The sequence below is a fragment of the Micromonospora sp. CA-244673 genome (genome assembly GCF_050948395.1).
Lineage (GTDB): Bacteria > Actinomycetota > Actinomycetes > Mycobacteriales > Micromonosporaceae > Micromonospora.
This window is the reverse complement of record NZ_CP192019.1, coordinates 3,739,505-4,642,001: the sequence shown is the minus strand read 5'-3', so window position 1 is coordinate 4,642,001 and position 902,497 is coordinate 3,739,505. Positions and strand designations below refer to the sequence as shown.

The following is a 902,497-nucleotide window of genomic DNA, read 5'->3' as shown; positions in this document are numbered from 1 at the left end:
GGGCGGTCTACGGTGGCCGGACCGCGCACCAGCATCTGCTCTGCCTGGCCCGGAGCAACGGCATCCCGCGCTCCCGCGTCGCCGAGGTGCTCGGCCTGGCCGGGCTCGAGGCGGCGGCCGACCGGCAGGTGGGCGGCTTCTCGCTCGGCATGAGCCAGCGGCTGGGCATCGCCGCGGCCCTGCTCGGTGACCCGGCGGTGCTCATGTTCGACGAGCCGGTGAACGGCCTGGACCCGGAGGGGATCGTCTGGATCCGCTCGCTGATCCGGAACCTGGCCGCCGAGGGGCGCACGATGCTCGTCTCCAGCCACCTGATGAGCGAGATGGCGCTCACCGCCGACCACCTGATCATCATCGGTCGCGGCCGGTTGATCGCCGACACCGGCGTCGACGCGTTCCTGCGGTCGCACACCGAGCAGAGCGTGCTGGTGCGGACCGAGCGCGGCGAGGAACTGGCCGCGCTGCTGGTCGAGGCGGGCGCGAGCGTCCGGACGGGCACCGAGGGCGCCCTGCTGGTCTCCGGACTGGACAGCGCCACCGTCGGCCTGGTGGCCGCCGGCCGGTCGATCCCGCTGATCGAGCTGACTCCGCAGCGTACGTCGCTGGAGGAGGCGTTCATGTCGCTGACCCGGGACAGCGCCGAGTTCAGCTCGGCCCGCACGGAGGAGCTGGTCTGATGAGCACCGACACCGACCTCGCCGCCCCGCGGCCGACCACCGTCGCACCGGAGCGGCGACCGACCTTCGCCGACGTGGTCCGTTCCGAGTGGACGAAGTTCCACACCATGCGCTCCACCCGCATCGTCGTCATCGCCGTGGTGGTGGCGATGGTCGGGCTGGGCGCGGTGATCAGCGCCGGCACGGCCCGCGGTTTCGTCCGGCTCACCCCCGAGGAGCAGGCCGCGTTCGACCCGACGCTCGTCAGCCTCCGCGCCTACTTTCCCGTGCAGTGGCTCGTCGGTGTGCTCGGCGCGCTGGTGATGACCGTCGAGTACCGCACCGGCATGATCCGGTCCACCCTGGCCGCCGTACCCCGGCGTGGCCGGCTGCTGGCGGCGAAGGCCCTCGTGTACGGCGTGGTGGTGGCCGTCCTCGGCCAGGCGGTCGCGTTCGGCGCGTTCCTGGTCGGCCAGCCGATGCTGGCCGCCCAGAATGCGCCGACGGCCGCCCTCGGCGACCCCGGGGTGACCCGGGCGGTCTGCGGCGCCGGGCTCTACCTGGCCGGGATCGGGCTGCTCGGGCTGGCCCTGGGCACCCTGGTCCGGGCCACCGTCGGCGCGTTCGCCATCCTGGTCGCGCTGCCCCTGCTGCCCACCGTGCTGCCGTTGCTGCCCGCCGGGATCGGCGAGGACATCGCCGAGTACTGGCCGACGGTGGCCGGTGAGCGGGTGATGTTCGTGGTGGACACCGACGGGGGCCTGGCCCCCTGGCCCGGTCTGGCCCTGTTCCTGGGCTTCGTCGCGGTGATCCACGTCGCCGCCTACGCGGCGCTGCGCGTCCGGGACGCCTGAAACCCGGGTCCCGCCGCTACGGTGGGGGCGAAGCCTCGACGGTCGGGACGGTGGTGCGGGTGACCCAGCCGGAGCGCGGCGCCGGCCAGCCGGCGGAACGGCTGCTGGTGGTCGACGACGAGCCGACGCTGCGTGAGCTGCTCTCCGCGACGCTGCGCTTCGCCGGCTTCGAGGTGACGTCGGTGGCCACCGGCGCCGAGGCCATCGAGGCGGCGCGCAGCCGGCAACCGGACCTGGTCCTGCTCGACGTGATGCTGCCCGACCTCGACGGGTTCGAGGTGGCCCGCCGGCTGCGCGCCGGTGCCCGGGGCGCCGGCGCGCACCTGCCGCTGCTCTTCCTCACCGCCCGGGACACCACCGAGGACAAGATCAACGGCTTGACGCTGGGCGGCGACGACTACGTGACCAAGCCGTTCGACCTGCACGAGCTGATCGCCCGGATCCGGGCGGTGCTGCGCCGCTCCGGCGCTGCCGTGCCGGGCCGGCTGCTGGTCGGCGACCTGGAGCTCGACGTGCCCGCGCAGCGGGTGTCCCGCGGCGGCCGGCCGGTACGCCTGTCCCCGACGGAGTTCCGCCTCCTGCACCACCTGATGGCCAACGCCGGCCGGGTGGTGCCCAAGGCGGAGATCCTCGCCCACGTCTGGCGGTACGACTTCGGCGGCGACCTGAGCATCGTCGAGACCTACATCAGCTACCTGCGGCGCAAGCTCGACACCGGCCGCCCGAAGCTGATCACGACGGTGCACGGCGTGGGCTACGTGCTGCGCGCGCCCGGGCCGTGATCCCCCGGCCGGGGCGGCTCTCGCTGGCCGCCCGACTGCTGCTGATCACGGTCACCCTGCTGGCGGTCGGGCTGGCGGTCGGTGGCGGCGTGGTGCTGCACACCCTGCGCGACCACCTCGTCGGCCAGGTCGACGCGCGGCTGGAACCGATCGCGCAGGCGGTCTCCCGGCTGCCGTCGGTGCCGGCCGGCGAGGCCGGCGCGCAGGTCGGCGCCGGCCGGCTGGACCTGGCCCGGGATCTGCACCTCATCTACCTGGACGGCGGTGGCCGGACCACCCGGGTGGTCACCCTCGGCCCGGGCGGGAGCGCCCCGGACGTCGGGGCGACGGCGCTGGCCCACCGGGACGGCCGCCCGTTCGAGCTGCGGCAGGGCGGCCACGACTGGCGGGTGGTGGCGCTGCCGCATCCGGCCGGTGGCGACCCGCACGACACGGTCGCGGTCGCCGCCTCGCTGGACGACGTGACCGCGACGGTGGGGCAGAGCAGCCGGGTCGCCCTGCTGACCGGGCTGGGTCTGCTCGTGCTGCTCGCCGTGACCAGCTGGGCGGCCATCCGCGGGAGCCTGCGGCCGCTGCGCCGGGTCGAGCAGACCGCGGCGGCGATCGCCGCCGGTCACCTGTCGCGCCGGGTGCCGGAGGTGGGCGGCCCGCGTACCGAGGTGGGGCGGCTGGTGGCCGCGCTCAACGGGATGCTGGGCCAGATCGAACGGGCGTTCACCGCCCGGGCCGAGTCGGAGGCGCGGATGCGCCGGTTCGTCGCCGACGTCAGCCACGAGCTGCGGACCCCGCTCTTCGGGATCACCGGCTTCACCGACCTCTACCGGATGGGCGGCCTGCCCGAACCGGCCGACGTGGACCGGACCATGGCCCACATCGCCGCCGAGTCCAGCCGGCTGGCCCGGCTGGTGGAGGACCTGCTCCTGCTCGCCCGGCTGGACGAGTCGCTCGGCCGGTCCACCCGGGACGGCGACGACCACGGCCTGCCCGTGCGGGCGGCGCCGATGGACCTGCGTACCCTCGCCGCCGACGCCCGCCACGATCTGACCGCGCTCGACCCCGGGCGGCCGATCACGTTGACCGGGCCCGGCGGCGGGCCGGTCGGCAGCGCACCGGCGCTGGGGGACGAGGCCCGCCTGCGCCAGGTGGTGCTCAACCTGGTCGGCAACGTCGTGGCCCACACCCCGCCGGGCACTCCGGTGCGCATCGGGGTCGGCACCGTCGGCGGCGAGGCGGTGATCGAGGTCGCCGACCGGGGACCGGGGCTCTCCGCCGAGCAGGCGGCGCGGGTGTTCGAGCGGTTCTACCGCGCGGACAGCTCGCGCAGCCGGGCCGGTGGCGCGGGCGCCGGGCTGGGGCTCGCGATCGTCGACTCCCTGGTGCGCGCGCACGGCGGCCGGGTGGAGCTGGCGACCGTGCCGGGCGAGGGGGCCACGTTCCGGGTGGTGCTGCCGGTGCCGGCGACCTGACCCCCGCCGCGAGGCGGGCGCCTTGCCGGCGCCCCCGCGGCGGGGGTCAGCGGATCCGCCGTCAGCTCCCGACCGCGGCGACGGCGGTCGCGGCCGGGCCGAACCAGGTGGCGAGGGCGCGCCGCAGTCCCTCGGTCGGTTCCGTCCGGTCCGCGCCGGCCGGCTGCGCCCAGGCCACCCGCCCGTCCGGGCGGAGCAGCACCAGGCCCGCGTCGATCTCCTCGGACCCCGCCGCGGCCACCACGTCGACCCGGTCGGCCCACCCGGGCAGCGCCACGGGCTCCGCCTCGCCGCCCAGGTCGAGCAGGATTCCCCGGCCGGGGTGCAGCAGCTCGGCCAGCGACGTCTCCCCGGCGGCCGTCCGCAACGGCACGTCCGGCAGCCGCCGGCCCAGCAGCGGATGCGTCTCGCCGGCCACCTCCTCGGCCGGGATCTGATAGTCCACGTCGAGCGCGTACGCCAGCTTGACCAGGAACTCGTTGACCTGGTCCAGCTCCACCATCTCGGTCAGCAGCTCGCGCAGCGGAGCGACGTGCCCGAGCGGGTGCAGCAGCACCATCTGGGCCAGCGTGGTGCGGCCGGCCCGGGCGCCCACCGGGTACCGCTCCGCCTCGTAGGTGTCGAGCAGCCCGGTGGGGGCGTGGCCGCGGATCGTGGCGGCGAGCTTCCAGCCGAGGTTCACCGCGTCCTCGATGCCGGTGCTCATCGACTGCCCGCCCAGCGGGAAGTGCACGTGCGCCGCGTCGCCGGCGAGCAGCACGTTGCCCTCCCGGTACCGGTCGGCCTGCCGGGTCGCCGCGTCCCACCGGCCCAGCCAGCGCGGTGTGGCGTCGCCGAGTTCCGCGCCGTCCAACCGGCGGATGCTGTCACGCAGCTCGTCCACGGTGACCGGTGCGGTCCGGTCCGGCGGGCGCAGGTCGAACTCGGCGGTGGCGATCCGCACCACGCCGGGCTCCAGCGGGCCGACCGTGAGGAGGCCACCGGGGAACTCGCCGGCACCGAGGTACGCCAGCAGCGGGTGGTCCTCGCCCACCTCCAGGTCCCCGACGATGCCGAGGAACGGCAGGTCCTGGCCGGGGAAGTCGATCCCCGCCAGCCGCCGGACGCTGCTGTCCGGGCCGTCGCAGCCGACCAGGTAGCGGCCCGCGAGCACGTCCTGCCCGCCGTCCGGGGCGCGGACGGTGACCCGTACGCCCGCGGCGTCCTGGGCGAGGTCGACCACCTCCCGCTCCCAGCGGATCTCCGCGCCCTGCTTGGCGGCCCGCTCGGCGAGCACCCGCACCAGGTTGGTCTGGCTGATCACGAAGTTGTAGCCGTGCCGGCCCGGCACGCGCACCGGGTCCAGCCAGATCTGCGCGAAGTGGGCGCGGGGGAACTCGAAGCCGTACTCGCCGACGTGCTCCATCAGCCCGCGCTGGTGCAGCAGGTCGACGACGGTGGCGTTGATGGCCATGCCGGGCAGGGCGTCCGTCGGCCCCGACCGCCGCTCGACCACGACCACCGGCACCCGTTGCAGGGCCAGCTCGTGGGCCAGCATCAGGCCGGTGGGGCCCGCGCCGGCGATGATGACGGTGTCGGTCATGAGGAACTCCCTGTCGGTTGTGGTGTCCGGTCGGATCCGGTGGTCTCGTCGCGCAGCAGGGTGCTGAGGTGCCGGGCCAGGTCCAGCGGGGTGGGGTGGTCGTAGAAGAACGCCGGTTCGAGCCGCAGGCCCAGCGACTCCAGCCGGTTGCTCAGCTCCAGCACCGTGAACGACGAGAACCCCAGCTCCAGGAAGTTGCCCGCCGGGTCGATCGGCTCGGCGTCGTCGTACCCGAGCACCAGCGCCGCCTCCCGGCGCAGCAGGTCGAGCAGCACGGTGTGCTCCTCCCCGGGCGGCGCGGCGGCCAGCCGGTCGCGCAGCGCGGCGAGCGCGGGAGCGCCGTCCGCCTCCTCGACCGGGCCGGCCGCCGCGTCCGCCGGCACGCACGGGCCGGACCGCCGGCGGTGCCAGCCGGCCAGCGACGGCAGCACCGCGTGCAACGCCGCCCGCGCCTCCTCGTCCGCGCCCAGGAGGGTGGCCAGGGCAGCCGTGTCGGCGTTCTCCACCGCCGTCCAGAACGCGGCCTCCTCCCCGGTGCGGGCCGGGCCGGTCGCCGCGGCGGGCTGGTCCGGCCAGAAGCGGACCCGTTCGAACGGGTACGTCGGCAGGTCCGCCACCGGTGCCCGGCTCGGGCGCAGCGGCGACCAGTCCACCGGGGCGCCGGCCACGTGCAGCCTGGCCAGCCCGGTCAGCAACGTCCGGACGGCCGGCCTGCGCCGGGCCGCGAGCGGCACCAGCGGCGGGGAGCCGTCCGGCGCGTGCGCGCGCAACCACTCCTGGGTGAGGGTGGTGAGGGTGGCGTCGGGGCCGAGTTCGACGTACCCGGTGGCCCCGAGCCGGTGCAGCGCCGCGGTGCCGTCGGTGTACCGGACGGTGTGCCGGATGTGCCGGGTCCAGTAGTCCGGGTCGGACAGTTCCGCGTCGGAGGCGACCTGGCCGGTGAGGTTGGAGACGATCGGGAGTCGTGCCGGGTGGTAGGTCACCGTGGCGGCGACCTCCCGGAACCGGTCGAGGATCGGCGCGGTGTGCGCCGAGTGGAAGGCGTGCGGCACGTGCAGCCGCCGGGTCCGCACGCCGTCCTCGGCGAGCCGGGCCGCGACGGCGTCCAGGGCCGCCGGGTCGCCGGCGAGCACCAGCGACGCCGGGCTGTTGTGAGCGGCCAGGTCCACCTCGGGGTGGTCGGCCAGGACCGGCTCGACCCGGTCCAGGGGCGCGGTGACGGCGAGCATCGCGCCGGCCGGCATCTCGTGCATCAGCCGGGCCCGGGTGGTGATCAGCCGGGCCGCGTCGGCCAGGTCGAGCACCCCGGCCACGTGGGCCGCGGTCAGCTCGCCGATGGAGTGGCCGATCAGCAGGTCCGGGCGGATGCCGAAGCCGGCGAGCAGGGCGTGCATGGCGGTCTCGTACGCGAACAGGGCCGGCTGGATGTAGGTGGTCTCGCCGAGCAGGTCGCCGTGCCGGCCGGACATCACCTCCCACAGCGGCCGGTCCAGGTGCGGATCCAGTTCCGCGCAGGCGGCGTCGAGGGCGGCCGCGAAGACCGGGAAGCGCTCGTACAGGTCGGCGCCCATGCCGGGGTGCTGCGCGCCCTGTCCGGTGTAGAGGAAGGCGAGCTTCCCGCCGGTGGTGGCCCGGCCCACCACCACGCTGCTGGCCGCCTCACCCCGGGCGAGGAAGCCGAGCCGCTGGCGGGCCTCGGCCCGGTCGTCGGCTATCACCACCGCGCGGTGCGCATGCAGGGCGCGCCGGCCGGCCAGCGTGTCCGCCACCGCCGACGGGTCCAGACCGGGGTGCCGGTCGAGGTGGTCGGCGAGCCGGGCGGCCTGGGCGCGCAGCGCCGTCGGCGTCTTCGCCGACAGCAGCCAGGGCAGCGGTACGGCGGGCGCGGTCCCGCCGTCCGGCGCGTCCTCCGCCGGGGTGTCCGCCGGCGCCTGCTCGACGATCAGGTGTGCGTTGGTGCCGCTGATCCCGAACGAGGAAACCGCGGCCCGGCGCGGCGCGCCCTCCCGCTGCGGCCACGGCCGCGCCTCGGTGAGCAGGCCGACCGCCCCGCTGCTCCAGTCGACGTGCGGGCTGGGCTGCTCGGCGTGCAGCGTCTTCGGCAGCACCCCGTGACGCAGCGCCTCGACCATCTTGATGATGCCGGCCACGCCGGCGGCGGCCTGGGTGTGCCCGATGTTCGACTTGATCGAACCGAGCCACAACGGCTCGTCGCGGTTCTGCCCGTACGTGGCGAGCAGCGCCTGTGCCTCGATGGGGTCGCCGAGGGTGGTGCCGGTGCCGTGCGCCTCGACCACGTCGACGTCCGCCGGGGTCAGGCCGGCGGAGGCGAGGGCCGCCCGGATGAGCCGCTCCTGCGACGGCCCGTTCGGGGCGGTCAGCCCGTTGCTGGCGCCGTCCTGGTTCACCGCCGACCCGCTGATCACGGCGAGCACCCGGTGGCCGTTTCGCCGGGCGTCGGAGAGCTTCTCCAGCACCAGCAGGCCGACACCCTCGCCCCAACCCGCGCCGTCAGCGCCGGCGCCGAACGACTTGCAGCGGCCGTCCGGGGCGAGCCCGCGCTGGCGGCTGAACTCGACGAACACCCCCGGGGTGGCCATCACGGTCACCCCGCCGGCCAGCGCGAGGGTGCACTCGCCGGCGCGCAGCGCCTGCGCCGCCAGGTGGGTGGCGACCAGCGACGACGAGCAGGCGGTGTCCACCGTCACCGCCGGCCCTTCCAGGCCCAGCTCGTACGAGATCCGCCCGGACGCCACGCTGCCGGCGCTGCCGGTGCCCACCTGCCCCTCCAGCCCGGCCGGAGCCAGGAACCGCAGCCGCGCGCCGTAGTCCCCGTACATCACCCCGACGAAGACGCCGGTGCGGCTGCCGGCCAGCCGGTCCGGGTTCAGCCCGGCGTGTTCCAGCGCCTCCCAGCTCGCCTCCAGCAGCAGCCGCTGCTGCGGGTCGATCGCCAGCGCCTCGCGCGGGCCGATGCCGAAGAAGCGGGCGTCGAAGTGGTGCGCGTCGTAGACGAAGCCGCCGGTGCGCGCGTAGCTCGTCCCCTCCCGCGCCGGGTCGGGATCGGAGAGATCCGCCACGTTCCAGCCCCGGTCGGTGGGGAACTCGTCGATCGCGTCGGTGCCGGTGCTGACCAGCTCCCACAGGTCCTCCGGCGACCGCACGCCACCGGGGTAGCGGCAGCTCATCCCCACGATGGCGATGGGCTCCTGGCCGGCCGACTCGACCTCGCGCAGCCGCTGGCGGGTCTTGTGCAGATCAGCCGTGACCCACTTCAGGTAGTCGATCAGCTTCTCTTCGTTCGTCATGTCGGCACACTTTCCGTGAGCTGCGGCAGGGTCAGCCTCGACCCAGGTCGTTGTCGATGAAGGCGAAGATCTCGTCGGCGCTGGCGGCGTCCAGGCGCTCCCGCACGTCGGCCGCCGCGGGCCGGTCCGTACCGTCCAGCCGCGCCAGCAGCGCGCGCAGCCGGCCGGCGATCGTCACCCGGTCGTCGTCGGCGGGCCCGCCCCCGGTGGCCAGCACGGCCGTCTCCAGCTCGTCGAGGTGGCGCAGCGCCGCGGCGGCGCCGCCGTCGCCCGGTCCGGCGGTCCGCGCCACCAGGTGCTCCACGAGCGCGGACACGGTCGGGTGGTCGAAGACCAGCGCGGCCGGCAGGCGCAGTCCGGTGGCCGCGGCCAACCGGTTGCGCAGCTCGACGGCGGTGAGCGAGTCGAAGCCGAGGGTCCGGAACGCCCGGTCGGGCGCCACCTGGTCGGCGTCCGCGTGACCGAGGACGGCGGCCACGTGGCCCCGGACCAGGCCGGTCAGCACCCGCCGGCGCTCGGCCTCGGCCAGCCCGGTGAGGTCGGGCGGCGGGGCGGCCACCCGGGGCCGGGCCGCGGGAAGCAGGGACCGCAGCAGCGGCGGGAGACCTGGGTCGTCGGCGTGGGCGCGCAGCGCCGCCAGGTCCAGGGCCGCCGGCACGATCACCGGCTGCTTGTCGCCGGGCAGGGCGGCGTCGAGCAGGTCCAGGGCCAGCTCCGTCGCCATCGGCCGCATGCCCCGGGCGATCCGCGCCCGGTCCACCTCGCCCAGCGTCCCGGTCATCGCGCTGGTCTCGGCCCAGTAGCCCCACGCCAGCGCGGTGGCGGGCAGGCCGGCGGCGCGCCGGTGGTGGGCCAGCGCGTCGAGGAAGGTGTTCGCGGCGGCGTAGTGAGCCTGACCCGGGCCGCCGAGGATGCCCGCCACCGACGAATAGAGCACGAACGCGGCCAGGTCGAGGCCCTGGGTGGCCCGGTGCAGGTGCCAGGCGCCGTCCACCTTGGGCCGGAGCACGTCCCGGATCTGCCGGTCGGTGAGGCTGTGCAGGGCGGCGTCGTCGAGCACCCCGGCGGCGTGGAAGACGCCGGTCAGCGGGTGGTCGGGGTCGACCGCGCCGAGCGCCGCGGCCACCGTCTCCGGGTGGGCGACGTCCCCCGCCACCACCGTCACCCGCGCGCCCCGCTCGCCGAGGTGCCGCACCAGCTCCGCCACCCCGGGCGCGTCGGCCCCGCGGCGGCTGATCAGCACCAGCCGCCGTACCCGGTGGCGGTCGAGCAGGTGGGCGGCGAGCAGGCCGCCGAGGGTGCCGGTGCCGCCGGTGATCAGGACCGTGCCGTCGGGGTCGAGCGGGGAGACCACCGGTTCCACGTGGGAGACCGCCCGCACCAGCCGGGGTACGACCACCGCGCCGTCCCGGACGGCCGCCTGCGGCTCGGCCAGGGGTACGCCCGTGGGCTCGCCGTCATGGTCGAGAAGCAGGAACCGGTCGGGGTGCTCCGACTGGGCGCTGCGGACCAGCCCCCACAGGGCGGCCGCGACGAGGTCGCCGATCTCCTCGTCGGGCCGGGTCGCCACGGCCTGCCGGGTCAGCACCACCAGCCGGCTGGTGGCGAACCGGTCGTCGGCCAGCCAGGCCCGCAGCGCCTCGGCGGTCCGGCTCACCAGCTCCGCCACCGCCCGCGGCGGGGACCCGTCGGGGACACCGGGCGCGACGAGCACCAGGGCCGGGGCCGGTCCGTCGGCGGCGAGGAGGTCGGCCAGGCCGGCGAGGTCCCGGACCGGTTCCCGGCCCGTCAGCGCGGTCACCGGGGCGGGGCTGGGCTTCCAGTCGAGCTGGAAGAGCGCGTCGCGGGTGCTGTGCCGGCGCAGGTGGGCGGCGGGGAGTGGGCGGACGGTGAGCCCGTCGACCGTGACGACGGGGGCGCCGGCCGGGTCGGTGGCGTGCAGCCGGACGGTGTCGTCGCCGGTCGGGGTGAGCCGTACCCGCAGGTGCCGGGCGCCGGTGCGGTGCAGGGCGACTCCGGTCCAGGCGAACGGGAGCTTCAGCTCGCCGGCGGTGGCGGCGACGGGGTGCAGCGCGGCGTCGAGCAGGGCGGGATGCAGGCCGTACCCGTCGGCGCCCACGTCGTCGGGGAGCTGGACCTCGGCGTACAGGGTGTCCCCGTCCCGCCAGACCGCCCGGACCCCCTGGAATGCCGGGCCGTAGTGCAGGCCGGCGGCGGCGAGGGTGTCGTAGAGGTCGGTGCTGTCGACAGGGACCGCCCCGGCGGGCGGCCAGGCGGTCGGGGAGTCCGCGCCGGCCGGCGACGGTTCGCCGGTGAGCGTGCCGGTGGCGTGGCGGGTCCAGGCGCCGTCCTCGGCGGGACGGGTGCGGATGGTGAGGGTCCGCCGGCCGTCCGGCTGGTACGGGCCGACCTCGACGTGCAGTCGCACGTCGCTGTCGGCGTCGAGGGTGAGCGGAGCCTCGATGGTCAGCTCGTCCAGATAGGGGTGTCCGGTGTGGTGGCCGGCGTGCAGGGCCAGGTCGACGTAGGCGGTGCCGGGCAGCAGGACGGTGCCGGTGACGGCGTGGTCGCCGATCCAGGGTTGCCGGTCGAGGGTGAGCCGGCCGGTGAACAGGTGTCCCTGCTGGTCGGGCAGGTCGATGGCGGCGGCGAGGAGGGGATGTTCGGTGGTGGTCTGGCCGAGGTCGGCGGCGTCGGTGACCGTGGCGGCGGCGTGCAGCCAGTACCACTGCCGCTGGAAGGGGTAGCTCGGCAGGTCGACCAGGGGCGCCCCGGCCGGCAGCAGCGGCGACCAGTCGACGGGCAGCCCGTGGGTGTGCGCGGTGGCGAGCGCGGTGGTGAGCTGGTGGGTGGCGTCCCGGCGCAGGGTGGGGATGGTGACTGCGTCCCGGTCGCCCAGGGTGTCCTCGATGGGTTGGATGAGGACGGGGTGGGGGCTGAGTTCGATGAAGGTGGTGTGGCCGTCGCGCAGGAGTGCTTCGGTGGCGGTCTGGAACTGCACGGGGTGGCGGAGGTTGTCGTACCAGTAGTCGCTGGTGAGGGTGTCGGTGTCGATGCGGTCGCCGGTGTAGGTGGAGTAGAAGGCGACATCGGTGGGGGTGGGGGTGATGCCGTCGAGGGCGGCGAGGATTTCGTCGCGCAGTGCTTGGACGTGTGGGGTGTGGGAGGCGTAGCCGACGGGGAGCACGCGGGCGGGGATGTCGTGCTCCTTGCAGTGGGCCACGATCGCCGCCACTGCCTCCGGGTCGCCGGCAATCACGGTGGCGTTGGGTCCGTTGACGGTGGCGATGTGCGCCCGTCCGTCGAAGGCGGCCAGGAGTTCGGTGACCTGGTCGGCGGGGAGGGCGAGGGAGGCCATGTCACCGTGGCCGATGAGTGCCCGCAGGGCTTTGGCGCGCAGGGCGACGATCTTGGCGGCGTCGTCGAGGGTGAGGGCTCCGGCGGTGTGGGCGGCGGCGATTTCGCCTTGGGAGTGGCCGATGACGGCGTCGGGGGTGATGCCGTGGTGCTGCCAGACGGCGGCGAGTCCGGTCATGACGGCGAAGAGCACGGGTTGGACGACCTCGACGCGGGTGAGCCAGTCGGGGTTGTCGTCGTGCAGCACCTCACGCAGGTCCCAGTCGACGTAGGGCCGTAGCGCATCGGCGCAGGCGTCGAGGTGGGCGGCGAACACGTCGCTCTGCTCGGCCAGTTCGCGGCCCATGCCCAGCCACTGGCCACCCTGGCCGGGGAACACGAAAACGGTCCGGACGGTGTGGGTGGCGGTGTGCTGGAGCAGGGCCGGGTGCGGCCGGTCCTGGGCGAGGGCCCGCAGCGCCTCGATCGGATCGCCGCCGGGGAGCACCGCCGCGCGTCGCGCGAACCCGCACCGGGTCAGCAGCGTCGCCGCCACCCCGTCGACCTCGACGTCCGGGTGCTGCCCCGCGTACCCGATCAGGCGGTCGGCCTGGTCCCGCAGCGCGGCCGGGGTCCGGGCGGAGAGCAACCACGGCAGCGGCGCGGCCGGGACCCGCGCCGGCCGGGCGGCGGGGGCCGGGGACTCCTCCAGGATCAGGTGGGCGTTGGTGCCGCTGATGCCGAACGAGGAGACGCCGGCGCGGCGGGGCCGGCCGCGCTCCGGCCACGCGGTGTTCTCGGTGAGCAGGGCGACCGCGCCGGACGCCCAGTCGACGTGCGGGGTGGGCGCGTCGACGTGCAGCGTCCGGGGCAGGACGCCGTGCCGGATGGCCTGGACCATCTTGATGATGCCGGCGACGCCGGCCGCGGCCTGGGTGTGGCCGATGTTCGACTTGATCGACCCGAGCCACAGCGGCTCGTCGCGGTCCTGCCCGTACGTGGCCAGCAGGGCCTGGGCCTCGATGGGGTCGCCGAGGCTGGTGCCGGTGCCATGGGCTTCCACGGCGTCGACGTCGGTGGGGGTGAGGCCGGCGTTGGTCAGGGCCTGGCGGATGACCCGCTGCTGGGACGGCCCGTTCGGGGCGGTCAACCCGTTGCTGGCCCCGTCCTGGTTGACCGCCGATCCCCGGATCACCGCGAGCACCCGGTGGCCGTGGCGGCGGGCGTCGGAGAGCCGCTCCAGCACCAGCAGCCCCACGCCCTCACCGAGCGCGAAGCCGTCCGCCGCCGCGGCGAACGGCTTGCACCGCCCGTCGGGAGCCAGCCCGCGCTGGCGGCTGAACTCGGCGAAGATGCCCGGCGCCGCCATCACCGACGCGCCACCGGACAGCGCCAGGGTGCACTCGCCGTTGCGCAGGGCCTGCACGGCCAGGTGGGTGGCCACCAGCGACGACGAGCAGGCGGTGTCCACGGTGATCGCCGGCCCCTCGAACCCGAACGCGTACGCCACCCGACCCGAGGCCACGCTGGTGGTGCTGCCGGTCATCAGGTACCCGGCGACCTCCGGGTGTGCGTCCACCGAGGCCGGCGCGTAGTTCTGCGCCACCACACCGGCGAACACCCCGGTCGCGCTGCCCCGCAGCGCCGCCGGGTCCAGCCCCGCCTGTTCGAGCGCCTCCCACGCCGTCTCCAGCAGCAGCCGTTGCTGCGGGTCGGTGGCCAGCGCCTCCCGCGGGTTGATGCCGAAGAACTCGGCGTCGAACCCGCCCGCGTCGGGCAGGAACGCCCCACGCGTGGTGTAGGTGCGTCCCGCCTGCGGCTCGGCCGAGTAGATGCCGGCGATGTCCCAGCCCCGGTCGGTCGGCATGGTGGAGGTGGCGTCGAGCCCGGCCTGGATCGCCGACCAGAGCTGCTCCGCCGAGTCGGCGCCCGGGTACCGGCAGGCCATCCCCACGATGGCCACCGGCTCGTCCAGCCCGGCCGCGGCCGGTGCCGCCGTCGCCACGGGCAGCGGCGCGCCGCCGCCCAGCTCGGCGACGAGGAACCGGGCCAGCGCCTCCGGCGAGGGGTGGTCGAACACCAGCGTGGCCGGCAGCCGCAGCCCGGTCGCCGTGTTGAGCCGGTTGCGCAGCTCCACCGCGGTCAGCGAGTCGAACCCCAGCTCCTTGAACGGCCGGCCCGCCGCCACGCCGGCCGGGGTGTCGTGGCCGAGCACGGCCGCCGCCTGCGCCCGTACGAGGTCGAGAAGGCGGTCGCGGCGGCCCGCGTCGTCGAGGGCCGCGAGCCGGTCGCGCAGCGTCGGCCCGCCGTCGAGCGCCGACGCGACCCGGCGGGCGGGCGCGCGTACCAGGTCGGCGAGGACCGCCGGCAGCCCCGCGCCGGCGGCCTGGCGCCGCAGCCCGGCCACATCCACCACCACGGGTACGAGATGGGGCTGCGCCCCGGCGAGCCCGGCGTCGAGCAGGCGCAACGCCTCCTCGGTCCCGAGCGGGCGCAGGCCGCGGGCCAGCCGGCCGGTGGCGCGCTCGTCGAGCCCGCCGGTCAGGCCGCTGCGCTGCGCCCACGGGCCCCAGGCCAGGCTGACCGCCGGCAGGCCACGGGCCGCGCGGTGGTGCGCCAGGGCGTCCAGGAACGTGTTCCCGGCCGCGTAGTTGCCCTGCCCCGCGTTGCCCAGCGCACCGGCCGCCGAGGAGAACAGCACGAACGCCGCGAGGTCCAGGTGCGCGGTGGCCCGGTGCAGGTGCCAGGCCGCGTCCACCTTCGCGCGCAGCACCGCGTGCCACTGCGCCGGGCTGAGCGACCCGATGGTGGCGTCGTCCAACCCGCCGGCGGCGTGCACCACGCCCGTGAGCGGGTGGGCGGCCGGTATGCCGGCGACGAGGTCGGCGACGGCGGCCGGGTCGGCGGTGTCGCAGGCGACCACGGTGACCGTCGCGCCGCCGTCCCGCAGCCGCTCGACCAGCTCGTCCGCGCCGGCCGCGGCGGCGCCGCGGCGGCTGGCGAGCACCAGGTGCGCGGTCTGTCCCGTCCACACCAGGTGGGTGGCGACCAGGCCGCCCAGCGTGCCCGTCCCGCCGGTGATCAGCACGCTGCCGTCCGGGTCGAGCGGCCGGCCGTCGCCGGCGCGCAGCCGGCGTGGCACGGTCACCGCCAGCTTGCCGACCGTCCGGCCCTGGCCCAGCTCGCGCAGGGCGGCCGGCGCCAGCCGTACGTCCCGGGCGGTCACCGGGAGGGGCCGCAGCCGGCCGGAGGCGAAGAGCCCGGACAGCTCGACGAGGATCTCCTGGATCCGGTCCGGTCCCGCCTCGGTCACGTCGAACGCCCGGTACCGCACCCCCGGGTGGCGGGCCGCCACCTGCTCGGCGTCGCGGACGTCGGTCTTGCCCATCTCGACGAACCGGCCGTTCGGAGCGAGCAGCCGCAGCGACGCGTCGACGAACTCCCCGGCCAGGGCGTTCAGCACGACGTCCAGCCCGCGCCCACCCGTCGCGGCCCGGAACGTCGCCTCGAAGCGCGTGTCCCGGGACGAGGCCACGCGCTCACCGGTGAGGCCCTGCCCGGCCAGCGCCGCCCACTTGCCGGGGCTGGCCGTGCCGTACAGGTCGAGCTGCCAGAGCCGGGCCAGCTGCACGGCGGCGGCGCCGACCCCACCGGCGGCGGCGTGCACGAGCAGCGACTCGCCGGCCCGGACCTCCGCCAAGTCCCGCAGCGCGTGGTACGCGGTCACGAAGGCGACCAGCGCGGTGGCCGCCGCCACGTCCGACCAGCCCGGCGGCACCGGCGCCAGGAACCGCCGATCCACGTCCGCGACCTGGGTCAGCGCCCCGGTGAACAGGCCCATCACCCGGTCGCCCACGGCCAGGTCGGTCACCCCGACCCCGACCGCGGTCACCACACCGGCCGCCTCGCTGCCCAGCTCCACGCTGCCCGGGTACGTCCCGAGCGCCACCATGGCGTCCCGGAAGTTCAGGCCGGCGGCGCGGATCGCGACCCGGACCTCGCCCGGTCCGGGCGTCTCCGGCAGCGCGTCGGCCGGGGCGAGCGCCAGCCCCGCGTACGACCCTTCCGCCGCCACGGCCAGCCGCCAGCGGCCCTCCGCGGGCGCGACCAGGTCGGCCCCGGCCCGGGGCCGGCCGAGTCGCGGCACCAGCAGGGTGCCCTGCCGGACGGCGAGCTGCGGCTCGCCGGTCGCGACGGCCACAGCGAGCGCGTCCCGGCTCGCCCGGTGGCCGTCGTGGTCGACGAGGACGAACCGGTCCGGGTGCTCCGACTGCGCGGCCCGGACCAGCCCCCACACCACCGAGGCGGCCAGGCCGGGGACGTCCTCCCCGGGGTACGCGGCGACCGCGCCGCAGGTCAGCACGACCAGCCGGCCCTCGTGCCCCTGCTCGTCGGCGGACCAGGCCTGGAGCAGGCCGAGCAGCTCCTCCCCGGTGGCGTGCGCCGCCGCCGGCAGGTCCGGGTCGTCCGACGCCGGCACCGCGATGACAACCACCTCGGGCAGCGGCCCGGCGCCGGCCAGCAGCAGCCGAGCCCCGGCCACGTCCAGGACCTCGGGGACCGGGTGCTCGCCGGCGGGCGGGGCGACGGGCTTCCAGTCGAGCTGGAACAGGCTCTCCCGGACGGTGCGGTCGCCGCCGAGGTGTCCGGCGGGCAGGGGCCGGACGGTGAGGGCGTCGACGGTGACGACGGGCGCGCCGGTGGGGTCGATGGCGTGCAGCCGGAGGGTGTCGTCGCCGGCGGGCTGGAGCCGGACCCGCAGGTGCCGGGCGCCGGTGGCGTGCAGGGTGATCCCGGTCCAGGAGAACGGCAGCTTCGGGTCGGTGGCGGTCGCGGCCATGGGGTGCAGGGCGGCGTCGAGCAGGGCGGGGTGGATGCCGTGGCCGGTGGTGTCCTGGTCGTCGGGCAGGTGGATGTCGGCGTACAGGGTGTCGCCGTGGCGCCAGACGGCTTGGACGCCCTGGAAGGCGGGGCCGTAGTGGAGGCCGGTGCCGGCGAGGGTGTCGTAGAGGTCGGTGAGGTCGACGGGGGTGGCGCCGGGTGGTGGCCATTCGGTGTCGGCGGCGGATTGGTGAGCCGGTGCCGTACGGATGAGGGTGCCGGTGGCGTGTCGGGTCCAGGTGTCGTGCTGGTGGCTGTGGATGGTGATGGGGCGGTGTCCCGGCTGCTGTTCGGGTCCGACTTCGACGTGTAGTTGCAGGTCGCTGTCTGTGTCGAGGGTGAGTGGGGTTTCGATGGTGAGGTCGTCGAGGTGGGGGTGTGCGGTGTGGTGGCCGGCGTGCAGGGCGAGGTCGACGTAGGCGGTGCCGGGGAGCAGGACGGTGTCGGTGACGGTGTGGTCGCCGATCCAGGGTTGCCGGTCGAGGGTGAGTCGGCCGGTGAACAGGTGTCCCTGCTGGTCGGGGAGTTCGATGGCGGCGGCGAGGAGGGGGTGTTCGGCGGAGGTTTGGCCGAGGTCGGCGGCGTCGCTGATGGTGGGTGGGGCCTGGAGCCAGTAGCGCTGGCGTTGGAAGGGGTAGGTGGGTAGGTCGACCTGGGGTGTCGTCGCCGGGAGCCGCCAGTCGACGGGGAGGCCGTGGGTGTGTGCGGTGGCGAGCGCGGTGGTGAGTTGGTGGGTGGCCTCCCGGCGCAGGGTGGGAATGGTGACTGCGTCCCGGTCGCCCAGGGTGTCCTCGATGGGCTGGATGAGCACCGGGTGGGGGCTGACCTCGATGAAGGTGGTGTGGCCGTCGCGCAGCAGCGCTTCCGTTGCGGTCTGGAACTGGACCGGGTGGCGGAGGTTGTCGTACCAGTAGTCCGCGCTCAGGGTGTCGGTGTCGATGCGGTCGCCGGTGAACGTGGAGTAGAAGGCGACGTCGGTTGCGGTCGGGGTGATGCCGTCGAGGGCGGCGAGGATTTCGTCGCGGAGTGCTTCGACGTGGGGGGTGTGGGAGGCGTAGCCGACGGGGAGCACGCGGGCGGGGATGTCGCGGTCCTTGCAGTGGGCGACGGCGGCGGCGACGGCGTCGGGGTCGCCGGCAATCACGGTGGCGTTGGGTCCGTTGACGGTGGCGATGTGCGCCCGTCCGTCGAAGGCGGCCAGGAGTTCGGTGACCTGGTCGGCGGGTAGGGCGAGGGAGGCCATGTCGCCGTGTCCGATGAGCGCCCGCAGGGCTTGAGCCCGTAGGGCGACGATCTTCGCGGCGTCGTTGAGGGTGAGGGCTCCGGCGGCGCAGGCGGCGGCGATCTCGCCCTGGGAGTGGCCGATGACGGCGTCGGGGGTGATGCCGTGGTGCCGCCACACGGCGGCGAGTCCGGTCATGACGGCGAACAGCACGGGCTGGACCACGTCGACGCGGGTCAGCCAGTCGGGGTCGTCGTCGTGGAGCACCGTGTGCAGGTCCCAGTCGACGTAGGGCCGTAGCGCATCGGCGCAGGCGTCGAGGTGGGCGGCGAAGACCTCGCTCTGTTCGGCCAGTTCGCGGCCCATGCCCAGCCACTGCCCGCCCTGGCCGGGGAACACGAACACGGTCCGGCCGCTGTGGGCGGCGGTGTGCTGGACCAGCGCCGGATGCGGCCGGTCGGCGGCGAGGGCGCGAAGTGTCTGGGCGGGGTCGTCGGTGGGGAGCACGGCGGCACGCTCGGTGAAGGCGGTGCGGGTGGTGAGCAGGGCTGCGGCGACCGCGTCCGGGTCGAGGTCGGGGTGCTGGTCGAGGTGAGCGGCGAGGTTGGCGGCCTGGTCCCGCAGCGCGGCGGGCGTTTTCGCCGAGAGCAGCCACGGCAGCGCGAGCGTTGCTTTTCCGGTCGTCGCGGGTGCCGCTTTCCCGTTCCCCGCGGCCATTGCTTCGTTCCGCGCGGGCGCTGCTTCCCCGTTCGCTGCGGCCGTCGTTTCCCCGGTCACCGTGGGCGCCGTGGCCGGGGCCTGTTCGATGATGAGGTGGGCGTTGGTGCCGCTGATTCCGAAGGAGGAGACACCGGCGCGGCGGGGCCGGTCGTGATCCGGCCAGGGTCGGGCGTCGGTGAGCAGGGCGACGTCCCCGGTGTCCCAGTCCACGTGCGACGAAGGGGCATCGACGTGCAACGTCTTCGGCAGCGTTCCGTGGCGGATGGCCTGGACCATCTTGATGATCCCGGCGACGCCGGCCGCAGCCTGGGTGTGCCCGATGTTCGACTTGATCGACCCCAGCCACAACGGCTCGTCGCGGTTCTGCCCGTAGGTGGCGAGCAGGGCCTGGGCCTCTATGGGGTCGCCGAGGGTGGTGCCGGTGCCGTGGGCTTCGACGGCGTCGACGTCGGTGGGGGTGAGGCCGGCGTTGGCCAGGGCCTGCTGGATCACTCGCTGCTGCGACGGTCCGTTCGGTGCGGTCAGCCCGTTGCTTGCGCCGTCCTGGTTGACCGCGGAGCCGCGGATGACGGCGAGGACGTGGTGGCCGTTGCGGTGGGCGTCGGAGAGGCGTTCCAGCAGGATCAGTCCGGCGCCCTCGCCCCAGCCGGTGCCGTCGGCGGCCTCGGCGAACGGCTTGCACCGGCCGTCCGGCGCCAGCCCGCGCTGCCGGCTGAACTCCACGAACGTGGTCGGCGTGGCCATGATGGTCACGCCGCCCGCCAGGGCCAGGGTGCATTCCTCGTTGCGCAGCGCCTGGATGGCGAGGTGGGTGGCGACCAGCGACGACGAGCACGCCGTGTCCACGGTCACCGCCGGCCCTTCGAGCCCGAGCACATACGAGATGCGACCCGACACGACGCTCGCGATGTTGCCGGTGGCCAGAAACCCCTCGACGTCGGGGACCGCACCGGAGACGTGCTTGACGTAGTCCTGGCCGTTCGTCCCGACGAAGACGCCCGTGCTGCTGCTGCGAAGCCCGGCCGGATCGAGACCGGCACGTTCCAGGGTCTCCCAGGCAACCTCCAGCAGGATCCGCTGCTGCGGGTCGGTCGCCAGGGCCTCCCGGGGGCTGATGCCGAAGAAGTCGGCGTCGAACTGGTCGGCATCGGTGACGAACGCGCCGGTGCGGACGTAGGAGCTGCCAGGGTTGTCGGGATCGGGATCGTAGAGCCGGTCGGTGTCCCAGCCGCGGCCGGCCGGGAAGCCGGTCACGGCGTCCTGTCCCGCCACCAGCAGCTCCCACAACCGCTCCGGCGAGGTGCTGCCGGCCGGGAAACGGCAGCCCATGCCCACGATGGCGATGGGCTCCCGCGCCCGCTCCTCGTACTCGCGCAGGCGCCGCCTGGTCTGCCGCAGGTCGGTCGTGGCCCGCAGCAGGTAGTCGTGCAGCTTCTCCTGGCTGACCGTGACCTCGGCCCGCTGGGTTTTGGCGTTCATCGCAGCTCACCGCCCTGGTGGAGTCCGAGTTCGTTGTCGAGCACGTCGAAGAGCTCCTCGGTGGTCGCTGACAGCAGGTCGTCGTCGCCCGGTTCCGGGTTCCGGCTGCCGAGGCCGGCCAGCAGGGAACGCAGCCGCGCGGCCACGATCTCCTGCCCGGTGTCGCCGCCGGGGATCGCCGCGATCAGCGCCGCGAGTTCGTCGAGCTGGGCGAGCGCCCGGGCCGACGGGGCGACGACCGGGGGCGCCAGCCGGGTGTGCAGGTGCGCGGCGAGCGTGCCGACCGTCGGGTAGTCGAAGACCAGCGTCGCCGGTAGGCGCAGGCCGGTCTGGTGGTTGAGCCGGTTGCGCAGTTCCACCGCCGTGATCGAGTCGAAGCCGAGTTCCTTGAACGCCCGGTCCGCGTCGACCGACTGGCCGGAGGTGTGTCCGAGGACGGCGGCCACGTGGTCGCGTACCAGATCCTGCAGGACCTGTTCCCGCTCGCCCTCCGGCAGCTGCGCGACCCGGTCGACCAGCGCCGCCGGGTCGGCCGCCGGGCCGGCCGGCGCGGCCGGCACCAGCGGGGCGAGCAGCGGCGGGATCGACGCCCGCTGCGCCGCGTCCGGCGGTGTGGACAGGTCGAGCCGGGCGGCCACCAGCACCGGGGTGCCCGCACCGCCCATCACCCCGTCGAGGACGGCGAGGCCGTGCCGGACGGGCAGCGGCAGGATCCGCGAGCGGGCCATCCGGGCCCGGTCGGCGCTGCCCAGGTCACCGGCCATTCCGGCGTCGTGCGCCCACACCCCCCAGGCCACCGAGGTGCCGGGCAGGCCCGCCGCGCGCCGCTGCCCGGCCAGCGCGTCGAGGAAGGTGTTGGCGGCGGCGTAGTTGGCCTGGCCGGGGCTACCGAGCAGCCCCGCCGCCGAGGAGAAGAGCACGAACGCGGTCAGGTCCAGGTGCCGGGTCAGCCGGTGCAGGTTCCAGGCCGCGTCCACCTTGGGTCGCAGCACCCGCTCCACCTGCTCGCGGGTCAGCGTGGGCGCCAGGCCGCCGTCGTGGACGCCGGCCGCGTGGATGACCGCGGTGAGCGGCCGGTCCGCCGGGATGTCGGCGATCACCCGCGCCAGCGCCCGCTCGTCGGCCGTGTCGCACGCGGCGACGGTGACCTCGACGCCCAGTTCCCGCAGCTCCGCGGCCAGCTCGGGCGCCCCGGGCGCCGCCGGTCCGCGCCGGCTGACCAGCAGCAGGTGGCGGGCGCGGCGGCTCCGGGCCAGGTGCCGGGCGACGAGCTCACCGAGGGTGCCGGTGCCGCCGGTCACCAGGACGGTGCCACCGCCGTCGGGCGCCCGCTCCGGCTCGGGTACGTCGACAGCGGCCCGGACGAGTCGCGGACGCAGCGCCGTCCCGGCGCGCAGGCAGAGCTGCGGATCCTCCCCGGCCAGCGCGTCCGGCAGGGCCCGCGCGGACGCCTCGTCGTCGTCCAGGTCGATCAGCGTGATCCGTCCCGGGTTCTCCGACTGGGCGGTGGTGACCAGCCCCCAGGCGGCCGCGCCGGCCAGATCACGTACACCCTGGTCCGCGCCGGCGGCCACCGCGCCTCGGGTGACCACCGCCAGCCGGACGGCGGCCAACCGTTCGTCCGCGGACCAGTCGCGCAGCAGGGTGAGCAGCTCGTCGAGGACGAGTCGGACCCGCGCCGGCGGCTGCCCGTCCGGGGCGGCCGGGACCGGGACGATCAGCAGGTCGGGGGCGGGTCCGCCGCGCTCCAGACGGTCGCCCAGCACGGCGAGGGAGGCCAGGCGCTCGGCGCCGGGCAGGGCGCCGACGCTGTCCCGGCCGTCCGGGTCCAGCACGGCCCACCGGCCGGCGTCCACCGGCTCCCCGCGCCGGCCGTCGACCGGCTCCCCGCGCTGGCCGTCGACCGGCTCCCCGCGCTGGCCGTCGACCGGCTCCCCGCGCCGGCCGTCGACCGGTGTCCACTCCACTGCGAAGAGCGAGTCCGCCGGGATCCGGGTGGCCGCCGCGCCGAGCTGCGCGGCCCTCAGCGGCCGGGCGGTCATGGTGTCCACGGCCACCACCGGGGCGCCGGTCGAATCCCACGCGGTGAGCCGGACGGCGTCGGGGGCCGGGCGCTGGATGCGTACCCGCAGCGCGGCCGGGGCGTCGGCGTGCACCGACACGCCCCGCCAGGAGAAGGGCAGCATGACCGCGTCGTCGTCCGCGACGAGCGCGGCGGGGTGCAGGGCGGCGTCGAGCAGGGCCGGGTGGATGCGGTGGCCGCCCGGGCTGAGCGCGGCCGGCAGTTCCACCTCCGCGTAGACGTCGTCGTCGCGCCGCCACGCCCGGCGCAGGTTCCGGAACGCCGTCCCGTACGAGATGCCGGCCGCGTCGAGCCCGTCGTACAGGCCGGCGGTGTCGACCGGGGTGGCATCGGCGGGCGGCCACGACGCGGGCGCGGCGTCGACGTCGGCGGGTTCGCGGGTGAGGGTGCCGGTGGCGTGGGTGGTCCAGCCCGGCGCGGCGCTCACCCTGGAGCGCACGGCGACGGCACGGCTCCCGTCCACCTGCTCGGGTCCGACTTCGACGCGGAGGTGCAGGTCGCTGTCGGTGTCGAGGATCAGCGGGGTTTCGATGGTGAGGTCGGTTAGGTGGGGGTGTCCGGTGTGGTGGCCGGCGTGCAGGGCGAGGTCGACGTAGGCGGTGCCGGGTAGGAGGACGGTGTCGGTGACGGTGTGGTCGCGGATCCAGGGTTGCCGGTCGAGGGTGAGCCGGCCGGTGAAGAGGTGTCCCTGGTGGTCGGGGAGTTCGATGGCGGCGGCGAGGAGGGGGTGGCCGGCCGGGTCCTGGCCGAGGTCGCTGGCCTGGCTGATGGTGGCGGGTGCCTGCAGCCAGTAGCGCTGCCGTTGGAAGGGGTAGGTGGGTAGGTCGACCTGGGGTGTCGTCGCCGGGAGCCGCCAGTCGACGGGGAGGCCGTGGGTGTGTGCGGTGGCCAGGGCGGTGACGAGTTGGCCGGTGGTGTCGCGGCGCAGGGTGGGCAGGGCGATGATGTCGCGCTGATCGGCGGTGTCCTCGATTGGCTGGATGAGCACCGGGTGCGGGCTGACCTCGATGAAGGTGGTGTGGCCGTCACGCAGCAGGGCTTCGGTGGCGGCCTGGAACTGGACGGGGTGGCGGAGGTTGTCGTACCAGTAGTCGGCGGTCAGGGTGTCGGTGTCGATGCGGTCGCCGGTGAAGGTGGAGTAGAACGCGATGTCGGTTGCGGTCGGGGTGACACCGTCGAGGGCGGTGAGGATCTCGTCGCGCAGTGCTTCGACGTGCGGGGTGTGGGAGGCGTAGCCGACCGGCAGGATCCGGGCCGGGATGTCCTGCTCCTTGCAGTGGGCCACGATCGCCGCGACGGCGTCGGGGTCGCCCGCGATCACCGTGGCGTTGGGGCCGTTGACGGTGGCGATGTATGCCGGGGGAGTGGCGTCGGGTCCGTCGGCGGTGGCCGCGGGGCGGTCGGCGGTGGCGGCGGATTCGTTGGCGGTGGCCGCGGGGCGGTCGGCGGTGGCCGCGGGGCGGTCGACGGTGGCGTCGGGTCCGTCCCCGATGGCGGCGGATCCGTCGGCGGTGGCGGCGGGTCCGTTGACGGTGGCGGCGGATCCGTCGGCGGTGGCGGTGGGTTCGTTGACGGTGGTGAGGTGGGCTTTTCCGCGTCGCGCGGCGCGGCGGCTCTTCGTGCGGTCGTCGCCGGCGGTCGTGATGGTGTGCAGGAGTTCGGTGACCTGGTCGGCGGGCAGGGCGAGAGAGGCCATGTCACCTTGGCCGATCAGGGCCCGCAGCGCCTGGGCGCGTAATGCGACGACCTTGGCCGCGTCCGCCAGGGGCAGGGCGCCGGCGGCGCAGGCGGCGGCGATTTCGCCTTGGGAGTGGCCGATGACGGCGTCGGGGGTGATGCCGTGGTGTCGCCACACGGCGGCGAGGCCGGTCATGACGGCGAACAAAACGGGTTGCACCACGTCCACGCGGGTCAACCAGTCGGGGTCGTCGTCGTGCAGCACCTCGCGCAGGTCCCAGTCGACGTAGGGCCGTAGCGCGGTGGCGCAGGCGTCCAGGTGGGCGGCGAACACGTCGCTCTGTTCGGCCAGTTCGCGGCCCATGCCGAGCCATTGGCCGCCCTGGCCGGGGAAGACGAAAACGGTCCGGCCGGTGTGGGTGGCGGTGTGCTGGAGCAGGGCGGGGTGCGGCCGGTCGGTGGCGAGGGCGCGCAGTGCCTGGGTGGGGTCGTCGGTGGGGAGCACGGCGGCGCGTTCGGTGAAGGCGGTGCGGGTGGTGAGCAGGGCTGCGGCGACCGCGTCGGGGTCGAGGTCGGGGTGCTGGTCGAGGTGGGCGGCGAGGTTGGCGGCCTGGTCCCGCAGCGCGGCTGGGGTTTTCGCCGAGAGCAGCCAGGGCAGCGGGAGCGTTGCTTCTCCGGTCGTCGCGGGTGCCGCTTTCCCGTACCCCGCGGGCGCTGCTTCCCCGTTCGCTACGGCCGTCGCTTCGTCGTCCATCGTGGGCGCCGTGACCGGGGCCTGTTCGATGATGAGGTGGGCGTTGGTGCCGCTGATCCCGAAGGAGGAGACGCCGGCGCGGCGGGGCCGGTCATGGTCGGGCCACGCGGTGTTCTCGGTGAGCAGCGCGACGTCCCCGGTGTCCCAGTCCACGTGGGACGAGGGCGTGTCGACGTGCAGGGTCTTCGGCAGCGTTCCGTGGCGGATGGCCTGGACCATCTTGATGATCCCGGCGACGCCGGCGGCGGCCTGGGTGTGGCCGATGTTCGACTTGATCGACCCGAGCCAGAGCGGCTCGTCGCGGTCCTGCCCGTAGGTGGCCAGCAACGCCTGAGCTTCGATCGGGTCGCCCAGGGCCGTGCCGGTGCCGTGGGCTTCGACGGCGTCGACGTCGGTGGGGGTGAGGTTGGCGTTGGCCAGGGCCTGCTGGATCACTCGCTGCTGGGAGGGTCCGTTGGGGGCGGTCAGTCCGTTGCTGGCGCCGTCCTGGTTGACCGCCGAGCCACGGATGACGGCGAGTACCCGGTGGCCGTTGCGGCGGGCGTCCGACAGGCGTTCCAGCAGGATCAGTCCGGCGCCCTCGCCCCAGCCGGTGCCGTCCGCCGACTCGGCGAACGGCTTGCACCGCCCGTCCGGAGCAAGCCCGCGCTGCCGGCTGAACTCCACGAACGTGGTCGGCGTGGCCATGACGGTCACGCCGCCGGCCAGCGCGAGACTGCAGTCGCCGTTGCGCAGCGCCTGGATGGCGAGGTGGGTGGCGACCAGCGACGACGAGCACGCCGTGTCGATGGTGACCGCCGGCCCCTGCAGCCCGAGGGTGTACGCCAGGCGGCCGGAGGCGATGCTGCCCGCGCTGCCGTTGCCGAGGTAGCCCTCGTACCCGGCCGGAGCCTGGTTCTGCAGGCGGCTGGCGTAGTCGTTGTACATGACGCCGGTGAACACCCCGGTCGCGCTGGCGCGTAGCCGGTTCGGGTCGATGCCGGCCCGTTCCAGGGCTTCCCAGGCGGTTTCGAGGAGGAGTCGCTGTTGGGGGTCGGTGGCGGCGGCTTCGCGGGGGCTGATGCCGAAGAAGTCGTTGTCGAACTCGTCGGCGTGGTGCAGGAACCCGCCGTGCCGCGCGTACGTGGTGCCGGGGTGCTCGGGGTCGGGGTCGTACAGGCCGGTCAGGTCCCAGCCCCGGTTGGTCGGGAAGCCGCTGATCGCGTCGACACCGCCCGCGACCAGCTGCCACAGCTCCTCGGGTGAACCCACCCCGCCCGGGTAGCGGCAGGCCATCCCGACGATCGCGATCGGCTCGTCATCGGGTGCGCTGGCGGCGGCCGGCGCGACGGGGCCGGAAGCGGTCGGCGCGAACAGGGTCAGCAGGTGGTCGGCGAGGGCTTCGGCGGTGGGGTGGTCGAAGACCAGGGTGGCGGGCAGCCGCAGGCCGGTGGCGGTGGCGAGCTGGTTGCGCAGGTTCACGGCGGTGAGTGAGTCGAAGCCCAGGTCCCGGAAGGCCCGCCGTGGGTCGACGGCGTCCGCATCGGCGTGGCCGAGCACGGCCGCGACCTCGGTGCGGACCAGCTCTAGGAGGTGACGGGCCCGCTCGGTCTGGTCGAGGCCGGCGAGCCGGCCGGCGAGGCCACCGGCTGCGACGGCGGCGGCCCGCCGTTCCGGGGCGGGGTTGAGCAGGCGCAGGGCCGTGGGGGTGAGTTTGGCGGGGATGAGGGTGGGGTGGCCGGTGTGCAGGGCGGTGTCGAGCAGCCGCAGGGCCTCGTCGGTGGGCAGCGGAAGGATGCCCGCCTGTGCCATCCGGGCCTGGTCGGTGGTGTCGAGGGTGGCGGTGATGTCGCTGGTGTGGGCCCAGAGTCCCCAGGCGAGGCTGGTGGCGGGTAGGCCTGCGGTGTGGCGGTGGTGGGCGAGGGCGTCGAGGTAGGTGTTGGCGGCGGCGTAGTTGGCTTGTCCGGGGCTGCCGAGGGTGCCTGCGGCCGACGAGTAGAGGACGAACGCGGCGAGGTTGAGGTCGAGGGTGGCGTGGTGCAGGTGCCAGGCGGCGTCGACTTTGGGCTTTAGGACGGTGTGGATCTGTTCCGGGGTGAGGGTGGTGAGGGTGGCGTCGTCGGTGGTGCCGGCGGTGTGGAACACGGCGGTGAGGGGTTGTTCGGCGGGGACGCCGGCGAGGAGTGATTGCACCTGGTCGGGGTCGGTGGTGTCGCAGGCGGTGATGGTGACGGTGGCGCCGAGGTCTTGCAGGCGGGTGGCCAGTTCGGGGGCTCCGGGGGCGCCGGGGCCGCGGCGGCTGGCGAGCAGCAGGTGCCGGGCGCGGCCGGTGGTGGTGAGGTGTTCGGCGAGCAGGGCGCCGAGCGTGCCGGTGCCACCGGTGATCAGGACCGTTCCCTCCGGATCCCACGCGGCGGCACCGCCGTCCCCGGCGGCCGTGGCGCTCATCCGGGCCACCCGCGGAACGAACAGCGCGCCGTCGCGGACGGCCAGTTGAGGCCGGCCGGTGGCGGCGGCCGCCGCGAGCAGTTCGTCGCCGGCCAGGTCGCTGTCGACGAGAGTCACCCGCTCCGGGTTCTCCGACTGCGCCGAGCGGACGAGCCCCCACAGCGCCGCCGCGGGCAGGTCGGTGACGGCGTCGCCCGGCCGCACGGCGAGCGCGCCGCGGGTCACGACGACCAGGCGGCTCGCCGCGGCCCGGTCGTCGGACAACCAGCGGCGCAGGGCCGCCAGGGTACGGTCCACCAGGTCATGCGTCCCGGCGATGACCTCCTGACGCGGCGTCGTGGGGCGCACGACCACCACCGCCGGGACCGGCTCCGGGCGGTCGAGCAGGTCGTCGAGGCCCGGCAGGTCGACGGCCGGCGGCACCGCTGCCGGAGCCGGCGTCGGCACCGGAACCCATGTGGTCCGGTAGAGGGCGGCGGCATGCGGGTCGATGTCGCCCGTGGACGCGGCACGCAGCGTCAGCCGCCCGATCCGCACGGCAGGAGCACCGGCTGGGTCCACGGCATCCACGGCGACGCTCTCCGGTGCCGTACGGGTGAGCCGGACCCGCAGCGAACGGGACCCTCCGGCGGGCAGCGAGACGTCCGACCATTCGAACGGCAGCCGTACGCCCCGGTCGGCGTCATCGAGCAGGACGAGGGGATGCAGGGCGGCGTCGAGCAGGGCCGGGTGGATGCCGTACCCGGCGCTGGCGAGGTCCTCCGGCACCTCGACCTCGGCGTAGACCGTCCCGCCGTCCCGCCAGGCGGCCCGTACGCCCCGGAACGCGCGCCCGTAGTCCACGCCCGCATCGGCGAACCCCGTGTACATCAGCTCGACGTCGATGGGCGTGGCGCCGGCGGGCGGCCAGGCCGGGAACGGATCGGCCGCCACCACTGACCCGTACGACAGTCCACCGGTCGCGTGCACGGCCCACTCGCCGTCCGGGTCGTCCTGGGCGCGGGAACTGATCACCAGGGACGCCTGTCCCGACTCCCCGGCCGGCCCGACCTCGACCCGCAACTGCCGGCTCGTGTCGGGGTCGAGGGCGAGGGGGGTCTCGATGGTGAGGTCGTCCAGGTGGGGGTGTCCGGTGTGGTGGCCGGCGTACAGGGCGAGGTCGACGAAGGCGGTGCCGGGTAGCAGGGTGGTGCCGGCGATGGTGTGGTCGGCGAGCCAGGGGTGGGTGGCGGTGGAGATCCGGCCGGTGTAGAGGTGTCCCCGCTGGTGGGGGAGTTCGATGGCGGCACCGAGGAGGGGATGCCCGGCGCTGCTGAGGCCGAGGTCGGTGGCGTCGGTGACGGTGGCGTCGGCGTGCAGCCAGTAGCGCCGGTGCTGGAACGGGTAGGTGGGCAGCGGCACCGGCGGGACCGGGCCGGCGGGGAGCAGGGGTGTCCAGTCGACGTCGATGCCGCTGGTGTGGGCGGTGGCCAGGGCGGTGAGCAGTGTCGTGGTGCCGTCGTGTCCGCGCTGCTGGGTGGCGATGGTGGTGGCGTCGGTGAGGGTTTCCTGGGTGAGGGTGCTCAGTGTCGCGTCGGGTCCGACTTCGATGTAGTGGGTGACGCCCAGGCTGTGCAGGGTTTCGGTGCCGGTTGTGTAGGACACCGTCTCGCGGATGTGGCGGGTCCAGTAGTCGGGGTCGGCGAGTTGCTCGTGGGTGGCGAGGTGTCCGGTCAGGTTGGACGCGATGGGCAGCGCCGCCGGGTGGTAGGTGATCTGCGCTGCGGCGGTCCGGAAGTCGTCGAGGATCGGGTCGGTGTGTGCGGAGTGGAAGGCGTGGGCGACGTGCAGCTTCCGGGCGCGGATGCCGTCGGCGGTGAGCTGCGCGGCGATGGTGTCGATGGTGTCGGTGTTGCCGGCGAGGACGAGTGAGGTGGGGCTGTTGTGTCCGGCCAGGCTCACGTCGGGGTGGGTGTCGAGGATCGGTTGGATGTGGTTCAGGGGTGCGGTGACGGCGAGCATCGCGCCGGCGGGCATGGCGTGCATGAGTCGGGCGCGGGTGGTGACGAGGCTTGCGGCGTCGTCAAGATCCAGGACGCCGGCGACGTGCGCGGCGGTGAGTTCGCCGATGGAGTGCCCGATGAGGTGGTCCGGTCGGACTCCGAAGCTGTCGAGGAGCCGGACCATGGCGGTTTCGGCGGCGAACAGGGCCGGCTGGGTGTAGAGCGTCTGCCCGAGCAGGTCAGTGTGCTCGCCCGCCATGACCTCGCGCAGTGAATGTTCCAGGTGCGGGTCCACCGCGGCGCAGACCTCGTCGAGGGCGGCGGCGTAGACCGGGAAGCGGGCGTACAGGTCGGCGGTCATGCCGGGGTGTTGGGCGCCCTGGCCGGTGAAGAGGAACGCCACCTTCCCGCCGCGGGCGGTGGTGCCGCTCAGCAGGTTCGGGTGCGAGCCGCCGGTGGCGAGGGCGTGCAGGGCGGCGATGAGGTCGGCGGCGGTGTGCGGCTCGTTGTCGGGTGTGCCGGGCGGGGGGACGATCGCCGCCCGGTGGGTGAACGTGGCCCGGGTGGTGGCGAGGGCGTGCGCGATGGTGGCCGGTTCCAGCTCGGGGTGTTCGTCGAGGTGCGCGGCCAGCCGGGCGGCCTGGGCGCGCAGCGCGGCCGGCGCCTTCGCCGACAACAGCCACGGTGGGACGAGGCCCGGCGCGTCACCGCCCGCAGCCGACCGGCCGGCCTTCGCCGTCGCGTCCGGGGCCGCTGCCTCGGCCGCTGCCAAGCCGGTTGCTGCCGAGCCGGCCGCGGTCGGTCGGCCTGCCTCGGGGTCGCCGCCGGTCGGATCGGGGGTGGGGGCCTCTTCGATGATGACGTGGGCGTTGGTGCCGCTGATGCCGAAGGAGGAGACGGCGGCGCGGCGGGGCCGGTCGTGGTCGGGCCAGGGGGTGTTCTCGGTGAGCAGGGCGACCGCGCCGGCCGACCAGTCCACATGCGTCGACGGCGCGTCGACGTGCAACGTCTTCGGCAGCTCGCCGTGTCGTAGCGCCTGGACCATCTTGATGATCCCGGCGACGCCGGCGGCGGCCTGGGTGTGCCCGATGTTGGACTTGATCGACCCGAGCCAGAGCGGTTCGGTCCGGTCCTGCCCATAGGTGGCCAGCAGCGACTGCGCTTCTATCGGATCGCCGAGGGTCGTACCCGTGCCGTGTGCCTCGACGGCGTCGATGTCGGTGGGGGTGAGGCGGGCGTTGGCCAGGGCCTGGCGAATGACCCGCTGCTGGGCGGGCCCGTTGGGGGCGGTCAACCCGTTGCTGGCGCCGTCCTGGTTGACCGCCGACCCGCGGATGACCGCGAGGATCGGGTGGCCGTTGCGCTGGGCGTCCGACAGCCGCTCCAGCAGGATGAGGCCCACCCCTTCGCTCCAGCCCGTGCCGTCGGCGGAGTCCGCGAAGGACTTGCACCGCCCGTCGGCGGCCAGCCCGCGCTGGCGGGCGAACTCGATGAACGTGCCGGGGGTGGCCATCACGGTCGCCCCGCCGGCCAGGGCGAGCGTGCAGTCGCCGTTGCGCAGGGCCTGGATGGCGAGGTGGGCGGTGACCAGGCTCGACGAGCAGGCGGTGTCGACGGTGAGCGCCGGCCCCTGCAACCCCAGTGTGTACGCGAGCCGCCCGGAGGCGATGCTGCCGGCGTTGCCGTTGCTGAGGTGACCCTCGTAGTCGGCGGGCGTGTGTTGCAGGCGGGCGCCGTAGTCGCCGTACATGATGCCGGTGAACACGCCGGTGTCGCTGTGCCGCAGGGCGTGCGGGTTGATGCCGGCGCTCTCGATGGTCTCCCAGGCGGTCTCCAGCAGCAGCCGGTGCTGCGGGTCGGTCGCGGCGGCGTCGCGCGGGCTGAGGCCGAAGAAGTCGGCGTCGAAGGCGTCGGCGTCGTGCAGGAAGCCGCCGTGGCGGGTGTAGGTGGTGCCGGGGTGGTCGGGGTCGGGGTGGTGCAGGCGGTCGAGGTGCCAGCCGCGGTTGGTGGGGAACTCGCTGATGGCGTCGACCCCGCCGGCGACGAGCTGCCACAGCTGCTCGGGGGAGGCGACCCCGCCGGGATAGCGGCAGGCCATGCCGACGATGGCGACAGGTTCGTCGACCGGCGCGGTGGTGGCGGTGGCCGGGTCGCTGGCCGGCCGGCCCGCGGGGGCCAGTCCGGCGAGCAGGTGGGTGGCGAGGGCGTCCGCGGTGGGGTGGTCGAAGATCAGGGTGGCGGGCAGGCGCAGGCCGGTGGCCGCGGTGAGCCGGTTGCGCAGGTCCACGGCGGTGAGCGAGTCGAACCCGAGGTCCTTGAACGCCCGGTCGGGCTCGACGTCGTCGGCGTCGGCGTGGCCGAGCACCGCGGCGACCTCGGTGCGGACCAGCCGGGACAGCATCCGTGCCTGCCCGGCGCGGTCCAGCCCGGCCAACACACCGGCCAGGCCGGTGGCGTCGGCGGTGGTCGCCGTGCTGGGCCGAACCCGGGACGGCCGGAGCGCGGGCAGGGTCCGCGCGTCCAGGTCGGCCGCCACGAGCAGCGGCCGCCCGTCCGCCAGCGCGGCGTCGAGCAGGGCGAGGCCCGCCGCGTCGGTCAGCGGCCGTACACCGTGGCGGGCGGCCCGGGACCGGTCCCGCGCGTCGAGGTGCCGGGTGATGCCGGTCTCCCGCTCCCACAGGCCCCAGGCGAGGGAGGTGCCCGGCAGGCCGCGGGCCGCGCGGTGCTGCGCCAGGGCGTCCAGGAAGGCGTTCGCCGCGGCGTAGTTGCCCTGCCCGGCGCTGCCGAGCGTGCCGGCCACCGAGGAGTACGTGACGAACGCGGCGAGGGGCAGCTCCGCCGTCGCCCGGTGCAGGTGCCACGCCCCGGCCACCTTCGGGGCCAGCACCCGGTCCAGCTGCGCGCCGGTGAGGGTGTGCAGCGCCGCGTCGTCGACCACCCCGGCGGTGTGGAAGACGGCCGTGAGCGGGTGCCCGGTCGGGATGCCGGCGACCAGGGCGGCCACCGCCTCCGGGTCGGTGACGTCGCACGCCGCGACGGTCACCTCGGCGCCCGCCTCGGCCAGCCGGTCGAGCAGGTCACCGGCGCCGTCGCCGCCACGCCGGCTCGCCAGCAGCAGCCGCCGGGCCCGGCCGGTCGCCGCGAGATGCTGGGCCAGCAGCGCACCCAGTCCGCCCGTACCGCCGGTGATGAGGACCGTGCCCTCCGGGTCCAGGCCGGCGTCGGCGCCGGTGCCCGGCAGCGTTCGGGTGAGCCGCGGCCGGAGCGCCCTGCCCTCGCGCAGGGCCAACTCCGGCTCGCCGGTGGCGATGGCGTCCGGCAGGGCGGCCCGGCTGGCCGGGTCGGCGTCCCAGTCGACGAGGACGAAACGTCCCGGGTGTTCGACCTGCGCCGAGCGGACCAGCCCTCGCACGGCCGCCCCGGCCAGATCGGCGACCTCGTCGTGCGGGGTCGCGGCGACCGCGCCGGTGGTCAGGACCACCAGGCGGCCGGCGCCGCACCGGTCGTCGGCCAGCCAGCGCCGCAGCAGCGCGAGGGTCTCGTTGGCCAGCGCCGCGACGCCGTCCGGTCCGGCCCCGCCGGCGACGGCCAGGACGACGACCTCGTCGGGCGCGGCGTCCGCGTCGAGCAACCGGTCGAGTCCCGCCGGGTCGAGGATCGGGTACGCCGTGGTTCCGGCCGAGCGGGCCACGTCGACGGCCGTCCACGCCACCGTGAACAGACCGGCCGCGTCGCGGCGGGCGGTCTCGGGCAGCGGCCGGAGGGTCAGCGATTCGACGTCGACGACGGGCGTGCCGGCCGGGTCGGTGGCGCGCACGGTCACCGCGTCTTCGCTGATCCGGCGGAAGTGCACCCGCAGGGTGGTGGCGTCGGTGGCGTGCAGGGCGACGCCCGACCAGGCGAACGGGAGGCGTAACCCGCCGTCTTCCGTGGTGAGGGCGAGCGGGTGCAGGGCGGCGTCGAGGAGGGCGGGGTGGATCCCGTACCCGCTGGTGATGACCTCCTCGGGAAGCCGCACCTCGGCGTAAATGGTGTCGGCGGAGCGCCACGCGGCCCGCAGGCCCTGGAAGGCGGGCCCGTAGTCGACGCCCGTGCCGGCCAGCGCGGCGTACAGGCCGGTCACGTCCACGGCGACCGCGCCGGCGGGCGGCCACGGCGCCGGCTCGCGCGCGCCGGCCGGCCCGCCCCGGGCGGTCAGGGTGCCGGTGGCGACCACCCGCCAGGTCGGGTCGGTGGCGTACCGGGTCCGGAAGGTGACGGCCCGCCGGTTGTCCCGGTCGGGGGTGCCGACGTGGATCTGGAGCGGGACGTGCGGCGTGTGGGCGTCGAGGACCAGCGGCGCCTCGATGGTGAGGTCGTCCAGGTACGGGTGCCCGGCGAGGTGCCCGGTGTGCAGGGCGAGGTCGACGAACGCGCTGCCGGGGAGCAGAACGCTGCCGGCGATGGCGTGGTCGCGCAGCCAGGGATGGGCGTCGAGGGTCAGCTGGGTGGTGTAGAGGTGCCCCTGGTCGTCGGGGAGTTCGATGGCGGCGCCGAGGAGTGGGTGCCCGGCGCTGCTCAGTCCCAGGTCCGCCGGCTCGGTCAGGGTGGTCCCGTGGTACAGCCAGTACCGCTGGTGCTGGAACGGGTAGGTGGGCAGTGGGACCGGCGGGACCGGGCCGGCGGGGAGCAGCGGTGACCAGTCCACGCCGACGCCGCTGGTGTGGGCGGTGGCGAGGGTGGTGAGCAGCGTTGTGGTGCCGTCGTGTCCGCGCTGCTGGGTGGGGAGGGCGGTGATGTCGGTGAGGGTTTCCTGGGTGAGGGTGGTGAGGGTGGCGTCGGGGCCGACTTCGATGTAGTGGGTGACGCCCAGGTCGTGCAGGGTTCGGGTGCCTTCGGTGTAGTTGACGGTTTCGCGGATGTGGCGGGTCCAGTAGTCGGGGTCGGACAGTTGCTCGTCGGTGGCGATCTGTCCGGTCAGGTTGGACACGATGGGCAGCGAAGCCGGGTGGTAGGTGATCTGCGCTGCGGCGGTGCGGAAGTCGTCGAGGATCGGGTCGGTGTGTGCGGAGTGGAAGGCGTGCGCGACGTGCAGCTTCCGGGCTCGCATCCCGTCCGCCGCCAGGTGACTGGCGATCGACTCGATGTCGTCGGTGTCGCCGGCCAGCACCAGCGAGGTGGGGCTGTTGTGCCCGGCCAGGCTGACGTCCGGATTTGCGTCCAGGAGGGGTTGGATGCGGTCCAGGGGTGCGGTGACGGCGAGCATGGCCCCAGGCGGCATGGCGTGCATGAGCCGGGCCCGGGTGGCGATGAGCTGGGCGGCGTCGTCAAGGTCGAGGACGCCGGCGACGTGCGCGGCGGTGAGTTCGCCGATGGAGTGACCGATGAGGAAGTCCGGTCGCACCCCGAAGCTGTCGAGCAGCCGGACCATGGCGGTCTCGGCGGCGAACAGGGCCGGCTGGGTGTAGAGCGTCTGCCCGAGCAGGTCGGTGTGCTCGCCGCACATGACCTCCCGCAGCGGGTGGTCCAGGTGCGGGTCCACCGCGGCGCAGACCTCGTCCAGAGCGGCGGCGTAGACCGGGAAGCGGGCGTAGAGGTCGGCGGTCATGCCGGGGTGCTGGGCGCCCTGGCCGGTGAAGAGGAACGCCACCTTGCCGTCGCGCGCGGATCCGTGTACCAGGCCGGGGTGTGGCTCCCGGGCGGCCAGGGCGTGCAGCGCGGTGATCAGGTCGGCGGTGGTGTGCGGCTCGCCGTCCGGGCTGGCCGGCGGTGGGATGACGGCGGCCCGGTGGGTGAACGTGGCCCGGGTGGTGGCGAGGGCGTGCGCGACGGTGGCCGGTTCCAGCTCGGGGTGCTCGTCGAGGTGCGCGGCCAGCCGGGCGGCTTGGTCCCGCAGGGCCGCCGGCGTCCGCGCCGACAGCAGCCACGGCATGGGTGCGGGCGTCCGGACCGGCGCCGGGGCTTCGGTCGGCGGCGCCTCCTCGATGATCAGGTGGGCGTTGGTGCCGCTGATGCCGAACGACGACACGGCGGCGCGGCGGGGCCGGTCGCGGTCGGGCCAGGTGGTGTTCTCGGTGAGCAGTGCGACCGCGCCGGTCGACCAGTCCACATGCGACGTGGGCGCGTCGACGTGCAACGTCTTCGGCAGCTCGCCGTGTCGTAGCGCCTGGACCATCTTGATGATCCCGGCCACGCCGGCCGCGGCCTGGGTGTGCCCGATGTTCGACTTGACCGACCCGAGCCACAACGGCTCGTCGCGGTCCTGCCCGTACGTGGCCAGCAGCGCCTGGGCTTCGATGGGATCACCGAGGGTGGTGCCGGTGCCGTGGGCTTCGACGGCGTCGACGTCGGTGGGGGTGAGGCGGGCGTTGGCCAGGGCCTGGTGGATGACCCGCTGCTGGGCGGGCCCGTTGGGGGCGGTCAACCCGTTGCTGGCGCCGTCCTGGTTGACCGCCGACCCGCGGATGACGGCGAGGATCTGGTGGCCGTTGCGGCGGGCGTCCGACAGCCGCTCCAGCAGGACGAGGCCCACCCCCTCACCCCAGCCGGTGCCGTCCGCCGACTCGGCGAACGACTTGCACCGCCCGTCGGCGGCCAGGCCCCGCTGCCGGGCGAACTCCACGAAGATCTTCGGCGTGGCCATCACCGTGGCGCCCCCCGCGAGCGCCAGGGTGCATTCGCCGTTGCGCAGGGCCTGCATGGCGAGGTGGGTGGCGACCAGCGACGACGAGCAGGCGGTGTCGACGGTCAGCGCGGGCCCTTCGAGACCGAGCGCGTAGGCGAGCCGGCCGGAGGCGACGCTGGTGGTGTTGCCGGTGAGCAGGTAGCCGGCGACCTCCGCGGGCGGCGCCAGCGCGGCCGGCGCGTACTCCTGGGAGACCACGCCCGCGAACACGCCGGTGGCCGTGCCGCGCAGGCTGGTGGGCTCGATCCCCGCCCGTTCCAGGACCTCCCACGCCGTCTCCAGCAGCAGCCGCTGCTGCGGGTCCGTCGCCAGGGCCTCCCGCGGGCTGATCCCGAAGAACTCCGCGTCGAACAGGCCGGCGTCGCGGAGGAAGCCACCCTCCCGGGCGTACGTGGTGCCGGGCCGGTCCGGGTCGGGATCGTGCAGGGTCGTGAGGTCCCAGCCGCGATCGGTCGGGAAGCCGGCCATCGCGTCGACCCCGCCGCGTACCAGCTGCCACAACCGTTCCGGAGAGTCCACTCCACCGGGGAAGCGGCAGGCCATGCCGACGATGGCGATCGGCTCGTCGGCGACCGCCGGCGCGGCGGCGGTGGCGCTCGGCGCGGGTGCCGGCGCCGGCGACAGCAGCGTGCCGAGGTGCCGGGCCAGCGCCAGCGGCGTGGGATGGTCGAACACGAGCGTGGTGGGCAGCTTCCACCCGGTCAGGGCGGTGAGCCGGTTACGCAGCTCGACGGCGGTGACCGACTCCAGACCCAGCTCCTTGAACGGCTGCTGCGCCGGCACGGCCGCGGCATCCGAGTGCCCGAGCACGACGGCGACCTGGGCCCGGACGAGGTCCAGCAGCTGCGCGTCCCGCTCGTCGCCGGTCAGGCCGGCGAGCCGGTGCGCGATCCCGGCCGGGCCGTCGGGGCCCGCCGCGGGCCGGGCCGCCGCCGGGACCAGACCGCGCAGCAGCGGGGGCAGGTTGCCCGTCTCGGCCCGCGCGCGGAGTGCCGGTCGGTGCCATCGCGTCGGTACGACGGTCGGGGCGCCCCCGTCGAGCGCGGCGTCCAGCATCGCCAGCGCCTCGTCGGTGGGCAGCGGGAGCAGCCCGCCCCGGGCGAGCCGCTCGTGGTCGGCGTCGTCGAGGTGACCGGTCATGCCGCTGGCCTGTGCCCAGAAGCCCCAGGCCAGGCTGAGCGCGGGCCGGCCGTGCGCGGCCCGGTGCTCCGCGAGCGCGTCGAGGAAGGTGTTCGCCGCCGCGTAGTTGGCCTGCCCGGCGGCGCCGAGGGTGCCGGCGATCGACGAGTAGAGCACGAACGCCGCCAGCTCAAGGTGCTCGGTGGCGCGGTGCAGGTGCCAGGCCGCGTCGACCTTGGGCCGCAGCACGGCGTGCACCTGCTCGGCGGTGAGCCCCGTGAGCACAGCGTCGTCGAGGACGCCGGCGGTGTGGAACACGGCCGTGAGCGGATGCGCCTCGGGTACCCCGTCGACCAGCGCGGTCACCGACTCCTCGTCGGCGGTGTCGCACGCCACCACCGTCGCTTCGGCGCCCAGCTCCCGCAGCCGGGCCACCAGCTCGGTCGCGCCCGGGGTGTCGGCGCCCCGCCGGCCAACCAGCAGCAGGCGCCGGGCCCGCCCGGTGGCCGCCAGGTGGGTGGCGAGCAGACCGCCCAGGGTGCCCGTACCACCGGTGATGAGGACCGTGCCGTCCGGGGAGAGCGGGGCGGTCACGCGGCCCGGCGCCGGCGCGACCGGCGCCAGGCGCGGGGCGAGCAGCCGGCCGTCGCGGAGCGCGACCTGCGGTTCGCCGGAACCGACTGCCGCCGCGAGGGCGGCCTCGCTCGCCGCCGTCCCGTCGCTGTCCACCAGGACGAACCGGTCGGCGTGCTCGGTCTGGGCGGCCCGCAGCAGCCCCCACAACGCGGCGGCCGCCAGGTCGGTCGCGTCCTCACCGTCGCGGACGGCGACGGCGTTGCGGGTGAGCACCACCAGGCGGCAGCCCTCCAGGTCGGGCTCGCCCAACCAGCCCTGCAGGACGGCCAGCATGCGCGCCACCGCGTCGTGCGTGCCGGCCACCGGGTCGCCGCCGGTCGCCGGCGGATACACCACCACGTCGGGGGCGTTCATCGAGGTACGCAGCAGGTCGGCGAGCCCGTCCTCGTCGACCACCTCGTACCCGTCGGTGCCTGGTGCGGCCGCGACGGGCTCCCAGACCACCCGGTGCAGCGGGGCGGCCCGCAGCGCGGTGGCGTCCAGCGGCCGGGTGTCGAGTCGCTCGACGTCCAGGACCGGCGCGCCCTGCGGCGTCGTGGCCCGTAGGCCGACCGCGCCCGGCCCGGTGCGGGTGAGCGTGACCCGCAGCGCGGTCGACCCGGTGGCGTGCACCGTGACCCCGGTGAACGCGAACGGCACCTCCACCCTGTCGCTGGTACGCAGCGCGGCGCCCACGTGGATCGCCGCGTCCAGCAGGGCCGGGTGGATGCCGTAGCCGGCGGGATCGGCGTCCGGGTCCAGCGCGACGTCGGCGTGGACGCTCTCTCCGTCCCGCCACGCCCGGACCACGTTGCGGAACGCGGGGCCGTAGCGCAGGCCGAGATCGTCCAGGCCGGCGTAGAACGCGGCCACGTCGACCGGCTCCGCCGAGGGCGACGGCCCCGGGAGGACCGGGACGGGCGCCGGGCCCGGCGCGGCGGTGAGCAGGCCGGTGGCGTGCCGGGTCCACGGCTCGTCCGGGTGCCCCTCAGGCCGGGTGCTGATCGTGATGGCGCTGCCGTCCTCGGCCGGCCGGCCGACCTCCACCCGCAGGTGCAGCGGGTCGGCCTCGGGCAGGGTCAGCGGCGCGTGGACGGCCAGGTCCCGCAGGTGTGGCCTACCGGCCTCGGTCCCGCAGTGCAGGGCCACGTCGACCAGGGCCGCGGCGGGCAGGATCCGCTGGTCACCCACCGTGTGGTCGTTCGTCCACGGCTGGTCGTCCACGGTGATCCGCCCGGTGAAGACCCGCGTGCCGTCCTCGGTGGTGATCGTCGCGGCGAGCAGCGGGTGCCCCGCGGCGGACTGGCCGTGGTGGGCCGGCGTCGACGCCACCGGCACCGGGTCGAGCCAGTAGCGCTGGTGCTGGAAGGGGTAGGTCGGTAGCGGGAGGTGGGTCCGCGGCGTCGGGAGGTGCCAGTTGACGGTGAGGCCGTGGGTGTGGGCGGTGGCGAGGGCGTGCAGGAATTGGCGGTGGCTGTTGTGGTCGCGTTTGAGGGTGGCGTAGGCCCGCGGTTCGTCGGTGCTGTCCCAGGTGTCGAAGGTTTGTTGGAGGGTGGGGGTGAGGATCGGGTGGGGGGTGGCTTCGATGTAGGTGAGGTGTCCGTCGGTGAGCAGGGCCTTGGTGGCGGTGTGGAGTTGGACTGGTTGGCGGAGGTTGTCGTACCAGTAGTCGGCGGTGAGTTCGGTGGTGTCGAGTGGGCCGCCGGTGACGGTGGAGTAGAAGGCGGTCTGCGAGGGCCGGGGTGCGATGGTGTCGAGTTCGGTGAGGAGGGTGTCGCGCAGGGGTTCGATGTGGGGGGTGTGGGAGGCGTAGTTGACGGCGATGAGGCGGGCTCGGACGTTCTGGTTCTGCAGGGTGTCGACGAGTGCCTGCACTTGGGTGGTGTTGCCGGCGATGACGGTGGTGGTGGGGCTGTTGTGGGCGGCGATGTGCAGGTCGTCGTGCCCGGTGAGCAGGGGGGTGACCTGGTCGGCGGGTAGGGGGATGGAGGCCATGGTGCCGGTGCCGTGCAGCGTGGTGATCTGGCCGGCGCGGGCGGCGGTGATGGTGATCGCGTCTTCGAGGGTCAGTGCGCCGGCGTGGTAGGCGGCGGCGATTTCTCCTTGGGAGTGGCCGAGGACGGCGTCGGGGGTGATGCCGTGGTGGTGCCAGAGGGCGGCGAGGCCGGTCATGACGGCGAAGAGGGTGATCTGGGTGGTGTCGTCGCGGTCCAGCGGTGTGCCGCTGGTCAGCGTCTCCGCGATCGACCAGTCGAGGCCGTGGGTGGTGAGGGCGGTGTCGCAGGCGTGGATGTGGGCGGCGAAGACGGGGTGGGTGAGCAGTTCGCGGGCCATGGCGGGGTGTTGGGAGCCTTGGCCGGCGAAGATGAGGGCGATGCGGCCGGGGTCGGTGGCGTGGCCGGTGACGACCTCGGGGTGCGGCTGGTCGTCGGCGAGCTGACGCAGCGCGTCCATGGCGTGCGTGTGGTTCGTCGTGACGACGACGGCGCGGTGGTCGAGATGGGCGCGCTGGTGGGCGAGCGCCCCGGCCAGGTCGCTCAGCGGTGTGTCGGGGTGGGTCCTGAGGTGGGCGGCGAGGCGGGCGGCCTGAGCCCGCAGCGCGGCCCGGGTCTTGCCCGAGAGCAGCAGCGGCACGGGCACGGCGTCCGCGTCGACGCCGGCCGGAGCGACCTCCTGCTCGGCTCCCGTTCCGCTCGCGGTTCCGGCCGTGGTGCCGTTCGTGGCTGCGGCTGCGCTCGTGGCCACGACCTCGGCCACGGTTCCGGCCCTGGTCCCGTTCGTGGCTGCGGCTGCGCTCCTGGCCGCAACCTCGGTCCCGACGACGGGCCTCCCGGTGTCGGTGGGGGGTGCTTCGAGGATGAGGTGGGCGTTGGTGCCGGAGAGGCCGAAGGAGGAGATGGCGGCGCGGCGGGGCCGGTCGGGGTGTGCGGGCCAGGGGCGGGCGTCGGTGAGTAGCGCGACGCGTGCGGTGTCCCAGTTGACGTGGCTGCTGGGGGTGTCGACGTGCAGGGTTTTGGGGAGCTGGCCGTGGTGTAGGGCTTGGATCATTTTGATGATGGCGGCGACGCCGGCGGCGGCTTGGGTGTGTCCGAGGTTGGATTTGATGGAGCCGAGCCACAGGGGTTGGTCGTTGGGGCGGTGGCGGCCGTAGGTGGCCAGGAGTGCTTGGGCTTCGATGGGGTCGCCGAGGGTGGTGCCGGTGCCGTGGGCTTCGACGGCGTCGATGTCGGTGGGGGTGAGGCCGGCGTTGGTGAGGGCGTGGTGGATGACGCGTTGTTGGGCGGGGCCGTTGGGGGCGGTGAGTTGGCTGCTGGCGCCGTCCTGGTTGATGGCGGATCCGGCGATGAGGGCGTGGATGGGTAGGTGATGTTCGTGGGCGTAGGACAGTCGGGTGAGCAGGAGCAGTCCGACGCCTTCGCCCCAGACGGTGCCGTCGGCGGCCTCGGCGAATGCCCGGCACCGGCCGGTGGGCGACAGCGCCCGCTGCCGGCTGAACTCCACGAACGAGCCGGGCGTGGCCATCACCGTCGCGCCACCGGCGAGCGCCATCTCGCACTCGCCCTTGCGCAGTGACTGCGCGGCCAGGTGCACGGAGACCAGGGAGGAGGAGCAGGCGGTGTCCACGGTGATCGCCGGACCTTCGAGGCCGAACGTGTACGCCACCCGCCCGGAGGCGATGCTCGGCGCGCTGCCGCTGCCGACCAGGCCCTCGAAGCCCGCGGGGATGTCCGGGAGCAGGCGGAACCCGTAGTCCGCCACCATGATGCCGGCGAAGACACCGGTGCTGCTGCCGCGTACCGCCGTCGGATCGAGACCGGCCCGTTCGAACGCCTCCCACGCCGTCTCCAGCAGCAGCCGCTGCTGGGGGTCCATGGTCATCGCCTCGCGCGGGCTGATGCCGAACAGCTCCGGATCGAACTCGCCCGCCGCGTCGACGAAGCCGCCCTCGCGGACGTACGTGTGCCCGGCCGCGTCCGGGTCCGGGTCGTACAACGCCTCGACGTCCCAGCCCCGGTCGGTGGGGAACCCGGAGATCGCGTCCCGGCCGTCGGCCAGCAGCCGCCACAACTCCTCCGGCGACCGCACCCCACCGGGCAACCGGCACGCCATCCCGACCACCGCGATCGGCTCGCGCGCCACCGCCTCCACATCGACCAGACGCTGCCGCGTCTGCTGCAACTCCGCCGTCGCCCGCCGCAGATACGCCCGCAGCTTTTCCTCATTCGCGGTACCGTCCGTCGGCGCGCCCTGGCTCATTGCGGGATCGCTCCTCACCGTTGGCGTCATTGAACGTCGATGTGCGGGAGGAGACGAGACATCGGAACCGTCGCGCCGACAGCGCGCCACCCTCGGCGTCGACAATTTCTGCCACAGCTAACGATCGCCTTATTCACCACTAAAGCTACTCGGGCGGACCGGGCGACAACGGTGCCGATCGGCATGCTTCGACCACGGGCGCGGGGCCGGTCCGGGCGCCACGACCGGCCCGCCGGCGCTGGTGGCCGGCGGGCTCGGGTCGGTCGATCAGGCGGCCAGCTCCCGGGCGATGCTCATCACGTACCGGCCGTAATTCGAGTTCGCCATCGTCGCGCCGAGCGCGTGGCAGGCCTCCGCGTCGATGAAGCCCATCCGCAGGGCGATCTCCTCGAGGCAGGCGATCCGGACGCCCTGCCGCTCCTCCAGGGTCCGCACGTACTGGCCGGCCTGCAGCAGCGCTTCGGGCGTGCCGGTGTCCAGCCAGGCGAACCCGCGCCCGAGGTCGACCAGTCGGGCCAGCCCCCGGCTCAGGTAGACGTTGTTGACGTCGGTGATCTCCAGCTCGCCCCGGGCCGACGGGCGCAGGTTCTTGGCGATGTCCACCGCGTCGCTGTCATAGAAGTACAGGCCGGTGATGGCCCGGTTGGAGCGCGGATGGCTCGGCTTCTCGTCGATCGCCACCAGCCGGCCCTCCGGGTCGGTCACCCCGATGCCGTAGCGCTGCGGGTCGTTGACCCGGTAGCCGAACAGGGTGCAGCCGTGCAGCTGCCGCGACTCGCGGTGCAGCAGCTGGGAGAACGCGTTGCCGTGGAAGATGTTGTCGCCCAGGATCAGGGCGCACTCGTCACCGTCGATGTGGCCGGCGCCGATGAGCAGCGCCTCCGCGATGCCGCGGGGCTGGGGCTGCTCGGCGTACGTGATGCGCAGTCCCCACTGGGCGCCGTCGCGCAGCAGGGTCTGGAACATCGGCAGGTCCGCCGGCCGGGCGATCACCAGCACCTCGCGGATGCCGGCGAACATCAGCACCGAGAGCGGGTAGTAGATCATCGGCTTGTCGCCGACCGGGAGCAGCTGCTTGGAGACCGGGATGGTGATCGGGTGCAGCCGGGTGCCGGAGCCGCCGGCCAGGATGATGCCCTTCACGCGTCGGCGCTCCTCAGGCCGGCGGACCGGGGTCGCACCGGCTGTCCCGACGATGTCTCGTGTTCGGTGGGAACAACAGAACGCATGGCATCCCCCGGAGCGGTCGGGCCAGGTATGTTCACCCGGACCCTACCGACGGAAACGGTACGCGCAACCCTGGGCGGTGATATCCGGTGCGATTGTTTGGGGCTCCTTTAGGGACGCCTTGTAATTGCTTGAGAGAATCGCCGGGAAGTGTCGTCGAAACGATTATTCCGGGTGCCCGGGAAGCGTAGCGACCGGTAGGATCTGGATTCATGACGAGGATGCTGGTCACCGGAGGCGCGGGCTTCATCGGGGCGAACTTCGTCCACCACACCGTGCGGCACCATCCCGAGTACCGGGTCCGGGTCCTCGACGCGCTGACCTACGCGGGCAACCGCGCCAGCCTCGGGCCGGTCGACGATCGGGTGGAGTTCGTGCACGGCGACATCTGCGACGCGGCGCTGGTGGACACCCTGGTCGCCGGCGCCGACGTGGTCGTCCACTTCGCCGCCGAGTCACACGTGGACAACTCGCTGCGCGACCCGGAGCCGTTCGTCCGGACCAACCTGCTCGGCACCTTCACCCTGCTGGAGGCCGTGCGCCGGCACGACGTCCGGTTCCACCACGTCTCCACCGACGAGGTCTTCGGGGACCTCCCGCTGGACGGGACCGCGAAGTTCACCGAGCAGACCGCGTACGACCCGTCGAGCCCCTACTCGGCCACCAAGGCGGGATCGGACCTGCTGGTGCGCGCCTGGGTGCGGTCCTACGGGGTGGCGGCGACGCTCTCCAACTGCGCCAACAACTACGGGCCGTTCCAGCACGTGGAGAAGTTCATCCCCCGGCAGGTCACCAACGTGCTGACCGGCGAGCGCCCGAAGCTGTACGGGACCGGCGTCAACGTCCGCGAGTGGACGCACGTCGACGACCACAACGAGGCGGTCCACCTGATCCTGCGGCACGGCCGGATCGGCGAGACGTACCTCGTCGGCTCCGGCGACGAACGCAGCAACCGGGAGATCGTCGAGCTGATCCTCGCCCTGATGGACCGGCCGACCGACGCGTACGACCTGGTGCCCGACCGCCCGGGGCACGACCTGCGCTACGCCAACGACTCCACGAAGCTGCGCACCGAGCTGGGCTGGCGGCCGCGGTTCGGCTCGTTCCGCGACGGGCTCGCGGCCACCATCGACTGGTACCGCGCCAACGACTGGTGGTGGAAGCCGCGGAAGCAGGCCGTCGAGGAGGGCTACCGCGCCGCCGGCGAGATCGCGAGCTGAATTCGCGCTCCGGCGAGCGCTGGAAAGAACCTCCAGCTCCGGGACCTGGATGGAAGGATTTCTTTCCGTCCATGCCGTTGGTACTGTGCTGCCGTGCCTGCCCCTCGCACCGTCAGCGCCCCACCGGATGACCGCGCCCCGACCGTGGAGTCCACCCCCGCCGCCGTCCGGCGGGGGAAGCCGGCACGCTTCACCGAATCCGGTCTCGGGTGGCTGCTGCTGCTGCCGTCCGTCGTGGTCTTCGCGCTGTTCGTGTTCTGGCCGCTGGGGCGGACCCTGTACCTGTCCGTCCACGGCAACGACCTCTTCGGCGCCCCGTCGGTGTACGTTGGCGCGGAGCACTACCGGGAGATGCTGTCGGCCGAGTTCGGCAAGGTGCTGGCCACGACGGGCCTGTTCACGCTGTTCTCGGTGGTGCCGGCCGTCCTGGGCGCGCTCTTCGTGGTGCTGCTGCTGGAGGCGCGGATCCGCGGGGTACGGGTGCTGCGCACCGCCTTCGCGCTGCCGTTCGCGTTCTCGGTGGCGACCGCGTCGGTCATCTTCGCCGTCATCTACAACCCGGCGATCGGCGTGGCGAACGGCGTGCTCGGCTCCCTCGGGATCGACCGGGTCAACTGGCTCACCGACCCGTCGATCGCGCTGCCCGCCGTGGCCGCCGCGACGGTGTGGATGAACTTCGGCTACAACGTCCTCGTGCTCTCCGCCGGCGTCGCCGCGATCTCACCCGAGGTGGTCGAGGCCGCACGGCTGGACGGCGCTTCGGGCTGGCGGCTGGCGTCCCGGATCACGGTGCCGCTGCTCTCCCCGCAGTTGTTCTTCCTCGTCGTGGTGTCCACGATCCACGCGTTGCAGAGCTTCGGGCAGATCCACATCCTGACCAAGGGCGGCCCGGACCAGGCCACGACGACGCTTGTCTACTCGATCTACGAGAAGGCGTTCGCCTTCGGGTCCTCCGACTTCGGATCGGCCAGCGCGCAGGCCGTCGTGCTGCTGGTCGTCATGCTCGGCTGCACGGCCATCCAGTTCGGCATCCTCGAGCGGCGGGTCCACTACCGATGAAAAAGTTCAGCCTGGGGCAGGTCGCCGTCTACGTCGTGCTCGGCCTGGCCGCGATCCCGGTCCTGTTCCCCATCTACTACGGCTTCGTGGGGGCCGTGATGGGCCCCGGTGACCTGGCGACCTACCCGCCCGCGCTGGTGCCGCACGAGCTCTACTGGCGCAACATCGGCGACGTCTTCCGCTCGGTGCCGCTCGACCGGTTCTACGTCAACTCCGCCGTCCAGGCCGGGGCCATCACGGTGGCCCAGATCGTCACCAGCATCCTGGCCGCGTACGCCTTCGCGTTCCTTCGCATGCCGGCGAAGGCCGTGACGTTCGCGCTGTTCCTCGCCACCCTCATGGTGCCGTGGGAGGCGATCATCATCCCCAACTACCTGGCCATCTCCGGGTGGGGTCTGGCGCGGGGAGGGCTGACCTACCTCGGTCTCGTGCTGCCCTTTCTCGCCTCGGCCTTCGGGACGTTCCTGCTGCGCCAGGCCTTCCTGCAGTTCCCGACCGAGTTGCGCGACGCCGCGGTGATCGACGGGTGCGGCCACTGGCGCCTGCTGTGGCGGGTCATCGTGCCCCTGTCCAAGCCCTCGATCGCGGCGGTCGGCGTCTACGTCTTCCTCTCGGCGTGGAACCAGTACTTCTGGCCCCTGATCCTGATCCGCGACTCCGAGTTCCAGACGCTGCAGATCGGCATCTCGCAGCTCAACGACGCCGAGGTGGCGCAACCGGGCCTCGTCCTCGCGGGCGTCGCGCTGTCCCTGCTCCCGACCTTGGCCGTCGTGCTCTTCGGTCAGCGCTACATCGTCCGCGGCCTCACCGCCGGCGCGCTGCGTTAACTCAAGAAGAGGAGAACCCGTGAGACAACCCAAGCTCCGTCGGGCCATGGCGGCGTTCGTCGCCCTGGCCGCCGCCGCCGCACTGACGGCGTGCGGCGGTTCCGGGGACGGCACCGATTCGGCCAAGGACGCGCTCGAGGCGCCCGGCGCGGAGGTGCTCGAGAAGGCCACCGACAAGACCACCATCGAGTTCTGGCACGGGATGAAGGGCGCCAACGCCGCGGCGATCGACAAGCTGGTCGCCGACTTCAACGCCCAGAGCGGGGGCAAGGTCGAGGTCAAGGCCATCTACCAGGGCAACTACGACGAGACGATCGCCAAGTACAAGGCCTCGGTGCAGCAGAAGAACACCCCGGCGCTGGTGCAGATCTACGACATCGGCTCCCGGTTCATGGTCGACTCGAAGCAGACCGTGCCGATGTTCAAGTTCATCGACAAGGACAAGTTCAACGCCGGCGACATCGAGCCGAACATCGCCAACTACTACTCGATCGACGGCAAGCTCCAGTCGATGCCGTTCAACACGTCCACCCCGCTGCTGTACCTGAACAAGGAGGCCTTCGTCCGGGCCGGCCTCGACCCGACCAAGCCGCCGGCGAACCTGGACGAGATCGGGGAGATGGCGAAGAAGCTGACGGTCAAGGACGCCGGCGGCAAGACCATCCAGTACGGCTTCGGTGCTGCCATCTACGGCTGGCTGCTCGAGCAGTTGATCGCCACCGACGGCAAGGAGTACTGCGACAACGGCAACGGGCGTAAGGGCCTCGCGACGAAGGTGCAGTTCGACCAGGAGACCGGCGTCCGGGTGGCGCAGTGGTGGGTGGACCTGGTGAAGGGCGGCTACGCGACGAACACCGGCCGCAAGACCGACGACGCCCAGGCCGCCTTCAAGGCGGGCACCGTGGCGATGCACCTGGAGTCCACCGGCGCCATGCGTGGCTACGTCGACGCCGCCAAGGGCAAGTTCACCGTGCTCACCGCGCCGTACCCGAAGGCGAGCAGCTCCGCGACGGGCGGGCCGATCATCGGTGGCGCCTCGCTGTGGATCAACGGCGTCGGGCACAGCGACAAGGAGAAGCGTGCGGCCTGGGAGTTCGTGAAGTTCGCCCTGAGCCCGGTCCAGCAGGCCAAGTGGCACACCGGCACCGGGTACGTGCCGGTCAACGCGAAGGCACTCGACGAGCAGATCGACAAGGACTGGGTGGCGCAGTACCCGCAGTTCAAGACCGCGGTGGACCAGCTGCACGCGCTGCCCCCGTCGGTCGCGTCGGCCGGCTGCCTGCTCGGGGTCATGCCGCAGGCGCGCAAGGCGTCGGAGGACGGCCTGGAGGCGGCCATCGTCGGTAGCAAGCCGGCCGACCAGGCCATGAAGGACGCCGCGGCGAGCGTGCGGCCCGCGATCGACAGCTACAACAAGTCGGTCGGCTGACCAGACGTCACCCCCGAGGGGGAACACCTCGGGAAGAGGGGCCGGCTCCGTGGGGGCCGGCCCCTCGACGCCCGGCCGGGCCGCACGAGGTCGGCTCAGACGATGTAGGCGTACAGGTCGACGAGCGTGCCGTCGGCGCGGTGCAACCCGGCGGAGTCGCCGTGCGTGCCGTTCCAGACAGCGGTGGTGCGGCCGTTGTGGTAGGTGGTCGCGTCATCCCTGCCGGGACCGGTGTGCACCCGCAGCAGCCCGCCCGGCGGGAGGACGTAGCCGTCGCCCACGACGATCCGGGCGGACGACTGGCTCCGCAGGTACCAGCCGCTGACGTCCACCGGCTGTGCGGAGACGTTGCGCAGGACGACATGCTCACCGGCCCGCGGCGGCTCGTCGCCGGGGGAGTGGTGCCGGATGTCCTGCACGACCACGCCCGCGCCGGGCACCGGGTCCCGGCCGCGCAGCATGTTCCTCAGCGCGTACGGGTAGTTGGTGATCATGCCGGCGGCGCCGAGGTCGAGGGCCCAGCGCCACAACTCGGGCGAGTCGACCGTCCACGGCACGACGGCCATGCCCGCCTCGACGACGCGGGCCGCGTCCTCGGGTCGCAGCCGGCGGATGTCCGGGTTGACCGAGAAGGCCCATTCGGCGAGCTCGGTCAGCTTGCCGCTCGTGGGCACGTCGTAGGCGATCAGCGCGACCGGGACGTCGGGCAGCAGCGCGTGGAAATCCCGGACAGCCTGCTCGTCGAAGGACCCGACGACAAGCGGCTGCGCGCCCGGCTCGATCCAGTCGCGACGCGGGCGCAGCCGGGCGGCGACCGCGTGCGCCAGCCCGGGATTCGCCGCGGGCGACTTCAGTTCGAGGTTGAGGCCGACCCGGCCCCCGAGCAGGTCGAGCAGCTCATCGAGGGTCAGGATGCGCTGGCCGGTGAAGTCCTCGTCGTACCATCCCCCGGCGTCGAGTTTCCTGAGCTCGGTGAGGGTGAGGTCGTGCACGTTCCAGGGCGCGCGGTCCGCAAAGGTCAGCCGGGCGTCGGTGGTGCGGGCGAGCGTGACGTCATGGATGATCACCAGCTCGCCGTCGGCGCTGAGCTGCACGTCGGTCTCGATGTAGTCGGCGCCCTCGGCGATCGCGCGCTCGAAGGCGGCCGCCGTGTTCTCCGGCGCCGCACCGGACGATCCCCGGTGCGCGTACGTCGCGGGCCGCCTGCCGCCACGGCCGGCCACTGCCCCGCCGGCAGGTGCGTCAGCCACCAGGGTGGACCTTGACGACTGAAGCGTGCTCATCCGAGAGCTCCCCATGATCGGGACCGGCAGCTACGAACCGACCCTAACGCCCACCGGCGAGGTCCACCTTCCGGCGGCCGGACGGCGGCCCTTGACAGGGGCGACACGATTCAGACGTGAGCCGTCCGCCCACGCACCCGCCCTACCCCGGTGCCGGATCCGCGCCGTCGGGGCGGGCCAGCGCGGGGTGGTGGGTCCTCGGCGCCGTTCTGGTCGCCGTGATCGCGGTCGGCGGCATCGTCGTGTCCTGCGCCGGCTTCTGGATGTACGCGAACCACGACCGGCCCGAGCTGATCGACAACCCGCCGGTCAGCGAGGTGGCGGAGAGCGCGTGCGCCACGATGCGCGCCACCGTGGTGGCGAAGGCCGTACCTCCCGACGCCCCCGTCGACGCGCAGGCGCGCTCGATCCGGGAGCAGAACGCCGCGGTGACCGTCATGGTGGCGCAGGTGCGCGACCTGGACCGCGACCTGCGTTCGGACGACCGTCCGACCGACGCGTGGCTGGCCGACTGGGAAACCCTCCTCGAGGCCCGCGAGCGGTACGCCGACGAGCTGGCCGCGGGCCGCCGGCCGCACTTCGTGGTACCGACCGCCGATGGCGGGCCGCTGACCGACCGGATGAACTCGGTGGGGTTGACCTGCGAGGTCCCGCCGCAGCTCATCGACCTCCGCTAGCCCCTCCAGCGCTGCGGGCCGGTGTGAGATCCATCGCCCGGGGGAAGTCCCGGGTTGGCCGGTGATGTTGTGCCGCACATGCCGGAGACGGATGTGCTGGTTGTCGGCGCCGGGCAGGCGGGCCTGTCCAGCGCGTACCACCTGCGCTCCTCGGGTCTCGACTTCGCGGTTCTGGACGCCGACGCGGCACCCGGCGGGGCCTGGCAGCACCGATGGCCGACGCTGCGCATGGCGACCGTGCACGGCATCTTCGACCTGCCCGGAATGCACTTCACGCCGCCACCGCCGGACGAACCGGCCGCCGACGCGGTGCCGGCCTACTTCGCCGCCTTCGAGCGTGAATTCGGCATCGACGTCCAGCGCCCGGTCGCCGTCGCGGCCGTCCGGAACGCCGGCGACGGCCGACTCCTCGTCGAATCGGACAAGGGCACCTGGACCACCCGGGCACTGATCAACGCGACGGGGACGTGGACCAGGCCGTTCGTGCCGTACTACCCCGGACAGGAAACGTTCCTCGGTCAGCAGCTGCACACCGCCCACTACCGGGGACCGGCGGATTTCGCCGGGAAGCGGGTGGTTGTCGTCGGGGGCGGAGCCTCGGCCGTGCAGCTCCTGGTCGAGATCGCCGACGTCGCGGCGGCGACGACCTGGGTCACCCGCCGCCCACCGGTGTTCCGGGAGGGGCCGTTCACCTCGGACTACGGGCGTGAGGTGGTCGCCAAGGTGGAGGCGCGGGTACGGGCCGGTCTGCCCCCCGGGAGCATCGCGAGCGCAACCGAGCTGGCCTGGACACCGCTGATGCGGGAAGCCCGGGAACGCGGTCTCCTCCGACGCCTGCCGATGTTCGACAGGATCGTGCCCCGCGGCGTCCGCTGGCCCGACGGTGCCGTGCAGGACGCGGACGTCATCCTCTGGTGCACCGGCTTCCGGCCGGCGCTCGACCACCTGGCCCCCCTGCGCCTGCGCGGACCCCGCGGCGGCATCGCCATGGACGGCACCCGGGTGGTCGGCGATTCCCGGATCCACCTGGTCGGCTATGGGCCGTCGGCCAGCACGGTCGGCGCGAACCGCGCCGGGCGGGCAGCGGTCCGCGAGCTGCGCGCGCTTCTGGCGGCGCCCGCCCTCGCCTGACCGCCCCCCGCCGACACGCCCGGTCAGCCGATCTGGTCACTGTCCTTCAGCGCGCCCCATCCGTGCCAGCGGTCGATCTCGATGAGGGCGCTGACCCGCCGGCGGTCGCGCCGCGGGTACGCCCTCCCGCCGTAGTGCTGGGAGAGCCGGTCGATGTCGGCCAGGTCCTCGTCGTCGCGGAGTTCGACGACCCGCCCGATGATCGTGACGTGGGTGTACCAGGCCTGCTCGTCCAGCACCGTGAGGGTGACCCGAGGGTCGTTGCGGAGATGGCTCAGCCGGCGGCGGCCCTCGTCCATGTTCACCAGGATCCGGCCGTCCTCCCACAGGTACCAGGTGGCCGCGGAGACCGGCTGGCCGTCGGGCCGGAGCGTCGCCATCACGGCGGGGTTCGCCTTCCGGAGCATGGTGACCGCGGGTTCGGGCAGCGGCGGCTTCGACATGGTTCTCCTCCTCGCGACAGCGTGACCTCCGCAATGTACGCAACCGTCGGGCCGACCGCCGGGGCTACGGTTTGGCCGCCGCCCGCGCCGCCCTCCGCCGCCAGGGAGCCGCCAGCAGCAGGACGGCCAGAGCGCCGGCGGCACCGAGGCCGAGGGCGGCCACCCACGACATGGACCGCCCGGGTCGGGCCGGCCCGTGCTGCTCGGCCTTGACCTGGGCGACGGGCTGGTCGTGCTTCTTCTCGTCCGGCGTGACCAGGCGGCCGACCGACGCGTCGGGGGAGAGCGCGAAGCCCCAGTTCAGCAGCGCCGCGGCCTCGCCCAGGCTGCCCAGGGGCGCGGTCTCCGCACCGAGCAGGGTGACGGCGAGCCGCCGGCCGTCGCGCTCGGCCACTCCCACGTACGTCTGCCGTGCCAGGTCGGTGAAGCCGGTCTTCCCGCCGAGCGTCCCCGGGTAGTGGTCCAGCAGGGTGTTGTCGTGGGTGAGGGAGAAGCCGGACCGTCCCGGCCCGGCCGGCACCTCCGCCACCCGCGTGGCGATGTACCGCCGGAAGTCCGCGCGGGCGTAGGTGGCGCGGGCGATCAGCGCCAGGTCGTACGCGCTGGTGTACTGGCCGGGGCCGTCCAGGCCGGACGGTGTCACGGCGTGGGTCTGGTTCGCGCCCAGCCGGTGTGCCTCGTCGTTCATCGCCCGCACGCCGCCCTGCCGCCCGGCGGTGCCACCGCCGACGCGGGCCAGCACGTTGGCGGCGTCGTTGCCCGACTTGAGGAGGAGCCCCAGCCACAGGCTCTCGATGGAGTACCGGCCGCCCGGCACCACGCCCATCACCGAGCTGGCCGGGTCGAGATCCTGCAGATCGGCCCGGGTCACCTCGACGACCTGTGTGGGGTCGAGGTGGGGCATCAGGGCCGCGGCGAGCAGCATCTTCTGCACGCTGGCCGGCGTGCGGTGCTCGTGCGGCCCGCACCCGCCCAGCACCGTGCCGCTGTCGAGGTCGGCCACCAGCCAGGAGGTGGCGGTCACCGCCGGGGCCATCGGCGCACCGGCCGGGATGGACAGTCCCGCCGTCGCCAGCGACGCCCCGCCGACGGCCTGGTCGGCGGGGCCGACCGGTGGCGGTGACGGTGCGGCCGGCGGGGCGACCGGCGGCTTGACGGCCGGGCAGGGCACGTACGGCGCGACGGCCCGTATCGGTGACGCGGACACCGGGGCTGGCATGGTCAGGAACGCGCTGAGCCCCACGGCGACTATGCGAATGATGGTCACGTCAATGCACCGTAATCGCTCACCATGCGGGCCCGGCCCGGTTGCCAAAAGTGGTCCCCGGAGGGCAGGGAATTCCGGCCTCGGCCCGGGCAGCACTCCTTCGACCGGCTTGTGCCGTTTCGCGAGGCTCCGATCGCGCGACGAACGGTGTTTTCCGCCGTTCATTTTTGTCGAAACGGTGGCGATCGGATATCGCACGCCGGTTCCTGCCAACCGGGCAACAGGGAAACGCTTCGGGGCGGTGTGACCCGATCGGATGCTCGAAGGAAGCAAAGCGCTCAGGCGAGCCGATCGGGGCAGGCTCAGACCGCCACCTCGGCGCTCAGGACGATGGTGCGTTCCTCGGGCAGGTGGAGGAATTCGACGTGGCTGGCGGCGTTGTGGGCGAGGGCGATGAACAGGCGCTTGCGCCAGACGGCCATGCCGGGCTGGCGCGTGCACCGCAGCGTGATCCGTGAGACGAAGTAGGAGACCTCCTCCAGGTCGAGGTTGATGTCCCTGGTGTGAGGGTGGGCGGCCGCGCGGCGAAGCACCTCGGGGAAGTCGGTGGGGTCCTGGAAGCCGAATTGGGCGTCGATGTGGATGATGCCGTCGTTCGGGTCGCCGAGGTCATCGATGGTGAGGCGCTGATCCCAGGGGATGTGCGGGACGTTCGCGGTGCGACCCGTGATGATCACGATTCTTTCGTGCCGGACGTGGTAGTGCGCGACGTTCGCCCGCAGCGCCAGGGGCGTGGTCTCCTTGTTCGGGTGCGGGAACACCGCGGTGCCCGGCACCCACGGGATGTTCGTGGCGTGCAGGCTGTCGAGGAACTCGGGGAGAGGTCCCTCCCGTTCGATCCGCCGGGCGGTCACCAGTTCGGCCCCGCGTCGCCAGGTCAGCAGGACCGTGAACAGGATGCTCGCGATGAGCAGCGTCAGCCAACCGCCGTGGGTGACCTTGGCCAGGTTCGCCGTGAAGAAGGTCAGCTCGACGCTGCCGAAGACGACCCCGAACAGCGCCAGCCGCCAGGTGGGCCAGCGCCACCGCGCTCGCGCGACGACCAGGAACAGGGTCGTGGTGATCATGAAGGTGCCGGTGACCGCCACGCCGTAGGCGGCGGCAAGGTTCGTGGACGAGCCGAACGCGAACACCACCACCAGAACCGCCGCGAACAGGCCCCAGTTCACTCCCGGGGCGTAGATCTGTCCGTACTGGCGGCGGGACGTCTGCCGGATGCGCAGGTGCGGCAGGAAGCCCAGCCGCATGGCCTCCCGGGACACCGAGAACGCCCCGGAGATCACCGACTGGGACGCGATCACCGTGGCCACGGTGGCCAGGACGACCATCGGCAGCTGCGCCCAGCCCGGCAGCAGCAGGAAGAACGGATTGCCCCGGCTCTCCGGCGTCCGGAGGATCAGCGCGCCCTGGCCGAGGTAGTTCAGGGTCAGCGCGGGGAAGACGATCCCGAACCAGGCGCGGCGGATCGGCGCGCGACCGAAGTGCCCCATGTCGGCGTAGAGCGCTTCGGCGCCGGTGATCGACAGCACCACGGCGCCCATCGCGATGAACGCGATCACCGGGTGGTCGACGACGAACAGGGCCGCGTACGTCGGTGACAGCCCGGCCAGGACGTTCGGGTGACGGATCACCTCGGCCGCGCCGGCGACGCCCAGGCAGGCGAACCAGAGCAGCATGATCGGCCCGAACACGGCCCCGACCCGTCCGGTGCCCCAGCGCTGGATGGCGAACAGCAGGGTGAGGATCACCGCCGACGCCGGCAGCACCACCACCTCCAGCGCCGGGGAGACCACCTCCAGTCCTTCCACCGCCGACAACACCGAGATCGCCGGGGTGATCACACTGTCGCCGTAGAACAGGGCCGCGCCGAGCGCCCCGAGCGCCAGCACGGTCTCGGCGCGCCGTGCGCTGACCTTGAGCAGCGCCCTCCGGGCGAGGGCGGCCAGAGCCATCACGCCGCCCTCGCCCTCGTTGTCGGCCCGCAGGATGAAGATGACGTACTTGACCGACACGATGAGGATGATCGACCAGAAGACCCACGAGATCACACCGAACACGTCGGGAGCGTCCGGTGTCAGGCTGCGGTCGAGGGTGAAGACCGTCTTCAGCGCGTACAGCGGGCTCGTGCCGATGTCGCCGTACACCACCCCCAGCGCGCCCAGCAGCAGGCCGACGCCCGCCGGCGATGGCCGGGACGCCCTCCCGTCATCCGCCGCGGCCTCCTGGGCGCCTGCCCCGGGCTGCTCATCGCTTACGCGCTCCGCCACCCCATAGGCATACCGTCGGGCGGTCGGTCACGGCAGGATTTCGACGTACCCGTCGGTCCCGTGTACGCGAATCCGCTGCCCGTCCCGGATCAGCCTGGTCGCGTGCTCCACGCCGACGACGGACGGCAGGCCGTACTCCCGGGCGATCACCGCCCCGTGGGTCATGAGGCCTCCGATCTCCGTCACCAGCCCCTTGATCGCGACGAACAGGGGCGACCAGCTCGGGTCGGTGTACGCGGTGACCAGGATGTCGTCCGGTTCGAGCTCGGCCTCGGCCAGGTCCAGAATGACCCGAGCCCGCCCCTCGACGACCCCGCCGGACACCGGGAGGCCGACCAGCGCGCCGGCCGGCACGTCGTCGCGCCGGTACGCCCCGGTGATGGCCTCACCCTCCGACGTGAGCACCCGGGGCGGGGTGAGCGCGTGACAGGAACGGAACTCGTCCCTGCGCCGGTGGATGAGCTGATCATCCACCTGGTGGGTGCGTACGACGTCGTGCAGCTCCTGGAACGTGAGGTAGAAGATGTCCTCCTTCTCGCGGAGCACGTTCGCCCGCACGAGGCGTTCGGCCTCCTGCATCAGGGCCTGCTTGTAGACGAAGTAGCGGCTGATGATGGCGTACTTCGGATACTCCCGGTACCCGATGAAGGTGCGGACCCGGTCGATCATCCGCTTGGCCTCCTCCGCCTTGCGCTCGCCGTCCGGCAGGGCCCGCAAGCGCTCCAGGACCTCCTGCTCCTTCTTCTCCGCCTCCTGGCGCCCCTGCTCGAAGCGCCGCTCGCGAGCGCCCGGCTCGAAGTTCCGGACGTTGTCGAGGATGACGGGCACGAGGGTGGTGGGGCGTTCGCTCCACCGCGGCCTCGTGATGTCGATCTCGCCGACGCAGCGCATGCCGTACCTGTCGAGGAAGGCCCGGATGGCGTCTCGCGCCTCCCGGCCGCCCGGAAGCTCGGGCAGCTCAGCCAGGAAGCCCTCGTCCTCGACCTCCTGCAGGAAGGCCACCACCTCCGGATGCGGACGGATGACGTCGGCGACGTCCAGGAGCGCCAACCCCATCTCCGACGTGACGTTGTGGGGCGCGGACAGGGTGAGCGTGTCGGCCGCGTTCTTCTCGCCCAGCCACGCCTGCAGCTGCTCGTTGAGCCACCACGTGGCCTCCATCCCCGCCATGATCGCCTGCATGCTCCGCGGGTCGCCCAGGAGCCGTTTGTGCTCCTGGAACGCCGTCAGGAGGAAGTCGAACAGCGCCGGCCCGGAGGTCGTCGCGATGTCGCGCCGCAGGGCGGCGACGGACGCCTGGCTGTGTGCGATCAGGTCGGTGACGATGGCCGGATCGGTCTCGATCGGTGCCGGCCCGCCGCCGGCGCGCGGTCCGGCCGGGCCCTGGTCGGGGAGCGACGGGATGAAGTCGCCGCGGTCGATGACGGTCTCCAGCGCGTCCCGGACCAGCGGATCGGATCGTCCCGCCATCTCCAGCAGGCCGGCGCGGCTCGACGGCGATGCCAGTGCCCGGGTGGCGTCGACGAACAGCCGCCCACCGGCGGCATGCATCGGCGCCATGGCCGTCAGCTGCCACATGGAGAGCCCCAGGGGCCTCATGGGGTCGGTCATCATCTGCTGATGACCGACCGAGATGAAGACGTGGTTCTCCTCGTCCCCGATCTCGGGAACGGGGAACAGCGTGGTGATCGGCCGGCTCTGGACGATCTGGAAGTCGTCGTCGACCAGGCACCATTCGATGTCCTGGGGGTGGCCGAAGTGGGCTTCGATCCGCCGGCCCAGCTCCACCAGCCGGACGACCTGCGCGTCCGTCAGCGCCGGCTGGTCCTGCCGCTCCGGGTCGATCGCCTGTTCCGTCGTCCCGCCAGCCGGTAGGGCGTGGACGGCAAGCCGCTTGGTGGCGATGGCCTTGTCGACGATCTCACCGTCGCGCACCCGGTAGGCGTCCGCGTTCACCAGCCCGGAGACCAGAGCCTCGCCCAGGCCGAAGCTGGCCTCCACGGAGGCGACCCTGCGGTTGGACGTGACGGGATCGGCCGTGAACAGGATGCCGGACACCTGCGGGAAGACCATCTGCTGCACGACGACGGCCATGTGGACGGTGCGGTGGTCGATGCCGTTCCGCTGGCGGTAGGTCACGGCCCGCTCGGTGAAGAGCGAGGCCCAGCACCGGCTGACGTGCCGGAGGATCGCCGCCGTCCCCATGACGTTCAGGTACGTGTCCTGCTGGCCCGCGAAGGAGGCCGTCGGCAGGTCCTCCGCCGTCGCGCTGGATCGGACGGCGTAGGCGGCCCGCTCATCGACCTGGGTGAGAGCCCGGGTGATCGCCGCGGCCACGTCGTCGGGCAGGACGGTCCCCTCGATGGTCCGGCGGATCTCCGCGCTGAGCGCGCCGACCGCCTCGCGGTCGTCCGGGTTCAGGCGCGCCAGCTGATCGAGCCGGTCGTCGATCGACGGCGCCTCGGCCATGATCCGCCGGAAGGCGTCCGTCGTGACGCAGAAGCCGGCCGGTACGCGGATGCCGCCGATCCGCGCCAGTGCCCCGAGGTGCGCGCCCTTGCCGCCGACGATCGCGACCTGCCGGTCGTCGACCTCGTGGAGACCCCGCACGTACTGCTCGATCATGGTGCCCCATTTCTTCGCACATTTCCGGGTCCGGCCGACGATTCTGCGGCACAACCCGGGTCTTGCGGCAAGCCCCCCGGTGCGATATACGTTGAAGTGGGACGAGGATCTTGGTTGTGGTGACCCGAAGCCGGAATTCCGGCGCGGGTTGTCGAATGGGCGCTCAGCCGCTCAGCGCGTTGTGTTTCGCCACCAGGATCGGGAGTTCGTCGAGCGAATCGATGCGGAACAGGCACCGCTCGGACACGGCGGGCATGTCGAGGATGTGACCCCACGGGCTGCGCCGGATCAGGCACGCCTTCATGCCGGCCGCCACGGCCGGGCGTGCGTCGTTGTCGGGCCGGTCGCCGACGTACAGGATCGACGAGGCATCGCCGCCGCCCGCGCGGATGACCCGCTCGAAAAAGGCCGGTGACGGCTTCTCCGCCCCCCAACCGTCCGACGTGCCGATCAGGTCCACGGTCAGGTCGAGCGCGCGGAGGAGCGGCTCGGCGTGCGCCGGTTGGTTGCCGGCCAGGCCCACGAACAGGCCCTGATCCTTCAAGGCGGTCAGGCACGCTCGCGCGTCCGGGTAGAGGTCCTCTTCGCCGAAGGTCTCCGGCCTGCCGGCGGCTGCCCGGCGCTCGCGCTCGGCCGCGAGATCGAAATCGGGCCGGAAGGCCCGGAACGTCTCCCGGTAGTCCAGACCCCGGGCGATCACCGCACCGAAGACCGCCGACAACGTGTGCCGTGGAACGCCGAGCCAGTCCGCCCAGGTCGCGAACTCGCGGGACTCGTCGAGAATCGTCCCGCCGACATCAAAGAAGACCGCGTCGATCACTGCCGTTCCTCCGTCACCGTCGCGCGCCATCGGATCATAGATCGTCGGAGTTTCCTTCATGATCACCATGGACCGGTGGGTGCCGCCACGGCCGGGGCCCGGCCGGGCGCCGCGGCGAGGCGGCGCGCGGCCCGGACGGAGAGCTGACGCCTCAAAGCTAAGGATCGACTCAAGAAAATTAAGGCTTTGGCATTGACCCCTTGAAAAAGTGAAGATACAAAGGAGTGCAGGAGCGTCATCGAGGCGAGGAGTCGAGGGTGGACTGGCAGGAGCTGACGGACCTGACGCGCGGGCAGCCGTTCGTGGTCGAGCGGGTCCGCCTCGCCGGCAACGGCGTCGTGGTCGAAGGTCAGTTCGAGCCACCGCAGCTCGCTCAGCTCAGCGTCGACGACCAGGTGTTCGTCGCCGCGTTCGTGCGGTCGCACGGTTCGATCAAGGAGATGGAGCGGATCTTCGGGGTGAGCTACCCGACGATCAAGTCCCGGCTGAACCGGATCGCCGAGACCCTCGACTTCGTCGACACCGACCCGGCGCCCACCGGCGCCGACGTCGTCGACCGGCTGCGGCGTGGGGAGATCAGCGCCCAGGAGGCGCTGGCCGAGCTGGAGAGGTCCCGATGATTCCGCAGCTGGTGACCGTCCACCATCGCCGTCCCGACGGCCTCTGGCGGCGACTGTACGTCCCCGTCCTGCCGGTGCTGCTGGTGCTGTCACCGCTGTTGCTGCTCGCCGTGCTGGGGGGACTGGTCGCCTGCCTCACCACCCGGGTGAGTCCGGTGGGCGCGCTGCGCGGCACGGGGCAACTGCTGTGGGCGCTGCCCGGCACCCGCATCGAGGTCGAGCAGGGCCGGACGGCCGTGCTCGTGAGCGTCAGATGACTCAGAGGGGGAGCAGCACCATGAACGAGCAGCGCCGTCAGATCCTGCAGATGCTGGCCGAGGGCAGGCTCACCGCCGACGAGGCCGAGCGGCTGATCGGCGCCCTCGAACGGGAACAGCCCGAGTCGCCCCCGGGAGCCACGCCCCGCCCGAAACCCCGACCCAGATACCTGCGGGTGCTGGTGAGCTCGACGGACGACTTCGACGGGCCGGGCCGGGTCAACATCCGGGTGCCGCTGCAGCTGCTGCGCGCCGGGGTCCGGCTCACGAGCCTCATCCCTCCGCAGGCGCTCACCAGGGCCAACGCGGAGCTGAACAGGTCAGGGGTGCCGTTGGACCTGACCCAGCTCAAGCCGCAGCACATCGAGGAGCTCATCGAGCACCTCGACGACGTCACCATCGACGTCGACCAGCCCGACACCAAGGTGCAGGTGTTCTGCGAGTGACACCGCGCCGGCGCGGACGAGCACCTGACGGTGGGGCGACGGCAGGTGCCTCGACGGCTCAGTGCCGAGGCCCGCCGGCGTGACGGTCCGCCGCGGCGTACGAGGCGGCCGCGGTGAGCGCGGAGACGACCAGCACGGAGGGCCAGGCCCCGATGCGCCTGGCCAGGGGGTGCGACAGGCCGAAGGCCCCGGCATAGGTCGCGAGCAGGGCTGCGGTGACGGCGGGGCTGGTCCGCCGGGCCCACTCGCGTCCCGCCAGCACGCCGCCCGCAGCGAGGACCACGCCGCCGAGGGAACGGTTACCGGTCCGGCGGGCGAGTTGCCAACCGCCGATGAGGGACCCGGCGGTGGTCACTGCGGTGGGGAGGCCCATGCCCCGACCGTACACCGCTGGGCGCCGCCGGGATCCGTGCTGGCGGCGGCCCGCCCGGCCGGGATCGCGGTGTCCGCCGCCGGGTGTTCAACCGGCGGTCGTGCGGGCCCGGGACGTCGGTGCGGCCAGCTCGGCCAGGTGCCGCAGCGAGTTGGTGAGATGCTCCGGAGCGAACGGCGGGAACTGGATGTGCTCCCGGATGGACGGCGGCACCGCCGACCAGTCGTAGGTGAGCGTGACCTCGGTCCCGGACGGGCCGAGCGGCGCCAGGTCGTAACGCCACAGCCAGCCGCCGTCACCGTACGACGGCCACCGTCGCCAGCAGGGTCAGATCGGTGAGGGCGGCGTAGCGGCTCAGGACCGCCGGCCGCGTGTGCGCAGCGCGTCCTCCGACTGGACGTCGATGTCGGCGTCGTCGGGGAACGACCGTCCCGACGGCGCCGGGTCCGGTGGCGCGCCGGGACCCGCCATCGGCGTACGGGTGGGCTCGACCCGCCCGAACCCGTGCCGGCCCGCGCGACCCGACGGCCCGGCCGGCGCGTCGGCCCTGCGCTCGCCGCGCCGTCCCTCGGGTACGGCGGTCTCCTCGCTGCCCTCGTCCATCGGATCGTGCTCGCCCGCGCCCCACGGCGGTTCCGCGTCGAAGCCGTCCCGGGTGATCCACGGGGTCGCCGCCTCCGGCTGCTGCCCGTCTCCCCGCCTGCTGCTGCCCGTCATCGCGCACCTCGCTGGTCTCGTCCGGCCGGTACCCGGATCGATTGCCCGCCCCGGTCGACGTCATTCCCCCCGACCGGCTGTCCCGCGTGCCGCGAACGCACGACCAGGAGATCCGGTCACTCGGGGACGAAGGGCGCGCCAGCGCTCATCTCCGCCACCGGGGCGCCGCCGCGATGGCCCCGCCCGGCCGGACGCGGCCTGGTCAGGTTCCGGTCGAGGCGGGGAGCGTCCCGCTGAGCAGCGCGCTGCCGAGCGCCGTGCGGCGGTAACGGATCTCGTGCCCGTGGCGCTCGCCCACCACCATCCCGGCCTCACGGAGCACGGTGAGATGCTGCGAGACGGTGCCGGCGGCCAGGGCGTGCCGGTGGGCCAGGACGGTCGTGCTGACGGGCTCGGTGAGCCCGGCCAGCAGGGTCGCCCGGCTGCGCCCGATGAGCCGGCCGGCGGCCGCCAGCTCCTGCGTCCGCGTCGACTGCCACAGGGTGCCCAGGCCGCGCGCCGGATAGATCACGGTGGGTTGCCACGGCTCGTCGAGGATCACCAGGACCTGGTCGAACTTGAACACGCTCGGCATCAGCAGCAGGCCCTCGCCGGTGAGTTGGCGGTCCTCGTGGTCACCGCGGTCGCGGGTGAGGACGCCGTCGTGCCAGCGCAGCTGAGGGTGCAGTTCGGCGAAGAGGCGGTCCAGGCCGCCCTCGGCGAGCCGCCGGCTCTGGTGGACCACGTCGGCGTCGAGCAGGGCGCGGACGTTCGGCCACACCGGCCGGATCACCTCGTGCCACACGTCCCGGACCACCCCGGTGAGCAGGCGCAGCGCGTCGGCTGGATCGGCCAGCAGCCGGCGGCCCGTCGCGGTGTGCGCCGCACCGCGGGTGTCGCGCAGCGAGCGGCCGATCTCCTCGGCCACCCGGTCGAGCGGCGTCGCCTCGATGCGGGCCAGTTCCTCCTCGAAGCGGGGCCGCGCGGTCGTCGGCGGCGGGGACAGGAAGTCCGGGCTGTAGCCGCGGCGCGGCTGCAGCAGCGTGACCGGACGCAGGTCCAGCGCGCCCAGGCGATCCCTCATGGCGTGGAGGAAGCCCTGGTGGTAGCCGGGGGTGTCCTCGGGCGTGGTCAGACGGATGGCTTCGATCGTCTCGAGCACCGGCGACACGGCGAACCGGCAGCGCATGAGGTCGGCCGGGCTGAACCGCAGCGTGATCGCCATTTCCGTCCCCCCGGTGATTCGCTCGTGGCCGAATCACTGGCGACACCCTACCCGGGCCGGCAACCATCGCCCCATGACGCCAGCACCGGATTGGGAACGACGCAGCGCCGAGCTGTGGGCCACCATCGACGACCATGAGCCCGAGGAGTTCCGCAAACGCATCGACACGCTCGCCGCCGAACTGCCGGACGGCGATCCGGTGGCCGCGTTCGAACGCGCCTGCGCCTTCGACTCCACCGGCCACTCCGACCGCGCCGTGCCGCTGTACCGCGCGGCGCTGGCCGGCGGCATCTCCGGCATCCGCCGCCGGCGCTCGGTCATCCAGCTGGCCAGCTCCCTGCGCAACGTGGGCCGGGCCGAGGAGTCGGTCGAACTGCTGACGGCCGAGCGGCAGCAGCCCGCCGACGAGCTCGACGACGCGGTCAGCGCCACTCTGGCGCTGGCGCTGACCAGCGTGGGCCGGGAACGTGAGGCGGTCGCCGTCGCGGTCGCCGCGCTGGCCCCGCACCTGCCCCGCTACCAGCGGTCCATGGCCAACTACGCCCGCCTGCTGGTCGAGCCCGAGGAGGCGGAGAGCTAAGAAGCGCGGTAGCGCCGGCCGCCGTCCCCGTGGACGGCGGCCGGTGTGTCGGCGTCATCGCCTCGGCAGCAGCTGGATGATCGCGGCCAGCGCGAGTTCCAGCACGACGAGCGCGACCAGCCCGGCGCGGAACCCGCCGGTCAGATCGGCGGCCTGGTAGAAGACGATGCCGATGAGGGCCACCCCGACCGCGTTGCCGGTCTGGTTGACCGTGGCGAGCACGCCGGCGGCGGCGCCGGTGTGCGACGGGCTGACCCGGGCCAGCACGGTGGTGGTGAGCGGCGCGAGCGCGATGCCCATCCCGATGCCGTCCACGGCGAGCCCCGGCACGAGCCAACCCGTACCGTGCCCGGTCGCCGCCCACATGCCGTACAGGCCGACCGCCATGATCAGCGCGCCGACGGTGACCACCTGGCGACCGAGCCGGGCGGCGATCCGGTGGGCGTACGTCGAGGTGGCCAGGTAACCGGCGCCGATCGCGGTGAACACGACGCCCGACTCCAGCGCCGACAGGCCCCGCTCCACCTGCAGGTAGAGGGCCAGGATGAGGAAGAAGGACGCCTGCCCCATCCAGAACACCTGGGTCGCCACCAGCCCCACCGAGAACGCCCGCTCGCGGAACAGCGCCAGGTCCACCAGGGGTTGCCGGCCGCGCCGCTGGGTCGCCACGAAGAGCGCGAACAGCAGCACCGACGCGGCCAGGCTCAGCCACGTCCACAGCGGCCAGCCCTGTTCGCGCCCTTCCACCAGCGGCAGCACCAGCGCCACCAGCGCCGCGCTGACCAGGACCACGCCGGCCAGGTCGAGCCGGGTCGCCGGGTGGCGGGACTCGGGCACCCGGCGGAGGAGGGCCAGCGCGGCCACGCCGATCGGCAGGTTGATCAGGAAGCACAGTCGCCAGTCCAGGCCGAACAGGTCGGCCCGGATGAGCAGGCCGCCGATCAACTGGCCGAAGACGGCGCCCAGGCCCATCGTCAGGCCGTACCGGGCGAACGCCTTCGGCTGCTCGGCGGGCGCGACGCTGGTCCGCACGATGGCCAGCACCTGCGGCATGAGCAGCGCCGCCGCGAGCCCCTGCAGCACCCGGGCGCCGAGCAGGACCCCCGCGGTGGGCGCCAGCCCGCAGAGCACCGAGGCGGCGGTGAACAGCGCGAGGCCGAGCCCGAAGATCTGGCGGCGACCGTACCGGTCTCCCAGCCGGCCGCCGGTGATCAGGCCGGCGGCCACCGCCAGGACGTACCCGGCGACCACCCACTCCAGGGCGGCCGGGCCGGCGTGCAGGTCGCGTTGCATCGCCGGCAGGGCCACGTTGACGATGAACGCGTCGATCGCGGTCATGAACGTCGAGATGAGCAGCACCGGCAGGAACCCGCCGGGCCGCGCGGCCGGTGCGGTGACCCGCACCGGCCGCGCGCTCAGGACGGTCATGCCGGCACCCGGTCCAGGAAGCCGTGCACGGTGGCGATCCGGCCGTCGGTGACGACCGCGACGTCGAAGCCGACGACGATCGGCTCGGCGCCGCGCGGGCCGAGGTGCCAGGTGAACCGGGCCAGGTCGTGGTGCGCGTCGACCGGGCCGGCGAGGCGGAATTCCAGGCCGGGGAACTGCTGCTGCACGCCGGCGATCAGCGCGTCGATCTGGTCGCGCCCGACGACGGCGGCCAGCGGGTCGGTGTACGTCCCGTCGGCGGTCCAGACCTCGTCGACGAGGGCCCGGCGGGCGGTGGGGTCGGTGGTGTTCCAGGCGGCGAGGTACTTCTCGATCAGTTCCATGGCCACGACGCTAGGGATGATCCAGCGCCCGGGAATCGGTAGCGCTTAGGTACTCCGTACCTGTGTAGGGTGCGGGAATGTTGCACGGCCGCGGCGCGGAGCAGGACCGGATCGCGGCCCTGGTGGCGCGCGCCCGGACCGGGGAGAGCGCCGCGCTGGTGCTGCGGGGTGGCCCGGGCATCGGCAAGACGGCGCTGCTGGACTGGGCGGCCGAGCCGGCGGCCGGCCCGACGCGCGTGCTGCGCGCCAGCGCCGCCGAGTTCGAGGCCGAGCTGCCGTTCGCCGGGCTGAGCCAGCTCGTGCGGCCCGCGCTCGATCGCCTCGACCGGCTGCCCGGGCCGCAGCGGCAGGTGCTCGCCTCCGCGTTCGGGCTGGGCGGCGGCGCCCCGGCCGACCGGCTGCTGGTGGGGCTCGCCGTGCTGTCGCTCCTGGCGGACCTCGCCGAGGACGGCCCGCTGCTCTGCCTCGTCGACGACGCGCACTGGCTGGACACCGTATCCGCCGAGGCGCTGCTCTTCGCCGCGCGCCGGCTGCACGCTGAGGGCGTCGTGATGATCTTCGCGGCCCGGGACGGCAGCTTTCCCGCCCCGGGCCTGCCCGAGCTGACCGTCGGCGCGCTCGCGCCGGCCGACGCCGTCCGGCTGCTCGACCCGCAGCTCGCCCCGGAGGTACGGATGCGGGTGCTCGCTGAGGCGCAGGGCAACCCGCTCGCGCTGATCGAGCTGCCCGGCGTCCTCGCCGCCGGCGGGGCCGGCGGTCCGCTGCCGCTGACCGACCGGTTGCTGGCGGCGTTCCACGGCCAGGTCGACCGGCTGCCCGCCGGAACGCGGGCGCTCCTGCGCGTCGCCGCCGTCGAGGACACCGGCGACCTGGACGTGCTGCTGCGCGCCGCCGCGCCGCTCGGCGGCGGCCCCGCCGACCTGCGCGCGGCGGAGGAGGCCCGGCTCGTCGAGGTCACCGGACGGCGGCTGCGGTTCCGTCACCCGCTGGTGCGCGCCGCGGTGCATGCCGCCGCGCCGTACCCGGAGCGGCTCGCCGCGCACCGGGCTCTGGCGGACGTGCTGACCGCGCCGGACACCGCCGACCGGCGGGCCTGGCACCTCGCCGCGGCCACCACCGGGCCGGACGAGCAGGTGGCCGCCGCGCTGGAACGCACGGCCGAGCAGGCCCGCGGGCGCAGCGGCTACGGCGCCGCCCTGGCCGCGTTCGAGCGCGCCGCCGAGCTGAGCGCGGACGAGGCCGCGAAGGCGCGCCGACTGCTCCTGGCCGCGGAGAGCGGCCTGCAGTCCGGGCACCTCGGCGACGCGGTCCGGCTCGCCGAGCGGGCGGCCGGGCTGGTGGACGAGCCGACCTTCCACGCCCGCGTCGCCTGGGTGGAGGGGCACGCCTGGTTCTGGCAGGGCGGCCACCAGACCGCGTACGACCTGATGACCGGGGGCGCGCAGCTCGGCCCGGGGCAGCGCGACGCGCTGCTGGTGGCCGCGTTCCACCCGGCCTGGTACCTCGGCGAGCCGCACCTGGGCGCCTGCCTCGACCAGCTCGCCACGCTCGACCATCCGGTGGCCCGCTACCAGGTCGCCGCCGTGCGGGGCCGGCCCCTGCCGTTGGCCGCGACCGCCGCCCAGGTGGGCGGCGCACCCCGCGACCGGGTGCAGCTGTGCGGGCTCGGCTTCGTCGCGGGCCAGGACGCCGAGACGTACGAGCTGGCCGGCACTCTGGTCGCCCGCTGCCGCGCGGAGGGTGTCCTCGGCCTGCTGCCCACCCTGCTGTTCTTCCTCGCCGAGGCGGAGTTCTTCCACGGCCGCCACCGGGACGCCACGGTCAGCCTCGACGAGGCGGTCCGCGTGGCCCGGGACGGCGGCCAGCCGCTCTGGGTCAGCCAGTTGCGTGCCGTCCAGGCCGTGCTGGCCGCGGTGGCCGGCGACGAGGCGCGCTGCCTGGACCTGGTGGCCTCGGCGCTGGACGGCGCCGCGGCGGGCGCCGAGGCGGGCGGTCGGGCGTGGACGCTGTGGGCGCTGGGCCTGCTCGACCTCGGCCAGGGCCGGGTGGAGTCCGCCGTGACCCGGCTCGCCGCCCTGCAGGAGAACCCGTACGCCCACCAGGTGTGCGCGTACCGGAGTGTGCCCGACCTGGTCGAGGCGGCCGTCCGGGCCGGCGTGCCCGAGCAGGCCGAGGAGGCGTACGCCCGCTTCCGGGCCTGGGCGGAGCGGGTGGACCAGCCGTGGGCGATGTCCCTGGCGTACCGGTGCCGGGCGCTGCTGACCGGCGACGAGCAGGATCACCTGCTCGCTCTGAAGCTCGGTGGCCGCCCCTTCGAGCAGGCCCGCACCGAGCTGCTGTACGGGGAGTGGTTGCGGCGCGCCCGGCGCAAGGCCGAGGCACGCGGCCAGCTGCACCGCGCCCTGGACACGTTCGACCGGTTGGCGGCGGCGCCGTGGGCGGCGCGGGCGCGCGGCGAGCTGGAGGCGACCGGGCTGCGTGCTCCGCAGCCGGCCGCGTCGGCCGGCGCCGACCTCACCCCGCAGGAGCTGCAGATCGCCAGGCTCGCCGGCAAGGGGCTGTCCAACCGGGACATCGCGGCGCAGCTCTTCCTCAGCCCGAAGACGGTCGCGTACCACCTGTACAAGGCCTACCCGAAGCTCGGCGTAGCCGGCCGCGCGGAGCTGAGCGCCCTGGCCCTGTGAGCAGCCGCGTCAGCCTGCGGCGGTGGTGGCGGGGCCGTCGGGGGTGTGGCCGCGTACGCGGCCGAGGGCCGCGCCGACGGCCGCGCCGCCGGCCGCCCCCGTGGTCCAGAGGACGAGCATGCCGGCGAGGAATTCCGGGCGCAGCACGTCGCGGACCGCCGCCTGCCAGTTCGGCGGCACGGCGTCGCCGGTGCTCAGGTAGCCGGCCTGGTGGTGTGCCCAGACCACGGACTCGGGAATGCCGACCGCGAGCACCGCCAGCAGGGCGGCGAGCCCGGCCAGGGCGCCGGCGCGCAGCCCTGAGCCGAAGGACCGGGTACGCCGGGCCGCGGCGAGCGCGACGGCAAGCAGCAGAACGCTCGGGACGACCGTCCAGAAGCCGAGCACCCCGCCCCGGTCGTGCTCCAGCGACCAGCGCGAGGCGGCGAAGGAGCCACCGGCGACGACGACTGCCACGCCGGCGGCCCGCACCCATGCGCCGCGCGGCCACCCGGACCGCAGGACGGCCCACGCTCCGCCGAGGGCGAACCTGCGGCGCTCGGGTGGCGGATCGATCGCCGCGAGTTCGGCCCGCAGGGCGGCACCCCACGCGCGCCGGTTGTCGGGAAGGTCGGTGGTGGCCAGGTCGAGCAGGAGCTGCCAGCCGTCGCGTACCGGGTGGCGGCGGCCCGCGGGTTCGGAGCGGGCGCCGAGGGCGGCGCCGAGGACGGGCCACGGCAGGGCCCAGATCAGCGCGGCGAGGAAGAACTCGAACGGCGCCAGCAGGTCGCCCTCGGCGAGGTTTCCGACGACGGGGAATCGTTCGGGCTCCGCCAGGTAGGCGGCGCGCAGCGGCAGGTGCGCGGACACGGTGCCGGCGGCGACGGCGACGAGGGCCAGCAGCCCCGCGACGCTGCCGGCTCCGAATCCGCGGGCACCGGCGACGGCGGCCGCCGCCAGGCCGGCGAGCCCGGCGCACACGACCGCCGCGAACAATCCGAGCACGATGGTCAGCAGCACCGTGTCGAAGCCCCAGCGCGGCCCGTTCGGGACGGTGGCGACGTACAGGCGCTCCAGGCCCGCGGTGAGCACCGCGGCCGCGGCGGCGACGGCGATCAGCCCCAGCCACACGGGGCGTCCGACGCCGTTCCGCCCGGCGGCGCGGGTGCGGGCGGTGAATGTGCCCGCACCGCTCCCGGAGGTGGGCAGTCGGACCGCGAGCACCACGATCGCGAGGAGGGGCGCCGGTGCGAGCACCCCCAGGACGAGGAGGAGGTCGAGCATCTGGAGCCTCCGAACAGCACAGGTGCGCCGGGTTCGAGCGGTCGCGGTCAGGTGGTCGTGGGTGCGAGCCGGGCCGTGCGCGGGGCGGGTGCGGCTTCGCCGGCACGCGCCGCGGCGGCAACGCCGCGGGCGAGTTCGGCGCCCGCGGTGGTGAGCCGGTAGAGGTGCCGGGCCGGCCGTCCGCGCGGCGGGTCGGCCTCCCAGGAGGTCTCCACCTGTCCACGCTCGGTGAGGCGGATGAGGATCGGATAGACGGTGCCCGCCTTCAGGCCGAGGGCGCGGCACAGGTCGTAGCCGTGACTCCAGTCCGCGCCCGCCTCGGCGAGGGCGGTGAGCACGGCCGCGGTCTGCGGAGAGGGACGTCGTGCACGTACCATGGCCTCAATATCTACCTAGATAGACTTAAGCGCAAGAGGCACTCCGGGCGGAGGTCGGGTCAGGCGCTGCGGAAGGTGCGACGGTAGGCCTCCGGCGGCACGCCGACGGTCCGGTTGAAGTGCCGGCGCAGCGTCGTGGCGGTGCCCATGCCGGCCGCCTGCGCGACGGCGTCGATGCTGCGGTCGGTGTTCTCCAGCAGTTCCTGGGCCCGGCGGATCCGCTGCGTCGACAGCCACTGCAGCGGGGTGCTGCCGGTCGCCGACATGAAGTGGCGTGCCAGGTTGCGCGAGCTCATGTTCGCCTGGCGGGCCAGGTCCTCCACGGTCAGCGGCCGGTCGAGCCGTTCCATCGCCCAGGGCAGCAGGTCGGCGAGGGGATGGTCGTCGCGGGCGGGCACCGGGGTGGTGACGAACTGGGCCTGGCCGCCGGCGCGATGCGGCGGCACGACCAGGCGGCGGGCGACGGCGTTGGCGACCGTCGAGCCGTGGTCGCGGCGGATCAGGTGCAGGCACAGGTCGACCGCGGCGGCCTTGCCGGCGGAGGCGAGCACGGTGCCGTTGTCGACGTAGAGCACGTCCGGGTCGACCTGCACCCGGGGGTGGCGGGCGGCCAGCGCCTCGGTGTGGGCCCAGTGCGTGGTCGCGCGCAGCCCGTCGAGCACCCCGGCCGCGGCGAGCACGAAGGCGCCCGTGCACAGCGAGACCATCCGCGCGCCCGCCTGGTGGGCCGCGCGGACGGCGTCGAGCAGGTCGGGCGGCACGTCGGCGTCGATGTCCTCCACGGCCGGAATGATCACGGTGTCGGCGCGGGCGAGCCGGTCCAGGCCGTCGTCGGGCTCCACCCGGAACCTGCCGATCCCGACCGGGCCCGAACCGCAGACCACGAGGTCGTACCACGGGTCGGCCAGGCCGGAGGGGTCGTGGGCGAAGACCTCGCAGGCCATGGCGAGCTCGAAGTGCAGCATCCCGTCGGTGGCGGCGAGCGCGATCGTGGCCATGTCCGAAACTGTACGGGGCATGTCGTTCCAGACACTGGTCCGGGTCGACCGTGGCGGAGAGGATCTTCTCAGTCGATCTTTCGAGGAGGAACTCAGATGGGTTCGCAGCAGACCGTGGCGGTGTTCGGGGCCTACGGGCACACCGGGCGGTTCGTGGTGGCGGAGTTGCGCGAGCGCGGGTTCGTCCCGCTCCTGCTCGGCCGCGACGCCGGCCGGCTGCAGGCGCTGGCGGCGTCGCATCCGGGGCTCGAACACCGGGTGGCGTCGGCCGGCGACCCGGCCTCGCTCGACCGGGCGTTGCGGGGTGCGGCCGCGGTCGTCAACTGCGCCGGCCCGTTCGCCTCGACCGCGGCCCCGGTGATCGAGGCCGCCCTGCGCGCCGGGATCCCGTACATGGACGTGGCGGCGGAGATCGAGGCCAACGTCGACACGTTCGCGCACTTCACTGACCGGGCGCGGAGCGCGGGCGTCGCGGTGGTCCCGGCGATGGCCTTCTTCGGCGGGCTCGGCGATCTGCTGGTCACGGCGGCGATGGGCGACTGGACGGCGGCCGACGAGGCGCACGTCGCGTACGGGCTGAGCAGTTGGCACCCCACGGCCGGGACCCTCGCCTCGGGCACCGTCTCCCGGGACCGGCGTGACGGCCGGCGGGTCCGCTACACCGGTGGCCGGCTGGAGTACCACCTCGACGAGGGTGACCTGCCGGTCCTGGAATGGCACTTCCCCGCTCCGCTGGGCACCCGCACCGTCCTCGGCGGGTTCACGATGGCCGACGTGGTCACCGTCCCCAGTCACCTGTCGATCCCCGAGGTGCGCACCTACATGACCACCGACGCCGCCCGGGACCTGGCGGGCCCCGACACGCCCGCGCCGGCCGCGGTCGACGAGCGCGGCCGGTCCGGGCAGACGTTCACGGTCGACGTCGTCGTGCGCTCCGGGGACCGGCAGCGTGGGGTCGTGGCGAGCGGCCGGGACATCTACGCCGTCAGCGCACCCCTGGCGGTGGAAGCGGTCCGTCGACTTCTCGCCGGGCAGACGAGGACGAGCGGCGTCGCCTCCGCCGGCGAGATCTTCGACGCGGCCGACTTCCTCCGCGCGCTGTCCGCCCACATTTCGGTTGCCCCGCGTCCTGGCGTGCTCCAGGCGTAGTTTGTTCCCGGATGGGGAGTATCTTCCGGGCGGATTGAATCGCAGCAAAACTTGATTGATTCCAAAAGAGTGAGCTATGTTCGTGGCATGGCGCCCGACTTCGAGACCCAGCTCCGGGCGGTCTCGTTGCGCGTCACCCGGCCCCGATTGGCGGTGCTCGCCGCGCTCCGCGACCACCCGCACGTCGACACGGACACCGTGATCGCCCTGGTACGGGCGGAGCAGCCCACGGTCTCCCACCAGACGGTGTACGACGTGCTGCGTGCCCTCACCGACGCCGGTCTGGTGCGGCGCATCCAGCCGGCGGGTGCCACCGCCCGGTACGAGTCGCGGGTGGGGGACAACCACCACCATGTCGTGTGCCGCTCCTGCGGCACGATCGCCGACGTCGACTGCGCCGTGGGTCAGGCCCCCTGCCTCACCGCCTCCGACGACCAGGGGTTCCTGGTCGACGAGGCGGAGGTCGTCTACTGGGGCACCTGCCCCGACTGCGCGACCGAACGCACCTCCCAGCGATCCGCCAGTTCGGAAGGAAATTGATGAGCGACACCCAGGACAACGCCCCCTCCAGCGCCCAGGGCGTGGACAAGAAGGCGGCGGCCGGCTGCCCGGTCGCGCACGACTCCGTGACCGCGCACGGCAGCGAGAGCGAGAACCCGGCGATCGACTCGCCGACCCCGAAGACCGGCGGTCGTCCGCGCACCAACCGGGACTGGTGGCCCAACCAGCTCGACCTGTCGGTGCTGCACGCTCAGTCGCCGAAGGGCAACCCGCTGGGCGAGAACTTCAGCTACGCCAAGGAGTTCGCCAAGCTCGACGTCGAGGCCCTCAAGCAGGACATCATCACGGCCCTCACCACCTCGCAGGACTGGTGGCCGGCCGACTTCGGCCACTACGGCGGCCTGATGATCCGGATGAGCTGGCACTCCGCGGGCACCTACCGGATCCAGGACGGTCGCGGCGGCGCCGGCGACGGCGGTCAGCGGTTCGCCCCGCTGAACAGCTGGCCGGACAACGCCAACCTCGACAAGGCCCGCCGGCTGCTCTGGCCGGTCAAGCAGAAGTACGGCCAGAAGGTCTCGTGGGCCGACCTGCTCGTGCTCGCCGGCAACGTCGCCCTGGAGTCGATGGGCTTCAAGACCTTCGGCTTCGGCTTCGGCCGCGAGGACGTCTGGGAGCCCGAGGAGATCTTCTGGGGTCCGGAGGACACCTGGCTCGGCGACGAGCGCTACGCCTCCGAGAAGGAGATGGTGGGCGACGTCGGCGCGACGGAGATGGGCCTCATCTACGTCAACCCCGAGGGTCCCCGCGGCAACGCGGACCCGCTCGCGGCGGCGCACTTCATCCGCGAGACCTTCGCCCGGATGGCGATGAACGACGAGGAGACCGTCGCTCTCATCGCCGGCGGCCACACCTTCGGCAAGACCCACGGCGCCGCCGTCGCCGACGACCACGTCGGCCCCGAGCCCGAGGGCGCCCCGCTGGAGGCGCAGGGCCTGGGCTGGCTGAGCACCCACGGCGCCGGCAAGGGCCCGGACACGATCACCAGCGGTCTCGAGGTGACCTGGACCGACCGGCCGACGGAGTGGAGCAACCGCTTCTTCGAGATCCTCTTCGGCTACGAGTGGGAGCTCAGCACGAGCCCCGGCGGCGCCAAGCAGTGGGTCGCCAAGGACGCCGAGGCGATCATCCCGGACCCCTACGACCCGTCGAAGAAGCACAAGCCGACGATGCTGACGACCGACCTGTCGTTGCGCGTCGACCCGGCGTACGAGAAGATCTCGCGCCGGTTCCTGGAGAACCCGGACGAGTTCGCGCTGGCGTTCGCCAAGGCCTGGTACAAGCTGCTGCACCGCGACATGGGCCCGGTCGAGCGCTTCCTCGGGCCGTGGGTGGCGGAGCCCCAGCTGTGGCAGGACCCGGTGCCGGCCGTCGACCACGAGCTCGTGGGTGACGCCGACGTCGCCGCGCTCAAGGCGAAGGTCCTGGAGTCCGGCCTCACGACCGCGCAGCTGGTCTCCACCGCCTGGGCGTCGGCCGCGAGCTTCCGGTCCACCGACAAGCGCGGTGGCGCCAACGGCGCGCGCATCCGACTCGAGCCGCAGCGCAGCTGGGAGGTCAACCAGCCCGAGCAGCTCGCGACGGTGCTGGCGACCCTCGAGGGCATCCAGCAGGAGTTCAACTCGGCCGGCGGCGCGAAGATCTCGCTCGCGGACCTGATCGTGCTGGCCGGCTCGGCCGCGGTCGAGAAGGCGGCGCGCGACGCCGGCGTCGACGTGACCGTGCCGTTCCGCCCGGGCCGCACGGACGCCTCGCAGGAGCAGACCGACGTCGAGTCCTTCCGGGTCCTCGAGCCGCGCGCGGACGGGTTCCGCAACTACCTGCGTCCGGGTGAGAAGACCCAGCCGGAGGTGCTGCTCGTCGACCGCGCCTACATGCTCAACCTGACCGCTCCGGAGATGACCGTCCTCGTCGGCGGCCTGCGCTCCCTCGGGAACAACGTCGGCGGTACGCGGCACGGCGTCCTCACCGACCGGCCCGGCGTGCTCACCAACGACTTCTTCGCCAACCTGCTCTCCCCGGGCACCCGGTGGAAGGCGTCGGAGTCCGAGGAGCACGTCTACGAGATCCGGGACCTGGCCACCGACGAGGTGAAGTGGACCGCCACCGCGGTCGACCTCATCTTCGGCTCCAACTCCCAGCTGCGGGCCCTCGCCGAGGTCTACGCCAGCGAGGACGCGCGCGAGAAGTTCGTCACGGACTTCGTCGCCGCCTGGACCAAGGTCATGGAACTGGACCGGTTCGACGTCCGCTGATCCGGCGCCAACCGACGAGCCCCGGTCGATCCACCCGGATCGACCGGGGCTCGTTCGTCGCCGGCCGGCGCCGGTTTTCCCGCCGGGCGGGCACACGGACCGCGGGTCCGTGGTGGTTTCCGTGGTCGGCACGGAGGTGGGCCGCGCCCCGCCCGGGAGAGGCTGTGACCACAGTGATCGGCCCGGCGGGCCGATCGTGAGCCACGAGCACAGGGGGCACCATGGCCAGCACCACCACCAGCGGGTACGAGGGATTCACGGCCGAGGAGCGGGCCGCCATGAAGGACCACGCCCGGGAGCTGAGGACCGCGGCGCGTCGGGGAACGCGCGCGGACAAGGAGGCGGAGGCCGAGCGGAGCGTGCTCGCGAAGATCGCCGAGATGCCCCCCGCGGACCGGGTCATCGCCGAGCGGGTCCACGCCGTCGTGACGGCCAGCGCCCCCGTCCTCGCGCCGAAGCTCTGGTACGGGATGCCCGCCTACGCGCTGGACGGCAAGGTCGTCTGCTTCTTCCAGAGCGCGGAGAAGTTCAAGGCGCGCTTCGCGACGCTCGGGTTCAGTGACCAGGCGAAGCTGGACGAGGGCACGATGTGGGCGAGCGGTTTCGCCCTCACCGAGGTGACGGCCGAGGTGGCGGAGCGCATCGCCGCGCTCGTGAAGCGCGCGGTGAGCTGATCCGGCACCGACCGCCAGGTCAGCGCGTACCCGAACCGGCCGTAGCTTGCTCGATCGCAAGCTCCGGCCGGCGGGTCGGCCCGTTACCGTGGCCGCTGTGCGAGCGGAGGCGGGCGACACGGTCGGTTTCTCGGTGCTCGGCGCGATCAGGGTCGTCCGCGCCGGCGCCGAGCTGCGCCTGGGCGCCCGCCAGCAGCGACTCGTGCTCGCGTTGCTGCTGGCCCGGGGCGGGCTGCCGGTCTCCCTGGCCGAGCTGGTCGACCTGCTCTGGGACGACGACGCCCCGGCCAGCGCCGCGAACGTGGTGCACCGGCACGTCGGGATGCTCCGGCGGCTGTTCGAGCCCGGCCTGCCCACCCGGTCGGCGGGCCGGCACATCCTCCGCGATCTCTCGGGCTACCGGCTGCGCGCCGACGAGGAGTCCCTCGACCTGCTGACGTTCCGGTCGCTGAGCCGGCGGGCGGCCCGGAGCCTGCGGGACGGCGACCCGGAGTCGGCGCTGCGGCACTCCCTCGACGGGCTGCGACTGTGGCGCGGCCGGTGCGCGGCCGGTCTGGAACCGGCCTGCCGACAACACCCCGCGTTCCTCGCCGTGGAGGCCGAACGCGCCGAAGCCGTACGCGGGGCCGCCGACGCCGCCGAACGCTGCGGCCGGCTGAACGCGGTGCTGGCGCCGCTGCGGCAGGCCGCCGAGCTGCACCCGTTCGACGAGTCACTGCAGAGCCGGTTGCTGCTGGCGCTCGCCGCCGACGGCCGCCAGGCGGAGGCCGTCGAGAGGTACCGGGCGGTGCGCCACCGGCTCGCCGAGGACCTGGGCGTCGACCCCGGCGAGGAACTGCGGGAGGCGTACGACCGGCTGCTGCACCAGCGCACCGGGCCGGCACGTACCGGGTCGGCCGCGCCACTCCCGCGGCCCGCGCAGCTGCCACCGGACCTGCCCTTCTTCAGCGGCCGGGACGACCTCATCGCGGCGGCCCGCGCGGCGGTGGCGCGCCCGGGCGGGCCGGCGGTGCTCGCGATCGACGGCATGCCCGGGATCGGCAAGACGGCCCTGGCCGTCCACCTCGCCCACGGGTTCGCCGCCGGCTACCCGGACGGGCAGCTGTATGTCGACCTGCGCGGATACGACGGGCGGGAGCCGGCGATGAGCCCGGCCGAGGCGCTGCGCGGCTTCCTCGGCTCGCTCGGCGTGCCGCAGGAGGGCATTCCCGCCGAGCTGCACGCCCAGGCGGGCCTGTACCGCAGCAGCCTCGCCGGCCGGCGGCTGCTCATCCTGCTCGACAACTGCCGGGACGCCGAGCAGATCCGGCACCTGCTGCCCGGCAGCCCCGGCTGTCTGGTGATCGTGACCAGCCGCAGCCGGCTCAGCGGCCTGCTCACCACGGCCGGCGCCCACCCGTTGCCGGTCGGCCTGCCGAGCGTCGAGGAGGCCCGCGCCGCGCTGTCGCGGCCGCTGGGCGCCGGCCGTGTCGCGGCGGACCCGGCCGCGATCGACGCCATCATCGCCGCCTGCGGGCGGCTGCCGCTCGCGCTGGCCGTGGTGGCCGCCCGCGCGGCGGCCCTGCCGGGGACGCCGCCGGCCCGGATCGCCGCGGAGCTGGCCGGAGCGCCCGGCAGTCTGGACGGCTTCGACGGCGACGACCCGCAGACCGGCCTGCGTGCCGTCTTCTCCTGGTCCTACCGGGCGCTGTCCGCCCCGGCCGCCCGGCTCTTCCGGCTGCTGCCCATCCATCCCGGTGCCGACATCTCCATCGCCGGCGCGGCGGGCCTGGCCGGCGTCCCGCTGCGGGGCGCGCGGGCACTGCTCGGCGAGCTGAGCCGCGCGCACCTGATCAGCGAGGACGTGCCGGGCCGCTACCGCACCCACGACCTGCTGCGGGCCTATGCCACGGAGCTCGGCGAGGAGAACGACGGCCCGGCCGAGCGCGCCGCCGCGGAGCTGCGCTGCCTGCGGTTCTACCGGGCCACCGCCTATCGGGCGCACCGGTGCCTGCTGACCTCCGAGTACCACCCGATGATCGAGCCGGGGCCGGGTGAGACCCCGCTGCGCTTCGCCGGGCACGGCGACGCCATGCGCTGGTTCACCGCCGAGCGGCAGGTCCTCATCGCGCTGGTCGGCCGGGCCGCCGGGCAGGGCCGGCACACCGAGGCCTGGCAGCTCGCCCTGGGCATGCAGCACTTCTTCGACCGCAGCGGCCGGTGGGCCGACTGGACGACGACCGGCGAGGTGGCCCTCGCGGCGGCCCGGGCGGGCGGCGACCTGGTCGGGCAGGCCCGGATGCACCGCAGCCTGGCCGGGGCGGCCTACTTCCGGCACGAGCACGACACCGCGCTCGGGCACCTCGACCAGGCCGTCGAGCTGCTCGCCCGGCTCGGCCTGTACGGCGAGATGACCCGGGCCGGCATCAACCGGGCGATGATCCTCAGCGCCCAGGGACGGCACGAGGAGGTCGTCCGGGCGCTCCCCGCGGCCCTGGGACCGTGGGCGGCCGGCGACGACAAGCTGCAGGCGGACGTCCTGGTCATCATGGGCGCGAGCTACGCCGAACTGGGCCGGGGGGACGAGGCCGTGCGCAGCGCCGAGCGGGCGATGGCCCTGTCGCGCGGAGCGCGGTACCGGTTGGGGGTCGCCGAGGCGTGGGAGGTGCTCGGCCAGGGGCACTCCGCCCGCCAGGAGCTCGACCGGGCGGTCGCCTGCTGGCGCGAGGCGGCCGCCGCCTACCAGGAGGCCTCGGCGTCGGCGCCGGCCGCGGAGGTGCTCGCGCTGCTCGGCGACGCCCTCGCCGCGGCGGGCGACCAGGACGCGGCGGTGGGGGCGTGGCAGGAGGCGCTGGCGCTGATCCCGTACGCGCACACGCCGACCGGCCGGCGGCTGACCGGCCTGCTCGCGGCGGTCACGCCGGGTCCGTGACCGGTCGCGATCGGCGACGGCACTCGATTGACACTCGCGCGTCAGTCCATTCGCATCCACCGTCCCTAGGCTCCTGCCTCATTCACCGTTGCCACTGCGGATGGGGGAGAGACCGTGCTCTGGGCACCCGACGGATCACCGGCCGGCCGGGCCGAGCGCATGACCGAGCTGCACGCGGACCACTCCCGTGCCGTGCTGCGCCTCCTGCTCCTGCTGACCCGCGGGCAGCGGCAGACCGCCGAGGATCTGCTCCAGGAGACGATGCTGCGGACCTGGCGGCACCTCGACTCGGTGCCGGCCGAGCCCGAGGCCGCCCGCCGGTGGCTCCTCACCGTCGCCCGGCGGCTCGTCATCGACGGGGTCCGCCGGCGGCGGGGCCGCCCGGTCGAGGTCCATCTCGTCGACATGACCTGGATTCCGGCCGGTGACGACACCACCGGCACGGCGCTGGCGTCGTACGCCATCCGGCGCGCGCTCCGCCGGCTGAGCCCGGCGCAGCGCAGCCTGCTCTCCGAGGTGTTCCTGGTCGGCCGGTCACCGGAGGAGGTCGCGGGCCGGTTGGGGGTGCCGATCGGCACCGTGAAGTCCCGGACCCACCACGCCCTGCGCGCCCTGCGTACCGGCCTCAAGGCGGCCTGAGCAGGGAACCCCCGGCCGCCGGTCCTGCGGCGGCCCCTGCCATGCTGTGACGATCGTGGCACCCACCTCGGTACGGATCGCATCATGATGACCACCCCGCTCTCCTTCGCCGTTCTCGGCCCGGTGCGGGCCTGGCGCGGCCGGTCCGAACTCGACCTGGGCGCCCGGCAGCAGCGGCTGGTCCTGGCGTTCCTGCTCGCCCGGGCGGGCGGCGCGGTCAGCGTCGCCGAGCTCGTCGACCTGCTGTGGGAGTCCGACCCCCCACCCAGCGCGGTCAACGTGGTGCACCGGCACGTCGGGATGCTCCGGCGGCGCTTCGAGCCGGGCCTGCCGACGCGGGCGGCGGGCTCGGTGCTGATCCGCGACGGCGCCGAGTACCGGCTCCTGATCGAGGAGGACGCGCTCGACCTGCTGCGCTTCCGGCGCCTGGTCGCCCGGGCCGGTGGCAGCTCCGGCGAGCCGGCCGTCGCGCTCTACCGGGAGGCGCTGGCGCTGTGGCGCGACCGGTGCGCCTCGGGCGTGCGGTCCGGCCCCCGGGCCCACCCGGAGTTCCTCGCCGTCGACGGCGAATGGTTCGCCGCCGTCCGGGCCGCGACCGACGCCGCCCTGCGGGCCGGGTGCGTCCACGCGGTGCTGCCCGCGATCCGGCTGGCCGCCGAACACGAGCCGCTGGACGAGGCGCTCCAGGCGCGGCTGCTGCTCGCGCTCGCCGCGGACGGCCGGCGGGCCGAGGCCCTCGCCGCGTACGCCGACATCGAGCACCGGCTCGCCGACGAGCTCGGCATCCGGCCGGGCGCCGACCTGCGGGCGGCCCGGGACAGCCTGCTCGACCACGACGCCGCGGCCGACGGGTCCGGGTCGTGGCGCGGCGCCGGACCGGCCCCCACCGCGGCGCCGCCCCTCGGCGTGGAGGCCGGATCATGGCCGCCGGCCGGGGCGCCGCCGACCGGCCCCGGGCCGCCGGCGCAGTTGCCCGCCGACCATCCGTTCTTCAGCGGCCGCCGGGACCTGGTCGCCGCCGCGGAGGAGCTGCTGGCCGGGGACCGGCCGGCCACCGCGCTGGTCATCGACGGCATGCCCGGCGTCGGGAAGACCACCCTGGCGGTGCACCTGGCCCACCACCTGGCCTCCCGCTACCCCGACGGGCAGTTGCACGCCGACCTGCGCGGTTTCGACTCTGGAGACTCGGTGATGACACCGGCGGAGGCCCTGCGCGGCTTCCTGTGGTCCCTCGGGGTCGCGCCGGCCGCCATCCCGGCCGAACCGCACGCCCAGGCCGGCCTCTACCGCAGCATCCTGGCCGGGCGCCGGATGCTGATCCTGCTCGACAACTGCCGCGACTGGGACCAGGTCCGGCACCTGCTGCCCGGCACCGGCGGCAGTCTCGCCATCGCCACGAGCCGCCGCCGGATCACCGGCACGGCCGGGCCGGCGGGCGCCCACCCGCTGCACCTCGACCTGCTGACCGACGCCGAGGCCCGCGAACTGCTCACCCGTTGGCTCGGCGACGTGACGGCCGCCGACCCGGCCGCCGTGGACGAGATCGTGACGCGGTGCGGGCGGCTGCCGCTGGCCCTGGCGCTGGTCGCCACCCGCGCCGTCGGCCGGCCCGCGCTCAGCCTGCCCGCGGTCGCCGGCGAACTGGCCGGGGCCGACGGCCGGCTGGCCGGCTTCGGGGACGCACACGCCGAGCTGGAGGCGAGCTTCGCCTGGTCCTACCGCGCGCTGACCCCCGGGGCGGCCCGACTCTTCCGGCTGCTGCCCCTGCACCCGGCCGGGGAGCTGAGCACGGAGGCGGCGGCCGCCCTGGCCGGCCTGCCCCCGCGCACCGCCCGCGGCCTGCTCGCCGAGCTCGCGGCGCACCTGCTGGTGGAGCCTGGCGACGGCCGCTGGCGGATGCACGACCTGCTGCGCGCCTATGCCGCGGAGCTGGGGGAGGAGCACGACGACGCGGCGGAACGGGACGCGGCCGTCGAGCGGATCCACGACCACCACGAGGTTGTGCCGGCACCGGTGATCCCGGACGCGGCGCCGGCGGGCGCCGCGTCCGGGACCGCTCTCAGTACCGGTAGGCGCGGATGACGGTCTGCTTGACCGTGTTGCCGCTGGTGTCCGTCGCGGCGGCCCGCAGCGAGACGAAGCCGGTGCCGGCCGGGTTGCACACCCAGGCGACTCCCTTCTCGCCGGACCGCTTCACGGTGAGCCGCTGCCAGGTCCTGCCGTCGTCGAAGGACGCCTCGACGGTCAGGGCCCTGGTCCGGCCCGGCGCCGCCCCGACCTGGCGGTCGAGCGAGACCGGAATCGCGAACAGCCGACCGGCCGGCGCCCGGTTGTCGATGTCGAGCTCCGGGGTGTACCGGATCGCCGTCAGCGGCAACTTCACCAGGTCGCCGTCGGGCACGTGCGCGGACGTGAAGGTCCACTCCGCGTCGACCACGGTCGACAGGGTGAACTCCGGGTCGCTGTGGAAGGTCGCGGCCAACCGGTAGTCACCCTTCTCGGCGGGCACGTTCCACACCCAGGGCGTCTCGGTCGCGTCGCCGATCTTGACGCCGTTGCGGTAGAGGTTCACCTCCACGCTGCCGCCACGAACGTGCCGGAAGCCCATGTGCCCGCTGCCGTCGCCGTGCAGCGGCCCCGGCCCGCCGATCTGGTCACCCCAGTAGCGGGTGGCGAACTGCTGGCCGAAGTTCGGCTCCGGGAAGACCGGCCCGGCCACCCCGTTGGCCCACTTCACGTCGTAGGTGCGGCCGGGCCGGAAGCTGGTCCACGCCGACTGGTAGTACGTGTACCTCAGCTGCGACGAGGTCGACTGCCACACCGCCTGCTTGTCCTGGTTGTAGTACTCGGTGATGGTGCTCGGCGCGTCGTAACTGAAGCTCGGCGGGATGTTGCGCTCGTCCCGGTAGATCGGCGAGTTGCCGGGCGCGTGCGCGACAGCGGTCCGCGACACCGGCACGCCGGCCACGTCCGCGCTGATCCGGGAGCGAACGGTGGCGAAGTCGCCCGCCCGCAGCCGGCGGGTCAGGCCGGTCATCATCTTCTGCGGCTCGTAGAGGTAGACCCGGTAGACGTACGGGCTGTTGTGGAGGCTGCCGTCGTCGGCCACCTGACCCCACATCCCGTTGACGTAGGAGACGAAGCCGGGCGTCCGGCCGGCCCCGATCTGCGCGGTCCGGACGTGGTCGAGGGGGATGCCCATGACCACGCCGAACGGGTCGTTGCTGCCCCAGATCTGCGGCTGCTCGGTCCGGATCGTCCAGCCGAACTCCTGGTGGACGGCGGTGGCCTTCGGGTTCGGCACGGACACCGCGATCGGCTTCGCCCGGCGGGTGTCCACGGTGAGCGCCTGGTCGCTGGTGAGGTCGAGGCTCGGGCGCACCAGCGACGTGACGTTCGGGAGGTACGGGTCGCCGGTCAACAGGTAGGTCTGGACCAGGTAGCGGCCCGCGCGGACCCGGTAGGTGGTGACCGCCGGGTTGTCGAGCACCAGGACGGTCTGCCGGTCCAGGTCGGTCAGGAGGGTCACCCAACCCTGCTCGGGCGTGGGCGCTCCGCCGTCCGGCCCGACGAGCTTGAGGCTGAGCTGGTGGCGGGCGATGTCGAGGGCGACCGGGGTCTGCACCTGCACGCCGCCGCCGGTGGCGGTCACCTCACCGCCGAAGTAGTGGTCGGCCAGGTCGGTGCCGGCCTGCACGGTGACGGTCACGGTGGCCGTCCCGCCGGCCGGGACCGTCACGGAGGAGGCGCCGAGGCTGAACAGGCCGGCCGGCGCCGGGGCGCCGTCGGCGTCCTTCGCGTCGAGGGAGACGGCCAGGGTGAGGGGGGAGGAGCCGCTGTTCGCGTACGTGATGGTGCGCTGCTGCGCGGCGGTGGTCCGCTCGAAGGCGACGCTGACCGGGCTCGCCGTGACGCCCTGCCGGATCGCCCGGGCGACGTCGAGGAAGCCGGCGCCCTGCTCGTAGACGCCGATGGCGGCGTTCGGCTTCGCGGCCGCCATCAGGGTGGACTTGATCCGCTCCGGCGACCAGTCCGGGTGCTGCTGGGTCAGGATCGCCGCCGCGCCGGCCACGTGCGGGGTCGCCATCGACGTGCCGCTGAGGCCGGCGTACTGCGGGTTCCCGTCGTCCGGCGGCAGGTCGGAGGTCGAGCTGCGGGCGGCGAGAATGCCGACGCCGGGCGCCGTGACGTCCGGCTTGATGCCGGCGTCCCCCGCACGCGGGCCCCGGCTCGAGAAGCCGGCCAACTCGCCCGTCTTGGTCACGGCGCCCACGGTCAGCGCCTCGGTCACGCTGCCGGGCGAGTTCACCGTGGCCTCGCCGGCCTCGCCGCTGTTGCCCGCGGCGATGACGAACAGCACACCGTAGCGGTGGGTGAGGTCGGCGACGGCCGCCTCGATCGGGTCCGTCTCCGGGCTGTCCGGGCCGCCGAGGCTCATGTTGGCGACCTTCACGCCCTGCTGCGCCGCCCAGGTCATGCCGGCCAGGATGGCCGACTCGGGGCAGCCCTCCTGGACGCAGACCTTGGCACTGTAGAGGGTCGCGCCGGGCGCCATGCCCTTGTACCGGCCCTGCGACGCGGCCGCGCTGCCGGCGATGGTGGAGGCGACGTGGGTGCCGTGGCCGACCCGGTCGAGGGTGTCCGGGTCGGAGGTGAAGTTCGCGGCGGCGGCGACGCGGCCGGCCAGGTCGGGGTGGGTCTGGTCGACGCCGGTGTCGATCACGCCGACCTTCACCCCCGTTCCCGTCCAGCCGGCCTGCCAGGCCTCCGGCGCGCCGGTGAGCGGGACGCTGACGTCGAGGGTGGGGTGACGCAGCCCGTCGAGCCAGACCTTGTCGACCCCGGCCCGCAGCCGCCGCTCGGCGCCACTCGCGCCGGCGGTGAGGTTGTTCCAGAAGGACACCGCGTCCGCCCGGTTCTCCGCGACGGCGCTCGCCCCGGAGAGCTCCCGGGTGGTCCGGGCGCCGGCCAGGCCGGCGGGGGTGGCGCCGCTGTGCTGGACGATCAGCGGCAGGGTGGCCCGGGTGTCGTCGTAGCCGAAGCCGACCAGCGTCGTGATGTCGAAGAGCCGCTCGTCGAGCTTGCCCCGGTTGAGCAGGCCGACGGCGTCGGCGGGGATGACCCGCACCTCCGTGCCGGCGCTGTGGGTGATGAACGGGATCCGCTCCCGTCCCTTGCCCGGCACGACGCTCACGGCGGTCTGGCCGTCCACCGTGCTGACGTGGACGGTGTCGCCGGTGAGCAGAGTGACCGTCCGGGGCTTGGACGCGACCGGGGGTGTGGTCGCCGGCTTCGCGGCTCGGGGCTGCGCCGACACCGGCGTACCGCCCGGAGCCACCACCGAGACGCCCAGCGCCAGCAGCGCCAGCGCCGATAACTTGCGAGATGAACGCATCATTCTCCCTGGATGAATGCGAGGGGTGTCCAGGTGCTCCGGACGTGGCCGGAGGATGACGGTTCACTGCGAGTGACCTGGGTCACATCATGGGGCCGGCGCGGGCCCTCGATCAGGCGCGGGGGACCAGCACGCTCAGGCAGGTGACGCAGCCCTCGAGCTTCTCGTACTCGGCGATGTCGACGACGACCGGCGCGAAGCCGAGGTCCGCCACGAGCGCCGCGGTGCGCGGCGCCGACGCGGCCATCAGCACGAGGTCATCCCCGAGAGGTACGACGTGGCAGCCGGCCTCCTCGTCGACCGCGCGCACCGGCCCCCGCAGCGCGGTCGTGTCGAGCAGCTCCGGCAGCGCGAGGAGGGTGCCGTCGGGCAGCGCCGTCACGGCCGACTTGAGGTGCAGCACCTCGCGCAGCGGGACCGGGACCACCGTGCGCCCGCGGGTCGCCAGGTGGGCGCGCAACTGGTCGATGCCCGCAGCGTTCGTGCGGCCGCCCCGGCCCACGTACACCGTGGTGCCGATCTGCAGCACGTCACCGCCGTCCAGCGTGCCGGGAGCCTCGATGCGCACGACCTCCAGCCCGGCCTCCCGTACCGCCTTCTCCGTGCCGGCGACCTCCGGCCGGCGCTCCGGCGCGCCCGGCCGGGTCAGCACCGCCAGGTCGTCGCAGACCACGACGGTGTCCTCGACGAACACGGCGTCGGGGCAGTGGTCGGCCGGGTCGACCTCGCGCACCTGCCAGCCGGCCCCGACGAGCGCGGCCCGGTACGCCTCGTGCTGGCGCCGCGCCCGCGCGACATCCACGTCGCTGCGCTCGATGTGGGTGACCAGCCCCTCGGCCAGCCGGTCGCCGGGTCGCCGGACCAGGGCGATGCCTCGCGTCATGCCAGCAGTCTGCCTGCTGCCGCTGCCACCGTCCACGGGGCGACGAGGGCGCGCGTCGTGGGTTTCAATGGGCCATGCGCGTCCTGGTCGTCTCCGCGCCGCTGCAGGGACATCTGCTGCCGTTGCTCCCGCTCGCCCTCGCCTGGCGGGACGCCGGCCACGACGTGCTGGTCGCGAGTGGCGGCGACGCGCTCACCGTCGACCTCGGCGGCCTGGCGGCGCACGACATCGCGCCGGGGTTCGCCTTCGGCCGGATCGCCGGCCGGGTGCTGCTGCGCCATCCGCTGCTCGCCCGAAGGGAGCTGGCCGGGCGTGCCGGCACCGCGGTCGTCGGTGAGCTGTTCGGCGCCGCCAACGCCACGTTCGCGGACGCGGTGGTCGCGCTGGCCCGGCGCGAACGGCCCGACCTGATCGTCTACGAGCCGCTGGGCGTGGCCGGGGGCGTCGCCGCCGAGCACCTCGGAGTTCCGGGCGTGCTGCAGGAGAACAACCTGTTCCCCGCCGCCGATCTCGTCGCGGCCGTGGCGGCGAGCCGGCCGATGAGGCGGCACCGGATCGGCACGCCGGCGGCCACGATCACCGTGTCACCGCCGAGCCTGGCCGGGCCGAGACCGGGGCTGCCCATGCGGGCGGTGCCGTACTCGGGCGGTGGAGCGGTGCCGGCCTGGCTGCTGAGCGCCGGAGGGCGGCCGCGGATCGTCGTGAGCCGCAGCACCGTCGCCGGTCCGGGCGGCGGCGACCCGACGGCGGCGATCATCGCGGCCGCGCCCGCGGTGGACGCCGACATCGTGCTCGTCCGGCCGCCCGGCCGGCTGCCGCGGCTGTCGGAGAACGTCCGGGTGGTCGGCCGCGTGCCGCTGGACCGGGTGCTCCCGCACGCGACGGCGTGCGTGCACCACGGCGGGGCGGGCAGCGTGCTGGGCGCCCTGGCGGCCGGCGTGCCGCAGCTCGTCGTGCCCGGCCCGGGCGACCGGCGGCACAACGCCGAGGTGGTCGCGCGGCGCGGCGCCGGTCTCGCGGTGGCGGCCCGGCGCATCACGCCGGACGTCCTGACCCGGCTCGTCACCGACGCGGCGCTCAGGCAGGCGGCGGGCGAGGTACGCGACGAGATGGCCGCCATGCCGCCGCCCTCCGACGTGGTGACCGGGCTGACCGCGCTCCTCCGGTGACCCGCTCCCGGCGCGAGCCACGGTGCCGGCCCGATGCGATCACCGGGAGACGCCGTCGAGCGCCTGCATGATGACGTCGGTGACCGCCTGGGGCTGGGTGACCATGACGACGTGGGAGGCGTCGATCCGGGTGATCGTGGCGCCGGCGCGCTCGGCCATCTGGAGCAGCGCGTCGCTGCCGGCGGCCCGGTCGCCGGTGGCGACGGCGGCCCAGGAGGGAAGCCTCTTCCAGGCGGGGTTCGTCGTGGGTGTGGAGAAGGCCAGCGAGGAGACGGGGCGTTGGGTGACCGCCATGACCGCGGCATCCTTCTCGGCGACGTCGGCGGCGAACGCGTCGTGGAACTTCGCCGGGTCGATGAGGAACTCCGTCTCGGTTCCCGAGGCGGTCGGATACTGCATCGGCACCAGCGCCGAGGTCAGCACGCTGTCCTTCGAGCCGCCCTCGATGTCCATCAGCGTCTCGCCGTCCTCAGGAGCGAAGGCGGCGACGTAGACCAGGCCCACGACGTTGTCGACCCGCGAGGCGGCGCTGGTGATGACCGCCCCGCCGTAGGAGTGGCCCACCGCGAGGACCGGGCCCGGCGTCTGCTGGAGGGCGCTCGCCACATATGCGGCGTCCTCGGCGAGGCCGCGCAGCGGGTTGGGTACCGCCTTCACGGCGACGCCCGCGGCGGTCAACCGCTCCACCACCCCGTTCCAGCTGGAACTGTCGGCGAAGGCGCCGTGCACCAGGACGACCGTGGGCCTGCCGGGACGCGCGGAGGTGCTGGTCATGTTGGGTCCTTTCGATCGACGGCAGGTCAGTCACACGGCGTCACCAGGGGCTGCGTCTCGTCGACCAGGTACGTCGAGAGCATCATGGTGGTGACGTCGGCCGTGATGTTCCGGGCGTTGTGGACGACTCCGGGCGGGATCAGGAACGGCTCCCCGGCGCGGACCGTCAGGGTGGGCCGGTCGTCGAACTCCATGGCGATCACCCCGTGGATGAGGAACCCCACCTCCTCGCCGGGGTGCCGGTGCCGCCCTGACGCCAGCCCGACCGGGATCTCGAACAGGGTCTGCACGATCAGCCGACCCGGTACCGAGGCCGGGTGCCGCTGGAGTTCGGTACGCCGGACGGTGGGCGGCTCCGCGACGCCGGGTTGGTGCGACATGCCCGTCTCCTGTCCAGTCGATCTCCGCGCTCGCCCGCGGTCCGGGAGGCGCGCGGCACCGGGGACGTGGCGTTACCCGCCGCCGGTCGAGACATGCCCGGCCCCGGCAGGATCAGCTCCACGGGTTGACGGGAGGGGAGCGGGTAGACGCGCCGGATGAAGCGGGACAGCGACTCTGTCGACGTCGACGAGCCGCTCGCCGTGGACCTGTCCCCGGCATCCGCGTACCCGTCTGGAGATGGACGAGGAGTCCCGCCGCCGCAAGCACGGAAAGTTCGGCGCGGTGAAGTATGTCTACCCGCGCGAGACGATGACGGAGCTGCGTACCTGGTTCGAGCGGGAGTTGGCCGCCCGGGTGCCGGCGTGCCGGGTGCTGTACTGGACCTGACCCCGGCCCGTGACGGTGTGGGGACGCTCCCGTACGGTCGCGCCCCCACACTTCCGGTCAGCGGTCGGTGAACAGGGCGGCGTACCGGGTGAGGTAGAGCGGCCATCCCTCGTCGTGGCCGACGCCGTCGCGGACGGACTGCCAGCCCGGGCCATGCCGGTCGAGGTGGCGGTGTTCCAGTTCGACCCGGGTGCGGTGCGGGGTCTCGGCCACGAAGCGGACCTCGACCTCGCTGGTGTTGTCCGGGTCGGTCTCGACCTGCCACTGCGGGCTGATGTCCCAGCTGAACACCACCCGGTCCGGCGGTTCGTAGGCGAGCACGCGCGCCCAGCGGCACTCGCTGCCGTCGACGCCCCGGTCGTAGATGTGGCCGCCGACCTTGGGCTCGAACACGGTCTCCGCGATCGCCGCGCCGAGCAGGTTGTGCTCCGGTGGCTTGAAGTCGCCGAACCGCTCGGTGAACACGGTGAACGCCCGTTCCAGCGGCGCCTCGACGACGATCTGCCGGCGGACGACCGCGGCTGTTGGCTCGGTCATGGGGTCTCCTCGGTCGGTTGTTCGACGACGTCCCGGTAGCTGTCCAACGCGCGGTGCCAGAACGTGTCGAGCTGGTCCCGTAGCGCGGCCACGCCCGCCGGGTTGAGCCGGTAGACCCGGCGGGTGCCGGCCGCCTGGTCGCTGACCAGCCCCGCGTCCTTGAGGACCTTGAGGTGCTGGGACACCGCCGGTCGGCTGATCGGCAGATCGTCGGCGAGCTCGCCGACCGCACGGGGTCGCTCGGCCAGGCAGGCGACGATGGCGCGCCGGGTCGGGTCACCCAGGGCGTCCCACCCGTCGCCCGTTCGGTAAGTAGCCACGAACGGTAAGCTATGACTTACGAAGCCGCGAGTCAAGGCCCGCCCGGAGCGCGGTCCTACGCGGTCGCGGTGCCGCCCCCGTTCGGCCCGCCGAGCCAGTCGCGGATGCCGGCGAGCGCGGTGGGTCCGTAGTCGTCGTCGACGTCGCGGGCGAGGTCCGCGATGGAGACGGCCCGGAGGGCGGCGCGCCAGGCGGTGTCGGCGCCGGCCATCGCGCGGGCGATCGGGCACGGCCGGGTGCAGGCCTCCGCCGGTGTGGCCAGGGGGCCGCGCTGGCGGATCTCGGTGCACACGAACGCGGGCTGGTCGCCGTCGACGGCGGCGACCACGTCGAGGATCGTGATCAGTTCGGGTGCCCTGGTCAGGACGTAGCCGCCGGCCTTGCCCTGGACGGAGGTCACGAGGTCGGCGCGGGACAGGGCCTGCAACTGCTTGGCCAGGTAGCTGCCGGAGACGTCGTGCAGCTCCGCCAGCCGGGCCGCCGGCACCGGTTCCGTCGCCGTGGTCAGCACGACGCAGCAGTGCAGCGCCCACTCGACCCCGCCGGACAGCTTCATGTGGACCCCCTCTTGACTCGGACAAAGACTATCCGACTAGAGTCCCGGACAGAAGTTGTCCGAGTTCGAGACGTGATCTCGATGAAGCCGGCGTGCCGGGCGGGTACGTCGTGGAAGGGTGAGAGCCATGAAGCTCACAGTCATCGGTGGCACCGGACTGATCGGCTCACAGGTGGTCCGGAAGCTGGCCGCGGCCGGGCACGAGGCCGTCCCCGCGGCGCTGTCGACCGGCGTCGACCTGCTCACGGGTGCGGGCCTGGACAAGGCGCTGGAGGGCGCCGAGGTGGTGGTCAACGTCGCGAACTCGCCGACCTTCGACGAGGCCTCGCTCGACTTCTTCCGCACCTCCATGACCAACCTGCTCGCCGCCGGGGAGCGGGCCGGCGTCCGGCACCAGGTGGTCCTCTCGATCGTCGGTGTCGACCAGGTGCCCGAGCTCGACTACTACCGTGCCAAGACCCTGCAGGAGGAGCTGCTCCAGCAGGGGCCGACGCCGTACTCGATCGTGCGGGCCACCCAGTTCTTCGAGTTCGTGAACGCGATCATGTCCTGGACCTCCAACGACACCACCGTCCGCCTACCCGCCACCCGCATCCAGCCGATGGCCGCCGCGGACGTCGTCGACGCGGTCGTCGACGTCGCCACCGGCGCGCCGCTGAACGGCATCCGCAACGTCGCCGGCCCCGACGTCTTCACCCTCGACGACCTCGGGAGGATCACCCTGGCCGCACAGGGTGACGAGCGCACCGTCGTCATCGACGACAAGGCCGGCATGTTCGCGGTCGTCGACAGCGACGTGCTCATCGGCGGCCCGGACGTACGCCTGGCCCCCACGCACTACCGGGACTGGATGCGGTCCGCCCACTGACCTGGGCCGCACCCCTCGACCGGGGGGTCAGCGCGGACCAGGGGCCGGCGGCTCGCCGAGGCGCTCGACCAGCTCTTCCACCGCCTCGGTGAACGGCTGCGCGAACTCGGTGGGCCGGTGCCCCTGGATCGGCGGTGGGACGCTGTCGCCGGGTGGGGCCACCACGGCGACCGGGTCCCGCAGCCGGCGGTCCACCGTCGCTGCCGGGTCGCCGGCCCGGTCCGGCGCGGCGGGCGGGTGGGCGGAGAAGATCCAGCCGCCGACGGGGTCGGTGTCCCGCCACAGGTTCAGCCACCGCCAGCCGACCCGGGCGCCGATCTCCTGCAGGGCCTCGTCGTCGACGTAGGCCGGGAAGAGCCGGGCGTAGAGGCGGCGCAGCGGCGACCCGTAGGTGAGCAGCGCGACCCGGCCGCTGACCCGGGGTGGCAACTGCAGCACCGTCGCGGCGGCCAGGACCGAGCCGTGGCTGTGCCCGGTGAGCACGACGGCGTTGCCGCGCTCCACGAGGTAGGTGATCCGCCGGGCCAGTTCCGGCACGGCCCGCTCGGAGTAGCAGGGCGGCGCGAACGGGTGGGCGGCCCGGGGCCAGAACGTGCCGAGGTCCCACAGGATGCCGACATGGCGCCGGAATCCGCTGGTCCGGTAGGCGAAGATCGCGCCGAGCACGAGGCCGACGATGATCGCCGCGATCAGCCAGCTGCCGAACGCGAGGGCGAAGGTGACCAGGTCGGCCGGCACGCCGACGTACCGCTCGACGACGTCACCCGGCCACAGCTTCAACAGGCCGATGGTGGTGGTGGCCGTGCCGATCCCGGCGAGGCCGGCGTAGACCACGGCGAGGGGTATCAGGTTCTCGGTGAACCGGGCCCGGGCGATCGCCTTCCGCACCTGCCGCAGCCGCGGCCCGGCTTCCGGCGGTGCATCGGGGTAGTCACGCGCGACGACCGCCGCCGCGGCGCGGAACCGGCGCGGTCGCGAGATCACGGTCACCAGCCCCGCGACGACCAGGGTGATCAGCACCGTGCGGAAGAAACCGAAGATCGCCCACGTGCACGCCCGCGGCGCCCAGTCGGCCACACCCACCGCGGTCGGCGCGTCGCGGTCCAGGAAGTCCGCCACCCGGTAGACCAGTTCGGCGGAGTACGCCACCGCGAGGCTGATGGCGGCGGCCGCGATCGCCAACGCTCCCAGCCCGAGCAGCGGCGCGGCGCCCGCCCGCCGGCTCCGGAGCCGCAGCCGGAGCAGCGCCGCTCCCAGGGCGGCCAGCAGGGTCGTCTGGGTGACGAACAGCCAGGTGAGGATCGCGTCGAAGCCGGGCAGGCCGCCGCCCTCGGGCCAGGGGGCCGGGCCGGTCAGGACGTGGGCCGCGACGACGGCGGTCAGGACCAGGGCGACCGTCCGCAGCGTGCCGGTGATCCGGTCGAGCCGCCGGTCCGTGGCGGCCCGGTCGATCAGCGGGGGCGCGCAGAGCAGGACCGCGCAGGCGACCAGGACCGTACCGGTGACGACCGCCAGCGCGACGGTGGCGGGCGAGGCGCCGGGCGCGGCCCGGGCGGCGAGCAGCGTGACGTCCAGCGTCGCGAACGCCGCCGCGACGTGGATGGAGCGCAGCCGGCCCACCAGGGGTTCCGCGTCCCACCGGCCGACGGCGCCGAGCCGGTGCCCGGAGATCGCCGCCTCGGGAGGGCGGAACGCCTCGAACACCCGCCCCGGGCGCGTGCTGGCCCGCCAGAGCAGGCCGACGGCGGCGGCCGGCACCAGCGCCAGCACGGCGAGCCGCAGCCCGACCGGCCGCCCACCCAGCCAGGACAACCAACCGCGCCCGGCCAGGCAGTGCGGCGAGCTCATGCACTTCCACGCGATCAGGTCCAGCGCGACACCGGCGGCGGCGAGCACGTACAGCGCGGTGATTGTGAGGGCCAGCAACCGGCACAGGGACCGGGTGGTCGCGTCGGAGCCCCGGTTCGCCGGGCGCATCCAGATCGCGACGTTGACCAGCATGAACGGCAGCAGGAACACGAGCGCCACGGTCCGGGCCATGGTCCCCGCGGGCAGGTCACCCCAGCGGTACGCCTCCAGCGTCACCCGCCCGGTGCGGCCCGCGCCCGGCTCCTGGCGACCGGCCCGGTAGAAGCCCCCGCTGCGGTCGCCCGCGACCTGCTCGATCTGCGGCAGGGCCAGGACCTGGCCGGCACTCGCCCGGGTGGCGGAGGCCCCGTGCACCCGCAGTTCCACCACGTCGTCGGACGGCTCCGGCCCACCCGGCCGCGCTGCTGCATCGGACATCGGCCCCCCGAGCCGTCCTGGGGGATCCGAACCGGGTGGACCCGGCCGAGGAGCGCCCCGCCCATCGCGGCGGTCTACCCCACCCGGCCGGGCCCAACCTCCTCCCGGGCGGCTGCTCGCGTGCCCGGTCAGTCCGAACCCGTCAGGCGCTCCGCACCCAGTCGAGGCCGAACCGGGCGAAGACGATCCCCCCGACCAGCGTCGCGCTCGCGGTGGCGGTGCATCGGCCGGGCCCGGGCCGGACACCGTGCGGGCGGGTCGTAGGGCGGTCAGGCCGCCCGCCGGCCGGGGCGCATCGACAGCAGCAGGCCGGCGCCGGCCAGGGCGGCTCCGACGCCGGCGGCGTAACCCGGGAGGCCGGTAGGAATGCCCAGGTAGACCGTGATGCCGAGGATGCGGGACAGGCCCCAGGGCAGCAGCGCCATCTGGTCGTTCCACACCGTCAACGCGCGTTCCAGACCGATCAGGGCGACCAGACCGGCCAGCACGCCGAGCGGGACGCCCGCGGCGGTCAGGGTCAGCCCGACGACGCGGCGCCGCCGCACGGCGTACCGGTCGCGGAGGACGACGGCGGTGGCCACGAACAGCCAGCCGAACGCGGCGACCGCGGCCGTGACGTAGGCGGCGCGCAGGGCCGGCGCGGTCCAGAACGCGAACCAGTAGGCCCCCGGCCCGCGCCCGGCGAGCGCCGCCAGGAGCAGCACGCTGCGCAGCAGGGCGACGCCGCCCACCACGGCCCACAGGTGGAACGGATCCCGCCGGCCGACGGCGAGGCGGACGACGAGGGCGAACAGCGCCCACCCGCCGAGGCTGACCAGCAGGTGCGCGGGGGCGGCGAACCAGGTGAACACGAGCCGGCTCGCCACCAGGACCACGGCCGGGACCAGCCACACGAGAACCCGGTCCGCCCGGGACGCGGGCGCCGGCAGCGCGGCCACCCGCCACGGCCGGACCGTGCCCAGCAGCAGCCCGCGCGCGGCGGCGCCGCCGGGCCCACGCCCGCGCAGGCCGAGCAGCACCACCACCAGGATCAGCGCGAGCAGCGCCCGCGCGGCCCAGGCCATCGCCGGGTCCCGGTCCGCCCGTTCCGCGCCGAGGTCGGCGGCCGTGAAGTGGTACGCGGGCAGGTCCAGGTCGGCGCCGTAGCGCTGCCGGTGGACGTCCCGCGCGACCCGGTACGCGGACGCGGCGGCCCGCCAGCCGTCGTGGGCGGCCGGGGAGCCGGTGTCCAGCCACTGCGCGTGCCGCAGCACCATGGTCCGGTAGGCGGCCAGCGTCTCGAACAGGTTCACCTGGTAGTCGAGCGTGCGGGCGAAGTGCTCGCGCAGCCCGGCGTCCCGCCAGGTCGCCGGGTCGGTGGCGGCCACCAGGTCCCGCATGCGCCGGGCCAGCGTGACGGCCCGCGCACCCTCGTCGACCGCCTCCTCGACCCGGCCGCCGCTCACCGCGTAGATGCTGTCCAGGGCCGCCGAGTCGCCGGTCGGGATGTCCCACTCGAAGATCCACATCATCGGCGGCGGCTCCAGCCCGAGCGCCCGCACCGACCGGTCGGCGTACGGGCCGATGTAGAGGCCGCCGGTGACCGCCCGCCGGGACAGCGCCATGGCCTGCCCGATGGCGGCGACGGTGTCCGGGTCGGCGGAGAACGTGCGGTACGCCCAGTCCGCGGTGACCTGCGCCGGGTCGGCGTCAGGGTCCCAGGCCAGCCGCGCCACGGCGTACGTGTTGAGGTCGTACAGCTGCCAGAACCCGGTGCGCAGGTAGAGCGACATCGGTCCGGCGCGCAGCGGGCCGCCGTCCTGGGTCCAGTTCCAGACGCCCTCGACCCTCGGGTTGGCGGCGAGGAAGGCCCGCAGCGCCTGGCGGTGCAGCGGGCCGAGGTCGTTGGGCAGCGAACCGAACCCCTCGAACTCGCGCCGGGCCTGGAACTCCACGATGCGGCGGTGCGCGCCGGCCAGCAGGGTGGTGTTCAGCGGCAGGTGACTGTAGAAGTCGCCGAGGGTGTACTTGGTGGACACGATCAGGTGCTCGTCGTCGATCCCGCCCAGCACCCGCGCGTAGGACTCCGGGTTGGTGTGCAGGTCGCCGACGGCGCCCACGCCGACCGTCCAGGTCCGGAAGATGACCTCCCGGCCGGCCCTCCCCGCGGTGTCCACCAGCGCGCGCAGCATCGCGCGCACGGACGCCTCCGTGGTGACGGCGAGCTTCGAGGAGTAGTCCCAGCCGTCGGCGGCGTACACCTCGCCGCCCTCACCGACGCGGACCATCAGCCCGTCGACGAAGGGCATGCTCTCGAACAGCTCGGCCAGCCCGGCCTGGTAGACGGCCCAGAGCCGGGGATCGGCCACGTCGAGCCCGCCGACGGTCCTCGTGAGGTACGCCTCCAGCGGCGGCGACACCGCGAGCATGTCGGTGAGCAGGAAGACCTTCACGCCCATCTCCTCGGCGTACCCGAAGACCGGGCCGAACGCCGCGACCATGGCCCTGGCGCGGTCGACGTGGGTGTCGCCCGGCGGGTACACCGCGTGCCCGTCGCCGACCTTCGCGAACGTCACGTACTCCAGGAAGCCCGGCACGACGACGGCGTTGTAGCCCTGCGCCACCGAGTGGTCGACGAACTGCCGGAACTGCGCGTCGACGCGGGCCACCGCCTCGGCGTCCACCCACGGCGCCCTCGGCAGCAGCGCCGGCCCGACCACGTCGGTGTTCAGGTGGTAGTCGTCGCCCGCGGCGAAGGCGGCCGGGTCCGGCTCGCGGCCCACCGAGCCGGCGTCGGTGAGCCGCAGGCCGAGCCGGGGCGTGACGAGCCGGCCCGCGTCGGCGGCGGGCAGCGCCTCGGCGCCGGAACGGATCCGGTCGGCGAGCCGGTACAGCCCGGCCGCGGCGCCGGCGACATCGGTCCCGTCGACGGCGAGTTCGGCCCCGCGCACGCCGAGCCGGTAGGACTCGGCGGCCCCGGCCGGCGCGGGGAGCACGCCCGCCCGCAGCGTGGTCACCCTCGACAGGTCCGGAGCCCGCGCCGGGAGGGGGGTGCCCGCCGGCGTCGGCGCGGACGTCGTGACGGCCGGGCGGGGCAGGCCGCGCGCGGCGACGGCGTCGGCGACCGCGGCACCGGCCTTGCGGGTGCGGGGCTCGTCGGGCACGACCACGGACGCCAGCGGCGGCGCCGGTGCGGCGACCCGCCGCGGCGGGGCGGCGACGTCCTCGTGCGGCACGGCCGCGGGCGTGTGGCTCAGCCCGAGCGCGTCGCCGACGCCCCAGGCCACGCCCGCACCGAGCAACACCAGGACGATCGCGGCGGCGAGCAGCGCGTACGGCCTCCGCGCCGGAGTGACGTGAATCACGCTCGCATCGTAGAGGTGCCACCGCTGGGCCTCGTCCGCGCCGGCTGCCGGCCGGACCGGGCGAGCCGCAGGGCGGCGGCGACACCGGCGCCGAGCGCGATCGTGAGCAGCGCGGAGATGAGCAGGGTGTGCCGGCCGCCGACCGCGGCGACGACCGGTCCGCCCACCAGGGTGCCCAGCGCGGTGGCGGGGGTGGTCAGCGCGGTGCGGGCGGCGAGCACCCGGCTCAGGGCCTGCGGTGGGGTGTCGCGCTGGAACAGCGCCGTGGAGATGGCGGTGAACGGGCCGTAGACCAGACCGCCGACGGCGAGCCCGAGCAGCCCGGGCGCGACGGCGTCGGTGAGCCCGAGGGGGAGCAGGGCGGCGCCCCAGCCGACGACGATGCCCACCACGACCGGCCAGGGCGGGCGGTGCCGCAGCAGCGCCGCCCCGAGCGCACCGGCCGTCGCCCCGATGCCGAACACCGTCCAGTAGAGACCCAGCAGGCCCGGTGAGCCGTGCAAGCCGTGGGCGACGTGGACCGGCAGGGCCACCTCGACCGGGCCGTAGAGGAAGAAGAACGCGCAGGTGACGGCGATCAGCCCGAGCAGGCGTGGCCGGTCCAGGATGGTGCGCCAGCCGCCCGCCGCCGGCTCGGCCGGCGTCACCCCGAGGGCGGCGGCCCGCCGGCCGGAGACCGTCCACCCCGCCACGGCCAGCACCGCGAAGCTCAGCGCGTCGACCCCGATCACCCAGCCCGGGCCGACCAGCGCGGTCAGCCCGCCGGCCAGCGCCGGGCCGACCACGAAGGCGGCCTGGGCGAACGTGGACAGCAGCGCGTTGCCGGTGAGCCGGTCCTCCTCCGGCAGCACCTCGGCGACGAGCGTGTACGCGCCGGCGTTCCCCCACGCGTGCAGCAGCGAGGACACCGCCAGCAACGCCACGTACGCCACCGGCTCCAGCAGGCCCGCCACCGCCAGGACCGCGACCGCGCCGAGCGCCACGGCTCGCACCGAGGCGTCCGCCGCCACCAGGTGCGCGGCGCGCATCCCCCGGACCAGCCGGGCGAGCACGGCCGCGCCGATCGGGGCCGGCAGCGCGTACGCGGCCACCGCCAGCCCGGTCCAGACACCGGCCTGGCCGGCCGGCGCGATCTGGACCGCGAGCCACGCCACCGCGACCATGCTCATGCCGTCGCCCAGGGCGGAGACCAGCATTCCGGGCAGGAGCCGGCGGAGCACCGGCTGTCTCAGCAGCCGCCCGACCGAGCCCGCCCACGAACGCACACCAGACCCTGGGTTCATCTCCGCCACTCCGTTCCCCGTCGCCGATCTGCCTGCGTTCGAGCCTCGCCCGCCGGTGGCGGGACCGGCATCGGTGCCGACCACGGAAACCACCACGGATCGACGCCACGGGGGTGGGCGAGAATGGGCCCGTGACGGCGACGGGGGAGGTCTCGGCCCGGGAGGCCGAGGTGTTGGCGCTGGTGGGAGAGCACCTCAGCAACGCCGAGATCGGGGCACGGCTGTTCATCTCGGTGCGCACGGTGGAGAGCCACGTCTCCGCGCTGCTGCGCAAGCTGGCGATGCCGGATCGGCGGGCGCTCGCCCAGCGCGCGTCCGAGCTGGGTCGCGCCGGGCGGTCCCACTCGGCGCCGGTCCTGCCGACGCCGCTGACCTCGTTCGTCGGCCGGGCCCGGGAGCGGGCCGAGCTGGCCGAGATCCTCAAGACCCACCGGCAGGTGACCGCGGTGGGCCCCGGCGGCATGGGCAAGACCCGGCTCGCGTTGACGCTGGCCGCCGAGGCGGCCGGCGGGTACGCCGACGGGGTGTGGTTCGTCGACCTGGTCCCGGTCACCGACCCGGGCGCCGCCGTGGTCGCGGCCGCGGTCGCCGGCGCGCTCGGCCTGGGCGAGCAGCCCGGCGCCGCCATCGACGAGTCGGTGGTGGCCGCGCTGGCCGACCGGCACGCCCTGCTGGTGCTCGACAACTGCGAGCAGGTACGGGACGGCGTGGCGCCGTTCGTCGAGCGGCTGCTCGCCACGTGCCCCCGGGTGACGGTGCTGGCGACCAGCCGGGCCCGGCTGATGGTGCCGTTCGAACGCGTGTATCCGGTGCCGCCGCTGTCGCTGGCCGGCGACGGCGAGTCGGACGCCGTCGCGCTGTTCCTGGAGCGGGCGGCCGCGGTGGGCCCGCCGCCGGATCCCGCCCTGCGCGACCACATCGCCGCGGTCTGTGCGCGGCTCGACGGAGTGGCGCTCGCGATCGAGCTGGCCGCCGCCCGCTGGTCCACGCTCGGGCTGGACGGCCTCACCGCCGGCCTGTCCGACCAGCTCCGGATGCTCGCCGGCGGTTCCCGCGCCGACGACCGGCACCGCTCGGTGCGGGCGGCGCTGGACTGGAGCCACGCCCTGCTGGAGCCGGCCGACCGGGCGCTGCTGCGCCGGGTGTCGGTGTTCGTGGCGCCGTTCACCGTTGCGGCGGCGGCGGAGGTCGCCGGGTCCGCGACGGGCGTTGTCGCCGACGGGCTGGCCCGGCTCGCCGAGCAGAGCCTGCTGGTGGTGACCCCCTCGCTCGGCGGCACCGAGTACCGGGCGCTGGAGACCATCCGCCAGTACGGGACGGAGCGGCTCACCGAGGCCGGCGACCTGGACGACGCGCGTACCCGCCACCTGCGCTGGTGCCTGGCCGAGGCCGCCGGCCTGGCGGTCGTCCGCACGGACTGGCGGGCCCGCTTCGACGCGGTGGCGGACGACCTCCGTGCCGCCCTGGCGTGGTCGGCCGACCGCCCCGAGCACCGCGCGGACGCGTACCGGCTCGCCCGGCACCTGGCGGAACTGGCCTTCACCCGCAACCTGGTCGGCGAGTCCCAGCTGCGTTTCGAGCAGGCGGCCGTGCTCGCGGACGACCCGGCCGACGCCGCGTCGATGCTCCGGCAGGCCGCGGCCGTGGCCGGCTGCCGGATGCGCGGCGACGACATGTACCGCTTCCACCGTGCGGCCGCGGACGCCGCCCGCCGGTCGGGGGACACCGCCGGCGCCGCCGCCGACCTGGCGACCGCCGCCACCAACGCCTACCGGTTCTGGAGCAAGTTCGCCCGGCTCACCCCGGAGGCGGAGGCGGTCGCGCTCATCGCCGAGGCGCGCGAGCTGGCCGGCGACGACCGGGCCGCCCGGGCCGCGCTGGCGCTGGCCGAGGCGGGGGTGCTCACCGACGCGTTCGGCGCCGCCCAGGGTCCACCGGAGAACGACGTACCGGAGACGATCGGCCGCGCCGAACGGGCGGTGGAGCTGGCGCACCGCACGGGTGATCCGCTCGCCGAGTCCGCCGCGCTCGACGCGCTCACCGGCGCCCGGAGCTGGGCCGGTGACGCGTTCGGCGCCGCGGCCACGGCGCGGCGCCGGATCACGCTGCTCGCGTCCGCGCCGGACACTCCGGCCGGCACCCACGAGCTGATCGACGCGCTCGGCATGGCCACCGAGGCGGGCCTCGGCGCGGGGGACCTGCCGGGCGCCCGCCGGTGGGGCCGGCAACTCGCGGATCATCCGTTGCTGGCGGAGGTCGGCCACCGTGCCACGAGCTGGCTGCTGGTGGCCGACGCGCTCGCGGGCAACGTCGACGACGTCCTGACCGGCAGCGCCCGGTTCCTCGAGGCGTGGCAGCGGGCCGGCAGCCCCGCCCGGTCGGTGCTCGGCCCGGCGGTCGCCGGTGTGGCGATGATCCACGGCCTGCGCGACGACCACGACGCCCGGCGCGAGTGGGACGCGGTCCTGCGGCGGCTGGGCACCCCACCGGAGCACGTCTACGGCTACGGCGCGGTCTTCGACGCGATGCTCATGCTCCACGACGGGCGGGCGGGGGAGGCGTGGGAGCGGCTGGCGCCCGAGCCCGGCGACGTGTGGAAGTGGGTCACCTGGATCTGGCTCCACTGGTATGTGGCGCTGCGTGCCGAAGCGAGCGTGCTCGCCGGGAACCCCGACGCCGGCGACCGCCTGGCCGAGGCGCGGGCCGTCGTGGCCGGCAACCCGGTCGCCGCCGCCATCGTGGCCCGGGCCGGCGCGTTGTTCGACGGCGACCGGGAACGGCTTCTGGCCACGGCCGCCGCCTTCGACGCGAGCGGTTGCCGCTACCAGGCGGCCCGGACCCTGGTGCTCGCCGGGGGCGAGCACGCCGCTCGCGGGTGCGCCGCGCTCGCTCGCCTCGGCCTCGCACCGATGTCCCCTCGCTGACCCTTCACCGGATTCTTCAAAGAGCAACCGATGGTTGCGTCAGGGCGGCATCCCCGGTAGCGTCATGCGCAACCAAACGTTGCAGGAGGATGTCATGGAGTTCGGGACCATCGAGCGCGAGATCTACGTCGAGGCGTCGCCCGAGATCGTCTTCGAGGTGGTGAGCAGCCCCGATCACCTCCGCCAGTGGTGGCCGGACGACGCCCGGTACGACCCGACGCCCGGGTCGACGGGAGAGATCGTCTTCGGCGACCGCGACGCCGGCGGGACGGTCGTGCCGTTCACCGTCGTCGACGCGCGACCGCCGCGGATGTTCTCGTTCCGGTGGACGCACCCGGCCGGCGAGGCCGCGGCGGAGGGCAACTCGCTGCTGGTCACCTTCGACCTGACCCCGTCGGGCGCCGGGACGCTGCTCCGGATGACCGAGACCGGCTTCCGCGAGATGGGCTGGGAGCTCGCCGTGCTGGAGCAGCAGTACCGGGAGCACGGCACGGGCTGGGACTTCTTCCTGCCGCGGCTGGCGCCGTACGCCGCGACGCTCCAGGTGCGGGCATGAGCACCGGGGTCGTCGAGCAGGTCGACGACGACCTCTGGTCCGCGATCGGGGACCCGACCCGGCGCCGGATGCTCGACCTGCTGCTCGTCGAGGGAGACGGCACCGCGACGACGCTCAGCCAGCAGATGCCGGTCACCCGGCAGGCGGTGGCCAAGCACCTCGGCGTCCTCGACCGGGTCGGCCTGGTCCGGGCGACGCCCGCCGGCCGCGAGAAGCGCTACCGGGTGGACGACGCGCAGCTCGCCCGCGCGGTGGCCCAGCTGTCGTCGGTCGGGTCGGCGTGGGACGCCCGGCTGCGGCGGATCAAGCGGATCGCCGAGGCGATCCAGCACACCCGTACGGACTGACAAAGAGGATCAGGGGGAGTCGAGATGGTGGACATTCTGCACCGGGTCGGGGTCAGGACCCGGACGCCGGACAAGGTGTACGAGGCGCTGACGACCGTCGAGGGCCTCGCCGGCTGGTGGACCGACGACACGAAGGGCAGTGGCGAGGTCGGCGGCGTCCTCGAGTTCCGGTTCCCGCCCGGTGGCTTCGACATGGAGGTCGTCGAGCTGCGGCCCGCCGAGCGTGTGGCGTGGCGGGTGGTGGACGGCCCCGAGGAGTGGATCGGGACCACGGTCGACTGGGACCTCCGCCAGGACGGCGACTACACGATCGTGCTCTTCACGCACCGGGGCTGGAAGGAGCCGGTGGAGTTCATGCACCACTGCAGCACGAAGTGGGGCTCGTACCTGATGAGCCTGAAGTCGCTGGTGGAGACCGGCGAGGGCGCACCGTCCCCGCGGGACGTGCAGATCAGCGACTGGCACTGAGTCGGGGCCACGGCCTCCCCGTGACCGACCGACCCGCGACCGTGCCGTCGGTGCCGCCGTTCGAAACCAGGCCAACCGGGTACACGCCGGCCGCGCCCGCTGTCACCGGGCGGACGGACGGAAGGAACGGCAATGACCAGGATCGGCATCATCATCGGCAGCACGCGTCCCGGGCGTAACGGGGAGACCGTGGCCCGGTGGGTCCACGAGATCGCCGCCCAGCGCGACGACGCCCACTACGAGCTCGTCGACATCAAGGACTTCAACCTGCCCCACCTCGACGAGATGGCACCCCCGTCGCTCGGCCAGTACACCCAGCCGCACACCCTGCGGTGGGCCGAGAGGATCGCCTCGTTCGACGGGTACGTCTTCGTCACGCCGGAGTACAACCACTCCACCTCCGGTGCGTTGAAGAACGCGATCGACTTCCTCTACGCCGAGTGGAACAACAAGGCGGCCGGGTTCGTCAGTTACGGCAGCGTCGGCGGCACCCGGGCGGTGGAGCACCTCCGCCTGGTGGTCGCCGAGCTGCAGATGGCGGATGTGCGGGCCCAGGTCGCGCTCTCCCTCTTCACCGACTTCGAGAACTTCAGCGTGTTCAAGCCCAGCGAGCACCAGGTCGGCGCGGTGAACATGATGCTCGACCAGTTGGTGGCCTGGAGCGGCGCCCTGGCGACCCTGCGGTCCGGCACGACGATGGCCACACCGCAGTCCCGCGCGTAGCGGCCGGGCCGGTGCCCCGGGTCCGACCGATGAGTTCCGGCCGGCGCCGCGGTCTGCCGAGGGACGGACAACGGAGTGGAAGGGGACGCGTCCCATGGGCGAGCTGGTCGTGACGGAGTTCGTGACGCTGGACGGGGTGGCGCAGGCGCCGGGGCAGCCCGACGAGGACCGCGCCGGCGGCTTCGCCCACGGCGGGTGGCAGGCGCCGCTGGTGGACCACGAGACCGGCGAGGCCATGTTCGCGCAGGCCAGGAGCATGGACGCGCTGCTGCTGGGCCGCCGGACGTATGAGATCTTCGCCGGCTACTGGCCGACGGCGCCCGCGGAGATCCCGTTCACCGCGCTGCTCAACCGGGTGCCGAAGTACGTGGCGAGCCGGACGCTGAGCGAGCCGCTCGGCTGGGAGGGTTCGACGCTGCTCGGCGACCTCGCCGCGGAGGTCGCCGAGCTGAAGGACCGCTACGACGCGCTCCACGTGATCGGCAGCCTCGACCTGGTGCAGTCGTTGCTGCGCCTGCGCGTCGTGGACCGGCTGCACCTCTGGCTCTACCCGCTGACGCTCGGCGCCGGCAAGCGGCTGTTCGCCGAGGGCACGATGCCGGCGGCGTTCCGGCTCACCGAGTCGGTCGGCCATCCCAACGGCACGCTGCAACTGACGTACGAGGCCGCGGGACGGCCGACCTACGGCAATCTCGCGGCCTAGGGCGCCGCGCCGAGGGCAGCGGTCAGTCCAGGCAGAACTCGTTGCCCTCGGGGTCGGTCAGCACGATGTGGCCGGCGCTCAGCGGGGGCTCGGGCTCGTGGCGGCGCACCCGCTTCGCGCCCAGCGCGACGAGCCGGTCGCACTCGGCCTCCAGCGCCGCCATCCGGTCCTCTCCCTGCAACCCGGGAGCGGCACGGACGTCGAGGTGGACCCGGTTCTTGGCGACCTTGTCCTCCGGCACCTGCTGGAAGAACACCCGGGGGCCGTGCCCGTCCGGGTCCTCGATGGCCGACCGCGTGTTGCGCTGCTCCTCCGGCACGCCGATCCGGGCCAGGAAGTCGTCCCACGCGGCGAGGGGGTCGGCGCCCTCGGGCAGGTCGACCCCGGGCGGGCCGGGGTGGACGTAGCCCAGCGCGTCGCGCCAGAAGGACGACAGCGCCCGCGGGTCGTGGGCGTCGAAGGTGACCTGGAAGTGGCGGCTCATCGGGTTGCTCCGTTCGTCGCGGTGTTGCCTCTGCGGGTGTCGCCTACTCTGGCACCCCTGGCGGACAGGATCGGTCCGCTATTGGGGACAGGGTGGGGGACATGGGCGTGGCGGGCGGCGACGAGCGGGGCACGACGGAGCGGGTGCTCACCCTGCTCGGGCTGCTCCAGCAGCGGCAGGTCTGGACCGGTCCGGAGCTCGCCGACCGGCTCGGCGTCACGCCGCGCACGATCCGGCGTGACGTCGAGCGGCTGCGCACGCTCGGCTATCCGGTGCATGCCGGCCAGGGTGTGGGCGGCGGCTACCGGCTCGGCCCGGGGCGGGCCCTGCCGCCGCTGCTCCTCGACGACGAGGAGGCGATCGCCACGGCGGTCTCGCTGCTCGCCGGCGCGGGGGGCGCGGTCGCCGGGGCGGCCGACGCCGCGCTCCGGGCCCTGGCCAAGCTCGACCGGGTGCTGCCCACCCGCCTGCGGCACGACGTGCGCGCGCTCGCCGGCTCGGTGGAGTCCTTCGGTGGAGGCCGGCCGCCGGTCGACCCCGAGGCGCTCATGACGCTGGCCAGAGCCTGCCGGGACGAGGTCGAGGCCGGCTTCGACTACCCGTCCGGGAGCGAGGTGCGCCGGCGGCGGGTCGAGCCCTACCGCCTGGTCGCCTCCGACCGGCGCTGGTACCTCCTCGCCTACGACCTGGATCGCGGCGACTGGCGCAGCTTCCGGGTCGACCGGATGACCGACGTGTCCGCACGGACCTGGCGCTTCCGCCCGCGCGCCGCGCCGGACGCGGCGACGCACGTGCAGGAGGGGGTGGCGAGCCGGGCCTACCGGCACCGGGCGCGCTTCCTCGTGCACGCGCCGGCCGACACGGTACGCGCGCAGGTCCCGGCGTCCGCGGCCGTGGTCCGGCCGCGCGACGGCGAGCGCTGCGAGGTGGTCAGTGGCGCCGGCAGCCTCGACTTCGTGCTCATGCACGTGGTGCTGCTGGGCCACGACTTCGAGGTGCTCGACCCGCCGGAACTCCGGGGGCGCTGCCGCGTGCTCGCGGAGCGGCTGCTGGCGGCCGGCGGGACGACCTCCCCGGCGCCCGGCCCGGCGCAGCCCTGAGCCGGCACGCCGGCCCGGCCCGGCCGCGGTCCCGGCGCCCCGGTCAACCGGCCGGCGGGCCGGGGACGGTGGCCCGCAAGCGGTCGGCCAGTTCGCGGACGGCCTCGTTGTGCCGCGGATCCGACGCGCCCGGCAGGTGCCTGACGATCGGGGGCGGGACGGTGTCACTGGGCGGCGCGACCACGTCCCGGGGGTCCCGCAACCGCCGGTCCACCGACTCCGCCGGGCCAGTGGCCGCAGGTGGCCCGTCCGGCCGGTCCGGGGAGAAGATCCACCCCCCGATCGCGTCGGTGTCCCGCCACAGGTTGATCCACCGCCAGCCGACCCGTCGGCCGACCTCGTGCAGCACGTCGGCGTGGACGTAGGCGGGGAACCAGTGGGCGTACAGCCGGGACAGCGGCGACCCGGACGTCAGCAGCGCCACCCGCGCGCAGGCCTCCGGCGGCAGTTGCAGCACCGTCGCGGCGAGCAGGACCGAGCCGTGACTGTGCCCGGCGAGCAGCACGGTGTGCCCCTGCCCGGTCAGGTAGCAGATCCGGCGGCTGAGCTCGGGCACCGCCCGCTCGGCGTAGCAGGGCGGCGCGAACGGGTGCGCCGCCCGGGGCCAGAAGGTGCCGAGGTCCCACAGCACGCCGACGTAGCGGCGGAACTCGGGGGTGCGGTAGGCGAACAGGCCGCCCAGGACCAGCCCCAGGATCGCCGCGGCGATCACGTAGCTGCCCAGGCCGATCCCGAAGTTCACCAGGTCGGCCGGGATGGGCGCCCAGCGGTCGATCACGTCGCCGGGATACCACCGCGCCAGCCCCAGGGTGCTGGTGGCCAGCCCGAGCCCGGCGAGAGCGGCGTAGGTGAGGACCAGCGGGGTCACCCGTTCGGTGAAGCGGGCCTGCGCGATCACCTTCTCGACCTCGCGCAGCCGCTCGGCCGCCTCGGGCGGCGCGTCGGGATAATCGCGGGCCACGATGCCCGCGGCGGCACGCCGGCGGGCGGGCCGGGACGCCAGCGCCACGACGACGCCGGCCACCGCGGCGACCGTCACCGCCAGGAAGAAACCGAAGATCGCCCACTTGTACGCCAGCGGCGGGCTGGTGGCCAGCCGCGCGGAGGTGGGTGCGCTGCGGTCCAGCAGGTCGGCCACCCGGTAGACCAGCTCGGCGGAGTACGCCACCGCCAGCCCGGCGGCGACGGCGTCGATGACCGGGGCGCCGAGCGCACGCAGCCGGGGCCCGCCCGGCACCCGGGGACGCGCCCACAGCACGGCCGCCCCGAGGACGACCAGGAGGACGGTCTGCGTGGCGAAGAGGAGGGTGACGATCTCCCCGTACCGGGGCAGGCCCGTCGCGGCGGCCCAGGGCGCGGGCTCGGCCGCCACGACGACCACGACGGCGCCGGTGAGCAGGCACGCCGCGCTCCGCAGGCGGCGCAGGTTGCGTTCGACACCTGGGGCCGGCGTGGCGCGGTCCAGCAGCGGATGGGCGCAGACCAGCACCACGCAGGTGGTCAGCACCGCCGCGGTGAGCACCAGCAGTGCGGTGTTCACCACAGACGCCCGCCCCCCGGCGGAGCGCGCGGCGAGCAGGACGGCGTCCAGCGTGCCGAAGGCCGCGGCGACGTGGATGGCCCGCAGTCGGGACACCAGCGGCGCGGCGTCCCACTGCCCGACCGCCGTGAGCTGGTGCTCCCCGGATACCGTGGCCGGGCCACGGAACGTCGAGTACGTCCATCCCGGCCGGCTGCTCAGCCGCCAGACCAGCGCCACCGCCGCGATCGGGACCAGGGCGAGCACGGCCAGCCGCAGTCCCGGCGGCCGCTCGCCGAGCCAGGACAGCCAGTTCCGGCCGCTCAGGCACCGCGGGGTGCCCATGCATTTCCAGGCGACGAGGTCCAGCGCCACCCCGGCCACGGCGATCACGTACACCGCGGTGAGCGTCAGCGCGAGCAGCCGGCAGAGCGCCTTCACGGTCGCGCCCAGCAGCCCGGTGCCGGGCGGGTGCATCCAGATCGCCATGTTTCCGAGCATGAACGGCAGCAGGAACACCAGCGACAGCGTGCGGACCGCCTTGCCGGAGGGAAGGTCCCGCCACAGGTACGCCTCCAGCAGCACACCGCCCGGCCCGGTCGTGTCCGGGTAGCCGGCGCGCGGCCGGTAGAAGCCGCCGCTGCGGTCACCGGCCACCTGGCTCACGTTGGGCCGGTCCAGCACCTGCTCCGCGCCGGCGCCCGAGACGCCGTGCACGCGCAACTCCACGACCTCGACCGGCCGTTCGTCCCCGCTCATCGGCGTGTCCGACATCGATCTCCCGTGGCAGTGACCGGCTGCCGGGCGCCGACGCGCCCGTACCCGGAGGGGTGCGGTCTACCCGTTCGGCGCCGGATCAAGGGCGCCGTGGCCGAGCCGGCGGGATGCCGGGAACCGGGCGGCCGGCAGGCGAGCGGGCAGTAACGTGACGGGCGAGAGCCCCTGCCGCCGGACCGAGCCCAGGGAGGCCGCGATGAGCGCGACGGATGCCCGGAGCGACGACGCGAGCGGGAGCATGGACCTGAAGCTCGAGGTGGTCGTCCTCCCGGTGGCGGATGTCGACCGCGCGAAGGAGTTCTACGGGCGTCTCGGCTGGCGGCTCGACCGGACGCCGCCGGGCATCGTCCAGTTCACGCCGCCGGGCTCGGGGTGCTCGATCCAGTTCGGCCCGAGCCTCACCGCCGCCGCGCCGGGGTCGGCGAAGGGGTACCTCGTGGTCTCCGACATCGAGGCCGCCCGCAGCGACCTGATCGCCGCCGGCGTCGACGTGACCGGCATCTTCCACGTGGGCCCCAGCGGCCCGGTCGGCGGCCGGGACCCGGAGCGCCGCAGCTATGTCTCCCGGGCCTCGTTCGCCGACACCGAGGGCAACGAGTGGCTGCTCCAGGAGATCACCACCCGGCTGCCCGGGCGGATGGCGGCGGGCCTGACCTCGTACACCTCGGCCACCGACCTGGCCGGTGCGCTCCGCCGCGCCGCCGCCGCGCACGGCGAGCACGAGAAGCGCATCGGCGCCACGGACGAGAACTGGCCCGACTGGTACGCGGCCTACCTGGTGAGCGAGCAGTCGGGCGCGGAACCGCCCAGCTGACCGCTTTCGCTCAGCCCACGGCGGTCGGCGAGGGCGGCGCGCTGCCGCCCTGCGGCGCCTCGGCGGTCATCAGCCGGATGATCTCGGCCCGGTCGGCGGCGGCCGGCAGACCCCAGCCGGGGCGGTACCCGTACACCTGGTCCAGCGGGGTGGAGGCGGTGCGGCCGTCGAGGACCTCGACGGCGCCGGTGTCGATCAGCCCGGGGTGCTCGACGCCGCACGCCTCGGCGACCTTGACCAGGTCGCGCCGCAGCGTCCGGATGTAGTTGGCGGCCCGCACCGACTTGCGCGCCGGGTCGAGGCCCCGGGCCAGCCACGGGTTCTGGGTCGCGACCCCCGTGGGGCAGGTGTCGGTGTGGCACTTCTGCGCCTGGACGCAGCCGATCGCCAGCATGGCCTCCCGGCCCACGTTCACCATGTCGACGCCGAGCGCGAAGGCCACCACGGCGTTGTCCGGCAGCCCGAGCTTGCCGCCGCCGACGAAGACCACCTGCTCGTGCAGGTCCCGTTCGGCGAAGATCCGGTAGACCCGCGAGAAGCCCTGCTGGAACGGCAGCGACACCGAGTCGGTGAAGATCAGCGGTGCGGCGCCCGTGCCGCCCTCGCCGCCGTCGACGGTCACGAAGTCCACGCCGCGGCCGGTGTCGCGCATGAGCGTGGTCAGCTCCTCCCAGAAGCCCAGGTCGCCCACGGCGGACTTGATGCCGACCGGCAGGCCGGTCTCGGCGGCGAGCAGTTCCACCCAGTCGAGCAGGCTGTCGCAGTCGGAGAACTCGGCGTGGCGGGACGGGCTGACGCAGTCCTGTCCGGGCGTGATGCCGCGGGTGGCGGCGATCTCGGCGGACACCTTCGGGGCCGGCAGCAGGCCGCCGAGGCTCGGCTTCGCGCCCTGGCTGAGCTTGATCTCCAACGCCCGGACCGGTGCGCCCGCCACCAGGTCCCTGAGCCGGGCGAGGTCGAACCGGCCGCGCTCGTCCCGGCAGCCGAAGTACGCGGTGCCGATCTGGAAGACCAGGTCGCCCCCGTTGCGGTGGTACGGCGACAGCCCGCCCTCGCCGGTGTTCTGGAGGCAGCCGGCCAGGGCGGCGCCCCGGTTCAACGCCTCGACGGCGTTGCCGGACAGCGAGCCGAAGCTCATGCCGGAGATGTTGACCACCGACTCCGGGCGGAAGGCGCGGGCCCGGCCCCGGGCGCCGCCGAGCACCTTCGCGCAGGGGAGGGTCACGTCGTGCGCGGCGCCGGGCGAGGAGGGCGGCACCGCCCGCCCGAAGGTGCGGTGCTTGATGATCGGGTAGCCGGGGGTGTACTCGATGTCGTTGTCCGTGCCGAACCCGAAGTAGTTGTTCTCCTGCTTGGCCGACGCGTACACCCAGCGCCGCTGGTCGCGGGTGAACGGCCGCTCCTCGTTGTTGCCGGCCACGATGTACTGGCGCAGCTCGGGCCCGATCGACTCCAGCAGGTAGCGGGCGCGGCCGAGGACGGGGAAGTTGCGCAGCAGCGCGTGGTCGCGTTGCAGCAGGTCGCGCGCGGCGAGGGCCGCGACGGCGGCGACGGCGGCGGGTACGGCTCTACGGGCCCAGCTCATGCCGCCCACTCTTTCCGGGATGGCCGCCGGCCAAACGGCCTCGCGGGGAGCGCCGACCGGCGATGCCAATTTTCTTCAGCGGAACGACAGGCAGTGAAGGGTATCGACATAGACGCTCGTGACGGTATAGCGTCCGCGCCAACGTTCCTCGACCGGTCGCTGAAGGAGTGCCATGCCCACGCCACGAACCGTCTCCCTGCGGCGCCGAGGACTGCTCGGCATCCCCGCCCTGGCGACCGCCGCCCTCGCGGTCGCCGCCCGGCCCGCCGCCGCGAGCGCCGCCCCGGCCCAGCCCGCCGCGCCGAAGCCCGAGTGCCTGGCCGACCTGCTCGGGGACTCCTGATGGCGACCATCCCCTGGCTCGTGGACGTGCTGCGCGGGGCCGGGGTGCAGGTCGTCGTCGAGGGCGACTGGCTCAACCGGATGCGGCCCGGTTCCTTCGACCCCATCGGGGTGCTGTGGCACCACACGGCGTCCACCTCCAGCGCCACCAACCCGCACCCGGCGCTCAACATCTGCATCAACGGCCGGCCCGACCTCGCCGGCCCGCTCTGCCAGGCGCTCGTCGACTACCACGGCGTGTTCCACGTGATCTCGGCCGGACGCTGCAACCACGCCGGCACCAGCGGCGGCAGCGGACCGATCCCGGCCGGTGACGGCAACACCATGCTCATCGGCTGGGAGATCGACTACAACGGGGTCAGCCAGGAGATGACGGCGGCCCAGTACGAGGCCTCCGTCGCCGCCACGGCGGCCGTCCTCACCCGGCTCGGCCGGGACGCCAGCTACGCCCGCGGGCACCGGGAGACCAGCACCACCGGCAAGATCGACCCGTCCTTCATCGATCTGAACGTCATGCGCGCCGACGTCGCCGCCAGGATGGGCGGTACGCCGGCCTGGTCCTCGATCGTGGACAACGCCACCGCCGGGCGCTTCACCGCCAGCGCGAGCTGGGGCGCGTCGTCCTACTCCGGGCAGCGCTACGGCGCGGACTACCGCTACGCGGACCCGGTCGCCGCCAGCGACCCGGCCTGGTACCGGTTCAACGTCCCGGCCGCCGGCAACTACCGCGTGGACGCCTGGTGGCCGGCCAACGCCGGCTACAACGGCGCGACGCCGTACATCATCGCCACCACGACCGGCAACCGGACCGTCTCCGTCGACCAGCGGGCGACCGGCGGCCAGTGGCGCACCCTGGGCACCTTCGCCCTGCCGGCGGGGGACGCCAACCGGGTGGCGGTGAGCCGGTGGAGCACGGCCGGCGGCCTCGTCATCGCCGACGCCGTCCGGCTCACCCGGGTCTGACCACCCACGCCGGACCCCCGGCCGGAAGTGCCCGGCCGGGGGGTCAGCCCGGCACGGGCCGGCCCATCTCCGCCAGGATCCCGGTGCCCTGGCCCAGCTCGATCAGGTATCCGTCGGGGTCGCGCAGGTAGCACCGGATCTCCACGCCGTGGTCCTTCGGTTCGGTCAGGAACTCACCGCCCCGGGAACGCCACAGCTCGTAGACGGCCCGGACGTCGGTGACCCGGATGTTGAGCGCCCCGCTGAGCGTGTCCGACCCGGTCGGCGCCCGCGCCGTCACGGTCGGCTTGTCGTCGGTCGGGCCACCCTCGTCGTTGAGCACGAGATAGCTGTTGTGCAGGCGGAGCACGGCGGGCCGCCGGTCGCGCACCACCGTGGCGCCCAGGACGTCACGGTAGAACTCCCGCGAGCGGTCCACGTCCCGCACGATCAGCAGGTGGGTGACGACCAGGCCGTGTTCGGGCTGGAAGTAGTCCGGTGCCTCATCCGTCACGACATCCCCTCCCTCGGCCCGCCGGTTACCCGGGCGCCCGCGGGCCACACCCGGCCGGCTCCGGGGTTCGCCGTCGTTCGCGGGCCGATGGTATGAATGCACCGTGGCGTCGTCGCAGAACGAAGACCTGATGGGCAACGTCCGCACCCTGGTCGAGGACGCGCTGCCGGCTCGACTGCCGGGCGCGCGCGTCGCGGCCGACCACGACGAGATCGTCGTCGCCGTCCCCGGCGGCCGGGCCCGGGTGTCCCTGGTCCCGCTGCTGCGCAGCTGTCTCGACCAGCCCCGGCAGGCGTGGCCCGACCTGGTGGCCGACTGGGTCGCGGCGGTACGCCGGGAGCTGCCGGACAGCGTCTCCGCCGATCTGGGGCCGGTCGACGTCGCGCAGCTCCGGCTGCGCCTCACCCCGGCCGCCGCGACCACGGAGGCCGACGACTACCTGGCCGTGCCGTACGGCGGGCACTTCACCGCGACGGTGGTGGTGAACCGCCCCGAGCGGTTGGACCTGCTGACCCTCGCCCAGGCCGCCCGGCTCGGCCGCGAGCCCGCGGAGCTGGTGCGCATCGCCGTGCGGCAGACCGTGGAGCACGAACTGGCCACCCTCGACGTGCGCGACCACGAGCTGCCCGGCGGTGGGTCGGTGCGCCTGCTCGCCGCCGACGGCAACCCGTTCGTGACGACCGCCCTCATGTCGGTCAAGCGGTTCCTGCCCGAGGGCGCCGAGCACGGCGCGCTGGTGGCGGCGCCGCAGTACAGCGCGGTGCTGCTGCACCGGGTGGACAACCGGGTGCGGGACGCCGTGGTGGCCCTGCACCGGCTGACCGCTTCGATGTTCGAGGCCGCCCCCGACCCCTGTTCCGAGCGGGTCTTCTGGTGGCACGGTGGCGAGTTCCACCCGGTCCGCGTCGTGCCGGGGGAGCCCGGGGGGGCCGTGCAGGTGCGGCTGCCCGAGGCGCTGGCGCCGGTCGTGGCGCGGCTGGACCGACCTACGGGGTGAGCGCCGCGTCGAGCTTCCGGGCGGCCAGCGCCTGATCCCGTTGCGCGGTCAGGAAGCGGAGCGCGGCGTCCCGCTCCCCGTCGTGCCAGGCCCGCACGAGCTCGTCGTAGAACGCGGCCTGCTCCGCCAGCTGCCGCGCGCCCGTGCCGGAGGACTCGGCCGCCCGCTCCCGGCACAGCTCGGCGAGCTGGGTCGCCGGCTCGACGGGGGAGGCCGTGCCGTTGACGACCCGCCAGCCGGGCAGCTGGTGCCAGTGGGTGCGACGCCGCCGCGGATCCTGGGCAAAGTCGCGCTCGGCCACGTCGGCGAGCCGCTCGGCCGGCCACTTGTCGATCTTCTCCAGGCCGGCGTCCAGCACGAACCGCCGGGCCTGCTCCACCGCCTCGTCGCTGGACAGGTCGACCGTCGGCGGACCGGACCGGACCTCGTCCATCCGGACGCCGTACGTCATGATCCAGCTGGTGAAGGGCGCCACCAGCGGCTGCACCCCGGCGGCCACCCAGCCCACGGGCCGGGTGGGCGAGCCGGACCAGCCGATCCAGGCCAGCGACCACCCCAACGGCTCGCGCGCCAGCACCGTGTCGAGGCCGCCGCCCCGCGGCGTCCACTCGCCCGGCAGGTCGGGGCGCAGGTCGGTGAGGAGCTGCCGCCACCGCCGCGCCGTGTCAACTGAGGACATACGCACCTTTCCCGGGTCGGTGACCGGGCGCGGTCAGTCTACGCTCAGCGGGCGCTGCGTCGGCCGTAGCTCCTCCGGCGGCTCGGGCAGGCCCAGCACCCGCTGCACCTTGTTGGCCCAGCTCGGCTCGATGCCGGTCTTCAGGCCGGTCTTGAGGTCGTAGGCGTGCGCGACCTCCCAGTCCAGCTCGTCGGTCGCCGCGTCCTTGTACTGCCGCTCGAGGATGACGTCCGGCCGGAAGTCCTGGTCGGTCACCTTGGGCGTCTCCACGCCCTGGGCGTCGTAGCCGACCTCGGTGCGCAGCCGGAAGCCCGTCTCCGGGTCCAGCATCGAGGTCGCCTCGCTGTCGATCGCGTTGGCCAGCCCACGGTGGGCCTCGGTGCCCATCGCCGTACGCTCCACGATGAGGTCCGCCACGTCCTCCGGGTAGCCCTTCTCGATGAGCTTCTCCCGCTGCCGCTGGTAGCCCTCCCGCTGGAGGATCGAGTCCCGGTTCTGGTCGACGTGGTCCCACGCGTCGTCGACCATGTCCTGGAGCTGATCGGCGATCTGCTTGCGCGCCTTGGCGATCTCCTCCAGGCTCTTCGGGTCGTGCTTGTCCAGCTCCGGGTCGTTCTGGGGGCGCTGCGCGTCGGCGTCGCCCTCGGTGGGCTTGCCGTCGGTGGACCTCGGCCCGCCGGGCCGGCCGCTCTCCGCCGCCTCGGTGACGGCCCGGTGGGTCTCGGCGACCGTGGTGGGCCTGCCGTGCTGGCCGCCGCCGCGCTGCCGGGGCACACCGCCGTCGCCGACCTCCCCGCCGTCACCGGCATGCCCGCCGTCGCCGACGTTCCCGCCGTCACCGGTGCCGCCGTGCGGTCCCTTGGGCTTCGCCACGATCCCCCCGGTCAGCCGTTGACGAGCTTGGACAGGTTGGTGAGGCTGGTGACGAGCGCCGTGGTGTAGCTCAGGATCCGGCCCGCCCACTTGAGCACGGCGGCGGTGATCTGCGCGGCGATCACCGGGATGGTCACCACGAAGATCGCCTCGACCGCCCAGACGATGACGCGCGCCACGAGATCCGCGATGAGGTCCCGGACGATGTCGCGGGTGAACGAGACGAGGTTCCCGGCGGCCTGGGTGGCGGCCGCCATCGCCGCGGACGCGCCCCCCAGGCCGGCGATCGCGTCCACGTTGTTCTTCATGAGCGACTGGTACGCCTCGGCGGCGTGCCCCCGCCAGTCGGGCAGGTCGCCGGCCAGGTGCGCCTGCAGGTCGGCCGCCATCCGCTGCAGGTGGCCGGCCATGTTGTCCCAGGTCGCCGCGTGCGACGCGACCACGTCGGGCATGCCCGTGAGCCAGTCGAGCATCTCCCGCAGCGGCTCGAAGTATTCCATCGCCCAGCCGATGCCGTTGGCCAGCAACGCGCTGAACGGGTCCAGCACCGTGGCGGCGACGTCCAGCCCGAAGGCCGCCCCGGCGAGCAGGTCGTCCACCCAGCCCTCGCTGCGGATGGCGTCGACCAGGCCCTCGACGCCGTCGGCCAGCGACGAGCCCGTCCACACCTCCCGGGTGGACCGGACGTCGGCGACCAGCGAATCGTCGGTCATGCCCGCAGCCCCCGGCTGATCGCGTCCATCGAGCTCGCCGCGTCACCGTCCGCGCCGTCGTAGTTGTCGGCGGTGCGGCGCAGGCCGTCGGCGACCAGCTTGAGGTTCTCGTCGACGTACGCGACCAGCTCGTCCTGGCGGGTGTGCCGGTCCTCCAGGATCCCCGAGATCCACCCGCAGAGCAGCCCGTACGCCTGGTCGTCCCGCGCGATGTGCGCGCTCGCGCCGCGGACCGCCTCGAACCGGGCGCGCAACCCCTCGACGTACGCGGCGTGCGCGCGGATCTGCTCGGGGTCGGCCGCCCAGCCGGCCGGGCCGCTCATCGCTGCCAGCCGTGGCCGTCGTAGGAGCCGGGCTCGCCCCCGCCGGGGTCCGGATCGGGGCGCAGTTGCCGGCCCACCCGCTCGGCGATGGCCCGGGCGGCCGCCGACCCGGTGCCGACCGTCTCCGCGATGATCTCCTGCGACCGGTCGGCGAGCTGCCCCTTCGCCCGGCGGATCGCGTCCATGACCGCCTGGGCGACGACCTCGGGGGAGACCCGCTGGATCTGCCGGCCCAGGCGCAGGTCCAGCAGCGCGCCGCTGGAGTCGACGGTGACCTCGGCCAGCCCGTTGTCGTCCTCGGCCGTGACCCGCAGCTCCTGGAGGCGGTCGCTCATCGCCTTGGTGTCCGCGGCGAGCTTGTCGATGCGGCCCTTCCAGGCCCGCATCTGGTCCATGGCGCCGTCCGGGTCCAACACACCGCCGCCGCTCAGAGCCCCGCTCACCATGCGCCTCCCCCGAGTCGGCCCGGTTCCCGTGAAGGCTGCTGATCCCAGCACCTCGCAGGGCGGCGTCGATTGTAGAACACGCCTTCACATCCGCGTGCCGCGCCGAAACCACAGTGGACCCGGGGCGGTCACCCGGCCGGGCGGGTGCTCTCCCGGGGCAGGATCGCGTGCGGCGCGGTGATCCGGGCGGGCGGGGCGTCCGGACGGTCCAGCCGGGCGCTGACCAGCGCGACCGCCTCCCGGGCGAGGAACGTGGGATCGGCGGAGACGGAGGTCAGCGTCGGTCGGGAGTAGCGGCCCTCCTCGCTGTCGCCGAACCCCATCACGGCCAGGTCCGCGGGCACCCGCAGCCCGGCGTCGGCGGCGGCCCGCAGGGCGCCGATGGCGAGTCGATCGGAGTAGCAGAAGAGGGCGTCCGGGCGGTGCTGGTGCGCGAACAGCCACCGGGCGGCCTGGTAGCCGTCCTCGTAGCGATGCTGGGCGGTGGCCCGCAGGTAGCCGGCAGGTGGGTCGAGTCCGGCCCGGCGGACCGCCCGCTGATAGCCGAGGGTGCGGGGCTGCGCCGGCCGAGTGGCCTCACCCGGGCGGGCGCCGATGGCGGCGATCCGCCGCCGCCCGGTGCGCAGCAGGTGCTCGACGGCGTCCGTCGCGGCGCGGGCGCCGTCGAGAGCGACCTGGTCGCAGCGCGGATCACGGCTCTCGCCGAGCAGGACGAGGGGAGTGCCGGTGCCGAGGTGGGCCTCGATCAGGCCGGGCGGCACCGTGTCCGTGGCGATCAGGACGGCGTCAACGCCCGGCGGCGCTCCCGGGTGCGCCGAGGGTTCGGGACGCCCGGTGGCGGGGCCGAGATGCTCGACGACGACCCGGAAGCCCTGGCCGGTCGCCGCCCGGACGACCTCACGCGCCAACCCCTGCAGGCCGGGCGCCTCGATGTCGGGAACGATGAGCGCGAGCAGACCGGTGCGGCCGGTGCGCAGGGTGCGGGCCGCGAGGTTGGGGCGGTAGCCCAGCTCGCCGACGGCCGCCCGCACACGGCGACGCACGTCGTCGCTGACGTGCGGGTGGTCGTTGATGACGTTCGAGACCGTCTTCACCGACACGCGGGCGTGCCGCGCCACGTCCCTGAGCGTGGTGGCCACGATCCGTCCTCTCACTCCGCCCTTCTGACACCAGCCAACCGCCTTCGCTGGTGTACACACCCGACGATCCCAGAGCGAGCTACACCGGTCAAGGCACTACGCTGGTGTGGACGGGAGGGAGAACGAGGTGAGCGACGAACGACCGGTGCCGGCCGCCGTGCGGCTGGTGCGCGACTTCGTCAACACCTTCGAGCCGCAGGTCGACGAGGAGTTGCTGACCACGCCGGACGCGTTGCGGGACTGGCTCACCGAGCGAGGGGTGATCCCCGCGGGCGCGCGGCTGGGTTCGGCGGACCTCGCCGTGGCCCGTACGGTCCGCGAGGGCCTGCGGGCGGTGCTGCTCGGGCACGCCGGCCACCCCGCCGACCCCGGGGCGCTGCGCCGCCTCGACGAGGCCCTGGCCGCCATGCCCGTGCGGATGACGCTCGCGGGCGGCGGTCCGCGCCTCGTCCCCGCCCGGACCCGGCCTCTCGACGTGGCGTTGGCCGCCCTGGTCGAGGCGATCCGGCAGTGCGCGCAGGACCAGGTGTGGACCCGGCTCAAGGTGTGCGACCGGGACACCTGCCGGTGGGCCTACTACGACGCCTCCCGCAACCAGGCGCGGCGCTGGTGCTCCATGGCCGGATGCGGCAACTACGTCAAGATGCGCCGGGCCTACGCCGTCCGCCGCGACCGCCGGTCCCGGACGCCGGACACCGGCCGGGACGGCTGACCCGGCAGCCGGGCGCGCCGCCCGGCCGGCCCTGAGCACGGCGAGCGCGGTCACGACCGTGCGGTGCCGCGCCGGCCACCGGCAGCGCGCGGGCGGCATCGACCTCGAAGGGCGGCCCGCGGGTCGCCGACCCGGTCGCTGGCGTGGGCCAGGAAGCCTGCGGCGGGATCGGCGCCGGTGACGCCGGCCGGACGCATGTGACCCGCCGTCGGCGGGAACGCCTCCCGCATGGCCAGGTACACGAAGCCCGAACTCCGGGAGCGGCTCAAGGGGGAGATCCAGGCCTCCGACAAGGGCGGCCGGCCGGGGCAGTGGTCGGCACGCAAGTCGCAACTGCTCACCAACGAGTACAAGAAGCGCGGCGGGGGCTTCGAGGGACCCAGGGACCAGCGGCAGCGGTCACTGCAGCGCTGGGGCGCCGAGGAGTGGCAGACCCGGTCGGGCTCCACCCGGGCGCGCCGTAACGGTGAGACCGCGCGCTACCTGCCGAAACGGGCGTGGGAACAGCTTTCGGACGAGCAGCGGCGCGACACCGACACGAAGAAGCGGCAGGCATCCCGGTCCGGACGGCAGTTCGTGGCCAACACCGGGCCGGCGAAGCGCGCCCGTAAGGAGGCCGACGCCGCCGGATCCCTGTCGGACCTGCCGCTCACGGAGGCGGTCAAGCTGGTCCGTGGCCTCGACACCCGCCAGCTTCGGGCGGCGCTGCGGCGCGAGCGCGGTGGCAAGGACCGCAAGACGCTCGTCCAGCGGCTGGAGTCGGAACTGGCCCGGCGCTGACGAGGGTCGGGCCCGCCGGCAGCGAGCGGCCGGCGGGACGGCGCCGGCCCCCGCCGCGGGCCCGGAGGGCGGCCCGCGGCGGGGGCGGCGGGCCGCGCTACGGCGTCGTGAGACCGAGGCTGATCGTCCTGGTCAACGTCGCGTTGTCGTCGTCGCCGTCGAGCGACCAGACCATCGCCCCGGCCAGGCCGGCCCGTCGGATGTAGAGCGTCTTCTGGAGCACCACCACCGGATCGTCGTACGTCCAGAGGGTCGTGCCGTCGAACAACCAGGCGTGCCCGGCGCGCAGGTCGCGGTGGACGGTGTAGCCCTTCCCGGCGAGGGTCTTGAGCTGCTTGTAATCCTCGGAGCCGGCCTCGAAGGTGGCCGGCGCCGGCCCGGCCGCGGGCTGGAACAGCCCGTCCCCGCCCCCGGTCACGCCGGTCCAGCCGCGCCCGTAGTAGGGGATGCCCAGCACCAGCTTCCCGCGCGGCGCCCCGCGGGCGAGCCAGCCGTCGATCGCCACCTCGGCGGAGAAGTCCGGGTCGTCCGGCGCGCCCGCCGGCACGCGCAGCGCCGACTGCTGGTTGGTCACCGGATCCCAGGAACCGTGGAAGTCGTATCCCTGCACGGTGGCGAAGTCGAGGTACCGGAAGATCTTCCGGCCCTCGTAGCCGGCGTCCATGGTGGCCGGGTTCGCCGGCAGGAACGCGGTCAGCGCGTAGTGCCGGCGGGCCTGCCGGCCGTACGCGTCGAGCTGCCGGCGGAACTCGGCGAGCAGCTTGGTGAAGTTCTCCCGGTCCTCGGGGCGGATCACGTTGCCCGGTTCACCGGGCCAGTTCGGCCACTCCCAGTCCAGGTCGACGCCGTCGAAGACGCCGGCGGCCGCGCCCGGGCCACCGCTGCCGCCGTCCAGGACCGGCAGGTTCCCCTTGAGGTAGAGGTCGATGCAGGAGGCGACGAACGCGCGGCGGGAGGCGTCGGTGCGGGCGGCGTCGGAGAGGTACGTCGACCAGCTCCAGCCGCCCAGCGAGATGAGCACCTTCAGGTCGGGGTGCCGCGCCTTGAGCTTGGCCAGCTGGCCGAAGTTGCCGTTGAGCGGCTCGCCCCAGGCGTCGGCGACGCCGTCGACGCTCTCCTCCGCCGGGACGGTGCGCTGGTAGTCGGCCCAGGCGTCCCCCTCGCCCGGCCCACCGTCCACATAGCAGCGCCCGTCGGCGCTGATGTTGCCGAAGGCGTAGTTGACGTGGGTGAGGCGGCTCGCCGCCCCGGACGTGTCGAGCTTCTTCACCGGGAAGGCCCGGCCGTAGATGCCCCACTGGGTGAAGTAGCCGACCCGGTGGTACCCGGTCCGGCGGGCGGAGCCGTCCGCCGCGCTCGCGGCGCTCGGTGGGCCGGCGGTGATCAGCAGGGTCGACAGGGCGACGAGGGCGGTGAGGCGGCGGTGGCGGAACGGTCGCATCGGCACTCCCACGGCGGACGGAGCGGGATTAGTTAAGAGACCTTTCTGATCGATGAAGCTAAGCCGGTCGGCAATCGAGGTCAAGAGCGCCGCGCGGAGTTGCTAGGCTGGTGGGTGCGCGCGCCGAGAGACCGCGCCGACTCGAAGGAGACAGACATGACGGGCGACGACGACATCTCCGGGTGATCCCGGCCCACCTCGTCGCATCCCTGTCTCGTCATCCGGGCGGCCGTGCCCTGCCCGGCTCAACCCTTGAGGGTCTCTTTCCATGTCCGACACCTGTGTCGTGTGCACCAACCTCTCCTTCTCCTGGCCGGACGACACCCCGGTCTTCCAGGACCTGTCCTTCACCGTGCCGCCCGGCCGCACCGGCCTGGTCGCGCCGAACGGCGCCGGCAAGACCACGCTGCTGCGGCTCATCGCCGGCGACCTCACCCCCACCGGTGGCGCCGTGACCGTGGACGGCGTCCTCGGCTACCTGCCGCAGAACCTGCCCCTCGCCGGCGACCTGACCGTGGCCCAGGTGCTGGGCGTCGACGCGGTGCTCGGGGCGCTGCACGCCATCGAGTCCGGTGACGCCGCCGAGGAACACTTCACCACCGTCGGCGACGACTGGGACGTGGAGGAGCGCAGCCGGGCCGAACTCGACCGGCTGGGTCTGGGGGACGTCCCGCTCGACCGGCGGCTGGCCACCCTCAGCGGCGGGCAGGTCGTCTCCCTCGGCCTCGCCGCGCAACTGCTCCGCCGCCCCGACGTGCTGCTGCTCGACGAGCCGACCAACAACCTCGACCTCGACGCGCGGCACCGCCTCTACACGGTGCTCCAGGAATGGTCCGGCTGCCTGGTGCTGGTCAGCCACGACCGGGCCCTGCTGGACCGGATGGACCGCATCGCCGAACTCGACCGCGGGGAGGTGCGCCTGTTCGGCGGGAACTTCACCGCGTACGAGGAGGCCACCCGGGCGGCCCGGGAGGCGGCCGAGCGCACCGTGCGCGGCGCCGAGCAGGAGGTGAAGCGGGAGAAGCGGGAGATGCAGCAGGCCCGGGAGCGGGCCGAACGCCGGGCCGGCAACGCCGCCCGCAACCTCGACAGCGCCGGCCTGGCCCGGATCGTCGCCGGCGGGCTCAAGCGCAGCGCCCAGGAGTCGGCCGGCCGGTCCCGCCAGACGCACGCCAACCGGGTGAGCGAGGCCCAGTCCCGGCTCGACGAGGCCAGCAAGGCGCTGCGCGAGGACCAGGCGCTGACCGTCGACCTGCCGGAGACCACCGTGCCCGCCGGCCGGACGGTCGTGGCGGGGGAGCGGATGCAGGTCCACCACGACGGGCGGGCCGTCTTCGCCGGGGACGGGGTGGACCTCACCATCCGGGGGCCCGAACGGATCGCCCTGACCGGGCCCAACGGCGCCGGCAAGTCCACCCTGCTCCGGCTGCTCCAGGGCGATCTCGACCCGGAGGGCGGCCAGGTACGCCGGGGCGAGGGCCGGGTCGCGTACCTGTCGCAGCGGCTGGACCTGCTCGATCCGGACCGGACGGTCGCGGAGAACTTCGCCGCGTACGCCCCCGACCGGCCGCCAGCCGAGCGGATGAACCTGCTCGCCCGGTTCCTCTTCCGCGGCGCGCGGGCCCACCTGCCGGTCGGCGTGCTCTCCGGCGGCGAACGCCTGCGGGCCACCCTCGCCTGTGTCCTGTACGCGCAGCCGGCGCCGCACCTGCTGCTGCTGGACGAGCCGACCAACAACCTCGACCTGGTCAGCGCGGGCCAGTTGGAGAACGCCCTGGGCGCGTACCGGGGGGCGTTCGTGGTGGTGAGCCACGACGAGCGGTTCCTCGCCGAGATCGGCGTGCGGCGGTGGCTCCGCCTCGACGCCGGCCGGCTCCGCGAGGTGCCCGCGCCCGATCCGGCCTGAGCGGGTCTGGACGGACTTAAACTTGCGCCGCTAGTTTAAGCCGATGGACCTTCAGCTCTCCGCCGAGCAGGTGGCGGCCCGCCGGCTCGCCGCCGAGTTCGTCGACCGGGAGGTCGTGCCGCACGCGGCGGCCTGGGACCGGCGGGAGGAGGTCGACCCCGACATCGTCGGGAAGCTGGGGCGGCTCGGCTTCCTCGGGCTCACCGTCCCCGAGGAAGCCGGCGGGTCCGGCGGCGACCACCTCACCTACTGCCTCGTGCTGGAGGAGCTCGGCCGGGGCGACTCGGCCGTCCGGGGCATCGTCTCGGTGTCGCTCGGGCTGGTCGCCAAGTCCGTCGCCGCGCACGGGTCGGCCGCCCAGCGGGAGGAGTGGCTGCCCCGGCTCTGCTCCGGCGCGGCGCTGGGCTGCTTCGCGCTCACCGAACCGGACAGCGGCTCGGACGCCGCCGCGCTGCGTACCCGGGCGGTCCGCGACGGCGGCGACTGGCTGATCACCGGCACGAAGACGTTCATCACCAACGGCACCACCGCCGACGTGGCGCTGGTCTTCGCCCGCACCGGCGGCCCCGGGCACCGGGGCGTCACCGCGTTCCTGGTGCCCACCGGGGCCGCCGGGCTCACCCGGAGGCAGATCCACGGCAAGCTCGGCCTGCGCGGGCAGGCCACCGGTGAACTCCGGTTCGACGCCGTCCGGGTGCCCGACTCGGCGCGCCTCGGCCCGGAGGGCGGCGGTTTCCGGCTCGCCCTGGCCACCCTGGCCAAGGGCCGGATGTCGGTGGCCGCCGGCTGCGTCGGCATCGCGCAGGGCTGCCTGGACGCCGCGGTCGGCTACGCCGGGCAGCGCAGCCAGTTCGGCAAGCCCATCGCCGGCCACCAGCTCGTGCAGCAGCTCATCGCCGGCATCGCCGTCGACACCGCCGCCGCCCGCCTGCTCGTGTGGCGGGTGGCCGACCTCGTCGACCGCGGCGAGCCGTTCGCCACCGAGGCCTCGATGGCCAAGCTGTTCGCCAGCGAGGCCGCCGTCCGCGCCGCGAACAACGCCGTCCAGGTCTTCGGCGGGTACGGCTACATCGACGAGTTCCCCGCCGGCAAGTACCTGCGGGACGCCCGCGTCATGACCCTCTACGAGGGCACCAGCCAGATCCAGCAACTGCTCATCGGACGCGCGCTCACCGGCGTCAACGCCTTCTGACCACAGGACGAACCCACCGACCCGGGGAGGGATCCGGCATGAGGAGCTACGCCCGCATCGAGAGGTCGGCCGCGTCGACCGGCCGCCCGTTCCGGAGGGCGGCCCGGTGACGGCGCTGTCCCTGGCCATGGTGCTGTCCGAGGCCGCCCGCCGGCACCCGGACACCGTGGCCGTGGTCGACGGCGACACCCGGGTCAGCTACGCCGAGCTGTGGCGGCAGGCCCGTGGCTACGCCGCCGGCCTGCGGGAGCTGGGCGTCGCACCGGGCGATCCGGTGGCCCTGCTGGCTCCGAACGTGGTCGACTTCCCGCGGGTCTACTACGGCGCCCTGGCCGCCGGCGCGGTGCTGGTGCCGGTGCACCTGCTGCTGACCGTCGACGAGGCGGTGCACGTGCTCCGCGACAGCGGCGCGAAGCTGCTGGTCTGCCACGGCTCGCAGCTCGCCCTGGGCGCGGCGGCCGCCGCGGCGGCGGGCGTCCCGCTGGTGACCGTCGGGCCGGGCGGCACCGGCGTGTCCCGGCTGGAGGAGGTGAGCGAGCCGGTGCCCGCGCTGCCGTCGTACGTCACCCGGCAGGCCGAGGACACCGCCGTGGTGCTCTACACCAGCGGCACCACCGGCGTGCCCAAGGGGGCGCTGCTCACCCACCTCAACCTGGTCATGAACGCCACCGTCAACGTCTTCGACGCCAACGACGCACGCCACACCGACGTGGTGCTCGGCTGCCTGCCGCTGTTTCACAGCTTCGGCCAGACCGTGGCGATGAACGGCACCTTCCGCGTCGGCGCCACCCTGGTGCTGCTGAGCCGGTTCAGCGGGCCGGCCGCCGTCGACCTCATGCTGGCCGAGGGGGTGAACGTCTTCCACGGCGTGCCGACCATGTACGTGGCGCTGCTCGACGCCGCCCGGGACCGGGCCACCCTGCCCCGGCTGCGGCTGTGCGTCTCCGGCGGGGCGTCGCTGCCGGTGGCCGTGCTGGAACGGTTCCACGCCGCCTTCCACACGACGATCTTCGAGGGTTACGGGCTCTCCGAGACCTCGCCCACGGCGACGACCAACCAGCCGCACTTCGGCACCCGGCCCGGCACCATCGGGCACCCGGTCTGGGGCGTCGAGGTGGAGATCGCCCGCGCCGACCTGGACGACCGGATCGAGCTGCTGCCGACCGGCGAGCTCGGCGAGATCGTCATCCGCGGGCACAACGTCTTCGCCGGCTACCTCGGCCGGCCCGAGGCGACCGCGGAGGCGGTGGTCGACGGCTGGTTCCGCAGCGGCGACCTGGGACGCAAGGACGCCGACGGGTTCATCACCATCGTGGACCGCAAGAAGGACCTCATCATCCGGGGCGGCTTCAACGTCTACCCCCGCGAGGTCGAGGAGGTCCTGGCCCGGCACCCCGCCGTCGGCCAGGTGGCCGTGATCGGCGTGCCCGACCCCCGGCACGGCGAGGAGGTCTGCGCCGTGGTGGTGGCCGATCCGGCGGGCCCCGGCCTGCCCGCCGAGCAGGAGCTGATCGACTGGTCCCGCGCACACCTGGGCCGCCACAAGTACCCGCGCCAGGTCCGCTACGTCGACGCGCTGCCCATCGGGCCGAGTCACAAGGTGCTCAAGCGGGAGCTGCGTCGCACGGTGGCGCCGCCGGTGGACTGAGCACTTCGGCGGTCGGCGCGCTCACAGCGGCCGGTTCAGTCCGACGTGGAGATGGCCGGCCCACCGGGTCGGCGTCGCCAGGAACTCCTCGCGGACGGCCCGTACCGTCTCGGCGAGCACCCGGGGGGCCGCCGCGGTGTCCGGCGGGCGGGTGCCGCCGTCGGTCAGCCCGGCGTAGAACGCGGCGGCCATCCGCGCGCTGTCCGGGGTCCGCCAGGTCGTGCCGATCACCCCCCGGAAGCCGGCGAGCTGGAACGCGGCGGCCAGGTGCAGCGGTTCGTCGGTCAGCCGGGGGTGCGTCGCGGCGGAGCCGCACGCGGACAGGAAGGCCAGTTCGGCCCGCTCCAGCTGGTAGGAGCCCACCATGTGCGGGCTGAGCGAGCGCCCGCCGCCGATGCGCAGCCCGCCGGTCAGCATCGAGGCGATGCGCGTGTCGGCCTCGGCGTGGCAGGCGAAGTGCGCGATCGGGTGCGCCCGGAGCGCGTCCTCGACCGCGTCGGGCGCCACCTCGGTCCCCGCCAGCACCGTGGAACCGGGCATCAGCCGGGCGACCTGCTCGACCTCGGCGCGTACCTGGGACAGCGCCGGCAGGTCCCGCGCGGTCGGCACGCCGACGACGGCGGCCGTGGCGGCCGCCTGCCGGGGCGGCCGGTCCGCACCGGCGTGGGCCAGGGCCGTGAGGGTCGGCGTCCAGGACGACACCGCGCGGTCGAGGACGGTACGCCGGCCGCCCGGCTCGCGGTGGTGCCCGGCCGCGTGCAGCGGGAGCCGGGCCAGCGGGCCGGCCGGGCACCACCAGATCCGTGGCGGCGGGCCGTCCACCGGGGCCAGCAGGTCGAGCACCGGCCCGGCGACGGCGTCCCACAGCCAGGCCAGGATGCCGTGCAGCTCCTCCTGGGCGGCGGCGCGCCGGTCGAACGGCACGGTCGGGTCGGTCGCGTCGGCCACCGCGGCGTACCAGGTCACGACGTGCCGCTGGACCGTGGCCGCGCGCAGGCCGGGCAGGGGCACCGGCCGCACGGGCCGCTCCGGGTCCGCCGGGACGAGCAGGGCGTGGCCCCGGTCGCCGTGGGTGGTGACGACGGCGACCGGCATCCCGGCCAGCCGGCGGCGCAGCAGCGGCATCGACGGCGGTCGGAGGAAGTCGGCGAATCCCGGCAGCCGCCGGATCCGCTCGACCACCCGGTCCCGTTCGGCGGCGAGCTGCCGGGTCTGGGCGAGCCAGACCGGTCGGGGGTCCCAGTCCCTGGTGGAGCTGGCCAGCACCTCGCCGGACTCCGTCCGGCGTTCCACCTGGACGGTGAACTTCCGGACCTGCGTGTAGGCGTCCGCCTCGGCCAGCTTCCGGTCGATCCGGTCGAGTTCCGCGGCGAGCCGGGCGTCGACCGCGCGCAGCTCCACCCGGCCGCCGCGGATCCCCAGCGCCTCGTGGAACAGCAGGCCCCGGCCGCGTTCCAGGAGTTCGACGGCCCCGTCGGCGTCGCCCGCCGCGATCGCCGCGGCGGCCGCCTCGGTCGCCACCCCGCCCAGCGCCGCGACCGTGCCCAGCCGGCGGTGCCCCGACGACGACCGGTCGACCGAGGCGGGCAGCTGCCGCACCGCCCGCTCCAGGGCGGCCAGCCGGGCCGCCGGGTCGCCGGCCTCCCGGGCCAGCTCGGCCTGCTGGCGTTCCGCGTCGATCGCGGTCTCCGGCTCCACCACGGGCGACGCGGCGATGGCGGCGTACGTCGAGATGGCCTCCGCCCGCGCCCGGTCGGCGTCCGGGCCGCCCGCCCGGGCGAGCGCGGCCGCGGCCCGGGCGAGCAGCCGGGCCCGCAGCGGCCACCAGTGGTGCCCGGTCGGGGTCTGCGCCACCGCCTCCCGGGCCAGCCGCACGGCGTCGGCCAGCACGTCGGGATCACCGCCCAGCAGGTACCGCTGGAACCGGGTGTCCGCGATCGAGCTGCCGATCCGGGGCTGGTCCGGGTGCTCCGGCGGCAGCAGGGCGAGCGCCTCGCGGAACGTGCGTTCGGCCGCCAGCAGGCCGGCCTCGTCGGCCCGGCGCACCGAGTGCAGGGCCAGGCTGCTCGCCTGGTTGTGCAGGAAGCCGACCCGGCGGGAGTCGCCGGCGGGCAGCGCCTCGGCGGCGCGCCGGCTGGTCTCCACCGCCTCGGCGAGCAGCGCGTCGTCGGGGGCCAGCACGGCCCGGCGGGACAGGATGCCGCCGAGCCGCATGAGCCGCATCGGATACGCATCGTGCTGCGCGGGCGTCTGCTCCAGGGCCTCCCGTTGGTGGCGCAGCGCCTCGTCCAGCAGTTCCAGGTCCTCGGCCAGCCAGCCGGCGTCGGACAGGGCGCCGGCGAGGACCGCGAGCTGCTGCGGGCGCGCGTCCGGCTGGCCGTCGGCCAGGTCGAGCGCCGCGCGCGCCGCGGAGACGGCGACCTCGACCAGGTGCTCGACCTGCCCGTGCACCCCCGCCTGGGCGGCCGCGCCCGCCAGCAGGTTGAGCGCCTCCCGCCGCAGCGGATGCCCCGGCCCGGCGGCGTCCAGGGCCAGCTGAGCCCAGGACGCCGCCCGCGCCGCGCCCGCCAGTTCGCCGCCGTGTTCCCAGCGGGCCAGCTCCGCCTCGCCGAGCAGGAGCAGGGCCCGCGCCCGCCGGGGATCGAAGCCCGGCACCGCGGCGACCAGCACGGCGGCCGACTCGTACGCTTCGGTCAGCGCCGCCGGTGCCGTATCCACCGTGACGCGTCCGGCCGTTTCCTCGGCCCGCCCCAGCAACCGGTCGAGCACCGCCGGCCGGTCGGAGGCGGTGACGATGGTGCCGGCCGGATCGGCACCGATCTCCTGGACCAGGTGGTTGACGACGGTGTTCAGCCGATCGAGGGCCGGGGCCGCCCCCGGATGGTCGGGTGGCATGGTGAGGACCGCGTCGCGCCAGGCGGCGGTCGCCTCGAGCAGGAGCGCCACCGACGCCTGCTCCGGGATGTCGTGCAGCCGGCACAGGGCCGCGCCGAGCCGGGCCACCACCCGCGGGTCGGTGGGCTGCCGCCCCCAGGCGAGCTGTGCGGCGCGGCGGTGGTCGCCGACGGCCAGTTCCAGTGCCTGCGGGCCGGCGCCCCGGTCGAAATACAGCTCGAACAGTTCGCCGCGACGGACCAGCCGGTGCACCCGGTGCGGATCCCGCGCCGAGGTGGCGGCCAGGGCCTGCGACACGGCGTCCAGGGCCTCGTCGTAGGTCCGGGCGTCCCCGCCCTCCTCGGCCAGGGCCGTCAACGCCTCGGCCAGGTCGGTCAGCAGCGCGGCACGGAGCAGGTCCGCCGCCTCGTCGCGGTCGCGGGCCAGGTACGGCAACCACTCCCGGTAGAGCGTGACGAGCATCCGCAGGGCTTTGTCGGAACCCGCCCGGTGCCGGTCCCGGAGCCCCGCGATCCGGCCGGCCTGCTGCGGGCTGAGCAGGACGTCGGACAGCCGCGGGCCGTCGGGCCGGCCGGCCTCCGGCTGCTCGTCCCGGATCAGCTCCGGCACCGCGTCCGGGTCGTCGCGGCACCCCTGCCGGAAAAGCGCGACGGCGGCCCGGCGCTCCCGCAGGCCGTCCAGCCCGGGCAGGTCGAGGTAGCGGTACCAGTGCAGCCGGGCCAGCTCCCGCGCCGCGGACCGGCCGGCGCCGCGGTCAGCGGCCGCCGCGGCGAGGAGGTGCGCGTCGGCCGACAGGTCCGGTCCCGTGAGGACGGACGGGTCGCCGGTGCGCTCGTATTCCGCGAGCAGCGCCGCGACCCGGCGTACGGCGGCACTGGTGGTCCGTCTCGACATCGCCACTCGATCCCCGCGTCGGCCTGCGATCTCCGGTGCCCATCCTGCCCGCCCCGGCCGGTGGGCGGAAGCGGGCCGGCCGACACGCCTCTGGGGACGGTGGCGGCGTGCCCCGGTCGCTACTGTGGCAGCGGAAGCCCATCGGTGCCCGGGGAGCAGGCTTGGAACTCGTCGCGGAGCGCGTCGCCCGGCTGTGCCGGCAGGCCGTCGGTGAGCAGTTGCGCCAGCATGCCGAGCGGTACGGCGCCGCCGACGTGCTCGACCGGATCGCCGAGGCCGTCGCCCAGGGCCGCCTGGACCACCACCTGGAGCAGGACCTCGACCGGCTGGACGACGCCTTCGCCCGGCACGGCATCGACGGGCTGACCACCGGCGTACGCGGGTTCGAGTCGTGGCTCGGCGGCGGCGGGCATCCCACCGTCGTGGCCTGGGGTTGCCCGAGCCCGCTGCCGTGTCCCCGCGCGGTCCCGGAGGGCGACGGTGACCGGCCGGTGTGCGGGTTGACCGGTGCGCCGTTCGGGCAGCGCCGGATCGTGTTGTGAACGCCCTCCTCGCCGAGCTCGGCAAGCAGCTGGTGACCCGGTGGACGGCGGCGCTGCTGCTGCCGGGCGCGCTGTTCGCCGCCGCGGTGGTCCTGGCTCAGGTCCTGGGCCAGCGGCACGCGCTGGACCAGCCCGCCCTGGCGGCCTGGTGGGACGGGCTGGCCGCCGACCCGACCGGTGGATCGGGAGCGGGCCTGCTGATCGGCGCGGTCGCGTTCCTGCTCGGCGCGGCGGCGGCCGGGCTCGTCGCGCAGTCGGTGGGCGTCCTCGTCTCCTGGACGTGGAGCCGGCCCGGGTCCGGGCCGGTGCTGGGCCGGCTCGCCGCCCGGCGCCGCCGCCGGTGGGAGCGGGCGGACGCCGCCGTGCTGGCGGCGGAACGCGCGCTGCTCGCGGACCCCGGTGACGTGGCGCTGCGCGACCGGACGCGCCGGGCCCTCGCCCGCCGGTCGGCGATCTGCCTCGTGGAGCCGGCGCGGCCCACCTGGATCGGCGACCGGCTGCACGCGACCGACGTCCGGGTGCACCGTGGCTACGGCATCGACCTGGCGAGCGGGTGGCCACGCCTGTGGCTGCTGCTCCCCGAGGAGGCGCGGGGCGAGCTGGCGGCCGCGCAGGACCGGTGCGGGGCGGCCGCAAGGCTGGTCGGCTGGGGCCTGCTGTACGCCGTCCTCGGGGCGTTCTGGTGGCCGGCCCTGGTGGTCGGCCTGGTGGCGCTGCCCGCCGCGCGCTACCGCGCCCGCCTGGCCGTGGCGGTCTACGCCGAGCTGGCCGAGGCCGCCGTCGACCTGTACGGGCGGGACCTGGCGGTGCGGCTCGGGCTGCCGTGCCCGGACCGGCTCACCCGTGAGGTCGGCGAGCAGGTCACCGCCATCGTCCGCAAGGACGACGTGGTGCCGCGCGCCCGCCGGGCCGGCTCGGCCGAGCGCTCGTCGGCCCTGCCCTGACCGGTCACGGTCGCCAGGACGGGTTGTGCAGGATGGCGAGGTTCTGCCGGGCGGTGACCGCCAGGGTGTCGTCGCGGGCGCCGTCCGGCAGCGCGTCGAGGACCTCCCAGTAGAGCGCGATCGCCCGCCGCCGGTAGCCGGCCAGCGCCAGGGTGGCGGCCAGGTTGTTGCGCCGGCCGACCGTCTGCCGGCTCAGCTGCCCGTGGGTGCGCTCGCTGTGCCGGATGTTCTGCTCGTGCAGCTCGATGGCCTGCGCGTACTGGCCGGCCTGCTGGTAGCCGACCGCCAGGTTGTTGCGGATGACGAGGGTGAGCTCGGCGTCGGCGCCCTGCCCGTGCTCGGCGGCGGTGACCACCTCCCGCAGCACGTCCAGCCCGTCGTCGACCTGCCCGGCGGCCAGGTAGGCCTGACCGAGCGCGTTGCGGACGGTCAGGGCGTCGGTGTCGAGCGGCCCGAACGCCGTCGCCGCCCCGGCGGCCAGGGGTTCGAGAAGCGCGACGGCCTCGGTGAACCGGCCGCAGAGGCGGTGGTCCTCGGCCAGGCTGAGCCGGTAGGCCAGGCTGCTCCGGTCGGGGACGGACTCCCGGCCGACGCCGGCGGCCCGCCAGATGTCGAGCGACACCCGGACCACGTCGACCGGACCGCGCATCTGCCGGGGCGGCGGTGGGGGCGTGGCGGGCAGCGGCTCGGGCGGCCCCGCCTCCTCGGCCGCCCACGCGGCGAGCCGTTCGCGCAGCTCCGACGCCGGCGGGCCGTCGACGTGCAACCGGCACACCCCCTGGTCCAGGTGCAGGTCGAGGTGCGCCCCGCCGGAACGCAGGCCGTAACCGTCGAGCGCCATGGAGAGCAGGCTCGGGGTGCGGATGTCCAGCCCCCGCAGGGTGGGCCAGGGCAGGCGCAGGAACCGGCGGATCGGCCGGCGCAGGTCGATGCCGGAGCGGTCGACGACGGCGGTCAGCCCGCTCGTCTCGCTGGTGCCACGCGGATGTCCACCGAGGAAGGTGACGTGCCGTAACGCGAGGGATGACACCCGGTCATCCTTCCATCCGGCGCGGGTCCGCGCAGCCCCGGAACCGGTGGCCGCGCGGGACCCGCGCCGGACGGCCCGTCAGTGGGTGACGGCGGCGGCCTGCGCCGCCTCCTCCTGCGCCCGCCGCTCGTCGCCGCTCAGCGTGTGCAGGGGCTTCTCCTTGATGAACAGCACCACGACCATGGCGAGCAGGGCCAGCGGCGCGCCGACCAGGAACAGCTCGGCGGTGGCGTTGCCGTAGACGTCCTGCACGATGCGCAGCACCGGCTCGGGGAGCGTGGACAGGTCCGGCACGGCGGCGGAGGAGCCGCCACCGGCCGCGGCGGGGCCGAGCCGCTCGGTCATCAGCTCGGTGACCCGGTTGGCCAGGACGGCGCCGAGGGCGCTGACCCCGATGGCGCCGCCCATGCTGCGGAAGAAGGTCAGCACCGAGGTGGCCGCGCCCAGTTCGTTGGCCGGCACGTCGTTCTGGGCGGCCAGCACCAGGTTCTGCATCAGCATGCCGACGCCGATGCCCAGCACCGCCATGTAGACCGAGACCACGACGACGCCGGTGCCCGCGCCGATGGTGCCGAGCAGCAGCATGCCGGCCGTCATGACGGCGGCGCCGGCGACCAGGAAGATCTTCCAACGCCCGTACCGCGTGATGAGCTGACCGGCGACGGTCGAGGAGATCAGCAGGCCGAAGATCATCGGCAGGCTCATGAGGCCGGCCACGGTCGGCGACTTGCCCAGGGAGATCTGGAAGTACTGCGACAGGAAGACGGTGCCACCGAACATCGCGACGCCGACCAGGACGCTGGCCACGGTGGACAGCGAGACGGTCCGGTTGCGGAAGATGTCCAGCGGGACGACCGGCTCGGCGGCACGCGACTCGACGAACACGGCCACCGCCAGCACCGCGACGCCGCCGCCGACCATGAGCGCCGTCCAGCCGGAGGCCCAGGGGAACTTGTGACCGGCCAGCGACGACCAGACCAGCAGCAGCGAGACGCCCGTCGTGATGAGGGCGGCGCCGAGCCAGTCGATCCGCACCTCGCGCCGGACGACCGGCAGGTGCAGCGTCCGCTGCAGCAGGAAGATCGACAGGAGGGTGAACGGGACGCCGATCAGGAAGCACCAGCGCCAGCCGAGCCAGGAGGTGTCGACCAGGACCCCGCCGATGAGTGGCCCGGCGATGGTGCCGACGCCGAACACGGCGCCGAAGATGCCCGCGTACCGGCCGAGTTCGCGCGGCGGAATCATGGCGGCCATCACGATGGTGGCCAGCGCCGTCATGCCGCCGGCGCCGACGCCCTGCACGATCCGGCTGAGCAGCAGCACCTCGACGTTCGGGGTGAAGCCGGCGATCAGCGAGCCGATCACGAACAGGGCCAGGGACGACTGGATGAGCAGCTTCTTGCTGTAGAGATCGGCCAGCTTGCCCCAGAGGGGCACGGTCGCCGTCATGGCCAGCAGTTCGGTGGTGACGATCCAGGTGTAGACGGTCTGGCTGCCGTTGAGGTCGGCGATGATGCGCGGCAGCGCGTTCGCCACGACCGTGGACGCCAGGATCGACACGAACATGCCCACCATGAGGCCGGAGAGGGCCTGCAGTACTTCGCGGCGGGACATGCGGGCCGGGCCGACCTCGGCGGCGTCGGCGGGCGCGGTGGGTGCGGACATGCGGTTCCTCAGCTCGGAGTGCGGGTGGGGTGGGGCTTCGGCGTGCCGGGGTCCGGCAGGCCGGCGGCGAGGGTGTCGAACGCCTCGTCGACCAGGTCGGCGAGGGAGCGGGCGCCGGCGGTGGCGGCCCAGCGGAGCGCGGCGGCGCGGAACGCGGCGCCGGTGACGCTGGTGAGCAGGGCCGGGAACACGTGGTCGGTCGGTACGCCCACCCGGGCGGCGACGACGTCGATCATCGAACGCTCCGCCTCGGCGCCCGCCGCGACCAGGCGGGGCAGCAGGGCCGGGTTCCGCATGACCACGTCCATCCGGAGCAACCACAGCTCGCGGTCCTCCTGCATCTCCTCGATCACCTCGCCGAGCGCCGCGCGGATGGCCGCGAGGGCGGGCACGTCCGGTGGCGCCTCGCCGAGCCGTGCCACGAACCGGGCGTTGAGCGCCGCCTGGTCGCCGATGAGGGCGTCGTCCTTGCTCGGGAAGTAGTTGAAGAAGGTGCGGGAGGAGACGTCGGCCGCCGCGCTGATCTCCTCGACGGTCACCTGGTCGAGCCCGTGCTCGGCGACCAGGCGCAGCGCCGCGGTGGCCAGCGCCGTGCGGGTCCGCCGCTTCTTGCGGTCGCGGAGGCCGCCGTCGGCGGGAGGGCGGTCCAGGGTCACCGCGCGACCCTACCGGCGATCTTGCAGGCTGTGCAAAGTTTCGCACACTGAAGTGACGTGGCCGACAGGCCGGTTACCGGCCCGGCTCGAAGACAGCCCGCACACAGCCGTCGCGCCGGTTCGTGAACGTGTCGTAGCCGCGCGGCGCCTCGTCCAGCGGCATCGTGTGGGTGGCGAGGTGTTCGGTGACCAGCTCGCCGCGGGCCATCCGTTCCAGCAGCATGGGGATGTACCGGCGGCCGTGCTGCTGGGCGCCCCGCAGGGTGAGGCCCTTGTCCACCACGGCGCCGAGCGGGAACCCGTCGACAGCGCCGGCGTACGTCCCGAGCAGGAAGACGCTGCCGCCCTTGCGGCAGTGGCGGACGGCCTCGTGGGCGGCGACGGGCCGGTCCGGCTCCGGCCGGAGCAGGTGTCCGAGCCGGTCGCGCCGACGCCGCGGGCCGCCGCCGGGCGGCGCCGCGCCGGCCGCCTCGATGCACACGTCCGGGCCGCGCCCGCCGCTGCGTTCCCGCAGCTCGCCGGCCATCTCCTGGGTTTCCGGGTCGAGGGTCTCGACCCCGAGGTGGCGCTCGGCCATCCGGAGCCGGTCGGCCAGGCGGTCGATCACGACGACCCGCTCCGCGCCCAGCAGCACGGCGGCACGCGCCGCCAGCTGGCCGACGCCGCCGGCGCCCCACACCGCCACCACGTCCCCGGGGCGGACGCCACCGAGGTCGGCGCCCATCCAGCCGGTCGGGGCGGCGTCCGAGGCGAACAGCGCCCGCTCGTCGGTGACGCCGTCCGGCACGGTGAAGGCGCCCTGGTCGGCGTACGGGACGCGGACGTACTCGGCGTGGCTGCCGGCGAACCCGCCGGGGCCGTGCGCGTGGCCGTAGCGGCCGCCAGGGGCGAGGTCTCCCTCACCGGCGCCGCCGTTGTCGCACAGCGAGAACTCCTGCCGCCCGCAGTGCCAGCACCGGCCGCAGGAGACGACGGAGCAGACCACCACCCGGTCGCCCACCCGGTGCCGGCGTACCCGGGGCCCGACCTCGACCACCTCGCCGAGGAACTCGTGCCCCAGCACGTCGCCGCGCGCCGGGAACGGCAGGTGGCCGCCGAGCAGGTGCAGGTCGGATCCGCAGGTGCCGCTCTTGCGCACCCGGACGATCATGTCCTGCTCGTTGCGCAGCTCCGGGTCGGGGACCTGGGTCACGGCCAGCTGGTGCACGCCCCGCCAGACCAGTGCCCTCACGTCGCCCCCCCCGGCGTCCCTGGCGCGTGGCCAGCTGGAGCGGCCGGTCGGTCGCCGTCGTCCGGACCGATGCTTGCATGAAAACCGCTGCCCGGCGGTGGTTCGGAGCAGCTCCCACCTGGCGCGACGGGGCGCGGCGGACGCCACGCCGGTGACCTCCCCCGTCCGGGGTATCGCCCCGTCCGGTTCGTCGTATATGAGCGTTATGTCGGAGTGGGTCATTAAGCTCCACGGTGTCATCCAGTCCTCGACCCGGGGACTCCCGGTGCCGGCCGTAACACGCGGTCGCACCGTCGCGAGCACGCCGATCCGGCGTCGCCCCGGGGCGGCTGGAACCAGGTCGCCGGCACCCACAGGGATGCGTGAGTCACGATGATGGACGCGGACACCATGGTCCTGCCCCGGCTCGGGTCGGGAGAGATCCGGGTCGAGGACCCGTGGGGCGAGGACCGTGCTCTCGGTTCCCGGGCCGGCGGGCACCGGCCACCGGACGACACCTCCCGCTGGCGGCTCGCCGCCTGGCTGCTGCCGGCGCTGCTGGCCGGCGCGCTCGGCGTCGTGGGAGCCGGCACTCCCGGCCTGCGCCTGGCGGAGCTGGCGACCTGGCGGGCCGCCACCTCCCCCTGGCCGGACGGGCTCCCCGGCGGCGACGTCACGCTCGTGCCGTACCACCTGCTGATGCGCGCCTGGGCGGCGGCTTTCGGCACCACCGACCTCGCCCTGCGCGTACCGTCCCTGCTCGCCGTGGCGGCGACCGCCGCGCTCGTCGGCGCGCTGGCCGCCCGGATGTTCGCGTCGGGCACGGGGGTCCTCGCCGGGGTGATCTTCGCGCTGCTGCCGAGCGTCACCCGGTACGCCCAGGAGGCCCAGCCGTACGCCCTCGCCCTGTTCGCCGCGGTGCTCGCCACCTGGTTCCTGCTGCCCGCCCTGGACCGCCCGAGCCTGCGCCGCCTCGCCCCGTACGCCGCCGCGGTGGCCCTGCTTGGCCTGTGTCACGCGATGGCGCTCCTGCTGCTCGTCGGGCACGGCTGGGTCGTGCTCGCGTTCCGCCGCGGGATGACCGGCCGGTGGCTGGCCGCCGCCCTCCTCGGCGTGCTCCCCGCCGCCGGGCTGCTCTGGTCCGGGGTACGCGCCGGCGGGCAGGTCGCGCCGGCGGCCCGCCCCGACCTGGCGGCCCTCGCCGCGACCCCCCGGGAGCTGTTCGGCGTCGCCGCGCTGGGCGCCGTGCTGCTCGGACTGGCGCTGTTCAGCCTCCCGCTGCGGCGCGCCGCGGCGATCTGCACCGCGTGGGCGGTGCTGCCGCCGCTCGGCCTGCTGCTCCTCGCGCAGGCGACGCCGGTCTGGTCACCGTCGAGCCTGCTCTTCACGCTGCCGGCCTGGGCGACCCTGGCCGCGGCCGCCCTGTCCCGGGTGCGCCCCGCCTGGTGGGTGGTGGCGGTGGCCGCGCTGGCCCTGATCGTCGCGCCGGCCCAGGCGGCCGTCCGCGCGCCCGACGGGCACGGGCAGGCCACCCGCGAGGTCGCCGAGATCGTCGGCGCCCGGCGGCTGCCCGCCGACGGCGTGGTCTACGGCGACGCGGACGCGCGGGCCCTGGTGGCCCGCTACCTTCCCGCCGACCGGCGGCCGACGGACCTGTTCGCCGCGGCGCCGCCGCGCGGCTGCGCCGGTTGCCTGTGGGGCGTCCGGCGACTGTGGGTGATCCGCCCCGGCGAACGCACGGATCCCGTGCCGCCCGTCGGCGGCGCGACGGAGCGGCTGCTCCGCACGGGATACGAGGTGGCGCAGGTCTGGCACCCGACCGGGTTCACCCTCGCCCTCCTGGTGGACGAGCACGCCGCCCTCTGACCGAGCACGACCTTTCAACCCCACTGCCCGCTCAGGGTTCGTGGCGAGATCACCATGGGGGAAAACGTGGCCATCGCCGCTGATACACGCCCGTCCCGGGCCAGCACGCCGGGCGCCTCAGGCAACCGTCCGCCGGCGATCGTCCCGGCCGGACCGCCGGCCCGGAAGGGACCCGACCGCCGGCAGCTGAACATCCGGGCCCGCCTGGCGTACGCCCGGTGCGGCGCCACCGCCGGGCCGCTGGCCGCGCCACGGGGCCCGGGGGCGGCGGTGGAGTTCCGGCACGCCGCCTCGCCCGCGGCGCGGCTGGTGCTGACCCTGCTCGTGCTGGTCAACAGCGCGGCCGGGCTGCTGTTCGTCGGCTGGCTGCTGCTGCCCGAGCACGTGCCCGGCGCCGGCGTGTTCGGGGCCGGTGGCTGGCAGACGATCGCGGCCCGGCTGGGCTTCTGCGTGGTCGTCGGCGTCGAGTTGATCCGCCTGGCGCAGAACGTGGTGGTGTGGGTGTTCGCGTTCCACGCCCGGGACCCGGTGCCGGTCGACCCGCCGGTCGGCCTCCGGGTCGCCCTGCTCACCACGATCGTGCCCAGCAAGGAGCCGCTCGACGTGGCGGAGCGGACGCTGCGGCGCCTGCGGGAGATCGTCTACTGCGGACGGGTCGACGTCTGGATCCTCGACGAGGGAGACGACCCGGCGGTCAAGGAGATGGCCGCGCGGCTCGGCGTCCACCACTTCAGCCGCAAGGGCCGGCCGGAGTACAACCAGCCCGGCGGGGAGTTCCGGGCCCGGACCAAGTCCGGCAACCACAACGCCTGGCGCGCCGAGCACGAGAACCGGTACGACGTGGTGGCCAACGTCGACCCGGACCACGTGCCACTGCCCAACTTCCTCGAACGCACCCTCGGCTACTTCCGCGACCCGGACGTCGCCTTCGTGGTGACCCCCCAGGTGTACGGCAACATGCACCAGAACTTCGTCGCGCACGGCGCCTCCGTGCAGCAGTACCTCTACAACGGCCTCATCGCCCGCGGCGGCAACGGCCTGGACGCGCCGCTGCTCACCGGCACCGGCCACCTCTACCGGCCGGCGGCCTGGCGGACCATCGGCGGCTACCAGGACTCGATCATCGAGGACCACCTGACCAGCATCCGCATCCACGCCGCGACCAACCCGGAGACGGGCAACAAGTGGAAGGGCGTCTACACGCCCGACGTGGTGGCCATCGGCGAGGGCCCGACCTCGTGGGCGGACTACTTCAACCAGCAGAAGCGCTGGGCGGCCGGGATCTGCGAGATCCTCGTCCGGCCCGAACTGCGCGCACCGCGCGAGCTGCCGTCCCGGCGCCGCTGGCAGTACCGCCTGCTCCAGTTCTACTACCCGAGCGTCGCGGTCAGCCTGCTGCTGGGCAACCTCGCCACCGCCATGTACCTGCTCACCGGGGTCGGTTCGGCGCAGCTCGACGTCACCGTGTGGTCGGTGCTCTGGGGCTCGACCTTCGGCACCTGGTTCCTGCTGTGGCTCTGGCTCCGTCGCTTCAACATCGCCCCGCACGAACGGGAGGAGATCGGCATGGCCGGCATGGCGCTGGCGCTGTTCGCCGGGCCCGTCTACGTGGCCGCCGGGTTCACCGCGCTGCTGCGCCGCAAGCTCGGGTTCGTCGTGACGGCCAAGGGGAGCCTGCGCACCATCGAATCGCTGCGCACGTTCCGGCTGCACCTGTGCTGGGCGGCCGTCTCCGCCGGCCTGCTCGGCGCGAGCTTCGTGCTGGACAACAGCTCACCCCTGCTGCGGGTGTGGCCCGTCCTGACCCTCCTGACCGGCCTCGGTCCGCCCCTGATCGCGCTCGCGTCGAACCTGCGGGCCAGCCGCCGGAAGGACGACGAGGTGGTCGTGCCCGCGCCCGCCCCCGCTCGCGGGGAGACCGAGGAGGTCCACCCGCCGAGGTCACGGGTCGCGGCCGAGGGGGTTCTGCGATGATCCGATTCACCTTTCCGCGGGTCGTGATGGTGTTGACCGGCGCGCTGCTGCTGACGTACGCCTTCGCCATCGCGCCCACCACCGGCTCCGAGGGCCGGGGCGGGGCGGTGACGGCCGAGGCGAAGGCGCCCCGGCCGCGCGGACCCTTCCCGCCGGCGGGAAAGACGTTCATCGGTGTCATGACGGACAAGGGTCCCCACGACTTCACTCCGGTGGACCGGTTCGCGGCGGCCGCCAGGCACCAGCCGCAGGTCATGCTCTTCAGCGAGGGGTGGGCGTCCGCCACGTTCGACCGGACGCTGTTCGACCGGATCCGCGACCGCGGCATGATGCCGATGCTGGGCTGGGAACCCTGGGACTACCGGCTGGACGAGCGGGCCCGGCAGCAGAAGCTCACCGCCCAGCAGATCGACGCGGTCCGTTCGGATCAGCCCAGCTACCGGTTGTCCCGGATCGCGGGCGGCGAGTTCGACAGCTACGTGCGGTCCTGGGCGGAAGGGATCAAGTCGCTCGGCTACCCGGTGGCCCTCCGCTTCGCCCACGAGATGAACGGCTACTGGTACCCGTGGTGCGAGCTGGTCAACGGCAACCGGCCCGGTGACTACGTGAAGGCCTGGCGCCACGTGCACGACGTGTTCCGGGCGGTCGGGGCCACGAACGTCACCTGGGTGTGGAGCGCGAACGTCCGCTACACCGACCTGACCCCGCCGATCTCCACCTACTACCCGGGCGACGACTACGTGGACTGGGTGGGCGTCACGGGCTACTACGGCAAGTACGACTTCGCGCCCTACCTCTCCTTCGACGGGGTCTTCAAGAAGACCATCACCGAACTCCGCACCGTCAGCAGGAAGCCGATGGTCATCACCGAGACCGGTGGATCCGACCACATCGGGCGCAAGGCCGAATGGATCAGGGATGCCTTCCAGACCCTGCCCAGGTACCCGTTCATCATCGGGCTGATCTGGTTCGAGGTGAACAAGGAACTCGACTGGCGCATCGTCAGTTCCCCGGCCGTGTCCACGGCCTTCGCCGGCGCGGTCGCCGCCCCTCGCTACCAGGTCACCTGGTCGCCCGACATGGTCTCCCGGACGAAGGAGTAGCTGTGCGGAGCTTGACCGCCGGGCGGATCGTGCTCGTCCTGACCGGCGCGCTGCTGCTGACCTACGCGGCCGCCGTGGCGCCGACCGCCATGTTCGGGGACCGGGAGGACGGCCGGTCCGACCGGCCCGTGACGGCCGAGCCGGGATCCCCGCCTCGGCCCGCGAAGGCCGAGCCGGGAGATTCGCCCCGGCCGGCCGCGGCACCCTTCCCGCCGGACGGCAAGGCGTTCATCGGTGTGATGACCGACAAGGGCCCGCACGACTTCGCGGCGGTGGACTCGTTCACGGCGGCCGCGAAACACCAGCCGCAGGTGATGCTCTTCAGCGCGTCGTGGAACCTGGACACGTTCGACCGGACGCTCTTCGACCGGATCAAGGACCGCGGCATGCTGCCGATGCTGGGGTGGGAGCCGTGGGACCACCGGGTCGACCGCGCGGCCCGCGAGCGGAACCTGCCGACGCGGGAGATCGACGAGCTGCGCTCCCACCAGCCCGCCTACCGGTTGTCCCGGATCACGGCCGGGGACTTCGACCCCTACCTGCGGTCCTGGGCCGACGGGATCAGGTCCCTCGGCTACCCGGTGGCCATCCGGCTGGCACACGAGATGAACGGCGACTGGTACCCGTGGTCCGAGGCGACCAACGACAACCGGCCCGGCGAGTACGTCCAGGCGTGGCGGCACGTGCACGACCTCTTCCGCGCGGCGGGGGTGACCAACGTGACCTGGGTGTGGAGCCCGAACGCCAGCTGGGACGCGTCGCTCCCGAAGCTGTCCGGGTTGTATCCGGGCGACGACTACGTCGACTGGGCGGGGGTCACGGGCTACTACGGCATCGGGGCCTACACGGACTACCGGCCCTTCGATTCGATCTTCGGCCCCACCATCACCGAGATCCGCGCGTTCAGCCGGAAACCGTTGGTCATCACCGAGACCGGTGCTTCCGACGCCACCGGGCGCAAGGCCGAATGGATCGCGGAGGCCTTCCGGGCGCTGCCGCGTCACGAGGACATCCTCGGCCTCATCTGGTTCGAGGTGGACAAGGAGCTGGACTGGCGCATCGTCAGTTCGCCGGCCGTGGCGCAGGCCTTCGCCACGGCGGTCGCCGACCCGCGCTACCGGTTCAGCTGGTCACCCGGGATGGTCCCGCGCGCGAAGCTGGCGGACTAGTTTTCCGGACATAAACCAACAATCGGCATAAACTGGCTCGATGTTCGAGCGGGTGGCGGTGGAGAAGGTAGTGCCGTGGTCCGGCTGACCAGGCCGCGTGTCCTCGTGCTGGTGGTCGCCGCGGTGCTGCTGGCCTACGCCGTCGCCCTGGCGCCGGTCACCACGAGCGGGGGCGGGGAGGGCGCCGCGCCCCGGCCGCCCGCGGCAGCCGAATCGGGAGCGGTGGTGCCGGCCGGCGCCGACGGCCCGCCGCTCCAACTGGCCCCGGAACTCTTCCCGCCGGCCGGCAAGGCCTTCGTCGGCGTGATGACCGACAAGGGCCCGTACGACTTCACGGCGGTGGACCGCTTCGCCGCGGCCGCGCGGCGCGAGCCGCAGGTGATGCTCTTCGGCGTGGGTTGGGAGTCCGGCACGTTCGACCGGGTGCTCTTCGACCGGATCAAGGACCGCGGCATGCTGCCCATGCTCGGCTGGGAACCCTGGGACTACCAGGCGGACCGGGCGGCCCGGAAGCAGAAGAAGCTGACCGCCCGCCAGATCGACCGGCTGCGCTCCACCCAGCCGCGCTACCGCCTGTCCCGGATCGCGGGCGGCGAGTTCGACGGCTACCTGCGCTCCTGGGCCGAGGGCGTGAAATCACTCGGCTACCCGGTCGCCATCCGGTTCGCCCACGAGATGAACGGCGACTGGTACCCGTGGTGCGAGAAGGCCAACGGCAACCGGCCCGGCGAGTACGTCGAGGCCTGGCGCCACGTGCACGACCTCTTCGAGCGGGCCGGGGCCACCAACGTCACCTGGGTGTGGAGCCCGAACGCCCGGTGGAGCAAGACCACCGCGAACCTCGCCCAGTTCTATCCCGGCGACGACTACGTCGACTGGGTGGGCACCACCGGCTACTACGGCACCGGGGCCTGGTCGCGGTACTCGTCCTTCGACGCCATCTTCGGCCCCACCATCGCGGAGATCCGCACCTTCAGCCGGCGGCCCCTCGTCGTGACCGAGACCGGCGCCTCCGACGCCGGGGGGCACAAGGCCCAGTGGATCCGGGAGACCTTCCGGACGCTGCCGAAGCACCGGGACGTCATCGGCCTCATCTGGTTCGAGGTGGACAAGGAGAAGGACTGGCGGATCGTCAGCTCCCGCGCCGCGTCGACCGCCTTCGCCCAGTCGGTCGCCGCGCCCCACTACGACGTCCGCTGGTCACCGGAGCTGGTCCCGCGCACCGACCTGGACGAGTAGCCCGGCCGCTCAACCGTCGCGGCGTGGCTCCGGTCCCGCGCCGGGCAGCAGCCGCGCCGCGGCCCGCCGCAGCGGCCGGCCGTCCTTGGCGATCTTCTTCATCCGTCGCCACGCCGTACGCCCCGGGGAGGCGGTCGCCCCGCCCGCCGCGTCGGCCGGTCGCCGGGGCGTCCGGGGCGGCGGTTCCGGCGCCGGCGGCACGGGCGGTACCGCCCGCTCGGCCGTGGTGTCGGCGGTCCCGACCACCGCCTCGACGATCTGCGGGTTGCGGTCGACGGTGCTCAACGCGCGGTCGAGGATGCCGTTCAGCTCATCGAGCCGGACCTCCAGCATCGCCTCGGTGGTCACGCCGCGGATGTCGATCCGGACCGTGCCCAGCCGGGCCTGCACCCCCACGTCGAGCTGGAGCAGGCCGCCCAGCCGGGCGCGCAGGGACACGTGGGCGTCCAGGTCGTCAACCTCGGCGCAGATGTCGTCCACCCGGAGGTGGGGGATCTGGAGGACCACGTCCGGGTCGGACATCGTCCTGGCGCTGTGGTGCGGGTCGGCGGGTCGCGGCCGGTCGTGCTCCGCACCGGGGCGCGACTCGGCCCCTCCCGCGCGCGGCACACCCGGATCCCGCCCCCCGTTGCCCACCTGACCTCCGTCGCCACTCGCCGGCCGTCGGCGTGCCATTCCCGGAAAACGCGGGGGCACACCTGCGGGTCGCGGCGGCCGGGGGCTCACACCAGCCCGCGCACCGCCTCGACCGCGGCGTCCACGTCCGCCTCGCTGTTCGCGATCGTCGCGCCGAACCGCAGGTGGGACGGGTTGTACGGGGTGCTGCTGGCGATGACGCCGGCCGCGTACAGCCGGCCCACCGCCTCACCGACCGGAATGTCGGGCACGGCGCAGCAGACCACCCCGGCGGACAGGTCGGCCGAGCGCGGGGTGACCAGCCGGATCCCGCGGATGCCGGCCAGACCCTCCTTGAGCCGGCCGGCCAGGTCCCGGTTCCGCTCGGCGACCCGCGCCGGCCCGATCCGGTGGTGGAACTCGAACGCGTCGGCGAGCGCCCAGCGGTGCTCGAAGCTGTGGTAGCCGCCCGGGGTGTGCGCGGGCCCGGGAGGCGTCGGCTGCCCGCCCGTGCCCGCGAACAGCCACCGGCCGATGCTGCGCCGGTCGAAGGTGGGGATGACCGGGGTCATCCGGCTCCACGCCCGGGTGCTGCCCCAGACCAGGCCGGTGCCCCGCGGGCCGAGCAGCCACTTGTGGCAGCCGGAGACCAGCACGTCGCAGCCGAGCTGTTCCGGTGTGGCCGCGTCGGCGGCGAAGCCGTGGACCGCGTCGACGCAGACCAGCGCCTCGGGGCTGCGCGCGCGGACCGCCTCGGCGAGCTGCCGGACCGGCAGCTTCACGCCGGTGCTGGAGTGCACCCACGTCAGTGCGACGACCCGGGTGCGGGCGGAGACCGCCGCCGCCAGGTTGCCGGCCATCTCGTCGACGGTGGTCACCGCCGGATCCCGGTAGAGGCGCACCCGGCGTACGGTCACCCCGTCCCGCTCGGCCCGCAGCCGCAACGACTCGTGGGTGGCGTAGAAGTCGTGCTCGGTGGTGAGCACCTCGTCGCCCGGCCGCAGCCGCACGGCCGTGTAGACCAGCCCGAGGCCCATGGTGGTCGAGTCGGTCAGCGCGATCTGGTCGGGGCGGGTGTCGAGGTGGCGGGCCGCCGCCCCGAGCACCGCCCCGTCGAGGCGTTCCTCGTTGGCGCCCAGGTAGCCCATCGCGTCCCGGTCGAGCCCGTCCCGGTGCGTGGCGACGGCGGCGCGCACCGGCGCGGGGTGGGGCGCGAAGACGAAGGTGGCCAGGTGCGCCCGGCCGCGGTCGAGCGCGAACTGCGCCCGTACGCTCTCCCAACTCGCCGGGTCCAGGGTCGGAGCGGCGTCCGGCGCCGGCGCGGCTGGCTCCCGCCGTTCCGGTTCACAGCCGGTGGCCAGGCCGGTCACGCCGGCCGCCGCGGTCACGCCGAGCAGGTTCCGTCGGGTGAGCTGCATCGGCCCATCGTCCACTGTTGACGTCACGGACAGGTCACCGAGCCGGGCCGGGCCGCGCCGCGCGAAGGCCCGCCGCCCGGCAACGACGACCGGTGATTTCGCCGATGCGGTGGCCGTGTGCGCGCTCCAATACTGACGCATGTCGATGGATCTCCCTATCCGACAAGGAGCGACCGACGTGCGACCAGCCACCACCCCCCGTCCCCGTACCCGTCTCCGCGCCCTGGCCCGACTCGCCGTGGCGGCCGTCCTGGCCGTCGGCGGCGCCGTGGCCGTCCCCGCCGGCGCGCAGGCGGCCGCCAACCCCTACGAGCGCGGCCCCGCGCCGACCAGCGCCATCCTGGAGGCCAGCCGCGGCCCCTTCGCCACCTCGTCCTACAGCGTCTCCGCGCTGAGCGTCACGGGCTTCGGCGGCGGGGTCGTCTACTACCCGACCAGCACCAGCGAGGGCACCTTCGGCGCCATCGCGATCTCGCCCGGCTTCACCGCCACATGGTCGAGTCTCAGCTGGCTCGGACCGCGGATCGCCTCGCACGGCTTCGTGGTCATCGGCATCGAGACCAACACCCTCCTCGACCAGCCCGACAGCCGGGGCCGCCAGCTCCTGGCCGCGCTGGACTACCTCGTCCAGCGCAGCACGGTCCGGAGCCGGATCGACGCCACCCGGCTCGCCGTGGCCGGGCACTCGATGGGCGGAGGCGGCACGCTGGAAGCCGCCGCCGCGCGGCCGTCCCTGCAGGCCGCCGTCCCGTTGGCGCCCTGGAACCTGGACAAGACCTGGTCCGGGTTGGCGGTGCCGACGCTCATCATCGGTGGTGAGAGCGACACCGTGGCCCCGGTCGCCAGCCACTCGGAGCCCTTCTACAACAGCATCCCGGCCTCGTCCGAGAAGGCGTACCTGGAGTTGAACGCGGCGAGCCACTTCTTCCCCCAGACGGTGAACACGCCGATGGCCAAGCAGATGGTGGCCTGGCTGAAGCGCTTCGTGGACAACGACACCCGCTACGAGCAGTTCCTCTGCCCGGGACCGAGCGGGCTGGCCATCGAGGAGTACCGGAACACCTGCCCCAGCTCCTGAGCCTCGCCTCCGGGGCGGCCGCCACGGCGGCCGCCCCGCCGCGCGGCGCGGCCCTAGACTCGGCGTGCGTGGAGGAGGCGGGCGGGATGGGCGGCAGCGGTTTCCCGGGCCGGGTCGACGGACGGACCGCGCGGGCCACCCGCACCCGGGCCGCCATCGTCGAGGCCCACCTCGCCCTCGTCGGCGAAGGCGACCTGCGCCCGACGGGCGACCGGATCGCCGAGCGGGCCGGGGTCTCGCTGCGCGCGCTGTGGACCAACTTCAAGGACATGGAGACGCTGTTCGAGGCCAGCGGCGAGGAACTGCTGCGCCGCCAGGACGCCGCCTGGCGGCCGATCTCCCCGGCGCTGCCACTGACCACGCGGGTCGAGGCCTACTGCCGGCAGCGGGCCCGGTTGCTGCACCTCATCGCGCCGTCCGCCCGGGCGGCGCAGCTGCGCGAGCCACTCTCCCCGCAGTTGCACCGCAACCGCCGCAAGCACATCGACCGCGTGCGCGACGAGATCGAGCAGCTCTTCGCCGCCGAGCTGGACCGCGCCGGCCCGGGGCGGGAGCAGCTCGTGCACGCCCTGGTGGCGGCGAGCATGTGGTCGGCCTGGTCGATGCTGCGCGACGGGCTGGGGCTCGGCGTCGGCCCGGCCCGGGCGGTGATGGCCCGCACGGTGGCGGCGCTGCTGGCGGATCCCGAGGGGCAAAGTCTTTTCCGACTGGTTACCGATAGGTGAAACTGGATGCATGGTTACTGCATTCAGAGTGCAAATAACCTTGCGCGGCCGGGACGACGAGTGCCGGGCGGTCCGCGACCTGCTCGACGGGCCCGGCGGCGGCGCGCTGCTGTTCCACGGCGAGCCCGGTTCGGGTCGCAGCGCCCTGCTCGCGTACGCCCGGCAGCACGCCGGTGCGCGGGCGGTCCTCGCCGGCGCCGGGCTCGCCGACGAGGCGACCCTGCCGTACGCGGGTCTGCAACGCCTCCTGGACCCGGTCCTCGACCGAGCCGGGTCGCTGCCCGAGCGGCAACGGCGGGTGCTGCGGCGCGTGCTCACCGGGGGCGGCTGCCCGGACGCCCAGCGGCTGACCCTGGCCACCGCCGTGCTCGGCCTGCTCGCCGTCGCCGCCCGCGACCGCCCGCTGCTGTGCATGATGGACGACGTCGACGCCGGCGACCCCCAGACCGCCGGAACGCTCGCCGTCGTGGCCCGCCGGCTGAGCCGCCTGCCGGTCGCCCTCGTGCTCACCGCGGCCGGCGAGGCGGCGGCCGGTGACCTGCCCGCCCACCGGCTGCGCCCCCTCGACGAGCGGCAGTGCCGTGCCCTGCTCGCCGACCGGCGGTCCGCCCCACCGCCGGCCGCGGTGGCCGCCGAACTGGCGGCGGTGAGCGGCGGCAACCCGCGGGCGCTGGTCGACCTCGCCGGCGCGCTCACCCCCGGCCAGTGGCACGGGGACGAGCCGCCGCCCGCCACCCCGCCGGCCGACGGCGCGCTGGGCGCCGCGTACCGCGCCCGCCTCGACCGGCTGCCGCCGGACACCCGGCAGGTGCTGCTGCTGGCCGCGCTCGACCGCCACGGGGACCCGGCCACGCTGGACCGTGCGGCGCGCGTCGCCGGCCTGGGCGTCGAGGCGCTCGCGCCGGCCGTGGCCGCCGGCCTGCTGCGCGCCGGCCCGGCGGGAGTGACCTTCCCGCACCCGCTGACCCGGACCATGATCGAGGCCGTCGCGCCGCTGGCCGACCGGCGCGCGGCGCATCTGCTGCTGGCCCGGGCGCCGGGTGGCCGGTCGCTGCGCCAGGCCCTCCACCGCGCCGCCGCCACCGACGGCCCCGACCCGGCGCTGGCCGCGGAGCTGGAGGCGGCCGCCGCCGGCGCGGACGACCGGACCGAGGCGGCCGCCGCCCTGCGCCGCGCCGCCGAACTCAGCGACGACCCCGCCCGCGCCGCCGCCCGCACGGTCGCCGCCGCCCGCTGCGCCTGGACGGCCGGCCACCCCGACCAGGCCCGGCGGCTGCTGTCCGCGCCGCCCGCCGGCCCGGCCGCGACCGGCCCGGCCGACCTGCTGCGCGGCGAGATCCAGCTCCGCTGCGACGCGCCCTCCACGGCGGTCGCCACCCTGCTCGCCGCCGCCGAGGCGGTCGCGCCGGCCGACCGGGAGGCGGCCCTGCTCGGCCTGGTCCGGGCCGGCGAGGCCATCTGCCTCACCGGTGACCACTACCGGTACGCGGAGGTGGCGCGGCGGGCGTGGGCGCTGCGCCGGCCCGGGGACCCGCCGGACGTCGAGCTGCTGACCACGTTCGCGGCCGGGGTCGGGGCGACCCTGCGCGGCGACCACGAGCGGGGCGGGCCGGCGCTGCGCCGGGTCGTCGTCCTCGGCGGCCGGCTGACCGGGCCGGTGCTCACCCCGGCCGCACTGGTCTGCGCCGCCGTGGCCGGGCTGCTGGTGGCCGTGGACGGAGCGGCGCACCGGCTCGCCGACCGCGCCGTCGAGCTGGCCCGGGCCCGCGGCGAGCGGTCCCTGCTGCCCCGGGCGCTGGAGCTGCGAGCGGTCGCCGAATACTGGCTGGGCCGGCACGCCACGGCGACGGAGACCGCGAACGAGGGGCTGCGGGTCGCCCGTGCCACCGGCCAGCGGACCTGCGCCCGGGTCCACCTCGGCATCCTCGCCGTGCTGGCCGCGGTGCGGGCCGACCGGGCCACCAGCCTCGCCCGGATCGCCGAGATCGGCGACGGCGCCACCCCGGGCAGCCGCCCCTACGCGTACGCGCAGTGGGCGCTCGGCGTGCTCGACCTGGTCGACGGCCGGCACGCCGACGCGGCCACCCGGCTGGCCTCGCTCGCCCGGACCGGCACCGGCCGCGGCCAGGTCCTCGTGCAGGTGATGGCCACGCCGTACCTGGTCGAGGCAGCCGCCCACGACGGCCGGCGGCCCACCGCGGCGCTCACCGTCTTCGACCGCTGGGCCAGCAGCACGGCGAGCCCGTCGCGCCGGGCCCTCTCCGCCCGCTGCCACGCGCTGCTCGCGCCCCGCGGCAGCGCCGAGGCCGAGCGGGAGTTCCGCGCGGCGCTGCGGCTGCACCCCACCGACACCGACCGGTTCGAGCGGGCCCGCACGGAGCTGCTGTTCGGCCGGGAACTGCGCCGGGCCCGCCGGCCGCGGGACGCCCGGGCCCACCTGCACCGGGCGCGGGAGACGTTCACCCTGCTCGGCGCGACCGTCTGGGCCGAGCGGGCCGGCGCGGAGCTGCGCGCGGCGGGGGAGTCGGTCGGGTCGGCGCAACAGCCGCCGGCGCAGCTGCTGACCGGCCAGCAACTGCACATCGCCCAGCTGGTCGCCGAGGGGGCCACCAACCGGGAGATCGCCACCCGGATGTCGCTGTCCACCCGGACCATCGACCACCACCTGCGCAACATCTTCCACCGGCTCGGCGTGCGCTCCCGCACCGAACTGGCCCGCCTCTTCGCCTGAGGCGCGCGCCACCCTCCACGCGGTACGGTGCTGGGCGAGCCCGTTCCCGCCGGTGAACTCGTTGTCCAGGAGGTCTGGTGAGCGCACGCGACGACGAGGCGCACCGCGACGAGCCCGTCGAGGTCGGTCACGGGCACGACTACGACGAGGTCTACCGCGACGCCGCCGACTCGGGCGGGCCGCCCTGGGACATCGGCGGCCCGCAACCGGCACTCGCCGAGGTGCTCGACCAGGGGGTCACGGGCCCGAAGGTGCTCGACATCGGTTGCGGCACGGGCGACCTCGCGATCGCCCTCGCCCGGCGCGGCCACCAGGTGACGGCGGTCGACATCTCGCGCGTGGCGATCGACCAGGCCCGCGCCAAGGCCGCCCGCGAGGGCCTGGCGGTGCACTTCGAGGTCCAGGACGCCACGGCCCTGTCCCTGCCGTCCGCGCCGTTCGACACGGTGTTCGACTCGGGCCTGCTGCACAGCCTCCACCGCTACGGCGCCGCCATGGACCGCTACCTCGCGTCGCTGCCGGGCCTCGCCGCCCCGGGCGCGACCGCCTACGTGCTGGCGGTGTCACCGGCGGCGGGCCACGGCTGGGGCATGACCGAGCAGGAGCTGCGGGCGAGCTTCGCCGGGCCGGAGTGGACCGGCACCGAGGTCAGGGAGATCGACGTGGTCGCGGAGACCGGCGGCCGCACGCTCCACCTGGCCGGTCACCTGCTCCGTACGGTCCGCGCGCTCGACACCTGACCACGACCGGGCCGGTCAGCCGCTCTCCACCACGCGGTTCTCCCACGCCCACGCGGCGACCTCGACCCGGTTGCGCAGACCCAGCTTGGTCTGGATGCCGGAGAGGTGGCTCTTGACCGTGCTCAGCGAGATGAACAGCTCGGCCGCGATCTCCCGGTTGGTACGGCCCCGCGCGATGGCCCGCACCACCTCGATCTCCCGCTCCGAGAGGTGGGACGCGGCGTTGCCGCCGGGCGGACCGCCGGCCGAGGTCACGTGCCTGAGCAGCCGCAGGGTCACCGACGGCGACACCAGCGCGTCGCCGTTGTGCGCGGCGCGGACCGCCTCCACGAGCAGCGCCGGCCCGGCGTCCTTCAGGATGAACCCGACCGCCCCGTTGCGGAGCGCGCCGTAGACGTACTCGTCCAGGTCGAAGGTGGTCACCACGACGACCCGCATCGGATGGGGGACCCCCGGGCCGGCCAGCGCCCGGGTCACCTCGATGCCGTCCAGGCGGGGCATCCGGATGTCAACCAGGCAGACGTCCGGGCGCAGCCGGCGGGCCTGGGCGACGGCGTCGACGCCGTCGGACACCTCGGCCACCACGCTGATGTCCGGCTGGTCCTCGAGGATCAGCCGAAGGCCGCCGCGGACCATCGCCTGGTCGTCGGCGAGCAGCACCCGGATGGTCATCGTGCCGTCCTGGAGGGGAGGGGGAGGGTGGCCAGCACGGACCAGCCTCCGGCGGCGCGGGGACCGGCCCGCAGCGTGCCGCCGAGGGTCTGGACGCGCTCGCGCATCCCGATGAGACCGTACCCGCCGCGGTGGCCCTTCCGGGCCGGGGCCGGCGGCGCGTCGTCCACCACCTCCACCACGATCCCGTCCGCGTCCCGGTCGACGGTGACGGTGACCGACCGGGCGTGCGGGGCGTGCCGGGACACGTTGGTCAGTGCCTCCTGGACGATCCGGTAGACGGTGGTGGTCACCTCCGGGGGCCACTGCGCGGGCGGCTCGGCCAGGCGCAGCCGCACCGGCGGGCCGTGCCGGTCGAACCGCTCGACCAGGGCGCCGAGCTGTTCCGGGCCGGGCGAGGCGGGCGCCGCGTCCGCGGTGTCGCGCAGCAGCCCGACCACCCGGCGCATCGCCGCGAGGGCCTCCGAGCCGGCCAGCTCGATCCCGGCCAGGGTGGCCGGCAGCTTCTCCGGGTGCCGGCCGGCGACCAGCTGGGCGGCCTGCGCCTGCACCACGATGCCGGTGACGTGGTGGGCGACCACGTCGTGCAGCTCGCGGGCCAGCTCCAGCCGCTCGTCCTGGCGTACCCGCTCGGCGGTCGCCTGGTTGCGGGCGTCGACCAGGCGCAGCGAGAGCCCGACCGCGACGGCGGCCAGCCAGGCCAGCCCGGTCAGTGCGGCCACCGAGGAGATGCCGGACGGGGACGGACGGGCGGCGAGCTGGCTGCCCACCACGAGGGCGAGGCCGGCAGCCCCCACCGCGCCCGCCGGCACCGGCGGAAGGGTACGCACCGCCGCCCCGACCAGCACCGCCAGGGCGAGCGTCAGGGCCGGGCCCGGTTCCGCCGGCAGGTGGGCCAGCCGGGCGACCAGCACGGTCACCGCCGCGGCGACGAGACCGGCCACGGCCAAGCCGCCCCGGTGCCACCGGCGCAGCAGGGCGAACCCGCCCACCACGAGGGCGGCGAGCCCGCCGAACAGCCAGTAGCCGGCGCCCCAGGACTGCGCGACGGCGACGGCCTCGACGGCGAACGCGACCAGGAACGCGACGGCGAACCCGAGGTCCGCGGCGGCGCCGGCGAGCCGGTCCCAGATCCTCACCCGGCCCACGGTACGGAGGTCCGACCGGGACAGTGCAGACCCGGGCCCCGGGCGGCCCGGTCGTAGCGGCCTCCCGTCCCCGTGGCGTCACCGGGTGGGGACGTCGCGGGGGCCGCCCGTGACGGCCGGTTGACGCGGCCTCCGGCAGGGTCGCAGCGCGACGACGTGGTGGCCCGGGCAGCACCGGACACCGCAGCTCCACCGTCTCCCGCAGGCCGTCGAAGGGGACTCATGATCAGGACGATGCTCCGGCTGCGCGCGCGTCAGGGCTGCGAGCCCGCCGTGCGGTCCGCCTGGGGGACGGTCGCGGGGCAGGTCGCCGGGCTGGCCGGCAACCTCCGGCAGGAGCTGCTGCTCGACGCGCTGGACCCGCGCGGGTTCGTCGTCGTCACCGAGTGGGCCGACGAGGCGGCGCTGCGGGCGTACCGGGACGGGCCCGTCGCCGCGCGGCTGGCCGAGCTGGTCCGGCCGCTGACCGAGCCGGCCGGCCCGGCCGACTACCCCGTGCTGCGGGAGCACGGCACGGGTGACTCGACGGTCTACGTGGACGTCGAGCTGACCGTGCCGGCGCCCCGGCTCGCCGAGTTCCACCGCGGCTACCCGGAGGTCCGGGCGCGGATGGCCGGGATACCCGGGTACCGGCGCGAGCAGTTGCTGCGTGAACCCGGGTCGGACGTGCACCACATCTTCGCCGAGTGGAACAGCGCGGGGGAGTTCCTCCGCTGGATCGCCGACCCGGCCCACGCCTCCGCGCAGGCCGGGCCCATCGCGCCGTTCCTTCTCGACATCCGGCGCCGCCTGTTCCACGTCGTGCCCGACGGGGGCGGCCGGCGACAACCCACCACCGGCAGGGAGGCCGACGTGCACAGGACAACGGACGTACTGGTCGTCGGGGCGGGGCCCGCCGGGCTGACCGCCGCCGTCGAGCTGGCCCGGCGGGGCGTCGACTGCCGGGTGATCGACAAGCTGGCCACCCCGGCCGGCCAGGCCGACAAGGCGATCGGCGTGCACTGCCGCACCATGGAGATCTGGGAGGAGCAGGGCGTCGTCCGGGAGGCCATGGACGCCGGCATCTGGCTCACCGGCAACATGGTCTTCGTCAACGGGGCGGAGACCCACCGGATGAGCTGGGAGCTGCCCGGCCTGCCGTACGCGCACCTCGGCCTGCCCCAGTACGAGACCGAGCGCATCCTCACCGCCCGGCTGGCCACCCTCGGGGTGCGCCCCCAGCGCGGCGCCGAGCTCGTCGACTTCACCCAGGACGACGACGGCGTGACGGCCACCGTCACCACGGCCGACGGCGGCACCGAGACGGTGCGCGCCAAGTACCTGGTCGGCTGCGACGGCGCGCACAGCCGGGTCCGGGAACTGCTCGGGCTCACCTTCACCGGCGGGCTGGGCCGGTTCCCCCAGCTGTTCATGCTCGGCGACGTCGACGTGGACTGGGACATGCCCGACGGGCACCTGCTGCGGTTCCTGCACGAGACCGACGGCCGGATGGACGGGATGCTGGTCTGCGTCCCGCTGCGCGGCGAACGCCGGTACCGGATCGCCACCCTGGCCCCGCCCCGGTTCTTCGCGCAGACCGGCGGGCAGGACGCCCCGCCCGGGTTCAGCGCGGAGCTGGGCGCACCGACCCTGGCCGACGTCCAGGCCGCCCTCAACCATCTCGCCCCGCCCGGCACCCGCGCCTCGAACCTGCGCTGGTCGTCGGTGTTCCGGATCAGCCACGGCATCGTGGACCGCTACCGCGACGGCCGGGTGTTCGTGGTCGGCGACGCGGCCCACCTGCACCCGCCGGCCGGCGGCCAGGGCATGAACACCGGCATCCAGGACGCCTGGAACCTGGCCTGGAAGCTGGCCCTCGCGGTCCGCGGGATCGCCGCGCCCGGCCTGCTGGACAGCTACGAGACCGAGCGGCGGCCGGAGGGCGAGGAGATCGTCGGCCGCGCCGTGCGGATGGCGTTCACCGACGAGCTGGACCGCGAGGACCTGAAGCGGCAGTTCCTCCAGGAAATGTCCATGCTGCTCAGCTACGCGGGCAGCCCGCTGGTCGGCGAAACCGTGTCCGATCCGGACGCGCTGGGCGAGGCCCCCCGCCCCGGCGACCGCGCCCCCGACGTGGACGGGCTGCTGCGGCGCGGCGTCGGCCACCCGCTGCGGCTGCGCGACCTCACCCGCGGCACCCGGCACACGCTGCTGCTCTACGCCGACGCGTCGGCCGACGAGGCGGCGCTGGGCGCGATCGCCGAGCTCTGCGCCGACGTGCGGCGGCAGACGGCCGGGGAGGTCGACGCGTACCTGCTGCTCAGCCCGGACGCCGCCGAGCCGCGGCTGCTCGACCCGCCCGCGGTGTGCGACGCCGACGGCCGGTTCCGCGCCGCCTACGGACTGGCCGGCACCGGGCTGTACCTGGTCCGCCCGGACGGGCACGTCGGCTTCCGCAGCCAGCCCGTCGACGCCGACGCGCTCCGCAAGCACCTGCACCTGGTGTTCGGGGGTGCCCGGTGACCCGGGTGCGCACGGTGCTCGCCATGCGGACCCGGGAGGGCTGCGAGGAGCGCTTCGAGTCGGAGTGGCGCACCGCGGCCGAGGAGATCCGCACGCTGGACGGCTGCCTGCACCAGGACCTGGTCCGCGACGCCGAGGACCCGCGTAGCTACCTGATCATCAGCGACTGGGCGGACCGCGAGCGGCTGGACGCCTTCGGCCGCAGCGAGCACCGGGACCGGCTGCTGCGCATCATCCGCGAGCTGCGTGAATCCGCGCAGCGGCACACCTACCAGGTGCTGCACAGCGTGGGCAGCGCACCGGAGGAGGACCGATGACCGAGGACGCCGTGCCGGCGGGCGAGCTCTACACCGATGAGTTCGCCGCCGACCCCTACCCGACCTTCGCCCGGCTGCGCAACGACCGGCCGGTGTGCCCGGTCAGCTCCCCGCGCTTCGACTCCTGGCTGATCACCCGCTTCGACGACGCCCGGACGGCGCTGACGGACCCGCGGCTGTCCAAGGACCTCTACGGTCCCGACCAGCATTACCTGCGGATCTTCGGCCCGAACTCGGAGGGGTTGAACCGCAACATGCTCAACTCCGACCCGCCCGAGCACACCCGGCTGCGCCGGGTGGTGTCCCAGGCGTTCGCGCCGCGGCGGATCGAGGCGCTGCGGCCGCGGGTGGCGCAGGTCGTCGACCACCTGATCGACAAGATGCTCCCGCAGGGCCAGGCCGAGCTGATGCACGACTTCGCCATCCCGCTGCCCATGACGGTCATCTGCGAGCTGCTCGGGGTGCCGCCGGCCGACCACGACCGGGTGCTCGACTGGACCCAGGTGATCCGCACCTCCGGCTCGACCCGGCGGCCGCCCCAGGAGGAGCGGGCGGCCGTGCAGGAGGCCCAGCTGCGCCTGCACCACTACTTCGCGGACCTGGTGCGGGCCAAGCGCGGCGACCCGGCGGACGACATCATCGGGGCGCTCATCGACGCGGTCGACCGCGACGGGACGCTCTCCGAGGCGGAGCTGGTGACCACCACGTTCCTGCTGGTGTTCGCCGGGCACCAGACCACCGCGGACTTCCTCGGCAACGCGGTGCTCGCCCTGCTCACCCACCCCGAGCAGCTCGAGATGCTGCGCGCCACGCCCCAACTGCTGCCGGCGGCGATCGAGGAGCTGCTCCGGTTCGACGGCCCGCTGCCCGTGGCCAGCCCGCGGATCGCCACCGAGGACATCGAGTACGAGGGGGTGTGCATCCCGCGCGGCTCCATCGTCGGTGTGGCGATCAACGCGGCGAACCACGACCCCGCCCACTTCGCCGACCCCGACCGGCTGGACCTGCGCCGGGTCCGCGGCCCGCACCTGGGCTTCGGGCACGGCGTGCACTACTGCCTCGGCGTCTCGCTGGCTCGGATGGAGGCGCAGATCGCGCTCGCCGCGCTGCTGCGCCGGCTGCCCGGACTGCGGCTCGGCGTGCCCCTCGACGAGGTACGCCGGCTGCCGGCCGCGTCGCCGTTCCGCGGCCTGCTGGAGCTGCCGGTCACCTTCGCCACCTGAGCCTCCCACCCGCCCACCCGAACCCAACCAAGGAGCAGCCATGGTCTTCCGGAACGTGATCGTCTGCCACATGGTCCCCGGCAGCGACAAGATCGTCGGAGATGTCTTCGGCCACTACGACCAGGCCACCCGGCCGCAGGACCTCGGGGTCATCGGGCGCATCCTGCTGTCCCACCACGACCTCTACATCCACGTCATCGAGCGCGAGCAGGACCCGAGGATCTCCGGCCAGACCCGGGGGCTGCCCGCGTTCCAGAAGATCGCCGAGGCCATCGGCCCGTACGTGACGCCGTACCCGCGGTACTGGAAGAACCCGTCCGACTCGGTGGCCAAGGAGTTCTACCACTGGGCTCCGGAGGGGGAGCCGCCCGCGGACACCACGCTGACCGTGATCGTCGGGCGGATCAAGCCCGGCGCCGAACCGGACGTGGCGCGGGTCTTCGCCGAGTCCGACGCCGGCTCGCTGCCGGCCGAGCTGGGCGTCACCGGGCGCTGGCTCTACTCGATCGACGACGTCTACGTCCACCTGCTCGAACAGGAGGCGTCGGCCGCCGAGGCGACCCGGAACAACCACGACACCAAGCCGGTCTTCGCGAAGGTGATGCAGGACCTCGCGCCCTACGTCAGCCCGTACCGGCCGGAGGAGTGGCACGGCCCGCAGGACTCGGTGGCCACCGTGTTCTACCGCTGGCAGGCGCAGGACTGAGCGGCGCGGCGGGGGCACCGGGAGGCGCCCTCGCCGTTGCTATCGTCGTCCTCTCCGGACGGCGCCGGGCCGCACCGGGTGGAACGTGGACAGGCGGTCGCCGGTGCCCCGAGCACGCACAGTCGTCCCACCGGCGCTGCTGGTCCTCGTCGTCGCCGCCCTCGTGGCCTCCGGCATCCGGCCGTACGACCGGCTCACCTGGCTGCTGGAGACGGTCTGGGTGCTCGTCGGCGTCCCGCTGGTGCTGGTCACCTGGCGGCGATTCCCGCTGACCACCCTGCTCTGCTGCCTGCTCGCCGCGCACGCGCTGATCCTCGTGGTCGGCGGCCACTACAGCTACGCGCGCACGCCGGTCGGCGACTGGGCGCGGGAGACGTTCCACCTGTCCCGCAACCCGTACGACCGGCTCGGTCACTTCGCCCAGGGCTTCGTGCCGGCGATCCTGGTTCGCGAGATCCTGGTCCGCCGGTCGCCGCTGCGCGGCAGCCGCTGGCTCGCCCCGCTGGTGGTCTGCGCCTGCCTGGCGTTCAGCGCCCTCTTCGAGATGATCGAGTGGTGGGCGGCGCTGGCCGGCGGCTCGGCGGCCGACGACTTCCTCGCCACCCAGGGCGACGTCTGGGACACCCAGTGGGACATGTTCCTGGCGCTGGTCGGCGCGATCACCTCGCTGGCGCTGCTCAGCCGCCTGCACGACCGCCAGTTGCCGGTCCCGGCGCCGGACGCCCCGCCGGGCGCCGCCGCCGATGCCCGGGCGGCCCGGACCGGCCTGTCGCCGGAACCCTGAGCGGGGGGCTCACTCGTCGCCGACGGGCTCCGACTCGCCGTCGTGCTCGTACCGCGGGGTCAGGTGCTCGTCGGGCTGCGGCGCCTGGGCCAGGTTGTGGTGCGGGTCGCCGTCCGCCGAGTACAGGACGTCGTCGGTCTTCTTGCTCTTCTCCTGGTCCTCTTCCGGCTGCGTCACGTCCGCTCCTCGCCAGCTGCCGTCGGTGACCGCCCGCCGGGGCGGGACGGTCGGGTCCGAGTCCCACCCTAGGCGCGGCGGCGGGCGGCGGTAGGCGAATGCCGGCGAGCCCGCCGCCCGGGCGGGCTCGGACGAAAGCGGCCCGCCGGCGGCGGTGATGCGACAGGGTGGGTGCTGCGGACGGCGCGCGCGGGGCGCCACCGGCGGCGCGGGGGTGACGGGTGCCGACGAAGGAGATCATCCAGCACATCGGCACGCTCCTGGACCTGGCCGGGGTGGTGGTCATCGCGGTCGGCGTCGCGGTCGCCACGGTCGTCTTCGCGCTGCGCTGGTGGCGCACGCGGCAGGTCGTCGACCACTACCGGTCCTACCGGCAGGGGGTGGGGCGGGCCATCCTGCTCGGCCTGGAACTGCTGGTGGCCGGCGACATCATCCGGACCGTGGCGGTGTCGCCCACCTTCACCAGCGTCGGGGTGCTGGCGCTCATCGTGCTGGTCCGGACGTTCCTCAGCGTCTCGCTCCAGGTGGAACTGGACGGCCGCTGGCCGTGGCAGGGCAAGGGGCCGGTCGGCGGCTCCGGCGTGGGGTCCCGACCGGAGCGCTGAGAACGCCCTCAGATGTTGGCGGAGTCCGCCGGCACCCCGCCCGGCAGCGACGGCGCGCCGCCCGGCTGCTGCTCGCCCCCGCAGCGCAGCCCTAGGGTGTACGCCGTCATCGACAGCGACCCGTACGCGTAGCCGTCGACCAGCACGTCGGGGCGGTCCCCGGCGGCGCCGGCCAGCCCGGCCAGGTAGAGCAGCGGGATGAAGTGGTCCGGCGTCGGCACCGCGAGGTCGAAGTCCCGGTGCCCGTCCAGCCGGGCCGCCTCGGTCGGCGCGTCCTGGACGGTCTCCCGGGCGGCGTCGTCGAAGCGGCGCGCCCAGTCGAAGCCCTCGTCGGCCAGCCGCGGGTCGACGCCGCCCAGGTTGTGCACCACGTTGCCGCTGGCCACCACCAGCACGCCGCGCTCGCGCAGCGGGGCGAGCCGGGCGCCGAGGTCGAGGTGGTAGTCGAACGGCTTGAACGCGTTGATGCTCAGCTGCACCACCGGGATGTCGGCGTCGGGGAACGCGTGCGTGAGCACCGACCAGGTGCCGTGGTCGATGCCCCAGGAGTCCACGTCGGCGCCGACCCAGGTGGGGTGCACCACGTCGCTTATCTCCTCGGCCAGCTCCGGCAGCCCGGGCGCCGGGTAGCGCACGTCGAAAAGTTGCTGCGGGAAGCCGTAGAAGTCGTGGATGGTGCGCGGCCGGGGCATCGCGGTGACCGCGGTGGCGCCGATGTACCAGTGCGCGGAGACCACCAGGATGGCGCGGGGCCGGGGCACCGACCGGCCGAACTCCCGCCAGGCGGCGCTGTAGCGGTTGACCTCGAGGGCGTTCATCGGGTTGCCGTGCCCGAAGAACGCCGCCGGCAGCACCGTCTGGGTGTTCTGCTCGCTCATGTCACTCCCGGGGCCGGCCCTGCCCCCGAGGCTAACCCGCGGGCCCCTCGGCTGTCCGGCCACCGGGCCGGGGCGGGACCGGGAGTTGGCGCATACCCCCTAGGGGTATATGGTGGCGGCGGAGGTGGAGTTCGATGGACCACGAACACGGGCACCACGGCGCGGGGCACGACACGCACGACGGCCACGACAAGCACGCGGGGCACGACCCCGAGCAGTTCCGCCGCAAGTTCTGGCTGAGCCTGGCGTTGACCGTGCCGATCGTGCTGACCAGCCACATGGTCATGGACTGGCTCGGCTACTCGCTCGACTTCCCGGGCGTCCGCTGGGTCGGCCCGGCCCTCGGCACGATCGTCTTCTTCTACGGCGGCTGGCCGTTCCTGGTCGGGGGCGTCCGCGAGGTGCGCGACCGGGCGCCGGGCATGATGCTGCTGATCTCGATGGCGATCACGGTCGCGTACCTGGCGTCGGCGGCCACCAGCCTCGGCCTGTTCGACCTGGACTTCTGGTGGGAGCTGGCCGCCCTGGTCACCATCATGCTGCTGGGCCACTGGCAGGAGATGAAGGCGATCGGGCAGGCCCAGGGCGCCCTCGCGGCGCTCGCCGCGCTGCTGCCCGACGACGCCGAACGCCTCGACGACTCCGGCGCCGCGCACCGCGTGCCGGTGGCCGACCTCCGCGTCGGCGACCTGGTGCTGGTCCGCTCCGGCGGCCGGGTCCCCGCCGACGGCCGGATCGTCGACGGGGCGGCCGAGCTGGACGAGTCGATGATCACGGGGGAGTCCCGGCCGGTGCCGCGCGCCGTCGGGGACCGGGTGGTCGCCGGCACCGTGGCCACCGACTCGGCCCTCCGGGTACGCGTCGAGGCCGTCGGCGAGGACACCGCGCTCGCCGGCATCGGCCGTCTCGTCGCCCAGGCCCAGTCCTCCGGCGGTCGCGCCCAGGCGCTCGCCGACCGGTTCGCCGCGCTGCTGTTCTACGTCGCGGCCCTCGCCGGCCTGGCCACCTTCGCGGCCTGGCTGGTGCTCGGCGACACCGACCAGGCCGTGGTCCGGACCGTGACGGTGCTGGTGATCGCCTGCCCGCACGCCCTCGGCCTGGCCATCCCGCTGGTCGTGGCGCTCTCCACGGCGCTCTCGGCCCGCGCCGGCATCCTGGTGAAGGACCGGCTCGCCCTGGAGCGGATGCGCACCGTCGACGCGGTGCTGTTCGACAAGACCGGCACCCTCACCAAGGGGCGGCACACCCTGACCGGGGTGACCGCCACCGGCGGGCTGGACGACGACGCCGCGCTGCGCCTCGCGGGCGCGGTCGAGGCGGACAGCGAGCACCCGCTCGCCCGGGCCCTGGTCACGGCCGCGCAGGACCGGGGCCTGCGGGCGTCCGCCCGGGACTTCCGCTCGCTGACCGGCCGGGGCGTACGCGCCACGGTGGACGGCACCGACTGGGCGGTGGGCGGCCCGGCCCTGCTGCGCGAGCTGGGCGCCGACGTCCCCGGCGAGCTGGCGCGGGCGGCGGAGGGCTGGTCGCGGCGGGGCGCCGCCGTGCTGCACCTGGTCCGGCTGCCCGACGCCGGCCGCCCGGAGGTGGTCGGCGCGTTCGCCCTGGAGGACGAGGTGCGTCCCGAGGCCCGCGCGGCCATCGCCGAACTGCGCGAGCAGGGGGTGAAGAAGATCGTCATGATCACCGGGGACGCCCGGCCGGTCGCCGAGGCGGTCGCCGCCGACCTGGGCTTCCGCCCCGGCGTGGACGAGGTCTTCGCCGAGGTGCTGCCCGCCGACAAGGACAAGGCGGTCACCGAGCTCCAGTCCCGCGGGCTGACCGTGGCCATGGTCGGCGACGGGGTCAACGACGCCCCGGCTCTCGCCCGCGCCGACGTGGGCGTGGCCATCGGCGCCGGCACCGACGTGGCGATCGAGTCCGCCGGGGTGGTGCTGGCCAGCTCCGACCCGCGCGGGGTCACCGGCGTGATCCGGCTGTCCCGGGCGTCGTACCGGAAGATGCGGCAGAACCTGGCCTGGGCGGCCGGCTACAACGTGGTGGCCATCCCGCTCGCCGCCGGGGTCCTGGCCTGGGCGGGCGTCGCGCTCAGCCCGGCCGTCGGCGCGGTGCTCATGTCCGCCTCCACCATCGTGGTGGCGCTCAACGCCCAGCTGCTCCGGCGGGTCCGGCTCACCCCGACGGGCGACTAGAACCGCCGCAGTTACGGGTCCCGCGGCCCCTCGCTCCTGGTGGATGCGAGGGGCCGCGCGGCTTCACACCCGCACCTGCGAGCCGCTAGGGTGGCCGCGTGACGGTGTTCCGGATCGGCGAGGCCGCCGAACTGCTCGGGGTCAGCGCGGACACGGTCCGCCGCTGGATCGACGCCGGGCGGTTGCCCGCCACCCGCGACGAGCACGGCCACCGGGTGCTCGACGGCGCCGACCTGGCCGCGTTCGTCCGCGCACCGGGCCACCCCGAGCTCTCCTCGGCCCGCAACCGGCTGCGCGGCATCGTCACGGCCGTCGTCAAGGACACCGTGATGGCCCAGGTCGACATCCAGGCCGGGCCGTTCCGGATCGTGTCGCTGATGAGCCGCGAGGCGGTCGACGACCTCGACCTCCAGGTCGGCTCGGTGGCCGTCGCCGTGATCAAGTCGACCACCGTCGTGGTGGAGCGCGCGCCGAAGGGGAGGACCAGCCCGTGACCGCACGGTGGAAACGCGCCGCCGTGGCCGGGCTGGCCGCGCTGACCCTGGGCGCCGCCGGCTGCGGCGCCGGCGACGACCCGGCCGCCGGCACGGGCGGCACGGTGACCGTCTTCGCCGCCGCCTCGCTCACCGGGTCCTTCACGAAGCTCGGTAAGGACTACGAGGCCGCCCACCCCGACACCCGGGTCGTCTTCAACTTCGCCGGCAGCTCGGCGCTGGCCACCCAGATCACCCAGGGCGCGCCGGCCGACGTGTTCGCGGCCGCCTCGCCGGCCACCATGAAGACCGTCACCGACGCGGGCGACGCCGCCGGGACACCGGCCGTCCTGGTCCGCAACCAGCTCGTCATCGCCGTACCCAAGGGCAACCCGGACCGGGTCGCCGGCCTGGCCGACCTGGCCCGGCCCGGGGTGAAGGTGGCGCTCTGCGCCGAGCAGGTGCCGTGCGGCGCGGCGGCGCGGACCGCCCTCGCCGCGGCCGGCGTGCGGCTCACCCCGGCCACCCTCGAACAGGACGTCAAGGGCGCCCTCGCGAAGGTGAAGCTGGGCGAGGTCGACGCGGCGCTGGTCTACCGCACCGACGTGCGGGGCGCCGCCGAACTGGACGCCGTCGAGTTCCCCGAGTCGGCCCGGGCGGTCAACGACTACCCCGTCGCGGTCCTCACGCACGCCGCCAACCCGGCCGGGGCCCGCGCCTTTGTCGACTACGTCCGCTCCGCCACCGGCCTGGCCGTGCTCACCGCCGCCGGGTTCCAGGCCCCGCCGAGCCGGTGACGCGACCCCCGCGCCGCCGGCAGCGGGTGCCCCTGGCCCTGCTGCTCCCCGCCGGGCTCGGCCTGCTCTTCCTCGTCCTGCCGCTGGCCGGGCTGCTGGTCCGGGCACCCTGGACCACGCTGCCCCGGCGGCTCGCCCAGCCCGGCGTGCTCACCGCGCTGCGGCTGTCGCTGGAAACCGCCACCGCCGCCACGCTGCTCTGCGTCGCGCTCGGCGTACCCCTGGCCTGGCTCCTGGCCCGGGTCGAGTTCCGCGGCCGGCGGCTGGTCCGCGCGCTGGTCACCGTGCCGCTGGTGCTGCCGCCGGTGGTCGGCGGGGTGGCGCTGCTGCTGGTCTTCGGCCGGCGCGGGCTGCTCGGGTCCTGGCTGGACGCCACCTTCGGGGTGAGCCTCCCGTTCACCACCGCCGGGGTGGTGCTGGCCGAGGCCTTCGTGGCCATGCCCTTCCTCGTCATCGCCGTCGAGGGCGCGCTGCGCGGCGCCGACCCCCGCTACGAGGAGGCGGCGGCCACCCTCGGCGCCGGGCGCTGGACCACCTTCACCCGGGTCACCCTGCCGCTGGTCGCCCCCGGGGTGGCGGCCGGCGCGGTGCTCTGCTGGGCCCGCGCGCTCGGCGAGTTCGGCGCCACCATCACCTTCGCCGGCAACTATCCGGGCCGGACGCAGACCATGCCGCTCGCCGTCTACCTGGCGCTGGAGACCGACGTGCAGGCCGCCATCGTGCTCAGCCTCATCCTGCTCACCGTCTCCGTGGCCATCCTGGCCGGGCTGCGCGACCGCTGGGTCGGTGTGACGTGACGGCCCCGCCTCTGCTCGACGCACACCTGGTCGCCGACCGGGGCGCGTTCCACCTCGACGTCCGGCTGCGCATCGGCGCCGGGGAGGTGGTGGCGCTGCTCGGCCCGAACGGGGCCGGCAAGACCACCGCGCTGCGGGCCCTCGCCGGGCTGCACCCGCTCGGCGCCGGGCACCTCACCCTCGGCGGCGTCGACCTCGACCGCCCCGACCGGCGGGTGTGGACGCCGCCCGAGCGGCGCCCGGTGGGCGTGGTGTTCCAGGACTACCTGCTCTTCCCGCACCTCAGCGCGCTCGACAACGTGGCGTTCGGGCCGCGCCGCCGCGGCGCCGACCGGCGGGCCGCCCGGGCCCGGGCGCAGGGCTGGCTGGACCGGGTCGGCCTGGGCGGGCAGGCCCGGCACAAGCCACGCCAGCTCTCCGGCGGGCAGGCCCAGCGGGTCGCCCTGGCCCGCGCGCTCGCCGTCGAGCCCACCCTCCTGCTGCTCGACGAGCCGCTCGCCGCGCTCGACGCCGGGACCCGGCTCGACACCCGCGCCGAACTCCAGCGCCACCTCGGCGCGCACCCCGGCGCCACCCTGCTGGTCACCCACGACCCCCTGGACGCCCTGGTGCTCGCCGACCGGCTGGTCATCGTCGAGCGGGGGCAGGTGGTCCAGGAGGGCGACGCGGCGAGCGTCACGGCCCGCCCCCGCACCGACTACGTGGCCCGGCTGGTCGGGCTCAACCTGCACCGCGGGCAGGCCGACGGGCACGCCGTCACGGTCGGCGGACTCACCCTCACCACGGCGGACACCGTACGGGGAGAGGCGTTCGTCGCGTTCCCGCCGGCCGCCGTCGCGCTGCACCGGGCCCGCCCGGACGGCAGCCCCCGCAACGTCTGGCCGGCCACCGTCACCGGGGTGCAGCGGCACGGCGACAACCTGCGGGTGCAGCTCGCCGGGCCGGTCGACGTGGCCGCCGACGTCACCCCCGCCGCGGCCGCCCACCTCGGGCTGCGCCCCGGCCAGCCGGTCTGGGCGGCGGTCAAGGCCGCGGAGACCCGCGCGTACCCGGCGTGACGCACGCCGCTGGTCGCTCCGTCCCGGCCGGTGGGAGGTTTGACGCCGGCCCGGCCGGTCACTGAACAGGGAGAGCGATCACGAAGGGGGAACGGGGTGCCCGAGACGACACGGTTCCGGTCCAGCCAGGACGTCGACCTGCCGGACGACGTCACCGACCCGCTGCTCTGGCGGACGGCGTACGACGTGGCCGCCGCGCACCAGCCCGACGCGGCGGGGCGCTGCACCAGCCTGCTGTGCGCCGGGCGGAGCGCGCCCTGCGAGCCGATGGACAACGCCCGCCGGGCGATGCGGCTGGCCCGCGGCGGCACGCGGCGCGCCGAGTTCCGCGAAACCCGCGGCCGGACCGCCCGCGACCGGCGCCGGGCGGCCTGAGCCGGTCCGGGGCGCGGCCTCAGTGCTCGGGGGAGAAGGCGGCGAGGAAGCGGTCCCGGAAGGCGTCCATCCGCCACACCGGCGCCTGCGGGCCGGGGCGCAGCCCGTCCTGCCAGCCCCAGTCGGCGACCCGGTCCAGCACGGCCGGGTCCTTCGCCACGATGGTGATCGGCACGTCGTGACCGGCGCCCTCGCCGGTCACCGAGGCCGCCGGCTGGTGGTCGCCGAGCACGACCAGCACCAGGTTGTCCCCGCCGGAGGTCAGCACGTACGACACCAGGGTGCCGAGGCTGTACTCGATGGAGTGCGCGTAGTCGGCGCGGACCTGGGCGGCGTCCCGTTGCCCGATGTCCCGGTTGCCCGCGGTGCTCGTGGACGCCGTGTGGAAGATGGTGCCGTCGCCGACCGCGGCCCAGGGCACCGGCTTCGGGATGGCCGACCAGGGGGAGTGGCTGGACACCAGCGGGATCTCCGCCATCAGCGGGGCGTGCGGGCGGTCCCGCTCCAGCCGCTGGAAGGTGGCCAGGGTGTACTGGTCGGGCATCGGCGCGTAGCTGAACTTCGGGCCCTGATAGGCCAGCTTCTCGGCGTCGTAGTACCGGTCGTAGCCGAAGAACTTCCCCTCCGGCCAGGGCTGGGTGGCGGCGGGGAACACGCCGACGGTCTGCCACCCGGCCCGGTGGAACGCGCCGCCCAGGGTGAGCCGGTCACCGGCCAGCAGGTCCCGGTGCCGCTGGTCGTTGTCGATCCACAGCCCGGAGAGCAGGGTGGCGTGCGCCAGCCAGCTGCCGCCGCCGAAGGTGGGCGAGGTGAGGAAGCCGCTGCGGGCGTCGTAGCCGGCCGCCCGCAGCCGGCGGTAGCCGTCGTCGAGCACCGCGTTCACGCCCGGCGCGAGCGCCGGGTCCTCCACGGCGTCCCGGCCGTAGCTCTCCACGAAGGTGACCAGCACGTCCTTGCCGCGCAGCCCGGTCAGCAGCCGGTCGCCGGACACGTCCCGGTAGGCGTCGGCCGTCAGCTCCCCGGCGAACGCGGCCCGGTCGCGCAGGCCGGCCCGCACCTGGCCGACGTGCGACGCCACCAGGGTGCTCGCCGTCCGGTCGGCGACCGGCACGCCGGCGGCGAGGCGTACCCCGAACAGGGCGCAGCCCAGCCACAGCACGGCCAGCGCGGCGACCACCCGCGCCGCGCCGGTGCGGTGCCGCGCCACGAGCCGGGTCAGCCGCCGCGCCGCGAGCGCCACGAGCACCGGCAGGCCGGCCACCAGCAGCACCACTCCGACCGCCGCGGCGACGGCGGTGGCCCGCCCGGCCGAGTCGGCCAGGTAGCCGTAGCCGTCGTCGAACAGCCTCCAGTCGAGCAGCACGTCGAACGGACGGTCCCGGGCCACGAAGAACCCCGTGTCCAGCATCTTGACCACGGTCAGCAGGCCCAGCACCAGGCCGAGCGCCACGGCGGCCGGCCGGCGGGCCCGGTCCGGCAGGACGAGCAGCAGCGCCACCGCGACCAGGGCCTCCACCGGGATCCGCAGCACCGCCTCCGGCCCGGCCTGGGCCAGCCGGTCCGGTGCGACCAGCGCCGCCACCACCAGCAGCGCGGCCAGCCCGGTGAGGACCCCGGCGGCGGCCCGACGGGTCGGCGAGGCGCGCCGCGTCGGACCGGCGGGCAGCGCCGCGTCGCCGGGTGGCGCGGCGTCCTCGCCCGGTGTCGGCGGGGAAGCCTCGGTGTCCAGGGCGGGGGTGGCCGGTCCGGCCGGCCGGCGGAGACGGATGCGCAGTGCCACGGCGGGGGTCCTTCGGCGAGGGGAGGGAGGGGTCAGGCCGGCTGGTGGGCGACGATCCGGACGGCCACCGGCACCGGACGCGCGGGCGGGTGCGCCGGCGGTGCGCCGGGAGCGCCCGCGCCGGCGGGCGCCCACCGCACCGGGCCGGCCACCGCGGGACCGGGCACCCGGGCCGGCAGGTCGGCCGGACCGGTGCCGGCGGTCCAGGACGGGACGGCGCCCGCGCCGGGCCCGAGGCCCAGCGCGGATCCGCCGCCCAGGACGCCCGGCGCGGCCACCACGGGTCGGACGCCCGGCGCGGGCAGCGTGGTCGAGGTGGGGGTGGCGGCGGCCGCCGCCGGGACGAGCTCGACGGCCGGGACGGGCCGGGCCCCCGGGGCGACCGGGCGGCGCCGCCACAGCCAGGTGACGTCGCGGGCGAACGACTCGACCAGCAGGACCAGCGCGCCGGCGACCAGCGCCCCGGTGGCCGCCGGCGGCAGCAGGCCGCTCGCCGCCACCGCGAGCACCACGCCCTGCGTCGCCGCGACCACCTTCCGCCAGAACCGGGGCGGCAGCGTGCCGCTCATCCAGGGCAGCGGCCAGCTCGCCGCCACGAAGGCGTACCGCATCCCGCCGATGACCAGCACCCAGGCACCGACCGACGGGGCGAGGTGCACGCTGAGCACCAGGAGCAGGAAGGAGTCGACCTCCATGTCGAAGCGGGCGCCCAGCGCGCTCACCGTGCCGGTGCGCCGGGCCACCTGGCCGTCCACCGCGTCCAGCGCCAGCGCCACCGCGGTGAGCGGGACCAGCACGGCCACCGGCGCCGGCCCGCCGTCGACGACCAGGGCGAGCACCCCGCCGACCAGCAGCGCCCGGGCCAGCGTCACCCGGTCGGCCGGGCCGAGCCGGTCCGCGCCGGCCGCCCGCAGGCCGCGCCGGAGCAGCCCGCAGACCACCCCGGCGTACGCGAGGCCGGCCAGCCAGCCCGCCACGCCGAGGCCCACCGTGCCGGCGAGCCCGGCCAGCAGGACGAACTGCACGATCAACCCGACCAACGGGCCATTTCGAACCGTGGACACCCTGCCTCCGTGTCTATGATCGACAACCCTGTCAGTCATCACGGGAAATTCGGCCGTCCGGTTCGGTCCGGATGCGGAAAAGAGGAGAATTCGTGACCGGTGAGGCTCGCGCCTTCTGGCTCCGCGCCCCCGGCGAGGGTGAGCTCCGCCCGGTCGCGCTCGCTCCGCCCGGCCCCGGCGAGGTGCTGGTCCGCGCCCGCTACTCCGGCGTCAGCCGGGGCACCGAGACCCTGGTCTTCACCGGCCGGGTCCCCGCCGACCAGCACGCCGCCATGCGCGCCCCGTTCCAGGAGGGCGACTTCCCGGCCCCGGTGAAGTACGGCTACCTGAGCGTCGGCACCGTCGAGGCCGGGCCGGCGGAGCTGCGCGGGCGTACCGTCTTCTGCCTGCACCCGCACCAGACCGCGTACGTCGTGCCGGCCGACGCCGTGGTGGTCGTACCCGATCAGGTGCCGGCGGCCCGCGCGGTGCTGGCCGGCACCGTGGAGACCGCGGTGAACGCGCTCTGGGACGCCGCGCCGCTGGTCGGCGACCGGGTCACCGTGGTCGGCGGCGGCATGGTCGGCTGCTGCGTGGCCGCCGTGCTGGCCCGTTTCCCCGGGGTCCGCGTCGAGCTGGTCGACGCCGACCCGGCCCGGGCGGCGGTGGCCGCGGCGCTCGGCGTCGACTTCGCGCTGCCCGCCGACGCGGCCGGCGACCGGGACCTCGTGGTGCACGCCAGCGCCACCGCCGAGGGGCTGCAACGCGCCCTGGAGCTGCTCCGCCCGGACCGCACCGTGCTGGAGCTGAGCTGGTACGGCGACCGCCCGGTCACCCTTGCCCTGGGCGGGGCGTTCCACTCGAAGCGGCTGGGCATCCGCAGCAGCCAGGTCGGCACGGTGTCGCCCCGGCGCGCCGACCGCAGCTACGCCGACCGGCTCGCGGTGGCCCTGGACCTGCTCGCCGACCCGGCGTTCGACGCCCTGCTCACCGGCCGGTCCCGCTTCGCCGACCTGCCCGACGTGCTGGACCGGCTCGCCTCGGGCCGGCTCCCCGCGCTCTGCCACCTCATCACCTACGACGAGGAGTGATCTCGTGTTCAGCGTCACCGTCCGGGACCACATGATGGTCGCCCACAGCTTCCGCGGCGAGGTGTTCGGCCCGGCCCAGCGGCTGCACGGCGCGACCTTCGTGGTCGACGCCACCTTCCGCCGGCCGGAGCTGGACGCCGACGGGATCGTGGTCGACATCGGCCTGGCCACCGAGCAGCTCAAGGCCGTGCTCGGCGCCCTCACCTACCGCAACCTGGACGACGAGCCGGACTTCGCCGGGGTGAACACCACCACCGAGGTGCTGGCCCGGACGGTGGCCGACCGGCTGGCCGAGGCGGTGCACGACGGGCGGCTCGGCGAGGGGGCGCGCGGCCTGGCCGGGATCACGGTCACCCTGCACGAGTCGCACGTCGCCTGGGCCAGCTACGAGCGGTCGCTGTGACCGGATGACGGTCGTGCACGTGGTGCTGCCGGGCGACATCGACGACCCGGCGAGCCCCAGCGGCGGCAACGGATACGACCGCCGTGCCTGTCACGAGCTGGCCGCGCTCGGCTGGAGCGTGCGGGAACACCCGGTGCCGGGCGGCTGGCCGCACCCGGGGCCGCCGGACCGGGCCGCGCTGGCCGGGGTGCTCAGCGCGCTGCCCGACGGCGCGGCCGTGCTGCTCGACGGGCTGGTGGCCTCGACCGTGCCCGAGGTGCTGGCCGCGCACGCCCGGCGGCTGCGCCTCGTGGTGCTCGTGCACCTGCCGCTGGAGGACGAGGTCGAGGGCCGGGCCCTCGCCGCGGCGACGGCTGTCGTCACCACCAGCGAGTGGACCCGCCGCCGGCTGCTCGATCGCTACCGGCTCGCCGCCGGGCGGGTGTCGGTCGCCCCGCCCGGGGTCGACCCGGCGCCGGTCGCCCCCGGCTCGCCGGACGGGGCCCGGCTGCTCTGCGTCGCGGCGGTCACCCCGCTCAAGGGGCACGACGTGCTCGCGGCCGCCCTGGCCCGGGTCGCCGACCTGCCCTGGACGTGCGACCTGGTCGGCCCGCTCACCCGCGCCCCGGACTTCGTCGCGCGGCTGCGCCGGCGGCTCGCCGGCGCCGGCCTCGCCGACCGGGTCCGACTGGCCGGCCCGTGCACCGGCGCCGACCTGGCCGCCGCGTACGCCGCCGCCGACCTGCTGGTGCTGCCGTCGCGCCGGGAGACCTACGGGATGGTGGTGACCGAGGCGCTGGCGCGGGGCGTACCGGTGCTGGCCAGCGACACCGGCGGCCTGCCCGGGACGCTCGGGCGCGCCCCGGACGGCGACCGGCCCGGCCTGCTGGTGCCCCCGGCGGACCCGGCCGCGCTGGCCGGCGCGCTGCGCCGCTGGCTCACCGAGCCGGACCTGCGGGACCGGCTGCGCCGCGCCGCCCGGCAGCGGCGGGACACCCTCACCGGCTGGCCGGTCACCGGGGACCGGCTGGCCGCAGCCCTCAAGGAGGCCACAGCGGCATGACCACCTCGCTCCTTCCCCCCGACTTCGCGGACTGGCTGCGGCTGCGTGAACCCGCCGACGCGGCCGCCCGCTCGACGGAGCTGCTCGACGCGGTCCGCGACGGGCTGCCCGCCGACCGGCCGCTGATCGTGCACGACCTGGGCAGCGGCACCGGGTCGATGGCCCGCTGGCTCGCCCCGCGCCTGCCCGGCCCGCAGCGTTGGGTGCTGCACGAACGCGACGCCGACCTGCTGGCGCTGGCCGCCGCCGGGGAGGTCGCCGCCGCCGACGGCAGCCCGGTCACCGTGCTGACCCGCGACTCCGACATCACCCGGCTGGACGCCGCGGACCTGGCCGACGCCCACCTGGTCACCGCCTCGGCGCTGCTGGACATGCTCACCGCCGAGGAGGTCGAACGGATCGCGGCTGCCTGCGCCGGCCACCCCACGCTGTTCGCGATCACCGTGCTGGGCCGGGCCCGGTTCACCCCCGCCGACCCGCTCGACGCCGAGTTCGAGGCCGCGTTCAACGCCCACCAGCGGCGCACGGCCGACGGTCGCGCCCTGCTCGGTCCGGACGCCGTGGACGCCACCGTGCCGGCCTTCCGCCGCCGGGGCGTGGCGGTGCGGGTCCGGCCCAGCCCGTGGCGTCTCGGACCGGAGCAGGCCGCGCTGACCGCGGAGTGGCTGGTCGGCTGGCTCGACGCCGCCGTGGAGGAGCGGCCGGACCTGGCCGGTGTGGCCGGGGCGTACCGGGATCGGCGGCTCGCCGAGGCGGCGGACGGCCGGCTGCGGGTGGTGCTGCACCACGCCGACCTGCTCGCCGGGTGAACCGGACCGGCCCACGGCACGTGACAACAGATGGACCGAGGGAGGACCACTCTTGTCACACGCCGCCGTCGCCGGGCCCGTCCCGGCCGCCGCGTCCGCGCCCGCCCGGTCGTTCTGGGCCTGGGCCCGCCCGCTCGCCGGGCTCGCCGTGCTCGCCGCCCTGGTCTGGTCGGTGGGCACCGGCCCGTTCCTGGCCGGTCTGCGGCTGATCGACGCGCCGGCGCTCGCGGCCGCGCTCGGGATCGGCGCGATCACCACGATCTGCTGCGCCTGGCGCTGGTCGCTGGTCGCCGGCGGCCTGGGCGTACGGCTGCCGCTGCGGGCCGCGGTCGCGCACTGCTACCGCGCGGTCTTCCTCAACTCCACCCTGCCCGGCGGGGTGCTCGGCGACGTGCACCGGGCGGTCCGGCACGGCCGGGACGCCGGGGACGTGGCCCGGGGCGTCCGCGCCGTGGTCTGGGAACGCACCGCCGGCCAGGTGGTCCAGCTCGTCATCGCGGTGGCCGTGCTGGCGGCGCTGCCGTCCCCGGTCCGGCCGTACCTGCCGGCGGTGGCCGCCGGGCTGGCGGCCGTCGCGCTGGCGCTGGCACTGGCCGCCCGGGCGGTGCCCCGCTCCGGGGCGTCCCGCTGGGCCCGCGCGGCACGCACCGCGGTCGCCGACGTCCGGGCCGGGCTGCTGGCCCGGCGCACCTGGCTGGGCGTGGTGGCGGCCTCCGCCGTGGTGGTCGCCGGCCACCTGGCCACCTTCGTGGTGGCGGCGCGCACGGCGGGCGCCGACGCGCCGCTGTCCCGGCTGGTGCCGCTCACCCTGCTGGCCCTGCTCGCCATGGGGCTGCCCACCAACGTGGGCGGGTTCGGGCCGCGCGAGGGGGTCGCGGCCTGGGCGTTCGCCGCGGCCGGCCTCACCGCCGCGCAGGGCGTCGCCACCGGCACGGTCTACGGGGCGCTGGTCCTGGTCGCCAGCCTGCCGGGCGCCGTGGTGCTGCTGATCCACCGGCGTCCGGCCCCGGAGCCCGGCGACTGTCGGTGATCCCGCCTACGGTGAGGGTGCGAGGTGTGCGTTGCCGGTGTTCCGGCAGCCCGGACTGAGGAGAAGCATGGACGAAACTCTGCCCGCCGCGACGGTCCGGACCCAGGTGACGGTCCCCCTGCGGTTCCCGGACGGCTACGTGACCACCGCCCGGGTGCACTCCTTCCACGGCCTCGTCGACGGCCGCGAGCACCTCGCCATCGGGCTCGGTGAGCGGCGGGACCCGGACACCTCCCCGCCGCTGGTCCGCCCGCACAGCGAGTGCCTGACCGGGGACGTGTTCGGCAGCCAGCGCTGCGACTGCGGCCCGCAGTTGCGCGAGGCGGTCGAGCGGATCGCCGAGGCCGGCGGCTACCTGCTCTACCTGCGCCAGGAGGGCCGGGGCATCGGCCTCTACGCCAAGCTCGACGCGTACGCCCTGCAGGACGGCGGCCTGGACACCTACGAGGCCAACGTGGCGCTCGGCCGGGGCCCCGACGAGCGCGACTACACGGTGGCCGCGCAGATGCTCGCCGCGCTGGGCGTGACCCGGGTGGCCCTGCTCAGCAACAACCCGGACAAGGCCGACCAGCTGGAACGGCTGGGCGTCTCGGTGGTGGACCGGGTGCTCACCGGCGTGCACCTGTCCCCGGCCAACGCGGGCTACCTGGCCGCCAAGGTGACCCGCGCCGACCATGCCCTCGACCTGCCGTTCGTGCCGTGACCGCCCGGCCGTACGTGCTGCTCAGCTGCGCCATGTCGATCGACGGCTACATCGACGACGCGACCACGGAGCGGCTGCTGCTTTCCAACGACGCCGACCTGGACCGGATCGACGCGGTGCGGGCCGGCTGTGACGCGATCATGGTGGGCGCCGCCACGGTCCGCCGCGACGACCCCCGGCTGCTGGTGCGCAGCGAGCGGCGGCGGGCCGAGCGGGTGGCGCTCGGCCTGCCGCCGTGCCCGGTGAAGGTCACGGTCACGGCCAGCGGCGACCTCGACCCGACCGCCCGGTTCTTCACCATGGGCGACGGGGCGAAGGTGGTCTACTGCCCCGGTGGCGTGGCCGAGAAGACCCGGGAGCAGGTGGGCGCGGTGGCCACCGTGGTCGACGCGGGTGATCCGGTCACCCCCGAGGCGGTCCTCGCCGACCTGGCCGGGCGGGGCGTCGGCCGGCTCATGGTGGAGGGCGGGGGCACCGTGCACTGCCAGTTCCTCACGGCCGGCGTCGCCGACGAGCTGCACCTGGTGGTCGCGCCGTTCTTCGTGGGCGACGGCCGGGCGCCCCGGTTCGTCGGGGACGGCCGCTTCCCGTGGCATTCCGGTCGCCGGGCCCGGGTCGTCGAGGTACGCCAGATCGGCGACGTGGTGCTCACCCGCTACGCCCTCTCCGACCGCTGCGAGGTGTAACGGCGCGCCCGACCGGTGTGCCGCGACCCCCGTCAGCTCGGTGACGCGCGGCCGGTCAGGATGCCGGCGTCGGCAGGCCGAGCGCCTCGTCGACGCGGTTGAGCACCGCCACGTCGTCGGTGCCGAGACCGCGCAGCAGGTCGATGGCGGTGGACCGCACCTGCCCGATGATCATGACGACGGGCAGCGGCGGGTCGGACTCCAGCAGCTTCGCGCCGAGCCGCACCGCGGCCAGCGCGGCCTCCTCCGCGCGCCCCGCGTGCCGGTCGGCGGCCTGGCCGGTCAGGTCGGTGGCCAGGGCCGCGCCGGCGGCGCGTACCGCCTCGGCGAGCGAGCGGATCGCCGCGCCCAGTTCGCGGGGGACGGCCGTGTGCAGCCGGGCCAGCGTGACCCCGTTGCGGGCCAGCACCCGGATGTTGCGTACCGCGTAGTCGAGCTGCCGGGCGGTGGCCTCGACCTGTTCGAGCTGGCCGAGGTGACGGCGGCGGCGGACCCGTAGCCGCAGCGTCTCGGCGCAGGCCCGCACCGCGGACCGAAGGCGTTCCACGCAGCCGTCCACCTCCCGGGCCCGGTCCAGCGCCGCCTGGGCGGCCTCGGCGTCACAGCGGTCCAGCGCGGCGTTCACCCGGTCGAGCAGGTCGGCGAGGTCGGCGTACGTCCGGCGGGCCTCGGCGACCAGCGGGGCCAGTGGGTCCCGGGCCACCACGAGCTGACTGGCGGCGAGGGCGACCGCCCCGCCGATCAGCGCGTCGACGAACCGGAACGGGGTGAACTCGCCCTTCGGCGCGGCGACCACCACCAGGTAGAGCGCGGAGACGGTGGTCTGGATGACCAGGGTGCTGCTCGCCCCGGCCGCCACCGTGACGCCCAGGGTGAGCAGCAGGACGAGGAGCATGGTCGCCGTGCCGGGGCCGAGGGCGTGCACCACCAGGTCGGCGACGAGCACCCCACCGGCCACCCCGAGCACCAGCTCGATGGTCTGCCGTACCCGCTGGCCCCGCGATTCGCCGAGCACGATCAGCGCCGCGCTCGGCGCGAAGAACGGGTCCGGGTGGCCGATCAGCCGCGCGGCGATCAGCCAGGCCACGGTCGCGGCGAGCGCGGCCTCCACCACCGGCACCCACGCCTGTCGCAGCCGCCCCACGGCGGCCTTCCACCATTCGCGCACCGGCGCCGTCCTCCTCTGACGGACCGGCGCACCCACGGAATCTCCGCTCCGGCCGTAGCTGCTCCTACCCCGGAAGTTGATCGTCGTAACCGGACCGTCCACTCCGGCGACGACCGCTGCGCGGCCGGGACGGGGAACGGGGCCGGGCCGCCGGAGTCAGAGCACCTGGGACAGGAAGCGGCGCAGCCGCGGATGTTCCGGAGCCTCGAAGACGGCGGCCGGCGGGCCGGCCTCCAGCACGACGCCGCGGTCCATGAACGCCACCGTGTCGGCCACCTCGCGGGCGAAGCCCATCTCGTGGGTGACCACCACCATGGTCATGCCGGCGGCCGAGAGGTCGGCCATCACCCCGAGCACCCCCTTGACCAGTTCGGGGTCGAGCGCCGAGGTGGCCTCGTCGAAGAGCATCACCTGCGGCCGCAGCGCGAGCGCGCGGGCGATGGCCACCCGCTGCTGCTGCCCGCCGGAGAGCTGCGCCGGCCGGGAGTCGGCCTTGTGGGCCAGCCCGACCAGGTCGAGCTGGGCGCGGGCGACCTGCGCCGCCTCGTCCTCGGAGAGCTTCTTGAGCCTGCGCAGCGCGAGGGTGAGGTTGCGCAGCACGGTCATGTGCGGGAAGAGGTTGAACTGCTGGAACACCATGCCGATCCGCTGGCGCAGCGCGTCCGGGTCGTCGCCCAGCACGCTGCGCCCGTCCAGCAGCACGTCACCCCGGTCCGGCTCGATGAGCCGGTTGATCGTGCGCAGCAGCGTCGACTTGCCGGAGCCGGACGGGCCGATCACGCAGGCCGTCCCGCCCCGGGCCACCTCCAGGTCGGCGCCGCGCAGCACCTGGTGCTGCCCGAAGGCCAGGTGCACGTCGCGGACGGCCAGGCTGACCGAGGTGTCGGTGGCGCTGGCGGTGGCGGTGCTCATCGCGGGTCCTTTCCGTTCGGCGCCGGCGAGCCGGCGGGGTCGAGCTCGACGTCGAGGTCGGGGGCGGCCACCGCCCGGCCCTGCCGCAGCCGCCGGTCGATCCAGTTGACCGCGTGGGTCAGCGGCACGGTCAGCACCAGGTAGAACAGGCCGGCCAGCAGCAGCGCGGACTCGTTGCCGGTGGTGGCCGCGTAGTCCTGCCCGATCCGGAACAGCTCGCGCTGGCTGGCCACCAGGCCGAGGAAGTAGACCAGGCTGGAGTCCTTGATCAGCGCGATGAGCTGGTTGACCCAGGCGGGCAGCACCCGGCGTACGCCCTGCGGGACGATCACCAGGCGCATGGCCTCACCCCAGGAGAAGCCGAGCGCCCGGGCCCCCTCCAGCTGGGCGGCCTCCACGCTCTGGATGCCGGCCCGGAAGATCTCGCCGATGTAGGCGGCGGCGATCAGCGACAGCGCCAGCACGCCCAGCGGGTACGGGTTCGGACCCCACACCTGCATGCCCAGCGGCGCCAGGCCGACGCCGATGAGCAGGATGGTCGCCGCCGCCGGCAGGCCGCGGAACACGTCGGTGTAGACCCGCGCCGGCCACCGCAACCAGCGGGTACGCGAGATGCCCGCGACGGCCAGCAGCATGCCCAGCACCGAGCCGAGCAGGGCGGCGGAGACCGCCAGGATCAGCGTGTTGGGCAGCCCGACGGTCAGCATCTCGGGCAGCGCCTCGCGCATGGCGTCCCAGTCGAAGAAGGTCTCCCACAGGGTGCTCAGTGGATCCATGTCTCCGTCCGCCCCACTCGTCTCCGTTGTTCCGGTGTCTCCGTCGTGATCCGGTCAGGAGGCCGCCGACGGCGACGGCACGGCGACCGTGCCGCTGCCTGGCTTGAAGTCGGCCGGGATGGGCCGACCCGGGTAGTACTGCGCCTGGAGCCTGCTCCAGGTGCCGTCGGCGATCACCTCGTCGAGGGCCTTGTCCAGCGCCTCGCGCAGCTTGTCGTTGCCCTTGGCCACCGCGTACGCGGTCGGGGCGGGGCTGAGCTGCTTCGCGGCGACCGTGATCTTGCCCTTGCTGTCCGCGGCGGATGTGTCGCCGATCTCGGCCGGGGCGATCCAGGCGTCGGCGGTGCCGGCCTTGAGCTGGTTGATCGCGCCGTTGTAGTCCGGCACCCGGACCGGGTTCAGGTTCTCCCGGGTGGCGTAGTCGTCCTGCACGGTGCCCTGCACGACCACCACCCGCTTGCCGGTGAGCTGGTCGAAGCCGGTGATCGGGGAACCGGCGGGCACGTCCAGCCCGAAGTAGCCGAAGTCGTAGCCGTTGCCGAAGTCGACGGTCTTCTTCCGGGCCTCGGTGATGGTGATGGAGGAGCTGCCCACGTCGAACTTGTGGTTGTTGACCTGGGCGAGCAGGGCGGAGAAGTCGGTGCCCACGAACTCCACCTTCAGGCCGGCCTTCGCGGCGACCGCGGTGAGCAGGTCGTTGTCGAAGCCGGTGAACTTGCCGTCCTTCAGGTAGACGTTCGGCGGGGCGTCGGTGAGCGTGCCGGCCCGCAGCACGCCGGCCTGGAGCAGGCCGTACGGGTTGGCGGCCTCGCTGGTGGCGCCGTCGTCGCCGCAGGCGGTGAGGGCGGTGGCGGCGAGCACGGCGGCGGCGCCGAGCGCGGCGGCGCGGGTCAGGGCGGTACGGAATCGCACAGGAGTCTCCAGGGTCTCAGGCGGCATGGGCGCACGCCGCCGACGGCGCGCCCCGAATCGGGCGGGCCGGAAGGGATGGTGCGGAAGTGGGGGAGTGGCGCTCAGCGCGCGTCGGGGCGGCGACAGGCGTCGCTGCACACCCGCATGAGGTCGACGTGCCGCCGCTTGACCAGCGCGAAACGCGCCGGATAGGCGATGCCGTCGGCGGGCGGGGTGCGGAGCTGAGCAGACATGGTTCCCTCGGGTCGGTGATGACCTGGGTACCAGGCCACGCTTGCACCGGGCGGCTGCCGGTGCCTGGTCCTCACCCGGGGCACCCCACCGCGGAGGAGGGTTGCCGGCCAGCGAGCCGGGGCTTGGCGCTGGCGCTCATGACCTGCCGAGAAGGCTAGCAGGAGGCCGGCCCCGGCCGTCCAGCCGTTATGACCACGCTCACGCCCGGACCTTACCGGCGGGCCGGCATGACCGGCGCGTCCCGCCCGGTGCCGTGCCGCGACGGCGTCCGGTGCTCGTGGTAGTCCTGCTCGACGTTGACCGTCCAGACGTCGTGGCCGGCGTCGTGGGCGATGTTCTCGGCGGCCAGCATCGCGGTGAGCATCGAGTGGTCGGCGTTGTTGTAGCGGTGCATCCCGTTGCGCCCCACCGGGTGCACGTTCGGCACCTCGCGGGCCAGCCAGCCGCGGATCACGTCCACGTTGTGCTGGTAGCGCTCGTCGTAGACCGGGTACGCCTTCGGCATCCGGACCACGTAGCCGGCCTCCACGCAGCCGGGCCGGACCAGGCCCAGCCGCTCCAGTTCGGCGGTGGCGAAGGCGACCAGGTCCGCGTCCGGGGTCCGCCACATCTCGTCGTCCTCGAACACGAAGTACTCCAGCCCCAGGCAGGTCCGCCCGTCCTTGACCAGGTGCGGCGACCAGGAGCCGAAGTTCTGGATCCGGCCCACCTTGGCGGCCGGGTCGTGCACGTAGATCCAGTTGTCCGGGAAGGAGAACTCCTCGGGCACCACCAGCGCGACGGTCAGGAAGTCCCGGTACCGCAGGTCGTCGGCGGCGGCCCGCACCTCGGCGGGGGCCTCGGGGCGCATGGCGCGCACCAGCGCGGAGATCGGCATCGAGGAGATCACGTGGTCGGCCGGCTCGGTGTGCTCGCCGTCGGCGTCGGCCACCGTGACGGCGGTGGCCCGCCGCCGCGCCGGGTCCCGGTGCACCTCGGTCACCCAGGTGTTGGTGCGCACCGTGGCGCCGCGCTTCTCCACTTCCTCGGTGCAGCGTTCCCACATCATCCCGGGGCCGTGCTTCGGGTACTGGAACTCCTCGATGAGGCTGGTCACGTCCTTGCGGTTGCGCTTGGGCAGCAGCGCGTTGAGCACCGCGGTGGAGAGCGACAGGTTCTTGATCCGCTGGGCGGCCCAGTCGGCCTGCAACCGGTCGGCCGGCATCCCCCAGACCTTCTCCGTGTAGGTCTTGAAGAAGATCGAGTAGAGCCGCCAGCCGAACCGGGCCGACACCCATCCCTCGAAGTGCGACTGGTCCTTCGGCGGGCGCAGCCGGGCCCGCCCGTACGACCCGACGCAGCGCAGCGCCTCCAGCAGGCCGAGGTTGCGCAGGGCGTTGCTCGCGTTGAGCGGGTAGTCGTAGAGCGCGCCCCGGTAGTAGATCCGGCTCATCCGGGGCCGGAGCAGGAAGTCCTCGTCGGGCAGGATCTCGTGCCAGAAGTCCTCCACCCGGGAGACCTTCGTGAAGAACCGGTGCCCGCCGATGTCGAAGCGCCAGCCGTCCCGCTCCACGGTGCGGCTGATCCCGCCGACCACGCCGTCGGCCTCGTAGACCCGGACCGGCTCGCCGTGACGCAGCAGCTCGTACGCGGCGGTCAGCCCCGCGGGCCCCGCCCCGATGACCACGGTCCCGTTGCCGTCACCCATGCCGTCCGCGCCCCCCGCTGCCAGCCTGCCGATGAGGCAGCGCCCTTACCCGTCCTGGCCGCCGACTCACCTGCGGCGGCGATCCGCCGCCGCAGGTCACCCGTTAGGGTCGGGCGGGTGTGAACCGGGGCGCAGCGGGGAAGCGCGGACGGTTTCCCGGTCCGGGGGTCGGTCGCGGGGCGACCGGTGGGAGCGGGATGGCGGACGAGCGGCGGGCCGGGACGGCGGACGTACCCGGTCCGGACCTGCGGCCGGACGCACGCGCCCGGCTGGCCTCGGCGGGCCGGCGGCTGGCCGCGGGGATCCCCGCGCCCTGGGGCTTCGTGGTCGCCGTCTTCGTCGGCACGAAGGTCGTGCTCAGCCTGGTCGGCGTGCTGGTGCTGACCGCGTGGGACGGGGTGCCGGGCGCGCCGCCCGCCGACGAGGCGATGATGCGGACCCAGCAGGACCACATCTCGTCCCACCGCTGGTTCTCGCTCTGGTTCGCCTGGGACTCGTTCCTCTACGACCACCTGGCCCGGCTGCCGCTGGACCGGCCGTGGAACGACTTCGGCTTCCCGCTGCTCTACCCGTTCCTGGCCCGGCCCCTCGCGCCGCTTCTCGGTGGGCACACCGCCTGGGCGCTGCTGGTGGTCGCCAACGTGGCGCTGCTGTTCCAGCTCTGGTTCGCGTACCGGCTGGGGGCCCGGCTGCTCGGCGCCGACGACCCGGACGCGGCCGGCGCGGACGGCCGGCGGGCCGTGCGGTACCTGCTGCTCCTGCCGACGGCGTTCCTGTTCCAGGCGGCGCTGACCGAGTCGCTCTTCGTCTGCCTCGCCCTGGCCGCGTTCTGGTACGCCGAGCAGCGCCGGTGGCTGGTGGTCGGGATCGTCGGCTACTTCCTGGCGATGAGCCGCTCGGTCGGCTTCGTGGTGGTGATCCCGCTGGCCCTGGTGCTGCTGCGCCAGCACGGCTGGCGCCTCGACCCGCGAAGCCTCGCGCGCTACCTGCGGTTGGGCTGGCCGCTGCTGCTGGTGCCGGCCGGCTGGCTGACCTTCATGGCGTTCTGTCGCTGGCAGAGCGGCGACTGGTTCGCCTACCAGCACGCCCAGGAGAAGGGCTGGGGGATCCGGGTGCAGAACCCGCTCGGGGTGGCCGGGTCGGCGCTGGTCGGCGACAACTCGGCCAACGCGTTCCGGGTCTGGATCGCCGTGGCGATGCTGGTCGTGGCGGTCGTCGGGCTGCGCCGGCGGGCCGACTGGCCGTACCTGGTCTACACCGTGATCGTGGTGCTCGTGCCGCTGTCGATGGGGCCGCCGGTGTACAAGAGCCTGCTGCGCTACCTGCTGGCCGCGTTCCCGGTGGCGCTGGTGCTGGCCCGCTGGGCCCGCCGGCCCGGCCTCGACGGCTGGCTCACGGCCGGGCTGGCGCTGCTCCAGGGCGCGCTGTTCGCCGTCTGGCTGACCTACTGGACCCACCTCATCATCTGACCGCCGCCCGGCCCGCCCGCGTCGCATGGTCGGGCGCTCCGCGGGTAGCTCGAACCCAGGCGGACGAGCGAGGTGGGCGATGGCCGGCACGTGGTTGATGGGCGCGGGCGCCGCGACGTCGGGGCGGCGGCCGACCGCCGTCCTGGTGGCGGTGCACCCCGAGGACGGGGACGGCAGCGGGCCGGGGAGCGAGACCTCGCTGGCCGAGCTGAGCCGCCTGGCCGACACCGACGGGCTGGCCGTCGCCGAGTCGGTGGTGCAGAACCGGACCCGGCCCGACCCGGCCACGTACGTCGGCTCCGGCAAGGTGGACGAGCTTGCCGCGGTGGCCGAGCGGACCCGGGCCGACGTGGTGATCGCCGACGGTGAGCTGAGCCCCGGTCAGGTGCGCAACCTTGAGGAACGCACCGGCGTGCGGGTGGTCGACCGGACCGCGCTGATCCTGGACATCTTCGCCGAGCACGCCCGCACGAGCGAGGGCCGGGTGCAGGTGGAGCTGGCGCAGATCGCGTACCAGCTGCCCCGGCTGCGCGGCGACGGCCGCGCGCTGTCGCGGGTGGGTGGTGGTCGGATGGCCGGCGGCGCCGGCATGGGCGTCCGCGGCCCCGGCGAAATGAAGCTGGAGACCCAGCGCCGCCGGCTGCGGCAGCGGGCCACCCGGTTGCGGGGCAACGTGCGCGAGCTGGCCCGGCGGCGGGAGCGCAACCGCGGCCGGCGGGCCCGCAACCGGGTGCCCTCGGTGGCCATCACGGGCTACACGAACGCCGGTAAGTCCGCCCTGCTCAACCGCCTCACCGGGGCCGACGCGCAGGTCCAGGACGTGCTCTTCGCCACGCTCGACCCGACGGTGCGGCGGATCTCGACCGGCGACCTCACCTACACGGTCACCGACACGGTCGGGTTCGTCCGGCACCTGCCCCACCAGTTGGTCGACGCGTTCCGCTCGACGCTGGAGGAGGTGAGCGGCAGCGACCTGGTGCTGCACGTGGTGGACGCCGCCGCGCCGGACGCGCTGGAGCAGATCACCACCGTGCACGGCGTGCTGCACGAGATCGGCGCCGGGGACGTGCCCGAGCTGCTGGTGCTCAACAAGATCGACGTGGCGCCTCCGGAGTGGGTGGACGCGCTCTGCCGCGCCTGTCCCGAGGCCGTGCCGGTGTCGGCGCTGACCGGCGAGGGTGTGGACCGGCTGCGCGTCGAGTTGGCCGCCCGGCTGGGCCGCGGCTGACCGAAGCTCAAGTCTTGCTATGCAACTCGTTGCATAGCAAGATGGCCGGCATGTCGCTGGAGCACGCCATCCTCGTCTCGCTCCTGGAGCAGCCCGCTTCCGGCTACGAGCTGGCCCGGCGCTTCGACCGCTCGATCGGCCGCTTCTGGACCGCCACCCACCAGCAGATCTATCGCGTCCTCAAGCGGATGGAGCACGACGACTGGCTCACCGCCGAGGAGGTCGGCCAGGAGGGGCTGCCGGACAAGAAGCTCTGGACGGTCACCCCCACCGGCCGATCCGCCCTGGTCACCTGGCTGCGCGCCCCGGTGCAGCCGGAGGCCGTCCGGCACGAGCTGGCCGTCAAGATCCGCGGCGCCGCGTTCGACGACGCGGCCGGCCGCGCCGCCCTGGTCGCCGAGGTCGAGCGCTACCGCGCCGACCACGCGGCCACCCTCGCCGGCTACCTGGCCGGCGAGCGCCGCGACTTTTCCGACCCCGACGCCGCGGACGCCCGCGCGGCCCTCCAGCACGTCGTCCTGCGCGGCGGCATCGCGTACGAGCGGATGGTGCTGGCCTGGCTCGACGACGTCCTCGACACCCTGCGCCACCTCGACCCCGCCACAACCGGTAGGAAGGCGACCCCGTGACCGACCCGCTGCTGTTCCACCCGCACCGCTACGACCCCGCCCACCTCGACGAGACCTCCCGGCGGCTGCTGCGCGCCACGATCGACTGGTTCGAGTCCCGGGGCAAGCGGGCCCTGGTGGACAGCTACAACCACCACGAGTGGTACGCCGACTTCCTCGACTTCGCCGCCAAGGAGGGGCTCTTCGCCACCTTCCTCACCCCGGCCGCGGACGGCGGCGGCGACCCGGACAAGCGCTGGGACACCGCCCGCAACGCGGCGCTCAGCGAGATCCTCGGCTTCTACGGCCTCGGCTACTGGTACACGTGGCAGGTCACCGTGCTCGGCCTCGGGCCGGTCTGGCAGAGCGGCAACGCCGCCGCCCGGGCCCGCGCCGCCGCGCTGCTCGACGAGGGGCACGTCATGGCGTTCGGCCTCTCCGAGCGGCCGCACGGCGCCGACATCTACTCCACCGACCTGCTGCTCACCCCCGACGGGGACGGCAGCTTCCGGGCCACCGGCGGCAAGTACTACATCGGCAACGGCAACGTCGCGGGCCTGGTGTCCGTCTTCGGCCGCCGCGCCGACGTCGAGGGCCCCGAGGGATACGTCTTCTTCGCCGCCGACAGCCGGCACCCCGCGTACCGGCTGGTCCGCAACGTGGTCAACGCGCAGATGTACGTCAGCGAGTTCCGCCTGGAGGACTACCCGGTGCGCGCCGAGGATGTGCTGCACACCGGCCCGGCCGCCTTCGACGCCGCGCTCAACACCGTCAACGTCGGCAAGTTCAACCTCTGCACCGCCTCCATCGGCATCTGCGAGCACGCCATGTACGAGGCGGTCACCCACGCCCATCAGCGGATCCTCTACGGCCGGCGGGTCACCGACTTCCCGCACGTGCGCCGCGAGCTGACCGACGCGTACGCCCGACTGGTGGCCATGAAGCTGTTCAGCGACCGCGCCGTCGACTACTTCCGCTCGGCCGGCCCCGACGACCGGCGGTACCTGCTGTTCAACCCGATGACCAAGATGAAGGTCACCACCGAGGGCGAGAAGGTCATCGACCTGCTCTGGGACGTCATCGCCGCCAAGGGCTTCGAGGCCGACACCTACTTCGACAAGGCCGCCAAGGACATCCGCGGCCTGCCGAAGCTGGAGGGGACGGTGCACGTCAACCTGGCGCTGATCCTCAAGTTCCTGCCGAACTACCTGTTCCGGCCGGCGGAGCACCCGCCCGTGCCGACCCGGCGTGACCCGGCCGACGACGAGTTCCTCTTCGCGCAGGGCCCCGCCCGCGGCCTCGGCGCCATCCGCTTCCACGATTGGCGCGCCGCCTACGACGCGCACGCCCACGTGCCCAACGTGGCCCGGTTCCGTGAGCAGGCCGACGGGCTGGCCGCCCTGCTCGCCGCCCACGCGCCGGACGAGGCCCAGCAGCGGGACCTGGACTTCCTGCTCACCGTCGGCCAGCTCTTCGCGCTGGTCGTCTACGGGCAGCTGATCCTGGAGCAGGCGGAGCTGACCGGTCTGGACGCCGACCTGCTGGACGAGATCTTCGACCTGCTGGTCCGGGACTTCTCCGCGTACGCCACCGAACTGCACGGCAAGGCGGCGACCACCGAGGCGCAGGCGGCCTGGGCCCTGGCGCACCTGCGCCGCCCGGTCACCGACGCCAACCGCGCCGGCCGGGTGTGGCAGCGGGTGGTGGCCCTTGCCGGCGCGTACGAGATGCGCCCCTGACCGGTGGAAAGGGGGCGCCCTCCGGCGCCCCCGCCCGGTAGGTTGCTCGGATGTTCGCCCTCGCGCTGACCGACGACGCCGAGCTGCGGCAGCTGATGCCGTGGCACGCCGACGAGTTCCTCGCCAACCTCGACCGTTGCCGGGAGCACATCGCCCCCTGGGTGGGTGCGTCCTTCGTGGCCACCGACCCCGAGTCCGCCCGCCGGGTCCTGCGGAACTACGCCGACCGGTGGGCCCGCGACGACGGCGGGATCTGGGGCATCTGGCGGCACGGCACGCTGGTCGGCGGGGTGATGTTCGTGTCGCTCAGCACCACCACGGGCGTCGCCGAGGCCGGTTGCTGGCTGGAGCCCGCCGCCGAGGGGCAGGGCCTGGTCACCCGCGCCGCCCGCGTGATCATCGACTGGGCGATCCGGGACCGCGGCATCCACCGGGTGGAGTGGGTCACCAAGGCCGCCAACGCGCGCAGCATCGCCGTCGCGCGGCGGCTGGGGATGAGCCGCGACGGCGTGCTCAGGGAGGCCGCACCGGGGCGGGACGGCCGGGCCGACCTGGAGGTCTGGTCCGTGCTGGCCCCGGAATGGAAGCCGGCGGGATAAGCCGGGCGGGCTCCGGCTTCGGAGGGACCCCGGCGATCGGCACGCGGCGGAGTTCTGTCGTACCCGGACGTCAACATGTGTCCATGGCTGTCCCCGCACTGGCCGACCGGTCCCCCCAGCCGCGCGCCCTGCCGCTGCGCGAGGTCCGCACCCGGCTCACCCAGCTCGTCTCCCTGGCCGAGCTGACCGACACCGTCACCGTCGTCACCCGCGACGGCGATCCGCGCCCCGTCGCCGCGATCGTGCCCGCCGCGGCGGCGCGCACCGCGGCGCAGGCCCGCGCCGACGCCGACCGGATCGCCGCCATCAGCGCCGGCTGGTCCCGGCGGCTGGAGGAGCTGCACCGGCAGAGCAGCCGGCGGCACGCCGCCGAGCTGCGCACCCTCACCGACGCGCTCGCCGAGGTCTGGGCCGAGCTGGACCGACGCGCCCCGGCCGGCGACCCGGCGCTCGCCCGGCTCCGTGCCGCCCACGCCGACCTGCTGCGCGGCTGACCGCGCGGCCTCCGACCACCTCGGGCCGGAGGCCGCGGGCGCCCGTCAGTCCCGGCCGCGCTGCGCCCGGTAGCGGCGGATCAGCGCGGCCGTGGACGAGTCCACGTCGCCGAGGTCCGGCCCGGCCCCGGTGAGCTTCGGGGCGAGCTGGTTGGCCATCACCTTGCCCAGCTCCACGCCCCACTGGTCGAACGCGTTGATGTCCCAGACCGCGGCCTCGGTGAAGACGATGTGCTCGTAGAGGGCGATGAGCTGGCCCAGCGTCGCCGGCGTCAGCTTCGGCGCGATGATCGACGTGGTCGGGTGGTTGCCCGGCATGACCCGGTGCGGCACCACCTCGGGCGCGGTGCCCTCGGCCTCGACCTGCTCCTTCGTGCGGCCGAACGCCAGCGCGGCGGTCTGGGCGAAGAAGTTCGACATGAACAGGTCGTGCATGTCGCCCAGGTCGTGGTTGGGCTGGCTGAACGCGATGAAGTCGGCCGGGATCAGCCGGGTGCCCTGGTGGATGAGCTGGTAGAAGGCGTGCTGGCCGTTGGTGCCCGGCTCGCCCCAGAAGATCTCCCCGGTCGGGCAGGTGACCGGCCGGCCGTCCCGCGTCACCGACTTGCCGTTGCTCTCCATGGTGAGCTGCTGCAGGTAGGCCGGGAACCGGTGCAGGTACTGCGCGTACGGCAGCACCGCGTGGGTCTCCGCGCCGAGGAAGTCGGTGTACCAGACGTTGAGCAGGCCGAGCAGCGCCGGCACGTTCCGTGCCACCGGCGTGGTCCGGAAGTGCTCGTCCACGGCGTGGTAGCCGGCCAGCAGGTCCCGGAACCGCTGCGGCCCGACGGCCAGCAGCACCGACAGCCCGACCGCCGAGGGCAGCGAGTAGCGCCCGCCCACCCAGTCCCAGAAGCCGAACATGTTCTCCGGGTCGATGCCGAAGTCGCGGACCCGCTGCTCGTTGGTGCTGACCGCCACGAAGTGCCGGGCCACGGCGCTGTCGTCGGCGTCCAGCCCGGCCAGCAGCCAGCGCCGGGCCTGGTCGGCGTTGGCCAGGGTCTCCTGGGTGGAGAAGGTCTTGGAGACCACCACGAACAGCGTGCTGGCCGGGTCCAGGTCGGCGGTCTTGTCGTGGATGTCGGTCGGGTCGATGTTGGACACGAACCGGCAGCTGATCCCCGCGTCCCGGTACGCCTTCAGCGCCTCGTACGCCATCACCGGCCCGAGGTCCGAGCCGCCGATGCCGATGTTGACCACGGTGCTGATCCGCTCGCCGGTGTGGCCCCGCCAGGCGCCGGAGCGGACCCGCTCGGCGAACGCCGACATCCGGTCCAGCACGGCGTGCACGTCGGCGACGACGTCCTGGCCGTCCACGGTGAGCGACGCGTCGCGGGGCAGGCGCAGGGCAGTGTGCAGCACGGCCCGGTCCTCGGTGGAGTTGATGTGCTCCCCGGCGAACATGGCGGCGATCCGGTCGGTCAGCCCGACCCGCTCGGCGAGCGCGGTGAGCAGGCTCAACGTCTCGTCGGTGACCAGGTTCTTGCTGTAGTCGACGTGCAGGTCGGCGACCTCGCCGGTGAGCCGCTCACCCCGTTGTCCGTCCGCGGCGAACAGCTCCCGCAGGTGCGTGCCGCGCATCGCCTCGGCGTGCTTGCGCAGGGCCTGCCATTCGTCCGTGGTGGTGACGTCCACAGCCATCGGGTCGATCTTCTCCTTCACGACGGGTCTGCCGGCGGGGCCGGCGTCGCCCCGCTGCCGGCGACCCCACCAGCCTGCCACCCGCGGCGGGTACGCGCGACGCGACCCGACATCGCCCACCCGCTGGACCCCCGGCGCGTCGCCCGGCGACACGCGCTTGGGACACCTGTTCGACACGCCGGACACGGGGAGACACCGTCTTGTAGCGGACCGTAAGCTCCGAGGGCTGACCGTACCGGAGGAGGCCCCATGTCGGCGGTGATCGGCCCCCGAAACCCGTCCGAGGACGAGGCGGCGGCGGAGGAGTCGCCACTGCCGGAGCTGGCGGACGGGCACTGGATGAACCGGGCCACCGAGTTCGCCCACACCAGCTTCTGGGCGGTGGCCCGCCGGCTGCCCGCGCTGGTCCGCGAGGCCGTCGGCCTGGCCTGGGCGACCAGCCGCCGGGACACCATCGCCTCGATCGGGCTCAACATCGCCGCCGGGATGCTCACGACACTCGGCCTGCTCGCCACCACCGGGGTGCTCCGGCAGCTCTTCGCCGCGGGCCCCACGCCCGACCGGATCCGTGCGGCGCTGCCAGCCCTGCTGCTGGCGGCCGCCGCGGTGACCGTGCGCGGCGCGCTGACCGTCGCCGCCGGCTGGGCGCAGGCCCGGCTCATCCCACAGATCAACTACCAGGTGGAGCTGCGGCTGTTCGAGACCACCACGGCGGTCGACCTGGCCGCCTTCGACGACGCCGGCTTCGCCGAGGACATGGACCGGGCCCGGGATCGCGGCATGGCCGAGGCGGCGTCGATCGTGGACCACACCGTCAACCTGGTCACCGGCCTCGTGGGCGTGCTGGCCACCGCCGCCGCGGTGACGGTGATCCAGCCGGTGCTGCTGCCCTGCCTGCTGCTCGCCGCCGTGCCCGAGGCGGCCACCGCGGTGAAGATGGCTCGCCGGCAGTACCTCGCCCTGCTGGCCTGGATCACCCGGCGCCGCCGGATGTATCTGCTGGCCCGGCTGATGGCCGACCGGCACACCGCCGCCGAGATCCGCTCCTACCAGATGCGCGACTTCCTGCTGGCCGAGTACCACCGGATGATGACCGTGGAGACCCGCGCGCAGCTGCGGCTGGCCCGCTCGCAGAGCGTCACCCGGGCGGTCGGCCTGTCGGTGACCGGGATCGCCGCGTTCGGCGTCTACGCCGTCCTGGGCGGCCTGCTGCTCGGCGGCGTGGTGGCGCTGGCCGCCGCGGCGACCGCGCTGCTCGCCCTCCAGTCCGCCCGGTCCAGCCTGCGCATGGCGGTGTTCGCCACCAACTCGCTCTACGAGGACGCGCTCTACTACCAGGACTACCGGGACTTCCTCGACCGGGCGCGGCACCGGGTGCCGGCCGGCGGCGAGCGGCCCGTCGACGGCTTCGACCGGATCGAGCTCGACCGGGTCAGCCTCCGCTACCCCGACACGGAGGCGCCGGCCGTGGACGAGGTCAGCCTCACCGTCCGGCGCGGCGAGGTGATCGCGCTGGTGGGGGAGAACGGCTCCGGCAAGACCACCCTCGCCAAGCTCGTCGCCGGCCTCTACCGGCCCACCGCCGGCGTCATCCGCTGGGACGGCGTGGACGCCGCCGAGCTGGACCCGCGGCAGACCGCCGCGCAGGTGGCGGTGATGAGCCAGGACTGGTGGAAGTTCCCGTTCACCGCCCGGCAGAACATCCGGATCGGCCGGCACGACCGGCCCGCCGACCGGCCCGGCCCGCAGGTCGAGGACGCCGCCCGCGACGCCGCCGCGCACGACATGATCACCGAGCTGCCGTTCGGGTACGACACCCTGCTGGACCGGCAGTTCAAGGACGGGCAGGACCTCTCCGGCGGGCAGTGGCAACGGCTCGTGGCCGCCCGCGGTCTCTACCGGGACGCCCGCCTGCTGATCTGCGACGAGCCCTCGGCGGCCCTCGACGCGCGGGCCGAGCACGCCCTCTTCCAGCACCTGCGGCGACACCCCGACCGGGCCGTCGTGCTGATCACCCACCGGCTGGCCAACGTCCGGCACGCCGACCGGATCTTCGTGCTGGACCACGGCCGGATCGTCCAGCAGGGCGACCACGACGAGCTGATGGCCCAGGAGGGTCTCTACCGGGAGCTGTTCGAGCTGCAGGCGGCCGGCTACCTCGCGCAGGCCGGGGAGGCGGCTGCCGAGCGTTGACCTCCAGTGCACTCGAACTCCTACGGTGACCGCACCGGCCGCCGCCCGGTCAAGCGCGGCGTCACCCCAGGGAGCCCACATGCGTCACCGCGTCCTCGGCGGCACCGGCATCGAGGTCAGCGTCCACTGTCTCGGCACCATGATGTTCGGCGCGGTCGGCAACCCCGACCACGACGACTGCGCCCGGATCGTCCACGCCGCCCTCGACCGGGGCGTCAACTTCGTCGACACCGCCGACATGTACTCGGCGGGCGAGTCGGAGGTGATCGTGGGCAAGGCGCTGCGGGGCCGGCGGGACGACGTGGTCCTGGCCACCAAGTTCCACTTCCCGATGGGGGAGGGGCCCAACCGGGGCGGGAACTCGCGGCGCTGGATCGTCCGCGCGGTCGAGGAGAGCCTGCGCCGCCTCGGCACCGACTGGATCGACCTCTACCAGGTGCACCGGCCCGACCGCGCCACGGACGTCGAGGAGACCCTCGGGGCGCTCACCGACCTGGTCCGGGCCGGCAAGATCCGGGCGTTCGGCTGCTCGACCTTCCCGGCCGAGGAGATCGTCGAGGCGCAGCACGTCGCGGAGCGGCGGGCGCTCGGCCGGTTCCGCACCGAGCAGCCGCCGTACTCGATCCTGGCCCGCGGGATCGAGACCGCGGTCCTGCCGGTCTGCCAGCGGTACGGCATGGGCGTGCTGGTGTGGAGCCCGCTCGCCTCCGGTTTCCTCACCGGGCGCTACCGGCAGGGGGCAGCCGTCGACCTCACCGCCGGCCGGCCGGCGCGCACCCCGGCCCGGTTCGACCCGGCGCTGCCCGGCAACGCCGCCAAGTACGCCGCCGTCGAGCAACTGGTGGCGCTCGCCGAGGAGATCGGCTGCTCGCTGCCCGAGCTGGCCGTCGCGTTCACCGTGGCACACCCGGCGGTCACCTCGGCGATCGTCGGACCGCGCACGATGGAGCAGTTGGAGGGACTGCTCAAGGGAGCGGCGCTCGCGCTCGACGACGCGGTGCTGGACCGGATCGACGAGATCGTCCCGCCCGGCACGAACCTCTACCCGCCGGACGGCGTCTGGTCCCCGCCCGCGCTCACCGACCCGGCACTGCGGCGCCGTCCCCCGGCCGAGCGCGCCGCCGCCTGACCGCCGGGGCGCACCGCCCGGTGCGCGGGGGCCGCCCTGCCGCCGTCCGCCGGCCGAGCGCGCCGCCGCCTGAGCGCTGGGGCGCACCGTCCGGTGCGCGGGGGCCGCCCTGCCGCCGTCCGCCGGCCGAGCGCGCCGCCGCCTGAGCGCTGGGGCGCACCGCCCGGTGCGACGGGGGCCGCCCCGCCGGCGGTCGTCGGACGGCCGCCGGTGGACCCGGGGTGACCGGTTGCCGCCGGGAGCCGCCCTCGGGCAGGATGCGCGGAATGGCCCGCCTGTCAGTCCGCCGCGCCACCGCCGTCGCGGCCGTGCTCGCCCTGCTCGCCGCCGGCTGCTCCGACCAGGCGAGCCCGCCGGCCACCTCGCGGGCCGCCGCGCCGACGCCGGGCGGCGGGGTCACCGCGACGCCGGCCCCGCCGGCCGCCCCGTCGCCCGTCCCGGCCGCGCGGGCCGGGCTCGGTGGCCGGCCGAGCCCGAGCGCCCGGCCGTGCGGGGTCTTCCCGGCGGACAACGTCTGGCACGCCGACGTCTCCCGACTGCCCGTGCACCCGCGCTCCGCGGCGATGGTCGGCGCGATCGGCGGCGGCGCCACGGTGCACGCCGACTTCGGCTCCGGCAGGTGGGAGGGCGCGCCGATCGGTATCCCGGTCACCGTCGTCCCCGCCAGCCAGCGGCGGGTCCCGGTGACCTTCGAGTACGCCGACGAGAGCGACCCGGGCCCGTACCCGGTTCCGCCGGACGCGGCGGTCGAGGGCGGACCGAACGGCACCGGCGACCGGCACGTGATCGTCTGGGACCGGGCGGCCTGCCGGGCCTACGAGCTGTTCGACGCGCACCGGAGCGGCGCCGGCTGGCGGGCCGGCTCGGGAGCCGTCTTCGACCTGCGGTCCAACAAGCTGCGTCGGGCCGGCTGGACGTCCGCGGACGCGGCGGGACTGTCCATCCTGGCCGGGCTGGTCCGCTACGACGAGGTGGCCGCCGGCCGCATCGACCACGCGCTGCGGGTGACCGTGCCGCGTACCCGCACCGGCTGGACCTGGCCGGCCACCCACTCCGCCTCGTCGGCCACCGACCCGGCGCTGCCGCAGCTCGGCCAGCGGCTGCGCCTCAAGCGTTCGGTGGACCTTTCCCGGCTGCCCCGGCAGGCCCGGATCGTCGCCGAGGCGATGCAGCGCCACGGGCTGATCGTCGCCGACCACGGCTCGGCCTGGTTCGTCTCGGGCGCCCCCGACCCGCGCTGGGACAACGACGCCCTGCACGCCCTCGGCGGCCTGCGCGGCAGCGACTTCGAGGTGGTGGACGCCGCGGGGTTGATGGTGAGCGGCGGGTCGGGCGCCACCCGCTGATATCCGTCGCCGGCACCCCGGCAGGTGGGTCACACTGTCCGGGTGGATCATCGTGATCTGGTCCGGGTGAGCAAGCGGATGTCGCTGGCGCTGCGCCACCGCCCCGACCGGTTCCACCTGGCGCTCGACGGGGCCGGCTGGGTGCCGGTCGCCGACCTGCTCGCCGCGCTGCGGATCACCCGCGCCGACCTGGACGCCGTGGTGGCCGGCAACGACAAGCAGCGCTTCGCCGTCGAACCCGGCCCCGCCGGGGTCGACCGGATCCGGGCCAGCCAGGGCCACTCCGTCCCGGTCGACCTCGGCCTGTCCCCGGCGGCCCCGCCGGAGCGGCTCTTCCACGGCACCAGCGAGGCCGCCCTGCCCGCGATCCGCGCCGAGGGCCTGCACCGGGGCCGCCGGCACCACGTGCACCTCTCCCCGGACGTGGAGACCGCCCACCGGGTCGGCGCCCGCCGCAGGGACACCGTGGTGATCCTCGCCGTCGACGCCGCAGCCATGTCCGACAACGGCTACGTCTTCTATCGCAGCGCCAACGGCGTCTGGCTCACCGACACCGTCCCACCCGCCTACCTCACCCCCACCCCGCCCCGTTGATCATGAAGTTATGACCACCGGCACCGGCGTGTCGGGACAATAACTTCATGATCAACCGCGCGGCGCGCGGGGCCGGGGCGCGGGACCGGGTGGGGTCAGTGCGCCGTCACCGGGTGGTGGACCACCGCGTCGAAGAGGTAGGCGAGCGTGTTGGGGGCGGTCCGGTCGGGTTGGCTCGCGCCCGTGGTGTCGGTGGCGCGGGCACGGAGGGTGCATGGGCCCGGGGCCGGGGGTCGCCAGCGCGCCGTCCAGCGCTGCCAGGCGCCGCCCCGGTCGGCCGCCACCAGGTCGGCCGGGCGCCAGCCGTCGCCCGTGTCCACCTCGACCCGCTCGATGGGGCCGTTGCCCGACCACGACCGGCCGCGCAGCAGCACCTCCTCGCCCGCCGGCACGCGGGCGTCCCAGGCCAGCTCGAACGCGCTCTTCACCGGCTGGGCGCCCAGCACCGTGCCCCCGGCCGGGTGCCCGGGGCCGAACATCCGGTAGAACCGGGTGTTCCACGGCGAGAAGAGGGGCGTGGTGGAGACCTCCACCGGGCCCACCCATTTGATCGAGGAGATGCCGATCCAGCCGGGCACCACGACGCGGACCGGGAAACCGTGGTCGGCGGGGAGTGGCTCGCCGTTCATCTCGTACGCCAGCAGCACGTCGTCGAGGGCCTTGGCGATCGGCAGCGGGCGGCGTACGCGGCCGAGGTTGATCCCGCCGGTCACGTAGTCCGGGTCCAGCCCCTCGGGCATCACGTCGACCGCGTCGTCCCGCAGCCCGGCCAGCCGCAGCACGGTGCCCAGCCGGACGCCCCGCCAGCGCGCGACGCCGACCCCGCCCAGCCCCCAGGCCACTCCCGGCGTCGGATCGCCCTGCTGCTCGGCGAAGAAGCGGCGCCCGTTGCCGGCGCACTCGAGCAGCGCGTCGCTGTCCTCGGCGGGCAGCCGGCGCAGCTCGTCGAGGCTGAACTCGACCGGGGCGTCCCGGGTGGGCGCGTCCCGCAGCCCGGTGCCGAAGAGGCGCAGCCGCCAGGTGTCGGCGTCCAGCCGGGGCGTCTCGGTGTGGTTGCGGACGAAGAACCGGTCGTTCGGCACCACGTACCCCTGACCGGCCAGCGCCGTCCACCGCATCTCGGCGTTGGTGTCCAGCGGGCGCAGCAGCTCCGGCGGCAGTGGCTTGGCGATCGGCGTACCCGGATCGACGCCGACCGGCGCGGCCGCCACCGCGACCGGCTCGCGCTCGGCCGCGGCGGCGGTCAGGGCGGCCATGGCCGCCCCCAGTTCCAGCAGCCGGTCGCGGTCGACGCCCGCGCCCCGGGCCTCCCCGGCGAGCCACTGCCGGCTCCGGCGGGTGTCGTGGTCGGCTTCGGCGTGGGACACGGGTGACCTCCGGAGAGTGGGCGGCGCTGCCACTCCTATCCAATCAGTAGGACTTTTCGCCACGGCAGCGCAGGTCGGGTCAGGCGGTGGGCACGCCGAGGCGGTCGAGCAGCCGCCGCCGCAGCGCGCCGAGGGCGGGGTCGTCGGGGCGGGGGGCGGGACCGAGGTCGACGGGGATCTCCTCGGCGATGACGCCCCCGTCGAGGAGCAGGACGCGGTCGGCGAGCAGCAGCGCCTCCTCCACGTCGTGGGTGACCAGCAGCGCGGCGAAGCCGTGCTCGGCGCGCAGCCGGCGCAGCAGGCCCTGCATGCGCAGCCGGGTCAGGGCGTCCAGCGCGCCGAACGGCTCGTCGAGCAGGAGCAGGTCGGGTTCCCGGACCAGGGCCCGGGCCACTGCCACCCGCTGCGCCTGCCCGCCGGAGAGTTCGGCCGGCCAGGCCCGGCCCCGGTCGGCCAGGCCGACCTCGGCCAGCGCGCGGTCGACCCGCGCCGCGACGTCCGGGCCGGCGAGCCCGAGGGCGACGTTGTCGGCGACCCGCTTCCACGGCAGCAGCCGGTGCTCCTGGAACACCACGGCCGCGGTGCCGTGCACGACGTGGGCGCCGGTCGCCTCGTCGTCCAGGCCGGCGAGGACGCGCAGCAGGGTGCTCTTGCCGGAGCCGCTGCCGCCGAGCAGCGCCACCGTCTCCCCGGCGCCGATGGCGAGGTCGACGCCGGCCAGCACCACCGTGGGACTGAAGGCGCGGCCCACCGCCCGGGCCGTGAGCACCGGCCGGGTCAGGTCGCCCGCAGTCCGCGCCGCCATGTCAGCGTCCTCCTCTCGGCGTACCGGAGGGCGAGGTCGGAGAGCAGGCCGAGCACGGCGTAGATGAGCAGGCCGAGCACCACCACGTCGGTCTGGCTGAACTCGCGGGCCTCCATCATGAGGAAGCCGACGCCGGTCTGGGCGTTGACCTGCTCGCCGACGACCAGGCTGAGCCAGGCCGCCCCGATGGCCAGCCGCAGCCCGAGGAAGAGGGCGGGCAGCGCGCCGGGGAGGACCACGTGCCGCAGCCGGGCCGCCGGGCCGAGCCCGCAGGTGCGCGCCGCCTCCACCAGCCGTTCGTCGATGTCCCGGATGCCGGCGTACGTGTTGAAGTAGATCGGGAAGAACGCGCCGAGCGCGACCAGGGTGATCTTCAACGACTCGCCGATACCCACCCAGATGATCAGCAGGGGGACGAGGCCCAGGTGGGGCAGCATGCGGGCCATCTGCACCGGCGGGTCGACCAGGTCGTCACCGAGGCGGAACAGTCCGGCGGCCGCACCGAGCACCAGGGCCAGGCCGCCGCCGATGAGCAGGCCGAGCGCGGCGCGGGTGAGCGAGTCGACGAGGTGCACGGCGAGGGTGCCGTCCCGGGCCAGCCGCCAGCCGGTGGCGAGGACGGCGCTCGGGGCGGGCAGTTTCTCCGGGGCGAGCAGGCCGGCCCGGGCGGCCGCCTCCCAGCCGAGCACCAGCACGAGCGGGCTGACGAGGCGGCGCCATCGCCGGGCCGCGCCGTCCCGCCGCCGGCGCGGCGCCGGCCCGGCCGGTACGACCGGTGCCGGCGCCTCGGCGAGCGCCGGGCTGGTCATCCGAGCACCTCGTTGAACCGCCCGTCCACCCGTCCGGCGATGTCCACCGGGCCGGGCACCAGTTCCAGCTCGACGAAGCTGTCCGCGATGGCCTGGAGTTCGGCGCCGATCTCGGGGGTGACCGGGGCGAGCGGCCGGGCGCTGCGGGCCAGCGCGCGGGTGGTGACGTCGAGCGGGATCTTCAGCTCGGGCGCGAGGGTCGCGGCGCGCTCCGTCGGGTGGCTGATGCCCCAGTCGGTCACCTGCCGGTACGTGGTCAGGAAGGCCCGGACGTCGTCCGGCCGGTTCTTCACCGCCTCTGGCGCGGCCAGCACGTACTCCCGGTTGCCGGCCAGGCCGGTGGCGTCGGCGAGCACCCGCACGCCGGGCTGCTCGGCCAGGGCGAAGTACGGGTCCCAGATGATCCAGGCGTCGACCTGCCCGTTGTCGAACGCGGGCCGCCCCTCGGCGGGCTTCAGGTACTTCACGTTGACGTCCTTCAGGGTCATCCGGTTCGCCTCCAGCAGCTTGACCAGCAGCCAGTGCACGTTGGAGCCCTTGTTGAGCGCCACGGTCTTCCCGCGCAGGTCGGCGAAGCTCCGGTAGGGGCTGCCGGCCTTGACCAGCACGGCCTCGCCCTGCGGGATGGGGTCCGAGGTGCCGATGACGGCGAACGGGATCTTCCCGGCGGCGGCGAACACCGGCGGCGCCTCGCCGACCTGGCCGATGTCGATCGAGCCGGCCTTGAGCGCCTCGGTCAGCGCCGGGCCGCTCTCGAACAGCGACCAGGTCACGTTCGGCGCGGTGGCCCGGGCCTTGACCAGGCTGAGGCCGCCGAACCGCTGGTAGCCGATCCGCAGCGGGCCGCTGCCTCCGCCGCGGGCGTCGGCCGCGTCGCCGCCGCAGGCCGCCAGGGCCGTGGTGGCCAGGAGCGCCAGGGTGGTGAGCAGCGCGGCAACGGTGCGGCGCCGCCGGGGGCGGGCGGTTCTCGACGGGGTACGCATGGTAGCTCCTCGGAGAGGGGGATGTCCCGGCCGTCGGTGGACGCGAGCAACCTACCAACCCGATAGGATTTGTGGGTAGGGTGTGGTCGCCGTCGTCCCACCCCTCAGGAGGTTTCCCATGCCGCTCACCTTCCACTGGTTCCTGCCGACCTACGGCGACAGCCGGGACATCGTGGGCGGCGGTCACGGTGTGCCGGTCGGCACCGCCGGCGGCGCGCGGCCCGCCAGCGTCGCCTACCTCGGGCAGATCGCCCGCAGCGCCGAGCAGCTCGGCTTCGCGGGCGCGCTCACCCCCACCGGCGCGTGGTGCGAGGACGCCTGGCTGAGCACGGCCATGCTGACCGAGGTGACCGAGCGGTTGAAGTTCCTCGTCGCGTTCCGCCCCGGGCTGCTCTCGCCGACCCTGGCCGCCCAGATGGCGTCAACGTTCCAGCGGCTCTCCGGCGGCCGGCTGCTGCTCAACGTGGTCACCGGCGGCGAGTCCACCGAGCAGCGGGCGTACGGCGACTTCCTCGACAAGGACGCCCGCTACGCGCGCACCGACGAGTTTCTGCACGTGGTCCGCGCGCTGTGGCGCGGGGAGACGGTGGACCACGCGGGGGAGCACCTGCGCGTCGAGGGCGCCCGGCTGAGCCGGCTGCCCGACCCGGTGCCGCCGGTCTACTTCGGCGGGTCGTCCGCCGCCGCCGGCCCGGTGGCCGTCCGGCACAGCGACGTCTACCTGACCTGGGGCGAGCCGCCCGCGCAGGTGGCCGGCAAGCTCGACTGGATCCGGGGGCTGGCCGCCGAGGCGGGCCGGCAGCTGCGGTTTGGCATCCGGCTGCACGTCATCACCCGGGACACCGCCGACGAGGCCTGGGCGCAGGCGCGCCGGCTGCTCGACGGCATCGCCGAGGCCGACATCCGGGCCGTCCAGGAGGGGCTGCGGCGCAGCGAGTCCGAGGGGCAGCGGCGGATGCTGGACCTGCACGGCGGCTCGCGCGACGGCCTGGAGGTCGCGCCGAACCTGTGGGCCGGGGTGGGGCTGGTCCGTGGCGGCGCCGGCACCGCCCTGGTCGGCAGCCACACCGAGGTGGCCGACCGGATCGCCGAATACCACGCGCTCGGCATCGACGAGTTCATCCTCTCCGGTCACCCGCACCTGGAGGAGGCGTACTGGTTCGGCGAGGGGGTGCTGCCGATCCTGCGCAGGCGTGGCCTGTGGCGACACCCGGCCGGCGAGCCGGCCGGGGACGTGCCGGCGAGCGTGCCGTTCACGCCGCAGCCGGTGCCAGCCGCGGCCCGGGGCTGAGCGCGGCCGCCGGGCCCGCCGGCGTACCGGCCGGAGTCATCAGGCGTGCGGGCCCGGGGACAGTCGGTGTGCGGGCCCGGGTCAGTCGGCGTGCGGGCCCGGGTCAGTCGGCGTGCGGGCCCGGGTCAGTCGGCGTGCGGGCCCGGGTCAGTCGGCGTGCTGGCCGGCGAGGAAGTCGGCCAGCACCCGGGTGTGCGTGGAGAACGCCAGCTCGACCGGCTCGGTGAGGACCAGCCACTCGGTGGCCTCCTCGGTGGGCGCCGACGGGGGCAGGTCACCGACCGGTCGTTCGGGCAGCACGCCGAAGACCATCATGGTGCCGCCGGCCGGCGCCCCGTGCACCGCGAACAGCCGCGCCTCCTCGGCCTCGGCGAGCAGGCCGGTCTCCTCCCGCAGCTCGCGGACCAGGGCTGCGGACCACTCCTCGCCGTACTCGATGAAGCCGCCCGGCAGGGCGAGCTGGCCGCGGGCCGGCTCGATGTCCCGGCGGACGACCACCACGCCGAGGCCCTCCGGGGTGCGCACCGGCAGCACGGCCACCGCGACGGGCAGCGGGTTGCGCCACACCGTCTCGCCGCAGGCCGGGCAGACGCGCGGCCACCCGGCCCCCGCCGGGTAGGCCACGCCGCAGAACGAGCAGTGCGAGTACGGAGCGGCGGTCACGCCGCTGCACGTTACCCGCCCGCCGGCCCGGGCGCGCCCTTCACCCGTCCGCGCGGGGTGTCTCCGGGTGCCGCAGCCGTTCCGCGCGGCGGAGCGACACCCGGTGTCCACGAGGACGGGACATCAGTTACCGCCGACGTGGCGGAGGACGGCCAGGACCCGGCGGTTGTCGCCGTCCGAGGACGGCAGGCCGAGTTTCGCGAAGATGTTCGCCACGTGCTTCTCCACGACTCCGGCGGTGATGACGAGAGCCGCCGCGATCCCGGCGTTGGATCGTCCCTCGGCCATCAGCGAGAGCACCTCACGCTCCCGGGGGGTCAGCGACGCCACCCCGGCCGTGTCCTGCCCGGCCCGCATCAGGTGGCCGACCACCTCCGGATCCAGCGCGGTGCCACCGGATGCCACCCGGGTCAGCGCGTCCACGAAATCGGCGACGTCGGCGACCCGGTCCTTGAGCAGGTATCCGACCCCGGCCGGCCGGTCGGCGAGCAGGCGGGTCGCGTAGCGGGTCTCCACGTACTGGGAGAACACCAGCACACCGACGTCGGGATGGTCGCGTCGGATGTCGATGGCGGCGCGCAGTCCCTCGTCGGTGTGCGTCGGTGGCATCCGGATGTCGATGATGGCCACATCCGGTGCGGTGGCGGCGGTCGCGGACCGCAACGCGTCGGCGTCGGCCACCGCCGCGCACACCTCGAAACCGCGATCGGTGAGCAGCCGGACCAGCCCTTCGCGCATCATCGCGGCATCCTCCGCGATCACCACCCGCATGTCGTCGCCTCCGTTCACAGGTGTGGGAGCAGCTCGATCTCGACCCGGGTCGGACCGCCGGTCGGGCTGTGCACACGCATCCGGCCGTCCACGACGGCGATGCGACGGGCCAGGCCGGACAGGCCCGGCCCGTCCGGGTCCGCCCCGCCGACGCCGTCGTCCGTGACGGTCACCGTCAGGCACCCGCCGGATCGGACGACGCCGAGCCCGACACGGGTCGCCCGGCTGTGTTTGGCCGCGTTCGCGAGCAGCTCGGCGGCGCAGAAGTAGGCGATGGTCTCGATGGCGGGCGCGGGGCGGTCGGGCAGCTCGACGTGCACGGCGACCGGGATGGCGCTGCTCGTCGCGAGCGTCGCCAGCGCGTCGCCGAGACCACTGTCGAGGACCGGGGGGTGGATCCCGCGCACCAGGTCGCGCAGGTCGGCCAGGGCGTCCTTCGCTCCGCGGTGGGCGAGCGCGACCAGTTCGCGGGCCTGCGCGAGGTCGGGTGGCGGGCCGTCGGCACCGAGCTTCTCGGTCGCCATGCCGAGGTTCATCGCCAGCGTGGCCAGCCGGATCTGCGCGCCGTCGTGCAGGTCCCGTTCCAGCCTGCGCATCATCGCGGCCGCGTCGTCGATCGCGCGGGCCCGGGTGACCTGCAGTTCGCGGACCCGCTCGGCGAGCCGGCGCGGGCCGAGCAGCCGTCGCATCGCGGCGACGTCCAGTGCCGTACCGGCCCGCATCAGCCAGGGTGCGACCAGCAGCATGGCGAGGCCGGCCGCGGCGATGAGGAACGTTCCGGCGAACGTCCGCGTGCCGATGGCGCCGAACGGCGTCAACGCCCACACCGGGCCGAGGGTCGTTCCGGCCGGGTGGTTGCGGAACAGCGGCCACCACACCGGGTAGCTGAGGTTGACCGCGCCGAACACGTAGCAGAACGCGCCGTAGCCCTCGGGGATCGCCAGTGGCACCTTGAGCAGGCCGTACCCGACGGCGCGCCAGCCCGGTCCGTCGGCGACCACGGCGCTGATCCGCTTCGAGGGCCGCGGCGGCGGGGCATCCACCTGCACGCCGAGCAGCCGGTCGGCGAGCGAGCGGTGCACGGCTCCCATCGCGCGCCCGATCGGGGCGGCCAGCACGACCAGGAGCGCGACGGTGAGCGGAAGCAGGACCAGGAAAAGGGGTGCGACGGCAGGTGCGGGCTGCTCGGCTGTGGCTCCGGTGGCCCAGAGGACGAGGGCTCCCAGGGCCGGCACGATCGCCGGTGCGCTCAGGATCGCGGCCGCACTGACCACGCCGACGACGCAGAACACCGCCCGGCGCAGGGCCAGTGTGGTGAACGGAGCACGCAGCGCGGTCACCAGCCCATTGTCGCCGCTCACGCGTCGCGATGGCGGAGCAGCACTCCGCCGCACAGGATCGCCACCGCCGCGTACCCGCACATCAGCAGCGCGCTGATCCAGCCGGCGAACAGCCCGGGCACCGGCGAGGTCACCGCGATCGAGTTGAGCAGCATCAACAGCGGGACGAAGCGCCCGACCGCGATTCCGCTCTTGCCGAACAGGCCAGCCACGATCATCGGGACGAACATCAGACCGAACAGCGTGCCGATGGCGGCGCCCGAGTGCCGCACGATCGCCCCGATGCCGACCCCGATCAGCGCCGTGACGCCCAGGTACACGCCGGTCAGCACGACCGCGCGCAGGATCGCCGGGTCGGTCAGGGAGGCGGCCGGGATGGCGGTGCCGCGGATCGCGAGCTGCCCGCCCAGATAGCCGGCGAAGCTCGCGGCCAGGCCGACGGCGAGAGCCGCGCCGCCACACACCGCGACCTTCGCGGCCAGGACAGTCCGACGCCGCGGGACGGCGGCGAGCGTCGAGCGGATCATCCCGGTGCCGTATTCGCCGGTCACCATGAGGACGCCGAGCGCTCCGAGGAGCAACTGGGCCACGATGGCGCCGCCGAGGCTGTTGTTCAGGATCTGGGCGGCGGTGGCGACCGGCGTGTGCGAGCGGTACCCGAGTCCCACCCCGGTCCCGGCCGCCGCCATCGAGACCACCGCGGCGACCGCCAGCCACCGCGTCGACCGGACGCTGCTCAGCTTGATCCGCTCCATCCGGGCCGCGTGCCGGAATCCGTACCCGTTCATGACGCTCCCACTCCGCGATAGTCGGTGGCCTCCGAGGTGAGCCGGAAGAACGCGTCCTCCAGGCTGTCGCCGCCGGCGGCGAGTTCGGCGACGGTCGTCTCGGCCAGCAGCCGGCCGCGGCCGATGACCACCAGCCGGTCGGCGGTCAGCGCCATCTCGGCGATCAGGTGACTGGACACGAACACCGTCCGGCCTTCGGCGGCGAGCCCGCGCAGCAGGTCCCGGATCCAGCGGATGCCCTCCGGATCCAGTCCGTTGACCGGCTCGTCGAGCAGGAGGACGCCCGGGTCGCCGAGCAGGGCCACCGCGACGCCGAGCCGCTGGCGCATGCCGAGCGAGTACGTGCCGGCACGTCGCGTCGCCGCGTCGGAGAGACCGACGGCGCGCAGCACCTGCTCGACCCGGGCACCGGGGATGTCGTTGCTCGCGGCCAGCGCGGTGAGGTGCGCACGGGCGCTGCGGCCGGGATGGAACGCCCCGGCATCGAGGAGCGCGCCCACCGTCTTCAACGGCCAGTTCAGGTCCGGGTACCGGACGCCGCCGATCAGTGCCTCGCCGTGGTCCGGGGCATCCAGGCCGAGGATCATCCGCATCGTCGTCGACTTGCCGGATCCGTTCGGGCCGAGGAAGCCGGTCACCACCCCCGGCTGCACCCGGACGCTCAGCCGGTCCACGGCGACCCGGTCGCCGTAGCGTTTCGTCAGCTCACGTAGTTCGATCACACGATTGACGCTAGGCAGCGCCGCCGGCGGTCGGAAGCCGGAAACCAGGCGACTCCGCCTGGGGGTTTTCCGCCCCCACCCCGGCTAGCCGAGGACGTCGGCGGTGCCCGCGCGCAGGGCGGCCCGGGTTTCCATGAGGGCGAAGCCGAGCAGGTTGTCGCCCCGCCACCGCGCCGGGTCCGCGGCGCGCGGGTCGTCGGCCGCCAGCCCGATGCCCCAGACCCGGTCCACCGGGCTCGCCTCGACCAGCACCCGCTCGCCGGTGCCGAGCAGGAACCGGCCCAGCTCCTCGTGCTGGCCGAACTTGGCCACGCTGCCGGCCACCACGATGTCGTAGCGGCGGGCCGCCCAGGTCGCCTCGTCGAAGCCGCGGACCTGCCGGCCGAGCGCCTTGGCCCGGTGCGGGTGTGCGGCTCCGAGGACCCGCTCGGCGATCCCGTCGTCGCCGAAGAGGGTGGCCTTGTGCCACATCATCCAGTGCTCGGCCGTGGCGTACGTGCGGCCGTCCACCGTGAACGGCGCGGGCCACCACTGGCTCAGGCAGCCGGCGCCGGCGCTGCCGTCGCGCTGTGGGCGGTGCCCCCAGAAGTGCAGGTACCTGACCGGCGTTCCCGTCTGGACGGCGGCCGTCAGCTCGGCGACGGATCGGATCGGCATGATCGCCAGTCTGCCCGAGGGCACCGACACTCCGCCCCCGTATTCCCCGCGGGCCGGAACGTCCGCGCGCGCCGAGGGCCGGCCACGCCGTGCCCGTGCCGCCGTCCTGCGGCACGGGCACGGCCGGCGGGGGAGTCAGGGGGTGGGGATGCCGGTGTAGAAGGCGGTCGTCCGGTCGCCGGCGGCGCGCGCCTCGTCGGCCGGGGTGCCGGCGGCGATGCTCGCCTCGGTCCAGCGGGCGCTGGCCTCCGCCATGAAGCGGCGGCCCTCGTCGGAGCCCATCCAGGCGACGGCCTGGTCCGGGCTGATCCCGCTGCCGTCGGCCGCGAGGTGGGAGGCCAGCCCGAGCAGCGCGCCGTCCCAGCCGACGCCGACCGCGCCGGGCCCGAACTCGGCCCACCGCTGGTCGTCGACGTGCGCGACGTGCTCCAGCTCGAACCGGGTACGCCCGGCGCCGGCCTCGGTGAGCCGTACCTCGATCCAGCTCACCTCGCCGCCGAACTCCCAGGTCGCGGCGAAGCTGTGCGGCGGGTCGCAGCGCTCGACCGTGCCCCCGGCGTTGCCCTCCAGCTGGTAGCGGCCGCCGAGCTTCAGCTCGCCGGAGACCGGCAGGAACCAGCGGGGGATCCGCTCGGCGCTGGTGCAGGCGTCCCAGACGTCCTCCACCGGCGCGTCGTACGTCTGGCTGACGGTCATCACCCGCGCCTCGCCGGCGGGGAGCGTGCGGCTGCCCAGCCGGCGCTCCACGTCGCTGATCTGCCCGATTACGTCGATCATGATGTGGTCCTCTCGTCGGATTCGCTCTCGCGCAGCCGCCGTTCGCGCCGGCCCCGGGCCAGTTCGGTGGCGAGCGCCGCCAGCGGCGGCGTCCAGAACCGGCGGAAGCCCGCCAGCCACTCGTCCATCTCGCGCAGCGGGCCAGGGTCCACCGCGTAGAGGCGGCGGGTGCCCTGGGCGCGGACGGTCGCGAAGCCGTGCTCCCGCAGCACCTTGAGGTGTTGCGACACGGCGGGCTGGCTGATGCCGAACTCCCGCTGGACGGTCGCGCCGAGCGTGCCGGCGGGCTGCTCGCCATCGGCGAGCAGCTCCAGGATCCGGCGACGGACCGGATCTCCGAGGACGTCGAAGGCGTGCACGACCTCTTTCTATCAGATCCGACTTATATAAGCGAGCGCTGTATGAGCGGCGCGCCGGCGGGCACGGGGGAGGGGCGGGACGGGTCCCGCCCCTCCGGTCAGCCGCCGAGGCGGGCGGCGACGGTGCTGCGCAGCTCCGGGAGCCGGTCGTGCAGCAGGCCGGGACATTGCGTGCTGTTGAAGTCCTTGTGCCCGTAGATCTCGGTCGGCGGGATGCCGTACTGCTGGCAGGTGAAGGCGCAGAACCACACCAGGCTGTTCCAGAGCGCCTGCGGGGGCTGCACGTCCAGATAGATGCCGTCGTTCTCGATGCCGATGGCCTGGCTGTTCTGCCCGACGCAGTGCGCGCCCTGCACCATGGTCTGCCCGTGCAGCAGCCCGTAGAGGCTGCCGTGCCGGCCCTCCGTGAGGAAGCCGCCCCGGCTGTTGGTGAAGTGCTGCCCGGAGTCGAGCCAGCCGTTGCTGTCCATGTGCAGGTTCTGAATGTCGCGCGAGTTCCGGTAGGCCTGCGCGAGGCTGTAGTCGGTGGTGTTCGGGAACGCCGTGTGGTGAATGATGATCTTGTTGGGCCGGCTCGGCACCACGCTCACCGCGGAGGACGGCGGGCGGGCGCCCCAGGTCGCGCAGTTGGCGATGGTCGGCTGGTCGATCCGGGCCGCGACGGCCCGGGCGTCGCGGCCGGGTCCGACCTGGGTCAGCGCGGTGGCGCCGGCGGCGGCGCCGAGCAGGACCGCGCCGCGCAGCACGGCCCGCCGGGGAACGGGAACGGACATCGGGGCCTCCTCGTCGGGGACGGGCGCCGCCGGTGGCGGGCGGATCCGGGTCGCGGCGTGGAGACGCCGGAGCGGACCGCCCGCCACCGGAGCGGATCAGCAGGGTCCGTTGCAGGCCAGCACCTTGAGGCGGTCCAGGCTGCCGTTCCAGACGTTCTGGTCGCCCGGGAAGACCCCCGAGGACGACCACTGCCAGATCGAGTACGTCCCCCAGCCGGCCGGCAGGGTGCCGACGCTGCTGGAGTAGCGCGCGATCCACAGCGGGTTGTTCGCGGCGAACTGCGAGGTGTTGCCGGTGCAGGTGCTCCACCAGTCGGTGGTGGTGTAGATGGTGGCCCACCGGCCGGTGCGCGCGTAGTACTGGTTGACGAACGAGGCGATCCAGCTGCGCATCGAGGCCTGGCTCAGGCCGTAGCAGGTGGCGCCGTACGGGTTGTACTCGATGTCCAGCGCGCCGGGCAGCGTCTTGCCGTCCTTGGACCAGCCGCCGCCGTGGTCGACGAAGTAGTTGGCCTGGGTGGCGCCGGTCGTGGTGTCCGGCCGGGCGAAGTGGTACGACCCGCGGATCATCCCGACGTTGTAGGAGCCGTTGTACTGCTGGGCGAAGTACGGGTTGGTGTAGTACGTGCCCTCGGTCGCCTTCACGTACGCGAACCGGGCGCCGTTGTTCCAGGCGGCGGACCAGTTCACGTTGCCCTGGTGGCTGGAGACGTCCATGCCGGGCAGGCCGGCCGGGGCGGCACTGGCGGGAGTCGCGCCGACGACGGCCGAGGCGGCCAGGGTGACGGTGGCGAGCAGGGCCGTGGCGGCCGTACGCAGCGCCGATCGCAGGGGACGGTTCATCTTTCCTCCCTGGGGGTGGGGGAGACTGACGAAAGGAACTGTCAACATTAGGTCACAGAGTGGAGAAACTTTTCAATAGACACATGGAAGTTTTTCTTTGTCTCGCGGGGGTTCAGCGGAGGTCGGCCAGCACCTCGGCGGCGGCGCGCTCGCCGGCCACGACCGCGCCCTCCAGGTAGCCGCTCCACCGGGTGGCGGTCTCCGTGCCGGCCCAGTGCACCCGGCCCACCGGCCGGCGCAGCTCCGGGCCGTAGTCCCGCCAGGAGCCGGGCGGCAGCATGCCGCAGAAGCAGCCACGGGTCCACGGGTCGGCCGACCAGTCGTACTCGACCAGGTCGTCGGGGCGGGCGGCGGCCGGCCCGACCAGCGTGCCGAGGGCGTCCAGCAGCGCGGCCCGCCGCGCGTCCGGCGCCATCCGGCGCAGCTGGCGGGCCTCCGCGCCGTAGCTGAACGCGGTGAGCACCCCGCGCGGCGAGCCGGGCACCGAGTTGTCCACCGTCTCGGTGATCGGGCCGTCGTCGGCGGTCGCCACCCCGGAGCGGCCGTCGGCCCGCCAGAACGGCTCCGGGTAGAGGGCGTGCACCTTGATCGCCGCGCCCATCGGCATCCGCTGGGTGAGCCCGTCGCGCAGCGCCGGCAGCGGCGGGTCGTACCGGATCCGTCCGGCCAGCGCCGGCGCCACCGCGACCACCACGGCGTCGGCGGGGTGCACCTCGCCGCCCGCGTCGACCCGCACCCCGGCGCCGTCCTGGGTGATCCTCTCGACCGGGGCGCCGAGGCGCAGGCAGTCCGCCGGCAGGGCGGCGGCCAGCCGCTCGGCCAGCGCCGCCGGGCCGCCCACGATCCGGTCCTGCTGGGCGCCGCCGGCCATCCCCAGCAGGACGCCCGTGCCGCCGCCGCTGCGCAGGTAGAACAGCATCTGCAACAGCGACACCTCGTCCGGCGCGGCGGCGAGCAGCCCGCCGGCCAGCAACCGCCCGGCGTAGCGGGCGGTGACCGGGTCGGGCGCGGTGGCGGCCAGCCAGCCACCGAGCGTGGTCCGGTCCCACTCCGCCGCCTCGGCCGCCCGCCACGGCGCGGCCGGGTCGAGCCGCGCGGCGAGCCCGTCCAGCGTGTCGAGGATCGCGGCCACCGACGCGGGCGCCTCGGCCAGCCGCCGCCCGGCCCAGCGCAGGGTCGGCGCGCCCCGCGCCGGTGACGGGAAGGTGGCCAGGCCGTGGGCGGCCACCAGCGCGTACATCCGGTCCTGGGTCGGACCGATCCACTGGGCGCCGAGGTCGAGCCAGCCGCCGTCGGGCAGCGGCCGGGAGAGTGTCCGGCCGCCGACCCGGTCCCGGGCCTCCACCAGGCGTACGGCGCAGCCGGCGCCGGCGAGCGCGAGCGCGGCGGCCAGGCCGGAGAACCCCGCCCCGACCACGACCACCCGGCTGCCGCGCACGGCGCGGGATACCCGGATCCCGGAGGAATTCTCTCGGCCGGCGTGTCGATACCGGCGTCCGCCGTTCGTGTGGAGGGTGGAGGGGCGGCACGGGGCCGCTGCCGGAGGTGAGGAGACGCGCGTGAGGCAGTACCTGATCAGCATGTACCAGCCGGCCGGCGCCGGCCGGCCGGACCCGGAGTTCCTGGCCGGGGTGATGCGCGAGGTCGACGCCATCGGCCGGGAGCTCAGGGAGGCCGGCTGCTGGGTGTTCGGCAACGGCCTGCACGCACCGGAGACGGCCACCGTGCTGCGCCCGAAGGGGGACGACGTGCTCGTCACCGACGGCCCGTACGTCGAGGGCAAGGAGTACCTGGGCGGGTTCACCATCATCACCGCGCCCGACCTCGACGCCGCGCTCGACTGGGGCCGCCGCTACGCCCTGGCCACCACCCTCCCGATCGAGGTGCGCCCGTTCCAGGGCGAGGAATGACCGGCCCCACCGACGTCGAACGGGTCTTCCGCGCGGAGTACGGCCGCGCGGTCGCCGTCCTGGTGCGCCTCCTCGGTGACATCGACCTCGCCGAGGAGGCGGTCCAGGAGGCGTTCGCCACCGCGGTCGACCGGTGGGCCGTCGACGGCCCACCGCCCAGCCCGGCCGGCTGGATCATCACCACGGCCCGGAACCGGGCGATCGACCGGCGGCGGCGCGAGGCGTCCCGCGCCGACCGGCAGGCCCAGGCCGCCCTCCTGTACGCCGCCGAGCCGCCTGCCGAGGAGGGTCCCGTGCGCGACGACCGGCTCCGACTGATCTTCACCTGCTGCCACCCGGCGCTCGGCCCGGCGGCGCGCGTCGCGCTGACCCTGCGCCTGCTCGGTGGGCTGAGCACCGCCGAGATCGCGAGGGCGTTCCTGGTGCCGGAGCCGACCATGGCGCAGCGCCTGGTCCGGGCCAAGGCGAAGATCCGCGACGCCGGCATCCCGTACCGGGTGCCCCGGGACGCCGACCTGCCCGACCGGCTGCGCGCCGTGCTCGCCGTGGTCTACCTGATCTTCACGGAGGGGCACACCGCCAGCGCGGGGGAGCGGCTGGTCCGCGACGAGCTGTGCGCCGAGGCGATCCGGCTGGGCCGGCTGCTGACCAAGTTGATGCCGGACGAGCCGGAGGTGCTCGGCCTGCTCGCGCTGATGCTGCTCACCGACGCGCGGCGGGGCGCGCGGACCGGGCCGGACGGCGCGCTCGTGCCGCTGGGCGAGCAGGACCGGGGCCGGTGGGACCGGGCGCTGATCGCCGAGGGGCAGGCCCTGGTGCGGCGCTGCCTGCGGCGGGACCGCCCCGGCCCGTACCAGATCCAGGCCGCGATCAACGCGGTGCACAGCGACGCGCCGACCGCCGCGGACACCGACTGGCGGCAGGTCCTCGCCCTCTACGACCAGCTCCTGGCGCACGCGCCCGGCCCGGTGGTGGCGCTGCACCGGGCCGTCGCGCTGGCCGAGGTGGCCGGCCCGGCCGCCGCGCTCGCCGAGGTCGACCGGCTGGACCTGGCCGGCTACCACGTGCTGCACGCCGTCCGCGCGGACCTGCTGCGCCGCCTCGACCGGCCCGCCGAGGCGACGGCCGCGTACGACGCGGCGATCGCGCGCACCGACAACGCCGCCGAGCGGGAGTTCCTCCGCCGCTCCCGCGACCTGCTGAGGAGCCACCCGTGAACGCACCGGAGATCCTGGTCGACGGGCTCGCCTTCGGCGAGTCGCCCCGCTGGCACGACGGGCGGCTCTGGCTGGCCGACTGGGGCGCCGGGGAGGTGCTCACCGTCGACGCGGCGGGCCGGACCGAGGTGGTCGCCCGGGTCGACGGGCTGCCGATCTGCCTCGACTGGCTGCCGGACGGGCGGCTGCTGCTGGTCGCCGGCGGCGTCGGGCGGCTGCTGCGCCGGGAACCCGACGGCACGTCGCGCACCCACGCCGACCTGGCCGCGCTCGTACCGCACCCGTGGAACGAGGTGGTCACCGACGCCCGGGGCAACGCGTACGTCAATACCATCGGCTTCGACTTTCCCGCCGGGGACTACCGGCCGGGGGCGGTGGCCCTGGTCGCGCCGGACGGCGGAGCCCGGCTGGTCGCCGACGACCTGGCCTTTCCCAACGGCATGGTGCTCACCCCGGACGGGCGCACCCTCATCGTCGCCGAGTCGTACGCCGGCCGGCTCACCGCGTACGACGTGGCCGGCGACGGGACGCTGGGCGGCCGGCGGGTCTGGGCGGCGGTCCCGGACTCCGCGCCGGACGGCATCTGCCTCGACGCCGCCGGGGCCGTCTGGTACGGCGACGTGCCGAACCGGTGCGCCGTGCGCGTCGCCGAGGGCGGGCGGGTGCTCGACCGGATCGACCTGGACCGGGGCTGCTTCGCCTGCGCGCTCGGCGGCCCGGACGGGCGCACCCTCCACCTCGTCACCACACAGTGGAGCCCCGCGGCGCTCTCCGGCGGGCCGCGCACCGGCCAGGTCCGGACCGTGCGGGCGCCCGCGCCGGCCGCCGGCTGAGCACGGCGCACCCGCACGGCGGGTGCGACTCCGGCGCGCGCCGGAATCGTGATCGCGTCGATATCCCCGCGGCCCTCGGGAGGCATTGACGAACCCTCGCCGAAAAGTACACTCCCGGTGTAATAAGTTTCCCGCTTCGCCCGAGCCGCACCGCGCACCCCCGACGCCGCGTCCTCTCCCGAGGTGAAGATGAGCCCACCCCCCACCCCCGCGGACGGCATCGACCTGGCGCTGCACGGTGTCGGCGTCCGGTTCGGCGGGCTCGTCGCCCTCGACGACGTCTCGCTGCGGGTCCCGCCCGGCCGGATCGTCGGCGTGATCGGCCCCAACGGCGCCGGGAAGACCACCCTGTTCAACGTGGTCTGCGGCTTCGTCCCGCCGACCAGCGGATCGCTCACACTGGACGGCCGGCCGTTCCGGCCCCGCCCGCACCGGCTCACCCACCTCGGCATCGCCCGCACGCTCCAGGGCGTCGGCCTCTTCCCCGGGCTCACCGTGCTGGAGAACGTGGTGGCCGGCGCCAGCCACGCGGCCCGGGCCGGCTTCGCCACCGCCCTGTTCGGCCTGCCGCGCAGCGACCGCGACGAGCGGCGGCTGCGCCGGGAGGCCCTCGACCTCCTCGCCGAGCTGGGCGTCGCGGCGCACGCCGGCGCCGCCCCGACCACCCTGCCGTACGCGGTGCGCAAGCGGGTCGCCCTGGCCCGCGCCCTGATCGCCCGGCCCCGACTGCTGCTGCTCGACGAGCCGGCCGGCGGGCTGGGCGCCGACGACGTCGCCGAGCTGGCCGAGCTGGTCCGCACCCTGCCCGAGCGGGCCGGCGGCGCCTGCTCGGTGATGCTCGTCGAGCACCACATGGACCTGGTCATGGCCGTCTGCCAGGAGCTGGTGGTGCTCGACTTCGGCCGGGTCATCGCCGCCGGCACCCCCGACGAGGTCCGCGACGACCCGCTGGTCACCGAGGCCTACCTCGGCGCCGACGTGCCGGCCGAGGCCGCGGGGGCCGGGTCGTGACCGCGGTGCTGGAGGTCGAGGCGGTGAGCGCCGGCTACGGGCCGGTGCCGGTGCTGCGGAACGTGACCTTCGAGGTGCCCGCCGGGACCATCGCCGCCGTGCTCGGCGCCAACGGGGCCGGCAAGACCACCCTGCTGCGTACCCTCTCGGGTCTGCTGCGGCCCACCGGCGGCCGGGTCCGCTTCGACGGCGCCGACCTGCGCGGCGTCCGCGTCGAACGGCTGGTCCGGCGCGGCCTGGCGCACGTCCCCGAGGGGCGGGGCGTGGTGGCCGAGCTGACCGTGGAGGAGAACCTGCGCCTGGGCGGGCTCTGGCGCGGCGACCGGGACGACGCCCGCCGGGCCCAGGACGAGGTGTACGAGCTGTTCCCGGCCCTGGCCCGCCGGCGGCGCCACGCCGGGCACCAGCTCTCCGGCGGGGAGCGGCAGATGCTCGCCCTCGGCCGGGCGCTGATCGCCCGCCCCCGGCTGCTGCTGCTCGACGAGCCGTCGCTCGGCCTGGCCCCCAAGGTGACCGCCCAGATCATGGCGCTGCTGCGCCGGCTCTGCGACGAGCGGGGGCTGACCGTCCTGCTGGTCGAGCAGAACGTGCGCAGCGCCCTCTCCGTCGCCGACCAGGGCGTGGTGATGTCGCTCGGCCGGGTCGTGACCGCCGCCCCGGCGGCCCGGCTGCGCGACGACGACCAGCTCCGGCACGCGTACCTCGGGTTCTGACGGCCCGTCGAGCAGGAAGGATCCGCGATTGGACCGGTTCTTGTTCCTCACCTTCGGCGGGCTCTCCACCGGCGCGGTCTACGCCGCGTTCGCCCTGGCCCTGGTGCTCATCTGGCGGGCCGCCCGGCTGGTCAACTTCGCCCAGGGCGCGATGGCCGTGGCCACCGCGTACGTCGGCTACGCGGTGGCCTCCGCGACCGGCTCCTACTGGCTGGGCCTGTGCGCCGCCGTGCTCGCCGGCCTGCTCCTGGGCGCGCTGGTCGAACGGGTGCTCATGCGCTTCGTCGGGCACGCCAACCCGCTCAACGAGGTGATCGTGGCGCTCGGCCTGGTGCTGCTCATCCAGGCGGTGCTCGGCATGGTCTTCGGCAACGGCTACCGGCCGGCCGCCGCCCCGTTCGACACCGACGCGCTCACCCTCGGCGGGGTCGCCGCGCTCTCGCCCTACGACCTGTGGGTGCTCGGCGCCGTCCTGGTGGTCGTGGTGCTGCTCGCGCTGCTGTTCACCCGCACGCCGATCGGCCTGCGGATGCGGGCGGCCGCGTTCGCCCCCGAGGTGTCCCGGCTGCTCGGCGTCGACGTGAGCCGGATGCTCACCCTCGGCTGGGCCCTCGCCGCCGCGGTCGGCGCGCTCGCCGGGATGCTGGTCGTGCCCACCGGGCTGGGGCTGCACCCGCACGCCATGGACCTGGTGTTCGTCGTCGCGTTCACCGCCGCCGTGGTCGGCGGCCTGGACAGCCCGACCGGTGCGGTCGTCGGCGGCCTGCTGGTCGGCCTGATCCTCTCGTACGTCACCGGCTACCTGGGCCCGGACACCACCCCGCTGGCCGTCCTGGTGCTGCTGCTGGCCGTCCTCCTGGTCCGCCCCGGCGGGCTCTTCTCCAGTGCGAGAGCGAGGCACGTGTGACCGCCACCCGCCCCTCCGCCCGGTCCGGGGTGGACCGGCCCGCCGGGCCGTCCCCGCTGCGCCGGCTGCTGCCCGGCGCGCCAGCCACCGCCGGCCCGCGCGGGTCGACCCTGCTGCGCCACCTGGCCGGGGCGGTGCTCGCCGGCACCCTGGTCGTGCTGCTCACCAACCAGCTCGCGCCGTATCAGAACCTCCAGGTGGCCCGGGTGTGCGCGTTCCTCTGCGTCACCGCCGGCTACACCGTGCTGGTCGGGCTCAACGGCCAGCTCTCGCTCGGGCACGGGGCGCTGATGGCCACCGGCGCCTACACGGTGGCGCTGGTGCAGCGGGCGTTCGACGAGCGGGGCGTGCAGGGCCGGTGGATCCTGCCGCTGTCGCTGCTGGCCGCCGTCGCGGCGACCGCGTTGGCCGGGCTGGTCATCGGGCTGGCGGCCGCCCGGCTGCGCGGGCCGTACCTGGCCGGCGTCACCCTCGCCGTGGCGACGCTGGTGCCGGCCCTCAGCACGATCTTCACCGGGGTGTTCAACGGCGAGCAGGGGCTGCGCTTCCCGGCCGAGACCCCGCCGGCGTTCCTCGGGGCCTACTTCCAGCCGGAACGGTGGCTGGCCTGGGTCGCGCTGCTCGCCGCGCTGGTGACCGTGCTGCTCCTGGCCAACCTGGTGCGCAGCCGGTTCGGCCGGTCACTGCGCGCCGTACGGGACGACGAGGTGGCGGCCCGGCTCGCCGGCATCCACGTCGCCCGCACCCAGGTCCTCGCCTTCGTGGTCAGCGCCGGCTGCGCCGGCCTCGGCGGCGGCGTGTATGCGGTGCTCACCGCCACCGTCGCCCCGGGAAAGTTCCCCCTGGAACTGTCGCTGTTCCTGCTCATGGCGATCGTGATCGGCGGGCTCGGCAGCCTCGCCGGCGCGGTCTGGGGCGCCGTGCTGCTGGTCGCGCTCCAGGACCTGCCGAGCCTGCTCACCGAGACGTTCAGCCTGTCGGGCGGCCTGGCCCAGCGGCTGGAGGGCAACCTCGCGCTGGCCGTGTTCGGCCTGATCCTCATCGTCGTCATGCTCGCCGCGCCGGGCGGCCTGCACGGCGCCGTCCGTACCGTCGCCGCCCGGCTGCGCGCCCGTCGCCGCGCGCCGGAGAACTGAGCCACCCCGGTTCCACCCACCCGTTCGCACCGCCGCACCGGAATGGAGAACCATGCGTCCCACCACCCGCCGCATACTCGCGGCCGCCACCGGCCTCGCCCTGCTGGCCGCCGTGCCGGCCTGCGCCGACGACGCGAAGCAGGCCGCCGAGAACGTCCCCGGCGTCACCGACACCGAGGTCGTCATCGGCACCCACCAGCCGCTCACCGGCCCCGCCGCGCCCGGCTACTCGAAGATCTCCGCCGCCACGAAGGCGTACTTCGAGCACGTCAACAGCAAGGGCGGGGTGAACGGCCGGAAGATCGTCTACAAGGTCATGGACGACGGCTACAACCCCGCCAACACCGAGAACGTGGTCCGCAAGCTGGTCCTCGACGACAAGGTCTTCGCGCTCCTCGGCGGGCTGGGCACCCCCACCCACACCAACGTGCTGGAGTTCGTCAAGACCCAGAAGGTGCCGGACCTCTTCGTCTCCTCCGGCAGCCGGAACTGGAACCAGCCCGACAAGTACCCGACCACGTTCGGTTGGCAGCCCGACTACACGGTCGAGGGCAAGGTCCTCGCCACCTGGGTCAAGCAGCAGTTCCCGGGGGCCAAGGTCTGCCACTTCGGGCAGAACGACGACTTCGGGCGGGACTCCCTGGCCGGGGTGGAGAAGGTCCTCGGCGCGGTGGCGGCGAAGCAGACCTACACCACCACCAACCAGCAGGTCGGCCCGGCAATCGGGGCGCTCAAGGCGGCCGGCTGCCAGGTGGTGATCTCGGCGAGCATCCCGGGCTTCACGGCGCTGGCCATGGGCCAGGCCGCCGGGCAGGGGTTCCGGGCGCAGTGGGTGGTGTCCAACGTGGGCGCCGACTACACGACGCTGTCCAACCAGCTCGGCGACAAGAAGGTGATCCTCGAGGGCATGGTCGCCGACAACTACCTGCCGATGGTGGGTGACACGGCCAACCCGTGGATCCAGGAGTTCACCAAGATCCACCAGAAGTACAACTCGGCCAACCCGATCGACGGCAACGCGATCTACGGCTACTCGATGGCGTACACCTTCGTGCAGGCGCTGCTCGCCGCCGGCAAGGACCCGACCCGGGAGAAGCTGGTCGAGGCCGTGCAGAAGGGCGGCTTCCGCGGGCCGGGCCTCACCCCGTTCCGGTACAGCGACAGCGTGCACGCCGGCTACAGCGGCGTGCGGCTGAACAAGGTCCAGAACGGCGCGCAGGCGTACTTCGGCCCGACATACACCACGGACGACGGCGACGCCGCGGTCACCGAGTTCAGCGAGCCGCCGACCGCCCCGCCGGCGGACGCCATCCCGACGACCTGACCACGCGCCGGGCGGCCGTCACCGCGGTGGCGGCCGCCCGCCGACGCGCACGTAGAGTGCACCAGTCCGGCGTGACGCCACCGGGGCGGGCAAGCCGCGCCGGGCAGGAGCTACGCACAGGGGGCGGACGCATGATCGAGGTGGACGCCGACGCGCCGGCGCGGGTGGACGGCCGGTCGGCGCGGGCCGAGCGGACCCGGGCCGCCATCGTCGAGGCGCACCTGGCGCTCATCGACGAGGGCGACCTGCGGCCCACCGGGGAACGCATCGCCGAGCGGGCCGGGGTGTCCCTGCGCACCCTGTGGACCAACTTCAAGGACATGGAGACCCTGTTCGCCGCGACGGGGCTCCGGGTCGGCGAGCGACTGGACGCGCTCTGGCAGCCGATCCCGGCCGAGCTGCCGCTCACCCGGCGCATCGCGGAGTTCTGCGACCAGCGGGCCGAGATGCTGGAGGTGCTGGCGCCCTCGGCGCGCGCCTCGGCGCTGCGGGAGCCGTTCTCGCCGCAGCTGCGGCGCAACCGGGAGGCGGCCATCGCCCGGGTCCGGCACGAGATCGAGCTGGTCTTCGAGCCCGAGCTGGCGCACGCGGGGACGGGCCGCGAGCAGTTGCTGGACGCGCTGACCGTGGCCTGCACCTGGGCGGCGTGGGCCATGATGCGCGACGCCATGGGCCTCGACGTGGCGGCGGCCCGGGCCACGCTGGCCCGCACCATCGGCGCGCTGCTCGTCGACGGCATCGCCGCCGGCCTGCGCTGACCACCGCGGTGCGGCCGGCGCTGGCCGGTCAGTCGTCGCGTAGCCGGCGCAGGATCCGGGTCAGCTCGTCCCGGTCGGCCGGATCGAGAGCGCCGAAGAACCGTTCCGCCTCGGCGGCCCGGGCCACCCGGATGGCCTCGCCGACCCGTTCGCCCTCGCCGGTGAGCGCGACCAGGGTGGCCCGCCGGTCGACCGGGTCGGGCCGGCGCTCGACCAGCCCGCGCTCGGCCAGGCCGTCGACCACCTCGGTGGCGGAGCGGGGCGCGATGCGCAGGTGCTCGGCGAGCGCGCTGAGCCGGACCGCGCCGTGCCGCATGAGCACGGCGAGCGCCCGGGCGTGCCCCGGGTTGATCTCCCAGGGTTCGAGGGTGCGCTTGGACTGGTGGCGCAGCCGCCGGGCCACGGCCCAGAACGTCTCGGCCAGGCTCTCCTCGTCGTCGCTGCCGGTCACCGGAATACGGTAGCAGCACATGCTGTTGCTACCTCATGATGAGGTAACCTCAGCAATGCCCCCGACGAAAGAGAGCACCCCCTTGGACGGATTCCGAGACGGCCGCGGCGGCGGCCGGACCACCGTGACCCCCGCCGAGAAGACACAGGCCCGCCAGGTGTCGCTGCGCCGGATCGGCGGCCTCTTCACCGCCCACCGCGGCCCGCTCGCCGCCGTGGTGGCGATCATCGTGGCGTCGTCCGTGATCGCGATGGCGTCGCCGTTCCTCCTGCGTACCGTGATCGACCGGGCCCTCCCGGAGCGCGACCTGACCCTGCTGGCCTGGCTGGTCGCGGGCATGGTCGGGGTGGCCGCCGTGACCGCCGTGCTCGGCGTGGCGCAGACCTGGATCTCCACCCGCGTGGGCCAGGAGGTCATGCACCGGCTGCGCACCGACGTCTTCACCCACCTCCAGCGCCAGTCGATCGGCTTCTTCGTCCGCACCCGCACCGGCGAGGTGCAGTCGCGGATCACCAACGACATCGGCGGCATGCAGGCCGTGGTCACCTCCACCGCCACCTCGATCGCCGCCAACCTCACCACCGTCATCGCCACGGTGATCGCCATGGTCGCGCTGAGCTGGCGGCTCACCCTCGTCTCGGTGGTCGTGCTGCCGCCCGCCATCTGGCTGACCCGGCGGGTGGCCCGGCTGCGCCGGGAGATCACCGCCCGCCGCCAGCGCGAGCTGGCCGACCTCAACGTCACCATCGAGGAGGGGCTGTCGATCAGCGGCGTACAGCTGGCCAAGACCCTCGGCGCCGGCGCGACGCTGGTCGACCGGTTCACCACCTCCTCGGCCCGCCTCGTCGACCTGGAACTCCGCTCGGAGCTGGCCGGCCGCTGGCGGATGGCCTCCATGACGGTGATCTTCGCGGCCATCCCGGCCGTCATCTACCTCGGCGCCGGCCTGCCCGGCACCGCCGGCACGCTCACCATCGGCACCCTTGTCGCCTTCACGGCCCTGCAGGGCAACCTGTTCCGGCCGCTCATGGGCCTGCTCAACGTCGGCGTCTCGCTCACCGCCTCGATGGCACTGTTCGCCCGGATCTTCGAATACCTGGACCTGCCCGTCGAGGTCGCCGACCCGGCGCGGCCGGTCGAACTCGACCCGGCCGGGGTCCGCGGCCACCTGCGCTTCTCCGACGTCACCTTCAGCTACCCGGGCAGCGACACGGCCGCCGTGGCCGGGGTGAGCCTGGACGTACCGGCCGGCACCAGCCTGGCCGTCGTGGGCGAGACCGGCTCCGGCAAGAGCACGCTCGCCGCGCTGATCAGCCGCCTGCACGACCCCGACGCCGGCCGGATCACCGTCGACGGCGTCGACCTGCGCGACCTGCGCCTGGCGGACCTGGCCGCCGTCGTGGGCGTGGTCAGCCAGGAGACCTACCTGCTGCACGCCACCGTGCGGGACAACCTCCGGTACGCGAAGCCGGACGCCACCGACGCCGACATCGAGGCCGCCGCCCGCGCCGCCCAGATCCACGACCTCATCGCCGCGCTCCCTGACGGGTACGACACGGTGGTCGGCTCCCGCGGCCACCGGTTCTCCGGCGGCGAGAAGCAGCGCCTGGCCATCGCCCGGACGCTGCTGCGCGACCCGCGGATCCTGGTGCTGGACGAGGCGACCAGCGCGCTGGACACCGAGACCGAGCGCGCCGTGCAGCGGGCCTTCGACGAGCTGGCCCGGGGCCGCACCGTGATCACCATCGCGCACCGCCTGTCCACCGTCCGCGACGCCGACCAGATCGCCGTGCTCGACCACGGCCGCATCGTCGAGTCCGGCACCCACGAGAGCCTGCTCGACCACGCCGGCCGGTACGCGGCGCTCGCCGCCTGACCCGATCCCGGAAACCTGATCCGCAAGACGTGATTCCCACGTCCCCGATCGCTAGAGTGGCGCGATGCGGAACGGAGTGCAGGCCCAGGTGCCGGTGCTGTACGTCGCGGACGCCGACGCCGCCCGAGGGTTCTACGAGCTGTTCGGCTACACCGAGCAGCGGAGCGGCGGCGACGGCGGCTCCCGCTGGTGCCACCTCCAGTGCGGAGACCTGACCCTGCTGCTGGCCGCCGTGAAGCCGCGCCTCGTCACCGTCGAACTGCCGCTGCTCGTCTACCTCTACGTCGACGACCTCGCCGCGACGACGGACCGCCTCACCTCCGCCGGGCACCTCGTCGAGCCGGTGGGCCACCCCGCACACGCCCCCGGCGGCGAGTGCCGCACCACGGACCCCGACGGCAACACCGTGCTGTACGGGCAGCGCCGGGCCGTGCCCACGCAGGCGCGCGGCGACGCCGAGGCCCGGTTCTCCCTGATCCGGGAGGCGGCCGAGGCGGTCGCCCGGCGTGACGGCGCCCCGGCCCGCTGCCAGATCGGCAGCCCCCGTGGCGAGCCCTGCCCGGAACCGGCCGAGGTGAAGCTCGCCGACTCGTGGGGCGACACGGTCTGGGGTTGCCTCGCCCACGCCGACGAGGCTCTGCTCAACGCCCGGGGCGCCTTCCTGGCCACCGAGGACGTGATGGGGCTGGCCGGGTTCCTGGCGGCCCGCCGCCCCCAGCCGGACGTCGCCGCGCCCTAGGAGCAGATCCGCCCAACCGTGATGTGCGGGCGGCGGAGTTGTTTGCGGGCGAGTCCCCATCAGATTCCCTGGCGATGAAGAGACACCACGGCGCTCGGTCGCTCTACCCTCCTCTTTGGGCATGGCGATGGCCGCAAAAGAGGGGGACCATGATTCAGCAACGCGGGTACTGGAGGGAGTCCGGAGAGTCCGTCGGTGCCGAGGAGGCCTGGGACATCTGGGGCCGCCACGCGTACGACATCCTGGTCGGAGTGGCGCGGAGGTATCACGCGGTCATCACCTACAAGGAACTCGGAGACCAGGTCCAGGCCAGGTCCGGCATCCGTACGTCGGCTCTCCTGCACAACTGGGTTGGTTCTGTCCTTGGCCGAGTCGTGCATGAGGCACACCGTCGCGGGGACCCACCGCTCACCGCCTTGGTCGTGCACACCGACGACGGCAAAGTCGGGGTGGGATACAAGGAGGTGCTCCAGGTAGCCGGAGAGCCACCGGTCGAAGATGAGATGGACCGCGAGCGACATGCCGCAGATGCCCGTCTCAGCTGTTACCGGACCTTCAATGCGGCAGGACTGCCGCCCGACGGCGGGTCGCCTGCGCTCGCTCCGACGCTGGAGGCAGCGGTGAAGCGCCGACGCGCTCTTGCTCCGAAACCTCGTCAGCCGACATGCCCGACCTGCGGCGTCCAACTGCCTGTCAGCGGGGACTGCGACTCCTGTTGACCCGGCATGCCCCTGGACAGCAGCACCGGTTGCCGGTTGGCCGCCTCATTCCGGGTCGGATGCCACCCCGCAAGGGCTGCATCGCCTCGCCGCCTGTGCCGGTTGCTTGTCAGGCATTCACGTGTGTAGCTGTTTACCTAGCCGAAAGCCGTCACTAGCATCGGTCCGCATCACTGGCGATCAAGAGGGGGACCGATGTCGCTTTCGTTCACCGCCGCCCGGTTGCGCGTGCCCGCGCTGCTGACGGTTGCCGTCGTCGTCGGTGCGCTGACCGGGGTGCAGCCCGCGCAGGCCGCCCGGCCGGGCTTCCGGATGCCGTTCCTGTGCGGCCAGACGTGGCAGGGCAACAACTGGAACGGGCACAGCCCGGCCCACGCCATCGACTGGAACCACTACGACGCGAACGGCAACCCCGACGACCTGGGCCGCCGGGTGGTCGCCAGCGCCGGCGGCACCGTGCTGGAGTCGTACTACTCGACCACCACCGGCTACGGCCACACCATCGTCATGGGCCACGGTGACGGCTGGCGCACCCGCTACGCCCACCTCAGCGAGCGGCTGGTCGCCAAGGGCGACACCGTGAACCGGGGCGCCGTCATCGGCAAGGTCGGCGCCTCCTCGGCGAAGTACGACCTCAGCCCGCACCTGCACTACGAGCAGATCCACGACGGCAGCGTCGTCGTCTCGGTCGTCCAAGGCGTCACCTGGTCCGACTACCTCAAGCGCAACCAGACCAGCACCAACAACTGCTGACCGGGCGGCGGTGAGCGGCACATGCCCGGTGTCCACCACGGCGCCGCTCGCCGGGCACGTCGAGATGGTCGACATCGGCCCGGCAGCTCAGGCGTCGGGCGGCCCCGGGCTGTCCGGGTCACCCGGCGCCGGGGTGGTCTCGCCCGGCTGCGCCGACGTCGGCGTCGTTTCGCCCTGCGGTGCCGGCGCCGGTCGTTGCCCGGGGGCGGGATGCGGAGCGGGCGGCTGCGGGAAGGGTTCGAGCGGAGTCCACTGCTCCACCGGGGAGTCGGGCGGCCGGGGCCCCGGCCGCGCGTCTCCCGCACCGGCCTCCCACTGGCCCGGCTCGCCCGGACGCCGCCCGACGCCGCTCGCCCCGGCCTCCCGCTGGCCCGGCTCGGCCGCGCGTCGCGCCGCGCCATCACCCTCGGCCGTTCGCTGGCGTGGCGGGTGCTCCTCCCGGAGCACCTCCGGCATGCTCGCCTCCGGCCGGGCTCCGTTGTCCTGTCTCTCCGGCGTGCCCGCCTCCGGCCGGGCCCCGTTGTCCTGTGCCTCCGGCATGCTCGCCTCCGGCCGGGCTCCGTTGTCCTGCGCCTCCGGCGTGCCCGCCTCCGGCCGGGCTCCGTTGTCCTGTGCCTCCGGCATGCTCGCCTCCGGCCGGGTTCCGTTGTCCTGTGCCTCCGGCATGCCGGCCGTCGGCTCGGCACCGTCGTCCTGCGTCTTCGTCGGCCGGCGTTTGCGTTCCTCCTCGGCGTACTCCGCACGTCGGCGCTCGAGGTCGCGCTTCCACTCCAGCGCGATGCGCTTGTCCCAGTACGGCCGGAGCAGTTCGCGGACCGGCTCGTCCAGGTGGACGGACACGTCCGGCTCACAGGTGAACCTCACGCCGCCGCGCTCGTAACCCCAGGGGAGGGTGTCGTCGCCGGTCATGGCGTCGTCCAGCGCGAGCGCGAACGCCCGGGGCTGATCCGGCGGAATATCCGCGGCGCACCGGACCGCGATGCGCCGCAGCCGCTGCATCGCCCGGGGCTGGAACTGGTCGACGTACCAGCCGAAGAGTTCCGGCCGCGCGTGGTCGGATGTCCAGGTGAAGGTCGTTCGGACGACGAAGTGGTAGACCTGCCCCTGAGCCGGCACCAGCAGGGTCGGCGCCGCCCGCCGGTCGACGAGCGTCACGGGTGCGGACTCCATCTCCTGCCACCGCAGCTGCTCCAGCACGGGCCGGGCCGCCCTCCACAACCGCTTCGCCCCGCGCCACGCGACCGACCAGAGTTCCCGCGCCCGGGCGAGCCACCCCTCCCACCGGTCCCGCGTCGGTACCCAGCCCCGGCCGCCCTCGACGCTCCAGCCGCGGCCGCCCCCCGGGCTGCCGCTGGCCGTCTCGCCGGCGCGAGAGCTGCCGCTCGTCTCGGCGGCGCGAGAGCTGCCGCTCGTCTCGGCGGCGCGGCAGCCGGTGTCCGTCTCGCCGGCGCGGGAGCTGCCGATCGTCTCGCCGGCGTGGGAGCTGTCGTCTTCGCCGGGCGTCCCGGTCATCGCACCCCTCTCCGGTCGAGCAGCCGCGCGTCGTGCGGCCCCGTCGGGCGGGGTCGGTGCGGCCGTTCGAGGGGTGTGCGGAGGCGCCAGGCCGCCCCTCCGCGGCTCCACGCTAACAAGCCGGCGCAGCGGCGCACGGCAGCCGCGCGGGACCGCGCAGCCGCCGGCGCGCCGCTCCTGGACGTCACGATCGCTGACGGACGGGCGACTGGGCACGCCGACGACCCGGCACCGGCGTGCCGCTCGTGGACATCACGATCGCTGACGGACAGGCGACTGGGCACGCCGAGGACCCGGCACCGGTGTGCCGCTCGTGGACGTCACGATCGCTGACGGACGGGCGACTGGACACGCCGACGACCCGGCACCTGAGCCGTCAACGATCCAGGCGGCCGTAGCAGGTCGCGCGAAGCTTGCGGGGGTTGTCCACAGTCGGTGGTTTTGCACAGGCGGTGGTTCGGGTTGTTGGGGGAGACGGCCGTCGGGCCGCAGGGTCGGGGTGTGAATCCGGTGCTTCGGGAATTGGTGGAGCGGGGCGGCGGCCTGGTGACCCGTGCGGGGGCCGAGCAGGTAGTGCCGGAGTGGACGCTGTGGCGGGCGTGCGCCAGGGGTGACCTGGTGCGGGTGCTGCCCGAGGTGTTCGTGGCGGCGCACCTGCTGAATGATCGACCGGAACATCGCAACGGCCCTGCGACCATCGGCCGGCTCGACCCTGCCCTGGGCCTTCGTGCGGCCGACCTGTGGGCCGACGGGCGGGGCGCGCTCAGCCACCTCAGCGCGCTCGCGATATGGGGGATGCGCCGGCTGCGGGCCGGTGACCTGTTGCACCTGAGCGCCCCGGCCGGCGCGGGCATCCGCAGTCGGCCCGGGGTGGCCGTGCACCGGCGTCAGGGCCTCTTCCTCGTGCCGCCGCACGTGGTGGTCCGGCGGGGCCTCACCGTGACCCGGCTCGAACAGGCCCTCGTCGACTCGTGGCCGATGCTGCCGCCCGGAGAGCGGCGAGCACCGGTGATCCGGGCGGTCAACGATCGGCTCACCACGGCTGAGCGGCTGGTGGAGGCCCTGGGCACCGTGCCCAGGCTGCCGGACCGGGCAGCGCTCCGCACGCTGCTGGTGCGTCTCACCGAGGGCTGCCGCAGCCCGTTGGAGATCTGGGGACACGAGCACGTCTTCACCGGCCCGGGAATGCCGGTCTTCCGCCGCCAGGCGCGGGTACGCGTCGGACCCCGCACCATGTACCTGGACCTGTTCGCCGAGCGGGAGCGCGTCAACATCGAGCTCGACGGCGCCGCCACGCACGGCGACCCCCGGCAGCGGGAGATCGACCCGCGCCGGGACGCGCTGCTGGCGACCGTCGGCATCCTGGTGGTCCGCTTCGCCCACCGTCGCCTGGTCCACGAGGCCGACGAGGTACGCCGGGAGACCCTGGCCATCCTCGCCCGCCGGGCGGACCTGGCCGGCTGAGTCCGCCATCCTCGCCCGCCGGGCGGACCTGGCCGGCTGAGCCACAGCGGAGCGGCGGGGCGACAGGCCCAACGCCGAGTTTGTCGAGTGGCACGTGGACACGGTCTTCAAGGCCGCGTGATCCGCGCCAAGTAGTCGCCCGGCGCCCGTCCGCACTCCAGCAACTGCGCTACGCCCGCATCGACACAGCCCCATCTATGGATGTTCGGCTGGTGTTGATGGTCCACCCGGGCTGGTCGGATGGCAGGACGGACATCGCCGTTCGACGACAGGAGGGACCGTGCGCACACCATCGCGTGCGACGACGGGGGCCACCGCGCTGCTACTCGCGGCCGGAATGGTCCTGACCGCAGGAGCTGGCGGCCAGGCGGCACCCCGCGACGAGACCCCGACCCAGGCGCAGCCCGGCAACCTGCCGGGCGACCGCCACGACGCCAAGACGAAGGACAACCGGAAGGGCCGGACCGCGCCGACCGACCGCCAGCGGGACCGGGCCGCGGTACTCGGCGCGCGGGTCCGCTGGACCGACTTCGGCACCCCCGCCACCCTGACTCCGACCGATCGGCCGCTCGCCGCCGGGCTGCCCACCGACCCGGCCGCCGCCGCGCGGGCCTACGTGGCCGCGAACCGGGACGTGCTGGGGCTGACGGAAGAGGGCGCCGCCGCGCTGGAGCAGTTGACCGTGGCGCCGATGGGCGACGGCGCCACCGTGCTGTTCCGGCAGCGCTTCGGCGACCTGCCCGCCGCGGTCGACGGCATGCTGGCCGTCGGCGTCCGCGACGGGAAGGTCTGGCACGTCAGCTCGTCCCTGGCCCGCGACGGCGGGACCCCCGCCCCAGCCACGATCAGCGCCGACCAGGCGCGCGAGGCCGCGGCGGCCGACGCCGGGCTGACCGGGCCGACCGTCCTGCGTACCTCGCTGGTCGCGGTGCCGACGGCGGACCGGGGGCCGCGGGCGGCGTACGAGGTGGTTCTCGGCGCGGACGTCACGGGCGCGGACCCGGCGGCCTTCGCCACCTACGTGGACGCCCGTGACGGCAGCGTGCTGGTCCGCGAGGACCTGGTCGACCACGACGTGGACAACCCGTCGTGGGAGGTCTTCCCGAACTCGCCGTCGGTGGACAAGTCCTCCACCGACACCCGGGTGCGCTGGTGCGCCGGAGCGGCGGCAGGCTGCGACGAGGTGGTCGGTGTCCCCGGGCATCTCGCGTGGGACGTGGACCCGGCCACCGGAACGTCCACCACCACGACGAACGGCAACAACGCGATCGCCGTGCAGAACTGGTTCAGCAACGACCCGTTCAGCGTGGGCACCGAGACTGCCACCCCGCGTCCGGACCGGAACTACGCGTACCCGTGGACCAACCAGTGGTACGAGCAGAAGTGTAGCCCGGACACCTTCACCTCGCCGCAGGCCAACGACATCGACGCGGCGCGGGCGAACCTGTTCGCGATGCACAACCGCATGCACGACTGGTCGTACCACCTGGGCTTCACCGAGGCGACCTGGAACATGCAGCGGGACAACCTCGGCCGCGGCGGGCTGGCCAGCGACCCGGAGCAAGGGCAACGCGCAGGCCGGCGGCGTCAGCGGCGGCCCGCCGGCCTTCGCCGCCCGCAACAACGCCAACCAGATCACCCCGCCCGACGGCATCGCCCCGACCACCAACATGTACCTGTGGCAGCCGAGCGCGGGCTCGTTCTACGCGCCCTGCGTCGACGGCGACTTCGACATGTCGGTCATCGCCCACGAGTACGGCCACGCCATCAGCGGCCGGATGATCGCCGGCCCCAGCGCCGGGGTCAGCTCCCCGCAGGGGATGAGCGAGAGCTGGTCGGACCAGCTCGCCATGGAATACCTCTACGAGCACGGGTACGCGGCGCCGGGCCGGCGCGGTTTCACCATCGGCGAGTACACCACCGGCGACCCGCGCGCCGGCATCCGCAACTACAACATGAGCGAGAGCCCGCTCAACTACAGCGCGATCGACTACGACTTCGTCGGCCTCCAGGTGCACGCCTCCGGTGAGGTCTGGAGCGCGACGAACGCCGACATCCGGGCGGCCATGATGCGCCGCTACGGCGCCGGGAACGCGGCCCTGCAGAAGTCCTGCGCCGACGGGGCGACACCGGTCACCGCGTGCCCGGGCAACCGGCGGTGGGTCCAGCTCGTCTTCGACTCGTTCCTGCTGATGGCGGTCAGCCAGGTGAGCATGGTCGACGCCCGGGACGCGATGCTCGCCGCCGACCGGATCCGCTTCGGCGGGGCCAACCAGGACCTGCTCTGGAACGCCTTCGCCGCCCGGGGTCTCGGCGAGGCGGCGGCCAGCGTGGGCAACGCCGACACCGACCCGACCCCCGGCTTCACGTCCCCGTACGCCAGGGAGGGAACCCTGCGGTTCACGCCGGAGGGTGACGACGAGGTCGTGCCGGGGGCGCAGCTCTTCGTCGGCCGGTACCAGGCCCGGGCCGTGCCGGTCGCGGACACCGACGCGGCCACCCCGCTGACCGACCGCGTGAGCCTGGTCCCCGGGACCTACGAGTTCGTCGTCCGGGCGCCGGGCTACGGGCACCGCCGGATCGGTCCGGTCACGGTCAAGGCCGGCCAGGTCCGCGACCTGGAGGTGAAGCTGCGTCGCAACCTGGCCTCCACCAGCGCCGGTGCGGTCGTCAGCGGCGACGGGATCAACCTCGCGAAGATCGCCGACGACGACGAGGCCACCAACTGGGCCTCGCTGGGGGCGCCGGTCGCCGGGCGGCAGGTCACCGTCGACCTGGCCGGTGGCGCCCAGCAGGTCCGCCGGGTGCAGGTCAGCGCCATGCCGCGCCCGCCGGTCGCCGGTGACCCGGACGCCGGTACGCAGAGCCGGTTCTCCGCGGCGCGGCAGTTCCGGGTGCTCGCGTGCGAGGCGAAGAAGGCGGTGACCTGCGCCGACGCCGCGGACTTCCGGGTGGTCTACACGAGCCCGGCGGACGCCTTCCCCTCGGTGGCCCCCCGGCCCCGGGCGCCGGAGCTGATCATGCGGTCGTTCGACATCCCGCGCATCAAGGCGACCCACCTGCGGGTCGAGGTGCTGACCAACCAGTGCACCGGCGCGCCGGACTACGCCGGTGAGCAGGACGCCGACCCGCGCGCGGCGACCGACTGCGCCACGGCCAGCCCGCAGGCGCAGAACGTGCGGATCGCCGAGTTCCAGGCGTTCGCCCAGTAGGTGAGGTGGGTGCGGGCGGGTGGCGCCCGCCCGCACCCCTTGCCACGCATCGTCAGGCATCACTACATTGACCGGCGGGCGCCGCCGTACGGCGGCTGAACGTCCCGCCCGAGCCGGGCAGATCCGGTACGCGTCGTCACGCGCGCCGGCACGCGAGGTCCCCGCAGCTTCCCGCACCGCCGGTCGACTGGCCGGCGGTCCGCCGAGAGGACCCCGATGAGGATCTCCCACGCCCGCCTCGCCCCGGTCGTGGCGGCCGTCACCACCCTGGCGGCCGCCGTCGTCGCCCCGCTGCTGGCCGGCCCGGCCGCCGCCGCGCAGGGCTGCCAGGTCGACTACCGCCCCAACGTGTGGCCCGGCGGGTTCACCGCCACCGTCCGCGTCGCCCCCGGCGACACCGCCGTGAACGGCTGGACGGTCAGCTGGACGTACCCCGGCGATCAGCGGATCACCGGCGCCTGGAACGCCGTGGTCAGCCAGTCCGGCGCCACCGTCACCGCCCGCAACGCCACCTGGAACGGCAGCGTGCCGGCCGGGGGCGCCACCGAGTTCGGCGTCCAGGGCACGGTCGGTGCGGCCGCGCCGGCCCCCACCGGCTTCGCGCTCAACGGCGTGCCCTGCAACGGCACGCCACCCTCGCCGTCCGGTACGCCAACGCTTTCGCCGAGCCCGACGCTCTCGCCGAGCCCGACGCTCTCGCCGAGCCCGACGCTCTCGCCGAGCCCGACGCTCTCGCCGAGCCCGACGCTCTCGCCGAGCCCGACGCTCTCGCCGAGCCCGACATCGACCACCTCCCCGAGCCCGACCAGCTCGCCGAGCCCGACCGAACCGCCGCCGGCCGGCTGCGCCGGCGCGGTGTTCTGCGACGGGTTCGAGAACCAGACCGGGTCCACGCCTTCGGGCGACTGGACGGTGGTGCACCCGGACTGCGCCGGCACCGGCGGCGCCGCCGTGGACACCGCCACCGCGCACGGCGGGGGCCGGTCCGTCCGGATCGACGGCGGGGGCGGCTACTGCAACCACGTGTTCGTCCGGGCCAACCGCGATCTGTCCGCGGTGGGGACGGTCCGCTACGGCCGGCTCTGGGTACGCCACACCACCGCGCTCCCCGCCGACCACGTCACCGTCCTGGCCATGACCGACGCCGCCGACGGCAACCGTGACCTGCGCATGGGCGGGCAGAACGGGTCGCTGCAGTGGAACCGGGCCTCCGACGACGCGACGCTGCCCGAGCAGAGCCCGGCCGGGGTGGCCCTCAGCGTGCCGCTGCCCACCGGCCGCTGGTCCTGCGTGGAGTTCATGGTGGACGGGAGTGCCGGGCTGTTGCGCACCTGGCTCGACGGCGTGGCGGTCACCGGGCTGACCGCCGACGGCGTGCCGACCCACGACGTCGACGGGCAGTGGTACGGCCGTACCTGGCGCCCGCGGCTCACCGACCTGAAACTCGGCTGGGAGAGCTACGGCGGCGCGGCCGACACCCTCTGGTTCGACGACGTGGCGCTGGGCGCCAGCCGGATCGGCTGCTGACCGGCCCGGGCCGGGCGGTCCCGTGTGCCGCCCGGCCGTGGTCGATCATCCAGCGTTCACCCGGCATTCGCGGCACGGTCGCGGCACGGCGCCTGTACGTCGGGGAGGATCACCGCCAGACTGGGCGCGGCCGGGTACGGCAGCGGTCGATACCGTCGCGCATTTCAGGGAAGACTCTGACACTGCTCGCGCTTCGCCCAGCTCCACCGGCCCTTAAGCGCTGCTGCTCGCAACCACTGCTGCTGACTGCAGGAGGCGGTTTCACGACCAACTGCTCCGGGCCGCCACGCCACCGCGACGATGGGCAACCGCAGGTCACCTGGTCTGCGCCACATACCTGGTCGGTCCCATCGAGATTCCACTGGTCGATGCGAACCAGCCGAAGGGGTGGCGACGAAGTGACCAAGATCTGACTGTGTGTGGGTCCGGAGTCCGCTTGGCTGGGTCGACGAATCTTGAGACGGCACCGGGGAGAGTGCTCTCGGGGTGTCGAGATTGAGGAGCCCATGCTTATATCCATCATTCTGGAAGGTCCGGAGTCGGCGTGGGCCGCCACCAACCTGGTCACGTGGCTTCGGGGACATCCGGCCGTCAAGCCGTACGGCAGGGCCGAACTGGCTCCTCCGCCTGAGGGCAGCATGGGTGCGGTGGACGTGGTCACGATCGTGGTGACCCAGCTGACCGCTGTCACCAATCTCGCGACTGCTTACCTGCAATGGCGTCACGCCGCGAAGCGCCGCATCACCGGCGTCCGCATGAGAGTGGGCGATGTCGAAGTGGACGTAGACGACGCCAGTGTGCTCGGTTCCGCGGAAGCAATTGAACAGCTCTTGAATCGCATGCGTGCGGTCGCCTCGACGCCGCGTGGTCAACTCCGAGAGGACGAGCGGCTGGTTGCCAATGATGTCGAGCAGGCAGCCGCGCGACTGGAGCGGATTGATGGCACTGCCTGACCCGCTCGCGTCGCGGATGGTCCTCATCGGCGTCAGTGACTATCGTCGTATGCCCGAGCTGCCCGCGGTCCGCAACAACCTGACGAGGTTGCGCGAGCTCTTCACCGACCCGGAGGTGTGGGGACTTCCGCCCGAGAACTGCACGGTGCTGGATGACCCCGAGACCGTCGACGAGGTGCTGGACGCGCTGCACAGGGCCGCGAAGGCGGCCCGGGACACACTCGTGGTCTATTTCGCCGGTCACGGCGTGCTCAACAGCCGGACTGCCGAGCTCAATCTCTGCCTTCCGGGTGGTGACAACGACAACCTGCACAAGGCTGTCGGGTACAACGACTTCCGCGGGGTCATCCTCGACTCGGACGAGTGCGAGCGGAAGATTGTGATCCTGGACTGCTGCAACAGCGGGAACGCTATCGGCGCGATGGGCGACGAGCGGACCCAGGTCGCCGACCAGAGCCGCATCGAAGGCACCTATGTGATGACGTCGGCCGCGATGGACCGGCCGGCGATGGCCCCGGTAGGCGCCCGCTACACGGCGTTCACCGGCGAGCTGATCAGTGCGCTTGAAGCGGGGCTGCCGCATGCCGCTGAGGTTATCGACGTCGACTCGCTCTACTTCCATGTTCGCAACGAACTGACGGCGAAGAACTTTCCGAGCCCGCAGCAGCGCTCGCGCAACGAGGGTCGGAAGCTCGTCGTCGCCCGGAACCGCCATGGCCGATCGGTGGTGCCGGCGCCCCATCCCGCCCGGTCTGCGCGGCCGGAGCCACCGCCAGCGTTTCGCGCCGCGCTCGGAGAACCGCCCGCCAAACTCGTGGAGCGTTTGTCTTCGCTGCTTCGCGAGGGCGCGGTGCCGATGGCCGAAGATCTGCTCTCGGTGCTTGCGCTGCATCGTGCGGAGCAGGAGGTGGCTGCCCTGGCGCTCGAGCTGGTCGGGAACGGCCAGGCCGCTGAAGCCGACCGGCTCTTGAGGGCTACGGTCTCGCGCCCGACATCCGAACTGGCGCCCCTGCTGTCAGCCCTGCTGGAGCTCGACCTACCGGAGCAGGCCGAGGCTCTCATGCAGCATGTCGCGCGGGAGCCGACTGCTGCGGTCTCCGGCTGCGCCCACGAGCTCTACTCCGCCGGTGAGGGCGGCATCGCAGCTGAGCTGTTGGACCACGCGGTGCGGGCTCGCTCGGAGGCAGCCGAACTGGTTGATCTCATCACCGCGCTGTGGGGAGTGGGGCTGCGAGCAGAGGTGGATCAGCTTCTCGAACGCAACTCCAGCACACTGTCGGCTGCCCAACTGGTGGTCATCGGTGACACCTTGCGGGTCGCGGGCCGCGAAACGGAAGCCTTCGACCTCTACGTCCGGGCCCCTGAACAGGTGGCGGCACGGGACGCGGCAGACGTCGCCTCACTGGTGGCCACCCTGCGCGGGGCCGGCCGGGAGCGGCAGGCAGGGCTGATTCTTGCCTCGGCTACGCGACTTGCGGTTGGGGCGCCGGCCAGGGTGGCCGAGTTGTTCCGAGCCCTGCATTCCTTCGATCCTGATGCCGCCGCAGTCATGATCACCGACCATTGGCGGGCCGCCGACCACAATGACGCGGCGGTCCTCGCTCAGCTGCTGCGCGAGGCCGGCTTTTCCGAGGCTGCCTTGCGAATCTGCACCGACACGGCCGCCTGGCTCTCCGGCCCCGCCACGGTGGCGCTGGTCCGGTGCCTGCGCGCTGAAGGACGTCCGATTGATGCCAACCGTGTCCTGACAGCGGCCGGCTCACGGACCGACGGGCATGAAGACCTGGCGGACCTGCTCGCGCAGCTCTGGAGCGCACAGGCTTACCCTGACTTCAAGCGGGTCGTCGCCGGCGTGGCCGACCCCGACATCGTCAATAAGCTGGTCGAGATTCTTCGCTCAAATAGCCTTGGCGAGGTCGCCGACGCGGTGGTGGCGGGCAGCGGAACGTTCCAGGCGAACCTCGTCACACTGATTCCACGGCAGCGCCCGTCGGATGCGGTCGCTCTCGTCGAGTCGCTGGCCGCCGCGTCAGCCACGGATCTACTGGCGAACGTTGGACCGACCGCGGCAGCCCGGATGCTGGCGGCCGTCGAGCCGCGTCCCGCGTTCGTCGCGCTCATGGCCCGTATGCCCCCGGAGTACATCGCGATCGTCGTCCAGGAAGTGCCACCGACGCCGGCGGCTGACTTCCTGGCCGCGCTGCCGGTCGACAAGGCGGCCGCCGCCTTCTCCCTGGTCGAGCCTGACAAGGCCGGCGACGTGCTCGTGGCAATCGGTAAGCGGGAAGCGGTGGCGGGCTTCGTGGCCAGGTTGCCCGCCGAAGCGGTGGCGCCCGTCCTTTCTCGGATGCCGATGTCCGCAGCGTCGTCCCTGGTAGCCAGGCTTCCCGGGGAGCTGCTGGCCGGCGTGCTCGCGCAGGACGGGTTGTCGTCCATGCCTGAACTTCTCCGGCAGGTGCCTGTCGAGCGCCTGGTTGCCCACATGCCGGAGCGAGACCTGCCGAGGTTGGCACCCCACCTGCCTGACGAACAAGCAGCCCAGTTGCTCAGCCTGCTGCCGCATCACCTGACCGGGCGGGCCGCGAGCACGGTATCGAGTGACGTGGTGGCCTCCGCCGCGAGCCGTATGTCGGTTGGCAGTGCGGTTCAGCTGCTGGCCGGCCTGTCCGAGGAGCAGTTCGCTGAAGCGGTGGCCAAGGTGCCTGCCCGCCTCGCGGTGGTCGTCCTGGCGACGGTGCCTGTGGATCTCGCCGCCATCACAATCGTCGACATGTCGGTTGGGCGCGCTGCGCGGGTGATCAGCCTGCTGCCGGTCGAAATCGCGGCGGCGGTGGTGGTGGCTATGCCGGAGGAAGCGGCTGCCAACATCCTGAGAGGAGTTCATCCCGCACGGTCCACCGAAATCCTGAGTGGGGTATCGAAACACGTCCGGCGGCGACTATTCGGCCTCATGCGGTGACGTATCGAGGCTTGCCGCCGACCGGTGGAACCGGATGAATTCGGAGGAACAGTGAGGCTCCCCGATCCCAGCCGCACGCAGCTGGTGCTGGTAGGCGTCAGCAATTACGACCTGTTGCCAGGTCTTCCCGCGGTCAGCCGCAACGTGGATGCGCTGAGCCGACTCTTCACCGATCCGACGATCCTTGGTATTCCCCCCGAGAACTGCCAGGCCATCAAGGACCCGGGCACCATGGACGAGGTTCTCGGGGCAGTGCACCGGGCCGCCGAGGCGGCGGGGGACACACTGATCGTCTACTTCGCCGGCCACGGTGTGCTCGACGGTCAGACCGCCGAACTGCATCTCTGTCTGCCCGGCGGCGACAGCAGCAACCTGCACAAGGCGGTCCGTTACGCCGACCTACGACGAATCGTGCTGAACGCAGAGGATTGCGGGCGGAAGGTGGTGATCCTGGACTGCTGTCACAGCGGTAGTGCGATCGGCGCGATGAGCGACGGGCAGACTCACATCGCCGACCAGAGCCGCATCGAGGGTACGTACGTGATGACCTCGACCTCGCCGTACAACGCCGCGATGGCGCCCGTAGATGCGGAGTACACAGCGTTCACCGGCGAACTGATCACCGCGATCGCTACCGGATTGCCGCACGCCACCAGCTTGATCGATGTTGACGCGTTGTACTTCCACGTACGAACCGAACTCTCCGCCAAGAACTATCCGATCCCGCACCAGCGGTCACGCAATGAAGGCCGCAAGATCGTTCTGGTCCGCAACAGGTTCGGGAACATGGCCCCGACGCCGCCCAAGGCATCCGACATCGACCTGCCAGACGTGCCGGCCGGCCTTGAGCCCGCGCTCTGGATGGCGCCTGCGGAGCTGGCCGCCCAGTTGGTTGAGCTGCGCCAAACCGAGCCGCCGACTGCCGATGCCCTGCTCGACGCCGTAGCCGTCCGGCGTCCGGACCAGGAAGTTGCCGCTCTTGTCGGCGTTCTGGCTGAGTCGGGACGCGACGCTGAAGCCGACCGGCTGTTGATGGCTGCCACGCTGCGACCGCAGGAGGACGTTGCCCTCCTCCTGGCAGCGCTGCGCGAGATGGAGTTGATCGATCAGACGGACACTCTGCTGAGGTTCTTGGTCGACAGCGAGCGATCGGCAGTAGCCGCCCATGCCGCGGAGCTGCGCCTCGCGCGCGAGCACGACCTCGTTCGACGCCTGCTCGACATGACCGTGCGGAGATCTACGGACGCGACCACGCTGGTGGGGCTCATCACCGCCCTTTGGGCGGTGGGGCTCCGTGATGAGGTGGACGCGCTGTTGGAGCGGAACGCCGCCGCGTTCTCCGCTGATCAGGTGGTCGAACTCGGGGACGCGCTGCGAGTGGCGGGGAGAGAGGAGGAAGCCTTCAAGCTCTACGCCCGCGCGGTGGAGAAGGTTGCGAATCGGGAGGCGCGCGAGGTCGCCTCACTTGTCGAGGCGATGCGGAAGGCGGGTCACGACAGCCAGGCGGACGACCTGTTGGAGGCTGCTGCCACCCTGGCTCAGGGCGATCCCACCCGGGGATTTGAGCTGTTCGAGAGTCTCCAAGCGGCGGACGAGGACGCCGCCGGCCGCATGCTGTCGTGGTGGCGGCCGGCCGCTGCCGACGAGGTGGGCACTCTGGCGCGGCTTCTCCGGGGCGCCAGGCATTACCAGCAGGCCCTGGCAGTCTGTGTGCGGGCGGCGACCGAACTTTCGGGTGCCGATGTCCTCCAGCTGATCGAGCGGCTGCGGTCCGAGGGGCGGCCGATCGACGCTCATCGGGTCTTGGAGGCCGCGGGCAGTGGTCTCGCCGATCCGGGCGGGCTGGTCGACCTCCTGGCCGAACTGCACCGGCTGGACCGCGGAGCCGATTTCGATCGGGTGACCGCGGGCGTCAGCGCCCCGGAGACGGCGAACGCAATCGTGTCCGGGCTCCACACGGCTGGGTGCCTCGGCGCGGCGGCGGCCTTCGTCGCCGCCAGCCAGGTCCATCAGGGCAGCCTGAAGGCGCTCATCGCGAAGGATGGTGCGGCGCTAGCGGCCACTCTCGAGTCGCTCAACCCCGTACTCGCAGCCCAGCTCCTCGACGAGGTGGGCGCTGTCGAGGCGAGGAAGTTCCTGTTGGCGGTCCGATACGAATCCGCCGCAGAGATCATCGCAGCTGCTACGTCCGCGGGTGTCTCAGCGGAGACCAGCAACGAGCTGGTCGATTTCCTCACGCTCCGAGATCGTCAGCGGATTCTCAGGATGCTGGCACCGAAGGTGCTGGGCCGGCTGACCGTCGCGGTGCCGGCCTCCAAGGCCGCCACGATGATGGCACTTGTGCCGCCGGAGACGGCTGTCGCCACTCTGCTGTGCATTCCCGTGGAAGCGGCTGCCGAGGTTCTGGCTGCCACGGAGCCCGCGAAGGCTTACCGAATGCTGGTCGCGGTCCAGAACTCGAAGGCCGCCGCTTGGTTGGCCGCTATGCCGACGCAACCCGCTGCCGTGTTGCTGGCGACCGCCCAGGCTGAGCGCATCGCACAGTGGCTCGCCCTGTGGCCACCGGCTGACGTGGGTTCCGTCCTGCTCGTGCTGCCTGCGGGCGCGGGCGCCCAGGTTCTGTCGGCAGTTGAGGCTGGGTTGGCGGCCCGGTGGCTACAGGGCCTCGGATCCCGGGCGAGACCGTTGTTCGCCGGACTTCCCTGGAGTCGCGTGGCCGAGATCCGGCACCACCTCGACCTCGACAGTGCCGAGACGTAACAGAGGAGCAGGACCGCGTAGGTGCAGTGAGGGACTGAAGTTCAACTCTGGTTACCCTCGCGGGCCTGTACGTCGGGGAGGATCACCGCCAGACTGGGCGCGACCGGACAACGACATCGGTCGATATAGTCGCCCAGTTCAGGGAGGATCCCTTGACCACGCTCGCGACCCCGCTCCGCTCCACCGGCGCCCGCGTACGCCGGGCCCTCGGCGCGTGCGCCCTGCTCACCGCCATGGTCGCCGCCGGGCTCGTCGGCCCGCCGGCGGCGTCCACCCGGCTCGCCGAGCCGGCGCAGGCAGCCGTCTACAGCTCCTGCACGATGACCCGCTGCGCGGACGCCCGCACCGCGCGCTCGGGCTGGTCCGCCCGGAGCTTCCCGACCAGCCGCGGCTGGTACTCCTGGAGCGGCGGCCAGTGCAACTTCGCCGGCGGCCGGTTCTACAACTACGAGGGGCAGCTTCCCACGAACGCGACCTACTACGAGTACGACGTCTACCCGCGCGCCTGCGGTGCCGCCCGGGACGCGTACCGGATCGTGGTCAACAAGAGCACCGGGGCGACCTGGTTCTCGCCCGACCACTACGCCAACTTCTACCGGCTCTGAGCGGCGTCGGGGCGGGTCGGGCCGAGGTCCGACCCGCGCCGGCCGGAAAGGATCGACCGATGGGCGCAGCCTCCCCACACCCGCCGGCCTGGCTCGCGTTCGACGACGGGGCGGCGGCCGAGCCGACCGGGGTGGCCCTGGCCGGGGCGGACGCCCGGACCCGGGTCGGCCTGCACGAGGCGCTGGCCGGGGCGCTACCCCTGCCCGGCTGGTTCGGGCGCAACTGGGACGCGCTCGCCGACGCGCTGGCCGACCGGCTCGACGCCGGCCCACTGACCCTCGTCGTGCGGGGCGCGGCGGACCTGCTCGCCGACGAGCCGCCGGCCCAGCTCGGCACCCTCCTCGACGTGCTCGGCGCGGTCGCCGCCGGCGGCCATCACTCGCTGTGCGTGGTGCTGCGCGACCACCCCGACCGCCTGGCCGCCCTGCGGGCCCGGATCACCGCCGCCCTGGGCGGCCGGGTCGGCGCCCCACCCCCGGACGCGAGCTGACCCTGCACCGGCCGCCCGAGCGCCGCCATCCGGCCACTGGCCGACGGGGCGCCGGCCCACCGGCCACCGGCCGACGGGGCGCTGGTCAGTTCGGCTGGTCGAGGATCGCGCTGAATCGCTCCTCGGCGAGGTCGAGCTGGGCGAAGATGTGCCGCTTCACCGGCGCCGACAGCGGCGTGTCCGGCCGGGCGATGAGGTCGCGGAAGACCGGCACCAGCGGCCGGTACTTGGCCGCCGAGCGGGCCACCTTCGGGCCGACCGTGTGGATCACGCCCACCCCGTTGTCGGTGAAGTCCGACACCTTGATCACCCGCGCCCAGGGCTCCCGGTCGAGGCTCGCCGCCACGTGCTCCCGGTACTGGACGTGCCGGTCGCGCCCCGGGTCGTACGCCGGGTTGGTGACCGCACCGACGAGCCGGGCCACCCGCGGGCCGAACCGCGCGGCCAGGGCGTCCAGCGCCGCCGGCGTGGGCTCCCCAGCGGTGTCCGGGCCGGCCAGCTCCGCCGGGTGGTCCTCCACGGCGTCGTGCAGCAGGCCCGCGACGATCACGTCCACGTCCCGCACCTGGTAGTGGTGCATCATCCGGATCGCCACCCGGAGCAGGTGGTTCAGGTACGGCTCGCGCACCCGCCGGTCCTCCCGGTGCAGCTCGGCGGCGAGATCGAGGGCGGCGGTAAGCCGCTCCCGGGCGGGTTCGTCGAACGCCTCGATCTCCAGCCGGAAGCGGGCCAGCAGGCCCGGCTCGCCGTGTATCTCCGTGATCGCGTGCATCGGCATGGTCGCCAGGTACGCCGGGAACTCCATGCGTCCCTTATAGCTGATCTTCGCTAGGTAGCGTGGTCCCCGGTCGGCCTCCCGACCGTGTCGGTCAGCCGCCGCTCAGTCGCTTGACCAGGTGGACCGTGGTGCCCTCCGGCGTGCCGACGATGCTCACCTCGTCCATCACCCGAGTCATGATCATCCGGCCTCGGCCCCGGTCGGCGGGATCCTCGTCGGCGTCGGGCCGCCAGCCGCCGCGGTCGCGCACCTCGATCACGAGGTGGTCGTCGCGCAGCTCGGCGCGGAGCGTGGTGATCCCCTCGGGCGCGTAGCGGTAGCCGTGCTCGATGGCGTTGGCGCACGCCTCGCCGGTGGCGATGAGCACGGTCTCGACGTCCCAGTCGCTCACCCCGTGGCCGCGCAGCCAGCCCCGCAGCCGCTCCCGGGTGGGCGCGAGCCGCGCCGGGTCGGCGGGCAGGTCGACGGTGAACACCGGGGCGGTCCCGGCGGGGTCGTCGCCCGGCACCAGCCCGGCGGCTGTCCCACCCTCCACGTCCGGCCCCCCCCGTCCCGCGCACGTCCCCGGCCGGGGCGCTCGCCGTCACCGTCCCGTCCTGCCGGTCATTGTCCCCGGTCGGGCCCGCCGGTATTCCTCGACCCGGCGGTTCGTCCGCCCGGGTGTCGGGCGCGCCCGGAGCCGGCGCGGTGGCGCCCGGTGGCGGGTCACAATCGGCGGGTGGACCGGGTGCTGGACCTGCTGGTGGCGCTGCCGCCCGCCCTGGTGCTGGCCCTCGTGTTCCTGCTGCCGGCGCTGGAGGCGTCGACCTTCCTCGGGCTGGTCGTGCCGGGGGAGATCGCCGTGCTGGTCGGCGGGGTGCTCGCCCACGAGGGACGCCTGCCGCTGTGGGCGGTGATCCTCGCGGCGGTCGCCGGTGCGGCCGTCGGTGACCAGGCCGGCTACCTGGTGGGCCGCCGGTACGGCCGGCGGCTGCTGGCCCGGGTGCCCCGCCGGTTCGCCCGTTCCGGGGAGCTGTCGCGAGCGTTGGAGCTGGTGCGCCGCCGGGGCGCGCTCGCGGTCGTGCTCGGCCGGTGGGCGGCGGCGCTGCGCGCCCTCGTGCCCGGGCTGGCCGGGATGAGCGGCATCCCGCACCGCGCGTTCACCGTGGCGAACCTGACCGGCGGCGCGCTCTGGGCGGTGGCCGTGACGCTCCTCGGCTACCTGGCGGGGGCGTCGTTCCGGCTGCTGGAGCGGCGGCTCGGCTGGGGCGGCGAGGCGCTGCTCGCCTTGGTGGTGCTGCTGGTGGTCGTCCGGGTCGTCCGGGCCCGGTGGGCCGCCCGCCGCGAACGGGCGGGCACCACCGGGCCCGGCTGATCCCCCGCCGGGTCGGGGAGCGTGGTCAGTCGGCGACGAGGTGGTCGCCGCCGCCCCACTGCGTGCTGCGCTCCCGCTGCCGGCGGACCAGGTACGTGCCGGGGGCGATGCCGGAGCCGCCGTGCTCGGGGTGGATGAGGTACGCCGGCCGGACGCACCGCAGCACGCCGACGGCGAGGAACTGCGGATCCGCGACGTCGGCCGTCCACTCGGCGTCGCCCGGCCCGGCGACCAGGGTGTGCGGGTTCCCGCCGGCCGCCCCGCGGAGCAGTTCGACGCCGCCGGGCGGCACGGGACGCCAGCGTGCCCGCGGCGACGGCTGCACGTCGGCGAGGATCCGCAGCGGGATGACGATGAGGTCGCCCTGGGCTTGGAGGCCGTCGACGACGGGGATGCGGACCTGCTGTTCGAGGTGGTCGAGCACGGTCAGCCCGGTGCGGCCGGCCAGCTCGGCGAGGGTCAGGGTCATGGTCATGGTCATCACCTTCAGGTTCGGCGGAGGAGTCGGGCGTACTGGTCGCCGGTCAGGCCGTAGGACCAGCCGGCGGCGGCGACCGGGTCGTCGAGGTGGTCGGGGACGGTGAGGCCGTACCGGCGGCGCCGGCCGTCGCGCTCGACGGACCCGTTGACCGCCAGCAGCACCCGGGCGGGCCGCCCCCACACCTGGCGGGGCAGGTCGTAGAGCTGGAGCCGGCAGCCCGGGTTGCCGGGGTCCGGCGCCTCGGCGAGCAGCCGCAGCCGGGCCTCGGCCAGGTACGCGTCCCAGCCGAGGTGCTCGATCGCGCAGCGGCGCACCTCGACGTTGCGCTCGCGGGCGATCCGCTCGACCGTCGGATCGTGGACCACCCACTCGGGCACGGCGGTGCCGTGCCAGGCGTGGCCGCCGGTCCCGTCGGCGTACCCGACGGCAGGGCCGTGTCCGTTGTGGCTGCGCCGCTCGCCGTGGTGGGCGCCGGGGACCGGCTCGGTGTGCGCCACGGTGGTGCGTTCGGTGACCACGCAGACGCCCTTCCGAGGCCACCACCAGCCGCAGGAGCGGGCCACCTCGGCCCACAGGTCGAGGTGCCGGTCGTCGTCCGGGTCGTAGCGGCCCGGCCGGAGCTGCCGGCGGACGTCGTAGTGCGCCAGCCAGGCCACGTCGTGCTGGCCGTGCCAGCGCAGCCCGGGCGGTTCGGGGACCTCGGCGACCAGCCCGCTTCGCACCACCGCCCGGATCCCGTCGCGGACCGTCCGGTGCAGTGAGTCGCGGACGCCGGTGTCGAGCAGGTCGTCCAGCCGCGCCCCGGCGTCGAGCGCCTCGGCCGGCGGCCGGGTCGCGACGAGCGGGCTCCGCCCGACCCACCAGGGCGGCTCGCCCGCGCTGCGGGTCCGGTCGTCCAGCCTTCGGCGCAGGCCGTGCACCTCGTCGGCGAGCTGCCGCGCCAGGTGCCAGGGGAGGTCCGGGTCGGTCGGGCCGCCGTACCGGATCGGGGGTTCGTCCAGCAGGTCGACGGCCTGCCGGGGACTGGCCACCCAGCGGAACCGGGGGCGGGGCCGGCCGAGCCGGGCGTAGAGGCCGGTGAGGGCCCGTTCGGCGCGGTCGCGGTCGGCGGGTTCGGTGCTGAGGGCGCTCCGGAGCCAGCCGTCGCGGAGTTCCGCCGCCCGGTACCAGTGGTCGAGCTGATCGGTCAGGTTCCGGTGGCTGCCGGCGCGGCGTCGGGCCCGCTGCCGGTTGCGCGCGCTCATGGCGCGAGGGCGGTCACGCCCTTTCTCTCGATCATGGCAGCGATGGTGGCAGGTTCCGCCCCGCCCGACAACGCGATTACCGGCCGGGCCGGCGCCCCCGGGAAGGGAACGCCGGCCGGACGGCGGTGGGAGATCAGCCGCTGATCTTCCCGGTGCCGGCCCCCGCGGTCACCGTGGCCTTCACGGTGCTCGCCGGGTCGAGCGTGTACGCGTACGGGATGGAGGCCACGCTGCCGGCGGTCTGCGGCGTGCCCGAGTTGACGTAGAGGTTGTTCCGCTCGGCCAGGTTGCCCGTCGGTGAGGAGCCCTCGCCGACGTGCGTCGGGTCGGTCATGTTCTCGAAGGAGTTCCCCTCGACCAGCACCCCGGCGCCGCAGGTGGTGGCGATGCCGTAGCTGTAGGACGGGTTGGCGGTGGTCACGTAGTAGTTGTTGAACACGTGCACCGGGTTGCCGAAGCGGACCCGCGGGTTGCGCTGGAAGCAGTTGCTGAACGCGTTGTGGTGGTAGGTCACCTTCAGCTTGCCGCTGTCCTCGCCGGAGTTGTTGTCGCTGTGCCCGACCAGCGAGCACTTCACGTGGTCGTGCAGCCGGTTCCAGGAGACGGTGACGAAGTTCGACCCGTGGGTGACGTCGAGCAGCCCGTCGTAGTAGTCGGTGCCGCTCGTGGTGTCGCTGGACAGGTCGTTGTGGTCGATCCAGACGTTGGTGGAGTTGTCCAGGTGGATGGCGTCGCCGTTGCCGACGCCGGCGCGTACCTTGGCGATCCGCAGGTTGCGCACGACGATGTTGCGGGCGTCGCGCAGGTTGAGGCCGCAACCGGTCAGCCCCGAGCCGGCGCCGACCCCGATGACGGTCTTGTTCGAGCCGACCCGGATCTCCGTCGAGCAGGTGAAGTTCCCGTTCACCCGGACGGTGGCCGCCGCGTCGCCCTCGACCGCGTCGGCCAGGGCCCCCGCGTCGCTCACGGTCACCGTGCCGCCGCCGGCCCCGCCGGTGGTGCCGCCGTTCTGGGTGGCCCAGCCGACCAGCCCCGTCGTGGGCGGCGGGTTGGTGGGCGGCGGCGTGGTCGGCGCCGGCGTCGTCGGCGACGGCGTGGGGGAGGAGGAGGTGGGCGGCGTGGTCGGGGTGCCGCCGGCGCCGTCCACCGCGACGTCGTCGAAGACCGCGCTCGCGTACGCGGTGACGAGCGCGATCCGGCCGGCCGCGTACGCGGTGTCGGTGCCAGAGGCGATCTGGGTGCCGTTCACGAAGCCCCTGACGGTGCTGCCGGTGGCCTCGATCCGCAGCGTGTACCAGGTGCCGGTGGCGACGGTCAGCGCGGCGGACCCGAGCACGGAGATCTGGCTGCCGTTGACCATCTGAAGCTCGGCCCGGTTGGCGTTGGTGAGCGCCAGCCGGTACATCTTCGTGGAGCTGGTGGAGCGGGACGCCAGGCCGACCAGCCGGTTGGCGCCGTTGAACGACAGCGGCTTGACCCGGGCCTGCACCCGGTAGTCGGTCCAGCCGGTCTGGCCGGCGAAGGCGCGGGCCAGTTCGCTGGCGGCGTTGCCCTGCCGGTACGCCGGTGAGCCGTCGGTGACCACCGACCAGTCGCCGCCGGACTTGGACCAGCCGTCGGCGTTGCCGTCGTCGAAGGTGTCGCCGAACAGGGTGGCCGCCGCGGCGTTGCCGGTCAGGCCGACCGTGAGCAGCAGGGCGGTGAGGCCGGCGCCGGCCGCGGCCAGCGCCCCTCGGTGGTGTCGGAGTCGCACGGTGCTTCCTCCAGGGTGGGTGGGGGTGGGATGGCCGGGCGCCGCGTGGGGGACGGGCGCGGCCCCGGGGTCAGAGGGGAAGCCGGCCGGCGCCCGCGAACGCGCCCACGACGAGCGGCACGAGCGGCGTGGGCAGCACGGGTGCGGCGCGCAGGGTGGGCGTCCAGCCGGCGTCGCCGCCGAGGTCCGGATCGTGCGCCGCGTTGTACGCGCCGAGCAGGTCCACCGGGCGCGCCGGGCCGCCGCCCTGGCGCAGCCAGCTGCCCCGCTCGGTGAGCGCGGTGCCGCCCCAGTCGTGGATCAGGTCGGCCGCGTCGACGTCGCCGGCCAGGGTGAAGAAGTTGTTCTCGGCGTGGATGGATGACCGCACGCCGACGCCGAGGGCGTACGCGAAGCCGGGTCCGCCGAGCCGGTAGTGGTTCTCGTGCACGTCGACCTGGCCGAACCGGACCCGGGGCAGTCGCTGGAGGTCGCCGTCGAAGAGGTTGTGGTGCACGGTCACCTTGAGCCGGCCGACGTCCGGGCCGACCGTGTTGGACGAGCCGATCAGCATGAGCTTGTCCCTTCCGGCGAACCGGTTCCACGAGGCGGTGACCAGGCTCGCCGTGTGCGTGACGTCGAGCGACCCGTCGTGCACCTGGTAGGGGCGGCCGAAGTGGACCGGCTGGCCGCTGTCCGGGTTGTCGCCGTCGGTGAACGTGTTGTGGTCGACCCAGACGTGCTCGCTGCGGCGGACGGAGATCTGGTCGTACTGGGAGTTCCAGTTGCCGGCGTCGCCGTCGGTGGGGGACCAGGCCGGGGAGCAGTCCCGGGCGTCGGTGAGGGTGAGGTTGCGGACGATGACGTTGCTGACCCGGTCGATCATCAGGGTCAGCCCGGTGAGCCGGGCGCCGCGCAGCCCGACGATCGTGGTGTTGGCACCGACGTTGATCTGGGTCTGCCGGGTCTGGTTGGCCACCGAGCGCACCCGGGCCGCCTCCAGGGGCCCGCTCGGGTCGACGCGCCCCCAGATCGCCGGGTCGTACGCGGCCAGGTAGCCGTCCAGCGTGTACCCGGGGTCGGCCAGGTCGGCGCAGTCGAGGAGGGCGCCGTCGGGGCCCTCGAAGCCGTCGACGGTGCCCGCCACGTACACGATCTTGGGGGTGGCGTCGGTGGCGTTGGTGGCGTTGTCCCCGCCGAGCGCGTCGACCAGTTCGGCGCGGGTGCGCACCACCCGGATGCGGTCGGGGGCGGCGGCCGCGCCGCCGGTGGTGCCGGTGCCCTCGGCGGCCCAGCCGTCCTTCGCGGGGAGCGCCTGGCGGCCGATTTCCTGGGCGAGCCGGGACAGGGCCGGGGCGGCGGGCGCGGGGGCGCCGGTGACCGCGAGCGCGGCGGCGACAAGCGCCACGCCGACTGCTGTTTTACGCATGACTCCTACCGTCCTGTCAGCTTCTGGTGGCCGATACCTGACGGTAAAGTCATTGTTTTATATGGGTCAATGCGTAGTGTGTGCAGGTTTGTTGCAATGGAGAGATGCGTGGGGCATTGCCCCGGCTCGGAGCGGCCGGATAGGCGGGCTTCTGTCCGGATCGCCCGGACCCGGCCCTGCCGGGGTTTGCACTACCGTTGCGGCGCCTCCCCGTCCGGCAGCTCGATCCGGTAGGGCGGTACCGCCCACGGCACCCCCGACTCCGACGGCAGCGCGCCGGACGCGGCGGCCCGGCGCAGCACCGCGTCGACGCCCCGGATGACGCGTACCCGCTGCGGCCCGTCGCCCTCGGAGCGGACCAGCGCGCCGCCGAGCAGGGCCGGGTCCGGCGCGTCCCGCAGCGCCGCGACGACCGCCGTGAACGGCGCGGTCCGCGCCAGCGGCACGATGAGCGGGGTGCCGGCGGCCCGGTGGTCGAGCAGGTTCTCCAACAGCCCGCGCCGGCCGGGCACCTCGCGTGGCGCCGGGTCACCCGGCAGCCGGAGCCGGTCGGTCGGATACTCCAGCACGGCCCGGTCCCGGTCGCCGGTGACGTGCACCTCGCCGGCGATGTGCTCCTCGCCGGCCAGGGTGACCGCGGCCAGCACCGGCGGCCCGCTCCGCGGCGTCACCCGCAGCACGGCCGTGTCGTCCACCTCGATGGGCCGCACCCGGTAGCGCTCCACCTCGATCCGGGCCGGCCGGACCGGCGCGCCGGTCACCGCCTCGGCGACGGCCAGGCACTGCATCACCGCGTGCGCGAGGGGGTTGGCCAGGGCGCCGTCCAGCGCGGGCCGGCCGTCGAGGCTGCGCCGGCCGGCCCAGGGGGCCCGGTCGTAGTAGGCGTCGGGCCGCTGCCAGGACGCCACGGTGGCGACGGCCGTGACCGTGCCGAGCCGCCCGGCCGCGAGGGCGGCGGTCAGCTCGGTCAGGGCCGCCGAGCCGAGCGCCTGGAAGCCGACCTGCACGGCCCGGCCGGCGTCCCGGGCCGCCGCGGCGAGCCGCCGGTGTTCGGCCAGGTCGAGCACGGGCGGCTTCTCCAGCAGCAGGTCCGCCCCGGCGGCGAGGGCGTCGAGGGCGATCGGCAGGTGGGTGTGCGGCGGGGTGCAGACCACCACCACGTCGGGGCGGACGGCGGCGAGCATGGCCCGGTGGTCGGTGAAGATCCGCGCCGCGGGCGGGACGGGTGCGGCCGGTTCGTCCTCCAGGGGGCGGACGTCGACCAGGCCGACCAGGCGCACCCGGCCGGCGTCGTGCAGCGGCGCGATGGCCCGCCGGTGCCAGCGCCCGTGCCCGTTCGCCCCGACCACCGCGACCGTGGGCGCCGCACCCGCCCCGGCCTCGGCGGGCTGCGCGGCGCCCGGGCCGGTCACGCCGCACCCGCCCCGGCCCCGACGGGCGGCGCGGCGCCCGGGCCGGTCACGCCGCACCGGCCAGGGTGGCCCGTACGCCGTGCCGTTCGAGCGCGGTCAGCCAGCCGGTCACGTCGGCCCGGACCTCGTCGTCGGCGGCCAGTTCGGCGGGGAAGACCTCGCGCAGCGCGAAGAGCGCGTCGACCACCCCGGCGGGGGTTCCCGGGGCGGCGGCGAGGGCGGCGCGGATCCGGTCGGCGAGCGGGTCGTCCAGCGGCAGCGGGCGCCCGTCGTCGGCGTACCCGAGCAGGAAGCGCAGCCACGCCGCGACCACCAGGGCGGCCCAGCGGGCAGGACGGCCGGCCGCCCGCAGGTCGGCGATCGTGTGCAGCACCCGCTGCGGCAGCTTCTGCGAGCTGTCCGTGGCGATCTGCAGGGTGCGGTACCGGATCGCCGGGTTGGCGAACCGGGCCAGCACCTCCTCCCCGTAGGCCGGCACGGAGACGCCGGGCGGCGGGGTGAAGCTGGCCGCCACGTCCTCGGCGACGAGGCGGCGCAGCACGGCGTCCAGCCGCGGCAGCGCCAGGGTCTCGGCGACGGTCTCCGCGCCGGCCAGGGCGCCCAGGTACGCCGTGGCCGAGTGCACCCCGTTGAGGGTGCGCAGCTTCAGCCGCTCCCACGGGCCGGCGTCGCCGGTGAGCACCGCCCCGGCCCGCTCCCAGGCCGGCCGGCCGCCGGGGAAGTCGTCCTCGACCACCCACTGGGAGTACGGCTCGGCGGCCACCGCCGCCAGGTCGGTCACCCCGAGCGCCCGCCGGGCCGTGTCCAGGGTGTCCGGGGTGGTTGCCGGCACGATCCGGTCGACCATGGTGCCGGGGAAGGTGACCTGCCGTTCGATCCAGCCGGCCGGCCCGTCGGGCACCCGGGCCAGCGCGAGCGACTGGGTCACCAGGCCGCGCAGCCGCCGGCCGTTGGCCGGCAGGTTGTCGCAGCTGACCAGGGCGACCGGGCCGGCGTCGGCGGCGGCGCGGGCGAGCAGCCCACGGACCAGCAGCCCCGGCACGGTGCGCGGGGGCCGGTCGGTGGTGAGGTCGGCGACCAGGTCCGGGTCGGCGCGCAGCGCGCCGGTGACCGGGTTGAGCTGGTACGCCTTCTCGGTCACGGTCAGCGTGACCACCCGGATGGCCGGGTCGGCGAGCAGACGTACCACGGCGGCCGGGTCGGCGGGCGCGTGGCGTACCCCGGCCAGGGCGCCGACCACCCGGGTGGTCGAGCCCTCGGGGGAGAGCGTGGTGACGCTGAACAGGGCGTCCTGCGCGGCGAGCGCCTCGACCACGGCGGTGCTGCGCGGGGCGACGCCGACGATGCCCCAGTCCCCGCCGGCCGCGCCGACCGCCGCCTCGGTGTGCACGGCCTGGTGGGCGCGGTGGAACGCGCCCACTCCGAGGTGGACGATGCCCGCCGGCACGGTGCCGGGGCGCAGCAGCGGCCGGGACTCGACGGGCAGCCGGCGCAGGGTGGACAGGCCGAGGCGGTCGCTGGTCAGCGCCATGCCGGGCCGTCCGGGAAGCGGAACTCGGCGATCGACCCGGGCCGCATGGTGCTGCTGTAGCCGGGGGCGCTGGGCAGCAGGTAGCGGCCGCCGCGGGTGCGGACCGGGTCGGTGAAGTGCTCGTGCAGGTGGTCGACGTACTCGACCATCCGCCCGTCCAGGCTGGCGCCGACCCGGAGGAAGTCGAAGACCGCCAGGTGCTGGACGTACTCGCAGAGGCCGACCCCGCCGGCGTGCGGGCAGACCGGCACGCCGAACTTCGCCGCCATGAGCAGCTCGGCCAGGACCTCGTCGACCCCGCCGACCCGGCAGGCGTCGACCTGCATGACGCCGATGGCCCCGGCCTGGAGCAGCTGCTTGAAGATCACCCGGTTGGCGGCGACCTCGCCGGTGGCGACCTGGCACCGGCCGCAGGTCAGCTCGGTGACCGCGCGGGCGATCCGGGCGTGGCCCAGCACGTCGTCGGCGTGCGTCGGCTCCTCGATCCAGTACGGGTCGACCTCGGCCAGCACGGTCATCGCGGTGATCGCCTCGTCGACGTCCCAGACCTGGTTGGCGTCCATCATGAGCAGCGCGTCCGGACCGATCTCGGCGCGGATGATCCGGGCCCGGCGCAGGTCGTCGTCGAGCGGGCCGCCGACCTTCATCTTCATGGCCCGCCAGCCGTCGGCGTACGCGGCGCGGGTCAGCGCCCGCACCTTGTCGTCGGGGTAGCCGAGCCAGCCGACCGACGTGGTGTACGAGGGGAAGCCGTCCCGCTCCAGCTCGGCGCGGCGGTCGGCGAGGCCGTCGCGTCCCTTGTCCAGGATGGCCGCGGCCTCGTCGGGGGTGAGCGCGTCGGTGATGTGGTGGAAGTCGACGGTGGCCACGAGGTCGTCGGTGGGCAGTTCGGCGAGGAACCGCCACAGCGGCTTGCCGGCCAGCTTGGCGCGCAGGTCCCAGACGGCGTTGACCAGCGCGCCGGTCGCCATGTGGATGACGCCCTTCTCCGGGCCGAGCCAGCGCAGCTGCACGTCGGCGGTGAGCGACCGCCAGAACGCCACCGGCTCGGCGGCGATCTCCGCGACGGTCCGCCCGCGCACGTGGTGGGCCAGGGCCCGCACGGCCGCGCAGGTGATCTCGTTGCCCCGCCCGTTGGTGAAGGTGAACCCGGCGCCGGTGGGGCCGCCGTCGGTGGCCAGCTCGACGTAGGTGGCCGAGTAGTCGCCCCGGTTGATCGCGTCCGAGCCGTCGCCGCTGGCGGCCGTGGGGAACCGGACGTCGTGCACGGTGACGTCGGTGATGGTGGTCATGAGGCCCCTCCGAACTTGAAGACCCGCTTCGGCAGCCGGTACGCCAGGTCCACGATGGTCTCGGCGGCCTCGTCGGCCGGCAGCCGGTGCTCGGCGACGAGACGGGCCAGGAAGCCGGCGTCGACCCGGCGGGCCACGTCGTGGCGGACCGGGATCGAGCAGAACGCGCGGGTGTCGTCGACGAACCCGGCGGTGTTGTAGAAGCCGGCGGTCTCGGTGACGGCCTCCCGGAATCGGCGCAGCACCTCCGGGGAGTCGAGGAACCACCAGGGCGCGCCGAGGAGCAGGGCCGCGTAGCCGCCGGCGAGCGGGGCGAGCTCCCGGGTGAAGGTGTCCTCGTCCAGGGTGTAGAGCACCACCCGCAGCCGCGGGTCGTTGCCGTGCGCGTCGAGCAGCGGCGCGAGGCCGTGCACGTAGTCGGTGGCCTGCGGCACGTCGCCGCCGACGTCCCGGCCGTGCCGGGCGTACAGCCAGCGGTTGTGGTTGCGCACGGCGCCCGGGTGCAGCTGCATGACCAGGCCGTCGTCCAGCGACATCCGGGCGAACTCCAGCAGCATGTGCGCCCGGAACGCCTCCGCGTCGGCGGCGCCGGCCCGCCCGCGCCGGCCCCGGTCGTAGAGCGCCGCCGCCTCGGCCGGCTCCAGGGCGAGGGTACGGGCGGTCGGGTGCCCGTGGTCCGAGGAGGTGGCGCCGGCCGCGATGAACGCCTCCCGCCGTCGCCGCAGCGCGGCCAGGTAGCCCGCGTAGGTGCCGGTGTCCTCGCCGGCGACCTCGGCGAGCCGGTCCACGTTGGCCGACCAGCTGTCGAACTCCATGTCCACCACGTCGTCCGGGCGGAACGTGGTGACCACCCGCCCGCCCGGCCCGCCCCAGCCGTCGGCGGCGAGCTTGGCGTGCCGGCCGAGGTCGTCCAGCGGGGACTCGGTGGTGGCGAGCACCTCGATCCCGAAGCGTTCGAACAGTGCCCGGGGCCGGAACTCCGGTTCGGCCAGGCGCGCGGCCAGCTCGTCGTAGACGGTGTCGGCGGTGCCCGGAGAGAGCGCGGTGGTAACCCCGAACACGTCCCGGAAGGTCTGCTCCAGCCAGAGCCGGGACGGGGTGCCGCGGAACAGGTGCCAGTGCGCCGCGAAGCGCCGCCAGATGGCCCGCCCGTCGGTCTCCACCGGGCTGCCGTCGACGCTGGGCACGCCGAGGTCGGCCGGCGGCACCCCCTGGCTGAGCAGCATCCGGGTGAGGTAGTGGTCGGGCACGACGAGCAGCCGGGCCGGGTCGGGGAACGGGCGGTCCTCGGCCAGCAGGGCCGGGTCGACGTGGCCGTGCGGGGAGATGATCGGCTGCTCGGCCGCCAGGGCGTACAGCTCGCGGGCGAGGGCGCGCTGGCCGGGTTCGGCGGGCAGGAGCAGGTCGCTGCGGGAGACGGTCGGCACGGGGGGTGACTCCTCGGTCAGGGCAGGGTGAGCAGGTCGGCGACGCGGACGGGGGCGCCGGTGTCCAGCGAGCGGTTGGCGGCCAGCCCGGTGAGCAGCGCGAGCGCCCCGTCGTACGCGGTGGCCGCCCGGTCGAGCGGGTCGGGCTCGCCGCCGAGCAGCACCCGGGTCATCCGGGCGTCCGCGCCGCCGTGGCCCTGCCGGGTCCAGCCCTCGACGGGCACGTCCACCGGGGGCGCCCAGAACGGCCGCAGGGTGAGCCGGGCCGCGCCGCGCTCGGCCGCCGCCTCGTCGCCGTGCAGGGCGGCGCCCTTGAGCGCGCCGGCCACGGCGGGGGAGACGTGGTCGCTCTCGGTGACCTCCAGTTCGAGCCGGCCCCGGCTGCCGTTGACCATGACCCGGTAGCCCTCCCAGGGGGCGTACGCGGTCAGGTGGTAGGTCATCGTGGCGCCCGTGGAGTAGCGGGCCAGCACGGCGAGGTCGTCCTCGATGGTGACGCCGGGGCCGAAGACGTTGCGGTCGCGCTGGTAGCCGTCCTCGGTCTCGGCGTCCAGGTAGAGCTCGCGCAGCCGGGGGTGCTCGGCCAGCCGTAGCGCGAACGGGTCGTCGGCGGCGGCCGGGGAGCCGTGTGCCCGGTCGTAGTCGCGGGCGTAGCCGTGCCGGCGGCCGGACTCGCCGTAGAAGAACAGCCGGCCGGCCGCGTGGACCTCGACCGGGCGGGCGTCCAGCCACCAGTTGACCAGGTCGAAGTGGTGGCTGGCCTTGTGCACGAGCAGCCCGCCGGAGGTGGCCTTGTCCCGGTGCCAGCGGCGGAAGTAGTCGGCGCCGTGGCGGACGTCGAGCAGCCACTCGAAGTGCACCGAGCCGATCTCGCCGACCGCCCCGCCGGCGAGCAGCCGGCGGACCTGCTCGTGCAGCGGGTTGTAGCGGTAGTTGAAGGCGACGGTGACCCGTCCGCCGGTCTCGGCCACCGCGTCGAGGATCCGCCGGCAGCGCGGCGCGTCGACGGTCATCGGCTTCTCGGTGACCACGTCGCAGCCGGCCCGCAGGGCGGCCGTCACATACTCGTCGTGGGTGACGTCCACGCTGGTCACCAGCACCACGTCGACCCGCTCCTTCGCCAGCATGGCGGTGAAGTCGGCGGCCCGGTAGGTGGGCACCGGCGGGTGGCCCAGCTCGGCCAGCCAGCGGTTGTGCGCGTCCATCCGGGCCCGGTTGACGTCGGCGAGGGCGACCAGTTCGGCGGTGTCGGCGTGGTCGAGGGCCAGCGCGCGGACGAACATCTCGGCCCGCGCCCCGGCGCCGACCAGCGCGTACCGGACCCGTTCCCGGGCGGGTGGTGACATGGCGTCGGCCTCCCCGGAGAGCTGCAAAGGTTTGCAGCCGAAGAAACCACGCCGGCAGAGACGGCGTCAACGATCGATGGCAAACCGGTTACTTAGATCCGCTTTGATGGTGAAAAAGGCGGGTGGTGGGAGCGGTACCGCAATCGATCCGCAACAAAGTCCCGTTGACACCGGAGCAACCGTTTGCATTAATTGGCGGCACCCACGTGACCGCCACCACACTGGACGAGGGAGCCCGCCGTGCCAGCCACCATCCGGGACGTCGCGCGGGCCTCGGGCGTGCACATCTCCACCGTGTCCCGCACGTTCTCGGCCCCGCACCTGGTCAACCCGGAGACCCGGGTCCGGGTGCTGGCCTGCGCGGAGGACCTCGGCTACCGGCCGAACCGGGCCGCCCGCGCCCTCATCACCGGCCGTACGCACAACATCGGCCTGATCGTGGCCGACATCGCCAACCCGTTCTTCCCGCCGCTCATCAAGGCGGCCGAGGGGCAGGCGCGGCACCGCGACTACCACGTCTTCGTGGCCGACACCAACGAGGACCAGGCCGCCGAGGAGGAACTGGTCCACGCCCTCGCCAAGCAGGTCGACGGGGTGCTGCTGTGCAGCCCCCGGATGAGCAACAGCCTCATCGAGCAGGTCAGCCGGGAGGTCCCGGTGGTGGTGATAAACCGCCAGGTCGCCGGCCTGCCCTGCGTGATGATGGACGTCGGCCAGGGAGCCCGGCTGGCGATCGAGCACCTGCTCGGCCTGGGCCACCGGCGGATCGCGCTGCTCGGCGGCCCGCGCGGCTCGTGGACCAACCGGGAGATCCGCCGGGCGGCCGGCGCCGCCGCCCGGGCCGGGGGCGCCGAGCTGACCGTGCTGGGCCCCAACCACCCCACCGAGACCGGCGGCGGCGCGGTGGCCGACCAGGTGCGCCGCAGCGGCGTCACCGCCGTGCTCGCCTACAACGACCTCATGGCGATCGGCCTGATCGAAGGGCTCGACGCGCTCGGGCTCCGGGTCCCGGCCGACGTCAGCGTCGTCGGCATCGACGACATCGCGCTGAGCCGGCTGACCCGGCCCAAGTTGACGACGGTGGCCACGCCGACCGCGGCCGCCGGCCGGACGGCCGTCGACATGCTGCTGCAACACGACTCCGACGCGCCCCGTGGCGCCCGGGGCCGGGTCGCAACGGCCGGCGACCGTCGCACCACCGCACAGGTAATGCTCCAGACCGAACTGGTCGTCCGCGACTCGACCGGGCCCGTCCCACCGCCCGGCCGGGACGGCACCGGGGCCTGACGTGGTGGCCCGGGCCCGCATCGCCGTGCGGACCCGGGCGACCCGTGGACGGCCGCCGGTGACGTCGTCGCCTCCCACAGCCGAGGAGTGAGCGCAGATGCACCCCGCAACGTCCCCCACCGCCGGCGTGCCCGCCGGGCGGGATCACCGTACCCCCAGGACCCGACCTCGATTCCTGCGCGGCCTGGCCGCCGTCGCGCTGGCCGTGCCGCTCGCCCTGGGCGCGGCGGCCTGCGGCGGCGACGAGGCCGCCGACGGCGGCCCGGTCAAGCTGTCCGTCTTCTGGTGGGGCGGCGACGCCCGCGCCAAGCTCACCGAGGACGCCCTGGCCCTCTACACGAAGAAGCACCCCGAGGTGACCTTCGAGAAGACCTGGCAGGCCAACCAGGGCTACTTCGACAAGCTGGCCACCCTGACCGCCGGCGGCAACCCGCCCGACCTGTTCCAGATCGACGACAACTACCTCGCCGAGTACGCCGGCCGCAGCACCACGCTGGACCTGACCAGCTTCAAGGACTCCGGCAAGCTCGACGTGTCGAAGTGGCCCAAGAGCCTCTGGCAGTACGGCGTGGTCGACGGCAAGCTCGCCGGCCTGGCCGCCGGGGAGAACACCCAGGGCCTCATCTACAACAAGACGCTCCTGCAGAAGCACGGCCTGCCCGAGCCGACCACCGGGATGAGCTGGGAGCAGCACATCGCCTGGGCCGAGCAGGTGTCGAAGAAGACGAAGGTGCCCGGCACCCAGGACCCGAGCGCCGACTACAAGGCGTTCTGGGTCTGGCTGCGCCAGCAGGGCAAGGACCTCTACAACGGCAAGGAACTCGGGTTCACCGCCGACGACGTGACGAAGTGGTTCGAGCTCTGGAAGGGCGCCCGGGACCGGGGCGCCACCCCCACCCCCGACGTGATCCACGAGGGCAACGTCACCGACATCACCAAGCAGCTCGTGGTCACCGGCAAGGCGGGGACCTCCTGGGTCTGGGCCAACCAGATGCCCGACCTGAAGAAGAACACCAAGGACGAGCTGGGTGTCGTCGCCTACCCGGGTGACCCGAGCGCCCAGTGGGCGCGGGCCTCCATGTACTGGTCGGTGTTCAAGGGCAGCAAGCACAAGGATGTCGCCGTCGATGTGATCAATTTCCTGACCAACGACCCGGAGGTGGTCGCCCTGCTGGGCACCGACCGCGGCCTGCCGTCCAACCTCGACCTGCGCGCCAAGGTCAGCGAGACCGTCACCGACCCGGCCATGAAGCAGTCCATCCAGGTGGAGTCCGAGCTGGCGCAGAAGTTCGGGGAGTCGCCGCAGGTGCCCATCAAGGGGCACAGCAAGGTGAAGTCCGAGCTGATCAAGGCCGCCGAGAACGCCCAGTACGGCCGGGCCACCCCGGCCCAGGCGGCCGAGCAGTTCCTGGCCGCCTGCAAGTCCGCGATCGGCTGACCGCGCCGCGAAGAAAGGAGCCGGCCCGTGGCCCTCACCACGGCGCCCGGCCGGACCGCACGCACCGGCCCGACCGGCCCCCGCCGCACGCGGCGCGGGGTCGGCCGGGCCCGGCTCGGCGAAGGTCTGGCGGGGTACGTCTTCCTCTCGCCCTGGCTCATCGGACTGATGGGCGTCACGGCGATCCCCATGCTGCTCTCGCTCTGGCTGAGCTTCACCGACTACGACATCCTCACGCCGCTGTCCGAGGTGCGCTGGGTGGGGCTGGCCAACTACGAGCGGATGTTCACGGCCGACCCGTCGTACTGGCACGCCGTGCGGGTGACGCTGACCTTCGCGCTGGTGGCCGTGCCGCTCAAGCTGGCCGCCGCGCTCGGCGTGGCGCTGCTGCTCAACCGGACCTGGCGGGGCGTCGGCCTGTTCCGCGGCCTGTTCTACCTGCCGTCGCTGCTCGGCGGCAGCGTGGCCCTGGCCATCGTCTGGGTGAACATGTTCAACCGGGACGGCGCGTTCAACTCGTTGCTCGCCGTGTTCGGCATCGAGGGGCTGCCCTGGGTGAACGACCCCGACTGGGCCCTCGAAACGCTCATGGTGCTGGCGATCTGGCAGTTCGGCGCGCCCATGGTCATCTTCCTGGCCGGGCTCAAGCAGATTCCCACCGAGCTGTACGAGGCGGCGGCCGTCGACGGCGCCAGCGCCTGGCGGCGGTTCCGGGCGGTCACCCTGCCGATGCTCTCCCCGGTGATCTTCTTCAACCTGGTGCTGGAGACCATCCACGGGTTCCAGGGCTTCACGGCCGCGTTCGTGCTCAGCAACGGCACCGGCGGCCCGGTCGACTCCACCCTCATGTACACGCTCAAGCTCTACATCTCCGGCTTCACCGACCTGGAGATGGGCTACGCCTCCGCGATGGCCTGGGTGTTCCTGGTCGCCATCGCGCTCATCACGGCCGTCTTCTTCGGCACCGGCCGGTTCTGGGTGCACTACTCGGACGGAGAGGACCAATGACCGCCCTCGCGCCCGCCCGCCGTCGTCCCGGCGGCAACCGGCAGGCCGTGCGCCTGCTGGTGCTGGTCGTGATCGTCGCCGTGGTGCTCTACCCGCTGGTGTGGATGGTCGGCACCTCGGTCAAGAGCCAGGCGGAGATCGTCAACAACGTGGGGCTGCTGCCCGAGCGGTTCACCCCCGGCAACTACACCGACGGGTGGACCAACTTCGACGTCGGCTTCGGCCGGTTCTTCCTCAACAGCGCGATGGTCAGCCTGCTCACCGTGGTCGGCAACGCGCTGTCCTGCCTGCTCGCCGCGTACGCCCTCGGGCGGCTGCGGTTCCGGCTGCGCAAGGTCTGGTTCACCGTCATGATCGGCACCCTGCTGCTGCCCGGGCACGTGCTGATCGTGCCGCAGTACATCCTGTTCCGCAGCCTCGGCCTGGTCGGCGGGGACTGGCCGTACCTGCCGCTGCTCATCCCGCACTTCCTGGCCACCGAGGCGTTCTTCGTCTTCCTCATGGTGCAGTTCATGCGGGGCATCCCGCGCGAGCTGGACGAGGCCGCCAAGATCGACGGGGCCTCCCCGTACGGCGTCTTCCGCCACGTCATCCTGCCGCTGAGCCGACCCGCGCTCGTCACCACCGCGATCTTCTCGTTCATCTGGACCTGGAACGACTTCTTCCGGCAGCTGGTCTTCCTGTCCAACCTGGACGACTACACCGTGCCGGTGGCGCTGACCCTGTTCATCGACTCCACCAGCCAGAGCGCCGTCGGCCCGATGTTCGCCATGTCGGTCCTGTCGCTGCTGCCGGTGTTCCTGTTCTTCCTCGCCTTCCAGCGGATGCTGGTCGAGGGCATCAACACCAGCGGGCTGAAGGGATGAGCGCCGAGCCGGCCCGCCGGGACTGGCGGGACACGGCGCGCGAGGCGAGCGACCTGGCGCTGCTCGGCTTCGCCGTGGCGCTGGCCGCGCTGCCGCTGCTCACCCTCGCCCCGGCGGTCGCCACGGCCAGCGCCGCCCTGCACGACCGGGGCGGCACCGGCAGCTGGCCGGCCGCCCGGACCACCCTCGCCCGGTTCGGCCGGGCGCTCCCCGCCGGGCTGGCGGCCAGCGCCGTCGCGCTCGCCGTGGCCGGCGCGCTCGGCGCCGACCTGCTCGCCCTGACCCGCGGCCGGGTCCCCGGCGGCGGGCCCGCCATGGCCCTCACGGCCGCGGTCGCCGCCGCCCTGCTCGGGTACGCGGGCCTGGTCGCCGTCGCCGTCGGGCGCACCGGCGGCCGGGGCTGGCGGGCCGCGGCCCGGGCGGCGGCGGGCACCTGCGCGCAGCGGCCCGGCACCTGGGCGGCCGCCACCGGGGTGTGCTGCGTGGCCGGGCTGCTCGCCGTGCTGGTCACCCCGGTCGCCGTGCCGATCCTCGCCGGCTACGCCCTGGCCGCGCTGCACGCGGTCGCCGCCCGCCGCCCGCTCACCAGGCCGGAGGCGCCGTGACCGCCGACAGCCGCGGCGGCGTGCTGCCCGGCCCCGACGCCGCCGGCCCGCCGGCCCCGGAGCGCGAGCCCCGCCCGGTCGTGGCCGGCGGCGGGAACGGCCGCTCCGACCGGGACGACGATCCGCGCCTGGTCGTGGCCGGCACCGAGGTCGCCCGATACGTGGTCCACCCGGACCTGGACGCGCGGCACGGGCCACGGCCCTACCTGCACCCGGTGCGGACCCTGTCCGGCACCCCGGTCACCGACGCGCTGCCCGCCGACCACGTCTGGCACCTCGGCGCCTCCCTCGCCGTGCAGGACGTCGACGGCGCCAACCTCTGGGGCGGGCGCACCTACGTCCGGGACACCGGCTACACCTGGCGGGACGACCACGGCGTCATCGCCCACACCGGCTGGCGCGCACGTGCCGCCGACCGGCTCGACCACGACCTGGAGTGGCGGGACCGGGCCGGCCGCCCGCTGCTGCGCGAGCGGCGCCGGCTCACCGCCATCCCGGCCGGCCCCGAAGCCTGGTGGCTCGACGTCGACGCCACACTCACCGCCGCCGGCGGTCGGGACGTGCACCTGGGCAGTCCGGCCACCAACGGCCGCCCCGGCGGCGCCGGCTACGGCGGCTTCTTCTGGCGGGCCGTCGCCGACGGGGAGCCCGAGGTGTTCACGGTGGACGCCGAGGGGGAGGAGGCGGTCAACGGCTCGGCCGCCGGATGGCTGGCGCTGAGCGGGACGGGACCGGGCGGCGGGGCGTACACCCTGGTCTTCACCGGGCTGGGGCCCGGTGACCGGTGGTTCGTGCGGACCGGGATGTACCCGGGCGTCTGCGTCGCGTACGCCTTCGACCGGCCGGCGGTGATCGCGGCCGGATGGCCCCGGCGCAACCGGCACCGGGTGCTGGTCGCCGACGGCCGGCTGGACCGGGCGGCCGTGGCCGCCCGCCTCGCCGGGGCGTCCGGGTGACCGGCCCGGAGGTGGCCTGCGTGGGCGAGACCATGGTGGTGCTCGCGCCGGCCGCCCCGACCCCGCTGGAGCACGCCGACCGGCTCGCCGTCGGCGTGGGCGGCGCCGAGTCCAACGTGGCCATGGCGCTGGCCCGGCTCGGCCACCGGGTCGCCTGGGTCAGCCGGGTCGGCGACGACCCGTTCGGCCGCCGGGTGCTCCGCGAGGTCGCCGCCGCCGGGGTGGACACCAGCCTGGTCGCCGTCGACCCGGCCGCGCCCACCGGCGTCTACCTGAAGGACCCCGGCCCGGACGGCACCCGGGTGCACTACCACCGGGCCGGCTCGGCCGCGTCCCGGCTGACCGCCCGCGCCCTCGACGACCCGCGCCTGGCCGGGGTGCGGCTGCTGCACCTCACCGGCATCACCCCGACGCTCTCGCGGAGCTGCCGGGACCTGGTGGCGCACGCGCTCACCGCCCGCCCGCTGCCCGCCGCCCGGGTCAGCTTCGACGTCAACCACCGGCCCCGGCTGTGGCCGGCGCGCCGGGCCGCCCCGGTGCTGCGCGACCTGGCCGACCGGGCCGACGTGGTGCTGGTCGGGCTGGACGAGGCGGCCACCCTCTGGGGCGTCACCGCGCCGGCCGACGTCCGCGCGCTGCTGCCCGGCCCGGACCTCGTGGTGGTCAAGGACGGCGGGGTGGGCGCGACGGCGCTGCCGCGTACCGGAGCGGAGGTGTTCGTGCCGGCGCTGCCGGCGCCGGTGCGCGAACCGGTCGGTGCGGGCGACGCCTTCGCCGCCGGGTTACTGGCCGGGTTGCTGCGCGGCCTCGACCCGGCGGCCTGCCTGCGGCTCGGGCACCTCACGGCCGTCCCGGCGCTGGCCGCCGCCGGTGACACCGCGCCGCCGCCGGATCCGGCGTGGACGGCCCGCGCGCTGGCGCTGCCCGACGCGCGGTGGGCCACCCTCGTGCCGGCGGACCTCGCCGGTCCGGGGTCGGGGCAGCCCGACGGCGCCGCCACGGTGCAGAATGCGGCCGGGAACGGCCACGGTGGAGGGAGCGGGCGATGAGCGGGCACGACTTCGCGCCGATCTTCGGCCCCGCGCGGGTCATGGTGATCCTGCGTGACCTGCCGCCCGACGAGACGGTCCGGCTCGCGGAGCGGGCCTGGGACCTCGACATCGACGTGGTGGAGGTGCCGATCCGCACCCCCGACGCGGTCCTCGCGCTGCGCGCCGCCGTCGACGCCGGCCGGCGGCGGGACCGCCTCGTGGGCGCCGGCACGGTCCGCACCCCCGCCCAGGTCCGGCAGGCCGCCGGCGCGGGCGCCGCGTTCACCGTGGCCCCCGGGCTGGACCTCGCGGTCGCCGACGCGGCGGTCAGCTACGGCATCCCGCACCTGCCCGGCGTGGCCACCCCCACCGAGGCGCAGCAGGCCCTCGACCACGGCCTGGTGTGGTTGAAGGCGTTCCCGGCGGTCAGCCTCGGCCCGGCCTGGTTCCGGGCGGTCGCCGGGCCGCTGCCCGAGGCACGGTTCGTGGCCACCGGCGGGATCGACGCCGACAACGCGGCCGACTTCCTGGCCGCCGGGGCGCGGCTCGTGGCGGTCGGGTCGGCGCTGTCCGACCCCCGCCAGATCCCCCGCCTCGCCGCCCTCGCCGCCGATCAGGGCTGAGACCGGTCAGGCCGGAGCAGGCCGGTCAGGCCGGAGCGGGCCGGTCGTGCCGGAGCGGGCCGGTCCTGCCGGGGCCGGGCCGAGGCTGTCGCGGTGGACCAGCTCGGCGGCAAGGGTCTCCACCCGGTCCCGGCCGCCGGGCGCGTCGAGGGCCAGGGTCATGGCGCGGGCGCCGAGCTCGGCCAGCGGCAGCCGGACGGTGGTCAGCGCGGGGGTCACGTCGGCGGCGATCGGCATGTCGTCGAAGCCGACCACGGAGACCTCCGCGGGCACCCGCACGCCACGGGCGCGCAGCAGGTTCAACGCGCCGACCGCCATCGAGTCGTTCAACGCCACGATCGCGGTCAGGCCCGGCGCCGCGTCCAGCAGCTCCGCCGCGGCCCGGGACCCGCCGTCGCGGGTGAAGTCCGCGTACCGGATCCGCGGCTGCGGCAGCGGCTCGGCCAGGCCGGCGGCGAGCCCGGCGAGCCGGTCGCTCGTGGTGGTGAGGGAGCGCGGGCCGGCGAGCACGCCGACGGCCCGGTGACCGAGCCGGCGCAGCTCCGCGCCGAGCAGGCGGGCGCCCTCCTCGTTGGCCGGCAGCACGGCGTCGCCCCGGTGCCGGTGCCGGCCGATCACCGCGACCCGCCCGCCGGTGGCCGCGTACGCGGCGAGCCGCTCGTCGAGCAGGGCGTTGACCGTGGGGTCGTGGTAGCCGGAGCCGGCCAGCACGATCGCGGCGACCTGCTGGGCGCGGAGCAGGTCGACGTACTCCACCTCCCGTTCGGGATCGCGGTAGCTGTTGCAGATGATCACCAGCCGCCCCCGCTCGGTGGCGACTCGTTGCAACCCCCGGGTCACCTCGGCGAAGTACGGGTCGGAGACGTCGTGCACCAACACGCCGACCACGCTGCGTTGCGGCCGGGCCAGCAGCTGGGCGTGCGCGTTCGGCACGTACCGCAGCTCGGCCACGGCCTTCAGCACCCGCTCGCGCAGCTCGTCGGCGACCGGCTTGCTGCTGCCGTTGATGACCCGCGACGCGGTCGCGGGGGAGACGCCCGCCCGGCGGGCGACATCGGCCAACGTCGCCATGCGCACCCCCTCGCACACCCCGGTGGCCGAGAGGCTACCGCAGCACCGCCGGGAAAGCCGTGCCCCGATCGGCGGAGGCGGCGCTCACCGGGCGCGCGCGGTGGGACGGGAGGTGGTCGCGGTGGTGCGGACGGCCTTGACGATGGCGGGGATCGAGCCGATCAGCAGGACCAGCGCCCAGACCAGCGCCACCACGGCGAACACCACCGCGCCCAGGTCGTCGGTGATGCTGACCAGGATGCCCGGCACCAGCTGGTGCAGGAACTCCAGCACCACCGTGCACAGCAGGGTGGTCAGTGCCAGCAGCACGAGGCCCTTGTTCTGCAGGAAGCGCGGCTGGGCGAGCAGCAGCAGCGCCGCCCAGACCAGTTTGAGCAGCAGCACCAGGCCGAGCAGCACGGCCGCGTCGCCCACCGGGAAGAACCCCCACACGGCCAGGTACGCCAGCGTGCCGAACGGTGCGGCCAGGAACAGCGAGACCATCACGGTCAGCTCGACGAAGGCGACGATCAGCAGGACCAGCGACGCGAGCAGCAGCAGGATCGAGAAGATCAGGGTGGCCACGCCCTGCACCCGGCCCTGGATCCGGTCGGGCACCACGAGGCTCAGGCTGAACAGCCCGGTGGTCCAGAGCGCCACCACGTCGATGAGCGCCAGGTGGCCGGTGCCCCGGCCGGACGGCTCGGTAACGGCGCCCACGTCCCCGAGTTCGACGCCGAGCTGACCGGCGCTGTCCCGCAGCGCGCCGCCGGCGTCCCCGCCGCCGGTGAGCGCCGCCGCGCCCAGCTCCAGGCCCACCACCAGCGCGATGGCGAGCAGCGCCAGCAGTAGGAAGGGTTTGCGCAGCTCACCCATGGCGCACCTTCTCGCGGGCCGGCCCGGTGCCGGTCAGGACCGGGCGACGGTGACCACGCATCCGCCACCTCCCGGGCATCGCAGGGCGACCTCGGTCTCCCCGTCCACCGCCACCTTCGCCACCGCCGTGCCGTCGTCGCCGGGCGTCACCTCGTCGGTGACCGTGACGTCGGCGTCCCCGGGCGCCGGGGCGCTCACCACGAACGGCGCCGCGCTGCGCAGCACCAGGCTGCGCAGGCCGCCCGGGTCGGCCACCCGCAGCCGGCAGGCGACGCCGAAGCCGACCACCACGCCCTCGGCGGACGGGCTCGGCTCGTTGGCCGGCGGCACGCACGCCACGGTCACCGTCGCCGGGTCCACCGTGCCGGCGCTCCCGCCGAACCGGGCCAGCCAGCCCGGCCCGGCGGCCGGATCGCCCCGCTCGTGCCGGCCGCCGCCCACCGCCACCACGTAGAGCACCACGAGCAGCCCGGCGAGGGCCGCCAGCAGCACCTTCTGCCGCCCGCTCACGGCGCGAGGAGCTGGGTGAACCGGATCTGGTCGACCCCGGCGAAGTACCGGTCGGTGCCCTGCGTCCGGCTCACCGCCACCAGGGTCAGCTTGTGCGGGCCCCGGGCCAGCTCCACGGTGCCCACGTCCACGAAGTCGGTGCGCACCACCGTCGGGGTGAAGCCGAAGAAGGTGTCGCCGACCTGCCGGCCGTCCACCAGCCAGATGGTGTTCGCGTAGTCGAACGAGGTGGTGCGCACGGTGGAGAGGCGCCAGGTGCCGTCGGCGGGCAGGTCCACCGAGACGGTCACCCGGTCACCCACGGCCCGGCCCTGGAAGAAGAGCTGGGCGTCGCCGGACCACACCACCGCGCAGCAGTTCGGCTGGGACTCCACCCGCGCGGCCGCCGCGGTGGTCGACTGCACCGTAGCGCCGGAGACCAGCGTCTCGGCCTCCACGGTCACCACCTGGGCCCGCGGCGGGGGCGGCGGATCCCCGCCGCGGGTCACCAGCCAGACCACCACCCCGGCCACCACGAGCAGCAGCGCCGCCGCGGCCGCGAGCCACGGCCACGGCGCGCGCTTCGGGGGTACGACAGCCCGGACGTCGTACGTCACCCGGCCGCTGGACCGGGAGCTCTCCTCGGGCGCGGTGTTCGCCGAGTACGCGAACCCGATCATGTCGTAGCGCCGGGGCGGGGTGCCGGGCGGCACGGCGAGCCGGACCAGGAACGACACCGAGCCCTGCCCGGGCACCACCCGCTGCGGCTCGGCCACGCTGAACCAGCCGCGCTGGCTGCCCTCGCCGGGCGCGACGTCGAAGACCACGGTGTCCGGCGCCTCGCCCGGGTTGGAGACGGTGAACGTCAGCTCGCCGCAGTTGCGGGCGTCCAGGGTGAACTGCTCGGCGGCGGCGACGACGGCCCATTCGGTGGTCATGACGGCTCCTCTGACGGCTGGTCACGGGGTGCGGGGGACGGCACGCGGGCCCGGCCGACCGCGGGAACGGCCGCCACCCCGGTGGCCGTGCCCTCCGGCTCGTCGGCGCCGGGCGCGGGCGGCGCCGGGTCGGCGGCATCGGCGGGGGGCGGCGCCGGGTCGGCGGTGTCGGCTGGGGGTGCCGCCGGGTCGGCGGTGTCGGCCGCGGGGGGCTCCGGTTCGGCGGGGTCGGTGGGGTCCGCGTCGGGTCGGGGGGCCGGGTCGGTGGTGACCTCGACGGTGACCGCGGCGGGCTTCTCCGCCTCGACGATGCGCGTGACCAGGGCGAGCCGGTCGGCGGCGGCCGGCGGCACCCGGACCACCACGTGGAACGGCCGGTCGGCCGGCTCCTCCAGCACGAACCCGGTCACGCCGGTCGCCAGCTCCAGCGCGGTGCGCATCCCGTACGGGGTGCCCCGCCACCGGGCCAGCAGCGCGCCGTGTGCGACCAGGTCCCGCAGCCGGCCCACCGGCAGCGGCAACGGCGCGTCGGCCCGGGGCGCGGCGACCACGTGGTCCATGGCCACCCACCGGGTCAGGTAGGCCACGAACCCGTCCGGCGTCCGGTACGGCGCGAACAGCGCGTCGACGTCGGCGAGCACCGCTTCGTCCGGGGCGTGCAGCGACTCCATGACGTCCAGCAGCGCGCCCAGCACGCTGCCCGGGCCGGCGGCCCGCTGGTACGCGGCCGGCAGCAGCCGCTCAATCGCCGCTCGGCGCATCCTGCCGCACCACCTCGATGTCGTGCTCGCCGGAGCAGAGCAGCCAGGTGCCGGGAACGGTCACCACGTCGGCCGTGGCCTGGTTGGCGCTGGCCGTCCAGTCCTCCGCGTCGCCGCTGCGGTACACGCCGCGCTCGCCGCCGGCCAGGACCAGCCGGCCGGCCCCACCCGCGCCGGACGGTCCGGTCGCGGCGATCGCGTCCACCGGGACGAACCGGGTCCGGTCGCGCAGCGGCAGCCCGCAGTTGACCATCACGGGCTGCCACTGCGGCTGCGCGGCCAGGGTGTCCAGCCGGACCACCCCGCCGCTCTGCGTGGCGGCCAGCGCCAGGGTGCCGCTGAACGCCAGGTCCCGGCAGGTGCCGCCGATCCAGCCGCCCGCCACCGACTGCCACTTCACGTCGGACTCGAACAACCGGGTGCGGTGGCAGCCTTGCCCGGGCTTCTTCGGGTCCGGCTCGCCGGCGCCGCTCCACAGCAGGGTGGCCGGGCCGTCGTACTGCACGGCGAGCACCCGGTTGTCCACGTTGGCCAGGCCCACGTGCGCGAAGGTGCCGGGGCGGCCGGCGGCGGTGGACAGGTAGACCCCGAAGCCGGCCTGCGCGGCCACCGCCACGCCGGGCGCGCCGCGCTCGGAGACGAACGCCCGGACCGCGTAGAAGCCCCGGTCGGCGTCGGCCGGGTCGACCAGGATCTGCAACGGCACGGCGCCGGGCAGCAGCGACACCTCGTAGAGGCCGGCGTCGGTGGCCAGCAGCAGCGCCCCGGCGCCGTCCCGGTCGATCCAGGCCAGGTTTCGGACCCCGGAGTCCAGGTCGGTCAGCAGCGTCCAGGTCTCGCCCAGGTCGGTGCTCAGCCGCACCCGCGAGCCGCCCGCGTCGCGCGCGGTCACCACGGCCACCGAACCGGCCCGGGGCACCACGCCGGGGCGCACCGGGGCGGGAGCGGGCACCACCCGGACCACGCTCTCGCCGTCGAACCGGCCGGCCGGCTCCCACCCCGCGCCCGCGTCGGTCGAACGGAACAGCACCGGGCCGCGCCCGGCGTACCAGGTGCCCGGCTGGTACTGGTCGACGGCCACGGTCCGCACCTGCGCGTCCGGCGCCTCGTCGACCACGAACCGGACCGACTCGACGTAGCGCACACCCGGCTCGGCGTGCTCCAGCATCCGGTACACGTTGGAGGCCCGCAGCGGCTCGCCGAACGCCCAGCCGGCCGGGTTGAGCGGGGTGGGCAGGGGGCTGAGCGTCTGGTGCAGCCGGTCGTGGATGCGCCGCCGGACCGCGTCCACGTCCTCCTCGCGGCGGACCACCACGCGGGCCCGGACGGAGACCGCCTTGTAGCGCGCCCAGCCGGCGCGCACCGCCGTGCCGAGCGCCCGGCGCCGGTCCAGGTCGGCCTCCACCCGGCGGCGGGCCTCCTCCACCTCGTGCTCCCGCAGCACCGCCACCGGCAGCCGGCCGCCCGGTCGGGCCTGCTCCGGCACGTACGGCACCAGCACCACCTCGACCTCGCCGGGGCGGGCGAAGCTGTAGACGGCCGCCCGGGTGAACGCCCGGGCCCGGGCCACCGCGCCGGAACCGGCGGCGAGGATCTCGTAGTCCCGGGCGGTCACCGCGCGCTGCTGGGCGAAGAACTCGTACGGGCCGCGCGCCAGGGCCGACTCCAACGACTCCAGGTCCCGGCCCCCGGCGGCCGGCGCCGGGTTGTCCACCTTCAGCCCGGGCAGCGGGTCGCGCAGGCTGGTCAGCGTCCCGGCCGCCACGTTCCCCGCCGGCCCGCCGCCGCACCGGTACCAGAGCCGGACCTGCCGGCCGGCCGGCGGCACCGCCGCGACCGGGCCGGGCGCCCCCTCGACACCCGGCCCGGCCCCGTCCGCGGGCCGCAGGTCCAGCGCGGGGGCGAAGGTGACCACCCCGGAGGCCCGGTCGACCAGGTAGACCTTGGCCTGCGGGCCGACGCCGGCGAAGCTGTCCACCGGCCGCCAGATCTCGTACGTGCGGCCCTCGTGCTCCCGCGCCGCCGCGCCCAGCTCCACCGACCCGGTCGGCACCTCCACCCCGAGCAGCAGGTCCAGCGCCTCGGTGGTCCGCGCCAGCGGCGCCCGGGCCGCGCGGAACACCTGCCCGGCCTGCCCGGTGCCGGTGCCCAGCAGCTCCGCCTCGACCGGCTCGCAGTGGTGCACGCGTACCGTCACCTCGGTCTCGCCCGCGGGCAGCACGGCCGGCTCGGTGGTCACGAAGACGACCGGCCGGGGGTCGGCGCCGCGGGCGGCGGCGACGCGGGTGCCGGCCGGGACGCGGACCGCGCCCCGGTCCGCGCCCGTCCGGGTGAAGCGGACGTCCGCCCAGGCGGCGGCCGGCGGGTGCCGGGTCACGCCGAGCAGGTTGAGGAAGGCCACGTACGCCTTCTCCGGCAACTGGTTCAGCCGGTAGATCATCACCTCGGTGAGGTAGGCGAACGCCTCCAGCAGCGCCATCCCCGGGTCGTGCGCGGAGAGGTCCGTCCAGTCCGGGCAGGACGCGCGGATCCGTTCCCGCGCCTCGGTGACCAGGTCGAGGAAGGCGCGGTCGTCCAGGTGCGGCACCGGCAGCGTCATGCGGGAGCCTCCTCGCCGGGGTCGTCGTCGACCGGGAGCAGGTCGACGGAGAAGACCAGCTGGCCGGGGGAGAGGCTGGCCCGCACGCGGTAGTCCAGCCGGATCACCAGGCGCCACGGGTCGTCCGGGTCCGGCCCGGCGTCCACGTCGAGCACCTCCACCCGCGGCTCCCAGCGCCGGATCGCCTGCCGCACGTAGTGGATGGCCAGGCCGGCCGTGGTGTCGTCGTTGGGCGCGAAGACCAGCCGGTGCAGCCGCGACCCGTACCCGGGGCGCATCAGCCGCTCGCCCGGCGTGGTCGACAACAGCAGGAACAACGCCTGGCGTACGGTCTCGTCGCCCTCGGTCATGGCCAGGCCGCCGGCGGCGGTCAGCGCGAGACCGCCGGCGCGACCCGCGTCGAAGCCGGCGCCCACGAACCGGAAGGCCCTCATGCGTCCGCCCCCAGGAAGGTCTGCCGCGGGTCGCGGACGGTGTGGTGGACCAGCCCGGGCGGGGTGCCGTCGGTCAGCCCGTCCAGGTTCGACAGCACCACCCGGTGGCCGTCCACCCGCAGCCAGGCGCTGTAGCCGACGGTCACCTTCAGCGTCTTCGCGCAGGGCTTGACGGTCGGCCCGTAGTTGGGGCACGCGGTGATGTCCCGCCCCTCCGGGTCGGCCTCCACCAGCACCGGCACACCCCGCACGGTCACCCACCCCTGGGAGGGGCGGTTGGCCACCCGGCCGTCGTGGTCGCAGGTGATCAGCGAGTCGCGGTGGATCCAGCGCATCAGCCACCTCCGTGGGCGCGGGCGAGGGTACGGGCCTGGGCGGCGGCGGTCTCGGCGTCCTCCGCCGCCTCCGCGTGCAGGAAGTCGACGGTGCGGGCGCGCACCACCATGGCCCGGCCCGGCGCCGAGAGCACCAGGTCGCCGGCCGCGTGCACGGTGGTCAGCTCGGGTCGCAGCTCGACGAAGCTGCCGCCGTCGGTGGCCAGCCGCAGGGCGCGCCCGTCGTCGTCGATGACGATCGACTGCCCGGTGCCGGTCCGCATCGACCAGCGGCGGGACCGCCCCGACACGATCCCCGCGTCGTACGGCTCGACCGCGCCGAACAGCGACCCGAGCACCACGCCCGAGGCCGGCTCGCCGCCGGGCAGCGCCACCAGCACGGTGTCCTCCGGGTCGGGCAGCGCCACGATGCCCTTGCCCCGGCCGGCGCCCGGGCAGAGCACGGCGAGCCAGCCGGCGTCCAGATCCCCGTACGCGGGCAGCGTCACCCGGGCCCGGCCCAGCCCGTCCGGGTCGTCCACGTCGGTGACCGTGCCGAGGGTGACCGTGGCCGCCACGGGAGCGGCCGGCGGCGGCCCGGGCGGGACGGTCGAGAAGCGGGTCAGGTGCCCGTTCGCGTCCAGCGTGTGCACCACCTCGGTGAGCACGTACACGCCGGCCACCGGGTCGGGAACGCCGGCCAGGGCGATCCGCCGGCCGGGCCGCAGCGCCGGATCCCCGTCGGCCGTGCCCTCGGCCGTCACGAGCGCGGCCACCCGGGCGTCCAGCCCGGCCTGGGCCAGGGCCGCCAGCTCGTCGTCGCTGCGGCCGGGCTGGTCGACGGCCGTGCGGACCCCGTCCGCGCCCACCCCGCCCGGGTCCGGGCGCAGCGGGATGCGCCGCCCGGAGCGGGCCTCGCCGGCCTCCTGCCGTAGCGGTTCGGCGCGCTGCGGGTGCCAGCCCAGCACCGCGCACCCGCCGCCCGCCCGGTCCAGGTTCTCCGCGATCCGCAGCGCGTGCACGTTCCCGCCAAGGGTGAGCGGGACCGGGTCGCCGTGACCGTCGAGGGTCAGCAGGCGCAGCCGGTCGCCCTCCACGGTCAGGTGCAGGCCGGCCCGGCCGGCCACCTCGCGCAGCAGCTCCAGGTCGGTGTGCCGGTGCTGGAGCAGCCGGTCCAGGCGCGGCCCGTCGTCGTCGGCGTCGACCGTGAGGCCCAGGCCGGCGCAGAGCGCCCCGGCCAGCTCGGCGGCGGTCACCGACTCGAACACCCGCAGCTCCTGCCGCTTGCGCAGCCGATGCAGCGGGTCGTACGCCCGGACCCGCAGCAGCGCCGCGCCGTCGCCGGCGTACTCCACCTCGACGCCGGTCACCTCGCCGGTGAACAGGGCGTCGGGCTGACCCTCCAGGCGCAGGTCGAGGGCGGCGCCGGGGCGTACGGGAGGGTCGAGGGCGGCGGCGCCCGGCGCGGCGGCCAGGGTGAGCTCGCACTGGGTCGGTTGGTCCAGACGGGCGGCGACCCGGACACCGCGCAGGCGGCCGGGGTCGGCCAGCGGTGTCCCGTCGATCGTCACGACGGCGGCCCGGATCACGGCGCGCCTCCCGTCCCGGCGGGGCCGTCGGCGGGCGGCGGCGTGGCGGCGGCGGTGGCCGGCACGGCCAGCGCGGTGCCGGCCGGCACGGTCAGTGGGTCGCTGATCCGGTTGTGCTCGGCCAGCAGCCGCCAGCGCAGCGGCGAGCCGAGCGCGTCGTGGGCGAGCAGGTCGAAGCGCACCCCGGACCAGCCGGGCTCGGCCGCCCCGTCCGCCGCGGCGACCACCGCCGACCCGGGCGGCACGGTCGGCGTGCTCGCCGCGGCCAGTTCCTCCTCGAAGCCCGCCCGGGCCGCCTCGGCGGTCTCGGCGACCCGGACCAGCTTGAGCCGCAGCCAGGAGCGGCGCGGGGTGCCGGTGATGGTGAACGCGTCGAAGCGTTCCGCGATGGCCACGATGACGCCGGGCACGTTCCAGGTCTTGCCCCAGACCAGCCGGACCAGCGGGGGCCGCAGCCAGCCGTGCTCGGTCGCGGAGTTCTCCGCCAGCATCCACAGCGGACGGGTGAGCGCGCGCACGTCCTCGGGGCGGGCCGGGGACTCCACGAAGTCGGTGTCGAAGAGCAGGTCCAGCACCAGCTCGGTCCGCCCGCCGCCGGTGAAGACCAGCGGGTCGTCGGCGAGACCGGCGCCGGTGAGCTGCCCGTCCGGCGCGCCCCGGGGGCGTACGCCGGCCAGCCGGGTCACCTGCACGGTCTCCGGGTTGAGCAGGCAGTCCACCCGGGTGCCGGACTCGTCCACGAGGAAGGCGACGCGCTCCATCAGTCACCCGCCTGTTCCCGGTCGAGTCGGGCCAGCCGGTCGGCGTCCCGCGCCGTGACCACCGGCGCCCACAGCTCCCGGTCGTCGGGCAGCGCCGGCCACGGGTCGCGCCGCGGCACGCCGCCGGCCCCGCCGCCGGCCGCGCCGCCAACCTGCTCGTCCGCTTCGGCCGGCAGCGCCGGCCACGGCCCGGCCGCCGCCCCGGCCCAGTACCGGCGGTCCGGCCGCGGCCACCCCTCGCCACCGGTGCCGCGCGGGTGTGCGGGCGCCGTCGGGTTCGGGTGCGTCTGTTGTCGTCCCAGCGACAACGGATGCACCCGAAGGGCTGCGGCACGGGCCGTCCCGGTGCCGGCGATGCCCGGGGCGTCGGCCGGCGGTCCGGGCCGGAGCCGGCCCGGGGCCGCGTCGGTGAGCGGGTCGGCGAGCGCGCCGGCGTCGGAGGTCGAGGTGACCCGCGCGGGGCGGCCGATCAGTCCCGCCCCGGCCGCGCTGCCCGGGACGGCGCCCCACCTCGACGGGCCGCCGCCGGGCCGCGCGCCGTCCGATCCGGCCGCGCCGGCCGACGGGTCGGCCAGGGCTCCGACCCACCCGGGCGGTGCTGCCGGCCGGGCGCCGGACGACGGTCCTTGTCGGAGGAAGCTGGGGCTGGACGCCGATCCCGCCGGTGCGCCGGTCCCACCGGACCACGATCCCGCCGGTGCGCCGGTCCCACCTGGCGACGATCTGTCGAAAGCACCGTTCCGGCCGACCCGAAGACGGTCCGCGAGTGGGCCCGCGCCGAGTGCCGACCCCGCTGCGGCGCCGGCCTGACCGGGCGGTGCGGCGGGAGCGCCGGTCCGGCCCGGCGGCGATCCCGGTGACACGCCGGCCGCACCGGATGACCACTGGGCCGTCGCGGCCCGGCGTGCGGCGCCGGCATCGCCCCGCGACCCGTCACGGCCGGCCTCGCCGGCCGACGAGGCAACCCGCGTGCCGGGGAGGGATCCGCGGGTGGCCGACTCGCGTGCGCCCGGTCCCCAACCGATGTCGCGCGGCCGGCGCCGGCCCGCCGCATCGCGCGACGTGAACCCGTGCCGGGCGGCGTCGTCGGCGGGGAAAGGCGAAAGGCCCCCGATCGCGTCCGCCGAGGAGGGTGCCGGCCACGCGGTCCCGTCAGCCGCCCGTGCGCGCTCCGCGAGCCGGTCACCCGCCAACGGTGCTGACCTCGCGGCCGCCTCGCCGAGCGCCCCGGGAACCGCTGACCGCAACGGCAACCACCGCCCGGCCCCACCGCCCGCCCGAACCCAAGCGCCCCACTCACCGTCCACACCGCCGCCCACCGCCGCCCCCTCCTCGTCGATCAAGAGATTCGTGTCGGCGGCGGCGTCGGACCCGACCCAAACTTCTTGATCGACAGGGGGAGCGGCGGTGGGCGGCGTGGGGGTGGGGTGGGCGAGGTCGTGGAGGAGGCCGGGGGCGTGGGTGGCGACCAGGCGGAGCCAGTGCTCGGGGGGTTCGCCGGGGCGGCGCGGGGCGGGCTCGGGGGCGGCGTGCGGAGGTGCGGCGGTGGGTGGGGTGGCGAGGCGGTCGGCGGTGGCCCGGAGCAGGCGGGCCAGCCGGTCACGCGGTCGTCGGGGCGGCGGCACTGCCGGACTCCAGTTCCAGCCCCTCGTACGCCAGGGTCAGCGCCTCGATGGCGATCTCCTGGGACAGGGTGTTCAGGTGGGCTCCCCGCCACCGGGTCGGCCACGCGTTGATCATGTTCCAGCGCAGCACCTCGGCGGTGCCGGCCGGGTCGAGCAGCACCACGGAGACGTTGCGCCGGCTCACCGTGCCCTTCGCCGCCGCGTTCACCCAGTCCCACAGCTCGCGCGACGCGGTCAGCCCGAAGTGGAGGGTGACGGGTGCGTACTCGACCTGGCCGGGGACGGCCCGGATCCGCTCGTTGCCGGCCTCCCGGTACGCCAGCGACGGTATGGCCACCTCGAAGCCGCTGACCTCCGTGAAGTGCCCGTTGGTGATGCCGTTGATGAGCAGCTTGAAGTGGTACGCCCGGTAGGGGTCGACGGGCGCGCCCGGCTGCGGGGTGGCCGTGGTGGGCATGTCAGCCTCCGATCGTCTCGGTCTCGGTGCCGCCGGCCCACTGGCTCAGCTTGAACACCACGAACTCCGCGGGCTTGACCACCGCGATGCCGATGTGCGCCACCACCATCCCGGCGTCGCGCACGTCGGCCGGGTTGGTCTCCTCGTCGCACTTGACGAAGAACGCCTCCTCGGGCGTGCGGCCGAGCAGCGCGCCGTCCCGCCACACCCGCGTGAGGAACGCGCCGATGTCCCGCCGGATCGAGCGCCACAGGGTGTAGTCGTTCGGCTCGAACACCATCCACCGGGTGCCGTTGGCGATGGCCAGCTCGATGGCGATGGAGAGCCGCCGCACGTTCAGGTAGCGCCACTCGCTGGCCTCGGCGGCGAGCGTACGGGCGCCCCAGAGCCGGATGCCCTCGCCGGAGAAGAAGCGGATCACGTTGATGCCCTTGGGGTTGAGCACGTCGTGCTCCGGCCGGGTGACCCGGTACGCCAGGTCGACCGCGCCGCGTACCGGCTCGTTGGCCGGCGCCTTGTGCACGCCGCGCAGGGCGTCGGTGCGGGCCCAGATGCCGGCGACGTGCCCGCTCGGCGGGGTGAGGACGAGCTCGCCGCTGAGCGGGTCGCGGACCCGGATCCAGGGGAAGTAGTAGGTGGCGAAGTCCGACTGCCGGGGCCGGTCGCCGCCGGGTGGGTCGTCGTCCGGCTTGGGCGTACCGTCGGCGGGTTTGCCGGACGACTTGGGTGGCGTGGCGACCCGGGTGAGCCGGGAGATGTCGGCCACGTCGGGCGGCGGGTCGCAGATGGCGACCATGGTGCGCAGCCGCTCGGCCGTGCTGATGAGCGCCTCGTGCGAGACCGGGTCGTGGTAGCCGGGCGCGGCCAGGATGGAGATCTCGTCGATGGCTTCCAGCAGTTGCAGGCCGCTGCGCCGCCCGCCCGTGCCGGTGAGCTGGCCGCCCTCGCCGACGTTGACCACCCAGCAGCGGGTGCCGCCGTTGTCGAGGAAGCCGAAGACCGCGCGCGCGAGGGGGGTGCTCTCCAGGTGCTCGCCGTCGGCGTAGAGCCGGAGGAACTCCGACCAGCTGTTGACCGCGAGGGCCTCGTTGACGTGGGCGGTGCGGTTCGGCGTGAGCCCGACGAAGGCGGCGGTGCTCGTGCCGACCGGGCCGATCGGGCGGGCCCCGCTGGGCACCTCCTCGACGTAGATGCCGGGGGAGAAGTAGGTGGGCATCGGTCCTCCTTGAGGAGTCAGTCGGGGGCGCAGACGACGACGTGGTCTCCGTCGGCGGGGTCCAGCTCGGCGGTGTGGGTGCGGCCCCGGCCGATCAGCCGGATCCGCACCGGCCGGTCCGGGGCGTCGGGGTCGTGCGGGACGCCGACCAGCCGGAACCGGCCGGCCGCGTCGGTCTCGGTGGCCTGGGCGGTGCCGACGAGCTCGACCCGCATGGCGGCGAGCGGTTGCCGCTCCGGCCCGACCACCCGGCCGTCGAGGGTGCGCATGTCGAGCTGCCGCAGCCGCAGCGGCTGCCGCACGGGCGGCGCGGCCGGCGCCGGCCGGTCGATCCGCGCCGGCACGTCGAGCAGCAGCGCGGGCCGGGGCGGCACGCCGAGGGCCTGCCAGAGCGCCGGCTCCCCGGCGGCCAGCACCACCTCGGGCTGGCCGGCCGCGGTGGCGGCGGCGAGGACCCGGTCCAGCGCGGGCAGCGCCGCCGGCCCGCCGCCGCTGAGCAGCAGCCGGACCACGAACCGGTACGGCTCGCGCGCCCCGCCGCTGCCCGCGGTCTGCCGGGCCGGCCGCAGTTCGAGGGGCCAGACGGTGAGGCCGCCGTCGGGGTCCTCGCGGGGCGGGCCGACCGGGACGGGGTCTCCCGCCGCCCCGGTCAGCCAGGCCGCGAGGTCGGCGACGGCCGCCTCGATCGCGCCGGTCATCGCGGCGGCGTCCCCTGGATCCGGTACGCGATGGCCTCGTTCCAGACGTGCGGGTAGACGCCGATCTCGAAGTAGCGGGTGAACCGGTTGATCGGCGCGTTGCTGTGGTCGTGCCAGAGCAGCCACACCGGGGCGATGGTGAACAGCACGTAGTTGAGCGCGACCAGCGGCAGGTAGAGCGGGCCGAGCAGCCGCGCCTGGAGGACGTGCACGTCCTCGTGCCGTTGGATGCCGGGGCTGGAGCCGGCGCAGACGGTGCCGATGGTGGTGGCGTAGCGGGGCGAGACGCCTTCGACCAGGTTGACCCGCCCGCTGCCCTGCGAGACCACCCGGTCGAGCTGGTGCCCGAAGACCAGGTGCAGGGCCAGGTAGAGGGCGCCGGCGACGGTGTTGAGCAGGCTCCAGGTGTGGTCGACCACGAAGAGGAAGATGCCCTTCGGGTCGGCGCCGTAGGTGCCGGCGGAGGCGACCGCCCAGCCGAACGGCGCGCCGACGAGCAGCCCGACGACCGCGCCGATCAGAAGGCCGATGGTGCCGCCCGCCGCCCCGCCGAGGACGGCGCCCAGGACGATGTGGACGGCGGCGCTGATGATGCCGAGGACCATGGGGTCACCTCTCTCAGACCCAGGAGCGGATGTAGCGGGGCTCGCGGCCCTGCGCGAGCTGGGTCGGCGACGCGTTCGTCGCCTGCCGGTTGCCGGGCGGCAGCTGGTTGATGCCGAGGGCGGCGGAGAAGATGACCAGCCCGTTGAAGAACGCGATGATCCACTTTTCCGATCCCGCGTCCTCGGCGAAGGCGGCCGTCAGGTACGACAGGACGAGCGCGAAGCCCAGGGCGATCCACTTGCGCGCCTTGTCGCCGCTCGGGCCGATGAGGCCGCCGATGACGTTGGTGGCGAGCAGGGTGGCGGCGCTGGCGCCGGTGAGGCTGCCCAGGGCGGCCCAGGTGAAGAGATCGTTCACGGCGATCCCCCTCTTCGATCGTGCGGTGGTGCGGTCGGGGTGGTGGTGCGGCGGGCCCCGGCTGGTGCGGTTCCGGGTACCGCCCGGTGTGGCGGCGCCGCGCCCGCTCAGGCCGGCCGGTCGGCCGGTGGGGTGGGCGCGGGGGTGGGGGCGGCCGGGGCGGCGGCGACCGGGCCGCGCGGGCGGCGGAGCAGGACGACGACGACAACGGCGATCAGCAGCAGCACGACCACCCCGCCGACGACCAGCAGCCAGGGGAATCCGCCGCCGGCGGCCGCGGCGGCGGCCGGGGTGACCGAGGTGGAGGGCCGCGCCGGAGCCTCGGCCACGGCCCGCAGTTCGGCCGGCTTGGGCTGGTTGGCGACCACCTTCCAGCTCACCGACCGGCCGTTGATGGTGCCGTTGGTGTCGAGCACGCGGCCGGGGAAGGTCACGGAGATCTCGAACGACATCAAGGTCATGAAAGCCTGCTGGTTCCGCGGATCCTGTTCGGCGACTTTTCCGCCGTATTTTTTCGGATCGAGCGGGAGCGAGAAGCGGTAGAGATCGTCGTCGCGGGAAAGATTCACACTCTCGCTGGCGAATTGCGACAGGGGTGTTTTCCGGTACGCGATCTGAGTGCCGTAGTAGTTGGCGTCCTCGTATCGCGTCTCGGTGCCCGCGGGGAGGGTGGGGATGTTCTGCCGCAGCTCGGCGAAGGCCGCCGCGACGTCGGGGTTCCGCCGCTTGAGCACCGACTTCTCGGCGGTGAGCAGGAGTTGGCCGGTGACCGTGTCGTCGGTGTCGACGGTCAGCCCCAGGTTGAGCTGCATGCAGCCGCTCAGTGCCGCCACCAGGGCGAGACACACCGCGAGGCGGAATGCCCTGCTGCGGCGGAGTCTCGTATTCATGGGCACAGTGTGTGTGATCGCCGTCACGTTCAGCAGTCAGCGATCAGTCACAGGCTTGTCGCCGATCTTACCGGCCCGCTCTCCCATTCGGCCGACGCCGAAATCGCGCGCGATCGATATTCTGAAGGGTTGTCAATTTTCGTTTCGAGAGCCCGGGTCGCAGGATGGTGGGCGGGTGCGACAGGGAGGCGGGCGATGGCGGGGTGGAGCCGGGTACGGGAGGCGGCCGGGCGGTTGCGGCGCGGCTGGCTGCCGGTGGTGGAGGCGACCCTGGCGGCCACCGTGGCGTGGATCCTCGCCACCCGGCTGGCCGGCCACGACCAACCGTTCTTCGCCCCGGCCGCCGCGCTGATCGTGCTCGGCCAGGCCCGCGGCCAGCGGATGCGCCGGGCCGTCGAGGTGGTGCTCGGCGTCGCGGCCGGCGTGCTCGTCGCCGACCTGGTGGTGCAGGCGCTCGGCCCGCGGACGACGTGGACGGTCCTCACCGTCATCCTGCTCACCGTCGCCCTGGCCGTGGCGATCGGCGCCAGCTCGGTCACCGTGGTGCAGGCGGCCGTCTCCGCGCTCTACCTGGTGGTGGTCTCCCCGCCGACCGAGTCGCTGGTCCCGTTCCGGTTCGTCGACGCGCTGATCGGCGGCGCGGTGGCCCTGGTCGCCAGCCAGCTGGTCGACGCGCGCCGGCCACTCGCCCCGCTGGTCGACGAGTTCCGGCACACCTTCGCCGAGCTGGCCGGGGTGCTCGACGAGATCGCCGACGCGCTCGACCGGGGCGACGACGCGGCGGCGCTGGCCGCGCTGGAGCGGGCCCGGCACGCCGACGCCGGGGTGGAGCGGCTGCGCGGCGCCGTGCGGGCCGCCGGCGAGGCGCTGCGGCTCAACGTGCGCCGCCGCCGGCACCTGGGCCGGCTGCGTTCGGTGGAGGGCTCGATCCGGCAGATCGACTACGCGGTCCGCAACGTCCGGGTGCTGGCCCGCGCCGCCGTCACGCTGACCCGGGGCCCGGCGCCGGTCCCGGCCGAGCTGGGCGCTGCCGTGCGGACCCTCGCCGAGGCGGTGCGCTCGGCCGGCGACGCGCTCGCCGCGGACCTGACCGGGCAGGACGGCGTCGCCGACGCGCACGCCGAGCGGGTGGAGGTCGCCGCCCTGGAGGCGGTCCGGGCCGCCGGTCGGCTCTTCACCCCCGGCGAGACGCTGCCGCTCGCCATGATCATCGGGCAGGTCCGGGCCACCGCCATCGACCTGCTGCGCGGCGTACGCGGCGACGACGACGCGACAGTGCTCGCCCGGGTCGACGCGGCGGTCACCGGGCCGGGGCACTGACCCCGCTCACCCCGCCAGCCAGTCCACCGCCCGCCGCCGGATCTCCGCCGGCACCTCGTGCCCGCCGGTGAACTCGGCGTACTCGGCCGGGTAGCCGAGGGAGTGCAGGCGGGGCACCAGCCGGCGGCTGCACACGTCGATGGGCAGCACCCGGTCGTCCGTGCCGTGCGAGACGAACAACCGGGGCCGGCCGTGGGTGACCAGCGGCGCGGCGAAGCCGGGGGAGAAGGCCAGCACCGCGTCGACCAGGTCGCCGTTGGTCAGGCCCAGGGAGAGGGCGTACGAGGCGCCGTCGGAGAACCCGCCAACGGTCACCCCCGCCACCGGGTACGCGCGCAGCGTCCCGGCCAGCAGCGCGTCGATCCGGGCGACGTCCGGGCCGTAGCCCTCGGCGATGAGGTCCCAGGTGCTGGCGAGCGCCCGCGGGGCGAGCAGCAGCAGCCGGTGCGCGTCGGCGAGCGGCAGCAGCAGGTCGAGGCCCTGCCGGGCCGAGCCGCCCGCGCCGTGCAGCAGCAGCACCAGCCGGTACGGGCCGGTGCCGCCGGCCGGCACGTGGCGCAGCGCGGGCGGCCCGCCGGCCGGGTCGGGAACCTCGGCCGGACCCGTCGGGCCGGGCCCGGCCACGGTGGTGGGGCGGGCGGTCAGCCGGCCGTGCCGGTATCCCTCCTCGGGCTGCCGGTGCGGCGGCGCGGGCTCGGTCACCTCGCCTGCCCCCAGTCCCGCCGGGCGAGCGGCATGACCATCCAGAGCAGCAGGAAGACCAGCGCGGTGACGCCGGACAGCAGCAGTGCGGCGCCGCGCGGGAGGACGTAGTCGGTGATCAGCAGCACCGCGCTCACCATGGCGACCAGCAGGAAGCCCAGCCCGCCGCTGGACGCCCGGTGCGCGTACCTGACCACCTCGGACTTGCGGCCCCGGCGGAACAGCGCCGAGTGGAACGCGACCGGCGCGATGATCAGTGCGGTCGCGGCGGCGGCGGACACCAGAGCGACGAGGAAGACGCCGCGCTGGAACGGCGTCGCGCGCGGGAACCCGGCGGTGAACGGCAGGGTGAGCAGGAAGGCGAACAGGATCTGCACGCCGGTCTGCGCGACGCGCAGCTCCCGCAACTCGTCGGTGAAGTTGCGCTCCAGGCGCTCCTTCTCGGTCTCCCTGGTCATGCCACTCCACCGTCGCGTCGGGCTCAGCCGCCAAGGGCAGGACCGGTACCCGATGGTAGAACGGGGCCGGACCGGCGCGCCGGTGTTTGCCGCTGCCGGGCTCCGGACGGCGTGCGCCGCGACGGGCCCGGCCGGCTGGTCGGCCCCCGCGCCGACCGCCCCCACCGGTCGGCGGGGCTGCCGCTCAGGCGCTCTCCCGTGCCACCAGCGTGGAGGGGAACGCGGTCACCGGTGGCACCGGCCGGCCGTCGAGCACCGCGTTCGCTGCCGCCGTGGCGATCCGGGCCACCGGGTGGGTGGCCGTGGTCAGCGCCGGGCTGCTCACGGCCGCGTACGGGATGTCGTCGAACCCGGCCACCGCCACGTCGTGCGGCACCCGGAGCCCGCGCCCGCGCAGCGCGGCGATCGCGCCCAGCGCGGTGGCGTCGCTGGCCGCGTAGATCGCGTCGGTGTCCGGCCAGCGGTCCAGCGCCTCCAGCGCCGCCCGGCCGCCCCGCGCGGCGGTGAAGTCGCCGGTGACCAGCCGCACCGGTAGCCCGGCCGCCCGCATCAGCCCCTCGTAGGCGGTCACAGACCGCTCGGCGCAGCTCAGCCAGCGCGGGCCGGTGACCATGGCGATCCGGCGCCGCCCGCCGGCGTGCAGGTGGCGCAGCACGGCGTCGGCGCCGCCGGCGTTGTCCACGTCGAAGGAGGGTACGGCCGGCGAGCCCGTGCCGATCGAGACGACCCGCCCGCGCAGCCCCGCGGGCACCGCGTCGAGCACCGGCGCGGTGGTGTTGACCAGCAGCACCCCGCAGACGCTCCGGTCGTCGCCGAGCCGGCGCAGCCCGGCCGGGGCGCCCAGCGGCAGCCACTCCAGGGCGACGCCCACCCCGTGCGGGGCGCACACCCGGGCCGCCGCGCTGACCAGCCGGTCCACGTACGGGTCGTCCAGCACCGTGGCGTCGGTGCCGGAGACGGCCACGACGAGGCGTACCCCGGCGCCCCGGACCAGGGCGCGGGCGGTGATGTTCGGCACGTAGCCGAGCCGGTCCGCGGCGGCGCGCACCCGGTCCCGGGCGTCCACCGAGGCGAACCCGTAGCCGCCGAGCACCCGGGACGCGGTGGCCCGGGAGACCCCGGCCGCGCGGGCCACGTCGTCGAGGGTCGCCGGGCGGGCGGTCGGCGTCTCCATGTCTGGTCCTCCCCGTGCTGGCCGTTCTGTCGGCATCATGCCCGGTCGGGGCCGGCCGGGGTAAGGGGTGGGAGCGTTTGTGGTGGTAGCGCTCTCAGGTGTGCGATGGTCGTCGGACGAACCTTGGGGAGAGGACGACAGCACACGTGAGCAGCACCATCGACGCGCCGGCCGGCGCCCGCGCCGCCACCCCGCGGACGGTCCTGGCCGCCCGCAACGGCGTGGCGGCCGTGTTCGCCCTCAACGGGCTGGCGGTGGCCACCTGGTTCGCCCGGGTGCCCGCGATCCGCGAGGCGCTCGGGCTCAGCGCCGGGCGGCTCGGCCTGCTGCTGCTGGCCATGTCGGCCGGCGCGCTGGTGGCCATGTCCACCGCCGGACTGGTCACCCTGCGGCTCGGCCCGGCCCGCACCGTGGCGGCCTCGACCGTGCTGCTCGCGCTCGGCCTGACGCTCGCCGGCCTGTCGGCCAGCCTGGCCGGCTCGCTGATCGGCGTCGTGGTCGGGCTCTTCGCCGTGGGGTACGGCTCCGGCACCTGCGACGTGGCCATGAACGTCGAGGGCGCGGCCGTGGAGAAGCGGCTCGGCCGCACGATCATGCCCCGGTTCCACGCGGCCTGGAGTCTCGGCTCGGTCGCCGGGGCCGGGCTGGGCGCCGGTGCGGCCCGGCTGGGCGTACCGGTCGGCTGGCACCTGCCCGTGATCGCGGTGGTGGTCCTGGCCGGCACGCTGCTCGGCATCCGCGCCTTCCTGGCCGCACCGGCCGAGGCCCCCGGCACGGCCGAGCCGGCCAACCACCGGCGCGCGCTGCTGGCCACCTGGCGGGAGCCGCGCACCCTGCTCATCGGCCTGTTCGTGCTGGTGATGGCGTTCACCGAGGGCAGCGCGAACGACTGGCTGGCGGTGGCGTTCGTCGACGGGTACGGGGTGAGCGAGGCGGCCGGCGCCGCCGTCTTCGGGGTGTTCGTGGTCGGCATGACCCTCGGCCGGACCGCCGGCACCGTGGCGATCGACCGGTGGGGCCGCGTCCCGGTGCTGTTCGGCACCATCGGGCTGGCCGTCACCGGGTCCACGTGCGCCGTGCTGGCCGGCTCCGGGCCGCTCGCCGTGGTGGGCGTGGTGCTGTGGGGCATCGGGGCGTCGCTCGGCTTCCCGGTCGGGATGAGCGCCGCCGCCGACGAGGAGGACCGGGCGCCGACCCGGGTCAGCGTGGTCGCCATGATCGGCTACACGGCCTTCCTCGGCGGCCCGCCACTGCTCGGCTTCCTCGGCGACCGGCTGGGCATCCTCCACGCCCTCGGCGTGGTGCCGCTCCTGCTGCTGCCGATCCTCGCCCTGGTCCCGATCCTGCGCCCGCCGGCCCGCTGACCGGCGCCCGGCCGGGCGCCCGCCGGCCGGCTCACCGGACTCCCACCCGGCTCGCAGCCCGTTCCCAGGTACGGGTGCTGCACTGGAGGGAACGCCGAGGAGAGGAGGCGGGCATGGGCTGGTTCAGCCGACGGGCCGCCGACCCGACGACCCCGACCAAGCTCGACCGGGAGGCGAACCGGGACGACCTGGCCGCGCTGGAGGCGTTCGTCACCAGCCGGCGCGGGGTGGAGTTCTACCTGGAGCCGGAGACCACGGCCACGGACACGACAGTGGTGGCCGTCGCCCACGACGGTGAGTGGATCCGGCGCCGCACCGGCACGCCCCGGGCCGCCGGGAAGATCGCCCAGAAGCACGCGGTGCCGCTGTACGAGGCCGCCCGCACCGGCTACCCGGAGCGGATGCGGGCCTGGAACCGGGCCCACCCGGAGCGGCGCGCCCGCTGACCCCGGGCGCGGTTCAGCCGCCGGCCAGCGCGGCGCGCGCCTCGGCCAGCGTCAGCGGCTCGTCGTGGGCCGACACGAACCACGCGAGGTCGTCGTCGAGCAGGCTGGCGGCGAGCGCCAGGTCGGGCCCGTCCTCGGGCGTCCGCAGGTGCGCGGGCGGCGGGTACCAGCAGTCGCCGAGCAGCAGCACCCCCGAGTCCGGCACCCGCACCACCGTGGAGTCCGGCGCGTGCCGGCCGCCCACGTGCCGGACCACCACGCCGGTCGGCAGGGTCAGCTCGTCGGCGAAGGTGCGGGTGGGTGGCAGCACCGCGAAGCCGTCCCAGGAGTCGACCGCCAGGGCCCGGGCCCGGAAGCTGTGCCCGAGGCGGGGATTCTCGCGGACCTGCTCGCGCAGGTAGCGGTGGCTCCACGGCCGGGCCGCCTCGGCGCGCAGCGGGGCCACCGCCGACTCGTGCCCGACGATCTCCACCCCCGGCCAGGCGCAGGCGCCCCAGACGTGGTCCCAGTGGTGGTGGGTGTAGACCAGCCAGCGCGGCTCGGGCAGCCCGGCCGCCGCCAGCGCGGCCCGGATCTCCCGGGCGTGGGCGGGGCTCTGGCCCGCGTCGACGATCACACTTCCTCGTTCGTCGGCGACCACCGCCACGGTCGGGCGGACCGCGAGCGGGTCGGGATCGCCGGGGGACAACCAGACCCGACCGTCGAGATGTCGCAGCGTCACGGCAATTCCTCCCCGTTTCCGTGGCAGGTGCTCCACAGTCGATCGGGATGCTATCCGCCGGCTGCCGCTCCGGGCCGCCCCGGCTGCGGCGACGCGATGGTCCGGGCGCGGATCGACGCGTGCCTCAAATGCCCGCACAGGTAACCCGAAAGCGGCCGATCCCATCGACCCGCGCCATTGCCGTCGAGGCGACGGACGAGGGATGCGGATCGACCGCTGCGGATGCCGACGGCCGGGCGGAGGGCCGGAGACCCGGCGTTGACCCGCGCCGGGCGGCTGTGGCAGCATTCGCGGCCTGACGGCAGTGAAGGAAGCCGGTGCGATTCCGGCGCGGTCCCGCCACTGTCACCGGGGAGCGATCCCCCCTCGTGAGTCACGGCCGTGCGTGCGCGGTTGGAAGGCCGGGGGAGAGCGTCGATCCGGGAGCCAGGATACTTCGGCCGTCGGAGAGCCCCAGGGCGTGGACACCCGAGGAGGACCCGATGCACGGCCTTTCCGCCATCGACGACGATCGTCGTTCCCGGCCGGCGCGCGCCGACGCGCCGCTGACCGCTCACCCGCGCGCCGACGCGCCGCCGACCGCTCACCCCGCCGCCGCGCAGGCCGCTGTGCCGCGCGTCGAGTGGGCCCGCGCCGTCCGCCGCTGACCGCCCCGCCGGGTTCCGCACCCGGCCGGGCGCCCCTGCCGACCCGCCGTCGGTGAGCCGTCCGCCGCGCCCGCGTACCCGCCGAACCCGCATCCACCCCCGCCCGCCGCCGGCCCCGCCGCGCCGCCGGGCGTCACGCTCCGGAGCCGTCCGTGCGCATCCTGCTGCTCTCCACCGCCGACACCGACCTGCTCGCCGCCCGCGCCAGCGGCGCCGACTACCGGCTGGCCAACCCCGCCCGGGTCGCCACCGACGCCGTGCCCGCGCTGCTCGACGGCGTCGACCTGGCCGTCGTACGCCTGCTCGGTGGCCGGCAGGCGTGGCCGGACGGCCTCGCCGCGGTGCTCGGCTCCGGCGTGCCGACGGTCGTGCTGGGCGGCGAGGCGGTGCCCGACGCGGAGCTGATGGCGGCGTCCACGGTGGCCGGCGGGGTGGCCGCCGAGGCGCTCGCCTACCTGGTCGAGGGCGGTCCGGCGAACCTGGCCGAGCTGGCCCGGTTCCTCTCCGACACGGTGCTGCTCACCGGCGAGGGTTTCGCGCCGCCCGCGCCCACCCCGCCGCACGGGGTCCTCGGCACCGACCCGGCGCCCGACGGCCGGCCGGTGGTCGGCATCGTCTTCTACCGGGCGCACGCCCTGGCCGGGAACACCGCCTTCGTCGAGACCCTGGCCGACGCCGTGACGGCGGCCGGTGGCCAGCCGCTGCCGGTGTTCTGCGGCTCGCTGCGCGGTCTCGCCCCCGGCACCGGCCCGCTGGAGCTGTTCGCGCGGTGCGACGCCCTCGTGGTGACGGTGCTCGCGGCCGGCGGGACGGTCGCCGCCGACGCCTCCGGGGGCGGCGACGAGGACGCCTGGGACGTCGGCGCGCTCGCCGCCCTGGACGTGCCGATCGTCCAGGCGCTCTGCCTGACCAGCGAGCGCGACCGGTGGGCGGCCAGCGACGCCGGACTGTCCCCGCTGGACGCCGCCATGCAGGTGGCCATCCCCGAGTTCGACGGCCGGATCGTCACGGTGCCGTTCTCGTTCAAGCGGATCGACGCCGACGGGCTCTCGGTCTACCAGCCCGACCCGGAGCGGGCCGCCCGGGTCGCCGGCATCGCCGTCCGGCAGGCCCGGCTGCGGCACGTGCCGAACGCCGACAAGCGCCTCGCCATCGTGCTCAGCTCGTACCCGACGAAGCACTCCCGGGTCGGCAACGCCGTCGGCCTGGACACCCCGGCCTCGGCGGTCCGGCTGCTCGCCGCGCTGGCGGGGGCCGGCTACCACCTGGGCGACGGGCCGGTGCCGGACGACGGGGACGCCCTGATCCACGCCCTGATCGCCGCCGGCGGGCACGACGTCGAGTGGCTCACCCCCGAACAGCTGGCCGCGGCCGAGGCGCGGGTGCCGGGGGAGACCTACCGGCGCTGGTTCGACGCGGTGCCCGCCCCGCTGCGGGACCGGATGCGGGAGCACTGGGGCGAGCCGCCCGGCCGGCTCTACACCGACGGCGGCGACGTCGTCCTCGCCGGGCTGCGCTTCGGCAACGTGGCGCTGCTCATCCAGCCGCCCCGCGGCTTCGGCGAGAACCCGGTGGCCATCTACCACGACCCGGACCTGCCGCCCAGCCACCACTACCTGGCCGCGTACCGCTGGCTGGCCGCGCCGGTCGCCGACGGCGGCTTCGGCGCGGACGCCGTGGTCCACCTCGGCAAGCACGGCACCCTGGAATGGCTGCCCGGCAAGGGCCTCGGGCTGGCCGCCGACTGCGCGCCCGACGCGGTCCTCGGTGACCTGCCGCTGGTCTACCCGTTCATCGTCAACGACCCCGGCGAGGGCACCCAGGCCAAGCGCCGCGCGCACGCCGTGGTCGTCGACCACCTGGTGCCGCCGATGGCCCGCGCCGAGACCTACGGCGACCTGGCGAAGCTCGAACAACTCCTCGACGAGTACGCCACCGTGCAGGCCCTCGACCCGGCCAAGGCGCCCACCGTGCAGCGGCAGATCTGGGACCTGGTCCGCACCGCCGAGCTGCACCACGACCTGCACCAGGCCGAGATGCCCGGCGAGGACGACTTCGACGACTTCGTGCTGCACCTCGACGGCTACCTCTGCGAGGTCAAGGACGTGCAGATCCGCGACGGCCTGCACATCCTCGCCGAGGCGCCCGCCGGGGAGGCCCGGGTCAACCTGGTCCTTGCCGTGCTGCGCGCCCCGCAGGTCTGGGGTGGGGCCCGCGTGCTGCCCGGGCTGCGCCAGGCCCTCGCCGCTCACGCCGGCCTCGACGAGGCGGCGCTGCTGGCCACGCCCGGCGCGCGGATCGCCGTGCCGGCGGCGCTGACCGACGCGGTCGACGGGCCGGCCGCCACCGCCGCCGACGCCGTCGACCTCATCGAGGCCCTGGCCCGCCGGCTCGTGCTCGGCATGGAGACCCTCGGCTGGGACGCGACCAAGGCCGGCGCGGTGGTCGAGGAGGTGGTCGGCGGGCCGGTGCCCGAGGCGGCCGAGGTGCTGCGCTTCGCCGCCCGCGAGGTGGTGCCCCGGCTGGACCGGACCACCGACGAGATCGACCGGGTGCTCGGCGCGCTCGACGGCCGGTTCGTGCCGCCCGGCCCGTCCGGCTCGCCCACCCGCGGGCTGGTCAACGTGCTCCCCACCGGGCGCAACTTCTACTCCGTCGACCCGAAGGCCATCCCCAGCCGCAACGCCTGGGACGTCGGCGTCGCCCTCGCCGACTCGCTGCTGGCCCGGCACCTCGCCGACACCGGCGCGTACCCGCGCTCGGTCGGGCTCACCGTCTGGGGCACCAGCGCCATGCGTACCCAGGGCGACGACATCGCCGAGGTGCTGGCGCTGCTCGGCGTCCGTCCGGTGTGGGACGACCGGTCCCGCCGCGTCACCGGCGTCGAGGTGGTGCCGCTGCCCGAGCTGGGCCGCCCCCGCGTCGACGTCACGGTGCGCATCTCCGGCTTCTTCCGGGACGCCTTCCCGCACGTCGTCGCCCTCATCGACGACGCCGTCCGGCAGGTCGCCGCGCTGGACGAGCCGGCCGTCGGGAACTTCGTGCGGGCGCACGTCGACGCGGACGTCGCCGAGCACGGGGACACGCGCCGGGCCACCGCCCGCATCTTCGGCTCCAAACCGGGAGCGTACGGGGCGGGGCTCCTGCCCCTCATCGACGCCCGGAACTGGCGCACCGACGCCGACCTTGCCGAGGTGTACGCCGTCTGGGGCGGCTACGCGTACGGGCCGGGGCTGGACGGGCGGGAGGCGCGGGCCGACATGGAACGCTCCTTCGCCCGGATCGCCGTCGCCGTGAAGAACCAGGACACCCGCGAGCACGACATCGTCGACTCCGACGACTACTTCCAGTACCACGGCGGGATGGTGGCCATGGTCCGCCACCTCACCGGCGGGTCCCCGGCCGCGTACGTGGGCGACTCGGCCATGCCGCACGACGTGCGCACCCGCACCCTCGGTGAGGAGACCCGCCGGGTGTTCCGGGCCCGGGTGGTCAACCCCCGCTGGATCGCCGCCATGCGCCGGCACGGCTACAAGGGCGCCTTCGAGCTGGCCGCCACCGTGGACTACCTGTTCGGCTACGACGCCACCGCCGGAGTCGTCGACGACTGGATGTACGAGCGGCTCGCCGAGGCGTACCTCTTCGACCCGGAGACCCGGGAGTTCCTGGAGCGGTCCAACCCGTGGGCGCTGCGCGGCATCGCCGAACGGCTGCTGGAGGCCGCCGACCGCGGACTGTGGGCCGCGCCCGAGCCGGTCACCCTCGACCGGCTGCACGAGACGTACCTGGCCAGCGAGGGCGACCTGGAGGACCGGCAATGACGTCGTACCCGTTCAGCGCGGTGCTCGGGATGGACGAGATGCGGCTCGCCCTGCTGCTCAACGCCGTCAGCCCGGCCATCGGCGGGGTGCTGGTCCGGGGCGAGAAGGGCACCGCCAAGTCCACCGCCGTGCGCGCCCTCGCCACGCTGCTGCCCCCGGTCGACCGGGTCGCCGCCTGCCGCTTCGCCTGCGACCCGGCCGCGCCCGACCCGGGCTGCCCGGACGGCCCGCACCCGGCCGGGTCGGCGGCCGAGCGCCGCCCGGCCCGCCTGGTCGAGCTGCCGGTGGGCGCCGCCGAGGACCGGGTGGTCGGTTCGCTCGACCTGGAGAAGGCCCTCGCCGAGGGGGTACGCGCCTACGAGCCCGGCCTGCTCGCCGCCGCCCACCGCGGCGTGCTCTACGTCGACGAGGTCAACCTGCTCCACGACCATCTCGTCGACCTGCTCCTCGACGCGGCGGCGATGGGCCGCTGCCACGTCGAGCGGGAGGGCGTCTCGGTCAGCCACGCCGCCCGGTTCCTGCTGGTCGGCACCATGAACCCGGAGGAGGGGGAGCTGCGCCCGCAGCTGCTCGACCGGTTCGGGCTCACCGTCGAGGTGGCCGCCAGCCGCGACCCCGCCGTACGCGCCGAGGTGGTCCGCCGCCGCCTCGCCGCCGACGCCGACCCGGCCGGTTTCGCCGCCGGCTGGGCCGAGGCCGACGCCGAGGTGGCCCGCCGGGTCGCCGCCGCCCGCCACCGGCTGTCCGGAGTGGCGCTGCCCGACGCGGCGCTGCGGCAGATCGCCGAGGTATGCGCCGCGTTCGACGTGGACGGCATGCGCGCCGACATCGTCACGGCCCGGACCGCCGTGGCGCACGCCGCCTGGCAGGGCCGGGACCGGGTGACCGCCGACGACGTCCGGGTCGCCGCCCGGCTGGCCCTGCCGCACCGCCGTCGCCGGGACCCGTTCGACACCCCGGGGCTGGACGAGCAGCGCCTGGACGAGGCGCTGGACCGCGCCCGCGCGCAGCACCCCGACGACGACCCCGATGACCACGGCCCCGACGGTGGCCCCGGCGGCGAGCCCGGACCGGACGGGGATCCCCGGGACCCGGCCGGTGGACCGGGCGGCACCGGGTCGTACCCCGACGGTCCCGGCGGGTCGGACCGCGGGACGGGCGGTGCGGGGGACCGGTCCGGGGGCTCCGACGACGACGGGCGGCCCCGGGGGTCCGACGACGAGCGCCCCGGGCCGTCGGACGGCGGACGGGGCGGCGGTCGCGACGACCGGTCCGGCGACGGCCGCGCCGACGGGATGGGCCACGACGACCGGTCCGGCGACGGCCGCGCCGATGGGATGGGCCACGACGACCGGTCCGGCGACGGCCGCGCCGATGGGATGGGCCACGACGACCGGTTCGGCGGCGACCGCAGCGGCCGTGACGGCGCAGGGGACCGGTCCGGCCACCCGGGCGACGACCGGTCCGACGGCGGGAACGGGGACGGCCCGGACGTCGAGAACGGGGACGGTCCCCGTCGGTCCGGCGACGGCAGTGACCGGGGACGGTCGCGCTCCCGCCGCCCCGGAGCCGCCGGCCGGCCGGGGGACCCGGACAGCGCAGAGGGACGGCCCGGGACCGTGGCCGTACCCGATCGGGGGCTGCGCGCCCGGCTGCTCACCGCGCCCGGCGTCGGGGAGGGCGTGCCCGGCCGGCGCTCCCGGGCCCGGACCGGGCGGGGCCGCACCACCGGCGCCCGGGTGCCCGCCGGCCCGGCCGGGGCGCTGCACCTGCCGGCCACCGTCCGCGCCGCCGCCCCGCACCAGGCCGCCCGGGGCCGGGCCGGCGGGCCGCTGCGGCTGCGCCCGTCCGACGTGCGCGAGGCCGTCCGCGAGGGACGCGAGGGCAACCTCGTCCTGTTCGTGGTCGACGCCAGCGGGTCGATGGGCGCGCGGCAGCGGATGTCCGCCGTGAAGGGCGCCGTGCTGGCCCTGCTCACCGACGCCTACCAGCGCCGCGACAAGGTGGCCGTGGTCGCCTTCCGGGGCGCCGGCGCGCAGACCCTGCTGCCGGCCACCTCCTCCGTGCTCGCCGCCTCGGTCCGGCTGGCCGACCTGCCCACCGGCGGGCGTACCCCCCTCGCCGAGGGGCTGCTCGCCGCGGCCGACCTGCTCCGGGTGGAGCGGCTGCGCGACCCGAGGCGCCGCCCCCTCGTGCTGGTGGTCACCGACGGCCGGGCCACCGCCGGCCCCCGCCCGCTCGACCGGGCCGCCCGCGCCGCCGCGGTGCTCGCCGCCACCGGCGCGCCCTGCGTCGTCGTCGACTGCGAGTCCGGCCCGGTCCGCCTGCACCTGGCCCGCCGCCTCGCCGGCCAACTGCACGCCCCGCACCACCATCTTGCCGACGTGGCCGACGGCCCGCTCGTCGGCCTCACCACGAGGAGCGCCGCCTGATGCCGCAGGGGAAGCCGAGCCACGTGCCCGCCGACGGCCTGACCACCCGGCAGCGTCGGCACCGCCCGCTGCTGATCGTGCACACCGGACAGATGAAGGGGAAGTCGACCGCCGCGTTCGGGCTGGCGCTGCGCGCCTGGACCGCCGGCCTGCCGATCGGCGTCTTCCAGTTCGTCAAGAGCGCCAAGTGGCGGGTGGGGGAGGAGAACGCGTTCCGGGCCCTCGGCGAGGTGCACGAGCGCACCGGGCAGGGCGCCCCGGTCACCTGGCACAAGATGGGCGAGGGCTGGTCCTGGATCCAGCGCGGCGGCGAGGCCGACCACGCCGAGGACGCCCGGGAGGGGTGGCGGCAGATCCGGCGCGACCTGGCCGCCGAGCGCTACGGCCTCTACGTGCTCGACGAGTTCACGTACCCGATGAAGTGGGGTTGGGTCGACGTGGACGACGTGGTCGCCACGCTGCGCGACCGACCCGGCTTCCAGCACGTGGTGATCACCGGCCGGGACGCCGACCCGCGGCTGGTCGAGGCGGCCGACCTGGTCGCCGAGCTGACCAAGGTCAAGCACCCGATGGACGCCGGCCAGAAGGGCCAGAAGGGCATCGAATGGTGACGCCCTGGGCGCTGCCCCGGCTGGTCGTCGCCGCGCCGGCCAGCGGGCACGGCAAGACGACAGTGGCCACCGGGCTGCTCGCCGCGCTGCGCCGGCGCGGCCTGGCGGTCAGCCCGCACAAGGTCGGCCCCGACTACATCGACCCCGGCTACCACGCGCTCGCCGCCGGCCGCCCCGGCCGCAACCTCGACCCCTGGCTGGTCGGCCCCGAGCGGATCGCCCCGCTGCTGCGCCACGGCGCGAGCGTGCCCACCCCGGCCGACGTGGCCGTGGTGGAGGGCGTGATGGGGTTGCACGACGGCGCGGTCGGCCACGGCGGGTACGCGTCCACGGCCCACGTGGCCCGGCTCATCGAGGCGCCGGTGGTGCTGGTGCTCGACACCACGGCGCAGGGCCGCTCGGCCGCCGCGCTGGTGCTCGGCATGCGCGCGTTCGACCCGGCGGTGCGCATCGGCGGGGTGGTGCTCAACCGGGTCGGTTCGCCCCGGCACGAGACGCTGCTGCGCGACGCGCTCGCCGAGGTGGGCGTGCCGGTGCTCGGCGCGGTGACCCGGGCCGCCGAGGTGTCCGCGCCCTCCCGGCACCTGGGCCTGGTGCCGGTCGCCGAACGCGCGCCCGAGTCGGTCGCCGTGGTGGCCGCGCTCGCCGACCTGGTCGAGTCCACCGTGGACCTCGACGCCGTGCTGGCGCTGGCCCGCACCGCGCCACCGCTGACCGCGCCCGCCTGGGACCCGGCCGCCGCGGTCGGCGGTCCGGCCGGCACCGCCCGCCCGGTCGTCGCGGTCGCCGGCGGGGCGGCGTTCACCTTCTCGTACGCGGAGACCGCCGAACTGCTCACCGCGGCCGGCGCGGAGGTGGTGACCCTCGACCCGCTGCGCGACGCGGCCCTGCCGGCCGGCACGCGGGCCGTGGTGATCGGCGGCGGCTTCCCCGAGCTGCACGCCGACGCCCTGGCCGGCAACACGGCGCTCCGCGCCGAGCTGGCCGGCTTCGACGGACCGGTGGTCGCCGAGTGCGCCGGGCTGCTCTATCTCGGCCGCTCCCTCGACGGGGTGCCGATGTGCGGGCGGCTCGACCACACCGCCCGGATGACCGGCCGGCTCACGCTCGGCTACCGGGACGCGGTGGCCGCCGCCGACTCCCCGGCACACCGCGCCGGCGACCCGGTACGCGGACACGAGTTCCACCGCACCGTCACCGACCCCGGGCACGGCGACCGTCCCGCCTGGCACTGGGACGGCGGCCCGCACGGCTTCGTGGCCGGCCGGGTGCACGCCTCCTACCTGCACACCCACTGGGCCGGGCACCCGGCGGCGGCCCGCCGGCTGGTCGAGGCGGCGAGCCGGTGAACCCGCCGAGCCACCCGCAGACCGGCCCCGCCCCGAGGCGGCCCGCGCCCGTCGGCCCGCCCCGCGAGGAGCGACCACCGGTCCCGCCCGCCGCCGTGCTGACCGGGATCGGGGTGGGACCGGGCGACCCCGAGCTGCTGACGCTCAAGGCCGCGCGGCTGCTGGCCGAGGCCGACCTGGTGTTCGTACCCGTGCTGGACCGGCACGCCGCGGACCCGGACGCGCCCGCCGGACGGGCCGAGACCACCGTGCGGGCGCACGTGCCCGCGGACCGGCTGCGCCGGCTGCCGTTCGCCCTGGACGACCGGGGCGGGGTGACCGCCCGCCGGGAGCGGGCCTGGGACGCCGCCGCGGCGGCCGTGGTGGCGGCGGTCGACTCCGGCGCCCGGTCGGTCGCCTTCGCCACCATCGGCGACCCCAACGTCTACTCCACCTTCGGCTACCTGGCCGACGGTGTCCGGGCCCGGCGGCCCGGGGTCGAGGTGCGGACCGTGCCCGGCATCACCGCCATGCAGGAACTGGCCGCCCGGGCCGGCGTGCCGCTCTGCGAGGGCCGGGAACCGCTCACCCTGCTGCCCGCCACGGCCGGGCTCACGCCGGTCGCCGACGCGCTCGCCGGCCCCGGGACCGTCGTCGTCTACAAGGGCTGGCGCCGCCACCCCGACCTGGTCGACGAGCTGCGCCGGCAGGGCCGGCTGCCGGACGCCGTGCTGGGCCGGGCGCTCGGCCTGCCCGGCGAGCGGATCGGGCCGGTGGACGCCGCCGCCGTTGACCTGCCGTACCTGTCGACGCTGCTGGTCCCGGCCCGCCGGGACGGCCGGGGAGGAAAACTGTGACCACCACCGGCAAGGTCTGGTTCGTCGGGGCCGGCCCCGGCGCCGCCGACCTGCTCACCCTGCGCGCCGCCCGGGTCATCGCCGAGGCCGACGTGGTGATCTGGGCGGCCAGCCTCGTGCACGCCGACGTGCTGGCCCACGCCCGCCCGGACGCCGAGATCGTCGACTCCTCCCAGCTGCCCATCGAAGGTGTGCGGCCGCTGTACGAACGGGCCGCCGGGCAGGGGCTCGTCGTGGCCCGGATCCACTCCGGCGACCCGGCCCTGTGGGGCGCCGTGCAGGAACAGCTGGACCTGTGCCGCGACCTCGGCCTGGCCGTGGAGGTGGTGCCCGGGGTGTCCTCGTTCACCGCGGTCGCGGCGCTCGTCGGCCGGGAACTGACCATCCCCGAGGTCGCCCAGTCGGTGATCCTCACCCGCCTGGAGGGCGGCAAGACGCCCATGCCGCCCGGCGAGCGGGTCCGCGAGTTCGCCCGGCACGGCACCACCATGGCGCTGTTCCTCTCCGCCGCCCGCTCCGGGCAGGCCCAGGCGGAGCTGCTGGCCGGTGGCTACCCGCCGGAGACCCCCGTGGTGGTGGCGTACCAGGCGACCTGGCCGGACGAGCTGGTGGTCCGGTGCGCGCTGGGCGAGCTGGAGGCCACCGTCAAGGCGCAGAAGCTCTGGAAGCACACGCTGTTCCTCATCGGGCCGGCGCTCGCCGCCGCCGGCACCCGCTCGCACCTCTACCACCCGGGGCACTTCCACACCTACCGGCGGGCCGAGCCGGGCGCCCGCGCCGCGCTGCGCCGGGCCCGCGCCGACCGGTCGGACGACGCCGCTGGTGACGGCCGGTGACGTACGTCGAGCCGCCGCTGCGCGAGCCGGACCTGCCGCGTACGGCGAAGGTCCGGCCCACCGCGCTGCGCACGGGCTGGACCACCGGCGCGTGCGCCACCGCGGCGACCAAGGCGGCCCTGACCGCGCTGGTCACCGGGGAGCCGCAGCGCCAGGTGGAGATCGGGCTGCCGGCCGGCCGGCGGGTCACCTTCGCGGTGGCCCGCTGCGACCTGGAACGGGCGCGGCGGGCCGAGGCCGTGGTGGTCAAGGACGCGGGCGACGACCCCGACGTCACCCACGGCGCCGAGCTGACCGCCACGGTCACCTGGCGGGACGAGCCGGGGCTGCGCCTCGACGGTGGGCCGGGCGTCGGCACGGTCACCCGGCCGGGGCTCGGCCTGGCGGTGGGCGGCCCGGCCATCAACGAGACCCCGCGCCGCATGATCGGCCAGGCCGTCGCCGAGGTCGTCGACCTGGGCGAGACCGGCGTCCGCGTCGTGATCAGCGTGCCGCGGGGCGAGATCATGGCGCGCAAGACCACCAACCGGCGGCTCGGCATCCTCGGCGGCATCTCCATCCTCGGCACCACCGGGATCGTCCGGCCGTTCTCCACGGCCTCCTGGCGGGCCAGCGTGGTGCAGGCCGTGCACGTGATGGCCGCCCAGGGGGAGCGGACCGTGGTGCTCTGCACCGGCGGGCGTACCGAGCGGGCGGCCCGGGCGCTGCTGCCGGAGCTGCCCGAGGTGTGCTTCGTCGAGGTCGGCGACTTCACCGGCGCGGCGGTCACGGCCGCCGTCGGCGACGGGATGACCGGGGTGGTCTTCGTCGGCATGGCCGGCAAGCTGGCGAAGCTCGCCGCCGGCATCCTGATGACCCACTACACCCGGTCCAAGGTGGACCTGTCGCTGCTCGGCGCGGTCACCGCCGAGGCCGGTGGCGACCCGGACCTGGTCGCCGCCGTCACCGCCGCCAACACGGGGCGGCACGCGTACGAGCTGTGGGCGGACGCCAGACTGCTCGGCCCGGCCGGGGACCTGCTCTGCCACCGGGTCCGGCAGGTGCTGCGCCGCTTCGCCGGGCACGCCGTCAGCGTCGACGTGGCCATGGTGGACTTCGCCGGCGCCCAGGTGGTCGCCTCCTCGGGGCGGTGGGCCGCGTGAGGCCGACCGTCCTCGTGGCGGGGATCGACGCCGCCGGCCGCCCCGCGCACCCCGCGCTCGCGCCGGCGCTGGCCGGCGCCGGCCTGGTCGTCGGCGCGGCCCGGCACCTGGCCGCCGTGCCTCTGGCTCCCGGCTGCGCCACCGTCGTCCTCGGCCCGCTCGCGCCCGCCCTGCGCCGGCTCACCGCGGCCGTCGCCGCCGGCACGCCCGCGGTGGTGCTGGCCAGCGGCGACCCCGGCTTCTTCGGCATCGTCCGCCGGCTCCGGTCGGCCGGCCTGCCGCTGCGGGTGCTGCCCGCCGTCTCCAGCGTCGCCGCCGCGTTCGCCCGCGCCGGGCTGCCCTGGGACGGCGCCGCCGTGGTCACCGCCCACGGCCGGGACCCGCGCCCCGCGCTCAACGCCTGCCGGGCGCTGCCCGCCGTCGCGGTGCTCACCGCCCCCGGCGCGGGCGCGGCCGAGCTGGGCGCCGGCCTGGCCGGCTGGGACCGCCGCCTGGTGGTCGCCGAGCACCTCGGCACCCCGGACGAGCGGGTCACCTGGACCACCCCGGCCGAGGCCGCCGCGACGGCCTGGTCCGACCCCCACGTCGTGCTCTGCCTGGCCGCGGAGGCCGTTCCGGGCCGCGTCGACGGCGCGCCCCGTCCTTCGAGCACCGCCTCGACGGCCGGGAATCCCGGCACGGCCGAGGACGCGGGTCGCGGGCCTGCTGGCCCGCCGACGGGCGGCGTCGACGGGACCCGCGCCGGCGACCGCCCGGCCGCCGCCGGTGTCGCCGGGATGCGCGCCGACGACCAGCCCGCCGCCGCGCCGGCCGGAGGGTGGGCGCTGCCCGAGTCCGCGTACGCCCACCGGGACTCGATGATCACCAAGGCGGAGGTCCGGGCGCTCGCGGTGGCCCGGCTGCGGCCCCGGCTGGGCCGGCTGGTCTGGGACGTCGGCGCGGGCAGTGGCTCGGTCGGTATCGAGTGCGCGCTGCTCGGCGCGGCGGTGCTCGCCGTGGAACGCGACCCGGACGCGCCGATCCGGACCAACGCCGCCCGGCACGGCGTCGACGTCCGGGTGGTGACCGGGGCGGCCCCGGCGGCCCTGGTCGGCCTGCCCGACCCGGACGCGGTCTTCGTCGGCGGGGGCGGCGTCGACGTGCTCGCGGCGGTGGCCGACCGTCGCCCGCCCCGGGTGGTGGTCACCCTGGCCGCCCTCGACCGGATCGCCCCCGCCGTGCACCTGCTGCGCGCCGCCGGCTACGCGGTCGACGGCTGCCAGCTCGCCGCCGCCCGCCTCGCCGACCTGCCCGGCGGCTCGCTGCGCCTGGCCGCCACCAACCCGGTCGTCCTGCTCACCGCGGAGCAGCCGTGACCGCCCACCCGGAGGAACCCGTGCCCACACCGTCGGACCTGTTGACAGGGGACCCCTGCGCCACCGCAGGCGTGAAGAAGGAGCCTCTCCGCGTGGGGCTCGTGGCGGCGACCGCCGCCGGGAGGCGGCACGCGCGCACCCTCGCCGCGGCCTGGCCGCACGCCCGGCTCGTGGAGGCGGAGAGCGCCGCCGACGCGCTGCGGGCCGCCTGGCGCGGGTGCGACGCGGTCGTCGCCTTCCTGGCCACCGGCGCGGTGGTCCGCATCCTGGCCCCGCTGCTCGGCGACAAGCGGACCGACCCGGCCGTGGTGGTCGTCGACGAGGCGGCCCGGTACGCGGTGGCCCTGCTCGGCGGGCACGCGGGCGGCGCCAACCCCCTCGCCGCCGACGTCGGCGCGCTGCTCGACGCCCGGCCGGTGGTCACCACCGCCACCGACGCGGTCGGCCTGCCCGGCCTGGACACCCTCGGCTGGCCGGTGGAGGGCGCGGTGGCCGCGGTGTCCCGGGCGATCCTCGACGGCGAGCCGGTCCGGCTGGTCGCCGACGCCACCTGGCCGCTGCCCGCCCTGCCGGAACACGTCCACATCGAGGTCACATCCCCGCCGACCGCCGGAACGGCCGCCGCCGGATCCGGAGACGGCTGGCGGATCCTGGTCACCGACCGGGTCGTGCCGCTCGACGGGCGGACCGTGGTGCTTCGGCCGCCGTCCCTGGTCGCCGGCATCGGCTCCAGCCGGGGCGTGCCGGCCGCCGAGGTGACCGATCTGCTGCGCCGGGCGCTCGCCGACGCCGGCCTCAGCCCGGCCAGCCTGCGCTGCCTGGCCAGTGTGGACCTCAAGGCCGACGAGGCGGGCATCCGGACGACCGCCGACGCGTACGGCGTACCCCTGGAGACCTGGCCGGCCGCGGACCTGGCGGCGGTCGACGTGCCGCACCCCAGTGAGGTGGTCCGCGCCGCCGTCGGCACGCCGAGCGTCGCGGAGGCCGCGGCGCTGCGCGGCGGCGGCAGCCTGCTGGTGCCGAAGACCGCCTCGGCCATGGCCACCGTGGCGGTGGCCCGGCACGCTCCCCGCGGCCGGCTCGCGCTGGTCGGCCTCGGCCCCGGCGCGGCGGACCTGCGCACCCCGCGCGCGGTGGCCGAGCTGCGCCGGGCCGCCGTGGTGGTCGGCCTGGACCAGTACGTCGACCAGGTCCGCGACGTGCTCCGCCCCGGCACCCGGGTGCTGGCCAGCGGCCTCGGCGCGGAGGAGGCGCGGGCCCGGGCCGCCGTCGCCGAGGCCACCGCCGGCCACGCCGTCGCCCTGGTCGGGTCCGGCGACGCCGGGGTGTACGCGATGGCCAGCCCCGCCCTGGAATACGCCGACGACCGGATCGACGTGGTCGGCGTGCCCGGGGTGACCGCCGGCCTCGCCGCGTCGGCGCTGCTCGGCGCGCCACTCGGGCACGACCACGTCTACCTGAGCCTGTCCGACCTGCACACGCCGTGGGAGGTGATCGCGGGCCGGATCGCCGCCGCGGCCGAGGGCGACCTGGTGGCGCTGCTCTACAACCCGCGCAGCCGCACCCGGGACTGGCAGCTCGGCGCCGCCCTGGAGACCTTCGCGGCGCACCGCCCGCCGGACACCCCGGTCGGCGTGGTCCGCAACGCCAGCCGCCCCGGCGAGCGGGTGCACCTGGCCACCCTGGCCACCCTCGACCCGGCCGTCGTCGACATGTACAGCGTGGTGGTGGTCGGCAGCTCGCAGACCCGGGTGGTCGCCGGCCGGATGGTCACGCCCCGGGGGTACCGGTGGCGGTCGTGACCATCGGCGCCTGCCAGGGCTGCGGCGCCTGCCTGCTCACCTGCCCGACGCACGCCATCCGACCCACCCCCGCCGGCCTGCGGGTCACCGACCGCTGCACCGGCTGCCTCGAATGCCTGGAGATCTGCCCCGTGGACGCCATCCGCGTCGACCCCGAACCCGGAGGAGAGCGATGACCTCGACCCCCACCGCCGCCGCCCCCACCATCGGCCGCTGGAGCCGCGCCGAACGGGCCCGCCTCGGCGGCATCGTCTGCGCGGTCGCCGCGCTGCACGTCGCCGGAGTGACCCTCTACCTGTACTGGAACAACCAGCCGGTGGCGGCCGGCGGGCTGGCCGGCGCCGGCACCCTGGCCTACGTGCTGGGGGTGCGGCACGCCTTCGACGCCGACCACATCGCCGCCATCGACGACACGACCCGGCTCATGCTGCTGCGCGGCCGGCGGCCGGTCGGCGTGGGCTTCTTCTTCGCGCTCGGGCACAGCGCCGTGGTGCTGCTGCTCGCCCTCGTGGTCGGGCTCGCCTCCACCCGGTTGACCGGCGACCGGATGGCCGGCGTCCGCGAGGTCGGCGCCACCGTCGCGATCGTCACCGCGACCGGCTTCCTGCTGCTCGTGGCGGCCCTCAACGCGGTGGTGCTGGCCGGGCTGGCCCGGCTCTGGCGGCGGCTGCGCGCCGGCGCCCTGGACGAGACCGAGCTGGACCTCATGCTGCTCAACCGGGGGCTGATGCACCGGATCCTCGGGGCCCGGGCCCGCACTTTGGTCCGCTCCTCCTGGCACATGGCCCCGGTCGGCTTCCTCTTCGGGCTGGGCCTGGAGACGGCCAGCGAGGTGACCCTGCTGGCGCTGTCGGCGAGCACCGCCGCCGCCGGCGGGCTGCCCGTGCTGGCGCTGCTCACCCTGCCGCTGCTCTTCGCCGCCGGGATGTCCGCCATGGACACCGCGGACAGCCTGCTGATGAGCCGCGCCTACTCGTGGGCGTACCGGCAGCCGGCCCGGCGGCTCTGGTACAACCTGGCCACCACCACGATGACCGTGCTGGTCGGCGGCCTGGTCGCCAGCGTCTACCTGGCCGGCCTGCTCGCCGACCACCTCGGACTCACCGCCCTGGCCGGGTACGCCTCGATCGCCGACCACTTCGAGCAGCTCGGCTACGCCGTGGTGGGCCTCTTCGCCCTCGCCTGGGGCGGCGCCGTGCTGCTGTGGCGGCTGCGCGGCTACGACCGCCGCTACGGCCGGGCCGGCTCGTGAGCCGGAGCGTGCACCCGATCGAGGCGGAGTCCTACCGGATCCTGCGCGGGCGGTTCGACCTGTCGCACCTGCCGCCGCTGACCCGGGCGGTCACCGAGCGGGTGGTGCACGCCAGCGCCGACCTCGACTACGTCGCCGACCTGGTCTGCGACGAGGCCGGTCTGGCCGGCGGGCTGGCCGCGCTGCGGGCCGGCGCGCCGATCGTCACCGACGTGTGGATGGTCGCCGCCGGCATCACCCGGGCCGGGCGGGAGATCGTCTGCCCGGTCGCGGAGCCGGCGGCCGCCGACCTGGGCCGCACCGCCGGCATCACCCGCTCGGCCGCGGCCGTGCGGATCGCGGCCGACCGGGTGGGCCCGGGCGCGGTCTGGGTGGTCGGCTGCGCCCCCACCGCGCTGGTCGAGCTGATCGCCCTCGACGCGGCCCCGGCGCTGGTGGTCGGCCTGCCGGTCGGCTTCGTGGGCGCGGCCGAGTCCAAGGCGGCGTTGCGGGCCAGCGGCCTGCCCGCCGTGTCCAACGTGGGCGAGAAGGGCGGCTCCGCGGTGGCCGCCGCCGCCCTCAACGCCCTGCTCTACCTGGAGGACATGTGAAGGACCAGACCCCGCTGCTGATCGTCGGGCACGGCACCCGAAGCGCGGCCGGCGTCGCCCAGTTCGCGGCGCTGGTCGAGCGGATCCGCCGCCGGAACGCGGTCGCCGACGTCGAGGGCGGCTTCATCGAGCTGTCCCGCCCGCCGCTGACCGACGCCGTCGGCGCGCTGGTCGACCGGGGCCACCGGACCGTGGTGGCGCTGCCGCTGGTGCTGGCCGCCGCCGGGCACGGCAAGGGGGACATCCCCGCCGCCCTCGCCCGCGAGAAGCAGCGCCACCCCGGCCTGCGGTACGCGTACGGGCGGCCGCTCGGGCCGCACCCGCTGCTCCAGGAGGCGCTGGCACGGCGGATCGACGCGGCGCTCGACGGGGCCGACCGGGCCGGCACGTGGGTGGCGCTGATCGGGCGCGGCTCCACCGACCCGGACGCCAACGCCGAGGTGACCAAGGTGGCCCGGCTGCTCTGGGAGGGGCGCGGCTACGCCGGCGTGGAACCCGGCTTCATCTCGCTCGCCGAGCCGTCCGTGCCGGCCGTGCTGGAACGGCTGCGCCGGCTCGGCGCCCGGCGGATCGTGGTCGCACCGTACTTCCTCTTCGCCGGCGTGCTGCCGGACCGGATCGTGGCGCAGAGCCGGGAGTTCGCCGCCGACCATCCCGGCCTCGACGTGCGGGTGGCCGAGGTGATCGGCGACTGCGACGCGCTCGCCGACCTGGTGCTGGAACGGCACGCCGAGGCGCTGCGCGGGGACATCCGGATGAACTGCGACACCTGCGCGTACCGGGTGGCGCTGCCCGGCTTCGCCGACAAGGTGGGCCGGCCGCAGACCCCGCACCACCACCCCGACGACCCGGCCGACGGGCACGGCCACCACCACCATCACCACTCGGGCCACCACGACGAGCCGGCGCTGCGCCCCGGACAGGTGGCCGTGGTGGGCGGCGGGCCCGGCCCGGACGACCTGATCACCGTACGCGGCCGGGCGCTGCTCGACGCCGCGGACGTGGTGGTGGCCGACCGGCTCGCCCCGGCCGGGCTGCTGCGCCGGCTGCGCCCCGGCGTGCTGGTGGTGGACGCCGCCAAGGTGCCCCGCGGCCCGTCGATGACCCAGGACGCCATCAACGACACCCTGGTCGCGCACGCCCGCGCCGGGCGGCGGGTGGTCCGGCTCAAGGGCGGCGACCCGTACGTCTTCGGCCGGGGCCACGAGGAGGTCCTCGCCTGCGCGGCGGCCGGGGTGGAGACGGTGCTCGTGCCCGGGGTGAGCAGCGCGGTGGCGGCGCCCGCCCTGGCCGGGGTGCCGGTGACCCACCGGGGCGTGGCGCACGAGGTCACCGTCGTGTCCGGGCACCTGCCGCCCGGGCACCCGGACTCCCTGGTCGACTGGGCCGCGCTGGCCCGGGCCCGGGGCACGCTCGTGCTGCTCATGGCGGTGGACACCGTCGGGCGGATCGCCGCCGAACTGCTCGCCCACGGGCGGGCGGCGCAGACGCCGGTGCTGGCCGTCCGGGACGCCGGCCACCCGGAGCAGTGGACGGCCCGGTGCCGGCTGGACGAGGTCGGCGCGCTCGCCGCACGGGACGAGGTCCGGCCGCCGGCGGTCTTCGTGGTGGGACCGGTGGTCGGGCTCGCGGCCGATCCGGCCTCGCTCGCCACCACCGATCCGGCTTCGGTGCCTGCCGTGGTGCCGGCGCGCGGTTGAACATGGCGGCCGGGCCGGTCGGCCGGTGCCGACGAGGGGGTGAGTGTGCCCGCCCCGGTGGGTCAGCCGGTGACGGCGCCGGCCAGGGCGTACCCCAGGGTGGCCGCCGCGAGGCCGGCGGCGATGCTGCCCAGCGCGTTGGCCACCGCGGGCCCGCGGTGGCCCGAGCCGTGCAGCCGCAGGGTCTCGTAGCTGAGCGTGGACCAGGTGGTCAGCGCCCCGCAGAAGCCGGTGCCGACCAGCGCGGTCACCGTGGGGGAGGCGGGCACGGCGGCCACCGCGCCGAGCACCAGCGACCCGGCCACGTTGACGGTCAGCGTGCCCCACGGGAAGGGGGAGCCGTGCCGGGCCTGCACGGCCCGGTCGGTCAGGTAGCGCAGCGGCGCGCCCACCGCCGCACCGAGCGCGATCAGCAGGACGGTCACCGGGCCGCCCCGACCCCGGCCCGGGTCAGCAGCCGGCCGGCCACGGCGTCCCCGGCCCAGACCGCCAGCAGCGCACCGGTCAGGGTCGCCGCCAGGTACGCCAGCGCCGTGCCCGGCGCCCCGGCCACGATCGCCCGCTGGGCGTCCACGGCGTAGGTGGAGAAGGTGGTGAAGCCGCCGAGGACACCGACGCCGAGGAACGGCCGGACCAGCGGCCCGGCCGGGCGGGCCGTGAGCACCGCCATCAGCGCCCCGATGAGCAGGCAGCCGGCGACGTTGATGCCGAAGGTGGCCCACGGGAAGCCGGTGGGCGGGTGCGGGAACGCGGCCTGCAACCCGGCCCGGGCCAGCGCGCCGAGCACCCCGCCGGCGGCGATGACGCCGAGCACCGCCGCCGGGTGGGCGGGCAGCTCCCGCCGGTCGGCGGGGACGCGCAGGTCGACGTCGGGGTCGACGCGGAACTCGGAGGGTCCGGTCACGGTGCCTCCCACCAGGACGGGCATCACTGGCAGGGACCGTTGGCGAGCGTGTCGCGGTTCTCCCGGCCGGTTCCGGGACGGCGGGCCCCACCGCCGCGCCGAGCATAACGCCGCCCGCGCGCGCCGGCCGGCACACCGTCAGGCCGCGACGGCGGCCGGCTCGCGCGCCTCTGCGGCGTCCACCGGGGTACGCCGGGCGTGCCGCTCGGCCACCAGCAGCACCCCGAGGCCGAGCAGGGTGAGCCCGGCGCCGGCCCAGATCGGGGCGGTGAAGCCGAGGCCGGCGTCGATGGTCAGCCCGCCGAGCCAGGCGCCGAGCGCGTTGCCGACGTTGAACGCGGCGATGTTCGCCCCGGAGGCCAGGGTCGGGGCCTGGCGGGCGTACTTCATGATCCGCATCTGGAGCGGCGGCACGGTGGCGAAGCCGAACGCGCCCATGAGCACCAGCGCGACCACGGTCAGCGCCGGGCTCCCGGCGGTCAGCGCGAAGCCGACCAGCACCAGGGTGAGCACGCCAGGACGGTGACCAGGGTCCGGGACAGCGACACGTCGGCGGCCCGGCCGCCGGCCAGGTTGCTGGCGAACAGCCCCACCCCGAAGAGCACCAGCAGCCACGGCACGGTGCCGGCCGCGAAGCCGCTCACCTCGGTCAGGGTGTACGCGATGTAGGTGAACGCGCCGAACATGCCGCCGAAGCCGAGCACGGTGACCACCAGCGAGAACCAGACCTGGGCGTGGGTGAACGCCCGCAGCTCGCCGCGCAGCCCGCCGGTCGGTGCGGCGTCGGTGGCCGGGCCGCGGCCGGGCACCAGCACGGCGAGGCCGGCCAGCGCGACCAGCCCGATGCCGGTGATCGCCCAGAACGTGGCGCGCCAGCCGAGGTGCTGGCCGAGGAGGGTGCCGAACGGCACGCCGAGGACGTTGGCGATGGTGAGCCCGGCGAACATCATGGCGATCGCGCCCGCCCGGCGGGCCGGCGGGACCAGGCCGGCCGCCACCACCGCGCCGATGCCGAAGAACGCGCCGTGGCAGAGCGCGGCGACGATCCGGCCGGCCAGCATGGTGCCGTAGTCGCCGGCGAGGGCCGAGAGCAGGTTGCCGGCGATGAAGAGCACCATCAGGCCGAGCAGTACCGGCTTGCGGCGCAACCGGGTGACGGCGGCGGTGAGCGCCACCCCGCCGACGGCGACGCTGAGGGCGTACCCGGAGATCAACCAGCCGGCCACCGACTCGCTGACCGCGAAGTCGGCGGCGACCTGGGGGAGCAGTCCCATGATCACGAACTCGGTCAGCCCGATGCCGAACGCCCCGATCGCCAGGGCGGTCAGGCCGCCGGGGAGGGCCGAGGTGCGCTGTGTCATGCCGTACCCAATCCATGCGCGCGAAATAAAGAGGCGCGTGCAACTACCCGCGCCGGCAACAAAGATAGTTGCACGCGCCGTATACCGGCGCAAGGGTGGTAGCCTGGAGGGCGTCCACGTCACACCGGAGGGGGCGCCATGGGCATCGCCGACGACGCGGTCGAGATCCGCGCGCAGGGCTGGCGCACCCTCGCCGCGCTGCACGGCCTGATCGAGACCGCCCTGGAGCGCGCCCTCCAGGCCGAGCACGACCTGTCCGTCGTCGAGTACACGGTGCTCGACGCGCTCTCCCGGCAGGACGGCTGGCACATGCGGATGCGGCAGCTCGCCCGCGCCGCCGCGCTGTCCGGCAGCGCCACCACCCGCCTGGTCACCCGGCTGGAGGAGCGCGGCCTGCTCACCCGCGTGCTCTGCGCGGACGACCGGCGCGGCATCTACACCGAGCTGACCCCGGCCGGCTCCGAGTTGCTCGGGCGGGCCCGCCCGACCCACGACCGGGTGCTGGCCGACGCGCTCGCCGAGGCCGAGCGCACCCCCGAGCTGGCCCCGCTGGTCGACGCGCTGCACCGGCTCCCCGCTGCCCGCTGAGCCGCAGAACTGCATCGGCGGCCGGCGATGCCGACCCCGCTGACCTGGCAGGACGGGCCGTACGGGCGTACGGTGATCGGCACCCGCCCGGCGCGACGCGGCGTCGGCGACCCGTCGCGCAGGAGGCCACCGTGCAGGACCGCACCCCTCGTCCGGACGAGCTGGAACCCGTCGAGCGGGCCGGCGTCGACGAGCTGCGGGCGCTGCAACTCGACCGGCTGCGCTGGTCGCTACGGCACGCGTACGACAACGTGCCGCACTACCGGCAAGCCTTCGAGGCGGCCGGCGCGCACCCCGACGACGTGCGCGAGCTGGCCGACCTGGCCCGCTTCCCCTTCACCGGCAAGGCCGAGCTGCGGGAGAACTACCCGTTCGGCATGTTCGCGGTCCCGCGCGAGCGGGTCGCCCGGCTGCACGCCTCCTCCGGCACCACCGGCCGGCCCACCGTGGTCGGCTACACCCGCGCCGACCTGGACACCTGGGCGAAGCTGATGGCCCGCTCGATCCGGGCCTCCGGCGGCCGCCCCGGCGACCGGGTGCACGTGGCGTACGGCTACGGGCTCTTCACCGGCGGGCTCGGCGCGCACTACGGCGCCGAGGAGCTGGGCTGCACCGTCATCCCGGTCTCCGGCGGCATGACCGAGCGGCAGGTCATGCTGATCCGCGACTTCGCGCCGGAGGTCATCATGGTCACCCCCAGCTACATGCTGGCCATCGTCGACGAGATGGAGCGCCAGGGCGTCGACCCGCGGTCCACCTCGCTCCAGGTCGGCATCTTCGGCGCCGAGCCGTGGACCGAGGACATGCGTCGGGAGATGGAGCAGCGCCTCGACATGCACGCCGTGGACATCTACGGCCTCTCCGAGGTGATGGGCCCCGGGGTGGCGGTCGAGTGCGTGGAGACCAAGGACGGCCTGCACCTGTGGGAGGACCACTTCTACCCGGAGATCATCGACCCGGTCACCGGTGCGGTGCTGCCCGACGGCGAGCGGGGCGAGCTGGTGCTCACCTCCCTCACCAAGGAGGCCATGCCGGTGGTCCGCTACCGCACCCGCGACCTCACCCGGCTGCTGCCCGGCACCGCCCGCGGCATGCGCCGGATCGAGAAGATCACCGGCCGGACCGACGACATGATGATCGTGCGCGGGGTCAACGTCTTCCCGACCCAGATCGAGGAGCTGATCCTGCGTACGCCCGCGCTGTCGCCGCACTTCCAGTGCGTGCTGGACCGGCAGGGCCGGATGGACACCCTCACCGTCAAGGTGGAGCGGCGGGCCGGGGTGACCGCCGACGAGGCCGAGCGGGCCGGGGCGGCCCTCGTCGAGCAGGTCAAGAACACCATCGGGGTGAGCGTGGCGGTCCAGGTCATCGAGCCCGACGGGGTCGAGCGCTCGATGGGCAAGATGCGCCGGATCGTCGACCAGCGGCGGGGGAACTGACATGGCGGGCGACGACGGCCGCACCGCGGCCCACGACATGTTCGACGCCGACGTGGCGTCCAAGGGGCTCGGCATCGAGCTGGTCGAGGCCGGCGACGGCGCGGCGGTGGCCCGGATGCGGGTCACGCCGGCCATGCTGAACGGCCACGCCATCGGCCACGGCGGTTTCGTCTTCCTGCTCGCCGACACCGCCTTCGCGCTGGCCTGCAACAGTCACGGCCCGGCCACCGTGGCCGCCGGCGGCGAGATCAGCTTCCTCCGGCCGGTCCGCGAGGGCGACCTGCTGGAGGCCCGGGCCGCCGAGCGGGTCCGCTACGGCCGCAGCGGCATCTACGACGTCACGGTGTGGCGGGACGGCGAGGTGGTCGCCGAGTTCCGCGGGCGCAGCCGCACCATCGCCCGGGACTGACCGGCGTGCCGGCCCGCCGGGCGGCGCGGCTGCGGGCCAGGATGGGTCGATGGCACACATCCTGCTCCTGCACTCCGTCTACGGGCTGCGCCCGGCCGTGCTGTCCGCCGCCGACCGGCTCCGCGCCGCCGGGCACCGGGTGACCACCCCCGACCTGTACGAGGTGCCGGCCGCGGACACCGTCGACGCCGGCTTCGCGCTGTTCGACAAGATCGGCCGGGATGCGGTCCTCGACCGGGCCCGCGCGGCGGTGGCCGGACTGCCCGCCGAGACCGTGCTGGCCGGCTTCTCGATGGGCGCCGGCGTCGCCGGGGCGCTGCTCGCCGAGCGGCCGGCGGCGGCCGCGCTGCTCCTGCTGCACGGCACCGGCGGCGATCCCGGCTCGGTCCGCCCCGGCCTGCCGGTGCAGCTGCACCTCGCCGACCCCGACGAGTACGAGCCACAGGACGAGGTGGACGACTGGCAGCGGGCGATGACCGCCGCCGGCGCCGAGGTCACCGTGCACCGCTACCCGGGTCCCGGGCACCTCTTCACCGATCCCGGCACGCCCGACCACGACGCGCCCGCCGCCGACCTCACCTGGGACCGCGTCCTGGCGTTCCTCGCCGGCCTCTGACCGACCCGCCGGCCCAGGGGCCGGCCGCCCGGCGTGACCGCCGGATCCAGGCGCGCCCGCGCCTCGCCGGCCCAGGACGACGCCCGTCGGCCGCAGCCCGCCCGTGCTCGGCTCGCCCGCCCGGGACGACGCCCGGTCGGCCGCTGCTCGGCTGTTCCCGTGCGACGTCCGGGTCGGAGTGGCCCCGTGCCCGCTCCGGCCCGGACGTCGCGTCAGGCGGCGAGCACCCGCCTGCCACCGGCCGGCGTCCGCCCTGCCGGGGCGGATGCCCCACCCTGCCGCTCCCGGCCGGTCCGGAGCGGACGCGGTGGCCCGACGATCGACGGTCGCCCGTCGACCGGCCCCACCCGGCCCGCCGACCCCCGCGGCGGGCCGCCGGGTAACGCGTCCCGGAGCCCCGGGAAGACGCCGAGCCGCGCCCGCACCGCCCGGCCCGCCCCGTTACCGCCGGACCGGGCCGCCCGGAGAGCCGGCCCGGCGGGGGCGCCCCCCGGCACCCCCGCCGCGGCGAACCAGCCCGCCCCGACCCCGGTCGTCCGCCGGCCGGCCGCCGCGTCGGTTCCGGCCGGCACCCCCCGTGCCGCGCCGCCCGCCGCAGTCACCCCAACGGCCGTGCCGCCCGCCGTAGGCACCCGCACGGCCGCGCCGCCCGTTGCAGGCACCTCCAAGGCCGTGCCGCCCGTCGCAGGCACCCCCACGGCCGCTCCGCCCGTCGCAGGCACCCCCACGGCCGCGCCGCCCGCCGCGGTGACACCGACGCCCGGCATCGGGTCGCCCGCACCGGGGATCGGCGCCGGTCGGGCCCCTCCACCCGACCGGCGCCCCACCCCGCCCGGGCAGGCCGCCCGGCCGGTGGTGACCCCGCCGGCCGGGCCCGGGACGGCCGGGCGGATCGCCCCGACCGTCTCGGCATCCCGCAGCCGGCGGGCGAACTCCGCCCGCACCGCGCGAGGCAGCCGGTGCGCGGCCACCCGGGCCACGGCCGGCTCGGCGACCGCGTACCCGCCGGTGGCGGCACGGCGGAGCAGGCCCGCGTCAACGAGCGCGCGCAGCACCGGCTCGGCGCGCCCGGCCGGCCAGCCGAGCATCCGCGCCACCGTGGCGACCGGGACGTCGACACCCCGGGTCGCGGCCGCCATGAGCACCGCCCGCCGCTCCCCGTCCAGCCGGTCCAGCCGGGCGTCCACCAGGCGGCGGACCGGCTCGGGCACCCCGGCCGGCTCGCCGTCGGCACCGAGCGCGCCGACGTACGCCGCCGCGGCGGCCGGGTTGCCGCCGATCAGCGGGAGCAGCTCCGCGGCCGGCGCGGTGGGCCGGCCGGCCCGGTCGAGCAGGTGCCGCAGCAGCCGTCCGCTGTCGACGGCGCCCAGCGCGGGCAACGGCACCCGGCGCCGCCGGCCGGCCGCTCCGGGCAGCAGGTCGGCCCAGCGCGGGCCGTGGGTGGCCACCACCGCGAGCGGCAGCCCCCGCTCGGTGGCCGCGGCGAACACCCGGTGCAGGAACCGGTTCAGCGCCGGCGCGGCCCGGTCCAGGTCGTCCACCGCCACCACCACCGGCTGGCCGGCGGCCAGGTCCAGCAGGACTTCCCGGCACACCTCGGCGCCGCGCGCGGCGGCCCCCGGGTCGCCCGGCGCGGCCAGGAACTCGGTCAGCGCGTGCGCCGCCGCACCGCACCGGGCCGCCGGCAGCAGCCCGTCCAGGGTGCTGCCCAGCCGCCGGCGTACGGTCTCCGGCGACTGCCCGTCGCGGAGCCCGGCGAGGCCGCGGACCAGGTCCGCCAGCGGCGCCAGCTCCCCGTCCGGGAACGGGGGGCAGTGCGCGACGCACCAGCGCACCGCCACACCGTCCACGCTCGACACCGCGCGGACCAGCTCGTGCAGCAGCCGGCTGCGCCCGCTGCCGGCCGGGCCGACCAGGGAGATCCAGCGTGGACGCCGCTCCCGCACCGCCCGCACGATCTCGTCGCCGGCCGTGGCCAGCTCGCGGCGGCGGCCGACCAGCGGGCCGTGGTGCCGGGCCGGCCGGCGCGGGGACACCCCGGTCACCCGCCAGACGTCCAGCGGCGCCGCCCTGCCGGCAACCGTCAGGGCGGCGAGCGGGCGCTGCTCGACCAGGCCGGCGACGGCCCGCCGGGTGGCCGCGCAGAGCACCACCCCGCCGGGCGGGGCGTACTCCTGGAGGCGCGCCGCCATGGTGATCACCGCACCGCTGGCCGCGCCATGCCCGCCGTCGCGGGTGGCGGCCAGGTCGACCAGCGCCTCGCCGGTGGCCACGCCGACCCGGACCCGTAGCCGGGTGCCGGCCGGCACCCGCCGGTCCAGCGCGCCCTGGATCTCCAGCCCGGCGCGCACCGCCCGGTAGGCGTCGAACCCGTCGGAGCCGTGCGCCCCGAACAGCGCCATGACCGCGTCGCCGACGTACTTCTCCACGACGCCGTGCCACCGGCCGAGCACCGCGGCCACCGTGCCGAAATAGGCCCGCTGCAGCGCCCGGACGTCCTCCGGGTCGAGCCGCTCGACCAGGCCGGTCGACCCGACGATGTCAGCGAAGAGGACGGTGACGGTGCGCCGTTCCTCCGGCACCGGCCAGCGCGCCACGGTGACCGCTTCCCGACTCCCCACCGGCGTGGTGATCAGCATCGCACCCACCCTTTCCCCGGTCCGGTGCCTGACGACCACCGGAGACTTTCACCACCGGGTCCTCGGGGGATCGGTAGGACGACGTATGTCGACCACCCGCAACCATTAGTCGTAATGTCGACGCGAGGAGTACCACAAGGGCGCTGAGCCCGTAGAACGGTGCGGGAACCTGTGACTAGGCTGCGTGGCATGGCCAGCGATGTGGACACCGCGCCGCTCGTCGGCCGTGCCGACACGGTGGGGGCGCTGCGGTCGGCGCTGCTCGACGACGTCGCCCCCGGGCAGACCGCGGCGGTGTTCCTCACCGGTGAGAGCGGAGTGGGCAAGACCCGGCTGCTCAGCGAGGTCGGCGAACGCCTGCGGGACGCGGGGGCGCTGGTCCTCACGGGCGTCTGCCTCGACATCGGCGACGCCTCGCCGCTGCACCCGCTGCGCCAGGCGCTGCGCCGCCTCGACGCCGACCTGACCGAGGCGCGCACCTCCTCGGCGGTCCGCGGGCTGCTCCAGGTCTTCGACGAGGAGACGCCGGGCCCGGACGGCGCGGGCGCGCTGCTGGAACGGGTCTCACGCGGCCTGCACCTGGTCGCCGGTGGACGGCCGCTGGTCCTCGTCCTCGACGACCTCCAGTGGGTCGACCGCAGCACCCGCCAGCTCCTGCTCTACCTGCTCGCCGGCCTCGGCGACCTGCAGCTGTCGGTGCTCGCCGCGATCCGGGCCGAGTCGTTGCAGGGCGCGCACCCGCTGCGCCGCGTGCTCACCGAGCTGCGCCGGCTGCGCTCGGTCCGGGTGGTCGACCTGGCGCCGCTGGACCGGGCCGGCACCGACGAGCTGGCCGCCGCGATCGCCGGCGCGCCGCTGGCCCCCGAGGCCGCCGACCAGATGTGGCAGCGCAGCGGCGGCAACCCGTTCGTGGTGGAGGAGCTGGCCCGCGACCTGCGCGACGGCCACGACGGCCTCTCCGACACGCTGCGCGAGGTCTTCCTGGCCCGGGTCGACGCGCTGCCGCAGCCCGCGCACGCCGTGGTGCACGCGGTGGCCGCCGGCGTCGAGCCGGTCGAGCACTGGCTGCTGGCCCAGGTCGTCCGGCTGCCCGAGGACCAGCTGATCGAGGCGGTCCGCGAGGCGGTGGCGCACCGGCTGCTGGTCGGCGCCGACGACGGCTACCGGCTGCGGCACCGCCTGGTCGCCGAGGTGCTGGCGCACGAGCTGCTTCCCGCCGAGCGGGCCGCGCTGCACCGCCGCTACGCTGAGACGCTGACCTCGGCCACCGCCGAGCTGCACCAGGCCCGGCTGGCCCACCACTGGCGGCTGGCCGGCGAGCCGGCCCGGGCCCTGCCGGCCGCGATGGCCGCCGCCCGCGAGGCCGAGCGGCTGCACGGCTACGCCGAGGCGCACCGCCACTGGTCGGCCGCGCTCAGCCTGGCCACCACCCCGCCCGCCGTGCTGCCCGACGGCGGCCGGCCCGAGCCGGTCGAGGTCGACCGGGCCGAGTTGCTGACCCACGCGGCCGAGTCGGCGCACCACTGCGGCGAGCACGCCCGTGCGCTGGCCCTGCTGGAGGAGCTGGCCGCCGAGCCGGCCGGCCCGCCCACCTGCGCCCTGCACATCCGGCGGGCCCGCTACCTGGCCGCCGCCGGCCGGTCCGCCCCCGCCGAGGCCGAATACCGGCGGGTGCTCGCCACGGCGGACTGCACGCCCCGGGAGCGGGCCACCGCCGCCGCCCACCTGGCCGAGCTGCTGCTGCACCTCGGCCGCTACGCGGAGGCCGGCGACCAGGCCCGGGAGGCGCTCCGCCTGGCCGCCGAGGTCGAGGGCACCGCCTCGGAGGTGGTGCTGGCCAGCTCCGCCCTCGGGTTCAGCGAGGCCTACCTGGAGGACCCGGACGCCGGGCTCGCCGTCATGCGCAGGGCGCTGGACACCGCCGAGCGTTCCGGCCGGCCGGAGGACGTCGCCTGCGCGTACCTGCACCTGGCCGAGCTGCTCACCGGGCCGCTGAACATCCTCGAGGAGGGTGTGGTGGTGGCCCGCCGCGGCGCCGAGCGGGTCGCCGAGCTGGGGCTCGGCCGCACCTGGGAGACGCGGCTGCTGGCCATCGCCACCAACGGGCTGTTCCGGGTGGGGCAGTGGGCCGAGGCCGAGAAGGTCGTGGCGGCCGCGCTGCGGCACCGCCCGTCCGGCGCCGACGCCGTCGAGCTGCTGCTCGCCCGCTGCCGGCTCTCCGTCGGCTACGGCGACGTCGAGGCCTCCGACCGGGACCTGGAGGCGGTCGCCACCGTGCTGGCCGGCGGCGGGGCCCGGCACGTGCTGCCGATGCTCATCCTGCGGGCCGGGCTGGCCATGTGGCAGGGCCGGCACGACCTGGCCCGGCAGGCGGTCCAGCGGGGCCTGACCGAGAGCCGCTCCGACGACGTCATCGTGCTGGCCACCCTGGCCTGGCACGGGCTGCGCGCGGAGGCGGAGGCGTCGGCCAGCCGCACGGTCGAGGTCGATCCGAACGCGGTCCGCCGGCTGCGCGAGGTGGTCGACCGGGTGGCCGGCAAGAGCGGGAAGGCGGGCGCACCGGTGCGCTACGTCGCCGACGCGTTCCTGGCCCTCTGCGCCGCCGAGCTGAGCCGGCTGGACGGCCGGGGCGACCCGGAGTTGTGGGCCCGGGCGGCCACCGAGTGGGACCGGCGCAACCACCCCTACCCGGCGGCCTACTCGCGGCTGCGGCAGGCCGAGGCGCTGCTGGCCCGGCGCAGCCGGGTGGCCACCGCCGGCAAGCTGCTGCGGCAGGCCCACCAGACGGCCCAGGCGCTCGGCGCCGTGCCGCTCAGCGAGGAGATCCGTACCCTGGCCGGGCGGGCCCGGGTGGCCCTGGACGAGGGCACGGCCGCCGCCCGTCCGGCGCCCCGGCCCCGGGCCGCGGAGCCGGCCGCGCCCACGGTGGACGAGCTGGTCGTGCTCACCGCCCGGGAGCGGGAGGTGCTCGCGGCGGTCGCCGAGGGGCTGACCAACCGCGAGATCGGCCAGCGGCTGTTCATCAGCGAGCGGACCATCGGCGTGCACGTGTCGCACATCTTCGACAAGCTCCAGGTCCGCACCCGGGTGCAGGCCAGCGCGATCTTCCTGCGCAACCGGGCCGAGTAGCCGTACGTCGGCAATACGTCGTTCTACTGATCCGGCCGGCCTACGCCGGCTGGAAGGCTGTCCAGCGTCACCGGGTGGCGTCGTGGGGGACGCCGACCACTGTGGAGGAGAGATGACCGAACCGGTCTGGGGTCCCGTGCACCAGGACATCGTCGGGCTGCTCGCCGACCACCCCGCCGACGTGCCGGCGGTCGTCGACCACCTCACGAAGCTCCAGGACCTGCTGGTCCGGCTGCCTCCGCTGGAGGAGAGCTGCCCCCTCGCGGACTTCAACAAGCTCTACCTGGTCATCACCTCCACGGTCCTCGACGGCCTGTACGACGACCGCTTCACCGACCCGGCCTTCCTGGCGCGGCTCGACGTGGAGTTCGCCGCCCGCTACTTCGACGCGCTGCGGTTCTGGACCGACTCCCACCCGAGCACCCCGAAGGCCTGGTCGTGCCTGTTCCGGCGGATGCGTGGCCCGGACGCCCGGCCGCTGCCGTCGGCGGCCGCCGGGGTGAACGCCCACATCAACTACGACCTGCCGTTCGCGCTGGTGACCACCTTCGACAGCCTGGAGTCCGAGCCGGTCGACGGCAGCGACCAGCACCACGACTACCTGGAGATCAACAAGATCTTCGCCGAGCGGATCCCGGAGCTGCGCCGCGGCTACCTGGACCACTGGCAGCTGATGATCGACATGGTGAACGGCGACATCGACGACTGGTACCAGGGCGAACTGGTCGAGTACACCCGGAACGTGGCCTGGCGCAACGCGCAGAAGATCTGGCGCTGCCGGCACGACCCGGAGGCCCGCGAGTGTGAGCGGATGCGGTTGGACGACAACGCCGCACTGCTCGGCCGGCTGCTGCTGTCGCCTCTCGGGGCGTTCCTGCAGTAGCCGGGACGGGGGGTCCCCGCGTCCCGCCGTCCGGGCGCGGGACGCGGGGACGCCGTCCGCGGTGCGAGGATGAGCCGGTGGAAGAGGCGCTGCCCGGCAACGTGACCGCCGGGGTGGTCCGGGTCGGCGACACCGTCCGGCGCCCGGCCGGCCCGTGGACCGCGGGCGTCGACGCCCTGCTCGGCCACCTGCGCGAGGTCGGCTTCGACGGCGCGCCCCGGCCGCTCGGCCGGGACGACCGGGGCCGCCAGGTGCTCGAGTACGTGCCCGGGGAGCCGGGCGATCCGTCCGGCACGTACTCCCTCGACGAGCTGGCCTCGATCGGCGCGTTCCTGGCCGACCTGCACCGCGCGACGGCCTCCTTCACGCCGCCGCCCGGCGCGGTGTGGCAGCCGGCCATCGCGCCCGACGGCGCGGAGCTGGTCTGCCACCACGACGTGGCGCCGTGGAACCTGGTCCGCTCGGCCCGGGGGTGGGTCCTCATCGACTGGGACGGTGCCGGCCCGGGCACCCGGCTGTGGGAGCTGGCGTACGCGGGGCAGAGCATGGCGGGGATGCGCCCGGACCGGCCGCTCGACGAGTCCGCCACCCGGCTGCGGGCCCTGGTCGACGGCTACGGGCTGCCGGCGGCGGACCGCCCGGCCCTGGCCGCGTTGCTGGGCCGCCGGGCCCGGGCCATGGCCGATCTGCTGGCGGCGGGCGCCCGCGACGGGGTGCAGCCCTGGGCGCGGATCCACGCCGAGGACGGGGCGTACTGGCGGGCCACCGCCGCCCTGCTGGCCGCCGGGGTGGGTCGCTGGACGGCCGCCCTGGCCTGACCGGTCAGCCGCGCCGGGACCGCCCCCGGTACGCGGCCGCGGCGGCCCGGTTGTTGCAGAGCTCGCAGCAGTAGCGCTGCCGGCCGGCGCGGGTCCGGTCGAGGTAGGGCGCGTCGCACCCGTCGGCCGCGCAGACGCCGAACCGCTCCGCCCCGCCGGTCGCCGCGGCGCGGGCGAGCGCCCCGGTGACCACTGCGGCGAACGGCCCGACCGGGCCGGGCCGGGGCAGCGGGGTGAGCCGCAGGGTGCCGTCCGGCCCGGGCTCGACCACCGTGCCGGCGCTCACCTCGGCCAGCACCCCGTTGAGGGTGGCCACCCGGGCGGCGGGGTCGGGCGCGGCGAAGACCCGGTGGAGCCGGTCGCGCAGCTCGCGGAGCCGGGGCAGGTCGGCCTCGGTGAGCGGGTCGGCGACCTCGGCGAGCTCGAGTTCCCGGGCGGCGGCCCGCAGCCGGGCCACCGAGAGCTGGTCGACGGGCTCCTGGAGCACCCAGTAGCTGTGCAGCAGCGCGATGGCCAGGCGCAGCGCGGGTTCCAGGGGTGGCACCGCGCTCATCCGCGCCTCCTCCCTCGTCCGGTTGCCGACACGCCCGCCGTCCTCCCCACTTGACCGATCGCCGTCCGCCATCCTAGCGTCGTCAGTTGTAAAACACGTTTAAAAACTTATGGAGGTGGCGTATGCGACGTCTGCCCGTCCTCGTGTCCGTGGCGGCGCTGCTGGTCGCCGGCGCGGTCACCGGCGCCGGCGGGGCCCACGCGGAGGCACCCGCCGAGCCGGCCCCGGCCGCCGCGGGCCACGCGGCGGCCACGGTGGTCCGCGACATCGAGATCCCCGTCGCCGGGCAGCCGGCCGTCCGGGCCTGGCTGGTCCGGCCGCAGAGCGCCCGCGGCGGGCTGGCCGGGGTGCTGGACCTGCACTGGTTCGAGCCGGGCCGGGCCAACCAGGACCGCAGCGAGTTCCTGGCCGAGGCGACCGCGCTGGCCGGGCGGGGCGTGGTGTCCGTGCTGCCGCAGCTCACCTTCCCGTGGGCGGGCGACCCGGTCGGCGACGCCCGCGACCGCGCCGCGGTCACCGCCCAGCTCGACGCGGTGCGGGCGGCCTACCGGCGGCTGCTCGCCGAGCCGGGGGTGGACCGGCACCGCACCGCGGTGGTCGGCCACGACTACGGCGCCATGTACGCCGTCGACCTGACCGCCCGCGAGCCGGGACTGCGCACCGCCGTGCTGCTCGCCCCGGACGCGACCTGGGCCAACTGGTTCGACCTCTACTGGCTCCAGCTGCCGGCGGGGGAGAAGGAGGCCTACCGGGCGGTCTTCGCCGGCCTCGACCCGGTGGACCTCGTGGGGCGGCTCGGCGCCGGGGCGTACCTCCAGTTCGCCGGCGCGGACCGCTTCGTCGGCGCGGAGACCCGCGCCGCCTACGCGGCCGCGGCGCCACAGGCGAAGGTGTCGCTCTACCCCGACGAGGAGCACGACCTGGGCGCCGCCCGCACCCGGGACGACCGGGTCGCCTGGCTCGCCGGCCGGCTGGGGCTGCGCGGATGACCCGAGGCAACCAGCGGACCGGGCGGCGTCGGGGGGCGTCGCCCGGTCCCGGCCGGCGGGGGAGCGGTTGGGCCGGCCCGGGCTGACGGCGCGAGCGGGTGTCGGCCGGGCCCGCGCGAGCGGGTGTCGGCCGGGCCCGACCGGGTACCCGGCGGCCATGCCGCACACCGAGCCGGTCCGCCGATTCGCCTTCCGGTTCGACGCGGCGTTCCGGCTGCCGCTGGCCCTGCTCGGGGTGCGGCCGGAGACCGCCCGCGTCGAGCTGGGCCCGGACGAGCTGACCGTCCGGTACGGCCCCTGGCGGCTGCGCACCGCCCGGGACAACGTGAGCGGGGTCGAGCTGGGCGGACCGTACCGCTGGTGGCGGGCCGTGGGCCCGCACCTGTCCCTGGCCGACGGCGGGGTCACCTTCGGCACCGGCGTGGCCGCCGGGGTGTGCATCCGCCTCGCCGCCCCGGTTCCGGCGCTCGCCCCCGGCCCCTGGCCGCGCCACCCGGCCGTCACGGTGACGGTGAGCGACCCGGAGGCGCTGCGCGACGCCCTGGCCACCCCGCCTTGATCATCTCTCCCGCTTGCCCGGTTCCGCCGGGCTGTGCCCCGCGTACGACCTACGGTCGGTGCAGGGCCTGAAGGGGTGCACATGGCGGAGGCACGGGACGGGGCGCAGCCCCGGCGGACGCGGGGGCGCCGCCACCAGGCGCAGTCGACCCCCGCGGACCGGGCGCTGCGCGACGCTCGCGACCCCGAGCGCGGCGACCGTGCCCGCCGGGGACCCGCGACGCTGCCGGAACGCGTGGAGAGCCCGGTCCGGCGGGCCCAGCCGACCAGCCGGCTCGCCCGCTGGATGTTCCAGCACCGGGTGCAGCCGGAAGGCCCGGAGACCCGGGAGCACCAGTCGAAGGGGCATGCCTGGTGGCGGGTGATGTGCCTGACCGGCGTGGACTACTTCTCCAGCCTGTCCTACCTGCCCGGCATCGCCGCGGTGGCGGCCGGCGCGCTGAGCCCGCTCGCGACCCTGCTCATCGTCGCGCTGACCCTGTTCGGCATGCTGCCGATGTACCGGCGGGTGGCCCGGGAGAGCCCGCACGGGCAGGGCTCGGTGGCCATGCTGGAACGGCTGCTGCCGTTCTGGCGGGGCAAGGTCTTCGTGCTGGTGCTGCTCGGCTTCGTGGCCACCTCGTGGATCATCACGATCACGCTCTCCGCCGCCGATGCCACCGTGCACCTGCTGGAGAACCCGATCCTGCCCGAGTCGTTTCCGCACGGCACCACGGCCGCCGTGCTGGTGACGGTGGTGCTGCTGCTCATCCTCGGCGGGGTGTTCCTGCTGGGGTTCAGCGAGGCGGTGCAGGTCGCCATCCCCCTGGTCGCGGTCTTCCTCGGGCTGAACGCGGTCATCGTGGTCGCCGGCCTGGCCGAGGTCGCCGCCGACCCGGCGACGCTCGGTGGTTGGACCGACCGGCTGACCCGGCTCGGCGGCACGGGCGACGTGCTGGCCACCAGCGTGCTCGCGTTCCCCCTGCTGGTGCTGGGCCTCTCCGGCTTCGAGACCGGGGTGAGCATGATGCCGCTGGTCAAGAGCGACGGCGACGACGCCGAGCACCGGTTGATGGCGCGGATCCGCAACACCCGCAAGCTGCTCACGACCGCCGCGCTGATCATGTCGGTCTACCTGATCGGCACCACCTTCGTCACCACCGTGCTCATCCCGGCGCACGAGTTCGCGCCCGGCGGGGCGGCCAGCGGCCGGGCCCTGGCCTTCCTGGCCCACGAGCACCTGGGCGAGGCGTTCGGCACGGTCTACGACATCAGCAGCATCCTCATCCTCTGGTTCGCCGGCGCCTCGGCGATGGCCGGCCTGATCAACATCGTGCCCCGCTACCTGCCCTCCTACGGCATGGCGCCCGAGTGGGGGCGGGCGGTCCGGCCGGTGGTGCTGGTCTACACCGCCATCAGCATCGCCATCACCGTCGCCTTCCGGGCCGACGTCAATGACCAGGCCGGCGCGTACGCCACCGGCATCCTGGCCATGATGGTCTCCGGCGCGATCGCGGTGACCATCTCCACCTACCGGTCGCGGCACCCGTACGCGGGGATCGGTTTCACGGCGCTCACCCTCGTGCTGCTCTACGCCCTCGTCGAGAACGTCATCGAGAAGCCGGACGGCATCACCATCTCCGGCCTGTTCATCGCCGGCATCGTCGCGGTCTCGCTGATCTCCCGGGTGTCCCGCACCACCGAACTGCGCGCCGAGCGCATCGAGTTCGACGACGCGGCGCGGCGGTTCGTCGCCGACTCGATCGCCCACGACGGCCGGCTGCACCTCATCGCCAACAAGCGGCAGAGCGGCTCGCTGAAGGAGTACCGGGTCAAGGAACGCGCGCAGCGCGGCATGAACCCGGTGCCCGGCGCCGCCGACGTGCTCTTCCTGGAGATCGACATCAGCGACCCCTCGCGCTTCAGCGAGGTGCTGCGGGTGCACGGGGTCGAGGTCGGCGGATACCGGATCCTGCGGGCCAACAGCCCCGCCGCGCCCAACGCCATCGCGGCCATCCTGCTGGCGCTGCGTGACGCCACCGGGGTCCGCCCGCACTGCCACTTCGAATGGTCCGAGGGCAACCCGATCGCGCACCTGCTGCGCTACCTGATCCTCGGCCGTGGGGACACCCCGCCGGTGGTCCGGGAGATCATCCGCAAGACCGAACCGGACCCCGCCCGCCGGCCCGGCATCCACGTCGGCGGCTGAGCACCGCCGCGGGCCGCCGGCATCCGTCCCGGTCCGACTACCCGAGGGGTACGCCGACCGCCACCCGCACCGGGCTGCGCCCGGCTGCCGGCGCCCCGATCAGGCGAGTGCGCGCACCCGGTCGACGAAGCCGCCCGCGCAGAAGTCGAGGAAGCCGTCCGGGTCCGGGCCGGCGTTCTGCAGCACGATGTGGTCGAAGCCGGCCTCGACGTACGCCTTCACCTTCGCCAGGTGCGGCTCCGGGTCCGGCCCGACCGAGAACTGCTGCCGGATGTGCTGGTCCTCCACCCAGACGGTGGCCGCGTCGAAGTTCACCGGGTTGGGCAGCTCGCTCATCACCTTCCACCCGGTGACCGCCCACCGACTGGTCTCCTTCGCCGCGCGGACCGCCTGCTCCTCGTCGGGCGCCCAGGCCATCGGCACCTCGGCGTAGCGGGGTCCCTGCCCGCCGGCCTCCCGGTAGTGCGCCACGATCGACGACTTCGGCTCGGTGGCGAACAGCCCGTCGCCCAGCTCGGCGGCCGTCGCCGCGGAGGACCGCCCGCTGGCGGCCACGGCGATCACCGGCGGCGTCTCCGGCAGGTCCCACACCCGGGCGTCCTCCAGCTGGAGGTGCCGGCCCTCGTACGACTGGTAGCCGCCCTGCCAGAGCAGCCGGATGATCTCCAGGGCCTCGCGCAGCCGTTCGTGCCGGCCGCGGACGCTCGGGAAGCCCTGCCCGACCACGTGCTCGTTGAGCCGCTCGCCCGCGCCCACCCCCAGGGTGAACCGCCCGTCGGAGATGAGCGCCATGGTGGCCGCGGCCTGGGCGATGATCGCCGGGTGGTACCGCACCGAGGGGCAGGTGACCCCGGTGGCCAGCCCGAGCGTGCTGGTCTTCGCGGCGATGGCGGCGAGCGCGCTCCAGGTGAAGCAGGAGTGCCCCTGCACCTCCAGCCAGGGGTGGTAGTGGTCGCTCATCTCGACGAAGTCGAAGCCGGCCTGCTCCGCGCGGACCGCCTGCCGGATGAGGTCCTGCGGGCCGAAGGCCTCCGAGGCCAGCTTGTACCCGATCTGCATCGCCCTGGTCTCCCGTCCCCCGCGCGGCTGGACCGCTGCCCTTCCCACCCCGCACCTCGACAAACGCCCGGAGCGCCACCGAGGGACCCAGCCTCCTAGGACGGCGAAGGGGTGGTGACGCCGCGTACGCGGGGCACGGAGAGGCCCGCGCCGCGGGGGAGCGGGCGCGGGCCGGGGCGGTGCGGGGGTGAGGCCTACTTGGACGGCTCGGGAAGCTTGCAGTCCACCTTGGGGTTCGCGCCGATGTAGTTCAGCGGGCCGGCCACGATGGTGACGAGGATGGTGCCGGCCTCGGCGCAGTTGGTGTCGTCGTTGCCGTAGTAGCCGCGCTGGCCGGCGGCGATCGCGCCGATGACGAGCCAGATGACGACCAGGACGCCGACTATCGAGGTGCCGCGCATGGGTTGCCTCCACTGGGGTTGTGGTGGATTCGAGGTGGAGGTCTTGTACCCCGAGCGGGGGAACGGTCAAACGGCGCCGCCGGTGCCGCGCGGCCGATTCCGACCATCCGGGGTCCGGGTCAGTGCGGCGGCGCGGGGCTCTCCGGCGGCCGTCCCCGGCTGCGCAGGTGGTCGGCGACGGCCACCCCGACCAGCACCAGCATCGCCCCGAGCGCCGCGTAGACCGGGGCGAGGAAAAGAAGCCCGGGGGAGATGGTCAGCAGCGCCAGGACGCCGCCGGGGCGGGACCACGACACCCGGCTGAACACCTCGTACTCGAAGGCGGCGCGACCGGCCAGGAACAGCGCCGGCCCGCCGAGGATGACCGCCAGCCAGGCCGGCGGCGTCTGCCCGGTCGGTTCGAGCAGCACCAGGTCGAAGCCCGCCGCGCTGGTCACCACCCCGGCCACCATGAGCAGGTGAGTGTATGGGGCGGAGTTCAGGAACTTGCTCGGCTGCTTCGCCATGGCGATGGCGTGCGGCAACAGTTCCCCGGACTTGTGCACGTAGATCCGCCAGAGCAGCAGCGTGGTGGCGAACGCGATGGCGAAGGCCCCGATGTTCTCCGCCTCCGAGTGGTGCGTGCTGAAGACGGTGCCGGCGACCAGGATGGCGTCGCCCAGCGCGATGATGAAGAACTGCTGGTAGCGCTCGGAGAGGTGTTCCGCGGTCACGTTGCGCTGGGCGTCCGGCACCATGCCGAGACCGGGGACCGGGTACGCGAGCCGGAAACCGAGGTAGTCGATGCCCAGGGCCAGCGCCCACAGGATCTCGCGGGTGAAGCCGGACATCGTGGCGCCAACGAGCCACGGGATCGCGGAGATCGCGAACCAGACGAAGATGCGGGCCGCCCGGCGCTGGGTCTGCCGGTGGCGCCGGACCGTCGGCATGAGGAACAGCCCGCGTCCGAGATGGATCGCCACGTACGTCCCGGCGAAGACCAGTCCGCGACCGCTGAAGGCCTCCGGGATCGCGGTGGTCATCAGCAGCGCCCCGAACATCACCGCGATGATCAGCAGCTTGATCTGGCCGCGTTGCGGGTCGTACATGTCGGTGACCAGGGTGGTGATCGCCCAGGTCCACCACATGGCCATCAGCATGATCAGCGACTGGAAGGCCCGCTCCCAGTTCAGTTCGTGGATCAGGCCGCGGGAGATGAGGGAGAGCGCGACCACGTACACCAGGTCGAAGAACAGCTCCAGCAGGGTCACCCGGCGCGGTGCCTCGGGATCGCGTACCGGGGGCCGCGGCTCGGCGGGCTGCTCCGGCGTGGCGGTGGGCACGAGCTGCTCCTGCGGTGGCGGGATCGGCGCGGCCGGCCGTCCGGCCCTGCACCGACCGTAGCCACGCCCGCACGGGCCCGTGCCGGGTTTTCCGCATTCGTCCTCGTCCGAGGCGCGCGGCGCCGGCGGCCCCGTGCCGGCCCGACCGTTCCCGGCCCGGCCGGGTCGTCGACGTCCGCCGGACACGGTGCGGGCCGGTGGTGACCTGCGGTCACCACCGGCCCGTGAGTCGGATCAGGCGTCCTCGCCGGTGCCGGCCGGGAGCACCCGCTCGGCGTCGGCGCGGGCGCCGGCCAGCACCTTCGCCTGCTGCGACCAGGTGGCCAGGCCCGGGGCGGCGCGCAGGCCGGCGGCCTTGACGGTCTCCCGCAGCGCCGCCTCGTCCAGCTCGCTGAGCTGCTGGTAGGTGCGGATGCCGGCGGCCTGGAGAGCGGCGGCCAGCTTCGGCCCGATGCCCTGGATGCGCCGGAAGTCGTCGGCGCCGTCCACCTGGGCCGGAGCGGCGTCCTCGACCGCGGCGCGCGGCGCGGGCACCGCCACCGGCGCGGCGGGCTCCGGCTCGTCGGCCACCGGCTCGTCGGCCACCGGCTCGGCCGCCACGGCCACCGGCTCGGCGACGGCCACCGGCTCGGCGGGCGCGGCCACCGGCTCGGCGACGGGTGCCGGCTCGGTCGCGGCGACCGACTCCTCGGCCACGGCCACCGGCTCCGGCGCGGTGCGGGCCGGCTCCTCGTCGGACGCGGCCGGCTCGGCGACCGTCACCGGCTCGGCGGACGGCAGGGGCGTGGCCTCGGCGGCCAGCGTGGCGGCGGCCGGGGCGGCGTCCTCCTCGGCCGGGACCGACGCCTCGGTCACCGCGGCGGGCGCCGGCACCTCGTCGATCACGGCCTCCGGCCGCTCCTGGTCGACCGTGGCGGTCACCTCGGGCGCCGGGGCGGCACCCTCCACCGTGGGCGTGCCGGTGCCGGCCGCGTTCCGGCGGCCGCTCACCACCCATCCGATGACCAGGCCCACCAGCAGGGCCAGGATCAGGACGAGCCACTGCCCGAAGCTCGACGGCATGCCAACCTCCTCCTATTTATGTGAACGACAATCGCGAGAAAACCCGGGGCAGCTTCGCACACGTACGCGCGGGGCGACAGGGAGGTCGGCGGCTGCCGTCGCTGGTGGGACGGGAAGTGCCGGCCGGTGGCCGCGGGATGACCGAGCGTGTGCCACGCGGGGCGCGCGGAAGGGGCGCCCCGGACCCTGGTGCCGTTCGAGGGTCCGGGACGCCCCGGTCTTCGGGCCGGACCGCTCAACCGCCCTTGCGCGGCGCCGGAAGGTCCACCGCGTCCCAGCTGTAGAAGCAGCCGGCCACGGCGTCGCGGGGGGAGCGCCAGGTCGGCAGGTACGGCGAGGTGTGCGCCGACAGCCGCTCGTTGACCTGCTGGTAGAACGGGTTGTTGCGGACCTCGGTGGCCAGGTCCGGGTCGACGTCCACCGTCTCCATGAGGTGCACGCACAGGTCGTGCAGGTAGTACAGCGAGCGGTGCCGGATCCCGGTGAGGCGGGGTAGTTCGGTGGCGTCGGACTCGGCGAAGATCTGGGCCACCCGGCCCTGCGCCCCCGGCACGATCCGGCTGACGACCAACAGTCGACTCATCGGGACCCCTCTCGCCGCTGGTGGTGCGCCGACCCCGGCCCAGGGTGTCGGCCACCGTGGGGGCCACCCTGCCGGGTCCGCTGTCACCTGGCCGTCACGGCCCGGACGGTGACATTGATGGGGGTGGTGACGCCCGCGGCGGTCACCGGGGGTGCGGCGTGGTGGGCGCGGTCGAGCCGCGCGGCGCGGGACCGGTCGGGCGGCCGGGGGCGTTGGTCCGGTCGGCGCGCCGCGGGGGCGCCTCCCGCCGGCTGGCCCGCCGGATCGGGGCCAGCGTCTCGTCGAGCAGCGCGCACATCGCCGGGGACGGCTCCAGGCGCAGCTCGCGCAGCAGCAGGTCGCGGTAGACGTAGAAGGCGTGCACCGCTTCGAACGCGTTGCCCTCGGCGAGGTGGATGCGGACCACCAGGCGGTGCGGGGTCTCCCGCAGCGGCTCGGCGGCCATCGCCTCCAGGGCCGCCTCCAGGGCCTCGCCGTGCCGCCCGGCGGCGAGGTGGTTGCCGGCGAGCTCCTCCAGCATGTGCAGCCGGAGCTGCCGCAGCCGTTCCCGTTCCAGCAGCACCCAGTCGTCGTACCAGCCGGGGAGGAGATCGTGCCGGCCGTCGCCGGCGGCGCCGCGGGGGACCTCGCCGTCGCGTACGCGGTCGGCCGTCGTCACCAGCTCGTCGACGTCGAGGTGGACGGTGGGGTCGAGGCGGACGGTGTCGCCGTCGGTGCGCAGCGGGCAGCAGGGGTCCTGCCGGAGCCGCCACAGCGCGGTGCGCAGGGAGGAGAGCGCGCGGTCCTCGGAGGTCTCCGGCCAGAGCAGTCCGGCGAGGTGGCTGCGGGTCGCGGCCGGGCGGAGCCCGATGAGGGCGATGACCCGTTGCAGGCCGCGGGGCACCACCACCGGGACGTCGTCGTGGAGCAGCCGGAACCCGCCGAGCAGGTGCAGCGACACCCGTGGCGCGGGGTCTCCCGCCGTCGGCATTCTCGATCCACCGGACACGGGCGCACCCCCCAGCACCGGAACCCTCGTCCCGACCGTCCTCATTGCCCGGCTCGGCTGCTCGACGCCGGTGTCGGAACGGCTCCGCCGTGGCGGAGAAAGCCCGTTGTGGCCGGGCTGACCGGTACGCAGGATATCAACACTTGTTACTCTGAGTCAACGGCGCGTCGGTTTGCTGACCGTCCGTAATGGTCAGACGAACGGCCTGTGAACTGCGAAAAAGTGTCGCCATCTATCGGGGAACTTGATCTTCCCATAGCTACCGCACAGTTTGCGTCAACGCAGCGTCACCGATCTCGCGGGCCGATGGTGGCCGGTTGACGCCGCGTTGACGGTGCCGGCGGCACCGTGGCGCCAGTCGTGCGGCGAGTCCCGTCGCCACGCACCGCGACGCCCAGGGGAGGCTGCGCATGGACCGTTCGCTCATCGTCGCGAAGGTGGTGCCGACCGCCGAGGATCGGGTCGCCGAGATCTTCGCCGCGTCCGACGCGACCGAGCTGCCCGGCCTGGTCGGCGTCCGCCACCGCTCCCTCTACCGACTGCACGACCTGTACGTCCATCTCCTGGAGACGGACGCGCCGGCGCAGGGGGCCGTGGAGGAGGCGCGCGGCCATCCCGAGTTCGTCCGGGTCAGCGAGCGGCTGCGCCCGTACATCTCGCCGTACCTGCCGACCTGGCAGTCGCCGCGCGACGCCATGGCCCACTGCTTCTACCGCTACGACGCTCCCGGGCGGCGGCCGTGACCACCACCGCGCCCCGTGACGAACAGCTCTGGTCCCGCTGCGACGGCTGCGCCTCGCTGCTCTACCGCAAGCGGCTGCGGCGCAACCTCGACGTCTGCCCGGAGTGCGGCTCGCACGCCCGGCTCGACGCCCCCGACCGGGTGGCGCAGCTGGTCGACCCGGACTCGTTCACCCCGCTGCCGGACCGGGCGGTGCTGGTCGACCCGATCGAGTTCGTGGACGCGCTGCCCTACCCGCACCGGCTCGGCGCGGCCCGCGCCGGCTCCGGCCTGGACGAGGCCGTGCTCTGCGGGACCGCCCGGGTGGGCGGCCACCCGGTCGCGCTGGCGGTGATGGACTTCCGCTTCCTCGGCGGCAGCCTCGGCTGCGCGGTCGGCGAGCTGATCACCCGCACCGCCGAGCGGGCGCTGGCCGACGCCACGCCGCTGGTGCTGGTCACGGCCTCCGGCGGGGCGCGGATGCAGGAGGGCGCGCTGTCGCTCATGCAGATGGCCACGGTCAGCCAGGCCGTCGCCGGGCTGCGCGAGGCGGGGCTGCTCACCGTCAGCGTCGTCACCGACCCCACCTACGGCGGCGTGGCCGCCTCCTTCGCCACCAACACCGACGTGGTGCTCGCCGAGAGCGGCGCCCGGCTGGGCTTCGCCGGCCCCCGGGTGATCCGGCAGGTCACCGGGGCCACGCTGCCGGAAGGCTTCCAGACCGCCGAGTTCCTGCTCCGGCACGGCCAGGTCGACCTGGTGGTGCCCCGGCACGCGCTGCGCGGCCGGTTGACGGCGCTGCTGGCCGCCGCCGAGGCCGGCCGCCGGGTGCCCGTACCCCGGCAGGAGCCGGCGCCGCGACCGGCCGCCACGGCCGGCGCGCCCGGGCCGGCCCGGGACGCCTGGGAGACGGTACGCACGGCCCGGCACCCCGGTCGGCCCACCACCCTGGACTACCTGGAGACCGCCTTCGACGGCTTCGTGGAACTGCACGGCGACCGGCTCGGCGCGGACTGCCCGGCGATCGTCGGCGGGGTGGCCCGGCTGGACGGGCGGGCGGTGATGGTGATCGGCCACCAGAAGGGACACACCACCGCGGAACTGGTGGCCCGCAACTTCGGCATGGCCAGCCCGGCCGGGCACCGCAAGGCGCTGCGGCTGATGCGCCTCGCGGCCCGGCTCCGCCTGCCGGTGGTGACCCTGGTGGACACCCCGGGCGCCGACCCGGGGGTGGACGCCGAGCAGCAGGGCCAGGCCGCCGCGATCGCGGAGAACATCCTCGCGCTGAGCGTCCTGCCCACGCCGGTCGTCGCGGTGGTCACCGGCGAGGGCGGCAGCGGCGGCGCGCTCGCCCTCGCGGTCGCCGACCGGGTGCTGATGCTGGAGCACGCCGTCTACTCGGTGATCAGCCCGGAGGGCTGCGCCGCGATCCTCTGGCCGGACAGCTCGGCCGCGCCGCAGGCCGCCCGGGCGCTCCGGCTCACCGCCACCGACCTGTGCCGGCTCGGGGTGGTCGACGAGGTGGTTCCCGAGCCGCGGCCCGCCGCCCACGGCGACCCGGCCGGCGCGGCCGAGCGGCTGGGCCGGGCCGTGGCGGCGAACCTCGCCCCGCTGCTCGCCGTGCCGCCGGCGACCCTTGTCCGCCGCCGCCGGCAGCGGTTCCGCCGCTTCGGCGCGGCCCGCTCGGCGGGCGTGAACCCGCCGGTCGAGGCCGCCGGGACCCGGATCCGAACGGAGGTGGCCCAATGAGTGGGGACGGCGGGGCAGAGGAGGTGCTGGACGGGCTGAGCCGACACGCCCGCAAGCTGGTCGCCGAACTGGCCGGCCCGGTGCGCCGGGTGCGGCTGCGCAGCGGCGAGACCGTGCTGGAGGTGGAGTGGCACCACCCGGTCCCGCCGGCGCCCGCGCCGCGTGCCGAGGCCGACCCGGTCACCGCGCCGCGGGTCGAGGCGGCGCCCGCGACGGACCGGCCGGCGGTGCGGGCGCCAGTGGTGGGCACCTTCTACCGGGCGCCCGAACCCGGCGCCGCCCCGTTCGTGGCGGTCGGCGACGTGGTCCGGCCCGGTCAGGTGGTCGGCATCGTCGAGGCCATGAAGCTCATGAACGAGGTGACCGCCGGCCAGGCCGGACGGGTGGTCGAGATGCTGGTCGAGGACGGCAAGCCCGTCGAGTACGACCAGCCGCTGATCGCCCTGGAACCGCTCACCGGACGGGACACGTGATGTTCGACAAGGTGCTGATCGCCAACCGGGGCGAGATCGCGCTGCGGGTGCTGCGGGCCTGCCGGGAACTGGGCGTCCGGACGGTCGTGGTGCACTCCAGCGCCGACGCGGACTCGCTGCCGGTGCGGCTGGCCGACGAGACCGTTCAGATCGGACCGGCGTCCAGCCGCCAGAGCTACCTGAACGCCGCCGCGATCGTCGAGGCGGCCCGGCAGACCGGCGCGCAGGCCGTGCACCCCGGCTACGGCTTCCTCTCCGAGGACGCCGACTTCGCCGAGATCTGCGCGGAGAACGGCCTCACCTTCGTGGGCCCGCCGCCGCAGGTGATGGCCGCCCTCGGGGACAAATCCACGGCGCGGGCGCTCATGAGCCGGGCCGGCCTGCCGTTGCCGCCGGGCAGCGTGCGGACCCTGCCGACCGCCGCCGACGCGCTCGACGTGGCCGCCGAGGTCGGCTACCCGGTGATCGTCAAGGCGGCCGCCGGCGGGGGCGGGCGCGGGATGACCGTGGTCCGCTCAGCCGCCGAGCTGCCCCGCGCGTACGCCCGCACCCGCGCGGCCGCCCAGGTCGCCTTCGGCGACGACCGGGTGTACGTCGAGCGGTACCTGGCCGACGCCCGGCACGTCGAGGTGCAGGTGCTCTGCGACAACCACGGCAACGGGATCCACCTGGGCACCCGGGACTGCTCGGTGCAGCGCCGGCACCAGAAGCTGATCGAGGAGGCGCCGGCCCCCGCGCTGCGCCCGGCCACATTGGACACCCTCGCGGAGACCGCGCTGCGCGGCGCCCTCTCGGTGGGGTTCACCGGCGCCGGCACGGTCGAGTTCCTGGTGGACGAGGCGGAGCGCTGCCACTTCCTGGAGATCAACTGCCGGATCCAGGTGGAGCATCCGGTGACCGAGCTGGTCACCGGCATCGACCTGGTCCACGAGCAGCTGCACGTGGCCGCCGGCACGCCGCTGCGCCTGCGGCAGGAGGACGTTCAGCTGCGCGGGGTGGCCGTCGAGTGCCGGGTCAACGTCGAGGACCCGGACCGGGACTTCGCCCCCGCGCCCGGCCGGCTGGACCGCTTCCGGCCGCCCGGCGGCCCGTTCACCCGGGTGGACACCCACGGCCACGTCGGCTACCTGGTCAGCCCGCACTACGACTCGCTGCTGGCCAAGGTGGCGGTCTGGGCGCCGGACCGGGACGGCGCGCTGGACCGGCTCGACCGGGCGCTCGGCGAGTTCGAGGTGGCCGGCCCCGGGGTGCGCACCACCATCCCGTTCGCCCGGCGGGTCCTGCGCGACGCCGCCTTCCGCGCCGGCCGGCACACCACCGCCCTGGTCGAGCGCCTGCTCCACCCGCCCGCCGCCGACGCCGTACCGGTCGCCGCCCCGCCGCCCAACGGCGCGGCCGCCGACCGGGCCGCGCCGGCCGTGCCAGACATCCGCGCCGACGCCGACCCGGCCGGCCGTACCCCCGTCACCGCCGTGCCCGCCGCCGGCCCCAACGCCTGGAGGAACCGATGACCGTCGCTCCCGACCGACCGCTCGCCAACGAGATCACCGACATCCTGGTGACCCACTGCGGCCTGGACGCCGACGCGGCCGCCCGCACCCCGGCCGCCAGCCTGGAGGAGCTGGGCATGGACTCGCTGGCGCTGCTCGAACTCTCCGCGGTCGTGGCCGACCGGTGGCGGGTGAAGATCCCGGAGCAGGCCGGGCAGCTCAGCATCGCGGGTGTCGCCGACCTGGTGGCCCGCAAGGCGGACCCCCCGGGGCACACCGAGAACGCCGTCGACATCGCCGCCCCGCTGCCGCTGGTCTGGGAGATCACCAACGACGTGGCCCGGTGGACCGAGCTGTTCACCGAGTACGCGGTGGCCGAGATCCTGCACTCCGACGGCGACACCGTCCGGTTCCGCCTCACCATGCACCCGGACGAGAACGGCACGTCGTGGAGCTGGGTCAGCGAACGCACCGCCGACCCGGCCACCCGCGAGGTGCGCGCTCGGCGGGTGGAGACCGGCCCGTTCGATTACATGCACATCTACTGGCGCTACGACGAGATCGACGGCGGCACCCGGATGAGCTGGGTGCAGGACTTCGCCATGAAGCCCACCGCGCCGGTCGACAACGCCGGCATGACCGAGCGGATCAACACCAACAGCAAGGTCCAGCTCGCCGTCATCAAGGAGCGGATCGAGCGGGCACACGCGGGAGGCGCGCGATGACCGACACCACCACGGCCCGGGTCTCCGTCCACGACGTCACCGCCGACCGGCGGCGCGGCGGCGAGCTGCGGGTGCTGCTCGGCCCGAAGACCGTCGGCAGCACCTCCGGTTTCCTGGGGGTGGCGACCCTCGCCCCGGGGGAGCGGATCGCCGAGCACTACCACCCCTACAGCGAGGAGTTCCTCTACGTGGCCCGCGGCGTCATCACCGTCGACCTGGACGACCGGCCGGTGCCCCTCGCGGCCGGCGAGGCGCTCTTCGTGGCCAGGGAGGTGCGGCACCGGCTGCGCAACACCGGCGACGAGCCGGCCGAGGTGGTGTTCCACCTCGGGCCGCTCGCCCCGCGCCCGGAGCTCGGCCACGTCGACACCGAGGGCGCACCACCACCCCGGGAACCGTCGTGACCGGCCGGCGCACCGTGGTGACCGGCGTCGGCGTCGTCGCCCCCGGTGGCGCCACCCGGGACCGGTTCTGGAAGACCATCACCGAGGGGCGCACCGCCACCCGGCGGATCAGCTTCTTCGACCCGTCGCCGTTCCGGTCGCAGATCGCCGCCGAGTGCGACTTCGACCCGGACGCAGCGGGCATCACCCTGGCCGAGCGGCAGCGCGCCGACCGGTACGTGCAGTTCGCCCTCGCCTGCTCCGCCGAGGCGCTCGCCGACAGCGGGCTGACGCTCTCCGACGCCGACCGGGAACGGGCCGGCGTGGTGCTGGGCACCGCGGTCGGCGGCACCATGGCGCTGGAGAAGGAGTACGTGCGGGTCAGCGACTCCGGCCGGCACTGGCTGGTCGACCACACCCTCGGCGGGCCGTACCTGTATCAGGCGCTGATCCCGAGCAGCCTGGCCGCCGACGTGGCCGTCCGGCACGGCCTGCACGGCCCGGCGCAGGTGGTGTCCACCGGCTGCACGTCCGGCATCGACGCCATCGGGTACGCCCACCAGCTCGTGGCCGACGGCGAGGCGGACATCGTGCTGGCCGGGGCCGCCGACTCGCCGATCTCCCCGGTCACCGTCGCCTCGTTCGACGCCATCGGCGCCACCAGCCCGGACAACGACGACCCGGAGCACGCCTCCCGGCCGTTCGACGCCGACCGGCACGGCTTCGTCCTGGCCGAGGGCGCGGCCGTGCTGGTGCTGGAGGAGGCCGAGCACGCCCGCCGCCGGGGCGCGCACGTCTACTGCGAGGTGGCCGGCTACGCCAGCCGCAGCAACGGGTTCCACATGACCGGGCTGCGCCCCGACGGGGCGGAGATGGCCGTGGCGATCTCCGACGCGCTGCGCCAGGCGCGGCTCGCCCCGTCGGCCGTGTCGTACGTCAGCGCGCACGGCTCCGGCACCCGCCAGAACGACCGGCACGAGACCGCCGCGTTCAAGCGGGCGCTGGGCCCGACGGCGTACCGGGTGCCGATCAGCTCGATCAAGTCGATGGTCGGGCACTCGCTCGGCGCCATCGGCTCCATCGAGATGGCCGCGTGCGCGCTGGCCATCGAGTACGGCGTGGTCCCGCCCACCGCCAACTGGGCGACCCGGGACCCGGAGTGCGACCTGGACTACGTGCCCAACGAGGCCCGGGAGGTGCCGGTGGACGTGGCGCTGTCGGTGGGCAGCGGCTTCGGCGGTTTCCAGTCCGCGATGATCTTCCGCCGGATGGCGGTGCACCCATGACCGCCCGGGCCGTGGTGACCGGGATCGGGGTGGTCGCGCCGACCGGGGTGGGCGCCGACGCGCACTGGGCCACGGTGCTGGCCGGCACCCGGCGCACCGGGCCGATCACACTGTTCGACCCGGCCGGCTATCCGACCCGGATCGCCGGGGAGGTGCCCGACTTCGACCCGGCCGGCTTCAGCGACACCCGGCAGCGGGTGCAGACCGACCGCTGGACGCACCTGGGCTTCGCCGCCACCCGGCTGGCGCTGGCCGACGCCGGCCTGCCCGAGGAGGCGCCCGACCCGTACCAGTGGGCGGTCACCCTGGCCAGTTCCTCGGGCGGCAACCTGTTCGGGCAGCGGGAGCTGCAACGGCTCTGGGGCGGGCCGAGCCGGACCGTCGGGGCGTACCAGTCGATCGCCTGGTTCTACGCGGCCAGCGTCGGGCAGCTCTCCATCCGGCACCAGCTCAAGGGGCCCTGCGGGGTGACCGTCTCCGAGTCGGCCGGCGGGCTGGACAGCCTCGCCCACGCGGTGCGGACCATCCGCCGCGGCACCCCGCTGGTGGTGGCCGGGGCGACCGAGTGCCCGCTCAGCCCGTACGCGCTGGCCTGCCAGCTCCGCTCCGGGCTGCTCAGCGACGTGGCCGACCCGGAGCGGGCGTACCGGCCGTTCGACGCGGGCGCCGCCGGCTACGTGCCCGCCGAGGGCGGCGCCGTCTTCGTCGTGGAGGAGCTGGGTCACGCCCTGGCGCGGGGCGCCCGGATCTACGGGGAGATCACCGGCTGGGCGGCCACCCACGACGCGGCACCGACCGACGCCGAGGCCGGCCCCGACCCCACCCACTACGCCCGGGCGCTGCGGCTGGCCCTGGACCGGGCGGCGGTGCGCCCGCACGACGTGGACGTCATCTGGCCGGACGCGTTGGGCGTGCCGGCGTACGACCGGGCCGAGGCGGAGGCCCTGCGCTCGGTCTTCGGCGCGACGACCCCGCCGGTGACCACGCAGAAGCCGCTGACCGGCCGGGCGCATCAGGGTGGTTCGGCGCTGGACGCGGCCACCGCGCTGCTCGCCTTCCACCACGGCCTGCTGCCCGCCTCGGCCGGGCCGGAGGAGCCGGCGCCGGGCTGCGAGCTGACCTTCCTGCGCCGGCCGCGCCCGCCGCGCAGCCGCATCGCCCTGGTCGGGGCGCGCGGCTTCGACGGCTTCAACAGCGCGGTGGTCCTCCGCGGCGCCGCACCCCCGCCGGCGGGCGAGATGTGACGGGGCGACCGGCCCGGGCACGCCTTCGGGTGCGCCGCGTCACGACGGTCGTGCCAGGTACGCCGTCTTGACGTCGCCCGAGAACCCGCAGGCCTTGTAGAAGGCGTGGGTCGCGGGCCTGCGCGATCCCGTCATCAGCATCGCCTTGTAACAACCCGCGTCCCACGCGGCCTGAAGCGTGCCGGCCATGATCTGCCTACCCAGGCCGGTGCCGCGCCGCGACTCCTCGACGACGACGTTCTCGATGACGGCGTAGGGCGACGCCGATCGGCTGATGTTGGGAATCACGTTGAGGTAGGTGCTGGCGACGACGAGCCTGTCCAGTTCGAGCACGAAGAGATGCAGTCCCGGAGTGGCCAGGATCTGCGCGAAGGCCCGTGCGTCGGATCCGTCCGTCATATGTGGATCATCGGGTTGCAGTTGCCGGTAGAGGCGGATGATCTGCGCGAAGTCGTCGGGCCGCGCCGCACGGAACATGCCTTGAGCGTAAACACCCGTCGGACCGCACCGCGCTCCCGCCCCGAGCACAGCGTCGGGCGGCCGGCGGGCTACCGAGCCGGCGTGGCACCGATCCTGCCTGTCCGATCGAGCCTGAGCAATCCGCCCAGCCGCCTTTATTGATCTAGCCATTTGCATGTAGCAATGGATCCAACGGCTGTCGTACTGTTCCGTCAGCACCCCGGGGAACGCACTTGTCGGGCGGATTTCGCCCATTTCGAGGCTGGGCGGTGGGCGGTCGTGACAGCACATCCTATGGCGGAAGATCCTGTGTCGACAGACGCGAGTTGGGTGGACGACATTCTTTTCACCGGGCGTCCCACCGACATTTGTCTGCGCCTGCCCGAGCCGGTCGACAAGGCCACCCTGCGCCGCCTCGTCGGCGCGGCGCAGACCCGGCTGGCCGAGGCCGGCCTGCGCCCCGGCGGCGCCGCCGCGCTGCGGCTGCCCCCGTCGCTGGCGTACGTGGTGAACCTGCTGGCCACCTGGCGCACCGGCGCCCAGGCGATCCTGCTCGACCACCGGCTCACCGACCACGAGGTCGACAAGGCCCTGCGCCGGCTCGGCCCGCAGGTGGTGGTCGCCCCCATGCGGACCGGCGGCGGCGCCCTGCGGATCTTCGTGGACGTCACCGAGGGCGTCACCGCCTACGCGGACCGCCCCGCCGGCAGCCCGCACGTCGTGATCCAGCTCAGCTCCGGCTCCACCGGGCCGTCCAAGGTGATCGGGCGCACCGCCGCGGACCTGGTCGGGGAGGTGCACCGCTACACCCGGATCGACGGAGTGGCGCTGCCCGGCGAGCGGATCGTCCTGCTGCCCTCCATGGTGCACGTGCTCGGCCTGGTCGGCGGCCTGCTCTACGGGCTGCACGCCGGCGTCGAGCTGTGCCCGCCGGAGCGGCTCAGCGGCGACGCGATCCTCGCCGCCGTCGCCGCCCAGGACAGCCCGGCCACCGTGCTCGGCGTGCCGTTCCACATCGGCCTGCTCGCCTCCACCGTGCCGTCCGGGCCGCTGCCGCAGCTCAAGCGGATGACCACCGGCGGGGAGCTGGTCCCGGCCGCCGTCGCCCGCGCCTTCACCGACCGCTACGGCGTCCCGCTGGGCAACATGTACGGGATGACCGAGGTCGGCGTCATCGGCACCGACCTGCACGGGGCGCACCGCCCCGCCATCGCCCCCGCCCCCGGCATCCGGGTCCGCGAGTCCGGCGGCGAGCTGTGGGTCAGCTGCCCGGCCAACCCGTACGTCGGGCTCGCCGACCCGACCCGCTGGGCCGACGGCTGGCTGCACACCCGCGACGCCGGCGCGGTCGACCCGGACACCGGGCTGGTCACCGTCAAGGGCCGGCTCGACTCGCAGGTGTCGGTGGGCGGCATGAAGGTCGACCTGACCGAGGTGGAGGCCACCGTCGCCGAGCTGCCCGGGGTGACCGCCGCCGTGGTGGTCTGGGACGACGGCATCACCGCGTACGTGCAGACCGACGGCTCACTCTCCGAGGACACCCTGGACAAGCTGCTCGCCGAGCGCCTGGCCGGCTACAAGCGGCCCCGCACCCTGCACCTGCTGGATCAGCTGCCCCGCACCACCACCGGCAAGCTGGTCCGCTCCACTGCGGCGCTGCGGGACGCCGCGTCATGACCGGCCCGCTGTTCGAGGGCGACCTCGACCGGCCCGGCCGCCCCGGCGACCGCGACGGCGAGCACCAGGCCCGCCCCGCCGGCCGGGTGGCCGACCCGCACCCCGGGACAGCCGTGGACCGGGCGCAGCAGCTCGCCGGCGCCGGCCGGCACGGGCATCCGCCGGCGCAGCCCGCCGTCGCGCAGCCCCGTGCCGAGCGCCTTGCCGACCGCCTCCTTGGCCGTCCACAGGCGCAGGAAGTCCAGCTCCCGGCCGTCCTCGGCCCGGGCGGCCAGCCAGGCCGCCTCCTCCGGGTCGAACCAGCGCCGGGCCAGGGGCGTGGCGGGCAGCGGCCGGCGCCGCTCGACGTCCACCCCGACCGGCCCGCCCGCCCGCGCGGCCACCACGACCATCCCGTCGACGTGGCTGACGCTGACCGGCAGCGTCCGCCCGTCGGCCGCGCACACCTCCGGGCGCCCGCCGGGCGCCCGTCCCACCCCGATCTCCGCCTCGGGCCGGCCGAGCAACGCGCCACCCGCGCGCCTCAGCAGCCGCCGCGCCAGCTCCCGCTGGTCGCCGGCGGTCCGGTCGGTCCACACGTACACGGTGTCCCGACCGGGCACCGGTAGCTGGCTCACGGAAAGAGGTTAACGCCATGCGAGACGAGGTCCGCACCTTCGTCATCGAACAGCTCGCCGACATGAACTACGACGTCGAGGACGTCGACGACGACACCACCCTCGGCCCCTCCGGCGTCGACCTCGAGTCGCTGGCCCTGGCCGACCTCGCGGTCCGGGTCGAGGACCGGTACGGCCTGAAGTTCGACGACGACGAGTCGGAGAAGCTGGCCCTCATGACGGTCGGCGAGTTCACCACGATGGTCGCCGACCGGGTGGCCGCGAACAGCGACAACTCCTGATGACCGGTCAGCCCGACCTGGGGCGAGCTGACCTGGTGAGCATGCTCGCCGAACTGACCGCGAAACCCGTCGACCAGGTGCCCGACCGGATCGGCTCGATGGAGCTGGCCTGGCTCGTGCACCTCGTCGAGCAACGCTACGACCGCCGGCTGGAGCTGACCGACGACCAGCTCGCCGGCATCCGCACCGTCGACGACGCCCTCGCGGTGTTCCGGACCTCGCTGACCGTTCCCGCAGATGGCTGAGCGGGAGCCTGTACGGATCACCGGCGTCCACGCGCTCAGCGCCCTCGGCAGGGGCGCCGACGCGCTGCTCGCCGGGGTGCTCGCCGGCACCCCGGCGTTCACACCGGTGCGCCGCTTCGACACCGGCGGCCGCCGGGTCACCGTGGCGGCCACCCTGCCGGAGGTCGGCACCCTCGCCGACGAGCTGGCCGACGCGATCGACCGCGCCTGCCGGGCGGCCGGTCTGGACCGCACGCACCGGGCCGGCGCCGCGCTGTTCCTGGCCGCGCACGGCGGCCCGCACTCGCTGCCGGCGCCGGACCGTCCGGGCGGCGGGGACGCCGGGCCGGAGGTGCCGGCGCTCGCCGGCCACCTGGCCCGCCGCTGCGGCCTCGGGGAACGCACCCGCGTCTACACCACGGCCTGCGTGTCGGCGAGCACCGCGGTCGCCGACGCCGCGACCCTGATCAGCCGGGGCGACCTGGACCGGGTCGTGGTCGCCGCCGGCTACCTGGTCGAGCCGGACCAGTACGCCCTCTTCGACGCCGGGCGGGCGCTCGCCGCCGACGGCGCGGTCCGCCCGTTCAGCGCCGGCCGCCAGGGCCTGCTGCTCGGCGACGGGGTGGTCGCGGTGGTGCTGGAGTCGGCCCGCGTGGCCGCCCGCCGGGGCGCCTCGACGCTGGCCACGGTGGCCGGGTGGGGGCGGGCCGGCGACGCGTACCACCCGTGCCAGCCGCACCCGCGGGGGCACGGGCTGGCCCGGGCGGTCGAGGCGGCGCTGCGCCGGGCCGGGCTGGCGGGCACGGCGGTGGGCTACGTCAACGCCAACGCCACCGGCACCCCGTACAGCGACGCCTCGGAGGCGGCGGCGCTGGGCCGGGTGTTCGGCGCGGCGGCCGGACGGATCCCGGTCAGCTCCACGAAGGCGGTGCACGGGCACGCGCTGGAGGCGTCCGGCCTGCTCGAACTGGTGGTCACCGTGCTCGCGCTCGGGCACGGCAAGCTGCCGGTCAACGCCGGCTGGCTCGGCCCCGACGAGAACTGCCCGCTGGACGTCGTCACCGACGCGCCGCGCCCGGCCACCACGGCCCACGCGCTGACCCTCAACGCCGCGTTCGGCGGGGCGAACACCGCCCTGCTGGTCGGTGCGCCGTGACCGCCCCGGTGCTGGCCGAGGCCCGCTGGCCGGAGGCGGGGGACGGGCCGCCGCCGGCCGTGCCGGGCTTCGTGCACTCGGCGTTCGCGCCGCTGGTGGTGGCGGTGGCCGACCGCTGCCTGCGCGCCCGGTACGGGGCGGGGCCGCTGCCCGCCGGCAACCGTACGGCGGTGGTGCTGGTCAGCGCGGGCGGCGACCGGGCCAGCGCCGCGCACGTCCGCGCCACGGTCGCGGCCGGCGGCCGGGTCGGTCCGCTGTTCTTCTTCCAGTCGGTGCCGAACAGCGTGGCCGGGCACGTCGCGGCGCGCTGGGGACTGGACGGGCCGGTGGTGTGCCTGAGCCCCACGGGGGACGCACGGGCGGAGGGCGCCGCCGAGGCGGACCTGCTGCTGTACGACGGCGACGCCGCGCAGGCGTTGCTGGTCCTGATCGAACAGGCACCGGACGGTACGCCGGGCGAGGCGACCGCGGTGCTGCTGGGGGAGGGAACACGTCAATGAGGACGAAGGGACTGCGCGGCGCCCTGGCGGCCGACACCGGGGTGGGCGCGGGCAACGTGCTCGCCCGGGTGCTGGCCCACGGCGCCGACCCGGACGGGCCGGGACTCACGTTCGACACCGCGGTCGACGGCCACCCGGCCGGGACACCGCTGACCCTGGGCCGGCTCGACCAGCTGGTCGCTGCCCGGGCCGCCTGGCTGCACGAGCGCGGGGTCCGGCCCCGCGACCCGGTCGCCGTCTGGGCCGGCGCCGCCGCCGACATGGTGCTGTCGTTCCTGGCGCTGGCCCGGCTCGGGGCGATCCCCGCGCTGATGAACGGCCGGCTGCGCCCGGAGATCGCCGCCGAGTACATCCGCCGGCTGCGCGCCGCCGGGGTGCTCGCCGACGCCGCGCACGCCGCGGCCCTTCAGGGGCACGACCTGGGGGCGCCCCTGCTCGGCGAGCCGGCCGAGGCGGGCGGCGGCGACCCGGCCGCGGCGCCGGCGCACTACCGGCACCACGACGACGACCCGGTCGTCATCACGCACACCTCCGGCACCACCGGTGTGCCGAAGGCGGTGCTGCACTCCCACGCCAGCCTCTTCGCCGCCACCCGGCACCTGCTCGCCATGCCGCAGGCGCAGGGCACCACCCGGATCCTCAACGCGCTGCCCGCCCCGCACACCGCGACGGTGCTCATGGTCAACCAGGCGCTGGGCAACCGGGCGGAGATGCTCCTCCTCTCCGAGCAGGGCGGCGAACGGGTGCTCGACGCCATCCAGCGCTGGCGGCCGGACGGCGTGTTCGGGTTCTCCGTCACCTGGGCCGAGCTGGCCCGCTTCGACCTGTCGGCGTACGACCTGGACTCGGTGCGGCTGTGGTTCAACACCGGCGACTGCTCGCACGAACCGCACGTGCGCCGGCTCGTCAAGGTCGGCTCGCGGGACGTGATGACCCGCGACGGGGTGACCCGGGTGCCCGGCTCGGTCTTCATCGACGGGCTCGGCTCCAGCGAGATGGGCCACTCGATGTTCCACATCAGCCACACCGTCGACACCGACCGGTACGGCCGCTGCGTCGGCCGCCCGTACCGGTTCACGAAGGTGGCCGTGCTCGACGAGGCGGGCAACGAGCTGCCGCCCGGGCAGGTCGGCTGGCTGGGCATCGACTCGCCGTCGCTGTTCCGCGGCTACTGGAACGACTCGGTCACCACCTACCGGTCCCGGCTGCGGGGCTGGTACCTCACCGGCGACCTGGTCCACGCCGACGCCGACGGCCGCTACTACCACCTGGACCGCGCCGTGGACTCGGTCGAGACGGGCGACGGGAAGCGGTTCTTCACGGCGCTGTCCGAGGAACGGATCCTCGCCGCCTGCGCCGACGTCACCGACTGCACCGTGGTGATCGTCAAGGAGGACGACGAAGGCGGACGACCACTCCGGCCCGGCATGTCCGACGCCACGCCACGACCCGGAGCAGTCGTCACGGACGTGCTGCTGGAGCTGGCGGCCGGGGCGGACCCGGCCGAGGACCGCACGGCGCGGATCCGGGCCGCGATCGGGCCGGACCTGGCCGCCACCCTGCGCCGGGTGGTGCCGGTGCGCGCCGAGGACATCCCGGTCACCGTGACCGGCAAGGTCCGCAAGGTGGCGCTGCGCGAGCGCTACCTCGCCGAGGCCCCGTCATGAGCGCCGTCGTCACCGGCATGGGGCTGTTCACCCCGGCCGGCCGGGGCGTCGAGGAGACGTTCACGGCGCTCACCACCGGCCGGTCCGGGTTGCGCCGGCCGCCCGAGGGGCACCCGGCGCGGGACAGCCTCGAGGTGGCCGGGATCCTGCCGGACATCGACCCGCGCAGCGTCGCGTCCGGCCCGGAGACGAAGGTGCTCGACCGGGTCGTGCTGCTCGCCCTGATCACCGCGGCCGAGGCGCTCGTTGACGCCGGCATCGAGGTGGGGCGCGACGTCGACCCGGACCGGATCGGGGTCATCGTCGGCGGCGTCGGCGGAATGTCCACGCTGGAGAGTCAGGTCCTGGCCCGCGCCGCGCGGGGCCGGGCGGCGGTCAGCCCGTACCTGCTCACCGGGATCCTGCCGAACATGCCGTCGGCCCGGATCGCCATCGCCCACGGCATCCGGGGTTACAGCTCCGCGGTGGGCACGGCCTGCGCCTCCGGCGCCCAGGCGGTGGCCGACGGGGTACGCCTCATCCGGGCCGGCGAGGCTGACGTGGTGCTCTGCGGGGCGAGCGAGGCGCCGCTCTTCCCGACCTTCGCCGACACCTTCGGCAACGCCCGGGCCCTGGCCCGGGGCTGGGACGAGCCCACCGAGGCCAGCCGCCCGTTCGACAAGCGGCGCAACGGGTTCGTGCTCGCCGAGGGGGCGGCGCTGCTGGTGCTGGAACGCGCCGAGCACGCCGCCGCCCGGGGGGTGACCGGCTACGCCGAGGTGGCCGGCTACGGGGTGAACATCGACGCCCACCACCCGACCGCGCCCCGGCCGGACGGCGCCGGGGCGGCCGCCTGCATGCGCCGGGCGCTGGCCGGCGGGGGAGTGACGCCGGCCGACGTCGGCTACGTCAACGCGCACGGCACCGGCACCAGGCTCGGCGACATCGCCGAGACCACCGCGCTCGCCGAGGTGTTCGGCGCCGGCGGGGTGCCGGTCAGCTCCACCAAGGCGCTCACCGGGCACCTGCTCGGCGCCTCCGGCGTGCTGGAGGCGGCGGCCACCGCCCTCGCCCTCGGGCGCGGGCTGCTCCCGCCCACCTACCACCTGGACGACCCGGACCCGGACTGCGACGCGGACCACGTCCGCGCCGCGCCCCGGGCCACCCGGGCCGACCACGCGCTGACCAACTCGTTCGGGTTCGGCGGCCAGAACGTCAGCCTGCTGCTGCGCCGGAACTGATCGGACTTGACCCCGGGCGGACGCCCGGGTCGCAGTCACGGGGGGAACAGGGGGAAAGGCTACCTATGGACATCAATGGCATAGACCACATCGAGCTGTACGTGGGAGACGCCCGCCAGGCCGCCTTCTACTTCGACACCGCCGTCGGCTTCCGGCTGCGGGGCCAGGGCGGCCCGGAGACCGGGCTGGCCGGGCAGCGTTCGCTGCTGCTCGAACAGGCCGACATCCGGATGGTGCTCACCAGCGGGCTGACCGCCGAGCACCCGGCGTCGACCTACGTGCACCGGCACGGCGACGGCATCGCGGTGGTGGCCCTGGAGGTCGACGACGCCGCCGGGGCGTACGCGGAGCTGGTGGCCCGGGGTGCGACCGGGGTGACCGGGCCGCGCACCTTCACGGGCGCGGACGCCGAGGTGGTGACCGCCGAGGTCGGCGGCTTCGGCGACGTGCTGCACCGCCTGGTCGAGCGGCGCGGCGACCGGACGCGGTTCCTGCCCGGTGCGATCGAGGAGGTTCCCGGCGGCGGCGACCGCCCGCTGCTCGCCGAGATCGACCACCTGGCGGTCTGCGTGCCGCCGGGCCAGCTCGACGAGACGATCGGGCACTACGAGAAGGTTTTCGGCTTCGCGCAGATCTTCGAGGAGCACATCGAGGTCGCCGGGCAGGCGATGAACTCGAAGGTGGTGCAGAGCCCGTCGGGGCGGGTGACCCTCGTGCTGCTGGAGCCGGACACCGGCCGGCGGCCGGGGCAGATCGAGGACTTCCTGCGCTGGCACGCCGGTGCCGGGGTGCAGCACCTCGGGCTGCGCACCGACGACATCGTCACGGCGGTCGGCGCCCTCGCCGGCCGGGGGGTGCGCTTCGCGGGCACCCCGGGCGCCTACTACGACGACCTGGAACGGCGGGTCGGCAAGGTGGACGCGCCGCTGGACCGGCTGCGCGACCTGAGCATCCTGGTCGACTCGGACCACGACGGCCAGCTGCTGCAGATCTTCACCGAGTCGATGCACGTGCGCCGCACCCTCTTCCTCGAAGTCATCGAGCGGCGCGGGGCGCGCACCTTCGGCAGCGGCAACATCAAGGCGCTCTACGAGGCCAAGGAACGCGAGCTCGCCGCGGCGGGGGCGACCCCCGCCGCCGCGGCCGGTACGGCAGGAGGGGTTCGGGCATGACCACGACACATCCGGCACTGACCGCCGAGGAGCAGGCGCTGCTGCCGTCCGACGAGGACGTGCGGCACTACGCCGAACACGGCTGGTACCTGAGCAGGAAGCTGCTCACCGACGACGAGGTGGACACCCTCGCCGCCGCGACCGACCGCTACTACGCCGGGGAGCGGGACCGGCGGCTGCCCGTCCGCCCGCCGAAGCTGGCCTACTGGGAGCCCGCCAAGGGCGACGTGCAGCGGCACAACGACTACGTGCACCACGAGCACGACGCCATCGGCCGGATCCTGCGCAAGCCGCTGATCGGCGCGGTCGCCGCCCGGCTCGCGCGGGCCGACGAGATCCGGATCTTCCAGTCCACCCTCATCCACAAGCCGCCGATCTCCGGCGAGCCGTCCAACATCGTGCCGTGGCACTTCGACAAGCACTACTGGGCGTCCTCCTCCTCGGAGAACATGCTCACCGCGTTCATCCCGTTCCACGACTGTGGCGAGGAGATGGGCACCATCACCATCGTCGACGGCTCGCACCGCTGGCGGGAGGTCGGCGCGGACGACACCGTGGTGCGGCACTTCGCCGACCGGGACCGCGACCAGCTGGAGGAGATGCTCGCCGAGAACGCCGCCCACAACGGGGCGGAGATCCGCAAGGTGCCCATGGTGATCCCGAAGGGGCACATGAGCTTCCACCACTGCCGCGTCTACCACGGCAGCGGCGCCAACGTCAGCGGTCGCCCCCGCCAGGCCATCTCGCTGCACCTGCAGGACGGCGCCAACGCCTGGCGGGAGTATCCGCTCTCCGACGGCACCCTCGCCGCGTACAACCACGACGTGCTGGTCCGCCGCACCCCCGACGGCCGGCCGGACTACGCGGACCCCGAGTTCTGTCCCGTCATCTGGCGCGACCGCGCCCCGCAGGGAGGCTGACATGTCACGGTACGACTGGGGGAGGACGCACCCGGGCATCGAGCGGCTGGAGCGGGCGGTGACCGACCGCCGCGACGTGGTGGTCAAGCACCCGCTCTACGCCAACCTGGACACCCACGAGGCGCTGGTCACCTTCATGGAGCACCACGTCTTCGCGGTGTGGGACTTCATGTCGCTGCTGAAGTCGTTGCAGCGCCAGCTCACCTGCGTGACCGTCCCGTGGATCCCCACCGGCCCGACCGGCAGCCGCCGCCTCATCAACGACATCGTCATGGTCGAGGAGAGCGACGAGCTGGGCGACGGCTACATCAGCCACTTCGAGCTGTACGTGCGGGGCATGCGGGAGGCCGGCGCGGACACCGGTGCCGTGGACCGGCTGGTCGACCTGCTGCGCGCCGGCCGGCCGGTCACCGGGGCGCTGGCCGAGGCGGGCGTGCCCGCGCCGTCGGCCGCGTTCGCCGCCACCACCTGGCGGATCATCGAGAGCACCCCGGTGCACTGCCAGGCGGCGGCCTTCGCCTTCGGCCGGGAGGACCTCATCCCGGAGATGTTCACCCAGGTCGTCGCGGTCAACGAGCGCAGCAACCGGCTCAACACGTTCGTCGACTACCTGGAGCGGCACATCGAGGTCGACGGCGAGCAGCACACCCCGATGGCCATGCAGATGCTCGCCGACCTGTGCGGCGACGACGACGGCAAGTGGCAGGAGTGCGCCGACACGGTCAACGACGCGCTCGCCGCCCGGGCGCGGCTCTGGGACGGCATCCTGGCCGCGATCAAGGAGGGCCGCCCGGCGTGACCGGTCCCGACCCGGCCGGCCTCTACCGGACGGTCCGGCTCATCCGCCGCTTCGAGGAGCGGGCGATCGAGCTGGTCGACGCCGGGGAGATCGTCGGTGGCATCCACCCGTACCTCGGCCAGGAGGGCGTCGCCGCCGGGGTCTGCGCGGCGCTGCGGGGCGCGGACCTGGTGACCGGCACCCACCGCGGGCACGGGCATGTGCTGGCCAAGGGCGCCGACCCGGCCCGGATGCTCGCCGAGCTGTGCGGCCGGGTCACCGGGCTCAACCGGGGCCGGGGCGGGTCGATGCACGCCGCCGACTTCGGCGTCGGGGTGCTCGGCGCCAACGCCATCGTCGGGGCCGCCGGCGCGATCCTCACCGGAGCGGTGTGGGCGCGCCGGCGGCGCGGCGACGACGTGGTCGGGGCGACCTTCTTCGGCGACGGCGCGGTCAACGAGGGGATGCTCCTCGAGGCGTTCAACCTGGCCGCGCTCTGGCGGGTGCCGGTGCTCTTCGTCTGCGAGAACAACGGCTACGCCACCACCATGCCGGTCGAGGGCGCGGTCGCCGGCACCATCGCGGGCCGCGCCGCCGCCTTCGGCATGCCGGCCACCGCCGTCGACGGCCAGGACCCCGAGAAGGTACGCGAGGCCACGGCCGCCGCCGTCGCGCGGATGCGCGCCGGCGGCGGCCCCGAGCTGGTCGAGGCCCGCACCTACCGGTTCGACGCCCACCACACCTTCGAACACCGGGTACGCCTCGACTACCGCCCGCCCGAGGAGGTGGCCGCCGCGCGCCTCCGGGACCCGGTGCTCATCCAGGGCGACCGGCTGCCCGCCGCGGCCCGTGCGGCGGTCGACGCCGAGGTCGAGGCCACCCTCGCCGCGGCGGTGGACTTCGCGCTGGCCGGCCCGGCGCCCGATCCCGCCACCGCCCTCGACCACCTGTACGCCAGCGGGCTCACCGCCCGGACCGGAGGTGGCTGATGCCCCGGCTCTCCTACCGCAGGGCGCTCACCCGGGCGCTCGCCGACGAGATGACCCGCGACGAGTCGGTCATCCTGCTCGGCGAGGACATCCGGGTGGCCGCCGCCAACGTCACCACCGGCCTGTTCAAGAAGTTCGGCCCGGAGCGGGTCCTCGACACGCCCCTGTCGGAGCAGGCGTTCACCAGCTTCGCCACCGGCGCCGCGCTGGCCGGGGCACGCCCGGTCATCGAGTTCCAGATCCCGTCGCTGCTCTTCCTGGTCTTCGAGCAGATCGTCAACCACGCGCACAAGTTCCCGCTGATGACCGGCGGCCAGTGCGCGGTGCCGGTCACCTACCTGGTGCCCGGCTCCGGCTCCCGCACCGGCTGGGCCGGGCAGCACTCCGACCACCCGTACAGCCTCTTCGCCCACGTCGGGGTCACCACCGTGGTGCCGGCCACCCCGGCCGACGCGTACGGGCTGCTGGTGTCGGCGATCCGCTGCGACGACCCGGTGGTGGTGTTCGCCCCCGCCGGGGCCCTCGACGTGCGGGCCGACGTCACCGACCTCGCCCCGGTGCCGCTGGGGCGGGGCGTGGTGCGCCGCCCGGGCACGGACGTCACGGTGGTCGCCGTCGGGCACCTGGTGCACGAGGCCCTGGCCGTCGCCGACGAACTGGCCGGCCAGGTCTCGGTGGAGGTCTTCGACCCGCGCACGCTGTATCCGTTCGACTGGGACGGGCTGCTCGACTCGGTGTCCCGCACCGGGCGCCTCGTGGTGGTGGACGACTCCAACCGGTCCTGCGGGATCGCCGGGGAGATCATCGCCACCGTCGTCGAGCGGGTCCCGCTCGCCGCGCCGCCCCGCCGGGTCACCCGACCGGACGGCGCCGTGCTGCCCTTCGCGCCCGCCCTGGACCGGGCCGTGCAGCCCGGCCGCGACCAGCTCACCGCCGCCATCCAACTGACCTGTAAGGACGGATGAACGATGGACCCGAACTACCCGTGGCCGCCCGCCGGGCAGGCGTGGACCGACCTGCCCGAGCCGACCCGTGCGGCGATGGTGGCGGCCGGCGCCGGCGCCTGGGAGAAGATCTTCCACGGCCGGGCCACGTACAACAAGCAGTGGCGGCTGGCTCGGCCCCCGGTGCTCACGGCCGACGCGTTCCGCGAGCTGAACGAGGTCTGCGACCGGATCGCCCAGCTCATCCTGGAGGCGTGCCGGCGGCGCGCCCGCACCGCCGGGGACCTGCGCCGGCTGCTCGACGTGCCGGCCGGGGAGACCCGGCTGCTGGACGAGGACGAGCCGCTGCACGAGGGACTGCTGGCCGCGTACCGGCCGGACGTGCTGTTCTCCGGCGGCGTGCCGTGCATCGTGGAGTACAACATCGACAGCAGCCTGGGCGGCGGCTTCGACGCCGACACGGTCATCTACCGGTACGCCGAGCTCTACCGCGAGCACGGCCTGCTCGACGGGCTGCCGGTCCGGCCCGCACCGTCCCTGCTCGACCAGCGGTTCGTGGCCATCCGCGACACCCTCGGCCTGCCCGCCGGCGCCCGGGTGGCGCTGCTCATGGACTTCGACGCCGAGTACCCGGGCCTGGACGACCCCGACACGTTCATCCGGATCCTGTCGCCGCTCGCCGACCAGGCCGCGCGCTTCGGCATCGACCTGGTCATCGCGCCGGTCCGCACCGCCGCCCTGGACGAGCACCGCCGGCTCGTGGTCGGCGGCGCCCCGGTCGACGCGCTGTTCCGGCTCTTCGTGCCCAACCGGGTCACTCCCAGCTCCGGCCTGGACGCGGTGGCCGGCGCCCTCGCGGCCGGCACGCTGCCGATGTTCGTCAGCAGCGCCGCCTGGCTGCTCAGCAACAAGCTCAACTACGCCTGGCTCTGGGCCGACCTGGACCTGCTGCCCGAGGCCGACCGGGCGCTGATCCGCCGGTACGTCCCGCACACCGTGGCGCTCACCGCCGACCAGCTCGACCGCGCCCTGGCCGAGCAGGCCGACCTGGTCGCCAAGCCGGCCGGCGGCTCGGCCGGGCACGGGGTGCTGATCGGCCGGGAGATGAGCCCGGTGGCCTGGGAGGACGGGGTCCGTGCGGCGATCGACGCGGGCGGCAACATCCTCCAGCGCTACCACGTGGCCGACCGGGTGGCCATGGACTTCGTGCAGATCGAGACCGGCGAGACGGTCACCGCCGAGGTCCCCTACAGCCTCGCCCCGTACCTGTTCGGCAGAACGGGCTCCGGCGCCCTGGCGCGCGTCGGCTACCCCGGCTGCGAGGAGGTCCTCAACCTGGCCAGAGGCGTCCTCATGACCGGCATCCTCCTGACCACCTGACCCCCGCCCCCCTCCCTCTCCGCCCCCCGCCGCCGCGTTGATCAAGAAGTTTGCGTCTCGCCGCGCCGGGATTCCTGACGCAGACCTCTTGGTCAACGCTGAGTGGCGGGTGCGGTGGGGGTGGTGAAGAAGGCCGCGATGGGGTCGACGAGCTTCGGCGGGGCTACGGCGATGCCGTTGTGGGCGCTGCCCGGGATCAACAGGGTCCGGGCCCGGGGGAGGGCGGCGGCCAGAAGATCGTTGATCTCGGTGAAGTAGGGGGCGGCCCTGGCGCCGCTGACCAGCAGCACCTCGGCGGCGATCCCCGCGTACTCCTCGGCCGGTCCCTCGTGCGCCTGCACCTGCCGCGACTCGGCCAGCGTCATCCCCACGAGGCTGCCCATCGTCCGCCCGACCTCGGTGCGCAGGAACGCCCGGCAGATCGCGGTACGCACGACGAGGGGCAGCCGCGACGCGGGTGAGTGCGGGTTGACGCCCGCCCCCACGATCGCCAGCGCCCGTGCCGGGTTCCCGGCCCGGATCGCCTCCTCGGCCGGGTCGAGGAACGCGGTCGGCAGGCCGTGGCCGGCCAGGCGGAGCGGCAGGTCGTAGAGCGCGATCCGGTCCAGCGGCAGCCGGAGCGCCGCCCGGAGGACGACGAACGCGCCGTAGCTGTGCCCGATGGCCCGGCGGGCGCCGGTGTGTGCGAGCACCGCCCCGAGGTCGTCGATCTCCTGCTCCACCGTGTACGGCTCGCGCCGGGGCGCGGCGTCCGCACGGCCCCGCCGGTTGTACAGGTGGACGGTGAACCGGTCGGCGAGCCGCGCAACGAGCCGACGGTATTCGTGGATGGTGACCCCGCCCCCGTGCACCAGCACGAGATCCGGGCCGCTGCCCCTCGAGTGCAGGACGATCCCCGCGCCGTCCGGTGCCGTGATCCGCTCCATGGCTGCTCCCTCCTACCCCGCGAAACCGCGAACGCTGTTTGCAGTTTACAGTGGTGTGGTGACCGGCGCACCGAGGAATCCGGCCGACGGCGACTCCGCCGGACGGTCGATCTGGACCCGGCCGCAGCGCGGCGCCCGCGGCCCCGCCCCGACGCACAGCCGCGACGAGATCGTCGCCGCCGCCGTCGCGCTGGCCGACGCCGACGGGCTGGGCGCCGTGTCGATGCGCGCGGTCGCCGGGGCGCTCGGGATGGCCGCCGGCTCGCTCTACCGGCACCTGTCCTCCCGGGACGACCTGCTCGACCTGATGGTCGACCGGTGCGTGGGGGAGCTGCGGCCGTACCCGGCGGACGGCGGAACCTGGCTGGACCAGTTCCTCCTGCTGGCCCGTCGCCAACTCGCGCTCTACCTGCGCCACCCGTGGCTGCCCGACGCCATCGCCCGGCCCACCGTCCCCGGGCCCAACACCCTCGCCCACTTCGACGCCTGCCTGCGCCTGCTGCAACCGGTCCGGGCCGGGGTCGCCGCGAAGTTCGAAGCTATCGCCATGGTCACCGGCGTGGTCTCGCTCTTCGCCCGCAGCGCGGCGGCCGCCGGCACGGTCACCTTCGACCACGTCGACCTGGCGGCGTACCCGCACCTGGCCGCCGCGTTCGCCGAACCCCCGTCCACCCCGCCCGACCGCGACCTCTTCGAACGCACCCTGCGCAGCCTCCTGACCGGCCTGCTCACCACCGACCCACCCTGACCCCCTCGCGGGGCGGGGGCAGGTGTCGGGCGGGTCAGGTTGCGGTGGGGGCGGGCAGTTGGCGGGCGAGCGCCGCGCGCAGGGCCTTCGTCGAGGGGCGGAGCACACCGATGTGGACCCGGTATTCCGGCCGGCCGGCGCGTACGCGGGGCCGCAGAGTGGCGGCGGGCGGGACCGCCTCCGGGCGCAGCGTGACCCGGAGGGTGGCGAGCGGACCGACGTGTCGGATCACCGCCGACTCGATCGCCTGCCACGGGAGGACGACCCCCCGCCCCTTGTCGGCCAGGCCCAGCCCCGCGTCGGTGACGTCGACCGCCGGCCAGTTGCGCCGGTGGAAGACGAACGACAGGGCGGTGAAGGCGACCACGAAGACCACACCCGAGCCGGCCGTGCCGGACAGGTCGGCCGGCGGCCGCCGGGCCACGAGGGCGAACACGGTCTGGGCGATCACCCAGGCCACGACGCCGAGCAGCAGCAGCAGTCCGGCCATCCGTGCCGGGGACGTCCGGAAGGCCGTCGTCTCGTGCTCAACCATGCGGGTCCTCCGGTCGACAGGGTGCGGACGACTGTAGGGGATCTCCATCGACGACGCTGACCCGTCGATCAGGCTTGTGCGCGCAGGTGGCTGCCGAGCACCCGGAGGGTCTCCGCGGTGGCGACCGCGTCGCTGCGGGCGCTGCCGTGCCGGCCGTCGCCGCTGTAGAGCGACGGATCCGCGACGAGCGGGTGGTCGGTCAGGTGCACGTGCAGCGTGCCGAGCCGTTCCGCCAGCCGCCCGGTGTGGACTGAAAGCTGACGCATCCGCTCACGGAGGCCAGCTCGCAGCGGCTCGGGCACGGCCGGGCTGTGCGACACGTCGAACATGCCGACCGTGATGACGTCCGCCCCGGCGCCCTGGAGCGCGGTGACCATCGCGGTCAGGTCGGCGTCCACCGCCGCCGGGTCGTACGCGGGCCGGAACGCGTCGTTGCCGCCGCACACCACCAGCGCCAGGTCCGGCGCGAACTCCAGCGCCGGCGCCAACTGGGTCGCCCGCACCTCGTGCGCCCGCAGCCCGCGCCGCCCGAGGTTCCGGTACGCCAACTCGGGGCGTACGGCGCGCAGTTCGGCGCCGATCCGGTCGGCCCACTGGAGGTCCGGGTAGCCGTCGACCGGCTCGCACATGCCCTCGGCCACGCTGTCGCCCAGCACCACGAACCGCCGCCACGGGTGCCCCCGCAACAGCTCGCCGGCCTCACCCGGGCGCAGGCACCACGGATCCGTCGCTTCGGTCACCGTCGATCCCATGCCCGCACGCTAACCCAGCCGTACCGGATCCGTCGATCATGAGGCCGACGCCCGCGAACCGGGAACAATGGCGGGGTGCAGGTGGCGGTGTGCGGACCGGCGGAGGCGACGCCGGAGGAACGGGCCCGGGCCCGGCGGGTGGGGGAGTTGCTCGCCGAGCGCGGGGTCACCGTGCTCTGCGGCGGGGGCGGTGGGGTGATGGCCGCGGTCGCCGCCGGCGTCTGCGACCGCGCCGGCCTGGTCATCGGGGTACGCCCCGACGACGGCACAGCCCCCGCCCCCGTCGAGCTGTCCGCCTCGCTGGTGACCAACATGGGCCAGGCCCGCAACGCGATCCTGGTGTGGAGCGCGGACGCGGTGATCGCCGTGGGCGGCTCCTGGGGGACGCTCAGCGAGGTCGCGCTGGCGATGCGGCGCGGCGGGATCCCGGTGGTGGTGCTCGGCGGCTGGCGGATCCTCGACGCCCATGGCGATCCCGTCCCCGGGCCGGTCCACACGGCCACGCCCGAGGACGCCGTGCGCCTGGCCCTCGACGGCGCGCCGGAACCGGCCCATCCCGATCCGGCCGCGCCCTGAGCGCCGCGGCCCGCTCGCGCGGGCATTCCGGGGCCGGTCGCGCGGCACCGGTCAGCCGAGCAGGGCCAGCAGGTCCCCGGGCCGGGCCGCGCTGAGGTCGGCCGCCTCCGTCGGGTCGTACTGGTGGCCCCAGGCCGCGGCGACCGCCACGGCGCCGCTGTCCCGGGCGGCCCGCAGGTCCAACGGCGAGTCACCCACGTACGCGGCGCGGCCCGGTGCCACGCTCAGTCGCCGGCAGGCCAGCTCCACGCCGTCGGGCGCCGGCTTGGGGCGGGCCACCTGGTCGCCGCCGAGGACCACCCGGAAACGGCCGAGCAGGCCGACCCGGTCGAGCAGGATCTGCGCCGCCCGGTGGCTCGCGCCGGTGAACAGGCCCACCGGCACCCGGTCGGCGACCTCGGCGAGCACCTCCGCCACCCCGGGGTAGACCGTGACCCGCTCGGCGAGCGCGGCCAGCTCGGCGTGGTAGGTGGCCAGGTCGGCGTCGGTGGCCGGCCGCCCCAGCAGGTGCGTCAGCAGGTCGGCCGGCGAGCCGAGCGAGTAGCCCGCGATGACCTCGGCGTCGGTGCGTTCCGGCCCGCCGCCGGCCAGCACGGCGGCGCGGTAGGCGGCGGGCACCACCTCGTGCGACTCGATGAGCGTGCCGTCCATGTCGAAGACGATGCCGGCCACCGGCCCGGTCATCCGGCCTCCGCCCGGTGGGCCGCGGCCAGCCGCTTCGGGGCGCGCGCGTGCCACGCCTCGGTGACCAGCTCGGTCAGCTCCTCGACGCCGATCCGGTCGAGCCGGACCAGCACCGCCGGGTAGCCCTCGAAGTGCGGCGTGGTGAAGTAGACCCCGGGATCGTCGGCGAGCAGCGCCTCCTTGGCGCCCAGGTCGGGCACGCGGGCGCCGAGGATCGGGCCGTCGGGCGCGGCGTCGCCCAGCGCGTCGAGGTCGGCGCGGCGCAGTGGCCGCTCCCAGACGAAGAGCTTGTCGCGCACCCGCCAGGCGGGCAGGTCGTCGTGCGAACCCCGCTCGGTGGTCTCCGGCAGGGCGAGCGCGATCCGCCGGACCTCGTCCCAGGTGGCCATGGGCCGACCCTACGCCGACCCACCGACACCGGCGCCCGTCCCGCCGGCCCCGCGGCATCCCGCCTCGCCGGGTCACCGTGCGCGGCCGGAGATCCTGGCAGACTGGCGGAACCGTCCGCCGACCCGATCGGAGTGGGATGCGCAGGATCATCGTGGCGTTGTCGATCTCCCTCGACGGCTACTTCGAGGGGCCGGGCGGCGACCTGAGCTGGCACCGGGTCGACGAGGAGCTGCACCAGCACTTCAACGACGACCTGCGCGGCATGTCCGCCTTCCTCGACGGCCGTCGCAACTACGAGCTGATGGCGTCGTACTGGCCCACCGCCGACCAGGATCCGGCCGCCACGCCGCCGGAGCGCGAGTTCGCCGGCATCTGGCGGGACATGCCGAAGTTCGTCTACTCGCGCACCCTGGCCCGCGCCGACTGGAACTCGACGGTGGTGCGCGAGGTCGTCCCCGAGGAGGTGCGGGCGCTCAAGGAGCAGCCGGGCGGCGACATGGCCCTCGGCGGCGCCGAGCTGGCCGCCGCCTTCGCCCGGCACGGCCTGGTCGACGAGTGGCGGCTCTACGTCATGCCGGTCGTGCTCGGCGCGGGTCGGCCGCTCTTCCCGGCCGGCGCCCGCCTCGACCTCGACCTGATCACCGAGCGGCGGTTCGGCAACGGCGTGGTGCAGCTCAGCTACCGCTGACCGTGCCGGCGCGGGCCCGCACCGGGCTGGTGCGACGGGGACCGGGCGGCGCCGGGTGCAACGGGTCAGGCCGGGGTGGAGGCCACCGGTTCCGCCGCCGGCCGGTCCGCCGGCGGGCGGGCCACCAGCAGCGGCGCCAGCGTGAACACCAGGCAGGTCACCGCCATCACCAGCAGCGCGGGGGTCAGCCCGAGGACCGCCACCGACCAGCCGCCGAGCAGCGCCCCGACGGGCAGGCCGAGGAAGGCCACCGAGCCGGAGATGCCGAGCACCCGGGTCTGCAACGACTCCGGCACCCGCTCGTAGAGGGCCGCGCCGAGCAGCGGGTTCACCGCCGCGATGGCGATGCCGGATACGAAGGTCACGACGAGCACCACCACGAGGTCGTCGCTGAGCGCCAGGGCGAGCAGCCGGGGCGCGCCGCTGAGCGCCAGCCCCAGCGCGAACGTGGACCGCCGGGGCAGCCGGGTGCCGGCCACGGTGAAGAGCAGATTGCCCAGCAGCGCGCCGGCGGAGAACACCCCCAGCAGCAGGCCGAACCCGGCCGGGTCGCCCAGCACCCGGTCCACCCAGAGCGGGATCCACACGGCGACGCTGGCGTTGGCGAACATGTTGGACGCGGAGACGACGACCAGCATGGTCAGCAGGGTGCGGTCGGTGCGCAGGTAGGCGAAGCCGCCGCGCAGCGCCCGCAGGTAGCTCTCCCGGGGCGCCGGCTGGGCGGGCGCGGGCGGCCGGACCAGCAGCCCGATCACCAGCGCGCACGCCGCGAAGGTGGCCGCGTCGATCCAGATCGCCCGGGTCACTCCCACCCAGTCGATGAGCAGCCCGCCGAGCACCGCGCCGAAGAGCGTCATGCCCCGGGCCAGCCCGTCGTAGGCGGAGGTGAGCCGGATGAGCGGCACCCCGGCCCGCTCGGCGGCCGGCTTGAACAGCACGTGCTTGACGCGGTCGCCGATGCCGCGCAGCCCGCCGGCCACGGCGACCAGCACGAGCAGCGTGCCGAACCCGAGCCAGGGCGCCAGCGCCACGACCGCCATGGCGGCCGCGCTGGCCGCGTCCACGGCGACCGAGGTACGGCGTACCCCGAAGCGGTCCGCCCATGGGGTGGCCAGGGCGCTGGAGAGCATGTACGGCAGGGTTTCCGCCGCCGCGACCAGGCCCATCCGGGTCGGGCTGCCGGTGGTCTCCAGCACCAGCCAGGGGATCGCCACCACCGAGATCCGGGTGCCCAGGTTGGACAGCAGGTCGGCGCCGACCAGCGTGTAGAGCTCCCGGCGCAGGGTCACGCCGGGCTGCCGATGGCGGTGCCCAGCGTCTCGGCGTCGGCCGGGTGGGCGGCGGCGTACCGGGCGCGCAGGGCGCGCTTGTCGACCTTCGCGGAGCGGTTGAGCGGCAGCGCGTCGAGGAACTCCACGGCACCGGGCGCCCAGGTGTCGCTCAGCTCCCGGGTGACCAGCGCGATCAGCTCGTCCCCGGTCACCGTGGCCCCCGGCGCGGGCACCACGTACGCGTGCGGCAGCTCCCCGGCGACCGGGTCGGGCACGCCGATCACCGCGGCGGCGCGAACCTCGGGGTGGGCGGCGAGCACGTCCTCGATCGGGCGGGAGTAGATCGGCCAGCTGCGCTGCCGGGTGAGGATCCGGTCCTGGAGCCGGTCCACCAGGTAGAGGTAGCCGTCGGCGTCGAGGTGGCCGATGTCGCGGGTGCGGACCCAGCCGTCGACCAGCGTCTCGGCGGTCAGCTCCGGCTGACCGTGGTAGCCGGCGAAGCTCAGGTTGGTCCGCGCCCACACCTCGCCGTCCACACCGGCCGGCAGCGTCCGGCCGTCGGCGTCGCGGATCTCCACGGTCACGTCCCCGTACGGGCGGCCGCAGGAGCGCAGCCGCTCCGGGTGCTCCGGGTCCTCGGTGAGCCCGGGCTGGGCGCAGATGACCACGGCCTCGCTGAGCCCGTACACGATGCGCAGGCACGGGCCGAAGCGGGCGATCGCCTGGCGCAACCGGGCGGGCGCGGCGGGCCCGGCGCCCACGTTGAACATGAACATGGCGGAGAAGTCGGCGCCGTCGAGGGCCGGGTGGTCGAGCACCTCGTAGAGCATCGGCGGGGTGACGAAGGTGGAGGTGAGCTTCTCGGCGTCCACGGTCCGGATGAACGCGGCCGGGTCCCACTGCTCGCGCAGGAACAGCACCCCGCCGGTGAACAGGTTGAACAGGGTGGTGATCTGGCCGCTGGCCAGCCACATCGGCGAGTGGGACAGGTGCCGCAGGAGCGGGAACCCGGCCGACCGGAAGTCGGCCGCCAGCGCGAGGATCTGCCGGTAGAAGCTCTCCCGGTGATGCACCAGCTTCGGCGTGCCGGTGGTGCCGCTGGTCTGCAGGAACGACTCCGGCGCGGGCGGCGCGGCGGGCAGGTCGGCCGGCTCGCCACCGGTGGCCGTGAGGTCCGGTCCGGCGCCGCCGGGCCCGAGGCAGAGCACCGGTACGCCGGCCAGCCCGCCCGCGATCCGCGCGCCGAGCGGGTCGCGCGGGTCGTGCACGAACGCGTCGGGGCGGGCCAGGGCGACGAACTCGTCGACCTCCCGCCGGGAGGTGACCGGGGCGACCCACATGCTCCGGCAGCCGAGCAGGTGCAGCGCGAGCTGGAGCAGCGGCCCGTCCACGGTCTTGCCGAGCATCACGAGCACCGCGTCCCCCGGGCGTACGCCGTGGCGCAGCAGCGCGCCGGCCAGGCCGCGCACCTCGGCGGCGACCTCGGGGTAGGTGAGCCGGCGGCCCCCGCCGACGAGCGCCTCCCGGTCGCCGAACCCGGCGAGCAGGTCCAGCGCCTCGTGCACGTAGTTCGGCCGGTCGGTCATCGGGCAGCCCCCATCGTGGTCCGGGGACGGTCGGCGGTGGCACCGGAGTGGGGTGCCGCGACGACCGCCGTGGCGGCGTCCGGGCGGGTCGGAGCCGGGACGCGACGGCAGGTGCCAGGGTCGGCGACCGCACCGCCGCCACTGCCGAGCCTAGGCATCCGGCGTCCCCAGAGGACAGCGCCCGAACGGCGTTCGGTGGCACCCCGAAGACATTTGATCATGTCGATCAGGTTGATTGACGCTCATCACCGTCGACGGTTAGTTTCCGGTCCATCGCCCGGCGGCGGCGCCGCTCGCGCCGCGCCCCGGGGCTGCCAACGATGGAGGATCAATGCCGACCCCGAAGAGATGGCACGTCATAGCTTCCGCCGCAACGATGCTGATCGCCGGCACCCCCGCGGTCACCGCGAGCGCCGGCCCCGCCGACACCGACAGCGCCCGGCACGGGCGCGCGGAGTGGGCCGGGACCTGGGCCGCCGCGGTGACCCGCGGGAACACCGTCGGCCTGACCAACACCGGCCTGAACAACCAGAGCATCCGGATGCCGGTGCAGACCACGGTCGGCGGCGACCGCCTCCGGGTCCGGCTCACCAACCTCTACGGCGAGCAGGCCGTCAAGGTCGGCCACGCCACCGTCGCCCGGCCCAACACCGCCACGCCCGACGACCTGTCCGACATCGACCCGGCCAGCGTCCGTGAGCTGACCTTCCAGGGCGCATCCTCGGCCACCATCAACAAGGGCGCCGAGCTGCTCAGCGACCCGCTGTCCTACCGGGTGGCCGAGCAGGAGGACCTGGTGGTCACCCTGTACTTCCCGGTGCTCACCGGGCCGGTCACCTTCCACGGGCAGTCCCGGGTCACCAACTTCATCGGCGCCACCGACCTCACCACCGCGGCCGGCGGCGCCGGCTTCACCATCCGGCCCAACTGCTGCTGGATGTTCCTGTCCGGCGTCGACGTGGAACGCCGGCTCAGTCCCGGCTCGGTGGTCGTCCTCGGCGACTCCATCGGCGACGGCAACGGCAGCACGGTCAACGCCGACCGGCGGTGGCCGGACCTGCTGGCCAAGCGGCTCATCGACGCCCGCCCCGAGGTGCGCACCCCGGGCGTGCTCAACCTGAGCCTCTCCGGCAACCGGCTCAACCACGAGGGCACCGAGCCCGGCGCGGGCGACTTCCCCGGTTACTACGAGCTGGGCCCGAACGCGCTGGCCCGGCTCAACGAGGACGTCTTCCCGCAGACCGGGGTGCGGACCGTCGTCACCCACCTGGGCATCAACGACATCTGGATGAACGGCGACAGCGCGGAGGCCATCATCGCCTCGCTGCGCCAGCTCAACCGGCAGGTCCAGGAGCGCGGGCTGACCAGCCTGGTCTCCACGATCACCCCGTACGAGGGCAACGGCGGCCCGGGGGTGTGGACCGCGGAGAAGGAGGCCACCCGGCAGGCGGTCAACACCTGGCTGCGCGGCGCCGGCCAGGCGGAGTTCGACGGGATGATCGACTTCGACGCCGTGCTGCGCGACCCGACGCACCCGAGCCGGCTGCTGCCGGCGTACGACGCCGGGGACCACATCCACCCGAACGACGCCGGCGCGCAGGCGATGGCCGACGCCGTGCCCTTGCGACTGCTCGGTCTGTGACACCGGTGGGGGCGGCATCACGCCGCCCCCACCGTCTTTCCTGGGGAGGAAACTGTGGACGTCGACGAGATCCTGACCGGCCTGTACGGCGAGCAGGGCCGGCAGAACCCGTACCCCTGGTACGCGGCCCTGCACGAGCACGGGCCGGTCAGCGCGGTCCCGAAGCGGGCCGAGCACAGCACCATCACCGCCGTGGCCGGCGGCTACGACCTGGTCGACCGGGTGCTGCGCGACCCGGGCTGGTACAAGGGCGCCCCGCCCGGCTGGCAGGACCAGGAGATCCTGCGCACCTTCCTCACCTCGATGATGTTCGTCAACCCGCCGGACCACACCCGGATGCGGGCGGTCTTCGCCAAGACGTTCACCCCGCGCCGGCTGGGCGCGCTGGAACCGGTGATCGTCCGGATCGTCACCGACCGGCTGGACCGGATGGCCGAGGCCGGCGCGGACGGCGCCGAGGTGGATTTCGTGGCCGACTTCGCGTACCCGGTCCCGGCGCTCGTGATGGCCGAGTTCATCGGCCTGCCCGAGGCGGACCTGGCCTGGTACCGGCAGCGGGTCGACTGGATCGACGAGTACATGGACGTGGCCGGCAAGACGCCGGAGCGGCTGGCCCGGGCCAACCAGGCCGCCGACGAGCTGCGTGGCTACTACCGGGAGCTGCTCGGCCACCGGCGGAAGCAGCCCGGTGAGGATCTGATCAGCGGGCTGGTCGAGGTGCTGGACGCGGGCGGCGTCGACCTCACCGAGGAGGAGCTGATCAGCAACCTCATCGTGCTGTTCAACGCCAGCTTCGTCACCACCGTCTACATGTTCAGCAACGGCCTGCCGCTGCTGCTGGCCCACCCGGACGTGGTCGCCGCGCTGCCCGGCGACGACGCGCTGGCCCGGGGCTGCGTGGACGAGGTCCTGCGGATGGAGAGCCCGGTGCATTTCCTGGCCCGCGCCGCGCCGCACGACACCGAGGTGGGCGGCGTGCCGGTCGGGCGGGACGAGAACGTGCTGCTGCTGATCGCCGCCGCCAACCGCGACCCGGCCCGCTTCCCGGATCCGGACCGCTTCGACCCGCACCGCGCGGGCCCGCCGTCGCTCGCCTTCGGCGTCGGGCTGCACTTCTGCCTCGGCTCGGCGGTGTCCAGGCTGGAGGGCCGGCTCGCCCTGCCCCGGCTCTTCGCCCGCTTCCCCGGGCTGGCGGTCACCCAGCCCTACTCCTACAGCGGCAGCCTCTTCCTGCGCGGCATCGACAAGCTCTTCGTCACCACGGGGGAGGCCCGATGACCCTCGACCCGCAGGTGGTCGCGTGGCGGGCCGCGCGCGCGGCCGCCGGTGCCGCGCCCCTCTACACCCAGACCCTGGCGGAGGCCCGCGCCGCCGACCTCGCCGCGATCCGCGCCGGCGCCGGCGCGGTCGAGCCGGTGCACGAGGTACGCGACACGCAGGTCCCCGGCCCGGACGGGCCGCTGCCGGTGCGCATCCACCGGCCGGCCGGGGACGGCCCGCTGCCCACCCTGGTGTGGTTCTTCGGCGGCGGCTGGACGCTCGGCAGCGTGGACACGGCCGACGGCATCTGCCGCCGGCTGGTCAACCTCGCCGGCTGCCAGACGGTGACCGTCGGCTACCGGCTGGCCCCCGAGCACCGCTTCCCGGCCGCCGTGGACGACTGCCACGCGGCGCTGCGCCGGCTGGCCGGGCATGCCGACGAGTTCCGGATCGACCCGGACCGGCTGGCGGTGGGCGGGGACAGCGCCGGCGGCAACCTGGCCGCCGCGGTGACCCTGCTGGCCCGCGCCGACGGCGGTCCCCGGCTCGCCGCCCAGGTGCTGGTCTACCCGAACACCGACCAGCGGCCCCGCCGGGCGCCGGCCGGCGACGAGGACCCGCTGCTGTTCAACCGGCACTCGGTCGAGTGGTACCGCGGGCACTACCTGGCCGACCCGGGCGACGCGGCCCACCCGCTCGCCTCGCCGCTGCTCGCCGAGGACCTCGCCGGCCTGCCCCCGGCGCTGGTCGTCACGGCCGAGCACGACCCGCTGCGCGACGAGGGCGAGCGGTACGCCGAACGGCTCGCCGAGGCCGGCGTGCCCACCGAGGCGACCCGGTACGACGGCATGGTTCACGGCTTCTTCGCCATGCCCGGGGTGTTCGACGCGGGCCGGCGCGCCCAGGAACAGGCTGCCGCCTTCCTGCGGGCACGGTTCGGGCTCACCCCGGCCGCCGCGGCAGCCGGCCCGGCGACGGGCGGGCCGGACCATGGCTGACCCCGGGACGACGGCCGTGGGGCCGGCGAGCCTGGCGGACTTCGCCGACCTGGCGCGGGCCGTGCTTCCCGCCGAGGTGTGGGACTTCGTGGCCGGCGGCAGCGGCGCCGAGACCACCCTCGCCGCGAACCGGGCCGCCCTGGACCGGGTGGCCGTGCTGCCCCGGATGCTGGCCGGGGTCGACGTCCCGGCCACCGGGGCGCCGCTGCCCGGCGGCCGGTTCGCCCTGCCGGTGGCGGTCGCGCCCATGGCGTACCAGAAACTGCTGCACCCCGACGGCGAGGTGGGCCTCGCGGCGGCGGCCCGCGCGGCCGACGTGCCCTACGTGGCGAGCACCCTGGCCAGCACGCCCATCGAGGAGGTCGCCGCGGTCGGCGGCACCGTCTGGTTCCAGCTCTACTGGCTGCGCGACCGTGCCATGGTCGCCGACCTGGTGGACCGGGCGCTGACCGCCGGCTGTGCCGGGCTGATGGTCACCGTCGACGTGCCCGTGCTCGGCCGGCGGCTGCGCGACGTGCGCAACGGCTTCGCCCTGCCGCCCCACGTCACGGCGGCGAACCTGCCCGGCGGCCGGGACGACCTGGCCCACCAGGGCACCCCCGGGGTGTCCGCGGTGGCCGTGCACACCGGCGCGGTCTTCGCCCCCGCACTGAGCTGGGCCGACCTGGAGTGGCTGCGGGAGCGTACCCCCGTGCCGTTGCTCGTGAAGGGCATCCTGGACCCGCGCGACGCGGCCCGCGCCGCGGAGGTCGGCGTCGACGCCGTGGTGGTCTCCAACCACGGTGGCCGGCAGCTCGACGGCGCACCGGGCAGCGCGGCCGTGCTGCCCGAGGTGGTCGCCGCCGTGGGGGAGCGCTGCGCCGTGCTGCTCGACAGCGGCGTGCGCGGCGGCACGGACGTGCTGCGCGCCCTCGCCCTCGGCGCGGCCGGCGTGCTGGTCGGCCGGCCGATGCTCTGGGCCCTCGCGGCGGGCGGGCGGGCCGGCGCCGAGGCGGCGCTGGCGCTGCTCGCCGCCGAGCTGCGCGACGCGTTGATCCTCAGCGGCTGCGTCGACCCGGCCGCCGCCCGCCAGCTGCGCACCCTGACCGGAGGCTGACGTGGAGTCGGTGGACCTGGCCGTCTCGGCCCTGCACCCGAGCGTGGACGACCCCGCGTTGAACTCGATGAACTTCCTCAACGAGGTGGCGCAGCACTACCCGGACGCGGTGTCGCTCGCCGCCGGCCGGCCGTACGAGGAGTACTTCGACTCGACGGTGCTGCACGAGCACCTGGATGCCTTCCGCCGGCACCTCGCCGACGACCTGGGCCTGAGCCGCGCGCAGGTCGACCGGACGCTGCTCCAGTACGGCCGGACCAAGGGCGTCGTGCACCACCTCATCGCCCGCAACCTGGCCGTCGACGAGCAGCTCACCGTCGACCCGGAGGCGATCGTGGTGACCGTCGGCTGCCAGGAGGCCATGTTCCTGGTGCTGCGCGCGCTGCGGGCCGGGCCGCGGGACGTGCTCCTCGCGGTCGCCCCCACGTACGTCGGGCTGACCGGCGCGGCCCGCCTGGTCGACCTGCCGGTGCGCCCGGTCACCGGCGGCCCGGACGGCATCGACCTGGCGGACCTGCGCGCCCAGGTGCACCGCGCCCGGGCCGAGGGGTTGCGCCCGCGCGCCTGCTACGTGATGCCCGACTTCGCCAACCCGTCCGGCGTCAGCATGGACCTGGCGCAGCGGCGACGGCTGCTCGACCTGGCCGCCGAGGAGGAACTGCTGCTGATCGAGGACAACCCGTACGGCCTGTTCCCCGCCGCCGGCGCCGAACGGCTGCCCACCCTCAAGGCGCTGGACACCCGCCGCCGGGTGGTCTACCTCGGCTCGTTCGCCAAGACCGTGCTGCCCGGCGCCCGGGTCGGCTACGTCGTCGCCGACCAGCGGGTGGCCGGCTCCGACGGCACGGTCGGCCCGCTCGCCGACCAGCTCGCCAAGATCAAGAGCATGGTCACCGTGAACACCTCGCCGGTCAGCCAGGCGGTGATCGGCGGCGCGCTGCTGGCCCACGACTGCTCGCTCGTGGCCGCCACCGCCCGGGAGCGGGCCGCGTACGCCCGCAACCTGCGGCACCTGGCCGACGGGCTGGCCCGGCGCTTCCCGGCCGGTGGGCCGGTGCGCTGGAACGTCCCGGCCGGCGGCTTCTTCGTGGTGGTCACCGTGCCGTTCGGCGTCGACGACGCGCTGCTGCACCGCTCGGCCCGCGAGTACGGCGTCCTCTGGACCCCCATGGCGCACTTCTACGACGCCGGCGCCCCGGTCAACGCGCTGCGGCTGTCGGTCAGCGCGGTCACCCCCGAACAGATCGACCTGGGCCTGGACCGGCTCACCGCCCTGATCACCGACGAGCTGGCCGCGGTGGGCGCCCCGGCCTGACGCCGCACTGTCGTCGTTCCGCCACCACCCGTGTTCCCGGGCGGAGCGGCCACCGTTGATAATGGACGGATGGTTGCCTGGGAGTACGCGTTGCTGGTCCGCCGCTATCAGGGGCAGGGCCGCAATTTCCACGTCACATTCGTCTGGTACGGCCCGGACGGCTCGCGCAACGACGTGACCCCCTACGGCGACACCGCGATCGCGCACCTCAACCGGGTCGGCCGGGAGGGCTGGGAGCTGGTCTCGGCCGCCGAGGACGTCAACAACGTGCAGGGCAGCACGGAGGTGCACCGCTACCACCTGAAGCGCCCGCTCCGCTGACCGGCTAGCGTGATCCTCCCAGTTCAGGGGAGGAGCAGCGGGTGGGCCGGTACGTCGTCGGGGTGGACCTCGGCACGCTCTCCGGGCGGGCCGTGGTGGTCGACGTGGCCGACGGCGCCGAGCGGGGCAGCGCCGTGCACGCGTACCGGCACGGGGTCATCACCGAGCGGTTGCCCGGCGGGCCGGCGCTGCCGCCCGGCTGGGCCCTGCAGGACCCGGCCGACCACGTCGAGGTGCTGCGCACCGCCGTGCCCGCCGCCGTCCGCGCGGCCGGGATCGACCCGGCCGACGTGGTCGGCATCGGCCTCGACGCCACCTCCTGCACGGTGCTGCCCACCCGCGCCGACGGCACCCCGCTCGCCGAGCTGCCCGAGTTCCGGGACCGGCCGCACGCCTGGCCGAAGCTGTGGAAGCACCACTCGGCGCAGCGGCAGGCCGAGCGGATCAACGCCCTGGCCGCCGCCCGCCGCGAACCCTGGCTGGCCCGCTACGGCGGGCGGGTCTCCGCCGAATGGCAGCTCGCCAAGGCCCTGGAGGTGCTGGAGGAGGACCCGGAGGTCTTCCGCCGCGCCGAGCGCTGGGTCGAGACCGCCGACTGGCTGGTCCGGCGGCTCTGCGGGCGGGAGACGCGCAACGCCTCGGCCGCCGGGTTCAAAGGGCTGCGCCAGGACGGGAGTCCGCCGGCGCCCGACTTCCTCGCCGCGCTGCACCCCGAGCTGCCCGACCTGCTGCCCAAGGTGGACGGCCCGCTGCTGCCCCCGGCGGCCCGCGCCGGCGCGCTGACCGCCGAGGCGGCCGGCTGGACGGGCCTGCCCGCCGGGATCGCGGTGGCCGCCGGAGCGATCGACGCGCACGTCACCGCGGCGGCGGCCCGCGCGGTCGCGCCCGGGCGGATGCTCGCCGTCCTCGGCACCTCCACCTGCCTGATCATGAACGCGGACACCTGCCACGAGGTGCCCGGCGTCTGCGGCGTCGTCGAGGGCGGTGTCACCGCCGGCCGGTGGGGCTACGAGGCCGGCCAGAGCGGGGTCGGCGACATCTTCGCCTGGTACGTGGCACGCGCCCTGCCCGCGCCGTATGCCGAGGAGGCCGCCCGGCGCGGGGTGTCCGTGCACGAGCTGCTGGACTCCCTCGCCGCCGACCAGCCGGTGGGCGCGCACGGGCTGCTCGCGCTCGACTGGCACAGCGGCAACCGGTCGGTGCTCATGGACCACGAGCTGAGCGGGGTGCTCGTCGGGCTCACCCTGGCCACCCGGCCCGAGGACATCTGGCGGGCCCTGCTGGAGGCGACCGCCTTCGGCGCCCGCACCGTGGTCGAGGCGTTCGAGGCCGCCGGCGTACCCGTCGACGAGCTCACCGCCGCCGGCGGGCTCACCGCCAACCGGCTGCTCCTGCGCATCTACGCCGACGTGCTGCGCCGCCCGCTGCACGTGGTGGACGCCGCGCACCCGGCGGCGCTGGGCGCGGCCATCCACGCGGCGGTGGCCGCCGGGGCGTACCCGGACGTGGGCAGCGCGTCGGCGGCCATGGGCGCAGCGCGTCGCGAGACCTGGCACCCGGACCCGGCCCGCGCCGACGCCTACGACGAGCTGTACGCCGAATACCGCGCCCTGCACGACCACTTCGGCCGCGGCGGCACCGACATCCTCCACCGCCTCCACGCCCGCCGCCACCGCGCCCACCCACCGCGTCGATCATGAAGTTATTGCCGGCGGTAAGCGCGTTCCAGGGCAATAACTTCATGATCAACGAGCTGGGGTGGGGCGGGGCGGACCAGGGCCGGGCGGGGCGGGGTTGGGGAAGGCCGACGCCCCGCTCGGCCGGGGGCCGGGCGGGGCGTCGGGGGAGTGGGCGGGCCGTCAGCCGAGGTCGACGGCGGGGTAGAGGGGGAATCCACTCAGCAGGTCGCTGGCCTGCTTGCTGACCGTCTCGGCCAGGGCCGGGTCCAGGACGTACTTGGCCTTGGACGGGGTGCCGTCGGCGTTCGAGCCCGGCTTGGTCTGGCTGAGCACGGTGTGGATCAGCTCGGCGGTGGTGTCCATCTCGGTGCCGCCCAGGCCACGGGTGGTCAGCGCCGGGGTGCCGATCCGGATGCCGGAGGTGTACCAGGCGCCGTTCGGGTCCTGCGGGACGGCGTTGCGGTTCGTCACGATGCCGGAGTCGAGCAGCGCCTGCTCGGCCTGCCGGCCGGTGAGGCCGTAGCCGGAGACGTCGATGAGCACCAGGTGGTTGTCGGTGCCGCCGGTGACCAGCTTCGCGCCGCGGCGCAGCAGCCCCTCGGCGAGCGCCTGGGCGTTGTCGACGATCCGCTGGGCGTAGTCGGCGAAGTCGGGCCAGCGGGCCTCGGCCAGGGCGACGGCCTTGGCGGCCATCACGTGCGGCAGCGGGCCGCCGAGCACCATGGGGCAGCCCCGGTCGACCTGGTCGGCCAGCTCCGGGCCGCAGAGCACCATGCCGCCGCGCGGGCCGCGCAGCGACTTGTGCGTGGTGGTGGTGACGATGTGCGCGTGCGGCACCGGGTCGAAGTCGCCGGTGAAGACCTTGCCGGCGACCAGGCCCGCGAAGTGCGCCATGTCGACCATGAAGGTCGCGCCGACCGAATCGGCGATCTCCCGCATGATCCGGAAGTTGACCTTCCGGGGGTACGCCGAGTAGCCGGCCACCAGGATCAGCGGCTTGAACTCGCGGGCCGCCTCGGCCACCTTGTCGTAGTCGATCAGCCCGGTGACCGGGTCGGTGCCGTAGCTGCGCTGGTCGAACATCTTGCCGGAGATGTTGGGCCGGAAGCCGTGGGTGAGGTGGCCGCCGGCGTCCAGCGACATGCCGAGCATCCGCTGGTTGCCCAGCTCGCGGCGCAGCGCGAACCAGTCCGCCTCGGTGAGGTCGTTGACCTGGCGTACCTGTGCCTTCTTGAGTGCCGGGGACTCGACCCGGTCGGCCAGGATCGCCCAGAAGGCGACCAGGTTGGCGTCGATGCCGGAGTGCGGCTGCACGTACGCGTGGGCCGCCCCGAACAGCTCCTTGGCGTGCTCCGCGGCGAGCGCCTCGACGGTGTCGACGTTCTGGCAGCCGGCGTAGAAGCGGCGGCCGATGGTGCCCTCCGCGTACTTGTCGCTGAACCAGTTGCCCATGGCCAGCAGGGTGGCCGGGGAGGCGTAGTTCTCGCTGGCGATGAGCTTGAGCGACTCGCGCTGGTCGGCGAGTTCGGCCCCGATGGCGTCCGCCACCCGCGGCTCGACGGCGCGGATCACCTCCAGCGCGCTGCGGAAGGCGGTGGACTCGGCGTTCAGCGACATGCGACCTCCAGGTGACGTGCGGAAGGCCCAGGCGCTCGGCGTGCGTCCTCATGACGGGACCGCTTCCCGATGGTTCTCCATCCCCACGCGCCAGTCACGGCCCGCGCCGATCCTACCGGGTGGGCCGGGGCCGGGCGGGCGCACCTCCGCCGCGTGCCGGCGCGGTTGGGCGACCCGGGGCTGGGCAAACCCCTGGGGGAGGGGCCGGGCCAGGCGGTCCGCGTCCGGGGAAGGAAACACGAGGATGAGCACATCGACCACCGACCGTCCGCTCGCCGTGGTGACCGGCGCGTCCAGCGGCATCGGGTACGAGTTGGCGGCCCAGTTCACCGAGCACGGGTACGACGTGGTGGTGGCCGCCGAGGACCCGGGCATCGCGACGGCGGCGCGGAACCTGCACCGCGACGGCGGGCCGGAGGCATACCCCGTGCGGGTGGACCTGGCCACGCCCGACGGGGTGGAGCAGCTGGCGCGGGCCGTGACGGAGCTGGGCCGCCCGGTGGACGCCCTGGCGCTGAACGCCGGCCGGGGCGCCGGCGGGGACTTCGTGGGCGGGACCGACCTGGACGACGAGCTGAAGGACAGCGGCGTCACCGTGACGTCCCTGATGCCCGGCCCGACCGACACCGAGTTCTTCGACCGGGCCGAGATGGAGGACACCCGGGTCGGCCAGGGGAAGAAGGACGACCCGCGCGCGGTGGCCGAGGACGCCTTCGAGGCCTTCATGAAGGGGGAGCACAAGGTGGCGGCCGGCTCGTTCATGAACAAGGTGCAGACCGCCGCCGGCAAGATCGTCCCGGACCGGCTGAAGGCGGAGCAGCACCGGAAGATGGCCGAGCCCGGCTCCGGCGGCTGACCTGCACGAACGAACGGCGGGACCCGGCGAGGCCGGGTCCCGCTTCCACGTCCTGCCGGGTCAGGCGACGACGGCGTCCAGCGACTTCTTCAGCGCCTTCGGGGCGGTCGGCGTCTTCGGCGCCTTCGGGCGCAGGTCGATCATGCGCTGGCCGATCTCCTGGAGCTGGTTACGGCCGAGGGCCTCGCGGACCTTGGGGAACCACTCCTGCTCCTCCTCCTCGACGTGGTGCAGCACGTTCTCGATCAGCACCGTCGTCTTGGCGTTGTAGCGCTCGTCGTCGGCGTCCATGGTGAACAGCTCGAAGCAGAGCACGTCGGCGACGTGGTGCTCCTCGTACGACTCCAGGATGTCGTCCTCGACGTCCGGCACGAGCTTGCGGACCTCGGGGTACATCACCTCGTTCTCGAGGTAGGTGTGCACCGTCAGCGCCTCGAGGATCTGCTTCACGAGCTTCTGCCGCTCGCTCGCCGGGCCCTCCTCGGCGTCCTGGAAGGCCTTGAACAGGCGGCGCATCTCCTTGTGGTCCTCCTTGAGCAGGACGATCGCGTCGGTGGACACCGGGTACCTCCTAGAGTCGGCTGGTGCCGGACCCCCTACCCGCCTCCCGACCAGCACAAACAAGTGGGGCCCGGCGACACGTCGCCGGGCCCCACCGTGTTGGTGCCGTGGTTACTTCACCACGTTGTACGCGTCGACCATGCCGGCGCCGTAGAACCCGTTGCGGGCCCCGCCGGAGCAGGTGGCGTCGTACGCGTCACCCAGCAGCGGCACCGGGTTGTAGACACCGCTCGGGCAGGACTGCGCCACCGACGTGCGCTCCAGGAACGACGACAGCTGGCCCGGGGTCATCCCCGGGTGCGCCGACAACGCCAGCGCCGCGACACCGGTGGCGTGCGGGCCGGACATCGACGTGCCCTGCTTGTACCCCCACCCGTTGGTGCGGGTGGCGGTGTTGAAGGTGGTCGACAGGATGGCGTCGGTGGAGGTCGAGCGCGCACCCTGCGTCCGGTACCGGGTGTCGCCACCCGGCGCCGTCACGTCGATGACACCCTGGCCGTACGAGGAGTAGTAGCTCTTCTCCCCGGTCGGGCCCACCGCACCGACGGTCACCACGCCCGGCGCCTCGGCCGGCAGGTCGAGGCAGGCGTTGGTGAGGTTCTCACGGTTCTCCGGCGTCCCGTTGTTCGGGCTGCCGGTGTCGGTGATCTTGTGGGCCAGGTCGTAGTTGGAGTTGCCCGCGGACGCCACGTTGAGCACGCCCTTGGACTGCGAGTAGCGGATCGCCCGCTGCACGGCCTGCCACACCGGACGCTGGCGCGGGTCGTTCTTGCAGTTCAGCTCCCACGGGTCGATGTAGTAGCTGTTGTTGGTCAGCTGCATCCCGTGGTCGGCGGCCCACATGAACCCGCAGACCGCGGCCTCCGGGAAGATGTAGCCGTCGTCGTTGACCACCTTGACGGCGGCGACCTTGACGCCCGGCGCGATGCCGGTCACGCCGACGCCGTTGACGGCGGCGGCGATGGTGCCGGCCACGTGGGTGCCGTGGTCGCTGGTGGTCGGGTTCCACGCCGCCTCGGTGGTGTTGGTGACACCGCCGATGCAGGACGTGCTCTTGTCCTTGGCGATCTGGGTCGCCAGGTCCGGGTGGCTGCTGGAGATGCCGCTGTCCAGCACGCCGACGACGACGTTCGCGCTGCCGCTGTTCACCGCGTGGGCCTGCGGCACGTGGATCATGTTCATGTCCCACTGCTGGCCGTAGAGCGGTTCCTTGGTCGGGTCGCCGGTGGCGGCGGCGACGTCGGCCGCGGAGACCTCCACGGTCTCGCCCTCGTCGAGGGCGGTGCCCAGGCCGGCGGTGGTCGCAACCGAGTCGACGCCCGCCCCCGCCACCTGCGTGGCGAAGTCCGGGTTGGTCGAGCGGACGACGAGCACGCCGATCTGGTCGTAGGAGGCCACGACGGTGCCCTTGGCGGCCGCCACGCGGGCGGCGGCCTTGCTGGTGTTGGCGCCCTGCGGGGCGAGGACCAGGTACGAGGTGTCCGGTCCGGCGGCGGCCGCCGGTGCCAGCCCGCCGGTGAGGGCGAGGCCGACGCCGAGCGTCGCGGCGGACGCGGCGGCCAGTGTCTTGCGACGGAGGTTCTTCACACAGACTCCCAGGGGGCCGATCTGGTCGGACCCGCTCCCTGGCGGGAAGCGGGCCGGCGGAAAACGAGCAGGCTGCTCGCCTTCGAGGGATCAGCGCCGCCGGCCGGTGTGGTGTTACACACACCTGAACGGTCGAACAACACCCGTCAGACGGTGGCCACCGTGTAGGGGATCTCGTCGAGCAGCTCGCGGGCCAGGAAGCCGATCCGGCCGTACCGGGGGACCAGGCGTTGCCCGCTCACCGCGTGGGCGAACGCGGCCCAGCAGGCGGCCTGCGCCGGCTCGGCGCCCCGGGAGAGCAGCCCGGCGAGCAGCCCGGCCCGGACGTCCCCGCTGCCCGAGGTGCCCAGGCCCGCGTCGCCGCTCTCCTCCCGCCAGGCCCGCCCGCCGGGCGTGGCGATGTGGCCGTAGAGGGAGACCACGGCGTCGTACCGGCGGGCCAGCTCGACCGCCTCGGCGTCCAGGTCGTCGCCGGGCTTCCGGTCGAGCAGGTGCCGCGCCTCCGTGAGGTTGGGCGTGAGCACCACCTTGCGGCCCGACCCGACCAGCAGGTCCGGTTCGTGGCTGAGCGCGCCGAGGGCGTACGCGTCGAGCACCAGCGACGTCTCCGGGCCGGCCGCGTCGAGCACCGCGTGCAGCAGCGCCCGGGTGCTGTCGATGTCCTTGAGGCCGGGACCGACCGTCACCACGTCCGCCTCGGCGACCAGGCCGCCGAGCAGGTCGCCCGGGTCGCCCCGGACCGCGCCGTCGGCGGTCTCCGGCAGGCCGACCACCAGCGCCTCGGGCACCTGGATGCTGAGCGCGGCGGCGGTGGACTCGGCGGCGGCCAGTTGCAGCACCCCGGCGCCGGCGCGCAGCGCGGCCACCCCGGCGAGCAGCACCGCGCCGGGGGTGAACCGGGACCCGCCGACCACCAGCACCGTGCCCCGGGCCTCCTTGCCGCCGGTCGGCACCGGCAGCGCCCAGTCCCGCAGCAGCGCGGGGGTGATCACCTCAGACCGGCTCGGCATGTACCTCGTCCTCCCTGGTCGGTCGCGCCCCCTGCCGGTGCAGGTGGGTGACGTCGTTGAACACGTCCGGGGTCAGCCGGCCGCCGGCGTCGGCCGACCAGCCGGTGACCGCGCAGTTGGCGATGACGTGCTCCCGGGTCAGCGCCATGAGCTCCGCCTCGGTGAGCCCCTCGACGAGGTACCGCAGCAGGAACACCAGCGCGTCGTGGCCGAACAGCAGCACCCGGCCGCCGGCGTGGTCCCGGCGCAGGTCGCCGAGGAGGGTGCGCAGCCGCAGCGCCACGTCGGTCCAGGACTCCCCGCCGGGCGGGCGGTAGTAGAACTTGCCGAGCCGGTCGCGGCGCGCCGCCTCGTCCGGGTACCGCCGCCGGACGCCGTGGCCGGTCAACCCGTCGAGGATGCCCAGCTCGCGGTCGCGCAGCCGCTCGTCCCGGCTCGCCGGCACGCCGGTGCCGGCGAGGGCCAGCTCGGCGGTCTGGATCGCCCGCAGGTACGGCGACACCACCGCCACGTCCGGCCGCCGCGCCTCGGGCAGCCCGGCCAGCCACCGCCCGGTCGCCCGGGCCTGCTCCGCGCCGGTGGGCGACAGCGGCACGTCCGCGTCCCGGTGGGTCAGCTCGATCAGGTCGGCGCCCGACGCCTCGGCCGCCGTGGCCGCGACGTTCGCCGTGCTCTCGCCGTGCCGGACGATCCAGAGCGCTGCCAGTTCCGCCATGCGGCCTCCGGTACCCGGGCGGTCCGGTGGGTAACCGTGTCGGCCGGCGCGGCCGGTGGGGCGTGAACGACGGCCGGGCGGGTAAGCGCGGTCAGCCAGCGCAGGGCGACGAAGCCGACCCAGGGGAGGTGTGCCGTGGCGACAATGGTCAAGGAGCCGATGAGCCCGGTCAAGGACAAGAACTACGACCTGATCCACGTGGTGCAGATGTCACTCCAGCACATCTGGCAGATGGAGACGTACATCGCCGACGCGGAGGACCGGGGCGACACCGAGCTCGCCACCTGGTTCCGCAAGATCCAGGAGAACAACCGCAAGGCCGGCGACCAGGGCAAGAAGATGCTCGCCGAACGGCTCCAGAAGGAGAACGGCTGACCGTACGCGCCGGTGGCCGGGTGGGTGCGCCCGCCCGGCCACCGGCGCGTCCCGGGACCTCCGCGCCGCGCGGGCGGCGCCGGGTGGCATCGACCGGGCAGAATGTTGACCGGCGCACCGGGGTGGGCCCGGTGGCCGGGGAGGCGGCACGTGGCGACGGTCATCAGGGGTCTGCGGGAAGCGCTGGTGCTCTTCCTGATCGCGGTGGTGACGATCGGGATCGCGGTGGGCATCTGGGTGGGGGTCGGCGGCGGCGACTTCGTCCACCGGCTGGGCGTGGCGTTCATGCTGGTCGGCGCGGTGATCGGGATGACCGGTGACCTGACGCTGAGCCGGATCGGCATGCTGCCGGCCCGGTCCACCTTCGGCCTGGCTCCGGAGCGGGAGGACGGCGGCGGGGGCCGGGTGCTCACCGGCGTCGGCATCTTCCTGTTCGTCTCGGTGCCGCTGATCTTCGTCGGGGTCCTGCTGATCACGTGATGAGATCCCCGCGCCGGGACCGTCCGCGTCGTACGGTGTGAGGCGTGGCGACCACGGCGGCCGAGGAGATCCGGGTGGGTGAGCGGCTGGTCCGTGTCTCCAGCCCGGACAAGCCCTACTTCCCGGAACGCGGCCTGACCAAGCTGGACGTGGTCCGCTACTTCCTCGCCGTCGGTGACGGCATCCTGCGCGCGCTGCGCGACCGACCGACCATGCTGGAGCGCTGGCCGCGCGGCGTGTTCGAGGGGGCGACGATCGCCACCCGGCAGACCAACAAGGGCGACGCGTTCTACCAGAAGCGGCTGCCGGCGGGCGCGCCCGAGTGGGTGCGCACCGCGCACATCACCTTCCCCAGCGGCCGGACCGCCGACGAGGTGGCGCCGAGCGAGCTGGCCGTGGTGATCTGGGCGGCCAACCTGGGCACCCTGCGGTTCCACCCGTGGCCGGTCTCGGCGGGTGACGTGGAGCGCCCCGACCAGCTCCGCATCGACCTGGACCCGATGCCCGGGGTGGACTTCGCCCAGGTGGTCCCGGTCGCCCACGAGGTGCGCGCGTTCCTCGACGAGCTGGGCCTGGTCGGCTACCCGAAGACCACCGGCGGCCGGGGCATCCACGTCTACCTGTCGATCGAGCCGCGGTGGAGCTTCGGCGACTGCCGCCGGGCGGTGCTGGCGCTGGGCCGGGAGATGCAGCGCCGGCTGCCCGACCTGGTCACCACCACCTGGTGGCGGGAGCAGCGGGACCGGCCGGTCTTCGTCGACTACAACCAGATGGCCCGCGACCACACGGTGACCTCGGCGTACTCGATCCGGCCCACCCCGCGGGCGCTGGTGTCGGCGCCGCTTTCCTGGGCGGAGCTGGACGACGCCCGGCCGGAGGACTTCGACGTCGTGAGCATGCCGGCCCGGTTCGCCGAGCGGGGTGACCCGCACGCCGGCCTGGACGAGCGCCGGTTCTCCCTGGAGCCGCTGCTGGAGCTGGCCGACCGGGAGGGCCTGGAGGCCCCGCCCGAGCGTTAGGCGGTCACTCCCAGGGGCTCAGGGTCCCGTCGAACTCCTCGAAGACCAGCCAGGTCCGGGTCGACAGCACCCCGGCGATGCTCTGCACCCGGTCCAGCACCACGTCCCGCAGGGTGGCGTTGTCCGGCGCCCGGACCAGCGCCAGCACGTCGTGCTCGCCGCTGAGCAGCGCCGCGTGCTCGATGTAGCGCACCCGGGCCAGCTCGGCGGACACCTCGCGCCAGGTGTTCTGCTCGATGGTGAGCGCAATGTAGGCCGAGGTGCCCAGCCCGGCGGGCTCCGGCGCCACCTGGGCCCGGAACCCGGTGATCACCCCGTCGCGGAGCAGCCGCTCCACCCGGGCGTACGCGTTGGTGCGCGAGACATGCACGCGTTCGGCCAGCGTGCGGATGGACAGCCGGGCGTCCTCGGTCAGTTCGCGCAGGATCCGCCGGTCGACCTCGTCGAGCGGCCCGGCCGAACGTCCCGTTCCGCCCGTCGTGCCCGGTGCGGTTCCGGTCTCCTGGCTCATGAAGCCCGCCTCCCCGTGCCATTCGTCCCGCGTTCACGCCGGATGTTGAGTCAATCATCCGACAGCGGAAGCATAGGGCCACCACACGTCCAGGAGGTCCCCGCCGTGACGACCACACCCGAGGCGGTCCGCAGGGCATCCCCGCGCACCCGCCGGCCGGCCACCCCGGCCGCCGCAGACCCGTCGGCCGGCCTGCTGCCGCGCACCGAGCCGGTCCGACTGCTCAACCCCGACGGCACCCCGCTGCCCGCCCGGGACGACTACCCGGAGCCGCCCGTCGAGGCGCTGCGCGAGATGTACCGCCGGATGGTCGTCGGCCGTCGCTTCGACGTCCAGGCCACCGCGCTGACCAAGCAGGGCCGGCTGGCCGTCTACCCGTCCTCGCGGGGCCAGGAGGCCTGCCAGGTCGGCGGGGTGCTGGCGCTGCGCGACACCGACTGGGTGTTCCCCACCTACCGGGAGTCGATGGCGCTGACCGCGCGCGGCATCGACCCCGTCGAGGTGCTCACCCTGCTCCGCGGCGACTGGCACTGCGGGTACGACCCGACGGCCGTGCACACCGCGCCGCAGTGCACCCCGCTCGCCACCCAGTGCGTGCACGCCGCCGGGCTGGCCTACGGCGAGTCCTACCAGGGGCGCGACACCGTGGCGCTGGCCTTCATCGGCGACGGCGCCACCAGCGAGGGCGACTTCCACGAGGGCGTCAACTTCGCCGCCGTTTTCAAGGCCCCGGTCGTCTACTTCGTGCAGAACAACAAGTACGCGATCAGCGTGCCGCTGTCCCGGCAGACCGCCGCGCCGAGCCTGGCCTACAAGGGCGTCGGCTACGGCGTGCCCAGCGAGCAGGTCGACGGCAACGACCCGGTGGCCGTGCTCGCCGTGCTCAACCGGGCCGTCGCCCACGCCCGCGCCGGCAAGGGGCCGTACCTCGTCGAGGCGCACACCTACCGGATGGAGCCGCACACCAACGCCGACGACCAGACCCGCTACCGGGACGCCGAGGAGGTCGAGGCGTGGCGCGACCGCGACCCGGTCGCCCGGCTGGAGGCGTACCTGCGGAACCGCGGCGCACTGGACGACGCCGCCGTCGCCGCGATCGCCGAGGAGGCCGAGGCGTACGCCGCCGCGCTGCGCGACCGGATGAACGCCCAGCCCGAGGTGGACCCGCTCAGCCTCTTCGACCACGTCTACGCGGAGCCGACCCCGCAACTGGTCGAGCAGCGCGAGCAGGTCCGGGCCGAGCTGGCCGCCGCCCGCGCCGAGGAAGGGGACGCCTGATGGCCACCATGACCATGGCGAAGGCGCTCAACGCCGCGCTGGCCGACGCGATGCTGGACGACGAGCGGGTGGTCGTCTTCGGCGAGGACGTCGGGCAGCTCGGCGGCGTCTTCCGGATCACCGACGGGCTCCAGGCCCGGTTCGGCGACAAGCGCTGCTTCGACACCCCCCTGGCGGAGGCCGGCATCGTCGGGTTCGCCGTCGGCCTGGCCATGTCCGGGCTGCGCCCGGTGGTCGAGATGCAGTTCGACGCGTTCGCGTACCCCGCGTTCGAGCAGATCGCCTCGCACGTGGCGAAGCTGCGCAACCGGACCCGGGGCGCGCTCAGCGTGCCGATCGTCATCCGGGTCCCGTACGCCGGCGGCATCGGCGGCGTGGAGCACCACTGCGACTCGTCCGAGGCGTACTACGCGCACACCCCGGGCCTGAAGGTGGTCACGCCGGCGACCGTCGAGGACGCGTACTCGCTGCTGCGCGAGGCGATCGACGACCCGGACCCGGTCGTGTTCATGGAGCCGAAGAAGCTCTACTTCTCCAGCGCCGAGGCGGAGCTGCCGGCCCGGAAGGAGCCGTTCGGCCGGGCCGTCGTACGCCGCGCCGGCACCGACGCCACGCTGATCGCGTACGGGCCGGCGGTGCCGGTCGCGCTGGAGGCCGCCGAGGCCGCCCGCGAGGAGGGCTGGGACCTGGAGGTGGTCGACGTGCGCACCATCGTGCCGTTCGACGACGCCACGGTCACCGCCTCGGTGCGGAAGACCGGCCGCTGCGTGGTGATCCAGGAGGCGCAGGGCTTCGCCGGCGTCGGCGCCGAGATCGCCGCCCGGGTGCAGGAGCGCTGCTTCCACGCCCTGCACGCCCCGGTGCTGCGGGTCTCCGGTCTCGACATCCCCTACCCGGCGCCGATGCTGGAGCACACCCACCTGCCCTCGGTCGACCGGGTGCTGGACACCGTGGCCCGGCTCCAGTGGGACGACCAGCCGGACGAGCGGTGGGTGGCGGCATGAGCGAACGCACCGAGCGAAGCGAGGGCCGTGCGGCCATGCCCGGCCGGCACGGCATGACCACCACCACCGGAACCCGCGACTTCCTCCTGCCCGACCTGGGCGAGGGGCTGAGCGAGGCGGAGATCGTCGAGTGGCGGGTCGCCGTCGGCGACGTGGTCACCGTGGACCAGACCGTGGTGGAGGTGGAGACCGCCAAGGCCGTGGTCGACGTCCCCTGCCCGTACGCCGGCCGGGTCGTGGCCCTGCACGGCGCGGCGGGTGAGGTCCGTCCCGTGGGCCAGCCGCTCATCACCATCGCCCCGCTCGACGGCGACGGCGGCGACGACCCGCACGCCACCTACCGCGAGGAGGAGCGGGCCGGCTCCGGCAACGTCCTGATCGGGTACGGCACCGGCCACGGCGGCTCGGGCCGGCGGCGCCGCCGGCCCCGGCTGGCCCTCGCCCCGGAGCCCGAGGCCGGTAGCGGGGCCGCGACGGCGGACCCGACCCCGGCCGCCGGTGGGGCGGCCGCCGCGCCGACGCCGGCCACCGGAGCGGACGGCGGGTCGCGGACGGCTCCGCTGGTCATCTCGCCGATCGTCCGGCGGCTGGCCCGGGAACGCGGCCTCGACCTGGCGGCCCTGCACGGCACCGGACCCGGCGGGGTGATCCGCCGCGCCGACGTGGAGGCGGCGTCCACCGCCCCGGCCGCGCAGCTCGCCGCCGTGCCGGACGCCCCGGCCGCGCACGTCGGGCTGGCCCCGGCGGGCGACGGCGACGTGGTCATCCCGCTCACCGGCATCCGCAAGGTCATCGCCGACAAGCTCTCCCGCAGCCGGCGGGAGATCCCCGAGGTGACCATCTGGGTGGACGTGGACGCCACCGGGCTGCTGGCGACCCGGGCCGCGATCAACGCCGCCACCCCGGAGGCGCCGGTCAGAATCCTGGCCCTGCTGGCCCGGATCTGCCTGAGCGGCCTGCGGAAGTACCCGCAGCTCAACGCGCACGTGGACACCGAGGGGCAGCGGATCGTCCAGTCGGCCGGGGTGCACCTGGGCATCGCCGCGCAGACCGACCGGGGCCTGGTCGTCCCGGTGCTGCGCGACGCCCAGCGGCTGACCACCCGGGAGCTGGCCGCCGCCCTCGCCGAGACCACGGCGGCCGCCCGGGCCGGCACCCTGCCCCCGGCGCGGCTGACCGGCGGCACCTTCACCCTCAACAACTACGGGGTGTTCGGGGTGGACGGGTCCACGCCGATCATCAACCACCCCGAGGCGGCGCTGCTCGGCGTCGGCCGGATCGTGGACAAGCCCTGGGTGGTCGACGGGCAGCTCGCCGTGCGCAAGGTGACGCAGCTCAGCCTCACCTTCGACCACCGGGTCTGCGACGGTGGCGTGGCCGGCGGCTTCCTGCGGCACGTGGCGGACTGCGTCGAGCAGCCCGCCCTCCTGGTGGCGAACGTCTGAGCCGAGGCCCCGGCCGCCGACGTGGCCGGGGCCGCGGTTTCTCCGCCGTCGGACCGGGAAGACGAGCCCGGTCGCCGACGGGGAGGGACGGATGACGGATCCGCACATGCCCTCGGCCGGTGGGGTGCGTCCGCATCCGGTCGCCGGCGCGCCGCTGATGAGCGACGCGCGGGAGCACGGGTTGACCGGGGACGGGACGACCAACGACCAGCCGGCCCTCGCCGCCCTGGTGGACCTGCTGGGCGACGCGTACGCCGCCGACGGGCGGGCCCGGGTGATCTACTGCCCGCCCGGGGTCTACTCGATCCGGGACGCCGGCACCGTCTGGCGGACCGGCGTCTCGCTGGTCGGCGCGGGTCCCGGCGCCACCCGGTTCGTGCTCGGCAACCCGGGCAACCGGGCCGATCCGACCCCGCTGGCGTTCCACACCGCCGAGCTGCACGGCGCGAGCCGCGAGCGGCACCTGGCGTACTGCACCTTCGCCGACTTCGAGATCGACGGGTCCGGGGTGGCGATGGCCGAGTACAACCCGCTCGCCAAGGGGCTGGGCCTCCAGTACGTGGTCCGGGGCATGTTCCGCAACCTCTACATCCACCACACCGCGGCGACCGGCCTGGGCTGCGACTTCCTCCAGGACTGCATGATCGACGGGGTGCTGGTGGCCGGGTGCGGGCGGATGGACAACGGCACCGAGATGGGCGGCGCGGGGATCGGCATCGGGATCGGCGGCTGGGGCAGCGTCGAGCGGGTCAACGTGGTGAACTGCTCGGCCGTCGGCAACGCCACCAGCGGGATCTTCTTCGAGCTGCAGTTCGAGGGCGGGCTGCGCCCGCGCGGCATCCGGGTGATCGGCTGCCACGCCGAGGGCAACCGCTTCGGCATCGCCGACTGGGGCGCCAACGGCCTCGTCGTGTCGGCGTGCACGCTGGTCGGCAACCTCGACGCGGGCTTCCAGGTGTCGGCCAAGGGCACCACCGGCACGGCGGGTCGCGGCGGCCTGCTCACCGACTGCGTGATCGACGCGAACCTGCGAGACGGCATCAGCATCGGCAACACCCCGGGGCCGTACACCGTCCGGGGCAACCGGATCAGCGGCAACGGCCGGTACGGCTACCACCAGCGCAGCCTGGGCGACACGGGGCAGGAGTGCGCCCGCGAGATAGTCATCGAGAGCAACGAGTTCTACGGCAACAGCCTGGACGCCGTCCGCTTCGACCGGCCGGTCCGGGACGCGTTCGTCGTCGGCAACCGGATCCGGGCGAACGGCCGCCAGTGCGGGCCCGGCGACCGGAACGGCGGCGACACGGTCCGGTACAGCGAGAGGTCGGTGATCGACCGCCGGGCGACCTGGCGGGGCGACGCGCACCGGGGCAAGACCATCCGGGTGGGCGAGCGGGTCGCGGTGGTGGCCGCGAACGACGAGAACGAACTGCACCTGGCCCCGGTCCGGCCGGGCGCCTTCACGGGCTGGAGCGGGGACACCCCGAACCCCGGCAGCCCCTACGAGCTACCCGGGCCGCCGGCGACCCGGGCGGGCATCACCGTCAACGCGGCGATGGACTCGGCCACCATCCGGGGCAACCGGGTCTGGGACAGCCACGATCCGACCACCCAGACGCACGGGCTGTGGGTCACCGCGGAGGGCAACTGCGTCGGCTGCCGGGTCGAGGACAACGACCTGGCGGGGAACGCTGAGGCGTCCATCCGGTTGGACACCCCGCCCGTGGGCGGCCGCTGGGAACGCAACCACGGGGACGACGACCGGAGGTGAACCGGTCGTCCCGGCCCGCCGGGCGCAATCCGTCGCGGCCGTGACACCCCGCCCGTCGGCGTCGCCAATTCCCATTTCTGCACGCCCGACCCGAAATCGAAGTTCGGCCGGTCAAAGCAATTCCGCCGAATATGCCACGGCGTCCGGACGGCCGTACAGAATGTGAGCCATGGGGGGAGTGGAAATGGGGTGCGGAATATGGACGTGAGGCGGCGAATGACGCTGCTGGCGGTGACCATCGCAGCCACACCGTTGGTGGTCGGCGGGTGCACCGCCGGCCAGCGGGAGGCCGTGAAGCCTGGCCACGGCAAGGCGGCCGCGGCGCCGTCGGTGAACCTGACCCCGGCGGACCGGACGAAGAACGTGCCGGTCAGCGCCGAGGTGGGGACCACGGTCAGCGGCGGCAAGGTCACCGCGGTGAAACTCACCGACGACAAGGGGCGACCGGTGCCGGCGCAGCCGCGCGAGGACGGGTCGGGCTGGGTGCCGGACCGGCCGCTGGACAACTCGCGGACGTACACCGCGGAGGTGACCGCGACCGGCGATTCCGGGCGGACGACCACGCAGAAGACGACATTCACCACGATGGCGAAATCCACCAAACCGACCGTCACCAGCGAGCTCTATTTCACCAGTAATCAGACGTACGGGACGGCCATGCCGGTGGTTGTCGCATTCGATCCGCCAATTCCCAAAGAGGCCAGAGCGGACGTGCAGCGCCGGTTGTTCGTGAAGACCGACCCGCCGCAGCCGGGCGCCTGGTCGTGGGAGTCGGACGGCAAGCAGGTCGAATACCGGGCGCCCGACCACTGGAAGTCCGGCACGAAGATCAGCGTACGGAGCGCGCTGGAAGGGCTGCCGATCGGCAAGGACGCCATCGGCGACGCTGACCACAGCGCGACCTCCAAGATCGGCCGGCAGGTCTCGATCGACATCGACAACGCCACCAAGCAGATGTCCGTCTACCAGGAGGGCAAGCTGCTCCGCAAGGTCCCGGTGAGCATGGGCAAGTCGAGCACGCCGACCTCCAGCGGCAAGATGGTGATCATGGAGAAGTTCGACCGGACCACCTTCGACACCCGGGGCTCGGCCGATCCCTACGTGGTCGACGTGGACGACGCCCAGCGGCTCACCTGGGGTGGCGAGTTCATCCACTCCGCGCCGTGGTCGGAGGGGGAGCAGGGCTTCAACAACACCTCACACGGCTGCACCAACGTCTCCGCGGCGGCCGCGGACTGGCTGATGGGCGTCACCCACGTCGGTGACCTGGTGACCATCAAGGGCACCGAGGTGAAGCTGGATCAGGGCAACGGCTTCACGGCCTGGAACGTCGGCTGGGACGAGTTCATCAAGGGCAGCGCGCTGCCCGTACCGGCCGGGCTGAAGCCCACGCACAGCGCAACGCCGCACCCGGGCGCGGTGGCCGGCGGGTCGTCGCCCGCCCCCGCCCCGTCCAAGAGCAACAGCGGCGGCTGACCACCGGGGAGGAACGGCCGGGCCGGCCCGCACACACGCGGGCCGGCCTCGCGCCGTTCCCCACGGACCGAGCGGACACCGCGCGGGCCGGCCCCGCGCCTTCCCTCCGAACCGAGCGGACACCGCGGGCCGGCCCCGCGCCTTGCGCGTTCAGTCCAGGTCGACCCGGGCCACGCCCGTCGCGGTCAGGCTGCCGAGCCAGAGGCGCCGCCCGTGCTGCCGCACGCCGGTGATCATCGGGTACGTCCCGCTCGGGCCGTGCAGCGTGCGCAGCACCCGCCCGGTGCCGTCCACCAGCGCGACCAGCCCGTAGCGGCGGGGCTGCGGCTGCACCGCCCCCGGCAGCAGGGCGACGAGCTGGCGCACCCGGGGATGCGGCAGCAGCTTCTCCATGATCGGCAGCCGGGGGCTGGGCAGCGCGATCCAGTAGGTCCCGTCGCCCACGGCCGAGACGTTGTCCGGGTAGGCCGGCAGGTCGGCCAGCACGGTGGCCCGGCCGTCGGGCAGGTCCACCCGGAGCAGCCGGTGGGTGGCCGTCTCGACAAGCATGAGCGCCGACTCGTCCGGCGTGAGCGCCACCCCGTTGGGGAAGTAGAGCCCGCCCGCCACGACCTCGGTGCGCCCGGTCCGCCGGTCGTAGGCCAGCACCCGGCCGTTGGGCCGGTGCTCCAGCAGGTCCCGCTTCCAGTGCGCGAGGGGGAACCGGTCCGACGAGTCGGTGAAGTAGACCGTGCCGTCCCGGGCCACGGCGGCGTTGTCGGCCAGGTGCACCGATGCGGCCGTGCCGGTCAGCTCGTGCACCGCGCCGTCGGGGGTGACCCGCAGCAGCCCCCGGTAGGCGTCGCAGACCACCAGCCCGCCGTCGACCGGGTCCAGCTCGATGCCGAGCGGCCGGCCGCCGGTCTCGGCGAGCAGCGTGGGGCGGGTGCCGGCCGGGGCGTCCGCCGGCCACCACCAGAGACGGCCGTCCTCGTCGCCGCTGACCACCCGGCCCTCCGGGTCGATGAGCACGTCCTCCGGGCCGTGCCCGCCCTGGGGCAGCGGCAGCAGGTCGGCCCGGTCCAGCCGTGCGTCGGTGGGGGCCCACGGCCCGTCCAGCGGCGGTGGCACGGTGGCCGGCTCACGGACCGGCCGGATCAGCAGGGGCGCGCGCGGGCGGGGGACGGCCATCCGGCCATTCTTCCCCGCCGATGCCCCTGGCGGGAGCCCCCGGCGGCGTGTCTCCGCGGCGGTTGCGGCCCCCGGCCCTGCGGGATGACCCGGAGACCGCTCAGGGTCCCACCCGGGACCTACCCGGAACCCCGGCCGCGGGCGGCCGGAACTGTCGGTGGTGGGGGATAGGTTCGGGGCATGCGAGAGGGCGGCGACCGGTTCCACGTGGCGACGAGCGTCAGCGACCACGTGGTGGACCTGCGGGCGGTCGGTGAGATCGACATCGCCACCGTGGCGGCGTTCCGGGCCGCCCTGTGGGCCGCGCCGGCACGGCCGGTGCTGCGGCTGGACCTGTCCGGCGTGCGGCTGCTCTCCGCCGCCGGGGTGCGTGCGCTGGTCGCCGCCCACCTGCGGGTCCGGGCCCGCGGCGGCGAGCTGGTGCTGGTCGACCCCGACCCGGTGGTCGCCCGGGTGCTGCGGGCCACCGGCCTGCACCGGGTGCTGCCGATCCGCGAGTCGGCCCGGGAGCTGGTCGCCTGCGCGGCGGCCTGACCGGCCGAACGCCGCAGGGCCGCCGGCGTGCCGCCGACGGCCCTGCGAACGGTGCGTGGGTCAGCGCACGCCGACCAGGTCCACCACGAAGACCAGCGTCTCGTTCGGCTTGATCACGCCTCCGGCGCCCCGGGCGCCGTAGCCCAGGTGCGGCGGGATGGTGAGCCGGCGTCGGCCGCCGACCTTCATGCCGACCACGCCCTGGTCCCAGCCGGCGATGACCTGGCCGCCGCCGAGCGGGAATTCGAAGGTGTCGCCGCGGTTCCACGACGAGTCGAACTCGCGGCCGGTCGAATGGGACACGCCGACGTAGTGCACGTCGGCCAGCTGGCCGGGGCGGGCCTCCGGGCCGTCGCCGACCGTGATGTCCTCGATGACGAGATCGGCGGGCGGTGCGCCCTCGATCGGGCCAACCTCGGGCTTCTCCATGAGCGGGTCTCCTCGGTGCTGACAGGTGCGGTCCCCGTCGATCCTGCCGGATCGCGGCCGGCCGATACGCGTCGGTCCCCGCCGCGGCGTGGCGGCGGGGACCGGTGGGTGGCACGGGAGTGGCGGGCGCCGCCTCTCGGTGACGCCCGCCCGGTGGGTACTGCCCGCGGTGACCTCACTTCAGCCAGCGCAGCCGCGCGACGACGGGGAGCTTCGCCCACGCCCGGCCGAGGCCGAGGGTGTCACCGGCGTTGACCAGGGCCAGGCCGGCCAGCAGACCCGCGTAGATGAGGTGGTCGTCCATGAACGGGTTGTTCTCGGGGGGCAGCACGGCCGTCCACATCATGACCAGCAGGAGCCCGCCGGCGACCGCGGCGACCCGGGTGCCGATGCCGAGCAGCAGGGCCACGCCGATGCCGAGCAGGCCGAGCATGAACAGCCAGTCCGCCCACGCCGCGCCGCCGATCTCCTGGTAGAAGCCCTTGAACGGGCCGGCCGCGCCGAAGGTCAGGAACCCCTTGGTCGGGCTGCCGCCGTTGATCCAGGCGGCCTTCGCCGCGGTCTCGTGGCCGAGGCCGAACATCTTGTCGAGGAAGGCCCAGAGGAACGTCCAGCCCAGGGCGATCCTGAGTCCGGCGAAGACGTACCGGGTGGCCTTCTGGCGGGTGGTCTCGGCGTCCCGGGTGGTCTCGGCCGCCGGAGCGGTGGTGTTGGCGGTGATCCGCTCGATCGTCGCGGTCATGGTCTCCACGTCCCTTCTGTGCCTCGCACCGCGCTTTCCGGTGGCACCTTCATTCCACTGCTCCGGCCGGCCGGCGAGCAGGGCCGACCGGTGCCCTCCGGACCGGGACCTTGGTCCCCTCTCGACCCGGTCCGGTCGGCCCGCCGTGGCCTGCCGGGCGCCTCTGACCTGGGCGGCCCGCGCCGGCCTACCGTCGCCACAGGAGGGCCGAGCAGAGGAGGCCGTGATGCGTACCTGGCAGGTGGGCGACGTGATGACCAGGGACGTCGCGACGGTGGGAGAGGAGACCCCGTACCGCCGGATCGTCGACGTGCTCATCCGGCGCGGTGTCAGCGGGGTACCGGTGGTGGACTCGTTCCACCGGGTGCTCGGGGTGGTCTCCGAGGCGGACCTGCTGCACAAGGTGGAGTGGGCCGGGCGCCCCGACGAGCGGCGGGTGTTCGAGGGCCGGCGCCGGCGTACCGCCCGGGAGAAGTCAACCGCGCTGGTGGCCCGGGACCTGATGACCGCCCCGGCGGTCACCACCCACGCGGGGGCCACGCTGCCCGCCGCGGCCCGGCTCATGGACCGCGAGGCGGTCAACCGGCTTCCGGTCCTGGACGACCTGGGCCGGCTGGCCGGCATCGTGACCCGCGGCGACCTGCTCCGGGTGCACCTGCGCGCCGACGCGGAGATCCGCGAGGAGGTGGTGCGGGAGGTGCTGCGCCGGGTGCTCACCGTCCGGGACGGCCTGGTCACCGTCCAGGTCCGCGCCGGTGAGGTCACGCTGGACGGACGGCTCGACCGGCGCAGCGCCGTCGAGCTGGCGGGCCGGCTCGCCGGGCAGGTCGGCGGCGTGGTCGCGGTGCACAACGCCATCGGGTACGACGTGGACGACACCACGCTCATGGAGTTGGACCCGGTGCACGCCACCCCGGTCGCCTGACCGGCGGCGGCCTCAGGCGGCCGCGGCGAGCTGGGCGGCGAGCAGCGCGGGAGCCTCGGCGAGCGAGGGCCCGTACCAGGTGAGGTGCCGGCCGGAGACCAGCGCGGCCGGCACGCCGGGGAACGCCTCCGGCCCGTCGTCGGCGGTGAACCGGTACGGCTCGTCCGGCAGCACGACCAGCTCCGGCGCCCGGGCGCGCAGCTCGGCCAGGCCGGGCCGGGGATAGCGCTCCGGGTAGTCGGCGTACCGGTTGGTGACGCCGAGCCGGCGCAGCACGTCACCGGCGAAGGTGTCCCGCCCCAGCACCACCCAGGGGCGCCGCCACACCGGCACCACGGCCGCGCGCGGTGTGGCCGGCGCGGGCGGCGCGGCCCAGGCCCGGCGCGCGGCCCGCAGCCAGTCCGGCTCGCCGGGGACGCCGAGCGCGGCGACCAGCTCGCCGAGCTGGGTCAGCGCCTCCGGCACGGTACGGGGAAAGGTGACCCGGACGGGCACGCCGGCCGCCTTCAGCGCGTCCGCGTCGGCGAGGCGGTTCTCCTCCTCGTTGAGCAGCACCAGGTCGGGCCGCAGCGCGCGTACCCGGTCCAGGTCCGGATACTTGCTCCCGCCCACCCGGGCGACGTCCAGCCCGGCCGGGTGGGTGCACCAGTCGGTGGCGCCCACCAGCACCTCGGGACGGGTCAGCGCCACCGCCTCGGTCAACGACGGCACCAGCGACACCACCCGCACGACGGCTCCCTCCCTCGCCCCGGCCCATCGTCGCCTATCGACGGTCTCCGGTGCGTCGGGCCCGACCGGTGGAGCGGACGATCAGCCGGCCACCTCGTCCACCAGCGCCGTCACGTCCAGGTGGGCGGGCCGGCAGCCGATCGTGTCGGCGAACCGGCGTACCGCCGCGTCCACGTGCGCCCGGGCGGCGCCGACCCCGGCGGACGGGGCCAGGCGCACCTCGACCCAGACGTCCGGGCCGGTGACCGGGCCGGTGAGCACCACCCGGGCCCGGCGGACCCCGGGCGCCCGCAGCAGGTCCCGTTCCAGCGCGTCGGTCAGCACCCCGGTCGCCACCCGGGTCCGGCCGGCGCCGTCGCCGGGGTGCGACAGCGTGCCGCCGAGCCGGTCCGGCACCCGCAGCCCGGCGCCGAGCAGCCGCTGCCCGAGCAGGGCGAGCAGCAGGCCGCCCACGGCCACCGCGAGGGCGCTCCACGGCGCGCCGGCCCGCCACCAGGTCACCGGCCCGGCCCCGACCAGCGGCACGTCGCCGCCGGGCAGCCGGCCCGCCCCGACCGCCGAGGCTGTGCCGCCCGCCGCCACGAGCAGCAGGGCGAGGACCGTCCACAGCAGCCGGTGGGCGGCGTTGCTCACGGCGCCCGCCGGGCGGGGACGAGCCGGACCTCGATCGGGTCGCGGCGGGGCGCGGTCAGCCGGTCCAGCTCCCGGCGCAGCGCGAACTCGACGTCGGCCCGGGCGGCCGGGTCGCCGGTGGCGGTCACCCGGGGTTGCCAGGCGTCCCCGCGCCGGCGGACGCGGACCCGCGCGCGGCGGACGCTCGGCACCGACCGGACCGCGCGGGCCAGCCGCCGCTCCACCGAGCGGCGGTGCAGGTGCCAGCCGTCGTCGTCGGCGAGCCGCAGCCGGTTCGGCCACCACCGGCGCAGCTCGGCGCCGAGCACCACCAGGCCGAGGAGGGTGACGGCGGCGGCGACGCCGCGTACCGGGGCGTCCTGCCAGCGGACCGTGGTCAGCGTGGCCGACCACCCGGACGGCAGGGGACCGGGGCGGCCCAGCGCGGCGAGCAGCCCCGCGACGGCCACCAGCAGCCCGCCGGCCAGCAGGGCCACGGCGAGCAGCAGGGTGGCGAGCCGGTTCACCGTGCGCACGGCCGGCTCCGCTCGCCGGCGGGGGTGCTCACGTCGCCTCCCGCGCGTCCGCGGCGTGCCGCCGGTGCCCGTCCCGCCCGGTCGCCGGGCGGTCGCCGCCGGGCGGGCCGCTCGGCTCCCCGGGCAGGCGCAGGTCCACCACGGTGACGGTGACCCCCTCGACGGTCAGCCCGCTGTGCGCCTCGATCCAGGCGGCGACTCGGCGGCGGACCGCCTCGGCCACCCCGGTCAGCGGCGCGCCGTGCGCGACCACCAGGTCCAGGTCGACCCGGACGGCGGCGCCGTCGACGCGCACCGTGGCCGTCGCGTCGACGACGGCCGGGGCACGCCGCGCCGCCTCCTCGGCGAGCCCGCCGGTCCGCTCCTCCGGCCAGGCGACCGGCGCGGGCGGGGCGGTGGCGCGCCGGGGCAGGGTGCCGGTCATCGCGGGCCCGCCTCAGCGACGCCGGCCGGCGGTCGCCCGGTCGGCGAGCCCCGGCAGGCCGACGTCCCCGTCGCGCACCCGGACCAGCAGCCAGCCGACCAGGCCGGCCACGGTGGCGGCGGCGGCCGCCCCGGCGCCGCCCAGCGCCCAGACCGCGACCACCAGGAAACCGGCCAGGAAGCCGAACTGCCCGCGCGTCATGCCCCACCTCCGCTCCACGGCGACGACCGGACCGGCGGGGCGTACCCGTTTCCGGGCGGGGCACGCCTCCGGCCGCCGCGGTCAGCCCGCCGCGGCGGGGGCGGGCACGCGCTCCGAGGGCAGGGAGGCCACGGGTACGCCCTCGCGCACCGCCCACTCCAGCGCCTGCCGCACGTCGGCGACCGGCAGGGGCCGCCGGGCGGTCACGGTGACCGCGGCGTGCACCGCGTACGCGACGAACGGGTACGAGTGGGCCAGCCCGCCCACCGCCTCGTGCAGCCGGCCCACCACGGCGAGCGCCGCCGCCTCGTCCCGCCCCGGCAGGATGAGCTGGAACTCGTTGTCGGCGACGCGGACGGCCCGGTCGACCGGGCTCAGCACGGTGGTGACCGCCGCGAGCACGGCCTGGCCCTCCCGGGCCGCGCCACGGCGGCCGAAGCGTTCCGGTGTGCCGGCCGGCTCGTCCACCCGGAGGCCGACCAGCGCCACCGGCAGGGTGCCCGAGGCGGTCACGCCGTCCACGCCGGTCCACCGGCGCAGCCCCGGCTCGTCGAGCACGCCGTCGGCCGGCTCGACCGGGTGCGCCCGCTCGCCCCGCCGGGCCAGCAGCCGCAGCGCCGCCTCGGCGCGGGCCTCGCCCGGCGCGGCGGGGATGTCCCGGACCCGCGCCACCGTCTCCTCCAGCCCGGCCCGCGCCGGCCCGGGCAGCCGCTCGGCGAGCTGCCCCCACAGCCGGAGCACGTCGTGCAGCGCCTCGTCCCGGCGGAAGCCCCAGCGCCCGTCGAAGAGGCGGCCGGCCTCAAGGGTCTCCGCCGGCGCCACCTCGGCCCGGTCGTACGCCACCAGGCTCGCCCCGAAGCGCGGCGTCAGCGCCACCACGCTCCACTCCCGGGCCAGATCCTCGGTCTCCTCCAGCGCCACCGGGTACGCCCCGGCGGGCAGGTCCGGTGGGGGGCCGCCGACCATGCCGACCACGGTGACCGCGGCCCGCGCGGCGATCCGCCGGTAGACGGCGTGTTCCCGGGCGAAGTACGGCAGCCGCTGGAAGAGGGCGAACACGACCAGCGGCCCGTCCTCGGCCTCGGCCAGCGCGGCCCGTTCGATGGCGTGGGAGACGGCGACGAGGCCGCGTTTGGTCAGCCGCTCCGGGGTCCGTCCGCTGTGCACCGGCCGAGCCTAGGGCCCCGCAACCCGCCGCGCACCGGACGACGGGTCGGGATCGGTGGCCGACCCGGCGGACCGGCGCGGACCGCCTTGGTGGCCGCCACACGCGCTCCACCCGGAGCGCCGTGCGGCGCCGTTCCGCGCTCAGGAGGACCGCCGCACGGGCGGTTCCACCGGTCCCGGCCGGTCCGGGCAACCGGATTCCCCCGCACCGCCGAGGCGGCCGCCATGATCGACGCCCTAGACTCGGGCGTCGACCGAGCGACGGATGGATCTGGCGAGATGACGAGCACCGGCAGCGTGGCCACCTCCTGGCTGCGTCCGATCCCACCCGGGGTCGCGCCGCAGCTCTCCCGTGCCGGCCACCTGGCGTATCCGGGCCGGCGGCTCGGTGAGCTGGTGCAGGGCCGGCCGCCGGGCGTCACCGGGCACCAGTGGAGCACCGCCGGGCGTGAGGGCCTCGACCAGGTGGTCTGCGCCGGCGACACCGGCCTGCCGCTGTTCGCCGTGCAGTTCGCCCCGCCCGCACCCGCCGGGTCGCCGGCCCGCCGGGCCGAACGGATGACCGCCGCGGTCTGCGCCGCGGTCGGACTGCCGCTGCTGCGGGTCGAGTCGCCGACGTTGCGCGCCGCCGAGCACGCCCGCCGCCTCGTCGAGTACGTCATCGACGCACGCGGCTACGCCGCCGGCACCGACCCGGACACCGGCGACGCCGTCGGGTTCCGGGACATCGTCGGCCGGCTCCCGGACGGCCGGCGCGGGCCGGTCAACGACCTCGGGGCGCTGACCCGGGCCGCCGCCGTCGAGGCGTACGTGGAGCGCCGGCTCGCCGACCCGATCGTCCGCGGGCTGCACGTGCGGTGGACGGACGGCCCGGCCGAGGGCTGGAGCTGGGTCGAGGTGCGGCCCGGCCGGTGCCTGGTCGAGCGGGTGCACCTGGTCGCCCAGCGCTTCTCCTGCGGCGTGGACCCGGGCCGGCTCGCCGAGGACCTGGCCGCCGTGGCGGTCGGTGAGCGGCTGCGCGACCTGGCCGCCGCCGAACCGTCCCTGGTGGACCGGGACGAGGTGCGTGGGCAGATCCGGCGGCTGGCCGCCCGGCGCGACGAGTTCGAGGGCGGCTTCGCCTTCGACCACCTCTGCGCCGACTGACCCGGCGTCGCGGGGCCGCGTCCGGCCGCCCCGGAAATCTCCGCGAATTCTCCCGATCCCCGGTTGAACCTTCGCCGTCCTCGCTCCGTACCTAAGCGGGAATGGACGCAGATCTTCCCCGCCGCGCCGGACGGCGCGGGGACGGTGCGGAAAGGGCATCGTCGGTCATCGACGTGCGACCGGAACGTCGCAGTGATCCTCACCCCGAAATCCATCGGTCCGCCGGGGTCACCAGTCAACTACCGGATCGAGAAGGAGAGCAATTCGATGCGCAGGTCCACACGGGCGCGCCGGTCATCCGGTAACGCGCGGAGCAAGCGTCTGCTGGCCGTGGTCGGCACGCTCGCGGTCTTCGGCGGAATCGTCGCCGTCACCCAGATCTCGTCCGCCCAGGACCGGCGGACCGCCGTCCGCACCGCCTCGGCGTCCTGCGTGGCACCGAGCCCGGGGGCCACCGCGCCGGACGGCCGCGGCAGCACGACCCGGACCTGGCAGAACGGCCGCTGGGTGCGCAACCACTGGGGTGACGGGCAGATGTCGGCCGCCGAGTGCCAGCAGACCACGGGAGGTGGCGCGGGCGCCGCGACCCCCACCGTGGCCTGCCCTGACGTGCGGAGCAAGCTGCCGGAGGTGCCCCAGCAGGCGCGCGTCGAGGTGGACCGCAACCTCGCCCTGCTGGACAGCCAGATCGCCGAGGCCAACCGGCGGCTGGCGGCCGACGGCGCCCGCAACGGCGGCGCCTTCATCAACAACGCCATCCTGCGGCCGCTCGCCGAGAAGCGGACCGCCACGTTGAACCGGATCGCGACGGCCATCGGCCGGGTCGCCCAGCGCCCGCAGGGCCTGGACCAGTTGGCCCAGTGCGTCATCGCCGACAACGCCCAGAACGGCGGCCAGAACGGTGGCCAGAACGGCGGCGGCAACAACGGCGGGCAGACCGGCGGGCCGACCGCCGCGCCGACCGGTAGCAACAACGGTGGGCAGAACGGCGGTAACAACGGCGGTAACAATGGCGGCAACAACGGTGGCCAGAACGGCGGCAACAACGGCCTGAACGTGCTCGCCAAGGACTGCACCAACAGCCAGCTGCAGGCGCACGACGGTTTCCAGAACGGCAACCGGTGCGTGAGCACCTCGTTCGGTGAGGTCGGTTCCGCCGCCAACAACCCCTCGCTGCTCATCACGCAGTTCCCGAACCGGGTGCAGCGCAACCAGCCGTTCACCCTCCGGGTCAGCACCCGGAACCTGGTGCGCGACCGGTTCCTCGCCGCCGGCCAGGGTGGCTACTACGTGGAGAGCTCGCTGCTCAACGACCAGGGCCTGGTCCGCGGCCACTTCCACACCGCCTGCCGGATGCTGCAGACCACCCAGGCGGCGCCGTCGAACCCGCAGGACGTTCCGGCGTTCTTCGTGGCGACCGAGGACGGCGGCGGCAGCAACCAGGCCGACCAGGTGACCATCCAGATCCCCGGCCTGCCCCAGTCGGGCCTCGCGCAGTGCGCGGTCTGGGCCGGTGACGGCTCGCACCGCATCCCCATGATGGAGCGGGCCAACCAGACCCCCGCCATCGACGTCGTGCGGATCCGGGTCAACTGAGCACCGACGGCCGGAGCCGTCCGGGAGGCACGCCCCGGACGGCTCCGGCCGTTCCGTGCGCGCCCTCCCGTGGCGGCCTCAACCGTCCCCGGCCGTCCCCGACGCGTCGCCGACCTCGAAGCCGGCCAGGTCGGTGCAGTGCACGACCGTGGCGTCGTCCGGCGCGGCGGGGCCGGCCGGGCTGTCGGCTTCGGCCCGTCGCACGCGACCGACGATCTCGTCCGGCCCGCCGGCGGCGAGCAGGCCCAGCACACCGGCCCAGTCGGTCAGGGCGTACGGGCGCACGACGCGGCTCGCGCCGTTGCTGAGCAGCGCGACGCCGGCCAGGTCGCGCAGGGGGTGGCTGCCGGTCACCGCCTCCTCCGCGGCGTGCGGGTCGTCCTTGGCGATCCAGTAGCCGCCCGGCTGGTTCCGGCGGGCGCGCAGCGCCTCGACGCAGGAGGCGTGGACGCGGTCGTACTCCGGCGTCCCGCCGGGAACGCCCTCCAGCGGTGCCGAGCAGACCCGTCTCGCCGTGACCTCACGCTCGTCGGTGAGGACCCGCGGACCGCCGCCGACCTGGTCGAGGACGAGGAAGGAGTCGGCGAGCAGGAGGTGGTCGAGGCGGCCCCGGTGGGCGCGGACGATCGCCACGGTCGCCTGTGGGCTGGCGGGGTTCGTGATGTCGCAGGTGCCGCGGTGCTCCGCGGCGATCTCGTCGATCGCGGCGGCGAGGATCGTCGCGAGGTCCCGCCCGTCGCCGCGCGACAGCCGGCCGAGCAGCGCGCCGCCGAGCCGGTGCGTGTACCAGGCGACGCCGTGGTGGCAGATCGATTCCGTCCCCGCGATGCCGGCGCCGTCGAGCAGCACCGCGGCGCCGGGGACGGCGCCGGCGAAGTCCTCGTTCGGCCGGCCGGCCGTGCCGGCGCTGGTCGCCATGCTGACGTGCACCGATGGACTCCCGGGTGGGGGGCGCGGACCTGCGGGAGGGCCGACGCGGGATGAAGTTCGCTGCCGGGGCACCCCGCCCGGCTGAAAATTGTTAACGCCGGGAAAAGCCGACCGGGGTCACGCCGATTTCTCAGCGTGACCCCGGGGTGCCCGACGGTGAACCGGGAGGGTTCAGCGGTTCTTGTAGGCCTCCACGACCGAGACGGGGATGCGGCCCCGCTCGGAAATCTCGTAGCCGTTCTTGACGGCCCATTCCCGGATGGCGCGGTTCTGCTCGCGGTCCATTCCCGAGGTGCTCGGGCGGGCGCCCCCACGGGTGGCGCGACCGGCCTCCACCGGGCCGCGACCGATCCGCCGGCCAGCGCTGATGTACGGGTCCAGCGCCTTGCGCAGGACGCCGGCGTTCTCGTCGGAGACGTCGATCGTGTACGCCACGCCGTCCAGGCTGAACTCGACGGTCCGATCGGCCTTTCCGCCGTCGAGGTCGTCGGTCAGAACGGTGATTACTTTCCTTGCCATCGCCATTACTCCCTGTGTCGGGCGGGGTGTGGCTATGAGTTTGACGTATCTCGCGGCAATTTCGCAACAATACCCGTCCTTCGCCATTCGGCGGGTCGGGTTATCCGCGTGCCGTCAAATGCGTCTTCGTGCGCGCGGCGGGTTCGCCGGGGCGGCGGGAGTGGCATGGGTCACAAGCCGGAACAAGGGAGACGGTTTGTTACTTGAGCCTGTCACGCTCAACTCAACCCGATAGCAGGTGTTCGATGGCAACTCTTCCGGTACTGCCCCTGACCGACGCCGTCCTGCTGCCCGGCATGGTCATCCCGGTGACCCTCGACCCGACCACCCAGGCCGCGGTCGACGCGGCCCGCGCCAGCGGCGACAAGGAGCTGCTGGCCGTGCCCCGCCTCGACGGCGAGTACGGCTCGGTCGGCGTGATCGCCACCATCGAGAAGGTGGGTCGGCTGCCCAGCGGCGAGCCGGCCGCCGTGGTCCGCGGCCTCGCCCGGGCCCGGATCGGCTCCGGCGTGCCCGGACCGGGCGCCGCCCTCTGGGTCGAGGCGACCACCCTCGACGAACCCGCCCCGGCCGGCCGGGCCCGGGAACTCGCCCGCGAGTACCGCGCGCTGATGACCTCGGTGCTCCAGGAACGCGGCGCCTGGCAGGTCATCGACGCCATGGAGCGGATGACCGACCTCTCCGAGCTGGCCGACGCGGCCGGCTACGCGCCCTGGCTGACGCTGGCGCAGAAGACCGAGCTGCTCGCCGCCCCGGACGTGACCGCCCGGCTGGAGCTGCTGGTCGGCTGGGTGAAGGACCACCTGGCCGAGCAGGAGGTCACCGAGCGCATCAACAGTGACGTCCGGGAGGGGCTGGAGAAGTCGCAGCGCGAGTTCCTGCTCCGCCAGCAGCTCGCCGCGATCCGCAAGGAACTCGGCGAGGACGAGCCGGACGGCTCCGCCGACTACCGCTCCCGGGTGGAGTCGGCCGACCTGCCCGAGAAGGTCCGCGAGGCGGCCCTGCGCGAGGTCGGCAAGCTGGAGCGGGCCAGTGACGCCTCCCCGGAGGCGGGCTGGATCCGGACCTGGCTGGACACCGTCCTCGAGATGCCGTGGAACACGCGTACCGAGGACAACACCGACCTGGCCGCGGCGCGTGCGGTGCTCGACGCCGACCACGCCGGCCTGACCGACGTGAAGGACCGCATCCTGGAGTACCTGGCGGTGCGTAACCGGCGCGCCGAGCGCAACCTCGGCGTGGTCGGCGGCCGCGGCTCCGGGGCGGTGCTCGCCCTGGCCGGCCCGCCCGGCGTCGGCAAGACCAGCCTCGGCGAGTCCGTCGCGCGGGCACTCGGCCGCACCTTCGTCCGGGTCTCCCTCGGCGGCGTCCGCGACGAGGCCGAGATCCGCGGCCACCGGCGCACCTACGTGGGCGCGCTGCCCGGCCGGATCGTCCGCGCGCTGCGCGAGGCCGGCTCGATGAACCCGGTCGTGCTCCTCGACGAGGTCGACAAGCTGGCCGCCGGCTACTCCGGCGACCCGGCCGCGGCCCTGCTGGAGGTGCTCGACCCGGCGCAGAACCACACCTTCCGGGACCACTACCTGGAGGTCGACCTCGACCTGTCCGACGTGCTCTTCCTGGCCACCGCCAACGTGGTGGACAGCATCCCCGGCCCGCTGCTGGACCGGATGGAGCTGGTCACCCTGGACGGCTACACCGAGGACGAGAAGGTGGCCATCGCCCGGGACCACCTGCTGCCGCGGCAGCGGGAGCGGGCCGGGCTGACCGCCGAGGAGGTCACCGTCGCCGACGACGCGCTGGCGCTGATCGCGGGTGAGTACACCCGGGAGGCCGGCGTCCGGCAGCTCGAACGTGCCCTGGCGAAGATCCTGCGCAAGGTCACCGTGGCGCTGGCGTCCGACCCGGCGCCGGTCCGCGTCGACACCGGCAACCTCGCCCGCTACCTGGGCCGGCCGAAGTTCACCCCGGAGTCGGCCGAGCGGACGGCGGTGCCCGGCGTGGCCACCGGCCTGGCGGTCACCGGCGCCGGCGGTGACGTGCTCTTCATCGAGGCCACCGGCATGGAGGGCGAGCCGGGGCTGACCCTCACCGGTCAGCTGGGCGACGTCATGAAGGAGTCGGCGCACATCGCGCTGTCGTACCTGCGCTCCAACGGGCGACGCCTCGGCATCGACCCGAACGCCCTCGCCGGGCGGCGGATCCACGTGCACTTCCCGGCGGGTGCGGTGCCCAAGGACGGGCCCAGCGCCGGCATCACCATGGTCACCGCCCTGGCGTCCCTGGTGACCGGCCGGCCGGTCCGGCCCGAGTTCGGGATGACCGGCGAGGTGACCCTCTCCGGCCGGGTGCTGCCCATCGGCGGCGTGAAGCAGAAGCTGCTCGCCGCCCACCGGGCCGGCCTGACCGAGGTGATCATCCCGAAGCGCAACGAGCCGGACCTGGACGACCTGCCCGCCGAGGTCCGCGAGGCGCTGACCGTCCACACCCTCGCCGACGTGGCCGACGTGCTCGCCCTGGCGCTGCGCCCGGCCGAGGTCGACGCGGAGACCCTGGGCGGCCAGCCGCTCGCCGCGGCCTGACCTCCCGACACGCCGAGGCCCCCGGTCCACCCGGACCGGGGGCCTCGGCCGTGCTCACCAGCGGTCCCGGCGCTCCCGCCGCTCGCCACCGTCGCCGTCCCGGCCGCGCCGCTCCCGGCGGTCACCGTCGAAGCGGCGCTCGCCGCCGCCGCCGTCGCCGTCCCGGTCCCGGCGGACGGTGGCCTTGCGGCCCTTGATGGTGCTGCCGCGCAGGCCCTGGATCACCTCGTCGGCGACCCCGTACGGGACCTCGACCAGGGAGAACCGGTCGGCGATCTCGATCGAGCCGATGTCCCGGCCGTTGACCCCGGTCTCCCCGGTGATCGCACCGACCAGGTCCTGCGGGCGCACCCCGGCGCGCCGGCCCAGGCCGATGAAGACCTGCGTGGTGCCGCCGGTGCGGGGACGCGCGCCGCCGCGCCGCTCCCGGGCGTCGTACCCGGGTCGGGGTTCGCGGGTCGGGCGGACCGCGACCTGCGGGATCTCCTCCTCCTCGTCGGCCGTGCCGGGCAGGGTCGCCTCGTGGGCCAGCCGCACCGCGGCCAGCGCGACCTCCATGAGGTCGAACTCGTCGGTCAGCGACTCGACGATCGCCCGGAACGGCTCCAGGTCGTCCTCCAGCAGCGACTCCCGCAGCGCCGCCTGGGTCAGCTCCAGCCGCCGGGTCCGCAGGTCGGCCACCGTGGGGATCTTGTCGACCGCGATGCGCTGGCCGGTGACCCGCTCGATGGTCTTGAGCATCCGGTGCTCGCGCGGCTCGGCCAGGGTGATCGCCACACCCTCCCGGCCGGCCCGGCCCACCCGGCCGATCCGGTGCACGTACGACTCGGGCGCCGACGGGACGTCGTAGTTGACCACGTGGGTGAGCTGCTCCACGTCCAGACCGCGGGCCGCCACGTCGGTGGCGACCAGCAGGTCGGCCGTGCCCGAGCGCAGCCGGCCCATCACCCGGTCCCGCTGCTCCTGGCTCATCCCGCCGTGCAGCGCCTCGGCCCGGTAGCCCCGGCCGTTCATCGTCTCGGTGAGCCGGTCCACCTCCTCCCGGCTGCGGCAGAACACGATCGCCGCGGTGGGCGACTCCACGTCCAGCACCCGGCCCAGGGCCGCCGGCTTGTGCGCCCGCGCCACGATGTACGCGCTCTGCCGCACCCGGGGCGCCTCACCCGCGACCGGCCGCTCGCGCTCGATCTGGATGCGCACCGGGTCGGTCAGGTGCTTGCGTGCCAGCCCGTCGATCCGAGCCGGCATGGTGGCCGAGAAGAGCACGGTCTGCCGCCCGGCCGGGGCGTGCTCCAGGATCGCCTCGATGTCCTCGGCGAAGCCCATGTCGAGCATCTCGTCCGCCTCGTCCAGCACCACCGTGGCCAGCGAGCCCAGCCGCAGGGTGCCCCGGGCGATGTGGTCCAGCGCTCGGCCCGGCGTCGCCACCACCACGTCCACGCCGGCGTCGAGGGCGCGCAGCTGCCGGCCGATCGGCTGGCCGCCGTAGATCGGCAGCACCCGGGCGCCCAGGTCCTTGCCGTAGCGGTGGAACGCCTCGGAGACCTGCACGGCCAGCTCCCGGGTCGGCACCAGCACGAGCGACACCGGCTCCCCGCCGGGCCGGTCGTCGGGCATCCGCTGCAGCAGCGGCAGGGCGAACGCGGCGGTCTTGCCGGTGCCGGTGGCGGCCTGCCCGAGCAGGTCCTGGCCGGCGAGCAGCGGCGGGATCGCCTCCCGCTGGATCGGGGTCGGCTCCTCGTAGCCGAGGACGGCGAGCGCGTTCAGCAGCTCGGTGCGCAGCCCGAGGTCCGCGAAGGCGGCGGCCTCGTCCTCGGCGGGTTGGGCGGGATCGGTCGGGGTTGGTGCGGAACTCATGGGGCAAGCCTTTCATCACCCCCGCCCGGCCGTCGCGGCGACTGCCGCAAACCGTCGCCCCCGCCACGTCGCGGGCGATCCGGCCGGGCCCCGTGCCCCGGCCGGATCACCCGGACAGGACCGCCAGCAGGACGGTCGTCCCGACGACGACGTCCAGCACCCCGCACCACTCCGTGTACCCCCGGGGCACCACCCGGCCGCTGCGGTGGTGCGCCAGGTCCCAGGCGGCGTGCCCGAGCCAGCCGAGGCCGACCAGCACGCCGGCGAGGCCGTCCGGCCCGAGCAGGGCGACCGCGGCCAGGCCGCCCCAGCCGGCCAGCCCGGCGAGCTGCCACGCCACGTTCCGGCGGTCGCCCCACTGCCGCCGCCAGGTGCCGATGAGCAGGTAGCCGCCCGGGAGCACCAGCAGCGTCCACGGGGAGAACACGGTCGGCGCGACCCAGAGGTCGACCGTCATGAGCAGGGCCAACCCGGTCGGCCACCGGCGCGCCACCGCCGCGGCCACCGGATGGCGGTGGGCCGGCGCCGGATGCGCGTGCCGGTGCCGCAGCGCCACCAGCGCCATGGCCGGCAGCATCAGCAGGTGGCCGCCGAGCATCAGCACGTCGTCCCCGACCAGCCCGGCCCACCAGGGCGGGAGCAGCAGCAGGAACGGGACGTACATGACGGCCACCATCTCGGCCGTGGCGGCCCGTCCGTGGCCGCGGTGCCACATCCAGGCGGCCATGCCCAGCCCCATGTTCGTCGCCATCACCAGCGCGCCGACATCCGTCCGGGCGAGCGCGTCCGCGCCGCCCAGCCGCTCGGCGCCGACCCGCCACAGCGGGTCGAGCAGCAGCATGCCGACCACCATCGCCACGACCATCCCGGCCAGGTGGACGGCCAGCCGTCGGGCGTCCGCCCGCAGGGGTACCCGTACCGTCGTCTCCGTCATGCCCCGAGCCTGCCGGCGCCCCGCGCGCGGAACCATCCGCGTCCGTCACCGGAAGGCCGTGCGTCGCGCACGGGTTCGGCGTGACATCCCGCAGGGGTGAACCGGGCGGCCGGCGGCCCTAGGATCGGCGGACATGACGGTCGACGCGGCGGATCGCCGGCTGCGGCGGGCCCGGCAGCTCACCCTGGTGTCGCTGGCGACGAACGTCGGGACCACCCTGCTGCTGCCGGGCGTCGGGCTGGCCCGCGAGCCGGACCCGCTGCGGCTGGCGCTCGGCGTGGTCGGGCTCGCCGCCGTCACCGCCGCCCAGGCGGCGGTGCTGCACGCGGCGGTCACCCCCTGGCTCGCCGGGCGGGGCCGGCGCCGCCGGCACGCCGCGCTGGCGGTGGCCGCCCTGCTCAGCCTGCCGCTGGTCGGCCCGGTCGCCGCGGGCGCCTGGCCCACCTGGGCGTGGCTGGGCGCGTCCCTGGTCGGCATGTCCCCGCTGCTGTTCCGGCCGCTGCCCGCGCTGCTCGCGGCGGCCGGGGTGCTCGGCGCCTCGGCCGCTGTGACGCTGGCGACCGGCGGGCCGCTGCCCACCGCCCTCCTCGTGACCGGCGGCGTCGGCGCCGGGATCGCCGCGGTCACCTGGCTCCAGGCCTGGTTCTGGGGCCTGGTCGTCGAGGCCCGGCAGGGGCAGGCCGCCCGGGCCCGCCTCGCCGCCGCCGAGGAGCGGCTGCGCTTCGCCCGGGACGTGCACGACCTGCTGGGCCACGACCTCACCGTGATCGCGCTCAAGGCCGAGCTGGCCGAGCGGCTCGCGCCCGTCGACGCGGCCCGGGCCGGCCGGGAGGCCGCCGAGGTGCGCCGGCTCGCCGGGTCCGCCCTGACCCGGGTACGCGAGGCCGTGCACGGCTACCGCGCCGTGGACCTGGGTGAGCAGCTGGCCGCGGTGGGGGAGGTGCTGCGTTCCAGCGGGGTGCGCTGCACGGTGGTGCCGCCGGCCGGCGAGCTGCCGCCGCCGGTCGCCGCCGACCTGGCCGCCGTGCTGCGCGAGGCCGGGACGAACGTGCTGCGGCACAGCCGGGCCGACTGGTGCCGGATCGAACTCACCCGGGAGGACGGCCTCGTGACGATGACCGTACGCAACGACGGCGCCGATGGCGCCGGCCCGGACGCGCTCAGCGGCGGGCTGCGGGGGCTGGCCGACCGGCTCGCCCCGGCCGGCGGCAGCGTCCGGGCGTACGCCGAGGACGGGGTGTTCCACCTCGTGGCGACCGTGCCGGTGGCGCCGTGATCCGGGTGCTGCTGGCCGACGACGAGGAGCTGATCCGCCTCGCCCTCGCGGCGCTGCTCGACCTGGAGCCCGACCTGGAGGTGGTGGCGCACGCCGCCGACGGCCGCGCGGCGCTGGCCGCCGCGCTGGCCCACCGGCCCGACGTCGCCGTGCTGGACCTGGAGATGCCGCCGCCCGGCGGGGTCCAGGTCGCCGCCGAGCTGGCCCGCGTGCTGCCCGGCTGTGCCACGGTGATCCTCACCGGGCACGGCCGGCCGGCGCACCTCCGGCCGGCGTTGAGCGCGGGCGCGCGCGGGTTCCTCGCCAAGGGCGCACCGGGCGGCGCGCTGGCCGACGTGATCCGCCGGGTGCACGCCGGCGCCCGGTACGTCGACCCGGCCCTCGCCGCCGACGCGCTGACCCTGCCCGAGTGCCCGCTCACCCCGCGGGAGCTGGAGACGCTGCGCCTGGCCGAGCTGGGCACCCCGGTCGCGGTGATCGCCCGGCGGACCCACCTGGCGGCCGGCACGGTCCGCAACCACCTGGCGGCGTGCGTGCAGAAGCTCGGCGCCGCCGACCGGGCCGGGGCGGTCCGGCGGGCCCGCGAGGCCGGCTGGCTCTGACCCGGGCCGGTCGCCACCCGCGCGGGGTGGCGGCATCGCACCGGCCGTGTGCCGGCTCGCGGGCAGGGGTCAGGCGCGGGCCGGCCAGTGGTCAGGCGCGGGCGGGGCAGGGGTCAGGCGCGGGCGGGGCCGGTGTCGCGCGTGGGCGGGGCGAGGGCGGCCGGGTCGAGCGCCAGGGCGGCGGCCAGGGCGGGACGGCCGGCCGGGGTGAGGCGGACCGCCCGGCCGGCGCCCCGTGCGGTCCAGCCGATGTCGAGGAAGCGCCGGCACAGCGCGGCGCCGAGCGCGCCGGCCAGGTGGGGGCGGCGCTCGGTCCAGTCCAGGCAGTCCCGGACCAGTGGCCGCCGGCCGGCGCGCAGCGGCTCGACGGGCACGCCCAGGTCGGCCAGCCAGGTGATCCCGGCCGGGGTGAGCGCCAGGCCGCCGGCCCGGTCGAGCACGCCCCGGGCCAGCAGGGCGTCGTGCACCAGCACGCCGAGCCGGCCGGCCAGGTGGTCGTAGCAGGTCCGGGCGTACGCGAGGGACGCCTGGGCCGACGCGGCGCGCAACGTGCGGGGCGGGGTCGCCGGTGCGGGCGCCCGTCCGGCCAGGTCCTCGATGAGCTGGGCCACCGACGGGTCGGCGAGGCGGACGTACCGGTGCCGGCCCTGCCGCTCCTCGGCCAGCAGCCCGCCCCGGACCAGCCGGGTGAGGTGGTCGCTCGCGGTGGACGGGGCCACTCCGGCGGACCGGGCCAGTTCGCTGGCCGTCCAGGCCCGGCCGTCGAGCAGGGCGAGGCAGAAACCGGCCCGGGTCGGGTCGGCGAGCAGCGCGGCGAGCCCGGCCAGCGTGCGGCCGTCGGTGCGGGTGGTCATGCGGGCAATGCTGGCACGGGAATTGTTCGGTACCCACCGACCCGTGCGCGTCGTGCTTTACATCGTTGTCTCCAACGTTGTAGAAACGGGGGCACCGCAGTGACCTCCGTCTACCTCCAAGGCAGGCCTGATGGGACACCTCCACCGCGGTGGCGTGCTCGCCGCCGCACTCGCTCTGCTGCTGACCTCGTCCACGGCCGCGGCGGGCGCACCCGCCGCCGGGGCCGACCGCTACCGGAACCCGGTCTCGGCCGGCTTCTCCGACACCTTCGCCGACCCCGCCGTCGTCCGCGGCGACGACGGCCTCTGGTACGCCTTCGGCACCTCCGACCCGCTGCGCGAGGGCGAACGCCAGGTGCACCGCGTGCCGATCGCCCGCTCGGCCGACCTGGTCGACTGGACCTACGTGGGCGACGCCTTCGCGCCCGACCAGCGGCCGTCCTTCGCCGCACCCGGGGCCGCGTTCTGGGCGCCCGACGTGCGCCGGGTCGGCGACCGCTGGGTCATGTACGTGACCGTCACCGACACCACCGTCTCCGGCGACACCTTCGACACCGCGATCGGGGCGGCCACCGCGCCCGCCCCGGCCGGACCGTGGACGTTCGCCGACGCGCCCGTGGTCGCACCCCGGCCGGGTGGGGGCGGCGGCTACCTGTGGACGATCGACCCCAGCCAGTTCACCGACACCGACGGCCGGTCGTACCTCTACTTCGGCAGCTACTACGGCGGGATCTCGGTCACCGAGCTCTCCGCCGACGGGCTGCGCGCGGTCGGCACGCCGAGCCTGGTCGCCGTCGACAACAAGTTCGAGGGCGGCTACGTGCTGCGCCACGACGGCTGGTACTGGCTGTTCGCCTCCACGGCGAACTGCTGCGCCGGCCCGGCCACCGGCTACTCCGTGCAGGTCGGCCGGGCGCGCGACCCGCGCGGGCCGTTCGTGGACCGGGACGGCCAGCGGCTGGACGTCTCCCGCGCCGGTGGCACGCCGGTGCTCACCCAGAACGGCAACCGGTGGATCGGCGCCGGGCACAACGCCGTGCTCACCGACCTGTCCGGGCAGGACTGGATCGCCTACCACGCCATCGACCGGGCCGACCCGTACCTGGACGAGCCGTTCGGGATCAACGAGCGGCCGATGCTGCTGGACCGCCTCGACTGGGTGGACGGCTGGCCGACCGTCAACGCCGGCGCCGGCCCCTCCGAGGGGCCCCGGCCCGCGCCGGTCACCACCGGCCGGATCGACGCCCGCTTCGACACCGCCGACCTGGGCGGCTGGCGGGGCGGCGCGGGAAGCTGGCGGGTGACCGGCGGCGTGCTGTCCGGCACCGGCACGCTGACCGCCCGGGCCGGCCTCGGTGGCGACGTGCGCGCCGAGACCGACCTGCGGCTCACCGGCGCGGACGCGGCCGGGCTGCGGCTCGGCCGGGTGGACGTCACGTTCGGCGGCGGCCGGCTGACCGCCGCCGAGAGCGGCGGCGCGACGGCGAGCGTGCCGCTGCCCGCCGGGCTCGACCTCACCGGCCGGCACAACCTGGCCGTCGAGGTACGCGGCCGCCAGCTCGTCGCCGAGCTGAGCCCGGCCCGCCTCGGCGACCAGCTCGCCGTGGTGGCGCTGACGCTCACCAGGCCGGCAGCCGGCCCGCTCGCGCTGCGCGCCGACGGCGGCACGGCCGAGTTCGACAACGTCAGCGCGGCCGCGCTGTACCGCCCGGTCCGGCACCCGGTCGCCCCGCCGCGCGTCGGTCCGGTGCTCTCCCGGTTCTCCGACGAGTTCTCCGACGGGCTCGACCCGGCCTGGCAGTGGATCCGGCCCAACCCGGCCGCGACGGTGAGCGGCGGCGCGCTGCGCTGGCCGGTCGAGTCGACCGACCTGGTGGGCACCGGCAACACGGCCGGCGTGCTGCTGCGCGACGCGCCCGCCGGCGACTACGTGGCGGAGACGAAGGTGACCCTCGACCTGGGCGAGGACGTCGTCCGCAACTACCAGCAGGCCGGTCTGGTGGCGTACGTGGACGACGACCGGTTCGCCCGGCTCGCCCAGGTGGCCATCTGGAACACCCGCCAGGTCGAGTACGGCTACGAGCTGCCCTTCGCCGGCCAGCCGGTGTACGGGGGCAGCATCGTCGGCACCCCGGCCACCACGACGTGGCTGCGGCTGGCCCACCACGTCGACCGGGTCACCGGCGAGCACGAGTTCCGGGCCGGGTCCAGCCGGGACGGCACGCACTGGACCTGGGGCGCGGTCTGGACATTCCCGGCCGGCACCACGCCCCGGATCGGTCTGGTCGCGCACGGCGGCGCCACCCCGGCGGTGACCGCGGAGTTCGACTACCTGCGGTTCTATCGCTGACCGGTGCGACCGGGGCCGTCCGGCTGCGGGCGGCCTCGGTCGCGCGGGGTCGCCCGGCGGCGGGGGGTTCCGGTCATGCCCCCGGGCGCGGGCAGGCCGGGGTCAGCTCGCACACCGTCCGGGTGTCGCTGTCGTAGCTGCGCGCGGCCACGAACTCCCCGCCCGGCCGGTCCGGCCCGGCGACCGCCCGGGCGCGGCGGCGGTCGGCGTCGCGGAACCGCAGCGCCAGGCTGAGGTGCGGCACCCAGCGCCCGGGCAGGTGCCAGGGGTGCGGCCCGGGCGCCCCGGCGAGCACGTCCCAGACCGCGCCGTGCAGGGCGGTCAGCTGCGGCGTGGGACGGACCAGCCAGACCAGCGGGGCGCTGCCGTCGAGGACCGCCACCCGGTCCAGCCGGGCCGGCAGCGGCAGCGCCGCGTCGCAGAGGTCGGCGAGGCGCTGCTCGGCGCCGGGCGGGAACCCGTCGACCGAGGCGAGCGTCAGGTGCGGCCGGTTGGTCGGGTGCGGGTGCCGGGCCAGGCTGGGCAGGCCGGCGGCGGCGAGCCGGTCCCAGGCCGCCCGTACCGCCTCCTCCAGCTCCGGCGAGCAGAGCAGTTCGACCGTACGCACGCCGTCAGGCTAGCCGCCGGCGGTGCACGGCGGCGTCCCGTGGGCGATGCCGCCGTGGCGAGCCGGCGACGGTGCGATCGTTCGGTCGGGGCCGAAGGATGCCGGCCCTACGGTCGGGCGATGAGTTGGCCGATGATCCCGCCCGCCCCCGACACGCCGGCCTGCGGGCCGCCCCTGCCCGTCGACGACGGCTGGGTGGTCACCCGGCACGCCGACGTGCTCGCCGTGCTGACCGACCCCCGGTGCGTGGTGCCCGCCGCGCCCGGCGGGCCCTACGGCAGCCTGGCCTGGCTGCGCGGCACCGTGAGCCGGTTCAGCCCGCCGGACCGGCATCCCGCCCGCCGCGCGATCGGGGTCGCCGCGCTCGCCGACCTCGACCCGGACGAGCTGCGCGCGGCGGCCGCCCGGTCCGCCGCCGCGCTGCTCGACACGGCGACCGGTGACGGCCGCGCCCGGCGGGTCGACGTGATGGCACTGCTCGCGCGGCGCGTACCCCTGGAGGTGCTGGCGGCGCGGCTCGGCCTGGCCGATCCGGCGGCGGCCGTGGCGGCGGTGACCGCGGTGGCCGCCGCCTACCACCCGGGCGCCGAGCCGGCCGTGGTGTCCCGCGCCGACCGGGCGGTGGCCGCGTTGCTGGCCATGTCGCCGCCGGCCCCGCCCGAGGTGGCCGCGAACCGGATCGGGCTGCTGGTGCAGGCCGCCGACGCCACCGCCGGGCTGATCGGCGCCGCCGTCCGGCACGGGCTCGCCGCGCCGGCCGCGCTCGGCACCGCCGACCTGCTGGCCGAGGTGCTGCGCCTGGACCCGCCGGTGCGCGCCACCCGCCGGGTCGCGACGGTCGCGCGGCCGGTGGGCGGGCGGGAGATCGGTCCCGACGCCGTGCTGCTGCTCCGCTTCGACGCGGCCAACCGGGACCCGGCCGTCCACCCGGACCCGGACGTGTTCCGCCCCGGCGGGCCCGGCGCGGTGCTGACGTTCGGCGCCGGGCCGCGGGGCTGCCCGGGCGAACGGCACGCCCTCGCCCTCGCCGCCGGCGTCCTCGACGTGCTGCGCGACCGGTGCCACCCCGCCACCCCGGCCGCACCGGCCGCCCTCGCCGGGCCGGCTACGTCGACCGGACCAGAGACGCCGGGAGCCGAACCGGTGAGCTACGACCCACACCCCACCCTGCGTGTCCCGACCAGCCTCGAGGTGATGTTCCGATGACCGACCGCGCCGCCGCCTTCCGCGCCCTGCACCGGCCGGGCCGGCCCCTGCTGCTGCCCAACGCCTGGGACCACGCCTCCGCCGCGGCGCTCGCCGCGCGGGGCCACCCGGCCGTGGGCACCACCAGCCTCGGGGTGGCCGCGGCCGCCGGCCGGCCGGACGGTACGGGGGCGACCCGCGACGAGACCCTCGACCTGGCCCGCCGCCTGCGGGACCTGCCGGTGCTGCTCACCGTGGACATCGAGGACGGTTTCAGCGCCGACCCGGCGGCCGTGGCCGGGTACGTCGGCGAGCTGGCCGCGCTCGGCGCGGTGGGCGTGAACCTGGAGGACGGCCGGCCGGACGGCACCCTCGCGCCGGTGGACCTCGCCGCCGCCCGGATCGCCGCGGTGAAGGCGGCCGTGCCGGGGATGTTCGTCAACGCCCGCACCGACGCCTGGTGGCTGGGCGTGCCCGACGCGCTGCCGGTGGCGCTGAACCGGGCGGCGGCGTACCGGGCGGCGGGCGCGGACGGGCTGTTCGCCCCGGGCGCGCCGGACGGCACCGTCGGGTCGCTGGTGGCCGAGGTGGGGCTGCCACTCAACGTGCTGCACCGGCCGGGCGGACCGGACCTGGCCGCGCTGGGCCGGCTCGGGGTGGCCCGGGTGAGCACCGGGTCGCTGCTGTTCCGCGCCGCCCTCGGCGCGGCGCTGCACCTGGCCGACGCCGTCCGCGCCGGCCGGGACGCCGGCCTGCCGGCCGCACCGGATTACGCCTGGGTGCAGGGCCTCTCGGCGGGATGAGCACCTTAGGGGGGAGATAGGAGGATTGTTCGGGGAGCCGCCGATCCTGGTGATTACGGTGTGGTCAGGTTCGACTACGCCGTGTCCTGCCCGGAGAGGGGCCGACCATGCGAGTGCCCAGCCGAAGCCCCGGCCACCAGCCCGGGCCCGCCGTCGCTTCCGCCGCCCCCGCCCGCCGGCTGCCCCCGGCCGACCGCCCCCGCACCGGGCCCGGGCAGCAGCCGGACCTGGCCGCGTACCGGGCCGCGGTGGCGGAGCTGCTCGTCGAGGTGGGCGCACTGGCGGACGCGCCGTCCACCACCGCCCGCCAGGTGCTGCTCGACCAGCGGCTGCGGGAGCCGGCCATCGCCACCGTCCTCGACGCCACCCCGCAGGGGTTCGTGGGCGCCCGGGAGACCCTCCTGCTGGAGATGGCCCGCTACCAGCCGAACGCCCGCAGCTCGGCGCACGACCTCACCGCGCTGGTACGGATCTTCCTGCTCTCCCGCATCGACGTGATGTGGTGGCGGGACACCGGGACGTTCCTCACCGACGGCCAGGTCGACGCCAGCACCGACCTGGTCGACCTGGAGTGGCTGCGCCGGCGCGGGCTGCTCGCCTTCCGCTACCAGGAGCAGCCCGCCTCGGTCCTCGGTCGGGGGCTGCGGGCGGTCCAGCGGCGGCTGCGCCCGGACGCCACCCCGCGTACCGCCGGGCTGCGGTTCCGCCGGGCGCGGCGCGAGATGATCGCGCTGCTCAACGACGTGGGCCGGGAGTTCGCCGGTGCGGCCCGGCCCGGCACCCCGGCGCTCTGGGTGACCAGCCTCGCTCGCAGCGCCGAGCACCAGTACCGGCTGCGCCGGCTCGGCTACGCCGCCATGGTGCCCAGCGGCCACTGCCTCGGCTGGGCGGCCGACGTGGAGCTGGAGTGGTACGAGCGGTTCGGCGCCCGCGACCTCCTCGCCGAGCTGCTGCTGGCCCGGCAGGAGGCCGGCGAGATCAACGTGGTCGACGAGGGCCAGGCCTGGCACCTGTGCCTCGCGCCCGCCGCCCGCCGCCGGTTCCGGCGCGCCTACGAGGCCGAGATGGGGATCTGAGCGGATGTGCGGGATCGCGCTGAGCATCGGCCCCGAGGCCGACCCGGCCCTCTTCCGGCGGATGCTGGCCGTCCTCGCCCCGCGCGGCGAGGTGACCGAGACCCGGCAGGAGAACGGCCTGCTCGCCGGCGTACGCCGGCTGCGGGTGGTGGACCGGGAGCGGTCCGTGCAGCCCTGGGTCTCGCCCGACGGGCGGCACGTCCTCTGCTACAACGGCGAGGTCTTCAACCACCACGAGCTGCGGGCGGAGCTGACCCGGCTCGGGCACGAGTTCTGCACCACCGGCGACACGGAGGTGGTGCTCGTCGCCTTCCGGCAGTGGGGCGAGGAGGCGGTGCGCCGGCTGCGCGGGGAGTACGCCTTCGCGGTGGTGGAGCGGGCCACCGGCCGGGCCTACCTGGCCCGGGACCCGCTCGGGGTGAAGCCGCTCTACTGGTCGCGCGGCCCCGGCTGCCTGCACGTCGCCTCAGAGGTGAAGGCGCTGGTCGGGCACGGCGCGCCGATCAGCGAGGTGCCGCCGGGGCACCACGGCTGGGCCGAGCCCGACGGGCCGGTCCGGCTGAACCCGTACGTCGACCTGCTCACCCTCGGTGCCGGGCTGCCGGTGATCGACGACCCGGACGAGGCCGCCCTGCTCGTCCGGGTCGCGCTGACCGACAGCATGCGGGTACGGCTGGACACCGACCTCACCGTCGGGGTGGTGCTCTCCGGCGGCCTGGACAGCTCGCTGGCCCTGCTGCACGCCGCACAGCTGCACCCGGACTGCGTGGCGGTCACGGTCGGCGTCCCGGACAGCCCCGACGTGGCGTACGCCCGGCGGCTCGCCGCCGACCTGGGCGTGCCGCACGAGGTGGTCGAGCTGCGCCCGCGCGACATCCGGCTCGCCGACGTGCGCGAGGCGATCCGGATCTCCGAGCTGACCGAGTACGGCGACATCATCAACGCCGTGGTCTCGGTGCCGATCTTCCGCCGGCTGCGGGAGCTGGGCGTCAAGGTGGTGCTCACCGGCGACGGCTCGGACGAGCTGTTCGGCGGCTATCCGATGTACCACCAGGTCGGCCCGGAGCGGTCCCGCCGGCTCTTCCTCCACAAGATCCGCAACCTGTGCCGCACCGAGCTGCAGCGGGTGGACCGGGCCAGCATGGGCCACGGCGTGGAGGCCCGGGTGCCCTTCCTCGACCTCAGCGTGGTGGAGCTGGCCATGCGGCTGCCGCTGGATCTCAAGCTGCGCGACGGGCAGGAGAAGTGGATCGTCCGGCGGGCCTTCGCCGACGTGCTGCCGGACTACATCCGGCGGCGGCCCAAGAACCCTATGTCGTACTCCTCGGGGCTGCACGAGCGGGCGCGGCTCTACAAGCCGCTCTTCGCCCGGCTGCACCGCTCCTTCGGCTACCCGCTGCTCGAACCCGTCCGGCGGGACTTCGACAGCGTGCTCACCCGGTGCGGCAACGACCTGGACCGGGCCATCGCCGACGGGCAGGCCCGTCCCGACTACACGGTGCTGGAGCACGCGCGGGACCTGGTCGGCGCGGCGAAGTGGAACGCCGTGCCGGTGGTCCGGCGCCTGGTCGGCCCGCGCGTCGTGCGGCGCGTCGCGTCCCGTCCGTGACCCGCCGCTCGCCGCGAGGTCCGATGGCCGCCAGCGACCGGCCGCGGCCCGGGCCAGGCTGGACGGCATGACGACGACGCGCACAAGGTACGTGATCCAACCCGTGTCCGCCGAGGTGCTGGCCGACGTGCGCCGGACCGGCCGCGACGCCTCCGGCCAGCCGCCCGAGCGGTGCTGCGCCGAGGGCGGCGAGCCGCTGCGCTGCTGCCTGCGCGACGCCACCGCGGGCGAGGCGCTGCTGCTCTTCGGGTACGCCCCGCCGTTGCCGGCCGGCCCGTACCGGGAGGTGGGGCCGATCTTCGCGCACGCGGCCGACTGCCCCGGCCCGGCGGACGTGACGGCGTACCCGGCCGACTGGCGGGGCCGGCCCCAGGTGCTGCGGGCGTACGACCGGCGGGGGCGGATCGTCGGCGGCCGGCGGCACGACGGCGACGACCCGGAGGCGGTCGTGGCCGAGCTGCTGGCCGACCCCACGGTGGACCGCCTGCACAGCCGCAACGTGGTGTACGGCTGCTGGATGTTCGCGGTGGTCCGCGGGTGAGCCGGGCGTGACCGGCGGCGGCCGGGGTATCAGCCCGGCATGACCGGACTGGACGCGATCGTGGTGGGGCAGGTGGCCCGGGACCTCGTGCTGCGGGTGGACGAGGTGCCCGGCCCGTCCGGGACGGTCGCGGTGCGCTGCCGGCGGGAACTGCTCGGCGGCAAGGGGGCCAACCAGGCCGTCGGGCTGGCCCAGCTCGGCGTCCGGGTCGGGCTGCTGGGCGTGGTCGGCGAGGACGAGGTCGGCGACCGGCTGCTGGGGCAGGCTCGCAGCGACGGCATCGACGTGGCCCCGGTGCTGCGCCGGCCGGACACGCCGAGCGCGCTCATCGTGGACGTGGTCGACGACCGGGCGCGCTGGCGGTACCTGGAGGACATCCCCGAGGCGACCCTGCTCACCGTGGCGGACGTGACCGGCGCGGCCGGGGTGCTCCGCGCCGCCCGCGCGGTGGTGGTCCAGCTCCAGCAGCCGCTGCCGGCAGCGCTCGCGGCGGTCCGGCACGCCCGCGACGCCGGCCGGCTCGTGGTGCTCGACGGCGCGCCGGACGACCCGGACGGCGCGGCGGAGCTGCTGTCCCGGGCCGACGTGCTGCGGGCCGACGCGCGGGAGGCCGGCCTGCTGCTGGGCGGCGACCCGCCGAAGGACGCCGAGGCGGGGCTGGGCGCCGGCCGGGAGCTGGCCGCCCGCGGTCCGGTGCTGGTCGCGGTCGAGGTGGCGGGGGAGGGCAACGCGTTCGTCTGGCCGGGCGGGGAGCTGTTCGTGCCGCTGAGCGAGACGCCCACCGTGGACAGCACCGGGGCCGGGGACGCCTTCGTGGCCGCCGTCACGGCCGGCCTGCTCCGCGACGACCCGTATCCCCGGATCGCCCGGTACGCGGTCGCGGCGGCCGGCGCGACCGTGGGCCACGCCGGGGGCCGGCCCGCCCTCAGCGGGGACGCGATCGAGGCGCAGCTGGCCCGGATACCCGATCGTTGACGTCCCCGATGGACATCCGTCCCCGCCTCTTCTAGCGTCGCGGGCATGCGGAGGACCCTGCTCGCCACCGGGCTCGCCCTGCTCCTCGTGACCACCGGCTGCGCCGAGAGCCGCCGGCCCGCCGCGCCGGCCGGTGCCGGCACGCCGAGCGCCTCCCGGCAGGACGCCGGCCAGGTGGAGCGGACCCTGGCCAGCCTGCGCCGGGTCGACGACCTGCCGCTGTACGAGATGACCTACGTCGGTGACTACGACCCCACCGTCGGCGTGGCGGGCACCCCGCAGGCGACCCCGTTCGGCTGCTCGCTCTTCGCCGCCGGGGGCGACCGGAGCCGGCCGCTGTTCGCCCGCAACTTCGACTGGGACGCGAACCCGGCGCTGGTGCTGCGCACCGACCCGCCGGACGGCTACGCGTCGATCTCCCTGGTGGACATCTCCTACCTGGGGGTCACGGCCGACCCGGCGGGCGACCGCCGGCTGCTGAACGCGCCGCTGCTGCCCTTCGACGGGATGAACGAGCGCGGCCTGGCCGTGGGGCTGGCCGCCGACGACGGCGCGACCGCCGAGCCGGTGCCCGGCCGGCCCACCGTCGGCTCGGTGCGCGTCCTGCGGCTGGTGCTGGACTCCGCCGCCACCGTGGACGAGGCGATCGCCGTGTTCGGGCGCTACAACCTGGACTTCGACGGCGGCCCGCCGCTGCACTACCTGATCGCCGACGCCACCGGGGCGTCCGCCGTGATCGAGTTCGTGGACGGCGGGATGCGGGCCGAGAAGGGCCGGGGCGCCTGGCAGGCGCTGACCAACGTGCCGGCCGTCGGGGTGGCCGACCGGGACCTGCGCGACGACCACCGCTACGGGGTGCTGGCCGAGGCGCTGGACCGGGCCGGCGGCACGGTGGACGCCCCGGCCGCGCTACGCCTGCTCGACGCCGTGCGGCAGCCACACACCCGCTGGTCGGTGACGTACGGGCTGCGCACCGGCGAGGTGCGGCTGGTCACCGCGGGGGGCGGCCGGCGCGGCTACCGGCTGCCGATGAGCTGAGCCGGGCCCGGACCCCCCGGAGGGGGCCGGACCCGGCCGGCGGGTCACCAGCTCAGGTAACCCGTCTGGGTCTGCACGTTCAGCTCGGGCACCCGGATCAGCTGCGCCAGCCAGGTACGCGGGTCGCGCAGCTCCAGCACGTCCAGGCCCTTCTGGATGTCGCTGGAGTAGATGTGGCCGTTGTACCAGTAGGCCGACCAGGAGCCGCCGGTGCGGAGCTGACCGGCGTCCAGCGGACCCCGCTCCCAGTAGGCGATCTCCTTGGGCTGGCGGGAGTTGGTGAAGTCCCAGACCGAGATGCCGCCCTGGTACCAGGCCTGGACCATGATGTCGCGGCCGGGCACCGGCACCAGCGAGCCGTTGTGCGCCACGCAGTTCTCGGTGTCGGCGTTGGCCCGGGGGATCTTGTAGTAGCTGCGGAACGTGAGCCGCCGGTTGTCGCCGCGACCGGTGATGTCGTAGATGGCGTCCGCGCCGCGGTTCGGCCCGGTGGCCTCGTTGCAGGTCGCGGCGCCGCCGCCGCCCAGCTCGTCGGTGAAGACGACCTTGGTGCCGGAGTTGTTGAAGGTCGCCGAGTGCCAGAAGGCGAAGTTCTCGGTGTCGCGCACCCGCTCGATCACCCTCGGCGCCTCGCGGTTGGCGATGTCGAGCAGGATGCCGTCGCCCATGCACGCGCCCGCCGCGATGTCCTTCGCCGGGTACGCGGTGATGTCGTGGCAGCCGGTCGTGGCCGACTTCTCACCGGGGATTCCCGGGTAGCCGCCGTCCGGGAACAGGTTCGGGGTGGCCACCACTGCTGCGTCGGTCGGTGACCGCAGCGGCACCTTCACGATGGAGATCGAGTCGTGCGGCGGCTGGCAGTCCGGGAACTCGGCCCGCGGGCTGTACGACGACACGTACAGGTAGACGGTCCGGCGGTCCTTGGCCGGCACCAGGGTGTGGGTGTGCGAGCCGCAGGCGGTCTCCACCGACTTGATGTAGCGCGGGTTGCGCTTGTCGCCGATGTCGAAGACCTTGATGCCCTCCCAGGACCCGGCCTCGGAGGCGGGCTGGGCGACGCTGTTGCAGGAGTCGTCGCTGCGGGACGAGTCGGTGGACAGGAACAGCAGGTCACCGTGGACGGAGATGTCGTTCTGGGAGCCGGGGCAGAGCACCTGGGACACGACGGTCGGCGCGCTCGGCCGGGAGACGTCGTAGATGACGAAGCCGTCGTAGTTGCCGACGAAGGCGTACCGGCCCTGGAACGCGATGTCGGTGCCGAACGCCGCGGAGGTGTCGAACGGCGCCTGCTTCGGCAGGTTGGCGACCTGACGCAGGTTGGGGCTGCTGGAGATCTCGTCGACCCCGGGGACGGCGCTGTCCACGGTGGCCGGTGCGGCCTGCGCCCGGGGAAGCTCCTGGGCGCTGCTGGGTGGGGCGGCGACGACGCCGGCGACGAGCAGGCCGGCGGCGGTGAGGCTGACGATCCGGGTTCGGGACGTGCGGAGACTGATCATCGGCGGCACCCTCCGAAAGGGGATGATGATTTGCCACACCTTACCGGCCGGTGACATCCATCAATGTGACGCCGGTCACATTCAGGCAGGATTGTCTATGGATAGGATCGCTCTCACCTCGACCGGAGGGAGTGTCGTATGACCGGCCGGCAGGGACGTGTCTGGCTCGCCGTCACAGCGCTGGTGGTGCTCCTGGTGGTGGCCGGCGTGGCGCTGGCCGCACGGGGCGACAGCCGCCCGACGGCCGCTCCGGCCGGCCCGTCCGCCACCGCCGCGTCACCGGCCGCTGCGTCCCCGGTCGACGCGTCGCCCTCCGCCGTGCCACCCGTCGTCGTGCCACCCGTCGTGGTGCCCGGCCGGCCGGGGGAGCCGGCGGCCACCCGCGCTGCCCAGGAGGTCCGGGACGCCGCCCCGCCGCGCTACAACGGCCTCGACGTCTGGTACGTCCGGATGATGATCCCGCACCACCAGCAGGCGGTGGAGATGGCGACCCTCGCCCCCGACCGGGCCACCGACCCCCGGGTACGCGCCGTCGCCGACCGCATCCGGGCCGCCCAGGGGCCCGAGCTCGGGGTGCTGCGCGGTTGGCTGGGCGCGCGGGGGCTGCCCGCCGAGCTCCCCGGGCACGACCACGGCACGATGCGCGGGATGCAGTCCGCCGAGGCCGTGCGGCAGCTCGCCGCCGCCCGCGGCGCGGACTTCGACCGGCTCTTCGTGCGGATGATGACCGCCCACCACGAGGGCGCGGTCGTCATGTCCACCGACCTGCTCAAGGTGGGCGTGGACCAGACCCTCCAGGAGTTCGCCAACGCCGTCGCCGTCGAGCAGTCCGCCGAGATCACCCGCCTCCGCGAGCTGATCACGCCCTGAGCCCGCGGATCTTGGCGACTTTCCGTTCGATGCGAACAGCAACTCGCCAAGATCCGGCGGGTTCGCTGAGGCCGGCCATGGTCCAGGAGCCGCTACGAACGTGATGACGTGGATGACTCACCTCGGCTCAGCCCGAGGCCGTGCGGTGGCGCGTGGCCCCGGTCGTGACTCGGCAAGCATCGACGGCTGCGCCGGCCCGTACCCTGGGTGACCGTGGACCGCATCGTCTTCGGCCGCCCGCTGCGCAGCGTCGCGTTCGACACCGCCGTCTCCGGGCTGGTGGCCCTCGTCGCCCTCCTGGGGATCGCCGCCCAGCCCGGCGGCGTGGCGGGCGCGGCCGTCGGGATCGCGATGGCGCTGGTCCTGCTGTTCCGGCGGACGCACCCGTCGGCGGTGGCGGCCGGGGTGGCCGTGCTCGCGCTGGTCCAGGTGGTCGTCGGCTGGGGTCCGCTGGCGTACGACATCGGCGTGCTCATCGCCCTCTACAGCGTGGTCAAGTACGCCGACCGGCTGCGCGACGGCGTCCTGGCCGGGATCGTCGCCGCGATCGGCGTGGTGCTCGCCGCCGCCCAGATGCCCGCGCAGGCGCCCTGGTGGGCCGGCGCGCTCTACTACGGCCTGGTCACCGGGGCGGTGTGGCTGGTCGGGCTGAACGTGCGGACCCGCCGGCTCTACGTGGTGAGCCTGGAGGAGCGGGCCACCACCCTGGAACGGGAGCGGGAGGCCGAGGCCCGGGCGGCGGTCGCCGAGGAACGCACCCGGATCGCCCGTGAGCTGCACGACGTCGTCGCGCACAGCATGGCCGTCATGATCGTGCAGGCCGACGGGGTGCGGTTCACCATCGACCGCGACCCGGACACCGCGCGGGAGGCGGCCAAGGTGGTGGCGGACACCGGCCGGCAGGCGCTGGAGGAGATGCGGCGCCTCGTCGGCGTACTCCGGGAACCGAGCCGGCCGGAGCCGGCGGCCGCGCCGGCCGTGGCGGCCGAGCCCGACGGTGGCGTGTCCGCCGAGCCGGCGCACCGGCGGCCGGCCCTGGTCGAGCTGCCCGACCTGCTGGACCGCTTCCGCGCCGCCGGCCTGCGGATCACCGACACCGCCACCGGCACGCCGGTCGCCCTGCCGCCCGGCTTGGAGCTGACCGTCTACCGGGTGGTGCAGGAGAGCCTCACCAACGCGCTCAAGCACGCCGGCGTGGACGCGGCCGTCGAGCTGCGCCTCGACTGGTCCGCGGACGCCGTCGTGGTCCGGGCGGTCGACGACGGGCGCGGCCGTCCGGTGGTCCGGCCGGCGCCGTCCGGCGGGCACGGCCTGGTCGGCATGCGTGAGCGGGTCGGGGTGTACGACGGCAGCCTCGCCGCCGGCCCCACCCTGGGCGGGGGCTGGCGGGTCGAGGCGCGGCTGCCGCTACCGTCGGCGCCGGGCACCGAGGAAGGGAAGGCGGCGGCATGACCGTCCGGGTGGTGATCGTCGACGACCAGGCGCTGGTGCGCGCCGGGTTCCGGATGGTGCTCGACTCCCAGCCCGACCTCGCGGTGGTCGGCGAGGCCATCGACGGCGCGGACGCGCTGCGGGTGCTGGACCGGGTCGAGGCCGACGTGGTGGTGATGGACCTGCGGATGCCGACCATGGACGGCGTGGAGGCGACGAAGCGGATCTGCGCCCGGCAGGCCGGACACCGCCCCCGGGTGCTGGTGCTCACCACCTTCGACACCGAGGCCGACGCGTTCGCCGCGCTGCGCGCCGGCGCCAGCGGCTTCCTGCTCAAGAACGTCCCGCCGGAGGATCTGCTCGCCGCCATCCGGGTGGTCGCCGAGGGCGACTCGGTGGTGGCCCCGTCGATCACCCGGCGCCTGCTCGACCGGTTCGCCGGGCAGCTCGGGCCGGCGCCCACCGAGGACCCGCGGCTGGCCCAGCTCACCGAGCGGGAGCGGGAGGTGCTGCTGCTCGTCGCGCAGGGGCTCTCCAACGCCGAGATCGCCGCCCGGGTGCACGTCGCCGAGGCGACGGTGAAGACCCACGTCGGCCGGATCCTGGCCAAGCTCCAGCTCCGCGACCGGGTGCAGGCCGTCGTGCTGGCGTACGAGAGCGGGCTGGTCACCCCGGGCGGCTGACCCGGCGTACGACCTGGGTCGTACGGGTCCACCCGGTCGGGGGCGACCACCGGCGTACCGAGGTCGAGCGCGCAGGTGGAGATCACCGGCGGGGTGCCGCGCCTAGCGTCGGAAGGGTCTTCAGGACCCGGTCCGACAGGAGCACCACGTTGTCACCAACCACCACCACCGGCGTCGCCGTCACCGCCCGTGAGCTGCGCAAGGAGTACGGCGCCGGGCTGTCCCGGGTCGTCGCCCTCGACGGCGTCGACCTCGACCTGGCCGCCGCCCGGTTCACCGCCGTGATGGGCCCGTCCGGCTCCGGCAAGTCCACCCTGCTGCACTGCCTCGCCGGCCTGGACCGGCCGTCCGCCGGCAGTGTGCGCATCGGCGAGGCCGACCTGGCCCGCCTGGACGACCGCCGGCTGACCCGGCTGCGCCGCGACCGGATCGGCTTCGTCTTCCAGAAGTTCAACCTGCTGCCCACCCTCACGGCCGAGGAGAACATCGTGCTGCCGCTGGCCATCGCCGGCCGGCGGCCCGACCCGGAATGGCTGCGCCAGGTGGTGACCGCGGTGGGTCTCGCCGACCGCCTCCGGCACCGGCCCGCCGAGCTGTCCGGCGGCCAGCAGCAGCGGGTCGCCGTCGCCCGGGCCCTGGTCACCCGGCCGTGGGTGATCTTCGCCGACGAGCCCACCGGCAACCTGGACTCGCGCTCCGGCGCGGAGGTGCTGCGGCTGCTCCGCGAGGCGGTGGACACGCTCGGCCAGACCGTGGTCATGGTGACCCACGACCCGAAGGCCGCCGCCCACGCCGACCGGGTGGTCTTCCTCGCCGACGGGCGGCTGGTCGACGAGCTGCACGCCCCGACCGCCGGCCAGGTCCTCGACGCGCTCACCCGGCTCGAGGCCGGCGCGCCGCTGGCGGGGCGGTGACCTGAGATGCTGCGCCTGACCCTGCGCCAGATCCGCGCCGACGGGCTGCGCCTGCTGCTCTCCTCGCTGGCGATCGTCCTCGGTGTCGCCTTCGTGGCCGGCACCCTGATGCTCACCGACGGCATGCGCGCCGGGGCGTACGACCGGGCCGGCGCCTTCGACCGGCACACCGACCTGGCCGCGTACGCCGATGACACGCCGCTGGCAGCCGCCCTGGTCGACCGGGTGCGCGCTGTCGACGGGGTGGCCGCCGCCGAGGGGGAGCTGACCGGCACCGCCGGTGTGGTGGGCGCCGACGGGCGGCCGGTGCTCGGCTACGCCGTGCTCGCCGCGATCCCGACGGACCCGGCCCTCCAGTCGTACGACGTCGTCGCCGGGCGGCTGCCGCAGCGGGCCGGCGAACTGGTGCTCGACGAGGAGACCGTCGCCGGCCAGCACTTCGCCCTCGGCAGCCCGGTGCGGGTCGGCGGCAACGGCGGGCCGGCCCGGCCGTACACCCTGGTCGGCACGGTCGACGTGGCCGGCAGCTCCCGCGACGTCGGCGGCCCGTTCATCGGCCTGGCCGGCCCGGACGCGCTCGCCGTGAGCGGGGAGCGCGGCTACGGCCGGATCATGGTGGCCGCGCGGCCCGGCGTGGACGGGGCGGCGCTCGCCGACCGGGTCCGCGCCGCGGTCGGGCCGCAGGTCGCGGTCCGGGACCGTGCCGCGATCCTCGACGAGGCCGTCGCGGACGCGGTCCGCGACCGGCGGCAGTTCGAGCTGTTCCTGGGCACCTTCGCCGCGGTGGCGGTGCTGGTCGCCGGCTTCGTGATCGCCAACACCTTCGCCATCGTGCTGGCCCAGCGGTCCCGGCGGACCGCGCTGCTGCGGCTGGTCGGCGCGACCCGGGGGCAGGTCTACCGGGCCGCCCTCGGCGAGGCGGCGCTGACCGGGCTGGTCGCCTCGGCGGCCGGGGTGCTCGCCGGGGTGGGCCTGTCCGCCGGTCTCGGCGCGCTGCTGGCCACGATCGACGCGCCGGTCACCGGCACGCTCACCGTCACCGTCCGGACGGTGCTGCTCTCCCTCGGGCTCGGGACGCTGCTGACCGTGGTGGCCGCCGCCGTGCCGGCCTGGCAGGGCACCCGGGTCGCACCGGTGGCCGCGCTGACCGACGCGGCCGTGCAGCCCGCGGGGCGGGCCGGCCGGGTCCGGCTCGCGGCCGGGGCGCTGGTCCTCGCCGCCGGGGTGGCCGCCCTGGTCGGCGCCGGGGCCCTCGGCCAGGTGCCACTGGTCGCCGCCGGTGGGGTGCTGGCCTTCCTCGGCATCGTGCTGTTCGGCCCGGTGCTGGTGCCGGCGCTGGTCCGGATGCTCGGCCTGCCGGCCCGTCGGCTGCTCGGCGTACCGGCCGCGCTGGCCGTGGCGAACGCCGTACGCAACCCGCGTCGGGTGGCGGCCACCGCCACCGCCATGGTCATCGGCATCGGCCTGGTCTCCGCGTTCGTGGTCGGCGCGGGCAGCGCGAAGGCCGGCATCGAGCGCGCCGTGGACGCGCAGATCGGGGTCGACTTCGTGGTCACCGGGATCGGCGGGGACCTGCCGGCGCCGCTGGCCGGGGAGTTGGCCGCCCGGCCGGAACTGGGTGTGGTGCACGAGCAGCGCAGCCGGGTGGTGGACGGGATCGAGGTGCGGGCCGCCCACCCGGCGCTGGTCCGCCGGACGCTGTCCGCCGTGGACGCCGGGGACCCGGCCGCTCTCGGTCCGGGCACGGTGCTCGTGCACCGCGAGCTGGCCGCGGCCCGCGGCTGGTCGGTCGGCAGCAGCGTCCCGCTCGCCGGCCGGACGTTCCGGGTGGCCGCCGTGGTGGCCGACGACAACCCGGCCCGGGCCGGCAGTCCGGTGCCCGCCGGGCACGTGGTGGACGTCGCCGACGCCGACTTCGCCCGCCTCTTCCCGGCCGAGCGCGGTTACCTGGCCGAGGTCGACCCGGCCGACGGGGTTTCCACCGACGCCGCCCGGGTCGCCGTCGAGTCGGTGCTCACCCGCTATCCGACGGTCAACCTGCTCGACCAGGCGGCCTACAAGAAGATGCTCACGGGCACCGTGGACCTGGTGCTCGGCTTCGTCACCGCGCTGCTCGGCCTGGCCGTCGTGATCGCGCTGGTCGGCGTGGCGAACACGCTCACCCTCTCGGTGGTGGAGCGGACCCGGGAGAACGCCGTGCTGCGCGCCGTCGGCCTGACCCGCGGCGGGATGCGGGCGGTGCTCGCCGTCGAGGCGGTGCTCACCGCGCTGGTCGGCACGCTGCTCGGCGTCGCCCTGGGCACCGGGGTGGCCGCCGGCGGGATGGCCGTGCTGGCCCGGATCGGCGGGGACTTCACCCTGGTGCTGCCCTGGGGGCGGCTCGGCCTGATCGTCGCGGTGGCGGTGGTCGCCGCGCTGGCCGCCTCGATCCTGCCGGCCCGGCGGGCACTGTCCCGGCCGGTGGTGGCGGCCCTCGGCGCGGAGTGAGCGCCGGGCGCCCGAGACGCGTCGAGCCGGTCCCGCGACAGCCGCGGGGCCGGCTCGACCCGGTCCGGCGCCTCCGGGTCCCGGTACTGCCCGGTCCGGGTGCTGCGGGGTCGGGGTGTCGCCGGGTCAGCGCTCGGACACCGGCTGGGCTCCGCCGCCGTCGCCCCCGCCGTCGCCGCCGTCCGCGGGAGCGGTCGTCGTCGTGGTCGTCTCGGTCGGCGCGGTGGTCTCCACCGGCGGGGTGGTGGTCGGTGCCGTGGTCGGCGCGGTCGGCATTGTCGACGGGACGTCGGACGGGCTCGGCTGGGCCGATCCGCTCGCGGACGGGCTCGGCGTCGCCGAGGCCGAGCTCGACGGCCGGCCGGTGGGGTGCGCCGGGCGGTAGTCGTCGTCGCCCCCGCCCGTCGGCGGCCCCTCGGTGACCGCGGCGTCCGCGACCGAGTTGCTCGGGGCAACAGCCGGCGCCGTCGTGTCGAGCCGGGTGGCCGGCGCGTCGGCGTTCTTGGCCGCGCCCAGGGCGGCGCCCAGCGCGGTCAGTGCCACCAGCACCGCCGCCCCCGCGCCGACCAGCGTGCCCCGCCGGCGCGGCCGGCGGGCCGGCGCCACCAGGGCCCCCGGCGTGGCGGCGGTGAGGTCGTCACGGGTGCGGCTCGATCCGGTCGCGCCGCGCAGCGTCATCGGCACCACGGCGGTGGGCGACTCGGAGCCGGCCGCCCGGGCCGCCTCGGCCATCGCGGCGGCGGTGGGGAAACGGTCCGCCGGATCCTTGGCCAGGGCCCGGGCCACCAGGTCGCGGACCGGCTGCGGGATCTCCACCGGCAGCTCCGGCGGCTCGTCGTCGAGGTGCCGGACCGCCACCTGCAGGGGGTTGTCGCCGGTGAACGGCGGGCTGCCGGTGAGGCAGCAGTAGGCCACCGCACCCAGCGCGTAGACGTCGGTCGCGCCGGAGACCGGCCGCCCGGCGGCCTGCTCGGGAGCCATGTAGAGGGCCGTGCCGGGCACCGCGTTGGTGCTGGTGATGCTGGTCACATTGGTGGAGCGGGCCACCCCGAAGTCGACCAGCACCACGGTGCCGTCGTCCTGCACGAGCAGGTTGCTCGGCTTCACGTCCCGGTGGACGATGCCCCGGGCGTGCGCCCCGTGCAGGGCCTGGGCCACCTGCGCGACGATCGACATGGTCTCGCCGACCCCGAGCTGCCCAGCCGCCTCGATCCGCCGGGAGAGCGGCTCGCCCGCGACGAACTCCATGACCAGGTAGTCGGCCCGGCTGCCGTCGGGCAGCTCGTCCTCGCCGCAGTCGAAGACCTGGACCACGCCGGGATGGCGCAGCGACGCCATGATCCGTGCCTCGGAGCGGAACCGGGCGATGAAGTCGGGGTCGGAGACCAGCGCGGGCAGCAGGACCTTCACCGCGACCGGACGGCCGAGCACCAGGTCCGTGGCACGCCAGACGTCGCCCATGCCGCCGGTGGCGACACGGTCATCAAGGCGGTACCGACCGCTGAGTACGACGTCGGAAGTCAACACGTCAATACCGTACCCAGAGCGGCCCCGGAGTATTTCCCGCGATCTCTCCCGTCACGACCGGCGGGCGGCCTGAGGCGCCTGGTCCGAACGGTCAGCCGCCCCCGGACCGATCGGCTGAACGTGACGAATCACGTACGATCGGGCAGGAAAATGTGCCCGGAGGTTCGTGTGTCCGCCTCCGGCCTGGTGTTTCGTCCCGGTTTCCCGGCGCGGGAGCGCCGTGCGGGTCGTATTCGTTACGCCGACGCGCCGCGCCGGACTGTAGACAATTTTCACTCTTTCTCCGGCGGGCGACACCTTGTCGAACCCACCGACCGCTCCTAGCGTTGGCCCGACTCCCGGCCGCCCCACGACGCCGGTACGGTATGTCCGCCGACGGCCGTCCTTACACACGGCGGTGTCCAAACGCGCGCCCGCACTCCGCTGCTGGCGCCGATCAGGTCAGCGGGGGACTGATGGTGCGGGTGGAGGTCCGGTCGTCCGACCGGGCGGACGTCGGGCACGCCGGCACCGGTGGGCGCCGGTGCCGGGAGTCGGCACGGCGGGAACGGCGGATCCATGACCGGTGAGCTGAGCGAGGCGGTCAGCGCCGCGCAGGCGGGCGACGAGGAGGCCTTCCGCTTCCTCTACCGCAGCCTCCAGCCCGGCCTGCTGCGCTACCTCACCGCCCTGGTCGGCGCCGACGCCGAGGACGTGGCCTCGGAGACCTGGCTGCAGATCTCCCGCGACCTGCCCGGCTTCACCGGCGGCGAGTTCCGCGCGTGGACGGTCACCATCGCCCGCAACCGCGCCATGGACCACCTGCGCCGGCAGCGCCGGCGGCCCGCCCTGCCGGTGCCCGTCCAGGCGCTCAGCGAGCTGGCCGGGGACGCGGACACCGCCGAGCGGGCCGGCGAGACCATCGGCACCGAGAGCGCCCTGGCGCTGATCGCCAGCCTGCCGCCCCGCGAGGCGGAGGCGGTGCTGCTGCGTGCCGTGATCGGGCTCGACGCGGAGACCGCCGGGCGGGTGCTCGGCCGGCGGGCCGGCGCGGTGCGCACCGCCGCCCACCGGGGGCTGCGGCGCCTGGCCGGGCTGCTGGAGCGGGCCGAGGAGGATCAGCCGGTGGACCGGACCGGGGGAGCGGCGGCGCCCCGCGCCCGTACGGGCCGGGGACGGCAGGCGCCGCAGGCGCCCAAGGCCGAGCCGGCGGACGGCTGACGTGGAGGGAAACGGGATGAGTTCTGGCCGGTCCGACTGGCCCGCCGATCGGGCGGAGTCGGAGCGCCTCCTCGACGCGGCCCGCGCCGGGACACCTCCGGAGGCTCCGGCCGACCCGCTGGCGCACCTGCTCGCCGCGGCGGCCGCCCCGGGCACCGCGGCGGAACTGAGCGGCGAGGAGCGGGCGCTCGCCGCGTTCCGGGCCGCCCGGGCCAACCCCGCCCCGGCCGCGGCGCACCGGCCGCGCCGCCGCTTCCGGGTCGGTGCGGTCCTGGCCGGGCTCGCCGCCACCGCCACCGCCGGGGTCGCGGTCGCCGCGGTGAACCTCGACCTGGGCCCGGAACCGGCGCCGCCGCCGGCCCCGACCACGCCGGGCGGCAGCACCGGCGGCGCGAACGACCCGGGCTCCCCGACGCCCTCCGGGGGCGCGAGCCCGACCGGCGGCCCCTCCGGCGGTGTTCCGTCCACCGCACCGACACCCGGCGGCTCCGGTGGGCCCGGCAAGCCGGCGAGCGCCGGGAATCTCGCCGGGCACTGCCGGGCCTACCTGGCCAAGTCCGAGCAGCAGCGGGCCAAGGCGCTGGAGAGCCCCGGGTTCGCCGACCTGGTGACCGCCGCCGGCGGCGCCGACCGGGTGGAGAGCTACTGCCTGGCGCTCGTGCCGGAGAAGTCCCCGGAGCCGAAGTCGGAGCCGAAGCCGAAGCCGGAGCCGAAGGTGAAGTCGACGCCGAAGTCGAAGTCGACCTCGAAGTCGGAGCCGGCATCGGCGTCGAAATCGACGTCCAGGGCGGCGTCGAAGTCGGAGCCGGGGTCGAAGTCGAAGTCCGAGCCGAAGTCGAAGCCAACGCCGTAGTCGTGGAGCGGGTGCGACGCGGCGGGCCGCCGTACCCGCGGCGGCGCACCCGCCCTCCGGAAGGCGGCGCGCCGCCCTCCGGCCGCTCAGGCGGCGCCGCAACCGGATTCCGGACAAAAATTCATCTCCTCGGGCGCGCGGATTCCGTCTGCTAGACAGAAGATGGTGGGACCCGCCGACGCCCGGCCGCCACGGCACGGGCGCCGGCCGACAGCGTGGTCGCCCGCCCCGGGGAGAGGAGCCGTCTCTTGGTGATGTCGCCGGAGTTGGACCGGACCACCGTGCTGGGCGATGAGGCGGCGGCCCGCGGGCACCTCGCCAGGATCTGCTTCAAGACCGGGCCACCCACCCTGACCGGCATCGAGCTGGAATGGACGGTGCACGACGCCGCGGACCCGACCCGCCCGGTCGACCGCGAGCGACTGCGCCGGGCGTTGGGACGGCACAGCCCCGTCACCCTCGACCCCACCAGCCCGGCCGCCGGGCTCCGGCGCGGTGGCACCGTGACCGTGGAGCCGGGCGGGCAGGTGGAGATCTCGTCCACGCCGCGACCGTCGGTCGCCGCGCTCATCCTGGCCACCGAGGCCGACCTCGCCGAGCTACGGGCCCTCCTGGACGCCGCCGGCCTCGTCCTGGGCCGCACCGGCATGGACCCCTGGCGCCCCCCGCGCCCCGTCGTGGAGACCCCGCGCTACCGGGCCATGCGCTCCGTCCTCGACCGGCACGGGCCGGCCGGCCGGGCCATGATGTACAGCACCGCCGGGCTCCAGATCTGCCTGGACGCGGGCGAGCCGGACGGGCTGGCCGAGCGGTGGGCCGCCGCGCACGCCGTCGGGCCGCCGCTGCTGGCCGCCTTCGCCACCGCCGACCGGCACGCCGGGCGGACCACCGGTTGGGCCTCCACCCGGATGGCCGCCTGGCTGGCCATCGACCCGGCACGCACCCGGCCGGTCTGGTCCCCGGCGCGGGCCGACCAGGATCCGGTCGCCGCCTGGATCGGGTACGCCCTGGCCGCGCCGCTGCTCTGCGTCCGCGGCGAGGGTCCGGACTGGACGCCGCCGGTGGGCGTCACCTTCGCCGACTGGCTGGCCGGGGCGCTGCCGCACCCGCCGACCACGGACGATCTGGAGTACCACCTCAGCACGCTCTTCCCGCCGGTGCGCCCGCGTGGCTACCTGGAGGTCCGCTACCTGGACGCCCAGCCGGGTCGGGAGTGGACCGTGCCCCTGGCGGTGCTGGCGGCGCTCTTCGCCGACCCGGCCACCACCCGGGACGCCCTCGCCGTCGCCACCCCGGTCGCCGACCGGTGGTCCACGGCGGCCCGGCGCGGGCTGGCCGAGCGGCCCCTGGCCACCGCCGCGGCGGCCCTGTTCGACCTGGCTCTGGCGGCCCTGCCCCGGTTGGAGCTGCCGGCCGGGATCCACGACGAGACGAGCCGAGCGATCCGGCGGCGGCGTGCCGCCGCGGAGAGGGGACAGCGGTGACCACGACTGACCGGCCGGCGGCCGAGGGCGAGCAGTTGCGCAGCCGGATCGCGGCCGAGCTGGAGCGCACCCGCGCCCGCACCGCCCTGCTCACCGACGCGGTGGACGACGACGACCTCGTCCGGCAGCACTCCACGCTGATGTCCCCGCTGGTCTGGGACCTGGCACACGTCGGCAACCAGGAGGAGCTGTGGCTGGTCCGGGACGTGGGCGGGCGCGAGCCGGTGCGCCACGACATCGACGACCTGTACGACGCGTTCAAGCAGCCCCGCAAGGACCGCCCGGCCCTGCCGCTGCTGCCGCCCGCCGAGGCGCGGGCGTACGTGCGCACCGTCCGGGACAAGGTGTACGACCTGCTGGACGGGATCCGGTTCACCGAGCGGAAGCTGGTCGAGGACGGCTTCGCGTTCGGCATGATCGTCCAGCACGAGCAGCAGCACGACGAGACCATGCTCGCCACCCACCAGTTGCGCGCCGGCGGCCCGGTGCTGGACGCCCCGCCGCCGCCGGAACCGCGCGTCCACGTGGGCGGCGAGGTGCTGGTGCCGGCCGGGCCGTTCACCATGGGCACCTCCACCGACCCGTGGGCGCTGGACAACGAGCGCCCGGCGCACACCGTCGACCTGCCGGCGTACGCCATCGACGCGGCACCGGTCACCAACGGGCAGTACCGCGCCTTCCTCGCCGACGGCGGCTACGACGAGCCGCGCTGGTGGAGCGCGGCCGGCTGGCGGCACCGGGTCGAGGCCGGGCTGAGCGCACCGATGCACTGGCGGCGCGACGGGGACGGCTGGGCGTACCGCCGGTTCGGGCGCTGGTCGCCGGTGCGCGACGACGAGCCGGTGGTGCACGTCTGCTTCCACGAGGCGGAGGCGTACGCGGCCTGGGCCGGCAAGCGGCTGCCCACCGAGGCGGAGTGGGAGAAGGCGGCCCGCTGGGATCCGGCGACCGGCCGGTCCCGCCGCTACCCGTGGGGCGACGCGGACCCGACGGGCGCGCACGCCAACCTGGGGCAGCGGCACCTGTGGCCGGCGCCGGTGGGCGCGTATCCGGAGGGGGCCTCGCCGCTCGGCGTGCACCAGCTCGTCGGCGACGTCTGGGAGTGGACCTCGTCCACGTTCCGGGGCCACCCGGGCTTCGTGGCGTTCCCCTACCGCGAATACTCGGAGGTCTTCTTCGGCGACGACCACCGGGTGCTGCGCGGCGGCTCGTTCGGCACCGACCGGTCGGCCTGCCGGGGCACCTTCCGCAACTGGGACTACCCGATCCGGCGGCAGATCTTCAGCGGTTTCCGCTGCGCCCGCGACGCCCGCCCCGAGGAGGCGGCGTGACGGGAGACGCCGCCTGATGTGCCGCCATCTGGCGTACCTCGGTCCGCCGGTCAGCCTGCGGAGCCTGCTCTTCGATCCGCCGTACGGGCTGCTGCGGCAGTCCTGGGCGCCCCGCGACATGCGCGGCGGCGGCACGATCAACGCCGACGGCTTCGGGGTCGGCTGGTACCCGGGCGGCGGCGACCCGGTCCGCTACCGGCGGGCGCAGCCGATGTGGAGCGACACCACCCTGCCGGAACTGGCCGCCGTGACGGTCGCGGGCGCGGTGCTGGCCGCCGTCCGCTCCGCCACGGTCGGCATGCCGCTGCACGAGACGGCGGCCGCGCCGTTCGCCGAGGGGCGCTGGCTGTTCAGCCACAACGGGGTGGTCCGTGGCTGGCCGGACAGCCTGGTCCCGCTGGCCGGCGGGTTGCCCGTCCGCGACCTGCTGACCCTGGAGGTGCCGAGCGACTCGGCGCTGCTCTGGGCGCTGGTCCGGCACCGGCTGCGCGCCGGCGCCACGCCCGCGGAGGCGGTGGCCGACACCGTCGCGGCGGTCTCCGCGGCCGCCCCCGGATCGCGGCTGAACCTGCTGCTCACCGACGGCGCCACGGTGGCGGCCAGCGTGGCCGGGCACGCGCTGTCGGTACGCCGTACCCCGGATTCGGTGCTGCTCGCCTCCGAGCCCTCCGACGACGACCCCGGCTGGCGGCCCGTGCCGGACGGCCGGCTCGTGGTGGCCACGGCCACCGGGCTGGACGTCCGGGAGCTGACGGTCGCCTGACATCCCGTTTCCCACACCGGTAGGAACAGGAAGGACTGCTGATGAGCGCGGAGCCACTGGAGATCCACCTGGAGGAGCAGGACCTCGACCGCGGCCTGCGGGAGGACGTCCGGGCCGGCCTGACCGCGACGCCGAAGTGGCTGCCACCGAAGTGGTTCTACGACGCCCGGGGCAGCGAGCTGTTCGAGGAGATCACCCGGCTGCCGGAGTACTACCCGACCCGCGCCGAGCGGGCGGTGCTGGCCGCGCACGCCGACGACATCGCCGCGCTGACCGGCGCGAAGACCCTCATCGAGCTGGGCTCCGGCTCGTCGGAGAAGACCCGGCTGCTGCTGGACGCCTTCACCCGCCACGGCGACCTGGGCAGTTTCGTGCCGCTGGACGTCTCGGTCAGCGCGCTGCGCGGGTCCACCGAGCAGATCGCCGCCGCGTACCCCGGGCTGCGGGTGCGCGGCATCGTCGGCGACTTCACCCGGCACCTGGACCGGCTGCCCACCGGTGGCCGGCGGCTGGTCCTGTTCCTCGGCGGGACCATCGGCAACCTGCTGCCGGCGGAACGGGCGGAGTTCCTCACCGCGATGCGCGCGGCGCTGGAGTGCGGCGACTGGCTGCTGATCGGCACCGACCTGGTGAAGGACCCGGCGGTGATCGTCCCCGCCTACGACGACGCGGCCGGGGTGACCGCCGAGTTCAACCGCAACGTGCTCCGGGTGATCAACCGGGAGCTGGGGGCGGACTTCGACCCGGCGGCGTTCCGGCACGTGGCGGTCTGGGATCCGGAGCACGAGTGGGTCGAGATGCGGCTGCGGGCCGAGCGCGCCGTCCGGGTGCGCGTGCTCGACCTGGACGTCGGGTTCGCCGCCGGCGAGGAGCTGCGGACCGAGGTCTCGGCCAAGTTCCGACCGGCGGGGATCGCCCGGGAACTGGCCGCGGCCGGATTCGTCCGGCAGGCGTTCTGGACCGACCCGGAGGGGCTGTTCGGCGTCAGCCTGGCCCGGGCCGACTGAGGCCTCGGTGAGCCTGTTCACCCGGCGCGGCCCGCCCGCCGATGATCGGCTAGGCTGGGCGGCGCGAAGGGGAGTAGCCCCCAATGTCGTGGTCGACATACTGATGCGTTCCGCATCCGGCCACGCGGCCCCGGTCCGCCGGGGCGGGCGAGACCTTCGACTCAGGCTGTCGCAGCCGGGTCGAGGGCGCCCCTGTACCTCCTCCCGGCTTGATCGGGAAGGTTCACATGGACGGTTTCCTCGTCGCGCTGGTGGTCAGCTTCGGCGTCATCTTCGTCGCCGAGCTGGGCGACAAGTCCCAGCTCATGGCCCTGACGTTCGCCACCCGCTTCCGGCCGCTGCCGGTGCTCATCGGCATCACCGTCGCCACCGCGATCGTGCACCTGGCCTCGGTCGCCATCGGGTACGGCCTCCACGCTGCCCTGCCCACCGAGTGGATCTCGCTCGTCGCCGGCCTGGCGTTCCTCGGCTTCGGCGCCTGGACGCTGCGCGGCGACAAGCTGACCGAGGAGGAGAAGCGCAAGGCGGAGAAGAGCAGCCGCAACGCGATCGTCGCCGTCGGTGTGGCGTTCTTCCTGGCCGAGCTGGGCGACAAGACCATGCTCGCCACCATCACCCTGGCCACCAAGTACGGCTGGTTCGGCACCTGGCTCGGTTCGACCCTCGGCATGGTCGCCGCCGACGCCCTGGCGATCCTGGTGGGCCGCCTGCTCGGCCGGCACCTGCCGGAGAAGGCCATCCGGTACGGCGCCGCCGTTCTCTTCGCCATCTCCGGCCTCTGGCTGGTCCTGGAGGCGGTCGGCGAGCTGACCTGAGCCCACCGTCCGGTTCCGCCGCACCCGGTGGTGGCGGAACCGGCCGCGGATGATCGAGGACCGCGTCCGCGGGGTATGCACATTCCGGCGACGCCGCGGCGGGTGACGACCACCGCCTGGCGGGCGCCACGAGAGGAAACCGGACGACCGGGAGGTCCGCGCATGAGCAGGCACGACGAGCCCAACGAGTACGGCTTCGCCGGGGGCGCCACGGCTCCCGAGCCGCCGGCGGGCGGGCGCCCCGACGAGCAGGACCGGGTCGAGGAGATCGCGGTTCCGGGCGACGACCTCACCGAGCCGGTGGCGGACGCGCTGGAGGAGGAGACCGAGGAGCACGGCGAGAAGCGCCCGGCCGACCGCCGCCGCTGAACCGGCACGCGCCGGCCGCCCCCCGAGCCACCCCGTGCGGGTTGTGGCGCGGGGAGCGGCCGGCGCGCGGCTCAGGCCGGCCGCTCCTGGTAGACGTCCGGGACGCCGTCGCCGTCGGAGTCGCGGCTCTCCCGCTCGCTGATCCGCCGGTAGACCCGGTTGCGCCGGACCAGCACCGTCGAGGCCAGCCCGGCGGAGACCAGCGAGCCGAGCAGCACGGCCGCCTTCACCCGCTCGTCCTCGGGGCTGCCGGGCCCGAACGCCAGCTCGCCGATGAGCAGCGACACGGTGAAGCCGATGCCGGCCAGCAGGGCCAGCCCCGCCAGGTCCGCCCAGGTGATCTCCTCGTCGAGTTCGGCCCGGGTGAACCGGGCCAGCAGGAACGTCGAACCGAACACCCCGACCGCCTTGCCGAGCACGAGCCCGGCGGCCACGCCGAGGACCACCGGGTCGGCGAGGACCGCTCCCAGGTCGACGTCGACCAGGGACACCCCGGCGGCGAAGAACGCGAAGACCGGCACCGCGAGGCCCGCGGAGACCGGTCGCCAGCGGTGCTCCAGACGCTCGGCCAGCCCCGGCCCGCCGCCCCCGGTCGGCCGCACGGGCACGGTGAAGCCGAGCAGCACCCCGGCCACCGTGGCGTGCACGCCCGAGGAGTGCACCAGCGCCCAGGCGGCCACCGCGAGCGGGATCAGCGCCCACCACCAGGTGTGCCCGCGCCGCACCAGCAGGGCGAAGACGGCGATCGGCAGCACCGCGGCGAGCAGGGGCAGCGGGTGGAAGTCGGCGGTGTAGAAGACCGCGATGATGACGATCGCGAAGAGGTCGTCAACCACCGCGAGGGTGAGCAGGAAGGCCCGCAGTCCCTGCGGCAGGTGTGAGCTGACCACCGCGAGCACGGCGAGCGCGAAGGCGATGTCGGTGGCCGTGGGGATGGCCCAGCCGCGCAGGCCCGTCCCGCCGGCGCTGAGCGTGACCGCGAGGTAGACCAGCGCCGGCACGACCATGCCGCCGAGCGCGGCCACCACGGGCAGCGCCGCGCGGCGCGGGTCGCGCAGGTCGCCGGCCACGAACTCCCGCTTGAGTTCCAGGCCGGCCACGAAGAAGAAGATCGCCAGCAGGCCGTCAGCGGCCCAGGCGGCGAGGCTGAGGTCCAGGTGCAGCCCGGCGCCGCCCGGCCACGGCACCCAGTCGCCGAGCCCGGCGTACGCGGCCCGCCAGGGGGAGTTGGCCCAGAGCAGGGCGATCAGCGCACCGAGCAGGAGCAGTCCGCCGCCGACGGTCTCCGCGCGCAGCACGTCGGCCAGGAAGCGCGCCTCCGGCCAGGAGCGGCGGGACAGCAGGCGGGGGGACGGCGAGGGGCGCTGGGTCATGCGTGTCCGTTCCGGAAGAAGGGTCGGCGGAGTCGTCGCCGACCAGACTTCCCGGCACACCAGCTCCGACCCTATCCGGCCGGCCGCCCGGCCGCACCACGCGGCCGAGTCCGGCGTTAACAGGAGGAGGACCGCCGCTCCGGCGGCCTGACGATCCATGGGCTGCCTGGATATGTGCTCCGGAATGGAGGGATTTAGACCGTCCGTGCGGTTCTGATCGTTTACATTCGTCAAGTCGCTTACCGTCATGTATAGGCGTTTTTGATCCTGGCACGTGTACTGGGGTTTCTAGGGGGGCTTTCGTGCAGTTTCATCGGCAGACCGGCGTGTCGCGAGGGGGAGCGTGATGGACGTTCTCGGTTATCTGCGCCTGGTCCGACGCCACTGGTGGATCGTGCTGGTCACGGTGATGGTCGCCCTGGGCGCCGCCGCCCTCGTGACGGTCCGGACGGCGCCCCGCTACGAGGCCTCGGTGACGTTCTTCGTCACCACGCCGAGCCAGGGCGTCACCGACGCCTACCAGGGCAGCCTCTTCCTCCAGCAGCGGGTGAAGTCCTACGGTGACCTGCTCACCAGCGACCGGCTGGCACAGAGCGTCGTCGCCGAGGCGCCGCTCGGGCTCACGGCCGACCAGGTGCAGCGTCGGATCACCACCTCCACGGAGGCCGGCACCGTGCTGCTGAAGGCCACCGTCACCGACACCGACCAGACCCGGGCGTTGAAGACCACCGAGGCGCTCTCGGCCAAGTTCATCGAGCTGGTGCAGAAGGTGGAGACCCCGCCGGACGGCAAGGCGCCGCCGATCAAGCTGGAGGTCGTCAGCGGCCCCCGGGTGACCTCCAACCCGGTCTCGCCGCAGCCGGTGCGGAACCTCGTCATCGGCGGCCTGCTGGGGCTGCTGCTCGGGGCGGGGCTGGCCGTGCTGCGCGGGCTGGCCGACGTCCGGATGCGGGACGCCGCCGCGCTCCAGCGGGTCACCGGCAGCCCGCTGCTGGGCGAGATCCCGTTCGAGTCCGGGGCCAAGGCGGCCCCGCTGATCGTCGGCGAGGCGGCCAACTCGCCGCGCGCCGAGGCGGTCCGCAAGCTGCGGACCAACCTGCGCTTCGTCGACGTGCACGAGCCCGCACGGGTCATCGCGGTCACCAGCGCGCTGCAGGGCGAGGGAAAGACCACGATGGCCTGCAACACCGCCATCGCCCTGGCCGAGGCCGGCTGGCGGGTGCTGCTCATCGACGCCGACCTCCGGCGTCCCAAGGTCGCCGACTACCTCGGCCTGGACGGCGGGGTGGGGCTCACCGACGTGCTGGTCGGCGACGTCCAGGTCGGTGACGTGGTGCAGCGGTGGGGCGACAAGTCCCTGCTGGTGCTGCCCAGCGGCGCCACCCCGCCCAACCCCAGCGAGCTGCTCGGCTCCAAGGCGATGGCGGACCTGCTGGTGGCGCTGCGCGAGTCGGCGGACATCGTGGTCATCGACACCGCACCGCTGCTCGCGGTCACCGACGGCGTGGTGGTGGCCGTGCAGGCCGACGGCGCGCTACTGGTCACCCAGCAGGGGCGCACCTCGCGCAGCCAGGTGGCCGCCGCGGCCCACGCGCTGCACTCGGTCTCGGTGCGGCTGCTCGGCTGCGTGCTGAACATGGCCAAGGTCGCGAAGGCGGACGCCTACCAGTACGAGGCGTACAAGGTGGTCGTGCCGCCGGCCGGGCCGTCCGTGCCCACCGACCGCGCCGGGGTGGCCCGGCGCGGGGAGCAGGCCCCGGTGGGCGACCACACCCAGGAACTCACCCGGCTGTCCCGATGAGCGCGAGCACCGGTCGGATCGAACGCTCGATCTCCTCGGCGCAGCGCCGGAAGTCGGCGGGCGAGCCGCCGATCGGGTCGCGCAGGTCGTCCGCGTCGGGGGTGGCGGGTTGCAGCCGCCCCCGGGCGCGGGCGGCCGCCACGACGGCGGCCAGCAGCGGGGACTCCGCGGCCGGGCCGGCCGGCTCGACCGGCTCGGTCGCCTCCGCCGCCTCCGCCGTGGCGGCGGCGGCCAGCCGGGCGAACTGGCGGAGCGTGAAGGTCCGGCTCAGCGCGGCCGGGGCCAGCGCGGTGCAGACCGAGCGCTGCCGCCGGGTCGCGGTCAGCACCAGGGCGGCCCGGGTCAGGTGCTCCGGGCGGAGCCGGCGGGTGCGGAACGCCGCCGGGTCCGCGCCGGTCCCGGCGGCGACCTCGACCGCGTACGGGTGCATGGCCGCCCCGTCGAGAGCGTCGGTGCCCGCGCTGGTCACCGCGACCGGCAGGTCGCGCAGCAGCCGGCGGGCGATGAACTCCGCCATCGGGGACCGGCACATGTTGGCGTGGCAGACGAAGAGCACCCCGTCGACCATCTGCACCCCTCTCGTCGGCACGGTCGCGGGACACGGCGCCGCGACGGCGGTGTTCCGGCGGTCGCGGCCGGACGCAGAGGGGATGCGGGCATCCTACGGGGTGCCGGGCCCCGCGCGCCGGGAAGCCCCGCCGGGAGGGCGGCCATGAAGATCGGCATCCTGTCGTACCACTTCCCGCCCGAGCCCGCGTTCATCCCGGGCAGCCTGGCCGAGGAGTTGGCCGCCCGCGGCCACGAGGTACGCGTCCTCACCGGCTTCCCGGACTATCCCGGCGGGCACGTCTATCCGGGCTGGCGGCAGCGCTGGCGGCACCAGACGCACAGCGAGCGGCTGACCGTCCGGCGGGTGCCCCGGTACGCGGCCGGCGACGGCTCGGCGCGGATGGCGAGCTGGCTCTCCTTCGCCGGCAGCGTGGCGTTGACCGGCCGGCGCTACCTCGGCGACGTCGACGCCCTGTACGTCTTCCAGCTCCCGGCGGTCACCTTCGCCGCGGCCGGCCTGCTGCGGTTGCTCGGCCGGGTGCCGACCGTACTGCACGTGCAGGACGTCTGGCCGGAGGAGGAGCCGTCCCGGGCGGGGGAGACCCGCCGGTGGTCGGGGCGGCTGGACGCCACCCTGCGCCGGATCTACCAGGAGGCGGGCGCCGTCGCGGTCACCGCACCCTCCATGCGGGACCTGGTGGTCGCCGGGGGCGCCGACCCGGACCGGGTCGGGGTGGTGCTGAACTGGACCGACGAGCGGATCTTCCGTCCGACCGAGCCCAGCCGGGCGGCCCGGAACCTGATCCGCCGGGACGGCCGGTGCGTGGTGATGCACGCCGGCACGATCGGCGTACGGCAGGGGCTGGAGACCGCGGTGCGCGCGGTGGCCGCGCTGGACGACCGGATGGACCTGGTCCTGGTCGGCTCGGGGGCCGAGGAGCGGCGGGTGCGGGGGCTCGCCGCCGAGCTTCGGGCCGACAACGTGCGGTTCGTCGACCGGCGGTCCCCACTGGACATGCCGGAGCTGTACGCGGCGGCCGACTACCAGCTCGTCATGCTGCGTGACCTGCCCGAGCTGCGGGGCATGGTGCCCGGCAAGCTCCAGGCCGCGCTGTCCTGCGCCGCGCCGGTGGTCGCGTCGGCGAGCGGCGACACGGTGGCGCTCGTGGAACGGGCGCGGGCCGGGTTGTCCTGCCCACCGGAGGACTGGGCGGCGCTGGCCGACCGGTTCTGGCTCGCCTCGGCCATCCCGCCGGCGGCCCGGTCGGACATGGGCCGCCGGGGCCGGGACGCCTACCTGCGCGAGATGTCGCTGCGGGCCGGCGTCGACCGGATCGAGGGCCTGCTGCGCGAGGTCTCCGCGCGCGCCCAGGGTGCCCGCCGCTGACCGGAGCGGATCTCACGAAACCGCCACACCGGGGTTAAGTGCGTGATAACGCCACGAAGCGGTGGAAATTCGTGCTAGAAAGCGATCAATCGTCAATGGTGTCCGATTGCGAGCCACGGGAGAGTGGTGTGACGGAAAGCGGTGGGCTGCCCCGCCGGCGGCGGCGCTCCCGGCGCCGCAGCCGGGCCCGCGTACGCCGGATCCTGCTCGTCGGGCTGGTCGTCGTCTCGGTCCTGCTGGCCGCCGGCGGCTGGGTCGGGTTCCGCGGCTGGCAGGCCCGGGCGCACCTGCTCAACGCCGCCGGGCTGGCCCAGGAGCTGAGCACCCAGGTGGTCGGCGGCGACGTGGCCCGGGCCCAGCGGACCCTCGCCGCGCTCCAGGAGCAGGCCGCCTCGGCCCGGGCCGCCACGGGCGACCCGGGCTGGTGGCTCGGCCAGCAGGCGCCGTACGCGGGCGACGACCTGGCCGCGGTCCGCCAGATCGCGGTGGCCGTGGACGACCTGGCCCGGCTCGCCTTCCCCACCCTGCTCCGGGTCGACCTCGCCTCGCTCGTGCCGAAGGAGGGGAAGCTCGACCTGGGCCGGCTGCGTTCCGTCTCGGCCGAGGTCTCCGCCGCCGACCGGGCGGTGCGGCAGACCGGCGAGCGGTTGCGCGCGGTGTCCACCGACGACCTCGTCGGGCAGGTGCGGGACGCGGTCTCCGGGCTGCGGACCGAGTTGGACCGGCTGGGCGAGCTCACCTCCGCCGCGGACCAGGGCGCCCGGCTGCTGCCGTCGCTGCTCGGCGCCGACGGCCCCCGCAGCTATCTGCTCGTCTCGCAGAACCCGGCGGAGTTGCGTGCCACCGGTGGCATGTTCGGCGCGTACGCCGTGCTGCGGGCCGAGGGCGGCCGGATCCGGCTGTCCGGCCAGAAGAGCGCGAGCAGCCTCGGATCCTTCACACCGCCGCTGCCGGTGAGCCAGGAGCTGCGGACCCTCTGGAAGGACCTGCCGGGGATGTTCCCGGCGGACGTCAACCTCAGCCCGGACTTCCCGACGGCGGCGGCGCTCTACCGGGAGATGGTCCGCCGGCGCACGGGCAGCGAGGTGGACGGCGTGCTCGCGGTGGACCCGCTGGTGCTGTCGTACCTGCTCGGCGTGATCGGGCCGGTCACCGTGCCGGGCCAGCCGAGCCTGGCCGGCAGCACGGTGGTCCGGACCCTGCTCAGCGACACCTACCGGACGCTCGACACCAAGGCGCAGGACGCCTTCTTCGCGCAGGCGGCGTCCGCGGTGTTCGACACCCTCTTCACCAAGGCGGTAAATCCCCGTGCCCTTTTGACCGTTTTCAACCGTTCTATTGCCGAACGACGGATATTGTTCTGGAGTGTCCATCCCGCGGAGCAGCGGGTCCTCGGCGACAGCCGGTTGGCCGGGAAGCTCCGTGAGAAGGACATCGTGCCGACCGTCGGCGTGTTCCTCAACGACGGCAGCGGCGCGAAGCTCGGCTACTACCTGAGGTTCTCGGCAACCGTGACGGTCGGCGACTGCCAGCCGGACGGGCGCCGCGAGCTGCGGCTGCGGGTCACGGTCCACTCCACCGTCCCGCGGTCGGGCCTGTCCGAGTCGGTCACTGGCCTCGCGCTCTCCGGCGATCCGTACACCGCCCGCACCCTCGTGTCGGTGTACACGCCGACCGGAGGGGCGGTGCTCGGCGGCCGGCTGGACGGCAAGGACACCGCGATGGGCAGCGGGTCCGCCGGCAGCCGCCAGGTGACCGTGGCGAACGTGGAGGTCAAGCCGGGTCGGACCCGGACCCTCGACGTCACCCTGCTCACCGGCAAGACGAGCGCCGGCGCTGCCGAGCTGGTGCTCACACCAACCGTCACCCCATGGACCACCCAAGTTGTTTCCGCACCAAGCTGTGATCAGTAGGAGGGAATCCATCATGCGGCTATCCCGCATCATCATGGCGTTCACGGTCGGCCTGGCCGTGGCGGCCGTGCCGACCGCGGCCGGCGCGGCGCAGCCGCAGCCACCCGTGTACCCGCCGGGGGAGGTATCGCTGACCATCGAGCCGCCGACCATTTTTCTCGGCGGAACCTTCACCCTGAAGGGCACGGGCTTCACGGCCGGCGAGGTCAGGTTCGACGTGGAGATCAGCGGCAACCCCAACGCGGCACCCGCCCAGGGGACGGTCCGCCGCAGCGACGGCAGCGCCGTCGCGATGAGCGCGGTGGCCTACCAGCAGCCGCAGCCGGCGCCGACTGCGTTCACCGTGACGGCGCGCGACGACGGCACCTTCACCGTCACCTACAAGCCCAGCCGGACCGGGCGGCACCACTTCACCGCCACCCAGGGGAATCGGACGGACGATGCCACGGGCATCGTCTACCCGACGCGGCCGCACCGGCCCCCGCACGGCGGCGGCAACCTGCCGGTGACCGGTGACAGCCTCAGCACGCCGGTGAAGCTCGGCGGCGGCCTGGCCGGCGCGGGCGCCGTGCTGGTGCTGCTCTCCCTGGCCTGGCGTCGGCGCGGTCGCTTCGGGATCGGCTCCCGCTGACCCTGCGGCATCCCGGGCAACGCCCGGACTGTTCGTGACGGTGCCCGCCGGACCAGATCCGGCGGGCACCGGCGCGCCTGCCGCCCCCCGACGCCGCACAATGACCGGATGGACCCGACGCAGCCGTGGACCGACCGCGCTGGCCTGCTGGTGCTGCCCGACGGCGCCACCGTGCGCGGGCGGCGCGTCGCCGCGCCCGCCACGCCCGCCGACTTCGCCCTGCTGCTGGCCCCCGGGCCGGACCCGGCCTGGCCGGCTCGCCGGATCCGCTGGCCCGACTTCTGGCTGCCGCTGGACCGCGCCGACGCGCTCGACGCGCTGCGGGAGGCGTGGCGCCGCGCGTACGCGGGGGAGCGGGTCGAGGTCGCCTGCCACGGCGGTGTCGGCCGGACCGGCACGGCCCTCGCCGCGCTGGCCGTTCTGGACGGGCTCGACCCCGAGCCCGCGGTGACCTGGGTCCGGGCCGGCTACCACCCGCGAGCGGTGGAGACCCCGTGGCAGCGCCGATGGCTGCGCGGCGTCAGCTGAGCCGCTCGGTAGGGTGCCTCTTCATGAGAGCCCGGGTCCTGGCCGCCACCACCGTCCTCGCCGTGCTCGCCAGCGGGGCGCCGGCCCCGGCGCACGCCGCGCCGCCGGTGACCGCCGCCCCCGCGGCGGCAGTGCCCTGCCCGCGGCTGCCGGCGCCGAAGGTGACCCGGCCGCCACGCCCCACCCCGCCGCCGTCCGTGCCCGAGGAGCAGGCCGTCGGCGGTGACGCGCTGGCCACCGCGGGCCTCGTGGCGCCACCCGGCAGCCCGGCGCCCCCGGCGGTCACGGCCACCACCTGGCTCGTCGCCGACCTGGACACCGGCGCCGTGCTCGGCGCCTGCGGCCCGCACGAGTACGGAATCCCGGCGAGCACCCAGAAGCTGCTGCTGACCGCCACCCTGCTGAACCGGCTCGACCCGAAGCAGGTGGCCACCGCGACCAGGGCCGACCTGGACATCGAGCGGGGCAGCTCGGCCGTCGGCCTGCTCGTCGGCGGGCGCTACCCGGTGGAGACGCTCTGGCTGGGGCTGCTGCTCCAGTCCGGCAACGACGCGGCGAACATGCTGGCCCGGCTGGGCGCCGGCAGCGCCCGCGCCGGCGTCGCCGAGATGAACGCCGAGGCGCACCGGCTGGGCGCCCGCCAGACCCACGCCGCGACGCCGTCCGGACTGGACGGTCCCGGGCAGTTCACCAGCGCGTACGACCTGGCGCTGATCGCCCGCGCCTGCTTCGCCGACGCGCGGTTCCGCCGCTACGCGCTCACCGAGCGGACCCAGATCCCCGCCCAGCCCGCGCTCAAGAAGGGCGGCTTCCAGATCCAGAACGAGAACCAGCTGATCTACCGCTACCCGGGTGCCCTCGGCGGCAAGACCGGCTTCACCGAGCGGGCCCGGCACAGCTTCGTCGGCGCGGCTCAGCGCGGCGGCCGGCGGCTCGTGGTCACCCTGCTCGGCGCCGAGTCCCGCCCGGCGCGCGGCTGGCAGCAGGGCGCCCAGTTGCTCGACTGGGGTTTCTCGCTGCCCCGGGACGCCTCAGTCGGCCGGCTGGTCGACCCCGGCGAGCTGGACGCCGAGCGCGTCGCCCCGAGCGGCTCCCCGGCAGCGGCCCGCCCGACCCCGCCGCCGCAGTGGCGCGGGCCGGCCGGGACCGCGTTGCGCCGCATGGCCGACGGCGACTGGCAGGTCATCGTGCCCGCCGCCGGCCTACTCGCCCTCACCGTCGGCGGGTTCGTGGCCGTCCTGGTCGCCCGCCGCGGCCGCTCCCGCCGGACGGGCCGCCGCCGGGCCTGACGCCCGCTCGGCCCGCGTACCGGTCGGGCGGACCGTCGGCGATGCCGCCCGTTCCGCCGGCCGGTCGCCCTATCGTCGGGTCATGCGGGACAGCCGGCCAACCGACGGAACCACGCCCGGCGCCCCCGCGGCGGTACGGGCGCGCCCGGAAACCCACCGCTGACGCCGGCGATGCGCCGGAGCCACCCGCCCTTCGGCCGCCTGGCCCGAGCCCTGCGGATCACCCCGCGGAACGTGATCCTGCTGCTCATGCTCGGCCTGCTGGTGCACTTTCTGCTGCCGCAACTCGGCCAGGTACGCGCCGCGCTGCACGCCCTGCGGCACGCCGACCCGCTCGCGGTGGCCGGCGCACTGCTCGCCGCGGCCGCCACCTACCTGCTCAGCGCGCTCGCGCTGCGGCTCGCCGTCGCCGCCCCGGTGCCGCTCGGCCGCACGGTCGCCGTCCAGGTGGCCGCCGCCTTCGTCAACCGGCTCGCCCCCGGCGCGCTCGGCGGCGCCGCGCTGAGCCTCCGGTACCTGCACCGGCAGGGGCTGACCGTGCCGGCGGCGGCCACCGCGGTCGCCGTGAGCCGGGTCGCCGGGGTGCTCGGCGTGGCCCTGCTGCTACCCGTCCTGCTGCCGTTCACCCGGGGGACGCGCCGGCACCTGGTCGACGCCGCCGCCGGACGCGGCCTGGCCGTGCTGCTCACCGTGCTCGCCCTGCTGCTGGCCGTCGCCGTGGCGCTCGCCGTACCCCGGTGGCGGGCCTGGCTCCGGGCGGCCCGGCGTCAGGTCGCGGACGCCCTGCGCGCGCTGGTCCGGGGCGGCCGGGCCGTGCCGCTGTTGACCGTGAGCGTGGCGCTGACCCTGGCCTACGCCGCCGCGCTCTGGCTGGCCCTGCTCGCCGTCGGGCTGCCCGCCGAGTCGGCGCTGCTCGCCCCGGTGGCGCTGGTGTGCGTGGTGGGGGAGGGGGCGGCCACCGCGGCGCCCACCCCGGGCGGGCTCGGCGCCACCGAGGCCGCCCTGGTCTCCGGCCTGCTGCTCTACGGCGTCCGGACCGAGACCGCGGTGGCCGGGGTGCTCGTCTACCGGCTGGCCACCTTCTGGCTGCCGGTGCTGCCCGGCTACGTGGCGTTACGCCTTCTCGTGCGGCGTGGCGCGGTGTGACGCCCGACGGGAGCTGGCGTCAACCGGAGGCCAGCGGCACCGGGCCGGTCGGCTCGGCGCGGACCGGCTCCGGCCAGGGGTGACCGGCCGGCTGCGGCTCGGGCACCCGCAGGCCGACCCGGGCGCCCCCGTCCGGTCCGCTGCCGACCAGCACCGTGCCGCCGAGCGCGCCGGCGACGGCCCGGACGATGGCGAGCCCGAGGCCGGTGCCGGTCGCGGTGGGGAGGCCCGGCCCCCCGGCGAGCAGCTCGGGGACGGCCTCCGAAGGGATGCCCGCCCCCGAGTCGACCACCTCCACCGTCCACCCGGCGGCGTCCCGCCGGCCCACCAGCGCGATCCGGTCCCCGGGCCCGGTGAACTTCACGGCGTTCTCGATGAGGCAGTCCAGCGCCGCCTCCAGCCGCTCCGGGTTGACCCGGGTCAACCCGACCGCCGATCGGCAGGACCAGTCCCGGTCGGCGGCGGGCGCCCAGCGCCGGGCGATCCGGGCCAGCTCGACGTCCAGGTCGACCGGGCGGATCGGGTGCTGCCGCTCCAGCTGCATCAGGGTCACCAGTCGGTGCGCGATCCGGGTCGCCTTGTCCAGCTCGTCGAGGATCACCGCGGTGTCCGCCACGGTCGACGGGTCGTCGTGGGTGCCGCGCAGCAGCTCGGTGTAGCCGCGGGCGATGGTCAGCGGCGTCCGCAGCTCGTGCGAGGCGAGCCGCACCAGCAGCTCCTGCCGGTGCGCCCGGTCCCGCTCGGCCTCGCCGAGCCGGCGCATCTCGTGCAGCAGCACGTGCCGGCGGTGCACGTGCCAGGCCATCACGATGAAGATCACCGCCATCAGCGGCTCCTCGGCGGTCTCCTCCCAGCGGATCTCGCCGACCGCCGCGTGGTGCGCCAGGATGGCCCCGGTCGTGCTGGTGACCCCGGCCAGCGCGCCCACCATCCATCCCAGCGGCCAGGTGGTGAAGCCGTAGACCAGCGCCAGGCTGATCCAGACCAGGTGGAACGGCACGGTCTCCTGCCCGGGCAGGAACCACATCAGCGCCACGTTGACCGCGGCGAAGAGCATCCAGGCCCAGGCGAGCGCGCGGTCAGTCGGCGGCGTACGCATAGCCCACGCCCCGCACCGTCTCGATCCGGTCCGTGCGGTCCAGCCGACCGCGCAACCGGCGCACCGAGACGTCGACCACGTTGCTGCCCGGGTCGAAGTCCAGGCCCCACACGTCGGACAGCAGCTCCTCCCGGCTGCACGCCCGGCCGGCCCGGGTCATCAGGTGCTGCAACAGCAGGAACTCCCGCAGTGGCAGGTCGACCCAGACCCCGTCGACGGTCGCGCGCCGCCGGTGCAGGTCCAGTTGCACCGGGCCGACCCGCAGCCACCGGCCGGCGTCACCGGCCGGCCGGCCGCGCATCCGGGCGCGTACCCGGGCGAGCAGCTCGGCCACCGCGAAGGGCTTGCCCAGAAAATCCGCCGCGCCCGCCTCGAGTACGGCGACCCGGGTGCTGACCTCCGGCACCGCGGAGAGCACCAGCACGGGCTGCCCGGGACGCTGCGCCAGCAGCCGGTCCAGCACCTGCCGGCCGTCCAGCCCGGGCAGCATCAGGTCCAGCACGACCAGGTCGAAGTCCCGGCGCAGCGCGGCGTTCAGGCCGTCCGTGCCGGAGGCCGCCCGCTCGGTGAGCAGGCCCCCGCCCTCCAGCGCCCGCGTGACGAGCCGGCCGATCCGCTCGTCGTCCTCGATCACCAGTACCCGTCCCACCGTGCCCCCACAGACCTCGGCGACTATCTGGTGACTCAATGAAGCCGGTCTGATCCTGATTCGCACCACCGCCGAACGGGGTGGATTGGTGTCGCCGTTCCGACACGGCCGGTCACCGCCCGGATGACGACCACATGACGGCGTGGTCATAAGCGGTCCCTGGCGGGCCCGCGCTGCGCATGCTCCTGACACCGGCCCGGCCGCACGTCGTCGCGGCCGCCTTCCGTTGACCGAGGGGGTGAGGGCATGCCGCGTCGTTCCGTCTGGCCGCGCTGGTTCGTGTCCGCCAGTTGCCTGCTGCTCGTCGGGTTCGTGGTGCCACCGGGCCCGGCCGCCGCCGAGCCCACCACGGGCGCCCTCACCCTGGCGGTGGTCAGCGCCCGTACGGTGGGGCCGGCGCCGCAGATCCAGCAGGGCGACGCGGTCACCGACTACCGCTGGATGATCACGGCGGACGACACCGGTGACCCGCACGACGCGCTTGAGCACTGCCTGCCCGCGCGCGCCGGGGTGGCCAGCGCGGCCGACTTCGCCGACCACTGCCGCTGGCCGTCCATTCGCAACACCCCGGGCGCGGTCCCGGTGGTCGCCCAGGGCGACCAGGACACCCTCTCCTCGGGTACGGCGCTGGACGGCCTGCCCGCCGGCCGCTACCTCATCTCGGTGACGGCCGACGGCTACAAGATCGACGGCGAGCACTTCACCGTCACCGCGGGACGGACCGGCGCGGTGACCGTCGGCATGCAGCCGTACCCGCTGCCGCTCGGCACGGTCCGGCTGCGGATCTTCGAGGACAGCGTCCCGGTCGACGGCACCTACGAGGTGGGCGCCGAACGCGGGCTCGCGGGCTTCACGGCCCACCTGGCCGACGTGATGGGTGAGGTGACGGTCGACTACTACGGCAACCCGCTCTGCACCGAGTACCGGCACACCGCGCCGGACGCCACCCACCCGGCCGGCCAGGTCGTCTTCGCCGACGGCCGGCCGGTCATCGCGCGGGAGTCCACCGGCTGCCGCAGCGACGCGCAGGGCGACATCGCCATCCCCAACCTCGGCCCCGACCGGTACGCGGCCTCGGTGGTCGCGCCGGGCGGACAGACCTGGGTGCAGACCACGACCCTGGAGGGCGGCCACGACTGGGACGTCTGGGTGCAGGAGGCCGACACCGGCTACGACACCGAGCAGAGCCTGGGTGGCGAGCCGGTGCCGTACGTCGACTTCGGTTTCGTCGCCCCGAAGCCCCTCACCGGCACCGCCGCGGGCGCGGTCACCGGCACCGTCGTGCAGGCGTACACCTATGTGGGCGGTCAGGGCGGTGTGACGCTGCCGGCCGACGGGGTGGCCGGGGCGAAGATCGCCGGTCCGGTCGCCCGGCCCTGGGTGGCCCTGTCCGACCTGGGCGACGGCGACCGGATGATCTACCTGGACCGGGGCGCGGCCGACGGCTCGTTCCGGATCCCGCACGTCCCCGACGGCGACTACCAGCTGACCCTCTGGGACGGCCCGCAGGAGATGCTGCTCGACTCCTTCAACGTCACGGTCAGCGGCGGGAAGACCGTGGACATCGGCGCGAAGCCACTGGTCGGCTGGTTCACCGAGATCACCGGCACGGTCTTCGTCGACACCAACGGCAACGGCCGGCAGGACCCGGGAGAGAGCGGCGTGCCCCGCTTCCCGGTGGTGCTCAAGGAACGCGACAACTCCCTCATGGACCAGGCCACCAACAGCGTGGTCACCGACAGCGCCGGCCACTACGCCATCAAGGAGGCGTACCCGCTGACCAAGTGGCTGGTGCTGGAGGCGTTCAACACCCGCTACAAGACGACCGGCATCACCTACCAGGCGCCGAACGAGCCCGAACCCACCACGCTGCGCGGCGCGGCCGTCGACGTGGACGTGCTGCCCATCATCGGGCTCTCCGGCCGGGTGGACTGGGGAGTACAGCCGTACCAGGGCGCGGAGAACGGCGGCATCGCCGGCACCGTCACCTACGACACCACCCGCAACGAGCTGGACCCGGCGAACGCGGCCACCGAGCCGTACCAGCCGGGCATCCCCGGCATCGAGGTCCACCTGTACGCGGTGGTCCGGGACGCCGACGGCGACCCGGTACGCGAGGCGGACGGCTCGCTGAAGAGGGGCCCGGAGCTCAACGACGCGTACACCTCGGAGACCTGGCAGCCGGGGCGGGGCTGCACCGCCCGGATGTTCGACGGGCGCCCGCTCACCGACCAGCTCGCCCTGCCGGACTTCGGCCGGGAGGCGGACCAGATGTGCGTCGAGGCCCCGATGATGGGCTTCCAGGCCGCGCCGACCGACAACGACCCGACCAACTTCGGGCAGACCGTCAACGGCAACTACGCGTTCGCCGACTCCAAGCGCAACCTGATCCCGCCGGGTGACCCGGCCAACCCCGGCGCGGACCACGACCTGCCGCTGTACGCGCCGCTGCCCGACGGCGAGACCCAGCCGCTGGTGCCGGACGACTATCTGGTCAGCGTGGAGAGCCCGACCAACCCGGTCGGGGGCGGCCCGATCTACCAGCCCACCCGGGAGGAGGACGTCAACGTCTTCGACGGCGACGGCTTCCTGCCCCAGGAGAACTTCCCGCCCGCGCCCGATCAGGCCGCCGACCAGCCGGCGCCGCCCGACCCGCAGCCCGACCCGGGTGAGCCGCCGTCGCAGGGCAACGGCATCACCTCGTCCTGCGCCGGGGCCCTGCACACGGTGCACGTCACCGACCCCGGCTTCCTCGACGGCGGCGGCAGCCCGTTCGAGGGCCAGCGGCGTCCGCTCTGCGACACCAAGCTCGTCGAGGTCCGGGGCGGGCAGGCCAGCGCCCCCAACTTCAACCTGTTCACCCCGGTGCCGCTGCCCACCCACTTCTGGGGCCTGGTGATCAACGACCTCGGGCTGACCCACGACCGGCGCAGCGCCAACTACGGCGAGGCCGAGGGCATCCCGGACATCCCCGTCGGCCTGTACGACTGGGCCGGCCGCCTGGTGGACACCGTGGACACCGACTTCAACGGCATGTACGAGGCCATCGAGCCGTCCACCAGCACCTACAACTGCCCGCTGCCGGCCGGCCCGTGCCCGAACATGTACCGCTTCGTCGGCAACGACCCCGGCCAGCCGGGCCACCTCAACGGCAACTACAACCCGCGCTACCGGACCATCGCCACCAACTTCCAGGCCTGGCCCGGCCTCTACACGGTCACCGACACCGCGCCCACCGCGGTCGCGGCCGTCGGCATCTCACCCGGCTCCGGGCAGCTCGGCGCGGTGCAGTGCGACCCGGCCGGGGACGTTCCCCAGCTCTTCGCGGTCTCCCGGCCGTTCCTGCGCAGCACCGACACCGACCGCCGGGTCACCATCACCGGCACCGGGTTCGGCGCCCGCGGGCCGGGCAGCGCGGTCGTCCTCGACTCCGCCGGCACCGACCCGACGGTGACCGTCACCTCCTGGTCCGACCGGAGGATCGAGGTCACCCTGACCGGCGGCTCGGTCGGCCCCGCCGAGCTGCGGGTGACCGCCGCCGGCGGCCGGACGACCACCAACGGCCTCACCTTCCAGCTCCTCGGCGCCACCACCGGCACCGGCGTCGGCGGCGCGGCCAACCCGCGGCTGTTCCAGGTCAAGCCACCCGTGTGGGCCGTCCGCGCCGGGGAGACCACCTACGGCACGGTGCAGTCGGCGCTGGAGGCGGCGGCCGCCACGGGCGGCATCGCGGTGGTCGCGGTCTGGCCGAACACCCCCGGGCCGGACAACCCCGCCGGCGCCTACTACGAGAACGTGGTCGTGCACTCCTCGGCCCGCCTCCAGGGCGTCGGCCCGGGCGGCCGGTACGCCGACAACACCACGGTCGCCGGGTCCATCCTCGACGGGCGGGCGTTCGGCATCGACAACCCGACCGGCACCGCCTGGCTGAATCTGGTCGGCTCCCTGCCGCACCTCGGCCCGGAGGCGGTGCCCGACGGCGCGGTGGTGACCGTGCTGGCCCGGTCGGGCCAGTTCGGCGCCGGCAACCCCGTCACGATCGACGGCTTCCGGATCACCGGCGGCAACCAGTCGGACTTCGCCGGCAACGTCAACGACGTCACCGGTGGCGTGACGACCCCGTACGGGGCGCCCGGCGCGGTGGTCACCCAGGGCGGCGGCGTCTACCTGCACGGCGGCGCCGACTACACCCGGATCACCGACAACGTCATCGTCGCCAACAGCGGCTCCTACGGCGGCGCCATCCGGGTCGGCACCCCGTACCTGAACACCAGCAACGACCACGTGAGCATCTCCCGCAACCAGATCCGCGACAACGGCGGCACCAACCTGGCCGGCGGGATCGGCATCTTCGCCGGCAGCAACGCGTACTCGGTGGACCACAACGCCGTCTGCGGCAACTTCTCCGCCGAGTACGGCGGCGGGATCAGCCACTACGGCCTGTCCTACAACGGCCGGATCGCCGCCAACCGGATCTGGCTCAACCAGTCGTACGACGAGGCCGGCGGCATCATGGTGGCCGGGGAACTGCCGTCGGACCCGACGAAGCTGTCACCCGGCTCCGGGGCCGTCGAGATCGACGCCAACGTGGTGGAGGCGAACCTCGCCAACGACGACGGCGGCGGCATCCGGCTGCTCCAGGCCGGCAACGTGCCGATCTCGGTGACGAACAACATGGTGGTGGACAACATCTCCACCCACGAGGGCGCGGGTGTGGCGCTCGACGACGCCCCGGACGTCCGGATGGTCAACAACACGGTGGCCGGCAACATCACCACGGCGACCGCCGCCACCAGCGACGGCCGGGCCGCTCCCGCCGGCCTCTCCACCACCGCCAACAGCGACCAGCTCCAGGCCACCCTCCCGGAGGGCTCGCCCAGCTTCAGCAAGCCGAAGCTGTTCAACAACATCTTCTGGGACAACCGGGCCGGGGAGTGGAACGGCGTCCGGGTCACCGGCGTCGGCGCCGCCGACGCACCCGCCGGGGAACCGGTCCGGCACTGGGACATGGGCTCCGCCGACGGAGTGGGCCCGCTGACACCGACCAACTCGGTGCTCCAGGACACCACCGGCACCACGCTCAGCAGCACCAACCGGGTGGCTCTCGACCCGGCGTTCCGCAGCCCGTTCCCGGTGTCGGTGCAGATCCTGACCTCGCGGACCTTCCCGTCGTTCCGCCAGGCGGTGATCGTGCTCCAGCAGGTCCCGCTCACGCAGATGGGCGACTGGCACCTGGCCGGGGCCGCCTCGCCGGCCAACGGCCTCGGCGTGGCCACCCGCACCTACGGCACCTTCACCGTCACCGCCCCGACGGTCGACATCGACGGCCAGTCGCGCAGCACCACGCGGCCGGACGCCGGCGCCGACGAACTGCCCTGACCGTCCGCGGGCGGCCGGCCCACACCGGACGCCCGCGGATCCCGCCCGTCCCCACCCACCGAGGAGGAGATCGTGACCGATCCCGTACGGCAGCCGAGCGTCAGCCGGCGTGCCCTGCTGGCCGGCGTCACCGGTCTGGGCACCTGGGCGGTCCTGCCGGAGCGCGGCTCCGACGCCCAGCTCCGCCGCCCGGCCGCGGTGCTGCCCCGCGCGGTCCCGAACCCGACCGCGACCCTGCACCTGGCCGCCACCGACGGCTGGGTCTCCATGCCGCAGGGCGCCCCGCCGATCAGCCCGTTCTGGCCCGATCCGCTCGCCCCAGCCGGCGCCGACCTCTACGTCTTCGGCTTCCGCGACGTCACCGGCCTGTCCGCCACCCAGGTCACCGCCCAGCGCGGCAAGGCGCAGATCAGCGCCCCGCTGCTCGGCTTCGACCAGGAGACCGACATCAGGATCACGCTGTCCAATCTCGGTCTGTCGGTCCGCCCCGACCTCACCGACGGCCACACCGTGCACTGGCACGGCTTCCGCAACGCCATCCCGCTGTTCGACGGTGTGCCGGAGCTGTCCATCTCGGTGCCGATCGGCCGCGACTTCACCTATTTCTACCGCCCGCACGACGCCGGCACCTACATGTACCACTGCCACTTCGAGGACGTCGAGCACGTGCAGATGGGCATGACCGGGATCGTCTACGTCCGCCCGGCGCAGAACGCCGGCACCGCCGACGTGCCGCCCGGGCGGTACGTCTACAACGACGGCGACGGCACCACCCGGTACGACCGGGAGTTCGCGCTGATGCTCACCGAGGTGTGGGCCGAGGCGCACTACCGGGACGCGCACATCCAGACCACCGACTGGACCGACTACAAGCCGTCCTTCTTCGCCTTCAACGGCCGCTGCCACCCGGACACCCTGGCCCCGAACGGCGACCCGATGAGCGCCGCCGCCGGCCGGCTGCGCTACCAGCCGATCTCCTCGCTGATCACCGCGAACTCGGGGGAGCGGGTGCTGCTGCGGCTGGCCAACCTCGGCTACCAGAACCACACCGTCACCGTGGACGGCGTCGACCTGCTGGTGGTCGGCAAGGACGCCGCGCTCCTGCGCGGCCGCGACGGCAGCGCCGAGTACCAGGTGACCAACACCGTCCAGATCGGGCCCGGGGAGAGCCGGGACGTCATCTTCACCGCGCCCGACCCCGGCACGTACCTGCTCTACGACCGCGACCTGATGTCGCTGGCCAACGCCGGCGGCGGACGGGGCGGGCAGCTGACCGAGATCCGGGTCTCCCCGCCGGGCACCCTGCCGGCGCAGACCCGGGCGAACGCCTGAGATGGGGGTTCCGATGCTTCGTCTCGACCGCGGCCGGTGGAAGCGGCTGAGCGCGGTGCCGCTCGTCGCGGCCATCGTCGCCGTGCTCGTCGTCCCCGGTCCGAGTCAATCGGCCGCCAGCCCGCCCGCCGGCCTGGAGTGCCTCAGCGCCGGCGACAACGCCTTCGACCTGACGGCCACCGGCGGGTACGCGGCCATGCCGGACGGCAACACCATCTACATGTGGAGCTACGCGGCCGGCGGCGGCGCCTTCCAGCTCCCCGGCCCGACGCTCTGCGTCACCGCCGGGGTGAAGGTGACCGTGGTGTTGCACAACAGCCTGCCCGAGCCCACCTCGATGACCTTCCCCGGCCAGGTCCAGGTGCTCGCCGACGGCCAGCCGGCGCAGCCGGAGACCGACGCCGCCGGCACCCTCACCTCGCTGACCACCACGGCCGCCGCCAACACCGGTTCGGTCACCTACACCTTCACGGCCGGCCCGCCGGGCACCTACCTCTACCAGTCCGGCACCGACGTCCAGAAGCAGGTCCAGATGGGCCTCTACGGCGCCCTCGTGGTCCGCCCGGCCGGACACCCCGAGCGGGAGAACGACCGGGCCGACTCGGCGTTCGACCCCGACCGCGAGTACCTCTACCTGCTCGGCGAGATCGACCCGGACCTGCACCTCGCCGTCGAGCGGAAGCGGGCCTACGACTTCACCCGCTACAAGGCCCGCTACTTCACCATCAACGGGCGCAGCATGCCGGACACCATCGCGCCCAACCACGCCGACTGGCTGCCCGCCCAGCCGTACGGGGCGCTGATCCACATCCGCCCGTACGACCCGGTGGGCAACCCGAAGCCGGCGCTGATCCGCTATCTCAACGCCGGCTCGGTGAGCTACCCGTTCCACCCGCACGGCAGCGACGAGCAGCTCATCGCCCGGGACGGCCGGCCCGCGCAGGGCGCCGGCGGGCAGGACCTCTCCTACTCCAACTTCCTCATCGACGTGGCGCCCGGGCAGACCGTCGACACGCTGATGATCTGGAAGGACGCCGAGCACTGGGACCCGCAGGGCAACCCGATCCCGGTGCCGCTGCCCTCGTTGCAGGACCAGATCGTCGGCCCCGGCCCGGAGACCTGGTTCGCGGAGAACCCGTACCTCGGCGGTGAGCCGGGCGAGCTGCCGCCCGGCGTGGTGCAGAACAACCAGTGCGGCGAGTACTACCACGTCGCGCACAGCCACGCGCTGGAACAGGCCACCAACTACGGGGCGAGCTTCGGCGGAATGATGACGCTGATCCGCATCGACCCGCCCGCCGGATGCCCGGCGTGATCAGGCAGGGGAGGGCGACGATGACACCGACCCGTACAGCTCGGCTGGTCGCCGGGATCGCGGCCGCGCTGCTGGCGCTCGGTCCGTCCCCGGCGAACGCCGCGGCCCCGCACGCGGCTCCCGCCGGGCGGGCGCCGGCCACCCTCGCCGGGGAGCCGGCCCCGCCGCAGGGCGCGCTGCCGCAGACCGGCTGCCAGCTCGCCGGCGGTACGGCCAGCTGCGAGCTGTGGGCCAAGCCCGGCTCGGTGGTGCTGCCCGGCGCCGCCGCGCCGGTGCCGATCTGGGGCTTCGCCTCGACCGCCGCCGCCCCGGCCACCCTGCCCGGGCCGGTGCTCGTCGTCGACCAGGGCGACCGCGTCACGATCACCGTGCACAACGGACTGACCGACGACCTGGCGTTGGCCCTGCCGGCGGTCACCGGGCTCGCCCCGGACCGCACCGGCGCCGCACCCGGCGGCATCCGCGGCTACACCTTCACGGCGTCCCGCCCCGGCACCTACCTCTACGAGGCCGGGCACACCGCGCTCGGCCCCCGGCAGGTCGCCATGGGCCTGGTCGGAGCGCTGGTGGTCCGCGCTCCCGCCGTCGGCGGGCGGCCCAGCGCGTACGGGGACGCCGCCTCCGTCTACGACGACGAGGCGGTGCTGGTGCTCACCGAGGTCGACCCGGCCTTCAACGCGGCCCCGCGCACCTACGACATGCGCGCCTACGCCCCGACGTACCGGCTGATCAACGGCAAGGCGTTCCCGGAGACCGACGTGGTCGCCACCGACGTCGGCCGCCGGGTGCTGCTGCGCTACGTCGCCGCCGGGCTCCAGCCACACCCCATGACCCTGCTCGGGCTGGACCAGTTGGTGGTCGGCCAGGACGCCCGTCCGACCGCGTACCCGGAGGCGGCGGTGACCCTGCCGCTGCAACCGGGGCAGGCGGTCGACGCGGTGGTGGGTGTGCCGTCCGGCCCGGACGGGCGGCGCTTCGCGCTGCTGGAGTCCGGCGGGCGGCTCAACAACGCCGGCCAGCGCTACGGCGCCACCGTCACCGGGGTCAGCCCCCAGCAGGCGTTCGGCGGCATGCTGACCTTCCTGGACACCAACCCGCCGCCGGTCAGCGGCGACCACGTCGGCCCGACCGCGGCCAACGTCCGGGCCGCCCCGAACCCGGCCAGCGTGCGCGACGCCGTGAGCGTCACCGCCGACTTCACCGACGCCCGTAACGGCAACTCCGTGGTGGACCGGGCCGAGGCGGTCGTCGACGACCTGCGGATCGCCGAGGGCACCGGCATCCCGTTCACCGCCGCCGGCTTCGGCGCCGGTCCCACCGTCGCCGGGGCCACCGCCGCCCTTCCCGCCGACCTGCTCACCACCCTGGCCCAGGGTCGGCACACCATCTGGGTACGCGGCCACGACGCGGCCGGCAACTGGGGCGTCGTGGGCAGCACGACGCTGAACCTCGCGGTCACCGGGGCGGTCACCACCGGGGTCACCCTCAGCCCCAGCCCGACCGCGGGCACGGGCGACATCGCGATCTCCGCCACCGGCGACGACCGCGGCCTCGGCGGCACGGTCACCGGGGCCGAGTACTTCCTGGACACCACCGGGGCCAACGGCACCGGCATCCCGCTCACCCTGGGCAGCCCGGGCGCGGCGGTCAGCGCCGAGTCCGGCACCGTCCCCGCCGTGGTGGCCGCGGCACTCGCCGAGGGCCGGCACACCGTACTGGTGCACACGCGGGACTCGTTCGGGCTCTGGGGCCCGTACGCGACCGCCGACCTGGTGGTGGACCGGACGGTCCCGACCCTGCTCTCCGCGGCGGTCGACCCGGCCAGCACCGACGGCCGCACCGGATCGGCGTCCGACCCGACCGACCTGCGGATCAACGCCGCCTTCACCGACCCGGCCGGCGGCGGGACACACTCCGCCATCGCCGGTGCGGAAGGTTTCCTCGACACGGGCGGCGCGGACGGCACCGGCTTCACCTTCGTCGCCCTCGACGGATCGTTCAACGGCGGCACGGAGAACACGTACGGGCTGCTGCCGCTCAGTGAGCTGACCGAGCTCGCCGACGGCGCCCACCAGGTGCTGGTGCACGCCCGGGACTCGGCCGGCAACTGGGGCCCGCTCGCCTCGGTCGGCTTCGTGCTGGACCCCGCCGGGCCGGTGATCAGCGCGGTCACCGCCGCACCGAACCCGACCGCCCGGGCGGCGACGCTCACCCTGAGCGCCACCGCCACCGACGCGGCCTCCGCGGTCGCCGCCGCCGAGTGGTACGAGGGCGCCGACCCCGGCGCGGGCCACGGCCACCCGATGACGGTCAGCGGCACCAGCGTCTCCGCCACGGTCGCCCTCAACGGGTTCAGCAAGGGCGCCCACACCCTGCGGGTCCGGGCCCGGGACGCGCTGGGCAACTGGGGCACGGCCGGCAGCGTCACGGCCACCGTGGACCCGCCGAACGCGATCTTCGCCGACGCCTTCACCAGCGGCACGAGCGCCTGGTCGCAGGTGAGCGGCACCGTGTCGGTCAGCGGTGGGCAACTCGTCGCCGGCACCGTCGGGTACGTCGTGGACACCACCCCGGCCGCCGAGCGCACCGTCCACGCCCGGGCCGACGTCATCCTCGGCACCGTCAACCCGCAGACCGCGGTGGTCACCGTCTACCAGCTCCGCAACGCCTCCGGCGGGGCCCTGGCGGTGGCGCAGTACCGGCGCAGCAACGGCGTCAACCAGTTCCGGCTGGGGCTGCTGCGGCCGGCGGGCTGGGCGTACACCGGCTGGGTCGCCGCGAGCGGCGGCACCGTACGGCTCGACTGGGCCTCGGCCTCCGCGGGCTCGGCGACGCTCAAGGTCGGCGCCGTCACGGTCGGCACGCTGACCGGCGACACCAGCGGCTACACGGTGGAGTCGGCGGCGCTGGGCCTGGTCGCCCGTACCGCCACCACCAGCGGGTCGCTGCGTTTCGACAACTACGCCGCCACCCGCTACACCGCACCCTGACGCCCGGGAGCCGGGCACCCGCCCGGCCCCCACCCTCCCCGAGGAGTCCTGACCATGGTCGCGATCCCGCTCCGCATCCCGCGCCCCCGCCTCGGCCGGCTGGTCCTCGCGCTGCTCGTGCTGGCGCTGGTCGCGGTGTCGACAGTCCGCTTCGGCGGGTACGCCGACGCCCGCCAGGGCTACGCCGTCCCGCACGACGGGCAGCTGGAGGCCACCCTCGGCATCCGCTTCACCCAGGCCGCCGTCGTCGGCGACGGCGGCCTGGTGGAGCTGCGCTACGTGGTGCTGGACACCCAGAAGGCGTCGGCCTTCCAGAACGACACGAAGCATCCGCCGCGGCTGCGCAACGAGCGCTCCGGCAAGCTGGCCTGGCGGGCGGCGCTGATGAAGCAGGGTCACGAGCTGCGTCCCGGGCAGAGCTACTACCTGCTCTATCTGAACAACGGCAGCGCGATCAAGCGCGGCGACAAGATCGAGATCACGTCGGGGCAGCGCCGGCTGGCCCACGTGCCGGTGCGGTGACCGTCGTGCATCCCCGGCTCGGCCGTCTCCTCGCTGCCCTCGCCGTGGCGGGCCTGACCGTGCTGGCCGTGCCCGCGCCGGCGCAGGCGCACGCGTACCTGGCGAGCAGCGCGCCCGCCGACGGCGCGGTGCTCGACCGGGCGCCCGAGACGCTGACCCTGGCCTTCACCGAGCACGTCGAGCTTGCCGCCGCCCGGGTCGCCCTGGTCGACGGGGACGGGCGGCACTGGGCGGTGACCGGGCTGGCGCTGCGCGGCGCGGACGGGGAACCCGTCGCCGAGGACGCCGACAGCGAGGAGCCGGTGAGCCTGGTCGCCGGCCTGCCCGCCCTCCCGCCGAACACCTACCACGTCTCCTGGCGCACCCTGTCCAGCGACGACCTGCACACCACGAGCGGGACGCTGGTCTTCGGCGTCGGCCGGCAGGTCACGGCCGCCGGCGCCGCCGGCCCGGTCGGCCCCGGCCCTCGGGAGACCGCCGCCCGCGCCGCCGGCCTGCTCGGCCTCGCCGTTTTGCTCGGCGGCGCCGCCCTCACCCTCCTCGCCGGCCGCCGCGGGTCGCCGGGACCCACCATGGACCCCGCGCTCCGCCGACGGTTGCTGGTGGTGTCCGGATACGGGGGAGCGGTCGCGTTGCTCGCCGCGCCCCTGCAACTGGCCATCCAGCTCGCCGGGGCGGCCGGCGGGTGGCGGCTGCTGGCCGACCAGCTCACCAGCGGCCGCTGGCTGCTCCGCGAGGCCGGCACCGCGACCCTGCTCGCCGTCGTGCTGGCCGCCGCCCGCCGGCTCCGCACGGCGCCCGACGCGCGGATCGCTCCCGCACGCGTCGCCGTGGGGCTGGCCGGGGCGCTCGCCGCGGCGGCCGGCACCGCGCTGCTCGGCCACCCGACGGGCGGCCCGGTCCGCACCGCGCTGGTCGGCGGCGGGCATGTCCTCGCGGCCGGAGGTTGGGCCGGCTCGGTCGTGGCCGCGGTGCTCGTTCTGCTGCCCACGGCCGCCCGCACGGCCGAACGTGCCGCCCAGCTCCGTGCCCTGCTGCGTGCCTTCGCCGCCCTCGCGGTCGGCTGCGTCACCCTGCTCGTGCTGACCGGGCTCCTGCTCACCGGCCCCCAGGTCGCCACCGTGGATGCGCTGCTCGGTTCGCCGTACGGGGTGCTGCTGCTGGCCAAGGTCGCGGTGGCCGGCGTGGCCGGGGTGCTGGGGCTGCGGACCGCCCGACGCCTGCGCCGGGCCGACCTGCCCCGCCGGGGCCTGCTCGCCGAGGCCGGGGCGCTCGCGCTCGTCCTCGGCCTGGCCGGGGCGTTGGCCGCCGCCGGGCCCGCCCGCGGGCCCGCCTTCCCGGTGGCCGACGCCGCCCGGACGCAGCCGCAGGTGAGCGGCCAGATGGCCGACCTCGTCGACACCGTCGTGGTCCGCCCCAACCGGCCCGGTCGCAACATCGTCAGCATCGCCGTCGGGGACACCCGGCGCCCGGCGCCCGGCCCGGTGACCGGGGTGTCGCTCCTGCTCACCGGCCCGAACGGGGAGCGGGCCGTGCACCCGGTGACGCGGACCGCCGACGGCTGGGTGGTGGCGGTGGACGACATCCGCACCCCGGGCAACTGGCGGGTGGGGGTCACCGTGCTCCGCGACGGCCTGCCCCCGGTCACCGACACCCACCCCTGGCCGGTGGCGGCCGGTGACCGCACCGCCACCCCGGTACGCGTCTCGGCGGCCCCGCTGCGACCGGCGCTGGACCGGTCGGCGTTGGGGCTCGGCGCGGCGGCGGTGGTCGGCGTGGTCCTCGTCGCCGCCTGGTGGTGGCGACGCCGGCGGGCGGCAGTTTACGCGGCACCGCCGTCCGCGTGATGCGAATCCCCGAGCCGGCAACCCGTTCGGGTCGGCGTGGTTAGCCTCCGGCCATGAGGACCTGGGGACCGCCCGTGGCGCTGGCCGCCGCCCTGCTCGTGCCGGCATCGATGCTGCCCACGCCCGCCGCGGCCGGCGCACGGGCGGGCGTGTCCGCGACCCGTGCCGGCCGGCTGCCCGCCGGGGCGCCGCCCTGTCCGAACGTGCCGGCCCCGGCGAGCCGGCCGCCGCAGCCGCCGCCCGCGGCCGGCCCCGCCGCGCGGGCCGTCGGCGGCGCCGCCCTGTCCACCGCCGGGCTGGTCCTGCCGCCGGCCGCGCCCGCGCCGCCGGCGGTGACCGCGACCTCCTGGGTGGTCGCCGACCTGGACACCGGGGCGGTGCTCGGTGGCTGCGGCCCGCACGAGTACGGCATACCGGCCAGCGTGCAGAAGCTGCTGCTGGCGGCCACCATGCTGCCGAGGCTGGACCCCGGCCGCGAGGTGACCGTCACCGCGGAGGACCTGGCCATCGAGCCGGGCAGTTCGGCGGTCGGGCTGGCCGAGGGCGGCCGGTACCGGATCGAGACGATCTGGCTGGGGCTGCTGCTGAAGTCCGGCAACGAGGCGGCCAACGCCCTCGCCCGGCTGGGCGGCGGCCCGGACGGCATCGACGGCGGCATCCGAGCCATGAACGAGGAGGCCCGGCGGCTGGGCGCGTTGCAGACCCACGCCGTCACGCCGTCCGGGCTGGACGGTCCCGGGCAGTTCACCAGCGCGTACGACCTGGCGTTGATCGCCCGGGCCTGCTTCGCCGACCCGGCGTTCCGCCGGTACACCGCCACGCGCACCGCGCAGGTTCCGGCCCAGCCGGCGCTGCGGGAGAAGGCGTTCCAGATTCAGAACGACAACATGCTGCTCGACCACTACCCGGGCGCGATCGGCGGCAAGACGGGTTTCACCGACCTGGCCCGGCACACCTACGTGGGCGCGGCCGAACGGGGCGGGCGGCGCCTCGTGGTGACCCTGCTCGGCGCGGAGGTCACCACCCGGCGCGGCTGGCAGCAGGGGGCCGCCCTGCTCGACTGGGGCTTCGGCCTGCCGCGGGACGCGGCGGTGGGCCGGCTGGTCGGCCCCGGTGAGCTGGACCGCGCCGCCGCGACGCCGACCGGGCCGGCGTCGGCCCTCGCGGGGGGCGCGGGGCTGGCCGGCGCCGGCTCGCCGGCCGCCGAGACCTGGCCGGGAGTCGGCCCGTCGGTCGCGGTCGGCGTGGTGCTGGTGGCCGGGGGAGCGGTGCTGCTGGCCCGGCGCCGCCGGCACGCCGCGCTCGCCGCGCTGCCGCCCGGCGCGACCCTCGGCGGCGAGAGGATCCCGGACGACGACTGACGCGGCTGCGGCCTACCGGCCGGCGGGGCGCGCGGTGCTGTCCCGCACCACCAGTTGGGTCGCCAGCTCCACCCGCGGCGACTCGAGCTCCTCGCCCTGCGCCAGGCGCAGCACGGTGCGGGCGGCGAGCCGGCCCATCTCCACCAGCGGCTGGCGCACCGTGGTCAGCGGCGGGGAGGCCCACCGGGCCTCCGGCAGGTCGTCGAAGCCGACGACGCTCACCTCGTCGGCCACCCGCAGCCCGCGCCGGCGGACCGCCTCGTAGACCCCGAAGGCCATCTGGTCACTGGCCGCGAAGATCGCGGTCGGCGGGTCGTCGAGGTCGAGCAGCGCGCTGCCGGCGGCGAAGCCGGAGGCGTGGTAGAAATCGCCGGGCTGCACCAGCCGGTCGTCCAGCGGCGCGCCGGCCGCCTCCAGCGCGGCCCGGTAGCCGTCCAGCCGGGCCCGGCTGCACAGCAGGTGGGTCGGGCCGGCCACGAAGCCGATCCGGCGGTGGCCGAGCCCCAGCAGGTGCTCGGTGGCGGCCAGGCCGCCGGCCCAGTTGGTCGCCCCGATCGCCGGCACGTCCGTGTCCGGCACGCCGGCGGCCGGGTCGACCACCACCACCGGCACGTTGAGCCGGCGCAGCTGGGCGTGCACCGGCGGGGTCAGGTGGGAGGTCACCACGATGACCCCGTCCGAGGCGCGGGTCCGCAGGTTCTGCAACCACCTGCGGGTCGAGGTCGACTCGCTGTGGATCGCCGACACGACGGTGCCCACGCCGGCGGCGTGGCCGACGTCCTCCACGCCCCGGATGATCTCCACGGCCCACGGGCTGTCGAGGTCGTTGAAGACCAGGTCGACCAGGTCCGCCCGGCGCACCGTGCGGCTGCCCCGGCGCTGGTAGCCGTGGTGGCGCAGCAGTTCCTCGACCCGTTCCCGGGTGTCCGGCGCGACGTCCGAGCGCCCGTTGAGCACCCGGGACACGGTGGGCACGGAGACGCCCGCCTCCCGCGCGATCGCGGTGATGGTCACCCTGGGCTCGTCGTCCGCGTTCACCCGTGTCCCCTCCGCCGGCCGGAGGTGCCGGCCGCGAACCGTGGGACGGCGAGGCCCGTCCCACCGGCCATCTTGCCGTACGGGCGCCGGTTGACGAACGGCCGATGCGGCCCGGGGGACCGGTGATGCTGGTAGACACGGCAGGGTGGGGACCGGGACACGGGTGGCCGCGGCCCTGGCCGTGCTGGCCACCGCGCTCGCCGCCGGGTGCCAGCGACCCGCCCCGCGCCCGGCCCCGTCCGCGCCACCCGCGCCGTCGGCCGCCCCGAGCGGTCCCCGCGCCCCGGCCGACGTCGTCGACCTGGCCGCCGTCGACCCGGGCATTCGCACCGACATCCGGTACGCCACCGCGCACAACTTCGTCGGCCGGCCGATCACCGGCTACGCCGAGCCGCTCTGCCTGCTCACCCGCCGGGCCGCGGAGGCGCTGCACCGGGTGCAGGCCGCCGCCCTGGCGCAGGGCCGCAGCCTCAAGGTGTACGACTGCTACCGCCCACAGCGGGCGGTGGACGAGTTCGTCGCCTGGGCGAAACTCCCCGGCGAGCAGCAGATGAAGGGGGAGTTCTATCCGGACGAGCCGAAGAGCCGGCTCTTCGCCGACGGCTACATCGGCGCGCCGACCGCCCACAGCCGGGGAAGCACCCTCGACCTGACGCTGGTCCCGGCGTCCACCCCGGACCAGCCGGCTTTCGTACCGGGCCAGCCGCTCACCGCCTGCACCGCGCCGGCCGGTCGGCGCTTCCCGGACAACTCCGTCGACATGGGCACCGGGTTCGACTGCTTCGACCCCCGCGCGCACACCGCGGACGCGCGGATCACCGGGGCGGCCCGGGACAACCGGGAGCTGCTGAAGCGGCTCATGACCGCGCAGGGCTTCGAGAACTACCCGCGCGAGTGGTGGCACTACCGGTACGCCGACGAGCCGTACCCGGACACGTACTTCGACTTCCCGGTGGCCCGGTCGTCGCTGCGCTGACGGCTGCCCCGCCGACCGTCACCCGCCGCACCCCCGGCCCGGTCCGGAGGTGCGGTGCGCCCGCTCAGCCCTGGCCGGGCAGTGGCAGCCAGGCCAGGACGTCCTGGATCTTCGCGTCCCAGTAGGCCCAGTCGTGGTCGCCGGGGGAGAAGTCCACGGTGACCGGTACGCCCCGGCGGCGCGCCGTCTCCACGAAGCGGGTGTTGTCCTCGTACAGGAAGTCCTCGGTGCCGCAGGCGACGCGGAGCGCGGGCAGGTCGTCGCCGGCCCGCTCCAGCAGCGCCACCGTGTCGTCCTCGGGACCGGCCACGTCCCGGTCGCCCCAGACGGTGTGCCAGACGGCGGGGTCCATGGGGCTCGTCGGGTGGTGGCGTCGCCGGGCGACGTCCAGCGCGCCGGAGAGGCTGGCCGCCGCCGCGAACCGGTCCGGGTGACGCAGCGCCCACTTCAGCGCACCGTAACCGCCCATGGACAGGCCGGCCACGAAGGTGTCCGCCCGCCGGTCGGAGAGGCGGAAGTACGACCGGCACACCTCGGGCAGTTCCTCGCTGAGGAAGGTCCAGTACCGGTTACCGTTCGCCTCGTCGCTGTAGAAGCTGCGCTGCACCTGCGGCATGACCACGGCCAGCCCCAGCGGTGCGACGTACCGCTCGATCGCGGTGCGCCGGGTCCAGATGGTGTCGTCGTCGGTCAGGCCGTGCAGCAGGTAGAGCACCGGCGGGTCCCCGGCGGTGGCCCCGCCGGCCATGCCGATCCCGGCCGAACGGTCGGGCAGCAGCACCGTCATCGACGTGCCCATGCCGAGCGCCGAGGAGAAGAAGTCACACCGGATCCGGGCCATGGAGCGGGAGCGTACCCGGCCCCGGAGGTGGGCCCGATGGTGGTCGAATCGACCGTTCCTATTGCCGTGGGGCGTCCAGGGGGGACAGGATGACGAGGCGCGCCGGAAACACACCCGTAACCTGCGTGCAGCTGGTCTCTGTCACAAGGAAGTGGGAGTCAGTCATGAGCGACGTGTCGACAGCACTGGGTGTGCGCCTCTACCCGGACCTGGTCGAGCCGGGCGGCCTGGCTCCCGCGCTCGTGCAGACCGCGGCCCGGCACCAGCTCGACATCGGCCAGGTGACCGCCCCGGAGCAGGGGCGCAGCCGGTTCACCTGTGCCGAGGCGACCTCCGACCGGGGTGTGGTCTGCGTCAGCCTCGGCGCCCAGGCCCGCTACTTCATGATCGACCTCCGGGTCTCCGGCGAGGTGCAGGCCCGGGGCGACGCCACCGACCTGCTCCAGGTCGCCCAGGTGGCCGCCGCGTGGCGGGCCGGGTGCACGCTCGCCGAGCTGACCGCGCGCTACCCCTTCATGGAGGAGATGAAGCGCCACCCGGTGTCGCACGCCCAGTAGCGCACCGGCGGTAAATCGTTTGCCGGCGTCCGCGCCGGCTGCTGCAATCGACCACGACAGCCAGGGAAGGAGGAGCTCGAGATGCGAGCCGCGTGCATGTCCCCGCAGAAGCGAATCACCGCCGACCACAAGGACATGACGCTGCGTGAAAACCCTCAATCTCGGCATCCTCGCCCATGTCGACGCCGGTAAGACGAGCCTGACCGAACGGCTGCTGCACAGCGCCGGGGTCATCGACGAGCCCGGCAGTGTCGACGCCGGCAACACCCGCACCGACACGATGGCGCTGGAGCGGCAGCGGGGCATCACCATCCGCTCCGCCGTGGTCTCCTTCGCCGTCGCCGGGACCACCGTCAACCTCATCGACACTCCCGGCCACCCCGACTTCATCGCCGAGGTGGAACGCGTGCTCGGCGTGCTGGACGGCGCGGTGCTCGTGGTCTCCGCCGTCGAGGGCGTCCAGGCCCAGACCCGCGTGCTGGCCCGCACCCTGCGCCGCCTCGGCATTCCCACCCTGTTCTTCGTGAACAAGGTGGACCGGGCCGGCGCCGACCCGGACGGGGTGCTGCGCCAGCTCGCCGACCGGCTCACCCCCGACGTCGTCGCCCTCGGCCGGGTCGACGCCGCCGGCACCCCGGGCGCCCGCTGGGTCCCGCACCCGCCGGGCGACCCCGGCCACCACGGCCGCCTGGTCGACCTGCTCTCCGCGCACGACGACGCCCTGCTGGCCGCGTACGTGGCCGACGAGCGGGCCGCCACCCCGGAGCGACTGCGGACGGCGCTCGCCGCGCAGACCGCCCGCGCCCGGGTGCACCCGGTGCTCGCCGGCTCCGCCATCACCGGCGCCGGAGTGGCCGACCTGATCGACGCGGTCACCGCGCTGCTCCCCGCCGACGCCGGAGACGACGACGCCCCGCTCTCCGGCGCCGTCTTCAAGGTCGAGCGCGGCCCGGCCGGGGAGAAGGTCGCGTACGCCCGGATCTTCGCCGGCACCGTGCGGGTCCGGGACCGGATCCGCCACGGCGGCGGCCAGGAGGCCCGGGTCACCGCCCTCGGCGTCTTCGACGGCGGCGACGCGGCGCCCGGCGACGCGGCCGGGGCCGGCCGGATCGTCCGGCTGCACGGCCTGGCCGGCGTACGCGTCGGCGACGTGCTCGGCGTCCCGCCCGAGCGCCCGGCCGCCCACCGCCACTTCGCCCCGCCCACGCTGGAGACCGTCGTCGAACCGCTACGCCCGGCCGACCGCCCGGCCCTGCACGCCGCCCTGACCCAGCTCGCCGAGCAGGACCCGCTCATCAACCTGCGCCAGGACGACCGGCGCCAGGAGATCGCCGTGTCCCTCTACGGCGAGGTGCAGAAGGAGGTCATCGAGGCCACCCTCGCCGACGACTACGGCGTCCCGGTCACCTTCCGGGAGACCACCACCGTCTGCGTGGAGCGGGTCGTGGGCGTCGGGACCGCCGTCGAGTGGATCGGCCGGGACCCCAACCCGTTCCTCGGCACCGTGGGCCTGCGCGTCGAGCCCGGGCCGGTCGGCGGCGGAGTCGAGTTCCGGCTCGGCATCGAACTCGGCTCGATGCCCCTGGCCTTCCTCAAGGCGATCGAGGACACCGTCCGCGAGACCCTGCGGCAGGGCCTGCACGGCTGGGACGTCATCGACTGCGTGGTCACCCTCACCCACGGCGGCTACTGGGCCCGGCAGAGCCACGCCCACGGCGTGTTCGACAAGAGCATGTCCAGCACGGCCGGGGACTTCCGGAACCTCACCCCGCTGGTGCTGATGGCCGCGCTCACCCGCGCCGGCACCCGGGTGCACGAGCCGGTGCACCGCTTCCGGCTCGACCTCCCCGCCGACCTGGTCGGCACGGTGCTGCCCGTGCTCGCCGGGCTGGGCGCGGCGCCCCGCACCAGCACCCTGCGCGGCGCCGCCTACCTGGTCGAGGGGGAGGTGCCCGCCGGGCGGGTGCACGCGCTGGACCAGCGGCTGCCCGGGCTCACCCGCGGCGAGGGCACCCTGGAGGCCGAGTTCGACCACTACCGGCCGGTACGCGGACCCGCCCCGAGCCGGCCCCGCTGGGACCACGACCCGCTGCACCGCCGGGAGTACCTGCTGGCCGTCGCCCGACGGGTCACCGGCCGGTCGGCGCGCTGACCCGCGGGTACCGGGCGCGCACGGCGTCGACGCAGGTGTCGCGGGAGGTCGGGCCGCCGAACCGGAGCCGGTCGTAGCCGGTGAAGGCCGGCTCCAGCGCGTCCAACTCGTCGACCAGCGCGTGCAGCCGGTCGAGCCAGGCCGCCGACCCGGCGTCCGGCTCGGCCGGCGCCGCCCCGATCGCCGCGGTCAACTCGTCCTTGCGCCGGATCGACTCCGGCGTCACCGAGCGCAGGCAGACGTACCGGCCGCTCAGGTAGGCGTCCCACTCCGCCGCGCCCCGCGCCGGGTCCGCCCACCGCCCCACGAACCACCCGGGCAGCGCGTCCAGCCCGCCGGCCCGCTCCGCCAGCGCGAACAGGTCCGCCGGAACCATCTCCGCGCCGTCGGAGCGCAGGTAGCCCGGCAGCGGCAGCCGCCGGTCCAGCATCAACCGGCGTACGCCGTCCGGGTCCCGCCCGGACGCCGCGCACAGCGCGTCGAGCACCACGAACTGCGCGCTGACGTACGCGTCGTCCGCCGCCGTCATGGGTTGCTCCCCGTTGACCTCGCGGAACCGATCCGCCACCCGACGCCGCCAGTCCATCCCGTACCCCTTCCGCCTTTTGCCTGGTCCGACGCTAGACCGGGGATCGTTCGGGGCCGGCCGAAACATCCTCGCCAATATCCGTTGCGGCGCTCCGGCCCCCGCCCGTACCGTGAACGGGCCAACATCAACCGGTTCCACCACCCAGGGAGCACACCGTGTCGCAGCAGAACCGCACCCAGGCCGAGCGGCCCGCGCCGCGCGGCGGTGCCCTGCTGCCCGAATCGGGCCTGGGTCGCTGCCGACGGCAGCAGTGGCAACCGGGGTGGTGGCGCGACTAAGCGCCGGCGCGACACGACGCGCAGCCGCCCGCCCCGAGACCAGGGACAGGGCGGCTTTTTCGTCACCGGGTCCGAGGGGCGTAGCTCAACGGAAGAGCACCGGATTCCAAACCCGACGGTTGCAGGTTCGATTCCTGCCGCCCCTGCGTCACCTCGTCCCGACCTCCGGCCGGCGACGTCGCATCTTCTCAACTCCACAGTGGACGGCATGAGCACGATCCCGGCCGGCGCCTCGCGCGCCAGCCGGGCAACCGGGACGAGGGAGCTGGCTGACCCGCTCGCCTTGGGCGCGAGAGACACGCGGTTCGATTCCGCGGTCCCGGACATCACGCGGACGGCACCCGCCGCCCCGCGGGCCGTTGGAGCAACTGGCAGCTCACCCGGTTCTCACCCGGGAGGCTACGGGTTCGAGTCCCGTACGGCCTACGACACCACCCCTGAACCGAGGAGACGACGATGGGTTTCACCCCGCTGGCCGGTACCCGGGCGCCGGTCCGGGTCTGGACCGACCCGTACACGATCGAGGCGCAGGCGGCCCGGCAGCTGCGCAACATCGGCGCGCTGCCCTGGGTGCAGGGCGTCGCCGTCATGCCGGACGTGCACTTCGGCAAGGGCGCCACGGTGGGCTCGGTCATCGCCATGCGGCAGGCCGTCTCGCCCGCCGCGGTCGGCGTCGACATCGGCTGCGGGATGTCCGCGGTCCGCACCTCGCTCACCGCGGCCGACCTGCCCGACGACCTCGGCCCGCTGCGGAGCGCGATCGAGGCGGCCATCCCGGTCGGCTTCACCATGCGCGCCGACGCGGTCGACCCGCGCCGGGTCCGCGGCCTGGAGCAGGGCGGCTGGGACAAGTTCTGGCAGCGCTTCGGCACCCTCGACCGGAAGGTGGCGCAGCTGGAGACCCGGGCGCAGCGCCAGCTGGGCACGCTCGGCGGCGGGAACCACTTCATCGAGGTCTGCCTCGAGCAGGGCGGCCCGGACGAGGGCCGCGTCTGGCTGATGCTGCACTCCGGGTCCCGCAACATCGGCAAGGAACTGGCCGAGCGGCACATGGCGGTGGCCCGCGGGCTGCCGCACAACGTCGACCTGCCCGACCGGGACCTCGCGGTGTTCCTCGCCGGCACCCCGGAGATGGACGCCTACCGCCGGGACCTCTGGTGGGCGCAGGAGTACGCGCGCCGCAACCGGGCCGTCATGCTCGCCGTGCTCTGCGGCGTCGTCCGGGACGAGTTCCCGCAGGTCGGCTACGACGAGCCGATCTCCTGCCACCACAACTACGTGGCGGAGGAGAGCTACGACGGGGTCGAGGTGCTGGTGACCCGCAAGGGCGCGATCCGGGCCGGCCGCGGCGACCTGGGCATCATCCCGGGATCGATGGGCACCGGGTCGTACATCGTGCGCGGCAAGGGCAACCTCGACGCGTACTGCTCGGCGTCGCACGGGGCCGGGCGGCGGATGTCGCGGGGGCAGGCGAAGCGGACGTACAGCACGGCCGACCTGGCCGCGCAGACGGCAGGCGTCGAGTGCCGCAAGGACGCCGGGGTGGTCGACGAGATCCCCGGCGCGTACAAGGACATCACCCAGGTGATGGCCCAGCAGGAGGACCTGGTCGAGGTGGTCGCCCACCTCAAGCAGGTCGTCTGTGTGAAGGGTTGAACCGACCGGCGCCCCTGGAGGGGGTGGGGCGCCGGTCGTCCGCCCCGGTGGCGCAGCGGAGAGCGCGCCGGTCTACGAAACCGGAGAGCCCAGGTTCGAATCCTGGTCGGGGCACGGTCCGCGGTCCGCGGATCCCATGCGAGCTGGTGCAACCAGGCAGCACATCCGACTCTGGATCGGAGAATTGAGGTTCGAATCCTCAGCTCGCAGCGACAGCTAGCGGCTGCGTCGCGCGATCCGCACGCCGATCGCGATCGCGCCGATGACGAGCAGGCCGGCCAGGAGCTGGAGGCCGGGCGAGTCGTCGGCCTCCCCGTACACGATGCCGGCGACGCCCAGCGCGACGGCGAGGACGGCGACGAGGCCCAGCACGTACTTCATCGGTTGTCTCCTTCTTCCTCGACCCACTCGAGCAGGTCACCGGGCTGGCAGTCCAGCACCCGGCACATGGCCTCCAGGGTGCTGAAGCGGACGGCCTTGGCGCGGCCGTTCTTCAGCACCGCGACGTTGGCCGGGGTGAGCCCAACCCGCTCGGCGAACTCGCCGACGCTCATCTTGCGTTTGGCCAGCTCGACATCGATGCGGACGACGATGGGCATCAGATCACCGCTTCCATGTCGGTCCGGAGCGTGGTGGCCTGCCGCAGCAGCTCCCGCATCACCACCATGAGCAGCCCGAGCACGGTCACCCCGGTCACCAGCAGGAACAGCAGGAGCGGTAGGCCCGGATCGTTCGCGTGGAAGCCGACGTAGAGGAAGACGCCCACCAGCACCACCCACGCGGCGGCGATGGCCCACACGATCGCATCCACCCACGCCAGCGACGCCTCGCTGAAGATGCGGTCCTTCTTGACCAGGGTGAGCAGCTGCCAGGTGCACACGATCACCACCTGCACGCAGAGCACCCAGAACACCGACACCGCGGTCGCCGGCCACCTCAGGTAGGCCAGGTCCGGATTCTCCCTGGCCATGTGCGCGAACTGCCCGGGCAGCGACATGGTCTGGAACAGGACAAGGATCCCGAACAGCAGCACGAGGAAGGCTTTGAGCGGAGCCACCGCCCGTTGAGCTGTGAACATGCATCGACTATCGCCCGTAACCTATCGAATGTCAATCGGTTTCGGCCGACACCCATGCCCCCGTGGCGCAGCGGAGAGCGCGTCGGATTCCGAATCCGAAGGCCGCTGGTTCGAATCCAGCCGGGGGCACGCACCGACCCGACCAAGTGCCCGAGTGGCCAGGGAGCGGACTGCAACTCCGCGCACCGGGGGTTCGAGTCCCCGCTTGGTCTCGACCATGCCGTCCGCTGTGGAGTCGCGTCACCGGCCGGCGGCCAGCTCGACCGGGATGCGGACCACGTTGATCCGGGAGCCGTCGCGCGCCGACACCTCGTACACCTCGATGGTGCCCGCTCCGGGTGCCGCCGGCCGGTAGCGGACGCTGAGCCGGTAGGCGCCGCGGCAGCCGGAGCCGCAGGAGGCCGTGGTGAACGCGGTGCCGATCTCCTGGCCCGCCGCGTCCAGCACCCGGACGCTCACGGTCGCCTCGTAGACGTCGGCGGTCCCGGTGACGGTGACCGGGCTGGTGACCCGGTCGCCGACGGCCGGGGCGGTCACCACGATCGGGGGCAGCAGGTCGGCGTAGTCGTCCCGCCCGGTCGCCGTGTCGGTCGGGGCGAAGGCGACCCGCCGGACGGTGGGGAACTGGGTGAGCGTCCAGACCACCTGGGCGCGGCGCAGCCGGGCGGTCGTCGCCCCGCCCGCGTCGAAACCGGCCGGCGGGGCCAGGGTCGCCACCCCGCCGGCGATGCGGGTGACCTGCGTGCCGGCCGGGACCAGGGTGGTCAGGCCGGTGGCGCTCTCGGCCGGGGACGGGCCGGCGGCCAGTTCGGTGAGCGCCAGCCGGGACGTGGCCACGGTGGCCGGCAGCGTACGCCGGGTGGGCACGAGCTTCCCGCTCCGGACGAACCAGAGCTGCACGGTCAGCGTCCCGTCCGGCCCGGTCGGGGCGGCGGTGGTCGGCGTACCCGTCGTGGCGGGCGTGGTCGGGGTGCCCGGCGCGGGCGGGGTCGGCGCGGGCGTGCCGGTCGGTCCGGCGGCGGCGGAGCTGGTGGGCGACGGGCCGGCCGGGGCGGGCCCGAGGGTGCCGGTGCGCGGCGGGGCGCAGCCGACGGTGATCAGGAGCAGCGCGGCGAGCGGAGGGATCAGGCGTCGCATGAGGTGTCCCCGGTGTCGAGGGGAAGGGTGAGGCGGAAGCGGGTGCCGTGGCCGACCTCGCTGGTCACGTCGAGCCGGCCGCCGAGCAGCCGGGCGTTCTCCCGCGCGATGGCCAGGCCGAGCCCGCTGCCGGGTCCGGTGCGGGCCGGGTCCGCCTTGTAGAACCGGTCGAAGATGTGGGCCAGGTGCTCGGCCGGGATGCCGGGCCCGCGGTCGGCCACCTCGATGACGAGGTCGGCGCCGGTGTGCCGGATCTCGGCGCGCAGGTCGCCGCCGCCGTGCTCGACCCCGTTGGCGACCAGGTTGCTCAGGATCCGTTCGAGCCGGCGCGGGTCGGTCACCACGGGCGGCGCGTCGCCGTCCACGTCGGTGTGGGCGGCGTCCGGGTGGGCGGCGACGATCCGGCGCAGCAGCGCGCCGACGTCCACCGGGCGGGTGGCGAGCACCTCCCGCCCGGCGTCCAGGCGGGAGATCTCCATCAGCTCCTCGACCAGCCGGCGCAGCCGGACCACGTCGGCGACGAGCAGCTCGGCGGCGCGGCGGGCGTCGGCCGGGAGGGTGTCGAGCTGGTCGGCGAGCAGCGAGGCCGCCGCCACCAGGGCGGTGACCGGGGTACGCAGCTCGTGCGCCACGTCGCCGGTGAACCGCCGCTCCCGCGCCTGGGCCTGGGACAGCGCTTCGATCTTGGTTTCCAGCGCCTCGGCCATCTCGTTGAAGGAGCTGGCCCAGGCGCTGAACTCGTCCCGGCCGCGCACCGGCAGCCGGGTGTGCAGCAGTCCCTCGGCGACGGCCCGCGCGGCCCGGCTGGCCCGGCCGACGGGTTCCAGGGTGCGGCGGGCGAGGGCGTTGCCCACGCCGGCGGCGAGCAGCACGACCGCCGCCCAGCCGACCACCGAGGCGGTGCGGAGCTGGTCGAGGGCGTCGACGAGGTCGTCCTCGACGGTCACCACGTACAGCTCGACGGTGGAGCCGGGGATCCGGCCGCCGACGACGAGCAGGTGGGGCCGGCCGGTGGTGCGCTGGAAGCCGAGCTGGCCGGCGGCGACGGCGGCCCGCAGGTCGGGGTCGGGGGTGGGCGCGTACCGGGGGTTGGACGCCTGGGTGTCCCCGGCGACCAGCACCACGTGCCGGCCGGATTCCTCGAAGCTGGCCAGCAGGTCGGTGCGGCGGGTGTCGGTCAGCGGCAGGAACTGCGCGGCGACCACCAGCTGGTAGCGGGCGTCGGCGGCGGCGCGTTGCAGCGAGCCGTCGAACCGGGCCTGCCGCAGCATGAGGTAGGACCCGGTGGCCAGCGCCCCGGCGGACATACCGGCCACGAGGACGAACGCGACGACGAGCCGGCGCCGCAGCCGCCCGGGTACGACTCTGCCGGCCACCATGGCGCGCTCACCCCGTCGAGAGTTTGTAGCCGGCCCCGCGGACCGTCCGGATCAGGGTCGGCGCGCCGGGGTCGTCCTCCACCTTGGCGCGCAGGCGCTGCACGGCGACGTCGACGAGCCGGGAGTCACCGAGATAGCTGTGTCCCCAGACCCGGTCGAGCAGCAGTTCGCGGGTGAACACCTGCCCGGGGCGCCGGGCCAGCTCCAGGAGCAGCCGGAACTCGGTGGCCGTGAGGGTCAGCTCGCGGCCGTCGCGGCGGGCCACGAAGCGGGCCGGGTCGATCTCCAGCGGCCCGGCGGTCACGGTGGTCTCGGGGGCCGGTGCGACGGTCCGGCGGAGCACGGCACGGACCCGGGCGACCAGCTCCGGCAGGTCGAACGGCTTGCGGAGGTAGTCGTCGGCCCCGCACTCCAGGCCGACCACGACGTCGATGGTGTCGGTGCGGGCGGTGAGCATGAGGATCGGCACCTGACTGGTGCGCCGGATCTCCCGGCACACCTCGAATCCGTCCAGGCGGGGGAGCATCACGTCGAGCACGATGAGGTCGACCGGGCCGGCCCGCCAGGCGGCCAGAGCGGCCGGGCCGTCGGCGGCGGTGGTCACCCGGAACCCGGCCCGGCGCAGGCCGAGGGCCGTCACCTCCCGGATGGAGGCGTCGTCCTCGACGACCAGCACGCGGCCCTCCATGACCACTCAGGGTAGTCCGGCGCGACGCTTGGGGGCGTGGGCGCAACGGACGGTGATGAGGGGCCGGTCGGCCCCTCTCACCTGGGGAAAGGTCACGCCTGCCACTGGTGGGCCACGTCGATCACGATGCGGCTGTGCGTGCCGGGGCCGCTGAGCACGAAGACCCGGAACGGCAGCCGGGCGCGGACGCCCACGGCGAAGGTGGTGTAGCCCTCGAAGCTGCCGCCGAAGACGACGTCCCGCAGCGTGCGGTAGCCCAGCACGGTCGCGGCGTGCTCGCCGGCGCGGTAGGGCAGCGTGCCGACGTGCTCGTCGTCGTACGCGGGCGCCCGCAGCGACACCGACAGCAGCGCGCCACCGGCGGTGTACGGGCTGAGCGCAAGGCCCTGCCCCTCGGTGTACGTCTCGCCGTAGGCGACGGAGTAGCCGTTCGCCGGGCCGGCGAACTCGAAGACCACCCGGTCCCAGCAGTCGTGCCGCCCGGTACGGACCTCGATGAGCGGGTCGGTGCTGAGGGTGCCGGCCGTCCGGGCCGTGCTGCCCCAGGTGATCCCGCAGTACGGCGCCGCCGCGGTCGCGCCGCCCGTGCCGGCGACCAGCCCGCCGAGCACGACGACCAGCGCCAGCAGTGTTCTCCTCAGTCTCATGGTGGCCTCCCTGGCGGTGTGCCGGGACCCCGTCCGGCGTCCCTGCCCCAGACGGTCGGCGTGTCGTGCCACAGTGGCTTCGCAGCCGGGTAACCACCGGGTAACACCGGTCACCCGGCGGCCGGGGGCAGCCGGTCCGGGTCGGGCAACGTGCGCACCGGGGAGCGGTACAGCGGCAGCCAGGTCAGCGCGGCGCCGATCGCGCCGACCCAGAGCGAGGTACGCGGGCCGGCGTGCTGGCCGAGCAGGCCGGCCAGCCCGGCGCCGACCGCGATCGCGCCGGTGAGCAGGAACCGGAAGGTGGCGTTCATCCGGCCGAGCAACGCGTCCGGGGTGGCCCGTTGCCGCAGGCTGACGCCGATCACGTTGCCGATCCCGGTCCGCCAGGCCAGCGCCAGCCAGCCGACGCCGGCCAGCCACAGCCACGCTCCGGTGTCGATCAGGGCGACCAGTGCGCCGGCGGGGGCCACCAGCAGCCCGGGCAGCCAGAGGGCCCGGCCGTGCCCGATCCGGGCGGCCAGCGGACGGGCGGTCACCGCGCCGAGCAGCGCCCCGACTCCGCCGGCGCCGAGGAAGAGCCCGAGCGCGCCCGCGCCGAGCCCGAGCTCGCGCAGGAAGACCACCGGCAGCATGGTGGTCATCAGGTTCACCGTGAGATTGATCCCGGCCAGCGACACGGCCAGCGGGCGGAGCAGCGGGTTGCCCAGCACGTGCCGGACGCCGTCGCCGAGTTGCCGGCCGAAGCCGCCCGCCGGCCGGTCCCGTCCGGCGGTGGCGGTGGGACGTACCCGGGTGAGGGCGAGCGCCGAGAGCAGGTGGGTGACCGCGTTCAGGGCCAGGGCGAGCGGGGCGCCGAGCCACTGGACGAGCAGGCCGCCGAAACCCCGGCCGCCGATCTGGATGGTGGCGTTCGTCGTCATGAGCAGCGAGTTCGCCGCCACCAGGCGGTCCCGGCCGACCAGCTCCGGCAGGAAACTCTGCGCGGCCACGTCACCGAAGACCGTGCCGACGCCGGTGAGCAGCACGACCGCGTAGAGCTGGCCGAGGGTCAGCGCGTCCGCCCACCAGGCCAGCGGGATCGACGCGTACAGGGCGGCGCGGGCCAGGTCGGCGGCGACCATCACGGTGCGGCGGGGCGCCCGGTCCACCCAGACCCCGGCGGGCAGCCCGACCAGCAGGAAGGCCGCGGTGCCGAGCGCCGCGAGCAGGCCGACCTGGCCGGGGGTGGCGGCGAGCACCGACACGGCCAGCACCGGCACGGCCAGGTAACCCACCTGGAACCCCAGGCTGTCGGTCAGGTTGGCCGCGTAGACATAGCGGAACGGGCGGGGCCAGCGGGTGGGCGCGGAGACGGTGGTGGTCATGCCAGGGACCCTGGTCGGGGTCGCTGCCGCGGTCGATAAGTTTGAGCCAGGTCGAATCCGTGGGGAGGTGCGGGTGCTGAGCGTCGCGCTGGGGGTACGGGACCTGGCGGGGGTCCGGTTCGCGATCTCGCCGCTGTGGGAGGCGGTCGCCAGCGTCCGGGTGCTCCGGAGCCCCGACCTGTTCCCCGCCCACCAGCTCTGGCACCGCCAGGTACGGTCCCGCCTGTCCACCGTGGACTGGCGGCTCCTCGCCGACCTCGTGCCGATGCCGACCGTGGTGATCCCGAGCTTCGTCTGCCCGCCCCCGCCGTCCGCCCTGCCCACCATCGACTGGGAGCTCGCCGCGCTCGCCGACACCCCGCCCGAGGTGGTCCGGGCCGGACTGGACGAGCTGCCCGGGCCGCGGCCGCCCCGGCTCGCCGCCGTGTACGCCGACCCGCCGGCCGGGGTGGCCCGTCTCGCGCAGGTGATCGCCGACTACGCGGAGGTGGCGATCGCCCCGTACTGGCCCCGGATGCGGACCCTGCTGGAACGCGAGGTGCTCGTCGGCGCCGGGCGGATGGCGACCGACGGCGTGCGCGGCCTGCTCAACCGGATCGACCCGTACGTCTCCTGGGACGACGGGACGCTGCACGTCGACCACGTGACCCGTGCGGGGACGTTCGACCTGGGCGGGCGGGGCCTGTTGCTGGTCCCGTCGGTCTTCGGCGGCGCGCGGGTCTGGTCCAACCTGTCCGAGCGAGCCTCGCAGCCTCTCCTGCGCTATCCGGCCCGCGCGGTCGGAACCCTGTGGGAGCGCAGCGCCGCCCCGGCCAGCGCGGCGCTCGCCCGCGTGCTGGGGCGTACCCGGGCCACCCTGCTGCACGAACTCGCCGTACCGGCCGCCACCACCGAGCTGGCCCGGCGGTGCGGCCTCAGCGCCGGCACGGTCTCCCACCACCTGACCGCGCTGCGCGACGCCGGCCTGGTGGGCACCCACCGGGCCGGGCGGTTCCTGCTGTACGCCCGGACCGGCTCGGCGGAGGCGCTGCTGGCCGGCACCGGCCAGCCGGAGCGGGCCGGCGGCTGAGGTCGGCGCGTCAGCCGTGCACCGGGTGCTCGGCCTGGAAGGCGAGCCGGCGGTCCGCGTCGGCGGCCAGCGCGGCCAGCACGTCGTCGAGGTCCAGGAAGGCCTGCCAGGGCGGCTGCCCGGTGATGTCGGCCAGCCGGTCGACCACCAGCTCCTCCAGGTCGGTGACGCGTTTGCCCTTCCACACCTTGTCGGCGAGGCTGACCAGCAGGTCCTCCAACTGCACGCCGGGCGCGTGCCAGGCCGCGTGGGTGACGGCGAAGCGGGCCCGCTCCTCAGGTACGCCGAAGCGCAGCAGCAGCTGGTAGCCCGCCTCCTCGTGTGCCGAGCCGGGCCCGGACAGCTCCCCGGGGTGCTCGACCTTGCCGAGGTCGTGGATCGCCGCCCCGAACAGCACCGCCTGCCGGTCGAACGGCACCAGGGGGAAGCGTTCGGCGAACGCGGCGGTGAGCTGCCGGGCGACGTCGTGCACCAGCCGCAGGTGCGCGGCGAGGCGCGGCGGCGCGTCAAGGGCGGCGAGCAGCTCGACGGCCACCCCGGGCAGGGGTGGCAGCGGCGGGTCACCGGGGTCGGTGAGGGCGCGGCGCAGCGCGTCGGAGGTCACCGGGGCGAGGGTACCGGCCGCCGGGGCGGTCACCGTACGGGCTGACCGAGTGGCCGACGGTGGACGGGCCGCTCGTCCGATGCCCCGCCGATCATCCCTTCAGGAAGGTGGGGCGACGTCTATCACGGGGGTGTTTCATGATCGAGTTCAATCGCCGATCCCTGCTGCGTACCGCCGCGCTGGCCGGTGCGGCGGCCGCGACCGGCCTGGCCGCCGGCGCGCCGGCCGCCGCGGCCGCGACCACCGAGGTGGTCAACGGGCCGTGGCTGGTCAGCGTCGGCTGGGGCGTGCTCCAGGTCAACCCCGGCCGCACCACGCCGCAGCGGCTGCTCGACGACGGCGACCAGGCCACCACGTCGCCCGACGGCCGCTACGTGGCCTGGATCAACAACGCGCGGTCGGGCGACGGCAGCCTCATGCCCTACGTGTCGCTGTACGACCGGGTCACCGGCGAGATCCGGAAGCTGCTCGCCGACCCGTTCGGCGTCGTCTACGGTGCCCCGACCTGGTCGCCGGACGGTACGCAGATCGCCCTGGTCATCGGGAACGACACCCTGGTCGCGATCGACGTGGCCACCGGCGGCAAGCGGGTGCTCGCCCAGGGGCACACGATGTACCGCCCCAACTGGTCCCGGGACGGCTCCATGATCGTCATGCAGTGGACCAGCCGGTCCGAGGGCCCGCAGCTGCGCACGCTGGAGCTGGCCACCGGCAAGGTGCGGCCGATCTACACCCGCGAGGCGGCCGGCGAGAGCTTCCACGGGCCGGTCTTCATGCCCAACTCCGAGCGGGTGGTGTTCTGCACCAACCGCTGGACCCGGGACTCCGAGGTGCTCGGCGGGGCGGCGCTCGCCTCGGTGCGCATCGACGGCACGGGCCTCAAGCGGCTCACCGACGAGCCCCGCTACTACCTCTCCCCGGTGTTCTCGCCCGACGGGCGCTACTGCGCCGCGCTGTCGGTCCCGCCGAGCAACGAGGCCCCGGACGGCGGCAACATCATCGTCTCGACCAGCGGCTTCGGTGAGCCCTGGTGGATCCCCGGCGACGAGTACGACGACAGCAGCCGGCTGGACTGGGCCCGCGCCATCTGACCCGACCACCCGCGACGCGGCGACCGGATTTCCGGCCGCCGCGTCGGCGTACCGGGGGTGGATTTCCGCGCCCCCGGCCGGGCGCGGTGCGAGGCTGGGAAGCGGGCGCCGCCGACGGGGGCGACGACCGCAGTGGAGGGTGCGATGGCCGAGCCGCCGACCGGGACCTCGTCGGGCAGCGCGCAGGCGCACGGCCGCCGCGCCAACCGGCGCAGCTATCACGACGGCGCGCAGGTCAACGGGTACGTCGACGACCCGTACCACCGGGTCCGCCGCGCGGTGGCGGCGCGGCTGATGGTCGACGGCGTCCCCGGCGGACGGCCGGTGCTGGAGCTGGGCTGCGGCCCGCGCGGCATGCTCGACCCGGCGGCCCTGCCCGGCCCGCTCGTGGTGGCCGACATGGCCGAGACCGCGCTGGGCGCGGCCCGGCGGGCCGCCGGCGGCGCGGCCCTGCCGGTCTGCCTGGACGCCACCCGCGGCCTGCCCTTTCGCGCCGGCAGCTTCGCCGGCCTGCTCACCGGTGAGCTGATCGAGCACGTCTACGATCCGCTCGCGCTGCTGCGGGAGTGCCACCGGGTGCTCGCCCCGGGCGGCCTGCTCGTGCTGACCACCCCCAACCTGGCGCCCGCACAGGACCGGCTGGCGTTCCTCGCGGGCCGGGCGCCCCGCCAGGTGGACCCGCTGCACCCCTACCTCTGGCTGCACATCCGGCCGTTCACGGCCTCGCTGCTGCGGCGGGTGCTGTGCCGGGCCGGGTTCACCCCGCTGGCGATCCGGTCCAACGAGGTTGGTTGGCGGCTCCGCGGTGGACGCTGGGTCGCCTCCCGGCTGCTGGCCCGGATCGCACCGGGGCTCGGCGGGTCGCTGATCTGCGCCGCCCGGCGGACGGCGCAGGCGCCGTCACCCAGGGGTACGGGGCACCCGAACAGCGTGTGATGGTGAGATTGACAAAGGGCTATCATGGGGGTTCCGTCGTCGACCGGGGGATGTCATGGCGCGCCTGTTCACCTGGGTCGTCAACAATCTCGACGCGTTCATCGGGCTGGTCCTGGCCGTCACCGTGGCCGTCCTCGGCCTGACCAACACGGTCAGCCAGGACGTGGTCAACAGCGCCATCCTGCTGGTCCTCGCCGTGCTCGCCCAGGCCGTGCTGCGCGACCGGCTGCGCCGGGAGACCGCCCAGCAGGAGGTGCGGGAGGTCATGCGGGCCACCCGGGACCGGCTCACCGAGCTGGTCCCGCAGATGCACGAGATCACCGGCCCGGACGGGGCGCTCAACCGGGCCCGCGAGGCGATCGACAGCGTCTCCATGGTGCGGGTGCTGCACGGCAGCGAGGTCGGCCGGGCCCTCGCCGAGGCCCGCCAGCACACCGACTCGTGGGCGTTCAAGGGCGGCACCGGCACCTTCACCCGGGCGGTCACCCTGCCGCAGTGCCTGGAGCACGCTCGCCGGCGCAACGCCACCCTGAGCTTCGCCATCGAGATCATCGACCCGACCGACGAGGACGTCTGCGAGCGCTACGCGCGGTTCCGGCGCAGCCTCGACCCCGACGCGCCGGGGGAACGGTGGACCGTCGACCGCACCCGCAAGGAGTCCTACGCCACCGTGCTGGCGGCCTGCTGGCACCTGCAGCGCTCCGGGCTGCTCACCGTCGAGGTCCGGCTGTCCGCGCAGATGACCACCTTCCGCTACGACCTCTCGTCGTCCTGCGTCATCATCACCCAGGAGAACCCGCAGACACCCGCCCTGCGGATCGACCGCAGGGAGCTCTACTACAACCGGTTCAACATCGAGCTGGACTACAGCCGCAAGCAGAGCCGGCGGGTGCCCATCGAGGCCGCCGCGGCGGTGAAACTGGACGACGAGCCCTCCGTCGAGCAGGTTCGCAAGCTGTTCGCCGCGCTCGGGCTGCCGCTACCCCGGTCCTTCGGCGACCGCGAGGTCGCCGACATCGTGGGCCGGGCCATCCAGGCGAGGAACCCGTACGCATGATGACCTACGCCGACCTCGAACGGGAGATCGACCGGGGCGCCCGGCCGGAACTGCTGCGCGGCTGGGTGCTCGACGTCCTCGACGACGTCGCCGAGGGACGGCGGCCGCTGCTGGCCGTCCGGCACCCGCTCGGCTTCACCTGCCTGCCGGTGGAGCGCACCGGCCCCGACGGGATCTGTGTGCACGCCTGGCCGGCCGACCCGCCGCCCGTGCAGCCGACCACCTCGACCATGCACTCGCACAGCTGGGACCTGCTCAGCCACGTGCTGCACGGCACGGTCCGCAACGAGCTGATCGAGGTGATCGACGCCCCCGCCGACCCGTCGTGGCGCATCTACGAGGTGCACAGCCGGGGCGACGTGGACGAGATGGCGGCCACCGACCGGCTGGTCACCGCGGCGACCGCCACCGTGGAGACGCACTCGGCCGGCGACTCGTACGCGCTGCGCGCCGGCGGTTTCCACACCTCGGAGGTCGACGCCGGTGAGCCGGCGGTGACCGTGGCGCTCGGCCGGAGCACTCCCGGCGTGTGCGACCTGAGCCTCGGCGCGGTGGACGGGCGCAGCCACCGGATACGCCGGGACCGCTGCGACGCGGCGGAGACGGCACGGATGGCGCGGGACATCGCGCGACTGGTGGCACGGGGCTGACTGGCTGGAGGAGCCATGGACGTGGACCCGAACAGAGACGGGCCCGACCTGCGCGACGCGCACCGGTTCGCGGTGGAGGCGGCCCAGGCGGCCGGGCGGCTGCTGCGCCGGGGGACCCGGGGTGAGTTGCACGCCCGCGCCAAGAACGACTCCGGGGACCTGGTCACCGACCTCGACCTCGCCGCCGAACGGCTGATCGTCGACCGGATTCGCGCCCGCTGGCCGGAGCACGGGGTGATCGCCGAGGAGGGCGGCGAGTACGTCGCCGACAACACCTGGGCCTGGCTGGTCGACCCGCTCGACGGCACCAACAACGTGGCGATCGGGCTGCCCGCGTACGTGGTGGGGATCGCCCTCTGCGACCGCGGCTCGCCGGTGCTCGGCGTGGTGCACGACCCGGTCGCCGGGCGCACCTGGTCCGCCGTACGCGGGCGGGGCGCCTTCGTGCACGAGTCCGGGCCGGGCGGCCGCCCGCTGCACGCGCCCCGCCGGCCGGTGCCGACCGCGCCCGTGCTGGCCTGGACCCAGGGGCACGGGGTGGCCCGCGACGACAGCACCGCCCGCGCCCTGAAGGTGGTGCTCGACACCACCGCGCGGCGGGTGCTCCAACTGTGGGCGCCGCTGCTGTCCTGGGTGATGCTGGCCCGCGGCGACATCGACGGCATCGTCGGCTACCGCCCCGAGGCGGTCGACCTGCCGGCCGGGATGCTGCTCGCCGCCGAGGCCGGCATGGCGGTCCGGGCCCTCGACGGCGGCTGCTTCGACGACCGCTACGGCTGCCCGGCCGACCGGCGCAGCTTCGTGGCGGGGCCGCCGGAGACCATCGACCGGCTGGTCAAGCTGGTCACGGCGGCACAGTGGATCGAGCCGCAGGTCCGTCAGCTCACCCCTATCAGCCTCAGCACCGTCGGCTGGTGAGGCGCGGCGGGCGGGACTCCGGTGACGACACGCGGCCGGACTTTCCGTGCCCGATCGACTACGGTGTGGTGATCGCTCCGTGTCTCCGGCGTCGCTCAAGCCACCTCGGTAGGTGAAGATGACCGAACCTTCGTTCGCGGGCCGGCTACGTGCGCTGCGAGAGGCGAGCGGGCTCTCACTGCGTGCGCTGGCGAGACTGACGTTCTACGGCAAGTCCTACCTGCACGAGCTGGAGACCGGTGCCAAGATCCCCACGCCGCAGATAGCCCGGCAGCTCGATCGGGTGCTGCGTGCCAACGGCGAGCTGGTGGCGATGGCAGCCAGGCCGGGCGTCCGTCGGCGGGATCTCGTCGCCGCAGCGGGCCTCGCCGCCGCTCTGCCACACACCCTGTTGAGCCACGGCCGCCAGGTGGGCGCTGCGACGCCGGCACGACTCGCCGAACGCACCGCCCGGCTCCGCCGCCTCGACAACTACCTCGGTGGCGCCGACACCCGGCACGCGTACGCCGCCGAGGTCGAGTCCACGACCCGCCTCATCCGGGACGGTTCCTACCGGGAGGCCGTCGGCCGGCAATTGCTGGCGATCCTTGCCGAGCAGGCCCAGCTGGCGGGCTGGGCGGCCTTCGACGCCGGTGTCCATGACGATGCGGAGCGTCTCTACCGGACCAGTCTCGCGGCGGCACACGAGGCGGACGACCGGGCGCTCATCGGCAACGGACTCGCGCTTCTCGGCTATCAACAGCTCACCCTGCAGGGCCGATCCGTCGACCTGGCCGACGCCGCGCGTGCGGCTGTCGGCGCAGCGGCGACGTCCGGAGTCCGCGCGTTGCTGCACCTGCGCGCCGCCTGGTCGTTCGCGAACGCCGGGGATGCGGACACGGCGGACCGGTATCTGGGCATCGGCACCAGGTGTCTCGCGGAAACCGACGGTCGTCCGGAGCCGGACTGGGTGTACTGGGTCGATGGCAGGGAAGGCGAGATCATGACGGGGCGCTGCTGGACGGCGCTCCGTCGGCCGGTCCGGGCCATTCCTGTCCTTGAGCGGGTCCTGGCCGGCTTTGACGACACCTACGCCCGGGACAAGGCGCTCTACCTGACCTGGCTCGCCGACGCGTATCTGGACGCCAACGAGGTCGAAATGGCCTGCGACGCCGTCGCCACCGCCCTCCGGCTGGCCGGTGGAGTCGCCTCCATCCGGCCCGGCCAACGGGTCGACACGCTACTGCGTCGCCTGGAGCCGCACAGCGCGTTGCCGTGCGTGGTCGAGCTGCGTGCACTGGCCGCCGAGGTGGCTACGCGTCCCGCACCGACCGCCGCAGCCACTCCAGATAGTCCTTAGCGCCGCATACGACCGGCACCGCGATGACCTGCGGGTTACGCCACGGGTGCTCCGCGAGCAGGAAACGTTCCAGCTCCGCGTATCGCGCGGCGGTGGTGATGAGCAGGACCTGCCATTCCTCGCCGGTGCCCTGCTCGCCGAGGTGCCAGAACACACTCGTCACCGGGCCCAGCACCTGCGCGCTCGCGGCGAGCCGGGCGGCCACGGCCCCCTCCGCGAGCCGAACGCCCGCATCCCGGGTCTCGGTCGCCGTCGACACCTGAAGGAAGTCGTCCACCGGCACACCCTAGCGGCGGCGGTTGTCCGCGGACGGCACGGACGACCAGCGGACGTCTGCTGCCTGGATCTTCACCCGGTCCCCGGGCGAGGCTCTTCTCGTCAGGGGAGAGACGGCCCGAAGCAAGGTTCTCGCAGCCGGGCCACCGGGAGGGAGTGGGCGTGGGCGGACAGGCCGTGGATCAGCGTGCGCGAATGACCACGACGCACGGTCCGGTGTTGCCGATCTGGAGTTGCGGCGGCTGTGCCGCGCCATGGCCGTGCGCGACCCGCCGCCAGCAGCTGAGGGCCGAGTTCGACGGTGCCGCCGTGTCGCTGGGCCTCTACCTGGGTGCGCAGCTCGTCCGCGCCTCCGCCGATCTGCACTGGTTGCCGGCCGGCGTGCTGCACCGGCGGTTCCTCGGGTGGCTGCGGTGAGCATCCTCCGCGCCGGGGACGCGAAGTTCCACTACGGCGACGGGTCGCACCGGTGGATTCCACCGGACCCGGACTACGACCAGGAGGTCTGGAACGAGCAGGTCCGACAGCACCTGCACCGGCACCTGCGCAACGAGCGTCCGAAGGTACGGGTGCGCCGCGTCATCGTGGGCTGACCGGAGTGTCGCGGCCGGGGGAGGGGCTGCCCGGTCGGAAAGCGGATGGCGTCCACGATCCGGTCAGGGTCTGCCATGCTCGGTGGGATGACGACCGCCCAACGACCCGGACGACGCGACCGGCGCCGCGCGGCTCGCGTCGCTCTCGCGGTCGCCGGGGTCGCCGCCCTTGTCGCCGTCGCCGTGGTCGTTGTGCCGCTGCTGTTGCCGCCGGGACCACGCCCGCCGTTTCAGCTCCCCGTGCCGTGCGGTGAGACCTGGCGGCTGGGCACCTATCCCGGCCACGACGACTACGACGTCGACCTGTTTCCGACGGCGGGCGAGGCGTGGGGGCAGCCGGTGCTCGCGTCCCACGCTGGCACGGTCACCGTGGCGGGGATCAACGGGTCGTTGGGTGGGCGTACCCCGGACAACCCGAAGGGTCCGCGCGGCCGTGGCGGCGGGTACTGGGTGAAGATCGATCACGGCGGCAAGTGGGAGACGCAGTACCTGCACCTGCTCGAACCGCCGCTGGTCCGGGCCGGACAGCGGGTCGCCCGCGGCGAACAGCTCGGGCGGGTGGGCAGCACCGGCAACTCCGGCGCGCCGCACCTGCACTACGAGCAGCACCGCGGGTGGGAGAAGGTCGAGACCTGGTTCGACGGCTCACCCTCGGGCATCACCCAGGACGACACCGAATACAGCGTCACGCTGACGAGCAACAACTGTCCCGCCGGTCGGCGGTGAAATCCGCTGTCCGATCGCCGGAGCACGGTGACACACAGCCGGCGTGGAAAGGCGCTGGAGCTTCCCGTTCTGCTGCGGCGGATCGACGAACGGTCGACAGCCTTCCGCGCCGCGGTCGGCATCAGCTCCAGGAGATCGTGGGCTCCTGCGTTGTCGGCGCGCAGGGCCAGAGGATCAGAGAGCGCGGCCTTCGTGATAGCTTCTGCGTCGCTGTGCGCTGCTGCGAGCTGAGGAGGTGAGACCGATCAACGCTGTGACAGGTCGGGGCTCCCTCCCTCGCATGGCCTAGGGAGTGCCCGAAGAAGGCATCCCGAAAGGCTCGAAACGCTATGCGCTTCACCTCTGCGACGTCGTCCGACGGCGTCTCCGAACAGCTCTTCACCCTCGGTGAGATCCCCGGCGTGCTGTGGACGCCGGAAGGTGCCACCGGTGCTCGTCCCCTCATCCTCATGGGCCACGGCGGCGGCCAGCACAAGAATGCTCCCGGCATCGTGGCCCGCGCACGCCGCTTCGTGGTGGAGTGCGGGTTCGCGGTGGTGGCGGTGGATGTGCCGGCCCACGGCGACCGGCCGAAGGACGACGAGCTCGACCGGATCGCGGCCGGGAACCAGGCTCGTGTGGAGGCCGGGGAGGACCTGGCTCCGCTGATCGCCGGTTTCCAGGCGCTCGTGGCTCGCCGGACCGTCCCGGAGTGGCAGGCGGTCCTGGACGCGGTCCAGGATCTGGAGTACGTCGGCGCCGGTCCGGTGGGCTACTGGGGTGTGTCGTTGGGGTGCGGCCTCGGCGTTCCGTTCGTCGCCGCCGAGCCCCGGGTCCGTGCTGCGGTGCTCGGCCTGGGCGGGGCGTCGGCCTCGGCGGAGGTCGCCGCGCGGATCACCGTCCCGGTGGAGTTCCTGCTGCAGTGGGACGACGAGCGGGTGCCGCGGGCGCAGGGCCTGGCCCTGTTCGACGCCTTCGCCTCGACCGAGAAGACCCTGCACGCCAACCCCGGCAGGCACGGGGAGATCCCGGCGTTCGAACTGGACAGCACGCTGCGGTTCTTTGCCCGGCACCTCGGCTGACACCGCCACCGGTGGTCCGCGACGCGCCGGCCGGGGACCTGTCCCGGTCGGCGCGTCCGGCGGACACCGGCCGGCGTGGAGGGTTCAGCCGCGAACGCCGGCCGCCGGCCGCTCGGCCAGGAACGCCTCCCAGGTACGCACGCCGAAGGTGGCGCCGGGACGGGCGAGGTTGTCCCCGTTCCGGTACGCCCGGCCCGCCTTGCCCGGCAGCGGGACCCGCAGCCGCAGCCGCCGCCGGCCCACGGCCGCCAGGTAGCCGGTGACCAGCTCGTCGAGGCCGTACACCCGGGGGCCGGCCAGTTCGGGCACCAGGCCGGCCGGCGCGCCCAGCGTCAGCTCGACCATCCGGGCCGCCACCTCGCGGGCGTCGACCGGCTGCAACCGCAGGCCGCCGGGGACCGGGACCACGGGGAGCTTCGCCATCTTCGCCACCATGGTCAGCGTCAGGTCGTGGAACTGGGCGGCGCGCAGCGTCGTCCACGGCACGTCCGAGCCGGCGACGGCCCGCTCGGCGTTCAGCTTGGACCGCAGCCACGCCAGCGGCACCCGGTCCGCCCCGACGACCGAGATGTGCACGAGGTGGCTCACGTCCGCCCGGCGGGCGGCGTCGACCAGGTGGCGGGTGGCGACGTCGTCGCCCTTGGGCCCGCCGGCCAGGTGCAGCACGGTGCCGACGCCGCGTACCGCCGGGTCCACGCCCTCGCCGGTGAGCAGGTCGGCGGTGACGTGCGTGACGCCGTCGCCGGGCCGGCCGCCGCGACGGCTGAGCACCCGCACCGGGTGGCCGGCCTCGCGCAGCAGGGGCACGACCAGCCGGCCGAGGGTGCCGGTGCCACCGGTGACCAGGATGGGTGCGTTCATGTCGTCCTCCGTGTCATGAAGATCCGCTACGTTTCGGCTTCATCGGCTCGACCCGGGGCGGCGGGGAAGTGTGACCGAGGTGGCCGAGGTCACCTCCGGTCACACGGGTGGGTCGGGGCGGGTCGGTCAACCGGGACCCCGCGAGAAAGGACTGAGACATGGGCGAGGACACCTGGCTGGCCGAGCGGTTCGAGCAGGAGCGGCCGCAGCTGCGGGCGGTGGCCTACCGGATGCTCGGCTCGCTGAGCGAGGCCGAGGACGCCGTGCAGGAGACGTGGTTGCGGCTCGCCCGCACCGACACCGCCGAGGTGGACAACCTCGCCGCCTGGCTGACCACGGTGGTCGCGCGGGTGTGCCTGAACACCCTGCGGGCCCGCGCCACCCGCCGCGAAGACCCCCTCGACGTACGCCTGCCCGACCCGATCGTCGACGTCACCGAGGCGGATGCCGATCCGGCGCACGCCGCGGTGCTGGCCGACTCGGTCGGGCTGGCGCTGCTGGTGGTCCTGGACACCCTCACCCCGACCGAGCGGCTGGCCTTCGTGCTGCACGACATGTTCGGCGTGCCGTTCGAGGAGATCGGCGCGCTGGTCGACCGGTCGCCGGCCGCCGCCCGGCAGCTCGCCAGCCGGGCCCGCCGCCGGGTCCGTGGCCAGGCGCCCGCGCCCGACCCGGACCTGGCCCGCCAGCGGAAGGTGGTCACCGCGTTCCTGGCCGCCGCTCGCGAGGGTGACTTCGACGGGCTGGTCGCCGTGCTGCACCCCGACGTGGTGCTGCGCTCCGACGGCGGGACGGCCCGGGCCCGGCACTCCACGGTCCTCACCGGCGCGCGGGTGGTCGCCGCGCAGGCCACCACGTTCGGCCGGTTCTCCCCGTTCGCCCGGCCGGTGCTGGTCAACGGCGCCGCCGGGGTGCTGGTCAGCGCGGCTGGCCGGCCGCTGTCGGTGATGGCGTTCACCGTGACCGACGGGCGGATCGCCGCCATCGACGTGATCGCCGACCCGGAGCGGCTGGCGGCGCTCGACCTCGCCGGCTGATCCCGACATCGGCGGCCGGCTCCGCGCTCCGGGGCCGGCCGGTCCCGCTCGGCGTCAGGTGACGATGACCAGGTTGGCCATGTCGACCACCGACCGGTAGCCGAGGTTGGCGTAGATCCGGTTCGAGGTCGGGTTGGCCTGGTCGGTGAAGAGGCACACCCGGGCGCCCTCGGCCCGCAGCAGCCCGGAGACCTCGGCCACGGCGTTGCTGGCCCAGCCGTGCCCGCGCTGCTCCGGCGGGGTGTACACCGGGCCGATGCGCGCGACGCCGAACGAGGGCGGATTGGCGGCGGTGAGGTGCACCCGCCGGCCCGCCTCGTCGGTCCAGAACCACAGCCGTCCGCCCCGGATCCGGCGCAGCAGCTCGGCGCGGCCGGGGGTCTCGTGCGCGCTGACCCCACGCGGCCGGCCCGCCTGCTCGTCGGCGTCGGCCATGAACGCCTCGAACCACTCGGCGGCCAGGTCGACGTCGTCCTCGGCGGCGACCGTCAAGGCGCCGGGCACCGGCGCCGGGCGTACGAGGTCACCGAGCTCGTGCAGCCGGGTGTGCTGGGCGACCTCGACCCGGCCGCCACCGAGCCGGGCCACCTCGGCGGCGCACCGCCGCGCGGCGGGCAGCGCGCCGTTGACGGCGCGCACCTCCTCCCCGCGCTCGTGCCACACCCGGGCCAGCGCCACGGCGGCCTCGTCGGGCATCGGCAGCAGGTACGGCGGGCGCGGGGCGAAGGGCGCCGCGCGCATCCCGGCGCCGACGACGTCGCCGGACGCGTCCCGGACCACCAGCCACCAGTCGTCCTCGGGCGGCGCGACCCCGTCGGCCAGCCCGGCCAGCTGCCGGTGCGCGACGGTGGCCACGACCGTGCCGATCACGGGGTCCGCCGCCAGGTGGTCGCCGGCCGCGGCGAGGAACTCACCCGGGTCGGTGTGGAAATGCAGCGTCGGGGCGTCGCTCATCCGCGCACCGTAGCCCGCCGCCGGGGCACGGCCGTACCGGATTTCCGGGCTGCGGTTTTCTGGACTTGCGGGTCCATTTTTGCCGAGCGACAGTGACGGCAGGCGGTCGGGCCCGGGCCGGTCGCGGAGTTGTCAACGAGTGATCTGGAGATCCACGCGATGCATGACTACTACCTGCTCGGCCGGTCCGGGCTCCGGGTGAGCCGCCTGGCGCTGGGCACCATGAACATCGGCACGGGCGGTTTCCACGCCGCGTACGGCAAGAGTGAGGCGGAGGCCGAGCCGATCGTCCGGCGCTATCTGGAGGCGGGCGGCAACTTCATCGACACGGCGGACTTCTACACGGCCGGGGAGAGCGAGCGGATCCTCGGCCGGCTGATCGCCGCCGCGGGCGGGCGGGACCGGCTCGTGCTGACCAGCAAGTTCACCAACACCGTCGACCCGGGCGACCCGAACGCCAGCGGCAACGGGCGCAAGCACATGATCCGGGCGGTGGAGGCGTCGCTGCGGCGGCTCGGCACCGACTACCTGGACCTGTACCTGCTGCACACCTGGGACCGGATCACCCCGGTCGAGGAGGTGGTGCGCGCCTTCGACGACCTGGTCCGGGCCGGCAAGATCCGGTACGCCGGGCTGTCCGACGTGCCGGCCTGGTACGCGGCCCGCGCGCAGAGCGTCGCCGAGGCGCACCTGTCGACGCCGATGATCAACCTGCAGCTGCCGTACTCGCTGCTCGCCCGCGGCATCGAACCGGAGTACGTGCCGATGGCGCAGTCCCTGGGGATGGGGCTGACCGCCTGGAGCCCGCTCGGCGGCGGGCTGCTCAGCGGCAAGTACCGGCGCGCCGGCGACGGCCTGGCCGGCGCGGGGCGGCTCGCCGGCGCGGGCGGGCACGGCCGACCCGTCGACGACCGGGACTGGCGGGTGATCGAGGCGCTGGAGAAGGTGGCCGGCGAGCTGGGCCGCAGCATGGCCCAGGTGGCGCTCAACTGGGTGGCCACGCAGCCCGGCGTCGGTTCCGTGATCATCGGCGCGAGCAGCCCCGAGCAGGTGGACGGCAACCTCGCCGCGCTGGACTTCGAGATCCCGGCCGAGCTGCGCGACCGGCTCGACCGGGCCAGCGCCGTGCCGCCGGCCGGGCCGTACTCGATGTTCACTGCGGAGTACCAGTCCTGGGTGGTCAGCCCGGGCCTGGGCATCGGCGACAAACCCGCCGGGTACGCGCCGCCGGTCTTCAACGGCACGGCGCAACCGGTCGGCTGAACTGACGGAGGACCCATGGCACAGGCGCTCACACCGAAGGGCGAGGCGACCCGGGGCCGGATCGTCGCCGGCGCCGCGGCGGAGGTGCGCGACCGCGGCGTCGACGAGGTCCGCCTGGAGGACGTGATGGCCCGTACCGGCACCAGCAAGGGCCAGCTCTTCCACTACTTCCCCGGTGGGAAGGAGGAGTTGCTGCTCGCGGTGGCGCAGCACGAGGCGGACCAGGTGCTCGTCGACCAGCAGCCGCTGCTCGGGGAGCTGACGTCCTGGCCCGCCTGGCAGGCGTGGCGGGACCGGGTCGTCCAGCGCTACCGCGACCAGGGTGAGCACTGCCCGCTCGGTGCGCTGCTCGGTCCGGCGGTCCGCCGGACCCCGGCGACCCGGGCCGTGGTCACCGGACTGATGCGGCGCTGGCAGGGCGCGATCGCCGACGGCATCCGGCACATGCAGTCCACCAAGGACATCGCGGCCGAGGTGGACGCGGACCGTGCCGCCGCGGCCATGCTGGCGGGCATCCAGGGCGGTGTGCTGCTGCTGCTCAACACCGGGCGGACGGACCACCTGGAGGCGGCCCTCGACCTCGCCCTCGACGCCCTGCGCGGCACGGCACGCCCCTGACGGGCGCACCCGGTGGTCAGGGGGCGATGCGCAGCCGGCGGATGTGGGTGTCGTCGTAGTCCTCGAAGCGGAACCGCAGGCCGGCGAACGGGCTGCCGGGAAAGTCGCCGCTGATGGTGGCGGTCACCACCGTGCCCGCCGGGGTGTCCTCGACGTCGGTGATCTCGTAGGAGACCAGCGGGGTCTCGCGGCGCCACGCGCGGATCTCCGCGATGCCCCGGTGGGTCCTCCCCTCGTCCTCGACCACGGCGTCGTCGGCGAAGAGGGCGAAGTGCGCGTCCTTGTCCGGCTGGCCGGCGAGCGCGAAGTAGCGGCGGATGAGGTCGGGTGCGGTGTCCATGCGGGTGCTCCTTACCGGTGGGGCGGTCAGACCGTCGGGATGGTGCCACCGTCGATGACGTGCTCGGCGCCGACGATCGCCGAGGCGCGGTCCGAGACGAGGAAGGCGACCAGGTCGGCCACCTCGTTCGGGTACGCGGGACGGCCCAGCGGGATGCCCCCGAGGCTGTCCATCAGGTGCCCGAGGGCGGCGTCCCGGTCGACGCCGGAGGCGGCGGCCAGCCGGTCGATCAGCGCGTCGGCCGCCGAGGTCTGGATGAACCCCGGTGCCACGCTGTTGACCCGGATGCCGTGTGGGGCGAGTTCGTTGGCGAGCCCCTTGCTGTAGGTGGTCAGCGCGGACTTCGCGGCGGCGTACGCCAGGGTGGCCTCGTGCAGCGGCTTGCGCCGCTGGATGGACGAGACGTGCACGATGGCGCCCCGGCGGGCCTCGATCATGGCGGGGACGAGCCGGTGGTCCAGCCGTACCGCCCCGAGCAGGTTGAGGTTGAGCTCCTCCAGCCAGGTGGCCTCGTCCAGGGCGGCGAACCCGCCGCCGGGGGCGTGCGAGCCGCCCACCACGTGCACCAGGATGTCCACGCCGCCGGCCGCCGACAGCCGGTCGGCCACCGTCTCCGCGCCGCCGGCCGTCGCGGTGTCCGCGGCGATGAACAGATCGGGGTACGGGTGGGCGGGCGGCTGGTTCCGGGCGGTGACGAAGACGGTCGCCCCCGCCTCGCGCAGCCGCTCGGCGATCGCCCACCCGGCGCCCTTCGTGCCGCCGGTGACCAGGGCGCGCCGGCCGGCGAGCGAGTCCCGGTCGGGCAGGGGCGGTGCCATGGCGTGTCCTCTCCTCGGGCAGCGAGCACGCATGGCAGGGAAGATCCGCCTGGAGGACCGCGAGTGCCCGCTCTCGGCGACGCTCGGCGTGGTCGGCGAGTGGTGGACCCTCCTGATCCTGCACGACGCGTTCGACGGCTACACCCGCTTCGAGCAGTTCCAGGAGAACCTCAGCATCTCCTCCAGCATGCTGACCAGCCGGCTCCGGACCCTCACCGCCAACGGCCTGCTGGAGCGCCGCCGCTACCAGACCCGCCCCGACCGGCACGAGTACGTCCTCACCGAGCTGGGCCGCAGCCTGCGGCCGGTGATCGTCGCGCTCGCCGCGTGGGGCAACTCCCGCCTCGACCCCGAGCGGCGCAGCATGATCCTGGTCGACCGGGAGACCGGCGCGGAGGTGGAGCCGGTCGTGGTGGACCGGGCCACCGGCCGCGAACTGGACCCCGAGCACTTCGTCTTCGCCGCCGGACCCGCCGCCGGCCCGGTGATGCGCGCCCGGTACGCGGGTGTCACGCCGGACCGGCGGCGGAGCTGACGCCTGAAGTCAGGACCCGGGGCCGAGCAGCAGGGCGGCCACGGTGGCCGCCGTGGCGAGGGCCGCGAGCGCGGCGCTGGTGGCCACGAACCGGCCCAGCGGCACCGCCACCCCGGCGGCCCGGCAGCGCTCGTACCAGATCAGCGTGGCCAGCGAGGCCCACGGGGTGGCGAGCGGGCCGACGTTGGTGCCGATCAGCAGAGCGAGCAACTGGGTGTGCCGGTCGGTGGCGATGACCGCCTCGCCGGCCAGGTAGGCGGGCAGGTTGTTGACCACGTTGGCGAAGAGCGCGCCGACGCCGCCGGCCCGCAGCGCGCCCTCCGCGCCCGGGTCGGTGCCGATCAGCGTGCCCAGCACGGTGTCCAGACCGTGCCGGCTGATGGTCTGCACCACGAGGAACAGCCCGGTCACGAAGACCAGCAGCCGCCACGGCACCAGCGCGAGCCGCAGGCTGCCCCGGGCGCGCAGCGCGAACCCGGCGACCAGGATCGCGGCGGCCACCCCGGAGGCCAGTCCGATCTCGACGCCGACCAGGATCCCGGCCACGAACAGCAGGCAGGCGGCGAGCGCGATGCGATAGAGCGCCCGGTCCGGCGGCACGTGCGGCGGCGGCGGGACGAACGGATCGGCGCCGGCGCGGGCCGGCCGCCAGTACCACCACCACAGCAGCAGCATGGTGATCACGATGGCGACCAGCTGCGGCCACCACATCCGGGCCGCCCACGGCACCGGCTCCAGGCCGATCCGGTCGCTGGCCAGGATGTTGGTCAGGTTGGACACCGGCAGCAGCAGGCTCGCCGTGTTGGCCAGCCACACCGTGGTCATCGCCAGCGGAGTCGGCGGCACGCACAGCTTGCGGGCCAGGGCGATCATCACCGGGGTGAGCAGGACGGCCGTGGTGTCCAGGTTGAGCACGATGGTGGTCACCGAGGCGAACCCGACGCAGAGCCAGAACAGCGCCCGGTAGCTGCCCCGGGCGGTGATCGCCACCCGGGCGGCCAGCGCGTCGAACACCCCGGCCACCGCGGTCAGCTCGGCCAGCACCACCACCGTGCCGAGGAAGATCAGGATGGGTACGATCCGGCGTACGGTGCCCTCGGCGTCGGCCCGGGGGAGCAGCCCGGTGAGGACGCAGACGACGCCCACCACGGCCAGCCCCAGCGCGATCCAGTCCAGGACGTGCAGCCGCCCCCAGCGGCTGCGGTCCGGTGCGGCGGACGGCGGCTCGCCCACGGTCTCCACGAGGGATGATCCTCGCACACCCCCGCCCGGCCCGATTGGCCCGACGCGGTCACCGCTGCGGCTGCCGAGGGTGTCCACGGATTGACGGTCAGTGGCCATAATGATCGGGTGGCTGTAGGCGCGCACCCGACCCGGTCCGACCGCCCCATCGACTTCTTCATCAGCTACTCACCCGCCGACGAGCGCTGGGCGACCTGGCTGGCGTGGGAGTTCGAGGCGGCCGGCTACCGCACCCTGCTCCAGGCGTGGGACTTCGTGGCCGGCACCAACTTCATCGACTTCATGGACCGCGGGGTCCGCGAGGCCGAGGTGGTGGTGGCGGTGCTGTCCGAACGCTACCTGCACTCGACCTACGGCAAGCTGGAATGGCAGGCCGCGCTGCGCGCCGACCCGGACGGCACCGGCAACAAGCTGGTCACCGTGCGGGTCGAGGACTGCCCGATCGACGGCCTGCTCGCCACCATCACCTACGTCGACCTGGTCGGCGTGAGCGATCCGGCGCAGGCGCGAGGCCGGGTGCTGGACCGGATCCGGCAGGCCCTCGACGGCCGGGCCAAGCCCATGCGCCAGCCGGCCTTCCCGCACCATCCCGCCGACCCGGCCGGAGTGCTCGCCGCGCCCGCCACCGGTGCGCCCGCGCCGCGCCGCGCCCGGCGTACCCCGATCAACCCGCCGCCGTTCCCGCCGGCCGCGGCCGCCGTGCCGACGGCGCGCGGCACCCTGACGGTGCTCCAGGTCGCCGGGCCGCGCTTCGGTCGCGGGGTGATCGAGCCGGGCGCCCCGGTCACGCCGGGCGAGCTCCAGGAACACCTGATGGGCGACCTCACCCTGCTGTTGAACGACGGGGTGCCCCGGCCGGACCTGCTGGTGGTGGCCGGCAACCTGACCGAGTCGGGCAGCCCCCGGGAGTTCTCCGACGCGCTGAGCTTCCTCACCGGGCTGCGGGTGCTGCTCGGCCTGGAGCCGCACCGGCTGGTCGTGGTGCCCGGCCCGCGCGACGTCACGATGGCCGCCAGCCGCGCCTACTTCGCCACCTGCGAGGCCGACGACGTCGACCCGCAGCCGCCGTACTGGCCGAAGTGGCGGCACTACGCGCGCCTGTTCGACGAGCTCTACCAGGGCCTCGAGGACCGCATCTTCGACAGCGAGCAGCCGTGGACCCTCTTCCCGGTGCCGGACCTGCGGGTCGTGGTGGCCGGGCTGAACTCCACCGTCGCGATCACCCACCGCGAGGAGGACCGGTACGGCTTCCTCGGCGAGGCCCAGTCCACCTGGTTCGCCCAGCGGCTGCGCCACTACCAGCAGTCCGGCTGGCTGCGACTCGGCGCCATGGCGCACGCCCCCGGCCCGCGCACCCCGTACGCCGACGAGGTGGCCGTGCCCGACGGGGTGTCGCTGCGCGACCGCGGCTCGTTCAACCGGCTGGTCGGCCCGATGCTCAACCTGCTGCTCGCCGACGCCGCGCCCGGCCCCCGGGTCGACCCGGTGGTGCCGCTGGCCACCGCCTCCCGCGACGGCCGGGCCCAGGTGCTGCGGCTCGGCGCCGACGGGATGACCCGTTGGGTGCTCGGCCGCGACGACCGGCACGACGTGGGCGAGCCGACCCGGCTGAGCTGGCCGCGGGCCGACGCGACGTTCGGCGCGGCCGGCCCCGCCCAGGTGCCCGACCCCCGGCAGCCCACGGTGGTCGAGGGGCCCACCCAGAGCGCCGCCGCCGGCCCGCCGGCCGTGCCGGCCGGGCCCGCGCCCGCCCCGCTGGACCGCCTCCTCGACCGGCTCGCCGAGGTCTGCGAGGCCCGCCACGACCGGGTGGTGGTGCGGCGGGTCGAGGCCGACCCGCCGCACCTCTACGTCACCTACCGTGCCGACGGGGTGGTCCGGCAGCAGCGGGTCGGGGCGCACGTGGGCACCCCGTTCCCGGCCGACGTCGACCATTTCGCCCGGCGGGTGCACGCCACCGACCCGGACATCCCGTCCGAGCTGGTCTACGACGGCGACCGGGTGCCGCGCGGGCTGGCCGAGGCGGCGCAGCGGCGGGGGGTGCGGCTGCTGCACCTGACCGAGTTCCAGGGCCTGCTCGACCTGCGCGACTACGTCGCCGCGCAGACCGCCCGCCTGCAGGCCGACCGGCTCTACCCGCCGGGCCAGTACGTGCCGCAGCGCTACCGGCACCTGGTCGGCGCCGACCAGCGGGTCCGCGAGGACGTGGTCGACGAGCTGCTGGAGCTCATCTCCGCGCCGGACGGCCGGTTCGTGCTGGTGCTCGGCGACTTCGGCCGGGGCAAGACCTTCGCGCTGCGCGAGGTGGCCCGCCGGCTGCCCACGGCCGCCCCCGACCTGATCCCGATCCTGGTGGAGCTGCGCGCCCTGGACAAGGCGCACTCGGTCGACGGGCTCGTGGCCGCGCACCTCGCCAACCACGGCGAGCAGGTGATCGACCTCAAGGCGTTCCGCTACATGCTCCGCCAAGGGCGGATCGTGCTGCTCTTCGACGGCTTCGACGAGCTGGTCGCCCGGGTGACCTACGACCGGGCCGCCGACCACCTGGAGACGCTGCTCCAGGCGGCCGAGGGCCACGCGAAGATCGTGGTGAGCAGCCGGACCCAGCACTTCAAGACCAACTCGCAGGTGCTGACCGCCCTGGGCGAGCGGGTCGGCCTGCTGCCGCACCGCCGGGTGCTGGCCATCGAGGACTTCACCCCCGGCCAGATCGAGACCTTCCTGCGTAACCGCTACGGCGGCGACGAGCGGGCCGCCCGCGAGCGGCTGGACCTGCTGGCCGGCGTGAAGGACCTGCTCGGCCTCTCCCGCAACCCGCGGATGCTCGGGTTCATCGCCAACCTCGACGAGGGGCGGCTGGCCGCCGTGGCGGGCGCGGGCGGCACGTTCAGCGCGGCGGCGCTCTACCGGGAGATCCTGGAGTCCTGGCTGGACTTCGAGGAGCGGCGCACCCAGGGCATCCCGGGCGCCCCGGTGAGCCTGCGCCGGCCCGAGCTGTGGCAGGCGGTGAGCCGGCTGGCCTTCCAGCTCTGGGAGAGCGGCGAGTCCTACCTGCGGCTGGCCGAGCTGGCCGAGGCCGCCGGCCAGCTCGCCGGGCTGGCCGACTCCCGGCTGTCCGGGCCGCAGGCGATCCACGCGGTGGGCGCCGGCAGCCTGCTGGTCCGCACCGACGACGGGCTGTTCGGCTTCATCCACACCTCGGTGATGGAGTGGCTGGTCGCCGAGGGGGTCGCCGCGCAGCTCAACCGGGGGGAGGAGCCGGCCGCGCTGGCGGTGCGCCCGCTGTCCGCGCTGACCGTGGAGTTCCTCGGCGACCTCGCCGACCCGGGGCGCTGCACCGCCTGGACCGCCCGGGTGCTGGGTGACGAGGCGGCCGGCGAGACGGTCCGGGCCAACGCGCTGCGGCTCAGCGCCCGGCTGCGGCTGCCCGACCGGGCCGACCTGCGCGGCGCGGTGCTGCGCGGCGAGGACCTGTCCCACCGGGAGCTCGCCGGGGCGGACCTGACCGGCGCCGACCTGACCGACACCCGGCTGGTCGCCACCAACCTCACCGAGGCGCGGCTGGAGCACGCCCGGCTGCGCGGCGCCCGCCTGGACCAGGCTCGCCTCGCCGGAGCCGACCTGCGCGACGCGGAGCTGGCCGGCGCCCGGCTGTTCCGCGCCGACCTGCGCGGCGCCCGGATCGCCGGCAGCAGGTGGCACCGGACGGCGCTCATCGACGTGAGCGCCGACGCGGCGCTGCTGCGCGCGCCGGAGCTGCGCGGCGCCGTGGTGGCCCCGGGCCGTCCGGTCGCGCCGGGCCTGGCCCCGCCCGCCGTGGGCGTCGCGTACGGCTTCGTGGTGGGCCGGTTGCCGGTGCCGGTGGCGTACAGCCCGGACGGGGCGGTGCTCGCGGTGGGCAGCGACGACGGTGGTGTGCTCATCTGCGACACCGCGGCCGGTCTGCCGGTGCGTACCCTCCAGGGCCACCGGGGCCGGGTCTACGCGGTCCGCTTCGACGCCGCCTCGCACCAACTGGTGACCGGGGCGGCCGACCTCACCGTACGGCTCTGGGACGCCGACCACGGCGACGTGCGGCACGTCATCGAGGACGTCTTCGACGGCTGGGTGTGGCCGCTGCTCACCGACGGCGAGCGGGGCCGGCTGGTGGTCGGCGACGCGGCCGGCGTGGTCCGGCTCTACGACACCCGGACCGCCCGGCTGCGGCAGGAGTGGCCCGGCCACGCGGCCCCGATCTGGGGCACCTCGTTCAGCCCGGACGGCCGGCGGGTCGTGGTGGTCGACAGCGCCGGCGTGGTGCGGGGCTGGGACATCCCCTCCGGCCGGCTCGCGTTCGAGGTGCGCGAACCGGAGGTGGTCTACCGGGTGGTGCACAGCCCGGACGGCCGGCTGCTGGCCGCCGTCGGCCAGCACGGCCGGGTCTGGATCCGCCGGGCCATCGACGGCGAGCTGCTGCGCCAGCCGCGCGGCCACGAGGCCGACGTGTACGCCCTCGACATCCACCCCGACGGCACGCTGATGGCGACCGGCGACACCCACGGCGCGCTGCGGCTCTGGGAGCTGGAGACCGGCCGGCCGGTGCGGGTGCTCGGCCGGCAGCGCGGCGCGATCTACAGCGTCCGGTTCAACGGTGACGGAAGCCTGCTGGCCACCGCCGCCAGCGACGGGGCGATCCAGATCTGGGACAGCGCCGACGGCCAGCCGCGCCACGAGCTGACCCGGCACCGCGGCTCGGTCTGGCCGGTGGTCTGGCGGCCCGACCAGGCCCAGGTGGCGACGAGCAGCAACGACGGCACCACCCGGCTGTGGGACGTACGCTCCGGGCAGCTCCAGCACACCCTGCGGGGGCACGGCCGGCGGGTCACCGCGCTGTCCTTCCGGGACGACGGCGAGGTCCTGGCGGCCTGCGGCAACGACGGCGTGGTCCGGCTCTGGGAGCCGCGCACCGGCCGGCTGGTCCGGCAGCTCGCCAGCCCGGCCGACCGGCTGCTCTCGGCCGTCTTCTGCCCGGGCGAGTCGCTGGTCGCCGCGCCGAGCGGCGACGGCGGCGTGCACCTGTGGAACACCGACACCGGCCTGGACGAGCGGGAACTCAACGTGGACACCGACCACGTCTGGGCGACCGCGTTCAGCCCCGACGGCGACGCCCTCGCCACCGCCAACGACGACGACACCGTGCGGCTGTGGTACAGGCGTACCGGCCGGCACTTCGCCACCCTCACCCCGCACCGGGGCCGGGTGCGCGCCATGACGTTCAGCCCGGACGGCGAGACCATCGCCACCGGCTGCGACGACCAGCTCGTCCGGCTCTGGGACGCGGCCACCGCGACCTGCCGGCTCACCCTCGAACACCACACCGACCGGGTGTACGCGGTGTCCTTCAACACCGACGGGACGCTGCTCGCCAGCGCCAGCAACGACGGCGTCGCCGTGGTCTGGGACGCGCTCACCGGCGAGCGGCGCACGGTGCTCACCGAGCACACCGGCCGGCTGTGGTCCTGCGCGTTCAGCCCCAACGGCAACCTGCTCGCCACCGCCGGCGACGACCTGGTCATCCGGCTCTGGGACCCGGGCACCGGCCGGCTGCACGGCACGCTGGCGGCACACACCCGGCGGGTCTGGTCGGTGGCGTTCAGCCCGGACAGCAGCCTGCTGGCCAGCGCCGGCGACGACGGCACGGTGCGGCTGTGGGACGTGGCCGACCCGGAGCACGCCCAGCTCCGGGCCACCCTGATCGGCCTGCCCGACGGCTGGGCGGCGGTCAGCCCGGACGGCCGGTACAAGCTGGACGGCGACCCGGGCGGCCAGTTCTGGCACGTCATCGGCACCTGCCGGTTCGAGGTGGGTGAGCTGGATCCGTACCTGACCCAGGTGCGGCGGCTGTCCGTGGACGCCCCGTTCTGAGCCGGCCGGCGCTCGCGCGAGGTGACCCTTACCAGCGCCGGCGCCGGCCGTTTCGTTACACGCCTCGACGGGTTCTGGCTGACTGCTCAGTCCGATCACGACACTCGGCGAAATGACCTGAGCCGATCAGTTTGACGCTGTGTCACGATCTCGACACAGAAGTTGTGAGTCTCCTCCGCGATCGATGTGCTGGCGCGGGACCAGCGCCGTCGGTGACGGCCATCGAGGAAGAGGTGGCTCATGGTGGCTCTACGGCGGCTGCTCGCCGGCCTGACCGCGGCGGTGGTGACCGCCGCGCTCGCCCTGGTGTGGACGGCGGCGCCGGCCCACGCGGACGAGGCGTGGGAAAGCGCGCTCAAGACCCTGATGTCCCGCACCGCCACCTGGGCCGAGGGTGGGCTGTCCCGGGTCGGCCTGCTCGGCCAGCCGCTGCCGCTGCTCGGCGTCAGCCCGGGCGCGCTCGTGGACACCGACAAGCTTGCCCGCAAGGCGTCCGACGCGCTGGCCGACGGCCTGACCAAGGACGACGTGGACCTCGGCGGCGGCACCCGGTTGACCAGCACGGTCACCACCAGCGGCGGCGACCACCTGCTCGACGTGGTGGTCACCACCAAGCGGCAGGTCACCGCCAAGGACCTGGCGGTCGGCGGGGTGACCGTCGCCAAGGCGGTCGACGTCACCGGCTGGGCGACCCTGCACCTGCGGGCCCGGCACACCGCCGCGGGGGAGACCTACCTGGTCCGCGACGGGGACACCCCGCGCCTCGACATCGACGCCGCGGCGAACCTCCGCGCCGACCTGGACCAGGCCACCGCCTCGGTCGGCATCCTCGGCGTCACGCTCACCGCCGGCAGCACCCTCGCCGCCCGTACCCACGTCAAGGTCACCGTCACCGACCCCAACGGCGACGGCCGGCTCGCCTTCGACACCGGCGCGGGCGCCGGGACCGGTGAGCTGGGGGCGGCCGGCTCCCTCGGCGGGCTGGTCCAGGTCGCCCTGGACAACTCCGGCGGCGGCCGGATCTCCGACACCGAGAGCGAGCCCGGCCCCGGCTCCGTGCACGGCCAGGTGAACCTCGGCGCGGCCACCGCCGGCGCCCCGTTCGACCTGCCCGCCGTCGCCGCCACCGTGAAGGTCGACTGGAACGACATCAGCGTGGGCAGCCCGACCGTCACCACCACCGGCCTCGACGAGACCATCGCCAAGTTCCGGAACATGAGCCCGCTGGACCTGGCCTCCGGGCTGGCCCAGCTCGCCACCCTGCTCAGCGGGGTGCAGCAGAGCGGGCCGGCCGGCAACCTGAGCCTGCCCTTCCTGCGTGGGACCTTCGCCGACGCCGTGAAGGTCAACGAGAAGCTCACCGGCTTCCTCAAGAAGTACGTGCACCCCAAGCCGGACGACCCGGGATTCGACCCGGCCACCGACGACCCGGCCAAGGCCGGCCAGCCGAAGTTCAGCTCGATCCAGCAGCTCGTGGCGCTGCTCGCCGCCGAGGGCCTGCCGGTCGACAACCTGTCCTTCGCCGGCGAGAAGCTCGTCTTCCGGGTGAAGCTGGAGCGGGAGTCCACCGTGGCGGTGCCGCTGGACCCGGGCGCCGCCTCGGTCTCCGGCCGCGACGCCACCTTCACGGCCAAGGGCTTCAGCGTCGACGGGAACCGGTTCACCCCCGACGAGCTGGTCGGCCAGCGGGTCGTGGCGGGCACCTCGGCCGGCACCATCGCCGCGAACACCGCCACCACGGTCACCCTGGCGGAGAACTGGATCGGTGGGCAGCCCGGCCCGGACAGCGTCTGGGTGATCAGCGGCTCCAGCCCCAACATCGGCGCGGTCGAGCTGGCCGGCACGCTCACCAAGCCGGCCGGCGGGGACAAGAAGGTCGGCCTGCGGGCCGCCAACGCCCAGGCCAGCTTCGCCACGGTGAAGCCCCGCTACAGCGCGGCGGTCACGCTCGTGCTCGACCTGCGCGACGACCTCGGCAGCCCGGAGGCCAACGCGGACCGGGTGCTGCTGCGCACCGACCCGGCCACGCCGCTGTTCGCCGCCGACTTCCCGATCGCCACCGGCGTCGACTTCTTCGCCACCGCCGGCTTCCTCAAGGTCAAGCTCGGCGGTGACCTCACGGTCGGCCCGGCCGCGAGCGGGCAGCGGATGCTCCAGGTCAGCTTCAAGCAGGCGCAGGACATCAGCCTCGGCGAGCTGTTCCGCCGCTTGCAGTCCGCGCCGGGCGACCTGCTCGCCGTCTCCTCCTCGGTGAAGACCACCGGCCGCGTCACGGTCAGCGTGCCGGGCGCCACCGGCGCCCTCGGCCAGGGCGTCGGCGTGGACGTCAGCTGGAAGGCCGGCGAGCAGCCGGTGGTGGACACCAGCAGCCTCGACGGCATCTTCGCCGTCGACTTCAACCCGGACGACCCGAAGGCCCTCTTCGCGGTCGTGGTCGAGGCCCTGCGGCTGGTCAACGCCGCCCTCACCCAGCCCGGCGGCGGCAGCGGGCCGTTGAACACAGAGATACCACTGCTCGGCCGCTCGGCCCGGGAACTGCTCGGCGCGGACGAGAGCGGCGTGGGCAAGGGCGTCACGTTCACCGCGGCCGGCGCGAATTTCCTGCTCAAGGACACCAACCGCAGCGGCGACGCCGGCTTCGACCCGCGACTGGCCGGGCGGACCCTGGTGATCGGCAGCAAGGCGTACCGGGTGCTGGAGCGGGTGGACGGCCAGACCCTGCGGGTCGACGCGGCCGGCACACCGAAGCCCGCGGACGGCACGGCGTACGCGCTGCGGCCCGAGCTGGCCGACGCGCTGGACAAGCTGCTCGCCGCGCCCCCGGACACCCTCCAGGACGCCCTCGACCAGCTCAACAAGGCGATCGGCGAGGACAGCGGGATCCAGTTCACGCTCGACGAGCGGGCCGGCGGCCCGTACCTGCGGGTCGGGCTGGACTGGAAGCGCAACGTGCGCACCGCCGGGCCGCTCGCCTTCGCCTGGGACGGCGCCCGCGAGCTGGTCAGCCTGGACAGCTCCGGCACCTTCGCCCTCGACGTGGACGCCCAGGCCAAACTGGGCCTGCTGCTGCCGCTGAAGCTCAACGCGGCGCCGCTGCTGGACAAGAACTCCTCGGCCAAGGTGACCGTCAAGGGCGGGGTCGACGACGCCGCCCTGGCCGCCCGGGTCGGCCCGCTCGCCCTCGACCTCGGCAAGGACCCCGACTTCGCCACCGTCAAGGCGAACCTCAGCGTGGGCCTGGGCGGGCTCGCCGCCGACGGGCCGGTCACCGACCTGCTCGGCCTGACGCCGACGTTCACCACGGCGGGCGTGGACTGCGGCGGCGGGGTCGGCGGTGACACGACGCCGATCTGTGCCCGCGCGCCGCTGTTCGTCAACAACTGCGAACCCGCCGACGCCACCAACCTGCTCACCTTCACCATGGGGCTGGACCTGGCGCCCCACGCGCAGACGCCGGACCTCACCTCCTGCTTCGCCAACCTGTCGCTGAAGCTGACCGACTTCAACGTCGGCATCGACGGCTACCTGGCCAAGGTGGAGGAGGCGCTGCGGCTGGCCAGCTTCGACGGCAAGCTGCCGCTGGTCGGCGACGACCTGCAACAGGGCGAGAAGTTCGTGGCCCAGTTGCGCGCGGACGTCAAGGCGGCGATCGGCCCGGTGCTGGCGAACGCCACGCTGGACAGCGCCGGCATGCAGACCGCGCTCAACGACGTGCTGGCCGACCTCGACCCGGGTGTGAGCGCGGTGGTCGGCTGCCGCAGCGGGGCGGCCACCCCCTGCCAGCCGGAGGACTTCCAGTCCATCCGGATCAAGCTGACCGCCTCGCGCGGGGCGCCCTCGGCCGCGGCCGGCTGCACCGACGCGAGCGACAGCGACACATGCCTCGGCGTCAACGTCCCGCTCGACCTGGGCATCCCCGGCCTGTCGCTGAAGGCCAAGAAGGGCGCGCCCGACGGCATCCAGGCCAAGCTCGGCTGGAAGCTGCACCTGGACCTGGTCCTCGACCGGGACGAGGGCTTCTACGTACCCACCCACGACGGGGACACGGCCCCCGAGGTGCAGATCGGCGCCACCTTCGACATGACCGGCGACCTGGCCGCCCAGCTCGCCTTCATCCAGGTGAACGCCACCAAGCAGGGCACCGCTCCGCTGGTGCGGGCGTACTTCGGGGTCGACCTGAAGGGCTCGCCGGGGGAGAAGAGCTGCTTCGACCCGACGGTCGCCGCGGACTGCGCGGCCGACGCCGACGCCAAGCTGACCCTCGCCGAGTTCGCCGACCTGGGCTCCCTGCTCGCCACCGACCTCACGGCCCAGGTGAACATCGACTGGAAGCTGGCGGCGGCGGTCAACACCGGCGACGAGGTGGGCTCCGCGCTGCCCGGCATCAGCGCCCGCTTCGGGCTGAAGTGGGGCCTGGAGCACAAGCAGGGCGGGCTGAGCGCCACCGGCGGTGGGGTCACCACCCCGCTCCAGGTGACGTTCACCGACATCGCGCTGGACGCCGGCGCCTTCTTCAGCAAGATCCTCAAGCCGGTGGTGGAGAAGCTCAAGGCGGTCACCGGCCCGCTCCAGCCGGTCATCGACACCCTGTACGCGCCGATCCCGGTGCTGTCGGACCTGTCGAAGGCCACCGGCGGGCCGGACATCACCCTCGTCTGGCTGGCCAAGACGTTCAGCACCCTCACCGGCGGCCCGAAGCTCGACTTCATCGACACCGTCCGCGCGGTGATCACCTTCGTGAACCGGATACCGGACTGCGACGCCGGCTGTTCGATCCCGCTCGGCCAGTTCCTGGTCGACCCGGCGAAGGCGCTCACCACCGAGGCCTCCCCGGCGTCGGCGGAGAGCCTGATCAAGCGGGACGACCCGTTCACCAGCGCGAAGTCCGCTGACGAGGTGAAGTCCGCGGTGGACACCGCCGCCGGGGACGACGGGGAGAAGCTGTTCGCCGCGGGCTCCGACGGGAAGTCCAACGCCCAGAAGACCGGCTTCAGCTTCCCGATCTTCGACAACCCGGGCTCGCTGTTCGGGCTGCTCATGGGGCAGGACGTCGAGCTGGTCAGCTTCGACTCCGGTCCGCTGTCGCTCGGGTTCAGCTGGCGGCAGTCGTTCGGCCCGGTCTACGCCCCGCCGCCGGTGCTGGTCACCCTCTCCGGCAGCGCCTCGGTGACCGCCCGGTTCATCGCCGGCCTGGACACCGCGGGCATCCGGCACGCCGTGGAGGCCGCCACCGACGGCACCGACCTCGACGCGGTCAGCCTCCTCGACGGCCTCTACTTCAAGACGGCCGACAGCACCGGCAAGGCCGTCCCGGTGGTGACCCTGCGCGGCGAGATCGCCGCGGGGGCCGAGGTCAGCGTGCTCATCGTGAAGGCGGGCATCGAGGGTGGCATCCGGCTCACCGTCGGGTTCAGCTGGAACGACCCGAACAACGACGGCAAGTTCCGCACCAGCGAGTTCCTCCAGGCGCTGCTGGTGAACCCGGTCTGCCTCTTCACCACGAGCGGGCAGCTCTCGGTGTTCCTCAAGGTCTACATCACCATCGACCTGTTCCTGTTCTCCAAGACGTTCGACTTCACCCTGGTCGACGCCACCCTGCTGGACTTCCGCGCGCAACCCGACTGCACACCGAAACCACCCGAGCTGGGCGGCACGGTGGGGGACACCCTTGTCGTCTTCGCCGGCAAGTTCGGCAAGAAGGAGCAGCGCGGGGACAAGGCGTGGGACAACGGCGCCGGCACCTACGCCGGTGACGTGGTGAAGGTGTACGCCGTGCACTTCGCCGACGGCGACGCCGACTTCGACGGCTTCGCGGTGGAGGCGCTCGGGCGCAAGCAGGAGTTCCTCGACCCGAACCTGACCCGGGTGGTCGTCGACGGGCGGGGCTACCAGGTCGCCGACGCCGACAAGGTCTCCCTGTCGGTGCTGCTGCTCGGCGACGGTGACACCGGCGGCGACGGCACGAGGACCTCGGCGTTCGACAAGGCGGCCGTGGTCATCGGCTCCGACGGCCGGGACCAGATCCGCACCGGCACCGGGCCGGCCTGGGTGGACGGCCGCGGCGGCGACGACGTGATCGTCACCGCCGAGGCGGCCGGCCAGATCAGCCGGGTGGCCGGCGGCGCCGGCAAGGACACCGTCACCACCGGCGACGGCAACGACGTGGTGGCCGGTGACAGCGACCTCGGCGCCGTGGACCGGCCCGGCACGACCACCGTGCACACCTCGGTCGGCGACAAGGGCCTCACCGGCCTGGTCGACTGGACGAAGCTCACCGCACCGACCGAGGAGACCACCGGCGGGGACGACCACGTCACCGTCGGGCACGGCGCCAGCACCGTCTACGGCAACGGCGGCGACGACATCGTCGGCGTGGTCCTCGACGACCGCCCGAACGGGACGAACCTCCTGGTCGGTGGCCCCGGCGCGGACATCCTCAACGGCGGCAGGGGCGACGACACCATCCACACCGCCGGCAGCGGCGTCCCGGCCGACCCGGACGCCGCCGGCAGCGGCGACGCCGGGCTGGTCAACAAGGTCGACACCGGCTCCGGCCAGGACACCGTGCACGGCAGCGCCGGCACCGACCTGGTCGTGTCCCACTCGGCCAACGGCCAGACCGGCCACCTGTACGGCTACGGCGGCGACGACGTGCTGGTCGGCGGCTACGGCACCGACGAGCTGTTCGGTGGCCCGGACGAGGACTACGTGATCGCCGAGCCGTCCAGCGTCGGGGACCCCGACGGCACCGACGGTTACGGCCCGGCCCGGCAGGTGGTCCACCAGCCGCTGCCGGCCGACACCCAGTCGCAGACCAAGCTGCTCGTGGGCGGCCTGGGCAGCGACCACGTGGTCGGCGGCGACGGCGGGGCCATCGTGTTCGGTGACCGTCGACTGACCGCCGAGACCTGCGCCGACGCCACCCTCGCCGGCGACCAGCCGGCCCCGACCGACCAGGGTTCGGCCGACCTCATCCTCGGCGGGGCCGGGGTCGAGGTGGTCACCGCCGGCAGCGGCGACGACCGCGCCGACCTCGGTGGCGGCGACGACCGGGCGTGCGGCCAGCTCGGCGACGACACCCTGCACCTGGGCGGCGGCGCCGACCGGGCCTGGGGCGGTCCTGGCGTCGACCAGCTGCACGGCGACGACGGCGTCGACCTGCTCTTCGGCAACACGGGTGACGACGGCCTGTACGGCGGCACCGGCGTGGACACCGCCGAGGGCGACGAGGGCGACGACCAGGTCCTCGGCGGCCCGGACGACGACGTGCTCTACGGCGGCGGACGGGTGGCCGGCGTGGCCGACGGCCGGGACTTCGTCTACGGCGAGGAGGGCGCCGACCGGATCGTCGGGGACAACGGCACCCCGCGGATCGGCGACGTCGGGCCGTACCCGCTGGACCTGACCGGGAACGTGCCGGCGGCCGGAGCCGGGGACGTGCTCTCCGGCGGGCCGGACGGCGACGTCGCGTACGGCGGGCTCGGCGACGACCGGGTCGACGGTGACGGCGGGGACGACCAGCTGGAGGGCAACAACGGCGCCGACCTGGTCCGCGGCGGCTCCGGCAAGGACGAGATCGTGGGCGGCTCCAGCCAGGAGCCGGTCGCCGGCACCGGCCGGCCGGACACCGGGGACCAGCTCTCCGGCGACGGCGACGCCGACCTGATCGCCGGGGACAACGCCCGGTTCACGCCGGCCACGGCCGACGCGACCCGGGTCACCCAGGCCCGCGCCGTGCCGTCGCGCAAGGTCACCCTGCTCGACCTCGGGTTCACCCCGGCGGCCGGCACCAGCGGCGGTGACCTGATCTCCGGTGGCGACGCCGACGACGTGATCTTCGGCCAGGGCGGCCCGGACCGGGTGCACGCCGACGCGGGCGCGGACTTCGCCGAGGGTGGCCCCGGCTCCGACTGGGTCGAGGGCGACACCGGCGACGACGACCTGGTCGGCGGCTCCAGCACCGCGTACGACGGGACCGGGGCGACCACGACGGGCCAGCCGGACACCGCGGACGCCCTGTTCGGCGGCCCCGGCTCCGACGCGGTCATCGGGGACAACGGCGCGGTGCTGCGCCCGCTCCCCGGTGAGCAGCCCACGGCCGTCACGGTCCGGCTCGGGGCGGACGGCAACCCGTTCGGCCCGCGGATCGTGGTGCTGCTGGACCGGGCGGCGGCCACCGCCAACCGGTTCGGCGCGGACCGGATCAGCGGCGGCGACGGCGTCGACACCCTCTGGGGCCAGGACGGCGACGACGCGCTGACCGGCGACGGTGACGGCGACTACCTGGAGGGCAACGGCGGCGCGGACGCGCTGCGCGGTGACACCGCCCTCGGCGCGGCGGGCCGGACCACGGTCACCCCGCTGCCCGACCCGGGCTGGCCGGGCGACCCGGGGGCACCGGCCGACCTGGTCGGCGCCGGCGCGCCCGCCGGGCAGGACGACCTGATCGGCGGCAGCGCGGCCGCCGGGTTCCGGGACACCGCTGACGTGGTCGAGGGCAACGGCGCCGACGACGTGCTCCTCGGCGACAACGGTTCGCTGCTGCGCACGGTCACCACGGCGGGCGGCACGGCGGTCGAGCGGGTCTACACCGAGCGGTACCCGACCGGCGCGGTGCCGGCCGACGCCACGGCGGCCCGGACGCACGACCCGGCGCTGCCCGGCCCGTCCACCCGGTTCTGCACCACCGCCCAGGCCACCTGCGAGCCGGCCGGCGCCTACGGCAACGACCAGCTCTACGGGGACGCCGGCAACGACGGCGTCTGGGGCCAGGACGGCGACGACCTCATCCGGGGCGGCGCCGGGGACGACGACCTCTTCGGCGAGCTGGGCGCGGACACCCTCCACGGCGAGGACGGCCGCGACGCCATCCTCGGCGACCGGGGCGGCGTGGTGAACCAGTTCCTCAACGCCGACGACGTGGCGGCGCTGGGCTTCACCGTGACGCTGTCCTCGGTGCCGCAGGAGTCGTTCACCGGGTTCCGGGCCGGCGGCTACGACCGCCGGGTGGACCTGCTGCACGACACCGACGGCGACGCCTGGATCGGCAGCGCCACCTCCGCGCCCATGCCGCACGCCGGGCTCACCGCCGGGGCGGCCGACCTCATCCGGGGTGGCGCCGGCGCGGACAACATCCACGGCGGCTTCGGCGACGACGTGGCCAACGGCGACAGCGGCGGCGACGAGGTCTTCGGCGGCGAGGGCTCGGACGTGCTCTGGGGCGGCAAGGGCTGCGACCCGGTGCTCGACGCGGCCAACCCGCAGTGCCTCGTGAACGGCGTGTTCAGCGCCGCCGCCCGGGGCAACCAGGACCAGTACGTCGACCACCTGTTCGGCGGCGCAGGCGCCACCAGCGGCCCGGCCGTCACCGCGGTGCTCGGCTCCGACCTGCTGGACTTCCGGCCGCGTGGCTCCTACCCGGACAACTGCGCGGCGGGGCCCTGGCCGGTGGACCTGGCCGCGGGCACGGTCGACCCGTGCCGCTGGTTCGAGGCGACGAACCTGGACAACGACGTCCTCGCCGACAACCAGCACCACCACGGCACCGACTGGATCTACGGCGGCTGGGACCGGGACGTGCTCCAGGGCGACGTGACGCAGAACGGGCCGAACAACGGTGACCGGCTGCTCGACTGGAACGGCGCCTACAACCTGTTCACCCACTGCAACTCGGCGTATGGCGGGTTCAACGACGTCCGCCAGCACAGCCCGGCCATGCAGAACTTCCTCGGGCAGGTGGCCTGGGCGACCGGCGCGGGTCGCGGCGCGGGCGACGTGACCACGGCCGGCACGTCGGCCTTCCTGGAACTGGCCCTGACCTACCCGCGGGACAACAAGGACCATGGGGCCGGCCCGGCGTTCCCCGGCACGCCCGGGCACTTCGACACACCGTCCTGCACCGACTGAGCGACGCGTCCGGGGCCCGGCTCTCCTTCGGGGAGCCGGGCCCCGGCGTGCTCAGCCCGGCATCACCACGGCGTTGCCGGTCACCCGGATCCCGCCGGTGGCCGGCACGTCGACCACGAGCAGGCCCGGCCGGCCCAGGTCCGCCCCCTGGTGCAGGTGAAGCGTGGTCGGCGGTTCGACCAGACCATGGGTACGCAGGTAGCCGCCGAGCGCGGCGGCCGCCGCGCCGGTCGCCGGGTCCTCGACGACGCCGCCGACGGGGAAGGGGTTGCGGACGTCGAACCGCGTGCCGGAGGTGCGCCGGACCAGCGCCACGGTCGTCCAGTCCCGCCGCCGCATGAGGTCACGCAGCCGGTCGAAGTCGTAGTCGAGCGCGGCCAGCCGCTCCCGGGTCGCCGCGGCCAGGATCAGGTGGTGCGCCCCGGCGTACGCGACGCGGGGCGGCAGCGACGGATCCAGGTCCGCCGCGGCCCAGTCCAGCGCGGCGAGCGCCTCGGCGAGGTCGTCCGCCGCCACCGGGATGTCGGAGGGCGCCACGCTGGTCAGGGTCGCGGTGGGTCGTCCGTCGGCGTCCCGGGCGGTGGCGACCGGAACCGCTCCGGCCCGGGTGCGGAAGACCAGATCGCCGGTGCCGGCGCGCTCGGCGACGGCCACCGCGGAGGCGATGGTCGCGTGACCGCAGAACGGCACCTCGGCCTGCGGGCTGAAGTAGCGCACGTCGAACTCGCCGGGGCCGGCGGCGGTGAGGAACGCCGTCTCGGAGTATCCGACGTCGGCGGCGATGGCCTGCATCTCCGGGTCGGTCAGGGCGCCCGCGTCGAGGACCACGCCGGCGGGGTTGCCCGCCGACGGGTCGGTGGTGAAGGCGGCGTACCGCAGGACTTCCGTCATGGCGCCACCGTACGCGTCAGCCGCCGGCGGGCCCCGTCCACCGGATCTCGCCTTCGTGCACCACGTCGGTGGCGGACAGGCCGGCGGCGGTGGCGACGGCGGCGGAGGCCCGGTGCTCCGGATGGATGTGAGCGATGACGATGCGCACCTCGTGCCGCCCGAGCCAGGCCACCAGCCCGCGGGCCGCCTCGCTGGCGATGCCCCGCCCCTGCCACGGGGTGCCCACCACCCAGGCGATCTCCGCGACGCGCTCGTGCACCGGGCCGGTGACGGTCGCCTGGACGGTGCCCACGAGGCACGCCTCGTCGCGGAGCCGGATCACCCAGTTGCACCACGAGACCGCCGGGTCGGGCGACCCGGCGACGAGGCGTTCATAGCGCTCCCGCAGCGCCGCCGGATCGGCCGGCGCCCCACCGATGAACGCGTGCAACGCCGGGTCACCCAGCACACCGGCCATCTCCGCGGCGTGCTCCACACCCAACGGCAGGAGATCCAACCGCCCGGTCCGAATGCCCCCGGCCTCCACCACGCCCACCCCCCAGAAGAACCCGGCCCACACGCTATCCCGACCCGCCCACCCCGCCCCGGGGCCCGCGCACCCGCGCCCGCCCCCGTCGATCATGAAGTTGTTGCCTCGGATTGCGCTTCCCGGTGGCAACAACTTCATGATCACCGCGACCGGAGGGGGTGGGTCAGCGGCGCCACTTTTGGTTGGGGGCGCCGGTGCAGGTCCAGATTTGCAGGCGGGTGCCGTCGGTGGAGCTGGCGCCCGTGGCGTCCAGGCACTTGTTGGCCTGGGGGTTCACGATGTCGCCGGCGGCGTTGAGCACCCAGCGCTGGGCGCCGGTGCCGTTGCAGTCCCAGAGCTGCACCTTCGCCCCGTCGGCGGTCGACCCGCCGCTGACGTCGAGGCACTTGCCCAGGGCGCGGACCGAGCCGTCGGCGTTCCAGGTCCACCGCTGGGCGGCGGTGCCGTTGCAGGTCCAGAGCTGGACCGCGGTGCCGTTGGCGGTGTTGGCGCCGGACACGTCCACGCACTTGTTGCCGTACCCGACGATCTGCCCGCCGGTGCCGCCGCCCCCGCCGCCGCCGTTGTCCCAGGCCTGGACCCGGACGTAGTCGATCGTCATGGTCTGCGGGAAGGTGGTGCTGCCGTCCGGCGAGCCGGGCCAGTTGCCGCCGACCGCGACGTTCATGATCATGAAGAACGGGTGGTCGAAGACCCACCGGTTGCCGCCCGCGTCGGCCGGCGTCTTGCGGGAGTACGCGACGCCGTCCAGATACCAGGTGATCGAGTCGGGCGCCCAGTCGACCGTGTAGGTGTGGAACGCGTCGGCGAGCGCCTGGCCGCCGGGGAGCGAGGTCTGGCCGGTCAGCGGGTTGCCGCCGGAGTAGCCCGGCCCGTGCAGGCTGCCGTGCACCGTGGACGGCTCGCGACCGATGTTCTCCATGATGTCGATCTCGCCGCTGTTCGGCCACGGGTTGGTGCCGATGTCGTTGCCGAGCATCCAGAACGCCGGCCAGATGCCCTGCCCGCGCGGGATCTTGATGCGGGCCTCGAAGCGGCCGTACGCCTGGCTGAACGTGCCGTTGGTGAGCAGCCGGGCCGAGGTGTACTGGCAGCTCCCGTACCAGCAGGAGAAGCCGGACGGGTTCTCCCGGCGGGCGGTGATGACCAGGTTGCCGTTGCCGTCTAGGGCGGCGTTGCGGGTGCTGTTGGTGTAGTACTGCAGCTCGTTGTTGCCCCAGCCGCTGCCCCCGGTGTCGTACCGCCACCGGCTGGCGTCCGGCGGTGTCCCGGCGGCGCCGTTGAAGTCGTCGGACCAGGTCACCGCGCCGGGCGCGGCGGCGGCGGGGGTGCCGGTGACGGTGGCGAGCGCGGCCGTGAGGCCCACGGCCGCGAGGGCCGCGACGGCGATGGTACGGATCCTGCGCACGGATGCCTCCCTGCTGTTAACAAACTATAAAGATAGGCTTCGATGAAGTTATGAATGAAGTTCGGAGCTGTCAAGAGAGCGCTCCCCGTGCGGGACCGGCGAGTTCCGGAACCGGCCGGAAATATTGACGTGGTGCGATGCGGTTCGGGAGGATCCGGAACCGGGACGTGGGCGGACCCGGGCCGACGGGGCACCGGGCGACCGGTCCCGTGTGGAGGCGCGAGATGAGACTGCCCAGACAGGCCACGCTCGGCGCGATCGGCGCCCTCGTGGTGGCGCTGCTGCCGGCCCCGCCCGCGGCGGCCGCCGACGCCGGCACGGTCACCGTCACCGCCGCCCGGTCGGTGTACGCGGCGGCGGAGGGGACCCGGGTGCCGGTGGACCTCGCGGTGTCCACCTCCGACGGACGGCCCCTGGCCGCGGCGGTCACCGTGCGCTGGGCCACCGGCGCCGGCACGGCCACCCCGGGCGCCGACTACACGGCCGCCTCCGGCACGCTCACCTTCCCGGCGGGCAGCCCGTCCGGCGCCTCCCGCTCGGTCGAGGTCGCCCTGCGCGCGGACGGCGCGGCGGAGACCGCCGAGACCGTGCCGCTCACCCTCGCCGCCGACGGGGCCACCGTCGCGGCCCGGCCCACCGTGGTGGTCGACGCGCACGGCCTGCCGTACCTCGACCGGCGGCTGCCGGTGCGGCGGCGCGTCGCCGACCTGCTGGGCCGGATGACCCTCACCGAGAAGATCGGCCAGATGACCCAGGCCGAGCGGGCGGCCGTCGCCGACGACCCGGCCGCCGTCGCCCGCTGGCAGCTCGGCTCGGTGCTCTCCGGCGGCGGCTCGACCCCCGCCACCAACACCCCGGCCGCGTGGGTCGAGATGGTCAACGGACTCCAGGCGCAGGCGCTGAGCACCCGGCTCCAGATCCCGCTGATCTACGGCATCGACGCCGTGCACGGCCACGGCAACGTCGTCGGCGCCACCGTCTTCCCGCACAACGTCGGGCTCGGCGCCACCCGCGACCCGAAGCTGGTCGAGCGGGTCGGCCACGCCACCGCCGCCGAGGTACGCGCCACCGGCATCCCGTGGAACTTCGCGCCCTGCCTCTGCGTGTCCCGCGACGAGCGGTGGGGCCGCAGCTACGAGAGCTTCGGCGAGGACCCGGCGCTCGTGGTGTCGATGGAGACCGTCATCGACGGCCTCCAGGGCCGGCCCGGCCGGCTCGACGACACCGACCGGGTGCTCGCCACCGCGAAGCACTACGCGGGCGACGGCGACACCGACTACGACGAGGCCGTGGCCGCCGCGAACGAGGGCAAGCCCTGGTGGGAGCAGAAGTACCCGATCGACCAGGGCGTCACCGTCACCGACCGGGAGCACTTCGCCCGCGTCGACCTGGCCCCGTACCTGCCGGCCGTGCGGGCCCACAGGGTGGGCAGCCTGATGCCCTCCTTCTCCAGCGTGGACTGGACCGAGGACGGGCTCGGCAACCCGACCAAGATGCACGCCCACCGCGAGCTGATCACCGACGTGCTCAAGGGCCGGCTGGGCTTCGACGGGTTCCTGGTCTCCGACTGGGAGGGCATCCACCAGATCCCCGACCCCGCCGAGCCGACCAACGGCGGGCTGACCGCGTACAAGGTCCGGGTCGGGGTCAACGCCGGCACCGACATGTTCATGGAACCCAACACCGCCGAGCAGTTCGAGCAGCTGCTCCTCGCCGAGGCGACCGCCGGCCGGGTGCCCGCCGCCCGGATCGACGACGCCGTACGGCGCATCCTCACCAAGAAGTTCGAGCTGGGCCTGTTCGAGCACCCGTACGCCTCGGCGGCCGGCGTGGACCAGGTCGGCAGCGCGGCGCACCGGGCCGTCGGCCGGGAGGCCGTGGCCAAGTCCCAGGTGCTGCTGAAGAACAGCGGGCGGGCCCTGCCGCTGCGCCGGGACGCCGCGCTCTACGTGGCCGGGCGCAACGCCGACGACCTCGGCAACCAGGCCGGCGGCTGGACGGTCACCTGGCAGGGCGTCTCCGGCGCCGACGCCGTGCCCGGCACGTCCATCCTGGACGGCATCCGTCAGGTCGCCCCCGGCGCCCGGGTCACCTACAGCGCCGACGCCTCGGCCCCCACCGACGGCGCCCAGGTCGGTGTCGTGGTGGTCGGCGAGACCCCGTACGCGGAGGGCTACGGCGACGTCGGCGGCCCGGAGTGCGGCTGGTGCAGCGTGCCGCAGCAGGAGGAGAAGTCGCTCCGGCTCCAGCCCGCCGACCGGGCGGTCGTCGACAAGGTCTGCACGGCGCTGCCGACCTGTGTGGTGCTGGTGGTCTCTGGCCGGCCGCAGGTGCTCACCGACCAGCTCGGCGAGATCGACGCGCTGGTGGCGTCGTGGCTGCCGGGCAGCGAGGGCGCCGGGGTGGCCGACGTGCTCTTCGGCCGCCGTCCGTCCACGGGCCGGCTGCCGGTGAGCTGGCCGCGGGACGAGGCGCAGGTGCCGGTCAACGTCGGCGACGCCGACTACCGGCCGCTGTTCCCGTTCGGCTGGGGCCTGCGGACCGTCCCGGGCCGGGACCGGCTCGCCGCGGTGGCCGCCGACCGGCCGCAGGTGCGGGCGGCCCTCGCGCCGGCCGGCTGGAACGCCGACGGCTCGCTGCGCGACGCCCCCCGGGTGCTGGACCGGCTCGGGCGGCAGCTCGGCGCCGACCACCGGGACGGCGCGCTCGTCGAGGCCGTCCTCGGGGTGGCCCGGGACGCCGCGCAGGCGGCCGTGGTGCGGGGGAGCGCGCCGGAGAACTGGGCGGCGCTGATCGCCGACGCCGACCACGCCCAGCTCACCGGCGACCCGGTGCGGGCGTTCACGCTGCTGGCACGGGTCGCCGCCTGACCTGCCACGCCGGTCTCCCCGACCGCACCGCCGCCGGGGAGACCGGCGTCGCTCCCGGCCGATCGGGCCGCGGCGCCGGCCCACGCCCTGGCCGCGGCGCGGTCCCGGCCCACGCCCGGGCGGCGGCGCCGTCCCGACCCACGCCCGGCCGGCTGCCGACCCGCCCATGCCTGGGCCGCGGCGCGGTGCCAACCGACGCCCGGGCGGCTGCCGACCCGGCCCACGTCGGGGCGGCAGCGCGGCCGGGTTACTCCGCGCCGGTGGCGGCGGGCGTGGGGGACCGGACCGGCTGCGGCTGTTCCGGCGGCGCCGGCCGGCGCAGGTCCCGCCACGGGCCGCCGAGCAGCGGGGTGAGCACCACCAGCAGGTAACCGGCGCCGATGGTGACCAGGGTCGCCGTGGTGCCGAACCGGTCGGCGGCCAGCCCTGCGCCGGCCGCGCCCACCGGCATGGCCGCCCAGGCGCCCGCGCCGATCACCCCGTAGACCCGGGCCCGCATGGTGGCCGGGACGCGCTCCAGCTCGACCGCGCCGATGAGCGGGTTGATCGCGCCGGCGGCGAGACCGGACACCACGCAGACCGCGGCGATCACCGGCAGCGGCGGGGCGGCGGCGAGCGCCCAGAAGGGCGGGGCGCCGCAGATGGCGAAGGCCGTGACGAAGGTGGCGCGGCGGGGCAGCCGATGCCCGATGGCGCTGAACAGCAGCGAGCCGACCAGCGCGCCGCCGCCCATGGCGCCGACCAGCAGGCCGAAGGCGGCCGCCCCGCCGAGGTCCCGGGTGGCGACGACCGGCATCAGGACGTTGCTCTTGGTGGCGTCGAAGAGGTTGGTGACCAGCACCAGCAGCACCATGGCGCGCAGCAGCGGCTCGCGGACCAGGAAGCGCAGGCCGGCGGCGAAGTCCCGCCAGTAGCCGGCCGAAGGGGCGTCGGCCTCGGTGGACGGTTGCAGGCCCGCCGGCACCAGGACCGCCACCACCAGCGCCGAGACGGCGAACGTGGCCGCGTCGACGGCCAGCACCGGCAGTGCGCCCAGCGCGCTGACCAGCAGGCCGGCGACCGGCGCGCCGATCAGGCGGGAGCCGCGCTCGGTGGCGCCGAACCAGCCGATGGCCCGCTCGATGGGCACCCCGGCGGCGGCCGCCGCCTCGGGCAGCAGCGCGGTGCGGGCGGTCTGGCCCGGCGTGTCGAGCAGGCCGCTGACGAAGACCAGCCCGAGCAGCGCCGGGAAGGGCAGCCCCACCGTGGCGTGCAGCAGCGGCACGGCGGCGACGGTCACGCCGGAGACCAGGTCGGCCAGCATGCTGGCCCGGCGGTAGCCGATCCGGTCGACGAGGACGCCGCCGAAGGCGCCGCCCAGCACCACCGGGGCGGTCGCGAACGCTCCGGCCAGACCGGTGGCGGCGGGGGAGCCCGTCTCGGCGAGGACGTAGAGCGGCAGCGCGATCAGCGTGAGCATGTTGCCGGTGAGCGAGACCGTGTGCGCGGTCAGCAGCCCGGCCAGGGGCGCCCACCGGCGGCTCACTGCGGCCCCCGGTAGGCCTGCCAGATGAGCGTGACGGTGCGCGCGTCCGGCCGGTCGGGGTTGCTGCGGGCCTGCCAGCGCTCGCCCAGCTCGGACAGCTCGCGGCGCAGCTCCACGAGTTCGTCGGGGGTCAGGTGGAGGAAGCTGTCGCTGCTCGTGGTGCCCCGCACCCACGCCGGGTCGAGGGACGCCTCGGCGTCGAGGTAGGCCTCGAAGCGGGCCACGTAGCGCTGGAGGACGGCCCGGCGCAGCAGGTCGGAGGCGAGCCGCCGCTCCGGGTCGTCGAGCAGTTCCACCGGCTCCCAGTTGGTGCGCTCGTGCGCGGCCCGCCACCACCGCTCGCGGCGGTTGCGGGCCAGCTCGGGCGCCTCCAGGACGAAGCCGTGCTCGGCCAGCTTGCCCAGGTGGTAGCTGACCGAGCCGACCGCCTCGCCGGTGACCTCGCTGAGCATGCCCACGGTCTGCGGGCCGCGGATGCGCAGTTCGCCCAGGAGCCGGATCCGGGTCTCGTGGGCCAGTGCCCGCATGGCCTTCGGATCGGTGAGGTTCAAGGTGTTCGGCTCGTCCGCCATGCGGCCCAGGCTAGACCCACAATGAGTGATGTACAAGAAGTCTTGTGATAGAAAGCCGATCAGCTGCGAGGGGTGGATCAGGCGGGGCGGCGGCCCTTGAGGCGGCGGCCCAGCTCACGGGCGATCTCCCGGTTGGCGTCCCGCTCGGCGAGCGCCTGGCGCTTGTCGTACGACCGGCGGCCCCGGGCCAGACCCAGCTCGACCTTGGCCCAGCCGTTGGAGAAGTACATCGACAGTGGCACCAGGGTGATCCCGCCGTCGCGCAGCTTCTCCAGGATCCGGGCGATCTCGACGCGGTTCAGCAGCAGCTTCCGGGTGCGCCGGGGCTGGTGGTTGGTCCAGGTGCCGAAGCCGTACTCGGCGATGTGCAGGCCGTACAGCATGATCTCGCCGTCGCGCTCCTGGGCGAACGCGTCGACCAGGGACACCCGCCCCTCACGCAGCGACTTCACCTCGGTGCCGGCCAGCACGATCCCGGCCTCGTACGTCTTCAGGATCGTGTAGTCGTGTCGCGCCTTCTTGTTGGAGGCGACGAGCTTGCGCCCGGTCTCCCTGGTCACGCCCCACCTCCCGCCGGTCGACGCCGAGCAGGATACCCCGAGGTCACGCCTCGAAATTCCGGCCGGCCGCGGGTGTCGGGCCGGCGCGGCAGCCGCACCGAGTGGCAGTTCGCGCTCTGGACCGATCTGACGCGGCCGGAGCTGGCGGAGCTGTTCCCCGAGCCCGAGGGGCTCGTGTTTCCCGGGCTGGACGACATCTTCCGCGTGGTGCCGGTCCGCCACCCGTGGTGGCCGGAACTGGGGATCCGGTTCGACCTGTGCTACCGGGTGGCGGGCGGCCCGTCGGACTGGGAGACCGGGGAGTGGTTGGTCACCGCCGGCGGCCGCATCGGCTGAGCCCCCTCGTCGGGACGCGCCGCGGCGGCGCGGCGGAGGTGACCGTCGAGGTCGGCGAGCCAGCTGTCGACCTCCACCAGGGCCAGCACCTCCGGCCGGTCCTCGCCGTCGCGCATCAGCCCGTGCACCTGCCGTGCGACGTCCCCGGCCGGGGACGCCGGCGCGGGCGGCCGGTCGATCCGGCCGCGCGTCACCTGGCGGCCGAGGTCGGCGTAGCCGTCGCGCAGCCGGCCGGCCCGCGCGACCAGCGCGGCGGCCGGGCCGGGCCACGGGGCCAGCACGCCGGGCCGGCGGTCGGCGAGCAGCGCCTGCCCGCCGTAGCCGGCGCGGTGCGCGGCCGCCAGCACCGCGTCCCAGTCGATGTGCGCCAGCCGGGGATCGTGGCGCTCCCCGTGGTACTGGACGACGGACGCGGTGGCCAGCGCCTCCGCGCGGTGGGCCGCCGCGACCGCGGCGCGCGCGTCCGCGCCACCCGCGAACGCCTCGACGATCCGCTCGGCGGCCCGCCCGCTCGCCGCCAGGTAGGCGCCGACGTTGCGGCGCAGCTCGCTGCCGCTGCCGCGCGGCCAGAGCAGCAGGCCGGCGAGGACGCCCACCACGGCGCCGATCGCCACGTCCACCACCCGGGCGCCGGCCAGTTGCCAGGACGCCGGGTTGAGCTGGGCGAACACGACGATGAGCAGCAGGGTGAGCAGCGCCTGGGCCCAGCCCAGGCCGAGCAGCGGGCCGACGCCGAAGGCCAGCACGAGCGCCAGCGGCAGCAGGGCGGCGTACGCCTGCCGTTCGGGCGACACGAGCAGGAGCACGCCGCCCGCGGCGCCCCCGGCGAGGGTGCCGACCAGCGCCGGGCGCAGCGTGGTCCGGGTGTCCGACGCGGAGGCCCGCATCAGGCTGAGCGTCGCCAGGAGCACCCAGAACCCGTGCTGCAGGTTGACCACCCCGGCGATGACCCGCGCGGCGGTCAGGGCCACGGCGAGCCGGACCGCTCCCTCCAGGTACACCGACCGCGGGGTGAGGTGTGCGCGGAACTGCCGCCGGTACAGCGACCACGTGCTGCGCCCCGCGTACCAGAACCGGTCCGCACCCGGCTCGGGTGGCCGCGCGGCGCGGCGACCGCGCGGACCGGTGGCGATCGCGATGGCCGTCGCGTACGTGCCGATCTGGTCGGCGAGCGTCCGTATCGCCGCGTCCACGCGCAGCCGGGCCGGGCCGGCGGCCCGCCACGACGGCGGCAGCGGTCTGGCCGGCTCCGGCCCGTCGGCGGTCGGCGTGCCCGGTCGGCGAACCGCGATCCCGGCGGAGCGCCGGAGCGAGGCCGCGCACCGCCGGAGCGCCCCCGCCAGGTCGGCGTCCCCGCTGCCGGCGACGTCCGGCCGGGAGGCGAGGGAATCGGCGACCGCGAGCACCTCTTCTGCGGCGGCGGCCGCGTCCCGCCAGGCCCGGTCGCGGCGGCCGGCCGAGGTGGGGCGTGCCGTCACCGGCAGCTGGGGCATTCGCACCTGGACGAGCAGCTCGGCGGCCCGGGCGTGCCGGCGCGCCGCCTCCGCCGCGGCGCCCGGGCGCGCGACCAGCACGTCCGCCAGCGTGTCGACGAGGTCCGCGAGCCCGCCCGCGGCCGTGGCGAGGCGCTGCGGGAAGGAGACCGGCGCCGGGTCGGGCCACAGCGTCACCTCGGCGAGCGCGACCAGGGCGACGCCCAGGGTGACGCCGGCCAGCCGGGCCGGGAGGGTGTCCGGCTGGTACGGCGGGAAGCAGGCCAGGATGTAGAACAGCTGGAGCGCGTTGGCCAGCCCGACCAGGCGTGGTCCGCCGACGCCCGCGAAGGCCACGGCGAATCCGATGACGAGCATCCCGGCCGACGCGGCGGCGGTGCTGACCGCCAGCACCGTGCCGATCGCCACGAGCGCCCAGGCCACCGGTACGGCCGCCAGCAGGGTGCGCGCCCGCACGGCGGCCGGCCCGGGGAGCTGGGCGAAGCTGCCCGTGGCGACCGTGCCGAACAGGGCGTACGTGGCGAGGGTGACGTTGCCCAGGCCGTAGCGGCAGCCGTAGAAGGTGAGGGAGGCGACGACGGTCAGCCGGGCCGCTCGACGGATGACGTGGTAGCCCGGGTCGCGCCGGCGCAGCCGGTCCCGCAGCTCCTCGCCGGGCCGTCGACGCATGACCACACCGCTCCCCATCAGGTCTCCCGGGGGCGGGCCGTCTGCTTTCGGGACTCTATCCGGTCGGGGCCGGTGGCGTTTCCCGGTTGGACCGAAGGGGTGTGTCCGCGATCGGGATGCCGCCGGGTTCCCGCGCGCCTAGGCTGCCCGGTAGGCGACGCGGGGGAGCGGCGGATGACGCGGGTGGCAATGCTCGGGCTCGGCGGCATGGGTGCGCCGATGGCGGCGAATCTCGTCCGCGCCGGGTTGACGACGGTGGTGTGGAACCGGCACCCGGAGGCGGCCCGCGCGCTCGGCGACCGGGGCGCGGAGGTCGCTGGGGACCCGGCCGAGGCGGTACGCGGGGCCGACGTGGCGGTGACCATGGTGACCGACGCGGACGCGGTGCGGGCGATCGCCGTCGACCAGGGAATGCTGGCCGCGCTGCCCGAGGGGGCGGTCTGGGCGCAGATGAGCACCATCGGGGTGACCGAGACCGGGCGCCTGGCCGAGCTGGTCGCCGACCGGCGCCCCGGGGTGACCCTGGTGGACGCGCCGGTGGCCGGGAGCCGGGGTCCGGCCGAACAGGGTCGCCTCGTCGTCCTCGCGTCCGGGCCGGAGCAGGTGCGGGACCGGGTGGCGCCGGTCTTCGACGCGGTCGGGCAGCGGACCGTCTGGGTGGGGCCGGTCGGCTCCGGGTCGCGGCTGAAACTGGTCAACAACCTGCTGCTCGCCTTCGTGAACGAAGGGCTCGCGGCGGCGGTCGCCCTGGGCGACGCGCTGGGCCTGGACCGCGGCACCGTGCAGGGGGCCCTGCGGGGCAGCCCGCTGGTGTCACCCTGGGCGGCCGACAAGCTGGACCGGATCGCCGGTGACGACTACACGACGCAGTACTCGCTGGCCCTGGCCCTCAAGGACGTGGACCTCGCGTTGCGTGAGGTGCCCGCCGGCCGGTTCCCGGCCGCCGAGGCCCTGGCCGGCGAGTGGCGGCACGCGGTCGAGCAGGGCCTCGGCGACGACGACCTCACGGTGGTGACGCGGGCCCTCGCCCGCTGACCCGCCGCCGCCGTCCGGGATCAGGACACGGGTTGCGCGGCCTCGGCGGGCGACGATGGGCGGGCGGGCCGCTCCGCCGTGGCGGCGGCCCAGCCGGTGGTGATCAGGAGGAGGGCCGCCGCGTAGGTGGTCATGACCAGGAGGTCCCGGCCGGGGAAGTCGCTGCCCGCCGCGCCCACCCCGATCAGCAGGTCGGAGACGAGGAACAGCGCCCCGCCGGCCGCCGTGCGCCGGGACACCCCGGTCGCGGCGGCGGCCATCAGGGACAGCGCCAGGCTGTAGCCGAGCACCGGCAGCCGCAGCGGGCCCAGCGCGCCCCAGAGCAGGGCGTTCGCGCCGGCCCAGGCGACCAGGTAGCCGGCCACCGCCGCCGGCGGCGGCCGGCGGTGGCGCAGGAAGGCGCTGAGGAGGGCGACCTGGGTGACCAGGAAGCACCCCATGCCGGCCAGGAACGCGGCGTCTCCCGGCACGAGCAGGGCCACGTCCCCGGCGGTGGCGGCCACCAGGCCCACGGCCACCGGGTCCACCCGGCGTCGCCGGTCCCAGAGGTACGCCAGCAGCAGCGGCGCCAGCAGCGGCTTGGCCAACCACTGCGCCGGCGTCGAGTCGAGCGCGACCCCGACCAGCTCGACCAGGGCGGCGACGCCGAACAGGACCAGCCAGGGGCGCCTCACCGGGCCGGCTGCCAGCCGGGCCGGCCGAAGAGGTACCCGAGCCGGTGCCGCCACGAGGTGGCGTGCCGGACGTCGGACCAGATCGCGGCGAACTCGTGGGTGGCCACCCGCAGCGGGTTGTAGGTCTGGATGTTCTTCGTGAGCCCGTACCGGGCCGGGGCCCGCTCCGGCTCGAAGGAGCCGAAGAGCCGGTCCCAGACGATGAGGATGCCGCCGTAGTTGCGGTCCAGGTACTCGGCGTTCGAGCCGTGGTGCACCCGGTGGTGCGAGGGCGTGTTGAAGATGAGCTCGATGGGCCGGGGCAGCACACCCACCCGCTCCGTGTGCAGGAAGAACTGGTAGAGCAGGCTGATCGACTGCTGCAGGAAGATCATCCACGGCGGGATGCCGAGCAGCGCCAGGGGCAGCCAGAACGGCAGTGAGGTCATCGGCGTCCAGCTCTGCCGCAGCGCGGTCGAGAGGTTGTAGTAGACGCTGGAGTGGTGCACCACGTGGCTGGCCCACAGCACGCGGACCTCGTGGTGCAGCCGGTGGAACCAGTAGTAGGCGACGTCGTCGGCGAAGAAGACGATCACCCAGGTCCACCAGTCGCCGGGGGAGAGGTGCACCGGCGCGACCATCCACAGCGCGGCGTAGATGCCGACGGTGAGCAGCTTCCAGGGGAAGCCGATGATCTGGCTGCCGAGCCCCATGGAGAGGCTGGTGGTGGTGTCGCGAACCTCGTAGCCGCGTTCGGAGTCGTCGGGGAGGAACCGGTAGGAGACCGCCTCGATGATGATGAGCAGCAGGAACGCCGGGACGGCGTAGAGCACGGCGGGGATCATGCTCGGGCTTCCCTTCGGGTGGCGGGGGTGGCGGGGGTGGTGACCGGGGCGGTCAGCAGGGCCCGGGCGTGCCGGGCGGCTGCCGTGCCCTGGCCGGCCGCGATCGCGGCGGCGAGCCGGCGGTGGCCGGCGACGTCGAGCAGCTCGGCGGCCCGGGCGTCCGGGGGGACGTCGCCCACGGCGAAGGTGCCGGCCACCAGGCTGTTGAACGCCAGCAGGTAGGCGGTGTTGCCGCTGCCCCTGACGATCAGCCACCAGATCGCGATGTTGGCCTCGTTCATCCGGTCCAGGTCGGGGGCGAGCGAGCCGTACTCCTCGGCGGCCCGGACCAGCGCCTCGGTGACCTCGGGGTCGCCGCGCTCCGCGCAGAGCCGGGCCGCGTCGATCCCGACGCAGGCCCGCATCTCCAGCATGTCGCGGACCAGCGTCTCGACCGGGAGTACGTCACCCGAGCGGGCCAGCGACAGCGCCAGGTCCAGCCCGGCGTGCACCCGCCAGTCGAGCACCCGGGTGGCCCCGCCCTGGCTGACCCGGACCAGGCCGAGTTGCTGGAGCCGGCGCAGCGCCTCGCGGACGGCGTGCCGGTTCACGGCGAACGCGGCGGCCAGCTCCCGCTCGCCCGGCAGGGTCTCCTCCGGCCGGTAGCGGCCGCTGACGATCGCGTCCCGGAGCTGGCCGAAGACGTGGTCGGAGACCGAGGCGCGGGGGACGGGGGCGAAGGCCATGCGCAGCAGTGTGGCCCCGCACACATCAACCCGTCAACTGGTTGGACCAGATCCGATCGGCCACCCTCCGGTGGCCGCGCGCGCACGCCTCGTATCCTTTCCGCCGGAAGCCCGCGAAGTGGAAGGGAGCCGGTGTGAGCGACCAGGTCGAGACGTTGGAGTTCCAGGCCGAGGCCCGTCAGCTGCTCCAGCTGATGGTGCACTCGATCTACTCCAACAAGGACGTCTTCCTGCGCGAACTGATCTCGAACGCCTCCGACGCGCTGGACAAGGTGCGCCTGGAGTCGCTGGTCGACAAGGACCTCCAGGTCGACACCACCGACCTGCACATCGAGGTCGAGGTCGACAGGGAGGCCCGCACGCTGACCGTGCGGGACAACGGGATCGGCATGTCCCGCGACGAGGTGGTCGGGCTGATCGGCACCATCGCCAAGTCCGGCACCGCCGAGCTGCTGCGTACGCTGCGCGAGTCGAAGGACGCCGCGGCCTCGCAGGAGCTGATCGGGCAGTTCGGCGTCGGCTTCTACGCCACCTTCATGGTCGCCGACCGGGTGACCCTGCTGACCCGCCGCGCCGGGCAGGCCGGCGGCACCCGCTGGGAGTCCACCGGCGAGGGCACCTACTCGGTCGAGGCCGTCGACGACGCCCCGCAGGGCACCTCGGTGACGCTGCACCTCAAGCCGGCCGACGACGAGGACAACCTGCACGACTACACGGCCGAGTGGACCATCCGCGAGATCGTCAAGCGCTACTCGGACTTCATCGCCTGGCCGATCCGGATGACCGTGGAGAAGCCCGGCGAGGACGGCTCCACCACCCGCGAGGAGCAGACGCTCAACTCGATGAAGGCGCTCTGGGCGCGCGCGAAGGACGAGGTCGACGAGGCCGAGTACAAGGAGTTCTACCGGCACGTCGCGCACGACTGGGCGGACCCCCTCGAAACCATCCACATGCGCGGCGAGGGCACCTTCGAGTACGAGGCGCTGCTCTTCCTGCCGTCGCACGCCCCGCTCGACCTGTTCTCCCCGCAGGGCCGCCGGGGCGTGCAGCTCTACGTCAAGCGCGTGTTCATCATGGACGACTGCGACGCGCTGATGCCCAACTACCTGCGCTTCGTCAAGGGCGTGGTGGACGCCCACGACCTGTCGCTGAACATCTCCCGGGAGATCCTCCAGCAGGACCGGCAGATCAGCGCCGTGCGCCGCCGCCTGGTCAAGAAGGTCCTCGCCACGCTCAAGGGCCTCTCCGCCGAGGCGTACCGCACCTTCTGGGGCGAGTTCGGCGCGGTGGTCAAGGAGGGCCTGCTGGAGGACCCGGACAACACCGAGGCCCTGCTGGACCTGGTCCGGGCGGCCAGCACCCACGACCCGGCCGAGCTGACCACGCTGCGCGAGTACGTCGAGCGGATGAAGGACGGCCAGACCGAGATCTACTACGCCACCGGCGAGAACCGGGTCACCATCGAGAACTCCCCGCACCTGGAGGCGTTCCGCGCCAAGGGCTACGAGGTGCTCATCCTCACCGACCCGGTCGACGAGGTGTGGGTCGAGCGGGTCGGCGCGTACGACGGGAAGACCCTGCGCTCGGTCGCCAAGGGTCAGGTGGACCTGGAGACCGACGAGGAGAAGGAGCGGGCCGAGGCCGAGCGGCAGGAGTACGCCGACCTGCTCACCTGGATGAGCGGCGCGCTCGCCGACAGCGTCAAGGAGGTCCGGCTCTCCACCCGGCTCACCACCTCCCCGGCCTGCGTGGTGGGCGACGCGCACGACATGACGCCCACGCTGGAGAAGATGTACCGGGCCATGGGGCAGGAGGTGCCCCAGGTCAAGCGGATCCTGGAGCTGAACCCGACCCACCCGCTCGTCACCGGGCTGCGCAAGGCGCACGAGCAGGGCGGCGACGGCACCGCGCTGACCGAGACCGCCGAGCTGCTGTACGGCATGGCGTTGCTCGCCGAGGGCGGGGAACTGGCCGACCCGGCCCGGTTCACCCGGATCCTCGCCGACCGCCTCGCCCGCAACCTCTAGGCCGAGCCGCCCGCCGGCCGAGGCGTTGGTGCCCCGGCCGGCGGGCCCTCGGTCACGGCAGGGCCGGGTAGAGGGCGGCGACGCCGCCGGAGAGGCCGGCGAGGACCTGGCGGGAGGTCTCGTCGGCGACGATCTCGTACCGGTCGGCCTCGATCCCGTCGACGGCGAGCCGGGCGATCTCGGCCGGGTCGGACTTCGGCCCGGTGACGTGTGCCGCCATGTCGGTGTCCATGTAGCCGACGTGCAGGCCGGCCACACGGACGCCCCGGTCGGCGAGCTGCGCGCGGAGCGCGTTGGTCATCGACCACTCGGCGGCCTTGGCCGCCCCGTAGGCGCCCACCTGCGGGAACGTGATCCAGGACAGGGCCGAGAGGATGTTCAGCACCGTCCCGCCGCCGTTGGCCGCGATCCTCGGCGCGAAGGCCCGCACCACGGACAGCGTGCCGAGGTAGTGGGTCTCCAGCTCCCGGCGGATCTCCGCCAGGTCGCCGTCGAGCAGGTCGGCCCCGGTGCTCACGCCGGCGTTGTTGACCAGCAGGGTGACGTCGCCGGCCAGCTCCGCGGCGGCGGCCACGGAGGCCGGGTCGGTGATGTCGAGCCGCACCGGGGTGGCGCCCGGCAGGTCGACGCTCTCGGGGTTGCGGGCGCCGGCGTAGACGGTGGCGCCCCGGGCCAGCAGTTCGGCGGCCAGGTGCCGGCCGAAGCCCCGGTTGGCCCCGGTGACCAGGGCGGTGCTTCCAGCGATCTTCATGGGTGCTCCAGAGGGTGGGAAGGGTGGGTCGTCAGGACGGCAGCAGGCCCGGCCCGGGCAGCAGGTCCACCTGGTCGGCCGGCACGTCGTGGCCGGCCGCGCAGCGCAGCGCCACGTGCACCGACGCGCCGCAGTCGTGGTGGGCCAGCCGGACCGACGGCTCCTCGACGGCGTACGTGTCGCCCCACTCGCGCAGGGCGGCGAGCACGGGCAGCAGGTCCCGGCCCTTGTCGGTGAGCACGTACTCGGCGCGGGTGCGCTGCCCGGGCTCCCGGTAGGGCCGCCGGTCGAGCAGCCCGTCGGCGACGAGCTGCTTGAGCCGGGCGGCGGCCACCGGCTCGCTGACGCCGACCCGGCGGGCGAACTCGTCGAAGCGCCGGGTGCCGAACGACGCCTCGCGCAGCAGGAGCAGCGTGGTGCGGTTGCCGACCACGTCGAGCGCGCCGGCGATCGAGCAGTTGGCGGTGGACCAGGAGTCGCGCCGCGCGAGGAAGTCCGTCATGGGGCCGACGCTACCCAGCTGACTTAGGAAAACAAAAGCCAGCTATCTCACGTCTGGCCCGGGAATATCCGCCCTCAGAGCTGGCCGGCGTAGAAGCCGTGCCGGGCGAGCGGCTCGACGATCTCCCGCTCCTCGTACGACAGGTGCGACAGCAGGGTGTCGGTGAGCAGGTCCACGGCGGCCTGGAGCTCGGTGAAGTCGCCCGGCTCGCGGATCAGGTCCACCAGCGCCCGGTCCACGCTCTCCACCACCCCGTGGATCACCACGTGCTCCTCCTCGAGGCGGTCCAGCACCGCCGCCAGCCCCACGTCGGCGCGGCGCAGGTGCGGGAAGATCGAGTTGTCCTCCAGGCCGTGGTGCTGGGTGACCACCGTGCAGTACGCCGCGCAGTAGGCCCCGAGCGTCCAGTTGTTCTGCCGCATGGTCATCTCGTTCAGCACGGCCCGGGCCGCGCCCGGGGCGACCGCGCCGCGCCTGACCTGCTCCAGCAGGTCCCGCACCTGCCCGAGCTCCTGGCGCAGGTGGTCGTGCACGTCCACGAGGTGCTGCCCGGCGGCCTGCCCGCGAGGCGTGTAGACGTGCCCGGCCGGTGCCGGTGGCGCCGCGGGCCGGGTCGACTCGTCCCAGGGCTGGCGCGCGCTCAGCCGTACCCCCGGATCGGGGGTGGGGGTGACCGCGAGCGCGGTCGAGCCGCCGGCCTCGACGGCGGCCTGCTGCTCCTCCACGGCCCGGGCGCGGCTGCCCGGCGTGGTGCGTTCGGCGGCGACCAGCTCGCGGACCGCCGGCGCCACCTCCTGGGCGAAGAGCTGGACGGCGCGCGGCTCGTCGCTGCCCAGGATGAACGTGGCGACGCCGTGGTCCAGGGCGAGCCCGGCCAGCTCCTCCACCCACTGCTCCGGCGGGCCGTCCAGGAAACCGCCCGACGACCGCGAGAAGGTGCCGGTGACGTTGAGCAGCCGGCGCACCGCGCCGGGATCCCGTCCGGCCTCGGCGGCGGCCTCGTCGATCACCGCGTTCAGCGCCGGCAGCTCGGCCGGCCCCTTCGGCAGGTACGCGAGCGACGGCAGCCAGCCGTCCGCCGCGCGACCGACCAGCCGCAGCATCCGCGGCTTGTACGCGCCGACCCAGACCCGCACCGGGTGGGCCGGCGCCGGCCCGCGCTTGGCCCCGACCACCCGGTAGTGCTCGCCCTCGACCCGGACCATGCCGCGCCGTTCGGTGTCCCAGACCTCGCGGATCACCCGGATCGCCTCGTCGAGGGCGTCCACGGCCGCGCCGGGGGAGAGCCGCCGCCCGCCGACCGCCTCGATCGCCTCCCAGAAGGCCCCGGCGCCGAGGCCCAGCTCGACCCGGCCGCCGGTGAGCAGGTCCAGGCTGGCCACGCTGCGGGCCAGCACCACGGGCTGGCGCAGCGGCAGGTTGAGCACGTTGCCGGCGAGGGTGATGTGGCTGGTGGCCGCGGCCACGAAGGACATGAGCGTCCAGGTGTCCAGGAACCCGGGCTGGTAGGGATGGTCCTGGAAGGTCACCAGGTCCAGGCCGACCTGCTCGCAGAGCTTGGCCCGCGCGACCACCTGCTCCGGCCGCCCGGCGCTGGGGGTGAGGAAGCCGCCGAAGGTCAGCTCGTGTCCGTGGTCGCTCATGCCTCGCCGCCTCGTGCCGATCTTGCGCGAACCTGCCCACGGTAGCCTCCCGCGTCGCCCGGCGGGCCGGGAACCCGCCGCCGAGGATCCGCGCCGCGCCACTCGCCACGGTGGACCCGGCACCCGCCGGCCGTCCTCTTCGGCCGGTGCCCGGAAACGCCGCTGTGAGCTGCGAAAACACGCCAACCGTCAGGTCGCTACGACAGATTCGACGGTTCCGCAAGCCGGGAGACGGGGTCGTCGCTCGGCCGGGTGAAGAACTTCACAAGAAGTGGGCGTTCGCGACAAACCGTTCCTAACGTCGGATCCGTTCGCGATCGCGGACACCACGGGCCGGCAACGCCTAATCCCGCCGCCGGCCCGGCGGTCCTGGACCTTCGGCGGGAGCGGGGGACCCACATGTTCCTCGGTGCACGACACCTCGGGGTGAAGCCGCCTGCGGCGGCCGGGCTCCTCGGCCCGAACCCGACAGCTCACCTCGTCGGCGTGGAGGAAAACCACATGGCAACTGATCACGTCGCCCGTCACCGACGGACCGCGCAGCGTCGCACCGCCGTCGGGGCGCTCGTCGTCGGCGCGGCCACCGGCGCCGCCGCCCTTCTCGGCCCGGCCGCCCCGGCCAGCGCCGCCGGCGTCAACTGGGACGCCGTCGCCCAGTGCGAGTCCGGCGGCAACTGGCACATCAACACCGGCAACGGCTACTACGGCGGGCTCCAGTTCTCCCGGAGCACCTGGAACGGCTACGGCGGCAAGAAGTACGCGAGCCGGGCCGACCTGGCCAGCCGCGGCGAGCAGATCGCCATCGCCGAGAAGGTCCTCGACGGGCAGGGCATCGGCGCCTGGCCGGTCTGCGGCAAGAAGGGCGGCTCCACCAAGCGCTACGCCGCCAAGGACTCGGGCTCGGCGAAGTCCACGAAGAAGGCCACGAGGAAGACCACCTCGGCCACGAAGAAGGCCACCTCGCAGCGGTCGTACCGCGGCGAGCGGCGGACCGCGCCGAGCACCGGCGGCGCCGGCGCCTACCTGGTCCGGCCGGGGGACACCCTCTCCGAGATCGCCGACGCGAAGAACGTCGCCGGTGGTTGGCACGCCCTCTACGCCCGCAACAAGGGCGTGGTCGGCGACAACCCGGGCCTCATCTTCCCGGGCCAGCGGCTTCGCCTGCGCTGACGCCACACCGGTGCGCCGCACCACGAACGCCCGGCCGGGGTTCCCGGCCGGGCGTTCGGCGTCGGGGCCGGTTGCTATCGTCACGGTGCTCGGAAAGACGTGAAGAAAGCGCGGATATGACCAACGATTCGTTCTCCGCGGCCGCGAGCCTCGACGAGCTGCTGACCAGGACGCAGCAGGCGCTGTCCGCGATGCGCTCCCGGGCCGGCGACCACGCCGACGACGCGCCGGCCCAGCTGCTCCGGGCCGAGGGCGGCGCGGCCGACGGCCGGGTCCGTGCCGTCGCCGTCCAGGGTGGCCGGCTGGAATCCGTCACCGTCGACCCGGAGCTGGCCGGCGAGCCCCTGGACACCCTGTGCGGGCACGTCGTGACGGCCGTCAACGCCGCGCTCACCGAGCTGGAGGCCCGGGTCAGCGCCTCCGCCCAGGCGGACGTGGACGCCCTCGCCGCCCGGCTCGGCGGCCTGCCCGAGCAGTCCGCCCGGGACATGGAGCGGTTCGGCCGGGCGATGGAGGGCGTCGCGGCCCGGATCCGCCGCGACGACGCCGCCGGTTCCCGCGCGGCCCACCCGGCCTGACCGCGGGCCGGAATCCGGACCGGCCACGAGGCACGGAGACGACGAAGCGGCCGGCCGTCGGGAGGACGACGGCCGGCCGCTCCGGTGTGCTCAGCTCAGGGTGAGCGCGGTGTCGTCGACGACGAAGGAGGTCTGCAGGGAGCTGTCCTCCACGCCGCTGAACGAGATGGTGGCGGTGGTGCCGGCCAGCGACGAGACGTCGAAGGACCGCTGCACGTAGCCGGTGGCCTTGTTGAGGTTGGAGTAGGTGGCCAGGGTGGTGCTGCCCGCCTTCACGGTCAGCTTGTCGTAGGCGGTCGTCGTGGTCGACTCCGCGCTGTCGATGTGCAGCCAGAAGCTCAGCGTCGCCCGGCAGCCGGCGGGAATCGTCACCGACTGCGTGAGGGTGTCGGTGTGCGTCGAGCCGTAGCCGTCGAGCCAGGCCTTGTACGAGCCGCCGTGCGCCGCCTGGCTGGTGGAGTTGGTGATGACGCCGGAGGAGGCGGTCCAGCTCACGTTGCCCGACTCGAAGCCGGGGTTGGCCAGCTTCTGGCCGGTGCAGCTGCCCGACGGCGGGGTGGTCGTGGTGGTCGGGGTCGGCGTCGGGGTGCCGCCCGTGCAGGTGGCCTCACCGGTCTGCGCCGGCACGCTGATCGCGGTCCAGGCGGCCTTCACCGCGTTGAACTCGGTGCAGCTGGTCGGGTAGAGGTTCTTCGCCGCCTGCAGCGTCCAGACCCGGTACTTCAGGTACGACGAGGACGAGGTCTTCAGCAGCATGGCGTTGTACATGATCTTCATGGCCTTCTGGATGCCCAGGCCGGTGACGCTGCTGCCGTTGCAGGTGGAGCTGGCCGGCTGCCCGTTGGTCGGGCTGCTGCCGTTGGCCAGCAGGTAGAACCAGTGGTTGCCCGGACCCGCCGCGGCGTGCACCTCGGTGCCGGGGATGCTGCTGGAGTAGCAGTTCGGGTCGCCGAGCGCCGACGGGTTGTACATGTTGCGGATCGGGCCGCTGCCCACGAGGTTGACCTTCTCGCCGACCAGGAAGTCGGGAGCGTCGTAGCTGGACGGCTCGTTGGCGAACCACTCGGTGGCCGCGCCGAAGGTGTCGGCGACGAACTCCTGGGTGCCGCCGCCGGAGATGCCACCCGGGGTGTGGTCGTCGATGCCGTGGCCGATCTCGTGGGCCACCACGTCGAGCGAGCCGATCCACTGGCCCGAGGTGTTCTTGCCGATCTGGACCTGGGAGCCGTCGTAGTAGGCGTTCTGGTCGTTCAGACCCACCCGGATCGGCCAGTAGCCGCCGTTGCCGTCGGCGCCGTTGCGGCCCAGCCACTGGGCGAGCATCTTGTGCTCGGTCTGCGCGGCGAACAGCGCGTCGACGCAGCCGGTCTCCCGGTTGGTGGCGGTGCCGTTGCCCCAGACGTCGTCGGAGCCGCTGAACGTCGTGTTGTTCGCGGCGTCCTGGCAGCTCAGGTTGGTGACCGTCGGGTCCTTCATGCTGTAGGTGGCGCCCGACTGCGTGGTGTTCAGGGTCAGCGGGCTGGGTCCGTTCCACGCCCCGGTGCCGGTGCCGTGCACGACGTGCTCCTGCGTGCGCAGCACCGCGCCGGTGCGGGCGTCGACGTCGACCGTGAGCCGGCTCGGGCCCTCGGCGCCGGTGCCCCGCACCGTGGTCTCCCAGGCCAGCGCCGGCGTGGCGCCGAGGGTGTAGACGACCAGGTTGGTGCCCTCGACGGTGCTGACCTTCTTGAGCTGGGCGCGCGCGGTCTTCGCCGCGGCGGCCGAGGTCAGCTTCGGCGTGGTGGCGAGGCTGCCGATGGCCTGCTGCTGGGCGACGGAGGCGTACTTCAGGTTGCCGGCCGTGTCGGTGGCCAGCACGAAGTCACCGCCGACCACGGGCAGGCCCTTGTAGGTGCGCTCGTAGGGCACGTACTGGGTGCCCTCGGAGGAGATGACCGCCTTCTGCACGAAGGCTTCGTCCGCGCTGGCGTGCAGGTAGGCGGGCCGGTCGGCGACCAGCGCGCGGGCCGAGTCGGCGGCGACGGCGCGGGCCTGGGCGGCGTCGGGTGCGGCGGGGCCGGGCGGCGCGGCCTGCACGGCCGCGGCGGTGCCGGCGGCGATCAGACCGGCCGCCGCCGCGCCGGAGAGCGCGACGAGGCGAGGTGAGAGCTTCAAGGGGGTCGCTCCTGTTCCTAGGCGCGCCGCACGGAGCCCGGTGGGGACGGGCGGCACGGTGTGGCGAGGCGGGGTGACGGCCGATCTCCGAGGCTGCCGGCGTGGCCCCGGTTCGACAGATCGACCGTCGTGAGCCGCCGGGGGTCGGCGACTCGCTGGGGGCACAATCACACGGGCCCGGGCCCGGAGCAATGGGTGACCCGGGCAACCGACTCCCCGCGGTCGCCGCGCCGTCGCCGGGAATTCAGGAAGCCATGATCTTCAATAGGCGCTGATCAGGCCGAATGTTCTTCGCGTCAGACGGGGGCCTGTCTGCTCTGCGTCCTTTGCCGCTGTGTGCACATGGCGCATATTGACCCTTGTCTGTGCGCCCTGGTGCCCGGCCTGCGACAGGCGTAGGACCCGGGGGCGGCCATCTTCCACAGCTGTCCGAAGACCTGTACGTCCGTCGATCCGTAGGTTCGGGGCGACCGTCGGGCCGGCGCGTCCCCTGTGCACGCCGGCGGCCGGCGCGGGGAGGAGGAGCACGCGGATGCGAAGCGGAAGACATGCCTGGCGGGCCGCCCTGGTGGCCCTGGTGGTCGCCGTCCCGGGCCTGCCGGCGACCGGCGCCCTGGCCCAGCCGGGCGCGGACGAACAGGCCCGGCTCGTGGTCGAGGACGGGGTCACCCAACCGGTGTTCGGCTACGCCGACGCGGTCCGGGAACGGATCTTCGTCACCTCGGACGTGGACACCGACTCCGACGGCGCGCGCGACGTCGTGGCCATGGACATCATCCGGCCGCGGGCCAGCGAGAACGGGCTCAAGGTGCCGGTCGTGATGGACGCCAGCCCCTACTACTCGACGGTCTGCCGGGGCAACGAGAGCGAGTGCAAGGCCGACGTCGACGGCGACGGGCTGAACGACACCTGGCCGCTGTTCTACGACAACTACTTCGTGCCACGCGGCTACGCCGTGGTCCTGCTCGACATGATCGGCACCAACAACTCGACCGGCTGCCCGGTCACCGGTGGCCGGGCCGACAACATCAGCGCGCCCACCGCCATCGACTGGCTCAACGGGCGCCGGCCGGGCGTCGACGCCGCCGGCCGGGAGGTCGTGGCGGACTGGCACAACGGACGCACCGGCATGATCGGCAAGTCGTACGACGGGACGCTGGCCAACGCCGCGGCGGCCGACGGGGTGGCGGGGCTGACCACCATCGTGCCGATCTCGGCCATCTCCAGCTGGTACGACTACTCCCGGAGCAACGGCCTCGTCACCCGGGCGAACAACTACTCGGGCAGCCTGGCGAACACGGTCACCAACCCGGCCCGCCGGGCGCACTGCGCGGCGGTGCGGACCGCCCTCGGGCAGGGCGGCGACGACGTCACCGGTGACTACAACGACTTCTGGGCGGAGCGGGACTACGTGCCGCACGCCGACCGGGTCCGGGCCAGCGTCTTCGTGGTGCACGGCATCAACGACGACAACGTCCGCCCGGACCACTTCAGCAAGTGGTGGACCGCGCTGGGCGAGCAGGGCGTGCCGCGCAAGCTCTGGCTGACCGGCACCGGCCACGTCGACCCGTTCGACTTCCGGCGGGGCGCCTGGGTGGACACCCTGCACCGCTGGTTCGACCAGTGGCTCCAGGGGCTCGACAACGGGATCATGCGGGAGCCGGCCGTCGACATCGAGCGGGCGCCGGACGTGTGGGAGACCGCGCGCGCCTGGCCGCTGCCGGACGCCCGGCCGACCCAGGTGTTCCTCCGCGCTCCGACGGCCGGGAACGTCGGCGGGCTCGGCGTCCGCTCCGGTCCGGGCAACGGGTCGGCGACCTTCCAGGACACCCCCACCATGACCGCCGCCAACGCCATCCGGCATCCGTCGGACCCGGCGGCGAACACCGAGAACCGGCTGGTGTTCCTCTCCGCGCCGCTGGCGACGCCGCTGCACGTCTCCGGCACCCCGGTCGTGAAGATCAACGCCACCGTCGACGGCCAGGACACCAGCTTCGCCGGGCTCCTGGTCGACTACGGCACCCGCCCGCGCTTCAGCACCAGCGGCGACGGCATCCGGACGCTGACCGACGAGGACTGCTGGGGCGAGGCGGCGACCTGGGGCGGCTTCGCCGAGAACGCCTGCTACCGGAAGACGGAGAAGACCGTCGCGACCAACCCGCAGGAGCTGGTCACCAAGGGCGTCATCGACGGACTGAACCTGGACTCGCCGTCGGTGTCGACGCCGCTGGTGCCCGGGCGGAAGACCGCCGTCGACCTGAACCTGCTCCCCGAGGACTACGTCTTCGCCGCCGGCCACCAGATCGGCGTGGTGCTGCTCGGCTCGTACTCCGGCTACAGCAGCCGGGCCAAGCAGAACCGGGCGCACATCACCGTCCACTTCGACCGCAGCCGGATCACCCTGCCGGTGGTCGGCGGCCGGGCCGCCGCGGTGGCCGCCGGCCTGTAGGAGACTCCGGGGCGGGGCGCCGACGACGTCGCCCCGCCCCGGCTACCGGTCCGGCCGGTACCGGCCGGAGAGCCGGCCCAGCTTCAGCGCCAGGTGCAGGCAGAGCCGTTCGTTGCCGTCCTTGAGGTCGGTGCCGGCCAGCAGCTCCACCCGCTGCAGCCGGTAGTACAGCGTCGTCCGGTGCAGCCGCAGCCGCTCGGCGGTGGCGTGGGCGTTACCGGCCAGGTCCAGGTAGGCCTCCAGGGTCTCCAGCAGCACCTGGTGCGCCTCGTCGCCGAGCAGCCGGCCGAGCCCCGGGTGCACCCGCGCGACGTCCAGGTGACCGGCGTCCACCCCGGACAGCAACCGGTAGATGCCCAGGTCGGCCCAGGGCACCACCGGGCCGAGGACGGGCAGTTGCAGCCCCACCCGGGCCGCCTGGAACGCCTCCTGGTACGACAGGAGGCTGTCGTACAGCCGGGGCCGGCCGTCGCCGACGCCGAGCACCGTACGGCTCACCGACGCCAGCCCCCGGGTCGCCGCCCGCAGGGCCTGGTCGAGGTGCGCGGCCGCGTCCTCCGCCGCCACCCGGCCGGTGGCCCGCCCGCCGCAGAGCAGCAGGACCCCGTGGTCGTGGCGCACGAGGTGCAGCGTCTCGCGCGACCCCACCCACTGCCGGGTGGCGACCAGCGCGTGCTCCAGGGCGATCCGGGCCGCGTCGTCGAGCACCTCGTCCCGGGTGACCGCGAGCTGGGCGACCAGCGCCGTGACCTGGCCGTCCCGGGCCACCACGCCCTCGGTCAGCAGCGACCGCACGGCCTCCCGCCGGGCCTCCGGGGACTCGACCAGGAGCGTCCGGGTCGCCTCCGCCTCCCGCTGCGAGGTCAGCTCGCCGAGCAGGTTCTCCCGGTAGAGGGCCAGCGACAGGTCCGGCATGGCCTCGGTCACCACCGAGATGTCCTCGTCGGTCATCCCGTCCACCGCGTCGATGAACCACACGAAGCCCAGCAGCAGGTCCTGGTGCCGGATCGGCACGCAGACGCGGGGGAGCAGGTCAAGGTCGGGGCAGGCCGGGGTACGCACGGGCTGCCGGGCCTCCATGACGCCGATCTCCCGGGCCCAGGCGATCACCTCGGGGGTGGTGTGCCGGCGCAGGATGGAGCTGCGGCGTACCCCGTCGATCACCCCGGTGTGTTCGCTGTAGACGACGACGCGCTGGCGCCGGTCCTCGATGAGGGCCGGACGCTTCACCCGCGCCGCGACCCGGTCGACGATGCGTTGCAGCTCCATGCGCATGCGCTTCCCCCGGACCGGCCCGGGTCCCGGCGGGGTCACCGCACGGCGCGGGCCGAACGTGTGCTGGTAGGACCCTCGGCCTACCTTCCGATGATGTTGGGCCGGCGCGCAATACCCCGCGACAGCCGTACCCTCCGGCGCGACGGGGTTCCGGCATCTGTCGGAAGACCGCCGGCCGGCACGCCCCTAACGTGTGCGGGGCCGGGTCCGCCGAGAAGGGAACACCGTCGTGGCCGCAACCAGGCCCTGGCAGGGCGTCGTCGTCGCCCTCCCCACGCCGTTCCGGAACGACCTCTCCGTCGACTACGACCGGCTCCAGGAGCACGTGCGGTGGCTCGGCGACTCCGGCTGCCGGGGCGTGACCCCGTGCGGCCCGCTGGGGGAGTACCCCGCCCTGTCCGAGGGGGAGCGCGCCGACGTGGTCCGCGCTGCCGTGGAGGCGGCGCCGCCGGGCTGCGCGGTGCTGCCGGCCGTCGGGGGGTACGGCAGCCGGCAGGCGTGCCACTGGGCCGAGCAGGCGCGGGCCGCCGGGGCGGAGGCCGTGCTCGCCCCGCCGCCGGTCGGCTACCCGGGCGGCCCCGCCGAGGTGGTCGCCCACTACCGCGAGGTCGCCGCCGTCGGGCTGCCGGTGGTGGTGTGCCGCGACCCGGCCGAGGCCACCGTGGACCTCACACCGGACCTGCTGGCCCGGATCGCCGAGACCGACGGCGTGGTGGCGGTACGGGAGGACGACGTCCGCCGGCTGCACCGGATCCGGGACCTCTGCCCGCACCTGGACGTGCTGGCCGGCGCCGACGACGTGCTGCTGGAGCTGACCGTGTGCGGCGCGACCGGGTGGCTCGCCGGCTGCCCGAACGCCCTGCCCCGGGTCTGCCTGCGCCTGCACCGGCTCTGCGCGGCCCGCGACCTGGCCGCCGCGCTGCCGCTCTACGCCCGGCTGCACCCGCTGCTCGGCTGGGGCGCCCGCACCGAGGGGGTGCAGGCCGTGAAGCTGGCCATGGGCCTGGCCGGCCGGTACGGCGGCCCGTGCCGGCCGCCCCGGGGCGCGCTGCCGCCCGAGCTGGAGGAGCGGCTGTGCCGGGACCTGCGGCGGGCCGAGCGGGCGGACGCCGGCCCGGTGCCCACGGCGTGACCGTCCTGCACGTGTCGGAAGTCGCCCGTCCACCTGCCGACATCTGCACGGTGACCGCCGCGCCGGCCGGCTCCTAGGGTCGGAATCGGGCGTGATCAATGCGGACGGGTGAGCGCCCCTGAGCACCCCGCCCCCTCCGCCCGGACCTGAGAGGTGACTCGATGCGCCTTCTGCCCTCCAGGCGTGCGGTGTGGCGCCCGGTGCTGGCCGCCGCCGTCACGACCGTCCTGGTCGCGACCGGCTCGGCCGGGCCGGCCTCCGCCGCACCGAACGGCCCGCCGGACGGGCCCGCCCCGTTCCAGCCGCTCGACCCCCAACACTGGCAGAACCCGGACACGATGACCTGGGACGACTACCGGCAGGTGCCGGGCCGGAACTGGGCCGACCCGACCGTGCGCGGGTCGGTCCGCAACTTCAAGATCGCACTGGTCACGCTGGACTACGTGGACCAGCCGTTCGTCATCACCCAGCCGGCCGGCTCGACCGTCTTCGGCAACCCGCAGGCGACCGCCGCGAACGTGCCCCGCAACCAGGTCGCGGGGTTCTACACGGACTTCCTCAACAAGCCGGGTGACCTGAACCGGGGACACACCCTGCACGAGTACTGGATGCAGGACTCCAACGGCCGGTACGGGGTGGACCTCAGCGGGTTCGGCCCGTACGAGATGCCGGCGAAGTCCTACCAGTACGGCATCGACAACAGCTTCAACCCCGGCGCCTGCCCGACCGGGGAGGCGTGCGCCAAGAACATCCGCACCGACGGGCTGGGCGCCTGGCGCGCGGCGGTCGGCGACGCGGTGGCCGACAGCTTCGAGCTGGTCTTCATCCTCTCGGCCGGCCAGGACGAGTCGTCGACCTGGCAGGAGTTCGGCCAGATGATGTTCCAGACCAAGGAGGACGTGCCGGACGCGTGGGGGCCGCCGGACCCCACCCTGCCGAACTACGCGAAGACCCGGTACGTCGAGTGGACCTCGTGGAAGGCCGCCTCGACCATCTGGCCGAACGCCGGCGGCGGCTCGTCGACCCAGGCGGAGAGCTCCGGCCAGGGCGTGTACGCCCACGAGCTGAGCCACCTGCTGAGCATCGGGGACAACTACAACAACCCGTACGGCACGCCGTTGCGCCGCGCGTACACCGGCATCTGGAGCATGATGTCGCGCGGGTCGTTCAACGGGCCGGGCGGGCCGCACACCCGCTGGCAGATCCCGCCGGTCAACGGCGGCTCGATGGGGTCGCTGCACATGCTGCGGGACAAGCTGAAGATCGGGCTGCTCGGTGAGGAGCACGTGCTGCGGCTGTCCCGGGAGGGGCTGGCCACCTCGGGGATGGTGGTCGCCGACGTGACCGCGCGGGCTGTGGACGCCGGGCCCGGCGGGCTGACCGGTCTCAACATCGCGATGAACACCGACCGCGCGCCGGCGTGCAGCGTCACCACCGACCCGCTCTGCGACGGCGGCCGGTACAACAACTACACCGTCGAGGTCGTCGACCGGCTGGGCGCGGACTCGTTCACCCCGGACAACGGCGTGCTGATCAGCAAGACCAAGAACGCCGACAGCGCGCCGTTCGTGTGGGTGGTCGACGCCAACCCGCAGGACATCGACATGGTCGACTTCTACCAGCCGAACGGCACCCCGCAGAAGATCACCATGGGCGACTACCGGCAGCTGTCCGACGCGCTGTTCCACGCCGGGGCCAACTCCGGCAGCGAGTACGAGTACGTGGACGAGGCCAACCGGCTGCACTTCTACGTGCTCAACCTGCGCCGGGACGGCGACGGGGTGCTGTCGTACACGGTGGCCGTGCGGTCCCTGGACGGCGCCGGGCCCAGCGTGCACGGGGTGGCGCTGTCCAAGGGCCACCTGGTGACCCGGGGCAAGCCCACCGGCAAGGGCGCCACCTGCACGTTCGACCTGACCAACACCGGGTCCTACGTGGCCGGCGGGCAGCCGCACCCGGAGGACGCCGGGGCGTACCTGCGCTCCGACGTCTACCGGCTCTCGGCGACCGTCGGTGGTCAGGGCTGGCGGGTGGAGCTGCCGAACGAGCTGGCGACGGCCGAGTTCGGGGCCAGCACCCCGGTGGCGGTCTCGGTCGGCGCCGGCTCCGGGGCGACCGCGACCACCCTGGTGACCCTCACGGCCACCTCGGAGAGCGACCCGAGCCGGACCGTGACCAGCCAGTGCCGGGTCGAACGGCCCCGCGCGCAGCTCGGCTGACCACGAACCGGGGCGGCGCGGCCCGCGTGCCGCGCCGCCCCGGACCACCGACGACCAGGAGGACCGATGCGTCGCCTGCTGGCAGCGCTCGTGCTGCCGTCGCTGCTCACCGGCGCGCTGGCCGCGTGCGGTGACGCCGAGGAGGCCCGGAAGGCGATGACCGTGCGGGTGCTCGTCCGGGACATCAACATCCGGCCGGCGGGCGTCGAGTGCGCCGGCACCGGCCCCTACACGCACTTCCACAACCGGGCGCCGTTCCAGGTGGTCGACACCGGCGGCCGGACGCTCGCCGAGGGGGCGCTGTCGGCGGGCCGGTCGGTGGCGACCTTCGCCGAGGACCTGGAGGTGACGCGCGTGCCGACGTACTGCGAGTTCGCCGTGCCGGTCGACCTGGCCGCGCGGGACGCCTACCGGCTGGTCGTGGACGGCCACCCGCCGGTCGACCTCACCGCGAACGACAGCGAGGGACCGGCGCTGGTCGCGGTGGTGCCGTCGTGACCCGGGGGTACGCCGTCCGCCTCGCCGCCGTCGCGCTGGCGGCGGTGCTCGCGGCGACCGGCTGCACCGGTGGCGGCGAGGCGCCTGCCCGGCCGGCGCCGGTCGCCGGTGGGGCCGCGGCCCTCCCCGGCCCCGCGCCGGCGGGTCTGGCGTTGCGCCCGGCGCCGTCCGGTGCGCCCGGCGCGCCGGCCGTCACCGGCGCGCTCACCGACGGCAGCCCGGTCGCCCTCGCCGACCTGTGGGCCGACCGCCCGGTCGTGCTGGTGTTCTTCACCTCGTGGTGCACGCTCTGCGCCGACCGGCAGGCGGCCCTGAGCGAGCTGGCCCGTCGCCACTCCGACAAGGTCGTCCTCGTCGGGGTGGCCACCGAGGACCGGCCCGAGGACGTCCAGCGCTACCTGCGGGAACACCGCGTCGAGTACCCGGTCGTGCTCGACGCCGACGGCGCGATCTGGCGGTCGTACGCGGTCCGGGAGCCCCCCGCCGTCGTGGTCGTCGCCAAGGGCGGCGCGCTGCTGCGCGGCTGGCCGGGCGGGGTGGACGCCGCCATGCTCGACACCGAGTTGCGCCGGCTCGTGCTCGCGGGCTGACCGGTGGCTCAGTCCGCCGCCGGGGGCCGGCGCTTCTGCGGGTACGGCGTCTCGCCCCGGGCCAGCATGTCCACGAACTCGGCGAGCCGCCGCGCCCGGGTCTCCGCCCGCTTCAGACTGGCGAGCCGGTAGATGATCGACCACCGGTTCTGGGCCGTGAGCACCTCGAACATCGCCCGGGCGCGGTCGTTCCCGGCCAGCGCGGCGACCAGGTCCGCCGGCACCTCGGCGGTGGCCTGCCCGGCGTACGCGGCGTCCCAGCGGCCGTCGGCCCGGGCGCGTTCGACCTCGACGAGCCCCGGCGGCCGCATCCGGCCCTCCTCGACCAGGCGGGCCACGATCCCCACGTTCCGCGCCGACCAGGGGCTGCGTGCCCGGCGCGGGGTGAAGCGCTGCTGGAAGGTGGCCTCGTCCCGGCGCCGCTTCTGGCCGTCGATCCAGCCGTGGCACAGCGCCTCGTCCAGCGCCTGGTCGTAGGTCAGGGTGGTGGGCGTGGTCGTGCCCCGCTTGGCCAGCACCAGCCACACGCCCGCCGGCTCGTCGTGGTGGACGGCGAGCCAGTCCCGCCAGGCGTCCACGTCGGGCACCACCAGCTCCGGCGGTTCCTGCGCCATCGGTCCCTCCTCGTTCCGTCGCTCAGCCGGCCGACCAGACCGCCGGGTCGCTGCCCCACCGCGTCGGCGGGCCGGCCCAGGTACGCCGGCCGCCGGGCAGGGTGAGCGGCGGCAGCGCGTACCGCAGGCGGCCCGCGGGGGCGTCCCGCTCGGCACACCAGGGCTCGGGATCGGGTGGGGCGCCCGCGGGGGCCGACCCGGCCGGCAGGTCGTGCCGCAACCATCCGGCGGTACGCGCCAGCGACAGCTCCGCGGTCCAGGCGCCCCCGTCGTGGACGCGCCGCGCCAGCGCCCGGAGCACCGCCGCGGCGAGTAGGTAGCCGGTGCCGTGGTCGAGGGCCTGGGCGGGCAGCACGCCGGGTGTGCCGTCCGGCCGCCGTTCGATCTCGGCGATGCCGGTGGCGGCCTGCACGAGGCTGTCGAAGCCGCGCCGCCCGGCCCACGGGCCGGTGCCGCCCCACGCCGACAGCCGCGCCACCACCAGGTCGGGGCGGTGCCGGCGCAGCGCCTCGGGGGACAGGCCCCACCGGTCCAGCGCACCCGGCCGGTAGCCGGTGACCACCACGTCGGCGTCGGCGACCAGGGCTTCGAACCGGGTCCGGTCGGCGGGCCGGCCCAGGTCGAGCAGGGTGGAGCGCTTGCCGGCGTCCGTGTCCAGGTGCTGCGGTTCCAGCTCCGGCAGGCCGGGGGAGTCGACGCGCAGCACGTCGGCCCCGAGCAGGGCGAGGAACCGGGTGGCCACCGGTCCGGCGATCACCCGGGTCAGGTCGAGCACGCGTACCCCGGCGGCGGGAAGCCCGGGCGGCGCGGGTGGCGCCGGGCGGGCCGCCGCCGGTGCGTCGGCGTGCAGCCGGACCAGGGGTTCCGCCGCGACGGCCGCGGCCTGCGGGTGGGGGTCCCACTCCTCGGGGCTGCGGGCCGCGACGGCGAGGCCGTGGGCCGCCGTGACCCGCTGTTCGACCTCGACGGCCGGGCGGGCGACGATCCGCTCGCCCACGGCCGCCACCAGCGCCTCGTCGTCGGGGCGCGCCGGGTCCAGGTCGAGCGCGGCCAGCAGCCGCCGCCGGTGGTGCGCGTAGTTGGCGTGGGTACGCACCCAGCCGTCGGCGGTTGGCCAGTAGCGGGACAGCGGGGCGAAGCCGCTGAACCCCCGCCCGTCAACCCGCAGGTGCCGCTCGCTGGTGAAGGAGACCGCCACGGCGCGGCTGTCCACGGTCAGCGGGCCGTCCGTCGCGGCACCGCGCGCCCGGGCCAGCTCCAGGGCGGCCAACCCGGCGGCGGCGACACACGCCACGGCGAGGTCGGTCACCGGCAGCCGGGCCGGCAGCACGCCGTCGGGGCCGGCCGGCCGCACCGCCGCGACGGCGGTCGGATCCCCGCCCAGCGCCGCCCAGGCCGTCCTGATCGCCTCCGTCGTCGAGTTCCCCACGCCGCCGATCATCGCACCGCCGGAGGCGGCCGACGCTCACCGGGGTTTCCGGGTCTTCGACGGCGTCAGGCTGGGCAGCGGGCTGAGCGAGGGGGAGATGGTCGGCGGCGCGGTCGGCCGCTTGCTCGGGGTGGGGCTCGGGCGCGACGGCGTGGGACTGGGCGTCGGCCGGGCGGACGGGGTGGGCGAGGAGGTCGCCGGCGGCGGCGCCGGAGCGGTGGTCTCCGGGGCGTCGTCGGGGAACGCCGGCTCGGCGAACCGGTACTTGTCCGGGTCGAGCTTCAACGCCGCGGTCGCGTTCGTCATGAACTGCCGCCAGATCGGCCCGGGCCCGGTGGAGCCGTAGACCTCGTAGCTGCCGCCCGTCGTCTTGAGCGGCTTGCCGTCGGTGGTGCCCAGCCAGACGGCGGAGGCGAGGGCCCCCGTCCAGCCGACCATCCACGTGTGCACGTTCTGGGTGGTGCTCTGCCCGGCCTGCCAGGTGCCGGTCTTGCCGGCGGAGTCCCAGTCGTTGTCCAGCTTGGCCGCCCTGACCCGGCGCAGCGTCCAGTCGAGCTGGTTGATCGCCTCCTGGTCCAGGCCCAGGTCGGTCGTCTTGAGCTGCTCGCCCCACACCTTCTCGTCGCCCTTGGTCACCGACCGGACGAAGTGCGCGTCGGCCCGCTTGCCGCCGGCCGCGAACGTGGCCATCCCGTTGGCGTGGTCCTGCACGCTGATGCCGTACTGGCCGATGCCGACCTCGGTGGAGAACCGCCGGGCCACCTCGTCGGCGGGCTCGCTCCGCAGGTCCACCCGCTGGGGCTGCGGGTTGCCCTTGACGGTTTCCCACATCGACTCGACCCCGGCCCGCTTCGCCATGTCGATGACCTTCGCGGTGCCGAGCTTCTCGGTCAGCTCGAAGTAGGTGACGTTCAGCGAGGCGACGGTCGCCTCCCAGAGCGCGCAGTTCGGCTGGCAGGGCGCGTGCTCGGCGTTGCGGATCGGGCCGGCCGCGCTGCCCTTGGTCCGCCCCGACTCGGGGAACTCCTTGGTGTCCGGCGAGTCGAACCGCTGCTTCACCGAGATGTCGTTCTCGACGGCGGCGGCCAGGTCGTAGACCTTGAACGACGAGCCCGGGGGATGCTGGCCGAACCCGCGCGCCTGGCCGTTCTCGTCGCGGTACCAGCCGGCGTAGTCGGCGCCGGAACCGCTGTTGCCGCCGTAGTAGCCGAGCACCCGGCCGGTGCCGGGCTCCACGGCGACGAGCGCGGCCTGCCAGTTCTTCGGCTGGCCGCGGACCGCCTCCGGCGCGGTGTCCCGGCGGATGTCGGCGGCGGCCTCCGCGGCGTCCTGCACGCGCTTGTCGATCGTGGTGACGATCTTGTAACCGCCGTCGCGGATCACCTCGTCCGGCTTGCCGCGGAACGGCTCGGTCCCGCGCAGCTCGCTCAGCACGTGGTTGACCACCAGGCCGGTCGGCCGGTCCAGGCCCGAGCGGCCCGCGTTCGGGTCGACGGGCCGCACCGAGTCCGGGTACGCCAGGTTCGCCGCCTGCTCCGAGGTGAGGTAACCGAGCTTCACCATGCCGTCGCGGATGTAGTTCCAGCGGTCGATCGAGTTCTGCTTGGCGAGGGCGTTGCGCCGCGGGTCGTAGCCGGGGGAGCCCTCGGGGTCGGCCGGGTCCGCCTCCGGCTGCTTCACCATGGCGCAGAGCACCATCGCCTCGGCCTGGGTGAGCTGCTGCTGCGGCGGGGCGTCCCGGCGCACCGTCTTGCCGAAGAAGGTCTGCGCGGCCGCCTCGATCCCGTACGCGCCCCGGCCGAACGGGACGGTGTTCAGGTAGAAGCCGAGGATCTCCTCCTTGCTGTAGGTGTCGTCCAGCTTCCAGGCGACCACCGCCTCGCGCAGCTTCCGCGAGTAGGTCACCCCGCGCAGGTCGGCGGCGACCCGCGCGTACTGCTGGGTGAGGGTGGAGGCGCCCTGCCGCTGCCCGCCCGTGACGTTCGCCCAGGCCGCCCGCAGTACGCCCTTGAAGTCCACGCCCTTGTTGGTCCAGAAGGTGCGGTCCTCGGCCGCCACGATGGCCTGCTTGGCCGAGTCGTTCATCTGGTCGTACGGGACGATGGTGCGGTTTTCCGCCCCCAGCTTCGCCATGGGCGTGCGCCCGTCGGCGTAGTAGACGGTGGTCGACTCCGGCAGCTTGAGGTCGGTGGGGGTCGGCACGCTGTCGAAGTAGTAGCCGCCGGCCACCAGGCCCGTGCCCGCCAGCAGCGCGAACACGGCCAGGAAGACCAGCAGGCGGTGCCGCCGGCGCTTCCGCCCCGGTGTGGGGGTCGTGGCACCGTCGTCGTAGTCACCGGTCTGACGCATCCGCACCCGATACCCTCCGACTGCTCGGCCGAATCGTGTCCCTGCCCGGCTCGCAGGCTAGCGGAGCTGCGGCGACGGCACCGGCCTCCGGCGTCATCCGGTGCGGTGGCGGGCAGTCCGACCGGCGCGGGACATTGACAGTCGCGGTTGCGCCGGGCACGCTCGGACGAGCTGCGGGAACGCTCCCATAACCCGTTCCCCCGTCCCCTTCAGGAGCAATGACGTGGCCCTGACTCCCTTCCGGCGGCGCGCCCTGACCGGTGTCGCCGCCGTCGCCGCGACCCTCGCCGCGGCGGTGCCCTTCTCGCCCGCGCCGGCCGGCGCGGAACTCCGCGACGGCGCGCGGTTCTACACCCCCCGACCGGACCACGGGGCGGTGGCCCAGATCGCCCGGCTGACCGCCACGGGGCACCACCGGCAGGCCGCCGCACTGCGCGCCATGATCCGTACGCCCCAGGCGGTCTGGGTCACCGGCGGCTCCGCCGCCACGGTCACCCGGACGGTCAACGCCGAGGTGCGCCGGGCGGCCGGCAAGAAGACCGTGCCCGTGCTCGTGGCCTACAACATCCCGTTCCGCGACTGCGCGCAGTACTCGGCCGGCGGCGCCACCTCGGTGGCCGAGTACGAAGCGTGGATCGACGCGTTCGCCCGGGGCATCGGCGGCCGCGAGGTGGCCGTCATGCTGGAGCCGGACGGCCTGGGCATCATCCCCTGGTACACCACGATCAACGGCAGCCAGGACTGGTGCCGCCCGGCCGAGGCGGACCCGGCGACCGCCGCCGCCGAGCGGTTCGCCATGCTCAACTACGCCGTCGACAAGCTCACCGCGCTGCCTCGCACCAGCGTCTACCTCGACGGCACGCACAGCGCCTGGCTCGGGGTCGGCGACGCCGCCGACCGGCTGGTCAAGGCCGGCGTCGGCCGGGCCGACGGCTTCTTCCTCAACGTCTCCAACTACGAGACCACCGAACGTCAGCTCAAGTACGGCAACTGGATCTCCAAGTGCGTCCACTACGGCACCGCCGGCCCCGAGTGGGCGCGCGGCCACTTCGACTGGTGCGCCAGCCAGTACTACCCGGCCGACCCGGCCGACTTCAGCACCTGGGTCCGCACCGACGCCTGGTACGCCGAGAACGTCGGCGACGTGCCGGCCGACGAGCTCGCCCACTTCGTCGTCGACACCAGCCGCAACGGGCAGGGGCCGTGGACCCCGCCGGCCGGCGTGACCTGGCCGGACCCGCAGACCTGGTGCAACCCGCCGGACCGGGGCCTGGGCCTGCGCCCCACCACGGCCACCGGTGACCCGCTCGCCGACGCGTTCCTCTGGGTGAAGACGCCCGGCCAGTCCGACGGCCAGTGCGACCGGGGCACCGGCACCGGGCGGGACCCGGCGCGCGGCGGCATCGCCGACCCGGCCGCCGGCGCCTGGTTCGGCGAGCAGGCCCTCGAACTGGTGCGGTACGCCAACCCACCGCTGCGCTGACCGACCCGGGCCGGGGCGCTCGACCGCCCCGGCCCGGACCGGGCTCAGCGCAGGGCCCACCCGGTGGACCGGCCGTTGCGGGTCCTGGTGATCCGGCGCGCCGGCCAGCGGCCGTTACCGCCGGACCGGCCGGCCCAGAACGGCGAGAGCCGCCACATCGGGTGGGTGGTGGTGTCGCCCGGTCCCGTGAAGGCCTCCCGGACGGCGTACCCGTGCCGCCGGAACAGGTCCCGGTCGGTCTCGGTGAACACCTCCGCGTACGTCGGCAGGCTCAGGGTGTCCATCCACCGCTGCGCCCCGACGAGCACCGCGGCGGCCCGCCGGGCGGCCGCCGGGCCCGGCGCGGCCAGCAGGGCGAGATGGTTGTGCGCCTCGGCCGGTCGCCGGGCGGCGAGCGCCTCGTCGAGCCGCAGGAAGCGCTCCTCGTCGCGGCCGGCGGCCGCGCCGAGGCGGTCGGCGTACCGGTTCGGCGGCGGAATCGGCCGGTAGCGGTGGAACCAGACGGTCGCCGCCGTGCCGTCCCGGAGCAGGAACGCGTCGCCGAAGAGCATCGCGTGTTCGGTCCAGATCCGGGCCACTGCGGCCAGGACGGCGGTGCGGCGTTGCGGGTCGGGGACGAGCCACGCGGCGAGGGCGGTCGGGGAGAGGGCCTCGGCGACGAGATCGGCGATGCGGCCGATGTCGCACCACCGGGCCCGGACGACGGGTGTGGCTGTGCTCATGAAAACTCCTGGTGACCAGGGTGATCGCGTAGGTGGGAGGGCGCCGGGAGCGGTCCTTGGCTCGGCGCCGGCCGGGTGCGGCCGTGCAACTGGTGCGGAGAAGAGGCCGGGGCGTCGCGCGCACCGGGCGGTGCTACCGCGGCCCGCTCAGGCGGGCCGGGTGCCCGGGCGGGGCGAGCGCGACACCGGCGCCGGGTCGTCGGCCGGGCCCGTGCGGTGGCCGGTGAGCACCGGCGGGGCAAAGGGGGCGGCACCGGCGACGGCCGCCTCGCCGTGGCCGGCGCCCGGCGACCCGGCCGTGCCGCTGCCCGACGGAGCCGGCCGGACCGGGATCGGGTCCAGGTCCGAGCGGGAGGCGTGCGGCCGGGAGGACTCCCCGGAGCCGGCCTGGTCCGGCCGGGCGGCACGGATGGCGTCCGACGGACCGGCGGTCGTGGCCGGGCCGGCGTCCGCCGGATCGGCGTGGACCGGGGGATGGGCCGGAGCTCTCGGGGTGTCCGCGGGCCCGGCCGGTGCGGAACCGTCCGTGGGGCCGGCGGGTGGCGGTGACGTGCCGGGCGGTGCGGTGTCGGGTGGCGGCGTCACCGGTCCGGTGGGCGGGTCCAGCAGGTCGGTCACGGGGGTCAGCGGTTCCAGGACCGGGTCCAGCGGCCCGCGCACCGGCTTCAGGGCGCGCCACACCGGTCCGAGGACCGGACCGAGCGGCCGGGTGACCGGGGCGAGCGCGCCGGCCACCGGGGCGAGCACCCGGCCCCGCACCGGGTCGGTGACCGGGCGGAGCGCGCCGGCGACGGGGGCGAGCACCCCGTTTTGCAGCGGATCGGTGGCGGGGCGGAGCGCCCCGGTCACCGGGTCGAGCACCCGCGCGCGGACCGGGGCCAGGGCCCGGTCGAGCCCGCCGCCGCTGCCCGCGCGCCGCTCCGGCCCGGTCGCGGCGCGCCGCGGATCGGCCGGTCGCCGCGTGTCGTCACGGGCCGCCCCGCCCGACCGCGGCGCGTCGTGCCGGGCGTCCGGGGCGGACCGTCGACCGTGGTGCCGGGCGTCCGGGGCGGACGGTCGGCCGTCGTGCCGGGCGTCCGGGCCCGGCCGCCGGTCGGCCGGTCGCCGTCCGCCGTCGCGGACCGGTCCGGGACGGGTGGCGGCAGCGGCGTGGCGGCCCTCGGGCCGGGTGGCGACCGGCTGGTCCGCCCGTGCGCCGGCGCGGTCGCCCGGAACGGGTCGGGCGCCGGCCGCGGGCGGTGGCCCGGCGGCGCGGGGGGAGTGCGGCGTCACCACGTCGAGGACCGGGCTCAGCGTGTCGCCGAGCAGATCGACGACGGCGGTGAGCGGGGTGGCCGGCGGGCGATCGGCGGCGTGGGCGGCGCTGTCGGTGGCGGCCTCGTGGGCGCCCCAGGCCACCGCGACCCCGCCGAGCAGCAGGCCGAGGCGCAGCGCGACCCGCGTCAGCCGTCCGCCGCGTCGAGTCATCCCGGACACCCCTCCGATCGCCGGGCAGCGCCGGCGATCACCGCCGTACTCTACCGAACGAGGTCGGTCGATCACAGCATGCGTCTGATCGAAATCGGGCGCGTCGCCGGCCCGGCAGGCGTGGGACAGCCGCGGTCGGGGTACCAACGGAAGCCATGAGCACGAGCACCGCCGATCGCCCCGCCACCGACACCGGCGTGCCGCCGGCCGGCGTGGTCGCGGTCGTCGCCCACCGGAAGAAGACCTTCGGCGGCGGCCTCGACGAGCTGCGCGCCAGCCTGGTCTCCGCCGGGGTCGGGCGGCTCCTCTGGTACGAGGTGCCGAAGAGCCGCAAGGCGCCGAAGAAGGTCCGCAAGGCGCTCGACAAGGGCGCGGAGCTGATCCTGGTGTGGGGCGGCGACGGCATGGTGCAGCGCTGCGCCGACACCCTCGCCGGATCGGACGTGCCCATGGGCATCCTGCCCGCCGGCACCGCCAACCTCTTCGCCACCAACCTGGGCATCCCCGCCGACCTGCCCGAGGCGCTCCGGATCGCCCTGCGCGGCCGGCGGCGCGAGCTGGACCTGGGCCGGCTCAACGGGGAGCACTTCGCGGTGATGGCCGGTGCCGGGTTCGACGGCGACCTGATCCGCGACGCCGACCGCCAGCTCAAGGGCCGGCTCGGCCGGATCGCGTACGTCTGGACCGGGCTGCGGCACGTCCGCGGCGAGTGCGTCCGGACCCGGATCAAGGTCGACGGCGCCGACTGGTTCGACGGCGACGCGAGCTGCGTGCTCTTCGGCAACGTCGGCACCATCACCGGCGGCATCCCCGCCTTCGACGACGCCCGGCCCGACGACGGCGCGCTGGAGATCGGCGTCTCCACCGCCAGCGGCGCCGTGGACTGGGCCCGCACGCTGGGCCGGATGGCCGCCGGCCGCTCCGACGAGTCGCCGTTCGTCCGGATCACCCGGGGTCGCAAGGTCAGCGTCCGGTTCGCCGAGCCGAAGACGTACGAGCTGGACGGCGGCGCGCGGGGCACGGCCAAGCGGCTGAAGGTGAAGGCGGTCCCGGGCGCGCTGACCGTCTGCTGCCCCGACCCGCCGGACTGACCCCCGGCCCGCGTCGCCCCGACCCGGACCGGCAGGATGCCGCCATGGACGCAGACGTGCGCCGCTACCTCGACGAGCTGGTCGGGCGTGCCCAGGCCGTGCTGGGCGACGACCTGGTCGGCGCGTACGCGGCCGGCTCGGTGGGGCTGGGCGTGTACCAGCCGGGGCGCAGCGACGTGGACGTGGCCCTCGTGGTGGCCCGGCCGGTCGGCGGGCCGGCGAAGCGGGCGCTCGTGGACCGGCTGCGGCACGAGGCGCTGCCCTGCCCGGCGCGGGGCCTGGAGCTGGTGGTCTACCGGCAGGACGTGGCCGCCTCCGGCACCCCCGAGCCGGGCTTCGAGGTCGAGCTGAACACGGGCGCCACCATGCCGTTCCGGGCCACCTACGACCCGGCCGAGCGGCCCGCCGCCGACGGGCGGTTCTGGTACGCGCTGGACCGCAGCATCCTGCGCCAGTCGGGGCTGGCCCTGCTCGGCCCGCCCGCCGCCGAGGTCTTCGCCGACCCGGGGCCGGCGGAGCTGCGGCGGCTGCTGGTCGAGGCGCTGCGCTGGTGGCTGGCGCTGCCCACCCCGCCCGGCGACGCCCCCGCACCCGGCGCCGAGGACGCCGTGCTCGGCGCCTGCCGCGCGCTGGTCCGCTGCCGCGACGGCGTCTGGCTCGGCAAGGTGGACGCCGGGCGGCGGCTCGAAGCCGACGACCCGGACGCCGAGCTGATCCGCCGGTCGATCGCGGCCCGCCGGGGCGGCCCCCCGCCGGCCGGACCCGAGGCCCGCGCCTTCCAGCAGCGGGTGCTGGACCGGATCGCTGGAACGCGTTGACGCCGCTCGTCGCCCTACTGTAAACAAGGCGTACTGGACAGTCGGGGAGGTCCCCATGCGACGCTCGGTGCTCCTGGCCGCTCTCCTGCTCGTCCTCGCCACCACCGGCCCGGTCGCCGCCGCGCCCCCGTCCCAGCCCGGGCCGCTCGCGGCCACCCCCATCCAGATCTACGGCGCCTGGCACTGCGGCGACGACTTCTGCACCTGGGGCACGGCCCGCACCGCCGCCCAGTTCGACAGCCAGAACCACTGGCTGGTTGACCGGGGCGACGGCCGTCCCTCGGTCAACCTCGTGGTGCTGAGCTTCGTCAACCCGCTCGACCTGCTGCGCCAGACCACCGACGCCACCACCCTCGACGGGGTGCCGCGCGGCATGACCAGCGAGATCGTCCAGTACTTCACCGCCCGCGGCGTCCGGGTGATGCTCTCCGTCGGCGGCATCACCTACACCGACGACTGGGACGCGGCGCTCGCGGAGAACCCCACCCTGCTCGGGCAGCGGGCCGCCGCGGCGGCCACCCGGCTCGGCGTCGGCATCGAGATCGACTACGAGCAGAACACCGGCCCGAACCTGGCCGGCCTCCAGTCCTTCATCGACGCCTACCGGGCGGTCCACCCCTACGACGCCACGGGCGCCCGCCCGCCGGCCCGGCTCACCATCGACGTGGCCGCGGGCGACCGCTGGCTGATCGACCTCAACCGCAAGGCCACCGCCGACTGGCTGCGCGCCGGCGCCCCGGTGCTGGACTACGCCAACGCCATGGTCACCGCCCGGCCCGTCGCGGCCGGCACCGCGCAGGGGAACTGGCAGGAGCACGTCGACGGCAAGCCGCAGTACAACCCGCCGGTGCCCCCGCTCGCCCCGGCGAAGTTCACCGGCGCGGTCTACCTGGCCTACGGCGGCAAGCCGCTGCCCGAGTGCGTCGACCACGCCACCTCCGTGCAGAAGGCCGCCGCCCCGTACGTGCAGAGCGTCGCGCCGCACGGCGCGGGCAGCACGGCCGGGATGCTGGGCTTCATGTTCTGGGCGGCGGAACGCCCGGCCACCCGGGGCATCGGCACCGTGCCGCCGAACACCTGCGAGGGCGGCGCGGGCGCCGGGGCGACGGCGCTCGCCGTGCCGGTGCCGATGCCGGCGCTGCGGCAGGGCTGACCGGTCCCGCCCGGTCAGTAGGTGATCCGCACGCCCATCTGCCCCCAGGTGAGTCGGCCGACGACGCCGTCGTCGGCGAGCCCGCGCATCCGCTGGTACCAGCGGACCCCGTCCTCCGTACGCGGGTCGAAGTCGACCCCGGCCGGGCCGCACCGGCGGGTGCCGATGAACCGCTTGACGAACGCCACATCCTCGCCCGTGCTGCCCCGCTTCAGCGTGCGGCACCCGGGCGCCCGTCCCGGCTGCGGCTGCGGCTGCGGTCGGGCGGTGGCCTGCCGCAGGGCGGCCAGGGTGGCCGGGCCGACGATCCCGTCCACGGTCAGCTTCCGGGCCTGCTGGAACGCGCGGGCCCAGGCGGTGGTGCGCGGGCCGAAGGCGCCGTCCACGGTGAGCCGGGCGTTCAGGCGGTTGGCCAGGGTCTGCAACTCGCGGACGTCGCTGCCCCGGCACCCGTTCTTCAGCACCCGGTCGCCCAGCCGGGTCGCCACCGCGGTGGCGATCCCCCACGGCCGCTGGCTGTCCTCCAGCGACCGCTGGTGGCTGACGCTGACGTGCAGGTGCTTCTGGTGCGGGTTGCTGCCGGTGTACCGGGCGGCCGAGAAGCCGCGGGTCCGGCTCCAGATCGTCCGGTTCCAGATCACGTACTGGCAGGACGGGTGGGTGATGGCGTGCCGCACCACCAGCAGCGGGTCGATGCCGTCGACGTCCACGTCGAGGGCGTTGACCGAGGCGTCGTCGCCGTCCGGGTTGTGGTCCGAGCGGCGTGCCTGGTGCGCGGCGTCGCCGATCCAGCCGTCCGAGCTGTGGTCCCGGTGCGGCCACCGGGTGTTGATCTCCTCGCGCAGCACCCGCAGCGCGGGTGCCAGGTGAGCGCTCACGTCACTGCTCCTCTTCCGCGGCGAGGTCGTACTCGATCTCGTCGCCGATCAGGGCCTCCGGGTCGTCGTCCTCCTCGAAGACGGTCACCTGGTAGTCGGGGTCGATGGTCGACGTGTCCATCACGGTGCCTCCGCTTCCTGCTCGGGCCGGCGTCGCGCGGCGGCGCGAACTCGCCGGCGGGGTCTGCGTCCACTGTCGAAACCCCAGGTCACCTGGGGCAACACCTGAGTCGGTTATCAGCGCCACGCCGATCCGGGCGGCTGCCGCGGCCCGCCGATCGTGTGGGCCGCCCGCCGACCGGCCGGTCGGCCCGAGCACTGGCGGAGCCGGCCACTCCGCCGCCCGTGCCGCCCGCTCACCCGATCGGACGAGCCGCCAGATCGACCAGCGCGGCCCGCAGCGCGGCGGTCAGCTCCTCGCCGGAGACCCCGGAGGCGTGCGCCGGCAGCGCGGCGAGCACCCGCGCCGCCACCGCGTCGGCGAGCGCGTCGACCTCTCCCAAGGCACGCGGGAGCCCGGCGGGCGCGACGTCGGCCGGTCGCGGCTCGGGCAGCCGGGCCAGCGTCGCCCGGACCGGGGCCGGGTCGCCGGCCTGCCCGGCCACGGCCTCGCCGATGACCCGGACGGTCTGCAGGATCTCGTTGAGCACCTTGAGCGTGGACATGTCCTTCGGGATGCCCCCGCCGACGTACTGCCAGGGCAGCGCGCGCAGCTGGGGCGCCACCGCCGGGTCCTTGAGCAGCGCCAGGAACCGCGCGGCGTCGGACCCGGCCTCCTCGACCAGGCCCCACGGCCGCTGGTCCCGCTCGGCGGCCTCGGTGGACCGGATGCCCAGGTGCAGCCGGTCGCGGCCCGGGTCGGCGCCGGCGTACGGCCGCCGGGTCCAGCCGTCGTCGGCGCGGGCGGTGGCGCCGGCGTGGATCCAGTGCTCCGCCGACGGGTGCCGCTGGAACGCGGCGAGCAGCGCCGCGGTGTCCACGCCGGTGATGTCCACGTCGAGCGCGTCGACGGCGCCCCGCGCGTTGGGCCGGTGGTCGGCGTGGTGGGTCGCGTCGACCACGGTGCGGGTGGCGCCCGGCCAGCGCCGGGTCAGCTCGGCGCGCAGCGTCTCCAGGGCCGGGGCGAGCCGGCGGGGCGCGGCCGCCTCGGCGGCGATCAGCTCCCGCAGCGCCTGCTGCTCGGTCTTCCGTTCGGTGAGGTCGCCCTCGTCCCGGTGGTAGTGCGACCAGACCTGGCAGCCGTTCGCCTTCGCCCAGGCGTGCATCCGCCGGTACCAGGCGGCGCACCGGCTGCCGTCGGCGTCCAGGTCGGCCGGGTAGCCGCCCGCTGTGGTGATCCGCGGGTGGTTGATCTCGGCGATGCCCCACGGCTTCCCGGTGGCCCGGGACAGCTCCAGCATGATCGCCAGGGCGGAGGCGGGCTCCTCGTAGGTGGCGGGGCGGAACGGGTTGCGGGCGGTCGGGTCGTACGGGTACCAGTCGGCGAGGACCAGGTCCACGGCGTCGGCCTCGTGCTCGGGCCACCAGGTGCGCCAGTCGTTGACCCGGCGTCCGGCGGCGTCGACCCGGCGTACCCATTGCAGGGTCCAGCAGACCGCGAGCCGCAACCGGCCGTCGAGCCGGGCGGGATGGTCGCCCACCTGCTTGCGGGTGCGGGTCCACGAGGTGCGGAACGTGGCCGGGGCCGGGTCGCCGCCGGTCTGCTGCTCCGGCTCGTGGTGCGGCACCAGGATCAGCCGGCCGGTGCGGCCGGTGGTCTGCCAGGCGGCGACGAACGCGGCGGCGTCCACCTCCGGGTCCTTGTGCGACACGATCACGTCGGCGTCGGCGGGCGCCTGGGCCAGCCGTTGCCGCTGGTCGGTCCAGGCCGCCGCGGGCAGCCCGTCGCCCGGCCCGAAGAAGATCCGCACGCAACTCGTCCCCGGGTAGGTGCCGACCATCGCGGTCACGGTGCGGGTGCCCGGGCACCAGCCGGTCGGCATCATGCCGGCACCTCCACGGCGAGCGGCTCCAGGTCGGCGCGGATCGCGGTGACCTGCCAGCAGAAGGCGTGCGAGGCGGGGGAGCCGTCGATTGTGCGGACCCGGAACGCCCCGTCCCGGACCCGGCCGGCGGCCAGCGCCGAGACCGGCTCGTCGTCCTCGAAGACCGGGGTGAGCTGCACGGTCCGCCCCTCCGCCCGGGTCAGCGCCTCGAAGTACGCGGGCAGCTCCACCGTGGCCGCGCCGTTCTCCAGGCGGCCCTCGCCCCGGTAGTAGACGCCGTTCTCCGGCCCCTCCAGCGCGGCGTGGATGAGCTGCCGGCGCTGCGCGGCGTCCGGCGCGTCCAGCGGGTGGTCGATCGCGAACTGCTTCGACTTGCCCTTGATGACGCCGGTGCCGGCGTTGAGGCTGATGGTGTAACCGGTGGACTCCCGGCCCAGGTAGATGGCGGCGGAGGCGAACAGGTCGAAGGTGCTGACGCCGCCGCCGCTCCACGAGGCGATCGGCGGGGTGTCGGCGCCCGCCACGAGCGTGCCGGTGACCCGGACGTCGCCGCCGAAGGAGCCGCGCTTCTCGACGAAGAGGGAGCCGCTGTCGTTGCCGGCGACCCCGCCGAAGCCGACGTAGACGCCGGCGGCGTTGAGCAGGTGCAGGCGTTCCGGGCCGCCGATGTGCAGGCGGGTGCCGCCGTTGATCCAGCTCCAGTTCGGCAGGTTGAGGTGGCCGTTCACCCACGCGCTGCCCTGGACGGTGAAGTCGCCGTTGCCGCTGCCGTCCTTGACCACGCTGACCCCGCCGGTGGCCCGCAGGCCGAGCGCGCCCTCGGCGACCACCGACAGCCCGCCGCGCCCGCGCAGGGTGGCCGCCTTCAGCTCCTTGACGGCCAGGTCGGCGTACGGCTTGCTGCCCTCGGTGTAGGCCAGGTTCGGGCCGTCGGCGCTCCGGTCGACCAGCTCGAAGCCCTTGCCCGCACGGAACGAGAACTGGGCGTGCTGCACACCCGGCCCCCAGAAGCCCAGCGCGCTGACCACCTGCCCGGCGCCGACGTTGACGCCCTCCATGCTGCCCAGGTGCAGCATTCCGCCGCCGATGCGCAGCCGGTCCGCGCCGTACTGGGTGAACGCGATCAGGTCGTCGGGGTCGTTGTTGTTGGCGATCCGCAGGATCGTGTTCTCCCCGCTGTACGGCCAGTAGCGGACGTACGCCTCGTCGCCGGAGCCGCCGCCCGGGTCGGTGGGGAACGTGATGCCGGCCTGCGACCCGGCGCCCACGGCCGGCACGATCGCGCCGACCGGCACCCGCAGCCCGGCGACCTGCCGGCCGGTGCCCTGCACGGTGACCGTCCCGCCGGTGCGGGTCACCTTGCCGAGCAGCACCGCGTGCGCCGTGTCGGTGGGGGCGGTCGCGCTGACCTTGACCAGCCCCTCCTCGGTCCACCGGGTCTCCGCGGCCACGCCGCCCTCGTCGCGCCGGTCGGTCAGGAACTCGTGGTACTCGATCCAGACGAAGAAGGTGCCGTCGCCGGGAAGCGCGCTGCGCCGGTTGTCCGGCAGCACGATCACGTTGCCGTCGCCGTCGATCGCCACGCCCTGGCCGACCGTCACGTCGCTGCCGGTGGCGGTGAGATCGAGGCCGCTGACCACGCCCATCGGGCGCAGCAGCCGGGCGGCCAGGTTCTGCCGGGCCAGCAGGTAGTCCAGCGCCTGGGTGAGGTCGTCGGCGCGCAGGTATTCGTAGTCGTAGTACCGGGGCCGCGCCATCGGCAGCGGCAGGTCCTTCTTCCAGATGATCGTCATGAGCAGTTCTCCGCTGTCTGTGTCGGTCGCGGGCGGAATGGTCAGCGCGGTTGGACGGTGTCGTAGCGCAGGCCGCTGGAGACCTCGCCCGCGCCGGTGTGCCGGGTACGGCCGAGCCAGAGGTGCACCGACCCGTCGGCCCACCGGGCCAGCTGCCAGCGACGCAGCAGCCGGCTGCCGGCGCGGGGCACCTCCTCCTCGGGGAAGGCCAGCTCGACGAGACGGCCGTCCCGCTCGCGCCAGTCGAGCAGCCGGCTGTAGCCGGTCACCGCGACCGGCGCGCCGTCCCGGTTCGGCTGTTGCAGGGGCACCCGGCGCAGCCGGACCACATCGGGGCGGTCCTGCGTCGGACCGGGCAGCAGCGGCACCCAGTTCTCCGGCACGGTGGTGGCAAAGGCGTACGACAGCGCCGGCACGTCCGCGTCGGGGTCGGCCGGCGGGCGCGGCGGCACGGCGGCCCGGCCCACCTGGGCGGTCCGGTCGATCGGCCGGCCGGTGGCGCCGGTGACCGTCCGCTCGATGGCCCAGGCCAGGTTGGCCGTCTCGTCCCGGCCGAGCCGGACCTCCTCCACGGGCGCCGAGTCCAGGGTGCCAGCCGCGGTGGCCGGCAGGACAAGCACGTCGGCGGTCCCGCCGCCGGTGGCCCCGGCCGGGCGGAACAGGGCGACGCCCTCGGGGGCGGCCGGCACCAGCGTCTGGGTGCCGAAGGTGTCGGTGACCAGCAACGAGCGCACCCGGGTGGCCGAGCCGACCGGCAGTTCCAGCGGGAGCAGGAAGTGGTCGTTGGCGTAGACCAGGCCGTACTCCAGCACGAACATGCGGGCCAGGTCGCCCGCGCCGGCGCCGACGCCGGCCAGGTTGACCCGGGCGTCCTCCAGCTCCCAGAACCGGGTGGACGGCATGCCGGCGTACGCGACCGGGGTGGGCAGCAGCACCTTCACCACGTCCTGGACGGCCGGCCGGGCCTCCAGCGTGGTGCCCGGCTCGTGGTCGAAGTGGTACCAGTCCAGCCGGTTTCCGTCGTACTCGTGGGCGGTGAGGACCAGTTCGGCCCGCCCGTCGTGCGCGGCGACGGCCGCCTCGTGCTCCAGCCGTTCCCGTAGCCACGCCGGCCCCTCCAGCCCGGGGGTGCTGTACAGCGGCGTGAAGTCGGCCGGCGGCCACGGCGGCGCGGCCGGCCGGGTGCCGCCGGGCGCCAGCACGGCGGGCAGTTGCAGCAGGTAGCCGGGGCGGGGACCGGTGGGCCGCGCGGGGACGCCCAGCCAGGCGTACCAGTCGGCGACGGCCCGGTCCACGGCGGCGGCGAGCGCCGCCGGCACCGCGACCTCGCGGGCGAACCGACCCTCGGCGCAGGCCCGCAGGGCCAGGTCCCCGTGCGGCACCCGGCCCGCGGCGATGCGCAGGTAGCCGACGGTCTCCGGGTCGGCCGCCGAGGCGCCGTCGGGCGGGCTCGCCGGCACCGGGTACGCCGCGCACACCCGGCCGGCCAGTTCGCCGGCCCCGGCGGCGGCCAGCAGCCGCAGCAGTTGCTGGCCGCTCTCCACGGCGTGGCGCAGGTCCCCGGCGGTCGCCGCGGGCTCCCGCTCCACCAGCGCCTCCCACGGCACCCCGGCGGGCAGCCCCACCGCACCGGCGTACGGGCCGGGCCGGTAGCGGGTGAACGGCGCGACCTCGGCGTGCACCCGGGCGGTGACCGGGGAGCCGGCGTCCTCACCGGTGAACTCGCCGAGCTGCCACTGCCGGGCGAGCAGCCAGAGCGGGTCGGCGATCCGGGCGTCCACGGCCGGTGCCAGGTCGGCCCGCCGGGTCCGCGGCTCCAGCCGGGTCCAGGTGGTGACCGACGGCGGATCGGTGACCGTGAGCTGCTCTTCGACGGTCGTCATCGAACCTCCTGTCCGCCCTGCGGCGTCAACGTCGCGTCCGGCACGAAGTCGGTGGTGGTCGTGGACTCGGCCACGTTGGTGGGGAAGTAGAGAGCGGGCAGGAACTGCCCGGCCGCGCCGAGCGAGTCCAGGTCGACGGCCCGGGCCAGAGCCAGGTCCAGCGCCTCGTCCAGCACCTGGACGAGGCCCGCCGGCTGCCAGGTCGTGGCGCCCTGCGAGGCCAGGCCGAGCAGCACGGCCTGCGGGGCGGCCGCGCCGGGCGCGTCGTACTCGAACGTGAGCCCGGTCTGCACCTTCTCGGCCGGCACCACCTCGGTCCACTCGTCGACCACGACGCCCTGCACGGGTCGGGTCGGGTCGATCCCGCCGGGGGCGACCACGACGAGCGACAGCGGTTCGGTGCCGGCCTTCGGCGCCGCCTCGCCGACCCAGCGGTCGCCCGGGACGTACGGCAGCTGCGCCACCGTGACCGTGGCGGGCACCTTCACGACGCCCCCGGCATCGAGCGCGTCGGCGCTGGTGAGCACCTCCTGGAGCCGGCCGACGGCGGGGCGGACCCGCCCGTAGCGGGACAGCCAGCGGCGTACCGGATGGGGTGTTCCGCCCTGGAGCGCGTCGCTGGCGGCCAGGGCGGTGGCCAGCTGGGCCGGCTCCGGCGCGAGCGCCTTGGGGAGCACCGGCAGGTCGGGGCCGAGCAGGGCGCGCAGCCGGGCGATCTGGGCCTCAAGGCGGCGGGCCGGCGGGGCGGCGGGCCGGTCGAAGTCGGTGGCCGGATCGCAGGTGCAGCCGCCGGGCGGGCAGGGGATGCGGTCGTGCAGGTCGGCGACGACCCGGCAGTGCCCGGCGAGCCGGCGGTCCAGCTCGAACCGGGCGGTGGCGGCGGTGTCCGCGACCGCACCCGCCGCGCCCAGCCGGGCGGGCGGCGGCACCGCGCCGACGACGCCGAGGCCCGCGGCCACGGTGAGCAGAGTCCGGGCGGTCGGCTCGTCCCAGCCGGCCGCGTCGGGCGCCGGCAGCGCGGCCAGCCCCGCGGCGGTCTGCCGGGCCGCCTGCCAGGTCTCGTCGGCCTGCGCCCTGGTGGTGGCGTCCATCTGGGGCGGCACCGACGGGTCGACGCCGAGGTCGGCGGCGGCCGCCGGGCGGGACCGGCCGAACAGGTCGCGCAGCACGGTGACCGCGTGCAGGAACTCGGCGAGGCTGATCCGCTCCAGCGGCCAGCCGGGGTCCCGGTCGTAGTCCAGTTCGAGGGTCCAGTCGTCGCCGACGTCGGCCGGGCGCAGCGGGCCCCAGGCGTCCAGCGCGATCCGCCGGTCCAGCTCGGCGTCGTCGGGCCGGCCGGGGTGCGGCGGCGCGGCCAGCAGGTCCACCGCAGGAATCTGCATCCGGTCCAGGCTGGCCGGCCGCCAGACGGTGGCGGTGACCCCGTCCGGTGCGTGCCACCGGTAGCGCCAGAACACCCGGAACGAGGGCGGCAGCAGCATGCTGGCGAGGGCGTCCAGGGCGGCACCGGCGAGCCGTGGGTGGTGGCCGCGGGCGGCCGGCCAGTCCTGGCGGAGCCGGTCGAAGCGGGTGTCCACGTTGACCAGCAGCAGCACCCGGTGGGTCAGTGCCGTCCCGGTCGCCGGGGTGCGGGTGACGTGCAGCTCAGGTGGGTTGGTGGCCGCGCCGGAGGCGGCGTCCACGGCCGCGGCCGCCCGGTTCGCGTCGCCCAGGGCGAGCTGGTGCACGCTCTCGGCGAGCAGCGTGTCGGAGACCGCGTCGACCGCGTCGGCCAGGTCGGCGAGCACGTCCCGGACGGCGGCGCGTTCGCCGGCCGGCCGGGCCGCCAGCCAGCCGTCGAGCCCGCCGGCGGTGTGCAGCCGGTGCAGCTCCAGGCCGTCCACGGTGGCCGTCGACTCGACGGTGACCGTGACCCGGGTGCGGCCGTCGTCGGCGGGGTCCACCCGGTGCGCGCGGACCGGGGCGAGCCGGCGCAGCGCCGGCAGCAACTGGTCCCACGGGCCGGCGGGGTGGTCGTGCAGGCCGCGCTCGAAGCGGTAGCCGAGCAGCGCGCCGAGGCTCTGCCCGGCGCGGACACCGTCGAGGAGCTGTTCGGCGAGGCGGACCCGGCGGGAGGAGAGTTCCACAGCGAGGGCCCGGTCGCCGCCGTGGCTGCGCGACGCGCTGCGCAGCACCGCGGCGGTCACCGCCTGCGCGGGGGAGGGCGCGTGCACGTGGCCGGCCCCGGCGGGGGCGAGCGGCAGGGTCGGCGGGGCCACCGACTCCGGAATGTCCGCCGGCCGGGCCACCATGGTCGGCTTGCCGGCCGGCGCCAGGTCGACCACCCAGCCGTAGCCGCCGACGTGCACGCCGGGCGCCGGGCCGGCGGTCACCTGGGCGAGCCGGCGGGTGGCCAGCGAGGTGATCCAGGCGTCCAAACGGTGGCTGGCCAGCCCGAGCGTGCCGGCCACGTGCCGGTGCAGGTCGGCGGCGGACAGGCCGGCGTCGAGGGCGTCGCGCAGCCCGGTCAGCGCGGTGCGGAAGTCCCGCAGGTCGGCGGTCGCCCGCACCTGCCGGGGGTCCGCCGAGGTGCCGGCCAGGTAGGCGGCGACGGTCTGGTCGGTGCCGGGCACCGGCAGGGCGAGCCGCCGGCGCAGCACGGGGGTGCGCTCGCGCGGGCGGATGTCGACCAGCTCCGGCTCGGGCAGCTCGGCCACGCCGGGCAGGTTCGCCTCGGCGGCGAAGGCATCCGCGGCGGCCGAGTGCTCGGCGATCAGGGCCGCCCGCAGCAGCCGGTGGAACAGCGGCACCGGCCCGTCACCGGGGGTGGCCGGCACCTCGTCGCCGCGCAGCCCGACCGCGGCCAGCGCGTCCAGGTACGCCCGCACCCGCCCGGCCCGGGGCGCGCCCGGCCCGTCCAGCAGCGGGGTGCCCAGCGCGTACGCCTGCTTCGCGAAGACCGCCAGGGACAGCCGCGGGTCGGTGGGGCCGCCCAGCCCGAGCGCCGCGAGCAGGTCCCGGGCCGGTTCGACCACCTGCTCCCGCCAGTCCGGGCCGAGACCCAGCCGGGCGAAGCGCCACAGCCAGCTCACGTACTCGTTGCCGAGCATGCTGCGGGCCCGTACCTCCAGCACGCGGGCGTCGGTGCCGAGGATCTCCAGCAGGGTGGCCTCCGGGTCGGCCAGGCCCGGCACGATGCGCGGCACCGGGGAGGCGAGCCAGACCTTGCGCCACAGGTTGGTGAGCAGCGCGACGGCCTTCGCCTCGCCCGGGCCGGCCGGCTGCCAGTCCCGCAGGCTGGCCACCGGCAGCAGCCCGTACGGCTGCCGGCCGATCCGCAGCGTCGGCAGCGGACCCTCGGCGTGGACGTGCTCCACGAAGTGCGCGCGGACCGCGGCCCGCTCGGCCGGGGTGGCCACCGGCAGCAGGTGGCGCAGCAGGCTCCCGAAGCTGGCCGGCCAGAGCAACCGGCGGACCAGCCGCCCGGCGGGCCGGTCGACGGCCGTGGCGCCGCCGCCCCGGGCCAGTCCGGTGGGTGCGCCGGCGCGGGCCGGGGCCCGGCGGGCGGCGGCGACGGCGTCGTCCGGCGCGGCGGTCAGCGGGACGCCCAACGCGGCGGCGGCCAGCGCGGCGGCCGCCTCCGGCGCGGCGGCCCCGGCGGCGCTGTCCGCGGTGGACACGGCCCCGGCGGTCGGCGCGGCGGCCGGCGCGTCCGTGCCGGTGTTGTTGGTCGGGCTGTCGGGCGCGAGGAAGGCCAGCCCGTCGGTGGCGGCGTGCGCCTCCAGCAGCCGGGCCAGCGCGCGGGCCGACCCGGCCGGGCCGGTGGCGGCGTCGAGGCCGAACACCACCAGCCGCTCGATCCGCTCCGGCTCGCCCTTGGCGTCGAGGGGCACGGTCACGGTGAACGCCATCCCGGCGGCCTTGGCGGCGGCGAAGTCCACCGTCCAGCGCATCCCGGCGTCGATCGGCAGCGCCTCGTCCGAGGGGTCGATGGTGCCGGCCGCGGTGTCGGGCACCGGGCTGGGGCCGACCGCCAGGTCCCGGGTCACCGGGTCGGAGGTGCCGCTGAACAGCCTGCCGCCGGCGGTGCGGCCGACCGCGTACCACTGGGTGGGCAACAGTCGGGCCCGCGCCGGCTCGCACCAGGGGCCGGTGCGGGTCAGCGGGTCGGGGAAGACCCCGCCGACCGGTTCGAGGACCCGGGCGATCCAGCCGGCCCGGGGCGCGCCGAAGCGGCGGACCAGGTCGGTCCAGGCCGCCTCGTCCGGGGTCCCGGTCGGCCCGTCCGGCAGCCCGTCCCCCCAGTACGCCCGGCCGGCCGCGATCTCCTCGGCGGTCAGCCCGGGCTCGTGGTCGTCCACGTGGATCTGGTCCGGGTAGACGCGGATCTTCAGGGTGGCGCCGGCGAAGCGGGTCTCCAGGCGTACCGGCAGCAGGACGGCCGGGGCGGCGGCGGTCAGCGTCCACGGGGTCGCGGTCAGCGCGCCGGACAGCGGCGGCCGGTCGGCGGCGTACGTCGAGGTGCTCATGACTGGCTCTCCGGCGTCGGTAGCAGGTCGCTGGCATGGCGGGCCAGGAGGACGGGTCGTTGCAGCACCGCGCGGGCGGTGTCGGCGGCGTTGCGGCCCTGCCGGGCGGCGAACACCACCGCGTCCGGGGGCGGCGGGTCACCGGTGAGGTCCACCCCGAAGCGGGGCGCGGCGGGCTGCTCGCGGAGCACGAAGAAGTGCCCGGCCGACCCGTCGGCCTGGCGGCTCGCCCCACGGGCCACCTCGGCGGTGTACGGGAAGCCGAACAGCAGCAGGTCGGGGGAGAGCCAGGCGTTGAAGATGGGCAGCACGTCCGGCCCGGTCGGGGTGCGCTCCTCGGGGCCGGTCCAGGTGGCCGCTCGCATGGTGACCACGGTGGACGGGTAGCGGCGCAGCAGTTCGCCGCGGATGACCAGCACCAGCGACTGCTCGCCCGGCGCGCCGACCGCGGTGAGGTGGCTGCCCAGCGGCCCGTTGCGCCAGGCCGGGTCGGTCAGTGGCGGGATGTCGGTCAGCGGCGCGCCCGCGGACACCGCGCCGCGTACGTCCCAGAACTGCCGGAACCAGGTCTGCTTCGGGTCGGCGGGGAACTCCCGCCACAGCATCTCCCGGCTCATCTCGTGGTTGAGCCCGACCAGGAACGCCTCGATGAAGCGCGGGTTGGCGGCCAGCGCGGTCATCGTCTCGGGCGCGACGGCCGGCAGGTTCGGCACCACGTGCTCCTGGGACAGCCCGCGCAGCAGCTCGTAGGCGGGTACGTCGAAGGTGACCCCGGCGAGAAGCCGGCGCAGCGGGTCGCCGCTGTCCGGCAGGGCGTCGACGAGGTCGCCGTCGCCGAGGGTGAGCCCGGCCAGCACCTCGCCGGCCACGGCGGTCTCCGGGCGGACCGTCTCGCGGACCGCCGCGGCTGCCTCGTCCAGCGCTACGGGGGCCGGGTGGTGGTCGCGGGCCAGCGCCTGGGCCGGGGCGAGGCGGCCCTGGTGGTTGGCGGCCGCGGCCATGAAGTCGTCGCCCATCTTCGCCCGGTCGGCGACCAGGTCGGCGCGCAGGTCCGCGATGGTGACCGCGCAGCCCTTGGCGCCCGCGTCGCCGGCGCCGGTAGCCGTGAGGGCGGCGGTCCAGCTCACCGGGACACCGTCCGGGTCGAGGTCGAAGGCGGCCCGCCAGGTGAGGGTGGCGCCCTTGCGCCGGGCCACCACGAGGTCGGGACGGCGGGTGCCCGTGATGTCGGCGACCGCCACGCCGGCCCCGTCCGCGGTCGCGAAGGCCGCCTCGTCCGGCACCGGCCGCGCGACGGTCCACCCGCCGACGACCCGGCCCCGCCGGTTGACGCCCCTCCCGGTGAGGTAACGGGCCACCGGCGCGCCGCCCACCGCACCGGTGGCGAAGACCAGCAGGTCGGGCGTCTGGTCGCCGGTCAGGTCCACCACGTCGATCCCGACCGCGTTGACGCTGCCGAGCTGCATCGGGGTGGGCAGCGAGTCGGTCCAGCCGTCGGCGACCGCGCCGGTCTCGTCCAGCCGCCAGCCGACCCGGTAGAACACCTGGTTGTCGGTGCGGCCGGCGCGGTTCACCGCGTACGCCACGATCAGCTCGGGCCGGCCGTCGCCGTCCAGGTCGGCCAGGGCCACGTCGAGCCCGGCGGCCTCGGCGCTGACCGGGTCGGGCAGCTCGTACGGGCCGGTCCAGCCGCCGGCCGCCGCCCCTTTCGCGTCCGCCTCGCGGCCGATCCAGTACGCGATCCGGCGGGTGCCGGCCGTCGTTCCGGGCAGCAGCGCGGCGGTGACCAGGGTGGGCCGGGCGGTGGGCAGAACGGCGCCCAGGGTGGTGGCGGTGGACAGGGCGACCGCCGGGACGGCCGGCCCGTCCACCGCGGCGGTGAGCGCCGGCTCGCGCACCGCGCCGTCCTCGGTGAGGCTGTGCGCGACCTGGGTACGCGGCCGGCTGCCGGCGCCCTGGGTGACGGTGTGGGTGAAGACGAGCGAGGACAGCAGCCCCACCTTCGGGGCGAACCGCACGTGCGCCGGCGCGGGCGCGTCGGCCGGTCCGCTTCCCCGCGGGTCGGCCGGGGTGCCGTGATCGACCCAGGCGGTCGGCCGCGGATAGGCCCAGCGCCAGGAGGTGAGCCGGCCGTCGCCCGTCACCGCGAAGAGCTCGCCGTCGCGCGAGTCGCCGACCAGCGGCCCGGGCCGGTGCGCGCCGAACCCGCCGGCCGGCACCTGCGTGGTCTCGGTGCGCCAGCCCCAGAGGAACCGTTCCTGCCCGTCGTGGTACCAGAGGTAGCGGGTCATGAGGCGCACGTCCGCCGGGTTGGTGGCGCTGACCGTGAGCGTGGCGATGCCCGGTTCCTCCTCGTTGCCGAACGGGGGCGCGTCCTGGGCCAGCGAGATCACCCGCCGGCCCTCCGGCACGGGATCGTGCTGCTGGGTGGCGTCGCCGCCGTACAGCGACACGAGCTGGCCGGCCGGGGTGACGTACTCGATGGCCCGCCGGTTGTCGGGGTGGACGTGCTCGGCGGCCGGCGAGCCCCAGATCGGCGGGCCGGGGATCAGCCGCCACTGCGTCCCGTACCCGAACAGCCGATTGCTGCTGGTGGCGACGAGCACGCCGGCGAAGGACGGCCGGGGGGTGCCCCAGAGCCGCTCGTTGCCGCCGACCGGGGTGCCCAGCGAGGTCCAGGAGCGGGCGGCCGGGTCGAACCGCCACAGCGCGGTGTCGCCGCCGAGCACATAGATCAGCCCGCCGCCGGCCGCGGGGCGGCTGTGCACGCCGCCGGCCGGGCCCCCGCAGTCCGCCCACACCCACCGGTCCCCGTCCCAGCTCCGCTCGAACAGGCGGCTGTCGCGGGTCCGCACGTAGACCCGGCCGGGGGCCAGGACGGCGCCGGAGGTGGCGACCGCGGTGCCGGGCGGGGCGCCGTGGTCCCGCCACACCCAGCGGTCCGGGCCGAGCCGGCGCCGCTCGAACAGCCGGCCGTCGGCCGCGCCGACGAAGAACCGGTCTCCGGCGAGCAGGTCACCGCCGTTGGTGACGACCCGGGTGACCGGGTCGTCGGCGGCCAGTGCGGCGGCCGGGGCGGCAAGGCCGCGCACGCCGGTACCGCCGGTGTGCCACCACGGGTTCGCGGCGGCCGCCTCGATCACCGCCCGGGTCAGGTCGCCCACCCCGCGCCCGTCGTTGACCAGCGTGTCGAGCACGGCGCCGCCGGCCGGCACCCGGGCGGCGGGGACCGCGCTGGCGCCGCCGGCCAGCCGGGTCAGCGTCGCGGCCCCGTCGGTGTCGACCCGCCGGGCGAGGGGGCCGCGCGGGCGCAGCAGCCGGCGCACCGACGCCGAGGTGGCCGCCGCCGCGCCCGGGTTGCCGGCGAGGCGCTGGTCCAGCGGCTCGGCGGTGTCGGCCGCCAGCCCCGGCTGCGACACCTCGACCAGGTCGTGCACCGGCCGGGTGAGGGCGACCAGCCGGTCGTCGCCGACCGTCGCGCCGGGCGCGTCCGGGTCGACCCGGCGGGCGTACAGGGCCTCGGCGGTGTCGCGGGCGGCCTGGCCGCGGCGCAGCTGCTCGTTGGCCTCGCGGATCTCGGCGGCCCGCTGCCAGGCGGCCGCCGCCAGGTCCTCCTGGTGCCGCTGCACGACCTGGGTGCCGAGCGCGGCGGCGGCGCGGTGCCGCGGATCGAGGTTCAGCCCGGCCAGCCAGCGCGGTTCGGCGCCGGGCGCGGGGAGCTGGGTCTCCTGGCTGTGCAGGTCGCCGTAGAGCGGCGGGGTGAGCCGGTCGGCGGAGTGCCGCAGCAGCCCGGTCAGGGCGCCCTGCCAGGCGGCGCGGACGTCGTCGGCCCAGGCGGTCGGGGCCATCGCGGGCGAGGCCAGCGCGCCCTCGAAGCCGAGCACCGAGCGGCCCTCGACGCCCTCCTGCGCCTGCGCCGGCAGGCCACCGCCGGGCGCGGCGATGTCCACCGGCTGCCGGCCGACGTCCGCCGGCAGCGGCCGGGCCCGCAGTCGGCGCGCGAGGGACTCGAAGTCGCCGTCCGGCCCGGTGCGGAAGGTCCAGTGGTGGTAGACGGGCAGCAGCACGGCGTCGTCCGGGCCGGGCTGCGCCGACCCGGGTCCCCAGGCCGGGGCGAGGGGACCGCTGTCCGCCACGGGCTCGCCGAGTCCGGCCCGTACGCCCGCCTCGAACGCCGGGACCACGGCGGCCAGGTACTCGGCGCCGGCAGCGAGCCGGCGGGGGCAGACCAGCCGGGACAGGGTCCGCTCCGGCGCGTTGGCGATCACCGCGGCGACGTCCTCGTCCTCGGTGCTGACCAGCACCTGGGCGTGCGCCCACGCCCACGACTCGGCCAGCGCCGGCAGGTGGCGGACGGTGGTGGCCAGCCGGGGCAGCGCCTGGCCGGCCTCGGTGCGCAGTTCGCCGCCGCCGTCCACCGGCACGACGACCAGCACCAGCCAGGGTCGCAGCCCGCCGTTGGCGTCCGGCCGGGCCGGGGTGTAGAGCCAGGGCAGGTCGGGGCGGTCGAACTCGACGGCCGCGAACATCGACACCTCGACGTTCTCCGCGCCCGGGGCCGGGAAGCTGCGGATGACCTCGTCGGGGTCGACGCCGACCACGTCGCCGGGGCCGTGCAGCAGCGCGGTCGAGGTGCCGGTGATTTCCCGGGTCGTCCCGGTCGCGGTCTCGGTGCCCAGCGCGGTGACGGTCAGGTCGACCGCGGCGCGGGCCCGTGGCAGCGCCCCGGCGAGCGGGTCGGTGTCGGCGACCACGCGGGCGACGCCGTCGCGTACCCAGGGCAGGAAGCGCAGGCCACCCATGTCAGCGGACCTCCAGTTCGGCGGGGACGATCCGGGGGCGCGGCACCCGGACCCGGGGCCGGCGCAGCGTCCCGGCACGGCGGGACGGTTCGGTGGCGCCAGCCCCGGCCGCGGCGCGCGGCGCCGGGACCGGCCCGCGGGCGGCGGCGCGGCGCGGCGCGGGCGCGGTGAATCCGGCGTCGCCGGGACCGGCATCGGCGAGGCCGAGGGCCGGGCCGGTGAACCGGGCCGGCCCGGCGCGGCGGGTGCCGGCGAAGGCGGCCGGCGCGGTGGCCGCGAACCGGGCCAGCAGGTCGCCGCCGCCACGGGCCGCGAGGCCGCGCGCCGCGGGCAGCGGCCGGCCGGCGGCGTCCGGGTCGTCGATGACGATCCGGTCGTACGCCGAGTCGTCGCTCAGCGGGGCGAACGCGGTGAGCGCGGTGTCGGGCAGCGCCGTGCCGTCGGGCAGCGCCACCGTGCGGCCGGCCGCCAGGCGGACGAACCCGGGGGTGGTGAGCTGCTCCTCGGGCGACAGGTCGCGGAACTGGCCGGGGGCGAAGTCGTCCTCGACCGGCTCGCCCAGCGCGCCGGCCAGCTTGTCGTCGCCGGCGCCGACGCTCACCCCGGTCAGGGTGAACCGGTTCGGGCCGCTGATCCGCGAGGTGCCCATCCGGGACAGCTCGGTGTCCAGCGGCAGCACGTTCTCCCGCACCGAGAGCAGGGCGCCCGGCTGCAGCAGCACCGGCCCGCTCCAGCCGGCCAGGTCGCGCAGGGTGACCGGCTCCCCGGCGGTGATGGCGGGGCGGACCTCCCAGGCCTCCGGGGTGGACAGCGCCGCACGCAGCGCCTCGCCGGCGTCCACGTAGCTGGGCTCGTCGGCCGCGGCGGTGTCCCCGTCGGTCCAGTTGAACTTCGCCGACACCTCCCAGAACAGGAACTTGATCCGCGCCTCGCCCCACGCCTTCCACGGGCCGGGACCGCTGATCCCGACCAGCAGGTTGACCGCCAGCAGCTCCTTGTCCTTGAACTTGAGCGACACCGTGGCGCCGATCTCGGCGGTGAACCAGAACGGCTTGAACTGGAACATCACGTCGAGCCAGGCGCGGCCGTCGATGACGAACCCGCCGCCCTCGAAGTGCAGCTTCAGCTCGGCCCCGAACTGGGCGGTGTTGCTGGTCACCGCGAGGTACGCGGTCAGGTTCAACCCCTTGCCGGACTTCTGCAGGGCGATGGCGAACCGTTTGACCGGCGGGAAGCCGGGCGGCGGGTTGTAGCGGGGGTGGAAGCCGCCGATGGAGACCGCGAAGGTGCTGCCCGCGCCCCACCGGGCGCGCAGCGCCATCTCTCCGGAGACCGGCCGGCCGAACAGCTTCGAGTCGATCAGCGCGGCGTCGACGCTGATCTCCCGCTTGGCGAAGTCCACGATGCCGGCCGAGTCGAGCCGGAACTTCCCGGCCTCGGAGAAGTCGATGACCAGCTTGCCGAGCAGCAGGATGCGCACCGGGTCGGGGAACTCGACCAGCACCGCGAGGTCGGCGACGACCTGGCCGCCGAGGAAGTTGAGCCGGACCATCGCGCCGAGCACGGTGCCGGTGGTGTCCACCGGGAAGATGCGGCTCAGCGTGGCGATGACCGCGGGCGCGTTGCCGACCGGGTCCTGGGGGAAGAGCAGGGCGTCCAGGGTGCCGGCGCGGGCGGCGTTGCGCACCTCCTCCGGGTTGGTCCGCCGGTTCCAGCCGACGACCAGGCCGAGGCCGGTGATGGAGATGCCCCAGAACAGCATCAGCCCGGGGAACCACTCGTACGTGCCGGCCAGCAGCAGCGAGAAGGTGTGCCCGCCGTCGGCCTCGGTGAGCCGGCTGCCGTCCGGGTTGCGGGTGTTGAGGATGGCGGTGGCCTGGAGCCGGAAGCCCTTCATCGGGGCCAGCGGCGTGGTGGAGGTCATGCCGAGCTGGAGCACCCCGGCATACATGCCGCGGGCCTCGTCGACGAAGAGATAGCCGCCGCCGGAGACGATGCCGTTGTCCATCCGCAGCCCGACGCCGTCCGGGCCCTTGAACCGGGGGCGCAGGTTCGCGGCGCCCAGGTTGCCGCCGGTGGCCCGGTCACCGGACTCGGCGGGCAGCGCCGGCGGGAAGGTCAGGTCGGCCGCGACGCCGATGTTCTGCACCACGGCGTGCAGCGGGCCCAACGTGGCCCGGACCGTGGTGGTCAGGGTCAGGCTCAGCGCGCGGGTGGCGGTCGACGCCTCCAGCGCTATCCGCAGCCCCTCGATGCCCAACCCGTGCCAGGACAGGTGCACCGGGTACTCGGCGGCGAGCGCGGCCGCGCCGGACAGATGCAGCCCGCCCCGCATGGACCAGGCCAGGCCGAGGTCGAGGCCGACCCGCAGCCCGTCGGCGGGAAGCAGCTTGGCCAGCAGGCCGTCGCCGTCGCCGGCGCGGACGACCAGTTCGGCCCGGCCGGCGCGGATGCTCAGCTCGATGTCGTCGCGGCCGGCGCCCAGCGTGGCCCGGCCGTCGATGACGAGCTGCTCGACGGCGAGATGGGTGCCGCCGGGCGAGCCGAGGATCCAGCCGGGCTGCCCGGCCGGGGCGATCCGGGCGACCTCGGCGGCCCACTTCACCACCGCGGCGTCGCCGCTGAAGGTCACGCCCGCGCTGTTGATCGCCAGTGCCGGTCCGGCGCCGCTCAGCTCGGTGGCGACGGTCCACTTGCCGATGGCGCCGTCCAGGCGCGCCTCGCCGGTCGGGGCGAGGATCACCGTGAACCGGCCGTCCCAACTGGCCAGGCCGAGGGTGGCCCCGAGGCCGAAGGTGGGGGTCCAGGGCGCCAGCCCGGCACCCGGCGGCGGCGTGCCGTCGGGGGTGCGCAGGCCGCTGAACCGCAGCCGCAGCAGGCTGTCCGCCAGGCGCCGGCCGACCTCGCCCTGGTCGGGTCCGAGGTCGGGCCGGACGCCCTGGTCGGCGTCGAGGCCGAGGGCCCGCAGCGCCCGGGCCAGCCGGGGCAGCAGCCGGGCGGAGAACTCGGCCACCCCCTCGGGGGTGTCCAACCCCTGCGGCGCGTAGCGGTCCGTGAAGTACGCGCCGGGGTCGCGGACCAGGTCGACCACCCGGTCCAGGTGCAGCTCGTCGCGACGCTTCGGCAGCCGGACCGGCGAGTCGCCCGGCGGCATCGGCGCGCTGGGCGCGTTGGCGGCGGCCGGGTCGACCAGGCCGAGCAGGTCGAGCACCGGCACGACCCAGGGCGCCCGGCGCAGCAGGTAGGTCAGCACCAACAGGTCGACCAGGTCGTCGGCCAGCTCCTCGGCGAGCCCGCCCACGTCCGGCAGGCCGTTCTTCACCGTCGGCAGGTCGCCGATCTTGCCGACCACCCCGCCCACGGCCTCGCCCAGCTTGGTGAGGCCGGCGATGCTGTCGAGCTTGGCGTCGTCGCGCACCGCCGAGAGCGCCTCCAGGGCGTTCCCGACCGTGTCCGCCCACTCCTCGAAGCGGGCGGCGTCGAAGCCGCTCACCGCCTCCAGGTCCCAGCCGAGCGCCCGCATCAGCCGGGCCCGCCGCCACGGGTCGTACGCGGCCAGCACCGGTTCGGCGAACAGCCGGATCTCGTCCCACAGCAGGGCGAGCACGTTCTTCGGCTCGGTCATCGCAGCTCCCGTCCTCGCGTGCCGCCGGTCATGCCGTCACCCGCGGCAGGTCGCTCAGGTCCAGCCGCAGCGAGCCGCGGGCGGCCGAGAGGGTCCGCTCGCCCGCCGGCAGCGCCGGTACCGGCAGCGTGTAGCGGTGCCCGGTCGGCCAGGCGGGCCAGCCGACCAGCGTGGCCAGCGCGGTGGCCACCGGCGCGTCCGCGTTCACCACCTGCCGGATGGCGGTGATCAGCGCGGTCTCGTGGGCGTCGGTCCACCCGGTGGGCGGGCCGTCGAAGTTCTGCAGCGCCTTCGCCCGGGTCAGCACGGTGTGCAGCTCGCTGGCCGCCCGGGGCCGGGAGCGGAACTCCGGCTTCTCACCCACCGAGGCGGGCGGGCCGACCGCGACGAGCTGGTGCGCCCGGTACTGCTGCCAGCACGCGAGCAGCGCGACCGACCGCTCGGAGGTGAACAGGTCGCCGATCCGGGCCCGGCGGGGCTGCCCGTCGGCGCCGGTCACCCCGGGCACCGTCGGGGTGGCCGCCGGGTCCGGCGAGTCCCAGTCGGTGACGAGCAGGTCGTGCAGCCGCTGCCGGGCGAGCGTCCAGAGGCCCCGGCGCACCCCGTCGTGGCCGCGCAGGGCCAGCGCGTACCGGTGCATCCAGTGCCAGGAGCGCAGCCCGAGCAGCTCCAGCGTGGTGCCCACCGATTCGCGGGCCGCGCCGGTCGAGTCGGTCACCGCGGGGCGGGCCCTCAGCACCCGCAGCTCCGGGTGGAGCAGCCCGCCGCCGTCCTTGCCCCAGCCGGGCACCGCGTTGATCCCGCCGAGCCCGCCGAGGGCGTCGTACGCGTCCCGGTCGGCGGCCCGCAGCCAGGCCAGGTACGCCCACATCTCGCCGGGCTCGGCGCCGATGTCCAGTGCCGGGGGCAGCGTGGTGGGCGCGGTCCGCGGCCCGTCGGCCCGCCAGCCGAACGGGCCGAACCGGAGCACCGCCCGGTCGTCGGCGGCTACCGCGTCGAACCAGCCGCCGGCCGCGTCGGGCACCCGGTTCTCGGCGACCGCGCGGAGCACCTTGAAGGTGGAGAGCTGCCGGGCGGCGCGGGCGCCGGGGTCGCCGCCGGCCGCGATCGCGGCGGCCAGCGCGGTCAACGTGGGCCCGGTGCCGTGGCCCTGCGGGCGGGGCAGCAGCGCCTCCGGCAGCAGCTCCGACTCCGGGTCGAGGACCGGCCCGCTCCACTCGGCGTCGGTGGCGTGCCCCCGGTACGCGCCGAGCCGGATCAGCTCCGGGTGCCCGGACGGCGGGTTGCCCGCGCCGGCCGGCCGGCCGGTCACCACCCGCGAGTAGAGCCGCTGGTCGGTCGCGGTGACCTCGTCGAAGAGCCAGACGTTCGGCTGGGCCAGCCGCTGGAGCGTCTCCCCGGCGACCTGCCAGGACTCCACCACCACGGGGCAGCGCCAGCGCTTGTCCAGCCAGTGCTTGATGGCGACCTGCGTGGCCAGGTCGGCCACCCCGCTGACCGGCCCGAGGTAGCGCTCGGACTCCGGCACGTCGACCGGTTGCAGCCGGTCCGACCAGCGCGGGGCGGTCGCGCCGGCTGGCTCGACCGCCGCGCGCTCCCGCCGGGCGTACGCCTGGAACTCCCGCACCGCCCAGTAGGTGATCAGGCCGTAGCTGCCGTCGGTCGCCCCGGGGGTGTGGAAGCCCAACGTGGCCAGGTCGTGCTGGAGCCGGCTCACCCAGCGCTCGGTGACCAGCTTCGCCGGCCGCTCCACCCCGTCGTAGCGGGCGAGCGCGCTGCCGGTGGCGTCCTGGTCGCCGGCCCGCAGCACGAACCCGCCGTACGGCGCCGGGGTGGTCAGCGAGCAGCCGAACGACAGGTCCACGGTGTACGTGGTGAGCGCGGCGGCCCGGTTCTCCCCGGGCAGGTGCCACCAGAGCCGCTGGGTGGCGGTCTTGCACTCGCCGGCCGGCCAGTCGAAGGTGATCTCGCCGAGGTTGTTGCGGCCGACGATCTCCTTGCCGTTGCCCCAGGAGCCCTTGTAGTGGTCCAGGTTGCGGGCCGCCGCCAGGTACTGGGCGAGCGCCTGGTCGCGGGGGAGCCCGGTCGGGTCGAGCACGGCCTCCGGGATGCCGTCGCGGCGGACCTCCGGGTCGGCCTCGTCGTGCCGGAGGAACTGCACGTACACGTTCCACTCGGGCTGCCGGCCGAGGATCTTCAGGGCGTCGTAGTCGCCGACCGACGGCCGGCCGGAGACCCACCAGCCGGTGGTGTCGTCGGCCCCGACGGTCACCCGTACGCCGGCCTGCATCCGCTGGCCCTCCTTGTCGGGCCGCTCGTTGGCCCAGCCGACCAGGTCGATCCGGCCGGTCACGTCGAGCAGCGGCACGTAGCCGACGTCGTGCAGCGCCCGCGTCGCCATGTCCTCGTTGCGGAACGCGCTGGCCACGAAGCCGGCGAGCACGCCCTCGGTGCGGTTGACCCCCTCGTACGGCTTGGCCCGGTCGGGTCCGCAGGCGTAGGGGAGCGTCGCCGAGTAGCGGATCCGCTCGGCCGAGCCGAAGTGGATGTCCCCGCCGAGCAGGACCAGCCGCCGGCGGCGTATCCCGTCCGGGCCGGGCGGCGCGGCGGCGAAGAGCCGGGCCAGTACCTTGTGCGCGGCGGCGTCGCTGGCCACCCAGGCGTCCTCGGCGTCGGCGGTCCACCGTCCCGCGGTCGCCCTGGCCAGCGGCTGGGCGAACTGCTCCAGGATCGGCACGCCGAACAGCGCCACCGGCTGGGCGACCACGGTGACGGCGTCGTCGCCGAGCACCCCGCCGCCGGTGAGCATCGCGTCGAGCGGGTCGTCGTCGAGCAGCAGCCCGCCGGGGTGGCCGGGCCCGCCCGGATACTGCCGCCAGGTCCGGGTATCAAGCGCGATCAGCTGGTACCGCGGCCAGGTCACCGTGTAGTGGTAGGTCAGCGCGCCGGCCGGGCGGGCCAGCTTCCCCTCCGGGGTGACCCCGGTGGGCAACCCCACCCGGGTACGCAGGGCCAGGTCGTCGGCGTCGTTCGGCGCGGCCGACCAGCCGCGCAGCGCGGTGAGCGCGGCCCGGCCGGCCTCCCCGGCGGGGCCGCTGTCGGCGAACCGCTCCGGGGTGTTGCCCCAGGCCTGGAAGACCACGAAGGCGGCCATCGCGTTGCGCACGATCCGCCGGCCCAGCGCCGAGTTGACCACCGCGTCGTTCACCCAGGACCGGGTCATGTTCCAGTCGTCGGTGACCTCGTGGTCGTCGGCGACCATGTACGTCGTCACGTTGGCGAGCTGCCGGCGCACCGCGGCCAGGCCGGCCCGGAAACCGGTGAGCGCGAGGGCCTGCCGCTGCCACCGCTCCCAGCGCTCGATGATCTCCTTCTGCTGGGCGCTGGGGGAGTACGGCCGGCCGGCGCGCATCAGGTCGTAGACCGTCTCGCCGGGCCGGCGGTCCTGCGGGTCCTTGAGGATCCGGGTGTCCGCGGGCAGCACGTGCTCGAAGGTCGGCCAGCTCGTCGGCCAGAGCACGTCCGACCAGGCCAGCAGGTACATGCACAGGTACTCGCGCAGCGACATCAGGTGGCTGTCGGCGGCGCCGGAGGTGAACTTCGCGTCCCGGGCCATGGCGGTGGCCCGCTTGCCCGGCAGGTACGTGAGGTCGGTCGGCGGCGAGCTGGTGCCGACCGGCATCGACTCCGGGGCGAGCCCCAGCCGCGCCGCCACCCCCTGGTAGGCGGGGACCGCCGGGTCGCTGCCGACGGCCGGCAGCGCGTCGTGGCCGTGGATGATGCCGAGCAGCGGATCCGCCACGTCGTCGGCGTAGATCTGGTCGCCGCCGAGGACGAGCTGGTGCGGGCGGAGCGCCGGGTCTCCGCCGGCGGCCGCGATGATCGGGTCGAGGACGGGGAAGGCGTCCTGGCCCTCGCCGTGCGGCTTGCGGCACGAGCCGTGGAAGATCCGCAGCTGGTTGGGGTCGGTCGGCGGGGTGACGAAGGTGGGCACCGCCGGCACGGCGGCCGGCGCCTGCGGGTGGCCCTGGTAGGTCAGCGCGGTGCGGGCGGCCGCGGCGGTGGCGGCCACCACGTCGGGGTCGAAGAGGCTGCCCGCGCTCGTCCCGCCGGCGAAGGCCAGGTCGTAGCCGTAGAGGGTGCCGGGGGCGAGGGTCACCCCGGTGACGGTCACCGCGGCCACGTGCAGCCGGTCGGCGAGCTTGACGGTGGCCCGGCTCCCGGTGCCGACGGTGGCGCCGCGGGCGTAGCCGGGGGCGGCGCCGAGCGCGAAGACGGTCAGCGTCACCGTGGACTCGGCGCGCAGGGCGACGAAGACGGTGACGCCGGTCGGGTCGACGCGGCGCACGATCGGGCCGCAGAGTACGAGGGGCAGGCCGGTCGGAGCGGTCATACGGTGTCCCTTCACCCGCGGCCGGTGTTCCTTCCGGCCTTGATTGAAGTCACTGCGTAACCGCTCGACCACCCTCGCAACAGCGCGAAGGTTCGACCTTGCCGGATGACAACCATCGGGCCGACGACGGGCGGGTCCGCCTGACCGTCCAGGCTGAACGTCCACTCAGGTCGTTTCACTGACGGAGACCCGACGCCCGCTTGCCCGCGCTGTCGGGGCAGGCTAGGACCGCCGGCTGCGGGACATCCCTGAGCGAACTCGACTATCCGCCGGCCTTTCGGGCAAAGTGTTCCGGGTGGGCGACGTACGGGACGGGACGGTCTACGCGCCGGTGCGGGTGGCGGTGGTCGCGGAGCCGGGGCTGCTGCGGACGGCCGTGGTCGCGGTGCTCGCCGCCACGCCGGACTTCGCGGTGGTCGGCGACGCGGAACCGGCCGGGAGCGTGCCGGCGCTGCTCGCCGCCTGCCGTCCCGACCTGCTGCTGGTGGACCTCGACGCGGTGGACGACCCCGCCGTGGTCACCGGACCGGCCGCCGACGGGTGTGCCGTCGTCGTGCTGACCGCCTGCCGCACCGCCCGGGCGTTGCGGCGGGCCCTCGGCGCCCGGGTCCGCGGGGTGGTCGCCACGGACGTGCCGCCGGAGGAACTGGTGGACCTGCTGCGGGCGGTGGCCCGCGGGCAGCGCATGATCGACCCGTTGACGGCGCTCGCCGCCCTCGACGCCGCGGTGAACCCGCTCAGCGAACGGGAGCGCGAGGTGGCCGCGGCGGCGGCGGAGGGGCTGCGGACCGCGGAGATCGCGAAGCGGCTCCACCTCGCGCCGGGCACCGTGCGCAACCACGTGTCCAGCCTGTTGCGCAAGACCGGCGCGCGGAACCGCTGGGAGGCGGTCGAGCGGGCCAGGGACGCGTGCTGGATCTGACGACACGCGGATCACAGGGGTGTTGCGTAACGGTAACCTTCGATTAAGTTCCTGACGGTGCGTCATCAGTCGCACACGTCAGGTCAGGATCGGGGGGTCATGTCCGGAGTCGCCATGGTCCGCACGCTGCTCGCGCTCAAGGGTCGACTGGTTCGGGGGGCCCTCGCTCATCTGCTCGACGCCGAGGGCGACATCGATGTCGTCGGCGAGGCGGCCACGGCGCACGCCCTGCATGAGGCGCTGCGGGACGACCGTCCGGACGTCGCCGTCGTCGACGCCGACCTCGTACCCCTGCACCAGCTCGCCCGGATCGCCGCCGGGGGCGACCCCGACGGCGGCGGGCGGCTGCTGGTCCTGGTGGAACGGCGCCGCGCCGCCCGGGTCCGCCCGGTGCTCGCCGAGCACGGGCGACGGGTCGGCTTCCTCAGCCGGGAGGTGCCCCCGCAGCGGATCGCCGAGGGCGTGCGGCTGCTCGCCCGCGGTCAGGTGGTGCTCGATCCGGAGCTGGTGGTCGCGGCGCTGGAGGTGGCCGACAGCCCGCTGACGCCCCGCGAGCGGGAGGTGCTCGACGTGGCGGCCGAGGGGCATCCGGTCCGGGACATCGCCGGGAAGCTGGCGGTGTCGGCCGGGACGGTACGCAACCACCTCTCCCGGATCATGGCGAAGACCGGCGCGCGGACCCGGTTGGAAGCGGTGCGGATCGCTCGGGAGTCGGGCTGGATCTGACCGGCTCCGCCCCGGCCTCCCAGTAACCCACCAGCTCCCGATACGCGGCCGACCGGGCCAGCAGCCCCGAATGGCTGTCGAGCAGCGCGTGCCCGCCGTCGAGCAGCAGCACCCGGCGGGCGCGCAGCGCCGAACTGACCCGGTGTGCGATCACCACGAGCGTGCCGGGCCGCTCGGCGAACGCGGTCTCCAGCCGCCCCTCGGTGGCCGGGTCCAGGTGGCAGGTGGCCTCATCGAGGATCACCAGGGGCGCGGGGGAGAGCCAGGCGCGCAGCAGGGCCACCTGCTGGCGCTCCCCGGCGGACAGGCCGGCCGGGCGCAGCGTCGCGTCCAGCCCGCCGAGCCGGTCCACCAGCTCGGACAGGCCCAGCCGGGCCGCCGCCCGGGCGATCTCCGGGTCCGCCAGTTCGGGCCGCAGGTAGCGGAGGTTGTCCCGGACGCTGCCGGTGAAGACGTACGCCTCCTGCGGGATCAGCACCCGCCGCTGCGCCAGCTCGGCGGCCGTCGCGCCGGCCACCGGGGTCCCGCCCACCTCGACCGTGCCGGCCTGCGGACGCAGCACCCCGGCGATCACCGCGGCCAGGGTGGACTTGCCGATCCCGCTGGCGCCCACCACCACGAGGTGGTCACCGTCGGGCACGTCGAGGTCGAAGCCGTCGAGCACCGGGTCGGCGTGCGGCCCGTACCGGAACGTCACGCCCCGCAGGGACAGCGCCGGCGGGCCCGGCGGCGCGGGCCGCGCCCCGCCGGCCGGAGCGGCCTCGCCGGGCGCCGGGACGGCCGACCGCAGGAGCCGGTCCAGGGTCACGGTGAACCGCAGCCCCCCGGCGGCCACGCCCTGGACGAGGGTGTGCAGGGCGGGTTGCACCCCCCGGACGACGTAGACCAGGGCGCCCAGCACCGCGCCCGGCCCGAGGCCCTGCCGGACCAGCCACGGGGCGGCGAGCACGACCACCGGCACCGGCAGCCAGCCACCGACGGCCAGGCTCAGGCCACGGGTGACCGCCATGGCGGCGAGCCGCCGCTCCACCCGCGCCTGCGCGTCGACGTGCCGGCCCACCCAGCGCGTGACCTGCTCCCGCGCGCCGCTCACCGACACGTCCCGGTGGCCGGTGATCGCGGTGACCGCGACCCGGGTGAGGCGTTCGTCGGCGAGCACGTACTCCCGCTGGCGGGCGATCATCGCGGGCACGGCGGCCGCGAACAGGCCGAGACCGGCCAGCACCGGCACGGTGACCAGCAGGGCGACCGGGGCCGCGAGGGAGAACAACCCGACGATCGCGGCGCACGCGGCGAACAGGAAGCCGCGGACCACCGTCAGGAGGCCGGCCCAGGTGTCCCGGACGATCTCCACCTGGTGGGTCAGGCGGCCCACCGCCGCGTCGTCGACCCGGCCGCCCGTCGCGCCCGCCAGCGCGCCGGCCACCACCCGGCGCAGCAGGTCGTCGCGGAACGGCTCGACCACGTCGCCGAGGCACGCGTACGCCCGGTTGGTGCCCACGGCGCCGACCAGCACGGCGGCGGCCAGCAGCCCCAACCAGAGCAGCCCGACAGCCGGGCGCCCGGCCAGGAAGCCGGCGTCCACGGCCCGCGCGGTCAGCAGCCCGGTGAGCGCCGCGGGCAGCGCCTCGGCCGCCGACCACGCGGCCAGCCGCACGAGCGCGGCCCGCCGTGCCCGCAGCGCGGCCCGGGTCACCGCACCGACCGTGGTCACGAGCGGAACACCGCCCGGTAGGCCGGGTTGTCCCAGAGCACGGCGTGCGGACCGACCGCGCGGATCCGTCCGGCCGCCACCCAGGCCACCAGGTCCGCCCGGGCGGCCGTGCCGACGCGGTGGCTCACCACCACGCGGGTACGCCGGTCCGCCCGGTCGGTCAGCGCCCGGTTCACCCGGTACTCGGTCACCGTGTCCAGGCTGGACGTGGCGTCGTCGAGGACGAGCAGCCGCTCGGCCCGCAGCGCGCGCGCCAGGCCGAGCCGCTGGCGTTCCCCGCCCGACATGGCGACCTCGGCCAGCGGCGTGCCGTACCGGTCGGGCAGCCGCTCGACGAAGTCGTGGATGGCCGCGGCCCGGGCCACCGGCACCGGGTCGGCGCCGCAGCCGACCGCGGCGCCCACCGTCTCGCCGACCAGCACGGGCCGTTCGAACCCGTAGCCGACCGCCGCGTGCAGCGCCGCCGCCGACAGGTCCGGCAGCGGCGTCCCGTCCAGCCGCACCTCCCCGGCGTCCGGGTCGCGCAGCCGGCCGGCGACGGCCGCGAGCAGCGACTTGCCGGCGCCGGACGGGCCGACGACGGCGAGCAGGGCGCCCCCCGGCACCCGCAGGTCCACCCCGTCGAGCAGCGGCCGGCCGTCGTCGGCCCGCACGCTGACCCCGCGCAGTTCCAGGCAGCCGGGGCCGGGCGGTAGGGTCCGCTCGCCGTACCGGCGGGCCGGTTCGGTGAGCACCTCGGCCGCGCGACGGCAGCCGGCGCGTACCCGGACGGCCTTGTTGAGGGCGCTGACCACGGTGCCGAGGCCGGCGCCGAGCGCGGCGTACTGGAGTGCGGCCAGCAGGTCTCCCGGTGTCAGCCGCCCGGCGGCCAGGGAGAGCCCGCCCACGGTGACCACGGCCAGTTGCAGCATCGGGCTGAGCACGGCGCCCCGGGTCGCCGCCCCGGCCAGCACGGTCCACGTCCGCGTGCCGTGCCGCCGCAGCTCGGGGACCGGGGTCAGGACGCGGTCGACCTCCCGCCCGGCGGTGCCGGCGGCGGCGATGGTCCGCGCGCCGGCCAGCGCCTCGACCATCAGCCCGGCGAGGTGCCCCTGGGCCCGCTGGTAGCCGGCGACCGCGGCGGACGCGTCGGCGACGAACCCGCGCAGCAGCACGCCCAGCAGCACGAGCCCGACGACGAAGGTCGCGCCGAGCCACGGATCGATCATGGTGAGGGCCACCAGGCTGCCCACCGGTGGCAGCAGGACGGTGCCGGCCAGCACGATGGTCGGTGCGGCCTGCCCGGCGTCGGCCACCTGGCCCACGAGGCGACCGACCAGGTCACCCACCGGGTGGCGGGCCGCCGAGCGGGGATCGAGTGCGAGGATGTGGCGGATCAGCGTGTGGCGCAGGCCGGCGACGGAACGGGCGCTCGCCGCGCCGGTGCCGTAGTCCTGTACCGCGCCCGCGCCGACCAGCAGGACGACCAGTCCGCCCACCGCGGCGAGCCAGCGGCCGGCGGACTCCCCGTCCGTGGCGCCGACGGCGGCGTCGACCGCGCGCCCCAGCGCCGCGGGCAGCGCCAGCTCGGCCGCCGCCCCGGCCACGGTGGCCACGAGCAGCACCGGGGTCCACCAGCCGGCGGACCCGACGGCGCGCCACAGGAGCCGGTCGGCCGGGGTCATGGCACCTCCACGGGCGCGGCCCCGGACCGGCGTGAGCCGGCCCGGGGCCAGGCGAACTGTCCGTCAGTGGCAGGTGGTGAGGCTCAGCGAGCTGTCGCCGCAGAGCAGCAGGCTCGCCTGGCTGCCACCGCCGTAGTTCTCGGTGGTCGGCAGTTCCATCGCCTGGAGGTCGAGCAGAGCCATGATCCTTCTCCTTCTGTCGTGACGGGTGTGTCGGGTCGTGGTCGTCCTGGGTGGACGGCCGGATCACTTGCAGGTGGTGATGCTCAGCGAGCTGTCGCCGCAGAGCAGCAGGCTCGCCTGGCTGCCCCCGCCGGTACGCTCGGCGGCCGGCAGCTCCATCCCTTGGAGGTCGAGCAGGGCCATGTCGTGTCACCTCCTTCGGTGCGCGTCGGGTCGGACCGCCCCGGGGTGACCCCCGGGGAGCTGGTGGGGCCGGTCAGTCGCCGGCCGGTGGGGTGGGCCGGGCGGGTGCCGCGCCGGGCAGTGGCGTGAGGAAGGGCAGCCGGCCGGGGCTCGCCGGCCCGGTCGCCGCGAGGGCGCTCAGCACGCCGGCGGTGCCGGTGGCCAGGTCCATGGACAGCCGCAGCAGCTGTTCGCCGGGGAAGGCGATCCCGTCCCGGTGCGGCAGGGCGTGCCAGCTCAGCAGCCGGGCCTGCCGGCGGGCCGGTTCCTGCTCACCCCGTCCGGCCAGGTACGTCACGATCCCGGCGCGGCCGGCGAACAGCCCGGACTGGGCGTAGAACGGGAAGTCGGCGCAGCGGCGGATGTCCTCGGCCGCGCCGCGGAGATCCTCGCCGCCGCGGTGGCGCAGGTACTGGTCGAGCACCAGGCCGATGCCCACGCTGCCCTCGGCGAGGTAGGGCATGGTCCGCCAGCCCTCGTTGACCTCCAGGTGGCCGGCGTCGCGCCGGACGCACCGGCGCAGGTCCTGCCGCAGCGCGGTCTCGGCGTGGTCGAGGAGGCTCTCGTCGTGGTCCAGCTCGTACATCCGCAGCAGCATCAGCGCGGTGCCGGCGCCACCCCGGAGCAGTCCCGCGTACGGGTGGCGGCCACCGCTGACCTCGGCGACCGATTCCACGTCGCCGAGCCGACCGACGACCACGTCGACCGCTCGCCGGGCGGCGTCGGCGTACCGCCGGTCGCCGGTGCGCCCGGCGAAGTGGGCCAGGTTGAGCGCGATGCCGGACAGGCCGCTCATCAGGTCGTCGCCCAGTTCGGTCCACGGCTCGTCGAGGCAGCGGTCCAGCAGCCGCAGCGCCTCGCCGCGGTGCCCGAGCAGGTCCAGCACGTACGCGACGCCGTGCAGCCCGTCGTAGAAGCCGAGCCGGCTGCCCGACGCGGGTTCCCGCACCCGGTCGATCAGCCAGCGCTCGTGCCCGGGGTCGGTGCCCGCGCCGCTGGTGTGCAGCGCCCAGAGCACCCCGGCCGCGCCGTGGGCCAGGTTCAGCCCGCCGTCGGCGCCGGCGAACTGCCGGATGTCGCCGGGGAAGAGCCGGTCGTCGCGGTGCGGGGTGGCGCTCGCGCCGATCGCGGCGGCGAGCCGGTCCCGCAGTGCCGGCCAGTCCTCCGGGTCGGTGCGCGGCCCGACCGGGTGGCCGGGCGTGTGGCCGGTCCCGGTCGCGGCCCCGCCGAGGATCACGGCGACCGACTCGTCGAGCAGCTCGCGGGGGACGGGGAAGTGCTCCGCCACCACCTCGGCCAGGTGGGCCGCCTTCTCCGGCGCCAGCCGGAGCATCGCGGTCAGCGGCAGGAAGAGGGCCAGCCGCAGGCAGGCCAGGGCGTACCGGTCCACGTCGAAGCCGGTCCGGTCGCGGGGCGCGGCGAAGGCCTGGTTGCGCAGTGCCGGCCGGGCGGCCGCCGCGGCGGGGGTCGCGACCTCGAAGTCGACGAGCGTGACGTTCCCGTCGTCGCCCACCATGATGTTGAACATGTGCAGGTCGCCGTAGACCACGCCGTGGGCGTGGATGGCGTCCACCGCCTCGGCGACCTGCCGGTGCAGGTCGAGGGCCCACCGGGTGTACGCCTCCCGGTCGGCGTCGAGGTGGACCAGCGGGTAGCGCTCCACCACCAGCCTGTTCAGGGGGCGGCCCTCGACGAACGTCAGCGCGAGGAACTCGTGCCCGCCGAAGCTGAACTCGTCGTGCACCCGTACCAGGTGCGGCACCCCGGCGAGCCGGCGCAGCGTCTCGGCCTCCCGGCGCAGCCGGGTCACCGCGTCCGCGCCGGTGGCGTCCAGCCCGGCGTGCGGGCGGGCCTCCTTCAGCACCACCCGGTCCCCGGTGCGGGTGTCCCGCGCCTCGTAGAGACCGCCGCCGTTGGAGAAGTGGATGACCTTCTCGATCCGGTAGGGCAGGTCGGTGGTGGTCGCGGCGTTCCGGGCGGCCAGGTGCGGGGCGAGGAAGTCGGGCAGGGTGACCCAGTCGGGCACGTGGAAGACCGGGTCGCGCCGGTCGGGCACCAGGGTGCCGCTGGCGTCCTCGATGGCCGGCACCACCTGGCCCTCCGGCGAGATGCAGTACCGGGCGGCGAAACCGCCGTAGCGCAGGTACACCGGGCCGTCGCCGTACCGGAGGTCGCTCAGGATGTACGGTCCGGTCTCGCCGTCGAGCAGCGCGGCCAGCTCCTTGGCGGTCAGCTCCAGCTCCGCCTCGTCGCGGGGGTAGACGGTGACGAACTTGCCGCTGGCGGCCCGGCGGGCGTACTTGCTGTTGCGCATGAGCAGCATTCGCGGACCGCGCAGGTGCTTGAACGGGATGCCGCGCGGCTCGCAGTAGTCCATCACCCGGGCCAGCACCCGCTCGGCGTTGTCCAGCCGGGCCGACACGTGGATCTTCCAGCCCTGGGAGGGGAGCGAGCCGGCGACCGGACCGTGGACCAGCCAGTCGTCCTTGACCTCGCGCTCCCAGCCGGGCGCCGGCGGGCGGTCCGCCGCGTAGCCGGGGGCCTCGACGTCCGAGCTGGCGAGCGAGTCGTAGAACAGCGGATCGACCGCGCAGTACGAGTCGTACCGTTCGTCCATGTCGTCTGCCTCCACCGGCTGATCGGGTGAGGTCAATCCTGCGGACGGCGGAGGGGTGCGCAAAGTGTGATGAGTCATGACCGGCGCGTGATTTTCGCACCCCGAAATCGTGACAACGGCGGAGTTTGAAATCGCGAATGCCGCGCCAGCAGTGCGGGTGTGTGCCGCCGGTGCCCGCCGGAACGAGCGAGGACCCGCACCGGCCGAGCCGGTGCGGGTCCTCTGGTGTCGCCGGTGCGGCCGGCGACTGCCGGCCGCGTCGTTCTCAGTAGACGGTCACGCCGTAGGCGCTCGCCGCCTCGGTGACGGGCTGGAAGAAGGTGGTGCCGCCGGTCCGGCAGTTGCCGCTGCCGCCGGAGGTGATGCCGAGCGCCTTCGTGCCGTCGTAGAGCGCGCCGCCGGAGTCGCCCGGCTCGGCGCAGACCGTGGTCTGGATCATGCCCCGCACGGTGCCGCTGCCCTGGTAGCGGACCGTCACGTTCAAGGCCGTCACGGTGCCGCTGTGGGTGCCGGTGGTCGATCCGGTGCGCTTGACCGCCTCGCCGACGAACGCGTTCGCGGCCGTGTAGCCGCCCGGGTGGCTGAGCGCGGCGTTGTCGTAGCGGACCAGGGCGTAGTCGTTGCCGGGGAAGCTGGAGCTGATCGTCGGGCCGATGAGGGTGGTCTGGCTGGAGTTGGTGTACCAGGTGTTGGCCACGTCGCCGCAGTGCCCGGCGGTGAGGAAGTAGTAGACACCGGACTTCACCACGTTGAAGCCGAGCGAGCAGCGGTAGCCGCCGCCGTAGATGGCGTTGCCGGCCGAGAGCAGCGGGCGGAAGACCCCCTTTGCCCGGTCCACCCGGATCGCGCCGGCCGCGGCTCCGGCGCTCTTCTTGAGCGTGGCGAGTTCGGCGGCCGAGACGCTCTCGTCGGCGGTCACCACCACGCGGCGGGATGCCGCGTCCACGTGCCAGGCGACGCCCTCGACGCCGGAGGCCGCCACGGCGGCGTCGACCCGGGCGAGTTGGTCGGCGGTGAAACTCGGGGCGGCCGAGGCGGCGCCCGGCACGGCGAAGGCGCCGGCGGCCACCAGGCCGACGGTCGCGGCGAGCAGGGGGGTGAGTCGGCTTCGGCGGATTCTCACGGTCTTCTCCTCGGACGGTGAAGGCCGCCGGTTGCGTCGGCGTCCAGGCCGTGTCGCCGGGGTCGGCTCGGGGTGTGACCTCGGCGAACGCTGTAGCGGCGAGTATCCACCCGGGTCGATGCCGGGACAAGAGGTCGGCGGCGCGTCGGCCGATGCTGACTAGGGTGGTCTCGGGGAGGTGCGGCGACATGGTGGAGTTGAGCGGCGACGCGCGGGCCGGACTGGAGGCGGTGGTGCCCGGCGGGGTGGCCACCCGGGCGGCGGACCGGCTTAGGCTGGCGCACGACGCGTCGCACTACCTTCTGCACCCGAGCGCGGTGGTCACCCCGGCCGACGCCGACCAGGTCGCCGCCCTGCTGCGGCACAGCCGCCGCACCGGCACGCCGCTCACGTTCCGCTCCGGCGGCACCAGCCTCAGCGGGCAGGCGGTCACCGACCGGCTGCTCGTCGACACCCGCCGGCACTTCCGTGACCTGGACGTCCTCGACGACGGCCGGCGGGTGCGGGTGCAGCCCGGGGTGGTGCTGCGGCAGGTCAACGCCCGGCTCGCCCCCTACGGCCGCAAGCTCGGCCCGGACCCGGCCAGCGAGTCCGCCTGCACAGTCGGCGGGGTGGTTGCCAACAACTCCAGCGGGATGACCTGCGGCACCGAGTTCAACACCTACCGGACCCTGGAGTCGCTGCTGCTGGTGCTGCCCAGCGGCACCGTGCTCGACACCGGCGCCCCCGACGCCGGCGCCCGGCTGCGCGCCGCCGAGCCGGACCTGCACGCCGGCCTGCTGCGGCTGCGCGACCGGGTCCGCGGCAACCCCGACTCGGTGCGCCGGGTCCGCGCCCAGTACGCCATGAAGAACACCATGGGGTACGGGGTGAACGCGTTCCTCGACCACGACGACCCCGCCGACCTGCTCACCCGGCTCGTGGTGGGCAGCGAGGGCACGCTCGCCTTCGTGGCGGCGGCGACCTTCCGCACCGTACCCGTGCACCGGCACGCCGCGACCGGCCTGCTGGTCTTCGACACCCTGGCCGCGGCGATGGCCGCCATGCCGGCGCTGGTGGCCGCCGGGCCGGCGGCGATCGAGCTGCTCGACGCGGCCGCCCTGCGGGTCGCTCAGCGAGACCCGCGGGCGGACGCCGCGCTGCGCGGCCTGGCCGTCCGCGACCACGCGGCGCTGCTCGTCGAGTGGCAGGAGTCCGACCCGGAGGCGCTGGCCGAGCGCGTCGCCACCGCCGGGCCGGTGCTGGCCGACCTGCCGCTGACCACCCCGGCCCGGCTCAGCGGCGAGGCGCCTGCCCGCGCCGCGCTCTGGCACATCCGCAAGGGCCTGTACGCGGCGGTGGCCGGCGCCCGCCCGTCCGGCACCACGGCGCTGCTGGAGGACATCGCCGTGCCGGTCGAGGCCCTCGCCGACACCTGCGCCGCGCTCGCCGACCTCTTCGACCGGCACCGGTACGAGGAGAGCGTGATCTTCGGCCACGCCAAGGACGGCAACCTGCACTTCATGCTCAACGAGCGGTTCGCCGGCGGGGCGGCCCCGGAACGCTACGCCGACTTCACCGAGGAGATGGTCGACCTGGTGCTCCGCCACGGCGGCACGCTCAAGGCCGAGCACGGCACCGGCCGGGTGATGGCCCCCTACGTGCGTCGCCAGTTCGGCGACGAGCTGTACGCGGTCATGCGCGAGGTCAAGACGCTCTGCGACCCCGACGGCGTGCTCAACCCGGGCGTGCTGCTCAGCGACGACCCGGAGATCCACATGCGGCACCTGAAGACCGTGCCGACGGTGGAGGAGGAGGTGGACGGCTGCGTCGAGTGCGGCTACTGCGAGCCGGTCTGCCCGAGCCGCGACCTGACCACCACCCCCCGGCAGCGGATCGTGCTGCGCCGGGAGATCGCCGCCGCCCGCGCCGCCGGCGACCCGGCGCTGGCCGAGGAACTGGAGCGCGCCTACGACTACGACGCGGTCGACACCTGCGCCGTGGACGGCATGTGCGCCACCGCCTGCCCGGTCCTCATCAACACGGGCGACCTGGTGAAGCGGCTGCGGGCCGACCGCAACGGCGGGGCCGCGCAGGCCGGCTGGCGGGGCGCCGCCCGCCGCTGGGGCGCCACCACCCGGGGCATGGCCCGCGGGTTGGACCTGGCCGGCGCGCTGCCGCCCGCGCTGCCCGAGGCGGCCACCCGGGCCGCCCGCGCGGTCCTCGGCGCCGAACGGGTCCCGCAGTGGGGGCGGGACCTGCCCCGGGGCGGCCGGCCGCGCCGGCCCCGCCCGGTCGGTGAGCCCGACGCCGTCTTCGTCCCCTCCTGCCTCGGCACCCTTTTCGCCCCGGCGGAGGGCGGCTCCGGAGTGGCCGCCGCCCTGCTCACCCTCGCCGACCGGGCCGGCGTTCGCCTGCTCGTGCCCGACGGCATCGGGAGCATGTGCTGCGGCACCCCGTGGTCGTCCAAGGGCCTCACGGCCGGCTACCGGGCGGTGCGGGACCGGGTGCCGCCGGCGCTGCGGGCGGCCAGCCGCGACGGCGCCCTGCCGGTGGTCAGCGACGCCGCGTCCTGCACCGAGGGCTTCGCGAAGCTGCTCGCGGACGCCGGCGACCTGCGGGTGGTCGACGCCGTCGCGTACGCGGCCACCGAGCTGCTGCCCGGGCTCACCGTGCGCCGCCGGCTCGGCACCCTGGCGCTGCACCCGACCTGCTCGTCCACGCGGCTCGGACTGGACGACGCGCTGCTCGCCGTGGCCTCGGCGGTCGCCGACGAGGTGGTGGTGCCCGAGGGCTGGCAGTGCTGCGGGTTCGCCGGCGACCGGGGCCTGCTGCACCCCGAGCTGACCGCGTCGGCCACCCGCGCCGAGGCCGCCGCCGTCGCCGGCCGCTCCTTCGACGGGTACGCCTCGGTGAACCGCACCTGCGAGATCGGCATGGCCCGGGCCACCGGGCAGCCGTACCGCCACCTGCTCGAACTGCTGGCCGACGCCACGGCCTGACCGGGGCGGGTAGCATCCCGCGACGTGCTGCGTAGTTGGTGGATGGCCGGCCTCATGCTCGTGGTCGGAGTGATCGTCGCGGTCCGGGCGTACAGCCCGGTGGTGGGTGCTGTCGAGCTCCTGGTCTTCGCGGTCCTGGCGGCGCTCTTCTCGCCGCTGGTGTTCCCGCGGTCGCTGACCGCCGCCGAGGCGCGGGAGCGCAGCGCGCGCGACGGGCGGCCGATCGTCTACTGGCGGCCCGGCTGCCGCTACTGCCTGCGCCTGCGGTTGCGGCTCGGTCACCGGGCCGGGCGGGCGTACTGGGTGAACATCTGGCGCGACCCCGACGGGGCGGCGGCGGTCCGAGCGGTCACCGGCGGCGACGAGACGGTCCCGACCGTGGTGCTGCCCGGCGAGGCCGTGGTCAACCCGGAGCCGGCCTGGCTGCGCGAACGCCTGCCCGCCTGACCGAACCCCGCGCCAAGATCGACGCCAGCTCGCGGGAGGTGGCGGTATCCGGGCGGCCGGGACACCCCCGCCTCGCCGAGCTGGTGTCGATCTCGGCCCGGAGAGGTCTGGGGGCGGGGGTGTGGCGCGCGGTGTCCGGGCAGACTGGGGACGTGGACGGGATACGGGAACTGCTCGGGGTGGACGTGCCGGTGATCGCGGCGCCGATGGCCGGTGGGCCGACCACCACGGGGCTGGCGACGGCGGTGGGCGCGACCGGTGCCTTCGCGTTCCTGGCCGCCGGCTACAAGACGCCGGAGGCGGTCGCGGGCGAGGTCGCCGAACTGCGCGCCGCCGGGCGGCCGTTCGGGGTGAACGTCTTCGTGCCCACCCCGGTGCCGGCGGCGGAGGCGGAGTTCCGCCGCTACGCGACCCGGATCGCCGGCGAGGGCGCGCCCTACGACCTCGACCTGGCGGCTGCCGCACGCACCGAGGACGACGACCACTGGGCGGCGAAACTCGACCTGCTGCTCCGCGACCCGGTGCCGGTGGTCAGCTTCACGTTCGGCCTGCCGCCGGCGCCGGTGGTCCGGGACCTGCGGCGGGCCGGCAGCCGGGTGCTGGTCACCGTGACCGACCCGGCCGAGGCGGCGGCCGCGGCCGACCTCGGGGTGGACGGGCTGATCGCGCAGAGCGTCGCCGCCGGCGGCCACCTGGGCACCCTCACCCCGGACACCCCGCCGCCGCCGCGACCGCTGCCCGACCTGGTCGCGCTCGTGGCCGGCGGCAGCGGGCTGCCCGTGCTCGCGGCCGGCGGGGTCGGCGGCCCCGGGGACGTGCGGGCCGCGCTCGCCGCCGGCGCCACCGGCGTGCTGGTCGGCACGCTGCTGCTGCGGGCCGACGAGGCCGGCACCGGCCGGACCCACCGGGACGCGCTGGCCGACCCGCGCCGGGACCGGACGGTGGTCACCCGCGCCTTCACCGGCCGCCCGGCGCGCGGGCTGCGCAACGACTTCATCGACCGGCACGAGGCGGCCGCCCCGCTCGGCTACCCGGCGCTGCACCACCTGACCCGGCCGCTGCGGGTCGCCGCCGCCGGGGCCGGGGACGCCGACCGGCTGCACCTGTGGGCCGGCACCGGCTGGCGCGGCGCGCGGGACGCCCCGGTCGCCGACATCCTCACGGACCTGACCCGCACCCTCTGACCGCGCCACCGTCGCCCGAGATCGACGCCGGCTCGCGGGAGGTGGCGGTGTCCGGGCCCGCGGAAGCGGCCACCTCGCCGATGTCGCGGCGGATGGGCGGGCGGGATCGACGCCGGCTCACGGGAGGTGGGGGTGTCCGGGCCCGCGGAAGCCGCCACCTCGCCGAGCTGGCGTCGATCTCGCCGGGTGCCCCGCTCGCGCGGCCGGCTGGCGCTCACGGTGTCGATCCGCGGGCGGGGCGGGGCGGGACCGGTCTACGGTGCGAGTAGCGGAGAGGGTGCCGGCGGAACGGGGGTGGGTCGGATGTCCGCAGGGCCGTCGGCGCGACCGTTGGCCGGGCGGGTCGCCGTGGTCACCGGTGCGGCGCGCGGGATCGGCCGGGCCACCGCCGTGGCGCTCGCCGAGGCCGGCGCGGACGTGGCCGGGATGGACGTGGCCGGTCCGGTGAGCCCGATCCTCGACTTCCCGCCGGCCACCCCGGACGACCTGGCCGAGACCGGCACGCGGGTCACCGCGGCGGGCGCGCGCTGGTCCGCGCACGTCGCCGACCAGCGGGACATCGGGGCGGTACGCGCGGTGGCCGCGGCGGTCGAGCGCGAGCACGGCGGTGTCGACGTGCTGTTCGCCAATGCCGGCATCCAGGCGTTCAAGCCCCTGCTGGAGATGGCCGACCCGGACTGGCACGACCAGATCGACGTCAACCTGACCGGCACCGCGAACGTGCTGCGGGTCTTCGCCCCGTTGCTGGTCCGCCGTGGCGGCGGCCGGATCGTGGTGACCTCCTCCACGCAGGGGCACCACGGCACGACGAACGGTGCGGCCTACTCGGCGTCGAAGTGGGGGCTCATCGGGCTGGTCAAGTCGGCGGCGCTGGAACTGGGGGCGCACGGGATCACGGTGAACGCGGTCATCCCCGGCCTGGTCGACACCGCCCTGACCCGCCACCAGGACCGCTACGCGCAGGCCATCGTCGAGGGCGGGAAGACGCCGTCCGGGGACCCGGCCGCCGACGAGCGGAGCGCGGTCGAGGCGCTGCGGGCGAAGACCCCGCTGGGCGTGCCGTGGGTGCAGCCGGAGGACGTCGCGCCGCTGGTGGTGTTCCTCGCGTCGGACGGCGCCCGGATGGTCAGCGGGACCTCGTTCGCCGCCACGGCCGGCGACAGCGCGCACGTGACCGCCTGACCGGCCCCTCGACGCCCGTCCCGCGAGGCAGAGGCGGCCGGCGCCGGGCCGGGAGCCACCCCGAGGGCGGCGGCTCCCGGCCGGCGACCGGTCAGCCGGCGACCGAGCCCAGGTAGCGCTCGGCCGCCTCCGGGGTCAGGAACCAGTCGCGGAAGTCGTTCGGGTCGCCGAACCCGTTGGCGAACCGGCGGGCCACCACCGGGTTACCGGCGGCCGCTCCGAGGATCTGCTGCACGTGCGGCGGCAACGGTTGCAGCATGGCGTTCGTCCAGCCCGTGACGGCCTCCCCGGTCCCGGCCCAGAAACGCTCGAACGTCCGCGTCATCCAGTCCCGGTCGAAGGGCCGGTCGCCGTGCTCCAGGATCGCGCCGAGGTAGGCGTAGGCGCACTTGGCGGCCGTGTTGCTGCCCTGGCCGGTGATCGGGTCGTTGGCCACCACCACGTCGGCCATGCCCAGCACCAGCCCGCCCGAGGGCAGTTCCGCCACGGCGTGGCGCACCGTCGGGGTGTAGCGCCCGGACAGGGTGGCCCGCCCATCGGTCAGCTCCACCTCGGCGCACCGCTCGTAGATCCACGGCGTGTAGCGGCGAACCAGGTCGAGGGTGAGCTTCAGGTGCTCCGCCGGGTCGCGCCGCTCGGTCCACAGGTCCAGGGGCCCACCGGGCACCGCCTCCCAGAACAGGATCTCGCAGGGACCGGAGTGGGTCAGGGCGGGGATGACGAACAGCTCGCCGAGCCCGGGCACCGCGTTGAAGCTGACATGCGGCACGGGCAGCAGCGGGTCCGGGGTCATCCCGTGCACGTACGCCACGGCCAGGCCGCGCTGCGGCGCGTCGTACACCGAGCGGGCCGGGTCGCGGTCGAAGACGCCGACCAGGTCGCCCTTGCCGGCGGCCACCACGGTCAGGTCGTAGCGGCCGAGCCGGGCCAGGCCGTCCAGGTCGCTGGTCGTCACCGTCTGGTAGAGCACCGTCCCGCCGCGCTGCTCGAACAGTTCCAGCCAGTCGGCCATCTTGATCCGCTGGTCGGTGCTCTGCGCCGGCTCGTCGAGCGGGCACGCGATGCGCAGCGCCCGCTCGCCGGGCGGCGCGGACAGCGAGACGTGCAGCCCTTCGATCCGGGGCGCCCGGTCCTGCCACCGGTCGAGGCCGTACCGGCGTTCGGTGGCGAGCGCGGGGCCGAACATGGCCTGGGTGCTCATCACCCAGCCCCGGCGGATCTCGTCGGGCGTGCGGGCCGACATCACCGTGACGTCGTACCCCTCGGCCTGCAGGCTCAGGGCGAGCTGGAGCCCGGACTGTCCGGCCCCGACGATCAGGATTCTGCGCATGGTTCCTCCAGGGTTGAGCTACCGCGCCGCGAGCGCGCCCGCGGCGGGCCGGGGGGTGCGGGACATGGCGTGTTCGACGACCGTGAGCAGCGCCCGCGCCACCGACGACGGGTCGCGGGCATCACAGGCGGTCAGGGGTACGTGGGCCGGCAGCGCGAGCGCGGCGCGGACGTCGTCGAGCGGGTGCTGCAGCACCCCGTCGAACAGGTTCACGCAGACCACGAAGGGCACGTCGCTGTCCTGTTCGAAGTAGTTGACCGCCGGGAACGAGGCCGCCAGGTCGCGGGTGTCGGCGAGCACCAGCGCGCCGACGGCGCCCCGGCACAGGTCGTCCCACATGGGCCAGAACCGGGGCTGGCCCGGCGTGCCGAACAGGTAGAGCACCAGGTCGGGGCCGATGGTGAGCCGGCCGAAGTCCATGGCCACGGTCGTGGTCGTCTTGTCGATGCCGGGGTCGAGCCGGTCGACGGTCTCGCTGGCCGCCGTCATCCACGCCTCGGTGTTGACCGGCGGGATCTCCGAGATCGCCGCGACGCAGGTCGTCTTGCCGACCCCGAAACCGCCGGCGATGACGATCTTCGCCGAGGTCAGCAGCGGGCTGTCAGGCAAGTTTGCGGAGGCCATCGCGCAGTCTCTCCAGGAGGCGGAAGTCGACGTTGTCGTGGTCGCTGTGGACCAGCAGCCGGTCGGTGGCGGCCAGGTCGTCGACGACGACCCGGGTGACCCCCAGCGAGATCCCGCACACCGCGGAGAGTTCGGCCACCGAACGCGCCGCCCGGCGGGCGTTCTCGTACAGGGAGCGGGCCTCGGGCAGCAGCCCGGCGGCGAACACGGCGTCGTAGTAGGGCACCGACACCAGGGTGTGCACCAGCAGCGGTTGCCGGGTGCGGGTGCGGCCGGCGGTCAGCACGTACGGCCGGACCTTCCAGTACCTCATCGGCATGATCTCGTCCTCCGGCCGGTCAGCGGGCCTGGGCGGCCGTCATCCGGTGCAGCTCGTGCCGCACGGCCGGCGTGAGGGCATGCCACACGGCCTTCACGAACTGCGTCATCCGGTACGACACGACCCGCAGGTCGCAGCCGGGCGCGGCGGCCACCGCCAGGCCCGCGGACTCGCCCACCCGCATGAACAGCAGGTGCCCGCGGGGCAGCCGGACGGTCAGGTACTCGGCGGAGCCCAGCTCCAGCAGGGCGGCGCTGCGGTCGGCCATGCTGAGCAGGCCGGCGGTCAGCGCGGCGAGCTGGTCGCCCAGGTCGCGGCCGACGCCGTGCGAGGCGGCCAGCTGGAGGCCGTCCAGCGACACCAGCATCGCGTGGTTGACCCCGGGCACGTCCTCGACGAACTGCCGGATCAGCCAGGCGCAGTCGGGCAGCCCGTTGCTCGTGCCGCTTCCCGGGTACGCGTGGGTCATCACTGCCGTCCTTCAACGTCGGTGGGGGTGCGGGCGTCGCTGATGCCGGCCGCGAAGGCGGCCGTCTCGTCCGGCCACGCCTCGGGTGGGGAGCCCGCGCCGGGGTCGGCCGGGGGTCGGGGCGCCGGGGTCTGGTCCCGGACGCTCTCGGGCACCCGTCGGGGCAGCCCGGTGGTGGGCGGCGGGTCGCCGGCCGGCCCGTCGATGGTGGTGAGCCGGACGGTCGGCCCGTCCGCGCCGTCGCGGGGTGCGGCCATCGGCGTACTCCAGGGGTCGGTTCCGGGCCGGGCGGGTGGCCAGGCCGGCGCCGGCGCGGTCCCGGCCGGTTCCGGGGCGGGGATCTCGCACAGCAGCCCGGCGGGGACGGCGACGGTCGCGGTGGTCCCACCGGAGGGCCGGGTGGTGAGGGCGACCCGCAGCTGGTGGGCGACGGCCAGGTGGGCCACCACGGCGAGCCCGAGGTGGGCCGCGGGGTCGAGGGTGACGGGGGTGGCCGGCCGGCCGCTGAGCAGCGCGTTGAGCTGGGTGAGGTGGTCGGGGTGCAGGCCCACCCCGGCGTCCTCGACCCGCAGCAGGACGCCGCCGTCCTCGGTGACGAACGCCGACACGGTCACGGCCGCGGTGGGCGGGGAGAACCGGGTGGCGTTGTCGAGCAGTTCGGTGAGCACGCGGATCACGTCGTCGGCCGCGAACTCGACCACCGCCAGCTCGACGACGTGGCCCACCCGGATGCGCGGGTAGTGCTCGACCGCGGAGGCGGCGGCCCGGACGACGTCGACCAGGGGGACGGTCTGCGGGTCGGCGTCCTCGACCCGGCGGCCCAGCAGCACCTGGAGGTTCTCCGCGTGCCGCCGGATCCGGGTGTTCGCGTGGTCGATGCGGTAGAGCCGCTCCAGGCGTTCCGGGTCCTGCTCGTCGGCCTCCACGGCCTCCAGGTGACTGCCCATCTGGTACGCCGCGGCCAGGATCCGCAGGGCGAACTGGTCGCAGATGTTGGGCCACGGGCTGGGCCCGGGTTCCTCCCGCGGCGGCGGTTCGGGCGTCTCCGGCGGCGCGACGTCCCAGCGGGCGACGGTGGGATCCAGCCAACGGGCCGCGCGCTGCCGCCAGGTGGTCCGCCGCGTGATGTCCGTGCTTCTCACGAAAAAACCGGCCTGTCCGTGATCTTCGGCTCTGGCATGGTGCAGCAGTCAACCACCGGTTGTGCGCCGATTGCAACGTTGCAGGCCAACTTGGGGAGGTTGTCACACACCGTTCGCCGCGCTGCTACGGATGTGTGATCGGTCCCGGGCGGCGAAACGCAACAGCCGGACGGCGGATTTTTCCCGGCGGGTCGGCCGGCGCTCGGGCCGCGACCGGCGTACGGCATGATCATGGAAAATCCGAGGCGCGGAGGGGGACGGGCGGATGACGGTGGAGGTGCCGCGCGGCGGCCGGGTGCTCTTCATCGGCGACAGCATCACCGACGCCGGCCGGGACCGGTCCTGCGGCGACGACCTCGGCACCGGGTACGCCATGATGGCGTCCGCCTGGTTCACGGCCCGCCATCCCCGCCACGGGGCCACGTTCCTCAACCGCGGGATCAGCGGCGACCGCGTACGTGACCTGCGCGCCCGCTGGGAGCCCGACTGCCTGGCCCTCGCCCCGCAGGTGGTGTCGGTGCTGATCGGCATCAACGACACCTGGCGGCGTTACACCCGCGACGACCCGACCAGCGCCGCCGACTTCGCCCGGGACTACCGGCACGTGCTCGAGGCCACCCGGCCGCTGGGCGCCCGGCTGGTCCTCGTCGAGCCCTTCGTCGTTCCGCTGGACGACGCGCAGCACGCCTGGCGGGAGGACCTCGACCCGAAGGTCGCGGTGGTCCGCGAACTGGCCGCCGAGTTCGGGGCGACCCGGGTGGCGGTCGACGAGCTGTTCCAGGCCGCCGGCGTGGACGGCCGGGTGTGGACCCGCGACGGGGTGCACCCCACCCCGTTCGGCCATGCCCTGATCGCCCAGGCCTGGCTGCGCGCGGTCAGCCCCTCGGCCTGACCCTGCCATCGACGCCCGTCGTGGCTAAGCTCGGCGGATGCACCGCTCCCGGCTCTACGCCCTGATCCTCGACGCGCCCCGCGACGCCGCCGCGTCGGCGACCGGGTTCTGGTCCGCGGCGCTCGGCGCGCCGACCCGCACCGACCCGGCCGAACCCCAGTTCACCAACCTGGTCGACGTGGTGCCCGGGCTGGTCACCGCCGTGCAGTCGGTGGACGACGCGCCCCGCCACCACCTCGACATCGAGACCGACGACGTGGCCGCCGAGGTGGCACGGCTGGTCGGCCTCGGCGCCACCCCGGTCGCCCGCTGGCTCGACTGCCACGTGCTGCGCGCGCCGGGCGGCCACCTGCTCTGCGTGATCCCGGTGGCCAGCGACCCCGAGCTGTTCGCCGCGACGGCCACCCGCTGGGACTGACCCGCCGGGTGTCGCCGCCCGCCCGCCGGGTAAGCGCCGGGGATGAAGTTCCTCATCGCCGCCGCCGACACCGGCACCTACGGGTTCACCCTGCTGGACGACGACGGCCAGGCCATCGCCACCGGCCGGCAGTATCCCGACAAGGCCGCCGCGCTCGCCGTCGTCGCGGACATGATGCGGGAGATCGGCAGCGCCGAGATCGAGGAGCGCACCGAGCCGGCCGAGCCGGTCGCGCCGACCGGGCCGGGCGGGACGCCGCCCAGCCGGACGGTCCGCGGAGAACCCGACCTGGCCCGGATCGGACGGTCCGGCATCCCGCCCGTCTGACCGCCCGGGCGCTCAGGCGTCGAGGGTCCGGGCGGCCAGCTCGTCCAGGACCGCCCGGACGTCCCCGTCGGTGTCGGTGAGGATCCGCCGCTGCCGGGTCGCCCCGTTGCCGTCGCGGCGCAGCCGGTCGAGCTGGTGCGTCACCACATCCAGGTCCCCGTACGCGGTCAGCGCGGGCGTCACGGTGGCGACCAGGTCGTCGATCAGCTCCCAGGCCGGTCGGGAACCGCCCGCCCGCAGGTCGACCAGGTCCCCGTCCACGCCGTCGTGGGCGGCGCGCCAGTGCGCGGCGGCCACCAGGCAGTCCCGGATCCGCGGCGCGGGCCGGCCGGCCCGCACGTCCTCGGCCGTCGTGGCGACCAGTGCCCGCAGCAGGGCCGCGACCAGCACGGTGTCGTCCACCGTCGGGCAGACGTCCCCCACGCGGACCTCCACCGTGGGGTAGGCGACGGACGGTCGGGCGTACCAGTAGACCATCTGGGGGTCCAGCATGATGCCGGCGTCGACGAGCTCCCGCACCGTCCGGTCGTAGTCGGCGGCGGACTCGAAGTGCGGCGTCGGCCCGACGCTCGGCCAGCGGTCGAACTGGACCGCGCGCCAGCTCGCGTGCCCGGTGTCCCGCCCGTCGTACAGGGGAGAGTTGGCGGTGAGCGCCTGCACCACCGGCAGCCAGGGCCGCAGGTGGTTGCAGACCTGCACGGCCAGTTCCCGGTCCGGCACCCCGACGTGGACGTGACAGCCGCAGACCGCCGGGTCGTGCGCCACGGGCCCGAACCGGTGCGACATGGCGCGGTAGCGGTCCTTGTCCGGCACCGAGCGGTGCGGTTCGCACACCGGCGTCGCCGCGACCGCCACCAGCCGTGCCCCCGCCGCCGCGGCCGCCTCGGCCGCGGCCCGGCGGAGCATCACCAGGTGGTCCCGCAGCTCGGCCAGGTCCGTACAGATCGGCGTCACCATCTCGACCATGCTGTGCCGGAACTCCTGCCGGCTCTGCTCCCGGCTCGGGCCGGAGAGCGCGGCGAGCACCCGGTCGGCCACCGGCAGGCTCTGCCCGGTGACCGGATCCAGGAGGAGGTACTCCTCCTCCACACCAAGCGTGCGAACCGCCGGGACGGGCGCCACAGGCTCACCTCCGGTTGCGGCGGGCACACGGCGCGGCGGACGCGTGCCGGCATGCCGCGCGGGGCAGGTCGGCCACGGACGCACGGGATTGTGCGCCTGTCACCTCACCTCACGGTACGGTCGGTCCCCGGCAGCAGGTTGCCGTTTGACCTGATCACCGCCGCCGGCCCGCCGCGGCGCCGCGGTCAGGCGGCGGTGACGGCGAGCGGCTCCGCGTGGACGGCCCGCATCCCGCCGCCGGACCACCCGGTCGACGGGCCCTGGCCCGGCTCGGCGGTCGTGCCGGCGGCAGGTGGCACGGGGCGCGGCATCCGGGCGGCGCGCAGCCCCTCCTGCGCGCGCTCCCAGGCGGCGCACGGCCAGGCCGCGCCGACGCAGCTCGGGCTGGCGCAGACCCGGTCGTCGTCGGGCTGGTGCGCATCGGCGACCGCCGCGGACAGGCCCCACAGCAGCGGGTCGGTCACCTCGGCCGGACGATCGGCGCGGTCTGTACTGGCTTCGGACATGATCAGGTCCCCCCTCGTTGAGCCGCCCCTCTGTTTCCAGAACGCCCGCACGGCAAACCTGGTCACGCGATCTTCTTCGTTCGCACCCACCCGGTGGACAGGCATAGGCTGACCGGCGTGGCGAGGTATTACGACCTGCACCCCGACAATCCGCAGCCCCGGGTGCTCCGGCAGGTCGTGGACCTGCTGCGCGGCGACGGCCTGATCGCGTACCCGACGGACTCCTGCTACGCCCTCGGCTGTCAACTCGGCAACCGTGCCGGGGTCGAGCGGATCCGGGAGATCCGCCGGCTCGACGAGCGGCACCCCTTCACGCTGGTGTGCCGCGACTTCGCCCAGCTCGGCCAGTTCGTCAAGCTCAGCAACGCGGTCTTCCGGCAGGTCAAGGCCGCCATCCCGGGCAGTTACACGTTCATCCTGCCGGCCACCCCCGAGGTGCCCCGGCGCCTGCAGGACCCGCGGCGGCGGGCCGTCGGGGTCCGCGTACCGAAGCACACGGTGACCCAGGCGCTGCTGGCCGAACTCGGCGAGCCGCTGCTCTCCAGCACCCTGCTCCTCCCCGGCGAGGAGGAGCCGCTGACCCAGGGCTGGGAGATCAAGGAACGGCTCGACCACCTGGTCGACGCCGTGGTCGACGCGGGGGACTGCGGCCTGGAGCCGACCACCGTGGTCGACCTGTCCGGGCCGGAGCCGGAGATCCTGCGCCGCGGCGCCGGCGACCCGTCCCGCTTCGAGTAGCGATCGGCCGTTCCACCCCGCCGCGGTCCGGCCGTGCGGCACCGTGGGGTCCGGCGGACGGTGACGGGGGTACGGCGTGAGCGCACTGGTGCTGATCACGGTGCTCGGCGCCACCGTGCTCGTCGGCACCACCATCGGCGGCCGGTACAGCGTCGCCCCGCCCGTGCTGCTCATCGCCATGGGCGCGGGGCTCGGCCTGCTGCCGATGTTCGACAACGTGATCCTCGAACCCGAGGTGGTGCTGCTGCTCTTCCTCCCGGCGATCCTCTACCGGGAGAGCCTGGTCATCAGCCTCCGCGAGATCCGGGCCAACCTCCTGGTGATCTCCCTGCTCGCCGTCGCGCTGGTGATCCTCACGATGGTCGCCGTGGCGTACACCGCGCAGGCGCTCGGCGTCGAGCCGGCCGCCGCCTGGGTGCTCGGCGCGGTGCTGGCGCCCACCGACGCCGCCGCCGTGGCCGGCCTGGCCAAGCGGATGCCGCGCGGCATCCTCACCACGCTGCGCGCGGAGAGCCTCGTCAACGACGGCACGGCGCTGGTCCTCTTCGCCGTGGCCGTCGGGGTGATCGCCGGTGGGGCGGTGCCCAACGCGTTCGAGCTGAGCGGCCAGTTCGTCGGCAAGGCGCTCGGCGGGGTCCTCGCGGGCCTGCTCGTGGGTGCCGTGGTCGTCCTGATCCGCAAGCACGTCGACGACCCGATGCGCGAGGGCGGGCTCAGCATCCTCACTCCCTTCGTCGCCTTCCTGCTCGCCGACGCGGTGCACGCCAGCGGGGTGCTCGGGGTCGTGGTCGCCGGCCTGGTGCTCTCCTACGCGGGGCCCCGGGTGATCCGGGCCCGCTCCCGGATCACCGCGTACGCGTTCTGGGACCTCTCCACCTTCATGATCAACGGCAGCCTCTTCGTGCTGCTGGGCATGCAGGTGCCCCGGTCGCTGCGCAGCATCACCAGTCACTCGCCGCTGGAGTCGTTCGGCATCGCGGTGCTGATCGTCCTGGTCGTGGCCGCCACCCGCATGATCTGGGTGCAGCTGTCGGTGGGCGGGTTGCAGGGCCTGGACCGCCGGGAGTCCCGCCGCGCCCGCCGCTTCGACGTCCGGGTCCGCACCGCCGCCGGCTGGGCCGGGTTCCGGGGCGCGGTCTCGCTCGCCGCCGCGCTGGCCGTGCCGGTCACCGCGCACGACGGATCTCCGGTGCGCGAACGCGACCTGATCATTTTCGTCACCGTGGTGGTGATCGTGCTGATCATGCTGGTGCAGGGCACCACCCTGCCGGCCGTGGTCAGCTGGGCCGGCCTCATGGGAGATCGGGAGCGGGAGGACGAGGTGCGCTGGGCCCGGATCCGGGCCACCGAGGCCGCCCTGGACGCGCTCCCTGAGGTCGCCGCCGAACTGGGCGCCGACTCGGACACCGTGGACCGGCTCCGCGCCGACTACCAGGACCACCTGGACGACGTCCGGTCCCCACGCAGCGACCAGGTCGACGAGGAGCGCGAGATGACCCGGCGCCTGCGCCTCGGCGTGCTGGACCGCAAGCGGCAGGAGGTCACCCGGTTGCGCAACAGCAACCAGATCGACGACGCGGTGCTGCGGCAGCTCCAGGCGGCCATCGACATCGAGGAGATCCGGCTGCTCGGGCCGGAGCCGGAGGACTGACCACCGGCCACCGGGGCGGCGGTGGCCCGGCGCGGCCGCACCCGCGCCGGGCCCGGGATCGGTCAGCCCGCGGTGCAGGTGGGGGCGCCGGAGGGGGCGGTGCCCGTGCCCTGGAAACCGAACTCGGTGCTGCCGCCCGCGCCGACCTGGCCGTTGTAGGCGACGTTGCGGAAGGTCAGCGCGCCGCTGGTGCCGCTCGGCTGGGCGTTCCAGGTGTTGACCAGGCTCGCGCCGGCCGGCAGCGTCAGCCCGACGGCCCACCCGTTGAGCGGGGAGGCGCCGGCGGTGACCCGGACGGTGGTGACGAAGCCGCCCTGCCACTGGTTGGTGGTGAACGATGCGGTGCAGCCGTTGCCCGACGGCGGCGGCGTGGTCGGCGGGTTGCTGGTGGGCGGCGTGCTCGTCGGGGTGGTGGGCGGCGGGGTGCTGCCGCCCCCGTTCAGCGCGTCGAGCACCGCCGTGTACGCCGGCTTCTTGTTGCCGTTGCCGTCGAAGAGCAGCGGGGTGCCGCTGGCCCGCCAGGAGTCGCTGTCCCGGATGCCCCACACGGTGATGCCGGTGCAGCGGGACACGGCCAGGCAGTCCTTGACGACGTTGCCGTAGGTGGTGGCCTGGGTGCTGCCGGAGCCCTCGATGTCGAGCTCGGTGATCTGCACGTCCACGCCGAGGGCGGCGAAGTTCTGCAGGGTGGTGCGGTAGTTGCCGGGGTACGGCGAGCCGCTGTTGAAGTGCGACTGGAGGCCGACGCAGTCGATCGGCACGCCACGTGCCTTGAAGTCCTTGACCATGTTGTACACGGCCTGCGTCTTTTCCCAGGTCCAGTTGTCGGTGTTGTAGTCGTTGTAGCAGAGCTTGGCGGCCGGGTCGGCGGCGCGGGCGGTGCGGAAGGCCACCTCGATCCAGTCGTTGCCGGTGCGCTGGAGGTTGGAGTCGCGGCGGCCGCCACCGCCGTCGGCGAACGCCTCGTTCACCACGTCCCAGGCGTAGATCTTGCCCTTGTAGTGGGTGGCGACCTGGGTGATGTGGTTGACCATCGCCTGCCGCAGGGCGCTGCCGGACAGGTTCTGCGCCCAGCCCGGCTGCTGCGAGTGCCAGGCCAGCGCGTGGCCGCGGACCCGCATGCCGTTGGCCTGCGCGTGGCTGACGATCCGGTCGGCGTTGGTGTAGTTGAACTGGCCCTGGGACGGCTCGGTGGCGTCCCACTTCATCTCGTTCTCGGGGGTGACCATATTGAACTCGCGGTTCAGGATGCCGACGTACGTGGCGTCCGACAGCTTGTTCGCGGCCACCGCGGTGCCGAAGTAGCGGCCCTTCTCGGCGGCCGACGCCCCGAGGGTCGTACCGGCGCTGGCGCTGGTCGCCACCGCCACCGTCGTGGCGATCATCGCGACGCCGGCCAACATCGACACCACCGCGGTCCGGGGGCGCGACCGGGCTGCCGCGCTCATGCTCCCACTGCCGCGGGCGAGCACCTTGTCCATCTGAAAGCCTCTCCTAGCCGTATCGGTGTGGACAGCCGCTCCGACCACTGCCCGCCACGGTGCTCGGCTCGGTGCGCGGCCGCCCGGAGGCCGCGCGGGGTGGGGAGGGCTCTCCCCGCCACCGTGAGTTGATCGAAGCGAATCTCTGGAGCGAGACTACCGGAACCCTTCCGAAAACTTAACGCCTTCGATGGGCGGGGCAATGGTCGGTGGCGCGTGGCGGCAGGCGGGCGCGGGTGCCGCCCGACGGCCCGAAATTTCCGGAGCCCGGCGGCCTCCGGCGGGAGCGGCGGCCCGGACCGGAGGGTTGAACCGGCGCTGGTCGCGGCGGATGCTGGACATGCATCGACCGCTGACGATGGAGGTATCCCGTATGCGCCGATCGCTCGCCGTCCTCGCCCTGGCCGCGCTGCTCGCCGGCAGCCCGACCGCCGCCCGGGCCGGCGCCGCCCCGGACACCACGCCCACCGGGCTCGCCGCGGTGCGTACCGCCGGCACCGCCTGGGGGATCGACCCGGCCGGCGGCCGGCTGACGCTCACCGTCGACGACACCGTCACCGGCGCCGAGCTCGCCGCCCTGCGGCGCACCGCCGCCCGGGCCGGCGCGGTACTCCGGCACGAACCCGGCCGGCTGCGCACCCTGATCGCCGGCGGCCAGGCGATCTACGGTGGGGGAGGCCGCTGCTCGCTCGGCGCGAACGTCCGCAGCGGCAGCACCTGGTACCTCGTCACCGCGGGGCACTGCACCAACCTGGCCGGCACCTGGTACGCCGACAGCGCCCGCACCACCGTGCTCGGCAGCCGGACCGGCACCAGCTTCCCCGGCAACGACTACGGGGTGGTCCGCTACACCGGCACGATCGCCCACCCCAGCGCGGTGTACACCTATCCCGGCCAGGTCACCATCAACGGCGCCGGCAACGCGTACGTCGGCCAGGCGGTCTGCCGCAGCGGCGCCACCACCGGCGTGCGGTGCGGCTCGGTCACCGGCCTGAACCAGACCGTCAATTACGCCGAGGGCGCCGTGTCCGGGCTGATCCGCACCAACATCTGCGCGGAGCCCGGCGACAGCGGCGGCCCGCTCTACGTGGCGTCGACCGGCACGGTGATCGGGATCCTCTCCGGCGGCAGCGGCAACTGCTCCTCCGGGGGCACCAGCTACTACCAGCCGATCACGGAGGTCCTCGCCGCGTACGGCCTCACCATTCCCTGAGCGCGCCGGGCGGGGGATGCCGGGAGCGTCCCCCGCCCGGCCCGGCCGGTCAGCCCGCGCAGTTGTTGTTGCGCGCCGGCTGGGTGAGCTTCTCCTGCGTGCCGAACTTGGCGTACAGCCGCAGGTAGCACGGCAGCTCGACGTCGCCGTAGTAGCTGCCGACCTGGTTGTCGTAGTGCGTCGTGCCGCTCTCGGTGACCTGCCAGCCGCCGCCGTCGCCGGACTGGATCTCCCAGTAGACGTCGCCGGAGCAGCCCTCCAGGCCACGGGCCCAGGCGATGATGTTGGCCCCGTTGTAGATCTCGGACTGCACCAGGGTGCAGGCCGCCGCCTGCGCCGGTGCGGCGCCGACGACCAGTCCCGCCGTCAGCAACGCCCCCGCACCGACCGCCGACATGAGCTTGCGCATGGTCCGAACCCTCCAAGGTGGATAGTGGATCACTTCTTCGGAGGGTAACCGTTGACGCAAACAAGCTTCAATATTGAGCGCGATGATCGGCAGAAATTTTCAGGACTTGAGCACCACCTTCAGGCAGTCGTCCTGCTTGTTCTTGAAGATGTCGTAGCCGTGCGGCGCGTCGTCGAGGCGCATGGTGTGGGTGATGATGAAGCTCGGGTCGATCTCACCCTTGTAGATGCGCTCCAGCAGGGGGCGCATGTAGCGCTGCACGTGGGCCTGCCCGGAGCGCAGAGTCAGCGACCGGTTCATGAACGACCCCATCGGGAACTTGTCGATGAACCCGCCGTACGCCCCGATGGCCGAGACGGTGCCGCCGTTGCGGCAGGCCAGGATCGCCTCGCGCAGCGCGTGCGGCCGGTCGGTCTCCGCCTTCACCGCCTGCTTCGCCCGGTCGTACGCGTGCAACGCCGCCGAGGCGTGGTGCCCCTCCATGCCGACGGCGTCGATGCAGACGTCCGGCCCGCGGCCGGCGGTCATCTCGCGCAGCGTGTCCAGGACGTCGGTCTCCTCGTAGTTGATCGTCTCCGCGCCGGCCTTGTCCCGCGCGATCCGCAGCCGGTACGGGAACCGGTCGATGACGACCACCTGTTCGGCGCCGAGCAGGAAGGCGCTCACCGCGGCGAACTGGCCGACCGGTCCCGCGCCCCAGACCGCCACCACGTCCCCGGGCTTGACGTCGCCCATCTCGGCGGCCATGTAACCGGTGGGCAGCACGTCGGACAGGAACAGCACCTGCTCGTCCGGCAGGCCGTCCTCGATCTTGAGCGCCCCGACGTCGGCGTACGGCACCCGGACGTACTCGGCCTGCCCGCCCGCGTACCCGCCCATGAGGTGCGAGTAGCCGAAGATGCCGGCGGGGGCGTGGCCCATGGCGGTCTCGGCGATCGCCGCGTTCGGGTTGGAGTTCTCGCAGACCGAGTAGAGGCCGCGTTGGCACGAGGCGCAGTCCCCGCAGGCGATGGGGAAGCCGACGACCACCCGGTCGCCGACGCGCAGCCCGTCCCGCGCCCCGGAGCCTAGTTCGACGATCTCGCCCATGAACTCGTGGCCCAGCACGTCGCCGCGCTTCATGGCCGGGATGAATCCGTCGAGCAGGTGCAGGTCGGATCCGCAGATCGCGGCCGAGGTGACCTTGACGACCGCGTCACGCGGGTTGAGGATCTTCGGATCCGGTACCTCCTCGACGGCCACCCGGTTCGGCGCCATCCAGCAGTTGGCCTTCACGGTGCCTCCCTCACGCGATCCGGTAGCTCGCCAGCGGGCGCGCCGGCCGCTGCTTCGCCTGGTTCTGGACGCTCGTGCCGTCGGGCGTCCCGTCCGACCGGGTCAGCTCGCCGGTCTCGATGACCTGCTTGAACCGCCGCAGGTCGTCGCAGATCTGCTGCTGCGGGTTCTCGCCGAACGCCTTCGCGACCAGCGTGCCCACCCGGCGGCCGGGCACCGCGTACTCCAGCTCCACCCGCACCTCGGTGCCGTTGCCGCCCGCGGCCGGGGTGAACCGGACGATGCCGGAGTTGGGCACCCGGGAGCCGTCCACGGAGCGCCACCGGATGAACTCGTCGGGGCGCTCGTCGACGATCTCCGCCTCCCACTCGACGGTCCGGCCGCCCGGCGCCTTCGCCGACCAGCGGGAGCGTCGCGGGCCGGTGCTGGTCACCGACTGGAGGTGGTACATGAATCGCGGCAGGTTCTCGAAGTCGTGCCAGAAGCGGTACGCCTCCTCGCGCGTGCGGTTGACCGTCACGGAACCGTGCGCGAAGCCCTCCGGGCTGATCCGCCGGTTACGGATGGCGCGCACCGAGGCGTAGAGGTCGACGGCGGTGATCCCACCCAGGACGGCGAGGGTGAGACCGGCCCGCCGGCGCCGGTCGCCACACCGGTTGCGGTACGCCCGGCCGGTGGCGGCCAGGTCCAGCACGTCGCCCGCCACCCGGGTCCAGGTCCCCAGCCCCGCCCGCCGCGGCACCAGGAGCACCCCCGCGTGGCCGATCTCCCGGACCCCGGCGGCCCGCAACACCGTCCGGGCCGTGCGCGAGTCGTCCACGCCGGCTGCCCGGGCCACCCGTGACCCCGCCGCGAGCGCGGTCACGCCGAGGCCGAGGCTGAACCAGCCCAGGAAGCGGGCCAGTCCCTCCGACCGCTGGTCCTTGGTCGCCCGCTGGATCCCGAGATTGTCGGTCACCGAGCGGACCCCCATGGTCGTCTCTCGTGTCATACGTCGTCACCCCGTGTTCGAGAAGGTGTCGGTGACCGCTCCCGTGGAGTGGGAGGGCGGGCACCGACAGGCCGGCGTGCCTTTCCCGCTTATCCCGGCCCCACACCCGGACGGTCGGCCGGCGTGTGGAACCGCCGTCACCGGGAACCCGGCGGCGGCAGAGGAGCGCGGACTCGCGCGGGGCGGCGACACGGGGGAGAGGCATGGGACGGTGACCGCCACCACGGACGCCACCGCCGAGCAGTCGTTCTCGGCCTGGTCGCCGCTGCGCACCGCGGTCTACCGCAACCTGTGGTTCGCCCTGCTCGCGGCGAACATCGGCACCTGGATGCAGACGGTCGGCGCGCAGTGGCTGCTGGTGCACCAGGCCAACGCCTCCACGCTGGTCGCCCTGGTGCAGACCGCCAGCCTGCTGCCGATGCTGCTGCTCGCGCTGCCGTCGGGTGCGCTCGCGGACACCTTCGACCGCCGGCACCTGCTGATCTCCGTACAGCTGTTCCTGGTGGCGGTGGCCGTGGCGCTGACGCTGCTCACGGCGGCGGGGCACATGCCGCCGGCGCTGCTGCTCACCCTCACCTTCGCCTTCGGCGTCGGGCAGGCGCTGACCCTGCCGGCCTGGGCCTCGATCATCCCCGAGCTGGTGCCCCGCGAGCAGCTCCGGGCGGCCTCCGCGCTCGGGGCGATCAGCGTCAACGCGGCCCGCGCCGTCGGGCCGGCCGCCGCCGGCGTGCTGATCGCCCGGGTGGGCGTGGCCCCGGTCTTCGGACTCAACGCGGTGGCCTACCTGATCTTCGCGCTGGCGCTGTTCCGGTGGCGTTCCGGCAGCGCCCGGGCCGTCGAGGTGCCCGAGCGCTTCACCGCCGCGCTGCGCGCCGGCGGCCGCTACGTGCGGCACTCGCCGACGGTGCGCCGGCTCTTGCGCCGGGCGCTGGTGTTCATCATCCCCGCCAGCGCCCTGTGGGCGCTGCTGCCGCTGGTGGCGAGCCGGCGGCTGGGCCTGGGTTCCGGCGGGTACGGCCTGCTGCTGGCCGCCCTGGGGGTGGGCGCCATCCTCGGTGGGCTGCTGCTGTCGTGGACCCGCACCGCGATGAAGCCCAACCAGTTCCTGCTGCTGGCCGGGGCGGTGTACGGGGTGACGCTGATCCTGGTGGGGACGGTCCGGAGCGTCCCGGTGGTGCTGGTCGCCCTGCTGCCGGCCGGGCTGGCCTGGGTGACCGTGCTCTCCAACGTCAATGCCGAGGTCCAGCTCTTCCTCCCCGGCTGGGTACGCGCCCGCGGCCTGGCCGTCTACCAGGTGGTGCAGGGCGGCGGACAGGCCGTCGGGGCGCTGCTCTGGGGCGTGGTGGCCGACCTCGCCGGGCTGGTCGCCGCCTTCGCGGTGGCGGCCGCCCTCATGCTGATCGGTGCGGTGACGTCGCAGATCTGGCCGCTGCCCGACCTGCGCGGTCTGACCCGGGACCCGACCGCCTACCGACCGCCCCTGGCGCTCGCGCTCCAACCGGATCCCCGGGTCGGGCCGGTGCTGGTGACGGTCACCTACACGGTCCCGCCCGAGCGGGAGGCGGAGTTCCTCGGCGCGATGGACCACGTCCGCGGGTCGCGGCAGCGCACCGGGGCGATGCGGTGGGGGCTCTTCCGCGCCGGCGAGACGCCCGACCAGTTCAGCGAGGTCTACCTGGTGCCCTCCTGGGACGAGCACCTGCGCCAGCACGGCGGCCGGCTGACCGAGGCCGACCGGGAGGCGGAGGACCGGGCGCGGGAGCTGTCCGACGGCGCGCCCGTGGTGCGCCACCTGCTGCCGGCGGCCGTCGGCCGGGCGGAGGCGGCCGGCGAGCAGGTGTGCTGAGGGGTCGTCCCGGTGTCAGTCGCCGTCGGGGACGGCCATCTCGCCGAGCCGGGACCAGTCCTGCTGCGGCAGGGTCGTGTTGACGATCCGGGGCGTCTCGGCCAGGTGCGGCGGGAGGGTGCGCTGCGCCTCGCGGAAGTGCGCGGACCGCACGTGCGCGGCGCCCGCGTCGTCGTCGCGGAACGCCTCGACCAGCACGTACTCCGTCGGGTCGTCGAGGCTGCGGGACCAGTCGAACCAGAGGCAGCCGGGTTCGGCCCGGGTGGCCTCGGTGAAGTCCGCGGCGATCTGCGGCCAGCGGTCGGCGTCCTCGGGCCGGACCCGGAACTTCGCGGTAATGAAGATCATGCGCTTCAGGCTACCCAGGCCGGAGGCGGCTCGCCCCCGTCGCCGGTCAGCCCTTCGTGACCGGGGTGAGCAGCTCCGACGCCCGGCGGTCCGCGAACGCGGTCACCGCCTGCTGCCCGGCGCCGAAGACGATGGCGACGCCCAGCAGGGCGGCGGTGCTGTTCACCGTGGTCTCCACCAGACCGCCGATCACCAGCATGATCCCGACGACCGCGACGAGCGGGCCGATCGCCAGCTTCAGCAGGCCCTGCTGGAAGGGCAGCTTGTAGGGCAGGCCGCCGGAGCGCGAGGTGATCATCGAGGGCAGGGCGCTGATGAACGCCCCGAGCGCCCCGGCGATGAGCACGAAGACGAGCAGCCGCCAGGCCGGCACGCCGGCCGCGTCGGTCGGCGCCTTGAGCAGCTGCACGTCCCGGCTGCGCCACTGCACCAGCACCATCAGCGCCTCGGCGACCAGCGCGAAGACCGACAGCCCCAGCATCCGGTTGCGCAACCGGCGCACCGACTCGTGGAACTCGTCCGACACCGAGTGGTAGCGCAGCAGCAGCGCCTGCACCTTGGCCTGGAACAGTGCCGGCGCCGCGGCGTCGGTCGACGCGTCGAAGTCGGTGAGCACCTTCTCGTCGGCCTTGAGGAACTGCGCGGCCGCGCCCTGGTACGCCGGCAGCAGGCCGAGCAGCTCCGCCGGCGTCCGCAGCCCCACCATGGCGCGTTCCACCGAGTGGATGGTCTGCCAGGCGTACTCCAGGTGGCCGCCGCGCAGCCACTCGACCACCCCGCTGCGGCCGAGCACGGACTCCACCCCGGACAGCTGGGTGCGTAGCCCGGCGACCCGGTCCGGACTCGCGGCGCCGGCGGCCTCCAGGCCGCTCAGCTGCTGGTGCAGGTCGTCGAGCTTGGTGCGCACCCGGACCTGCCACACCGCGGTGGGCACGGTGGACCCGCCGCTCCCGCCGCTCCCGCCGCTTCCGCCGCTCCCGCCGCCGGGTGGCGGCGGCGGAAACTGCGGTGTGCTCTCGGGTTGGGTCTGCTCGTCGATCATGGTGGCTGCCCCCCAACCGGCACAGCGCGACCGCTGGCCTCTGCGTCCAGTATCCGCAGCTCAGCGGCGGTATGGCCAGGGCGGTTCGGGTAGTTGACAGCTCCCGGGCCGGGGCGGCTCGCGATCCGACGGTCCACGGTGGCGGATCCTGGCGTCGTCCGGACGACACCGCCCTGGCAGGGCGGCCCGCCGTCCAGGCCGGCCGGCCGCGCCGTGCGGTGGATGTCGCGACGGCATCCACCTCGGACGATGGTTCGAGGTGGGGGCCGCCACTGCCGGCGCGGCTCCCGAGCATCAACGCAGGGAGGACGACGTGCGCAGACAGGACGGGTTACGCCGGTTGCTGGGCGCGGCAACGGTCGTGCTGGTGGTGGGGGGTCCGGGAGTGGCGTCGCCGGCCGTCGCGGCGGCGCCGGGGTCGCGGCCGAGGGTCGTGCACTACGACTCGGCGGACCTGGCCGAGTACGAACGGAAGTGGTCGAACATCTACGGCCCGCTGGACGGGGCGACCCGCGCCGTCGACGCCGGGGTGCTCACGGTCAGCGACGTGCCGTTCAAGACCGGTGTGGACTACAGCGTCTACGACCATCTCAAGTACATGGCGGTCAGCAACCGCACCTTCCCGGTGCCCCGGCAGGGATCGGTCGAGTTCTCCGTGGACATCACGGCGCGCACCCCGGGCGCGACCGGCGGGCACGTGGTGCACGGCCGGTACGGGCCGCCCGGCTCCGCCGCCGTCGCCGGCCCGGCCGCCCGCCCCTACGCCGGCGCGGTCCTGGAGGGGCAGCAGGCGGCCGTCGTGCTCAACATGATCGACTTCTGCACCGGGCAGCTCTTCGACTGGTTCGTCTCCGGCACCCGCGCGTTCCCGCTGATCGAGCGGCTGCCCAGCACGGTCACCGGCAACACCACCAACCCGGACTGCCCGGACGCCGATGAGGTCGGTCTGGACCGGGCGTACACGCAGATCATCCGGGAGGTGCCGATCACGCCGGGCGTGCCGCACCGGGCCGCGATCCGCTACCGCGAGGCCGGCGGGCACGCCAGCGTGACGTACCTGCTGGACGGCGTGGAGGTCGCGCGGGTCGGGCAGGTGGGCGTGCCGCTGGACCGGCAGGGCGTCGCCTACACCGGCACGTACCCGTCGCTGGGCGCCGGCGAGCCGCTGGCCGGGAAGATCCGGTCGTTCTCCATGGCGCACGGCCTGTTCAGCCTGCTCGACGCGTTCCCGTTCCAGTACGGCTGCACCCCGCCGGACGCCACCGGCCCGGGCGTCTGCGACCCGCGGTACGCGCCCTACAGCGTCTCCATCCCGCCCGCCGAACGGGCCTTCGGCCAGGGCGCGGTCGGTTCGTTCCGCAACTTCACCGTCCGCACGGTCGGCCGGTAGGCGGCCTCCGCCACCGGGCCGGGGGACACCGGCGGCGCGTACCGGTGAGTAGCCTGGGTCGGTGACCGTCTACGCCCTCGCGCAGATCACCGTCCACGACCGGCAGCGCTACGACCGGTACGTCGCCGCCTTCCTGCCCGTCCTGGCCCGGCACGGCGGCCGGCTGCTCGCCGCCGACGCGTCCCCGCGGGTGGTCGAGGGGAGCTGGCCCCACGAGAAGGTCGTGCTCATGTCCTTCGACAACCGCGAGGACTTCGAGCGGTGGTCCACCTCGCCGGAATACCGGGAGATCTCCCGGGACCGGGAGGCGGCCACCGAGGGCGTCGTCCTCCTGCTCGACGGGATCGGTCACGCCTGGCCGGCCTGACCGCTTGCCCCTCACAGCCGGTGCCGCACCCACACGTTCGGCTCGACGTACGCGGCGTGGTCGTGCGCCACGTCGACCAGCACCGGCGCCAGCGCGCCCGGCACGTGCACCGGCCCGCTGGTGTCGAACGGCAGGCCGGTCCACCCCCGCCAGTCGGCCAGGGTGCCGGTGACCGCCATCGACCGGGGCGCCACCCGCTCGATCACCCCGCCGGCCCGGACGTGTACCCGCAGCCACGGGTCGACCGGCAGGCCGTCGGGGCGCACCCGGGCCGCGTACTCGGTCATCGGCAGGTCGGGGACGGCGGCCTTGCCGTTCGGGCGCACCGGCGCGACGAGGGTGTCGAAGCCCTGCCGGGCGACCGCCTCGCGCATCGCCGCGAGCATCAACCCGGACACCCCGCCGCCGCGCCGGTCCGGCCGCACGCAGATCTCCAGGGCGGAGACCAGGTTCGGGGTGGCGCCGGTGAGCCGGTTGATCGCGGCCCGCTGGATCATCCGGTCCCAGCCGCCGTCGGGCAGCTCGTCCTCCGTCCAGCGCAGCGGGACGGCGTACGCCCGGGCGACGGCGCGGCCCGGATCGGCGGGGTCGACGGCGGCGAAGACGAACTCCGGGTAGAGGTCGTCGGCCACGCTGTAGTACACGGAGCCCATCGGGTCCCAGAGCATGAACTGCGGCCAGGCGCCGTCGAAATCCTTGTCGAGCAGCGGCGCCAGGTCGGGGCGCTCCGCCAGGCTCACGATGTCCAGGTTCACGCCGGGCACCGTAGAGCGACCACCGCCCGAACCGCACGCCCTTTTCCGCTCCGGCGTCGGCCGGTGCCCGCGGGCACCGGCCGACGCGGGACGCGCCGCGGTCAGGTGCCGAAGACCTCGACCTCGTAGAGGCGGGCGGCCGGATCGGTGGTCTGGGTGGGGGTGAGCACCTTCACCAGCACGTACCGGCCGTCGACGGACATCGGGTGGCTGCTCACGCCCGCCGTGTTGCCCCGGACCTGGGCGACGGTCGTCCACGTCACCCCGTCGGGGGAGACCTGCAGGTCGAAGTCCCGCGTGTTCCAGGCGGGATCCTCGCCACCGGCGGCGGCGTGGTGGACGGTGATCGACTGGAGGTGGTGGGCGGCGCCCAGATCGATGCGGAGCGACTTCGTGCCGCCGGTCGCGCACCACTTGTCGGAGTTGCCGCCGGAGGTGCTGCCGTTGACGGCCTTCTCGGGCCCCTCCGTGCTCGCGCACTGCGAGTCGGCGGTGGCGGGCCGGTTCAGCGCCAGGTTGGTCGCGCCCGCCGTGCCGTACACCTCGAACTCACCGATCCGGGCGGCGGTGTTGCCGTTGTTGGTGGGCGTGGTGACGGTGAGCCGGACGTACCGGGCCGTCGTGGCGGGGACGGGGTGGTAGGTGCGGCTCGCGCGGTTGCCGGTCACGGTGGCGCGGGTCGTCCAGGCGCTCCCGTCGGTGCTGGTCTGGATGGTGAACGCACCGGTGTTCCAGCCGGTGTTCTCCCCGCCGAGCCCGGCGTGCTCGACCACGAAGGACCCGACGGTCCGGTTCGCTCCGAGGTCGACCTGGAGGAACTTCGTGCCGGAGGCGAGCGAGCACCACTTGCTGGCGCTGCCCAGGCGGCCGTCGAACGCCTTCTCCGGCCCCTCGGCGGTGTTGCACGCGGCCGAGCCGGTGGCCGGCTTGCCGGCGGCCAGGTTGGCGCCCAGCTCCGGTGCGGCGGCCGGCGGGGTGGCCCCGTCGGTGAACGACGGCGGGACGTCGGCGGGGTTCGTGCCCCACGAGGAGGGCGCGCCTCCCATCGTGTACGACAGGGTGGCGCCGCCCGCGAGGTCGCCGTAGCGCAGCCAGGTGCGCTGGGTCGTTGCCCCGTTGACGGCGAGGCTCTGCACGTACTGGTTCCCCTGGCCGGCGTTGGCGGCGGTGATCTGGACGTCACCGGCCGGCCGGTCGACGAGGACCGACGGGAAGATCGGGCCGTGCAAGGCGAGGGTGTCCGCGCCCGGGGTGGGCGGATACATGCCGAGGGCGGACCAGACGTACCAGGCGGAGGTGGCGCCGAGATCGTCGTTGCCGGGCAGGCCGCCGGGGCCCGTGGTGAACGACTCGTTCATGATCCGCCGGACCGCGGCGCTGGTGCCGGCCGGGGCCGCGGCGAAGTGGTAGGCCCAGGGGACGCCGTGTTCCGGCTCGTTGCCGATGTAGAAGTACGGCTGCGACTGGCCGCCGTTGGTCTGGGTGAAGTGGTGGTCGAGCCGCTGGACGGCGGTCTGCCGCCCACCCATGAGGTCGATCAGGGCGGCGAGGTTGTAGGGGACCATCCAGGTGTACTGCGAGGCGTTGCCCTCGACGAAGTTCGACTGGCTGGCCGGGTCGAGCGGCCACGGCCAGGTGCCGTCGGCGTTGCGCGGGTGGACGTAGCCCGACTCGGGGTTGAACGTGTTGCGCCACCACTGCGCCCGCGCCATGTGCGTGTCGTAGGTGGCGGTGTCGCCCAGGGCCCGGGCGAACTGGGCCACGGCGAAGTCGCTGGCGGAGTATTCCAGCGAGTCCGACGGGTCGCCGTCGATGTAGTGGCGCTGGACGTAGCCGCTCTGCCGGCCGCGGATCGGGCTGCCCTGGGTGGTGCCGCCGGCGGAACTCTTCTTCATGAGGGCCAGCGCCGCCGCGGTGTCGAACCCGCGTACGCCGAACTGGTACATGCTGTCGACGATGATGGGACCGGGGTCGCCGGTCATGACGAAGGCCTCGTTGTGGTTGTGCGACCACTTCGGCAGCAGGCCGCCCTGCTGGCCGTCGAGCACCATGGACCGGGCGATGTCGGTCGCCTCGGCGGGCGCGAGGAAGGCGATCAGCGCGGCCCAGGACCGGTAGATGTCCCAACCGGAGTAGTTCTGGTAGACCGGGTGGCCGGCGGTGTGGACGGCGTTGTCGAAGCCGCGGTACTGCCCGTCGACGTCGCTGGCCAGGTTGGGGTTGATGAACACGCGGTACAGCGCGGTGTAGAACTTCTGCAGGTCGGCGGCGGCCCCGCCGGTGACCTGCACGCGGTTGAGGATCGCGTTCCACTGGGCGTCGGCGTCGGCGCGGACGGTGTCGAAGGCGAAGCCGGACTGCTCGGCGGCGAGGTTGGCCTGCGCGCCCGCCGGGCTGACGAAGGAGATGCCGACCTTGACCTGCACGACCGGGTCGCCGGAGGTGTCGAAGGTCAGGTAGCCGCCGGAGTTGGTGCCGCTGGCGCTCGTGGAGCCGGCGGTGACGGTGCCGCCGAGCCAGGTGCCGACGCCGCTCGGTGCGCGGTCGAACTCCATCCGGTAGAAGATCTGGTACGTCCTGCTGTTGCCGCAGAAGCCGCCGCCGGTGACGCTGCCGGTCACGGTGGAGCCGCTGATCTGGATGGAGCCGGCGCGGTTGCCGGTGGCGCTGCGACTGGTGTTGATCAGCACCCGCGCGGTGCTCGTCGCGGGATAGGTCAGGCGCAGGGCGGCGCTGCGCCGGGTGGCCGACGCCTCCACCCGGGTGTTGCCGTAGTTGCTGAGCACGGCCCGGTAGAAGCCGGGGCGGGCCTGTTCCTGTGCCTTGTCCTGGGTGGCGCGGTAGGAGGTCCACGAGGTGCCCGGCGAGGCGCCGAGCGCGCCGGTGACGGGCAGGATCCCGAGGTCCTCGTTGTTGGCGCAGCCGGCGCCGTTGAAGTGGGTGAGGCTGAACTCCTCGATCTGGGTGTCGCCGAAGCGGTAGCCGGACGGTGAGGCCGTGGGGGTGTCCGGGCTCAGTTGCACCATGCCGAAGGGCTGCACGGGGCCGGGCACGGTGCTGCCGCCAGCGCCGCCGCCGACGGGGTTCGGCGCGTTGCTGTCGTCGGTGCCGATGAACGGGTTCACGTACGGGGTGAGGTTGAGCGGCGCCGCGGCGGCGGGCGAGGCGACCGCGACGAGTGCGGACGCTGCGGTGACGGCGGTGGCCACCAGGGTGAGCGGACGGGACGGGCCTGATCGGAGCATGAGGCGATCCTCCTTAGGCGCGGACGACCCTGCGTGACATCGTTGTCATCGACAGGTGTCACCGTCCTGTGTAGAGCCCAGGGAGGTGTGTGTCAATGGGGACTAGGGCGAGGGCGGGGCGGGCGACCGCTCGCCCGAGCCGCGGGCCAGCAGCCGGGTCGGGATCACCACCTGGCGAGCCGGGCCGCGATGGCCGTCGATCCGGTCGAGCAGCAGCCCGGCCGCCCGGCGGCCCATGTCCTCCGGGTCGTGCGCCACGACGCTCACGCCCAGGACGTCGCCGACGTCCACCTCGTCGAAGCCCACCAGCGCGGGCGGGGCGGGGTGATTCCGCAGGGCCCGCAGGGCGCCCAGCGTGATCCGGTTGTTCATGGTGAACAGGGCGGTCGGCGGGGCGGCGCGGCCCAGCAGCCCGAGCACGGCCCGTTCGGCGGCGGCGACGTCGTGCGCGTTCTCCACCAGGTAGTCCGCCCAGTTCGTCACGCCGACCGCGCGCATGGCCTCGGCGAAGCCGTCCAGCCGGTCCCGGTGGGTGCTCAGGCGGGCCAGGTCGCCCACCACGCCGATGCGCCGGTGGCCGGCCGCGGTCAGGTGGGCGCCGGCCTGCCGGGCGCCGTGGTGGTTGTCCAGCAGCACGGTGTCCGCCGTGAGCTCGACCGGCGGCCGGTCCACGAACACGAACGGGATGCCGTGGCGGTGTTCGGCCGCGAAGTGGGCGTGCTCGGTCGCGGTCGAGGCGATCACCAGGCCGCGGACCCGCCGCTCCAGCAGCGCGTCGGCGAGCCGCCGCTCCCACTCCGGATCCTCGTCGGTGCTCGCGGTGATCAACTGGAGGCCCCGCATGCGCAGGTCGCGCTCCAGGCCCCCGGCCAGCCGGGAGTAGAAGGGGTTCGCGAGGTCGCCGATGAGCAGGCCCACCAGCGTGGAGGTGCTCGCGCCGCGACGGAGCTCGCGGGCCACCCCGTTCAGCCGGTAGCCGAGCTGGTCGGCGGCGTCGCGCACCCGCGACCGGGTCTCCGGGGCCACCCGGGGCTCGCCCCCGAGGGCCCGGGAGGCGGTCTTCACCGACACGCCGGACAGCGCCGCGACCTGCGCCAGGCTCGGTCGACCTGCGTTCCGGTCAGCGGTCATGGCGGGAATTATGACACCGGGGTGTCCGGGGATCGCCGGCTCGGACCGGCGGTCGGCGGCGCCGCAGCGCGGCGGCCGCCGGGTCACGAGGGCGGCTCGGGAACAGCGGTATACGATGGCGCGTCAACGATGTCATGGGCGGGTTGCTAGCACCCCTGCCGCGCTTGTCGCCAAGCCGCAGGGGCGTCGTGAAGGTCACTGAGCGTGGCGGTCGATATTACCGACTTGTTACGCAAAAGAGCGACTTGGGCACTTGCGGAAGCGCCCCCGACGAGATTTCCTTGCCCACGACAACGAAAAGTGAGCGAAGGTCATAACCCGCGGAGGCGGCCATGGCGTTGGCAAGGCGGTGGGAGCGATGAGCGATCTGCCCGTCCTCCTGGAGATGCGCTCCATCACCAAGGAGTTCCCAGGCGTCAAGGCCCTGGCCGACGTCAACCTGGTGGTCCGCGCCGGCGAGATCCACGCCATCGTCGGCGAGAACGGCGCCGGCAAGTCGACGCTGATGAAGGTGCTCAGCGGCGTCTACCCGTACGGCAGCTACGACGGCCAGATCATCTACCAGGGCGCCGAGACCCGCTTCTCGGACATCCGGGCGAGCGAGAACGCCGGGATCGTGATCATCCACCAGGAGCTCGCGCTCATCCCGGGCATGTCGATCGCCGAGAACATCTTCCTCGGCAACGAGCCCCGCAAGCGGGGAGCGATCGACTGGAAGGCCGCGAACCGGATGGCGCTGGACCTGATGGCCCGGGTCGGCCTGCGGGAAAACCCGGACACCCTGGTCAAGGACATCGGCGTCGGCAAGCAGCAGCTCGTGGAGATCGCCAAGGCGTTCGCCAAGGACGTCAAGTTGCTCATCCTGGACGAGCCGACGGCCGCGCTCAACGAGGCCGACTCCCAGCACCTGCTGGACCTGCTGCGCGGTTTCCGCTCGCGGGGCATCACCTCGATCATGATCTCGCACAAGCTGAACGAGATCGAGGCGATCGCCGACGAGATCACCGTCCTGCGCGACGGCCGGACCGTCGAGACGCTGGACGTCAAGGCGGACGGCGTCGACGAGGACCGGATCGTGCGGGGCATGGTCGGCCGCGAGCTGCACAGCCGGTTTCCGGACCACACCCCGAAGATCGGTGAGGTCTTCTTCGAGGTCCGGAACTGGAACGTCCGGCACCCGATCTCCGCCGAGCGGCAGGTCTGCAAGAACGAGAGCTTCGTCGTACGCCGCGGCGAGATCGTCGGCTTCGCCGGCCTGATGGGCGCCGGCCGCACCGAGCTGGCGATGAGCGTCTTCGGCCGCTCCTACGGGGTGTACGAGTCGGGCACGATCATCAAGGACGGCAAGGAGATCGTCCTCAAGTCGGTGGCGGACGCGATCGCCCACGGGCTCGCCTACGTCAGCGAGGACCGCAAGGCGATCGGCCTGAACCTGCTCGACGACATCAAGACCTCCACGGTCGCCGCGAAGCTGTCGAAGATCTCGCGCCACGGCGTCCTGGACGAGGTCGCGGAGTACAAGGCGGCCGAGTCCTACCGCCGGGAGCTGCGCACCAAGGCGCCCACGGTCGACGAGGGCGTCTCCAAGCTCTCGGGCGGCAACCAGCAGAAGGTCGTCCTGGCGAAGTGGATGTTCACGGACCCGGACCTCCTGATCCTCGACGAGCCGACCCGCGGCATCGACGTGGGCGCCAAGTACGAGATCTACGGCATCATCCAGCGGCTCGCCGACCAGGGGAAGGGCGTCGTCGTCATCTCCTCGGAGCTCCCGGAGCTGATCGGGCTCTGCGACCGCATCTACACCGTGTTCGAAGGCGCCATCACCGGCGAGATCGCCCGGCAGGACGCGGACCCGGAAACCCTCATGAAGCAGATGACCTCGACGAAGAAGATGCAGACACGATGAGCCGAATCAAGGACCTGCAGAAGAACCTCTTCGGAGGGACCACGTCCAACGCCCGCCAGTTCGGGATGATCTTCACCCTGGTGGCGATCGTCGTCCTGTTCCAGATCCTCACGGACGGCCTGACCCTGCGGTCGGACAACCTGATCGCGTTGTTCAACCAGAACTCCTACATCCTCATCCTGGCCATCGGCATGCTGATGGTGATCGTCGCCGGGCACATCGACCTCTCGGTCGGCTCGATCGCGGCCTTCACCGGCATCCTGGTGGCCAAGTCGATGGCGGAATGGTCGCTGCCCTGGCCCGTGGCCATCCTGTTCGGCCTGGTGATCGGCGCGATCATCGGCGCCTGGCAGGGCTTCTGGGTCGCCTACGTCGGGGTGCCCGCGTTCATCGTCACCCTGGCCGGCATGCTGCTCTTCCGCGGTGGCAACCAGTTCATCGGCAACGCGAACACGATCTCCGTGCCGGAGGGCTTCCGGGTGATCGGCTCCGGCTTCCTGCCCGAGGTCGGCCCGAACACCGGCTACAACAACCTGACGCTCCTGCTCGGCCTCGCCGCGTGCGTGGCGGTGGTGTGGCGGGAGTTCCAGGCCCGCAGGACCCGCCGGGAGATGGACGCCGAGCCCGCCCCGATGTGGATCTCGGTGCTCCGGATGGCCGTCATGGTCGGCGTGATCGTCTTCGCGTCGCTGCGTTTCGCCAGCGGCCGGGTCGGCACGAGCTTCCCGGTCTCCGGCATCATCCTGGTGGCGCTGGTGCTCGCCTACTCCTTCTACACCCGGAACACCGCCGGCGGCCGGCACATCTACGCGGTCGGCGGCAACTCCCGGGCCGCGGAGCTCTCCGGTGTGAAGCTCCAGCGGGTCAACTTCTTCGTCATGATGAACATGGCCGTCCTGGCCTCCCTGGCGGGCATGATCTTCGTGGCCCGTTCGGCGGCCTCCGGCCCGCAGGACGGCAACGGCTGGGAGCTGGACGCGATCGCGGCGGTCTTCATCGGTGGCGCGGCCGTCTCGGGCGGCATCGGCACCATCAGCGGCTCGATCGTCGGCGGTCTGGTCATGGCCGTGCTGAACAACGGCCTTCAGCTGCTCGGCGTCGGCACCGACCGGGTCCAGATCATCAAGGGCCTCGTGCTGCTGCTGGCCGTCGCGCTCGACGTCTACAACAAGAAGCAGGGCAAGTTCTCGATCATCGGGAGCCTCACCCGCTCGTTCCGCCGCGACACGCCCACCCCGCCCACGGCACCACCGGACGCGGACCGGGAGACCGCCCGCACGGCCGTGCCGAGCTGACGTTCCACCCCGCCTCACACCCCGTATCACCTCTCCAGAAGGGCACCACCAGCCATGCGTAAACTGATCGGCAAGTCGATGGCCATCGGCGCCATCGCGGCGCTGGCCCTGACCGCCACCGCCTGCGGCTCCGGCCGCGACGGCGACACCGGCGGCGCCAAGGGCGGCGACACCAAGGGCTTCGCGGCCGACTCCCTGATCGGCGTCGCCCTGCCGTCCAAGACCTCGGAGAACTGGGTCCTCGCCGGCGACCTGTTCACCAACGGCCTCAAGGAGGCCGGCTTCAAGAGCGACGTGCAGTACGCCGGCGCGTCGACCACCGTCGCCGACCAGCAGGCGCAGATCACCGCCATGGTGACCAAGGGCGCCAAGGTCATCGTGATCGGCGCGACCGACGCCGCGCAGCTCTCCACCCAGGTGGCCGCGGCGCACGCCGCCGGCGCGAAGGTCATCGCGTACGACCGCCTGATCACCAACACCCAGGACCTCGACTACTACGTCGCGTTCGACAACTTCAAGGTCGGCCAGCTCCAGGGCCAGGCCCTGCTGGACGGCATGAAGGCCAAGAAGCCGAACGGCCCGTACAACATCGAGCTGTTCTCCGGCTCGCCGGACGACAACAACGCCGGTGTCTTCTTCAACGGCGCCATGGACGTGCTCAAGCCGGAGATCGACAAGGGCAACGTCGTCGTCGCCTCGAAGCAGACCGACGTCAAGCAGACCGCCATCCAGGGCTGGAAGGCCGAGGGTGCGCAGGCCCGCATGGACCAGCTGCTGACCTCGACCTACGGCAACAAGGAGCTGGACGGCGTCCTCTCCCCGAACGACACCCTGGCCCGCGCGATCATCACCTCGATCAAGGGCGCCGGCAAGAAGATCCCGGTCGTCACCGGTCAGGACTCCGAGGTCGAGTCGGTCAAGTCGATCATGGCTGGCGAGCAGTACATGACGATCAACAAGGACACCCGGAACCTGGTCAAGCAGACCATCGAGATGGTGAAGTCCCTGCAGGCCGGTAACACCCCCGAGGTCAACGACACCAAGTCGTACAACAACGGCGTGAAGGTCGTGGACACCTACCTGCTCCCGCCGGTGGCCGTCACCAAGGCCAACGCGGCCGAGGCGTACGCCAACGACCCGAAGCTGGCCCCGCTCACCAAGTAATCCCTCGCACGGCGGAAGGGCCCCGGAGTTCGCTCCGGGGCCCTTCTTCGTGCGCGTCGCGGTCGGGGCGTCGGCCGCCCCGACCGCGCCGGGCGGGTCACCGCAGGTGCGCCTCGATGGCGTCGATGACGCGCGGGCGGAGTTCCGCCGCGCGGATGACGGCGTCGACCGAGCCGACCTCGACGGCGCGCTGGATGTGGTGCACCCGGTCGAACTCCGTGGCCACCTCGCCGAGCTTCTCCGCGCGGACCGACGAGCGCAGCTCGTCCAGCTCCGCGGTCAGCGCGGCACGGTCGGCGCCGGAGGCGGCCGCCACGCGGGCCTCCAGGTCCCGCACCCGCGGGTCGGTCGCCGTGCGGGCGTTGACGTCGCCGGAGAAGACCACCGCGGCGGCCGGGGCGCCGCCCAGCACCGAGGCGAACGAGCCCTCCAGCGCCAACACGGTCATGGTGGGGTTCAACGCCTTGGAGAACACCACGAACGCGCCGCCGTGGTAGCGGGAGATCACGCAGAACACGATGGGCCCGCGGAAGTTCACGATGGCCCGGCCGATCTCGGCGCCGTACTCCAGCTGCAGCTTGCGCATCGACTCGGGTGAGCCGTCGAAGCCCGACAGGTTCGCCAGCACCACCAGCGGCCGGTTGCCGCTGGCCGCGTTGATCGCCCGCGCGGCCTTCTTCGACGAGCGCGGGAACAGCGTGCCGGCCGTGTAGGTGTCCGGGCCGTCGGTGGGCGGGAAGCCGCGGCGCGGCACCGCCCGGGACTCGATGCCGAGCAGGCACACCGGGATGCCGCCGAGGTGCACGTCCTGCACCACCGCGGTCTCCGCGTCGGCCATGCCCGCCCAGCGTTCCAGCACCGGGTGGTCCTGGTCGGAGAGCGCCCGCATCACGGTCCGGATGTCGAACGGCTTCTTCCGGTCCGGGTTGGCCGCGGCGGAGAAGATCTCGCCGACGGTGGTGAAGTCGCTGCCCGCCACGGTGTGCGGGAAGTCCGAGATGTCCCGGTCGACGGGGTCGGTCGTGGTGGCCCGTCGCGGCGCCGCCTCGCCCGGCGCCACGTACGTGTGCTCGTAGTGCGCCATCAGCACGTCCCGGGCGGCGGGCAGGTCCGGCGCCCAGTACTGCGCCTGCCCGTTCGGGCCCATCACCCGGTCGTAGCCGCCGATGCCGAAGTTGTCCTCGGCCGACACGCCGCCGGAGAAGTCGAGCGACTGCTTGCCGGTGAGCACCATGGCCGAGTCCGGCGTCATCACCAGGACGCCCCGGGTGTGCATGAGCATCGTCGCCTCGGCGTTCCAGTACGGCTGCGCGCCGACGTTGATGCCCGCCACCACGATGTTGATCTCACCGCCGTCCTGGGTGAACTCGACGATCCGCTTGAGCGCGGCCGCCACCCAGTCCATGTTCTCCGTGCCGGAGGTCATGGAGATCCGGGCGCCGGCGGACAGCGCGTACCACTCCAGCGGCACCCCCATCCGCTCCGCCAGGTCCAGCGCGGCGATCACGCGGCGGCACTCCGGCTCGGACAGCGCGCCGAGCGCCTTCGTGGGGTCGCCGAGCAGCACGACGCGGGTGACGCCCTGCGGGTGCCGCGGGGTCGGCGTGGTGACCACGCCCGCCACGATCGCCGCGGTGTTGCGCCCCCGGGGCCGGTCGACCGGCACCAGCGCGTGCTTCTCGTCGAGGTCGTGCTCGACGAAGTCACCGAGCAGGCCGGTCAGCTCGTACGGGTACACCGTGTTGCGGCTGCTCGCGCGCAGCACCTTCAGCCGGTAGTCGTCCAGCGGCTCGACCGGTTCGACCGGCGGCTCGCCGACGCTCAGCTCGGCGCCGCCGGTGGCGTTGAACGAGATCCGTACGGCGATCTTGGTCAGCTCGCCGGTCCTCCGGTCGCGCTGCCGCGCGATGAACAGGATCTCCTCCAGCCCGGCGCCCGCGGTCGTCGGGCGGACCCGCCCGGCGATCATCTCCATCTCCTCGCGGGTCAGCTCGCTCGGCGGCCAGACGTAGATCACGATGCGGTTGGTCTGGAAGCGCGTCTTCGCCGGTCGCCGCGACTGCGCCCGCCGGATCGAGTCGAGGCAGGCGGCGACGGTGTCCTCGGTCGTCGGCAGGGCGACCAGCCGCCCGTCGTGCTCGCGCAGCGCGGTCAGGTCGCGCACCTGCGCGAACGCCACGAGGCGCTGGTCCGACGGGTTCTCCCGCGCCACGCACTGGAAGAGGTACACCTCCTCGTCCGACGACGGCAGGCGGGTCAGGTCGAACTCGCGCAGCCGCTCCAGCTGCATCCGCTGCGCGATGTACGGGTGCAGGCCGCGGATCAGCCGCTCCTCGGCCATCCCACTGCCCGACGGGCGGAAGGTGAAGTGGTGGTGCATCACCGCGCCGGCACGGCCCGCCACGGTGGTGGTGACCCGGCGGACCTGCGGCGGCAGCGGGTGCGCCTCGATGACCTCGTGCAGCGCGGCGGCCATCCCGTCGAAGTCCTCGGGCTGGTCCTCCCAGGCGAGGTAGATGTCGGCGTCGATGGGGTCCGCGCCACCCGCCAGCTCGGCGAGCCCGCGCAGGGCGCCGCCGAGCGCGTCGAAGCGCACCGCGGCGGAGACCACGCTCGAGTCCGCGCGCTCGGCGACCACGAACGTGCAGCCCGCGACCTCGCGGGTGCCGACGGCGGTGAGCCCCTTGTTCCCGTAGTACCGCCGGGTCAGCACCTCCAGCATCACCGCGTTGTCGAGGTGGTCGCGCACGAGCCGCTGGCCGAGCAGCCGCACCAGCGGCTCGGTGCTGCGCACCATCTCGGCGACGCGGTCGCCGCGGTCCGGGGCGTCCGGGTGCGCGTCCAGGTGGCGCAGGTGCCGGCGGACCTCGGCGTAGACGCGGGCGCGGTTGCGGCGCAGCAGCGGCTGGGCGAACCAGGCGAACACCACGCCACGGGCGAGGTCGGCGACCACCGGGAAGCGGACCTGGGTCGCGGCCACCAGCCGCTCCAGCGCGAGGCCGGCGGGCTCGCGCAGCGTGTCGTCCGGCGGCGGCTCCCGCAGCCAGGACCGCAGCAGCGCCGCGACGACCGTGGCGTCGGCGGACGCCCGCTGCTGGGCGAGGAAGATCCGGAACACGGCGGCCTCGAGCGCGGGGGAGCGCTCCAGGTCGGTGACCCCGTAGTGGCCGAGCGCCTTGGCGAGCTTGGCCTGGAACGCGTTCGGCAGCCCGGCCCGCTCGATGTCGAGGCTCTGCAGGTAGGTGTGGAAGTACTCGCGGGCGCTGGGGACGTGGCCGTCGCCGTCCTCGCCGGTCGGCCGGTTGCGGCTCAGCTCGGCGAGGTCGGCGAACACGTTGACGAGTTCGAGCTCTTCGGCCAGCGGCCGGTGGCCCTCCTCGGTCGCCGCCCGGCGGGCGGCGAGGTAGTCGTCGAGCACCCGGCGGTCGTCGTGCGGGTCGACGTCGAAGCCCAGCAGGAGGCCGCGCAGGTCCTCCTGGCCGCGCGCGGCCCTCGTGCGCGCCGGGACCGCACCGGGCTCGGCGGGCAGGTCCAGCTCGACGGTGGCCGCGGCCGGGGCGTCGGTGGCCTCGGCGTCGGAGTCGGCGACCGGCTCCAGCCGCAGCAGTGGCGCGCCGGCCTCCACCTGGCTGCCCACGGAGACGGCGCACTCCTTCAGTCGCGCCTTGAACGGCGCCCGCAGCACCGTCTCCATCTTCATGGCCTCCAGCACCAGCACCGGCGCGCCCGCCTCGACCTCGGCGCCGACCGCCAGCGGGGTGGCCACGACCAGCGCGGGCATGGGGGAGCGGAGCACCCCGCCCTCGTCCCGGCTGACCCGGTGCGTGACGCCGTCCACCTCGACCAGGTGGATCGGGCCGTGGGTGTCGGTGAGCAGGCGGTACCGGGCGCCGTTGACGACGATCTGCCCGGTGTGCCGGTCGAAGCGGTCCAGCTCGACGTCGGCCGTGCGGACGCCGCCGGCCGTCTCGATGCCGACCCGGAACCGGTGCGCGCCCACGCGCGCCACGCGCATCCGGTAGCCGACGCCGCGGAGCTTGAGGTCCAGCGGGCGCCCGCTCTTGTGCTGCACCTGCGGCCGGCCGCCGGCCGCCGTCGACAGCAGTCGCTGCCGCTCGACGCGCTCCTCCTCCTCGTACGCCTCGATGGCGGCGGCCGCCAGCGCGACGGCGGAGTGCCGGTGCGCGACGAGGCGGCCCTCGCCGCGGACGCGGTCGATCCAGCCGGTGTCCGCGCTGGCGTCGACGACCTCGGGCTGGTCGAGCAGGTCGAGCACGAAGCTCTTGTTCGTCGCGCCGCCCTCGATGATCACCGTGGTGTTCGCCAGGGCCCGGCGCAGCCGGCCGAGCGCCTCGTCGCGGTCCCGGCCGTAGGCGATGATCTTCGCGATCATCGAGTCGAAGTCGGCGGGGATGGTGTCGCCCTCGCTCACGCCGGTGTCCACCCGGATGCCCGGCCCGGCCGGCAGGTCCAGGCGGGCGATGCGACCGGGGGAGGGCGCGAAGTCGCGGTCGGGGTCCTCGGCGTTCAGCCGGGCCTCGATGGCGTGGCCCCGCTCCGCGGGCGGCTCGCCGTCGAGGCGCCCGCCCGCTGCCACGTGCAGCTGAGCCTTGACCAGGTCGAACCCGGTGGTGGACTCGGTGATCGGGTGCTCCACCTGCAGGCGGGTGTTGACCTCGAGGAACGCGAAGAGCCGGTCGCCGGGGTGGTAGAGGAACTCGACGGTCGCCGCGCCGCGGTAGCCGACCGCCACGGCCAGCCGCTCGGCCGACGCCTTGAGCTCCGCGGCCTGCTCCGGGCTGAGCACCGGCGACGCCGACTCCTCGATGACCTTCTGGTTGCGTCGCTGCACCGAGCAGTCCCGGACGCCCAGCGCCCACGCGGTGCCCTGGCCGTCGGCGATCACCTGGACCTCGACGTGCCGGGCGCCGGTGACCAGGCGCTCCAGGAACACGACGCCGCTGCCGAACGCCCGCGCCGCCTCCTGGCTGGTGCGCTCGTACGCGTCGTCCAGCTCGGCCTCGTTCGTGATCACGCGGATGCCGCGCCCGCCGCCGCCGGCGGTGGCCTTCAGCATCAGCGGGTAGCCGATCTCGGCCGCCGCGGCGCGGGCGGCGTCCAGGGTCTCGACGGCGCCGCGGCTCCACGGCGCGACCGGCACGCCGACCTCCTCGGCGATCAGCTTCGCGCCGATCTTGTCACCGAGCTGGCGCATGGCCTCCGGGCTCGGCCCCACGAAGGCGACCCCGATCTTGTCGCACAGCTCGGCGAACGCCGGGTCCTCGGCCACGAAGCCCCAGCCGACCCAGGCGGCGTCCGCCCGGGTCTCCACGAGCGCGCGCTCCAGCACGGCCAGGTTCAGGTACGGGCGCGCGGACGCGGGACCGAGGTCGTAGGCGACGTCCGACTCGCGCACGAACGTGGCGTCGCGGTCGACGTCGGTGTGCAGGGCGACGGTCTCGATCCGGGTCCCGGTCTCCGCGGCCAGCTCCCGGACGGCGTGGATGAGCCGCATCGCGGCCTCTCCACGGTTGACGATGGCGATACGGCTGAACACCCGACCGACCCCTCCGTTGGACCCACGATGTACGCGCCGCGAGGCGACGGCCCCCGGCAGTGATCACCTTTCCCGCTGCCGGCGGCCCGCGCCATGTCGTAACCGCCGAAGCCTGAGCGGCGCCAGTTGTAGGAACCGAACAAAACTTTTTGGCGGTCAGCGGGCGCCGCGGCACCGAGGTCGCGCGCCGACGGGACGGTCCGTGTGATCGAGGCTTCCTTGACCGGTCAAGCATGCGAGATATGCTTGACCGGTCAAGGAAATGAGGTGGCAGGTATGCGGGACGACGATCTCGCCGTGGGCGTCGCTCCGGCCCCGGCGACGGCCCTGTCGTCCCGGCCGCGGGTCGCCGTGCTCGGCGCCGGGCACACCGGACCGGTGATCGCCCGGGTGGCGATGGCCTCCGGGTCTCCGGTGACGATCGCGGCTTCCGGCGACCCCGCGAACATCGCCCTGATCACCGGCGTGCTGGCCCCCGGCGCCGAGGCGCGCTGGGCGGCCGACGCCGTCGCCGACGCCGGGATCGTCGTGCTGGCGATACCGCTGCACCGGTTCCCGGACCTCGATCCCGCCCTGCTCGCCGGCAAGCTCGTCGTCGACACGATGAACTACTGGCCGCCCGTCGACGGTGTCCAGGAGATGTTCGACGACCCCCGGCACGGCAGCAGCGAGATCGTTCAGCGGCGGCTCGCCCGGTCGACGGTCGTGAAGACGCTGAACCACATCGGCTACCACGAGCTCGAGGACGACCGGCGCCCGGCGGGAGCGCCGGATCGCCGCGCGCTCGGCGTCGCCGGGGACGACCCGGCCGCCGTGCGGGCCGTGGCGGACCTCATCGAGGGCATCGGCTACGACGCCGTCCCGCTGGACAGCCTGCCCGCCGGCCGCCTGCTCCAGCCCGGTGGCCCGGTCTTCGGCGTGCCGCTGGGCCGGACCGGGTTCACGCGGGCGCTCGCCCACTCCCATCACACAGACAGAGGCTCATCGTGACCACAGCACCGTCGGACCCGGTACGCCCGGCCGCCTTTCCGCTCGTGCTCGGCCTGGACACCTTCGGCGACGTCACCCACGACGCCGACGACCGGCCGCTCTCGCACGCCCGCACGATCCGCGACATCGTCGAGCAGGGTGTCCTCGCGGACCAGGTCGGCGTGGACTTCTTCGGGATCGGTGAGCACCACACCGACGACTTCCCGCTCTCCGCCGCCGACGTGGTGCTGGGCGCGATCGCCGCCCGTACCACCCGGATCCGCCTCGGCTCGGCCGTCACGGTGCTCAGCTCCGACGACCCGGTACGGGTCTTCCAGCGCTACTCCACCCTCGACGCGGTCTCCGGCGGCCGGGCCGAGGTGATCCTCGGCCGGGGGTCCAGCATCGACTCGTTCCCGCTGTTCGGCTACGACCTGGCCGACTACGAGCAGCTCTTCGAGGAGAAGGCGCAACTCTTCGCCGAGCTGCGCAAGGGTGGACCGGTGACCTGGAAGGGCGCCATGCGGGCGCCGCTGCACGAGCAGGACGTCGTGCCGCACACCGAGTCGGGACCCTTCCCGGCCTGGATCGGCGTGGGCGGCAACCCGCAGTCGGTGATCCGGGCCGCGCGGTACGACTACGGCCTGATGCTCGCGATCATCGGCGGATCGCCGGCCCGCTTCGCGCCCTTCTCCCGGCTGTTCCACCAGGCGCTCGCGCAGCTCGGCAAGGCTCCGCTGCCGATCGGCGTGCACTCGCCCGGGCATGTCGCCGCCACCGACGAGCAGGCCCGCGAGGAGTTCTTCCCCCGCTACCAGCAGGTGCTCGGCCGGGTGGCCCGGACCCGCGGCTTCGCCGTACCCACGCGGGAGCCCTTCCTGCGCGAGGTGGGGCCGCACGGCGCGCTGTACGTCGGGTCGCCCGAGACCGTCGCCCGGAAGATCGCCGCGAACCTCACGGTGCTCGGCGCGAACCGCTTCGAGATGAAGTACGGCATGGGCGGGCTCTCGCACGGGTCCCTGATGACCGCCATCGAGCTCTACGGCACGCGGGTCGTCCCGCGCGTCCGGGAGCTGCTGAGCTGACCGGATCCCGGTCCGGCCGCCCGCGCCGCGCGACGGCCGGGCGGGTCCGGGCCGCCGTGACCGCGGGAGGGCTCAGTCGGCCGTTCCGACGCGCTGGAACGCGCGGGCCAACTGGACGAGGTCGATGCCCTCGAAGTGGTCGAGGAACCGCCGCCGCACGCTGGCCAGGTGACTCGGCCAGGACTCCTGGAGCCGGGCGAGGCCGGCGTCGGTGAGAACGGCGTTCCACCCGCGGGCGTCCTCGGAGCACTTGACCCGCTCGGCCAGGCCCTGCGTCTCCAGCCGGCCGATGGTGCGGGTCATCCCGCTCAGGGAGAGCTGGCACGCGGCGGCGAGTTCGCTCATCCGCATCCGCCGGTCGGGCGCCTCGGAGAGGTGCATGAGCGCCGTGTACTCGGTGAGGGGCAGCTGGCGGTCGCCCACCATGTCGGCGTCGATCGCGCGGGGCAGCACGTGCATGATCCGGCCCAGCGCCCGGACCAGCGCTTCCTCCTCGGCGTCGAGGGGGCGCGGGGATTTCGGTGCGGCTGCGGACATGCCCCCATCCTACTTGCTTGACCGAGCAACGACATGTCGGAACCGTGACGACCGCCACCGGTCCAAAGATTGCTTGACGAAGCAACAAAAGGCTAGCTTCTACTTGACCAGTCAAGGACTTCTGGAAGGGCACCACGACATGACCAGGATCGGAATCATCCTCGGCAGCACCCGCCCGGGTCGCAACGGCGAGGCTGTCGCCCGCTGGGCGGTCGACATCGCCAAGCAGCGCGGCGACGCGGAGTTCGAGCTCATCGATCTGCTGGATCACCAGCTGCCGCACCTGGACGAGGCGTACCCGCCGGCCATGGGCCAGTACACCCAGCCGCACACGCTGCGCTGGGCCAGCACCATCGCGTCGTTCGACGGGTTCGTGATGGTCACCCCGGAGTACAACCACTCCACGTCGGGCGCCCTGAAGAACGCCATCGACTTCCTCTACGCCGAGTGGAACAACAAGGCGGTCGGGTTCGTCAGCTACGGCTCCGCGGGCGGCGCCCGGGCCGTGGAGCACCTGCGGCTGATCGCCGGCGAGCTGCAGATGGCCGACGTGCGGTCCCAGGTGGCGCTGTCGCTCTTCACCGACTTCGAGAACTTCAGCGTCTTCAAGCCCAGCCAGTTCCAGCACGACGCGCTCAACACCACGCTCGACCAGGTCGTGGCCTGGAGCACCGCGCTCGCGCCGCTGCGCAACCGCTGAACACCGTCCCGCGACGGCCGCGGCACGGTCCGCGGCCGTCGCGGTGCCCGTCGGGCGCCGACCGGGCCGCGCCGTCACCCCCGCGCCATCCTCACGACAGCTGGCGCGGTGGCACGAACCCGGGAGCCGGCTGCGGGGACGCGCCGCTGACCTGGGTGATGATCTCGGCGGCAACGTCACGCAGCTTGCGGTTGCGGTGCTGCGACGCCTGGCGGAGCAGGGTGAAGGCCTCCGCGGCGGTGCACCGCTGCTGGCCCATGACCACACCGAGGGCCTGGTCGATGACGCTGCGGGAGGCCATCGCGTCGGTGAGTTGCCGATGCAGGAGCGTCTGGTCGGCCTGGCGGAGGATGACGCCCAGCGCCGCGGACCCCTGATCCGTGAAGGCCAGGGCCTGCCGCCGGGCCGTGTCCGTGAAGGCGCGCGCCCGGGTGGCGTAGAGGTTCAACGCGCCGACGGTCTCGCCGTCGACCGTCATGGGCAGCGACAGCGAGCTGACGATGCCGAGCCGGAGCGCGTGTTCCCGGTAGCCGCACCAGCGGTCATCGTCGCGCAGGTCGAACACCTCCACGACCTGCCCCTGGCGCAGGGCCTCGAGACAGGGCCCCTCGTCGGCCCCGTACTGGATCTCGTCGCCCTGTGCGGCGAGGTCGCCGCTGCTGGCGACCGTGAACGCGCCGTCGTCCCGGCGCACCGTCAACCCGCAGGCCACGGCCGGGGCGACGACCTCCGTCGCGACCCGGACCATCTGGTCCAGGAACACGTCGACGTGGGGCGAATCGGCGAGCAGCGTCAACAGCCGGCCGTAGGCCGAGGCCAGATGCCGGTCAGCAGTATCGGACGGCACCGCTACCTCCTGAACTCCATGTGCCGGCCCCCTGAGGGAGCAGCGACCACTGCCTTTCTTTGTTGGGGAGCGCATGTTTCCCCGATCGGCAGGGTGCCAATCGGGCGGGATGCGGCTAGGGTCGAGGTGGGTTCGGACATGAGCCCAGGACCAGTGCCGGCCGCCGACGAGCGAGCCCGGCTGTCAACCAGGTCCGGCCACCCTCGATCGAGGAGCAGCTCATGTCCGTCCATCACGCACAGCACCCGGTGGCGCCGGCGATCACCCGCCCGCCGATCCTGTCCCTCACGTGGGCCCGGGAGGGCCCGGCGGTCGTGGTGCAGGTCGGCGGCCCGGTCGACATGGCGACCGTCGACCCGCTCGTCCGCCTCGTCGACCGGCTGCTGTCCGGCCACGCGCCCCCGGTGCTGGTGCTCGACCTGAGCGGGGTGAGCTTCTTCTGCGCCGCGGGCGTCAACGCGCTGCTGACAGCCCGCGGGCGAGCCGGCTCGGCGGGCTGCAGCCTGGTGCTGCGCAGGCCCTCCCGGATCACCGTCGCGGTCCTCGACATCGTCGGCCTCACGGATGAGTTCACCACCGAGTGACCCTGCCCTTCCCTCCACGTCTGCGGCGGACGGGGGCGGTCACCTCGGACCCCTACCGGCCGGCAGGCCGCAGATACCCGGGGCGGGTCAACCCGAAACGGCGGCGCACCCGTGAGCCGGGCCACGGGCCGTGCCTCCCGCCGCCGCCCCGGGAGGCGGGGGTTCGAGCGCGTCGACGGCCCGGCCCATCCGGGTGACGGCCTCGGTGAGGATCGCCGGGGACGTGGCGAAGTTGAGGCGTACGAAGCCGGCCCCGCCGGTGCCGAAGACGTGCCCCGAGCTGAGGGCCACCCGAGCCCGGTCGAGGAACATCCTCGCGGGCCCCGCGACGTCGCTGGCCACCCCGGGCTCGCCGGACGGCTGCCCGCTGTCGATGCCCAGCGCCGTGCAGTCGAGCCAGGCCAGGTAGGTGCCCTCGGGGCGGTGGTAGGCCACGGTCGGCAGGTGCTTCGCCAGCAGGGACTCCAGCAGGGTGCGGTTGGCGTCGAGGCCGTCGAGGAGGAGGTCGAGCCACGGCCCGCCGGCACGGAACGCGGCGGTGTGCGCGAGGACGCCCAGGTGGCTGGGGCCGTGGCCGACCTCTTCCGGCATGCGGCGCAGGTCGGCGGCGGCCCGTGGCCCGGCGACCGCGACCGCCGCCTTGAGGCCGGCGAGGTTCCACGCCTTGGAGGCGGAGGTCACGGCGAACGCGTCCTCGGCGCCGGCCACCGTGAGGTACGGGGTGAAGTGCGCCCCGGGGAGCGCCAGCGGGGCGTGGATCTCGTCGGAGATCACCCGTACGCCGTGGCGGCCGGCCAGGTCGGCCACGGCGTCGAGCTCGTCCCGGCGGTGGACCACGCCGGTCGGGTTGTGCGGGTTGCACAGCAGGAACGCGGGCCGGTGCCCGAGAGCCCGGGCCCGGCGGAACGCCTCGTCCAGGGCGGCGGGGTCCATCCGCAGGTCCGGTCCGAGCGGGGCCTCGATCACCTGCCGGCCGGCGTGGCTGACGAAGGCGTAGAAGGGCGGGTAGACGGGGGAGCAGACCACCACGGCGTCGCCGGGACCGGTCACCAGCCGGAGCACCTCGACGATGCCCATCATCACGTCGGGGACGACGGTGGTGTGCTCGACGCGGAAGTCGTGCCAGCCCCAGCGGTCGGCGGCGAACTCGCCGAGCGCGTCGGCGTACGCCGTCCCGTGGGGGTAGCCGGTGTCACCGAGGTCGATCACGCGGCGCAGCGCGTCGGCCACCGGGGGAGCGAGGGGCACGTCCTGCTCGGCGACCCAGAGCGGCAGCACGTCCGGCGGATGCATCCGCCACTTCACGCTGCTGCGCTGCCGAAGGTCGTCGAGGGTGAGCACGGTGAGCGGGTTCCGGGCGGCGGAGGGGGCGGGGCCTGCCATGACCACCACCCTAGGCCGTCGGGCGCCCGGTGTCGTTCCGCTGCCGCGCGGCGGCCTGGCGCCGCAGCTCGTGCCGGGCCAGGGCGTTGCGGTGCACCTCGTCCGGCCCGTCGGCGAACCGCAGGGTGCGGATGCCGGCGTACGCGGCCGCCAGCGGGAAGTCCTGGGACAGGCCGGCGGCGCCGTGCACCTGGATGGCCTTGTCGAGAATCCACTGCACGGTCGCCGGGGTGGCGATCTTGATGGCCTGGATCTCGGTGTGCGCGCCCTTGTTGCCGACCGTGTCCATCAGCCAGGCCGTCTTGAGCACCAGCAGGCGCAGCTGCTCGATCCGCACCCGCGACTCGGCGATCCACTCCCGGACCACGCCCTGCTCGGCCAGCGGCCGGCCGAACGCGACCCGCTGCTCGGCGCGGGCGCACATCAGCTCGACGGCCCGCTCGGCGAGGCCGATCGAGCGCATGCAGTGGTGGATGCGGCCGGGGCCGAGCCGGGCCTGGGCGATCGCGAAGCCGTCGCCCTCGGCGCCGATGAGATTCTCCGCCGGCACGCGCACGTCGTGGAACGCCAGCTCGGCGTGCCCGCCGTGGTCGTGGTCGTCGTACCCGAACACCTCCATGCCGCGGGTGATCTCCAGGCCCGGGGTCTCCCGCGGGACGAGCACCATGGACTGCTGGCGGTGCCGCTCGGCGTGCGGATCGGTCTTGCCCATGACGATGAAGATCCGGGCGTTCGGGTTCATCGCGCCGGTGATCCACCACTTCCGGCCGTTGATCACGTAGTGGTCGCCGTCCCGCTCGATCCGGGTGGCGATGTTCGTGGCGTCCGACGAGGCCACGTCGGGCTCGGTCATGGCGAACGACGACCGGATCGCACCGTCGAGCAGCGGTTCCAGCCACTGCCTGCGCTGCTCGCCGGTGCCGAACATCGCCAGCACCTCCATGTTGCCGGTGTCCGGAGCGGCGCAGTTCAGCACGGCGGGCGCCAGGGGGCTCCGCCCGGTGATTTCCGCGAGCGGGGCGTACTGGAGGTTGGTCAGGCCGGCGCCGTGCTCGCCCGGCAGGAACAGGTTCCACAGGCCGCGCTTCCGCGCGGCGGTGCGCAGCTCCGCGAGCACGGGCGCCGAGTCCCACGCCCAGCGGTCGGCGAGCTGAGCGAGCTGCTCGTGGAAGACCGGTTCGGCCGGGTGGATGTGGTGGTCCATGAAGTCCAGGAGGTTGTCGCGCAGCCCCTCGGTCCGCGGGTCCAGGGAGAAGTCCATCAGTGCTCCTTCAGGTAGGTCAGGCCGGCATCGAGGAGGAGTTCGGTGACCTCGCCGAGCTGCGCGAAGCCGGCGCCGACGGTCTGGCCACGCAGGTGGCGGAAGTGGATGCCCTCGAGGATCGCGGCCAGCTTGAAGGCCGCCAGGCCGAGATGGAAGCCGAGGGGCGGGAGGGCGCGCCCGCTCGCCGTCGCGTACCGGTCGAGGATCTCGTCCTCGGCCAGGAAGCCGGGCGCGGAGGACGCCTCGGCCACCGCCGTCCCGACGAGCCGGCCGAGACGCTGGTAGAGCACGAGCAGCGCCAGGTCGGTGAGCGGATCGCCGAGCGTGGCCATCTCCCAGTCGATCACCGCGGCGAGGCGGTCGCGGTCGTCCACGAGCACGTTGTCGAGGCGGTAGTCGCCGTGCACGATGCCCGGCGCCGACTCGGCCGGCACGCCGGACGCCAGGCGGGCGTACAGCTCGTCGGCGGCCGGCAGGTCCCGGCAGTGCGACGCGTCGAGCTGCGTGCGCCACCGCCGCACCTGCCGGGCCAGGAATCCCGCCGGCCGGCCGAAGTCGACCAACCCCACGGCCGCCGGGTCGACCGCGTGCAGGGCCGCCAGGGTGTCGACCAGCCGGGTCGAGACGACCCGGGTGCGTTCGGGCCCGAGCGGCTCCAGCTCGGCGGCGTGCCGGTACGCCGTGCCGGCGACCCGCTCCATGACGTAGAACGGCGCGCCCAGCACGTCGGCGTCCGCGCAGAGCGCGTACGTCGCCGGCACCGGCACGTCGGTGGCGCGCAGCGCCGACATGACCCGGTACTCCCGCGTCATGTCGTGCGCGGTCGACAGCACGTGCCCCAGCGGGGGCCGCCGCACGATCCACGCCGTCCGCCCGTCACCGACCTCGTAGGTGAGGTTGGACTTCCCGCCGGTGAGCAACCGGGCGGTCGACAGCCCCGCCGCACCGGGCACCTCGGCCGCGAACCAGGCGCCCAGCCGGGCCAGGTCGAGGCCCGGCGGGTCCCCCGGCGCCGGTGCGGTCACGGGACCAGGACGCTGACGGTCTCGACGACGCAGGCCGGCTTCGCGGCGCCGGCCACCTCGACGGTCACCTTCGCGGTCAGCTGGTAGCCACCGCCGCCGGGCACCAGCGACAGCAGCTCCACGCCGGCCCGCACCTCCGAGTCGACGGGGACCGGAGCGGGGAAGCGGAGCTTGTTGGCGCCGTAGTTCACGCCCATGCTCACCCCGTCGACCCGGTAGACCTGCCAGACGAGCATCGGCACCAGCGACAGCGTCAGGTAGCCGTGCGCGATGGTGCCGCCGAACGGGCTGCGGGCCGCCCGCGCCGGGTCGACGTGGATCCACTGGTGGTCACCGGTGGCGTCGGCGAAGGCGTCGATCTGCCGCTGCGTGATCCGGTGCCAGCCGGAGTGCCCGAGGTGGGTGCCGACCGCCCGCTCCAGCTCCTCGATGCCCTGGAAGACCTTCATCGTCTCTCCCTCCACTCAGGCCTTCGGCCCACCGGCCACGTACAGCACCTGGCCCGACACGAAGCCGGCGGCCTCGCTCACGAAGAACGACACGGCGTGCGCGATGTCCTCCGGAGTGCCGGTGCGGGCGACCGGGATCTGCGCTGCGGCGGCCCTCGTGAACTCCTCGAACGGCACGCCGAGCCGGGCCGCGGTGGCGGCGGTCATCTCGGTCTCGATGAACCCGGGGGCGATCGCGTTCGCCGTCACCCCGAACTTTCCGAGTTCGAGGGCGAGGGTCTTGGTGAAGCCCTGCAGCCCCGCCTTCGCGGCCGCGTAGTTGGCCTGACCCCGGTTGCCCAGTGCGGAGGTGCTGGACAGGTTGACGATCCGCCCCCAACCCGCGCCGGTCATGTGGCCCTGCACGGCCCGGGTCATCAGGAACGAGCCCCGCAGGTGCACGTTCACCACCGCGTCCCAGTCGTCGGCGGTCATCTTGAACAGCAGATTGTCCCGGGTGATGCCGGCGTTGTTGACCAGGACCGTGGGCTCGCCCAGCTCCCCGGCGATGCGGTCCACGGCCGCCCGTACCGCCTGCTCGTCGGCGACGTCGGCGCCGACGGCCAGGGCCCGGCCGCTGGCGGCCCGGATCTCGTCCGCGACCGGCTCGCCGGCCGCCCCGTCCAGGTCGACGACGGCGACGGCGAAGCCGTCGCGGGCCAGCCGTTTGGCGACCGCGGCCCCGATGCCGCGGGCCGCTCCGGTGACGACGGCGGTGCGGGTGATGGTCATGGCAGGTCAACTCCTCGATGGGTACGGACGGGACAGGTCGGCGCCGTGCGGCGGGGGACGGTCACGGGACGTACACCACCCGGCCGACGGTGGAGCCGTCGGCGAGCCGCTGCACCCCGGCGGCCACCTCGGCGAGGGGGAGGCGCTCGCTGACCAGGGGCCGTAGGGCGCCCTGGGCGGCCAGCGCGGTCAGGGCGCGATGGCACTCGGCGACGGCGGCCGGGTCGTGGCGCTGGTAGAGACCCCAGTGCAGGCCGACGATCGAGTAGTTCTTCACCAGGGCGTGGTTGAGCGCGGCGGACTGGATCCGGCCACCGGCGAAGCCGACCACGAGGATCCGGCCCTCGAAGGCGACACACTTCGTCGACCGCTGGTAGGTGTCCCCGCCGACCGGGTCGTAGACGACGTCGGCGCCCCGGCCGCCGGTCTCGGCCTTCACGACCTCGACGAAGTCCTCGGCGCGCCGGTCCACCACCACGTCCGCGCCGAGGGCGCGGGCCACCGCCACCTTCTCCGGGCCGCCCACTACGCCGATGACCCGGGCGCCGGCCGCCTTGCCGAGCTGCACCGCCGCGCTGCCGACCCCGCCGGCGGCGGCGTGCACCAGCAGCGTCTCGCCGGCGCGTAGGCCGGCCCGCCGGTGCAGGCCGAACCAGCCGGTCTGGTAGCCGATGTAGAGGGCGGCCGCCTCGGCGTCGTCGAGCGCCGCGGGCGCGGGGAACGTGCTCGCCGCGTCCAGCAGCGCGAACTCGGCGAACCCGCCGTGCGGCAGCGTCGCGCCGCCGAGCACCCGGTCGCCGACGGCGAACCCGTCCACCCCCGCGCCGAGGGCGACGACCTCGCCGCACAGCTCCACCCCGGGGGTGAACGGCAGGTCCGGCTTCACCTGGTATTCGCCTCGGCACATGAGGACGTCGGGGAAGTTGGCCGGACTGGCCAGCACCCGCACCACGAGCTGCCCGGGGCCCGGGTCCGGGTTGGCCACGTCGACGAGCCGCAGGACGTCGACCGGTTCGCCGAGCGCGGTGACCTGCCACGCCTTCATCGGAGGCCCCCCTGCTCCTCGAGCTGCTGCTGGAACTTGTTCATGCCGTGCAGCCAGCGGTCGGTGTCGGTGGCCCGGTGCCGGTAGTAGTCGGCCACCCGGGGATGCGGCAGGACCAGGAACCGGTCGTCGTGCAGGGCCTGCCACGCCGCCTCGGCCACGTCCTCGGGGGTGAGCGCGCCGTCGCGGCTGATCAGGTCCCGCAGGGGACCGCTGTTGTCGAGCATCCGGGTCCGCACACCCTGGGGACAGATGGCCTGCACGACGACCCCGCGGTGCCGGTAGGTGGCGGCCAGCCACTCGGCGAACGCGACGCAGGCGTGCTTGCTGACCGCGTACGCCGGGTTCCCGAGCGTCGTGAGCAGCCCGGCCGCGGACGCGGTCACCACGAAGCGGCCCGCGCCGCGCTCGACCCAGCCGGGGATCAGCAGTCGCGCGGCGCGGACGTGCGCCATGACGTTCACCTCGTGGCTCGCCTCCCACTCGGCCTCGGGGGCGTCGAGCCCGCGCCCGCGGTCGATCCCGGCGTTGCCGAACCAGGCGTCGATGTCGCCCAGGTGGCCCCGGGCGGTCTCGACGAGCGCGGCGACGCCCTGCTCGCCGGCGGCGTCGCCGGGAGCGGCGAACCCGCCGATCGCCTCGGCCACCCGCAGGGCCGCCTCGGCGTCGAGGTCGTTGACCACGACCCGCGCGCCCTCGGCGGCGAGCCGGGTGGCCAGCGCACGGCCGATGCCGTGCCCGGCGCCGGTGACGACGACGCCCCTGTCCCGCACCGGCATCAGACACCTCCGGTCAGGGTGAGGCCGCCGTCGACGACGAGCAGCTGGCCGGTGATCCAGGCGGCGTCCGCGGAGAGCAGGAACGCCACGGCGCCGCCGACGTCGGCGGGGACGCCGAGCCGCCGGAGCGGGTACGCGGCCGCGACCTGCTCCTCACGGCCCTCGTAGAGCGCGGTGGCGAATTTCGTCTTCACCACGGCCGGGGCGACCGCGTTCACCCGGATGTCCGGGCCCAGCTCCACGGCGAGCTGCTGGGTGAGGTGGGTGAGCATCGCCTTGCTGGCGCCGTAGAAGCCGATGCCGGACGCCGGCCGGACGCCGGCCACCGAGGAGATGTTGACGACCGCGCCCCCGTGCTCGCCCATCCAGGCCCGGTGGACCTGCTGCACCCAGGACAGCGCGGCGAGGCAGTTCACCTCGAAGACCTTGCGGGCGGCGGCCAGGTCCAGCTCGACAAGCGGCCCGTACGCCGGGTTGATGCCGGTGTTGTTGACCAGGAAGTCGGCGCCGCCGAAGGCGTCGACCGCCCGGGCCACCACCTCGGCCTGGTGGTCGGGATCGTCGGCGTGGCCGGCGACGCCGAGCGCGCGTCCGGCGCCCAGCCGGGCGACCGCCTCGTCCAACGCCGCCTGTCTGCGGCCCGTGACCACCACCCGGGCGCCCTCGGCGACCAGCCGTTCGGCGACGGCCAGGCCGATGCCGCGGCTGGCGCCGGTGACGATCGCCGTCCGGCCGGCGAATCTGTTCGACGGGGCCTCCGACACGGCCACCTCCTCCGAAACTTACTAAGCGCTTGCTTAGAATGTGTCTGAGGGAGTGTGCGACAGCCCGGCGGGCGTCGTCAACAGGTCCGCCCCGGCCGATTTGTGGTATCAATGCCGGCCGAGGCTCAGGAGGGAAGGACGGACGTGGTGACCGACAGCGCCGAGCAGTCCCGCGCCGACGTGACGCGCGCCCGGCTGCTCGACGCGGCCGTCAGCGCGTTCGCCGAGCGGGGATTCCACGGCACGACCACCCGCGACATCGCGGCCGCGGCCGGTCTGAGCCCCGCGGCGCTCTACGTGCACCACCGTTCCAAGGAGGAACTGCTCTACCTGATCTCGCGGTCCGGGCACGAGCACGTGCTGGCGCTGGTGCGGGCGGCGGTCGCGTCGTCCGCCGACCCGGCCACCGCGCTGCGGCGGGTGGTCCACGACTTCGTCGTGACCCATGCCCGGGACCACACCACCACCCGGGTGGTGAACTACGAGCTGGCCGCGCTCAGCCCCGCGCACCTGGCCGAGATCCGCGAGATCCGCCACCACATCGAGCAGTCGATCCGGCAGCTCGTGGAGGCCGGCGTCACCGCCGGGGTGTTCGAGACCCCGGACCCCCGGATGGCCGCCGCCGCCCTGCTGTCCCTCGGTGTCGACGTGGGCCGGTGGTACCGGGACGGCGGCGACCTGGTGCCCGAGTACATCGCCGCCCGGTACGCCGAGATGGCGCTGCGGATCGTCGGCGCCGGGTCACCAGACGCAGGATCGGGGTAGGAACGCCCAGGCGATGCCGCCGGCGAACCGATTGCCGCGCCACTTCGCCATGATCCACTGCCGGTCCTTGGTGACGTAGCGGATGTCGATCTGCGCGCCGGCGGGGGCCGCGCCGAGCGGGTGGACGGCGACGGCCGGTCCGGACCCGTACGCCGCGGCGGCCCCGATGTTGCCGAATGCGGAGCAGGTTGTGCGAGCGGTGGTGGCCTTGAGCCCGCCACCCTTGTTCTCGCTCCACACGCCGTAGGGGCTGCACAGCGGATCGACGGCGGTGGCGGTGCAGAAGACCTGCTCGGAATGCCACCACCGCAGCTGGTCCGGGGAGCCGTCGGCGTTGCTGGAGCCGGCGACGTTGGGGCCGCCAGCGCAGCTCGACGACATGAACCCGGTGCGCTCGATGGCGAACTTGCGCGTGCCGTAGGCGTAGGCGCACCCGTCGAAGCTGCCGCCGGCGTAGCCCCAGGGCCAGCGGGTGATGCCCTCGGTGTTGCCGGCGCTGGCGTCGCCGGTGTCGCGGATGTCCATGTGGTCGAAGCTGGACTTGACGGCGCCGTCGGCGAAGACGAAGTCGCGGGCGAACAGGTAGCCGACCATCGGCCCGTTGGCCTTGTAGCTCAGCAGCACCCAGCCCGGTCCCATGCCGGTCTGCGCCCACGAGTCCTCGGCCGCCGTCTGCACCCGGTTGACGCCGTAGCCCCAGGCGGCGGCGGGGGACGGGGCGGTCAGGGCGGTCACCGCCAGGACGGCGGCCAGTGCCGTCGCGATCCGGGTCACGCCACGCCACCGGGCCATCGCCACTCCTCGATCCGAGTCTGGCAGAAACCTACATCGTTGAAGGCGGCCGTGGCAATCTGCTACGGTGCCCGCACCTCCAACGATTGAGTTAGATATGCGAATGTCTGCCACGGCGGCCGCGGCCGCGACGGCACTGGGCATCATGCTGGGCGCCCCTCCCGCCGCCCAGGCGTACGTGGTGCCGCGCCACGCCGTCAACATCTGCCAGAGCGCCAGCTTCTACGACAACTACGACTCGGCGTCGGGCCCCTACGGCCTCAAACGCGTGCTGGAGTACGGGAACAAGATCGGGCACACGCCCGGTGCCCACCCGGTCTACAACGGCTGGGCGGCGACCTTCGACTTCGGCCCCAACGACTGGGGCTACGTGCGCATCGAGTGCATCGGAGGCTACGACTCATGGTGACCTCGTCATCCCGGCCCGTCCGGCTGGCCCGTGTGGGGGTCGCCGCCGCGACGGTCGTCGCGCTGCTGGCGGTGTCGTCACCGGCGCGGGCCGCCAACGGCACCATCGGTGTGCGGGAGACCGTGTGCGCCGAATCGTTGTTCGTCCGCACCGAACCGCTGGGCGCCTGGATGGGCACCCTGTACGCCGGGCAGACCTTCCAGGTGAAGGGGCCAAGGAGCGGCGGCTACGTCTACGGCTTCGCCTACGGCCACGTCAACCGCAACGGCTGGGTGCAGGACGGCTGGTTCTGCTGAATCGCGGTAGCGATCAGCCCACCTTGGGCACGGCGCGGGCGATGATTGCGGCGAAGTCGACGCTGCTCGGCAGGGTGCCGAACGCCTGGCCGTGGTCACCGCCGAGGCGGGAGGCGCAGAAGGCGTCGGCGACGGCCGGGTGGCCGTGCCGCACGAGCAGCGCGCCCTGCAGGACCAGGGCGAGCCGCTCGACGACCCGGCGGGCCCGCAGTTCGAGGTCGTCGTGGTCGGACAGGTCGGCCTGCACCTGGCGCACCGCGGCGTCGAGCCGCGGGTCCGCGCCGGCGGCGGCGCTCACCTCGGCCCGGAACGCCTCCACGACCTGCGGTTCCCGGGCGACCGCGCGCAGCACGTCCAGCGCCGCCACGTTGCCGGAGCCCTCCCAGATCGAGTTCAGCGGCGACTCGCGGAACAGCCGCGGCATGCCCGACTCCTCCACGTAGCCGTTGCCGCCCAGGCATTCGAGGGCCTCGGCGGCGTGTGCCGGCCAGCGCTTGCACACCCAGTACTTGCCGACGGCGAGGGCGAGCCGCTTGAAGGCCGTCTCGCCGGCGTCGCCCCGCGCGGAGCGGTCGGTGGCTCCGGCGAGCCGCATCATGAGGACGGTGGCGGCCTCGGACTCGACCGCGAGGTCGGCGAGCACGTTGCGCATGAGCGGCTGGTCGATCAGGTAGCGATCGAAGGTGCGCCGGTGGGTGGCGTGGTGGGCGGCGGTGATCAGCCCCTGGCGCATCCCGGCCGCCGCGCCGATCACGCAGTCGAGGCGGGTCAGGTTGACCATGTCGATGATGGTGCGCACGCCGCGGCCCTCGTCGCCGACGCGCCAGGCGACGGCGTGCTCGTACTCGATCTCGGCCGAGGCGTTGGACCGGTTGCCGAGCTTGTCCTTGAGGCGCATGAGCCGCATCGGGTTGCGTGCGCCGTCCGGCAGGACGCGGGGGACGAGGAAGCAGGTGAGCCCGCCCGGGGCCTGGGCGAGGGTGAGGAAGACGTCGCACATCGGCGCCGACGTGAACCACTTGTGCCCGACGAGCCGGTAGCTGCCGTCCGGGTCGGGGTGCGCGACGGTGCTGTTGGCGCGCACGTCCGACCCGCCCTGCTTCTCCGTCATCGACATGCCGGCCAGCAGGCCCTGCTTGGTGAGCGGCGGGCGCAGCCCGAAGTCGTACGCCGTCGCGGTGAGCAGCGGCTCGTACCGCGCGGCCAGGTCCGGGCTGTGCCGCAGGGCGGGCACCGCCGCGTAGGTCATCGAGATCGGGCAGCCGTGGCCGGCGTCGGGTCGCCACACGTAGAACTTGGCCGCCCGGGCCACGTGTGCGCCCGGCCGTTCGTCGGCCCACGGCGCGGCGTGCAGCCCGTGGGCGACGGCCGTGCGCATGAGCTCGTGCCAGGACGGGTGGAACTCGACCTCGTCGATCCGGTGGCCGTAGCGGTCGTGGGTCCGCAGGACCGGCGGGTGCTCGTTCGCCAGCCGCCCGTGCTCGATGGCGGTCGCGGCGCCGCCGAGCCGGCCGAGCTCGTGGACCTCGGCGGCGGACCAGCCGGCGCCCTCCCGGGCCAGCGCGTCGAGCAGTGCCGGGTCGTCGGCCGCGTCGTGACCGGCCAGCGGGGGAACCTGGTTGAACACCTCGTGTGTCGTCACGGCGATACTCCCAGCGCGCGGTGGATGAACCTGATCAGGTCGGGGATGGTGCCCGGGCCGGCGACCCCGGCGGCCAGCGGGCCGACCATGGCCTCGGCCAGGGCGCCGACCAGCGCGGTCGCGGTCAGCTCGGGGTCCTGCGCGGGCAGTTCGCCGCTCGCCACGCCCGCCGCGACGTGACCGGCGATCAGGTCGGCGTAGGCGCGGCGGAAGGTGAGCCGCTCGGCGTCGACCGCCGGGTCGACCGGCTCGGCGAGCAGCGCGTACGCCAGCCGGGGGGACTGCAGGGCGCGGCCGGCGAACGTCTCGACGACGGCCGCCATCTGCGCGGCGACGGTGGTTCGCTGCGCGGCGGCACGCGCCACGGCGTCCACCTCGCGCTGCGAGGCGGTGCGGAACACCTCGGCGAAGAGGTCGGCCTTGGTGGGGAAGTGGCGGTAGACGGTGCCCGTCGCGACGCCGGCCCGCTCGGCGACGGCCGCGACCGAGCAGCCCGCGTAGCCGTGGCCGGCCATGATCTCCAGCGCGGCCGTGATGATCCGCTGCCGGGAGGCGCTCAGGCGGGCCTTCACCCGCTCGGTGCTCCGGTACGCCACCCAAGAAGTGAACCACCATTCAGTCCTTGCCGGCAAGGGTCCCGTCCCGTTGCGTCCCGGCTGCCGGGATCATCCGGCGGAATCGGTCACAGCTTGGGTGCGGTCGCCCGCCGTGATCTTGGTGCGGCTACCCCGATCGGGTACCGTCCCCTGTCACACCGTCTTTGCACCAGCCCTGGCTGGCTGTCATACCAGGGTCGAACGGAGGGACACTGCCGTGACTTTCCAGAGCGCAGTCCGCAGGGCTGGCATTGTCGTGGCGATCGCCGCCCTCGCGGCGAGCGCGGGATGCGCCAAGAAGGAGGACGGCGAGACCCAGGCGAGCGGAGTCAAGCTCGTCGAGAAGGGCAAGCTCACCGTCTGCACCCACCTGCCGTACGCGCCGTTCCAGTCCAAGGACGCCGCCGGCAAGGTGGTCGGATTCGACGTCGACGTGATGGACCTGGTCGCCAAGGACCTGGGCGTCGAGCAGAAGATCGTCGACACGCCGTTCGAGGGGATCAAGTCCGGCCAGGACCTGAACACCGGCAAGTGCGACGCGGCCGCCGCCGGCATGACGATCACCGAGGAACGGCAGAAGGTCATGAACTTCTCCGACCCGTACTTCGACGCCACCCAGGCCATGCTGGTCAAGACCGGCAAGGCCTACAAGTCGCTCGACGACCTGCGGGGCAAGAAGGTCGGCGTCCAGGCCGCCACCACCGGTCGCGACTACGCCAAGAAGGTCGCCGACGAGAAGGGCCTGCAGCTCGTCGAGTTCGAGGACCTCGCCGCCGAGCAGCAGGCCCTCGCCAACGGCCAGATCGAGGCCGCCATCAACGACCTGCCGGTCTGGACCGAGTACATCAAGGAGCACCAGGGCGGGTTCGAGGTGACCGCCGAGTTCGACACCGGTGAGCAGTACGGCTTCTCGGTGAAGAAGGACGGCAACCCGGAGCTGCTCAAGAAGATCAACGAGGCGCTCGCCAAGGCGAAGCAGGACGGCACCTACGACACGATCTACGAGAAGTGGATCGGCAAGAAGCCGACCGCCTGAACCACCCACCCGGCCGGAGGGCGCGCCCGGCGCGCCCTCCGGTCCGGCACCCCTCCGCACCTCTCAAGGAGCGCCGAACGTGAAGCTGCGACGCCGCCAGCGAGAGCGGCTGTCCCTCTGGCTCCAGTACCTGGCCTTCGTGGCCGTCATCGCCGTGGTGATCCTCGCGGCGGACTGGGGCCGGCTGCGGGAGGCGTTCTTCCGCGTCGACATCATCGAGTCGATGTTCCCGACGGTCATCACCGTCGCGCTGCGCAACACGATCCTCTACACCCTGGGCGCGTTCGCCTTCGGCCTGGTCTTCGGCACCATCCTGGCCCTGATGCGGCTGTCCCGGGTGGCGCCGTACCGGTGGGTGGCGACGGCGTACATCGAGCTGTTCCGTGGCCTGCCCGCGCTGCTGGTGCTCTTCCTCGTCGGGTACGGCATCCCCATCGCCTTCCCCGAGCGGGAGATCCCGGGCGGCGTGTTCGGGTCGATCGCGATCGGCCTCGGGCTGACCGCGGCCGCGTACATGGCCGAGACCATCCGGGCCGGCATCCAGGCCGTGCCGAAGGGGCAGACGGAGGCGGCGCGCACCCTCGGCATGTCGCACTTCACCGCGATGCGCACGATCGTCATCCCCCAGGCGTTCCGGATCGTGATCCCGCCGCTGACCAACGAGCTGATCCTGCTCACCAAGGACTCGTCGCTCGCCTACGTGCTCGGCGTGACGGCACAGACCATCGAGGTCACGAAGTTCGGCCGGGACACGCTCAACGACCGGGTGAACGCCACCCCGCTGCTGGTGGCCGGGCTCACCTACCTGATCATCACCCTGCCGCTGTCCCAGGTGGTACGCCGCCTCGAACTCCGCTACGCCAAGGCTCGGTGACCCCATGACGACCAGCCCGACCCAGCCCGCCGTCGAGATCCGCGACCTGCACAAGTCCTTCGGGCCGCTCGAGGTGCTCAAGGGCATCGACTTCGAGGTCGGCCACGGCGAGGTGGTCTGCGTCATCGGACCGTCCGGATCCGGCAAGTCCACGCTGCTGCGGTGCGTCAACCTCCTGGAGGAGCCGACCGCCGGCAGGATCTGGGTGAACGGCACCGAGATGACCGACCCGGACGTCGAGATCGACGCGGTACGCCGCGGCATCGGCATGGTGTTCCAGTCGTTCAACCTCTTCCCGCACCTGACCGTGCTGGACAACCTCACCATCGCCCAGCGCCGGGTGCTCCGGCGCGGTCGCGCCGAGGCCGAGCGGGTCGCGCGGGCCAACCTGGACCGGGTCGGCCTGAGCGACAAGGCCGACGCGTTCCCGGCGCAGCTCTCCGGCGGGCAGCAGCAGCGCGTCGCCATCGCCCGGTCGCTGTCGATGGACCCGAAGCTGATGCTCTTCGACGAGCCGACCTCCGCGCTCGACCCCGAGCTCGTCGGCGACGTCCTCACCGTCATGCGCAAGCTGGCCGAGGACGGCATGACCATGATGGTGGTGACCCACGAGATGGCGTTCGCCCGGGACGTCGCCGACCGGGTCGTGTTCATGGACGGTGGCGTGGTGGTCGAGCAGGGGCCGCCGGCCGAGGTGCTGGGCGCGCCGCGGCACGAGCGGACCCGGTCGTTCCTCTCCCGGGTCCTCGACCCGACCCGCGTGGCGCAGCTCGGGCGGCCCGACGAGACCCCCGAGCCGCCCGAGGCGCCCGGCCTGCCGGCCGACGACCGCCACCAGCTCTGACCGCCGCGGCGGTGTCGTACCCCTGGTTAGGCTCGACCACATGGGAGATCCGTTCCGGGTGCGCGTCACCGTCCGCGGCTACGAGCTGGACACGCAGGGCCACCTGAACCAGGCCGTCTACCTCCAGTACGGCGAGCACGCCCGGTGGGAGTGCCTGCGCGCCGCCGGCATCCCGCAGGACCGGCTCCTCGCCGGCGGCGTGGGGCCGGTGGCCCTGGAGGTCACCCTGCGCTACCTGCGGGAGCTGCGCGGCGGCGACGAGGTGGACGTGTCCTGCGAGTTCCGTTGGGGCGAGGGGAAGACGTTCCAGATCGTGCAGGAGCTCACCCTCCCCGACGGCACCCCGGTCGCCACCATCACCGGGGTGGGCGGCCTGCTGGACCTGGCCTCCCGGCGGCTGGTCCCCGACCCCCGCGTGCGGTTCCGCCAGCTGGCCGGCGACCCCGCGCCGATGAACCTCTGAGCCGCCTAGCGGCCGGCGCGCAGGTAGGCGAGCACCGCCAGCACCCGACGGTTGGTGTCGTCGGCGGGCGGCAGGTCGAGCTTGGTGAGGATGTTCCCGACGTGCTTGCCGACCGCCGCCTCGGTGACGTGCAGCCGCGCCGCGATCGCCCCGTTGGAGTGGCCCTCGGCGACCAGCCCCAGCACCTCCCGTTCCCGGGGTGACAGGGCCGCCAGGGGATCCCGGGGGCGGCGCAGCAGGTGCCGCACCACGTCGGGGTCGACAGCGGTCCCGCCGGCCGCCACCCGGTGCAGGGTGTCGGCGAACTCGGCGACGTCGGCGACCCGGTCCTTGAGCAGGTAGCCGACCCGCCGGCCGTCGCCGCTGTCGAGCAGCGCGGCCGCGTACCCGCTCTGCACGTGCTGGCTGAGCACCACCACGGCCAGGTCGGGCCGCTCGGCGCGCAGCGTGACGGCCGCGCGGAGCCCGTCGTCGCGGTGCTCGGGCGGCATGCGGATGTCGGTCACCAGCAGCTCCGGCCGGTGGGTGCGGGCCGCGTCGAGCAGGTCGGGCGCCGTGCCGACGGCGGCGACCACGGCGAAGCCGAACCGGGTCAGCAGGCCGACGAGGCCCTCCCGCAGGAGGACCTCGTCCTCGGCGAGCACCACGCGGGTCACGGGCGGCACGGCAGCTCCACGCGGACGAGGGTAGGTCCACCGGGCGGGCTGGCGAGCAGCAACCGCCCGTCCACCGCGGCGACCCGGTCGGCGAGCCCGGTCAACCCGGTGCCCCGGGCCGGGTCCGCCCCGCCCCGGCCGTCGTCCTCCACCTCCACGACCAGGCGCCGGTCGGGGCGGGTGAGCCGTACCTCGGCGCGGGTCGCCCCGGCGTGCCGGGCGACGTTGCCCAGCGCCTCGGAGACCACGTACCAGGCGGTGGTCTCGACCAGCTCCGGCACCGGCCTGCGGAGGTCGGCGCGCACGGTGACCGGCACGGTGGCCTGGGCGGCCAGCTCGCCGACGGCGCCGGCCAGGCCGAGTTCGGTGAGCTGCTGCGGGCGGATGCCCTGCACGATCCGCCGGAGCGTCACCATCAGCTCCTTGGCCTGCTCGTGGGCGACGGCCAGCGGCGTGGCGGCGGGGGAGTCCTCGGGCACGTCGAGCCGGGCCAGCCCCAGCTGGAGGGTGAGGCTGGTCAGCCTCGGCTGGGCCGCGTCGTGCACGTCCCGCTCGATCCGGCGGCGTTCCGCCTCGTACGCCCCGACCAGCCGGGCGCGGGAGCGGGTGACCTCGCGCAGCGCCGGCCCGTCGGACGGGTTGCCGAGCAGCCAGCGGGCCACCCCGGCCTGGGCCGCGACGAGCAGGCCGGCCAGGTAGACCAGTCCCGGCACGGCCAGCAGCGCCGCGACGGCGTACGGGACCGCCGCGCGCGGGGTGTCCACGGTGGTCCACCCGAGCACGATCCGGTCCGCGCCGCCGGCCAGCCACGGGCCGGCGAGCAGCACGACGTCGACCAGGACGAGCAGGGCGAACATCCCGTACGCCAGCGGCACGGCGCCGCCGACCCAGGCCGCGTACGCCACCTCCCGCCACGCCGCGGCGGTGGTGTACCGCGCGGCCAGGCCGCGCAGCCCCGGCCCGGGCAACGGACGCCCGTCGACCACGCCCAGCCGCCAGCGTTCGACCACGGCCAGCGGGGCGCTCGCGAGCGGAGCGACGGCGACCGCGGCCAGGGCGACGACGGTGAGCAGGACGACGAGGGGGAGGGCCACGGGGCGGCCCCGCTGCGCCGCGTTCACCACCGCGAGCAGCGGCGCCCCGACCACGAACAACCCGACCGCGAGGACGGCGGCGAGCGGCACCGTGGTGACCGCGTACGCCAGCGCCCGCCAGGGCCAGGCGGAGATCAGGTAGCGGCGGCGGCGCAGGGCCTCCGCCAGGTGCCGGGGTTCGTCCAAGGTCATGTCGTCACGCTAGCCAGCCGGTTTTCGCGCAGCCCAGCCGTCTGTACCCACTTCCCGGGTATGCCTGGCCCTACCCCGCTCCGGCCCGCCACGCCCCGTGCGCCGGCCGCCCCTCGCCCGCTGGACTGGACGCATGGACCGTGACCGTCTCGGCGCCGCCTGCTGGCTGCTCGCCGCACCCGTGTTCCTGGCCGCGAACGTCGTCGTCGGACTGGCCTGGCGCCAGCCGCCGTTCAGCTGGGCCACCAACAACATCAGCGACCTCGGCAACGTGACCTGCGGCCTGTGGGACAGCACCCGGCCCCGCCCGGTCTGCTCGCCCTGGCACGGCGCCATGAACGGCGCGATGGCCGCCACCGCGGCCCTGCTCGCCCTCGGGGCGCTGCTCACCTGGCCGGCGCTCGGCCGCGGGGTCGCCGCCACCGCGTCGCGGCTGCTCACCCTCGCGGCCGCCGCCGGGTACGCCCTGGCCGCCGCCGCCCCGGCGGACGTCGACGAGAACCGGCACTTCCTGGCCGCGCTGCTGATCTTCGTGCTGGGCAACCTCGGGATGCTGGTGGCGGCGCTGGCCCGGCGGTCGACCGTGCTGGGTGGGATGCGGGCGACCAGTGCGGTCCTCGGGTCCACCGGGGTGGCCGGCGTGGTGCTCTTCGTCGCGCGGGTCGACCTGGGCATCGGCGTCGGGGGCATGGAGCGGGTGGCCGTGTTCCCGCTGCTGCTGTGGACGGTGCTGGTCGCCGTGCGGGTGGTGCGGGCAGGGCGGGATCGACGCCTATCCTGAGCGGGTGGAGCTGGAGTTCAGCGGCGAGGTGTGGTTCTGGCGGGGGCCCGCGCCCTGGCACTTCGTCACCGTGCCCGACGAGCTGTGCGGGGAACTGGAGGCGGCCTCGGCGTCGGTCACGTACGGCTGGGGGATGATCCCGGTGACCGCGCGGATCGGCGGGACCGGATGGGAGACGTCGCTCTGGCCCAAGGACGGGCGCTACATCGTGCCGGTGAAGACCGCGGTCCGCCGGGCCGAGGGGATCGCGTTGGGTGACCGGGTGGACGTCCACCTGACCGTCACGCGGTGACCGGGCGACGGGAGCGGGAGCGGATGGACCTGGCGGACGCGGCGACGGTGCTCGCGCGGGCGCGGCGGCTGGTCGTCTTCACCGGCGCCGGTATGTCGGCCGAGAGCGGCGTGCCCACCTTCCGTGACGCGCTCACCGGCCTCTGGGAACGGTGCGACCCCCAGGCTCTGGCCACCCCGGAGGCGTTCCATGCCGATCCCGCGCTGGTCTGGGGCTGGTACGAGTGGCGGCGCGGCGCCGCCCGCCGGGCCGAACCGAACGCGGGGCACCGGGCCGTGGCCACCATGGCGGCCCGGGTGCCGGAGACGGTGGTGATCACCCAGAACGTCGACGACCTGCACGAGCGCGCCGGCTCCGCCGCCCCCGTCCACCTGCACGGCAGCCTGTTCGCGCCGCGCTGTTCGGCCTGTGCCCAGCCGGCGCCATTGCCCGACGCCGGCGAGGAGCCGGGCGAGGGCCGGCGGCTGGCGCCGCCCCGCTGCGGGCGCTGCGAGGCGCCCGTCCGGCCGGGGGTCGTGTGGTTCGGTGAGGCGCTGCCGGAGCAGGCCTTCGAGGCCGCCGTCGAGGCGGCGTACCGCTGCGACGTGCTGCTCACCGTCGGCACATCCGGCCTGGTGTATCCCGCCGCCGAGATCCCGCAGGTCGCGGCCCGCCGGGGCGGCACGGTGATCCAGGTCAACCCGGAGGAGACGCCGCTGGACGCGGTGTGCGCGGTGAACCTGCGCGGATCGGCGGCCCGCGTGCTCCCGGCCCTCGTGCGGGCCGCGTGGGGTGACGCCGCCCCCACGTGACGGCCCCCGGGACCGACGGCCGATCACCGGAATCGCCGAAACGGCCCGGGCCGTCCGGCCTACCGTCGGGCGGAGGCGATCGGCCGGTCGGGGCGGCGGAAGGCGACGGACATGGGGCGGGACGGGGCACGGTGGCGCCCGGTGTGGCCGCGCCCGCCCGCCCCGGCGCCGGCCGGGCGCCGGGTGACGCCGTTCGAGATCTTCTTCGACCTGGTCTTCGTCTTCGCGCTGACCCGCATCATGGCGCTGATCGGGCAGCGGGCCACCCCGACCACCATGGTGCAGGGGCTGATCCTGCTCGTGCTGCTCTGGATCGCCTGGTCCTCGTACACCTGGTTGGGCAACCACACGCGGGCCGAGGTCGGGGTGGTCCGCGGCGGCTTCCTGGTCGCGATGGCGGCGTTGTTCGTGGCGGCGCTCGCCATGCCGGACGCCTGGACGTCCGGGCCGGGCCTGGACGGGCCGCTGCTCGTCGCGCTCGCCTACGTGCTGCTCCGCGTCGTCCACCTGACGCTCTACCACTGGGCGGCGGCCGACGTGCCCGGGCTGCGGGCGCGGATCCGGTTCTTCGCGGCGGTCAGCGCCGCCAGTTGGGTGCCGTTGCTGCTCGGCGCGCTGCTGAGCGGGACGGCGCACGCCGTCCTGTGGGTGGTGGCCTTCGTCATCGAGATCGGCGGGCAACGGCTGTCGTACGCGCGGCGCGGCACCTGGCCGCTGCGCAGCGCGAGCCACTTCACGGAGCGACACGGTCTGGTGCTGATCATCGCGCTCGGTGAGTCGCTCGTCGCCGCCGGGGTGGGCGCCGCGTCGGCGGTGACCGCGCTGCCGGTCCTCGGTGTGGCGCTGGTCGGCTTCGCGGTCACGGCCTGCCTGTGGTGGCTGTACTTCGACCGGGCCGGGCCGGCCGCCGCCCGGGTCCTCGCCACGGCGGCGGGGGACCGGCGGGACCGGATCGCGTCGGACGCCTACAGCCAGACCCACCTGCTGCTGATCACCGGGGTCATCTACCTGTCGCTCGGCGTCGAGCAGGTGCTCGGGCTCGTCGCCGGGGTGCACGGCGGCGCCGAGCACGCCGGGCCCGGCAGGCTGACCTGGTCCGCCTCGGTCGCCCTGTACGGGGGCGCCGCGCTCTTCCTGGGCGGCCGGCTGCTGTTCCTCCGGCTCACCGGCCAGCCGGTCCCGCCGGCGCAGCGGGCCGTCGCCGTGCTGGTCCTGCTCCTGCTGCCGTTCGGTGTGCTGCTGCCGCCCGCCGCGGCGCTCGGCGTGCTCGGCCTGGTCCTGCTCACCGCGGTCGCCGTCGAGCGGCTGCCCAGGGGACGCGCGGCGCCGACCCCGTCCGCCGCCTCCTGACGCCTCCGTCCGGACCTGCGGATCCGCCACCGGGAGGCCGGCGGATCACGAGTGATCAACGACTTCTCCGTCCCGGGTTTGAAGTTCCCGGGAACCGGAGAAGTGCAGGTCGGCGTGGGCAGGGTGGCCCGCGCGACTACGGGAGGTGGCCATGTCACGGAGACTGCGGGCAACCGCGTTGGCCGGGGTGCTGACCCTGGCGATCAGCGGCTGCGGCGGAGTGGGCGGCGGGGACGACTCCGGCGGCGGCGCCACCAAGGGCAGCGGCGAGCTGAGCACCATGGGATTCGGCCTCTCGGACGAGATCGCCAAGACGCGCGTGGACGCCTTCAAGAAGGACCACCCGGACGTCCAGCTGAAGATCACTGAGGGCGCCTTCGACGAGCAGCAGTTCCTCTCCGCGGTGGCCTCCGGCAACCCGCCGGACCTGGTCTACATGGACCGCAAGCTGATCGGCACGTACGCCAAGCGCGGGTCGATCCAGCCGTTGACCGACTGCGTGGAGAAGCAGCGGATCGACCTGGGGCAGTACCGGCAGGCCGCCAAGGACCAGGTCACCCTCGACGGCACGGTCTACGGCATCCCCGAGTTCTCCAACGTACGTGTGCTCTACCTCAACGAGGCGCTGCTGAGGGAGGCCGGCCTCACCGCCGACGACGTCAACCTCGCCGACTGGGCGAGCCTGCCGGCGGTCAACACGAAGCTGGCCAAGGTCTCCGGCGGCCGGCTCAGCCGCATCGGCATCGACCCGAAGATCCCCGAGTTCCTGCCCATGTGGGCGAAGGCCAACGGCGCCGAGATGATCTCGGCAGACGGCGCCAAGGCCAACCTGACCGACCCGAAGGTGGTCGAGGCGCTGACCACCGGCGTGAAGCTCATCCAGGACCAGGGCGGCTGGGGCAAGTTCAAGTCCTTCCGGGACACCTTCGACTTCTTCGGCGCCGAGAACCCCCTGACCAAGAACCAGATCGCCGCGTGGCCGATGGAGGAGTGGTTCCTCAACCAGGCCGCCAAGAACAGCCCCAAGGCCGAGCTGGTCGTGAAGCCGTTCACCGACCGGCAGGGCAAGCCGCTGAGCATGTCCAACGGCCAGGCGTGGGTGGTCACCAAGGGCGCCAAGAACCCGGAGGCGGCCTGCGCCTTCATGAAGCAGATGACCGCCACCGACACCTGGTACGCCGCCGCGAAGGCGCGGGCCGAGGCCCGCAAGGCGGCCAACCTGCCGTTCACCGGCGTCTGGACCGGCAACACCGCCGCCGACAAGAAGATCTTCGACGAGCTGTACCAGCCGACCGGCAACAAACGCTTCGACGACGCGGTGGCCACCATCCGGGAGGCCCAGGACGCCGCGTTCGCGATGCCCGCCTCGCCGGCCGGCGCCGAGTTCGACAAGGCCTGGACCGACGCGGTGAACCGGGTGCTGTCCGGCCAGGCCCAGCCGGCCGAGGCGCTGGCCCGCGCCCAGCAGGAGGCGACCGCCGCGCTGGACAAGGCCGCGGGCTGACCCCGGCCATGGCCACCACCGTCACCCCTCCCGCCCCGGGCCGGCGGCGCCGCACGCCGCTGGCCCGGCGGGAGGCCCGCTGGGCGTACGTCTTCCTGGCGCCCTGGATCGTCGGCTTCCTGGCGTTCACCGCCGGTCCGATGATCGCCAGCCTCTGGCTCAGCTTCACCGAGTACGACGTCATCAACGCGCCCCGCTGGAGCGGGCTGGACAACTACCGGCAGCTCATGTCGGACCCCCAGGTGGCGCGCAGCCTCGGCAACACCGTCTACTACACGTCGCTGCACGTGCCGCTGGTGATGCTGATCTCGCTGGGGCTGGCCCTGCTGCTCAAGCGGGTCGGCCGCTGGCAGGGCTTCTTCCGTACCGTGTTCTACCTGCCGGTGATGACCCCGGCGGTGGCCGTCGGCATCCTCTTCCTGCTGCTGCTCAACACCCAGGACGGTCTGATCAACCGCGGCCTCGCGCTGGTCGGGATCGACGGTCCGAGCTGGACCACCGACCCGGACTGGGTGATGCCCGGGATCGTGCTCATGAGCCTGTGGAGCCTCGGCTCCACCGTCATCATCTACCTGGCCGCGTTGCAGAACGTGCCTCGTGACCTCTACGAGGCCGCCGACCTCGACGGGGCCGGCGCGTGGGCCCGGTTCCGCCACGTGACCCTGCCGATGATCTCCGGCTCGCTCTTCTTCACCCTGATCGTCAACACCATCGCGTCGCTGCAGATGTTCACCGAGGTCTACACCATGTACTTCGGGAACCGGCAGACCCAGGGCTCGTTCAGCAGCGACGCGGCGTCGTTCTACGTGATCCACCTGTTCCAGGAGGCGTTCCAGTTCCTGCACATGGGCTTCGCCTCGGCGATGGCGTGGCTGCTGTTCCTGATCATCCTGATCATCACGGCGGTGCAGGTGAAGCTGAGCAACCGGTTCGTCTACTACGAGGGGGAGGACCGGTGACCACGACGAGTCAGCCGGTGGGCACCGGCGCCGCGAGCACCGTGGTGGCGCCTCCGGCGGCGCCCCGACCGGCCCCGCCGGAGGAGGGCCGGCGGCCGCGCTGGCAGCGGGTCCTGTTCGTGGTCGCCCTGGCGGTCGCGGCGGTGATCTTCCTGCTGCCGTTCGTCTGGCTGGTCAGCGCCTCGCTGCGGCCCCGAGAGTATGTCTTCGCGCCGGGCTTCCTGCCCACGCCGTTCACGCCGGACAACTACGCCGAGGCCTGGCAGGCCATGCCGCTGCTCACCTGGCTGTTCAACAGCGTCGTGGTCGGGGTGGCGGCGGCCGCTGCGGCGACCCTGTCCAGCGCCTGGGTGGCGTTCGGGTTCGCCTACTTCCGGTTCCCCGGCCGGAACCTGCTCTTCGGCCTGGTGCTCGCCACCATGATGCTGCCGTTCGCGGTCACCATGATCCCGACCTACCTGATCTGGAACCGGCTCGGCCTCGTCGACACCCAGGTGCCGCTCTGGGCCGGCAACCTCTTCGGGTCGGCGTTCTACATCTTCCTGCTGCGGCAGTTCTTCCTCTCCCTGCCCCGGGAGTACTTCGAGGCGGCCCGGGTCGACGGGGCGAGCTATCCGCAGCTGTTCTGGAGGATGGCGTTCCCGCTGATCCGCCCGGCCCTGCTGGTGGCGTTCGTCTTCGAGTTCAAGGCGAGCTGGACCGACCTCATCAAGCCGCTCATCTACCTGCGCAACGAGCAGCTCTACACGCTGCCCCGGGGGCTCAAGGTGATCCTCGACCGGTTCGGGTACGGCGGCGAGCAGCAGTGGGAGATCGTCCTCGCCGGCAGCGTGATCGCCACCGTACCCATGATCATCCTGTTCTTCCTGGCCCAGCGGCACTTCGTGGAGGGCATCGCCACCACCGGCCGCAAGGGCTGACCGCCCTCAGCCGGCCGGCTCGTCGAGGAAGGCGAGGGTGACCGCGGCGAACAGCGGGGAGCTGAAGATGCTGTAGTGGGTCAGCCCGGGCAGGATGGCCAGCGCGTGCCCGCCCTTGGGCCGGCCCTCGCCCGCCCAGCCGCCGTCGCGCAGGCCGCCGTCGAGCAGCTTGAACACCTCCACGTAGTGGCTCGGCGGCGCCATGTCGGCGTCGCCGGCGACGATCAGCGTCGGCACCCGCAGGTTGCGGACCTCCTCGGTCAGGTCGAAGTCCTCCGCCATCAGCGCGCCGATCTTGTCGAGCAGCCGGGGGAAGTCCTCCGGGCGCGGCGCCACCCGCTGGTAGAGCTGGTACATCGGGGTGTCCGTCATGAACTCCGCGGCGGCACCGGTCACCTGGCCCTGCTGCGCGCGCATCTCGGCGTAGATCGCGTCCGAGCGGACGTGCGCGGACGCCGCGACGAGCCGGCCGAGCTTCTCCGGGTGGGCCACGGCGGCGCGCAGCGCCACCCCGCCGCCGAGCGAATAGCCCACCAGGTCGGGCCGGTCCAGCCCGAGGTGGTCGATGAGGGCGGCGATGTCGTCGGCCATCGTGCGCAGGTCGAGCGGGCGGTCGACGTCGGCGGTGCGGCCGTGACCCTGCAGGTCGACGGTGATGACCTGGTGCCGGGCGGCCAGCGCCGGCAGCACCGGCCCGAACATCTCGCCCGACCCGAGCCCGCCGTGCAGCAGGATCAGCGGGTGCCCGGTGCCGTGCGTCTCGTAGTAGAGGTTGATGCCGTTGACCTCGGCGTAACGGCCGACGCCCGCGACGTCGGCGGTCCAGTCGGTGGCGGTCACGGTGACGCTCCTCCCGTGTGGGGACGTGCGGGGCGGACCCCGACGGCGCCGGCCGCGAGGTCACGGACTGCGGCCTCACCCTACGCAGGCGGGGCGGCCCGGCGCTGTCCCGCCGCGCCGGATCAGGAGAAGTGCGTCCGCGGCCGGGGAAGGCGTTCCCCGTCCACCACCAGGTCGACCTTCTCGTTGTAGAAGGCCACCAGCCCGGCGATCGGCAGCAGCGCGGCCGTGGGGAAGTCGTACGACCAGGCCAGGTCCGGGTGGACCCGGTCGCCGGCCCGCACCGACCAGTAGCCGCTGGTGCGACCCTTGTACGGGCACGCGGTCCGGGTCTCCGACGGCACCAGGTGCCGGAAGCGCACGTCGGTGCGGCTCAGGTAGTAGCGGGTCGGCAGGCCGGTCTCGAAGACCAGCACCGGCGCGGTCGACTCGGCCAGCACCGTGCCGTCCAGTTCGACCCGGACGCGGCGGTTCGCGCGCAGCGCGTCCACCCGGGAGTACGGGCTGCGCGGGTGGACGAAGACCTCCTCGTCCTCCTCGAACCAGGCGTCCAGCGCGGACCAGTCGAACCGGATCATGTCGGCCAGCCCGGACGGCGCGTCGGCGCCGTACCAGCGGGCGCAGGAGGCCCGGGCGAACTCGCCGACGCGCAGCCCGTGCAGCCGTGCGGCGCCGAGCGGGGTCTCCTCGGTGCGCCCCTCGTCGACCAGCAGGTCCCGGCGGACGTCCGCGGCCGGCACGTAGTACTGCGGGTACGGCGGCCACTCCCACACGTACCGCGCCCGGCTGGTGTCGAACACCAGCTCGCCGGCCAGGAACGCGCGGATCCGGCGGGGCGCCGGCTCGATCCGGCCGACCTCGGCGGCCGGCCGCGGATAGTCGGGCACGGTGTCTCCTCCCGGTGCGATGTGCGGCGGACGGTTCAACGAGCGGATGTGACCTGGGGCACCTTCGGTGCGGGCGGGAATGAGATCGGCCCCCGGTGATTTGCTGCCAGGTGTGACCAGTGCGCAGTCCTCTCCCGCCCCGACCGTCGAGACACCCGGTGACCTGATGAGCCGCGGGCAGCAGCTGCGCCTCGTGCTGGTGCTCGGCTCGCTGATCGCGATCGGGCCGCTGACCATCGACATGTACCTGCCCGCGCTGCCGGCCATCACCGCCGACCTGGAGACCACCTCGGCGGCCGTGCAGCTCACCCTCACCGGCACCCTCGCCGGGCTGGCCCTCGGCCAGCTGCTGATCGGCCCGCTCTCCGACGCGGTGGGCCGGCGCCTGCCGCTGCTCGCCGGGATCGCGCTGCACATCCTGGCCTCGCTGCTCTGCGTGGTCGCGCCGACCGTCCAGGTGGTGGGCGTGCTCCGGGTGCTGCAGGGGCTGGGCGTGGCGGCCACCTCGGTGGTCGCGATGGCCGTGGTCCGCGACCTGTTCAGCGGCGCCGCCTTCGCCCGGCTCTTCTCCCGGCTCATGCTGGTGATGGGCGCGGCGCCGATCCTCGCGCCCACCCTCGGCAGCGCCCTGCTCCGCTGGTCGGACTGGCGGGGCGTGTTCGTGGCCCTCGCCGTCTTCGGGCTCCTGCTGGTCGGGGTCGCGGCGGTCGGGCTCCGGGAGACCCTGCCGCCGCAGCGCCGCCGGCACGGCGGCGTCGCCGCCGTCGGCCGGGACTACCGGGCGCTGCTGCGGGACCGGACGTTCGTCGGGCTCGTGCTGGTCGCCGGGCTCGCCATGGCGGCGCTGTTCGCGTACGTGGCCGGGTCGTCGTTCGTCTTCCAGCAGCGGTACGGGCTGGACGAGCAGCAGTTCGGGCTGGCGTTCGGCGCCGGGGCGGTCGGGCTCATCACCGCCACCCAGCTGAACGTGCGGCTGCTGCGCCGGTACACCCCGCAGCGGATCCTGGTCACCGCGCTCACCGTGGGCACCGGGGCCGGGCTGGTGCTGGTGAGCTTCGCCGCCACCGGCGTCGGCGGCCTGCCGGCCGTGCTGGCCTCCCTCTGGGTGGTGCTCGCCGCGGCCGGGCTCGCCATGCCGAACGCGCCGGCCCTGGCGCTGTCCCGGCACGGGGAGGCGGCCGGCACGGCCGCCGCGCTGCTCGGCGCCGTCCAGTTCGGCGTCGGCGCGCTCGCCGCGCCGCTGGTGGGTGTGCTCGGCACGGGCGCCGCGGCGATGGCCGCGGTGGTGGCCGGTGGCATGGCGGTGGCCCTGCTCGTGCTGCTCACCGTGGTCCGGCCGGCGCGGCTGGCCGAGGTCGAGCCGGCGGCGGTCGCCGTCGCCGTGCACTGAGCGGGCGGCGGTCGCTCGCCCCTCAGCGGGGGGCCGGCCCGCCCATGGCCGCGCCCAGCTCGGCGCGGGTGGAGATGCCCAGCTTCCGGTAGACCCGGGCCAGGTTCGCCTCCACCGTCTTCGGGCTGATGAACAGCGCGTCGGCGATGGCCCGGTTCGTCTGCCCCCGGGCGGCGAGCCGGGCCACCCGCTCCTCGGTGGCGGTCAGCGCGGTCGACGTCGGCGCGCGCCGGCCGATCCGGGCCAGTTCCGCCTGCGCCCGCTCGGCGAACGCGACGGCTCCCAGCGCGGTGAACTCGGCGGCCGCCGCCTCCAGCGCCTCCCGGGCCTCCCGCCGCCGCCGCGCCCGCCGGTGCGCCCGGCCGGCGACCAGCAGGCAGCGGGCCCGGTCCAGGGGCAGCACGTCCGCCGGCACGGCGGCGCGGGCGGCGGCCAACCCGGCCAGCGCCGGCGCCGGGTCCACGCCGTTGGCGCTGTCCAGCAGCACCCGGCTGCGGGCGAGGCCGAGGGCGGTCCACGGGCGGGCGAGCCGCGCGTGCCGCTCGGCGAGCCGGGCGTACGCCGTCGCCGCCGTCGCCAGGTCGCCCGCGCCGACGCACGCCTCGATCCAGTCCGGTTCGAAGCGCTGCGCCAGCGGCTCGGCGATGCCCGAGCCGTCCAGCTCGCCGGCGAGCGCCCCGTACGCGGCCGCGGCGGCACCCCACTCGCCGGCGGAGAGCGCGACGAGCCCGGCGAGCTGCCGGTGGATGCGGCGGCACCAGGCGTCGTCGAACTCGTCGGCCCGGCGCAGCCCCGCCTCGGCCACCGCGCCGGCCTCGGCGAGGCGCCCGCGGTGCGCGTCCAGCATGCCCGCCAGCCAGGTCTCGCCGACCAGGCCGGTGCCGAGCTGCTCGCCCAGGTCCCGGGCGGCGGCGATGTGCGCGCCGGCGGCGGCGAAGCGGCCGGCCAGCAGCTCCGCCTCGCCGAGGTGGGTGAGCGTCTCGTGCTGCCAGGGCTCGTCGCCGCGGGCCACGGCCCGGTCCAGCATCCGGTGCAGCCGGGACCGCGCCCGGTCGTGGTCGTCGACCGCCTTCCACCAGATGGCCGGGATCGAACCGGCCAGGAAGGACGGTTCGCCGGCCTCCAGGGCCAGCGCCCGGTCGAGCAGGCCGGTGCGGGCCGGCCGGCCGGCGCGTACCTCGTGGAAGAAGAGCAGCAGCAGCGCGGCGGTGAGCAGCGGGCGGTGCTCGTCCCGGTCGGTGAGCCGGGCGATCGCCGCCTCGGCGTGCCGGCGGGCGGGCTCCGGCGTGTCGTGGAACAGGGTGAGGTGGGCGTGGATCCGCCCGGCCAGCCGGCCGTCGGGGTCCGCGGCGGCCAGCGCCCGCTCGGCGACGGAAACCGCGCCCGGCAGGTCGTCGACGCACCAGGCGACCATGGCGCGCAGCAGCAACGCCTCGGCGTGGGCCGGGCCGGTCAGCTCGGCGGCGGCGGCCTCGGCCGCCCGGCCGGCCGCCGCGTAGTCGCCGCTGTCGAGGCGGCACTGCACCGCGTCGAGGCGGCGGCGGTCCCGCTCGGCCGCCGCCTCCGGCGGGGTCAGTTCGGCGGCCCGGTCGTACCACTCCGCGGCGAGGGCGGGCGCGCCGCGCTGCCGGTGCCGCGCCGCGGCCGCGGCCAGGTCGGCGGCGACCCCGGCGTCCGGCGCGACGGCGCAGCGGGCGAGCTGCCGGGCGCGTTCCTCCGGGTCGGACACCGCGTCGGCCAGCACGCGGTGCAGCCGGCGCCGCACCCCGGGCGGGATGCTCTCGCGCACCGCGGCGGCGTAGCGGGGGTGGACGAACTCGATCCGGTCCGGTGTGACGACGACCAGCCCGGCGTCCTCGGCGGCGTCGAGCGCCTCGGCCGGCACGCCGGCCGCCGACAGGTCCTTGGCGGTGGGCACGGTCAGCAGCGCGGCCAGGCGTACCGCGTCGCGGCCCGGGCCGGGCAGCGCGCGCAGGGTGTCGGCGAGCAGGTGACGCAGCGACGACGGCACGGGCAGGTCCTCGTCCGGCCCGGGTGGCCGGGGCAGCCGCAGCACGGCCCGGGCCAGCTCGATGGCCAGCAGCGGGTTGCCGCCGGCGTCCCGGGCCAGCCGGGCGAGCAGCGGGCGGCTGAGCGTGCCGCCGAGCCGCGCCCGGACGATGCGGTGCAGCTCGACCGCGCCGAGCGGGGGCAGGCCGACCCGGGTGAGCGGGCGGTGGCCGGTCGGGTCGTCGTCGAGGCCCAGCGGGACGGGGGACGGTCCGGTCTCCCCGGTGCGGCAGGCGACCAGCACGGCGGGCCGGCGGGTCAGGCGGCGCAGCGCGAACCGCAGCGCCCGCTCGCTGGGCGGGTCGAGCCAGGGCGCGTCGTCGACGGCGAGCAGGACCCGCCCGTCGCCGCCGGTCGCGGCGTCGAGCAGGGTACGGGTGGCCGCGCCCACGGCCCGCTCGTCGACCGCCTCGTCGTGGTCGCCGGTCAGCAGCACCACGTCGGCGGCGACCCGCTGCGGCGGGGGCAGGGCCGGCACCCGGTCCGCCAGCGGCCGCAGCACGTCGGCCAGCGCCGCGTACGGCAGGGCCGCCTCGGCCTCGGTCGGCGCGCCGGTCAGCACCGTCCAGCCGGCCCGCCCGGCGCGCGCCACCAGGGCCCGCCACAGCGTGGTCTTGCCGATGCCGCTGGCGCCTTCCAGCAGCACGGGCGCCCCGCCGGCAAGGGCGCGCCACACCCGCTCGACGACCGCGTCGCGGCCGACCAGGGAGGCGTCCATGGCGGGATCCTGGCACAGCGGCGCCACCCGGCCCAGCGCCGGCCCGGTTCACCGCGGGGCGTGTCCGCAGATCGGGACGCTCGGCACCACCTCCTCGTTGCGGTAGACGTCGCTGTGCCAGCTCGGGCCGGCGGTCGCCGCGACGGGCGGGATCGCCGGCGCCCGGGAGGGGCTGAGCAGGCTGAGGAACTTGTTGATCACCTGGACGACCGGTTCGAGGATGCGGTAGCCGACGCCGAACGTCGCCCGCACCCCGATCCCGACCCCACGGCACAGGGCGTACGGGGCGCCGAGGGCGGAGCCCAGCGTGGCCCCGTACGAGGTGGTCAGCTCGAAGTAGACGCCGGCGGTGAACAGGAAGGCGCTGATGCCGACGGTGAACCGGACGCCGTGGCGGATCACCAGGCCCATCACCCCGACGGGCACGCCGGTGAGCGAGTTGAGCAGGCTGCTGCGGCGCTGGAACGACCTGTCCACCCGCGGGCCGACGCTGCCGTTGGCCCAGCCGAAGCCGAGCTTGCCGGCCAGCGCGTACTCGCCGGAACCCTTCACGGTGCCGCTGCGGGCGCCGAACGCGGTGGCCACCTCCAGGGTCTGGGTCACCGTGAACGACAGCGGGATGCCGGCGGCGAGTCCGATGGGAAAGGAGATGTCGACCGGGACCGGGAACACCTTCTTGTGGTTGCGGCCGTCGGAGATGCCGCCCTCGAAGTCCACCTTGATCCCGAAACCGCCGGTGATCTCCAGCTCGGCCCGGGTCACCGTGCCGCCGCCGATGTCCAGGTGGAAGGAGGCGTCCGGCCGGGCGAAGGTGAGCGTCACCGTCCCGACGAGGCGCACGCCGCCGTCGTCGTACGCGAAGTGCGCGCCGACGCCGTCCGTGCAGCAGGTGGTGTAGAGCTGGTAGCCGTGCGCCCGGGCGTCGCCCCGGCCACCGCGCTGCGGTGCCGGCTGCGTGCCGGGGGCGCTCGGCGCCAGCAGCGGGCGGCTGCGGCCGAGGGTGCGCCGCGGCGCCGGCGGCTCCTCGGCCCACGACGGCTCGCCGGCCGGGTAGACGACCGGGTCGTCGAGGGTCAGGTCGCGGGACGCGAAGCTGCCGTCCCGGACGACCTCGGTGATGTCCACCGGCCCGATGGTCACCAGCAGGTCGCCGCCGGATTCGGCCAGGTCCAGCACCCGGCCCACGCCCCGCCCGGTCACGAACATGACCTTTCCGGGGGCGAGCCGGTCGGCGTTGCGGGCGGCGGCGTCCAACCGCCAGGTGAGCCCGTCGGCGCTGACCGAGCGCACCGACCGGCCGCCCCCGCCCACGATCACCACGTCCGGTTGCAGGGTGACGTCCGGTCCCGGCGCCGGCGCCGGCCCGTAGCGCAGATCCGCCTCGCCGCCCGCGCCCGCGGCCCCGCCGCCGGCCCGGAGGCTGTCGCACCCGGTCAGCGCGAGCAGCACGGCGACCGCGGCGGCGAGCAGCCGGCGGCCGGGCACCGGCCGCCTCACATCCGCCCGGCGACGGTGCGGGCGAGGGCGCGAAGCGGCTCGCGGTTCTCCTGCGGGTCGTTGAGCCGCAGGAGCCGCACCGCCACCCAGACCTCGCCCCTCCTGATGAAGAACGCCTCGGCGGTGAGGTGCGCCTCGTCGCCCACCCCGGCCAGGGGCAGCACCTCGTGTCCCAGCTCGCGCTCGATGTCGAGGTACTTCTTCGCGCCGTCGCCGACGTACACCTCCACCTGGGCGGTGGGGCCGGTCACCGGGGCGGTGTAGGTGCACGACTCCCGGACCGGCACCGCGACGTCCACCGGCGTGCCGGCGAGCCGCCGCGCGTCGGCACGGGAGACCAGGGCGCAGGCGTCGGGCAGCGCGGCGGACGGGGCCACCTCGGTCGCCTCGGGCGTGGGTTCGGCCGGCGCCGCGGCGACCGGGGGACCGGCGGCGGCCGGCGGCTCGTCGGGGCCGCCGCACCCGGCGGTCAGCGTGAGGAGGGCCGCCGCGAGGGCGAGCGTCGGCAGGAGACGGGTACGCACCGGGAGCCCCCTCTCAGGCCGGGATCGCCTCGAGCAGGCGGCGCAGCGTCTGCTCGTAGCCGGCCACGTCGGTGCCGAGGCTGCTCAGGGTCAGGGTGTACGCGCCCTTGTCGCTGATCAGCACGGCCTCACCCGTGACGTCCTTGGCGGCCAGGTACGACTGGTCGCCCCGGTCGAGGTCGACCACCCGCCCGTACCGCTTGCCGGCCTGCTCGTGCTGGTAGTCGAAGGTCGCCCGGCCAGCCGTCGCCGAGGCCGTGGTGACGGTCAGGCTGGCCACCCCCTTGCCGTCGCCGAACAGGCAACTGCCCTCGTCCCGCATCGGCTGGCCGAGCAGGTCGGACACCTGGGTCGCGGTGAACGGGCACGGCGGCCGGACGGTGCCCGCCGGGTCGGCGGCGTCGTCCCCGCCGGTGGTGTCGTCCCCGGCGTCGGCGTCCACTCCCGCCGGTCCGGCGGTCGGGGTGTCGCCCGCGTCGTCGCAGGCGGCCGGCGCGAGCAGGGCCAGCAGGAGCAGGGGCAGCAGCCCGAGCCGGGCGGCGCGGGCGGTGCTCGGTCGAGTGCCGGTACGGGCCGGCGGAAGCGCGTGACGTGCCATGCGCCCGACGCTAGGGCGACGGTGACGGCCGGTAATCGGGTGTTTCCCTATGTCGTGACCCGCCGGCTGCCACCGCCGCGGCGGATCGGCGGATAGGGTCGGGAACCGTGCGGACCAAGCAGGAGCTGGGGGCGGCGATCCGGGAGCGGCGGCGGGCGGCGCTGGTCGTCAACGCGCACTCCCGCCGGGGCCGCCGGCTCTACGAGACGGTCCACTCCCGACTGCGGGCGGCGGGTTTCACCCTGCTCGGCGCCTATCCGGTGGACCGGCCCGGCGAGCTGGACCGGGTGCTCGCCGAGGCCGCCGGCCTCGGCCCGGACCTGCTGGTCGCCGGGGGTGGCGACGGCACCATCGGCGCGGCGGCCCGGCTGCTCGCCCACCGGGACCTGGCGCTCGGCCTGCTGCCGCTCGGCACCACCAACAACTTCGCCCGCACCGTCGGCGTCCCGCTCGACCTCGACGCCGCCGTCGGGCTGCTCACCGACGGCAAGGTGATCGACGTCGACCTGGGGCTGATCGGCGACACCCGGTTCACCAACCACGTCGGGATCGGGCTGTCGGCCGACATCATGCTGACCGCGCCGCCGCGGCTGAAGCGGGTGGTGGGGCGGCTCGCGTACCCGCTGACCGCGCTGGGGTTGCTCGCCCGGCACCGGCAGCTGCGGGTCACCGTGCGCGCCGAGGGGCGGGAGCACGGCTTCGACACCCACCAGGTGTACGTGGCCAACGGCGGCTTCCACGCCGGCCGGCCGATCACCGCGGACGCCAACGCCGACGACCGGCTGCTGGTCGCGTACCCGGTGGGCGGGCCGACCCGGCGCGGCCTGCTGCGCGAGACGGCGCGCAACGCGTCCGCCGGGCACCGCCGCACCCTCGGCGACGAGCCGTTCCTGGCGGTCCGGCAGCTCTGGCTGGAGACGGACCGGCCCGCGCGGATCGAGGTCGACGGGGAGCCCTACGGCGAGACGCCGGTGCGGATCGGGCTGGACCCGAACGCGCTGCGCCTGATGGCCGCGGCGGACAGCCCGGACCGCTGAGCGTCAGGCCCAGCGCTCCTCGTCGGGCAGCGGGATCTCCTGGTTCTGTTCCACCGCGTCGGCCGGCGTGAGGTCGTCGCGGACCGCGTCCGCCAGGCTGGTGCGGTCGCTGGGCGGGCTCAGCACGCCCTGCTCGGCCAGGTCCGCCTCGGTCGCCTCCGGCACCGCGTCCGCGATCGTGTCCGGCGGGCCGACCAGCGTCTCGTCCTGCCGCTGCTCCTGGGCGTCGGCCTCCGGGGGCCGGCGCAGCGGATCCTCGTCGCCGATGCTCATCGCGGTTCCCCGCCCGTCACCGGCTGCGCTGGACGTAGGGCGCGGTCTGGTCGGTGACCTCGCCGTACTCGGCCGGAAGCTGGGCCACCGCCTGCGCGTACCCGGCCGGGTCCACGGCGTCGCGGAGCACGTCGAACACCGCCGTCACGCCGTCCTTGGCCCGGCCGACGTCGATGTCGGCCCGCCCGCTGACCCGGTCCAGGAACACGTCGAGCCCGAACCGCTCGCCGGTCTCGCTGCCGCCGAACGCGTACGCCCGCAGCGCCTCGGGGAGCCGGTCGGCCAGATCCCGGGCCTCCCCGCCGTCGATCCGTTCCGCAAGTGTGGTCAACGTGGCCCTTGTGACGGCCGTGGCCTGCTCCGACGACATGCCGCAGCGTTTCGCCACCGCGCCGATGAACTCGTCCTGGTCCACCTCGACGCCTCCCTCTCGGCTGGGAGAAGCCGTCTTCCCGCGCTCCGCCCCCGCAAACGACGCGGCGGCCCCGGACGCACCGGGGCCGCCGTCGGGTGACCGTCAGCGGTAGACGTGCACCGGGGTGCCGACGCCGATGGTCGCCCAGAGCCGGTTCATCGCCGGGACGGGCACCCGGACGCAGCCGTGGCTGGCCGGGTAGGTGGGCACGGAGGTCGCGCCGTGCAGCGCGTAGCCCCGGTAGAAGTAGTTCGGCCGCCACAGCAGGCCGAGGTCGCTCTGCCGCCAGCCGTCGATGCGGCGTTGCACCGTCCAGGTGCCGGTCGGCGTGGGGGTGCTGGCCTTGCCGCTGGAGGCGTCCAGGATGCGGACCACCGCCCCGCCCTTGGCCAGGTAGACCACCTGCCGGGTGAGGTTGGCCTCCACCGAGTAGCCGGAGTGGGTGTACTTCGGCTTGGGGACGACCGGACGGTCGAGCGCCGCCCAGGTGCGCGGCCCCACGATGCCGTCGCGGACCAGGCCGTTGACCTTCTGGAAGGCGACGACCGCGTGATGCGTCGACGGCCCGAAGATGCCGTCGACGCCGCCCACGTCGTAGTGCAGGGCGGTGAGCCGCGTCTGCAGCGTGCTGACCGCGGCTCCCCGGGAGCCCTGCCGCAGCATCGGCCGGCTGGTGGCGGCGAGCGTGACGGCCGAGGCGGCCGGGGCGGCCGAGGCGTGGGCGGGGGCGGCCGAGGCGGCGGCGGCCGGGCCGGTCACGCCGGCCAGGCCGGCGGCGACCAGGAGGGCCGTCCCGAACGCGGCGGGGTGGCGGTGGCGCCTGGTGTGTGACGAGACGGGAATCATCGTCCCTCCCTTCCGAACTCCTACCCGGAAGGTAGTTCGCGGAAGGAGAAAAGTCCCCGCGTTAGTCCGGTTTCCGCCCGGTCAGGCGACCCGGGGCGCGGGCACGGGTGGCAGGGGTACGCGCCGGGCCGTACCCGAGACGTCGCCCGTGCGCTCCACGGCCGGGTCGGCGACCGCGGTGGCGACCTCGACGGCGGCCGTTCCCGGGCCGGCCGGGTCGCTTCCGTCGCCGGCGGCCCGCACGGCGGTGAGCAGCGCGACGAGCCGGTCCACGTCGTCGGCGGGCATCCGGAACGAGCCGCCGGCACAGCGTGCCGCTCCACAGCGACAGCACCACGGCGCCGCGGTCCGGGTGGAGCTGACCCGCAGGGTCCGGTCCTCGCCGCGCAGGTCGGTGAACAGGTCCCCGAAACTGGGCATCGGTCGCACCTCTCCCATCCATCCAGGATGCTCTCCGACCGTGCCCGGCGGAAGGGGCTTCCCGTGCCGGGCCCCGGGGGCGGGGGTAGCGTGCACCGCGGAAACCGCAGCGCAGGGAGGTCCGGAGAGTGCAGACGACGACCGTGGACGTGCCGACCGGCGACGGGGTGGCGGACGCCCTTCTCGCCCGACCCGACGGGGACGGGCCCTTCCCGGCGGTCCTGGTCTTCATGGACGCGTTCGGGCTCCGGCCGAGGATGGCCGAGATGGCCGGGACCATCGCCGCCCGCGGGTACGTCGTCCTGGTGCCGAACCTGTTCCACCGCTTCGGCCGCGCCCCGCTGGTCGACCTCTCCGGCCTGCACGACGAGAACCGGCGCGGCGCGCTGTTCGAGAAGATCTCCCCGATGATCGGCGCGCTCACCCCGGACGTCATCGCCCGGGACACCGCCGCCTACCTGGACTTCCTCGCCGCGCAGCCCGGCGTCGCGCCCGGGCCGGCGGCCGTTGCCGGCTACTGCATGGGCGGCACCAACGCCCTGCGGGCCATCGAGGCGCACCCGGACCGGATCGCCGCGGCGGCCGCCTTCCACGCCGGGCGCGTGGTGTCCGACGCCCCGGACAGCCCGCACCTGGGCGTCGGCGCGGTCACCGGCGAGCTGTACTTCGGGCACGCCGACCAGGACCCGTCGATGACCGCCGAGCAGATCGCCACGCTGGAGAAGGCCCTGGACGCGGCCGGCGTCACCTACCGCTCGGAGGTCTACGCCGGGGCCCGCCACGGCTACACCCAGTCCGACACCCCGATGTACGACGAGGCGGCCACCGAGCGGCACTGGGCCGCCCTGTTCGGCCTGCTCGACCGCACCTTCCGCCGCTGACGCCGTCCGGCGGGGGCAGCGGGGGGTGGCGGCCGGCGGCCAGAATGGGGCGGTGGAAACCGACCTGCTGCCGATGATCGCCGCCGAGCGGCGCCGGACGGCCGACCTGATCGACTCGCTCACTCCGGCGCAGCTGGACACCCCGAGCCTCTGCGGCTCGTGGACGGTGCGGGAGGTCGCCGGGCACCTGGTGTCGCCGCTTGTCGGGTCACCGTGGACGCTGCTGGGGCTGGTGCTGCGCGCGGGTTTCCGGCTGCACGTCGCCAACGCGCGGCTGGCCCAACAGATGGCCCGGCGGCCCGCCGCCGAGCTGGCCGCCGCCCTGCGCGAGCACGCTGAGAACCGGTTCCGGCCGCCCGTGGTCGGATACTTCGGCCAGCTCACCGACCTGCAGGTGCACGGGCTCGACATCCGTCGGCCGCTCGGCCTCCCCGCCGACCTGGACCCCGACCGGGCGCGCACCTCGCTGGACTTCCTGGCCGGCGGCCGGGCGGTCGGCTTTGTGAACCGGCGCCGGGTGGCTGGGCTGCGGTTCGAGGCCACCGACCTGGGCTGGGCGTCCGGGTCGGGGCCGGTGGTGCGGGGCACCGGCGAGGCGATGCTGCTGACGCTGACCGGTCGCCGGGTGGCCCTGCCGGAACTGGAGGGCGACGGCGTCGCGGTGCTGGCCGGCCGCTGGGCCGGCTGACGCCGCCCAGAACCGGCCGGCGGAGCGGCCCGCGCCGCAACCGGACGATTCACCCGCGCCGCGCCGGGTAACCGCCGCCATGGCCGACGAGCGCCCCGACACCGACCGCTCGCCTCTCGACCAAGCCGCCGAGCGAGCCGGGCGGGAGCTGGCCCACGTCCGCGCCGAGGGCTTCGCGGCGGGCCGGCTGCGGCTGCGGCAGCTGGAGCTCACCATCGTGATCGCCGTGCAGGCCGGGCTGGCCGCGGCGCTCGCCGCGCTGCTCGCCCAGCGCCTGCTCGGCTCCGGCGCGCACGTCTTCGCGCCGGCCGCCGCGGTCGGCACCATCGCCACCGCCATCGGCCAGCGGGCCCGGCGCACCTTCGAACTGCTGGTCGGGGTGGGGCTCGGCATCGTGGTCGGCGACGTACTGCGCGACCTGCTCGGCTCCGGGTCGTGGCAGACCGGCCTCGTGGTGGCCCTGGCCATCGCCACCGCGCTGCTGGTCGCCGGGCGCGGGGGCGCCCTGGTCGGCCAGGCCGGCGGTACGGCCGTGCTGATCGCCACCCTCGCCCCGGTCCAGCCCGGCCTGGAGCTACCCCGGATCTTCGACGCGCTGGTCGGCGGCCTGGTCGGCCTCTTCGTGGTGGCGCTGCTGCTGCCGGTCAACCCGCTGCGGGTGCTGGACCGGGCGACCGAGCCGGTCGTCACCGCGTTGACCGCCGAACTCGACGCCGTCGCCGCGGCGCTGACCGCCCGGGACGCCGACGCGGCCATCCGCTCGCTGGAGCGGATGCGGGGGCTCGACGCCGACGTGGGACGGCTCAACGACGCGCTCAGCGGAGCGGAGGAGGTGGTCACCCTCGCGCCGGTCCGCTGGCGCCGGCGCGCCCAGTTCCACCGGTACGCGGCCGCCGCGCAACACCTGGAGCGGGTGATCCTGTACGCCCGCTCGGTGGCCCGCCGCTCCGCCACCGCCCTGCAGTACGACGAGCCGATCCCGCCGACCCTGGCCGAGTCCGTGACCCGCCTCGGCGAGGCCGTCCGCGTCATGCGCCGCGAGTGCCGCGAGGGCGAGGGGGACCTGACCGACACCCGCCGGCTGGTCCGGGAGAGCGCCGAGCTGGCCGGCCGGGCCTGGGCGCAGGGGGTCCGCTCCTACGGCGACGGCGTGATCATCGACCTACGCACGGCGGACAGCGAGGTGCTGCGGGCCGCCGGCTGCGACCCGGACGACGCCAACCGGATGGTGCGCACGGCGGCCGGGGCGGGCGAGGCGGAACTGCGCCCGCCGCTGCGGGCGCACATGGCCCGGGCGGTTCCGCGCGACCCGCGTTCCCGGCGGCGGACCCGGGTGGCCCGGCGCCGGGGCGGCCGCCCCGACGCGTTCCGCCCGCCGACGCGCACACCCCACCCGACGTGATTCCGACCTCCCGGCGAACCGGAGCCACGGGCCGGGAAGTGGTCGCTCCCACGCACCGCTCCCGCTGGCTAGCGTCGGCCCATGAGCATCGACCGCCTAGACCTGTCCCGGCGGTTCGCCGCGCTGACCACCGCCCACGTCGCCGACGCCTGCCTGCGGGCCGCCGTCCCGGTGCGCTGCGCACCGGCCGGCGTCCGGCCGGTGCTGGCCGGTGGCCGGCTGGCCGGGCGGGTGCTGCCGGCCCGGCACGTCGGCAGCGTCGACATCTTCCTGGAGGCGATCGAGCGGGCGGCTCCCGGCGACGTGCTGGTGGTGGACAACGACGGGCGCACCGACGAGGCGTGCGTCGGTGACCTCGTGGTGCTGGAGGCACGGGGCGCCGGCCTGGCCGGCCTGGTGGTCTGGGGCCTGCACCGGGACACCGGCGACATCCGGGCCGTCGGGCTGCCGGTGTTCAGCCTCGGCGCCACCCCCACCGGGCCGCGGCGGCTGGACCCGCGGCCGGTCGAGGCACTGGCCTCGGCGCGGGTCGGGCCCTGGACGGTCGACCCCGGCGACGTGGCCCTGGCCGACGACGACGGGGTGCTCTTCGTGCCGGCCGGCCGTGCCGGGGAGCTGTTCGACCTCGCGGAGTCCATCCGGGACACCGAGCGACGGCAGGCGGACCGGATCCGGGCCGGTGAGCCGCTGCGGGCGCAGGTCGGGTTCGGGGCGTACCTGGCTGGCCGGGCGGAGAACCCGGCGCTGACCTTCCGGGAGCACCTGCGCGCGGTGGGCGGCGCCATCGAGGAGTGAGGCCGGCCCGGCGCTCAGGCGCCGCGGGCCCAGAGCGCCAGGCGCACCCGGTTGGGGCTGTCCGTCTTGGTCATGAGGCTGGTGATGTGGGTCTTGACCGTGGTGACGCCGATGTGCAGCCGGTCGGCGATCTCGGTGTTGGACAGGCCCTCGGCCACCAGGTTCAGCACGTCCCGCTCGCGCGTGGTCAGGCCGTGCACCGGCCGGGGCGCCTCGGCGCGCGCGTGCACCGCCCGCTGGACCAGCCGCCGCAGCACCTCCGGGCTGAACGGGCTGTCCCCGGCGGCCGCCCGGCGCACACCGTCGAGCAGGTCGGCGGGCGGTGCGTCCTTGAGCAGGAACCCGCAGGCGCCGGCGGTCAGCGCCGGGTAGAGGTGGTCGTCGTCGCCGAACGTGGTGAGCACCAGCACCCGGGTGGCGGGGCGTTCGGCGAGGATCCGGCTGGTCGCCGTGATGCCGTCGACGCCGGGCATCCGCAGGTCCATCACGACCACGTCGGGCAGCAGCCGCGCGGCCAGGCCGATCGCCTCCCGCCCGTTGTCGGCCTCGCCGACCACCTCCAGGTCGGGCTGGGCGTCGCAGAGCATGCGGAGGCCGGCGCGGATGAGGTGCTGGTCGTCGACCAGCAGGACGCGGATCACGCCGGCTCCGGGGCGTGCGGGCCGGCGGGCCGCGGGCGGGGCGCCGCCGGCTGGTGGGCCGGGGCGCCGGGCGGCCCGTCCGGTGCGGGGACCCCGGCCGGCAGGACGGTCCGGACCCGCCAGCCGGCGCCGGTGGGGCCGGCCTCCAGCCGCCCGCCGAGCACCTCGACCCGCTCCCGCATCCCGGTGAGGCCGTGACCGCCGCCGGCCGGCACCACGGCCGGCGCCGAGCCCCGCCCGTCGTCCGACACCTCCCAGTGGACGGATCCGTCGACCACCGCCACGGCCAGCCGGGCCCGTGCCGCGGCGCCGGCGTGTTTGGCCACGTTGGTCAGTGCCTCCTGGGTCAGCCGCAGGACCGCCTGGCCGCGCACCGCGTCCAGCGTCCCGACCGCCGGGGCGACGTCGGCCTCGACGATGACGCCGGCCTGGCGGGCCCGGTCCACCGCCGCGTCCAGCGCCGCCGGGAGCGCCGACGGCTCGATCGCGGTCAGCGCGGCGTCGCGGACACCGTCGGGGTCGCGCAGGACCGCCACCAGGCGGCGCAGGTCGTTCAACGCCGCCGTCCCGGTGCCGTGCACGTCGTCGAACACCTCACCCACCCGCGGATCCAGGTCCGGCAGCACGTGCCGGGCCACGCCGACCCGCAGCACCATCGACGCGACGTGGTGCGCCACCACGTCGTGCAGCTCGCGGGCGATGGCGGTGCGCTCGTCGGCGCGGGCGGCGCGGCTCTCCGACTCCCGCCGGCGCTGCTCGGCCGCGGCCCGCTCCTCGGCCTGCCGCGCCAGCTCCCGGGTGGTCCGGATGACAAGGCCGAGCAGCAGCGGCAGGCCCACCTCGACGGTCAGGCCGAAGACGCCGGAGAGCATCCGCCGGACCGGGTCACCGATCGAGTCGGTCAGGTCGACCGCGACCAGCAGCCCGGCGGCCAGCCAGACGGTCCGGGGCCGCTCGGCCCACATGGTCAGCTCCAGCAGCGCCCAGCTGGCCCCGACCTGGTTGATCGTCGTGTCGTCGACCAGCGGGAAGGCGACCGCCAGCAGCGCGGCCTGCGTCACCAGGTTCACCAGCGGCCGGCGGTGGAACACCAGCGCGGCGGCGAACGCGAGCAGGGCCAGCGCCCACTGCGTGGCCGTCGGCGAATGGTGGCCCTGGGCGCCGAAGACCAGGTAGCCGAGGCCGCTGAGGTCCAGCAGCAGCATCCGCGCGAGCGTGTCCCGCGCGTCGAAGAGGCGCCCCACCCAGCCCACGACGCCAGCCTAGGCGGTGGGGCCGGCAGCCGGGGTGACGGCCGGCCGGCCGCGGCCGGGAGGCGGGGTCACGGCCGGCCGGCCCCACGCGGGGCGCAGCGCCAGGTGTACGGCCAGGCCGAGCGGTCCGAGCAGGGTGGTCAGGACCAGCACCGGCGCCATGAGCAGCGCCGGCATGCCGCGATCCCGGCTGTCCCGCCACATCCACCGGCCGGCGAACAGGTCGAACCCGACCAGGTGGGCCCAGGCCGCGGCCGCGCCGTCCACACTGCCCAGCAGGTCCCGGACGCCGGCCAGGGTCGGTGCGGTGACCACCGGCAGCACTCGCCCGAACGCCGGGAGGACCAGGATCGCGTAGATCAGCAGAACGGGGAGCGCGATCAGCGGCGAGCCGACGATCCGGGCCGTCCACGACCAGCGCGGGGCCAGGATCATCAGCGCCCAGAACGGCGCGGCGACCGCGAACGTCAGGGTGAACAGCGTCCCGGTCACGCGGCCACCACCGTCTCCGGGCGGCGCTGGCCGCGGGCCAGGACCGCACCGGCGGCGGTCGCCGTGGCTGCCACCAGGGCCGCCGCGACGGCCAGGGTGAGCGCGTCCGGGCGCAGCAGCGGCTGCCCGCGCAGCGCCTGCCAGGTGAGCAGCAGCGTGGCCGCGCCGTACGCCGCGCCGGCGACGAGCAGCAGGCGGGCCCGGGTCGGCTCGTCCAGCCGGGTGGCGAGGAACCGGTTGAGCAGGATGGCCAGCAGCGGCAGCGCCTGGAGGGCGTGCAGCCCGACGAAGTGCCCGATCCGCAGGTCACCGCCGGTGGTGCTCCAGCCGACCAGGGGCAGCCCCGGCCCGCCGTCGGCCACGCCGACGCTGTGCGCCCCGCTGATCTCCTCGGCCGCCGACTCGGGCGTGCGGGTCACCATGGGGACGGCGACCAGCATGCCGAGCAGGGACAGGCCGAGGCCCAGCCGGACGGCGTACCCGGCGACCCGGTCCGCCGCGCGTCGGATCAGCGCCACGATCCCGATGACCAGTTGGGCGACGAAGAGCACCATGATCGCGATGCCCATGGCCGAGAACAGGGCGGCGTTCAGCGGCGTGGTGCCGTTGAAGTGGCTGGTGGTGCCGCGCAGCACCTGCGTGACGATGATGGCCATCTCCACCACGGCCATCGCGACGATCAGGGTGGCCGCCCACTCGGCGACCCGGCTGCGCCGCGGCAGCAGGGTGAGCATCCAGGCGAGGGTGGTGCCGTAGAGCACGAACGAGACGGCGAACTTCAGCGGCTTGAGCCAGATCGGGGCACCGGTGAGCACCCGCGGGTCGGCCACGACGCCGATGGCCGCGACGACGGTGAGCGCCGCCATCGCCGCGACGAACAGCATGAGGGGGCGGTGCCAGTGGGCCGCCCGGTTCAGCACGGTAGTCATGCCTGTAGATGCTCGTGACCGGGCCGCCCGGTCGCGCCCGACCAGCGGCCCCGATGCCGGCCGCAGGTTGGAGACGCCGCCTCCTACCCGGGGAGGAGGCGGCGCACTCAGGTGGCGTCGGCCGGCAGGGGCTGGACGAGTTGGACGGGGTTGCCGTCGGGGTCGGCCGTCCAGGCGATGAGCAGCCGGTCCAGCCACACGTGCGGGGCGGCGAGAGCCGGCGCGCCGGCCGCGGTCAGCGTCGCGTACGCGGCCGCGGTGTCGTCGGTCCAGAGGATCACGGCGGCGCGCTGCCCGTTCGGCACCGGGTCGAGCCCGTGGTCGTCGCGGGTGGACGCCACCGAGGCGATGCCGATCCGGTAGCCGTCCAGCGTCAGGTCGACGTGGATGGGCGTGCCCTCGGCGGGCACCCGGAAGGTCTCGGTGAAGCCGAGCCCGGCGTAGAAGGCGACGGCCCGGGGCACGTCCTCGCTGAACAGGATCACCTGGGGAGCGCGGAACATCGACATCGGGGGACCGTACCGTCAGTCGGGCAGCATCGGCATCTCGAGTCCGGGGTCGCGCCCGAGCAGCACCCCGCGGGTCAGCGCCCGCGACCCGAACCGGTCCCGCACCGCGTCCACGGCCTCGTCCAGCGCGGGCCCCGGGTCACGGGTGAAGGGCAGCGTGAGCTGCACGTGCCCGTCGTCCAGGTTGCCGACGGCGACCCCGATGAGGGTGACGCCCCGGGTCTCGATCTCCGGCAGCGCCGCCCGCAGCAGCGACCGGGCGGCGGCCCGCAGCGGCGCGGTCTGCGCCGTCGGCTTGTCCAGCGTGTGCGCTCGGGTGGCCCGGGTGTAGTCGGCGAAACGCAGCCGCAGGGTCACCGTGCGGCCGGTGCGCCGGGCCGCCCGCAGCCGCCCGGTCACCCGGTCGACCAGCCCGGCCAGCACGGCGTCCAGCTCGGCGGGGGAGTGCGGCTCGCGGCCCAGCGCGTGCTGGGCGCCCATCGAGGAGCGCCGGCGGCCGACCTGCACGGCACGCGGGTCGCGGTTGTGGGCGAGGGCGTGCAGGTGACGGCCGGCGCCCGCGCCCAGCAGCGACACGAGGGTGGGCTCGTCGAGGCGGGCCACCTGCCCGACCGTGCGCAGACCCCGTTCGCGCAGCTTCGCGGCGGTGACCGGGCCGACGCCCCAGAGCCGCTCCACCGGCAGCGGGTGCAGGAAGGCCAGCTCGCCCTCCGGCGCGACGACCAGCAGCCCGTCCGGCTTGGCCACGCCGCTGGCCACCTTGGCGAGGAACTTGGTCCGGGCCACCCCCACGGTGATCGGCAGGCCGACCTGCCGGCGTACCTCCCGGCGCAGCTCGGCCGCGATCCCGGCGGGCGGGCCGACCAGCCGGCGCAGCCCGCCGACGTCGAGGAACGCCTCGTCGATGCTGAGCCCCTCGACCAGCGGGGTGGTCCGCCGGAAGATCTCGAACACCGCCCGGCTGGCCGCCGTGTAGGCCGCCATCCGGGGTGGCACCACGACGGCGTCCGGGCAGAGCCGCCGGGCCTGCCGGCCGCCCATGGCGCTGTGCACCCCGCGCGCCTTGGCCTCGTAGCTGGCGGCGAGCACCACGCCGCCGCCGACGATCACCGGCCGGCCGCGCAGCCGGGGGTCGTCGCGCTGCTCGACCGAGGCGTAGAACGCGTCCAGGTCGGCGTGCAGGATGGTGGCCTCGCTCGACACGACCACATGTTCGCACAGATGTTCGAAGAATGTGCTGATCAGGGCATGCTGACCGCGAGCTTGCCCAGGGCGCCGCCGAACTCGGCCAGCGCCCGGGGCACCTCGGCCAGCTCGTAGCGGCGGTCCACGGGTACCCGGACGCGGCCGGCCAGCACGTCGTCGGCGAGCCGGTCGAGCGTCTTCCGCTCGGGCTTGCCGAGGATCGAGACGGCCGCGGGGTGCTGGTCGGGGCCGAATCCGATGGTGGAGGCCAGCCGCCCGTCGGCGGCGAGCAGCCCGGCCAGCGGCGCGCCGTCACCGGCCAGGTGCACCACCGCCGAGACGCCGTCGGGCGCGAGCGCGCGTACCTGCCCGGTCAGGTCGGCGGTGTAGTCGACCACCTCGGCGGCGCCCAGGTCCCGGACGAAGTCGGTGGCGGGCCCGGATCGGGCGGTGGCGACGACCCGGGCGCCGGCGAGCCGGGCGTACTGGACGGCCAGCGTGCCGACCCCGCCGGTCGCCCCGGCCACCAGGACCGTGTCGCCGGGGCGGACGGCCAGCGCGTCGAGCGTGTCGAGCGCCGTGGCGCCGGCCAGGCCGAGCACGCCCGCCGTGGCGAGTTCGATGCCGTCGGGCACGCGGGCTACGCCGTCACCGCCGCCCACCGTCACGTACTCGGCCCACGTGCCGTCGCCGAGGTAGGAACGCATGAGCACCCCGAACACCGGGTCGCCGACCCGGAACTCGCTGGTGCCGCCGATCGCCTCGATCTCGCCGGCGAAGTCCTTGCCGAGCACCACCGGGTACCGGTAGTCCATGGCCCCCCGCATGGCCCCGTCCGCCGCCTTTCGGTCGAAGGCGTTGATCGAGGACGCCCGCACCCGCACCAGCACCTCGTCCGGGCCGGGGCTGGGACGCGCGAGGTCGTCCCGGGCGGTCGGCGCCGCCCCGTCCCGGTCGAGAGTGATCGCCTGCATCCGCTCGTCCCTTCTCCCGCGCCCGGCGGCGCCCGGCGGCCGCCGGGCCGGGGCGGGTTTCCCGGCGGGGGAGCGGCTACACCCGGCCCGCTCGGCGGGTCAGGCGCCGCGGGCGCGGGGCCGGTGGGACAGCGAACTCGGCGCGTTCACGCCCGCGTCGTCGCTCACGCTCATCCCCAGCCGCTCGACCAGTTCGCCGCCGAGCCACCCGGTGAACCCGGCCAGCACGATGCCGGCGAAGCTACAGATCAGCGCACCGGCGTTCGGATCCCAGTTGTCCGCGCCCCGACGCAGCAGCCAGCTCACCGCGAACAGCACCAGCACGACCACGTTGCCGAGGCCGTGCGTCGCGCCGACCCGCTTGGCGCGGGTGCCGGCCGGGATGGCCCGCCAGTCGATCAGGCCGAACACCGCCGCGACCAGGCCGCCGATCACGCCGGCGGCGATGGTGTACGCGGCGGACACCTGGAAGCCCGTCCGATCGGTGATCAGGTACAGGATGTCGAAGATCACCGAGGTGGCGAGCAGTCCGAGCGGAAACACGATCAGGATGGGGTGAATTGCGTGCCCCATCGACTTCGCGCGACTCTCCATGCCGATCCTTCCTTCTCGGCCCCCAGGCGCGGCCGGATTCCCCGTCCCGTGCCGGCTACACCTCCCGGCGGGCGAGGGTGACGGCCTGCCGGGGCGCGCGGCGGACCACCGCGAGCCGGTCGCCGCGCACCCGCACCGACGTACGCCCGCCGCGCCGCCGCCGCACCGTGAGGTCCACCGTCGCGCCGCCCACCCGTACGCCCTCCAGCCGCAGGTCGGGCAGCCACTCGGGCAGGTGGGGGTCGACGAGGACCGCGCGCAGCGGCGCGGCCGGGCGCAGCGCCAGCAGGGCCTGGACCAGCGCCACCACCGCGCTGGCCGACCAGGCCTGCGGGGAGCACGAGTTCGGGTAGACCCCCGGGTGCGGGTGGGCCGGGTCCCGGGGCAGGCCGCTGAGCACCTCGGGCAGCCGGTGCTCGGCGAAGAGCGCCGCCGCGCCGAACATGCCCTCGGCCAGCCGGTGCAGGTGCGGCCAGCAGCCGTACCGGGCCAGCCCCACGCCGATGGTGCCCGCCTCCACCGGCCAGACGCTGCCCCGGTGGTAGCTGAACGGGTTGTAGGCCGGGTGCTCCGCCGACAGGGTGCGCACCCCCCAGCCGCTGAACATGTCCGGCGCCAGCAGCCGGTCGGCCACCCGCTCGGCGACCCGGGCCGGCACGATGCCGGTGGCGAGCAGGTGACCGTCGTGGGAGTTGGTCGAGCGGACCGGGCGCTTGTCCGGCCCCAGCGCCATGGCGTAGCAGCCCCGGTCCGGCAGCCAGTACGCCCGGTGGAACCGCCGGCGCAGCGCCCGGGCGCGGGCCAGCAGGGCGGCGCCCCGGGCCGGGTGGCCGGTCACGGTGAACACGACGGCGGCGTGCCGCAGGGCGGCATACCAGTAGCCCTGCAGCTCGCTGCTGGCGATCGGGTTCGGCACCACCTCGCCCCGCTCGTCGACGATCGCCGTGTCCGAGTCCTTCCAGCCCTGGTTCTTCAGCCCGCCCGGGGAGCGGCAGTGGTAGTCGAGGAAGCCGTCGCCGTCCGGGTCGCCGTACCGGTCGATCCACGCCAGCGCCCGGCCCGCCGTGGGCAGCAGCTCCCGCACGGTGTCCAGGTCGCCGGTCCAGGCCAGGTACTGGCCGAGGAACACCAGGAAGTCCGGCGCCGTGGACCAGTCGCCGTAGTAGGCCGTGAAGGGGTTCAGCCCGAGCTCGGAGACCGGCCCCTGCCGGGCCTCGTGCAGCGGCTTGCCGGGTTCCTCGTCCCGCCAGTCGTCCAGCCGCCGGCCCAGGTGCTCGGCGTTGAGCCGGAGGCTGTCGGCCAGCATGGTGGGGCCGGCCAGCAGCGCCTGCCAGGAGGCGGTCATCGTGTCCCGGCCGAAGATCTCCTGGTAGATGGGCAGGCCGGCGATCGGCGCGGTCGGGCCGGCGGGCTCGCCGAGCGGCAGCACGGCCAGGTCGCGCACGGCGCACCGCCAGGCCGCCGTGACGTCGAAGTTGCTGCTGGACAGCCGGGCCAGCTCGGCGTCCAGCCGCGCCCGGGCCCGGGCGGCCGGGTCGTCGGGCTCGGCGTAGGTGGCCGGGGGCGCGGGCAGCCGGGTCCCGTCGAAGACCGGCTCGACGAGCAGGTCCACGCCGGCGGTGCCGCCCGGCGGCACGGCCAGGTCGACGGTGAACCCGCCGTCGGCGTACGCCACCGGGGCGTCGGCGCGCAGCCGGACGGCCACCGCCCGGTCCAGGCCCTCGTGCCGGTAGCCGAGCAGCAGCTCGGCCGCGTCCGGATCCCACCGGGCACGCACCTCGCCGACCTGGAGCCGGCGGCCCGCCTCGGCCTCACTGGTGTCGGCGAAGTCCGCCTCGACCGCCACCGCCAGCCGGAACCGCAGCGGCTCGGCGGCGTAGCTGACCACGGTGAACCGGCTGCGCAGCCCGGGGCCGACGAACCGCTCGACGGTCAGGTACGCGGCCCGCGACGGCAGCACCTCCCCGTCGCCCAGCTCCGCGTAGGAGAGCTGGGCGTGCCCCCGCACGTTGGCGGTGGCGAACGGCGCCGGCTCGCGGCCGTCCACGGTGATCCGCTCCCGGTTGAGCACCCGGGTGTTGCGGGCGAAGAAGCCCTGCGGGTCCGTCCCGGTGATCCGGCCGCGCACGTCGGTGACGAGCGTGCTCCACCCGCTCGCCACGTAGAGCAGATCGGGCCGGACGCGCAGGTTGCCCACCCAGGTCATCCGCCCGCCGTTACCCGTTGGCGCCCCCGCTACACCGCGGGGTCAGGGCGCGGTGCGGGCCCGGTCCCGGACGAGCAGCTCGACGGCCACCGCGATGGCCACCGCCTCCACGGCCAGCAGGGTGAGCAGGATCAGCAGCTGGGTGGCTCCGGCGCGGACCGGACCGGCCCCGCCGAGCAGCACGCCGACGAACGCGCCGGGCAGGGTGACCAGCCCGACCGTGCGGGTCTGGTCGAGCGCCGGGACGAGGGCCTGCCCGGCGGCCGGGCGGCAGATCTCCAGCGCGGCGTCGCGGGGGAGCAGCCCCAGGGCCAGCCCCGCCTCGTACTCGCCGTGCCGGGTGCGCAGCTCGTCGAGGGTCCGCCGGCCGGCCAGGCTGGTCGCGGTCATCGCCCCGCCGATCAGGATGCCGGCGGTCGGCAGCACCACGAGCGGGGTCGCCGGCAGGGCCCGGCTCGCCAGGAGCACGGCCAGGCTGGGCGCCACCCCGGCGGCGATGGCCAGCGGGGCGACCCGGGCCGGCCCCTCGGCGCCGATCCGCCGGCGCGCGGTGAGCGCGGCGACGGCGTACATGAGCAGCACGAACGCGGCGGTGCTCCACCAGGCGCGGAGCACCGCGACGATGACCACCGAGACGGCGCCGAGCTGGATCGTGGCCCGGGCCGCCGCGGTGAGCACCGTCCGGGCCCGGCCGAGCCCGGTGAGCCGCAGCACGGCGGCGCCGGCCAGGGTGAGCGCGGTGAGCGCGACGACCAGCGCCGGGCCGATCGGTACGGTGCCACCGCTCACCCGGTGATCGTAGGCCGGTGGCCGGCCGGCGGGTGCGGTCCCGCCGGCCGGCCGGCCGGTGTCACCGACCGTAGACCTCGAACTCGTAGAGCGAGAAGCCGTACGAGGTGGCCCGCTTGACCCCGTACATCCGCACGTAGCGGGCGCTGACCGGGGCGAGGGTGACGTTGTCCGTCCCGCCGTTGCCGGCCGTGGTGCTGAACACCGGCTGCCAGGCGCTGCCGTCCGCGGAGACCTCGATCCGGTACGCGCTGCCGTACGCGGCCTCCCAGCGCAGCACCACCCGGCCCACGGTGCGGGCCGAGCCGAGGTCGACCCGGATCCACTGGTTGTCGTTGTAGCTGCTGGCCCAGCGGCTGCCCAGGCTGCCGTCGACCGCCTTGTCCGGGGTGTGGCTGGTGAGGAACTGGGTGCTCGACGCGGTCGCTGCGCGCCCCTGGGCCAGGTTGGTGACGTCGTCGCCGCGGCGCGCCGGGAACGAGACGACCTGCTGGTAGGTGGGGCGGTTCTGCCAGGCGATCAGCGGGTGGGTGATGCCGCCGAGCCCGGACTGGGCGATGGCGTCGGCGCACCACTGGTCGCCCGCCCCGCACGACTTGTCGCCCGGGTAGACCGTGGTGGCCGGCGCCGCGGCCGCCTGCGCGAGGGTGTCGAGCAGGCTCTGCCGGCAGGCGCCGAGGTTGCCGTTGCCGCAGTACGGCCGGCCCAGCCCACCGGCCACCGGGTCGCCGAGCACGGTGCGGATGTCCTTGTCGACGTAACCCCACCAGCCGTACTGGAAGGAGGAGCCCTTGTGCGGCTGGCCCGCAAGGGCCCAGACGGCGCTGCCGTCACGGCCGCCGTTCTGGCCGCCGGACGGCGCCTCGTTGACCTCGATGGCGTCCACCAGCGCGGCGTACAGGTCCGGGCCGAGGCCGGGCCGGAACTCCGCGGCGGCCAGCAGCGGCCACCAGGCGTCGAAGATCCGGATGGCGTCGGCGTGCTGGTAGACCTTGGATCCGGGGGCGGTCTCCACCCGGCGGGCGCCGGCCTGCTGCCAGGCCCGCAGCTTGGCCACCGCGTCGGCCAGCGCCGGGTCGGTGACCGGCGCGCTGCCGAGCACCCGGAGCAGGTCGCCGAGGACCTGCTGGCCCCGCAGATCGGTGACCGCGGCGTCGGCCATGATCCGCACGACGTCGGCCCGGCCCAGCTTGCGCTGGGCGATCGCGGCGCGCACCGGGCCGTCCAGGAGTTGCGCCCGGTGCACCGCTCCGAAGCTGAAGTTGCCGTCGGCGGCGCCGAAGTCCCGGGCCTGCTTGTTGTTCCAGCTGACGTAGTAGTCCTGGTTCACCGACTGCGGGTGGGCGGCGGTCGGGGTGTAGGTGGCCGTGTTGGTGTCCGGGTTCCAGCCGACCCACTCGTTGGCCGCCTCGGCGCGGGTGGGCAGGTTGGGGTCGGCCGTGGACGGCCGGACCGGGTTGGCTCCGGAGTTGAAGTAGGCGGCCTCGGTCGAGTTGACGTAGAACCAGTTGAACGCGTAGCCGACGTTCGCGGCGGACTGCTGGAACGCGGCCGCCGAGCCCATCGCGGCCGGGTCGTTGTACGCCTGGAAGCCGATCGCCGAGTCGGCCTCGTGGCGGTAGGTCGAGCGCAGCTTCGTGAACGCGGTCGGCTGCCCGTTCACCAGCCCCCGGTAGGCGACGAGCCCGTAGCGGGTACGCAGGGCGCGCAGCGTGTACGAGCCGGCCGGCGTGGAGTCGGCCAGCGTCGGCGACCACGAGTTGCGGTGTTCGATGACCTCCATGGCCACGCACTGCCCGTGCCACAGGTAGCGGGTCGACGCGAGCGTCGGGGCGCTGCCGTCGGTGGTGCACAGCGGCACCGCGTACGTGTCGGTCAGGTCCTGGGCGGCGGAGGTGGCGCTCCACGCGTAGTCCTGGCCCCGGCCGAGCAGCACGTACAGGTTCAGCCCGGCGAAGGCGGCGCCGCGGGCGCTGACCCCCGGCCCCTGCAGTTCCTGGAGCATGAGCAGTTGCGGCGCGAAGTAGCCGGTCTGCGGGCCGAACACGGCGATCGGGTTGCCGGTGGTGGTGTGCCGGCCGGAGACCACCACGGCGTTGGACATCCCGTGGGACCGCAGCCCGGCGAGGCTGCTGAGCAGGCCCTCCGTGCTGGCGCTGCCGCCGCCGGCCCGGGCGGTGGTCGCCCCACCGGTCGGGTCGTAGGCGAGCGGCTCGGCCACGACGCTGCCGGCGTCGGGGAGCACCGCACCGGTCGCGCCCGGCGGGGTGGCGCCGTACGGGAAGCTCTGCCCGTCGTGGAGGGTCAGCACGGTCTCCGGGTCGTTCTGGGACCGGAACGCCTGCCAGACCCGGTCGCCCTCGGTGGCGCCGTACTTCGCCCGGGCGGCCACCCGGACCAGGGCGGACTGGATCTCGGAGCCGCCGCCCCCGCCGAACAGCCCGCCGATGACGCCGGCCGTGGCGATCAGGTCGGTCATGGTGAAGTGCGTCGGCTTGCCGGCGCCGGCCAGGACGTACTCGCCGGGGTAGTTGTCGTCGGCGATGGACTTGTCGACGTAGGCGTTGACACCGGCGATGTAGTCGATGACGTCGTCGTAGAGCTGCTGGCCCCGGGCGCCCTTCTGGCGCAGCGCGTCGACCTGGGCCTGCAGGTCCGCCTCGGTGTAGGGCGAGTTGGCCCAGATGCTCTGCTCCAGCTCGCGGTTGCCGGGAGCGCCGCCGGCGAAGGAGGTGAGCGTGCCCCGGCCGGCGTGCCGCAGCAGGTCCATCACCCAGAGCCGGTCCTGGGCCCCGGCGTAGCCGGCGCCGAACATGGTGCCCGAGCGGGTGGTGCCGGTGACGTGCGGGACGCCGGTCGCCTTGTCGCGCACGATGGTGACGTCGGCGCGGGGCCGCACGGTGCTCTCGACCTGCCCGTCGGGCACGCCGAAGGAGGCGTCGTTGTAGAACTGCGCGATCTGCTCGTCGGTGAGCCCGGCGTAGCCGTAGACCAGGTTCGCGTACTCGTCGAGCTGGTCGCTGGAGTGCGCGGGGCGGGTGCCGAGCGCCTGGTGGGCGAGGATCGCGGCGAGGGTGGCGTTGCCGTTCTCGCCGGGCGGCAGGATGTCGGCGCACTGGCCGAGGCAGTAGTCGCCGGGGGCGAAGGTGGTGGCGGCGAGCGCCGGTGACGGTGGGACGACCGTCAGGGCGCTCGCCGCCGCGGTGAGGGTCGCGACCAGGGCCGCGAGCCGGGCACGGGTGGTGGGACGGGGCATGGCGGATCCTCCGGGATGTGCGGAGTCGGGCCGGGGCTGCGCCCGGCTACCGCTTGCCGACGTCTCGCCCTCCGTGCCCGGGCGTCACACCCGGAGGTGAGAGTGACTCATGTCTACCTCCGGGTAATGATTGATGGCGTTCCATGCCTCGGGATAGGTGCCGTTCACCAGGCGCGAATGCCGACGTTTCGGATCAACTACGGCAGGGCGAGCACGGCCTGGTGTCCCAGGTGGTCGGACGGCCACCGGCCGGAGGGGGTCTGCCGCTCGGTGCCGAAGACCTCGCTGGACACCGGCACCACCGTGCCGCGGATCAGCACCATGTCGATCCGGTGCTCGACGTCGTCGGCCGGCTCGGTCAGGTCGTCGCCCAGGCCGGAGGTATTGCCGGGATCGCCCGGGTGCAGGATCGGCCAGGTGTCGACCATCCCGCCGGCGACCAGGGCGAGGTACGCCAGCCGGTTGTTCGGGTCGGGCAGGTCCGGCCCGCTGTTCAGGTCACCGAGGAGGATCAGCCGGCCGGGCACGCTCAGCGGGCCGCGCAGCAGCTCCTGGGCCTGCAGCAGGCGGACACCGGGGTGGAACGCCTCCAGGTGGGTGTTGACGAACCGGAAGGCGCGGTTGCCCAGCGTGGCGTCCACGGCCGTCCAGCCGCGGGTGCTCGTGGCCGTGCCGCCGGTGGCGGCGAGGGGGAAGACCAGGTTGTTGACGAAGTTGCCCGACGAGGTGGCGTTCACCTTGATCCGGCCGCCGTGCCGCACCAGGATCACGTCCCGCATGGTGAGGCGGACGTCCCGCAGGTGCGGCGCCCCGGCCGGGGCTTCCAGGTCCGCCTCGTCCCGCACCACGACGACGTCGTACCGGTGGCCGGACCCGGCCAGCTGCGCCATCAGCAGGGCCAGGTAGTCGTAGCGGACCTCGGTGGCCGGGGCCGGGTCGCCGAGCGGCCCGGTGCGCCAGAGGGCCACCTCCTGGAGGCCGACCAGGTCGGGCTTGCGCTCCCGGATCTCGTCGGCGATCAGGGCCGCCCGGGCCGGGAAGTCGACCAGGTCCACGTGGCTCAGCAGGGCGGCGTTCGCGGCCAGGAACGCCGGCAGGGTCGGCGCCCCGATCGACGGCGTGAGATCGCCGCCCAGGTAGAGGTTGCGGGTCAGCACCGAGACCTTGGGCCCGGCTTCCGCGTGTGCGGGCGGGGCGACGAGGCCCAGGCCGGCCACCGCGAGGGCGGCCGCGGTGGCCAGCCTGGCGAGGCGTCGGAGGTGTGCGCGAAGGCTGCCGTCCATGACTGTCGTCCTTCCCGGCGGGATCCTTGATCGGCGTACGCTAACGCCGGTCACGCCACCGTGGACACCGCCGTTCGGGCCACCTCAGCCCGGCGGTCAGGCCTGGGGCTGACCGATGTCCACCATCCAGGACATGCCGAACCGGTCCACGCACATGCCGAACTCGTCGCCCCACATCTGCTTCTCCAGCGGCATGGTGACGGTGCCGCCCTCGGCGAGCTGCTCCCACCAGCGGCGCAGGTCGTCCGCGTCGTCGCCGCTCAGGCTGATCGCCATGTTGGTGCCCGGGGTGGATTCCATCCCGGGCGGTGTGTCCGAGGCCATCAGCGTGAAACCGCTGGGCGTCTCCAGTTGCGCGTGCATGATCCGGTCGGCCAACTGCGGGTCCGGGTTGCCGAACTCGCCGAAGGTGTTCATCCGCAGGTCGCCGCCGAACACCCGCTGGTAGTACTCCATCGCCTCTCGGGCGTTGTCCCGGAAGCTCAGGTACGGATTCAGTCTGGACGTCATCGTCTCGCCTCCTCGGTGTTGTGACCTGGGCATCGTCGCAGAGGGACGGGCCGCGGCCTACGAGGCGCGACGGGCGAGTGTGGACGGCAACGGTGGGGGTGGCGCCGTTGCCACCCCCACCGTCTTCCCCGCCGGTGCGCCGTCAGTTCTTCTGGAACGACTGACGCACCACACCCCCCACCAGGGCGCACCAGGTGGTGGTGCTGACCTTGCCGTTCGGCGCCAGTCCGTGCAGGCGCTGAAGGTCCTGGAGGGCCTTCTTGGTCGGGTGGTCGTACACGCCGGTGACCGTCACGTCGGCGTAGCCCTTGAGGTTGAGCATGAACTGCACGGCCTGCACCGGGATGCCGGTGGCGTCCTTGTCCAGCTCGGGCGCGAGGGTCTCCCACGTCGGGGCCGTGAGGGTGGCGTCGATGTCGACCGGGATGCCGTTGCGCGCCTGCCAGTCCGCCACGGCCGCCACGGTGGCGGCGTCGAACACGCCGGTGACCGGGACGGTGTAGCCGCGGAAGGTGAGCAGGTACTGCGCCACCTGCACCACCGGGCCGCCCACGAAGCGCCAGATGTCCGGCCAGCGGCGGGCCGGCACGTCGGCCAGGTGGGTGCCGAGCTTGCGGAAGACCCGGCGGCGCAGGGCCGGGAACTCCCGGTAGAACATCGCGCCCGGGCACTGCGTCGCCCGGAAGTCCCAGTGGCCGAAGATGTCGTGCGCGTGCAGGCCGTACTGCCGGCAGATGGCGGTGCAGAGTTTCACCAGCGAGTCGAACAGCTCCTCGGGCGGCGTCTCGGTGACGTAGGTGCCCTCGTTCTCGATGCCGATGGCCCGGCCGTTCTCGCCGGGGCAGTGCGCCGAGATCATTTGCCGGTCGCCGGCCTGCAGGCGCTCCAGGCTGCCGTGCCGTCCCTCCAGGACGTGGCCGCCCCGGCTGACCGTGAAGTGCTGGCCGGTGTCCGACCAGCGGTTGGTGTCCATGTGCAGGTCCTGGCAGTCGCGGGCGAGCTGCTTGGCGTGTTCCTCGGAGTAGTCCGTGCTGTTCGGGAACGCCATGTGGTGCACGATGATCTTGTTGGTCGCGATCGCGCTGATCGACAGCGGGTCCGCCGGCGGGCGGGCGCCCCACTCGTCGCAGCTGATGATCCAGTCGAGGTCCGCGCCCGGCGCGGCCTGCGCGGCGGCGGGGAGGGCGAGTTCGCTCCCGACGACCGCCACCGCGGCGGCGCCGAGGCCGGCCCGCAGCAGGGTACGACGGTCCAGCTCGGGGTGGTCGAAGTGCATGGCATCTCCTCAATGGCCCGACGGGTGTGCGGGCATGTAAAGGAACTCCAACTGCTGCGCGCGAAGTGGAGAATATTGCCAGAATCGGCCGGCGCGCCAGAGGACAAATGCGACTATCGCTGATCGCGGGACCTGCTCTCCTACCGCGGGAGTAGGCGATGTCACGTCCGGTGGCTGGGACGGCGGGCCCTCCGCCGCCGGTCGCCGTGGCAGCCTGGAGCCGTGCAGCCACCCCGCCTGACCGGTGTCCTGGTGCTCGTCGCGGTGCTCGCGACCGCCGCCGCCTTCGGCTGGTGGCGACGCCGCCGCGACGGCCGGCTGCGGGCCGTGTCCCCGGCCGGCCACGCGCCGCACCGGGCCGCGCTGGCCGCTCTCGGGGTCCGCCCCGGCGTGGTCACGCTGGTCCAGTTCTCCGCCCCGGTCTGCGCGCCCTGCCGGGCCGCCCGCCGGGTGCTCGAGGACGTCGCGGCGCGGCTCGACGGCGTCACCCTGCTGGAGGTGGGCGTCGAGGAGCACCTCGACCGGGCCCGCGAGCTGGACGTCTGGCGTACCCCGACGGTGCTGCTGGTGGACGGCGGCGGCCGGATCGTCCGGCGGGCCGCGGGCGTCCCGGACCGGGCGGACCTGCTCGCCGCGCTCGCGCCGCTCACCGCCGGGGCGGGGGCGTGACCGGGGTCCGGCTGATCCGGCGGCGGGTCGTGGACCACGGGCGGCTCGCGGCGAGCCTCTGTGCGCCGGTCGCCACCGCCTGACCGACCCCCACGCCACCGAACGGAAGCCCTCATGCTGCTCGACCCTCGCGGGCCGCGGTTCGCCGCCGCCGTCACCACCGTCGTCCTCGCCGTCGCCCTGGTCACCGGCTCCGGCTGGCTCGTCCTGGCCCAGGCCGTCGTCTTCGCGCTGACCGCCGTCCACCCGCGGACCGGCCCGTACGGCCTGCTCTTCCGCGCCCTGGTCGCGCCCCGGCTGGCCCCGCCGGCCGAGCTGGAGCCGGCCGCCCCGGTCCGGTTCGCCCAGCTCGTCGGCCTCGCCTTCGCCACGGCCGGCGCGATCGGCTGGCTGGCCGGCGTGCCGCTGCTCGGGCTGGTGGCCACCGCGGCGGCGCTCGCCGCGGCGTTCCTCAACGCGGCGTTCGGGCTCTGCCTCGGCTGCGAGGCCTACCTGGCGATCCGCCGCCTCACCGGCCGCCCGCTCGCCGCCCGCACCCCGGCAGCCCGACGCTGACTTGCCGCCATCTCGCCGAGCTGGCGGGGTCGGGGCCCGCGGGATGCCGCCACTTCGGCGAGCTGAAGTGGAACTAGCTAGGCCAGCACTGTTGGAAACGTTTTCGTAACGAGCCCTTGACCTCGTCGTTCCGTTGGGCGCAGACTCCCGGAAACGTTTACAGCAAGCAGCTGGAGGTGCGGGGCGTGGGTCGTAAACGTTTACAGGAGTCGGCCGACGGCCGGCCCACCGTCCACACCGTCGCCGCCCGCGCCGGTGTCTCCATCGCCTCCGCCTCGCGCGTGCTCAACGGCGTCGGCGGCAGCCCGGAGACCATCCGCAAGGTGCGCGAGGCCGCGGCCGAGGTCGGGTACGTGCCCAACGCCATCGCCCGCTCCCTCCAGTCGCAGCGCACCGGCCTCGTGGCGCTCGCCGTCGAGGACATCGGCAACCCGGTGTACGTCGAGATGATGCGGGCCATCGAGTCCGTGGTCGCCGCCTCCGGGCGGCAGCTCCTGGTGCACGCCACCGGCGGGCGGATCGACAACGAGACCGCGCTGCTGCGCCGGCTGGCGCACCGCTACGTCGACGGGATGATCGTCTCGCCGATCCGGGTCACCGACGACCACCTCGCCGCGCTGGTCGACAGCCCGGTGCCGGTGGTCGTGGTCGGGCAGCTCGCCGCCGACGCGCCCGTCGACAACGTCCGCACCGACTCGCGTACCGGCGTGGGGTTGGCCGTCGACCACCTGGTCGCCGCCGGGCGGCGGCGGATCGGCTTCGTCAACGGCCCGCTCGACACCGTGCCGGGCACGGCCCGCGACGCCGGCTTCCGGGCCGCCCTCGCCCGGCACGGCATCGCGCTCGACGAGCGCCTCGTCGAGGTCGGCGACTTCCGGTACGCGGCCGGCCGGGCCGCCACCGAACGCCTCCTCGCCCGGGCCGCCCCCGACGCGCTGGTCTGCGCCAACGACCTGATCGCCGTCGGCGCGCTGCACGCCCTGCTCGCCGCCGGCCGGCGCGTCCCCGACGACGTGGCGCTGGTCGGGATGGACGACACCGAGCTGGCCCGGATGATGTTCCCGCAGCTCTCCAGCGTCTCCCTCGGCTCGGCCGAGCGCGGTCGCCGCGCCGCCGAACTGCTGCTCCAGCGGATCGCCGACCCAGCCCTGCCGCCGCGCCGCGAGCAGGTCGCCCCCAGCCTCGCCGTGCGCGCCTCCAGCGCAACGGCACCGCTGTTCGTTCCCGCGCCGGCCGAGCCGGCGCCCGCGCCGCGTACCCCGGAGGTGACGGCATGACCACGGTGGCCGAACGGCCCGACGTCGCCCGCGCCGACGGGCCCCGCAAGGCCCGGTCCCGCTCCGACCGGCTCGGCATCTACCTGCTGCTGCTCCCGTCCCTGCTGCCCATCGTGGTGCTGTCGGTCTTCCCGCTGGTGCGGGGCATCTACCTCGGCTTCACCGACGCCCGGGCGGGCCGCAACGTCGAGATCAGCTTCACCGGGCTGGCCAACTACCGCGAACTGCTCGGCGACGAGCTGTTCTGGAACTCGTTCAAGATCGGCCTGCTCTGGGCGGTCGGGGTGACCGTGCTCCAGTTCGTGCTCGCCCTGGGCCTGGCGCTGCTGCTCAACCAGCAACTGCGCTTCCGCGGGCTGGCCCGGGTGCTGGCCGTGGTGCCCTGGGCGATGCCCCCGGTGGTGGTCGGCATCCTGTGGAAGCTGGTCTACCACCCGGACGCCGGGCTGCTGAACGAGTTCTTCCACCGCGTCGGCGCGGACGGGCTGCGCACCAACTGGCTCGGCGACTTCAGCACCGCTCTACCCGCGGTCATCCTCGTCGGCGTGTGGGCCGGCATGCCGCAGACCACCGTGGTGCTCCTCGCCGGGTTGCAGGGCGTGCCACGCGAGCTGCACGAGGCGGCCGCCGTGGACGGCGCGAGCACCTGGCATCGGTTCCGCAACGTCACCCTGCCCGCCATCGCGCCCGTCGTCGTGGCGATCACCTCGCTGGACTTCATCTGGAACTTCAACTCGTTCGGCCTGGTCTACGTGCTCACCGCGGGCGGGCCGGGCGGCAAGACCATGCTGCCGATGCTCTTCGCCTACGAGGAGGCGTTCCGCTACGGCAACTACGGCTACGCCGCCGCCCTCGGCAACGTCATGGTCGTGATCATCGTCGCGCTGCTCGCGGTCTACCTGCGGCGCCGACTCCGGGAGGCGAACTGACATGTTCGGAAAGCCGAGCCGCACCGGGCGGACCCTCCAGTACGTCGCGCTGACCGGCTACCTGGTCTTCCTCGGGTTCCCGCTGGTCTGGCTGCTCTCCACCGCGTTCAAGCCGCCGCGCGAGCTGGTGCGGCTGCACCCCACGCTCATCCCGAGCAACCCCACCGTGCAGAACTTCGTGCAGGCCTTCACCGAGCAGCAGCTCGGCCGGGCCGCGCTGAACAGCCTCCAGGTGTCGCTCGCCTCGGCGCTGCTCACCGTGCTGGTCGCGCTGCCCGCCTCGTACGCCCTCGCGCGGTTCCGGACCAGGCTCGGCACCGTCGCGCTGGGCTGGGTGCTGCTGTCGCAGCTCTTCCCGTTCGTGCTGCTGATCATCCCGATCTTCCTGATCCTGCGGCAGGTCGGGCTGGCCAACACCCACGCCGGGCTGGTGCTGATCTACGTGGTCTGGGCGCTGCCGTTCGCCCTGTGGATGCTCCAGGGCTTCGTCCGCAACATCCCGCGCGAGCTGGAGGAGGCGGCCAGCGTCGACGGCGCCAGCCGGCTCCAGGTGCTGCGCCGGGTGGTCTTCCCGCTGCTCGCGCCCGGCATCGTGGCGACCGCGCTGTTCTCCTTCATCTCCGCCTGGAACGAGTTCTTCTTCGCGCTGGTGCTGGTCAAGACACCCGAGCTGGCGACCCTGCCGGTCGCCCTGGCCCGGTTCGTCGGCATCGAGGGCACCGCCCGCCTGGGCCCCCTGGCGGCCGGTTCACTGCTGGCCACCCTGCCGAGCCTGATCTTCTTCGCGGTCATGCAACGCCGCCTCTCGTCCGGGTCGCTCGCCGGCGCGGTCAAGGGCTGACCACCACATCCCCCACACCCATCACCAAGGAGGAATCCCCCATGCTCCGTAGCAGGTTCCGTCGACTCGCCGCGGCCGCCGCGGTCGCGGTCGTCGGGCTCGGCGCCCTCACCGCGTGCGGTGACGGCGGCGGTGAGGACGAGAACTCGTCCGGCCCGGTCAAGCTGCGCTTCCTCAGCCTCGCGTGGCAGAAGGAGTCGCTGCAGGCCAACAAGGACCTGGTCGCCAAGTGGAATGCCGAGCACCCGGACATCCAGGTCGAGTACGTCCAGGGCGACTGGAACTCCATCCACGACCAGCTCGTCACCTCGTTCGAGGGCGGCGACGTGGCCGACGTCGTGCACTACGAGGCCTCGGCGATCGGCGAGTTCAGCAAGCAGGGCTACCTGACCGACGTCTCCAAGCTGCTCAGCGACGACTTCAAGGGCCAGATCGACCCGGGCGTCTGGGACACCGCCACCTTCGACGGCAAGGTCACCGGCGTGCCGTTCCTGCTGGAGTCGCAGGTCGTCATCGCCAACAAGAAGCTCCTCGACGCCGCCGGGATCGCCGTCCCGCCCGCCGACGGCGGCTGGACCTGGGACGAGTTCCAGGCCAACGCCCAGAAGCTCACCAAGCCCGGCCAGTACGGCGCCGCGTGGGCGCTCAAGTCGCCCACCAACCGGGTGCTGAACCTGGCGCTCAACTACGACGGCAAGTTCTTCTACAGCGACGGCGGCAAGACCGAGGTCAAGGTCGGCGACGCGGAGAAGGAGGTGCCGAAGCGGATCCACGACATGCTCTACACCAGCAAGTCGGCCTCCCCGGAGGCGCTGGGCATGAGCGGCGCGGACACCCTGCCCGGCTTCTTCGGCGGCAAGTACGCCATGCTCCCCGGCTCGGTCTCGCTGCGCCAGCAGATGGTCGAGCAGGCCCCGGCCGGCTTCGAGTGGGTGACCCTCCCGCCGATCAAGGGCCTCTCCGCCAAGCAGGCGGCCAACCCGCAGACCCTGTCCATCGCCGAGGACAGCAAGCACAAGAAGCAGGCCGCGCAGTTCCTGGAGTGGTTCCTGAACCCGACCAACATGGCCGCCCTGGCCAAGGGTGACTGGCTGGTGCCCACCGGCAAGCAGGCCAACCAGGAGCTGGTCAAGCTCACGAACGGCAAGCAGGGCTGGGACGTCGCCGCGGACAGCGCCGCCGACCTGACCGTCGCCCCGTTCCAGAAGGCCGACGGCTACCCGGAGTGGAAGACCAAGTACGCCACCCCGGCCCTCCAGCAGTACTTCGCCAACAAGATCACCCTGGACCAGCTCGGCACGCAGCTGGTCGACGGTGGCAAGCAGGTTCTGAGGTAACCATGTCACTCTTGCTCGACACGTCGGTCGGTTGCCTGGTCGGCGCCGCCGTGGGCGACGCCCTCGGCGGGGCCACCGAGACGGCACTCCCGGAGCAGATCCGCGCCCGCTTCGGCGGCTGGGTCGAGGGGATCGTCCCCCCGTACCACGCCGACTGGGCCACCGCGCGGCCACTCGCGCCGTACCACAAGGGCGACGGGCACATCACCGACGACACGTTGATGACCCACGCCCTGGTCCGGGCGTACGCGGCCAAGCGGGACCACCTCGACGCCTACGACGTGGTGGAACTGCTCGTACCCGACCTGATCGAGCGGGTGGTGTACATCCCGGACCTGGAGCGGGAGGGGGTGACCTTCCACCGCCTGGCCGCGGCCGAGCGGTGGTTGGTCACCCGCCTGCACCACGCCCACGCCGACCCGCGCGAGGCGGGCGTCGGCAACATCGTCAACTGCGGCGCCGCCATGTACATGGCGCCGGTCGGCATCGTCAACGCCGGCGACCCGGCGGGGGCGTACGCCGAGGCCGTGGAGATCGCCGGGGCGCACCAGCACAGCTACGGCCGGGAGGCCGCCGCGGTCTTCGCCGCCGCGGTCGCCGCCGCCGCGACCCCCGGCGCGGGCGTCGACGACGTCGTGGCCGCCGCCCTCGACCTGGCCCGCGACGGCACCCGCGCCGCCATCGACGCGGTGGTCAAGGAGGCCCGCGGGCACGACGACTGGAAGGCCGCCATCCCGGCACTGCGTGCCGCGGTGGCCCCCTACGACACGGTGGGGGAGGAATATCGCAGCCCGGGCCTGGGCGCCCGCCGCCCGAGCCGGCTGCACGCCATCGAGGAACTGCCGGTGGCGCTGGGCATGCTCGTCGTGGCCGGCGGCGACTACCGGGCGGCCGTGCTCGGCTCCGTCAACTACGGCCGGGACGCCGACTCCACCGCCACCATGGCCGGCGCCATCGCCGGTGCGCTCGGCGGCGCCGCGGCCGTGCCGGCCGAGTGGTCGGACGTCGTCGCGACCGCGTCCCGCACCGACCTGGTCGAGCCCGCGAGGGTCCTCGCCGGGGTCGCCACCGAGGTGTTCGACCGCGACCGGGAGCGCTTCGCCCGGCGCACCGAGCGGTTCGGCGGGCTGGCATGAGCGCTGCCGGCGCGGCGGCCGCCGGCCGGCCGAGGGGGACGGCCGGCGGCCTGCGGCTGACCTGGGTGCAGCCGGAGGACCTGCTGCCGCACGAACTGGCCGCGAGCCGCGACGAGGGCCGTGACGTCACCGCCCTGGCCGACCGCTGGGCGGCGGCCGGCGGCGACGTCACGGCCCCGGTCAGCGGCGCCTCGCCGGTGCCGGCCCCGCCGGCGTTGCGGGCCCTCGCCGTCGACCTGCTCGACGCCGCCGACGCGCTGCCCGGCCCGGAGGCGACCGACGAGCCCGACGACCTCGACGGGGTCCGCAAGACCTGGCCGGGCGCCTGGGACCTGCCGACCACCGTCGAGCGGGACCGGCTGCACGGCGGCTGGCTCGGCCGGGCGGCCGGCTGCCTGCTCGGCAAGCCGGTGGAGAAGATCCCCCGCCACGGGATCCGGGAGATCCTCACCGCCACCGGCCGGTGGCCGCTGCGCGACTGGTTCACCGCGCAGGGGCTGCCGGCCGACGTGGCCGCCCGCTGGCCGTGGAACCGGCGCAGCGCACCGACCAGCCTCGCCGAGAACATCGCCGGCATGCCCGAGGACGACGACCTCAACTTCCCGCTGCTGGCGCTGCGCGTCCTGGAGACCCACGGACCCGGCTTCACGAGCGCCGACGTGGCCCAGGCCTGGCTGGACTGGCTGCCCGCCGGGCGGGTCTTCACCGCCGAGCGGGTCGCCTACCGCAACCTGCTGCTCGGCCTCACCCCGCCGGACACCGCCCGCCGGCACAACCCGTTCCGGGAGTGGATCGGCGCGCAGATCCGCACCGACGTGTACGGCTGGACCAACCCGGGCCGCCCCGACCGGGCCGCCGAGGCCGCCTGGCGGGACGCGGCCGTCAGCCACGTCCGGGCCGGGGCGTACGGGGCGATCTGGGTGGCCGCCCTGGCCGCGGCCGCGCCGGTGGCCGGTGACGTCGACGCGGTGCTGGACGCCGGCGAGTCGGTGCTGCCCCCGGGCAGCCGGTTCACCGCCGCCGTCCGCGAGGCGCGCGCCCTCGGCGCCGCCGGTGACGACTGGGAGAGCATCGTGGACACCCTCTACGCGCGGCACGGCCACCTGCACTGGGTGCACGTCCGCAACAACGCCGCCCTGGTCGCGGCGGCCCTCGCGTACGGGCGGGGCGACCTGGAACGGTCCATCTGCGCGGTGGTCGCCGGCGGCTGGGACACCGACTCCAACGGCGCCACCGTCGGCGCGGTCACCGGGGCGCTGACCGGCGCCGCCCGGCTGCCGGGGCGCTGGGTGGCGCCGCTGCGCAACCGGCTGGCCAGCAGCATCGCCGGCTTCGACGGCATCGGCTTCGACGAGTTGGCCGACCGTACCCTCGCCCTGGCCCACCGGGGTGCGGCGTGAGCGCGAGGAGTGAGCCGGGCCTGCGAGCCCCGCAGTCGCGAACAGAGCCGACCCGGAGCGCCCGGGTGGTCGTGGTCGGCAGCGCCAACCTGGACCTCGTGGTCACCGCGCCGCAGCTGCCCCGCCCCGGCGAGACCGTGCTCGGCGACGACTTCCGGATGGTGCCCGGCGGGAAGGGCGCCAACCAGGCGGTCGCCGCCGCCCGGGCCGGCGCCGACTGCGCCTTCGTGGGTGCGATCGGCGGCGACGGGTTCGGCGGTCTGCTGCGGGACAACCTGGCCTCCGCCGGCGTCGACGTGGCCGCCCTGCGCACCGTCGACGGGCCGTCCGGGGTCGCGCTCATCGCCGTCGACCACGCCGCGGAGAACTGCATCGTGGTCGCACCCGGCGCGAACGGCGCGCTGACCCTCGACGACGCCGACCGCGACGCGGTGGCGGCGGCCGGCGTGCTGCTGCTGCAACTGGAGGTGCCCCTCGCGGAGGTCACCCGGGCCGCCGGCTGGGCCCGCGCCGGCGGCGCCGCCGTGGTGCTCAACGCCGCCCCGGCCCGGCCGCTGCCCGCCGAACTGCTCGACCTCGTCGACGTGCTGGTGGTCAACGAGCACGAGGCCGCCGTCGTCGCCGGGGAGTTCACCGACGAGCCGGCGGCGCTGCTCGACACGCTGGTCGGCCTCGTGCCCCGGGTGGTGCTCACCCTCGGCGCGCGCGGGGCCGCCTACGCCGACCGGGACGGCGCCCGGATCGAGGTGCCGGCCCCGAAGGTCGACGCGGTGGACACCACGGCCGCCGGTGACGCGTTCACCGGCGCGCTCGCGGTCGCCCTGGCCGAACGCGGCGGGCTCACCGGGGACACCGCCACGGCCGTGCTGCGCTGGGCGTGCGCCGCCGGCGCGGCCTGCGCCGAGCGGCCCGGCGCGTCCACCGCCCTGCCCGAGCGGGCCGCCATCGACGCGCTCGCCGCCGCCACCTACGGAGAGGTCCAGTGAGTTTCAACCCGTACGTGCCGCGGCCGATCGACCGGCCCACCGAGGTCCCGCTCGGCGGGCACGCCGACCTGACCACCCTGGACGAGGCGAAGATCTTCGCCGCTCCCGACGACCCCACCGACTGGCCCGCCTGGCGCGAGCAGCTCACCCGGTGGCGGGCCGACGCCCGCGCCCGGCTCGGCTACACGGGCGCGCACTACGACGAGATCGCCGGGGACTGCTTCAGCGTCTGCCTCGCCTGGCTCTGGGACGAGACACTGTACGACCACGACCGCGGGGAGTTCACCGTCGAGGCGTTCCTCGACGCGGCGCGGCGCGACTTCGGCGGCTTCGACGGGGTGGTGCTCTGGCACGCGTACCCGGTGATCGGCCTGGACGAGCGCAACCAGTTCGACTGGTACCGCGACGTGCCGGAGCTGCCCGAGGTGGTCCGCGCGTTCCAGGCCGCCGGGGTCCGGGTGTTCGTCGACTACAACCCGTGGGACACCGGCACGCGGCGGGAGCCCGGCGCCGACGCGGAGGAGGTGGCCGCGCTGGCCGACCGGCTCGGCGTCGACGGCGTCTTCCTGGACACCCTCAAGGAGGGCGCGGGCGAGCTGCGCAAGGCCCTCGACGCGGTCCGTCCCGGCCTGGTCCTGGAGGGGGAGAGCCGGGTGCCGCTGGCCCGGATCGAAGACCACGCCATGTCCTGGGCGCAGTGGTTCGCCGACTCCGACACCCCCGGCGTGCTGCGGGCCAAGTGGTTCGAACGCCGGCACGTCCTGCACCACACCCGCCGCTGGCACCGCGACCACCTCGACGAGCTGCACTCCGCCTGGCTCAACGGCTGCGGCGTGCTGGTCTGGGAGAGCGTCTTCGGCGTCTGGGTCGGCTGGAACGAGCGGGACCGGGCCGTGCTGCGGGCCATGCGCCGGGTGCAGGCCAGCCACACCGCGTGGCTGCGCGCCGCGGACTGGGTGCCGCTCGCCGACCACCCCGGCGCCGGCCAGGTGTACGCGTCCCGCTGGACCCACGACGACCAGCCGCTCTGGACGGTGGTCAACCGGGGCGCCGACCACGACGGCCCCTGGCTGCTCACCGACGCCCGGCCGGGCCGCTTCGTCGACCTGGTCACCGGCGCCGAGCTGACCGTCACCGAACAGGAGGACGGCCGGGTCGCCGTCGGCGGGACGCTGCCCGCCGGGGCGATCGCCGCCGTGGTCGCCACCGAGACGCCGGTGCCCCGGCACGAGCCGCCGACCGGGGACCCGTCGTTCCCGGCCCGCGCCGCCGTGCGCGCCCGCACCCCGTGGTCGCCCCTCGCGGCCCTGCCCGACGGCATGGTCACCGTCCCCGGCGACCGGCACGAGCTGACCGTGCGTCACCGGGTCCGGGAGACCGGCCTCTACGGCGAAGCCCCGTACGTCGACGAGTGGAAGCCGCTGCCGCCGCGCCTGCACCACACCGGCACGCTGCGCCGGCAGGTCCGGCTCGGCCGCTTCGCCATCGACACCCACGAGGTCACCCACGGCCAGTACGCCCGCTTCCTCGCCGCCACCGGCTACCGGCCGGTCCGGCCCGAGCGGTTCACCGCCGGGCAGGGGCCCGCCGACGCCCCGGTCACCGGGGTCGACCTCGCCGACGCCCGGGCGTACGCCGACTGGGCCGGGCTGCGGCTGCCCACCGAGGACGAGTGGCAGGTGGCCGCCCAGGCGGGCCTGCTGGCCCGGTGGGAACCCCTCGTCTGGAACCTCACCGAGAGCGAGCACTCCGACGGGCGTACCCGGTTCGTCATCCTCAAGGGCGGCTGCGCCTACCGGGCGGAGGGCTCCGACTGGTATCTCGACGGCGGCCCGCAGCCGCCGGACGTGTCCGTGAAGCTGCTGCTCACCGGCGCCGGCCTGACCCGCTCCACCTCGATCGGCTTCCGCTGCGCCGCCGACCTGCCTCAAGGAGCCCTCGGATGAGAAGAGCCTGGCGCCCCGGCGCCGCCCTCGTCGCCCTGCTGACCGCCGTCGGGCTCGCCGGCCTCGCGCCGGAGACCGCCGTCGCCGGCAAGGAGCGGTCCGGCACCCTCACCACCGCCGCCGCCCCCTCGGCGGCCCTCGGCGCCGACATCGACTACACCGTCTACCTGCCGCACGGCTACGCCGACGCGGCGAACGCCGGCACCCGCTACCCGGTGCTGTACCTGCTGCACGGGCGCGGCGACACCATGCAGGCGTGGACCCGGGTGAAGAGCGACCTGGACCGGCTCATCGCCGACGGCGAGGTGCCGCCGGTGATCGCCGTGCTGCCCGACGCGCCATGGAGCGGGCGCGGCAACTGGTACGTCGACTCCGCGTACACCGGCGCCGACCGCCCCGGCCGGCCGGTGGAGACCGCGCTCACCCGCGACCTCGTGGCCCACGTCGACGCCACCTACCGCACCGCCGCGCACCGCGACGCCCGGCTGGTCGGCGGCTACTCGATGGGCGGCGCCGGCGCACTGCGCTACGCGCTCGCCCACCAGGACCTGTTCGCCAACGCGCTGGTGCTCAGCCCCGCCGTCTACCGGCCGCTGCCGCCGGCCGACTCCTCGGCCCGCGAGTACGGCGCGTTCGGCGACGGCGACCAGCCCTTCTCGGGCGAGGTGTACGAGCGGCTGAACTACCCGGCCCTGCTGCCCGGGCTCGACCCGGAGTCGCCGGTGCGGATGTTCATCGCCGTGGGCGACGACGAGTGGGCCAACCCCGACCCGGCCGACGCCGCGCACGACCTCGACTACGAGGCCGCGACCCTCTACAACACCGTCCGCCGCGCCGACGGCGTCGCCGCCGAGTTCCGCGTCCTCGACGGCGGGCACGACTGGGACGTCTGGCGGCCCGCGTTCGTCGACGGCCTGAAGCACCTGGCCGCCACGCTCAGCGTCACCCCGCCGGCCGGGCTGCCCGCCCCGCTGCACGGCACCGCCGGCGCCGACTGGGCCGGCGGGGTCGCCGCCCACGCCGACGGCGACGTCACCCTCGGCTACGCGGCCTCCGGGGCCGTCGCCGGCCAGCCGTACGCCGGTGGCCTCGACGCCGTGGTCACCCGGCTCGCCGCCGACCGGCGTACGGTCCGCTGGACCAGCCAGTTCGGCACCTCCGCCAACGACCGGCTCTACGGCACCGTGCCGCTGCCCGACGGCGGCGTGCTCACCGCCGGGTACACCCGCGGCGACCTCGACGGCCGGCACCCGGGTAGCCCCGCCGACGACGCGTTCGTGGCGAAGCTGACCGCCACCGGGCAGCGGGCCTGGCTCACCCAGGCCGGCGATCCCGCCAAGGCCGACCGGTTCTACGCGATCGCCGCCGCCCCCGACGGCGGGGCCTACGTCGCCGGCTACACCAGCGGCGCGTTCGGCGGGACCAGCGCCGGCGACAAGGACGCCGTGCTCGCCCGGATCGCCCCCGACGGCACCCTCGCCTGGACCCGGCAGTTCGGCGGCCCCGGCGAGGACAAGGCGTACGCCGTCGCGGCCGACGCGAACGGCGTCTACGTGGCCGGCGGCACGTCCGGCGCGCTGCCCGGTCCGACAGCGCTCGGCGGCGCCGACGGCTGGCTCGCCCGGTTCACCCCGGACGGCACGCGCGACTGGCTCACCGTGGCCGGCGGCACGGGCGACGACCTGCTCGGCGGCGTCACCGTCACCGGCGCCGGCCAGGTCGTGGCCACCGGCGCCACGGCCGGCGACGTGCTCACCGTGGCGTACACCGCGAAGGGCGCGCAGCGCTGGCGGACCGTCACCGGCGGCCGCGGCGCGGACGCCGGCACCGACGTGCTGGCCCTCGCCGACGGCACCGTCGCGGTGGTCGGCTTCACCGGCAGCGCCCTCGGCGTGCCGGCCGGCGGCGCGGACGTGCTCACGCTGCGCCTCGACGCCAAGGGCCGGCAGGTCGCCGTCGCCCAGTACGGCACGGCCCGCGACGACGCGGCCGACCCGTTCGGCGAGGAGAACGTCTACGCCACCGTCGGGCCCGACGGCCGGCTGCTGGTCAGCGGCCGCACCGCCGGCACACCCGCGGGCGGCGCCGCGCTCGGCAACGGGGACGTGTTCCTCGCCGCCGTCGACCCGGTGAAGGGGACGCCATGACCACGACCGCACCGCTGCACGGCGTCAAGGTCGTCGACCTGGCCACCCTCTTCGCCGGCCCGCTGGCCGCCGCGTTCCTCGGCGACTTCGGCGCCGACGTGGTCAAGGTGGAGCATCCCGCCAAGCCGGACCCGTCCCGGGGGCACGGCCCCGCGAAGGACGGCGTCGGCCTGTGGTGGAAGGTGCTCGGCCGCAACAAGCGGACCGTCACGCTCAACCTCTCCGACCCGCAGGGCGCCGATCTGCTGCGCCGGCTGCTCGCCGACGCCGACGTGCTGGTGGAGAACTTCCGCCCCGGCACCCTGGAACGCTGGGGTCTCGGCCCGGACGAGCTGCACGCGGTCAACCCGCGGCTGGTCATCGCCCGGATCAGCGGCTTCGGGCAGATCGGCCCGTACGCGCCCCGGCCCGGGTTCGGCACCCTCGCCGAGGCGATGAGCGGGTTCGCCGCGGCCACCGGGGAACCCGACGGGCCGCCCACGCTGCCCCCGTTCGGGCTGGCCGACTCGGTCACCGCGCTCGCCGCCGCGTACGCGGTCATGCTGGCCCTGCGCGGCCGCGACCTGACCGGCCGGGGCCAGGTGGTCGACCTGGCCATCATCGAGCCGATCATGGCGATGCTCGGCCCGCAGATCACCTGGTACGACCAGCTCGGCTACGTGCAGCCCCGGCTGGGCAACCGGTCCAACAACAACGCCCCGCGCAACACCTACCGCTGCGCCGACGGGCGGTGGGTGGCCGTGTCCACCAGCGCGCAGAGCATCGCCGAGCGGGTGGTCCGGCTCGTCGGCCGCCCGGAACTGGTCGACGAGCCGTGGTTCGCCACCGGCAGCGGCCGGGCCGCGCACGCCGACGAACTCGACGCGGCGGTCGGCGCGTGGGTGGCGAAGCGGGACCGCGACGAGGTGGTGGCCGCGTTCGAGGCGGCCCAGGCCGCCGTCGCCCCCGTCTACGACGTGCGGGACATCCTCGCCGACCCGCAGTACGCGGCGCTCGGCACCGTCGTCACCGTCCCCGACCAGGAACTGGGCGAGGTGCGGATGCAGAACGTGCCGTTCCGGATGTCGGAGAGCCCGGGGGAGATCCGGCACGCCGGCCGCCGCCACGGTCAGGACACCGACACGGTGTTCGGCGCGCTGGGCCTGACCGGCGACGAGCTGGCCGCGCTGCGCGAGCGCGGGGTGATCTGATGCTGCTCACCTGGCTCTACGTGCCCGGCGACCGGCCCGACCGGTTCGCCAAGGCGGTCGCCGCCGGGGCCGACGCGGTCATCCTCGACCTGGAGGACGCCGTCGTCGCCGGCCGCAAGGCGTACGCCCGGGACGCCGTCGCCGAGTTCCTCGCCGACCCGCAGCCGCTGCCCGTGCAGGTGCGGGTCAACGAGCTGACCGGCCCGGACGTCGACGCCGACCTGACCGCCGTCGCCGGCCGGCCGGGGCTGGCCGGGCTGCGCCTGCCCAAGGTGGAGTCACCGGCGACCGTGGCCGCGGTGGCCGCCCGGGTCGACGCCCCGTTGCACCCGCTGGTCGAGTCGGCCGTCGGGCTGGAGTCCGCGTACGCCATCGCGGCCGCCCACCCGGCGGTGGCCTCGCTCGGGCTCGGCGAGGCCGACCTGCGCTCCGACCTGGGCGTCGCCGACGACGACGGCCTGCTCTGGGCCCGCGGCCGGATCGTGGTGGCGGCCCGCGCGGCCGGCCTGCCGCCGCCGGCCATGTCGGTGTACGCCGACGTGGCCGACCTCGACGGCCTGGCCGCCTCCTGCGCGGCCGGCCGGCGGCTCGGCTTCCTCGGCCGGGCCGCCATCCACCCGCGCCAACTGCCGGTGATCGCTGCCGCGTTCCGCCCCGCCGACCGCGAGGTGGACCGGGCCCGGGAACTCCTCGACGCGGTCGCCGACGCGCAGCTGCGCGACTCCGGCACCGTGGTGCTGCCCGACGGACGGTTCGCCGACCGCGCCATGGTGGCCGCCGCCCGCCGCGTGATCGACCTGGCCGCCCGCTACGCCGCCTGACCCCGCAGTCCTCCGCCGCCCGCTACGCCGCCTGAACCCGCAGTCCTCCGCCGATCGGTACGCGGCCCGGCCCTTCGCCGCCCGCTACCCGCACTGGCCCGCCGTGCTCCGCGGTCCGCACGATCGCCGGATGCCGGGCCGGCGCGGACGTCCGTAGTCTGGCCCGGGCCGGCAGGGGGAGCGGGGGAGCGGCATGGGCGAACGGGCGCGGCTGGACCGGCGGAGCCTCCTCGCCGCCGCCGGTGGCCTGGCGGTCGCCGGGATCGGCGTGCCGGTCGGCCTGGCCGCCACCGGCGACCCGCCGTCGCCGGCCCGCGGACGGCGGCCGATCAGCATGGCCATGCACCTGCACGCCTCGTTCAGCGAGGGCGTCGCCAGCTACGCCGCCCACCTCGACCAGGCCCGCCGCAACGCCGTCGACGTGCTCTGGTGGACCGACCACGACTTCCGCGTCGCCGCCCACGACCATCGCCGGACCGTCCACTTCGACGGTCCGGAGGAGCCCGAGGGCGGGCTGGCCTGGACCTGGAAGGCGTCCACCGAGGGTCGGGTCACCGCGTCCGCCGCCGACTTCGTGCCCGCCCCGCACGCCGACGACGACCCCGGCCGCGCGCTGCGGCTCACCGCCGCGGGCGCCGGCATTCTCTGGTACGCCGGCAAGGCGTGGAACTGGACGCACACCGGGAACATCTCCGACACCACCCTGCACCTCGACGTGCTGCCCGAGGCCGCCGGTCCGGACGCCACGCTGATCGTCGAGATCGCGTTGTCCCACCACCCGGCCGGCGCCGGCCGCCCCGCCGGCCAGCTCGTGCTCCGCTACCGCCTCGGCGCGGCGGCCGAGCCGCGGCACCGCGCCGACGGGCGGCACGGCAGCGTCGACCTGCCCGCCCCGCCCGGCGCCTGGCGGCGGCACACCCTCGACCTGCTGGCCGACGTGCGGCGGCTCTGGCCGGACCTGGTGGCCGGGGACAACTCGCTGCGCGGGCTGCGCCTCGGGGTGCAGGTCGCGGCCGGCGCGCGCGGCGCGTTCGTGGTCGACCGGCTGGTCTTCGACCGGGCCCGGCGCGCCGGGCAGGGCGGCGAGGAGCTGCGGGCCGAGGTGCTGCGCGGCTACGCCGGGGCGTACCCGGGCGTCACCCACCACCGCGCGTACGAGGTGTCGATGGTCCGGCACCTCAACTGGTTCGGCGGCGACCAGACGCTGCCGCCCTTCCCGTCGCCGCCGTACCGGGACAACGACGCCGGGGCGACCGAGCGGATGGTGGAGTTCCTGCACGGCCACGGCGGGGTGGTCTGCTGGAACCACCCGCTCGACGTGGAACGCCGCGAGTCCCTCGCCCGGCTGCTGGTGGAGCGGCACGCGCTCGGCGTCGACCTGATCGAGATCGGACGCAACCCGGTCGACGACCACCTCTGGGCGTACGACGTGGCGGCCCGCAACGCCATCCCGGTCACGGCCGTCGGGGTGACCGACGATCACGACGGCACCGACTGGCGGGCCGGGCGGGAGCGGCACGTCACGTACGTCTGGGCGGCCTCCACCGGCCGCGACGACCTGGTGGCGGCGCTGCGCGCCGGGCAGGCCTGGTTCACCGACCTGGCGCGCTACCGGGGCGCCCTCGACCTGGAGATCGGCGGCCGCAGCGCGATGGGCGCCGTGGTGCTCACCGACGCCGACCCGACCGTCCGGCTGCGCGCCACCGACCTGCCGGCCGGCGCGACCCTGGAGGTGGTCACCGGCACGGTCGACCGGGCCGGCGTCGCGGAGCCGACCCCCGCGATCCGGACCGGACAGGTGCCGTGGCGGCAGCTCCGCGAGGGCTGGCACGACCTGTCGGTGGAGGTGGGCGTCGGGGCGTACCTGCGCACCCAGGTCCGGGGACGCGACGGGGAGATCGTCGGCGCGAGCAACCCGGTCTGGCTGCTACGCCAGGCCCCACCGCACGGCATCCCGATCGACCGCCGCTTCTGAACCGACGGCTCTCCCGGATCTTGGACAGTTTCCGTTCGCTGGTGACGGCAACTGTCCAAGATCGCCCGGGGCTGCGCGCGGCGCGGCAGGCGTGAAGTGCGGGGGATCGGGTACGCGCGCGGCCGGGAGGCGGGCGCCTCCGGGATCGAGGGGGACCATGGCAGCCGCCGCCGTCGTCGTGCTGGTCATCGTCGTCGTGCTCGTGGTGCTCGTGGCCTCGCTGAGCATCCGGCTGGTGCAGCAGTACCAGCGCGGCGTCGTGTTCCGCTTCGGCCGGGTGCTGGAGCGCATCCGGCAGCCCGGCTTCCAGCTGATCATCCCGGTTGCCGACCGCATGGTGCGGGTGAGCATGCAGACCACGGTGATCGGGGTGCCCGCGCAGGGCGTGATCACCCGGGACAACGTCACGCTCACCGTCGACGCGGTCGTCTACTACCGGGTGGTCGACCCGGTGAAGGCGCTCGTGAACGTCCGTGACTACCCGTCGGCGGTGCTCCAGGTCGCGCAGACCGCGCTGCGGTCGGTGATCGGCAAGGCGGACCTGGACACCCTGTTGCGCGACCGGGACCGGATCAACGCGGAGTTGAAGACGGTCATCGACGCGCCCACCGAGAAGCCGTGGGGCCTGCTCATCGAGCGGGTGGAGGTCAAGGACGTGTCGCTGCCGGAGGGGATGAAGCGGTCGATGTCCCGGCAGGCCGAGGCGGAGCGGGAGCGCCGGGCCCGGGTGATCGCGGCGGACGGCGAGTTCCAGGCGTCGCGGCGGCTCGCCGACGCCTCGCGGGCGATGGCGAACACGCCGGGGGCGTACCAGTTGCGGCTGCTCCAGACGGTGGTGGACGTGGCGGCGGAGAAGAACAGCACGCTGGTCATGCCGTTCCCGGTCGAGTTGCTGCGCTTCTTCGACCGGCTCGCCGGCGAGGGCCGCGAGCAGGCCGGTCCGGGCGGGCAGGCCGGTGCGGGCGGGCGCACCGGAGCGGGCCCGACGGAGCAGGCGACGCCGGTCGGGCCGGTGCTCGGGCCGGTCACCGAGAGCGTCGCAGCGGCCGCCGAGGGGGACGGTAGCCGGCCGGCCAAGTGACGGTATCGCGTATATGCCGATAGCCGGTATATGCTCGCCGGCATGACCGACAGTCCCCTACGGGAACCGACGTTCCTGGTCCTCACCGCGCTGGCCGAGACACCCCGGCACGGCTACGCGGTCATCGAGGACGTGCTGCGCATCTCCGACGGGCGGGTCCGGTTGCGCGCCGGCACCCTCTACGCCGTCCTCGACCGGCTCCGCGCCGACGGTCTCATCGAGGTCGACCGCGAGGAGGTGGTGCAGTCCCGGCTGCGCCGCTATTACCGCCTCACCGCGCTGGGCGCGACCCGGCTCGCCGACGAGGTGACCCGGCTGCGCCGCAACGCCGACACCGCCGGCCGCCGGCTGCGCGCCGCCGGCCTGCTGCCGGGGGGAGGGGTGGCGTGAGCGCCGCCGAGCTGGAGCGCCGCTACCGCCGGCTGCTCGCCGTCCACCCCTGGGAACACCGCCGGGCGTACGAGGAGGAGATGGTGACGGTCCTCCTCGCCGACGCGCGGCCGGGGCAGACCCGGCCCGGGCTGCGGGACACGGTCGACCTGGTCGGGGCCGGCCTCCGGGCCCGGCTGCGGGTGGGCGCACGGGGGTTCACCGAGCCGGCCTGGGTCGACGCCGCCGCCGTCACCGGCGTCCTGCTGGCGCTGATCCTCTGCGCCGCGGCCGGGCGGAACGTGCTCGACCAGCTCCTGGTCGACCCGTCCCTGCCGCCGCCGATGCGCGGCGTCGGCCCCGATCTCGTCGACTGGCTGCGGGTGGCCGGCTGGGCGGCGGTGGCGGTGACCGCGCTGGCCGGGTTGCCCCGGGTGGCCGCCGGCCTGGCCTGGGTCGGGGTGGCCGGCTGGGCGGTGCTGGTCGGGCCCGGCGTCGTCGACCAGCCGACGTACGTCGTCGACACCCTGCCCCAGTTCGTCCTCGCCGTGGTGGCCGCCGCCGCGCTCACCGTGCCCGCGCCGCCGCGCCGGGCGCCCGCGGTGCTCGGGCCACGGCGGCTGGCCGCCCTGGTGGCCGGTCCGGTCGTGGCGCTCGCCCTGCTGGAGCTGAATCGGGTGACCAGCCCGCTGTTCGAGGTGCGGGACGGCCTGACGAGCTACCAGAGCTTGTACGGGCTGGAGGCCCGCAGCGAGCTGGTGATCTGGCTCTACGTGGCCGGGCTCGGCGCCGCGGCCCTGGCCGTCGTGGTCGCCGTGGCGACGCTCGCGGCGCCGGTACGCCGGCGGATCGCCGTGCTGCTGGCGCCGGTCGCCGCGCTGGCCCTGGTCATCGACACCACGCTCGCCGGCTGGTCGGTGTCCACCATGCACATGGGACACACCATCCCGCTGGTGCCGGCCCAGTGGCTCATGCTGGTGCTCGTGCCGCCGGTCACCTTCCTGGCCGGGGTGCTGCTGGTGCGCCGGCGCGAGGAGACGCTGCGGATGCTGGCGCTGGGCCGGGCCGCCGACCGGGAACGGCCCGCCGGCTGAGCCGTCGCCGGTGGCCCCGCGCTCAGGCCGGGGCCACCGCCGCGCGCTCGCCCGCCTGCTCCGGCACGGCGGCCGTGGCGGCCGGCCTCGGCAGGGTGAAGACGAACCGGGCGCCCTCAGCGTACCCGTCGTCCAGCCGCAGCGAGCCGCCGTGGTACTCGATGATCTTCTTGCAGATGGCCAGCCCGATCCCGGTGCCGTCGTAGGCGCCGCGCGGGTGCAGCCGCTGGAAGATCAGGAAGATCTTGTCGGCGTAGCGGGGGTCGATGCCGATTCCGTTGTCCGCCACGGCGAGCTCCCAGCCGGCCTCGTCCTCGGTGACCGCCACCCGGATCCGGGGCGCCCGGTCGGACCGGCGGAACTTCACGGCGTTGCCGAGCAGGTTCTGCCAGAGCATGGTGAGCAGCGTCGGGTCGCCGTGCACCACCGGCAGCGGGTCCGCCACGATCTCGGCGCCCGCCTCGGCGATCCGGTCGGAGAGGTTCGACTCGGCCTGGGCGAGCACGGCAGCCAGGTCCACCTCCCGGTCGTCGCGGTAGACGCGGCCGATCCGGGAGAACGCCAGCAGGTCGTTGATGAGGTTCTGCATCCGGGTCGCCCCGTCCACCGCGTAGTCGATGTACTGCCGGGCCCGGTCGTCGAGCTGGCCGGCGTAGCGGCGGTGCAGCATCTGGCAGAACGACGCCACCTTGCGCAGCGGCTCCTGGAGGTCGTGCGAGGCCACGTAGGCGAACTGCTCCAGGTCCTCGTTGGACCGGCGCAGCTCGGCGGCCTGCTGTTCGAGGGCGTCCCGGTGCCGGCGGCTGGTGTGCAGCGCGTCGACCACCCGCTGCCGCATGGTCTCCACGTCGGCGGTGAGCCGGGCGATGTCGGCCGGCCCCTCCGGGGCGAGGCGGTGCTCGAAGTCGCCGCCGGCCACCCGCCGTACCGAGGCGCCCAGCCGGTCCAGCGGGCGCAGCACCGTGGTGCGGACCAGCACCGAGATGACGATGCTGGACAGCAGCAGGGTGGCCAGGATCGCCACGAAGAGAAGGTCCCGCAGCGCGCGGGCGCCGTCGAGGTCGGCCCGGCCGGCCACCTGCTCCCGGTCCAGCCGGGCCTCCAGGCCGGTCAGCCCCTCCTGCGCGGCGTCGAACGCCACCCCGCCCTGCCGCACCACCGGCGCCAGCTCCGCCGCGCCCGCGCCGGCCCGCCGGGCGGCGATCAGCCGGGCCGGGTAATCGGCCCGCCAGCGCTCCGCGAGGACGAGGGCGGCGTCCAGCTCACGGCGCGCGTCCGGCTCGTCGGCGAGCAACTCGCGGGCCCGCCGCGCGGTCGCGCGCTCGGCGGCCACCCCTTCCTCGTACCGGCGCAGCAGCTCCGGGTCGCCGCTGATGACGTATCCCCGGACCGCCGCGACCTGCTCCAGCAGGCCGCTCTCCAGCCGGCTCACGGCGGTGCGGGCCGGGGAGATGGTGTCGGCCAGCCGGTTGGAGACCGCGGCGGTGTGGGACAGCGCGACCGCGCCGATCCCGCCGCCGGCGAGCACCAGCACGGTCATCCCGAGCATCATGACGCTCAGCCGCCGGCTCGTGGTCATCCGCGCCCGGCGTCCCTCGTTGACGGTCGTCGCTGCGCTCACGCCAGCACAGTAACCGAGCGCCGGTCCGTGGCGCGGACTCGCTCAGTCGAGCAGCCCGCCGCCGGTGGGCAGCGGCAGCTCGGGCAGCGGCAGCCCGGAGATCGACACCGACGGCAGCGGCAGCCGGGGCAGCGGCAGCAACGGACTGCCGGCCGGTGCCGGCGAACCGCTCGACCCGGGTCTCGGCGTGCCGCCCCGGGTGGCGGGGGCCGGCCGGGGCGTACCGGTGACGGTCGGGCTCGGGACGGCGGTGGGCGCGGGGGTGGCCGGGCCGGTCGTGGCGGCCGGCGCCGTGCTCGGCGGCGCCGTTGCCGCGCGGGCCGCCGCCAGATCGCGGGCCAGGACGTCGAGCGCGGCGCCCAGCCGGGCGACGGCCGCCCGGTCCTCGACCCGGGCGAGGTCCCGCCGGCCCTGCGCGACCAGCGCCTCGGCGTCGTCGAGCCGGCCGGCGTCCAGGGCCGCGCGGGCGCGGTCCACGGTGTCCTCGATGCCGCGCACCTCGGCCTGCTGCGGGTGCAGCAGCCGGGTCAGCGACCAGAGCGGGCTGCCCGGTCCGGCGTCGCGGCTGCCGATGCCGAGCCCGGAGACCAGGGCCAGCAGCGCCACGGCGGCGGCCGCCAGCCGCAGCGTCCAGGGGCGGGGGCGGCGGACCGCCCGTCGCGCGGGCGCCTCCTCGGCGGGCGCGGGCGCGCCGGGGCGTACCGCGGTGGCCGGCTCCTCGGCGAGCTCGGCCCGCCAGAGGGCGAGCATCCCGGCGAGCGCGTCGCCCTCGGGCGCGGCCTCGCCGCGGCCGAGCGCGTCGAGCAGCGCGTCGTCGCGGGCGATGGTCCCCAGGTCCATCGCCTCGTCGCCGTCGCCCGGCATCCGCCCGGTCATGCCGCCACCTCGTCCAGTGAGCCCCCGGCCAGGGTACGGAGCCGGGCCAGCGCCCGGGACTGGGCCATCCGGACCGCGGCCGCCGACATGCCGACGATGCCGCCGACCTCCTCCGCGGACAGCCCCGCGGCGACCCGCAACAGGATGATCTCCCGCTGCGCGTCGGGCAGCCGGTCGAGCAGCGCGGAGAGCCGCCGGGCCAGGTCGCTCGCCACGGCCTGCTGTTCGGGACCGGGCGCGGCGTCCGGCCGGTCGACGGGGGTGTCGGTGGGGCTCACCGCGGCGTCGCGGACGGCGGAGCGCTGGGCGTCGGCCACCTTGTGCGCGGCGATGCCGTAGACGAACGCGGCGAACGGGACGCCCTGCTCGCGGTAGCGGGGAAGGGCGCGCAGCACGGCCACGCACACCTCCTGGGCCACGTCGTCGGCGGTGGTGTACGCCCCGCCCACCCGGCCGAGCCGGGCCCGGCAGTAGCGGACCAGCCCCGGACGTACGCCGACGAGCAGCGCCTCGACAGCCGCCGGGTCGCCCGCGGCGGCCCGGCGGACGAGTTCGGACTCGATCACTGTCGTCATGGCGTTCGTGGAACATCCTCATCGCCGGCCGTTTTCCGGCACGGTATCGACACCTCCGGGGTTTTGCATAGCTCGCCGGTCGTCCCGAAGAGGTGACGGAAAGTAGTTGTTGCGTCCGGCCGGCCCCGCCCGATGTCCCAGTGGGACACGAAGGGAGGGGAACGATGGGCGTCGAGGTCGCGGTACGCGGACTGACCAAGTCCTTCGGCGGGCACCCGGTCTGGTCGGACCTCACCCTGACCCTGCCCGCCGGGGAGATCTCCGTCCTGTTGGGACCCTCGGGCACGGGCAAGTCGGTGTTCCTCAAGACGCTGGTCGGTCTGCTGAAGCCCGACCGGGGCTCCGTCCTCATCGAGGGCCGGGACCTGCCGAGGCTCTCCGAGCGCGAGCTGTACGAGGTGCGCAAGCTGTTCGGCGTGCTGTTCCAGGACGGCGCGCTGTTCGGCTCGATGACCATCTACGACAACGTGGCGTTCCCGCTGCGCGAGCACACCCGCCGCTCCGAGTCGGAGATCCGGGCCGTGGTCACCGAGAAGCTGGAGATGGTCGGCCTGGTCGGCGCCGAGCACAAGCTGCCCGGCGAGATCTCCGGCGGGATGCGCAAGCGGGCCGGGCTGGCCCGGGCGCTCGTCCTCGACCCGCGAATCGTCCTCTTCGACGAGCCGGACTCCGGGCTGGACCCGGTGCGCACCGCCTATCTGAACCAGCTGATCGTCGACCTCAACCAGCGCACCGGGGCGACCTTCCTGATCGTCACCCACGACATCAACACGGCCCGGACCGTGCCGGACAACATCGGCCTGATCTATCACGGGCACCTGGCCATGTTCGGGCCGCGCGAGATGCTGCTGTCCAGCACCGAGCCGGTGGTCCGGCAGTTCCTCAACGCCCAGCGCATCGGCCCGATCGGGATGGCCGAGGAGAAGGACGCCGAGGAGCTCGCGGCCGAGGCGCAGGCCGGTGTGGAACTCCCGCCGCTGCCGCCGATCCCGCTGCAACTGCCCCCGTCGGACGGGCGGCCGCGCCGGGCCGAGCGCCCGCCGGGGCAGTGGTGCCGCGAGCATGGCGTCACCCCGCCGCCCGGGTCGTTCGAGGGCCGCTGGGCCGCCGACCCGAACGAGGAGGTGGTGGTATGAGCGCCGCCGCCGCCGCCGTCCGGAACACCGGCGAGTTCTTCGCGTTCTGCCTGGACACCCTGCGCGGGCTGGGCCGCCGGCCGGTGCAGGTGCGCGAGTTCGTGCAGCAGGCCTGGTTCATTAGCTCGGTGTCCATCCTGCCCGCCGCGCTGGTCTCCATCCCGTTCGGCGCGGTGATCGCGCTCCAGCTCGGCTCGCTGGTCCGCCAGCTCGGCGCGCAGTCGTTCACCGGCGCCGCCTCGGTGCTCGCCGTGGTCCGTGAGGCCGGCCCGATCGTCACCGCGCTGATCATCGCCGGCGCCGGCGGCTCGGCCATCTGCGCCGACCTCGGCGCCCGGAAGATCCGCGAGGAGCTGGACGCCATGCAGGTGCTCGGGATCGACCCGATCCACCGCCTCGTGGTGCCCCGGGTGCTCGCCTCGATGCTGGTGGCGGTGCTGCTCAACGGCCTGGTCAGCGTGGTCGGGGTGACCGGCGGCTACGCGTTCAACGTGGTGCTCCAGGGCGGCACGCCCGGGGCGTACCTGGCCAGTTTCCAGGCCCTCGGCCAGCTGCCCGACCTGGTGGTCGGCGAGGTGAAGGCGCTGCTGTTCGGTGCCGCCGCCGCGCTGGTCGCCAGCCATCAGGGCATGACCGCGAAGGGCGGGCCGAAGGGCGTCGGCGACGCGGTCAACCGCAGCGTGGTGATCACCTTCATGTTGCTGTTCGCGCTGAACTTCGTGGTCACGGCCGTGTACTTCCAGGTCGTCCCGCAGAAGGGGAGCTGACGTGGCGGTTTTGCGGTATCTCGACGACCTGGGCGGGCAACTCGCCTTCCACCTGCGCGCCGTGGCCTGGGCGCCGCGCACCCTGCGCCGCTACCGGCGCGAGGTGATCCGGCTGCTGGCCGAGGTCAGCTTCGGCACCGGAGCGCTCGCCGTGCTCGGCGGCACCGTCGGGGTGATCTGCTTCCTCACCTTCTTCACCGGCACCGAGGTCGGGCTCCAGGGCTACCAGGCGCTCGACCAGATCGGCAGCAGCGCCTTCACCGGCTTCGTCTCGGCGTACTTCAACACCCGCGAGATCTCGCCGCTGGTCGCCGCGCTGGCGCTGTCGGCCACGGTCGGCTGCGGGTTCACCGCCCAGCTCGGCGCCATGCGGATCTCCGAGGAGGTCGACGCGCTGGAGGTGATGGGGGTGCCCTCGCTGCCGTTCCTGGTCACCACCCGCATGATCGCCGGCTTCATCGCGGTCATCCCGCTGTACGTGGTCGGCCTGCTCGCCAGCTACCTGGCCACCCGCACCATCGCGGTCGGCTACTTCGGACAGTCCGCCGGCACCTACGACTACTACTTCCACCTGTTCCTGCCACCCGAGGACGTGCTCTGGTCCTTCGGCAAGGTGCTGGTGTTCAGCGTGATCGTCGTGCTCGTGCACTGCTGGTACGGCTACACCGCCAAGGGTGGGCCGGCCGCGGTCGGCGTCGCCGTCGGCCGGGCCGTGCGGACCGCGATCGTCGCGGTCAACGTCGTCGACTTCTTCCTGTCCCTGGCCATCTGGGGCGCCACCACCACCGTCCGGATCGCGGGGTGACCATGCGACACCGTCTGCTGGGCCTCGTCTTCGTCGCCCTGCTCACCGCGGCGCTGACCGCCGCCGTGCTCCAGTACCGCGGGGCGTTCACCCCGGTCGACCGGGTCACCCTCCGCGCCGACCGCGCCGGCCTGCACCTCCTGGAAGGCGCCGACGTGAAGGTACGCGGCGTGGTGGTCGGCGCCGTCCGCTCGGTACGCAGCGACGGGCACGGAGCGGTGATCGGGCTGGCCCTCGACCCGGCCACCACCGGCCGGATCCCCGCCGACGTGACCGCCCGGCTGCTGCCCAAGACCCTGTTCGGCGAGCGGTACGTGGAACTCGTCCCGCCCCCGGGCAGCTCCGCCGGGCCGATCCGCGACGGCGCGGTGATCACCCAGGACCGCAGCCGCACGGCCGTCGAGCTGGAACGGGTGCTCGACGAGGCGCTGCCGCTGCTCCAGTCCGTCCGCCCCGACCAGCTCGCCACCACCCTCGGCGCGATCACCACCGCCCTGGAGGGGCGCGGCGACCGGCTCGGCGCGAACCTGGTCCGGCTCGGCGCGTACCTGCGGCAGCTCAACCCGCAGCTGCCGACCCTCACCGAGGACCTGCGCCAGCTCGCCACCGTGCTGGACAGCTACGACGCGGCGCTGCCCGACCTGATCGCCCTGCTGCGCGACGTGACCGTCACCGCCCGCACCGTCGGCGACCAGCGCGACCAGCTCGCCGCGTTCCTCGCCGACACCACCGACACGGCCGACACCGCCCGCGGCTTCCTGGACCGGCACGGCGACCAGCTCATCCGCCTCGGCCAGGTCAGCCGCCCGGTGCTGGAACTGCTCGCCGCCTACGCGCCGGAATACCCGTGCCTGGTGCACGGGCTGGTCGACCTGCAACCGCGCGTCGAGGAGGTCTTCGACGGCGGCCGGATGCACATCACCCTGGAGGTGACCCGCGACGGCGGCCCGTACGAGCGGGGCCGCGACGAGCCCGCCTACGCCGCCCACGACGGCCCCGACTGCCGGGGCCTGCCGAACCCGAAGGTGCCCGCACCGGAGGTGGCCGTCGCCGACGGCTACGACTACGGCGGCGCCCGTACCCCGAAGCCCCTGCCGGTGGGGGTGCCGGCCGGCGGGGCGCCCGCGGCGCCGGCCTCCCCGGCGATGGGCCGGGCCGGCACCGGCGAGGAGCGGGCCCTCGTGAAGCCGCTCGTCGGCGGGCTCACCGGGACGCCACCCGCCGAGGTGCCCGACATCGCGGTGCTGCTCTGGGGCCCGCTGCTGCGCGGAGCGGTGGTGACCGCACGATGACCGGGAAGACGACCCCCGCGCTGGTCAAGCTGCTGGTGTTCGCGGCGATCACGCTGCTGGCCACGGGGCTGCTCGCGCAGACCCTCGGCGCGTTCCCGCCCGGCGGCACCACCTACCGGGCCCGGTTCACCGACGTGACCGGCCTGCTCTCCGGCGACGACGTGCGCATCGCCGGGGTGCGGGTGGGCAAGGTGGCTGGCATCCGGGTGGTCGACGACACGACCGCCGAGGTCGCCTTCACCGTCGACCGGACGGTGCCGGTGGCCGTCGGCGTGCGCGCCGCGGTCCGCTACCGCAACCTGGTCGGCCAGCGCTACCTGGCCCTGACCGAGGGCCCCGGCGACCCCCGCCCGCTGCGCCCCGACGGTCTCATCCCGCTCGCCCAGACCAGGCCGGCGCTGGACCTGACCGTGCTGTTCAACGGCTTCCGGCCGCTGTTCACCGCGCTCGACCCCGCCGAGGTCAACAAGCTGGCGTACGAGATCGTCCAGGTGCTCCAGGGTGAGGGCGGCACGGTGGCCAGCCTGCTGCGGCGCACCGCCTCGCTGACCAGCACCCTGGCCGACCGGGACGCGGTCATCGGCCGGGTGGTCACCAACCTCAACGAGGTGCTGGGCACCCTGGCGAGCCACGACCGGGAGCTGGACCAGAGCGTCGTCCAGCTCCAGCAGTTCGTCTCCGGGCTCTCCGCCGACCGCACCGCCATCGGTGAGGCGCTGGTCAGCCTCGGCGAGCTGACCGACACCACCGCCGGGTTGCTGCGCCAGACCCGGCCGCCGCTCGCCGCCGACGTCCGCGCCCTCGACGACCTGGCCGGCACGCTCAACCGGAACTCCGCCGTCATCGACGCCACCCTGGGCCGGCTGCCGGAGCGCTACGAGTCGCTGACCCGGGTCGCCTCCTACGGCTCCTGGTTCAACTTCTACCTCTGCGACTTCGACGGCCGGCTCGCCGTCGACGGCCACGCGCCGCTCACCGTGCCCGGCGTCGACGCCACCGCCGCCCGCTGCGCCACCGGAGGTGCCCGGTGAGGCCGTTCCGCGAACGCAACCCGGTGGTCGTCGGCGCGATCGGGCTGACCGTGCTGGTGGCCGCCCTGCTCGGCGCGTTCCAGCTCGACCGGATCGCCGCGCTCACCGGCCGGTCGTACGCTGCCGCGTTCCACGACGCCAGCGGCCTGGCCACCGGCAACGAGGTCCGGGTGGCCGGGGTGCGGGTCGGGCAGGTCACCGCCGTGGAACTCGCCCGCGACCCGCAGCCGCACGTGCGGGTCCGGTTCCGGGTCGACGACGACGGCGTACGCCTCGGCCGGGACACCGGCGCGACCATCCGGATCAAGACGGTGCTCGGGCAGAAGTACCTGGCGCTCGCCCCGGCCGGCCCGGGGAAGCTGCCCGAGCGCGCGCAGATCCCGCTGGACCGCACGGCCGCCCCGTTCGACGTGGTGCAGGCCGTCACCGGCCTCGCCGACACCCTCGACAAGGTCGACACCGACCAGCTCGCCCGGACGTTCGCCACCCTGTCGGAGACCTTCGCCGACACCCCGCCGAGCGTGAACACCTCGCTGACCGGGCTGTCCCGGCTGTCCCGCACCGTGTCCTCCCGCGACGCCGAGCTGCGCACCCTGCTGTCCCGGGCCCGGGGCGTCACCGGTGTGCTCGCCGAACGGGACGAGGAGTTCCGCAAGCTCGTCACCGACGGGGAGAAGCTGCTCGCCGAGGTCAGCCGGCGGCGGGACGCCATCCACCAGCTCCTGGTCGGCACCGACCAGCTCGCCACCCAGCTGTCCGGGCTGGTCGCCGACAACCGCACCCAGCTGCAACCGGCGTTGCGCAAGCTGCGCGACGTGGTCGCCGTGCTGCAACGCAACCGCGACGACCTGGAGCAGACCATCCGCCGGATGGGCCCGTTCGTCACGGCGTTCGCCAACGTGGTGGGCAACGGGCGTTGGTTCGACTCGTACGTCGACGGACTGCTCCAGCCGTACCTGCCCGCCGCCACCGGAGGTCGCTGATGCCCGGTCGGATCCAGCGCTGGCGGCGACCGCTCGCCGCGGCCACCGTGCTGCTCACCGCCGTCGCCGTCGGCGCCGCCGTGTGGCGCCACGAACCACCCGACCGGCGGGTCGTCGCCTACTTCACCCGCGCCGTCGGCGTCTACGCGGGCTCCGACGTGCGGATCCTCGGCGTCCGCGTCGGCGAGGTCGAGAAGGTGGTGCCGCAGGGGCGGGTGGTCCGCGTCGAGATGCGCTACGACCCGGAACTGCGGCTGCCGGCCGGCGCGCAGGCGCTGATCGTCCCGCCCAGCGTGGTCAGCGACCGGTACGTGCAGCTCACCCCGGCGTACACCGGCGGCGCCGCGCTCGGCGACGGCGCGCAGATCCCGGTCGACCGGACCGCCGCGCCCATGGAGATCGACGACATCTACGCCGCGCTCGACGAGTTCAACCGGGCCCTCGGGCCGCGGGGCGCCAACGCCGACGGTGCCCTGTCCGGCCTGGTCGCCACCGGCCGCGCCAACCTGGAGGGCAACGGCGCCGACCTGCACGACACCCTCGACGGGGCCTCGCGCGCGCTGACCACCCTGTCCGCCGGGCGCGGCGACCTCTTCGGCACGGTGGTCAACCTGCAACGCTTCACCACCACCCTGGCCCGCAGCGACCAGCAGGTACGCCGCTTCCAGCAGCAGCTCGCCGACGTCGCCGAGCAGCTCGCCGGGGAGAAGGAGGAGCTGGCGCGGGCGCTGCGCAACCTGGCCGCCGCGCTCGGCGACGTGACCACCTTCGTCCGGCAGAACCGGACCGCCCTGACCTCGAACGTCACCGCGCTGACCGACATCACCCGGGTCCTGGTCCGCCAGCAGCAGGCGGTCATCCAGATCCTCGACGTGGCGCCGCTGGCCATCGGCAACCTCAACCTCGCCTACAACCCCCGCTCCGGCACCCTGGACACCCGGGACAACCCGCTCGGCCCGTACGACCCGGCCACCTTCGCGTGTTCGCTCATGGTCGACCAGCTTCCCGTCGCCCAGGTGCCGGCGATCTGCACCAAGCTCGCGCAGACCCTGCGCCAGCGCGGGCTGCCCCTCACCGATCAGCTGCGCAAGCTGCTCAAGCTGCCGCCCGGCGCCCCGGCGGGAGGCGGGTCCTCACCGGGATCCGTCAGCTCCCCCGGTGCGCCGACCGCCGACGAGGCGCCGGGCGGCTCCTCCATCCCGAGCGACCCCACGCTCGGCGGCATCCTGCGGGGCCCGGCGTGACCGCCGCGGGGGCCGCGGCCCGGTTGCTGGCCGGCGCACTGGCCGTGGCCCTGCTGGCCGCGGGCTGCGGCCTGCCCGAGGTGGCCGACCTGCCGCTGCCCGGCGGCCGGCCGGCCGGGCCCGGCTACACGGTCACCGCGGAGTTCGGCGACGTGCTGGACCTGGTGCCCCGGGCCGCCGTCAAGGTCGACGACGTCACCGTCGGCAGCGTCGAGAAGATCTCCCTGGACGGCTGGCACGCCCGGGTCCGGCTGCGCATCGACCGGGCGGTACGGCTGCCGGCCAACGCCACCGCCGCCGTCCGCCAGAGCAGCCTGCTCGGCGAGAAGTACGTGGCGGTGGCCCCGCCGCCGGCCGAGCCGGCCCGCGGCGACCTGGCCGACGGCGACCTCATCCCGCTGTCCCGCACCACCCGCGGCGCCGAGGTCGAGGAGGTCCTCGCCGCCCTGGGCCTGCTGCTCAACGGCGGCGGCCTGGCCCAGCTGCGCACCATCAACGCCGAGCTGAACCGGGCCCTCGCCGGGCGCGAGCCGGCGCTGCGCGACACCCTCACCCAGCTCGACACCTTCCTCGGCGGGCTGGACCGGCAGAAGGCCGACATCGTCCGTGCCATCGACGCCCTCGACCGGCTCAGCGGCCGGCTGGCCCGGCAACGCCAGGTCGTCGGCGACGCGCTGGACTCCCTGGCCCCGGGCCTGACCGTGCTGGCCCGGCAACGCGCCCAGCTCACCAAGGCGCTCACCGAGCTGGGCCGGCTCGGCACCGTGGGCACTCGGGTGGTGCAGCGCAGCCGGGCGGACACGGTGGCCGCCGTGACCGCCCTGCAACCGATCCTGGAGCAGCTCGCCCGGGCCGGCGACGACCTGCCGAAGTCACTGGACTTCATGCTCACGTTCCCGTTCCCGCCGAACGTCACCGGCGCGATCGTCGGCGACTTCGTGAACCTGTCCGTCACGGCCGACCTGGACGCCGCCAGCATCCTGGCCAACCTGGTGGCCGCCGCGCCCGCCCCGGCGCCGCGGCCCACCCGGCCGGCGACACCGACCGCGCCCCGACCGTCCGCCAGCGGCGGCCCGAGCCGGCCCGGCACCAAGCCCGGCGGCGGCATCCTGCCCGGCCTGCCCGACCTGCCGTTGCTCAAGTGCCTGCCGGACCTGAAGAACTTCCCGGCCATCTTCACCCCGCCGAAGGAGTGCGGCCTGCCGGAGGGCTGCAAGCTGCTCAAGCCCGGCTCCACCGTGCCGCTGGGTGGCCTGCTGCTGCCCAAGGGCCTCGTGCCGCGGGGCACGGCGCTCCCCGTCGGCACCGAACTGCCCGACGGCACCGTGCTCACCGCCGAGTGCGTGCTCCCGCTGACCGGCGCCGTCACCGGACAGATCGGCGACCTGACCGACGTGCTCGGGGGAGGGCTGATCCCGTGATCGGACGCACCGTGAAGCTCCAGGTGCTCGCCTTCGTGCTGGTGAGCATCCTCGGCGTCGGCTACGTCGGCGTCCGCTACGTCGGCCTCGGCGAGCGGCTGTTCCACACCGGCTACGTCGTCCACGTCGACCTGACCCGCGCCGGCGGGCTGTTCGCCAACGCCCCGGTCACCTACCGCGGCGTGCCCGTCGGCCGGGTCACCGCGGTCGACCTGCACGGCGACGGGGTCCGCGCCGACCTGCGCCTCGACCGGGGCGTCCGGGTCCCCGACGCGCTGCGCGCCGTGGTCGCCCAGCGCTCCGCCGTCGGCGAGCAGTACCTCGACCTGCGTCCCGAGCGCGACGGCGGGCCGTACCTCGCCGACGGGGCGGTGATCCCGGCCGACCGGACCGGGCTGCCGCTGGCCCCGGAGACCCTGCTGACCAACCTGGACGCGCTGGTCCGCTCGGTCGACCCGGACGACCTGACCGTGCTCGTCACCGAGCTGGGCACCGCGTTCGAGGGCAACGAGCAGGCCCTGGCCCGCATCCTCGACGCCGGGGACGCCCTGCTCGCCGAGGCGGACCAGCGGCTGCCCGAGACCCTCGCGCTGATCCGCGACGCGCGCACGGTGCTGACCACCCAGGCCGAGTCCACCGAGGCGCTGCGCCGCTGGTCGGCCGGGCTGGCGCAGCTCGCCGCCACGCTCCGCTCCGCCGACCCGGACCTGCGCCGGCTGCTGGCCGGCGGGCCGCCCGCCGGGGTCGAGCTGCGGGCGCTGCTGCGCGGCCTGGAACCCGACGTCGGCGTGCTGCTCGGCAACCTGGTCACCGTCAACGGGATCGCCGCCCGGCGGCTGCCCGGCATCGAGCAACTGCTCGTCGTGTACCCGATCGCCGTGGCCGGCGGGTACACCGTCACCCCGGGCGACGGCACCGCCCACCTCGGCCTGGTGGTCAACGCGGGCAACCCGCCGTCCTGCGTCTACTCCGGCGGCGCCACCCGATGCGACTCCGGCGAGCGGGCCGCCGGGGCGAGCGTGCGCGGCGCCGGGAACGCGCCCCGGCCCGGCGGCGCCGACCCCGCACCCCCGCCCCAGGCCGAGCAGGGCGGCGACCCCGGATATGACCCGGCGACCGGCCTGGTGCTCGGCGCCGACGGCCGCCCCCTGCAGTTCGGCGGCACCGGCGGCCAGTACCGCACCGCCGGGGCCCAGTCCTGGAAACAGCTGTTGCTCGCCGGGGTGACCCCGTGACCGGCGTACCCGAGGAGGTGGCGGTGCCCAGCCGCAGGAACACCACGTTGAAGGTCATCAAGGGCGCGAAGGCCGGCCCGGCCACACCGCGCCGCCGCCTGGTCAGCCGCGCGGTCCCCGCACCCGCCGAGCCGATCGAACGGGTGCTGGAACGACTCGACCGGGAGCCGGTCGAGGACCCCACCGAGGCCGGGGACCTCACCGTCGTCGGCGACCCGGCCGAGGTCGAGGACCTGCCCGAGCCCGATCCGGAGCCCGCCGAGCCGGACGCCGACGCCGAGCCGGCCGGCGCGGCCCCGCCCCGGCGGCGTCGGGCGCTCACCGCGCTGCTCGTGGTGCTGCTGGCCGCCGCCCTGGCCGGCGCCGGCGTGCAGGGCCACCGCTGGTACGTCGACCGGGCCACCGACCAGGCCCGCCGGGAGGCCGTGGCCGCCGCCCGGCAGGCCGCGGTCAACTTCGTCTCGGTCAGCGCGGCCAGCGTCGACCGGGACCTGAGCCGGATCACCGCCGGCGCCACCGGCGACTTCAAGGACGAGTTCACCCGCGGCCAGGCCCAGGTCCGCGCCGCCGTCGTGGAGAACAAGGTCCAGTCGCAGGGCACCGTGCTGCGCGCCGGGATCGTCTCCGGCGACCGGCGGCGCGCGGTGGTGCTGGTGGCGGTCGACGCCACCGTCCGCAACGTGAAGGCGCCCGACGGGCGGCCGTCGCACTACCGGGTCCAGCTCGACCTGGTCCGGGACCGGGACTCGGGGGACTGGCTCGTGACCAGGCTCCAGTTCGTCGGATGACCGACAGGAGAAGACCGATGCGCCTACCGACCGTCCTGCGTCGACCCCGACTGCGGCTGCGGCCCGTGCCGCTGCTCGTCGTCGCGCTGCTGCTGGCCGCCGCCGTGGCGGTGGCCGGCTGGACCGCCGACCGCCGCGCCGGCCAGCGCGACCAGGCCGTACGCCAGGCCCTGGCCACCGCGCCGGCCGCCGCCAAGGCCCTCTTCTCGTACGACTACCGCACCTTCGACGACAGCGTCGCCAACGGCCGCACCTTCGCCACCGGCGCGTTCGCCGACGAGTACGCGCAGACCACCACGGCACTCAAGGCGACCGCCATGAAACAGCAGGCCGTGGTGCTCGCCGAGGTGTCCGCCACCGGCGTGGTCGACGCCGGTCCGGACCGGGTGGAGCTGCTGCTCTACCTCAACCAGTACCGGCGCAACGTGACCACGGCGGGGGAGAAGGTGGACCAGAACCGGGTGGTGCTCACCCTGGTACCGGTGCACGGCGAGTGGAAGGTCGTCCAGGCCACCGCCATCTGACCGGCGGGCTTGCCCGGGTCTGCTAGCAGTGGCGGTGTGTCCGTTCTCGACCATCCGCCGGCCGACCGGCCCGGCCCGCCCACGACCGGCCCCGGAACCGGCCGGCACCCCGGTTCCGGGGCCGCCGTCCGGCGTGCGGAAGCATCCGTTGCGCCGATGGACGGCGGCGCCGGCGCGACCAGAATGACCAGCGAGGCGGAGGCCGACACCCGCCCCTGGAACGCCGTGGAGGCCGTCGCATGAGCGGCTGGCAGCTGTCCGGCTACACGCCGGTCCGTCGGCTCGGCGCCGGTGCGTCGGGCAGCGTCATGCTCGCGACCCACGACGCCACCGGCACCCCGGTCGCCATCAAGTACCTGGTGCGCGACATCGGCGCCGACCCGTCCTTCCGGACCGCCTTCCGGGAGGAGGCCCGGCTGCTCGGCGAGATCGACGACCGGCACGTCAGCCGCCTCTACGAGTACGTCGAGTCCCCGCACGGCGCGGCCATCGTGATGGAGCTGGTCAACGGGGTCTCGCTGCGCCAGATGCTGCGCGCGCACGGCCCCACCACCCCCGAGGCGGCGCTCTGCGTGCTGAAGGGCTCGCTCGCGGGCCTCGCCGCCGCGCACGCCCGTGGTGTGGTGCACCGCGACTACAAGCCGGAGAACGTGCTGGTCACCGGGGAGGGGCTGAGCAAGCTCGCCGACTTCGGCATCGCCATGCCGGTCGGCCAGGGCTCCGACACCACCGTCTCCGGCACGCCCCGCTACATGGCCCCCGAGCAGTGGACCGGCGCGCCCGCCAGCCCGGCGTGCGACATCTACGCGGCCACCGCCACCTTCTTCGAATGCCTCACCGGCCGGCCCCCGTACCCGGGGCCCGACCTGTTCAGCCTGCGCGAGCAGCACGCCTCCGCGCCCATCCCGACCGACCCGGCGCCCCCGCCGGTGCACGAGCTGCTCCGGCACGGCATGGCCAAGAGCCCCGACGAGCGGCCCCAGCCCGCCCAGGTGTTCCTGGAGATCCTCGACCGGGTGGCCGGCGCGGGATACGGCGGGGAGTGGGAGGAGCGTGGGCTCCGCGAGCTGGCCCGCCGGGCCGCCCTGCTCGCCGCGCTCTGGCCGTTCCCCGACGGCGCCGGCGGCGCCACCAGCCTCGCCAGCACCACGCTCGGCGCGGCGGCGGGGCGCGGCGGCCGGCTCCGCCGGGGCCGGGCGCGAACGGCGCTGGCCGGCGGCGCGCTGGTCGCCGCCCTGGTCGCCGGGGGCGCCGGCTACAGCTACGCCGCCAACGACGGACCCGCCGCGGACGACCCGACCGGCCCGGCCGTCGCCGGCCCCACGGTCACCGACCCGACCGGCGCCACCCCGACCGGCGCGCCCGCGCCGACCGCGACCGCCGTCCCGTCCGCGTCGGCCACCCCGTCGGCGACGCCGAGCGCCACCCCGAGCGGCTCCCGGTCCGCGACGCCCACCCGCTCACCGGTACGCACCAGCGCGCCCGCACCGACCCCGTCGACCAGCACCTCACCGCCGCCCCCGCCCGACGTGACGGCGCCCGCCGTCGACGGCGTCGCCGCCGACCCGGGCCAGCTGGAGCCGCAGGGCTGCCCGTACGGCTACAAGACCAGCACGGTCACCGCCACGGTCAGCGACGACCGCAGCGGCCCGGCCGCCCTGAAGGTCACCTTCCGCTACACCCTGGAGGGCGCCACCCGCACGGGGTCGATGGCCTCCGCCGGGCGCGGCGTGTTCCGCGGCACGCTCGGCCCGTTGCCCGCGCCGAAGCAGAGCAGCCGCATCCCGATCCAGGTCACCGCCGTCGACGCCGCCGGCAACGCGACCACCTCGGCGTCCCCGGTGTACGTGACGCTCTACAACTACTGCACTCCCGGCTAGGAGTCGTGACCGTGCCCGTAGCCCAGACCCGCACCCTGACCCGCGGACGGCCGGCGTGACCCGGCCGGAGGAGCCGACCGAGGCGCTGCCCACCCGGGCGCTGCCCGCCGATCCCGGCGCGACCGTCGACCTGGGCGACCCGGACCCCGCACGTGGTGACGCGACCGTCCACCTCGGGCCGCCGGCCCGGCCCGGCCCACCCCTGAACCCGGACGCGACAGTGCACCTGGGCGCCCCGGCCGTGGATCCGCCGGCCACGGCCGAGCCGACCGTGCACTTCACCGCCAGGCCCCAGCCGACCAGACCGTTCGGTGCGCCGGCTGTCGGTGCTCCGGGCGGAGCCGAGCCGACCGTGCACTTCGGTGCGGCGCCGGAGCCGACCAGACCGTTCGGTGCGCCAACCGTCGGTGCTCCGGGCGGTGCCGAGCCGACCGTGCACTTCACCGCGCCGCCCCGGCAGCACGGGCCGGCCGCCATGGCCGGGGGCGGGGCGACCTCCGGGGCGTACCGAGGGGCGACGGCGGACGCGCGGGCGGGGAGCGGCGCCGCGGCGCCCGGCGGGGAGCTGCGGTTCGGACCCGGCGTGCCGGCCACCCCGCCGCCGGCCCCGGCCTGGCCGGCGATGCCCCCGGCGCGGCGGTCCCGCCCGGTCTGGCGCCGGGTCGTCTCCGTGCTGTCCACCCTGCTCACCGCGGCGCTGCTGGTGGCGGTCGGGCTCTACCTGTGGCAGCGGCTGCGCCCGCTGGAGGTCGAGGGCGTCACCGTGGCGGTGCCCCGGCCGCCCGGCGTGGCCTGCGACGTCACCGTCGACGTGGTGGCCACCGTGCGGACCAACGGGCGCGGCGGGGTGATCCGCTACCAGTGGTTCCGGTCGGACGCCCCGCCGGGCGGCCTGCTCACCGAGCGGGTCGGCCGCGGCCAGCGGACCGCCACCCTCACCCTCAAGTGGACGTTCAGCGGGGTCGGCGCGACCACCGGGATCGCCACCGTGAACATCATCGAACCGTCGCCGGTGCAGGCCGGCGCGCAGGTCCGCTACCGCTGCCCCGGCGGCTGACCGCGTTTCCCCGAGGGCCGCGCAGGGTAGCTCCAGGCCAACCGAACCTGACCCTGTGCGTGGAGGCCCTTCGATGAAAGACAACTTCGGGGACGCGGTGGGCGACGCGTTCCGCTCGGTGATGCTGTTCCTGCCCAAGGCGGTCGCCTTCGTCGCCATCCTGGTCGTGGGCTGGCTGGTCGCCAAGGCCGTGCTGAAAATCGTGGACAAGGTCCTGGAGCGGGTCCACTTCGACCGGGCCGTCGAGCGCGGCGGCATCAAGACCGCCCTCGCGCGCTCGAAGTACGACGCCAGCGACATCGTCGCGAAGCTGGCCTACTACGCGGTGCTGCTGGTCACCCTCCAGCTCGCCTTCGGGATCTGGGGCCCGAACCCGATCTCCGACCTGATCACCGGCGTCGTCGCCTGGCTGCCCCGGGCGTTCGTCGCCATCGTCATCGTGGTGGTGGCCGCGGCCATCGCCCGGGCGGTGAAGGACATCATCTCCAGCGCCCTCGGCGGCCTCTCCTACGGCCGGGTGCTCGCCAACATCGCCTCGGTGTTCATCCTGGGCCTCGGCGTCATCGCCGCGCTCAACCAGATCGGTGTCGCCACCACGGTGACCACCCCGGTGCTGATCGCCGTGCTCGCCACCGTCGGCGGCATCCTGGTCGTCGGCGTCGGCGGCGGCCTGGTCCGCCCGATGCAGAGCCGCTGGGAGAACTGGCTGGCCCGGGCCGAGGAGGAGTCGCGGACCATCGCCACCCACGCCCGGGCGTACCAGGCCGGGCGGCGGGACGTCGAGGCGCGGTTCGGCGGGACGGCCGGCCCGTACGCCGAGGCCGAGCTGACCCGGCCGGTGGCCGGCGAGACCGAGGCGGACCGGACCCAGCCGGTCGCCCCGTACGGCGCGGCGGAGCCGACCCAGCCGGTGCCGGCGTACGCCGACCCGGACCGCACCCAGCCGACCACCCCGCGGCAGCCGACGGCCGAGCAGGCCGCGGACAGCGAGGCCACGATGGTCATCCCGCAGGCGGACGTGGACCGGTCCCGCCGCTGACCGACCCGCATTCCGACCGGGGTGGGGCCCTTCCGGGTCCCACCCCGGTCCGTGTGCGCGGGGCGGCGCGGCGGCCGGCCGCCCGGTTACGATCGGCGCATGCACTGGCGACATTGATGCCCTGCCGAGGGTCGAGCCCGCGGGCCACCGCGGACACCGCACGTCCGGTGTCCGTCACGTCCCCGTGGGAAGGCCCTCATGCTCGTCGTCTCCGCGCGCGTGCCCGCCGAGCGCAGGCTCGCCGTCACGCTCTACGCCTACGCGTTCCTCACCGACCTGGTGCTGCTCTATCCGGTCTACACGCTGCTCTTCGCCGACACCGGGCTGTCGGTCGGGCAGATCTCCTCGCTCTTCGTGCTCTGGTCGGCCGCCGGCATCCTGCTGGAGGTGCCCTCGGGCGCCTGGGCCGACGCGGTCTCCCGGCGGCTGCTGCTCTGCCTCGCCCCGCTGCTGACGGCCGCCGGCTTCGCCCTCTGGGTGCTCGTCCCGTCCTACCTTGCGTTCGCCGTCGGCTTCCTGCTCTGGGGCGCGGGCGGCGCGCTGCGCTCCGGCGCCCTGGAGGCGCTGGTCTGGACCGAGCTCGACCGGCTCGGGGCCGCCGGCCGCTACGCCCGGCTGACCGGCCGGGCGAGGACCGCCGAGCTGCTGGGCGTGGTCGGCGCCATGGGGCTGGCCGCGCCGGTGCTGGCGCTCGGTGGCTATCCGGCGGTCGGCGCGGCGAGTGTGGCGGCGTGCCTGGCGGCCGCCGCGGTCGCCACCCTGTTCCCCGAGCACCGGCCAGGTCACGGCCCGCGAAACCACCGCCAGGCCGGCACCGACCGGCCCGGCACCGATCAGCGCGGCACCGACCAGCCCGACGCGGCCGAGCCCGGCTGGCTGGCCAGCCTGCGTGGCGGGCTGGCCGAGGCCCGCGCCGACCGGTCGGTGCGGGCGGCGCTGCTGCTGGTGCCGGCGGTCGCCGCCGTCTGGGGCGGCCTGGACGAGTACACGCCGCTGCTGGCCCGGGACACCGGGGTGCCGGCGGCGACCGTGCCGCTGCTGCTCCTGCTCGTGTGGGCCGGCACGACGGTGGGCGGGCTGCTGGCTCCGGTGGGGGAGCGGCTGACCGACCGCGGCTTCGCCGCCCTGCTGGCCGGTGCGGCCCTGGCCCTGGCCGCGGGCGCCCTGGTCCGCCACCCGGCCGGGTTCGTCCTGGTGGGCGTCGCGTTCGCGGCGTTCCAGCTCGCCACCGTGCTGGCCGACGTCCGGCTCCAGGCCCGGATCAGCGGACCGGACCGGGCGACGGTCACCTCGCTGGCGGGGATGGCCACCGACCTGGCGATCGTCGGGGTCTACGCCGGGTACGGCGTCGTGGCGGGCGCCGCCGGCCACGCGGTCGCGTTCGCGGTGGCCGTGCTGCCGTACCTGCTGCTGGCCGGCCGGCTGGGCGCCCGCCGTTCCGCCCGCCGGGTTCGGTCGAATCGGTCGTTGCCCGAAAATACCGGTGTTTCCTGATTACGGTATGGGCGGAAGTGGCCGGCGCCGGTCGTTCCCGGGGCGGCTCGGGCGGACCGGCGGTGGCTGGCCGGGAACGGAGGCGACGCGGCGTGACGATGGAAGCAGAGCGCACCCTGCGCGACGAGGAGCTGGCCGGGCTGGCGGACCTCGCCGCGCAGCTCCGGGTCGACTCGATCCGGTGCAGCACCCGGGCCGGCTCCGGCCACCCCACGTCGAGCCTCTCCGCGGCTGACCTGCTCGCCGTGCTGGTCGCCCGCCACCTGCGCTACGACTGGTCCTACCCGGGCAACCGCGCCAACGACCACCTGATCTTCTCCAAGGGGCACGCCTCCCCGCTGCTGTACGCGGTCTTCCGGGCGACCGGCGCGATCAGCGAGCAGGAGCTGCTGGAGTGCTACCGGCAGTCGGGCTCCCGCCTCCAGGGCCACCCCACCCCGGTGCTGCCCTGGGTGGACGTCGCGACCGGCTCGCTCGGCCAGGGTCTGCCGGTCGGCGTCGGCATCGCCCTGGCCGGGCAGTACCTGGACAAGCTGCCGTTCCACGTCTGGGTGCTCTGCGGCGACAGCGAGACGGCCGAGGGCTCGATCTGGGAGGCCCTGGACAAGGCCGGCCACTTCGGGCTGCGCAACCTCACCGCCATCGTGGACGTGAACCGGTTCGGCCAGCGGGGACCGACCGAGCTGGAGTGGGACCTGGACACCTACCGCCGGCGGGTCGAGGCGTTCGGCTGCCACCCGATCGTCGTCGACGGCCACGACCTGGCCGCGATCGACGAGGCGTTCGGGCAGGCCCGGCAGGCGACAGGCCCGACGGTGGTGCTCGCCCGGACGGTCAAGGGCAAGGGCGTGCCGGAGATCGAGAACCGGCCGGACTGGCACGGTAAGGCGCTCGAACCGGAGCAGGCCGAACGGGCCGTCCAGGCGCTCGGCGGCGCGCGGCAGATCCGGGTCGCCGGTCCGCGGCCGGCCGCCGCGCCGCCGGCACCGGCCCCCGCCGGGCCGCCACCGGAGCTGCCCCGCTACGACAAGGGGGCGAAGGTGGCCACCCGCAACGCGTACGGGGACGCGCTGCGCGCGCTGGGCGTCCGGCCGGACGTGGTGGCCCTCGACGGCGAGGTCAGCGACTCGACGCGGGCGGACAAGTTCGGCGAGGCGTACCCGGACCGGTTCTTCGAGATGTTCATCGCCGAGCAGCAACTGGTCGCCGCCGCGGTGGGCCTGCGGGTCCGTGGCTACCGGCCGTTCGCGGCCACGTTCGCCGCGTTCCTCTCCCGCGCGTACGACTTCATCCGGATGGCCGGCATCTCGCGGGCCGACATCGCCCTCGCCGGCTCGCACGCCGGCGTCGAGATCGGCCCGGACGGCCCCTCCCAGATGGGGCTGGAGGATCTCGCCGCCCTGCGCGCCGTGCACGGGTCGACCGTGCTCTACCCGAGCGACGCCGTCTCCTGTGCGGCCCTGGTCGCCGCCATGGCCGACCGGCAGGGCGTCAGCTACCTGCGCACCACCCGGGGCAAGTACCCGGTGCTCTACGACAACGGCGAGGACTTCCCGGTCGGCGGCAGCAAGGTGGTCCGCGACGGGACCGACGTGGCGCTCATCGGCGCCGGGGTGACCGTGCACAACTGCCTCGCGGCCGCCGACGAGCTGGCCCGCGAGGGGATCGACGCCCGGGTGATCGACCTCTACTCGGTCAAGCCGGTCGACCGGCAGCGGGTGCTCGACGCCGTGCGGGACACCGGCGGCCGGCTGGTGGTGGTCGAGGACCACTACCCGCAGGGCGGGCTGGGGTCCGCCGTGCTGGAGGAGCTGGCCGGCCTGGCCGAGCCGGTGCGGGTCAGCCATCTGGCGGTACGCGGGCTGCCCGGCTCCGGGACCCCGGCCCAGCAGATGGACCGGGCCGGCATCGGCGCCCACGCGATCGTCAGCGCGGCGCGCGCCCTGGCCTGAGGCTCGCCCGGCGGGGCCGGACGCGCCGGCGGGCGCGGGTCACCGGCGCGGCGGTGTCAGGTTGCCGCGCCCGGCCCGGGAAGCAGATCGACATCGCCGGCGTGCATCGGTTCGCCGCAGTGCGCGCAGCGCAGGTCGACCCGGCTCACCTCCCCGCACGCGTGATGGCGGTACAGCACCGGCGCGCCGGCCTGACCGGCGAGCCAGGTGTCGCCCCAGCGGACCATCACCATCAGCAGGTCGACGAGCTCGGTGCCCTTCTCGGTCAGGACGTACTCGTACCGGGGTCGCCGGTCGTAGGGCCGGCGTTCGAGGACCCCCTGTTCGACGAGGTGGTTCAGCCGCTCGGTCAGCACCTTGCGCGAGATGCCGAGGTCGGCCTGGATCTGCTCGAACCGGGTGAAGCCCGCATAGACGTCACGCAGGACCAGCGGCGACCAGGGCTCGCCGATCACGTCGAGCGTGCGCGCGATCGAGCAGGCCATGTCGCCGAAGTTTGTCCGCTGCATGACGCCAGTCTAGCAATCAGGGTTCCCTGAAGGAACTTTGACTGCTACGGTCGCGGAGTCTCTTGAAGGAACTCCGGAAGGTCACGGACATGAGCGTGGTGGTCGCCCTGTCGGTCTCGGTGGACGGATACATCACCGGCCGGGAACCCGGCGCCGGGCGCGGGCTCGGCGACGCGACCATGCTCTTCGACTGGTACTTCGACGGCGACACCCCCAGCCAGGTGTTCGACGGGTTCCGGCTGAGTGAGCCCAGTGCCCGGGTGTTCGACGCCCTCGCCGGTCGCGTCGGCGCCAGCCTGGTCGGCCGCAACACCTACGACGACTCGGGGTGGGTCCACGGCGGGGCGCCGCACCCGACGGCGCCGCTGTTCGTGCTCAGCCATCGGCCGGTGCCGGGTATGGGCGACCGTCAGACGCTGGTCACCACCGGGATCGAGGACGCGGTCGCGGCGGCCCGGGAGGCCGCCGGCGACAAGGACGTCGCCCTCATGGGCGGCGGCGTCGCGACCGCGGCGCTGGCGGCGGGCCTCGTCGACGAGGTGATCCTGCACCAGGTGCCGATCCTGCTCGGCGGCGGCCGGCCCTTCTTCCAGTCGCTCCCCGGGCACGTGCGGCTCCGTACCGTCGAGGTCGTCCCGGCGCCCGGCGTGACCCACCTCCACTACGAGGTCCTCCGATGACCCTCGCTGCCAACCCCGCTGAGAAGGAGCACCCGCATGCTTGATCCCGACGTCCGCCGCGTACTCGACGGCACCTCCATCGCCCACCTCGCCACCGTCCTGCCGGACGGCTCGTCCCACGCCGTTCCGCTGTGGATCGGCACCCTCGGCGACCGGATCGTCGTCTTCACCGGTCCGGGCTCGCGCAAGGCCCGCAACCTGCGCCGCGACCCTCGGGTGGCGCTGTCCATCGCGCCCGTCGACAACCCGTTCGAACCCGTCGTGATCCGCGGGCACGTCGTCGAATGGATCGAGGGCGACGCGGCGTGGCCGATCATCGACGAGCTGGCCACGAAGTACACCGGCGGGCCCTACCCCCGTGGGCAGGAACGCGTCGTGGCCGTGATCGAGCCCCGGCGTCAGACCGTGGGGGTCGGATGAGTACCCGCAGCCTAAACGGGTAGCCACGCGGTCTCCGGGACGGAAGGACCGAGCGATGGCGGAGCTGGAGTTCGTGGCGAAGGTGGCCACGCGGGCCGGCGTACCGGCGGAGACCGCACGATCCCTGACCGAGGCCACCCTGCGCACCCTGGCCGAGCGGATCAGCGGCGGCGAGGCGGCGGACCTGGCCGACCACGTGGCGCACGAGCTGCGCCCGTTGCTGGCCCGGGCCCGTCCGGAGGAGCCGGAGGCGTTCGGGTACGACGAGTTCCTGCGCCGGGTGGCCGACCGCGCCGGGACGGCGCCGGATCTCGCGGAGCGGGGCGCGCGGGCGGTGCTGCAGACCCTGCACCGGGTGGTCGGGCACGTCGAGTTCGAGCAGGCCATGTCGGAGCTGCCGCGGGAGATCGGCGCGCTGGCCCAACCGGTGCCCCGGACCCCCTGACCGCCCCGGGGCGGGACGAAACGCCCACCGACGGCTCCCCCCGGTGCGGCCGGCCGGCCGTTACGGTGGGCTGATGGCCGCCCTCAGCTTCGAGCGTCACCGCGCGGAGATCGTCGCGCAGAGCGACCTGCTCCGCACCCATCTCGACGGCGCCGACCTGACCACGCCCGTCGCCTCCTGTCCGGGGTGGAACGTCGGGCAGCTGGCCCGGCACCTCGGCGGCGGTCAGCGCTGGGCGGCCGAGGTGGTGCGCACCCGGGCCGAGCGGCCGCCGTCGGACACCCACTTCCGCGACCTGTCCCCGTACGCCCGGGAGGAGCCCGCGGTGGTCGGCCCCTGGCTGGTGGAGAGCGCCGCCGCGCTGGCCGACGCGCTCGGGGCGGCCGGGCCCGACGTGGCCACCTGGACGCCGCTGGCGGTGCCGGCGGCCGGGGTGTTCTGGGCGCGCCGGTTCGCCAACGAGACGCTGCTGCACCGCGCGGACGCCGCGCTCGCCCTCGGGGCGGACTTCGCCGTCGACCCGGCGGTCGCGATCGACGCGCTGGACGAGTGGATGGAGCTGGGCTCGCTGCCGCAGATGCTGGACTTCCACCCGCACCAGCGCGAGCTGCTCGGCCCGGACCGCACGCTGCACCTCCACGCCACGGACGTGCCCGCCGAGTTGGGCGCGGAGTGGCTCGTGGACCTCACCGGCGACACCCTGGCCTGGCGGCGGGCGCACGAGAAGGCGACCGTGGCGGTGCGCGGCCCGGTGACCGAGCTGCTGCTGATGGTCTACCGGCGGCGCCCGGTCGACACCGCGGTCGTCGAGGTCCTCGGCGACGGCAAGCTGCTGGACTTCTGGCTGGAGCGGGTCGCGTTCGGTTGACGGTGGTGCCGGCGGCCGGGTGGCCGTCGGCACCGTCACCGGTTCAGCCGGGCAGGTGCAGGAACGACCACTGGTGGCCGTCGAGGTCCCGGAACCCGCGCATGTACATGAACCCGAGGTCCTGACCGGGGCCGAGCGCGGCGCCGCCCGCGCGGGCCGCCACGTCGACCAGCGCGTCGACCCGGTCCCGCCGGTCGACGGCGAGACCGACGATCACCTCCCGGCTGGTGGCGGTGTCGCACACCTCGGCGCCGGCGAACGCGGCGAAGGCCGCCGTGTCGTGCAGGATCAGGTGGGTGTCGCCGAGGGTGAGCTGAGCGCTGCCCGCGTCGGCCTGCCGGGGCCGGGCCGTGAAGCCCAGGGCGGTGAAGAACTCGACCGCCCGGTCGAGATCGGCCACCGGCAGGTTGATGAACGTCGCGGCGCTCATCGGGTGGCCTCCGGCTGCTCCAGGAGCTGCTTCAGAGCGGCGAGGCGGTCCCGCCAGTACGCCTTGAGCCGGTCGGCCTCCTCGGCGCCGGTGAGCTTCTCGTGCTGCACGGCCACCCGGGCTTTGCTCTCACTCACCGGGGTGAAGCCGGCGACGATCCGGCTGGGCCCGCCGGCCCAGTCCGCGCGGAAGCTCTTCGGTGCGGTGGCCGTGCGGACCCGGACGGCCACGTCGGGCAGCCACCGCCGGCGTACCGCCTCGTCGGCGAACGCCGCGAACAGCACCGCCACCGGCACCGCGACGGTGCGGCTTCCGGTGGCCTCGAAGCCGCCGCCGCGGCGCTGGCCGGGTGCCCGGAGGCCGCGCGCCTGCTCGTAGCCGACGGTCACGGTCTGTGCCCACCAGCCCGGCACCTCGTGCTCGGTGGCCAGCCAGCGGGCGATCTCGGTGTGGGTCCGGCCGGCGGCGCCCCATGCGTCGAGCCGGACGAACCATTCGTCCCAGTCGCGGCCGGTCCGTTCGCGCAGCAGCGCGGCGGAGATCCGGTCCTGCTGGCCGCGGCCCGCGTCCACGGTGGGCGCCGGGGTGGGGGCGGCCGTGGCCCGGGTGAGCAACGGCCGGCGGGCCGTCGTGTAGCTCTCGCCGGTGCGGACCATCCGGGCGCGTACCCGGGACTTGAACGACCTCTGACTCGTCATCTCATGCTCCCTGTCGACGGCGCGGTCGCAGGGACTCACGCTCCCGGTCGACCTCGCCGTGGGCAGGTGGCGCATGTCGGGTGGGCCGGACGACACCGCGCCCCGAGGGCTCGGGGCCCCCTTTGCCTCCGCGGAGCCGGTGGCGTGAGCACCGGGCTGGAGGTGAGGCGCGGGACTGCGCCGAGCCCAGCGTACGCCGCCGAGAGCGGGAGGGGGAGCGGGTCAGCTCACCGGACGGGCTCGGTGGTCTGCTCCCACATCGACTTCATCTCGTCGAACGCCTGCTCCATGATCTGCACCATGGCGCGGCGGGCGGCGTCGCCGTCGCGGCGCTGCAGCGCGGAGGCCACGTCGGCGTGCAGTTGCAACGCCTGCTGATCCGGGTGGTGCGGCATCAGGTGGTAGTGGTGCCGGCCGGTGAGCACCTCGGCGACCAGTTCCCGGAGCTTGCCGAACATCTCGTTGCCGGAGGCGGCGAGGACCCGCCGGTGGAACTCGATGTCCAGGCGCAGGAAGCGGTCCTCGTCCCCGGCCTGCCCGGCGGCCCACATCTTCGCCGCGATCCCGACCAGGTCGCTCGCGTCGTCGGGGGTGATGCGGCGGGCGGCCAGCCAGGCGGCGTGCGGTTCGACCGCGGTCCGCAGCTCGGTGATCGAGCGGAGCTGCGCCATCCGGCCGGCGGAGGCGAGCCGCCAGCGGATCACCTGCGGGTCGAAGACGTTCCACGCCTCGGCGGGGCGGATCAGGACGCCGACCCGGCGGCGCGTCTCGATCAGGCCCATGGACGCGAGCACCCGGAGGACCTCGCGGATCACCGACCGGGAGACCGCGTGCCGCTCGACCAGCTCGTCGATGTTGAGCACCGAGCCGGCGGCCAGTTCGCCGCCGCAGACGGCCGTGCCGAGTTCGTCGAGCACGCGGGCGTGCAGCCCGGTCTCGCCCCCGGAGGAGGAATGATCCACGCGTCGGAGCATATCAGTTAGGGGGCACCCCTTGAATAAGTCAGCTTTTTCGGCCTAGCATCCCGTGGTTAAGCGGACGTTACAGCGTTGTGGCGCTCTTCCCCCGGGGCGGCGACCACGAGAAAAGGAGAGATGACGTGCGACGTCGATCGATATTCGGTACGTCTCTGGCCGTGGTCGCAGCCATGGGCCTGGCCGCCTGCGGCGGCGGTGGCGACGACAGCGGCGGGTCCAAGACGGTGCGCGTGACCCTGGCGAACCACGTCTGGACCGAGAACATCAAGGCGGCACTGCCCGAGTTCGAGAAGCAGACCGGGCTCAAGGTCGAGATCACCCAGCTCGGCGAGGACCAGCTCTCCGACCAGTACAACGTCAAGCTCAACGCCGGCTCGTCCGACCTCGACGTGATGATGTACCGGCCGCTGCAGGAGGGGAAGCTCTTCGCCAAGAACAAGTACCTGGCCGACCTCTCCGACCAGGTCAAGTCCAGCAAGGACTGGGACTACTCCGACTTCCAGTCCGGCCCGGTCGAGGCCACCACGTACGAGGGCAAGTCGGTGGGCGTCCCGATCATCACCGAGCAGGAGGTCCTGTACTACCGCAAGGACCTGCTGGCCAAGGCCGGCCTGAGCGCCGCGCCGAAGACCCTCGACGAGCTCAAGGCCGCCGCCGCGAAGATCAAGGCCAGCGTCCCGGGCACCGCGGGCTTCGTCGCCCGCACCGGCAAGTCGCCGGCGGTCACCCAGTTCTCCAGCTTCCTGTACAGCTTCGGCGGTGACTTCGTCGACGGCAGCGGCAAGGCGACCGTCAACAGCGACGCCGCCAAGCAGGCGTACGCCTTCTACGGCGGGCTGATCAAGGACTCCGGCCCGGCCAACGTCAGCACCGACATGAGCTGGCCCGAGGCGATGGCCATCTTCACCCAGGGCAAGGCGGCCTTCTACACCGAGGCCAACTCGCTCTACAAGAACGCCACCGACCCGGCCAAGTCCAAGGTGTCCGACACCGTCGGCTTCGCGCCGTTCCCGGCCGGCCCGGCCGGTTCCAAGCCGTACAACATCCCGTCGTGGGCGCTGGGCGTCAACGACGCCTCGAAGAACAAGAGCAACGCCTGGAAGTTCGTCGAGTGGGCCACCGGCAAGGAGCAGACCCTCGCTCAGCAGAAGGCCGGTGTGCCGGGCGCGCGTACCTCGGTGTGGGCCAACCCGGAGGGCACCGCGAACTACCCGAAGGACCTGGTCGAGGCCATCAACGCCAGCACCCAGGGCGGCGTCGCCCATGACCGGCCCGTGGTCGTGAAGGTGGGCCAGGCCCGCGAGCTCGTCGGCCAGCCGATCGTCGACGCGATCACCGGCAAGGACCCGGCGGCCGCGGCCGACACCGCCAACGAGGCCTTCCAGAAGTTCCTGGACGACGAGGCCAAGTAACACAGGCGCGGGTGGTGGGGCGGCTCGCCCCACCACCCGCGTACCCCTGTCGGTCCGCCCACCCCGGAGAAGTCATGGCAACCGTCACCACCCCCCGCCGAGCGCCCGGCGGCGCAGGCGTCATGCCCGACACGCCCGGCTGGGCGCGCTGGGCCAACGACCACCGCAAGTGGCTCTTCGCCGCGCCCGCGATGGCCTTCGTCGCCGCCCTGATCGTGATCCCGCTGGGCTGGACCGCCTGGCTCAGCCTCACCGACGCCGAGGGTTCCGTCCGCGCCGAGAGCGAGTTCGTGGGCTTCCAGAACTACCTCGACGTGCTGTCGGACACCGACCGGTTCTGGCCGGCCGTCGGCCGGACCGCCGCCTTCACCGTCGTCGCGCTGCTGTTCGAGGTGGTCCTCGGGATGGCCGTCGCGCTGCTGCTGTGGCGGCCGTTCAAGGGCCAGAAATGGGTACGGGTGGCCATCCTCATGCCACTGGTCGCCACCCCGGTCGCGGTCGGCATGATGTGGCGGCTCATCTTCGACCCGAACATCGGCCTGGCCAACCAGGTGCTCGGCTGGGTCGGCATCGGCCCGCAGCCGTGGCTCGCCGGCCAGCACTCCGCGCTGCCCACCACGATCTTCATCGACGTGTGGCAGTGGACGCCCATGGTGGTGCTGATCCTGCTCGCCGGTCTGACCTCGCTGTCCGAGGAGCCGCAGGAGGCGGCCCGGATCGACGGCGCCAGCAGCTGGCAGCGGTTCCGGCACGTCACCCTGCCGCTGCTCATGCCCACGGTGATCGTCGCGATCCTGCTGCGTGGCATCGACGCGCTGAAGACCTTCGACATCCTCTACGCCACCAAGGGTCGCGGCGGCGGCTCCTTCCACGAGGTGGAGACCCTCAACGTGTACGCCTACGGGCTGAGCTTCGACTACAACGAGTACGGCGTCTCCTCCACCGTCCTCATCCTCTTCTTCCTGATCATCATCGGGTCGATGTGGGCCCTGACCGCACGGCGCAAGGAGGCCAAGCGATGAAGGCCAGTCCGTCGTACCGGGTGTTCCGGGTGGTGGCCCTCGTCGTCGTGGTGCTGTCGCTGGTCACGCCGCTGCTCTGGATGATCGCCGCGTCGTTCAAGACCAACGTCGACATCTACGACACGGGCAAGGCGCTGGTCTTCTCGCCCACCCTGGACAACTACGCGACCGTGCTCCAGCAGTCGCACTACGTCTCGTTCATCGGCAACAGCCTGTGGGTGGCGTTCGCCGCCACCGTGCTGTCGCTGATCCTCGGCGTGCCAGCCGCGTACTCGATGAGCCGGTTCAACATGAAGAAGTCGGCCCTCGTCGTGCTGATGGCCCGGGTCATCCCCGGCGTCTCGCTGCTGGTGCCCTGGTACTACGTCTTCTCGAACCTGCAGCTGGTCGGCGGCTTCACCGTGCTGATCCTCAGCCACATGTTCGTCTCGCTGCCGTTGATCGTCTACATCATGATGGGCTTCTTCGACGGCCTGCCGGACGAGCTGGAGGAGGCGGCGCTGGTCGACGGGCTCACCCACATCGGCGCGTTCCGGCGGATCACCCTGCCGCTGTCCGTGCCGGGCATCGCCACGGCCGGCATCCTGTCGTTCATCTTCTCCTGGAACAACTTCATGTTCGCCCTGGTCCTGTCCGGCGCGGACACCAAGACCCTGCCCGTGGCGATCTTCGACTTCGTCGGCTACGCCAGCATCGACTGGGGCGGCCTCATGGCCGCGGCCACCGTGGTCACCCTGCCGATCATGGTGATCGCCCTGTTCGTGCAGAAGTACGTGGTCTCCGGCCTGACCGCCGGCGCGACGAAGGGCTGAGCACCGTGACCACCATCGCGCGCATCGAGACCTTCCTGGTCGCGCCCCGCTGGCTCTTCGTCCGGGTGGAGACCGAATCCGGGATCGTCGGCTGGGGCGAGGCCACCTGCGAGGGGCGCTCCGAGACCGTCCGCGCCGCCGTCGACCAGCTCGCCGAACTGCTGATCGGCCGGGACGCGCTGCGCATCGAGGACCACTGGCAGGTGCTCACCAAGGGCTCGTTCTACCGGGGCGGGCCGATCCTGGCCAGCGCCGTGGCCGGACTCGACCAGGCGCTCTGGGACATCGCCGGCAAGCACTGGGGCGCGCCCGTGCACCAGTTGCTCGGCGGCCCGGTCCGGGACCGGATCCGGGTGTACGGCTGGGTCGGCGGCGACGAGCCCGGCGAGGTCCGCGACCAGATCAGCGCCGCCCTCGACACGGGCCTGACCGCGGTCAAGATGAACGCCTCCGGCCGGATGAGCGCGGTGGCCTCGGTGGCCGAACTCGACGGGGTGGTGCAGCGGGTGGCCGCCGCCCGCGAGGTGCTCGGCGACCACCGGGACGTCGCGGTCGACTTCCACGGCCGGTTCAGCCTGGCCAGCGCCCGCCGGGTCGCCCCGCTGCTGGAGCCCTACCGGCCGTTCTTCCTGGAGGAGCCGGTGGTGCCGGAGAACTCGCACCTCATCGGCGAGTTCGTCCGCTCCACCACCACCCCGGTGTCCACGGGGGAGCGGCTCTACAGCCGGCAGGAGTTCCTGCCCGTCCTCCAGGCCGGCATCGCGGTCGCCCAGCCGGACCTCTCGCACGCCGGCGGCATCACCGAGGTTCGCAAGATCGCCGCGCTGGCCGAGGTGTACGACGTCCAGCTCGCCCCGCACTGCCCGCTCGGCCCGATCGCCCTGGCGGCCTGCCTCCAGGTCGGCTTCGCCACGCCGAACTACCTGATCCAGGAGCAGAGCATCGGCATCCACTACAACCTCGGCGCCGAGGTGCTCGACTACTGCCTCGACAAGACGCCACTGACCTTCGTGGACGGGTACGTCGAGCGGCTCACCGCCCCCGGCCTGGGCATCGAGATCGACGAGGCGGCGGTGCGCGCCGCCGACAAGCGCGGCCACGCCTGGCGCAGCCCCATGTGGCGGCACCGGGACGGCTCCTACGCGGAATGGTGACCATGACCCTCGACCTCACCGCCGAACTCGCCGCCACCCGCCTGCTGGCGGTCATCCGCGGCACCGACCCGGCCGCCGCGATCGCCACCGGCACCGCCCTGCTCGCCGAGGGCGTCCGCGTGGTCGAGGTGGCCCTGACCACGCCCGGCGCGCTGGACGCCATCGCCGCGATCCGGGCCGCCGCCCCGCCCGGCTCCCTGGTCGGCGCGGGCACCGTGCTCACACCGGCCGCCGTCGCCGACGTGGCCGCGGCCGGCGCGCAGTTCGTCGTCACCCCGGCCGTCGTCGACTCGATCGGCGCGGCGGCCCGCCGCGGGCTGCCGGTGGCCGCCGGGGCGCTCACCCCGACCGAGGCGTACGCGGCGGTCCGGGCGGGAGCCGCCGCGGTCAAGCTCTTCCCGGCCTCGGTGGGCGGGCCGGCGTACCTCAAGGCGCTGCGCGACCCGTTCCCGGACATCCCGTTCGTCGCGGTCGGCGGGGTGGGGCTGGCCGAGCTGCCCGGCTATCTCGCCGCCGGGGCGATCGCCGTCGGCGTCGGCGGTCCGCTGGTCGGCGACGCCGCCTCCGGCGGCGACCTCGACGCCCTGCGCGAGCGGGCGCGGGCCTACCTCGCCGCGGTGTCATGACCAGCGTCGACCTGCTCACCTTCGGCGAGGCGCTGGTCTCGCTGCGGTCGACCGGCCCGCTCACGGCCGGCGGCGCGCTCACCCCGCACCTGGCCGGGGCGGAGGCCAACGTGGCGATCGGGCTGGCCCGGCTCGGCCACCGGGCGGCCTTCGCGGGCCGGGTCAGCGACGACGAGCTCGGCACCTTCCTGCTGCGCCAGCTCCGCGCCGAGGGCGTCGACGTGACCCACGTGGTCCGCGACCCCGGGCGCGCGGCCGGGCTCATGTTCCTGGAGCGGCGCACCGCCGACCTGACCCGGGTGCTCTACCAGCGGGCCGGCTCGGCCGGGTCGGCGCTGGGCGTCGACGACCTGCGGCCCGCCCTGGCGGCCGGCGCCCGGGTGCTGCACCTGACCGGGATCACCCCGGCGCTCTCCGCGGGCGCCCGGGAGGCCGCCGGCTTTGCGGCCGAGGCCGCGGCCCGCGCCGGGACGCTGGTCTGCCTCGACGTCAACCACCGGGCGAAGCTGTGGTCCCGGGACGCCGCGCGGGCCGTGCTCACCCCGCTGGCCGGGCACGCCTCGGTCGTGGTCGCCTCGGCCGACGAGCTGGACCTGGTCGGCGCGCCCGGCGCGGACGAGGAGACCGTGGTGGCCGGGCTGCTGGCGCGGGGCGTGTCGACCGTGCTCGTGAAGCTCGGCGGCGACGGCGCCCGGGCGTACACCGCCGAGGGCCGCCGGGACGCGGCGGCGCTGCCCGTGACGGCGGTCGACACCGTCGGCGCGGGGGACGCCTTCACGGCCGGCTACCTCTCCGGCCACCTCGACGGGCTCGACCTGGCCGGGCGGCTGCGCCGCGCGGTCACCCTCGGCGCCTTCGCCGTCGCCGGATCCGGCGACTGGGAGGGCCTGCCGCGCCGGGACGAGCTGTCCCTCCTGGACTCCCGGCAACCCGGCGACACCCTTCGCTGACCCACCCCGAGCCGACCCACCCCGAGAAAGGCACCCGCGTGAAGATCGTCGCAGCGGACGTGATCGTCTCCAGCCCCGACCGCAACTTCGTCACCCTCCGGATCACCACGGACGAGGGACTCACCGGGCTGGGTGACGGCACCCTCAACGGCCGGGAGCTGGCCGTCGCGTCCTACCTGGCCGACCACGTCGTCCCGCTGCTGATCGGGCGCGACCCGCACCGCATCGAGGACACCTGGCAGTTCCTGTACCGGTCGGCCTACTGGCGGCGCGGGCCGGTGACCATGGCCGCCATCGCCGCCGTCGACGTGGCGCTCTGGGACATCAAGGCCAAGGCCGCGGGCATGCCGCTCTACCAGCTCCTCGGCGGCGCCTCCCGGACGGGCGTCATGGCGTACGGGCACGCCTCCGGCCGGGACCTGCCCGAGCTGTTCGACTCCATCCGCGCGCACCTGGAACTGGGCTTCCGGTCCATCCGGGTACAGACCGCGGTGCCCGGCATCAACGCCGTGTACGGCGTCGCCGCCCAGCCCAGCGTCGACGGCAAGCGGTACGACTACGAGCCCGCCCAGCGCATCCCGCTGCCCGCCGAGGAGGACTGGGACACCCGCGCCTACCTGCGCCACCTGCCCGCCGTGTTCGAGGCGGTGCGCAACGAGTTCGGCCCCGAGCTGCCGCTGCTGCACGACGGCCACCACCGGATGACCCCCATCCAGGCCGCGAAGCTGGGCAAGGCCCTGGAACCGTACGACCTGTTCTGGCTGGAGGACTGCACCCCGGCGGAGAACCAGGAGGCGCTGCGGCTTGTCCGCCAGCACACCACCACCCCGCTGGCCATCGGCGAGGTCTTCAACACCGTGTGGGACTACCAGACGCTGATCCGCGAACAGCTCATCGACTACGTCCGGTCCGCGGTCACCCACACCGGCGGCATCACCGCCATGCGCAAGCTGCTCGACTACGCCGCCCAGTACCAGATCAAGTCCGGCATCCACGGCCCGACCGACATCTCGCCGGTCGGCATGGCCGCCGCGCTCCACCTGGACCTGGCCATCCACAACTTCGGCATCCAGGAGTACATGCAGCACGGCCCGCTCACCAACGAGGTGTTCCGGCAGTCGTTCACCTTCGCCGACGGGTACCTGCACCCGGGCGACCAGCCCGGCCTCGGCGTGGAGCTGGACGACGAGGCGGCCGCCCGGTTCCCGTACCAGCCGGCGTACCTGCCGTTCAACCGGCTCAAGGACGGCACCGTCCATGACTGGTGACCGGCCGCCGACCCGGCACGTCGTGGTGATGGGCGTGTCCGGGGCGGGCAAGACGACGGTGGCCCGGGGGATCAGCGAGCTGACCGGCCTGCGGTTCGCCGAGGCCGACGAGTTCCACACCGCGGCCCACGTGGCCCAGATGCGGGCCGGCGTCCCGCTGACCGACACGGACCGGTGGCCCTGGCTGCGCGCCCTGGCCGCCTGGATGGCCGAACGGCACGCCGAGGGCGTCTCCACCATCCTGACCTGCTCGGCGCTCAAGCGCGCGTACCGGGACGTGCTGCGGCAGGGGCCGGCGGACGTGGAGTTCCTGCACCTGGACGGGTCCGCCGCGCTGATCCGGGACCGCCTCGACCGGCGGGTGGGCCACTACATGCCGGCCAGCCTGCTCGATTCGCAGCGGGCCATCCTGGAGCACCTGGGGCCGGACGAGTCCGGCGTGGTCCTCGAGGTGGCGGCGACGCCGGACGAGCTGGTGCGGGAGGCGGTCACCCGACTCCGGCTGCCGGTGCGCTCCACGGTCGCCGGCCCCTGACGGGCGCTCGCGGGCCCGGCGGGGCGGGCCCCTCGGCCGGGGATCAGTCGGGTAGGGCGTCCAGGTAGACCCAGCGGCCGTCCTCCCGGACGAACCGGCTGTGCTCGGCCACCGTGCCGGGCCGGCCGGCCTCCCGGTAGTGCGCGCGGAACCGGACCGCGCCCTCGGCGTCGAGCAGCCCGCCCCGGTCGGTGTCGAGCACCTCCAGCCGGGTCCACCGGGTGCCCGGGTCCAGCCGCAGCCGGGGCGGCCGGGTGGTGGAGTGCCAGCTGCGCAGCAGGTGCTCGGCGTCGCCCACCGCGAAGGCGCTGTACCGGGAGCGCATCAGCGCCTCGGCGGTCGCCGCCGCCGCGGTGCCCCGGTGGAGGGGGCCGCAGCAGTCCGCGTACGGCAGGCCGGAGCCGCAGGGACAGGGCCCGCCGGTCGGGTCGGCCGCGCTCCGGCGGGCACCGCGTTTCGCCATCCGGTCATTGTCGCCGACGGCTCACCGGCCGCTCGTCCGGGCCGTCCGCCGGTTGCCGAACGACTCCATGGTGGTCGCCTTCCGTGCCGGCGTACGCGTCGCGGCGACCCGTTGGGCCTTGGCGGCGCGGTCGGCGGCCTTCTTGACGGTGGCGGCGTGGGCCGTGCCCTTGGCGGCCGGCGCCTTCTTCGCCGTGGTCCGCGTGGCCGGCGCCTTCTTCACCGTTCTCCTGGTGCCGGGCGCCTTCTTGGCAACGGCCTTCTTGGCGGGCGCCTTCTTCGCCACGGCCTTCCTGGCGGGCGCCTTCTTGACCGCGGCCTTGGTGGCGGGGGCCTTCTTCGCCGCCGTGGTGGCCTTCTTCGCGGCGACCGCCTTGGCGGTGGGCCTGCGGGTCGGCGTGGCGGTGCTGGCGGCGGTGGCCTTCTTGCGCGCCACCCGCGCGGTGGTCGGCGTCGGCTTCCCGCCGGGGGTCTTCGCGGCGGTGGCGCCGGTCGCCCGCTTGCTGGCGGTCGCGACCTTCTTCGCCGCCGCCTTGTTCGGCATCGGGGCCTTGCGGGCCCCGGTGGCCTTCCTGGCGCTGCTCGGTCTGGTGGCCGCCTGGGCCATCGGTCCTCCTCGCGGTCCGCCGCGGCCCGGACGCGTACTGCCGTCCGGGCGACGCCGGGCCGAGCGGCCCGCGCGGCGCGCGTGTCTTCCCGCCGCGCCGGTGGTCAAACCCGCGATGGATTGGCCCACTGAAACGCGTGTGGATCGGCACTGCCGGTGGGCCGATCAGGCGCCTAGCGTCGGAACGGCAACGGAGAACGAGAGGACCTGGACGACCATGACGACCGTCGACATGTGGTTCGACCCGCGCTGCCCGTGGGCCTGGAACGCCTCCCGCTGGCTCCTGGAGGTGGAGCGGGTCCGCGAGGTCCGCGTCCGCTTCCACGTGATGAGCCTGTCCCTGCTCAACGAGGGACGCGAGGGGCTGGAGGAGTGGTACCGGAAGTGGCTGAAGCCGGGCCTGGGCCCGGTCCGGGTCTGTGTGGCCGCCGCCCAGAAGTGCGGCCCCGAGGTGCTGCGCGACCTCTACACGGCGCTGGGCGAGCGGATCCACCACGAGCGGGTCCCCGTCGGCCGGGAGCTGTACGTGGCGGCGCTGACCGAGGTCGGCCTGCCCGTCGACCTGGCCGACGCCGCCGACACGACCGAGCACGACGCGGCCCTGCTGGCCAGCCACCAGACCGGGCTCACCCCGGTGGGCGAGGACCTCGGCACGCCGACCATCCACGTCACCGGCGACGACGGGCGGGTCAACGCGTTCTTCGGACCGGTGGTGGCGCCGATCCCGCGCGGCGAGGACGCCGGCCGGCTCTGGGACGGGGTGCTGCTGGTCTCCGGCACCGACGGGTTCTTCGAGCTGAAGCGGGCGCGCACCCGCCGGCCGATCGAGCGTTGACCGTGTCCGGCCGCCTGCTGCCCGCCCCCGGCCCGGCCCGGACGCTCGCCCTGGCGCAGCTGGCCAACTCGGTCGGGGACGGCGCGTTCCTGGTCACCTCGGCCCTCTACTTCACGCAGGTGGTGGGCCTGTCGCCCGGTCAGGTCGGGTTCGGGCTCTCCGCCGGCTGGGCGGTGGGCCTGCTGGCCGGCGTGCCGGCCGGTCACGCCGCCGACCGGCGCGACGCCCGCCGGGTCGCCGTCGGGCTGGCCGCCGCCACCGCGCTCGCCGTCGCCGCCTTCCTGCTGGTCCACCGACCCGTCGGGTTCGTCCTCGTGGCCTGCCTCTACGCCGGCTGCCAGACCGCGCTGGCGGCGGTCCGGCAGGCGCTGCTGGCCCGGCTGATCGAGCCAGACCGGCGGACCGGGGTACGTGCCCGGTTGCAGTCGGTGACCAACGCCGGGCTCGGCCTGGGTGCGGCGCTCGGCGGCCTGGCGCTCTGGGCCCACACCGCCGGGGGGTACCGGTCGGTGCTCCTGCTGGACGCGGCGGCCTTCCTCGTCACGGCGGTGCTGCTGCGGCGGCTTCCCGCCCGTCGCGGCCCGGCGGTCCCGGCCGCGGCGGCGGGCGGGCGCCTCGCGGTGCTCCGGGACCGGCGGTACGCGCTGCTCACCGCGCTGAACGCGGTGCTCATGCTGTACCTGCCGCTGCTCAGCCTGGTGCTGCCGCTCTGGGTGGCCCGGCGCACCGCGGCACCGGCCTGGCTGGCGGCGGCGCTGCTGATGGTCAACACGGCGGCGGTGATGCTCGCCCAGGTGCGGGTGGCCCGGCGGGTGACCGACCCGGCCGGCGCGGTGCGGGCGCTGCGCCGGGCCGGCGCGGCCATGGTCGTGGCCTGCGCGCTCTTCGCCCTGTCGGCCACCGCCGCCGGGCCGTGGCCGGCGGCCGCGCTGCTGCTGCTCGGCGCCGGCGCCCAGGTGTACGCCGAGATGGCCCACGGCGCCGGCGCCTGGCAGCTCAGCTTCGACCTGGCCCCGGCCGACCGGCACGGTCTCTACCAGGGCTTCTTCGGCGTCGGGGTGCCGTTCGCCCGGATGCTCGGCCCGGTGCTGCTGACCTGGCTGATCGTCGACGGCGGCGGACCGGGCTGGCTGGCCTTCGCCGCCCTCTACGCCGCCGCGGCGGCCGGTGTCGGCCCCGCGGTGCGGGGCGCGGGCCGGCCCGCGCCGGTGCCGGCGGCCGGCTGATCGGGCGCTCAGGACGCGGGCAGCTCCACCGGCAGCGGCACCGGCCGCTTCGCCACCCGGTCGTCGCCGGAGGAGCGCCCGCGCAGGTGCCGGCCCAGCCAGGGCAGCAGGTGCCGCCGGGTCCAGGCCAGCTCGGCGCGGACCGCCCGGTGCCGGGGCAGGCGGGCGGCCGCCGGCAGCGGGTGCGACCACGAGTCGTCGTACCCGGGCAGGCCGGCGGTGTGCGCGAGCGCCGCGGCGATCCGCTCGTGGCCGGCCGTGTTGGCGTGCAGCCGGTCGTCGCTCCACAGTCGCGGGTCCGAGGCCACCGGGTGCGCGCCCAGGTCGAGCAGGGTGGCCCCGGTCTCGGCGGTGGCCGCCCGGACGGCGTCGTTGAGCGCCAGCACCCGGCCGCGCAGCGGGCGGGCCAGCGGCATCACCGGCGCCGGGTCGGGCAGGGTGAACGTGAGCACCGTGGCGCCCTGGCCCACCAGCGCCCGCTGCATGGCGCGCACGTCCTCGGCCACCCGGTCGGCGTCGAACGACGGCCGCAGCACGTCGTTCATGCCGGCCACCACGGTCGCCAGGTCGGGGGCCAGCTCCAGCGCCACCGGCAGCTGCTCGCTCCGGATCAGCCCGGTGGTGCGGCCGCGGATGGCGAGGTTGGCGTATTCCAGGCCGCCCTGGGCGCGGGCCACCGCGAGGGCGAACCGGTCGGCCCAGCCCCGGTAGCCGCCCGTCCCGTCCGGGTCGTCCAGGCCCTCGGTGGTGCTGTCGCCGATCGCCACGTACCGCCGCCACATCATGCGCGCCAGCCTACGGAAGCCCGCCCGGCGGTTTGCCGGGACAGCGCCGGCAGGCCGCGGCCGCTAGCGTGGTGCGGGACATGAGCCCGACCCAACGCCGCCTCGACCCGGATCAGGTCCGGCGCTACGTGGCCGCGTCGCTCGGCGCCACGCCCGGCGTGACCGACTGCGGGCCGCTGGCCGGCGGCGGGTTCGCCGCCGTCTGGTGGGTGCACCTCGACGACGGCCGGGCCGTGGTGCTCAAGGTGGGGCCACCGCCACACGTGCCGCTGCTGCGCTACGAGCGCGACATGATCGGGGCGGAGGCCCGCTACCTGCGGCTGGTCGCCGCGCGGGCGCCCGCCGTGCCGGTGCCGCCGCTGCTGCACCACGGCCGCGACGCGGTGCTCGGCGACTGGCTGCTCACCGGCCTGCTGCCCGGCCGCACCCTGTGGGACCTGACGCGGGCCGGCGCCGAGGTGGACGCGGTCCGGGCCGAGTTCGGCCGCGCGCTGGCCGCGCTGCACGGCGTCACCGGCGACCGCTACGGCTACGACGGGGGCCGGGCCGCCGCGCCGACCTGGCGCGGCGCGTACACGGCCGTGCTGGACGACCTGCTCGCCGACGCGGCGGACTGGGCGGTGCCGCTGCCCGTCCCGGCGGCCCGCATCCGCGAGCTGGTCGACCGGCACGCCCACGTCCTCGACGCGGTACGCCGGCCGGCGCTGCTGCACTTCGACGGCTGGGCCGGCAACGTCCTCGCCGTCGACGACCCCGGCGGCACACCCCGGCTCAGCGGGCTGGTCGACGGCGAGCGCCACCTCTGGGGCGACCCGCTGCTGGACCTCGTGTCGCCGCTGCTGTTCCGGCGCGCCGAGGACGAGCCCGACGATCCCCTCGTGCGGGCCTACCGGGCGGCCGCGCCGTTCCCGCTGGACGCCGGGGCGCGCCGCCGGCTCGGGCTCTACCGGCTGCACCTCTACCTGCTGATGACCGTGGAGATGCCCAGCCGGGGCATCACCGCCGAGTCCGACCCGGGGCGGGTGGCCCGCCTCGCCGAGCTGCTCGACGCCGAACTGTCCGACCTGGACCGGCCGTGACCCCGCCTCAGAGCCAGCCGGAGCGCCGGAACAGCCGGTGCAGGGTGACCGCGGCCGTCGCCATCAGCAGCAGCGCCCCCGCGTAGCCGTAGCGCCAGCCCAGCTCCGGCATGTGCGCGAAGTTCATCCCGTAGACGCCGGCCACCGCGGTCTGCGTCGCGGCGATCGCCGCCCAGGCCGCGATCTTGCGCATGTCGTTGTTCTGCTCGACGGCGAGTTGCGCCAGCCGCGACTGGAGGATCGAGTTGAGCAGGTCGTCGTACGAGCCGATCCGGTCCACCGCCCGGGTCAGCCGGCTCTCCACGTCGGCGAACCAGCGCTGCAGCCCCGGCGGCGGGCCCTCGCCCCGCTGCTCCAGCAGCACGCGCAGCGGCGCCTGCAACGGCAGCACCGCCCGCTTGAACTCCACCACCTCCCGCTTGAGCTGGTAGATGTGCTGGATGTCGGCGTCCCGGTCGCGGGCGAAGACGCTCTCCTCGACGCGTTCCAGGTCCCGCTCCAGGTGCCCGGCGACCTCCAGGTAGAGGTCGACCATCCGGGCGCAGACCGCGTACGCCACCGCCCACGGCCCCTCGGCCAGCAGGCCCGGCCGGCGCTGCACGTCCTCCCGCACCGGGGTCAGCGCGCCCGTGGCGCCGTGCCGGACGGTGAGCGCGAACCGGTCGCCGAGGAACACCATCACGTCGCCGGTGTCGATCACCTCGGAGGTGGCGGTCAGCTCGGTGTGCTCCACATAGCCCGCCGTGCGCAGCACCAGCAGCGTCACGTCGCCGTGCCGCTGGACGGTGGGGCGGTGCCCGTCGGCCAGGGCCTGCGCCACGGCCAGCTCGTCCAGCCCGAAGGTCCGCCCGACCGCGGCCATCACGGCCGCGCCCGGCTCGTGCAGCCCGAGCCAGACGTACGCCCGACGGGTGCGGCGGGCCCGGTCGTACGCGTCGGCGTAGTGCGGCCGGCCCGGCTCCCGCCGGCCGGCCACGTAGACCGCGCAGTCCACCACGGCGTCCGGATTGGCCCGGCGCGGCGCGGGCCCAGCCACCTCGTCGGCGCGCCCGAGCAGGCGGGTCAGGAGGCCGGGCAGCAGCCACCCGCCCCCCCGGGTCCGTGTCGCCGACCGGCCCACCGCGCACCTCCGCCGCCGAGGAACTGACGGCCTACCGTACGGCCTGCCCCGGCGCGGTGGTGTCCGGCCCGCGTCAGCGGGCGGCGGTCGCGAAGACGACGATGTTGTCCGGGTAGCTGCCGGTGCGCGGGTCGAACCGGCCCCCGCAGGTGATGAGCCGGAGCCGCGCCTCGGCGCCGCCGCCGTACACCCGCTCGGTGGGGAAGTGCTCCTTCGGGTACGCCCCCACGCCGTCCACGGTGAACACCGCGACGCGGCCGTCGGCCCGGGTGACCTCGACGGTGTCGCCGGGGCGCAGCCGGCCGAGGTCGAAGAAGACCGCGGGGCCGCGCAGCGAGTCGACGTGCCCGACCAGCACCGCGTTGCCGGCCTCGCCCGGGGTGGGGCCGCGGCGGTACCAGCCGGCGATCTCCGGATGGTCCAGGGGCGGCACCTCCAGCGCGCCGTTGGCGTCGGTGGCGACCGGGACGATGTCGGCGTCGACGCCGATCCGGGGAATGGTGACGCGGACCGGCTTCGCGCGGGGGAGCACCGGGCCGGCCGCGCCGGAGGGCTCGGCGGTCGGCGCGGCCGAGGCGCCCGGCTGGGGCGGCGGGTTCGCGGTGGTGCCGAGGCCGGCGGCGACCAGTCCGGCGCCGGTGGCGCCCGCGAGGGTGACCGCGGCGACGATGACGGCGGTGCGGGCTCTCGACCGTCCGTCCGCGGGGTGGCGCTGCGACGACAGGGTCCCACCTCCGTCCGTCGTGGACGCGGCGCCCGCGCCGGTCGGACCGGCGCGGGCACCCGTTCAGGGATGGTGTGGCGGGCCGTCAGGACACGGCGGTCGCGCGCCGGCGGCGGCGCACCATCACGTACGTCCCCCCGGCGACCGCCGCGGCGGCCAGCGCGCCGCCCGCGACCAGCACGCCGGTGTCGCCGTCCCGGCCACCGGCGCCGGCCTGCGCGCCGCCGATCGGGGTGACCGTGAAGCTGGCCGTGCCGCCGTTGCTGCCGTCGCCGCAGGTGGCCGTGACCGTGTACGTGCCGAGCGTGAACCCGGCGGTGAAGAGTTCGGCGCTCAGCCCGCCGCCCGCCGCGGCGGTCGTGGATCTGACGTTCTGGTCCCGGTTCGGGCCGGTGACGCGGAAGAGCGCGTCGCCCGCCTTCGGGTTGCACGACGTCGTGGTGAGCACGACGGTCCCGCCGACCGGGGTGGTGGCCGGTGAGACGGTGGTGTCCGCGAGGGCGGCGGCCGGGAGCAGGAGTGTGCCGAGGCCCACGCCGACCGCCGCCGATCCGAGAACTGTCTTTGCCTTCATCCGCGTCTTCCCTCACTTTTCGTCCGCTGTCTGCGTGGGACGCCGTTCGGGTGGCCAACTCCGTGACTAGCACCGGTGTGGCCAACACTAGGAGGGTTGCGGCGGTCACTAGGCGTAATTGAGAAATCTTCGTTGCCGTCACGTGTTCCCGGTCGGTCCCGGCTGCGACGGACATGCCCGCACAGGGCGGGCAACCGGGCCACGCGACCCGTCCCGGCCCACGTGGAAACGTCCCGTCCCGACGGTGCCGGCGCGTCTGTCCGGTTCGACCCCGACTGCGCCGCTCCGCCCGGCCCGGGACGGCGTCAGCGGTGGCTCGGCGGCTCCGGGCGGACCAGGCCCACGTCGTAGGCGAAGACCACCGCCTGGATCCGGTCGCGCAGACCGAGTTTGGTGAGGATGGCGGAGACGTGCGTCTTCACCGTGGCGGTGCTCAGGAACAACCGTTCGGCGATCTCCGCATTGGACAGTGCGCGCGCGGCGAGCGTCAGCACCTCCACCTCGCGGGCGGTGAGCGCGGCGAGCCGCCCCCGGTCGGCGGGCGCGCCGGGCAGCCGGTCGGCGAACCGGTCGAGCAGCCGGCGGGTCACCGTCGGCGCCAGCAGCGCCTCGCCCCGGGCCACCACCCGCACCGCCTCGGCCAGGTCGGCCGGGCGGGTGTCCTTGAGCAGGAACGCGCTGGCGCCGGCGCGCAGCGCCGCGTACACGTGCTCGTCGAGGTCGAAGGTGGTCAGCATGACCACCCGCGCCGGGTTGCCGCCGGACACCAGCTCCCGGGTGGCGGCGATGCCGTCCTGCCGCGGCATCCGCACGTCCATGAGCACCACGTCGGGCCGGGTCCGGTTCGCCACCGCCACGGCCTCGACCCCGTCGGCCGCCTCGCCGACCACGGTCAGGTCGGGCCGGGCGTCGATGACCATGGCGAGCCCGGCGCGGATCAGCTCCTGGTCATCGGCGATCACCACACGAACGCTCACTGCGCCACCTCGGTTCGCGACTGCGGGGCTCGCAGACCCGGCTCACTCCTCGCGCTCACTGGCCAACCCCCACCGGCAGCCGGGCCGCGACGCGGAACCCGCCGGCGGGCAGCGGACCGGCCTCCAGCGTGCCGCCCAGCAGCCGGGCCCGCTCGCGCATGCCCACGATGCCCCGCCCACCACCCGCGCCGGGTCGGCGCGGCGGCGCCGTGCCGTCGTCGACCACCGCCAGGCTCAGCACACCGTCGCCGTAGCGGACGCTGACGTCCGCGCGGGTGGCGTGGCTGTGCCGGAGGGCGTTGGTCAGCGACTCCTGCACGATCCGGTACGCCGACAGCTGCACCCCGCCGGGCAGGTCCTCGGCGCCGGCGTCCCGGTCCATCGTCACCTCCAGGCCCACCGCCCGGACGGCGTCGGCGAGGGCGTCGAGTTGTGCCAGCCCCGGCTGCGGCCCGTCCGGATCCGCGCCGTCGTCGGCGGCCAGCGCGTGCAGGATCGCCCGCAGCTCGGTGAGCGCGGACCGGGCCGCGGTGTTGATCGCGCCGAGCGCGGCGCGGGCCCGCTCCGGGTGCGCGTCGAAGACGTCCTCGGCGGCGGCGGCCTGCACGGCGATGACCGCCACGTGGTGGGCCACCACGTCGTGCAGCTCGCGCGAGATCCGCTCCCGCTCCCGGGCGAGCACCTCCCGCTGCCGGTCGCGCCGGCGGTGGAAGTGCCCCCGCTGCAGCTCGCCGAGGGTCCAGCCGAGACCCAGCGCGGTCACCGCGAACAGCAGGTCGCGCCAGCCCCCGGTGACCAGCTCCCACGGTGTCGGCAGCAGCAGCAGCCCCAGCGCGACCAGCGAGAAGCGGGGCGGGCGGAGCCGGGCCACGTACGCCAGCGGCACGTTGACGAGGCCGAGCCAGCCGAGCGGGGGGCAGAGCACCTCCAGCCCGACGCCGGCCAGGGCGGCCACCGCGAGCGCGTACCCCGGCCGTCGGCGGATCCACAGCAGACAGCTGGCCTGCACGACGGCGAGGCCGACCGCGGCGGCGGTCCGGGACGCCGAGTCCGGCGGGGTGCCCGGGGCGAGCACGACGGTCAGGGCGACGGCGAGCATCAGGGTGGCGATGCCGCTGTCGAGCAGCAGCAAGAAACGGGAGTGGGGCCGGCAGTTCACGTCCCGGATGCTAGGCCGCGTACCCGCTCGGGATCATCGGTCGCCAGACGGAGATCCGAGCCGGACCTGGTCCCCGGGACGGAGGGGCGAACCGGTCCGCGGCGCGATCCGCCGGCCCCCGGTGCGGGCCTAGCGTCCCTGGTGACCGATCCCCGCTCATGGAGGTACGCACCGATGGACACCACGACCACCCCCGCCGTCGTCGCCGCCCGCCCGACCCGCCGCCGCGACCGCTCCCTCGCGGTGCTCGCCACCACGGCGGCCACCCTCGCGGTGTGGGTCGCCGCCGTCCCCGTGGCGGGGGTGGACCTGGCCGTGCGCAACGGCGGGACGGAGCAGGACGTGACCGCCGTCGCGGTCGGGGCCAGCACCCTGCTCGCCGGCCTGGCGGGGTGGGCGCTGCTGGCCCTGCTGGAGCGGTTCACCGCCCGGGCGCGGGCCGTCTGGACGGGCGCGGCCGCGCTGGTGCTGCTGCTGTCGCTGCTCGGCCCGCTGGGCGGGGGAGTCGGCGCGGCGGCGACCCTGACCCTGGTCGCCCTGCACCTGGTGGCCGCCGCCGTGCTCGTGCCGCTGCTGCGGCGCACCGCCCGCCGCTGAGGCTGCCACGCCGGGGCCGCCGCCACGGGGGTGGGCGGCTCCGGCCCGGCCGGCCCGATCGGCGCCCGCCGCCACCGGGGGCGGGCGGCTCCGGCCCGGCGGTCCGGCCGGCGCTCAGTCGGCGGCCACCGGCTCCGGCAGCGGCGCGCCGGTCTCCAGGAGGCTCTTGAGGCTGGCCAGCAGCTCCGGCCAGCCGCCGCTGCCGTCCAGTTGGCCGCTGACCGCCCGGTGCATCTCGCTGTCCGGGGAGAAGTCGTCGTGGGTCACGGTCAGCCGGACCGTCTCGCCCTGCGGGGCGAGGTCGAAGGCGACCTTGGAGCGGCGCTCGCCGAGCCGGGCCGCCAACTCCTCGTCCGACCAGCCGAAGTGCGCGGCGTGCTCGGCCTGGAAGCCGTGCCAGGTGTACGCCAGCCGCCGGTAGGGTTCGGCCTCCAGCACCCGCTGCCCGAGGTCCCGGGGCTCGGCGTCGGGGGAGTCCTGCCAGAGCAGCGGCGAGCCGGGCCGCCAGTCGGAGACCAGGGTGACGCCGCCCCAGTAGCGGCGGGTGAACTCGGGCGCGGTGAGCGCCGTCCAGAGCCGCTCCGGGGTGGTGCGGATGTAGGTGGTGTAGACGAACGTCGGGCTCCCCATGGGCTGCCCCTCCAATGCTGTCTGCAGGTCGGCGAGGGCCTGCGCCCGGGCCCGGTCGTACCGGCCGATCCACCGGTCGGCGACGGCGTTGATCGGGGCGGCGTTGAGGTGGTGCAGCTTCTCCCGCCCGCGCCGCGTGGTGGTGACGAGGCCGGCCGCCTCCAGCACCGCCAGGTGCTTGCTCACCGACTGTCGGGTCATGTCGAGGCCGGCGCACAGCTCGCGCAGGCTCTGGCCGTTGCGGAGGTTGAGGCGGTCGAGCAGCCGGCGGCGGCTCGCGTCGGCCAGCGCCCGGAACACGTCGTCCACCCGTCCTCCTGATCGCCACAGGCAACCGTTGGGCTGCCTGTGGCGATCATAGGCAGCCTCCGAGCTGCCTGTCCAGCGACCGCCGCCGCGATGGGGAGGGCAGCCTCCTAGGATGCCTTAGGGGGTGTGTGGCCTCGCATCGATCGAGGTCGCCGGCGCCGGCCGCCTCGAATGTCGAGTGACATCAGGTCCGGGTGCGGTACAGGCGCATGGTCAGCGGCCCGAAGACCGCCACGAGCAGGCCGGAGGCGATGAGGACCCCGCTGACCTGACCCGCCTGTGCCGTGCCGTGCATGAGGCCGCGTACCGCGTCCACGAGCAGGCTGACCGGATTGACCTCGACGAACGCCCGCAGCCAGCCGGGCATGGTCCGCGGGTCGACGAAGACGTTGCTGGCGAAGGTGAGGGGGAACTGGACGAGGAAGCTCACCGCGCTGATGGCGCTCGGTGTGCGCAGGATGAGCCCGAGCGTCGCCCAGACCCAGGACAGGCCGAAGGCGAACGCGAGGACGAGGGCGATCGCCAGCAGCACCCCGGTGACGCCGCCGTCGGGCCGGAAACCCATGGCCAGTCCCAGGCCGACGACCAGTCCCGCGGCGAGCAGGTTGCGGGCGGCGTCGCTGATCAGGCCGCCCACGATCAGAGCCGGACGCCAGACCGGCATCGACCGGAAACGGTCGATGACGCCACTGGTGATGTCGGTCTTCAGGTTCACACCCGCGTACACGGTGATGAGCAGCACGGCGAAGACCATGGTGCCGGGAAGGAGGAACTGGAGGTACGCGCGGGCCGAGCCGACCACGGCTCCGCCGAACAGATAGGTGAACATGACCGTGAACAGGACCGGGATCATGATCGCGTCCGCGAGCTGTTCCGGAACGTGCTTGATCTTCAGTAGGGCCCGGTGGGCGAACGTCACCGACGCGGACAGGGCGCTCGCCCGCGGCGGCCGTGGGCGGGTCGACAGGGCGTCGCGCAGGGCCGGGTCGATCCAGCCCGGCGCATGATGGGTGGTCGATTCCGTGGTCATGGTGCCTGCTCCCGGTGAGCGTCGGTGGCGGCCCGCGCGGGTCGCCCGGTGAGGGCGAGGAAGACCTCGTCGAGGCTGGGGTGGCCGAGTGCGAACGTGGTGACGTCGATGCCGGCGCGGGCCAGGCCGGCGAAGGCGAGCGAGGCGCGGCCGGGGTCGTCGACCCGCGCGGAGAGCGTGTCGCCGTCGGATCCGGTCTGGACGGTGGTGCCGAGGGCTTCGGCGAGAAGCCGTCCGGCATCGAGCCGGCGTGCCGGGTCGGAGACGCGGACCTGGACGGTTCCCGCCCCCACCGAGGCCTTGAGCTGGGCGGGTGTGCCCTCGGCGATGATCCGGCCGTGGTCGATGACGGCCAGCCGGTCGGCGAGCTGGTCGGCCTCGTCGAGGTACTGCGTGGTGAGCAGCACCGTGGTGCCCTCGCCGGTGAGGGCCCGAATGGTGTCCCACACCTGGTTACGGCTGCGCGGATCCAGGCCCGTGGTCGGTTCGTCGAGGAACAGCAGGTCCGGGGTGACGATGACGCTCGCGGCGATGTCGAGCCGCCGTCGCATGCCTCCCGAGTACGTCTTGACGGTTCGGCCGCCCGCCTCGGCGAGGCCGAAGGCGTCCAGCAGCTCGTCGGCGCGGCCCGCGGCCCGGGTCCGGTCGAAGCCGAGCAGCCGGGCGAGGATCACGAGAGTCTCGGATCCCGTCAGCTCCTCGTCGATCGAGGCGAACTGACCGGTCAGGCTGATCCGTTCGCGTACGCGGTCGGCCTCCCGGACGACGTCGTGGCCGAGCACCCGTGCGGCACCGCCGTCCGGTGGCAGCAGGGTGGCCAGTATCCGGATCGTCGTGGTCTTGCCGGCACCGTTCGGGCCGAGGAAGCCGAACACGCCGCCGGTGGGCACGACGAGGTCGACGCCGTCGACGGCGCGGGCGGTGCCGAAGGTCTTGACCAGGCCGGTGACCTCGATCGCGGGTTCGGTCCCTACGCCGACCGCCGGCGGGGACAGGTCACCCCTCATCGACGATCTCCATCTGCTCGACGGTGACGTCCCGGGCCAGCGAGAACGCGGCGGTCGACTCGGGCCGGGCCGGCGCGATCTCGCGGGCCGCTCGGAGCCCTTCCGCGGACTCCCACCGCCAGATCCCGATCCAGGTCTCGTCGTCGAGCTTGCCGAGCCGCGCCTCGGCCAGTCCGGGCGCCGCCGACCTGATGGCGGAGACCAGGGCGGCGTGCCTGAGGCGCAACTCCGCCGCGTCGGCGGGATCGATTCTGAACCGGGTCAACGTGACAACGGACATCTCTGGAACCTTTCGCTAGAAGCGCTCACTAGTAACGACTTCTAGAGGTACGCTATAGCGGTGACCGAAGTCAAGCGAGTGAACAAGCGGACCCAGAAGGCCGCGGAGACCCGTCGGGGCATCCTCGACGCCGCCCGTGACCTGTTCGTCGACCAGGGCTACGGCGCGACGAACATGCAGGAGGTCGCCGCGCGTGCGGGTGTGGCCGTGCAGACGCTCTACTTCGTCTTCGGCAACAAGAGGTCGCTGCTGAAGGAACTCGTCGACGTGACCATCGCGGGCGACGACGAGCCGGTCGCCACCATGAGCCGACCCTGGTTTCGTGAGGCCCTGGCGGCGGCGACCGCCCACGACCAGCTGAGGGCGCACGTCCGGGGCACCCGACAGGTCCTCGAGCGGGTCGCGGAGATCACGAAGATGGTCGCCACGGCCGCCGCGACCGATGCCGAGGTCGCGCAGCTCTGGCCACACGGCGAGGACCCCAGGTTCCAGGTGCACTCCGCGGCCGCGGAAGCCCTGGTCGCCAAGCCGGGAGCACGTGCGGGAGTCTCGGCCGGGACCGTCGCCGATCTCCTGTACGCCCTCCTGAGCACCGAGCTGTTCCTGCTGTTCGTGCGCGACCGCGGCTGGTCACCCGAGCGGTGGGAACAGTGGACCTACGACACCCTGCGTCCCCAGGTCTGCTCCACCTAGACGGTCAACGCGATGGGCCGTCAGCCCTGGCCGCGCCCGAGCCGCGCGGCCACCCGCTCGTGCAGCGCTGCCAGCGCCGGGCTGACCGTCGCGGTCGGCGGCGCCGGATCGGTCAGCCGGCGGGCCGGCTCCGGTAGCCAGGCGAGATCGGCGTCGAAGCGGCCACGGGCGGCGCGAACCGCGTCGGCGGGGTCGGCGGGGTCAAGTCGGCGTCCACCGCACATGACCGGCACCAGCAGCGGCTCCCGGCCCCCCGCTGGTGGCTCGTCGCGCAACCCCACCACGTCCCCCGCCGCGCCGGTCGGATCACGGAAGACCTGCTTGGCGGCGGGCAGCGTGGCTTTGCCCGGGGACAGCTTCAGCACCGGCCGGTCGCCGTAGGCGACCAGCTTGTAGGCGCTGTCCAGCGACGGCGCGTCGTACGAGACGCCCATCTTCGTGCCCACGCCGTATCCGTCGATCGGTGCGCCCTGCGCCACGAGCCCCGCGATGACGTCCTCGTCGAGGCTGCCGCTCGCGATGATCTTGGCCTGCCGCAGCCCGGCGTCGTCCAGGATCGCCCGAGCCTGCCGGGCCAGCGCCCCGAGGTCGCCGGAGTCGAGCCGTACGCCGAGCGGGCCGCGCAACCCGAGCTCGGTGACGATGTCGACGGCGGCCCGGACTCCCGCCGGCGTGTCGTAGGTGTCGACCAGGAAGATCGGGTTCGTGGGGAAGTCGGCGGCGAACGCACGGAACGCCGCCCGCTCGTCGGGAAACGCCTCCACGTACGCGTGCGCCATGGTCCCGGACGGGGCGATCCCGTACCGCATGGCGGCCTCGACGTCGCTGGTCGCGGCGAAGCCGGCGATGGCCGACGCCCGTGCCACCCCCGCGCCGGCCTCGATGCCGTGGGTACGGCGGAACGCGAAGTCGATCAGCTGCGCGCCGCCGGCGGCGAGCCGGCAGCGGGCCGCCTTGGTGGCCACCGTGGTGTGGAACGTGATCAGGTTCAGCACGCCCGTCTCCACCAGCTGCGCCTCCGCGATCGGCGCGGTGACCTCCAGCAGCGGCTCGTCGGCGAAGACCACGCGACCCTCCGGCACGGCCCACACGTCTCCGGTGAACCGCAGCCCGGCCAGCGCCGTCAGGTCCGGCCCGTCGAACCCGACGACGTCGCGCAGGTAGCCCAGCTCGGCGTCGTCGAAGGCGAAGCCCTCCAGGAACGCCAGCGCCTCGGCCAGCCCGGCGGCGACCAGGAAGCCGCGCCGGGGCGGCAGCCGGCGGACGAAGAGGCTGAACGTGGCGTGCTCCGTCATGTCCCGGCGCAGGTAGCTGGCCGCCATCCGCAGCTCGTACAAGTCGGTACGCAGTCCCGTCATGCCACCTCCTCCACCACGCCACCACTGTGATCCATCCGGTTGCGAGGCGTACGGGGAATGGCAGATCCGCCACGGGTGGTGCCCGGCCGGCGTCCAGCGGCTCAGCGGGGGTCGGCGGCCCGCCAGAACTGGCGGGGCGCGTACCCCTCGCGGCGCAGCCAGTGTTCGGTGTAGACGATCCGCTCGGCCGGCACCACGACCAGCGGCCCGGCCGGCGGCTCGTCCAGCGACCGGGACCGCTCCACGTGGTCGGACTGCCACCGGTACGCCGGCCAGTGCCGGTCGAAGTCCGGCTCGCCGGGGTGCAGCACCCGGGCCCGCCCGAAGACCTGCGCGCCGCGGCTGCTGGCCTGGCCGACCAGGGGCGCGAAGACGCCGATCGAGACGCGGGGGTCGGCGGCGAGGTTGCGCATCTTCGGTGAGTCGGCGACCGCCGTGAACATCAGGGTGAAGTCCAGGTGGAAGTAGCGCACCGGGGTGGCGAGCGGGCCGTTCGGGCCGGTGGTGGCCAGCACGCACATGTTCTGCGTGGAGAGCAGCTGGAGGATGCGCTCCTCCAGGCGGTCGCGGTCGAGGCGGGCGGTGGGGGAGGGGCCGGCGAGCCAGGGGTTCGTGACGGGCATGGTTGATCTTCTCATCCGCGGTGCGACGTGGGAAAACCGCTCGGGGCGACGCCCCGGGGGCTGGTAGGTTCCCTCGCCGTGACGGGGATCGCGGGGGATCGGCTGGACGGGCGGTTCGCCCGGCTCTGGACGGCCAGCACCATGTCGGCGCTGGGCAGCGGGATGGCCACGGTGGCCGCCCCGCTCTACGTGGCCTCGCAGACCGACGATCCGATGACCGTGTCGGCCGGCGCGGCGGTGGCCTGGCTGCCGTGGCTGCTGTTCGCGCTGCCCGGCGGGGTGCTGGTGGACCGGGTGGACCGGCGGCGGCTCATGGTGGTCATCGACTGGGTGCGCGTCGCCGTGCTGGCCGTGCTGGCCGCCGCGCTGGTCACCGACCGGGCCGGGGTGCCGCTGCTCTACGCGGTGCTGTTCGTGGTCAACACCGGTGAGGTGGTGTTCCGCACCGCCGCCCAGGCGGTCGTGCCGGCCGTGGTGCCCCGGTCCCGCCTGGAACGGGCGAACGGCTGGCTGGGCGGGGGCACCCAGATCATGCAGAACATGGTGGCCGGGCCGCTCGGTGGTTTCCTCTTCGTGGTGGCCGCGGCCATCCCGTTCGCCGTGAACGCCGGCACGTACGCGCTCAGCGCCGTCCTCGTCGGCCTGCTCGCCGGGTCGTACCGGAGCTCGCCGGGGGCGGGCGGGCGCCGCTCGGTGCGCGCGGAGGTGGCGGAGGGGTTCCGCTGGCTGCTGTCCCAGCGGCTGCTGCGCACCATGACGCTGCTCATCGGGCTGCTCAACGTGACCCTGACCGCCGCCCTCGCGGTGCTGGTGCTGCTCGCCACCGACCGGCTCGGCCTCGGCTCGGTCGGCTACGGCGCGCTGTTCACCTGCATGGCCGTGGGCGGGCTGCTCGGGTCGGCGGTCGGCGACCGGCTGATCGCCGCCATCACCGCGACCTGGACGGTCCGGGTGGGCCTGCTGATCGAGGCGGGCCTGCACCTGGCGCTGGCCGCCTCGCGCAGCGCCGCGGTGGTCGGGGTGGCGCTGTTCGCCTTCGGGGTGCACAGCGCGTTGTGGAACATCGTCGCCAACTCGCTGCGCCAGCGGCTCACCCCGCCCGCGCTGATGGGCCGGGTGGGCAGCACCACCCTGTTCATCGCGGCGGGCGGCAACTGCGTCGGCGCGCTGCTCGGCGGGGTGGTCGCCGACCGGTTCGGGATCACCGCGCCCTACTGGGTGGGGCTCGCCGTGGCCGTCGCGGTGATCGCCATGACCTGGCGGGTGTTCGATCGGGCCACGGTGGCCGCCGCGTACGCCGACCCGGCCCCGGAGGGCCGGGACACCCCGGCCGCCGTCGCCTGAGCGGGCAGGCCGGCTCAGGGCAGCGGCGGCACCGGGAGGGTGACGCCCTGCGCCGCGGCCTGGTGCGCCAGCTCGATCAGCTCGACGACCCCGACCGAGTCCGCCGGGTCCACCGGCAGCGGCGCGCCGTCCCGCAGCGCCGCCGCCAACTGCGCGTAGAAGTCCTGGTAGCGCCCGGCCTCGGTGGGCACCGCCCGCAGGTCGCCGTCGGCGCCGAGCCGGCCGTACGCCTCGGGGTCGACCTCGCCCCAGCCCGGCGTGCCGGGACGGCCGCCGTCGCGCAGCGCGGCCTCCTGCGAGTCCAGTCCGTAGGTGGTGTAGGCGGCGCGGTCGCCGAGCACCCGGAAGCGTGGGCCGAGCTGGGCGGTCAGCGCGCTCATCCACAGGTGGGAGTGGACGCCGTTGGTGTGGGTGAGCGCGACGAACGCGTCGTCGTCCACCTCGGCGCCCGGCCGGCGCCGGTCCACCTCGGCGTAGACCCGCTGCACCGGGCCGAACAGTTGCACCGCCTGGTCGACCAGGTGGGCGCCGAGGTCGAACAGGGCGCCGCCGGCCTCGCCGGGCGCGGCGCTCTCCCGCCAGCCGGGCTTGATCGCCGGTCGCCACCGCTCGAACCGGGACTCGAAGCGGGTCACCCGGCCCAGTTCGCCGGCCTCGACCAGCCGGCGCACGGTCAGGAAGTCGCCGTCCCAGCGGCGGTTCTGGAACACGGTCAGCGGCACCCCGGCGGCGGCCGCCTCCGCGACCAGCGCCCGCCCCTCGGCGGCGGTCGGCGCGAGCGGCTTGTCCACCACCACCGGCAGCCCGGCCGCCACGGCGGCCCGGGCCATCGACACGTGCTGCCGATTCGGCGTCGCCACCACGACGAGGTCGACCGTGTCGCCCTGCCAGAGCTGGTCGGCGCCGTCGAGCACCCGGGCGTCCGGGTGTTCGGCGTGGACCTGCGCGCGGCGCTCCGGGTCCCGGGTCACCACCGCGTCCAGCCGTAGGCCGGGCGTGGCGGCGACCAGCGGGGCGTGGAACACCCGCCCGGCGATCCCGTACCCCAGCAACCCCACCCGCAGCGGCGCCTGCGCCATGCCGTCCCCCGTCCTACGATGATCCCCTACGAATCTACGCGCCGCGCGCGGCCGGGGACGGCGGGTCCCGGGGGGCGGCCCACCAGGGCGTGTGGCAGCGTGGGCGGGTGCACCCAACCCCGGTCGAGGTCGACGTCGCGCTGGTGGGCGGCGGTGGCGCCGCCTCCCTGGTGCTGGCCGCGCTGGACCGGCACGACCTGACCGGCCTGCGGGTCGCCGTGGTCGATCCGGTGCGCAAGCGCGGCCAGGACCGGACCTGGGCGTTCTGGGGCGCTCCGGGCGGCGACCTCGACCCGCTGCTGAGCGCGAGCTGGTCGCGGGTCGACGTGGTCACGCCGGCGGGCCGCCGCGTCCTGCCGCTCACCCCGCTGAGGTACGCCATGCTGCGCTCCGCCCCGGTCTACGACCGGGCTGCCGCGGCCGAGCGGCGGCTGGGCGCCGTGCGGATCGGCGCGCCGGCCGGGGTGCTGGCCGACGACGGTCACCGGGTGACGGTCCACGATCCGGAGGGGCGGCCGCTGGTCCGGGCCGCCTGGGTGCTCGACTCACGGCCCCGCCCGCCGGCCCGGCCCGGGCGGACGAGCTGGTTGCAGCACTTCCGCGGCTGGTGGCTGGCGGCCGACCGGCCCACCTTCGACCCGGACCGGGCCGTGCTCATGGACTTCCGCACGCCGCAGCCGGCCCGGGGCGTCTCCTTCGGCTACGTGCTGCCGGTCGACGACCGGTACGCCCTGGTCGAGTACACCGAGTTCGGCCCCGCCGTGCTCACCGACGCCGGCTACGACGCGGCGCTGCGCGGGTACGCCGGCCTGCTCGGCCTGGACCTGTCCGGGCTGCGGGTGCGGGAGGTGGAGAACGGCGTGATCCCGATGACCGACGGCCCCTTCGTGCCCCGCCCCTCGCCGCGGGTGGTCCGGCTCGGCACGGCGGGTGGGGCCACCCGCCCGTCCACCGGGTTCACGTTCTCGGCGATGCTCCGGCAGGCCGAGCAGGTGGCCGGGGCCCTGGCGGCGGGCCGGCCGCCGGTGCCGGCGCCCGCCTATCCGGGGCGGCACCGGTGGATGGACGCGGTGGCGCTGCGCGCCCTGGACCGGGGGCACGTCGGCGGAGTGGCGTTCTTCGAGCGGCTCTTCGACCGCAACCCGCCGGAGCGGGTGCTGCGTTTCCTCGACGGGGTCACCTCACCGGCGGAGGACCTGGCGGTGATGCGGTCCAGCCCGCTGCTGCCGATGACCGGCGCGGTGCTCGGCGACGCGGCTGGCCGGCTGCGCGCCGGGCTGCGCCGCGGGCCGGCCCCCGCCCCCGTGCCGGAGGCCGGCTCCCGCGCCGCCGGTCAGGCCGGTTCGTAGCGGGCGATCACCACCCCCGTGGTGGTGGTGACGCTGTCGGTCAGCCGCAGCGCGCCCGGCTCGTCGCCGGGGTCGAACAGCCGCCGCCCCCCGCCCAGCACCACCGGATGGACCAGCAGCACGTACGCGTCGACCAGCCCGTGCCGGCGCAGCGACCGGACCAGCGCGCCGCTGCCGAGCACCGCGATGTCCGGCCCGGGCTGCGCCTTCAGCTCCCGGACCGCCTCGATCACGTCGCCCTTCAGCAGGTGCGAGTTCACCCAGGGCAGCGGCTCGTCGAGGGTGGTGGAGGCGACGTACTTGGGCAGGGCGTCGAGCACGGGGGTGAACGGGTTGCCGGTCTGCCGGGGCCAGTAGCCGGCGAAGTCGGCCCAGGTGCGGCGGCCCAGCAGCAGCGCCCCGGTCGAGGCCATGCCCTCGCCCATCTTCCGCCCCAGGACCGGGTCGTTGTGGGGAACCGCCCAGCCGCCCCGGGTGAAGCCGTCCCGGGTGTCCTCGTCGGGACGTCCGGGGGCCTGCATCACCCCGTCCAGGCTGACGTTCTCGGTGACGATGATCTTCCGCATGCCGCTCCCTCGGGCTGGGCCGGCCCGGTGCCGGCCCGTCACCCCTCACACGAACGGCGACCGCCGATGTCGACAGCGGTCAGCGGCCGAGTTCCGCGCCGACCCGGTCGCGGACCAGGACCCGCAGCCGCTCCATCGGGTCGCCGTCGCCGGCGCCGAGCCGGTTGCGCACCGCCGCCACGGTCAAGCCCAGCTCCGGGTACGCGAACGCCAGGCTCCCGCCGCTGCCGGCCGTGCCGAACGACCCGTCGGCGTCGACCGCGTAGCCGAGGCCGAACGTCGCCTCCTGCCCGAACACCCACTCCTCGGCGCGGACCGCCACGGCGGAGACCTCCCGGAGCCGGTCCGGCGAGATGAGCCGCACCCCGTCGACCGGGCCGAGCAGCGCCGCGTACATCCGGGCGACCGCGCGGGCGGACATGGTGCCGACCGCCGGCACGTCGGCGCGCAGCACGTCGGGGCGGCTGCCGGTCGTGGCGTCCGGGCGGACGTGCGGCGGGGCCACCGCGTCGAAGTTCGGCAGGTTCGCGCCCGCCCAGGTCATGAGGGCGGCCAGGCCGGCGTCCTCCAGCCGGGCCAGCCGGGGCAGGTCGGTCTCCGGCACGCCGAGGAACAGCTCGCCGGTCACGCCGAGCGGCCCGGCCACGTCCTCGGCCAGCACCTGCGACACCGGCTTGCCGGTGACCCGCCGGACCACCTCGCCGACGAGCCAGCCCCACGTCCAGGCGTGGTACGCCAGCCGCTCGCCGGGCGCCCACCGGGGCTCGGCGTCGGCGAGCAGCCCGCACATCCGGTCCCAGTCGGTGAAGTCCGCCGGGGTGATGTCGGCGGGCAGGGCCGGCAGGCCGGCGGTGTGGGTGAGGGCGTGCCGCAGCGTGATGTCGTCCTTGCCGTGGCGGGCGAACTCCGGCCACACCTCGGCGATGCGCAGGTCGTAGTCGAGGCGGCCCCGCTCGGCGAGCACGTGCACGACGGTGGCGGTGAGCCCCTTGCCGGTGGAGACGGCGTGCACCGGGGTGTCGGCGGTCAGTGGCCGGCCCGTGGTGCTGTCGGCGAGCCCGGCCTGCTCCTCGACGATCGGCGCGCCGGCCACGTACGCGGCCACCTGCACCCCGGTCTCCCGCCCGGAGGTGACCAGCTCGTCGACTGCCTCGCGCACCTCGGCCCGCAGGCCGTCCCAGCGTCCGTCCATGATCAGCGACCCTGCCAGACCGTCGCGGGTGTCGTGCGGTTTTCCGCCGCCGGCCGGCAGCCGGGCGGCGGGTCGGGTGGTCCCGCGCCGGGGCGTACCGGGTAGGTTGCCGGCATGGCGGAGGCGGCGACCGGTGGGGTCGTGGAGATCTGGACCGACGGGGCGTGCAGCGGCAACCCGGGCCCCGGCGGTTGGGGCGTGCTGCTGCGGTGGGGCGGGCACGAGCGCGAGCTGTGCGGCGGAGAGGCCACCCCGACCACCAACAACCGGATGGAGCTGACCGCCGCGATCCAGGCGCTGGAGAGCCTCACCCGCCCGGTCACCGTGCGGCTGCACACCGACAGCACGTACGTGCGTAACGGCATCACCGGCTGGCTCGCGTCCTGGAAGCGCAACGGCTGGCTGACCGCGGCGAAGCAGCCGGTGAAGAACGCCGACCTGTGGCAGCGGCTGGAGGCGGCCTGCGCCCGGCACGACGTGACCTGGCTCTGGGTGAAGGGCCACAACGGGCATCCGGAGAACGAGCGGGCCGACGCGCTGGCCAACCGGGGGATGGCCGAGGCGCGCGCCGCGGTGTCCAGCCGAGCCTGACACCGCGCCGCGGCGTCCTCTCACCGCTCGGGGCGGCCCTCCTCGATCTCCTCCGGCTCGTTCGCCGGGTCGGTGGTGCCGGAGACCTCGGCCACGTCGTAGCCGGCCCGGCTGACCTCCCGGGCCGACCGGCGGTCCTCGGCCGGCAGGTCGGCGAAGTCGTCACCGGTGTCGTCGGTGGTGTGCAGGGATTCGCCCGGCGGTCGCAGCGACGCCTCGTACGCGGTCGCGCCGTCGGGCTCGTCGGTGCTGGCGCGGCCGAAGGACTCTTCACTCGTCATGTGGCACTCCTGCCCGCCCCGGCCGGGGGCAAACGCTCAGCGGGCCGCGTCCGGGTGGGTCGGCATCGAGGAGCCGCCGGAGCTGCTGCCCGACGCCCCGCCGGCCACGCCGGAACCGTCGTCCTCGGTCACTTCGTCCGGTTTCGGCGCGCCCGGCTCGGGTGCCGGCACGTCGGTGTCCGCCTCCACCTGGATCAGCCGGGCCTGGCCGGCCTCGTCCTCGGCGTGCGCCGGGTCGACCGGCTGCCTGCTCTGCCGTGTCTCGTATTTCACTGGCCGTGTCTCGGGCTTCACCGGTCCGCCTCCCGTCCGTCGCGCGGTGACGCCGCCTACCCGGCGCGCTCGCGGCGAAACCCCGGCCGTCTGAGGGTGGGTGGTGTGGTCAGCGGCGGCGTCGGCCAGCGGACCGTCCGCCCGTCGGCCGTCCGGACGACGACCGGATGCCGCCGGGCGAGCCGGCCGGCGTGACCGTCAGCGACCAGTGCGCCGGGCGGCGCAGGCCGCGCGGCAGGACCGTGCGGTGGTCGCCGCGGGCCGCGTCGAGCTGGGACTGGTGCACGAACAGGCAGTCGCCGAGGTCGGCGCCGCGCAGGTCCGCGCCGCGCAGGTCCGCCCCGGTCAGGTCAGCGGCGCCGAGGTCCGCGCCGCGCAGGTCCGCGCCGATGAGGCAGGCCCCGCGCAGGTTCGCGCCGGCCAGCCCCGCCCGCCGCAGGTCCACCCCGATCAGCACGGCGCCCCGCCGGTCCACCCCGGCCCGGCCGGCCCGGGCCTGCTCGCCGGCCCGGGACAGCAGCCGGTTGACCCGCTCCCGCTGGGCGTCCACGTCGACGGCGAGCAGCTCCTCCGGGGCGCCGTCGGTGAGCCGTCCCGTCTCGGCGAGGGCGGCGGCCAGCTCGTCGCGCAGCGGCCCGGCCGGGGTCAGCGCCAGGGCCTCGGTCAGATACCAGAGCAGCTCGTGCAACGGCCGCATCACCGCGAAGGTCTCGAACATCCGCCGCGCGGTCGCCGGGTCCTCCCGCCAGTCCCGGCCGTCGAAGGTGCCCTGGGTGACGTGCTGCCCGGCGCCGAAGCAGTCGAAGACGGTGCAGCCGGGGAAGCCGCGCTGCCGCAGGTCCCGGTGGATGCCGCAGCGGGAGTCGGCGCCCAGGTTCGGGCAGGGCCGCCCGGCGGGCTTGTCGATCGCGAAGTCGGCGGAGGCGGCGAAGGCGGGCGCGACGCAGCAGATCCCGACGCAGCGCGCGCAGTCGGCGCGCAGCTCGCGGGCGCCGCCCGCCACCTGCCGGTCCACCGCCTCGGACACGCCGCCCGGCCTCCCGCCCGTCACCGTCGGGCACGCCCCTCGCACCCGCCGCCATTCTCCGCCCGGGTCCGTTGGGGCCGGCCGGCGGGGCACGGCGGTGTGACGGACCGGGACGCGGCGCCCGCGCGCGGCGGGCGCCGGCCTCCGGCTCAGAAGTCGAACAGCACGTCGGTGCCGCGGAGCAGGTGGCACCGGTTGTCGAAGGTCCGGGTGTACGCGACGGGCCGGTCCTGCCAGAAGCCCACGGCGCGGGCGGTGACCGGGGCGTACTCCCGGGTGCAGGGGCCGGGCTGCACCTCGAGCGCGTCGAGGTGGCCGTCGACCCGGGCGACGAGCCGGCACGCGGTCGCCGGGTCGGGGTGCAGCCCGCCTGCGGGGCCGCAGACCAGCACGGTGGCGCGGACGTCGTCGCCGCCGGCGTCGACGGTGAGCAGCAGCGCTGACGGGGTCTCGGGGCCGGGGCGGGGCGCCGCGCCGGCCGCCGTGGGGGCGGCGGTCGCGGCGAGGACGCCGAGCGCGGCGGCCAGGGCCAGCGTGGCGGTACGTCGGGCGAAGGGCATGTGTCGTCCTTCCGTCGGGGCCCCGGGGTGGGGGCCGGGCGTCGGCCCGGCCGTCGTGCGACCGGACCGACGAGAACCCTAAGTGGACGGTGTGAACGCACAGCGTCACGAAGTGTTACACCGTTTCGCCCCGGCCGCCGGCGGCTGTGACACGTACCCTCACACCGACCGCCATCCGTCGTCCGGCAGCGACGACGCCTGGGGACCCATCATCAGCATCCCGCCGTCCACCGGCCAGGACGCCCCCGTCACGTACGCGGCCGCCGGCGAGGCGAGCAACGCCACCACGGCCGCCACCTCCCGGGCGTCCCCGGGCCGCCCCACCGGCACGCCCGGTCGCTCCTGGGTGAACGGGTCGACGTCCTCCTGCCCGGTCATCGGGGTGGCGATCTCGCCGGGGGCGACCGCGTTGACGGTGATCCCGTCCGCCGCCAGTTCCTGCGCCATCACCTTGGTGAGCAGCCCCAGCCCGCCCTTCGCCGCGCAGTACGCCGACGAGCCGACCCGCGGGGCGTGCTCGTGCACGCTCGTGATGCTGATGATCCGGCCGCCCCGCCCGGCCGACCGCATCCGCCGGGCGGCGCGTTGGGAGCAGAGGAAGGGCCCGTCCAGGTCCACGGCGAGCACCTCCCGCCACTGCTCCCACGCCACGTCGACGAACGGCGTGGCCAGACCGGTGCCGGCGTTGTTGACCAGCACGCCGAGGCCGCCCAGCCGGTCGGCGAGCTCGTCGACGACCGCGGCCCCCTCGGGCAGCCGGGTCAGGTCCATCTCGGCCACCTCGCAGCGGCGGCCGGTGGCGCGCACCTCGGCGGCGGTGCGTTCGGCGCCGTCCGGATCGCCGTACCAGGTGATGCCGATGTCGAAGCCGGCCTCGGCGAGCGCCACGGCGCACGCCTTGCCGATGCCGGAGTCCGCGCCGGTGACGACGGCGATCCTGTCGTATTCCTCGTATCGCTGGGGCATGCTGGCGCACTACCCGGATCCGGCGGCCCGAACCGGGCGGGGTGTAACGGGTCCCGGCCGGGGTAGGCGGGCCGGATGGACCTGGTCGAGGAGTCGCCGTACCGGTTCCGGATCGACCGGCACGAGCCGATGCGGGTGCCGGGCGTGGTCTTCGCCTCCCGCGCCCTGCTCCCGGACGCCGGGGCCGACAAGTCGCTGGAGCAGGTGGCGAACGTGGCCACCCTGCCGGGCATCGTCGGCGCCTCCTACGCCATGCCGGACGTGCACTGGGGCTACGGCTTCCCGATCGGCGGGGTCGCCGCCACCGCCGTCGATGACGGGGGAGTGGTGTCGCCCGGCGGGGTCGGCTTCGACATCTCCTGCGGGGTGCGGCTGCTCACCGCCGACCTGGACCGGGCCGCGCTGCGCCCACGGCTGGACGCTGTGATGGACGGCCTGAGCGAGTCCACCCCGCGCGGCATGGGCAAGGGCGCCGTGTGGCACCTGACCGACCGGGCCGAGCTCGACGCGGTGCTCCGCGGCGGCTCCCGGTACGCCGTCGAGCGCGGCTTCGGCGTCCAGCGGGATCTGGACCGCTGCGAGGACCACGGCGCGGTGGACGACGCGAACCCGGCCCAGGTGAGCGAGCGGGCGGTGGAGCGCGGCGCCCGCCAGGTGGGCAGCCTCGGCTCCGGCAACCACTTCCTCGAGGTGCAGGCGGTGGAGGAGGTCTACGACGAGGCCGTGGCGGGGGCCTTCGGGCTGCGCGCCGGCCAGGTCTGCGTCATGATCCACTGCGGTTCGCGGGGGCTGGGCCACCAGATCTGCACGGACTACGTCCGGGAGATGGAGAAGGTGATGCCCCGGCACGGCATCCAGGTTCCCGACCGGCAGCTGGCCTGCGCGCCGGTCGCGTCCCACGAGGGCCGGGCCTACCTGGGGGCGATGGCCGCCGCGGCCAACTACGCCCGGGCCAACCGGCAGCTGCTCGCCCACGCCGCCCGGCAGGTCTTCGCCCGGATCACCGGCTGCGACCTCGACCTGGTGTACGACATCTCGCACAACCTCGCGAAGATCGAGACGCACGAGGTGGACGGGTCGGCGCGCCCGCTCTGCGTGCACCGCAAGGGCGCCACCCGGGCCCTTCCGCCGGGGCACCCCGAGCTGCCCGACGACCTGCGCCCGGTCGGGCAGCCGGTCCTCATCCCGGGCTCGATGGGCACCGGCTCGTACGTGCTCACCGGCGTGGCCGGCTCCCCGGCGTGGGCGTCCACCTGCCACGGCGCGGGCCGGGTGCAGAGCCGCAAGCAGGCCACCAGGGCGGTCGCCGGACACGACCCGCGCCGGGAGCTGGAGGCGCAGGACATCGCGGTGCGGGGCGCCAGCCGGCGCGGGCTGGCCGAGGAGATGCCGGCCGCGTACAAGGACGTCACCGCCGTGGTGGCGGCGGCCGAGGGGGCCGGCCTGTGCCGGAAAGTGGCCCGGCTCGTGCCGCTCGGCGTGGTGAAGGGCTGAGCCCGCCCGGTGGTGAAGGGCTGTGCCCGCCCGGGTCGTGAAGGGCTGAGCCGGCTCACACGTCCAGCGTCACGGCGCAGCGCCAGCCGGCGGGCTCCGCGGCGAAGCGCAGCTCGTGCAGGGAGACCGCCTTCGGGACCGCGCCGATCAGCTCGACCGAGTCGGTGCCGGTGGTCCGCCAGCGCACCGCCAGGCCGCCGTCGGCCGCCCGCACCTCGGTCTCCAGCGGCAGCGCACCCTCGGTCTCCAGCCGGAAGATCACCTCGTCCAGGACGCCGACCAGCAGGTCCGCGTCGGCGCCCGGCGGCACCCGGAACCCGGTCTCCCCGTCGGCGACCGCCGCCGTGGTGTCCACGAAGGTGTCCACCAGCGCGCTGACCGCCTCGGCCACGCACCCCTCGCGGTCCGGCGCCCACGCCTCGATGCGGACGTCGGCGGTGTGCGGGACGTTCCGGTGCCCGCGGGCCGGTCGTCGCTCCATGCCCCGATCATGCCGCCGCCGGTCGGGCGTCCCACCGGATTTGTCGCAGCCGGTCGCTAGGGTGCCGGCATGATCGCCGATGACTCCGACGCCGTCACCGTCACCTTCCTGCGCATGATGCGGGCCGAGCTGCGGGCCGAGCGCGTCGGCGAGGACAGCCTCGGCCGCACGGTCGATCTCGCCCGGCGCTGGTGGGGCGCCGGCGACGTGGCCGATGCCCGGCTCGCCGCCGCGCTGCGCGAGCTGCACGACGAGCCGGTCGACACCGACGACCCCCGCCAGGTGGCCGACGAGGTGACCGCGCTCGCCGCCGACTCCGGCCTGCTGACCTCGCCCGACCCGCGGGGGGCCGCGATCGCCCGGTTCGCCGCGAACGCCCGCCGCCTGCGCACCGGCGACATCACCCCGGCCGAGTTCGAGGAGCTCATGCGCACCGACGACCCGGACCACCCCACGGCCTGACCCGCCGCCGCGCGCACCGGCTCGCGGCTATCGGCTGCCGGTGGCGGCCGCGCCGGTTCGCCCGGACACCACGAAGTCGGGCGCCCCGGCGGTGAGCACCGCCGTCCGGTGCCGCACCCCCCACTCCTCGGCCAGCGCGGCGGCCAGCTCCGCGAGCATCCGGTGCACGACGGCGGGCCCGTCGTCGTGCATCGCCTCGACCACCACGAGCACCTCCGTGGTCTCCGCGCGCACTGCCGACGCCCCGCTCTGCCGGTGCGTCCAGCGCCGGGAGTGGGCCCGGCCGGCCGCGTCGGCGAAGATCAGCTCACCCGGCTCGGGGTGCTCCTCGTCCCCGCCGAGGGTCAGGTAGGTCTCCTCGCCGGTGGCCGGGCGCACGCTCAGGTCCCCGGCGATCCGCGCGAGGTCCAGCACGGCCACCGGCACGGCATACCCGAGGGAGAGGGCGTTGCCCAGGTCGACCAGTGGGTGCAGTCGGGGCAGCGCCCCGTCGCGACGGAAACCGGCGCAGCAGCGACTCCGCGGCGCAGCGGTAGCGGGTGGGCGGCGAACCCATCCGGGCGAAGGCCCGCCGCCAGGCCTGGATCTCGGGGAAGCCGCCCTCCGCTCCGGCGGCCAGGCGGGCGCGGGCGGTGTCGGCGTACCGGGCGAGGCGCGCGGTGACGTCGACGCCGGGGGTGATGCCGGTGGCGTGCAGGACGCCGCAGGTCAGCTCGGGGAAGGTCGACCAGACGTGCGGGGAGTGCCGGAAGCGCACGGGAGACTCCTAACGGGCGGTGAGGGCCAGGCCGAGGCCCAGGGCGAGGAAGCTGCCGGCGAAGCCGTGCCGCAGCAGCGCGGTCAGCCGGGGCCGGGCCAGCACCCGGCGGCGCAGCGCGCCGGCCAGCAGCGCGTATCCGGCGAAGACCACCATGGTGGCCAGCATGAACACCGCGCCGCAGGCCAGCATCCGGGCCGGCGCGTCCGGCGCGTCCGGCGGGACGAACTGCGGCAGGAACGCCACGAAGAAGACGGTGACCTTGGGGTTGAGCAGGTTCATGAGCACCCCGTCGCGGAACAGCCGGCCAGCCGGGCGCGGCGGGTGGTCCCCGTCAACCGGCAGCAGCGGGCCGCGGTCGCGCAGCGCCGCCCAGGCCATCCAGAGCAGGTACGCCACCCCCAGCCAGGTGACCACCCGGAACGCCGGGGTGCCGGCGCGGAGCAGGGCGGCCAGCCCGGTCACCGCGGCGACCAGGTGCGGGACGAGGCTGACGGTGGAGCCGGCGGCGGCCACCAGACCGGCCCGGCGGCCGGCGGACAGGCCGGTGGCGAGGGTGTAGACGACCCCGGTGCCCGGGGTGATCACCACGACGAGCGTGGTCAGCAGGAAAGCGAGGCTCATGCGGTCCAGCCTGCGACCATAATGGTCTGATGGACAGGGCCAAACCATCGGCAACGGAGGGGTCCATAACGGCCGGTGCCGACTTCCTCCAGCTCGACGTCGGCGAGGCCCCACCGGGTGGGCGGGCCGACTGGCTGGCCGCCCGGCTGCGGGCCGCCATCGCCGACGGCCGGGTGCCCGTGGGCGCCCGCCTGCCGGCCAGCCGGGTGCTCGCCGCCGAGCTGGGTGTGTCCCGGGGCGTGGTGACCGAGGCGTACCAGCGGCTGACCGAGGACGGGCACGTGATCGGGCGGGGCCGGGCCGGCACCGTCGTGGTGGCCACCCCGGCCACCGTGGTCACCCGCGCGCCGGTGCCGCGTCGCCCGCCGGAGGTGTTCGCCGCGCGGCCGGACACCGCCGTCTTCGACGCGTTGCGCACCGCCCCGGCGGAGCTGGACCTGACGCCCGGCGTACCCGATCTGGCGGCCTTTCCCCGCGCGGCCTGGCTGCGCGCGGAACGGGCGGTGCTGCACCGCCTGGCGCCCGCCGCCTTCGGGTACGGCGACCCGACCGGCACCCCGCGCTGCGGCTCGCGGTCGCCACCTGGCTGGCCCGCAACCGTGGCATCCGGGTCGACCCGGCCGAGGTGGTGGTCGTGGCGGGGGTGTCCCAGGCGCTCGGCCTGCTCGCCCAGGTGCTGCACGCCGACGGCGTGCACACGGTCGCCGTGGAGGACCCGGGCTCGCTGGGCGTCCGCCAGCACCTGAACAACTGGCGGCTGGACACCCCGCCGGTCCCGGTCGACGCCCAGGGCCTGCGGGTCGACCGGCTGGAGGAGAGCGGCGCCCCGGCCGTGCTGCTCACCCCGGCGCACCAGTTCCCGACCGGGGTGGTGCTCGACGGCGACCGGCGCCGCCGGCTGCTGCGCTGGGCACGGCGCGGCGGCCTGGTGATCGAGGACGACTACGACGCCGAGCACCGCTACGACCGCCCGCCCGTGCCGGCGCTGCGCGGGATGCTGCCGGACCGGGTCTGCTACACCGGCAGCGTCTCCAAGCTGCTCGCCCCGGCGCTGCGGATCGGCTGGGTGCTGGTGCCGCCCCGGCTGCACGCCGACCTCGTGGCGGCCAAGCGGATGGCGGACCTCGGCAACGCCGCTCTGCCGCAACTGGTGCTGGCCGAGCTCATGGACTCCGGCGCGCTGGAACGCCACCTGCGGTTGCTGCGCCGCCGGCACGTCCGCCGCCGGGACGCGATGATCCGGGCGGTCCGCGCGCACCTGCCCGGCGCGGTGGTGCACGGCGCCGCAGCCGGCCTGCACCTGCTGGTGACCCTGCCCGGCGAGGTCGACGACACGGCCCTGGCCGCGGCGGCGCTGCGCCGGGGCGTCAAGGTCCAACCCCTGTCCTGGCACGCCCAGCGCCCGCAACCCCCCGGCCTGGTCCTCGGCTACGCCGCCAACCCGCCGTCGGACATCGACCGCGCCCTCGCCACCCTGGCCACCACCCTCCACGACCTGCCCTGAGCCCCGGCCTCGTTGATCAAGAGGTTCGCGTCACCGGGGCGATCGATCCCGACGCGAACCTCTTGATCGACTACGGCGTGGGGGGATGGTAGAGGGCGGCGAGGGCGGCGGCCGTCGCCGCCAGGCGGTCGCGGAGGGCGGCGGGGGAGAGGACCTCCACCTCGGCGCCGAGCCGCAGCAGGTCGCCGTGGGCGTGGGTGAGCGACTCGATGGGTACGGCGGCCCGCACCCAACCCGCCGCGTCGGGCGGGCCGGCGCTGGCGTCCACCGCCCCGACCACCGCGTCGCTGGCGACCTCGCGCAGCCGCTCCCGGCCGGCGGGCGAGAGCCGGATGACCGCCTCGTCCCGGTGCAGCCCGGCCCGGAAGGCGACCACGTGCGCCCGCCACCAGGCCGGCAGGTCGAACTCCGGGCGGTCGAACGGCTCGTCCAGCGGGACCAGGTCGAGGATCTGGTTGACCCGGTAGGTCGCCGGCTCGGCGCGGTCCGGCCGGCCCGCCACCACGTACCAGCGGCCGCCCTTGAGCACCAGCCCGTACGGTTCGAGGACCCGGCTCACCTCGCCGTTCCAACTCCGGTAGCGGACCCGGATCCGGTGCTCCCGCCACACCGCCTCGGCCGCCGCGGCCAGGTAGGGCGACGGGTCGCCGTCGGAGTACCAGCCGGGGGTGTCCAGGTGGAACCGTTGCTCGAGGCGGGCGGCCCGGTCGGCGAGCGGCGGCGGCAGCGCGGCGCGCAGCTTGAGCTGCAGGGTGGCGACCACCGACTCGTAGCCCAGCTCGGCGGCCGGGCCGGGCAAGCCGGCGAAGAGCAGCCGGTCTGCCTCCTCGGCGGTGAGCCCGGTCAGCCGGGTCCGCCAGCCGTCGACGAGCCGGTAGCCGCCGGCGTGCCCGGCCTCGCCGTAGAGCGGGATGCCGGCGGCGTGCAGCGACTCGACGTCCCGGTAGACGGTGCGGACCGAGACCTCCAGCCGGCTCGCCAGCTCGGCGGCGGTGAGCCGGCCGTGGGCCTGGAGCAGCAGCAGGATGGACAGGAGGCGACTGGCCCTCATTCCACTGACACTAGCTGTCAGGGGAGGGGTCCTACCGTCCCGGCATGGCATTTCGGAACAAGGAACTGACCGTGCCGGGGACCGTCGAGGTCGCCGGCCGGCACGTCAAGCGCTACCACATCGACCAGCCGGACCGCCGCCTCGAACCGGAGGTGGTCGAGGCCGCGTACGCGTACCTGCCGAAGCTGCTGCCCGGCCCGGACGGCGGCACGCCACCGGCGACGTGGGTGGTGCTGCACCGGGGCGCGGACACCGGCGCGTACCTGCTGGCGTACAGCTGGTTCTTCGACAACGTGGTGGAGTGCCGGATCGCGATCGCCGGCCAGCCCGCGCTGGACTGCCCGGACGACGATCCGGCGCACTTCGTCCCGCTGGACCGGCCCGGCATCGGCTGTGTCTGGGAGCTGGGCGTGCTGGAGCACGAGCGGACCGCCTGGGTGCGGCACGTGCTCGCCCCCGACCGGCCGGACCTGGCCGGCTACCTGGCCGACACCCGGGCCGAGGGAAAGGTGGGTTTCTGATGGGCGACTTCGACTTCTTCGTCGGCACCTGGGACGTGGTCAACCGGCGGCTGACCAAGCGGCACGTGGGCAGCGACGAGTGGGACGAGTTCCCCGGCACCTCGGTGGCGCGCACGTTCTTCGACGGCGCCGGCAGCTTCGACGAGATCCGCTTCCCGACCCGCGGTTTCTCCGGCTCGACGGTCCGCATCCGCGACGCGGAGACCGGGCTGTGGTCGATCTACTGGATGAACAGCAGGCGCGGCGTGCTCGAACAGCCGCCCATGGTCGGCCGGTTCGTCGACGGCGTGGGCACCTTCCACGCCGACGACACCGACGAGGGACGGCCGGTCCGCTGCCGGTTCATCTGGTCGCGGATCACGCCCACCTCCTGCCGTTGGGAGCAGGCGTTCTCCACCGACGGCGAGCAGACCTGGGAGACCAACTGGATCATGGACTTCACCCGGACGGGCTGACCGGCGGCGTGGTGGTCCGGTAGATCGCGGTCAGCCAGACGTCGAGCAGCACGTCGACCACGTCCCGCTCGGCCACCGCCGGCCCGTCGCCGGCGAAGGTCGCGTACCAGACCCGCTCGTTCATGGAGTTCAGCGCGATGGCGAGGTCCCGGGCGGGCAGCCCGTCCGGGGCCGCGCCGCGCGCGCGTTCCCCCTCGATGGCCGCCTCGACGGCGCGTACCCAGCGTTCCAGGACCTCGGCCCAGAGCCGGCGCACCTCGGCGTTGGTGCCGCGGACCTGGGCGCAGGCCAGCACCACGTCGCGGTGGCCGCCGAAGGTGGCGTGGAAGCGGGCGATCAGCTCCCGCCAGCGGGCCCGCGGGTCCTCGGCGAGCCGGACCAGCGCGTCACCCGCGGCCGCGTTCGCCTCCTCGGTCACCCGGTCGAGCAGGGTGAGCAGCACCGCGTCCTTGGAGGGGAAGTAGAAGTAGAAGGTGGGCCGGGAGATGCCGGCGCCCCGCGCCAGGTCGTCGATGGAGATGTCGCCGAAGGGTCGCTCCCGCAGCAGCCGCTCGGCGGTGGCGAGGATGGCCACCTCGCGGTCGTCGCCGGTGGAGCGGCCGGGTCGCCGCCCGCGCGTCGGCGGGGCGCCGGTCGGCGTACGGGCGGGTGTCATGTCGGCCGATGTTACACCCGCTCGACACTGTGTCGATTCCACTCGACAGGGTGTTGACTGGTGTCGACGGGGGTGGATAGTGTCCGGTCCACTGCCGGCCGAACGGGAGATGTCATGGCCTCCGACCACGTCGACGTCCTCATCGTCGGCGCCGGGCTCTCCGGCGTCGGCGCCGCCGTCCACCTGCAACGCCAGTGCCCCGGCAAGACCTACGCCGTGCTGGAGGCCCGGGGCGCCGTCGGCGGCACCTGGGACCTGTTCCGCTACCCGGGCATCCGCTCCGACTCCGACATGTTCACCCTCGGCTACTCGTTCAAGCCGTGGACCAACCCCAAGGCGATCGCCGACGGCGACGCCATCCGGTCCTACGTCCGGGAGACCGCCCGGGAATACGGCGTGCAGCAGCACATCCGCTTCCACCACCGGGCGCTGCGTGCCGAGTGGGACAGCGCCACGGCCCGCTGGACGGTGCACGCCCACCGCGACGACACCGGCGAGGACGTGGTCCTGACCTGCGGGTTCCTGTTCACCAACTCCGGCTACTACCGCTACGACGAGGGCTACACGCCCGAGTTCCCCGGCGTCGAGCGGTACGCCGGCCGGCTCGTGCACCCGCAGCACTGGCCCGAGGACCTGGACTACGCCGGCAAGCGCGTCGTGGTGATCGGCAGCGGCGCCACGGCGGTCACCCTGGTCCCGGCCATGGCCGAGCGGGCCGGCCACGTCACCATGCTCCAGCGCTCACCCACGTACGTCATCTCGCTGCCCTCGCGCGACCCGGTCGCCGACGCGGCGCGGCGCTGGCTCCCGGCGAAGGCCGCGTACGCGGTGACGCGCTGGAAGAACGTCGCCCTCGGCGTGGCCAACTTCCAGCTCAGCCGGCGCGCCCCGGGCCTGGTGAAGAGGTTCCTCCGCCGGGCCGCCCGGGGCAAGCTCCCGGTCGGCTACGACCTCGACCGGCACTTCTCGCCCCGCTACAACCCCTGGGACCAGCGGCTCTGCGTGGTGCCCGACGGGGACCTGTTCGCCGCGCTCCGCGCCGGGACGGCCTCGGTGGTCACCGACACCATCGACACCTTCACCGAGCGGGGCATCCGGCTCGCCTCCGGCGAGGAACTGCCCGCGGACGTCGTGGTCACCGCCACCGGCCTCAACCTGCTCGCCCTCGGCGGGATGACCCTGGTGGTGGACGGCGCCGAGGTCGACCTCGCCTCGACCGTCGCCTACAAGGGCATGATGCTCTCCGGCGTGCCGAACTTCGCCATGACCATCGGCTACACCAACGCCTCCTGGACGCTGAAGGCCGACCTGGTCGCCACGTACGTCTGCCGGCTGCTGCGCCACCTCGACGACACCGGCCAGCAGATCGTCACGCCGCTCGCGCCAGACTCCGACGACCTCGTGCCGATCATCGACCTGCAGTCCGGCTACGTGCTGCGCGCCGTCGACCAGCTGCCCAAGCAGGGCCCTGAGGCGCCCTGGCGGCTGCACCAGAACTACCCCCGCGACGTGCTGCTGATGCGCCACGGCCGGCTCACCGACGCCGGCGTGCGCTTCTCCCGCGCGGGCACGCCCGCCACCCTCGCCGACCGGCCCGCGCCCGTCGCCTGAGCACCGAGGAGCGTCATGCGTGACTTCGTCTTTCCCGGCGGCACCGCCGTGCTGACCGGCGCGGCCAGCGGCATCGGCGAGGCCCTGGCCCACGGGCTGGCCCGCCGCGGCGCCGACCTGGTCCTGCTCGACCGCGACGCCGAACGGCTGGCCGCCGTGGTCGCCGCGATCCGCGCCGCCCATCCCGACCGGCGGATCGAGACCCACCTGGTCGACCTCGCCGACGCCGACGCCACCGACCGGGTGGCGGCCGAGATCCTCGGCGCCCACCCGCGGATCCGGCTGCTGGTCAACAACGCCGGTGTGGCGCTGGGCGGCCGGTTCGACCAGGTCACGCTGGACGAGTTCCTCTGGGTCATCGACATCAACTTCCGGGCCGTGGTGCGGCTGACCCACGCGCTGCTGCCCGCGCTCAAGGTCGAGCCCGGAGCCCACCTGGTCAACGTCTCCAGCCTCTTCGGGCTGATCGCGCCCGCCGGGCAGGCCGCCTACTCGGCGAGCAAGTTCGCCGTGCGCGGCTTCACCGAGGCGCTGCGGCACGAGCTGGCCGACGACGGGATCGGGGTCACCTCGGTGCACCCGGGTGGCATCCGCACCCGCATCGCGAGCAGCGCCCGGGTGGGCAGCGGCGTCGCGATCGAGGAGTACGAGGCCGGCCGCGAGCAGTTCGAGAAGCTGCTCTCCATCGCCCCGGCGAAGGCCGCCGAGGTGATCCTGCGCGGGGTCGGGCGCCGCCGCGGCCGGGTGCTGATCGGCTGGTCGGCGAAGCTGCCCGACCTGCTCGCCCGGGTCGCCCCCGCCGGGTACGGGAAGGTGCTGGCCCTGGGGATGCGACCGCGTGCGGCCCGGGTGCCCGCCCCGCGGCCCGCCGCCGAGCCCGCCGCCGAGCCCGTCGCGCGGCCCGCCGCCGAGCCCGTCCCGTCGGACCCGGGACGGCCGGCGTGACCCTCGCCCTGCCGCCGGCCGACGAGCTGACCGTCGCCGGGCGGCGGATGCGCTGCCGGATCGCCGGCGACGGCCCGCCGGTGGTGCTGCTGCACGGGATCGGCCGGACCATGGAGGACTTCACCGCCGTCCAGGAGGCGCTGGCCCGCGACCACCGGGTGCTCGTCATGGACCTGCCCGGGCACGGCGGCTCCGCGCCGCTGGACGACCGGCACACGCTGCCGACCCTGGCCGCGGCCGTCGCCGGGTTCCTCGACGCCGCCGGGGTCACCGGGCCGGCGCACCTGGTCGGCAACTCGATGGGCGGGGCGGTGGCCATGCGGCTCGCCGCCGACGCGCCGGAGCGGGCGGCCAGCCTGGTGCTGGTCAACAGCGCCGGCTTCGGCCGGGAGGTGACCGCCGCGCTGCGGCTGCTCGCCGTCCGGCCGCTGGCCAAGCTGCTGCTGCGCCCGCACCCGGCGATCGCCCGCCGCACCGAGCGGGCCATCTTCTACGACCCGGCGTACGTGACCGAGGCGCGGATCGCCACCGCCCTGGCGGCGGCCCGGCAGCCCCACGCCGCCCGGGTGATGCTGGAACTGGTCCGCAGCCTCGGCACCTGGCGTGGGGTACGCCCCGAGTGGCGGGCCGAACTCCTCGACGCGGTGGCCGCGCTCGACCTGCCCACCCTGGTCGTCTGGGGCGACCGGGACCTGATCCTGCCCGCCGCCCACCTCTCGTACGCCCGGTCCCGGCTGCCCGGGGCGCAGGGCCACCTGTTCCGCGACACCGGGCACATGCCCCAGATCGAGCGGGCCGCGGAGTTCGCGGCCCTGGTCAGGAAATTCTGGTCGCCGTCTGGTGGTGCAGCACCAGCGTGACGGCCACGAGGGCGACCAGCACCCCGGCGATCAGGTCGACCGGCGCGACGAGCCACGGCGTCACGAGGACGAGCGCCGCCGCGCCGGGGAACAGCACCAGCCCGGCACCGTGCTTGGTGGGCAGGTGCAGCGCCCAGAGGGCGACCAGGAAGACGGCGACCGGCACGGCGACCGCGTAGCCGGCCACCCGGCCGGAGACGTGCCCCGCGTGCAGGTCGTGGTCGACCGCCACGGCCAGCCCGGCGCCGACCGCGGCGACCGAGCTGAACGCGAAGTAGTGGCCGTAACCCCAGAAGATCGCGCCACGCACCGACGCCGGCGGCAGCGGGTCGGGCCGGTCGAAGTAGAGCCACCAGATCGCGAAGACGATCAGCGTGCCGGCGGCGGCCAGCGACCACAGCTGACCGTTGCCCGCGTCCACCCCGCGCTGGATCGCCACCGACGTGGAGAGCACCACCTCGCCGAGCACGATGAGGGTGAACAGCTGGTACCGCTCGGCGATGTGGTGCGGGTGCCACGAGGTCTGCCGGCGGCGTTCGCCCAGCACCGGCACGAGCAGGTCGGCGGCGACCAGCACGAGGTACGCGGGCAGCAGCCACTCCGGCGGCAGGAGGAGCCGCAGCAGCCAGCCGACCTGCACCACGCCCACGCCGATGGCGAACGTCAGGGCAGTGGCCCGGTGTGCCGGGTCGCCGGCGGCCGCCCGCAGCCAGTTCACCGTGGAGGCCAGCCGCATCACCACGTATCCGTAGGTGATCGTGGTGAAGTCGGCGTCGGCGAAGGCGCGTGGCACCCCGGCGGCGAGGACCAGCGCCCCGGCGATCTGCACCAGCACGGTCAGCCGGTAGACGTCGTCGTCGGTGTCGTAGGCGGAGGCGAACCAGGTGAAGTTCACCCAGGCCCACCAGATCGCGAAGAACACGCTCAGGTACGAGCCCACGCCGTGCCCGAGGTGCCCCTCCGCGACGTCGTGGTGCAGGCCCTCGGAGGCCAGCGCCACCGCGACGACGAAGCAGAGGTCGAAGAAGAGCTCCAGCGGGGTGGCGGAGCGGTGCTCCTCGTCGCGCCGCCGGGCCCGCATCGGCCGGTACCAGGCCCGGAAGGACCCGCTGCTCTTCACCCGGTGCTCCTCGCCGACGGCCGGTGCGTCCACACGATAACCATGGAGATCAGCTCACCCGGCGAAGGCGGTCGAAATCGTGCTGGGCAGAGCGCCGGCGTCCCGCGCTCACGGTCCCTTCAGCGCGCCGTGCCGCACACCGTGGTCGATGGCCTGGTAGGCCTCCTGGGCCAGTCGTGGCATCACGTCCTCCACCATGCGCACGCGGGCTCGGACGTCCGCCGCCTGCACGCCATGGCGCTTCCAGGACGAGTGGTCGAGGTTCCTGCTGTTGAAGAAGACGGGCAGCAGCACGTCCAGCGCGAGAACATACCGTGCCTCGGGGGTGGCGGCGCTCTCGTACTCCTGCCACAGGTCCACCAGCTCGCTCTTGACGGATCCAGGTCCTGCTTCGGCGAGGAAGGAATCCATCGCCAACCGTTCCCGTGTCGAGCGCGAGTCGGCTTCGTGACCGTAGACGAACGTGTCTCCGACGAAGGCTTCCGGCAGGTCGTGTGCGACCGCGAGCGCCAAGGCATGTCCGAGATCGACCGGCACCGTGGCCAGGCCGTGAAAGATAATCACGGCCAGCGCCACGGACCACGAGTGCTCGGCTGTGTTCTCCCGACGGGCGCTATTGCTGAGTGGATTCTGGCGTTCCACGATCTTCAGGCGTTCAAAGGTGAGCTGAAGATCCAACAGGTCGACGTCGGTGGTCGCGTTGGCGTTCATTCGAGAATTTCCCATGTCTTCCACGTGGCGCGGTCATCCGCTCTGTGTTCCCGGCGTGCCCGAGGTGTCGATCATTGTCGCGCCGACCGCGCGGAGGTCCGAGGCGGCTGGTGACGGGAAAGCCAGCCTATCCGCGCTGCTCGACGCTTTCAACGATCCTCGCGGGTCAGCAGCCCTGCGCCGTTGCCTGCCACCGCCGGACGGTTGATTGGTCGACCCCTCTGAACTGGCCGGGTCTCGGTGGAGAGATGTCGCAGCCAGCGGCGACCAGGGTGAGGCAAGCGGCACGATCAGCCCATTCAGCGTTTCCGATCTGCGTGTTAACCTCCGGCAATGACGCGCAATTCCTCCACAGTGAAGCCTGCCAGACACGCGGTGGCGGTGGTCCTCTATGACGATCAAGGGCGTTTCCTTGCCGTACGGCGCAGCGATGATGATGAATCATTACCCGGTGTCTGGGGATTACCTGCCGCCAGTCTGAGAGCGGGCGAGTCCGACGAGGACGCGGTGGTGCGCGCCGGGCGGGAGAAGTTGGGCGTCGAACTCAGAGTCCTGGATCGGGTCGGAACTGAGAAGGCCGAGCGTGAGCAATTCACGCTCACCCTCTCGGATTATCGCGTGGTGTTGGAAAAGGGGGTCCCTGCCGTTCCCCAACCGTTCGACGATGTGAGCCAGTACGTCGACATGACGTACACGAAGGACCTCGGCCTCCTCGTGGAGGCAGCACGGAGAGGCTCTCTCTGCTCGCGCGTCCTGCTCAACAGCGAGGGCTACGACTGGCATTGATACCTCCTCACTGCACCCTGGTCGCGGCCCTCGTGACGACTCCGTCTCCCGCGCCGTCGCCCGCCACCGGTCAGGCGTCGGCGATCCAGTCGCTCATCGCGGTCGGTGGTGTCCTGGTGGGCCTTGTCGTCGGCCTTGGGGTTCCGATCGTCAATTCGCTGTTGACCGGCCGGACCAGCCGAGGCCGGGAACAGCACGCCGTGTCCGATCAGATCCTGCAGCTCTGGCAGCGACCGGAGAGCATCCGGGAGTTGCTGGTCGACGACCTGTACGGCACGAGGAGGAGCCTGCTGCTGCTGGGCAGCCGGCTCCAGGATCTCGAGGCCCGGAAGGCCTGCCTTCTCCTCGTGCACCTGACCGCTCGGCCGGATCCGCCGGAGGCCGAGGTTGTGGACGGCTGGTCGGACGTGGTCGCGCTCGTCTCGAAGGTGTTCCGCAAGACCGAGAACTGAATCGGCGAAAGGCTGTGGCACAGTGTCGAACCTGCACAGCGACGATGCCCGGGCTGCGGCGCGCCTTGTCGGCATCCCCATCCAGGCCACGCCAGCCGGTCAGGGTGAACTCCTGCTGCGCGGCACCGTGACAGAGAGCGGGTGGCGGAGTCTCGCCGGGCTGATCATTGACGCGACGAGGATCTGGGTCGTCGGTGTCATGCCCCAGCCGCTCGTTGAGGCACTGCAACGTGAGGTCGAGGCGATGGCCGAGCCGCGACTGCCCGACATCGAGTACTACACCCCCCGATCGGAACTCGCGCTCAACCTCGGGCGAGAGCTTCATTGCTATGTGAACCGCTGGCAGGCGGGCTACATGGGGTTGCGCAATCTGGTCAACGCGGCGCACGGCCAGCGGGCCCGCGGAGAGCTGGCTCGGGTGGAACACCGCCACTTCGGTACGGGAATATCCGCGCTGTCCTTCAACTGCCTGTTGCATGTCGTCGTCAACGACGGTTCCGCGCGATCGATCATGCTGTCCGAGCTGCTCGAAGACGGCGATCACCCGGACCACATCGCCCAGGTGCTGCCGAGCAGCGACGCGGGCCTCAACGACTACCTCGAGCGGTTACGGCGGGATGGAAAACCGATCAGACTGCGCGAGGTGCGCTGCCGCGGCATGGAGAATCCGACGTCGGGTGAGGTGGAGCCCGACCGGCTCAGGATCGGAGAGCTCGTCCCGTTGGGCGGCGTGAGCAGGAATCCCAACCTCCTCAGACCGATCTCGATCGTGGTCGTCCGGTGCCACTCGCCGGCTGGTCTCGAGGTGTTGCTGAAGCGACGGACGCCGCTCACCGACACCGACGACTTCGGCAAGCTCAGCCTCCTGAGCGCCCGGGTCCAGGAGGTCGACGTGGCATCGGCCCTGGGCGCGACCGTGTCGCCCTCGGAGGAGAGCGACATCGCCGCCCTGGAGGACCTGTGGCTCGCCGCCGGGTCGCCGCACCCGTTCGTCCTTCCAGCCGAAGCCTTCCGGCTCGCCGCGCGTCGGGAGGTGTCGCTGACGCTGGGCCTGCACGTCGAGCTGGACCGGTTCGAGCGTAAGGGCTTTCATCTCGTGCAGCACGAATCGGAGTCGGTGCAGCTGGCCTTCATGGTGTTCACGCTCGACCTGGTCCGTTCGGGGCAACTCGACGAACTGCGGGTCGCCCTGTCGCGCGGTCCCAACCTGGTCCGGGTGCTGGCTCCGGACCTGTACAACGACGAGGGCCAGCTCAACCGGCTGCTCAGGCAGCGCCGGAAATGGTTGACGAAGGCGTGTTTCTCGGACGATTCGGAGGTGCTCGATGATTCTTCGGGGCATTGACCTGGACTCGGTGGTGCCCGTCGTCTCGCTGCTGATGTACCGGGACGACTCCAGGAGCCAGGTCCTGCTGGGGGTCCGGCGTCAGTCGGCGACGAGCACGCGCCATCCGGACGTGTTGAGCACGCCGACGATGCGCATTCCGGTCTCGACGATGGTCGACCTTCTCTCGGCCGAGAGTGAACGGTCGGTGGAGTTGGTGCCGCCCTACTTCATGAGCCTGCCGCAGCGGCGGGCCTGGCAGGTGGGGGTGCCTTACTCGTTGGCGACACCGCAGGCATTCGTCGCCGAGGCCCTGATCGCGCGGAAGCTCGGGCTCGCGCCGGCCCTCGTGGACGGCGACCTCCGGGCCGAACTGCGCCAGTCGGCCCTCGCCTATGACCTCGTGCACGACGACGAGGGCGGGTACGAGCAGACATTGATGTTGACCATGAGCTGTCAGCTCTCCGTGTCCCCGCCCGCCCTGCCGTCCTCGTCGCCGGGCTATTCACTGCTGGCCTGGGTCGACGCAGGGGAGGTGGGCACCGCCGTCACGACGAAGGACCCCGTTCGTCTGGTGCCCGGTGTCTCGCCGCTTCAGGTCTGTATCCACGGTCTGTGTGTCCGCAGTGCCGCCTTCGCCCTCGCGAACGGCGGATGAGGGGCTCGCTGGTGGACATCGAGGGCTGTCCATTCATCGTCCTGTGTGGGGGTGACAACACGCGGCTCGAGGTACTGCGCGGGACGATTTACAAACCGTTTCTGCAACTCCGAGACACGACTCTGGTCGCCAAGCACGTCACACGGGCGACGATGGCCGGACACACGCGGATACGGATTGTCGTCGACAGCCGGGACCCTCTGGTCGAGGCGTATGTGGCCGGGCTGGCCGGTGAGCTGGGCATCGACGTCCGATTGTCGGTCGTACCTGGTGGCGCCCGCGAGAAGGTGGTGGAGGTTCTCGGCCCGTACCCCACGTTGTCCCGGGCGGTCGTGGTTCTGGGCGACACCTACTCGTGGTACGACCCGCGCCGCTTGTTGTCGCGCGTCGAGTCGGGTGATGTCGACTGCTGCCTGGCAATTGCGCGGTATCGTCTGCCCTTCGGAGTGGTGAAGGTCGACGGGGAATCGGTAATCGGCTTCTCGGAGAAGCCGGAAACGGATTTCCTCGTCAACGTGGGCGCCATGGCGCTCGGCCCGACGGCGATTGACCTGTTGACGCGGGGTGTCGCGATTGACCGGATGCTTGCCGACCTCGCCGCGAAGGGCAGGCTGGGCGGAATTGAGGTCTCCAATGGTTTTCTCTCCGTCGACTCGCTCGACGGGATCGCCCGGGCCCTGAGCGCCGAAGGGCAGGACCTGTTGAGCCAATGAGGGCACCCCGGTCGCGTGGATTCGCGCGTGGCGCGGCGGACGGGGGGAACACCCGGGCATGGCCGAGGTGACGCTGTTCCTCGCCGGTGACGTGATGACCGGGCGGGGCGTGGACCAGATCCTGCCGCACCCGGGGTCGCCCGAGCTGCGGGAGGAGCTGGTCACCGACGCCCGCCGGTACGTCGCGCTGGCCGAGGCCGTCGCCGGGCCGGTGCCGCGCCCGGTCCCGCCCGGGTGGCCGTGGGGCGCGGCGTTGCGGCTGCTCGACGCGGAACGGCCGGACGCCCGGATCGTCAACCTGGAGACGCCGTTGACGGCTCGCGGCGAGCATCATCCCGGCAAGGGCATCCACTACCGGATGCACCCGGCGAACGTGCCCTGCCTCACCGCCGCCCGGCTGGACGTCTGCGCCCTGGGCAACAACCACGTGCTGGACTTCGGCCCGACCGGGCTGGGCGACACCCTGGACGCGCTGCGCGCGGCGGGGATCCGGCCCGCCGGCGCCGGCCGGGACGCCGACGAGGCGTGGTCGCCGGCCGTGGTGCCGCTGGCCGGTGACCGCCGGCTGCTGGTCTGGTCGGTGGGCGCGGTGTCGAGCGGGGTCTTCCCGCAGTGGGCGGCGGAGGCCGGCCGGCCGGGCGTGGCGTACCTGCCGGAGGTGTCGCTGGCGACGGCCGGCGCGCTGGCCGAGCGGATCGCGCGGATCGCGCGGCCGGCGGACCTCGTGGTGGTCTCGGTGCACTGGGGGTCCAACTGGGGCCACGAGGTGCCGGACGAGCACGTGGAGTTCGCGCACGCCCTGGTCGACGCCGGGGTGCACGTGGTGCACGGGCACTCGTCCCACCATCCCCGTGCGGTCGAGCGCTACCGGGGCCGGCTGGTCCTCTACGGCTGCGGTGACCTGATCGACGACTACGAGGGGATCGGCGGTCAGGAGGCGTACCGGCCGGAGCTGCGGCTGCTGTACCTGGCCAGCCTCGATGCCGCCACCGGCGAGCTGCGGGGGCTGCGTCTCATCCCGCTCCGGATGTGCCGGATGCGCCTGCAACCGGCCACGCCCGCGGAGGCCGGCTGGCTCGCCGACCTCCTCGACACCCTCGGCCGGCCCTCCGGTACCCGCGTCACGCCGACCGCCGACGGGGTGCTCACGCTGCGGTGACGTGGCGTGGGCCACGTTCGGGCCGGTGCGTGGCGGTGTCGCGCCGCGCGGGGCGCATCATAGATACATGACGCATCCCACCCCCGTGTCCGGGGCGCGGTCGGCCGGGCCGTCCGCCGCCGAGCGGGCGTACCAGCACCTCAAGAGGGCCATCCTTGAGCAGGTGTACCCGGGCGGGCTGCTGATCAGCGAGGGTGAGATCGCCGAGGCGACCGGAGTGTCCCGGACACCGGTCCGGGAGGCGCTGCTGCGGCTGGAGGCCGAAGGCCTGGTCAAGCTCTACCCCAAGCGCGGCGCGCTGATCCGGCCGGTCTCCGCCCGGGAGATCGCCGACGTGATCGAGGCCCGCCGGCTGGTCGAGCTGCACGCCGCCGAGCAGGTCTGGCCGCGCCGGGCCGCCATCCGCGACGACCTGGCCCGCTGGCTCGACGAGATGCGCCGGGCGCACACCGCCGGCGACGTCACGGCGCTGATGGCCGCCGACCGGGCCTTCCACGCCACCGTGGTGGAGGCCGCCGGAAACGAGATCCTCGCCGAGCTGTACCACCGGCTGCGCGACCGGCAGCTGCGGATGGGCGAGGCCAGCTTCCGGCTCTCGCCCGGCTGGGCCGAGGTGGCCCTCACCGAGCACGCCGGCCAGCTCGCCGCCCTCGACGGCGACGACCCGCGGGCCTGGCTCGACGCGATCGGCGCGCACATCGACAACGCCGCGACCGTGCTGCGGACGCTGCGGTGACCGCCGCCGTCCGAACGGTCGCCCCGCGGCGCTCCGCCGGTCTGGTCTTCGCGGTGGCCGTCACCGCGTACGTGGCCGCCGTCTTCCACCGCAGCTCGCTCGGCGTCACCGGGGTCGACGCGGCGGACCGCTTCCACATCAACGCCGCCGCCCTGGCCACCTTCAGCGTCGCGCAACTCGCCGTCTACGCCGCCATGCAGGTACCGGTCGGGGTGCTGCTCGACCGGTACGGCTCCCGCCGGCTGCTGCTGGTCGGCGGCGCGCTGATGGTGGCCGGGCAGCTCTGCTTCGCCGTGGCCACCGACGTCCGGCTCGCCATCGCCGCCCGGGTGCTGGTCGGCCTGGGCGACGCGATGACCTTCATCAGCGTGCTGCGGATCGTGGCGTTCTGGTTCCCCGGCCGGCGCAACCCGCTGCTGGTGCAGCTCACCGGCACCATCGGGCAGCTCGGCGCGGTGCTCGGCGCCGTACCCCTGGTGGCGTTGCTGCACCACGCCGGCTGGACGCCCGCGTTCCTGACCGCGGCGGCGCTCGGCGTCACCGTGCTGCTGCTGGTGCTCGTCGCGGTCCGGGACACCCCGCACACCGAGCACACCACCGCGCTCGCCCCCGACCTGGGCACCGTACGCCGGCAGCTCGCCGACGCCTGGGCCCAGCCCGGCACCCGGCTGGGCCTCTGGACGCACTTCGTCACCCAGTTCTCCGGCTCGGTGTTCGCCCTGCTGTGGGGCTACCCGTTCCTGGTGCAGGGCCAGGGCTTCTCGCCCACCGCGGCGGCCGGCCTGCTCACCCTGATGACCATGGTGACGCTGGTCTGCGGCCCGGTGGTCGCGCACCTGTGCGCCCGGCACCCGTTCCACCGCTCGGCGGTGGTGTTCGCCATCACCGCCGGCACCGCCGCCGTCTGGGCGGTGGTGCTGGCCTGGCCGGGCCGCGCTCCGCACGGGCTGCTGGTGGCCCTCGTGGTCGTCCTCGCGGTCAACGGCCCCGGCTCGGTGATCGGCTTCGACTACGCGCGCACGTTCAACCCGGTGCACCGGATCGGCAGTGCCACCGGCATCGTCAACGTCGGCGGGTTCGTCGCCTCGATCCTGCTGATCCTGGCGGTCGGCGTGGTGCTCGACCTGGCCACCCCGGCCGGCCGGAGCACGCCGCCGCTGTCGGCGTTCCGCTGGGCGTTCGCCGTGCAGTACCTGCTCTGGGGGCTGGGCGCGGTGCAGGTGCTGCGCTACCGCAACGCCGCCCGCCGCCGATACGCCGCCGGCGCCGCGCCGGTGCCCGCCGCCGTGGCCGGTCCGGTCACGTGAACCGGCGCTTGTGGGCCAGCGAGTCCAGCACCAGCGTCAGCCCGGCGGCGACCAGCCAGCTGTCCTTGGCCAGCGGAATGCCGGCCTGGGACGGCTTCAGGCTGTTCCCCTCCCGCATCCCGGGCGTCTTGAGGTAGAGCTGCACCAGGCCGGCCCCGAAGGCGGTCAGCCCGGCGCCGACCAGCAGCGACGGCACGAACGGGGTGAGCAGCGCGGCGCCCAGCGCGATCTCGGAACGGGAGAGCAGCTTCGCGAACTGGTCCGGTGGGAACTGCCGCAGCTGCGGAATCGCCCCGACCGCCATGCCGTGCATGCCGGCGGCGGACTCGCCCTCCAGGGACCGCTTGGACAGCCCGGAATTCAGGAAGAACGCGCCGATGATGATCCGTAGCGGCGCATGGGTCAACCTCATGATCACTCCCGTCGGTGCCGGAGAACCGGGCCACCGCGTACCCCGCGACGCGCCGGATAACCCGCCGGACGGCGGTGGGCGGTAGGTTCGACACACAGCGAACGACGGAGGGCCCGTGAGCGCGAGGAGCGAGCCGGGTTTGCGAGCCCCGCAGTCGCGAACGAAGGAGGGGCCGTGGGTCAGGAAGTCCGGGGAGTCGTGTCGCGGCGCAAGGGCGCGCCCGTGGAGGTCACCACGATCGTGGTGCCCGACCCGGGGCCGGGCGAGGCGGTGGTGCGCGTCCAGTCCTGCGGGGTGTGCCACACCGACCTGCACTACCGCGAGGGCGGCATCAACGACGACTACCCGTTCCTGCTCGGCCACGAGGCCGCCGGCATCGTGGAGCAGGTGGGGGAGGGCGTCACCGAGGTGGCCCCCGGTGACTTCGTGGTGCTCAACTGGCGGGCGGTCTGCGGGCAGTGCCGCGCCTGCCGGCGGGGCCGACCCTGGTACTGCTTCAACACCCACAACGCCGCGCAGAAGATGACGCTGACCGACGGCACCGAGCTGGCGCCCGCCCTGGGCATCGGCGCGTTCGCCGAGAAGACCCTGGTGCACGCCGGCCAGTGCACCAAGGTCGACCCGTCCGCCCGGCCCGCCGCCGTCGGCCTGCTCGGCTGCGGCGTGATGGCCGGCCTCGGCGCGGCCATGAACACCGGAAACGTGACCCGGGGCGACTCGGTGGCGGTGATCGGCTGCGGTGGGGTCGGCGACGCGGCGGTGGCCGGCGCCACCCTCGCGGGCGCGACCACCATCATCGCCGTGGACACCGACTCCCGGAAGCTCGACTGGGCGCGCAAGTTCGGCGCCACGCACACCGTCAACGCCTCCGACGAGGACCCGGTCGAGGCCATCCGCGCCGCCACCGGCGGGTTCGGCGCCGACGTGGTGATCGACGCGGTGGGCCGACCGGAGACCTGGAAGCAGGCCTTCTACGCCCGCGACCTGGCCGGCACCGTCGTGCTGGTCGGCGTACCCACCCCGGAGATGAGGATCGAGCTGCCGCTGCTGGACGTGTTCGGCCGCGGCGGCGCCCTCAAGTCCAGCTGGTACGGCGACTGCCTGCCCAGCCGCGACTTCCCCATGCTCACCGAGCTGTACCGGCAGGGCCGCCTCGACCTGGACGCCTTCGTCACCGAGGAGATCGCCCTCGACCAGGTCGAGGAGGCGTTCACCCGGATGCACCACGGTGACGTGCTCCGGTCGGTGGTGGTCTTCCCGTGACCGCCCGCGTCGACCACACCGTCACCTCCGGCACGTTCTCCCTCGACGGGCAGACCTTCGACGTCGACAACAACGTCTGGGTCGTCGGCGACGACGCCGAGTGCGTGGTCGTCGACGCGCCGCACGACGTCGCCGCCATCCGCGCGGTGATCGGCGACCGCCGGGTGGTCGCGATCCTGGCCACCCACGCGCACGACGACCACGTCCGGGTCGCGCCCGAGCTGGCCCGGGCCACCGGCGCGCCGGTGCTGCTGCACCCGGCCGACCGGGTGCTCTGGGACCTGGTCCACCCGGACACCCCACCCGACGGTGACCTCGCCGACGGGCAGACCGTCGAGGTCGGCGGCACCACCCTCCGGGTGCTGCACACCCCGGGCCACAGCCCGGGCGCCTGCAGCCTCCACGCCCCCGACCTCGGCGCGGTCTTCACCGGGGACACCCTCTTCGCCGGGGGGCCCGGCGCCACCGGCCGCTCCTTCAGCGACTTCGACACCATCGTCGAATCGATCCGGACCCGTCTGCTCACCCTGCCGCCGCAGACCGTGGTCCACACCGGACACGGCGACGACACCACGATCGCCGCCGAGGCGTCCCACCTCGACGAGTGGATCGCCCGCGGGCACTGAGCCGACCGCCCGGCCGGGTCGCGGCCCGGCCGGGCCGCCGGCCTCAGCGCTCGCCGTCGAGCACCGGCTTGACGTCGAGCACGGGCGTGCCGTCGACCGCCTCCAGGTCGGCCACCCGCAGCCGTACGCCGTCCACGGCGAGCACCCGCACCCGGTGCAGACCGACCGGGTTGGGCCGGTGCGGCGAGCGGGTGGCGAACACCCCCGTCTCCGGCCGGGACACGTCCCCGCGCGGGTGCACCGCGAGGACGTCGCGCCGGGCCCGGTCCAACCAGGTCAGCACGAGCACGTCCGCGCCGGGCCGCAGCCCGTCCAGCGCCGGGGCGTACGCCTCGTCGAAGACCAGCCACGCCTCCGGGGCGCCCTCGTCGCCCTGCTTCGGCGCCGCCGCCGGATCGGTGAGGGGCGACTCGACCCGGCCGACCGGACGCAGTACGTGTTCCGTTCCCGTCACGGGGCCTCCCGGAGCATGTGCAGCCGGACCGTGGTGCCGGCCGCGGTGGTGTGCAGCAGCACCAGGTCGCACAGGGCGTGCACGATGACCAGCCCCCGCCCGCCGATGCCGTCGTGCGCGGGGGTGAGCCGGCCGGCGAGCGGATCGGCCAGCCGGCCGTCGTCGTGGATCTCGCACACCAGGTGCCGGTCGGTGCGCCAGGCCTGAAGGGTGCCGGCGCCGCCGGCGTGCGCCACGCTGTTCGTGGCCAGCTCGGTGACCGCGATCTGCAGGTCGGCCACCCGGTCGGCGGCCAGCCCGGCGGCCAGCCCGTGGTCGGCGACGAACCGCCGGACCTGCGGCAGCGTCGCCAGGTCGTAGCGGAGCACCGCGACCTGCCCGGCCGGGGTGGGCAGCGGCCTGTTGTGCCGCTCGGTGACCGCCGCCGGAGCGTAGCCGGCGATGCGGCGGCAGCCGTCGCCGTCGACCAGCAGCGGGTGCGTGCAGCGGGCCTCGGCGAGCACGCCGGGGCCGAGCCGGCCCGCGTCGTACGGGCAGAGGATGCTCGCCGCCCGGCCCGCGAAGGCCCAGTTGATCGCGGCTTCGTGCTGCGCGCAGGCCCGGTACTCCTCGGCGGTGCGCCCGGCCCAGACCGGCTCGCCGATGATCCGGACCCGCCGGTCGGGATGCCGGTCGGCGAACGCCTGGAGGACCCACGGGATGATCCGCCCCGGGTTGCGACCCGCCTCGGTCATGTCGGCCCACCCGACGGCGTCGCCGGTCGCGCCGAGCGCCCCGCGGATCAGCGCGAGCTGCGGGCCGGGCGTCGCCACCAGCACCGGGTCGCCTTCGGCCAGTCCCTCCTCGACGAACGGTACGGTGACCGCCAGCAGGCTCGCGGCGTCGGTGTAGAAGGCCAGTTCGTGGCGGAAGCCGGCCGGGCCGGCGGGAGCCCTCACGCGGGGCGCCCCGGCGCCGGCATCTCACCGAGCAGGTGCAGCAGCCGGTGCAGCGCCGGCCGGCAGCCGACCAGCCGGATGCCGCTGGCGCTGTCCCGGTCCGCTCGCACGATGGCGGTGGCGGCGCCCACGTCGGCGAAGCTCAGGTCGGAGACGTCCAGCACCGGCGGGGGGCCCGCCGCCCGCTCGGCGGCGGTCACGTCGCCCAGGACCGCGGTGAACGCCTCCCGGTTGCTCCGGTCCACCTGACCCACCAGCCGCAAGCCCGGCGGGTCGGTCGTCCGGTACGCCCGCAGCAGCGGCGTCCAGGTGCGCGCGGCGTCCGGCCCGGCCGTGCCCGGGTGGGCGGCGGCGAGGGCGCGCATCCCGTCGGCCGGGAAGAGCCGCCGGTCGTACAGGCACAGGCCGGCGACCCGGGCGTCCAGGAAGAGCGGGTTGAGCGCGGTCTCGTACCGCCGCAGGTCGTCCAGGGTGGTGCCGCTGCGCAGCACCCACGCCATGTCACCGGCCAGCCGGATTCCCGGGTAGCCCTCGTGCCGCGCGCGGTCGACCTCGTCGACCACGATGGCGACCATCGTCTCCGGGGCCGGCCGGGCACCGGTCGGGTAGGCATCCACGGCCGGCACGATGCGCAGCTGGCCGGCCGCCACGGCGGCTTCGGTCGGCACGCCGACGGCGTCGACGCGGGCGCGCACGGCCTGCGGCGGCGAGGTTTCGGTGAAACAGACGACCTTGTGACCGAGGCGCAGGCCGGTGGCGGCGAAGCGGCCGACGACGTCGAGAGCGACGCTCTCGTCGTCGTGCGTCCAGCAGACGTGGTCGCCCAGGTGGACCTGGTCGACCACGGTCATAGCAGTCACGGTGCTGGCCTTCCGGTCGGCGCGCCCCTCACTGTAGCCCTGACCGGGTCGCCGGCGATCCGCTTGTCGGCGGCGGCGTTCCGGGGTAGTCTGCCGATGGACCCGGATGCCGGCGTATGACGCCACCCGGAGCCCACTCTCCCGAATGCGGCAGATCGTCCGGCGTACGCCGCCCATCCCGCCGCGATCGTGCGGCCACCGCCGTCCTGGCTCGACAAGCACCCGACCCGGGCCTCCGCGGGAGTGAACCCGACCGGCTGCTCCGTGCCCGCCGCGACGGCCGGTTCGGGCGCCGTTCGCCTCGCGAATCGAGCGCGGCCCGCCGCTCCGGCAGTGGACGTCCGCCCGGTGCCGCCGGGCGGCGAGCCACCCGTGCCGTGAACCTTCGCCGTGCGCGTCCGCGGGCCGTGACCCGTCGCCTCGCGCCCACCACAGGACGCTCCGACACTCGCTCTCCCTCGCCTGTCCCGATCGGGACGGCCACCTCCCGAAAGGCACTCGATGACCGACACCTCCACGCCGCTCCCGGTGAGCGGCATCGTCGACACGGTCGACGACCACGCACTGCTCCGGGTGGACGGCTACCTGCCGTCCAGCTCGGACGCCCACCTCACCGCCGGCCAGGTGCGCCGGTACGGCCTGCGCCGCGGCGACCTCGTCACCGGCGCCGTCGCCGCCACCCCCCACCGGGGCCGGCACGCCCCGCTGGTCCGGGTCGACACCGTCAACGGGACGACCGTGGAAGAGGCACGCCGCCGCCCGGACTTCCACCGGCTGACACCGATCCACCCGCGGGAGCGGCTGCGGCTGGAGACCGAGCCGCACGTGCTGACCACCCGGGTCATCGACCTGGTGATGCCGATCGGCAAGGGCCAGCGGGCGCTGATCGTTGCGCCGCCGAAGGCGGGAAAGACGATGGTGCTGCAGGCGATCGCGGACGCGATCACCCGCAACAACCCGGAGTGCCATCTCATGGTGGTGCTGGTCGACGAGCGGCCGGAAGAGGTCACCGACATGCAGCGGTCGGTGAAGGGCGAGGTCGTCGCGGCCACGTTCGACCGTCCGCCGCAGGACCACACCACGGTGGCGGAGCTGGCGATCGAGCGGGCGAAGCGCCTCGTCGAGCTGGGTCACGACGTGGTCGTGCTGCTCGACTCGCTGACCCGGCTGGGCCGCGCCTACAACCTGACCGTCCGCTCGGCCGGCCGCACCCTCTCCGGTGGCATCGACGTGGCCGCCCTCACCCCGCCCAAGCAGCTGCTCGCCGCCGCCCGGACGCTCGAGGAGGGCGGCTCCCTGACCGTCATCGCCACCGCCCTGGTCGATACCGGGTCCGCCGCGGACAGCCTCATCTTCGAGGAGTTCAAGAGCACCGGCAACGCCGAGTTGAGGCTGGACCGGGCGCTGGCCGACCGGCGCACCTTCCCCGCCGTCGACGTGCGGGCCTCCGGCACCCGCCGGGAGGACCTGCTGCTCACCGGCGTCGAGCGGGAGCGCCTGCGGGCCCTGCGTGCCGCGCTGTCCACCCTGGACCGGCAGGCGGCGCTGGACCAGCTGCTCCGCCAGCTCGCCGCCAGCGGCGGCAACGCGCACTTCCTGGCGCGCCTCGGCGCCGCGGCACGCGGCTAGGATCTGCGGTCATGGACGCTCCCCGAGCCGACGGGCCGCCGACCGTACGCCAGTTGCGCCTGGTCGTGGAGGCCGAGGACTACGACGCCGCGGTCGCCTTCTTCCGGGACGCGCTGGGCCTGCCGGAGCAGGCCGCGTACTCGGGTGGCGACGGCGCCCGGGTGGTGATCCTGGAAGCGGGCCGGGCCACGCTGGAGGTGGCGAACCCCGCGCAGAAGCGGATGATCGACGAGGTGGAGGTCGGCCGCCAGGTCGCGCCCCGGCTGCGGGTGGCCTTCGAGGTGGACGACAGTCGCGCGACCACCGAGCGTCTCGTCGCGGCGGGCGCCACCGAGGTCGCCCCGCCGACGGTCACTCCGTGGCAGTCGCTCAACGCCCGCCTCGACGGCCCGGCTGGCCTGCATCTCACCGTCTTCGAGGAGCTGCGGAGCCCGACCGAGCGGGAGACCCTGGACGGCTTCGGCACCGACGGCTGAGAATCCCCGTGGCGCGCCGCCCGTGGGCCCGGTGATACTCGGGCCCGTGCCCGACGTGATGCTGACCCCCGCGCAGGCCGCCGCCCTCCGGCACGTCCGCGACGTCGCCCTCCGCGACCGGCCGGCGGCGCTCGCCGTCATCGCCCGGCACCTCGCCGGCTCCGGCGCCGCGTACCGCGCCGAGGAGATCCTCGCCGCGGTGGCCGCGCACGGCCGGCTGACCCTCAACTTCCACCCCGACCGGTTGCTGCGCGACGGCCGGACGGTCGCCGAGGCGCTCGACCAGGAGTGCGTCTACCGTAGCCAGTTCGAGACGGGCGTCTCCAACGGAGGGCTGACCGCCTTCCCCGGCGGCGACCGGGACCGCTGGGAGGAGAAGCTGTTCGGCGGGGCGTACCAGCGGCCCGGCGTGCCCCCGGCGGACCGCCCGAAGTACGGCGGCCTCAACCTGCTCGACCACCCGGACGGCGCCTGCCCCCGGTTCGGCTCCTGCCACCTGCGGCTGCGCCCCGCGGCGCTCGCGCGGGCCACCTTCAGCTTCGGGGACAGCCACACCGAGCCGAAGGACCTCGGCACCCTCACCGTGTTCGAGCCCGTGCTCGCCGCGCTGCTGGCGGCCACCGCCACGACCGGGATCAGCCTCGGCGTGGCCGGCATGGACACCGGCACCCTCCTGCAGACGCTGCTGCGCCGCCGCGAGCGGGCGTCCGACGCGGCCGGCCGGGCACTGGACGACTACATCGAGGCGCAGGTGCACGGTGAGCTGAGCCTCGCCCGGGACGTCGAGGCCGTGGTGGTGGACCCGTCGTTCCGGGGCACCGAGGAGGGCACGATCCTCGCCAGGCTCGCCCGGCGGCACGGCTTCGCGCTCTGCTGGCACACCGGGTTCGAGCTGCCGGTCGACGGCGTCGACGCCGAGTTCCGGGGGCCGGCCATCCCGCCGCTCGCCGCCCGCGTGCACGCCGAGTTCGCCCGCCCCGGCGAGCCGGTGCATGCCGCGCTGATCGGCCGCGCCGCCGCCTCGGTGGTGCGCGAACCGCAACGCTGGGCCGACCGCGGCCCGACCGAGGTGACGCTGCAGCACCTCAAGCAGCTCTGGCACGTCCTGGTCCGGTTCGGCGTCCCGTCGGCCGTCTAGACCGTTTCCATCGGGTTGTCCTTGCCGTCACGGCCGTCCGGAATCCCGGGTGAGCTGGACCGCAGCTCCAGCGGGACGGGGCATTTCCGGAATGCCCGACTGGTCGAGCTGGTTGTGTCCCCCGTACCGCCGGAACACAAACCCGTACCGGCGAGTAGTTCCCCCGAGGGGCGCTCACCCCGGAGCGCGTCGTAACGATCGAAAGGGCATCCATCGTGAAGCAGCACTTCACTCGATGGCTCCCCGCCATCGCGAAGACCGCCGTGGCGAAGGCCGCCGTCACCCGGACCGCCGTGGCGAAGTCCGCCATCGCCGAGACCGCCATCGCGAAGACCGCCGCCGCGAGGACCGCCCTCGCCACCAGCCCGAACCGCCGCGCCGCGCTGACCCTTGCGGGCGTGGCCTGCCTGGGCGGGCTGGCGTTCGGCCCCACCGCCGTCGCCGCCCCGGTGACCAGCGGCCCGCACGCCGGGGCCCTGGCCGCCATCGGCCTGGCCACCGGCAAGAAGACCGGCACCGAGACGGTGAAGTCCGGCCTGACCACCGGCAGTGACAAGGTCCCGACCAAGGCCGACCGGCCCGACCGGGAGCAGCTCATCCCGCACGGGGTCGAGGGCGCCCAGTCGCGCATCCCGCTCGACGACGCGCAGCTCGACAACGCCAAGGCCATCGTGAAGGCGGCCAAGGAGAGCGGCGTGGGGGAGCGGGGCGCCGTGATCGGCGTCGCCACCTCCCTGCAGGAGTCGAAGCTGTACAACCTCGGTCACCTCGGCACGTACAACGACCACGACTCGGAGGGCCTGTTCCAGCAGCGCCCGTCGTCCGGTTGGGGTACGCCCGACCAGGTCACCGACCCGGACTACGCCAGCAAGGCGTTCTTCGGCGCGCTGAAGAATGTCGGCGGCTGGCAGGACCTGCCGCTGACCGCCGCGGCCCAGACGGTCCAGGTGTCCGCCTTCCCGTACGCGTACGCGCAGTGGGAGGAGCAGGCGGCGGACATCGTCCAGCAGCTCTGGTGACATGACAAGACCCGCGAAGCGGCCGGCCCCTGACACGGGCCGGCCGCTTCCGTCTGTCCCGCTCTCCCGCCGCCCGGGTGCCACGGCGTTCCACCGACCGGTCTCGGCGGATTGTCCGGTTCGTGCATGGCCTCGGCGCTGAGTGGAACCTCATGTATGTCTCCGGTGCCGGGATACCTCCATACGGTTCCACCGACCGTCCGGGATTGGGCGGGGTGCCCGCTTCGCGCGGTGACCGGCGGCATCCCGGCGGCGGAATGGCCGGCGGGTGGGGGTCGTTGTATCCGGGTGAACGACCGAGGACCAAGCCCCGCCCGACGGGGTGACCGGCCCGCGCGAGAGCGCCCCGCCCGACGGGGTGACCGGGCCGCGTGACAGCCCCCGCGTGACAGGCCCGCCGAGGCGGGACTGCCCGGCCGGGAATGACGGTGGCCCGGCGGTCGTTGTACATGGTCCCGGCGCGACGAAGAGGCTCTGCCCCGCGCGCCGGATCCCCCTAAGACTTTTTTGAGCGCCCTGACGGTGCTTGCGCACACCACCCCTTGCCGACCCCCGTCGGCCCGGGTGTGCGCCAACCCCCGAATGGAGCTACCCCCATGAACACGATGCTGCGTAAGAGTGTGCTGGGTATTGCTGGTCTGGCCTTCACCGGTGGGATCTTCGCCGGTCCGGTCGCCGCCCACGCTGCGGAGCCGGTGCACACCACGCCGGTCGCGGTGAGCGTGCAGGGCGCCCAGTCGCACATCGAGCTCAACGGTGAGCAGACCGCCAACGCCAAGGCGATCATCGCCGCCACGAAGAAGGCCGGTCTGCCGGAGCGGGCCGCGGTCATCTCGATCGCCACCAGCCTGCAGGAGTCGAAGCTGGAGAACCTCGGGCACCTCGGCGACAAGAACGACCACGACTCGCTGGGCCTGTTCCAGCAGCGCCCCTCCAGTGGTTGGGGCACGCCGGAGCAGATCACCGACCCCGAGTACTCCACCCTGTCCTTCCTCAAGGGCCTCAAGCAGGTCGACGGCTGGGACAAGATGCCCCTGACCGACGCCGCCCAGACCGTGCAGGTCTCGGCCTACCCCGACGCCTACGCCCAGTGGGAGCAGCAGGCCACCGACATCGCCACCCACAACTGGAACAGCTGAGCCAAGTAATCGCTGGCCGGCACCCCGAAACCGGGGTGCCGGCCAGCGGCGTCTCCGGATCAGGCCGGGGCGCTCTCGGCGCGCAGGCGCGACGAGCCCGTGGCCACCGACCAGCCCGCCACCCACCGGCTGGCGCTGGTGTCGCTGGTCCGGTCGGTGAGGTGGTACCAGTCCATCCGGCAGCGCTGCGGAGTCACGTCGAGCACCCCGTACCCGTGCCCGTCCAGCTCGGCCCAGCGCACGTGCGGATTCGTGGAGCGGAGCAGCCCCGCGCCGAGCCGGCTCAGCGGGTTCCCGGCCGGCAGCCTGAGGAAGTCGTTGACGTTGTCGCTGGTCACCGACGGGACGACGAACTCCGCGGCGGCCGGCTCGAGCAGTGTCGTCCGGGTGGTCACCTCGTTGGCCCACGAGGTGTGGATGTCCCCGGTCAGGAAGACCACGTCCCGGGTGCCGGTGGCCCGGAGGTGGTCGACGAGTTCGTTGCGGTCGGCGTTGTAGCCGTCCCACTGGTCGGCGTTGAGGACCGCGCCGTTCTCGGGGATGCCGAGCAGCTTCCCGAGCGGGCCGAGCAGCCAGGACGGCAGCGCGCCGACGTCCAGGCGGGCCATCATCACCGGGTTGCCGACCAGCTTCCACCGCGCGGCGGAGCCGGACAGCCCCGCCTTCAGCCAGGCCATCTGCGCGTCGCCGGTGATCGTCCGGTTCGGGTCGTCGACGTCGGCGCCGGAGGCCTGCGCCGACCGGTACGAGCGGAGGTCCAGCATGGACAGCTCGGCCAGCCGGCCGAACCGGAACCGCCGGTAGATGGACCCGTCCGCGCCGATCCGCACGGGCATCCACTCCAGGTACGCCCGCCGTGCCGCGGCCAGCCGGTCGGCGAACGGTCCCTCGGCGCCCGGGGTGTGGTTCTCGGCGCCGCCGGACCACTCGTCGTTGGCCACCTCGTGGTCGTCCCAGGTGATCACCCAGGGCACGGCGGCGTGCAGCGCCTGCAGGTCGGGGTCGGTCTTGTAGAGCGCGTGCCGGATCCGGTAGTCGGCCAGCGTGAGCACCTCGTGCGCCGGCTGGGTCGGCCGGACCACCCGGCCGGCGGCGGCGAACTCGCCGGTGCCGTACTCGTAGAGGTAGTCGCCGAGGTGGACGACGAGGTTGAGGTCGCCCCGGTCGGCCAGCCGCCGGTAGGCGGCGAAGTAGCCGGCCTCCCAGTTCGCGCAGGACACCACGCCCATCCGCAGCCGGTCGACGGCCGAGTCCACGGGCGGGGCGGTCATCGTCCGGCCGGTCGGCGACCAGGCGCCGCCGTGGCCGAAGCGGTACCAGTAGGTGGTGGCGGCGGCGAGGCCGGAGACGGCGATCTTCACCGTGTGGTCCCGGTCCGGCCCGGTGGTGAGCGTGCCGGCGGCGACGGGCGAGCGGAAGTCGGGCTCGGTGGCGACCTGCCAGCTCACCTCCACGTCCGGGCCGGCGCCGGAGCCGGGCAGGGCGTCGGGCGTCGGGGTGACCCGCGTCCAGAGCAGGATCCCGTCCGGCAGCGGGTCACCGGAGGCGACACCGTGCCGGAACGCGGCGGTGGCCGCGCCGGCGGGGGAGGGGCCGGCGAGGGTGGCGCCGGCCAGCACGGCGGTGCCGGCGGAGGCACCGGCGAGACGCAGGAGGGTACGACGGTCGAGGGTGTTCGTCATGACCCATGTATCTACCGCCGTCTACGTCTCCGGCGCACCCCTCCGGGCCGCGAATTCGCAAGCTGTTCCGCGCCGGTTCTCAATTCGCGCGCGGATCAGGAGCGGTCGCCGGAGTGGCGGTGCTCGGCGACGACGTCGACGAGCGCGGCCACCAGGGCCAGCGCGATGATCGCGACGGCCAGCAGCAGCGAGTGCCGGTAGGCGACGGTGAAGTCGCCCCGGCTGTCGCTCAGCGTGGAGAAGAACAGCGCGCCGACACCGGCGATGCCGGCGGCCGAGCCGATCCGCTGCCCGGTCTGCAGCATGCCGGCGCCGCTGCCGGCCTGCGGCACGGGCACCTCGGAGAGGGTCAGCGTCTGGTTCGGCGCGATGACCAGTCCGCTGCCCAGCCCGGCGAGCAGGAACGGCACGGCGAGGAGCAGCGGCACGGAGTGCCGCGGCTCGTTCCGCAGCACCCACACGGTGGCGAGCAGGCCGAGCACGACCACCAGCAGGCCGGCGGCGACCAGCGGCCGGCCGAACCGGGTGACGACCCGGCCGCCCACCGCCGAGGCGGCCGCCGAGCCGAGCGCGAACGGGGTGATGGCCAGGCCGGCGGCGAGCGCGCTGTAGCCGAGGCCGACCTGGAGGTAGAGCGTGAAGATGAAGAAGATCGCGGTGAACCCGGCGAAGTAGACCAGGCCGATCAGCGATCCCAGGGTGTACGAGCGCAGCCGGAACAGCCGCAGGTCGAACAGGGGCGGCCGGTGCCGGCCGTACCACCGCTCCCAGAACGCGAAGCCGGCCAGGAAGAGCAGGCCGACGGGGATCAGCGCCCACTTGCCGGCGCCGCGCCACTGCTCCCGTTGCACGAGCGGCAGCAGCACCATGGTCACCCCGAGGCCGAGCAGCAGCACCCCGATCGGGTCCAGGCGGTGCCGGTCCGGCTGGCCGGCCGGGCGGGCCGGAATGAGCCGCCAGCCGAGCACCACCGCGAGGATGCCGACCGGGATGTTCACGAAGAAGACCCACCGCCAGCCGTGCTCCTCCCCGCCGAGCTGGATGAGCAGCCCGCCGAGCAGCGGGCCGACGGCGGTGGAGATGCCGATGGTGGCGCCGAGCAGGCCGAATGCCCGGCCCCGCTCGGCGCCCCGGAACAACTGCTGGATCATGCCGCTCACCTGCGGGTTGACCACCCCGGCGGCGGCGCCCTGGACCAGCCGGGCCACGACCAGCCACTCCGGCGAGCGGGCCAGCCCGGCCAGCGCGCTGGTCACGGTGAACAGCGCCACCCCGACCACGAACGCGGTACGCCGGCCGCGGGCGTCGCCGAACCGGCCGGCCGGCACCAGCACCAGACCGAAGGTCAGCGCGTAGCCGGACAGCACCCATTGCAGGTCGCTGGGCGTGGCGTGGAGCGCCCGGTCGATCGACGGCACGGCGACGTTGACGATGCTGACGTCCAGCAGGGTCATGAACGCCGCGACCAGGCCGACGCTGAGGGCCTTCCAGCGGCGCCGGTCGTCGGACCCGCCGGTGTCCGCCGGCGCCGACGACCGGTCCGTGCTCATCGTGCCTCCCGTGGACCGTCGATCACGCATCACCGATCGCTACCCGGCCCCCGATGGGGCAAACGACGATGTCAGGTCATCTGGCGCGCGCACCACCGCGGTCCGAAGTCGAGGCCGGACATCGGGGAGTCCTCCCGATGCAGCAGCCCCCGCTCGGTGAGCAGGTGCAGCGGCTCGCGGAGCTCCTCCTCGGTCATACCGGCCTCCTGGGCGATCGTGTCCGGGTAGGGGACGTGTCCCCGCACCTCGAGCGCGGTCACCGCCTGGTACACCCGTTCCTCGATAGCAGACAGCCGTACCTGCTGCATCGCTTTCCTCCTCGGCGTGGACCGCCCGACCGGCGGGCGGTCTGCGCCCGGCGGTTACCCGGGCGGCGTCCGATGATGCCCACCCGATCGGGGGGTCGTGGCCGGCGCGTGCCGGGCGGGGGGTCGGCGCCGTGGCCTAGGCTGCTCCCGTGATCATCTGGGACCTCGTCGTCGTCGGTGGCGGCCCCGCCGGCCTCTCCGCCGCGCACGCGGCGGCGCGGGCCGGTGTCCGCACCCTGGTGGTCGAGCGGGCCACCCATCCCCGGTACAAGACCTGCGGGGGCGGCCTGATCGGCACCTCGCTGACCGAGATCGCCGATCGGATCGAGGTGCCCGCGCACGACCGGGTCGACCGGATCGACTTCACCCGGGACGGGCGACGCGGCTTCACCCGCCGGCACTCCGCGCCGCTGGTGGCCATGGTCCGCCGGGAGGAGTTCGACGACCGGCTACGCGCCGCCGCCGTCGCGGCCGGGGCCGAGGTCCGCGAGGGGGTCGCGGTCCGGGCCGTCGAGCAGGACCCCGACGAGGTACGCCTGCGGCTGGCCGACGGCGACACGGTACGCGCCCGCGCGGTGATCGGCGCCGACGGCTCGTCGGGCGTGACCGCCCGGCACGTCGGGGTGACGTGGCGCCAGGTCGACCTGGGGCTGGAGTTGGAGCTGCCGGTCCCACCCGCCGAGCAGGACCGCTGGCGCGGGCGGGTGCTCATCGACTGGGGCCCGGTCCCCGGCTCGTACGCCTGGGTGTTCCCGAAGGGCGACCGGCTCACGGTCGGTGTCATCGCGGCCCGGGGCGAGGGCGACCGCACCCGCGCCTACCTGCGCGACTTCGTGGCCCGGCTGGGCCTGGCCGGGGTCGCACCGGAGCACGACTCGGGGCACCTGACGCGCTGCCGGGCGGAGGACTCGCCGCTGCGCCGTGGCCGGGTCCTGGTCGCCGGCGACGCGGCGGGCCTGCTGGAACCGTGGAGCCGGGAGGGCATCAGCTTCGCCCTGCGGTCGGGCCGGCTGGCCGGCGAGGCGGTGGCCGGCGGTGACCTCGACGTCTACGAGCGGGAGGTCCGCCTGCGGCTGGTGCCGGAGATGCGGGCCGGGCACCGGCTGCTGGAGGTCTTCACGCGGCGGCCCGACGTGTTCCACGCGCTGCTGGCGACCCCGCCGGGCTGGCGGATGTTCGTCCGGTTCTGCCAGGGGCGGGCCAGCTTCAGCGAGGTCCTGGCCCGCCGCCCGGTGCGGGCCGGCCTGGCCCTGCTGGACCGGCTGCCGCCCCGGCGGCCGAGCGAGGCCGAGGGCGCCCGGTAGTCAGGGGACGACGACCGCGCGGCCGTGGATCTCTCCGCGCCGCAGCAGCTCGTACGCCTCCGGCGCGTCCGCCAGCGGGAAGGTCTGCACGTCGGCCTGCAGTTGCCCCGCCCGGGCCAGGGCGATCACCTCCTGCAGTTCCGCCCGGGTGCCCCAGAACGGCACCTCGACCGACGTCTCCAGCGGGACGGTCGGCGGCTCGTCGGCGACCGGCCGCACCGGCAGGGTGCCGCCGGCCAGGCCGACCAGCAGCACCCGACCGCCGGTGGCGACCACCTGCCGGGCCGTGGTGACCGTGGGGTCGGCGCCGACGAAGTCCAGCACCACGTCCGCGCCGTCCGGCGGCGGGCCCACCAGAGCCCGGATCCGGTCGACGCTGTCCGGCCCGGCCTGCACCACCTCGTGGGCGCCCATCCGGCTGGCCAGGTCCAGCGCCGCGACGCTGGTGTCCACCGCGATGATCCGCACCGCCGTGGTGGCGACCAGGATCTGCACCGCCATGTGGCCCAGCCCGCCGATGCCGATCACCACGCAGGAGGTGCCGGGACGCAGCTGCTCTCGGGCCAGCTCGACGGCGTGGTACGGGGTCAGCCCGGCGTCGGTGAGCGGGGCCGCCTGGGTCAGGTCCAGCTCGCCGGTGTGCAGCAGCCGGGAGGCGGGCACCACCACGTGTTCGGCCAGGCCGCCGTCGCGGCTGAGCCCGACGCCGCCGACCGGCACCACCCGGCACTGGTTCTCCGCGCCCCGCAGGCAGGCCCGGCAGCGGCCGCACGCGATGATCCCGTAGACCGCCGCCCGGTCCCCGCCGGTCCAGCCGGTGACGCCGGGCCCGACCTGGTCGACGGTGCCGGCGATCTCGTGCCCGAGGGTCATGGGGACGGGGTAGAGGCCGGCCGGCGCGTCGAGGATGTGCAGGTCGGAGTGGCAGGCGCCGACCGCGCCGACGCGCAGCAGCACCTCGCCCGGCCCGGCGGTGGGGGTGGGCACCTCCACCTGCTCCAGCACCCCGGGTGCGGTCATCCGTACCGCGCGCATGGTCGCCCCCCACCTTGTCGCCGGACGAATCGTCGCGGCGGCTTACCCCGACCGGATCGATTGATGCGGCAGGTGGCCGGGCGGGCGCACAATGCGGTCATGAGCGAGCCGCGCGAGTCGTTCACCGACGAGGAGTACGCGTTCCTCCGGCACGTCCGCTTCGGCGAACTGCCGCCCTCGGTGCGCCCGGAGGACCGGGTGGAGTCGACCGAGAGCGAGACCGAGCCGCGCCGGGACCGGCCCGACCCGACCGGCGGTCAGCACGAGTGGGACCTGCGCGCCGGCGGCGCCTGACCGGTCCGTGGACGCGGACGGGCCCCGGGTGCGACACCCGGGGCCCGTCGTGATTGGTACGGATCAGAAGACCGGCACGCCGTCGCGGACCAGCTTCCAGTTGTCCACGAAGAAGTCGGCCGGCCGGATGACGCCCTTGGCCTGCGCCCAGTCGATGAGCAGCTGGCGGATCTCCTGCTGCTGGTTGTAGACCTGGGTCTTCACGATGCCCGGGAAGTTGCCGCCACCGCTGCGCCGGTAGTTGTTGACCGCGACGACGAACTGCGCGTCCGCGGCGACCGGGGTGTCGGTGCCCGGCAGCACCAGGCGGGTGATCCGCTGCCCGACCGGCTTGGCGATGTCGATGTCGTAGTCGAGGCCGGAGATCACGTCGTAGTTGTAGTCCGGCACGGTCGGGTCGTTGATGTTGTCGAGGTCGATGGTGTCGCCGGCCGCCCAGGTCTTGAAGTACTTCGCCGAGTACTCCAGGTACGCCTTCACCTCGGCGCCGGTCATGACGACCGCCTCCAGGGTGTTGTCGAAGACGTACAACCCGGCGACGTCGCGGATCCGCACGTCACCGGCGGGGAAGACGGCGGTCCGGCTGAACGGCGACGCCTGCGACAGCACCGGCAGGTTCGCGTACGCGGTGCCGGCCAGGGCCGCGGCGACCACCTCGGCCTGGACGTGGTTGATGAAGTCCAGGATCGGGGTGTCCTTGTACCGCGACTCGACGGTGGACAGCTCCACCTCCGACTGCGCCACGACCTGGTTCACGTACCCGACGGTCTTGGTGTGCTGGCCGCGGACGGCGGCGAGCACCGCCGGGTCCTCGACGACGGTGTTGGTGTTCAGCATGGTCGAGCCCTTGCCGACGACCTTCCAGCGGCCCTTCTCCCGGGTCAGGGTGAAGTCCATCCGGGTGAGCCGCTGGCCCCACTTCGACGGCTCCGAGGTGAGCACCTGCACGCCGGTGGCCTTGTTGGTGACGAACTTCTCCGGCACCTCGTTGTGGGCGTGGCCGAAGAGGATCGCGTCGATGCCCGGCACCTGCTCGGCGATCAGCGCCACGGGGTTCTCGTTCGGCAGCTCCGGGCCGTAGCTGGAGGTGCCGCTGTCGCCGCCGTGGGCGGAGATGATGACCAGGTCGGCGCCGCGCTCGCGCATCACCGGCACCCACTTGGCGGCGGTGGCCACCATGTCGGCGAAGACCAGCCGGCCCTCGACGTTGGCCTTGTCCCAGATGGCCACGCCCGGGTTGGTGAGGCCGAGGATGCCGACCTTCAGCTTCGCCGCGCCGTGCCCGCCGAGGTCGACCTCCTTGATCACGTACGGCAGGAAGGCCGGCTTGCCGGTCTTCTCGTTGATCGCGTTCGCCGCCAGGGCGGGGAAGCCGAGCTGGCCGATCCAGGTGGCGAGCAGCGGCAGGCCGTAGTTGAACTCGTGATTGCCCAGCGTGACGGCGTCGTACTTCAGCACGTTCATGGCGTTCGCCATCGGGTGCGTCTCACCGGTGCTGGTGATCGGCTCCTGCTTGGCGTAGTAGGTGGCCAGCGGGGTGCCCTGGATGGTGTCGCCGGCGTCCAGCACCAGGGTCGCCTTGCCCTTGCGCTCCGCGCGGATCTGGTTGACCAGGGTGGCCAGCTTCGCGACGCCGACGTCGTTGTGCTTGCTGTCGTCGAACTCGGCGTCCCGGTAGTAGTCCCAGTTGTAGACGTTGCCGTGGGTGTCCGACGTGCCGAGGACCGTCAGGTCCCAGGTCTTCGGCGGCTTCGGCTTGGCCTCGGCGGGAGCGCCGGCGATCAGGGGGGCGGTCGCGGCGGCGGCGGCGACGGCCAGCACCTGGCGGCGCGAGGCGCCGGAGGAGGAGGTCATGAGGTGCCCTTCCATGGGGGTGGACGCGCCTCGTGGGCGCCGTTGCGCACCATAACGACCAGCTGTCACAGACGCCACATCGCCCAGAGGTATCTCACACCACCAGCGCCACGGGACCCCATGGCGTAACACGCACGGCGGCCCGTTTCCGCCCCCGACCCCCGGGTAGGGCCGAGGGGACGGACGACGACGGTGCGAGGGAGACCCGGTGAGCGAGGACCAGTACACCCAGCAGGACCCCACCCGGCAGTACGGCCAGCAGCAGGGCCAGCCCGGCCAGCAGCAGTCGGCGCCGGGCACCGAGCGGGAGATGGGTCCCAAGCCGGATCACGGTGAGGAGTCGTATCGGGGCAGCGACCGGCTCGCCGGCAAGCGGGCGGTGATCACCGGCGGTGACTCCGGCATCGGCCGGGCGGTCGCGATCGCCTACGCCCGGGAGGGCGCCGACGTGCTGATCTCCTACCTGGGCGAGGAGGAGGAGACGGACGCCCGCGAGACGGTGGCGCTGGTCGAGCGGGCCGGGCGCAAGGGCGTCGCCGTGCGGTGCGACGTGCGGGAGGAGGCGAACTGCCGGAGCCTGATCGAGCGGGCGCTGTCCGACCTCGGCGGCATCGACATCCTGGTCAACAACGCGGCCTTCCAGATGTCGCAGGACAAGGGCCTCCTCGACATCACCACCGAGCAGTTCGACCGGGTGTTCAAGACCAACGTGTACGCCATGTTCTGGCTCTGCAAGCTGGCCGTGCCGCACCTGCCCGAAGGTTCGGCGATCATCAACACCTCGTCGATCCAGGCGTTCGACCCGTCGCCGCAGCTGCTGGACTACGCCACCACCAAGGCGGCCATCGCCAACTTCACCAAGGCCCTCGCGCTGAACCTGGCCGACCGGGGCATCCGGGTCAACGCCGTGGCGCCGGGCCCGGTCTGGACGCCGCTGATCCCGGCCACCATGCCCGAGGAGAAGGTGAAGCAGTTCGGCACCGACACGCCGATGGGTCGCCCCGGCCAGCCCGCCGAGCTGGCCCCCGCGTACGTCTTCTTCGCGTCCCAGGAATCCAGCTACGTGACCGGCGAGATCCTCGGCGTCACCGGCGGTAGGCCCACCAAGTGAGGTGGCCGCCCGGCGACGCGTGCGGTCAGCGCGGCCAGGCGGCCATCCGGCGGCGCACTTCGGCGATCTGGCCCGGGTCCAGGCCGTAGCGGGCGAACCGGCGGTCCGGCACCCGGTCCAGGTAGCGCCCGGCCTCCCGGACGTCGTCGGCGTCCAGCGCCGGGTCCACCTGCCGGGCCAGCTCCAGCAGCTCCGCCACGGCGTACCGGTCCAGCGCGGCCGAGACGTCGATGTAGTCGCGGACCTCCCGGCGGTTGACCAACGCGGCCGTCTTGTTGGCGATGAGGTCCCGGACGTCCATCACCGGGCCCAGGTCCATGACCACGGGGCTGCGGTACCGGTCGAGCCGGGCCAGGCTGAGCCGGATCTGCCGCCCGTCCCGGCTCACGACGAAGTCCCGCAGGTCCCGGTCGTAGCCGTCGAACAGCTCGCCCAGCTCGCTGCCCGGATCGGCGTCGGCCACCTGGTAGCCGGCCCGCTCCAGCGCCGCGCGCACTCCGGCCGCCGCTGCCGCGGCCGCGCCCTCCACGTCGGCGAACAGGTCGACGTCCTCCGTCGGGCGGGTGACCAGGCCGTGCGCCGCCCAGGCCACCCCGCCGCCCAGCACGAACCGGTGCGGGCCGGCGGCCGCGAGGGCCACCCGGGCCACCTCCCGGTAGAAGTCGTGCAGGTGGGTCACGCGGCGCGCAGGCCCCGGTGCCGGCTCTCCCACGCCAGGCGTACGCCCCGGGGCAGGTTCAACAGCGGCCACACCCGGCGCAGCGTCCCGCCGTGGATCAGCTCGCGCAGGTCCTCGACGCGGCTCGTCTCGCGCAGCACGTTCTCGTACATCCACAGCAGGTCGTCGGGGTCGCCCAGGTCGAAGGCGCGCTCGCTGCTCCACATCAGGCGCACCGGCAGCTCGACGATGCCCCGGGTGGGGCCGGCGAGCTCGCCGAGGGTGCGCGCCACCACGGCGGGTCGCCCGGGCCGGGCGAGGTACGCGGTGCTGGTGGCCGACATGGTGTCAGGGTAACCCCTGTCCGGCGTTTTCCCATCGCCCCGACCTGGCAACTCCCGACCACCCCACCCCGCACCTGACCGCCCCGCCTGGGGTGATTGTCCGCTTCGGGGCTGTGACGGGCGGCATCCTGGCGGCGGAATGGTGGGGGGCCGGGGGTCGTTGTACATGGTCCGGCGCGGCGTGGAGGCCCCCGCCCCGCGCGCCGTTGATTCCCCCGGAGTGACTTCTCTGAGCGCCTGACGGTGCTTGCGTCTGGCCGGCCCCTGCCGGTCTGCGCGTCGACCCCCGAATGGAGCTACCCCCCATGAACACGATGCTGCGGAAGAGTGTGCTGGGTATTGCTGGTCTGGCGGTTGCCGGTGGTCTGGCGGCCGGTCCGCTGAATCATCACGAGGCGGCGCCGACGGCGGGGCTGTCGGAAACGGCGATGGTGCAGGTCGACAGGCCGGACGCGGGCAAGCTGATCCCGCACGGTGTGCAGGGCGCCCAGTCGCGTATCGATCTGAGCGACGAGCAGGTCGGCAACGCGAAGGCGATCATCGCGGCGACGAAGAAGGCGGGTCTGCCGGAGCGGGCGGCGGTGATCTCGATCGCCACGAGCCTGCAGGAGTCGAAGCTGGAGAACCTCGGGCACCTCGGCGACGCCAACGACCATGACTCGCTGGGTCTGTTCCAGCAGCGCCCGTCCAGTGGTTGGGGTACGCCGGAGCAGATCACCGACCCCGAGTACTCGACCCTGGCGTTCCTGAAGGGTCTGAAGCAGGTCGACGGCTGGCAGGACATGCCGCTGACCGAGGCCGCGCAGACCGTGCAGGTGTCGGCCTACCCGGACGCGTACGCGCAGTGGGAGCAGCAGGCCGCCGACATCGTCGGCCAGTACTGGAACAGCTGACCCACGTGGATCGCTGGCCGGGACTCCGGTCCCAGCCGCCGGTGACCGCCGTCACCGAGAACCGGCGGAAGAACGAGCGACCCAGTACCGTTGTGCAGAGCGTCGGTGTGTCCAGTGTCCCCGGGCCTCACCTAAATTGCCTTCGCGGAATACCGTTCGGCTGGAGCCGCGTCGCGCCACTCGCCGAGAGGCGACCTGCACACCGACGCCCAGCGACGCCCCGGCCGACAGGTCGGGGCGTCGCTGTTTTCCGGCCCGGGTCGCGAGCGCTCCTCGGCTGGCCTAGTGTTCAAAAGGTCAGCTACCCGCCGGGCGGGAAGGGGGTGTGCCGCATGGGTGTGAAGACCTTCCTCCAGGGGTGGCCGGTCTACCGGCAGCTCACCGGCACCGACCCGCTCGGTCGGGGCGCCGCGGCGCAGTCGGCCCGGTCGGCGGCGCTGACCGCGCGCACCGAAACCGCCGACAGCGTGGCCCGCTCGGTCTGCCCCTACTGCGCGGTGGGCTGCGGGCAGCGCGTCTTCGTCTCCGACGGCCAGGTCACGCAGATCGAGGGCGACCCGGACAGCCCCATCTCCCGCGGCCGGCTCTGCCCGAAGGGCGCCGCCAGCAAGAACCTGGTGACGAGCCCGCTGCGACAGACCAAGGTCCGCTACCGCCGGCCGTACGCCACGGAGTGGGAGGACCTGGATCTCGACGTCGCGCTCGACATGATCGCCGACCGGCTCCTCGCCGCCCGCGACGAGACCTGGGAGGACGTCGACGACCAGGGCCGCCCGCTCAACCGGACGCTGGGCATCTCCAGCCTGGGCGGGGCGACGCTGGACAACGAGGAGAACTACCTCATCAAGAAGCTGTTCACGGCGATGGGGGCGCTCCAGATTGAGAACCAGGCCCGCATTTGACACTCCGCCACCGTCCCCGGTCTGGGGACCAGCTTCGGTCGCGGCGGCGCGACGGACTTCCAGCAGGACCTCGCCAACGCTGACGTCATCGTCATCCAGGGCTCCAACATGGCCGAGGCCCACCCGGTGGGCTTCCAGTGGGTGATGGAGGCCAAGAAGCGCGGCGCCAAGGTCTTCCACGTGGACCCCAGGTTCACCCGGACCAGCGCGCTCGCCGACACGTACCTGCCGATCCGGGCGGGCACCGACATCGCGCTGCTCGGCGGCGTGGTGCGGTACATCCTGGAGAACGAGCTGGACTTCCGGGAGTACGTGGTGGCGTACACCAACGCCGCCACGATCGTCACCGACCAGTTCGCCGACACCGAGGACCTCGACGGGCTCTTCTCCGGCTACGACCCCGAGCGGAACAGCTACGACCAGGGCAGCTGGAAGTACCAGGGCCAGGAGCGGCAGCGCGTGGCGGAGGACACCGCGAAGGAACGGGAGACCGCGGCCGGCCTGCGGCACGAGTCGCACGGCATGCCCGTGGCCGCGAACACCCAGCGGGACGAGACGTTGCAGCACCCGCGCTGCATCTACCAGATCCTCAAGCGGCACTTCTCCCGCTACACCCCGGAGATGGTGTCCCGGATCTGCGGCATCCCGGTGGAGAAGTTCGAGGAGCTGGCCCGCGCCTGGACGGAGAACTCGGGCCGGGAGCGCACCGGCGCGCTGGTCTACTCGGTGGGCTGGACCCAGCACAGCGTCGGCGTGCAGTACATCCGCACCGGCGCGATCATCCAGACCCTGCTGGGCAACATGGGCCGGCCGGGCGGCGGCATCCTGGCGCTGCGCGGACACGCGAGCATCCAGGGCTCCACCGACATCCCGACCCTGTTCAACCTGCTGCCCGGCTACCTGCCGATGCCGCACCACGCCGACCACCCGACCTTCGACGAGTGGGTGGACAGCATCCGGCACCCGGGCCAGAAGGGCTTCTGGGGCAACTCGCGGGCCTACGCGGCGAGCCTGCTCAAGGCGTACTGGGGTGACGCGGCCACGCCGGAGAACGACTTCTGCTACGGCTACCTGCCCCGGATGACCGGCGACCACGGGACGTATCAGCAGGTGCTGAACATGATCGACGGCAAGGTGAAGGGCTACTTCCTGCTCGGGCAGAACCCGGCCGTCGGCTCGGCGCACGGCCGCGCCCAGCGGCTCGGCATGGCCAACCTGGACTGGCTGGTCGTCCGCGACCTCTTCATGATCGAGAGCGCGACCTTCTGGCGGAACAGCCCGGAGATCGCCACCGGTGAGATCGTGCCGGAGGAGTGCCGCACCGAGGTGTTCTTCCTGCCCGCCGCGTCGCACGTGGAGAAGGAGGGCACCTTCACGCAGACCCAGCGGATGCTCCAGTGGCGGGAGAAGGCCGTCGAGCCGCCGGGCGACTGCCGTTCCGAGCTGTGGTTCTTCTACCACCTCGGCCGGGTGCTGCGGGAGAAGCTGGCCGGCTCCACGAAGCCCCGCGACCGGGCGCTGCTCGACCTGACCTGGGACTACCCGACGCACGGCCCCACCGCCGAGCCGAGCGCCGAGGCGGTGCTCAAGGAGATCAACGGCTACGAGGTGGCCACCGGCCGCCCGCTCGGCGGGTTCCCGGAGGCCAGGGACGACGGCTCCACGGCGGTCGGCTGCTGGATCTACTCTGGTGTCTACGCCGACGGCGTCAACCAGGCGGCCCGTCGCAAGTCGCGGCACGAGCAGGACTGGGTGGCCGCCGAGTGGGGCTGGGCGTGGCCGGCCAACCGGCGCATCCTCTACAACCGCGCCTCCGCCGACCCGGAGGGCCGGCCGTGGAGCGAGCGCAAGAAGTACATCTGGTGGGACCCGGACAAGGGCCAGTGGACCGGCTACGACGTGCCGGACTTCGAGAAGACGAAACCGCCGAGCTACCGGCCGCCGGACGGCAGCTCCGGCACGGAGGCCCTCGCCGGTGACGACCCGTTCGTCATGCAGGGCGACGGCAAGGCCTGGCTGTACACGCCCACCGGGGTGCTCGACGGCCCGCTGCCGACGCACTACGAGCCGGCCGAGTCGCCCATGCGTAACCCGCTCTACGGGCAGCAGGCCAACCCGACGCGCAAGGTCTACGACCACCCGGTGAACCGGATCAACCCGAGCCCGCCGGAGCCGGACAGCCAGGTCTTCCCGTACGTGTTCACGGTCAGCCGGCTCACCGAGCACCACACGGCCGGCGGGATGAGCCGGACCGTGCCGCGCCTGGCCGAGCTGCAACCGGAGATGTTCGTCGAGGTGTCCCCGGAGTTGGCCGCCGAGGTGGGGCTGGCGCACCTGGGCTGGGCGCACATGGTCAGCGGCCGGGCGGTGATCGAGGCGCGGGTGCTGGTCACCGACCGGCTCACCCCGCTGCGGGTCGACGGCCGGGTGATCCACCAGATCTGGCTGCCGTACCACTTCGGCAGCGAGGGCCTGGTCACCGGCGACTCGGCCAACGACCTGATCGGCATCACCCTGGACCCGAACGTGCTCATCCAGGAGAGCAAGGTCGGCACCTGCGACGTGCGACCGGGCCGGCGGCCCACCGGGCCCGCCCTGCTCGACCTGGTGGCCGACTACCAGCGGCGGGCCGGGATGACGCCGGACCGGAAGGTGCCGATCGTCACCACCGACGCGGCGCGGGACAGGGGCGGGAATGCCTGACGCCAACAGCCTCTACGGCCCGCTGGACCCGGCCCCGGACGCCGGTTGGGTCGAGGCCGGCCCGCGGATGGGCTTCTTCACCGACACCAGCGTCTGCATCGGCTGCAAGGCCTGCGAGGTGGCCTGCAAGGAGTGGAACGCCGTACCCGACTCGGGCTTCGACCTGCTCGGCATGTCGTACGACAACACGGGCGCCCTGACCGCCAACTCCTGGCGGCACGTCGCGTTCATCGAGCAGCCCCGCCCGGCCGGGCACCGGTCCCCGCCCTTCGCGGAGACCCCGACCGGCCCGCCGACGAGTGCGGAGAGCGCGGCGAGCGCCGCCGGCACGACCACCGACACCGGCACGACCCCGGGGGTGCCGCCGGGCAGGCCGGAGGCGGCGGCGCGGATGGCGGCCGGCCCCGAGTTCCTCGGCATGCCCGGCGCCCAGCCGCCCGGCCGGGCCACCGGCGCCGACAGCCGCACCGACTTCCGCTGGCTGATGATGTCGGACGTCTGCAAGCACTGCACCCACGCCGCCTGCCTGGACGTCTGCCCCACGGGGTCCCTGTTCCGCACCGAGTTCGGCACGGTCGTGGTGCAGGAGGACATCTGCAACGGCTGCGGCTACTGCATCTCCGCCTGCCCGTACGGCGTGATCGACCAGCGCAAGGACGACGGGCGGGCGTGGAAGTGCACGCTCTGCTACGACCGGCTGGGCGCCGGCCAGACACCGGCGTGTGCGCAGGCATGCCCGACCGAGTCGATCCAGTTCGGACCCCTGGACGAGTTGCGGGACCGCGCCGCGCAGCGGGTTGCCACGCTGCACGAGCGCGGCGTGCCGGAGGCCCGCCTCTACGGCCACGACCCGGCCGACGGCGTCGGCGGGGACGGCGCGTTCTTCCTGCTGCTCGACGAGCCCGAGGTGTACGGCCTGCCGCCGGACCCGGTGGTCACCACCCGGGACCTGCCGAAGATGTGGAAGCGCGCGGGGCTGGCCGCCCTGGCCATGGCGGCGGCGGCTGTCGCCGCGTTCGTCGGAGGTTCATCGTGAGCCCGGACCGCCCCGCCGTCGGCGACCTGTTCCGCCGCTTCCGTGAGCGGCTCGCCGCCGAGGGCCCGGCCCGCCCCGGCGAGCCGGGCGGCCACGCCCCGAAGGCGGGCGCGAACGGCAACCGGGCGACCGGCGACCGGGCCGGCGTGGCGCGCACCGGCGCGGGGGCCGCCGAGGCGGCGCCGGCGCCCCGCGACGTCCCGCCCGCCGACCGGCGTCGGGGTCGGCGCGGGGGCGGCGGGGAACGGCTGGCCGTGCCTCCCGCCGAGTTCACCTCCTACTACGGGCGGCCGATCCTGAAGGCGCCCGTGTGGAAGTGGGACATCGCCGCGTACCTGTTCACCGGCGGGCTCGCGGCCGGGTCGTCGCTGCTCGCGGCCGGTGGCCAGCTCACCGGCCGGCCGGTGCTGCGCCGGGCCGGCCGGGTCACCTCCCTCGCGGCGGTCAGCGCCAGCACGTTCTTCCTCATCCATGACCTGGGCAAGCCTTCCCGGTTCCACCACATGCTGCGGGTGGCGAAGCTGACCTCGCCGATGTCGATGGGCACCTGGATCCTCAGTGTCTTCGGCCCGGCGGCCGGGGTCGCGGCGGTCGCCGAGGCCGCGCCCTGGCTGCCGGAGCGGGGCGTGCTCGGGCTCGGCCGGAAGGTGCTGCGGCCGGCCGGGAACGCCGCCGGGCTGGTCGCCGCGGTCACCGCCCCCGCCCTGGCCACGTACACCGGGGTGCTGCTCGCCGACACGGCGGTGCCGTCCTGGCACGAGGCGTACCCGGAACTGCCGGTCATCTTCGCGGGCAGCGCGCTGGCCAGCGGGGCCGGCGTCGGGTTGCTGGCGGCGCCCACCGGGCAGGCCGGGCCGGCGCGGCGTCTCGCCGTGGCCGGCGCGGCGCTGGAGCTGTGGGGCGCGCACCGGGTGGAGAACCGCCTGGGTCTGCTCAGCGAGCCCTACGCGACCGGCGCCGCCGGGAAGCTGCTGCGCGCCGGGCGGGCGCTCACCGCCGCCGGGGTCGTCGGCGCGCTGGTCGGGCGCCGCAACCGGGTGCTCTCCGGGCTCGCCGGCGGCGCGCTGCTCGCCGCGTCCGTCTGCACCCGGTTCGGCATCTTCCGCGGCGGGGTCGCCTCGGCCAGGGATCCGAAGTACACCGTGGTGCCGCAGCGGGAACGGGCGCGGCGGCGGGAGAGCCAAGGACCAGACGTCAGCGGGCCGGGCGCCGGCCCGAACGGGGGATAGGCAGGACAGGCGCCGGCCCATGAGCCGATACGGGGGTACCGCTCATGGCCACAACAGCCGCGAGATCGCGGGGAGATCGACCACCGACACGAGGGCGCTGGGGTCTCGTCGTCGCTGCCGTGCTCGTCCAGCTCGCGCTGGGCGCCGTCTACGCCTGGAGTGTGTTCAACAAGCCGCTCCAGGCCGAGTTCGGGTGGAGCAAGGCCGAGGTGGTGCTGCCCTTCGAGGTGGCGATCGGCACCATCTTCATCGGCAGCCTGGTGGGCGGGCGCATCCAGGACCGGCGCGGGCCACGGCCGGTGGCGCTGGGCGGCGGGATCCTCTACGCCGTCGGGACCATGCTCGCGTCGCTGGTGTCGTCCAGCGACCAGCTGTGGCTGCTGCTGCTCACCTACGGCGTGCTGGGCGGCATCGGGCTCGGCGCCGCGTACATCACGCCGATCGCCATGCTCAGCAAGTGGTTCCCCGACAAGCGCGGTCTGATCACCGGGATCGCCGTCGCCGGCTTCGGTTTCGGTGCGGTGATCACCGCGCCGGTGGCGAAGGCGCTGCTGGCCGGGACCGACCACAAGACCAGCGTCTTCCTGCCGCTGGGCATCGCCTACCTGATCGCGGTGCTGCTGGGGGCGTCGTTCTTCCGCGACCCGCCGGCCGGCTACCAGGTGCCGGGCTTCACGCCGGCGGTCGGTGGCCGGGCGGTCGCCGGCACCCGGGTCTACACCTTCGGCGAGGCGCTGCGCACCCGGCAGTGGTACCTGCTCACGCTGATCCTCACGCTCAACGTGACCTGCGGCATCGCGCTGATCTCCCAGGCCGCGGACGCCGCGCAGGCGGTCGCCGGGGTGAGCGCCGCGACCGCCGCGGGCCTGGTCGGCGTCCTGGGCCTGTTCAACGGTGGCGGACGGGTGGCCTGGGCGTGGCTGTCCGACCGGATCGGCCGGATGACGGCGTTCATCGGCATGCTCGTCCTGCAGGGCATCTGCTTCCTGATCCTGCCGCACGCCTCCGCGTTCTGGCTGTTCGCCGTCCTCGCCGCCCTGGTCTACCTCGCCTACGGCGGCGGCTTCGGCACCATGCCGGCGACCGCCGCCGACTACTTCGGCACGCCGAACGCCGGCGCCATCTACGGGGCCATGATCGTGGCGTGGAGCATCGGGGGTGTGGTGGGTCCACTGCTCACGGCGCTGCTGTACGACGCCAGCGGCAAGAGCTACACCCTGCCCTTCACGGTGATCGGCATCCTCGCCTTCGTCGCGCTGGTGCTTCCGCCGATCACCCGCCTGCCCACCGCTCCCGGCGAGGCACGACCCCACTTCCAGACGCCCGGGCCCTGATCCGGTGCGCTTCCCGCCCTCCGCAGGCGGCCGGAGATCACATGTGGTTAGGTGCTGGGTGGAGGCGTTCAGGCGGCTGGTGCCCCTCCCGGTCTTCAAAACCGGAGTGGTCCGGGACCCGGGCCAGGCGGGTTCGATTCCCGTCCGTCTCCGCCAAGCTGTCCCCTGGGAGACCCGATGCGTGACGTCGACCCGCGGCGGCGGGTGCCGCGCACCGACGCGCTGCTCGCCGACGCGGCGCTGGCCGCCGCGGCCGGCACGCTCGGCCGCGACCGGGTGAAGGCCGCCATCGTCCGGGCGCAGCGGCGGGCCCGCGCGGGTGAGCTCACCCCCGAGCAGGTACGCGACGCGGCGCTGGCCGACCTGCCCGCGCCGGCGCCCCGGGCGGTGCTCAACGCCACCGGCGTCGTCCTGCACACCAACCTGGGCCGGGCCCCGCTGGCGGCGGCCGCCGTCGACGCCCTGGTGGCCGCCGCCGGGCACACCGACGTGGAACTGGACCTGCGTACCGGGCGGCGGGCCCGGCGCGGCCGGGAGGCGCTCGACGCGCTCGCCGCCGCCGTGCCCGACGCGGCGGCCGTGCATGTGGTCAACAACGGCGCGGCCGCCCTGGTGCTGGCCGCCACCGCGCTCGCCGCGGACCGGGAGATCGTGGTCAGCCGCGGCGAACTCGTCGAGATCGGCGACGGGTTCCGCCTGCCCGACCTGCTGGAGAGCACCGGCGCCCGGCTGCGCGAGGTGGGCACCACCAACCGCACCGCCCTCGCGGACTACGCCGCCGCCGTCGGCCCGCGCACCGGGTTCGTCCTCAAGGTGCACCCGTCGAACTTCCGGGTCACCGGCTTCACGTCGGCGGTGCCGGTCGTCGAGCTGGCCACCCTGGGCGTGCCGGTGGTCGCCGACATCGGCTCCGGGCTGCTCGCCCCCGACCCGCTGCTGCCCGACGAGCCGGACGCCGCGACCACGCTGCGCGCCGGCGCGCACCTGGTCACCGCCAGCGGCGACAAGTTGCTCGGCGGGCCGCAGGCCGGTCTGCTGCTCGGCGCGGCGGACCTGGTCGAGCGGCTGCGCCGGCACCCCCTCGCCCGGGCGCTGCGGGTCGACAAGCTGACCCTGGCCGCCCTCGCCGCCACCCTGCACGCGCCGACCAACCCGACCCGGGAGGCCCTGCACGCCGAGCCGGGCGCGCTGCGCGCCCGCACCGAGCGGCTCCGCGACCGGCTCGGCGAGGACGGCTGCAAGGCCGAGGTGGTGCCCAGCGCCGCGGTGGTCGGCGGTGGCGGCGCCCCCGGGGTCGAACTCGACTCGTGGGCGCTGAGCCTGCCCGAGCGGTACGCCGAGCCGCTGCGCACCGGTGTGCCGCCGATCCTCGGCCGGGTGCTGCACGGCCGGCTCCTGCTCGACCTGCGCTGCGTGCCCGCCGCCGCGGACCCGGACGTGCGCGCGGCGATCCTGCGGATCGGGGCCTGACCGTGTGGGTGGTGGCCACCGCCGGGCACGTCGACCACGGCAAGTCCACGCTGGTCCGGGCGCTGACCGGGATGGAACCCGACCGGTGGGCGGAGGAACGCCGCCGGGGCATGACCATCGACCTGGGCTTCGCCTGGACCACCCTGCCCTCCGGCGGCACCATCGCGTTCGTCGACGTGCCCGGGCACGAGCGCTTCGTGCCGAACATGCTGGCCGGTGTCGGGCCGGTCCCGGCGGCGCTGATCGTGGTCGGCGCCGACGAGGGCTGGATGCCGCAGTCCGCGGAGCACCTGGCCGCGCTGGACGCGCTCGGGGTGTCGTACGGGCTGCTCGCGGTGACCCGCGCCGACCTGGCCGACCCCGGCCCGGCGCTCTACCGGGCCCGCGCGGAGATCGCCGCGACCTCGCTCGGCGACGTGGAGGCGGTGCCGGTCAGCGGGGTCACCGGCGCGGGCCTGCCCGAGCTGCGGGCCGCGCTGGACCGGCTGGTCGCCCGGCTGCCCGACCCGGCCCGCGACGCCCCGGTCCGGCTCTGGGTGGACCGCTCGTTCACCGTCCGGGGCAGCGGCACGGTGGTCACCGGCACCCTCGGCGGCGGCCGGCTGCGCGTCGGCGACACCCTCGAACTCGCCGCCACCGGGGAACCGGTCCGGGTCCGCGGCCTGCACGCGCTGAACACCGCCCACGTCGAGGTCGACGCGGTGGCCCGGGTGGCGGTGAACCTGCGCGGGCTGCCCCGCGACCGGGTGGCCCGCGGCGACGCCCTGCTCAGCCCCGGCCGGTTCCGCGGCACCGACCTGCTCGACGTCCGGCTCGCCGGTGATCCGGCCGCCGACCTGCCGCCCACCCTCACCCTGCACGCCGGCTCGGCCGCGGTGCCCGCCCGGGTCCGCCCGCTCGGCCCGGACACCGTCCGGCTCCGGTTGGCCCGCCCGCTGCCGCTGCTGATCGGCGACCGGGCGCTGCTGCGCGACCCGGGCCGGCACCACGTGAGCGGCGGGGTGACGGTGCTGGACGGGGACCCGCCGCCGCTGCGCCGCCGGGGCGCGGCCGCCGCCCGGGCTGCGGTGCTGGCGGGGCTGGACGGCCGGCCGGACCTGGCCGGGGAGTTGCGCCGGCGGCGCCTGGTCCGCGCCGGTGAGCTGACCCGGATGGGTGTGCCGGCCGGCGCCGCCCCGGTCGCCGGGGACTGGCTGGCCGACCCCGACCACTGGCGGGAGCTGGGCCGCCGGCTCGTCGAGGAGGTCGCCCGGTACGCCCGCGAGCAGCCCCTGGCGGCCGGCGTGCCGGTCGACGTGCTGCGGCACCGCCTCGACCTGCCGGACCGGGCGCTGGTGGAGGCGCTGCTGCGACCGCCGCTGCGGCTGCGCGCCGGCCGGGTGACCGCCGCATCCGGCGACGCGCTGCCGGAACCGGTGGCCCGGGCGGTGGCCCGGGTCCGGGCCGAGTACGGCGACCGCCCGTTCCAGGCCCCCGAGGCCCACCGCCTCGCCGACCTCGGCCTCGGCCCCCGGGAGATCGGGGCGGCCGTGCGCGCTGGCGCCCTGCTGAAGCTCGCCGACAACGTGGTGCTGCTGCCCGGCGCCCTGGACGACGCGGTGCGGGTGCTCGCCGGGCTGCCGCAGCCGTTCACGCTCAGCGCCGCCCGGCAGGCCCTCGAGACCACCCGCCGCGTGGCGGTGCCGCTGCTGGAACTGCTGGACCGGCGGGGCGCCACGCGGCGGCTGCCCGACGACGCCCGTGAGGTGGTCCACCCGGGCGGGTGAGCGTTGCGCCGGGATGCGAGGGTGACCGCATGATCGCCCCGCCCCGCGCCGCCCTGGCCGACCGGTCGTGGCTGCGCCGCCGGGCGCTTCCCCTCGCGGTGGTGCTGTGCTGGCTGATCTGGGCCGCCCCGGCGTGACGCCACCACCCACGGCGGCGACACCCTCGCCGACGCGCTGGCGAACGCGGCCGGGATGCTGGCCCTGACGATCGGCGTCGGCTGGCTGCTCATGCTGGTCGCCGGGCCGCCGCCGGTGGCCGGTACCCGCTGGTTCTGGCTCTGGATCGGCCTGCTGCCGTTCGGTCTCGGCGTGCTGGCCTGGCTGCACCTGGAACGCTGGCGAGGCGACGTGCCGGCAGCCCGGCCGCGCCGCTCGGGTTGGGCCGGCCTCGGCGGGCTGCTGCTCGGCGGGATCCTCCTGTCGGTCGCGGTGACCGCCCTCGCCGCCCTGTTCGGTGGGTACGTGGTCCCGGGCGGGTGAGCCAAGCGGCACCGGCTGCCCGGCCCGGTCACCTACGGTGACGCCATGGACCCCTCCGCGGTCTGGCGGGACAGGAACCACCGGTGGCGCATCGAGGCGTACCGGGCACCGGACCTGCGGTTCGCCATCTTCGCCACGAACGGCACCACCGAGTCGGCGCCGCTGTGGCTGTTCGGGATGGGCGCCCTGGCCCGGTGGCTGATGACCCACGCGATCTCCCTGGACGACCTGGAGACCGACTGATGGCCGGCCAGCTCGCCCTGGTGCTGGTCCTGGTGCTGGTCAACGCGGCGCTGTCGGGCAGCGAGATGGCCATCGTGACGCTGCGCGAGGCGCAGCTGCGGCGGCTGGGGCGCTCGGGGCGCACCGGGGCGCGGTTGACCCGGCTGGCGCGGGAGCCGAACCGCTACCTGGCCACCATCCAGCTCGGCATCACCCTGGCCGGGTTCCTCGCCTCGGCGGCCGCCGCCGTGTCGCTGTCGGAGCCGCTGGTCGGCCCGCTGGGCTTCCTCGGCCGGGCCGCCCGCCCGGTGGCCGTGGTGCTGGTGACGATTCTGCTGACCTTCGTGACGCTGGTCGTCGGCGAGCTGGCCCCGAAGCGGCTGGCCATGCAGTCGGCGGAACGCTGGGCGCTGCTCAGCGCCGTACCGCTGGAGCTGCTCGCCCGGGTGTCCCGCCCGGCGGTGTGGCTGCTCAGCCGGGCCACCGACGTGCTGGTCCGGCTGGCCGGCGGCGATCCCCGCGCCAACCGGCAGGAGGTGACCGAGGAGGAGCTGCGGGAAATGCTGGTCAGCCAGCGCGGCCTCTCCGCGCAGCAGCGGGAGATCCTGTCCGGGGCGTTCGACATCGCCGGCCGTACCCTGCGGGAGATCCTGGTGGCCCGCCGCGACGTGACGTTCCTGCCGGCGGAGCTGACCGCGGCGGACGCCATGCGACGGCTGGCCGCCACCGGCCGCTCCCGGGCGCCCGTGACCGGCCCCGGCGGGCTGGACGACGTGTGCGGCGTGGTGCACATCCGCGACCTCGTCGACGCCGACGGCGCCGGGGTCGGGGAGCGCGCCCGGCCACCGGTGCTGCTGCCCGGCACGCTGCCGGTCGCCGACGCCATGCGGCACCTGCGCCAGCGCCACGAGCAGCTCGCCCTGGTGATCGACGAGTACGGCGGCGTGGACGGCCTGGTCACCATGGAGGACCTGCTCGAGGAGGTGGTCGGCGAGCTGTACGACGAGACCGACCGGGACGTGCGGGAGGCGGTCCGGGAGCCGGACGGCGCCCTGCTGCTCCCCGGCGACTTCCCGTTGCACGACCTGCCCGACGCCGGCGTGCAGCTGACCTTCCCGCTGACCCGGGAATACACCACCGTGGCCGGGCTGGTCCTGGCCGGGCTGGGCCACCTGCCCGCCGGGCCGGGGGAGCGGATCCGGCTGCCCGGGCTCACCGTCGAGGTGGTCGAGGTGTCCGGCCGGTCGATCCGCCGGGTGCGCCTGCGCGGCCCGGCCGCCGGCTGCCGGGCGGAGTGACCACCCGACCGGGGGACAAGCACGCGAAACGGCCCTTTCGGGGCGCCGGGCAGCCGTACCGTCTCGAACGTGAAGGACCGAGGACTGCGGACGTTCATCACCGTGCTCGCCGGGCTGGCCGTGATCTATTTCGGCGCCACCGGGCACCGCAGCAGCGGCGGGGAGGGCGGCGGCATCTCCGGTGGCGTGGTGCTGCTGGCCCTGCTCGCCTCGGCGCTCGCCTGGAACCTGACGAAGCCCGGCCCCGCCAAGTGACGCCCGGCCGGCTCAGCGGGCCGCGGCGGTCCGGCTGATCTCGCCGGCCGACTCCTCGCCGAGGGCCACCCGCACCAGCGCCGACGCCAGCCGCCCGAAGTCGGCCTCGCCGACCAGCCCGGCCAGGCCGCCGGGGTTGGCCGGCAGGCCCAGCCGGCGCGCACCGGCCAGGGTCCGCCGGTCGGCGTACGGGCGCAGGTCCGGCCAGACGGCCTGTGCCTCGCGGAGGAAGATGTCCGCGCCGGTCGGGCCGATGCCGGGGAACTCGGTGAGCAGCCGGCGCAGCACGGTCCGGTCACCGTCGGCCTCCTTGTGCATCCGGCGCAGGTCACCGTGCCACCGGTCGAGGCAGAGCCGGGCTCCGGTGCCGAGCATGGTGGCGGTCCGCTCGTCGTAGCGGCGGTAGTGACCCCGCCCGAGCGCGTCGACGCGGTCCTGCCAGCTCGCCGCCTCCATGGCCTGCGGGGTGCGCCAGCCGGCCGTGAACAGCTCCCGGGCCGCGGCGATCGCCACGCACGCCCGGATCCGGGTGCTCAGCAGCGTGGTGAGCACGAGCAGCTGGTAGAGCGGGCCGGGCCGGTCGGCGAGGCCGATCCCGGCCTCCTCCGCGTAGGTCCGGGACTGCCGGTCCAGCAGCGCCCGCGCCACGTTCCGATCGTCTGGCATCCGGTGGGGATACCCACCCGGTGCCGGGCCAGACGCCCCGGCGCCCAGCCGGAATGCGCCCGGTGGCGGCGGGTACCCAGCTCACGTGCGCGGCCCACGCCGTGCGCCGCCACCGGAAGGAGAGACCTGTGGTCAAGCCGCAGCAGGAGGAACTGCGCCGCAACGACAAGGGCGCGACCAGCCAGGACAGCCGGGAACTCATTCCCCAGGCCGGGAGCAGGGGGCCGCACGGCAAGGGCGGCAGCTCGAACGCGGACGTGGGGCGGCCGGTACCGAAGGGACAGGTGTCGCCGTACGGCCCGGCCGGCGAGCCGGTGGCCGACGACGAGAGCGACCGGCACGGCTGATCAACCCTGCCGTGACGCCGGCCGCAGCCTCCGCCAGGTGGCTGCGGCCGCCGCTCCGTACGCCAGATGGGGCACCACGTCCGACAGCCAGTCCTTGCTGCTCCACGTCCGCGGGTCGCTGATGCGCAGCGCGGCCAGCGAACCGTCGGACGTGGCCATCACCCCGCCGCCGAGCATCCCCACGGCCAGCGGCAGCGGGACCCGGCGGCGGGCGGCCAGCACGCCGAACAGCGCGCCGGCGGCGATGCCCGTGCCGTAGCCGATGACGGGCCCGAGCCCGGAGCGGCGGTTCGCCGCCTTCTCCCCGGGCCCGAGGTCCACGTGGGCCGCGTCGGCCAGCTTGCCGGCGGTCTGCTCGGGTGTGCTGCTCGCGGGGCGTCCGCGCAGCGCCATGTCCAGGAAGCTGACGACGTTCAACGCGGCGCTGCCGACGGCGCCCGCGATGGCGCCGTCGACCACGGGAGCGGCCCTCACTTCGGGTCGCCCGGTTCGCGCTCGCCCTTGGGCCCGAACGTCCGTTCGCCCCGTACGATGCCCCGCTGGCCGCGGTCGTCCTGGAGAGTCCGGTTCGCGACCTGGTTCGCCTCCTGGTCGGCGGCCCGCCCGGACTGCTCGATGAGATCGCGCAGCCGCGCGCGTTCCTTGTCGTACGCGTTGCTGCCCGGCCGTGGTCCTGGCATCGCTGCCTCCTCCGGTCGCTGTGGCTGACCGTACGGTCTACCCGCCGGGGCCCCGGCCAACCGTTCAGTCGGGGGCGCGGACGACCGCCACCGGACAGTCGGCGCGGTGCAGCACCGCCTGGCTCACCGAGCCGAGCAGCAGGCCGGTCAGCTCGCCCCGGCCCCGCCGGCCGACGACCAGCAGCTGGGCCTCGCGGGACGCCTCGACGAGCGCGGCGGCCGGCCGTGCGTGCACCACGGCCCGGGTGACCGGCACGTCGGGCCGGCGCTCGGCCAGGCCGGTCAGCGAGTCGGCCAGCACCCGGTCCTCCTCGCCGCGCAGCTCGCTCTCCTCGTACACCAGGGGTTGCATGTCGCCGGGGCCGGCGGAGGCCGGGTGGGTGTAGGCGTGCACGGTGTGCAGCCGGGTGTCCCGGAGCGCGGCCTCCTCGGCGGCGAAGTCCACCGCGGCGCGGGACAGTGTGGAGCCGTCCACCCCGACCACCACGGGGCCGGTCGGGCGTGCCGTGCCGCGGGCGACCAGCACCGGGCAGTCGGCGTAGGAGGCGACCTGGATCGCGACCGAGCCGACCACCAGGGAGGCGAAACCGCCCAGGCCGCGGTCGCCCAGCACGATCATCGTGGCGGCCGGGGACTCGCCGAGCAGCACCGCCGCGGCCTCCCCGTCGATGATCTCGCCGGAGACCCGCAGCCCGGGCGCGGCCGACCCGGCCTCGGCGACCGCCGCGGCGACCAACTCCTCGGCCTGGTGCCGCAGGCCGCCGCCGGGTGGTGCCCCCGCCGGCGCCGACACGGGTACGCGCAGCAGCGGCCAGATGAAGCCGTGCACCACCCGCAGCGGCCGCTGTCGCCGGGCCGCCTCCTGCGCCGCCAGCCGCACGGCCCGGCGCGACGGCTCCGAACCGTCCACACCCACCACCACCGCCGCGCCGTTCGCCGAGTTCACGCCGTGCCCTCCTCGCCGTCGGCGCCCGCGGTCAGTATCGCGGCAGCCGGGGCGTCGCCGAGGCGATACCGCGCGAGCCGAGCCGTGGGTACGCTGGCGACCGTCGCCGGGGAAAGGGAGCCTCTTCGATGGCCGAGCCCGACCAGCCGAGCACCGCCCGCATGATCGACCACTGGCTCGGGGGCGAGCACCACCACCCGGTCGACGTGGCCGCGGCCGGCGCCTTCGAGGGCGCGTACGGGCCGTGCGCGGAGATCTTCCGTTCGCTGCGCGACTTCCTCGGCCGGGCGGTCCGGGCGATCGCCGACGCCGGGGTGGACAACTTCCTGGTCTTCGGGGCGGGCGTGCCCACCTGCGGGAACGTGCACGAGGTGGCCCCGGACGCCACCGTGCTCTACACGGACGTGGACCCGGTGACGGTCCGGCTGGGCCAGCGCCTGCTGGCCGACAGCGACCGCGCCGGCTACGGCTACGGCGACGCCACCGACATCGGCACCGTCGATCCGGCCCAACTGCACCGGTTCGTGCCGGGGTGGGGGAGGAGAGCGGTCGGGGTGGTCTTCCTCGGGCTGGCCGCGTTCCTCGACGACGACACGCTCGCCCGCACCCTCGACGAGCTGTACGAGGCGGTCGCGCCGGGCAGCTTCCTGGCGATCGACTTCGACAGCGAGGAGCTCGCGGCGTACCCGGAGGCGCTGGCCATGATGGGGCCGGCGTTCCGGATGCGGGCGCCCGCGCGGTTCGGGCCGCTGCTGGGCCGCTGGCAGCCGACGGCCGACGGTATCGTGCCGGTGGCGCGGTGGCGGCCGGCCGGCGTCCCGGCGCCGGTGCCGGACGCGTTCTACGGCGCGCTGGCGGTCAAGCCGGCCGACTGACGCGGGCCGCCCACCCGCGATCGGCGCAGGTTGGAGCCGGCGCGTACCGGTGTCGGCGGGCCTCCGTATGATGCTTGCCCTACAGCAATAGTCGCCATCGGAGGATGTCAGCATGCCGGACGCGTCCGGAGCGGTGTCGCGCGCCCTGCGCGCCGCGCCCCCCGACCAGTTGGCGGAGGCCGCCGACGCGGCGCTCCGCCGGGTGCTCGACGCGTCGCGGACCGAGGTGTTCGTCGCCGACTACCGGTTCACCGGCCTCTGGCCGGTGCTGGACCCGGAGCTGCCCGAGGGCGGCTTCCTCGCCTGCCAGGGCGTCGCGAAGCGCTGCTTCAGCAGCCAGCAGCCGGTGCTGGACACCGCCGAGAACGGCCGGTGCCGGGCCTACCTGCCGCTGTCGGCGTGGGGGGAGCGGCTGGGTGTGCTGATGGTCGAGCTGCCGGCCGCACCGGACTCCGCCACGGTGGAGGCGGCCCGGGACGCCGCGGGCGAACTGGCGGTGGCGCTGCGGGCGGCGGACCGGGAGACCGACCGCTACCGGCGCGCGCGCCGCCGGGAACGGCTCACCATGGCCGCCGAGATGCAGTGGGACCTGCTGCCCGGGCGCAGCGTCACGCACGGCGACTACGTGCTGGCCGGGCAGCTCGAACCGGCGTACACGGTGGGCGGGGACCACTTCGACTGGTCGGTCGACGGCGACCGGCTCACCGTCACGGTGCTCAACGGCGCCGGCAACGGGCTGACCGCCGCGCTGCTCACGGCGGTGACCGTCAACGCGATGCGCAACGCGCGACGCTCCGGCGGCAGCCTGGTGGAGCAGGCCGAGCTGGCCTCGGACACCATCTTCTACCAGCACCGGGGGAGCCGGCACGTGGCCACGCTGCTGCTGGAGCTGGACAACCGGCGGGGCGTGGTGCGGGCCGTGGACGCCGGCTCGCCGCACGTGCTGTGCCTGCGCGGCGGGACCGTCACGCCGATCGCGCTGGAGCAGCAACTGCCGCTGGGCATGTTCGCCGAGACCCGCTACGACGTGCAGGAGTTCGCCGTGGAGCCGGGGGACCGGCTCTTCGTGGTCAGCGACGGGGTCTACGCGGCCGAGCCGGCCGGCCTGGAGCCGTACGGGGACCGGGCCATGGCGCGCGCCATGCGGTCCACTCGGCTGCAGCCGGCGACCGAGGCAGTTGGTACGGTGATGCGCGAACTGCACGCGTACCACGCCGACGCGGACCTCCGCGACGACGCGGTCGTCGTCTGCCTGGACTGGCGCGGTTCCCGCCCGCCGGACGGCGACGTCGGCGGGCGGTGACGGACCGGCGGGGGAACACGAGCGGGACGATCGCAGGGGACACCGGGTGGAGCGACCTCCGAATCTTGCCGCGGCCATCGATGCGGCGGCCGAGGCGCTCATCGGTGTGCTCGACTCCGCCACCTCCCGGCACGCCGTCAGCGTCTCGCCGACCCAGCTGCGGGTGCTGTCGCTGATCATGGCGCACCCGCGCACGAACGTGAACCGGCTGGCCGAGCTGCTCGACGTGGTGCCCTCGTCGGCGAGCCGGCTCTGTGACCGGCTGGAGGCCGTCGGCCTGCTGCGCCGGGCGCCCGACCCACGGGACCGGCGCGAGGTGCGCCTGATCCCCACCGCCGCGGCGGAGACCCTGCTGCGGGAGCTCACGGAGCGGCGGCACCATGCGGTCCAGGCGGTGCTGGACCGCATGCCCAACCGGGTGCAGCACGAGCTGCTGCTGGCGTTGTTGGCGTTCGGTCAGGCCACGTCGATGAGCACTCCGCAGGCCGCCGCCGACTCCACGGCCCGCACCGCCTGACCCACCCGGGCCCAGCCCGCCTCGGCGCGCCCACCGCATTCAGCTAGTGTCCTAGGATGCCTTAGCGGTGGTGTGGCGCCGCACACACCGCAGAGCTGAGCACCGGCGCAGCGCGGGGCCCGGAGCGGGCCGGGGGAGCCCGATATAGTGGCAGCGCAACTGGCCGGCCCATGATCGACGCGATCCTGGGCCGCGAGGGGGAGGTCCCAGCCCGGGATCGCAGAGGGCGCCGGCGTCTGACCGGCCGGCAACGCGCACGTTCCCGCGGCGGTCGTTCACTCGGCCGCCGGACCGTGCTGCGAAGGGAGGTTCGGTGTCGCGTCGGCCGGCTCCATCGGAGCACCCGGCTACCGGCGGTGCGGCGGAGGTCGTGGGGGACCGTGTCCTCACCCTGCCGAACCTGATCAGCTTCGTCCGGCTCGTCGGTGTCCCGCTCTTCCTCTACCTGTTCCTGGTGGTCAAGGCCGACGTGGCCGCCATCGTGGTGCTGGCGATCGGCGGCACCAGCGACTGGGTGGACGGCTGGGTCGCGCGCCGCCTCCACCAGGTCAGCCGGTTGGGCGAGCTGCTCGACCCGCTCGCCGACCGGCTCTACATCCTGGCCACGCTGCTGGCGTTCACCGCACGCGAGATCGTGCCGTGGCAGTTCACCGGCGCGCTGCTGGCGCGCGAGCTGCTGCTGCTCGGCTCGCTGGGTGTGCTGCGCCGCTACGGCTACGGCCCGCCGCCGGTGCACTACGTGGGCAAGACCGCCACGTTCCTCCTGCTGGCCGCGTTCCCGATTCTGCTGCTGGCGTCCGCCGCCGAGAGCGTCGCCACCGCGGCGGGCGCGATCGGGTGGGGGTTGGCCTGGTGGGGCCTGGTGCTCTACTGGGTGGCCGGCGCGATGTACGTGGTGCAGGTCGCCCGCCTGGTCCGGGCGCGACGCGCGGGAGCGGCGGCATGACGGTGGCGCGGCCGGGCGACGGCGACCGCGACCGCGACCCGTCGGCGCGGGTGTACGCGCCGGACTTCCTCACCGACCTGTTCCGCAACCCCCTCGATCCGGGTTACCGCGACGCCGCGGCCCGGCGCGCCACCGTGCCGCCGTCACGGCTGCGGCGGGTGCTGGCGCGGCCGGTGAGCGTGGTGGTGCTGTTGGTGATCGGGTTCCTGTTCGCGGTGGCCTATCGGGAGACGATGGCGGAGGAGCCGGGCCGGGCGAAGGCGCGGGCCGGGCTGATCGCCGAGATCAAGCAGCGGGAGGCCGAGACGGACCGGTTGACCGCGCGGGCGGACCAGCTGCGCGAGGAGGTCGGCCGGCAGCGGGACGCGGCGTTGAGCGGGTCGCAGGCGTCGCGGCTGCGCAACCTGGAGGCGGGCACGGGCCTGGGCCGGGTGCGCGGTGACGGTGTGGTGGTGCGCCTGGCGGACGCGCCGCGGGATCAGGACGCGGTGACCGGTGCGGACGCGGGGCCGTCGCGGGTGTTGTACTCCGACCTGCAGAAGGTGGCGAACGCGCTGTGGGCGGCGGGCGCGGAGGCGGTGGCCATCAACGGGCAGCGGTTGACGGCGACGTCGACGATCCGCCAGGCGGGAGAGGCGATCCTGGTGGACTACCGGCCGGTGACGGGTCCGTACGAGGTGTCGGCGATCGGGCCGGGCTCGATGCGGAAGCGGTTCGACGGCAGTGAGGCGGCGGAGCTGATGCGTTACGTGGCGCGGACGAACGGGTTGACGTTCGGAGTGAAGGACGCGGACAACCTCACCCTGCCGGCGGCTCCGGAGCCACGGCTACGCTACGCCGAGCCTTCGGTGAGTCCGAGCCCGTCGGGTTCGGGTGTCGCCGGTTCGGCACGTCCTGGGCCGTCCGGTCCGGGGACCTCTTCGAGCCCCTCCGGAGGTGGCCGATGATCGCGGTGCTGGCGTTGCTCGCCGGTGTGGTGCTCGGGGTGTATCTGGATCCCACGGTGCCCGCGGCGTTGCAGCCGTACCTGCCGATCGCCGTGGTGGCGGCGCTCGACGCCGTGTTCGGCGGGGTGCGGGCGAAGCTGGACCGGATCTTCGACGACAAGCAGTTCGTGGTGTCGTTCATCTCGAATGTGCTGGTGGCGGGTCTGATCGTGTACCTCGGTGACCAGTTGGGGGTGGGCGGTCAGTTGTCCACCGGTGTGGTGGTCGTGCTCGGGGTGCGCATCTTCGGAAACGTGGCGGCGATCCGCCGGCACCTGTTCCGGGCGTAGGTTTGTGGCGATGAGCGAGGAGCACAGGGAGACGGGCACGGGTTGGCCGCAGCCGGCGGAGCCGGAGCGGCCGGCGGGGCCGGCCGGTGAGCCGGATCCGCGCCCGGACGCGCCGGATCCGGACGAGTTGAGTCCGTTGGCGCCGGCCGGGCCGGTCGAGCAGGAGGACGTGCCGTCGCCGGCGGAGGAGCCGGGGGCGTCGAGCGAGGTCGCGGCCGCCGACGGTGGTGCGGCGGAGGCGAAGCCGGTGCCGGTGTCGCGGCGGTTGACGTCGGCGGGCGCGATGATCGCGGTGTTGCTGGCGTTGCTGGGTTTCACCCTGGTGGTGCAGTTGAAGACGACGTCGACGGATCCGACCCTCGCGGCGACGCGGGAGGAGGACCTGGTTCGGATCTCGTCGGATCTGGATTCGCGGGAGCGGCGGCTGCGGCAGGACATCGAGGCGTTGGAGGAGAGCCAGCGGCAGTTGCGGTCGGGTGAGCAGGGTCGGCAGGCGGCGCTGGAGGAGGCGACGCGGCGGGCGGACGAGCTGGGCATCCTGGCGGGCACGTTGCCGGCGGTGGGGCCGGGTCTGTCGGTGCGGTTCGCGGGTCCGGACAAGGCGGTCTCGGCGGCGCGGATCCTGGACGCGGTGCAGGAGTTGCGGGGCGCGGGCGCGGAGGCCATGCAGATCGCGGGCTCGGACGGTACGGCGGTGCGGATCATCGCGTCGACGTATTTCGTGGATGAGCCGGGTGGTGGTCTGGTGGTGGACGGGCGGCGGTTGAGCGGCCCGTTCGTGATCTTGGTCATCGGTGATCCGCCGACGCTGCGTACGGCGTTGAACATTCCCGGCGGGGTGGTCGCATCGGTGGAGGAGGACGGCGGTAACGTGACGCCGGAGGACAGTGAGGCTGTGGAGGTTTCGCAGCTGCACGCGCCGATCAAGCTGGAACACGCCCGGCCGGTCTCCTGACCGGTCGCGGCCGCGCCGGTTTCCCCCCGGTGCACCGATGACGAAGGACGCAGCTGGTGATTCCTGAGGATCTGCGGTACACCGCCGAGCACGAGTGGGTGGCTGGTGGGGACGGCGGCGCCGTCCGGATCGGCATCACGCACTTCGCGCAGGACGCCCTGGGTGACATCGTGTTCGTCCAGTTGCCGGACGAGGGCGCGGTGGTGGCGGCGGGTGAGTCGCTGGGTGAGATCGAGTCGACGAAGAGCGTGTCGGAGATCTACGCGCCGTTGAGCGGCACGGTGGCGGCGCGCAACGAGGCGTTGGCCGACACCCCTGAGGTGATCAACACGGATCCGTACGGTGCGGGGTGGTTGGTGGAGATCACTCCGGATGATCCGGCGGCGGTCGAGGGTTTGTTGACCGCTGGTGCGTACCGCGAGCTCACCGAGAGCTGAGTTCGTGCGTTCCGGGCGGCGGGCTCGTGTCCGCGCGTCCGGTTGCCCTGTTTTTCGGCGCTGGCTAGGCTCGCCCAGTTGACCGAGAACCAATAGTTTGAGCGTTGCGGAATGCGCCTTCCCGGCACGGGGAGCCAGCCGCCGGGTGTGGGTATGCCCGGCGGCCAGACCCGCCATTGCCCGACGCCGACCGAAACAGATCCGTGAGGTGGTCCCCATGACGCGCCCAGACGACGAGTTCCCCCCGCTCGACGTCACTTCGACGCTCAATCTCGGTTCGCTCGACGAAGTGCTGGAGGGTCCGGACACCGATGTGGTGCCGAGCCGCATGTCCGGCTCGTTGCCGCCCGGGATGGCGTTGCTGGTGGTTCGCCGGGGTCCGAACGCGGGCGCCCGGTTCCTGTTGGACCACGATGTGACGACGAGCGGCCGGCACCCGGACAGTGACATCTTCCTCGACGACGTGACGGTGTCGCGGCGGCACGCGGAGTTCCACCGGGACGGTGGCACGTTCACGGTGCGGGACGTGGGCAGCCTGAACGGCACGTACGTGAACCGGGAGCGGGTCGAGGCGGCGACGCTGAGCAACGGCGACGAGGTGCAGATCGGCAAGTTCCGGGTGGTGTTCATCGCCGGTCCGCGTCCGGAGGAGGCCGGCCGGGGGTGAACGGGCCTGCGGCTTCGACGTCGCCCGGGGCGGCGAACGATCCGCCGCGCTCATCCGCGATGCCGCTGATGAGCATCGGCGAGGTGCTGGCGCAGTTGCGGGTGGAGTTTCCGGACGTCACGATCTCGAAGTTGCGGTTCCTGGAGGCCGAGGGCCTGGTGGAGCCGGAGCGGACGCCGGCGGGATACCGGAAGTTCAGCTGGGACGACGTGGCGCGGTTGCGGTTCGTGTTGACCGCGCAGCGGGACCAGTACCTGCCGTTGCGGGTGATCCGGGACCAGTTGGCGGAGTGGGATTCGTCGGGTGCGGCGCCGGGTCGGCAGCGGCCGAATCTGGTGGCGGTGGGTCCCGGTGGTGAGGTGCCGGGTCGGGATGCGGCGGAGCCCGCCGAGTCGTCGTCGGAGATGCGGCTGGGTCGGGCGGAGCTGATCTCGCGCAGCGGTGTCGACGAGTCGACGTTGGCCGAGTTGGAGCGGCTCGGTGTGCTGGTGTCGGATCCGCCGGGCTGGTACGACGCGGACGCGTTGATCATCGCGCGGGCGGTGGCGGGTCTGGCGGCGTACGGCTTGGAGCCGCGGCACCTGCGGGCGTACCGGACGGCGGCGGACCGGGAGGTCGGTCTGTTCGCGCAGTTGGTGGCGCCGCTGGCGCGGCAGTCGGATCCGGCGGCGCGGGCGCGGGCGGCGGAGACGGCGCGGGAGTTGGTGGCGTTGTCGCAGCAGTTGCACGCGGCGTTGGTGCGGGTGGGGCTGCGGTCGACGTTGGGTCGGTGAGGTGGTGGGGGCCGGGTGTCGTGGGGGCGCCCGGCCTTCGTCGTGCGTGGGCGCGGAAAGATCTGTTCCGGGAAGCGTGTCGTAGGCTTGCCGGGGTAACCCGTTGCGGCGAGGCGTGGTGCACGTAGCGGATGGGACTCCCGTGTCGCGGTCCGTGTACCGTGCAGGGAAGGGCGCGGTGCGGGCGTAGGTGACAACGACACGGAGGCGGCGGTGCGCGAGCTGAGCGTGGTCGGAGTTCGGGTGGAGCTGCCCAGCAACCAGCCGATCGTCCTGCTGCGGGAGGTCGAGGGGGACCGCTATCTGCCGATCTGGATCGGCGCGGTCGAGGCGACGGCGATCGCCTACGAGCAGCAAGGTGTGAAGCCGGCGCGGCCGTTGACGCACGATCTGTTGCGGGACGTGCTGGCGGCGTTGCAGGCGCCGTTGCACGCGGTGGAGATCACCGAGTTGAAGGAGAACGTCTTCTACGCCGATCTGTTGATCGGTGACGGCGTTCGGGTGTCGGCGCGGCCGAGCGATTCGATCGCGTTGGCGTTGCGGGTCGGTGCGCCGATTCGTTGTGCCGAGCAGGTCCTCTCCGAGGCGGGGATCGTGATCCCGGACGAGCAGGAGGACGAGGTGGAGAAGTTCCGGGAGTTCCTGGAGCAGGTGCGTCCGGAGGATTTCGCGGGCTGAGGTGGCCGGCCGGTGGGCCGGTTCCGGTGCGGCGGCGGTTGTCACGGTGGGTGACGGCTGACCGCCGTCGGTGATCTTCCGGTGGCGGTGCGGCGTGTCGCGGTGTCTCCTGCGGGTCAACGTCCGGCGCCGGCGCTAGGGTTGCGGTGTCGAGGGGTGCGCGCACGGGGAGACGGCGTGGCACCGCACGGGCGGGGAGGTTGTCCGGATGCACGAGCCGCGAGATCCTGGTCCGACTACGGAGCAGCTGCCCGACCCGGTCATTGACGGTGACGTGGGCTACCGGGGTGTGACGGCGTGTCACGCCGTCGGCATCAGCTACCGGCAGTTGGACTACTGGGCCCGGACGGGTCTGGTGGTGCCGAGCGTGCGGGACGCGTCCGGTTCGGGGACGTCCCGGTTGTACTCCTTCCGCGACCTGGTGGTGTTGAAGGTCGTGAAGCGGCTGTTGGACGCCGGGGTGTCGTTGCAGAACATCCGGAAGGCCATCGACGCGTTGCGGTCGCGCGGGGTGGAGGACCTGGCGGGCATCACGTTGATCTCGGACGGGACGACGGTGTACGAGTGCCGGTCGCCGGAGGAGGTCGTCGACCTGTTGCAGGGCGGCCAGGGGGTGTTCGGCATCGCGATCGGTGGCGCGTTCAAGGAGATCGAGGGTTCGCTGTCGCATCTGCCGGCGGAGCCGGTGGGTGGCCAGCCGGAGCCGGCGGCGCCGCCGGTGGAGGCGGAGTCCGAGTCGGTGGGTGACGAGTTGGCGGCGCGGCGTGCGCGCCGCCGGGCGGGCTGAGTCGCTCGTCACGGGTCTTCGGGGCCACGCCACGCCCAAAACGGGTACGGCGTGGTCCCTTTTTCGATCACAGGGCGTGTCGGCCGGTCGGCCGGGTGCGCCGGTTCCCGGGTGAGCACGGCCGCCGGCCGGGTGGGGTGACGGTGACGTGCGGAAACGGCACCTTGCTGGAGGGCCGGCCGGGGCTGTCCGAAAGGGACCGTGCACGGGATGCGGTGGAGGTGGCATCCACCCAGCGTGGCGGTGCGCTCGCGTCCCGCGAGCGATTCGCCGGGGATGTTGACTGTCCGTGATCGACGGATGTCGGGAATCCGATAGGGCAGGGCTGAACCGTTTCGGCGGGCACGCTATGGTCCGACACGGTCGCTTGCGCGTGGCCGTTCGGTGGAGCCGGTGCGACGCGTGCGGGCTGCCCCTCCGCGGCGCTGGTCGCGTTGCCCCCTCCCGGAAGGAACCACCATGACGGTGACCGAAGAGACCACCCCGATCTCCCACTACGAGCGCATCGGCGGCGCCGCCGCGGTGAAGGCCGCGGTGGAGCTGTTCTACGACAAGGTGCTGGCCGACCCGGACCTGGCCGGCTACTTCACCGACGTGAACATGCCCGAGCAGCGGCGGCACCTGGCGCTGATGCTCGCCGTGGTCCTCGGCGGCCCGAACGAGTACGCGGGCCGCGGCCTGGCCGAGGCGCACCAGCCGCTGAACATCCCGGTGGCGCACTACGTGAAGGTCGGCGAGCACCTGACCGCGACGCTGGTCGAGCTGGGGGTGCCGGCCGACGTGATCGCCGACGTGCACGTCGTGCTGGGTCAGGTCCAGGACCAGGTCGTGTCGTCGGGGAACGCCTGAGCGTGGACGCAGGGCGGCTCAAGCAGAGTTGGTCCCTGGTCGCCGCGCACGGCGACCAGGTCCCGCTCTACTTCTATTCGACACTGTTCCTGGCGTACCCGGAGACCCGGCAGATGTTCCCCACGAACATGGCCGGGCAGCGGGACCGCCTGGTGAACGCGCTGGGGCACATCGTGTCCCACGTGGACCAGGTGGACCAGCTCGTCGGGTTCCTCCAGGACCTCGGCGCGGACCACCGCAAGTTCGCGGTGCGCGCCGAGCACTATCCGGCGGTCGGTGAGGCGCTGCTCGCGACGCTGCGGCACTTCTCCGGCGAGGCGTGGACCGACGAGCTGGCCGCCGACTGGGCGGCCGCGTACGGGTTGGTCGCGCAGGTGATGATGGACTCGGCGCAGGCGGCGGAGACGAAGTCCCCACCGTGGTGGGTGGCGGAGATCCTCGGGCACGAGCGGCGCACGTTCGACGTGGCGGTGCTCACGCTGCGGCCGCAGTACCTGCTGCAGTTCACCCCCGGCCAGTCGATCGGGGTGTCGCACCCGGCGGTGCGGTCGTGGCGTTACTACTCGCCGGCGAACGCGCCGCGCCCCGACGGGACGCTGGAGCTGCACGTGCGGGCCGCGCCGGGCGGCGCGGTGTCGTCGCGGCTGGTGTACGGGTGCGCGGTGGGCGACCAGTTGCACCTGGCCGCGCCGGTGGGTGACCGGTTGACGTTGTGGCAGGCCGGCTCGTCGGATCTGCTGCTGCTGGCCGGTGGCACCGGCTGGGCGCCGGTGAAGTCCCTGCTGGAGCAGGTCGCCGCGGAGGGCGTGGGCCGCCGGGTGGACCTGTACGTGGGGGCCCGGTCCCGGCTGGAGTTCTACGACAGCGAGGCGATCGACAAGTTCGCCGCGTCGTACCCGTGGCTGCGGGTGACGTACGTGGCGGGCGCCGATCCGCGGCGGCCGGGTGAGTTCGTGCAGGTGGCCGACCAGGTCCTGGCCGACGGGGACTGGCGGTCGCGGCACGTGTACGTGTGCGGCTCCGACGAGATGGTGAGCCATTCGGTGGCGGCGCTGTCCAAGGCCGGCTACCAGCCGGGTCAGCTGCACCACGAGGGTTTCGGCAAGCACTGGTACGGGCCGGCCTTCCGGACGATGACCGCCCCTGACGATTCCGGAGGAGCTCGATGAGCGCGACCCCGATCAGCAGGTATGAGGGCCAGGTGACCCACGGTGTGGCGCAGGTGCGCCTCAGCGCCGACCGGGTGCGCCGGTGGGAGTTCGGGTCGGCGTCGTTCACCCGCCGCGGCTACGACCACGCCGACGTGGACCGGTTCCGGGTGCAGGTGGCCGACGAGCTGGATCTGCTGGCCACCCAGCTGGCGAATCTGCGGGCGGAGAACGAGCGGCTCAACGACCACCTGGAGCTGCACCGGCACGGGGTGATCCCGAGTGCCGACAACGGCGCGCCGACGCCGGCCGCGAAGGAGGTGAACCTGCTGTCGGCGGCGCAGCGGGAGGCCGAGCAGATCATCGCGCAGGCCCACGACTACGCCCGGCGGGTCGCCGAGTACGCCCGGATGCAGTACGAGAGCTACATGCAGGCCGCGGCGGAGGAGGCGAAGCAGGAGGCGGAGCGGGCGGTGACGGAGTACCGCAGCAACGCCGGGGTGAACTTCGACGACTCGGTGGCCACCCGGGAGGCGCTGCGGATCTTCGGCGAGATGATGATCTCGCACATGCAGGCGGCGGCCCGGCACCTGGACGACGGCAGCGAGCAGCTGTCGCGGACGATGGAGCGGATCGCCCGGGAGGTGCCCGCGGTCGGCGGTGGGCAGCCGCAGGTGGCGCTGCCCCGCCACCAGCGCTGAGCGGCGGCCCGGCCCACCGGGGTCACCCCGGTGGGCCGGGCGCGCGCCGGGTCCCGCGAAGTTCGCCGGAAAATTGTCGCGGCGGGATGTCGAGAACGTGGGTGCGGCTGCGTCCCCCGGGTGAACACGGCGACGATGGCCGTACCGCACCGAGGAGAACCTGATGAAGTACCTGCTGCTCAAGCACTACCGGGGCGCGCCGGCGGCCGTCAACGACGTGCCGATGGACCAGTGGACGCCGGAGGAGGTCTCGGCCCACGTGCGGTACATGCGGGACTTCGCCGCGCGGCTGGAGGGCACCGGGGAGTTCGTCGACGGTCAGGCGCTGTCCCCGGAGGGCACGTTCGTCCGCTACGACGGCGACGGGCGGCCGCCGGTCACCGACGGCCCGTTCGCGGAGACGAAGGACCTGATCGCCGGCTGGATGGTGATCGACGTCGACAGCTACGAGCGGGCGCTGGAGCTGGCCGGTGAGCTGTCCGCGGCCCCGGGCGCCGGTGGGAAGCCGATCCACGAGTGGCTCGAGGTGCGGCCGTTCCTGACCGAGCCCCCCACCATCACGGAGTGAACACGGTGGACGAGGCCCTGCTGCGGGCCCTCACCCCTACCGTGATCGGCATCCTCGTCCGCCGCGGAGCTGACTTCGCGGCGGCCGAGGATGCCGTGCAGGACGCCCTGATCGAGGCTGTGCGCGGGTGGCCGGACGACCCGCCGCGGGACCCGAAGGGCTGGCTGGTCACGGTGGCCTGGCGCAAGTTCCTCGACGCCGCCCGCGCGGACGCCTCCCGCCGGCACCGGGAGGTCCGCGTCGACGCCGAGCCGACGCCCGGCCCGGCCGAGGTGGTGGACGACACGCTGCAGCTGTACTTCCTGTGCGCGCATCCGTCCCTCACGCCGGCCTCGGCGGTCGCGCTCACGCTGCGGGCGGTCGGCGGCCTGACCACGCGTCAGATCGCGCGGGCGTACCTCGTGCCGGAGGCGACGATGGCGCAGCGGATCAGCCGGGCCAAGCGGACCGTGTCGGCGGTGCGGTTCGACCAGCCCGGTGACGTGGCCACGGTGCTGCGCGTGCTCTACCTGGTCTTCAACGAGGGCTATTCGGGCGATGTCGACCTCGCCGGCGAGGCGATCCGCCTCACGCGGCAGCTGGCGGCCAGGATCGACCACGAGGAGGTCGCGGGCCTGCTCGCGCTCATGCTGCTGCACCACGCGCGGCGGGCGGCGCGGACCGGCCCCGACGGCCGGCTGGTGCCGCTCGCGGAGCAGGACCGCGGCCGGTGGGACACCCGCCTGATCGCCGAGGGCGTCGACGTGCTCCAGCGGGCCCTCGCCCGCGACCGCCTGGGGGAGTTCCAGGCCCAGGCCGCCATCGCCGCGCTGCACGCCGACGCGCGGGCGGTCGAGGAGACCGACTGGGTGCAGGTCGTCGAGTGGTACGACGAGCTGGTGCGGCTCACCGACAGTCCGGTGGCGCGCCTCAACCGGGCCGTCGCGGTCGGCGAGGCCGACGGCCCGCGCGCCGGCCTGGCCGCCCTGTCCGGGCTCGACCCGGCCCTGCCCCGCCACGGCGCCGTCGCGGCGTACCTGCACGAGCGCGACGGTGACCTGGCGCTCGCGGCGCGGCTCTACGCCGACGCCGCGCGGGCGGCCGCGAGCCTGCCCGAGCGGGACCACCTCACCCGCCAGGCCGCCCGGCTCAACGCGCGGCTGCGCGGGTGACCGCCTCGGCGATCGGGGTTTCCCCGCCGACCAGTTCCAGGGTGAGCCCGGCGGTGTCCGGGGCGGCCAGCAGGGCGAGCAGGACCCGGGCCACGTCGGCGCGGGTGACCGGCCCCGGGTCGACGTGCCGGGCCAGGGTGATCCGGCCGACCGGTGCGTCGTCGGTGAGCCGGCCGGGGCGCAGCACGGTCACGTCGAGGTCCCGGCCGGTGAGGTCGTCCTCGGCGGCCTTCTTCGCCCGCAGGTACGCCGCCCACACCTCGTCGGTCCCGGCCCTCGGCGGCCGGTCCACGCCCATCGAGGAGACCAGCAGGTAGCGGCGGACCCCGGCGCGCTGCGCGGCGTCGGCGAGCAGCACCGCGGCGGCCCGGTCGACGGTGTCCTTGCGGGCCGCGCCGCTGCCCGGGCCGGCGCCGGCGGCGAAGACCACCGCGTCGGCGCCGGCCAGGTGCCCGGCGACGGTGTCGACGTCGGTGTGTTCCAGGTCGCAGACGACCGGTTCGGCGCCGGCGGCGCGCAGCGCGGCCCCGTGCTCCGGGTTGCGGATCAACCCGACGGCGGTGTCGCCGCGGCCGGCGAGTTCCCGCTCCAGCAGCTTCGCGATCTTCCCGTGGCCTCCGGCGATGACGACGCGCATGCCCTCAACCTAGCCCCGCGACCCCGCCCGCACCGGGTGAGCGGTGGGCCCGGGTTCGCCGGAGGCGGGGCGGGCGAGGCAGCATGGACGCCGTGACCGAGACGTTCGAGGTGTTGACCCGGCTGGTGGGCGCCGGGGACGTGGTGGTGCTCAGCGGCGCCGGCCTGTCCACCGAGTCGGGCATCCCGGACTACCGGGGGCCCTCCGGGGCGGCCCGCCGGCACACCCCGATGACCTACCAGGCGTTCACCCGGGACGCGGACGCGCGGCGGCGCTACTGGGCGCGCAGCCACCTGGGCTGGCGGCTGATCGCCCGGGCCGCCCCCAACGACGGGCACCGGGCGGTCGCCCGGCTGCAACGCGCCGGCCTGCTCGGCGGGATCATCACCCAGAACGTCGACGGCCTGCACACCACCGCCGGCGCCACCGGCGTGATCGAGCTGCACGGCCGCCTCGACGAGGTGACCTGCCTGGACTGCGGCAACCTGACCTCCCGCGACGAGCTGGACCGGCGGCTCACCGAGGCCAACCCGGGTTTCGACGCCCACGTCGCGCACGTCAACCCCGACGGCGACGTGGACCTGCCCGACGAGGCGGTGGCCCGCTTCCGCACCGTCGACTGCGGCATCTGCGGCGCCGGGATGCTCAAACCCGACGTGGTGTTCTTCGGCGAGACGGTGCCCGCGCCGCGGGTCGCCGACTGTTTCGCCCGGGTCGAGGGGGCGCGGGCGCTGCTGGTGCTCGGCTCCTCCCTGACGGTCATGTCGGGACGCCGGTTCGTGCTGCGCGCGGCGAAGCTCGGCATCCCGGTGGCCATCGTCAACCAGGGCCCCACCCGCGGCGACGGGTACGCCACCGTCACCCTCGACGCGCCGCTGGGCGCGACGCTCACCGCGCTGGCCGACCGGGTCGCCGCGCAGCCGGCGCCCGCCGCCGTGTGACCGACCCTCCGGGCGGGGTACGACATGAGCCGGAAACATGGTCGCTGGTAGCGTTGACCATGCCGGTACCACCCACGTGGGAGAGACCGCCCGGGAACCACCCGGACGGCGCCGAAGGGGCAGATTCTCCCCGGAACCTCTCAGGCAAAAGGACCACGTGGGCAGGCGCTGTGGAGCGCGTCAGCGCGACTCAGGGGGAGGCCGACCCGTCGACCTCGCCCCCGCAAGGAGCGCAGCGCATGACCGCAGAGCAGTTCGCCGACCGGCACATCGGCCCCGGCCCGGACGACGAGCGCCGGATGCTGGAGACCGTCGGTCACAGCTCCATCGACGAGCTGATGGACGCCGCGATCCCCGAGGTGATCCGCTGGCACGGCGCCCTGGACCTGCCCGCCCCGGCCAGCGAGCGGGAGGCCATCGCGGAGCTGCGCGCCCTGGCCGCCCGCAACACCGTCGCCGTGTCGATGATCGGGTTGGGCTACCACGGCACGCACACCCCGGCGGTGATCCGCCGCAACGTGCTGGAGAACCCGGCCTGGTACACGGCGTACACGCCGTACCAGCCGGAGATCAGCCAGGGTCGCCTCGAGGCGCTGCTGAACTTCCAGACCATGGTCACCGACCTGACCGGGCTGGCCACCGCGAACGCCTCCATGCTCGACGAGGGCACCGCCGCGGCCGAGGCCATGACCCTGGCCCGCCGCGCGTCGAGGACCAAGAGCCCGGTGTACGTGGTCGACGCCGACACCCTGCCGCAGACCGTCGCGGTGATCACCAGCCGCGCCGAGCCGCTCGGCATCGACGTGCGCGTGCTCGACGTGGAGCGTGACGAGCTGCCCGCCGAGTTCTTCGGCCTGCACCTGCAGTACCCGGGGGCGTCCGGAGCGGTCCGCGACCACACCCGGCTCGTGGAGGCCGCGCACGCCGCCGGCGCGCTGGTGACGGTCGCCGCGGACCTGCTGGCGCTGACCCTGCTGCGCCCGCCGGGGGAGATCGGCGCCGACATCGCCGCCGGCACCACCCAGCGTTTCGGCGTGCCCATGGGCTTCGGCGGCCCGCACGCCGGCTACCTGGCCGTCCGGTCCGGGCTGGAGCGGATGCTGCCCGGCCGGCTCGTCGGGGTGTCCAAGGACGCCGACGGCAACCCGGCGTACCGGCTGGCGTTGCAGACCCGCGAGCAGCACATCCGCCGGGAGAAGGCGACCAGCAACATCTGCACCGCGCAGGTGCTGCTCGCGGTGATGGCCGGCATGTACGCCGTCTACCACGGCCCCGACGGGCTGCGGGCCATCGCCCGGCGTACCCATGAGGCGGCGGCGCGGCTCGCGGCCGGGCTGCGCGCCGGGGGCGTGCAGGTCGCGGACGTCGCGTTCTTCGACACCGTCACGGCCACCGTGCCGGGGCGGGCCGCCGAGGTGGTGGCCGCCGCCGCGCGGCGCAACGTGAACCTGCGGCTGATCGACGCCGACCGGGTCGGCATCTCCTGCGACGAGACCACCACGGCCGCGCACCTGGCGGAGGTGTGGGCGGCGTTCGGCGTGGCCGGGGTCGACGGCGAGGTCGACGCGGCGCTGCCCGGCGACCTGGCCCGCGGCAGTGACTTCCTCACCCACCCGGTGTTCCGCACCCACCACTCGGAGACGGCGATGCTGCGCTACCTGCGCCGGCTGTCGGACTTCGACTACGCCCTGGACCGGGGCATGATCCCGCTCGGTTCGTGCACCATGAAGCTGAACGCCACCACCGAGATGGAGCCGATCACCTGGCCGGAGTTCGCGCACCTGCACCCGTTCGCCCCGGCCGAGCAGACCGCCGGCTACCGGGAGCTGATCGCCCAGCTGGAGGGGTGGCTGGCCGAGGTGACCGGCTACGACGCGGTCAGCGTGCAGCCCAACGCCGGGTCGCAGGGTGAGCTGGCCGGGCTGCTGGCCATCCGGGCCTACCACCGGGAGCGCGGGGAGGCGCACCGCGACGTGTGCCTGATCCCGTCGTCGGCGCACGGCACCAACGCCGCGTCGGCCGTGATGGCCGGCATGCGGGTGGTCGTGGTCGGCTGCGACGCCGACGGCAACGTCGACCTGGTCGACCTCGACACGAAGATCGACAAGCACCGGGACGCGCTCGCCGCGATCATGGTGACCTACCCGTCGACCCACGGGGTGTACGAGACGGGCATCGCGCAGCTGTGCGCGAAGGTGCACGACGCCGGCGGGCAGGTGTACGTCGACGGCGCGAACCTCAACGCCCTCGTCGGGTTCGCCAAGCCGGGCCGGTTCGGGGCGGACGTGTCGCACCTGAACCTGCACAAGACGTTCTGCATCCCGCACGGCGGCGGCGGTCCCGGCGTGGGCCCGGTGGCGGTGCGCGCGCACCTGGCGCCGTTCCTGCCCGGCGACCCGCTCGGCGCGCACGTCGACGGGCGGCCGGCGATCTCCGCGGCGAACCACGGGTCGGCGGGGATCCTGCCGATCCCGTGGGCGTACCTGCGGATGATGGGCGCCGAGGGGCTGGCCCGGGCCACCGGTGTGGCGGTCCTCGCGGCGAACTACGTGGCCGCGCGGCTGCGGCAGCACTTCCCGGTGCTGTACGCCGGCAACAAGGGCCTCGTGGCGCACGAGTGCATCCTGGACCTGCGGCCGCTGACGAAGGCGACCGGCGTGACCGTCGACGACGTGGCGAAGCGGCTCATCGACTACGGCTTCCACGCGCCGACGATGTCGTTCCCGGTGGCGGGGACGCTGATGGTGGAGCCGACCGAGAGCGAGGACCTGGCCGAGCTGGACCGGTTCTGCGACGCGATGATCGCCATCCGCGCGGAGATCGACAAGGTGGGCTCGGGGGAGTGGCCGGCGGGGGACAACCCGCTGTCCAACGCGCCGCACACCGCGGCGATGGTGTCCGGTGACGAGTGGCCGCACCCGTACCCGCGGTCGGTGGGCGCGTACCCGGGCGCGGTGGATCGGGCGGGGAAGTACTGGCCGCCGGTGCGGCGGATCGACGGCGCGTACGGCGACCGGAACCTGGTCTGCTCGTGTCCCGCGCCGGAGGCGTTCGAGAGCTGAGGCGCAGCGCGCCGGGGCGGTGCAGTGCCGCCGCCCCGGCCGGCGCGTCGACCGGTGGGTCGACGCGTACGCTCCATGACGGAGCGTGATCGGTCAGGCGACGAGGGCGTGTCGGGCGGGGCCGCGGTGCGGGGCGATGGTGCTGCCGTCGGGGAGCAGCTCACCGGTGTCCTCGAAGACGATGACACCGTTGCAGAGCAGGCTCCAGCCCTGCTCACGGAAGCAGGCGATGACGCGTGCGGCTTCGCGATCGGTCGCCTCAGCGGAGGGGCAGGTGGGTAGGTGCTGGCACATCGGGTTCTCCGGACTGTGGGGGCACTGTGTCATGGTTCACATGACCAGTGACGCACAGTACCAAGTGAAAGCGCGCGCTATCGAGCAAGGATGCGGCTTGTTCACCCGAAATCGGCTGAACGGATGAGTGTGAACCGACCGGACGGTGTGGAAGCGCTCCCAAGGGTGGGGGTCGACGTCCCCGGGGCGCCGCCGGAGTGCCGGGCCCGGCTCGTGGAGCGGGCCCGGCTGGAATGGTGGCTGGCCGACGGCGGCGACCCGGCGGCGCTGGCCGAGGATTTCCTGGCCGCGCACGGTGTGGCCCTGTCCGACCTGGCCCGGCCGGCCGCCCACGACCCGCGGGGGGCCTGCGGCGCCGCCCTGTTCCTGTCGGCCGCCGCCGGGGCCCGCGCGGCCGGCGGCGCCGCCGGGGCGCCCACCCCCGTGCCGGCGCTGCCGGACCTGGCCGTGGTGGTCTACGGACACACCGACCGGCCCGCCCCACCCGCCGGCCCCGGACCAGGCGGCGGCTGGTGGCTGGGCCCGTGGCGGGACAGCTGGACCCCCGCCGCGCACGCCGAGGCGGTGACGGCGGTCCGGGCGGCCATCGGGCGCGGCGACGTCTACCAGGTCAACGTCGTGGGCCACGCCACCGCCGGGTACGCCGGCGACCCGCTGCCCGCCCTCGCGCGCCTGGGCGCGCTGCCCGGCGCCCGCTACGGCGGCACCCTGTCCGGGCTCGGCTGGGCGATCGGCTGCGCCTCCCCGGAGACCCTCGTGGCGCTCGAACACGGCCGCCTGGTCACCCGGCCGATCAAGGGCACCCGCCCCGCCACCCCGGCCGGCCGCCGCGAGCTGCTCGCCTCGGCCAAGGAACGCGCCGAGCACGTCATGATCGTCGATCTGGAGCGCAACGACCTGGCCCGGGTGGCCCGCACCGGCTCGGTGCGGGTCGACGAGCTGTTCGCCGTACGCCGGTGGTGTGACCTGTGGCAGGCCGAGTCGACGGTGTCCGCCGCGGCCGCCGACGGGCTGGGCCTGGCCGGCCTGCTGCGCGCGCTCTGCCCCGGCGGGTCGGTCACCGGCGCCCCGAAGCTCGCCGCCCTCGACGAGATCGCCGCCCTGGAGCCGGTCGGCCGCGGCGCGAGCATGGGCGCGCTCGGCTGGGTCGGTCCCGGCCGCGTCGACCTGGGGTTGACCATCCGCACCGCCGCCGCGGACACCGAACGGCTGCACCTGTGGGCCGGCGGCGGCATCACCTGGGGCAGCGACCCGGCCGCCGAGGTCGCCGAGGCCGCCGCGAAGGCCGCCCCGATCCGGGCCCTGCTCGCCGCCGGCTGACCCGGGAGTCAGGCGCGGGCGAAGGCGTCCAGGGCGGCCACGACCCGCTCGCCGACCCCGTGGCCGCTGCCGTGGCCGCCGGACTCGACGATCTCCAGCCGGGCGTCGGGCCAGTCCCGGGTGAGCTGCCAGGCGATGTCCGGCGGGCCGCTGACGTCCAGACGGCCCTGCACCAGCACGCCGGGGATCCCGGCGAGCCTGCCGGCGTCGCGCAGCAGCTGCCCGTCGGGCAGGAACCCCAGGTTGCTGAAGTAGTGGGTGACCAGCCGGGTGAAGCCGGCCCGGAACTCTGGGTCGGCGTAGCGGGGGCTGGCCTGGTATCCGCCGGCCAGGGAGACGTGCACGTCCTCCCAGGCGCACCAGTCCCGCGCGGCCTGGTCGCGCACGCGCGGGTCGGGGTCGTTGACCAGCCGCGCGTACGCGGCGGACAGGTCGCCGTCGCGCTCGGCCGCCGGCACGCCGTCACGGAACCGGGCCCACTCCTCGGGGAAGACCCGGCCCATGTCCCGGGTCACCCAGTCGATCTCGCGGCGGGTGTTGGCGACCACGCTGAACAGCACGAGCGCGGTGACCCGCTCCGGGTGGCGCTGGGCGTACGCCAGCGACAGCGACGAGCCCCAGGAGGCGCCGCAGAGCAGCCACCGGTCGACGCCCAGGTGCGCGCGCAGCCGTTCCATGTCGCCCAGCAGGTGGGCGGTGGTGTTGACGGACAGGTCGGTGGCCGGGTCGCTGGCGGGCGGGGTGCTGCGGCCGCAGCCGCGCTGGTCGAACAGGATGATCCGGTAGGCGGCCGGGTCGAACAGCCGCCGCCAGGAGGCGCCCGCGCCGGAGCCGGGGCCGCCGTGCACCACGAGGGCCGGCCGGCCGTCGGGGTTGCCGCAGGTCTCCCAGTGGATCCGCTGGCCGTCGCCGACGTCGAGCTGGCCCTGCGCGTACGGCTCGATCGGTGGATACATCGGGTTCCCCTCCCACGGCCCGGATACAACAGCGCTGTTACATTAGCGGACGTGACCGCCATCCCCGACCGCGAGGCCCTCGGCACCCTGCTGCGCCACGTCCTGGAGGTGCTCGACGGCGACGTCGCCGCCGTCTACGCCGACCTCGACCTGGCCGACTACCGGCCGCGCTACTCGCCGCTGGTGCGGGTCCTCGTGGCCGACGGGCCCCTGGCGATCCGGGACCTGGCCGCCCGCGTCGGTGTCACCCACTCCGCGGCCAGCCAGACCGTCGCCCAGATGGCCCGCGCCGGACTCGTCGAACTCGCCCCCGGCGCGGACGCCCGACAGCGCATCGTCAGCCTCACCGATCGGGCGCGCGCCCTGCTGCCGGTGATCGAGGCCGAGTGGGCGGCCACCACCACCGCCATGCGGGGGCTGGATGCCGAGCTGCCCGTGGCGCTGGCCGACGAGCTGTACGCGGTGCTTGCCGCGCTGCGCCGCCGCCCGCTGCGCGACCGGATCGCTGACACCGGCCTGGCGCCCACCCGACCGCAGGCCTGACCCCCGCCGCCCGCTCGCGCAGGGCGGGCGGCGGGCTGACCGGCCTGACCCGCGCCGCCCGCCCCGACAGGGCGGGCGACGGGCTGAGCCCGCGCCGGCCGCCCTGCCCTGAGCCACGCCCTGCCCTGAGCCGCTGGCGCGCGACGCCGGCCGGGCTCGGCCGGCTTCAGCGGGCCAGGCGTTGCCAGCGGCGCACGGACAGCGGCAGGAACACGGCGACCAGCAGCAGCGGCCAGGCCACCGCCAGGGCGACCGCGTGCTCGGCGGGCCACGAGCCGGCGCCCCAGCCGGGGTTGCCGAACAGGTCCCGGGTGGCGGCGACGGTGGCCGACAGCGGGTTCCAGGCGGCGACCGCGGCGAGCCATCCGGGCATGGTGGCCGGGGCGACGAACGCGTTGGAGGCGAAGCCCAGCGGCCAGACCAGGATCTGCAGGGCGGCGACCGCCTCGGGGCGGCGCAGCAGCAGCGCCAGGTACACCCCGAGCCAGATCATCGCGAAGCGCAGGAGCAGCAGCAGCGCCACCGCGGCCAGGGCGGCGACCGGGCCGCGGTGCGGCTGCCAGCCGATCAGGACGCCGCAGGCGAGCACCACGGCGAGGGCCACCGCGGAGTGCAGCAGGTCGGCCACGGCGCGGCCGGTGACCACCGCGGCGCGGCTCATGGGCAGCGACCGGAACCGGTCGGTCACGCCGCGGGCGGTGTCCACGGCCACCGCCGTGTAGGTGGTCTCGACGCCGAAGAGCATGGTCATGGCCACCATGCCGGGCAGCAGGAACTCCCGGTAGCCGGCGCCGTCGGACGGTGCCGGCGCCCCGCCACCGTCGGGCAGTGCCATGGCGCCGCCGAACAGGTAGCCGAACATCAGCAGCAGCAGGATGGGGAACAGCAGGCCGAACAGCACCTCGCCGGGGCGGCGGGCCCAGTGGGCGAGGGTCCGGCCGGTCAGGACGGCGGTGTCGGCGGCGGCCCAGCGGGCCCGGGACAGCGGCAGGACGGTCATGCCGGCACCTCCGTGCGGGAGTCGGTGAGGTGCAGGAACACCTCGTCGAGGGTGGGGCGGCGCACCGCCACGTCGCCGGCGCGCAGGCCGGCTGCCTCCACGGCGCGCAGCACCGCGGCGAGCGCGGCGACCCGGTCGGTGACCGGGACGCTGAGGCGCAGCGCGGCGCGGTCGACGGTGGGTGTCACTCCGGTGGCGGCGGCGACGGCCGCGGCGGCCGGGGTCAGGTCGTCGGGGTGGTGCAGCACCACGTCGATCCGGTCGCCGCCGAGGGTCGACTTCAGCTCCTCCGGGGTGCCGGCGGCGGTCACCCGCCCGTGGTGGAGCACCCGCACGCTGTCGGCGAGCCGGTCGGCCTCCTCCAGGTACTGCGTGGTGAGCAGGACGGTGGTCCCGGCGCCGACCAGGCCGCGCACGGCGTCCCAGACGTCGCTGCGGGCGCGCGGGTCCAGGCCGGTGGTGGGTTCGTCGAGGAACAGCACCGGCGGGTCGACGATCAGCGCGGCGGCCAGGTCGAGCCGGCGGCGCATCCCGCCGGACCAGCCGGCCACCGGCCGGTGGCCGGCCGCGGTCAGGTCGAAGCGGTCGAGCAGGTCGTCGGCGCGGGCCGCCGCGCGGGCCGGGGAGAGGTGGTGCAGCCGGCCGAACAGCACCAGGTTCTGCCGGCCGCCGAGGATCTCGTCGACCGCCGCGTGCTGGCCGACCAGGCCCAGGTGCGCGCGGGCCCGGTCGGCCTGCCGGCGCACGTCGAACCCGGCGACCCGGGCCACCCCGGAGTCGGCGCGCAGCAGGGTGGTCAGGATGCGAACCAGGGTGCTCTTGCCGGCCCCGTTCACCCCGAGCACCGCGCAGACCGTGCCCGCGGGCACCGCCAGGTCGACGCCGTCCAGTGCGGCCTGGTCGCCGTAGCGCTTGCGCAGGCCCTCCGCCTCGATCGCCGGTCCGTCCCGTCGCATCGCCCCTCCGCCCCTTCGTCCAGTACGCCGTACCGTACAGCATACGACAAGGGGGGTCGGTACAGTCGGCGGGTGACCACCGAGTACAGCGGCACCGGGGACCCGGCGCGCAGCCTCGCCCTGCTCTGGCGTACCCGGGAGAAGGCCAGCCGCAAGGGCGGCGACCTCTCCGTGGAGCGGATCGTGCGCGCGGCCATCGAGGTCGCCGACGCCGACGGGCTGGCCGCGCTGTCGATGCGCCGGGTCGCCGAGCGGCTCGGGGTGGGCACCATGACCCTCTACACGCACGTGCCCGGCAAGGGCGAGCTGCTCGACGTCATGCTCGACACCGTCTACGGCGAGACGGCCCGCCCCGAGCAGGTGCCGGGCGGCTGGCGGGGCCGGCTCGCGCAGATCGCCCGGGAGAACTTCGCCCTCTACCTGCGCCACCCGTGGCTGCTGCAGGTCGCCACCACCCGCCCGCCGCTGGGCCCGAACCTGATCGCCAAGTACGAGTACGAGCTGCGCGCCGTCGACGGCATCGGGCTGACCGACCTGGAGATGGACGCCGTGGTCACCCTGGTCACCGGCTACGTCCACGGCGCGGCCCGCCCCGCCGTGGAGGCGGCCCAGGCCGCCCGGGACACCGGGATGACCGAGCAGCAGTGGTGGTACGCGCACGCCCCGTACCTGGAGAAGGTCCTCGACCCGAACCGGTTTCCCCTCGCCGCCCGGGTCGGCGCCGCCGCCGGCGAGGAGTACCAGGCCGCCGGCGACCCGGCCCGAGCCTTCGAGTTCGGGCTGGCCCGCCTGCTCGACGGCGTCGAGGTCCTGGTCCGCGACCGGGCGGGTGCCGCACCCGCCGGGGTAACGGGCGGATAGCCTTCCGGGCATGACTATGCGCCCGATCCGGATCATCGGCGACCCCGTGCTGCGCACCCCGTCCGAGCCGGTGACCGATTTCGACGCCGACCTGCGCGCGCTCGTGCAGGACCTCATGGACACGCTGCTCGGCGCGCCCGGCCGGGCCGGCGTCGCGGCCCCGCAGATCGGGGTGAACGCGCAGGTGTTCGTCTACGACGCCGACGGGCACCGCGGCCACCTGATCAACCCGACGCTGGAGCTGTCCGAGGAGCGCCAGGACGACGACGAGGGCTGCCTGTCCATCCCCGGGCTGTACTTCCCGACGCCGCGGGCCATGCACGCCACCGCGCACGGCTTCGACCAGCACGGCCAGCCGCTGACCATCGCCGGCAGCGGGTTCCTGGCCCGCGCCCTGCAGCACGAGACCGACCACCTGCACGGCCGCCTGTACGTGGACACGCTGCGCGGCGACACCCGCCGCCGGGCCCTGCGGGAGATCCGCGCCGGCCGCTTCGACTCGCCCAGCCGGGGCCGCTGAACCCGACGGCGGGGGTGGCCGGCGCCGCCGACCACCCCCGTACGTCAGTCGCGACAGGTCACTTCGGCGGCGGGGCCACCAGGCAGGTCGCGGTCGAGGTGTTGCCGGAGTCGTCCACGCCGGTGATGATCGCGTCGCCGCGCAGCGTCACCTTGTAGTCGATGTCGCCGGTGCCGTCCTTGACCCGGGACTGCGCGCCCGGCGCCTGCACCAGCTTGATCTTCGTGCCGGCCGGGAACGGCCCGAACCGCACCGACGCGTCAGCGGCGTCGCCGATGTACACCACGACGGCGGTGTCGACGATGTCCGTCGCGGTGAGCTGGTAGAACCCGTCCGGGTTGTACGAGCCGGGGATGTTGCCGCCGCTGGGGTTGTTCGTCGGCACGCACCGCGTCACCGGCGCGGTGGTGTCGACCACCCGCATCACCGCGGTGTCGCTGCCGGTGTTGCCGGCCGCGTCGGTGGCGGTGCAGGTGACCGTGGTGGCGCCCAGCGGGAAGGTGCTGCCGGGCGGCGGCGCGCAACTCGGGGTGAGCGGACCGTCGACGTTGTCGGTGGCGCTCGCCGGGTAGTTGATCACCGCGCCGGCGGGGCTGGTGGCCTCCACCGTCCGGTCGTCCACGACCACCGTCGGCGGGGTCACGTCGTTGACCCGCACCGTGATGTGCTCGACGAACGCCGGCCCACCGGAGAGCCCGTTGAGCAGGAAGTCCACCGTGCAGTGCAGGGTGGCGCCCTGCGGGGCGTCGCCGGCGACCGTGATGGTCTCGGCGAACGGCACGTCGGTGCCGCTCTGCTGGGTCCTCGACGGCGCGTCGAAGCTCACCGACAGGCCCGGGTCGCAGACCACCTGCGGGGTGACGGTCACGTCGAGGTCCCGCAGCCCGGACAGGATCGCCGCGGTGACCGTGTCCGGGGCGCTGCCGACCACCTGCCCGCCGGTGGCGGCGGCCACGGTGGTGGCCTGCCCGCTCGCGTCGAGGCCGCCGCCCCCGCCGGTGACGTCGACCGCGAGCACGCGGGCGTCGTCGGCCTGCAGCGCGGCGGTGGCCTGCGCCAGAGTGTGCCCGGCGCTCGGGTCGTGGCTGGGCGCGTCACCGACCAGCACCACGATCCGGCTGCTGCCCGAGCGGTAGGCGATGCCCCCGTCGGAGACCTGGAACAGCCCGTTCACCCACGCCTCCGGGACGTCGCCACCGCCGCCGGCGGCCAGCCCGTCGACCGCGTTCTGCAACGCGGTGGCATCGTCGGTCAGGTTCTGCCGGACCCGGAACAGCTCCGCGCCGTCGCCCTCGTCCCGGTAGGAGGCCACCGCGAACTGTGCGCTGGGCTGCGCCCCGCGCACGTTGTTGATCACCTGTTGCAGGTTGGTGCGGACGTTGGCGATCGCCGCGCCCATGCTGCCGGTCGTGTCGACCAGCAGCACCACGTCCGGGTTCGGCGGGATCGGCGGCGTCGAGACCACCTTGCCGATGCCAATGGTGGCGCCGGGGTCCGCGGACCGGTCCACGGTGGCCGGGTCGACGCCGGGCGCCGCCCAGGCCGGCGTGGCCGTGACCAACGCGGTCACCGCGGCAGCCACGGTCACCGCCGTTCTTCGCCCCCGGGGCACTGCTGTGAAACCCATCGTGTCTCCTTCAGCTCCGCCGCGCCCGCCCCGGGCGCGGCCTCGAAGCCAGACGCTAGGGGCTGGGCCGCGCCGGACCGGTCCGACACAAGCCCAGGTCAGGGTCGGGTTGTTGACCCGGCGTGGCGGCTGGACAGGACAGACTGAGCGGTCAGGCGGTCACGGCAGGCGGTGCAGCGCGCACTCGGTGAAGTCGGCGACCCGGGTGAAGCCGAGCCGCTCGTAGAGACGCACCGCCGCGACGTTGTCGGCCTTCACGTTGAGGGTCACGTGGTCGACCGCGGCCCGCATCCCGGCGCACAGCGCCGCCACGGCCGCCCCGGCCAGACCCCGCCCCCGCACGTCCGGGTGGGTGGTCACGTTGCCCAGCGCCGCCACCCGCCACGTCGGCGACCACACGTGCACCCCGGCCACCGCCACCAGCCGGCCGTCCTCCCGCACCCCGACGTAGCGGCCGGTGTCCAGCATCCGCGGATCGAACCAGTTGCCCGGATACGCCGCCGCGTACAGCTCCCGCAGCTCCGGCAGGTCGGCGCGACCCAGCGGCACCCCGGCCGGCGCCACCGCCGCCAGCCGGGCCGGGTCCGTCAACGCCATCCGGTGATGCGCGGCGGCGTCGGACACCGCGTACCAGCGGGCCACCGTGGCGTCCAGGCCGGGGGAGAGGTGCGCCCACAGCCGGGCCGGCAGCATCGGCGCCGCCTCGGCCAGCAGCGCCGCCAGGTCCCCGGCGCGCTCCGGCGGCGCGAACGCCAGCAGGGTGGGCAGCTCGACACCGTGGTAGAGCAGCACCACCTCGTCGCCCCGCCGGAACCAGGACGTGTACGGCCAGAAGAAGTCGTCCAGATCGCCCAACTGGTACGCGTGCAGCACCGGGTCCCGACCCAACAGCTCGGCGAGGACGGCACGGTCGTGTTCGGCGCGCACAGCCACCCGCCGATGATCACATGCCGGCGGTCAGCGCCTCACATCGCCACCCACTGGTCGTAGCCCAGCTTGCCCACCAGCGCCACCACCACGACCAGCAGCACCACCCGCACGAAACCTGAGCCGCGCCGCAACGCCATCCGCGCGCCCACCGCCGCGCCGGCGACGTTGCACACCGCCATCGCCGCGCCCAGCAGCCACCACACGTGCCCCGTCGCCGCGAACACCACCAGCGCACCCAGGTTCGTGCCCGCGTTGACCACCTTCGCCATCGCCGAGGCGTGCACGAAGTCCGCCCCCAGCAGCGCGGTGAACGCCAACACCAGGAACGTCCCCGTGCCCGGGCCGATCAACCCGTCGTACAGCGCGATGCCCAGACCGGCCACCGCCACGGCCACCACCACCCGCGTCGGCGTACGCCGCCCCGGATACGACACCACGCCCAGCCGCGGCCGGGTCAGCACGAACACCGCCACCGACACCAGCACCACCAGCACCACCGGCCGGTACGCACCCGCCGGCACCGCCCCCGCCAGGGCCGCGCCCAACCCGGCCGTCAGCACCGCCAACCCCGCCGCCGGACCCGCCACCGCCCAGTCCAGCTTCGTCCGCCGCGCGTACGTCACCGCCGCCGTCGACGTACCGAAGATCGCGGCCAGCTTGTTCGTGCCCAACGCCGTCGCCACCGGCACCCCCGGCGCGCCCAGCAGCAGCGCCGGCAGCAGCAACAGGCCACCACCGCCCACCACGGCGTCCACCCAGCCCGCCAGAGCGGCCGCGCTCAACAGGGTCGTCAGCGACAGAGGATCCACGGGCGGCCATTCTGCCCACCCCCACCAGCCCGACGAGACGCCCTGTGGCCAGCGTCACCGCAGCTCAACGCCCCCGCAGCCGCCGCAACCACAGACCCAGCGACGCCACGGCCACGAACACGAGCATCGAACACAGCAACGCCTTCAGCACCCGGCAAGCCTGCCACGCGGACGTAGGGTGTGCAGGTGCGCCTGGCCACCTTCAACCTGCTGCACGGCCGGTCCCTCACCGACGGACTCGTCGACCCCGACCGGCTCGCCGCCGCCGTCACCGCACTCGACGCCGACGTCCTCGCCCTGCAGGAGGTCGACCGCGACCAGACCCGCAGCGGCCGCCTCGACCTCACCGCCATCGCCGCCCGGGCCCTCGACGCCCCCGAACACCGCTTCGCCGCCGCCGTCGTCGGCACCCCCGGCGAACAGTTCCGCCCCCTCACCCACGACGACGACGGCCACGGCGAACCCCTATACGGCGTCGGCCTGGTCAGCCGCCACCCGGTCCGCTCCTGGCAGGTCACCCGCCTGCGACCCGCCCCCGTCCGCTCACCGATCTACGTCCCCGGCCCCGGCGGCGGGCTCGTGCTGCTCCGCGACGAACCCCGCGTCGTCCTCGCCGCCGTCCTCGACACCCCGCACGGGCCGCTCACCGTCGCCGCCACCCACCTGTCCTTCGTGCCCGGCTGGAACATCCTGCAACTGCGCCGCGTCGTCCGCGCCCTGCGCACGCTGCCCGCCCCGCGGATCCTCCTCGGCGACCTCAACCTGCCCGCCGGCCCCGCCGCCCTGCTGACCCGCTGGCGCCCGCTGGGCCGCCGCCCCACCTACCCGGCCGGGCAACCCCGGGTGCAGCTCGACCACATCCTCGCCGACCGGCGCGGCCTCGACCGGCTGCCCCCGGTCACCGCCGTCGACACCCCGCTGTCCACCATCTCCGACCACCGGCCGCTCATCGTCGACCTCGGCTGACCGCTCCCGGACGGCCGCTCAGCCCAGCCCGGACGCCCGCTCCGCCGCGCGCACCGCGTTGCGGAACAACATCGCCACCGTCGTCGGACCCACCCCGCCGACCCGCGGCGTGATCGCCCCCGCCACCTCGGCACACGACTCGTCCACGTCCGGCAGCAGCCGCCGCCCCTCGTAACGCACCCCGCCGCCGACCACCACACCACCCGGACGCACATGCTCCGGCTGGACGATCCCCGGCACCCCGGCCGCCGCCACCAGGATGTCCGCCCGCCGCGTGTACCGCGGCCAGTCCGGCACCCCCGTGTGCACCACCGTCACCGCCGCGTTCGCCGTCGGCCGCTTCTGCGCCAGCAACATCGCCAACGGCCGGCCCAGCGTGGCGCCCCGACCCAGGATCACCACCTCCCGGCCCGCCACCGGCACCCCGTGGAACGCCAGCAACGCCTCGATCCCCGCCGGCGTGCACGGCAACGGACCCGGCAACCCCAACGCCAACCGGCCCATGTTCACCGGATGCATCCCGTCCACGTCCTTGTCCGGGTCCAGCTCCGCCAGCGCCCGGTCATAGTCCAGATGCCCCGGGATCGGATACTGCACCAGCACCCCGTGCACGGCCTTGTCCGCGTTGAAATCCGCCAGCACCGCGTGCAGGTCCGCCTGCGACGCCGACGCCCGCAGATGCACGTGCGGCGACACGAAACCCAGCTCCGCCGCCTGCCGCTGCTTGATCCTGATGTAACCCGCGCTCGCGTCGTCGTCGCCCACCAGCACCGTCGCCAACGCCGGCGTCACCCCGGCCGCGCGCAACGCCACCACCGACTCGGCGACCTCCGCCAGCACCTGCGCCGCCACCGGCGCACCCGGCAGCAACCGCGCCGTCGTCGTACCCGAAGAAGACATGCCGCACCCCGCCCACGGAGGCCCAGGCGGTCGACCCCCGCGCCGAGCTCCCCGATGGTTGCCCATCCCCGTGCCGCCAGTCGCGTTCACCCCTCAGCCTGCCACAGCCCGCTCCACGACCGCATCCGCCACCGCCGCCCACCGCGGCAACGACCCCACCAGCGCCGCCGCCCGCCGCCGCCGCTGCACCACCGACGCCACCCGAAGGTCCGCCAACACCGCCTCGAACGCCGGCCGCAACGCCCGCTCCCGCTCCGGCGCGTCCACCGCCAGCACCGCGTGACACCGCGCGTACGTCACCACGACCCAGAACATCGCCTCCCGGTGCGCGCCCGCCGCCACCAGCTCCGCGCTCCCGTCCAGCACCACCGGCCGCCCCGCCGCCGACAGGTCCGCGACGAACGGAAACGGGGTACGCGCCACCCGCGCCGCCTCGTCGAACGTCACCGCCAACCCCGCCAGGTGCTCCCGCACCCGACCCGGACCCACCCCACCGCCGTCCAGCGACGCCAGCAACTCCTCGTACCGGTCGGCGAACCCGTACCGGGCCAACACCTCCCGCGCCAGCACGTACCGCCGCCGCACCGTCGGATCCCGCAACCCCGCCACCGCCGGCAACACCGCCAGCACCGACGTGGGGAACACCCACCCCAGCACCTGCTCCGCCAGCGACGCACCCTCGTCCAGCCGCGCCAACCCACCCTCGATGCGCCGCCGCACCCCGGCACACCGCCGCCGCACCCACACCGGATCCGCGAACCCCGCCGCCACCCGGTCCCGGATCGCCGCCAGCCGGCCCGACGGGTCCGCGATCACCGAATCCGCGCGGAACATGGGCGCGAACACCCACGAACCCAGCACGTCCGCCGGCGACCCCAACTCCGCCCACGTCAGCGCCGAGACCTCCAACAGCACCCCACGGTGCCGGAACTTGCCCACCTTCGCCCCCGGGGCGTCCCGCACGAGCAGCACGTCCACATCCGACGACGGCGCCAGCACCGCCTCATCCGGCAGACCCACCGTCGACCCGCTGAAGAACGCGCCCCCGATCGACGGATCCCGGGCCATCTCCCCGCGCACCCACTGCACCGCCACCGCCCGCGCCGCACCCACCCGCATCCCGACCATGCTGCCCGCTCAGGCCCCCTCTCGCCGCGCCACCAGGCCGGCCAGGGCCCGGTTCGTGCGGTTCGACGCCACCGCCGCGCGCTGCTGACCCGCCGTCACCTCGATGTACGTCTGCGACGACGCCAACGACGCGTGCCCCAGCAACCGCATGATCTCCGCCGCGCTCGCCCCGTCCTCCGCCAACCGCGTCGCGAACGTGTGCCGCAACGCGTGCAACCGCGCACCCCGCGGCACCCGGTCACCGATCCCCGCCCGCCGGTAACACGACTCCACCAGGTACTGCAGGCCGCCGCGGCGCAGCGGCTCGCCCTGCCGATCCACCAGCAGCGGCGCATCCGGCCGGACGGTGCGCGCCCCGAACCGCCGCCGCCGGCTGTCCAGGTAGTCCACCAGCACCCGGTCGACACCCGCCTCGATCGGCACCGTGCGCGGCCGGCCGCCCTTGCCCGCCACGTCCACCCGGCGCTCACCGGCCCGGCCGGCCACCGACGCCACCCGCAACGCCAGCAGCTCCGACAGGCGCAGGCCCGCGCAGAGCGCCAACGCCAGCACCGCCAGGTCCCGCTCCGGCCACGGGTCGCGCTGCCGGCCGTCTTCCCGGGCCACCGCGGCCAGCAGCTCCTCCGGGGTGTCCTCGCCCCGCAGCGGCTTGGGCTGGGGGAGCGGCGTCCGGGGCCGCCCCACCGCCGGCATCGGATTCCCGGGTACGACACCCTCGGCCACCAGGAACGTGAAGAAGCTGTTCCAGGTGGACCAGGCACGGTGGACGGAGGCGGCGGCGCGGGGAGCGGCGAAGCGGGCGAACGCCGCGCGCATGACCCGGGGGGACAGGGCGGTGACGCGGAGCTGGTCGAGGGGGAGGGGAGTGGCGCCGTCCCCGGTAGCCACGAGGCCCGCCACGGTGGTCAGGTCCCGCCGGTACGCGGCCAGGGTGTGCGGGGAGGGCTTCCGGGTGGCCCGGGCGGTCAGGAACTCCTCGATCAGCCGCTCCACCGATTCGTCCGGTTTGTCATGCATAAGGCATATTATGCATGATTTTCGCGTTCCTGTCAGGGGCCGGTCCGGGGGAGCGACCCGGGAAACCACTTGTCCCGCCACACAGACTGGTCCCGTGGTGGACCTCGACGAACAACTCGTACGCCGGCTCGTCGCCGTGCAGTTTCCACGATGGGCGCACCTGCCGGTCGCCGCGGTGGACCGGCAGGGGTGGGACAACCGGACGTTCCGCCTCGGCGACGACCTCGTCGTGCGGCTGCCCAGCGCCGAGGGCTACGTGCCCGGCGTCGCCAAGGAGGACCGCTGCCTGCCGGAACTGGCCCGCCACCTGCCGCTGCCCGTACCCGAACCGCTCGCCGTCGGAGCGCCCGGCGCCGGCTACCCGTACCCCTGGTCGGTGCGGCGCTGGCTGCCCGGCGACACCCTGGAGGCCGCCGGGCAGGTCGACCGGCCGGCCGTGGCGCGCGACCTCGGCGCTTTCCTCACCGCGCTGCGACGGGCGCCCGCTGCCGGGGGTCCGGCTGCCGGGCGGCACTCCTTCTTCCGGGGCTGCCACCCGAGCGCCTACGGCGACGACGTCGAGCAGGCCCTGCGCGTGCTGGGCGGGCGGGTGGACACGGCCGCCTGCCGGGACGTCTGGGCGCATGCGTTGACCTCGGCGTGGCCGGGGCCGCCGGTGTGGTTCCACGGCGACGTCGCCGTGGGCAACCTGCTCGTGGCGGGCGGGCGGCTGTCCGCGGTCATCGACTTCGGCACCTGCGGTGTCGGGGACCCGGCGTGCGACCTGGTGCCGGCCTGGACCTGGTTCGTGGGTCCGGAACGGCAGGTGTTCCGCGAGGCGGTCGGCCTGCCCGACGACGCCTGGCGGCGCGCCCGTGGCTGGGCACTGTGGAAGGCGCTCATCCAGCTGGCGCGTCCGGGCGACCGGCACGAGGAGCAGGTGCGGGTCCTGGCGGCGGTCCTCGCCGATCCGGTCGTGCCCTGACCGACGGGGAGGCCCGGAACCTGCTTACTTGACATAATGTGCATTATCGAATCTGCGGTTGGGGCAGCGTGCGGCCATCGGCCCTGCGGGTGCGTCTGGATTCGGCCATGGCGACTTTCCGCCACCTGCGGGCCCTGTCGTTTCGCCGGGCCGGACCCGATGCTGACTGCACCGGAGCCGTCCGCATCGCGGGCGGCTCCCGGCCGAACAACCCAGGGAGCGTACATGAGGAAGAACGCCCTTTGGCTGGTCACCGCAGTCTCCAGCATGGCCCTCATCGTGGGGCCCGGACTGCCGGCCGCCGCGGCGGGACCCGCCCGCGCGACCACCGCGTCGCAGACCTACACCTACGACCTCGCCACCGCCACCACGACCGACCCGGTGACCCAGGCGAAGATCGACAAGATCGCCGCGCAGCTACCCGCGGACTGGCGTGCCCGCCTCGCCGCCGTGCGGGCCGAGTCCGGCATCGAGCCCTCCGGTCTGCGCAACGCCATCGCGGCGGCCATCGACCCCGGCGACTACGAGTGCGGTGACACCGCCTTCAGCGCCTGGGCGGACGAGATTGTCGGCGGCATCGACATCGGCACGCTGTTCGTCCTGGTCATCTTCGGTGTCCTGGACTACCCGACCTACGACGCGGTCCTGTACGGCTCGTCGGCGGACCAGGCCGACTACGGTCTGCCCGCGCAGTACCAGAACTCGATGTCGCGGGCCTTCCGCGCCGCGCAGAAGTTCTGGGACGTCCCGCTCGGCGACGTCGACTTCTTCGCCATGCAGAACGACATGCTGCAGGATCCGGAGCGGGTCGCCCGGATGGTCACGCTCTTCCTGGGTCTGACCGGCGACGACGCGCGCAGCATCGCCGACCAGCTCATCGCGATCATCGACTCCGACCCGGGTCTCGCCGGCGGGGACAGCCCGCTGTTCACCCTCAACGCCTTCGCGTTCACCGCGGCGGACGAGACCGGGCCGCCCTTCGCCGGCCTGCCCGACAAGATGGTCTTCGGCGAGGGCATGTTCACCGCGCTGGAGGTGCTGGGCATCAGCGACGCCGGGCCGCGCGCGGTGCTCGGTCACGAGATGGCCCACCACGTCCAGTACGAGGCCGGCCTGTTCGACAGCCCGCTCACCGGTCCGGAGGCCACGCGCCGCACGGAGCTGATGGCCGACGCCTTCGGCACCTACTTCGTCACCCACGCGCGTGGTCTGGCGGTGAACGACCGCCGGGTCCTGGAGGCGGAGCGGGCCTTCTACGAGGTGGGCGACTGCTCGTTCACCGCGGACGGCCACCACGGCACCCCGAATCAGCGGCTCCGGGCGTCGACCTGGGGTGCGGATCTCGCCGCGGGCGCCCAGAAGCAGGGTCACATCCTGCCGACGTCCACCCTCGATCTGCGGTTCGAGCAGCAGCTGCCGGTGTTCGTCGCGCCGGACGCGAACGAGTGATCCACCGCAGGTGAACCGGGCCGGCTGTCCCCCTGGATGGCCGGCCCGGTCTGCGATCGACGGCGGTTTCAGAGCCAGCCGCGGCGTGCTGCCTGCACACCCAGCTGGAAGCGGCTGCGAGCGCCGAGTGACTTCTGCAGGGCGGCGATCCTCCTGGTGACCGTACGCTCGCTGACTCCCAGCTCCCGCGCGATCGACTCGTCGGTGAGGCCCGCACCGAGCAGGGTGAGCAGATGCCGGCTCGACTGGCTGGGGCCACCGTCGGGCGTGCCGTCGAGGGGAAGGGCGGAGATCGGCACGCCGAGTGCCCAGAACGACTCGAAAACGCCGATCACGGCGTCGAGGAAACCGCCGCCGAGTATCACCAGCCCGTGCAGACGCTCGGCGCCGGGCATGGGTGCGGTGAGGATCGCCCACCGGCCGTCGGCGATGGTCAGGTTGAAGGGGACGTTCGGGAAGACCCGGGCGGACTCCCCCGCCGAGATCGCTTGCTGGACGAGTGCCATCGCCGTGGGCTGGCGGAGGATGTGGGTGCTGTAGACGACGCGGTACGTGACGCCCCGGCGCATCGCCTCGGCGGAGCCGGGCGCCTGCGCCAGCTGGGGCGCGCCGTTGCCGACGGGTCCGACGGAGAGTGCCATGGCCTGGGTGCGGACCTCGCGGTGCAGCTTCTCCTGGGCCGCGACCGTGCTGTCGGTGGTGGTCAGCACCTCCAGGTAGTCGGGCAGGGGTGACTGCTCCGCCCACAGCCGCCCCAGCGCCTCGGAGCCCTCTCGGGCGGCCGCGGCGGCACGCAGGTGTTGTTCGGCGAGGACCTCGAGGGTGAGCCGGGGCGGCAGCGGGACCCACCTGTCCCCGTCGAGTTCCACGAGGCCGAGGCCGGCCAGTTCGTCGAGGGCGGAGTCGACAGCGACCACATCGATGCCGAGCCGTGCGGCGAGCTTCTCGCGGTGTGGAGGTCCGCCCTGCACGAGGGCCAGGTAGGCGCGTTCGGTCGCGTCGGACATTCCGAGGTCGCGCAGTGCACCCACGACAGGTGTCTATCACGATCTCCAGGTGGGTGGCCGCCCCGCCGTTGCGGCTCGACCGGTCTCGGGGCGCCGGTCAGGGCTGGAGGTCGACCACTCCCTTGCCGGTGCGGATGTCGAGCGGCACGGAGACCTGGTCGTGGGCGATCAGCCAGGTCCCGTCGACCTTCTCGAAGCAGAAGGTGGCCCGGACCCACATGCCGTTCGTCGCCGTCCCGTCCTTCAGTGTGCCGCTGAGCCGGCCGAACGCGTGTCCGAATGCGACGTCGTCGCCGACGGTGAGGGTCAGATCCCGGACCTCGTAGGACACGCTGTCGAAGAACGCGAAGACGTTCGCCCAGTTCTTGAGTTTGGCGTCCACTCCGACGTGTTGCAGCGGCGGTTCGACGTCGAAGGACACCACGTCCGTCGTGTAGAGCCGCCGCAGGCCCTCGAGATCCTTGTTCCGCAGTCCTTCGACGATCCCGTCGATCTGCTGGCGGATCCTGGTTTCGTCTGCCTCGCGTCGTCCCGGCATGTTCGGCTGCCTCTTTCTCGGGATGGAACCCTCGCGTGCCGGGCCGTGTTCAGCGCCGGAGACTGAGGGCTTTCTCGTGCGGCCCGACACGGGTCACACGGGGGATACCGAAGTCGGCCGGCTACCGATAGTGTCCACGGATCGCACCGCCCGTTCACCCGGAGGGCTCCGTCATGAGGTTCGGACTTCCGTGGCTGCCCCGAACGGTGGCCACCGTGTTGCTTCTTCTCGGAGGGGTCGGCGTGCCCGCCACGTCCGCCTCGGCGGCGCCCGCCGCGCCGACGGAACCAGCGACACCGACGGAGCAAGCGGCGCCGGCGGAGCAAGCCGCGCCGGCGGGTACGGACTTCACCGTCGACCTGGCCGGCGGGACGATTCCGCTGGGGGTCACGAAGAAGACGCTTCACCTGAAGATCAGCAACCGGGGCGACGTGACCCCGACCCGGGTCGTCGTCCGGGTCGACGCGTCGGACCTGGACAAGTTGGATTTCAAGCTCACGCTCTGGCCGACCGGCGGGCTGGGTGAGTGCGACGGCGACTTCTCCGGCTGGTACTGCGAACTGCTGCCGGATCAGCTTCCGGGGCCGGGTGAGACGGTGGACCTTCCCGTCCGCGCCACCGTCCAGACCGCCGAGCCCCTCGCGGGCCGGATCAAGGTGACGGTCGAGGTCAAACCCGTCGACACGAATCCGGCCGACAACACGAAGTGGTTCCCGATCGAGGTGGTGGATCACGCCGAAGCCGACCTCTCGGTGGTCGCGCCGGACGTGACGCAGTCGGTGCGGATCGCGGCCGACGGCCGCCTCACCTCCACCGGCACGTTGAATCCGGGCGAGACGGGCGCGGTGCGCTACACGATAGTCAACCAGGGGCGGAAGCCGGTCGATGGCGTCAAGGTCGAGCTGCGCCTGCCCACGGGCGCGACGTTCACCAGGCCGCCGGATGAATGCGTCCTCGGTGACGCGGGGCGTACGGCGGTCTGCACGTATGACCGGCTGGCCCTCGTTCCTGTCGACCAGGACCCCGATCCGAACGACCAGCTCTACTCCGCCGTCGAGCTGTACCACCTGGTGACCGTGTCGGCCGCCACGAAGGCGCCGGTCACGTTGCGAGACGGCACCGTCCGGGTCGAGGGCCTGGTCGAGCCTCGGTCGGACCGATCCGGCCCGGCGCGGCGCGCCCTTCCCGCGAACGCCGTCGCCGTACCGGCGGTCGACGTGGACGACAGCGACAACCAGGACGGGTTCGCGATCGTGGTGGTCGCGAACAGCGGCGGCGGGCCCGGTGCCCCCAGCCCCAGTGCCCCCGGTGGCGGTGGTGGCGCTGGTGGTGGCGGCAGCCTGCCGATCACCGGGGCCCGGGCCGGGCTGACCGCCGGGACCGGCCTCGCCCTGCTGGTGGGTGGCGGCGTGCTGCTGCTCCTGACCCGACGGCGCCGGGCCGTCCGGTGACCCTCGACGGGTGGCCGGTGCGCGACTGACGGAACTGGTGGCCACGGCGGGCGAGTTCATCGGCGCAGGCTGATCTCGTGCTCCATGTGCGACAGCTTCGCGGGATTGCGGACGGCGTACAGCCCGGTGACGAGGCCGTCGTCCATGCGCACCGCCAGGACGGTGTCGATCTCGTCGCCCTGCTGGAGGATCAGCGCCGGGTAGCCGTTGACCTGCGCCGGTCGCACCGACATGAGCGCGGCGATCCGGCCCAGGCCGGCGGCCAGCAGGCGGGCCACCTTGTCGGCCCCGACGACGGGCCGCGCGACGGCCTGCTTGACTCCCCCGCCGTCGCCGAGGAACACGACATCCGGTGCGAGGATGTCGAGCAGGCCCTGCAGGTCGCCCGTGGCGGTCGCCTTCTGGAACGCCGCGAGCGCGTCGCGGGTCTGTGCGGCGGACACGACCCCGCGCGGGCGGCGGGCGGTGACATGTCCCCGGGCGCGGTGGGCGATCTGGCGGACCGTGGCGGGGCTCTTGTCGACGGCTTCGGCGATCTCGTCGTATCCGAGGTCGAACACGTCGCGCAGCACGAACACGGCCCGTTCGGTGGGTGTGAGGGTCTCCAGCACCAGCAGCATCGCCATGGAGACGCTGTCGGCCAGCTCGACGTCCTCGGCCACGTCGGGCGCGGTCAGCAGTGGCTCGGGCAGCCAGGAGCCGACGTAGGACTCCTTGCGGCGGCCGAGCGTGCGCAGCCGGGCGAGCGCCTGGCGGGTGGTGATCCGGACCAGGTAGGCGCGCTGTTCCCGCACGGTGGCGAGGTCGACGCCCACCCAGCGCAGCCAGGTCTCCTGCAGGACGTCCTCGGCGTCGGCGGCCGAGCCGAGCATCTCGTAGGCGACCGTGAAGAGCAGGTTGCGGTGGGCGAGGAACACCTCGGTGGCGGGGTCCGGGCGGTCGTCGGGTGCGCTCTGCGCCGTGCCGGCCATGGGTGGCTCCTGTTCGGTCTCGTCGGTCTCCCCCATCAGATGCCGGGCCGGGCCGTCGTGTGACACCGGGGCGGCGGTGATGGTTGTGGTGCTCGTCACGCGGGCGCGCTGTCACGGGGGTGGGGTCGCCCGGCATCTCGTGGTCGTCCGATGCGACGCCATGAGGGAGGACGAGCCATGGATGCTCGGTTCGACATGTTCGCCAACGAGATCGCCGTCAAGTTCGCCAAGCGGTTCGCCAACGCCGCGCTGGTGATCCACCAGTCGCCGCTGCCGAGTTCGACGCAGGAGCTGGTGTCGCTGCGTGCCAGCCAGATCAACGGCTGTGGGTGGTGCATCGACATGCACACCAAGGAGGCGGCGGCCGCCGGTGAGACGCCGGTGCGGCTCAACCTGGTGGCCGCGTGGCGCGAGTCGACGGTGTTCACCGAGGCCGAGCGGGCGGCGTTGGCGCTCGCCGAGGAGGGCACCCGGCTGGCCGACGCCCACCAGGGGGTGTCGGACGAGACGTGGGAGGCGGTGCGCAAGCACTACGACGACGATCAGATCGCGGCGCTGGTCGCCCTGGTCGCGCTGATCAACGCGGCGAACCGGTTGTCGGTGATCGTGCACCAGCGGGGCGGTTCCTACGAGCCCGGCATGTTCGCCGCCGCGTTGAAGTGATCGGGGGCGGCCCGGCCGGGGATCGTCCGGGCCGGGCCGCTCCCCCGGCGTGTCGGGCGGCGGGACGGGGTGGCGCAGGGCCACTTCGTCCCGCCGCTCGGCGTGGGTCGGTCAGGCGCCGACGTAGGCGGCGAGGTGTTCGCCGGTGAGGGTGGAGCGGGCGGCGACGAGGTCGGCGGGGGTGCCCTCGAAGACGATCCGGCCGCCGTCGTGTCCGGCGCCGGGACCCAGGTCGACGATCCAGTCGGCGTGGGCCATGACGGCCTGGTGGTGCTCGATGACGATGACCGACTTGCCGGAGTCGACGAGGCGGTCGAGCAGGGCGAGCAGGTGCTCGACGTCGGCGAGGTGCAGGCCGGTGGTCGGCTCGTCGAGGACGTAGACGCCGCCGCTGGTGGCCATCTGGGTGGCCAGCTTGAGGCGCTGGCGCTCGCCGCCGGACAGGGTGGTGAGCGGCTGGCCGAGGGTGAGGTAGCCGAGGCCGACGTCGGCGAGCCGGTCGAGGATCTTGTGGGCGGCGGGGGTGCGGGCCTCGCCGGCGCCGAAGAACTCCTCGGCCTCGGTGACGGACATGGCGAGCACCTCGCTGATGTCGCGGCCGCCGAAGTGGTATTCCAGGACGGATGCCTGGAACCGCTTGCCCTCGCACTCCTCGCAGGTGGTGGCGACGCCGGCCATCATGGCCAGGTCGGTGTAGATGACGCCGGCGCCGTTGCAGGTGGGGCAGGCGCCCTCGGAGTTGGCGCTGAACAGCGCGGGCTTCACGCCGTTGGCCTTGGCGAAGGCCTTGCGGATCGGGTCGAGCAGCCCGGTGTAGGTGGCCGGGTTGCTGCGCCGGGAGCCGCGGATGGCGCCCTGGTCGACCGTCACCACCCCGTCGCGCCCGGACACCGAGCCGTGGATGAGTGAGCTCTTGCCGGAGCCGGCCACGCCGGTGACGACGACGAGCACCCCGAGCGGGATGTCGACGTCGACGTCGCGCAGGTTGTGGGTGTCGGCGCCGCGCACCTGCAGCGTTCCGGAGGGGGTGCGGACGGACGGCTTGAGGTGGGCCCGGTCGTCCAGGTGCTGCCCGGTGAGCGTGCCGCTGGCCCGCAGCCCGTCCAGGGTGCCCTCGAAGACCACCTCACCGCCGGCGGTGCCGGCGCCGGGGCCGAGGTCGACGACGTGGTCGGCGATGGCGATCGTCTCGGGTTTGTGCTCGACGACGAGGACGGTGTTGCCCTTGTTGCGCAGTTGCAGCAGCAGGTCGTTCATCCGCTGGATGTCGTGGGGGTGCAGCCCGATGGTGGGTTCGTCGAAGACGTAGGTCACGTCGGTGAGCGAGGAGCCGAGGTGGCGGATCATCTTGGTGCGCTGTGCCTCGCCGCCGGACAGCGTTCCGGACGGCCGGCTGAGGGACAGGTAGCCGAGCCCGATCTCGACGAACGAGTCGAGGGTGTGCTGCAGCTTCGCCAGCAGCGGGGCCACCGACGGCTCGTCGAGGCCGCGTACCCAGGCGGCGAGGTCGCTGATCTGCATGGCGCACGCGTCGGCGATGCTGATGCCGCTGATCTTCGACGAGCGGGCCGCCTCGCTGAGCCGGGTGCCCTCGCAGTCGGGGCAGGTGGTGAAGGTGACGACCCGTTCCACGAAGGCGCGGATGTGGGGCTGCATCGAGTCGACGTCCTTGGCCAGCATCGACTTCTGGATCTTCGGGATGAGGCCCTCGTACGTCAGGTTGATGCCCTCGACCTTGATCTTGACCGGCTCCTTGTAGAGCAGGTCGTGCAGCTCCCTCTTGGTGAACCTGCGGATCGGCTTGTCCGGGTCGAAGAAGCCGCAGCCGCTGAAGATGCGGCCGTACCAGCCGTCCATGCTGTAGCCGGGGACGGTGAGCGCGCCCTCGTTGAGTGACTTGCTGTCGTCGTACAGCTGGGTCAGGTCGAAGTCGGTCACCGAGCCCGTGCCCTCGCAGCGTGGGCACATGCCGCCGGTGATGCTGAAGCTGCGGCGCTCCTTGGTGGTCTGACCGCCACGTTCGAGGGTGACGGCGCCCGCGCCGCTGATGGAGGCGACGTTGAAGGAGAACGCCTGGGCCGACCCGATGTGGGGTTGGCCGAGGCGGCTGAAGAGGATGCGCAGCATGGCGTTGGCGTCGGTGACGGTGCCGACGGTGGAGCGGGGGTTGCCGCCCATCCGCTCCTGGTCGACGATGATCGCGGTGGTCAGCCCGTCGAGGACGTCGACCTCGGGCCGCGCGAGGGTCGGCATGAAGCCCTGCACGAAGGCGCTGTAGGTCTCGTTGATGAGCCGCTGCGACTCCGCGGCGATGGTGCCGAACACCAGTGAGCTCTTGCCGGAGCCGGAGACGCCGGTGAAGACGGTCAGCCGGCGCTTCGGGATCTCGATGCTGACGTCCTTGAGGTTGTTCTCGCGTGCCCCCTGCACGCGGATCAGGTCATGGGTGTCGGCGACGTGCTGCGCGGGCGACGGGGTGTCCGTCCTCATCGTGTCTCCATCTGTCACGTGGGCCGCCTCCGCGGCCTCCGTCGGCGTCGGCTGGCTCGATCTGATCATGTCGGTCCGACAGATCAGCGCAGCTCCTTGATCCGGATCAGGTTGCCCGCGGGGTCGCGGAACGCGCAGTCGCGGACGCCGTAGGGCTGCTCGATCGGCTCCTGGACCACCTCGGCGTCGCCGGCCTGGAGCTTCTCGAAGGTGGCGTCGAGGTCGTGGGTGGCCAGCAGGATCCAACCGTAGGTGCCCTTGGCCATCATCTCGACGATGGTACGGCGCTCCTCGTCGGTGACCCCGGGGTCGACGGCCGGCGGCGCCAGCAGGATGGACGTGTCGGGCTGCCCGGCGGGGCCGACCGTGATCCAGCGCAGCCGGCCCTGTCCCACGTCGTTGCGGACCTCGAAACCGAGGACGTCGCGGTAGAAGGCCAGCGAGGCGTCGGGGTCGTCGTGCGGGAGGACGGTGGTGTTGATGGTGATGTCCATGGCAGTCAGGCTAGGTGCGGCGTGACGGCGGGCGCTTCTCGATTCCTGATCGGTCTGGTCACCTGTTTGGCCAGGCACGGCGGCAGCTCGTTGGCGCCGCCGGCCGCGGCCCGGGCCCGGTAGGTGCTCGGCGGGATGCCGACCAGTTCGGTGAAGCGGGTGCTGAAGGTGCCCAGCGACGAGCAGCCGACCGTGAAACAGACTTCGGTGACGCTGAGGTCGCCGCGACGCAGCAGCGCCATGGCCCGTTCGATGCGCCGGGTCATCAGGTACGCGTACGGGGACTCGCCGTAGGCGAGCCGGAACTGGCGGCTGAGGTGCCCGGCCGACATGTGCGCGCCGCGGGCGAGCGCCTCGACGTCCAATGGCTGGGCGTACTCGCGGTCGATGCGGTCGCGGACGCGGCGCAGCCGGGTGAGGTCGCGCAGGTGCTGCGCCGGGTCGGAACTGCTGGTCACCTGCCAGATCGTGCCACGTCGCGTGGGGGTTGCCCACCGCGTCGCGGTGGGTGTCCGGCGGGCCGGTCAGCGGGCTCGGGCGCCCCGGCGGGCGGCCACCGCGCTCCAGCCGACGGCGGTGGCGAGGGTCAGCACCACCACGGCGAGGGTGAGCCAGACCGGCAGCTTGCCCACCGGGGTCTCGGCGAGGATCAGCTTCACCCCGGCGAACGCGAGCAGCACCGCCAGCCCGTAGCGCAGGTAGCCGAAGTGCCGCAGCAGGCCGGCCAGGCAGAAGTACAGGCTGCGCAGCCCGAGCACGGCGAAGGCGTTGGCGGTCCAGACCAGGAACGTGTTGGTGGTGATGGCCAGGATCGCCGCGACCGAGTCGATGGCGAAGACGACGTCGGTGGCCTCGATCGCCACCAACGCGATCAGCAGCACGGTGCCCTTGCGGCGGCCGTCGATCCGGGCGGTGAAGCGGCCGTCGTGGTAGCGGGACTCGGTGGGCACCAGCCGGCGGAAGATCCGGACGGCGATGTTGCGGTCGGGGTCGACGTCCGGCTCGCCGCGGACGGCGAGGCGCCAGCCCGTCCAGATGAGGAACGCCCCGAGCACGACACCGGCCCAGGTGAGGCGCTCCAGCAGCGCCGCGCCGGCGAAGATGAACACCAGCCGGAAGCCGAGGGCCCCGAGCACCCCCCAGAAGAGCACCTTGTGCTGGTACGCGGCGGGTACCCGGAAGTATCCGAACAGCAGTGCGAAGACGAACACGTTGTCGACCGACAGCGCCTTCTCCAGCAGGTACCCGGAGTAGTACGCCACCGCCGGCCCGCTGCCGCGCCAGAGCCAGATCACCAGCCCGAAGGTGACCCCAGCGGTGATCCACACCGCGCTCCAGAGCAGCGCCTCGCGCAGTTCGATGACGTGGTGGTCGCGGTGGGAGAACACGTCGACGGCGAGCATGACGGCGATGACCGCGCCGACGGCCAGCCAGGCCCAGGCCGGCGCCGTGAAGGTGGTTCCCTCCATCCGGCGTCCTCCGCGTTCGCAGCAGGGCGGGGCCGGGGGCCCGTGCCGGCCCGCGGGCGCGGCGGCGGGCTGCGTCGCCTTTCGAGCCTAGGCGAGCCGCCGGTCGGGGAACGGCGGTCCGGCGAAGTCCCCCGACCGGCGCGGCGGGTGTCCGCTCAGCGCAGCCGGCGGGCGCCGAACCGGGTGGGCGGGTCGGCGATGGCGTCCTGGGCGGCGACGAGTTGCAGCTCCCGGGTGCCGGCGGCCAGGGTGGCCTCGAGGACGGCGTAGATGGAGTTGGTGGTGCGTTCCAGGGCCGTCTCCGGTGACCCGGACGTGGCGAGGTGGGCGAGGTAGAGCGCGGCGGTGACGTCGCCGCCGCCGTTGGGGGTGATCGGCAGCAGCGGCGTGGTGACCGCCCAGGCGCCGTCGTCGGAGACGGCCACGACCTCCAGCGACCCGGCGGGGAGGTCGCCGTGCAGCACGCTGGTGACCAGCACGTGCCGTGGTCCGGTGGCGCGGACGACGTCGACGGCGGCGAGGAGGTCGTCCAGGGTGTCGGTGCTGCGGCCGGCGAGGAACTCCAGCTCGAACTGGTTCGGGGTGACGATGTCCGCGCGGGGCACGACGGTGTCGCGCAGGTACTCGGGGATGCCCGGCCGGACGAACATGCCCCGGCCGACGTCGCCCATCACCGGGTCGCAGCAGTACAGGGCGTCCGGGTTGGCGGCCTTCACCCGCGCGACCGCGTCGAGGATCACCGCGCCCATCGCCGGGTCGCCCTGGTAGCCGGAGAGCACCGCGTCGGCGGTGCCGAGGACACCGCGGTCCTCGATGCCGGCGATCACCTCGGCGACGTCGGCCGGGGGCAGCAGCGGGCCCCGCCAGGCGCCGTACCCGGTGTGGTTGGAGAAGTGCACGGTCAGCACCGGCCACACCTCGTGGCGGAGCCGCTGCAGCGGGAACACGGCGGCGGAGTTGCCGACGTGCCCGTAGGCGACCGACGACTGGATGGACAGGATCTTCACGGGCTCATCGTCGCATCCGTGGCGGCGGCGCCGGTCAGGTGTCGGTACGCAGGCGGGCGTGCACGTGCATGTCGTGCCAGCCGTCGGTGTGCCGGGCGGCGCCGCGGTGGGTGCCCTCGGCGGTGAGGCCGGCGCGGTCGGCCACCCGGCAGGAGGCCGGGTTGGCGGTGGAGTGGCGCAGCCAGACGCGGTGCAGGCCGAGCCCGTCGAAGCCGAACGCGGCCAGGGCGGTCAGGGCGCGGGCGGCGACGCGCCGGCCCCGGGCGGCGGGCAGCACCCAGTACGACACCTCGGCCTGGGCCTCGGGCAGGTCGAGGGTGCGGAGGCTGATCTGGCCGAGCACGCCGGTGTGGTCGGTGACCGCCCAGCCGGCGCCGGTCTCCTGCCGCCAGCGGCGCGGCCAGGAGTCGATCCAGTCGCGGGCCTCGTCGTCGGTCATGGCACGGCAGTGCCAGCGGCGGACGGCCGGGTCGGCGTACGCGGCGACGACGGCGGGCCGGTCGTCGGGGCGCCAGGGGCGCAGGAGCAGGTCGCCGGCGTCGAGGTCGGGCTGGGGTTGGCCGGCGAGGGCGCCGGGACGCAGGGCGGGGGTGGTGAGCAGCGGCATGTGCCCATGATCCGCCACGACGGGCGGTGACGGCCGCGCGACGGCCGGTGCGGGGGCGCCGGGAGGGGCGACCGCTCGGCTCAGCGTTTCGACCGCCCGGCGCGTGGCGGGTTTCGCCGCGGCACGGGCCGGGGGCATGAACGGGTGTCGCACCATTCTCCCGAGAGGAAGCACCCATGCTTTCCGCACTCGATCGTCGGCACACCGTCGCGCCGCCGGGCTACAGCCGCTGGCTGATACCGCCCGCCGCGCTGGCGATCCATCTCTGCATCGGGCAGGTCTACGCCACCAGCGTGTACAAGAACTCCCTGATCGCGCACTTCGACACGGGTCAGACGGCGATCGGGGTGATCTTCAGCATCGCGATCGTGATGCTGGGGTTGTCGGCGGCGGTGGCGGGCACGTGGGTCGAGGCGAACGGGCCGCGCAAGGCCATGTTCGTCTCGGCGTGCTTCTGGGCGGCCGGGTTCCTGGTCGGCGCCCTCGGCATCGCCACGACGCAGCTGTGGCTGCTGTACCTCGGGTACGGGGTGCTGGGCGGGATCGGGCTGGGGATCGGGTACATCTCCCCCGTCTCCACGTTGATCAAGTGGTTCCCGGACCGGCCGGGCCTGGCGACCGGGTTGGCGATCATGGGGTTCGGTGGTGGGGCGATGGTGGCCTCTCCCCTGTCCCGGCAGCTGCTGTCGTTCTACGACCCGGGGTACGACCCGGCGAACGCCGGCTCGACGGCGTCGGGCGGCGCCCTGGTGTGGCTGTTCCTGACGCTGGGCGTCGGCTACTTCGTGATCATGATGGTCGGGGTGTTCAACGTGCGGGTGCCCGCCGCGGACTGGCGGCCGGCCGGGTTCGACCCGGCGCGGGTCGCCGCGAAACCGCTGGTGACCACGGCGAACGTGTCGGCGGCGAACGCGGTGAAGACCCGCTCGTTCTGGCTGCTGTGGGTGGTGCTGTTCTGCAACGTGACGGCGGGGATCGGGATCCTGGAGCAGGCCAGCCCGATGATCCAGGACTTCTTCCGGGACAACGGGACCTCGGCGGTGTCGGTGGCGGCGGCCGGCGGGTTCGTGGGCCTGCTGTCGCTGTTCAACATGGCCGGCCGGTTCGTCTGGTCCTCGACGTCGGACCTGATCGGCCGCAAGCCGATCTACCTGCTGTACCTCGGGGTCGGGATGGTGCTGTACGTGCTGCTGGCCCTGTTCGGGCAGGCGGCGACGGGGCTGTTCGTGCTGTTCGCGTGCGTGATCCTGTCGTTCTACGGCGGCGGGTTCGCCACCGTGCCGGCGTACCTGCGGGACCTGTTCGGCACGTTCGAGGTGGGCGCGATCCACGGCCGGCTGCTGACGGCGTGGTCGGCGGCCGGGGTGGCCGGTCCGCTGATCGTGAACGCGTTCCTGGACGCGCAGGGCAAGCCGGGCACGTTGACGGCGGCGGCGTACCGGCCGGCGCTGTTCACGATGGTCGGGGTGCTGGCGGTCGGTTTCGTGGCGAACCTGCTGATCCGGCCGGTGCCGGAACGGTTCCACGAGCCCGCGTCGGGTCCGGACGGTGTCCAGGGAGCGCAGCCGGTGACGGCGGAGAGGAGCGGGTCGTGAACGAGCAGGACGGTGGCGGGCAGCGGGTCCGCCTGGTGGTGTCGTGGGTGGTGGTGTCGGCGCTGCTGGGGTACGGCGTGGTGCAGACGGTGATCACGGCGGCGAAGCTGTTCACCCACTAGCGCACGCGGCGGCGGCCCGGGGGCGACCCGCCCCCGGGCCGCCCACGCTGTCAGAGGCCGCCGGCGACGCGCAGGACGGCGCCGGTGGTGTAGGAGGCGTCGGGGCCGAGGAGGAACGCGACGGCGCCGGCGACCTCGTCGGGTTCGCCGGCGCGGCCCAGCGGGACGCGGCCGGCCGCGGTCTCGGGGCGGTCGGGTGCGCCGGACAGGGCGTGGATGTCGGTGCGGATGATGCCGGGGGCGACGGCGTTGACCCGGATGCCCCGCGGGGCGAGTTCCTTGGCGAGGCCCACGGTGAGGGTGTCGGTGGCGGCCTTGACGGCCGCGTAGTGGATGTACTCGCCGGGGCTGCCCAGGGTGGCGGCGGCCGAGGAGACGTTGACGATGGCGCCGCCACCGGTCATGCGCCGGGCGGCCTGCTGGGCGCAGAGGACGTACCCGACGAGGTTGACGTCGACGACCTGGCGCAGGTCCTCGACGCGCAGGTCGGTGAAGGGCCCGATCGGGCTCGTGATGCCGGCGTTGTTGACCAGGCCGGTGAGCGGGCCCAGCGTCGCGGCGGCGTCGAAGAGGCGCTGGACCTCGTCGGGGTCGGTGGTGTCGGCCGCGACGGCCACGCCGCGGCGGCCGGCGGCCCGCACGTCGGCGAGGACGGCGTCGGCGGCGGCGTGGTCGCTGCGGTAGCCGATGACCACGTCGTGGCCGGCGGCGGCGAGGCGGCGGGCGGTGGCCGCGCCGATGCCGCGCCCCCCACCGGTGACGATGGTGACGGAGGTCAATGTTCTCTCCCCTGCCCTGGCGGTGCGGGTGACGTTACCGTGATCGGCGCGGCATCCGGTGGAGAGGACGATCACACATGACGCGGGCGCTGGTGCTGGGTGGCGGTGGGGTGACCGGCGTGGCCTGGGAGTTGGGGCTGCTGGCCGGGCTGGCGGCGCGCGGGCTGGACCTCACCGGGGCGGAGCTGGTGGTGGGCACCTCGGCCGGTTCGCTGGTGGGCGCGCAGGTGTGCTCCGGCACGCCGGTCGAGGAGCTGTACGCGGCGCAGCTGCGCCCCGCCCGGGGTGAGGTGGCGGCCCGGCTGGGGGTCGGGGTGCTGGCCCGCTGGGCGTGGGCGGGCGCCCGTGGGCGCGACGAGGTGCTGGCGCGGGCCCGGGTCGGTGCGATGGCCCTGGCGGCGCGTACCCCGTCTGAGGAGTCGCGGCGGGCGGTCATCGCGGCGCGGCTGCCGGTGCGGGAATGGCCCCCGCGGCGGCTGCTGGTGACCGCCGTGGACGCGGCCTCCGGCGAGTTCGTGGTCTTCGACGCCGGCTCGGGGGTGGCGCTGGTGGACGCGGTGGGTGCCAGCTGCGCGGTGCCGGGGGTGTGGCCGCCGGTCACCATCGGCGGCCGGCGGTACGTCGACGGTGGGGTGCGCTCGGCGGTGAACGCGGACCTGGCGGCCGGCGCGCGGGCGGTGGTGGTGCTCGCCCCGACGCGGGCCGGGTTCGGGCCGATGCCGCAGCTGTCGGCGCAGGTGGCGCGGTTGCGGTCGGCGGGCGCGGGCGTGGCGGTGGTGTCGCCGGACCGGGCGGCACGGGCGGCGATCGGACGCAACGTGCTGGATCCGGCCCGGCGGGCGGCGTCGGCGCGGGCCGGGTTCGCGCAGGCGGCCGCGGTGGCCGAGGAGGTGTCCGCCGTCTGGATGGCCGGGGGTTGATCTTCCGGGTGTCGGTGCCGGCTGGTATCAAGGCAGGCATCAGACACGGGTACGGAAGAGGGCTGTGATGGCGGGCCAGGGTTTGTCCACTGACGAGGTACAGGGCATCCGGGAGGCGCTGGCGGCCGGCCGCAAGCCCAGGGTGGTGTTCACGGCGGCGGCCGGGCAGATGGCGGGCCAGCTCGGGCAGGTGGTGGAGCTGACCGACCCGGAGGTGTCCGAGGAGTTCGTGGTGGTGCGGTTCGGCCGCGACGAGTTGCCCTTCTCCCCCACCGACGTGGCGATCGCGCCGAAGGGGGCCGGGCGGCGGCCGGCGGAGCCGAAGCCGGAGCCCCCGGTCGAGGCCGCGCCGGCGGAGCCGGAGTTCGTGTTGGACGCGCCGCCGGTGCCGGCGCCGCGGCGGGAGGAGCCGAGGGTGGAGCAGCAGGCGGAGCCGAAGCCGGCGCGGCGGGCGGTGAAGGCGGTCAAGCCGAAGACCCCGGCCGGGTTGACGGTGACGCTGGCCTACGCCGAGGGCGAGTGGACGGTGGCGGCGCAGCAGGGCGCGAAGGCCCTCGCCAGGCCGTACGTGGTGAAGCCGGCCGAGGCGCTGCGGATGGTGGCGCTGGTCGACGTGCCCGGCGTGCAGGAGGCGGTGGAGCAGATCCTGGCCGCCGAGCGGGCCGAGGCGGAGCAGCAGGCGGAGAAGCTGCGCGCCGAGCTGGCCGAGATCGAGGCCCGGCTGGCGGAGCTGCGCGAGGCCCGCTGAGCCCGCCGCGTCGCGCCCCGGCCGGAAAACACCTCGGCCGGGGCGTGGGCCGTCTGCTACCGTTCCGCCGCGTCCTCGAACGAGACCGGAGGGAGGTGAGCGCCATGGCACGCACGACTGTCACGCGCTCCCACCCGGCTGCGAGGACGTCGGGTTCCTGAACCGGGGAGCGTGCCGCTTCCTGGAAGGACCTTCATGACCGATCTGGTCATCCGCCCGCTCGTCGCGGGCGAGGAAAAGCTCTTCGACTCCCTGCCCGACCCGGGGCTGGTCGGGCGCGCCCTGCTCGGCGAGACGTACGCCGGCGGCGGCTTCCGCCCCGAGTGGACCTGGGTGGCACTGCGCAACGGGGAGGTGGTCGCCCGTGCCGTCTGGTGGGCCGGGCCGGACGACCCCGCGCCGCTGGCGTTGCGCTGGTTCGACTTCACCGACGCGCGGGCGGCCGTGGAGTTGCTGCGCGCGGCGCCGCTGCGCGCCGAGTACTCGATCCTGCTCCCTTACGGCTGGCGCCAGGATCCCGCGGTGCGCGCCCAGGCGCAGGCCCGCATCGACGCCGCGACAGCGGCCGGCATGCGGGTGCTGGTCGAGCGGTACCGCTACCACTGGACACCCGGGTGCGGCCTGCCGGCCCGGCCGGGGCGGCTGGAGTTCCGGCCCGAGCCGGACGACGCGGTGATCCTGGACGTGCTGCGCCGCATCGGTGAGGGCAGCCTGGACGCCCACTTCCGGGCCGCGGCGGCCGCCCACGGCCCGCTCGCGGCAGCGCAGGAGGAGCTGGAGCAGCTGCGCTGGATGCCGAGCCCTCGGGACTGGTGGCGGATGGCGTTCACCCCCGGCGGCGAGCCGGTCGGTCTGGTCGTGCCGACGCACAACCAGGCCCACCACATCGTGGGGTTCGTCGGCGTGCTGCCCGGCCAGCGCGGCCACGGCTACGCCTTCGACCTGCTCGTCGAGGGCACCCACCTGCTGGTCGAGGCGGGCGCCGACACGATCGTGGCCGCCACCGATCAGGGCAACGCGCCGATGGCCGCCACCTTCACCCGGGCCGGCTACCCGGTCGAGTGGGAGCGGATCGACCTGGTCTGAGACGCCCCGCGGGGCCGGTGCGACCCCCTCGCACCGGCCCCGCGTCACCCGCGCCCGCAGGTTCGTCAGTGCTGCGGGATGTTCTGTACCCCGATCCGCTTGCGGAACACCCAGTAGGTCCAGCCCTGGTAGGCCAGCACGATCGGGGTGAACACCACCGCCACCCAAGTCATGATCTTCAGGGTGTAGGGGGTGGAGGCGGCGTTGGTCGCGGTGAGCGTGCCGGCGGCGTCCAGGGTGGAGGGCAGCACGTTCGGGAACAGCGCGGCGAACAGGGTCGCCACGGCCAGGGCGATGGCCACCGCGGTGCCGGTGAACGCCCAGCCCTCCCGGCGTACCCGGGCGGCCGCGACACCGGCGAGCAGGGCCAGGGCGGCGCCGACGGCGAGCACGACGGCGGCCCCGCTGGAGCGGATGGTCAGCGTCCAGGCCAGGAAGGCCACCGCCACCACGGCGGTGCCGGCGCCGAGCCGGACGGCCAGCGCGCCCGCCCGTTCCCGGATGTCGCCGCTGGTCTTCAGGGCGAGGAACACCGCGCCGTGGGTGAGGAACAGGCCCAGGGTGGTCACCCCGCCGAGCAGGGCGTACGGGTGGAGCAGGTCGAGCAGGCCGCCGGCGTACTCGTGGTCGGCGGTCAGCGGCACGCCGCGCAGGATGTTGGCGAAGGCGACGCCCCACAGGATCGCCGGCAGCAGCGAACCGACGAAGATGGCGGTGTCCCAGCGGCGCTTCCAGGCCGCCTCGGGGCGCTTGTGCCGGTACTCGAAGGCCACCCCGCGGGCGATGAGGGCGAGCAGGATCAGCAGCAGCGGCAGGTAGAAGCCGGAGAAGAGGGTGGCGTACCACTCGGGGAAGGCGGCGAACATGGCGCCGCCGGCGGTGATCAGCCAGACCTCGTTGCCGTCCCAGACCGGGCCGATGGTGTTGATGAGGACGCGGCGTTCCCGGTCGTCGCGGCCGAGCACGGGCAGCAGCATGCCGACGCCGAAGTCGAAGCCTTCGAGGACGAAGTAGCCGGTGAAGAGCACGGCGACGAGGAGAAACCAGACGGTCGTCAGTTCCACGGTGGGCTCCGGGGTCAGTAGGCGAACGCCAGCGGGCGCTCGGCGTCGTCGGTGTCGTCCGCCACGGGCTGCGGGCTGACGTCGGGCACGCCGGCCTTGGCGTAGCGGACCAGCAGCTTGAACTCGATCACCGCGAGGGTGGCGTAGATCAGGGTGAAGGCGGTGAACGAGGTGAGCACCTCGGTGAGCGAGACGCTGCGGGACACGCCGTTGCGGGTGAGCATCTCGCCGAAGACGATCCACGGCTGGCGGCCCATCTCGGTGAAGATCCAGCCGAAGGAGTTGGCCAGCAGCGGCAGCGCCGGCATGACGAGGCCGGCGCACAGCAGCCACCGGCTGGTCGGGGTGCGGCCCTTGCGCTGGGTCCAGAGCACGAGCAGGGCGATCGCCGCGGCGGCCATCCCGAGCGCGATCATGAAGCGGAAGCTCCAGTAGGTGACCGGGATGATCGGGGTGTAGCTGCCGGCGCCGTACTGGCTGGCGTACTGGGCCTGCAGGTCGTTGATGCCGTGCACGGTGCCGTTCGGGTCGCCGGTGCCCAGGTACGACAGCAGGTGCGGGATCTTGATCGCGAAGATCTCCCGGCTGCCGTCGAGGCTGCCGACGGTGAGCACGGAGAACGAGGCGGGGCTCTCGGTGGTGTAGAGGCCCTCGGCGGCGGCCATCTTCATGGGCTGCACCTGGGTCATGATCTTGCCCTGGATGTCGCCGGTGAACAGCACCGCCGCGGCGGAGACCAGCACCACCCAGGAGCCGAACTTCGTGGCGAAGCGGTAGGCGCCGGTGTCGGCGCCGCCGGGGTCACGGATGACGTGCCACAGCCCGACGGCCACGATCAGGGACCCGGCGACCAGGAACGCGCCGGCGAGGGTGTGCGGGAAGGTCACCAGGGCGACCTTGTTGGTGAGCACCGCGACGAAGTCGGTCAGCTCGGCCCGGCCGGTGTCCGGGTTGATCCGGTAGCCGACGGGGTTCTGCATGAACGAGTTCGCGGCGAGGATGAAGTAGGCGGACAGGTTGGTGCCGATCGCCGCGGCCCAGATGGCGGCCAGGTGCAGCCGCTTGGGCAGCCGGTCCCAGCCGAAGATCCACAGGCCGATGAAGGTGGACTCCAGGAAGAACGCGACAAGCGCCTCGATGGCCAGGGGCGCGCCGAAGATGTCCCCGACGAAGCGCGAGTAGTCCGACCAGTTCATGCCGAACTGGAACTCCTGCACGATGCCGGTGACCACGCCCATCGCGAAGTTGATCAGGAAGAGCTTGCCGTAGAACTTGGTGAGCTTGAGGTACCGCTCGTTGCCGGTGCGGTGCCACAGGGTCTGCAGGATGGCCACCAGCACGGACAGGCCGATGGTCAAGGGCACGAAGAGAAAGTGGTAGACGGTGGTGACACCGAACTGCCAGCGGGCGACGTCCAACGCGTCCACCTGAAACCCCCAGCTGTGCATACTACGAGACGTAGTAAATACTACTCGACGTCGTAGACAGGCGGGCAGGGCCACAGGGCCCGATCCGGGCCGGGACCAATGACCCTGATCACCTCGCAACCGGTCAGGAATCGAGAAGCGCCGGCCAGCGGCCGCTCCGTAGCGTGACTGACGTGCACCTGATCGGCAGGCACGGAGAAGGAGACAACGCATGAAAGCCCACGTCAGCTCGATCCTCCTCGGCGTACGGGACATGGAGCGGTCCAAGCGGTTCTACACGGAGGGTCTCGGCTGGAAGATCGCGCAGGACTACGGCGTCTCGGTGTTCTTCGCACCGGACGGCGGCTCCCCCGTCGGCTTCTACGGCCGCGACGGCCTGGCCGAGCAGGTGGGCACCAGCCCGGACGGCAGCGGCTTCAGCGGGCTCGTCCTCACCTACGTGGTCCGCAGCGAGGGGCGGATCGACGAGGTCATGGCGGAGGCCGAGAAGGCCGGCGCCACGATCCTCAAGCCCGCCGGCCCCCTGCCGTGGGGCGGATACGGCGGCTCGTTCGCGGACCCGGACGGCTACGTCTGGAGCCTCGGCTACAGCGCCCAGGGCGAGAACCAGCCCTACGCGGAATAGCGGCCCCTCGCCGGTGCCCTCCGCCGTGGCGGAGGGCACCGGCAGTCGTCGCCCACCGGGATCGGTTCCCGCGCTCACCCGGGCGCGTGCGACCATCCAGCACTGATGGACACCCCGATCACCCACTGGCGGGCGCCCCTGCTCTGGCGCGCCGCGCAACTGGCCGCCCGCGGCCTCGTCGGCCTGCTCGGCCGCCTGAAGGTCAGCGGTGACGTGCCGGACGACCTGCGGCACGGGCCGCTGGTCCTGGCGGTCAACCACATCAGCCCCTTCGACCCCGTGGTGCTCGCCGCCGCCTGCCAGGTCCGCGGCATCCACCCGCGGATCATGGCCACCGGCGGGCTGTTCCGCGCCCCGGTGATCGGGTCGCTGATGCGCCGCGCCGGGCACATCCGCGTCGACCGGGGAACCCGTTCCGTGCACCACTCGCTGGAGACCGCCGCCGGCGCGGTGGCCGGCGGCTCGGTGGTGCTGGTCTACCCGGAGGGGCGCATCGGCCTGGACCCCGGCATGTGGCCCGAACGCGGCAAGACCGGCGCCGCCCGGCTCGCCTTCGCCAGCGGCGCCCCCGTCGTCCCGGTCGCCCAGTGGGGCTCCCACGAGGTGCTGCCCTACCGGGCGCCGAAGGGCATGCTGCGCGGCCTCGCCCGGGCGGTGCTGCGGCGGCCGGTCATCCGGGTGCGCTTCGGCGCCCCGGTGCTGCTGCGCGACCTGCACCCCGGCACCCCCGGCGCCGCCCGGCGGGCCACCGGCCGGATCATCGACGCGATCACCGACGAGCTCGTGCCGCTGCGCCCCGACGAGCCGGACCGACCCCGCCACGTCGACCCCGGCCGGCCCATCGAGACCACCCGGGTGCACCGCCGCCGCCCGGCGCGCTGACCGGGCAGGCTTCGCCGGCCGGCGACCGGGGTATGCGACATCGTCACCGCCGGCCGGCCGAGAGGAAACGACCGTGGCGTCCATCCGGGCTCTGGTGCTCAACTGCACGCTGAAGCCGTCCCCCGCGCCGTCCAGCTCGGAGGCGCTCGGTCAGGAGGTGCTCGACGCGCTCGCCGACCAGGGGGTCTCCGGGGAGCTGGTCCGGGTCGTCGACCACTCCGTGCGCTTCGGCGTCTCCACCGACGAGGGTCACGGGGACGGGTGGCCCGCCATCCGCGCGAAGCTCCTCGCCGCGCAGATCCTGGTGATCGCCACCCCGATCTGGCTGGGCCAGCCGTCGGCGGTCTGCAAGATGGTCCTGGAACGGCTGGACGCCGAGCTGTCCGAGACCGACGCCGAGGGCCGGCTGAGCACGTACGGCAAGGTGGCCGGCGTCGCCGTGGTCGGTAACGAGGACGGCGCGCACCACACCATCGGCCAGGTGCAGCAGGCGCTCAACGAGGTCGGCTTCACCTGCCCCGCCGCCGGCGCCACCTACTGGGTCGGTGAGGCGCTGCACAAGACCGACTACATCGACGCCCGCCCCAAACCGGACACCACCGGCCGTACCACCTCGGCGTTGGCGCTCAACAGCGCGCACCTGGCGCGGCTGCTGGCCGAGCAGCCGTACCCGCCGCCGCAGACCCGCGACGCCGGGGTCAGCCCGAGCCGGCAGCCGGGCTGACGCGCTCACGTCGGGCGTTCCGCTGCGCCGACCCGCCGCCCGGTGCGACCCTGCGAGCGGAACGCGGCAGCCGACGGCGGAGGCGGGGATGAGCGCACCGACGGTCCTGATCACCGGCACGTCCACCGGCATCGGCCTGGAGACTGCCGTGGGCGCGGCCCGCGCCGGCTGGCGCACCGTCGCCACCCTGCGCGACCCCGCCCGCGCCGACCGGCTGCGCGCCGCCGCCGACGCCGCCGGGGTCGGCGACCTGCTGGAGGTACGCCGGCTCGACGTCGTCGACCAGGCCGCGGCCGCCGCGTGCGTGGCCGAGGTGGTCGCCCGGCACGGCCGGCTCGACGCGGTGGTCAACAACGCCGGCGCCGGGCACGTCGGCACCCTGGAACGGGAGACCGTCGACGCCGTCCGGGCCGTCATGGAGGTCGACTTCTTCGGCGTCCTGCACGTCACCCGGGCCGCCCTGCCGCACCTGCGCGCCACCCGGGGACGGCTGATCACCGTGACCAGCGTGGGCGGGGTGGTCGGGCAGCCGTTCAACGAGGCGTACTGCGCGGCGAAGTTCGCCGTCGAGGGCTTCATGGAAAGCCTCGCCCCGGTCGCCGCGACCCTCGGGGTCAGCGTCACCGTCATCGAGCCGGGCGCTGTGGCCAGCGAGTTCGTCGCCAACGTGGGCCTGGACGCCGAGGCCGCGGTCGCCGCCGCCGGGGTGTACGGGCCGGCGCTGCGCGCGTACCTGGATCGCAGCGCCGCCTCGTTCGCCGCCGCCCAGTCACCCGCGGACGCGGCCGCGGCGGTGGTGGCGACGCTGATCGACCCGGAGCCCGCGCCCCGGGTGCAGACCTCCCCCGCCGCCCGGCAGTTCGTCGGTGTCAAGCTGGCCGACCCCGACGGGCTCGGGGTGACCGCGCTGACCGCCGGGTGGGTGCGCTGAGGCTCAGCCGGTGGCGCCCAGCCGGGCGTCCAGCGCGGCCAGGTCGGGCACGAACCAGATGTGGTCGTGCCGGTTGGACTCGGCCACCAGGGCCCGCAGCGCGCTGCTGGCGGCCAGGTGCGCGGAGATGTCGCCGACGACGACCAGGCGCAGCCGGTAGTTGACGAACTTCTGCATGATCTCGCCGGCGAAGCGGCTGCCCAGGGTGAAGAAGCTCGGGTCGAGGCGGGCGGCGGGCACCGCGACCACCTCGGCGCCGGCGAAGGCCGCGCCGATCAGGTCGAGCGCCGCCTCGGTGGTGGCCACCGGCGGGCCGGCCGGGTCGCAGACCAGCACGGGCACGCCGGCCCGGTCCTCCAGCACGTCAGGCATCGCCGGTCTCCGTCCGGGTGAGCAGGTCGTTGTCTCCCGCCAGCACCGCGTTGACCAGGTGCAGCAGGTCGGCGGTGGCGGCGGCGTCGCCCAGGATCACGATCTTCATGCGGTGGCGTTCCTCGTCGTGGACGGTCTGCACGCGCAGCGGGCGCGCGGGGTCGTGGTGGGTGTTGACACCGGCCAGCACCAGCGTGGCCAGGCGGTCGGCCGCGGCCCGGTCCAGGCCGTCGACCTGCACGATGCTCGACACCTCCAGGGCGGGCGGGCCGGGCGCCGGGGCGGGCCGGCCGGTCAGCGCGTCCAGGTCGGCGCGGGCGATCCGGTACTGCTTGCCGATCCGCACCGCCCGCAGCCGCCCGTCGCGGATGTAGCCGCGCACGGTGCGCACGTGCAGCCCGAGAAGCTCCGCCACCTGCTCCACCGAGTACATGTCATTACCCATCGTTCCCCATGTTAGCGCGGTGAGGGAGTGATAGGGAAGTTCGTTATCGCGACGCCGGCCGGTCACCCGGACGCCACCCGCGCGCGGCATACTTCCGGCGTGCAGCCCCGTCACGGCTATCTCGACGCCCCCGCCCCACTGGCGTTCGCCCACCGTGGCGGCGCGGCCGAGGGTGACGAGAACACCGCCGCCGCGTTCGCCCGCGCCATCGCCCTGGGCTACCGCTACGTGGAGACCGACGTGCACGCCACCGCCGACGGGGTGCCGGTGATCTTCCACGACGCCACCCTGCGCCGGGTCACCGGCGAATCCGGCCGCATCGCGGACCTGCGCTGGGCCGACCTGGCCTCGGTGCGCGTCGGCGGCGCCGCCGTGGTGCCCCGCCTCGACGAGGTCCTCGGCGCCTGGCCCGAGGTCCGCTTCAACGTCGACGTCAAGGCCGACGGTGGTGTCGTGCCGACCGTCGACACGGTGGCCCGCACCGGGGCCGGCGACCGGGTGCTGCTCGCCTCGTTCAGCGACGCCCGGCTGGCCCGGCTGCGCGCCCTGGCCGGGTCGAAGGTCGCCACCAGCCTCGGGATGCGCGGGGTGGCCCGGCTGCGGATGGCCTCCCTGCACGGGCGGCCGATGCGGCTGCCCCCGTCGGTGGTCGCCGCCCAGGTCCCCGTCCGGTACGGGCGCCTGCCCGTGGTCGACCGGCGGTTCCTCGACTACTGCCACCGGCTCGGGTTGCAGGTGCACGTCTGGACGATCGACGAACCCGCCGAAATGCACGACTTACTTGATCTTGGTGTGGATGGCATCATGACCGATCACGTCGGCGTGCTGCGCGACGTCTACCGCAGCCGCGGCCACTGGGCCGCCTGAACCTCGAGGACCCCGATGGCCGATACGGTCGCCCCCGCCGTCGCCGAACCCGCCCACCCGGGCAGCACCCGCCGCGAGCGCACCGGCTGGTACTTCTACGACTGGGCGAACTCCGCCTTCCAGACCACGGTGATCACGGTCTTCCTCGGCCCGTTCCTCACCACCGTCACCGAGCTGGCCGCCGGCTGCGAGCTGGGCGCCGACAGCTGCGTCGGGGCCGTGCACCCGCTGGGCATCCGGGTCGCCGCAGGCTCCTTCTACCCGTACCTGATCTCGCTGTCGGTGTTTCTCACCGTGTTCGTGCTGCCGGTGGTCGGCGCGATCGCCGACCGGTCCGCGCACAAGAAGCGGCTGCTCGCCCTCGCCGCGTTCACCGGCGCCGCCGCGACCATCGGGTTCGCCTTCGTCACCGGCGACCGCTACCTGCTCGGCGGGGCGCTGTTCCTGGTCGCCAACATCTCCTTCGGCGCCGCCGTGGTGGTCTACAACTCGTTCCTGCCGCAGCTCGGCGGCCCCGACGACCGGGACGCCATCTCCAGCCGGGGTTGGGCCATCGGCTACCTCGGCGGCGGGCTGCTGCTCGCGCTCAACCTGGTCGCGGTCACCCTGCTCAGCGAGGAGGGCAACCCGCAGCGCACCCTCGACCTGGCCCGCTGGTCGATCGTCTCGGCCGGCGTCTGGTGGGCGGCGTTCACCCTGCTGCCGCTGCGCTGGCTGCGTGAGCACCCCACCGCCGCGGCGCTGCACGGCGGCGGCAACGTGCTCACCGACGGATTCCGGCAGCTCGGCCGCACCCTGCGGGAGATCAAGGCCTACCCGCTGACGCTGTTCTTCCTGCTCGCCTTCCTGGTCTTCAACGACGGCATCCAGACCGTCATCACCCTGGCCAGCCAGTACGGCACCGAGGAACTGAAGCTGGAACAGAGCACCCTGATCGTGACGATCCTGCTGGTGCAGTTCCTCGCCTTCGGCGGCGCGCTCGCCCTCGGCGCCCTCGCGCGGCGCATCGGCGCCTGGAAGACCGTGCTGCTGTCCCTGGTGCTGTGGACCGGGGTGATCATCGCCGCGTTCCGGCTGCCCGCCGAGGCGCCGGTGCCGTTCATGGTGCTCGGCGGGTGCATCGGCCTGGTGCTCGGCGGCAGCCAGGCGCTGAGCCGGTCGCTGTTCAGCCAGCTCATCCCCACCGGCAAGGAGGGCGAGTACTACGGCTTCTACGAGATCAGCGACAAGGGCACCAGCTGGCTCGGGCCGCTCGCCTTCGGCCTGGTGTTCCAGCTGACCTCCTCCTACCGGGTGGGCCTGGTCTCCCTGCTGATCTTCTTCGTGGTCGGGTTCGCGCTGCTGGCCGCCGTGCCGATCCGCCGGGCCATCGTCGCCGCCGGCAACACCCCGCCCCGGGTGCTGTGACGCTCGCCCGCGGTCCGCGCGGGCAAGATCCTTCCGCGTCGATGGGCTAGGCTGCCCCGACGTGACCGACGACGCCGCTGCCGCCCCGATCTGCCTGGCCCTCCCGCTTCCGGGCCCCGGCGACGACCGTGCCGGCGGCTGCGCCGCCGCCCGCGCCGTGAACGGCCGGCCGCTGCACGCCGCCGCGCTGAAGTTCTTCTGGGGGCCGATGGACTGCGGCAAGTCCACGATGGCCCTGCAGATGAACTACAACCACGCCCGGCAGGGTCGCCGCGGCCTCGTGACCACCCGCATCGACCGCTCGCTCGGCCCGCAGGTCACCACCCGCATCGGGCTGGCCCACTCCGCCGTCGAGGTCACCGACGAACTGGACCTGCGCGACCTGGTCCGCGACGCCTGGGCCGAGGGGGTACGCGTCGACTACCTCATCTGCGACGAGGCCTCCTTCTACAACCTGGACCACATCGAGCAGATGGCCGACCTGGTCGACAACTTCGACGTCGACGTGTACGCCTTCGGCCTGGCCACCGACTTCCGCTCCTGCCTGTTCCCCGCCGCCCAGCGGCTGTTCGAACTCGCCGACGAGGTGGCCCGCATCCAGGTCGAGGTGCTCTGCTGGTGCGGCCGCGAAGGGCGGCTCAACGCCCGCGTCGTCGAGGGCCGGGTGGTGCGCGAGGGTGAGCAGGTCGTCATCGGCGACACCGTGGACACCGCCGACGTGCGCTACCAGGTGCTCTGCCGGCGCCACTACCGCTCCGGCGACCTCGGCCCGCGCGCCTGAGGCTGGTCCGCCGGGGTCAGAACGGGTCGCCGCAGACCCGCCACTTCCCGTCCTCCTGCACGATCGGCAGTTCCCGCTCCTCGCTGCCGCCGCCGTCGCGGGTCAGCCGCACCGTCACCGTTCCGCGCGGCCGGCCGCCCCGGGTCTGCACCGCCACGTCGACGATCTCGTAGCCGCTGACCTGCGGCGGGGTGCGCACCCAACTGCCGAAGCCGACCTGGCTCCACTTCCCGCGCGCCTGCCGGCACAGCTTGTCGTACGCCTGGTCGGTCTCCCCGGCGGCGACCTGGCGGAAGAACGCGTCGGCGGTGTCCCGCACCGGGCCGTTGGCCTGCAGCACCACCTGCACGTTCCAGACACCGAGCCCGGCCACCCCGACCAGGCAGGTGCCCAGCCCGAGGCCGGCGACCAGCACACCGGCACGTACCGGCCGGCGGCGGCGCCGGGCCGGCCGGCTCTCCGCCCGTTCCCTGCCCATCACCACCGACGGTAAAGACTGGCGGGCCGGTCCGCAGGAAGTTGTGGCCGCCCGGGGCCGACGGCCGCCCGCAGTGATCCGCCGGATGAACCTGACAGCAGGTGGCAGGTACCTTCGGCAGACTGCCGGGCATGACAGCGCACGCCGACCTCGCGATGGTCAACCTCGACAGCTCCGACCCGGCCGCCCACGCCGCGTTCTACTCCCGCGCCCTCGGCTGGGAGGTCACCCACAGCCAGGCCGAATACGCCATGATCAGCAAGGACGGGACCTCGATCGGCTTCGGCCTGGTGCCCGGGTACGCGCCGCCGGCCTGGCCGGACGAGACCGGCGGCAAGCGCTACCACCTCGACCTCTACGTCGACGACGTGACGCTCGCCGAGAAGGACCTCGTGGCGGCCGGCGCGACGCGCCCGGACTTCCAGCCGGGCGGCGAGCGGTGGACCGTGCTGCTCGACCCGATCGGCCAGCCGTTCTGCCTCTGCCCCCGGCCGCAGGGCTGAGCACCGCCGCCGGCCCGCCGGGTTGCCCGGCGGGCCGGCGGGCCGGTCAGCGGAAGTCGGCGACGTGCCGCGCCGCCCAGTCGGCGAAGCCGCGCGGCGCACGGCCGAGCAGGCGCGCGACGTCCGGACTGACCCGCTGCTCGGCCGGCGACGGCGTGCCCAGGATGCTCAGGGTCGCCGCCACCACCGGCTCCGGCATGAACGCCAGCATCTGCTCCCGCGCCTGCTGCGGGGTCTGCTCGACGAACCGGACCGGCTCGCCGAGCGCCGCCGCGAGCGCCGCCGCCCGCTCCCGCGGCGAGACCGCCGCCGGGCCGGTCAGCTCGTACGTGCCGCCGGCGTGGCGCCCGTCGCGCAGCGCGAGCGCCGCCACCTCGGCGATGTCGGCCGGGTCGACGCTCGGCAGCGCCACGTCGCCGAAGGGCGCGTGCACCACCCGGCCGGCTCGTACCCCGGGCGCCCAGGCCAGGGCGTTGGAGTGGAAGCCGCCCGGTCGCAGCACCGTCCACTCCAGCCCGGACGTGCGGACCGCCTCCTCCTGACCCGGTGGATGGCGCTTCGTCGCCACGCCCTGTGAGGACAGCAGGACCACCCGGCGTACGCCGGCCTGCCGCGCGGTGTCGAGGATGGCGCCCGGGTCCGCGCCGCCGGTCAGCTGCTCGCCGGTGAGCAGCAGGAACAACGCCTCGGCACCGTCGAACGCCGTCTTCAGCCCGGCCGGGTCGGCCAGCTCGGCGCGGACCGCCCGGACGCCGGACGGCAGGTCCGCCGCCGAGACCCGCCGGGACACGGCCGTCACCGACTCACCCGCTGCGGCCAGGGCCCGCACCAACGGCCGTCCCACGTTCCCCGTCGCTCCGGTAACCACGATCATGATGTGTGCCCCTCTCGAATGTGCGATGTGGAGCACGCTAATCGCCTGCGTATAGTAGGTACCTAGAGGAAAGTAACGGCGTCGGGAGGGAATGTGAGCAGCACCACCTGGCAGGCCCGCACGGGCGGTGACCCGGAGCTGGCGTGCCCGATCGCCCCGGTGGTCGACCTCGTGTTCAGCCGCTGGACCACGCCGATCCTCTGGGCCCTGCACGAGTACGGCCGGCAGCGCTTCGTCGAGCTGGAACGCCGTCTGGTCACCATCACCCCGAAGGTGCTCACCCAGCGGCTGCGGCAGCTCGAACGCGACGGCCTGGTGCTGCGCACCTACCACGCCGAGGTCCCGCCCCGGGTCGAATACGAAATCACCGAGCTGGGCCGCAGCCTGGCCCCGCTCTTCGCCCACCTGGCGCAGTGGTCCGCCGGCCACCTCGACCGGGTCGAGCAGGCCCGCCAGGACTACGACGCCCGCCAGCGGCCGGCGCGCGGGCGCTGACCGGTCACCGCAGCGGACCCCGGGCGACCGCCGCACACATCTCGGCCGGGTCGCCGGCCGGCACGTACTCCAGCCACCAGGTCGCGCCGGCCGCCGCCAGCTCCGCCAGGTAGGCCCGCTCGGCCCGCTCGTCGGGTCGCCGCCGCCGGCCGCCGATCGCCACGTCGAACCGCTGCCCGTCGGCGCGGACCGCCGGCAGCGCGGCGACCAGGTCGCCCACCTCGTCGGGAGTGAAGTCGGACCAGCCGGCCGTGTCGGTCAGCTTGTAGGGCACGATGCCGTCCGCGCGGGCGGCCCTCCGCAGCACGGCCCCGGCCTGCGCGCTGCCGCCGACCCAGACGGGCACCCGGGGCGACTGCACCGGCGCGGGCCGCAGGGCCACCGCCTCGGCCCGGTAGTGGGTGCCCCGGTGCGTGACCCGCTCGCCGCCGAGCAGCCCCACCAGCAGGTCGAGGCCCTCGTCGAGCATCGCGGCGCGGGTCTTCACGTCGGTCGGCTCGCCGAACGCGGCGAGCCCCCGGTCGGCCGGGTCACCGACGCCCACCGCGACCCCGGCCCGGCCCCCGGAGAGGTGGTCGAGGGTGAGCACCTCGCGGGCCAGCTTGGCCGGGCGGCGCCGGGGCAGCGCGGTCACGGTGGTGCCCAGCCGGACCCGGTCGGTGCGGCCGGCCACCGCCGCCAGCACCAGCCAGGGATCCCAGGTCGGCGGGTCGTCCCCGGCGTGGTGGATGAGGTAGTCCTCCAGGAACACGCCGTCCCAGCCGGCCCGCTCGGCCAGCTCGCCGAGCGCGACCAGGTCGGACACCGTCACCGAGGCGCCCCCGCAGCAGATCTCCAGCCCGTGCCGCATCCCGGCACCCTACGGCCGGGGTACGACGGTCAGGCCGGGGACATCACCTCGAAGAGGTTGCCCGCCTCGTCGCGGAAGAACAGCCCCCGGGCGCACAGGGGATGGTCGGTGCGGCCGTTGTCCGGCGCCCCCGGCTCGCTGCCGTACGGCACGCCGGTGGCGCGCAGCCGGTCCAGGATCGCGTCGAAGGTGGCCGGGTCGACGTCGAAGGCCAGGTGGTGCCCCTCCGGCGCGGGCACGCTCATGAAGTCCAGGGTGAGCTGGTCGTTGACCCGGACCGGGGCGAAGTGGCCGTGCCGGCCCGCGGGCGGCAGCACCGGCAGGCCCATCACGTCGGCGAAGAACCGGGCGGCGGCGTGATGGTCGCGGGCCGGGACGATGGTGTGGTTGAGGGTGACGGTCATCGGCTCTCCTCCGGGGCGGCCGGCGCGAGCGCGCCGTGCAGGAACAGGTCGACCAGCTCGGGCGGAGTCGGCCGGTCGGCCGCCAGTGGTGGGCGGCCGGGCAGCAGGACGGCGAGGAACAGGGCGGCCAGCCGGTCGGCCGGCAGTCGCAGCCGATCCCCTTCCGGGAACAGGGCGGCCAGCCGGTCGGCCGGCAGTCGCAGCCGATCCCCTTCCGGCGCGAACAGGGCGGCGACCGCCGCCCGGGTGGCGGTCGCCGCCTCGTGGCGTGCGGCGCCGTCGCGCGGCGGGTGGTTCCCGGTCGCGGTTCGCCGGGCCCGGCCGGGGCGGCCGGCGGTGTGGGCGACGGCGATTACCGCGCCGAGCCGGTCCAGGTGGGCCAGCAGCGCCGTGGCGGCGGCGGTGAGCCGGTCGGCCAGCGGCCGGTCCAGCGGGATCGCGGCCAGCTCGGCGAGCACGGTGTCGGGGCGCAGCGCCTCGGCGACGGCGGCGTCGAGCAGGGCATCCTTGTCGGGGAAGGCGCGGAAGACGGTCGCCTCGCCGATGCCGGCGGCGCGGGCCACCTGGGCGGTGGTGACCGCGGCCCCGTGGGTGGCGAGCAGGGGCACCGCCGCCCGCACGATCATCGCCCGGCGCTGGTCGGGGCTCATGCCGGGCGCGCGCCGTCGCGGTGGCTGTGGATCGGTCATGCCGACCAGCTTGCGGAGTGAGTACTCACTCCGTCAAGGGACTATCCGCGCCGGCGGGCGCGGGCGGCCCAGATCGCGTACGCCGGGTCACGATCCAGGTTGTGCCGGTCCCGGTCATAACGGCGGGTGGTCCGCGGGTCGGCGTGCCCCATGGCGTCCTGCACGTCCTCCAGCGGCACCCCCTCGGAGCGGGCCGTCGTGGCGAACGCGTGCCGCAGCGAGTGCGGGGACAGCTTCGCCCAGGCGGGGATCCCGGCGGCCTGGGCGAGCCGGCGCACCAGCCGGAACACCGCGTGCCGGTCCAGCCGCCCCCCGGTCGCCGTGACCAGCAGCGGACCGGTCAGCTCCGGCACGGTCACCCCCTCGGTGGCAGCGCGCGCGGCCAGGTACGCGTCGATGGCGTACGCGGTGCCGGGGGTCAGCGCCCGCCGGCGTACCTTGCCGCCCTTGCCGACGAACCGGACGCTGCGGTGCCCGCGCTCGGCGCCCAGGTCGGCGAGGTCCAGCGAGACCAGCTCGCCGACCCGCAGCCCCAGGTCGGCCAGCAGGGCGATGGCCGCCCGGTTGCGCGCGGCCGTCGGACCCGTGTCCGCGTCGGCGGCGGCCAGCAGCGCGTCGACCTCGTCGGGGGTGAGCCCGATCGTGGCCGAGTGGTCCCGGTCGACCCGGGGACGGTCCGCGGCGGCGACCGGGTTGGCCTCCAGCGCGCGCAGCTTGACCAGGAAGTCGTACCAGCTCGACAGGGCGGACAGGCGGCGGGCCACGGTGGCCGGGGTGAGCGGGCGGCCGCCCCGCCCGCCCGGCGTGGACTCCAGCTCGCGCCCGTAGGCGTTGACGTCGAGGAAGCTGGCCCGCAGCGGGTCGAGGCCCCGGCCGGCGCACCAGCTCAGCCAGCCGGTGACGTCCCGCCGGTACGCGTCGCGGGTGTGCTCGGACAGCCGCCGGTTGCGCAGCCACGCCTCGGTGAAATCGGTCGGACCCTCGCCCAGGGCGGCGGGCACCGACCCGCGGGGCAGCACCTCGGGACGCAGCATGTGAGAAAGGCTCTCAGCCGTCCGGGCGATTCGCGACGAGGCGCGCCCGAGCGATCTTCCGCCGCCACCAGCCGGCCGCGTCCTCGCCGGTGCCCGGTCGGCTTCTGCCCGCCCGGCGGGCCGACACGACCGGGCCGCCGGGCCGGGCCGCCGCGGGTTCTCCGGCGCGGGATACCGTCACGACGTGCGTGCCAGCCGCCTGGTCTCCCTGCTGCTGCTTCTGCAGACCCGGGGCCGGATGACCGCCCAGGAGCTCGCCGACGCCCTGGAGGTGTCGGTCCGGACCGTCTACCGCGACGTCGAATCGCTCGGCGCGGCCGGCGTCCCCGTGTACGCCGACCGCGGGCCGGCCGGCGGCTACCGGCTGTTGGAGGGCTACCGCACCCGCCTGACCGGGCTGACCGCGCCGGAGGCCGAGGCGCTGTTCCTGGCCGGCATGCCCGGTCCGGCCGCCGACCTGGGCCTCGGGCCGGTGGTGGCGGCCGCCGAGCTGAAGGTCCTCGCCGCGCTTCCCGACGAGCTGGCCGACCGGGGCGGCCGGGCCCGGCAGCGGTTCCACCTGGACGCGCCCGGCTGGTTCCGGCACCCCGAACCCACGCCGCACCTGGCGGCGCTGGCCCGGGCCGTGTGGGAGGACCGGCTGGTGGAGATGCGCTACCGGCGCTGGCGCGCGCCGCGCGAGGTGACCCGGGTGGTCGCCCCGCTGGGCGTGGTGCTCAAGGCGGGCCGGTGGTATCTGGTGGCCCGCTGCGACGAGCAGCTGCGCACCTACCGGGTCGGCGCGGTCCTCGACGTGGCGATCTGCGACGAGCGCTACGAGCGGCCCGCCGACTTCGACCTGGCCGACTACTGGCGGGAGTGGACCGAGCGCTACGAGCGGGACGTCTACCGCGACCAGGCCCGGATCCGGCTGACCGTGGCCGCGCTGGAGTTCATGCCGTACGTCTTCCCGCCGGAGATGAGCCGGGCGGCCCGCGCGGCGGCCGGCGAACCGGGCCCGGACGGCTGGCTGGAGACCACCGTGCCGATCGAGTCGGTGCGGCACGCCCACACCGAGCTGCTGAAACTCGGCGCGGACGTGGAGGTGCTGGAGCCGGCCGAGCTGCGGGACCGCCTCACCGCCACGGCGCACGCCCTGGCCCGGCTCTACCCGGCGGCCCCGGAGACGCCGGCGGGGGCGGCCGGTTCCCCGGCCACCCCCGCTCGCACGGTCCCGTGACGGCCTCGGGCGTCCCTCTCCCCCGGCGCGTCTGATCGGGCAACTCCCCGGCGGGCGCCCGATCGGGCTGACGGCGGCGCCCCCGTCAGGCGCTGATCTCGCGGCGGCCGTTGCCCGCCGCGGTGACCGCGATCCGGCGCGGCTTGGCCCGCTCGGAGATCGGGATGCGCAGGGTGAGCACGCCGTTCTCGTAGCCGGCCTCCAGCTTGTCGGTGTCGAGGGTGTCGCCGAGGAAGAGCTGACGGGTGAAGGTGCCCATCGGCCGCTCGGCCGCCACCAGCTCGACGGTGTCGCCGCCGGCTCGGCGCCGCTCGGCGCGGACGGTCAGCACGTTGCGCTCCACCGTGCAGTCGATGCTGTCCGGGTCCACGCCCGGCAGGTCGAAGGCGGCGTAGAAGTAGTCGCCGTCGCGGTAGGCGTCCAGGTGCATGACCGCCGGCCGGGCCGTGGTGCCGAAGAACTGCTCGGTGAGCCGGTCGATCTCGCGGAACGGGTCGGTACGCATCAACATGGCCGTGCCTCCTCGGTTCTCCTGGCCGAAGGTGTTAAGTTGAGTCTGGGCGACTCAAGTTCTCGATTTCTGTTTTAGCGCGACAGGGCGGCGTCGTCAACCCACGCCGGCGGTGGCGTCGCCGGGGTCAGGGTCGCCAGTAGACGCCGTGCTCGCGGGTGAGCAGCAGGTCGTCGATGAGGTAGCGGCGCAGCGACACGTGGTCGGCCTCGCCGCCCTCGCACCACCGCCGCAGCGCGTCGTCGACGGCCCGTTCCGGATAGCGCACGCCCGGCTCGAAGGAGCGCTCGGTGATGTGCTCCAGCAGCACCCGGCGGCGCCCGCGCTGGGCCGGCAGCCGGGTCAGCGTGCCGTCCCGCAGAAACGTGCGCAGGATCGTCTCGCGGGGGTTCGCGGCCGGTGCCGGCGGGCCGCCGGCGCGGGCGAAGTCCCGCAGCCGCTCGCCGTCGACCCGCAGCCCGGCCCCGTCGTCGGTCAGCACGCCGACGTCGGTGAGCCGGCGGATCGCGGTGGCGGCGTCCCGGGCGGACAGCCCCGTGCGGGACGCGACGGCGGGGAGGTCTCCGGCGCCGAGCACGATCGCGGCGAACACGGCGCGGCGGCGCTCGTCGGCGAGCGCCCCCGCGAGGGCCTGTGCACTCATGACCGCAGCCTGCCAGCGCCCGCCCCGGGCGGCGACGGATTTTCCGCCGACCGCCGGACACGCGTCACCCGCCGGCGGCTCGGCTCAGGCGGGGACCGGCGCGGCGAAGTCGACGTCGGCGGTGTCCACCGTGCCGGCGGTCCGGCCCGGCGCGGAGTGGAAGCGCCAGTAGAGGTTGGTGTGGGCGATGACCTGCTCCGGCGGCGGGGCGCCGTAGGCGGAGAGGTCCTCCGTGGTGTGGGCGTCGGCCACCAGTGTCGCGTCGTAGCCGCGGGTGATCGCGCCGTGCAGCGTCGAGCGGATGCACGCGTCGGTCTGCGCGCCGGTCACGACCAGCCGGCCGACGCCGCGTGTGGCGAGGACCGACTCCAGGTCGGTCTCTTCGAAGGAGTCGCCCCAGGCCTTGTGCACCAGCGGCTCGCTGTCGCGGCGCGCCAGCTCGGGCACGTACTGCCACTGCTCGCTGCCGGTGGGCAGCTCCTCGCTGCGGTGCTGCACCCAGACCACCTCGACGCCGGCCGCGCGGGCCCGCTCGACGAGGGTGGCGATGTTGCCGACCACCCGGTCCCGGTCGTGCGCGTGCCGCACGACGCCGTTCTGCACGTCGATGACGAGCAGGGCGGTGTGCGGTCGGTCGACGAGCGTGCTCATGGCGCCTCCCTGGACGGGCGTTGGCTGGTCGGTGACCAAGCTAGCCCCGCCCACCGACATTCCGGCCGGTCAGATCCGGCCCGGCGGCGGCCCGGCCGCCAGGGTGACCCGGCGGAGCAGGTCGGACAGGACCCGTCGCTCGTCCGGGGCCAGTGCGCCGAACACCCGGAGCTCCTCGTCGCCGACCACCCCGATGGCGCGCCGCCAGGTGGCCCGGCCGGCGTCGGTGAGCTCCACGTCGATGCGGCGGCGGTCCACCTCGGACGGGATCCGCCGGACGAAGCCCCGGCGGACCAGCGCGTCCACCCGCGCGGTGATCGAGGCGGGCGCCATCCGCAGGTCACCGGCGATCTCCGAGGGCGCGGCCCGGCCGCCCCGGCCGGCGAGGGCGTGCAGGGTGCCGTACTCCTTCTCCTGGAGGTCCAGCTCGGCCAGCACCCGGTCCTTCACCTCGCGCAGATGCCGGCCGAGCAGCATCATCCGCACGACCGCCCCCTCCACGTCGGGGTCCAGGTCGGGCACCACGGGCAGCCAGCGTTCGATGTGCTGGTCGACGGGGTCGCGGTCGGTCACCCGACAACGGTACGCCGACGGCGAAATATTCGTTGTCGAAATATTCGACGTCGAAGTAGTCTGCGGAAGTGACGCATCCTCTCCGGCTCCGCGCCTTCCGACTGCTCTTCCTCGGCCGCACCGTCTCCGCGATCGGGGACGCCGTGGTGCCCACCGCGCTGGCCCTGGCCGTTCTCCGGGCCACCGGCTCGACCACCGCCCTGGCCGTGGTGCTCGGCTGCGCGATGGTGCCGCGGCTGCTGCTGCTCCCCCTCGGTGGGGTGGTCGCCGACCGCTTCGACGCCCGCCGCGTCGCCCTCGGCACCGACCTGGTGCGCTGCGTCGCCCAGCTGGTCGTCGGCATCGAACTGCTGGGCGGCGCCCCCACCCTGGCTCACCTCGCGATGGCCTCCGCCGTCGGCGGCGCGGCCTCGGCGTTCGCCATGCCGACCTCGTCCCCGCTGGTCGCCGGCACCGTCGGCGCCGAGGGCCGGCAGCGGGCCAACGCGCTGATGGGCGCCACCGGCAGCGCCAGCCGGCTGGCCGGCCCCGCCCTGGCCGGGCTGCTGGTCTGGACCGTCGGACCGGGGTGGGCGTTCGTGCTCGACGCCGCCTCGTTCGCGGTGAGCGCCGGGCTGCTGGCCGTCATCCGGGTGCGGCACGTGCCCGTCCCGCACCGGTCGCTCCGCGCCGACCTGGTGTTCGGCTGGCGCGAGGTCCGCGCCCGCGACTGGTACTGGAGCAGCCTGCTCGCCCACGGCGTGTGGAACGGCGCCGCCGCGGTGCTGCTCACCCTGGGCCCGGTCGTCGCCGTGGACCGCCTCGGCGGCGAGGGCGTGTGGGTGCTGCTCCAGCAGGCCGGCGCGATCGGCCTGCTCGCCGGGTCGCTGCTCGCCGCCCGGGCCCGCCCCCGCCGGCCGGTGCTGCTGGGCAACCTGGCCCTCGCCGCGTACGCGGCGCCGTTGCTGCTGCTCGCCGCCGCCGCGCCCGCCCCGGTGACCGTGACCGCCTACTGCCTCGCGCTGATCGCCCTCGGCTTCCTCAACCCGGTCTGGGAGACCGTCGTGCAGGGCCAGTTCCCGCCCGAGGTGCTCGCCCGGGTCACCTCGTACGACTGGCTCATGTCGCTGGGCGCCATGCCGCTCGGGTACACCCTCGCCCCGCTCGCCGCCGGGGCCTGGGGCGCCCCGGTCCCCCTCACGGTGGCCGGGGCGCTGGTCCTGGTCGCCTGCGTCGGGACGGCCGCCGTCCCCGGCGTACGCCGGCTGGGCTGGCCGGCACCGACCCCGCCGGCCGCCGCGGAGCCCGCGCCGGCCGGACGCTGAGGCGGAGCGGTCAGAGCCGGTGCCCGGTGGTGGCGTCCACGTGCCCGGGCACCTCGTCGTGCCGCTCGCCGACACTGGACGTGCCGGACGGCTCGAACATCAGGATCGACGCGCCGTCCGGCGCGGACGGCCGGTGCTCCACCCCGCGCGGCACCACGAACACCGCGCCGCGCGGCAGCACCACCTCACGTTCCGCGCCGTCCGTGCCGTCGCGCAGGGCGATGCGCAGCTCACCGTCGAGGACCAGGAAGAACTCGTCGGTGTGGTCGTGGGCGTGCCAGACGTGCTCGCCGGCCACCTTGGCGATCCGGACGTCGTAGTCGTTGACGGTGGTGACGATGCGCGGACTCCACAGCTGGTCGAAGCGCGCCAGGGCGGCCGCCAGCTCGGTCGGCTCAGGGTTCATCGGTCCATCCTCGCGCAGCGCCGCCGCTCACAGGGGACGGTGCATGACGTGCAGCCCCACCCGCCCGAGCGTGGGGTGCGCGAACGACTCGGGCACGGTGCCGACCACCGTGAAGCCGAGCCGCCGGTACAGCTCGACGGCGGCCGTGTTGGTCTCCACCACCGCGTTGAACTGCATCGCGGCGAAGCCCTGCCGCCGGGCCCAGTCCAGGGCGTGCTCGCACAGGGCCCGGCCGACCCCGCGGCCCCGGGCCGTGGCGGCCACCATGAAGCTGGCCGTTGCCACGTGCGCGCCCGGCCCCGGCCGGTTGGCGCCCATCTTGGCGGTGCCGAGCACCGCACCGTCCTCCTCGGCGACCACCGTGCGGCCCGGCGGCCGTTCCACCCACACCTCGCGCGCCACCTCGGCCGGCCACGTCGGGTCGTAGGGGTACGTCTCCTGGGCGACGATGACGTCCTCGACGATCGGCCAGACCTGGTCCCAGTCACCTTCGGCGTACTCCCGGATGCGCATCCCGGGCACGCTAGCCGGGCGGTCGCCCGCCGGGTACCGATTTCCGTCCGCCGTCGCGGGGCAGCGCGAGGAGGCGGGTCGGGACCATCATGGACGGGTGGCCGAACCCGTCACCGACCTCGACCGCCCCGACGCCGGGGCGCCCGACGCGCCGACCACCCCGCCACCCGGCCCGCGCACCGCCGCGCCGTGGCTGGTCGGCGGGGCCGTCACCGCCGTGCTGCTGCTGCTCGCCGGCCGCTACGGCTACCACCGCGACGAGCTCTACTTCCTGCTCTGCGGCCGGCACCTCGACTGGGGCTACGTCGACCAGGGCCCGCTCGTGCCCGTGCTCGCCCGGCTGGCCGACACCGTCGCGCCCGGCAACCTGGTGCTGCTGCGCACCCCGTCGGCGCTGATCGCCGGCGCCTCCGTGGTGCTGGTCGCGGCGATCGCCCGCGAGTTCGGCGCGGATCGCCGCACCCAGGTGGCCGCCGCCGTGCTCGCCGCCGCGTCCGGGATCGTGCTGGCCCCCGGTCACCTGCTCAGCACCACCACCGTCGACCTGCTGGTCTGGCTCGCCGCCGCCTGGTGCGCGGTGCGGATGCTGCGCACCGGAGACAGCCGCTGGGCGCTCGGCATCGGCCTGGCGCTCGGCCTGGGCATGCTCAACAAGCTGCTGCCCGCGCTGCTCGGCCTCGGCCTGCTGGCCGGAGTGCTGATCGCCGGGCCGCGCCGGCTGCTGCGCGACCGGTGGGTGCTGGCCGGCGCCGGCGTCGCCGTCCTGCTCGCCGTGCCCGATCTCGCCTGGCAGGCCGCGCACGGCTTCCCCCAGCTCTCGGTGGCCTCGTCGATCGCCGACGGCGACAGCTCCTACAGCGGCCGGCTCGACGCGGTGGTCCTCCAGGTGCTCATCATCAGCCCGTTCGCCACCCCGGTGTGGATCGCCGGCCTCGTCGTGCTGCTGCGCCGGCCCGGCTGGGCGGCCTACCGGGCGATCGGCTGGGCCTGGCTCGTGGTCTTCGCGATCGTGGTGCTCGCCGGCGGCAAGGGCTACTACGACGCCCCGCTGCTGCTCGTGCTCACCGCGGCCGGCGCGGTCCTCACCGCCGGCTGGGCGCGGCGCGGCGCGGCCCGGGCCCGCCAGGCGCTGCTCGCCACCGCCGCCGCCCTGATGGTCGCCAGCAGCGCGGTCCTCCTGCTGCCCACCCTGCCCGCCGACCGGCTGCCCGGCTTCGTGGTCGACGTCAACTACGACGCGGGCGAGACCATCGGCTGGCCGGCGTTCGTCGACTCCGTCGCCGCCGTGCACCGGGCCCTGCCACCCGAGGAGCGCGCCCGGGCGGTCGTGCTCACCGGCAACTACGGCGAGGCCGGCGCCCTGGCCCGCTACGGCCCGGCCCGCGGCCTGCCCCGGGCCTACTCCGGGCACAACAGCATGGCCGGGTTCGGCCGCCCGGCCGACGACGCCGACGTGGTGATCGCCGTCGGCTGGGAACGCCCCGACCGGCTGCGCGCCTGGTTCACCGAGGTCACCGAGGCCGGCCGGATCGACCAGCGCGTCGACGTGGACAACGACGAGAACGGCGAGCCGATCTTCGTCTGCCGCGGCCTGCGCCGGCCCTGGTCCCAGATCTGGGAGAGTGAGGTGAGCCACGCCTCCTGAGCGGCGGGGGCACGGCCGCCGGGCGACCGGTGGGGCCGGGCCATACTTGTCGCCATGCTCTGGGGTGTCAGCGGACCGCTCTTCCTCCTCGACTACCTGGGGGCGGTCGCCGTGGCCCTCGCCGTCGCCCTCGCCGCGCGAGAGCTGACCGGCCGGCGGGCCCGCGGCGCCGTCCCGGACGCCGTCGAGCTGGCCTACCTCACCGACCGGGCCCTGCTGGCCTGCCAGGTGGGCGTGGCCGCGCTGCACCGCGCCGGCGTCGTACGCCTCGGCGAGCTGGCCACCCTGTCGGTGGACGGCCCGCCGCCGCCCCGGTCTCCGGCGCTGGTCCGCGCCCTGCACGGCGCGCTGCGCCGGCCGCAGACCTGGGCCGCCGTGCTGGCCGACCCCGGCGTCGGCCGCGCGCTGCGCCGGCTGGTCGGCCGGCTCGTCCGGGACGGCTGGCTGCTCACCCCGGCGCAGCGGCGACGCATCGCGCTGGGCACCCTGCCGCTGTTCGCGGTCGCCGCGGTCGGGGTGACCCGGCTGGTGGAGAGCGCCGTCGAGGGGCGGAACGCGGGCGGGCCGGCCTCCGTGGCGGGCCTGCTGCTGTGCTGCCTGGCCACCGCGCTGGGCGGCTGGTGGCTGTGCGAGGTCCCGGAGACCGGCGCGGCCGCCCGCCGGCTGCTGCGGCGCCAGCGCCGGGAGCACGCCGAGCTGGACCCGCAGCGGCGGCCGACCTGGCGCGACCGGGGCGCCGACCAGCTGCTGACCGCGATGGCGCTGTTCGGGCCGCGCCCGTTGCTCGCCGTGGACCCGGGCTTCGCCGTGCAGGTCGGGGTCGACCCGGAACGCAACCGCCCCACCCCGGAGCCCAAACCCGCCCGCCGCTGAGCCGAGGGGGCCGGCGCCTCCCCTGCCCGGCGCCGGCCCGTCCGGTCAGCGCAGCTCGTCGGCGGAGCGGATCACCCGCGCCAGGTCCCGCACCTCGGGGTCCTCGGTGGCGGCGGCCGCCCCGTCCGCGATGGTGGCCAGGTCGGCCAACCGGACCGGCCCGTCGGACCGCTCACCCCGCAGCGTCTCGGCGAACCAGGCCGCCGCGTAGCAGGCCCGCAACCGCGGTGACGCCGCCGTGAAGCTCCCCTGCACGTCGGCGACGGTCACCGACCCGTACGTCTCGGCCGGCGTCCGGTCGGCCGGGTCGGTCCAGCGCACCTGAACCTGGGCGATCCGGTCCGACGGGGACGCGCCCTCGGCGAGCCGGACCGCGTACAGCGCGGTGACGCTGTGCCCGGGGCCGACCTCGCCACCGTCGACCCGGTCGTCGCGGAAGTCCTCGTCGGCCAGGGCCCGGTTGTCGTAGCCGACCAGCCGGTAGGAGCGCACCGCCTGCGGCGCGAAGGTCACCTGCACCTTGGCGTCCAGCGCCCGCACGATCAGCGTCGCCGGCAACTGCCGCACGAACACCTCGCGGGCCTGTTCCCGCTCGCTGACGTAGACGGCGAAGCCGTCGCCCCGGTCGGCGAGCTGCTCCATCAACGTGTCGCCGTAGTCGCTGCCCACGCCCACACCGAGCAGGGCGATCTGCTTCTCCGCCTCGGCGCGCACCCGCCGCAGGATCGGTTCCGCGTCGGTGCTGCCGACGTTGGCCAGCCCGTCGGAGAGCACGATCACCCGGTTCGTCCGGCCGGAGCGGAAGCCGTCGCGGGCCACCCGGTAGCCGAGCACCAGGCCGGCCTCCAGGTTGGTGCTGTCCCGGGTGTGCAGCGAGTCGATCGCCGCGTGCAGCGGCCGCGCGTCGGCGACCGGGGTCATCTCCCGCACCACCCGGGCCCGGTCGCTGAACTCGACCACCGCAATGGAGTCGGTGGGGCGCAGCTGGTCCACCAGCGTGTGCAGGGCGTCGCGCACCAGGTCGAGCCGGCCCGGCTCGCCCATCGACCCGGAGACGTCGATGACGAAGGTGAGCGCCGCGTCGGGGCGGCGTTCCCCGTCCTCGGCGCGGGTCTGCAGCCCGACCCGCAGCAGCCGTTCGTCGCCGCCGGCCTCGTGGGTCTCCGGCAGGCGGGCGCCGTCGACGTGCACCGCGAAGCCGTCGCCGGCGGGCTGCGGGTAGTCCTGGCGGAACGAGTTGACGAACTCCTCCGGCCGCACCGCGCCGCGCTCCGGCAGCCGGCCATCCATGATCAACCGGCGGGCGTAGCCGTACGAGGCGGTGTCGACGTCGACGGCGAAGGTGGACAGGGGGTCGTCGGAGGCCCGGGTCCCGTCGCCGGACCAGGGTGCGGCGGCGTCCGGGCGGGCCGGCCCGCCGGCCGCGTCGCTCTGCTGCTGCCCGCGGGCCGGCCCGTGGGCCGTGCCGCTGCGCTGATCGCCGCCGTCGGCGGTGCAGGCGCCGACCGTCACGGTGGTGGCCAACGCCGCCAGCAGCAGCACCGACCGTCTGATGTGGACCATGGCTCCTCCGCGAGGCTGGGGTACGGGTCGTGGTCATCGACGCAGGGCCACGACCCGCCGATCCCGCCGTGATCGAGCCGATACCCAAGCGCGACCGTCGTGACCGATCCGTGCGGGGGCCGTGACCTGAGCGGCCCCGGCGGGCGGCCCCTCGGCGGGCGGCGGCCCGGTGGATGCGGCAGAGTGGGCCCACGGCCGGCGGTGGCCGGTACGAGCAGGAGGTGAGCCGTGGACGGCCCGACCGGGGTGGTGTTCCCCGCGACCGGCGACGGCCGGCGCAGCACGACCGCGCTGGGGCGGGCGGTGGTCGCCGACGCCCTGCGCGCGGTGGACCCGGTCGGCGCCCGCTCCGCCGAGCACGAGACCGACTGGCGGCACGGCTACCTCGGCCACTTCCGCCGGCTCGTCGAGGCCGGCCTGCTCTCCCGCGAGGCCGCGCTCACCGTCGCCCGGGACGGGCTCGCCGGCCTGCACACCCGGATGCGCTACGTCCCCGCCGACGGCGGCGAGGTCGCGCTGGACGAGGCGTTCGCGCTGCCCGACGGTGAGCCGCCGCTGGAGACTGCCACGGTCACCGGCGCCGGGCCGGTGGAGCGCGAGCTGTCCGTGCCGTACCGCGGGCAGCGCCTGCGCGGCGACGACCTGCGGCGCCGCCTCGACGCCTGGGTGGACGCGGGCGTGATCGAGCCGAGCTGCGCCGAGGCCGTCCTCGCGGTGCAGGCCAACCCGGACTGGCTGGACCTGCGCGACCAGCGGATCGTGGTGCTCGGCGCGGGCGCCGAGATGGGCCCGCTGCCGTCGGTGCTGCGCTGGGGCGGCGACGTGGTCGCGGTCGACCTGCCCCGCCCGGAGATCTGGCGCCGCCTGCTGCGCACCGCCCACCGGCACGGCGGCCGGCTGCACCTCCCGGTGCGGCCCGGCACCGGCGACGGCGACGCCGCCCTCGCCGCCGGCGCCGGCGCCGACCTGCTGCACCGCCTGCCGCAGGCGGCCCGCTGGCTCGACGGCCTGGACGGCCCGCTCGTGCTCGGCAACTACGTGTACGCCGACGGCGCGACCAACGTCCGGGTCGCCACCGCGGTCGACGCGCTCACCGTCCACCTGGGGCGCCGTCGCCCGGACACCGCGCTGGCCTTCCTGGCCACCCCCACCGACGTGTACGCCGTGCCCGCCGAGGCCGTGGCCCACGCCGAACGCGGGTACGCCGCCCGCGGCCTGGCGCGACGGTCGCTGCGGCTGCTCTCCGGCGGCCGGCTGCTGCACCGCAACTACCCGCCCGGCGCGGACCCCGGCGTCAACGACAGCCTGGTGCCGCAGCAGGGGCCGAACTACGCGCTGGCCAAGCGGCTGCAACGCTGGCGGGCGGCCGTGGCCCGGGACACGGGCGCGACCGTGTCGTTCACCGTGGCCCCGCCCACCCGGACCCGCTCGGTGCTGCGCAACCGCGCTCTCGCGGCCGCCTACGCGGGGGCGCACCGGTTCGGCATCGAGGTGTTCGAGCCGGCCACCAGCAACACCCTGATGGCCGCGCTGCTCGTGCACGACCTGCGCACCGGCGGCGGGCCGGCCCAGGACCACCCGTGGCGGGACGAGGCGTACGCGGCGGCGCACGGCGGCCTGTGGCGGGTCCCGTACGCCCCGCGCAGCGCGCTCGGCCTGGCCGTGCTGCTGGGGCTGGGCGGCGCACGGGCCTGACAGGTTTCCTTCTCTCGGGCGCCGGGAAGGCACCGACATGGCCGAGACCTTCGCAGATCAGGACCTGACCACCCTGCGGTCCATCGCGCGCGGGGCCGGAATAACGGACACCGAGCGCATGCCGCACGACGAGCTTGTCGACATGTTGCGCCGCGCGGGGCTGGCCGATCCGGACGCCCGGCCGGTGGACACGAGTCTGGCCGATCCGGGTGACCCGGGCGTGCCCGGCGTGTACCACGCGCAAGGCGTCGGACGGCGGGAGTCCGCCGGCGGCGCGGGCGGGCAGACCGCCGACTGGCCGGACCAGCCGACCGAGGATCCGGCCGGGCTGTCGGGGCTGCCCCGCAGCAGCCTGAGCCTGGGTGACGAGAGCACCGGCGGGCGCGCCGCCGAGGAGGCGATCGGCGCCCGGCCCGGGGAGTCCGGCACCGAGATCGACGACCGCACCGAGGACGACCGGGGCGTGCGGGGCGACATCGAGGATCCGGCCGGGCTGTCGGGGCTGCCCCGCAGCAGCCTGGACCTGGGTGACGAGAGCACCGGCGGGCGCGCCGCCGAGGAGGCGATCGGCGCCCGGCCCGGGGAGTCCGGCACCGAGATCGACGACCGCAACCAGCCCTGACCGGCCGTATCCGCGAGCCACCCCCGCAACGGGTGGCTCGCGGAGCATTGTGGATGTTAATCCTGTTTAGTCACTCAACGCACGTCTGTTCCGTCTGGGTCTAGCATGCCTCCTTTTCCGGATATGCGAATGGTGAAAGTTCGGCCCTTCCCCTCACCTTCGAATCGGGACATACGCTCACAAGCTCCCCAATAGCCTCAGCCGGTGGCTTCTCGCATCTCGTTCGACGGGCTCCCCGGCGGTCCGCACCCTCCGATGACAACAGTCCCGTTCCGACCCGGCCGCCCGGTCTTCGTCGATGCCACCGGCGCCCGCCGGCAGCGGATCCGGCGCGCGGGCGTCCTCGTCGCGGTGGCCTCGCTGAGTTACCTGCCGATGGCCGCCGCCGCTCTGCTGCCGGGCCCGGCGACGCCGATGCTGCCCGGCCCGATCTCGGTCGGCGGCGCACCGAGCGGCGGAGCCACCCGCCCACCCGTCCTCGCCCCCTCGCCCGGGACCACGACGCCGCGACCGGCGCCGCCGTCGACGGAACCCGCCGGCGTGCCACCGGCGCCGGCCGCCGCGCACCGCGTGGCCCGCACCGCGCGCCCGGCGCCGCGGCAGGTCGCGCCCGCCCCGGTCGTCGCGCCTCCGGCGGGCCGGCCCACCACCCCGGCCACGTCGCCGACCCCACCGCTGGAGGACCCGGCGCCGCCGGTCACCCCGACGCCGCCCGCGACCACCGAGCCCGACACCACCCCGCCGACCGTGCCCGCCCTGCCCGGGACCGGCCCGGAGGTCGTCGGATGACCCTCCCGAACCGTCGGACCGCCGGCCGCTTCGTCGTCGCGTCGCTGGCCCTGGTGGTCGGGTCCGTGCTGCTGGTCGAGGCGTACGCGAACGCCGCCTTCCGCCCCGACCACGTCCGCGACGCCGAGGACCAGGTCACCGTGCCCACGGAGATCCTGCGCGGCGGGCCGCTGCTCGACGCGCGGGGCGACGAACCCCACACCTATCGGCTGCCCGCGCGGACCATCGCCCTCACCTTCGACGACGGGCCGGACCCGACCTGGACCCCCCGGGTCCTCGACGTGCTGCGCCGGCACCACGCCCCGGCCACGTTCTTCCTCATCGGGTCCGAGGTGGCCCGCCACCCGGACCTGGCCCGCCGTGCCGTGGCCGAGGGGCACGAACTGGGCGTGCACACCTTCACCCACCCCGACGTCAGCCTGCTGCCCGCCTGGCGGCAGCGGATGGAGTACGCGCAGACCCAGATGGCGATCGTGCACGCCGCCGGGGTCCGCACCAGCCTGCTGCGCTTTCCGTACTCGTCGCTGCCCAGCGCCGTCGACGACGCGAACTGGCCGGTGATCCAGCGGGCCGCCGGGCAGGGCTACCTGACCGTGGTCAACGACCTCGACGGCGAGGACTGGGCCCGGCCGGGCGTGGACGCCATCGTGCGGAACCTGACGCCCGCCGGCGACGCGGGCGCCGTGGTGCTGCTGCACGACGCCGGCGGGGACCGGTCGCAGACCCTCGCGGCCCTGGACCGGTACATCCCGCTGATGCGCGCCCGCGGCTACACCTTCACCACGATCAGCGGGGGTCTGAACCGGGCCCGACCGGAGGCGGCCGCGTACGCCGGCAACGTCCGGGCGTCCACCGGGGACCGCTGGCGGGCCGCCCCGGTCTACTGGGCGATCCGGCTGGCCGACGGGATCCTGCGCGGCCTCGCCCTGCTCTTCGTGGTCGTCGGGCTGCTCATGCTGACCCGTACGCTGCTGCTGCTCCTGCTGGCCCGCCGGCTGGCCCGGAGCCGGCGGGTGCACCGCTGGCCCTGGGGGGTGACCCACGCGCCGGTCTCGGTCATCGTGCCGGCCTACAACGAGCGGGCCGGCATCGTCGCCACCGTCCGGTCCCTGGTCGCCAACGACCACCGCGGGATCGAGGTGATCGTGGTCGACGACGGCTCGACCGACGGCACAGCCGACCTCGTCGACTCCCTCGGCCTGCCCGACGTCCGGGTGATCCGCAAACCCAACGGCGGCAAGGCGACCGCCCTCAACACCGGACTCCTGTACGCCTCGCACGACATCATCGTCACCGTCGACGCGGACACCGTCTTCGAGCCGGACGCGATCCGGCGGCTCGTCGAGCCGTTCACCGACCCGCGCATCGGCGCGGTGGCCGGGAACGTTAAGGTCGCCAACCGGCACCGGCTGCTCGGCCAGTGGCAGCACATCGAGTACGTCATCGGCTTCAGCCTGGACCGCCGGTTCTACGAGAAGCTGGGCTGCATCCCCACCGTGCCCGGGGCGATCGGCGCCTTCCGCCGTCGCGCGCTGACCGAGGTCGGCGGGATGAGCGGCGACACCCTGGCCGAGGACACCGACGTCACCATGGCGGTCCTGCGCGCCGGCTGGCGCGTGGTGTACCAGGACCGGGCCCGGGCCTGGACGGAGGCGCCCGCCTCGGTGGGCGACCTGTGGCGGCAGCGCTACCGCTGGAGCTACGGCACCCTCCAGTCGATGTGGAAGCACCGCGGCGCCGTGCGCGACCAGGGCGCGGGTCGCCGGTTCGGCCGCTTCGGGCTGCCCATGCTCGCCCTGTTCGGCGTGCTGCTCCCCCTGCTCGGGCCGGTGCTCGACCTGCTCGCCGTCTACGGACTGTTCTTCCTGGACACCACGAAGACGGCCGTGGCCTGGCTGGTCATGCTGGGCGTGCAGCTGCTCACCGCGGCGGTGGCCTTCAAGCTGGACCGGGAGCCGCTGCGCCCGCTGCTCACCCTGCCCATCCAGCAGTTCGCCTACCGCCAGCTGATGTACCTGGTGCTGGCCCGGTCCATGGTCACCGCGCTGACCGGGGCGCGGCTGGGCTGGCGCCGCGTCAAGCGGGCCGGCGAGGCGGTCGAGCAGGCGCCCGTGCCGTCGGACGCCGGGGCACGGCCGGGCCGGGACCGCTGGTTCGACACCCTGCGGGCCCTCGCGCTGGGCCGGGTCATCGCGTACCACATGTTCGGGGCCGCCTGGCTGAGCTTCGTCTTCCCCGCCATGGGGGTGATGTTCGCCCTCGGTGGTTCCCTGATGGCCCGCTCGCTGGACCGTACGCCGGAGCGGGCGGTCAGCGGCCGGCTGCGTCGCCTGCTGCCGGGGCTGTGGGCCCTGGCCCTGGTGCTCCTGCCGCTGATGCTCTGGCACGGCTGGTCTGACCGGCCGGCCTGGCCGGCGCTGCTGAGCTGGGCGGTGCCGCTGGTGCAGCCGCCGGGCAGCGAGTGGGCGGCGGACGTGACCGGGGTGCTCTGGTACCTGGTGACGTACCTCTGGCTGGTGCTGCTCTCCCCCGCGATGCTGGCGCTGCACCGGCGGTGGCCGCTGGTGTCGGTGGCCGTGCCGCTGGCCGGCGTGGTGCTGCTCCAGACCGCCGCGCCGGGGTTCGACGGGCCGGTGGAGTCGGTGCTGACCGACCTGGTCACGTTCGCCGCCTGCTGGCTGGTCGGCTTCGCACACCAGGATCGCCGGCTGCGCCGGCTCCCGCTGCCGGCGCTGCTCGGTTTCGCGGCCCTCTGCCTGGGCGTGGGCGCCGGCTGGCTGGTCACGCATCCGGAGGCGGGACGCGATCTCAACGACATCCCGGTGGCGCAGGCGTTCTGGTCGCTCGGATTCGTGCTGCTGCTGCTGCGCGCCGCGCCGCCGATGGGCTGGCTGTCCCGGCTCCGGCCGCTGGACCGGCTGGTGACCGCGCTGAACAGCCGCGCGCTGACCATCTACCTCTGGCACAACGCCGCCATCGCGGTCTGCTTCGCCGTGGGCGACCTGATCGGCGTCTGGCGGGTCGGCCAGGTGGGCTACCTGGCCGTGGCCCTGGTGCTGATCATCGGCCTGGTGCTGGCCCTCGGCTGGATCGAGGACCTCAGCGCCCGGCGGCCACCCCGGCTGCTGCCGTGGCCCCGCCGCACGACCGGTCGGCAGACGGCGACACCGCCCGTCTCGCGTCCCACCACGGTGGAACGCGAACCAACCCCGGTGAGGATGTGAAGCTGTGCAACACGCACATTCAAATCGTCATAACCAGTTAAAAATGTCGCATACTTGACTCACGTTGGCGGTCGGCCCACCGGGCCCGCCGCCACCGGAGACGGCGTCACCGAGGGCCGGCAGGCCACGGCGACGCGAAGGCGGTGATTGGGGTGATCACCGCGGCCGGCACGGGTCTCGCCCTCCTACGGGCCCGTGCCGGCCACCCCCGAACTCACGACGCCTGACCCCTCGCAGAATCAGAAGCGGAGCGAAGATGGCGATGCGGCACCCGCCGACCCCGGCGGAACAGGAGCTGTGGAACGCGGTGGTGGCCGGGGTGCGGGCGGCCGACGAGTCGGACCTGGCCGGCGTCGACGCCGCGGTCGACCGGCTGGCGCGACTGCCCCACCCGTGGGCGTACCACGTGCTCGGCGACACCGCCGCGCTGCTCGTCGAGGAGCTCGACCCGGACGGCCAGGACGTCTGGCCACTGCTCGCGGCGCAACTCGACGACGACGCTCCCGCCTCGACGGCCCGGCGCCGGATGTCGCCGTACCCCGGCGGCCGGCGGCCGACCCAGGCCGGGGTCCGCGAGCCGGAGGCGCTGCGCCGGCGACTGCTGCTCATCGCCCGGCTCGCCGACGCCACCGAGGTCGGGGTCGGCGCGTTCCTCGACGTCGCGATCGCCGACAACGCCGCCCGGGCGCGCCGGGCGCCGGCCCACTCACTCCCGCACTGCCGCCTGGGCCAGTGAGGCGACCTACGCAAGGAATTCCTCGTCCCCGGCTCGCCCGGGGCCCTTGCGTCGGCCAGCGGGATGCACACGACGTCACCGCTGGCGGTACGCCGTCCAGACCGCGAGGCAGAGGCCGGCGGTGCCGGCGAAGGCCACACCGGACCGCAGGACGGCGTCGGCCAACTGGTCGGTGCTGACCCAGACGATGAATCCGGTCCAGCTGGCCACCAGCAGCGCGGTGACGAACACGAGGGCGAGGAACAGGGCCTTGTGGCTCGGGAGGAGCCGCCCGCCCGGGTCGCCGGGCGGCTGCGGCGCGGGCGCCGAAGCGGGTACGGCCATGGTGACGAGGTCCTTTCGATCGACGGCGGTTCGGGCGGACTCGTTGCTGACGGCGAACCCGGCTGCACCGGGGTGCGGGCTCGCTCAGTCCCCTCTGGATCCGCCACTGGTGGGTCACTCCTGCTGCGGACCCTAGGTCCGGCCGATGCGCGGCCCTGGGCGACCGACCACGGGACGGAGAACTGCGGCTTCTCGTGCGCCTCCGGCGTCCCCGACGACGGCGCCACGGGTCCGCTGGCGCATCTTCGGCCAGTCCTCGACCGTCTCCCGCACGTCGGTCAGCACCCGCTGCGGCTCCCGGCGTGGGCTCCTCTCGCTCGCCGGGGTCCCGGCGCGGGCCGATTTCGATCGGCATCCAGCTCTCGACCAGATCCCCGGCGATCGTCCGGCGACGCGGGCTGTGGACTGCCGGGCACTCGGCCGCGACCGGGGATACACCAAAAGCGTCATTATGGTGTGGGTAAGTTTTGCCCGTATTGTCCGGACGCCTTAACTGATTGGTGTTACCGGTAATCCGCTAATTGGCGAGCCGGCTCGTGGCGGGGAAAAGAGGTGGACGGGTTGGTGCTCGGCTTGTAGCTTGCAGTTGCCCGTGACTCGGCCTGAGGAGGTGAGACCCATGAACGCTGTAGCGATGTGGGTGCTCCCCCGTCCCGTCACGGTCGGGCGACTGACGTAGGTGTCGCCGGGAGCGCCTCCCCACCAAGGCACTCCCGGAAGGCAACACCTATGGACTCTGTGCGGTTCACCCCCCAGCCGTCGTCGACGTCGCCGGCCTCCGGCGCCGATCGTCCGCCCGTCGCGTTCGACGTGATCATTGCCGGGTGCGGGCCGACCGGCGCGATGCTGGCCGCCGAACTGCGGCTGCACGACGTGCGGGTACTCGTCCTGGAGAAGGAAACCGAGCCCGTGTCATTCGCCCGCATAGTCGGTCTGCACATCCGCAGCATCGAGCTGATGGCCATGCGCGGGCTGCTGGAGCGCATGCTCGAACGCGGACGGCGGCGTCCGGCCGGCGCCTACTTCGCCGCCATCGACAAGCCCGCGCCCGAGGGCCTGGATTCCGCGCACGCCTATCTGCTGGGCATCCCGCAGCCGGTCATCGTGCACCTGCTCGAGGAACACGCGATCGAACGGGGTGCGCAGGTCCGGCGCGGTTGCGCGCTGGCCGGTCTCCAGCAGGACGACGACGGGGTGACCGTCGAGCTGGCCGGCGGGGAACAGCTGCGTTCGCGCTATCTCGTCGGCTGTGACGGCGGGCGCAGTACGGTGCGCAAGCTGCTCGGCGTCGGCTTCCCCGGCGAGCCCTCGCGGACCGCGACGCTGATGGGTGAGATGGAAGTGGGTGTGCCGCAGGAGGAGATCGCCGCCAGGGTGGCCGCGGTCCGCGAGACCGACAGGCGATTCAGCATCGGGCCCGCGGGCGTCGGGGTCTACCGCGTCATCGTCCCCGGCGCGGCGGTCGGCGATCGTGGGCAACCGCCCACCATCGAGGATTTCCAGCAGCAGTTGCGCACCATCGCCGGAACCGATTTCGGCGTGCACTCGCCGCGCTGGTTGTCCCGCTTCGGCGATGCCACCCGGCTGGCCGAACGTTACCGGGTCGGGCGGACGCTGCTGGCCGGCGACGCGGCGCACATCCATCCGCCCATCGGCGGCCAGGGCCTCAACCTGGGCGTCCAGGACGCGGTCAACCTCGGCTGGAAACTGGCCGCACAGATCCGCGGCTGGGCGCCGGAAACACTGCTGGACACCTACCAGGCCGAACGTCATCCGGTGGCCGAGGACGTGCTGGACAACACCCGCGCCCAGATGGAACTGCTGTCCACCGAACCGGGCCCGCGGGCCGTGCGCAGGCTGCTCACCGAACTGATGGACTTCGACGAGGTGAACCGCTATCTGCTCGAGAAGATCACCGCGATCGGCATCCGCTACGACTTCGGCGCGGGCCCCGACCTGCTGGGCCGCCGCCTGCCCGACATCGGCGTGAAGCAGGGCCACCTCTACGGTCTGCTGCACCGCGGTCGCGGCCTGCTGCTGGACCGCACCGAACGCCTGACTGTCGGCGGCTGGGCGGACCGGGTCGACTACCTCGGGGACCCCACGGCGGCACTGGATGTTCCGTGCCTGCTGCTACGCCCCGACGGCCACGTCGCCTGGATCGGCGACGATCAGCAGGGCCTGGACGAGCACCTCTCCCGCTGGTTCGGCAACCCCAACTGAGCTGAAGCTCAGCGGCGTCGCCAGGGCCACCATGGGCGACGCCTCGGCGCGGGCGGGACGGCCGCCGGGTCGGTGGCCACGGCCACCCGCTCGGCGGCGGCCCGCTCCCGGGCGGCCCGCCAGTCGCGGACCACGTCGTTGGCGTCGACCGGGCGCACCACGACGCGCGGCCCGGTGGGCGTGCGCAGCCAGGCCACCACCTCGGTGTTGAGGGCGGCCACGTACGCCCGCACCGACTCCTCGGTGGGCAGGTCGCGGACCTCGTCGGGGAGCTGCTCGATGCGGCGGCGCAGTTGCAGCGGGGTGGGCAGGAGGAGATCGCCCGGAAGCTGTTCGCGCTCCAGGAAGCTCCGGATCCACCAGCCCTCGTCGTAGGGCAGGTCGCGGCCCGGGATCGGCTTGCCGGCCCCGGGCAGGTTGTCGAACTCGCCGCGCTCCTGGGCCGAGCGGATCTGCGCCTCGACCGCGGCCTCCCAGCCTGTCGTCACCGCCGTCACCTCCCGTTCCCACCGTATCCGCCGGTCATTGACCTGGTGGTACAGCGCGGACCCGGACTCGGCTGTTCCCGCCCCGGTGTCACCGGGGCGGGAGTGCGGCACCGGGACACGGTCGTCGGCGCAGCGGGATCGCGCCGGCGGGTGCGGTCGCCGCCGGAAGGGACGGCGGGGATGAGAGACGACAAAGGCAAGGAGGTCACTCACTCCTTGCCACTCTCAACATATAGCGCACCGGGGGTCTTGCGGCAAGACCGGGGTCGTGCCGCAGAATCGTCCGCCGAGGCCAGAACCTGCGGAAATCGGTGATTCGTGAAGTACGCGGGACTCTGTTGACATTCCACCTCCGGAACAGGGGTTTCATGATCGACGTGATCATTGCCGGCGGTGGCCCGACCGGCCTGATGCTGGCCAGCGAGTTGCGGCTGCACGGCGTGCACGTGGTCGTGCTGGAGAAGGAGGCCGAACCCACCCCGTACGTCCGCGCGCTCGGCCTGCACGTACGCAGCATCGAGGTGCTGGACCAGCGCGGTCTGCTGGAGCGGTTTCTCGCGCTCGGCCGGCAGCACCCGCTCGGCGGCTTCTTCGCCGGCATCGACAAACCCTCCCCCGACCGGCTGGACACCGCGCACGGCTACGTGCTCGGCATCCCGCAGACCACCACCGACCGCCTGCTGGCCGAGCGCGCCGCCGAGCTGGGCGCCGACCTCCGCCGCGGCTGCGAGCTGATCGGGCTGAGCCAGGACGACGACGGGGTGACCGTCGAACTGGCCGACGGCACGCGGCTGCGTTCGCGGTACCTCGTCGGCTGCGACGGCGGCCGCAGCACGGTGCGCAAGCTGCTCGGCGTCGGCTTCCCCGGCGAGCCCAGCAGGGTGGAGACGCTGCTGGGCGAGATGGAGGTGGCGGTGCCTCCGGAGACCGTGGCCACGGTGGTCGCCGAGGTTCGCAAGACCCACAAGCGGTTCGGCGTCGGGCCGTTCGGAGAAGGCGTGTACCGGGTCGTCGTGCCCGCCGAGGGGCTGGCCGAGGACCGCTCCGTCCCACCGACCCTCGATGAGGTCAAGCGGCAGCTGAGGGCCTTCGCCGGCACCGACTTCGGCGTGCACTCACCGCGCTGGCTGTCCCGTTTCGGCGACGCCACCCGGCAGGCCGAGCGCTACCGGGTCGGCCGCGCGCTGCTGGCCGGCGACGCGGCGCACATCCACCCGCCGACCGGCGGCCAGGGCCTCAACCTCGGCGTCCAGGACGCGTTCAACCTGGGCTGGAAGCTGGCCGCCGAGGTCAACGGATGGGCGCCGGAGGGGCTGCTCGACAGCTACCACACCGAGCGCCACCCGGTGGCCGACGACGTGCTCAACAACACCCGAGCCCAGATGGAGCTGTTGTCTCCCGAGCCGGGCATCCGGGCGGTGCGCCGGCTGCTGTCGGAACTCATGGACTTCGAGGACGTCAACCGGTACCTGATCGAGAAGATCACCGCGATCGGGTCCGCTACGACTTCGGCGAGGGGCATGAGCTGCTCGGCAGGCGGATGCGGGACGTCGGCCTGAAGCGGGGTCGCCTCTACGAGCTGACGCGTGGCGGACGTGGACTGCTGCTCGACCAGACCGGCCGACTCTCGGTCGCCGGGTGGGCCGACCGGATCGACCACGTCGTCGACCTCAGCGACGATCTGGATGTGCCCGCCGTGCTGCTGCGACCGGACGGTCACGTGGCCTGGGCCGGCGAGGACCAGGCTGGTCTCCTCGGCCAGATCCCGAGGTGGTTCGGCGCGGCCACCGGCTGAGCGGCGGGCGCGGCGTACAGTCCTGGTGGGCCGGCGGGCGGCCCGTACTCCCGGGCGGGAGGGACCACCGGCGTGCGCGACTGGCTCATCGGCCTCGGGGTCGCCGTGGCCTGCCTGCTGGCCAGTTGGGTCCTGCTGGTGCTGCTGGCCCGGCGGCTGCCGCCGGGCATCCTGCGCGACCTGGCCGCCTTCATCCCGGACTGCCTGACCACCGTGCGCCGGTTGCGCCGCGACCCCCGGGTGCCGCGCCGGGCGCGCGTCGCGATCGTGTTCGCCGGGCTCTGGCTGGCCAGCCCCATCGACCTGATCCCGGAGTTCCTGCCGGTCATCGGCCCGCTGGACGACATCGTGGTGGTGGCGCTCGCGCTGCGCTACGCGGGCCGGCAGGTGCCCCGGCAGGTGCTGCTCGACGCCTGGCCGGGCGAGCCCCGGCTGCTGCTTCGCCTGCTCGGCCCGGCGCCGGCGGCCGGAGCGGGCACCGAGGGGCACGAGCGCTGACCGGCCTGCTGGTGGCCTCGGCGGCGGCGTTCCTGCTGGCCGTGCTCTCCGCGGTGACCGGGTTCGGCGGCGCGGTGCTGTTGCTGCCGGTCTTCACCGCGCTGTTCGGGCTGCGCGTGGCGGTGCCCGTGCTCACCCTCACCCAGCTCGCCAGCAACGGCGCCCGGGTCTGGCTCAACCGGCGCGAGCTGCATCCCGAGCTCGCCGGCCGGTTCGCGCTCGGTGCGGTGCCGTTCGCCCTGGCCGGGGCGCTGCTGTTGGCGCACGCGCCGCTGGCCGCGCTGAAGCGGCTGCTCGGGGTGTTCCTGCTGGGCGTGGTGGCGTGGCGTCGTCTCGGCCGGCCACCCGAACGGCCCGGCGTGCGGACCTTCGTGGCGGTCGGCGCGGCCTCCGGGCTCGGATCGGCGCTGCTCGGGTCGGTCGGCCCGCTGACCGCGCCGTTCTTCCTGGCGTACGGGCTGACCCGGGCCGCGTACGTGGGCACCGAGGCGGCGGCCGCGCTCACCCTGCACCTGGCCAAGACCGTCGGGTACGCCGGGGCGGGGCTGCTCGGCCAGGAGGTGCTGCTGCTCGGCGCGGCACTGACCCCGGCCACCCTGGCCGGGGCGTGGGTGGGGCGGCGGATCGTCGGCCGCATCAACGACCGCACGTTCGTCGCCCTGGTGGAGGCGGGACTGGTCACGGCCGCCCTGCTCTTCCTGGCCGGCCGCTGACAGCGCCCGGCTCAGGGTCGCAGGCGGACGTGGCGGTGACCGTCGCGCGGGAACGGCGGCCGGGCCGGCAGCACCTCCGCGAAGACGTAGCCGCTCTTCTCGGCCACCCGGCAGGAGGCCGGGTTGTCCACCTGGTGCAGCAGTTCCAGCCGGGTCAGGCCGCCCGCGGCGAACCGCGAGAACGCCCACCCGGTGACCGCCTCCACGGCCCGTGGCGCGACCCCACGGCCCCGGGCCGGCGCCGCCGTCCAGTAGCCCACCTCGGCGGCCGGTTGTCCGGGCGCGACCTCCTTGAGCACCACGTTGGCGACCAGCCGCTCCCCCTCGGCCGTGTTTTCCAGCACCGCGAAGCTGAACCGCCGGTCGGCCGCCCAGCCCTGCCGGCTGCGGCGCAGGAAGGCCCGGGCCTCGGCAGGGGTGGTCACCGGGTACCGCGTCCAGCTGCGCAGCACCGGATCCCGGTACGCGGCCAGCAACGCCTCGGCGTCGTCGTCGCGCCAGGGTCGCAGCAACAGTCCGGGGGCGGAGAGGGTGGCGGCGGCGTGGAGCACGATCGGCATCCCGGTAGTGTGGCCCGTCACGCCGCCGCGCGGCGAGCCCGCTCCCATGGCGTCGCGTCCACCCGGCGCACGGGCACGTGGCGGTGCAGAGCCTGCTGCCAGGGCTGACAGGGGTCAGAGGTTGTCCGGCTGGTGCAGGGCGGGGTGGTGCTCGCCGGGCGCGGCGTACCAGGGGTGCGGGTCCTCCCGCAGCGCGGTGGCGATCCGCAGGCGCGACCACTCGTCCAGCTCGGGCAGCTCGTCGGGGGCGAACCAGCCGACCGCGAGGGACTCGTCGCCGTCGGCCGTGGGCACCCCGCCGACCCGCCGGCAGCGGAACCAGACGTTGAGATATTCGCAGGCGTCCCCGTTGGGATAGACGACCGGGTGGGTGGCCACCCCGCCGATCCGCTCGATCTCGACCTGGATGCCGGTCTCCTCGCGGACCTCGCGGACCAGCGCGTCGGCGGGCTGCTCGCCCGGGTCGACGGTGCCGGCCGGCACGGACCAGCGGCCGTTGTCGCCGCGGCGGGCCAGCAGCACCCGCCCGGCCTCGTCGGTCACCACGGCGCTGACCCCGTAGAGCATGAGCAGGTCGCGGCCGATGTGCCGGCGCATCCGTGCGATGTAGGGCGAGACAGGCATGGCGGCACCCTACCGGCGGCCCTGCCGATGCCGCCGTACCATGCCGGCGGCCAGCGGGGCGGCGTCCAGGTCCCCGGCGGCGATCCGCCCGGCGACGGTACGGCGCACCACCCGGTCGGCCAGCGCGGGCGCGTGCCGGGCCAGGGCCAGCTCCAGCCGGCCCCGGGTGGTGGTGGCCACGTCCCGGGGCGCCCGGCGGGCGGTGGCGGCGCGCAGGATCGCAGCGACCACCCCCTCGACGGGTTCCATCCGGGACACCCCGCTCAGCGACAGCCCGGCCTCGGCGGTGCTGGCATGGATCGGCGAGGACACCATGCTCGGGTAGACGACGCTGACCCCGACGTGGGTGCCGACCTCGTGGCGCAGCGCGTCGGCGTACGCGACGAGGGCCCGCTTGCTCACCCCGTACGCGGCCGCGAGGGGCAGCGGCAGCACGGCCATCCGGCTGGCCACGAAGACCACCCGGCCGCGGGCCGCCTCCAGGGCGGGCAGCGCCGCCGCCGTGGTGCGCCAGGCGGCGAGCAGGTTGACCTCCAACTGCCGGCGGACCACCTCGTCGGGCGGCAGCTCGGCCGGGGCCGGTCCGCCCACGCCCGCGTTGTTGACCAGCAGGTCGAGCCCGCCGAGCCGGTCCACGGCGGCGGCCACCGCGGCCGGCACGGCGGCCGGGTCGGTCAGGTCGCAGCCGAGCACCGGCACCTCGCCGCTCTCGTCGGGGTGCAGGTCCAGCCCGACGACGCGGGCGCCCGCGTCGGTCAGCGTGGTGCACAGGTGCCGCCCGAAGGTGCCGCTCGCGCCGGTGACCAGCACCCGCCGTCCGGCCAGCCCGCTCACCGCCGTGCTCCCGTCCGGCGGCGCCCGGCGGCCAGCTCCCGCTCCAGCTCGCTCAGGTACGCGTCGAAGTCGACCCGCATGTGTGGCCGGCGCTGCCCCCACCGGGCGGTGGCGGAGCGCAGCTCGGCCCGGGAGGCGGCGGCCTGCCGGGCCGGGTCCGGTGGCGCCCAGGTGCCGGCGAGCCGCCCGGCGACCAGCCGGGCCTGGGCCTCCACCAGCGGGAACGCCGCCCCGGTGGACTGCATCAGCCCGACGAAGGCCAACCCTGGGGCGTCCAGGTGGAACACGTGCCGGTACAGCGGCAGCCGGTCGGCGCCGTCGCCGAGCAGTTCGGGGTCGAGGAAGGGGACCTCCACCCGGTAGCCGGTGCACCAGATCACCAGGTCCACCTCGTCGGCGCGGCCGTCGGTGAACTCGACCCGCTCGCCGGCGAACCGGGCGATGCCGGGGCGGGCCTGGATGTCGCCGTGGGTGAGCCGGGACAGCAGCCCGTCGGAGAGCGTGGGGTGGTCCTGGAGGAAACCGTGGGCGGGGGCGGGCAGTCCGTACCGGGCGGGTGGGCCGACGGTGGCGGTGAGCATGGTCTGGCTGATCCGCTGCCGCAGCCGCCAGGGCAGCCGGCGGGCGAGCGCCCCGTTGAGGGTGTCGGAGGGGCGGCCGAGCAGGTACTTGGGCACCACCCAGACCCCGCGGCGCAGCGACAGCAGGGTCCGCGCGGCGGCGTACGAGGCGTCGACGGCGATGTCCATGGCGGAGTTGCCGCCGCCGACGACCAGCACCCGCCGGCCGGTCAGCTGCTCCGGGCCCCGGTAGTCGTGGCTGTGCAGCTGCTCCGCGGTGCATCCGCCCGGGTACGGGTCGGGCCACTTCGGGACCCGGTTGTGCCCGTTGGCCACCACCACGGCCTCGACGTCGACGCGGACCGGCCCGTCGGGTCCGGTGGCCTGCACGGTCCAGCCACCGCCGGCCGCCGGGGTGACCCGCTCGACGGTGTGCCGCAGCCGCACGGCGTCGCGCAGTCCGAACCGGTCGGCGTAGTCGGCGAGGTAGCCGGCGATGTGGCTGTGGTCCGGGTAGTCGGGCCAGTGCGCCGGCATCGGGTGGTCGGCGAACTGGGTGCGCCCCTTGCTGGTGTTCAGGTGCAGCGTCCGGTACGCGGGCGAGCCGGGTGACCCGTACACCCAGAGGCCGCCGACGGTGTCGGTGGCCTCCAACGCGACCGCCGGCACGCCGGTGTCCGCGAGGGCCTTGAGGGTGGCCAGTCCGGCCGCGCCGGCGCCGATGACCGCCACCCGGGGTGGTGCCGCCATGCCCCCGCCTCCTTAATCCAACGACCGCTGGATAATCCCCGGCGGGCGCCGGCCCGTCAAGGGCTGGCCGGCGGGTACAGCCCGTCGAGGAAGCGATGCACGAAGGCTCGGAACTCGCGTCGCTCCCGGGCGTCCGAGCCGTGCTCGGCGGCGAGGGCCACCACGTGCCCGTGCACCGCCCAGACCAGGCTGCGGACGGTGACGTGGGGGGTCGGCTCGACCAGCGCGCCGCGCGCGGCGGCGGCGGCGAGCAGCTCCTCGACCAGCGTGTAGAGCGGGGCCGAGTAGCGCTGGTCGAGGTTGGCGTGCCGGTGCGGCTCCAGCCAGCGCCGCAGCCACAGCGCGGTCGTCTCCGGCCGGTCCTCCAGGAAGTCGACGAACACGTCGACCAGGTCGTGCAGCGTCCGCAGCGCGTCGGCGGGCCCGGCCGCCAGGGCCGATCGGGCGCGCTCCCCGGCCGTCTCGAGGACCTCCCGCTCGGCGGCGAAGACCCGGGCGAAGCAGGCGTCGTAGAGCTGCGCCTTCGTGCCCGTGTGGTGGGCGACGGTGGCCACGTCGACGCCGGCCGCGGCGGCCACGTCGCGCAGGCCGACCGCGTCGAAGCCACGTTCGGCGAAGAGCCCGGTGGCGGCTGCGAGCACCAGCTCCCGGGTGGGCCGTTCGTCGCCGCGGCGGGGCCGGCCCGGTCGCCGGCGGGGCATGGTCATCCCGCCATTGTTCCCCCTACAATCCAGCAACCGTTGGATTGGGGGCGGCGTGCCCGAGGAGGAGGCGATGACCGGGCTCGACCAGCGGCGGCAGGCCGCCGCCGCCCTGCCGCGCGGCCCGCTGGCCGGCTTCGCCGCCGGCTCGCTCGGCATGGGCGTCTGGGTCACCGTGCCGGGGCTGCTGCTGCTCTACTTCCTCACCGACGTCCTCGCCGTGGCACCGTGGCTGGCGGGGCTGACCCTGCTCGTGCCGAAGATCGCCGACGTGCTGCTGCACCCCTGGATCGGGCACCGCTGCGACGTCGAGCAGGCCCGCCGCGGCCACCGGCGGCGGCTGCTGCTGGCCGGTTGCGCCCTGCCGCTGGCCTTCGCCGCGCTGTTCGCGGTGCCCGGCGAGCTGGACGGCGCCCCGGCCGCGGCCTGGGTGGCGGTGTTCTTCGTCGCCGGGAACCTGCTCTTCGCCGCGTACCAGGTGCCCTACCTGGCCACCCCGGCGGACCTGCGGATCGGCTACCACGAGCGCACCCGGCTGATGGCCTTCCGGATGGTGGTCCTCACCCTCGGCATCCTGATCTCCGGGCTGCTCGCGCCGCTGCTGGCCGGCGGTGACACCGCCACCCGCGCCGGCTACCTGCGGATGGCTGCCCTGCTCGCGGTGGGGATGCTCGCGGCCATGGTGGTCGGCGTCGCCGGGATCGACCGGCTGCGCCGCACCGCCGCCGTGCCGTCGTCGCCGCCGCACCGGGCCGGCGGGTGGGCGACCCTGGCGGCGAGCCTGCGCGACCGGCAGTTCCGCTGGCTGGTCGGCGCCTACCTGGCCATGTCGACCACCACCCACCTGGTGCTGGCCGGGGTGCCCTACTACGCCGAGTACGAGCTGGGCCGCCCGAAACTGACCACCGTGTTGGTCGCCGCGTTCGTCGCTCCGGCGCTGCTGGTGACCCCGGCCTGGCTGGCGGTGGCCCGGCGGGTCGGCAAGCAGTCGGCGCTGCTCGCCGGCCAGCTGGCCTTCGCCGTCGGCGCGCTGGTGCTGGCCGTCGGCCGGCCGGCCGGGCTGCCGGTGCTGGTCGGCGCGGTGGCGGTGCTCGGGGTGGCGTTCGCCGGGATGCAGCTGCTGCCCTTCTCGATGCTGCCCGACGTGATCCGGGCCGCCGACACCGACCGGGCCGGCACCTACACCGGGGTGTGGACCGCCACCGAGGCCACCGGCGCGGCGCTGGGCCCCTACGCCTACGCGCTCTGCCTGGCCGCCGGGGGCTTCGTGGCCTCCGCCGCCGGGCAGACGGTCACCCAGTCGGCGGGCGCGCTGACGGCGATCCGGTACGGCTTCGGGCTGCTGCCGGCCGCCCTCATGGTGGTCGCCGTGCTGCTGCAACGCCGCTACACCCTCGACCGCGCGGCCCGCGCCGACGCCGGCCGCGACGGCGCCGCCTGACGGGCCGCGCCGGCGACGACGAAGAGGAACAGGCCGCAGGCCGCGACCAGGAGCCAGCCCGGGCGGGACGCGCGGTGAAGGCCCGCCGGGCCGACCCCGGCGACGAGGCCCCCGGCGACGGCGATGCCGACGGCCGAGCCGAGCTGCCGGGCGGTGGAGGTGATCGCCCCGGCGACGCCGGCCCGCGCCGGCGGCAGGCCGCTCACCGCGGTGTTGGTGATCGGGGCGTTGGCGAAGCCGAAGCCGATGCCGATGAGCAGGTAGGCCGGCAGGAGCTGCCGGAGATCCGGGTCGGGGCGCAGGTCGACCAGGATGAGCCCGCCGGCCGTGAGGAACGCGCCGGCGAGCAGGAGCGGCCGCCGCGCCCCGTAGCGTCCGGCCAGCCGGCCGGACAGCGGCGCGCAGACGGTCGCCCCCAGCGCCAGGGGCAGGGTCGCGGCCCCCGCGGCGAGCGGGGTCCAGCCGTGGCCGTGCTGCAGGTACAGCGTGGTGAGCAGCAGGCTGACGGTCAGCGCGACGAACACGGCCACCGCGCCCAGCACCGCTGTGGCGAAGGCCGGCCGCCGGAACAGTCCCAGCTCCATCAGGGGTTCGCGGCGACGCCGCTCGACCACCACGAAACCCCCGGCGGCCGCGGCGGCGACCAGGTACGCGGCCCAGGCCGGCGGCGACGCCCAGCCGATGCGCGGGCCCTCGATGAGCACGGCGACGCAGAGGCACACCACGACGGTGAGGAGCACCTGGCCGGGCAGGTCGGGCCGCCGGGCCCGCGGCGCGCGGGACTCCGGGACGAACCGCGCGCTCAGCACGAGCGCGGCGACGATGACCGGGGCGTTGATCCAGAACACCGACCGCCAGCCCAGCGCCGCGATGAGCGCGCCGCCGGCGACCGGTCCGGCCGCCATGCTGAGCCCGAAGACCGAGGCCCAGATCCCGATGGCCTGTGCCCGTTCCCGGGGGTCGGGCATCGCGTTCACCACGATGGCCAGGGCCACGGGGCTGAGCATCGACGCGCCGATCCCCTGGACGGCCCGCGCCGCGACGAGCGCGCCGAGCGACGGGGCCACCGCGCACGCCACGGACGCGACGCCGAAGACGACCAGCCCCCACCGGAAGACCCGGCGGCGGCCCAGCCGGTCGGCCAGCGCGCCCGCGGAGATCAGCAGGCTGGCCAGGATCACGGTGTAGGCGTCCACGACCCATTCCAGGCTCCGGGTGCCCACCCCCAGCCCGCGCCCGATGGCGGGCAGGCCCACGTTGACGATGGTGGTGTCCAGCCCGACGAGCAACATGCTCAGCGCGCAGATCGCCAGCACCGCCCACCGCCGGCGCGCAGTCAACTCGGATCGCACGGTCAGGGATGTCGCGGCCACGGCGCTCACCTCCAGGTCGGGGAACATGCCCCGTCATGCTCGAACCGGGCGGGCCCCCGGGCCCAGCCTTCTTGCGGAAACCGCAAAGATGGCGGGTGTGGAAACCGATCTCGCGGAACTCCTCGACGGCATCGGACCGCGGCTGCGCGCGCTGCGCCGCGACCGCGGGCTGACGCTGGAGACCCTCGCGGCGCAGACCGGCATCTCGGTGAGCAAGCTGTCCCGGCTCGAGTCGGGCAAGCGGCGCCCCACCCTGGAGCTGCTGATCCCGCTGGCCCGTGCCCACCGCGTCGCGCTGGACCAGCTGGTGGCGGCGCCGGCCACCGGCGACCCCCGAGTCCACCTGCGGCCGCACCGGCGACGGCGCGGCGGTGTGGTGGTGCCCCTGACCCAGTACCCGGGGCGGGTACAGGTCTTCAAGCAGGTCCTCGCGCCCCGGGAGCCGACGCTCGTCACCCACGCCGGCTACGAATGGCTCTACGTCCTCGCCGGCCGGCTCCGCCTCGTCCTCGGTGACCGCGAGTTCATCCTCCGCCCCGGCGAGGTGGCCGAGTTCGACACCGGCGAACCGCACTGGTTCGGCCCCGCCGGCACGGACACCGTCGAGATCCTGCACCTGTTCGGACCACACGGCGACCAGGCCGTCGTCCGCACCGGGCCGTCGACACCGTCGTGACCCGCGGCAACTAGACTTCGCCGCCGATGGACGCCCAGACCGCCCCCGAGACCCGCCCCTGCGCCCACTGTGGACGTGATGTGCCGCAGCGCGCCGGCGCGGGCCGGCCCTTCCGGTACTGCCGGGACAACGACGGCGCCTGCCAGCGGGCGTCGCGCAACTCCCGGATGCGCCACCGCAACGCTCCCGGCCTGCCCGGACAGGTGGCCCGCACCTGGGAGGCGGTGGACCGGCTCGACCAGATCGTGGAGACCCTCACCGAGGCGCTGCACGCCGAGCTGTCCCCGGCCGGGGTGGAGCGGCAGCTCGCCGAGGTCCGCGCCGAGACGGCCGCCCAGGTGGCCGCGGCGCACACCGCACGTGACGAGGCCCGCCGGGACGCCGAGGACGCCGCCGCGGCCGCCGCCCGCGCCCGCCACGAGGCGCAGGCGGCGCTGGCCGAACGCGACGCCGACCGGGAGCGGGCCGACCGTGCCGAGGCCGCGTCGGCCGCGGCCGCCGACCGCGCCCGGCACGCCGAGGCGGCCCGGGACGAGGCCCGCGGCGAGGCCGGGGCCGCGCACGCCCTGCGGGTGCAGGCCGAGCGGGACCGCGACGCCGCCCGCCACGAGCTGCGTACCGTGCGGTCCGAACGCGACGGTGAGCGCCGCCGGGTCAGCGACCTGACCGCCGAACGGGACGCCGCCCGCGTCGACGCCGAGCGGGCCACCCGCTCGGCGGGTGAGGCCCTGGAGCGGGCCGAGCGGCTGCGCGCCGAGGCCGACCGGGCCCGTGGCGACGCCGAGGCGGCTCGTGCCGCAATGGACCGGGCCCGCGCGGAGGCCGAGGCGGCGCGGCAGGCCGGGCAGGAGGCGGCCGAGCGGGCCCGCGCGGAGGCCGCCGAGGCGCAGGCCGCCCGGGCGGCGGCCGCGGCCGCTCGGGAGGAGCTGGCGGCCCGGACCGCCGAGCGGGACGCCCTGGCCGCCGACCTGGCGGCCGCGCGGCAGGCGGCCGCCGCCGTCGAGGCCCGGCTGGCGGAGCTGACCGTACGGGTGGCCGCCGCCGAGACCGACCGCGACGCCGCCCAGCGGCGTGCCGCACAGCTCGCCGACCAGGTCAGCGACCTGGCCGGTGCGCTGGCCCGGCTGGGCTCCCGCACGAGCTGAGGCCGACGGCGCCCGCCGGCCACGGGCTGGGACGGGTCAGCGGGAGGTGCGCCGCGGCGGGGATGATCAGGACGTGGGAAAGACGTACGAGCGCATCGACGGGCGGCTGCGGACCTTCATCGAGGCGCAGCCGATGTTCTTCACGGCCACCGCACCGCTGGCCGGCGACGGCACCATCAACCTCTCCCCCAAGGGCCTGCGCGGCTCCTTCGCCGTCCTCGACGAGTTGACGGTCGCCTACCTGGACTTCGCCGGCAGCAACGCCGAGACCGTCGCGCACCTGCGGGAGAACGGCCGCATCACCCTGATGTGGTGCGCCTTCACCGGCTCGCCGAACATCGTCCGGGTGCACGGGCGGGGCGAGCCGGTGTTCCGCGACGACCCCCGCTGGCCGGAGCTGCTCGGCCACTTCCCCGACATCGACCCGGACCCGCACGGCCTGCGGACGATCATCGTGGTCCACGCCGAGCTGATCCGCGACACCTGCGGCTACGCCGTGCCGCTGATGACCTACGAGGCCGACCGCGACCTGCACGGGCGGCGGTTCGCCCGGGAGGACGACGCGTCGCTGAGCGCGT

At 74.7% G+C, this 902,497-nt stretch carries 807 protein-coding genes, 8 tRNA genes, 6 pseudogenes and 6 riboswitches (2 of these 827 cut by a window edge); of the genes and pseudogenes, 458 read left to right on the top strand and 363 right to left on the bottom strand.

From position 1 onward, the window contains the following. The 4 genes in view from ACQP12_RS21465 to ACQP12_RS21450 are tightly spaced (at most 50 nt apart) and all read left to right on the top strand, a layout consistent with a single transcriptional unit that may run on beyond the window. Positions 1-677: the 3' portion of an ABC transporter ATP-binding protein gene (locus tag ACQP12_RS21465; protein ID WP_433281422.1), read on the top strand. The gene continues 244 nt to the left of window position 1, outside the view; the window shows 677 of its 921 coding nt (coding positions 245-921); the start codon falls outside the window, past its left edge; it ends in the stop codon at positions 675-677. Continuing rightward, positions 677-1,510, top strand: coding sequence for an ABC transporter permease (locus ACQP12_RS21460; protein WP_433281420.1), 834 nt, complete (start codon positions 677-679; stop codon positions 1,508-1,510). Before ACQP12_RS21465 ends, ACQP12_RS21460 begins: the two co-directional genes overlap by 1 nt. Before the next feature lie 50 nt (positions 1,511-1,560). Further along, the gene (locus tag ACQP12_RS21455; RefSeq protein WP_433281418.1) at positions 1,561-2,292 is read left to right on the top strand and encodes a response regulator transcription factor; all 732 of its coding nucleotides are present in this window, start codon (positions 1,561-1,563) and stop codon (positions 2,290-2,292) included. Continuing rightward, the gene (locus ACQP12_RS21450; RefSeq protein WP_433281416.1) at positions 2,289-3,758 is read left to right on the top strand and encodes an ATP-binding protein; all 1,470 of its coding nucleotides are present in this window, start codon (positions 2,289-2,291) and stop codon (positions 3,756-3,758) included. The genes ACQP12_RS21455 and ACQP12_RS21450 overlap by 4 nt, the downstream gene beginning before the upstream one ends. 61 nt (positions 3,759-3,819) lie before the next feature. Here the strand turns inward: ACQP12_RS21450 and ACQP12_RS21445 are convergent, their stop codons facing one another. From ACQP12_RS21445 to rfbA, 5 genes are all read right to left on the bottom strand, one after another. Then, on the bottom strand, positions 3,820-5,340 hold the full coding sequence (locus tag ACQP12_RS21445) for an FAD-dependent monooxygenase (RefSeq protein WP_357949917.1): 1,521 nt from the start codon (positions 5,338-5,340) through the stop codon (positions 3,820-3,822). Further along, positions 5,337-8,648 carry a type I polyketide synthase gene (locus ACQP12_RS21440; RefSeq protein ID WP_433281413.1) on the bottom strand — a complete coding sequence of 1,104 codons (3,312 nt, stop codon included), beginning with the start codon at positions 8,646-8,648 and terminating at the stop codon, positions 5,337-5,339. Before ACQP12_RS21440 ends, ACQP12_RS21445 begins: the two co-directional genes overlap by 4 nt. Before the next feature lie 31 nt (positions 8,649-8,679). Next, on the bottom strand, positions 8,680-20,286 hold the full coding sequence (locus ACQP12_RS21435) for an SDR family NAD(P)-dependent oxidoreductase (RefSeq protein ID WP_433281410.1): 11,607 nt from the start codon (positions 20,284-20,286) through the stop codon (positions 8,680-8,682). Beyond that, positions 20,283-41,894 (bottom strand): SDR family NAD(P)-dependent oxidoreductase, encoded by a 21,612-nt coding sequence (locus tag ACQP12_RS21430; RefSeq protein ID WP_433281407.1) that lies wholly within the window; start codon positions 41,892-41,894, stop codon positions 20,283-20,285. Before ACQP12_RS21430 ends, ACQP12_RS21435 begins: the two co-directional genes overlap by 4 nt. A 237-nt stretch (positions 41,895-42,131) precedes the next feature. Further along, a complete protein-coding gene (rfbA, locus tag ACQP12_RS21425; protein WP_433281406.1) occupies positions 42,132-43,007 on the bottom strand; it encodes a glucose-1-phosphate thymidylyltransferase RfbA in 876 nt (291 codons plus the stop codon). A gap of 305 nt (positions 43,008-43,312) precedes the next feature. On the opposite strand from rfbA, the gene rfbB reads away from it, so the two are divergent. The 4 genes from rfbB (at position 43,313) to ACQP12_RS21405 (ending at position 47,626) form a co-directional block, all read left to right on the top strand. Beyond that, positions 43,313-44,311 carry a dTDP-glucose 4,6-dehydratase gene (rfbB, locus tag ACQP12_RS21420; protein WP_433289359.1) on the top strand — a complete coding sequence of 333 codons (999 nt, stop codon included), beginning with the start codon at positions 43,313-43,315 and terminating at the stop codon, positions 44,309-44,311. A gap of 93 nt (positions 44,312-44,404) precedes the next feature. Continuing rightward, the gene (locus ACQP12_RS21415; RefSeq protein WP_433281404.1) at positions 44,405-45,370 is read left to right on the top strand and encodes a carbohydrate ABC transporter permease; all 966 of its coding nucleotides are present in this window, start codon (positions 44,405-44,407) and stop codon (positions 45,368-45,370) included. Further along, positions 45,367-46,197: a carbohydrate ABC transporter permease gene (locus tag ACQP12_RS21410; RefSeq protein ID WP_357943676.1), complete on the top strand. Its 831-nt coding sequence runs from the start codon at positions 45,367-45,369 to the stop codon at positions 46,195-46,197. Before ACQP12_RS21415 ends, ACQP12_RS21410 begins: the two co-directional genes overlap by 4 nt. Positions 46,198-46,216: 19 nt before the next feature. Further along, positions 46,217-47,626 (top strand): ABC transporter substrate-binding protein, encoded by a 1,410-nt coding sequence (locus tag ACQP12_RS21405; RefSeq protein WP_357943674.1) that lies wholly within the window; start codon positions 46,217-46,219, stop codon positions 47,624-47,626. 95 nt (positions 47,627-47,721) lie between these two features. On the opposite strand, the gene ACQP12_RS21400 is transcribed toward ACQP12_RS21405, so the two are convergent. Next, a complete protein-coding gene (locus tag ACQP12_RS21400) occupies positions 47,722-48,876 on the bottom strand; it encodes a glycerophosphodiester phosphodiesterase family protein (RefSeq protein WP_433281401.1) in 1,155 nt (384 codons plus the stop codon). A gap of 149 nt (positions 48,877-49,025) precedes the next feature. Here ACQP12_RS21400 and ACQP12_RS21395 point away from each other — a divergent pair, with 149 nt between their 5' ends. After that, on the top strand, positions 49,026-49,586 hold the full coding sequence (locus ACQP12_RS21395; protein ID WP_433281399.1) for a hypothetical protein: 561 nt from the start codon (positions 49,026-49,028) through the stop codon (positions 49,584-49,586). Positions 49,587-49,664: 78 nt separating this feature from the next. Then, on the top strand, positions 49,665-50,717 hold the full coding sequence (locus ACQP12_RS21390; RefSeq protein WP_433281397.1) for an FAD-dependent oxidoreductase: 1,053 nt from the start codon (positions 49,665-49,667) through the stop codon (positions 50,715-50,717). Positions 50,718-50,740: 23 nt separating this feature from the next. On the opposite strand, the gene ACQP12_RS21385 is transcribed toward ACQP12_RS21390, so the two are convergent. The 5 genes from ACQP12_RS21385 to ACQP12_RS21365 form a co-directional block, all read right to left on the bottom strand. Continuing rightward, positions 50,741-51,160 (bottom strand): PPOX class F420-dependent oxidoreductase, encoded by a 420-nt coding sequence (locus tag ACQP12_RS21385; protein WP_357943666.1) that lies wholly within the window; start codon positions 51,158-51,160, stop codon positions 50,741-50,743. Between the two features lie 64 nt (positions 51,161-51,224). Continuing rightward, the gene (locus tag ACQP12_RS21380) at positions 51,225-52,427 is read right to left on the bottom strand and encodes a D-alanyl-D-alanine carboxypeptidase family protein (RefSeq protein ID WP_433281395.1); all 1,203 of its coding nucleotides are present in this window, start codon (positions 52,425-52,427) and stop codon (positions 51,225-51,227) included. Between the two features lie 302 nt (positions 52,428-52,729). After that, entirely contained in the window at positions 52,730-54,694 is a 1,965-nt protein-coding gene (locus ACQP12_RS21375; protein ID WP_433281393.1) for a potassium transporter Kup, read from the bottom strand. 27 nt (positions 54,695-54,721) lie between these two features. Then, positions 54,722-57,319 (bottom strand): rifamycin-inactivating phosphotransferase, encoded by a 2,598-nt coding sequence (gene rph / locus ACQP12_RS21370; RefSeq protein ID WP_433281391.1) that lies wholly within the window; start codon positions 57,317-57,319, stop codon positions 54,722-54,724. 163 nt (positions 57,320-57,482) lie between these two features. Further along, positions 57,483-58,139, bottom strand: a complete 657-nt coding sequence (locus ACQP12_RS21365; protein ID WP_433289357.1) for an HAD family hydrolase — start codon at positions 58,137-58,139, stop codon at positions 57,483-57,485. 257 nt (positions 58,140-58,396) lie between these two features. On the opposite strand from ACQP12_RS21365, the gene ACQP12_RS21360 reads away from it, so the two are divergent. Genes ACQP12_RS21360 through ACQP12_RS21350 form a run of 3 tightly spaced genes read left to right on the top strand, consistent with a single transcriptional unit; the run spans position 58,397 to position 59,462 of the window. Continuing rightward, on the top strand, positions 58,397-58,759 hold the full coding sequence (locus ACQP12_RS21360; protein ID WP_357943658.1) for a DUF2089 domain-containing protein: 363 nt from the start codon (positions 58,397-58,399) through the stop codon (positions 58,757-58,759). Then, entirely contained in the window at positions 58,756-59,016 is a 261-nt protein-coding gene (locus tag ACQP12_RS21355) for a hypothetical protein (protein ID WP_433281389.1), read from the top strand. Before ACQP12_RS21360 ends, ACQP12_RS21355 begins: the two co-directional genes overlap by 4 nt. Before the next feature lie 20 nt (positions 59,017-59,036). Then, entirely contained in the window at positions 59,037-59,462 is a 426-nt protein-coding gene (locus tag ACQP12_RS21350) for an SHOCT-like domain-containing protein (protein WP_433281387.1), read from the top strand. Positions 59,463-59,520: 58 nt separating this feature from the next. Here ACQP12_RS21350 and ACQP12_RS21345 read toward each other — a convergent pair whose 3' ends face one another. The 4 genes from ACQP12_RS21345 to ACQP12_RS21330 all read right to left on the bottom strand — a co-directional run bounded on the left by ACQP12_RS21345 (position 59,521) and on the right by ACQP12_RS21330 (position 61,756). Next, positions 59,521-59,835: a hypothetical protein gene (locus ACQP12_RS21345; RefSeq protein ID WP_433281385.1), complete on the bottom strand. Its 315-nt coding sequence runs from the start codon at positions 59,833-59,835 to the stop codon at positions 59,521-59,523. Positions 59,836-59,922: 87 nt separating this feature from the next. Beyond that, complete coding sequence (locus ACQP12_RS21340; protein ID WP_433281384.1) at positions 59,923-60,048, bottom strand: hypothetical protein; 126 nt, start codon at positions 60,046-60,048, stop codon at positions 59,923-59,925. A 141-nt stretch (positions 60,049-60,189) separates the two neighbouring features. Continuing rightward, positions 60,190-60,552 carry a hypothetical protein gene (locus tag ACQP12_RS21335; RefSeq protein ID WP_433281382.1) on the bottom strand — a complete coding sequence of 121 codons (363 nt, stop codon included), beginning with the start codon at positions 60,550-60,552 and terminating at the stop codon, positions 60,190-60,192. A gap of 202 nt (positions 60,553-60,754) precedes the next feature. After that, on the bottom strand, positions 60,755-61,756 hold the full coding sequence (locus ACQP12_RS21330; RefSeq protein WP_433281380.1) for a DUF5937 family protein: 1,002 nt from the start codon (positions 61,754-61,756) through the stop codon (positions 60,755-60,757). Between the two features lie 73 nt (positions 61,757-61,829). Here ACQP12_RS21330 and ACQP12_RS21325 point away from each other — a divergent pair, with 73 nt between their 5' ends. Next, positions 61,830-62,336, top strand: coding sequence for a tetratricopeptide repeat protein (locus tag ACQP12_RS21325; protein WP_433281378.1), 507 nt, complete (start codon positions 61,830-61,832; stop codon positions 62,334-62,336). Positions 62,337-62,390: 54 nt separating this feature from the next. On the opposite strand, the gene ACQP12_RS21320 is transcribed toward ACQP12_RS21325, so the two are convergent. Both ACQP12_RS21320 and ACQP12_RS21315 read right to left on the bottom strand, forming a co-directional pair. Beyond that, positions 62,391-63,764, bottom strand: coding sequence for an MFS transporter (locus ACQP12_RS21320; protein ID WP_433281376.1), 1,374 nt, complete (start codon positions 63,762-63,764; stop codon positions 62,391-62,393). After that, positions 63,761-64,108, bottom strand: coding sequence for a nuclear transport factor 2 family protein (locus ACQP12_RS21315; RefSeq protein ID WP_433281374.1), 348 nt, complete (start codon positions 64,106-64,108; stop codon positions 63,761-63,763). Before ACQP12_RS21315 ends, ACQP12_RS21320 begins: the two co-directional genes overlap by 4 nt. A gap of 77 nt (positions 64,109-64,185) precedes the next feature. Here ACQP12_RS21315 and ACQP12_RS21310 point away from each other — a divergent pair, with 77 nt between their 5' ends. Further along, entirely contained in the window at positions 64,186-66,792 is a 2,607-nt protein-coding gene (locus ACQP12_RS21310; protein WP_433281372.1) for a helix-turn-helix transcriptional regulator, read from the top strand. Between the two features lie 9 nt (positions 66,793-66,801). Here the strand turns inward: ACQP12_RS21310 and ACQP12_RS21305 are convergent, their stop codons facing one another. From ACQP12_RS21305 to ACQP12_RS21295, 3 genes are read right to left on the bottom strand one after another with little or no spacing between them, the layout of a single operon-like run. After that, positions 66,802-68,055, bottom strand: coding sequence for a hypothetical protein (locus ACQP12_RS21305; protein WP_433281370.1), 1,254 nt, complete (start codon positions 68,053-68,055; stop codon positions 66,802-66,804). A 47-nt stretch (positions 68,056-68,102) separates the two neighbouring features. After that, on the bottom strand, positions 68,103-68,432 hold the full coding sequence (locus ACQP12_RS21300) for a PadR family transcriptional regulator (protein WP_357943632.1): 330 nt from the start codon (positions 68,430-68,432) through the stop codon (positions 68,103-68,105). A 59-nt stretch (positions 68,433-68,491) separates the two neighbouring features. Beyond that, positions 68,492-69,430, bottom strand: a complete 939-nt coding sequence (locus tag ACQP12_RS21295) for a helix-turn-helix domain-containing protein (RefSeq protein WP_433281367.1) — start codon at positions 69,428-69,430, stop codon at positions 68,492-68,494. 96 nt (positions 69,431-69,526) lie between these two features. Here ACQP12_RS21295 and ACQP12_RS21290 point away from each other — a divergent pair, with 96 nt between their 5' ends. From ACQP12_RS21290 to ACQP12_RS21260, 7 genes are all read left to right on the top strand, one after another. Next, positions 69,527-70,579, top strand: a complete 1,053-nt coding sequence (locus ACQP12_RS21290) for a saccharopine dehydrogenase family protein (protein WP_433281365.1) — start codon at positions 69,527-69,529, stop codon at positions 70,577-70,579. Between the two features lie 87 nt (positions 70,580-70,666). Further along, positions 70,667-71,119, top strand: a complete 453-nt coding sequence (locus ACQP12_RS21285; protein WP_357943626.1) for a Fur family transcriptional regulator — start codon at positions 70,667-70,669, stop codon at positions 71,117-71,119. After that, a complete protein-coding gene (gene katG, locus ACQP12_RS21280) occupies positions 71,119-73,395 on the top strand; it encodes a catalase/peroxidase HPI (RefSeq protein ID WP_433281363.1) in 2,277 nt (758 codons plus the stop codon). The genes ACQP12_RS21285 and katG overlap by 1 nt, the downstream gene beginning before the upstream one ends. A 221-nt stretch (positions 73,396-73,616) precedes the next feature. Further along, on the top strand, positions 73,617-74,069 hold the full coding sequence (locus tag ACQP12_RS21275) for an iron chaperone (protein WP_357943622.1): 453 nt from the start codon (positions 73,617-73,619) through the stop codon (positions 74,067-74,069). Positions 74,070-74,166: 97 nt separating this feature from the next. Next, positions 74,167-76,980: a BTAD domain-containing putative transcriptional regulator gene (locus ACQP12_RS21270; protein ID WP_433281360.1), complete on the top strand. Its 2,814-nt coding sequence runs from the start codon at positions 74,167-74,169 to the stop codon at positions 76,978-76,980. 114 nt (positions 76,981-77,094) lie between these two features. Further along, positions 77,095-77,619: a sigma-70 family RNA polymerase sigma factor gene (locus ACQP12_RS21265; protein ID WP_357943618.1), complete on the top strand. Its 525-nt coding sequence runs from the start codon at positions 77,095-77,097 to the stop codon at positions 77,617-77,619. Positions 77,620-77,703: 84 nt separating this feature from the next. Then, positions 77,704-79,701: a BTAD domain-containing putative transcriptional regulator gene (locus tag ACQP12_RS21260; RefSeq protein WP_433281358.1), complete on the top strand. Its 1,998-nt coding sequence runs from the start codon at positions 77,704-77,706 to the stop codon at positions 79,699-79,701. On the opposite strand, the gene ACQP12_RS21255 is transcribed toward ACQP12_RS21260, so the two are convergent. After that, entirely contained in the window at positions 79,679-83,014 is a 3,336-nt protein-coding gene (locus tag ACQP12_RS21255; RefSeq protein ID WP_433281356.1) for a S8 family serine peptidase, read from the bottom strand. The two genes, ACQP12_RS21260 and ACQP12_RS21255, sit on opposite strands and share 23 nt — an antisense overlap. A 112-nt stretch (positions 83,015-83,126) precedes the next feature. Further along, positions 83,127-83,897, bottom strand: a complete 771-nt coding sequence (gene ddaH, locus ACQP12_RS21250) for a dimethylargininase (protein ID WP_433281354.1) — start codon at positions 83,895-83,897, stop codon at positions 83,127-83,129. A 74-nt stretch (positions 83,898-83,971) separates the two neighbouring features. On the opposite strand from ddaH, the gene ACQP12_RS21245 reads away from it, so the two are divergent. After that, positions 83,972-85,066, top strand: coding sequence for a nucleotide disphospho-sugar-binding domain-containing protein (locus tag ACQP12_RS21245; protein ID WP_433281352.1), 1,095 nt, complete (start codon positions 83,972-83,974; stop codon positions 85,064-85,066). Positions 85,067-85,105: 39 nt separating this feature from the next. Here the strand turns inward: ACQP12_RS21245 and ACQP12_RS21240 are convergent, their stop codons facing one another. Continuing rightward, entirely contained in the window at positions 85,106-85,840 is a 735-nt protein-coding gene (locus ACQP12_RS21240) for an alpha/beta fold hydrolase (RefSeq protein WP_433281350.1), read from the bottom strand. A gap of 26 nt (positions 85,841-85,866) precedes the next feature. Further along, entirely contained in the window at positions 85,867-86,220 is a 354-nt protein-coding gene (locus tag ACQP12_RS21235) for a cupin domain-containing protein (RefSeq protein ID WP_357943606.1), read from the bottom strand. A gap of 238 nt (positions 86,221-86,458) precedes the next feature. Between ACQP12_RS21235 and ACQP12_RS21230 the strand changes: the two genes are divergently transcribed. Then, positions 86,459-86,608 (top strand): spore photoproduct lyase family protein, encoded by a 150-nt coding sequence (locus tag ACQP12_RS21230; RefSeq protein ID WP_433281347.1) that lies wholly within the window; start codon positions 86,459-86,461, stop codon positions 86,606-86,608. Between the two features lie 57 nt (positions 86,609-86,665). Here ACQP12_RS21230 and ACQP12_RS21225 read toward each other — a convergent pair whose 3' ends face one another. Genes ACQP12_RS21225 through ACQP12_RS21215 form a run of 3 tightly spaced genes read right to left on the bottom strand, consistent with a single transcriptional unit; the run spans position 86,666 to position 88,022 of the window. Continuing rightward, positions 86,666-87,145, bottom strand: a complete 480-nt coding sequence (locus tag ACQP12_RS21225; RefSeq protein WP_357943602.1) for an SRPBCC family protein — start codon at positions 87,143-87,145, stop codon at positions 86,666-86,668. Continuing rightward, positions 87,142-87,465, bottom strand: a complete 324-nt coding sequence (locus tag ACQP12_RS21220; protein WP_433281345.1) for an ArsR/SmtB family transcription factor — start codon at positions 87,463-87,465, stop codon at positions 87,142-87,144. Before ACQP12_RS21220 ends, ACQP12_RS21225 begins: the two co-directional genes overlap by 4 nt. Positions 87,466-87,521: 56 nt before the next feature. Beyond that, positions 87,522-88,022 carry an RrF2 family transcriptional regulator gene (locus ACQP12_RS21215; RefSeq protein ID WP_433281343.1) on the bottom strand — a complete coding sequence of 167 codons (501 nt, stop codon included), beginning with the start codon at positions 88,020-88,022 and terminating at the stop codon, positions 87,522-87,524. A gap of 127 nt (positions 88,023-88,149) precedes the next feature. On the opposite strand from ACQP12_RS21215, the gene ACQP12_RS21210 reads away from it, so the two are divergent. Then, positions 88,150-88,890: an SDR family oxidoreductase gene (locus tag ACQP12_RS21210; RefSeq protein WP_433281341.1), complete on the top strand. Its 741-nt coding sequence runs from the start codon at positions 88,150-88,152 to the stop codon at positions 88,888-88,890. A 27-nt stretch (positions 88,891-88,917) separates the two neighbouring features. Here the strand turns inward: ACQP12_RS21210 and ACQP12_RS21205 are convergent, their stop codons facing one another. From ACQP12_RS21205 to ACQP12_RS21195, 3 genes are all read right to left on the bottom strand, one after another. Next, positions 88,918-91,176: a hypothetical protein gene (locus ACQP12_RS21205; RefSeq protein WP_433281339.1), complete on the bottom strand. Its 2,259-nt coding sequence runs from the start codon at positions 91,174-91,176 to the stop codon at positions 88,918-88,920. A gap of 269 nt (positions 91,177-91,445) precedes the next feature. Beyond that, entirely contained in the window at positions 91,446-94,520 is a 3,075-nt protein-coding gene (locus ACQP12_RS21200) for a hypothetical protein (protein ID WP_433281337.1), read from the bottom strand. Continuing rightward, positions 94,517-95,803, bottom strand: a complete 1,287-nt coding sequence (locus tag ACQP12_RS21195; RefSeq protein WP_433281335.1) for an MFS transporter — start codon at positions 95,801-95,803, stop codon at positions 94,517-94,519. The genes ACQP12_RS21200 and ACQP12_RS21195 overlap by 4 nt, the downstream gene beginning before the upstream one ends. A 131-nt stretch (positions 95,804-95,934) precedes the next feature. Between ACQP12_RS21195 and ACQP12_RS21190 the strand changes: the two genes are divergently transcribed. From ACQP12_RS21190 to ACQP12_RS21165, 6 genes are all read left to right on the top strand, one after another. Continuing rightward, positions 95,935-98,727: an ATP-binding protein gene (locus ACQP12_RS21190; RefSeq protein ID WP_433281333.1), complete on the top strand. Its 2,793-nt coding sequence runs from the start codon at positions 95,935-95,937 to the stop codon at positions 98,725-98,727. 94 nt (positions 98,728-98,821) lie between these two features. Further along, positions 98,822-99,283, top strand: a complete 462-nt coding sequence (locus ACQP12_RS21185; RefSeq protein ID WP_357943586.1) for an SRPBCC family protein — start codon at positions 98,822-98,824, stop codon at positions 99,281-99,283. Beyond that, positions 99,280-99,630 carry an ArsR/SmtB family transcription factor gene (locus ACQP12_RS21180; RefSeq protein ID WP_433281331.1) on the top strand — a complete coding sequence of 117 codons (351 nt, stop codon included), beginning with the start codon at positions 99,280-99,282 and terminating at the stop codon, positions 99,628-99,630. The genes ACQP12_RS21185 and ACQP12_RS21180 overlap by 4 nt, the downstream gene beginning before the upstream one ends. 24 nt (positions 99,631-99,654) lie before the next feature. Next, positions 99,655-100,098, top strand: a complete 444-nt coding sequence (locus tag ACQP12_RS21175) for an SRPBCC family protein (RefSeq protein ID WP_357943582.1) — start codon at positions 99,655-99,657, stop codon at positions 100,096-100,098. Between the two features lie 132 nt (positions 100,099-100,230). Next, on the top strand, positions 100,231-100,821 hold the full coding sequence (locus ACQP12_RS21170) for an NADPH-dependent FMN reductase (RefSeq protein WP_357943580.1): 591 nt from the start codon (positions 100,231-100,233) through the stop codon (positions 100,819-100,821). A gap of 94 nt (positions 100,822-100,915) precedes the next feature. After that, positions 100,916-101,524 (top strand): dihydrofolate reductase family protein, encoded by a 609-nt coding sequence (locus ACQP12_RS21165; RefSeq protein WP_433281328.1) that lies wholly within the window; start codon positions 100,916-100,918, stop codon positions 101,522-101,524. Between the two features lie 22 nt (positions 101,525-101,546). On the opposite strand, the gene ACQP12_RS21160 is transcribed toward ACQP12_RS21165, so the two are convergent. Continuing rightward, positions 101,547-102,008 carry a VOC family protein gene (locus ACQP12_RS21160; protein WP_433281326.1) on the bottom strand — a complete coding sequence of 154 codons (462 nt, stop codon included), beginning with the start codon at positions 102,006-102,008 and terminating at the stop codon, positions 101,547-101,549. A gap of 101 nt (positions 102,009-102,109) precedes the next feature. Between ACQP12_RS21160 and ACQP12_RS21155 the strand changes: the two genes are divergently transcribed. After that, positions 102,110-103,108 (top strand): helix-turn-helix transcriptional regulator, encoded by a 999-nt coding sequence (locus tag ACQP12_RS21155; protein WP_433281324.1) that lies wholly within the window; start codon positions 102,110-102,112, stop codon positions 103,106-103,108. A gap of 43 nt (positions 103,109-103,151) precedes the next feature. Here ACQP12_RS21155 and ACQP12_RS21150 read toward each other — a convergent pair whose 3' ends face one another. Continuing rightward, entirely contained in the window at positions 103,152-105,386 is a 2,235-nt protein-coding gene (locus tag ACQP12_RS21150) for a hypothetical protein (protein WP_433281323.1), read from the bottom strand. Positions 105,387-105,600: 214 nt separating this feature from the next. Between ACQP12_RS21150 and ACQP12_RS21145 the strand changes: the two genes are divergently transcribed. Continuing rightward, complete coding sequence (locus ACQP12_RS21145; RefSeq protein WP_433281321.1) at positions 105,601-106,218, top strand: VOC family protein; 618 nt, start codon at positions 105,601-105,603, stop codon at positions 106,216-106,218. A 10-nt stretch (positions 106,219-106,228) separates the two neighbouring features. On the opposite strand, the gene ACQP12_RS21140 is transcribed toward ACQP12_RS21145, so the two are convergent. Then, on the bottom strand, positions 106,229-107,803 hold the full coding sequence (locus ACQP12_RS21140; RefSeq protein WP_433281319.1) for an FMN-binding glutamate synthase family protein: 1,575 nt from the start codon (positions 107,801-107,803) through the stop codon (positions 106,229-106,231). A gap of 172 nt (positions 107,804-107,975) precedes the next feature. On the opposite strand from ACQP12_RS21140, the gene ACQP12_RS21135 reads away from it, so the two are divergent. Together ACQP12_RS21135 and ACQP12_RS21130 are read left to right on the top strand one after the other, a co-directional pair. Next, positions 107,976-108,146: a hypothetical protein gene (locus tag ACQP12_RS21135; protein ID WP_357943566.1), complete on the top strand. Its 171-nt coding sequence runs from the start codon at positions 107,976-107,978 to the stop codon at positions 108,144-108,146. Continuing rightward, complete coding sequence (locus ACQP12_RS21130; protein WP_433281316.1) at positions 108,146-109,108, top strand: N-acetylmuramoyl-L-alanine amidase; 963 nt, start codon at positions 108,146-108,148, stop codon at positions 109,106-109,108. The genes ACQP12_RS21135 and ACQP12_RS21130 overlap by 1 nt, the downstream gene beginning before the upstream one ends. Before the next feature lie 43 nt (positions 109,109-109,151). On the opposite strand, the gene ACQP12_RS21125 is transcribed toward ACQP12_RS21130, so the two are convergent. Then, positions 109,152-109,601 (bottom strand): VOC family protein, encoded by a 450-nt coding sequence (locus ACQP12_RS21125; RefSeq protein ID WP_151462675.1) that lies wholly within the window; start codon positions 109,599-109,601, stop codon positions 109,152-109,154. A gap of 103 nt (positions 109,602-109,704) precedes the next feature. Between ACQP12_RS21125 and ACQP12_RS21120 the strand changes: the two genes are divergently transcribed. Further along, positions 109,705-110,598, top strand: a complete 894-nt coding sequence (locus ACQP12_RS21120; RefSeq protein WP_433281314.1) for a hypothetical protein — start codon at positions 109,705-109,707, stop codon at positions 110,596-110,598. Here the strand turns inward: ACQP12_RS21120 and ACQP12_RS21115 are convergent. From ACQP12_RS21115 to ACQP12_RS21090, 6 genes are all read right to left on the bottom strand, one after another. Further along, the gene (locus ACQP12_RS21115; protein ID WP_433281312.1) at positions 110,588-111,277 is read right to left on the bottom strand and encodes a hypothetical protein; all 690 of its coding nucleotides are present in this window, start codon (positions 111,275-111,277) and stop codon (positions 110,588-110,590) included. The two genes, ACQP12_RS21120 and ACQP12_RS21115, sit on opposite strands and share 11 nt — an antisense overlap. A gap of 33 nt (positions 111,278-111,310) precedes the next feature. Then, the gene (locus ACQP12_RS21110; protein ID WP_357943557.1) at positions 111,311-112,150 is read right to left on the bottom strand and encodes a hypothetical protein; all 840 of its coding nucleotides are present in this window, start codon (positions 112,148-112,150) and stop codon (positions 111,311-111,313) included. Positions 112,151-112,161: 11 nt separating this feature from the next. Next, entirely contained in the window at positions 112,162-112,863 is a 702-nt protein-coding gene (locus ACQP12_RS21105) for a WXG100 family type VII secretion target (protein WP_357943555.1), read from the bottom strand. Then, on the bottom strand, positions 112,860-113,186 hold the full coding sequence (locus ACQP12_RS21100; RefSeq protein ID WP_433281310.1) for a type VII secretion target: 327 nt from the start codon (positions 113,184-113,186) through the stop codon (positions 112,860-112,862). Before ACQP12_RS21100 ends, ACQP12_RS21105 begins: the two co-directional genes overlap by 4 nt. Next, positions 113,183-113,629 carry a YbaB/EbfC family nucleoid-associated protein gene (locus ACQP12_RS21095; RefSeq protein WP_357943551.1) on the bottom strand — a complete coding sequence of 149 codons (447 nt, stop codon included), beginning with the start codon at positions 113,627-113,629 and terminating at the stop codon, positions 113,183-113,185. Before ACQP12_RS21095 ends, ACQP12_RS21100 begins: the two co-directional genes overlap by 4 nt. A gap of 131 nt (positions 113,630-113,760) precedes the next feature. Beyond that, entirely contained in the window at positions 113,761-114,771 is a 1,011-nt protein-coding gene (locus ACQP12_RS21090) for a LacI family DNA-binding transcriptional regulator (RefSeq protein WP_433281307.1), read from the bottom strand. A gap of 127 nt (positions 114,772-114,898) precedes the next feature. Between ACQP12_RS21090 and ACQP12_RS21085 the strand changes: the two genes are divergently transcribed. Beyond that, positions 114,899-115,483, top strand: a complete 585-nt coding sequence (locus ACQP12_RS21085) for a CGNR zinc finger domain-containing protein (RefSeq protein WP_433281305.1) — start codon at positions 114,899-114,901, stop codon at positions 115,481-115,483. A 228-nt stretch (positions 115,484-115,711) separates the two neighbouring features. Further along, on the top strand, positions 115,712-116,263 hold the full coding sequence (locus ACQP12_RS21080; protein WP_433281303.1) for a DUF5872 domain-containing protein: 552 nt from the start codon (positions 115,712-115,714) through the stop codon (positions 116,261-116,263). A gap of 97 nt (positions 116,264-116,360) precedes the next feature. Here the strand turns inward: ACQP12_RS21080 and ACQP12_RS21075 are convergent, their stop codons facing one another. Next, positions 116,361-117,704, bottom strand: coding sequence for a glycoside hydrolase family 18 protein (locus ACQP12_RS21075; RefSeq protein WP_433281301.1), 1,344 nt, complete (start codon positions 117,702-117,704; stop codon positions 116,361-116,363). 268 nt (positions 117,705-117,972) lie between these two features. On the opposite strand from ACQP12_RS21075, the gene abc-f reads away from it, so the two are divergent. The 3 genes from abc-f (at position 117,973) to ACQP12_RS21060 (ending at position 122,450) form a co-directional block, all read left to right on the top strand. Continuing rightward, positions 117,973-119,610: a ribosomal protection-like ABC-F family protein gene (abc-f, locus tag ACQP12_RS21070; protein ID WP_433281299.1), complete on the top strand. Its 1,638-nt coding sequence runs from the start codon at positions 117,973-117,975 to the stop codon at positions 119,608-119,610. 43 nt (positions 119,611-119,653) lie between these two features. Beyond that, the gene (locus tag ACQP12_RS21065) at positions 119,654-120,802 is read left to right on the top strand and encodes an acyl-CoA dehydrogenase family protein (protein WP_433281297.1); all 1,149 of its coding nucleotides are present in this window, start codon (positions 119,654-119,656) and stop codon (positions 120,800-120,802) included. A 106-nt stretch (positions 120,803-120,908) separates the two neighbouring features. Further along, positions 120,909-122,450, top strand: a complete 1,542-nt coding sequence (locus ACQP12_RS21060) for a long-chain-fatty-acid--CoA ligase (protein ID WP_433281295.1) — start codon at positions 120,909-120,911, stop codon at positions 122,448-122,450. Between the two features lie 21 nt (positions 122,451-122,471). On the opposite strand, the gene ACQP12_RS21055 is transcribed toward ACQP12_RS21060, so the two are convergent. After that, the gene (locus tag ACQP12_RS21055; RefSeq protein ID WP_433281293.1) at positions 122,472-126,239 is read right to left on the bottom strand and encodes a CHAT domain-containing protein; all 3,768 of its coding nucleotides are present in this window, start codon (positions 126,237-126,239) and stop codon (positions 122,472-122,474) included. Positions 126,240-126,400: 161 nt separating this feature from the next. Here ACQP12_RS21055 and ACQP12_RS21050 point away from each other — a divergent pair, with 161 nt between their 5' ends. Both ACQP12_RS21050 and ACQP12_RS21045 read left to right on the top strand, forming a co-directional pair. After that, positions 126,401-126,781 (top strand): hypothetical protein, encoded by a 381-nt coding sequence (locus tag ACQP12_RS21050; protein WP_433281291.1) that lies wholly within the window; start codon positions 126,401-126,403, stop codon positions 126,779-126,781. Continuing rightward, entirely contained in the window at positions 126,778-127,725 is a 948-nt protein-coding gene (locus tag ACQP12_RS21045; RefSeq protein WP_433281289.1) for a hypothetical protein, read from the top strand. The genes ACQP12_RS21050 and ACQP12_RS21045 overlap by 4 nt, the downstream gene beginning before the upstream one ends. Positions 127,726-127,729: 4 nt before the next feature. On the opposite strand, the gene ACQP12_RS21040 is transcribed toward ACQP12_RS21045, so the two are convergent. The 4 genes from ACQP12_RS21040 to ACQP12_RS21025 form a co-directional block, all read right to left on the bottom strand. Then, positions 127,730-128,755, bottom strand: coding sequence for a tetratricopeptide repeat protein (locus tag ACQP12_RS21040; RefSeq protein WP_433281287.1), 1,026 nt, complete (start codon positions 128,753-128,755; stop codon positions 127,730-127,732). A 78-nt stretch (positions 128,756-128,833) separates the two neighbouring features. Then, the gene (locus ACQP12_RS21035) at positions 128,834-130,420 is read right to left on the bottom strand and encodes an MDR family MFS transporter (protein ID WP_433281285.1); all 1,587 of its coding nucleotides are present in this window, start codon (positions 130,418-130,420) and stop codon (positions 128,834-128,836) included. An 8-nt stretch (positions 130,421-130,428) separates the two neighbouring features. Beyond that, entirely contained in the window at positions 130,429-131,076 is a 648-nt protein-coding gene (locus ACQP12_RS21030; protein ID WP_433281283.1) for a TetR family transcriptional regulator, read from the bottom strand. Between the two features lie 73 nt (positions 131,077-131,149). Next, the gene (locus tag ACQP12_RS21025; protein WP_433281281.1) at positions 131,150-132,307 is read right to left on the bottom strand and encodes an alcohol dehydrogenase catalytic domain-containing protein; all 1,158 of its coding nucleotides are present in this window, start codon (positions 132,305-132,307) and stop codon (positions 131,150-131,152) included. Positions 132,308-132,679: 372 nt separating this feature from the next. Between ACQP12_RS21025 and ACQP12_RS21020 the strand changes: the two genes are divergently transcribed. The 5 genes from ACQP12_RS21020 to ACQP12_RS21000 all read left to right on the top strand — a co-directional run bounded on the left by ACQP12_RS21020 (position 132,680) and on the right by ACQP12_RS21000 (position 139,637). Beyond that, entirely contained in the window at positions 132,680-134,152 is a 1,473-nt protein-coding gene (locus tag ACQP12_RS21020; protein ID WP_433281279.1) for a glycosyltransferase family 39 protein, read from the top strand. Between the two features lie 54 nt (positions 134,153-134,206). Beyond that, complete coding sequence (locus ACQP12_RS21015; RefSeq protein WP_433281277.1) at positions 134,207-136,126, top strand: glycosyltransferase family 2 protein; 1,920 nt, start codon at positions 134,207-134,209, stop codon at positions 136,124-136,126. Further along, positions 136,123-137,229, top strand: a complete 1,107-nt coding sequence (locus tag ACQP12_RS21010) for a glycoside hydrolase family 26 protein (RefSeq protein WP_433281275.1) — start codon at positions 136,123-136,125, stop codon at positions 137,227-137,229. The genes ACQP12_RS21015 and ACQP12_RS21010 overlap by 4 nt, the downstream gene beginning before the upstream one ends. 2 nt (positions 137,230-137,231) lie before the next feature. Beyond that, positions 137,232-138,398: a glycoside hydrolase family 26 protein gene (locus tag ACQP12_RS21005; protein ID WP_433281273.1), complete on the top strand. Its 1,167-nt coding sequence runs from the start codon at positions 137,232-137,234 to the stop codon at positions 138,396-138,398. Positions 138,399-138,473: 75 nt separating this feature from the next. After that, on the top strand, positions 138,474-139,637 hold the full coding sequence (locus ACQP12_RS21000) for a glycoside hydrolase family 26 protein (protein ID WP_433281271.1): 1,164 nt from the start codon (positions 138,474-138,476) through the stop codon (positions 139,635-139,637). A 9-nt stretch (positions 139,638-139,646) separates the two neighbouring features. Here the strand turns inward: ACQP12_RS21000 and ACQP12_RS20995 are convergent, their stop codons facing one another. Both ACQP12_RS20995 and ACQP12_RS20990 read right to left on the bottom strand, forming a co-directional pair. Further along, positions 139,647-140,159: a hypothetical protein gene (locus tag ACQP12_RS20995; RefSeq protein WP_433281269.1), complete on the bottom strand. Its 513-nt coding sequence runs from the start codon at positions 140,157-140,159 to the stop codon at positions 139,647-139,649. A 200-nt stretch (positions 140,160-140,359) separates the two neighbouring features. Continuing rightward, positions 140,360-141,670, bottom strand: a complete 1,311-nt coding sequence (locus tag ACQP12_RS20990) for an aminotransferase class V-fold PLP-dependent enzyme (protein ID WP_433281266.1) — start codon at positions 141,668-141,670, stop codon at positions 140,360-140,362. Between the two features lie 139 nt (positions 141,671-141,809). Here ACQP12_RS20990 and ACQP12_RS20985 point away from each other — a divergent pair, with 139 nt between their 5' ends. The 4 genes from ACQP12_RS20985 to ACQP12_RS20970 all read left to right on the top strand — a co-directional run bounded on the left by ACQP12_RS20985 (position 141,810) and on the right by ACQP12_RS20970 (position 146,944). Further along, positions 141,810-142,748 carry an alpha/beta hydrolase family protein gene (locus ACQP12_RS20985; protein WP_433281265.1) on the top strand — a complete coding sequence of 313 codons (939 nt, stop codon included), beginning with the start codon at positions 141,810-141,812 and terminating at the stop codon, positions 142,746-142,748. Between the two features lie 86 nt (positions 142,749-142,834). Further along, complete coding sequence (locus tag ACQP12_RS20980; protein ID WP_433289355.1) at positions 142,835-143,473, top strand: TetR/AcrR family transcriptional regulator; 639 nt, start codon at positions 142,835-142,837, stop codon at positions 143,471-143,473. A 40-nt stretch (positions 143,474-143,513) separates the two neighbouring features. Next, entirely contained in the window at positions 143,514-146,204 is a 2,691-nt protein-coding gene (locus ACQP12_RS20975; protein WP_433281263.1) for a LuxR C-terminal-related transcriptional regulator, read from the top strand. Positions 146,205-146,281: 77 nt separating this feature from the next. Beyond that, entirely contained in the window at positions 146,282-146,944 is a 663-nt protein-coding gene (locus ACQP12_RS20970; RefSeq protein ID WP_433281261.1) for a class I SAM-dependent methyltransferase, read from the top strand. A 15-nt stretch (positions 146,945-146,959) separates the two neighbouring features. Here ACQP12_RS20970 and ACQP12_RS20965 read toward each other — a convergent pair whose 3' ends face one another. Both ACQP12_RS20965 and ACQP12_RS20960 read right to left on the bottom strand, forming a co-directional pair. Further along, entirely contained in the window at positions 146,960-147,616 is a 657-nt protein-coding gene (locus tag ACQP12_RS20965) for a response regulator transcription factor (protein ID WP_357943498.1), read from the bottom strand. Continuing rightward, a complete protein-coding gene (locus tag ACQP12_RS20960) occupies positions 147,613-148,755 on the bottom strand; it encodes a sensor histidine kinase (protein ID WP_433281259.1) in 1,143 nt (380 codons plus the stop codon). Before ACQP12_RS20960 ends, ACQP12_RS20965 begins: the two co-directional genes overlap by 4 nt. A gap of 231 nt (positions 148,756-148,986) precedes the next feature. Between ACQP12_RS20960 and ACQP12_RS20955 the strand changes: the two genes are divergently transcribed. The 5 genes from ACQP12_RS20955 (at position 148,987) to ACQP12_RS20935 (ending at position 154,296) form a co-directional block, all read left to right on the top strand. Continuing rightward, complete coding sequence (locus ACQP12_RS20955; RefSeq protein WP_433281256.1) at positions 148,987-151,266, top strand: FAD-dependent monooxygenase; 2,280 nt, start codon at positions 148,987-148,989, stop codon at positions 151,264-151,266. Continuing rightward, on the top strand, positions 151,263-151,583 hold the full coding sequence (locus ACQP12_RS20950; protein ID WP_433281254.1) for a putative quinol monooxygenase: 321 nt from the start codon (positions 151,263-151,265) through the stop codon (positions 151,581-151,583). The genes ACQP12_RS20955 and ACQP12_RS20950 overlap by 4 nt, the downstream gene beginning before the upstream one ends. Beyond that, positions 151,580-152,806 (top strand): cytochrome P450 family protein, encoded by a 1,227-nt coding sequence (locus ACQP12_RS20945; protein WP_433281252.1) that lies wholly within the window; start codon positions 151,580-151,582, stop codon positions 152,804-152,806. The genes ACQP12_RS20950 and ACQP12_RS20945 overlap by 4 nt, the downstream gene beginning before the upstream one ends. Positions 152,807-152,846: 40 nt before the next feature. After that, positions 152,847-153,512, top strand: coding sequence for a TcmI family type II polyketide cyclase (locus tag ACQP12_RS20940; protein ID WP_357943488.1), 666 nt, complete (start codon positions 152,847-152,849; stop codon positions 153,510-153,512). Between the two features lie 103 nt (positions 153,513-153,615). Beyond that, positions 153,616-154,296, top strand: coding sequence for a DUF2238 domain-containing protein (locus tag ACQP12_RS20935; RefSeq protein WP_433281249.1), 681 nt, complete (start codon positions 153,616-153,618; stop codon positions 154,294-154,296). 9 nt (positions 154,297-154,305) lie between these two features. Here ACQP12_RS20935 and ACQP12_RS20930 read toward each other — a convergent pair whose 3' ends face one another. Continuing rightward, on the bottom strand, positions 154,306-154,473 hold the full coding sequence (locus ACQP12_RS20930) for a hypothetical protein (RefSeq protein WP_357943484.1): 168 nt from the start codon (positions 154,471-154,473) through the stop codon (positions 154,306-154,308). A gap of 221 nt (positions 154,474-154,694) precedes the next feature. Here ACQP12_RS20930 and ACQP12_RS20925 point away from each other — a divergent pair, with 221 nt between their 5' ends. After that, positions 154,695-155,078, top strand: coding sequence for a DUF1622 domain-containing protein (locus ACQP12_RS20925; RefSeq protein WP_433281246.1), 384 nt, complete (start codon positions 154,695-154,697; stop codon positions 155,076-155,078). An 8-nt stretch (positions 155,079-155,086) separates the two neighbouring features. Here the strand turns inward: ACQP12_RS20925 and ygiD are convergent, their stop codons facing one another. Then, positions 155,087-155,956 carry a 4,5-DOPA dioxygenase extradiol gene (gene ygiD, locus ACQP12_RS20920; RefSeq protein ID WP_433281244.1) on the bottom strand — a complete coding sequence of 290 codons (870 nt, stop codon included), beginning with the start codon at positions 155,954-155,956 and terminating at the stop codon, positions 155,087-155,089. A gap of 134 nt (positions 155,957-156,090) precedes the next feature. On the opposite strand from ygiD, the gene ACQP12_RS20915 reads away from it, so the two are divergent. From ACQP12_RS20915 to ACQP12_RS20890, 6 genes are all read left to right on the top strand, one after another. After that, positions 156,091-158,148, top strand: a complete 2,058-nt coding sequence (locus ACQP12_RS20915) for a heavy metal translocating P-type ATPase (protein WP_433281242.1) — start codon at positions 156,091-156,093, stop codon at positions 158,146-158,148. Positions 158,149-158,246: 98 nt separating this feature from the next. After that, the gene (locus tag ACQP12_RS20910; RefSeq protein WP_357943476.1) at positions 158,247-158,642 is read left to right on the top strand and encodes a TOBE domain-containing protein; all 396 of its coding nucleotides are present in this window, start codon (positions 158,247-158,249) and stop codon (positions 158,640-158,642) included. Continuing rightward, positions 158,639-159,418 (top strand): molybdate ABC transporter substrate-binding protein, encoded by a 780-nt coding sequence (gene modA / locus ACQP12_RS20905; RefSeq protein ID WP_433281240.1) that lies wholly within the window; start codon positions 158,639-158,641, stop codon positions 159,416-159,418. Before ACQP12_RS20910 ends, modA begins: the two co-directional genes overlap by 4 nt. Further along, a complete protein-coding gene (locus ACQP12_RS20900; protein WP_357943472.1) occupies positions 159,415-160,215 on the top strand; it encodes an ABC transporter permease in 801 nt (266 codons plus the stop codon). The genes modA and ACQP12_RS20900 overlap by 4 nt, the downstream gene beginning before the upstream one ends. Next, complete coding sequence (locus tag ACQP12_RS20895) at positions 160,212-161,273, top strand: ABC transporter ATP-binding protein (protein ID WP_433281238.1); 1,062 nt, start codon at positions 160,212-160,214, stop codon at positions 161,271-161,273. The genes ACQP12_RS20900 and ACQP12_RS20895 overlap by 4 nt, the downstream gene beginning before the upstream one ends. Positions 161,274-161,369: 96 nt before the next feature. Then, entirely contained in the window at positions 161,370-161,648 is a 279-nt protein-coding gene (locus tag ACQP12_RS20890) for a hypothetical protein (protein WP_357943470.1), read from the top strand. A gap of 19 nt (positions 161,649-161,667) precedes the next feature. Here ACQP12_RS20890 and ACQP12_RS20885 read toward each other — a convergent pair whose 3' ends face one another. Beyond that, positions 161,668-163,428, bottom strand: a complete 1,761-nt coding sequence (locus ACQP12_RS20885) for a sulfatase (protein ID WP_433281235.1) — start codon at positions 163,426-163,428, stop codon at positions 161,668-161,670. A 260-nt stretch (positions 163,429-163,688) separates the two neighbouring features. Continuing rightward, a pseudogene (locus ACQP12_RS20880) lies at positions 163,689-164,531 on the bottom strand (CDP-alcohol phosphatidyltransferase family protein); the annotation flags it as partial. Between the two features lie 53 nt (positions 164,532-164,584). On the opposite strand from ACQP12_RS20880, the gene ACQP12_RS20875 reads away from it, so the two are divergent. From ACQP12_RS20875 to ACQP12_RS20845, 7 genes are all read left to right on the top strand, one after another. Further along, the gene (locus ACQP12_RS20875) at positions 164,585-165,562 is read left to right on the top strand and encodes a dehydrogenase (protein WP_433281233.1); all 978 of its coding nucleotides are present in this window, start codon (positions 164,585-164,587) and stop codon (positions 165,560-165,562) included. A gap of 4 nt (positions 165,563-165,566) precedes the next feature. Then, a complete protein-coding gene (locus ACQP12_RS20870; RefSeq protein ID WP_091259060.1) occupies positions 165,567-165,965 on the top strand; it encodes a 6-pyruvoyl trahydropterin synthase family protein in 399 nt (132 codons plus the stop codon). A gap of 4 nt (positions 165,966-165,969) precedes the next feature. Then, positions 165,970-167,007: a glycosyltransferase family 4 protein gene (locus ACQP12_RS20865; protein WP_433281231.1), complete on the top strand. Its 1,038-nt coding sequence runs from the start codon at positions 165,970-165,972 to the stop codon at positions 167,005-167,007. Further along, positions 167,004-167,816, top strand: coding sequence for an SAM-dependent methyltransferase (locus ACQP12_RS20860; protein ID WP_433281229.1), 813 nt, complete (start codon positions 167,004-167,006; stop codon positions 167,814-167,816). The genes ACQP12_RS20865 and ACQP12_RS20860 overlap by 4 nt, the downstream gene beginning before the upstream one ends. 52 nt (positions 167,817-167,868) lie before the next feature. Continuing rightward, positions 167,869-168,846, top strand: coding sequence for a lysylphosphatidylglycerol synthase domain-containing protein (locus ACQP12_RS20855; RefSeq protein ID WP_433281227.1), 978 nt, complete (start codon positions 167,869-167,871; stop codon positions 168,844-168,846). Positions 168,847-168,913: 67 nt separating this feature from the next. Continuing rightward, complete coding sequence (locus ACQP12_RS20850) at positions 168,914-169,549, top strand: GTP cyclohydrolase II (protein WP_433281226.1); 636 nt, start codon at positions 168,914-168,916, stop codon at positions 169,547-169,549. Beyond that, complete coding sequence (locus tag ACQP12_RS20845; protein WP_433281224.1) at positions 169,546-170,235, top strand: RibD family protein; 690 nt, start codon at positions 169,546-169,548, stop codon at positions 170,233-170,235. Before ACQP12_RS20850 ends, ACQP12_RS20845 begins: the two co-directional genes overlap by 4 nt. 55 nt (positions 170,236-170,290) lie before the next feature. On the opposite strand, the gene ACQP12_RS20840 is transcribed toward ACQP12_RS20845, so the two are convergent. The 6 genes from ACQP12_RS20840 to ACQP12_RS20815 all read right to left on the bottom strand — a co-directional run bounded on the left by ACQP12_RS20840 (position 170,291) and on the right by ACQP12_RS20815 (position 175,924). Then, positions 170,291-171,403 (bottom strand): FUSC family protein, encoded by a 1,113-nt coding sequence (locus tag ACQP12_RS20840; protein WP_433281222.1) that lies wholly within the window; start codon positions 171,401-171,403, stop codon positions 170,291-170,293. Positions 171,404-171,559: 156 nt separating this feature from the next. Continuing rightward, a complete protein-coding gene (locus ACQP12_RS20835; protein ID WP_433281220.1) occupies positions 171,560-172,315 on the bottom strand; it encodes an amino acid ABC transporter ATP-binding protein in 756 nt (251 codons plus the stop codon). After that, positions 172,312-173,091 (bottom strand): amino acid ABC transporter permease, encoded by a 780-nt coding sequence (locus ACQP12_RS20830; RefSeq protein WP_433281218.1) that lies wholly within the window; start codon positions 173,089-173,091, stop codon positions 172,312-172,314. The genes ACQP12_RS20835 and ACQP12_RS20830 overlap by 4 nt, the downstream gene beginning before the upstream one ends. Before the next feature lie 54 nt (positions 173,092-173,145). Continuing rightward, positions 173,146-174,003 (bottom strand): ABC transporter substrate-binding protein, encoded by an 858-nt coding sequence (locus tag ACQP12_RS20825; RefSeq protein WP_357943447.1) that lies wholly within the window; start codon positions 174,001-174,003, stop codon positions 173,146-173,148. A gap of 101 nt (positions 174,004-174,104) precedes the next feature. Further along, positions 174,105-174,236: a hypothetical protein gene (locus ACQP12_RS20820; RefSeq protein WP_255474577.1), complete on the bottom strand. Its 132-nt coding sequence runs from the start codon at positions 174,234-174,236 to the stop codon at positions 174,105-174,107. A 32-nt stretch (positions 174,237-174,268) separates the two neighbouring features. Continuing rightward, a riboswitch (SAM riboswitch) is annotated at positions 174,269-174,380 on the bottom strand. Positions 174,381-174,448: 68 nt separating this feature from the next. Then, positions 174,449-175,924: an NAD(P)/FAD-dependent oxidoreductase gene (locus ACQP12_RS20815; RefSeq protein ID WP_433281215.1), complete on the bottom strand. Its 1,476-nt coding sequence runs from the start codon at positions 175,922-175,924 to the stop codon at positions 174,449-174,451. 197 nt (positions 175,925-176,121) lie between these two features. Here ACQP12_RS20815 and ACQP12_RS20810 point away from each other — a divergent pair, with 197 nt between their 5' ends. From ACQP12_RS20810 to ACQP12_RS20785, 6 genes are all read left to right on the top strand, one after another. Continuing rightward, positions 176,122-177,393 carry a hypothetical protein gene (locus tag ACQP12_RS20810; RefSeq protein WP_433281213.1) on the top strand — a complete coding sequence of 424 codons (1,272 nt, stop codon included), beginning with the start codon at positions 176,122-176,124 and terminating at the stop codon, positions 177,391-177,393. A gap of 79 nt (positions 177,394-177,472) precedes the next feature. After that, entirely contained in the window at positions 177,473-178,621 is a 1,149-nt protein-coding gene (gene hflX, locus ACQP12_RS20805) for a GTPase HflX (RefSeq protein WP_433281211.1), read from the top strand. 50 nt (positions 178,622-178,671) lie between these two features. Beyond that, positions 178,672-179,250 (top strand): PadR family transcriptional regulator, encoded by a 579-nt coding sequence (locus ACQP12_RS20800; protein WP_433281209.1) that lies wholly within the window; start codon positions 178,672-178,674, stop codon positions 179,248-179,250. Beyond that, on the top strand, positions 179,247-180,968 hold the full coding sequence (locus ACQP12_RS20795; RefSeq protein WP_433281207.1) for an acyl-CoA dehydrogenase family protein: 1,722 nt from the start codon (positions 179,247-179,249) through the stop codon (positions 180,966-180,968). The genes ACQP12_RS20800 and ACQP12_RS20795 overlap by 4 nt, the downstream gene beginning before the upstream one ends. A 50-nt stretch (positions 180,969-181,018) precedes the next feature. Beyond that, positions 181,019-181,567, top strand: a complete 549-nt coding sequence (locus ACQP12_RS20790; protein ID WP_433281205.1) for a GNAT family N-acetyltransferase — start codon at positions 181,019-181,021, stop codon at positions 181,565-181,567. An 83-nt stretch (positions 181,568-181,650) separates the two neighbouring features. Next, positions 181,651-182,061, top strand: coding sequence for a type II toxin-antitoxin system Phd/YefM family antitoxin (locus ACQP12_RS20785; protein ID WP_313719758.1), 411 nt, complete (start codon positions 181,651-181,653; stop codon positions 182,059-182,061). Positions 182,062-182,106: 45 nt separating this feature from the next. Here ACQP12_RS20785 and pgi read toward each other — a convergent pair whose 3' ends face one another. Continuing rightward, complete coding sequence (pgi, locus tag ACQP12_RS20780) at positions 182,107-183,741, bottom strand: glucose-6-phosphate isomerase (protein ID WP_433281203.1); 1,635 nt, start codon at positions 183,739-183,741, stop codon at positions 182,107-182,109. A gap of 249 nt (positions 183,742-183,990) precedes the next feature. Here pgi and ACQP12_RS20775 point away from each other — a divergent pair, with 249 nt between their 5' ends. The 4 genes from ACQP12_RS20775 to ACQP12_RS20760 all read left to right on the top strand — a co-directional run bounded on the left by ACQP12_RS20775 (position 183,991) and on the right by ACQP12_RS20760 (position 189,003). Continuing rightward, a complete protein-coding gene (locus ACQP12_RS20775; RefSeq protein WP_433281201.1) occupies positions 183,991-185,934 on the top strand; it encodes an ABC transporter ATP-binding protein in 1,944 nt (647 codons plus the stop codon). Positions 185,935-186,013: 79 nt separating this feature from the next. Continuing rightward, positions 186,014-187,063 carry an aldo/keto reductase gene (locus tag ACQP12_RS20770; RefSeq protein WP_433281199.1) on the top strand — a complete coding sequence of 350 codons (1,050 nt, stop codon included), beginning with the start codon at positions 186,014-186,016 and terminating at the stop codon, positions 187,061-187,063. A 266-nt stretch (positions 187,064-187,329) separates the two neighbouring features. Beyond that, the gene (locus tag ACQP12_RS20765) at positions 187,330-188,409 is read left to right on the top strand and encodes a hypothetical protein (RefSeq protein WP_433281196.1); all 1,080 of its coding nucleotides are present in this window, start codon (positions 187,330-187,332) and stop codon (positions 188,407-188,409) included. 42 nt (positions 188,410-188,451) lie between these two features. Then, positions 188,452-189,003 carry an RNA 2'-phosphotransferase gene (locus ACQP12_RS20760; RefSeq protein ID WP_433281194.1) on the top strand — a complete coding sequence of 184 codons (552 nt, stop codon included), beginning with the start codon at positions 188,452-188,454 and terminating at the stop codon, positions 189,001-189,003. Positions 189,004-189,098: 95 nt separating this feature from the next. Here the strand turns inward: ACQP12_RS20760 and ACQP12_RS20755 are convergent, their stop codons facing one another. The 4 genes from ACQP12_RS20755 to ACQP12_RS20740 all read right to left on the bottom strand — a co-directional run bounded on the left by ACQP12_RS20755 (position 189,099) and on the right by ACQP12_RS20740 (position 192,967). Further along, positions 189,099-190,370, bottom strand: coding sequence for a sulfite oxidase (locus ACQP12_RS20755; RefSeq protein WP_433281192.1), 1,272 nt, complete (start codon positions 190,368-190,370; stop codon positions 189,099-189,101). 79 nt (positions 190,371-190,449) lie between these two features. Further along, positions 190,450-191,175 carry an ABC transporter ATP-binding protein gene (locus ACQP12_RS20750; protein WP_433281190.1) on the bottom strand — a complete coding sequence of 242 codons (726 nt, stop codon included), beginning with the start codon at positions 191,173-191,175 and terminating at the stop codon, positions 190,450-190,452. After that, complete coding sequence (locus tag ACQP12_RS20745; RefSeq protein ID WP_433281187.1) at positions 191,148-191,984, bottom strand: ABC transporter permease; 837 nt, start codon at positions 191,982-191,984, stop codon at positions 191,148-191,150. The genes ACQP12_RS20750 and ACQP12_RS20745 overlap by 28 nt, the downstream gene beginning before the upstream one ends. Then, complete coding sequence (locus tag ACQP12_RS20740; protein ID WP_433281185.1) at positions 191,981-192,967, bottom strand: sulfonate ABC transporter substrate-binding protein; 987 nt, start codon at positions 192,965-192,967, stop codon at positions 191,981-191,983. Before ACQP12_RS20740 ends, ACQP12_RS20745 begins: the two co-directional genes overlap by 4 nt. Before the next feature lie 118 nt (positions 192,968-193,085). Between ACQP12_RS20740 and ACQP12_RS20735 the strand changes: the two genes are divergently transcribed. After that, positions 193,086-194,258 (top strand): LLM class flavin-dependent oxidoreductase, encoded by a 1,173-nt coding sequence (locus ACQP12_RS20735; RefSeq protein ID WP_433281183.1) that lies wholly within the window; start codon positions 193,086-193,088, stop codon positions 194,256-194,258. Positions 194,259-194,405: 147 nt separating this feature from the next. On the opposite strand, the gene ACQP12_RS20730 is transcribed toward ACQP12_RS20735, so the two are convergent. The 11 genes from ACQP12_RS20730 to ACQP12_RS20680 all read right to left on the bottom strand — a co-directional run bounded on the left by ACQP12_RS20730 (position 194,406) and on the right by ACQP12_RS20680 (position 203,533). Further along, the gene (locus ACQP12_RS20730) at positions 194,406-194,921 is read right to left on the bottom strand and encodes an NUDIX domain-containing protein (RefSeq protein ID WP_433281181.1); all 516 of its coding nucleotides are present in this window, start codon (positions 194,919-194,921) and stop codon (positions 194,406-194,408) included. A gap of 123 nt (positions 194,922-195,044) precedes the next feature. Beyond that, a complete protein-coding gene (locus ACQP12_RS20725) occupies positions 195,045-195,692 on the bottom strand; it encodes a LuxR C-terminal-related transcriptional regulator (RefSeq protein ID WP_433281179.1) in 648 nt (215 codons plus the stop codon). A gap of 14 nt (positions 195,693-195,706) precedes the next feature. Next, positions 195,707-197,053: a sensor histidine kinase gene (locus tag ACQP12_RS20720; RefSeq protein ID WP_433281177.1), complete on the bottom strand. Its 1,347-nt coding sequence runs from the start codon at positions 197,051-197,053 to the stop codon at positions 195,707-195,709. Beyond that, on the bottom strand, positions 197,050-197,820 hold the full coding sequence (locus ACQP12_RS20715) for an ABC transporter permease subunit (RefSeq protein WP_433281175.1): 771 nt from the start codon (positions 197,818-197,820) through the stop codon (positions 197,050-197,052). Before ACQP12_RS20715 ends, ACQP12_RS20720 begins: the two co-directional genes overlap by 4 nt. Next, a complete protein-coding gene (locus ACQP12_RS20710) occupies positions 197,817-198,542 on the bottom strand; it encodes an ABC transporter ATP-binding protein (RefSeq protein WP_433281173.1) in 726 nt (241 codons plus the stop codon). The genes ACQP12_RS20715 and ACQP12_RS20710 overlap by 4 nt, the downstream gene beginning before the upstream one ends. 84 nt (positions 198,543-198,626) lie before the next feature. Continuing rightward, complete coding sequence (locus tag ACQP12_RS20705; protein WP_357943403.1) at positions 198,627-199,199, bottom strand: NADAR family protein; 573 nt, start codon at positions 199,197-199,199, stop codon at positions 198,627-198,629. Between the two features lie 135 nt (positions 199,200-199,334). Further along, positions 199,335-199,976: an SRPBCC family protein gene (locus ACQP12_RS20700; protein ID WP_433281171.1), complete on the bottom strand. Its 642-nt coding sequence runs from the start codon at positions 199,974-199,976 to the stop codon at positions 199,335-199,337. Further along, entirely contained in the window at positions 199,973-200,335 is a 363-nt protein-coding gene (locus tag ACQP12_RS20695) for an ArsR/SmtB family transcription factor (RefSeq protein ID WP_357943399.1), read from the bottom strand. Before ACQP12_RS20695 ends, ACQP12_RS20700 begins: the two co-directional genes overlap by 4 nt. Before the next feature lie 98 nt (positions 200,336-200,433). Next, positions 200,434-201,108: a peptidoglycan recognition protein family protein gene (locus ACQP12_RS20690; RefSeq protein ID WP_433281169.1), complete on the bottom strand. Its 675-nt coding sequence runs from the start codon at positions 201,106-201,108 to the stop codon at positions 200,434-200,436. A 96-nt stretch (positions 201,109-201,204) separates the two neighbouring features. Next, a complete protein-coding gene (locus ACQP12_RS20685) occupies positions 201,205-201,951 on the bottom strand; it encodes a lysozyme (protein ID WP_433281167.1) in 747 nt (248 codons plus the stop codon). Between the two features lie 112 nt (positions 201,952-202,063). Continuing rightward, positions 202,064-203,533 (bottom strand): flavin monoamine oxidase family protein, encoded by a 1,470-nt coding sequence (locus tag ACQP12_RS20680; protein ID WP_433281165.1) that lies wholly within the window; start codon positions 203,531-203,533, stop codon positions 202,064-202,066. On the opposite strand from ACQP12_RS20680, the gene ACQP12_RS20675 reads away from it, so the two are divergent. The 9 genes from ACQP12_RS20675 to ACQP12_RS20635 all read left to right on the top strand — a co-directional run bounded on the left by ACQP12_RS20675 (position 203,511) and on the right by ACQP12_RS20635 (position 211,760). Beyond that, a complete protein-coding gene (locus tag ACQP12_RS20675; RefSeq protein ID WP_357943391.1) occupies positions 203,511-203,861 on the top strand; it encodes a YciI family protein in 351 nt (116 codons plus the stop codon). The two genes, ACQP12_RS20680 and ACQP12_RS20675, sit on opposite strands and share 23 nt — an antisense overlap. After that, entirely contained in the window at positions 203,858-205,078 is a 1,221-nt protein-coding gene (locus ACQP12_RS20670; RefSeq protein WP_433281162.1) for an RNA polymerase sigma factor, read from the top strand. Before ACQP12_RS20675 ends, ACQP12_RS20670 begins: the two co-directional genes overlap by 4 nt. Then, on the top strand, positions 205,075-205,911 hold the full coding sequence (locus ACQP12_RS20665) for an SMP-30/gluconolactonase/LRE family protein (RefSeq protein ID WP_433281160.1): 837 nt from the start codon (positions 205,075-205,077) through the stop codon (positions 205,909-205,911). The genes ACQP12_RS20670 and ACQP12_RS20665 overlap by 4 nt, the downstream gene beginning before the upstream one ends. A gap of 189 nt (positions 205,912-206,100) precedes the next feature. Next, on the top strand, positions 206,101-206,922 hold the full coding sequence (locus ACQP12_RS20660) for an ABC transporter ATP-binding protein (RefSeq protein ID WP_433281158.1): 822 nt from the start codon (positions 206,101-206,103) through the stop codon (positions 206,920-206,922). Next, positions 206,919-207,635 carry an ABC transporter ATP-binding protein gene (locus tag ACQP12_RS20655; protein ID WP_433281156.1) on the top strand — a complete coding sequence of 239 codons (717 nt, stop codon included), beginning with the start codon at positions 206,919-206,921 and terminating at the stop codon, positions 207,633-207,635. Before ACQP12_RS20660 ends, ACQP12_RS20655 begins: the two co-directional genes overlap by 4 nt. A gap of 28 nt (positions 207,636-207,663) precedes the next feature. Continuing rightward, complete coding sequence (locus tag ACQP12_RS20650) at positions 207,664-208,542, top strand: branched-chain amino acid ABC transporter permease (protein WP_357943381.1); 879 nt, start codon at positions 207,664-207,666, stop codon at positions 208,540-208,542. Continuing rightward, positions 208,539-209,678 carry a branched-chain amino acid ABC transporter permease gene (locus ACQP12_RS20645; protein ID WP_433281153.1) on the top strand — a complete coding sequence of 380 codons (1,140 nt, stop codon included), beginning with the start codon at positions 208,539-208,541 and terminating at the stop codon, positions 209,676-209,678. Before ACQP12_RS20650 ends, ACQP12_RS20645 begins: the two co-directional genes overlap by 4 nt. Before the next feature lie 52 nt (positions 209,679-209,730). Continuing rightward, positions 209,731-211,002: an ABC transporter substrate-binding protein gene (locus tag ACQP12_RS20640; RefSeq protein WP_357943377.1), complete on the top strand. Its 1,272-nt coding sequence runs from the start codon at positions 209,731-209,733 to the stop codon at positions 211,000-211,002. Positions 211,003-211,133: 131 nt separating this feature from the next. Further along, complete coding sequence (locus tag ACQP12_RS20635) at positions 211,134-211,760, top strand: TetR/AcrR family transcriptional regulator (RefSeq protein WP_433281151.1); 627 nt, start codon at positions 211,134-211,136, stop codon at positions 211,758-211,760. A gap of 28 nt (positions 211,761-211,788) precedes the next feature. Here ACQP12_RS20635 and ACQP12_RS20630 read toward each other — a convergent pair whose 3' ends face one another. Then, positions 211,789-212,211, bottom strand: a complete 423-nt coding sequence (locus tag ACQP12_RS20630; RefSeq protein ID WP_357943373.1) for a MarR family winged helix-turn-helix transcriptional regulator — start codon at positions 212,209-212,211, stop codon at positions 211,789-211,791. An 82-nt stretch (positions 212,212-212,293) separates the two neighbouring features. On the opposite strand from ACQP12_RS20630, the gene ACQP12_RS20625 reads away from it, so the two are divergent. From ACQP12_RS20625 to ACQP12_RS20610, 4 genes are all read left to right on the top strand, one after another. Next, positions 212,294-214,087: an ABC transporter ATP-binding protein gene (locus ACQP12_RS20625; protein ID WP_433281148.1), complete on the top strand. Its 1,794-nt coding sequence runs from the start codon at positions 212,294-212,296 to the stop codon at positions 214,085-214,087. Positions 214,088-214,151: 64 nt separating this feature from the next. Continuing rightward, positions 214,152-214,826 carry a VOC family protein gene (locus ACQP12_RS20620; RefSeq protein ID WP_433281146.1) on the top strand — a complete coding sequence of 225 codons (675 nt, stop codon included), beginning with the start codon at positions 214,152-214,154 and terminating at the stop codon, positions 214,824-214,826. 149 nt (positions 214,827-214,975) lie between these two features. Then, a complete protein-coding gene (locus tag ACQP12_RS20615) occupies positions 214,976-215,545 on the top strand; it encodes a hypothetical protein (protein ID WP_433281144.1) in 570 nt (189 codons plus the stop codon). A 195-nt stretch (positions 215,546-215,740) separates the two neighbouring features. Then, the gene (locus tag ACQP12_RS20610) at positions 215,741-216,298 is read left to right on the top strand and encodes a M23 family metallopeptidase (protein WP_433281142.1); all 558 of its coding nucleotides are present in this window, start codon (positions 215,741-215,743) and stop codon (positions 216,296-216,298) included. An 87-nt stretch (positions 216,299-216,385) separates the two neighbouring features. Here the strand turns inward: ACQP12_RS20610 and ACQP12_RS20605 are convergent, their stop codons facing one another. Further along, the gene (locus tag ACQP12_RS20605) at positions 216,386-217,810 is read right to left on the bottom strand and encodes a hypothetical protein (RefSeq protein WP_433281140.1); all 1,425 of its coding nucleotides are present in this window, start codon (positions 217,808-217,810) and stop codon (positions 216,386-216,388) included. A 510-nt stretch (positions 217,811-218,320) separates the two neighbouring features. Between ACQP12_RS20605 and ACQP12_RS20600 the strand changes: the two genes are divergently transcribed. From ACQP12_RS20600 to ACQP12_RS20560, 9 genes and pseudogenes are all read left to right on the top strand, one after another. Continuing rightward, positions 218,321-219,274 (top strand): DUF559 domain-containing protein, encoded by a 954-nt coding sequence (locus ACQP12_RS20600; protein WP_433281138.1) that lies wholly within the window; start codon positions 218,321-218,323, stop codon positions 219,272-219,274. Between the two features lie 337 nt (positions 219,275-219,611). Further along, positions 219,612-220,772: pseudogene (locus ACQP12_RS20595) on the top strand (M36 family metallopeptidase); the annotation flags it as partial. A gap of 172 nt (positions 220,773-220,944) precedes the next feature. After that, entirely contained in the window at positions 220,945-222,486 is a 1,542-nt protein-coding gene (locus ACQP12_RS20590; RefSeq protein ID WP_433281136.1) for a M36 family metallopeptidase, read from the top strand. Between the two features lie 216 nt (positions 222,487-222,702). Beyond that, positions 222,703-224,013: a cellulose-binding domain-containing protein gene (locus ACQP12_RS20585; RefSeq protein ID WP_433281134.1), complete on the top strand. Its 1,311-nt coding sequence runs from the start codon at positions 222,703-222,705 to the stop codon at positions 224,011-224,013. 506 nt (positions 224,014-224,519) lie between these two features. Further along, positions 224,520-224,966, top strand: coding sequence for an effector-associated constant component EACC1 (locus tag ACQP12_RS20580; RefSeq protein ID WP_433281132.1), 447 nt, complete (start codon positions 224,520-224,522; stop codon positions 224,964-224,966). Then, positions 224,953-227,925, top strand: a complete 2,973-nt coding sequence (locus ACQP12_RS20575; protein ID WP_433281130.1) for a caspase, EACC1-associated type — start codon at positions 224,953-224,955, stop codon at positions 227,923-227,925. The genes ACQP12_RS20580 and ACQP12_RS20575 overlap by 14 nt, the downstream gene beginning before the upstream one ends. 51 nt (positions 227,926-227,976) lie before the next feature. Then, positions 227,977-230,685, top strand: a complete 2,709-nt coding sequence (locus ACQP12_RS20570) for a caspase, EACC1-associated type (protein ID WP_433281128.1) — start codon at positions 227,977-227,979, stop codon at positions 230,683-230,685. A 233-nt stretch (positions 230,686-230,918) separates the two neighbouring features. Then, positions 230,919-231,290 (top strand): ribonuclease domain-containing protein, encoded by a 372-nt coding sequence (locus ACQP12_RS20565; RefSeq protein WP_433289353.1) that lies wholly within the window; start codon positions 230,919-230,921, stop codon positions 231,288-231,290. A gap of 59 nt (positions 231,291-231,349) precedes the next feature. Continuing rightward, on the top strand, positions 231,350-231,781 hold the full coding sequence (locus tag ACQP12_RS20560; RefSeq protein ID WP_433281125.1) for a barstar family protein: 432 nt from the start codon (positions 231,350-231,352) through the stop codon (positions 231,779-231,781). 85 nt (positions 231,782-231,866) lie between these two features. On the opposite strand, the gene ACQP12_RS20555 is transcribed toward ACQP12_RS20560, so the two are convergent. Both ACQP12_RS20555 and ACQP12_RS20550 read right to left on the bottom strand, forming a co-directional pair. Continuing rightward, the gene (locus ACQP12_RS20555; protein WP_433281123.1) at positions 231,867-232,586 is read right to left on the bottom strand and encodes an HD domain-containing protein; all 720 of its coding nucleotides are present in this window, start codon (positions 232,584-232,586) and stop codon (positions 231,867-231,869) included. Positions 232,587-232,650: 64 nt separating this feature from the next. Further along, complete coding sequence (locus tag ACQP12_RS20550; protein WP_433281120.1) at positions 232,651-233,094, bottom strand: ATP-binding protein; 444 nt, start codon at positions 233,092-233,094, stop codon at positions 232,651-232,653. 183 nt (positions 233,095-233,277) lie between these two features. Between ACQP12_RS20550 and ACQP12_RS20545 the strand changes: the two genes are divergently transcribed. After that, positions 233,278-233,913: a DedA family protein gene (locus ACQP12_RS20545; protein ID WP_433281118.1), complete on the top strand. Its 636-nt coding sequence runs from the start codon at positions 233,278-233,280 to the stop codon at positions 233,911-233,913. Positions 233,914-233,938: 25 nt separating this feature from the next. Here the strand turns inward: ACQP12_RS20545 and ACQP12_RS20540 are convergent, their stop codons facing one another. The 9 genes from ACQP12_RS20540 to ACQP12_RS20500 form a co-directional block, all read right to left on the bottom strand. Next, positions 233,939-234,388, bottom strand: coding sequence for a hypothetical protein (locus ACQP12_RS20540; RefSeq protein ID WP_433281116.1), 450 nt, complete (start codon positions 234,386-234,388; stop codon positions 233,939-233,941). A gap of 11 nt (positions 234,389-234,399) precedes the next feature. Beyond that, the gene (locus ACQP12_RS20535) at positions 234,400-235,638 is read right to left on the bottom strand and encodes a DUF6745 domain-containing protein (protein ID WP_433281114.1); all 1,239 of its coding nucleotides are present in this window, start codon (positions 235,636-235,638) and stop codon (positions 234,400-234,402) included. A 133-nt stretch (positions 235,639-235,771) separates the two neighbouring features. Then, positions 235,772-237,391, bottom strand: a complete 1,620-nt coding sequence (locus ACQP12_RS20530; RefSeq protein WP_433281112.1) for a pectate lyase family protein — start codon at positions 237,389-237,391, stop codon at positions 235,772-235,774. 70 nt (positions 237,392-237,461) lie between these two features. After that, positions 237,462-238,799 (bottom strand): pectate lyase family protein, encoded by a 1,338-nt coding sequence (locus tag ACQP12_RS20525; RefSeq protein ID WP_433281108.1) that lies wholly within the window; start codon positions 238,797-238,799, stop codon positions 237,462-237,464. A 191-nt stretch (positions 238,800-238,990) separates the two neighbouring features. Then, positions 238,991-240,211, bottom strand: a complete 1,221-nt coding sequence (locus ACQP12_RS20520) for a Gfo/Idh/MocA family protein (protein WP_433281107.1) — start codon at positions 240,209-240,211, stop codon at positions 238,991-238,993. A gap of 46 nt (positions 240,212-240,257) precedes the next feature. Next, the gene (locus ACQP12_RS20515; RefSeq protein WP_433281105.1) at positions 240,258-241,742 is read right to left on the bottom strand and encodes a mannitol dehydrogenase family protein; all 1,485 of its coding nucleotides are present in this window, start codon (positions 241,740-241,742) and stop codon (positions 240,258-240,260) included. Beyond that, positions 241,733-243,034: an enolase C-terminal domain-like protein gene (locus tag ACQP12_RS20510; RefSeq protein WP_433281103.1), complete on the bottom strand. Its 1,302-nt coding sequence runs from the start codon at positions 243,032-243,034 to the stop codon at positions 241,733-241,735. Before ACQP12_RS20510 ends, ACQP12_RS20515 begins: the two co-directional genes overlap by 10 nt. Beyond that, a complete protein-coding gene (gene uxaC / locus ACQP12_RS20505) occupies positions 243,031-244,461 on the bottom strand; it encodes a glucuronate isomerase (RefSeq protein ID WP_433281101.1) in 1,431 nt (476 codons plus the stop codon). Before uxaC ends, ACQP12_RS20510 begins: the two co-directional genes overlap by 4 nt. A 17-nt stretch (positions 244,462-244,478) precedes the next feature. Next, positions 244,479-245,807, bottom strand: a complete 1,329-nt coding sequence (locus ACQP12_RS20500) for a Gfo/Idh/MocA family protein (protein ID WP_433281099.1) — start codon at positions 245,805-245,807, stop codon at positions 244,479-244,481. A gap of 240 nt (positions 245,808-246,047) precedes the next feature. Here ACQP12_RS20500 and ACQP12_RS20495 point away from each other — a divergent pair, with 240 nt between their 5' ends. The 8 genes from ACQP12_RS20495 to ACQP12_RS20460 all read left to right on the top strand — a co-directional run bounded on the left by ACQP12_RS20495 (position 246,048) and on the right by ACQP12_RS20460 (position 253,621). Further along, positions 246,048-247,094, top strand: coding sequence for a LacI family DNA-binding transcriptional regulator (locus tag ACQP12_RS20495; protein ID WP_357943275.1), 1,047 nt, complete (start codon positions 246,048-246,050; stop codon positions 247,092-247,094). Between the two features lie 97 nt (positions 247,095-247,191). Then, positions 247,192-248,532: an ABC transporter substrate-binding protein gene (locus ACQP12_RS20490; RefSeq protein WP_357943273.1), complete on the top strand. Its 1,341-nt coding sequence runs from the start codon at positions 247,192-247,194 to the stop codon at positions 248,530-248,532. Positions 248,533-248,559: 27 nt separating this feature from the next. Then, positions 248,560-249,540, top strand: coding sequence for a carbohydrate ABC transporter permease (locus ACQP12_RS20485; RefSeq protein ID WP_433281096.1), 981 nt, complete (start codon positions 248,560-248,562; stop codon positions 249,538-249,540). Then, the gene (locus tag ACQP12_RS20480) at positions 249,537-250,406 is read left to right on the top strand and encodes a carbohydrate ABC transporter permease (RefSeq protein ID WP_357943269.1); all 870 of its coding nucleotides are present in this window, start codon (positions 249,537-249,539) and stop codon (positions 250,404-250,406) included. Before ACQP12_RS20485 ends, ACQP12_RS20480 begins: the two co-directional genes overlap by 4 nt. Then, a complete protein-coding gene (locus ACQP12_RS20475; protein ID WP_433281094.1) occupies positions 250,403-251,011 on the top strand; it encodes a hypothetical protein in 609 nt (202 codons plus the stop codon). Before ACQP12_RS20480 ends, ACQP12_RS20475 begins: the two co-directional genes overlap by 4 nt. Beyond that, a complete protein-coding gene (locus tag ACQP12_RS20470; RefSeq protein ID WP_433281092.1) occupies positions 251,008-251,967 on the top strand; it encodes a PmoA family protein in 960 nt (319 codons plus the stop codon). The genes ACQP12_RS20475 and ACQP12_RS20470 overlap by 4 nt, the downstream gene beginning before the upstream one ends. Positions 251,968-251,987: 20 nt before the next feature. Continuing rightward, positions 251,988-253,016 carry a sugar kinase gene (locus tag ACQP12_RS20465; protein ID WP_433281090.1) on the top strand — a complete coding sequence of 343 codons (1,029 nt, stop codon included), beginning with the start codon at positions 251,988-251,990 and terminating at the stop codon, positions 253,014-253,016. Beyond that, positions 253,013-253,621, top strand: a complete 609-nt coding sequence (locus tag ACQP12_RS20460) for a bifunctional 4-hydroxy-2-oxoglutarate aldolase/2-dehydro-3-deoxy-phosphogluconate aldolase (RefSeq protein WP_433281088.1) — start codon at positions 253,013-253,015, stop codon at positions 253,619-253,621. The genes ACQP12_RS20465 and ACQP12_RS20460 overlap by 4 nt, the downstream gene beginning before the upstream one ends. Positions 253,622-253,627: 6 nt before the next feature. Here ACQP12_RS20460 and ACQP12_RS20455 read toward each other — a convergent pair whose 3' ends face one another. From ACQP12_RS20455 to ACQP12_RS20375, 17 genes are all read right to left on the bottom strand, one after another. Beyond that, a complete protein-coding gene (locus tag ACQP12_RS20455) occupies positions 253,628-254,692 on the bottom strand; it encodes a LacI family DNA-binding transcriptional regulator (protein WP_433281086.1) in 1,065 nt (354 codons plus the stop codon). Between the two features lie 84 nt (positions 254,693-254,776). After that, a complete protein-coding gene (locus tag ACQP12_RS20450; protein ID WP_433281085.1) occupies positions 254,777-255,547 on the bottom strand; it encodes a hypothetical protein in 771 nt (256 codons plus the stop codon). A 33-nt stretch (positions 255,548-255,580) separates the two neighbouring features. Continuing rightward, positions 255,581-256,057, bottom strand: a complete 477-nt coding sequence (locus ACQP12_RS20445) for a hypothetical protein (protein WP_433281083.1) — start codon at positions 256,055-256,057, stop codon at positions 255,581-255,583. After that, positions 256,054-256,974: a hypothetical protein gene (locus ACQP12_RS20440; RefSeq protein ID WP_433281081.1), complete on the bottom strand. Its 921-nt coding sequence runs from the start codon at positions 256,972-256,974 to the stop codon at positions 256,054-256,056. The genes ACQP12_RS20445 and ACQP12_RS20440 overlap by 4 nt, the downstream gene beginning before the upstream one ends. Beyond that, the gene (locus ACQP12_RS20435) at positions 256,971-257,735 is read right to left on the bottom strand and encodes a phage tail protein (protein ID WP_433281079.1); all 765 of its coding nucleotides are present in this window, start codon (positions 257,733-257,735) and stop codon (positions 256,971-256,973) included. Before ACQP12_RS20435 ends, ACQP12_RS20440 begins: the two co-directional genes overlap by 4 nt. After that, positions 257,716-260,334: a putative baseplate assembly protein gene (locus ACQP12_RS20430; RefSeq protein ID WP_433281077.1), complete on the bottom strand. Its 2,619-nt coding sequence runs from the start codon at positions 260,332-260,334 to the stop codon at positions 257,716-257,718. The genes ACQP12_RS20435 and ACQP12_RS20430 overlap by 20 nt, the downstream gene beginning before the upstream one ends. After that, positions 260,331-260,768, bottom strand: coding sequence for a GPW/gp25 family protein (locus tag ACQP12_RS20425; RefSeq protein ID WP_433281075.1), 438 nt, complete (start codon positions 260,766-260,768; stop codon positions 260,331-260,333). The genes ACQP12_RS20430 and ACQP12_RS20425 overlap by 4 nt, the downstream gene beginning before the upstream one ends. Continuing rightward, positions 260,765-261,103 (bottom strand): hypothetical protein, encoded by a 339-nt coding sequence (locus ACQP12_RS20420; protein ID WP_393189764.1) that lies wholly within the window; start codon positions 261,101-261,103, stop codon positions 260,765-260,767. Before ACQP12_RS20420 ends, ACQP12_RS20425 begins: the two co-directional genes overlap by 4 nt. Beyond that, positions 261,103-262,671, bottom strand: coding sequence for a phage baseplate assembly protein V (locus ACQP12_RS20415; protein ID WP_433281073.1), 1,569 nt, complete (start codon positions 262,669-262,671; stop codon positions 261,103-261,105). Before ACQP12_RS20415 ends, ACQP12_RS20420 begins: the two co-directional genes overlap by 1 nt. After that, positions 262,668-263,432 (bottom strand): hypothetical protein, encoded by a 765-nt coding sequence (locus ACQP12_RS20410; protein ID WP_433281071.1) that lies wholly within the window; start codon positions 263,430-263,432, stop codon positions 262,668-262,670. Before ACQP12_RS20410 ends, ACQP12_RS20415 begins: the two co-directional genes overlap by 4 nt. After that, positions 263,432-263,740: a hypothetical protein gene (locus ACQP12_RS20405; RefSeq protein ID WP_433281069.1), complete on the bottom strand. Its 309-nt coding sequence runs from the start codon at positions 263,738-263,740 to the stop codon at positions 263,432-263,434. Before ACQP12_RS20405 ends, ACQP12_RS20410 begins: the two co-directional genes overlap by 1 nt. Before the next feature lie 1,291 nt (positions 263,741-265,031). Continuing rightward, positions 265,032-265,514: a phage tail protein gene (locus tag ACQP12_RS20400; protein ID WP_357943239.1), complete on the bottom strand. Its 483-nt coding sequence runs from the start codon at positions 265,512-265,514 to the stop codon at positions 265,032-265,034. 1 nt (position 265,515) lies between these two features. Beyond that, complete coding sequence (locus tag ACQP12_RS20395; RefSeq protein WP_433281067.1) at positions 265,516-266,730, bottom strand: phage tail sheath family protein; 1,215 nt, start codon at positions 266,728-266,730, stop codon at positions 265,516-265,518. A 17-nt stretch (positions 266,731-266,747) separates the two neighbouring features. Beyond that, the gene (locus tag ACQP12_RS20390) at positions 266,748-267,428 is read right to left on the bottom strand and encodes a carboxypeptidase-like regulatory domain-containing protein (RefSeq protein WP_433281065.1); all 681 of its coding nucleotides are present in this window, start codon (positions 267,426-267,428) and stop codon (positions 266,748-266,750) included. Then, on the bottom strand, positions 267,425-268,033 hold the full coding sequence (locus ACQP12_RS20385) for a glycine zipper family protein (RefSeq protein WP_433281063.1): 609 nt from the start codon (positions 268,031-268,033) through the stop codon (positions 267,425-267,427). The genes ACQP12_RS20390 and ACQP12_RS20385 overlap by 4 nt, the downstream gene beginning before the upstream one ends. A gap of 13 nt (positions 268,034-268,046) precedes the next feature. Continuing rightward, positions 268,047-268,391 (bottom strand): hypothetical protein, encoded by a 345-nt coding sequence (locus ACQP12_RS20380; RefSeq protein WP_151465728.1) that lies wholly within the window; start codon positions 268,389-268,391, stop codon positions 268,047-268,049. Between the two features lie 107 nt (positions 268,392-268,498). Beyond that, on the bottom strand, positions 268,499-269,281 hold the full coding sequence (locus tag ACQP12_RS20375) for an LppM family (lipo)protein (protein WP_433281061.1): 783 nt from the start codon (positions 269,279-269,281) through the stop codon (positions 268,499-268,501). Positions 269,282-269,476: 195 nt separating this feature from the next. Between ACQP12_RS20375 and ACQP12_RS20370 the strand changes: the two genes are divergently transcribed. Next, a complete protein-coding gene (locus ACQP12_RS20370) occupies positions 269,477-270,601 on the top strand; it encodes an FUSC family protein (protein WP_433281058.1) in 1,125 nt (374 codons plus the stop codon). A gap of 6 nt (positions 270,602-270,607) precedes the next feature. Here ACQP12_RS20370 and ACQP12_RS20365 read toward each other — a convergent pair whose 3' ends face one another. The 3 genes from ACQP12_RS20365 to ACQP12_RS20355 all read right to left on the bottom strand — a co-directional run bounded on the left by ACQP12_RS20365 (position 270,608) and on the right by ACQP12_RS20355 (position 272,935). After that, positions 270,608-271,303: an alpha/beta hydrolase gene (locus ACQP12_RS20365; protein WP_433281057.1), complete on the bottom strand. Its 696-nt coding sequence runs from the start codon at positions 271,301-271,303 to the stop codon at positions 270,608-270,610. Next, a complete protein-coding gene (locus tag ACQP12_RS20360; RefSeq protein WP_357943225.1) occupies positions 271,300-271,761 on the bottom strand; it encodes a DUF6328 family protein in 462 nt (153 codons plus the stop codon). The genes ACQP12_RS20365 and ACQP12_RS20360 overlap by 4 nt, the downstream gene beginning before the upstream one ends. 184 nt (positions 271,762-271,945) lie before the next feature. Then, positions 271,946-272,935 (bottom strand): LacI family DNA-binding transcriptional regulator, encoded by a 990-nt coding sequence (locus ACQP12_RS20355; protein WP_433281055.1) that lies wholly within the window; start codon positions 272,933-272,935, stop codon positions 271,946-271,948. Between the two features lie 146 nt (positions 272,936-273,081). Here ACQP12_RS20355 and ACQP12_RS20350 point away from each other — a divergent pair, with 146 nt between their 5' ends. Then, positions 273,082-274,299, top strand: coding sequence for an MFS transporter (locus ACQP12_RS20350; protein WP_357943221.1), 1,218 nt, complete (start codon positions 273,082-273,084; stop codon positions 274,297-274,299). Between the two features lie 113 nt (positions 274,300-274,412). Continuing rightward, positions 274,413-274,745, top strand: a complete 333-nt coding sequence (locus tag ACQP12_RS20345; RefSeq protein ID WP_357943219.1) for a hypothetical protein — start codon at positions 274,413-274,415, stop codon at positions 274,743-274,745. Positions 274,746-274,758: 13 nt separating this feature from the next. On the opposite strand, the gene ACQP12_RS20340 is transcribed toward ACQP12_RS20345, so the two are convergent. Further along, complete coding sequence (locus ACQP12_RS20340; protein ID WP_433281052.1) at positions 274,759-275,466, bottom strand: MBL fold metallo-hydrolase; 708 nt, start codon at positions 275,464-275,466, stop codon at positions 274,759-274,761. Between the two features lie 307 nt (positions 275,467-275,773). Beyond that, positions 275,774-275,903: riboswitch (cobalamin riboswitch) on the top strand. Between the two features lie 45 nt (positions 275,904-275,948). On the opposite strand from ACQP12_RS20340, the gene ACQP12_RS20335 reads away from it, so the two are divergent. The 14 genes and pseudogenes from ACQP12_RS20335 (at position 275,949) to cobA (ending at position 293,839) form a co-directional block, all read left to right on the top strand. Further along, positions 275,949-276,113 carry a hypothetical protein gene (locus ACQP12_RS20335; RefSeq protein ID WP_433281050.1) on the top strand — a complete coding sequence of 55 codons (165 nt, stop codon included), beginning with the start codon at positions 275,949-275,951 and terminating at the stop codon, positions 276,111-276,113. 152 nt (positions 276,114-276,265) lie between these two features. Beyond that, on the top strand, positions 276,266-279,934 hold the full coding sequence (cobN, locus tag ACQP12_RS20330) for a cobaltochelatase subunit CobN (RefSeq protein ID WP_433281049.1): 3,669 nt from the start codon (positions 276,266-276,268) through the stop codon (positions 279,932-279,934). Then, positions 279,931-282,366 (top strand): VWA domain-containing protein, encoded by a 2,436-nt coding sequence (locus ACQP12_RS20325; protein WP_433281047.1) that lies wholly within the window; start codon positions 279,931-279,933, stop codon positions 282,364-282,366. The genes cobN and ACQP12_RS20325 overlap by 4 nt, the downstream gene beginning before the upstream one ends. Beyond that, the gene (gene cobO, locus ACQP12_RS20320; RefSeq protein WP_357943209.1) at positions 282,366-282,977 is read left to right on the top strand and encodes a cob(I)yrinic acid a,c-diamide adenosyltransferase; all 612 of its coding nucleotides are present in this window, start codon (positions 282,366-282,368) and stop codon (positions 282,975-282,977) included. The genes ACQP12_RS20325 and cobO overlap by 1 nt, the downstream gene beginning before the upstream one ends. Continuing rightward, positions 282,971-284,326, top strand: a complete 1,356-nt coding sequence (locus ACQP12_RS20315) for a cobyrinate a,c-diamide synthase (protein ID WP_433281045.1) — start codon at positions 282,971-282,973, stop codon at positions 284,324-284,326. The genes cobO and ACQP12_RS20315 overlap by 7 nt, the downstream gene beginning before the upstream one ends. Before the next feature lie 95 nt (positions 284,327-284,421). Next, on the top strand, positions 284,422-285,162 hold the full coding sequence (gene cobI / locus ACQP12_RS20310) for a precorrin-2 C(20)-methyltransferase (protein ID WP_433289350.1): 741 nt from the start codon (positions 284,422-284,424) through the stop codon (positions 285,160-285,162). Continuing rightward, on the top strand, positions 285,159-285,998 hold the full coding sequence (gene cobM / locus ACQP12_RS20305) for a precorrin-4 C(11)-methyltransferase (protein ID WP_433281043.1): 840 nt from the start codon (positions 285,159-285,161) through the stop codon (positions 285,996-285,998). Before cobI ends, cobM begins: the two co-directional genes overlap by 4 nt. Next, positions 285,995-287,140, top strand: coding sequence for a cobalt-precorrin-5B (C(1))-methyltransferase (locus tag ACQP12_RS20300; RefSeq protein WP_433281041.1), 1,146 nt, complete (start codon positions 285,995-285,997; stop codon positions 287,138-287,140). The genes cobM and ACQP12_RS20300 overlap by 4 nt, the downstream gene beginning before the upstream one ends. Beyond that, positions 287,128-288,495 (top strand): precorrin-6y C5,15-methyltransferase (decarboxylating) subunit CbiE, encoded by a 1,368-nt coding sequence (gene cbiE, locus ACQP12_RS20295; protein ID WP_433281039.1) that lies wholly within the window; start codon positions 287,128-287,130, stop codon positions 288,493-288,495. Before ACQP12_RS20300 ends, cbiE begins: the two co-directional genes overlap by 13 nt. A gap of 71 nt (positions 288,496-288,566) precedes the next feature. Next, positions 288,567-290,297: a precorrin-3B C(17)-methyltransferase gene (gene cobJ / locus ACQP12_RS20290; RefSeq protein WP_433281037.1), complete on the top strand. Its 1,731-nt coding sequence runs from the start codon at positions 288,567-288,569 to the stop codon at positions 290,295-290,297. Next, positions 290,285-290,443: pseudogene (locus ACQP12_RS20285) on the top strand (4Fe-4S binding protein); the annotation flags it as partial. The gene cobJ and the pseudogene ACQP12_RS20285, both read left to right, overlap by 13 nt. Positions 290,444-290,469: 26 nt before the next feature. Then, positions 290,470-291,549 carry a HoxN/HupN/NixA family nickel/cobalt transporter gene (locus tag ACQP12_RS20280; protein WP_357943199.1) on the top strand — a complete coding sequence of 360 codons (1,080 nt, stop codon included), beginning with the start codon at positions 290,470-290,472 and terminating at the stop codon, positions 291,547-291,549. Continuing rightward, complete coding sequence (locus tag ACQP12_RS20275; RefSeq protein WP_433281035.1) at positions 291,546-292,139, top strand: precorrin-8X methylmutase; 594 nt, start codon at positions 291,546-291,548, stop codon at positions 292,137-292,139. The genes ACQP12_RS20280 and ACQP12_RS20275 overlap by 4 nt, the downstream gene beginning before the upstream one ends. Beyond that, positions 292,136-293,839, top strand: a complete 1,704-nt coding sequence (cobA, locus tag ACQP12_RS20270; RefSeq protein ID WP_433281033.1) for a uroporphyrinogen-III C-methyltransferase — start codon at positions 292,136-292,138, stop codon at positions 293,837-293,839. The genes ACQP12_RS20275 and cobA overlap by 4 nt, the downstream gene beginning before the upstream one ends. 62 nt (positions 293,840-293,901) lie before the next feature. Here the strand turns inward: cobA and crcB are convergent, their stop codons facing one another. From crcB to ACQP12_RS20250, 4 genes are all read right to left on the bottom strand, one after another. Continuing rightward, complete coding sequence (gene crcB, locus ACQP12_RS20265) at positions 293,902-294,264, bottom strand: fluoride efflux transporter CrcB (protein WP_433281031.1); 363 nt, start codon at positions 294,262-294,264, stop codon at positions 293,902-293,904. Beyond that, positions 294,261-294,755, bottom strand: a complete 495-nt coding sequence (locus ACQP12_RS20260) for a FluC/FEX family fluoride channel (protein WP_433289348.1) — start codon at positions 294,753-294,755, stop codon at positions 294,261-294,263. Before ACQP12_RS20260 ends, crcB begins: the two co-directional genes overlap by 4 nt. Before the next feature lie 126 nt (positions 294,756-294,881). Next, positions 294,882-295,256 carry an MFS transporter gene (locus ACQP12_RS20255; RefSeq protein WP_433281029.1) on the bottom strand — a complete coding sequence of 125 codons (375 nt, stop codon included), beginning with the start codon at positions 295,254-295,256 and terminating at the stop codon, positions 294,882-294,884. Beyond that, the gene (locus tag ACQP12_RS20250; RefSeq protein ID WP_433281027.1) at positions 295,223-296,104 is read right to left on the bottom strand and encodes an MFS transporter; all 882 of its coding nucleotides are present in this window, start codon (positions 296,102-296,104) and stop codon (positions 295,223-295,225) included. The genes ACQP12_RS20255 and ACQP12_RS20250 overlap by 34 nt, the downstream gene beginning before the upstream one ends. Before the next feature lie 138 nt (positions 296,105-296,242). Between ACQP12_RS20250 and ACQP12_RS20245 the strand changes: the two genes are divergently transcribed. The 4 genes from ACQP12_RS20245 (at position 296,243) to ACQP12_RS20230 (ending at position 299,156) form a co-directional block, all read left to right on the top strand. Continuing rightward, complete coding sequence (locus tag ACQP12_RS20245) at positions 296,243-296,692, top strand: MarR family winged helix-turn-helix transcriptional regulator (protein ID WP_387109851.1); 450 nt, start codon at positions 296,243-296,245, stop codon at positions 296,690-296,692. A gap of 131 nt (positions 296,693-296,823) precedes the next feature. Continuing rightward, entirely contained in the window at positions 296,824-298,131 is a 1,308-nt protein-coding gene (gene paaK, locus ACQP12_RS20240) for a phenylacetate--CoA ligase PaaK (protein ID WP_433281025.1), read from the top strand. Position 298,132: 1 nt separating this feature from the next. Continuing rightward, positions 298,133-298,540: a hydroxyphenylacetyl-CoA thioesterase PaaI gene (paaI, locus tag ACQP12_RS20235; protein WP_357943187.1), complete on the top strand. Its 408-nt coding sequence runs from the start codon at positions 298,133-298,135 to the stop codon at positions 298,538-298,540. Positions 298,541-298,589: 49 nt separating this feature from the next. Beyond that, positions 298,590-299,156, top strand: a complete 567-nt coding sequence (locus ACQP12_RS20230) for a dienelactone hydrolase family protein (protein ID WP_433281022.1) — start codon at positions 298,590-298,592, stop codon at positions 299,154-299,156. 212 nt (positions 299,157-299,368) lie between these two features. On the opposite strand, the gene ACQP12_RS20225 is transcribed toward ACQP12_RS20230, so the two are convergent. Further along, on the bottom strand, positions 299,369-301,795 hold the full coding sequence (locus tag ACQP12_RS20225; RefSeq protein WP_433281020.1) for an AAA family ATPase: 2,427 nt from the start codon (positions 301,793-301,795) through the stop codon (positions 299,369-299,371). Between the two features lie 189 nt (positions 301,796-301,984). Between ACQP12_RS20225 and ACQP12_RS20220 the strand changes: the two genes are divergently transcribed. The 3 genes from ACQP12_RS20220 to ACQP12_RS20210 all read left to right on the top strand — a co-directional run bounded on the left by ACQP12_RS20220 (position 301,985) and on the right by ACQP12_RS20210 (position 306,625). Next, the gene (locus tag ACQP12_RS20220) at positions 301,985-304,924 is read left to right on the top strand and encodes a helix-turn-helix transcriptional regulator (RefSeq protein WP_433281018.1); all 2,940 of its coding nucleotides are present in this window, start codon (positions 301,985-301,987) and stop codon (positions 304,922-304,924) included. Positions 304,925-305,036: 112 nt separating this feature from the next. After that, positions 305,037-305,807, top strand: coding sequence for a DUF5995 family protein (locus tag ACQP12_RS20215; RefSeq protein ID WP_313719853.1), 771 nt, complete (start codon positions 305,037-305,039; stop codon positions 305,805-305,807). A 77-nt stretch (positions 305,808-305,884) separates the two neighbouring features. After that, positions 305,885-306,625, top strand: a complete 741-nt coding sequence (locus tag ACQP12_RS20210) for a phosphotransferase enzyme family protein (protein ID WP_433281016.1) — start codon at positions 305,885-305,887, stop codon at positions 306,623-306,625. A 4-nt stretch (positions 306,626-306,629) separates the two neighbouring features. Here the strand turns inward: ACQP12_RS20210 and ACQP12_RS20205 are convergent, their stop codons facing one another. After that, positions 306,630-307,178: a CGNR zinc finger domain-containing protein gene (locus ACQP12_RS20205; RefSeq protein WP_433281014.1), complete on the bottom strand. Its 549-nt coding sequence runs from the start codon at positions 307,176-307,178 to the stop codon at positions 306,630-306,632. Positions 307,179-307,300: 122 nt separating this feature from the next. Here ACQP12_RS20205 and ACQP12_RS20200 point away from each other — a divergent pair, with 122 nt between their 5' ends. The 3 genes from ACQP12_RS20200 to ACQP12_RS20190 all read left to right on the top strand — a co-directional run bounded on the left by ACQP12_RS20200 (position 307,301) and on the right by ACQP12_RS20190 (position 310,913). Continuing rightward, positions 307,301-308,167: an alpha/beta hydrolase family protein gene (locus ACQP12_RS20200; RefSeq protein ID WP_433281012.1), complete on the top strand. Its 867-nt coding sequence runs from the start codon at positions 307,301-307,303 to the stop codon at positions 308,165-308,167. 157 nt (positions 308,168-308,324) lie between these two features. Then, positions 308,325-308,726 carry a hypothetical protein gene (locus ACQP12_RS20195; RefSeq protein WP_433281010.1) on the top strand — a complete coding sequence of 134 codons (402 nt, stop codon included), beginning with the start codon at positions 308,325-308,327 and terminating at the stop codon, positions 308,724-308,726. An 81-nt stretch (positions 308,727-308,807) separates the two neighbouring features. Further along, positions 308,808-310,913: an APC family permease gene (locus ACQP12_RS20190; protein ID WP_433281008.1), complete on the top strand. Its 2,106-nt coding sequence runs from the start codon at positions 308,808-308,810 to the stop codon at positions 310,911-310,913. A 99-nt stretch (positions 310,914-311,012) separates the two neighbouring features. Here ACQP12_RS20190 and ACQP12_RS20185 read toward each other — a convergent pair whose 3' ends face one another. The 6 genes from ACQP12_RS20185 to ACQP12_RS20160 form a co-directional block, all read right to left on the bottom strand. Next, complete coding sequence (locus ACQP12_RS20185; protein WP_433281006.1) at positions 311,013-311,972, bottom strand: TIGR03557 family F420-dependent LLM class oxidoreductase; 960 nt, start codon at positions 311,970-311,972, stop codon at positions 311,013-311,015. 194 nt (positions 311,973-312,166) lie between these two features. Then, complete coding sequence (locus ACQP12_RS20180; protein WP_091305815.1) at positions 312,167-312,373, bottom strand: hypothetical protein; 207 nt, start codon at positions 312,371-312,373, stop codon at positions 312,167-312,169. Between the two features lie 119 nt (positions 312,374-312,492). After that, a complete protein-coding gene (locus ACQP12_RS20175; protein WP_357943165.1) occupies positions 312,493-313,695 on the bottom strand; it encodes a low temperature requirement protein A in 1,203 nt (400 codons plus the stop codon). A gap of 234 nt (positions 313,696-313,929) precedes the next feature. Beyond that, positions 313,930-314,757 carry a helix-hairpin-helix domain-containing protein gene (locus ACQP12_RS20170; protein ID WP_433281003.1) on the bottom strand — a complete coding sequence of 276 codons (828 nt, stop codon included), beginning with the start codon at positions 314,755-314,757 and terminating at the stop codon, positions 313,930-313,932. 235 nt (positions 314,758-314,992) lie between these two features. Beyond that, positions 314,993-315,340, bottom strand: a complete 348-nt coding sequence (locus ACQP12_RS20165; RefSeq protein WP_357943161.1) for a TcmI family type II polyketide cyclase — start codon at positions 315,338-315,340, stop codon at positions 314,993-314,995. A gap of 142 nt (positions 315,341-315,482) precedes the next feature. After that, entirely contained in the window at positions 315,483-316,310 is an 828-nt protein-coding gene (locus ACQP12_RS20160) for an AfsR/SARP family transcriptional regulator (RefSeq protein ID WP_433281001.1), read from the bottom strand. A gap of 428 nt (positions 316,311-316,738) precedes the next feature. On the opposite strand from ACQP12_RS20160, the gene ACQP12_RS20155 reads away from it, so the two are divergent. Genes ACQP12_RS20155 through ACQP12_RS20120 form a run of 8 tightly spaced genes read left to right on the top strand, consistent with a single transcriptional unit; the run spans position 316,739 to position 324,399 of the window. After that, positions 316,739-317,071, top strand: a complete 333-nt coding sequence (locus ACQP12_RS20155; protein WP_357943157.1) for a TcmI family type II polyketide cyclase — start codon at positions 316,739-316,741, stop codon at positions 317,069-317,071. After that, complete coding sequence (locus ACQP12_RS20150) at positions 317,068-318,798, top strand: acetyl-CoA carboxylase carboxyltransferase subunit alpha (protein WP_433280999.1); 1,731 nt, start codon at positions 317,068-317,070, stop codon at positions 318,796-318,798. Before ACQP12_RS20155 ends, ACQP12_RS20150 begins: the two co-directional genes overlap by 4 nt. Continuing rightward, positions 318,795-319,271: an acetyl-CoA carboxylase biotin carboxyl carrier protein gene (accB, locus tag ACQP12_RS20145; RefSeq protein WP_433280997.1), complete on the top strand. Its 477-nt coding sequence runs from the start codon at positions 318,795-318,797 to the stop codon at positions 319,269-319,271. The genes ACQP12_RS20150 and accB overlap by 4 nt, the downstream gene beginning before the upstream one ends. Beyond that, complete coding sequence (locus tag ACQP12_RS20140; protein ID WP_433280995.1) at positions 319,271-320,782, top strand: acetyl-CoA carboxylase biotin carboxylase subunit; 1,512 nt, start codon at positions 319,271-319,273, stop codon at positions 320,780-320,782. The genes accB and ACQP12_RS20140 overlap by 1 nt, the downstream gene beginning before the upstream one ends. Continuing rightward, positions 320,779-321,486: an SRPBCC family protein gene (locus ACQP12_RS20135; RefSeq protein ID WP_433280993.1), complete on the top strand. Its 708-nt coding sequence runs from the start codon at positions 320,779-320,781 to the stop codon at positions 321,484-321,486. The genes ACQP12_RS20140 and ACQP12_RS20135 overlap by 4 nt, the downstream gene beginning before the upstream one ends. After that, a complete protein-coding gene (locus ACQP12_RS20130) occupies positions 321,483-321,890 on the top strand; it encodes a cupin domain-containing protein (RefSeq protein WP_433280991.1) in 408 nt (135 codons plus the stop codon). The genes ACQP12_RS20135 and ACQP12_RS20130 overlap by 4 nt, the downstream gene beginning before the upstream one ends. Next, positions 321,887-323,155 carry a beta-ketoacyl-[acyl-carrier-protein] synthase family protein gene (locus tag ACQP12_RS20125; RefSeq protein WP_433280989.1) on the top strand — a complete coding sequence of 423 codons (1,269 nt, stop codon included), beginning with the start codon at positions 321,887-321,889 and terminating at the stop codon, positions 323,153-323,155. The genes ACQP12_RS20130 and ACQP12_RS20125 overlap by 4 nt, the downstream gene beginning before the upstream one ends. After that, on the top strand, positions 323,152-324,399 hold the full coding sequence (locus ACQP12_RS20120; protein ID WP_433280987.1) for a beta-ketoacyl synthase N-terminal-like domain-containing protein: 1,248 nt from the start codon (positions 323,152-323,154) through the stop codon (positions 324,397-324,399). The genes ACQP12_RS20125 and ACQP12_RS20120 overlap by 4 nt, the downstream gene beginning before the upstream one ends. Positions 324,400-324,438: 39 nt before the next feature. On the opposite strand, the gene ACQP12_RS20115 is transcribed toward ACQP12_RS20120, so the two are convergent. After that, positions 324,439-324,876 (bottom strand): N-acetyltransferase family protein, encoded by a 438-nt coding sequence (locus ACQP12_RS20115; protein ID WP_433280985.1) that lies wholly within the window; start codon positions 324,874-324,876, stop codon positions 324,439-324,441. 276 nt (positions 324,877-325,152) lie between these two features. Between ACQP12_RS20115 and ACQP12_RS20110 the strand changes: the two genes are divergently transcribed. Next, positions 325,153-326,535 carry a class I adenylate-forming enzyme family protein gene (locus ACQP12_RS20110; protein ID WP_433280983.1) on the top strand — a complete coding sequence of 461 codons (1,383 nt, stop codon included), beginning with the start codon at positions 325,153-325,155 and terminating at the stop codon, positions 326,533-326,535. On the opposite strand, the gene ACQP12_RS20105 is transcribed toward ACQP12_RS20110, so the two are convergent. Then, positions 326,466-327,152 carry a 4'-phosphopantetheinyl transferase family protein gene (locus ACQP12_RS20105; protein WP_433280981.1) on the bottom strand — a complete coding sequence of 229 codons (687 nt, stop codon included), beginning with the start codon at positions 327,150-327,152 and terminating at the stop codon, positions 326,466-326,468. The two genes, ACQP12_RS20110 and ACQP12_RS20105, sit on opposite strands and share 70 nt — an antisense overlap. 17 nt (positions 327,153-327,169) lie before the next feature. On the opposite strand from ACQP12_RS20105, the gene ACQP12_RS20100 reads away from it, so the two are divergent. The 12 genes from ACQP12_RS20100 to ACQP12_RS20045 all read left to right on the top strand — a co-directional run bounded on the left by ACQP12_RS20100 (position 327,170) and on the right by ACQP12_RS20045 (position 338,383). Beyond that, positions 327,170-327,433 carry a phosphopantetheine-binding protein gene (locus ACQP12_RS20100; RefSeq protein WP_357943135.1) on the top strand — a complete coding sequence of 88 codons (264 nt, stop codon included), beginning with the start codon at positions 327,170-327,172 and terminating at the stop codon, positions 327,431-327,433. After that, complete coding sequence (locus ACQP12_RS20095) at positions 327,433-327,678, top strand: hypothetical protein (RefSeq protein ID WP_091258815.1); 246 nt, start codon at positions 327,433-327,435, stop codon at positions 327,676-327,678. Before ACQP12_RS20100 ends, ACQP12_RS20095 begins: the two co-directional genes overlap by 1 nt. Next, positions 327,671-328,813: a beta-ketoacyl-[acyl-carrier-protein] synthase family protein gene (locus ACQP12_RS20090; protein ID WP_433280978.1), complete on the top strand. Its 1,143-nt coding sequence runs from the start codon at positions 327,671-327,673 to the stop codon at positions 328,811-328,813. The genes ACQP12_RS20095 and ACQP12_RS20090 overlap by 8 nt, the downstream gene beginning before the upstream one ends. Next, positions 328,810-329,313, top strand: coding sequence for a beta-ketoacyl synthase chain length factor (locus ACQP12_RS20085; protein ID WP_433280976.1), 504 nt, complete (start codon positions 328,810-328,812; stop codon positions 329,311-329,313). The genes ACQP12_RS20090 and ACQP12_RS20085 overlap by 4 nt, the downstream gene beginning before the upstream one ends. Next, on the top strand, positions 329,310-330,980 hold the full coding sequence (locus ACQP12_RS20080; RefSeq protein WP_433280974.1) for a class I adenylate-forming enzyme family protein: 1,671 nt from the start codon (positions 329,310-329,312) through the stop codon (positions 330,978-330,980). Before ACQP12_RS20085 ends, ACQP12_RS20080 begins: the two co-directional genes overlap by 4 nt. Further along, positions 330,977-332,200, top strand: coding sequence for a beta-ketoacyl-[acyl-carrier-protein] synthase family protein (locus tag ACQP12_RS20075; protein ID WP_433280972.1), 1,224 nt, complete (start codon positions 330,977-330,979; stop codon positions 332,198-332,200). Before ACQP12_RS20080 ends, ACQP12_RS20075 begins: the two co-directional genes overlap by 4 nt. 65 nt (positions 332,201-332,265) lie before the next feature. Beyond that, the gene (gene hppD, locus ACQP12_RS20070) at positions 332,266-333,372 is read left to right on the top strand and encodes a 4-hydroxyphenylpyruvate dioxygenase (RefSeq protein WP_433280970.1); all 1,107 of its coding nucleotides are present in this window, start codon (positions 332,266-332,268) and stop codon (positions 333,370-333,372) included. Next, the gene (locus tag ACQP12_RS20065) at positions 333,369-334,292 is read left to right on the top strand and encodes a phytanoyl-CoA dioxygenase family protein (RefSeq protein WP_357943127.1); all 924 of its coding nucleotides are present in this window, start codon (positions 333,369-333,371) and stop codon (positions 334,290-334,292) included. The genes hppD and ACQP12_RS20065 overlap by 4 nt, the downstream gene beginning before the upstream one ends. A 1-nt stretch (position 334,293) precedes the next feature. Further along, a complete protein-coding gene (locus tag ACQP12_RS20060) occupies positions 334,294-335,091 on the top strand; it encodes a DUF3050 domain-containing protein (protein WP_433280967.1) in 798 nt (265 codons plus the stop codon). Continuing rightward, positions 335,088-336,059 (top strand): thiamine pyrophosphate-dependent dehydrogenase E1 component subunit alpha, encoded by a 972-nt coding sequence (locus ACQP12_RS20055; protein ID WP_433280965.1) that lies wholly within the window; start codon positions 335,088-335,090, stop codon positions 336,057-336,059. The genes ACQP12_RS20060 and ACQP12_RS20055 overlap by 4 nt, the downstream gene beginning before the upstream one ends. Continuing rightward, entirely contained in the window at positions 336,059-337,024 is a 966-nt protein-coding gene (locus ACQP12_RS20050; RefSeq protein WP_433280963.1) for an alpha-ketoacid dehydrogenase subunit beta, read from the top strand. Before ACQP12_RS20055 ends, ACQP12_RS20050 begins: the two co-directional genes overlap by 1 nt. Positions 337,025-337,027: 3 nt before the next feature. Beyond that, a complete protein-coding gene (locus ACQP12_RS20045; protein ID WP_433280961.1) occupies positions 337,028-338,383 on the top strand; it encodes a hypothetical protein in 1,356 nt (451 codons plus the stop codon). Positions 338,384-338,475: 92 nt separating this feature from the next. Here the strand turns inward: ACQP12_RS20045 and ACQP12_RS20040 are convergent, their stop codons facing one another. Next, positions 338,476-339,309 carry an alpha/beta fold hydrolase gene (locus tag ACQP12_RS20040; protein WP_433280959.1) on the bottom strand — a complete coding sequence of 278 codons (834 nt, stop codon included), beginning with the start codon at positions 339,307-339,309 and terminating at the stop codon, positions 338,476-338,478. 58 nt (positions 339,310-339,367) lie between these two features. On the opposite strand from ACQP12_RS20040, the gene ACQP12_RS20035 reads away from it, so the two are divergent. Then, positions 339,368-340,057, top strand: coding sequence for a TetR/AcrR family transcriptional regulator (locus ACQP12_RS20035; protein ID WP_433280957.1), 690 nt, complete (start codon positions 339,368-339,370; stop codon positions 340,055-340,057). A gap of 34 nt (positions 340,058-340,091) precedes the next feature. On the opposite strand, the gene ACQP12_RS20030 is transcribed toward ACQP12_RS20035, so the two are convergent. Together ACQP12_RS20030 and ACQP12_RS20025 are read right to left on the bottom strand one after the other, a co-directional pair. Continuing rightward, a complete protein-coding gene (locus tag ACQP12_RS20030; protein WP_433280956.1) occupies positions 340,092-340,592 on the bottom strand; it encodes a hypothetical protein in 501 nt (166 codons plus the stop codon). 68 nt (positions 340,593-340,660) lie between these two features. After that, complete coding sequence (locus ACQP12_RS20025) at positions 340,661-341,344, bottom strand: SGNH/GDSL hydrolase family protein (RefSeq protein ID WP_433280954.1); 684 nt, start codon at positions 341,342-341,344, stop codon at positions 340,661-340,663. A 75-nt stretch (positions 341,345-341,419) separates the two neighbouring features. Here ACQP12_RS20025 and ACQP12_RS20020 point away from each other — a divergent pair, with 75 nt between their 5' ends. Further along, positions 341,420-341,920: a dethiobiotin synthetase gene (locus ACQP12_RS20020; RefSeq protein ID WP_433280952.1), complete on the top strand. Its 501-nt coding sequence runs from the start codon at positions 341,420-341,422 to the stop codon at positions 341,918-341,920. 51 nt (positions 341,921-341,971) lie between these two features. On the opposite strand, the gene ACQP12_RS20015 is transcribed toward ACQP12_RS20020, so the two are convergent. Then, positions 341,972-342,604 carry an HAD family hydrolase gene (locus ACQP12_RS20015; protein WP_433280950.1) on the bottom strand — a complete coding sequence of 211 codons (633 nt, stop codon included), beginning with the start codon at positions 342,602-342,604 and terminating at the stop codon, positions 341,972-341,974. After that, the gene (locus tag ACQP12_RS20010; RefSeq protein ID WP_433280948.1) at positions 342,601-342,993 is read right to left on the bottom strand and encodes an MmcQ/YjbR family DNA-binding protein; all 393 of its coding nucleotides are present in this window, start codon (positions 342,991-342,993) and stop codon (positions 342,601-342,603) included. The genes ACQP12_RS20015 and ACQP12_RS20010 overlap by 4 nt, the downstream gene beginning before the upstream one ends. A 137-nt stretch (positions 342,994-343,130) precedes the next feature. Here ACQP12_RS20010 and ACQP12_RS20005 point away from each other — a divergent pair, with 137 nt between their 5' ends. Next, on the top strand, positions 343,131-343,682 hold the full coding sequence (locus tag ACQP12_RS20005) for a dihydrofolate reductase family protein (RefSeq protein ID WP_433280947.1): 552 nt from the start codon (positions 343,131-343,133) through the stop codon (positions 343,680-343,682). 65 nt (positions 343,683-343,747) lie between these two features. Here the strand turns inward: ACQP12_RS20005 and ACQP12_RS20000 are convergent, their stop codons facing one another. Further along, positions 343,748-344,971: an MFS transporter gene (locus ACQP12_RS20000; protein ID WP_433280945.1), complete on the bottom strand. Its 1,224-nt coding sequence runs from the start codon at positions 344,969-344,971 to the stop codon at positions 343,748-343,750. Further along, positions 344,968-346,539, bottom strand: a complete 1,572-nt coding sequence (locus ACQP12_RS19995; RefSeq protein ID WP_433280943.1) for a class I adenylate-forming enzyme family protein — start codon at positions 346,537-346,539, stop codon at positions 344,968-344,970. Before ACQP12_RS19995 ends, ACQP12_RS20000 begins: the two co-directional genes overlap by 4 nt. A 331-nt stretch (positions 346,540-346,870) precedes the next feature. Here ACQP12_RS19995 and ACQP12_RS19990 point away from each other — a divergent pair, with 331 nt between their 5' ends. From ACQP12_RS19990 to araB, 7 genes are all read left to right on the top strand, one after another. Further along, on the top strand, positions 346,871-348,181 hold the full coding sequence (locus ACQP12_RS19990; RefSeq protein WP_433280941.1) for an SGNH/GDSL hydrolase family protein: 1,311 nt from the start codon (positions 346,871-346,873) through the stop codon (positions 348,179-348,181). Positions 348,182-348,235: 54 nt separating this feature from the next. Continuing rightward, a complete protein-coding gene (locus ACQP12_RS19985; protein ID WP_433280939.1) occupies positions 348,236-349,459 on the top strand; it encodes a cytochrome P450 in 1,224 nt (407 codons plus the stop codon). Then, on the top strand, positions 349,456-350,439 hold the full coding sequence (locus tag ACQP12_RS19980) for an alpha/beta hydrolase (RefSeq protein WP_433280937.1): 984 nt from the start codon (positions 349,456-349,458) through the stop codon (positions 350,437-350,439). The genes ACQP12_RS19985 and ACQP12_RS19980 overlap by 4 nt, the downstream gene beginning before the upstream one ends. Beyond that, the gene (locus ACQP12_RS19975) at positions 350,432-351,535 is read left to right on the top strand and encodes an alpha-hydroxy acid oxidase (RefSeq protein WP_433280934.1); all 1,104 of its coding nucleotides are present in this window, start codon (positions 350,432-350,434) and stop codon (positions 351,533-351,535) included. The genes ACQP12_RS19980 and ACQP12_RS19975 overlap by 8 nt, the downstream gene beginning before the upstream one ends. A gap of 1 nt (position 351,536) precedes the next feature. Next, positions 351,537-352,850: a PLP-dependent aminotransferase family protein gene (locus ACQP12_RS19970; protein ID WP_433280932.1), complete on the top strand. Its 1,314-nt coding sequence runs from the start codon at positions 351,537-351,539 to the stop codon at positions 352,848-352,850. A gap of 69 nt (positions 352,851-352,919) precedes the next feature. Then, the gene (locus tag ACQP12_RS19965) at positions 352,920-353,171 is read left to right on the top strand and encodes a hypothetical protein (RefSeq protein ID WP_355342847.1); all 252 of its coding nucleotides are present in this window, start codon (positions 352,920-352,922) and stop codon (positions 353,169-353,171) included. Positions 353,172-353,212: 41 nt separating this feature from the next. Then, the gene (gene araB, locus ACQP12_RS19960; RefSeq protein ID WP_433280930.1) at positions 353,213-354,871 is read left to right on the top strand and encodes a ribulokinase; all 1,659 of its coding nucleotides are present in this window, start codon (positions 353,213-353,215) and stop codon (positions 354,869-354,871) included. 159 nt (positions 354,872-355,030) lie between these two features. On the opposite strand, the gene ACQP12_RS19955 is transcribed toward araB, so the two are convergent. After that, entirely contained in the window at positions 355,031-356,467 is a 1,437-nt protein-coding gene (locus ACQP12_RS19955; protein ID WP_433280927.1) for a glycine hydroxymethyltransferase, read from the bottom strand. An 18-nt stretch (positions 356,468-356,485) separates the two neighbouring features. Beyond that, a riboswitch (ZMP/ZTP riboswitch) is annotated at positions 356,486-356,575 on the bottom strand. A 136-nt stretch (positions 356,576-356,711) separates the two neighbouring features. Between ACQP12_RS19955 and ACQP12_RS19950 the strand changes: the two genes are divergently transcribed. Continuing rightward, on the top strand, positions 356,712-357,323 hold the full coding sequence (locus ACQP12_RS19950; RefSeq protein WP_433280925.1) for an SDR family NAD(P)-dependent oxidoreductase: 612 nt from the start codon (positions 356,712-356,714) through the stop codon (positions 357,321-357,323). 60 nt (positions 357,324-357,383) lie between these two features. Here ACQP12_RS19950 and ACQP12_RS19945 read toward each other — a convergent pair whose 3' ends face one another. From ACQP12_RS19945 to ACQP12_RS19930, 4 genes are all read right to left on the bottom strand, one after another. Next, positions 357,384-357,884 (bottom strand): hemerythrin domain-containing protein, encoded by a 501-nt coding sequence (locus tag ACQP12_RS19945; protein WP_357943082.1) that lies wholly within the window; start codon positions 357,882-357,884, stop codon positions 357,384-357,386. Between the two features lie 111 nt (positions 357,885-357,995). Next, positions 357,996-359,471, bottom strand: coding sequence for a S8 family peptidase (locus ACQP12_RS19940; RefSeq protein WP_433280923.1), 1,476 nt, complete (start codon positions 359,469-359,471; stop codon positions 357,996-357,998). A gap of 146 nt (positions 359,472-359,617) precedes the next feature. Beyond that, positions 359,618-360,481 (bottom strand): NAD(P)H-hydrate dehydratase, encoded by an 864-nt coding sequence (locus tag ACQP12_RS19935; protein ID WP_433280921.1) that lies wholly within the window; start codon positions 360,479-360,481, stop codon positions 359,618-359,620. Then, the gene (locus ACQP12_RS19930) at positions 360,465-361,196 is read right to left on the bottom strand and encodes a histidine phosphatase family protein (RefSeq protein WP_433280919.1); all 732 of its coding nucleotides are present in this window, start codon (positions 361,194-361,196) and stop codon (positions 360,465-360,467) included. The genes ACQP12_RS19935 and ACQP12_RS19930 overlap by 17 nt, the downstream gene beginning before the upstream one ends. Positions 361,197-361,340: 144 nt before the next feature. On the opposite strand from ACQP12_RS19930, the gene ACQP12_RS19925 reads away from it, so the two are divergent. The 3 genes from ACQP12_RS19925 (at position 361,341) to ACQP12_RS19915 (ending at position 363,070) form a co-directional block, all read left to right on the top strand. Further along, positions 361,341-361,571 (top strand): hypothetical protein, encoded by a 231-nt coding sequence (locus ACQP12_RS19925; RefSeq protein WP_433289346.1) that lies wholly within the window; start codon positions 361,341-361,343, stop codon positions 361,569-361,571. Positions 361,572-361,721: 150 nt separating this feature from the next. Then, positions 361,722-362,051: a hypothetical protein gene (locus ACQP12_RS19920; protein ID WP_357943074.1), complete on the top strand. Its 330-nt coding sequence runs from the start codon at positions 361,722-361,724 to the stop codon at positions 362,049-362,051. 44 nt (positions 362,052-362,095) lie between these two features. Beyond that, the gene (locus ACQP12_RS19915; protein ID WP_357943072.1) at positions 362,096-363,070 is read left to right on the top strand and encodes a DNA polymerase domain-containing protein; all 975 of its coding nucleotides are present in this window, start codon (positions 362,096-362,098) and stop codon (positions 363,068-363,070) included. Positions 363,071-363,074: 4 nt separating this feature from the next. Here ACQP12_RS19915 and ACQP12_RS19910 read toward each other — a convergent pair whose 3' ends face one another. After that, complete coding sequence (locus ACQP12_RS19910; RefSeq protein WP_357943070.1) at positions 363,075-363,581, bottom strand: Lrp/AsnC family transcriptional regulator; 507 nt, start codon at positions 363,579-363,581, stop codon at positions 363,075-363,077. 72 nt (positions 363,582-363,653) lie between these two features. On the opposite strand from ACQP12_RS19910, the gene pdhA reads away from it, so the two are divergent. The 5 genes from pdhA to ACQP12_RS19885 all read left to right on the top strand — a co-directional run bounded on the left by pdhA (position 363,654) and on the right by ACQP12_RS19885 (position 370,555). Beyond that, entirely contained in the window at positions 363,654-364,859 is a 1,206-nt protein-coding gene (pdhA, locus tag ACQP12_RS19905; RefSeq protein ID WP_433289344.1) for a pyruvate dehydrogenase (acetyl-transferring) E1 component subunit alpha, read from the top strand. Beyond that, positions 364,859-365,863, top strand: coding sequence for an alpha-ketoacid dehydrogenase subunit beta (locus tag ACQP12_RS19900; protein ID WP_433280916.1), 1,005 nt, complete (start codon positions 364,859-364,861; stop codon positions 365,861-365,863). Before pdhA ends, ACQP12_RS19900 begins: the two co-directional genes overlap by 1 nt. A gap of 53 nt (positions 365,864-365,916) precedes the next feature. Continuing rightward, entirely contained in the window at positions 365,917-367,308 is a 1,392-nt protein-coding gene (locus ACQP12_RS19895; RefSeq protein WP_433289342.1) for a dihydrolipoamide acetyltransferase family protein, read from the top strand. Positions 367,309-367,399: 91 nt separating this feature from the next. After that, positions 367,400-369,079, top strand: a complete 1,680-nt coding sequence (locus tag ACQP12_RS19890) for a right-handed parallel beta-helix repeat-containing protein (protein ID WP_433280914.1) — start codon at positions 367,400-367,402, stop codon at positions 369,077-369,079. Between the two features lie 198 nt (positions 369,080-369,277). Further along, on the top strand, positions 369,278-370,555 hold the full coding sequence (locus ACQP12_RS19885; RefSeq protein WP_433280912.1) for an Ig-like domain-containing protein: 1,278 nt from the start codon (positions 369,278-369,280) through the stop codon (positions 370,553-370,555). 150 nt (positions 370,556-370,705) lie between these two features. On the opposite strand, the gene ACQP12_RS19880 is transcribed toward ACQP12_RS19885, so the two are convergent. Then, on the bottom strand, positions 370,706-371,725 hold the full coding sequence (locus ACQP12_RS19880; protein ID WP_433280910.1) for an SMP-30/gluconolactonase/LRE family protein: 1,020 nt from the start codon (positions 371,723-371,725) through the stop codon (positions 370,706-370,708). Positions 371,726-371,905: 180 nt separating this feature from the next. Between ACQP12_RS19880 and ACQP12_RS19875 the strand changes: the two genes are divergently transcribed. Then, positions 371,906-372,259: an anti-sigma factor antagonist gene (locus ACQP12_RS19875; protein ID WP_433280908.1), complete on the top strand. Its 354-nt coding sequence runs from the start codon at positions 371,906-371,908 to the stop codon at positions 372,257-372,259. 60 nt (positions 372,260-372,319) lie between these two features. On the opposite strand, the gene ACQP12_RS19870 is transcribed toward ACQP12_RS19875, so the two are convergent. Further along, positions 372,320-372,688 carry an FKBP-type peptidyl-prolyl cis-trans isomerase gene (locus tag ACQP12_RS19870; RefSeq protein WP_357943057.1) on the bottom strand — a complete coding sequence of 123 codons (369 nt, stop codon included), beginning with the start codon at positions 372,686-372,688 and terminating at the stop codon, positions 372,320-372,322. A gap of 175 nt (positions 372,689-372,863) precedes the next feature. Beyond that, complete coding sequence (locus ACQP12_RS19865; RefSeq protein WP_357943055.1) at positions 372,864-373,439, bottom strand: DoxX family membrane protein; 576 nt, start codon at positions 373,437-373,439, stop codon at positions 372,864-372,866. 217 nt (positions 373,440-373,656) lie between these two features. Here ACQP12_RS19865 and ACQP12_RS19860 point away from each other — a divergent pair, with 217 nt between their 5' ends. Further along, positions 373,657-374,355, top strand: coding sequence for a CBS domain-containing protein (locus ACQP12_RS19860; protein WP_433280906.1), 699 nt, complete (start codon positions 373,657-373,659; stop codon positions 374,353-374,355). Positions 374,356-374,367: 12 nt separating this feature from the next. Here ACQP12_RS19860 and ACQP12_RS19855 read toward each other — a convergent pair whose 3' ends face one another. From ACQP12_RS19855 to ACQP12_RS19830, 6 genes are all read right to left on the bottom strand, one after another. Further along, entirely contained in the window at positions 374,368-375,084 is a 717-nt protein-coding gene (locus tag ACQP12_RS19855; RefSeq protein WP_433280904.1) for a helical backbone metal receptor, read from the bottom strand. Between the two features lie 81 nt (positions 375,085-375,165). Then, positions 375,166-375,717 carry a hypothetical protein gene (locus tag ACQP12_RS19850; RefSeq protein ID WP_433280902.1) on the bottom strand — a complete coding sequence of 184 codons (552 nt, stop codon included), beginning with the start codon at positions 375,715-375,717 and terminating at the stop codon, positions 375,166-375,168. Beyond that, complete coding sequence (locus ACQP12_RS19845) at positions 375,714-376,232, bottom strand: hypothetical protein (RefSeq protein ID WP_433280900.1); 519 nt, start codon at positions 376,230-376,232, stop codon at positions 375,714-375,716. The genes ACQP12_RS19850 and ACQP12_RS19845 overlap by 4 nt, the downstream gene beginning before the upstream one ends. A 28-nt stretch (positions 376,233-376,260) precedes the next feature. Next, on the bottom strand, positions 376,261-376,656 hold the full coding sequence (locus ACQP12_RS19840) for an Asp23/Gls24 family envelope stress response protein (RefSeq protein WP_433280897.1): 396 nt from the start codon (positions 376,654-376,656) through the stop codon (positions 376,261-376,263). A 12-nt stretch (positions 376,657-376,668) separates the two neighbouring features. Next, the gene (locus tag ACQP12_RS19835) at positions 376,669-376,857 is read right to left on the bottom strand and encodes a hypothetical protein (protein WP_357943042.1); all 189 of its coding nucleotides are present in this window, start codon (positions 376,855-376,857) and stop codon (positions 376,669-376,671) included. Positions 376,858-376,938: 81 nt separating this feature from the next. Further along, a complete protein-coding gene (locus ACQP12_RS19830; RefSeq protein ID WP_433280895.1) occupies positions 376,939-378,024 on the bottom strand; it encodes a DICT sensory domain-containing protein in 1,086 nt (361 codons plus the stop codon). A 279-nt stretch (positions 378,025-378,303) separates the two neighbouring features. On the opposite strand from ACQP12_RS19830, the gene ACQP12_RS19825 reads away from it, so the two are divergent. Further along, on the top strand, positions 378,304-379,170 hold the full coding sequence (locus tag ACQP12_RS19825) for a hypothetical protein (RefSeq protein ID WP_433280893.1): 867 nt from the start codon (positions 378,304-378,306) through the stop codon (positions 379,168-379,170). 267 nt (positions 379,171-379,437) lie between these two features. Continuing rightward, the gene (locus ACQP12_RS19820) at positions 379,438-380,766 is read left to right on the top strand and encodes a hypothetical protein (RefSeq protein WP_433280891.1); all 1,329 of its coding nucleotides are present in this window, start codon (positions 379,438-379,440) and stop codon (positions 380,764-380,766) included. Between the two features lie 78 nt (positions 380,767-380,844). On the opposite strand, the gene ACQP12_RS19815 is transcribed toward ACQP12_RS19820, so the two are convergent. Then, on the bottom strand, positions 380,845-381,696 hold the full coding sequence (locus tag ACQP12_RS19815) for a hypothetical protein (RefSeq protein ID WP_433280889.1): 852 nt from the start codon (positions 381,694-381,696) through the stop codon (positions 380,845-380,847). Positions 381,697-381,867: 171 nt separating this feature from the next. Continuing rightward, positions 381,868-382,215: a histone-like nucleoid-structuring protein Lsr2 gene (locus ACQP12_RS19810; protein WP_357943031.1), complete on the bottom strand. Its 348-nt coding sequence runs from the start codon at positions 382,213-382,215 to the stop codon at positions 381,868-381,870. Between the two features lie 245 nt (positions 382,216-382,460). Between ACQP12_RS19810 and lon the strand changes: the two genes are divergently transcribed. Continuing rightward, positions 382,461-384,797 (top strand): endopeptidase La, encoded by a 2,337-nt coding sequence (lon, locus tag ACQP12_RS19805; RefSeq protein ID WP_433280887.1) that lies wholly within the window; start codon positions 382,461-382,463, stop codon positions 384,795-384,797. Positions 384,798-384,851: 54 nt separating this feature from the next. On the opposite strand, the gene ACQP12_RS19800 is transcribed toward lon, so the two are convergent. Both ACQP12_RS19800 and ACQP12_RS19795 read right to left on the bottom strand, forming a co-directional pair. Beyond that, entirely contained in the window at positions 384,852-386,654 is a 1,803-nt protein-coding gene (locus ACQP12_RS19800) for a DEAD/DEAH box helicase (RefSeq protein WP_433280885.1), read from the bottom strand. A gap of 106 nt (positions 386,655-386,760) precedes the next feature. Further along, positions 386,761-387,588 carry a hypothetical protein gene (locus ACQP12_RS19795; RefSeq protein ID WP_433280884.1) on the bottom strand — a complete coding sequence of 276 codons (828 nt, stop codon included), beginning with the start codon at positions 387,586-387,588 and terminating at the stop codon, positions 386,761-386,763. Positions 387,589-387,721: 133 nt separating this feature from the next. On the opposite strand from ACQP12_RS19795, the gene ACQP12_RS19790 reads away from it, so the two are divergent. Both ACQP12_RS19790 and ACQP12_RS19785 read left to right on the top strand, forming a co-directional pair. After that, positions 387,722-388,864, top strand: coding sequence for a sensor histidine kinase (locus tag ACQP12_RS19790; protein ID WP_433280882.1), 1,143 nt, complete (start codon positions 387,722-387,724; stop codon positions 388,862-388,864). After that, a complete protein-coding gene (locus tag ACQP12_RS19785) occupies positions 388,861-389,466 on the top strand; it encodes a response regulator transcription factor (protein ID WP_357943020.1) in 606 nt (201 codons plus the stop codon). Before ACQP12_RS19790 ends, ACQP12_RS19785 begins: the two co-directional genes overlap by 4 nt. Positions 389,467-389,579: 113 nt before the next feature. Here the strand turns inward: ACQP12_RS19785 and ACQP12_RS19780 are convergent, their stop codons facing one another. After that, a complete protein-coding gene (locus ACQP12_RS19780; RefSeq protein WP_433280880.1) occupies positions 389,580-390,320 on the bottom strand; it encodes an ArsR/SmtB family transcription factor in 741 nt (246 codons plus the stop codon). 130 nt (positions 390,321-390,450) lie between these two features. Between ACQP12_RS19780 and ACQP12_RS19775 the strand changes: the two genes are divergently transcribed. After that, entirely contained in the window at positions 390,451-392,670 is a 2,220-nt protein-coding gene (locus ACQP12_RS19775) for a family 43 glycosylhydrolase (protein ID WP_433280878.1), read from the top strand. A 73-nt stretch (positions 392,671-392,743) separates the two neighbouring features. On the opposite strand, the gene ACQP12_RS19770 is transcribed toward ACQP12_RS19775, so the two are convergent. Further along, positions 392,744-393,277, bottom strand: a complete 534-nt coding sequence (locus tag ACQP12_RS19770) for a 2'-5' RNA ligase family protein (protein ID WP_433280876.1) — start codon at positions 393,275-393,277, stop codon at positions 392,744-392,746. A 120-nt stretch (positions 393,278-393,397) separates the two neighbouring features. Here ACQP12_RS19770 and ACQP12_RS19765 point away from each other — a divergent pair, with 120 nt between their 5' ends. From ACQP12_RS19765 to ACQP12_RS19735, 7 genes are all read left to right on the top strand, one after another. Beyond that, positions 393,398-394,483 carry a cytochrome P450 gene (locus tag ACQP12_RS19765; RefSeq protein ID WP_433280875.1) on the top strand — a complete coding sequence of 362 codons (1,086 nt, stop codon included), beginning with the start codon at positions 393,398-393,400 and terminating at the stop codon, positions 394,481-394,483. Then, the gene (locus ACQP12_RS19760) at positions 394,480-395,265 is read left to right on the top strand and encodes an isocitrate lyase/PEP mutase family protein (RefSeq protein WP_433280873.1); all 786 of its coding nucleotides are present in this window, start codon (positions 394,480-394,482) and stop codon (positions 395,263-395,265) included. The genes ACQP12_RS19765 and ACQP12_RS19760 overlap by 4 nt, the downstream gene beginning before the upstream one ends. A gap of 107 nt (positions 395,266-395,372) precedes the next feature. Next, entirely contained in the window at positions 395,373-396,341 is a 969-nt protein-coding gene (locus ACQP12_RS19755) for a hypothetical protein (RefSeq protein ID WP_433280871.1), read from the top strand. 4 nt (positions 396,342-396,345) lie between these two features. Then, on the top strand, positions 396,346-397,950 hold the full coding sequence (locus ACQP12_RS19750; protein ID WP_433280869.1) for an asparagine synthetase B family protein: 1,605 nt from the start codon (positions 396,346-396,348) through the stop codon (positions 397,948-397,950). A 67-nt stretch (positions 397,951-398,017) separates the two neighbouring features. Then, positions 398,018-398,491: a DUF1203 domain-containing protein gene (locus tag ACQP12_RS19745; RefSeq protein WP_433280867.1), complete on the top strand. Its 474-nt coding sequence runs from the start codon at positions 398,018-398,020 to the stop codon at positions 398,489-398,491. 39 nt (positions 398,492-398,530) lie between these two features. Continuing rightward, the gene (locus tag ACQP12_RS19740; protein ID WP_433280865.1) at positions 398,531-399,466 is read left to right on the top strand and encodes a PfkB family carbohydrate kinase; all 936 of its coding nucleotides are present in this window, start codon (positions 398,531-398,533) and stop codon (positions 399,464-399,466) included. 45 nt (positions 399,467-399,511) lie between these two features. Next, positions 399,512-400,504, top strand: coding sequence for a linear amide C-N hydrolase (locus tag ACQP12_RS19735; RefSeq protein ID WP_433280863.1), 993 nt, complete (start codon positions 399,512-399,514; stop codon positions 400,502-400,504). 44 nt (positions 400,505-400,548) lie between these two features. Here the strand turns inward: ACQP12_RS19735 and ACQP12_RS19730 are convergent, their stop codons facing one another. After that, positions 400,549-402,000 carry an LVIVD repeat-containing protein gene (locus ACQP12_RS19730; protein ID WP_433280861.1) on the bottom strand — a complete coding sequence of 484 codons (1,452 nt, stop codon included), beginning with the start codon at positions 401,998-402,000 and terminating at the stop codon, positions 400,549-400,551. 138 nt (positions 402,001-402,138) lie between these two features. Between ACQP12_RS19730 and ACQP12_RS19725 the strand changes: the two genes are divergently transcribed. The 5 genes from ACQP12_RS19725 to ACQP12_RS19705 all read left to right on the top strand — a co-directional run bounded on the left by ACQP12_RS19725 (position 402,139) and on the right by ACQP12_RS19705 (position 408,385). Beyond that, positions 402,139-402,870 carry a DUF305 domain-containing protein gene (locus tag ACQP12_RS19725; RefSeq protein WP_433280860.1) on the top strand — a complete coding sequence of 244 codons (732 nt, stop codon included), beginning with the start codon at positions 402,139-402,141 and terminating at the stop codon, positions 402,868-402,870. A gap of 207 nt (positions 402,871-403,077) precedes the next feature. Then, positions 403,078-404,322, top strand: a complete 1,245-nt coding sequence (locus ACQP12_RS19720) for a sensor histidine kinase (protein ID WP_433280858.1) — start codon at positions 403,078-403,080, stop codon at positions 404,320-404,322. Continuing rightward, positions 404,319-404,984 (top strand): response regulator, encoded by a 666-nt coding sequence (locus ACQP12_RS19715; protein WP_433280856.1) that lies wholly within the window; start codon positions 404,319-404,321, stop codon positions 404,982-404,984. The genes ACQP12_RS19720 and ACQP12_RS19715 overlap by 4 nt, the downstream gene beginning before the upstream one ends. A gap of 149 nt (positions 404,985-405,133) precedes the next feature. Further along, positions 405,134-405,898 carry an ABC transporter ATP-binding protein gene (locus tag ACQP12_RS19710; RefSeq protein WP_433280854.1) on the top strand — a complete coding sequence of 255 codons (765 nt, stop codon included), beginning with the start codon at positions 405,134-405,136 and terminating at the stop codon, positions 405,896-405,898. Between the two features lie 6 nt (positions 405,899-405,904). Further along, entirely contained in the window at positions 405,905-408,385 is a 2,481-nt protein-coding gene (locus tag ACQP12_RS19705; protein WP_433280852.1) for an ABC transporter permease, read from the top strand. A gap of 126 nt (positions 408,386-408,511) precedes the next feature. Here ACQP12_RS19705 and ACQP12_RS19700 read toward each other — a convergent pair whose 3' ends face one another. Then, complete coding sequence (locus tag ACQP12_RS19700) at positions 408,512-409,912, bottom strand: serine/threonine-protein kinase (protein WP_433280850.1); 1,401 nt, start codon at positions 409,910-409,912, stop codon at positions 408,512-408,514. 558 nt (positions 409,913-410,470) lie between these two features. Here ACQP12_RS19700 and ACQP12_RS19695 point away from each other — a divergent pair. The 8 genes from ACQP12_RS19695 (at position 410,471) to ACQP12_RS19660 (ending at position 417,734) form a co-directional block, all read left to right on the top strand. Then, a complete protein-coding gene (locus tag ACQP12_RS19695) occupies positions 410,471-411,112 on the top strand; it encodes an RNA polymerase sigma factor (protein ID WP_357942982.1) in 642 nt (213 codons plus the stop codon). A 16-nt stretch (positions 411,113-411,128) separates the two neighbouring features. Further along, the gene (locus ACQP12_RS19690; protein WP_433280848.1) at positions 411,129-411,965 is read left to right on the top strand and encodes a hypothetical protein; all 837 of its coding nucleotides are present in this window, start codon (positions 411,129-411,131) and stop codon (positions 411,963-411,965) included. A gap of 248 nt (positions 411,966-412,213) precedes the next feature. After that, positions 412,214-413,449, top strand: coding sequence for an ergothioneine biosynthesis glutamate--cysteine ligase EgtA (egtA, locus tag ACQP12_RS19685; protein ID WP_357942978.1), 1,236 nt, complete (start codon positions 412,214-412,216; stop codon positions 413,447-413,449). Continuing rightward, entirely contained in the window at positions 413,446-414,780 is a 1,335-nt protein-coding gene (egtB, locus tag ACQP12_RS19680; protein ID WP_433280846.1) for an ergothioneine biosynthesis protein EgtB, read from the top strand. Before egtA ends, egtB begins: the two co-directional genes overlap by 4 nt. 16 nt (positions 414,781-414,796) lie before the next feature. Then, complete coding sequence (gene egtC, locus ACQP12_RS19675) at positions 414,797-415,543, top strand: ergothioneine biosynthesis protein EgtC (RefSeq protein ID WP_433280844.1); 747 nt, start codon at positions 414,797-414,799, stop codon at positions 415,541-415,543. A gap of 41 nt (positions 415,544-415,584) precedes the next feature. Next, entirely contained in the window at positions 415,585-416,550 is a 966-nt protein-coding gene (gene egtD / locus ACQP12_RS19670; protein WP_433280842.1) for an L-histidine N(alpha)-methyltransferase, read from the top strand. Positions 416,551-416,777: 227 nt separating this feature from the next. Then, positions 416,778-417,365, top strand: a complete 588-nt coding sequence (locus tag ACQP12_RS19665) for a TMEM165/GDT1 family protein (protein WP_433280840.1) — start codon at positions 416,778-416,780, stop codon at positions 417,363-417,365. Positions 417,366-417,527: 162 nt separating this feature from the next. Next, positions 417,528-417,734, top strand: a complete 207-nt coding sequence (locus ACQP12_RS19660) for a hypothetical protein (RefSeq protein WP_433280838.1) — start codon at positions 417,528-417,530, stop codon at positions 417,732-417,734. A 71-nt stretch (positions 417,735-417,805) separates the two neighbouring features. Here ACQP12_RS19660 and nhaA read toward each other — a convergent pair whose 3' ends face one another. Next, positions 417,806-419,107 (bottom strand): Na+/H+ antiporter NhaA, encoded by a 1,302-nt coding sequence (nhaA, locus tag ACQP12_RS19655; RefSeq protein ID WP_433280836.1) that lies wholly within the window; start codon positions 419,105-419,107, stop codon positions 417,806-417,808. 346 nt (positions 419,108-419,453) lie between these two features. On the opposite strand from nhaA, the gene ACQP12_RS19650 reads away from it, so the two are divergent. Next, the gene (locus tag ACQP12_RS19650) at positions 419,454-420,908 is read left to right on the top strand and encodes a polysaccharide biosynthesis tyrosine autokinase (RefSeq protein ID WP_433280834.1); all 1,455 of its coding nucleotides are present in this window, start codon (positions 419,454-419,456) and stop codon (positions 420,906-420,908) included. Here the strand turns inward: ACQP12_RS19650 and ACQP12_RS19645 are convergent. Next, positions 420,889-421,476 (bottom strand): low molecular weight phosphatase family protein, encoded by a 588-nt coding sequence (locus ACQP12_RS19645; RefSeq protein WP_433289340.1) that lies wholly within the window; start codon positions 421,474-421,476, stop codon positions 420,889-420,891. The genes ACQP12_RS19650 and ACQP12_RS19645 overlap by 20 nt on opposite strands. Before the next feature lie 144 nt (positions 421,477-421,620). Between ACQP12_RS19645 and ACQP12_RS19640 the strand changes: the two genes are divergently transcribed. From ACQP12_RS19640 to ACQP12_RS19615, 6 genes are all read left to right on the top strand, one after another. Beyond that, positions 421,621-422,844, top strand: a complete 1,224-nt coding sequence (locus ACQP12_RS19640; RefSeq protein WP_433280832.1) for a glycosyltransferase family 4 protein — start codon at positions 421,621-421,623, stop codon at positions 422,842-422,844. A gap of 128 nt (positions 422,845-422,972) precedes the next feature. After that, entirely contained in the window at positions 422,973-424,757 is a 1,785-nt protein-coding gene (locus tag ACQP12_RS19635) for a DUF4012 domain-containing protein (RefSeq protein WP_433280830.1), read from the top strand. A 13-nt stretch (positions 424,758-424,770) separates the two neighbouring features. After that, positions 424,771-425,388 (top strand): hypothetical protein, encoded by a 618-nt coding sequence (locus tag ACQP12_RS19630; protein WP_433280829.1) that lies wholly within the window; start codon positions 424,771-424,773, stop codon positions 425,386-425,388. A 108-nt stretch (positions 425,389-425,496) separates the two neighbouring features. Further along, a complete protein-coding gene (locus ACQP12_RS19625; RefSeq protein ID WP_433280827.1) occupies positions 425,497-425,916 on the top strand; it encodes a protein-tyrosine phosphatase family protein in 420 nt (139 codons plus the stop codon). A gap of 23 nt (positions 425,917-425,939) precedes the next feature. Continuing rightward, entirely contained in the window at positions 425,940-427,205 is a 1,266-nt protein-coding gene (locus ACQP12_RS19620) for a D-alanyl-D-alanine carboxypeptidase family protein (RefSeq protein ID WP_433280825.1), read from the top strand. Positions 427,206-427,376: 171 nt separating this feature from the next. Beyond that, positions 427,377-428,351 carry a lysylphosphatidylglycerol synthase domain-containing protein gene (locus ACQP12_RS19615; RefSeq protein ID WP_433280823.1) on the top strand — a complete coding sequence of 325 codons (975 nt, stop codon included), beginning with the start codon at positions 427,377-427,379 and terminating at the stop codon, positions 428,349-428,351. A 19-nt stretch (positions 428,352-428,370) separates the two neighbouring features. On the opposite strand, the gene ACQP12_RS19610 is transcribed toward ACQP12_RS19615, so the two are convergent. Together ACQP12_RS19610 and ACQP12_RS19605 are read right to left on the bottom strand one after the other, a co-directional pair. Next, on the bottom strand, positions 428,371-429,450 hold the full coding sequence (locus tag ACQP12_RS19610; protein WP_433280821.1) for a sensor histidine kinase: 1,080 nt from the start codon (positions 429,448-429,450) through the stop codon (positions 428,371-428,373). Next, on the bottom strand, positions 429,431-430,099 hold the full coding sequence (locus ACQP12_RS19605; RefSeq protein WP_357942948.1) for a response regulator transcription factor: 669 nt from the start codon (positions 430,097-430,099) through the stop codon (positions 429,431-429,433). The genes ACQP12_RS19610 and ACQP12_RS19605 overlap by 20 nt, the downstream gene beginning before the upstream one ends. 246 nt (positions 430,100-430,345) lie before the next feature. Here ACQP12_RS19605 and ACQP12_RS19600 point away from each other — a divergent pair, with 246 nt between their 5' ends. The 7 genes from ACQP12_RS19600 (at position 430,346) to ACQP12_RS19570 (ending at position 444,845) form a co-directional block, all read left to right on the top strand. Further along, a complete protein-coding gene (locus tag ACQP12_RS19600) occupies positions 430,346-435,478 on the top strand; it encodes an IPT/TIG domain-containing protein (RefSeq protein ID WP_433280819.1) in 5,133 nt (1,710 codons plus the stop codon). Positions 435,479-435,550: 72 nt separating this feature from the next. Then, on the top strand, positions 435,551-436,810 hold the full coding sequence (locus ACQP12_RS19595) for a multicopper oxidase domain-containing protein (RefSeq protein WP_433280817.1): 1,260 nt from the start codon (positions 435,551-435,553) through the stop codon (positions 436,808-436,810). Between the two features lie 13 nt (positions 436,811-436,823). After that, the gene (locus tag ACQP12_RS19590; protein WP_433280815.1) at positions 436,824-438,125 is read left to right on the top strand and encodes a multicopper oxidase domain-containing protein; all 1,302 of its coding nucleotides are present in this window, start codon (positions 436,824-436,826) and stop codon (positions 438,123-438,125) included. 20 nt (positions 438,126-438,145) lie between these two features. Further along, positions 438,146-441,115 carry a multicopper oxidase domain-containing protein gene (locus ACQP12_RS19585; RefSeq protein WP_433280813.1) on the top strand — a complete coding sequence of 990 codons (2,970 nt, stop codon included), beginning with the start codon at positions 438,146-438,148 and terminating at the stop codon, positions 441,113-441,115. 54 nt (positions 441,116-441,169) lie between these two features. Beyond that, on the top strand, positions 441,170-441,637 hold the full coding sequence (locus ACQP12_RS19580; protein ID WP_357942935.1) for a hypothetical protein: 468 nt from the start codon (positions 441,170-441,172) through the stop codon (positions 441,635-441,637). Next, complete coding sequence (locus tag ACQP12_RS19575; RefSeq protein WP_433280811.1) at positions 441,634-443,484, top strand: copper resistance CopC family protein; 1,851 nt, start codon at positions 441,634-441,636, stop codon at positions 443,482-443,484. Before ACQP12_RS19580 ends, ACQP12_RS19575 begins: the two co-directional genes overlap by 4 nt. A gap of 53 nt (positions 443,485-443,537) precedes the next feature. Next, positions 443,538-444,845 carry a D-alanyl-D-alanine carboxypeptidase family protein gene (locus tag ACQP12_RS19570; RefSeq protein ID WP_433280810.1) on the top strand — a complete coding sequence of 436 codons (1,308 nt, stop codon included), beginning with the start codon at positions 443,538-443,540 and terminating at the stop codon, positions 444,843-444,845. Between the two features lie 12 nt (positions 444,846-444,857). On the opposite strand, the gene ACQP12_RS19565 is transcribed toward ACQP12_RS19570, so the two are convergent. Then, positions 444,858-445,883: a LacI family DNA-binding transcriptional regulator gene (locus ACQP12_RS19565; protein WP_433280808.1), complete on the bottom strand. Its 1,026-nt coding sequence runs from the start codon at positions 445,881-445,883 to the stop codon at positions 444,858-444,860. 145 nt (positions 445,884-446,028) lie between these two features. On the opposite strand from ACQP12_RS19565, the gene ACQP12_RS19560 reads away from it, so the two are divergent. Next, positions 446,029-446,859, top strand: coding sequence for a M15 family metallopeptidase (locus tag ACQP12_RS19560; protein ID WP_433280806.1), 831 nt, complete (start codon positions 446,029-446,031; stop codon positions 446,857-446,859). Between the two features lie 64 nt (positions 446,860-446,923). Here the strand turns inward: ACQP12_RS19560 and ACQP12_RS19555 are convergent, their stop codons facing one another. Further along, a complete protein-coding gene (locus tag ACQP12_RS19555) occupies positions 446,924-447,700 on the bottom strand; it encodes an alpha/beta hydrolase (RefSeq protein WP_433280804.1) in 777 nt (258 codons plus the stop codon). Between the two features lie 164 nt (positions 447,701-447,864). Between ACQP12_RS19555 and ACQP12_RS19550 the strand changes: the two genes are divergently transcribed. Beyond that, positions 447,865-448,257, top strand: a complete 393-nt coding sequence (locus tag ACQP12_RS19550; protein ID WP_433280802.1) for a hypothetical protein — start codon at positions 447,865-447,867, stop codon at positions 448,255-448,257. Positions 448,258-448,402: 145 nt separating this feature from the next. Then, complete coding sequence (locus tag ACQP12_RS19545) at positions 448,403-450,409, top strand: GTP-binding protein (protein ID WP_433280801.1); 2,007 nt, start codon at positions 448,403-448,405, stop codon at positions 450,407-450,409. Here the strand turns inward: ACQP12_RS19545 and ACQP12_RS19540 are convergent. Then, positions 450,387-450,995 (bottom strand): DUF6058 family natural product biosynthesis protein, encoded by a 609-nt coding sequence (locus ACQP12_RS19540; RefSeq protein WP_433280799.1) that lies wholly within the window; start codon positions 450,993-450,995, stop codon positions 450,387-450,389. The genes ACQP12_RS19545 and ACQP12_RS19540 overlap by 23 nt on opposite strands. Before the next feature lie 355 nt (positions 450,996-451,350). Here ACQP12_RS19540 and ACQP12_RS19535 point away from each other — a divergent pair. From ACQP12_RS19535 to ACQP12_RS19510, 6 genes are all read left to right on the top strand, one after another. Beyond that, positions 451,351-451,422 (top strand) — tRNA-Trp (locus ACQP12_RS19535). Between the two features lie 105 nt (positions 451,423-451,527). Then, positions 451,528-451,600 (top strand) — tRNA-Pro (locus ACQP12_RS19530). A gap of 29 nt (positions 451,601-451,629) precedes the next feature. Next, positions 451,630-451,702, top strand: a tRNA-Glu gene (locus ACQP12_RS19525). A 30-nt stretch (positions 451,703-451,732) separates the two neighbouring features. After that, the gene (locus ACQP12_RS19520) at positions 451,733-452,932 is read left to right on the top strand and encodes an RtcB family protein (protein ID WP_433280797.1); all 1,200 of its coding nucleotides are present in this window, start codon (positions 451,733-451,735) and stop codon (positions 452,930-452,932) included. 41 nt (positions 452,933-452,973) lie between these two features. Continuing rightward, a tRNA-Arg gene (locus tag ACQP12_RS19515) sits at positions 452,974-453,046 on the top strand. A 23-nt stretch (positions 453,047-453,069) separates the two neighbouring features. Continuing rightward, a tRNA-Gln gene (locus ACQP12_RS19510) sits at positions 453,070-453,142 on the top strand. Positions 453,143-453,148: 6 nt separating this feature from the next. Here ACQP12_RS19510 and ACQP12_RS19505 read toward each other — a convergent pair. The 3 genes from ACQP12_RS19505 to ACQP12_RS19495 are packed head-to-tail and all read right to left on the bottom strand — an operon-like array spanning position 453,149 to position 454,010. Continuing rightward, positions 453,149-453,313 carry a hypothetical protein gene (locus ACQP12_RS19505; RefSeq protein ID WP_254340046.1) on the bottom strand — a complete coding sequence of 55 codons (165 nt, stop codon included), beginning with the start codon at positions 453,311-453,313 and terminating at the stop codon, positions 453,149-453,151. Continuing rightward, positions 453,310-453,531 (bottom strand): helix-turn-helix domain-containing protein, encoded by a 222-nt coding sequence (locus ACQP12_RS19500; RefSeq protein ID WP_357942914.1) that lies wholly within the window; start codon positions 453,529-453,531, stop codon positions 453,310-453,312. The genes ACQP12_RS19505 and ACQP12_RS19500 overlap by 4 nt, the downstream gene beginning before the upstream one ends. Next, positions 453,531-454,010 carry a DUF2975 domain-containing protein gene (locus ACQP12_RS19495; RefSeq protein WP_357942912.1) on the bottom strand — a complete coding sequence of 160 codons (480 nt, stop codon included), beginning with the start codon at positions 454,008-454,010 and terminating at the stop codon, positions 453,531-453,533. The genes ACQP12_RS19500 and ACQP12_RS19495 overlap by 1 nt, the downstream gene beginning before the upstream one ends. A gap of 56 nt (positions 454,011-454,066) precedes the next feature. On the opposite strand from ACQP12_RS19495, the gene ACQP12_RS19490 reads away from it, so the two are divergent. Beyond that, a tRNA-Arg gene (locus tag ACQP12_RS19490) sits at positions 454,067-454,139 on the top strand. Between the two features lie 11 nt (positions 454,140-454,150). Then, positions 454,151-454,222, top strand: a tRNA-Cys gene (locus tag ACQP12_RS19485). A 28-nt stretch (positions 454,223-454,250) separates the two neighbouring features. Here ACQP12_RS19485 and ACQP12_RS19480 read toward each other — a convergent pair. The 5 genes from ACQP12_RS19480 to ACQP12_RS19460 form a co-directional block, all read right to left on the bottom strand. Continuing rightward, positions 454,251-455,147, bottom strand: a complete 897-nt coding sequence (locus ACQP12_RS19480) for a Gmad2 immunoglobulin-like domain-containing protein (RefSeq protein ID WP_433280795.1) — start codon at positions 455,145-455,147, stop codon at positions 454,251-454,253. Next, positions 455,135-456,526, bottom strand: coding sequence for an ATP-binding protein (locus ACQP12_RS19475; protein ID WP_433280793.1), 1,392 nt, complete (start codon positions 456,524-456,526; stop codon positions 455,135-455,137). Before ACQP12_RS19475 ends, ACQP12_RS19480 begins: the two co-directional genes overlap by 13 nt. A 7-nt stretch (positions 456,527-456,533) precedes the next feature. Further along, entirely contained in the window at positions 456,534-457,214 is a 681-nt protein-coding gene (locus ACQP12_RS19470) for a response regulator (RefSeq protein ID WP_433280791.1), read from the bottom strand. A gap of 92 nt (positions 457,215-457,306) precedes the next feature. After that, positions 457,307-457,861, bottom strand: a complete 555-nt coding sequence (locus ACQP12_RS19465; RefSeq protein ID WP_433280789.1) for an AMIN-like domain-containing (lipo)protein — start codon at positions 457,859-457,861, stop codon at positions 457,307-457,309. Positions 457,862-457,971: 110 nt separating this feature from the next. After that, positions 457,972-459,225: an MFS transporter gene (locus ACQP12_RS19460; RefSeq protein ID WP_433280787.1), complete on the bottom strand. Its 1,254-nt coding sequence runs from the start codon at positions 459,223-459,225 to the stop codon at positions 457,972-457,974. Between the two features lie 73 nt (positions 459,226-459,298). Between ACQP12_RS19460 and ACQP12_RS19455 the strand changes: the two genes are divergently transcribed. After that, complete coding sequence (locus tag ACQP12_RS19455) at positions 459,299-460,294, top strand: DUF5937 family protein (RefSeq protein WP_433280784.1); 996 nt, start codon at positions 459,299-459,301, stop codon at positions 460,292-460,294. Between the two features lie 10 nt (positions 460,295-460,304). On the opposite strand, the gene ACQP12_RS19450 is transcribed toward ACQP12_RS19455, so the two are convergent. Then, on the bottom strand, positions 460,305-460,898 hold the full coding sequence (locus ACQP12_RS19450; RefSeq protein ID WP_357942898.1) for an HD domain-containing protein: 594 nt from the start codon (positions 460,896-460,898) through the stop codon (positions 460,305-460,307). Positions 460,899-461,035: 137 nt separating this feature from the next. Here ACQP12_RS19450 and ACQP12_RS19445 point away from each other — a divergent pair, with 137 nt between their 5' ends. The 6 genes from ACQP12_RS19445 to ACQP12_RS19420 all read left to right on the top strand — a co-directional run bounded on the left by ACQP12_RS19445 (position 461,036) and on the right by ACQP12_RS19420 (position 466,889). Further along, positions 461,036-461,989, top strand: a complete 954-nt coding sequence (locus ACQP12_RS19445; protein WP_433280782.1) for a TolB family protein — start codon at positions 461,036-461,038, stop codon at positions 461,987-461,989. Between the two features lie 144 nt (positions 461,990-462,133). Further along, positions 462,134-462,925, top strand: a complete 792-nt coding sequence (locus ACQP12_RS19440) for a class I SAM-dependent methyltransferase (RefSeq protein ID WP_433280780.1) — start codon at positions 462,134-462,136, stop codon at positions 462,923-462,925. Between the two features lie 55 nt (positions 462,926-462,980). After that, entirely contained in the window at positions 462,981-463,982 is a 1,002-nt protein-coding gene (locus ACQP12_RS19435; protein WP_357942892.1) for a hypothetical protein, read from the top strand. Beyond that, positions 463,979-464,632, top strand: a complete 654-nt coding sequence (locus tag ACQP12_RS19430) for a hypothetical protein (protein ID WP_357942890.1) — start codon at positions 463,979-463,981, stop codon at positions 464,630-464,632. Before ACQP12_RS19435 ends, ACQP12_RS19430 begins: the two co-directional genes overlap by 4 nt. Positions 464,633-464,647: 15 nt before the next feature. Then, positions 464,648-465,550, top strand: a complete 903-nt coding sequence (locus ACQP12_RS19425; RefSeq protein WP_357942888.1) for an inositol monophosphatase family protein — start codon at positions 464,648-464,650, stop codon at positions 465,548-465,550. Between the two features lie 118 nt (positions 465,551-465,668). Beyond that, positions 465,669-466,889: a helix-turn-helix domain-containing protein gene (locus tag ACQP12_RS19420; RefSeq protein WP_433289338.1), complete on the top strand. Its 1,221-nt coding sequence runs from the start codon at positions 465,669-465,671 to the stop codon at positions 466,887-466,889. Here the strand turns inward: ACQP12_RS19420 and cutA are convergent. Continuing rightward, positions 466,843-467,166 (bottom strand): divalent-cation tolerance protein CutA, encoded by a 324-nt coding sequence (cutA, locus tag ACQP12_RS19415; protein WP_433280776.1) that lies wholly within the window; start codon positions 467,164-467,166, stop codon positions 466,843-466,845. The genes ACQP12_RS19420 and cutA overlap by 47 nt on opposite strands. 194 nt (positions 467,167-467,360) lie before the next feature. On the opposite strand from cutA, the gene ACQP12_RS19410 reads away from it, so the two are divergent. The 4 genes from ACQP12_RS19410 (at position 467,361) to ACQP12_RS19395 (ending at position 469,545) form a co-directional block, all read left to right on the top strand. Further along, complete coding sequence (locus ACQP12_RS19410; RefSeq protein WP_433280774.1) at positions 467,361-467,582, top strand: hypothetical protein; 222 nt, start codon at positions 467,361-467,363, stop codon at positions 467,580-467,582. Further along, positions 467,579-467,758 (top strand): hypothetical protein, encoded by a 180-nt coding sequence (locus ACQP12_RS19405; protein WP_433280772.1) that lies wholly within the window; start codon positions 467,579-467,581, stop codon positions 467,756-467,758. Before ACQP12_RS19410 ends, ACQP12_RS19405 begins: the two co-directional genes overlap by 4 nt. Before the next feature lie 87 nt (positions 467,759-467,845). Further along, positions 467,846-468,484, top strand: coding sequence for a M23 family metallopeptidase (locus ACQP12_RS19400; protein WP_433280770.1), 639 nt, complete (start codon positions 467,846-467,848; stop codon positions 468,482-468,484). A gap of 329 nt (positions 468,485-468,813) precedes the next feature. Beyond that, on the top strand, positions 468,814-469,545 hold the full coding sequence (locus ACQP12_RS19395) for a dienelactone hydrolase family protein (RefSeq protein WP_433280768.1): 732 nt from the start codon (positions 468,814-468,816) through the stop codon (positions 469,543-469,545). 84 nt (positions 469,546-469,629) lie between these two features. Here the strand turns inward: ACQP12_RS19395 and ACQP12_RS19390 are convergent, their stop codons facing one another. Then, positions 469,630-470,406: an SDR family oxidoreductase gene (locus tag ACQP12_RS19390; RefSeq protein WP_433280766.1), complete on the bottom strand. Its 777-nt coding sequence runs from the start codon at positions 470,404-470,406 to the stop codon at positions 469,630-469,632. Positions 470,407-470,564: 158 nt separating this feature from the next. On the opposite strand from ACQP12_RS19390, the gene sigJ reads away from it, so the two are divergent. Next, a complete protein-coding gene (sigJ, locus tag ACQP12_RS19385; RefSeq protein WP_433280763.1) occupies positions 470,565-471,443 on the top strand; it encodes an RNA polymerase sigma factor SigJ in 879 nt (292 codons plus the stop codon). Between the two features lie 54 nt (positions 471,444-471,497). Here the strand turns inward: sigJ and ACQP12_RS19380 are convergent, their stop codons facing one another. Next, the gene (locus ACQP12_RS19380) at positions 471,498-472,397 is read right to left on the bottom strand and encodes a GNAT family N-acetyltransferase (RefSeq protein WP_433280761.1); all 900 of its coding nucleotides are present in this window, start codon (positions 472,395-472,397) and stop codon (positions 471,498-471,500) included. Between the two features lie 159 nt (positions 472,398-472,556). Here ACQP12_RS19380 and ACQP12_RS19375 point away from each other — a divergent pair, with 159 nt between their 5' ends. Together ACQP12_RS19375 and ACQP12_RS19370 are read left to right on the top strand one after the other, a co-directional pair. Next, a complete protein-coding gene (locus ACQP12_RS19375; protein ID WP_433280759.1) occupies positions 472,557-473,660 on the top strand; it encodes an aldo/keto reductase in 1,104 nt (367 codons plus the stop codon). A 15-nt stretch (positions 473,661-473,675) separates the two neighbouring features. Further along, positions 473,676-474,278: a TetR/AcrR family transcriptional regulator gene (locus tag ACQP12_RS19370; RefSeq protein WP_433280757.1), complete on the top strand. Its 603-nt coding sequence runs from the start codon at positions 473,676-473,678 to the stop codon at positions 474,276-474,278. Positions 474,279-474,294: 16 nt separating this feature from the next. Here the strand turns inward: ACQP12_RS19370 and ACQP12_RS19365 are convergent, their stop codons facing one another. Then, complete coding sequence (locus tag ACQP12_RS19365) at positions 474,295-474,618, bottom strand: nuclear transport factor 2 family protein (protein WP_433280756.1); 324 nt, start codon at positions 474,616-474,618, stop codon at positions 474,295-474,297. Between the two features lie 26 nt (positions 474,619-474,644). Beyond that, the gene (locus ACQP12_RS19360; protein ID WP_433280754.1) at positions 474,645-475,436 is read right to left on the bottom strand and encodes an SDR family oxidoreductase; all 792 of its coding nucleotides are present in this window, start codon (positions 475,434-475,436) and stop codon (positions 474,645-474,647) included. A 31-nt stretch (positions 475,437-475,467) separates the two neighbouring features. Between ACQP12_RS19360 and ACQP12_RS19355 the strand changes: the two genes are divergently transcribed. After that, positions 475,468-475,971: a winged helix-turn-helix transcriptional regulator gene (locus tag ACQP12_RS19355; RefSeq protein WP_433280752.1), complete on the top strand. Its 504-nt coding sequence runs from the start codon at positions 475,468-475,470 to the stop codon at positions 475,969-475,971. Positions 475,972-475,980: 9 nt separating this feature from the next. On the opposite strand, the gene ACQP12_RS19350 is transcribed toward ACQP12_RS19355, so the two are convergent. Next, positions 475,981-477,213, bottom strand: coding sequence for an SLC13 family permease (locus ACQP12_RS19350; RefSeq protein ID WP_433280749.1), 1,233 nt, complete (start codon positions 477,211-477,213; stop codon positions 475,981-475,983). Between the two features lie 108 nt (positions 477,214-477,321). Here ACQP12_RS19350 and ACQP12_RS19345 point away from each other — a divergent pair, with 108 nt between their 5' ends. Both ACQP12_RS19345 and ACQP12_RS19340 read left to right on the top strand, forming a co-directional pair. After that, positions 477,322-483,117 carry a TIR domain-containing protein gene (locus tag ACQP12_RS19345; protein WP_433280747.1) on the top strand — a complete coding sequence of 1,932 codons (5,796 nt, stop codon included), beginning with the start codon at positions 477,322-477,324 and terminating at the stop codon, positions 483,115-483,117. A gap of 240 nt (positions 483,118-483,357) precedes the next feature. Beyond that, positions 483,358-493,023: a calcium-binding protein gene (locus ACQP12_RS19340; RefSeq protein WP_433280745.1), complete on the top strand. Its 9,666-nt coding sequence runs from the start codon at positions 483,358-483,360 to the stop codon at positions 493,021-493,023. 51 nt (positions 493,024-493,074) lie between these two features. Here the strand turns inward: ACQP12_RS19340 and ACQP12_RS19335 are convergent, their stop codons facing one another. The 3 genes from ACQP12_RS19335 to ACQP12_RS19325 all read right to left on the bottom strand — a co-directional run bounded on the left by ACQP12_RS19335 (position 493,075) and on the right by ACQP12_RS19325 (position 495,851). Beyond that, entirely contained in the window at positions 493,075-493,914 is an 840-nt protein-coding gene (locus ACQP12_RS19335; RefSeq protein ID WP_433280743.1) for a PhzF family phenazine biosynthesis protein, read from the bottom strand. Between the two features lie 16 nt (positions 493,915-493,930). Continuing rightward, positions 493,931-494,473 carry a GNAT family N-acetyltransferase gene (locus ACQP12_RS19330; RefSeq protein ID WP_433280741.1) on the bottom strand — a complete coding sequence of 181 codons (543 nt, stop codon included), beginning with the start codon at positions 494,471-494,473 and terminating at the stop codon, positions 493,931-493,933. Between the two features lie 133 nt (positions 494,474-494,606). Beyond that, positions 494,607-495,851, bottom strand: a complete 1,245-nt coding sequence (locus tag ACQP12_RS19325) for a lectin (protein WP_357951104.1) — start codon at positions 495,849-495,851, stop codon at positions 494,607-494,609. A 224-nt stretch (positions 495,852-496,075) separates the two neighbouring features. On the opposite strand from ACQP12_RS19325, the gene ACQP12_RS19320 reads away from it, so the two are divergent. Continuing rightward, positions 496,076-498,721, top strand: coding sequence for a glycoside hydrolase family 3 N-terminal domain-containing protein (locus tag ACQP12_RS19320; protein WP_433280739.1), 2,646 nt, complete (start codon positions 496,076-496,078; stop codon positions 498,719-498,721). Positions 498,722-498,968: 247 nt separating this feature from the next. On the opposite strand, the gene ACQP12_RS19315 is transcribed toward ACQP12_RS19320, so the two are convergent. The 3 genes from ACQP12_RS19315 to smpB form a co-directional block, all read right to left on the bottom strand. Further along, a complete protein-coding gene (locus ACQP12_RS19315) occupies positions 498,969-500,246 on the bottom strand; it encodes an MFS transporter (RefSeq protein ID WP_433280738.1) in 1,278 nt (425 codons plus the stop codon). Next, a complete protein-coding gene (locus tag ACQP12_RS19310) occupies positions 500,243-500,818 on the bottom strand; it encodes a helix-turn-helix domain-containing protein (RefSeq protein ID WP_357951112.1) in 576 nt (191 codons plus the stop codon). The genes ACQP12_RS19315 and ACQP12_RS19310 overlap by 4 nt, the downstream gene beginning before the upstream one ends. Before the next feature lie 77 nt (positions 500,819-500,895). Next, positions 500,896-501,378, bottom strand: coding sequence for an SsrA-binding protein SmpB (smpB, locus tag ACQP12_RS19305; RefSeq protein ID WP_355327885.1), 483 nt, complete (start codon positions 501,376-501,378; stop codon positions 500,896-500,898). A 72-nt stretch (positions 501,379-501,450) separates the two neighbouring features. Here smpB and ACQP12_RS19300 point away from each other — a divergent pair, with 72 nt between their 5' ends. Next, positions 501,451-501,714, top strand: coding sequence for a hypothetical protein (locus tag ACQP12_RS19300; RefSeq protein WP_433280735.1), 264 nt, complete (start codon positions 501,451-501,453; stop codon positions 501,712-501,714). Here ACQP12_RS19300 and ACQP12_RS19295 read toward each other — a convergent pair. Further along, a complete protein-coding gene (locus ACQP12_RS19295; RefSeq protein ID WP_433280733.1) occupies positions 501,639-503,876 on the bottom strand; it encodes an FUSC family protein in 2,238 nt (745 codons plus the stop codon). The two genes, ACQP12_RS19300 and ACQP12_RS19295, sit on opposite strands and share 76 nt — an antisense overlap. Before the next feature lie 174 nt (positions 503,877-504,050). On the opposite strand from ACQP12_RS19295, the gene ACQP12_RS19290 reads away from it, so the two are divergent. Next, a complete protein-coding gene (locus ACQP12_RS19290; RefSeq protein WP_433280731.1) occupies positions 504,051-504,911 on the top strand; it encodes an NAD(P)-dependent oxidoreductase in 861 nt (286 codons plus the stop codon). Between the two features lie 20 nt (positions 504,912-504,931). Here the strand turns inward: ACQP12_RS19290 and ACQP12_RS19285 are convergent, their stop codons facing one another. Genes ACQP12_RS19285 through ACQP12_RS19275 form a run of 3 tightly spaced genes read right to left on the bottom strand, consistent with a single transcriptional unit; the run spans position 504,932 to position 507,134 of the window. Beyond that, on the bottom strand, positions 504,932-505,585 hold the full coding sequence (locus tag ACQP12_RS19285; protein ID WP_433280729.1) for a lysoplasmalogenase: 654 nt from the start codon (positions 505,583-505,585) through the stop codon (positions 504,932-504,934). Then, on the bottom strand, positions 505,582-506,409 hold the full coding sequence (locus tag ACQP12_RS19280; RefSeq protein ID WP_357951032.1) for a sterol desaturase family protein: 828 nt from the start codon (positions 506,407-506,409) through the stop codon (positions 505,582-505,584). Before ACQP12_RS19280 ends, ACQP12_RS19285 begins: the two co-directional genes overlap by 4 nt. Beyond that, positions 506,406-507,134: a FadR/GntR family transcriptional regulator gene (locus ACQP12_RS19275; RefSeq protein ID WP_433280727.1), complete on the bottom strand. Its 729-nt coding sequence runs from the start codon at positions 507,132-507,134 to the stop codon at positions 506,406-506,408. Before ACQP12_RS19275 ends, ACQP12_RS19280 begins: the two co-directional genes overlap by 4 nt. 194 nt (positions 507,135-507,328) lie before the next feature. Between ACQP12_RS19275 and htpG the strand changes: the two genes are divergently transcribed. Next, the gene (gene htpG / locus ACQP12_RS19270) at positions 507,329-509,161 is read left to right on the top strand and encodes a molecular chaperone HtpG (RefSeq protein WP_433289336.1); all 1,833 of its coding nucleotides are present in this window, start codon (positions 507,329-507,331) and stop codon (positions 509,159-509,161) included. A gap of 52 nt (positions 509,162-509,213) precedes the next feature. Here the strand turns inward: htpG and ACQP12_RS19265 are convergent, their stop codons facing one another. The 3 genes from ACQP12_RS19265 to ACQP12_RS19255 all read right to left on the bottom strand — a co-directional run bounded on the left by ACQP12_RS19265 (position 509,214) and on the right by ACQP12_RS19255 (position 512,057). Beyond that, positions 509,214-509,912 carry an SDR family oxidoreductase gene (locus ACQP12_RS19265; protein WP_357951041.1) on the bottom strand — a complete coding sequence of 233 codons (699 nt, stop codon included), beginning with the start codon at positions 509,910-509,912 and terminating at the stop codon, positions 509,214-509,216. Positions 509,913-509,943: 31 nt separating this feature from the next. Further along, a complete protein-coding gene (locus ACQP12_RS19260) occupies positions 509,944-510,414 on the bottom strand; it encodes a winged helix-turn-helix transcriptional regulator (protein ID WP_357951044.1) in 471 nt (156 codons plus the stop codon). Between the two features lie 74 nt (positions 510,415-510,488). After that, entirely contained in the window at positions 510,489-512,057 is a 1,569-nt protein-coding gene (locus tag ACQP12_RS19255) for an LLM class flavin-dependent oxidoreductase (RefSeq protein ID WP_433280724.1), read from the bottom strand. Between the two features lie 330 nt (positions 512,058-512,387). Beyond that, a riboswitch (cyclic di-AMP (ydaO/yuaA leader) is annotated at positions 512,388-512,559 on the top strand. Here ACQP12_RS19255 and ACQP12_RS19250 point away from each other — a divergent pair. Both ACQP12_RS19250 and ACQP12_RS19245 read left to right on the top strand, forming a co-directional pair. Beyond that, entirely contained in the window at positions 512,559-513,227 is a 669-nt protein-coding gene (locus tag ACQP12_RS19250) for a transglycosylase family protein (protein ID WP_357951051.1), read from the top strand. (Overlaps the previous riboswitch by 1 nt.) Before the next feature lie 116 nt (positions 513,228-513,343). Then, positions 513,344-513,805, top strand: a complete 462-nt coding sequence (locus tag ACQP12_RS19245; protein WP_433280721.1) for a YbaB/EbfC family nucleoid-associated protein — start codon at positions 513,344-513,346, stop codon at positions 513,803-513,805. Between the two features lie 90 nt (positions 513,806-513,895). Here the strand turns inward: ACQP12_RS19245 and ACQP12_RS19240 are convergent, their stop codons facing one another. Further along, the gene (locus ACQP12_RS19240; protein ID WP_433280718.1) at positions 513,896-515,959 is read right to left on the bottom strand and encodes a M4 family metallopeptidase; all 2,064 of its coding nucleotides are present in this window, start codon (positions 515,957-515,959) and stop codon (positions 513,896-513,898) included. 532 nt (positions 515,960-516,491) lie between these two features. On the opposite strand from ACQP12_RS19240, the gene ACQP12_RS19235 reads away from it, so the two are divergent. Then, positions 516,492-518,408, top strand: coding sequence for a Xaa-Pro dipeptidyl-peptidase (locus ACQP12_RS19235; protein ID WP_433280716.1), 1,917 nt, complete (start codon positions 516,492-516,494; stop codon positions 518,406-518,408). Positions 518,409-518,450: 42 nt separating this feature from the next. On the opposite strand, the gene ACQP12_RS19230 is transcribed toward ACQP12_RS19235, so the two are convergent. Then, on the bottom strand, positions 518,451-519,677 hold the full coding sequence (locus tag ACQP12_RS19230; protein ID WP_433280714.1) for a PucR family transcriptional regulator: 1,227 nt from the start codon (positions 519,675-519,677) through the stop codon (positions 518,451-518,453). A 235-nt stretch (positions 519,678-519,912) separates the two neighbouring features. Between ACQP12_RS19230 and ACQP12_RS19225 the strand changes: the two genes are divergently transcribed. From ACQP12_RS19225 to ACQP12_RS19210, 4 genes are all read left to right on the top strand, one after another. Next, a complete protein-coding gene (locus ACQP12_RS19225; RefSeq protein ID WP_433280712.1) occupies positions 519,913-520,815 on the top strand; it encodes a dihydrodipicolinate synthase family protein in 903 nt (300 codons plus the stop codon). Between the two features lie 161 nt (positions 520,816-520,976). Next, entirely contained in the window at positions 520,977-523,034 is a 2,058-nt protein-coding gene (locus ACQP12_RS19220) for a M6 family metalloprotease domain-containing protein (protein ID WP_433280710.1), read from the top strand. Between the two features lie 66 nt (positions 523,035-523,100). Beyond that, positions 523,101-523,532 carry a hypothetical protein gene (locus tag ACQP12_RS19215; protein WP_433280708.1) on the top strand — a complete coding sequence of 144 codons (432 nt, stop codon included), beginning with the start codon at positions 523,101-523,103 and terminating at the stop codon, positions 523,530-523,532. Next, entirely contained in the window at positions 523,529-524,122 is a 594-nt protein-coding gene (locus ACQP12_RS19210) for a TlpA family protein disulfide reductase (RefSeq protein WP_433280706.1), read from the top strand. Before ACQP12_RS19215 ends, ACQP12_RS19210 begins: the two co-directional genes overlap by 4 nt. An 8-nt stretch (positions 524,123-524,130) precedes the next feature. Here ACQP12_RS19210 and ACQP12_RS19205 read toward each other — a convergent pair whose 3' ends face one another. From ACQP12_RS19205 to ACQP12_RS19195, 3 genes are read right to left on the bottom strand one after another with little or no spacing between them, the layout of a single operon-like run. Beyond that, the gene (locus ACQP12_RS19205) at positions 524,131-524,736 is read right to left on the bottom strand and encodes a YdeI/OmpD-associated family protein (RefSeq protein WP_433280704.1); all 606 of its coding nucleotides are present in this window, start codon (positions 524,734-524,736) and stop codon (positions 524,131-524,133) included. Positions 524,737-524,758: 22 nt separating this feature from the next. Beyond that, entirely contained in the window at positions 524,759-526,165 is a 1,407-nt protein-coding gene (locus ACQP12_RS19200; RefSeq protein WP_433280702.1) for a CoA transferase, read from the bottom strand. Between the two features lie 36 nt (positions 526,166-526,201). Next, positions 526,202-528,514 (bottom strand): transglycosylase domain-containing protein, encoded by a 2,313-nt coding sequence (locus tag ACQP12_RS19195; protein WP_433280700.1) that lies wholly within the window; start codon positions 528,512-528,514, stop codon positions 526,202-526,204. A gap of 223 nt (positions 528,515-528,737) precedes the next feature. On the opposite strand from ACQP12_RS19195, the gene ACQP12_RS19190 reads away from it, so the two are divergent. After that, on the top strand, positions 528,738-529,997 hold the full coding sequence (locus ACQP12_RS19190) for a glycoside hydrolase family 6 protein (protein WP_433280698.1): 1,260 nt from the start codon (positions 528,738-528,740) through the stop codon (positions 529,995-529,997). Positions 529,998-530,041: 44 nt separating this feature from the next. Here ACQP12_RS19190 and ACQP12_RS19185 read toward each other — a convergent pair whose 3' ends face one another. Together ACQP12_RS19185 and ACQP12_RS19180 are read right to left on the bottom strand one after the other, a co-directional pair. Continuing rightward, a complete protein-coding gene (locus ACQP12_RS19185) occupies positions 530,042-530,719 on the bottom strand; it encodes a hypothetical protein (RefSeq protein WP_433280696.1) in 678 nt (225 codons plus the stop codon). Positions 530,720-530,866: 147 nt separating this feature from the next. Continuing rightward, positions 530,867-532,186: a hypothetical protein gene (locus ACQP12_RS19180; protein WP_433280694.1), complete on the bottom strand. Its 1,320-nt coding sequence runs from the start codon at positions 532,184-532,186 to the stop codon at positions 530,867-530,869. A gap of 155 nt (positions 532,187-532,341) precedes the next feature. Here ACQP12_RS19180 and ACQP12_RS19175 point away from each other — a divergent pair, with 155 nt between their 5' ends. The 3 genes from ACQP12_RS19175 to ACQP12_RS19165 are packed head-to-tail and all read left to right on the top strand — an operon-like array spanning position 532,342 to position 535,248. Continuing rightward, positions 532,342-533,277: a diacylglycerol/lipid kinase family protein gene (locus tag ACQP12_RS19175; RefSeq protein WP_433280692.1), complete on the top strand. Its 936-nt coding sequence runs from the start codon at positions 532,342-532,344 to the stop codon at positions 533,275-533,277. A 44-nt stretch (positions 533,278-533,321) separates the two neighbouring features. Then, positions 533,322-534,095 carry a nucleotidyltransferase domain-containing protein gene (locus ACQP12_RS19170; RefSeq protein ID WP_433280689.1) on the top strand — a complete coding sequence of 258 codons (774 nt, stop codon included), beginning with the start codon at positions 533,322-533,324 and terminating at the stop codon, positions 534,093-534,095. 55 nt (positions 534,096-534,150) lie between these two features. Continuing rightward, on the top strand, positions 534,151-535,248 hold the full coding sequence (locus ACQP12_RS19165) for a hypothetical protein (RefSeq protein WP_433280687.1): 1,098 nt from the start codon (positions 534,151-534,153) through the stop codon (positions 535,246-535,248). Between the two features lie 14 nt (positions 535,249-535,262). Here ACQP12_RS19165 and ACQP12_RS19160 read toward each other — a convergent pair whose 3' ends face one another. The 8 genes from ACQP12_RS19160 to ACQP12_RS19125 form a co-directional block, all read right to left on the bottom strand. Further along, a complete protein-coding gene (locus ACQP12_RS19160) occupies positions 535,263-536,126 on the bottom strand; it encodes a peptidoglycan-binding domain-containing protein (RefSeq protein WP_433280685.1) in 864 nt (287 codons plus the stop codon). Positions 536,127-536,482: 356 nt separating this feature from the next. Continuing rightward, a complete protein-coding gene (locus ACQP12_RS19155; RefSeq protein ID WP_433280683.1) occupies positions 536,483-538,111 on the bottom strand; it encodes a hypothetical protein in 1,629 nt (542 codons plus the stop codon). Then, entirely contained in the window at positions 538,108-539,904 is a 1,797-nt protein-coding gene (locus ACQP12_RS19150; RefSeq protein WP_433280681.1) for a hypothetical protein, read from the bottom strand. The genes ACQP12_RS19155 and ACQP12_RS19150 overlap by 4 nt, the downstream gene beginning before the upstream one ends. Positions 539,905-539,945: 41 nt before the next feature. Further along, positions 539,946-541,787 (bottom strand): hypothetical protein, encoded by a 1,842-nt coding sequence (locus tag ACQP12_RS19145; RefSeq protein WP_433280679.1) that lies wholly within the window; start codon positions 541,785-541,787, stop codon positions 539,946-539,948. Further along, the gene (locus ACQP12_RS19140) at positions 541,784-546,295 is read right to left on the bottom strand and encodes a hypothetical protein (protein WP_433280677.1); all 4,512 of its coding nucleotides are present in this window, start codon (positions 546,293-546,295) and stop codon (positions 541,784-541,786) included. The genes ACQP12_RS19145 and ACQP12_RS19140 overlap by 4 nt, the downstream gene beginning before the upstream one ends. After that, the gene (locus ACQP12_RS19135; RefSeq protein ID WP_433280675.1) at positions 546,292-551,097 is read right to left on the bottom strand and encodes a hypothetical protein; all 4,806 of its coding nucleotides are present in this window, start codon (positions 551,095-551,097) and stop codon (positions 546,292-546,294) included. Before ACQP12_RS19135 ends, ACQP12_RS19140 begins: the two co-directional genes overlap by 4 nt. 1 nt (position 551,098) lies before the next feature. Continuing rightward, the gene (locus ACQP12_RS19130; RefSeq protein WP_433280673.1) at positions 551,099-554,722 is read right to left on the bottom strand and encodes a DUF6603 domain-containing protein; all 3,624 of its coding nucleotides are present in this window, start codon (positions 554,720-554,722) and stop codon (positions 551,099-551,101) included. Between the two features lie 28 nt (positions 554,723-554,750). Continuing rightward, positions 554,751-559,115 carry a peptidoglycan-binding protein gene (locus ACQP12_RS19125; protein WP_433280671.1) on the bottom strand — a complete coding sequence of 1,455 codons (4,365 nt, stop codon included), beginning with the start codon at positions 559,113-559,115 and terminating at the stop codon, positions 554,751-554,753. A 295-nt stretch (positions 559,116-559,410) separates the two neighbouring features. Here ACQP12_RS19125 and ACQP12_RS19120 point away from each other — a divergent pair, with 295 nt between their 5' ends. Then, positions 559,411-560,037 carry a response regulator transcription factor gene (locus ACQP12_RS19120; protein ID WP_433280669.1) on the top strand — a complete coding sequence of 209 codons (627 nt, stop codon included), beginning with the start codon at positions 559,411-559,413 and terminating at the stop codon, positions 560,035-560,037. A gap of 99 nt (positions 560,038-560,136) precedes the next feature. After that, positions 560,137-560,763: a response regulator transcription factor gene (locus tag ACQP12_RS19115; RefSeq protein WP_433280667.1), complete on the top strand. Its 627-nt coding sequence runs from the start codon at positions 560,137-560,139 to the stop codon at positions 560,761-560,763. Here ACQP12_RS19115 and ACQP12_RS19110 read toward each other — a convergent pair. From ACQP12_RS19110 to ACQP12_RS19085, 6 genes are all read right to left on the bottom strand, one after another. Then, positions 560,693-562,477, bottom strand: coding sequence for an ATP-binding cassette domain-containing protein (locus ACQP12_RS19110; RefSeq protein WP_433280665.1), 1,785 nt, complete (start codon positions 562,475-562,477; stop codon positions 560,693-560,695). The two genes, ACQP12_RS19115 and ACQP12_RS19110, sit on opposite strands and share 71 nt — an antisense overlap. Next, on the bottom strand, positions 562,474-564,141 hold the full coding sequence (locus ACQP12_RS19105) for an ABC transporter ATP-binding protein (RefSeq protein ID WP_433280663.1): 1,668 nt from the start codon (positions 564,139-564,141) through the stop codon (positions 562,474-562,476). Before ACQP12_RS19105 ends, ACQP12_RS19110 begins: the two co-directional genes overlap by 4 nt. Before the next feature lie 63 nt (positions 564,142-564,204). Next, entirely contained in the window at positions 564,205-564,324 is a 120-nt protein-coding gene (locus ACQP12_RS19100; protein ID WP_091306273.1) for a SapB/AmfS family lanthipeptide, read from the bottom strand. Positions 564,325-564,387: 63 nt separating this feature from the next. Next, the gene (locus tag ACQP12_RS19095; protein ID WP_088961894.1) at positions 564,388-564,507 is read right to left on the bottom strand and encodes a SapB/AmfS family lanthipeptide; all 120 of its coding nucleotides are present in this window, start codon (positions 564,505-564,507) and stop codon (positions 564,388-564,390) included. Positions 564,508-564,580: 73 nt separating this feature from the next. Beyond that, positions 564,581-567,163, bottom strand: a complete 2,583-nt coding sequence (gene lanKC / locus ACQP12_RS19090) for a class III lanthionine synthetase LanKC (protein WP_433280660.1) — start codon at positions 567,161-567,163, stop codon at positions 564,581-564,583. A 265-nt stretch (positions 567,164-567,428) separates the two neighbouring features. Then, on the bottom strand, positions 567,429-568,286 hold the full coding sequence (locus tag ACQP12_RS19085; protein ID WP_433280658.1) for a S1 family peptidase: 858 nt from the start codon (positions 568,284-568,286) through the stop codon (positions 567,429-567,431). A 188-nt stretch (positions 568,287-568,474) separates the two neighbouring features. On the opposite strand from ACQP12_RS19085, the gene ACQP12_RS19080 reads away from it, so the two are divergent. The 4 genes from ACQP12_RS19080 (at position 568,475) to ACQP12_RS19065 (ending at position 574,080) form a co-directional block, all read left to right on the top strand. After that, positions 568,475-571,267, top strand: a complete 2,793-nt coding sequence (locus tag ACQP12_RS19080; protein ID WP_433280656.1) for an FAD-binding and (Fe-S)-binding domain-containing protein — start codon at positions 568,475-568,477, stop codon at positions 571,265-571,267. A gap of 24 nt (positions 571,268-571,291) precedes the next feature. After that, on the top strand, positions 571,292-571,714 hold the full coding sequence (locus tag ACQP12_RS19075; RefSeq protein ID WP_433280654.1) for a glutaredoxin domain-containing protein: 423 nt from the start codon (positions 571,292-571,294) through the stop codon (positions 571,712-571,714). A 152-nt stretch (positions 571,715-571,866) separates the two neighbouring features. Next, on the top strand, positions 571,867-572,898 hold the full coding sequence (locus ACQP12_RS19070; RefSeq protein WP_433280652.1) for a nitronate monooxygenase: 1,032 nt from the start codon (positions 571,867-571,869) through the stop codon (positions 572,896-572,898). A 303-nt stretch (positions 572,899-573,201) separates the two neighbouring features. Beyond that, complete coding sequence (locus ACQP12_RS19065; protein WP_433280650.1) at positions 573,202-574,080, top strand: SDR family NAD(P)-dependent oxidoreductase; 879 nt, start codon at positions 573,202-573,204, stop codon at positions 574,078-574,080. Between the two features lie 91 nt (positions 574,081-574,171). Here ACQP12_RS19065 and ACQP12_RS19060 read toward each other — a convergent pair whose 3' ends face one another. Genes ACQP12_RS19060 through ACQP12_RS19040 form a run of 5 tightly spaced genes read right to left on the bottom strand, consistent with a single transcriptional unit; the run spans position 574,172 to position 577,964 of the window. Beyond that, positions 574,172-575,410 carry a styrene monooxygenase/indole monooxygenase family protein gene (locus ACQP12_RS19060; RefSeq protein ID WP_433280648.1) on the bottom strand — a complete coding sequence of 413 codons (1,239 nt, stop codon included), beginning with the start codon at positions 575,408-575,410 and terminating at the stop codon, positions 574,172-574,174. 18 nt (positions 575,411-575,428) lie between these two features. After that, entirely contained in the window at positions 575,429-576,034 is a 606-nt protein-coding gene (locus ACQP12_RS19055; protein ID WP_357950677.1) for a GTP-binding protein, read from the bottom strand. Continuing rightward, complete coding sequence (locus ACQP12_RS19050; protein WP_357950674.1) at positions 576,012-576,353, bottom strand: DUF742 domain-containing protein; 342 nt, start codon at positions 576,351-576,353, stop codon at positions 576,012-576,014. Before ACQP12_RS19050 ends, ACQP12_RS19055 begins: the two co-directional genes overlap by 23 nt. A gap of 19 nt (positions 576,354-576,372) precedes the next feature. Continuing rightward, complete coding sequence (locus tag ACQP12_RS19045) at positions 576,373-576,822, bottom strand: roadblock/LC7 domain-containing protein (RefSeq protein ID WP_433280645.1); 450 nt, start codon at positions 576,820-576,822, stop codon at positions 576,373-576,375. After that, positions 576,822-577,964, bottom strand: a complete 1,143-nt coding sequence (locus tag ACQP12_RS19040; RefSeq protein ID WP_433280643.1) for a sensor histidine kinase — start codon at positions 577,962-577,964, stop codon at positions 576,822-576,824. Before ACQP12_RS19040 ends, ACQP12_RS19045 begins: the two co-directional genes overlap by 1 nt. 265 nt (positions 577,965-578,229) lie before the next feature. On the opposite strand from ACQP12_RS19040, the gene ACQP12_RS19035 reads away from it, so the two are divergent. From ACQP12_RS19035 to ACQP12_RS19025, 3 genes are read left to right on the top strand one after another with little or no spacing between them, the layout of a single operon-like run. Then, positions 578,230-578,856 (top strand): SGNH/GDSL hydrolase family protein, encoded by a 627-nt coding sequence (locus ACQP12_RS19035; RefSeq protein ID WP_357950664.1) that lies wholly within the window; start codon positions 578,230-578,232, stop codon positions 578,854-578,856. 37 nt (positions 578,857-578,893) lie between these two features. Further along, positions 578,894-579,274 (top strand): VOC family protein, encoded by a 381-nt coding sequence (locus tag ACQP12_RS19030; protein ID WP_357950661.1) that lies wholly within the window; start codon positions 578,894-578,896, stop codon positions 579,272-579,274. Between the two features lie 42 nt (positions 579,275-579,316). Then, complete coding sequence (locus tag ACQP12_RS19025) at positions 579,317-579,601, top strand: YegP family protein (protein ID WP_433280639.1); 285 nt, start codon at positions 579,317-579,319, stop codon at positions 579,599-579,601. 12 nt (positions 579,602-579,613) lie between these two features. Here the strand turns inward: ACQP12_RS19025 and ACQP12_RS19020 are convergent, their stop codons facing one another. Both ACQP12_RS19020 and ACQP12_RS19015 read right to left on the bottom strand, forming a co-directional pair. After that, positions 579,614-580,723 carry a carboxylate-amine ligase gene (locus tag ACQP12_RS19020; RefSeq protein WP_357950655.1) on the bottom strand — a complete coding sequence of 370 codons (1,110 nt, stop codon included), beginning with the start codon at positions 580,721-580,723 and terminating at the stop codon, positions 579,614-579,616. A gap of 185 nt (positions 580,724-580,908) precedes the next feature. Continuing rightward, positions 580,909-581,229 carry a hypothetical protein gene (locus ACQP12_RS19015; protein WP_357950653.1) on the bottom strand — a complete coding sequence of 107 codons (321 nt, stop codon included), beginning with the start codon at positions 581,227-581,229 and terminating at the stop codon, positions 580,909-580,911. Positions 581,230-581,346: 117 nt separating this feature from the next. On the opposite strand from ACQP12_RS19015, the gene ACQP12_RS19010 reads away from it, so the two are divergent. Then, positions 581,347-581,967: an L-threonylcarbamoyladenylate synthase gene (locus ACQP12_RS19010; protein ID WP_357950650.1), complete on the top strand. Its 621-nt coding sequence runs from the start codon at positions 581,347-581,349 to the stop codon at positions 581,965-581,967. A gap of 76 nt (positions 581,968-582,043) precedes the next feature. Continuing rightward, positions 582,044-583,618, top strand: coding sequence for a Na+/H+ antiporter (locus ACQP12_RS19005; protein WP_433280636.1), 1,575 nt, complete (start codon positions 582,044-582,046; stop codon positions 583,616-583,618). Between the two features lie 62 nt (positions 583,619-583,680). On the opposite strand, the gene ACQP12_RS19000 is transcribed toward ACQP12_RS19005, so the two are convergent. After that, positions 583,681-585,099 carry an endo-1,4-beta-xylanase gene (locus tag ACQP12_RS19000; RefSeq protein WP_357950645.1) on the bottom strand — a complete coding sequence of 473 codons (1,419 nt, stop codon included), beginning with the start codon at positions 585,097-585,099 and terminating at the stop codon, positions 583,681-583,683. Positions 585,100-585,472: 373 nt separating this feature from the next. Here ACQP12_RS19000 and ACQP12_RS18995 point away from each other — a divergent pair, with 373 nt between their 5' ends. Next, positions 585,473-586,312 carry a S1 family peptidase gene (locus ACQP12_RS18995; RefSeq protein WP_433280633.1) on the top strand — a complete coding sequence of 280 codons (840 nt, stop codon included), beginning with the start codon at positions 585,473-585,475 and terminating at the stop codon, positions 586,310-586,312. A 49-nt stretch (positions 586,313-586,361) separates the two neighbouring features. Here ACQP12_RS18995 and ACQP12_RS18990 read toward each other — a convergent pair whose 3' ends face one another. From ACQP12_RS18990 to ACQP12_RS18980, 3 genes are all read right to left on the bottom strand, one after another. Continuing rightward, complete coding sequence (locus tag ACQP12_RS18990; RefSeq protein ID WP_357950639.1) at positions 586,362-586,721, bottom strand: hypothetical protein; 360 nt, start codon at positions 586,719-586,721, stop codon at positions 586,362-586,364. 99 nt (positions 586,722-586,820) lie between these two features. After that, positions 586,821-587,996, bottom strand: coding sequence for a zinc-dependent alcohol dehydrogenase (locus ACQP12_RS18985; RefSeq protein WP_433280631.1), 1,176 nt, complete (start codon positions 587,994-587,996; stop codon positions 586,821-586,823). 10 nt (positions 587,997-588,006) lie between these two features. After that, entirely contained in the window at positions 588,007-588,987 is a 981-nt protein-coding gene (locus ACQP12_RS18980) for an SRPBCC family protein (RefSeq protein WP_433280629.1), read from the bottom strand. A 211-nt stretch (positions 588,988-589,198) separates the two neighbouring features. Between ACQP12_RS18980 and ACQP12_RS18975 the strand changes: the two genes are divergently transcribed. Further along, positions 589,199-590,833 carry an MFS transporter gene (locus ACQP12_RS18975; RefSeq protein WP_433280627.1) on the top strand — a complete coding sequence of 545 codons (1,635 nt, stop codon included), beginning with the start codon at positions 589,199-589,201 and terminating at the stop codon, positions 590,831-590,833. Positions 590,834-590,848: 15 nt separating this feature from the next. Here ACQP12_RS18975 and ACQP12_RS18970 read toward each other — a convergent pair whose 3' ends face one another. Together ACQP12_RS18970 and ACQP12_RS18965 are read right to left on the bottom strand one after the other, a co-directional pair. Further along, positions 590,849-591,181, bottom strand: a complete 333-nt coding sequence (locus ACQP12_RS18970; RefSeq protein ID WP_433280625.1) for a putative quinol monooxygenase — start codon at positions 591,179-591,181, stop codon at positions 590,849-590,851. A gap of 46 nt (positions 591,182-591,227) precedes the next feature. Beyond that, a complete protein-coding gene (locus ACQP12_RS18965; RefSeq protein WP_433280623.1) occupies positions 591,228-592,223 on the bottom strand; it encodes a hypothetical protein in 996 nt (331 codons plus the stop codon). 313 nt (positions 592,224-592,536) lie between these two features. Here ACQP12_RS18965 and ACQP12_RS18960 point away from each other — a divergent pair, with 313 nt between their 5' ends. Then, on the top strand, positions 592,537-593,613 hold the full coding sequence (locus tag ACQP12_RS18960) for a DUF6081 family protein (RefSeq protein WP_433280621.1): 1,077 nt from the start codon (positions 592,537-592,539) through the stop codon (positions 593,611-593,613). A gap of 61 nt (positions 593,614-593,674) precedes the next feature. Next, the gene (locus ACQP12_RS18955) at positions 593,675-593,980 is read left to right on the top strand and encodes a DUF1330 domain-containing protein (protein ID WP_357950621.1); all 306 of its coding nucleotides are present in this window, start codon (positions 593,675-593,677) and stop codon (positions 593,978-593,980) included. A gap of 11 nt (positions 593,981-593,991) precedes the next feature. Here ACQP12_RS18955 and ACQP12_RS18950 read toward each other — a convergent pair whose 3' ends face one another. From ACQP12_RS18950 to ACQP12_RS18940, 3 genes are all read right to left on the bottom strand, one after another. Next, entirely contained in the window at positions 593,992-594,735 is a 744-nt protein-coding gene (locus ACQP12_RS18950) for an N-acetyltransferase (RefSeq protein ID WP_433280619.1), read from the bottom strand. Between the two features lie 101 nt (positions 594,736-594,836). Further along, positions 594,837-597,980, bottom strand: coding sequence for a GH92 family glycosyl hydrolase (locus tag ACQP12_RS18945; RefSeq protein WP_433280616.1), 3,144 nt, complete (start codon positions 597,978-597,980; stop codon positions 594,837-594,839). Between the two features lie 102 nt (positions 597,981-598,082). After that, complete coding sequence (locus ACQP12_RS18940; protein WP_433280614.1) at positions 598,083-599,111, bottom strand: LacI family DNA-binding transcriptional regulator; 1,029 nt, start codon at positions 599,109-599,111, stop codon at positions 598,083-598,085. 358 nt (positions 599,112-599,469) lie between these two features. Here ACQP12_RS18940 and mmsA point away from each other — a divergent pair, with 358 nt between their 5' ends. From mmsA to ACQP12_RS18925, 3 genes are read left to right on the top strand one after another with little or no spacing between them, the layout of a single operon-like run. Continuing rightward, a complete protein-coding gene (gene mmsA / locus ACQP12_RS18935) occupies positions 599,470-601,017 on the top strand; it encodes a multiple monosaccharide ABC transporter ATP-binding protein (protein WP_433280612.1) in 1,548 nt (515 codons plus the stop codon). Then, complete coding sequence (gene mmsB / locus ACQP12_RS18930; RefSeq protein WP_357946827.1) at positions 601,014-602,312, top strand: multiple monosaccharide ABC transporter permease; 1,299 nt, start codon at positions 601,014-601,016, stop codon at positions 602,310-602,312. Before mmsA ends, mmsB begins: the two co-directional genes overlap by 4 nt. A 54-nt stretch (positions 602,313-602,366) precedes the next feature. Beyond that, positions 602,367-603,476 carry a substrate-binding domain-containing protein gene (locus tag ACQP12_RS18925; protein WP_433280609.1) on the top strand — a complete coding sequence of 370 codons (1,110 nt, stop codon included), beginning with the start codon at positions 602,367-602,369 and terminating at the stop codon, positions 603,474-603,476. Between the two features lie 97 nt (positions 603,477-603,573). On the opposite strand, the gene ACQP12_RS18920 is transcribed toward ACQP12_RS18925, so the two are convergent. Further along, on the bottom strand, positions 603,574-609,033 hold the full coding sequence (locus ACQP12_RS18920) for a carboxyl transferase domain-containing protein (RefSeq protein ID WP_433280607.1): 5,460 nt from the start codon (positions 609,031-609,033) through the stop codon (positions 603,574-603,576). 276 nt (positions 609,034-609,309) lie between these two features. Here ACQP12_RS18920 and ACQP12_RS18915 point away from each other — a divergent pair, with 276 nt between their 5' ends. Together ACQP12_RS18915 and ACQP12_RS18910 are read left to right on the top strand one after the other, a co-directional pair. After that, entirely contained in the window at positions 609,310-610,023 is a 714-nt protein-coding gene (locus tag ACQP12_RS18915; protein ID WP_433280606.1) for an NADPH-dependent F420 reductase, read from the top strand. Then, on the top strand, positions 610,020-611,087 hold the full coding sequence (locus tag ACQP12_RS18910) for an LLM class flavin-dependent oxidoreductase (protein ID WP_433280604.1): 1,068 nt from the start codon (positions 610,020-610,022) through the stop codon (positions 611,085-611,087). Before ACQP12_RS18915 ends, ACQP12_RS18910 begins: the two co-directional genes overlap by 4 nt. Positions 611,088-611,159: 72 nt before the next feature. On the opposite strand, the gene ACQP12_RS18905 is transcribed toward ACQP12_RS18910, so the two are convergent. Next, positions 611,160-611,624: a MarR family winged helix-turn-helix transcriptional regulator gene (locus tag ACQP12_RS18905; RefSeq protein ID WP_433280601.1), complete on the bottom strand. Its 465-nt coding sequence runs from the start codon at positions 611,622-611,624 to the stop codon at positions 611,160-611,162. A gap of 139 nt (positions 611,625-611,763) precedes the next feature. Between ACQP12_RS18905 and ACQP12_RS18900 the strand changes: the two genes are divergently transcribed. Continuing rightward, complete coding sequence (locus ACQP12_RS18900) at positions 611,764-612,324, top strand: NADPH-dependent FMN reductase (RefSeq protein ID WP_433280599.1); 561 nt, start codon at positions 611,764-611,766, stop codon at positions 612,322-612,324. Between the two features lie 91 nt (positions 612,325-612,415). Here the strand turns inward: ACQP12_RS18900 and ACQP12_RS18895 are convergent, their stop codons facing one another. Beyond that, the gene (locus tag ACQP12_RS18895; RefSeq protein ID WP_433280597.1) at positions 612,416-613,171 is read right to left on the bottom strand and encodes a GAF and ANTAR domain-containing protein; all 756 of its coding nucleotides are present in this window, start codon (positions 613,169-613,171) and stop codon (positions 612,416-612,418) included. A gap of 221 nt (positions 613,172-613,392) precedes the next feature. Here ACQP12_RS18895 and ACQP12_RS18890 point away from each other — a divergent pair, with 221 nt between their 5' ends. Continuing rightward, entirely contained in the window at positions 613,393-613,755 is a 363-nt protein-coding gene (locus tag ACQP12_RS18890) for an STAS domain-containing protein (protein ID WP_433280595.1), read from the top strand. An 87-nt stretch (positions 613,756-613,842) separates the two neighbouring features. Here ACQP12_RS18890 and ACQP12_RS18885 read toward each other — a convergent pair whose 3' ends face one another. The 8 genes from ACQP12_RS18885 to ACQP12_RS18850 form a co-directional block, all read right to left on the bottom strand. Beyond that, entirely contained in the window at positions 613,843-615,138 is a 1,296-nt protein-coding gene (locus ACQP12_RS18885) for a MalY/PatB family protein (protein ID WP_433280593.1), read from the bottom strand. Positions 615,139-615,148: 10 nt separating this feature from the next. Next, positions 615,149-616,399, bottom strand: a complete 1,251-nt coding sequence (locus tag ACQP12_RS18880; RefSeq protein ID WP_357946847.1) for an acyl-CoA dehydrogenase family protein — start codon at positions 616,397-616,399, stop codon at positions 615,149-615,151. Continuing rightward, entirely contained in the window at positions 616,399-617,427 is a 1,029-nt protein-coding gene (locus ACQP12_RS18875; RefSeq protein ID WP_433280591.1) for a phosphotransferase family protein, read from the bottom strand. Before ACQP12_RS18875 ends, ACQP12_RS18880 begins: the two co-directional genes overlap by 1 nt. Further along, positions 617,424-617,876, bottom strand: coding sequence for a MaoC family dehydratase (locus tag ACQP12_RS18870; protein WP_433280589.1), 453 nt, complete (start codon positions 617,874-617,876; stop codon positions 617,424-617,426). Before ACQP12_RS18870 ends, ACQP12_RS18875 begins: the two co-directional genes overlap by 4 nt. Positions 617,877-617,891: 15 nt before the next feature. Next, entirely contained in the window at positions 617,892-618,647 is a 756-nt protein-coding gene (gene fabG, locus ACQP12_RS18865) for a 3-oxoacyl-ACP reductase FabG (RefSeq protein WP_433280587.1), read from the bottom strand. A 61-nt stretch (positions 618,648-618,708) separates the two neighbouring features. Next, positions 618,709-619,692, bottom strand: a complete 984-nt coding sequence (locus ACQP12_RS18860; RefSeq protein ID WP_433280584.1) for an NADPH:quinone oxidoreductase family protein — start codon at positions 619,690-619,692, stop codon at positions 618,709-618,711. Further along, complete coding sequence (locus tag ACQP12_RS18855) at positions 619,689-620,471, bottom strand: SDR family oxidoreductase (RefSeq protein WP_433280582.1); 783 nt, start codon at positions 620,469-620,471, stop codon at positions 619,689-619,691. Before ACQP12_RS18855 ends, ACQP12_RS18860 begins: the two co-directional genes overlap by 4 nt. Next, positions 620,471-621,235 carry an SDR family oxidoreductase gene (locus tag ACQP12_RS18850; RefSeq protein WP_433280580.1) on the bottom strand — a complete coding sequence of 255 codons (765 nt, stop codon included), beginning with the start codon at positions 621,233-621,235 and terminating at the stop codon, positions 620,471-620,473. The genes ACQP12_RS18855 and ACQP12_RS18850 overlap by 1 nt, the downstream gene beginning before the upstream one ends. A gap of 147 nt (positions 621,236-621,382) precedes the next feature. Between ACQP12_RS18850 and ACQP12_RS18845 the strand changes: the two genes are divergently transcribed. After that, the gene (locus tag ACQP12_RS18845; protein ID WP_433280577.1) at positions 621,383-622,000 is read left to right on the top strand and encodes a TetR/AcrR family transcriptional regulator; all 618 of its coding nucleotides are present in this window, start codon (positions 621,383-621,385) and stop codon (positions 621,998-622,000) included. Here the strand turns inward: ACQP12_RS18845 and ACQP12_RS18840 are convergent. Further along, a complete protein-coding gene (locus ACQP12_RS18840) occupies positions 621,977-622,792 on the bottom strand; it encodes a hypothetical protein (RefSeq protein WP_433280575.1) in 816 nt (271 codons plus the stop codon). The genes ACQP12_RS18845 and ACQP12_RS18840 overlap by 24 nt on opposite strands. A 103-nt stretch (positions 622,793-622,895) precedes the next feature. Here ACQP12_RS18840 and ACQP12_RS18835 point away from each other — a divergent pair, with 103 nt between their 5' ends. Together ACQP12_RS18835 and ACQP12_RS18830 are read left to right on the top strand one after the other, a co-directional pair. After that, positions 622,896-623,201, top strand: a complete 306-nt coding sequence (locus ACQP12_RS18835; RefSeq protein ID WP_433280573.1) for a hypothetical protein — start codon at positions 622,896-622,898, stop codon at positions 623,199-623,201. Further along, a complete protein-coding gene (locus tag ACQP12_RS18830) occupies positions 623,195-623,497 on the top strand; it encodes a hypothetical protein (protein ID WP_357946873.1) in 303 nt (100 codons plus the stop codon). Before ACQP12_RS18835 ends, ACQP12_RS18830 begins: the two co-directional genes overlap by 7 nt. Before the next feature lie 13 nt (positions 623,498-623,510). Here ACQP12_RS18830 and ACQP12_RS18825 read toward each other — a convergent pair whose 3' ends face one another. Together ACQP12_RS18825 and ACQP12_RS18820 are read right to left on the bottom strand one after the other, a co-directional pair. Further along, a complete protein-coding gene (locus ACQP12_RS18825; RefSeq protein WP_433280571.1) occupies positions 623,511-625,139 on the bottom strand; it encodes an isovaleryl-CoA dehydrogenase in 1,629 nt (542 codons plus the stop codon). After that, on the bottom strand, positions 625,136-625,735 hold the full coding sequence (locus ACQP12_RS18820; protein WP_357946878.1) for a TetR/AcrR family transcriptional regulator: 600 nt from the start codon (positions 625,733-625,735) through the stop codon (positions 625,136-625,138). Before ACQP12_RS18820 ends, ACQP12_RS18825 begins: the two co-directional genes overlap by 4 nt. A gap of 256 nt (positions 625,736-625,991) precedes the next feature. On the opposite strand from ACQP12_RS18820, the gene ACQP12_RS18815 reads away from it, so the two are divergent. From ACQP12_RS18815 to ACQP12_RS18800, 4 genes are all read left to right on the top strand, one after another. Further along, a complete protein-coding gene (locus ACQP12_RS18815) occupies positions 625,992-626,771 on the top strand; it encodes a basic amino acid ABC transporter substrate-binding protein (protein WP_433280568.1) in 780 nt (259 codons plus the stop codon). 79 nt (positions 626,772-626,850) lie between these two features. After that, complete coding sequence (locus tag ACQP12_RS18810) at positions 626,851-627,645, top strand: amino acid ABC transporter permease (RefSeq protein ID WP_433280566.1); 795 nt, start codon at positions 626,851-626,853, stop codon at positions 627,643-627,645. 4 nt (positions 627,646-627,649) lie between these two features. Further along, positions 627,650-628,489 (top strand): amino acid ABC transporter ATP-binding protein, encoded by an 840-nt coding sequence (locus tag ACQP12_RS18805; protein ID WP_433280564.1) that lies wholly within the window; start codon positions 627,650-627,652, stop codon positions 628,487-628,489. Positions 628,490-628,529: 40 nt separating this feature from the next. Continuing rightward, positions 628,530-628,952, top strand: a complete 423-nt coding sequence (locus ACQP12_RS18800) for an acyl-CoA thioesterase (protein ID WP_357946890.1) — start codon at positions 628,530-628,532, stop codon at positions 628,950-628,952. Between the two features lie 5 nt (positions 628,953-628,957). On the opposite strand, the gene ACQP12_RS18795 is transcribed toward ACQP12_RS18800, so the two are convergent. Both ACQP12_RS18795 and ACQP12_RS18790 read right to left on the bottom strand, forming a co-directional pair. Further along, positions 628,958-629,617, bottom strand: a complete 660-nt coding sequence (locus ACQP12_RS18795; protein WP_433280562.1) for a response regulator transcription factor — start codon at positions 629,615-629,617, stop codon at positions 628,958-628,960. Then, on the bottom strand, positions 629,605-630,894 hold the full coding sequence (locus ACQP12_RS18790; protein WP_433280560.1) for a histidine kinase: 1,290 nt from the start codon (positions 630,892-630,894) through the stop codon (positions 629,605-629,607). Before ACQP12_RS18790 ends, ACQP12_RS18795 begins: the two co-directional genes overlap by 13 nt. A gap of 133 nt (positions 630,895-631,027) precedes the next feature. Between ACQP12_RS18790 and ACQP12_RS18785 the strand changes: the two genes are divergently transcribed. From ACQP12_RS18785 to ACQP12_RS18755, 7 genes are all read left to right on the top strand, one after another. Then, positions 631,028-631,675: a DUF998 domain-containing protein gene (locus tag ACQP12_RS18785; protein ID WP_433280558.1), complete on the top strand. Its 648-nt coding sequence runs from the start codon at positions 631,028-631,030 to the stop codon at positions 631,673-631,675. A 4-nt stretch (positions 631,676-631,679) separates the two neighbouring features. After that, the gene (locus tag ACQP12_RS18780; RefSeq protein ID WP_091258368.1) at positions 631,680-631,967 is read left to right on the top strand and encodes a DUF1905 domain-containing protein; all 288 of its coding nucleotides are present in this window, start codon (positions 631,680-631,682) and stop codon (positions 631,965-631,967) included. A 23-nt stretch (positions 631,968-631,990) separates the two neighbouring features. Beyond that, the gene (locus ACQP12_RS18775; protein ID WP_433289334.1) at positions 631,991-632,758 is read left to right on the top strand and encodes an SIR2 family NAD-dependent protein deacylase; all 768 of its coding nucleotides are present in this window, start codon (positions 631,991-631,993) and stop codon (positions 632,756-632,758) included. A 111-nt stretch (positions 632,759-632,869) separates the two neighbouring features. Beyond that, the gene (locus ACQP12_RS18770) at positions 632,870-634,108 is read left to right on the top strand and encodes a low temperature requirement protein A (RefSeq protein ID WP_433280556.1); all 1,239 of its coding nucleotides are present in this window, start codon (positions 632,870-632,872) and stop codon (positions 634,106-634,108) included. Positions 634,109-634,259: 151 nt separating this feature from the next. Further along, positions 634,260-635,612 carry an extracellular solute-binding protein gene (locus ACQP12_RS18765; RefSeq protein WP_433280554.1) on the top strand — a complete coding sequence of 451 codons (1,353 nt, stop codon included), beginning with the start codon at positions 634,260-634,262 and terminating at the stop codon, positions 635,610-635,612. An 8-nt stretch (positions 635,613-635,620) separates the two neighbouring features. Further along, the gene (locus tag ACQP12_RS18760; RefSeq protein WP_433280552.1) at positions 635,621-636,571 is read left to right on the top strand and encodes a carbohydrate ABC transporter permease; all 951 of its coding nucleotides are present in this window, start codon (positions 635,621-635,623) and stop codon (positions 636,569-636,571) included. Next, positions 636,568-637,491 (top strand): carbohydrate ABC transporter permease, encoded by a 924-nt coding sequence (locus tag ACQP12_RS18755; protein ID WP_433280550.1) that lies wholly within the window; start codon positions 636,568-636,570, stop codon positions 637,489-637,491. Before ACQP12_RS18760 ends, ACQP12_RS18755 begins: the two co-directional genes overlap by 4 nt. A gap of 6 nt (positions 637,492-637,497) precedes the next feature. Here ACQP12_RS18755 and ACQP12_RS18750 read toward each other — a convergent pair whose 3' ends face one another. Together ACQP12_RS18750 and ACQP12_RS18745 are read right to left on the bottom strand one after the other, a co-directional pair. Then, entirely contained in the window at positions 637,498-638,268 is a 771-nt protein-coding gene (locus ACQP12_RS18750) for an alpha/beta fold hydrolase (protein ID WP_433289332.1), read from the bottom strand. A 185-nt stretch (positions 638,269-638,453) separates the two neighbouring features. Further along, a complete protein-coding gene (locus ACQP12_RS18745) occupies positions 638,454-639,218 on the bottom strand; it encodes a DUF427 domain-containing protein (RefSeq protein WP_433280548.1) in 765 nt (254 codons plus the stop codon). A gap of 166 nt (positions 639,219-639,384) precedes the next feature. Here ACQP12_RS18745 and ACQP12_RS18740 point away from each other — a divergent pair, with 166 nt between their 5' ends. Beyond that, the gene (locus ACQP12_RS18740) at positions 639,385-640,608 is read left to right on the top strand and encodes a multidrug effflux MFS transporter (RefSeq protein WP_433289330.1); all 1,224 of its coding nucleotides are present in this window, start codon (positions 639,385-639,387) and stop codon (positions 640,606-640,608) included. A 22-nt stretch (positions 640,609-640,630) separates the two neighbouring features. Here ACQP12_RS18740 and ACQP12_RS18735 read toward each other — a convergent pair whose 3' ends face one another. The 4 genes from ACQP12_RS18735 to ACQP12_RS18720 are packed head-to-tail and all read right to left on the bottom strand — an operon-like array spanning position 640,631 to position 645,994. Continuing rightward, positions 640,631-643,375 carry a helix-turn-helix transcriptional regulator gene (locus ACQP12_RS18735; RefSeq protein ID WP_433280546.1) on the bottom strand — a complete coding sequence of 915 codons (2,745 nt, stop codon included), beginning with the start codon at positions 643,373-643,375 and terminating at the stop codon, positions 640,631-640,633. A gap of 48 nt (positions 643,376-643,423) precedes the next feature. Further along, a complete protein-coding gene (locus ACQP12_RS18730; protein ID WP_433280544.1) occupies positions 643,424-644,860 on the bottom strand; it encodes a hypothetical protein in 1,437 nt (478 codons plus the stop codon). A gap of 8 nt (positions 644,861-644,868) precedes the next feature. Next, positions 644,869-645,396: a hypothetical protein gene (locus ACQP12_RS18725; protein ID WP_433280542.1), complete on the bottom strand. Its 528-nt coding sequence runs from the start codon at positions 645,394-645,396 to the stop codon at positions 644,869-644,871. 13 nt (positions 645,397-645,409) lie between these two features. Continuing rightward, positions 645,410-645,994, bottom strand: coding sequence for a hypothetical protein (locus tag ACQP12_RS18720; protein ID WP_433280541.1), 585 nt, complete (start codon positions 645,992-645,994; stop codon positions 645,410-645,412). A gap of 107 nt (positions 645,995-646,101) precedes the next feature. On the opposite strand from ACQP12_RS18720, the gene ACQP12_RS18715 reads away from it, so the two are divergent. Continuing rightward, entirely contained in the window at positions 646,102-647,031 is a 930-nt protein-coding gene (locus ACQP12_RS18715; protein ID WP_433280538.1) for a diacylglycerol/lipid kinase family protein, read from the top strand. 3 nt (positions 647,032-647,034) lie between these two features. Here ACQP12_RS18715 and ACQP12_RS18710 read toward each other — a convergent pair whose 3' ends face one another. The 4 genes from ACQP12_RS18710 to ACQP12_RS18695 form a co-directional block, all read right to left on the bottom strand. Then, complete coding sequence (locus ACQP12_RS18710) at positions 647,035-647,304, bottom strand: hypothetical protein (RefSeq protein ID WP_433280536.1); 270 nt, start codon at positions 647,302-647,304, stop codon at positions 647,035-647,037. 16 nt (positions 647,305-647,320) lie between these two features. Beyond that, positions 647,321-647,719: a DUF2267 domain-containing protein gene (locus ACQP12_RS18705; protein WP_433280535.1), complete on the bottom strand. Its 399-nt coding sequence runs from the start codon at positions 647,717-647,719 to the stop codon at positions 647,321-647,323. Positions 647,720-647,821: 102 nt separating this feature from the next. Further along, the gene (locus ACQP12_RS18700) at positions 647,822-648,565 is read right to left on the bottom strand and encodes a L,D-transpeptidase family protein (RefSeq protein WP_433280533.1); all 744 of its coding nucleotides are present in this window, start codon (positions 648,563-648,565) and stop codon (positions 647,822-647,824) included. An 81-nt stretch (positions 648,566-648,646) separates the two neighbouring features. Continuing rightward, entirely contained in the window at positions 648,647-648,985 is a 339-nt protein-coding gene (locus tag ACQP12_RS18695) for a hypothetical protein (protein WP_433280531.1), read from the bottom strand. 128 nt (positions 648,986-649,113) lie between these two features. On the opposite strand from ACQP12_RS18695, the gene ACQP12_RS18690 reads away from it, so the two are divergent. From ACQP12_RS18690 to ACQP12_RS18675, 4 genes are all read left to right on the top strand, one after another. After that, complete coding sequence (locus ACQP12_RS18690) at positions 649,114-649,866, top strand: dienelactone hydrolase family protein (RefSeq protein ID WP_433280529.1); 753 nt, start codon at positions 649,114-649,116, stop codon at positions 649,864-649,866. Between the two features lie 52 nt (positions 649,867-649,918). Further along, on the top strand, positions 649,919-650,554 hold the full coding sequence (locus ACQP12_RS18685; protein WP_433280527.1) for a maleylpyruvate isomerase family mycothiol-dependent enzyme: 636 nt from the start codon (positions 649,919-649,921) through the stop codon (positions 650,552-650,554). A 79-nt stretch (positions 650,555-650,633) separates the two neighbouring features. Continuing rightward, positions 650,634-651,956 carry an FUSC family protein gene (locus tag ACQP12_RS18680; RefSeq protein ID WP_433280525.1) on the top strand — a complete coding sequence of 441 codons (1,323 nt, stop codon included), beginning with the start codon at positions 650,634-650,636 and terminating at the stop codon, positions 651,954-651,956. 81 nt (positions 651,957-652,037) lie between these two features. Beyond that, positions 652,038-652,751 (top strand): RraA family protein, encoded by a 714-nt coding sequence (locus ACQP12_RS18675; RefSeq protein WP_433280523.1) that lies wholly within the window; start codon positions 652,038-652,040, stop codon positions 652,749-652,751. Between the two features lie 14 nt (positions 652,752-652,765). Here the strand turns inward: ACQP12_RS18675 and ACQP12_RS18670 are convergent, their stop codons facing one another. The 14 genes from ACQP12_RS18670 to ACQP12_RS18605 form a co-directional block, all read right to left on the bottom strand. Further along, entirely contained in the window at positions 652,766-653,392 is a 627-nt protein-coding gene (locus tag ACQP12_RS18670; protein ID WP_357946945.1) for a response regulator transcription factor, read from the bottom strand. Then, on the bottom strand, positions 653,389-654,645 hold the full coding sequence (locus tag ACQP12_RS18665) for a sensor histidine kinase (protein ID WP_433280520.1): 1,257 nt from the start codon (positions 654,643-654,645) through the stop codon (positions 653,389-653,391). Before ACQP12_RS18665 ends, ACQP12_RS18670 begins: the two co-directional genes overlap by 4 nt. Positions 654,646-654,654: 9 nt before the next feature. After that, positions 654,655-655,137, bottom strand: coding sequence for an ABA4-like family protein (locus ACQP12_RS18660; RefSeq protein WP_433280518.1), 483 nt, complete (start codon positions 655,135-655,137; stop codon positions 654,655-654,657). Next, positions 655,134-656,066, bottom strand: coding sequence for a hypothetical protein (locus tag ACQP12_RS18655; protein WP_433280516.1), 933 nt, complete (start codon positions 656,064-656,066; stop codon positions 655,134-655,136). The genes ACQP12_RS18660 and ACQP12_RS18655 overlap by 4 nt, the downstream gene beginning before the upstream one ends. A 107-nt stretch (positions 656,067-656,173) precedes the next feature. Then, positions 656,174-656,575, bottom strand: coding sequence for a VOC family protein (locus tag ACQP12_RS18650; RefSeq protein WP_357946957.1), 402 nt, complete (start codon positions 656,573-656,575; stop codon positions 656,174-656,176). A gap of 15 nt (positions 656,576-656,590) precedes the next feature. Beyond that, the gene (gene dinB / locus ACQP12_RS18645; RefSeq protein WP_433280514.1) at positions 656,591-657,778 is read right to left on the bottom strand and encodes a DNA polymerase IV; all 1,188 of its coding nucleotides are present in this window, start codon (positions 657,776-657,778) and stop codon (positions 656,591-656,593) included. A gap of 38 nt (positions 657,779-657,816) precedes the next feature. Next, complete coding sequence (locus ACQP12_RS18640) at positions 657,817-658,734, bottom strand: NADP-dependent oxidoreductase (protein WP_433280512.1); 918 nt, start codon at positions 658,732-658,734, stop codon at positions 657,817-657,819. Positions 658,735-658,833: 99 nt separating this feature from the next. Continuing rightward, positions 658,834-659,328: a DUF2231 domain-containing protein gene (locus ACQP12_RS18635; RefSeq protein ID WP_357946964.1), complete on the bottom strand. Its 495-nt coding sequence runs from the start codon at positions 659,326-659,328 to the stop codon at positions 658,834-658,836. A 55-nt stretch (positions 659,329-659,383) separates the two neighbouring features. Then, a complete protein-coding gene (locus ACQP12_RS18630) occupies positions 659,384-661,534 on the bottom strand; it encodes an amylo-alpha-1,6-glucosidase (RefSeq protein ID WP_433280510.1) in 2,151 nt (716 codons plus the stop codon). A gap of 42 nt (positions 661,535-661,576) precedes the next feature. Continuing rightward, positions 661,577-662,323, bottom strand: a complete 747-nt coding sequence (locus ACQP12_RS18625) for an ABC transporter permease (RefSeq protein ID WP_433280508.1) — start codon at positions 662,321-662,323, stop codon at positions 661,577-661,579. A gap of 61 nt (positions 662,324-662,384) precedes the next feature. Next, on the bottom strand, positions 662,385-665,579 hold the full coding sequence (locus ACQP12_RS18620; RefSeq protein ID WP_433280506.1) for a penicillin acylase family protein: 3,195 nt from the start codon (positions 665,577-665,579) through the stop codon (positions 662,385-662,387). A 197-nt stretch (positions 665,580-665,776) separates the two neighbouring features. Next, positions 665,777-666,862, bottom strand: a complete 1,086-nt coding sequence (locus ACQP12_RS18615) for an endonuclease/exonuclease/phosphatase family protein (protein ID WP_433280504.1) — start codon at positions 666,860-666,862, stop codon at positions 665,777-665,779. Positions 666,863-666,958: 96 nt separating this feature from the next. Further along, positions 666,959-667,372 carry a VOC family protein gene (locus ACQP12_RS18610; RefSeq protein WP_357946976.1) on the bottom strand — a complete coding sequence of 138 codons (414 nt, stop codon included), beginning with the start codon at positions 667,370-667,372 and terminating at the stop codon, positions 666,959-666,961. 142 nt (positions 667,373-667,514) lie between these two features. Next, positions 667,515-668,648, bottom strand: a complete 1,134-nt coding sequence (locus ACQP12_RS18605) for a peptidoglycan recognition protein family protein (RefSeq protein ID WP_357946979.1) — start codon at positions 668,646-668,648, stop codon at positions 667,515-667,517. Between the two features lie 222 nt (positions 668,649-668,870). Here ACQP12_RS18605 and ACQP12_RS18600 point away from each other — a divergent pair, with 222 nt between their 5' ends. The 17 genes from ACQP12_RS18600 to ACQP12_RS18520 all read left to right on the top strand — a co-directional run bounded on the left by ACQP12_RS18600 (position 668,871) and on the right by ACQP12_RS18520 (position 688,401). Then, entirely contained in the window at positions 668,871-669,317 is a 447-nt protein-coding gene (locus ACQP12_RS18600; RefSeq protein ID WP_357946982.1) for a thioredoxin family protein, read from the top strand. A 114-nt stretch (positions 669,318-669,431) separates the two neighbouring features. Beyond that, on the top strand, positions 669,432-669,872 hold the full coding sequence (locus tag ACQP12_RS18595) for a DUF4395 domain-containing protein (protein ID WP_433280501.1): 441 nt from the start codon (positions 669,432-669,434) through the stop codon (positions 669,870-669,872). Positions 669,873-670,057: 185 nt separating this feature from the next. Continuing rightward, a complete protein-coding gene (locus tag ACQP12_RS18590) occupies positions 670,058-671,149 on the top strand; it encodes a LacI family DNA-binding transcriptional regulator (protein ID WP_433280499.1) in 1,092 nt (363 codons plus the stop codon). After that, complete coding sequence (locus tag ACQP12_RS18585; protein WP_357946990.1) at positions 671,146-672,078, top strand: carbohydrate ABC transporter permease; 933 nt, start codon at positions 671,146-671,148, stop codon at positions 672,076-672,078. The genes ACQP12_RS18590 and ACQP12_RS18585 overlap by 4 nt, the downstream gene beginning before the upstream one ends. A gap of 1 nt (position 672,079) precedes the next feature. After that, complete coding sequence (locus ACQP12_RS18580) at positions 672,080-672,919, top strand: carbohydrate ABC transporter permease (protein ID WP_433280496.1); 840 nt, start codon at positions 672,080-672,082, stop codon at positions 672,917-672,919. Between the two features lie 41 nt (positions 672,920-672,960). Further along, positions 672,961-674,256: an ABC transporter substrate-binding protein gene (locus ACQP12_RS18575; protein WP_357946993.1), complete on the top strand. Its 1,296-nt coding sequence runs from the start codon at positions 672,961-672,963 to the stop codon at positions 674,254-674,256. Positions 674,257-674,258: 2 nt separating this feature from the next. After that, positions 674,259-675,392, top strand: a complete 1,134-nt coding sequence (locus ACQP12_RS18570; protein WP_433280494.1) for an ADP-ribosylglycohydrolase family protein — start codon at positions 674,259-674,261, stop codon at positions 675,390-675,392. Continuing rightward, positions 675,389-676,792, top strand: a complete 1,404-nt coding sequence (locus tag ACQP12_RS18565; RefSeq protein ID WP_433280492.1) for an ADP-ribosylglycohydrolase family protein — start codon at positions 675,389-675,391, stop codon at positions 676,790-676,792. Before ACQP12_RS18570 ends, ACQP12_RS18565 begins: the two co-directional genes overlap by 4 nt. 20 nt (positions 676,793-676,812) lie before the next feature. Then, positions 676,813-677,778 carry a PfkB family carbohydrate kinase gene (locus ACQP12_RS18560; protein ID WP_433289328.1) on the top strand — a complete coding sequence of 322 codons (966 nt, stop codon included), beginning with the start codon at positions 676,813-676,815 and terminating at the stop codon, positions 677,776-677,778. Then, a complete protein-coding gene (locus ACQP12_RS18555) occupies positions 677,775-679,724 on the top strand; it encodes an SUMF1/EgtB/PvdO family nonheme iron enzyme (protein WP_433280490.1) in 1,950 nt (649 codons plus the stop codon). Before ACQP12_RS18560 ends, ACQP12_RS18555 begins: the two co-directional genes overlap by 4 nt. After that, positions 679,721-681,871, top strand: coding sequence for an alpha/beta hydrolase-fold protein (locus ACQP12_RS18550; protein ID WP_433280488.1), 2,151 nt, complete (start codon positions 679,721-679,723; stop codon positions 681,869-681,871). Before ACQP12_RS18555 ends, ACQP12_RS18550 begins: the two co-directional genes overlap by 4 nt. After that, the gene (locus tag ACQP12_RS18545) at positions 681,868-683,061 is read left to right on the top strand and encodes a CaiB/BaiF CoA transferase family protein (RefSeq protein WP_433280486.1); all 1,194 of its coding nucleotides are present in this window, start codon (positions 681,868-681,870) and stop codon (positions 683,059-683,061) included. Before ACQP12_RS18550 ends, ACQP12_RS18545 begins: the two co-directional genes overlap by 4 nt. Further along, positions 683,061-683,882, top strand: a complete 822-nt coding sequence (locus ACQP12_RS18540; protein ID WP_433280484.1) for an HpcH/HpaI aldolase/citrate lyase family protein — start codon at positions 683,061-683,063, stop codon at positions 683,880-683,882. Before ACQP12_RS18545 ends, ACQP12_RS18540 begins: the two co-directional genes overlap by 1 nt. A 193-nt stretch (positions 683,883-684,075) precedes the next feature. Further along, positions 684,076-685,857 carry a hypothetical protein gene (locus ACQP12_RS18535; RefSeq protein ID WP_433280482.1) on the top strand — a complete coding sequence of 594 codons (1,782 nt, stop codon included), beginning with the start codon at positions 684,076-684,078 and terminating at the stop codon, positions 685,855-685,857. Positions 685,858-686,014: 157 nt separating this feature from the next. Further along, positions 686,015-686,938 carry an SPFH domain-containing protein gene (locus ACQP12_RS18530; protein WP_433280481.1) on the top strand — a complete coding sequence of 308 codons (924 nt, stop codon included), beginning with the start codon at positions 686,015-686,017 and terminating at the stop codon, positions 686,936-686,938. Positions 686,939-686,980: 42 nt separating this feature from the next. Beyond that, positions 686,981-687,328 carry a PadR family transcriptional regulator gene (locus tag ACQP12_RS18525; RefSeq protein WP_393357938.1) on the top strand — a complete coding sequence of 116 codons (348 nt, stop codon included), beginning with the start codon at positions 686,981-686,983 and terminating at the stop codon, positions 687,326-687,328. After that, complete coding sequence (locus tag ACQP12_RS18520; RefSeq protein WP_433280478.1) at positions 687,325-688,401, top strand: hypothetical protein; 1,077 nt, start codon at positions 687,325-687,327, stop codon at positions 688,399-688,401. The genes ACQP12_RS18525 and ACQP12_RS18520 overlap by 4 nt, the downstream gene beginning before the upstream one ends. Positions 688,402-688,423: 22 nt before the next feature. Here ACQP12_RS18520 and ACQP12_RS18515 read toward each other — a convergent pair whose 3' ends face one another. Genes ACQP12_RS18515 through shbA form a run of 3 tightly spaced genes read right to left on the bottom strand, consistent with a single transcriptional unit; the run spans position 688,424 to position 691,473 of the window. Further along, positions 688,424-690,022, bottom strand: coding sequence for a sensor histidine kinase (locus tag ACQP12_RS18515; RefSeq protein ID WP_433280476.1), 1,599 nt, complete (start codon positions 690,020-690,022; stop codon positions 688,424-688,426). A gap of 42 nt (positions 690,023-690,064) precedes the next feature. Continuing rightward, positions 690,065-690,898, bottom strand: coding sequence for an anti-sigma-D factor RsdA (locus ACQP12_RS18510; protein ID WP_433280473.1), 834 nt, complete (start codon positions 690,896-690,898; stop codon positions 690,065-690,067). Further along, complete coding sequence (gene shbA, locus ACQP12_RS18505; protein WP_433280471.1) at positions 690,895-691,473, bottom strand: RNA polymerase sigma factor ShbA; 579 nt, start codon at positions 691,471-691,473, stop codon at positions 690,895-690,897. Before shbA ends, ACQP12_RS18510 begins: the two co-directional genes overlap by 4 nt. Positions 691,474-691,637: 164 nt before the next feature. On the opposite strand from shbA, the gene ACQP12_RS18500 reads away from it, so the two are divergent. The 16 genes from ACQP12_RS18500 to ACQP12_RS18425 all read left to right on the top strand — a co-directional run bounded on the left by ACQP12_RS18500 (position 691,638) and on the right by ACQP12_RS18425 (position 710,121). Beyond that, on the top strand, positions 691,638-692,609 hold the full coding sequence (locus tag ACQP12_RS18500) for an ABC transporter ATP-binding protein (RefSeq protein ID WP_357947035.1): 972 nt from the start codon (positions 691,638-691,640) through the stop codon (positions 692,607-692,609). Next, positions 692,606-693,376 carry an MlaE family ABC transporter permease gene (locus ACQP12_RS18495; RefSeq protein ID WP_433280468.1) on the top strand — a complete coding sequence of 257 codons (771 nt, stop codon included), beginning with the start codon at positions 692,606-692,608 and terminating at the stop codon, positions 693,374-693,376. Before ACQP12_RS18500 ends, ACQP12_RS18495 begins: the two co-directional genes overlap by 4 nt. 1 nt (position 693,377) lies before the next feature. Beyond that, the gene (locus ACQP12_RS18490) at positions 693,378-694,181 is read left to right on the top strand and encodes an MlaE family ABC transporter permease (protein WP_433280465.1); all 804 of its coding nucleotides are present in this window, start codon (positions 693,378-693,380) and stop codon (positions 694,179-694,181) included. A gap of 2 nt (positions 694,182-694,183) precedes the next feature. Further along, complete coding sequence (locus ACQP12_RS18485) at positions 694,184-695,473, top strand: MCE family protein (RefSeq protein ID WP_433280463.1); 1,290 nt, start codon at positions 694,184-694,186, stop codon at positions 695,471-695,473. Next, on the top strand, positions 695,470-696,504 hold the full coding sequence (locus ACQP12_RS18480) for an MCE family protein (protein WP_433280461.1): 1,035 nt from the start codon (positions 695,470-695,472) through the stop codon (positions 696,502-696,504). The genes ACQP12_RS18485 and ACQP12_RS18480 overlap by 4 nt, the downstream gene beginning before the upstream one ends. Next, entirely contained in the window at positions 696,501-697,487 is a 987-nt protein-coding gene (locus ACQP12_RS18475; protein WP_433280459.1) for an MCE family protein, read from the top strand. The genes ACQP12_RS18480 and ACQP12_RS18475 overlap by 4 nt, the downstream gene beginning before the upstream one ends. Further along, complete coding sequence (locus tag ACQP12_RS18470; protein WP_433280457.1) at positions 697,487-698,731, top strand: MCE family protein; 1,245 nt, start codon at positions 697,487-697,489, stop codon at positions 698,729-698,731. Before ACQP12_RS18475 ends, ACQP12_RS18470 begins: the two co-directional genes overlap by 1 nt. Beyond that, positions 698,728-700,152 carry an MCE family protein gene (locus ACQP12_RS18465; protein WP_433280455.1) on the top strand — a complete coding sequence of 475 codons (1,425 nt, stop codon included), beginning with the start codon at positions 698,728-698,730 and terminating at the stop codon, positions 700,150-700,152. The genes ACQP12_RS18470 and ACQP12_RS18465 overlap by 4 nt, the downstream gene beginning before the upstream one ends. After that, positions 700,149-701,387 carry an MCE family protein gene (locus tag ACQP12_RS18460; RefSeq protein WP_433280453.1) on the top strand — a complete coding sequence of 413 codons (1,239 nt, stop codon included), beginning with the start codon at positions 700,149-700,151 and terminating at the stop codon, positions 701,385-701,387. The genes ACQP12_RS18465 and ACQP12_RS18460 overlap by 4 nt, the downstream gene beginning before the upstream one ends. Further along, positions 701,384-702,175, top strand: coding sequence for a hypothetical protein (locus tag ACQP12_RS18455; protein ID WP_433280451.1), 792 nt, complete (start codon positions 701,384-701,386; stop codon positions 702,173-702,175). The genes ACQP12_RS18460 and ACQP12_RS18455 overlap by 4 nt, the downstream gene beginning before the upstream one ends. A gap of 17 nt (positions 702,176-702,192) precedes the next feature. After that, on the top strand, positions 702,193-702,699 hold the full coding sequence (locus ACQP12_RS18450; RefSeq protein ID WP_433280449.1) for a hypothetical protein: 507 nt from the start codon (positions 702,193-702,195) through the stop codon (positions 702,697-702,699). A gap of 239 nt (positions 702,700-702,938) precedes the next feature. Continuing rightward, positions 702,939-704,579, top strand: a complete 1,641-nt coding sequence (locus tag ACQP12_RS18445; RefSeq protein ID WP_433280447.1) for a protein kinase domain-containing protein — start codon at positions 702,939-702,941, stop codon at positions 704,577-704,579. Positions 704,580-704,634: 55 nt separating this feature from the next. After that, a complete protein-coding gene (locus ACQP12_RS18440) occupies positions 704,635-705,636 on the top strand; it encodes a hypothetical protein (RefSeq protein ID WP_433280445.1) in 1,002 nt (333 codons plus the stop codon). A gap of 73 nt (positions 705,637-705,709) precedes the next feature. Then, positions 705,710-706,675, top strand: a complete 966-nt coding sequence (locus ACQP12_RS18435) for a mechanosensitive ion channel family protein (protein ID WP_357947068.1) — start codon at positions 705,710-705,712, stop codon at positions 706,673-706,675. Between the two features lie 198 nt (positions 706,676-706,873). Further along, the gene (locus tag ACQP12_RS18430; RefSeq protein ID WP_433280442.1) at positions 706,874-708,169 is read left to right on the top strand and encodes an MFS transporter; all 1,296 of its coding nucleotides are present in this window, start codon (positions 706,874-706,876) and stop codon (positions 708,167-708,169) included. A gap of 98 nt (positions 708,170-708,267) precedes the next feature. Next, positions 708,268-710,121, top strand: coding sequence for a transketolase (locus tag ACQP12_RS18425; protein WP_433289326.1), 1,854 nt, complete (start codon positions 708,268-708,270; stop codon positions 710,119-710,121). Between the two features lie 56 nt (positions 710,122-710,177). On the opposite strand, the gene ACQP12_RS18420 is transcribed toward ACQP12_RS18425, so the two are convergent. Beyond that, the gene (locus ACQP12_RS18420) at positions 710,178-710,630 is read right to left on the bottom strand and encodes a winged helix-turn-helix transcriptional regulator (protein WP_433280440.1); all 453 of its coding nucleotides are present in this window, start codon (positions 710,628-710,630) and stop codon (positions 710,178-710,180) included. 89 nt (positions 710,631-710,719) lie between these two features. Between ACQP12_RS18420 and ACQP12_RS18415 the strand changes: the two genes are divergently transcribed. The 4 genes from ACQP12_RS18415 (at position 710,720) to ACQP12_RS18400 (ending at position 713,043) form a co-directional block, all read left to right on the top strand. Then, positions 710,720-711,310, top strand: coding sequence for a dihydrofolate reductase family protein (locus tag ACQP12_RS18415; RefSeq protein ID WP_433280438.1), 591 nt, complete (start codon positions 710,720-710,722; stop codon positions 711,308-711,310). A 36-nt stretch (positions 711,311-711,346) separates the two neighbouring features. Continuing rightward, the gene (locus tag ACQP12_RS18410; RefSeq protein ID WP_433280436.1) at positions 711,347-711,730 is read left to right on the top strand and encodes a PPOX class F420-dependent oxidoreductase; all 384 of its coding nucleotides are present in this window, start codon (positions 711,347-711,349) and stop codon (positions 711,728-711,730) included. A 55-nt stretch (positions 711,731-711,785) separates the two neighbouring features. Next, on the top strand, positions 711,786-712,175 hold the full coding sequence (locus ACQP12_RS18405; RefSeq protein WP_357947082.1) for a DUF2267 domain-containing protein: 390 nt from the start codon (positions 711,786-711,788) through the stop codon (positions 712,173-712,175). 73 nt (positions 712,176-712,248) lie between these two features. Further along, positions 712,249-713,043: a maleylpyruvate isomerase family mycothiol-dependent enzyme gene (locus ACQP12_RS18400; protein ID WP_433280434.1), complete on the top strand. Its 795-nt coding sequence runs from the start codon at positions 712,249-712,251 to the stop codon at positions 713,041-713,043. 43 nt (positions 713,044-713,086) lie between these two features. Here ACQP12_RS18400 and ACQP12_RS18395 read toward each other — a convergent pair whose 3' ends face one another. The 3 genes from ACQP12_RS18395 to ACQP12_RS18385 form a co-directional block, all read right to left on the bottom strand. Then, on the bottom strand, positions 713,087-713,473 hold the full coding sequence (locus tag ACQP12_RS18395; protein WP_433280432.1) for a VOC family protein: 387 nt from the start codon (positions 713,471-713,473) through the stop codon (positions 713,087-713,089). Beyond that, a complete protein-coding gene (locus ACQP12_RS18390) occupies positions 713,470-714,171 on the bottom strand; it encodes a DUF4287 domain-containing protein (RefSeq protein WP_433280430.1) in 702 nt (233 codons plus the stop codon). The genes ACQP12_RS18395 and ACQP12_RS18390 overlap by 4 nt, the downstream gene beginning before the upstream one ends. A 227-nt stretch (positions 714,172-714,398) precedes the next feature. Further along, on the bottom strand, positions 714,399-715,133 hold the full coding sequence (locus ACQP12_RS18385; protein WP_357947093.1) for a FadR/GntR family transcriptional regulator: 735 nt from the start codon (positions 715,131-715,133) through the stop codon (positions 714,399-714,401). Positions 715,134-715,306: 173 nt separating this feature from the next. On the opposite strand from ACQP12_RS18385, the gene ACQP12_RS18380 reads away from it, so the two are divergent. The 8 genes from ACQP12_RS18380 to ACQP12_RS18345 all read left to right on the top strand — a co-directional run bounded on the left by ACQP12_RS18380 (position 715,307) and on the right by ACQP12_RS18345 (position 722,927). Further along, positions 715,307-716,560: an ABC transporter substrate-binding protein gene (locus ACQP12_RS18380; RefSeq protein WP_357947096.1), complete on the top strand. Its 1,254-nt coding sequence runs from the start codon at positions 715,307-715,309 to the stop codon at positions 716,558-716,560. 122 nt (positions 716,561-716,682) lie between these two features. Beyond that, positions 716,683-717,582, top strand: a complete 900-nt coding sequence (locus ACQP12_RS18375) for a carbohydrate ABC transporter permease (protein WP_433280428.1) — start codon at positions 716,683-716,685, stop codon at positions 717,580-717,582. After that, positions 717,579-718,394, top strand: a complete 816-nt coding sequence (locus tag ACQP12_RS18370; protein ID WP_357947099.1) for a carbohydrate ABC transporter permease — start codon at positions 717,579-717,581, stop codon at positions 718,392-718,394. Before ACQP12_RS18375 ends, ACQP12_RS18370 begins: the two co-directional genes overlap by 4 nt. Positions 718,395-718,399: 5 nt before the next feature. Continuing rightward, positions 718,400-719,548, top strand: a complete 1,149-nt coding sequence (dgoD, locus tag ACQP12_RS18365; RefSeq protein ID WP_393018132.1) for a galactonate dehydratase — start codon at positions 718,400-718,402, stop codon at positions 719,546-719,548. A 2-nt stretch (positions 719,549-719,550) separates the two neighbouring features. Then, a complete protein-coding gene (locus tag ACQP12_RS18360; RefSeq protein ID WP_357947105.1) occupies positions 719,551-720,174 on the top strand; it encodes a bifunctional 4-hydroxy-2-oxoglutarate aldolase/2-dehydro-3-deoxy-phosphogluconate aldolase in 624 nt (207 codons plus the stop codon). Further along, positions 720,171-721,124: a sugar kinase gene (locus ACQP12_RS18355; RefSeq protein WP_433280425.1), complete on the top strand. Its 954-nt coding sequence runs from the start codon at positions 720,171-720,173 to the stop codon at positions 721,122-721,124. The genes ACQP12_RS18360 and ACQP12_RS18355 overlap by 4 nt, the downstream gene beginning before the upstream one ends. 38 nt (positions 721,125-721,162) lie before the next feature. Further along, positions 721,163-722,392, top strand: a complete 1,230-nt coding sequence (gene manD / locus ACQP12_RS18350) for a D-mannonate dehydratase ManD (protein ID WP_357947110.1) — start codon at positions 721,163-721,165, stop codon at positions 722,390-722,392. Then, complete coding sequence (locus tag ACQP12_RS18345) at positions 722,382-722,927, top strand: gluconokinase (RefSeq protein ID WP_433280423.1); 546 nt, start codon at positions 722,382-722,384, stop codon at positions 722,925-722,927. The genes manD and ACQP12_RS18345 overlap by 11 nt, the downstream gene beginning before the upstream one ends. Positions 722,928-722,970: 43 nt before the next feature. Here the strand turns inward: ACQP12_RS18345 and ACQP12_RS18340 are convergent, their stop codons facing one another. Both ACQP12_RS18340 and ACQP12_RS18335 read right to left on the bottom strand, forming a co-directional pair. Then, positions 722,971-723,390: a YchJ family protein gene (locus tag ACQP12_RS18340; protein ID WP_433280422.1), complete on the bottom strand. Its 420-nt coding sequence runs from the start codon at positions 723,388-723,390 to the stop codon at positions 722,971-722,973. 21 nt (positions 723,391-723,411) lie between these two features. Then, the gene (locus tag ACQP12_RS18335; RefSeq protein WP_433280420.1) at positions 723,412-723,996 is read right to left on the bottom strand and encodes a histone H1; all 585 of its coding nucleotides are present in this window, start codon (positions 723,994-723,996) and stop codon (positions 723,412-723,414) included. A 217-nt stretch (positions 723,997-724,213) separates the two neighbouring features. Here ACQP12_RS18335 and ACQP12_RS18330 point away from each other — a divergent pair, with 217 nt between their 5' ends. After that, entirely contained in the window at positions 724,214-724,831 is a 618-nt protein-coding gene (locus ACQP12_RS18330; protein ID WP_433280418.1) for a mycothiol-dependent nitroreductase Rv2466c family protein, read from the top strand. Positions 724,832-724,833: 2 nt separating this feature from the next. Then, a complete protein-coding gene (locus tag ACQP12_RS18325; RefSeq protein WP_433280416.1) occupies positions 724,834-726,057 on the top strand; it encodes an MFS transporter in 1,224 nt (407 codons plus the stop codon). Positions 726,058-726,065: 8 nt separating this feature from the next. Here the strand turns inward: ACQP12_RS18325 and ACQP12_RS18320 are convergent, their stop codons facing one another. Then, a complete protein-coding gene (locus ACQP12_RS18320) occupies positions 726,066-726,842 on the bottom strand; it encodes an SGNH/GDSL hydrolase family protein (RefSeq protein ID WP_433280414.1) in 777 nt (258 codons plus the stop codon). 80 nt (positions 726,843-726,922) lie between these two features. Between ACQP12_RS18320 and ACQP12_RS18315 the strand changes: the two genes are divergently transcribed. Next, the gene (locus ACQP12_RS18315; protein ID WP_433280412.1) at positions 726,923-727,921 is read left to right on the top strand and encodes a phosphotransferase family protein; all 999 of its coding nucleotides are present in this window, start codon (positions 726,923-726,925) and stop codon (positions 727,919-727,921) included. A 7-nt stretch (positions 727,922-727,928) separates the two neighbouring features. Here the strand turns inward: ACQP12_RS18315 and ACQP12_RS18310 are convergent, their stop codons facing one another. From ACQP12_RS18310 to ACQP12_RS18290, 5 genes are all read right to left on the bottom strand, one after another. Beyond that, complete coding sequence (locus ACQP12_RS18310; RefSeq protein ID WP_433280410.1) at positions 727,929-729,041, bottom strand: magnesium and cobalt transport protein CorA; 1,113 nt, start codon at positions 729,039-729,041, stop codon at positions 727,929-727,931. A gap of 73 nt (positions 729,042-729,114) precedes the next feature. After that, positions 729,115-729,765, bottom strand: coding sequence for a class F sortase (locus tag ACQP12_RS18305; protein WP_433289324.1), 651 nt, complete (start codon positions 729,763-729,765; stop codon positions 729,115-729,117). A gap of 85 nt (positions 729,766-729,850) precedes the next feature. Further along, positions 729,851-730,339 (bottom strand): hypothetical protein, encoded by a 489-nt coding sequence (locus ACQP12_RS18300; RefSeq protein WP_357947134.1) that lies wholly within the window; start codon positions 730,337-730,339, stop codon positions 729,851-729,853. Between the two features lie 305 nt (positions 730,340-730,644). Next, complete coding sequence (locus ACQP12_RS18295) at positions 730,645-731,316, bottom strand: response regulator transcription factor (protein ID WP_357947137.1); 672 nt, start codon at positions 731,314-731,316, stop codon at positions 730,645-730,647. A gap of 55 nt (positions 731,317-731,371) precedes the next feature. After that, positions 731,372-732,475: a sensor histidine kinase gene (locus ACQP12_RS18290; protein WP_433280407.1), complete on the bottom strand. Its 1,104-nt coding sequence runs from the start codon at positions 732,473-732,475 to the stop codon at positions 731,372-731,374. 174 nt (positions 732,476-732,649) lie between these two features. On the opposite strand from ACQP12_RS18290, the gene ACQP12_RS18285 reads away from it, so the two are divergent. Further along, positions 732,650-733,072 carry a DUF6069 family protein gene (locus ACQP12_RS18285; RefSeq protein ID WP_433280405.1) on the top strand — a complete coding sequence of 141 codons (423 nt, stop codon included), beginning with the start codon at positions 732,650-732,652 and terminating at the stop codon, positions 733,070-733,072. A gap of 114 nt (positions 733,073-733,186) precedes the next feature. Here the strand turns inward: ACQP12_RS18285 and ACQP12_RS18280 are convergent, their stop codons facing one another. From ACQP12_RS18280 to ACQP12_RS18265, 4 genes are all read right to left on the bottom strand, one after another. Beyond that, positions 733,187-734,011, bottom strand: a complete 825-nt coding sequence (locus ACQP12_RS18280) for an ArsR/SmtB family transcription factor (protein ID WP_433280403.1) — start codon at positions 734,009-734,011, stop codon at positions 733,187-733,189. Positions 734,012-734,195: 184 nt separating this feature from the next. Beyond that, positions 734,196-735,041 carry an ABC transporter permease gene (locus ACQP12_RS18275; protein WP_433280401.1) on the bottom strand — a complete coding sequence of 282 codons (846 nt, stop codon included), beginning with the start codon at positions 735,039-735,041 and terminating at the stop codon, positions 734,196-734,198. After that, positions 735,038-736,048: an ATP-binding cassette domain-containing protein gene (locus ACQP12_RS18270; protein WP_433280399.1), complete on the bottom strand. Its 1,011-nt coding sequence runs from the start codon at positions 736,046-736,048 to the stop codon at positions 735,038-735,040. Before ACQP12_RS18270 ends, ACQP12_RS18275 begins: the two co-directional genes overlap by 4 nt. After that, complete coding sequence (locus ACQP12_RS18265) at positions 736,038-736,328, bottom strand: antibiotic biosynthesis monooxygenase (protein ID WP_433280397.1); 291 nt, start codon at positions 736,326-736,328, stop codon at positions 736,038-736,040. Before ACQP12_RS18265 ends, ACQP12_RS18270 begins: the two co-directional genes overlap by 11 nt. A 60-nt stretch (positions 736,329-736,388) precedes the next feature. Between ACQP12_RS18265 and ACQP12_RS18260 the strand changes: the two genes are divergently transcribed. Further along, positions 736,389-737,021: a TetR/AcrR family transcriptional regulator gene (locus ACQP12_RS18260; RefSeq protein ID WP_433280395.1), complete on the top strand. Its 633-nt coding sequence runs from the start codon at positions 736,389-736,391 to the stop codon at positions 737,019-737,021. 20 nt (positions 737,022-737,041) lie between these two features. Here the strand turns inward: ACQP12_RS18260 and ACQP12_RS18255 are convergent, their stop codons facing one another. Beyond that, on the bottom strand, positions 737,042-738,379 hold the full coding sequence (locus tag ACQP12_RS18255) for a nicotinate phosphoribosyltransferase (protein ID WP_433280393.1): 1,338 nt from the start codon (positions 738,377-738,379) through the stop codon (positions 737,042-737,044). Positions 738,380-738,480: 101 nt separating this feature from the next. After that, positions 738,481-739,002, bottom strand: a complete 522-nt coding sequence (locus ACQP12_RS18250) for a pyridoxamine 5'-phosphate oxidase family protein (RefSeq protein WP_357947161.1) — start codon at positions 739,000-739,002, stop codon at positions 738,481-738,483. Positions 739,003-739,080: 78 nt separating this feature from the next. Here ACQP12_RS18250 and ACQP12_RS18245 point away from each other — a divergent pair, with 78 nt between their 5' ends. Further along, the gene (locus ACQP12_RS18245; RefSeq protein ID WP_433280391.1) at positions 739,081-740,346 is read left to right on the top strand and encodes an MFS transporter; all 1,266 of its coding nucleotides are present in this window, start codon (positions 739,081-739,083) and stop codon (positions 740,344-740,346) included. Positions 740,347-740,360: 14 nt separating this feature from the next. Here the strand turns inward: ACQP12_RS18245 and ACQP12_RS18240 are convergent, their stop codons facing one another. Next, positions 740,361-741,425, bottom strand: a complete 1,065-nt coding sequence (locus ACQP12_RS18240) for a Gfo/Idh/MocA family protein (protein WP_433280389.1) — start codon at positions 741,423-741,425, stop codon at positions 740,361-740,363. 89 nt (positions 741,426-741,514) lie between these two features. On the opposite strand from ACQP12_RS18240, the gene ACQP12_RS18235 reads away from it, so the two are divergent. After that, positions 741,515-742,774 (top strand): lycopene cyclase family protein, encoded by a 1,260-nt coding sequence (locus ACQP12_RS18235; RefSeq protein WP_433280388.1) that lies wholly within the window; start codon positions 741,515-741,517, stop codon positions 742,772-742,774. Here the strand turns inward: ACQP12_RS18235 and ACQP12_RS18230 are convergent. Beyond that, positions 742,759-743,340, bottom strand: coding sequence for a dihydrofolate reductase family protein (locus ACQP12_RS18230; protein ID WP_433280386.1), 582 nt, complete (start codon positions 743,338-743,340; stop codon positions 742,759-742,761). The two genes, ACQP12_RS18235 and ACQP12_RS18230, sit on opposite strands and share 16 nt — an antisense overlap. Positions 743,341-743,419: 79 nt before the next feature. Next, positions 743,420-744,532: a serine hydrolase domain-containing protein gene (locus ACQP12_RS18225; RefSeq protein WP_433280384.1), complete on the bottom strand. Its 1,113-nt coding sequence runs from the start codon at positions 744,530-744,532 to the stop codon at positions 743,420-743,422. A 114-nt stretch (positions 744,533-744,646) separates the two neighbouring features. Between ACQP12_RS18225 and rnhA the strand changes: the two genes are divergently transcribed. Next, positions 744,647-745,123 (top strand): ribonuclease HI, encoded by a 477-nt coding sequence (gene rnhA / locus ACQP12_RS18220; RefSeq protein WP_433280382.1) that lies wholly within the window; start codon positions 744,647-744,649, stop codon positions 745,121-745,123. A 20-nt stretch (positions 745,124-745,143) separates the two neighbouring features. Here the strand turns inward: rnhA and ACQP12_RS18215 are convergent, their stop codons facing one another. The 5 genes from ACQP12_RS18215 to ACQP12_RS18195 all read right to left on the bottom strand — a co-directional run bounded on the left by ACQP12_RS18215 (position 745,144) and on the right by ACQP12_RS18195 (position 748,230). Continuing rightward, positions 745,144-745,404, bottom strand: coding sequence for a hypothetical protein (locus ACQP12_RS18215; protein WP_357947191.1), 261 nt, complete (start codon positions 745,402-745,404; stop codon positions 745,144-745,146). A gap of 36 nt (positions 745,405-745,440) precedes the next feature. Continuing rightward, entirely contained in the window at positions 745,441-745,677 is a 237-nt protein-coding gene (locus ACQP12_RS18210; RefSeq protein WP_433280380.1) for a preprotein translocase YidC, read from the bottom strand. A 109-nt stretch (positions 745,678-745,786) separates the two neighbouring features. Beyond that, the gene (locus tag ACQP12_RS18205) at positions 745,787-746,704 is read right to left on the bottom strand and encodes a pentapeptide repeat-containing protein (protein WP_433280378.1); all 918 of its coding nucleotides are present in this window, start codon (positions 746,702-746,704) and stop codon (positions 745,787-745,789) included. A 149-nt stretch (positions 746,705-746,853) separates the two neighbouring features. Then, complete coding sequence (locus ACQP12_RS18200; RefSeq protein ID WP_433280376.1) at positions 746,854-747,264, bottom strand: SSI family serine proteinase inhibitor; 411 nt, start codon at positions 747,262-747,264, stop codon at positions 746,854-746,856. A 159-nt stretch (positions 747,265-747,423) separates the two neighbouring features. Beyond that, positions 747,424-748,230 (bottom strand): SDR family oxidoreductase, encoded by an 807-nt coding sequence (locus ACQP12_RS18195; RefSeq protein WP_357947200.1) that lies wholly within the window; start codon positions 748,228-748,230, stop codon positions 747,424-747,426. 75 nt (positions 748,231-748,305) lie between these two features. Here ACQP12_RS18195 and ACQP12_RS18190 point away from each other — a divergent pair, with 75 nt between their 5' ends. Further along, a complete protein-coding gene (locus ACQP12_RS18190; protein WP_433280374.1) occupies positions 748,306-749,724 on the top strand; it encodes an RtcB family protein in 1,419 nt (472 codons plus the stop codon). A gap of 55 nt (positions 749,725-749,779) precedes the next feature. Here ACQP12_RS18190 and ACQP12_RS18185 read toward each other — a convergent pair whose 3' ends face one another. Beyond that, positions 749,780-750,205 carry an archease gene (locus ACQP12_RS18185; RefSeq protein WP_433280372.1) on the bottom strand — a complete coding sequence of 142 codons (426 nt, stop codon included), beginning with the start codon at positions 750,203-750,205 and terminating at the stop codon, positions 749,780-749,782. A gap of 69 nt (positions 750,206-750,274) precedes the next feature. Here ACQP12_RS18185 and ACQP12_RS18180 point away from each other — a divergent pair, with 69 nt between their 5' ends. Next, positions 750,275-750,667 (top strand): hypothetical protein, encoded by a 393-nt coding sequence (locus ACQP12_RS18180; RefSeq protein WP_433280371.1) that lies wholly within the window; start codon positions 750,275-750,277, stop codon positions 750,665-750,667. A gap of 27 nt (positions 750,668-750,694) precedes the next feature. On the opposite strand, the gene ACQP12_RS18175 is transcribed toward ACQP12_RS18180, so the two are convergent. Together ACQP12_RS18175 and ACQP12_RS18170 are read right to left on the bottom strand one after the other, a co-directional pair. Continuing rightward, the gene (locus tag ACQP12_RS18175; RefSeq protein ID WP_433289322.1) at positions 750,695-751,123 is read right to left on the bottom strand and encodes a phenylalanine--tRNA ligase beta subunit-related protein; all 429 of its coding nucleotides are present in this window, start codon (positions 751,121-751,123) and stop codon (positions 750,695-750,697) included. 310 nt (positions 751,124-751,433) lie between these two features. After that, a complete protein-coding gene (locus ACQP12_RS18170; protein WP_433280369.1) occupies positions 751,434-752,048 on the bottom strand; it encodes a LysE family translocator in 615 nt (204 codons plus the stop codon). A gap of 29 nt (positions 752,049-752,077) precedes the next feature. Here ACQP12_RS18170 and ACQP12_RS18165 point away from each other — a divergent pair. Beyond that, a pseudogene (locus tag ACQP12_RS18165) lies at positions 752,078-753,552 on the top strand (PLP-dependent aminotransferase family protein). Positions 753,553-753,622: 70 nt separating this feature from the next. Here ACQP12_RS18165 and ACQP12_RS18160 read toward each other — a convergent pair. Continuing rightward, positions 753,623-754,603 carry a helix-turn-helix transcriptional regulator gene (locus ACQP12_RS18160; RefSeq protein WP_433280367.1) on the bottom strand — a complete coding sequence of 327 codons (981 nt, stop codon included), beginning with the start codon at positions 754,601-754,603 and terminating at the stop codon, positions 753,623-753,625. Between the two features lie 44 nt (positions 754,604-754,647). On the opposite strand from ACQP12_RS18160, the gene ACQP12_RS18155 reads away from it, so the two are divergent. Together ACQP12_RS18155 and ACQP12_RS18150 are read left to right on the top strand one after the other, a co-directional pair. Beyond that, a complete protein-coding gene (locus tag ACQP12_RS18155) occupies positions 754,648-755,124 on the top strand; it encodes a hypothetical protein (RefSeq protein ID WP_433280365.1) in 477 nt (158 codons plus the stop codon). Beyond that, complete coding sequence (locus tag ACQP12_RS18150) at positions 755,124-755,579, top strand: hypothetical protein (protein WP_357947227.1); 456 nt, start codon at positions 755,124-755,126, stop codon at positions 755,577-755,579. The genes ACQP12_RS18155 and ACQP12_RS18150 overlap by 1 nt, the downstream gene beginning before the upstream one ends. Here the strand turns inward: ACQP12_RS18150 and ACQP12_RS18145 are convergent. After that, entirely contained in the window at positions 755,563-756,234 is a 672-nt protein-coding gene (locus ACQP12_RS18145; protein ID WP_433280363.1) for a TetR/AcrR family transcriptional regulator, read from the bottom strand. The genes ACQP12_RS18150 and ACQP12_RS18145 overlap by 17 nt on opposite strands. 114 nt (positions 756,235-756,348) lie before the next feature. Between ACQP12_RS18145 and ACQP12_RS18140 the strand changes: the two genes are divergently transcribed. The 3 genes from ACQP12_RS18140 to ACQP12_RS18130 are packed head-to-tail and all read left to right on the top strand — an operon-like array spanning position 756,349 to position 759,650. After that, positions 756,349-757,845, top strand: a complete 1,497-nt coding sequence (locus ACQP12_RS18140) for a flavin-containing monooxygenase (protein ID WP_433280361.1) — start codon at positions 756,349-756,351, stop codon at positions 757,843-757,845. A gap of 15 nt (positions 757,846-757,860) precedes the next feature. Next, positions 757,861-758,790 carry an SDR family NAD(P)-dependent oxidoreductase gene (locus ACQP12_RS18135; protein WP_433280359.1) on the top strand — a complete coding sequence of 310 codons (930 nt, stop codon included), beginning with the start codon at positions 757,861-757,863 and terminating at the stop codon, positions 758,788-758,790. Further along, a complete protein-coding gene (locus tag ACQP12_RS18130) occupies positions 758,787-759,650 on the top strand; it encodes an alpha/beta fold hydrolase (RefSeq protein WP_433280357.1) in 864 nt (287 codons plus the stop codon). The genes ACQP12_RS18135 and ACQP12_RS18130 overlap by 4 nt, the downstream gene beginning before the upstream one ends. Here the strand turns inward: ACQP12_RS18130 and ACQP12_RS18125 are convergent. Both ACQP12_RS18125 and ACQP12_RS18120 read right to left on the bottom strand, forming a co-directional pair. Then, positions 759,607-760,803: a low temperature requirement protein A gene (locus tag ACQP12_RS18125; RefSeq protein WP_433280355.1), complete on the bottom strand. Its 1,197-nt coding sequence runs from the start codon at positions 760,801-760,803 to the stop codon at positions 759,607-759,609. The genes ACQP12_RS18130 and ACQP12_RS18125 overlap by 44 nt on opposite strands. Positions 760,804-760,878: 75 nt before the next feature. After that, complete coding sequence (locus tag ACQP12_RS18120) at positions 760,879-761,481, bottom strand: HD domain-containing protein (protein ID WP_433280353.1); 603 nt, start codon at positions 761,479-761,481, stop codon at positions 760,879-760,881. 333 nt (positions 761,482-761,814) lie between these two features. Here ACQP12_RS18120 and ACQP12_RS18115 point away from each other — a divergent pair, with 333 nt between their 5' ends. The 8 genes from ACQP12_RS18115 (at position 761,815) to ACQP12_RS18080 (ending at position 768,616) form a co-directional block, all read left to right on the top strand. Next, positions 761,815-762,267, top strand: a complete 453-nt coding sequence (locus ACQP12_RS18115) for an NUDIX domain-containing protein (protein ID WP_433280351.1) — start codon at positions 761,815-761,817, stop codon at positions 762,265-762,267. Between the two features lie 200 nt (positions 762,268-762,467). Next, positions 762,468-762,719, top strand: coding sequence for a hypothetical protein (locus ACQP12_RS18110; protein ID WP_357947254.1), 252 nt, complete (start codon positions 762,468-762,470; stop codon positions 762,717-762,719). Between the two features lie 22 nt (positions 762,720-762,741). Next, entirely contained in the window at positions 762,742-764,064 is a 1,323-nt protein-coding gene (locus ACQP12_RS18105; RefSeq protein WP_433280349.1) for a hypothetical protein, read from the top strand. Beyond that, positions 764,045-764,701: a hypothetical protein gene (locus ACQP12_RS18100; protein ID WP_433280347.1), complete on the top strand. Its 657-nt coding sequence runs from the start codon at positions 764,045-764,047 to the stop codon at positions 764,699-764,701. Before ACQP12_RS18105 ends, ACQP12_RS18100 begins: the two co-directional genes overlap by 20 nt. Positions 764,702-764,712: 11 nt before the next feature. Continuing rightward, the gene (locus ACQP12_RS18095; protein ID WP_433280345.1) at positions 764,713-765,414 is read left to right on the top strand and encodes a sugar phosphate nucleotidyltransferase; all 702 of its coding nucleotides are present in this window, start codon (positions 764,713-764,715) and stop codon (positions 765,412-765,414) included. Between the two features lie 58 nt (positions 765,415-765,472). Next, positions 765,473-766,573: a CapA family protein gene (locus tag ACQP12_RS18090; protein ID WP_433280343.1), complete on the top strand. Its 1,101-nt coding sequence runs from the start codon at positions 765,473-765,475 to the stop codon at positions 766,571-766,573. 67 nt (positions 766,574-766,640) lie between these two features. Then, the gene (locus ACQP12_RS18085) at positions 766,641-767,309 is read left to right on the top strand and encodes a GntR family transcriptional regulator (protein ID WP_433280341.1); all 669 of its coding nucleotides are present in this window, start codon (positions 766,641-766,643) and stop codon (positions 767,307-767,309) included. Continuing rightward, positions 767,306-768,616: an MFS transporter gene (locus ACQP12_RS18080; protein WP_433280339.1), complete on the top strand. Its 1,311-nt coding sequence runs from the start codon at positions 767,306-767,308 to the stop codon at positions 768,614-768,616. Before ACQP12_RS18085 ends, ACQP12_RS18080 begins: the two co-directional genes overlap by 4 nt. On the opposite strand, the gene ACQP12_RS18075 is transcribed toward ACQP12_RS18080, so the two are convergent. Continuing rightward, positions 768,609-769,028 carry a hypothetical protein gene (locus tag ACQP12_RS18075; protein ID WP_357947275.1) on the bottom strand — a complete coding sequence of 140 codons (420 nt, stop codon included), beginning with the start codon at positions 769,026-769,028 and terminating at the stop codon, positions 768,609-768,611. The two genes, ACQP12_RS18080 and ACQP12_RS18075, sit on opposite strands and share 8 nt — an antisense overlap. Before the next feature lie 174 nt (positions 769,029-769,202). On the opposite strand from ACQP12_RS18075, the gene ACQP12_RS18070 reads away from it, so the two are divergent. Together ACQP12_RS18070 and ACQP12_RS18065 are read left to right on the top strand one after the other, a co-directional pair. After that, on the top strand, positions 769,203-770,291 hold the full coding sequence (locus ACQP12_RS18070; protein WP_357947278.1) for an S-(hydroxymethyl)mycothiol dehydrogenase: 1,089 nt from the start codon (positions 769,203-769,205) through the stop codon (positions 770,289-770,291). Then, positions 770,288-770,917, top strand: coding sequence for an MBL fold metallo-hydrolase (locus ACQP12_RS18065; RefSeq protein WP_433280336.1), 630 nt, complete (start codon positions 770,288-770,290; stop codon positions 770,915-770,917). Before ACQP12_RS18070 ends, ACQP12_RS18065 begins: the two co-directional genes overlap by 4 nt. A 43-nt stretch (positions 770,918-770,960) precedes the next feature. Here ACQP12_RS18065 and tsaA read toward each other — a convergent pair whose 3' ends face one another. From tsaA to ACQP12_RS18050, 3 genes are read right to left on the bottom strand one after another with little or no spacing between them, the layout of a single operon-like run. Further along, entirely contained in the window at positions 770,961-771,371 is a 411-nt protein-coding gene (gene tsaA, locus ACQP12_RS18060; protein WP_433280334.1) for a tRNA (N6-threonylcarbamoyladenosine(37)-N6)-methyltransferase TrmO, read from the bottom strand. After that, positions 771,368-772,309, bottom strand: coding sequence for an anti-sigma factor RsbA family regulatory protein (locus ACQP12_RS18055; protein WP_433280332.1), 942 nt, complete (start codon positions 772,307-772,309; stop codon positions 771,368-771,370). Before ACQP12_RS18055 ends, tsaA begins: the two co-directional genes overlap by 4 nt. Next, entirely contained in the window at positions 772,306-773,160 is an 855-nt protein-coding gene (locus tag ACQP12_RS18050; protein ID WP_433280330.1) for an MEDS domain-containing protein, read from the bottom strand. The genes ACQP12_RS18055 and ACQP12_RS18050 overlap by 4 nt, the downstream gene beginning before the upstream one ends. A 161-nt stretch (positions 773,161-773,321) precedes the next feature. Here ACQP12_RS18050 and rho point away from each other — a divergent pair. From rho to ACQP12_RS18025, 5 genes and pseudogenes are all read left to right on the top strand, one after another. Beyond that, positions 773,322-774,798: pseudogene (gene rho / locus ACQP12_RS18045) on the top strand (transcription termination factor Rho); the annotation flags it as partial. 11 nt (positions 774,799-774,809) lie between these two features. Next, complete coding sequence (locus ACQP12_RS18040) at positions 774,810-775,274, top strand: VOC family protein (protein WP_433280328.1); 465 nt, start codon at positions 774,810-774,812, stop codon at positions 775,272-775,274. A gap of 31 nt (positions 775,275-775,305) precedes the next feature. After that, on the top strand, positions 775,306-776,412 hold the full coding sequence (locus tag ACQP12_RS18035; RefSeq protein ID WP_433280327.1) for a DUF3626 domain-containing protein: 1,107 nt from the start codon (positions 775,306-775,308) through the stop codon (positions 776,410-776,412). A gap of 215 nt (positions 776,413-776,627) precedes the next feature. After that, a complete protein-coding gene (locus ACQP12_RS18030) occupies positions 776,628-777,431 on the top strand; it encodes a hypothetical protein (RefSeq protein WP_433280325.1) in 804 nt (267 codons plus the stop codon). Positions 777,432-778,027: 596 nt separating this feature from the next. Next, entirely contained in the window at positions 778,028-778,570 is a 543-nt protein-coding gene (locus ACQP12_RS18025) for a hypothetical protein (RefSeq protein WP_433280323.1), read from the top strand. A 59-nt stretch (positions 778,571-778,629) separates the two neighbouring features. Here ACQP12_RS18025 and ACQP12_RS18020 read toward each other — a convergent pair whose 3' ends face one another. From ACQP12_RS18020 to ACQP12_RS18010, 3 genes are all read right to left on the bottom strand, one after another. Next, complete coding sequence (locus tag ACQP12_RS18020; protein ID WP_433280321.1) at positions 778,630-780,252, bottom strand: alkaline phosphatase D family protein; 1,623 nt, start codon at positions 780,250-780,252, stop codon at positions 778,630-778,632. A 95-nt stretch (positions 780,253-780,347) separates the two neighbouring features. Next, positions 780,348-781,802 carry an MFS transporter gene (locus tag ACQP12_RS18015; protein ID WP_433280319.1) on the bottom strand — a complete coding sequence of 485 codons (1,455 nt, stop codon included), beginning with the start codon at positions 781,800-781,802 and terminating at the stop codon, positions 780,348-780,350. Between the two features lie 71 nt (positions 781,803-781,873). After that, the gene (locus tag ACQP12_RS18010) at positions 781,874-782,110 is read right to left on the bottom strand and encodes a hypothetical protein (protein WP_433280317.1); all 237 of its coding nucleotides are present in this window, start codon (positions 782,108-782,110) and stop codon (positions 781,874-781,876) included. Positions 782,111-782,259: 149 nt separating this feature from the next. Between ACQP12_RS18010 and ACQP12_RS18005 the strand changes: the two genes are divergently transcribed. Next, positions 782,260-783,414, top strand: coding sequence for a geranylgeranyl reductase family protein (locus ACQP12_RS18005; RefSeq protein ID WP_433280315.1), 1,155 nt, complete (start codon positions 782,260-782,262; stop codon positions 783,412-783,414). On the opposite strand, the gene ACQP12_RS18000 is transcribed toward ACQP12_RS18005, so the two are convergent. Further along, a complete protein-coding gene (locus ACQP12_RS18000; RefSeq protein ID WP_433280313.1) occupies positions 783,415-784,449 on the bottom strand; it encodes an NAD(P)-dependent alcohol dehydrogenase in 1,035 nt (344 codons plus the stop codon). A gap of 99 nt (positions 784,450-784,548) precedes the next feature. On the opposite strand from ACQP12_RS18000, the gene ACQP12_RS17995 reads away from it, so the two are divergent. After that, on the top strand, positions 784,549-784,743 hold the full coding sequence (locus ACQP12_RS17995; protein WP_357946350.1) for a hypothetical protein: 195 nt from the start codon (positions 784,549-784,551) through the stop codon (positions 784,741-784,743). Between the two features lie 63 nt (positions 784,744-784,806). Here the strand turns inward: ACQP12_RS17995 and ACQP12_RS17990 are convergent, their stop codons facing one another. Beyond that, positions 784,807-786,597 carry a bifunctional metallophosphatase/5'-nucleotidase gene (locus ACQP12_RS17990; RefSeq protein WP_433280311.1) on the bottom strand — a complete coding sequence of 597 codons (1,791 nt, stop codon included), beginning with the start codon at positions 786,595-786,597 and terminating at the stop codon, positions 784,807-784,809. A 208-nt stretch (positions 786,598-786,805) separates the two neighbouring features. On the opposite strand from ACQP12_RS17990, the gene ACQP12_RS17985 reads away from it, so the two are divergent. Continuing rightward, on the top strand, positions 786,806-787,708 hold the full coding sequence (locus tag ACQP12_RS17985) for an SDR family oxidoreductase (RefSeq protein ID WP_433280309.1): 903 nt from the start codon (positions 786,806-786,808) through the stop codon (positions 787,706-787,708). 25 nt (positions 787,709-787,733) lie between these two features. Here the strand turns inward: ACQP12_RS17985 and ACQP12_RS17980 are convergent, their stop codons facing one another. After that, positions 787,734-788,387 carry a nucleotidyl transferase AbiEii/AbiGii toxin family protein gene (locus tag ACQP12_RS17980; protein WP_433280307.1) on the bottom strand — a complete coding sequence of 218 codons (654 nt, stop codon included), beginning with the start codon at positions 788,385-788,387 and terminating at the stop codon, positions 787,734-787,736. Next, a complete protein-coding gene (locus ACQP12_RS17975) occupies positions 788,384-788,710 on the bottom strand; it encodes a hypothetical protein (protein ID WP_313720344.1) in 327 nt (108 codons plus the stop codon). Before ACQP12_RS17975 ends, ACQP12_RS17980 begins: the two co-directional genes overlap by 4 nt. Before the next feature lie 305 nt (positions 788,711-789,015). Here ACQP12_RS17975 and ACQP12_RS17970 point away from each other — a divergent pair, with 305 nt between their 5' ends. The 12 genes from ACQP12_RS17970 to ACQP12_RS17915 all read left to right on the top strand — a co-directional run bounded on the left by ACQP12_RS17970 (position 789,016) and on the right by ACQP12_RS17915 (position 802,298). Next, positions 789,016-789,603 (top strand): hypothetical protein, encoded by a 588-nt coding sequence (locus ACQP12_RS17970; protein ID WP_433280305.1) that lies wholly within the window; start codon positions 789,016-789,018, stop codon positions 789,601-789,603. Between the two features lie 332 nt (positions 789,604-789,935). After that, a complete protein-coding gene (fdh, locus tag ACQP12_RS17965; protein ID WP_433280303.1) occupies positions 789,936-793,208 on the top strand; it encodes a formate dehydrogenase in 3,273 nt (1,090 codons plus the stop codon). Continuing rightward, the gene (locus ACQP12_RS17960; RefSeq protein WP_433280301.1) at positions 793,201-794,244 is read left to right on the top strand and encodes a 4Fe-4S dicluster domain-containing protein; all 1,044 of its coding nucleotides are present in this window, start codon (positions 793,201-793,203) and stop codon (positions 794,242-794,244) included. The genes fdh and ACQP12_RS17960 overlap by 8 nt, the downstream gene beginning before the upstream one ends. Continuing rightward, entirely contained in the window at positions 794,241-795,473 is a 1,233-nt protein-coding gene (gene nrfD, locus ACQP12_RS17955) for an NrfD/PsrC family molybdoenzyme membrane anchor subunit (protein WP_433280299.1), read from the top strand. Before ACQP12_RS17960 ends, nrfD begins: the two co-directional genes overlap by 4 nt. 119 nt (positions 795,474-795,592) lie before the next feature. Next, positions 795,593-796,807, top strand: a complete 1,215-nt coding sequence (locus ACQP12_RS17950; RefSeq protein ID WP_433280297.1) for an L-lactate MFS transporter — start codon at positions 795,593-795,595, stop codon at positions 796,805-796,807. Positions 796,808-796,867: 60 nt separating this feature from the next. Beyond that, a tRNA-Sec gene (locus tag ACQP12_RS17945) sits at positions 796,868-796,963 on the top strand. Between the two features lie 21 nt (positions 796,964-796,984). Continuing rightward, positions 796,985-798,277 carry an L-seryl-tRNA(Sec) selenium transferase gene (selA, locus tag ACQP12_RS17940; RefSeq protein ID WP_433280296.1) on the top strand — a complete coding sequence of 431 codons (1,293 nt, stop codon included), beginning with the start codon at positions 796,985-796,987 and terminating at the stop codon, positions 798,275-798,277. Between the two features lie 2 nt (positions 798,278-798,279). Then, complete coding sequence (selB, locus tag ACQP12_RS17935) at positions 798,280-800,043, top strand: selenocysteine-specific translation elongation factor (RefSeq protein ID WP_433280294.1); 1,764 nt, start codon at positions 798,280-798,282, stop codon at positions 800,041-800,043. Positions 800,044-800,235: 192 nt separating this feature from the next. Further along, on the top strand, positions 800,236-800,523 hold the full coding sequence (locus tag ACQP12_RS17930) for a hypothetical protein (RefSeq protein ID WP_433280292.1): 288 nt from the start codon (positions 800,236-800,238) through the stop codon (positions 800,521-800,523). 45 nt (positions 800,524-800,568) lie between these two features. Beyond that, positions 800,569-800,766 carry a hypothetical protein gene (locus ACQP12_RS17925; protein ID WP_091258094.1) on the top strand — a complete coding sequence of 66 codons (198 nt, stop codon included), beginning with the start codon at positions 800,569-800,571 and terminating at the stop codon, positions 800,764-800,766. Further along, on the top strand, positions 800,766-802,043 hold the full coding sequence (locus ACQP12_RS17920; RefSeq protein ID WP_357946377.1) for a hemolysin family protein: 1,278 nt from the start codon (positions 800,766-800,768) through the stop codon (positions 802,041-802,043). Before ACQP12_RS17925 ends, ACQP12_RS17920 begins: the two co-directional genes overlap by 1 nt. A gap of 69 nt (positions 802,044-802,112) precedes the next feature. Further along, complete coding sequence (locus tag ACQP12_RS17915) at positions 802,113-802,298, top strand: hypothetical protein (RefSeq protein ID WP_355352512.1); 186 nt, start codon at positions 802,113-802,115, stop codon at positions 802,296-802,298. Positions 802,299-802,310: 12 nt separating this feature from the next. On the opposite strand, the gene ACQP12_RS17910 is transcribed toward ACQP12_RS17915, so the two are convergent. After that, positions 802,311-802,964 carry a hypothetical protein gene (locus tag ACQP12_RS17910; RefSeq protein ID WP_357946379.1) on the bottom strand — a complete coding sequence of 218 codons (654 nt, stop codon included), beginning with the start codon at positions 802,962-802,964 and terminating at the stop codon, positions 802,311-802,313. A gap of 128 nt (positions 802,965-803,092) precedes the next feature. Here ACQP12_RS17910 and ACQP12_RS17905 point away from each other — a divergent pair, with 128 nt between their 5' ends. Further along, positions 803,093-803,311 carry a hypothetical protein gene (locus ACQP12_RS17905; RefSeq protein ID WP_357946382.1) on the top strand — a complete coding sequence of 73 codons (219 nt, stop codon included), beginning with the start codon at positions 803,093-803,095 and terminating at the stop codon, positions 803,309-803,311. Here the strand turns inward: ACQP12_RS17905 and ACQP12_RS17900 are convergent, their stop codons facing one another. From ACQP12_RS17900 to ACQP12_RS17890, 3 genes are all read right to left on the bottom strand, one after another. After that, on the bottom strand, positions 803,312-803,785 hold the full coding sequence (locus tag ACQP12_RS17900) for a hypothetical protein (protein WP_357946385.1): 474 nt from the start codon (positions 803,783-803,785) through the stop codon (positions 803,312-803,314). After that, positions 803,782-803,991: a phosphatidylethanolamine-binding protein gene (locus tag ACQP12_RS17895; protein ID WP_357946388.1), complete on the bottom strand. Its 210-nt coding sequence runs from the start codon at positions 803,989-803,991 to the stop codon at positions 803,782-803,784. The genes ACQP12_RS17900 and ACQP12_RS17895 overlap by 4 nt, the downstream gene beginning before the upstream one ends. Before the next feature lie 64 nt (positions 803,992-804,055). After that, a complete protein-coding gene (locus ACQP12_RS17890; RefSeq protein ID WP_433280288.1) occupies positions 804,056-804,937 on the bottom strand; it encodes a universal stress protein in 882 nt (293 codons plus the stop codon). A gap of 128 nt (positions 804,938-805,065) precedes the next feature. Between ACQP12_RS17890 and ACQP12_RS17885 the strand changes: the two genes are divergently transcribed. The 17 genes from ACQP12_RS17885 (at position 805,066) to ACQP12_RS17805 (ending at position 818,568) form a co-directional block, all read left to right on the top strand. Further along, positions 805,066-805,812: an SAM-dependent methyltransferase gene (locus ACQP12_RS17885; RefSeq protein ID WP_433280286.1), complete on the top strand. Its 747-nt coding sequence runs from the start codon at positions 805,066-805,068 to the stop codon at positions 805,810-805,812. Positions 805,813-805,924: 112 nt separating this feature from the next. Beyond that, positions 805,925-807,115, top strand: a complete 1,191-nt coding sequence (locus ACQP12_RS17880) for a PP2C family protein-serine/threonine phosphatase (protein ID WP_433280284.1) — start codon at positions 805,925-805,927, stop codon at positions 807,113-807,115. Positions 807,116-807,161: 46 nt separating this feature from the next. Next, positions 807,162-807,632: a MarR family transcriptional regulator gene (locus ACQP12_RS17875; protein WP_433280282.1), complete on the top strand. Its 471-nt coding sequence runs from the start codon at positions 807,162-807,164 to the stop codon at positions 807,630-807,632. A 313-nt stretch (positions 807,633-807,945) separates the two neighbouring features. Further along, on the top strand, positions 807,946-808,578 hold the full coding sequence (locus ACQP12_RS17870) for a CDP-alcohol phosphatidyltransferase family protein (protein WP_433280280.1): 633 nt from the start codon (positions 807,946-807,948) through the stop codon (positions 808,576-808,578). Continuing rightward, positions 808,575-809,525, top strand: a complete 951-nt coding sequence (locus tag ACQP12_RS17865) for a DUF881 domain-containing protein (RefSeq protein WP_433280278.1) — start codon at positions 808,575-808,577, stop codon at positions 809,523-809,525. The genes ACQP12_RS17870 and ACQP12_RS17865 overlap by 4 nt, the downstream gene beginning before the upstream one ends. After that, entirely contained in the window at positions 809,522-809,854 is a 333-nt protein-coding gene (locus ACQP12_RS17860) for a small basic family protein (RefSeq protein ID WP_007071104.1), read from the top strand. Before ACQP12_RS17865 ends, ACQP12_RS17860 begins: the two co-directional genes overlap by 4 nt. Positions 809,855-809,864: 10 nt before the next feature. Then, the gene (locus ACQP12_RS17855; RefSeq protein ID WP_433280276.1) at positions 809,865-810,809 is read left to right on the top strand and encodes a DUF881 domain-containing protein; all 945 of its coding nucleotides are present in this window, start codon (positions 809,865-809,867) and stop codon (positions 810,807-810,809) included. 56 nt (positions 810,810-810,865) lie between these two features. Next, positions 810,866-811,246: a glycine cleavage system protein GcvH gene (gcvH, locus tag ACQP12_RS17850; protein WP_262284244.1), complete on the top strand. Its 381-nt coding sequence runs from the start codon at positions 810,866-810,868 to the stop codon at positions 811,244-811,246. A 217-nt stretch (positions 811,247-811,463) separates the two neighbouring features. Further along, a complete protein-coding gene (gene odhI / locus ACQP12_RS17845) occupies positions 811,464-811,913 on the top strand; it encodes an oxoglutarate dehydrogenase inhibitor Odhl (RefSeq protein WP_046570336.1) in 450 nt (149 codons plus the stop codon). After that, positions 811,910-812,686: a transcriptional regulator FtsR gene (ftsR, locus tag ACQP12_RS17840; protein WP_433280273.1), complete on the top strand. Its 777-nt coding sequence runs from the start codon at positions 811,910-811,912 to the stop codon at positions 812,684-812,686. Before odhI ends, ftsR begins: the two co-directional genes overlap by 4 nt. Before the next feature lie 213 nt (positions 812,687-812,899). Beyond that, complete coding sequence (locus tag ACQP12_RS17835) at positions 812,900-813,364, top strand: bifunctional nuclease family protein (protein WP_355352396.1); 465 nt, start codon at positions 812,900-812,902, stop codon at positions 813,362-813,364. Positions 813,365-813,572: 208 nt separating this feature from the next. Further along, positions 813,573-814,151, top strand: a complete 579-nt coding sequence (locus tag ACQP12_RS17830) for a MerR family transcriptional regulator (RefSeq protein ID WP_433280271.1) — start codon at positions 813,573-813,575, stop codon at positions 814,149-814,151. A gap of 459 nt (positions 814,152-814,610) precedes the next feature. Continuing rightward, positions 814,611-815,000, top strand: a complete 390-nt coding sequence (locus ACQP12_RS17825; RefSeq protein ID WP_355055689.1) for a group I truncated hemoglobin — start codon at positions 814,611-814,613, stop codon at positions 814,998-815,000. A gap of 2 nt (positions 815,001-815,002) precedes the next feature. Next, positions 815,003-816,169: a globin domain-containing protein gene (locus tag ACQP12_RS17820; RefSeq protein ID WP_433280269.1), complete on the top strand. Its 1,167-nt coding sequence runs from the start codon at positions 815,003-815,005 to the stop codon at positions 816,167-816,169. Continuing rightward, positions 816,166-816,849: a cell division protein DivIVA gene (locus ACQP12_RS17815; RefSeq protein WP_357946420.1), complete on the top strand. Its 684-nt coding sequence runs from the start codon at positions 816,166-816,168 to the stop codon at positions 816,847-816,849. The genes ACQP12_RS17820 and ACQP12_RS17815 overlap by 4 nt, the downstream gene beginning before the upstream one ends. Before the next feature lie 160 nt (positions 816,850-817,009). Further along, a complete protein-coding gene (locus ACQP12_RS17810) occupies positions 817,010-817,417 on the top strand; it encodes a YciI family protein (protein WP_357946783.1) in 408 nt (135 codons plus the stop codon). Positions 817,418-817,422: 5 nt separating this feature from the next. Then, positions 817,423-818,568 carry an RNA polymerase sigma factor gene (locus ACQP12_RS17805; protein WP_433289320.1) on the top strand — a complete coding sequence of 382 codons (1,146 nt, stop codon included), beginning with the start codon at positions 817,423-817,425 and terminating at the stop codon, positions 818,566-818,568. Here the strand turns inward: ACQP12_RS17805 and ACQP12_RS17800 are convergent. Further along, complete coding sequence (locus ACQP12_RS17800) at positions 818,546-819,205, bottom strand: NAD(P)H-binding protein (protein ID WP_433280267.1); 660 nt, start codon at positions 819,203-819,205, stop codon at positions 818,546-818,548. The genes ACQP12_RS17805 and ACQP12_RS17800 overlap by 23 nt on opposite strands. A 92-nt stretch (positions 819,206-819,297) precedes the next feature. On the opposite strand from ACQP12_RS17800, the gene ACQP12_RS17795 reads away from it, so the two are divergent. Both ACQP12_RS17795 and gcvP read left to right on the top strand, forming a co-directional pair. Continuing rightward, the gene (locus ACQP12_RS17795) at positions 819,298-820,146 is read left to right on the top strand and encodes an NAD-dependent protein deacetylase (protein ID WP_433280266.1); all 849 of its coding nucleotides are present in this window, start codon (positions 819,298-819,300) and stop codon (positions 820,144-820,146) included. A 67-nt stretch (positions 820,147-820,213) separates the two neighbouring features. Further along, positions 820,214-820,312: riboswitch (glycine riboswitch) on the top strand. A 73-nt stretch (positions 820,313-820,385) separates the two neighbouring features. Beyond that, entirely contained in the window at positions 820,386-823,208 is a 2,823-nt protein-coding gene (gene gcvP / locus ACQP12_RS17790; protein ID WP_433280264.1) for an aminomethyl-transferring glycine dehydrogenase, read from the top strand. Positions 823,209-823,301: 93 nt separating this feature from the next. Here gcvP and ACQP12_RS17785 read toward each other — a convergent pair whose 3' ends face one another. Further along, positions 823,302-823,502 (bottom strand): DUF5999 family protein, encoded by a 201-nt coding sequence (locus tag ACQP12_RS17785; protein WP_109947276.1) that lies wholly within the window; start codon positions 823,500-823,502, stop codon positions 823,302-823,304. A 123-nt stretch (positions 823,503-823,625) separates the two neighbouring features. Here ACQP12_RS17785 and ACQP12_RS17780 point away from each other — a divergent pair, with 123 nt between their 5' ends. After that, the gene (locus ACQP12_RS17780; RefSeq protein ID WP_433280262.1) at positions 823,626-824,822 is read left to right on the top strand and encodes a chorismate-binding protein; all 1,197 of its coding nucleotides are present in this window, start codon (positions 823,626-823,628) and stop codon (positions 824,820-824,822) included. Between the two features lie 8 nt (positions 824,823-824,830). Here the strand turns inward: ACQP12_RS17780 and pip are convergent, their stop codons facing one another. Further along, on the bottom strand, positions 824,831-825,778 hold the full coding sequence (gene pip, locus ACQP12_RS17775; protein WP_433280260.1) for a prolyl aminopeptidase: 948 nt from the start codon (positions 825,776-825,778) through the stop codon (positions 824,831-824,833). Positions 825,779-825,829: 51 nt separating this feature from the next. Here pip and ACQP12_RS17770 point away from each other — a divergent pair, with 51 nt between their 5' ends. After that, complete coding sequence (locus ACQP12_RS17770; protein WP_433280259.1) at positions 825,830-826,321, top strand: MarR family winged helix-turn-helix transcriptional regulator; 492 nt, start codon at positions 825,830-825,832, stop codon at positions 826,319-826,321. A gap of 166 nt (positions 826,322-826,487) precedes the next feature. Here the strand turns inward: ACQP12_RS17770 and ACQP12_RS17765 are convergent, their stop codons facing one another. Beyond that, complete coding sequence (locus ACQP12_RS17765) at positions 826,488-827,321, bottom strand: ABC transporter permease (RefSeq protein ID WP_433280257.1); 834 nt, start codon at positions 827,319-827,321, stop codon at positions 826,488-826,490. Then, complete coding sequence (locus tag ACQP12_RS17760; RefSeq protein WP_433280255.1) at positions 827,318-828,277, bottom strand: ATP-binding cassette domain-containing protein; 960 nt, start codon at positions 828,275-828,277, stop codon at positions 827,318-827,320. Before ACQP12_RS17760 ends, ACQP12_RS17765 begins: the two co-directional genes overlap by 4 nt. 72 nt (positions 828,278-828,349) lie before the next feature. Between ACQP12_RS17760 and ACQP12_RS17755 the strand changes: the two genes are divergently transcribed. Further along, positions 828,350-829,138, top strand: a complete 789-nt coding sequence (locus ACQP12_RS17755) for a TetR/AcrR family transcriptional regulator (RefSeq protein ID WP_357946443.1) — start codon at positions 828,350-828,352, stop codon at positions 829,136-829,138. Positions 829,139-829,148: 10 nt separating this feature from the next. Next, positions 829,149-829,658, top strand: coding sequence for a peptide deformylase (gene def / locus ACQP12_RS17750; RefSeq protein WP_433280253.1), 510 nt, complete (start codon positions 829,149-829,151; stop codon positions 829,656-829,658). A 58-nt stretch (positions 829,659-829,716) separates the two neighbouring features. On the opposite strand, the gene ACQP12_RS17745 is transcribed toward def, so the two are convergent. From ACQP12_RS17745 to ACQP12_RS17735, 3 genes are all read right to left on the bottom strand, one after another. Beyond that, entirely contained in the window at positions 829,717-831,285 is a 1,569-nt protein-coding gene (locus ACQP12_RS17745; RefSeq protein WP_433280251.1) for a VWA domain-containing protein, read from the bottom strand. 159 nt (positions 831,286-831,444) lie between these two features. Beyond that, a complete protein-coding gene (locus tag ACQP12_RS17740; protein WP_433280249.1) occupies positions 831,445-832,218 on the bottom strand; it encodes a GNAT family N-acetyltransferase in 774 nt (257 codons plus the stop codon). Positions 832,219-832,250: 32 nt separating this feature from the next. Beyond that, positions 832,251-833,024 carry a sulfite exporter TauE/SafE family protein gene (locus tag ACQP12_RS17735; RefSeq protein WP_433280247.1) on the bottom strand — a complete coding sequence of 258 codons (774 nt, stop codon included), beginning with the start codon at positions 833,022-833,024 and terminating at the stop codon, positions 832,251-832,253. A gap of 186 nt (positions 833,025-833,210) precedes the next feature. Between ACQP12_RS17735 and ACQP12_RS17730 the strand changes: the two genes are divergently transcribed. Next, complete coding sequence (locus ACQP12_RS17730) at positions 833,211-833,990, top strand: endonuclease/exonuclease/phosphatase family protein (RefSeq protein ID WP_357946457.1); 780 nt, start codon at positions 833,211-833,213, stop codon at positions 833,988-833,990. Positions 833,991-834,008: 18 nt separating this feature from the next. Here the strand turns inward: ACQP12_RS17730 and ACQP12_RS17725 are convergent, their stop codons facing one another. The 3 genes from ACQP12_RS17725 to ACQP12_RS17715 all read right to left on the bottom strand — a co-directional run bounded on the left by ACQP12_RS17725 (position 834,009) and on the right by ACQP12_RS17715 (position 837,035). Then, entirely contained in the window at positions 834,009-834,890 is an 882-nt protein-coding gene (locus tag ACQP12_RS17725) for a bifunctional 5,10-methylenetetrahydrofolate dehydrogenase/5,10-methenyltetrahydrofolate cyclohydrolase (RefSeq protein WP_357946459.1), read from the bottom strand. 13 nt (positions 834,891-834,903) lie between these two features. After that, positions 834,904-834,984: riboswitch (ZMP/ZTP riboswitch) on the bottom strand. Further along, complete coding sequence (locus tag ACQP12_RS17720; RefSeq protein ID WP_433280245.1) at positions 834,984-836,009, bottom strand: hypothetical protein; 1,026 nt, start codon at positions 836,007-836,009, stop codon at positions 834,984-834,986. It overlaps the preceding riboswitch by 1 nt. A gap of 18 nt (positions 836,010-836,027) precedes the next feature. Then, positions 836,028-837,035: a tyrosine-type recombinase/integrase gene (locus ACQP12_RS17715; protein WP_433280243.1), complete on the bottom strand. Its 1,008-nt coding sequence runs from the start codon at positions 837,033-837,035 to the stop codon at positions 836,028-836,030. 94 nt (positions 837,036-837,129) lie between these two features. On the opposite strand from ACQP12_RS17715, the gene ACQP12_RS17710 reads away from it, so the two are divergent. Beyond that, on the top strand, positions 837,130-837,999 hold the full coding sequence (locus ACQP12_RS17710) for an aminoglycoside phosphotransferase family protein (protein ID WP_433280241.1): 870 nt from the start codon (positions 837,130-837,132) through the stop codon (positions 837,997-837,999). Between the two features lie 225 nt (positions 838,000-838,224). Continuing rightward, positions 838,225-839,448 carry a hypothetical protein gene (locus tag ACQP12_RS17705; RefSeq protein ID WP_433280239.1) on the top strand — a complete coding sequence of 408 codons (1,224 nt, stop codon included), beginning with the start codon at positions 838,225-838,227 and terminating at the stop codon, positions 839,446-839,448. 68 nt (positions 839,449-839,516) lie between these two features. On the opposite strand, the gene ACQP12_RS17700 is transcribed toward ACQP12_RS17705, so the two are convergent. Then, a complete protein-coding gene (locus ACQP12_RS17700) occupies positions 839,517-840,479 on the bottom strand; it encodes a LuxR C-terminal-related transcriptional regulator (RefSeq protein ID WP_433280237.1) in 963 nt (320 codons plus the stop codon). A 73-nt stretch (positions 840,480-840,552) separates the two neighbouring features. Then, positions 840,553-840,993 carry a YybH family protein gene (locus tag ACQP12_RS17695; protein ID WP_433280235.1) on the bottom strand — a complete coding sequence of 147 codons (441 nt, stop codon included), beginning with the start codon at positions 840,991-840,993 and terminating at the stop codon, positions 840,553-840,555. 242 nt (positions 840,994-841,235) lie between these two features. On the opposite strand from ACQP12_RS17695, the gene ACQP12_RS17690 reads away from it, so the two are divergent. Then, the gene (locus tag ACQP12_RS17690; RefSeq protein WP_433280233.1) at positions 841,236-842,444 is read left to right on the top strand and encodes a hypothetical protein; all 1,209 of its coding nucleotides are present in this window, start codon (positions 841,236-841,238) and stop codon (positions 842,442-842,444) included. 56 nt (positions 842,445-842,500) lie between these two features. Here ACQP12_RS17690 and ACQP12_RS17685 read toward each other — a convergent pair whose 3' ends face one another. Next, complete coding sequence (locus tag ACQP12_RS17685; RefSeq protein WP_357946788.1) at positions 842,501-843,415, bottom strand: RNA polymerase sigma-70 factor; 915 nt, start codon at positions 843,413-843,415, stop codon at positions 842,501-842,503. A 177-nt stretch (positions 843,416-843,592) separates the two neighbouring features. Here ACQP12_RS17685 and ACQP12_RS17680 point away from each other — a divergent pair, with 177 nt between their 5' ends. Beyond that, positions 843,593-844,078, top strand: a complete 486-nt coding sequence (locus ACQP12_RS17680; RefSeq protein WP_357946480.1) for a carboxymuconolactone decarboxylase family protein — start codon at positions 843,593-843,595, stop codon at positions 844,076-844,078. Between the two features lie 111 nt (positions 844,079-844,189). On the opposite strand, the gene ACQP12_RS17675 is transcribed toward ACQP12_RS17680, so the two are convergent. The 6 genes from ACQP12_RS17675 to ACQP12_RS17650 all read right to left on the bottom strand — a co-directional run bounded on the left by ACQP12_RS17675 (position 844,190) and on the right by ACQP12_RS17650 (position 850,145). Continuing rightward, positions 844,190-846,568, bottom strand: a complete 2,379-nt coding sequence (locus ACQP12_RS17675; protein ID WP_433280230.1) for an ATP-binding cassette domain-containing protein — start codon at positions 846,566-846,568, stop codon at positions 844,190-844,192. A gap of 83 nt (positions 846,569-846,651) precedes the next feature. Beyond that, the gene (locus ACQP12_RS17670) at positions 846,652-847,062 is read right to left on the bottom strand and encodes a VOC family protein (protein WP_357946484.1); all 411 of its coding nucleotides are present in this window, start codon (positions 847,060-847,062) and stop codon (positions 846,652-846,654) included. A 5-nt stretch (positions 847,063-847,067) separates the two neighbouring features. Then, complete coding sequence (locus tag ACQP12_RS17665; protein WP_357946487.1) at positions 847,068-847,520, bottom strand: helix-turn-helix transcriptional regulator; 453 nt, start codon at positions 847,518-847,520, stop codon at positions 847,068-847,070. Positions 847,521-847,586: 66 nt separating this feature from the next. Further along, on the bottom strand, positions 847,587-848,531 hold the full coding sequence (locus ACQP12_RS17660) for a TerC family protein (RefSeq protein ID WP_433280228.1): 945 nt from the start codon (positions 848,529-848,531) through the stop codon (positions 847,587-847,589). A gap of 155 nt (positions 848,532-848,686) precedes the next feature. Then, positions 848,687-849,538 (bottom strand): pyridoxal kinase PdxY, encoded by an 852-nt coding sequence (gene pdxY / locus ACQP12_RS17655; protein WP_357946492.1) that lies wholly within the window; start codon positions 849,536-849,538, stop codon positions 848,687-848,689. A gap of 34 nt (positions 849,539-849,572) precedes the next feature. Next, positions 849,573-850,145, bottom strand: coding sequence for a GNAT family N-acetyltransferase (locus ACQP12_RS17650; RefSeq protein WP_433280226.1), 573 nt, complete (start codon positions 850,143-850,145; stop codon positions 849,573-849,575). A 176-nt stretch (positions 850,146-850,321) separates the two neighbouring features. Between ACQP12_RS17650 and ACQP12_RS17645 the strand changes: the two genes are divergently transcribed. Both ACQP12_RS17645 and ACQP12_RS17640 read left to right on the top strand, forming a co-directional pair. Continuing rightward, positions 850,322-851,740: an OFA family MFS transporter gene (locus ACQP12_RS17645; RefSeq protein ID WP_357946498.1), complete on the top strand. Its 1,419-nt coding sequence runs from the start codon at positions 850,322-850,324 to the stop codon at positions 851,738-851,740. Then, on the top strand, positions 851,737-851,862 hold the full coding sequence (locus ACQP12_RS17640; protein ID WP_357946504.1) for an MFS transporter small subunit: 126 nt from the start codon (positions 851,737-851,739) through the stop codon (positions 851,860-851,862). The genes ACQP12_RS17645 and ACQP12_RS17640 overlap by 4 nt, the downstream gene beginning before the upstream one ends. A gap of 50 nt (positions 851,863-851,912) precedes the next feature. Here ACQP12_RS17640 and ACQP12_RS17635 read toward each other — a convergent pair whose 3' ends face one another. Beyond that, on the bottom strand, positions 851,913-852,641 hold the full coding sequence (locus ACQP12_RS17635) for an SDR family NAD(P)-dependent oxidoreductase (protein WP_433280223.1): 729 nt from the start codon (positions 852,639-852,641) through the stop codon (positions 851,913-851,915). Positions 852,642-852,718: 77 nt separating this feature from the next. On the opposite strand from ACQP12_RS17635, the gene ACQP12_RS17630 reads away from it, so the two are divergent. From ACQP12_RS17630 to ACQP12_RS17620, 3 genes are all read left to right on the top strand, one after another. Continuing rightward, the gene (locus ACQP12_RS17630) at positions 852,719-853,561 is read left to right on the top strand and encodes a patatin-like phospholipase family protein (RefSeq protein ID WP_433280221.1); all 843 of its coding nucleotides are present in this window, start codon (positions 852,719-852,721) and stop codon (positions 853,559-853,561) included. 67 nt (positions 853,562-853,628) lie between these two features. Next, positions 853,629-854,309, top strand: coding sequence for a hypothetical protein (locus tag ACQP12_RS17625; RefSeq protein ID WP_357946512.1), 681 nt, complete (start codon positions 853,629-853,631; stop codon positions 854,307-854,309). 195 nt (positions 854,310-854,504) lie between these two features. Beyond that, positions 854,505-855,395 carry a GNAT family N-acetyltransferase gene (locus ACQP12_RS17620; RefSeq protein WP_433280219.1) on the top strand — a complete coding sequence of 297 codons (891 nt, stop codon included), beginning with the start codon at positions 854,505-854,507 and terminating at the stop codon, positions 855,393-855,395. A gap of 65 nt (positions 855,396-855,460) precedes the next feature. Here ACQP12_RS17620 and cydB read toward each other — a convergent pair whose 3' ends face one another. Both cydB and ACQP12_RS17610 read right to left on the bottom strand, forming a co-directional pair. Beyond that, positions 855,461-856,459 (bottom strand): cytochrome d ubiquinol oxidase subunit II, encoded by a 999-nt coding sequence (gene cydB, locus ACQP12_RS17615; RefSeq protein ID WP_433280217.1) that lies wholly within the window; start codon positions 856,457-856,459, stop codon positions 855,461-855,463. Positions 856,460-856,473: 14 nt separating this feature from the next. Beyond that, complete coding sequence (locus ACQP12_RS17610) at positions 856,474-857,886, bottom strand: cytochrome ubiquinol oxidase subunit I (protein WP_433280215.1); 1,413 nt, start codon at positions 857,884-857,886, stop codon at positions 856,474-856,476. A 211-nt stretch (positions 857,887-858,097) separates the two neighbouring features. On the opposite strand from ACQP12_RS17610, the gene ACQP12_RS17605 reads away from it, so the two are divergent. The 4 genes from ACQP12_RS17605 (at position 858,098) to ACQP12_RS17590 (ending at position 861,048) form a co-directional block, all read left to right on the top strand. After that, complete coding sequence (locus ACQP12_RS17605) at positions 858,098-858,511, top strand: VOC family protein (RefSeq protein WP_357946521.1); 414 nt, start codon at positions 858,098-858,100, stop codon at positions 858,509-858,511. Positions 858,512-858,616: 105 nt separating this feature from the next. Then, positions 858,617-859,393 (top strand): lysophospholipid acyltransferase family protein, encoded by a 777-nt coding sequence (locus tag ACQP12_RS17600; protein ID WP_433280214.1) that lies wholly within the window; start codon positions 858,617-858,619, stop codon positions 859,391-859,393. Between the two features lie 73 nt (positions 859,394-859,466). Next, positions 859,467-860,117 carry a flavodoxin family protein gene (locus ACQP12_RS17595; protein ID WP_433280212.1) on the top strand — a complete coding sequence of 217 codons (651 nt, stop codon included), beginning with the start codon at positions 859,467-859,469 and terminating at the stop codon, positions 860,115-860,117. 88 nt (positions 860,118-860,205) lie between these two features. Continuing rightward, a complete protein-coding gene (locus tag ACQP12_RS17590; protein ID WP_433280210.1) occupies positions 860,206-861,048 on the top strand; it encodes an SDR family NAD(P)-dependent oxidoreductase in 843 nt (280 codons plus the stop codon). 3 nt (positions 861,049-861,051) lie between these two features. On the opposite strand, the gene ACQP12_RS17585 is transcribed toward ACQP12_RS17590, so the two are convergent. Further along, on the bottom strand, positions 861,052-861,420 hold the full coding sequence (locus ACQP12_RS17585) for a DUF4180 domain-containing protein (protein WP_357946532.1): 369 nt from the start codon (positions 861,418-861,420) through the stop codon (positions 861,052-861,054). Next, a complete protein-coding gene (locus tag ACQP12_RS17580; protein ID WP_433280208.1) occupies positions 861,413-861,865 on the bottom strand; it encodes a helix-turn-helix domain-containing protein in 453 nt (150 codons plus the stop codon). Before ACQP12_RS17580 ends, ACQP12_RS17585 begins: the two co-directional genes overlap by 8 nt. Positions 861,866-861,964: 99 nt before the next feature. On the opposite strand from ACQP12_RS17580, the gene ACQP12_RS17575 reads away from it, so the two are divergent. From ACQP12_RS17575 to ACQP12_RS17565, 3 genes are all read left to right on the top strand, one after another. Then, complete coding sequence (locus tag ACQP12_RS17575) at positions 861,965-862,732, top strand: glycerophosphodiester phosphodiesterase family protein (protein ID WP_357946537.1); 768 nt, start codon at positions 861,965-861,967, stop codon at positions 862,730-862,732. A 15-nt stretch (positions 862,733-862,747) separates the two neighbouring features. Beyond that, positions 862,748-864,139, top strand: a complete 1,392-nt coding sequence (locus ACQP12_RS17570) for an MFS transporter (protein WP_433280206.1) — start codon at positions 862,748-862,750, stop codon at positions 864,137-864,139. 61 nt (positions 864,140-864,200) lie between these two features. Further along, positions 864,201-864,920 carry a thymidine kinase gene (locus tag ACQP12_RS17565; protein ID WP_433280204.1) on the top strand — a complete coding sequence of 240 codons (720 nt, stop codon included), beginning with the start codon at positions 864,201-864,203 and terminating at the stop codon, positions 864,918-864,920. A gap of 16 nt (positions 864,921-864,936) precedes the next feature. On the opposite strand, the gene ACQP12_RS17560 is transcribed toward ACQP12_RS17565, so the two are convergent. Then, positions 864,937-865,398 carry an Rv0361 family membrane protein gene (locus ACQP12_RS17560; RefSeq protein WP_433280202.1) on the bottom strand — a complete coding sequence of 154 codons (462 nt, stop codon included), beginning with the start codon at positions 865,396-865,398 and terminating at the stop codon, positions 864,937-864,939. A gap of 131 nt (positions 865,399-865,529) precedes the next feature. Between ACQP12_RS17560 and ACQP12_RS17555 the strand changes: the two genes are divergently transcribed. After that, positions 865,530-865,901 carry a VOC family protein gene (locus ACQP12_RS17555; protein WP_357946544.1) on the top strand — a complete coding sequence of 124 codons (372 nt, stop codon included), beginning with the start codon at positions 865,530-865,532 and terminating at the stop codon, positions 865,899-865,901. Between the two features lie 46 nt (positions 865,902-865,947). On the opposite strand, the gene ACQP12_RS17550 is transcribed toward ACQP12_RS17555, so the two are convergent. Further along, positions 865,948-866,775 carry an SDR family oxidoreductase gene (locus ACQP12_RS17550; RefSeq protein WP_433280200.1) on the bottom strand — a complete coding sequence of 276 codons (828 nt, stop codon included), beginning with the start codon at positions 866,773-866,775 and terminating at the stop codon, positions 865,948-865,950. A gap of 93 nt (positions 866,776-866,868) precedes the next feature. On the opposite strand from ACQP12_RS17550, the gene ACQP12_RS17545 reads away from it, so the two are divergent. Further along, positions 866,869-867,270: a winged helix-turn-helix transcriptional regulator gene (locus ACQP12_RS17545; RefSeq protein WP_433280198.1), complete on the top strand. Its 402-nt coding sequence runs from the start codon at positions 866,869-866,871 to the stop codon at positions 867,268-867,270. A gap of 4 nt (positions 867,271-867,274) precedes the next feature. Here the strand turns inward: ACQP12_RS17545 and ACQP12_RS17540 are convergent, their stop codons facing one another. From ACQP12_RS17540 to ACQP12_RS17525, 4 genes are read right to left on the bottom strand one after another with little or no spacing between them, the layout of a single operon-like run. Then, on the bottom strand, positions 867,275-868,120 hold the full coding sequence (locus ACQP12_RS17540) for an LLM class flavin-dependent oxidoreductase (protein ID WP_433280196.1): 846 nt from the start codon (positions 868,118-868,120) through the stop codon (positions 867,275-867,277). Positions 868,121-868,149: 29 nt separating this feature from the next. Then, the gene (locus ACQP12_RS17535) at positions 868,150-868,524 is read right to left on the bottom strand and encodes a VOC family protein (protein ID WP_433280194.1); all 375 of its coding nucleotides are present in this window, start codon (positions 868,522-868,524) and stop codon (positions 868,150-868,152) included. Continuing rightward, positions 868,521-869,213, bottom strand: coding sequence for a TetR/AcrR family transcriptional regulator (locus ACQP12_RS17530; protein ID WP_433280192.1), 693 nt, complete (start codon positions 869,211-869,213; stop codon positions 868,521-868,523). Before ACQP12_RS17530 ends, ACQP12_RS17535 begins: the two co-directional genes overlap by 4 nt. 41 nt (positions 869,214-869,254) lie before the next feature. Continuing rightward, entirely contained in the window at positions 869,255-870,247 is a 993-nt protein-coding gene (locus ACQP12_RS17525) for a tyrosine-type recombinase/integrase (protein ID WP_433280190.1), read from the bottom strand. 184 nt (positions 870,248-870,431) lie between these two features. On the opposite strand from ACQP12_RS17525, the gene ACQP12_RS17520 reads away from it, so the two are divergent. Next, positions 870,432-871,466, top strand: coding sequence for a helix-turn-helix transcriptional regulator (locus ACQP12_RS17520; RefSeq protein ID WP_433280188.1), 1,035 nt, complete (start codon positions 870,432-870,434; stop codon positions 871,464-871,466). An 85-nt stretch (positions 871,467-871,551) separates the two neighbouring features. On the opposite strand, the gene ACQP12_RS17515 is transcribed toward ACQP12_RS17520, so the two are convergent. From ACQP12_RS17515 to ACQP12_RS17500, 4 genes are all read right to left on the bottom strand, one after another. Further along, the gene (locus ACQP12_RS17515) at positions 871,552-871,977 is read right to left on the bottom strand and encodes an Hsp20/alpha crystallin family protein (protein ID WP_357946567.1); all 426 of its coding nucleotides are present in this window, start codon (positions 871,975-871,977) and stop codon (positions 871,552-871,554) included. A 127-nt stretch (positions 871,978-872,104) separates the two neighbouring features. After that, positions 872,105-872,620, bottom strand: a complete 516-nt coding sequence (locus tag ACQP12_RS17510) for a DUF2087 domain-containing protein (RefSeq protein WP_433280186.1) — start codon at positions 872,618-872,620, stop codon at positions 872,105-872,107. A gap of 84 nt (positions 872,621-872,704) precedes the next feature. Then, the gene (locus tag ACQP12_RS17505) at positions 872,705-873,271 is read right to left on the bottom strand and encodes an isochorismatase family protein (RefSeq protein WP_433280184.1); all 567 of its coding nucleotides are present in this window, start codon (positions 873,269-873,271) and stop codon (positions 872,705-872,707) included. Between the two features lie 69 nt (positions 873,272-873,340). Continuing rightward, positions 873,341-873,844, bottom strand: a complete 504-nt coding sequence (locus tag ACQP12_RS17500; RefSeq protein ID WP_357946575.1) for a MarR family winged helix-turn-helix transcriptional regulator — start codon at positions 873,842-873,844, stop codon at positions 873,341-873,343. A 68-nt stretch (positions 873,845-873,912) separates the two neighbouring features. On the opposite strand from ACQP12_RS17500, the gene ACQP12_RS17495 reads away from it, so the two are divergent. Beyond that, positions 873,913-875,148, top strand: coding sequence for an MFS transporter (locus ACQP12_RS17495; RefSeq protein ID WP_433280181.1), 1,236 nt, complete (start codon positions 873,913-873,915; stop codon positions 875,146-875,148). A 10-nt stretch (positions 875,149-875,158) separates the two neighbouring features. Here the strand turns inward: ACQP12_RS17495 and ACQP12_RS17490 are convergent, their stop codons facing one another. Both ACQP12_RS17490 and ACQP12_RS17485 read right to left on the bottom strand, forming a co-directional pair. Then, positions 875,159-875,554, bottom strand: coding sequence for a cupin domain-containing protein (locus ACQP12_RS17490; protein WP_433280179.1), 396 nt, complete (start codon positions 875,552-875,554; stop codon positions 875,159-875,161). Positions 875,555-875,581: 27 nt separating this feature from the next. Further along, complete coding sequence (locus ACQP12_RS17485) at positions 875,582-876,067, bottom strand: N-acetyltransferase family protein (protein WP_433280177.1); 486 nt, start codon at positions 876,065-876,067, stop codon at positions 875,582-875,584. Between the two features lie 97 nt (positions 876,068-876,164). On the opposite strand from ACQP12_RS17485, the gene ACQP12_RS17480 reads away from it, so the two are divergent. After that, positions 876,165-877,712: an ArnT family glycosyltransferase gene (locus tag ACQP12_RS17480; protein ID WP_433280175.1), complete on the top strand. Its 1,548-nt coding sequence runs from the start codon at positions 876,165-876,167 to the stop codon at positions 877,710-877,712. 54 nt (positions 877,713-877,766) lie between these two features. Next, the gene (locus ACQP12_RS17475; protein WP_433280173.1) at positions 877,767-878,585 is read left to right on the top strand and encodes a TIGR04222 domain-containing membrane protein; all 819 of its coding nucleotides are present in this window, start codon (positions 877,767-877,769) and stop codon (positions 878,583-878,585) included. A gap of 45 nt (positions 878,586-878,630) precedes the next feature. Here ACQP12_RS17475 and ACQP12_RS17470 read toward each other — a convergent pair whose 3' ends face one another. Then, positions 878,631-880,148, bottom strand: coding sequence for a YfbK domain-containing protein (locus tag ACQP12_RS17470; protein WP_433280171.1), 1,518 nt, complete (start codon positions 880,146-880,148; stop codon positions 878,631-878,633). Between the two features lie 228 nt (positions 880,149-880,376). On the opposite strand from ACQP12_RS17470, the gene ACQP12_RS17465 reads away from it, so the two are divergent. The 5 genes from ACQP12_RS17465 to ACQP12_RS17445 all read left to right on the top strand — a co-directional run bounded on the left by ACQP12_RS17465 (position 880,377) and on the right by ACQP12_RS17445 (position 887,214). Further along, positions 880,377-881,843 (top strand): hypothetical protein, encoded by a 1,467-nt coding sequence (locus ACQP12_RS17465; protein ID WP_433280169.1) that lies wholly within the window; start codon positions 880,377-880,379, stop codon positions 881,841-881,843. 37 nt (positions 881,844-881,880) lie between these two features. Continuing rightward, entirely contained in the window at positions 881,881-882,465 is a 585-nt protein-coding gene (locus ACQP12_RS17460) for a hypothetical protein (RefSeq protein ID WP_433289577.1), read from the top strand. Between the two features lie 255 nt (positions 882,466-882,720). Then, a complete protein-coding gene (locus ACQP12_RS17455) occupies positions 882,721-883,254 on the top strand; it encodes a hypothetical protein (protein ID WP_433280168.1) in 534 nt (177 codons plus the stop codon). Then, on the top strand, positions 883,251-886,478 hold the full coding sequence (locus tag ACQP12_RS17450) for a glycosyltransferase (protein ID WP_433280166.1): 3,228 nt from the start codon (positions 883,251-883,253) through the stop codon (positions 886,476-886,478). The genes ACQP12_RS17455 and ACQP12_RS17450 overlap by 4 nt, the downstream gene beginning before the upstream one ends. Before the next feature lie 256 nt (positions 886,479-886,734). Continuing rightward, positions 886,735-887,214 (top strand): hypothetical protein, encoded by a 480-nt coding sequence (locus ACQP12_RS17445; protein WP_433280164.1) that lies wholly within the window; start codon positions 886,735-886,737, stop codon positions 887,212-887,214. Between the two features lie 75 nt (positions 887,215-887,289). Here the strand turns inward: ACQP12_RS17445 and ACQP12_RS17440 are convergent, their stop codons facing one another. Continuing rightward, positions 887,290-887,538, bottom strand: a complete 249-nt coding sequence (locus ACQP12_RS17440; protein ID WP_357946605.1) for a hypothetical protein — start codon at positions 887,536-887,538, stop codon at positions 887,290-887,292. 843 nt (positions 887,539-888,381) lie between these two features. Here ACQP12_RS17440 and ACQP12_RS17435 point away from each other — a divergent pair. Continuing rightward, entirely contained in the window at positions 888,382-889,761 is a 1,380-nt protein-coding gene (locus ACQP12_RS17435; protein ID WP_433289317.1) for an FAD-dependent monooxygenase, read from the top strand. A gap of 8 nt (positions 889,762-889,769) precedes the next feature. Here the strand turns inward: ACQP12_RS17435 and ACQP12_RS17430 are convergent, their stop codons facing one another. Next, entirely contained in the window at positions 889,770-890,249 is a 480-nt protein-coding gene (locus tag ACQP12_RS17430) for a DUF1992 domain-containing protein (protein ID WP_433280162.1), read from the bottom strand. Positions 890,250-890,617: 368 nt separating this feature from the next. On the opposite strand from ACQP12_RS17430, the pseudogene rox reads away from it, so the two are divergent. The 3 genes and pseudogenes from rox (at position 890,618) to ACQP12_RS17415 (ending at position 893,255) form a co-directional block, all read left to right on the top strand. Continuing rightward, positions 890,618-892,044 (top strand): annotated as a pseudogene (gene rox / locus ACQP12_RS17425) (rifampin monooxygenase). A 72-nt stretch (positions 892,045-892,116) separates the two neighbouring features. After that, on the top strand, positions 892,117-892,542 hold the full coding sequence (locus tag ACQP12_RS17420) for a YkvA family protein (RefSeq protein ID WP_433280160.1): 426 nt from the start codon (positions 892,117-892,119) through the stop codon (positions 892,540-892,542). 11 nt (positions 892,543-892,553) lie between these two features. Beyond that, on the top strand, positions 892,554-893,255 hold the full coding sequence (locus ACQP12_RS17415) for a sulfite exporter TauE/SafE family protein (RefSeq protein ID WP_433280158.1): 702 nt from the start codon (positions 892,554-892,556) through the stop codon (positions 893,253-893,255). An 11-nt stretch (positions 893,256-893,266) separates the two neighbouring features. Here the strand turns inward: ACQP12_RS17415 and ACQP12_RS17410 are convergent, their stop codons facing one another. From ACQP12_RS17410 to ACQP12_RS17390, 5 genes are all read right to left on the bottom strand, one after another. Further along, positions 893,267-893,815 (bottom strand): GNAT family N-acetyltransferase, encoded by a 549-nt coding sequence (locus tag ACQP12_RS17410; protein ID WP_433280156.1) that lies wholly within the window; start codon positions 893,813-893,815, stop codon positions 893,267-893,269. Between the two features lie 114 nt (positions 893,816-893,929). Further along, a complete protein-coding gene (locus ACQP12_RS17405; RefSeq protein WP_433280154.1) occupies positions 893,930-894,439 on the bottom strand; it encodes an NUDIX hydrolase in 510 nt (169 codons plus the stop codon). 9 nt (positions 894,440-894,448) lie between these two features. After that, positions 894,449-895,273, bottom strand: a complete 825-nt coding sequence (locus ACQP12_RS17400; RefSeq protein ID WP_433280152.1) for an SDR family NAD(P)-dependent oxidoreductase — start codon at positions 895,271-895,273, stop codon at positions 894,449-894,451. Continuing rightward, on the bottom strand, positions 895,270-896,583 hold the full coding sequence (locus ACQP12_RS17395; RefSeq protein ID WP_433280150.1) for a flavin-containing monooxygenase: 1,314 nt from the start codon (positions 896,581-896,583) through the stop codon (positions 895,270-895,272). Before ACQP12_RS17395 ends, ACQP12_RS17400 begins: the two co-directional genes overlap by 4 nt. Before the next feature lie 56 nt (positions 896,584-896,639). Further along, the gene (locus ACQP12_RS17390; protein ID WP_433280148.1) at positions 896,640-897,290 is read right to left on the bottom strand and encodes a TetR/AcrR family transcriptional regulator; all 651 of its coding nucleotides are present in this window, start codon (positions 897,288-897,290) and stop codon (positions 896,640-896,642) included. Positions 897,291-897,357: 67 nt separating this feature from the next. Here ACQP12_RS17390 and ACQP12_RS17385 point away from each other — a divergent pair, with 67 nt between their 5' ends. Continuing rightward, positions 897,358-898,725 carry an MFS transporter gene (locus tag ACQP12_RS17385; RefSeq protein ID WP_433280146.1) on the top strand — a complete coding sequence of 456 codons (1,368 nt, stop codon included), beginning with the start codon at positions 897,358-897,360 and terminating at the stop codon, positions 898,723-898,725. On the opposite strand, the gene ACQP12_RS17380 is transcribed toward ACQP12_RS17385, so the two are convergent. Continuing rightward, the gene (locus ACQP12_RS17380) at positions 898,671-900,125 is read right to left on the bottom strand and encodes an MFS transporter (protein WP_433280144.1); all 1,455 of its coding nucleotides are present in this window, start codon (positions 900,123-900,125) and stop codon (positions 898,671-898,673) included. The genes ACQP12_RS17385 and ACQP12_RS17380 overlap by 55 nt on opposite strands. A gap of 70 nt (positions 900,126-900,195) precedes the next feature. On the opposite strand from ACQP12_RS17380, the gene ACQP12_RS17375 reads away from it, so the two are divergent. From ACQP12_RS17375 to ACQP12_RS17365, 3 genes are all read left to right on the top strand, one after another. Next, positions 900,196-900,774, top strand: a complete 579-nt coding sequence (locus ACQP12_RS17375) for a helix-turn-helix domain-containing protein (RefSeq protein WP_433280142.1) — start codon at positions 900,196-900,198, stop codon at positions 900,772-900,774. Between the two features lie 26 nt (positions 900,775-900,800). After that, positions 900,801-901,919: a hypothetical protein gene (locus ACQP12_RS17370; RefSeq protein ID WP_433280141.1), complete on the top strand. Its 1,119-nt coding sequence runs from the start codon at positions 900,801-900,803 to the stop codon at positions 901,917-901,919. A gap of 73 nt (positions 901,920-901,992) precedes the next feature. Beyond that, positions 901,993-902,497, top strand: partial view of a pyridoxamine 5'-phosphate oxidase family protein gene (locus tag ACQP12_RS17365; protein ID WP_433280139.1) — the 5' portion only. The gene runs 86 nt beyond the window's last position; 505 of the gene's 591 nt are visible here — the first part of the coding sequence; it begins with the start codon at positions 901,993-901,995; its stop codon lies beyond the right edge, outside the window.

What these genes read in the sequence shown, in the direction of transcription:
- ACQP12_RS20185 (WP_433281006.1), bottom strand. Translation starts at nt 311,972, where the DNA reads ATGCAGATCGGGTACAAGCTGGCCTCGGAGGCCTTCGGCCCGCAGGAC.
- ACQP12_RS17920 (WP_357946377.1), top strand. Translation starts at nt 800,766, where the DNA reads ATGGCCGGCCAGCTCGCCCTGGTGCTGGTCCTGGTGCTGGTCAACGCG.
- ACQP12_RS20325 (WP_433281047.1), top strand. Translation starts at nt 279,931, where the DNA reads ATGACGTCGTACCCGTTCAGCGCGGTGCTCGGGATGGACGAGATGCGG.
- ACQP12_RS20740 (WP_433281185.1), bottom strand. Translation starts at nt 192,967, where the DNA reads ATGCGTACCCCGTCGAGAACCGCCCGCCCCCGGCGGCGCCGCACCGTT.
- ACQP12_RS17535 (WP_433280194.1), bottom strand. Translation starts at nt 868,524, where the DNA reads ATGACCGTCACCCTCAACCACACCATCGTCCCGGCCCGCGACCATCAC.
- ACQP12_RS19800 (WP_433280885.1), bottom strand. Translation starts at nt 386,654, where the DNA reads ATGAGTTCCGCACCAACCCCGACCGATCCCGCCCAACCCGCCGAGGAC.
- ACQP12_RS21155 (WP_433281324.1), top strand. Translation starts at nt 102,110, where the DNA reads ATGGGCGTGGCGGGCGGCGACGAGCGGGGCACGACGGAGCGGGTGCTC.
- ACQP12_RS19425 (WP_357942888.1), top strand. Translation starts at nt 464,648, where the DNA reads ATGGACGTGGACCCGAACAGAGACGGGCCCGACCTGCGCGACGCGCAC.
- ACQP12_RS19185 (WP_433280696.1), bottom strand. Translation starts at nt 530,719, where the DNA reads ATGAGCACAGCCACACCCGTCGTCCGGGCCCGGTGGTGCGACATCGGC.
- ACQP12_RS21445 (WP_357949917.1), bottom strand. Translation starts at nt 5,340, where the DNA reads ATGACCGACACCGTCATCATCGCCGGCGCGGGCCCCACCGGCCTGATG.
- nhaA (WP_433280836.1), bottom strand. Translation starts at nt 419,107, where the DNA reads ATGACCCAGCGCCCCTCGCCGTCCCCCCGCCTGCTGTCCCGCCGCTCC.
- ACQP12_RS19115 (WP_433280667.1), top strand. Translation starts at nt 560,137, where the DNA reads ATGTCCGGAGTCGCCATGGTCCGCACGCTGCTCGCGCTCAAGGGTCGA.
- ACQP12_RS18650 (WP_357946957.1), bottom strand. Translation starts at nt 656,575, where the DNA reads ATGTCGATGTTCCGCGCTCCCCAGGTGATCCTGTTCAGCGAGGACGTG.
- ACQP12_RS18710 (WP_433280536.1), bottom strand. Translation starts at nt 647,304, where the DNA reads ATGAGCATCGGCGACGAGGATCCGCTGCGCCGGCCCCCGGAGGCCGAC.
- ACQP12_RS19780 (WP_433280880.1), bottom strand. Translation starts at nt 390,320, where the DNA reads ATGACCACCCGCACCGACGGCCGCACGCTGGCCGGGCTCGCCGCGCTG.
- ACQP12_RS21245 (WP_433281352.1), top strand. Translation starts at nt 83,972, where the DNA reads ATGCGCGTCCTGGTCGTCTCCGCGCCGCTGCAGGGACATCTGCTGCCG.
- ACQP12_RS19820 (WP_433280891.1), top strand. Translation starts at nt 379,438, where the DNA reads ATGCGCAGGTCCACACGGGCGCGCCGGTCATCCGGTAACGCGCGGAGC.
- ACQP12_RS21440 (WP_433281413.1), bottom strand. Translation starts at nt 8,648, where the DNA reads ATGACGAACGAAGAGAAGCTGATCGACTACCTGAAGTGGGTCACGGCT.
- ACQP12_RS19775 (WP_433280878.1), top strand. Translation starts at nt 390,451, where the DNA reads ATGGGACACCTCCACCGCGGTGGCGTGCTCGCCGCCGCACTCGCTCTG.
- ACQP12_RS18495 (WP_433280468.1), top strand. Translation starts at nt 692,606, where the DNA reads ATGAGCGCCGCCGCCGCCGCCGTCCGGAACACCGGCGAGTTCTTCGCG.
- ACQP12_RS17515 (WP_357946567.1), bottom strand. Translation starts at nt 871,977, where the DNA reads ATGTTGATGCGTACCGACCCGTTCCGCGAGATCGACCGGCTCACCGAG.
- ACQP12_RS20705 (WP_357943403.1), bottom strand. Translation starts at nt 199,199, where the DNA reads ATGCCGATCCGATCCGTCGCCGAGCTGACGGCCGCCGTCCAGACGGGA.
- ACQP12_RS19580 (WP_357942935.1), top strand. Translation starts at nt 441,170, where the DNA reads ATGGTCGCGATCCCGCTCCGCATCCCGCGCCCCCGCCTCGGCCGGCTG.
- ACQP12_RS21390 (WP_433281397.1), top strand. Translation starts at nt 49,665, where the DNA reads ATGCCGGAGACGGATGTGCTGGTTGTCGGCGCCGGGCAGGCGGGCCTG.
- ACQP12_RS19420 (WP_433289338.1), top strand. Translation starts at nt 465,669, where the DNA reads ATGACCGAACCTTCGTTCGCGGGCCGGCTACGTGCGCTGCGAGAGGCG.
- ACQP12_RS19540 (WP_433280799.1), bottom strand. Translation starts at nt 450,995, where the DNA reads ATGGACTGGCGGCGTCGGGTGGCGGATCGGTTCCGCGAGGTCAACGGG.
- ACQP12_RS19930 (WP_433280919.1), bottom strand. Translation starts at nt 361,196, where the DNA reads ATGGCGGAACTGGCAGCGCTCTGGATCGTCCGGCACGGCGAGAGCACG.
- ACQP12_RS21260 (WP_433281358.1), top strand. Translation starts at nt 77,704, where the DNA reads ATGATGACCACCCCGCTCTCCTTCGCCGTTCTCGGCCCGGTGCGGGCC.
- ACQP12_RS18240 (WP_433280389.1), bottom strand. Translation starts at nt 741,425, where the DNA reads ATGGCGCAGGCGCCGCTGCGGGTGGGGTTGCTGGGGTACGGGATCGCC.
- ACQP12_RS18340 (WP_433280422.1), bottom strand. Translation starts at nt 723,390, where the DNA reads ATGGCGAAACGCGGTGCCCGCCGGAGCGCGGCCGACCCGACCGGCGGG.
- ACQP12_RS20835 (WP_433281220.1), bottom strand. Translation starts at nt 172,315, where the DNA reads ATGAGCACCGCCACCGCCAGCGCCACCGACACCTCGGTCAGCCTGGCC.
- ACQP12_RS18400 (WP_433280434.1), top strand. Translation starts at nt 712,249, where the DNA reads ATGGCCGCCCTCAGCTTCGAGCGTCACCGCGCGGAGATCGTCGCGCAG.
- ACQP12_RS17675 (WP_433280230.1), bottom strand. Translation starts at nt 846,568, where the DNA reads ATGAGGACGGACACCCCGTCGCCCGCGCAGCACGTCGCCGACACCCAT.
- ACQP12_RS18085 (WP_433280341.1), top strand. Translation starts at nt 766,641, where the DNA reads ATGACGCATCCCACCCCCGTGTCCGGGGCGCGGTCGGCCGGGCCGTCC.
- ACQP12_RS19460 (WP_433280787.1), bottom strand. Translation starts at nt 459,225, where the DNA reads ATGACCACCACCGTCTCCGCGCCCACCCGCTGGCCCCGCCCGTTCCGC.
- ACQP12_RS20965 (WP_357943498.1), bottom strand. Translation starts at nt 147,616, where the DNA reads ATGACCATCCGGGTGCTGCTCGCCGACGACCAGGCGATGGTCCGCGGC.
- ACQP12_RS20400 (WP_357943239.1), bottom strand. Translation starts at nt 265,514, where the DNA reads ATGCCCACCACGGCCACCCCGCAGCCGGGCGCGCCCGTCGACCCCTAC.
- ACQP12_RS19715 (WP_433280856.1), top strand. Translation starts at nt 404,319, where the DNA reads ATGACCGTCCGGGTGGTGATCGTCGACGACCAGGCGCTGGTGCGCGCC.
- fabG (WP_433280587.1), bottom strand. Translation starts at nt 618,647, where the DNA reads ATGACCATCACCCGCACCGCCGTCGTCACCGGAGCGGCCCGCGGCATC.
- ACQP12_RS21100 (WP_433281310.1), bottom strand. Translation starts at nt 113,186, where the DNA reads ATGAGCGGCCCGGCCGGCTGGGCGGCCGACCCCGAGCAGATCCGCGCG.
- ACQP12_RS20335 (WP_433281050.1), top strand. Translation starts at nt 275,949, where the DNA reads ATGCACGGCCTTTCCGCCATCGACGACGATCGTCGTTCCCGGCCGGCG.
- ACQP12_RS17490 (WP_433280179.1), bottom strand. Translation starts at nt 875,554, where the DNA reads ATGAACCCTGAGCCGACCGAGCTGGCGGCCGCCCTGGCGCGCTTCGAC.
- ACQP12_RS18170 (WP_433280369.1), bottom strand. Translation starts at nt 752,048, where the DNA reads ATGAGCCTCGCTTTCCTGCTGACCACGCTCGTCGTGGTGATCACCCCG.
- ACQP12_RS19445 (WP_433280782.1), top strand. Translation starts at nt 461,036, where the DNA reads ATGATCGAGTTCAATCGCCGATCCCTGCTGCGTACCGCCGCGCTGGCC.
- ACQP12_RS17990 (WP_433280311.1), bottom strand. Translation starts at nt 786,597, where the DNA reads ATGACCTCCTCCTCCGGCGCCTCGCGCCGCCAGGTGCTGGCCGTCGCC.
- ACQP12_RS19570 (WP_433280810.1), top strand. Translation starts at nt 443,538, where the DNA reads ATGAGGACCTGGGGACCGCCCGTGGCGCTGGCCGCCGCCCTGCTCGTG.
- ACQP12_RS20025 (WP_433280954.1), bottom strand. Translation starts at nt 341,344, where the DNA reads ATGGGATCGACGGTGACCGAAGCGACGGATCCGTGGTGCCTGCGCCCG.
- ACQP12_RS17370 (WP_433280141.1), top strand. Translation starts at nt 900,801, where the DNA reads ATGGACGCCCAGACCGCCCCCGAGACCCGCCCCTGCGCCCACTGTGGA.
- ACQP12_RS19045 (WP_433280645.1), bottom strand. Translation starts at nt 576,822, where the DNA reads ATGACCCACGCGTACCCGGGAAGCGGCACGAGCAACGGGCTGCCCGAC.
- ACQP12_RS21295 (WP_433281367.1), bottom strand. Translation starts at nt 69,430, where the DNA reads ATGGCCACGATCGCGCTCGCCGCCACCGACGGGATGCTGCACTTCGAG.
- ACQP12_RS20440 (WP_433281081.1), bottom strand. Translation starts at nt 256,974, where the DNA reads ATGACCACCGAATGGGCCGTCGTCGCCGCCGCCGAGCAGTTCACCCTG.
- ACQP12_RS17800 (WP_433280267.1), bottom strand. Translation starts at nt 819,205, where the DNA reads ATGCGCGTCGTCATCGCCGGAGGCCACGGGAAGATCGCGAAGCTGCTG.
- ACQP12_RS19965 (WP_355342847.1), top strand. Translation starts at nt 352,920, where the DNA reads ATGGTTGCCTGGGAGTACGCGTTGCTGGTCCGCCGCTATCAGGGGCAG.
- ACQP12_RS18320 (WP_433280414.1), bottom strand. Translation starts at nt 726,842, where the DNA reads ATGATGTGGCGGCGGTACGTGGCGATCGGCGACAGCACCACCGAGGGC.
- ACQP12_RS19745 (WP_433280867.1), top strand. Translation starts at nt 398,018, where the DNA reads ATGACGACGACGCGCACAAGGTACGTGATCCAACCCGTGTCCGCCGAG.
- ACQP12_RS17460 (WP_433289577.1), top strand. Translation starts at nt 881,881, where the DNA reads ATGGCCGAGACCTTCGCAGATCAGGACCTGACCACCCTGCGGTCCATC.
- ACQP12_RS20995 (WP_433281269.1), bottom strand. Translation starts at nt 140,159, where the DNA reads ATGTCCGACCCGGACGTGGTCCTCCAGATCCCCCACCTCCGGGTGGAC.
- ACQP12_RS18090 (WP_433280343.1), top strand. Translation starts at nt 765,473, where the DNA reads ATGGCCGAGGTGACGCTGTTCCTCGCCGGTGACGTGATGACCGGGCGG.
- htpG (WP_433289336.1), top strand. Translation starts at nt 507,329, where the DNA reads ATGGTGCACTCGATCTACTCCAACAAGGACGTCTTCCTGCGCGAACTG.
- ACQP12_RS20075 (WP_433280972.1), top strand. Translation starts at nt 330,977, where the DNA reads ATGAGCGCCGTCGTCACCGGCATGGGGCTGTTCACCCCGGCCGGCCGG.
- ACQP12_RS20080 (WP_433280974.1), top strand. Translation starts at nt 329,310, where the DNA reads ATGAGGACGAAGGGACTGCGCGGCGCCCTGGCGGCCGACACCGGGGTG.
- ACQP12_RS18050 (WP_433280330.1), bottom strand. Translation starts at nt 773,160, where the DNA reads ATGACCGTGGTCGACCAGGTCCACCTGGGCGACCACGTCTGCTGGACG.
- ACQP12_RS21430 (WP_433281407.1), bottom strand. Translation starts at nt 41,894, where the DNA reads ATGACGCCAACGGTGAGGAGCGATCCCGCAATGAGCCAGGGCGCGCCG.
- ACQP12_RS20850 (WP_433281226.1), top strand. Translation starts at nt 168,914, where the DNA reads ATGGACGAAACTCTGCCCGCCGCGACGGTCCGGACCCAGGTGACGGTC.
- ACQP12_RS19060 (WP_433280648.1), bottom strand. Translation starts at nt 575,410, where the DNA reads ATGCGCAGAATCCTGATCGTCGGGGCCGGACAGTCCGGGCTCCAGCTC.
- ACQP12_RS18675 (WP_433280523.1), top strand. Translation starts at nt 652,038, where the DNA reads ATGAGCATCGACCGCCTAGACCTGTCCCGGCGGTTCGCCGCGCTGACC.
- ACQP12_RS21300 (WP_357943632.1), bottom strand. Translation starts at nt 68,432, where the DNA reads ATGGTACGTGCACGACGTCCCTCTCCGCAGACCGCGGCCGTGCTCACC.
- ACQP12_RS17695 (WP_433280235.1), bottom strand. Translation starts at nt 840,993, where the DNA reads ATGCCGGGACGACGCGAGGCAGACGAAACCAGGATCCGCCAGCAGATC.
- ACQP12_RS19810 (WP_357943031.1), bottom strand. Translation starts at nt 382,215, where the DNA reads ATGGCAAGGAAAGTAATCACCGTTCTGACCGACGACCTCGACGGCGGA.
- ACQP12_RS21255 (WP_433281356.1), bottom strand. Translation starts at nt 83,014, where the DNA reads ATGCGTTCATCTCGCAAGTTATCGGCGCTGGCGCTGCTGGCGCTGGGC.
- ACQP12_RS18140 (WP_433280361.1), top strand. Translation starts at nt 756,349, where the DNA reads ATGGCCTCCGACCACGTCGACGTCCTCATCGTCGGCGCCGGGCTCTCC.
- ACQP12_RS20590 (WP_433281136.1), top strand. Translation starts at nt 220,945, where the DNA reads ATGTACCTGTGGCAGCCGAGCGCGGGCTCGTTCTACGCGCCCTGCGTC.
- ACQP12_RS19615 (WP_433280823.1), top strand. Translation starts at nt 427,377, where the DNA reads ATGCGCCGGAGCCACCCGCCCTTCGGCCGCCTGGCCCGAGCCCTGCGG.
- ACQP12_RS20540 (WP_433281116.1), bottom strand. Translation starts at nt 234,388, where the DNA reads ATGACCATGACCCTGACCCTCGCCGAGCTGGCCGGCCGCACCGGGCTG.
- ACQP12_RS18740 (WP_433289330.1), top strand. Translation starts at nt 639,385, where the DNA reads ATGAGCCGCGGGCAGCAGCTGCGCCTCGTGCTGGTGCTCGGCTCGCTG.
- ACQP12_RS20525 (WP_433281108.1), bottom strand. Translation starts at nt 238,799, where the DNA reads ATGCGTAAAACAGCAGTCGGCGTGGCGCTTGTCGCCGCCGCGCTCGCG.
- ACQP12_RS20225 (WP_433281020.1), bottom strand. Translation starts at nt 301,795, where the DNA reads ATGCTGATCACCACGCCGGTGGGGAGTCGGGAAGCGGTCACCGTGGCG.
- ACQP12_RS18605 (WP_357946979.1), bottom strand. Translation starts at nt 668,648, where the DNA reads ATGCACTTCGACCACCCCGAGCTGGACCGTCGTACCCTGCTGCGGGCC.
- ACQP12_RS19825 (WP_433280893.1), top strand. Translation starts at nt 378,304, where the DNA reads ATGACGAGCACCGGCAGCGTGGCCACCTCCTGGCTGCGTCCGATCCCA.
- lon (WP_433280887.1), top strand. Translation starts at nt 382,461, where the DNA reads ATGGCAACTCTTCCGGTACTGCCCCTGACCGACGCCGTCCTGCTGCCC.
- ACQP12_RS18190 (WP_433280374.1), top strand. Translation starts at nt 748,306, where the DNA reads ATGGACCTGGTCGAGGAGTCGCCGTACCGGTTCCGGATCGACCGGCAC.
- ACQP12_RS20450 (WP_433281085.1), bottom strand. Translation starts at nt 255,547, where the DNA reads ATGGGTGAGCTGCGCAAACCCTTCCTACTGCTGGCGCTGCTCGCCATC.
- ACQP12_RS20130 (WP_433280991.1), top strand. Translation starts at nt 321,483, where the DNA reads ATGACCGACACCACCACGGCCCGGGTCTCCGTCCACGACGTCACCGCC.
- ACQP12_RS17830 (WP_433280271.1), top strand. Translation starts at nt 813,573, where the DNA reads ATGCACGAGCCGCGAGATCCTGGTCCGACTACGGAGCAGCTGCCCGAC.
- ACQP12_RS17660 (WP_433280228.1), bottom strand. Translation starts at nt 848,531, where the DNA reads ATGGAGGGAACCACCTTCACGGCGCCGGCCTGGGCCTGGCTGGCCGTC.
- rfbB (WP_433289359.1), top strand. Translation starts at nt 43,313, where the DNA reads ATGCTGGTCACCGGAGGCGCGGGCTTCATCGGGGCGAACTTCGTCCAC.
- ACQP12_RS18450 (WP_433280449.1), top strand. Translation starts at nt 702,193, where the DNA reads ATGCGCCTACCGACCGTCCTGCGTCGACCCCGACTGCGGCTGCGGCCC.
- ACQP12_RS19955 (WP_433280927.1), bottom strand. Translation starts at nt 356,467, where the DNA reads ATGTCGCTGAACGCCGAGTCCACCGCCTTCCGCAGCGCGCTGGAGGTG.
- ACQP12_RS17855 (WP_433280276.1), top strand. Translation starts at nt 809,865, where the DNA reads ATGAGCGAGGAGCACAGGGAGACGGGCACGGGTTGGCCGCAGCCGGCG.
- ACQP12_RS20220 (WP_433281018.1), top strand. Translation starts at nt 301,985, where the DNA reads ATGGCCAGCGATGTGGACACCGCGCCGCTCGTCGGCCGTGCCGACACG.
- ACQP12_RS19875 (WP_433280908.1), top strand. Translation starts at nt 371,906, where the DNA reads ATGCGAGAGGGCGGCGACCGGTTCCACGTGGCGACGAGCGTCAGCGAC.
- ACQP12_RS18375 (WP_433280428.1), top strand. Translation starts at nt 716,683, where the DNA reads ATGCCCGACACGCCCGGCTGGGCGCGCTGGGCCAACGACCACCGCAAG.
- ACQP12_RS17555 (WP_357946544.1), top strand. Translation starts at nt 865,530, where the DNA reads ATGACAGCGCACGCCGACCTCGCGATGGTCAACCTCGACAGCTCCGAC.
- ACQP12_RS17600 (WP_433280214.1), top strand. Translation starts at nt 858,617, where the DNA reads ATGGACACCCCGATCACCCACTGGCGGGCGCCCCTGCTCTGGCGCGCC.
- ACQP12_RS20120 (WP_433280987.1), top strand. Translation starts at nt 323,152, where the DNA reads ATGACCGCCCGGGCCGTGGTGACCGGGATCGGGGTGGTCGCGCCGACC.
- ACQP12_RS19500 (WP_357942914.1), bottom strand. Translation starts at nt 453,531, where the DNA reads ATGCCCATCGTCGTCCGCATCGATGTCGAGCTGGCCAAACGCAAGATG.
- ACQP12_RS18680 (WP_433280525.1), top strand. Translation starts at nt 650,634, where the DNA reads ATGGCCGACGAGCGCCCCGACACCGACCGCTCGCCTCTCGACCAAGCC.
- ACQP12_RS20385 (WP_433281063.1), bottom strand. Translation starts at nt 268,033, where the DNA reads ATGGTCCTCGGCATCATCAGCGCCGCCGTCCACATCGTCCTGGGCGCC.
- ACQP12_RS17930 (WP_433280292.1), top strand. Translation starts at nt 800,236, where the DNA reads ATGCTGGCCCTGACGATCGGCGTCGGCTGGCTGCTCATGCTGGTCGCC.
- ACQP12_RS20555 (WP_433281123.1), bottom strand. Translation starts at nt 232,586, where the DNA reads ATGGAGTTCCCGGCGTACCTGGCGACCATGCCGATGCACGCGATCACG.
- ACQP12_RS17550 (WP_433280200.1), bottom strand. Translation starts at nt 866,775, where the DNA reads ATGATCGTGGTTACCGGAGCGACGGGGAACGTGGGACGGCCGTTGGTG.
- ACQP12_RS20050 (WP_433280963.1), top strand. Translation starts at nt 336,059, where the DNA reads ATGCCCCGGCTCTCCTACCGCAGGGCGCTCACCCGGGCGCTCGCCGAC.
- ACQP12_RS20170 (WP_433281003.1), bottom strand. Translation starts at nt 314,757, where the DNA reads ATGCCGTCGAGCTTCGGGCAGTGGCTCGTCCTGATCCTGGCCCTGCTG.
- ACQP12_RS17410 (WP_433280156.1), bottom strand. Translation starts at nt 893,815, where the DNA reads ATGCCGATCGTGCTCCACGCCGCCGCCACCCTCTCCGCCCCCGGACTG.
- ACQP12_RS21075 (WP_433281301.1), bottom strand. Translation starts at nt 117,704, where the DNA reads ATGCGACCGTTCCGCCACCGCCGCCTCACCGCCCTCGTCGCCCTGTCG.
- ACQP12_RS20670 (WP_433281162.1), top strand. Translation starts at nt 203,858, where the DNA reads ATGACCGGCCCCACCGACGTCGAACGGGTCTTCCGCGCGGAGTACGGC.
- ACQP12_RS18185 (WP_433280372.1), bottom strand. Translation starts at nt 750,205, where the DNA reads ATGGAGCGACGACCGGCCCGCGGGCACCGGAACGTCCCGCACACCGCC.
- ACQP12_RS20195 (WP_433281010.1), top strand. Translation starts at nt 308,325, where the DNA reads ATGCCGCACACCGAGCCGGTCCGCCGATTCGCCTTCCGGTTCGACGCG.
- ACQP12_RS19255 (WP_433280724.1), bottom strand. Translation starts at nt 512,057, where the DNA reads ATGAGCGACCACGGACACGAGCTGACCTTCGGCGGCTTCCTCACCCCC.
- ACQP12_RS21355 (WP_433281389.1), top strand. Translation starts at nt 58,756, where the DNA reads ATGATTCCGCAGCTGGTGACCGTCCACCATCGCCGTCCCGACGGCCTC.
- ACQP12_RS19625 (WP_433280827.1), top strand. Translation starts at nt 425,497, where the DNA reads ATGGACCCGACGCAGCCGTGGACCGACCGCGCTGGCCTGCTGGTGCTG.
- ACQP12_RS18335 (WP_433280420.1), bottom strand. Translation starts at nt 723,996, where the DNA reads ATGGCCCAGGCGGCCACCAGACCGAGCAGCGCCAGGAAGGCCACCGGG.
- ACQP12_RS19280 (WP_357951032.1), bottom strand. Translation starts at nt 506,409, where the DNA reads ATGATCCCCGCCGTGCTCTACGCCGTCCCGGCGTTCCTGCTGCTCATC.
- ACQP12_RS19640 (WP_433280832.1), top strand. Translation starts at nt 421,621, where the DNA reads ATGAAGATCGGCATCCTGTCGTACCACTTCCCGCCCGAGCCCGCGTTC.
- ACQP12_RS20635 (WP_433281151.1), top strand. Translation starts at nt 211,134, where the DNA reads ATGATCGAGGTGGACGCCGACGCGCCGGCGCGGGTGGACGGCCGGTCG.
- ACQP12_RS17880 (WP_433280284.1), top strand. Translation starts at nt 805,925, where the DNA reads ATGCCGGACGCGTCCGGAGCGGTGTCGCGCGCCCTGCGCGCCGCGCCC.
- ACQP12_RS17815 (WP_357946420.1), top strand. Translation starts at nt 816,166, where the DNA reads ATGAGCGCGACCCCGATCAGCAGGTATGAGGGCCAGGTGACCCACGGT.
- ACQP12_RS21115 (WP_433281312.1), bottom strand. Translation starts at nt 111,277, where the DNA reads ATGTCCTCAGTTGACACGGCGCGGCGGTGGCGGCAGCTCCTCACCGAC.
- ACQP12_RS19250 (WP_357951051.1), top strand. Translation starts at nt 512,559, where the DNA reads ATGGCAACTGATCACGTCGCCCGTCACCGACGGACCGCGCAGCGTCGC.
- ACQP12_RS21320 (WP_433281376.1), bottom strand. Translation starts at nt 63,764, where the DNA reads ATGACCGTCCTGAGCGCGCGGCCGGTGCGGGTCACCGCACCGGCCGCG.
- ACQP12_RS17885 (WP_433280286.1), top strand. Translation starts at nt 805,066, where the DNA reads ATGGCCGAGCCCGACCAGCCGAGCACCGCCCGCATGATCGACCACTGG.
- ACQP12_RS19520 (WP_433280797.1), top strand. Translation starts at nt 451,733, where the DNA reads ATGGGTTTCACCCCGCTGGCCGGTACCCGGGCGCCGGTCCGGGTCTGG.
- ACQP12_RS20015 (WP_433280950.1), bottom strand. Translation starts at nt 342,604, where the DNA reads ATGACCGGGCCGGTGGCCGGCATCGTCTTCGACATGGACGGCACGCTC.
- ACQP12_RS19400 (WP_433280770.1), top strand. Translation starts at nt 467,846, where the DNA reads ATGACGACCGCCCAACGACCCGGACGACGCGACCGGCGCCGCGCGGCT.
- ACQP12_RS18585 (WP_357946990.1), top strand. Translation starts at nt 671,146, where the DNA reads ATGACCACGGTGGCCGAACGGCCCGACGTCGCCCGCGCCGACGGGCCC.
- ACQP12_RS20790 (WP_433281205.1), top strand. Translation starts at nt 181,019, where the DNA reads ATGTTCGCCCTCGCGCTGACCGACGACGCCGAGCTGCGGCAGCTGATG.
- ACQP12_RS19430 (WP_357942890.1), top strand. Translation starts at nt 463,979, where the DNA reads ATGATGACCTACGCCGACCTCGAACGGGAGATCGACCGGGGCGCCCGG.
- ACQP12_RS17445 (WP_433280164.1), top strand. Translation starts at nt 886,735, where the DNA reads ATGGCGATGCGGCACCCGCCGACCCCGGCGGAACAGGAGCTGTGGAAC.
- ACQP12_RS20395 (WP_433281067.1), bottom strand. Translation starts at nt 266,730, where the DNA reads ATGCCCACCTACTTCTCCCCCGGCATCTACGTCGAGGAGGTGCCCAGC.
- ACQP12_RS17760 (WP_433280255.1), bottom strand. Translation starts at nt 828,277, where the DNA reads ATGCGACGGGACGGACCGGCGATCGAGGCGGAGGGCCTGCGCAAGCGC.
- ACQP12_RS18635 (WP_357946964.1), bottom strand. Translation starts at nt 659,328, where the DNA reads ATGGAGAGTCGCGCGAAGTCGATGGGGCACGCAATTCACCCCATCCTG.
- ACQP12_RS21055 (WP_433281293.1), bottom strand. Translation starts at nt 126,239, where the DNA reads ATGTCGAGACGGACCACCAGTGCCGCCGTACGCCGGGTCGCGGCGCTG.
- ACQP12_RS17910 (WP_357946379.1), bottom strand. Translation starts at nt 802,964, where the DNA reads ATGCCAGACGATCGGAACGTGGCGCGGGCGCTGCTGGACCGGCAGTCC.
- ACQP12_RS18995 (WP_433280633.1), top strand. Translation starts at nt 585,473, where the DNA reads ATGCGCCGATCGCTCGCCGTCCTCGCCCTGGCCGCGCTGCTCGCCGGC.
- mmsA (WP_433280612.1), top strand. Translation starts at nt 599,470, where the DNA reads ATGAGCGATCTGCCCGTCCTCCTGGAGATGCGCTCCATCACCAAGGAG.
- ACQP12_RS19735 (WP_433280863.1), top strand. Translation starts at nt 399,512, where the DNA reads ATGCGGAGGACCCTGCTCGCCACCGGGCTCGCCCTGCTCCTCGTGACC.
- ACQP12_RS19725 (WP_433280860.1), top strand. Translation starts at nt 402,139, where the DNA reads ATGACCGGCCGGCAGGGACGTGTCTGGCTCGCCGTCACAGCGCTGGTG.
- ACQP12_RS19000 (WP_357950645.1), bottom strand. Translation starts at nt 585,099, where the DNA reads ATGGACAAGGTGCTCGCCCGCGGCAGTGGGAGCATGAGCGCGGCAGCC.
- ACQP12_RS18940 (WP_433280614.1), bottom strand. Translation starts at nt 599,111, where the DNA reads ATGACCGCTGACCGGAACGCAGGTCGACCGAGCCTGGCGCAGGTCGCG.
- ACQP12_RS19015 (WP_357950653.1), bottom strand. Translation starts at nt 581,229, where the DNA reads ATGTCCGAAGCCAGTACAGACCGCGCCGATCGTCCGGCCGAGGTGACC.
- ACQP12_RS18300 (WP_357947134.1), bottom strand. Translation starts at nt 730,339, where the DNA reads ATGAAGGCAAAGACAGTTCTCGGATCGGCGGCGGTCGGCGTGGGCCTC.
- ACQP12_RS20155 (WP_357943157.1), top strand. Translation starts at nt 316,739, where the DNA reads ATGGACCGTTCGCTCATCGTCGCGAAGGTGGTGCCGACCGCCGAGGAT.
- ACQP12_RS19125 (WP_433280671.1), bottom strand. Translation starts at nt 559,115, where the DNA reads ATGACCGCTCCGACCGGCCTGCCCCTCGTACTCTGCGGCCCGATCGTG.
- ACQP12_RS20030 (WP_433280956.1), bottom strand. Translation starts at nt 340,592, where the DNA reads ATGGTTGAGCACGAGACGACGGCCTTCCGGACGTCCCCGGCACGGATG.
- ACQP12_RS17455 (WP_433280168.1), top strand. Translation starts at nt 882,721, where the DNA reads ATGACAACAGTCCCGTTCCGACCCGGCCGCCCGGTCTTCGTCGATGCC.
- ACQP12_RS19650 (WP_433280834.1), top strand. Translation starts at nt 419,454, where the DNA reads ATGGACGTTCTCGGTTATCTGCGCCTGGTCCGACGCCACTGGTGGATC.
- ACQP12_RS19585 (WP_433280813.1), top strand. Translation starts at nt 438,146, where the DNA reads ATGACACCGACCCGTACAGCTCGGCTGGTCGCCGGGATCGCGGCCGCG.
- ACQP12_RS17385 (WP_433280146.1), top strand. Translation starts at nt 897,358, where the DNA reads ATGACCGGGCTCGACCAGCGGCGGCAGGCCGCCGCCGCCCTGCCGCGC.
- ACQP12_RS17995 (WP_357946350.1), top strand. Translation starts at nt 784,549, where the DNA reads ATGAGCGAGCCGCGCGAGTCGTTCACCGACGAGGAGTACGCGTTCCTC.
- ACQP12_RS20715 (WP_433281175.1), bottom strand. Translation starts at nt 197,820, where the DNA reads ATGAACGGGTACGGATTCCGGCACGCGGCCCGGATGGAGCGGATCAAG.
- ACQP12_RS20230 (WP_433281022.1), top strand. Translation starts at nt 298,590, where the DNA reads ATGGCACACATCCTGCTCCTGCACTCCGTCTACGGGCTGCGCCCGGCC.
- ACQP12_RS18425 (WP_433289326.1), top strand. Translation starts at nt 708,268, where the DNA reads ATGGAAGCAGAGCGCACCCTGCGCGACGAGGAGCTGGCCGGGCTGGCG.
- ACQP12_RS18640 (WP_433280512.1), bottom strand. Translation starts at nt 658,734, where the DNA reads ATGCAGGCGATCACTCTCGACCGGGACGGGGCGGCGCCGACCGCCCGG.
- ACQP12_RS20615 (WP_433281144.1), top strand. Translation starts at nt 214,976, where the DNA reads ATGATTCAGCAACGCGGGTACTGGAGGGAGTCCGGAGAGTCCGTCGGT.
- ACQP12_RS20135 (WP_433280993.1), top strand. Translation starts at nt 320,779, where the DNA reads ATGACCGTCGCTCCCGACCGACCGCTCGCCAACGAGATCACCGACATC.
- ACQP12_RS21285 (WP_357943626.1), top strand. Translation starts at nt 70,667, where the DNA reads ATGGCGCCCGACTTCGAGACCCAGCTCCGGGCGGTCTCGTTGCGCGTC.
- ACQP12_RS19620 (WP_433280825.1), top strand. Translation starts at nt 425,940, where the DNA reads ATGAGAGCCCGGGTCCTGGCCGCCACCACCGTCCTCGCCGTGCTCGCC.
- sigJ (WP_433280763.1), top strand. Translation starts at nt 470,565, where the DNA reads ATGGGCGAGGACACCTGGCTGGCCGAGCGGTTCGAGCAGGAGCGGCCG.
- ACQP12_RS21185 (WP_357943586.1), top strand. Translation starts at nt 98,822, where the DNA reads ATGGAGTTCGGGACCATCGAGCGCGAGATCTACGTCGAGGCGTCGCCC.
- ACQP12_RS19295 (WP_433280733.1), bottom strand. Translation starts at nt 503,876, where the DNA reads ATGCGTCGACGGCCCGGCGAGGAGCTGCGGGACCGGCTGCGCCGGCGC.
- ACQP12_RS18480 (WP_433280461.1), top strand. Translation starts at nt 695,470, where the DNA reads ATGACCGGGAAGACGACCCCCGCGCTGGTCAAGCTGCTGGTGTTCGCG.
- ACQP12_RS18270 (WP_433280399.1), bottom strand. Translation starts at nt 736,048, where the DNA reads ATGAGGGGTGACCTGTCCCCGCCGGCGGTCGGCGTAGGGACCGAACCC.
- ACQP12_RS18595 (WP_433280501.1), top strand. Translation starts at nt 669,432, where the DNA reads ATGCTGCTCGACCCTCGCGGGCCGCGGTTCGCCGCCGCCGTCACCACC.
- ACQP12_RS21020 (WP_433281279.1), top strand. Translation starts at nt 132,680, where the DNA reads ATGATGGACGCGGACACCATGGTCCTGCCCCGGCTCGGGTCGGGAGAG.
- ACQP12_RS20205 (WP_433281014.1), bottom strand. Translation starts at nt 307,178, where the DNA reads ATGAGCGCGGTGCCACCCCTGGAACCCGCGCTGCGCCTGGCCATCGCG.
- ACQP12_RS19880 (WP_433280910.1), bottom strand. Translation starts at nt 371,725, where the DNA reads ATGGCCGTCCCCCGCCCGCGCGCGCCCCTGCTGATCCGGCCGGTCCGT.
- ACQP12_RS18395 (WP_433280432.1), bottom strand. Translation starts at nt 713,473, where the DNA reads ATGAGCGCCGCGACGTTCATCAACCTGCCGGTGGCCGATCTCGACCGG.
- ACQP12_RS19175 (WP_433280692.1), top strand. Translation starts at nt 532,342, where the DNA reads ATGAGCACGAGCACCGCCGATCGCCCCGCCACCGACACCGGCGTGCCG.
- ACQP12_RS18430 (WP_433280442.1), top strand. Translation starts at nt 706,874, where the DNA reads ATGCTCGTCGTCTCCGCGCGCGTGCCCGCCGAGCGCAGGCTCGCCGTC.
- ACQP12_RS18830 (WP_357946873.1), top strand. Translation starts at nt 623,195, where the DNA reads ATGGTGACCTCGTCATCCCGGCCCGTCCGGCTGGCCCGTGTGGGGGTC.
- ACQP12_RS18255 (WP_433280393.1), bottom strand. Translation starts at nt 738,379, where the DNA reads ATGACGGGACTGCGTACCGACTTGTACGAGCTGCGGATGGCGGCCAGC.
- ACQP12_RS18180 (WP_433280371.1), top strand. Translation starts at nt 750,275, where the DNA reads ATGATCGCCGATGACTCCGACGCCGTCACCGTCACCTTCCTGCGCATG.
- ACQP12_RS19310 (WP_357951112.1), bottom strand. Translation starts at nt 500,818, where the DNA reads ATGGCGGACGAGCCGAACACCTTGAACCTCACCGATCCGAAGGCCATG.
- ACQP12_RS20005 (WP_433280947.1), top strand. Translation starts at nt 343,131, where the DNA reads ATGCGCAGGATCATCGTGGCGTTGTCGATCTCCCTCGACGGCTACTTC.
- ACQP12_RS18655 (WP_433280516.1), bottom strand. Translation starts at nt 656,066, where the DNA reads ATGACTACCGTGCTGAACCGGGCGGCCCACTGGCACCGCCCCCTCATG.
- ACQP12_RS17650 (WP_433280226.1), bottom strand. Translation starts at nt 850,145, where the DNA reads ATGCCGCTGCTCACCACCCCCGCCCTGCGTCCCGGCGCCCTCGCCGGC.
- hppD (WP_433280970.1), top strand. Translation starts at nt 332,266, where the DNA reads ATGGACATCAATGGCATAGACCACATCGAGCTGTACGTGGGAGACGCC.
- ACQP12_RS18570 (WP_433280494.1), top strand. Translation starts at nt 674,259, where the DNA reads ATGTCACTCTTGCTCGACACGTCGGTCGGTTGCCTGGTCGGCGCCGCC.
- hflX (WP_433281211.1), top strand. Translation starts at nt 177,473, where the DNA reads ATGGCCGGCACGTGGTTGATGGGCGCGGGCGCCGCGACGTCGGGGCGG.
- ACQP12_RS19475 (WP_433280793.1), bottom strand. Translation starts at nt 456,526, where the DNA reads ATGGTGGCCGGCAGAGTCGTACCCGGGCGGCTGCGGCGCCGGCTCGTC.
- ACQP12_RS18610 (WP_357946976.1), bottom strand. Translation starts at nt 667,372, where the DNA reads ATGACGTCCAGACTGAATCCGTACCTGAGCTTCCGGGACAACGCCCGA.
- ACQP12_RS20785 (WP_313719758.1), top strand. Translation starts at nt 181,651, where the DNA reads ATGGCTGTCCCCGCACTGGCCGACCGGTCCCCCCAGCCGCGCGCCCTG.
- ACQP12_RS17580 (WP_433280208.1), bottom strand. Translation starts at nt 861,865, where the DNA reads ATGGGTAATGACATGTACTCGGTGGAGCAGGTGGCGGAGCTTCTCGGG.
- ACQP12_RS18700 (WP_433280533.1), bottom strand. Translation starts at nt 648,565, where the DNA reads ATGATTCCCGTCTCGTCACACACCAGGCGCCACCGCCACCCCGCCGCG.
- ACQP12_RS18025 (WP_433280323.1), top strand. Translation starts at nt 778,028, where the DNA reads ATGAACACGATGCTGCGTAAGAGTGTGCTGGGTATTGCTGGTCTGGCC.
- egtD (WP_433280842.1), top strand. Translation starts at nt 415,585, where the DNA reads ATGAGCGCGGAGCCACTGGAGATCCACCTGGAGGAGCAGGACCTCGAC.
- ACQP12_RS21130 (WP_433281316.1), top strand. Translation starts at nt 108,146, where the DNA reads ATGGCGACCATCCCCTGGCTCGTGGACGTGCTGCGCGGGGCCGGGGTG.
- ACQP12_RS18870 (WP_433280589.1), bottom strand. Translation starts at nt 617,876, where the DNA reads ATGAAGGTCTTCCAGGGCATCGAGGAGCTGGAGCGGGCGGTCGGCACC.
- ACQP12_RS21215 (WP_433281343.1), bottom strand. Translation starts at nt 88,022, where the DNA reads ATGAAGCTGTCCGGCGGGGTCGAGTGGGCGCTGCACTGCTGCGTCGTG.
- ACQP12_RS19055 (WP_357950677.1), bottom strand. Translation starts at nt 576,034, where the DNA reads ATGGCCTCCGCAAACTTGCCTGACAGCCCGCTGCTGACCTCGGCGAAG.
- ACQP12_RS18485 (WP_433280463.1), top strand. Translation starts at nt 694,184, where the DNA reads ATGCGACACCGTCTGCTGGGCCTCGTCTTCGTCGCCCTGCTCACCGCG.
- ACQP12_RS19870 (WP_357943057.1), bottom strand. Translation starts at nt 372,688, where the DNA reads ATGGAGAAGCCCGAGGTTGGCCCGATCGAGGGCGCACCGCCCGCCGAT.
- ACQP12_RS18160 (WP_433280367.1), bottom strand. Translation starts at nt 754,603, where the DNA reads ATGAGGGCCAGTCGCCTCCTGTCCATCCTGCTGCTGCTCCAGGCCCAC.
- ACQP12_RS19100 (WP_091306273.1), bottom strand. Translation starts at nt 564,324, where the DNA reads ATGGCTCTGCTCGACCTCCAGGCGATGGAACTGCCGACCACCGAGAAC.
- ACQP12_RS18775 (WP_433289334.1), top strand. Translation starts at nt 631,991, where the DNA reads ATGGACCTGGCGGACGCGGCGACGGTGCTCGCGCGGGCGCGGCGGCTG.
- ACQP12_RS20560 (WP_433281125.1), top strand. Translation starts at nt 231,350, where the DNA reads ATGGGCGCAGCCTCCCCACACCCGCCGGCCTGGCTCGCGTTCGACGAC.
- ACQP12_RS20410 (WP_433281071.1), bottom strand. Translation starts at nt 263,432, where the DNA reads ATGGAGCGCGTCGCCTTCCTCGTGGACGAGTCCGGCACCCGGGTGGAC.
- ACQP12_RS17585 (WP_357946532.1), bottom strand. Translation starts at nt 861,420, where the DNA reads ATGCCTGACGTGCTGGAGGACCGGGCCGGCGTGCCCGTGCTGGTCTGC.
- ACQP12_RS21195 (WP_433281335.1), bottom strand. Translation starts at nt 95,803, where the DNA reads ATGAACCCAGGGTCTGGTGTGCGTTCGTGGGCGGGCTCGGTCGGGCGG.
- ACQP12_RS18925 (WP_433280609.1), top strand. Translation starts at nt 602,367, where the DNA reads ATGCGTAAACTGATCGGCAAGTCGATGGCCATCGGCGCCATCGCGGCG.
- ACQP12_RS21135 (WP_357943566.1), top strand. Translation starts at nt 107,976, where the DNA reads ATGCCCACGCCACGAACCGTCTCCCTGCGGCGCCGAGGACTGCTCGGC.
- ACQP12_RS18415 (WP_433280438.1), top strand. Translation starts at nt 710,720, where the DNA reads ATGAGCGTGGTGGTCGCCCTGTCGGTCTCGGTGGACGGATACATCACC.
- ACQP12_RS20165 (WP_357943161.1), bottom strand. Translation starts at nt 315,340, where the DNA reads ATGAGTCGACTGTTGGTCGTCAGCCGGATCGTGCCGGGGGCGCAGGGC.
- ACQP12_RS20810 (WP_433281213.1), top strand. Translation starts at nt 176,122, where the DNA reads ATGGCGGACGAGCGGCGGGCCGGGACGGCGGACGTACCCGGTCCGGAC.
- ACQP12_RS17745 (WP_433280251.1), bottom strand. Translation starts at nt 831,285, where the DNA reads ATGGGTTTCACAGCAGTGCCCCGGGGGCGAAGAACGGCGGTGACCGTG.
- ACQP12_RS19195 (WP_433280700.1), bottom strand. Translation starts at nt 528,514, where the DNA reads ATGCGTCAGACCGGTGACTACGACGACGGTGCCACGACCCCCACACCG.
- ACQP12_RS20820 (WP_255474577.1), bottom strand. Translation starts at nt 174,236, where the DNA reads ATGTCTGCTCAGCTCCGCACCCCGCCCGCCGACGGCATCGCCTATCCG.
- ACQP12_RS20700 (WP_433281171.1), bottom strand. Translation starts at nt 199,976, where the DNA reads ATGATCGACGTAATCGGGCAGATCAGCGACGTGGAGCGCCGGCTGGGC.
- ACQP12_RS19130 (WP_433280673.1), bottom strand. Translation starts at nt 554,722, where the DNA reads ATGACCGAGCCGAAGAACGTGCTCGCCCTGCTGTGGGACGAGATCCGG.
- ACQP12_RS18835 (WP_433280573.1), top strand. Translation starts at nt 622,896, where the DNA reads ATGTCTGCCACGGCGGCCGCGGCCGCGACGGCACTGGGCATCATGCTG.
- ACQP12_RS20215 (WP_313719853.1), top strand. Translation starts at nt 305,037, where the DNA reads ATGACCGAACCGGTCTGGGGTCCCGTGCACCAGGACATCGTCGGGCTG.
- ACQP12_RS19610 (WP_433280821.1), bottom strand. Translation starts at nt 429,450, where the DNA reads ATGCGTACGCCGCCGACTGACCGCGCGCTCGCCTGGGCCTGGATGCTC.
- ACQP12_RS20945 (WP_433281252.1), top strand. Translation starts at nt 151,580, where the DNA reads ATGACCGAGGACGCCGTGCCGGCGGGCGAGCTCTACACCGATGAGTTC.
- ACQP12_RS20045 (WP_433280961.1), top strand. Translation starts at nt 337,028, where the DNA reads ATGGACCCGAACTACCCGTGGCCGCCCGCCGGGCAGGCGTGGACCGAC.
- ACQP12_RS20660 (WP_433281158.1), top strand. Translation starts at nt 206,101, where the DNA reads ATGAGCCCACCCCCCACCCCCGCGGACGGCATCGACCTGGCGCTGCAC.
- ACQP12_RS20160 (WP_433281001.1), bottom strand. Translation starts at nt 316,310, where the DNA reads ATGCCGACGGCGGGAGACCCCGCGCCACGGGTGTCGCTGCACCTGCTC.
- ACQP12_RS17390 (WP_433280148.1), bottom strand. Translation starts at nt 897,290, where the DNA reads ATGACCATGCCCCGCCGGCGACCGGGCCGGCCCCGCCGCGGCGACGAA.
- ACQP12_RS19645 (WP_433289340.1), bottom strand. Translation starts at nt 421,476, where the DNA reads ATGGTCGACGGGGTGCTCTTCGTCTGCCACGCCAACATGTGCCGGTCC.
- ACQP12_RS18120 (WP_433280353.1), bottom strand. Translation starts at nt 761,481, where the DNA reads ATGAACGCCAACGCGACCACCGACGTCGACCTGTTGGATCTTCAGCTC.
- ACQP12_RS18075 (WP_357947275.1), bottom strand. Translation starts at nt 769,028, where the DNA reads ATGAGGTTGACCCATGCGCCGCTACGGATCATCATCGGCGCGTTCTTC.
- ACQP12_RS19050 (WP_357950674.1), bottom strand. Translation starts at nt 576,353, where the DNA reads ATGCCGATGAGGTACTGGAAGGTCCGGCCGTACGTGCTGACCGCCGGC.
- ACQP12_RS20690 (WP_433281169.1), bottom strand. Translation starts at nt 201,108, where the DNA reads ATGTCCGTTCCCGTTCCCCGGCGGGCCGTGCTGCGCGGCGCGGTCCTG.
- ACQP12_RS18530 (WP_433280481.1), top strand. Translation starts at nt 686,015, where the DNA reads ATGGCAGCCGCCGCCGTCGTCGTGCTGGTCATCGTCGTCGTGCTCGTG.
- ACQP12_RS18800 (WP_357946890.1), top strand. Translation starts at nt 628,530, where the DNA reads ATGGGAGATCCGTTCCGGGTGCGCGTCACCGTCCGCGGCTACGAGCTG.
- ACQP12_RS17670 (WP_357946484.1), bottom strand. Translation starts at nt 847,062, where the DNA reads ATGGACATCACCATCAACACCACCGTCCTCCCGCACGACGACCCCGAC.
- ACQP12_RS20095 (WP_091258815.1), top strand. Translation starts at nt 327,433, where the DNA reads ATGACCGGTCAGCCCGACCTGGGGCGAGCTGACCTGGTGAGCATGCTC.
- ACQP12_RS19495 (WP_357942912.1), bottom strand. Translation starts at nt 454,010, where the DNA reads ATGTTCACAGCTCAACGGGCGGTGGCTCCGCTCAAAGCCTTCCTCGTG.
- ACQP12_RS21145 (WP_433281321.1), top strand. Translation starts at nt 105,601, where the DNA reads ATGAGCGCGACGGATGCCCGGAGCGACGACGCGAGCGGGAGCATGGAC.
- ACQP12_RS20250 (WP_433281027.1), bottom strand. Translation starts at nt 296,104, where the DNA reads ATGACACAGCGCACCTCGGCCCTCCCCGGCGGCCTGACCGCCCTGGCG.
- ACQP12_RS20375 (WP_433281061.1), bottom strand. Translation starts at nt 269,281, where the DNA reads ATGAATACGAGACTCCGCCGCAGCAGGGCATTCCGCCTCGCGGTGTGT.
- ACQP12_RS21175 (WP_357943582.1), top strand. Translation starts at nt 99,655, where the DNA reads ATGGTGGACATTCTGCACCGGGTCGGGGTCAGGACCCGGACGCCGGAC.
- ACQP12_RS18765 (WP_433280554.1), top strand. Translation starts at nt 634,260, where the DNA reads ATGTCACGGAGACTGCGGGCAACCGCGTTGGCCGGGGTGCTGACCCTG.
- ACQP12_RS20620 (WP_433281146.1), top strand. Translation starts at nt 214,152, where the DNA reads ATGCGGAACGGAGTGCAGGCCCAGGTGCCGGTGCTGTACGTCGCGGAC.
- ACQP12_RS19900 (WP_433280916.1), top strand. Translation starts at nt 364,859, where the DNA reads ATGGCCACCATGACCATGGCGAAGGCGCTCAACGCCGCGCTGGCCGAC.
- shbA (WP_433280471.1), bottom strand. Translation starts at nt 691,473, where the DNA reads ATGACGACAGTGATCGAGTCCGAACTCGTCCGCCGGGCCGCCGCGGGC.
- ACQP12_RS21225 (WP_357943602.1), bottom strand. Translation starts at nt 87,145, where the DNA reads ATGACCGAGCCAACAGCCGCGGTCGTCCGCCGGCAGATCGTCGTCGAG.
- ACQP12_RS19860 (WP_433280906.1), top strand. Translation starts at nt 373,657, where the DNA reads ATGCGTACCTGGCAGGTGGGCGACGTGATGACCAGGGACGTCGCGACG.
- accB (WP_433280997.1), top strand. Translation starts at nt 318,795, where the DNA reads ATGAGTGGGGACGGCGGGGCAGAGGAGGTGCTGGACGGGCTGAGCCGA.
- ACQP12_RS18510 (WP_433280473.1), bottom strand. Translation starts at nt 690,898, where the DNA reads ATGACCGGGCGGATGCCGGGCGACGGCGACGAGGCGATGGACCTGGGG.
- ACQP12_RS18735 (WP_433280546.1), bottom strand. Translation starts at nt 643,375, where the DNA reads ATGGACGCCTCCCTGGTCGGCCGCGACGCGGTCGTCGAGCGGGTGTGG.
- ACQP12_RS21180 (WP_433281331.1), top strand. Translation starts at nt 99,280, where the DNA reads ATGAGCACCGGGGTCGTCGAGCAGGTCGACGACGACCTCTGGTCCGCG.
- ACQP12_RS17685 (WP_357946788.1), bottom strand. Translation starts at nt 843,415, where the DNA reads ATGGCCGGCACGGCGCAGAGCGCACCCGACGACCGCCCGGACCCCGCC.
- ACQP12_RS17605 (WP_357946521.1), top strand. Translation starts at nt 858,098, where the DNA reads ATGAAAGCCCACGTCAGCTCGATCCTCCTCGGCGTACGGGACATGGAG.
- ACQP12_RS18470 (WP_433280457.1), top strand. Translation starts at nt 697,487, where the DNA reads ATGCCCGGTCGGATCCAGCGCTGGCGGCGACCGCTCGCCGCGGCCACC.
- ACQP12_RS17450 (WP_433280166.1), top strand. Translation starts at nt 883,251, where the DNA reads ATGACCCTCCCGAACCGTCGGACCGCCGGCCGCTTCGTCGTCGCGTCG.
- ACQP12_RS20065 (WP_357943127.1), top strand. Translation starts at nt 333,369, where the DNA reads ATGACCACGACACATCCGGCACTGACCGCCGAGGAGCAGGCGCTGCTG.
- ACQP12_RS19660 (WP_433280838.1), top strand. Translation starts at nt 417,528, where the DNA reads ATGAGCAGGCACGACGAGCCCAACGAGTACGGCTTCGCCGGGGGCGCC.
- ACQP12_RS18405 (WP_357947082.1), top strand. Translation starts at nt 711,786, where the DNA reads ATGGCGGAGCTGGAGTTCGTGGCGAAGGTGGCCACGCGGGCCGGCGTA.
- ACQP12_RS19220 (WP_433280710.1), top strand. Translation starts at nt 520,977, where the DNA reads ATGCGCCTTCTGCCCTCCAGGCGTGCGGTGTGGCGCCCGGTGCTGGCC.
- ACQP12_RS20455 (WP_433281086.1), bottom strand. Translation starts at nt 254,692, where the DNA reads ATGGCGACGTTGGCCGATGTCGCCCGCCGGGCGGGCGTCTCCCCCGCG.
- ACQP12_RS19760 (WP_433280873.1), top strand. Translation starts at nt 394,480, where the DNA reads ATGACCGACCGCGCCGCCGCCTTCCGCGCCCTGCACCGGCCGGGCCGG.
- ACQP12_RS19320 (WP_433280739.1), top strand. Translation starts at nt 496,076, where the DNA reads ATGAGACTGCCCAGACAGGCCACGCTCGGCGCGATCGGCGCCCTCGTG.
- ACQP12_RS18580 (WP_433280496.1), top strand. Translation starts at nt 672,080, where the DNA reads ATGTTCGGAAAGCCGAGCCGCACCGGGCGGACCCTCCAGTACGTCGCG.
- ACQP12_RS20990 (WP_433281266.1), bottom strand. Translation starts at nt 141,670, where the DNA reads ATGCAGCTCACCCGACGGAACCTGCTCGGCGTGACCGCGGCGGCCGGC.
- rph (WP_433281391.1), bottom strand. Translation starts at nt 57,319, where the DNA reads ATGATCGAGCAGTACGTGCGGGGTCTCCACGAGGTCGACGACCGGCAG.
- ACQP12_RS19590 (WP_433280815.1), top strand. Translation starts at nt 436,824, where the DNA reads ATGCTTCGTCTCGACCGCGGCCGGTGGAAGCGGCTGAGCGCGGTGCCG.
- ACQP12_RS20775 (WP_433281201.1), top strand. Translation starts at nt 183,991, where the DNA reads ATGTCGGCGGTGATCGGCCCCCGAAACCCGTCCGAGGACGAGGCGGCG.
- ACQP12_RS21105 (WP_357943555.1), bottom strand. Translation starts at nt 112,863, where the DNA reads ATGACCGACGATTCGCTGGTCGCCGACGTCCGGTCCACCCGGGAGGTG.
- ddaH (WP_433281354.1), bottom strand. Translation starts at nt 83,897, where the DNA reads ATGACGCGAGGCATCGCCCTGGTCCGGCGACCCGGCGACCGGCTGGCC.
- ACQP12_RS20985 (WP_433281265.1), top strand. Translation starts at nt 141,810, where the DNA reads ATGTCGATGGATCTCCCTATCCGACAAGGAGCGACCGACGTGCGACCA.
- ACQP12_RS18565 (WP_433280492.1), top strand. Translation starts at nt 675,389, where the DNA reads ATGAGCGCTGCCGGCGCGGCGGCCGCCGGCCGGCCGAGGGGGACGGCC.
- ACQP12_RS17630 (WP_433280221.1), top strand. Translation starts at nt 852,719, where the DNA reads ATGACGCGGGCGCTGGTGCTGGGTGGCGGTGGGGTGACCGGCGTGGCC.
- ACQP12_RS20435 (WP_433281079.1), bottom strand. Translation starts at nt 257,735, where the DNA reads ATGCGCCGAGCGGCGATTGAGCGGCTGCTGCCGGCCGCGTACCAGCGG.
- ACQP12_RS20605 (WP_433281140.1), bottom strand. Translation starts at nt 217,810, where the DNA reads ATGACCGGGACGCCCGGCGAAGACGACAGCTCCCACGCCGGCGAGACG.
- ACQP12_RS20280 (WP_357943199.1), top strand. Translation starts at nt 290,470, where the DNA reads ATGACCTCGACCCCCACCGCCGCCGCCCCCACCATCGGCCGCTGGAGC.
- katG (WP_433281363.1), top strand. Translation starts at nt 71,119, where the DNA reads ATGAGCGACACCCAGGACAACGCCCCCTCCAGCGCCCAGGGCGTGGAC.
- ACQP12_RS19935 (WP_433280921.1), bottom strand. Translation starts at nt 360,481, where the DNA reads ATGCCGAGCCGGTCTGAGGTGATCACCCCCGCGCTGCTGCGGGACTGG.
- ACQP12_RS19395 (WP_433280768.1), top strand. Translation starts at nt 468,814, where the DNA reads ATGCGCTTCACCTCTGCGACGTCGTCCGACGGCGTCTCCGAACAGCTC.
- ACQP12_RS18720 (WP_433280541.1), bottom strand. Translation starts at nt 645,994, where the DNA reads ATGGCACGTCACGCGCTTCCGCCGGCCCGTACCGGCACTCGACCGAGC.
- ACQP12_RS18100 (WP_433280347.1), top strand. Translation starts at nt 764,045, where the DNA reads ATGATTCTTCGGGGCATTGACCTGGACTCGGTGGTGCCCGTCGTCTCG.
- ACQP12_RS21330 (WP_433281380.1), bottom strand. Translation starts at nt 61,756, where the DNA reads ATGGCGATCACGCTGCGGTTCAGCCCGGCCGACCTCATGCGCTGCCGG.
- ACQP12_RS21015 (WP_433281277.1), top strand. Translation starts at nt 134,207, where the DNA reads ATGGGGGAAAACGTGGCCATCGCCGCTGATACACGCCCGTCCCGGGCC.
- ACQP12_RS18840 (WP_433280575.1), bottom strand. Translation starts at nt 622,792, where the DNA reads ATGGCCCGGTGGCGTGGCGTGACCCGGATCGCGACGGCACTGGCCGCC.
- ACQP12_RS20420 (WP_393189764.1), bottom strand. Translation starts at nt 261,103, where the DNA reads ATGCGCTGGATCCACCGCGACTCGCTGATCACCTGCGACCACGACGGC.
- ACQP12_RS19035 (WP_357950664.1), top strand. Translation starts at nt 578,230, where the DNA reads ATGACGGTGGAGGTGCCGCGCGGCGGCCGGGTGCTCTTCATCGGCGAC.
- ACQP12_RS20355 (WP_433281055.1), bottom strand. Translation starts at nt 272,935, where the DNA reads ATGGAGACGCCGACCGCCCGCCCGGCGACCCTCGACGACGTGGCCCGC.
- ACQP12_RS18695 (WP_433280531.1), bottom strand. Translation starts at nt 648,985, where the DNA reads ATGCCCAGTTTCGGGGACCTGTTCACCGACCTGCGCGGCGAGGACCGG.
- ACQP12_RS21315 (WP_433281374.1), bottom strand. Translation starts at nt 64,108, where the DNA reads ATGGAACTGATCGAGAAGTACCTCGCCGCCTGGAACACCACCGACCCC.
- ACQP12_RS19795 (WP_433280884.1), bottom strand. Translation starts at nt 387,588, where the DNA reads ATGACGGAGACGACGGTACGGGTACCCCTGCGGGCGGACGCCCGACGG.
- ACQP12_RS21335 (WP_433281382.1), bottom strand. Translation starts at nt 60,552, where the DNA reads ATGACGGGCAGCAGCAGGCGGGGAGACGGGCAGCAGCCGGAGGCGGCG.
- ACQP12_RS19170 (WP_433280689.1), top strand. Translation starts at nt 533,322, where the DNA reads ATGGACGCAGACGTGCGCCGCTACCTCGACGAGCTGGTCGGGCGTGCC.
- ACQP12_RS18275 (WP_433280401.1), bottom strand. Translation starts at nt 735,041, where the DNA reads ATGACCACGGAATCGACCACCCATCATGCGCCGGGCTGGATCGACCCG.
- ACQP12_RS19665 (WP_433280840.1), top strand. Translation starts at nt 416,778, where the DNA reads ATGGACGGTTTCCTCGTCGCGCTGGTGGTCAGCTTCGGCGTCATCTTC.
- ACQP12_RS21065 (WP_433281297.1), top strand. Translation starts at nt 119,654, where the DNA reads ATGGACCTTCAGCTCTCCGCCGAGCAGGTGGCGGCCCGCCGGCTCGCC.
- ACQP12_RS20685 (WP_433281167.1), bottom strand. Translation starts at nt 201,951, where the DNA reads ATGAACCGTCCCCTGCGATCGGCGCTGCGTACGGCCGCCACGGCCCTG.
- ACQP12_RS18630 (WP_433280510.1), bottom strand. Translation starts at nt 661,534, where the DNA reads ATGACCTGGGTGGGCAACCTGCGCGTCCGGCCCGATCTGCTCTACGTG.
- ACQP12_RS18445 (WP_433280447.1), top strand. Translation starts at nt 702,939, where the DNA reads ATGAGCGGCTGGCAGCTGTCCGGCTACACGCCGGTCCGTCGGCTCGGC.
- ACQP12_RS17865 (WP_433280278.1), top strand. Translation starts at nt 808,575, where the DNA reads ATGACGGTGGCGCGGCCGGGCGACGGCGACCGCGACCGCGACCCGTCG.
- ACQP12_RS19435 (WP_357942892.1), top strand. Translation starts at nt 462,981, where the DNA reads ATGGCGCGCCTGTTCACCTGGGTCGTCAACAATCTCGACGCGTTCATC.
- ACQP12_RS21435 (WP_433281410.1), bottom strand. Translation starts at nt 20,286, where the DNA reads ATGAACGCCAAAACCCAGCGGGCCGAGGTCACGGTCAGCCAGGAGAAG.
- ACQP12_RS21235 (WP_357943606.1), bottom strand. Translation starts at nt 86,220, where the DNA reads ATGTCGCACCAACCCGGCGTCGCGGAGCCGCCCACCGTCCGGCGTACC.
- ACQP12_RS17960 (WP_433280301.1), top strand. Translation starts at nt 793,201, where the DNA reads ATGCCTGACGCCAACAGCCTCTACGGCCCGCTGGACCCGGCCCCGGAC.
- ACQP12_RS18330 (WP_433280418.1), top strand. Translation starts at nt 724,214, where the DNA reads ATGACGACCGTCGACATGTGGTTCGACCCGCGCTGCCCGTGGGCCTGG.
- ACQP12_RS17780 (WP_433280262.1), top strand. Translation starts at nt 823,626, where the DNA reads ATGAGTGTGAACCGACCGGACGGTGTGGAAGCGCTCCCAAGGGTGGGG.
- ACQP12_RS18535 (WP_433280482.1), top strand. Translation starts at nt 684,076, where the DNA reads ATGGGCGAACGGGCGCGGCTGGACCGGCGGAGCCTCCTCGCCGCCGCC.
- ACQP12_RS17705 (WP_433280239.1), top strand. Translation starts at nt 838,225, where the DNA reads ATGAGGAAGAACGCCCTTTGGCTGGTCACCGCAGTCTCCAGCATGGCC.
- ACQP12_RS20490 (WP_357943273.1), top strand. Translation starts at nt 247,192, where the DNA reads ATGCACCCCGCAACGTCCCCCACCGCCGGCGTGCCCGCCGGGCGGGAT.
- ACQP12_RS20315 (WP_433281045.1), top strand. Translation starts at nt 282,971, where the DNA reads ATGGTGACGCCCTGGGCGCTGCCCCGGCTGGTCGTCGCCGCGCCGGCC.
- ACQP12_RS20040 (WP_433280959.1), bottom strand. Translation starts at nt 339,309, where the DNA reads ATGGAGCGGATCACGGCACCGGACGGCGCGGGGATCGTCCTGCACTCG.
- ACQP12_RS18915 (WP_433280606.1), top strand. Translation starts at nt 609,310, where the DNA reads ATGCGGGACGACGATCTCGCCGTGGGCGTCGCTCCGGCCCCGGCGACG.
- ACQP12_RS19140 (WP_433280677.1), bottom strand. Translation starts at nt 546,295, where the DNA reads ATGAGCACCTCGACGTACGCCGCCGACCGGCCGCCGCTGTCCGGCGCG.
- ACQP12_RS18195 (WP_357947200.1), bottom strand. Translation starts at nt 748,230, where the DNA reads ATGCCCCAGCGATACGAGGAATACGACAGGATCGCCGTCGTCACCGGC.
- abc-f (WP_433281299.1), top strand. Translation starts at nt 117,973, where the DNA reads ATGTCCGACACCTGTGTCGTGTGCACCAACCTCTCCTTCTCCTGGCCG.
- ACQP12_RS19380 (WP_433280761.1), bottom strand. Translation starts at nt 472,397, where the DNA reads ATGAGCGACGCCCCGACGCTGCATTTCCACACCGACCCGGGTGAGTTC.
- gcvP (WP_433280264.1), top strand. Translation starts at nt 820,386, where the DNA reads ATGACCGCAGAGCAGTTCGCCGACCGGCACATCGGCCCCGGCCCGGAC.
- ACQP12_RS20610 (WP_433281142.1), top strand. Translation starts at nt 215,741, where the DNA reads ATGTCGCTTTCGTTCACCGCCGCCCGGTTGCGCGTGCCCGCGCTGCTG.
- ACQP12_RS19275 (WP_433280727.1), bottom strand. Translation starts at nt 507,134, where the DNA reads ATGGCCTTCGCCCCCGTCCCCCGCGCCTCGGTCTCCGACCACGTCTTC.
- ACQP12_RS19750 (WP_433280869.1), top strand. Translation starts at nt 396,346, where the DNA reads ATGTGCGGGATCGCGCTGAGCATCGGCCCCGAGGCCGACCCGGCCCTC.
- ACQP12_RS20480 (WP_357943269.1), top strand. Translation starts at nt 249,537, where the DNA reads ATGACCGCCCTCGCGCCCGCCCGCCGTCGTCCCGGCGGCAACCGGCAG.
- ACQP12_RS18200 (WP_433280376.1), bottom strand. Translation starts at nt 747,264, where the DNA reads ATGCCCTTCGCCCGACGTACCGCCACGCTGGCCCTGGCCGCCGCGCTC.
- ACQP12_RS19030 (WP_357950661.1), top strand. Translation starts at nt 578,894, where the DNA reads ATGCACCGCTCCCGGCTCTACGCCCTGATCCTCGACGCGCCCCGCGAC.
- pgi (WP_433281203.1), bottom strand. Translation starts at nt 183,741, where the DNA reads ATGGCTGTGGACGTCACCACCACGGACGAATGGCAGGCCCTGCGCAAG.
- pip (WP_433280260.1), bottom strand. Translation starts at nt 825,778, where the DNA reads ATGTATCCACCGATCGAGCCGTACGCGCAGGGCCAGCTCGACGTCGGC.
- ACQP12_RS19180 (WP_433280694.1), bottom strand. Translation starts at nt 532,186, where the DNA reads ATGACTCGACGCGGCGGACGGCTGACGCGGGTCGCGCTGCGCCTCGGC.
- ACQP12_RS18550 (WP_433280488.1), top strand. Translation starts at nt 679,721, where the DNA reads ATGAGAAGAGCCTGGCGCCCCGGCGCCGCCCTCGTCGCCCTGCTGACC.
- ACQP12_RS19265 (WP_357951041.1), bottom strand. Translation starts at nt 509,912, where the DNA reads ATGAAGATCGCTGGAAGCACCGCCCTGGTCACCGGGGCCAACCGGGGC.
- ACQP12_RS17435 (WP_433289317.1), top strand. Translation starts at nt 888,382, where the DNA reads ATGCTGGCCGCCGAACTGCGGCTGCACGACGTGCGGGTACTCGTCCTG.
- ACQP12_RS20090 (WP_433280978.1), top strand. Translation starts at nt 327,671, where the DNA reads ATGGCTGAGCGGGAGCCTGTACGGATCACCGGCGTCCACGCGCTCAGC.
- ACQP12_RS19335 (WP_433280743.1), bottom strand. Translation starts at nt 493,914, where the DNA reads ATGACGGAAGTCCTGCGGTACGCCGCCTTCACCACCGACCCGTCGGCG.
- ACQP12_RS19705 (WP_433280852.1), top strand. Translation starts at nt 405,905, where the DNA reads ATGCTGCGCCTGACCCTGCGCCAGATCCGCGCCGACGGGCTGCGCCTG.
- ACQP12_RS21385 (WP_357943666.1), bottom strand. Translation starts at nt 51,160, where the DNA reads ATGTCGAAGCCGCCGCTGCCCGAACCCGCGGTCACCATGCTCCGGAAG.
- ACQP12_RS20580 (WP_433281132.1), top strand. Translation starts at nt 224,520, where the DNA reads ATGCTTATATCCATCATTCTGGAAGGTCCGGAGTCGGCGTGGGCCGCC.
- ACQP12_RS17895 (WP_357946388.1), bottom strand. Translation starts at nt 803,991, where the DNA reads ATGCCAGGACCACGGCCGGGCAGCAACGCGTACGACAAGGAACGCGCG.
- ACQP12_RS21290 (WP_433281365.1), top strand. Translation starts at nt 69,527, where the DNA reads ATGGGTTCGCAGCAGACCGTGGCGGTGTTCGGGGCCTACGGGCACACC.
- ACQP12_RS20430 (WP_433281077.1), bottom strand. Translation starts at nt 260,334, where the DNA reads ATGACGCTGCCGGTGCCGCACCTGGACGACCGCGCCTTCCTCGACCTG.
- ACQP12_RS18285 (WP_433280405.1), top strand. Translation starts at nt 732,650, where the DNA reads ATGGACACCACGACCACCCCCGCCGTCGTCGCCGCCCGCCCGACCCGC.
- ACQP12_RS20110 (WP_433280983.1), top strand. Translation starts at nt 325,153, where the DNA reads ATGGCGGAAGATCCTGTGTCGACAGACGCGAGTTGGGTGGACGACATT.
- ACQP12_RS21080 (WP_433281303.1), top strand. Translation starts at nt 115,712, where the DNA reads ATGGCCAGGTACACGAAGCCCGAACTCCGGGAGCGGCTCAAGGGGGAG.
- ACQP12_RS19765 (WP_433280875.1), top strand. Translation starts at nt 393,398, where the DNA reads ATGAGTTGGCCGATGATCCCGCCCGCCCCCGACACGCCGGCCTGCGGG.
- ACQP12_RS20745 (WP_433281187.1), bottom strand. Translation starts at nt 191,984, where the DNA reads ATGACCAGCCCGGCGCTCGCCGAGGCGCCGGCACCGGTCGTACCGGCC.
- ACQP12_RS21170 (WP_357943580.1), top strand. Translation starts at nt 100,231, where the DNA reads ATGACCAGGATCGGCATCATCATCGGCAGCACGCGTCCCGGGCGTAAC.
- ACQP12_RS19695 (WP_357942982.1), top strand. Translation starts at nt 410,471, where the DNA reads ATGACCGGTGAGCTGAGCGAGGCGGTCAGCGCCGCGCAGGCGGGCGAC.
- ACQP12_RS18620 (WP_433280506.1), bottom strand. Translation starts at nt 665,579, where the DNA reads ATGCCCCGTCCCACCACCCGTGCCCGGCTCGCGGCCCTGGTCGCGACC.
- ACQP12_RS20475 (WP_433281094.1), top strand. Translation starts at nt 250,403, where the DNA reads ATGAGCGCCGAGCCGGCCCGCCGGGACTGGCGGGACACGGCGCGCGAG.
- ACQP12_RS19470 (WP_433280791.1), bottom strand. Translation starts at nt 457,214, where the DNA reads ATGGAGGGCCGCGTGCTGGTCGTCGAGGACGACGCCTCCATCCGGGAG.
- ACQP12_RS18890 (WP_433280595.1), top strand. Translation starts at nt 613,393, where the DNA reads ATGTCCGTCCATCACGCACAGCACCCGGTGGCGCCGGCGATCACCCGC.
- ACQP12_RS20180 (WP_091305815.1), bottom strand. Translation starts at nt 312,373, where the DNA reads ATGCGCGGCACCTCGATAGTCGGCGTCCTGGTCGTCATCTGGCTCGTC.
- ACQP12_RS18500 (WP_357947035.1), top strand. Translation starts at nt 691,638, where the DNA reads ATGGGCGTCGAGGTCGCGGTACGCGGACTGACCAAGTCCTTCGGCGGG.
- ACQP12_RS18145 (WP_433280363.1), bottom strand. Translation starts at nt 756,234, where the DNA reads ATGACACCCGCCCGTACGCCGACCGGCGCCCCGCCGACGCGCGGGCGG.
- ACQP12_RS17510 (WP_433280186.1), bottom strand. Translation starts at nt 872,620, where the DNA reads ATGAGTGCACAGGCCCTCGCGGGGGCGCTCGCCGACGAGCGCCGCCGC.
- ACQP12_RS18900 (WP_433280599.1), top strand. Translation starts at nt 611,764, where the DNA reads ATGACCAGGATCGGAATCATCCTCGGCAGCACCCGCCCGGGTCGCAAC.
- ACQP12_RS19370 (WP_433280757.1), top strand. Translation starts at nt 473,676, where the DNA reads ATGGCACAGGCGCTCACACCGAAGGGCGAGGCGACCCGGGGCCGGATC.
- ACQP12_RS19550 (WP_433280802.1), top strand. Translation starts at nt 447,865, where the DNA reads ATGAGCGACGTGTCGACAGCACTGGGTGTGCGCCTCTACCCGGACCTG.
- ACQP12_RS19910 (WP_357943070.1), bottom strand. Translation starts at nt 363,581, where the DNA reads ATGAGCCAGGAGACCGGAACCGCACCGGGCACGACGGGCGGAACGGGA.
- ACQP12_RS19885 (WP_433280912.1), top strand. Translation starts at nt 369,278, where the DNA reads ATGGACGTGAGGCGGCGAATGACGCTGCTGGCGGTGACCATCGCAGCC.
- ACQP12_RS18965 (WP_433280623.1), bottom strand. Translation starts at nt 592,223, where the DNA reads ATGATCGACGAGCAGACCCAACCCGAGAGCACACCGCAGTTTCCGCCG.
- ACQP12_RS18575 (WP_357946993.1), top strand. Translation starts at nt 672,961, where the DNA reads ATGCTCCGTAGCAGGTTCCGTCGACTCGCCGCGGCCGCCGCGGTCGCG.
- ACQP12_RS19080 (WP_433280656.1), top strand. Translation starts at nt 568,475, where the DNA reads ATGGTGGAGTTGAGCGGCGACGCGCGGGCCGGACTGGAGGCGGTGGTG.
- ACQP12_RS20585 (WP_433281134.1), top strand. Translation starts at nt 222,703, where the DNA reads ATGAGGATCTCCCACGCCCGCCTCGCCCCGGTCGTGGCGGCCGTCACC.
- ACQP12_RS19835 (WP_357943042.1), bottom strand. Translation starts at nt 376,857, where the DNA reads ATGACGCGCGGGCAGTTCGGCTTCCTGGCCGGTTTCCTGGTGGTCGCG.
- ACQP12_RS17405 (WP_433280154.1), bottom strand. Translation starts at nt 894,439, where the DNA reads ATGCCTGTCTCGCCCTACATCGCACGGATGCGCCGGCACATCGGCCGC.
- ACQP12_RS21140 (WP_433281319.1), bottom strand. Translation starts at nt 107,803, where the DNA reads ATGAGCTGGGCCCGTAGAGCCGTACCCGCCGCCGTCGCCGCCGTCGCG.
- ACQP12_RS20830 (WP_433281218.1), bottom strand. Translation starts at nt 173,091, where the DNA reads ATGGATCCACTGAGCACCCTGTGGGAGACCTTCTTCGACTGGGACGCC.
- ACQP12_RS19215 (WP_433280708.1), top strand. Translation starts at nt 523,101, where the DNA reads ATGCGTCGCCTGCTGGCAGCGCTCGTGCTGCCGTCGCTGCTCACCGGC.
- ACQP12_RS21210 (WP_433281341.1), top strand. Translation starts at nt 88,150, where the DNA reads ATGAAGCTCACAGTCATCGGTGGCACCGGACTGATCGGCTCACAGGTG.
- ACQP12_RS20345 (WP_357943219.1), top strand. Translation starts at nt 274,413, where the DNA reads ATGGGCTGGTTCAGCCGACGGGCCGCCGACCCGACGACCCCGACCAAG.
- ACQP12_RS18970 (WP_433280625.1), bottom strand. Translation starts at nt 591,181, where the DNA reads ATGATCTTCATTACCGCGAAGTTCCGGGTCCGGCCCGAGGACGCCGAC.
- ACQP12_RS20060 (WP_433280967.1), top strand. Translation starts at nt 334,294, where the DNA reads ATGTCACGGTACGACTGGGGGAGGACGCACCCGGGCATCGAGCGGCTG.
- ACQP12_RS17785 (WP_109947276.1), bottom strand. Translation starts at nt 823,502, where the DNA reads ATGTGCCAGCACCTACCCACCTGCCCCTCCGCTGAGGCGACCGATCGC.
- ACQP12_RS19555 (WP_433280804.1), bottom strand. Translation starts at nt 447,700, where the DNA reads ATGGCCCGGATCCGGTGTGACTTCTTCTCCTCGGCGCTCGGCATGGGC.
- ACQP12_RS20100 (WP_357943135.1), top strand. Translation starts at nt 327,170, where the DNA reads ATGCGAGACGAGGTCCGCACCTTCGTCATCGAACAGCTCGCCGACATG.
- ACQP12_RS18360 (WP_357947105.1), top strand. Translation starts at nt 719,551, where the DNA reads ATGACCCTCGACCTCACCGCCGAACTCGCCGCCACCCGCCTGCTGGCG.
- ACQP12_RS18390 (WP_433280430.1), bottom strand. Translation starts at nt 714,171, where the DNA reads ATGACGAGTCAGAGGTCGTTCAAGTCCCGGGTACGCGCCCGGATGGTC.
- lanKC (WP_433280660.1), bottom strand. Translation starts at nt 567,163, where the DNA reads ATGGACGAACGGTACGACTCGTACTGCGCGGTCGATCCGCTGTTCTAC.
- ACQP12_RS18420 (WP_433280440.1), bottom strand. Translation starts at nt 710,630, where the DNA reads ATGCAGCGGACAAACTTCGGCGACATGGCCTGCTCGATCGCGCGCACG.
- ACQP12_RS19365 (WP_433280756.1), bottom strand. Translation starts at nt 474,618, where the DNA reads ATGGACACCGCACCCGACCTCATCCGCCGCTACTTCGCGCTCGCCGGC.
- ACQP12_RS20370 (WP_433281058.1), top strand. Translation starts at nt 269,477, where the DNA reads ATGGCGGGGTGGAGCCGGGTACGGGAGGCGGCCGGGCGGTTGCGGCGC.
- ACQP12_RS19630 (WP_433280829.1), top strand. Translation starts at nt 424,771, where the DNA reads ATGCGGCTATCCCGCATCATCATGGCGTTCACGGTCGGCCTGGCCGTG.
- ACQP12_RS19950 (WP_433280925.1), top strand. Translation starts at nt 356,712, where the DNA reads ATGAGCACATCGACCACCGACCGTCCGCTCGCCGTGGTGACCGGCGCG.
- ACQP12_RS17440 (WP_357946605.1), bottom strand. Translation starts at nt 887,538, where the DNA reads ATGGCCGTACCCGCTTCGGCGCCCGCGCCGCAGCCGCCCGGCGACCCG.
- ACQP12_RS17645 (WP_357946498.1), top strand. Translation starts at nt 850,322, where the DNA reads ATGCTTTCCGCACTCGATCGTCGGCACACCGTCGCGCCGCCGGGCTAC.
- ACQP12_RS21165 (WP_433281328.1), top strand. Translation starts at nt 100,916, where the DNA reads ATGGGCGAGCTGGTCGTGACGGAGTTCGTGACGCTGGACGGGGTGGCG.
- ACQP12_RS18265 (WP_433280397.1), bottom strand. Translation starts at nt 736,328, where the DNA reads ATGTCCGTTGTCACGTTGACCCGGTTCAGAATCGATCCCGCCGACGCG.
- ACQP12_RS18040 (WP_433280328.1), top strand. Translation starts at nt 774,810, where the DNA reads ATGGACGCTCCCCGAGCCGACGGGCCGCCGACCGTACGCCAGTTGCGC.
- ACQP12_RS18855 (WP_433280582.1), bottom strand. Translation starts at nt 620,471, where the DNA reads ATGCCGGTGCGGGACAGGGGCGTCGTCGTCACCGGCGCCGGGCACGGC.
- ACQP12_RS17505 (WP_433280184.1), bottom strand. Translation starts at nt 873,271, where the DNA reads ATGAGCACGCTCGTCGACCGACCGCACACCGCCCTGCTCGTCATCGAC.
- ACQP12_RS20680 (WP_433281165.1), bottom strand. Translation starts at nt 203,533, where the DNA reads ATGCTGATCAGGTACTGCCTCACGCGCGTCTCCTCACCTCCGGCAGCG.
- paaI (WP_357943187.1), top strand. Translation starts at nt 298,133, where the DNA reads ATGGCGGGCGACGACGGCCGCACCGCGGCCCACGACATGTTCGACGCC.
- ACQP12_RS19375 (WP_433280759.1), top strand. Translation starts at nt 472,557, where the DNA reads ATGCATGACTACTACCTGCTCGGCCGGTCCGGGCTCCGGGTGAGCCGC.
- ACQP12_RS19600 (WP_433280819.1), top strand. Translation starts at nt 430,346, where the DNA reads ATGCCGCGTCGTTCCGTCTGGCCGCGCTGGTTCGTGTCCGCCAGTTGC.
- ACQP12_RS19340 (WP_433280745.1), top strand. Translation starts at nt 483,358, where the DNA reads ATGGTGGCTCTACGGCGGCTGCTCGCCGGCCTGACCGCGGCGGTGGTG.
- ACQP12_RS17765 (WP_433280257.1), bottom strand. Translation starts at nt 827,321, where the DNA reads ATGACCGTCCTGCCGCTGTCCCGGGCCCGCTGGGCCGCCGCCGACACC.
- ACQP12_RS19790 (WP_433280882.1), top strand. Translation starts at nt 387,722, where the DNA reads ATGACGGTCGACGCGGCGGATCGCCGGCTGCGGCGGGCCCGGCAGCTC.
- ACQP12_RS20575 (WP_433281130.1), top strand. Translation starts at nt 224,953, where the DNA reads ATGGCACTGCCTGACCCGCTCGCGTCGCGGATGGTCCTCATCGGCGTC.
- ACQP12_RS17620 (WP_433280219.1), top strand. Translation starts at nt 854,505, where the DNA reads ATGACCGATCTGGTCATCCGCCCGCTCGTCGCGGGCGAGGAAAAGCTC.
- ACQP12_RS21035 (WP_433281285.1), bottom strand. Translation starts at nt 130,420, where the DNA reads ATGTCCGCACCCACCGCGCCCGCCGACGCCGCCGAGGTCGGCCCGGCC.
- ACQP12_RS20500 (WP_433281099.1), bottom strand. Translation starts at nt 245,807, where the DNA reads ATGTCACCACCCGCCCGGGAACGGGTCCGGTACGCGCTGGTCGGCGCC.
- egtC (WP_433280844.1), top strand. Translation starts at nt 414,797, where the DNA reads ATGTGCCGCCATCTGGCGTACCTCGGTCCGCCGGTCAGCCTGCGGAGC.
- ACQP12_RS20200 (WP_433281012.1), top strand. Translation starts at nt 307,301, where the DNA reads ATGCGACGTCTGCCCGTCCTCGTGTCCGTGGCGGCGCTGCTGGTCGCC.
- ACQP12_RS17725 (WP_357946459.1), bottom strand. Translation starts at nt 834,890, where the DNA reads ATGTCTTCTTCGGGTACGACGACGGCGCGGTTGCTGCCGGGTGCGCCG.
- ACQP12_RS17680 (WP_357946480.1), top strand. Translation starts at nt 843,593, where the DNA reads ATGGATGCTCGGTTCGACATGTTCGCCAACGAGATCGCCGTCAAGTTC.
- ACQP12_RS17860 (WP_007071104.1), top strand. Translation starts at nt 809,522, where the DNA reads ATGATCGCGGTGCTGGCGTTGCTCGCCGGTGTGGTGCTCGGGGTGTAT.
- ACQP12_RS18540 (WP_433280484.1), top strand. Translation starts at nt 683,061, where the DNA reads ATGCTGCTCACCTGGCTCTACGTGCCCGGCGACCGGCCCGACCGGTTC.
- ACQP12_RS18155 (WP_433280365.1), top strand. Translation starts at nt 754,648, where the DNA reads ATGGCATTTCGGAACAAGGAACTGACCGTGCCGGGGACCGTCGAGGTC.
- ACQP12_RS19360 (WP_433280754.1), bottom strand. Translation starts at nt 475,436, where the DNA reads ATGGCACCGCCCCTGCCCGACCGGGACTCGCTCGCCGGCCGGCGCGCC.
- ACQP12_RS17970 (WP_433280305.1), top strand. Translation starts at nt 789,016, where the DNA reads ATGAACACGATGCTGCGGAAGAGTGTGCTGGGTATTGCTGGTCTGGCG.
- ACQP12_RS18345 (WP_433280423.1), top strand. Translation starts at nt 722,382, where the DNA reads ATGACTGGTGACCGGCCGCCGACCCGGCACGTCGTGGTGATGGGCGTG.
- ACQP12_RS17975 (WP_313720344.1), bottom strand. Translation starts at nt 788,710, where the DNA reads ATGTCGGCCACCAGCACCGCGTACCTCGCCCGGCCCGGGCGACCCGCC.
- ACQP12_RS18805 (WP_433280564.1), top strand. Translation starts at nt 627,650, where the DNA reads ATGACGACCAGCCCGACCCAGCCCGCCGTCGAGATCCGCGACCTGCAC.
- ACQP12_RS20940 (WP_357943488.1), top strand. Translation starts at nt 152,847, where the DNA reads ATGGTCTTCCGGAACGTGATCGTCTGCCACATGGTCCCCGGCAGCGAC.
- ACQP12_RS20955 (WP_433281256.1), top strand. Translation starts at nt 148,987, where the DNA reads ATGATCAGGACGATGCTCCGGCTGCGCGCGCGTCAGGGCTGCGAGCCC.
- ACQP12_RS18250 (WP_357947161.1), bottom strand. Translation starts at nt 739,002, where the DNA reads ATGCCCGTCACGAACCCCTGGCTCGCCGGCCCCTCCCCCACCGCCCGC.
- ACQP12_RS18525 (WP_393357938.1), top strand. Translation starts at nt 686,981, where the DNA reads ATGACCGACAGTCCCCTACGGGAACCGACGTTCCTGGTCCTCACCGCG.
- ACQP12_RS19165 (WP_433280687.1), top strand. Translation starts at nt 534,151, where the DNA reads ATGCGACGCTCGGTGCTCCTGGCCGCTCTCCTGCTCGTCCTCGCCACC.
- ACQP12_RS21310 (WP_433281372.1), top strand. Translation starts at nt 64,186, where the DNA reads ATGTTGCACGGCCGCGGCGCGGAGCAGGACCGGATCGCGGCCCTGGTG.
- ACQP12_RS20190 (WP_433281008.1), top strand. Translation starts at nt 308,808, where the DNA reads ATGGCGGAGGCACGGGACGGGGCGCAGCCCCGGCGGACGCGGGGGCGC.
- ACQP12_RS19025 (WP_433280639.1), top strand. Translation starts at nt 579,317, where the DNA reads ATGAAGTTCCTCATCGCCGCCGCCGACACCGGCACCTACGGGTTCACC.
- ACQP12_RS18790 (WP_433280560.1), bottom strand. Translation starts at nt 630,894, where the DNA reads ATGACCTTGGACGAACCCCGGCACCTGGCGGAGGCCCTGCGCCGCCGC.
- ACQP12_RS19245 (WP_433280721.1), top strand. Translation starts at nt 513,344, where the DNA reads ATGACCAACGATTCGTTCTCCGCGGCCGCGAGCCTCGACGAGCTGCTG.
- ACQP12_RS18370 (WP_357947099.1), top strand. Translation starts at nt 717,579, where the DNA reads ATGAAGGCCAGTCCGTCGTACCGGGTGTTCCGGGTGGTGGCCCTCGTC.
- ACQP12_RS17590 (WP_433280210.1), top strand. Translation starts at nt 860,206, where the DNA reads ATGAGCGCACCGACGGTCCTGATCACCGGCACGTCCACCGGCATCGGC.
- ACQP12_RS20535 (WP_433281114.1), bottom strand. Translation starts at nt 235,638, where the DNA reads ATGAGCGCGCGCAACCGGCAGCGGGCCCGACGCCGCGCCGGCAGCCAC.
- ACQP12_RS20510 (WP_433281103.1), bottom strand. Translation starts at nt 243,034, where the DNA reads ATGACCACCATCACCGACGTCACCGTGCACGACGTCCGGTTCCCCACG.
- ACQP12_RS19155 (WP_433280683.1), bottom strand. Translation starts at nt 538,111, where the DNA reads ATGATGCCGACCGGCTGGTGCCCGGGCACCCGCACCGTGACCGCGATG.
- ACQP12_RS19995 (WP_433280943.1), bottom strand. Translation starts at nt 346,539, where the DNA reads ATGACCGACCGGCCGAACTACGTGCACGAGGCGCTGGACCTGCTCGCC.
- ACQP12_RS18355 (WP_433280425.1), top strand. Translation starts at nt 720,171, where the DNA reads ATGACCAGCGTCGACCTGCTCACCTTCGGCGAGGCGCTGGTCTCGCTG.
- ACQP12_RS17395 (WP_433280150.1), bottom strand. Translation starts at nt 896,583, where the DNA reads ATGGCGGCACCACCCCGGGTGGCGGTCATCGGCGCCGGCGCGGCCGGA.
- ACQP12_RS17525 (WP_433280190.1), bottom strand. Translation starts at nt 870,247, where the DNA reads ATGCTGCGTCCCGAGGTGCTGCCCCGCGGGTCGGTGCCCGCCGCCCTG.
- ACQP12_RS17625 (WP_357946512.1), top strand. Translation starts at nt 853,629, where the DNA reads ATGGCGGGCCAGGGTTTGTCCACTGACGAGGTACAGGGCATCCGGGAG.
- selA (WP_433280296.1), top strand. Translation starts at nt 796,985, where the DNA reads ATGCGTGACGTCGACCCGCGGCGGCGGGTGCCGCGCACCGACGCGCTG.
- ACQP12_RS18225 (WP_433280384.1), bottom strand. Translation starts at nt 744,532, where the DNA reads ATGGACGGACGCTGGGACGGCCTGCGGGCCGAGGTGCGCGAGGCAGTC.
- ACQP12_RS18945 (WP_433280616.1), bottom strand. Translation starts at nt 597,980, where the DNA reads ATGCTCCGATCAGGCCCGTCCCGTCCGCTCACCCTGGTGGCCACCGCC.
- ACQP12_RS18010 (WP_433280317.1), bottom strand. Translation starts at nt 782,110, where the DNA reads ATGCAGCAGGTACGGCTGTCTGCTATCGAGGAACGGGTGTACCAGGCG.
- ACQP12_RS19095 (WP_088961894.1), bottom strand. Translation starts at nt 564,507, where the DNA reads ATGGCCCTGCTCGACCTCCAAGGGATGGAGCTGCCGGCCGCCGAGCGT.
- ACQP12_RS21160 (WP_433281326.1), bottom strand. Translation starts at nt 102,008, where the DNA reads ATGAGCCGCCACTTCCAGGTCACCTTCGACGCCCACGACCCGCGGGCG.
- ACQP12_RS19260 (WP_357951044.1), bottom strand. Translation starts at nt 510,414, where the DNA reads ATGACGGACTTCCTCGCGCGGCGCGACTCCTGGTCCACCGCCAACTGC.
- ACQP12_RS20360 (WP_357943225.1), bottom strand. Translation starts at nt 271,761, where the DNA reads ATGACCAGGGAGACCGAGAAGGAGCGCCTGGAGCGCAACTTCACCGAC.
- ACQP12_RS20800 (WP_433281209.1), top strand. Translation starts at nt 178,672, where the DNA reads ATGTCGCTGGAGCACGCCATCCTCGTCTCGCTCCTGGAGCAGCCCGCT.
- ACQP12_RS20515 (WP_433281105.1), bottom strand. Translation starts at nt 241,742, where the DNA reads ATGGCGCTGACCAGCGACCGCCTCGGCCTGTCCACCCTGCGCCGGCTG.
- ACQP12_RS18230 (WP_433280386.1), bottom strand. Translation starts at nt 743,340, where the DNA reads ATGCGGAAGATCATCGTCACCGAGAACGTCAGCCTGGACGGGGTGATG.
- ACQP12_RS18135 (WP_433280359.1), top strand. Translation starts at nt 757,861, where the DNA reads ATGCGTGACTTCGTCTTTCCCGGCGGCACCGCCGTGCTGACCGGCGCG.
- ACQP12_RS17485 (WP_433280177.1), bottom strand. Translation starts at nt 876,067, where the DNA reads ATGCGCATCCGGGAGTACGCCGAAGGTGACTGGGACCAGGTCTGGCCG.
- ACQP12_RS19465 (WP_433280789.1), bottom strand. Translation starts at nt 457,861, where the DNA reads ATGAGACTGAGGAGAACACTGCTGGCGCTGGTCGTCGTGCTCGGCGGG.
- ACQP12_RS17715 (WP_433280243.1), bottom strand. Translation starts at nt 837,035, where the DNA reads ATGCATGACAAACCGGACGAATCGGTGGAGCGGCTGATCGAGGAGTTC.
- def (WP_433280253.1), top strand. Translation starts at nt 829,149, where the DNA reads ATGACTATGCGCCCGATCCGGATCATCGGCGACCCCGTGCTGCGCACC.
- ACQP12_RS19925 (WP_433289346.1), top strand. Translation starts at nt 361,341, where the DNA reads ATGGTCAAGGAGCCGATGAGCCCGGTCAAGGACAAGAACTACGACCTG.
- ACQP12_RS18015 (WP_433280319.1), bottom strand. Translation starts at nt 781,802, where the DNA reads ATGAGCACGGACCGGTCGTCGGCGCCGGCGGACACCGGCGGGTCCGAC.
- ACQP12_RS18615 (WP_433280504.1), bottom strand. Translation starts at nt 666,862, where the DNA reads ATGGACGGCAGCCTTCGCGCACACCTCCGACGCCTCGCCAGGCTGGCC.
- ACQP12_RS17560 (WP_433280202.1), bottom strand. Translation starts at nt 865,398, where the DNA reads ATGGGCAGGGAACGGGCGGAGAGCCGGCCGGCCCGGCGCCGCCGCCGG.
- ACQP12_RS20770 (WP_433281199.1), top strand. Translation starts at nt 186,014, where the DNA reads ATGCGTCACCGCGTCCTCGGCGGCACCGGCATCGAGGTCAGCGTCCAC.
- ACQP12_RS19690 (WP_433280848.1), top strand. Translation starts at nt 411,129, where the DNA reads ATGAGTTCTGGCCGGTCCGACTGGCCCGCCGATCGGGCGGAGTCGGAG.
- ACQP12_RS18315 (WP_433280412.1), top strand. Translation starts at nt 726,923, where the DNA reads ATGAGCCCGACCCAACGCCGCCTCGACCCGGATCAGGTCCGGCGCTAC.
- ACQP12_RS17380 (WP_433280144.1), bottom strand. Translation starts at nt 900,125, where the DNA reads ATGTTCCCCGACCTGGAGGTGAGCGCCGTGGCCGCGACATCCCTGACC.
- ACQP12_RS20140 (WP_433280995.1), top strand. Translation starts at nt 319,271, where the DNA reads ATGTTCGACAAGGTGCTGATCGCCAACCGGGGCGAGATCGCGCTGCGG.
- ACQP12_RS19730 (WP_433280861.1), bottom strand. Translation starts at nt 402,000, where the DNA reads ATGATCAGTCTCCGCACGTCCCGAACCCGGATCGTCAGCCTCACCGCC.
- ACQP12_RS19890 (WP_433280914.1), top strand. Translation starts at nt 367,400, where the DNA reads ATGACGGATCCGCACATGCCCTCGGCCGGTGGGGTGCGTCCGCATCCG.
- ACQP12_RS17530 (WP_433280192.1), bottom strand. Translation starts at nt 869,213, where the DNA reads ATGACCGATCCACAGCCACCGCGACGGCGCGCGCCCGGCATGAGCCCC.
- ACQP12_RS19975 (WP_433280934.1), top strand. Translation starts at nt 350,432, where the DNA reads ATGGCTGACCCCGGGACGACGGCCGTGGGGCCGGCGAGCCTGGCGGAC.
- ACQP12_RS21325 (WP_433281378.1), top strand. Translation starts at nt 61,830, where the DNA reads ATGACGCCAGCACCGGATTGGGAACGACGCAGCGCCGAGCTGTGGGCC.
- ACQP12_RS19065 (WP_433280650.1), top strand. Translation starts at nt 573,202, where the DNA reads ATGTCCGCAGGGCCGTCGGCGCGACCGTTGGCCGGGCGGGTCGCCGTG.
- ACQP12_RS21230 (WP_433281347.1), top strand. Translation starts at nt 86,459, where the DNA reads ATGGACGAGGAGTCCCGCCGCCGCAAGCACGGAAAGTTCGGCGCGGTG.
- ACQP12_RS19990 (WP_433280941.1), top strand. Translation starts at nt 346,871, where the DNA reads ATGCCGACCCCGAAGAGATGGCACGTCATAGCTTCCGCCGCAACGATG.
- ACQP12_RS18885 (WP_433280593.1), bottom strand. Translation starts at nt 615,138, where the DNA reads ATGGCAGGCCCCGCCCCCTCCGCCGCCCGGAACCCGCTCACCGTGCTC.
- ACQP12_RS19840 (WP_433280897.1), bottom strand. Translation starts at nt 376,656, where the DNA reads ATGACCGGCACCCTGCCCCGGCGCGCCACCGCCCCGCCCGCGCCGGTC.
- ACQP12_RS20725 (WP_433281179.1), bottom strand. Translation starts at nt 195,692, where the DNA reads ATGCGGGTGGTGATCGCGGAGGATGCCGCGATGATGCGCGAAGGGCTG.
- ACQP12_RS20815 (WP_433281215.1), bottom strand. Translation starts at nt 175,924, where the DNA reads ATGGGTGACGGCAACGGGACCGTGGTCATCGGGGCGGGGCCCGCGGGG.
- ACQP12_RS20245 (WP_387109851.1), top strand. Translation starts at nt 296,243, where the DNA reads ATGGGCATCGCCGACGACGCGGTCGAGATCCGCGCGCAGGGCTGGCGC.
- ACQP12_RS19390 (WP_433280766.1), bottom strand. Translation starts at nt 470,406, where the DNA reads ATGAACGCACCCATCCTGGTCACCGGTGGCACCGGCACCCTCGGCCGG.
- ACQP12_RS17470 (WP_433280171.1), bottom strand. Translation starts at nt 880,148, where the DNA reads ATGGTCCACATCAGACGGTCGGTGCTGCTGCTGGCGGCGTTGGCCACC.
- ACQP12_RS21010 (WP_433281275.1), top strand. Translation starts at nt 136,123, where the DNA reads ATGATCCGATTCACCTTTCCGCGGGTCGTGATGGTGTTGACCGGCGCG.
- ACQP12_RS20750 (WP_433281190.1), bottom strand. Translation starts at nt 191,175, where the DNA reads ATGGCGGCGCGGACTGCGGGCGACCTGACCCGGCCGGTGCTCACGGCC.
- ACQP12_RS17475 (WP_433280173.1), top strand. Translation starts at nt 877,767, where the DNA reads ATGCTCTGGGGTGTCAGCGGACCGCTCTTCCTCCTCGACTACCTGGGG.
- ACQP12_RS17570 (WP_433280206.1), top strand. Translation starts at nt 862,748, where the DNA reads ATGGCCGATACGGTCGCCCCCGCCGTCGCCGAACCCGCCCACCCGGGC.
- ACQP12_RS19230 (WP_433280714.1), bottom strand. Translation starts at nt 519,677, where the DNA reads ATGGAGCTGCAACGCATCGTCGACCGGGTCGCGGCGCGGGTGAAGCGT.
- mmsB (WP_357946827.1), top strand. Translation starts at nt 601,014, where the DNA reads ATGAGCCGAATCAAGGACCTGCAGAAGAACCTCTTCGGAGGGACCACG.
- ACQP12_RS20980 (WP_433289355.1), top strand. Translation starts at nt 142,835, where the DNA reads ATGGGCGGCAGCGGTTTCCCGGGCCGGGTCGACGGACGGACCGCGCGG.
- ACQP12_RS20115 (WP_433280985.1), bottom strand. Translation starts at nt 324,876, where the DNA reads ATGTTCCGTGCGGCGCGGCCCGACGACTTCGCGCAGATCATCCGCCTC.
- ACQP12_RS20565 (WP_433289353.1), top strand. Translation starts at nt 230,919, where the DNA reads ATGGTCGCCGCCGGGCTCGTCGGCCCGCCGGCGGCGTCCACCCGGCTC.
- ACQP12_RS18410 (WP_433280436.1), top strand. Translation starts at nt 711,347, where the DNA reads ATGCTTGATCCCGACGTCCGCCGCGTACTCGACGGCACCTCCATCGCC.
- ACQP12_RS19235 (WP_433280716.1), top strand. Translation starts at nt 516,492, where the DNA reads ATGCGAAGCGGAAGACATGCCTGGCGGGCCGCCCTGGTGGCCCTGGTG.
- ACQP12_RS21460 (WP_433281420.1), top strand. Translation starts at nt 677, where the DNA reads ATGAGCACCGACACCGACCTCGCCGCCCCGCGGCCGACCACCGTCGCA.
- ACQP12_RS17925 (WP_091258094.1), top strand. Translation starts at nt 800,569, where the DNA reads ATGGACCCCTCCGCGGTCTGGCGGGACAGGAACCACCGGTGGCGCATC.
- ACQP12_RS21240 (WP_433281350.1), bottom strand. Translation starts at nt 85,840, where the DNA reads ATGACCAGCACCTCCGCGCGTCCCGGCAGGCCCACGGTCGTCCTGGTG.
- ACQP12_RS18785 (WP_433280558.1), top strand. Translation starts at nt 631,028, where the DNA reads ATGGACCGTGACCGTCTCGGCGCCGCCTGCTGGCTGCTCGCCGCACCC.
- ACQP12_RS20460 (WP_433281088.1), top strand. Translation starts at nt 253,013, where the DNA reads ATGAGCGGGCACGACTTCGCGCCGATCTTCGGCCCCGCGCGGGTCATG.
- ACQP12_RS19505 (WP_254340046.1), bottom strand. Translation starts at nt 453,313, where the DNA reads ATGAAGTACGTGCTGGGCCTCGTCGCCGTCCTCGCCGTCGCGCTGGGC.
- ACQP12_RS18760 (WP_433280552.1), top strand. Translation starts at nt 635,621, where the DNA reads ATGGCCACCACCGTCACCCCTCCCGCCCCGGGCCGGCGGCGCCGCACG.
- cobO (WP_357943209.1), top strand. Translation starts at nt 282,366, where the DNA reads ATGCCGCAGGGGAAGCCGAGCCACGTGCCCGCCGACGGCCTGACCACC.
- ACQP12_RS18770 (WP_433280556.1), top strand. Translation starts at nt 632,870, where the DNA reads ATGGGGCGGGACGGGGCACGGTGGCGCCCGGTGTGGCCGCGCCCGCCC.
- ygiD (WP_433281244.1), bottom strand. Translation starts at nt 155,956, where the DNA reads ATGAGCGAGCAGAACACCCAGACGGTGCTGCCGGCGGCGTTCTTCGGG.
- ACQP12_RS20915 (WP_433281242.1), top strand. Translation starts at nt 156,091, where the DNA reads ATGGACCACGAACACGGGCACCACGGCGCGGGGCACGACACGCACGAC.
- ACQP12_RS20640 (WP_357943377.1), top strand. Translation starts at nt 209,731, where the DNA reads ATGCGTCCCACCACCCGCCGCATACTCGCGGCCGCCACCGGCCTCGCC.
- ACQP12_RS18150 (WP_357947227.1), top strand. Translation starts at nt 755,124, where the DNA reads ATGGGCGACTTCGACTTCTTCGTCGGCACCTGGGACGTGGTCAACCGG.
- ACQP12_RS19105 (WP_433280663.1), bottom strand. Translation starts at nt 564,141, where the DNA reads ATGACCCCGGCCGACCGGCTCCTGTGGCGCGCCGTCGGGTCCGCCGGC.
- ACQP12_RS21150 (WP_433281323.1), bottom strand. Translation starts at nt 105,386, where the DNA reads ATGAGCGGGGACGAACGGCCGGTCGAGGTCGTGGAGTTGCGCGTGCAC.
- ACQP12_RS19355 (WP_433280752.1), top strand. Translation starts at nt 475,468, where the DNA reads ATGGCAGGGAAGATCCGCCTGGAGGACCGCGAGTGCCCGCTCTCGGCG.
- odhI (WP_046570336.1), top strand. Translation starts at nt 811,464, where the DNA reads ATGACGCGCCCAGACGACGAGTTCCCCCCGCTCGACGTCACTTCGACG.
- ACQP12_RS19440 (WP_433280780.1), top strand. Translation starts at nt 462,134, where the DNA reads ATGGCCGAGCCGCCGACCGGGACCTCGTCGGGCAGCGCGCAGGCGCAC.
- ACQP12_RS19150 (WP_433280681.1), bottom strand. Translation starts at nt 539,904, where the DNA reads ATGACGATCATCTGGAAGAAGGACCTGCCGCTGCCGATGGCGCGGCCC.
- ACQP12_RS21350 (WP_433281387.1), top strand. Translation starts at nt 59,037, where the DNA reads ATGAACGAGCAGCGCCGTCAGATCCTGCAGATGCTGGCCGAGGGCAGG.
- ACQP12_RS21275 (WP_357943622.1), top strand. Translation starts at nt 73,617, where the DNA reads ATGGCCAGCACCACCACCAGCGGGTACGAGGGATTCACGGCCGAGGAG.
- ACQP12_RS18880 (WP_357946847.1), bottom strand. Translation starts at nt 616,399, where the DNA reads ATGGACTTCTCCCTGGACCCGCGGACCGAGGGGCTGCGCGACAACCTC.
- ACQP12_RS18990 (WP_357950639.1), bottom strand. Translation starts at nt 586,721, where the DNA reads ATGCGCAAGCTCATGTCGGCGGTCGGTGCGGGGGCGTTGCTGACGGCG.
- ACQP12_RS17825 (WP_355055689.1), top strand. Translation starts at nt 814,611, where the DNA reads ATGACGGTGACCGAAGAGACCACCCCGATCTCCCACTACGAGCGCATC.
- ACQP12_RS18000 (WP_433280313.1), bottom strand. Translation starts at nt 784,449, where the DNA reads ATGCGCGCGGTACGGATGACCGCACCCGGGGTGCTGGAGCAGGTGGAG.
- ACQP12_RS20390 (WP_433281065.1), bottom strand. Translation starts at nt 267,428, where the DNA reads ATGACCGGCGCGATCGAGGCGGCCGTCGCCGACCTCGCGGCCTGGCTG.
- ACQP12_RS21305 (WP_433281370.1), bottom strand. Translation starts at nt 68,055, where the DNA reads ATGCTCGACCTCCTCCTCGTCCTGGGGGTGCTCGCACCGGCGCCCCTC.
- ACQP12_RS18115 (WP_433280351.1), top strand. Translation starts at nt 761,815, where the DNA reads ATGACGCGCAATTCCTCCACAGTGAAGCCTGCCAGACACGCGGTGGCG.
- ACQP12_RS20860 (WP_433281229.1), top strand. Translation starts at nt 167,004, where the DNA reads ATGACCACCTCGCTCCTTCCCCCCGACTTCGCGGACTGGCTGCGGCTG.
- ACQP12_RS18215 (WP_357947191.1), bottom strand. Translation starts at nt 745,404, where the DNA reads ATGACGAGTGAAGAGTCCTTCGGCCGCGCCAGCACCGACGAGCCCGAC.
- ACQP12_RS20010 (WP_433280948.1), bottom strand. Translation starts at nt 342,993, where the DNA reads ATGGCCACCTGGGACGAGGTCCGGCGGATCGCGCTCGCCCTGCCGGAG.
- ACQP12_RS17720 (WP_433280245.1), bottom strand. Translation starts at nt 836,009, where the DNA reads ATGCGGGTGGGTGCGGCGCGGGCGGTGGCGGTGCAGTGGGTGCGCGGG.
- ACQP12_RS20865 (WP_433281231.1), top strand. Translation starts at nt 165,970, where the DNA reads ATGACGGTCGTGCACGTGGTGCTGCCGGGCGACATCGACGACCCGGCG.
- ACQP12_RS18435 (WP_357947068.1), top strand. Translation starts at nt 705,710, where the DNA reads ATGAAAGACAACTTCGGGGACGCGGTGGGCGACGCGTTCCGCTCGGTG.
- rnhA (WP_433280382.1), top strand. Translation starts at nt 744,647, where the DNA reads ATGGCGGAGGCGGCGACCGGTGGGGTCGTGGAGATCTGGACCGACGGG.
- ACQP12_RS20765 (WP_433281196.1), top strand. Translation starts at nt 187,330, where the DNA reads ATGGCCCGCCTGTCAGTCCGCCGCGCCACCGCCGTCGCGGCCGTGCTC.
- ACQP12_RS19290 (WP_433280731.1), top strand. Translation starts at nt 504,051, where the DNA reads ATGACGCGGGTGGCAATGCTCGGGCTCGGCGGCATGGGTGCGCCGATG.
- ACQP12_RS21205 (WP_433281339.1), bottom strand. Translation starts at nt 91,176, where the DNA reads ATGTCCGATGCAGCAGCGCGGCCGGGTGGGCCGGAGCCGTCCGACGAC.
- ACQP12_RS21345 (WP_433281385.1), bottom strand. Translation starts at nt 59,835, where the DNA reads ATGGGCCTCCCCACCGCAGTGACCACCGCCGGGTCCCTCATCGGCGGT.
- ACQP12_RS20735 (WP_433281183.1), top strand. Translation starts at nt 193,086, where the DNA reads ATGCCGCTCACCTTCCACTGGTTCCTGCCGACCTACGGCGACAGCCGG.
- ACQP12_RS18545 (WP_433280486.1), top strand. Translation starts at nt 681,868, where the DNA reads ATGACCACGACCGCACCGCTGCACGGCGTCAAGGTCGTCGACCTGGCC.
- ACQP12_RS20425 (WP_433281075.1), bottom strand. Translation starts at nt 260,768, where the DNA reads ATGAGGGCCTTCCGGTTCGTGGGCGCCGGCTTCGACGCGGGTCGCGCC.
- ACQP12_RS19740 (WP_433280865.1), top strand. Translation starts at nt 398,531, where the DNA reads ATGACCGGACTGGACGCGATCGTGGTGGGGCAGGTGGCCCGGGACCTC.
- ACQP12_RS19480 (WP_433280795.1), bottom strand. Translation starts at nt 455,147, where the DNA reads ATGCGACGCCTGATCCCTCCGCTCGCCGCGCTGCTCCTGATCACCGTC.
- ACQP12_RS19205 (WP_433280704.1), bottom strand. Translation starts at nt 524,736, where the DNA reads ATGGCGCAGGAACCGCCGGAGCTGGTGGTGCCCGACGTGGACGCCTGG.
- ACQP12_RS18905 (WP_433280601.1), bottom strand. Translation starts at nt 611,624, where the DNA reads ATGTCCGCAGCCGCACCGAAATCCCCGCGCCCCCTCGACGCCGAGGAG.
- ACQP12_RS19980 (WP_433280937.1), top strand. Translation starts at nt 349,456, where the DNA reads ATGACCCTCGACCCGCAGGTGGTCGCGTGGCGGGCCGCGCGCGCGGCC.
- ACQP12_RS19135 (WP_433280675.1), bottom strand. Translation starts at nt 551,097, where the DNA reads ATGGGTGGCCTGCGCTTCCTGCCCTGGGTACGCGACGGCGTCGCCCGC.
- ACQP12_RS19410 (WP_433280774.1), top strand. Translation starts at nt 467,361, where the DNA reads ATGACCACGACGCACGGTCCGGTGTTGCCGATCTGGAGTTGCGGCGGC.
- ACQP12_RS21410 (WP_357943676.1), top strand. Translation starts at nt 45,367, where the DNA reads ATGAAAAAGTTCAGCCTGGGGCAGGTCGCCGTCTACGTCGTGCTCGGC.
- ACQP12_RS18860 (WP_433280584.1), bottom strand. Translation starts at nt 619,692, where the DNA reads ATGAAGGCGTGGCAGGTCACCGCGCTCGGCGAACCGGTCGACGTCCTG.
- ACQP12_RS19895 (WP_433289342.1), top strand. Translation starts at nt 365,917, where the DNA reads ATGACCACCACCACCGGAACCCGCGACTTCCTCCTGCCCGACCTGGGC.
- ACQP12_RS19755 (WP_433280871.1), top strand. Translation starts at nt 395,373, where the DNA reads ATGCGAGTGCCCAGCCGAAGCCCCGGCCACCAGCCCGGGCCCGCCGTC.
- ACQP12_RS19145 (WP_433280679.1), bottom strand. Translation starts at nt 541,787, where the DNA reads ATGACGACCGTCGAAGAGCAGCTCACGGTCACCGATCCGCCGTCGGTC.
- ACQP12_RS18980 (WP_433280629.1), bottom strand. Translation starts at nt 588,987, where the DNA reads ATGACACGAGAGACGACCATGGGGGTCCGCTCGGTGACCGACAATCTC.
- ACQP12_RS17540 (WP_433280196.1), bottom strand. Translation starts at nt 868,120, where the DNA reads ATGCGGCACGGGCTGGAGATCTGCTGCGGGGGCGCCTCGGTGACGGTG.
- ACQP12_RS18020 (WP_433280321.1), bottom strand. Translation starts at nt 780,252, where the DNA reads ATGACGAACACCCTCGACCGTCGTACCCTCCTGCGTCTCGCCGGTGCC.